The sequence below is a fragment of the Burkholderia cepacia genome (genome assembly GCF_029962485.1).
Taxonomy (GTDB): domain Bacteria; phylum Pseudomonadota; class Gammaproteobacteria; order Burkholderiales; family Burkholderiaceae; genus Burkholderia.
On sequence record NZ_CP073637.1, the window covers coordinates 1,023,466 to 1,933,275 of the forward strand.

Annotated in this window: 817 protein-coding genes, 19 tRNA genes, 1 other RNA gene, 12 pseudogenes and 5 riboswitches (2 of these 854 cut by a window edge); of the genes and pseudogenes, 514 read left to right on the forward strand and 335 right to left on the reverse strand. The window is 67.0% G+C overall.

What is annotated here, in order from left to right; genetic code table 11:
- The 3 genes in view from hemW to rph are tightly spaced (at most 34 nt apart) and all read right to left on the reverse strand, a layout consistent with a single transcriptional unit that may run on beyond the window.
- Window positions 1-520 carry the 5' portion of a radical SAM family heme chaperone HemW gene (gene hemW, locus KEC55_RS04740; protein WP_282506952.1) on the reverse strand. Its footprint begins 695 nt before the window's first position, so only the first 520 of its 1,215 coding nucleotides appear in the window; it begins with the start codon at window positions 518-520; the stop codon falls past the left edge of the window.
- A 34-nt stretch (window positions 521-554) separates the two neighbouring features.
- The gene (gene rdgB, locus KEC55_RS04745; protein ID WP_282506953.1) at window positions 555-1,181 is read right to left on the reverse strand and encodes an RdgB/HAM1 family non-canonical purine NTP pyrophosphatase; all 627 of its coding nucleotides are present in this window, start codon (window positions 1,179-1,181) and stop codon (window positions 555-557) included.
- Between the two features lies 1 nt (window position 1,182).
- Complete coding sequence (gene rph, locus KEC55_RS04750) at window positions 1,183-1,914, reverse strand: ribonuclease PH (RefSeq protein WP_122944747.1); 732 nt, start codon at window positions 1,912-1,914, stop codon at window positions 1,183-1,185.
- Window positions 1,915-2,086: 172 nt separating this feature from the next.
- Between rph and KEC55_RS04755 the strand changes: the two genes are divergently transcribed.
- From KEC55_RS04755 to KEC55_RS04770, 4 genes are all read left to right on the forward strand, one after another.
- On the forward strand, window positions 2,087-3,010 hold the full coding sequence (locus KEC55_RS04755) for a YicC/YloC family endoribonuclease (protein WP_282506954.1): 924 nt from the start codon (window positions 2,087-2,089) through the stop codon (window positions 3,008-3,010).
- A 6-nt stretch (window positions 3,011-3,016) separates the two neighbouring features.
- A complete protein-coding gene (gene gmk / locus KEC55_RS04760) occupies window positions 3,017-3,691 on the forward strand; it encodes a guanylate kinase (RefSeq protein ID WP_176049304.1) in 675 nt (224 codons plus the stop codon).
- Between the two features lie 58 nt (window positions 3,692-3,749).
- Window positions 3,750-3,953, forward strand: a complete 204-nt coding sequence (gene rpoZ / locus KEC55_RS04765; RefSeq protein ID WP_006025620.1) for a DNA-directed RNA polymerase subunit omega — start codon at window positions 3,750-3,752, stop codon at window positions 3,951-3,953.
- 63 nt (window positions 3,954-4,016) lie between these two features.
- Window positions 4,017-6,383 (forward strand): RelA/SpoT family protein, encoded by a 2,367-nt coding sequence (locus tag KEC55_RS04770; protein WP_282506955.1) that lies wholly within the window; start codon window positions 4,017-4,019, stop codon window positions 6,381-6,383.
- A 152-nt stretch (window positions 6,384-6,535) separates the two neighbouring features.
- Here KEC55_RS04770 and KEC55_RS04775 read toward each other — a convergent pair.
- The 3 genes from KEC55_RS04775 to KEC55_RS04785 form a co-directional block, all read right to left on the reverse strand.
- Window positions 6,536-6,612: transfer RNA gene (locus tag KEC55_RS04775), tRNA-Arg, on the reverse strand.
- Window positions 6,613-6,673: 61 nt separating this feature from the next.
- Window positions 6,674-6,750, reverse strand: a tRNA-Arg gene (locus KEC55_RS04780).
- A 66-nt stretch (window positions 6,751-6,816) separates the two neighbouring features.
- A tRNA-Arg gene (locus KEC55_RS04785) sits at window positions 6,817-6,893 on the reverse strand.
- A gap of 128 nt (window positions 6,894-7,021) precedes the next feature.
- Between KEC55_RS04785 and greB the strand changes: the two genes are divergently transcribed.
- Window positions 7,022-7,585 (forward strand): transcription elongation factor GreB, encoded by a 564-nt coding sequence (gene greB / locus KEC55_RS04790; protein WP_282506956.1) that lies wholly within the window; start codon window positions 7,022-7,024, stop codon window positions 7,583-7,585.
- 79 nt (window positions 7,586-7,664) lie between these two features.
- Here greB and KEC55_RS04795 read toward each other — a convergent pair whose 3' ends face one another.
- Together KEC55_RS04795 and KEC55_RS04800 are read right to left on the reverse strand one after the other, a co-directional pair.
- A complete protein-coding gene (locus KEC55_RS04795) occupies window positions 7,665-8,810 on the reverse strand; it encodes a porin (protein ID WP_282506957.1) in 1,146 nt (381 codons plus the stop codon).
- Between the two features lie 497 nt (window positions 8,811-9,307).
- Entirely contained in the window at window positions 9,308-9,574 is a 267-nt protein-coding gene (locus KEC55_RS04800; protein WP_282506958.1) for a hypothetical protein, read from the reverse strand.
- Window positions 9,575-9,967: 393 nt separating this feature from the next.
- Between KEC55_RS04800 and KEC55_RS04805 the strand changes: the two genes are divergently transcribed.
- Window positions 9,968-10,171 (forward strand): cold-shock protein, encoded by a 204-nt coding sequence (locus KEC55_RS04805; protein WP_014897770.1) that lies wholly within the window; start codon window positions 9,968-9,970, stop codon window positions 10,169-10,171.
- Between the two features lie 141 nt (window positions 10,172-10,312).
- Window positions 10,313-11,440, forward strand: a complete 1,128-nt coding sequence (locus KEC55_RS04810; RefSeq protein WP_282506959.1) for an exonuclease domain-containing protein — start codon at window positions 10,313-10,315, stop codon at window positions 11,438-11,440.
- A gap of 36 nt (window positions 11,441-11,476) precedes the next feature.
- Here the strand turns inward: KEC55_RS04810 and KEC55_RS04815 are convergent, their stop codons facing one another.
- Together KEC55_RS04815 and KEC55_RS04820 are read right to left on the reverse strand one after the other, a co-directional pair.
- Window positions 11,477-12,070 carry a chorismate mutase gene (locus KEC55_RS04815; protein WP_282506960.1) on the reverse strand — a complete coding sequence of 198 codons (594 nt, stop codon included), beginning with the start codon at window positions 12,068-12,070 and terminating at the stop codon, window positions 11,477-11,479.
- Between the two features lie 223 nt (window positions 12,071-12,293).
- Window positions 12,294-12,440 (reverse strand): hypothetical protein, encoded by a 147-nt coding sequence (locus KEC55_RS04820; protein WP_009690993.1) that lies wholly within the window; start codon window positions 12,438-12,440, stop codon window positions 12,294-12,296.
- Between the two features lie 198 nt (window positions 12,441-12,638).
- On the opposite strand from KEC55_RS04820, the gene KEC55_RS04825 reads away from it, so the two are divergent.
- The 4 genes from KEC55_RS04825 (at window position 12,639) to KEC55_RS04840 (ending at window position 17,254) form a co-directional block, all read left to right on the forward strand.
- Window positions 12,639-13,028, forward strand: a complete 390-nt coding sequence (locus KEC55_RS04825; protein WP_282506961.1) for a DUF2946 domain-containing protein — start codon at window positions 12,639-12,641, stop codon at window positions 13,026-13,028.
- A gap of 127 nt (window positions 13,029-13,155) precedes the next feature.
- Window positions 13,156-15,519: a TonB-dependent receptor gene (locus tag KEC55_RS04830; RefSeq protein WP_282506962.1), complete on the forward strand. Its 2,364-nt coding sequence runs from the start codon at window positions 13,156-13,158 to the stop codon at window positions 15,517-15,519.
- A complete protein-coding gene (locus KEC55_RS04835; protein ID WP_282506963.1) occupies window positions 15,507-16,775 on the forward strand; it encodes a sialidase family protein in 1,269 nt (422 codons plus the stop codon). Before KEC55_RS04830 ends, KEC55_RS04835 begins: the two co-directional genes overlap by 13 nt.
- Window positions 16,772-17,254 carry a TlpA family protein disulfide reductase gene (locus KEC55_RS04840; protein WP_282506964.1) on the forward strand — a complete coding sequence of 161 codons (483 nt, stop codon included), beginning with the start codon at window positions 16,772-16,774 and terminating at the stop codon, window positions 17,252-17,254. Before KEC55_RS04835 ends, KEC55_RS04840 begins: the two co-directional genes overlap by 4 nt.
- A gap of 79 nt (window positions 17,255-17,333) precedes the next feature.
- Here KEC55_RS04840 and KEC55_RS04845 read toward each other — a convergent pair whose 3' ends face one another.
- The 7 genes from KEC55_RS04845 to pepN all read right to left on the reverse strand — a co-directional run bounded on the left by KEC55_RS04845 (window position 17,334) and on the right by pepN (window position 25,214).
- Complete coding sequence (locus tag KEC55_RS04845; RefSeq protein WP_059235555.1) at window positions 17,334-17,588, reverse strand: GlsB/YeaQ/YmgE family stress response membrane protein; 255 nt, start codon at window positions 17,586-17,588, stop codon at window positions 17,334-17,336.
- Between the two features lie 255 nt (window positions 17,589-17,843).
- A complete protein-coding gene (locus KEC55_RS04850) occupies window positions 17,844-18,065 on the reverse strand; it encodes a hypothetical protein (protein ID WP_282506965.1) in 222 nt (73 codons plus the stop codon).
- Window positions 18,062-19,801, reverse strand: a complete 1,740-nt coding sequence (locus KEC55_RS04855) for an FAD-dependent oxidoreductase (protein WP_282506966.1) — start codon at window positions 19,799-19,801, stop codon at window positions 18,062-18,064. Before KEC55_RS04855 ends, KEC55_RS04850 begins: the two co-directional genes overlap by 4 nt.
- Before the next feature lie 166 nt (window positions 19,802-19,967).
- A complete protein-coding gene (locus KEC55_RS04860; RefSeq protein WP_282506967.1) occupies window positions 19,968-20,777 on the reverse strand; it encodes a helix-turn-helix transcriptional regulator in 810 nt (269 codons plus the stop codon).
- A gap of 169 nt (window positions 20,778-20,946) precedes the next feature.
- Window positions 20,947-21,022, reverse strand: a tRNA-Thr gene (locus KEC55_RS04865).
- 205 nt (window positions 21,023-21,227) lie between these two features.
- Window positions 21,228-22,241, reverse strand: coding sequence for a class 1 fructose-bisphosphatase (locus KEC55_RS04870; protein ID WP_050011574.1), 1,014 nt, complete (start codon window positions 22,239-22,241; stop codon window positions 21,228-21,230).
- A gap of 279 nt (window positions 22,242-22,520) precedes the next feature.
- Window positions 22,521-25,214 (reverse strand): aminopeptidase N, encoded by a 2,694-nt coding sequence (pepN, locus tag KEC55_RS04875; RefSeq protein WP_282506968.1) that lies wholly within the window; start codon window positions 25,212-25,214, stop codon window positions 22,521-22,523.
- Between the two features lie 187 nt (window positions 25,215-25,401).
- On the opposite strand from pepN, the gene KEC55_RS04880 reads away from it, so the two are divergent.
- Window positions 25,402-26,100: a DUF4136 domain-containing protein gene (locus tag KEC55_RS04880; protein ID WP_176049290.1), complete on the forward strand. Its 699-nt coding sequence runs from the start codon at window positions 25,402-25,404 to the stop codon at window positions 26,098-26,100.
- Window positions 26,101-26,152: 52 nt separating this feature from the next.
- On the opposite strand, the gene KEC55_RS04885 is transcribed toward KEC55_RS04880, so the two are convergent.
- The 8 genes from KEC55_RS04885 to KEC55_RS04920 all read right to left on the reverse strand — a co-directional run bounded on the left by KEC55_RS04885 (window position 26,153) and on the right by KEC55_RS04920 (window position 34,170).
- Window positions 26,153-26,725 carry a TMEM165/GDT1 family protein gene (locus KEC55_RS04885; RefSeq protein WP_047900090.1) on the reverse strand — a complete coding sequence of 191 codons (573 nt, stop codon included), beginning with the start codon at window positions 26,723-26,725 and terminating at the stop codon, window positions 26,153-26,155.
- 78 nt (window positions 26,726-26,803) lie between these two features.
- Window positions 26,804-26,941: riboswitch (yybP-ykoY riboswitch) on the reverse strand.
- Window positions 26,942-27,084: 143 nt separating this feature from the next.
- The gene (gene guaD / locus KEC55_RS04890; RefSeq protein WP_176049289.1) at window positions 27,085-28,404 is read right to left on the reverse strand and encodes a guanine deaminase; all 1,320 of its coding nucleotides are present in this window, start codon (window positions 28,402-28,404) and stop codon (window positions 27,085-27,087) included.
- Window positions 28,401-28,748: a hypothetical protein gene (locus KEC55_RS04895; RefSeq protein ID WP_282506969.1), complete on the reverse strand. Its 348-nt coding sequence runs from the start codon at window positions 28,746-28,748 to the stop codon at window positions 28,401-28,403. Before KEC55_RS04895 ends, guaD begins: the two co-directional genes overlap by 4 nt.
- Before the next feature lie 27 nt (window positions 28,749-28,775).
- The gene (locus tag KEC55_RS04900; protein WP_282506970.1) at window positions 28,776-29,801 is read right to left on the reverse strand and encodes an adenosine deaminase; all 1,026 of its coding nucleotides are present in this window, start codon (window positions 29,799-29,801) and stop codon (window positions 28,776-28,778) included.
- A gap of 18 nt (window positions 29,802-29,819) precedes the next feature.
- Complete coding sequence (gene xdhC, locus KEC55_RS04905; protein ID WP_174970242.1) at window positions 29,820-30,830, reverse strand: xanthine dehydrogenase accessory protein XdhC; 1,011 nt, start codon at window positions 30,828-30,830, stop codon at window positions 29,820-29,822.
- Between the two features lie 624 nt (window positions 30,831-31,454).
- Window positions 31,455-31,967 (reverse strand): disulfide bond formation protein B, encoded by a 513-nt coding sequence (locus KEC55_RS04910; protein WP_282506971.1) that lies wholly within the window; start codon window positions 31,965-31,967, stop codon window positions 31,455-31,457.
- A 138-nt stretch (window positions 31,968-32,105) separates the two neighbouring features.
- A complete protein-coding gene (locus tag KEC55_RS04915) occupies window positions 32,106-33,482 on the reverse strand; it encodes an amidase (RefSeq protein WP_282506972.1) in 1,377 nt (458 codons plus the stop codon).
- A gap of 7 nt (window positions 33,483-33,489) precedes the next feature.
- Window positions 33,490-34,170, reverse strand: coding sequence for a GntR family transcriptional regulator (locus KEC55_RS04920; RefSeq protein ID WP_282506973.1), 681 nt, complete (start codon window positions 34,168-34,170; stop codon window positions 33,490-33,492).
- A 279-nt stretch (window positions 34,171-34,449) separates the two neighbouring features.
- Here KEC55_RS04920 and KEC55_RS04925 point away from each other — a divergent pair, with 279 nt between their 5' ends.
- Together KEC55_RS04925 and KEC55_RS04930 are read left to right on the forward strand one after the other, a co-directional pair.
- Entirely contained in the window at window positions 34,450-35,634 is a 1,185-nt protein-coding gene (locus tag KEC55_RS04925; RefSeq protein ID WP_282506974.1) for a gamma-glutamyl-gamma-aminobutyrate hydrolase family protein, read from the forward strand.
- 115 nt (window positions 35,635-35,749) lie between these two features.
- Complete coding sequence (locus KEC55_RS04930) at window positions 35,750-36,439, forward strand: DUF2968 domain-containing protein (protein ID WP_282506975.1); 690 nt, start codon at window positions 35,750-35,752, stop codon at window positions 36,437-36,439.
- 90 nt (window positions 36,440-36,529) lie between these two features.
- Here KEC55_RS04930 and KEC55_RS04935 read toward each other — a convergent pair whose 3' ends face one another.
- Window positions 36,530-37,528, reverse strand: a complete 999-nt coding sequence (locus KEC55_RS04935) for a hypothetical protein (protein ID WP_282506976.1) — start codon at window positions 37,526-37,528, stop codon at window positions 36,530-36,532.
- A gap of 279 nt (window positions 37,529-37,807) precedes the next feature.
- Here KEC55_RS04935 and KEC55_RS04940 point away from each other — a divergent pair, with 279 nt between their 5' ends.
- Window positions 37,808-39,103, forward strand: a complete 1,296-nt coding sequence (locus KEC55_RS04940) for an MFS transporter (protein WP_176049279.1) — start codon at window positions 37,808-37,810, stop codon at window positions 39,101-39,103.
- 93 nt (window positions 39,104-39,196) lie between these two features.
- On the opposite strand, the gene KEC55_RS04945 is transcribed toward KEC55_RS04940, so the two are convergent.
- Window positions 39,197-41,035, reverse strand: coding sequence for a tetratricopeptide repeat protein (locus tag KEC55_RS04945; protein WP_432626198.1), 1,839 nt, complete (start codon window positions 41,033-41,035; stop codon window positions 39,197-39,199).
- A gap of 123 nt (window positions 41,036-41,158) precedes the next feature.
- On the opposite strand from KEC55_RS04945, the gene KEC55_RS04950 reads away from it, so the two are divergent.
- Window positions 41,159-42,805, forward strand: coding sequence for an FAD-dependent monooxygenase (locus KEC55_RS04950; RefSeq protein WP_282506979.1), 1,647 nt, complete (start codon window positions 41,159-41,161; stop codon window positions 42,803-42,805).
- 8 nt (window positions 42,806-42,813) lie between these two features.
- Here KEC55_RS04950 and KEC55_RS04955 read toward each other — a convergent pair whose 3' ends face one another.
- From KEC55_RS04955 to KEC55_RS04970, 4 genes are read right to left on the reverse strand one after another with little or no spacing between them, the layout of a single operon-like run.
- Window positions 42,814-43,065, reverse strand: coding sequence for a formate dehydrogenase subunit delta (locus KEC55_RS04955; protein ID WP_282506980.1), 252 nt, complete (start codon window positions 43,063-43,065; stop codon window positions 42,814-42,816).
- Between the two features lie 7 nt (window positions 43,066-43,072).
- On the reverse strand, window positions 43,073-46,024 hold the full coding sequence (gene fdhF, locus KEC55_RS04960) for a formate dehydrogenase subunit alpha (RefSeq protein ID WP_282506982.1): 2,952 nt from the start codon (window positions 46,022-46,024) through the stop codon (window positions 43,073-43,075).
- Between the two features lie 17 nt (window positions 46,025-46,041).
- A complete protein-coding gene (locus KEC55_RS04965; RefSeq protein WP_282506983.1) occupies window positions 46,042-47,619 on the reverse strand; it encodes a formate dehydrogenase beta subunit in 1,578 nt (525 codons plus the stop codon).
- The gene (locus KEC55_RS04970) at window positions 47,616-48,116 is read right to left on the reverse strand and encodes an NAD(P)H-dependent oxidoreductase subunit E (protein ID WP_282506984.1); all 501 of its coding nucleotides are present in this window, start codon (window positions 48,114-48,116) and stop codon (window positions 47,616-47,618) included. The genes KEC55_RS04965 and KEC55_RS04970 overlap by 4 nt, the downstream gene beginning before the upstream one ends.
- A gap of 131 nt (window positions 48,117-48,247) precedes the next feature.
- Between KEC55_RS04970 and KEC55_RS04975 the strand changes: the two genes are divergently transcribed.
- From KEC55_RS04975 to KEC55_RS04985, 3 genes are all read left to right on the forward strand, one after another.
- Window positions 48,248-49,354, forward strand: a complete 1,107-nt coding sequence (locus KEC55_RS04975) for a substrate-binding domain-containing protein (protein WP_282506986.1) — start codon at window positions 48,248-48,250, stop codon at window positions 49,352-49,354.
- A gap of 101 nt (window positions 49,355-49,455) precedes the next feature.
- Entirely contained in the window at window positions 49,456-49,725 is a 270-nt protein-coding gene (locus KEC55_RS04980) for a hypothetical protein (protein ID WP_282507484.1), read from the forward strand.
- Between the two features lie 363 nt (window positions 49,726-50,088).
- Window positions 50,089-50,439 (forward strand): DUF4148 domain-containing protein, encoded by a 351-nt coding sequence (locus KEC55_RS04985; RefSeq protein ID WP_059235505.1) that lies wholly within the window; start codon window positions 50,089-50,091, stop codon window positions 50,437-50,439.
- A 278-nt stretch (window positions 50,440-50,717) separates the two neighbouring features.
- On the opposite strand, the gene ssrA is transcribed toward KEC55_RS04985, so the two are convergent.
- From ssrA to ompA, 4 genes are all read right to left on the reverse strand, one after another.
- Window positions 50,718-51,087: a transfer-messenger RNA gene (gene ssrA / locus KEC55_RS04990) on the reverse strand.
- A gap of 17 nt (window positions 51,088-51,104) precedes the next feature.
- Window positions 51,105-51,818, reverse strand: coding sequence for a phosphoglycolate phosphatase (gene gph / locus KEC55_RS04995; protein WP_282506988.1), 714 nt, complete (start codon window positions 51,816-51,818; stop codon window positions 51,105-51,107).
- Between the two features lie 13 nt (window positions 51,819-51,831).
- A complete protein-coding gene (gene ubiG / locus KEC55_RS05000) occupies window positions 51,832-52,530 on the reverse strand; it encodes a bifunctional 2-polyprenyl-6-hydroxyphenol methylase/3-demethylubiquinol 3-O-methyltransferase UbiG (protein WP_176049269.1) in 699 nt (232 codons plus the stop codon).
- Between the two features lie 154 nt (window positions 52,531-52,684).
- A complete protein-coding gene (gene ompA, locus KEC55_RS05005; RefSeq protein WP_011351327.1) occupies window positions 52,685-53,353 on the reverse strand; it encodes an outer membrane protein OmpA in 669 nt (222 codons plus the stop codon).
- 534 nt (window positions 53,354-53,887) lie between these two features.
- Here ompA and gyrA point away from each other — a divergent pair.
- From gyrA to cysM, 16 genes are all read left to right on the forward strand, one after another.
- Window positions 53,888-56,491, forward strand: a complete 2,604-nt coding sequence (gene gyrA, locus KEC55_RS05010; RefSeq protein WP_282506991.1) for a DNA gyrase subunit A — start codon at window positions 53,888-53,890, stop codon at window positions 56,489-56,491.
- 83 nt (window positions 56,492-56,574) lie between these two features.
- Window positions 56,575-57,174, forward strand: a complete 600-nt coding sequence (locus KEC55_RS05015; RefSeq protein ID WP_021157463.1) for a DUF2059 domain-containing protein — start codon at window positions 56,575-56,577, stop codon at window positions 57,172-57,174.
- Window positions 57,175-57,329: 155 nt separating this feature from the next.
- On the forward strand, window positions 57,330-58,412 hold the full coding sequence (gene serC, locus KEC55_RS05020; protein WP_282506992.1) for a 3-phosphoserine/phosphohydroxythreonine transaminase: 1,083 nt from the start codon (window positions 57,330-57,332) through the stop codon (window positions 58,410-58,412).
- Between the two features lie 33 nt (window positions 58,413-58,445).
- Window positions 58,446-59,528: a prephenate dehydratase gene (gene pheA, locus KEC55_RS05025; RefSeq protein WP_282506994.1), complete on the forward strand. Its 1,083-nt coding sequence runs from the start codon at window positions 58,446-58,448 to the stop codon at window positions 59,526-59,528.
- Window positions 59,529-59,714: 186 nt separating this feature from the next.
- Complete coding sequence (locus KEC55_RS05030; protein ID WP_282506996.1) at window positions 59,715-60,641, forward strand: prephenate dehydrogenase; 927 nt, start codon at window positions 59,715-59,717, stop codon at window positions 60,639-60,641.
- A gap of 13 nt (window positions 60,642-60,654) precedes the next feature.
- Window positions 60,655-61,959 (forward strand): 3-phosphoshikimate 1-carboxyvinyltransferase, encoded by a 1,305-nt coding sequence (aroA, locus tag KEC55_RS05035; protein WP_176049263.1) that lies wholly within the window; start codon window positions 60,655-60,657, stop codon window positions 61,957-61,959.
- Window positions 61,960-61,972: 13 nt separating this feature from the next.
- Complete coding sequence (gene cmk / locus KEC55_RS05040) at window positions 61,973-62,659, forward strand: (d)CMP kinase (protein WP_176049262.1); 687 nt, start codon at window positions 61,973-61,975, stop codon at window positions 62,657-62,659.
- A 142-nt stretch (window positions 62,660-62,801) separates the two neighbouring features.
- Complete coding sequence (gene rpsA / locus KEC55_RS05045) at window positions 62,802-64,514, forward strand: 30S ribosomal protein S1 (protein WP_166957495.1); 1,713 nt, start codon at window positions 62,802-62,804, stop codon at window positions 64,512-64,514.
- A gap of 22 nt (window positions 64,515-64,536) precedes the next feature.
- On the forward strand, window positions 64,537-64,860 hold the full coding sequence (locus KEC55_RS05050) for an integration host factor subunit beta (protein WP_006486894.1): 324 nt from the start codon (window positions 64,537-64,539) through the stop codon (window positions 64,858-64,860).
- Window positions 64,861-65,068: 208 nt separating this feature from the next.
- On the forward strand, window positions 65,069-65,362 hold the full coding sequence (locus KEC55_RS05055; RefSeq protein WP_012328123.1) for a lipopolysaccharide assembly protein LapA domain-containing protein: 294 nt from the start codon (window positions 65,069-65,071) through the stop codon (window positions 65,360-65,362).
- Window positions 65,363-65,415: 53 nt separating this feature from the next.
- Window positions 65,416-66,588: a lipopolysaccharide assembly protein LapB gene (lapB, locus tag KEC55_RS05060; RefSeq protein WP_124448893.1), complete on the forward strand. Its 1,173-nt coding sequence runs from the start codon at window positions 65,416-65,418 to the stop codon at window positions 66,586-66,588.
- Window positions 66,589-66,678: 90 nt separating this feature from the next.
- Window positions 66,679-68,079, forward strand: a complete 1,401-nt coding sequence (locus tag KEC55_RS05065) for a UDP-glucose dehydrogenase family protein (protein WP_176049261.1) — start codon at window positions 66,679-66,681, stop codon at window positions 68,077-68,079.
- Between the two features lie 7 nt (window positions 68,080-68,086).
- Window positions 68,087-69,037 carry a D-glycero-beta-D-manno-heptose-7-phosphate kinase gene (rfaE1, locus tag KEC55_RS05070; RefSeq protein WP_282506998.1) on the forward strand — a complete coding sequence of 317 codons (951 nt, stop codon included), beginning with the start codon at window positions 68,087-68,089 and terminating at the stop codon, window positions 69,035-69,037.
- 63 nt (window positions 69,038-69,100) lie between these two features.
- On the forward strand, window positions 69,101-70,093 hold the full coding sequence (rfaD, locus tag KEC55_RS05075) for an ADP-glyceromanno-heptose 6-epimerase (protein ID WP_282506999.1): 993 nt from the start codon (window positions 69,101-69,103) through the stop codon (window positions 70,091-70,093).
- A 74-nt stretch (window positions 70,094-70,167) separates the two neighbouring features.
- Entirely contained in the window at window positions 70,168-70,521 is a 354-nt protein-coding gene (locus tag KEC55_RS05080; protein WP_282507000.1) for a ComEA family DNA-binding protein, read from the forward strand.
- Between the two features lie 223 nt (window positions 70,522-70,744).
- Window positions 70,745-71,647, forward strand: a complete 903-nt coding sequence (gene cysM / locus KEC55_RS05085) for a cysteine synthase CysM (RefSeq protein WP_124448883.1) — start codon at window positions 70,745-70,747, stop codon at window positions 71,645-71,647.
- 79 nt (window positions 71,648-71,726) lie between these two features.
- Here the strand turns inward: cysM and mltB are convergent, their stop codons facing one another.
- A complete protein-coding gene (mltB, locus tag KEC55_RS05090) occupies window positions 71,727-73,073 on the reverse strand; it encodes a lytic murein transglycosylase B (RefSeq protein ID WP_282507001.1) in 1,347 nt (448 codons plus the stop codon).
- A 43-nt stretch (window positions 73,074-73,116) separates the two neighbouring features.
- On the opposite strand from mltB, the gene KEC55_RS05095 reads away from it, so the two are divergent.
- A complete protein-coding gene (locus KEC55_RS05095) occupies window positions 73,117-74,040 on the forward strand; it encodes a histone deacetylase family protein (RefSeq protein WP_011351344.1) in 924 nt (307 codons plus the stop codon).
- 30 nt (window positions 74,041-74,070) lie between these two features.
- Here the strand turns inward: KEC55_RS05095 and KEC55_RS05100 are convergent, their stop codons facing one another.
- On the reverse strand, window positions 74,071-74,991 hold the full coding sequence (locus KEC55_RS05100) for an alpha/beta hydrolase (RefSeq protein WP_282507002.1): 921 nt from the start codon (window positions 74,989-74,991) through the stop codon (window positions 74,071-74,073).
- A 216-nt stretch (window positions 74,992-75,207) separates the two neighbouring features.
- On the opposite strand from KEC55_RS05100, the gene KEC55_RS05105 reads away from it, so the two are divergent.
- From KEC55_RS05105 to KEC55_RS05130, 6 genes are all read left to right on the forward strand, one after another.
- Window positions 75,208-76,242, forward strand: a complete 1,035-nt coding sequence (locus tag KEC55_RS05105) for a methionine ABC transporter ATP-binding protein (protein WP_282507003.1) — start codon at window positions 75,208-75,210, stop codon at window positions 76,240-76,242.
- Window positions 76,232-76,885 carry a methionine ABC transporter permease gene (locus KEC55_RS05110; protein WP_006486982.1) on the forward strand — a complete coding sequence of 218 codons (654 nt, stop codon included), beginning with the start codon at window positions 76,232-76,234 and terminating at the stop codon, window positions 76,883-76,885. Before KEC55_RS05105 ends, KEC55_RS05110 begins: the two co-directional genes overlap by 11 nt.
- Window positions 76,886-76,914: 29 nt before the next feature.
- Window positions 76,915-77,709 (forward strand): MetQ/NlpA family ABC transporter substrate-binding protein, encoded by a 795-nt coding sequence (locus KEC55_RS05115; RefSeq protein ID WP_282507004.1) that lies wholly within the window; start codon window positions 76,915-76,917, stop codon window positions 77,707-77,709.
- Between the two features lie 227 nt (window positions 77,710-77,936).
- Window positions 77,937-78,686 (forward strand): electron transfer flavoprotein subunit beta/FixA family protein, encoded by a 750-nt coding sequence (locus KEC55_RS05120; protein WP_047900131.1) that lies wholly within the window; start codon window positions 77,937-77,939, stop codon window positions 78,684-78,686.
- Between the two features lie 16 nt (window positions 78,687-78,702).
- Window positions 78,703-79,638, forward strand: coding sequence for an electron transfer flavoprotein subunit alpha/FixB family protein (locus KEC55_RS05125; RefSeq protein WP_282507005.1), 936 nt, complete (start codon window positions 78,703-78,705; stop codon window positions 79,636-79,638).
- 99 nt (window positions 79,639-79,737) lie between these two features.
- A complete protein-coding gene (locus KEC55_RS05130) occupies window positions 79,738-81,528 on the forward strand; it encodes an acyl-CoA dehydrogenase (protein ID WP_282507006.1) in 1,791 nt (596 codons plus the stop codon).
- A gap of 94 nt (window positions 81,529-81,622) precedes the next feature.
- Here the strand turns inward: KEC55_RS05130 and KEC55_RS05135 are convergent, their stop codons facing one another.
- Window positions 81,623-82,909: a D-amino acid dehydrogenase gene (locus KEC55_RS05135; RefSeq protein WP_175843141.1), complete on the reverse strand. Its 1,287-nt coding sequence runs from the start codon at window positions 82,907-82,909 to the stop codon at window positions 81,623-81,625.
- A 145-nt stretch (window positions 82,910-83,054) separates the two neighbouring features.
- Here KEC55_RS05135 and KEC55_RS05140 point away from each other — a divergent pair, with 145 nt between their 5' ends.
- Both KEC55_RS05140 and KEC55_RS05145 read left to right on the forward strand, forming a co-directional pair.
- Window positions 83,055-83,543 (forward strand): Lrp/AsnC ligand binding domain-containing protein, encoded by a 489-nt coding sequence (locus KEC55_RS05140; RefSeq protein WP_282507008.1) that lies wholly within the window; start codon window positions 83,055-83,057, stop codon window positions 83,541-83,543.
- A 90-nt stretch (window positions 83,544-83,633) separates the two neighbouring features.
- Window positions 83,634-84,812, forward strand: coding sequence for a PA0069 family radical SAM protein (locus tag KEC55_RS05145; protein ID WP_282507010.1), 1,179 nt, complete (start codon window positions 83,634-83,636; stop codon window positions 84,810-84,812).
- Between the two features lie 64 nt (window positions 84,813-84,876).
- Here KEC55_RS05145 and KEC55_RS05150 read toward each other — a convergent pair whose 3' ends face one another.
- Together KEC55_RS05150 and KEC55_RS05155 are read right to left on the reverse strand one after the other, a co-directional pair.
- Window positions 84,877-85,344, reverse strand: a complete 468-nt coding sequence (locus KEC55_RS05150) for a TM2 domain-containing protein (protein ID WP_282507012.1) — start codon at window positions 85,342-85,344, stop codon at window positions 84,877-84,879.
- Between the two features lie 109 nt (window positions 85,345-85,453).
- Entirely contained in the window at window positions 85,454-86,593 is a 1,140-nt protein-coding gene (locus tag KEC55_RS05155) for a PQQ-dependent sugar dehydrogenase (protein ID WP_282507014.1), read from the reverse strand.
- Window positions 86,594-86,745: 152 nt separating this feature from the next.
- Between KEC55_RS05155 and rpsP the strand changes: the two genes are divergently transcribed.
- The 6 genes from rpsP (at window position 86,746) to KEC55_RS05185 (ending at window position 90,875) form a co-directional block, all read left to right on the forward strand.
- Entirely contained in the window at window positions 86,746-87,000 is a 255-nt protein-coding gene (rpsP, locus tag KEC55_RS05160; RefSeq protein ID WP_006476550.1) for a 30S ribosomal protein S16, read from the forward strand.
- A 42-nt stretch (window positions 87,001-87,042) separates the two neighbouring features.
- The gene (gene rimM / locus KEC55_RS05165; protein ID WP_282507016.1) at window positions 87,043-87,720 is read left to right on the forward strand and encodes a ribosome maturation factor RimM; all 678 of its coding nucleotides are present in this window, start codon (window positions 87,043-87,045) and stop codon (window positions 87,718-87,720) included.
- A 1-nt stretch (window position 87,721) separates the two neighbouring features.
- Window positions 87,722-88,516 carry a tRNA (guanosine(37)-N1)-methyltransferase TrmD gene (trmD, locus tag KEC55_RS05170; RefSeq protein ID WP_043181891.1) on the forward strand — a complete coding sequence of 265 codons (795 nt, stop codon included), beginning with the start codon at window positions 87,722-87,724 and terminating at the stop codon, window positions 88,514-88,516.
- 133 nt (window positions 88,517-88,649) lie between these two features.
- A complete protein-coding gene (gene rplS, locus KEC55_RS05175; RefSeq protein WP_048249607.1) occupies window positions 88,650-89,042 on the forward strand; it encodes a 50S ribosomal protein L19 in 393 nt (130 codons plus the stop codon).
- 87 nt (window positions 89,043-89,129) lie between these two features.
- Window positions 89,130-89,816: a CoA pyrophosphatase gene (locus tag KEC55_RS05180; protein WP_282507019.1), complete on the forward strand. Its 687-nt coding sequence runs from the start codon at window positions 89,130-89,132 to the stop codon at window positions 89,814-89,816.
- 120 nt (window positions 89,817-89,936) lie between these two features.
- A complete protein-coding gene (locus KEC55_RS05185; protein ID WP_176046803.1) occupies window positions 89,937-90,875 on the forward strand; it encodes a CobD/CbiB family protein in 939 nt (312 codons plus the stop codon).
- Between the two features lie 69 nt (window positions 90,876-90,944).
- Here KEC55_RS05185 and KEC55_RS05190 read toward each other — a convergent pair whose 3' ends face one another.
- The 3 genes from KEC55_RS05190 to KEC55_RS05200 form a co-directional block, all read right to left on the reverse strand.
- Entirely contained in the window at window positions 90,945-91,262 is a 318-nt protein-coding gene (locus tag KEC55_RS05190; RefSeq protein ID WP_282507025.1) for a DUF2007 domain-containing protein, read from the reverse strand.
- Window positions 91,263-91,325: 63 nt separating this feature from the next.
- Window positions 91,326-92,267, reverse strand: coding sequence for a ribosome small subunit-dependent GTPase A (rsgA, locus tag KEC55_RS05195; protein ID WP_282507026.1), 942 nt, complete (start codon window positions 92,265-92,267; stop codon window positions 91,326-91,328).
- Entirely contained in the window at window positions 92,264-93,523 is a 1,260-nt protein-coding gene (locus KEC55_RS05200) for a M48 family metallopeptidase (protein WP_282507027.1), read from the reverse strand. Before KEC55_RS05200 ends, rsgA begins: the two co-directional genes overlap by 4 nt.
- Window positions 93,524-93,640: 117 nt before the next feature.
- Here KEC55_RS05200 and orn point away from each other — a divergent pair, with 117 nt between their 5' ends.
- Window positions 93,641-94,261 carry an oligoribonuclease gene (orn, locus tag KEC55_RS05205; protein ID WP_282507028.1) on the forward strand — a complete coding sequence of 207 codons (621 nt, stop codon included), beginning with the start codon at window positions 93,641-93,643 and terminating at the stop codon, window positions 94,259-94,261.
- Window positions 94,262-94,295: 34 nt separating this feature from the next.
- On the opposite strand, the gene mog is transcribed toward orn, so the two are convergent.
- Window positions 94,296-94,904 carry a molybdopterin adenylyltransferase gene (gene mog, locus KEC55_RS05210; protein WP_176046807.1) on the reverse strand — a complete coding sequence of 203 codons (609 nt, stop codon included), beginning with the start codon at window positions 94,902-94,904 and terminating at the stop codon, window positions 94,296-94,298.
- Window positions 94,888-95,490, reverse strand: coding sequence for a ribosome biogenesis factor YjgA (gene yjgA / locus KEC55_RS05215; RefSeq protein WP_282507030.1), 603 nt, complete (start codon window positions 95,488-95,490; stop codon window positions 94,888-94,890). Before yjgA ends, mog begins: the two co-directional genes overlap by 17 nt.
- Before the next feature lie 127 nt (window positions 95,491-95,617).
- Between yjgA and pmbA the strand changes: the two genes are divergently transcribed.
- Entirely contained in the window at window positions 95,618-96,988 is a 1,371-nt protein-coding gene (gene pmbA, locus KEC55_RS05220; RefSeq protein WP_282507032.1) for a metalloprotease PmbA, read from the forward strand.
- Between the two features lie 91 nt (window positions 96,989-97,079).
- Here the strand turns inward: pmbA and KEC55_RS05225 are convergent, their stop codons facing one another.
- Window positions 97,080-97,580, reverse strand: a complete 501-nt coding sequence (locus tag KEC55_RS05225; protein WP_282507033.1) for a dihydrofolate reductase — start codon at window positions 97,578-97,580, stop codon at window positions 97,080-97,082.
- Between KEC55_RS05225 and KEC55_RS05230 the strand changes: the two genes are divergently transcribed.
- Window positions 97,579-97,815, forward strand: coding sequence for a hypothetical protein (locus tag KEC55_RS05230; protein ID WP_282507034.1), 237 nt, complete (start codon window positions 97,579-97,581; stop codon window positions 97,813-97,815). The genes KEC55_RS05225 and KEC55_RS05230 overlap by 2 nt on opposite strands.
- Before the next feature lie 26 nt (window positions 97,816-97,841).
- Here the strand turns inward: KEC55_RS05230 and KEC55_RS05235 are convergent, their stop codons facing one another.
- Window positions 97,842-98,168 carry a hypothetical protein gene (locus tag KEC55_RS05235; RefSeq protein WP_282507035.1) on the reverse strand — a complete coding sequence of 109 codons (327 nt, stop codon included), beginning with the start codon at window positions 98,166-98,168 and terminating at the stop codon, window positions 97,842-97,844.
- Between the two features lie 504 nt (window positions 98,169-98,672).
- On the opposite strand from KEC55_RS05235, the gene KEC55_RS05240 reads away from it, so the two are divergent.
- Both KEC55_RS05240 and KEC55_RS05245 read left to right on the forward strand, forming a co-directional pair.
- Complete coding sequence (locus KEC55_RS05240; protein WP_176046812.1) at window positions 98,673-100,070, forward strand: sigma-54 dependent transcriptional regulator; 1,398 nt, start codon at window positions 98,673-98,675, stop codon at window positions 100,068-100,070.
- A 41-nt stretch (window positions 100,071-100,111) separates the two neighbouring features.
- The gene (locus KEC55_RS05245; RefSeq protein WP_282507036.1) at window positions 100,112-101,083 is read left to right on the forward strand and encodes a thymidylate synthase; all 972 of its coding nucleotides are present in this window, start codon (window positions 100,112-100,114) and stop codon (window positions 101,081-101,083) included.
- A gap of 100 nt (window positions 101,084-101,183) precedes the next feature.
- Here KEC55_RS05245 and KEC55_RS05250 read toward each other — a convergent pair whose 3' ends face one another.
- A complete protein-coding gene (locus KEC55_RS05250) occupies window positions 101,184-103,784 on the reverse strand; it encodes a DUF6600 domain-containing protein (RefSeq protein ID WP_282507037.1) in 2,601 nt (866 codons plus the stop codon).
- A gap of 150 nt (window positions 103,785-103,934) precedes the next feature.
- Window positions 103,935-104,642, reverse strand: coding sequence for an ArsR/SmtB family transcription factor (locus KEC55_RS05255; protein WP_176046814.1), 708 nt, complete (start codon window positions 104,640-104,642; stop codon window positions 103,935-103,937).
- 183 nt (window positions 104,643-104,825) lie between these two features.
- Between KEC55_RS05255 and KEC55_RS05260 the strand changes: the two genes are divergently transcribed.
- Window positions 104,826-104,969, forward strand: coding sequence for a hypothetical protein (locus KEC55_RS05260; RefSeq protein ID WP_282507543.1), 144 nt, complete (start codon window positions 104,826-104,828; stop codon window positions 104,967-104,969).
- A gap of 130 nt (window positions 104,970-105,099) precedes the next feature.
- Window positions 105,100-105,612, forward strand: coding sequence for an acyl-CoA thioesterase (locus KEC55_RS05265; protein WP_012328135.1), 513 nt, complete (start codon window positions 105,100-105,102; stop codon window positions 105,610-105,612).
- A gap of 46 nt (window positions 105,613-105,658) precedes the next feature.
- Here KEC55_RS05265 and fumC read toward each other — a convergent pair whose 3' ends face one another.
- From fumC to KEC55_RS05280, 3 genes are all read right to left on the reverse strand, one after another.
- Entirely contained in the window at window positions 105,659-107,053 is a 1,395-nt protein-coding gene (gene fumC / locus KEC55_RS05270) for a class II fumarate hydratase (protein WP_282507038.1), read from the reverse strand.
- A 155-nt stretch (window positions 107,054-107,208) separates the two neighbouring features.
- Window positions 107,209-108,597 (reverse strand): multidrug efflux MATE transporter NorM, encoded by a 1,389-nt coding sequence (gene norM, locus KEC55_RS05275; protein ID WP_282507039.1) that lies wholly within the window; start codon window positions 108,595-108,597, stop codon window positions 107,209-107,211.
- A 137-nt stretch (window positions 108,598-108,734) separates the two neighbouring features.
- Window positions 108,735-108,953, reverse strand: coding sequence for an RNA-binding S4 domain-containing protein (locus tag KEC55_RS05280; RefSeq protein WP_006486208.1), 219 nt, complete (start codon window positions 108,951-108,953; stop codon window positions 108,735-108,737).
- 270 nt (window positions 108,954-109,223) lie between these two features.
- Here KEC55_RS05280 and KEC55_RS05285 point away from each other — a divergent pair, with 270 nt between their 5' ends.
- Complete coding sequence (locus KEC55_RS05285; RefSeq protein WP_282507040.1) at window positions 109,224-109,625, forward strand: hypothetical protein; 402 nt, start codon at window positions 109,224-109,226, stop codon at window positions 109,623-109,625.
- A gap of 128 nt (window positions 109,626-109,753) precedes the next feature.
- Here KEC55_RS05285 and KEC55_RS05290 read toward each other — a convergent pair whose 3' ends face one another.
- The 8 genes from KEC55_RS05290 to fdxA form a co-directional block, all read right to left on the reverse strand.
- Complete coding sequence (locus tag KEC55_RS05290) at window positions 109,754-110,539, reverse strand: DUF4088 family protein (RefSeq protein WP_282507041.1); 786 nt, start codon at window positions 110,537-110,539, stop codon at window positions 109,754-109,756.
- A 162-nt stretch (window positions 110,540-110,701) separates the two neighbouring features.
- Window positions 110,702-111,040, reverse strand: a complete 339-nt coding sequence (locus tag KEC55_RS05295; protein ID WP_282507042.1) for an AzlD domain-containing protein — start codon at window positions 111,038-111,040, stop codon at window positions 110,702-110,704.
- Window positions 111,037-111,789: an AzlC family ABC transporter permease gene (locus KEC55_RS05300; protein WP_176046819.1), complete on the reverse strand. Its 753-nt coding sequence runs from the start codon at window positions 111,787-111,789 to the stop codon at window positions 111,037-111,039. The genes KEC55_RS05295 and KEC55_RS05300 overlap by 4 nt, the downstream gene beginning before the upstream one ends.
- Before the next feature lie 87 nt (window positions 111,790-111,876).
- Window positions 111,877-112,776 (reverse strand): AraC family transcriptional regulator, encoded by a 900-nt coding sequence (locus tag KEC55_RS05305; protein ID WP_282507043.1) that lies wholly within the window; start codon window positions 112,774-112,776, stop codon window positions 111,877-111,879.
- Window positions 112,777-112,838: 62 nt separating this feature from the next.
- Window positions 112,839-113,324: a CreA family protein gene (locus KEC55_RS05310; protein WP_175843089.1), complete on the reverse strand. Its 486-nt coding sequence runs from the start codon at window positions 113,322-113,324 to the stop codon at window positions 112,839-112,841.
- A gap of 127 nt (window positions 113,325-113,451) precedes the next feature.
- Window positions 113,452-113,527 (reverse strand) — tRNA-Asn (locus tag KEC55_RS05315).
- A gap of 71 nt (window positions 113,528-113,598) precedes the next feature.
- A tRNA-Asn gene (locus KEC55_RS05320) sits at window positions 113,599-113,674 on the reverse strand.
- Window positions 113,675-113,777: 103 nt separating this feature from the next.
- Entirely contained in the window at window positions 113,778-114,101 is a 324-nt protein-coding gene (fdxA, locus tag KEC55_RS05325) for a ferredoxin FdxA (protein ID WP_059235411.1), read from the reverse strand.
- Between the two features lie 289 nt (window positions 114,102-114,390).
- On the opposite strand from fdxA, the gene pncB reads away from it, so the two are divergent.
- The 5 genes from pncB to KEC55_RS05350 all read left to right on the forward strand — a co-directional run bounded on the left by pncB (window position 114,391) and on the right by KEC55_RS05350 (window position 120,361).
- Window positions 114,391-115,590, forward strand: coding sequence for a nicotinate phosphoribosyltransferase (gene pncB / locus KEC55_RS05330; RefSeq protein ID WP_282507044.1), 1,200 nt, complete (start codon window positions 114,391-114,393; stop codon window positions 115,588-115,590).
- Between the two features lie 88 nt (window positions 115,591-115,678).
- Window positions 115,679-116,341 (forward strand): LutC/YkgG family protein, encoded by a 663-nt coding sequence (locus KEC55_RS05335; protein WP_282507045.1) that lies wholly within the window; start codon window positions 115,679-115,681, stop codon window positions 116,339-116,341.
- 43 nt (window positions 116,342-116,384) lie between these two features.
- On the forward strand, window positions 116,385-117,815 hold the full coding sequence (locus KEC55_RS05340; RefSeq protein ID WP_282507046.1) for a sodium:proton antiporter: 1,431 nt from the start codon (window positions 116,385-116,387) through the stop codon (window positions 117,813-117,815).
- Window positions 117,816-117,896: 81 nt separating this feature from the next.
- Window positions 117,897-118,886 carry a 2-hydroxyacid dehydrogenase gene (locus tag KEC55_RS05345; protein WP_282507047.1) on the forward strand — a complete coding sequence of 330 codons (990 nt, stop codon included), beginning with the start codon at window positions 117,897-117,899 and terminating at the stop codon, window positions 118,884-118,886.
- On the forward strand, window positions 118,883-120,361 hold the full coding sequence (locus KEC55_RS05350; RefSeq protein WP_176046826.1) for a DNA recombination protein RmuC: 1,479 nt from the start codon (window positions 118,883-118,885) through the stop codon (window positions 120,359-120,361). The genes KEC55_RS05345 and KEC55_RS05350 overlap by 4 nt, the downstream gene beginning before the upstream one ends.
- Window positions 120,362-120,448: 87 nt before the next feature.
- Here the strand turns inward: KEC55_RS05350 and KEC55_RS05355 are convergent, their stop codons facing one another.
- The 6 genes from KEC55_RS05355 to KEC55_RS05380 form a co-directional block, all read right to left on the reverse strand.
- Window positions 120,449-120,934 carry a GNAT family N-acetyltransferase gene (locus KEC55_RS05355; protein ID WP_282507048.1) on the reverse strand — a complete coding sequence of 162 codons (486 nt, stop codon included), beginning with the start codon at window positions 120,932-120,934 and terminating at the stop codon, window positions 120,449-120,451.
- Window positions 120,931-121,206: a hypothetical protein gene (locus tag KEC55_RS05360; RefSeq protein WP_006476519.1), complete on the reverse strand. Its 276-nt coding sequence runs from the start codon at window positions 121,204-121,206 to the stop codon at window positions 120,931-120,933. The genes KEC55_RS05355 and KEC55_RS05360 overlap by 4 nt, the downstream gene beginning before the upstream one ends.
- Before the next feature lie 39 nt (window positions 121,207-121,245).
- Window positions 121,246-122,538, reverse strand: coding sequence for a molybdopterin molybdotransferase MoeA (gene moeA / locus KEC55_RS05365; RefSeq protein WP_282507049.1), 1,293 nt, complete (start codon window positions 122,536-122,538; stop codon window positions 121,246-121,248).
- 112 nt (window positions 122,539-122,650) lie between these two features.
- Window positions 122,651-123,268 (reverse strand): molybdenum cofactor guanylyltransferase MobA, encoded by a 618-nt coding sequence (gene mobA, locus KEC55_RS05370; RefSeq protein WP_282507050.1) that lies wholly within the window; start codon window positions 123,266-123,268, stop codon window positions 122,651-122,653.
- Between the two features lie 29 nt (window positions 123,269-123,297).
- Window positions 123,298-124,410 (reverse strand): GTP 3',8-cyclase MoaA, encoded by a 1,113-nt coding sequence (gene moaA, locus KEC55_RS05375; protein ID WP_282507051.1) that lies wholly within the window; start codon window positions 124,408-124,410, stop codon window positions 123,298-123,300.
- A gap of 132 nt (window positions 124,411-124,542) precedes the next feature.
- Entirely contained in the window at window positions 124,543-127,710 is a 3,168-nt protein-coding gene (locus tag KEC55_RS05380) for an Rne/Rng family ribonuclease (protein WP_282507052.1), read from the reverse strand.
- Between the two features lie 722 nt (window positions 127,711-128,432).
- On the opposite strand from KEC55_RS05380, the gene KEC55_RS05385 reads away from it, so the two are divergent.
- From KEC55_RS05385 to KEC55_RS05400, 4 genes are read left to right on the forward strand one after another with little or no spacing between them, the layout of a single operon-like run.
- Window positions 128,433-129,437, forward strand: a complete 1,005-nt coding sequence (locus KEC55_RS05385; protein ID WP_282507053.1) for an RluA family pseudouridine synthase — start codon at window positions 128,433-128,435, stop codon at window positions 129,435-129,437.
- Window positions 129,438-129,442: 5 nt separating this feature from the next.
- A complete protein-coding gene (locus KEC55_RS05390; protein WP_176046833.1) occupies window positions 129,443-130,102 on the forward strand; it encodes an HAD-IA family hydrolase in 660 nt (219 codons plus the stop codon).
- On the forward strand, window positions 130,099-130,500 hold the full coding sequence (locus KEC55_RS05395; RefSeq protein ID WP_282507054.1) for a Rieske (2Fe-2S) protein: 402 nt from the start codon (window positions 130,099-130,101) through the stop codon (window positions 130,498-130,500). Before KEC55_RS05390 ends, KEC55_RS05395 begins: the two co-directional genes overlap by 4 nt.
- A gap of 12 nt (window positions 130,501-130,512) precedes the next feature.
- A complete protein-coding gene (locus KEC55_RS05400) occupies window positions 130,513-131,505 on the forward strand; it encodes a S49 family peptidase (RefSeq protein WP_059235382.1) in 993 nt (330 codons plus the stop codon).
- 59 nt (window positions 131,506-131,564) lie between these two features.
- Here the strand turns inward: KEC55_RS05400 and KEC55_RS05405 are convergent, their stop codons facing one another.
- The gene (locus tag KEC55_RS05405) at window positions 131,565-132,287 is read right to left on the reverse strand and encodes an SAM-dependent methyltransferase (protein WP_043181959.1); all 723 of its coding nucleotides are present in this window, start codon (window positions 132,285-132,287) and stop codon (window positions 131,565-131,567) included.
- On the reverse strand, window positions 132,284-132,916 hold the full coding sequence (locus KEC55_RS05410; protein ID WP_282507055.1) for a Maf-like protein: 633 nt from the start codon (window positions 132,914-132,916) through the stop codon (window positions 132,284-132,286). Before KEC55_RS05410 ends, KEC55_RS05405 begins: the two co-directional genes overlap by 4 nt.
- Before the next feature lie 230 nt (window positions 132,917-133,146).
- On the opposite strand from KEC55_RS05410, the gene KEC55_RS05415 reads away from it, so the two are divergent.
- The 22 genes from KEC55_RS05415 to nagZ all read left to right on the forward strand — a co-directional run bounded on the left by KEC55_RS05415 (window position 133,147) and on the right by nagZ (window position 152,903).
- Window positions 133,147-133,782, forward strand: a complete 636-nt coding sequence (locus KEC55_RS05415; RefSeq protein ID WP_282507056.1) for a DUF177 domain-containing protein — start codon at window positions 133,147-133,149, stop codon at window positions 133,780-133,782.
- Window positions 133,783-133,880: 98 nt separating this feature from the next.
- Window positions 133,881-134,060: a 50S ribosomal protein L32 gene (gene rpmF, locus KEC55_RS05420; protein ID WP_006051932.1), complete on the forward strand. Its 180-nt coding sequence runs from the start codon at window positions 133,881-133,883 to the stop codon at window positions 134,058-134,060.
- Between the two features lie 128 nt (window positions 134,061-134,188).
- The gene (gene plsX / locus KEC55_RS05425) at window positions 134,189-135,295 is read left to right on the forward strand and encodes a phosphate acyltransferase PlsX (RefSeq protein WP_042975164.1); all 1,107 of its coding nucleotides are present in this window, start codon (window positions 134,189-134,191) and stop codon (window positions 135,293-135,295) included.
- Window positions 135,296-136,285, forward strand: a complete 990-nt coding sequence (locus KEC55_RS05430) for a beta-ketoacyl-ACP synthase III (RefSeq protein ID WP_175918899.1) — start codon at window positions 135,296-135,298, stop codon at window positions 136,283-136,285. It begins immediately after the preceding gene.
- Window positions 136,286-136,368: 83 nt separating this feature from the next.
- Window positions 136,369-137,301, forward strand: coding sequence for an ACP S-malonyltransferase (gene fabD, locus KEC55_RS05435; RefSeq protein WP_282507057.1), 933 nt, complete (start codon window positions 136,369-136,371; stop codon window positions 137,299-137,301).
- Between the two features lie 36 nt (window positions 137,302-137,337).
- The gene (gene fabG, locus KEC55_RS05440) at window positions 137,338-138,087 is read left to right on the forward strand and encodes a 3-oxoacyl-ACP reductase FabG (protein WP_282507058.1); all 750 of its coding nucleotides are present in this window, start codon (window positions 137,338-137,340) and stop codon (window positions 138,085-138,087) included.
- A gap of 144 nt (window positions 138,088-138,231) precedes the next feature.
- On the forward strand, window positions 138,232-138,471 hold the full coding sequence (gene acpP, locus KEC55_RS05445) for an acyl carrier protein (protein WP_004197638.1): 240 nt from the start codon (window positions 138,232-138,234) through the stop codon (window positions 138,469-138,471).
- A 164-nt stretch (window positions 138,472-138,635) separates the two neighbouring features.
- Complete coding sequence (fabF, locus tag KEC55_RS05450) at window positions 138,636-139,868, forward strand: beta-ketoacyl-ACP synthase II (protein ID WP_282507059.1); 1,233 nt, start codon at window positions 138,636-138,638, stop codon at window positions 139,866-139,868.
- An 11-nt stretch (window positions 139,869-139,879) separates the two neighbouring features.
- A complete protein-coding gene (locus tag KEC55_RS05455) occupies window positions 139,880-140,344 on the forward strand; it encodes a hypothetical protein (protein ID WP_282507060.1) in 465 nt (154 codons plus the stop codon).
- A 91-nt stretch (window positions 140,345-140,435) separates the two neighbouring features.
- Window positions 140,436-141,035, forward strand: coding sequence for an RNA polymerase sigma factor RpoE (gene rpoE, locus KEC55_RS05460; RefSeq protein ID WP_006490873.1), 600 nt, complete (start codon window positions 140,436-140,438; stop codon window positions 141,033-141,035).
- Window positions 141,036-141,121: 86 nt separating this feature from the next.
- Window positions 141,122-141,739, forward strand: coding sequence for a sigma-E factor negative regulatory protein (locus KEC55_RS05465; protein ID WP_282507061.1), 618 nt, complete (start codon window positions 141,122-141,124; stop codon window positions 141,737-141,739).
- Between the two features lie 5 nt (window positions 141,740-141,744).
- Entirely contained in the window at window positions 141,745-142,797 is a 1,053-nt protein-coding gene (locus KEC55_RS05470; protein ID WP_059527587.1) for a MucB/RseB C-terminal domain-containing protein, read from the forward strand.
- A gap of 16 nt (window positions 142,798-142,813) precedes the next feature.
- On the forward strand, window positions 142,814-144,319 hold the full coding sequence (locus KEC55_RS05475; RefSeq protein WP_282507062.1) for a DegQ family serine endoprotease: 1,506 nt from the start codon (window positions 142,814-142,816) through the stop codon (window positions 144,317-144,319).
- A 7-nt stretch (window positions 144,320-144,326) separates the two neighbouring features.
- Complete coding sequence (locus KEC55_RS05480) at window positions 144,327-144,563, forward strand: glutaredoxin family protein (RefSeq protein ID WP_282507063.1); 237 nt, start codon at window positions 144,327-144,329, stop codon at window positions 144,561-144,563.
- Between the two features lie 187 nt (window positions 144,564-144,750).
- Window positions 144,751-146,544: a translation elongation factor 4 gene (gene lepA / locus KEC55_RS05485; protein ID WP_282507064.1), complete on the forward strand. Its 1,794-nt coding sequence runs from the start codon at window positions 144,751-144,753 to the stop codon at window positions 146,542-146,544.
- A 16-nt stretch (window positions 146,545-146,560) separates the two neighbouring features.
- Complete coding sequence (gene lepB, locus KEC55_RS05490) at window positions 146,561-147,454, forward strand: signal peptidase I (protein ID WP_011544943.1); 894 nt, start codon at window positions 146,561-146,563, stop codon at window positions 147,452-147,454.
- A 153-nt stretch (window positions 147,455-147,607) separates the two neighbouring features.
- Window positions 147,608-148,828: a ribonuclease III gene (rnc, locus tag KEC55_RS05495; protein ID WP_282507065.1), complete on the forward strand. Its 1,221-nt coding sequence runs from the start codon at window positions 147,608-147,610 to the stop codon at window positions 148,826-148,828.
- Window positions 148,829-148,888: 60 nt separating this feature from the next.
- On the forward strand, window positions 148,889-149,788 hold the full coding sequence (gene era, locus KEC55_RS05500; protein ID WP_282507066.1) for a GTPase Era: 900 nt from the start codon (window positions 148,889-148,891) through the stop codon (window positions 149,786-149,788).
- Complete coding sequence (gene recO, locus KEC55_RS05505; protein ID WP_059574001.1) at window positions 149,775-150,611, forward strand: DNA repair protein RecO; 837 nt, start codon at window positions 149,775-149,777, stop codon at window positions 150,609-150,611. The genes era and recO overlap by 14 nt, the downstream gene beginning before the upstream one ends.
- Complete coding sequence (pdxJ, locus tag KEC55_RS05510; protein WP_031400031.1) at window positions 150,608-151,384, forward strand: pyridoxine 5'-phosphate synthase; 777 nt, start codon at window positions 150,608-150,610, stop codon at window positions 151,382-151,384. Before recO ends, pdxJ begins: the two co-directional genes overlap by 4 nt.
- Window positions 151,385-151,417: 33 nt before the next feature.
- Complete coding sequence (acpS, locus tag KEC55_RS05515; RefSeq protein WP_282507067.1) at window positions 151,418-151,858, forward strand: holo-ACP synthase; 441 nt, start codon at window positions 151,418-151,420, stop codon at window positions 151,856-151,858.
- A 16-nt stretch (window positions 151,859-151,874) separates the two neighbouring features.
- The gene (gene nagZ / locus KEC55_RS05520; protein ID WP_282507068.1) at window positions 151,875-152,903 is read left to right on the forward strand and encodes a beta-N-acetylhexosaminidase; all 1,029 of its coding nucleotides are present in this window, start codon (window positions 151,875-151,877) and stop codon (window positions 152,901-152,903) included.
- Window positions 152,904-153,094: 191 nt separating this feature from the next.
- On the opposite strand, the gene KEC55_RS05525 is transcribed toward nagZ, so the two are convergent.
- From KEC55_RS05525 to earP, 3 genes are all read right to left on the reverse strand, one after another.
- Window positions 153,095-154,480, reverse strand: coding sequence for a sigma-54-dependent transcriptional regulator (locus KEC55_RS05525; protein ID WP_282507069.1), 1,386 nt, complete (start codon window positions 154,478-154,480; stop codon window positions 153,095-153,097).
- A gap of 269 nt (window positions 154,481-154,749) precedes the next feature.
- On the reverse strand, window positions 154,750-155,307 hold the full coding sequence (gene efp / locus KEC55_RS05530) for an elongation factor P (RefSeq protein WP_047900193.1): 558 nt from the start codon (window positions 155,305-155,307) through the stop codon (window positions 154,750-154,752).
- 126 nt (window positions 155,308-155,433) lie between these two features.
- Window positions 155,434-156,627: an elongation factor P maturation arginine rhamnosyltransferase EarP gene (gene earP, locus KEC55_RS05535; RefSeq protein WP_282507070.1), complete on the reverse strand. Its 1,194-nt coding sequence runs from the start codon at window positions 156,625-156,627 to the stop codon at window positions 155,434-155,436.
- Window positions 156,628-156,703: 76 nt separating this feature from the next.
- On the opposite strand from earP, the gene uvrC reads away from it, so the two are divergent.
- From uvrC to KEC55_RS05565, 6 genes are all read left to right on the forward strand, one after another.
- Window positions 156,704-158,755, forward strand: coding sequence for an excinuclease ABC subunit UvrC (gene uvrC / locus KEC55_RS05540; protein WP_282507071.1), 2,052 nt, complete (start codon window positions 156,704-156,706; stop codon window positions 158,753-158,755).
- A gap of 98 nt (window positions 158,756-158,853) precedes the next feature.
- The gene (gene pgsA / locus KEC55_RS05545; protein WP_034186518.1) at window positions 158,854-159,441 is read left to right on the forward strand and encodes a CDP-diacylglycerol--glycerol-3-phosphate 3-phosphatidyltransferase; all 588 of its coding nucleotides are present in this window, start codon (window positions 158,854-158,856) and stop codon (window positions 159,439-159,441) included.
- Window positions 159,442-159,587: 146 nt separating this feature from the next.
- Window positions 159,588-159,663: transfer RNA gene (locus KEC55_RS05550), tRNA-Gly, on the forward strand.
- 53 nt (window positions 159,664-159,716) lie between these two features.
- A tRNA-Gly gene (locus tag KEC55_RS05555) sits at window positions 159,717-159,792 on the forward strand.
- Window positions 159,793-159,843: 51 nt separating this feature from the next.
- Window positions 159,844-159,919: transfer RNA gene (locus KEC55_RS05560), tRNA-Gly, on the forward strand.
- Window positions 159,920-160,019: 100 nt separating this feature from the next.
- Window positions 160,020-160,093 (forward strand) — tRNA-Cys (locus tag KEC55_RS05565).
- Between the two features lie 96 nt (window positions 160,094-160,189).
- Here the strand turns inward: KEC55_RS05565 and KEC55_RS05570 are convergent.
- Together KEC55_RS05570 and KEC55_RS05575 are read right to left on the reverse strand one after the other, a co-directional pair.
- Complete coding sequence (locus KEC55_RS05570) at window positions 160,190-160,738, reverse strand: GNAT family N-acetyltransferase (RefSeq protein WP_282507072.1); 549 nt, start codon at window positions 160,736-160,738, stop codon at window positions 160,190-160,192.
- 37 nt (window positions 160,739-160,775) lie between these two features.
- A complete protein-coding gene (locus tag KEC55_RS05575; RefSeq protein ID WP_282507073.1) occupies window positions 160,776-161,399 on the reverse strand; it encodes a helix-turn-helix domain-containing protein in 624 nt (207 codons plus the stop codon).
- A 148-nt stretch (window positions 161,400-161,547) separates the two neighbouring features.
- Between KEC55_RS05575 and KEC55_RS05580 the strand changes: the two genes are divergently transcribed.
- Both KEC55_RS05580 and map read left to right on the forward strand, forming a co-directional pair.
- Window positions 161,548-161,784, forward strand: a complete 237-nt coding sequence (locus tag KEC55_RS05580) for a ParD-like family protein (protein ID WP_282507485.1) — start codon at window positions 161,548-161,550, stop codon at window positions 161,782-161,784.
- A complete protein-coding gene (gene map / locus KEC55_RS05585; protein WP_124670453.1) occupies window positions 161,784-162,590 on the forward strand; it encodes a type I methionyl aminopeptidase in 807 nt (268 codons plus the stop codon). Before KEC55_RS05580 ends, map begins: the two co-directional genes overlap by 1 nt.
- Window positions 162,591-162,690: 100 nt before the next feature.
- On the opposite strand, the gene KEC55_RS05590 is transcribed toward map, so the two are convergent.
- Both KEC55_RS05590 and KEC55_RS05595 read right to left on the reverse strand, forming a co-directional pair.
- The gene (locus tag KEC55_RS05590; protein ID WP_282507074.1) at window positions 162,691-163,194 is read right to left on the reverse strand and encodes a GAF domain-containing protein; all 504 of its coding nucleotides are present in this window, start codon (window positions 163,192-163,194) and stop codon (window positions 162,691-162,693) included.
- 79 nt (window positions 163,195-163,273) lie between these two features.
- Window positions 163,274-164,191 carry a LysR family transcriptional regulator gene (locus KEC55_RS05595; protein ID WP_282507075.1) on the reverse strand — a complete coding sequence of 306 codons (918 nt, stop codon included), beginning with the start codon at window positions 164,189-164,191 and terminating at the stop codon, window positions 163,274-163,276.
- 110 nt (window positions 164,192-164,301) lie between these two features.
- Here KEC55_RS05595 and KEC55_RS05600 point away from each other — a divergent pair, with 110 nt between their 5' ends.
- Both KEC55_RS05600 and KEC55_RS05605 read left to right on the forward strand, forming a co-directional pair.
- On the forward strand, window positions 164,302-165,174 hold the full coding sequence (locus KEC55_RS05600; protein WP_282507076.1) for a pirin family protein: 873 nt from the start codon (window positions 164,302-164,304) through the stop codon (window positions 165,172-165,174).
- Window positions 165,175-165,327: 153 nt separating this feature from the next.
- The gene (locus tag KEC55_RS05605; protein ID WP_282507077.1) at window positions 165,328-165,813 is read left to right on the forward strand and encodes a GNAT family N-acetyltransferase; all 486 of its coding nucleotides are present in this window, start codon (window positions 165,328-165,330) and stop codon (window positions 165,811-165,813) included.
- Between the two features lie 22 nt (window positions 165,814-165,835).
- Here KEC55_RS05605 and KEC55_RS05610 read toward each other — a convergent pair whose 3' ends face one another.
- From KEC55_RS05610 to KEC55_RS05620, 3 genes are read right to left on the reverse strand one after another with little or no spacing between them, the layout of a single operon-like run.
- The gene (locus KEC55_RS05610; protein WP_282507078.1) at window positions 165,836-166,705 is read right to left on the reverse strand and encodes a cytochrome c oxidase assembly protein; all 870 of its coding nucleotides are present in this window, start codon (window positions 166,703-166,705) and stop codon (window positions 165,836-165,838) included.
- A 10-nt stretch (window positions 166,706-166,715) separates the two neighbouring features.
- Window positions 166,716-167,162, reverse strand: a complete 447-nt coding sequence (locus KEC55_RS05615) for a copper chaperone PCu(A)C (RefSeq protein ID WP_282507079.1) — start codon at window positions 167,160-167,162, stop codon at window positions 166,716-166,718.
- An 8-nt stretch (window positions 167,163-167,170) separates the two neighbouring features.
- Window positions 167,171-167,806, reverse strand: a complete 636-nt coding sequence (locus tag KEC55_RS05620) for an SCO family protein (RefSeq protein ID WP_282507080.1) — start codon at window positions 167,804-167,806, stop codon at window positions 167,171-167,173.
- Between the two features lie 281 nt (window positions 167,807-168,087).
- On the opposite strand from KEC55_RS05620, the gene otsB reads away from it, so the two are divergent.
- Window positions 168,088-168,840 carry a trehalose-phosphatase gene (gene otsB / locus KEC55_RS05625; RefSeq protein ID WP_176046862.1) on the forward strand — a complete coding sequence of 251 codons (753 nt, stop codon included), beginning with the start codon at window positions 168,088-168,090 and terminating at the stop codon, window positions 168,838-168,840.
- A complete protein-coding gene (gene otsA, locus KEC55_RS05630) occupies window positions 168,837-170,225 on the forward strand; it encodes an alpha,alpha-trehalose-phosphate synthase (UDP-forming) (RefSeq protein ID WP_282507081.1) in 1,389 nt (462 codons plus the stop codon). The genes otsB and otsA overlap by 4 nt, the downstream gene beginning before the upstream one ends.
- Window positions 170,226-170,302: 77 nt before the next feature.
- On the opposite strand, the pseudogene KEC55_RS05635 reads toward otsA, so the two are convergent.
- A pseudogene (locus KEC55_RS05635) lies at window positions 170,303-172,124 on the reverse strand (ABC transporter ATP-binding protein).
- Between the two features lie 562 nt (window positions 172,125-172,686).
- Between KEC55_RS05635 and KEC55_RS05640 the strand changes: the two are divergent.
- The 3 genes from KEC55_RS05640 (at window position 172,687) to KEC55_RS05650 (ending at window position 175,301) form a co-directional block, all read left to right on the forward strand.
- On the forward strand, window positions 172,687-173,751 hold the full coding sequence (locus tag KEC55_RS05640) for a glycosyltransferase family 4 protein (protein ID WP_027783961.1): 1,065 nt from the start codon (window positions 172,687-172,689) through the stop codon (window positions 173,749-173,751).
- Between the two features lie 237 nt (window positions 173,752-173,988).
- Complete coding sequence (locus KEC55_RS05645; RefSeq protein ID WP_282507082.1) at window positions 173,989-174,798, forward strand: hypothetical protein; 810 nt, start codon at window positions 173,989-173,991, stop codon at window positions 174,796-174,798.
- A 38-nt stretch (window positions 174,799-174,836) separates the two neighbouring features.
- Window positions 174,837-175,301 carry a DUF2214 family protein gene (locus tag KEC55_RS05650; RefSeq protein WP_282507083.1) on the forward strand — a complete coding sequence of 155 codons (465 nt, stop codon included), beginning with the start codon at window positions 174,837-174,839 and terminating at the stop codon, window positions 175,299-175,301.
- Window positions 175,302-175,519: 218 nt separating this feature from the next.
- On the opposite strand, the gene gudD is transcribed toward KEC55_RS05650, so the two are convergent.
- Window positions 175,520-176,872 (reverse strand): glucarate dehydratase, encoded by a 1,353-nt coding sequence (gene gudD / locus KEC55_RS05655; protein ID WP_282507084.1) that lies wholly within the window; start codon window positions 176,870-176,872, stop codon window positions 175,520-175,522.
- A gap of 359 nt (window positions 176,873-177,231) precedes the next feature.
- Here gudD and KEC55_RS05660 point away from each other — a divergent pair, with 359 nt between their 5' ends.
- Complete coding sequence (locus KEC55_RS05660) at window positions 177,232-177,981, forward strand: FadR/GntR family transcriptional regulator (protein ID WP_126360463.1); 750 nt, start codon at window positions 177,232-177,234, stop codon at window positions 177,979-177,981.
- Between the two features lie 112 nt (window positions 177,982-178,093).
- Here KEC55_RS05660 and KEC55_RS05665 read toward each other — a convergent pair whose 3' ends face one another.
- The 3 genes from KEC55_RS05665 to pdxY all read right to left on the reverse strand — a co-directional run bounded on the left by KEC55_RS05665 (window position 178,094) and on the right by pdxY (window position 182,894).
- Window positions 178,094-179,242: a branched-chain amino acid ABC transporter substrate-binding protein gene (locus tag KEC55_RS05665; RefSeq protein ID WP_176046867.1), complete on the reverse strand. Its 1,149-nt coding sequence runs from the start codon at window positions 179,240-179,242 to the stop codon at window positions 178,094-178,096.
- A gap of 373 nt (window positions 179,243-179,615) precedes the next feature.
- On the reverse strand, window positions 179,616-181,760 hold the full coding sequence (locus KEC55_RS05670; RefSeq protein WP_282507085.1) for a phosphocholine-specific phospholipase C: 2,145 nt from the start codon (window positions 181,758-181,760) through the stop codon (window positions 179,616-179,618).
- 273 nt (window positions 181,761-182,033) lie between these two features.
- A complete protein-coding gene (gene pdxY, locus KEC55_RS05675; protein WP_282507086.1) occupies window positions 182,034-182,894 on the reverse strand; it encodes a pyridoxal kinase PdxY in 861 nt (286 codons plus the stop codon).
- Window positions 182,895-183,068: 174 nt separating this feature from the next.
- On the opposite strand from pdxY, the pseudogene KEC55_RS05680 reads away from it, so the two are divergent.
- A pseudogene (locus tag KEC55_RS05680) lies at window positions 183,069-184,131 on the forward strand (alpha/beta fold hydrolase).
- Window positions 184,132-184,167: 36 nt separating this feature from the next.
- On the opposite strand, the gene KEC55_RS05685 reads toward KEC55_RS05680, so the two are convergent.
- On the reverse strand, window positions 184,168-185,166 hold the full coding sequence (locus tag KEC55_RS05685; protein ID WP_089425872.1) for an LLM class flavin-dependent oxidoreductase: 999 nt from the start codon (window positions 185,164-185,166) through the stop codon (window positions 184,168-184,170).
- A 639-nt stretch (window positions 185,167-185,805) separates the two neighbouring features.
- On the opposite strand from KEC55_RS05685, the gene hpnI reads away from it, so the two are divergent.
- The 17 genes from hpnI (at window position 185,806) to KEC55_RS05770 (ending at window position 205,414) form a co-directional block, all read left to right on the forward strand.
- Entirely contained in the window at window positions 185,806-186,981 is a 1,176-nt protein-coding gene (gene hpnI, locus KEC55_RS05690; RefSeq protein WP_282507087.1) for a bacteriohopanetetrol glucosamine biosynthesis glycosyltransferase HpnI, read from the forward strand.
- 134 nt (window positions 186,982-187,115) lie between these two features.
- Entirely contained in the window at window positions 187,116-188,558 is a 1,443-nt protein-coding gene (gene hpnJ / locus KEC55_RS05695; protein WP_348995344.1) for a hopanoid biosynthesis associated radical SAM protein HpnJ, read from the forward strand.
- A 3-nt stretch (window positions 188,559-188,561) separates the two neighbouring features.
- A complete protein-coding gene (gene hpnK, locus KEC55_RS05700; protein ID WP_282507089.1) occupies window positions 188,562-189,446 on the forward strand; it encodes a hopanoid biosynthesis-associated protein HpnK in 885 nt (294 codons plus the stop codon).
- Window positions 189,443-190,486 (forward strand): HpnL family protein, encoded by a 1,044-nt coding sequence (locus tag KEC55_RS05705; protein WP_282507090.1) that lies wholly within the window; start codon window positions 189,443-189,445, stop codon window positions 190,484-190,486. Before hpnK ends, KEC55_RS05705 begins: the two co-directional genes overlap by 4 nt.
- An 87-nt stretch (window positions 190,487-190,573) precedes the next feature.
- On the forward strand, window positions 190,574-191,131 hold the full coding sequence (locus tag KEC55_RS05710) for a lipoprotein (RefSeq protein ID WP_034186545.1): 558 nt from the start codon (window positions 190,574-190,576) through the stop codon (window positions 191,129-191,131).
- Between the two features lie 274 nt (window positions 191,132-191,405).
- On the forward strand, window positions 191,406-192,095 hold the full coding sequence (locus KEC55_RS05715; protein WP_282507091.1) for an ABC transporter permease: 690 nt from the start codon (window positions 191,406-191,408) through the stop codon (window positions 192,093-192,095).
- Complete coding sequence (locus KEC55_RS05720; protein ID WP_176046877.1) at window positions 192,092-192,805, forward strand: ABC transporter permease; 714 nt, start codon at window positions 192,092-192,094, stop codon at window positions 192,803-192,805. Before KEC55_RS05715 ends, KEC55_RS05720 begins: the two co-directional genes overlap by 4 nt.
- Before the next feature lie 20 nt (window positions 192,806-192,825).
- Window positions 192,826-193,620 carry an ABC transporter ATP-binding protein gene (locus KEC55_RS05725; RefSeq protein ID WP_176046878.1) on the forward strand — a complete coding sequence of 265 codons (795 nt, stop codon included), beginning with the start codon at window positions 192,826-192,828 and terminating at the stop codon, window positions 193,618-193,620.
- Between the two features lie 22 nt (window positions 193,621-193,642).
- Window positions 193,643-194,686: a GlxA family transcriptional regulator gene (locus KEC55_RS05730; protein WP_282507092.1), complete on the forward strand. Its 1,044-nt coding sequence runs from the start codon at window positions 193,643-193,645 to the stop codon at window positions 194,684-194,686.
- Window positions 194,687-194,870: 184 nt separating this feature from the next.
- Window positions 194,871-196,142: an IS256 family transposase gene (locus tag KEC55_RS05735; RefSeq protein ID WP_282507486.1), complete on the forward strand. Its 1,272-nt coding sequence runs from the start codon at window positions 194,871-194,873 to the stop codon at window positions 196,140-196,142.
- A 964-nt stretch (window positions 196,143-197,106) separates the two neighbouring features.
- Window positions 197,107-198,339, forward strand: coding sequence for an aspartate aminotransferase family protein (locus KEC55_RS05740; RefSeq protein WP_282507093.1), 1,233 nt, complete (start codon window positions 197,107-197,109; stop codon window positions 198,337-198,339).
- Window positions 198,340-198,369: 30 nt separating this feature from the next.
- Window positions 198,370-199,422, forward strand: a complete 1,053-nt coding sequence (aruF, locus tag KEC55_RS05745; RefSeq protein WP_282507094.1) for an arginine/ornithine succinyltransferase subunit alpha — start codon at window positions 198,370-198,372, stop codon at window positions 199,420-199,422.
- On the forward strand, window positions 199,419-200,465 hold the full coding sequence (gene astA, locus KEC55_RS05750) for an arginine N-succinyltransferase (protein WP_282507095.1): 1,047 nt from the start codon (window positions 199,419-199,421) through the stop codon (window positions 200,463-200,465). Before aruF ends, astA begins: the two co-directional genes overlap by 4 nt.
- 7 nt (window positions 200,466-200,472) lie before the next feature.
- Entirely contained in the window at window positions 200,473-201,936 is a 1,464-nt protein-coding gene (gene astD / locus KEC55_RS05755; RefSeq protein WP_282507096.1) for a succinylglutamate-semialdehyde dehydrogenase, read from the forward strand.
- A 14-nt stretch (window positions 201,937-201,950) separates the two neighbouring features.
- Complete coding sequence (astB, locus tag KEC55_RS05760; RefSeq protein ID WP_282507097.1) at window positions 201,951-203,291, forward strand: N-succinylarginine dihydrolase; 1,341 nt, start codon at window positions 201,951-201,953, stop codon at window positions 203,289-203,291.
- Window positions 203,292-203,298: 7 nt separating this feature from the next.
- Window positions 203,299-204,342: a succinylglutamate desuccinylase gene (astE, locus tag KEC55_RS05765; protein WP_282507487.1), complete on the forward strand. Its 1,044-nt coding sequence runs from the start codon at window positions 203,299-203,301 to the stop codon at window positions 204,340-204,342.
- A gap of 277 nt (window positions 204,343-204,619) precedes the next feature.
- Window positions 204,620-205,414: an ABC transporter substrate-binding protein gene (locus KEC55_RS05770; protein ID WP_111017476.1), complete on the forward strand. Its 795-nt coding sequence runs from the start codon at window positions 204,620-204,622 to the stop codon at window positions 205,412-205,414.
- A 92-nt stretch (window positions 205,415-205,506) separates the two neighbouring features.
- On the opposite strand, the gene KEC55_RS05775 is transcribed toward KEC55_RS05770, so the two are convergent.
- Window positions 205,507-206,997 (reverse strand): HDOD domain-containing protein, encoded by a 1,491-nt coding sequence (locus KEC55_RS05775; RefSeq protein ID WP_282507098.1) that lies wholly within the window; start codon window positions 206,995-206,997, stop codon window positions 205,507-205,509.
- Window positions 206,998-207,021: 24 nt separating this feature from the next.
- Window positions 207,022-208,764 carry a cyclic di-GMP phosphodiesterase CdpA gene (gene cdpA, locus KEC55_RS05780; protein ID WP_282507488.1) on the reverse strand — a complete coding sequence of 581 codons (1,743 nt, stop codon included), beginning with the start codon at window positions 208,762-208,764 and terminating at the stop codon, window positions 207,022-207,024.
- Window positions 208,765-209,042: 278 nt separating this feature from the next.
- Between cdpA and KEC55_RS05785 the strand changes: the two genes are divergently transcribed.
- On the forward strand, window positions 209,043-209,591 hold the full coding sequence (locus KEC55_RS05785; RefSeq protein ID WP_176046887.1) for a peroxiredoxin: 549 nt from the start codon (window positions 209,043-209,045) through the stop codon (window positions 209,589-209,591).
- Window positions 209,592-209,678: 87 nt separating this feature from the next.
- On the opposite strand, the gene KEC55_RS05790 is transcribed toward KEC55_RS05785, so the two are convergent.
- Window positions 209,679-210,308, reverse strand: a complete 630-nt coding sequence (locus KEC55_RS05790; protein ID WP_282507099.1) for an SDR family oxidoreductase — start codon at window positions 210,306-210,308, stop codon at window positions 209,679-209,681.
- A gap of 308 nt (window positions 210,309-210,616) precedes the next feature.
- Here KEC55_RS05790 and KEC55_RS05795 point away from each other — a divergent pair, with 308 nt between their 5' ends.
- Window positions 210,617-212,044: an NYN domain-containing protein gene (locus KEC55_RS05795; RefSeq protein WP_282507100.1), complete on the forward strand. Its 1,428-nt coding sequence runs from the start codon at window positions 210,617-210,619 to the stop codon at window positions 212,042-212,044.
- 73 nt (window positions 212,045-212,117) lie between these two features.
- Here the strand turns inward: KEC55_RS05795 and KEC55_RS05800 are convergent, their stop codons facing one another.
- The 8 genes from KEC55_RS05800 to KEC55_RS05835 form a co-directional block, all read right to left on the reverse strand.
- The gene (locus KEC55_RS05800; protein ID WP_282507101.1) at window positions 212,118-212,501 is read right to left on the reverse strand and encodes a VOC family protein; all 384 of its coding nucleotides are present in this window, start codon (window positions 212,499-212,501) and stop codon (window positions 212,118-212,120) included.
- Window positions 212,502-212,608: 107 nt separating this feature from the next.
- Entirely contained in the window at window positions 212,609-215,917 is a 3,309-nt protein-coding gene (locus KEC55_RS05805; protein ID WP_282507102.1) for an efflux RND transporter permease subunit, read from the reverse strand.
- Window positions 215,918-216,000: 83 nt separating this feature from the next.
- Window positions 216,001-219,114 (reverse strand): MdtB/MuxB family multidrug efflux RND transporter permease subunit, encoded by a 3,114-nt coding sequence (locus tag KEC55_RS05810; RefSeq protein WP_282507103.1) that lies wholly within the window; start codon window positions 219,112-219,114, stop codon window positions 216,001-216,003.
- A 15-nt stretch (window positions 219,115-219,129) separates the two neighbouring features.
- On the reverse strand, window positions 219,130-220,500 hold the full coding sequence (locus KEC55_RS05815) for an MdtA/MuxA family multidrug efflux RND transporter periplasmic adaptor subunit (RefSeq protein WP_282507104.1): 1,371 nt from the start codon (window positions 220,498-220,500) through the stop codon (window positions 219,130-219,132).
- Window positions 220,501-220,753: 253 nt separating this feature from the next.
- A complete protein-coding gene (locus KEC55_RS05820; RefSeq protein ID WP_282507105.1) occupies window positions 220,754-221,578 on the reverse strand; it encodes an IclR family transcriptional regulator in 825 nt (274 codons plus the stop codon).
- 601 nt (window positions 221,579-222,179) lie between these two features.
- Entirely contained in the window at window positions 222,180-224,144 is a 1,965-nt protein-coding gene (locus tag KEC55_RS05825) for a PhoX family protein (protein ID WP_282507106.1), read from the reverse strand.
- A 158-nt stretch (window positions 224,145-224,302) separates the two neighbouring features.
- Window positions 224,303-225,496, reverse strand: coding sequence for an ammonium transporter (locus KEC55_RS05830; protein WP_282507107.1), 1,194 nt, complete (start codon window positions 225,494-225,496; stop codon window positions 224,303-224,305).
- Window positions 225,497-225,760: 264 nt separating this feature from the next.
- Window positions 225,761-226,096, reverse strand: coding sequence for a hypothetical protein (locus KEC55_RS05835; RefSeq protein ID WP_282507108.1), 336 nt, complete (start codon window positions 226,094-226,096; stop codon window positions 225,761-225,763).
- A 193-nt stretch (window positions 226,097-226,289) separates the two neighbouring features.
- Here KEC55_RS05835 and KEC55_RS05840 point away from each other — a divergent pair, with 193 nt between their 5' ends.
- The 4 genes from KEC55_RS05840 to KEC55_RS05855 all read left to right on the forward strand — a co-directional run bounded on the left by KEC55_RS05840 (window position 226,290) and on the right by KEC55_RS05855 (window position 228,755).
- Window positions 226,290-226,718, forward strand: coding sequence for a hypothetical protein (locus KEC55_RS05840; RefSeq protein ID WP_282507109.1), 429 nt, complete (start codon window positions 226,290-226,292; stop codon window positions 226,716-226,718).
- Between the two features lie 90 nt (window positions 226,719-226,808).
- On the forward strand, window positions 226,809-227,264 hold the full coding sequence (locus KEC55_RS05845) for an Rrf2 family transcriptional regulator (RefSeq protein WP_282507110.1): 456 nt from the start codon (window positions 226,809-226,811) through the stop codon (window positions 227,262-227,264).
- A gap of 132 nt (window positions 227,265-227,396) precedes the next feature.
- Window positions 227,397-228,038, forward strand: a complete 642-nt coding sequence (locus KEC55_RS05850; protein WP_176046905.1) for an NAD(P)-dependent oxidoreductase — start codon at window positions 227,397-227,399, stop codon at window positions 228,036-228,038.
- 246 nt (window positions 228,039-228,284) lie between these two features.
- Window positions 228,285-228,755 (forward strand): Lrp/AsnC family transcriptional regulator, encoded by a 471-nt coding sequence (locus KEC55_RS05855; RefSeq protein ID WP_006484401.1) that lies wholly within the window; start codon window positions 228,285-228,287, stop codon window positions 228,753-228,755.
- A 59-nt stretch (window positions 228,756-228,814) separates the two neighbouring features.
- Here the strand turns inward: KEC55_RS05855 and KEC55_RS05860 are convergent, their stop codons facing one another.
- Genes KEC55_RS05860 through KEC55_RS05870 form a run of 3 tightly spaced genes read right to left on the reverse strand, consistent with a single transcriptional unit; the run spans window position 228,815 to window position 232,302 of the window.
- Entirely contained in the window at window positions 228,815-229,588 is a 774-nt protein-coding gene (locus KEC55_RS05860) for an ABC transporter ATP-binding protein (RefSeq protein WP_176046906.1), read from the reverse strand.
- A 4-nt stretch (window positions 229,589-229,592) separates the two neighbouring features.
- A complete protein-coding gene (locus KEC55_RS05865) occupies window positions 229,593-231,269 on the reverse strand; it encodes an ABC transporter permease (RefSeq protein WP_432626273.1) in 1,677 nt (558 codons plus the stop codon).
- On the reverse strand, window positions 231,259-232,302 hold the full coding sequence (locus tag KEC55_RS05870; protein ID WP_282507111.1) for a Fe(3+) ABC transporter substrate-binding protein: 1,044 nt from the start codon (window positions 232,300-232,302) through the stop codon (window positions 231,259-231,261). Before KEC55_RS05870 ends, KEC55_RS05865 begins: the two co-directional genes overlap by 11 nt.
- A 206-nt stretch (window positions 232,303-232,508) precedes the next feature.
- On the opposite strand from KEC55_RS05870, the gene KEC55_RS05875 reads away from it, so the two are divergent.
- Window positions 232,509-232,670, forward strand: a complete 162-nt coding sequence (locus KEC55_RS05875) for a hypothetical protein (protein WP_009688068.1) — start codon at window positions 232,509-232,511, stop codon at window positions 232,668-232,670.
- Window positions 232,671-232,816: 146 nt separating this feature from the next.
- Here KEC55_RS05875 and KEC55_RS05880 read toward each other — a convergent pair whose 3' ends face one another.
- A complete protein-coding gene (locus tag KEC55_RS05880) occupies window positions 232,817-234,184 on the reverse strand; it encodes an amino acid permease (protein WP_282507112.1) in 1,368 nt (455 codons plus the stop codon).
- 291 nt (window positions 234,185-234,475) lie between these two features.
- Window positions 234,476-236,767 (reverse strand): FUSC family protein, encoded by a 2,292-nt coding sequence (locus tag KEC55_RS05885; RefSeq protein ID WP_282507113.1) that lies wholly within the window; start codon window positions 236,765-236,767, stop codon window positions 234,476-234,478.
- Between the two features lie 181 nt (window positions 236,768-236,948).
- On the opposite strand from KEC55_RS05885, the pseudogene recC reads away from it, so the two are divergent.
- The 4 genes and pseudogenes from recC (at window position 236,949) to arfB (ending at window position 246,697) form a co-directional block, all read left to right on the forward strand.
- Window positions 236,949-240,289: pseudogene (recC, locus tag KEC55_RS05890) on the forward strand (exodeoxyribonuclease V subunit gamma).
- Window positions 240,286-243,990: an exodeoxyribonuclease V subunit beta gene (recB, locus tag KEC55_RS05895; RefSeq protein WP_282507114.1), complete on the forward strand. Its 3,705-nt coding sequence runs from the start codon at window positions 240,286-240,288 to the stop codon at window positions 243,988-243,990. The pseudogene recC and the gene recB overlap by 4 nt, the downstream one beginning before the upstream one ends.
- Window positions 243,987-246,296, forward strand: a complete 2,310-nt coding sequence (locus KEC55_RS05900; protein ID WP_282507115.1) for an AAA family ATPase — start codon at window positions 243,987-243,989, stop codon at window positions 246,294-246,296. The genes recB and KEC55_RS05900 overlap by 4 nt, the downstream gene beginning before the upstream one ends.
- A complete protein-coding gene (gene arfB, locus KEC55_RS05905; protein ID WP_282507116.1) occupies window positions 246,293-246,697 on the forward strand; it encodes an alternative ribosome rescue aminoacyl-tRNA hydrolase ArfB in 405 nt (134 codons plus the stop codon). Before KEC55_RS05900 ends, arfB begins: the two co-directional genes overlap by 4 nt.
- 50 nt (window positions 246,698-246,747) lie before the next feature.
- Here arfB and KEC55_RS05910 read toward each other — a convergent pair whose 3' ends face one another.
- The 5 genes from KEC55_RS05910 to thiC form a co-directional block, all read right to left on the reverse strand.
- Window positions 246,748-248,028 carry an EAL domain-containing protein gene (locus KEC55_RS05910; protein WP_282507117.1) on the reverse strand — a complete coding sequence of 427 codons (1,281 nt, stop codon included), beginning with the start codon at window positions 248,026-248,028 and terminating at the stop codon, window positions 246,748-246,750.
- Between the two features lie 478 nt (window positions 248,029-248,506).
- Window positions 248,507-249,433 carry a DMT family transporter gene (locus KEC55_RS05915; protein ID WP_282507118.1) on the reverse strand — a complete coding sequence of 309 codons (927 nt, stop codon included), beginning with the start codon at window positions 249,431-249,433 and terminating at the stop codon, window positions 248,507-248,509.
- Window positions 249,434-249,575: 142 nt separating this feature from the next.
- Window positions 249,576-249,824, reverse strand: coding sequence for a hypothetical protein (locus KEC55_RS05920; protein ID WP_034186583.1), 249 nt, complete (start codon window positions 249,822-249,824; stop codon window positions 249,576-249,578).
- A gap of 194 nt (window positions 249,825-250,018) precedes the next feature.
- The gene (locus tag KEC55_RS05925) at window positions 250,019-250,231 is read right to left on the reverse strand and encodes a glycine zipper 2TM domain-containing protein (RefSeq protein WP_176046917.1); all 213 of its coding nucleotides are present in this window, start codon (window positions 250,229-250,231) and stop codon (window positions 250,019-250,021) included.
- 233 nt (window positions 250,232-250,464) lie between these two features.
- Window positions 250,465-252,396, reverse strand: a complete 1,932-nt coding sequence (thiC, locus tag KEC55_RS05930) for a phosphomethylpyrimidine synthase ThiC (RefSeq protein WP_282507119.1) — start codon at window positions 252,394-252,396, stop codon at window positions 250,465-250,467.
- A gap of 124 nt (window positions 252,397-252,520) precedes the next feature.
- A riboswitch (TPP riboswitch) is annotated at window positions 252,521-252,637 on the reverse strand.
- Window positions 252,638-252,906: 269 nt separating this feature from the next.
- Here thiC and KEC55_RS05935 point away from each other — a divergent pair.
- From KEC55_RS05935 to KEC55_RS05945, 3 genes are all read left to right on the forward strand, one after another.
- Window positions 252,907-253,179: a pentapeptide MXKDX repeat protein gene (locus KEC55_RS05935; protein ID WP_176046919.1), complete on the forward strand. Its 273-nt coding sequence runs from the start codon at window positions 252,907-252,909 to the stop codon at window positions 253,177-253,179.
- Between the two features lie 74 nt (window positions 253,180-253,253).
- Complete coding sequence (locus KEC55_RS05940) at window positions 253,254-253,886, forward strand: cytochrome b/b6 domain-containing protein (RefSeq protein ID WP_282507120.1); 633 nt, start codon at window positions 253,254-253,256, stop codon at window positions 253,884-253,886.
- A 29-nt stretch (window positions 253,887-253,915) separates the two neighbouring features.
- Entirely contained in the window at window positions 253,916-254,704 is a 789-nt protein-coding gene (locus tag KEC55_RS05945; RefSeq protein ID WP_282507121.1) for a molybdopterin-dependent oxidoreductase, read from the forward strand.
- Window positions 254,705-254,729: 25 nt separating this feature from the next.
- Here the strand turns inward: KEC55_RS05945 and KEC55_RS05950 are convergent, their stop codons facing one another.
- Window positions 254,730-255,011, reverse strand: a complete 282-nt coding sequence (locus tag KEC55_RS05950) for a helix-turn-helix domain-containing protein (RefSeq protein WP_205781878.1) — start codon at window positions 255,009-255,011, stop codon at window positions 254,730-254,732.
- A complete protein-coding gene (locus tag KEC55_RS05955; protein WP_282507490.1) occupies window positions 255,008-255,364 on the reverse strand; it encodes a type II toxin-antitoxin system RelE/ParE family toxin in 357 nt (118 codons plus the stop codon). Before KEC55_RS05955 ends, KEC55_RS05950 begins: the two co-directional genes overlap by 4 nt.
- 505 nt (window positions 255,365-255,869) lie before the next feature.
- On the opposite strand from KEC55_RS05955, the gene KEC55_RS05960 reads away from it, so the two are divergent.
- Entirely contained in the window at window positions 255,870-257,033 is a 1,164-nt protein-coding gene (locus KEC55_RS05960) for an EamA family transporter (protein WP_282507122.1), read from the forward strand.
- 21 nt (window positions 257,034-257,054) lie between these two features.
- On the opposite strand, the gene KEC55_RS05965 is transcribed toward KEC55_RS05960, so the two are convergent.
- From KEC55_RS05965 to KEC55_RS05995, 7 genes are all read right to left on the reverse strand, one after another.
- Entirely contained in the window at window positions 257,055-258,254 is a 1,200-nt protein-coding gene (locus KEC55_RS05965) for an MFS transporter (RefSeq protein WP_282507123.1), read from the reverse strand.
- Between the two features lie 162 nt (window positions 258,255-258,416).
- Window positions 258,417-259,241 (reverse strand): phosphodiesterase, encoded by an 825-nt coding sequence (locus tag KEC55_RS05970; RefSeq protein ID WP_282507124.1) that lies wholly within the window; start codon window positions 259,239-259,241, stop codon window positions 258,417-258,419.
- Window positions 259,242-259,328: 87 nt separating this feature from the next.
- Window positions 259,329-260,360: an ABC transporter ATP-binding protein gene (locus KEC55_RS05975; protein WP_282507125.1), complete on the reverse strand. Its 1,032-nt coding sequence runs from the start codon at window positions 260,358-260,360 to the stop codon at window positions 259,329-259,331.
- A gap of 13 nt (window positions 260,361-260,373) precedes the next feature.
- Window positions 260,374-261,288: an ABC transporter permease gene (locus KEC55_RS05980; protein ID WP_282507126.1), complete on the reverse strand. Its 915-nt coding sequence runs from the start codon at window positions 261,286-261,288 to the stop codon at window positions 260,374-260,376.
- A gap of 10 nt (window positions 261,289-261,298) precedes the next feature.
- Window positions 261,299-262,123, reverse strand: coding sequence for an ABC transporter permease (locus KEC55_RS05985; protein WP_282507127.1), 825 nt, complete (start codon window positions 262,121-262,123; stop codon window positions 261,299-261,301).
- Between the two features lie 17 nt (window positions 262,124-262,140).
- Entirely contained in the window at window positions 262,141-263,169 is a 1,029-nt protein-coding gene (locus KEC55_RS05990; protein ID WP_282507128.1) for an ABC transporter substrate-binding protein, read from the reverse strand.
- A 74-nt stretch (window positions 263,170-263,243) separates the two neighbouring features.
- Window positions 263,244-264,269, reverse strand: a complete 1,026-nt coding sequence (locus KEC55_RS05995) for a LacI family DNA-binding transcriptional regulator (RefSeq protein WP_282507129.1) — start codon at window positions 264,267-264,269, stop codon at window positions 263,244-263,246.
- Window positions 264,270-265,214: 945 nt separating this feature from the next.
- Between KEC55_RS05995 and KEC55_RS06000 the strand changes: the two genes are divergently transcribed.
- From KEC55_RS06000 to lpdA (KEC55_RS06040), 9 genes are all read left to right on the forward strand, one after another.
- Entirely contained in the window at window positions 265,215-265,841 is a 627-nt protein-coding gene (locus KEC55_RS06000; RefSeq protein WP_282507491.1) for a flavin reductase family protein, read from the forward strand.
- Window positions 265,842-266,122: 281 nt separating this feature from the next.
- A complete protein-coding gene (locus tag KEC55_RS06005) occupies window positions 266,123-267,451 on the forward strand; it encodes an MFS transporter (protein WP_282507130.1) in 1,329 nt (442 codons plus the stop codon).
- 70 nt (window positions 267,452-267,521) lie between these two features.
- Window positions 267,522-268,670 (forward strand): glycerate kinase, encoded by a 1,149-nt coding sequence (locus KEC55_RS06010; RefSeq protein WP_282507131.1) that lies wholly within the window; start codon window positions 267,522-267,524, stop codon window positions 268,668-268,670.
- 2 nt (window positions 268,671-268,672) lie between these two features.
- Window positions 268,673-270,139, forward strand: a complete 1,467-nt coding sequence (gene pyk, locus KEC55_RS06015; protein WP_282507132.1) for a pyruvate kinase — start codon at window positions 268,673-268,675, stop codon at window positions 270,137-270,139.
- Window positions 270,140-270,197: 58 nt separating this feature from the next.
- A complete protein-coding gene (locus KEC55_RS06020) occupies window positions 270,198-271,352 on the forward strand; it encodes a sugar diacid recognition domain-containing protein (RefSeq protein WP_282507133.1) in 1,155 nt (384 codons plus the stop codon).
- 250 nt (window positions 271,353-271,602) lie between these two features.
- Window positions 271,603-272,835, forward strand: a complete 1,233-nt coding sequence (locus KEC55_RS06025) for a 3-methyl-2-oxobutanoate dehydrogenase (2-methylpropanoyl-transferring) subunit alpha (RefSeq protein ID WP_176046946.1) — start codon at window positions 271,603-271,605, stop codon at window positions 272,833-272,835.
- A 2-nt stretch (window positions 272,836-272,837) separates the two neighbouring features.
- Window positions 272,838-273,878, forward strand: a complete 1,041-nt coding sequence (locus KEC55_RS06030) for an alpha-ketoacid dehydrogenase subunit beta (protein WP_176046947.1) — start codon at window positions 272,838-272,840, stop codon at window positions 273,876-273,878.
- Between the two features lies 1 nt (window position 273,879).
- A complete protein-coding gene (locus KEC55_RS06035; protein WP_282507134.1) occupies window positions 273,880-275,190 on the forward strand; it encodes a dihydrolipoamide acetyltransferase family protein in 1,311 nt (436 codons plus the stop codon).
- Window positions 275,191-275,195: 5 nt separating this feature from the next.
- Window positions 275,196-276,587, forward strand: a complete 1,392-nt coding sequence (gene lpdA, locus KEC55_RS06040; protein WP_282507135.1) for a dihydrolipoyl dehydrogenase — start codon at window positions 275,196-275,198, stop codon at window positions 276,585-276,587.
- A 122-nt stretch (window positions 276,588-276,709) separates the two neighbouring features.
- Here lpdA (KEC55_RS06040) and KEC55_RS06045 read toward each other — a convergent pair whose 3' ends face one another.
- On the reverse strand, window positions 276,710-277,018 hold the full coding sequence (locus KEC55_RS06045; RefSeq protein ID WP_282507136.1) for a hypothetical protein: 309 nt from the start codon (window positions 277,016-277,018) through the stop codon (window positions 276,710-276,712).
- A gap of 99 nt (window positions 277,019-277,117) precedes the next feature.
- Window positions 277,118-277,630 carry a MarR family winged helix-turn-helix transcriptional regulator gene (locus tag KEC55_RS06050; protein ID WP_282507137.1) on the reverse strand — a complete coding sequence of 171 codons (513 nt, stop codon included), beginning with the start codon at window positions 277,628-277,630 and terminating at the stop codon, window positions 277,118-277,120.
- Between the two features lie 108 nt (window positions 277,631-277,738).
- On the opposite strand from KEC55_RS06050, the gene KEC55_RS06055 reads away from it, so the two are divergent.
- On the forward strand, window positions 277,739-278,602 hold the full coding sequence (locus KEC55_RS06055; RefSeq protein ID WP_282507138.1) for a haloalkane dehalogenase: 864 nt from the start codon (window positions 277,739-277,741) through the stop codon (window positions 278,600-278,602).
- A 150-nt stretch (window positions 278,603-278,752) separates the two neighbouring features.
- Here the strand turns inward: KEC55_RS06055 and KEC55_RS06060 are convergent, their stop codons facing one another.
- Entirely contained in the window at window positions 278,753-282,235 is a 3,483-nt protein-coding gene (locus tag KEC55_RS06060; RefSeq protein ID WP_282507139.1) for an ESPR-type extended signal peptide-containing protein, read from the reverse strand.
- A gap of 457 nt (window positions 282,236-282,692) precedes the next feature.
- Between KEC55_RS06060 and KEC55_RS06065 the strand changes: the two genes are divergently transcribed.
- Window positions 282,693-283,322 (forward strand): NAD(P)H-binding protein, encoded by a 630-nt coding sequence (locus KEC55_RS06065; protein WP_282507140.1) that lies wholly within the window; start codon window positions 282,693-282,695, stop codon window positions 283,320-283,322.
- Window positions 283,323-283,349: 27 nt separating this feature from the next.
- Here KEC55_RS06065 and KEC55_RS06070 read toward each other — a convergent pair whose 3' ends face one another.
- Complete coding sequence (locus KEC55_RS06070; RefSeq protein ID WP_282507141.1) at window positions 283,350-284,267, reverse strand: LysR family transcriptional regulator; 918 nt, start codon at window positions 284,265-284,267, stop codon at window positions 283,350-283,352.
- A 129-nt stretch (window positions 284,268-284,396) separates the two neighbouring features.
- Here KEC55_RS06070 and speB point away from each other — a divergent pair, with 129 nt between their 5' ends.
- From speB to KEC55_RS06095, 5 genes are all read left to right on the forward strand, one after another.
- Window positions 284,397-285,365 (forward strand): agmatinase, encoded by a 969-nt coding sequence (gene speB / locus KEC55_RS06075; RefSeq protein ID WP_282507142.1) that lies wholly within the window; start codon window positions 284,397-284,399, stop codon window positions 285,363-285,365.
- Window positions 285,358-285,822: a GNAT family N-acetyltransferase gene (locus tag KEC55_RS06080; RefSeq protein WP_282507143.1), complete on the forward strand. Its 465-nt coding sequence runs from the start codon at window positions 285,358-285,360 to the stop codon at window positions 285,820-285,822. The genes speB and KEC55_RS06080 overlap by 8 nt, the downstream gene beginning before the upstream one ends.
- 131 nt (window positions 285,823-285,953) lie before the next feature.
- Window positions 285,954-286,631, forward strand: coding sequence for an SOS response-associated peptidase family protein (locus KEC55_RS06085; RefSeq protein ID WP_282507144.1), 678 nt, complete (start codon window positions 285,954-285,956; stop codon window positions 286,629-286,631).
- 303 nt (window positions 286,632-286,934) lie between these two features.
- Window positions 286,935-288,365: a purine-cytosine permease family protein gene (locus tag KEC55_RS06090; RefSeq protein WP_282507145.1), complete on the forward strand. Its 1,431-nt coding sequence runs from the start codon at window positions 286,935-286,937 to the stop codon at window positions 288,363-288,365.
- 157 nt (window positions 288,366-288,522) lie between these two features.
- Window positions 288,523-289,593 (forward strand): porin, encoded by a 1,071-nt coding sequence (locus tag KEC55_RS06095; protein ID WP_282507146.1) that lies wholly within the window; start codon window positions 288,523-288,525, stop codon window positions 289,591-289,593.
- A gap of 58 nt (window positions 289,594-289,651) precedes the next feature.
- Here the strand turns inward: KEC55_RS06095 and KEC55_RS06100 are convergent, their stop codons facing one another.
- Entirely contained in the window at window positions 289,652-290,608 is a 957-nt protein-coding gene (locus tag KEC55_RS06100) for a LysR family transcriptional regulator (RefSeq protein ID WP_175842843.1), read from the reverse strand.
- Between the two features lie 190 nt (window positions 290,609-290,798).
- On the opposite strand from KEC55_RS06100, the gene KEC55_RS06105 reads away from it, so the two are divergent.
- The 4 genes from KEC55_RS06105 to KEC55_RS06120 all read left to right on the forward strand — a co-directional run bounded on the left by KEC55_RS06105 (window position 290,799) and on the right by KEC55_RS06120 (window position 294,852).
- The gene (locus KEC55_RS06105) at window positions 290,799-292,109 is read left to right on the forward strand and encodes an MFS transporter (RefSeq protein WP_176046958.1); all 1,311 of its coding nucleotides are present in this window, start codon (window positions 290,799-290,801) and stop codon (window positions 292,107-292,109) included.
- 31 nt (window positions 292,110-292,140) lie between these two features.
- Entirely contained in the window at window positions 292,141-293,412 is a 1,272-nt protein-coding gene (locus KEC55_RS06110) for a Zn-dependent hydrolase (protein WP_282507147.1), read from the forward strand.
- Between the two features lie 25 nt (window positions 293,413-293,437).
- Complete coding sequence (locus tag KEC55_RS06115; RefSeq protein ID WP_282507148.1) at window positions 293,438-294,460, forward strand: histone deacetylase family protein; 1,023 nt, start codon at window positions 293,438-293,440, stop codon at window positions 294,458-294,460.
- A gap of 104 nt (window positions 294,461-294,564) precedes the next feature.
- Complete coding sequence (locus tag KEC55_RS06120) at window positions 294,565-294,852, forward strand: hypothetical protein (RefSeq protein WP_282507149.1); 288 nt, start codon at window positions 294,565-294,567, stop codon at window positions 294,850-294,852.
- Between the two features lie 31 nt (window positions 294,853-294,883).
- On the opposite strand, the gene KEC55_RS06125 is transcribed toward KEC55_RS06120, so the two are convergent.
- The 6 genes from KEC55_RS06125 to KEC55_RS06150 all read right to left on the reverse strand — a co-directional run bounded on the left by KEC55_RS06125 (window position 294,884) and on the right by KEC55_RS06150 (window position 302,898).
- Window positions 294,884-295,846: a Csu type fimbrial protein gene (locus tag KEC55_RS06125; RefSeq protein WP_282507150.1), complete on the reverse strand. Its 963-nt coding sequence runs from the start codon at window positions 295,844-295,846 to the stop codon at window positions 294,884-294,886.
- A complete protein-coding gene (locus KEC55_RS06130; RefSeq protein WP_282507151.1) occupies window positions 295,843-298,227 on the reverse strand; it encodes a fimbria/pilus outer membrane usher protein in 2,385 nt (794 codons plus the stop codon). Before KEC55_RS06130 ends, KEC55_RS06125 begins: the two co-directional genes overlap by 4 nt.
- Window positions 298,228-298,234: 7 nt before the next feature.
- On the reverse strand, window positions 298,235-298,954 hold the full coding sequence (locus KEC55_RS06135) for a fimbrial biogenesis chaperone (RefSeq protein ID WP_282507152.1): 720 nt from the start codon (window positions 298,952-298,954) through the stop codon (window positions 298,235-298,237).
- 15 nt (window positions 298,955-298,969) lie between these two features.
- Window positions 298,970-299,455 carry a Csu type fimbrial protein gene (locus KEC55_RS06140; RefSeq protein WP_432626290.1) on the reverse strand — a complete coding sequence of 162 codons (486 nt, stop codon included), beginning with the start codon at window positions 299,453-299,455 and terminating at the stop codon, window positions 298,970-298,972.
- A 569-nt stretch (window positions 299,456-300,024) separates the two neighbouring features.
- Complete coding sequence (locus tag KEC55_RS06145) at window positions 300,025-301,230, reverse strand: MFS transporter (RefSeq protein ID WP_282507153.1); 1,206 nt, start codon at window positions 301,228-301,230, stop codon at window positions 300,025-300,027.
- A gap of 756 nt (window positions 301,231-301,986) precedes the next feature.
- Window positions 301,987-302,898: a LysR family transcriptional regulator gene (locus KEC55_RS06150; protein ID WP_282507154.1), complete on the reverse strand. Its 912-nt coding sequence runs from the start codon at window positions 302,896-302,898 to the stop codon at window positions 301,987-301,989.
- 161 nt (window positions 302,899-303,059) lie between these two features.
- Here KEC55_RS06150 and KEC55_RS06155 point away from each other — a divergent pair, with 161 nt between their 5' ends.
- Complete coding sequence (locus KEC55_RS06155; protein ID WP_282507155.1) at window positions 303,060-303,980, forward strand: pyridoxal-phosphate dependent enzyme; 921 nt, start codon at window positions 303,060-303,062, stop codon at window positions 303,978-303,980.
- Window positions 303,981-304,109: 129 nt separating this feature from the next.
- On the opposite strand, the gene KEC55_RS06160 is transcribed toward KEC55_RS06155, so the two are convergent.
- Entirely contained in the window at window positions 304,110-305,276 is a 1,167-nt protein-coding gene (locus KEC55_RS06160) for a DUF2242 domain-containing protein (RefSeq protein ID WP_282507156.1), read from the reverse strand.
- A 115-nt stretch (window positions 305,277-305,391) separates the two neighbouring features.
- A complete protein-coding gene (locus KEC55_RS06165) occupies window positions 305,392-306,285 on the reverse strand; it encodes a LysR family transcriptional regulator (RefSeq protein ID WP_282507157.1) in 894 nt (297 codons plus the stop codon).
- A 108-nt stretch (window positions 306,286-306,393) separates the two neighbouring features.
- Between KEC55_RS06165 and KEC55_RS06170 the strand changes: the two genes are divergently transcribed.
- Together KEC55_RS06170 and KEC55_RS06175 are read left to right on the forward strand one after the other, a co-directional pair.
- Window positions 306,394-307,149, forward strand: a complete 756-nt coding sequence (locus KEC55_RS06170) for a TerC family protein (protein WP_282507158.1) — start codon at window positions 306,394-306,396, stop codon at window positions 307,147-307,149.
- Between the two features lie 90 nt (window positions 307,150-307,239).
- Window positions 307,240-307,542, forward strand: a complete 303-nt coding sequence (locus KEC55_RS06175) for a zf-TFIIB domain-containing protein (RefSeq protein ID WP_282507159.1) — start codon at window positions 307,240-307,242, stop codon at window positions 307,540-307,542.
- 128 nt (window positions 307,543-307,670) lie between these two features.
- Here KEC55_RS06175 and KEC55_RS06180 read toward each other — a convergent pair whose 3' ends face one another.
- Together KEC55_RS06180 and KEC55_RS06185 are read right to left on the reverse strand one after the other, a co-directional pair.
- A complete protein-coding gene (locus KEC55_RS06180; protein WP_282507160.1) occupies window positions 307,671-308,081 on the reverse strand; it encodes an Hsp20/alpha crystallin family protein in 411 nt (136 codons plus the stop codon).
- A 16-nt stretch (window positions 308,082-308,097) separates the two neighbouring features.
- Window positions 308,098-308,556: an Hsp20/alpha crystallin family protein gene (locus tag KEC55_RS06185; RefSeq protein WP_282507161.1), complete on the reverse strand. Its 459-nt coding sequence runs from the start codon at window positions 308,554-308,556 to the stop codon at window positions 308,098-308,100.
- A 246-nt stretch (window positions 308,557-308,802) separates the two neighbouring features.
- On the opposite strand from KEC55_RS06185, the gene KEC55_RS06190 reads away from it, so the two are divergent.
- Window positions 308,803-309,720, forward strand: coding sequence for a 3-hydroxyacyl-CoA dehydrogenase NAD-binding domain-containing protein (locus KEC55_RS06190; RefSeq protein WP_282507162.1), 918 nt, complete (start codon window positions 308,803-308,805; stop codon window positions 309,718-309,720).
- Window positions 309,721-309,774: 54 nt separating this feature from the next.
- Here the strand turns inward: KEC55_RS06190 and KEC55_RS06195 are convergent, their stop codons facing one another.
- Together KEC55_RS06195 and KEC55_RS06200 are read right to left on the reverse strand one after the other, a co-directional pair.
- Window positions 309,775-310,053, reverse strand: coding sequence for a DUF4148 domain-containing protein (locus KEC55_RS06195; protein ID WP_282507163.1), 279 nt, complete (start codon window positions 310,051-310,053; stop codon window positions 309,775-309,777).
- A 167-nt stretch (window positions 310,054-310,220) separates the two neighbouring features.
- On the reverse strand, window positions 310,221-311,069 hold the full coding sequence (locus KEC55_RS06200) for a LysR substrate-binding domain-containing protein (RefSeq protein ID WP_282507164.1): 849 nt from the start codon (window positions 311,067-311,069) through the stop codon (window positions 310,221-310,223).
- 328 nt (window positions 311,070-311,397) lie between these two features.
- Between KEC55_RS06200 and madL the strand changes: the two genes are divergently transcribed.
- The 11 genes from madL to KEC55_RS06255 all read left to right on the forward strand — a co-directional run bounded on the left by madL (window position 311,398) and on the right by KEC55_RS06255 (window position 320,161).
- Entirely contained in the window at window positions 311,398-311,793 is a 396-nt protein-coding gene (madL, locus tag KEC55_RS06205; protein ID WP_059235074.1) for a malonate transporter subunit MadL, read from the forward strand.
- Window positions 311,794-311,804: 11 nt separating this feature from the next.
- Window positions 311,805-312,572, forward strand: coding sequence for a malonate transporter subunit MadM (gene madM, locus KEC55_RS06210; protein WP_176046978.1), 768 nt, complete (start codon window positions 311,805-311,807; stop codon window positions 312,570-312,572).
- Window positions 312,573-312,706: 134 nt separating this feature from the next.
- Entirely contained in the window at window positions 312,707-314,353 is a 1,647-nt protein-coding gene (mdcA, locus tag KEC55_RS06215) for a malonate decarboxylase subunit alpha (protein WP_282507165.1), read from the forward strand.
- A gap of 10 nt (window positions 314,354-314,363) precedes the next feature.
- Complete coding sequence (gene mdcC / locus KEC55_RS06220) at window positions 314,364-314,678, forward strand: malonate decarboxylase acyl carrier protein (protein ID WP_175856017.1); 315 nt, start codon at window positions 314,364-314,366, stop codon at window positions 314,676-314,678.
- Window positions 314,675-315,610: a biotin-independent malonate decarboxylase subunit beta gene (locus KEC55_RS06225; protein WP_282507166.1), complete on the forward strand. Its 936-nt coding sequence runs from the start codon at window positions 314,675-314,677 to the stop codon at window positions 315,608-315,610. The genes mdcC and KEC55_RS06225 overlap by 4 nt, the downstream gene beginning before the upstream one ends.
- On the forward strand, window positions 315,597-316,304 hold the full coding sequence (mdcE, locus tag KEC55_RS06230) for a biotin-independent malonate decarboxylase subunit gamma (protein ID WP_282507167.1): 708 nt from the start codon (window positions 315,597-315,599) through the stop codon (window positions 316,302-316,304). Before KEC55_RS06225 ends, mdcE begins: the two co-directional genes overlap by 14 nt.
- The gene (gene mdcG, locus KEC55_RS06235) at window positions 316,291-316,959 is read left to right on the forward strand and encodes a malonate decarboxylase holo-[acyl-carrier-protein] synthase (protein WP_282507168.1); all 669 of its coding nucleotides are present in this window, start codon (window positions 316,291-316,293) and stop codon (window positions 316,957-316,959) included. The genes mdcE and mdcG overlap by 14 nt, the downstream gene beginning before the upstream one ends.
- The gene (gene mdcB, locus KEC55_RS06240; protein WP_282507169.1) at window positions 316,956-317,822 is read left to right on the forward strand and encodes a triphosphoribosyl-dephospho-CoA synthase MdcB; all 867 of its coding nucleotides are present in this window, start codon (window positions 316,956-316,958) and stop codon (window positions 317,820-317,822) included. Before mdcG ends, mdcB begins: the two co-directional genes overlap by 4 nt.
- A complete protein-coding gene (mdcH, locus tag KEC55_RS06245) occupies window positions 317,819-318,751 on the forward strand; it encodes a malonate decarboxylase subunit epsilon (RefSeq protein WP_282507170.1) in 933 nt (310 codons plus the stop codon). Before mdcB ends, mdcH begins: the two co-directional genes overlap by 4 nt.
- A gap of 118 nt (window positions 318,752-318,869) precedes the next feature.
- The gene (locus KEC55_RS06250; RefSeq protein WP_176046985.1) at window positions 318,870-319,391 is read left to right on the forward strand and encodes a phospholipase D-like domain-containing protein; all 522 of its coding nucleotides are present in this window, start codon (window positions 318,870-318,872) and stop codon (window positions 319,389-319,391) included.
- A 125-nt stretch (window positions 319,392-319,516) separates the two neighbouring features.
- Complete coding sequence (locus tag KEC55_RS06255; RefSeq protein WP_282507171.1) at window positions 319,517-320,161, forward strand: phosphoribosyltransferase; 645 nt, start codon at window positions 319,517-319,519, stop codon at window positions 320,159-320,161.
- A 7-nt stretch (window positions 320,162-320,168) separates the two neighbouring features.
- On the opposite strand, the gene KEC55_RS06260 is transcribed toward KEC55_RS06255, so the two are convergent.
- Window positions 320,169-321,386: a polyhydroxyalkanoate depolymerase gene (locus KEC55_RS06260; protein WP_282507172.1), complete on the reverse strand. Its 1,218-nt coding sequence runs from the start codon at window positions 321,384-321,386 to the stop codon at window positions 320,169-320,171.
- Between the two features lie 173 nt (window positions 321,387-321,559).
- On the opposite strand from KEC55_RS06260, the gene KEC55_RS06265 reads away from it, so the two are divergent.
- Window positions 321,560-322,189, forward strand: a complete 630-nt coding sequence (locus KEC55_RS06265) for a glutathione S-transferase family protein (RefSeq protein WP_282507173.1) — start codon at window positions 321,560-321,562, stop codon at window positions 322,187-322,189.
- 172 nt (window positions 322,190-322,361) lie between these two features.
- Window positions 322,362-322,568 carry a hypothetical protein gene (locus KEC55_RS06270; protein ID WP_282507174.1) on the forward strand — a complete coding sequence of 69 codons (207 nt, stop codon included), beginning with the start codon at window positions 322,362-322,364 and terminating at the stop codon, window positions 322,566-322,568.
- 110 nt (window positions 322,569-322,678) lie between these two features.
- Here the strand turns inward: KEC55_RS06270 and proP are convergent, their stop codons facing one another.
- Window positions 322,679-324,169, reverse strand: coding sequence for a glycine betaine/L-proline transporter ProP (proP, locus tag KEC55_RS06275; RefSeq protein ID WP_282507175.1), 1,491 nt, complete (start codon window positions 324,167-324,169; stop codon window positions 322,679-322,681).
- Window positions 324,170-324,709: 540 nt separating this feature from the next.
- On the opposite strand from proP, the gene KEC55_RS06280 reads away from it, so the two are divergent.
- Window positions 324,710-325,042, forward strand: coding sequence for a YnfA family protein (locus KEC55_RS06280; RefSeq protein ID WP_282507176.1), 333 nt, complete (start codon window positions 324,710-324,712; stop codon window positions 325,040-325,042).
- A gap of 27 nt (window positions 325,043-325,069) precedes the next feature.
- Here the strand turns inward: KEC55_RS06280 and dnaQ are convergent, their stop codons facing one another.
- The 3 genes from dnaQ to KEC55_RS06295 are packed head-to-tail and all read right to left on the reverse strand — an operon-like array spanning window position 325,070 to window position 327,096.
- Entirely contained in the window at window positions 325,070-325,804 is a 735-nt protein-coding gene (gene dnaQ, locus KEC55_RS06285) for a DNA polymerase III subunit epsilon (RefSeq protein WP_282507177.1), read from the reverse strand.
- Between the two features lie 39 nt (window positions 325,805-325,843).
- Window positions 325,844-326,287, reverse strand: a complete 444-nt coding sequence (gene rnhA, locus KEC55_RS06290) for a ribonuclease HI (RefSeq protein ID WP_176046993.1) — start codon at window positions 326,285-326,287, stop codon at window positions 325,844-325,846.
- Complete coding sequence (locus KEC55_RS06295; protein ID WP_096472956.1) at window positions 326,284-327,096, reverse strand: class I SAM-dependent methyltransferase; 813 nt, start codon at window positions 327,094-327,096, stop codon at window positions 326,284-326,286. The genes rnhA and KEC55_RS06295 overlap by 4 nt, the downstream gene beginning before the upstream one ends.
- Window positions 327,097-327,114: 18 nt before the next feature.
- Here KEC55_RS06295 and gloB point away from each other — a divergent pair, with 18 nt between their 5' ends.
- The 8 genes and pseudogenes from gloB (at window position 327,115) to KEC55_RS06335 (ending at window position 337,578) form a co-directional block, all read left to right on the forward strand.
- Complete coding sequence (gene gloB / locus KEC55_RS06300; RefSeq protein ID WP_282507178.1) at window positions 327,115-327,921, forward strand: hydroxyacylglutathione hydrolase; 807 nt, start codon at window positions 327,115-327,117, stop codon at window positions 327,919-327,921.
- A gap of 151 nt (window positions 327,922-328,072) precedes the next feature.
- Complete coding sequence (locus KEC55_RS06305; RefSeq protein WP_282507179.1) at window positions 328,073-329,632, forward strand: transglycosylase SLT domain-containing protein; 1,560 nt, start codon at window positions 328,073-328,075, stop codon at window positions 329,630-329,632.
- Between the two features lie 157 nt (window positions 329,633-329,789).
- Window positions 329,790-331,007 carry an MFS transporter gene (locus KEC55_RS06310; RefSeq protein ID WP_282507180.1) on the forward strand — a complete coding sequence of 406 codons (1,218 nt, stop codon included), beginning with the start codon at window positions 329,790-329,792 and terminating at the stop codon, window positions 331,005-331,007.
- A 355-nt stretch (window positions 331,008-331,362) separates the two neighbouring features.
- Window positions 331,363-332,508 (forward strand): glutamine-hydrolyzing carbamoyl-phosphate synthase small subunit, encoded by a 1,146-nt coding sequence (carA, locus tag KEC55_RS06315; RefSeq protein WP_282507181.1) that lies wholly within the window; start codon window positions 331,363-331,365, stop codon window positions 332,506-332,508.
- A 36-nt stretch (window positions 332,509-332,544) separates the two neighbouring features.
- The gene (gene leuE, locus KEC55_RS06320) at window positions 332,545-333,204 is read left to right on the forward strand and encodes a leucine efflux protein LeuE (protein WP_282507182.1); all 660 of its coding nucleotides are present in this window, start codon (window positions 332,545-332,547) and stop codon (window positions 333,202-333,204) included.
- A gap of 49 nt (window positions 333,205-333,253) precedes the next feature.
- A pseudogene (gene carB / locus KEC55_RS06325) lies at window positions 333,254-336,510 on the forward strand (carbamoyl-phosphate synthase large subunit).
- A 118-nt stretch (window positions 336,511-336,628) separates the two neighbouring features.
- Window positions 336,629-337,105, forward strand: coding sequence for a transcription elongation factor GreA (greA, locus tag KEC55_RS06330; protein ID WP_059235025.1), 477 nt, complete (start codon window positions 336,629-336,631; stop codon window positions 337,103-337,105).
- 14 nt (window positions 337,106-337,119) lie between these two features.
- Window positions 337,120-337,578: a DUF4149 domain-containing protein gene (locus tag KEC55_RS06335; protein WP_021163361.1), complete on the forward strand. Its 459-nt coding sequence runs from the start codon at window positions 337,120-337,122 to the stop codon at window positions 337,576-337,578.
- A 79-nt stretch (window positions 337,579-337,657) separates the two neighbouring features.
- Here the strand turns inward: KEC55_RS06335 and KEC55_RS06340 are convergent, their stop codons facing one another.
- Window positions 337,658-338,185 carry a YhbY family RNA-binding protein gene (locus KEC55_RS06340; RefSeq protein WP_282507183.1) on the reverse strand — a complete coding sequence of 176 codons (528 nt, stop codon included), beginning with the start codon at window positions 338,183-338,185 and terminating at the stop codon, window positions 337,658-337,660.
- A gap of 193 nt (window positions 338,186-338,378) precedes the next feature.
- On the opposite strand from KEC55_RS06340, the gene KEC55_RS06345 reads away from it, so the two are divergent.
- The 11 genes from KEC55_RS06345 (at window position 338,379) to phoR (ending at window position 350,618) form a co-directional block, all read left to right on the forward strand.
- Window positions 338,379-339,041 (forward strand): RlmE family RNA methyltransferase, encoded by a 663-nt coding sequence (locus KEC55_RS06345; RefSeq protein WP_282507184.1) that lies wholly within the window; start codon window positions 338,379-338,381, stop codon window positions 339,039-339,041.
- Window positions 339,042-339,207: 166 nt separating this feature from the next.
- Window positions 339,208-341,106, forward strand: a complete 1,899-nt coding sequence (ftsH, locus tag KEC55_RS06350; protein WP_059235018.1) for an ATP-dependent zinc metalloprotease FtsH — start codon at window positions 339,208-339,210, stop codon at window positions 341,104-341,106.
- Window positions 341,107-341,136: 30 nt separating this feature from the next.
- Complete coding sequence (folP, locus tag KEC55_RS06355; RefSeq protein ID WP_282507185.1) at window positions 341,137-342,078, forward strand: dihydropteroate synthase; 942 nt, start codon at window positions 341,137-341,139, stop codon at window positions 342,076-342,078.
- A gap of 28 nt (window positions 342,079-342,106) precedes the next feature.
- Complete coding sequence (gene glmM / locus KEC55_RS06360) at window positions 342,107-343,462, forward strand: phosphoglucosamine mutase (protein WP_176047003.1); 1,356 nt, start codon at window positions 342,107-342,109, stop codon at window positions 343,460-343,462.
- A gap of 455 nt (window positions 343,463-343,917) precedes the next feature.
- The gene (gene pstS, locus KEC55_RS06365; RefSeq protein ID WP_282507186.1) at window positions 343,918-344,952 is read left to right on the forward strand and encodes a phosphate ABC transporter substrate-binding protein PstS; all 1,035 of its coding nucleotides are present in this window, start codon (window positions 343,918-343,920) and stop codon (window positions 344,950-344,952) included.
- Window positions 344,953-345,046: 94 nt separating this feature from the next.
- Window positions 345,047-346,030 (forward strand): phosphate ABC transporter permease PstC, encoded by a 984-nt coding sequence (gene pstC / locus KEC55_RS06370; RefSeq protein WP_176047005.1) that lies wholly within the window; start codon window positions 345,047-345,049, stop codon window positions 346,028-346,030.
- Window positions 346,027-346,920 carry a phosphate ABC transporter permease PstA gene (gene pstA / locus KEC55_RS06375; protein WP_282507187.1) on the forward strand — a complete coding sequence of 298 codons (894 nt, stop codon included), beginning with the start codon at window positions 346,027-346,029 and terminating at the stop codon, window positions 346,918-346,920. Before pstC ends, pstA begins: the two co-directional genes overlap by 4 nt.
- A 15-nt stretch (window positions 346,921-346,935) precedes the next feature.
- Window positions 346,936-347,784, forward strand: a complete 849-nt coding sequence (pstB, locus tag KEC55_RS06380) for a phosphate ABC transporter ATP-binding protein PstB (RefSeq protein WP_282507188.1) — start codon at window positions 346,936-346,938, stop codon at window positions 347,782-347,784.
- Window positions 347,785-347,802: 18 nt separating this feature from the next.
- Window positions 347,803-348,507, forward strand: coding sequence for a phosphate signaling complex protein PhoU (gene phoU / locus KEC55_RS06385; protein WP_085040505.1), 705 nt, complete (start codon window positions 347,803-347,805; stop codon window positions 348,505-348,507).
- A gap of 32 nt (window positions 348,508-348,539) precedes the next feature.
- Window positions 348,540-349,241 carry a phosphate regulon transcriptional regulator PhoB gene (phoB, locus tag KEC55_RS06390; RefSeq protein ID WP_006750313.1) on the forward strand — a complete coding sequence of 234 codons (702 nt, stop codon included), beginning with the start codon at window positions 348,540-348,542 and terminating at the stop codon, window positions 349,239-349,241.
- Between the two features lie 57 nt (window positions 349,242-349,298).
- The gene (gene phoR, locus KEC55_RS06395) at window positions 349,299-350,618 is read left to right on the forward strand and encodes a phosphate regulon sensor histidine kinase PhoR (RefSeq protein ID WP_282507189.1); all 1,320 of its coding nucleotides are present in this window, start codon (window positions 349,299-349,301) and stop codon (window positions 350,616-350,618) included.
- A gap of 96 nt (window positions 350,619-350,714) precedes the next feature.
- On the opposite strand, the gene ppk1 is transcribed toward phoR, so the two are convergent.
- A complete protein-coding gene (ppk1, locus tag KEC55_RS06400) occupies window positions 350,715-352,778 on the reverse strand; it encodes a polyphosphate kinase 1 (RefSeq protein ID WP_282507190.1) in 2,064 nt (687 codons plus the stop codon).
- 279 nt (window positions 352,779-353,057) lie between these two features.
- Between ppk1 and ppx the strand changes: the two genes are divergently transcribed.
- On the forward strand, window positions 353,058-354,572 hold the full coding sequence (gene ppx / locus KEC55_RS06405) for an exopolyphosphatase (protein ID WP_176047010.1): 1,515 nt from the start codon (window positions 353,058-353,060) through the stop codon (window positions 354,570-354,572).
- 87 nt (window positions 354,573-354,659) lie between these two features.
- Here the strand turns inward: ppx and KEC55_RS06410 are convergent, their stop codons facing one another.
- Both KEC55_RS06410 and KEC55_RS06415 read right to left on the reverse strand, forming a co-directional pair.
- Window positions 354,660-355,094, reverse strand: coding sequence for a hypothetical protein (locus KEC55_RS06410; RefSeq protein WP_282507191.1), 435 nt, complete (start codon window positions 355,092-355,094; stop codon window positions 354,660-354,662).
- 210 nt (window positions 355,095-355,304) lie between these two features.
- Window positions 355,305-355,381, reverse strand: a tRNA-Pro gene (locus KEC55_RS06415).
- A 161-nt stretch (window positions 355,382-355,542) separates the two neighbouring features.
- Here KEC55_RS06415 and sixA point away from each other — a divergent pair.
- Together sixA and KEC55_RS06425 are read left to right on the forward strand one after the other, a co-directional pair.
- Window positions 355,543-356,004 (forward strand): phosphohistidine phosphatase SixA, encoded by a 462-nt coding sequence (sixA, locus tag KEC55_RS06420; RefSeq protein ID WP_282507192.1) that lies wholly within the window; start codon window positions 355,543-355,545, stop codon window positions 356,002-356,004.
- Window positions 356,005-356,174: 170 nt separating this feature from the next.
- Window positions 356,175-356,981, forward strand: a complete 807-nt coding sequence (locus tag KEC55_RS06425) for a GNAT family N-acetyltransferase (protein WP_034206968.1) — start codon at window positions 356,175-356,177, stop codon at window positions 356,979-356,981.
- 190 nt (window positions 356,982-357,171) lie between these two features.
- On the opposite strand, the gene KEC55_RS06430 is transcribed toward KEC55_RS06425, so the two are convergent.
- Window positions 357,172-357,342, reverse strand: coding sequence for a hypothetical protein (locus KEC55_RS06430; RefSeq protein WP_174380017.1), 171 nt, complete (start codon window positions 357,340-357,342; stop codon window positions 357,172-357,174).
- A 136-nt stretch (window positions 357,343-357,478) separates the two neighbouring features.
- On the opposite strand from KEC55_RS06430, the gene KEC55_RS06435 reads away from it, so the two are divergent.
- Window positions 357,479-357,655, forward strand: coding sequence for a hypothetical protein (locus KEC55_RS06435; RefSeq protein ID WP_282507193.1), 177 nt, complete (start codon window positions 357,479-357,481; stop codon window positions 357,653-357,655).
- A 15-nt stretch (window positions 357,656-357,670) separates the two neighbouring features.
- Here the strand turns inward: KEC55_RS06435 and KEC55_RS06440 are convergent, their stop codons facing one another.
- The 5 genes from KEC55_RS06440 to KEC55_RS06460 form a co-directional block, all read right to left on the reverse strand.
- A complete protein-coding gene (locus KEC55_RS06440; protein ID WP_282507194.1) occupies window positions 357,671-359,050 on the reverse strand; it encodes an MATE family efflux transporter in 1,380 nt (459 codons plus the stop codon).
- Window positions 359,051-359,060: 10 nt separating this feature from the next.
- Entirely contained in the window at window positions 359,061-359,384 is a 324-nt protein-coding gene (locus KEC55_RS06445) for a DUF2288 domain-containing protein (RefSeq protein WP_282507195.1), read from the reverse strand.
- 73 nt (window positions 359,385-359,457) lie between these two features.
- On the reverse strand, window positions 359,458-361,077 hold the full coding sequence (locus tag KEC55_RS06450; protein WP_282507196.1) for an acyl-CoA synthetase: 1,620 nt from the start codon (window positions 361,075-361,077) through the stop codon (window positions 359,458-359,460).
- A gap of 369 nt (window positions 361,078-361,446) precedes the next feature.
- Entirely contained in the window at window positions 361,447-362,148 is a 702-nt protein-coding gene (locus tag KEC55_RS06455) for a peptidoglycan DD-metalloendopeptidase family protein (protein ID WP_282507197.1), read from the reverse strand.
- A gap of 132 nt (window positions 362,149-362,280) precedes the next feature.
- On the reverse strand, window positions 362,281-363,192 hold the full coding sequence (locus KEC55_RS06460; protein WP_282507198.1) for an aldose epimerase: 912 nt from the start codon (window positions 363,190-363,192) through the stop codon (window positions 362,281-362,283).
- Window positions 363,193-363,671: 479 nt separating this feature from the next.
- Here KEC55_RS06460 and KEC55_RS06465 point away from each other — a divergent pair, with 479 nt between their 5' ends.
- Window positions 363,672-364,502, forward strand: coding sequence for an undecaprenyl-diphosphate phosphatase (locus KEC55_RS06465; protein ID WP_059649338.1), 831 nt, complete (start codon window positions 363,672-363,674; stop codon window positions 364,500-364,502).
- Between the two features lie 173 nt (window positions 364,503-364,675).
- Window positions 364,676-364,752: transfer RNA gene (locus KEC55_RS06470), tRNA-Arg, on the forward strand.
- A gap of 50 nt (window positions 364,753-364,802) precedes the next feature.
- On the opposite strand, the gene glmS is transcribed toward KEC55_RS06470, so the two are convergent.
- From glmS to KEC55_RS06505, 7 genes are all read right to left on the reverse strand, one after another.
- Window positions 364,803-366,620: a glutamine--fructose-6-phosphate transaminase (isomerizing) gene (gene glmS, locus KEC55_RS06475; RefSeq protein ID WP_282507199.1), complete on the reverse strand. Its 1,818-nt coding sequence runs from the start codon at window positions 366,618-366,620 to the stop codon at window positions 364,803-364,805.
- A 48-nt stretch (window positions 366,621-366,668) separates the two neighbouring features.
- On the reverse strand, window positions 366,669-367,757 hold the full coding sequence (locus KEC55_RS06480; protein ID WP_282507200.1) for a hypothetical protein: 1,089 nt from the start codon (window positions 367,755-367,757) through the stop codon (window positions 366,669-366,671).
- Window positions 367,758-367,849: 92 nt separating this feature from the next.
- Complete coding sequence (locus KEC55_RS06485) at window positions 367,850-370,000, reverse strand: polysaccharide deacetylase family protein (RefSeq protein ID WP_282507201.1); 2,151 nt, start codon at window positions 369,998-370,000, stop codon at window positions 367,850-367,852.
- Window positions 370,001-370,335: 335 nt separating this feature from the next.
- Window positions 370,336-371,106 carry a hypothetical protein gene (locus KEC55_RS06490; protein WP_282507202.1) on the reverse strand — a complete coding sequence of 257 codons (771 nt, stop codon included), beginning with the start codon at window positions 371,104-371,106 and terminating at the stop codon, window positions 370,336-370,338.
- A 13-nt stretch (window positions 371,107-371,119) separates the two neighbouring features.
- A complete protein-coding gene (locus KEC55_RS06495) occupies window positions 371,120-372,130 on the reverse strand; it encodes a YaiO family outer membrane beta-barrel protein (protein WP_282507203.1) in 1,011 nt (336 codons plus the stop codon).
- Between the two features lie 11 nt (window positions 372,131-372,141).
- Window positions 372,142-373,137 carry a polymer-forming cytoskeletal protein gene (locus KEC55_RS06500; RefSeq protein WP_282507204.1) on the reverse strand — a complete coding sequence of 332 codons (996 nt, stop codon included), beginning with the start codon at window positions 373,135-373,137 and terminating at the stop codon, window positions 372,142-372,144.
- A gap of 3 nt (window positions 373,138-373,140) precedes the next feature.
- Window positions 373,141-374,685: a glycosyltransferase family 2 protein gene (locus KEC55_RS06505; protein WP_282507205.1), complete on the reverse strand. Its 1,545-nt coding sequence runs from the start codon at window positions 374,683-374,685 to the stop codon at window positions 373,141-373,143.
- 1,197 nt (window positions 374,686-375,882) lie between these two features.
- Here KEC55_RS06505 and wecB point away from each other — a divergent pair.
- The 7 genes from wecB (at window position 375,883) to KEC55_RS06540 (ending at window position 385,556) form a co-directional block, all read left to right on the forward strand.
- Window positions 375,883-377,100 carry a non-hydrolyzing UDP-N-acetylglucosamine 2-epimerase gene (gene wecB, locus KEC55_RS06510; RefSeq protein ID WP_176047031.1) on the forward strand — a complete coding sequence of 406 codons (1,218 nt, stop codon included), beginning with the start codon at window positions 375,883-375,885 and terminating at the stop codon, window positions 377,098-377,100.
- A 342-nt stretch (window positions 377,101-377,442) separates the two neighbouring features.
- Window positions 377,443-378,453, forward strand: coding sequence for a zinc-binding dehydrogenase (locus KEC55_RS06515; RefSeq protein WP_282507206.1), 1,011 nt, complete (start codon window positions 377,443-377,445; stop codon window positions 378,451-378,453).
- Window positions 378,454-378,865: 412 nt separating this feature from the next.
- Entirely contained in the window at window positions 378,866-379,327 is a 462-nt protein-coding gene (locus tag KEC55_RS06520; protein ID WP_282507207.1) for a (2Fe-2S)-binding protein, read from the forward strand.
- Window positions 379,324-381,648 (forward strand): xanthine dehydrogenase family protein molybdopterin-binding subunit, encoded by a 2,325-nt coding sequence (locus KEC55_RS06525; protein WP_282507208.1) that lies wholly within the window; start codon window positions 379,324-379,326, stop codon window positions 381,646-381,648. The genes KEC55_RS06520 and KEC55_RS06525 overlap by 4 nt, the downstream gene beginning before the upstream one ends.
- 72 nt (window positions 381,649-381,720) lie before the next feature.
- A complete protein-coding gene (locus KEC55_RS06530) occupies window positions 381,721-382,488 on the forward strand; it encodes a class II aldolase/adducin family protein (protein ID WP_282507209.1) in 768 nt (255 codons plus the stop codon).
- 109 nt (window positions 382,489-382,597) lie between these two features.
- Entirely contained in the window at window positions 382,598-384,427 is a 1,830-nt protein-coding gene (locus tag KEC55_RS06535; RefSeq protein WP_282507210.1) for an acyl-CoA dehydrogenase, read from the forward strand.
- Between the two features lie 148 nt (window positions 384,428-384,575).
- Entirely contained in the window at window positions 384,576-385,556 is a 981-nt protein-coding gene (locus KEC55_RS06540) for an NADPH:quinone oxidoreductase family protein (RefSeq protein WP_282507211.1), read from the forward strand.
- 76 nt (window positions 385,557-385,632) lie between these two features.
- On the opposite strand, the gene KEC55_RS06545 is transcribed toward KEC55_RS06540, so the two are convergent.
- On the reverse strand, window positions 385,633-386,550 hold the full coding sequence (locus KEC55_RS06545) for a LysR substrate-binding domain-containing protein (protein ID WP_282507212.1): 918 nt from the start codon (window positions 386,548-386,550) through the stop codon (window positions 385,633-385,635).
- Between the two features lie 179 nt (window positions 386,551-386,729).
- Here KEC55_RS06545 and KEC55_RS06550 point away from each other — a divergent pair, with 179 nt between their 5' ends.
- Together KEC55_RS06550 and KEC55_RS06555 are read left to right on the forward strand one after the other, a co-directional pair.
- A complete protein-coding gene (locus KEC55_RS06550) occupies window positions 386,730-387,428 on the forward strand; it encodes a pirin family protein (protein WP_282507213.1) in 699 nt (232 codons plus the stop codon).
- A 49-nt stretch (window positions 387,429-387,477) separates the two neighbouring features.
- Window positions 387,478-387,894, forward strand: a complete 417-nt coding sequence (locus tag KEC55_RS06555; RefSeq protein WP_282507214.1) for a DoxX family protein — start codon at window positions 387,478-387,480, stop codon at window positions 387,892-387,894.
- Window positions 387,895-387,999: 105 nt separating this feature from the next.
- Here KEC55_RS06555 and KEC55_RS06560 read toward each other — a convergent pair whose 3' ends face one another.
- Complete coding sequence (locus tag KEC55_RS06560) at window positions 388,000-388,536, reverse strand: PadR family transcriptional regulator (RefSeq protein WP_282507215.1); 537 nt, start codon at window positions 388,534-388,536, stop codon at window positions 388,000-388,002.
- A 151-nt stretch (window positions 388,537-388,687) separates the two neighbouring features.
- Between KEC55_RS06560 and KEC55_RS06565 the strand changes: the two genes are divergently transcribed.
- Both KEC55_RS06565 and KEC55_RS06570 read left to right on the forward strand, forming a co-directional pair.
- Window positions 388,688-390,712: an NADPH-dependent 2,4-dienoyl-CoA reductase gene (locus tag KEC55_RS06565; RefSeq protein ID WP_282507216.1), complete on the forward strand. Its 2,025-nt coding sequence runs from the start codon at window positions 388,688-388,690 to the stop codon at window positions 390,710-390,712.
- 43 nt (window positions 390,713-390,755) lie between these two features.
- Window positions 390,756-391,196 carry a nuclear transport factor 2 family protein gene (locus tag KEC55_RS06570; protein WP_282507217.1) on the forward strand — a complete coding sequence of 147 codons (441 nt, stop codon included), beginning with the start codon at window positions 390,756-390,758 and terminating at the stop codon, window positions 391,194-391,196.
- A 20-nt stretch (window positions 391,197-391,216) separates the two neighbouring features.
- Here the strand turns inward: KEC55_RS06570 and KEC55_RS06575 are convergent, their stop codons facing one another.
- Window positions 391,217-392,650: a PLP-dependent aminotransferase family protein gene (locus tag KEC55_RS06575; protein WP_282507218.1), complete on the reverse strand. Its 1,434-nt coding sequence runs from the start codon at window positions 392,648-392,650 to the stop codon at window positions 391,217-391,219.
- Window positions 392,651-392,802: 152 nt separating this feature from the next.
- Between KEC55_RS06575 and KEC55_RS06580 the strand changes: the two genes are divergently transcribed.
- Together KEC55_RS06580 and KEC55_RS06585 are read left to right on the forward strand one after the other, a co-directional pair.
- A complete protein-coding gene (locus tag KEC55_RS06580; protein WP_282507219.1) occupies window positions 392,803-393,978 on the forward strand; it encodes a pyridoxal phosphate-dependent aminotransferase in 1,176 nt (391 codons plus the stop codon).
- Between the two features lie 56 nt (window positions 393,979-394,034).
- Window positions 394,035-394,766, forward strand: a complete 732-nt coding sequence (locus tag KEC55_RS06585) for a transporter substrate-binding domain-containing protein (protein ID WP_282507220.1) — start codon at window positions 394,035-394,037, stop codon at window positions 394,764-394,766.
- 54 nt (window positions 394,767-394,820) lie between these two features.
- Here the strand turns inward: KEC55_RS06585 and KEC55_RS06590 are convergent, their stop codons facing one another.
- From KEC55_RS06590 to KEC55_RS06610, 5 genes are read right to left on the reverse strand one after another with little or no spacing between them, the layout of a single operon-like run.
- Window positions 394,821-395,903: an alpha/beta hydrolase family protein gene (locus KEC55_RS06590; RefSeq protein WP_282507221.1), complete on the reverse strand. Its 1,083-nt coding sequence runs from the start codon at window positions 395,901-395,903 to the stop codon at window positions 394,821-394,823.
- Between the two features lie 13 nt (window positions 395,904-395,916).
- Window positions 395,917-397,575 carry a bifunctional 3-(3-hydroxy-phenyl)propionate/3-hydroxycinnamic acid hydroxylase gene (locus KEC55_RS06595; RefSeq protein WP_282507222.1) on the reverse strand — a complete coding sequence of 553 codons (1,659 nt, stop codon included), beginning with the start codon at window positions 397,573-397,575 and terminating at the stop codon, window positions 395,917-395,919.
- Window positions 397,576-397,625: 50 nt separating this feature from the next.
- The gene (locus KEC55_RS06600; RefSeq protein ID WP_282507223.1) at window positions 397,626-398,693 is read right to left on the reverse strand and encodes a maleylacetate reductase; all 1,068 of its coding nucleotides are present in this window, start codon (window positions 398,691-398,693) and stop codon (window positions 397,626-397,628) included.
- Between the two features lie 7 nt (window positions 398,694-398,700).
- On the reverse strand, window positions 398,701-399,003 hold the full coding sequence (locus KEC55_RS06605; RefSeq protein WP_282507224.1) for a Dabb family protein: 303 nt from the start codon (window positions 399,001-399,003) through the stop codon (window positions 398,701-398,703).
- Window positions 399,000-399,881, reverse strand: a complete 882-nt coding sequence (locus tag KEC55_RS06610) for an intradiol ring-cleavage dioxygenase (protein WP_282507225.1) — start codon at window positions 399,879-399,881, stop codon at window positions 399,000-399,002. The genes KEC55_RS06605 and KEC55_RS06610 overlap by 4 nt, the downstream gene beginning before the upstream one ends.
- Window positions 399,882-399,999: 118 nt before the next feature.
- On the opposite strand from KEC55_RS06610, the gene KEC55_RS06615 reads away from it, so the two are divergent.
- Both KEC55_RS06615 and KEC55_RS06620 read left to right on the forward strand, forming a co-directional pair.
- The gene (locus tag KEC55_RS06615; RefSeq protein WP_282507226.1) at window positions 400,000-400,923 is read left to right on the forward strand and encodes a LysR family transcriptional regulator; all 924 of its coding nucleotides are present in this window, start codon (window positions 400,000-400,002) and stop codon (window positions 400,921-400,923) included.
- Window positions 400,924-401,085: 162 nt separating this feature from the next.
- Entirely contained in the window at window positions 401,086-401,994 is a 909-nt protein-coding gene (locus KEC55_RS06620) for a SphA family protein (RefSeq protein WP_282507227.1), read from the forward strand.
- 24 nt (window positions 401,995-402,018) lie between these two features.
- On the opposite strand, the gene KEC55_RS06625 is transcribed toward KEC55_RS06620, so the two are convergent.
- The 11 genes from KEC55_RS06625 to KEC55_RS06675 form a co-directional block, all read right to left on the reverse strand.
- Window positions 402,019-402,219, reverse strand: coding sequence for a hypothetical protein (locus KEC55_RS06625; RefSeq protein ID WP_282507228.1), 201 nt, complete (start codon window positions 402,217-402,219; stop codon window positions 402,019-402,021).
- A 328-nt stretch (window positions 402,220-402,547) separates the two neighbouring features.
- Entirely contained in the window at window positions 402,548-402,850 is a 303-nt protein-coding gene (locus KEC55_RS06630) for a DUF3331 domain-containing protein (RefSeq protein ID WP_282507229.1), read from the reverse strand.
- A 333-nt stretch (window positions 402,851-403,183) separates the two neighbouring features.
- Window positions 403,184-404,089: an efflux RND transporter periplasmic adaptor subunit gene (locus KEC55_RS06635; RefSeq protein WP_282507230.1), complete on the reverse strand. Its 906-nt coding sequence runs from the start codon at window positions 404,087-404,089 to the stop codon at window positions 403,184-403,186.
- 29 nt (window positions 404,090-404,118) lie between these two features.
- Window positions 404,119-404,319 carry a DUF1656 domain-containing protein gene (locus tag KEC55_RS06640; protein ID WP_282507231.1) on the reverse strand — a complete coding sequence of 67 codons (201 nt, stop codon included), beginning with the start codon at window positions 404,317-404,319 and terminating at the stop codon, window positions 404,119-404,121.
- On the reverse strand, window positions 404,309-405,820 hold the full coding sequence (locus KEC55_RS06645) for an efflux transporter outer membrane subunit (RefSeq protein ID WP_282507232.1): 1,512 nt from the start codon (window positions 405,818-405,820) through the stop codon (window positions 404,309-404,311). Before KEC55_RS06645 ends, KEC55_RS06640 begins: the two co-directional genes overlap by 11 nt.
- 4 nt (window positions 405,821-405,824) lie before the next feature.
- On the reverse strand, window positions 405,825-407,990 hold the full coding sequence (locus KEC55_RS06650) for an FUSC family protein (RefSeq protein WP_282507233.1): 2,166 nt from the start codon (window positions 407,988-407,990) through the stop codon (window positions 405,825-405,827).
- Window positions 407,991-408,038: 48 nt separating this feature from the next.
- Window positions 408,039-408,992, reverse strand: coding sequence for a LysR family transcriptional regulator (locus tag KEC55_RS06655; RefSeq protein ID WP_348995443.1), 954 nt, complete (start codon window positions 408,990-408,992; stop codon window positions 408,039-408,041).
- Between the two features lie 403 nt (window positions 408,993-409,395).
- Complete coding sequence (locus KEC55_RS06660; protein WP_282507235.1) at window positions 409,396-409,689, reverse strand: putative quinol monooxygenase; 294 nt, start codon at window positions 409,687-409,689, stop codon at window positions 409,396-409,398.
- 46 nt (window positions 409,690-409,735) lie between these two features.
- Window positions 409,736-410,122 carry a DoxX family protein gene (locus KEC55_RS06665; protein WP_282507236.1) on the reverse strand — a complete coding sequence of 129 codons (387 nt, stop codon included), beginning with the start codon at window positions 410,120-410,122 and terminating at the stop codon, window positions 409,736-409,738.
- Between the two features lie 131 nt (window positions 410,123-410,253).
- The gene (locus tag KEC55_RS06670) at window positions 410,254-410,892 is read right to left on the reverse strand and encodes a hydrolase (protein WP_282507237.1); all 639 of its coding nucleotides are present in this window, start codon (window positions 410,890-410,892) and stop codon (window positions 410,254-410,256) included.
- Window positions 410,893-411,335: 443 nt separating this feature from the next.
- Window positions 411,336-412,079, reverse strand: coding sequence for a GntR family transcriptional regulator (locus KEC55_RS06675; RefSeq protein ID WP_282507493.1), 744 nt, complete (start codon window positions 412,077-412,079; stop codon window positions 411,336-411,338).
- 160 nt (window positions 412,080-412,239) lie between these two features.
- Here KEC55_RS06675 and KEC55_RS06680 point away from each other — a divergent pair, with 160 nt between their 5' ends.
- The 9 genes and pseudogenes from KEC55_RS06680 to KEC55_RS06720 all read left to right on the forward strand — a co-directional run bounded on the left by KEC55_RS06680 (window position 412,240) and on the right by KEC55_RS06720 (window position 423,546).
- Complete coding sequence (locus KEC55_RS06680; RefSeq protein WP_282507238.1) at window positions 412,240-413,091, forward strand: fumarylacetoacetate hydrolase family protein; 852 nt, start codon at window positions 412,240-412,242, stop codon at window positions 413,089-413,091.
- Between the two features lie 42 nt (window positions 413,092-413,133).
- Complete coding sequence (locus KEC55_RS06685) at window positions 413,134-414,924, forward strand: FAD-dependent monooxygenase (RefSeq protein ID WP_282507239.1); 1,791 nt, start codon at window positions 413,134-413,136, stop codon at window positions 414,922-414,924.
- Between the two features lie 11 nt (window positions 414,925-414,935).
- Window positions 414,936-415,898 carry a VOC family protein gene (locus tag KEC55_RS06690; RefSeq protein ID WP_282507240.1) on the forward strand — a complete coding sequence of 321 codons (963 nt, stop codon included), beginning with the start codon at window positions 414,936-414,938 and terminating at the stop codon, window positions 415,896-415,898.
- A gap of 90 nt (window positions 415,899-415,988) precedes the next feature.
- A complete protein-coding gene (locus tag KEC55_RS06695) occupies window positions 415,989-417,086 on the forward strand; it encodes a porin (protein ID WP_282507241.1) in 1,098 nt (365 codons plus the stop codon).
- A gap of 33 nt (window positions 417,087-417,119) precedes the next feature.
- Entirely contained in the window at window positions 417,120-418,370 is a 1,251-nt protein-coding gene (locus KEC55_RS06700) for an MFS transporter (RefSeq protein WP_282507242.1), read from the forward strand.
- A gap of 260 nt (window positions 418,371-418,630) precedes the next feature.
- Window positions 418,631-420,726: pseudogene (locus tag KEC55_RS06705) on the forward strand (TonB-dependent receptor).
- 29 nt (window positions 420,727-420,755) lie between these two features.
- Window positions 420,756-421,523, forward strand: coding sequence for an ABC transporter ATP-binding protein (locus tag KEC55_RS06710; protein WP_282507243.1), 768 nt, complete (start codon window positions 420,756-420,758; stop codon window positions 421,521-421,523).
- Window positions 421,520-422,509: an ABC transporter substrate-binding protein gene (locus KEC55_RS06715; RefSeq protein WP_282507244.1), complete on the forward strand. Its 990-nt coding sequence runs from the start codon at window positions 421,520-421,522 to the stop codon at window positions 422,507-422,509. The genes KEC55_RS06710 and KEC55_RS06715 overlap by 4 nt, the downstream gene beginning before the upstream one ends.
- Window positions 422,510-422,538: 29 nt before the next feature.
- On the forward strand, window positions 422,539-423,546 hold the full coding sequence (locus KEC55_RS06720) for a FecCD family ABC transporter permease (protein WP_432626285.1): 1,008 nt from the start codon (window positions 422,539-422,541) through the stop codon (window positions 423,544-423,546).
- Window positions 423,547-423,605: 59 nt separating this feature from the next.
- Here KEC55_RS06720 and KEC55_RS06725 read toward each other — a convergent pair whose 3' ends face one another.
- Together KEC55_RS06725 and KEC55_RS06730 are read right to left on the reverse strand one after the other, a co-directional pair.
- The gene (locus tag KEC55_RS06725) at window positions 423,606-424,982 is read right to left on the reverse strand and encodes an ATP-binding protein (protein WP_282507246.1); all 1,377 of its coding nucleotides are present in this window, start codon (window positions 424,980-424,982) and stop codon (window positions 423,606-423,608) included.
- Window positions 424,983-425,708 carry a response regulator gene (locus tag KEC55_RS06730; RefSeq protein ID WP_282507247.1) on the reverse strand — a complete coding sequence of 242 codons (726 nt, stop codon included), beginning with the start codon at window positions 425,706-425,708 and terminating at the stop codon, window positions 424,983-424,985. It abuts the gene before it with no gap.
- 245 nt (window positions 425,709-425,953) lie between these two features.
- On the opposite strand from KEC55_RS06730, the gene KEC55_RS06735 reads away from it, so the two are divergent.
- Together KEC55_RS06735 and KEC55_RS06740 are read left to right on the forward strand one after the other, a co-directional pair.
- Window positions 425,954-426,700 (forward strand): MipA/OmpV family protein, encoded by a 747-nt coding sequence (locus tag KEC55_RS06735; protein WP_282507248.1) that lies wholly within the window; start codon window positions 425,954-425,956, stop codon window positions 426,698-426,700.
- 279 nt (window positions 426,701-426,979) lie between these two features.
- The gene (locus KEC55_RS06740; protein ID WP_282507249.1) at window positions 426,980-427,315 is read left to right on the forward strand and encodes a hypothetical protein; all 336 of its coding nucleotides are present in this window, start codon (window positions 426,980-426,982) and stop codon (window positions 427,313-427,315) included.
- A gap of 46 nt (window positions 427,316-427,361) precedes the next feature.
- Here the strand turns inward: KEC55_RS06740 and KEC55_RS06745 are convergent, their stop codons facing one another.
- Together KEC55_RS06745 and KEC55_RS06750 are read right to left on the reverse strand one after the other, a co-directional pair.
- Window positions 427,362-428,576: a transglycosylase SLT domain-containing protein gene (locus tag KEC55_RS06745; RefSeq protein ID WP_282507250.1), complete on the reverse strand. Its 1,215-nt coding sequence runs from the start codon at window positions 428,574-428,576 to the stop codon at window positions 427,362-427,364.
- A gap of 398 nt (window positions 428,577-428,974) precedes the next feature.
- Window positions 428,975-430,135, reverse strand: a complete 1,161-nt coding sequence (locus tag KEC55_RS06750; protein ID WP_282507251.1) for a porin — start codon at window positions 430,133-430,135, stop codon at window positions 428,975-428,977.
- Between the two features lie 495 nt (window positions 430,136-430,630).
- Between KEC55_RS06750 and KEC55_RS06755 the strand changes: the two genes are divergently transcribed.
- The 4 genes from KEC55_RS06755 to KEC55_RS06770 are packed head-to-tail and all read left to right on the forward strand — an operon-like array spanning window position 430,631 to window position 435,574.
- Window positions 430,631-431,140 (forward strand): sigma-70 family RNA polymerase sigma factor, encoded by a 510-nt coding sequence (locus KEC55_RS06755; protein WP_175844559.1) that lies wholly within the window; start codon window positions 430,631-430,633, stop codon window positions 431,138-431,140.
- Between the two features lie 3 nt (window positions 431,141-431,143).
- Window positions 431,144-432,130, forward strand: coding sequence for a FecR domain-containing protein (locus KEC55_RS06760; protein ID WP_282507252.1), 987 nt, complete (start codon window positions 431,144-431,146; stop codon window positions 432,128-432,130).
- 53 nt (window positions 432,131-432,183) lie between these two features.
- Window positions 432,184-434,745: a TonB-dependent siderophore receptor gene (locus KEC55_RS06765; RefSeq protein ID WP_282507253.1), complete on the forward strand. Its 2,562-nt coding sequence runs from the start codon at window positions 432,184-432,186 to the stop codon at window positions 434,743-434,745.
- Between the two features lie 55 nt (window positions 434,746-434,800).
- Window positions 434,801-435,574, forward strand: coding sequence for a hypothetical protein (locus KEC55_RS06770; RefSeq protein WP_282507254.1), 774 nt, complete (start codon window positions 434,801-434,803; stop codon window positions 435,572-435,574).
- 15 nt (window positions 435,575-435,589) lie between these two features.
- On the opposite strand, the gene KEC55_RS06775 is transcribed toward KEC55_RS06770, so the two are convergent.
- Window positions 435,590-436,462, reverse strand: coding sequence for a LysR family transcriptional regulator (locus tag KEC55_RS06775; RefSeq protein ID WP_282507255.1), 873 nt, complete (start codon window positions 436,460-436,462; stop codon window positions 435,590-435,592).
- 112 nt (window positions 436,463-436,574) lie between these two features.
- Here KEC55_RS06775 and KEC55_RS06780 point away from each other — a divergent pair, with 112 nt between their 5' ends.
- Both KEC55_RS06780 and KEC55_RS06785 read left to right on the forward strand, forming a co-directional pair.
- A complete protein-coding gene (locus KEC55_RS06780) occupies window positions 436,575-437,000 on the forward strand; it encodes a VOC family protein (protein ID WP_282507256.1) in 426 nt (141 codons plus the stop codon).
- Window positions 437,001-437,130: 130 nt separating this feature from the next.
- Entirely contained in the window at window positions 437,131-437,715 is a 585-nt protein-coding gene (locus KEC55_RS06785; RefSeq protein ID WP_282507257.1) for a flavin reductase family protein, read from the forward strand.
- A gap of 39 nt (window positions 437,716-437,754) precedes the next feature.
- Here the strand turns inward: KEC55_RS06785 and KEC55_RS06790 are convergent, their stop codons facing one another.
- Entirely contained in the window at window positions 437,755-438,651 is an 897-nt protein-coding gene (locus KEC55_RS06790) for a LysR family transcriptional regulator (protein ID WP_282507258.1), read from the reverse strand.
- A 97-nt stretch (window positions 438,652-438,748) separates the two neighbouring features.
- Between KEC55_RS06790 and KEC55_RS06795 the strand changes: the two genes are divergently transcribed.
- Genes KEC55_RS06795 through KEC55_RS06805 form a run of 3 tightly spaced genes read left to right on the forward strand, consistent with a single transcriptional unit; the run spans window position 438,749 to window position 441,757 of the window.
- The gene (locus KEC55_RS06795; protein ID WP_282507259.1) at window positions 438,749-440,047 is read left to right on the forward strand and encodes a CitMHS family transporter; all 1,299 of its coding nucleotides are present in this window, start codon (window positions 438,749-438,751) and stop codon (window positions 440,045-440,047) included.
- A gap of 40 nt (window positions 440,048-440,087) precedes the next feature.
- Window positions 440,088-441,446 (forward strand): acyclic terpene utilization AtuA family protein, encoded by a 1,359-nt coding sequence (locus KEC55_RS06800; RefSeq protein WP_282507260.1) that lies wholly within the window; start codon window positions 440,088-440,090, stop codon window positions 441,444-441,446.
- Entirely contained in the window at window positions 441,446-441,757 is a 312-nt protein-coding gene (locus KEC55_RS06805; RefSeq protein ID WP_282507261.1) for an AtuA-related protein, read from the forward strand. Before KEC55_RS06800 ends, KEC55_RS06805 begins: the two co-directional genes overlap by 1 nt.
- Window positions 441,758-441,992: 235 nt before the next feature.
- Here KEC55_RS06805 and KEC55_RS06810 read toward each other — a convergent pair.
- The 4 genes and pseudogenes from KEC55_RS06810 to KEC55_RS06825 form a co-directional block, all read right to left on the reverse strand.
- Window positions 441,993-442,706 (reverse strand): annotated as a pseudogene (locus KEC55_RS06810) (nitrilase-related carbon-nitrogen hydrolase); the annotation flags it as partial.
- 297 nt (window positions 442,707-443,003) lie between these two features.
- Window positions 443,004-443,192, reverse strand: a complete 189-nt coding sequence (locus KEC55_RS06815; protein WP_282507263.1) for a response regulator transcription factor — start codon at window positions 443,190-443,192, stop codon at window positions 443,004-443,006.
- A gap of 137 nt (window positions 443,193-443,329) precedes the next feature.
- Window positions 443,330-444,157 carry a helix-turn-helix transcriptional regulator gene (locus tag KEC55_RS06820; RefSeq protein WP_282507264.1) on the reverse strand — a complete coding sequence of 276 codons (828 nt, stop codon included), beginning with the start codon at window positions 444,155-444,157 and terminating at the stop codon, window positions 443,330-443,332.
- 112 nt (window positions 444,158-444,269) lie between these two features.
- Window positions 444,270-445,073 carry a helix-turn-helix transcriptional regulator gene (locus KEC55_RS06825; protein ID WP_282507265.1) on the reverse strand — a complete coding sequence of 268 codons (804 nt, stop codon included), beginning with the start codon at window positions 445,071-445,073 and terminating at the stop codon, window positions 444,270-444,272.
- Between the two features lie 106 nt (window positions 445,074-445,179).
- Between KEC55_RS06825 and KEC55_RS06830 the strand changes: the two genes are divergently transcribed.
- Window positions 445,180-446,013 (forward strand): topoisomerase IV, encoded by an 834-nt coding sequence (locus KEC55_RS06830; RefSeq protein ID WP_432626291.1) that lies wholly within the window; start codon window positions 445,180-445,182, stop codon window positions 446,011-446,013.
- Between the two features lie 40 nt (window positions 446,014-446,053).
- Here KEC55_RS06830 and KEC55_RS06835 read toward each other — a convergent pair whose 3' ends face one another.
- Entirely contained in the window at window positions 446,054-446,983 is a 930-nt protein-coding gene (locus tag KEC55_RS06835; protein WP_282507266.1) for a phosphatidate cytidylyltransferase, read from the reverse strand.
- A gap of 37 nt (window positions 446,984-447,020) precedes the next feature.
- The gene (locus KEC55_RS06840; RefSeq protein WP_282507267.1) at window positions 447,021-447,653 is read right to left on the reverse strand and encodes a lysophospholipid acyltransferase family protein; all 633 of its coding nucleotides are present in this window, start codon (window positions 447,651-447,653) and stop codon (window positions 447,021-447,023) included.
- Window positions 447,654-448,124: 471 nt separating this feature from the next.
- Between KEC55_RS06840 and KEC55_RS06845 the strand changes: the two genes are divergently transcribed.
- The 4 genes from KEC55_RS06845 (at window position 448,125) to KEC55_RS06860 (ending at window position 452,443) form a co-directional block, all read left to right on the forward strand.
- Window positions 448,125-448,727, forward strand: a complete 603-nt coding sequence (locus tag KEC55_RS06845; protein WP_282507268.1) for a CDP-alcohol phosphatidyltransferase family protein — start codon at window positions 448,125-448,127, stop codon at window positions 448,725-448,727.
- 91 nt (window positions 448,728-448,818) lie between these two features.
- Window positions 448,819-450,588, forward strand: a complete 1,770-nt coding sequence (locus tag KEC55_RS06850; RefSeq protein ID WP_282507269.1) for a bifunctional alpha/beta hydrolase/class I SAM-dependent methyltransferase — start codon at window positions 448,819-448,821, stop codon at window positions 450,586-450,588.
- Window positions 450,585-451,994 (forward strand): phosphatase PAP2/dual specificity phosphatase family protein, encoded by a 1,410-nt coding sequence (locus KEC55_RS06855; protein ID WP_282507270.1) that lies wholly within the window; start codon window positions 450,585-450,587, stop codon window positions 451,992-451,994. The genes KEC55_RS06850 and KEC55_RS06855 overlap by 4 nt, the downstream gene beginning before the upstream one ends.
- Window positions 451,994-452,443, forward strand: a complete 450-nt coding sequence (locus tag KEC55_RS06860; protein ID WP_282507271.1) for a hypothetical protein — start codon at window positions 451,994-451,996, stop codon at window positions 452,441-452,443. The genes KEC55_RS06855 and KEC55_RS06860 overlap by 1 nt, the downstream gene beginning before the upstream one ends.
- 68 nt (window positions 452,444-452,511) lie before the next feature.
- On the opposite strand, the gene KEC55_RS06865 is transcribed toward KEC55_RS06860, so the two are convergent.
- Window positions 452,512-453,429: a sensor domain-containing diguanylate cyclase gene (locus tag KEC55_RS06865; protein WP_282507272.1), complete on the reverse strand. Its 918-nt coding sequence runs from the start codon at window positions 453,427-453,429 to the stop codon at window positions 452,512-452,514.
- A 582-nt stretch (window positions 453,430-454,011) separates the two neighbouring features.
- On the opposite strand from KEC55_RS06865, the gene bcsB reads away from it, so the two are divergent.
- From bcsB to KEC55_RS06910, 9 genes are read left to right on the forward strand one after another with little or no spacing between them, the layout of a single operon-like run.
- On the forward strand, window positions 454,012-456,330 hold the full coding sequence (gene bcsB, locus KEC55_RS06870; RefSeq protein WP_282507273.1) for a cellulose biosynthesis cyclic di-GMP-binding regulatory protein BcsB: 2,319 nt from the start codon (window positions 454,012-454,014) through the stop codon (window positions 456,328-456,330).
- Window positions 456,331-456,333: 3 nt separating this feature from the next.
- Window positions 456,334-457,554 (forward strand): cellulose synthase complex periplasmic endoglucanase BcsZ, encoded by a 1,221-nt coding sequence (bcsZ, locus tag KEC55_RS06875; RefSeq protein ID WP_282507274.1) that lies wholly within the window; start codon window positions 456,334-456,336, stop codon window positions 457,552-457,554.
- A complete protein-coding gene (locus KEC55_RS06880) occupies window positions 457,539-461,447 on the forward strand; it encodes a cellulose synthase subunit BcsC-related outer membrane protein (protein ID WP_282507275.1) in 3,909 nt (1,302 codons plus the stop codon). The genes bcsZ and KEC55_RS06880 overlap by 16 nt, the downstream gene beginning before the upstream one ends.
- 8 nt (window positions 461,448-461,455) lie before the next feature.
- The gene (gene bcsE / locus KEC55_RS06885) at window positions 461,456-463,408 is read left to right on the forward strand and encodes a cellulose biosynthesis protein BcsE (RefSeq protein WP_282507276.1); all 1,953 of its coding nucleotides are present in this window, start codon (window positions 461,456-461,458) and stop codon (window positions 463,406-463,408) included.
- The gene (locus KEC55_RS06890; protein WP_282507277.1) at window positions 463,405-463,614 is read left to right on the forward strand and encodes a hypothetical protein; all 210 of its coding nucleotides are present in this window, start codon (window positions 463,405-463,407) and stop codon (window positions 463,612-463,614) included. Before bcsE ends, KEC55_RS06890 begins: the two co-directional genes overlap by 4 nt.
- A complete protein-coding gene (gene bcsQ / locus KEC55_RS06895; RefSeq protein ID WP_176047085.1) occupies window positions 463,611-464,390 on the forward strand; it encodes a cellulose biosynthesis protein BcsQ in 780 nt (259 codons plus the stop codon). The genes KEC55_RS06890 and bcsQ overlap by 4 nt, the downstream gene beginning before the upstream one ends.
- A complete protein-coding gene (gene bcsA / locus KEC55_RS06900; RefSeq protein WP_282507278.1) occupies window positions 464,387-466,924 on the forward strand; it encodes a UDP-forming cellulose synthase catalytic subunit in 2,538 nt (845 codons plus the stop codon). The genes bcsQ and bcsA overlap by 4 nt, the downstream gene beginning before the upstream one ends.
- 27 nt (window positions 466,925-466,951) lie before the next feature.
- Complete coding sequence (gene bcsG, locus KEC55_RS06905) at window positions 466,952-468,508, forward strand: cellulose biosynthesis protein BcsG (RefSeq protein ID WP_282507279.1); 1,557 nt, start codon at window positions 466,952-466,954, stop codon at window positions 468,506-468,508.
- The gene (locus KEC55_RS06910) at window positions 468,490-468,687 is read left to right on the forward strand and encodes a hypothetical protein (RefSeq protein WP_282507280.1); all 198 of its coding nucleotides are present in this window, start codon (window positions 468,490-468,492) and stop codon (window positions 468,685-468,687) included. Before bcsG ends, KEC55_RS06910 begins: the two co-directional genes overlap by 19 nt.
- A gap of 60 nt (window positions 468,688-468,747) precedes the next feature.
- Here the strand turns inward: KEC55_RS06910 and KEC55_RS06915 are convergent, their stop codons facing one another.
- The 4 genes from KEC55_RS06915 to KEC55_RS06930 are packed head-to-tail and all read right to left on the reverse strand — an operon-like array spanning window position 468,748 to window position 471,956.
- Entirely contained in the window at window positions 468,748-469,632 is an 885-nt protein-coding gene (locus KEC55_RS06915; protein ID WP_282507281.1) for a pirin family protein, read from the reverse strand.
- Between the two features lie 32 nt (window positions 469,633-469,664).
- The gene (locus tag KEC55_RS06920) at window positions 469,665-470,057 is read right to left on the reverse strand and encodes an OsmC family protein (RefSeq protein WP_282507282.1); all 393 of its coding nucleotides are present in this window, start codon (window positions 470,055-470,057) and stop codon (window positions 469,665-469,667) included.
- A 47-nt stretch (window positions 470,058-470,104) separates the two neighbouring features.
- Window positions 470,105-471,685: a cation:proton antiporter gene (locus KEC55_RS06925; RefSeq protein WP_282507283.1), complete on the reverse strand. Its 1,581-nt coding sequence runs from the start codon at window positions 471,683-471,685 to the stop codon at window positions 470,105-470,107.
- Between the two features lie 10 nt (window positions 471,686-471,695).
- Window positions 471,696-471,956: a XapX domain-containing protein gene (locus KEC55_RS06930; RefSeq protein WP_282507284.1), complete on the reverse strand. Its 261-nt coding sequence runs from the start codon at window positions 471,954-471,956 to the stop codon at window positions 471,696-471,698.
- On the opposite strand from KEC55_RS06930, the gene KEC55_RS06935 reads away from it, so the two are divergent.
- Both KEC55_RS06935 and KEC55_RS06940 read left to right on the forward strand, forming a co-directional pair.
- The gene (locus KEC55_RS06935; protein WP_282507285.1) at window positions 471,955-472,230 is read left to right on the forward strand and encodes a hypothetical protein; all 276 of its coding nucleotides are present in this window, start codon (window positions 471,955-471,957) and stop codon (window positions 472,228-472,230) included. The two genes, KEC55_RS06930 and KEC55_RS06935, sit on opposite strands and share 2 nt — an antisense overlap.
- An 8-nt stretch (window positions 472,231-472,238) precedes the next feature.
- Window positions 472,239-472,925, forward strand: coding sequence for a hydrolase (locus tag KEC55_RS06940; protein ID WP_282507286.1), 687 nt, complete (start codon window positions 472,239-472,241; stop codon window positions 472,923-472,925).
- 22 nt (window positions 472,926-472,947) lie between these two features.
- On the opposite strand, the gene KEC55_RS06945 is transcribed toward KEC55_RS06940, so the two are convergent.
- A complete protein-coding gene (locus tag KEC55_RS06945; protein ID WP_282507287.1) occupies window positions 472,948-473,871 on the reverse strand; it encodes a LysR family transcriptional regulator in 924 nt (307 codons plus the stop codon).
- A 115-nt stretch (window positions 473,872-473,986) separates the two neighbouring features.
- On the opposite strand from KEC55_RS06945, the gene KEC55_RS06950 reads away from it, so the two are divergent.
- The 6 genes from KEC55_RS06950 to KEC55_RS06975 all read left to right on the forward strand — a co-directional run bounded on the left by KEC55_RS06950 (window position 473,987) and on the right by KEC55_RS06975 (window position 479,703).
- Window positions 473,987-474,154 (forward strand): DUF1427 family protein, encoded by a 168-nt coding sequence (locus KEC55_RS06950; RefSeq protein ID WP_282507288.1) that lies wholly within the window; start codon window positions 473,987-473,989, stop codon window positions 474,152-474,154.
- Between the two features lie 19 nt (window positions 474,155-474,173).
- Window positions 474,174-476,063: an amidohydrolase gene (locus KEC55_RS06955; protein WP_282507289.1), complete on the forward strand. Its 1,890-nt coding sequence runs from the start codon at window positions 474,174-474,176 to the stop codon at window positions 476,061-476,063.
- A gap of 1 nt (window position 476,064) precedes the next feature.
- Window positions 476,065-476,526: a DoxX family protein gene (locus KEC55_RS06960; RefSeq protein WP_282507290.1), complete on the forward strand. Its 462-nt coding sequence runs from the start codon at window positions 476,065-476,067 to the stop codon at window positions 476,524-476,526.
- Window positions 476,527-476,552: 26 nt separating this feature from the next.
- The gene (locus tag KEC55_RS06965) at window positions 476,553-477,467 is read left to right on the forward strand and encodes a glyoxalase (protein WP_282507291.1); all 915 of its coding nucleotides are present in this window, start codon (window positions 476,553-476,555) and stop codon (window positions 477,465-477,467) included.
- Window positions 477,464-478,159 carry a YoaK family protein gene (locus KEC55_RS06970; protein ID WP_282507292.1) on the forward strand — a complete coding sequence of 232 codons (696 nt, stop codon included), beginning with the start codon at window positions 477,464-477,466 and terminating at the stop codon, window positions 478,157-478,159. Before KEC55_RS06965 ends, KEC55_RS06970 begins: the two co-directional genes overlap by 4 nt.
- A gap of 92 nt (window positions 478,160-478,251) precedes the next feature.
- Window positions 478,252-479,703: an alginate export family protein gene (locus KEC55_RS06975; RefSeq protein ID WP_282507495.1), complete on the forward strand. Its 1,452-nt coding sequence runs from the start codon at window positions 478,252-478,254 to the stop codon at window positions 479,701-479,703.
- A 93-nt stretch (window positions 479,704-479,796) separates the two neighbouring features.
- Here the strand turns inward: KEC55_RS06975 and KEC55_RS06980 are convergent, their stop codons facing one another.
- Window positions 479,797-481,383, reverse strand: a complete 1,587-nt coding sequence (locus KEC55_RS06980) for an acid phosphatase (RefSeq protein ID WP_282507293.1) — start codon at window positions 481,381-481,383, stop codon at window positions 479,797-479,799.
- Between the two features lie 224 nt (window positions 481,384-481,607).
- On the opposite strand from KEC55_RS06980, the gene KEC55_RS06985 reads away from it, so the two are divergent.
- The 3 genes from KEC55_RS06985 to KEC55_RS06995 all read left to right on the forward strand — a co-directional run bounded on the left by KEC55_RS06985 (window position 481,608) and on the right by KEC55_RS06995 (window position 483,986).
- Window positions 481,608-482,993, forward strand: a complete 1,386-nt coding sequence (locus tag KEC55_RS06985; RefSeq protein ID WP_282507294.1) for a cytochrome c peroxidase — start codon at window positions 481,608-481,610, stop codon at window positions 482,991-482,993.
- A gap of 124 nt (window positions 482,994-483,117) precedes the next feature.
- Window positions 483,118-483,504, forward strand: a complete 387-nt coding sequence (locus tag KEC55_RS06990; protein ID WP_282507295.1) for a hypothetical protein — start codon at window positions 483,118-483,120, stop codon at window positions 483,502-483,504.
- An 11-nt stretch (window positions 483,505-483,515) separates the two neighbouring features.
- A complete protein-coding gene (locus KEC55_RS06995) occupies window positions 483,516-483,986 on the forward strand; it encodes an NUDIX hydrolase (protein WP_282507496.1) in 471 nt (156 codons plus the stop codon).
- Window positions 483,987-484,117: 131 nt separating this feature from the next.
- On the opposite strand, the gene KEC55_RS07000 is transcribed toward KEC55_RS06995, so the two are convergent.
- Window positions 484,118-485,827 carry a glutamine--tRNA ligase/YqeY domain fusion protein gene (locus tag KEC55_RS07000; protein ID WP_176047102.1) on the reverse strand — a complete coding sequence of 570 codons (1,710 nt, stop codon included), beginning with the start codon at window positions 485,825-485,827 and terminating at the stop codon, window positions 484,118-484,120.
- A gap of 253 nt (window positions 485,828-486,080) precedes the next feature.
- Between KEC55_RS07000 and KEC55_RS07005 the strand changes: the two genes are divergently transcribed.
- Window positions 486,081-486,290, forward strand: coding sequence for an ornithine acetyltransferase (locus tag KEC55_RS07005; RefSeq protein ID WP_006497729.1), 210 nt, complete (start codon window positions 486,081-486,083; stop codon window positions 486,288-486,290).
- A gap of 190 nt (window positions 486,291-486,480) precedes the next feature.
- Window positions 486,481-487,029, forward strand: a complete 549-nt coding sequence (locus KEC55_RS07010) for an RBBP9/YdeN family alpha/beta hydrolase (RefSeq protein ID WP_282507296.1) — start codon at window positions 486,481-486,483, stop codon at window positions 487,027-487,029.
- Window positions 487,030-487,061: 32 nt separating this feature from the next.
- Here KEC55_RS07010 and KEC55_RS07015 read toward each other — a convergent pair whose 3' ends face one another.
- Complete coding sequence (locus KEC55_RS07015; RefSeq protein ID WP_176047104.1) at window positions 487,062-488,282, reverse strand: CaiB/BaiF CoA transferase family protein; 1,221 nt, start codon at window positions 488,280-488,282, stop codon at window positions 487,062-487,064.
- 253 nt (window positions 488,283-488,535) lie between these two features.
- On the opposite strand from KEC55_RS07015, the gene alaS reads away from it, so the two are divergent.
- A complete protein-coding gene (gene alaS, locus KEC55_RS07020; RefSeq protein WP_282507297.1) occupies window positions 488,536-491,160 on the forward strand; it encodes an alanine--tRNA ligase in 2,625 nt (874 codons plus the stop codon).
- Between the two features lie 131 nt (window positions 491,161-491,291).
- On the opposite strand, the gene KEC55_RS07025 is transcribed toward alaS, so the two are convergent.
- The gene (locus KEC55_RS07025; RefSeq protein WP_282507298.1) at window positions 491,292-492,206 is read right to left on the reverse strand and encodes a LysR family transcriptional regulator; all 915 of its coding nucleotides are present in this window, start codon (window positions 492,204-492,206) and stop codon (window positions 491,292-491,294) included.
- Window positions 492,207-492,329: 123 nt separating this feature from the next.
- Between KEC55_RS07025 and KEC55_RS07030 the strand changes: the two genes are divergently transcribed.
- The 10 genes from KEC55_RS07030 (at window position 492,330) to KEC55_RS07075 (ending at window position 501,573) form a co-directional block, all read left to right on the forward strand.
- Complete coding sequence (locus tag KEC55_RS07030; RefSeq protein WP_282507299.1) at window positions 492,330-493,592, forward strand: YbfB/YjiJ family MFS transporter; 1,263 nt, start codon at window positions 492,330-492,332, stop codon at window positions 493,590-493,592.
- A 297-nt stretch (window positions 493,593-493,889) separates the two neighbouring features.
- Entirely contained in the window at window positions 493,890-495,554 is a 1,665-nt protein-coding gene (locus tag KEC55_RS07035) for a ShlB/FhaC/HecB family hemolysin secretion/activation protein (protein ID WP_282507300.1), read from the forward strand.
- Between the two features lie 25 nt (window positions 495,555-495,579).
- Complete coding sequence (locus KEC55_RS07040; RefSeq protein ID WP_282507301.1) at window positions 495,580-495,855, forward strand: hypothetical protein; 276 nt, start codon at window positions 495,580-495,582, stop codon at window positions 495,853-495,855.
- A 72-nt stretch (window positions 495,856-495,927) separates the two neighbouring features.
- Entirely contained in the window at window positions 495,928-496,464 is a 537-nt protein-coding gene (locus KEC55_RS07045) for an NUDIX domain-containing protein (RefSeq protein ID WP_096470705.1), read from the forward strand.
- A gap of 139 nt (window positions 496,465-496,603) precedes the next feature.
- Window positions 496,604-497,041 carry an acyl-CoA thioesterase gene (locus KEC55_RS07050; RefSeq protein WP_282507302.1) on the forward strand — a complete coding sequence of 146 codons (438 nt, stop codon included), beginning with the start codon at window positions 496,604-496,606 and terminating at the stop codon, window positions 497,039-497,041.
- 9 nt (window positions 497,042-497,050) lie between these two features.
- Window positions 497,051-497,986, forward strand: a complete 936-nt coding sequence (locus KEC55_RS07055) for a branched-chain amino acid ABC transporter permease (protein ID WP_282507303.1) — start codon at window positions 497,051-497,053, stop codon at window positions 497,984-497,986.
- Window positions 497,979-499,208 (forward strand): branched-chain amino acid ABC transporter permease, encoded by a 1,230-nt coding sequence (locus KEC55_RS07060; RefSeq protein ID WP_282507304.1) that lies wholly within the window; start codon window positions 497,979-497,981, stop codon window positions 499,206-499,208. The genes KEC55_RS07055 and KEC55_RS07060 overlap by 8 nt, the downstream gene beginning before the upstream one ends.
- Complete coding sequence (locus KEC55_RS07065) at window positions 499,205-499,957, forward strand: ABC transporter ATP-binding protein (RefSeq protein ID WP_282507305.1); 753 nt, start codon at window positions 499,205-499,207, stop codon at window positions 499,955-499,957. The genes KEC55_RS07060 and KEC55_RS07065 overlap by 4 nt, the downstream gene beginning before the upstream one ends.
- Complete coding sequence (locus tag KEC55_RS07070; RefSeq protein ID WP_282507306.1) at window positions 499,954-500,658, forward strand: ABC transporter ATP-binding protein; 705 nt, start codon at window positions 499,954-499,956, stop codon at window positions 500,656-500,658. The genes KEC55_RS07065 and KEC55_RS07070 overlap by 4 nt, the downstream gene beginning before the upstream one ends.
- A 168-nt stretch (window positions 500,659-500,826) precedes the next feature.
- A complete protein-coding gene (locus KEC55_RS07075) occupies window positions 500,827-501,573 on the forward strand; it encodes an SDR family NAD(P)-dependent oxidoreductase (protein WP_176047115.1) in 747 nt (248 codons plus the stop codon).
- 44 nt (window positions 501,574-501,617) lie between these two features.
- Here the strand turns inward: KEC55_RS07075 and KEC55_RS07080 are convergent, their stop codons facing one another.
- The 5 genes from KEC55_RS07080 to KEC55_RS07100 form a co-directional block, all read right to left on the reverse strand.
- Complete coding sequence (locus KEC55_RS07080; protein WP_176047116.1) at window positions 501,618-502,112, reverse strand: heme-degrading domain-containing protein; 495 nt, start codon at window positions 502,110-502,112, stop codon at window positions 501,618-501,620.
- Window positions 502,113-502,212: 100 nt separating this feature from the next.
- The gene (gene iolB / locus KEC55_RS07085) at window positions 502,213-503,031 is read right to left on the reverse strand and encodes a 5-deoxy-glucuronate isomerase (RefSeq protein WP_282507307.1); all 819 of its coding nucleotides are present in this window, start codon (window positions 503,029-503,031) and stop codon (window positions 502,213-502,215) included.
- A 36-nt stretch (window positions 503,032-503,067) separates the two neighbouring features.
- Complete coding sequence (iolE, locus tag KEC55_RS07090) at window positions 503,068-503,997, reverse strand: myo-inosose-2 dehydratase (protein WP_282507308.1); 930 nt, start codon at window positions 503,995-503,997, stop codon at window positions 503,068-503,070.
- A 62-nt stretch (window positions 503,998-504,059) separates the two neighbouring features.
- Complete coding sequence (gene iolD, locus KEC55_RS07095) at window positions 504,060-505,943, reverse strand: 3D-(3,5/4)-trihydroxycyclohexane-1,2-dione acylhydrolase (decyclizing) (RefSeq protein WP_282507309.1); 1,884 nt, start codon at window positions 505,941-505,943, stop codon at window positions 504,060-504,062.
- A 46-nt stretch (window positions 505,944-505,989) separates the two neighbouring features.
- Window positions 505,990-507,948, reverse strand: coding sequence for a bifunctional 5-dehydro-2-deoxygluconokinase/5-dehydro-2-deoxyphosphogluconate aldolase (locus KEC55_RS07100; protein ID WP_282507310.1), 1,959 nt, complete (start codon window positions 507,946-507,948; stop codon window positions 505,990-505,992).
- A gap of 306 nt (window positions 507,949-508,254) precedes the next feature.
- On the opposite strand from KEC55_RS07100, the gene KEC55_RS07105 reads away from it, so the two are divergent.
- From KEC55_RS07105 to KEC55_RS07140, 8 genes are all read left to right on the forward strand, one after another.
- Window positions 508,255-509,181 carry a sugar ABC transporter substrate-binding protein gene (locus KEC55_RS07105; RefSeq protein WP_282507311.1) on the forward strand — a complete coding sequence of 309 codons (927 nt, stop codon included), beginning with the start codon at window positions 508,255-508,257 and terminating at the stop codon, window positions 509,179-509,181.
- 68 nt (window positions 509,182-509,249) lie between these two features.
- Entirely contained in the window at window positions 509,250-510,827 is a 1,578-nt protein-coding gene (locus KEC55_RS07110) for a sugar ABC transporter ATP-binding protein (protein WP_282507312.1), read from the forward strand.
- A 26-nt stretch (window positions 510,828-510,853) separates the two neighbouring features.
- A complete protein-coding gene (locus KEC55_RS07115) occupies window positions 510,854-511,879 on the forward strand; it encodes an ABC transporter permease (protein WP_059234792.1) in 1,026 nt (341 codons plus the stop codon).
- Between the two features lie 43 nt (window positions 511,880-511,922).
- Entirely contained in the window at window positions 511,923-512,834 is a 912-nt protein-coding gene (locus KEC55_RS07120) for a sugar phosphate isomerase/epimerase family protein (protein ID WP_282507313.1), read from the forward strand.
- Window positions 512,835-512,893: 59 nt separating this feature from the next.
- Window positions 512,894-513,907, forward strand: coding sequence for a Gfo/Idh/MocA family protein (locus tag KEC55_RS07125; protein ID WP_282507314.1), 1,014 nt, complete (start codon window positions 512,894-512,896; stop codon window positions 513,905-513,907).
- 35 nt (window positions 513,908-513,942) lie between these two features.
- A complete protein-coding gene (locus KEC55_RS07130; protein ID WP_282507315.1) occupies window positions 513,943-514,869 on the forward strand; it encodes a TIM barrel protein in 927 nt (308 codons plus the stop codon).
- A 31-nt stretch (window positions 514,870-514,900) separates the two neighbouring features.
- Window positions 514,901-516,073: a Gfo/Idh/MocA family protein gene (locus KEC55_RS07135; RefSeq protein ID WP_282507316.1), complete on the forward strand. Its 1,173-nt coding sequence runs from the start codon at window positions 514,901-514,903 to the stop codon at window positions 516,071-516,073.
- A 281-nt stretch (window positions 516,074-516,354) separates the two neighbouring features.
- On the forward strand, window positions 516,355-517,239 hold the full coding sequence (locus tag KEC55_RS07140; protein WP_282507317.1) for a MurR/RpiR family transcriptional regulator: 885 nt from the start codon (window positions 516,355-516,357) through the stop codon (window positions 517,237-517,239).
- A 57-nt stretch (window positions 517,240-517,296) separates the two neighbouring features.
- Here KEC55_RS07140 and KEC55_RS07145 read toward each other — a convergent pair whose 3' ends face one another.
- Window positions 517,297-518,817: a CoA-acylating methylmalonate-semialdehyde dehydrogenase gene (locus tag KEC55_RS07145; RefSeq protein WP_282507318.1), complete on the reverse strand. Its 1,521-nt coding sequence runs from the start codon at window positions 518,815-518,817 to the stop codon at window positions 517,297-517,299.
- A 113-nt stretch (window positions 518,818-518,930) separates the two neighbouring features.
- Here KEC55_RS07145 and KEC55_RS07150 point away from each other — a divergent pair, with 113 nt between their 5' ends.
- The 7 genes from KEC55_RS07150 (at window position 518,931) to KEC55_RS07180 (ending at window position 526,216) form a co-directional block, all read left to right on the forward strand.
- Window positions 518,931-519,866, forward strand: coding sequence for a LysR family transcriptional regulator (locus KEC55_RS07150; protein ID WP_282507319.1), 936 nt, complete (start codon window positions 518,931-518,933; stop codon window positions 519,864-519,866).
- Between the two features lie 117 nt (window positions 519,867-519,983).
- Window positions 519,984-520,211, forward strand: a complete 228-nt coding sequence (locus KEC55_RS07155) for a sulfurtransferase TusA family protein (protein WP_006402122.1) — start codon at window positions 519,984-519,986, stop codon at window positions 520,209-520,211.
- 190 nt (window positions 520,212-520,401) lie between these two features.
- Window positions 520,402-520,836 carry a peptidase gene (locus tag KEC55_RS07160; RefSeq protein ID WP_282507320.1) on the forward strand — a complete coding sequence of 145 codons (435 nt, stop codon included), beginning with the start codon at window positions 520,402-520,404 and terminating at the stop codon, window positions 520,834-520,836.
- 267 nt (window positions 520,837-521,103) lie between these two features.
- A complete protein-coding gene (locus KEC55_RS07165; protein WP_006490421.1) occupies window positions 521,104-521,808 on the forward strand; it encodes a response regulator transcription factor in 705 nt (234 codons plus the stop codon).
- Complete coding sequence (locus KEC55_RS07170) at window positions 521,805-523,166, forward strand: FecR family protein (protein ID WP_282507321.1); 1,362 nt, start codon at window positions 521,805-521,807, stop codon at window positions 523,164-523,166. The genes KEC55_RS07165 and KEC55_RS07170 overlap by 4 nt, the downstream gene beginning before the upstream one ends.
- Before the next feature lie 10 nt (window positions 523,167-523,176).
- The gene (locus KEC55_RS07175; RefSeq protein WP_282507322.1) at window positions 523,177-525,564 is read left to right on the forward strand and encodes a CHASE2 domain-containing protein; all 2,388 of its coding nucleotides are present in this window, start codon (window positions 523,177-523,179) and stop codon (window positions 525,562-525,564) included.
- Window positions 525,565-525,601: 37 nt separating this feature from the next.
- On the forward strand, window positions 525,602-526,216 hold the full coding sequence (locus tag KEC55_RS07180; RefSeq protein ID WP_282507323.1) for a DUF4136 domain-containing protein: 615 nt from the start codon (window positions 525,602-525,604) through the stop codon (window positions 526,214-526,216).
- 52 nt (window positions 526,217-526,268) lie between these two features.
- On the opposite strand, the gene galU is transcribed toward KEC55_RS07180, so the two are convergent.
- Both galU and KEC55_RS07190 read right to left on the reverse strand, forming a co-directional pair.
- Window positions 526,269-527,153, reverse strand: coding sequence for a UTP--glucose-1-phosphate uridylyltransferase GalU (gene galU / locus KEC55_RS07185; RefSeq protein WP_282507324.1), 885 nt, complete (start codon window positions 527,151-527,153; stop codon window positions 526,269-526,271).
- Window positions 527,154-527,240: 87 nt separating this feature from the next.
- The gene (locus tag KEC55_RS07190) at window positions 527,241-530,108 is read right to left on the reverse strand and encodes a valine--tRNA ligase (protein ID WP_282507325.1); all 2,868 of its coding nucleotides are present in this window, start codon (window positions 530,106-530,108) and stop codon (window positions 527,241-527,243) included.
- Between the two features lie 224 nt (window positions 530,109-530,332).
- On the opposite strand from KEC55_RS07190, the gene KEC55_RS07195 reads away from it, so the two are divergent.
- Entirely contained in the window at window positions 530,333-532,696 is a 2,364-nt protein-coding gene (locus KEC55_RS07195; RefSeq protein ID WP_176047137.1) for a UvrD-helicase domain-containing protein, read from the forward strand.
- The gene (locus tag KEC55_RS07200) at window positions 532,693-533,490 is read left to right on the forward strand and encodes a 5'-methylthioadenosine/adenosylhomocysteine nucleosidase (RefSeq protein WP_282507326.1); all 798 of its coding nucleotides are present in this window, start codon (window positions 532,693-532,695) and stop codon (window positions 533,488-533,490) included. Before KEC55_RS07195 ends, KEC55_RS07200 begins: the two co-directional genes overlap by 4 nt.
- 66 nt (window positions 533,491-533,556) lie before the next feature.
- Here the strand turns inward: KEC55_RS07200 and KEC55_RS07205 are convergent, their stop codons facing one another.
- Complete coding sequence (locus KEC55_RS07205) at window positions 533,557-534,792, reverse strand: MFS transporter (RefSeq protein ID WP_282507327.1); 1,236 nt, start codon at window positions 534,790-534,792, stop codon at window positions 533,557-533,559.
- Window positions 534,793-535,214: 422 nt separating this feature from the next.
- Between KEC55_RS07205 and KEC55_RS07210 the strand changes: the two genes are divergently transcribed.
- Window positions 535,215-536,888 (forward strand): methyl-accepting chemotaxis protein, encoded by a 1,674-nt coding sequence (locus KEC55_RS07210; RefSeq protein ID WP_282507328.1) that lies wholly within the window; start codon window positions 535,215-535,217, stop codon window positions 536,886-536,888.
- Between the two features lie 21 nt (window positions 536,889-536,909).
- Here KEC55_RS07210 and KEC55_RS07215 read toward each other — a convergent pair whose 3' ends face one another.
- Genes KEC55_RS07215 through KEC55_RS07230 form a run of 4 tightly spaced genes read right to left on the reverse strand, consistent with a single transcriptional unit; the run spans window position 536,910 to window position 541,813 of the window.
- Entirely contained in the window at window positions 536,910-537,785 is an 876-nt protein-coding gene (locus tag KEC55_RS07215) for an efflux RND transporter periplasmic adaptor subunit (protein WP_282507329.1), read from the reverse strand.
- A gap of 12 nt (window positions 537,786-537,797) precedes the next feature.
- Window positions 537,798-538,001 carry a DUF1656 domain-containing protein gene (locus KEC55_RS07220; RefSeq protein ID WP_011351756.1) on the reverse strand — a complete coding sequence of 68 codons (204 nt, stop codon included), beginning with the start codon at window positions 537,999-538,001 and terminating at the stop codon, window positions 537,798-537,800.
- Window positions 537,998-540,202, reverse strand: a complete 2,205-nt coding sequence (locus KEC55_RS07225) for an FUSC family protein (RefSeq protein ID WP_282507330.1) — start codon at window positions 540,200-540,202, stop codon at window positions 537,998-538,000. The genes KEC55_RS07220 and KEC55_RS07225 overlap by 4 nt, the downstream gene beginning before the upstream one ends.
- A gap of 15 nt (window positions 540,203-540,217) precedes the next feature.
- A complete protein-coding gene (locus KEC55_RS07230; RefSeq protein WP_282507331.1) occupies window positions 540,218-541,813 on the reverse strand; it encodes an efflux transporter outer membrane subunit in 1,596 nt (531 codons plus the stop codon).
- Between the two features lie 157 nt (window positions 541,814-541,970).
- On the opposite strand from KEC55_RS07230, the gene KEC55_RS07235 reads away from it, so the two are divergent.
- Window positions 541,971-542,912 (forward strand): LysR family transcriptional regulator, encoded by a 942-nt coding sequence (locus KEC55_RS07235; RefSeq protein ID WP_282507332.1) that lies wholly within the window; start codon window positions 541,971-541,973, stop codon window positions 542,910-542,912.
- A gap of 117 nt (window positions 542,913-543,029) precedes the next feature.
- Entirely contained in the window at window positions 543,030-543,182 is a 153-nt protein-coding gene (locus tag KEC55_RS07240; protein WP_006476208.1) for a hypothetical protein, read from the forward strand.
- 58 nt (window positions 543,183-543,240) lie between these two features.
- Here the strand turns inward: KEC55_RS07240 and KEC55_RS07245 are convergent, their stop codons facing one another.
- Genes KEC55_RS07245 through wrbA form a run of 4 tightly spaced genes read right to left on the reverse strand, consistent with a single transcriptional unit; the run spans window position 543,241 to window position 546,555 of the window.
- A complete protein-coding gene (locus tag KEC55_RS07245; RefSeq protein ID WP_282507333.1) occupies window positions 543,241-544,080 on the reverse strand; it encodes a metallophosphoesterase in 840 nt (279 codons plus the stop codon).
- A 25-nt stretch (window positions 544,081-544,105) separates the two neighbouring features.
- Window positions 544,106-545,527 (reverse strand): FAD-binding oxidoreductase, encoded by a 1,422-nt coding sequence (locus tag KEC55_RS07250; RefSeq protein ID WP_282507334.1) that lies wholly within the window; start codon window positions 545,525-545,527, stop codon window positions 544,106-544,108.
- 18 nt (window positions 545,528-545,545) lie between these two features.
- Entirely contained in the window at window positions 545,546-545,938 is a 393-nt protein-coding gene (locus tag KEC55_RS07255; RefSeq protein WP_282507335.1) for a DUF2069 domain-containing protein, read from the reverse strand.
- Window positions 545,935-546,555: an NAD(P)H:quinone oxidoreductase gene (gene wrbA / locus KEC55_RS07260; RefSeq protein ID WP_282507336.1), complete on the reverse strand. Its 621-nt coding sequence runs from the start codon at window positions 546,553-546,555 to the stop codon at window positions 545,935-545,937. The genes KEC55_RS07255 and wrbA overlap by 4 nt, the downstream gene beginning before the upstream one ends.
- Before the next feature lie 145 nt (window positions 546,556-546,700).
- On the opposite strand from wrbA, the gene KEC55_RS07265 reads away from it, so the two are divergent.
- A complete protein-coding gene (locus tag KEC55_RS07265; RefSeq protein WP_282507337.1) occupies window positions 546,701-548,032 on the forward strand; it encodes a YihY family inner membrane protein in 1,332 nt (443 codons plus the stop codon).
- Between the two features lie 16 nt (window positions 548,033-548,048).
- Here the strand turns inward: KEC55_RS07265 and KEC55_RS07270 are convergent, their stop codons facing one another.
- A complete protein-coding gene (locus tag KEC55_RS07270) occupies window positions 548,049-548,366 on the reverse strand; it encodes an Mpo1-like protein (RefSeq protein WP_011351766.1) in 318 nt (105 codons plus the stop codon).
- A gap of 157 nt (window positions 548,367-548,523) precedes the next feature.
- Between KEC55_RS07270 and KEC55_RS07275 the strand changes: the two genes are divergently transcribed.
- From KEC55_RS07275 to aroC, 3 genes are all read left to right on the forward strand, one after another.
- Window positions 548,524-548,979, forward strand: coding sequence for a CBS domain-containing protein (locus tag KEC55_RS07275; protein ID WP_006488504.1), 456 nt, complete (start codon window positions 548,524-548,526; stop codon window positions 548,977-548,979).
- Between the two features lie 139 nt (window positions 548,980-549,118).
- Window positions 549,119-551,053, forward strand: a complete 1,935-nt coding sequence (locus tag KEC55_RS07280) for an MFS transporter (RefSeq protein WP_282507338.1) — start codon at window positions 549,119-549,121, stop codon at window positions 551,051-551,053.
- A gap of 240 nt (window positions 551,054-551,293) precedes the next feature.
- The gene (gene aroC, locus KEC55_RS07285) at window positions 551,294-552,394 is read left to right on the forward strand and encodes a chorismate synthase (RefSeq protein ID WP_282507339.1); all 1,101 of its coding nucleotides are present in this window, start codon (window positions 551,294-551,296) and stop codon (window positions 552,392-552,394) included.
- 144 nt (window positions 552,395-552,538) lie between these two features.
- On the opposite strand, the gene KEC55_RS07290 is transcribed toward aroC, so the two are convergent.
- Complete coding sequence (locus KEC55_RS07290) at window positions 552,539-554,212, reverse strand: electron transfer flavoprotein-ubiquinone oxidoreductase (RefSeq protein WP_282507340.1); 1,674 nt, start codon at window positions 554,210-554,212, stop codon at window positions 552,539-552,541.
- 178 nt (window positions 554,213-554,390) lie between these two features.
- Here KEC55_RS07290 and KEC55_RS07295 point away from each other — a divergent pair, with 178 nt between their 5' ends.
- Together KEC55_RS07295 and KEC55_RS07300 are read left to right on the forward strand one after the other, a co-directional pair.
- Window positions 554,391-555,173, forward strand: coding sequence for an SDR family oxidoreductase (locus KEC55_RS07295; RefSeq protein WP_011351770.1), 783 nt, complete (start codon window positions 554,391-554,393; stop codon window positions 555,171-555,173).
- Between the two features lie 32 nt (window positions 555,174-555,205).
- Window positions 555,206-555,646, forward strand: coding sequence for an acyl-CoA thioesterase (locus KEC55_RS07300; RefSeq protein ID WP_124454777.1), 441 nt, complete (start codon window positions 555,206-555,208; stop codon window positions 555,644-555,646).
- A 116-nt stretch (window positions 555,647-555,762) separates the two neighbouring features.
- Here the strand turns inward: KEC55_RS07300 and KEC55_RS07305 are convergent, their stop codons facing one another.
- Entirely contained in the window at window positions 555,763-556,308 is a 546-nt protein-coding gene (locus KEC55_RS07305) for a PAS and helix-turn-helix domain-containing protein (protein ID WP_174991402.1), read from the reverse strand.
- A gap of 223 nt (window positions 556,309-556,531) precedes the next feature.
- Between KEC55_RS07305 and KEC55_RS07310 the strand changes: the two genes are divergently transcribed.
- The 14 genes from KEC55_RS07310 to KEC55_RS07375 all read left to right on the forward strand — a co-directional run bounded on the left by KEC55_RS07310 (window position 556,532) and on the right by KEC55_RS07375 (window position 570,005).
- Entirely contained in the window at window positions 556,532-557,236 is a 705-nt protein-coding gene (locus KEC55_RS07310) for a CoA transferase subunit A (RefSeq protein ID WP_011545238.1), read from the forward strand.
- 1 nt (window position 557,237) lies between these two features.
- Window positions 557,238-557,879 (forward strand): CoA transferase subunit B, encoded by a 642-nt coding sequence (locus tag KEC55_RS07315; protein ID WP_282507341.1) that lies wholly within the window; start codon window positions 557,238-557,240, stop codon window positions 557,877-557,879.
- A 198-nt stretch (window positions 557,880-558,077) separates the two neighbouring features.
- Window positions 558,078-558,974, forward strand: coding sequence for an alpha/beta fold hydrolase (locus tag KEC55_RS07320; protein ID WP_282507342.1), 897 nt, complete (start codon window positions 558,078-558,080; stop codon window positions 558,972-558,974).
- 80 nt (window positions 558,975-559,054) lie between these two features.
- The gene (locus tag KEC55_RS07325; RefSeq protein WP_021162422.1) at window positions 559,055-559,408 is read left to right on the forward strand and encodes a RidA family protein; all 354 of its coding nucleotides are present in this window, start codon (window positions 559,055-559,057) and stop codon (window positions 559,406-559,408) included.
- A gap of 44 nt (window positions 559,409-559,452) precedes the next feature.
- Window positions 559,453-561,687 (forward strand): RelA/SpoT family protein, encoded by a 2,235-nt coding sequence (locus KEC55_RS07330; RefSeq protein WP_282507343.1) that lies wholly within the window; start codon window positions 559,453-559,455, stop codon window positions 561,685-561,687.
- 87 nt (window positions 561,688-561,774) lie between these two features.
- A tRNA-Val gene (locus KEC55_RS07335) sits at window positions 561,775-561,851 on the forward strand.
- A 272-nt stretch (window positions 561,852-562,123) separates the two neighbouring features.
- Window positions 562,124-564,031 carry a threonine--tRNA ligase gene (thrS, locus tag KEC55_RS07340; RefSeq protein WP_282507344.1) on the forward strand — a complete coding sequence of 636 codons (1,908 nt, stop codon included), beginning with the start codon at window positions 562,124-562,126 and terminating at the stop codon, window positions 564,029-564,031.
- Window positions 564,032-564,080: 49 nt separating this feature from the next.
- Window positions 564,081-564,605 (forward strand): translation initiation factor IF-3, encoded by a 525-nt coding sequence (gene infC, locus KEC55_RS07345; protein WP_071734130.1) that lies wholly within the window; start codon window positions 564,081-564,083, stop codon window positions 564,603-564,605.
- 189 nt (window positions 564,606-564,794) lie between these two features.
- A complete protein-coding gene (gene rpmI, locus KEC55_RS07350) occupies window positions 564,795-564,992 on the forward strand; it encodes a 50S ribosomal protein L35 (RefSeq protein WP_004191477.1) in 198 nt (65 codons plus the stop codon).
- 30 nt (window positions 564,993-565,022) lie between these two features.
- The gene (gene rplT / locus KEC55_RS07355) at window positions 565,023-565,382 is read left to right on the forward strand and encodes a 50S ribosomal protein L20 (RefSeq protein ID WP_004192938.1); all 360 of its coding nucleotides are present in this window, start codon (window positions 565,023-565,025) and stop codon (window positions 565,380-565,382) included.
- Window positions 565,383-565,531: 149 nt separating this feature from the next.
- Window positions 565,532-566,545 carry a phenylalanine--tRNA ligase subunit alpha gene (pheS, locus tag KEC55_RS07360; RefSeq protein ID WP_059234715.1) on the forward strand — a complete coding sequence of 338 codons (1,014 nt, stop codon included), beginning with the start codon at window positions 565,532-565,534 and terminating at the stop codon, window positions 566,543-566,545.
- Window positions 566,546-566,641: 96 nt separating this feature from the next.
- Window positions 566,642-569,071 carry a phenylalanine--tRNA ligase subunit beta gene (gene pheT, locus KEC55_RS07365; protein ID WP_282507345.1) on the forward strand — a complete coding sequence of 810 codons (2,430 nt, stop codon included), beginning with the start codon at window positions 566,642-566,644 and terminating at the stop codon, window positions 569,069-569,071.
- Window positions 569,072-569,143: 72 nt separating this feature from the next.
- A complete protein-coding gene (locus KEC55_RS07370; protein WP_034190156.1) occupies window positions 569,144-569,530 on the forward strand; it encodes an integration host factor subunit alpha in 387 nt (128 codons plus the stop codon).
- A gap of 61 nt (window positions 569,531-569,591) precedes the next feature.
- Entirely contained in the window at window positions 569,592-570,005 is a 414-nt protein-coding gene (locus tag KEC55_RS07375; protein ID WP_282507346.1) for a MerR family transcriptional regulator, read from the forward strand.
- Between the two features lie 83 nt (window positions 570,006-570,088).
- Here KEC55_RS07375 and KEC55_RS07380 read toward each other — a convergent pair whose 3' ends face one another.
- Both KEC55_RS07380 and KEC55_RS07385 read right to left on the reverse strand, forming a co-directional pair.
- A complete protein-coding gene (locus KEC55_RS07380; protein WP_282507347.1) occupies window positions 570,089-572,299 on the reverse strand; it encodes a hypothetical protein in 2,211 nt (736 codons plus the stop codon).
- A gap of 294 nt (window positions 572,300-572,593) precedes the next feature.
- On the reverse strand, window positions 572,594-573,409 hold the full coding sequence (locus KEC55_RS07385; protein WP_282507348.1) for a tyrosine-protein phosphatase: 816 nt from the start codon (window positions 573,407-573,409) through the stop codon (window positions 572,594-572,596).
- A gap of 382 nt (window positions 573,410-573,791) precedes the next feature.
- Between KEC55_RS07385 and KEC55_RS07390 the strand changes: the two genes are divergently transcribed.
- The 4 genes from KEC55_RS07390 (at window position 573,792) to KEC55_RS07405 (ending at window position 576,920) form a co-directional block, all read left to right on the forward strand.
- On the forward strand, window positions 573,792-574,505 hold the full coding sequence (locus KEC55_RS07390) for a class I SAM-dependent methyltransferase (RefSeq protein WP_282507349.1): 714 nt from the start codon (window positions 573,792-573,794) through the stop codon (window positions 574,503-574,505).
- 160 nt (window positions 574,506-574,665) lie between these two features.
- Window positions 574,666-574,742 (forward strand) — tRNA-Pro (locus KEC55_RS07395).
- A gap of 141 nt (window positions 574,743-574,883) precedes the next feature.
- Window positions 574,884-576,092: an outer membrane protein assembly factor BamC gene (gene bamC, locus KEC55_RS07400; RefSeq protein WP_176051223.1), complete on the forward strand. Its 1,209-nt coding sequence runs from the start codon at window positions 574,884-574,886 to the stop codon at window positions 576,090-576,092.
- Window positions 576,093-576,629: 537 nt separating this feature from the next.
- Complete coding sequence (locus KEC55_RS07405) at window positions 576,630-576,920, forward strand: putative quinol monooxygenase (protein ID WP_282507350.1); 291 nt, start codon at window positions 576,630-576,632, stop codon at window positions 576,918-576,920.
- A 41-nt stretch (window positions 576,921-576,961) separates the two neighbouring features.
- On the opposite strand, the gene KEC55_RS07410 is transcribed toward KEC55_RS07405, so the two are convergent.
- The 3 genes from KEC55_RS07410 to KEC55_RS07420 form a co-directional block, all read right to left on the reverse strand.
- Window positions 576,962-577,219 carry a DNA-binding protein gene (locus tag KEC55_RS07410; RefSeq protein ID WP_282507351.1) on the reverse strand — a complete coding sequence of 86 codons (258 nt, stop codon included), beginning with the start codon at window positions 577,217-577,219 and terminating at the stop codon, window positions 576,962-576,964.
- A 136-nt stretch (window positions 577,220-577,355) separates the two neighbouring features.
- Window positions 577,356-577,634 carry a hypothetical protein gene (locus tag KEC55_RS07415; protein ID WP_175844316.1) on the reverse strand — a complete coding sequence of 93 codons (279 nt, stop codon included), beginning with the start codon at window positions 577,632-577,634 and terminating at the stop codon, window positions 577,356-577,358.
- 221 nt (window positions 577,635-577,855) lie between these two features.
- On the reverse strand, window positions 577,856-578,572 hold the full coding sequence (locus tag KEC55_RS07420) for a YdcF family protein (RefSeq protein ID WP_282507497.1): 717 nt from the start codon (window positions 578,570-578,572) through the stop codon (window positions 577,856-577,858).
- Between the two features lie 157 nt (window positions 578,573-578,729).
- Between KEC55_RS07420 and KEC55_RS07425 the strand changes: the two genes are divergently transcribed.
- Window positions 578,730-579,047 (forward strand): hypothetical protein, encoded by a 318-nt coding sequence (locus KEC55_RS07425; protein WP_176051226.1) that lies wholly within the window; start codon window positions 578,730-578,732, stop codon window positions 579,045-579,047.
- Window positions 579,048-579,242: 195 nt separating this feature from the next.
- Here KEC55_RS07425 and KEC55_RS07430 read toward each other — a convergent pair whose 3' ends face one another.
- Entirely contained in the window at window positions 579,243-579,494 is a 252-nt protein-coding gene (locus KEC55_RS07430) for a hypothetical protein (RefSeq protein WP_128842228.1), read from the reverse strand.
- Window positions 579,495-579,695: 201 nt separating this feature from the next.
- A pseudogene (locus tag KEC55_RS07435) lies at window positions 579,696-580,091 on the reverse strand (transposase); the annotation flags it as partial.
- Window positions 580,092-580,522: 431 nt separating this feature from the next.
- On the opposite strand from KEC55_RS07435, the gene KEC55_RS07440 reads away from it, so the two are divergent.
- The 9 genes from KEC55_RS07440 to truB all read left to right on the forward strand — a co-directional run bounded on the left by KEC55_RS07440 (window position 580,523) and on the right by truB (window position 592,683).
- On the forward strand, window positions 580,523-581,425 hold the full coding sequence (locus KEC55_RS07440; protein WP_124454817.1) for a LysR family transcriptional regulator: 903 nt from the start codon (window positions 580,523-580,525) through the stop codon (window positions 581,423-581,425).
- A gap of 75 nt (window positions 581,426-581,500) precedes the next feature.
- Entirely contained in the window at window positions 581,501-582,703 is a 1,203-nt protein-coding gene (locus KEC55_RS07445; RefSeq protein ID WP_282507352.1) for a pyridoxal phosphate-dependent aminotransferase, read from the forward strand.
- Window positions 582,704-582,975: 272 nt separating this feature from the next.
- The gene (scpB, locus tag KEC55_RS07450; protein ID WP_282507353.1) at window positions 582,976-584,013 is read left to right on the forward strand and encodes an SMC-Scp complex subunit ScpB; all 1,038 of its coding nucleotides are present in this window, start codon (window positions 582,976-582,978) and stop codon (window positions 584,011-584,013) included.
- A 60-nt stretch (window positions 584,014-584,073) separates the two neighbouring features.
- Window positions 584,074-585,825 (forward strand): 23S rRNA pseudouridine(2605) synthase RluB, encoded by a 1,752-nt coding sequence (gene rluB, locus KEC55_RS07455; protein ID WP_282507354.1) that lies wholly within the window; start codon window positions 584,074-584,076, stop codon window positions 585,823-585,825.
- A 458-nt stretch (window positions 585,826-586,283) separates the two neighbouring features.
- Window positions 586,284-586,742 (forward strand): ribosome maturation factor RimP, encoded by a 459-nt coding sequence (rimP, locus tag KEC55_RS07460; protein ID WP_011351796.1) that lies wholly within the window; start codon window positions 586,284-586,286, stop codon window positions 586,740-586,742.
- Window positions 586,742-588,217, forward strand: a complete 1,476-nt coding sequence (gene nusA, locus KEC55_RS07465) for a transcription termination factor NusA (RefSeq protein ID WP_282507355.1) — start codon at window positions 586,742-586,744, stop codon at window positions 588,215-588,217. The genes rimP and nusA overlap by 1 nt, the downstream gene beginning before the upstream one ends.
- Before the next feature lie 91 nt (window positions 588,218-588,308).
- Window positions 588,309-591,224 (forward strand): translation initiation factor IF-2, encoded by a 2,916-nt coding sequence (gene infB / locus KEC55_RS07470; RefSeq protein WP_282507356.1) that lies wholly within the window; start codon window positions 588,309-588,311, stop codon window positions 591,222-591,224.
- 114 nt (window positions 591,225-591,338) lie between these two features.
- On the forward strand, window positions 591,339-591,737 hold the full coding sequence (rbfA, locus tag KEC55_RS07475; RefSeq protein WP_282507357.1) for a 30S ribosome-binding factor RbfA: 399 nt from the start codon (window positions 591,339-591,341) through the stop codon (window positions 591,735-591,737).
- A gap of 13 nt (window positions 591,738-591,750) precedes the next feature.
- Entirely contained in the window at window positions 591,751-592,683 is a 933-nt protein-coding gene (gene truB / locus KEC55_RS07480; protein WP_282507358.1) for a tRNA pseudouridine(55) synthase TruB, read from the forward strand.
- 96 nt (window positions 592,684-592,779) lie between these two features.
- Here the strand turns inward: truB and KEC55_RS07485 are convergent, their stop codons facing one another.
- The 4 genes from KEC55_RS07485 to KEC55_RS07500 form a co-directional block, all read right to left on the reverse strand.
- On the reverse strand, window positions 592,780-594,339 hold the full coding sequence (locus KEC55_RS07485) for a DHA2 family efflux MFS transporter permease subunit (protein WP_282507359.1): 1,560 nt from the start codon (window positions 594,337-594,339) through the stop codon (window positions 592,780-592,782).
- Window positions 594,340-594,367: 28 nt separating this feature from the next.
- Complete coding sequence (locus tag KEC55_RS07490) at window positions 594,368-595,582, reverse strand: efflux RND transporter periplasmic adaptor subunit (RefSeq protein WP_282507360.1); 1,215 nt, start codon at window positions 595,580-595,582, stop codon at window positions 594,368-594,370.
- 52 nt (window positions 595,583-595,634) lie between these two features.
- A complete protein-coding gene (locus KEC55_RS07495; RefSeq protein WP_282507361.1) occupies window positions 595,635-597,131 on the reverse strand; it encodes an efflux transporter outer membrane subunit in 1,497 nt (498 codons plus the stop codon).
- Window positions 597,132-597,218: 87 nt separating this feature from the next.
- On the reverse strand, window positions 597,219-597,710 hold the full coding sequence (locus KEC55_RS07500; RefSeq protein WP_114176862.1) for a MarR family winged helix-turn-helix transcriptional regulator: 492 nt from the start codon (window positions 597,708-597,710) through the stop codon (window positions 597,219-597,221).
- 327 nt (window positions 597,711-598,037) lie between these two features.
- Here KEC55_RS07500 and typA point away from each other — a divergent pair, with 327 nt between their 5' ends.
- The 6 genes from typA (at window position 598,038) to KEC55_RS07530 (ending at window position 607,719) form a co-directional block, all read left to right on the forward strand.
- Window positions 598,038-599,864, forward strand: coding sequence for a translational GTPase TypA (typA, locus tag KEC55_RS07505; protein ID WP_176051239.1), 1,827 nt, complete (start codon window positions 598,038-598,040; stop codon window positions 599,862-599,864).
- Window positions 599,865-600,182: 318 nt separating this feature from the next.
- On the forward strand, window positions 600,183-603,047 hold the full coding sequence (locus KEC55_RS07510) for a 2-oxoglutarate dehydrogenase E1 component (RefSeq protein WP_282507362.1): 2,865 nt from the start codon (window positions 600,183-600,185) through the stop codon (window positions 603,045-603,047).
- A gap of 135 nt (window positions 603,048-603,182) precedes the next feature.
- Window positions 603,183-604,457: a 2-oxoglutarate dehydrogenase complex dihydrolipoyllysine-residue succinyltransferase gene (odhB, locus tag KEC55_RS07515; protein WP_282507363.1), complete on the forward strand. Its 1,275-nt coding sequence runs from the start codon at window positions 603,183-603,185 to the stop codon at window positions 604,455-604,457.
- An 81-nt stretch (window positions 604,458-604,538) separates the two neighbouring features.
- Window positions 604,539-605,969, forward strand: coding sequence for a dihydrolipoyl dehydrogenase (lpdA, locus tag KEC55_RS07520; RefSeq protein WP_176051242.1), 1,431 nt, complete (start codon window positions 604,539-604,541; stop codon window positions 605,967-605,969).
- 97 nt (window positions 605,970-606,066) lie between these two features.
- On the forward strand, window positions 606,067-607,164 hold the full coding sequence (gene zapE / locus KEC55_RS07525) for a cell division protein ZapE (RefSeq protein WP_176051243.1): 1,098 nt from the start codon (window positions 606,067-606,069) through the stop codon (window positions 607,162-607,164).
- 144 nt (window positions 607,165-607,308) lie between these two features.
- Window positions 607,309-607,719 (forward strand): transposase, encoded by a 411-nt coding sequence (locus KEC55_RS07530; protein WP_282507364.1) that lies wholly within the window; start codon window positions 607,309-607,311, stop codon window positions 607,717-607,719.
- Between the two features lie 102 nt (window positions 607,720-607,821).
- Here KEC55_RS07530 and KEC55_RS07535 read toward each other — a convergent pair whose 3' ends face one another.
- From KEC55_RS07535 to KEC55_RS07550, 4 genes are all read right to left on the reverse strand, one after another.
- Window positions 607,822-608,283 carry a DUF2147 domain-containing protein gene (locus KEC55_RS07535; RefSeq protein WP_176051245.1) on the reverse strand — a complete coding sequence of 154 codons (462 nt, stop codon included), beginning with the start codon at window positions 608,281-608,283 and terminating at the stop codon, window positions 607,822-607,824.
- 166 nt (window positions 608,284-608,449) lie between these two features.
- The gene (locus tag KEC55_RS07540) at window positions 608,450-610,135 is read right to left on the reverse strand and encodes a ShlB/FhaC/HecB family hemolysin secretion/activation protein (RefSeq protein ID WP_282507365.1); all 1,686 of its coding nucleotides are present in this window, start codon (window positions 610,133-610,135) and stop codon (window positions 608,450-608,452) included.
- 144 nt (window positions 610,136-610,279) lie between these two features.
- On the reverse strand, window positions 610,280-611,701 hold the full coding sequence (locus KEC55_RS07545) for a collagen-like triple helix repeat-containing protein (protein ID WP_282507366.1): 1,422 nt from the start codon (window positions 611,699-611,701) through the stop codon (window positions 610,280-610,282).
- Window positions 611,702-611,741: 40 nt separating this feature from the next.
- On the reverse strand, window positions 611,742-613,154 hold the full coding sequence (locus KEC55_RS07550) for a collagen-like triple helix repeat-containing protein (protein ID WP_432626292.1): 1,413 nt from the start codon (window positions 613,152-613,154) through the stop codon (window positions 611,742-611,744).
- A 106-nt stretch (window positions 613,155-613,260) separates the two neighbouring features.
- Here KEC55_RS07550 and KEC55_RS35100 point away from each other — a divergent pair, with 106 nt between their 5' ends.
- From KEC55_RS35100 to KEC55_RS07620, 15 genes are all read left to right on the forward strand, one after another.
- Window positions 613,261-613,464 carry a hypothetical protein gene (locus KEC55_RS35100; RefSeq protein ID WP_432626286.1) on the forward strand — a complete coding sequence of 68 codons (204 nt, stop codon included), beginning with the start codon at window positions 613,261-613,263 and terminating at the stop codon, window positions 613,462-613,464.
- A gap of 784 nt (window positions 613,465-614,248) precedes the next feature.
- Window positions 614,249-614,443, forward strand: a complete 195-nt coding sequence (locus KEC55_RS07555; protein WP_282507368.1) for a Flp family type IVb pilin — start codon at window positions 614,249-614,251, stop codon at window positions 614,441-614,443.
- 74 nt (window positions 614,444-614,517) lie between these two features.
- Window positions 614,518-615,015 (forward strand): A24 family peptidase, encoded by a 498-nt coding sequence (locus KEC55_RS07560; protein WP_282507369.1) that lies wholly within the window; start codon window positions 614,518-614,520, stop codon window positions 615,013-615,015.
- On the forward strand, window positions 615,015-615,521 hold the full coding sequence (locus KEC55_RS07565) for a TadE/TadG family type IV pilus assembly protein (protein WP_432626293.1): 507 nt from the start codon (window positions 615,015-615,017) through the stop codon (window positions 615,519-615,521). The genes KEC55_RS07560 and KEC55_RS07565 overlap by 1 nt, the downstream gene beginning before the upstream one ends.
- A 75-nt stretch (window positions 615,522-615,596) precedes the next feature.
- Entirely contained in the window at window positions 615,597-616,538 is a 942-nt protein-coding gene (cpaB, locus tag KEC55_RS07570) for a Flp pilus assembly protein CpaB (RefSeq protein WP_282507371.1), read from the forward strand.
- A 63-nt stretch (window positions 616,539-616,601) separates the two neighbouring features.
- On the forward strand, window positions 616,602-617,933 hold the full coding sequence (locus KEC55_RS07575) for a type II and III secretion system protein family protein (protein WP_282507372.1): 1,332 nt from the start codon (window positions 616,602-616,604) through the stop codon (window positions 617,931-617,933).
- A 60-nt stretch (window positions 617,934-617,993) separates the two neighbouring features.
- Complete coding sequence (locus KEC55_RS07580; RefSeq protein ID WP_282507373.1) at window positions 617,994-619,268, forward strand: fimbrial protein; 1,275 nt, start codon at window positions 617,994-617,996, stop codon at window positions 619,266-619,268.
- Between the two features lie 3 nt (window positions 619,269-619,271).
- Window positions 619,272-620,627: a CpaF family protein gene (locus KEC55_RS07585; protein WP_282507374.1), complete on the forward strand. Its 1,356-nt coding sequence runs from the start codon at window positions 619,272-619,274 to the stop codon at window positions 620,625-620,627.
- Complete coding sequence (locus KEC55_RS07590; protein ID WP_282507498.1) at window positions 620,620-621,612, forward strand: type II secretion system F family protein; 993 nt, start codon at window positions 620,620-620,622, stop codon at window positions 621,610-621,612. Before KEC55_RS07585 ends, KEC55_RS07590 begins: the two co-directional genes overlap by 8 nt.
- A gap of 4 nt (window positions 621,613-621,616) precedes the next feature.
- Window positions 621,617-622,609, forward strand: a complete 993-nt coding sequence (locus tag KEC55_RS07595; protein ID WP_282507499.1) for a type II secretion system F family protein — start codon at window positions 621,617-621,619, stop codon at window positions 622,607-622,609.
- An 18-nt stretch (window positions 622,610-622,627) separates the two neighbouring features.
- A complete protein-coding gene (locus KEC55_RS07600; RefSeq protein ID WP_282507375.1) occupies window positions 622,628-623,470 on the forward strand; it encodes a tetratricopeptide repeat protein in 843 nt (280 codons plus the stop codon).
- Between the two features lie 20 nt (window positions 623,471-623,490).
- Window positions 623,491-623,817, forward strand: a complete 327-nt coding sequence (locus KEC55_RS07605; protein WP_282507500.1) for a DUF3613 domain-containing protein — start codon at window positions 623,491-623,493, stop codon at window positions 623,815-623,817.
- 5 nt (window positions 623,818-623,822) lie between these two features.
- Complete coding sequence (locus KEC55_RS07610; protein ID WP_282507376.1) at window positions 623,823-625,745, forward strand: pilus assembly protein TadG-related protein; 1,923 nt, start codon at window positions 623,823-623,825, stop codon at window positions 625,743-625,745.
- A 13-nt stretch (window positions 625,746-625,758) separates the two neighbouring features.
- Complete coding sequence (locus KEC55_RS07615; RefSeq protein ID WP_282507377.1) at window positions 625,759-627,150, forward strand: sigma 54-interacting transcriptional regulator; 1,392 nt, start codon at window positions 625,759-625,761, stop codon at window positions 627,148-627,150.
- 54 nt (window positions 627,151-627,204) lie between these two features.
- Window positions 627,205-627,912 carry a DUF2968 domain-containing protein gene (locus KEC55_RS07620; RefSeq protein ID WP_282507378.1) on the forward strand — a complete coding sequence of 236 codons (708 nt, stop codon included), beginning with the start codon at window positions 627,205-627,207 and terminating at the stop codon, window positions 627,910-627,912.
- Window positions 627,913-627,989: 77 nt separating this feature from the next.
- On the opposite strand, the gene hfq is transcribed toward KEC55_RS07620, so the two are convergent.
- A complete protein-coding gene (gene hfq / locus KEC55_RS07625) occupies window positions 627,990-628,571 on the reverse strand; it encodes an RNA chaperone Hfq (RefSeq protein WP_282507501.1) in 582 nt (193 codons plus the stop codon).
- A gap of 295 nt (window positions 628,572-628,866) precedes the next feature.
- Between hfq and KEC55_RS07630 the strand changes: the two genes are divergently transcribed.
- On the forward strand, window positions 628,867-629,148 hold the full coding sequence (locus KEC55_RS07630; protein ID WP_124454877.1) for a PXPV repeat protein: 282 nt from the start codon (window positions 628,867-628,869) through the stop codon (window positions 629,146-629,148).
- Between the two features lie 27 nt (window positions 629,149-629,175).
- On the opposite strand, the gene KEC55_RS07635 is transcribed toward KEC55_RS07630, so the two are convergent.
- The 4 genes from KEC55_RS07635 to KEC55_RS07650 all read right to left on the reverse strand — a co-directional run bounded on the left by KEC55_RS07635 (window position 629,176) and on the right by KEC55_RS07650 (window position 634,292).
- The gene (locus tag KEC55_RS07635) at window positions 629,176-630,093 is read right to left on the reverse strand and encodes a DUF1571 domain-containing protein (protein WP_282507379.1); all 918 of its coding nucleotides are present in this window, start codon (window positions 630,091-630,093) and stop codon (window positions 629,176-629,178) included.
- 29 nt (window positions 630,094-630,122) lie between these two features.
- Window positions 630,123-631,877: an AMP-binding protein gene (locus tag KEC55_RS07640; protein ID WP_282507380.1), complete on the reverse strand. Its 1,755-nt coding sequence runs from the start codon at window positions 631,875-631,877 to the stop codon at window positions 630,123-630,125.
- A 157-nt stretch (window positions 631,878-632,034) separates the two neighbouring features.
- Window positions 632,035-632,856 (reverse strand): TetR/AcrR family transcriptional regulator, encoded by an 822-nt coding sequence (locus tag KEC55_RS07645; RefSeq protein WP_176051265.1) that lies wholly within the window; start codon window positions 632,854-632,856, stop codon window positions 632,035-632,037.
- A gap of 215 nt (window positions 632,857-633,071) precedes the next feature.
- Window positions 633,072-634,292, reverse strand: coding sequence for an MFS transporter (locus KEC55_RS07650; RefSeq protein WP_282507381.1), 1,221 nt, complete (start codon window positions 634,290-634,292; stop codon window positions 633,072-633,074).
- A 281-nt stretch (window positions 634,293-634,573) separates the two neighbouring features.
- Here KEC55_RS07650 and KEC55_RS07655 point away from each other — a divergent pair, with 281 nt between their 5' ends.
- The 3 genes from KEC55_RS07655 to KEC55_RS07665 all read left to right on the forward strand — a co-directional run bounded on the left by KEC55_RS07655 (window position 634,574) and on the right by KEC55_RS07665 (window position 637,628).
- Complete coding sequence (locus tag KEC55_RS07655; protein WP_282507382.1) at window positions 634,574-635,116, forward strand: GNAT family N-acetyltransferase; 543 nt, start codon at window positions 634,574-634,576, stop codon at window positions 635,114-635,116.
- A gap of 130 nt (window positions 635,117-635,246) precedes the next feature.
- Entirely contained in the window at window positions 635,247-635,873 is a 627-nt protein-coding gene (locus tag KEC55_RS07660; protein WP_282507383.1) for a ParB-like protein, read from the forward strand.
- Between the two features lie 24 nt (window positions 635,874-635,897).
- Window positions 635,898-637,628: a SulP family inorganic anion transporter gene (locus tag KEC55_RS07665; RefSeq protein ID WP_282507384.1), complete on the forward strand. Its 1,731-nt coding sequence runs from the start codon at window positions 635,898-635,900 to the stop codon at window positions 637,626-637,628.
- Window positions 637,629-637,650: 22 nt separating this feature from the next.
- On the opposite strand, the gene KEC55_RS07670 is transcribed toward KEC55_RS07665, so the two are convergent.
- The 5 genes from KEC55_RS07670 to KEC55_RS07690 all read right to left on the reverse strand — a co-directional run bounded on the left by KEC55_RS07670 (window position 637,651) and on the right by KEC55_RS07690 (window position 643,607).
- Complete coding sequence (locus KEC55_RS07670) at window positions 637,651-638,586, reverse strand: carbohydrate kinase family protein (protein ID WP_282507385.1); 936 nt, start codon at window positions 638,584-638,586, stop codon at window positions 637,651-637,653.
- Between the two features lie 127 nt (window positions 638,587-638,713).
- Window positions 638,714-639,658 carry an ABC transporter substrate-binding protein gene (locus KEC55_RS07675; protein ID WP_176051271.1) on the reverse strand — a complete coding sequence of 315 codons (945 nt, stop codon included), beginning with the start codon at window positions 639,656-639,658 and terminating at the stop codon, window positions 638,714-638,716.
- Window positions 639,659-639,741: 83 nt separating this feature from the next.
- Window positions 639,742-640,779 carry an ABC transporter permease subunit gene (locus KEC55_RS07680; RefSeq protein ID WP_282507386.1) on the reverse strand — a complete coding sequence of 346 codons (1,038 nt, stop codon included), beginning with the start codon at window positions 640,777-640,779 and terminating at the stop codon, window positions 639,742-639,744.
- A 40-nt stretch (window positions 640,780-640,819) separates the two neighbouring features.
- Window positions 640,820-642,373 carry a sugar ABC transporter ATP-binding protein gene (locus KEC55_RS07685; protein WP_282507387.1) on the reverse strand — a complete coding sequence of 518 codons (1,554 nt, stop codon included), beginning with the start codon at window positions 642,371-642,373 and terminating at the stop codon, window positions 640,820-640,822.
- Window positions 642,360-643,607 (reverse strand): ROK family protein, encoded by a 1,248-nt coding sequence (locus KEC55_RS07690; RefSeq protein WP_282507388.1) that lies wholly within the window; start codon window positions 643,605-643,607, stop codon window positions 642,360-642,362. The genes KEC55_RS07685 and KEC55_RS07690 overlap by 14 nt, the downstream gene beginning before the upstream one ends.
- 148 nt (window positions 643,608-643,755) lie before the next feature.
- Here KEC55_RS07690 and KEC55_RS07695 point away from each other — a divergent pair, with 148 nt between their 5' ends.
- Window positions 643,756-643,989: a hypothetical protein gene (locus KEC55_RS07695; protein ID WP_282507389.1), complete on the forward strand. Its 234-nt coding sequence runs from the start codon at window positions 643,756-643,758 to the stop codon at window positions 643,987-643,989.
- A gap of 181 nt (window positions 643,990-644,170) precedes the next feature.
- Here KEC55_RS07695 and KEC55_RS07700 read toward each other — a convergent pair.
- Window positions 644,171-644,257: transfer RNA gene (locus KEC55_RS07700), tRNA-Leu, on the reverse strand.
- A gap of 147 nt (window positions 644,258-644,404) precedes the next feature.
- Between KEC55_RS07700 and KEC55_RS07705 the strand changes: the two genes are divergently transcribed.
- Entirely contained in the window at window positions 644,405-644,629 is a 225-nt protein-coding gene (locus KEC55_RS07705; RefSeq protein ID WP_282507390.1) for a hypothetical protein, read from the forward strand.
- Between the two features lie 176 nt (window positions 644,630-644,805).
- On the opposite strand, the gene KEC55_RS07710 is transcribed toward KEC55_RS07705, so the two are convergent.
- The 3 genes from KEC55_RS07710 to KEC55_RS07720 form a co-directional block, all read right to left on the reverse strand.
- A tRNA-Leu gene (locus KEC55_RS07710) sits at window positions 644,806-644,892 on the reverse strand.
- A gap of 110 nt (window positions 644,893-645,002) precedes the next feature.
- Window positions 645,003-645,992, reverse strand: a complete 990-nt coding sequence (locus tag KEC55_RS07715; protein WP_282507391.1) for an aliphatic sulfonate ABC transporter substrate-binding protein — start codon at window positions 645,990-645,992, stop codon at window positions 645,003-645,005.
- 339 nt (window positions 645,993-646,331) lie between these two features.
- Window positions 646,332-646,418: transfer RNA gene (locus KEC55_RS07720), tRNA-Leu, on the reverse strand.
- 251 nt (window positions 646,419-646,669) lie between these two features.
- On the opposite strand from KEC55_RS07720, the gene rnr reads away from it, so the two are divergent.
- The 6 genes from rnr (at window position 646,670) to KEC55_RS07750 (ending at window position 653,884) form a co-directional block, all read left to right on the forward strand.
- On the forward strand, window positions 646,670-649,147 hold the full coding sequence (gene rnr, locus KEC55_RS07725; RefSeq protein WP_282507392.1) for a ribonuclease R: 2,478 nt from the start codon (window positions 646,670-646,672) through the stop codon (window positions 649,145-649,147).
- Between the two features lie 149 nt (window positions 649,148-649,296).
- Window positions 649,297-650,040 (forward strand): 23S rRNA (guanosine(2251)-2'-O)-methyltransferase RlmB, encoded by a 744-nt coding sequence (gene rlmB / locus KEC55_RS07730; RefSeq protein ID WP_176048207.1) that lies wholly within the window; start codon window positions 649,297-649,299, stop codon window positions 650,038-650,040.
- 99 nt (window positions 650,041-650,139) lie between these two features.
- A complete protein-coding gene (locus tag KEC55_RS07735; protein WP_282507393.1) occupies window positions 650,140-651,012 on the forward strand; it encodes an N-acetylmuramoyl-L-alanine amidase in 873 nt (290 codons plus the stop codon).
- A 92-nt stretch (window positions 651,013-651,104) separates the two neighbouring features.
- Window positions 651,105-651,800, forward strand: coding sequence for a ribose-5-phosphate isomerase RpiA (rpiA, locus tag KEC55_RS07740; RefSeq protein WP_282507394.1), 696 nt, complete (start codon window positions 651,105-651,107; stop codon window positions 651,798-651,800).
- Between the two features lie 279 nt (window positions 651,801-652,079).
- Window positions 652,080-652,796, forward strand: a complete 717-nt coding sequence (locus KEC55_RS07745) for a FadR/GntR family transcriptional regulator (protein ID WP_175961523.1) — start codon at window positions 652,080-652,082, stop codon at window positions 652,794-652,796.
- A gap of 101 nt (window positions 652,797-652,897) precedes the next feature.
- The gene (locus KEC55_RS07750) at window positions 652,898-653,884 is read left to right on the forward strand and encodes a Gfo/Idh/MocA family protein (RefSeq protein WP_282507395.1); all 987 of its coding nucleotides are present in this window, start codon (window positions 652,898-652,900) and stop codon (window positions 653,882-653,884) included.
- A 55-nt stretch (window positions 653,885-653,939) separates the two neighbouring features.
- Here KEC55_RS07750 and KEC55_RS07755 read toward each other — a convergent pair whose 3' ends face one another.
- The 7 genes from KEC55_RS07755 to KEC55_RS07785 form a co-directional block, all read right to left on the reverse strand.
- Complete coding sequence (locus KEC55_RS07755; RefSeq protein ID WP_176048203.1) at window positions 653,940-654,632, reverse strand: amino acid ABC transporter permease; 693 nt, start codon at window positions 654,630-654,632, stop codon at window positions 653,940-653,942.
- 122 nt (window positions 654,633-654,754) lie between these two features.
- Window positions 654,755-655,549 (reverse strand): cystine ABC transporter substrate-binding protein, encoded by a 795-nt coding sequence (locus KEC55_RS07760; RefSeq protein WP_282507396.1) that lies wholly within the window; start codon window positions 655,547-655,549, stop codon window positions 654,755-654,757.
- Between the two features lie 100 nt (window positions 655,550-655,649).
- Window positions 655,650-656,687, reverse strand: coding sequence for a quinone-dependent dihydroorotate dehydrogenase (locus KEC55_RS07765; protein ID WP_282507397.1), 1,038 nt, complete (start codon window positions 656,685-656,687; stop codon window positions 655,650-655,652).
- 99 nt (window positions 656,688-656,786) lie between these two features.
- Window positions 656,787-657,617, reverse strand: coding sequence for an arginyltransferase (locus KEC55_RS07770; protein ID WP_282507398.1), 831 nt, complete (start codon window positions 657,615-657,617; stop codon window positions 656,787-656,789).
- Window positions 657,618-657,650: 33 nt separating this feature from the next.
- Complete coding sequence (gene aat / locus KEC55_RS07775; protein ID WP_176048200.1) at window positions 657,651-658,415, reverse strand: leucyl/phenylalanyl-tRNA--protein transferase; 765 nt, start codon at window positions 658,413-658,415, stop codon at window positions 657,651-657,653.
- An 11-nt stretch (window positions 658,416-658,426) separates the two neighbouring features.
- Complete coding sequence (locus KEC55_RS07780) at window positions 658,427-658,972, reverse strand: NUDIX hydrolase (RefSeq protein WP_021161562.1); 546 nt, start codon at window positions 658,970-658,972, stop codon at window positions 658,427-658,429.
- Window positions 658,973-659,157: 185 nt separating this feature from the next.
- A tRNA-Met gene (locus KEC55_RS07785) sits at window positions 659,158-659,234 on the reverse strand.
- Between the two features lie 198 nt (window positions 659,235-659,432).
- On the opposite strand from KEC55_RS07785, the gene KEC55_RS07790 reads away from it, so the two are divergent.
- The 3 genes from KEC55_RS07790 to KEC55_RS07800 are packed head-to-tail and all read left to right on the forward strand — an operon-like array spanning window position 659,433 to window position 661,446.
- Complete coding sequence (locus KEC55_RS07790) at window positions 659,433-659,930, forward strand: heme-degrading domain-containing protein (protein WP_282507399.1); 498 nt, start codon at window positions 659,433-659,435, stop codon at window positions 659,928-659,930.
- Between the two features lie 9 nt (window positions 659,931-659,939).
- Window positions 659,940-660,272 (forward strand): DMT family transporter, encoded by a 333-nt coding sequence (locus KEC55_RS07795; protein ID WP_376698763.1) that lies wholly within the window; start codon window positions 659,940-659,942, stop codon window positions 660,270-660,272.
- Window positions 660,273-660,294: 22 nt separating this feature from the next.
- Entirely contained in the window at window positions 660,295-661,446 is a 1,152-nt protein-coding gene (locus KEC55_RS07800) for an enoyl-CoA hydratase/isomerase family protein (protein ID WP_432626287.1), read from the forward strand.
- Window positions 661,447-661,566: 120 nt separating this feature from the next.
- Here KEC55_RS07800 and KEC55_RS07805 read toward each other — a convergent pair whose 3' ends face one another.
- Complete coding sequence (locus KEC55_RS07805) at window positions 661,567-661,995, reverse strand: hypothetical protein (protein WP_043182670.1); 429 nt, start codon at window positions 661,993-661,995, stop codon at window positions 661,567-661,569.
- A 341-nt stretch (window positions 661,996-662,336) separates the two neighbouring features.
- Between KEC55_RS07805 and ssuD the strand changes: the two genes are divergently transcribed.
- The 9 genes from ssuD to KEC55_RS07850 all read left to right on the forward strand — a co-directional run bounded on the left by ssuD (window position 662,337) and on the right by KEC55_RS07850 (window position 668,255).
- Window positions 662,337-663,494, forward strand: coding sequence for an FMNH2-dependent alkanesulfonate monooxygenase (ssuD, locus tag KEC55_RS07810; RefSeq protein WP_059234577.1), 1,158 nt, complete (start codon window positions 662,337-662,339; stop codon window positions 663,492-663,494).
- Window positions 663,495-663,511: 17 nt separating this feature from the next.
- A complete protein-coding gene (gene ssuC, locus KEC55_RS07815) occupies window positions 663,512-664,324 on the forward strand; it encodes an aliphatic sulfonate ABC transporter permease SsuC (protein WP_282507401.1) in 813 nt (270 codons plus the stop codon).
- Complete coding sequence (locus KEC55_RS07820; RefSeq protein WP_282507402.1) at window positions 664,321-665,280, forward strand: ATP-binding cassette domain-containing protein; 960 nt, start codon at window positions 664,321-664,323, stop codon at window positions 665,278-665,280. The genes ssuC and KEC55_RS07820 overlap by 4 nt, the downstream gene beginning before the upstream one ends.
- Window positions 665,281-665,337: 57 nt before the next feature.
- Window positions 665,338-665,553: a TOBE domain-containing protein gene (locus KEC55_RS07825; protein WP_006476104.1), complete on the forward strand. Its 216-nt coding sequence runs from the start codon at window positions 665,338-665,340 to the stop codon at window positions 665,551-665,553.
- Between the two features lie 144 nt (window positions 665,554-665,697).
- A complete protein-coding gene (locus KEC55_RS07830; protein WP_059234572.1) occupies window positions 665,698-665,895 on the forward strand; it encodes a hypothetical protein in 198 nt (65 codons plus the stop codon).
- A gap of 55 nt (window positions 665,896-665,950) precedes the next feature.
- On the forward strand, window positions 665,951-666,199 hold the full coding sequence (locus KEC55_RS07835) for a hypothetical protein (protein WP_176048195.1): 249 nt from the start codon (window positions 665,951-665,953) through the stop codon (window positions 666,197-666,199).
- Window positions 666,200-666,328: 129 nt separating this feature from the next.
- Window positions 666,329-667,315, forward strand: a complete 987-nt coding sequence (gene dusA, locus KEC55_RS07840) for a tRNA dihydrouridine(20/20a) synthase DusA (protein ID WP_282507403.1) — start codon at window positions 666,329-666,331, stop codon at window positions 667,313-667,315.
- Between the two features lie 54 nt (window positions 667,316-667,369).
- Window positions 667,370-667,445: transfer RNA gene (locus KEC55_RS07845), tRNA-His, on the forward strand.
- A 141-nt stretch (window positions 667,446-667,586) separates the two neighbouring features.
- A complete protein-coding gene (locus KEC55_RS07850) occupies window positions 667,587-668,255 on the forward strand; it encodes a hypothetical protein (RefSeq protein ID WP_282507404.1) in 669 nt (222 codons plus the stop codon).
- Here the strand turns inward: KEC55_RS07850 and KEC55_RS07855 are convergent, their stop codons facing one another.
- Window positions 668,256-669,377, reverse strand: coding sequence for a hypothetical protein (locus KEC55_RS07855; protein WP_282507405.1), 1,122 nt, complete (start codon window positions 669,375-669,377; stop codon window positions 668,256-668,258).
- A complete protein-coding gene (locus KEC55_RS07860; protein WP_282507406.1) occupies window positions 669,374-669,532 on the reverse strand; it encodes a hypothetical protein in 159 nt (52 codons plus the stop codon). The genes KEC55_RS07855 and KEC55_RS07860 overlap by 4 nt, the downstream gene beginning before the upstream one ends.
- Before the next feature lie 157 nt (window positions 669,533-669,689).
- On the opposite strand from KEC55_RS07860, the gene KEC55_RS07865 reads away from it, so the two are divergent.
- Window positions 669,690-670,316, forward strand: a complete 627-nt coding sequence (locus KEC55_RS07865) for a hypothetical protein (RefSeq protein WP_282507407.1) — start codon at window positions 669,690-669,692, stop codon at window positions 670,314-670,316.
- Between the two features lie 126 nt (window positions 670,317-670,442).
- Here the strand turns inward: KEC55_RS07865 and KEC55_RS07870 are convergent, their stop codons facing one another.
- From KEC55_RS07870 to KEC55_RS07880, 3 genes and pseudogenes are all read right to left on the reverse strand, one after another.
- Window positions 670,443-670,844: a hypothetical protein gene (locus KEC55_RS07870; protein ID WP_282507408.1), complete on the reverse strand. Its 402-nt coding sequence runs from the start codon at window positions 670,842-670,844 to the stop codon at window positions 670,443-670,445.
- The gene (locus KEC55_RS07875; protein ID WP_282507409.1) at window positions 670,834-671,952 is read right to left on the reverse strand and encodes a hypothetical protein; all 1,119 of its coding nucleotides are present in this window, start codon (window positions 671,950-671,952) and stop codon (window positions 670,834-670,836) included. The genes KEC55_RS07870 and KEC55_RS07875 overlap by 11 nt, the downstream gene beginning before the upstream one ends.
- A gap of 171 nt (window positions 671,953-672,123) precedes the next feature.
- A pseudogene (locus KEC55_RS07880) lies at window positions 672,124-672,399 on the reverse strand (hypothetical protein); the annotation flags it as partial.
- An 88-nt stretch (window positions 672,400-672,487) separates the two neighbouring features.
- Here KEC55_RS07880 and KEC55_RS07885 point away from each other — a divergent pair.
- Window positions 672,488-672,739: a hypothetical protein gene (locus tag KEC55_RS07885; protein ID WP_282507411.1), complete on the forward strand. Its 252-nt coding sequence runs from the start codon at window positions 672,488-672,490 to the stop codon at window positions 672,737-672,739.
- Window positions 672,740-672,802: 63 nt separating this feature from the next.
- On the forward strand, window positions 672,803-673,783 hold the full coding sequence (locus KEC55_RS07890) for a phosphatase PAP2 family protein (protein WP_282507412.1): 981 nt from the start codon (window positions 672,803-672,805) through the stop codon (window positions 673,781-673,783).
- A 22-nt stretch (window positions 673,784-673,805) separates the two neighbouring features.
- Here the strand turns inward: KEC55_RS07890 and KEC55_RS07895 are convergent, their stop codons facing one another.
- A complete protein-coding gene (locus tag KEC55_RS07895) occupies window positions 673,806-674,252 on the reverse strand; it encodes a hypothetical protein (RefSeq protein ID WP_282507413.1) in 447 nt (148 codons plus the stop codon).
- Window positions 674,253-674,333: 81 nt separating this feature from the next.
- Between KEC55_RS07895 and KEC55_RS07900 the strand changes: the two are divergent.
- The 3 genes and pseudogenes from KEC55_RS07900 (at window position 674,334) to KEC55_RS07910 (ending at window position 676,776) form a co-directional block, all read left to right on the forward strand.
- Window positions 674,334-674,988, forward strand: a pseudogene (locus KEC55_RS07900) (SOS response-associated peptidase).
- A gap of 403 nt (window positions 674,989-675,391) precedes the next feature.
- Window positions 675,392-675,736: a DUF6566 family protein gene (locus KEC55_RS07905; RefSeq protein WP_282507414.1), complete on the forward strand. Its 345-nt coding sequence runs from the start codon at window positions 675,392-675,394 to the stop codon at window positions 675,734-675,736.
- A 524-nt stretch (window positions 675,737-676,260) separates the two neighbouring features.
- Entirely contained in the window at window positions 676,261-676,776 is a 516-nt protein-coding gene (locus tag KEC55_RS07910; RefSeq protein ID WP_282507415.1) for a GNAT family N-acetyltransferase, read from the forward strand.
- A gap of 42 nt (window positions 676,777-676,818) precedes the next feature.
- Here the strand turns inward: KEC55_RS07910 and KEC55_RS07915 are convergent, their stop codons facing one another.
- Window positions 676,819-677,283 (reverse strand): plasmid fertility inhibition factor family protein, encoded by a 465-nt coding sequence (locus KEC55_RS07915; protein ID WP_282507416.1) that lies wholly within the window; start codon window positions 677,281-677,283, stop codon window positions 676,819-676,821.
- Between the two features lie 313 nt (window positions 677,284-677,596).
- On the opposite strand from KEC55_RS07915, the gene KEC55_RS07920 reads away from it, so the two are divergent.
- On the forward strand, window positions 677,597-678,007 hold the full coding sequence (locus KEC55_RS07920; protein WP_282507417.1) for a hypothetical protein: 411 nt from the start codon (window positions 677,597-677,599) through the stop codon (window positions 678,005-678,007).
- A gap of 967 nt (window positions 678,008-678,974) precedes the next feature.
- On the opposite strand, the gene KEC55_RS07925 is transcribed toward KEC55_RS07920, so the two are convergent.
- A complete protein-coding gene (locus KEC55_RS07925) occupies window positions 678,975-679,718 on the reverse strand; it encodes a DUF695 domain-containing protein (protein ID WP_282507418.1) in 744 nt (247 codons plus the stop codon).
- Window positions 679,719-679,902: 184 nt separating this feature from the next.
- Here KEC55_RS07925 and KEC55_RS07930 point away from each other — a divergent pair, with 184 nt between their 5' ends.
- From KEC55_RS07930 to KEC55_RS07945, 4 genes are all read left to right on the forward strand, one after another.
- Window positions 679,903-680,211: a phosphatidylserine/phosphatidylglycerophosphate/cardiolipin synthase gene (locus tag KEC55_RS07930; RefSeq protein ID WP_282507419.1), complete on the forward strand. Its 309-nt coding sequence runs from the start codon at window positions 679,903-679,905 to the stop codon at window positions 680,209-680,211.
- A 205-nt stretch (window positions 680,212-680,416) separates the two neighbouring features.
- Window positions 680,417-680,656 (forward strand): hypothetical protein, encoded by a 240-nt coding sequence (locus KEC55_RS07935; protein WP_282507420.1) that lies wholly within the window; start codon window positions 680,417-680,419, stop codon window positions 680,654-680,656.
- Between the two features lie 107 nt (window positions 680,657-680,763).
- Window positions 680,764-681,303 carry an aspartyl-tRNA synthetase gene (locus KEC55_RS07940; RefSeq protein ID WP_282507421.1) on the forward strand — a complete coding sequence of 180 codons (540 nt, stop codon included), beginning with the start codon at window positions 680,764-680,766 and terminating at the stop codon, window positions 681,301-681,303.
- A 165-nt stretch (window positions 681,304-681,468) separates the two neighbouring features.
- On the forward strand, window positions 681,469-681,942 hold the full coding sequence (locus KEC55_RS07945; RefSeq protein WP_282507422.1) for a VOC family protein: 474 nt from the start codon (window positions 681,469-681,471) through the stop codon (window positions 681,940-681,942).
- Window positions 681,943-682,005: 63 nt separating this feature from the next.
- Here the strand turns inward: KEC55_RS07945 and KEC55_RS07950 are convergent, their stop codons facing one another.
- On the reverse strand, window positions 682,006-682,977 hold the full coding sequence (locus KEC55_RS07950; RefSeq protein WP_282507423.1) for a GGDEF domain-containing protein: 972 nt from the start codon (window positions 682,975-682,977) through the stop codon (window positions 682,006-682,008).
- 264 nt (window positions 682,978-683,241) lie between these two features.
- Between KEC55_RS07950 and KEC55_RS07955 the strand changes: the two genes are divergently transcribed.
- A complete protein-coding gene (locus tag KEC55_RS07955; protein WP_282507424.1) occupies window positions 683,242-683,457 on the forward strand; it encodes a hypothetical protein in 216 nt (71 codons plus the stop codon).
- 151 nt (window positions 683,458-683,608) lie between these two features.
- Here the strand turns inward: KEC55_RS07955 and KEC55_RS07960 are convergent, their stop codons facing one another.
- Together KEC55_RS07960 and KEC55_RS07965 are read right to left on the reverse strand one after the other, a co-directional pair.
- Window positions 683,609-684,232: a phospholipase D family protein gene (locus KEC55_RS07960; protein WP_174991448.1), complete on the reverse strand. Its 624-nt coding sequence runs from the start codon at window positions 684,230-684,232 to the stop codon at window positions 683,609-683,611.
- A 140-nt stretch (window positions 684,233-684,372) separates the two neighbouring features.
- Window positions 684,373-684,861, reverse strand: coding sequence for a winged helix-turn-helix transcriptional regulator (locus KEC55_RS07965; RefSeq protein ID WP_282507426.1), 489 nt, complete (start codon window positions 684,859-684,861; stop codon window positions 684,373-684,375).
- Window positions 684,862-685,037: 176 nt separating this feature from the next.
- Between KEC55_RS07965 and KEC55_RS07970 the strand changes: the two genes are divergently transcribed.
- Entirely contained in the window at window positions 685,038-685,475 is a 438-nt protein-coding gene (locus tag KEC55_RS07970; protein ID WP_021156998.1) for a PaaI family thioesterase, read from the forward strand.
- Window positions 685,476-685,621: 146 nt separating this feature from the next.
- The gene (locus KEC55_RS07975) at window positions 685,622-686,674 is read left to right on the forward strand and encodes an NADP(H)-dependent aldo-keto reductase (protein ID WP_282507427.1); all 1,053 of its coding nucleotides are present in this window, start codon (window positions 685,622-685,624) and stop codon (window positions 686,672-686,674) included.
- 78 nt (window positions 686,675-686,752) lie between these two features.
- On the opposite strand, the gene KEC55_RS07980 is transcribed toward KEC55_RS07975, so the two are convergent.
- Together KEC55_RS07980 and KEC55_RS07985 are read right to left on the reverse strand one after the other, a co-directional pair.
- Window positions 686,753-688,039 carry an MFS transporter gene (locus KEC55_RS07980; protein ID WP_282507428.1) on the reverse strand — a complete coding sequence of 429 codons (1,287 nt, stop codon included), beginning with the start codon at window positions 688,037-688,039 and terminating at the stop codon, window positions 686,753-686,755.
- Between the two features lie 35 nt (window positions 688,040-688,074).
- On the reverse strand, window positions 688,075-689,496 hold the full coding sequence (locus tag KEC55_RS07985; protein WP_282507429.1) for a M20 family metallopeptidase: 1,422 nt from the start codon (window positions 689,494-689,496) through the stop codon (window positions 688,075-688,077).
- A 165-nt stretch (window positions 689,497-689,661) separates the two neighbouring features.
- Here KEC55_RS07985 and KEC55_RS07990 point away from each other — a divergent pair, with 165 nt between their 5' ends.
- The 4 genes from KEC55_RS07990 to KEC55_RS08005 all read left to right on the forward strand — a co-directional run bounded on the left by KEC55_RS07990 (window position 689,662) and on the right by KEC55_RS08005 (window position 693,381).
- Entirely contained in the window at window positions 689,662-690,615 is a 954-nt protein-coding gene (locus KEC55_RS07990) for a LysR substrate-binding domain-containing protein (protein WP_282507430.1), read from the forward strand.
- Between the two features lie 64 nt (window positions 690,616-690,679).
- On the forward strand, window positions 690,680-691,807 hold the full coding sequence (gene mnmH, locus KEC55_RS07995) for a tRNA 2-selenouridine(34) synthase MnmH (RefSeq protein ID WP_282507431.1): 1,128 nt from the start codon (window positions 690,680-690,682) through the stop codon (window positions 691,805-691,807).
- Entirely contained in the window at window positions 691,804-692,862 is a 1,059-nt protein-coding gene (locus tag KEC55_RS08000) for a permease (protein WP_282507432.1), read from the forward strand. The genes mnmH and KEC55_RS08000 overlap by 4 nt, the downstream gene beginning before the upstream one ends.
- A gap of 96 nt (window positions 692,863-692,958) precedes the next feature.
- Window positions 692,959-693,381, forward strand: coding sequence for a hypothetical protein (locus tag KEC55_RS08005; protein ID WP_176048109.1), 423 nt, complete (start codon window positions 692,959-692,961; stop codon window positions 693,379-693,381).
- A 37-nt stretch (window positions 693,382-693,418) separates the two neighbouring features.
- Here KEC55_RS08005 and KEC55_RS08010 read toward each other — a convergent pair whose 3' ends face one another.
- Both KEC55_RS08010 and nodI read right to left on the reverse strand, forming a co-directional pair.
- On the reverse strand, window positions 693,419-694,252 hold the full coding sequence (locus tag KEC55_RS08010; protein WP_176048108.1) for an ABC transporter permease: 834 nt from the start codon (window positions 694,250-694,252) through the stop codon (window positions 693,419-693,421).
- 6 nt (window positions 694,253-694,258) lie between these two features.
- Complete coding sequence (nodI, locus tag KEC55_RS08015; RefSeq protein WP_282507433.1) at window positions 694,259-695,173, reverse strand: nodulation factor ABC transporter ATP-binding protein NodI; 915 nt, start codon at window positions 695,171-695,173, stop codon at window positions 694,259-694,261.
- Window positions 695,174-695,505: 332 nt separating this feature from the next.
- On the opposite strand from nodI, the gene KEC55_RS08020 reads away from it, so the two are divergent.
- Window positions 695,506-696,003: a universal stress protein gene (locus tag KEC55_RS08020; protein WP_166964207.1), complete on the forward strand. Its 498-nt coding sequence runs from the start codon at window positions 695,506-695,508 to the stop codon at window positions 696,001-696,003.
- A gap of 85 nt (window positions 696,004-696,088) precedes the next feature.
- Here KEC55_RS08020 and KEC55_RS08025 read toward each other — a convergent pair whose 3' ends face one another.
- From KEC55_RS08025 to lexA, 3 genes are read right to left on the reverse strand one after another with little or no spacing between them, the layout of a single operon-like run.
- The gene (locus tag KEC55_RS08025) at window positions 696,089-696,799 is read right to left on the reverse strand and encodes a DUF2939 domain-containing protein (protein ID WP_282507434.1); all 711 of its coding nucleotides are present in this window, start codon (window positions 696,797-696,799) and stop codon (window positions 696,089-696,091) included.
- A 29-nt stretch (window positions 696,800-696,828) separates the two neighbouring features.
- Window positions 696,829-697,164 (reverse strand): hypothetical protein, encoded by a 336-nt coding sequence (locus KEC55_RS08030; protein ID WP_006476078.1) that lies wholly within the window; start codon window positions 697,162-697,164, stop codon window positions 696,829-696,831.
- A gap of 26 nt (window positions 697,165-697,190) precedes the next feature.
- Window positions 697,191-697,838 (reverse strand): transcriptional repressor LexA, encoded by a 648-nt coding sequence (gene lexA, locus KEC55_RS08035; RefSeq protein WP_006754655.1) that lies wholly within the window; start codon window positions 697,836-697,838, stop codon window positions 697,191-697,193.
- Between the two features lie 264 nt (window positions 697,839-698,102).
- Here lexA and KEC55_RS08040 point away from each other — a divergent pair, with 264 nt between their 5' ends.
- The 16 genes from KEC55_RS08040 (at window position 698,103) to KEC55_RS08115 (ending at window position 719,046) form a co-directional block, all read left to right on the forward strand.
- Window positions 698,103-699,140, forward strand: a complete 1,038-nt coding sequence (locus tag KEC55_RS08040) for a sulfate ABC transporter substrate-binding protein (protein ID WP_059234392.1) — start codon at window positions 698,103-698,105, stop codon at window positions 699,138-699,140.
- A gap of 121 nt (window positions 699,141-699,261) precedes the next feature.
- Window positions 699,262-700,155 carry a sulfate ABC transporter permease subunit CysT gene (gene cysT / locus KEC55_RS08045; protein WP_176048105.1) on the forward strand — a complete coding sequence of 298 codons (894 nt, stop codon included), beginning with the start codon at window positions 699,262-699,264 and terminating at the stop codon, window positions 700,153-700,155.
- Entirely contained in the window at window positions 700,152-701,096 is a 945-nt protein-coding gene (gene cysW, locus KEC55_RS08050) for a sulfate ABC transporter permease subunit CysW (protein ID WP_282507435.1), read from the forward strand. Before cysT ends, cysW begins: the two co-directional genes overlap by 4 nt.
- A 13-nt stretch (window positions 701,097-701,109) precedes the next feature.
- On the forward strand, window positions 701,110-702,168 hold the full coding sequence (locus KEC55_RS08055; RefSeq protein ID WP_047900604.1) for a sulfate/molybdate ABC transporter ATP-binding protein: 1,059 nt from the start codon (window positions 701,110-701,112) through the stop codon (window positions 702,166-702,168).
- 75 nt (window positions 702,169-702,243) lie between these two features.
- The gene (locus tag KEC55_RS08060; protein ID WP_174969162.1) at window positions 702,244-703,170 is read left to right on the forward strand and encodes a CysB family HTH-type transcriptional regulator; all 927 of its coding nucleotides are present in this window, start codon (window positions 702,244-702,246) and stop codon (window positions 703,168-703,170) included.
- A gap of 324 nt (window positions 703,171-703,494) precedes the next feature.
- Window positions 703,495-703,881, forward strand: coding sequence for a DUF805 domain-containing protein (locus KEC55_RS08065; RefSeq protein ID WP_282507436.1), 387 nt, complete (start codon window positions 703,495-703,497; stop codon window positions 703,879-703,881).
- A gap of 314 nt (window positions 703,882-704,195) precedes the next feature.
- Complete coding sequence (locus KEC55_RS08070) at window positions 704,196-705,146, forward strand: sugar ABC transporter substrate-binding protein (protein ID WP_282507437.1); 951 nt, start codon at window positions 704,196-704,198, stop codon at window positions 705,144-705,146.
- Window positions 705,147-705,291: 145 nt separating this feature from the next.
- On the forward strand, window positions 705,292-706,902 hold the full coding sequence (locus tag KEC55_RS08075) for a sugar ABC transporter ATP-binding protein (RefSeq protein WP_282507438.1): 1,611 nt from the start codon (window positions 705,292-705,294) through the stop codon (window positions 706,900-706,902).
- Window positions 706,899-707,918 carry an ABC transporter permease gene (locus KEC55_RS08080; RefSeq protein ID WP_176048099.1) on the forward strand — a complete coding sequence of 340 codons (1,020 nt, stop codon included), beginning with the start codon at window positions 706,899-706,901 and terminating at the stop codon, window positions 707,916-707,918. The genes KEC55_RS08075 and KEC55_RS08080 overlap by 4 nt, the downstream gene beginning before the upstream one ends.
- A gap of 35 nt (window positions 707,919-707,953) precedes the next feature.
- Complete coding sequence (locus KEC55_RS08085; protein ID WP_176048098.1) at window positions 707,954-708,985, forward strand: LacI family DNA-binding transcriptional regulator; 1,032 nt, start codon at window positions 707,954-707,956, stop codon at window positions 708,983-708,985.
- Window positions 708,982-709,917, forward strand: coding sequence for a ribokinase (gene rbsK, locus KEC55_RS08090; RefSeq protein WP_282507439.1), 936 nt, complete (start codon window positions 708,982-708,984; stop codon window positions 709,915-709,917). Before KEC55_RS08085 ends, rbsK begins: the two co-directional genes overlap by 4 nt.
- 287 nt (window positions 709,918-710,204) lie before the next feature.
- Window positions 710,205-711,965 (forward strand): methyl-accepting chemotaxis protein, encoded by a 1,761-nt coding sequence (locus KEC55_RS08095; RefSeq protein ID WP_282507440.1) that lies wholly within the window; start codon window positions 710,205-710,207, stop codon window positions 711,963-711,965.
- 549 nt (window positions 711,966-712,514) lie between these two features.
- Complete coding sequence (locus tag KEC55_RS08100; RefSeq protein ID WP_011351905.1) at window positions 712,515-714,437, forward strand: PrkA family serine protein kinase; 1,923 nt, start codon at window positions 712,515-712,517, stop codon at window positions 714,435-714,437.
- Between the two features lie 125 nt (window positions 714,438-714,562).
- Window positions 714,563-715,831, forward strand: coding sequence for a YeaH/YhbH family protein (locus KEC55_RS08105; RefSeq protein ID WP_011351906.1), 1,269 nt, complete (start codon window positions 714,563-714,565; stop codon window positions 715,829-715,831).
- Window positions 715,828-717,507, forward strand: coding sequence for a SpoVR family protein (locus KEC55_RS08110; protein ID WP_282507441.1), 1,680 nt, complete (start codon window positions 715,828-715,830; stop codon window positions 717,505-717,507). The genes KEC55_RS08105 and KEC55_RS08110 overlap by 4 nt, the downstream gene beginning before the upstream one ends.
- Window positions 717,508-717,741: 234 nt before the next feature.
- Window positions 717,742-719,046: an MFS family transporter gene (locus KEC55_RS08115; RefSeq protein WP_282507442.1), complete on the forward strand. Its 1,305-nt coding sequence runs from the start codon at window positions 717,742-717,744 to the stop codon at window positions 719,044-719,046.
- 77 nt (window positions 719,047-719,123) lie between these two features.
- On the opposite strand, the gene KEC55_RS08120 is transcribed toward KEC55_RS08115, so the two are convergent.
- Window positions 719,124-720,053, reverse strand: coding sequence for a LysR family transcriptional regulator (locus KEC55_RS08120; RefSeq protein ID WP_282507443.1), 930 nt, complete (start codon window positions 720,051-720,053; stop codon window positions 719,124-719,126).
- 101 nt (window positions 720,054-720,154) lie between these two features.
- On the opposite strand from KEC55_RS08120, the gene KEC55_RS08125 reads away from it, so the two are divergent.
- The 15 genes from KEC55_RS08125 (at window position 720,155) to KEC55_RS08195 (ending at window position 740,079) form a co-directional block, all read left to right on the forward strand.
- Window positions 720,155-721,192 (forward strand): agmatine deiminase family protein, encoded by a 1,038-nt coding sequence (locus tag KEC55_RS08125; RefSeq protein ID WP_282507444.1) that lies wholly within the window; start codon window positions 720,155-720,157, stop codon window positions 721,190-721,192.
- A 45-nt stretch (window positions 721,193-721,237) separates the two neighbouring features.
- The gene (gene aguB, locus KEC55_RS08130; protein ID WP_282507445.1) at window positions 721,238-722,164 is read left to right on the forward strand and encodes an N-carbamoylputrescine amidase; all 927 of its coding nucleotides are present in this window, start codon (window positions 721,238-721,240) and stop codon (window positions 722,162-722,164) included.
- Between the two features lie 10 nt (window positions 722,165-722,174).
- Window positions 722,175-723,275: a polyamine ABC transporter substrate-binding protein gene (locus tag KEC55_RS08135; RefSeq protein WP_282507446.1), complete on the forward strand. Its 1,101-nt coding sequence runs from the start codon at window positions 722,175-722,177 to the stop codon at window positions 723,273-723,275.
- Window positions 723,276-723,325: 50 nt separating this feature from the next.
- Window positions 723,326-724,438, forward strand: a complete 1,113-nt coding sequence (locus KEC55_RS08140) for an agmatine deiminase family protein (protein WP_282507447.1) — start codon at window positions 723,326-723,328, stop codon at window positions 724,436-724,438.
- A 151-nt stretch (window positions 724,439-724,589) separates the two neighbouring features.
- The gene (locus KEC55_RS08145; protein ID WP_282507448.1) at window positions 724,590-726,101 is read left to right on the forward strand and encodes an agmatine deiminase family protein; all 1,512 of its coding nucleotides are present in this window, start codon (window positions 724,590-724,592) and stop codon (window positions 726,099-726,101) included.
- An 850-nt stretch (window positions 726,102-726,951) separates the two neighbouring features.
- Entirely contained in the window at window positions 726,952-727,536 is a 585-nt protein-coding gene (locus KEC55_RS08150) for a fimbrial protein (protein ID WP_432626294.1), read from the forward strand.
- Between the two features lie 3 nt (window positions 727,537-727,539).
- On the forward strand, window positions 727,540-728,319 hold the full coding sequence (locus KEC55_RS08155; RefSeq protein ID WP_282507450.1) for a fimbrial biogenesis chaperone: 780 nt from the start codon (window positions 727,540-727,542) through the stop codon (window positions 728,317-728,319).
- Between the two features lie 206 nt (window positions 728,320-728,525).
- Window positions 728,526-731,159: a fimbria/pilus outer membrane usher protein gene (locus KEC55_RS08160; RefSeq protein ID WP_282507451.1), complete on the forward strand. Its 2,634-nt coding sequence runs from the start codon at window positions 728,526-728,528 to the stop codon at window positions 731,157-731,159.
- A gap of 4 nt (window positions 731,160-731,163) precedes the next feature.
- Window positions 731,164-731,967, forward strand: coding sequence for a fimbrial biogenesis chaperone (locus KEC55_RS08165; RefSeq protein ID WP_282507452.1), 804 nt, complete (start codon window positions 731,164-731,166; stop codon window positions 731,965-731,967).
- An 84-nt stretch (window positions 731,968-732,051) separates the two neighbouring features.
- On the forward strand, window positions 732,052-735,069 hold the full coding sequence (locus KEC55_RS08170; RefSeq protein WP_282507453.1) for a filamentous hemagglutinin N-terminal domain-containing protein: 3,018 nt from the start codon (window positions 732,052-732,054) through the stop codon (window positions 735,067-735,069).
- Between the two features lie 53 nt (window positions 735,070-735,122).
- On the forward strand, window positions 735,123-736,298 hold the full coding sequence (locus tag KEC55_RS08175) for a fimbrial protein (RefSeq protein ID WP_282507454.1): 1,176 nt from the start codon (window positions 735,123-735,125) through the stop codon (window positions 736,296-736,298).
- Between the two features lie 503 nt (window positions 736,299-736,801).
- Window positions 736,802-737,494, forward strand: a complete 693-nt coding sequence (locus KEC55_RS08180; RefSeq protein WP_282507455.1) for an alpha/beta hydrolase — start codon at window positions 736,802-736,804, stop codon at window positions 737,492-737,494.
- Between the two features lie 224 nt (window positions 737,495-737,718).
- Window positions 737,719-738,534 (forward strand): ABC transporter substrate-binding protein, encoded by an 816-nt coding sequence (locus KEC55_RS08185; protein ID WP_282507456.1) that lies wholly within the window; start codon window positions 737,719-737,721, stop codon window positions 738,532-738,534.
- A 94-nt stretch (window positions 738,535-738,628) separates the two neighbouring features.
- A complete protein-coding gene (locus KEC55_RS08190) occupies window positions 738,629-739,351 on the forward strand; it encodes an amino acid ABC transporter permease (RefSeq protein ID WP_282507457.1) in 723 nt (240 codons plus the stop codon).
- A gap of 2 nt (window positions 739,352-739,353) precedes the next feature.
- Window positions 739,354-740,079, forward strand: coding sequence for an amino acid ABC transporter permease (locus tag KEC55_RS08195; RefSeq protein ID WP_282507458.1), 726 nt, complete (start codon window positions 739,354-739,356; stop codon window positions 740,077-740,079).
- 28 nt (window positions 740,080-740,107) lie between these two features.
- Here the strand turns inward: KEC55_RS08195 and KEC55_RS08200 are convergent, their stop codons facing one another.
- Both KEC55_RS08200 and KEC55_RS08205 read right to left on the reverse strand, forming a co-directional pair.
- Window positions 740,108-741,373, reverse strand: a complete 1,266-nt coding sequence (locus KEC55_RS08200; protein ID WP_282507459.1) for a M23 family metallopeptidase — start codon at window positions 741,371-741,373, stop codon at window positions 740,108-740,110.
- A gap of 323 nt (window positions 741,374-741,696) precedes the next feature.
- Window positions 741,697-742,359 carry a TetR family transcriptional regulator gene (locus tag KEC55_RS08205; RefSeq protein ID WP_282507460.1) on the reverse strand — a complete coding sequence of 221 codons (663 nt, stop codon included), beginning with the start codon at window positions 742,357-742,359 and terminating at the stop codon, window positions 741,697-741,699.
- Between the two features lie 150 nt (window positions 742,360-742,509).
- Between KEC55_RS08205 and KEC55_RS08210 the strand changes: the two genes are divergently transcribed.
- From KEC55_RS08210 to KEC55_RS08240, 7 genes are all read left to right on the forward strand, one after another.
- Entirely contained in the window at window positions 742,510-743,709 is a 1,200-nt protein-coding gene (locus KEC55_RS08210; RefSeq protein ID WP_282507461.1) for a MexX/AxyX family multidrug efflux RND transporter periplasmic adaptor subunit, read from the forward strand.
- A gap of 15 nt (window positions 743,710-743,724) precedes the next feature.
- Window positions 743,725-746,862, forward strand: a complete 3,138-nt coding sequence (locus KEC55_RS08215) for a multidrug efflux RND transporter permease subunit (RefSeq protein ID WP_282507462.1) — start codon at window positions 743,725-743,727, stop codon at window positions 746,860-746,862.
- Window positions 746,859-748,322, forward strand: coding sequence for an efflux transporter outer membrane subunit (locus KEC55_RS08220; RefSeq protein WP_282507463.1), 1,464 nt, complete (start codon window positions 746,859-746,861; stop codon window positions 748,320-748,322). The genes KEC55_RS08215 and KEC55_RS08220 overlap by 4 nt, the downstream gene beginning before the upstream one ends.
- Window positions 748,323-749,178: 856 nt before the next feature.
- A complete protein-coding gene (locus KEC55_RS08225) occupies window positions 749,179-749,691 on the forward strand; it encodes a fimbrial protein (protein ID WP_282504899.1) in 513 nt (170 codons plus the stop codon).
- Window positions 749,692-749,812: 121 nt separating this feature from the next.
- Window positions 749,813-752,266 (forward strand): fimbria/pilus outer membrane usher protein, encoded by a 2,454-nt coding sequence (locus KEC55_RS08230; RefSeq protein WP_282507502.1) that lies wholly within the window; start codon window positions 749,813-749,815, stop codon window positions 752,264-752,266.
- Window positions 752,267-752,282: 16 nt separating this feature from the next.
- Window positions 752,283-753,029 (forward strand): fimbrial biogenesis chaperone, encoded by a 747-nt coding sequence (locus KEC55_RS08235; protein WP_282504900.1) that lies wholly within the window; start codon window positions 752,283-752,285, stop codon window positions 753,027-753,029.
- The gene (locus KEC55_RS08240; protein WP_282504902.1) at window positions 753,026-754,051 is read left to right on the forward strand and encodes a fimbrial protein; all 1,026 of its coding nucleotides are present in this window, start codon (window positions 753,026-753,028) and stop codon (window positions 754,049-754,051) included. Before KEC55_RS08235 ends, KEC55_RS08240 begins: the two co-directional genes overlap by 4 nt.
- A gap of 101 nt (window positions 754,052-754,152) precedes the next feature.
- On the opposite strand, the gene KEC55_RS08245 is transcribed toward KEC55_RS08240, so the two are convergent.
- Window positions 754,153-754,782 carry a class I SAM-dependent methyltransferase gene (locus KEC55_RS08245; RefSeq protein WP_282504903.1) on the reverse strand — a complete coding sequence of 210 codons (630 nt, stop codon included), beginning with the start codon at window positions 754,780-754,782 and terminating at the stop codon, window positions 754,153-754,155.
- A 42-nt stretch (window positions 754,783-754,824) separates the two neighbouring features.
- The gene (locus KEC55_RS08250; protein WP_282504904.1) at window positions 754,825-755,352 is read right to left on the reverse strand and encodes a DedA family protein; all 528 of its coding nucleotides are present in this window, start codon (window positions 755,350-755,352) and stop codon (window positions 754,825-754,827) included.
- Between the two features lie 285 nt (window positions 755,353-755,637).
- On the opposite strand from KEC55_RS08250, the gene KEC55_RS08255 reads away from it, so the two are divergent.
- Both KEC55_RS08255 and KEC55_RS08260 read left to right on the forward strand, forming a co-directional pair.
- On the forward strand, window positions 755,638-756,303 hold the full coding sequence (locus KEC55_RS08255) for a response regulator transcription factor (protein WP_282504905.1): 666 nt from the start codon (window positions 755,638-755,640) through the stop codon (window positions 756,301-756,303).
- Window positions 756,300-757,685, forward strand: a complete 1,386-nt coding sequence (locus tag KEC55_RS08260) for an ATP-binding protein (RefSeq protein ID WP_282504906.1) — start codon at window positions 756,300-756,302, stop codon at window positions 757,683-757,685. The genes KEC55_RS08255 and KEC55_RS08260 overlap by 4 nt, the downstream gene beginning before the upstream one ends.
- An 82-nt stretch (window positions 757,686-757,767) precedes the next feature.
- Here KEC55_RS08260 and KEC55_RS08265 read toward each other — a convergent pair whose 3' ends face one another.
- Window positions 757,768-757,905 carry an HHHH-motif protein gene (locus KEC55_RS08265; protein ID WP_176048069.1) on the reverse strand — a complete coding sequence of 46 codons (138 nt, stop codon included), beginning with the start codon at window positions 757,903-757,905 and terminating at the stop codon, window positions 757,768-757,770.
- A gap of 48 nt (window positions 757,906-757,953) precedes the next feature.
- Entirely contained in the window at window positions 757,954-758,208 is a 255-nt protein-coding gene (locus KEC55_RS08270; protein WP_282504907.1) for a hypothetical protein, read from the reverse strand.
- Between the two features lie 325 nt (window positions 758,209-758,533).
- Between KEC55_RS08270 and KEC55_RS08275 the strand changes: the two genes are divergently transcribed.
- The 7 genes from KEC55_RS08275 to KEC55_RS08305 all read left to right on the forward strand — a co-directional run bounded on the left by KEC55_RS08275 (window position 758,534) and on the right by KEC55_RS08305 (window position 765,359).
- A complete protein-coding gene (locus tag KEC55_RS08275; RefSeq protein ID WP_282504908.1) occupies window positions 758,534-759,202 on the forward strand; it encodes an RNA polymerase factor sigma-70 in 669 nt (222 codons plus the stop codon).
- Between the two features lie 86 nt (window positions 759,203-759,288).
- A complete protein-coding gene (locus KEC55_RS08280) occupies window positions 759,289-759,531 on the forward strand; it encodes an MbtH family protein (protein ID WP_039358664.1) in 243 nt (80 codons plus the stop codon).
- A 45-nt stretch (window positions 759,532-759,576) separates the two neighbouring features.
- A complete protein-coding gene (locus tag KEC55_RS08285; protein WP_282504911.1) occupies window positions 759,577-760,584 on the forward strand; it encodes a TauD/TfdA family dioxygenase in 1,008 nt (335 codons plus the stop codon).
- On the forward strand, window positions 760,584-761,432 hold the full coding sequence (locus tag KEC55_RS08290) for an ABC transporter ATP-binding protein (protein ID WP_282504913.1): 849 nt from the start codon (window positions 760,584-760,586) through the stop codon (window positions 761,430-761,432). The genes KEC55_RS08285 and KEC55_RS08290 overlap by 1 nt, the downstream gene beginning before the upstream one ends.
- Complete coding sequence (gene fhuB / locus KEC55_RS08295) at window positions 761,429-763,519, forward strand: Fe(3+)-hydroxamate ABC transporter permease FhuB (RefSeq protein WP_282504914.1); 2,091 nt, start codon at window positions 761,429-761,431, stop codon at window positions 763,517-763,519. The genes KEC55_RS08290 and fhuB overlap by 4 nt, the downstream gene beginning before the upstream one ends.
- The gene (gene fhuF, locus KEC55_RS08300) at window positions 763,516-764,316 is read left to right on the forward strand and encodes a siderophore-iron reductase FhuF (RefSeq protein WP_282504915.1); all 801 of its coding nucleotides are present in this window, start codon (window positions 763,516-763,518) and stop codon (window positions 764,314-764,316) included. Before fhuB ends, fhuF begins: the two co-directional genes overlap by 4 nt.
- Window positions 764,313-765,359: an ABC transporter substrate-binding protein gene (locus KEC55_RS08305; protein ID WP_282504916.1), complete on the forward strand. Its 1,047-nt coding sequence runs from the start codon at window positions 764,313-764,315 to the stop codon at window positions 765,357-765,359. The genes fhuF and KEC55_RS08305 overlap by 4 nt, the downstream gene beginning before the upstream one ends.
- A 128-nt stretch (window positions 765,360-765,487) precedes the next feature.
- Here KEC55_RS08305 and KEC55_RS08310 read toward each other — a convergent pair whose 3' ends face one another.
- Window positions 765,488-767,233: a cyclic peptide export ABC transporter gene (locus KEC55_RS08310; protein ID WP_282504918.1), complete on the reverse strand. Its 1,746-nt coding sequence runs from the start codon at window positions 767,231-767,233 to the stop codon at window positions 765,488-765,490.
- Between the two features lie 274 nt (window positions 767,234-767,507).
- Between KEC55_RS08310 and KEC55_RS08315 the strand changes: the two genes are divergently transcribed.
- From KEC55_RS08315 to KEC55_RS08355, 9 genes and pseudogenes are all read left to right on the forward strand, one after another.
- Window positions 767,508-777,173: a non-ribosomal peptide synthetase gene (locus KEC55_RS08315; RefSeq protein WP_282504920.1), complete on the forward strand. Its 9,666-nt coding sequence runs from the start codon at window positions 767,508-767,510 to the stop codon at window positions 777,171-777,173.
- Between the two features lie 9 nt (window positions 777,174-777,182).
- Window positions 777,183-782,168, forward strand: coding sequence for a non-ribosomal peptide synthetase (locus KEC55_RS08320; protein WP_282504922.1), 4,986 nt, complete (start codon window positions 777,183-777,185; stop codon window positions 782,166-782,168).
- Window positions 782,158-783,201, forward strand: a complete 1,044-nt coding sequence (locus KEC55_RS08325; protein ID WP_282504923.1) for a GNAT family N-acetyltransferase — start codon at window positions 782,158-782,160, stop codon at window positions 783,199-783,201. Before KEC55_RS08320 ends, KEC55_RS08325 begins: the two co-directional genes overlap by 11 nt.
- A 32-nt stretch (window positions 783,202-783,233) precedes the next feature.
- Window positions 783,234-784,598: a lysine N(6)-hydroxylase/L-ornithine N(5)-oxygenase family protein gene (locus KEC55_RS08330; protein ID WP_282504925.1), complete on the forward strand. Its 1,365-nt coding sequence runs from the start codon at window positions 783,234-783,236 to the stop codon at window positions 784,596-784,598.
- Between the two features lie 22 nt (window positions 784,599-784,620).
- A pseudogene (locus tag KEC55_RS08335) lies at window positions 784,621-786,890 on the forward strand (TonB-dependent siderophore receptor).
- A gap of 86 nt (window positions 786,891-786,976) precedes the next feature.
- Window positions 786,977-787,816 (forward strand): formyltransferase family protein, encoded by an 840-nt coding sequence (locus KEC55_RS08340; protein ID WP_282504926.1) that lies wholly within the window; start codon window positions 786,977-786,979, stop codon window positions 787,814-787,816.
- Window positions 787,816-788,832, forward strand: a complete 1,017-nt coding sequence (locus tag KEC55_RS08345; protein ID WP_282504927.1) for a GNAT family N-acetyltransferase — start codon at window positions 787,816-787,818, stop codon at window positions 788,830-788,832. Before KEC55_RS08340 ends, KEC55_RS08345 begins: the two co-directional genes overlap by 1 nt.
- Window positions 788,833-789,082: 250 nt before the next feature.
- Window positions 789,083-789,346 carry a type II toxin-antitoxin system VapB family antitoxin gene (gene vapB / locus KEC55_RS08350; protein ID WP_282504928.1) on the forward strand — a complete coding sequence of 88 codons (264 nt, stop codon included), beginning with the start codon at window positions 789,083-789,085 and terminating at the stop codon, window positions 789,344-789,346.
- Entirely contained in the window at window positions 789,343-789,759 is a 417-nt protein-coding gene (locus tag KEC55_RS08355; RefSeq protein ID WP_282504929.1) for a PIN domain-containing protein, read from the forward strand. Before vapB ends, KEC55_RS08355 begins: the two co-directional genes overlap by 4 nt.
- A 48-nt stretch (window positions 789,760-789,807) precedes the next feature.
- Here the strand turns inward: KEC55_RS08355 and KEC55_RS08360 are convergent, their stop codons facing one another.
- Window positions 789,808-790,713 carry a nucleotidyl transferase AbiEii/AbiGii toxin family protein gene (locus KEC55_RS08360; RefSeq protein ID WP_282504930.1) on the reverse strand — a complete coding sequence of 302 codons (906 nt, stop codon included), beginning with the start codon at window positions 790,711-790,713 and terminating at the stop codon, window positions 789,808-789,810.
- Window positions 790,682-791,755, reverse strand: coding sequence for a type IV toxin-antitoxin system AbiEi family antitoxin (locus KEC55_RS08365; RefSeq protein WP_282507503.1), 1,074 nt, complete (start codon window positions 791,753-791,755; stop codon window positions 790,682-790,684). The genes KEC55_RS08360 and KEC55_RS08365 overlap by 32 nt, the downstream gene beginning before the upstream one ends.
- Before the next feature lie 338 nt (window positions 791,756-792,093).
- Between KEC55_RS08365 and KEC55_RS08370 the strand changes: the two genes are divergently transcribed.
- Window positions 792,094-793,257, forward strand: coding sequence for a M20 aminoacylase family protein (locus tag KEC55_RS08370; RefSeq protein WP_282504931.1), 1,164 nt, complete (start codon window positions 792,094-792,096; stop codon window positions 793,255-793,257).
- Between the two features lie 171 nt (window positions 793,258-793,428).
- Window positions 793,429-793,968, forward strand: a complete 540-nt coding sequence (gene bamE, locus KEC55_RS08375; protein ID WP_048244354.1) for an outer membrane protein assembly factor BamE domain-containing protein — start codon at window positions 793,429-793,431, stop codon at window positions 793,966-793,968.
- A 27-nt stretch (window positions 793,969-793,995) separates the two neighbouring features.
- On the opposite strand, the gene KEC55_RS08380 is transcribed toward bamE, so the two are convergent.
- From KEC55_RS08380 to cobA, 4 genes are read right to left on the reverse strand one after another with little or no spacing between them, the layout of a single operon-like run.
- Window positions 793,996-795,300 carry a cobyrinate a,c-diamide synthase gene (locus KEC55_RS08380; protein WP_282504932.1) on the reverse strand — a complete coding sequence of 435 codons (1,305 nt, stop codon included), beginning with the start codon at window positions 795,298-795,300 and terminating at the stop codon, window positions 793,996-793,998.
- Window positions 795,301-795,302: 2 nt separating this feature from the next.
- Entirely contained in the window at window positions 795,303-795,905 is a 603-nt protein-coding gene (gene cobO / locus KEC55_RS08385; RefSeq protein ID WP_282504933.1) for a cob(I)yrinic acid a,c-diamide adenosyltransferase, read from the reverse strand.
- Window positions 795,906-795,942: 37 nt separating this feature from the next.
- Window positions 795,943-796,320 (reverse strand): cobalamin biosynthesis protein, encoded by a 378-nt coding sequence (locus KEC55_RS08390; RefSeq protein ID WP_282504935.1) that lies wholly within the window; start codon window positions 796,318-796,320, stop codon window positions 795,943-795,945.
- Entirely contained in the window at window positions 796,317-797,126 is an 810-nt protein-coding gene (cobA, locus tag KEC55_RS08395) for a uroporphyrinogen-III C-methyltransferase (protein WP_282504936.1), read from the reverse strand. Before cobA ends, KEC55_RS08390 begins: the two co-directional genes overlap by 4 nt.
- Window positions 797,127-797,236: 110 nt before the next feature.
- A riboswitch (cobalamin riboswitch) is annotated at window positions 797,237-797,472 on the reverse strand.
- A 113-nt stretch (window positions 797,473-797,585) separates the two neighbouring features.
- A riboswitch (cobalamin riboswitch) is annotated at window positions 797,586-797,850 on the forward strand.
- 329 nt (window positions 797,851-798,179) lie between these two features.
- Here cobA and cobW point away from each other — a divergent pair.
- The 7 genes from cobW to KEC55_RS08430 all read left to right on the forward strand — a co-directional run bounded on the left by cobW (window position 798,180) and on the right by KEC55_RS08430 (window position 806,447).
- Window positions 798,180-799,268, forward strand: a complete 1,089-nt coding sequence (gene cobW / locus KEC55_RS08400; RefSeq protein WP_282504937.1) for a cobalamin biosynthesis protein CobW — start codon at window positions 798,180-798,182, stop codon at window positions 799,266-799,268.
- A 6-nt stretch (window positions 799,269-799,274) separates the two neighbouring features.
- Window positions 799,275-803,084, forward strand: a complete 3,810-nt coding sequence (cobN, locus tag KEC55_RS08405; RefSeq protein WP_282504939.1) for a cobaltochelatase subunit CobN — start codon at window positions 799,275-799,277, stop codon at window positions 803,082-803,084.
- Window positions 803,081-804,157: an ATP-binding protein gene (locus KEC55_RS08410; RefSeq protein WP_282504940.1), complete on the forward strand. Its 1,077-nt coding sequence runs from the start codon at window positions 803,081-803,083 to the stop codon at window positions 804,155-804,157. Before cobN ends, KEC55_RS08410 begins: the two co-directional genes overlap by 4 nt.
- 140 nt (window positions 804,158-804,297) lie before the next feature.
- On the forward strand, window positions 804,298-804,834 hold the full coding sequence (locus tag KEC55_RS08415) for a vWA domain-containing protein (RefSeq protein WP_282507504.1): 537 nt from the start codon (window positions 804,298-804,300) through the stop codon (window positions 804,832-804,834).
- A 61-nt stretch (window positions 804,835-804,895) separates the two neighbouring features.
- The gene (locus KEC55_RS08420) at window positions 804,896-805,348 is read left to right on the forward strand and encodes a YaiI/YqxD family protein (RefSeq protein ID WP_282504942.1); all 453 of its coding nucleotides are present in this window, start codon (window positions 804,896-804,898) and stop codon (window positions 805,346-805,348) included.
- A gap of 186 nt (window positions 805,349-805,534) precedes the next feature.
- Complete coding sequence (locus tag KEC55_RS08425) at window positions 805,535-806,107, forward strand: DUF1993 domain-containing protein (RefSeq protein WP_282504944.1); 573 nt, start codon at window positions 805,535-805,537, stop codon at window positions 806,105-806,107.
- A gap of 13 nt (window positions 806,108-806,120) precedes the next feature.
- Window positions 806,121-806,447 (forward strand): low molecular weight protein tyrosine phosphatase family protein, encoded by a 327-nt coding sequence (locus KEC55_RS08430; RefSeq protein WP_282504946.1) that lies wholly within the window; start codon window positions 806,121-806,123, stop codon window positions 806,445-806,447.
- 21 nt (window positions 806,448-806,468) lie between these two features.
- Here the strand turns inward: KEC55_RS08430 and KEC55_RS08435 are convergent, their stop codons facing one another.
- Window positions 806,469-806,891: an NUDIX hydrolase gene (locus KEC55_RS08435; protein ID WP_282504948.1), complete on the reverse strand. Its 423-nt coding sequence runs from the start codon at window positions 806,889-806,891 to the stop codon at window positions 806,469-806,471.
- A gap of 150 nt (window positions 806,892-807,041) precedes the next feature.
- Window positions 807,042-807,299: a hypothetical protein gene (locus tag KEC55_RS08440; protein WP_282504950.1), complete on the reverse strand. Its 258-nt coding sequence runs from the start codon at window positions 807,297-807,299 to the stop codon at window positions 807,042-807,044.
- 277 nt (window positions 807,300-807,576) lie between these two features.
- Between KEC55_RS08440 and KEC55_RS08445 the strand changes: the two genes are divergently transcribed.
- The 4 genes from KEC55_RS08445 to KEC55_RS08460 all read left to right on the forward strand — a co-directional run bounded on the left by KEC55_RS08445 (window position 807,577) and on the right by KEC55_RS08460 (window position 812,280).
- Complete coding sequence (locus KEC55_RS08445) at window positions 807,577-808,740, forward strand: CaiB/BaiF CoA transferase family protein (protein WP_282504952.1); 1,164 nt, start codon at window positions 807,577-807,579, stop codon at window positions 808,738-808,740.
- A gap of 125 nt (window positions 808,741-808,865) precedes the next feature.
- Window positions 808,866-810,167: a CitMHS family transporter gene (locus tag KEC55_RS08450; protein ID WP_282504954.1), complete on the forward strand. Its 1,302-nt coding sequence runs from the start codon at window positions 808,866-808,868 to the stop codon at window positions 810,165-810,167.
- 142 nt (window positions 810,168-810,309) lie between these two features.
- Window positions 810,310-811,476: an acyl-CoA dehydrogenase family protein gene (locus tag KEC55_RS08455; protein ID WP_282504955.1), complete on the forward strand. Its 1,167-nt coding sequence runs from the start codon at window positions 810,310-810,312 to the stop codon at window positions 811,474-811,476.
- Window positions 811,477-811,536: 60 nt separating this feature from the next.
- The gene (locus tag KEC55_RS08460) at window positions 811,537-812,280 is read left to right on the forward strand and encodes an IclR family transcriptional regulator (protein WP_282504956.1); all 744 of its coding nucleotides are present in this window, start codon (window positions 811,537-811,539) and stop codon (window positions 812,278-812,280) included.
- A 128-nt stretch (window positions 812,281-812,408) separates the two neighbouring features.
- Here KEC55_RS08460 and KEC55_RS08465 read toward each other — a convergent pair whose 3' ends face one another.
- Both KEC55_RS08465 and KEC55_RS08470 read right to left on the reverse strand, forming a co-directional pair.
- Window positions 812,409-813,764, reverse strand: coding sequence for a chitinase (locus KEC55_RS08465; protein ID WP_282504957.1), 1,356 nt, complete (start codon window positions 813,762-813,764; stop codon window positions 812,409-812,411).
- A gap of 239 nt (window positions 813,765-814,003) precedes the next feature.
- Entirely contained in the window at window positions 814,004-814,906 is a 903-nt protein-coding gene (locus KEC55_RS08470) for a LysR substrate-binding domain-containing protein (protein WP_282504959.1), read from the reverse strand.
- A 94-nt stretch (window positions 814,907-815,000) separates the two neighbouring features.
- On the opposite strand from KEC55_RS08470, the gene KEC55_RS08475 reads away from it, so the two are divergent.
- On the forward strand, window positions 815,001-816,206 hold the full coding sequence (locus KEC55_RS08475; protein WP_282504960.1) for an MFS transporter: 1,206 nt from the start codon (window positions 815,001-815,003) through the stop codon (window positions 816,204-816,206).
- Window positions 816,207-816,212: 6 nt separating this feature from the next.
- On the opposite strand, the gene cobJ is transcribed toward KEC55_RS08475, so the two are convergent.
- The 4 genes from cobJ to cobG are packed head-to-tail and all read right to left on the reverse strand — an operon-like array spanning window position 816,213 to window position 820,633.
- Entirely contained in the window at window positions 816,213-817,922 is a 1,710-nt protein-coding gene (gene cobJ / locus KEC55_RS08480; protein ID WP_282504961.1) for a precorrin-3B C(17)-methyltransferase, read from the reverse strand.
- Entirely contained in the window at window positions 817,919-818,653 is a 735-nt protein-coding gene (locus KEC55_RS08485) for a precorrin-2 C(20)-methyltransferase (RefSeq protein WP_282504962.1), read from the reverse strand. Before KEC55_RS08485 ends, cobJ begins: the two co-directional genes overlap by 4 nt.
- Window positions 818,650-819,276 carry a precorrin-8X methylmutase gene (locus KEC55_RS08490; protein ID WP_282504963.1) on the reverse strand — a complete coding sequence of 209 codons (627 nt, stop codon included), beginning with the start codon at window positions 819,274-819,276 and terminating at the stop codon, window positions 818,650-818,652. The genes KEC55_RS08485 and KEC55_RS08490 overlap by 4 nt, the downstream gene beginning before the upstream one ends.
- Window positions 819,269-820,633 (reverse strand): precorrin-3B synthase, encoded by a 1,365-nt coding sequence (gene cobG / locus KEC55_RS08495; RefSeq protein ID WP_282507505.1) that lies wholly within the window; start codon window positions 820,631-820,633, stop codon window positions 819,269-819,271. Before cobG ends, KEC55_RS08490 begins: the two co-directional genes overlap by 8 nt.
- A 107-nt stretch (window positions 820,634-820,740) precedes the next feature.
- Window positions 820,741-820,931: riboswitch (cobalamin riboswitch) on the reverse strand.
- A 147-nt stretch (window positions 820,932-821,078) separates the two neighbouring features.
- Between cobG and KEC55_RS08500 the strand changes: the two genes are divergently transcribed.
- The 5 genes from KEC55_RS08500 (at window position 821,079) to cobM (ending at window position 825,361) form a co-directional block, all read left to right on the forward strand.
- Window positions 821,079-821,375, forward strand: coding sequence for a hypothetical protein (locus tag KEC55_RS08500; protein WP_282504964.1), 297 nt, complete (start codon window positions 821,079-821,081; stop codon window positions 821,373-821,375).
- Window positions 821,376-821,498: 123 nt separating this feature from the next.
- A complete protein-coding gene (cbiE, locus tag KEC55_RS08505; RefSeq protein ID WP_282504965.1) occupies window positions 821,499-822,770 on the forward strand; it encodes a precorrin-6y C5,15-methyltransferase (decarboxylating) subunit CbiE in 1,272 nt (423 codons plus the stop codon).
- Window positions 822,770-823,858 carry a cobalt-precorrin-5B (C(1))-methyltransferase gene (locus KEC55_RS08510; protein WP_282504966.1) on the forward strand — a complete coding sequence of 363 codons (1,089 nt, stop codon included), beginning with the start codon at window positions 822,770-822,772 and terminating at the stop codon, window positions 823,856-823,858. The genes cbiE and KEC55_RS08510 overlap by 1 nt, the downstream gene beginning before the upstream one ends.
- Window positions 823,855-824,586, forward strand: a complete 732-nt coding sequence (locus tag KEC55_RS08515; RefSeq protein ID WP_282504968.1) for a cobalt-precorrin-6A reductase — start codon at window positions 823,855-823,857, stop codon at window positions 824,584-824,586. The genes KEC55_RS08510 and KEC55_RS08515 overlap by 4 nt, the downstream gene beginning before the upstream one ends.
- 43 nt (window positions 824,587-824,629) lie before the next feature.
- On the forward strand, window positions 824,630-825,361 hold the full coding sequence (gene cobM / locus KEC55_RS08520; protein WP_282504969.1) for a precorrin-4 C(11)-methyltransferase: 732 nt from the start codon (window positions 824,630-824,632) through the stop codon (window positions 825,359-825,361).
- Window positions 825,362-825,376: 15 nt separating this feature from the next.
- Here cobM and KEC55_RS08525 read toward each other — a convergent pair whose 3' ends face one another.
- Window positions 825,377-826,555: an MFS transporter gene (locus KEC55_RS08525; RefSeq protein WP_282504970.1), complete on the reverse strand. Its 1,179-nt coding sequence runs from the start codon at window positions 826,553-826,555 to the stop codon at window positions 825,377-825,379.
- Window positions 826,556-826,685: 130 nt separating this feature from the next.
- Here KEC55_RS08525 and KEC55_RS08530 point away from each other — a divergent pair, with 130 nt between their 5' ends.
- The gene (locus tag KEC55_RS08530; protein WP_282504971.1) at window positions 826,686-827,189 is read left to right on the forward strand and encodes a MarR family winged helix-turn-helix transcriptional regulator; all 504 of its coding nucleotides are present in this window, start codon (window positions 826,686-826,688) and stop codon (window positions 827,187-827,189) included.
- A gap of 104 nt (window positions 827,190-827,293) precedes the next feature.
- Here the strand turns inward: KEC55_RS08530 and KEC55_RS08535 are convergent, their stop codons facing one another.
- The 3 genes from KEC55_RS08535 to KEC55_RS08545 form a co-directional block, all read right to left on the reverse strand.
- A complete protein-coding gene (locus tag KEC55_RS08535; protein ID WP_282504972.1) occupies window positions 827,294-827,998 on the reverse strand; it encodes a glutathione S-transferase N-terminal domain-containing protein in 705 nt (234 codons plus the stop codon).
- A gap of 207 nt (window positions 827,999-828,205) precedes the next feature.
- On the reverse strand, window positions 828,206-829,330 hold the full coding sequence (locus KEC55_RS08540) for a porin (protein WP_282504973.1): 1,125 nt from the start codon (window positions 829,328-829,330) through the stop codon (window positions 828,206-828,208).
- 226 nt (window positions 829,331-829,556) lie between these two features.
- Window positions 829,557-832,250: a LuxR C-terminal-related transcriptional regulator gene (locus KEC55_RS08545; RefSeq protein ID WP_282504974.1), complete on the reverse strand. Its 2,694-nt coding sequence runs from the start codon at window positions 832,248-832,250 to the stop codon at window positions 829,557-829,559.
- 243 nt (window positions 832,251-832,493) lie between these two features.
- On the opposite strand from KEC55_RS08545, the gene KEC55_RS08550 reads away from it, so the two are divergent.
- The 13 genes from KEC55_RS08550 to KEC55_RS08610 all read left to right on the forward strand — a co-directional run bounded on the left by KEC55_RS08550 (window position 832,494) and on the right by KEC55_RS08610 (window position 844,215).
- On the forward strand, window positions 832,494-833,426 hold the full coding sequence (locus KEC55_RS08550) for a universal stress protein (RefSeq protein WP_282504975.1): 933 nt from the start codon (window positions 832,494-832,496) through the stop codon (window positions 833,424-833,426).
- A gap of 18 nt (window positions 833,427-833,444) precedes the next feature.
- The gene (locus tag KEC55_RS08555) at window positions 833,445-834,425 is read left to right on the forward strand and encodes a quinone oxidoreductase family protein (protein ID WP_021159633.1); all 981 of its coding nucleotides are present in this window, start codon (window positions 833,445-833,447) and stop codon (window positions 834,423-834,425) included.
- A gap of 10 nt (window positions 834,426-834,435) precedes the next feature.
- Complete coding sequence (locus KEC55_RS08560) at window positions 834,436-835,284, forward strand: TauD/TfdA dioxygenase family protein (RefSeq protein ID WP_282504976.1); 849 nt, start codon at window positions 834,436-834,438, stop codon at window positions 835,282-835,284.
- A 120-nt stretch (window positions 835,285-835,404) separates the two neighbouring features.
- Window positions 835,405-836,460 carry a 3-keto-5-aminohexanoate cleavage protein gene (locus KEC55_RS08565; protein ID WP_282504977.1) on the forward strand — a complete coding sequence of 352 codons (1,056 nt, stop codon included), beginning with the start codon at window positions 835,405-835,407 and terminating at the stop codon, window positions 836,458-836,460.
- Window positions 836,461-836,622: 162 nt separating this feature from the next.
- Entirely contained in the window at window positions 836,623-837,951 is a 1,329-nt protein-coding gene (locus KEC55_RS08570; protein WP_282504978.1) for an MFS transporter, read from the forward strand.
- 17 nt (window positions 837,952-837,968) lie between these two features.
- Window positions 837,969-838,562: an RBBP9/YdeN family alpha/beta hydrolase gene (locus tag KEC55_RS08575; protein ID WP_282504980.1), complete on the forward strand. Its 594-nt coding sequence runs from the start codon at window positions 837,969-837,971 to the stop codon at window positions 838,560-838,562.
- Between the two features lie 137 nt (window positions 838,563-838,699).
- On the forward strand, window positions 838,700-838,873 hold the full coding sequence (locus tag KEC55_RS08580) for a hypothetical protein (protein ID WP_282504981.1): 174 nt from the start codon (window positions 838,700-838,702) through the stop codon (window positions 838,871-838,873).
- Window positions 838,874-839,157: 284 nt separating this feature from the next.
- Window positions 839,158-840,324, forward strand: a complete 1,167-nt coding sequence (locus tag KEC55_RS08585) for an ABC transporter substrate-binding protein (protein WP_282504983.1) — start codon at window positions 839,158-839,160, stop codon at window positions 840,322-840,324.
- A 49-nt stretch (window positions 840,325-840,373) separates the two neighbouring features.
- A complete protein-coding gene (locus tag KEC55_RS08590; RefSeq protein WP_282504985.1) occupies window positions 840,374-841,453 on the forward strand; it encodes an ABC transporter ATP-binding protein in 1,080 nt (359 codons plus the stop codon).
- A complete protein-coding gene (locus KEC55_RS08595) occupies window positions 841,450-842,319 on the forward strand; it encodes an ABC transporter permease (RefSeq protein ID WP_282504987.1) in 870 nt (289 codons plus the stop codon). Before KEC55_RS08590 ends, KEC55_RS08595 begins: the two co-directional genes overlap by 4 nt.
- A complete protein-coding gene (locus KEC55_RS08600; RefSeq protein WP_282504989.1) occupies window positions 842,319-843,242 on the forward strand; it encodes an ABC transporter permease in 924 nt (307 codons plus the stop codon). The genes KEC55_RS08595 and KEC55_RS08600 overlap by 1 nt, the downstream gene beginning before the upstream one ends.
- A 114-nt stretch (window positions 843,243-843,356) precedes the next feature.
- The gene (locus KEC55_RS08605; RefSeq protein WP_282504990.1) at window positions 843,357-843,794 is read left to right on the forward strand and encodes a hypothetical protein; all 438 of its coding nucleotides are present in this window, start codon (window positions 843,357-843,359) and stop codon (window positions 843,792-843,794) included.
- A 208-nt stretch (window positions 843,795-844,002) separates the two neighbouring features.
- A complete protein-coding gene (locus KEC55_RS08610) occupies window positions 844,003-844,215 on the forward strand; it encodes a hypothetical protein (RefSeq protein WP_047900698.1) in 213 nt (70 codons plus the stop codon).
- 200 nt (window positions 844,216-844,415) lie between these two features.
- Here the strand turns inward: KEC55_RS08610 and KEC55_RS08615 are convergent, their stop codons facing one another.
- Window positions 844,416-845,381 (reverse strand): D-2-hydroxyacid dehydrogenase, encoded by a 966-nt coding sequence (locus KEC55_RS08615; RefSeq protein WP_282504993.1) that lies wholly within the window; start codon window positions 845,379-845,381, stop codon window positions 844,416-844,418.
- Window positions 845,371-845,643 (reverse strand): hypothetical protein, encoded by a 273-nt coding sequence (locus tag KEC55_RS08620; protein WP_282504994.1) that lies wholly within the window; start codon window positions 845,641-845,643, stop codon window positions 845,371-845,373. The genes KEC55_RS08615 and KEC55_RS08620 overlap by 11 nt, the downstream gene beginning before the upstream one ends.
- Here KEC55_RS08620 and KEC55_RS08625 point away from each other — a divergent pair.
- From KEC55_RS08625 to KEC55_RS08645, 5 genes are all read left to right on the forward strand, one after another.
- Window positions 845,642-846,832: a CaiB/BaiF CoA transferase family protein gene (locus tag KEC55_RS08625; RefSeq protein WP_282504995.1), complete on the forward strand. Its 1,191-nt coding sequence runs from the start codon at window positions 845,642-845,644 to the stop codon at window positions 846,830-846,832. The genes KEC55_RS08620 and KEC55_RS08625 overlap by 2 nt on opposite strands.
- A gap of 22 nt (window positions 846,833-846,854) precedes the next feature.
- Entirely contained in the window at window positions 846,855-847,817 is a 963-nt protein-coding gene (locus KEC55_RS08630) for a hydroxymethylglutaryl-CoA lyase (RefSeq protein WP_282504996.1), read from the forward strand.
- Between the two features lie 18 nt (window positions 847,818-847,835).
- Window positions 847,836-848,219 carry a VOC family protein gene (locus KEC55_RS08635; protein ID WP_282504997.1) on the forward strand — a complete coding sequence of 128 codons (384 nt, stop codon included), beginning with the start codon at window positions 847,836-847,838 and terminating at the stop codon, window positions 848,217-848,219.
- Window positions 848,220-848,432: 213 nt separating this feature from the next.
- The gene (locus KEC55_RS08640) at window positions 848,433-849,260 is read left to right on the forward strand and encodes an alpha/beta hydrolase (protein ID WP_282504998.1); all 828 of its coding nucleotides are present in this window, start codon (window positions 848,433-848,435) and stop codon (window positions 849,258-849,260) included.
- A gap of 96 nt (window positions 849,261-849,356) precedes the next feature.
- Window positions 849,357-850,250: a LysR family transcriptional regulator gene (locus KEC55_RS08645; RefSeq protein WP_282504999.1), complete on the forward strand. Its 894-nt coding sequence runs from the start codon at window positions 849,357-849,359 to the stop codon at window positions 850,248-850,250.
- A gap of 59 nt (window positions 850,251-850,309) precedes the next feature.
- On the opposite strand, the gene KEC55_RS08650 is transcribed toward KEC55_RS08645, so the two are convergent.
- The 3 genes from KEC55_RS08650 to KEC55_RS08660 all read right to left on the reverse strand — a co-directional run bounded on the left by KEC55_RS08650 (window position 850,310) and on the right by KEC55_RS08660 (window position 853,722).
- The gene (locus KEC55_RS08650; RefSeq protein WP_282505000.1) at window positions 850,310-851,773 is read right to left on the reverse strand and encodes an MFS transporter; all 1,464 of its coding nucleotides are present in this window, start codon (window positions 851,771-851,773) and stop codon (window positions 850,310-850,312) included.
- A gap of 612 nt (window positions 851,774-852,385) precedes the next feature.
- Window positions 852,386-853,069 carry a hypothetical protein gene (locus KEC55_RS08655; protein WP_282505001.1) on the reverse strand — a complete coding sequence of 228 codons (684 nt, stop codon included), beginning with the start codon at window positions 853,067-853,069 and terminating at the stop codon, window positions 852,386-852,388.
- Between the two features lie 14 nt (window positions 853,070-853,083).
- The gene (locus KEC55_RS08660; protein WP_282505002.1) at window positions 853,084-853,722 is read right to left on the reverse strand and encodes a 5-formyltetrahydrofolate cyclo-ligase; all 639 of its coding nucleotides are present in this window, start codon (window positions 853,720-853,722) and stop codon (window positions 853,084-853,086) included.
- Window positions 853,723-853,921: 199 nt separating this feature from the next.
- Here KEC55_RS08660 and KEC55_RS08665 point away from each other — a divergent pair, with 199 nt between their 5' ends.
- The 4 genes from KEC55_RS08665 (at window position 853,922) to KEC55_RS08680 (ending at window position 856,194) form a co-directional block, all read left to right on the forward strand.
- Complete coding sequence (locus tag KEC55_RS08665) at window positions 853,922-855,022, forward strand: NAD(P)H-dependent flavin oxidoreductase (protein ID WP_282505003.1); 1,101 nt, start codon at window positions 853,922-853,924, stop codon at window positions 855,020-855,022.
- Window positions 855,023-855,139: 117 nt separating this feature from the next.
- Window positions 855,140-855,511, forward strand: a complete 372-nt coding sequence (locus KEC55_RS08670) for a GFA family protein (protein ID WP_282505004.1) — start codon at window positions 855,140-855,142, stop codon at window positions 855,509-855,511.
- Window positions 855,508-855,636 (forward strand): hypothetical protein, encoded by a 129-nt coding sequence (locus tag KEC55_RS08675; RefSeq protein ID WP_282505006.1) that lies wholly within the window; start codon window positions 855,508-855,510, stop codon window positions 855,634-855,636. The genes KEC55_RS08670 and KEC55_RS08675 overlap by 4 nt, the downstream gene beginning before the upstream one ends.
- A gap of 102 nt (window positions 855,637-855,738) precedes the next feature.
- Complete coding sequence (locus KEC55_RS08680) at window positions 855,739-856,194, forward strand: MarR family winged helix-turn-helix transcriptional regulator (protein WP_282505007.1); 456 nt, start codon at window positions 855,739-855,741, stop codon at window positions 856,192-856,194.
- Between the two features lie 48 nt (window positions 856,195-856,242).
- Here KEC55_RS08680 and KEC55_RS08685 read toward each other — a convergent pair whose 3' ends face one another.
- From KEC55_RS08685 to KEC55_RS08705, 5 genes are all read right to left on the reverse strand, one after another.
- The gene (locus KEC55_RS08685) at window positions 856,243-856,959 is read right to left on the reverse strand and encodes a GNAT family N-acetyltransferase (RefSeq protein ID WP_282507506.1); all 717 of its coding nucleotides are present in this window, start codon (window positions 856,957-856,959) and stop codon (window positions 856,243-856,245) included.
- 168 nt (window positions 856,960-857,127) lie between these two features.
- Window positions 857,128-857,457, reverse strand: coding sequence for a DUF4148 domain-containing protein (locus KEC55_RS08690; RefSeq protein WP_282505008.1), 330 nt, complete (start codon window positions 857,455-857,457; stop codon window positions 857,128-857,130).
- 75 nt (window positions 857,458-857,532) lie between these two features.
- Window positions 857,533-857,862: a DUF4148 domain-containing protein gene (locus KEC55_RS08695; protein WP_282505009.1), complete on the reverse strand. Its 330-nt coding sequence runs from the start codon at window positions 857,860-857,862 to the stop codon at window positions 857,533-857,535.
- Window positions 857,863-857,928: 66 nt separating this feature from the next.
- Complete coding sequence (locus KEC55_RS08700) at window positions 857,929-858,348, reverse strand: organic hydroperoxide resistance protein (RefSeq protein WP_282505010.1); 420 nt, start codon at window positions 858,346-858,348, stop codon at window positions 857,929-857,931.
- A gap of 274 nt (window positions 858,349-858,622) precedes the next feature.
- A complete protein-coding gene (locus tag KEC55_RS08705) occupies window positions 858,623-859,087 on the reverse strand; it encodes a RidA family protein (RefSeq protein ID WP_282505011.1) in 465 nt (154 codons plus the stop codon).
- Window positions 859,088-859,301: 214 nt separating this feature from the next.
- Between KEC55_RS08705 and KEC55_RS08710 the strand changes: the two genes are divergently transcribed.
- On the forward strand, window positions 859,302-860,267 hold the full coding sequence (locus KEC55_RS08710; protein ID WP_282505012.1) for a LysR family transcriptional regulator: 966 nt from the start codon (window positions 859,302-859,304) through the stop codon (window positions 860,265-860,267).
- A 27-nt stretch (window positions 860,268-860,294) separates the two neighbouring features.
- Here KEC55_RS08710 and KEC55_RS08715 read toward each other — a convergent pair whose 3' ends face one another.
- Window positions 860,295-861,002, reverse strand: a complete 708-nt coding sequence (locus KEC55_RS08715) for an SDR family NAD(P)-dependent oxidoreductase (protein WP_282505013.1) — start codon at window positions 861,000-861,002, stop codon at window positions 860,295-860,297.
- Between the two features lie 390 nt (window positions 861,003-861,392).
- Entirely contained in the window at window positions 861,393-861,623 is a 231-nt protein-coding gene (locus tag KEC55_RS08720) for a hypothetical protein (RefSeq protein WP_282505015.1), read from the reverse strand.
- Window positions 861,624-861,891: 268 nt separating this feature from the next.
- Here KEC55_RS08720 and KEC55_RS08725 point away from each other — a divergent pair, with 268 nt between their 5' ends.
- The 5 genes from KEC55_RS08725 to KEC55_RS08745 all read left to right on the forward strand — a co-directional run bounded on the left by KEC55_RS08725 (window position 861,892) and on the right by KEC55_RS08745 (window position 867,811).
- Window positions 861,892-862,797, forward strand: coding sequence for a LysR family transcriptional regulator (locus KEC55_RS08725; protein WP_282507507.1), 906 nt, complete (start codon window positions 861,892-861,894; stop codon window positions 862,795-862,797).
- A gap of 94 nt (window positions 862,798-862,891) precedes the next feature.
- Window positions 862,892-863,326, forward strand: coding sequence for a MarR family winged helix-turn-helix transcriptional regulator (locus KEC55_RS08730; RefSeq protein WP_282505017.1), 435 nt, complete (start codon window positions 862,892-862,894; stop codon window positions 863,324-863,326).
- 119 nt (window positions 863,327-863,445) lie between these two features.
- The gene (locus KEC55_RS08735; protein ID WP_282505019.1) at window positions 863,446-864,969 is read left to right on the forward strand and encodes an efflux transporter outer membrane subunit; all 1,524 of its coding nucleotides are present in this window, start codon (window positions 863,446-863,448) and stop codon (window positions 864,967-864,969) included.
- Between the two features lie 70 nt (window positions 864,970-865,039).
- Window positions 865,040-866,200 carry an HlyD family efflux transporter periplasmic adaptor subunit gene (locus tag KEC55_RS08740; RefSeq protein ID WP_282505021.1) on the forward strand — a complete coding sequence of 387 codons (1,161 nt, stop codon included), beginning with the start codon at window positions 865,040-865,042 and terminating at the stop codon, window positions 866,198-866,200.
- Between the two features lie 54 nt (window positions 866,201-866,254).
- On the forward strand, window positions 866,255-867,811 hold the full coding sequence (locus KEC55_RS08745) for a DHA2 family efflux MFS transporter permease subunit (RefSeq protein WP_282505023.1): 1,557 nt from the start codon (window positions 866,255-866,257) through the stop codon (window positions 867,809-867,811).
- A gap of 96 nt (window positions 867,812-867,907) precedes the next feature.
- Here the strand turns inward: KEC55_RS08745 and KEC55_RS08750 are convergent, their stop codons facing one another.
- The gene (locus tag KEC55_RS08750) at window positions 867,908-868,540 is read right to left on the reverse strand and encodes a TetR/AcrR family transcriptional regulator (RefSeq protein WP_282505025.1); all 633 of its coding nucleotides are present in this window, start codon (window positions 868,538-868,540) and stop codon (window positions 867,908-867,910) included.
- 133 nt (window positions 868,541-868,673) lie between these two features.
- Between KEC55_RS08750 and KEC55_RS08755 the strand changes: the two genes are divergently transcribed.
- A complete protein-coding gene (locus tag KEC55_RS08755) occupies window positions 868,674-869,072 on the forward strand; it encodes a nuclear transport factor 2 family protein (protein ID WP_282505026.1) in 399 nt (132 codons plus the stop codon).
- A 60-nt stretch (window positions 869,073-869,132) separates the two neighbouring features.
- Here KEC55_RS08755 and KEC55_RS08760 read toward each other — a convergent pair whose 3' ends face one another.
- The 5 genes from KEC55_RS08760 to KEC55_RS08780 all read right to left on the reverse strand — a co-directional run bounded on the left by KEC55_RS08760 (window position 869,133) and on the right by KEC55_RS08780 (window position 873,205).
- A complete protein-coding gene (locus KEC55_RS08760; RefSeq protein WP_282505027.1) occupies window positions 869,133-869,885 on the reverse strand; it encodes a hypothetical protein in 753 nt (250 codons plus the stop codon).
- A 38-nt stretch (window positions 869,886-869,923) separates the two neighbouring features.
- The gene (locus KEC55_RS08765) at window positions 869,924-870,328 is read right to left on the reverse strand and encodes a nuclear transport factor 2 family protein (protein ID WP_282505028.1); all 405 of its coding nucleotides are present in this window, start codon (window positions 870,326-870,328) and stop codon (window positions 869,924-869,926) included.
- 120 nt (window positions 870,329-870,448) lie between these two features.
- Window positions 870,449-871,210: an SDR family oxidoreductase gene (locus KEC55_RS08770; RefSeq protein WP_282505030.1), complete on the reverse strand. Its 762-nt coding sequence runs from the start codon at window positions 871,208-871,210 to the stop codon at window positions 870,449-870,451.
- Between the two features lie 50 nt (window positions 871,211-871,260).
- A complete protein-coding gene (locus tag KEC55_RS08775; protein WP_282505031.1) occupies window positions 871,261-872,058 on the reverse strand; it encodes an alpha/beta hydrolase in 798 nt (265 codons plus the stop codon).
- A 142-nt stretch (window positions 872,059-872,200) separates the two neighbouring features.
- A complete protein-coding gene (locus KEC55_RS08780) occupies window positions 872,201-873,205 on the reverse strand; it encodes a LysR family transcriptional regulator (protein ID WP_282505032.1) in 1,005 nt (334 codons plus the stop codon).
- A 251-nt stretch (window positions 873,206-873,456) separates the two neighbouring features.
- Between KEC55_RS08780 and KEC55_RS08785 the strand changes: the two genes are divergently transcribed.
- Both KEC55_RS08785 and KEC55_RS08790 read left to right on the forward strand, forming a co-directional pair.
- Entirely contained in the window at window positions 873,457-874,113 is a 657-nt protein-coding gene (locus tag KEC55_RS08785) for a glutathione S-transferase family protein (protein ID WP_282505033.1), read from the forward strand.
- Window positions 874,114-874,288: 175 nt separating this feature from the next.
- Window positions 874,289-874,882, forward strand: a complete 594-nt coding sequence (locus KEC55_RS08790; protein WP_282505034.1) for a GNAT family N-acetyltransferase — start codon at window positions 874,289-874,291, stop codon at window positions 874,880-874,882.
- A 44-nt stretch (window positions 874,883-874,926) separates the two neighbouring features.
- Here KEC55_RS08790 and KEC55_RS08795 read toward each other — a convergent pair whose 3' ends face one another.
- Entirely contained in the window at window positions 874,927-875,745 is an 819-nt protein-coding gene (locus tag KEC55_RS08795; protein WP_282505036.1) for a response regulator transcription factor, read from the reverse strand.
- Window positions 875,746-875,923: 178 nt separating this feature from the next.
- Between KEC55_RS08795 and KEC55_RS08800 the strand changes: the two genes are divergently transcribed.
- The 3 genes from KEC55_RS08800 to KEC55_RS08810 all read left to right on the forward strand — a co-directional run bounded on the left by KEC55_RS08800 (window position 875,924) and on the right by KEC55_RS08810 (window position 879,348).
- Window positions 875,924-876,769, forward strand: a complete 846-nt coding sequence (locus tag KEC55_RS08800) for a carbon-nitrogen hydrolase family protein (protein WP_282505037.1) — start codon at window positions 875,924-875,926, stop codon at window positions 876,767-876,769.
- 124 nt (window positions 876,770-876,893) lie between these two features.
- Complete coding sequence (locus tag KEC55_RS08805; protein ID WP_282505038.1) at window positions 876,894-878,234, forward strand: APC family permease; 1,341 nt, start codon at window positions 876,894-876,896, stop codon at window positions 878,232-878,234.
- A 265-nt stretch (window positions 878,235-878,499) separates the two neighbouring features.
- A complete protein-coding gene (locus KEC55_RS08810; protein ID WP_318654661.1) occupies window positions 878,500-879,348 on the forward strand; it encodes a S66 peptidase family protein in 849 nt (282 codons plus the stop codon).
- Window positions 879,349-879,365: 17 nt separating this feature from the next.
- Here the strand turns inward: KEC55_RS08810 and KEC55_RS08815 are convergent.
- Window positions 879,366-879,619 (reverse strand): annotated as a pseudogene (locus tag KEC55_RS08815) (helix-turn-helix domain-containing protein); the annotation flags it as partial.
- A gap of 373 nt (window positions 879,620-879,992) precedes the next feature.
- Here KEC55_RS08815 and KEC55_RS35105 point away from each other — a divergent pair.
- A pseudogene (locus tag KEC55_RS35105) lies at window positions 879,993-880,133 on the forward strand (phage portal protein); the annotation flags it as partial.
- 18 nt (window positions 880,134-880,151) lie between these two features.
- Here KEC55_RS35105 and KEC55_RS08820 read toward each other — a convergent pair.
- From KEC55_RS08820 to KEC55_RS08860, 9 genes are all read right to left on the reverse strand, one after another.
- The gene (locus tag KEC55_RS08820; protein WP_282505040.1) at window positions 880,152-880,514 is read right to left on the reverse strand and encodes an addiction module antidote protein; all 363 of its coding nucleotides are present in this window, start codon (window positions 880,512-880,514) and stop codon (window positions 880,152-880,154) included.
- 2 nt (window positions 880,515-880,516) lie between these two features.
- On the reverse strand, window positions 880,517-880,813 hold the full coding sequence (locus KEC55_RS08825) for a type II toxin-antitoxin system RelE/ParE family toxin (protein WP_282505042.1): 297 nt from the start codon (window positions 880,811-880,813) through the stop codon (window positions 880,517-880,519).
- A gap of 488 nt (window positions 880,814-881,301) precedes the next feature.
- Window positions 881,302-884,475: a multidrug efflux RND transporter permease subunit gene (locus KEC55_RS08830; RefSeq protein ID WP_282507508.1), complete on the reverse strand. Its 3,174-nt coding sequence runs from the start codon at window positions 884,473-884,475 to the stop codon at window positions 881,302-881,304.
- 76 nt (window positions 884,476-884,551) lie between these two features.
- Window positions 884,552-886,186, reverse strand: coding sequence for an ABC transporter ATP-binding protein (locus KEC55_RS08835; protein WP_282507509.1), 1,635 nt, complete (start codon window positions 886,184-886,186; stop codon window positions 884,552-884,554).
- Window positions 886,186-887,289, reverse strand: a complete 1,104-nt coding sequence (locus KEC55_RS08840; RefSeq protein WP_282505044.1) for an ABC transporter permease — start codon at window positions 887,287-887,289, stop codon at window positions 886,186-886,188. Before KEC55_RS08840 ends, KEC55_RS08835 begins: the two co-directional genes overlap by 1 nt.
- The gene (locus KEC55_RS08845) at window positions 887,243-888,295 is read right to left on the reverse strand and encodes a microcin C ABC transporter permease YejB (RefSeq protein WP_282505046.1); all 1,053 of its coding nucleotides are present in this window, start codon (window positions 888,293-888,295) and stop codon (window positions 887,243-887,245) included. The genes KEC55_RS08840 and KEC55_RS08845 overlap by 47 nt, the downstream gene beginning before the upstream one ends.
- Before the next feature lie 12 nt (window positions 888,296-888,307).
- Window positions 888,308-890,239 (reverse strand): extracellular solute-binding protein, encoded by a 1,932-nt coding sequence (locus KEC55_RS08850; RefSeq protein WP_282505047.1) that lies wholly within the window; start codon window positions 890,237-890,239, stop codon window positions 888,308-888,310.
- Window positions 890,240-890,480: 241 nt separating this feature from the next.
- Complete coding sequence (locus KEC55_RS08855) at window positions 890,481-893,279, reverse strand: TonB-dependent receptor (RefSeq protein WP_282505049.1); 2,799 nt, start codon at window positions 893,277-893,279, stop codon at window positions 890,481-890,483.
- A gap of 318 nt (window positions 893,280-893,597) precedes the next feature.
- Window positions 893,598-894,173: a helix-turn-helix domain-containing protein gene (locus KEC55_RS08860; protein WP_282505051.1), complete on the reverse strand. Its 576-nt coding sequence runs from the start codon at window positions 894,171-894,173 to the stop codon at window positions 893,598-893,600.
- On the opposite strand from KEC55_RS08860, the gene KEC55_RS08865 reads away from it, so the two are divergent.
- Complete coding sequence (locus KEC55_RS08865) at window positions 894,172-894,393, forward strand: hypothetical protein (RefSeq protein ID WP_282505053.1); 222 nt, start codon at window positions 894,172-894,174, stop codon at window positions 894,391-894,393. The genes KEC55_RS08860 and KEC55_RS08865 overlap by 2 nt on opposite strands.
- An 81-nt stretch (window positions 894,394-894,474) precedes the next feature.
- Here KEC55_RS08865 and KEC55_RS08870 read toward each other — a convergent pair whose 3' ends face one another.
- From KEC55_RS08870 to KEC55_RS08890, 5 genes are all read right to left on the reverse strand, one after another.
- Window positions 894,475-895,665 carry a tetratricopeptide repeat protein gene (locus KEC55_RS08870; protein ID WP_282505054.1) on the reverse strand — a complete coding sequence of 397 codons (1,191 nt, stop codon included), beginning with the start codon at window positions 895,663-895,665 and terminating at the stop codon, window positions 894,475-894,477.
- A gap of 16 nt (window positions 895,666-895,681) precedes the next feature.
- Entirely contained in the window at window positions 895,682-896,113 is a 432-nt protein-coding gene (locus KEC55_RS08875) for an ExbD/TolR family protein (RefSeq protein ID WP_059663605.1), read from the reverse strand.
- A 323-nt stretch (window positions 896,114-896,436) separates the two neighbouring features.
- A complete protein-coding gene (locus tag KEC55_RS08880; RefSeq protein ID WP_048250972.1) occupies window positions 896,437-896,859 on the reverse strand; it encodes an ExbD/TolR family protein in 423 nt (140 codons plus the stop codon).
- Window positions 896,860-896,879: 20 nt separating this feature from the next.
- Complete coding sequence (locus KEC55_RS08885) at window positions 896,880-897,788, reverse strand: MotA/TolQ/ExbB proton channel family protein (protein WP_282505056.1); 909 nt, start codon at window positions 897,786-897,788, stop codon at window positions 896,880-896,882.
- 86 nt (window positions 897,789-897,874) lie between these two features.
- Window positions 897,875-898,573, reverse strand: coding sequence for an energy transducer TonB (locus KEC55_RS08890; protein WP_124451891.1), 699 nt, complete (start codon window positions 898,571-898,573; stop codon window positions 897,875-897,877).
- On the opposite strand from KEC55_RS08890, the gene KEC55_RS08895 reads away from it, so the two are divergent.
- Window positions 898,572-898,934, forward strand: coding sequence for a hypothetical protein (locus KEC55_RS08895; protein ID WP_282505058.1), 363 nt, complete (start codon window positions 898,572-898,574; stop codon window positions 898,932-898,934). The genes KEC55_RS08890 and KEC55_RS08895 overlap by 2 nt on opposite strands.
- Window positions 898,935-899,418: 484 nt before the next feature.
- Here KEC55_RS08895 and KEC55_RS08900 read toward each other — a convergent pair whose 3' ends face one another.
- Entirely contained in the window at window positions 899,419-899,907 is a 489-nt protein-coding gene (locus KEC55_RS08900; RefSeq protein ID WP_059234117.1) for an aminoacyl-tRNA deacylase, read from the reverse strand.
- Window positions 899,908-900,363: 456 nt separating this feature from the next.
- Here KEC55_RS08900 and KEC55_RS08905 point away from each other — a divergent pair, with 456 nt between their 5' ends.
- Complete coding sequence (locus KEC55_RS08905; protein ID WP_176047942.1) at window positions 900,364-900,651, forward strand: YciI-like protein; 288 nt, start codon at window positions 900,364-900,366, stop codon at window positions 900,649-900,651.
- A 13-nt stretch (window positions 900,652-900,664) separates the two neighbouring features.
- On the opposite strand, the gene corA is transcribed toward KEC55_RS08905, so the two are convergent.
- Window positions 900,665-901,642, reverse strand: coding sequence for a magnesium/cobalt transporter CorA (corA, locus tag KEC55_RS08910; protein WP_282505062.1), 978 nt, complete (start codon window positions 901,640-901,642; stop codon window positions 900,665-900,667).
- A 200-nt stretch (window positions 901,643-901,842) separates the two neighbouring features.
- Here corA and cydX point away from each other — a divergent pair, with 200 nt between their 5' ends.
- Window positions 901,843-901,989 (forward strand): cytochrome bd-I oxidase subunit CydX, encoded by a 147-nt coding sequence (cydX, locus tag KEC55_RS08915; protein ID WP_176047940.1) that lies wholly within the window; start codon window positions 901,843-901,845, stop codon window positions 901,987-901,989.
- Window positions 901,986-902,603, forward strand: a complete 618-nt coding sequence (locus KEC55_RS08920) for an AAA family ATPase (RefSeq protein ID WP_282505064.1) — start codon at window positions 901,986-901,988, stop codon at window positions 902,601-902,603. Before cydX ends, KEC55_RS08920 begins: the two co-directional genes overlap by 4 nt.
- A gap of 111 nt (window positions 902,604-902,714) precedes the next feature.
- Here the strand turns inward: KEC55_RS08920 and KEC55_RS08925 are convergent, their stop codons facing one another.
- On the reverse strand, window positions 902,715-903,815 hold the full coding sequence (locus tag KEC55_RS08925) for a saccharopine dehydrogenase family protein (RefSeq protein WP_043182990.1): 1,101 nt from the start codon (window positions 903,813-903,815) through the stop codon (window positions 902,715-902,717).
- A 248-nt stretch (window positions 903,816-904,063) separates the two neighbouring features.
- Between KEC55_RS08925 and KEC55_RS08930 the strand changes: the two genes are divergently transcribed.
- From KEC55_RS08930 to KEC55_RS08945, 4 genes are all read left to right on the forward strand, one after another.
- Window positions 904,064-904,846 (forward strand): COG4705 family protein, encoded by a 783-nt coding sequence (locus tag KEC55_RS08930; protein ID WP_282505066.1) that lies wholly within the window; start codon window positions 904,064-904,066, stop codon window positions 904,844-904,846.
- 38 nt (window positions 904,847-904,884) lie between these two features.
- Complete coding sequence (locus KEC55_RS08935) at window positions 904,885-905,325, forward strand: hypothetical protein (protein ID WP_282505068.1); 441 nt, start codon at window positions 904,885-904,887, stop codon at window positions 905,323-905,325.
- 92 nt (window positions 905,326-905,417) lie between these two features.
- Window positions 905,418-906,083: a response regulator transcription factor gene (locus tag KEC55_RS08940; RefSeq protein ID WP_282505070.1), complete on the forward strand. Its 666-nt coding sequence runs from the start codon at window positions 905,418-905,420 to the stop codon at window positions 906,081-906,083.
- Window positions 906,059-907,447: a sensor histidine kinase gene (locus tag KEC55_RS08945; protein WP_282505071.1), complete on the forward strand. Its 1,389-nt coding sequence runs from the start codon at window positions 906,059-906,061 to the stop codon at window positions 907,445-907,447. The genes KEC55_RS08940 and KEC55_RS08945 overlap by 25 nt, the downstream gene beginning before the upstream one ends.
- A 26-nt stretch (window positions 907,448-907,473) precedes the next feature.
- On the opposite strand, the gene KEC55_RS08950 is transcribed toward KEC55_RS08945, so the two are convergent.
- Window positions 907,474-907,938: an Lrp/AsnC family transcriptional regulator gene (locus KEC55_RS08950; protein ID WP_006481526.1), complete on the reverse strand. Its 465-nt coding sequence runs from the start codon at window positions 907,936-907,938 to the stop codon at window positions 907,474-907,476.
- 250 nt (window positions 907,939-908,188) lie between these two features.
- Between KEC55_RS08950 and KEC55_RS08955 the strand changes: the two genes are divergently transcribed.
- Window positions 908,189-908,740 (forward strand): Spy/CpxP family protein refolding chaperone, encoded by a 552-nt coding sequence (locus KEC55_RS08955; protein ID WP_176047934.1) that lies wholly within the window; start codon window positions 908,189-908,191, stop codon window positions 908,738-908,740.
- 136 nt (window positions 908,741-908,876) lie between these two features.
- Entirely contained in the window at window positions 908,877-909,308 is a 432-nt protein-coding gene (locus KEC55_RS08960) for a PGDYG domain-containing protein (protein ID WP_282505072.1), read from the forward strand.
- Between the two features lie 33 nt (window positions 909,309-909,341).
- Here the strand turns inward: KEC55_RS08960 and KEC55_RS08965 are convergent, their stop codons facing one another.
- Both KEC55_RS08965 and KEC55_RS08970 read right to left on the reverse strand, forming a co-directional pair.
- Window positions 909,342-909,704 (reverse strand): DUF3022 domain-containing protein, encoded by a 363-nt coding sequence (locus tag KEC55_RS08965; protein WP_282505073.1) that lies wholly within the window; start codon window positions 909,702-909,704, stop codon window positions 909,342-909,344.
- Between the two features lie 12 nt (window positions 909,705-909,716).
- Window positions 909,717-909,810, reverse strand: partial view of a YhfC family intramembrane metalloprotease gene (locus tag KEC55_RS08970; protein WP_282505074.1) — the 3' portion only. 695 nt of this gene lie beyond the right edge of the window; 94 of the gene's 789 nt are visible here — the last part of the coding sequence; the start codon falls outside the window, past its right edge; the stop codon is at window positions 909,717-909,719.

Genomic DNA, 909,810 nt, shown 5'->3' on the forward strand with positions numbered 1-909,810 from the left:
TCTCGACGGCCGCGCGTGCTTGCGCCGTGTCGTGAATCCGGCCGAGCGCCTTCAGGTGCGCTTCGTTGAAGCTCTGGATGCCGACCGACAGGCGGTTCACGCCGCTCGCACGGAACTGCGCGAACTTCGCGGCTTCGAACGTGCCCGGATTCGCCTCGAGCGTAATCTCGGCATCGGCGTCGAGCGGCAGCAGCGCGCGCACGTCGGAGAGCATCCGGTCGAGGCCGGCCGCCGACAGCAGGCTCGGCGTGCCGCCGCCGATGAACACGGTATGCACCTGCCGCCCCCAGACGAGCGGCAGCGCCTGCTCGAGGTCGGCGCGCAGCGCATCGAGGTACTCGGTTTCCGGAAACCGTTCGCCTTTCCATTCGTGCGAGTTGAAATCGCAGTACGGGCACTTGCGCACGCACCACGGGAAATGCACGTACAGCGCGAGCGGCGGCAGCGACGTGAGTCGCACCTGGCCGGGCGACGTGAAGGTCGCGACGACACGCGCGCCGGTTTCCGCGGCCTGACTCATGCAACCCCCTGCAGCGAACGGGTATCGGGCACGCTCATGCTTCCTCCGCGAGCCGCGCCAGCAGCGCCTTGAGCGCCAGCGCGCGATGGCTGTGCGTGTTCTTCACGGCCGGATCGAGTTCCGCGGCCGTCGCGCCGAGCGCCGGCAGGTAGAAATACGGGTCGTAGCCGAATCCATGCTTGCCGCGCGGCGTGTCGACGATTTCCCCGGTCCAGCGCCCTTCGGCGAACAGCGGTTCGGGATCGTCCACGTGGCGCACGAGCGCGAGCACGCAGCAATAGTATGCGCGCCGGTCGTCGACGCCGCGCAACTGCTCGACGAGATACGCGTTGTTCGCGGCGTCGCCCTTGTCGCGGCCCGCGCGCTGTGCATAACGCGCCGAGTAGACGCCCGGCGCGCCGCGCAGCACGCGCACGCACAGGCCCGAATCGTCGGCAATCGCCGGCAGTCCGGTGAGCCGCGACGCGTGGCGCGCCTTCGTCAGCGCGTTCTCGATGAACGTGCCGAACGGCTCTTCCGCTTCGGGCACCGCGAGCTCGCCCTGCGGGACGATCTCGATGCCGACCGTCGAGAACAGCGCGGTGAATTCGCGCAGCTTGCCGGCGTTGTTCGACGCGAGAACGATGCGCGACAGCGGCGCGATGGTGTGGTCGCCCGGCATGTCAGGCGCCCAGCACGTCTTTCTGAAGCTGCACGAGCTCGGCGATCCCGCCCTGCGCGAGGTCGAGCAGCGCGTTCATCTCGGCGCGCGAGAACGGCACGCCTTCGGCCGTGCCCTGGACTTCGACGAAACCGCCGGCACCCGTCATCACGACGTTCATGTCGGTATCGCACTGCGAATCTTCCGCGTAGTCGAGGTCGAGCACCGGCGCGCCTTCGTACACGCCGACCGAGATCGCGGCGACGTGGTCGGTGATCGGCGAGCGCGTGAGCTTGCCGGCCGCGATCAGCTTCGACACGGCGTCGTGCGCGGCGACGAAGGCGCCGGTGATGCTCGCGGTGCGCGTGCCGCCGTCGGCCTGGATCACGTCGCAGTCGATGTGGATCGTGCGCGGGCCGAGCGCCTCGAGATCGAACACCGCGCGCAGCGCGCGGCCGATCAGGCGCTGAATTTCCTGCGTGCGGCCCGTCTGCTTGCCGCGCGCGGCTTCACGGTCGCTGCGCGTGTGCGTCGCGCGCGGCAGCATCCCGTATTCGGCCGTCAGCCAGCCTTGCCCGCGGTCGCGCAGGAAGTCGGGCACGCGTTCGGAGACGCTCGCGGTGCAGAGCACCTTGGTGTCGCCGAATTCGACCAGCACCGAGCCTTCGGCGTGTTTCGTGTAGTGGCGCGTGAGGGCGACCTTGCGCAGTTCGTCGGCGCGGCGGCCGCTCGGGCGGGAAACGGAAGACGTCATGGGGAAATCGCGGAAGGAGAGGAAACCCCGATTTTAGCGCCGAACGGCGGGCTTGCCCGGCGGGGTGGTCCGCAAAATGGGATAATGCGCGCTTCCCGCCCCGCGCTTTACGATGCGCCGGGCGCCTCGACATATCCCCGCCCGCGAGGGCACCCAGACGGCGAGACGAACCATGATCTACAGCATGACGGGCTACGCGAGCGCGACGCGCGAACTCGCGACGGCCACCGGCAACGGCGGCACCAGCGTGTCGGTCGAACTGCGCACCGTGAACTCGCGCTTCCTCGACCTCAATTTCCGGATGCCGGACGACGTGCGCGCGTGCGAACCCGCGCTGCGCGAAATGCTGATGAACAAGCTGTCGCGCGGCAAGGTCGACATTCGCATCAACCTGCAGCGCGGCGAACAGAGCATCGGCGCGGGCGCGCTGAACCAGTCGGCGCTCGGCCAGCTCGCCGAGCTCGAGCGCTCGGTGCTCGATTCGTTCCCGGGCGTCGGCCGCCTGCGCGCGGGCGAGATCCTGCGCTGGCCCGGCGTGATCGCCGAGAGCGGCGTGTCGGCGGAAGCGATCCGCGACGCGGTGCTCGCGTGCGGCAAGGAAGCGATCGGCGAGCTCGTCGTCGTGCGTTCGCGCGAAGGCGCGCAGCTGGCGACGATGCTGCTGTCGAACGTCACCGAGATGGAAGCGATCGTCGCGCGCATCACGCCGCTCGTGCCCGAGCTGATCGCGAAGCATCAGCAGAAGATCGTCGAACGGCTGCAGGAAGCGCTCGGCATCGCGGCGCCCGAGGGCAGCGCGCCGATCGTCACGCGCGAGGAAGCCGCGGAACGCATTCGTCAGGAAGTGACGATGTACGGGATCCGGATCGACATCGCGGAAGAGCTGTCGCGTCTCACCGCGCACCTGAACGAAACGCGCCATGTCATCGAGAAGGGCGGCCGCGTCGGCAAGCGTCTCGACTTCATGATGCAGGAACTGAATCGAGAAGCAAACACGCTCGGCTCGAAGGCGGCGGCGAAGGAGCTGGCCGACGCATCGATGGCGCTCAAGCTGTTGATCGAGCAGATGCGCGAGCAAGTGCAAAACCTGGAGTAACGCAAGATGATCCACCCCACTCACGACGCGCATACGCTTCACGCGGGCGTCTATCCCGGCAACCTGTTCATGGTCATTGCGCCGTCGGGCGCCGGCAAGTCGACGCTCGTGAACGCGTTGCTGTCGAAGGACAGCGACATCTGCCTGTCGATCTCGTACACGACGCGCAAGCCGCGCCCGGGCGAACAGGACGGCCAGCACTATCACTTCACGACCGTCGAGGATTTCCGCACGCGTCATGCGGCGCACGAATTCCTCGAGAGCGCGGAAGTGCACGGCAACTACTACGGCACGTCGCGCGTCTGGATCGAAGAGCAGATGAAGAGCGGCCATGACGTGCTGCTCGAGATCGACTGGCAGGGCGCACTGCAGGTGAAGAAGCAGTTCCGCAATGCGGTCGGCATCTTCATCCTGCCGCCGTCGCTCGATGCGCTCGAGGAGCGTCTGAAGAAGCGCGGCCAGGACGAACCGAACGTGATCACGCGCCGCCTGCTGGCTGCCGGCAGCGAGATCGCGCACGCGTCGGAAGCGGAATACGTGGTGATCAACGAGAATTTCGAGCGTGCGCTCGCGGAGCTCGAATGCATCGTCGCCGCGACGCGCCTGCGCTTTGCTTCGCAGTACGCGCGACACACGGAGCTGTTCATCGAGCTCGGCATCCATCTGCCCCACGCGGAATGACGCGGGGGCCGAGGGACATAAGGTAGAATAAGGACTATATTCAGAAGGAATTACCACCATGGCTCGCATTACCGTCGAAGACTGCCTGAAGCAAATCCCGAACCGCTTCGAACTGGCGCTCGCCGCCACCTACCGCGCGCGGCAGCTCGCGCAAGGCCATACGCCGAAGATCGAAAGCCGCGACAAGCCGACCGTCGTCGCGCTGCGCGAAATCGCTGCCGGCCAGGTCGGCGTCGAGATGCTGAAGAAGGTGCCGGTGTAACGCGCATCCGGCCCGTTCCAGCCATGTAATCCACGCGCGCAACGACCCGACCTGGAGGCGAATATGAGCACCACCCCATCGTCCGCCTCCGCGGATTCGACCACCGAAGCCACGGCCCAGTCGCCTGCGCGCCAGTACATCGACGCGGTCCTCGAACAGTCCTTCCGGCATCTGTTCGGGCCGACCGCCACTCCGGAGCAGCCTCGCAAGCACGGCGTCGTTTCGATCGCGAAACTGACGACCGTGCTTGCCGAGTATCTTCCTCCGGAAGAAATCAAAGAGGTCAAGGCGGCGTTCCACTTCAGCGACGAAGCCCACCTCGGTCAATATCGCCAGAGCGGCGAACCCTACATCACCCATCCCGTCGCCGTCGCGGAAATCTGCGCCGGCTGGAAGCTCGACGCGCAGGCCGTCATGGCGGCGCTTCTGCACGACGTGATGGAAGACCAGGGCGTGACCAAGAGCGAGCTGGCCGAACGGTTCGGCCCGAAGGTCGCCGAGTTGGTCGACGGCCTGTCGAAGCTCGACAAGATGGAGTTCCGCAGCCGCGAGGAAGCGCAGGCGGAAAACTTCCGCAAGATGCTGCTCGCGATGGCGCGCGACGTGCGCGTCATTCTTGTCAAGCTTGCCGACCGCCTGCACAACATGCGCACGCTCGGCGCGGTGCCGATGGAAAAGCGTCGTCGCGTCGCGCGCGAAACGCTCGACATCTACGCGCCGATCGCGCACCGGCTCGGGTTGAACAACACGTATCGCGAGCTGCAGGACATGAGCTTCGCGAACTTCAACCCGCATCGCTACGCGACGCTCGAGAAGGCCGTGAGGGCCGCGCGCGGCAATCGCCGCGAAGTGATCAGCAAGATCCTCGAGGCGGCACAGCGCGCGATGACCGACGCGAAGATCGACGCCGAGATCACCGGCCGCGAGAAAACCATCTACAGCGTGTACCGCAAGATGCGCGACAAGCAGTTGTCGTTCTCGCAGGTGCTCGACGTGTACGGTTTCCGCGTCGTCGTTGATAGCCCGCTCGACTGCTACACGTGCATCGGCGCGCTGCACGCGCTGTACAAGCCCGTGCCCGGCAAGTTCAAGGACTACATCGCGATCCCGAAGATCAACGGCTATCAGTCGCTGCACACGACGCTCGTCGGCCCGTTCGGCGCGCCGATCGAGTTCCAGGTGCGCACGCGCAAGATGCACGAGATCGCCGAGGCAGGGGTCGCCGCACACTGGCTGTACAAGAACGGCAGCGCGGATCTCAGCGACGTGCAGAAGCGCGCGCACCAGTGGCTGAAGTCGCTGCTCGACATCCAGAGCGAAGCCGGCGATTCGAGCGAATTCCTCGAGCACGTGAAGATCGACCTGTTCCCCGACGCGGTCTACGTGTTCACGCCGAAGTCGAAGATCATGGCGCTGCCGCGCGGCGCGACGGCACTCGATTTCGCGTATTCGATCCACAGTGATCTCGGCAACCAGTGCGTGGCCGTGAAGATCAACAACGAATTGCTGCCGCTGCGCACCGAGCTGAAGAGCGGCGACATCGTCGAAGTGATCACCGCGCCGTATTCGAAGCCGAATCCCGCATGGCTCGGTTTCGTGCGTACCGGCAAGGCGCGTTCGGCGATCCGCCACTACCTGAAGACGATGCGCCTGAACGAGTCGGTGCAGCTGGGCGAGCGGCTCGTCGACCAGAGCCTGAAGGGCTACGGTCTCGCGCTGGCCGACGTCGAGCCGGAAGTGTGGGAGAAGCTCGTGCAGTGGACGGGCAACAAGAGTCGCCAGGAAATTTTCGCGGACATCGGCCTCGGCCGCCGCGTTGCCGCGGTGATGGCCAAGCGCATCGAGGTGCTGATGAGCGGCCGCGACGCGGACGACGACCTGCCGAAGTCCGAACGGCATCCCGCGCATCATGCGCCGCCGGTCGTGATTACCGGCACCGAAGGGATGTCCGTGCAGTTGTCGGCATGCTGCCGGCCGATTCCGGGCGATGCAATCATGGGTTACATCGGCATCGGCCTGGGGATGGCGATTCATACGACCGATTGCCGCGTCGCGCAGCGGATTCATCGCCGCGACCCGGGCCGCTGGATCGATGTCGAATGGGCGCCGCAGCCGGGCCGCCTGTTCGATGTCGCGGTGAAGGCGCTCGTGAAGAACACCAAGGGCATCTTCGCGCGTGTCGCGGCGGACATCACGTCGGCCGACGCGAACATCGTGCATATCGCGATGGACGAGGATCTGACGCACGAATCGACGGTGCTGCGCTTCGTGATCCAGGTCAGCGACCGCGTGCATCTCGCGAACGTGATGCGGCGCGTGCGAACCAACCCGGATGTGATGCGGATCATGCGCGAGCGCTCGACCGACGACGGTGCGCATGCGCGTCACGACGGCGGCATGCGTATCGAGCGCGAACGGCAGGATTACTGACGCGGCTCGGCGCGCGGGTGCTCGATCGACTGACGGCGGCCAATGGCCGCCGTTTTCACGAGTGCCGCGGCACGAACCCGCGATGGCGCGAGCGAGAGAAGAGGGGATGCGGAAAAGAAAAAGGGCTTTCCCGGAGGAAAGCCCTTTTAAGGTGGCGCGGCTGGCAGGATTCGAACCCACGACCCCTTGGTTCGTAGCCAAGTACTCTATCCAACTGAGCTACAGCCGCACGCAAAACGGTACTGCTTCAACTGTCGGAACCTTCTGCGATGGGAAGGCCCCCAAAAAAGTGGCGCGGCTGGCAGGATTCGAACCCACGACCCCTTGGTTCGTAGCCAAGTACTCTATCCAACTGAGCTACAGCCGCACGCAAAACAAAACTTCTACTGCTTTGAACTGAAAGGGCCTTCGGTTGGGAAGGCCCTCGAAAAAGTGGCGCGGCTGGCAGGATTCGAACCCACGACCCCTTGGTTCGTAGCCAAGTACTCTATCCAACTGAGCTACAGCCGCACGCAGAAGCGAAATTATAGCAGGGTTGTATAAAAAGGGAAGCCTTATTCGCGAATTAGGTTGCATGGCCCGGGCGGTGGCCCTTCGTGTACCCTTGGAGGATCAGTCATCCATGTTGAATCTGCATCATGAACAAGGCGTTTGTCAAAGAGTCGGACGGTGACGACGACGATCTCGACCAGGCTCAACCCGCGATCCCGGCGGGCGCGAAGAACTACATCACGCCGGCTGGCCACAAGCGGCTGAGAGACGAGCTGTTGAGCCTGATCGACGTCGAGCGCCCCGAGGTCGTGCGGCTCGTGTCGTGGGCCGCGTCGAACGGCGACCGGTCGGAGAACGGCGACTACATCTACGGCAAGCGGCGGCTGCGAGAGATCGACCGCCGTATCCGCTTCCTGACGAAGCGGCTCGATCTCGCCGAAGTCGTCGACGCGAGCCGGCAGGAGAACGTCGACCAGGTGTTCTTCGGCGCAACGGTCGATTACGAGACGCCGGACGGCGTGGATCACACGATCACGATCGTCGGGATCGACGAGGTCGATCTCGACCACGGCTGCGTCAGCTGGATTTCCCCGGTCGCGCGTGCGCTGATCAAGGCGAAGATCGGCGATACCGTCACGCTGATGACGCCGGCCGGCCCGCAGCCGATCGACATACTCGACGTCCGCTATCCGGCGCGGGGCACCGCCTGAGCATCGGCCCGCGCGCGGCGCGGCAATGAAAAAGCGCCCCGGCGGGGCGCTTCGTCATCCGGCTTGCGGCGCGTATCGCTCAGAAGCGATGGCGCATGCCGGCCGTGACCGCGATCTGCTTGTTGGTCGACGATGCGGCGCCGAGCCCGTTGATGTTGGCGCCGAGGTCGAGGCCGTCGTTGTTGACCTTCTGGAATTCACCCTGCAGATAGACGTCGGTGCGCTTCGACAGCGCATAGTCGGCCTGCAGGTTGAACTGGTGCCAGGTCGGCTTGTCGCCGGCCAGACGGCCCTGCGTGTACGTGTACGAGCCGGCGAGCGACAGCGCCGGCGTCAGCGCGTAGCGGCCGTTGACTTCATAGTTGCTGAAGCGCGCGGTTCCGCCAAGGCCCGTGATGCCGCCGGACACGCCGGACTGCCCCGCGCTGATCGCGCGGATGCCGGTCAGGCGCGTCTGCGTGAACACGAAGCCGACCGTGGCGGGGCCGAAGCCGTAATTCAGGCCCGCGCCCCAGGTGCGCTGCACGCGCGACGCGAAGGTCCAGTCGCCGGTCACCGCGCCCGGATCCGATGCGGCTTGTGCGAGCGCGTTCACGTCGCTGTTCAACTGCAAGTAGGCCGCGGCGAAGTTGAAGCCCAGGTAGCTGTACGACACGCCGCCGCTATACGCGCGGTTGTTCGCGAACGCCGTCGAGTTCGAGAACCCGTACAACGCGCCGAACTTGAGGCCGCCGTAGTTCGCGCTCTGATACTTGACCGAGTTGTTGATCCGGAACGAATTGTTCAGATTGTCGTTGTCGAACGGGTGGGCGAACTGCGTGCCGCCGTATTGCGTACCGGTCAGCGACAGCGGCCCGAGGTAGTCGACGACGCTGTCGTACTGCCGACCGAGTGTGAGCGAACCGTAGCTGTTGTGCGCGAGACCGACGAACGCTTGCCGGCCGAATTCGCGACCGTTCTGCTTCAGCGCGCCGTTATTGATGCCGAAACCATTTTCCAGCGTGAAGATCGCTTTCAGGCCGCCGCCGAGATCTTCGGTGCCGCGCAAGCCCCACCGGCTGCCGTTGACCGAACCGCTCGTTTCCTGCCAGGCGCTGTGACCGCCCTGATTGTTCGTATAGGTGATGCCTGCGTCGATCAGGCCGTATAGCGTCACGCTGCTTTGCGCGTGTGCGGCGGTAACGAATACACCCGACAACGCGGTGACGATCAGAGTTTTTTTCATGGATCTGTCTCCAAACAGGATGATGTCGATCGAACCTGCTGCCGGGCCGGGCTGTTTTGCTTGACGCCGTGACCGGCAGAGCGGCGGTACGCTTGTCAGAAAGCCATCTGCAGTGTACGGAGCGCAGGAAGTGGGGGAGCGGCGCGCTTTAAGCAATAATGTATTTTGAAATCCGCAAAGATCGGTCGACGCGCGCAAACGATTGTCCATCAAGGGTTTGCGGCAGTGCAGCGAAGGAAAATGGCGTTCAGGACTACGTATCGGGCGTTGCGCGATCGCGACAGGCAATCAGCAGCCGGCGGGGGAGCTCATAGCGCGATTATTGACACATCGGCAATAGAGGTTTGTGTGGAGCATGGCTAATGAAAGGTTGATCTCTCGTTATACTGCGATCTCTGCTTTCCGAAGCAGACTTTTTCGTTGACGGAAAAGATCTCCAAACCTTTGTCGGCGCGACTTCCCAGTCGCGCTTTTTTTTTGCCCCGCCGGTCCGTGCGCTACTGCGCGTACGAGCGCCGCTTGCGCTTGGCCGCAGGCGCGGCTTCCTCGGCATCGGTCGGCGGCGGCGTATAGGTCCAGTCTTCCATCACGTAGTGACGGGCATCCAGCGGCGATGCGAGCAGGTTCTGCCAGTGGTCGCCGTGCCAGGTCGTATCGAATTCGGTATCGCACGGCGCTTCGCGCGCGGACTCGGCCAAGGCGCGGGACTTGCGGCGTACGCGCCCGAGCCGGCTCGCGAAGCGCTTGATTCCGTCCAGCCACATGACCGTCTCCTTCCTTTCGGCGTTGCGTCAGCATCTCAATGTCCCCGGATTTCCGCAACCCGGAAAAAACCCGAGGAATTTACCGAACCGATTTGTCCCCGGTAGAAATTTCATTGCCGCGATTATCATCGATCGGATCCCGGTAATGTTGACAGGTTTTTGATGCGAATCAATTAATCAAAGGCGATGGTGTACCGATTCCATTGGCATTAGCGCTTTTTTGATAAAACAACTGTTAAAAATTTTCTTGACGCACCCGGATTGTCCAATTTATAAAGTCAGCACTCCGTCCTCGGGCGGCGTGCTGGTGCGGGTGCTGGCGCAATGTTTCGGGATTTCGGGAAACGGCTATAAAAATAGCTTTTTTGATCTAATCGAGTGGGGAACGAAGACATGGATACCGGTATCGTGAAATGGTTTAACGATGCTAAAGGTTTTGGCTTTATTACGTCGGACAATGGTGGTGAAGATTTGTTTGCGCACTTTTCCGAAATCCGGATGGACGGCTTCAAGACGCTGAAGGAAAACCAGCGTGTTTCGTTCGACGTCAAAGTCGGGCCGAAAGGCAAGCAGGCAGCGAATATCCAGGCGGCCTGACGCGCCACGCATTGCCGATCACGTCCGGCCCCCGCATTGCGGGGGCTTTTTGTTTTCCGGGGATGGAACACGGCGGTCCGCGCTGGCCGCGACCCTGCTTGCCGGTGCATACTCACGGAAGCATCGTTTTCCAGTCTTTTCATGTCCGATTCCCGTCCGTCCGATCCCGCCAGCGAACAACCGCTCGTCTTCGTCGATCTTGAAACCACCGGCGGCTCGCCCGCCGAGCACCGCATCACCGAAATCGGCGTGGTCGAGATCGGCCCACTCGGCGTGTCGACGTGGACGAGCCTCGTCAATCCGGGGCAGGCGATACCGCCGTTCATCCAGCAACTCACGGGCATTTCGGACGCGATGGTGCGCGACGCGCCGTCGTTCGCGTCGCTCGCGCCGGCGCTGTTCGAGCGGCTCGACGGCAAGCTGTTCGTCGCACACAACGCGAGCTTCGATCGTGGTTTCCTGCGTGCCGAATTCGAGCGCATCGGCCTGGCGTTCAATCCCGACGTGCTGTGTACGGTGCGGCTGTCGCGCGCGCTGTTCCCGCGCGAATCGCGGCACGGGCTCGATGCGCTGATCGAGCGGCACGGTCTCGTTCCGGCTGCGCGCCACCGCGCGCTGGCGGATGCCGACCTCCTGTGGCAGTTCTGGCGTCAGTTGCACGACATCGTGCCGCTCGAGCGGCTGTGCGACCAGATCGCGCGCACGACGCGCCACTTCCGTCTGGGCGGCGATCTGACCGAGGCGTGGCTCGACACCGCGCCTGCCGGGTGCGGTGCCTATGCGTTGTTCGGGGAGGGTGACGCGCCGCTGTATGTGGGCCGCAGCGTGAGGGTGCGGCAGCGGCTGCGCGCGCTGCTGACCGGCGAACGCCGTTCGTCGAAGGAAATGCGACTGGCGCAGCAGGTGCGGCGCGTCGAATGGCGCGAGAGCGGTAATGAACTGGGCGCGATGCTGGCGGAAGCGCAATGGATTGCCCAGCTGCGGCCGTCGTACAACCGGCGCCCGGCAGCCGATGGCGCCCGTGGCGGCAATGCGCCCTGGCCGTTCGACGGCGCCGTTGCGTTCGAGGCGAACGGCGAGCGCCGCCTGTTTCATGTGATCGACGGCTGGCGTTACCTTGGCGCGGCCGAGTCGCTCGACGCGGCCGCACGGCTCGTCGCCGAGGCGGCGGACGGCGCGTTCGAACCCTTCACCCATCGCCTGCTGCAGACGCATCTCGCACGCGGGCTGCAACTGATTCCGCTCGCCGCGCTCACGCCGGCAGGTTGAGGGCGGCCGCGCGTCACGCGCGCGGTGCCCGCTGCGTCAGCCGATCGCGCTTGCGCCGCCGCCCGAGCAGACGTGCGACAGCGCGGTGTCGAGTGCCTGCGTCTGCTTCGAGTCATAGCGCGTCAGCGTTTTCCAGTTTGCGATGCTGCGCGCGAGGCGTGCCTGGCAATCGGGCGCATTGCGCAGTGGTTCGACCTGCGCGAGGCCCGCGAGCATTTTCTGCGTCAGCCGGTCGAGCGCCGGGCGCGTGCTGGTCGCGAGGTCGGGGGGCGTGCCCTCGGGCGGACGCGTCGCACGCCAGGTCGCGAACAGTGCGTTCTGCACGTCCTTGCTCGCGGCGATCTGATCCTCAAAGAACGTCCGTGCGAATGCCGGATCGACACCGGCCTGTGCCGCGCGCTTTTCGACCGACGTGAGCAGGGCCGCTTCGCGCGGCTGGTCCTCGATTGCCTTGTGATTCGCCCATTTCCATCGCGCGACCGGTTCGGCGAGCGCGAGGCGTTGCGACGCGAGCGCGACGATGTTGGTGAGCGCGGTGTCGTCACCGTCGGCACGAGCGACGTGGGGCGACGCAAAGAGGGCGACGCCGAGCGCGGCGACAGCGACGCTGGCACGAATGGCTTGCTTCATCGGAATGATCGGGAGAGCCGGGCGGGCCGGACGTGGAAAACCAGAAGAATAGACGAAGACAGTCGCGCGGCGTAGCGTCGCGACAGGAGAATCAGCAGGCGAGCTGATCCGGCACCGTCAGGCTCTTGCGGCCCGGGTGCGAGGCGAATTGCGCGCGATGCGCAGTGATGAACCGCACGATAGCGATGATCGACACGTGGCGGTTACAGAACCGGACGGGCGTTCACTTCGGCGAGTACAGCTTGTGCTGCTCGTCGAAGAATGCCCGCACGTGCTCGGGCAATTCGGCGAGGAATTCCACGCCGACGGGTTCCGGATCCGGGCTCATCACTTGCTCGGGCGGTGGCATGCGAGTGGGTCTTTCATCCATGGTCATTTCTCCAGCAGGTTCAATGATTATCAACCTCGCGCTTGGATTTATGCCAGAGGCGAATCGTTAGATTTTGTCTCTGTTGTATTAACGGCACATGCGCTGCGACGCGAAGTGTGATGGCCGCTATTGCATCCAGCGCAATCGGCAACAATCGGGTCGCTTGTTATACTTGCGCGCACTTTTTCCTGGACCGCGATGAGACGAACGACGCGATGGATCGGCCTCGTATGGCTGGCGCTGGTACTGAACGTACTGTCGCCCGTCGTCGGCTACGCGCGTCTGGCGTCGAGCGGTTCAGGCGCGCTCACGCTCGAATTGTGCAGTGCAGCGGGCGCACGCCAGGTCGTGCTCGCCCAAGCGGGCGACCAGCGCGACACGTCGTCGTTCGATCATGCCGGCGTGCCGCACTGCGTGTACTGCCCGGGCTTTGCGGCGAACCTTGCGCTCGGCACGCGTCTGCCCGAGATGCCGGGCTTCGTGCGGACGTTCGCGTATCGCGTGGCCGCGCCGGCCGTTCCCGATTTTCCCCGCAAGGGCATCCGTCTCGCGCAGCCGCGCGCCCCGCCTGAAAACTTCCCGATCTGATTGATGTCGTTCGCGCGCCCCGGTGGCGCGCGTGCCGCCCGCGGCCCGATCCGCGTGCCGCGCCGTGCGTGCGCGGCGCGCGTGCTCGCGTCCGGCGGCGTCCGATCACGTTTTCAGGAATTCATTCATGTCGTCTCCCTACGTCGCGCGGCTGCCGCGCGGCCGGCTCGCGCTCGCATGCGCGGCCGCTTTCGCGTGGCCCGCTGCTCACGCCGCATCCGCGGGCGATGCGCGCGCCGATTCCGCCCTCGGTGGCGTCGAGCGCCCGGCCGGTGGCGCCGTGCCGGCTTCCGCGGTTGCCAGCGCGCCGCCGGCACCGGCCGGCGATACGCTGACCGCCGTCAGCGTGACCGCCCAGCGCCAACCGGTCGATCCGGATACGCCGGCCGTCGTGACGTCGATCACGCGCGAGCAGATCGAGTCGCACACCAACGTCACCACCGAGGACGCGCTGAAATACGCGCCGAACCTGATGGTCCGCAAGCGCTACATCGGCGACCGCAACAGCGTGTTCGCGGGCCGCGACTTCAACGAGCTGCAGAGTGCGCGCGGGCTCGTGTACGCGGACGGCGTGCTGCTGTCGAACCTGCTCGGGTCGAGCTATGCGTATCCGCCGCGCTGGTCGCTGATTCCGCCTGACGACATCGCGCGCGTCGACGTGCTCTATGGCCCCTTTTCCGCGCTGTATCCGGGCAACTCGATCGGCTCGACCGTGCTGCTCACGACGCGCCGCCCGGACAAGCTCGAGGCGTCGTTGTCGACGCAGTTCTTCACGCAGCGCTACCACGACGGCTACGGATTCGCGGACAGCTTCGGCGGCAATCACCAGACCGCGCGGATCGCCAACCGTGTCGGCCGGTTCTGGTTCGCGCTGTCGCTCGACCGGCTGGAGAACAACGGTCAGCCGATGCAGTATGCGAGCCCCAATTCGGCCTACAACCCGAAGCTGGGCGCTGTCGTGCCCGTGACGGGCGCCGCAGCCGACATCGGGCCCAACGGCAAGCCGCGGACGATCGTCGGCGCCCAGACGATCGAACGGACCGAGCAGCTCAACGAAACGGTCCGGATGGGGTACGCGTTCACCGACCACGTCGACGCGACGCTCACGCTCGGGCATTGGGAGAACCATTACCGGCAGCACGGCGAAACCTTCCTGCGCGACGCGGCCGGTAACCCGGTCTACGGCGGCAACGTATCGATCGGCGGCCAGAACATGACCGTTGCGCCGAACGCGTTCGCGCCGCAGCGCGGCGACCAGGAGAACTGGCTGTACGCGTTCGGCCTGAACGGCCGGCTCGATTCGGGCTGGCGGCTGTCGGGCGTCGTGTCCGCGTACGACGTGTCGCGCGACGTGCTGCGCGCGGCGTCGACCGTGCAGGGCGGTGCGGGCACGCTGTTCCAGGGCGACGGCACCGGCTGGCGCACGCTCGACCTGAAGGCCGAGGCACCGGAGGTGAAGGGCCACACGTTCACGTTCGGCTATCACTACGACAACTACTTCCTGCGCAACGTCACGTACAACACGGCCGACTGGCTGGCCGGGCCGACCACGTCGCTCGCGAGCGTCTATCGCGGCGACACGCGCACGCAGGCGCTGTTCGGGCAGGATGCGTGGCGCTTCGCGCCGGGCTGGCTCGCGACGCTCGGGTTGCGCTACGAGCGCTGGGACGCGTATGGCGGCGCGCTCGGCAATGCGAGCGGCACGCTCGGCTATGCGGACCGCGGCGCGAATGCGCTGTCGCCGAAGGTCGCGCTGCAATGGGACGCGACGGAGGTGTGGCGCTTCCGGCTGTCGTTCGCGACCGGCACGCGGTTCCCGACGGTCGGCGAACTGTTCCAGGGCACGATCTCGAACAATGCGATCGTCAACAACAACCCGAACCTGCGGCCGGAAAAGGCGATCGACTGGGACTTCACGGCCGAGCGCGACGTGGGTGTCGGCGTCGTGCGCGCGAGCGTGTTCCAGAGCGACCTGCGCGATTCGATCTACAGCCAGACGACCGTCTCGGGCGCGACGACCGTCACCAACATCTCGAACGTCGACCGCGTGCGCGTACGCGGCGTCGAACTCGCGTTCAGCGGCGAGAACGTCGGGCTGAAGGGGCTCGCGATCGACGCGAACGTGTCGGCAAGCAATGCGCAGATCCTCGCCGACGCCGCGAATCCGGCCTATGTCGGCGCGCGCTTCCCGCGCATTCCGCGCATGCGCGCGAACCTGCTCGCGTCGTACCGCTTCGACGAGCACTGGCTCGCGAGCGTCGGCGTGCGCTACTCGGGCCGGCAGTTCAACACGCTCGACAACAGCGACGTGAATCCGGACGTGTATGGCGGCACGAGCTCGTTTACGGTCGTCGACCTGAAGGCGCGCTATCGCCTCGATCGTCACTGGACCGCGTCGCTCGGCATCGACAACCTGACGGACCGCCGCTACTACGTGTTCCACCCGTATCCGGGGCGCACTTTCTATGGAGAACTGAAATGGTCGCTGTGAAGTCGTTCGCGGCGGGCTGCGCGCTGTGGCTCGTGGCGCTGTCGCCCGCCGGCGCGCATGACGCGAGCGACGCGTCGAAAGCCACCGATCCGCATGCCGCGCACATGAGCATGCAGGCCGCGCCCGCACAGCAGAAGCAGCCGCTCGCGACGGGCGCCGCGTTCGATGCGCGTCACCGGCTGTGGGTCGCGTGGGTCGAAGGCGCGCACGTCGTCGTCGCGCACTCCGACGATGCGGGCCGCACGCTGTCGGCACCCGTCACCGTCAACGCGATGCCGGAGCCGGTCTACACGAGCGCGGAGAATCGTCCGAAGCTCGCGACGAGCCCTGACGGGCGCGCGGTGTACGTGTCATGGTCGATGCCGCTCGATGCGCCGTACACGGGCATGGTGCGTTTCTCGCGCTCGCTCGACGGCGGCGCGACGTGGAGCGTGCCCGTCACCGTGCATCGGGACCGGCAGGCGATCACGCATCGCTTCGACATGATGGCCGTCGATCCGGCCGGCAACATCGCGATCGCGTGGATCGACAAGCGCGATCTCGTCGCGGCGAAAGCGGCGGGGCAGGCGTACGAAGGCGCGGCGGTCTACTACGCGGTGTCGCGCGACGGCGGCGCGTCGTTCGAGCCCGAGCGCAAGGTGACCGATCACACGTGCGAATGCTGCCGGATCGCGATGGCGATCGATCCGGCCGGACGCATCGAGGCCGCGTGGCGCAACGTGTTCCCGGGGCAGATCCGCGATCACGCGCTCGCGGTGCTGCCCGTCGCGGCGTCGGAGCCGGTCGCGCCGGTGCGGGCGACGTTCTCGAACTGGCACGTCGAGGCCTGTCCCGAGCACGGGCCCGCGCTCGCGATCACGCCGGACGGCACGCGTCACCTTGCATGGTTCGGCGTCGTCGACGGTCGGGCCGACGTGTTCTATTCGCGCATCGGCGCCGACGGCCAGCCGCGCGGCACGCCTTGGGCATTCGGCGCGAATCCGGCGGTACCGGGCGAGCAGGCGTCGCACGCGGCGCTCGTCGCGCGCGGCGACGCCGTGTGGCTCGCGTGGAAGGCGTTCGACGGCGACACGATGCAGATCAAGCTGCGCCGGTCGGACGATCGCGGCGAGCACTGGTCGGCGCCGCGCGTGATCGCGGCGACGTCGGGCGCAAGCGACAACCCGCAATTGCTCGACGATGCGGGCCGCGTCTATCTGTCGTGGCGCACGCGCAACGACGGTTATCGGCTGATCGCGGTGGAGGGGGCGCAATGAAGCGACTGATCGTGTTGCTCGGCGTTGTGCTTGCGAGCATGCCGGCGTGGGCCGGCGGTGAACCGCAGCCGCTGCGTGCGGCCGACGTCGCGCGGCTGGTTGCGACCGCAAATGGGCGACCGCTGGCAATCGAGATCTGGTCGCTCGATTGCGGATACTGTCGCGAGAACGCCGCGCATCTGGTTGCGTGGCAGCGCCGTCACCCCGACGTACAACTCGCGATGGTCGCGATGGATGCGTACGACGACAACGGTGCGGCGATCGCGCAGGCGCTCGCGCAGATGAACCTGCCGCCGCACGTTGCACAGTATGCGAACGCGGAACCGATGCCCGAGCGTTTGCGCGCGGCACTGGATGCGGGATGGAGAGGGGAAATGCCGCGCACCGTGTGGATCGGGCGCGATGGTGCACGCGAAGCGCGCAGCGGGGTGCTGACGACCGACGTGCTGGATGGCTGGTTGCAGCACGCGAAGCGTTGAACGAGCGGGTGGCGCGCGGCAAACGAGCCGCGCGCCGGCCTGATGCGAAAACGCGCCCGAAGGCGCGTGGAGAGTAGCGTCAGGCCGCTCGCTTGAATAGCCGGATCACGAACAGCAGGATCACCGCACCGACGACCGCGACGATCACCGAGCCGATGAAGCCGCTGCCGACACTGATGCCGAGTATCCCGGCGAGCCAGCCGCCGATCACCGCGCCGACGATCCCGACGATGATGTCGACGATCAGCCCGAAGCCGCCGCCTTTTACGAGCAGGCCGGCAAGCCAGCCGGCGATCGCGCCGATGATGAGCCACATAATCAAGCCATGAGTCATGGTGGTCCTCTCCTTGGGTTGAGTCGAAATGACCGGACGCCGGCTGTCGTGCGCCGCAAGCTGGGTGAAAGCGGCATGCGACCCGCCGCGCCGCCCACGCAATGTAACGCGATAGGCGGGTCAGGATCGTTAAGTAATGTTATGCACCCTCAAGCGGATTTTCCAGGGAATTCGTCTGCTTACGACACGGTTCGTGCGGCGACGATGCGTGACGAAATGATTCTGTAAGAAATAAATGAAGGTGAACCGGGCCGGTCAGTCGTCTCGCCGTCCGTGCGTCGCTGCCGGCACGTTTGTCTCGGGCAGTCCTACGCCTGCATCGGCGATCAGCCGGGCGACGGTCGCGGGTTCGCCGATCGTCTCGATCGCCAGGAGTGCGAAGCGGGCGAGAAAGAGCGATGCATTGGCTTCGCCGATCCGGGTCATCGTCCGGCAAAGGTCGGTATAGAGCATGTCGCGTTCGGTGTCCGTCATCATGCGGTCTCCTGAAGATCGGTTTCGGTGGACGTGCGTGGATGAAGCACGCGTTCGAGCGCGGCGGCGAGATCGTCGGCGTGCGCGTCGTGCCAGCGGCCGAGTACGTGCCCGTCCGGCCGTACCAGATAGACGGTGCCGTTGCGCGCGCCGTACAGGTCGAACAGCCGGCCGTCGTCGTCATGGCCGCCGCAGGCCGGGTGCCGCGGCGCCGCATGTCGCGCGAGCGTGATGAGCGCGAACGGCACGTGCGCGTCCTGCAGGCGTCGCTCGAGATCGTCGAGCGATGGATCGGGCACGCCATCGCTTGTGAAACAGAACGCGGTGAAGCATGGCGCGACGAGATCGGTCAGATGGCCGCGGCGTGTGTCGCTGCCGTGTGCCGCATACAGTGTCAGCGGACATTCGGCGAGTACCGTGCCGGGCGTCGGGCCGGCCACGAACGTGTCACGTTCGGCCGCGTTGAGCGGCGACGCCGCATAGGCAATGGCCGATGTCTGACGCGGGTTGATCAGCGAACGCAGCGCCGGATGCCGGACCGCGAGCGTCAGCACGGCCTTGCGCATCAGTTCGAATGCAAACGACGGCGGCGCCATGAACTCGGTGCTCTTCGTGCCATAGCGCAGGTTCTCGTGCGTTGCGAACACGCGCTCGTCCGAGTAGCTGTCGAGCAGTGCGTCCGACGCGATGCCGCGGATCACGTACGCGAGTTTCCATGCGATGTTGTCGGCATCGTCGATGCCCGAATTGGCGCCGCGCACGCCGAAGATCGGCACGAGGTGCGCGGCGTCGCCGCAGAACAGCACGCGGTCGTGCCGGTAGCGTTCGAGCGTCAGTGCGTTCGCCTTGTAGATCGTGATCCAGATCGGCGACCATGCGCCGCGCTCGCCCATCATGTCGAGCAGGTTCTGCACGCGCGGGATCACGTTGTCGGGCTTCACGGCAGCCTCGGCATCCTCGTCGTCGCGCAACTGGTAGTCGATCCGCCACACGTTGTCGGGCTGCTTGTGGACGAGCACCGTCGAGCCGGGATTCGACGACGGATCGAAGTACGCGAGCCGTTCGGTCGGCCGGTTGCTGTCGAGCGCGATGTCGACGATCACGTAGCGGCCCTCGTAGCTCGTGCCCCGGAGCGACAGGCCGAGCGCATCGCGCATCGTGCTGCGTCCGCCGTCGCATGCGACGACCCAGTCGGCATCGAGCGCGTAGCCGCCGAGCGGCGTGTCGACGTCAAGGCGCACGCCGTCCGGTTGCCGCGTCACGCCGGTGACCTTCGTCTGCCAGCGGATTTCGATGAGATCGGGGCGACGCCGCGCGGCGTCGAGCAGGAATTGCTCGATGTGATACTGCGCGAGGTTCACCATCGGCGGCAGTTTCTGGTTCTCGTCCTGCGGCATCGTGAAATGCAGCACTTCGTCGTGACGATAGAAACTGCGTCCGCCGGTCCACGGCAGCCCCGTGCGCAGGAAATCGTCGAGCGCGCCGAGCCGTTCGATGATTTCGAGGCTGCGGCGCGAGATGCAGATCGCGCGGCTGCCATGGCAGACCGAATCGTCGGCTTCGATCAGCACGCTGCGGATGCCGTGATTCGCGAGGCCGAGCGCGACGGCGAGGCCCACGGGGCCGCCGCCGACGATCGCGACGCGATGCCGGTGCGTATCGATGCCGTCGATGCGGTCCGGCAGATGCGCGGGGTAGCGTTCGGCGACGAACGGATAGGGTTTGAACGCGATGGTCATCGTTGGCTTCCACGGTGGTCTGGTTCGACGTGCGCGCATCGGCGATGCGATGGGTGCAACGGGTCGATGCAGTATGGAAGCCGGTGGTGCCGCCGTTGTCCCCATTTCGGGTACAGCGGGGCACGGCAGGCGCGGCGGCGCTACGTTCGGCGCGAACCGGGACGTATCAGGGCTGCATGCATAGCGCAAACAGCTCGCGCTGGCTCGAAATGCCGAGGCGCCGGTACGCGCGCTTCTGATAGGTGACGACGCTCGATGCCTTCACGCCGATCGTCTCGCCGATCTCGTGTGCGCTCTGGCCTTCGAGTACGCCGCGCAGCACGTCGAGTTCGCGCTTGGACAGTTCGGGGCATGCATGGCGTAACCGCGCGAGCATCCGTTGCGGGATGCCGATCTGCGTCGCGCCGGCGAGTGCGTAGTGATGTTTCGCGGCCTGCGCGATCAGCGGCGCGAGCGTTTCGATCGCCGCGATCTCGCGCGGCTGGAACGCGCCGCTGCGATGTGCGCGATACAGGTTGATCGACAGCCACGTCGCATCGTCGGGCTGCATCAACAGTGCCAGCCGGTCGGATACGTCGGGGCCGCGGTAGCATGCGGCGCGGTACGCTTCGTGATCGATCTCGTCGCCTGCCTGCTGATGCAGCAGCAGGTCGTGCCGGTGCGCGCCGCGATGGGCGGTCGATACGATCTGCTGGTTGCCGTCGAGTGCGTAGAAGTGTCGTGCGTAGGTGTCGGCGACGTCGCGCAGGTAGCGGCCGCCACGATGATCGGCAACCGACATCGTGCGCGGGCGATTACCGAACTCGTACGCGAAGATCGTGCACTGCGTGATCGACAGCGCATCGTCGAACAGCTTCAGGACTTCGGCCGCGAACGCGTTAGGCTCGTTGCCGCCGATCGCGGCGACGAGGCGCGTTGCGCGGGAGATATCCAGCTGCGCGTGGAGAGTCGGTCGCTCGAGACGCCAGGTACGCATGATGCGGGGAAGAAGGCGGAGTGGTCCGGCGATTGTAATCGGCGGCACGCGATGCGTGAGTCGGGGGATGCCCGCAAGCGGAGATGAGTCGGGGAGGGGCGTGCGCACGATTTCGGCGCCGGAAAAGAGAAAAGGTCTGACAAGCGATGCTTGTCAGACCTTTATGTCTTGGTGCCGGAGATAGGAGTCGAACCTACGACCTTCGCATTACGAATGCGCTGCTCTACCAACTGAGCTACACCGGCAGCAGAGAAATGAAATTATATGGTGAAATCCAAGATCTTGGCAATAGGTTTTGCGAACTTTTTTCAGCTTGCTGCTGCTGCTTCGCGAAACCCTCGATCCGGCGGACTTCCCGCTTTCACTTCACTGTGATGCGACCGGTCAGGGCCACATCAAGAGGCGCGATTGTACTTGCGCATCGCACCTCCGTCTAGTGCTGCAGTGCAATTATTTTGCTTCGTCGTGATAGCCGGTCACGCGCTCGACTTCGTTCTTCGAGCCAAGGAACACGGGCACGCGCTGGTGCAGGCCCGTCGGCTGCACTTCCATGATGCGCTGCGTGCCGGTCGTCGCGGCGCCGCCTGCCTGTTCGACGATGAACGACATCGGATTCGCTTCGTACATCAGGCGCAGCTTGCCCGGACGATCGGGCGTGCGCTTGTCGGCCGGGTACATGAAGATGCCGCCGCGGTTCAGGATCCGGTGCACGTCGGCGACCATCGATGCGATCCAGCGCATGTTGAAGTTGTCACCGCGCGGGCCGTCCTTGCCGGCGTTCAGTTCGTCGACGTAGCGCTTGACCGGGTCGTACCAGTGGCGCGCGTTCGATGCGTTGATCGCGTATTCGCGCGTATCGGCCGGGATCTGCATGTTGCTCTGCGTGAGCACCCACGAGCCGACTTCGCGGTCGAGCGTGAAGCAGTTCACGCCGTTGCCGGTCGTCAGCACGAACACCGTCTGCGGGCCGTACACGGCATAACCCGCGGCGACCTGTTCCGTGCCGGGCTGCAGGAACGATTCTTCGGTCGCCTGCTTGCCGTCCGGACAGCGCAGCACCGAGAAGATCGTGCCGATCGACACGTTCACGTCGATGTTTGACGAGCCGTCGAGCGGATCGAACACGAGCAGGTATTCGCCGCGCGGGTAGTTCGCCGGGATCGGGAAGAACGTTTCCATTTCTTCCGATGCCATCGCGGCGAGGTTGCCGCCCCATTCGTTCGCGTCGAGCAGGATCTCGTTCGACAGGATGTCGAGCTTCTTCTGCACTTCGCCCTGGACGTTCTCGCTGCCGGCGGTGCCGAGCGCTTCGCCGAGCGCGCCCTTCGACACGTTGTAGCTGATCGCCTTGCACGCGCGTGCGACGACTTCGATCAGCAGGCGCAGGTCGGCGGGGAGGTTGTTGGTCTCACGTTGCTGTTCGATCAGGAACTTCGACAGCGTGGTGCGGCGGGCAATGGACATGACAGACTCCGAAAGGCCAAAGAATCCTTGAATGGCCGCAATTTTACCTGTCGCGCCTCCCGCGCCGCCGGCTTTTTTCGTCCGGTTACATCGCCGGGCGGCCGGGCCGGCCCGGTTTCCGGCGGCGGAGGCGGGCGCGGCGCGTATCGCCACGGCGGCCAGCCTCGCGGTCAGACCCCGTGATTCCGCGCCGTTTCACCCACGCCCGCGCAATAAAAAAGCCGGCGCCGCATCGGGCGGCACCGGCTTCATCGCGCGAATGCGATGCGGGCGATGGCGTTACGCGAGCGCCTTCTCGACGATCTCGCGCACGTCGCGCGACTTCGCACCGGCCGCGACTTGCTCGAGCGCGCCGCGCATTCGGTCACGCAGCGCCGGCGTGAAGCGGCGCCAGAGTTCGAGCGCGCGCGCGAGGCGTGCGGCGACCTGCGGGTTGATCGCGTCGAGCGCGAGCACCTGTTCGGCCCAGAACGCGTAACCCGAACCGTCCGCCGCGTGGAATTGCGCGGGGTTGGCTGCACAGAAGCTGAAGATCAGCGAGCGTGCGCGGTTCGGGTTCTTCAGGTTGAACGCCGGATGCGCGAGCAGCTTGCGCACCTTCGCGAGCGTCGGTTGCGCGGCCGTGCCGCGTTGCGCCGCCTGCATCGCGAACCACTTGTCGATCACGAGCGCTTCCTTCTCGAAACGGCGGTAGAAGTCGGCGAGCGCCTGCTCGGCCGGCTCGTTCGCGCCCGCGGCGGCGGCGGACAGCAGCGCGCCGAGCGCGGCTGCGCGATCGGTCATGTTGTTCGCCGCGTCGTACTGCGCGGTCGCGAGGCGCACGGCATCGGCCGGATCCTCGAGTTCGGCGAGATACGCGAGCGCGAGGTTCTTCAGCGCGCGGCGGCCCGAGGCCTCCGGCGTCGGCTCGTAGGCGCCGGGCGTCTGGTGCTGTTCGTACGCGGCGAGCCATTCGGCGCGCAGCGCGGTCGCGAGCTGGCGGCGCACGAACAGGCGCGCACGATGCACGGCGGCCGGATCGGCCTCGGCCATCTGGTCGGCGAGATAGGTTTCCGACGGCAGCGTCAGCGCGAGTTCGCGGAACGCGGGCGACAGCGTCGCGTCGGTCAGCACGCGGCGGAACGCGGCGATGAAGTTCTCGCCGAGCGTGAGCGGTTCGTTTGCGGCGGCACGCGAGGCGAGCGTCAGCAGCGCGCGCGTGGCGAGGCGCTGACCGGCCTCCCAGCGGTTGAACGGATCGCTGTCGTGCGCAAGCAGGAACGCGAGATCGTCGTCGCTGTAGTCGTACTCGACGATCACCGGCGACGAGAAGTTGCGCAGCAGCGACGGCAGCGGCGCTTCCGGCACGTCGACGAACGTGAAGGTCTGCTCGGTGTCGGTGAAGTCGAGCACGCGCGTCGTGCCCGATGCGGCGGCTTCGCCGTCGAGACGCAGCGGCAGGTCGCGGCCGTCGCGGCCGATCAGGCCGATCGCGAACGGAATCAGCAGCGGCCCCTGCTGTGTTTCGCGCGCGGCCGGCGACGCGTCGCCGTAGCCCTGCGCGAGCGTGACCGTATAGCGGCGCGCGGCCGCGTCGTACGCGGTGCGCACCGACACGCGCGGCGTGCCGGCCTGGCTGTACCAGCGCTCGAACTGCGCGAGGTCGCGCCCGTTTGCGTCGGCCATCGCGTGACGGAAGTCGTCGCAGGTCACCGCATGGCCGTCGTGACGCTTGAAGTACAGGTCCATCCCCTTGCGGAAGCCGTCGCGGCCGAACAGCGTCTGGTACATCCGCACGACTTCCGAGCCTTTCTCGTAGACGGTCATTGTGTAGAAGTTGTTGATCTCGACGTAGCTCTCCGGGCGCACCGGGTGCGCCATCGGGCCCGCGTCCTCGGCGAACTGCAACTGGCGCAGCACGCGCACGTCCTCGATGCGCTTGACCGCGCGGGCCGCCGATTCGACATCGTCGCCCGCGGCCATGTCGGCCGAGAATTCCTGGTCGCGGAATACCGTCAGGCCTTCCTTCAGGCTCAGCTGGAACCAGTCGCGGCAGGTCACGCGGTTGCCGGTCCAGTTGTGGAAGTACTCGTGGCCGACCACCGATTCGATGTTCGCGAAGTCGGTATCGGTCGCGGTCTCGGGGTTCGCCAGCACGTACTTCGTGTTGAAGATGTTGAGCCCCTTGTTCTCCATCGCGCCCATGTTGAAGTCGCCCACCGCGACGATCATGAAGCGGTCGAGATCGAGCTCGAGGCCGAAGCGCTTTTCATCCCAGCGGATCGAGTGGATCAGCGAATCCATCGCGTGACGCGTCTTGTCGAGATCGGCCGGTTCGACCCACACCTGCAGCAGCTTTTCCTTGCCCGAGCCGCTCGTGATCTTCTCCTCGATCGCGACGAGCTTGCCGGCGACCAGTGCGAACAGGTAGCTCGGCTTGCGGAACGGGTCTTCCCACTTCGCGAAGTGGCGGCCGTCGGGCAGGTCGCCCGAATCGACGAGGTTGCCGTTCGTCAGCAACACCGGGTACGCGGCCTTGTCGGCGCGTAGCGTGACGATGTACGACGCCATCACGTCGGGGCGGTCGAGGAAGTAGGTGATGCGGCGAAAGCCTTCGGCTTCGCACTGCGTGAAGAAGTTGCCGCTCGACACGTAGAGGCCCGACAGCGTCGTATTCTGGTCGGGTGCGCATGCGCTTTCGAGCGTCAGCTCGAACGCATCGGGCACGTTCTCGACCGTCAGTCCGTGCTCGTGCGCGCGCACGGCGCCATGCGGCGCGCCGTCCAGCCATGCGCCGACGAATTCGAGCGCTTCGCCCATCAGCTCCAGATGCGGCGCGGGCGCGGCGTCCGGATTGCGGCGCACGCGCATCGTATTCCTGACGATCGTGCGGGCCGGCGCGAGATCGAATTCGAGCGCGACGGAATCGATGAGGAAGGCCGGCGGCGTGTAGTCGGCGCGGCGGATCACGGTGGAGGAGGCGTTGTCGGACATGGTCGTCGAGATCGGTGGAGTGGGGGACGGGCCCGTCACGCGGGCCAGGCGAACCGGGCCATTGTACAAAGGCTTGCGGCTGCGTGCCGGGCGAACTTTTTACCGCTTCCGGCAGTCCGCGTATTATCGGCATCCCGTTACGGTTCGCACGGTGCGACGAACGGGTGACGGATCGACGAGGATCAACATGAAACGCGATTGGATTTTTCGCGGTGCGGGCTGGGCGGCGGCGCTGTGCGTGGCGCTGCTGACGGGCTGCACCAGCTATGTGACGACCCAGGTCACGGCCTTCTCCGACTGGAGCGGCAGCGACGCGACACGCACCTATGCGTTCACGCGCACCGATGCGCAGAAGAACAGCATCGAGCAGTCGACCTACGAGCCGATCGTCGCGAACGAGCTGTCCGCGTATGCGTTCCGGCAGGTGCCGCCGGCGCAGGCGCGCTATCTCGTCGGGCTGACCTATGCGGTCGGCAGCGATCTCGTGACGGTGCCGCAGCCGGTCTATTACGATCCGTGGTTTGCGCCCGGGCCGTACTGGCGGCGCGGGCCGTGGGGCCCGTGGGGGCCCTGGGGGCCGATGCCGGCCGGCTATGTTGCGCAGACGTACCAGGTGTTCGACTACACGCTCGGCATCCGCATCACCGAGCGGGCGACGGGCAAGGAGGTGTACAACGTGTCCGCGCGTACGACCGGCGACAACGGCACGCTGCTGTACGCGATGCCGTTCCTCGCGCGTAGCGCGCTCGCCGATTTCCCGTTGTCGAACGGCGCGGTCCGCTCGGTCCGGCTGCCGGTCGACAAGCGCGGCGGGCCGGCGGCGCCGGCCGCCAACGAACGCGCGGTGCCGGTTGCACCGGCCTCGGGCGCGGCCGTCGCGAAGTAACGCGGTATCCGTTTCGGCGCGGCCGCCCGGCCGCGCCGGCCAACCCTTTCCGTCAGACCCCGATACCCAGCAGCGCCAGCGCACCGAGCACGACGAACAGCACGGCTGCGATCCCGTGCACGAGCTTGGTCGGCAGGCGGTGCGCGAAGCGGTCGCCGAGCAGGATCGCCGGCACGTTCGCGAGCATCATCCCGAACGTCGTGCCGGCCACCACGCCGATGTAGTCCTGGAAGCGCGCAGCCAGCGCGACGGTCGCGATCTGTGTCTTGTCGCCCATTTCCGCGAGGAAGAACGCGACGAGCGTCGCGCCGAACACGCCGAGCCGCGAACGGTTGGCGTTGGCTTCGTCGGCGTCGAGCTTGTCCGGCACGAGAATCCACAACCCCATCGCGATGAACGAGAACGCGAGCGCCCAGCGCATGATGGACGGCGTGACGAGCGCGCCGAGCCATTCGCCGAGTGCGCCGGCGAAACCGTGGTTCACGAGTGTCGCGACGAGCACACCGAGAATGATCGGCACCGGCTTGCGATAGCGCGCGGCCAGGACGAGGGAAAGCAATTGGGTCTTGTCGCCGATTTCAGCGAGGGCGACGGCTCCGGTGGAGATCAGGAAGGCTTGGGACACGGATGGGGTTCCACGGGCCGATGTTGTGCGTGCGAGCGACGATCCACGGCGCGCCGGGCCCTGATGCGGCGCACTGTGAACCATCGGTCTCGCCAGGCCTAGGTGGCTGCGCCCGCCATGGCCGTACGGCCAAGTCTGTTGACGGACGCCTCCGTCACGATGCGCGCCGGGGGCGCGGGACATCGAGCGGAGCGGCTACTCCCCAATCAGCGGCGGATTCTAGCACGGCGCATTGCGTGCTGGAAGGCGGTCGGGCAGGGTGTCGGGGCCCGATCCGCGTCCGGCCGCCCGGCAGGCGCGGCGGCGAATCTGCCACGCCTGCCGGGACAGCGCGTTCCGGCGGGCCGTTACCGTTACCGTTACGCGGCGGCCGGGCGGCGCGCGGCGCCGCGCTCGTGGACGAGCTCGCCGGCCGCGTAGGTGCGGTACACGGCGCGGTCGTCGCCGAGCAGTGCGAACGCGAACAGCAGTTCCTCGAGCGAATCCGCGCGCTTCGTGCGCCGCGCCAGCAGCGGCGTGGCCTGCGGGTCGAGCACGACGAAGTCGGCCTCGGTGCGCGGCTTGAGCGTGCCGACCGTGTCGGCGAGGTCGAGCGCCTGCGCGGCGCCGGCCGTCGCGAGCCAGAACATCCGCGTCGCGGTCAGGTGGTGGCCCGACAGCCGCGCGACCTTGTGTGCCTCGTTCATCGTCTGCAGCATCGAGAACGACGTGCCGCCGCCGACGTCGGTCGCGAGCGTGACGGGCACGTCGTGTTCGCCGGCCTTGTCGAAGTCGAACAGCCCGCTGCCGAGGAAGAAGTTGGACGTCGGGCAGTGCGCGACGACGGTGCGCGTCTCGGCCATCCGGCGGCGGTCCTCGTCGTCGAGGTGGATGCAGTGGCCGTACACCGCGCGCGGACGCAGTAGACCGTAGCGGTCATAGATGTCGAGATAGCTGCGATGGCCCGGGAACAACTCGGCCACCCATTTCACCTCGTCGACGTTTTCCGCGACGTGGCTCTGCACGAACACGTCCGGATGGCGGCGCGCGAGTTCGCCGCACGCTTCGAGCTGGGCCTCGGTCGACGTCGGTGCGAAGCGCGGCGTGAGCGCGTACATCTGGCGGCCCTTGCCGTGCCAGCGGTCGATCAGCTCGGCGCTGTCGTCATAACCCGATTGCGCGGTGTCGCGCAGGAACTCGGGGCAGTTGCGGTCCATCAGCACCTTGCCCGCGATCATCCGCAGGTCGCGCGCGTCGCTCGCCGCGAACAGGGCATCGGCCGACTGCTTGTGCACCGTGCAGTAGACGAGCGCGCTCGTCGTGCCGCACGCGAGCAGTTCGTCGACGAAGAAATCGGCGACTTCGCGTGCATGCTCGGGGTCGCCGAACTGGCGCTCGGTCGGGAACGTGTACTTGTCGAGCCACGGCAGCAGGCCCGGCGCCGGCGACGCGATCATGTCCGTCTGCGGATAGTGGATGTGCGTGTCGATGAAGCCGGGCACGATCAGCTTGTCGCTCAGGTCGTGGACGACGGCGTCGCGCGCGAGCGTCGCCGCGAGCTGTGCATACGGGCCGGCCGCGACGACCTTGCCGTCGGCGACGATCAGGAGGCCGTCGGTCTCGTAGTTCGCGGCCTGGCTCGACTGCGCCGGGTCGCCGTTGAAGGTCAGCAGCTGGGAACGGAAAGCGGTTTGCGTCATGACGAATGGTCCTGCATCAAGGTAAGGCGAACAGAAGAAAGCGATCGACGCCGCACGGGGGCGGGACGGTGCTTCGCGAGCGGTTGCGGCACGCTGCGTGCGGCGCGACCGAAGGCGATTGCGCGGGCGAACGTGGCGGCCGAAGCCGCCAGCCAGTGGTTGCCGGCTAACCTCGCAGCCGTTGCGCTCGCGACCGATGCGGCGGCGAACGGAACGGCACACCGCGACGGCAGGCACGAGCGGGCGACGACGAACCGTGCCGTCGCCACGCGCGCACGCCCGCGACCGGCCCGGCGCAGGGCCGAACCGGTGGTCGCGAAGCGGATGCCGTTGCCGTGTCTCATCTGTCTAGCGTTCCTCGATGCGGGCCGTCACGCGGCCTGCCAGTACGCGTCGAGGCGCGCGTACAGTGCGTCGCGCTGCGCCGGTTCGATGAACGACGCTTCGAAGCCGTTGCGGATCACCGCATGGACTTCGGCATCCGTGAGCTGCAGCCCTTCGGCCGTCGCGAAGTAGTTTTCATTGACGTAGCCGCCGAAATAGGCCGGATCGTCGGAGTTGATCGTCACCGCGACGCCGCGCTCGAGCAGCGCCTTCAACGTGTGCTTCGCCATGTCGTCGAACACGCACAGCTTCAGGTTCGACAGCGGGCAGACGGTCAGCGCGGTGCGCGTTTTGGCGAGGCGTTCGACGAGCGCCGCGTCTTCGATGCTGCGCACGCCGTGGTCGATCCGGTCGACCTTCAGGACATCGAGCGCTTCGTAGATATAGGCGGGCGGGCCTTCCTCGCCCGCGTGCGCGACGAGCTTCAGCCCGAGCGCGCGCGCCTTCTCGAACACGCGTGCGAACTTGACGGGCGGATGGCCGAGCTCGGACGAATCGAGGCCCACGCCGATCAGCCGGTGGCGATAGCGCTCGAACAGCGGCAATGCAGATTCGAACGTCGCGAGCGCGTCCTCTTCGGACAGGTGGCGCAGGAAGCACAGGATCAGTTTGCTCGACAGCCCGCGCTGTTCGGCATCGGCGAGTGCGCGCTCGATGCCCGCAACGACTGTCTCGATCGGCACGCCACGCTCGGTGTGCGTTTGCGGATCGAAGAACAGCTCGGTGTGGACGACGTTGTCGGCAAGCGCGCGTTCGCAATACGCGGCCGTCATGTCGTAGAAATCCTGCTCGGTCAGCAGCACGCTCGCGCCGGCGTAATAGATGTCGAGGAACGACTGCAGGTCGGTGAATGCGTACGCGGCGCGCAGCGCGTCGATCGAGTCGTACGCGAGCTTCACGCCGTTGCGCTGCGCGAGCGCAAAAATCAGTTCGGGCTCGAGCGAGCCTTCGATGTGGATGTGCAGCTCCGCTTTCGGCGCGCGGGCAATCTTGTCCTTGAATGTCGGGGTCATGGCGTCGTTCTTGGTCGGTCAGTAGGTAGGGGAAGCCTGTGCTGCCGCGTTCGCGTTCGCTTCGACGGCCTGCAGCAATTGCGCAGCCACCGAGATCGCGATCACTTCGGGCGCCTTGTCGATGATGCCTTCGACACCGATCGGGCAGCGCATCCGCGCGACCTGGGCCGGGTCGATGCCGATCGCCGCGAGGCGATGATCGAACTGCACGCGTTTGGCGTGCGAGCCGGTCATCCCGAAGTACGCATAGTCGCCGCGTCGCAGGATCCGCTCGGCCAGCACGAAATCGAGTGCGTGGTCGTGCGTCATCACGACGAAGTAGGACTGCGGCGGTGCTGCGTCGACCGCATCGGCCGGGGCAGCGGCCGCTTCGATCGCGAGGTTGCCGATGCCGGCGAGCGCGTCGGCCGGCGGGAACACCGCATCGGGCCCGTCGATCCAGCGCACGTGGCAAGGCAGCGTCGCCAGCACCTTCACGAGCGCGGTGCCGATGTGCCCGGCGCCGAACAGCACGACGGGGAACGCATACGGCGCGATCGTTTCGGTCATCAGCGACACGCCGCCGGTTTCCCACAGCAGGCAGTCGGCACGTGCGGCTTCCGATTCGGGCTCGCTCAACAGCGGCGCGCCCGGCGAGGGGCCGAATGATACGCTACGCACGGTCGCGGCGCCGGCCGCGACGCGCTTCGCGAGCGACATGATCCAGCCGAGATCGCCGACGTCGAGCCGCTCGAACGCGAGTACCACGGCGCCGCCGCAGCACTGGCCGAGACTCGGGCCGAGCGCGAGCCGTTCGAGCCGGCGCGCGTGCGGCACATGCGCGCCATCCTTCAGCAGATGCCGCGCGATCTCGATCGCCTTCCATTCCAGATGACCGCCGCCGATCGTATGGCGGGCCATGTCGCGCGTGACGAGCATCTTGGTGCCGGCTTCACGCGGCGCCGAGCCGTCGGTATGCGCGACCGTCACGAGCACGGCCGCTTCGCCGTGCGCAAGCAGTTGCTGCAGATCGCCGAGCCAGGCTTCCATCAGCACACCCCGTGCGTAACGACGCGGCACGACACGCGGCGCGGACTGGCGGGCGTGGCGATGACGCGGACGGACGGGAGCGGGGCAGGCCGGCCGCACGGCTGATGCAGTGCGACGGCAGCGCGCTGACGACGCGCGCGAACGGCGCCGTCGGACACGCGGACGCCATGAGGGTGACGGATGCGGATGGTTTGCGTTGTCATGATGAATCCAGTCGACATTGCGGATCGGGCGCGCGTTACGCAGGGGTGGTGAGACCGCCTGGCCTCGCGCACGTAGATCGCCATCCAGTCCCGAAGATAGCACCGCCATGCGGCACGAACATGGCCGGGCGGTGATCCGGGCTATCAGGAGGCGATCATGTCGATCATAGGCCCGCCGCGCGGGATCGGGGCGTCGATGCGTGCACATCGGGCTGAAACGCACGCGTGACGGGGCGTGGGCACGACGCGTCGCGCGACGCGCGTTTGCCCGTTGATCGGGGTTGCGGCGGAGTAGGTGTTTACACGCGGCCGGCCGGATGCGGCCGGCAAACGCGTGAATCTGAGCCGGGGGACCTGCCGGCGGCGTGCGGCCCGATCGGTCGGGCCGCACATGCCAGGGGCCGGCAAAGCGGCCGTCTGGTCAGCTGGCGAGCTTGCGGCGATGGCGCCAGAGGCTCGCGACGACGGCAACCAGGATCAGGGCGAAGCCGATCAGCGCCCAGCCGGGCAGCAGGATGCCGAAGATCGGCGGGTAGACGGTCTCGCACAGCCCGGCGACCTTGAACATGCCGGGGAACCACTGCGCGGGCGGCAGGCTGTCGACGATCGGCTGCAGCGTGTCGAAGCCGCAGCTGAAGCCCGGATTCATCTGGATCGACAGGTGTCGCGCGGCTGTGCCGACGCCGCCGGCCGCCGCGATCGCGATCAGCAGTTCGAGCACCCAGATGCCGCGCCAGTTGCGGATCCCGGCGGCCAGGAACGCGAAGATCCCGATCGCGGAGAAGAAGTAGCGCTGGATGATGCACAGCGGGCACGGATCTTCGTTCTTCACGTACTGCAGGTACAGCGCACCGGCCAGCAGGGCGATGCACACCCATCCGAGCAGCATCAGCAGGCGGCGTTCACGGCGTAGCGCAAGCGTGTAGTCGTTCATGTCAGCGGGGTTCCTCGTCGGTCGGTCCGGAAAACAATCGCGCGATTTTAGCGCGAACGGTCTGGCACGAAACTGACAGCGCGCGTGCGGCACCCTGCCGCACCGCGCGCGTTGCCCGCCGGCGACCGGCCGGTGCGGTCAGCGGATCGTGTTCAGCACGGCCTCGACCGCCTGGCCGATTGCGAGCAGTGCGTCGTCCCGATGCGGCGCCGCCGCGAGCATCAGGCCGACCGGCGCCGCGTCACGCGGGTGGCACGGCAGCGACAGGCCGCACGCGTCGAGGAAGTTGAACGCGCTCGGATTGCGCAGGATCAGCGCATTGGTGCGCGTGAACGCGTCGTCGTCCGTTTCGAGGTCGGCGATGCGCGGCGGCACGACCGGCACCGTCGGCGCGACGAGCGCATCGAAGCGTGCCCAGACCGTGTGCGCGGCTTCGTCGAGCATCGCGGCGCGCGCGGCGAGCAGGTCGAGATAGTCGGCCGCGCTCGCGGGTTCGCCCTTCAGGATCCGCGTCAGCACGCGCGGGTCGTACTGGTCGCGATGCTGCGCGAGCAGCGGACGATGCCAGGCGTACGCCTCGATCGGCGAGAAGCCGAAGCGGTTGATCTCCGGCAGCCGGTCGAGCGCAGGGAAGCGCACTTCGGTGACGATCGCGCCAGCGGCTTCGAGATGCTTGAGTGCGGTGTCGAGCGCGGCCGCGACGTCGGCATCGACACCGTCCGTCACGTAGTTCGTCAGCACGCCGAGCCGCACGCCTTCGAGCGGCCTGGCGGCCGGCACGTGCGGCTCGAGGCCCGCGAGCATCCGGTCGACGAGCGCGCAGCACGCGACCGTCTGGCCGATCGGGCCGAATGAGTCGAGCGTCGTCGACAGCGGCACGCCGCCTTGCGTCGGAATCCGGCTCGCGGTCGGCTTGAAGCCCGTCAGCCCGCACAGCGCGGCCGGAATGCGGATCGAGCCGCCCGTGTCGGTGCCGAGCGCGACGGCGGCCATTCCGTCGGCGACGGAGGCCGCCGCCCCCGACGAAGAGCCACCGGAAATCCGCGCATCGCCCGGTACGTCGCGGTGGTACGGCGAGCGCGGATTGCCGAAATGCGGATTCAGTCCGAGCCCCGAAAACGCGAACTCGCTCATGTTGGTGCGGCCAATCACCACCGCGCCCGCACGCTTGAGCCGCGCGACGGCGACCGCATCGGTGCGCGCGGCCGGCGCGCCGTCGAGCACGCGCGAACCCGCGCGCGTCACCTGGCCCGCGACGTCGAACAGGTCCTTCACCGACACCGGAATGCCCGCAAGCGGTGACAGTACGGTGCCTGCGGCGCGCAGCCGGTCGTGCGCGTCGGCGGCCGCGCGCGCGTTGTCGGCGTCGACTTCGGTGAAGACGGCCGCGCCCTGGCCCGACGGATCGGCGATCCGGTCGAGCGCGGTATCGACGAGCGCGCGGCTCGTGGTGCGGCCGGCCGCGAGGTCGGCGGCGAGCTGGGCGAGCGGGGGAAAGGGCGTGAAAGTGGTCATGGGCGGCTCAGGGGCGAAGATGTTGAAGAAGCGTGGAGCGGAACGAATCGATATGGCCTTCGACGGCCGCGCGCGCACCGGCGGCGTCGCGTGCGGACAGCCGTTCGAACAGCTCGCGATGCTCGTGCTGGACGTCGGCGAGGTGGTGCGGTTCGGACAGCGTGACGAACCAGAAGCGCAGCGAGCGCTCGTGCAGTGCGCGCAGGATTTCGGCGAGGACCGCATTGCGTGCGGCCACGGCGATCGCCTGATGAAATGCGCGGTCGAGTTCCATCATTCCCTCGACGTCGTGCGTGTCGACGCACGCCTGTCCTGCGTCGAGCAGCGCGGCCAGGCGCGCGAGATCGTCCGGCGTCGCGTGGCGCGCGGCGAGTTCGGCGCAGTGCGCTTCGTTGATGCGCCGCACGTCGATCACCGCGACGATGTCGTCGAGCGACAGCGGCTGCACCATCAGGCCCTTGCGCGGCATCACCGACAGCAGCCCTTCGAGCACGAGCCGATGCACGGCCTGATGCACCGGCGTGCGGCCGATCCCCGTGCGCGCGACGAGGTCGGCTTCGTTGAGGGCGGCGCCCGGCTTCAGGCGCATCGTGATGATGTCGCGCTGGATCAGCGCGTACGCACGGTCGGCGAGGCTGGCCGCCGGCGTGGCGGGACGGTCGCGGGTGACGTCGGTCAGGGTGCTCATGCGAGGTGCGGCGAGGCGGCTAGACGGGGCGCGATCATGGCGCGGGCGATCGGGAAGCGTGGACGATGTCTGGATATTATTGTGATATATCACTGATGTCCAGTGCGGGAGGCAAGACGCCGGTGGTGCCGGCGCACGAACGGGGGCGCGCTCCGGCATCGCCTGCATCCACTTGCAACAATGGCGACAGGATGTTGCAGGTTTGCCGCGCGATCGTGCACTGAAGCATAATGAATCCTCGTCTATCCATACGCGTGAGCGACGTACCAGACCATCGTCATGAGCGAACACACGCCTTCCCCGGCCGGTCTGCCCGGCACCTCTTCCGCTTCTTCCGATTCCCTCCGTCCCGATCCGGCGCAAACGCCCGATGCGCGGGCCGCGCAAGCCGCCGCACCGAACGTCCCAGCGGACGGCGTGTCGCCGGTCGCGGCCGCGTCCGAGCCCGGTGCGTCCGGTGCGGCTGCTGCCGCCGTCGATGGCGTTGCCGCGCCGCCGAAGCCGGGTGCGCCGCCGCCCGGCTTCGGCGCGCAGCCGGATTTCGAAACGGCGCGCCCGCCGCCCGCGAGCGCGCAGAATGCACCGCCGGCCTACCTGAAGCAGAGCGACACGCCATGGTCGGTGTTCGGCCGGATCATCGCGGCGCGGGCACGCCGGCTGTTCGACCGTGCCGGCCAGCGCATTACGCAACGCACGCTGCGCATCGGCGTGTCGGCGCGGATCTTCCATCCGGAACCGGGCGCGAAAGGGCTGCGCGGCAAGACGCTGCAGTATCTCGAGGAATCGATCGCCCACTGGGTGATGTCGCGCGACGTGCTCGTGTTCATGATTCCGACCGTCGGCCACCAGGGGATGATCCACCCGAGCAACATCCGCCTGCGCGACTATGCGAAGCATCTCGACGGCCTGCTGCTGCAAGGCGGCGCCGACGTGTCGCCGCAAACCTACGCGGCATCGGATGTGCGCCCCGAATGGCCGGGCGATCGCGTGCGCGACATGTACGAACTCGAGCTGCTGCATGAATTCGTCGAGTCCGGCAAACCCGTCCTCGGCGTGTGCCGCGGCTGCCAGCTGATCAACGTCGCGTTCGGCGGCTCGCTGTACCAGGACATCGCCACCGATGTGCCGACCGCGAATGCGCACGTGAGCGAGCACTACGACCAGCATCGTCACGCGATCCGTTTCCCGGATTCGTCGACGCTGGCGAGCATGTTCCCCGGGCGCAGCGAAGCGATCGTCAATTCGATCCATCACCAGGCGATCCGCGATCTCGGCCGCGACCTGAACATCGAGGCCGTGTCGGCTGGCGACGGGATCATCGAGGGCATTCGCCATCGCCGTTCGCCGTTCGTCGTCGGCGTGCAGTGGCACCCGGAGTTCCATCGCGCGGGCGGCTCGGAGCTGCTCGACTGCACGCCGCTGCTCGATGCGTTCCTGCGCGCGGCGCGCGAAACGCGCCTGTAGCAGCGTGCTTGCTTTGCGTCGCACGAAGGCCGGCCGCATCCCGATAAATTCGAGATGCGGCCGTTTCGTTTTGAACGATAATCGCGAGTTCCGATTCGTTCGCCGGAGTCTGACGTTGGCTTTCCGAAACTTTTCTCCTGCCCGATGCGCAACGTGGATCGCTGTGCTGGCGGCCTGCGCGCAAACGGGCGCGGCCTGGTCTGCCGACGCGACCGCCCCCGCCGCCGGTACGCGTCCGGCGGTGACGAGCCTGAGCGGCGGCGCGGCGCCGGCGGCCGCGTCTAATGACGCCGCCACGCAAGGCAACGTCGCCGAACTGACGCAGATGCTGCACGACGGACGGATCGTCGAGATGCGCACCACGTACAACGGCAGCTACGGCGCGAGCCTGCTGTTCGATCCGCGCGAGATGACGTACTACGTCGCGCTGTTCCAGGACAAGAATCTGTGGCGCGTGATCCGCTCGCAGGAGAAGAGCCGCGCGGAGATGGTGTACGCGAACTTCGTCCAGCAGACTGTGCAACTCGCCGATATCGAGATCCGCCGTACCGAGCTACAGGCGCAGAAGGCGTTTCTCGAACGCGTGATCGCGCTGCAGTCGAATCGTGCGCAGCAACTGCAGGCCGACCTGAGCGTCGCGCGCAGCCAGCAGGCCGAAGTCGCGCAGCGTCAGAAGTCGGCGCAGGAGCAGACGCAGGCGCTGCAGGTCGAGAAGCGTGCCGCGCAGTTGCAGTTGCGCGATCTGCAAGAGCAGGTGCGGCAACTCGAGAAGCAGACCGAGACGGGGCTGCCCGCGCACAAGTAACGAATCGTCAGATGGACGGCGGAGACGAGCGAAACCCGGCGAAGCGATCTTCGCCGGGTTTTTTATTGGGCGGGTGTTATCGGGAAATCGTCAGCGCCCGAATGTGTCGGGTGTGTCGGGTGTGTCGGTCAATCGGCGGTGGGACCGTTGCGACGTCCAGTCGAAACCGGTGGCGCTCGCGTGCGTCGTGTGGGCGGGTTCGGTGCCGCGCAGTGCGTTTGCCATTGCGATCAGCGTGAGCGGATCGTCGAGCGCGTCGGTCGCGAGCGGCGGCGGGGCGCGTCGCTCGCGCGCCGCGACGGTCGCCGTTGTGTGCTGGAGCGGTGAATGCGCGGTGCGCTGCTTGACGATCGGCGCTCGGGCGGGCGTCGTTGCCGATTGACGACCGCCTGCCCGAGACGGCGATGCCGCGGCAGTGCGTTGTGTGTCGGACGTTGTCTGCGGATGAGGCGGCGTCGGACGACGGACGACGCGGTGCGAGGCCGGCTGCGATTCGGCCAATTTCGTGTCGGGTGTCGCTACCGTGTGCGTCGGCGCGGCGTGCGTCGGCTGACCGGGCTGACCGGCGGCGACGTGCACGGTGCCGTTGAATGAGCGAGCGTGATCCGGCACGGTGCTCGCCGTATGAATCGCGTGCGTGGACCCGAAATCCATCGGCAGCTCGTGCACGGCGATCAGCCAGCCGATGATGCCGAGCGCGCCGATGCTCAAGCAGGTTGCGTACGTCGCGCGCCGGTCCCGACGGTTGCCGGCGGTACGGGGGAGGCGCCGGCCGGTGACGGCAGGCGCGACTGGCACGCCGGTCGACGCTGGCGCCGGTTGCCAGTGGCATGCGCGGTGCGGTCGGTCGACGTCGATGCAGGACGTCGTCAGCGTCGCAAGGCAGTTCCTGGTGGGCTGCGCACCGGGCGCACCGCGAAATTTCCATTCGCGGCCGAACGGCGGGACGTGGTCGAGCGGGGCGACGCGAGGGCGGGCGAGCGCGCCTTCGACGGGGACGAGGGGCGTTGGGATCATGAGGGCGGTGCGCCGTGCGACACAGGCAACCATGCCGGCGCGGCGCGGAAATGTCGTCGCAAATCGTGACATTGTGGTCAGCCATTGAGGGCCGGTCGATCAGATCAATCCGATTCTCGTGCCCGTTTCAGGGCGACTCGTACGAGTCGGATGCCGCGACGGCAACGACAGCGGCGCTACAAGGCAAATGTCGGCTTCGCGTGGCATCATTCGCGGACCATACCGGTGCACGCATCGTTGTGCGATGCGCCGCCGGAGGGCACCGATGCCCGTGCGCGCCGGCCAGGCGCGTCGCGCATCGCCGGGTCCATGCGGCGCGAATCCGCGCCATCCGAGCTGAGCGAGAAAAACATGTCCACAGCGTCACACGCCATCGCGCAGGAATCGAAAGTCCGCACCGTGTTCCGGGTCGTCAGCGGCAACTTCCTGGAAATGTACGACTTCATGGTCTACGGGTATTACGCGTCGGCCATCGCGAAAACCTACTTCCCGAGCGGCGACGCATTCGCGTCGCTGATGCTGTCGCTGTCGGTGTTCGGCGCGGGCTTCCTGATGCGGCCGGTCGGCGCAATCGTGCTCGGCGCGTACATCGACCATCACGGCCGCCGAAAGGGGCTGATCCTGACGCTCGGGCTGATGGCGATCGGCACGCTCGCGGTGGCCGCGATACCGGGCTACGCGACGATCGGCGTGCTCGCACCGGTGCTCGTGCTGCTCGGCCGGCTGCTGCAGGGCTTCTCGGCCGGCGTCGAACTCGGCGGCGTGTCGGTCTACCTGTCGGAGATCGCGACGAAGGGGCACAAGGGGTTCTATACGTCGTGGCAGTCGGGTAGCCAGCAGGTGGCCGTCGTGTTCGCCGCGCTCGTCGGCGTGCTGCTGAACCGCGCGCTGCCGGCCGAGGAGATGACGGCGTGGGGCTGGCGCATTCCGTTCCTGATCGGCTGCCTGATCGTGCCGTTCCTGTTCCTGATTCGCCGTTCGCTGAAGGAGACCGACGAATTCCTCGCGAAGCGTCATCGTCCGACGATGGGCGAGATCATGCGCTCGATGCTCGACAACTGGGGCGTCGTGGTTGCCGGCATGGGGATGGTGATCATGACGACCGTGTCGTTCTACATGATCACCGCCTATACGCCGACCTTCGGCAAGGAAGTGCTGCACCTGTCGTCGCTCGACGCGCTGGTCGTGACCGTCTGCGTCGGTATCTCGAACCTCGTGTGGCTGCCGCTGTCCGGTGCGCTGTCCGACCGCATCGGCCGCCGCCCGGTGCTGATCGCGTTCACCGTGCTGACGCTGTTGACGGCTTACCCGGCCGTGCTGTGGCTCGTCGGCGATCCGTCGTTCCTGCGGCTGCTCGCGGTCGAGCTGTGGTTGTCGTTCCTGTATGCGTCGTATAACGGCGCAATGGTCGTCGCACTGACCGAAGTGATGCCGGCCGACGTGCGCACGGCCGGCTTCTCGCTCGCGTATAGCCTTGCGACGACGATCGGCGGCTTCACGCCCGCGATCTCGACGCTGCTGATTCACCAGACGGGCAACAAGGCGGCGCCGGGGCTGTGGCTGAGCGTGGCGGCTATCTGCGGGCTGATCGCGACGCTCGTGCTGTATCGCACGACCGAGGCACGCAACCAGTACAAGGCGGCCTGACGGGCGCCGTTGCATCCCGCCAAAACGCGCGGCACGGGCCGCGCGGATCACATTGAAAAAGGGAGCGCTACGCGCTCCCTTTTTTGTCTGCGTTCAGGCTTCGCGCAGTTTGCCGGCGACCGTGGCCGCGACGTCGAGCCATTCGCCCGGCGCGGGCTGGCGGGCGATCCGGGCCTGCGGATACCACGGGCAGTCGTCGCCGGTGAACCAGCGCCAGTCGGGCGCGAACGGCAGCATGACCCACAGCGGTTTGCCGAGCGCGCCCGCGAGGTGCGCGACGGCCGTGTCGATCGTGACGACGCCGTCGAGCCGCTCGATCAGCGCGGCCGTATCGGCAAAGTCGTTCAGCCGGCCGTCGAGGCGATGCACGCGCGGATGCGCGTCGACGCGCATGCGTTCGTCGTCGTCGAGGGCCGGTTGCAGCACGATCCAGTCGATGTCCGGCAGCGCGAGCAGCGGTGCGAGCGCATCGAACGGCATCGAGCGGTTTTCCTGCGCCTGCCGGCGCCCCGACCAGGCGAGGCCGAACTTGCGCTTCGACTGCCCGCCGAGCGAGCCGCGAAAGCGCCGCCGGGCACCGTCGGGCGCGTCGAGGTAGCGCGAGCCGCCGACGATGTCGTCCGGTTGAAGCCCGAGCAGGAACGGCAGGCTCATCAGCGTGCAGGCGACATCCGCCGCAGGCGGCCTGGCAGCGCCCTGTGCGACGAGCGTCACGCGCCAGCGCGACGCGGCCGGCGCCAGCAGCGGCACGAGTTCCGGCTGGACTTCGAGCACGACGTGCGCGCAGCGCGCGCGGGCAAGCGGCACGAAGCGGACGAACTGCAGCGTGTCGCCGAACCCCTGTTCCGCGCGGATCAGCAGCGCGCGTGACGCAATCGGCTCGCCTTGCCAGCGCGGCAGCGTGCCGAGCGGTGTGGCGCCCGGCGTGTCGTGGCGCGCTTCGTATGCAGGCAGGCCGCGCGTGAAGTCGCCGAGCGTCAGCAGCGTGACCGCGCGGTGCAACCGCGCGAGCGTGAGATCGGGCGCGACGCGCAGCGCCTGGTCGAATGCGCGCAGCGCCATCTCGTGTGCGCAGAGCGCGTGATGCGCGTTGCCGAGATTCAGCCACGCGAGGCCGAACGACGGATCGAGACCGACGGCGCGCTCGTAGTAGGGCAGCGCGTCGCGGTGGCGCGCCTGCGCGCACAGGGCGTTCGCGAGCCCGAACAGCGCGAGCGGAAACGGCGGGTGCAGCGCGAGCGCGGCTTCGAACGCGGCTGCCGCGTCGGCATGCCGGCCGAGCGCATCAAATGTGTTGCCGAGATTGAAATGCGCGGCGACGAAACGCGGTTGCGCGGCGATCGCGGCCTGGAAGTGCGCGATCGCGTCGTCGGCGCGGCCGGTCGCGTTCAGCGCCATCGCGAGGTTGTTGTGCGCGCCCGCATGCCCGGGTCGCAGTTCGAGCACGCGACCGAACGCGGCGAGCGCGTCGTCGTGGCGGCCGAGCGCGTTCAGTGCGTTGCCGAGATTGTTGTGAATCGATGCGTCATCGGGTGTGAGCCGCAGCGCGCGGCCGAACGCATCGATCGCATCGTCGTGACGCTGCAGTGCCGCATACGCGTTGCCGAGGTTGTAGTGCGCGAGCGGAAATTCGGGCGCGAGCGTCAGCGCGTTGCGAAAGCGGTCGATCGCTTCGTCGAGTCGGCCGAGCGCCTTCAGCGCGTTGCCGAGATTGAGCTGCAGCGCGGCATCGTCCGGGCGCAGCGCGACCGCGCGGCCGACGAGATCGGCTGCTTCGGCATGCTGGCCCTGCTGGTGCCGCAGCACGCCGAACAGGTGCAGCGCGTCGGCGTCGGCGGGGTTGGAGGCGAGCGCGTTGCGATAGCCGTGCTCGGCCTCGGCGAGGCGGCCCGCGCGGTGTGCGGCATATGCCCGGTCGAATACGGAATCCATGACGCGAAAACTGACGGAAAGCCGGTATTTTCCCACACCGCGAGTCGCGGCCGCGCTTCGGCCGGTCGGCATATGGCCCCGTCACGCTGAGCGGCGTAGACTTGCAGGGTCGCGGAGGTTCTCATGGCTGACACACTGCCCGATATCCCGCCCGTGCTGATCGTCGGCGCGGGGCCGACCGGTCTTGCCGCGGCGATGAGCCTCGCGCGGGCCCGCGTGCCGGTGCGCATCATCGATCGCCTCGCAGCGCCCGCGCCGTACTCGCGCGCGATCGGCATCCAGGCGCGCACGCTCGAACTGCTGGAGCAGCATCGCACGGTCGAGCCGTTTCTCGCGCTCGGTCATCGCGCACATGCGGCCGCGCTGCACGCCGACGGCCGCGTGATCGCGCGGCTCGATTTCGATCCGCTGCAAACGCGCTATCCCTATTTGCTGTTTCTCGACCAGAGCATCACCGAGCGCCTGCTGGCCGAACACCTGGCGCGGCTGGGCGTGACGGTCGAGCGCGGTGCGACGCTGACCGCGTGCGACGCGGGCGGCACGTCGCTCGACGTGTCGATCCGCTGCGCGGACGGCCGCGACGAGTCGTTCGCGCCGTCGTACCTGATCGCGGCAGACGGCGCGCACAGCACGGTCAGGCATCTGCTCGGCCTGGGCTTTGCCGGGCAGGCATTCGAACAGACGTTCCTGCTCGCCGATTTCGCGGCGATACCCGACTGGCCGGACGAAGAGATCCACCTGTTCACGTCGCCCGAAGGCATGGCCGGCCTGTTTCCGATGGGCGACGGCCGTTACCGGCTCGTGGCCGACCGTCCGCCCGGCAGCGACGCGTCGTCAGATGCGCCGACGCCGACGCTCGCGGAGTGCGACGCGATCGTGCGTAAACGTGCGGGCGTATCGATCTCGCCGAGCGATCTCGCGTGGTCGTCCTATTTTCACCTGCATAGCCGGATGGTCGACCGGTTGCGTCACGGCCGCGTGTTCTTCGCGGGCGACGCGGCGCACGTCCACAGCCCGGCCGGCGCGCAGGGCATGAACACCGGCATCCAGGAAGCGTTCAATCTCGGCTGGAAGCTCGCGCGCGTGCTTGGCGCCGGCACGCCCGAGCGGCTGCTCGACACGTACCACGCGGAACGCCATCCGATCGAGCGCGACGTGTTGCGGCAGACCGGTTTCGTCACGCAGATGGTCGAAGCCGAGCGCGGCGCGATGAGGTTGCTGCGCGATCATGTCGTGCCGCTGCTGGCGTCGTTCGGGCCGATGCGCGACGCGGTGCGGCGCACGGTCAGCGAGCTTGGCGTGCAGTACCGGAAGAGTCCGCTCACGCTCGAACGCGTGCTCGACGGCGGGCCGCGCGCAGGCGAGCGGGCGCCCGATGCACTCGTGCATGTGCTCGACGGGCCGCTTGGCCGCGCACCGGGAACGGCGCGGCTATACGATCTTCACGATCCGGCGAGCTTCGCGCTGTTGCTCCTGGAAGAGCCGGTGAATGAAGATGCCGGCGGCGTACCGGCCATCGCGGCCGATGCTCAGGCGCTCGTGCAGGGGCTCGAGCGGATCATGCCGGATGCGGTGCGCGTGTGGCGCGTCACCGATACCGCAGGCGACGGGGCCGCCGGGCTGGCGCAGGAATACGGCCGCTCGCGGCCGTCGTTCTACCTGCTGCGGCCGGACGGTTATGTTGCCGCGCGCGGGCGCACGGCAACCGACGCGAACGCGCTGCTGCGCCACTGCGAAACCTGGTTCGCGGGCATGACGCGGTCCGCGTAACGGTGAGCTCAGGCGCTCGCGGCGGCGGGCACGAGCGATGCACGGTGCACGGCGATCGCGTCGCGCACGATCGGTGCGGCGCGTTGCGCGCCTGCGCTCGACGGATCGTCGAGCGCGGCGAGAAACGCGCGGCGCATCCGCGGTTCCCAGAAGCGTCGGATATGGTCGGCGATGCCGGCCAGCGCTTCGTCGCGATCGGGCATCGATTCGAAGAATGCGCCGATCTGGTTGGCCATGTCGATCAGGTGTTCGTGGTCCATCGCTGCCTCACTTGCCTGTCGTCACGGTGTCGGGCGTGGCCGCGCGGCGCTCGAGCAGGTCGATCTGCTCCGCGTTGAAGCGCGCGTACGCGCGCTGCCAGTCGGACGGTTGCGCAACCGGCAGCACCTGCACCGCCGTCACCTTGTATTCCGGGCAGTTCGTCGCCCAGTCGGAGCTGTCGGTCGTGATCACGTTCGCGCCCGATTCGGGAAAGTGGAACGTCGTGTACACGACGCCCGGCTGCATGCGCTCCGTCACGAGCGCGCGCAGCACCGTGTGCCCGGCGCGCGATTCGATGCCGACCCAGTCGTCGTTCCGGATCCCGCGATCCTGCGCGTCGTGCGGATGGATCTCGAGGCGATCCTCTTCGTGCCACCGGACATTTTCGGTCCGGCGCGTCTGCGCACCGACGTTGTATTGCGACAGGATGCGGCCCGTCGTCAGGATCAGCGGATAGCGCTGCGTGACCTTTTCCGGCGTCGGAATGAACTTGGTGATCACGAACCGGCCCTTGCCGCGCACGAACGCATCGATGTGCATGGTCGGCGTGCCTTCCGGCGCGTGTTCGTTGCACGGCCACTGGATGCTGCCGAGTGCGTCGAGTTTCTGGTACGACACGCCCGAGAAGGTCGGCGTGAGCCGCGCGATCTCGTCCATGATTTCCGACGGATGCGTGTAGTGCATGTCGTAGCCGAGTGCCTGCGACAGCAGCAGCGTCACTTCCCAGTCCGCATAGCCCGCGAGCGGCGGCATCACCTTGCGCACGCGCGAGATGCGGCGCTCTGCGTTCGTGAACGTACCGTCCTTCTCGAGGAACGTCGAGCCCGGCAGCAGCACGTGTGCGTATTTCGCGGTCTCATTCAGGAAGATGTCCTGCACGACGATGCATTCCATCGCCGACAGCGCGGCCGATACGTGCTGCGTGTTCGGGTCCGACTGGACGATGTCCTCGCCCTGGCAGTAGAGCCCCTTGAAGCTGCCGTCGAGCGCTGCATCGAACATGTTCGGGATGCGCAGCCCCGGTTCCGGTTGCAGCGTGGCCGACCACGCCTGCTCGAACTGCGTGCGCACGACCTCGTCGCTGATGTGCCGGTAGCCGGGCAGTTCGTGCGGGAACGAGCCCATGTCGCACGAGCCCTGCACGTTGTTCTGGCCGCGTAGCGGATTGACGCCGACGCCTTCGCGGCCAATGTTGCCGGTCGCCATCGCGAGGTTCGCGATGCCCATTACCGTCGTCGAGCCCTGCGCGTGTTCGGTGACGCCCAGCCCGTAATAGATCGCGGCATTGCCCCCCGTCGCATAGAGGCGCGCGGCCTCGCGCACGCGTTCGGCCGGCACGCCCGTCACGTCGGCGGTCGCCTCCGGTGAATTCTCCTCGCGCGACACGAATTCGCGCCATTGCTCGAATGCGCGCGTGTCGCAGCGCTCGGCGACGAATGCGTCGGCAACGAGCCCTTCGGTGACGATCACGTGCGCGAGCGCGTTGACGATCGCGACGTTGGTGCCGGGGCGCAGTTGCAGGTGATGCGTGGCCTTCACGTGCGGGCCGTCGACGACGTCGATGCGGCGCGGATCGATCACGATCAGCTTCGCGCCTTCGCGCACGCGGCGTTTCATCCGCGAGCCGAACACCGGATGGCCGTCGGTCGGATTCGCGCCCATCACGACGATCACGTCGGCCTGGCCGACCGATGCGAACGTCTGCGTGCCGGCCGATTCGCCGAGCGTCGTCTTCAGGCCATAGCCGGTCGGCGAATGGCACACACGTGCGCAGGTATCGACGTTGTTGTTACCGAACGCGGCGCGCACGAGCTTCTGCACGAGATAGGTTTCCTCGTTCGTGCAGCGCGACGACGTGATGCCGCCGATCGAATCGCGGCCGTACTTCTGCTGCAGCTTGCGGAATTGCGTCGCCGCGTAGGTGAGCGCTTCGTCCCAGCTCACTTCGCGCCACGGGTCGGTGATCTTCTCGCGGATCATCGGCTTCGTGATGCGGTCCTTGTGTGTCGCGTAGCCCCAGGCGAAGCGTCCCTTCACGCACGCGTGGCCTTCGTTCGCAAGGCCGTTCTTGTGCGGCGTCATGCGCACGACCTGCGTGCCCTTCATCTCGGCCTTGAACGAGCAGCCGACACCGCAGTACGCGCAGGTCGTGACCACGGAGTGTTCGGCCTGCCCGAGCTGCACGACGGATTTTTCCTGCAGCGTGGCCGTCGGACATGCGGCGACGCACGCGCCGCACGACACGCATTCCGACGCCATGAACGATTCGCTTTCGCCCGCGGCCACGCGCGATTCGAAGCCGCGTGCGGCGATCGTCAGCGCGAACGTGCCCTGCGTTTCCTCGCACGCGCGGACGCAGCGGTTGCAGACGATGCACTTCGACGGGTCGTACGTGAAGTACGGGTTCGATTCGTCCTTGCGGTCTTTCAGGTGATTCGCGCCGTCGAAGCCGTAGCGCACTTCACGCAGCCCGACGACGCCCGCCATGTCCTGCAGCTCGCAGTCGCCGTTGGCGGGGCAGGTGAGGCAGTCGAGCGGGTGGTCGGAGATGTACAGCTCCATCACGTTGCGGCGCAGCGACTGCAGCCGGTCAGACTGCGTGCGCACCTTCATGCCGGCTTCGGCAGGTGTCGTACACGACGCCGGATAACCGCGCCGGCCTTCGATCTCGACGAGGCACAGCCGGCACGAGCCGAACGGCTCGAGCGAATCGGTTGCGCAGAGTTTCGGGACGTTGACGCCGGCTTCGATCGCCGCGCGCATCACCGACGTGCCGGCCGGTACCGTCACCGGCTGGCCGTCGATTTCGAGCGTGACGTCGGTATCGGCATGGCGTTGCGGCGTGCCGTAATCGGTATCGTCGAACGGGTCGCGCTCGCGCGCCTGTGCGGCGCTCTTGCACGCGCATTGGCCCGAGCCGCAGCCGCCTTGGCGGACGTTGTTCGTGTCGAGGGACATGCAGGGCTCCTTCTGGGTCAGGCCGCAGCCTTGACCGGGCCCGACGCGGCATCCTTGCCGGCAGCGAGCCCGAAATCTTCGGGGAAATGGTCGAGTGCGGACAGCACCGGGTACGGCGTCATGCCGCCCATCGCGCACAGCGAGCCGGCCAGCATCGTGTCGCACAGGTCGCGCAGCAGCGTGACCTGACGCTCCGACGTGTCGCCGTCGCGGATGCGTGCGATCGTCTCGACGCCGCGCGTCGAGCCGATCCGGCACGGCGTGCACTTGCCGCACGATTCGATCGCGCAGAACTTCATCGCGTATTCGGCCAGCTCGGCGAGGTTCGACGTGTCGTCGTGCAGCACGATCCCGCCATGGCCGACGACCGCGCCGATCGCCGTATACGCCTCGTAGTCGAGCGGCACGTCCCACTGATGGTCGGGCAGGTAGGTGCCGAGCGGGCCGCCGACCTGCGCGGCGCGAGCGGGCCGGCCGCTGGCCGTGCCGCCGCCGAAGTCGAACAGCAGTTCGCGCAGCGTGACGCCAAACGCGAGTTCGACGAGGCCGCCTTGACGGATGTTGCCCGCGAGCTGGAACGGCAGCGTGCCGCGCGAGCGGCCCATCCCGTAGTCGCGATAGAACGCCGCGCCGCGCGCGAAGATCACGGGCGCCGTCGCGAGCGTGATCACGTTGTTGATGACGGTCGGCTGGCCGAACAGGCCGGCGAGCGCGGGTAGCGGCGGCTTCGCGCGCACGACGCCACGCTTGCCCTCGAGCGATTCGAGCAGCGCCGTTTCCTCGCCGCACACGTACGAGCCCGCGCCTTTCGCGACGTGCAGCTCGAACGCGTGCGCGGAGCCGAGTACGTGGTCGCCGAGCCAGCCGGCTTCGCGGGCGCGGACGATCGCGGCTTCAAGCGTGGCGATCGCGTGCGGATATTCGCTGCGCACGTAGATGTAGCCGATCGTCGCGCCTGTCGCGATGCCCGCGATGATCATCCCTTCGATCAGGCAGTACGGATCGCATTCCATGAGCAGGCGGTCGGAGAACGTGCCCGAGTCGCCTTCGTCCGCATTGCAGACGATGTACTTCTGCGCGGCGCGCGCGTTGCGCACGGTGCGCCACTTGATGCCGGCCGGGAACGCCGCGCCGCCGCGGCCGCGCAGCCCCGATTCGAGCAGCGTCTCGCATGCAGCATCGCCGTCGAGCGCGAGTGCGTTCTTCAGGCCCGCGAGGCCTTCGTGCTGCAGGTAGTCGTCGATCGACAGCGGATCGGTCAGGCCGATCCGCGCGAACGTGAGGCGTTGCTGGCGCGCAAGATAGGGCAGCGCATCGACGAGGCCGACGGCGCTCGGGTGTGTGCCGCCGTCGAGCCAGTTGGCGTCGAACAGGGAGGGCACGTCGGCGGCCGACAGGTTCGCGTAGCCGACGCGGCCCGCGGCCGTGCCAACCTCGACGAGCGGCTCGAGCCACAGCAGCCCGCGCGAGCCGTTGCGGACCAGTTCGATCGCGACGCCGCGCCGTTCGGCTTCAGCGACGATCGCGGCTGCGAGCGCGTCGGCGCCGAGCGCCAGCGCGGATGAGTCGCGCGGAACGTAGACGCGGGTCGTCATGCGGCCTCCGGCGTGCGGGCGACCGCGTCGGCGAGCAACGCGTCGAACTTCGCCGGCGTGACCTTCGCGTGCAGCACGCCGTTGACCGTCAGCGACGGCGACTGCGCACACAAGCCGAGGCAGTACACCGATTCGAGCGCGACGGCGTCCGGCGCGTGCGCAGCCGCGGCATCGCCGTGCGCTGCATCGAACCGGCAGCCCGTGCGCGCTTCCGCGTGTGCGGCCAGCGTTTCGCAGCCCATGCTGCGGCACGCTTCGGCGCGGCACATCTGGATCGTCACACGCGCGGGCGGCGCGGTGCGGAAGTGATGGTAATAGGTCAGTACGCCGTGCACTTCCGCGCGCGACAGGTTGAGTGCCTTGGCGAGCGGCGCGACGCAGCCCGGCGGCACGTAGCCGGCGTCGTCCTGGATCGCATGCAGGATCGCGACGAGCGACTGGCCGGCGCGCGCATGACGCTCGACCAGCGCGTCGGGCGCAGGGGAATTCGGGGACATCGGTTATGCTCCTCCAAAGTCTCATATGCGCTCGAAATTCATATAGTGCGCACCGTGACTTCGTTCTGATTGATTTTGACCAACGATAAGCGGAAGATTTCGCGGTCGCAATAGGAAATCGGAGTGCATAATTGATTCGAATCGAATGCGACGCGTATCTGACCGTACGCGACACGGAGGGCCGGTCGGCCAGCCTGTCGGACGTTGCGCCGTTACTGGAACTCGTGGCCGACACGGGCAGCATTGCGCAGGCGGCGCAAGCCAAAGGACTGTCGTACCGGCACGCTTGGGGCATGCTCCGCGCGCTGGAGGCATGCATCGGCGGTGAGCTGATCGAAACGGCACGCGGCAAGGGATCGACGTTGTCGGCGCTCGGGCAGGCGGTCGTCGATGCGCAGCGCCTCGCGCGCAGCCGGCTCGACGGGAATTTGCGCACGCTGGCGGCCGAAGTGGCGAGCGACCTGAACCGGCGGCTCGCGCAGCGCGACGGCGCCGTGCGCATCCACGCGTCGCACGGCTACGCGGTCGCGACGCTCGTCTCCGCGCTCGTCGATGTGCAGGCCGCCGTCGACATCAAGTATCGCGAGAGCGTCGAAGCCGTACAGGCACTCGCGCGCGGCGAATGCGACCTGGCCGGCTTTCACCTGCCGCGCGGAGCGTTTCGCGCGCAGTGCGCGCAGATCTACCGGCCGTGGCTCGACGACACGCGCCATGTGCTGATCCACCTGACGCGCCGCCAGCAGGGGCTGTTCGTGCCACGCGGCAACCCGAAGCAGGTCCGTGGGCTCGCGGATCTCGCGCGCAACGACATCCGCTTCGTCAACCGGCAGCCGGGGTCGGGCACGCGCATGCTGCTGGACCTCGCGCTGCGCGCGATCGGCATCGATCCGGAGCGCATCGACGGCTATGCATCGGCCGAGCTCACGCATTCGGCGATCGCGGCGTTCGTCGCGAGCGGGATGGCCGATCTCGGCTTCGGCGTCGAGCCGGCCGCCCATCATTTCGGGCTCGATTTCATCCCGGTCGTCGACGAGGACTATTACTTCGCATGTGAACGCGCGCGGCTCGACGCACGTCCGCTCGCCGGCGTGCTGGCGCTGCTGCGCGACGCACGTTTCGTCGAGCGCGTCGCGCATCTGGACGGCTACGATCCGGCCGCGTGCGGCACGCTGACGAGCGTTGCGAGCGGGCTGGCCGGCGGCGACGGCACGCACGCGCAGGACGGCAACTCCCGGTAACGGGGACGCGATCGAGCCGCGCTGCAGCAGCGGGGGATTTGCGCTACGCTTGCCGCTTGATCAACGTTCCAACAAGCACGCCGTTCAGGCGTCATTCCGCCATGAAATTTTCCGTTTCCCTCGCCGCGGCAGCGTTGACCGCGGGGCTGCTGGTCGTCGCTTCGCCGTTTGCGTTCGCGCAGAATTCCCCGGGTGTGCCGGGCGGCATCCTGAGTGAGCAGTTTCGTTTGAACGAACATCCGCAGATGCCTTTCGCGGCGTCGGCGCCGTCGCAGAAATACCAGGGCAGCAAGAAGTCGGCGTTGCGCCGCAAGGGCGACCTTGGCGATCCGAACGGCTGCAACCTGAAGTGCCCGATGGATACCCAGTAATGCGCTGACCGGCGCGTTTGCGCTCCGGGTGAGGCGCCGTGCTTTCGCGCAACGGCCAAGCCACCTGACCGACAGGCGTACGAGCGCCGTCCCCGGATCTGATCATGTTCGAGCCCCGCGAAGCGTTGCCGCTTCGCGGGGCTCGTGCTTTTCGGCGAGGCTGCATGCAATGGGTTGCCGGACGAAACCGCCGTTTGCACGCGTTGCCGTCATGGCAATCTATCTAGGGTTAACCCTAAATCCAGGAAGGATGTCTTCCAGAAACCTGCCTTATTCTTAAGCATCCGCCTACATAAACTTCGGTTTGTCAGCGATGAACAAGGTGTTCACCGCGAACACAGACAAATCTGGAGGTAGGTCATCATGAAGTCGCTCGTTCAAGCTGTTGTCGTTGCCGCCGCTCTCGTTGCCCCGGTCGTGTCGTTCGCCCAGTCGGGTTCGACGATCACCCGCGCGCAGGTCCGTGCCGAACTGGTCCAGCTCCAGCAGGCCGGTTACAACTCCGCCCGCGGCGAAGATCCGCACTATCCGGAAGCGATCCAGGCCGCCACGGCCCGTGTTGCAGAGCAGCAGCGTGCGCTGGCGCAAGCGCAAGGCGCCGACGCCAGCGGCTACGGTGCGCAGGCTCAGGGCGCCTCGGCGTCGGGTTCGCGCGCGATGGGCGTGCGTCCGGCCAGCGCTGAAGAAATGAAGTCGCTGTATCGCGGCAGCTAAGTCGCGCATCGCTCGGCGTGCGTGAGCGCCGGGTGCGACGACGCGTCGTGCCCGACATTGCGGTAGCCGGGCAGGTCGCAGTCAGGCGCGGCCAATCGCTGCGCGGGCGCGGCCGACCATCCGTCACCTCCTGCCGCCGGAGCACCGGCGGCATTCCGCCCGGCCGCCCGTCCGTGGCTGGGCGCTTTTTCGGCAGGAGAGGGATGCATGCGTTTCGCCGGCAACAAAAAACCCCGCAGACTTGCGTCATGCGGGGTTCGTGCGACGAGCGCGGAATTTGGTGGAGGCGGCGGGAATCGAACCCGCGTCCAGAAGCGCTCCACGACTAGTTCTACATGTTTAGTCCAGTCTTTTGATTTAACCGCAGCGACGCGGACGAACACGCTGCACTACGGCGATTCGCTAGATTTTCGACCCTGGCGTCGCGACGCCGACAGGGCTTAACTGACGTAAATGACCTCTGGCGGTATTGCTACCGGTCTTGCGACACTAGCCCGTCAGTGAACTAGGCAGAGGACGGCGGCCGTTAGGCTGCCAGTGCGAACGTATCGTCGTTTGCAGTTACGATTTTCCCATTGATTAACGAGGTGACGGGTCCTCGACATGCCCTAGCCGCTTCACAACCCCTGTCGAAACCAGGTCGCCCCCGCGGATAAGATCAAACATTATAGCCCAACATCGCGCAACAGTTCGCGCAGTTCCTGCGTCGTATCGACGAGATGCTGCGCTTGCCAGTCGGCCGGTGCGACGCCGTCGCCGCAATAGCCGTACGCGGCCGCGACTGTCGCCATGCCGGCAGCGCTGCCGGCCTGAATGTCGCGCAGGTCGTCGCCGACGTAGACGATGCGCGCGGGCGCGAGCGTCAACTGGTCGGCAGCGTGCAGCAGCGGGGCGGGGTGCGGCTTCGGGTGCGGCGTTGTGTCGCCCCCGACGACGCAGGCGGCGCGCGGTGCGAGGCCGAGCAGGTCGACGAGCGGCGCCGTGAGCCGCATCGCCTTGTTCGTGACGATGCCCCAGCGCACGCCGCGCGCATCGAGTTCGTCGAGTACGTCGCCGATGCCGGGGAACAGCGACGTATGCACGCAGAGATCCGTCGCGTAGTTGGTCAGAAACTCGTCGCGCATTGCTTCGTAGCCGGGCGTGTGCGGATCGATGCCGAACGCGCCGCCGAGCAGGCCGCGCGCGCCGGCCGAAGCCAGCGGCCGCAGCACGTCGAGCGACGTTTCGGGCAGGCCGCGCTCGCGCTGCATCTTGTTGACGGCCGCCGCGAGATCGGGCGCCGTATCGGCAAGCGTGCCGTCGAGGTCGAACAGCACGGCATCGCAGTGCAGCAGGCGCGGTTCGTCTGCAGCCCGCGCGGTCGAAAGGGGAGTCGTCATGCCGGTCGGAAGGTCACGCGGCGCGGCGGCACGCGATGAGGTAGTTGATGTCGGTGTCGTTCGACAGCGCGAAGCGCTTGCCGATCGGGTGGTACGTGATGCCCTTGATCTCCACGATGTGCAGATCCGTCGCGCGCACGAAGCCGGCCAGTTCCGACGGGCGGATGAAGCGCGCGTAGTCGTGCGTGCCCTTCGGCAGCATCTGCGCGATGTACTCCGCGCCGATCACCGCGAACAGGTAGGACTTCAGGTTGCGGTTCAGCGTCGAGAAGAACACCCAGCCGCCCGGTTTCACGAGCGTCGCGCATGCGGCGACGACATCACCGGGCGACGGCACGTGCTCGAGCATCTCCATGCACGTGACGACGTCATAGGTGCCCGGTTCGCGCGCGGCGATCGCTTCGGCGGCGATGGCCTCGTAGTCGACCGTGATGCCGCTTTCGAGGCTGTGCAGGTCGGCGACGCCAAGTGCTTCGGTCGACAGGTCGATGCCCTTCACGTGGGCGCCTAGCCCGGCCATCGATTCGGACAGGATGCCGCCGCCGCAACCGATGTCGAGTGCGCGCTTGCCGGCCAGGTGCGCGTGTGCATCGATCCAGCCGAGCCGGACCGGGTTCAGGTCGTGCAGCGGCTTGAATTCGGCATTCGGATCCCACCACAGGTGGGCGAGGTCGCTGAATTTCTGGAGTTCGTGCGGATCGGCGTTGGTCATGTCGGCAAACGGGCTACGGAAGGAGGGCGGTGCTGCGGTTCGTCAGACCCGAGTATATAAGAAGCGGACGAGCGGCGAAGCGGCGAGCGCCCGGACGGGCATCAAAGAAAAAGCCCCGCCGGAGCGGGGCTTTGAAGCAGTCGAAAACCGCGGCTTAGTTTGCCGGAACGGTCGTCTTCTGGACTTCTTGCGTACCAACCACTTCGACTTCCACGCGGCGGTCCGGTGCGAGGCAGGCGATGAGTTGCTTGCGGTTCTTCTGGTTGCAGCCAGTCGTAACCGGGTTGCGCTTGCCCTTGCCTTCCGTGTAGATCTTGTTGGCCGGCACACCCTTGCTGACCAGGTACGACTTCACGGCTTGCGCACGGCGCAGCGACAGACGGTCGTTGTACTTGTCCGAACCGATGCGGTCCGTGTAGCCCGTTGCAACGACGACTTCCGTGTTCATGCCTTCGATCTTCGAAGCCAGTTCGTCCAGCTTCTGCTTGCCCAGCGGCTTGAGCGTTGCCTTGTCGAAGTCGAACAGCGCGTCAGCTTGATACGTGATCTTCTGGCTCGTGATGGCCGGAGCGACCGGAGCGACCGGCGGCTGCGGTGCCTGGGCGACCAGTGCGCCATCGCACTTCGCGTTGGCGGTGGCCGGCGTCCAGAATGCATCGCGCCAGCAGAGCTCGTTCGTGCCGTTCATCCACACCCATTCGCCCGTGCCGTTCACCCAGTTGTCATTGACGGCTTGACGCGACGCCGGCACCGACTGTGCCGAAGCGGATGCAGCCATAACTGCGGTAGCTGCAATGAACGCGAGCTTTGAAAGTTTATTCATATTTCTCCTCTCGAAATTGAGATTACCGCAGGTTTACTGCGAGCCTGTTGACGGTGACAAGTCATACATTGCTCGAAGTATAACATTGGTGCGGTACAAAAAACGCGGCACCGCTCTGTGTAGACTTTAGACTTCGAGCAGCGTCTAACCCTCAGTGCGTTGGCATTTTGCCATATCGTTCCCTTCCTACGAAAAAAAATCCTCCCCACCCTAAGATCGCTTCAACTTTGTGGTGCATGCGCAACACCGGCCTGCCGCAACTTTTAGAGATTGTCAAGAGTGTGTCGGCGAAATTGCGCGAATGTGTGCAGTTTTTTACTCGTGCGCGTGAAACAGGCGTGACGGGATTGCCTGCGACGTCGAGTCGCGTGCGATTTCGGTCGAATCGCCGGCGCCGCGATTTTTGCTATTTATATATAGAGGGGGTGGCGAATTGGCGGCTGATGGGCGCATGTTAGAATCTCGCGTTGCGTTGCGCATGCAGCGCCCACGCGAAAGGCGTTCGCCGTCTTCGCTCCGAAACGATACGGATACATGGATCAATTCGCCAAAGAGACCCTGCCCACCTCCCTAGAGGAGGAAATGCGCCGTTCGTATCTCGATTACGCGATGAGCGTGATCGTCGGACGTGCCCTCCCGGATGTCCGCGATGGCCTGAAGCCCGTGCACCGGCGCGTGTTGTTCGCGATGCACGAACTGAACAACGACTGGAACCGTGCGTACAAGAAGTCGGCGCGTATCGTCGGCGACGTGATCGGTAAATACCACCCTCACGGCGATACCGCGGTCTACGACACGATCGTGCGGATGGCGCAGGACTTCTCGCTGCGCTACATGCTGATCGACGGGCAGGGCAACTTCGGCTCGATCGACGGCGACAACGCCGCGGCGATGCGTTACACCGAAATTCGCATGGCGAAGATCGGTCACGAATTGCTCGCCGACATCGACAAGGAAACGGTCGATTTCGAGCCGAACTACGACGGCAACGAAACGCAGCCGTCGGTCCTGCCGTCGCGCATCCCGAACCTGCTGATCAACGGCTCGTCGGGCATCGCGGTCGGCATGGCGACCAACATTCCGCCGCACAACCTGAACGAAGTCGTCGACGCGTGCCAGCACCTGCTGGGCAACCCGGAAGCGACGATCGACGAGCTGATCGAGATCATCCCGGCGCCGGACTTCCCGACGGCCGGCATCATCTACGGCGTCGCAGGCGTGCGCGACGGCTACCGCACCGGGCGCGGTCGCGTCGTGATGCGGGCGGCCACGCACTTCGAGGAGATCGATCGCGGCCAGCGGATGGCGATCATCGTCGACGAGCTGCCGTACCAGGTGAACAAACGCTCGCTGCTCGAGCGGATCGCCGAGCTCGTCAACGAGAAGAAGCTCGAAGGCATCTCCGACATCCGCGACGAGTCCGACAAGAGCGGCATGCGCGTCGTGATCGAGCTCAAGCGCGGCGAAGTGCCGGAAGTGGTGCTGAACAACCTGTACAAGGCGACGCAGCTTCAGGACACGTTCGGCATGAACATGGTCGCGCTCGTCGACGGCCAGCCGAAGCTGCTGAACCTGAAGGAAATCCTGCAGTGCTTCCTGTCGCACCGACGCGAAGTGCTGACGCGCCGCACGATCTACGAACTGCGCAAGGCCCGCGAACGCGGCCACGTGCTCGAAGGTCTCGCGGTCGCGCTCGCGAACATCGACGATTTCATCGCGATCATCAAGGCCGCGCCGACGCCGCCGATCGCGAAAGCGGAGCTGATGGCGAAGCCGTGGGATTCGTCGCTCGTGCGCGAGATGCTGACGCGTGCCGAAGCCGAGAACGCGGCGGCCGGCGGCCGCTCCGCGTACCGTCCGGAAGGCTTGAACCCGGCGTTCGGCATGCAGAGCGACGGGCTGTACCGTCTGTCCGACACGCAGGCCCAGGAAATCCTGCAGATGCGTCTGCAGCGCCTGACCGGCCTCGAGCAGGACAAGATCATCGGCGAGTACCGTGAAGTGATGGCGCAGATCGCCGACCTGCTGGACATCCTCGCGCGCCCCGAGCGGATCACGACGATGATCGGCGAGGAGCTGACCTCGGTGAAGGCCGAATTCGGCGACGCGCGCCGCTCGAAGATCGAGCTGAACGCGACCGAGCTGAACACCGAGGATCTGATCACGCCGCAGGACATGGTCGTCACGATGTCGCACGCGGGCTACGTGAAGTCGCAGCCGCTGTCCGAGTACCGCGCGCAGAAGCGTGGCGGCCGCGGCAAGCAGGCGACGCAGATGAAGGAAGACGACTGGATCGAGACGCTGTTCATCGCGAACACGCACGATTACATCCTGTGCTTCTCGAACCGCGGCCGCGTGTACTGGGTCAAGGTCTATGAAGTGCCGCAGGGTTCGCGCAACTCGCGCGGCCGGCCGATCGTCAACATGTTCCCGCTGCAGGAAGGCGAGAAGATCAACGTCGTGCTGCCGGTCAAGGAATTCTCGGCCGACAAGTTCATCTTCATGGCGACGTCGCTCGGCACCGTGAAGAAGACGCCGCTCGAGGCATTCAGCCGTCCGATGAAGAAGGGCATCATCGCGGTCGGCCTCGACGACGGCGATTTCCTGATCGGTGCGTCGATCACCGACGGCGCGCACGACGTGATGCTGTTCTCCGATTCCGGCAAGGCCGTGCGCTTCGACGAGAACGACGTGCGTCCGATGGGGCGCGAGGCGCGAGGCGTGCGCGGCATGCAGCTCGAGGACGGGCAGCAGGTCATCGCGCTGCTGGTTGCCGGCAGCGAGGAGCAGACCGTGCTCACCGCGACCGAGAACGGCTACGGCAAGCGCACGCCGATCACCGAATACACGCGTCACGGCCGCGGCACGAAGGGTATGATCGCGATCCAGACGTCCGAGCGTAACGGCAAGGTGGTGGCCGCGACGCTCGTCGACGCCGAGGATCAGATCATGCTGATCACGACGGCCGGCGTGTTGATTCGCACCCGTGTGTCCGAGATTCGCGAGATGGGGCGTGCTACGCAAGGTGTTACACTCATCAGTCTCGATGAGGGTACCAAGCTCTCCGGCCTGCAGCAGATCGCGGAGGCCGAGGAGGGCGATGGCGAGGCCGACGAGGCGTCGGACGGCGAAGCCTGAAGAACGGATGAGACTCTAGCCGCCGCGGGCGAAAAGCGCCGCGGCCGGCGAGCAACCATTCATATTTCCAAAAGGGAGTGATGATGCAAAAGCAATTCAAGCAACTGGTCCTGCTGGCTGCACTGGTGCCGACGTTCGCGATGGCGCAAGCGCTGTCGAATTCCGCACCGGCGCCTGCCGCGGCAGCTGCGCCGATCGACGCCGACAAGAAGGCGGCGATCAAGGATCTGCTCGACGCGATCGACGCGCCGAAGCTCGTGTCGGCAATCGGCAACAGCGCCGAAATGCAGGCCAAGCAACTCGTGCCGGCGATCCTGTCGGACGCGCTGTCGGAAAACAAGACGCTGAACGACAAGCAGAAGCAGGCTGCCGTTCCGACGCTGCAGAAGAACGCCGTGCCGAAGCTGGTTGACGGCGCAGGCAAGGTGTTCGGTACGCAACAGTTCCAGAACGACGCAATGTCGGCTCAGTACGACGCCTACGCGAAGTACTACAGCACGTCGGAGATCAAGGATCTGACGACGTTCTACAAGAGCCCGACGGGCCGCAAGTTCATCCAGGTTCAGGACCAGGTCGGTCGCGACGTGGTCAACGGCCTGATGCAGAAGTACATGCCGCAAGCGATCCAGGCAACGCGTACGCAGGCTGACAAGGAAGTCGCAGCAGTCAAGCCGGGCAAGTAAAGCCGTTCGGGCACGCCACCGGCCGTTCGGCCGGGTTTGGCGGGAGCCTGACGACAGTGCGATAATGGCCGTTTGCGCGCGAGCGCAAGCGGCCATTTCATTTCTGGCGCGTTCTGCCGGCGGCGAGCCGGTCGCGTCCCTCCGAGGTTTTCACGATGCGCGTCTTTAATTTCTCCGCCGGCCCTGCGGCGATGCCCGAGGAAGTGCTGCGGCAAGCCGCCGACGAAATGCTCGACTGGCACGGCAGCGGCATGAGCGTGATGGAGATGAGCCATCGCGGCAAGGAGTTCATGTCGATCCACGAGGCCGCGCTGACCGACCTGCGCGATCTGCTCGGTGTGCCGGCCAGCCACCGGATCCTGTTCCTGCAGGGCGGCGGCATCGCCGAAAACGCGATCGTGCCGATGAACCTGCTCGGCTCGCGCAAGACGGCCGACTTCGTCGTGACGGGCTCGTGGTCGCAGAAATCGTTCAGCGAAGCGAAGAAATACGGCACGCCGCATCTCGCCGCAACCGGCAAGACCGAAGACGGCTTCACGCGTGCGCCGGCCCGCGCCGAATGGCAGCTGTCGGACGATCCGGCCTACGTGCATCTGTGCACCAACGAGACGATCGACGGCGTCGAGACGTTCGAGATTCCGGATCTCGGCGACGTGCCGCTGGTCGCGGATGTCTCGTCGCACATCCTGTCGCGCCCGATGGACGTCGCGAAGTACGGCGTGCTGTTCGGCGGCGCGCAGAAGAACATCGGGATGGCCGGCGTGACGGTCGTGATCGTGCGCGAGGATCTGCTCGATCGCGCGCTGTCGATCTGCCCGTCCGCATTCGAATGGAAGACGATTGCCGCGAACAACTCGCTGTACAACACGCCGCCCACCTACGCGATCTACATCGCGGGCCTCGTGTTCCAGTGGCTGAAGCGGCAGGGTGGCCTCGAAGCGATCGAGGCCCGCAATACTGAAAAAGCGAAGCTGCTCTACGACACGATCGATGCGAGCAGCTTCTATCTGAACAAGGTCGAGCCTTCGGCGCGTTCACGGATGAACGTGCCGTTTTTCCTGGCCGATGAAACGCGCAATGAAGACTTCCTTGCCGGCGCAAAGGCGCGCGGGCTGCTGCAGCTGAAGGGCCACAAGTCCGTCGGCGGCATGCGGGCGTCGATCTACAACGCGGTGCCGCTCGAGGGCGTGAAAGCGCTCGTCGAGTACATGAAGGACTTCGAGCAGCGCGGCGCCTGACGGCGGCGCTGTTCAAACAGCACGGCAAAACGCATGGACGACGAACTGAATTCCCGCCTGAAACCGCTGCGCGATCGCATCGACGCGATCGACGCGCAGCTGATCGCACTCCTGAACCAGCGCGCCGCGGTGGCGCTGGAGGTGGGCGAGGTCAAGAAGCATTTCAACGCACCGGTGTTCCGGCCGGAGCGCGAGCTGCAGGTGATCGCGCGGCTGCAGGACATGAGTGCGGGGCCGCTCGCGAGCGAGCACATCAGCGCCATCTGGCGCGAGATCATGGCCGCGAGCCGCGCGCTCGAACAGACGATCCACGTCGCGTTCCTCGGGCCGGTCGGCACGTACAGCGAACAGGCGATGCTCGAGTATTTCGGCCAGTCGATCGAAGGGCTGCCGTGCCCGTCGATCGATGAGGTGTTCCGCTCGGTCGAGGCCGGTGCGTCCGCGTTCGGCATCGCACCGGTCGAGAATTCGACCGAAGGCGCCGTGTCGCGCACGCTCGACCTGCTGCTGCAGACGCAACTGCTGATCAGCGGCGAACTCGCGCTGCCGATTCACCACAACCTGCTGACGCAAAGCGGTACGCTCGACGGCGTGAAGCGCGTCTGCGCGCATGCGCAGGCGCTCGCGCAATGCCAGCAGTGGCTCGCGGCGAATGCGCCGCAGCTCGAGCGGCAAGCGGTGGCGAGCAACGCGGAGGCTGCGCGTCTCGCGGCGGCCGACCCGACCGTCGCGGCGATCGCGGGCGATCGCGCGGCCGCGCACTACGGTCTGCAGATCGCGTTCTCTCTGATCCAGGACGATCCGCACAACCGCACGCGCTTCGTGATCATCGGCAAGCAGCCGGCCGGGCAAAGCGGTCACGACCAGACGTCGCTGATCGTGTCGGTGAAGAACGAGCCGGGCGCCGTGTTCAAGCTGCTCGAGCCGCTCGCGCGGCACGGCGTGTCGATGACACGCTTCGAGTCGCGTCCGGCGCGCGTCGGCACGTGGGAGTACTACTTCTACATTGACATCGAGGGACATCGCGACGATGCGGCGGTGGCGGCCGCGCTCGCGGAGCTCGGCCAGAAGGCCGCGTTCCTGAAGATACTCGGTTCGTATCCGAGCGCACGCTGACGCGCGGCGGCGCGTCGCGTGCTCGTGCAGGCGCGGCGGCCAGGCGGGCAGGGCAGGCCGGTCGGCGCTGCCGAAGGCGGGTTCGGGCGGCATTCGGTGCAGGATGCGCCGGGTGCGGGCCCGTTGCCCGGAATCTGGAATTCCGCGTGCGGGGCAACGCTTCGCGCGCGTAACTTGGCTCTAGTCGTGTCAGGCTTTGCATTCAACAAACTGGTCATCTTCGGTGTCGGCCTGATCGGCGGATCGCTGGCCCGCGCGCTGCGCGAGCGTGCGCCGGGCGGTGCTGGCGAGATCGTCGGCGTGGGCCGTTCGCGTGCGTCGGTCGAGCGCGCGCTGTCGCTCGGCGTGATCGACCGCGCGGCGGCGCTCGACGACGACGCGCAATTGCGCGCCGCGCTTGCCGGCGCCGATCTCGTGTTGCTGGCCGCACCCGTCGCGCAGACGGGCCCGTTGCTCGCGCGCATCGCGCCGTGGCTCGACGATGCGACGATCGTCACCGATGCGGGCAGCACCAAGTCCGACGTCGTCGCGGCCGCGCGTGCAGCGCTCGGCCCGCGGATCGCGCAGTTCGTGCCGGGGCATCCGATCGCCGGGCGCGAGTCGAGTGGCGTCGAGGCCGCGTTGCCGGACCTGTACGTCGGGCGCAACGTCGTGCTGTGTCCGCTGCCGGAGAACGCGCCGGAATCCGTCGCGCGCATCGAAGCGATGTGGCGTGCAACCGGCGCCGACGTGCGCATGATGAGCACCGAGCAGCACGATCGCGTGTTTGCATCGATCAGTCATTTGCCGCACGTGCTGTCGTTCGCGCTCGTCGAGCAGATCCTCGGTGAGGCCGACGCGGAACTGAAATTCTCGTACGCGGCGGGCGGCTTCCGCGATTTCACGCGCATCGCCGCGTCGAGCCCGGAAATGTGGCGCGACGTGTGCGTCGCGAACCGCACGGCGCTGCTCGACGAACTCGACGGCTATACGCGCGTGCTCGAGCGGCTGCGTGAGGCGATCGACGCCGGCGACGGCGCGGCGCTCGAAGCCGTGTTCACGCGCTCGCGCGCCGCACGCAAGGCATGGCAGGAGCGCGGCGGCGCGCCCGTTGCCGAACCGGTCAAGAAATAACAGGACGATTCCCATGGACTATCTCGATCTCGGCCCGTACTCCAGCGCATCGGGCACCGTGCGCCTGCCCGGCTCGAAAAGCATTTCGAACCGCGTGCTGCTGCTTGCGGCGCTGGCCGAAGGCGAAACGACGATCACCAACCTGCTCGACTCCGACGACACGCGCGTGATGCTCGATGCACTCGGCAAGCTCGGCGTGAAGCTCGCACGTGACGGCGACACCTGTGTCGTCACGGGCACGCGCGGCGCGTTCACCGCGAAGACGGCCGACCTGTTCCTCGGCAACGCGGGCACGGCCGTGCGGCCGCTCACCGCCGCGCTCGCGGTGAACGGCGGCGACTATCGCGTGCACGGCGTGCCGCGCATGCACGAGCGGCCGATCGGCGATCTCGTCGACGGCCTGCGCCAGATCGGCGCGCAGATCGACTACGAGCTGAACGAAGGCTTTCCGCCGCTGCGGATCAAGCCCGCGGCGATTTCGGTCGATGCACCGATCCGCGTGCGCGGCGACGTGTCGAGCCAGTTCCTCACGGCGCTCCTGATGACGCTGCCGCTCGTGAAGGCGAAGGACGGCCGGACCGTCGTCGAAGTCGACGGCGAGTTGATCTCGAAACCATACATCGACATCACGATCCGGCTGATGGAGCGCTTCGGCGTGACCGTCGAGCGCGACGGCTGGCAGCGCTTCGTCGTGCCGGCCGGCGTCCGCTACCGCTCGCCGGGGCGGATCATGGTCGAGGGCGATGCGTCGTCCGCGTCGTACTTCCTCGCGGCCGGCGCGCTTGGCGGTGGCCCGCTGCGCGTCGAGGGCGTCGGGCGCGCGAGCATCCAGGGCGACGTCGGCTTCGCGAACGCGTTGATGCAAATGGGTGCGAACGTGACGATGGGCGACGACTGGATCGACGTGCGCGGCATCGGCCACGACCACGGCAAGCTCGAGCCGATCGACATGGACTTCAACCTGATCCCCGATGCGGCGATGACCATCGCGGTCGCGGCGCTGTTCGCGAACGGCACGAGTACGCTGCGCAACATCGCGAGCTGGCGCGTGAAGGAGACCGACCGCATCGCCGCGATGGCGACCGAGCTGCGCAAGGTCGGCGCGATCGTCGAGGAAGGCCCCGACTATCTCGTCGTCACGCCGCCGGAAAAGCTCACGCCGAATGCGGCGATCGACACGTACGACGATCACCGGATGGCGATGTGCTTCTCGCTCGTCAGCCTGGGCGGCGTGCCCGTGCGGATCAACGATCCGAAGTGCGTCGGCAAGACGTTCCCCGACTATTTCGACCGCTTCGCTGCGCTCGCCAAAGCATGACCCGACTGTTCCGATGAAATCGACCCGACCCTTTCACCCGACTCCCGTCATCACGATCGACGGCCCGACCGCTTCCGGCAAGGGCACCGTCGCCGCGCTCGTCGCCGCGAACCTTGGCTTCCACCTGCTCGACAGCGGCGCGCTGTACCGGCTTGCCGCGCTCGCGAGCGTGCGCTACGGCATCGCGGCGGAGGATATCGACGCGCTGGTGAAGCTGATCGACGATCTCCACATCACGTTTCGCGAAGGCTGTGCGCAGCTCGACGGCGTCGACGTGTCGAACGACATCCGCGCCGAAGCGGTTGGCAACCGCGCATCGGCCATCGCCGTGCACGGGCCCGTGCGCACCGCGCTCGTCGCGCGCCAGCGCGCGTTCCGCAAGACGCCGGGCCTCGTCGCGGACGGGCGCGACATGGGCACGGTGATCTTCCCGGATGCCGTGCTGAAGGTGTTCCTGACGGCCAGCGCCGAGGCTCGTGCGACCAGACGGCATAAGCAATTGATGCAAAAAGGTTTTTCTGCTAATATAGATGACTTGCTCCGGGATCTTCGTGAACGTGACGCGCGCGACAGCAATCGCGCGGCCGCGCCGCTGAAGCCTGCAGCAGATGCCAAGCTGCTCGATACGTCGGCGCTTTCGGTCGATGAAGCCGTCGATCAAGTGCTGCAGTGGTACCGGGCGCTCGGCCAGCCCGCCTGAGAAGGCGGGTCGCGGTAGGTGCTCCGCGCCGTAAGCGCGGAGCGTGTTTCGAACCCTTAACCCCGTGTGGTCATCGATCTGGCCCTTTCAGCCTGCCATTCCGGCCGGCGTGGCACAGCGACCCATGCACAATCAGATTTTTATGTCCGACCTGCAAACCTCTACCCCGAATACTGAATCTTTTGCGGCTCTGTTCGAAGAGTCGCTGACCCGCCAAGACATGCGCGCCGGCGAAGTGATTTCCGCCGAAGTCGTGCGCGTCGACCACAACTTCGTGGTCGTCAATGCAGGCCTGAAGTCCGAGGCTTACATTCCGATCGAGGAATTCCTGAACGATCAGGGCGAGGTTGAGGTGCAGTCGGGCGATTTCGTGTCCGTCGCGATCGACGCACTCGAAAACGGCTACGGCGACACGATCCTGTCGCGCGACAAGGCGAAGCGCCTTGCATCGTGGCTGTCGCTGGAAAAGGCTCTCGACAACAACGAACTCGTCACCGGCACGATCACCGGCAAGGTGAAGGGCGGCATGACCGTGATGGTCAACGGCATCCGCGCGTTCCTGCCGGGTTCGCTGGTCGACACGCGTCCGGTCAAGGACACGACCCCGTACGAAGGCAAGACGCTCGAGTTCCGCGTGATCAAGCTCGATCGCAAGCGTAACAACGTCGTGCTGTCGCGTCGTGCAGTGATCGAAGCGACCCAAGGCGAAGAGCGCGCGAAGCTGCTCGAGACGCTGAAGGAAGGCGCGATCGTCAACGGCGTGGTCAAGAACATCACCGACTACGGCGCGTTCGTCGACCTCGGCGGCATCGACGGCCTGCTGCACATCACCGACATCGCATGGCGTCGTGTGCGTCACCCGAGCGAAGTCCTGTCGGTTGGCCAGGAAGTCACCGCGAAGATCCTCAAGTTCGACCAAGAGAAGAACCGCGTCTCGCTGGGCATCAAGCAACTGGGCGACGATCCGTGGGAAGGCATCTCGCGCCGTTACCCGTCGGGCACGCGCCTGTTCGGCAAGGTCACGAACATCACCGACTACGGCGCATTCGTCGAAGTGGAATCGGGCATCGAAGGCCTCGTCCACGTGTCGGAAATGGACTGGACCAACAAGAACGTTGCACCGTCGAAGGTTGTCCAGCTGGGCGACGAAGTCGAAGTCATGGTCCTCGAGATCGACGAAGACCGTCGTCGTATCAGCCTCGGCATGAAGCAGTGCAAGCCGAATCCGTGGGATGACTTCAGCCGCAACTTCAAGAAGGGCGACAAGATCACGGGCGCAATCAAGTCGATCACCGACTTCGGCGTGTTCATCGGTCTGCCGGGCGGCATCGACGGCCTGGTCCACCTGTCGGACCTGTCGTGGAGCGAAACCGGCGAAGAAGCCGTTCGCAAGTACAAGAAGGGCGACGAAGTCGAAGCAATCGTGCTCGGTATCGACGTCGAGAAGGAGCGTATTTCGCTCGGCATCAAGCAGCTCGAAGGCGACCCGTTCAGCAACTACGTTGCAATGAACGACAAGGGCTCGATCGTCGACGGCGTCGTGAAGACGGTCGATGCGAAGGGTGCGGTCGTCACGCTGACGGGCGACATCGAAGGCTACCTGCGTGCGTCGGAAATCTCGCAGGATCGCGTCGAAGATGCACGCAACGTGCTGAAGGAAGGCGACAAGGTCAACGCGATGGTGATCAACATCGATCGCAAGTCGCGCGGCATCAACCTGTCGATCAAGGCGAAGGATTCGGCTGAACAACAGGAAGCGATCCGCGGCCTGCAGTCGGACACCAGCTCGGCTGCGACCGGTACGACCAACCTCGGCGCGCTGCTGAAGGCGAAGCTCGACGGCCAGAACCAGTAAGCCTCACGAGGTCTGCTGAAGTATGACCAAATCCGAGTTGGTCGCGCAGCTGGCATCGCGATTTCCGCAACTTGTCCTCAAGGATGCGGATTTCGCGGTGAAAACGATGCTCGATGCGATGTCTGACGCCCTGGCGAAAGGGCATCGCATCGAAATTCGGGGTTTCGGCAGCTTCGGCCTCAACCGTCGCCCGGCGCGCGTCGGACGCAACCCGAAGTCAGGGGAGAAAGTGCAGGTGCCCGAGAAGTTCGTGCCGCACTTCAAGCCTGGCAAGGAATTGCGTGAACGCGTCGACGGCCGCGCCGGTGAACCGCTGAAGGCTGACGATCCGGACGACGAGCGTTGAACGTCGTTCGGAGTGCCCGGAACCCGTCCGGCGAAGGCTGAAAAGAAAAGCGCCCCCTGGGGCGCTTTTTTCATTTCCGGCGGCAACGATGCAACGGCTGGCGCAGGATGTGCGCAGCCGCGGAAACGCTTCCTTTACAATACGGGTCGATTCGGTGCGACGAAGGGGAGTCGCGCGCCGCAGCAAACCTCAACAAAGAGAGGGCTTCATGAAGTTTATCGTCTGGCTGATCCGGGTATTGGTGTTCGTCCTGCTGCTGGTGCTCGCGCTGGCCAATACGCAAACCGCGACGCTGAATTTCGTTGCCGGCTACGCATGGCAAGCGCCGCTGATCCTGATCGGCCTGGCGTTCTTCGCCGTGGGGTTGCTGGCGGGCCTGCTGTCCGCGCTGCCTTCGATCTTCCGCCTGCGTCTCGAGAACGGGCGCCTGAAGCGCGATCTGCGTGCGGCGCGCGAAACGCCCGCCGTCATCGATCAGCCGCCGATGCCGCCCGTCATTTAACACGGACGCCGCGCGATCATCGCGCGGTTTTCGTCTCTGCTTCGATATTTCGCATGGATCTGGATTTCTGGTGGTTGCTCGCGATTCCGGTCGCGTTCGCGCTCGGTTGGGCGGCGTCACGCTATGACCTGAAGAATCTCCTGTCGGAGAGTGCCAACCTGCCGCGCTCGTATTTCCGCGGCCTGAATTTTCTGCTGAACGAACAACCCGACAAGGCGATCGACGCGTTCATCGAGGTCGCCAAGCTCGATCCCGAGACGGTCGAGCTGCACTTCGCGCTCGGCAACCTGTTCCGCCGCCGCGGCGAGACCGACCGCGCGATCCGCGTGCACCAGAACCTGCTGAGCCGCACGGACCTGCCGGTCAACGAACGTGACCACGCGCTTTACGAGCTCGGCCAGGATTTCCTGAAGGCCGGCCTGCTCGATCGCGCCGAGGAGGCGTTCCACAAGCTCGCCGACGGCGACTACGCGCTCGGTGCGCAACGGGCGCTGCTGACGATCTACGAGATCGAGAAGGACTGGAACAAGTCGATCGATACCGCGAAGCGCATCGAATCGATGAGCGACAAGCCGCTCGGCGTCGAGATTGCGCAGTTCCACTGCGAACTCGCGCAGGAAGCGCTGCAGCGCAAGAATGCGGCCGCGGCAGCCGAACAGTTGCGTCTGGCACTGACCGTGAACCCGCAGAACGTGCGTGCGACGGTGCTGTCCGGCGACGCAGCGGAGGCGGCGGGCGACCACGCGGCCGCGATCGAGCACTGGAAGCGCGTCGAAGCGCAGAACCCCGCGTATCTGCCGCTCGTCGCCGACAAGTTGATGAAGGCGTATGTCGCGCTCGGCAAGAACGCCGAAGGCGCCGAGCTGCTGATGGGGTATGTCGACCGCTATCCGTCGAACGATCTGCTCGACATCGCGTATCAGCACATCGCCGGGTTGCGCGGCCAGGAGGCGGCGCACACGCTCGCGCGCATGCAGATGGAGAAGTCGCCGAACCTGTCGGGGATGCTGCACCTGCTCGATGCGCAGATCGCGGCGGCCGACGAGCCGCGCCGTAAGGAACTTGAAATGATGCGTGCGCTGATCAAGCAGCGCACGAAAAATCTGCCACGGTATACGTGCCAGAATTGCGGTTTCCGGGCACGGCTCTTCTACTGGCAGTGCCCCGGATGCAGCGGCTGGGAAACCTATGCGCCGCGCCGCGTCGAACCTGCGATGCCGGGCTGATCCCGGCACGCGGAGCCAACGCGCTGCGGTTGCCGCCGGGCTCGTCCCGGCGGCCAAGTTAGTCAATTACCGGGAAGTACCGGAACATCTATGAAAATCACCATCATCGGCACCGGCTATGTCGGTCTCGTCACGGGCGCCTGCCTCGCGGAGATCGGTCACGACGTCTTCTGTCTCGACGTCGATCCGCGCAAGATCGACATCCTGAACAACGGCGGGATGCCGATTCACGAACCGGGGCTGCTGGACATCATCGCGCGCAACCGCGCGGCGGGGCGCCTGCGCTTCTCGACCGACATCGAGGCGAGCGTCGCGCACGGCGAGATCCAGTTCATTGCGGTCGGTACGCCGCCCGACGAGGACGGCTCGGCCGACCTGCAGTACGTGCTCGAGGCCGCACGCAACATCGGTCGCTACATGACGGGCTTCAAGGTGATTGTCGACAAGTCGACGGTGCCGGTCGGCACCGCGCAGCGCGTGCGCGGCGTGGTCGACGAGGCGCTGGCCGCACGCGGGCTCGCGGGCAGCGTCGCGCATCGCTTCTCGGTCGTGTCGAACCCGGAATTCCTGAAGGAAGGCGCGGCGGTCGAGGACTTCATGCGTCCGGACCGGATCATCATCGGCGTCGACGACGACGAGACGGGCACGATCGCGCGCGAGAAGATGAAGAAGCTCTACGCGCCGTTCAACCGCAACCATGAGCGCACGATCTACATGGACGTGCGCTCGGCCGAATTCGCGAAGTATGCGGCGAACGCGATGCTCGCGACGCGCATCTCGTTCATGAACGAGATGTCGAATCTCGCCGACAAGGTCGGCGCCGACATCGAGGCCGTGCGCCGCGGGATCGGCTCCGATCCGCGCATCGGCTATCACTTCCTGTACGCCGGCGTCGGCTACGGTGGCTCGTGCTTCCCGAAGGACGTCCAGGCATTGATTCGCACCGCCGGCGAGAACGGCCAGCCGCTGCGCATCCTGGAAGCCGTCGAGGCCGCGAACCATGCGCAGAAGGACGTGCTGATCGGCAAGATCGAGCAGCGCTTCGGCGCCGACCTCAAGGGCCGCGAGTTCGCGGTGTGGGGCCTCGCGTTCAAGCCGAATACCGACGACATGCGCGAGGCGCCGAGCCGACGCCTGATCGCCGCACTGCTCGAGCGCGGCGCGACCGTGCGCGCGTACGATCCGGTCGCGGTCGACGAAGCGCGGCGTGTGTTCGAGCTGGATTTCGGCAACGATGCCGACGCGCTGGCGCGGCTGCATCTCGTCGAGACGCAGGACGTCGCCGTGACGGGTGCGGACGCACTCGTGATCGTGACCGAGTGGAAGGAATTCCGGAGCCCCGATTTCACGCGCCTGAAGGCCGAACTGAAGGCGCCGGTGATCTTCGACGGGCGCAACCTGTACGAGCCGGACGCGATGGCCGAACTGGGCATCGACTACTACGCGATCGGCCGGCCGTATGTCGATCCCCAGTCGTCCTCCCGTGGCTGACCACACGATGAATACTCTTCGCGAAATCGTTCCGGTGCCGCGTGCGCAGCTCGCGCGCTCGCGCGTGCTTGTCGTCGGCGACGTGATGCTCGACCGTTACTGGTTCGGCAACGTCGATCGCATTTCGCCTGAGGCGCCGGTGCCGGTCGTGCACGTGCAGCGTCAGGAGGAGCGGCTCGGCGGCGCGGCCAACGTCGCGCGCAATGCCGTGACGCTCGGCGGCCAGGCCGGGTTGCTGTGCGTCGTCGGGTGCGACGAGCCCGGCGAGCGGATCGTCGAGCTGCTCGCCAGCAGCGGCGTGACGCCGCATCTCGAGCGCGACCCGGCACTGCCGACCACGATCAAGCTGCGCGTGCTCGCGCGCCAGCAGCAACTGCTGCGCGTCGACTTCGAGGCGATGCCGACGCACGAGGTGCTGCTCGCGGGGCTCGCGCGCTTCGACGCGCTGCTGCCCCAGCACGACGTCGTGCTGATGTCGGATTACGCGAAAGGCGGCCTGACGCACGTCACGACGATGATCGAGAAGGCGCGTGCGGCCGGCAAGTCGGTGCTCGTCGATCCGAAGGGCGACGACTGGGCGCGCTATCGCGGCGCGTCGCTGATCACGCCGAACCGCGCCGAGTTGCGCGAAGTGGTCGGCCAGTGGAAGTCGGAAGACGATCTGCGCGCACGCGTCGCGAACCTGCGTGCGGAACTCGGCATCGACGCGCTGCTGCTCACGCGCTCTGAAGAAGGGATGACGCTGTTTTCCGCCACCGGCGAACTGCACGCACCGGCGCTCGCGCGCGAGGTGTTCGACGTGTCGGGCGCGGGCGATACCGTGATCGCGACGGTCGCGACGATGCTCGGCGCCGGCGTGCCGCTGGTCGACGCGGTCGTGCTCGCGAATCGCGCGGCAGGCATCGTGGTCGGCAAGCTCGGCACGGCCACGGTGGACTACGACGAACTGTTTCACTGAGCGCATTCGGCGGCGCGACGAGCGCGTCGCACGAGTGGCTCGCACTTTTCAGGCAGGACGATCATGACCCTCATCGTCACCGGCGCAGCCGGTTTTATCGGCGCGAACATCGTCAAGGCGCTCAACGAGCGCGGCGAGTCGCGCATCATCGCGGTCGACAACCTGACGCGCGCGGACAAGTTCCGGAATCTCGTCGATTGCGAGATCGACGACTATCTCGACAAGACGGAATTCGTCGAACGCTTCGCGCGCGGCGATTTCGGCAAGGTGCGTGCGGTGTTCCACGAAGGCGCCTGTTCGGACACGATGGAAACCGACGGCCGCTACATGATGGACAACAACTTCCGCTACAGCCGCGCGGTGCTCGATACCTGCCTCGCGCAGGGCACGCAGTTCCTGTACGCGTCGTCGGCCGCGATCTACGGCGGCTCGACGCGCTTCGTCGAGGAGCGCGACGTCGAGGCGCCGCTGAACGTGTACGGCTATTCGAAGTTCCTGTTCGACCAGGTGATCCGTCGCGTGTTGCCGAGCGCGAAGAGCCAGATCGCGGGCTTCCGCTATTTCAATGTGTACGGCCCGCGCGAGACGCACAAGGGGCGCATGGCGTCGGTCGCGTTCCACAACTTCAACCAGTTCCGCGCGGAAGGCAAGGTGAAGCTGTTCGGCGAGTACAACGGCTATGCGCCGGGCGAGCAGACGCGTGACTTCGTGTCGGTCGAGGACGTGACGAAGGTGAACCTGTTCTTCTTCGATCATCCGGAGAAGTCGGGCATTTTCAACCTCGGCACGGGCCGGGCGCAGCCGTTCAACGATATCGCGTCGACGGTCGTGAACACGCTGCGCGCGCTCGACAACCAGCCGCCGCTGACGCTCGCGCAGCAGGTCGAGCAGGGACTGATCGAATACGTAGCGTTCCCCGATGCATTGCGCGGCAAGTACCAGTGCTTCACGCAGGCCGACCAGACGAAGCTGCGCGCAGCCGGCTACGACGCACCGTTCCTGACCGTGCAGGAAGGTGTCGACCGCTACGTCCGTTGGCTATCCGGCCAGGTTTAAACCGCGGCGTTGCCTCGCTAGACTGGGTCTCACGGTCGGCAGCCGCCGGCCGTTTTTCTTCGGAGATCCAGCACATGATCAGGAAATGGTTTGCCGCAGCGGTCATGCTCGGCGCAGTCGCGTCGGCCTGGGCGGCCGTCGACGTCAACACCGCGAGCGAGGATGCGCTCGTCGGCATCAAGGGCATCGGTCCGGCACGGGCGAAGGCGATCCTCGATGAACGCGGCACGCGCGGTCCGTTCAGGAATGCGGACGATCTCGCCGCGCGCGTGAAAGGCATGGGCGGGCATACCGTCGAGCGGCTTCAGCAGGAAGGGCTGACGATCGGCGCGGCAGGCGCAGCCGGCACGGCCGCGGCGCTGCCCGCCGCGGGCAAGCCGGCGGCAGCCAAGCCTGCTGCTGCACCGGCCCGCACCGCACAGAAGTAACGCGTCGCGCGCGACCGACAACGAGCTCCTTCAGTCGCCGTCGTCATGACGGCTTCCCGCGGCATGCCGCGGGTTTTTTGCGTGGGAGCGGCGTGCGCGATACCGGCCGTGATCACGTATCGCGCGGCATGCGTATTCCATCGTCGTAATGGGGTTGCCGGCGCGAGTGGCGGTGCTGGTTTACAATCGATCGATTGATCGGCCTCGTACTGACGGTATATCCATGGCTTACAAAACTATTGAAGACACGATCGGCAATACGCCGCTCGTGCAACTGGTCCGCTTGCCGGACGACGAGATTCGCGCGCGCAACAACGTGGTGCTCGCGAAGCTCGAAGGCAACAACCCGGCCGGTTCCGTGAAGGATCGTCCCGCGTTGTCGATGATCAGCAAGGCCGAGGCGCGCGGGCGCATCAAGCCGGGCGATACGCTGATCGAGGCGACGAGCGGCAACACCGGCATCGCACTCGCAATGGCCGCGGCGATCCGCGGCTACAAGATGGTGCTGATCATGCCGGAGGACCTGTCGGTCGAGCGCCGCCAGAGCATGGCCGCTTACGGCGCAGAAATCATCCTGACCCCGGTGAAGGGCGGGATGGAACTGGCGCGCGATCTCGCGGACGAGATGCAGCGCGAAGGCAAGGGCGTGATCCTCGACCAGTTCGCGAACCCCGACAATCCCGTTGCGCACTACGAAGCGACGGGGCCGGAGATCTGGCGCGATACCGAAGGGCGCATCACGCACTTCGTGTCGGCCATGGGCACGACGGGCACGATCATGGGCACGTCGCGCTATCTGAAGGAACAGAATCCGGCGATCGAGATCATCGGTGCGCAGCCCGAAGACGGTTCGCGCATTCCGGGCATCCGCAAGTGGCCCGAAGCGTACATGCCGACGATCTTCGATCGCAGCCGCGTCGACCGTGTCGAAAGCGTGAGCCAGGCTGCGTCGGAAACGATGACCCGCCGGCTGGCGGCAGTCGAAGGCATCTTCGCGGGCATTTCGTCGGGCGGCGCGTGCGAAGTCGCGATGCGCATCGCGCGTCAGGTCGAGAACGCGACGATCGTGTTCATCGTCTGCGATCGCGGCGACCGCTATCTGTCCACAGGCGTGTTCCCCGCCTGAACACGGGCTGGCGTGCGCAGCGCGCCGGCGATAAAAAAAGCGCCGCTTGTGCGGCGCTTTTTCTTTGGGCGGGCAGATCTTACTGCGACTGCGCGTCGTCGGTGGCGGCCGGCTTCAGCGCGCCGCTCGCTTCCATCTGCGCCTTCACGGCTTCGCCGAGCTGGTACACGGTGAGCGCGTAGAAGAAGCTGCGGTTGTAGCGCGTCAGCACATAGAAATTCTTGAGCCCGAGCATGTACTCGGTCGCGCGCCCCGGCGACGGCAGGTCGACCACGGTCACCGGCGTGCCGGCTTCGGTCGTGATGTTGACCGTCGGCTCGTTCAGCGTCATGCCCGCGCGCATCAGTTGCGACAGCGCCCAGTGCGGTTCCGGCTGGCCGTCGGCGGCGGCCTGCGCGATGCCGAGGCTGCCCGTATCGGGCGTGATCTGCCAGACCACCGGTCGGTCGGTTTCCCAGCCGTGCTGTTTCAGGTAGTTCGCGACGCTGCCGATCGCATCGACAGGACTGCTGCGCAGATCGACGTGGCCCGTGCCGTCGAAGTCGACCGCATATTCGCGGATGCTGCTCGGCAGGAACTGCGGAATCCCGATCGCGCCCGTGTAGGAGCCGAGTACGGTGGTCGGGTCGAGCTGGTTGTCGCGGGTCCAGACCAGGAAGTCCTCGAGGTTCTTGCGGAACGTGGCCTGGCGGCTGTCGCGATTCGGCGTGTCCGGGTAGTCGAAAGTGAGCGTCGTCAGCGCGTCGAGCACGCGGAAATTGCCCATGTAGCGGCCGTAGATCGTCTCGACGCCGATGATGCCGACAATCACCTCGGGCGGCACGCCGAACTGCTCGGACGCGCGCTGCAGTGTCGCCTGGTTCGCCTTCCAGAACTTCACGCCCGCGTTGATGCGGATCGGCTCGATGAAGCGCGAGCGATAGACGCGCCAGTTCTTGACCGTCGGCGACGCGGCGGGCCTCACGAGCTTGACGGCCGTCGCCGAGTAGCTGATGCGCGAGAACAGCGCATGCAGGCTTGTGGAGTCGAAGCCGTTGCGGCTCACCATCTCGTCGATGAAGGCGTCGACCTTCGCGTTGTTCGCGTAACGCTGCGGGACAATTTCCTCTTCGAAGGTCTGGCCTTGCGGCACCGGCTGCTGTGGCTGGGCCTGAGCGACGAGCTTGCCGGCGGGCTTCGCCGGCTGCGTCTGCGCGCCGGCAGGCGCAGTGCCGAGGGCCGCGACGACAGCGGCGGCGACGAGCGGCACGCGAACACGGAACAGCGCGGAGAGGGGGGCGGCAGGCTTGCTGGAATTCATGTCGAAGCGGGCGGACAGGGCGATTGTGTTCGGCGCAGTATACCCGACGGATCCCGCGCGCCGGGGCGTGGCAGGCCCCCGTTGTGGTAAGTTAGCGGCGAATTCGCGGCAGACGATGGACATCATTGATGGAGACCTGCGGCGCACCGCGCGCCGCCGATGACAGCTTATGGCAACCGCTTTCTATACGCACCCCGACTGCATGCTGCACGAGATGGGGGAATGGCATCCGGAATGCCCGGCCCGCCTGTCGGCGATCCAGGATCAACTGATTGCGAGCCGCATCGACGACCTGATCGTGCACGAAACCGCGCCGTTCGCGAGCGAGGTCGCGCTGGGCCGAGTGCATACGCAGGCGCACATCGACTACATCCGCAGCATGACGCCGGTCGACGGCTACGTCGAGATCGATCCCGATACGCTGATGAATCGCGACACGTGGCGCGCGGCGCTGCGCGCGGCCGGCGCCGCGATCGCGGCGACCGACGCGGTGATCGAAGGCCGCTATGCGAATGCGTTCTGCGGCGTGCGTCCGCCCGGTCACCATGCGGAGCCCGCGCGTGCGATGGGCTTCTGCTTCTTCAACAACGTCGCGATCGCCGCGCGGCATGCGCTCGACGTACACGGCTTGGAACGTGTCGCGATCATCGATTTCGACGTGCACCATGGCAACGGCACCGAGGCCGCGTTCGCGAACGACGAGCGTGTGCTGATGTGCAGCTTCTTCCAGCATCCGCTGTACCCGTTCTCCGGCGTCGATCACCAGGCGCCGAACATGGTCAACCTGCCGATGCCCGCACGCAGCAACGGGATGGCGATCCGCGAAGCCGTCGACATGTTCTGGCTGCCGCGCCTCGACGCATTCAAGCCGCAGATGCTGTTCGTGTCGGCCGGTTTCGATGCGCATCGCGAGGACGATATCGGCAACCTCGGGCTCGTCGAGGCCGACTTCGAATGGCTGACCGCGCAGATCGTCGATGTGGCGCGCCGGCACGCGCAGGGCCGCATCGTGAGCTGCCTCGAAGGCGGCTACAACCTGTCCGCGCTCGGGCGCAGCGTCGTCGCGCACCTGCGCGTGCTGGCCGGGATCTGACTCCCGGCTGGCAGGGCGCGCCGGGCGCGCTCAGCGTGCCGGCGCGCGCGTGTGAATCCACGCGATCAGCGCGTCGATCACGCGGTCGCGGTCGAGATCGTTCATCGTTTCGTGGAAACCGCCTTCGTAAAGCGTCAGCGTACGATCGGGCGAGCCGACGCGCGCGCCGAACGCGCGGCTGCCGTCAGGTTCGGTCAGCTTGTCTTCGGTGCCGTGATAGACGAGCACCGGCACCCGCAGCGCGCCGCGGCCGCTTTCGATACGCGCCATCGCGTCGAGAATCTCCGCGCCGGTGCGCGCGGGCACCGCGCCGTGGTGCACGAGCGGATCGGCGCGATTGGCTGCGACGATGGCCGGATCGCGCGACAGCAGTGCCGCATCGATCTTGATCGCGGGAAACGTCGGCCATACGCGGCTGATGATGCGGCTCACCGCGAGCATCCAGCGTGGCACGTCGCGCCCCGGTGCGAGCGCCGGGCTCGACAGCACGAGGCCCGTCAGCGCGTGGCCGCGGGCCGGCGCACGCTCGATCGCGTAGAGCGCCGCGACTGCGCCGCCCATGCTGTGCCCCATCAGGAACAGCGGCGAATTGCCGCGCGAGGCTTCGGCCACCAGTGCATCCGCATCGTTCAGGTATCCGTCGAAACGCTCGACCCACGCGCGCTTGCCGGGCGACTGGCCGTGCCCGCGCAGGTCGATCGCGAGCACGTCGATGCCGGCCGCGTTCAGCCGGCCGGCGAGTGCGGCATAGCGGCCCGCGTGTTCGGCGAGGCCGTGCACGAGCGCGATCGTCGCACGCGGCGGCGTCGTGTCGTTGAACGCGGGCCAGCGGTACGACGCCAGTTCGAGCCCGTCCGCGGTACGCAGCCGGCCCATTTTCGGTGCGGGCGCCGACGAAGGCGCGACGCCGGCGGTGGCGGGCGCGGCGGCCGGCGTGGTGGTGGCGGTCATCTGGCGTGTCCCCTGGTTATTGGTCGGTGTTCCGGATCATAGACGCGGCCTTTGCACGGCGGGCCAGCGGCGCCCCTCTAATTTCGTGTAGTTATGAAAAGATCGAAATCGATTATTAAGGGGAATGAGGGGTTTGCGGTAAAATCGACGGTTATTCCAGATGCATCGGCGGCCGACTGGCGGGCCAACTCGCCGGCCGGCCGCCGTTTTGTTTACATGATCGAATTACGCAATCTTTCGCAGCGTTTCCCCGGGCCGGGCGGCTGGGTCGAGGCGCTGCACAACGTCAACCTGACGATCCCGCAGGGCGAGGTGTTCGGCATCATCGGCCGAAGCGGCGCCGGCAAGAGCACGCTCGTGCGCACCATCAACCTGCTCACGCGGCCGACCGAAGGCAATGTCGTCGTCGGCGGGCGCGATCTCACGCTGCTGCCGGCTGGCGCGCTGCGCGAGGCGCGCCGCGAGATCGGCATGATCTTCCAGCACTTCAACCTGCTGTCGTCGCGCACGGTGTTCGACAACGTCGCGTTGCCGCTGGAGCTGGCCGGCGCAAGCCGTGCCGAGATCGAAGCTGCCGTGTTGCCGCTGCTCGACCTCGTCGGGCTGTCCGCACAGAAGGATCGCTACCCGTCGCAGATCAGCGGCGGGCAGAAGCAGCGCGTCGGCATTGCGCGCGCGCTCGCGAGCCAGCCGAAGGTGCTGCTGTCGGACGAAGCGACGTCCGCGCTCGATCCCGAAACCACGCGTTCGATCCTCGATCTGCTGAAGCGCATCAATCGCGAACTCGGCCTGACGATCGTGCTGATCACGCACCAGATGGAAGTGATCAAGCAGGTCTGCGATCGCGTCGCGGTGCTCGATGCCGGGCGCGTGGTCGAGGAAGGCCGCGTGATCGACGTGTTCCTGCAACCGCATCACGAAGTGACGCGCGCGCTGATCGGCGACGTGATCGCACAGGAGCTGCCGCCCGCGCTGAAGGCGCGCGTGGCCGAACGCCTGAAGACGGGCAGCGGGCATCTGCTGCGGCTCGCGTTCACGGGCTCGGGTGTCGACCAGCCGATCCTGTCGGAGACGATCCGCCGGTACGAACTCGATTTCAACATCCTGCACGGCCAGATCGACGAGATCCAGGGGCAGGCATTCGGTTCGCTCGCGGTGCTCGCGGGCGGCGAGCCGGGCAAGGTCGGGCAGGCGCTCGCGTTCCTGCGCGAGCAAGGTGTGGTGGTAGAGGAGCTTTCGTATGTTGAGTGAGATGTTCGATATGTTCGTGCAGTCGTTCTGGGAGACGCTGATCATGGTCGGCATCTCCGGAGCGGTCGGCGCGCTCGTCGGCCTGCCGCTCGGCGTGCTGCTCTACCTGACCGACCGTCAGGGCGTGCTGCAGAACCTCGCGGTGAATCGCGTGCTCGGCGGCATCGTGAACGCCGTCCGCTCGACGCCGTTCATCATCTTGCTGGTCGCGGTGATTCCGTTCACGCGTCTCGTCACGGGTTCGTCGATCGGCACGGCTGCGGCGGTCGTGCCGCTGACGCTCGCAGCCGCGCCGTTCATCGCGCGTCTCGTCGAGACGGCGCTGCGCGAAGTCGACCGTGGGCTGATCGAGGCTGCGCAATCGATGGGCGCGACCACGTCGCAGATCGTCTTCAAGGTGCTGCTGCCCGAATCGCTGCCGGGCGTCGTCGCGGGCCTGACGATCACGTTCGTGTCGCTGGTTGGTTATTCGGCGATGGCCGGTGCAATCGGCGGTGGCGGGCTCGGCGATCTCGGGATTCGCTACGGTTACCAGCGTTATCTGCCGGAAGTGATGTGGACGGTCGTCGCGATCCTGATCGTGTTCGTGCAGATCGTGCAGTCGTTCGGCGACTGGCTCGTGCGCCGGCTGAGCCACAAATAATACGAAACCGATCCGTTAGGGGAGACACGATGCAACGACGCTTCATGCTGAAGTTCGCGGCGGTACTGGGTGCGGCCGCGCTGTTCGCGGGCGCGCACGCGCAGGCCGAAACCATCAAGGTGGGCGTGACGGGCGGACCGCACGCGCAGATCATGGAAGCGGTGAAGAAGGTCGCGGCGAAGAGCGGCCTCGAGATCCGCATCGTCGAATTCTCCGATTACGTGCAGCCGAACGCGGCCCTCGCGTCGGGCGACCTCGACGCGAACAGCTACCAGCACGATCCTTATCTGCAGGCGCAGGTGAAGGATCGCGGCTACAAGCTGATCAAGGTCGCGGATACCGTGACGTTCCCGATGGGCATCTATTCGAAGCGCGTGAAGTCGCTGGCCGAACTGAAGCCGGGCGCGCGCGTCGCGGTGCCGAACGATCCGACCAACGGCGGCCGCGCGCTGCTGTTGCTGCAGAAGCAGGGCCTGCTGAAGCTGCGCGCGGATGCGGGGCTGAAGGCAACGCCGCTCGATATCGTCGACAATCCGCGCAAGCTGAAGATCGTCGAACTCGATGCGGCGCAGATTCCGCGCTCGCTCGGCGATGTCGATGCGGCCGCGATCAACACCAACTACGCGATGGAAGCGGGGTTGAAACCGAAACAGGACGCGATCGCGATCGAGGGTCCGAACGGTCCGTACGCGAACATCCTCGCGATTCGCGAGGCGGACCGCAACAAGCCCTGGGTCGCGAAGCTGATCGCGGCCTATCATTCGGCCGACGTGAAGCAGTTCATCGAAGGCAAGTTCGGCGGTGCGGTCATCGCCGCCTGGTAACGGGCGGAGGACGGGCGCCCGGCGGGATTAGAGTTGGTGATCGAAAACCCGGGCTTTGCGTCCGGGTTTTTTCTCTTTTAAAATAGAACGACCGTTCGCTATCATTGGCGCGTCGCCAAGAAGCGGTATCCTCGACAGCCACGATGGATGGGTCCGCTTGGCCGCGCAGTCATGAGGCCTCGCTATAGAATGGCCTCTGGTCGTATTCGTAACTTTGGAGCGTGTGCATGAAAATCCTGGTGCCAGTGAAAAGAGTGGTCGATTACAACGTGAAGGTCCGCGTGAAGTCGGACAACACGGGTGTCGACATCGCGAACGTGAAGATGTCGATGAACCCGTTCGACGAAATCGCCGTTGAAGAAGCCGTGCGCCTGAAGGAAGCGGGCGTCGCGACCGAAGTGATCGCCGTGTCGGTGGGCGTCACGCAGGCGCAGGAAACGCTGCGTACGGCGCTGGCGATCGGCGCGGATCGCGCGATCCTCGTCGAGTCGACTGACAGCGTCGAGCCGCTGGCCGTCGCGAAGATCCTGAAGGCGCTGGTCGACAAGGAACAGCCGCAACTGGTGATTCTCGGCAAGCAGGCGATCGACGACGATTCGAACCAGACGGGCCAGATGCTGGCCGCGCTGGCGGGTCTCCCGCAAGCGACGTTTGCGTCGAAGGTGACGGTGGCCGACGGCAAGGCGACGGTCGCACGTGAAGTCGACGGCGGCGCGGAAACGCTGTCGCTGACGCTGCCGGCGGTGATCACCACGGACCTGCGCCTGAACGAGCCGCGTTACGTGACGCTGCCGAACATCATGAAGGCGAAGAAGAAGCCGCTGGAAACCGTGAAGCCGGAAGACCTGGGCGTGGACGTCGCGCCGCGTCTGAAGACGCTGAAGGTTGTCGAGCCGCCGAAGCGTGCAGCCGGCGTGAAGGTGCCGGACGTGAAGACGCTGGTCGAGAAGCTGAAGACCGAAGCCAAGGTGCTGTAAGAGGGAGCGCAAAGAAATGACGATTCTGGTGATTGCAGAACACGACAACGCGTCGGTCAAGGCCGCGACGTTGAACACGGTGGCGGCGGCGGCGAAGATCGGTGGCGATATTCACGTGCTGGTCGCGGGCCACAACGCGCAAGCGGCTGCGGATGCGGCAGCGAAGATCGCAGGTGTATCGAAGGTGCTGCTGGCCGACGCGCCGCAGCTCGAAGCGGGCCTGGCGGAAAACGTCGAAGCGACCGCGCTGAACATCGCGAAGGACTATTCGCACATCCTCGCGCCGGCAACTGCGTATGGCAAGAACATCGCGCCGCGTATCGCCGCGAAGCTGGACGTCGCGCAGATCTCGGACATCACGGCGGTTGATTCGGCCGACACGTTCGAGCGCCCGATCTACGCCGGCAACGCGATCGCGACGGTGCAGTCGAGCGACCCGATCAAGGTCATCACGGTGCGTGCGACGGGTTTCGATCCGGTGGCGGCCGAAGGCGGCAGCGCATCGGTCGAGAAGATCGAAGCGGCGGCCGATGCAGGCAAGTCGCAGTTCGTGAGCCGTGAAGTGACGAAGCTGGACCGTCCGGAACTGACGAGCGCGAAGATCATCGTGTCGGGCGGCCGCGGCCTGGGCAGCGGCGAGAACTACACGAAGGTGCTGGAGCCGCTGGCGGACAAGCTGTCGGCCGCACTCGGCGCATCGCGCGCGGCAGTCGACGCCGGCTACGTGCCGAACGATTACCAGGTCGGCCAGACCGGCAAGATCGTCGCGCCGCAGCTGTACATCGCGGTGGGCATCTCGGGTGCGATCCAGCACTTGGCCGGCATGAAGGATTCGAAGGTGATCGTCGCGATCAACAAGGATCCGGAAGCGCCGATCTTCAGCGTGGCCGACTACGGCCTCGTCGGCGATCTGTTCGCGCTCGTGCCGGAGCTCGTGAGCGAGCTCGGCTGACGCGGCGTGACGCTTCAGCGTTAAGCACACGGGAAAAGGGGCGCGACGAGCGCCCCTTTTTTTACGCCATCGACAGACGACAGAAGAGGGAGACGCACCATGGGTTATATCGCACCGGTCAAGGACATGCTGTTCGTGCTGAAGGAACTCGCGGGCATCGACGCCGTCGCGCAGTTGCCGGGCTTCGAGGATGCCGGTTACGACACGGCGCAGGCCGTGCTCGACGAGTCCGCGAAGTTCTGTGGCGAGGTGCTGGCGCCGCTGAACGTCGAAGGCGACCGCAACCCGAGCAGCTGGAAGGACGGCGTCGTGACCGCGACGCCGGGCTTCGCGGAAGCGTTCCGCCAGTTCGTCGAAGGCGGCTGGCAGGGGCTGCAGCATCCGGCCGAATACGACGGCCAGGGGCTGCCGAAGCTGATCGCGACGCCGTGCATCGAGATGCTGAACGCATCGAACCTGTCGTTCGCGCTGTGTCCCTTGTTGACCGACGGCGCGATCGAGGCGCTGCTGACGGCCGGCACCGACGAGCAGAAGCAGCGCTACGTGCCGAAGCTGATCTCGGGCGAATGGACGGGCACGATGAACCTGACCGAGCCGCAGGCGGGCTCCGACCTCGCGCTGGTGCGCTCGCGCGCCGAGCCGCAGGGCGACGGCACGTACAAGGTGTTCGGCACGAAGATCTTCATCACGTGGGGCGAGCACGACATGGCGGACAACATCGTCCACCTGGTGCTGGCACGCACGCCGAACGCGCCGGAAGGCGTGAAGGGCATCTCGCTGTTCATCGTGCCGAAGTTCATGGTCAACGAAGACGGCTCGCTGGGCGAACGCAACGACGTGCACTGCGTGTCGATCGAGCACAAGCTCGGGATCAAGGCGAGCCCGACGGCGGTGCTGCAGTACGGCGACCACGGCGGCGCGATCGGTTACCTGATCGGCGAGGAGAACCGCGGCCTCGAATACATGTTCATCATGATGAACGCGGCGCGCTTCGGCGTCGGGATGCAGGGGATCGGCGTGGCCGACCGTGCATACCAGAAGGCGGCGGAATTCGCGAAGGAACGCGTGCAGAGCCGCCCGGTGGACGGGTCGGCGAAGCAGTCGGTGACGATCATCCATCACCCGGACGTGCGCCGGATGCTCGGCACGATGCGCGCGCTGACCGAAGGCGCGCGGGCGCTGGCATACGTGGCAGCGGCGCACAGCGACATTGCCCACCGCCATTCGGACGAGGCGACGCGCAGCCGTCATCAGGCAATCTACGAGTATCTGGTGCCGGTGGTGAAGGGCTGGAGCACGGAGATGGTGAACGATGTGGCGAGCCTGGGCGTGCAGGTGCACGGCGGGATGGGCTTCATCGAGGAGACGGGCGCGGCGCAGTATTACCGCGATGCGCGGATCCTGGCGATCTACGAAGGCACGACGGCGATCCAGGCGAACGACCTGGTGGGGCGCAAGACGATGCGCGACGGCGGCGCGGTGGCGAAGGCGCTGCTCGCGGAAGTCGGCGACACGGTGGCGGCGCTGGGCAAGCTGGACGGCGCGGCGGCCGCGTCGATGAAGGTGCAGCTGGAGAAGGGCGCGCAGGCGCTGTCGTCGGTGGTGGATTACGTGGTGGCGAACGTGAAGCGGGACCCGAACGCGGTGTTCGCGGGCAGCGTGCCGTACCTGAAGCTGGCGGGCGTGGTGCTGTGCGGTTGGCAGATGGCGCGCGCGCTGGTGGCGGCGCAGGCGAACCGCGCGAGCGACCCGGCGTTCTTCGATGCGAAGATCGCGATCGCGCAGTGCTATGCGGAGCACATTCTCGTGCAGGCCGGTGCGCTCGAAGCGTCGATCGTCGGCGCGAAGGGCAACGAGAGCGTGCTCGCGTTGACGGAAGACCAGTTCTGACCGCGCGCAACACTATCGCGCAATGAAAAAAAGGCGCCCCGAGGGGCGCCTTTCTCTTTACCACCGACCGGCCCGCGTTGCAGGCCGTCGCAGCTTACGCGTAGGCCGGGCGCGTCTGGCCGGCCACATCCTTCAGGTAGCGATGCACCGACAGGTCGTCGGCCTGGATCGCGGGCATCTTGCCCGAGATCAGGTCGGCGAGCAGTTGGCCCGAGCCGCACGACATCGTCCAGCCGAGCGTGCCGTGGCCGGTGTTCAGGAACAGGTTCGACACCGGCGTGCGGCCGACGATCGGCGTGCCGTCCGGCGTCATCGGGCGCAGGCCCGTCCAGAACGTGGCCTTCGACGTGTCGCCGCCGCCCGGGAACAGGTCGTTCACGCACATTTCGAGCGTTTCGCGGCGCGCGGCGCGCAGCTTCTTGTCGAAGCCGACGATTTCCGCCATGCCACCGACGCGGATGCGCTGGTCGAAACGCGTGATCGCGATCTTGTAGGTTTCGTCGAGCACGGTCGACACGGGCGCGGCCGCTTCGTTGACGATCGGCGCGGTGATCGAATAGCCCTTCAGCGGATAAACGGGGATCTTCATCAGGTTCGAGATGAAGTTCGTCGAATACGAGCCGAGCGCGACGACGTACGCGTCGGCACGCACCGTCTCGCTGCCGCACTGCACGCCGGCGATCTTGCCGCCCGCGATCGCGAGCGCGTCGATCGGCGTGTTGTAGCGGAACTTGACGCCGAGCGATTCGGCGAGTGCGGCAAGGCGCGTCGTGAACAGCTGGCAGTCGCCCGTTTCGTCGCCCGGCAGGCGCAGGCCGCCTGTCAGCTTGTGCGAGACGGCCGCGAGCGCCGGTTCGGCATGCTTCAGCTCGGCCGGCGACAGCAGTTCGAACGGCACGTTCGCTTCCTGCAGCACGGCGATGTCCTTCGCTGCGCCGTCGAGCTGCTGCTGCGTACGGAACAGTTGCAGCGTGCCACCCGTGCGGCCTTCGTATTCGATGCCGGTATCTGCGCGCAGCGCCTGCAGGCAGTCTCGGCTGTATTCGGCGAGGCGGACCATGCGGCCCTTGTTGACTGCATAGCGCTCGGCCGTGCAATTGCGCAGCATCTGGTACATCCACTGGAGCTGGAAGCGCGTGCCGTCGAGGCGGATCGCGAGCGGCGCATGCTTTTCGAACATCCACTTGACGGCCTTCAGCGGCACGCCGGGCGCGGCCCACGGTGCGGCATAGCCGGGCGAGATCTGGCCTGCGTTCGCGAAGCTCGTCTCGAGCGCCGGGCCGGCTTCCCGGTCGATCACGGTGACTTCATGGCCTGCGCGCGCGAGGTAATACGCGCTTGCCACGCCCACTACACCACTGCCCAGAATGACGACTCGCATAGCTGCTCCAGATGGAAGGGACCAGATCGAGGCCGGGCGCATGTGCGGCTCCGTGTAACCTCTAGCTGATCTAGTTTTTTGCGCTATGGTATTGTCGAATGTGCAGGTTTTGTTATCGTATTTTTCAGGTTTTCAGCATAAACAAATGAGAACGCAACGTCAGCCCGTACGCTCGCTCGACAAGCTCGACCGGCGCATCCTGAAACTGCTCCAGGACGACGGCCGGATGGCGATGAAGGACCTCGCGGAACAGGTCGGATTGACCGTCACGCCGTGCATCGAGCGTGTGCGGCGCATGGAGCGCGATGGCGTGATCACCGGCTATCACGCGCGCGTCGATCCCCACCAGCTGGGCGCCTCGCTGCTGGTGTTCGTCGAGATCACGCTCGGCCACAAGGGCGGCAACATGTTCGAGCAATTCCGCCGGGAAGTGATGAAGATCGACGAGGTGCTCGAATGCCATCTCGTGTCCGGTGATTTCGACTACCTGATCAAGGCGCGGATCGGCGAGATGGCCGACTACCGCAAGCTGCTCGGCGACATCCTGCTGCAGTTGCCGGGCGCCGTGCAGTCGAAGAGCTACGTCGTGATGGAAGAAATCAAGGAAACGCTGACGATCGCCGTCGGCGAGTGATGTGCCGGCGGCCCGTTGTCGGGCCTCTTATCCCGCCCTTGGCACGCTGCGCCCAATACTGTATAAATGTACAGTATTGGGCGCAGGCGAATGGGTGGGCATATGGACGATCGATCCGACAACGAATTTCCGGTAGCGCCGCCCGTGCCCCGCAAGGGGCGCGGGGCGGTCGACAATCTGCAGGGGCGGTATGAAATCGCGCAGCGCGAAGCGGTCGACGACGGCTGGACGCACGAGTCGGATGATGCCGACTTCCCCGCACCGCTGCGCACGCAGGTGTTCGAGGAGCGCGCGAAGAGCATCCTGACGCACAACCAGTCGCCCGATATCCCGTTCAGCGTATCGCTCAATCCGTATCGGGGCTGCGAGCACGGTTGCATCTACTGCTTCGCGCGGCCGACGCACAGCTATCTCGGCCTGTCGCCGGGGCTCGATTTCGAAAGCCGAATCTATGCGAAGGTCAACGCGGCCGAACTGCTCGAGCGCGAGATTTCGCGCAAGCGCTACGTGCCGGAGCCGATCGCGCTCGGCGTCAACACCGACGCGTACCAGCCGGTCGAGCGCGACCTGCGCATCACGCGCAGCGTGATCCAGGTGATGCACGATCGCGGGCTGCCGTTCGCGGCGATCACGAAGTCGTCGCTGATCGAGCGCGATCTCGACCTGCTCGCACCGATGGCCGAGCGCGGGCAGGTGATGGCGGCGGTCACGATCACGACACTCGATGCCGATCTCGCTCGCTCGCTCGAGCCGCGCGCGGCCACGCCGGCGCGGCGGCTGCGCACGATCCGCGCGCTGCGCGATGCAGGCGTGCCGGTCGGCGTGAGCATTGCGCCGGTGATTCCGTTCGTGACCGAGCCCGACATGGAGCGCGTGCTCGAGGCGTGCGTGGAAGCCGGTGCGACGCATGCGAGCTACATCATCCTGCGGCTGCCGTGGGAGGTCTCGCCGTTGTTCAAGAGCTGGCTCGCCGCGCATTTTCCCGATCGTGCGGAGCGCGTGATGAACCGCGTGCGCGACATGCGCGGCGGCAAGGACTACGACTCGGATTTCTCGAAACGGATGAAGGGCGAGGGGATCTGGGCCGACCTGTTGCGGCAGCGCTTTCGCCAGGCCGTCAAGCGGCTCGGGCTGAACGAGCGCACCAATGGCATTCTCGATCTGTCGCAGTTCAGCGGTGCGCCGGCCACGGTTGCGCCGGCGCCGCGCGTTGCCGTGCGTTCGGTCGGCGCGAAGCCGCGCGATGACATGCAGTTGAACCTGTTCTGACGCGCGAACGAGACTGTCGCGTGTCGGCACCGGGCGCAAGGCGCCGGTGCCGTGTTCGTTGCGCTTATTGCGAAATCTGCTTCGCGGCTTCGACCTGCGATTCGAAATACGTCTGGAACGACAGCGCGAGTGCGGTCATCAGCAGGAACGCGCCGATCAGCAGCGAGAAGATCACGACGAAGATCACGGTCCAGCCCGACTTGCTGTGCTTGCCGGTGTCCGCGTTGAATTGCGCATCCCATTTCTCGTCGGGGCGCAGCCCGTAGACGAGTGCGGCGAGGAATGCCGCCAGCAGCGAGATCGCGCCGGGTAGCGCGAGCCACCAGCCGAGGCCGGCACTGCGTTGGGTCGCCGCGAGCAGAAGGAAGCCCGGGATGCCGACGATCGTCGCAAGGAGGTGTGCCCAGCCGTACACGTCGCGAAAGCCATACAGATAGAAGCGGTGCACGCCGAGTGATCCGAACAGGAACGCGAGGGCGGCGGTGAGCGTCTTGGAACGAAAGCGGCGGGACGGTGCGGTGCTGCTGGACATGGATGGCGGCGTATTGTCGTTGGCATGGGCGGCCGGCGGGCCGGCGCGGGCGCGCGGCCCGGCACGCATTCTACGATGCCCGGTCAGGCCCGGTCACCCCTTGCCTGCGTCAAGGTGCCGCATAGGTCACGCGGTAGATGGCGCCGGCGTAATCGTCGCTGATGAGCAGCGAGCCGTCCGGTAGCGGCAATACGTCGGCCGGGCGGCCCCATACCGTGCCGTCGGGCCGCAGCCAGCCCGTGACGAATGGCGTCTGGCGCGCCTGGCTGCCGTCCGCCGACACGACCACGCGCATCACGCGGTAGCCGACTTTCGTGCTGCGGTTCCACGAGCCGTGTTCGGCAATAAACACGTTATTGCGATACGACGCAGGAAACATCGGCCCGGTATAGAAGCGCATGCCGAGCGCGGCAACGTGCGCGCCGAGCTTCAATACGGGCGGTACGTAGCGGCGGCACACGTCGGCGCTGCCGAATTCGGGGTCGGGCGTATCGCCGCCATGACAATAAGGAAAGCCGAAGTCGAGCCCGGCGCGCGGGGCGCGGTTCAACTTGTCGTCGGGCACGTCGTCGCCCATCATGTCGCGCCCGTTGTCGGTAAACCACAGCTCGCCCGAATCGGGGTGCCATGCGAAGCCGACCGTATTGCGCACGCCGCGTGCGACTACCTCGTTTCCGCTGCCGTCCGGCTTCATCCGCGCGATGATCGCGTAGCGGCTGCGATCGGCGAGACAGACGTTGCACGGCGCGCCGGTCGGCACGTACAGCTTGCCGTCGGGGCCGAACGCGATGAATTTCCAGCCGTGATGGTGTTCGGTCGGCAGCGCGTCGGTCACGACGACGGGGGCGGGCGGGTTGGCGAGCCGGTCGTCGACATGATCGACGCGCAGAATGCGCGATACGGCGGACATATAGAGGGCGCCATCGCGGTAGGCGACGCCGACGGGCATGTCGAGCCCGGACGCGATCACGTAGCGCGCGCCGATCCGGCCCTCGTGCATCACGAACGCATGCACGCGGCCTTCCCGAGTGCCGACATACAGGATGCCGCGCGGCGACCAGGCCATTTCACGCGCGGTCGGTACCGCGTCGCTCAGGATTTCCACGTGAAAACCGGGCGGGACGACGAGTTCGCTCACCGGCAGCGGCGCGGCAAACACCGGTGCGGACGCGAGGCAGGCAAGGCCGGCAAGCAGCGCCGTGAAACGGTGCTGCGCGCGGCGCGTCGAGGCGGCGCGAAGGGGCGGCATGACGGTGGGGAACGTCCTGGACACGACGATTGTATGCCCGCCCGACAGGCCGTCCGCGGATTTTTTGCGCGTAAGTGTTTGTTGTACCTCTGGTTTCCGGCTATAATCGCGTGTTTCAGTAGTTTCGAACCCGGTTTTCCGAAGGACATCATATGGTTATCATCCGTCTGGCTCGTGGCGGCTCGAAGAAGCGCCCGTTCTACAACATCGTCGCTACCGATTCGCGCAACCGTCGTGACGGCCGCTTCATCGAGCGCGTCGGCTTCTACAACCCGGTCGCCACGAAGGGCGAATCGCTGCGTATCGCTCAGGATCGCCTGACGTACTGGCAAGGCGTTGGCGCGCAACTGTCGCCGACCGTCCAGCGTCTCGTGAAGGAAGCGCAAAAGGCGCAACCGGCTGCCTAACATGGCACGGTGTGCCGGTCGTGCCGGCTGTGAGGTGCATTGATGGCGGGTCACGATTCCGGTAATGCAAGGCGCGGGCGTGCGTCGTTTGGCGCATTCGTCCGCAAGCCGGTCGAGCGCGACGCTGTCGCGAGCGCCGGTGAGGCTGCCGAGCAAGGTGGTCTCGAAGCGACGCAAGCCTGGCCCGACGATGCCGTCGAGGTCGGGGCGGTAGTCGACGCCTATGGCCTGAAGGGCTGGGTCAAGGTGGCGGCACACGCCGACGCCGGTCGCGGCGGCGATGCGCTGCTCAAGGCGCGGCGCTGGTGGCTGGAGCGCGGCGCGGAGCGGCTTTCCGTCCGCATCATGCAGTCGAAGACGCACAGCGACACCGTCGTTGCGCAACTCGAGGGCGTGAGCGACCGCGATGCCGCGCTGGCCATGCGCGGCTTTCGCGTGTTCGTGCGTCGGGAAGATTTCCCGGCATTGGCCGCGGACGAATTCTATTGGGTCGACCTGATCGGTCTCGACGTCGTCAACGAGCAATCGGTGGCGCTTGGGAAGGTGAGCGGGATGATCGACAATGGCGTGCATTCGATCATGCGTGTCGAGTATCCGGCGACCGGCAAAGACGGTCAGCCGACCACCGACGAGCGGTTGATTCCGTTCGTCGGCGTATACGTCAAAACGGTGGACCAGGCGGCGCGTCGCATCGTCGTCGACTGGGAAGCCGATTACTGAAATGAACCAGGTTACCGAGAGCGCGGTGCAGTTCGACGTCGTCACGCTCTTCCCCGAGATGTTCCGTGCACTGACCGACTGGGGGATCACCAGCCGGGCCGTCAAGCAAGGGCGCTTCGGGTTGCGCACCTGGAACCCGCGTGATTTCACGACGGACAACTACCGCACGGTCGACGATCGTCCGTACGGCGGCGGTCCGGGCATGGTGATGCTGGCCAGGCCGCTCGAAGCCGCGATCGATGCCGCGAAAGCGGCACAGGCGGAACAGGGCATCGCGAGCACGCGTGTCGTGATGATGTCGCCGCAAGGTGCACCGCTCACGCACGATCGCGCGGTGCGGATGGCGCAGGAACCCGGTGTCGTCGTGCTGTGTGGTCGCTATGAAGCGATCGACCAGCGCCTGCTCGATCGGTGCGTCGACGAGGAAATCAGCCTCGGCGATTTCGTCCTGTCCGGCGGAGAGTTGCCGGCGATGGCGATGATGGATGCCGTCGTGCGGTTGCTGCCCGGCGTGCTGAACGATTCGCTGTCGGCCGTGCAGGACAGTTTCGCCGACGGGCTGCTCGATTGTCCGCACTACACGCGCCCGGAGGAATACGACGGCGTGCGCGTGCCGGACGTGCTGCTCGGCGGGCATCATGCCGAGATCGAGCGGTGGCGGCGGCAGGAAGCATTGCGGAATACGTTGCGGAAGCGGCCGGACCTGATCGTCCGGGCGCGCCGCGAGAAGTTGTTGAGCCGTGCCGACGAGGCGTGGCTTGCGAACCTCGCACGCGAAGCGAAGAACGCCTCCTGAGGCGGCTGCGCGAGCGGGAATTGGCGGTGCCGTGCATGCGTGCGCGGCGCCTGATGTGAATCCATCCTCTATCGGGGCCAGGCCTGGAAGCAGGCGGGTGCCAACGCCGACACGATGGCATAAGGAGTCAGTAATGAATCTGATCGCAAAACTTGAGCAGGAAGAAATCGAGCGCGCGCTCGCCGGCAAGACGATCCCCGAATTCGCCCCGGGCGACACGGTGATCGTGAACGTGAACGTGGTTGAAGGTACCCGTAAGCGCGTTCAGGCTTACGAAGGCGTCGTGATCGCGATTCGCAGCCGTGGTCTGAACTCGAACTTCATCGTTCGCAAGATCTCGTCGGGCGAAGGCGTCGAGCGTACGTTCCAGACGTACTCGCCGCTGCTGGCAAGCATCGTCGTGAAGCGTCGCGGTGATGTGCGTCGTGCGAAGCTGTACTACCTGCGCGAGCGTTCGGGCAAGTCGGCTCGTATCAAGGAAAAGCTGGTGTCGAAGGATCGCGCCGCAGCAGCTTCCCAAGAGTAAGAGCTGTAAGGAAAAAGCACCCACCCGGGTGCTTTTTTCATTCTGGCGCGACAATATGCTCGATACGACACGAACCCGAGAGCCCCATTGAATCGCCGCCCTATCATCGATCCCGAAGTCCTGCCGGTCGAAGGCACCGGTGCCGGCCTGCCTGTCATCGATCCCCGGCTGATGACGCCCTCCGGCTTGCGCGAACGCTTCGCGCGCACGCTCGAATGGAGTGTCGAGCCCGGCGAGGCGAGGCTGCAGGAGGGCGTCGATCCGCGTAGCGCGGCCGTCCTCATGCCGCTCGTCGTCCGCGAGTCGGGCCTGACCGTGCTGCTGACCCAGCGTGCCGACCACCTGAACGATCATGCCGGGCAGATCAGCTTCCCCGGCGGCCGTCGCGAGCCGTTCGATCGCGATGCAACGGCCACCGCGTTGCGCGAGGCGAAGGAAGAGATCGGGCTGGCCGACGAACGTGTCGAGATTCTCGGTGCGCTGCCCGACTACCTGACCGGCACGGGCTTCTGCGTGACGCCGGTGGTCGGCCTCGTGCATCCGCCGTTCACCGTGCGGGCCGATACGTTCGAAGTCGCCGAGATTTTCGAAGTGCCGCTCGCGTTCCTGATGAATCCTGCGAACCACCAGGTCCGCGTGTTCCGTTGGGAAGGCGGCGAGCGTCGTTTTTTTGCGATGCCCTATCCGAATGGCGAACCAGGCGGGCATTACTTTATCTGGGGCGCAACTGCCGGCATGTTTCGCAATCTCTACCGCTTCTTGGCCGCCGGCTAGGCGCACGCACCGGCCGGCGCGCGCGGCCGGCCGCCGGGCGACCGCGCCGGCAGCCATGCGGAGCTTACGCTGTGCTATCGTTATGCGAAAAATGACATAACTCCGAAGACGGCGCCACGCATGACTTTCTTTTCGGTTCTCCTCGCACTCATCATCGAACAGGTCCGCGCGTTATCACCGAGCAATCCGGTGTTTGCGTTGTTCCAGTTTCATGCGGAAACCGTTGCGCATGGCCTCGACGCCGGCAAGCAGAAGCACGGCATCCTCGCATGGCTCGCGGTCGTGCTGCCGTGGGTGCTGATCGTCGCGCTGATCTATTTCCTGCTGTACAAGGTGAGCTTCGTGCTCGCGTTCCTGTGGAACGTCGTCGTCGTGTATTTCACGCTCGGCTTCCGCCAGTTCAGCCATTACTTCACCGATATCCACCTCGCGCTCAACAACGACGACGTGCCGCGTGCGCGCGAAATCCTCCATGAGTGGACGGGCATCGATACGGTCGACATGCCGGTCGGCGAAATCGTCCGCCATACGCTGATTCACGCGGTTGTCGCATCGCATCGCCATGTGTTCGGCGTGTTCTTCTGGTATGTGCTGCCGATCGGCCCGGCCGGCGCCGTGCTGTACCGGATTTCCGAATATCTCGCGCGCAGTTGGTCGACGCCGGGCGACGACCGTACGGCCGCGTTCTCGACGTTCGCGCAGCGCGCGTTCTTCGTGATCGACTGGATTCCCGCGCGACTGACCGCGCTCGGCTTCGCGATCGTCGGCAATTTCGAGGATGCGATCTACGCTTGGCGCAATCACACGCGCCAGTGGCCCGATCCTAACGACGGCGTGCTGCTGGCAGCCGGCAGCGGGGCGCTCGGCGCACGTCTCGCGGGGCCGCTCGCGGAACCGTCGAGCCTCGATGCACTGGCGGTCGGCGATAGCGGTCCGTTGACCGTCGGCGACGATTGCACGCCGCGTACGCTGCAATCGGCGGTCGGCCTCGTCTGGCGCGCGGTGATCCTGTGGATGATCCTGCTGCTGATGCTGACGCTTGCCGTCTGGGTGTCGTAACGAAGCAGTGCAGGATCAGGATTCGATGAAAGAAAAGGCCGGCTCGATGCCGGCCTTTTTGCTGTGGGGTCAATCGTCGCGCGGGTCGCGCACGGCACCGCACTGCCAGCACGCGGTGAATTGCGCTTCAAGCGCTTCGCCGCACTGCCGGCAACGCCATGGTGCGGCGCCGGCCGACGGCCCGTGCGATGCGGCATCGAGGAGCCGGCGCGCGAGTGCGTCGTCGCGTTCGTCGTCGAGCCACAGCTCGGGCGAGCACGCATCGGCCGGCAGGCCGCCGAGCGCGCCCGTCGCGTAGCAGTTGTGCAGCTCGCAACCGATGCCGGCCACCTGAAGCACGTTGGCCCAATGCTGCGCGGTCGCGAGATTGGGTGCCTTGAAGCGCATCGCGGCTCCTGTCGGTGAAGGCCGGCCCGCAGCGTGCCGGCCGGCGCCGCGCGCATGTCGCGCTTAGCGGACGATCTGGCTCGCCTCGTGCACGAGCTGCGCGTACAGCGCATGCCGCGTCGGCCCGATGCGGCCGTCGGCGACGGCTTCGAGTATCGCGCAGCCGGGCTCGTGCAGATGATGACAATTATAGAAACGGCAGTCCGCGAGCAGCGGCCGGAACTCCGGAAACGCACGCTCGAGGCGGCCTTCCGTCAGGTGGTAAAGGCCGAATTCCTGGAAGCCGGGCGAATCGATCAGTGCGCCGCCGCCTTCCAGTGGGTAGAGGCGCGTGAACGTCGTCGTGTGGCGGCCGCTGTTGAGCGCGGCCGAGATTTCGCGCGTCGCGGCTTCGGCATCGGGAACGAGCAGGTTCACGAGCGTCGACTTGCCCATCCCGGACTGGCCGAGCAGGATCGTCGAATGCCCGGCGAGGTGCGGCATCAGTTGCGCGCGCGCGTCGTCGGGGGAACCCTTCACCGACAGTTCCAGCACGTCGTAGCCGAGCGCGCGGTACGGCGCGAGACGTTCGCGCGCGACCGGCAGCGCGGCCTCGACGTCGATCTTGTTCAGCACGACCAGCGGCTTCAGTTCGTTCGCCTCGGCGGCGATCAGCGCGCGGCCGAGCAGGTCCTCGCTGAAATAGGGCTCGGTCGCGAGCACGATCAGCAACTGGTCGAGGTTGGCCGCGAACAGCTTCGACTTGAACTGGTCGGAGCGGTACAGCAGGTTGCGCCGTTCGCCGATCTCGACGATCACGCCCTGGTCGGCCGACGCGAGTTCGTACACGACGCGGTCGCCGACCGCGATGTCGCTCTTCTTGCCGCGCGGGAAGCACTGCAGCATCGGGCCGCCGTCGTCGGGCGCGACGATATAGTGGCGCCCGTGCGCCGCGATCACGCGGCCTTCGACCCGTTGCGCGCTCGACGCGCGCGGGGCCGGCTTGCGGGAAGTCGGGCGGCTCATGCGTGTTGCAGCAGGCGGTCGATCCGCTGCGATGCAGGCGGATGCGAGTAGTAGAAGGCCGTGTAGACGGGGTCGGGCGTCAGCGTCGACGCGTTGTCCTCGTAGAGTTTCACGAGCGCACTGACGAGATCCTGCGCGTCGGTCTGGCTGGCCGCGAATGCGTCGGCCTCGAATTCGTGCTTGCGCGACGTGAGGCTGCTGAACGGCGTCGCGAAGAACAGGAATACCGGAATCGCGAGGAAGAACAGCACGAGCGCGGCGCCGGCGTTGCTGGTGTCGAGCGACGGTATGACGCCGAGCCCGGTGTAGAACCACGTGCGTTGCGCGAGCCAGCCGAGCAGCGCGAGCAGCACGAGGCTCAGCACGAACGACACGAGCATCCGCTTCATCACGTGGCGGCGCTTGAAATGGCCGAGTTCGTGCGCGAGCACGGCCTCGATTTCCTGGCCGGACAGACGCGCGAGCAGCGTGTCGAAGAACACGATCCGCTTCGATGCACCGAAGCCCGTGAAATACGCGTTGCCGTGCGCGGAGCGGCGGCTGCCGTCCATCACGAACAGTCCCTTCGCCGCGAAGCCGCAGCGCTTCATCAGCGACTCGATGCGCGAGCGCAGCACGTCGTCCTTCAGCGGCTCGAATTTGTTGAAGATCGGTGCGATGAAGGTCGGATAGATCAGCAGCACGAGCATCTGGAACGCGACCCAGACGATCCAGGTCCACAGCCACCACAGGCTGCCGGCCTGGTTCATCAGCCACAGCACGACGAACAGCAGCGGCAGGCCGAGCGCGGCGCCGAGCAGCGAGTTTTTCAGCATGTCGGTGAAGAACAGCCGTTTCGTCATCCGGTTGAAGCCGAACCGCTGCTCGATCCCGAACTGGCGGTAGTACTCGAACGGGATGTCGATCACGCTCGTGATCACGAGTACCGCGGCGACGAGCGCGACCTGCTGCCCGTAGCCGCGGCCGAGCCAGCCGGTCAGCAGCGTGTCGAGCGCGCCGACGCCGCCGAGCAGCGTCAGGCCGACCAGCACGGCCGCACTGACGACGATCTCGAGCATCGTCAGCCGGGTGCGCTCGACCGTATAGTCGGCCGCACGCTGGTGGGCGGTCAGCGGGATGGTCGCGCTGAACTGCGCGGGGACGCCGTTGCGGTGCGCCGCGACGAAGCGGATCTGCCGCGACGCGAGCCACAGCTTGGTGATGACCATCGCGAGTACGGCGATCGCGAACAGCAGGGTGAACGAAAAGGGTGACATCGAAGGCGCCAAAGGGTTCTATGCGAGAATTATATGTTCTTGCGGACCGGCCCCGCTGATGCGATGCCGGCCGTCCGGGCGGCGCCGCGCGCCGTCCGCCATTTTCCAGGATGACTCATGACCGATACCGCCGCTTCCACCAGCCAGCCCGCGCTCGTGCGCAACGAGTTGAACCTCGTCTGGCTCGATATGGAGATGACGGGCCTCGACCCGGATAACGACCGCATCATCGAGATCGCGGTCGTCGTGACCAATTCCACGCTCGACATCGCGATCGAAGGCCCCGTGTTCGCGATTCACCAGAGCGACGAAACGCTTGCGAAGATGGACGACTGGAACAAGTCGACGCACGGCCGCTCGGGCCTGATCGACCGCGTGCGCGCATCGACCGTGACCGAGGCGGACGCCGCCGCGCAGTTGCAGGCGTTCCTCGCGCAGTACGTGTCGCCCGGCAAGTCGCCGATGTGCGGCAACTCGATCTGCCAGGACCGCCGCTTCATGGCGCGCTGGATGCCGGAATTCGAGAAATTCTTCCACTACCGCAATCTCGACGTCAGCACGCTGAAAGAGCTGTGCCGCCGCTGGCAGCCCGCGATTTACAAGGGTTTCCAGAAGCGCGCGATGCATACGGCGCTCGCGGACATCCACGAGTCGATCGACGAGCTGAAGTACTACCGCGAGCATTTCCTGATTCCGGCCGCGTCGGCGCCGGCAGGCGAGTCCGCGCCGGCCGCCTGAGCGGGCCGGCACGCGTTCGGTGCCCGGCAAACGCTCAGCGCCGCGCGCTTTTCGGCCGGAACGCCGCGACCACCGCGGCGTCGGTCTCGATGTACGGGCCGCCGATCAGGTCGATGCAGTAGGGCACCGCGGCGAAGATGCCGGGCACGGTCGACTTGCCGTCGGCATCGCGCAGCCCTTCGAGCGTTTCCCGGATCGACTTCGGCTGGCCGGGCAGGTTGATGATCAGCGCCGCATGGTCGGCCGTCTCGCGGATCACCGCGACCTGCCGCGACAGGATCGCGGTCGGCACGAAATTCAGGCTGATCTGCCGCATCTGCTCGCCGAATCCCGGCATTTCCTTCGTCGCCACGGCCAGCGTGGCTTCGGGCGTCACATCACGGCGCGCGGGGCCCGTGCCGCCGGTCGTCAGCACGAGGTCGCACCCCGCGACGTCGACGAGCTCGGCAAGCGTGGCGGAGATCGTGGGCGCATCGTCCTGGATCAGGCGCGTTTCGGCGCGCCACGGCGAGACCAGCGTACCGGCGAGCCATTCCTGCAGGGCCGGAATGCCCTTGTCTTCGTAGACACCCGTGCTCGCGCGGTCGCTGATCGACACGAGGCCGACGATCAGCTCGTCCGGGTGATTACGCTTCGTCGTCATGGTCGTCTTCGGCGTCGTCCGCCGCGTCGTCACCCGCATCGGGCGTGCCGCTCGAGGTCTTGATCCACTGGAACAACTCGCGGAAATAGCGCGGCGGCTTGCCTTGCTGCGCTTCCTTGCGGGCGTTGCGGATCAGCGTGCGGCCTTCCTGGATGTCTGCGTCCGGGTGCTGGCGCAGGAATTCGGTCAGCGCGTCGTCGTTGGCGAGCAACTGGTCGCGCGTGCGCTCGATCCAGTGCAGGCGGGCCGTCGCGGCCTTGTTCACGCCGCGTTGCGCGTCGAGCGCGGTGCGCAGCGCGGCCGTTTCGTCGTCGGTCAGCGAGCGCATCACGCGGCCGACGTACTGGAGCTGGCGGCGCTTGCCTTCGTGATCGGTGATCCGGCGTGCCTCACGGACGGCGTCCGAAAGGCTTTCGGGCATCGGCATGCGCTTGAGGGCGTCTTTCGGCAGATCGACGAGCGCCTGGCCGAGCACCTGCAACTCGTGCATCTCGCGCTTCAACTGGGATTTGCTGGGGCGATCGTAGCCGTTGTCGTCGTCTTCGACGGCATGCTCGATCGGCTGGATTCGGGTTTTGCGTGTCATGGGCGGCATTGTATCGCGGCGCGGACACCCCAAGCTTGTCTGTGTCCGGCCCCGGACCTTGCTATGATCGCGGGATACGCAACATTTTGACCATGCGGGCGCCCGCCCGCCACCGGATACCAAGACGATGGCAGCCAATCTCGACGTACAAGCGCGCTATTTCCCGCACACGCAGGACCAGCTCAAAGAAATCGCGTCGGACATCCTTCGCCATGCGAAGGCACTCGGCGCGTCGGACGCCGCGACCGAAATCTCCGAAGGCGACGGCCTGTCGGTGTCGGTGCGTCGCGGCGAAGTCGAAACGATCGAGCACAACCGCGACAAGATGGTCGGCGTGACCGTGTTCATCGGCAAGAAGCGCGGCAACGCGAGCACGTCCGATTTCTCGCCGGCCGCGATCAAGGATACCGTCGCCGCCGCGTACAACATCGCACGCTTCACGGCAGAGGATGAAGCAGCCGGCCTCGCCGAGGCCGAACTGCTCGAAACCGACCCGCGCGACCTCGATCTGTACCACCCGTGGGCGCTGACGGCCGACGAGGCCGTTGAACTGGCCCGCCGTTCGGAAGATGCCGCATTCGCGGTCAGCCCGCAGATCCGCAATTCGGAAGGCGCGAGCGTGTCGGCCCAGCATTCGCAGTTCGTGCTTGCGACGTCGCGCGGCTTCCTGTCCGGCTACCCGTACTCGCGCCACTACATCGCCTGCGCGCCGATCGCGGGCAGTGGCCGTCACATGCAGCGCGACGACTGGTATTCGTCGAAGCGCAGCGCGCTCGATCTCGCGGCACCCGAAGCGGTCGGCCGTTACGCGGCCGAGCGCGCACTCGCGCGGATGGGCGCACGCCGTCTCGACACCCGCAAGGTGCCCGTGCTGTTCGAGGCGCCGCTCGCGGCCGGCCTGCTCGGCGCATTCGTGCAGGCCGTGAGCGGCGGCGCGCTGTACCGCAAGACGTCGTTCCTCGTCGACAGCCTCGGCAAGCCGGTGTTCGCACCGCACATCCAGGTCGTCGAGGATCCGCACGTACCGCGCGCGATGGGCAGCGCACCGTTCGACGAGGAAGGCGTGCGTACGCGCGCGCGCAGCGTCGTGAAGGACGGTGTCGTCGAAGGCTACTTCCTGTCGACCTATTCGGCGCGCAAGCTCGGCACGCAGACCACCGGTAACGCGGGCGGTTCGCACAACCTCGCGCTGCGCAGCTCGAACACGCAGGCGGGAGACGACTTCGAAGCAATGCTGAAGAAGCTCGGCACGGGCCTGCTGCTGACCGAGCTGATGGGGCAGGGCGTGAACTACGTGACGGGCGACTATTCGCGCGGCGCGGCAGGTTTCTGGGTGGAGAACGGCGTGATCCAGTATCCGGTCGAGGAAATCACCGTCGCGAGCACGCTGCAGGAAATGTTCCGGCACATCGTCGCGATCGGTGCCGATTCGATCGTGCGCGGCACGAAGGAAACGGGCTCGGTGCTGATCGAGCAGATGACGATCGCAGGGCAGTAAGCGACGCGCGGCGCCAGCCGCCATCCAACGAAAAAGCCCGACCGGCGTAAGCCGGTCGGGCTTTTTTCATCGTGCGTGACTGCGAAACGCGTCAGCCGCGCTTGCGCGTGTAGACGACGAACGCATAGCCGAACGTGTTCGGCGCGGCAGCCTGGTGCGCATCGCGCGACACTTCCTGCCAGTGTGCGGCGTCGGGTGCGGGGAACGACGCATCGCCGTCGAAGTCGGCATCGATCTCGGTGACGACCAGCTTGTCGGCGAGCGTGAGGCCTTCCGCATAGAGTTGCGCGCCGCCGATCAGGAATGCCTCGGGCACGCCGTCGTGTGCGGCGAGCGTCAGTGCATCGGCCAGCGACGTGACCGTGTCGCAGCCGTCGAAGCGCCTCGCTGCGTCGCGCGTGACGACGATATTGCGGCGGCCGGGCAGCGGCCGGCCGATCGATTCGTGGGTCTTGCGACCCATCACGATCGGCGCGCCCATCGTCGTGCGCTTGAAGAACGCGAGATCCTCGGGAAGTTTCCAGGGCAACTGGTTGTCGCGGCCGATGATGCCGTTGCGGGCACGCGCGACGATCAGGGTCAACGTCGTCATGAAGGTCGGGGAAGAGGAAAACCGGAATGGCGCCGATTCTACCGGAACGGCGGCGCGCATCGGCTTTCGCGTGCTGCGCGCCGCGACGCTCGAGGCATTGCGTCGCGGCGACGAACCGAATAAAAAGAGTGCCCGCCGGGGGACGGAGCACAAAACCTTTTCGTGTTGCGGGAGCGGCGATGCCGGCACGGATCGGTGCCGGCCGGCCTGTTCGAATCGTCAAATCAATACGTAATCCTTATTGAATGGGCCGGCGCACGCTCACTGGCGCGTATTGCTCTGCGCGTTGCCTTCCATTGCGTGCTGCACGTCGCCGGGTTGCGGTATCGGAAGCGGCATCGGCAGTTGGGGTGGCGGCGGGATCTCGTCCCACAGCGTGACGGTTGACTTGCCGGTTGGCAGCGGTTGCGGTGCCGACACGGTCACGATGCCGAAACCGTTGCCGTGCTGCAGGCTCGGCGCATTTTCGGCCAGCAGTATCGCGCGATCCGGTTTTGCGATTTCATCCGCGCGGGCCGGTGCTGGCGGGCCCGCGGCCGAGAGCGCAAGCGCTATCGGCACGAAAGAAAGTAAAAGATGTTTGCGCATGGTCGCTGTCTCCGGTCGTTTACGTATTCAGCGAAATACATGCCACCGTGCCGGGACCGTTGTCGCGACAGCGATTCGCGCTCAAGCGTTGCGAATTGTGGCCGAAAAAGCCTGAAAATGTTTCAGGCCTGAAACGAGGGGGCTTGGGAATACTGCGGATTCAATCGATACGCTTCAAGGATGAAAATCGGCCCGTGTGTTGATGAACGAACACTTCGCTGCGCATGTGCTATGTGCAGATGATTGACTTGCATCGACCTCCTGAGCGATCGGGCCGCATCGCCGTCGGCGCTGAAACGGGTTTGTCGTATTCGGTGCCTATAACTAAGCTGTCTTGACCAAAATATAACTGGACGCAAGATAAGCGCCATCATGCGAGGCTTTGTCGTTGCCGAGCATCGGCATGGCGAATCGAGCCACCTCTGGCTGACCCGATTCGATCCTTTTCGCACGAGACCTGACGTGCGCGGCAATCGTTAGACGGTTGATGAACGGGGTGAGCATATGGGAGCCGATCAGCGGCACGTGATCTACTATTCGCGCGAACCGAACGACGCGTTGCGCGGCCATTTCGACGAATGCGGCTGGCGCGTCGATCTCGCGGAGACCGTACGTGATGTACGGCGCGTCGTGCAGCACGGTGTGGCAACCGCCGGCCTGCTCGATTTCTCGCCGGGCTTCAAGCCCTCGGACCTGCGCGAACTCGAATCCTGCCTGAGCATCCAGCACATCGGCTGGATCGCCGCGACGCGTCGCGGCCAGTTGCAGGACGCGACGTTGCGCCATCTCATTCGTGACTATTGCTTCGACTATGTGACGATGCCGTACGAGACGTCGCGGATCGTCGAGACCGTCGGTCATGCGCACGGCATGGTCGCGTTGACCGAACCCGTTGCGCCGCCCGTCGGCGCCGGGCGCAGCGAAGGCGAGATGGTCGGTACCTGCGATGCGATGCTCGGGCTCTTCAGGACGATCCGCCGCGTCGCGGCGACCGATGCACCGGTGTTCATCTCCGGCGAATCGGGTACCGGCAAGGAACTGACGGCGGTTGCGATTCACGAGCGTTCGTCGCGCACGCAGGCGCCGTTCATCGCGATCAATTGCGGGGCGATTCCGTCGACGCTGCTGCAGGCCGAACTGTTCGGCTATGAGCGTGGCGCGTTCACCGGTGCGAACCAGCGCAAGATCGGCCGCGTCGAGGCCGCCAACGGCGGCACGCTGTTTCTCGACGAGATCGGCGATCTGCCGCTGGAAAGCCAGGCAAGCCTGTTGCGCTTCCTGCAGGAAGGCAAGATCGAGCGGCTCGGCGCGCACGTGTCGGTGCCCGTCGATGTGCGCGTGATCTGCGCGACGCACGTCGACATGGAAGTCGCGTTGCGCGAAGGGCGGTTCCGCGAGGACCTGTTCCATCGCCTGTGCGTGCTGAAGATCGAGGAGCCGCCGCTGCGCGCGCGCGGCAAGGACATCGAGGTGCTCGCGCGCCACATGCTCGAGCGTTTCAAGGGCGATGCACATCGCCGCCTGCGCGGTTTTTCGCCTGACGCGGTCGCGTCGCTGTACGGCTATTCGTGGCCGGGCAACGTGCGCGAGCTGATCAATCGCGTGCGCCGCGCGATCGTGATGTCGGAGGGCCGGATGATCACCGCGGCCGATCTCGAGCTGAACGACTTCGCGACGCTTGCGCCCGTGTCGCTGCTGGAGGCGCGGGAAGCGGCCGAGCGGCAGGCGATCGAGCAGGCGCTGCTGCGCCACCGCGGCCGTTTCGCGGATGCCGCGCGTGAGCTCGGTGTGTCGCGTGTCACGCTCTACCGGCTGATGTGCGCACACGGGATGCGCGATCGCGGCGACACGCTGGCAGGGTTTTCGGCGCCGTTGCCGGAGCTTCCTCACCACGCTTGCTAAAATTGGCGGGTACGGCCGCCCTCGCGGCCGAAGGAACCCGCATGAAACAGTATCTCGATCTCGTTCGTACCATTCTCGATACCGGCGCCTGGCAGGAAAACCGCACGGGGATCCGCACCATCAGCATGCCGGGCGCGATGCTCCGCTTCGACCTGCAGCAAGGCTTTCCGGCCGTGACGACCAAGAAGCTCGCGTTCAAGTCGGCGATCGGCGAGCTGGTCGGCTTCCTGCGCGCGTCGCGCAGCGCGGCCGATTTCCGCGCGCTCGGTTGCAAGGTGTGGGACGCGAACGCGAACGAGAACGCGCAGTGGCTTGCGAACCCGTATCGCCAGGGCGTTGACGATCTCGGCGACGTGTACGGCGTGCAATGGCGCCAGTGGCCGGGCTACAAGGTGCTCGACGCGGGCGCCGACGCGCAGATCGCCGACGCGACGCGCCGCGGCTTCCGGATCGTCACGCGTTTCGACGAAGACGGCGCGCCGAAGGTGCTGCTGTACAAGGCGATCGACCAGCTGCGCCAGTGCCTGGACACGATCATGGAGAACCCGTCCGACCGCCGCATCCTGTTTCACGCGTGGAATCCGGCCGTGCTCGACCAGATCGCGCTGCCCGCGTGCCACCTGCTGTACCAGTTCCTGCCGAACGCGACCAAGCGCGAAATCTCGCTGTGCCTGTACATCCGCAGCAACGACGTCGGCCTCGGTACGCCGTTCAACCTGACGGAAGGGGCCGCGCTGCTGGCGCTCGTCGGCCGGCTGACGGGCTATACGCCGCGCTGGTTCACGTACTTCATCGGCGACGCGCATATCTACGAGAACCAGCTCGACATGCTGCAGCAGCAGCTCACGCGCGAGCCGTACGAAAGCCCGGGGCTCGAGATTGCCGAGCGCGTGCCTGAATACGCGAAGACGGGCGTTTATGCGCCCGAATGGCTGGAGCAGATCGAGCCGTCCGACTTCTCGCTGGTCGGTTATCGCCACCATGAGCCGCTGACTGCGCCGATGGCGGTCTGAGCGCGCGGTACGGGTCGCGCGGTTTCATCGATCCGCGCCCCGCGGAAAAAAGCCCGACCGGCTGAAACCGGTCGGGCTTTTTGTTTCACGTTTGCGGCACTTACTGGCGATGCCGCTCTTCGTGACCGCCTTGCGGCGGCGGGCTGCTCGGGCGCGGCGCCTCGACGCGCGGTGCCGGTTGCGGCCGCGGTTCCATGCGCGGAGCGGGCATCGACGGGCGCGGTTCCATGCGTGGCGCCGGCTGCGGACGCGGTTCCATGCGTGGCGCGGGTTGGGGCCGCGGCTCCATGCGCGGCGCCTGCGGCTGCGGGCGCGGCATGTCGTGCACGGCGGGCGCCGGCGGCCGGTACTCGTTCACGCGCGGCGGCGCGATGTCGCGGTGCGGCGCCGGTTGCGCGAATTCGGGGCGCGGTTGCGGCGTCGGGGCGGCCCGTTCCGGTTGCGGCTGCGCGTGCTGGGCCGGCGTCTGGAAATCGGGGCGCGGTCGCGGTTGCGCAATCTGCGCCGTGTTGTCGATCCTCGGTTGCGGCAGCGCACGCGGCACCTCGTTCCGGCCGCCGGGCTGCATGCCTTGCGGCGTCAGTACGCCTTCCGGATGCGGCACCGCCGCACTGCGCACGGGCGGCAGCGCATTCTGGCCCGCCGCGTGAAGGGCGGTCGGCGGGGCGGAGCGCTGGCGCTCCATCGGCGTGTGCGGCTGCATCCACGCGGGTGACGGCGTCTCGGCTGCGTGTGCGCTGCCGATGCCCAGCGGCGTGTTGCTTGCGACCGGCGGATGCGGGACACCGTTGCCGGGCCCGAAGGCCTGATGCGGCGTCGCGTTGCCGGGCGCCTGTGGCATGCCGCCATTGGCGAAATGCGGTGCATTGGGCGGTTCGCCATTCGTCGGCCGTCCGGCATTCGGCATGCCCGGCACCGGCGTACCCGGCGCACCCGTCCGTCCGGCCTGCACGGCGGGCGGCTGGCCTTCGTGCGGCGCGCGTGACGGCTGCACGACGGGGCCGTGCGGATTCACGAGCTGCACGTTGTGCATCGCCCACGCGCCGCCGTTCGGGTTACCCGGCACGCGGACCGGGCGGGCCCGGTAGTCGGCCGGCACGCTTGTTTTCACGACTGGCGCGCCGGCGCCCGGCACGCGCCCGCCTTGCTGGGCCAGGTGGGCGGCTGCCTGGTCGCGATAGGCGGCCGGCACCGCAGGGTTGCGCGTCGCGACGTACGGATGCTGCGCGACCACCGCGGGCGGACGGTAGCTGGCATTGCGCAGCCCGCCGGTAAAGCTCTGCCGCACCGGCGCGATGCCGGGCGTGCCCGGCGTGACGTGCGCATTGCGCCATTGCTGCGGATCGACGTGCTGCGAGAAGTGCGCGACCGGCTGGCCATGTACGAACGCGGAGGCCGGCACGGCCGTGATCGCGTGCGGCGCACGGAAGTTCACGTACGTCTTGTTGATGTTGGTGATATTGGTGATGTTCGTCACGTTCACGGTCTTGTTCACGTTCACGTTGACGTTGTTCACCACGACGTTGCGGTTCACGCGGTCGTAGTAGTGCGGGCTCCAGCCACCCCAGCCCGGGTGCCAGGGTTCGCCGGGGCCGAGCGCGAACCATGCGCAGCCGGCCGCGGCGACGCCGCCGACCGTGAGTGCGACGCTCCAGTCGGGACCGCCGCCCCCGCCGACGAACGCGACGAGTGCCGGCGCATAGACCGGCGGCTGGCTGACGACCATCGGGCCGGGCACCCATGCCCAGCTGTCGTCCACGTACGCCCAGCGGCCGTAGTGATACGGCGCGAAGCCCCACGGTGCATCGTCGACCCACGTCCAGCCCCACGGCGCCTGCCAGATCCAGTGGCCGTCGTGATACGGCGCCCAGTCGGCCGGCGTGTCGTTCGGTACCCAGACCGAGCCGTAATTCGGTGTTTCACGCCACGTACCGTTCGCGTCGAGATCCTGGTAGCCGGGAACATCGCGGGACACATAGCGGGCCGATACCGAGCGCTCCTCGGCCGCGTCGCGGCTGGCGGCCCATTGGTCGAGCGGGTCGGGGCCCGGCGCCGCCGATTGCTGCGCGACCTGCAGGTCGGTGCCCGTGAACACGACCTGCTGCCCGGGCGACAGCGGATACTGCCCGTTGCTGCCGTAGACGGTCGCGCTGCCGTTGCGCATCGTGACCGTCGTGCTCGCACCGTTCGGCGCGACGTCGACGCGATAGTCGCCGGGGCCGGTGATGCCGAGCGCGAGGTTCGGCGTGTCGATTTCGTACGATCCGCCATGCGGCAGATCGCGCACGTGCGTCGATACGGTGCCGAGACCGACCTTCAGCTGCGTCGTCGTGTCGTCGAGATTCAGCACCGACAGGCTCGTCGAATCGCCGAGCCGCACCGCGGTCGAGCCGATGTGCAGCTCCGAGCGTGCGCCGGCATCGTTCCAGAGCTGGTCGCCGGTCGTCAGCGGCCGGTTCACCGCCGCGTACGACCACGTATCGGTGCCGGCCGGTTCGGTCGTCACGGCGCCCGACAGGTAGTTGAGCCGCGCGACGCGGCCGGGCGGGTCGCCGCCCGGTTGCCGGGAGGCGGCCGCGTACGGCGGCGCATCGGCCGATTGCGCGAATGCGGGCGGCAGTGCCGCAAGCGCGGCGAACGCGAGCAACGTGTAGCGGGCGGTTCGCTTGAGCGTGAACAGGGTGGCCATGGTGAGCGTCATCGTCGTTATCGCGGCGCGTCGATTCGTGCCGATGAGTTCACAATATCCGCTTGGCCTGTTTCAATGCCCCATGTTTTGTAAGTCGGATGGCACGCGATGTAACAAAACCTGTCCATCGCGCGCCGTTGTCGTGCAGACGCAATCCAGGCGTCAAGCGGACGTAAGCCACCCGTCGAAAACCTGTTGGCCGGGCACGGTCACGCGCAGCACGCGCGGTCGCGCGGAACGTTCGATCCAGCCGTTCGCACAGAAGCTCTCGAGCAGCGCCGCGCCGAGCGCGCCACCGAGATGCGAGCGCCGCTCGCTCCAGTCGAGGCAGCCGCAGGCGAAGCGGCGCCGGCGCGTGCGTTGCTGCGCGACGTCGATGCCCCATTGCGCGAGCGCCTGCGTGCCGAGCTCGGTGGTCTCGATCGCATCGCCGTCCGCGAGCAGCCAGCCTCGCGCGGTGAGCCCGTCGAAAATGCGGACGGCAAGTTCGCCGGCCATGTGGTCGTAGCAGGTGCGCGCGTAGCGCAGTTCGGCCGGTACCGTGCGCGTCGGCGGCGGAACCGGGCGGTGCGGCGCGGCCGCGCGGGCGACGTTGGCGAGCGCTTCGAGCGACGCTGCGATGTCGGCCGACGCGATGCGGTAGTAGCGGTGCCGGCCGCGCACGTCGAGCGCGAGCAGGCCGCCTTCGGTCAGCCGCGCGAGGTGCGCGCTTGCCGCGGACGGCGACAGCCCCGCGATCATCGTCAGTTCGCCGGCCGGTCGTGCGCTGCCGTCCATCAGCACCCACAGCATCGCGGCACGCCCGGGGTCCGCGATCAGTGCGCCGATGCGGCTCAGGCCCGGAAAGTGGTGGTCGTCTTGATCGGTCATCGTCGTCTCTCGTCAGGCGGGATGAGTTGCAGTGTAGTGGGTGCGGGCATTCGATGTTTCGCATCCGGATGAAATGTCGGATGCGGCGGCGTCCCGGCGGCAGGCACGACTGCGGCCCGTTGCGGCGCACGCGTAGAATGGCCGGACGCGGCGGCAGCGGGCCGCCGCATGTGACTCGACGCAATGATGAAGACGATTTTCTGTATGTTGGCCGCCGCGCTCGTCTGCGCGGCCTGTGCGCAGGGTGGCGCGGGCGCCACCGGCGGGCAGGGCGGCAGTATCGAGATGTACGGGACGATCGACCAGGGCATCACGGTGCGCCGCTGACCGGCGCCGATCCGCGGCCTTGCCCGGTATAGCCGCCGCAGCCGCGTCATACCGGGCTTGCCGCGACGCGTTGCCGCAGCGCAACGTATAATGGCCCGATTACAGCGCCTCTGCCGCCTGGAGCCAAAAGATGTCCCAACCGTCCCCCGTGCCGGCCGCCCTCGACCGCACCGAAACCGTATTCCGCTTCCTCGCCGAGCCTTCGTCCGTGAACTTCGGCGGCAAGGTGCATGGCGGCGCGCTGATGAAGTGGATCGACGAGGTCGCGTATGCGTGCGCGGCTGTCTGGTCGAGCCGCTATTGCGTGACGGTCAGCGTCGGCAACATCCGTTTCCAGCGTCCGATCCTGGTCGGCAATCTGGTCGAGCTGAAAGCGCGCGTCGTGGCGACGGGCCGCACCAGCATGCACATCCATGTGTCCGTGCACGCAGGGGATCCGAAGGGCGGCGTGCTGCGCCAGACGACCGATTGCCTCGTCGTGTTCGTCGCGGTCGACGAGAACGGCAACCCGGTGCCGGTGCCGCCGTTCGTGCCCGAGACCGACGAGCAGAAGGTGCTCGCGAAATATGCGGCCGACGTGCGTGCCGCGCTCGACAAGATCGTCGAGATGAAACCGGAAGAAGTCGCGAAGGGCGCGGTCTGACCGCGACGGGCGCCGCGCTCGACGCACCGCGCCCGCCGTCCTGCCTTTACCGCGTCCCGATCATCTGCTCGGGGCGTACCCACGCATCGAATTCCGCCTCGGTCAGATAGCCGAGCGCGAGCGCGGCCGCCTTCAGCGTCGTGCCTTCCTTGTGCGCCTTCTTTGCAATCTGCGCGGACTTGTCGTAGCCGATGTGCGGATTGAGCGCCGTCACGAGCATCAGCGATTCGTTCAGCAACATGTCGATCCGTGAACGGTTCGGCTCGATGCCCACCGCGCAGTGATCGTTGAAGCTCTGCGCGCCGTCGGCGAGCAGCCGTACCGACTGCAGCACGTTGTGCGCGATCATCGGCCGGAACACGTTCAGCTCGAAATTGCCGCTCGCACCGCCGACGTTGACCGCGACGTCGTTGCCGAACACCTGGCAGCACAGCATCGTCACGGCTTCCGACTGCGTCGGATTCACCTTGCCCGGCATGATCGAGCTGCCCGGTTCGTTCTCCGGAATCGACAGTTCGCCGAGCCCGCAGCGCGGGCCGCTCGCGAGCCAGCGGACGTCGTTCGCGATCTTCATCAGGCCGGCCGCGACCGTCTTCAGCGCACCGTGCGCGAACACCAGCGCGTCGGCGGCCGCCATCACCTCGAACTTGCTCGGCGCCGTCACGAACGGCAGCTTCGCGAGCCGGCCGATTTCGTCGGCGACGCGCACCGCGAACTCAGGATGCGCATTCAGCCCGGTGCCGACCGCGGTGCCGCCGAGCGCGAGTTCGTACAGGTGCGGCAGCGCCGATTCGACGTGACGGATGCTTTGGTCGAGCTGCGCGACATAGCCGGAAAACTCCTGGCCGAGCGTGAGCGGGGTGGCGTCCTGCAGGTGCGTGCGGCCGATCTTCACGATGTCGGCGAACGCCTTCGACTTCGCGTCGAGCGTCGTGCGCAGCGTGCGCAACGCCGGCAGCAGGTGGTTGACGATCGCGTAGGCGGCCGCGACGTGCATCGCGGTCGGGAACACGTCGTTCGACGACTGGCCGCGGTTCACGTCGTCGTTCGGATGAACCTTGCGCGCTTCGCCGCGCTCGCCGCCCATCAGCTCGCTCGCGCGATTCGCGATCACCTCGTTGAGGTTCATGTTGGTCTGCGTGCCGGAGCCCGTCTGCCACACGGCGAGCGGGAATTCGCGCGGATGCTTGCCGGCGATGATCTCGTCGGCCGCGTCGATGATCGCGCGCGCCTTGTCGTCGGCGAGTACGCCGAGCGACTGGTTCACGGCCGCCGCCGCACGCTTGACGATCGCGAGCGCGTGGATCAGCTCGGGCGACTGCTTCTCGGTCGAGATCCGGAAATTCTGCAGCGAGCGCTCGGTCTGGGCGCCCCAGAGCCGATCGGCCGGTACGGCGATCTCGCCGAACGTATCGCGTTCCATCCGAACTGCTTCGTTCATGATGCACTCCTCCTGGAAAGGGGAAAGGCCGCGCGTCGTCGCGCGGCATCAGACGTAATCGGGCGTATCGTGAGGCAGTCGCGCCGCTCGCGCGGCGTCTCGAGGTGTTCAGCCGACAAGCATAGCGCCGGCCGGGATTTCGCGTCGTGTCGCGCTCAGCGCGGCGACGTCACGAGCGACGCGCTCTTCAGATGAAAGCGCCACGCCATCAGCATGGCCACGCTGGCAAGGCCGGCCGCGAGGCCCCACCAGAGGCCCCGGGCACCGAGGCCTACGTGGAACGCGAACCAGTAGCCGGTCGGAAAACCGATGCCCCAGTAGCCGAGGGTCGCCGCGAGCATCGGGATGCGCGTGTCCTTCAGGCCGCGCAACGCGCCCGACGCGACGGTCTGCGCGCCGTCGACGATCTGGAACACCGCGGCGATGCCGAGCAGCGACGCGGCAAGCGACACGGTGGCCGCGTTCGACGGATCGTCGAGGTTCAGGTACAGGCCGACGATCGCATGCGGCGCGACGATCAGCACGATGCCCGACAGCGTCATGAACGCGACACCGAGCCCGAGTGCGACGAAGCCCGCGTGCCGCGCGGCGACGGGCGCCCCTGCGCCGACCCAGTAGCCGACCCGCACGTTGGCGGCCTGGCCGATCGCGAGCGGCACCATGAACGCGACCGACGCGACGTTCAGCGCGATCTGGTGCGCGGCCAGCGACGTCGCACCGAGCACGCCGATGGTCAGGCCGGTTGCGAGGAACAGCGTCGACTCGACCCCGTACGTGATCGCCACTGGCCAGCCGATGCCGATCAGTTCGCCCATCATGGGCAGCTTCGGGCGCGCGGCGGTGACGAAATGACGGAAGCGTTGCCGGCCGTGCAGCAGCCAGATCAGTGCGAGCGCGGTAAGCCAGATCGTGATCGTCGTTGCGACCGCCGAACCGAGGAAGCCGAGGCGCGGCAGCCCGAACGCGCCGTGGATCAGCCCGTAGTTGAGCACGCCGTTGACGCCGACGCCGCCGATCGACACCCACAGCAGCCGCCGCGCCGCGCCGATCGCCGGCAGGAATGCACGCATCAACCCGACGCCGATCAGGCTGCCGAGCGCGGCGAAGCGCAGGATGCCCGTGTATTCGCCGACGTGATGCGCGAGCAATGGCGGCTCGTGGAACATCAGCAGGATCGGTTCGGACAGCGACAGCGCGATGATGGCCGGAATCGCGAGCAGCACGGACAGCGCGAAGCCGGTCCAGTAGATGTGCGGTACGCGCTCGTCGGCTTTGGCGCCGCGCGCGTGCGCGACGCTGACGCTCACCGACGACAGCACGCCTTGCAGCACGGTCACGATGACGAAGAAGAAGTTAGCGCCCAGTCCGCCCGCTGCGAGCGAATCGGGGCCGAGCGAACCGAGCAGCACCGTGTCGGTGACGCTCATCGCCATCTGCGAGAGTTGCGCGATCGCGAGCGGCGCGGCGAGGCGTGCGGTATCGGCGGCGTGACTGGATAGCGACGGCGGCGCGGCGACCGTCCGCGTAAGACCGGAATGCGACATGGAATGGGCGCTCGCGCGGGTGCGAGCCCGCGCTCTATGTATTTATTTTGAGAGACGCTCAGCTTACGGCTTTATTCAAACCGTGTCGAACGCGTGCACCGATGGCCATGTCGCAGGCAGGGGGAACGACGCGGGTGCTAGGCCTCGCGCACCGCAATGCGCGTGTCGCCGAGCAGCACGACCTGGCCCGCGCGGATCTTGCAGGTCTTGCGCAGCTCGACCGCGCCGTCGACTTTCACCGCGCCGGACGCGACGATCAGCTTCGCGGTGCCGCCGCTGTCCGCGAGGCCGGTGATCTTGAGAAGGTTGTGCAGCTCGACGTATTCGCCGGTCAGCGTGAAATCCAGGTTGGGCATGACGAAGAAGGTGCGCAAGGCGCGGGAGGAAACGCTCCGCATCATACGGCACCGCGGGCCGGCACGCGAGCGCGGGCCGCCGCGGCATGCAGTTGTTAAGGACTGTGAGCGATTCGTCAGCAAATGAAACGGTGGGTAACAGTCTGAGAGATTCGAGAACCGGCCGGGCGCGCCGCGGGTCTTTTGTCGTACCTGCTGCGTGTTGCGGCGGGTGGTGCCACGGGCCGCATCGCTGCGGTCCGGGCTCACAACTCATTGAGGAGAATTGCCATGTCCAAGATTCGTACGATGCTGATCGGTGCCGCGCTGACGGCGTTCGCCACTTCGGCCGCATTTGCCCAGACGGGCACGGCGGCGCAGGGTGCAGCCGGTGCCGCCGTGCAGGCGCAGACTCCGGCGGCAGGCGTCGGCGCAGGCGTGCAGGGCAGTGCCGGCGCGAACGCGTCGGGCAACGCGGTCGGCGGTGCGACCGATGCGGTCGGCGCGGCAGCCGACGGCGCGAAGGATTCGGCGACGTCGGCCGTCCATTCGGCCAAGAAGCACACGAAGCATGCCGCGAAGTCGGCCAAGGGCCATGTCGGCGCAGCCAAGGCGAAGGCCGGCGAAGCGACCGAAGGCGGCGCATCGGTCGGCGCGGAAGGCGGTGCATCGGCCCAGGGCGCCACGCAGTAAGCGGTGCCTGACGCCGTGTGACGCTCGCCCCCCGGGCGTTGCGCCGGCGGCAGTACGACGGCCCGGTCCGCTGCGTGCGAACCGGGCCGTTTTCATGGGTTCATGCTTTCAGCGGGATGGGCGCGCGGTCAGGGCCGGCGCGGTCCTTGCCCCTGTCCCGGTTGTCCCTGCGCCGGTCGCACGGCGGCCGGCGTGAACACGCTGCGCAGCCACGCGGCAAGCCGCGCGAAGACGTCGTACGGTTCCTCGACGAAGATCTCCGGCTTGAGCAGCCGCAGGTACTCCATGATCTGCTGCGCTTCCTGCTTCTGGAACGAGCCGTGCGCGAGCCCGAGCCGCAGCAGCCCGCGCAGTTCACCGAGCTTGTCGCGCGCGGTGCTGCCGACGCTCATCTCGCACGCGAGCTTGGCCTCGTAAATGCGCTGGCGCAACGATTCGGCGAGCCGCCACGCGGGCGTCTGCATCAGTTCCTCGAGCGTCTGGATGTCCTGCGCCGCGCCCTTGATCTGCGACGCGAGCGGGTCGATCAGCGACGGGTCGCCCTGCGCTTCGGCGACGATCGCCTTCGCCCAGTCGCGGCACGCTTTCGCGAGTTCGTCGGGGGTCCATTCGGAGCGCGATGCGAAGCCGAAGCCGAATTCGCCGGCCTGTCGCATCAGGATCGCGACGACGTCCGGAAATTCCTTGTCGAGCGTGCGCTTGGCCCACGCGTACTGGCCGCCCTGCAGCATCCGCTGCACCGCGTGTTCGGTCAGCGGCACCATGTTGTCGAGCAGCTTGGCGCGCAGGAAATCCTCGAACGACGGCGTCGCGAACTGCGGGTCGAGTTTCAGCGACACGCGCACGAACGCGTCGTAGTCCTTGCGCAGGGACTCGAGCGTGTCGTCCTTGAGGGAAAGGGTGATCTGGCCCATGAATCGTCTCGATGGCGGCCCGCGCAAGCCGACGGCCGGCACGGCGCACCGGAGCGGGCGCAGTGTCGACTGACCGGTGCGCGCAGAGGCCGGTGGCGGGTCTTCATTCCCTATATCGGCGCGCCGGGCGAAAACTTGAGCGCGCGCGGGTAGAGCGTCCGCTCAGGCGGGCAGCCAGTGCGGGATCACGACCCCTTGCCAGAAGAAGAACACCGCGAGGCCCGCGGCGATCGTCACGAGCGGGCGACGGGTTGCCGCCGACACGAGCACGGCGGCGAGCGCGCCGACGAGCTGCGGATTGCGCCAGGTCAGCTCGGCCGTGCCGCCGTGCGGGGAGACGGTCATCGGCACGATGATCGCCGTCAGCACGGTGACGGGCACGAAGCCGAGCGCGGTCCGCACGAGCGGCGGGAAGGTCAGCCGTTCGCCGAACAGGAACAGCGTCGAGCGGATCGCGTACGTGATGACGGCCATCCCGAGGATCAGGAGCGCGTAGTTCACGATGCGGCCTCCGTGCGCGAGCCGGCACGCGTGCGTTCGTGCAGCAGCGTGAGCGCGACGCCGATCGCGACGCCCGCGGCGACCGCGCCGAGCAGCCCGAGCTTGTACGGCCAGCCCTGCCAGAAGTACGCGAGCGTGCCGGCCGTCGCGGCCGCCGCGAAGTAGCGCAGCGTGCCGAGTTGCGGGACGACGATCGCGATGAAGGTGGCCGCCATCGCGAAATCGAGGCCGAGCGACTGCAGGCCCGGGAACGCGGCGCCGAAGCCGATGCCCGCGAGCGTCCAGACCTGCCAGTTCAGGTACATCGCGAGCCCGGAGCCGAAGAAGTAGTGGGGGCCGATCGTACCGGGCGCGAAGTGCCGGTAGTGCGCATAGGCGACCGCGAACACCTCGTCGGTCATCAGCGCGCCGAGCGTCGCGCGCCAGCGCAGCGGCAGGTGTGCGACATAGGGCGCGAGCGTCGCGCTGTACAGCAGGTGGCGCAGGTTCACGATCAGCGTGGTCGCGAGCACGACGACGAAGCTCGCGCTGCCCGCGATCAGGCCGAGCGCGATGAACTGAGCGGAGCCCGCGAACACGGCGAGCGACATCAGCGCGCCATGCCATGCGGCGAGCGGGCCGCCGCCGACGAGCGTGCCGAAAATCACGCCGAACGGCGCGGCGCCGATCATCATCGGAATCGTGTCGCGCGCGCCGTCGAGCCATTCGTTGAGCGGGCGGCGAGGGGGCGATGCGGGTGTCGGGTTCAAAGGGTTTCCTCCATGGATGGGAGGATAGCGGGCCGGTGGCGGGCCGGCTTGTATGTTCTTGCGCTCGCGCAATCGGAGGCGGCCGCGTCAGCTCGCCTGCCAGCGCCCGGGCGGCACGCCGAACATCCGTTTGAAATGGCGCGTGAAGTGGCTCTGGTCGACGAAGCCGCTGGCCGCCGCGACGTCGGCGACGGGCACGCCCGCGCGCAGCGGCGCCAGCGCGCGCTGCAGCCGCAACTGGTTGCGCCACGCATGCGGCGGCATGCCGGTCGTGCGCGTGAACAGGCGCGCCGCGTGAAACGGCGACAGGCCGGCCGCCTGCGCGATGTCGTCGAGCGTCACCGCGCACATGAGATCGGCCGCGAGCCGCTCGCGCATCGCATCGACGCGCGGTTCGTCCGCCGCGAGCAGCGCCGGTCGCGGCAGCGCGTCGGCATGGCGCACGATCAGCGTCGACAGCGCGTCGAGCATCGCCGTTTCGGCGGCGAGCGGATCGTAGATGCGCGTCGCGTCGATCACCATGTCGCTGGCCGGCTGCCCGTGCGCATTCGACGACAGGGCGCGCTCGCTGCCGGCTTCCATCATCCGGTGCGCGAGGGTGAGCCGGGCCGCGAGATCGGCGTCGCGAATCACGTCGGGGGCAAACCACGGCGCATCCTGCGGGCGGCCGGCGATCGCGCTCGTGAGTTCGCGGATGAATTCGACCGGCATGTAGCTGACGCGATAGCACCAGCCTTCGTCGGCCGCGCGCGAGCCCGTATGCACTTCACCGGGATTGATCACGGGCACGGTGCCCGTTTCGGCGACATAGCCGTTGCCGCGATAGGTGAAGCGTTCCGCGCCTTCGAGAATCACGGGGATCGTGTACGCGTCGTGCCAGTGCGGCGCGAACGTGTGGTCGCGATAGGTCGCCGTGACGAGATCAGCCTCCGGCAGCAGCGGCGTGCGCCAGTAGCGTGCGGCGTCGGGAAGGCGAGGGGCGGACATGATCGGGCGCGGGAGCGGTCGAACCGACAGTGTATCGCTCGCGCGCCCGGCCGGTGTGCGCGTTACTTGACCGGAATCGTCGTACCGGCGGGCATCGGTACCGCGGTGACCGCGTTCTTCGGGCTGCCGCTGACGATGCGGTCGCTGTAGGTCAGGTAGACGATCGTGTTGCGCTTCTTGTCGACCACGCGCACGACGTGCAGCGTCTTGAAGATGAACGACATGCGCTCGCTGAACACGTCGGTCTGCTGCTTGAGCGGTTCCTTGAAGCTGATCGGGCCGACCTGCCGGCAGGCGATCGACGCTTCGCTCGGATCCTCGGCGACGCCGAGCGTGCCCTTGATCCCGCCGGTGCGGGCGCGGGATACGTAGCAAGTCACGCCGTTCACGACCGGATCGTCATACGCTTCGACGACCACGCGATCGGAGCCCGTGACGCGGAAATGAGTGTTGACGCTGCCGACTTCCTCCGCGTGCGCGAGCGGTGCCGCGGCGAATGCGGAAAACAGAAGGGCGAACGGGGCGGAGCGGAGGAGGCGATGCTTCATCGACGGAACCGGAGGCGAATGCGGGACAGAGACTCTAGCATGCGCGTGAGCGGGCGACGAAAGACGGAAAAGCGAGAGGGCGGCCGGAAAAACAAAAGGCCCGTCGAATGACGGGCCTTTCGCTGTCTGGCTCCCCGACCTGGGCTCGAACCAGGGACCTACGGATTAACAGTCCGGCGCTCTACCGACTGAGCTATCGGGGAATAAATCGGTACGTCTGCGTGTGCTAGTTCCAACAAAAAACCCGTCCACTTTCAACGGGCTTTTGTGTTTTTGGCTCCCCGACCTGGGCTCGAACCAGGGACCTACGGATTAACAGTCCGGCGCTCTACCGACTGAGCTATCGGGGAACAAACAACAACAGCAGAGAAACGAGATTGTATGGAGTGGTCGCTAACCTGTCAATACTTTTGGGCCACGATCCACAAAAAAATTTCTGCGGCCGCCGCGCGATCAGCGCTCGAGCAGGTGCAGCTTCTCCTGCACGTCCTTCCACTCGTCCGCGTCGGCCGGTGCCGGCTTGGTCTTCGTGATCGACGGCCAGCCCTTTGCCAGCTCGGCATTCAGCTCGGTGAACTGCTGCTGGTCGCCCGGAACGTCTTCTTCGGCATAGATCGCATTGGTCGGGCACTCGGCGACGCACACGGCGCAGTCGATGCACTCGTCCGGATCGATGGCGAGAAAGTTGGGACCTTCACGGAAGCAATCCACCGGGCACACATCCACGCAGTCCGTGTATTTGCACTTGATGCAGCCTTCGGTCACAACGTGAGTCATTAAAACGCTCCTGCTTGGCGGTATATATGGGGTGGCGTTTGCGCCAAAAGCGGCATTGTAACTGAAGCGCAAAACCCGCATGGCGTGGTCGGCTATCCGGCTTATATCGTTTCGTGATTAGTTTATGGGGTGGGCAAGACAGGACCCTGCGCATGGCGCGCCGGCGCGCCGGGAGCAGGGCGACAGGCGGTTTCACGATGGTCGGGCCCGCATTCGGGTAACATGGCCGACAGACCGGGCGGCGCGCGGTGCGCCGAGGCCTTGTCACGATATTGGCGGTGCCGCAATCATGATCATCACTTCGCTGCTCGACACGGATCTCTACAAGTTCACGATGATGCAGGTCGTCCTGCATCACTTCCCCGCCGCAAGCGTCGAATACCGCTTCCGGTGCCGCACGCAAGGCGTCGATCTCGTGCCGTACATCGACGAGATCCGCGACGAGGTGCGCGGCCTGTGTTCGCTGCGTTTCTCCGACGTCGAACTCGACTACCTGCGGCGGATGCGCTTCATCAAGAGCGATTTCGTCGACTTCCTCGCGCTGTTCCACCTGAACGAGAAGTACATCTCGATCACGCCTTCGCCGAAGGGCGGCGGCGAGATCGACATCGTGATCGAGGGGCCGTGGCTGCACACGATCCTGTTCGAGATCCCGGTGCTCGCGATCGTCAATGAAGTCTATTTCCGCAACACGCAGCGCGAGCCTGACTATCGCGAGGGCCGCGAGCGGCTGCGCGAGAAGATCAAGCTGCTCGGCGCGAAGCCCGAGTTCGCCGACTGCAAGATCGCCGACTACGGTACGCGCCGGCGCTTCTCGAAGGTCTGGCACGAGGAAGTCGCGCTCACGCTGCGCGACGGGCTCGGCCCGCAGTTCGCGGGCACGAGCAACGTGCTGTACGCGATGAAGCACGACATCACGCCGCTTGGCACGATGGCGCACGAGTACCTGCAGGCTTGCCAGGCGCTCGGCCCGCGGCTGCGCGATTCGCAGATCTACGGGTTCGAGATGTGGGCGAAGGAATACCGCGGCGACCTCGGGATCGCGCTGTCGGACGTCTACGGGATGGATGCGTTCCTGAACGACTTCGACATGTACTTCTGCAAGCTGTTCGACGGCGCGCGCCACGATTCGGGCGATCCGTTCGAATGGGGCGAGCGGATGCTGCGCCACTACGAGGCGAACCGCTGCGACCCGCGCACCAAGGTGCTCGTGTTCTCGGACGCGCTCGACATCCCGAAGGTCATGCAGTTGTACGAACGGTTCCGCGGCCGCTGCAAGCTCGCGTTCGGCGTCGGCACGAACCTCACCAACGATCTCGGCTACGTGCCGCTGCAGATCGTGATCAAGATGGTCCGTTGCAACGGCCAGCCGGTCGCGAAGCTGTCGGATTCGCCGGGCAAGAGCATGTGCGACGACAAGGCGTATCTCGCGTACCTGCGCCAGGTGTTCGGCATCGCGCAGCCGGTCGAGGAAAGCGCGTCGAAGTGAGCACCGGCCGTTCGGCCGAAGGTGCGTGGCGGCAGGGGCGGCCGGTATAATCCGACGGTATTGCACGCCAACGTCACGAGGACCGTTCATGGACACTTCCGCTGCCCGTCGCCAGATCCTCGCGCGCATCCGCGCGGCGCAGGGGCGCCCGGCCGAACCCGATGCAGCGGAGCGCGACGGCGTCGCCGACTATCTCGCGCAGCATCCGCAGGGCCCGCGTCCGCCGGCGCCGGCCGACCTCGTCGCCGCGTTCGTCGACGAAGCCGCGCGCCTGTCGACCACGGTCGACGAAGTCGCGACGCTGGCCGACGCGCCCGCCGCCGCCGCCCGCTATCTTTCCGCTCACGGCCTGCCGACGCAGGCCGTCGCGTGGCGCACGCTGGCCGATCTCGACTGGGCCGGCGCCGGCCTGTCGGTCGAGTGCCGCAAGCCGCGCGACGGCGATCTCGTCGGCCTCACCGGCTGCTTTTGCGCGACCGCCGAAACGGGGTCGCTGGTGCTGCTGTCGGGCCCGGACACCTATGCTTCGGCAGGCCTGCTGCCGGAAACACATATTGCGATCGTACCGGCTTCGCGGATCGTCGCCGGGCATGAAGACGCGTTCGCGCTGATCCGTGCGGAGCGCGGCGAATTGCCGCGTGCGGTCAATTTCGTGTCGGGCCCGTCGCGCACGGGCGACATCGAGCAGACCATCGTCCTGGGCGCGCACGGCCCGTACCGCGTGCACGTGATCGTCGTACGGGGCGCATGACGCGCCCGCTGCATCCACTACCACTCAAACAAGGAAGTTCTGCATGAAACGACATGCCGCCTGGGCGGGCATGGCGTCGGGAATCGCGCTTGGCGCGACTCCCGCGCTCGCATCGGCCGCCACGCTCGACGGTGCCACGCTGTCCGCACTCTGGGGCATCCCGTTCGCCGGTATCCTGCTGTCGATCGCACTGTTCCCGCTCGTCGCGCCCGTGTTCTGGCATCACCACTTCGGCAAGATCGCGGCCGGCTGGGCGGTCATGTTCCTGATTCCGTTCGCGTTCGCGTTCGGTGCGGGCACCGCGTTCGGCACGCTCGTGCATGCGCTGCTCGAGGAATACATTCCGTTCATCGTGCTGCTCACCGCGCTCTATACGGTCGCGGGCGGCATCTGCGTGAACGGCAACCTGCACGGCTCGCCGAAGCTGAATACCGCGATCCTCGCGCTCGGCACGCTGCTCGCGAGCGTGATGGGCACGACGGGCGCCGCGATGCTGCTGATCCGGCCGCTCTTGCGCGCGAACGACAACCGCAAGCATGTCGTGCACGTCGTGATCTTCTTCATCTTCCTCGTCGCGAACGCGGGCGGCTCGCTGTCGCCGCTCGGTGATCCGCCGCTGTTCCTCGGCTTCCTGAACGGCGTGAGCTTCTTCTGGACCACCACCCATCTCGCGCTGCCGATGCTGTTCATCTGCGTCGTGCTGCTGGCGCTGTTCTTCGTGCTCGATACGTACTTCTACCGGAAGGGCGGCGAGGAGCGGCCGGCCGCGCTCGACCCGACACCCGACGGCGCGGCGCTGTCGATCGACGGCAAGATCAACTTCGTGCTGCTCGCGGCCGTGATCGCGCTCGTGCTGATGAGCGGCATCTGGAAGCCGGGCATCACGTTCGACGTGTGGGGCACGCACGTGGCGCTGCAGAATCTCGTGCGCGACGTCGCGCTCGCGGGCGTGACGCTCGCGTCGCTCGCGCTCACCCCCCGTTCCGCGCGTGAGGGCAATGCATTCAACTGGGCGCCGATCGAGGAAGTCGCGAAGCTGTTCGCGGGGATCTTCGTGACGATCGCGCCGGTGATCGTGATCCTGCGCGCGGGCGCGGACGGTGCGTTCGCTCAGATCGTCCATCTCGTCACGGGGCCGGACGGCAAGCCGATCGACGCGATGTACTTCTGGGCGACGGGCATCCTGTCGTCGTTCCTCGACAACGCGCCGACCTATCTGGTGTTCTTCAACCTCGCGGGCGGCGATGCGCAGGCGCTGATGACGACGGGTGCATCGACGCTCGCCGCGATTTCCGCGGGCGCGGTGTTCATGGGCGCGAACAGCTATATCGGCAACGCGCCGAACTTCATGGTGAAGGCGATCGCGGAGTCGCGCGGCGTGAAGATGCCGAGCTTCTTCGCGTACCTCGGTTGGGCACTCGTGATACTGGTCCCCGTGTTCCTGCTGACGTCGCTGATCTTCTTCCCGGCGTAACCTGACGACTTTCAACCCAGCGCGGGCGATCCCGGCGGCGCGGCGCGCACCGCGATCGGCTCGCGGCATACGGAGATGGCGATGCAGAAGATCCTGGTCGCGCGTCCGATCTTTCCGGACGTGATCGAACGGCTCGAGCAGTATTTCGAAGTCGACTGGAACAACGGCGACGCGCTCGCACCCGATGCGCTCGCCGCGCGTCTCGCCGACAAGGACGGCGCGCTGACGGCTGGCGACCCGGTCGGCGCGGCGGCGCTCGCGGCGGCCCCGCGCTTGCGCGTCGTGGCGAACATGGCGGTCGGCTACAACAACTTCGACATGGCCGCGTTCAATGCGGCGAACGTGCTCGGCACCAACACGCCCGACGTGCTGAACGAGTCGACCGCCGATTTCGGCTGGGCGCTGATGATGGCCGCCGCGCGCCGGATCGCCGAATCCGAGCACTGGCTGCGCGCCGGTCACTGGCAGAAGTGGGCGTACGACGGTTTCCTCGGCTCCGACATTTACGGCTCGACGCTGGGCGTCATCGGGATGGGTCGCATCGGCCAGGCGCTCGCGCGCCGCGCACGCGGCTTCGGGATGCAGGTGATCTATCACAACCGTTCGCGGGTCGCGCCCGAGATCGAGGCCGAGCTGAGTGCCGAGTACGTGTCGAAGGATGCGCTGCTCGCGCGTGCCGATCACGTCGTGCTCGTGCTGCCGTACACGAAGGAGAACCACCACACGATCGGTGCGGCCGAACTCGCGAAGATGAAACCCACCGCGACGCTCACCAACATCGCGCGCGGCGGGATCGTCGACGACGCGGCGCTGGCCGCCGCGCTGCGCGACGGGACGATCGCCGCGGCCGGCCTCGACGTGTACGAAGGCGAGCCGGCCGTGCATCCGGCGCTGCTCGAGGTGCCGAACGTCGTGCTGACGCCGCATATCGCGAGTGCGACCGAAAAGACGCGCCGCGCGATGGCGAACCTTGCCGCCGACAACCTGATCGCCGCACTGGGCGAGGGGCCGCGCGCCGGGCAGCCGGCGAATCCGATCAACCCTGACGTGATCGGGAAGCCGCGCGCATGACGATGACGTTGTTGCTTGCGGCGGTTGTCGTACTGGCCGTCGCGCTCGCGGTGGCGATCGTCGCGCTCGTGCGCGGCGGTGGCCGCCACGACGATGCGGCCGTACTCGGCGACCAGATCGAGGACGCCGCGCATGCGCAGGCGCGCGCGGTCGAGCGGCTCGAACGCGAATTGCGCGGCGAGATCGTCGAGAACGCGCGCGGCTCGCGCACCGAGTTGGCCGGCAGCTTCGCGCAGCTTCAGCAGACGCTCGCCGCACAGCTGACGAGCGTGGCGACCGTGCAGAACAGTCAGATCGAGGGCTTCGCGCAGCAGCTCGGCAAGCTCGTCGCCGGCAATGCGCAGCAGTTCGACGCGATGCGCGAGAGCGTACAGCGCCAGGCGCAGCAGGCGCGCGAAGAGCAGACCGGCGCGCTCCGGCTGTTCGGCGACACGTTGAACCGGCAGCTCACGCAACTGACCGAGTCGAACGACCGTCGGATCGGCGAGGTACGTGCGACGCTCGAACAGCGGCTGAAGGAAATCGAGACCAATAACGCGGCGAAGCTCGAGGAGATGCGCCGCACCGTCGACGAGAAACTGCACGCGACGCTCGAGCAGCGTCTCGGCGAATCGTTCAAGCTCGTGTCGGACCGGCTCGAGCAGGTCCATCGCGGGCTCGGCGAGATGCAGACGCTCGCGGCCGGCGTCGGCGATCTGAAGAAAGTGCTGACCAACGTGAAGACGCGCGGCACCTGGGGCGAAGTCCAGCTCGAGGCGCTGCTCGAACAGATGCTGACGCCCGAACAGTACGCGAAGAACGTCGCGACGGTGCCGAAGAGCACGGAGCGCGTCGAGTTCGCGATCCGGTTGCCGGGGCGCGATGCGGGCACGCGCGACGCGCCGCCGGTGTGGTTGCCGATCGACGCGAAATTTCCGCGCGAAGACTACGAGCGGCTGATCGATGCGCAGGAGCGCGCCGATGCGCCGGCGGTCGAGGAAGCGGCCCGCGCACTCGAAGCGCGCGTGCGGCTGGAGGCGCGCACGATTGCCGAGAAATACGTCGCGCCGCCGCACACGACCGATTTCGCGCTGCTGTTCCTGCCGACCGAGGGGCTCTATGCGGAGATCCTGCGCCGCCCGGGGCTGACCGACCTGCTGCAGCGCGACTATCGTGTGACGGTCGCGGGGCCGACGACGCTCACCGCGCTGCTGAACAGCCTGCAGATGGGGTTCCGCACGCTCGCGATCGAGCAGCGCTCGAGCGAGGTGTGGCAGGTGCTCGGCGCGGTAAAAACGGAATTCGGCAAGTTCGGCGACGTGCTCGCGCGCACGAAGGCGCAACTCGAAACGGTCACGCGCTCGATCGAGTCCGCCGAGCAGCGTACGCGCGTGATGAGCCGCAAGCTGAAGCAGGTCGAGGCGCTGCCGGGCGACGCGGCGGCCGGGCTGCTCGGCGCGGAGGGTAGCGACGGCGCCGATGCGGACGACGCGTGACGCGCGCGGCCGCACCGGCCGGAACGAAAACGGGCGCCGCGGCGCCCGTTTTTTCATGAAGCGATCGCCGATGCGGCCGCTGTGCGCTCAATGTCCGGCGAGCGTGTCCAGCGCGGCGCCCGTCACGCGGACGATGCGCCAGTCGGGCAGCACGGTGGCGCCCATCTTCTCGTAGAAATCGATCGCCGGCTGGTTCCAGTCGAGGACCGACCATTCGAAGCGCCCGCAGCGGCGCTCGACGGCCAGTGCCGCGAGGTGACGCAGCATCGCAGTGCCGAGGCCCGTGCCGCGCTGCGACGGTTGCACGTACAGATCCTCGAGATAGAGGCCGCGGCGGCCGAGAAACGTCGAATAGTTGTGGAAGAACAGCGCATACGCGACGATCGCGCCGTCATGCTCGGCCACCCGTGCTTCGGCGGCGGGGTGTGCGCCGAACAGCGCGTCGGCGAGATCGGCTTCAGTCGCGACGAACAGATCCGTGAGCTTCTCGAACTCGGCCAGCTCGCGCATCAGCGCGAGGATCGCACCGACGTCGCGTGTTTCGGCCGCGCGGATCAGCGGCGTGTCGCTCACGCTTCCTCCGGCGGATCGGACAGCACGATCTCGATGCCGCCAAAGCGCGACGCGACCCAGTTGTACGCGTGGCAGGCGATCCACAGCAGCACGAAACCGAGGATCGCGTTCAGCAGCAGCGCGCTCAGGATCGTGCTCAGTTCGACCATCCCGTAGCGGATGTAGGCGACGAGAATGCCGAGCAGCACGATCGGCACGCTGAACGTCAGGTAGACGAGGATCAGCGCCTTCGCGGTCTGTCCCGCGGCGATCGACGAGATTTGTTTCTTCATGTGCGGATTGCCCCCGTAGAGATATACCAATAGTGGAATTCAGATCAGGCCGTCGAGCGGCAGGATGTCGACCGGGGTGCCCGCGTCGACTGCCGCGGTATCGTGGCCCAGGACGATGAAACAGTTGGCGGCCGCGAGGCCGCTCAACGATGCGGAACTCTGCGAACCGGCCGGCGTGACGTGCCAGTGGCCGTCAGCGGCGCGAGTCGCGATGCCGCGCAGGTATTCGGTGCGGCCGGGGCGCTTCTTCAATGCCTGCGTGCTGAGCGCCGGGTACATCGCCGGCGGCGGCGTTTGCGCGCCGGCCAGCGTCAGCAGTGCCGGGCGCACGATCGCGTAGAACGTGACGGCCGACGCGACCGGATTGCCGGGCAGCCCGAAGAACAGCGCGTGACCGGCGCCGCCTGTCGCGCATGCGAGCGTGCCGCAGGCGAGCGGCCGGCCGGGCCGCAGCGCGAGGCTCGCGAACGTCACGTCGCCGAGTTTTGCCATCACGTCGCGCGTGAAGTCGGCTTCGCCGACCGAGACGCCGCCCGACGTGATCACCGCGTCGGCTTGCGCGGCGACGGCGTCGCGCAACGCGGCTTCGAGCGCGGCCGGGTCGTCGCGGACGATCCCGAGATCGATCGCGTCGACATTCAGTCTTTCCAGCATCGCGATCAGCATGCCGCGATTGCTGTCGTACAGCGCGCCGCGATCGAGCGGTTCGCCGGCCTCGCGCAGTTCGTCGCCGGTCGAGAACACGGCGACGCGCACGCGGCGGCGCACCGTGACGTCGGTGAGACCGAACGATGCGAGCAGGCCGAGATCGGAAGGGCGCAGGATGCGGCCCGCGGCGAGCGCGCAGGCGCCGCGCGCCAGATCCTCGCCGGCCTTGCGGCAGTTTGCACCGCGTGCGACGTCGTGCGCGGCGAAACGGATCGTGTCGCCGTCGACGCGCACGCGTTCCTGTGGAATCACCGTGTCGCATCCGGCCGGCATCGGCGCGCCCGTCATGATGCGCACGCATGAGCCGGCTGCCACGGCGCCGTCGAACGGGTGGCCCGCGAACGCGGTGCCGGCGACCGTCATCCCGATGTCACCCTGCGACGACGCGGGCGTGCCGGCGCTGCCGTCGAATGCATAGCCGTCCATCGCCGAGTTGTCATACGCGGGGATGTTGAACGGCGCGTTCACGTCGGCCGCGAGCACGCGGTCGAGCGCATCGCGCAGCGTCACCGTGTCGCACGCGTCGACCGGCGCCGCGAAACGGCACGCGAGTGCCTGTGCGTCGGCGAGCGACAGCGCGGCATCGGAATCGGTTCGGGAGGCGGACGAGGATTGCGTGATCATCAGTCGGACTGCGCCGCAAGGCGTATCGGGTTCGTGGCCGGTGGCGCGAGGAGGGTGCCTGGGCGCGGGTTTCGCGTGCGGCGGGCGCCGGGCGGGAACGACGCGTGTGCCGTCAGCGGCGGGCCAGCGCGGCGAGTTCCTGCCAGGAGTTGGCATTGTAAAACGCACGCTCGTCGCGAAACTCGACTTCGACCGTCTTGTGGCGTGCGTACCACGCACGCACCTTGCGGTCGCCGGCCGCGAGCCGGGCGGCCAGATCGTCGGCCAGCGACGTGCGCAGCAGCGCGAACGTCGGCTGCGGCGAGCGCACCTGCAGCGCATCGACGGTCACGGCCATCGCGATGTCGGCCTGTTGCGCGTCGAGGGCCGCGTGCAGCCGCGCGACGAGGTCGTCGGACAGGTAGGGCGTATCGCAGGGCGAGCACACGACGAGCGGTGCGCGCGCCGCCCGCATGCCGGCGAGCAGGCCCGCAAGCGGGCCGGGGAAGTCGGGTGTTTCGTCCGCGACGATGCGCGCGTCGAACGGCGCACCGAGCTCGGCATAGCGATCGGCGTGACGATTCGCGCTGATCAGCGTTTCGTCGACCTGCGGCGAAAGCCGGCGCAGCACATGCAGCGCGAGCGGCGTACCGTCGAGTAACTGCAGGCCCTTGTCGACGCCGTCCATGCGTGTGGCGCGCCCGCCTGCGAGCAGCAGGCCGGCGATCGAGGGGGAGGCGGAAACGGGCATCGTGCGAAAGCGGAATGAGCCGGCGTGCGTCAGCCGCCGATATACGACATTTCGACACGCTTGCCGGTGCCGTCGGGCATGGCTTCGGCCGACGCGCTGCCACGCAGCTGCGAATAGCGGTCGGTGCGGGCCTGCCAGATGCGGGCAATCGCGGTCGCGATCTCGGCGTCGGTCGCACCGCCGCGCACGAGCGCGCGCAGGTCGTGGCCCGTCGACGCGAACAGGCACAGGTACAGCTTGCCTTCGGTCGACAGCCGCGCGCGCGTACAGTCGCCGCAGAACGCCTGCGTGACGCTCGAGATCACACCGATCTCGCCGCTGCCGTCCGCATAGCCCCAGCGTTGCGCGGTCTCGGCCGCCGTGTGCGGCTCGAGCGGCACGAGCGGGAAATGTTCGGCGATCCGCGCGACGACGTCGGCAGACGGCAGCACCTCGGTCATGTTCCAGCCGTTCGACGTGCCGACGTCCATGTATTCGATGAAGCGCAGGACCACGCCGGTGCCGCGGAAACGCTCGGCCATCGGCAGGATCTCGCTGTCGTTGGTGCCGCGCTTCACGACCATGTTGACCTTGACCGGCGCGAGGCCCACGGCCTGCGCGGCGAAGATGCCGTCGAGCACGTCGGCGCTCGCGAACTCGGCATCGTTCATGCGCTTGAACAGTGCATCGTCGAGCGCATCGAGGCTGACCGTCACACGCGTGAGCCCGGCGTCCTTCAGCGCGCGCGCCTTGCGCGCAAGCAGCGAGCCGTTGGTCGTCAGCGTCAGGTCGAGCGGGCGGCCGGCGTGCGTCGTCAGGCGTGCGAGGCGCTCGATCAGGAATTCGAGATTCTTGCGCAGCAGTGGCTCGCCGCCGGTGATGCGGATCTTCTCGACGCCATGTGCGACAAAGAGTCGCGCCACGCGCTCGATTTCCTCGTGCGTGAGCAGCGCGCTGTGCGGCAGGAACGGGTAGTCCTTGTCGAAGACCGCGCGCGGCATGCAGTACACGCAACGGAAGTTGCAGCGATCCGTCACCGAAATGCGCAGGTCGCGTAGCGGCCTGGCGAACGTGTCGGCCAGCGTGCCGTCAGGGGCATGCGCGACGCCGGAGACGTCCGGCATCCCGCTGACGTCGGCGAGAGGAATGATGCGTGGGGACATGTTGAAAGAAGTGCGAACCAGATCTCTATTTTAGCCGCAAGCGGCCGACTGGTCCGGTGGGCGGAAACCCGCAGCGCGGACATGAAAAAGCCCGCCGGAGGCGGGCTTTTCCTGGTCAGGCGATGCGCCGTTTTAGTGGTGCGTCGTTTCGACCTGCTGCATCGGGGCCGTATCGGCCGGCGGCAGCGCCTTGCGTTCACGCGGCACGCGGGACGGACGCGGGAGTTGCGACGCGGCTTCCTGCGCAGCGGCGAACTTGTTGGCGTCCGTGTTCACCCAGACGAGGCCGGCTTGCTCCAGCACGACATCCAGGCTCGCCGAAGCGGGCGCGGCTGCCGGTTGCGCGGGAGCTGCTGCCGGCGCTGCTGCTGCCGGTGCCGGTGCTGCCGGTGCCGGTGCTGCGACGGCCTCGACCGGCGCAACTTCGACCGGTGCCGGCTCGACAGCCACCGGAGCGGCTTCGATCGCCACGGCCGGTGCGGCTTGCTCGACGGCCGCGGACTGCGGCGCCTCGACAACGGCCGGGGCCGCAGCCGGAACTGCCGGCACTTCGAACGCGTCGGTCGGCGAAACCTCGACCGGAGCCGGGCCGGCTTCGGTGACGACAGCCGGTGCAACCGGTGCCGGTTCCACTGCCTGGACGGCGACGGCCGGCTCGACCGGAGCAGCTTCGGCGGGTGCCGGTGCCGGCTGGGCTTCGACAGCGGCCGGTGCAGCATGCTGCTCGACGACTGCTTCCACGGCGACGGCGCTTGCCACGGCCGCGACGACTGCCGGTGCGGCCGTGTGGGCCGGTTCGACAGCAGCCGGTGCTTCCGGCGTCACGGCTTGCACGGCCGCTTCGCCATCCGCGCCTTGCTCGGCCTGGTCGATGATTGCGCCGTCTTCGTCACGCTCGCGACGACCGCCGCGGCGGCCGCGGCGGCGGCGGCGGCGCTCTTCACCGTCACGCGCGCCGGCTTCCGCATCGGCTGCCAGGTCGGCGCCGGGCAGGGCCTCTGCAACGGCCTTGTCGTCTTCCGATTCCGGATGGTTTTCACCGCGGTTGACGGTCTCGAGCGTGGCCGCATGCTGGGTCGGCTTGCGGCGCTCGCCGCGCTCGCGACGCTCGCCGCGTTCCTGGCGCTCGCCACGGCCGGTTGCCTCGACGGCTTCCGGCTGCTCGGCACGCTCGCGCGGTTCGCGGTTCTCGCGCGGTTCACGCGGTTCACGGCTTTCACGCGGTTCGCGCGGTTCGCGGCCTTCGCGCGGGCCACGGCCCTCGCGACCTTCGCGGCCCTCACGACCTTCGCGGTTTTCGCGACCTTCACGCGGCTCGCGACCCTCGCGCGGCTCACGGCCTTCACGCGGTTCGCGCACTTCCTTGCCTTCGCGTTCCTGGCGTTGCGGCTGGCCACGGCCTACTGCTGCCTGGTCGCGGCCGCCTTGCGCCTGCTGCGCGCCGCCACGACGGTTGCGATTGCGGTCGCCGCCGCGTTGCTCGCTCTTCTCGGTCCGCTCGCGGGCCGGACGGGCTGTCTGCTCCTTGGCCGGTGCCGGAGCAACCGGTGCGGGTGCCGGGGCCGGCGACACGCCGAACAGGCCTTTCAGCCAGCCGATGAAGCCGCCGCTTGCCGCGACGACAGGGGCGGGCGCGGCAACCGGTTCGACCGGACGCTGCGGTGCCGGGCTCGGGGCCGGACGCTCGGGCGTGATGCCCTTGACCGCGGCTTCCTGCTTCGGCTTCACCTCTGCTGCGCGCTTGCTGTAGCCGGTTTCCGACTCCAGTTCGCGGGCGGCTTCCTCGGCCATCTTCCACGACGCGCGCGGATCGTCGAGGCGCGCATCGTCGTGACGCAGGCGCTCGAGCTTGTAATGCGGCGTATCGAGGTGCTTGTTCGGGATCAGCACGATGCCGACCTTGAAGCGCGACTCGATCTTGTTGATTTCCTGACGCTTTTCGTTGAGCAGGAAGGCGGTCACCTCGACCGGCACCTGGCAGTGGATCGCCGCGGTGTTTTCCTTCATCGCTTCTTCCTGAATGATCCGCAGGACCTGCAGCGCGGACGATTCGGTATCGCGGATGTGGCCGGTGCCGTTACAACGCGGGCAGGTCACGTGGCTGCCTTCCGACAGGGCCGGACGCAGGCGCTGGCGCGACAGTTCCATCAGGCCGAAACGGGAGATCTTGCCCATCTGCACGCGCGCGCGGTCATGCTTGAGCGCGTCTTTCAGGCGCTGCTCGACTTCGCGCTGGCTCTTCGCCGATTCCATGTCGATGAAATCGATCACGATCAGGCCGCCGAGGTCGCGCAGGCGGAGCTGGCGGGCGACTTCGTCGGCTGCTTCGAGGTTCGTGCGGGTCGCCGTTTCCTCGATGTCCGCGCCCTTGGTCGCGCGCGCCGAGTTCACGTCGATCGCGACGAGCGCTTCGGTGTGGTCGATCACGATCGCGCCGCCCGACGGCAGCGGCACCGTGCGCGAGTACGCGGTCTCGATCTGGTGCTCGATCTGGAAGCGGGAGAACAGCGGCACGTCGTCGTGGTAGCGCTTCACCTTCGCGACGTTGTCCGGCATCACGATATCCATGAATGCGCGGGCCTGATCGTGAATTTCGTTCGTATCGATCAGGATTTCGCCGATATCGGGCTGGAAATAGTCCCGGATCGCGCGGATCACGAGGCTCGATTCCAGATAGATCAGCATCGGCTGGCCGGCGTTGCCGCTTTGCGATGCCGCTTCGATCGCGCGCCACAGTTGCAGCAGGTAGTTCAGGTCCCACTGCAGTTCTTCGGCGCTGCGGCCGATGCCCGCGGTACGGGCGATCATGCTCATGCCGTCCGGAATCTGCAGTTGCGCCATCGTTTCGCGCAGTTCCTGGCGCTCGTCGCCTTCGATCCGGCGCGACACGCCGCCGCCGCGCGGATTGTTCGGCATCAGCACGAGGTAACGGCCGGCGAGCGAGATGAAGGTGGTGAGGGCGGCGCCCTTGTTGCCACGCTCTTCCTTCTCGACCTGGACGATCAGCTCCTGGCCTTCGCGCAGGGCATCCTGAATGCGCGCGGAGCGCATGTCGATGCCTTCCTTGAAGTACTGGCGGGCGACTTCCTTGAACGGCAGGAAGCCGTGGCGGTCTTCGCCGTAGTTGACGAAGCACGCTTCGAGCGACGGCTCGATGCGGGTGATGACACCTTTGTAGATATTGCCTTTGCGCTGTTCGCGCCCGGCTGTCTCGATGTCGATGTCGATGAGCTTCTGCCCGTCAACGATGGCGACGCGCAGCTCCTCCTGCTGCGTCGCATTGAACAGCATGCGTTTCATGAACGACTCCAGGCGGCTCCGCTGCCGGCGCCTCGCGGTTGTCAGTCGCGAAGGCGGGAACGACGGCAGGCCGCACCTTGTTGTGTTGTCACAAGCACGCTGGAGCGGGAACGATGGCGGGGAGAATTGCCTGAAGAGGCGCTTGGGCCCGAAAGACGGGGCCGGCGGCCGTAGGGCACCTGCGAATACGGTTTCAAAGCACGGCGTTCACACACCGCACGCTGCAAAAGCGCGCTAAGCCTGAGTCCGGGCATTGCCACGGGCGCGCGCAATGCGTCGCGCGCGCCGACGGGCGGCAGATGCTGCGGCTTGGGCCGCAGCGGGGAGTATCGAATCCAGCCCGACTTTCCCGCTTGGGGTGTACTTCCCTGGTTTGACGTCGCCAAGTCCCGCACGCTTCGCGGGACCAAATCGGGCGCAACGCCGTAATTTTCGCAACCGGCAGCCTGCGGACGCACTTCGCGCCGTCGGGCTGCCGATCAAATTCTTTTCAACCAACTTTCCGTTACCGCGGCGCCTTGCCGACCGAATCCGCCTGTGGGCGCGATCCTTGCCGACGGGCAGCGCCGTGCGTGCAACTTGCTGCATCTCTTTGATTAGGGGCGAGCAGTAGACCCCCGGCGCAAGTAAAATAACGGTTTCCGCTTGCGCCTTGCCCGACTCGGTCGGGGCCGGCCGGTCAGGCCACCCTCAACGTCAGGCTGGGCAAAATTATATTCAGTATGAATGAGTTAGGCAAAATATCCCAGAATTCAGTCGCAAGCGGCCAGGTATCGATGATCGAGATCGACGAAAACTCGGCCGGTCAGCGGATCGACAACTTCCTGTTGCGCGTCTGTAAAGGCGTGCCGAAAAGCCATATTTACCGGATCCTCCGCAGCGGCGAAGTGCGTGTGAACAAGGGCCGGATCGATGCGCAGTACCGCCTGGCCCTGGGCGACGTTGTCCGCGTGCCGCCCGTGCGTGTGGCGGCGGCGGACCTCGCACGCGCCGACACGCCCATCGTGCCACCCGCGAATTTCAACGTGCTGTACGAGGACGACGCGATGCTCGTCATCGACAAGCCGGCCGGCGTTGCCGTGCACGGCGGCAGCGGCGTCGCGTTCGGCGTGATCGAGCAGATGCGCCAGGCGCGCCCGCGCGCGAAATTCCTCGAACTCGTGCACCGGCTCGACCGCGAGACGTCCGGGATCCTGATGCTCGCGAAGAAGCGCACGGCGCTGGTCGGCCTGCACGAACAGATCCGCGAGAACCGGATGGACAAGCGCTACTTCGCCTGTGCGCACGGCGAATGGCAGCCCGACTGGGGGCGCCGCCGCGCGGTGAAGGTGCCGCTGTTCAAGTATTCGACCCCGGAAGGGGAGCGCCGCGTGCGCGTGCAGGACGACGGGCAGCCGTCGCATACGGTGTTCAACCTCGTCGACAGCTGGTCCGACTACGTGCTCGTCGAAGCGGAACTCAAAACGGGTCGAACCCATCAGATCCGCGTGCACCTCGCGCATCTCGGCCTGCCGATCGCCGGCGACGCCAAGTATGGCGATTTCGCACTCAACAAGGCGCTGGCGCGCGCGAACGCGCAACCGTCGCTGAAGCGGATGTTCCTGCATGCGTACCGGCTGCGGCTTGCCCATCCGATCACCGGCGAGGCGCTGCAGTTCGACGCGCCGCTGCCGGATGACTGCCAGCGTTTCCTCGATCAACTCAGCGCATTGCGCGATACCGCCTGAACCGCATGGCTCGACAGCAATTTGACCTGATCGTCTTCGACTGGGACGGCACGCTGATGGATTCGACTGCGCACATCGCGCACAGCATCCAGGCCGCATGCCGCGATCTCGGCCTGCCCACGCCCTCCGACGAGGCGTCGCGCTACGTGATCGGCCTCGGCCTGCGCGATGCGCTGCAGATTACGGCTCCGACCCTCGATCCGTCCGAGTACTCGAGACTCGCCGAGCGCTACCGCTATCACTATCTGCTCGACGACCAGCGCATCGAGCTGTTCGCCGGCGTACGCGAACTGCTCGCTGAACTGCGCGACACGGGCTATCTGCTCGCGGTGGCGACCGGCAAGGGGCGGGTGGGGCTGAACCGCGTGCTCGACCAGTCGAAGCTGACGAGCGTGTTCGATGCGACGCGCTGCGCGGACGAGACGTTCTCGAAACCGCACCCGGCGATGCTGCACGAGTTGTCGCGGGAATTGGGGCAGGACTTGTCGCGCACCGTGATGATCGGCGACACGACGCACGACCTGCAGATGGCCGCGAGCGCCGGTGCGGCTGGCGTCGGGGTCGCGTATGGCGCGCACACGGCCGATGCGCTGGCGGCGCTCGCGCCGCGCTTCGTCGCGCCCGATGTCGGTGCGCTGGCCGAATGGCTGAGGGAGTACGCATGAGCACGGCGCCGGACGCCGTGCGCGTGTGCGCATCGGACGCGCTGACCGACGGCGGCGCCGGCGTGCGCGTCGACGCGACGCTGCGCGGTGAGCAGGCCGTCGTGTTCTTCGTGCGCTACGACGGCCGTGCCTACGGCTACCTGAATCGTTGTGCGCATGTGCCGATGGAGCTCGACTGGGCCGAAGGGCAGTTCTTCGAGTCGTCGGGCCTCTACCTGATGTGCGCGACACATGGCGCGATCTACGAGCCGAACACCGGCAAGTGCGTCGGCGGCCCGTGCCGCGGCGGCCGCCTGCGGCCGGTCGAGGTCGACGAACGCGACACGCCCGACGGCCGTGCGGTATTCTGGGTGCCGGATGCCGACCTGCATCCTGCCACTCCCGCCACGACCGACTGACGACACCACTGCATGGCCGACCAACCGAATTCCCCGGAATCCTCCTCCCGTCCCGACAGCCGTGAACCGAACTGGGAGCGCGCGGCGCTCGAACGGATCGCGCTCGCGGCCGTCAAGGAGCAGCGTGCGGCGCGGCGCTGGAAGATCTTCTTCCGCTTCGCGTTCCTCGGCGTGTTCGTGCTGTTCGCGTTCGCGCTGATCGATTTCTCGAGCGATTCGAAGTTTTCGTCGAGCGGGCGGCACACGGCGCTCGTGACGATCGACGGCGAGATCGCGGCCGGCGTCAATGCGAACGCCGACGACATCAATACGGCGCTCGACGCCGCATTCGACGACGACGGCACGGCCGGCGTCGTGCTGCGGATCAACAGCCCGGGCGGCAGCCCCGTGCAGGCCGGGATGGTCTACGACGAGATCCGGCGGCTGCGTGCGAAGCATCCGGACAAGCCGCTGTATGTCGTCGTGACCGACATGTGCGCATCGGGCGGCTATTACATCGCGGCCGCGGCCGACAAGATCTTCGTCGACAAGGCGAGCATCGTCGGGTCGATCGGCGTGCTGATGGACGGTTTCGGTTTCACGGGGCTGATGGGCAAGCTCGGCGTCGAACGCCGCCTGCATACGTCAGGTGAAAACAAGGGCTTCTACGATCCGTTCTCGCCGGAGACGCCGAAGATGGACGCGCACGCGCAGGCGCTGCTCGATCAGGTGCACGCGCAGTTCATCAAGGCCGTGAAGGATGGCCGCGGCAAGCGGCTGCACGAGACGCCCGACATGTTCTCGGGCCTGTTCTGGACGGGCGAGAAGAGCGTCGAGCTGGGGCTTGCCGACGGTTACGGCACGACCGACACGGTCGCGCGCGACGTGCTGAAGGCGCCGGATCTCGTCGATTACACGGTGAAGGAAAGCCTGACGAACCGTGTCGCGCGCAAGTTCGGCGCGGCCGTCGGCGGCGCCGCGATGAAGGCGCTGACGGCCGGCGGCGCGTCGGTCAGCCTGCGCTGACAGGCTGGCGGCGGGCCGCGATGGCCCGCCTGTCAGTTGGCTGATCGCCGAGCGTGGCGTCAGTTCGCGAGCAGCAGGAAGATCGCGGGTCGCTTGTGCAGGTTCGGCGCAGGCGCCTTTTTCCAGTCGGCCACGGTGCGGCTCGCGATCGTCTCGGTCGCGAGGGTCAGGTCGGCCGCGACGCAAATCTGCGTCGACGGCGCGCAGGTCGCGACCAGCGTGTCGAGCATCGCGTGATTCCGGTACGGCGTTTCGATGAAGATCTGCGTCTGGCGCGCCTTGCGTGACAGTTGCTCGAGTTCGCGCAAGCGCTTCGCGCGCGCGGCCGCATCGACCGGCAGGTAGCCGTTGAACGCGAAGCTCTGGCCGTTCAGGCCCGATGCCATCAGCGCGAGCAGGATCGAACTCGGCCCGACGAGCGGCACGACCTTCACGCCGCGCTCGTGCGCGCGGCGCACCAGCAGCGCGCCGGGATCGGCGACGGCCGGGCAGCCGGCCTCCGACACCAGGCCGGCGTCAGCGCCGGCCAGTATGGGCGCGAGCAGCCGGTCGATCGCGCCGGCCGGCGTATTGACGTTCAGTTCGCTGATCTCGATTTCCTGGATCGGGCGCGTCGTGCCGATCTTCTTCAGAAACGCGCGCGTCGTTTTCGCGTTCTCGCCGATGTAATAGCCGAGCGTGCCGGCGCGCGCCTGGACGGCCGCGGGCAGCACCGCGGCGAGCATCGATTCGTCGCCTTCGCCAAGCGTGTTCGGGACGAGGTAAAGCGTGCCGGCGGTCATGCGCGGTCTCCACGGGTGGTTGCAAACAGCGGGTATTCGGCGGCGCGCAGCATCCGCGTGAGCGCGATCAGCGGCAGGCCGACGAGCGCGGTCGGGTCGTTGGAATCGATCGCGTCGAGCAGCGCGATGCCGAGCCCTTCGGATTTCGCGCTGCCGGCGACGTCGTATGGCGTTTCCGCGCGCAGGTAGGCGTCGAGTTCGGCCTCGGGCAGCGAGCGGAAGCGCACGTGCGTGACGATGTCCTCGACCTGCGCTTCGCCCGTCCGGCTGTCGTACAGGCAAAGCGCGCTGTGGAATTCGACGGCGCGGCCCTGCATCAACACGAGCTGCGCGAGTGCGCGCTCGTGCGTGCCGGGCTTGCCGATCTGGTGGCCGTCGAAGGTCGCGACCTGGTCCGACCCGATCACGAGCACGCCGTCGGGCGCGTCGATCGTCGCGGCGACGGCGCGTGCTTTCGCATCGGCGAGGCGCAGCGCGGTCGCAGCCGGCGTTTCGCCGTCGAGCGGGGTTTCGTCGAGGTCGGGCGACACGACGTCGAACGGTACGCCGAGGCGCTCGAGGAGCGCGCGGCGGTAGCGGGAACTGGAGGCGAGAATCAGCCGCGGCGGGCGGCAAACGGTATCCGGCATGGTCGGTTGGATCGGTGAGTCGTCAGGTGTGGAGCGGCGTTGCGCGGACGCAAGCTTAAGTGATTGACCGCAAAAGGTAAAACAGGTATGCTTTCCCGCTTTTCGTCGGCAGGCTTCTGTTGTGGTGGCGCCTGCCGGGTCTTCGGAAGTAAAGTACGTCATCCGCGGATGAGCCGTACGCGAGCGGTGCCAAGCCGGATTCGCAAGTCAGCCTGTAGGCAGGAGCGCACATGAACACTTCTTCTGGCAAACCTGCGGCGGCGCTTGATCCGCATGCGGTCGACCTGTTCGAGTTCGCCCGCAGCGGCCGGCAGGCAGCAGGGGCGGTGCGCCTCTCGCAACTGCCGCGCATGTTAAACGAAGTGCCGGCGGACGCGCCAGATCGCGACACGGTTTTCACTTGGCAGGCGGAAGGGTTCACGCAGAAGGAATTGCAGGACGACGGCGCCGATGGGCAGCAGCCGTATCTGCGCCTCGCGGTGCATGGCCATGCGTGGCTCACGTGCCAGCGCTGCGTGACCCCGTACGACCAGACGTTCGACGTCGACATGACGTACCGGGTCGTCGCGACCGAAGAAGAAGCTGAAGAATTTCCGCTCGACGACGATGAAGCCGATGTGATCGTGGGCTCACGCCAGTTCGATCTCGTCGACTTGATCGAAGAGGAATTGCTGCTTTCGTTGCCGCTCGTGCCCAAGCACGAGGTTTGCCCGGCAGTCCACGAAAGCCTCGTGTCGGGTGCGAGCGGTCCCGCGGAAGAGACGGATGAAGAGTCCGAGGAAGCCGGGGACGAAGGCAAACGGCCGAATCCGTTCGCAGCGCTGGAAGCGTTGAAGAAGGGCGGTGACGGCACCAAGAAACACTAAGCAGTTGTGGCGCGGGAAGGCGTAAGGGCTTTGGGCCAGGGTAGTTAAGCGTCGGATCGGGCTGTGTTAGAATCCGGAAAATTATTTAGGAGTTAGTCATGGCAGTCCAGCAAAACAAGAAGTCGCCGTCGAAGCGCGGCATGCATCGTTCGCACGATTTCCTGACGGCAGCGCCGCTGGCAGTCGAGCCGAGCACGGGTGAAGTGCATCTGCGTCACCACGTCAGCCCGAACGGCTACTATCGCGGCAAGAAAGTCGTCAAGACGAAGAACGACTAAGCGTCAAGTCACGCGTTGCGCGCTACGCTCGTCGTTCGCGTGACAACTGGTCGCTTGACACTTTCCTGGCGCAACAAAAAGGCGGCATTCAACTGCCGCTTTTTTGTGCCTGAAATTCGTCGCATTCCATGACCGTAAAGCTCACTATCGATTGCATGGGAGGCGACCACGGCCCGTCCGTGACCGTTCCCGCAGCAGTCAAGTTCGTCCGCGCGCATCCCGATGCGCACCTGATGCTCGTCGGCATCGAAAGCGCAATCCGCGCTCAGCTGAAGAAGCTGAAAGCCCTCGACGATCCCGCGCTGACCATCGTTCCCGCCACCGAAGTCGTGGCGATGGACGACCCTGTCGAAGTGGCGCTGCGCAAGAAGAAGGATTCTTCGATGCGTGTCGCGCTCAACCACGTCAAGGAAGGCGCGGCGCAGGCCTGTATCTCCGCCGGCAATACCGGCGCGCTGATGGCCGTTTCCCGTTACGTACTCAAGACGCTGCCCGGCATCGAGCGGCCCGCGATCGCGTTCGCGCTGCCGAACCCGACCGGCTACACGATGATGCTGGACCTCGGCGCGAACGTCGACTGCGAACCGCAGCACCTGCTGCAGTTCGCGGAGATGGGGCACGCCCTCGTGGCCGCGCTCGAAGGCAAGGAGCGCCCGACGATCGGCCTGCTGAACATCGGCGAAGAGGTCATCAAGGGCAACGAGACGATCAAGCGCGCAGGTGAACTGCTGCGTGCCAGCACGCTCAATTTCCGCGGCAACGTGGAAGGCAACGACATCTACAAGGGCACCGTCGACGTGATCGTGTGCGACGGCTTCGTCGGCAACGTCGCGCTGAAGACGTCGGAAGGGCTCGCGCAGATGCTGTCCGACATCATCCGCGAGGAGTTCGGCCGTTCGCTGATGTCGAAGCTGATGGCGCTGCTCGCGCTGCCGGTGCTGATGCGTTTCAAGAAGCGCGTCGACCACCGCCAGTACAACGGCGCGGCGCTGCTGGGGCTGAAGAGCCTCGTGATCAAGAGCCATGGTTCGGCCGACGCCTACGCGTTTGAGTGGGCAATCAAACGCGGGTATGATGCCGTCAAAAACGGCGTGCTGGAGCGCCTCACGCGTGCGATGGCGGATAATTCGGTGTCGCTCGGCGATGGCGAACACAACGCGGGCGGCGCGGGCCATGCAAGCCCCGCCGCAGGCCATCACGCCGAACCTTCCGCTGCGCAATCCTCTAAAGCATAAATGGCCCAATCGACTCTCTATTCCCGCGTGCTCGGCACGGGCAGCTATCTGCCGCCTGACCGCGTCACGAACCAGCAGTTGACCGATCGCCTTGCGAAGGAAGGCATCGAGACGAGCGATGAGTGGATCGTTGCGCGCACGGGCATCCATGCGCGCCATTTCGCCGCACCGGACGTCACGACGAGCGATCTCGCGCTCGAGGCGTCGCGTCGCGCGATCGAAGCGGCCGGCATCGATCCGCAGTCGATCGACCTGATCATCGTCGCGACTTCGACCCCCGATTTCGTGTTCCCGAGCACCGCGTGCCTGCTGCAGAACAAGCTCGGCATCAAGAACGGCGGCGCGGCATTCGACGTGCAGGCCGTGTGTTCGGGCTTCGCGTACGCGATGGCGACGGCCGACAGCTTCATCCGCAGCGGCCAGCACCGTACGGCGCTCGTGGTCGGCGCGGAGACGTTCTCGCGCATTCTCGACTTCAAGGACCGCACGACCTGCGTGCTGTTCGGCGACGGCGCGGGCGCGGTGATCCTGTCCGCGTCGGAAGAGCCGGGCATCCTCGGCAGCGCGCTGCACGCGGACGGCAGCTATTCGCACATCCTCTGCACGCCGGGCAACGTCAATCGCGGCGTGATCGAGGGCAGCGCATTCCTGTACATGGACGGGCAGGCCGTGTTCAAGCTCGCCGTCAACGTGCTCGAAAAGGTCGCGATCGAGGCGCTCGCGAAGGCGAATCTCGCGCCCGAGCAGATCGACTGGCTGATTCCGCACCAGGCCAACATCCGCATCATGACCAGCACTTGCCGCAAGCTCGGCCTGCCGCAGGAGCGCATGGTCGTGACGGTCGACCAGCACGGCAACACGTCGGCTGCGTCGATCCCGCTGGCGCTCGACACCGCGGTGCGCGACGGTCGCATCCAGCGTGGCCAGCACGTGTTGATTGAAGGCGTCGGCGGCGGCTTCACCTGGGGCGCGTCGGTCTTCCGCTTCTGATCCGCGGCGCGCGATTGCTGCGCGCGGATCCCATCGGCGCGCCGTTCGTGCGCGCCGTCCGAATCGATTCAATTGGGGACGATATGAAATTTGCATTCGTTTTTCCGGGGCAGGGCTCGCAGGCGATCGGCATGCTCAACGCATTCGCCGATCTGGCCGTCGTGCGCGAGACGCTTCAGGAAGCGTCCGATGCACTCAATCAGGATCTCGGCAAGCTGATCGCCGAAGGCCCGGCCGAAGAGCTGAACCTGACCACCAATACGCAGCCCGTGATGCTGACGGCCGCCTACGCGTGCTACCGCGCGTGGCAGCAGGCAGGCGGCCCGGCACCGTCGATCGTCGCCGGCCACAGCCTCGGTGAATACACGGCACTCGTCGCCGCGGGTGCGCTCGCGTTCAAGGACGCGGTGCCGCTCGTGCGCTTCCGTGCGCAGGCGATGCAAACGGCCGTGCCGGTCGGCCAGGGCGGCATGGCCGCGATCCTGGGCCTCGACGACGACACGGTGCGCGCAGTGTGCGCCGAAGCCGCGGAAGCGGGCGTCGTCGAAGCGGTGAACTTCAATGCGCCCGCGCAGGTCGTGATCGCAGGCAGCAAGGCCGCGGTCGAGAAGGCGTGCGAGATCGCGAAGGCGAAGGGCGCGAAGCGCGCGCTGCCGCTGGCGGTGTCGGCGCCGTTCCATTCGTCGCTGCTCAAGCCGGCGTCGGACCAACTGCGCGACTACCTCGTGAACGTCGACGTGAAGGCGCCGCAGATTCCGGTCGTCAACAACATCGACGTGGCCGTGATCAGCGATCCGGCCGCGATCAAGGACGCGCTGGTGCGCCAGGCCGCGGGCCCGGTGCGCTGGGTCGAGTGCGTGCAGCACATTGCCGGCACCGGCGTCACGCACGTGATCGAATGTGGTCCGGGCAAGGTGCTCGCCGGCCTGACGAAGCGCATCGACGGCAACCTGACGGGTGCGTCGGTGTTCGATCCGGCGTCGCTCGACGAAGCCCTCAAGCTGGTGACCGCCTGACGCGGCGCCTTTTTTCAAGAAACGGATATTCGATTCATGGAAAAGACTCTGGATAAACAGGTTGCGATCGTGACCGGCGCGTCGCGCGGCATCGGCCGTTCGATCGCGCTCGAACTCGCGCGCCTGGGCGCGACGGTGATCGGCACGGCGACGAGCGAATCGGGCGCCGCCGCGATCACCGCGGCATTCGCGGACGCGGGCGTCACGGGCCGCGGCGCGGTGCTGAACGTCAACGACGCAGCCGCCGCCGAGGCGCTGATCGATGCGACCGTGAAGGAATTTGGCGCACTGAACGTGCTCGTCAACAACGCGGGCATCACGCAGGACCAGCTCGCGATGCGGATGAAGGACGAGGACTGGGACGCGGTGATCGACACCAACCTGAAGTCGGTGTTCCGCCTGTCGCGCGCGGTGCTGCGCCCGATGATGAAGGCGCGCGGCGGCCGTATCATCAACATCACGTCGGTGGTCGGTTCGGCCGGCAACCCGGGTCAGGTCAACTATGCGGCCGCGAAGGCCGGCGTGGCGGGCATGACGCGTGCGCTCGCGCGCGAGATCGGCAGCCGCGGCATCACCGTGAACTGCGTGGCGCCGGGCTTCATCGATACCGACATGACGAAGACGCTGCCGGAAGAACAGCAGGCCGCGCTCAAGACCCAGATTCCGCTCGGCCGCCTCGGCAGCCCGGAAGACATCGCCCATGCCGTCGCGTTCCTCGCATCGCCGCAGGCCGGTTACATCACCGGCACGACGCTGCACGTGAACGGCGGCATGTACATGTCGTAACGGTTTTCGTTTACCATCCGCGCCGTATCCCGATTTTCAGGCGGATCGGCGCTTGATCGACCATCAAGCCAACGCGCGTTTTGGCGTCAGCAAACCTGATAAAATGCGCGCACTTGTAAATCTGAACTTTCCCTCGGAGGGGTAATGGACAACATCGAACAACGTGTCAAGAAGATCGTCGCTGAACAACTGGGCGTCGCGGAAGCCGAGATCAAGAACGAAGCTTCGTTCGTGAACGACCTGGGCGCCGACTCGCTCGACACGGTCGAACTGGTGATGGCTCTGGAAGACGAGTTCGGCATGGAAATCCCGGACGAAGAAGCAGAGAAGATCACGACCGTTCAGCAAGCGATCGACTACGCTCGCGCAAACGTCAAGGCGTAAGCGCCTTTCGCGCTTGTCCGCCACGTCGCCGCGATCTTCGCGATTGACGCGCCATCCTGCCGGCTTCGCGCCGGACGGACTAACAGCCACAGGGCTCGCAGGGCTGGTTCCTGTGGCCACTGTGGCTTTTGTTTTTGTCATCCAATAATGGAAAAGAGGTTACCGTGAGCCGCCGTCGTGTTGTCGTTACAGGCCTGGGGCTGATTTCGCCTGTTGGCAATAGTGTTGCCGACGGCTGGGCCAATCTCGTCGCCGGCAAGTCCGGTATCGCCACCGTCACGAAGTTCGATGCGTCGAACCTCGCCTGCCATTTCGCGGGCGAAGTGAAGGGTTTCAGCGCCGAGGAGTACATCCCGGCGAAGGAAGCCCGGAACATGGATACGTTCATCCATTACGGCATCGCCGCCGGCGTCCAGGCCATCAAGGACAGCGGGCTGGAAGTGACCGAAGCCAACGCCGAACGCATCGGCGTGCTGGTCGGTTCCGGCATCGGCGGCCTGCCGATGATCGAAGATACGCACCAGACCTACGTCGATCGCGGCCCGCGCCGGATTTCGCCGTTCTTCGTGCCGGGTTCGATCATCAACATGATCTCGGGCCACCTGAGCATCATGTTCGGCCTGAAGGGCCCGAACCTCGCGGCCGTGACGGCCTGCACGACCGGCCTGCACAGCATTGGCCTCGCCGCGCGCCTGATCCAGGCCGGCGACGCCGACGTGATGGTCGCGGGCGGTGCCGAATCGACGGTGTCGCCGCTCGGTATCGGCGGGTTCGCGGCAGCGCGTGCGCTGTCGACCCGCAACGACGATCCGGCGAGCGCATCGCGTCCGTGGGACAAGGACCGCGACGGCTTCGTGCTGGGCGAGGGCGCCGGCGTGATGGTGCTCGAGGAGTACGAGGCGGCGAAGGCGCGCGGCGCGAAGATCTATGCGGAAGTCTCGGGCTTCGGCATGACGGGCGACGCGTACCACATGACCGCCCCGAACATGGACGGCCCGCGCCGCTGCATGGTCGCGGCACTGCGCGACGCCGGCGTGAACGCGGACGAGGTCCAGTACCTGAACGCGCACGGCACGTCGACGCCGTTGGGCGACAAGAACGAGTCCGACGCGGTGAAGGCGGCCTTCGGCGAGCATGCGTACAAGCTCGTCGTGAACTCGACGAAGTCGATGACGGGCCACCTGCTGGGCGGCGCGGGCGGCCTCGAATCGGTGTTCACGGTGCTGGCGCTGCACAACAACGTGTCGCCGCCGACCATCAACATCTTCAACCAGGACCCCGAGTGCGATCTCGATTACTGCGCGAACACCGCGCGTGACATGAAGATCGACGTTGCCGTGAAGAACAACTTCGGCTTCGGCGGGACCAACGGCACGCTGGTGTTCAAGCGCGTCTGACGCTGAATCGCTTGACGAGTCCATTCGATGCGCCGGCCGGGCGTCCGCAGCGCTTTGCGTTGCGGGCCTCGGCCGTGTCGTATGTCGTGCTGGCCGTGTTCGTCGCGGCGGCTGCCGCGTCGGCGTACCTGTTCTGGGCGCCGCGCGCGGGCGCTGCCGCCGGTGCATGCGTGTCGGCCGCGACGGCCGCCTTGCTGGCCGTGTGTGCCGCGCGGGCCTGCGCCCGCCGGTTGCCGGCCGAGCTGCGGATCGACGCATTCGGGGAAATTGCGGCGTTTGGTCGCACCGGGAGGCTGCTGGCCCGCGGCCGCGTGACGGGCCATGCGCACTGGAGCAGCCTGCTGCTGGTGCTGTCGGTCGGGCAGGGCGCCCGGCGGGCCCGGCCGCTGCTGATTCCGGCCGATGCGCTCGACGCGGCATCGTTCAGCGCGCTTTCCGTGCTGGCGAGCACGGCGGGTGCGGCGGGGCGGGCATGACGACGGCGCGGTTACGTACCGTAACCAGCGTCCGGCGCGGGAACGTTACAATGACGCTCCGCGTTGCATCCCTAGTTAATGGATTTGTCAGGTGAGTGAAAAAGAAATCGATCAGGCTCTGGTCGAACGCGTACAGAAGGGCGACAAGGCGGCGTTCGAACTCCTGGTCTCCAAATACCACCGCAAGATCATTCGGCTGATCTCGCGCCTCGTGCGGGATCCCGCCGAGGTCGAGGATGTGGCCCAGGACGCGTTCATCAAGGCGTATCGTGCGCTGCCGCAATTTCGCGGCGAATCGGCGTTCTATACGTGGTTGTACCGAATTGCCGTCAACACGGCGAAGAACTACCTTGCGACGCAAGGCCGCCGGGCGCCGACCTCGACCGAGGCCGATGCGGAAGAAGCGGAAACTTTCTCCGACGCAGACCAACTAAGGGATATCAACACGCCTGAGTCGATGTTGATGAGCAAGCAGATTGCCGAAACGGTCAACGCTGCAATGGCTCTGCTGCCCGAAGAACTGCGCCAGGCAATCACGCTGCGCGAGATCGAGGGCCTGAGCTACGAAGAGATCGCGGAAATGATGGGCTGTCCGATCGGGACGGTCCGGTCGCGGATCTTCCGTGCGCGCGAAGCAATCGCTGCCAAATTGCGTCCGCTGCTCGATACGCCCGAAGGCAAGCGCTGGTAAGCGCCAGGGGCGGAACGACGCGGGTCGGGGTCTAGTTACGGATAGAGTCGTGAAGTCACGACGGGGTGTGCAAGATGGGGAGCATCATGGGGTCGGTCAATACGCAATCGCAAGCGTGCTCGCGCGGCGAGCGCCTTTCCGCGCTGGTCGATGGCGAAATGTTCGATGGCCCGGACCACGGGCAGTTTCTGGGTGAGCTCGACCGCGCGGATCGCGCTGTGTGGGCCCAATACCACCTGATCGGCGATGCGCTGCGCTCGGACGAGCTCGCGCTGTCGCCCGCGCTGAGCGTTGCGTTCACCGCGCGCATGTCAGCTGCGCTCGAGAGCGAGCCGCACCTGCTCGCGCCGGCGGCCGCGCCGGTCGCGCGCAAGCTGCTGTCGCTGCGCCGGCGAGTCGTGCCCGCGTTCGCGGTTGCGGCCGCGGCGGCCACGCTGACGTGGATCGTCGTCCCGCAGATGCAGACGGCCGGTGCCCCGGGCGCCGTCCAGGTCGCGTCGGCCGGTGCGCAGCAAGGCGGTAATATGCAGCGCGTGACGGTTGCACAGGCATCGGCCCAGCCGGGCCTGCAGGACGTCAACATCATTCGCGACGCGAGCCTCGACCAATATCTTGAAGCGCACCAGCAATTCGCGCAGCAGCCCGTCGTCACGGGTTCGATGCCGCTGATTCGCGCAGCCGTGACCACCACGCCAGGCCAATAAACCCGATGCGGACATTGCAGTTGAATCACGCCATCTCCGGATGGAAGCGGCTGCCGGCTCTCCTGCTTTGCGCAGCCGCCCTGTTGTCCGTTCAATCCCTTCCTGCCAGCGCCCAGCAACCGGACGATCCCGTCGCGACCCGCAAGGGCGCCGCGGACTGGCTCGACCGCGTCCAGCAGGCGGCGCAGCAGCAGAGCTACGAAGGCACGTTCGTCTATCAGCGCGGCGGGTATGTCCAGTCGTCGCGCATTGCGCACGTCGCGTCCCGCGACGGCGAGTTCGAGCGGATCGAGACGCTCGACGGCAAGCCCCGCAAGCTGCTGCGACATAACGACGAGCTGTACACGTTCGTTCCCGAGCGCAAGCTGTGCGTGGTCGAGCGCCGTCAGACGCGCGACTCGTTCCCCGCGCTGCTCGGCGCGAGCGGCGAGCACGTGATGTCCGTCTACGACGCGAAGTCGCTCGGCAAGGACCGCGTGGCCGGGATCGACGCGCAGGTCGTCGAGCTCGTGCCGAAGGATGCATACCGCTTCACGTACAAGCTGTGGGCCGACGCGCGCACGGGGCTGCTGCTGCGTTCGCAGACGCTCGATGCGAACGATCACGTGCTCGAACAGATTGCGTTCTCCCAGTTGCAGACGGGCGGCGCGAGCGGCGACAAGGCCGCGATCGCGGCGGGCATGCGCAACCTGAGTGGCTGGACGGTCGTGCGCCCGCCGGTCGCGACGGTCGACATGGAAGCGCAGGGCTGGCAGCTCGCACCGAGCGTCGCCGGCTTCCAGAAGATTCGTGAAGTGCGCCGGCCGATGGCCGCGCGCGACGCGGGTGAGCCGCCGATTCCGGTCGATCAGGCCGTCTTCACCGACGGTCTCGCGACGATCTCGGTGTTCATCGAGCCGGCCGAGAAGAATACGCGCAAGGAAGGCGCGGGCAGCACCGGTGCAACGAACGTTCTCGTGAAGCGCCGCGGCGACTACTGGATCACCGTGCTCGGCGAAGTGCCGCCGGCTACGTTGCAGCAGTTCGCGTCTGCCATAGAATACAAGGCTTCCAAGTAACGCTACGGCTTCCGACATGATGAAACTCACGCTGCGCAAATGGCTCGCGGCGGCGGCGCTGTCTGCCTGCCTGCCGCTCGTGCCGCATACCGCGTTCGCGGTGACGGCTCCCGCGGCCAGCCTGCCCGACTTCGCCGATCTCGTCGAAAAGGTCGGGCCGGCCGTCGTGAACATCCGGACCACCGCCAACGTGCCGACGAACAGCGGCCCGCGCGGGATGCTCCCGCCGGGCTTCGACAACGGCGACATGTCGGAATTCTTCCGGCGCTTCTTCGGCATTCCACTGCCGCAGGCGCCCGGTAACGGTAACGGCGGCGGCAACGGCAGCAACCCGAAGAACGCGCCGGCGCCGGACAATCCGCCCGACACCGAGCAGAACCGTGGCGTGGGTTCGGGCTTCATCGTGTCGGCCGACGGTTACGTGATGACCAATGCGCACGTCGTCGACGATGCGGACACCATCTACGTGACGCTGACCGACAAGCGTGAATTCAAGGCGAAGCTGATTGGCGTCGACGATCGCACGGACGTCGCGGTCGTGAAGATCCAGGCGTCGAACCTGCCGGTCGTCGCGATCGGCGATTCGAACAAGGTGCGCGTCGGCGAGTGGGTCGTCGCGATCGGTTCGCCGTTCGGCCTCGACAACACGGTCACGGCCGGCATCGTCAGCTCGAAGAGCCGCAACACGGGCGACTACCTGCCGTTCATCCAGACCGACGTCGCCGTGAACCCCGGCAACTCGGGCGGCCCGCTGATCAACATGCAGGGCGAGGTGATCGGCATCAACTCGCAGATCTACAGCCGGACCGGCGGCTTCATGGGCATCTCGTTCGCGATTCCGATCGACGAGGCGATGCGCGTGGCCGACCAGCTGAAGGCGACCGGCAAGGTCACGCGTGGCCGGATCGCGGTCGCGATCGGCGAGGTGACGAAGGACGTGGCCGACTCGATCGGGCTGCCGAAGGCCGAAGGCGCGCTCGTCAGCAGCGTCGAGCCGGGTGGCCCGGCCGACAAGGCGGGCATCCAGCCGGGCGACATTATCCTGAAGTTCAACGGCCGTTCGGTCGATACGGCGTCGGATCTGCCGCGCATGGTCGGCGACACGAAGCCCGGCGCGAAGGCGACGGTCAGCGTGTGGCGCAAGGGTCAGGCACGCGATCTGCCGATCACGATCGCGGAGACGCCGGCCGAGTCGACGGCGAAGGCCGAGCAGCGCAAGAACGCGCCGCAGAAGCCGCGCCAGACCAATTCGCTCGGCCTGACGGTCAGCGACCTGACGGCCGACCAGATGAAGACGCTGAAGCTGAAGAACGGCGTGCAGATTGACGGCGTCGACGGTCCGGCCGCCCGTGCGGGCCTGCAGCGCGGCGACATCGTGCTGCGTGTCGGCGACACCGACATCACGAACGCGAAGCAGTTCGCCGACGTGACGGCGCAGCTCGATCCGCAGAAGGCGGTCGCGGTGCTCGTGCGGCGTGGCGACAACACGCAGTTCGTGCCCGTGCGGCCACGCCAGAAGTAACGCACCGATGTTCACGCTCTACGGCCGCGGCTGGTGTCACCTGTGCGACGACATGCGCGACGCACTGGCGCCGGTGGCGGCCGAATTCGGCGTCGCGGTCGATTACGTCGACATCGATACCGATGCGGCGCTGGTTGCCCGTTACGACGAGGACGTGCCCGTGCTGCTGCTGGACGGCGCGGAAGTGTGCCGCCACCGGTTCGACGACACGCGGGTGCGCGACGCGCTGGCGGCCCGGTGCTGAGCCCGGCCTGCAGCCGGCTGGCGTCGCTTCGTGCGGGGCTCGGCCCGGTGGGCGCCTCCGGCGGGCCGCCGTCCGAAATCCCGCCCGTCGTAAGCCTTTTCGGCTAAAATAGGCTGTTTTTTCACCGACTTACACAAGGCGTGCTCCGCAGTCGTCGAGCGCGCCTTTTTCGCTTGATCGGCACTGAATGGATCATATTCGCAATTTCTCGATCATCGCGCACATCGACCATGGCAAGTCGACGCTCGCGGATCGCATCATCCAGGTATGCGGCGGTCTCGCCGACCGTGAAATGGAAGCGCAGGTGCTCGACTCGATGGATATCGAGCGCGAGCGCGGCATCACGATCAAGGCGCAGACGGCGGCATTGTCTTATCGCGCGCGCGACGGCAAGGTCTACAACCTGAACCTGATCGACACGCCGGGGCACGTCGACTTCTCGTACGAGGTCAGCCGTTCGCTGTCTGCGTGCGAAGGCGCGCTGCTGGTCGTCGATGCCAGCCAGGGCGTCGAGGCGCAGACGGTCGCGAACTGCTACACGGCGATCGAGCTCGGCGTCGAAGTCGTGCCCGTGCTGAACAAGATCGACCTGCCGGCCGCGAACCCCGAGAACGCGATCGAGGAGATCGAGGACGTAATCGGCATCGACGCGACCGACGCGACGCGTTGTAGCGCGAAGACGGGGCTCGGCGTCGAAGACGTGCTCGAGTCGCTGATCGCGAAGGTGCCGCCGCCGAAGGGCGACCCCGACGCGCCGCTGCAGGCGCTCATCATTGATTCGTGGTTCGACAACTACGTCGGCGTCGTGATGCTGGTGCGCATCGTCAACGGCACGCTGCGTCCGAAGGACAAGATCAAGATGATGGCGACCGGCGCGCAGTATCCGGTCGAGCACGTCGGTGTGTTCACGCCGAAGTCGCGCAATCTCGATTCGCTGTCGGCGGGGCAGGTGGGCTTCATCATCGCCGGCATCAAGGAACTGACGGCCGCGAAGGTCGGCGATACCGTCACGCACGCGACCAAGGCCGCTGCTGAAGCGCTGCCGGGCTTCAAGGAAGTGAAGCCGCAGGTGTTCGCCGGGCTGTACCCGGTGGAAGCGAACCAGTACGACGCGCTGCGCGAGTCGCTCGAGAAGCTGAAGCTGAACGACGCGTCGCTGCAATACGAGCCGGAAGTGTCGCAGGCGCTCGGCTTCGGGTTCCGGTGCGGCTTCCTGGGTCTCCTGCATATGGAGATCGTGCAGGAGCGCCTCGAACGCGAATTCGACATGGACCTCATTACGACCGCACCGACGGTTGTCTACGAGGTCGTGATGAACGGTGGCTCGATCGTCAAGGTCGAGAATCCGGCGAAGATGCCAGAGCCGCCGAAGATCGAGGAGATCCGCGAGCCGATCGTCACGGTGAACCTGTACATGCCGCAGGACTACGTCGGCTCGGTGATCACGTTGTGCGAGCAGAAGCGCGGCTCGCAGATCAACATGCAGTATCACGGCCGCCAGGTGCAGCTGACCTACGAAATCCCGATGGCCGAGATCGTGCTCGATTTCTTCGATCGACTGAAGTCGGTGTCGCGCGGCTATGCGTCGATGGATTACGAGTTCAAGGAATACCGGTCGGCCGATGTTGTGAAGGTCGACATGCTGATCAACGGCGACAAGGTCGACGCGCTGTCGGTGATCGTCCACCGGTCGCAATCGCAGTATCGCGGCCGCGAAGTGGCGGCGAAGATGCGCGAAATCATTCCGCGCCAGATGTACGACGTGGCGATTCAGGCGACGATCGGTGCGCATATCATTGCCCGCGAGAACATCAAGGCGCTGCGCAAGAACGTGCTGGCGAAGTGTTATGGCGGCGACATCACGCGTAAGAAGAAGCTGCTCGAAAAGCAGAAGGCCGGCAAGAAACGCATGAAGCAGGTGGGTTCGGTCGAGATCCCGCAGGAAGCGTTCCTTGCGATCTTGCGCGTCGAAGACAAATAACAGGACTGTTCCTTTTATGAATTTTGCGCTGATTCTTTTTGTGCTCGTCGTCGTGACGGGCGTAGCGTGGGTGCTGGACAAGCTGGTGTTCCTGCCGCGGCGACGCAAAGCGGCCGACTCGGCGATCGAGGAGTTCGATCGCCAGCAGTCGCGTATCGACAAGCGTTTCGCGGACGAAAACGCTGTGCAGACGCGTTCGAAGCTGCGTGACGAGAAGCTGCGCCAGCCGTGGTGGCTCGAGTACACCGCAAGCTTCTTCCCGGTGATCCTGGCCGTGTTCGTCGTACGTTCGTTCGTCGTCGAGCCGTTCAAGATTCCGTCGGGCTCGATGGTGCCGACGCTGCTCGTCGGCGACTTCATCCTCGTCAACAAGTTCGAATACGGGCTGCGCCTGCCGGTCACGAACACGAAGATCACGCAGGGCAGCCCGCTGTCGCGCGGCGACGTCGTCGTGTTCCGTTATCCGAAGGACGAGTCGGTCGACTACATCAAGCGTGTGATCGGCCTGCCGGGCGATACGGTTGCGTATCAGGACAAGCAGCTCACGATCAACGGCCAGCCGGTGCCTGAAACGCCGCTGCCCGATTTCTTCGACGACGAGCGTCAGAACTACGCGAAGCAGTTCGAAGAAACGATCGGCAACAAGAAGAACGCGATCCTCAACAACCCGGCCGTGCCGCCGTTCGTGATGGGCGCTTACGACTATCCGTATCGCGACAACTGCACGTACAACAGCCGCGGTGTGATCTGCAAGGTGCCGCCCGGTCACTACTTCATGATGGGCGACAACCGCGACAACAGTGCGGACAGCCGCTACTGGGGTTTCGTGCCGGACCAGAACATCGTCGGCCGCGCGTTCTTCATCTGGATGAACTTCAGCGACCTGAAGCGCATCGGTTCCTTCAACTGATCGCAGTCGACTCGCACGCAATACGTGACGCACGGGCCGCGTCACGTATTGTCGAACTACTTTAAGAACCGGCGGTAACACCGCCTCGTCACGCCTTTTCGTGTCCGGCCGAGCCGTTTCGGCCCGACCGGCGCCCGCGTTATACTCCTGCACATGCCCCTATCCCAGTTGGAAAGCCGGCTGCGCTACGAATTTCGCAATGCGGAATTGTTGCGCCAGGCTTTGACCCATCGCAGTCACAGTGCCACGCACAACGAACGGCTCGAGTTTCTCGGCGACTCCGTTCTGAATTGCGCGGTGGCCGCCCTTTTGTTCCAGCGTTTCAGCAAGCTGGACGAAGGCGATCTGTCGCGCGTACGCGCCAACCTCGTCAAACAGCAGTCGCTGTACGAAATTGCTCAGGCCCTGAATATCTCGGACGGCTTGCGGCTGGGCGAGGGCGAGTTGCGCAGCGGCGGGTTCCGTCGCCCGTCGATCCTCGCGGACGCGTTCGAAGCCATCATCGGGGCCGTGTTCCTCGATGGCGGCTTCGAAGCCGCCCAAGGGGTCATCAAGCGCCTCTACATCCCGATTCTCGACCACATCGATCCGCGCACGCTCGGCAAGGACGCGAAGACGCTGCTGCAGGAATACCTGCAGGGGCACAAGATCGCGCTGCCGACCTACACGGTCGTCGCGACGCATGGTGCGGCGCACAATCAGCAGTTCGAGGTCGAATGCACGGTGCCGAAGCTTGACGTGAAGGTATCGGGCTCCGGCGCGAGCCGGCGCGCGGCCGAGCAGGCCGCCGCGAAGAAGGCGCTCGACGAAGTGATGGCGGCCGCGCCGATGCTGGCCACGAAGCCGAAGCGCTCGAAAAACGCGCGCGGGTCGAAGCATGTCGAACCCGAAATCGTGCCGGGCGTGAAGGGCGTGCAGGAAGCGCTCGACCTGCGCTCGCCGGAACGGAAGGAACGTGCGGCTGCACGCGAGGCGCGGGCGGCGGCCGCCGGCGCGGTGCCCGCGGCAACCGCCGCGGCCGGCGCCGAGCCGGCCGTCGCACCGATGGCCGCGATCCGCGCGGCGCATGTAGAGACGGCGGCCGACAAGGGCGAACGGGCGGCGAAGCCGGCGACCGACAAGGTGGCCGATAAACCCGCCGACCGGCCCGACAAGCCCGCGGACAAGCCCGCGGACGCCACGCCGCGCGCAGCCGATCCGGCTGCCTCGGCTGCTTCGGCCGCTTCGCCCGCCGACAAGCCGTCCACCGGATCCGACCCCGCGGCGCGCCCGGCCGCGCGCGCACGCGATGCCGCGGCACCGGATGCCGAGACGCCGCCGGGCGGCGCGAGCCTCGCTGCCGCGCAGGCGCGCGTGGCCGATGCCGACCACTGAATTGCCCATCGATCGCGCCGCGCGCCGCGCGGCCGTTTCCGAACCTGTCTCCCAAACGATATGAACACTCCCGCTCCTACCGGTTTCCGTTGCGGCATGATCGCGATCGTGGGCCGCCCGAACGTCGGCAAGTCGACGTTGATGAACGCACTCGTCGGCCAGAAGATCAGCATCACGTCGCGCAAGGCGCAGACGACCCGCCACCGCATCACCGGCATCAACACGTTCGACGACGCGCAATTCGTGTTCGTCGACACGCCGGGTTTCCAGACCCGTCACAGCACCGCGCTGAACCGCTCGCTGAACCGCGCGGTCACGTCGACGCTGACGTCGGTCGACGTGATCCTGTTCGTGATCGAGGCCGGCCGCTTCGGGCCCGACGACCAGAAGGTGCTCGATCTGATCCCGCCCGGCATGCCGACGCTGCTGATCACGAACAAGATCGACCGTGTGGCCGACAAGGCCACGCTGTATCCGTTCATGCAGAAAATGAACGCGCTGCGCGAGTTCGCCGAGCTCGTGCCGCTGTCGGCGCAGCAGCCGGAAGACATCAAGCGCCTGCTCGAGACGATCAAGCCGTACCTGCCGGAAGGCGCGCCGATCTACGGCGAGGACGAGCTGACCGACCGCAGCTCGCGCTTCCTCGCGGCTGAGATCCTGCGCGAGAAGGTGTTCCGCTGGACCGGCGACGAGCTGCCGTACACGAGCACCGTCGTGATCGACAAGTTCGAGGAAGAAGGGCGGCTGAAGCGCATCTTCGCGACGATCCTCGTCGAACGCGATTCGCACAAGGCGATGGTGATCGGCAAGAAGGGCGAGAAGCTCAAGCAGATCAGCACCGAGGCGCGGATGGACATGGAGAAGCTGTTCGACGGCCCCGTGTACCTCGAGACCTTCGTGAAGGTGAGGAGCGGCTGGGCCGACAACGAGGCCGGACTGCGCGCCTATGGGTACGAATGACGCGCTGACGTCGACTGAAGACGCGGTGACGGCCGGCGCGAACGACGCGCCGCTGCCGGCTCCGCCCGAACCGCCGCGCAAGGCGCGGCGCGCGACGTCTCGCACGTCCGATTTTCGCGTCGCCGAGCAGCCGGCGTTCGTTCTGCACAGCTATCCGTATCGCGAAACGAGCCTGATCGTCGACGTGCTGACGCGCGATCACGGCCGGCTCGCGCTCGTCGCGAAAGGCGCCAAGCGCCCGCACTCCGCGCTGCGCGGCGTGCTGCAGACCTTCCAGCCGCTGCTGCTGTCCTGGTCCGGAAAATCCGAAGTGCGCACGCTGACGGGTGCCGAGTGGGTCGGCGGCATGCTGCCGCTCGGCGGCGACGGGTTGTTGTGCGGTTTCTACGCGAACGAACTGCTCGTGAAATTCTGCGCGCGCGAGGATCCCCAGCCGCCGCTGTTCAATCATTATGTCCTGACGCTCACGCGCCTCGCGCACGGCGAACCCGCGGTGCAGGTGCTGCGCTCGTTCGAGCGCGTGCTGCTGCGCGAGACCGGCTATGCGATGGCGCTGAACCGCACGGTCGCGCGCCGCGCGGTCGAGCCCGATCGCCGCTACGTGTTCGATCCCGAGCGCGGCGTGCGCAATGCGGACGACGACGTGCCGTCGCACTGGCCGGTCATCACCGGACAGACGTTGCTCGACATGGAGCAGGACGATTACCATCGAGCCCAGACGGTTGCGCAAAGCAAGACGCTGATGCGCTTCCTGCTGAACACCTATCTCGGCGGTACGCCGCTTGCCACGCGTCAGATCCTGATCGACCTGCAAAACCTATGAGCTTCTTCCTGACAACGCCCACCGCCATCGACCTCGGCGTGAACATCGACCACGTCGCGACGCTGCGCAATGCGCGCGGCACGACCTATCCCGATCCGATCCGCGCGGCGCTCGCCGCCGAAGAGGCCGGTGCGGATGCGATCACGCTGCATCTGCGCGAGGATCGCCGCCACATCGTCGACGCCGACGTGCGCAAGCTGCGCCCGTTGCTGAAGACGCGCATGAACCTCGAATGCGCGGTGACGGCCGAGATGCTCGACATCGCGTGCGAAGTGCGTCCGCACGACGCGTGCCTCGTGCCCGAGAAGCGCGAAGAGCTGACGACCGAAGGCGGTCTCGATGTCGCCGGCCACTTCGAGGCCGTGCGCGCGGCGTGCAAGCAGCTGGCCGACGTCGGCGTGCGCGTGTCGCTGTTCATCGACCCTGACGAGACGCAGATCCGCGCCGCGCATGAAGCCGGTGCGCCGGTGATCGAACTGCACACGGGCCGCTACGCCGAAGCGCACGACGAAGCCGAACAGCAGCGCGAGTACGAGCGCATCGTCGCGGGCGTGCAGGCCGGTGCGCAGCTTGGCCTGAAGGTCAATGCGGGGCACGGGCTGCATTACACGAACGTGCAGCAGATCGCCGCGATCGACGGCATCGTCGAGCTGAACATCGGCCACGCGATCGTCGCGCACGCGATCTTCGCGGGCTGGGACAACGCGGTGCGCGAGATGAAGGCGATCATGGTCGCCGCCCGTGTCGCCGCGCTGCACGGCGGCGCGCGCTGAAGATGAAATTCCACCGCGTGCGCGCGTACTGACATGGCGATCTACGGCATCGGTACCGACATCGCCCAGGTGAGCCGCGTCGCGGCCGTGCTCGAACGCACGGGCGGCCGGTTTGCCGAGAAGGTGCTGGGTCCCGACGAACTGCGCGTGTTCCATGCGCGCCGCGCCCGCTCCGAGGCGCGCGGCATCGCGTTTCTCGCGACGCGCTTTTCCGCGAAGGAAGCGTTCTCGAAAGCGATCGGGCTCGGCATGCACTGGCCGATGACGTGGCGCGCGCTGCAGACGCTCAACCACCCGAGCGGCGAGCCATACGTGGTCGCGTCGGGCGAGCTGGCCGACTGGCTGGCCGCGCGCGGCATCACGGCGCGTGTGACGGTCAGCGACGAACGCGACTACGCGGTGTCGTTCGTGATCGCGGAGACGGACGCCGCGCCTGCACCTGCACCTGCACCTGTTTCCCGAACCTCCTCCTGACGGAATTTCCGATTCGATGAAAACGACTCCCGGCCCGGTCATGCTCGACATCGTCGGCACGGCCCTGTCGCGCGACGATGCGCGGCGCCTTGCGCATCCGAATACCGGCGGCGTGATCCTGTTCGCGCGGCATTTCCAGAATCGCGCGCAGCTGACCGCGCTGACCGACTCGATCCGCGCGGTGCGCGAAGACATCCTGATCGCCGTCGATCATGAAGGCGGGCGCGTGCAGCGGTTCCGCACCGACGGCTTCACGGTGTTGCCCGCGATGCGCCGCCTCGGCGAACTGTGGGATCGCGACGTGCTGCTCGCGGCGAAGGTCGCGACCGCCGTCGGCTACATCCTCGCCGCCGAGCTGCGCGCGTGCGGGATCGACATGAGCTTCACGCCGGTGCTCGACCTCGACTACGGGCACTCGAAGGTGATCGGCGATCGCGCGTTCCACCGCGACGCGCGTGTCGTCGCGCTGCTCGCGAAGAGCCTGAACCACGGGCTGTCGCTCGCCGGCATGGCGAACTGCGGCAAGCATTTCCCGGGGCATGGTTTCGCGGAAGCCGATTCGCACGTCGCATTGCCGACCGACGATCGCACGCTCGACGCGATCCTCAAGCAGGACGTCGCGCCGTATGACTGGCTCGGCCTGTCGCTGTCGGCCGTGATTCCCGCGCACGTGATCTATACGCAGGTCGACAAGCGGCCGGCCGGATTCTCGCGCGTGTGGCTGCAGGACATCCTGCGCGGAAAGCTCGGGTTCACGGGCGCGATCTTCAGCGACGACCTGTCGATGGAGGCCGCCCGCGAAGGCGGCACGCTTACGCAGGCGGCTGACGCCGCGATCGCCGCCGGTTGTGACATGGTGCTCGTCTGCAACCAGCCGGAGGCGGCCGAGGTCGTGCTGAACGGGTTGAAGGCGCAGGCGTCGGCCGAGTCGGTGCGGCGCATCAAGCGGATGCGCGCGCGCGGCAAGGCGCTCAAGTGGGACAAGCTGATTGCGCAGCCGGAGTATCTGCAGGCGCAGGCACTGCTGAAAAGCGCACTGGCGTAAGCGGGGGAGGGGACGACGCGGGTTCGCGTCCTTCCGGTCGCCCAAACAAAAAGCCGCGCAATTGCGCGGCTTTTTTCATGGACTGCATTCATGGGCTGTGTTGCGGCAGCGACGAAGCAGGTAATCGGGCGGCGGGCTTTAACGCAACTAACGGTCAAGCCCAGCCCGTGCCCGCATTCACGGGCGGCCGCTCAGTTCACCTTCATTCGCTGCAGCTTGTTGTACAGCGTCTTCGGGCTGATGCCGAGCAGCGTGGCCGCGCGATGACGCGTGCCGCCGACCGCGTCGAGCGTCGCGCGGATCAGCAGGTCCTCGACGTCGGACAGCGGCGTGCCGACCTTGATCTGCACGCTGCTGCCGTTCAGCGCGGCACCGGCGGAGAAGCTCGGCTCGCCCGCGCGCAACGTCTCGATGAAATCGCCCGAGGCGTCGTATGCGAAGCGCACGCGCTCCTGCAGTTCGCGCACGTTGCCGGGCCATTCGTAGGACAGGCATTCGCGCACGAAGCCCGGCGCCGCGCGCTTGTCGGTCGTGCTGCGGCCGGTGGCGCGTGCTTCGCGGTTCAGTTCGTCGATCTGCGCGTCCGCGATCGCGAGTGCGTCGCCGTCGCGCTCGCGCAGCGGCGGCATCGTGATCGACGCCGCATCGAGACGCAGCCACAGATCCTCGCGCAGCGTGCCGTTCGCCACCGCTTCGCGCGCCGGGCGGCGCGTGGTCGCGATCAACCGGAAATCGCTCGTGATCGAGCTCGTGCCGCCGATCCGCATGAAGTTCTGCGAATCGAGCGCGTGCAGCAGCGCTTCCTGCAGCACGAGCGGCAGCGCGGTGATCTCGTCGAGGAACAGCGTGCCGCCGCCGGCCTGTTCGAACAGGCCCGATTCGCGGCGCTCGGCACCGTCGAACGCGCCGCGCTCATGGCCGAACAGCACGCTGTCGAGCGATGCGCCGTGCCGGCCGGCCTGCGCGATCGTCCGGCAGTCGAACGACACGAACGGCCCCTTGCGGCGCCGGCTCAGGTCGTGCAGCGTGCGCGCGGCCAGCTTCTTGCCGGTACCGGCTTCGCCCGCGAACAGCACGGCCGTTTCGGTGCGCGCGTTGTGCTCGATCATGTCGTACACGTGCTGCATCGCGTCGCTGCGGCCGACCAGTGCGCCGAAGCGGCCGAGATGACGCAGCGACGCACGCAGCGACTGCACTTCGTCGATCAGTTCGTACGGGCGCGGGATCCGCGCGAGCAGGCTGCGCAGGCGCGGGATGTTGATCGGCTTCAGCAGGTAGTCCCAGATGCCGTGACGCAGGCCCTCGATTGCGCTCTCGACCGTAGCGTTGCCCGTCAGCACGATCACGGGCAGCGAGCCGTTCGGCTGTTGCTGCGGCAGGTGCTGGAGCAGGTCGAACCCGCTGCCGTCCGGCAGGTTCAGGTCGACGAGGACGACGTCGGGGATCGAGCGGCCGAGCGCCGTGCGCGCTTCGGCGAGCGATGTGGCCGTGTCGACCGAGAAGCCGTCTGCGGCGAGCAGCGCGGTGAGGCCGGAGAGACTGTTGGGATCGTCTTCGACAATCAGGGCGTGTGGCATGGTGGACGCGAGTCGAGTCAATAGAGGCGGGCTGTCGGCCATCGGGGGCCGCAGCCGCATGTCAGATTAAAAACTGATTTTATGCCCCACCGAACGCGTAACGCTCATTATTTCTCCCACGCTATAAAACAGTTACCGATGATACAAATTGAATATCTTTACCGGTGGATTTTGTGCTTCTTATACCCTTGGCGCATGCCCGCTGTTGGCGCCAGACAAACAAAAAGCGCCCCGAAGGGCGCTTTGTTCGATGCGGGTATCGCTGACGATTACGCGCGGCTGCGGTATTCGTTCGTACGCGTATCGATTTCGATCTTGTCGCCGGTGTTGCAGAACAGCGGCACTTGCAGTTCGAAGCCCGTTGCGAGCTTGGCGTTCTTCAGCACCTTGCCCGACGACGTATCGCCCTTGACAGCCGGTTCCGTGTAGGTGATCTCGCGAACGAGGACCGTCGGCAGGTCGACCGAGATCGCCTTCTCGTTGTAGAACACGACTTCGCACGCCATGCCGTCTTCGAGGTAGTTCAGCGCTTCGCCCATCATTTCGGCTTCGACTTCGTACTGGTTGTAGTCGGCGTCCATGAACACGTACATCGGGTCGGCGAAGTACGAATACGTCACTTCCTTGCGATCGAGCACGACGACGTCGAACTTGTCGTCCGCCTTGTAGACCGATTCCTGGCCTGCGTTGGTCAGCAGGTTCTTCATCTTCATCTTGACGACGGCGGAATTACGGCCCGACTTGTTGTATTCCGCCTTTGCGATGACCCAAGCATCGCTGCCGATCTGCACGACGTTGCCTACGCGGAGTTCCTGTGCGGTCTTCATAAAAACTGTCCTGATCAAATCAAATAAATAGGTGCCTGAGCGTTGCGCAACGGCTGACGGCGCAAGCGGCGCGTTCCGGTGGACGCCAAAAGCGAGCGCTTGCCTGGTCAGCCGTCGGATAACCGCTTATTTTAACTGAGATTTTGCGTATTCCGCCAGCTTTCCGGCGAGATCGCCGACGGCCGCAAGCGCGTCGGCCCAGCGGGCCGCGTTGGCGTCGAGTGCGGCGCGGTGCTGCCAGAAATCGGCCCAGTCAGGCGTGCCGACACCGTTCCATGCATGCCAGAACCGCTCGAGCACCGCGCGCGGCGCGTCGGCGAGGCCGGCCGACAGGTGCGCGAGCGCGGCGTCGAGCTTCGGCAGGTGCACGTCGTCGGCCTGCGGGTAGATGTGCCACACGAACGGCTTGCGCGCCCACTGCGCACGGACGAACGAATCCTCGCCGCGCACGAAATTGATGTCGGCCACCCACAGCAATGGATCGTAGTCGGCCTGAGGGACGAATGCGAGGCCATGTGCGACCAGATTGCCGCTGTGCGCATGCGCGCCCGCGCCGAACGACTCGACCCCGAAAAAGCGCGCGACAGCCGGCGACAGGCGACCGGCTGGCACGAGCGCGACGACCGGCGACGGGCCGTCGCGCCATTGGGCGAGCAGCGCGTCGACGGCCGGATTCTCGTACGCGAACAGGCTGACGACCGTCGTGCCGGCGGCCGGCGGCGCGCCGCCGGTCGAGCGCCGCCACCATGCGTCGCGTGCCGCCGCGTCGGCTTCGAAGGCCATGCGGCGCGAATCGAGGTCGTGCTCCTTCAGGACGCCGCCGGTGCCGGCCGACAGGCCAGGGAAGAAGAATGTCTTCAGCAGCGGGTAGCGCGGGTGCGGCGACGGCCGCAGATGGAAATCGGCGACCCAGTCCTCGGCGCTCAGGTATTCGAGGTTGATCCACACGGGGCGGCGCTCGCGGCGCGCCATCGCCGCGAGATATGCGCCGGGCAGCTCGCACGCGAATGCCTCGATCACGACATCGGCGATCTCCAGCGCGTCGCCGACTTCCGCGTGCCAGTGCTCGATCACGATCGTGTCGACCGTCTGCCGCCCGGCGTCGGGGTCGACCCCCGGCAGCAGGCGCGCGAACGTACGCAGGTCGTCGACGAACAGCCGAACCTGCCAGCCGTGCTCGTGCGCGAGCTGGCGCGCCACGCGCCAGCACACGCCGATGTCGCCGAAATTGTCGATGACGGTGCAGAAGAGGTCACAGGCGATCGGTTCGCCCGGCGCGAGCGGTACGGTGGGGAGTGGGGCAGCGGTGGTGCGTGGCATCGAAGCGGGCCGGTGAATGCTCTAAACTGGCGATTCTAATAGACCCGTTCCGCGTTACAAGGCGCCCGGATCACGCATGACAGCCCCAGAAGCCTCCGATACTCCGTTCGAACCGAAGAAGATCCTTGCGCAGTTGCCGCACATGCCCGGTGTCTATCGTTATTACGACACGGCGGGCGCCGTGCTTTACGTCGGCAAGGCGCGCGACCTGAAGAAGCGCGTATCGAGCTATTTCACGAAGACCCAGCTGTCGCCGCGCATCGCGATGATGGTCACGCGCATCGCGCGCATCGAGACGACCGTCACGCGCTCGGAAGCCGAGGCGCTGCTGCTCGAGAACAACCTGATCAAGGCGCTCGCGCCGCGCTACAACATCCTGTTTCGCGACGACAAGTCGTACCCGTACCTGAAGCTCACCGCGCACCGTTTTCCGCGGATGGCCTACTACCGCGGGTCGGTCGACAAGCAGAACCAGTATTTCGGGCCGTTCCCGAGCGCGTGGGCCGTGCGCGAGAGCATCCAGATCCTGCAGCGCGTGTTCCAGTTGCGGACCTGCGAGGATTCGGTTTTCAACAACCGCACGCGGCCGTGCCTGCTGCACCAGATCGGGCGCTGCACGGCGCCGTGCGTCGGCGCGATCTCCGGCGAGGATTACGCGGTCGACGTGTCGAACGCCGCGCGGTTCCTGCTCGGCCGGCAGTCCGAAGTGATGAAGGAGCTCGAGCAGAAGATGCACGCGTTCGCGGCCGAGCTGAAATTCGAGCAGGCGGCGGCCGTGCGCAACCAGATGAGTTCGCTCGCGACGGTGCTGCATCAGCAGGCGATCGAGGTCGGCAGCGACAGCGACGTCGACATCCTCGCCGTCGTCGCGCAGGGCGGGCGCGTGTGCGTGAACCTCGCGATGGTGCGCGGCGGCCGGCATCTCGGCGACAAGGCGTATTTCCCGACGCACGTCGAAAGCGCGCTGACGCTCGCCGAAGGCGGTCTCGGCGACGAGGCCGAATCGCTGGAAGCGGCAGAGGCAACCGGCGCAACTGGCGCGACCGCCGTCGCGGTGCCCGAACAGCCTGCGGAAGAAGCCGGCAGCGCGCGCGGCGGCGCGGCGGCGTCGGTCGAGGCCGAAGTGCTCGACGCGTTCATCGCGCAGCACTATCTCGGCAACCGCGTGCCGCCGGTGCTCGTCGTCAGCCATGCGCCGGCGAGCCGCGACCTGCTCGAGCTGCTGTCCGAACAGGCCGGCCACAAGGTGTCGCTCGTGCGGCAGCCGCAGGGGCAGCGGCGCGCGTGGCTGTCGATGGCCGAACAGAATGCGCAGATCGCGCTCATGCGGCTGCTGTCCGAACAGGGCTCGCAGCAGGCGCGCACGCGCTCGCTGGCCGACACGCTCAGCTACGATTGCGACGATCTCGCGACGCTGCGGATCGAGTGCTTCGACATCAGCCACACGATGGGCGAGGCCACGCAGGCGTCGTGCGTCGTGTACCACCATCACAAGATGCAGTCGGGCGAGTACCGCCGCTACAACATCACGGGCATCACGCCGGGCGACGATTACGCGGCGATGCGGCAGGTGCTCACGCGCCGCTACGAGAAGATGGTCGAGCAGGCCGCGCAGGCGGCCGCCGTCGACGAAGCGGCCGGCATCGACGGCGAGTCGACGCGCCAGGCCGAGGCGTCGAGCCTGCTGCCGAACATCGTGCTGATCGACGGCGGCAAGGGTCAGGTCGAAATCGCGCGCCAGGTGTTCACCGAGCTGGGGCTCGATACGTCGATGCTGGTGGGCGTCGCAAAAGGCGAGGGGCGCAAGGTCGGCCTCGAGACGCTCGTGTTCGCGGACGGCCGCACGCCGCTCGAACTCGGCAAGGAGAGTGCCGCGCTGATGCTCGTCGCACAGATCCGCGACGAGGCGCACCGCTTCGCGATCACCGGCATGCGGGCGAAGCGGGCGAAGGCGCGCCAGACGTCGCGGCTCGAGGAGCTCGAAGGCGTCGGCGCGAAGCGCCGGCAGCGGTTGCTCGCGCGATTCGGCGGATTGCGCGGCGTGGTGGCCGCGAGCGTCGAGGAACTCGCGAGCGTCGAGGGCATCTCGCACGCGCTCGCCGAACAGATCTACAAGCAGCTTCACTGACACGGCCGTGCGGCCGGCTGCCTCGTGCGCTTTTTCGCGTTCTTGTGGCAGGCCGGTCGACACGGCACAATTGCGAATCCTTTACTGTCCCGCATGCCATGCCGTTCAATTTCCCGATTTTCCTGACGTGGGTACGGATCGTGCTGATTCCGCTCGTTGTCGGCGTGTTCTATCTGCCGGACACGGTGATGGGCGGCGCGCACCGCAATCTCGCGGCGGCGGCGATCTTCATCCTCGCGGCGCTGACCGACTGGTTCGACGGCTATCTCGCACGCAAGTGGAACCAGACGTCGTCGTTCGGCGCGTTTCTCGATCCGGTGGCGGACAAACTGATGGTGACGGCCGCGCTGCTGATCCTCGTGCAGATTTCGCGGGTGGACGCGGCGATCGCGCTCGTGATCGTCGGCCGCGAGATCGCGATTTCGGCATTGCGCGAGTGGATGGCGCAGATCGGTGCGTCGAAGAGCGTCGCGGTGAACCAGCTCGGCAAGTTCAAGACCGCGTGCCAGATGGTCGCGATCCCGATGCTGCTGTTCTATGGGCCGCTGCCGCTCGGCGTCGTGACGATCGACACGCGCGTGTGGGGCGAGTGGCTGATGTATCTCGCGGCGGTGCTGACGATCTGGTCGATGCTGTACTACATGAAGCTCGCATGGCCGCAGATTCGCGAGCGCGGCGGTGCGTGAGACGCGCGTCTCGCGTTCGGTCGAGACGGTTTTTGGAAAAAGGGCTGGAAAAGCCCTTGACACACGAATGTGCCTTCGACATAATCTCGCTTCTCCGCTGCACGACGAAGTAAGTGTGTGACGGGGAAGCAGTAGCGTAGCAATACGCGGGAGTAGCTCAGTTGGTAGAGCGCAACCTTGCCAAGGTTGAGGTCGCGAGTTCGAGACTCGTCTCCCGCTCCAGATTTTATCTGGCAGCGTGTTGGTTGGCGAAGCGCTGCAGATGCAGGACACATGCGGGAGTAGCTCAGTTGGTAGAGCGCAACCTTGCCAAGGTTGAGGTCGCGAGTTCGAGACTCGTCTCCCGCTCCAGATTTTTCTGGCAGCGTGTTGGTCGGCAAAGCGCTGCAGGTGCAGGACAATGCGGGAGTAGCTCAGTTGGTAGAGCGCAACCTTGCCAAGGTTGAGGTCGCGAGTTCGAGACTCGTCTCCCGCTCCAAGTAATGGGGAAGCCAAGCTTCCCTTTTTATTTGATGGACTTCCGGTCCTCGAATAAAAAATCTGTCGTTTGCCTCACGGCATCCGGACAGTCCGCTTTTGGCGCGATAGCAAAGCGGTTATGCAGCGGCCTGCAAAGCCGTTTAGGCCGGTTCGACTCCGGCTCGCGCCTCCAGGTAGAACGAGAAAAAGCCCCGCTTCGGCGGGGCTTTTCTTTTTTCTGCCTCGCTTCGCGGCCGTCGAGCAGAGTGCTGCGACGGCCGTCGGGCAATCAGCCATCCACCGGCTGCGCGGGCGTCTCGAGCTTCAACTGATAGAACGCCGCGTCGAGCCAGCGGCCGAACTTGAATCCCGCCTCCGTGATCGTGCCCGAGTGCACGAATCCCAGTTTCGTATGCAGTGCGATGCTCCCGGCATTGGTCGCATCGATACAGCCGACCAGCACGTGCACCTGTGCGTCGCGCGCACGCCGGACGACTTCACGCAGCAGCAGTTCGCCGAGCCCGCGGCCGCGCTGGTCGCTGCGTACATAGACGCTATGTTCGACCGTGTACTTGTACGCGGGAAACGCACGGAACGTGCCCCAGCTCGCGAAGCCGAGCAGTGCGCCCGATTCGTCGACGGCGCCGACGACCGGAAAACCGCCCGCGCGCTTCGTCGCGAACCACGTGACCATTGCTTCCGGCGGGCGCGGCCGGTAGTCGTACAGTGCGGTCGAGTTCGCGATCGCGTCGTTCAGGATCTCGAGGATGGCCGCTGCGTGCTCGGCCTCGCTGCAATCGATCAGGCGCACGTCGTCGTGCTGTTTCGGGGAATTCATACGGGCTCCTGGTGGTGTTGAACGGGGCGTGCGTGCATTACGCGCTCCGCACGCCGGCAGCGGCGGACGCATCGCAGATCACGACGACATAGCGTGCGGGATGCGGTGACGGATTGCTGAAGATCAGCGGCTGGTCGAGCCGCATGGCCAGACAGTCGCCTTCGTGAAGTTCGTGGAGCGCATCGCCGAACGTGACGTCGACACGGCCGTTGATGACCCACACTTGCTGATGCAGCGCGCTTTCGCGCCCGCCGCTGTCGTACGCGACGCGCGCGCCGGGCGGGAAATCGACCTCGACGAGCTGGATCGGCGACGGCCAGCCGGCCGGGGACAGGTTGCGCCGCACATAACCGGACGCCGGATCGCGCCATTCGGCCTGCTGCGCACGTCGGGCCAGCGGCTGCGCGGGCGTGTCGTCCCGGTCGCCGCCGAACAGCCCGGCCAGCGACACGCCGAGGCCGGCCGCGAGCTTGTCGAGCACGACGGCTGTCGGGCTGGCCGATGCGCGTTCGATGAGCGAGATCATCGAACGGCTGACGCCGGAACGCGCGGCCAGCGCATCGAGCGTGTAGCCTCGAACGGTGCGCAGGTCGCGCACGCGCCGCGCGATGCGCTCGTTGATGCCGGTGTCGTCGGCCTGCGTGATCGTTGATTCTTTCATGATGGATTTATTTTCCAGCAAACTGGAATTCGATGTCAACGGCATCGGTTGTGGCGGGCCGATGGTTCGACGGATGCCGAGCAGCTTGCCCGGCCGTCGTGCGCAGCGTAATATACGAAACAGCTACGTTTCGTTTAATTGGGGATATATGGGCATCATCAAGATTTCCGAGCACATGCATGAACGGCTGCGCTCGACGAGCACGGCGCTGAGCCGTTCGATCAACGCGCAGGCCGAACACTGGCTGCGCGTCGGGATGCTGGCGGAACTCAACCCGGCGCTGTCCTACGGCGACATCTGCAAGATGTTGATCGAGGCCGAGACGCGGGGCGGCGACGTGGTGCCGGCGGAACCGGTCGCGTCGCACATCGAGCAGGTGGCGTAATGGCGAAGCGAGAAATTCCGATCCGCGGCGCCGCAGAGATCGCCAAGTCGCGCGAAGCCGCCAAGCTTGCGTCGCAGGTGCTGACGATGATCACCGAGCACGTGAAGCCGGGCGTGACCACCGACGAACTGGACGCGCGCTGCCGCGAATACATCGTCGACGAACTCGGCGCGATTCCCGCGAACATCGGCTACCACGGCTATCCGAAGACGCTGTGCACGTCGGTCAACCACGTGGTCTGTCACGGCATTCCGACGTCGCGGCCGATGCGCGACGGCGACATCGTGAACCTCGACATCGCGGTGATCAAGGATGGCTGGTTCGGCGATACGAGCCGCATGTATTTCGTCGGTGAGCCGAACGAACTCGCGCGGCGCCTCGTCGCGGCGACCTACGAGGCGATGCACGCGGGCATCCGCGCGGTGCGTCCGGGCGCGACGCTGGGCGACGTCGGCTATGCGATCCAGCAGGTCGCGCATCGCGAAGGGTTCAGCGTGGTGCGCGAGTATTGCGGGCATGGCATCGGCGATGTTTATCACGACGAGCCGCAGGTGCTGCACTACGGCCGCCCGGGTACCGGCGTGCCGCTGCGGCCGGGGATGATCTTCACGATCGAGCCGATGCTCAACGCGGGCAAGCGCGACACGCGCGTGCTGGCCGATGGCTGGACGGTCGTCACGAAGGACCATTCGCTGTCCGCGCAATGGGAGCACATGGTCGTGGTGACGGAAACGGGCTTCGAGGTGCTGACCGAGGACGCGAAGCCGCAGGCGTTCGCGGCGCTTTCCGGCACGCACGCGGCCTGACGGCAGAGGTGTGCCGCGCAGGGCGGCGCGGTGCTGCAATGAAACGGGCCCCTTCAAGTGAAGGGGCCCGTTTCGTTTGTGGTGACCGGTGCAGCGAGGCTTAGCCGCGCGCCTTCTGCCACGCGTGTTCGACGAACACGCGGCACAGCGCTTCCATGCCTTTGCGATCGTCATTGTCGAAGCGCGCGGCGACCGGGCTGTCGACGTCCCACACGCCGATCAGCGTGCCGTCGCCGGCCACCAGCGGCACGACGATTTCCGATTCCGAGGCCGCGTCGCACGCGATGTGGCCGGGGAATTCATGCACGTCGCGCACGACCTGCGTTTCGCGCGTCTGCGCGGCCGTGCCGCACACGCCCTTGCCGAGCGCGATGCGCACGCAGGCGGGCTTGCCCTGGAACGGCCCGACAACGAGTTCGGTGCCGTCGAAGAAGTAGAAGCCGGCCCAGTTGAGACGATCGAGCGAGTGATAGACGAGCGCGGAGAAATTCGCGGCGTTTGCCGTCAGGTCGCGTTCGGACTCGACGAGCGCGCGTGCCTGCTCGACGAGCGTCGCGTATTGATCGGCCTTGGAGGCGTTGGGGTCGTTGGACAGCGTGAACATGGCGGGAAAGCGATCAGGGTTGTGAAAATGCGCGTGGCGCGTACCGCAGTCTACGGTACGCGCGCGCGGTCTGCAGCGCTCAGTCGGGTTCGAGTTCGGCAAACCGCTCCGCCAGGAAGTCGAGCAGCGCGCGCACCGCGGGCAGCAGCCCCCGGCGCGACGCGAACACCGCGTGCACGATCTCGCGTCGTGGCGCCCAGTCCGGCAGCACCGTGGCCAGTTCGCCGCGCGCGACTTCGTCGCGCACCATCATCGTCGGCAACTGCACGACGCCGACACCCGCGACGGCCGCCGCGCGCAGCGCGAGCATGCCGCCCGTCACGAAGCGCGGCTGGTGATGGATCTCCGCGTGTGCGCCGTCGGGCCCGCGCAGCCGCCACACGTGCGTGGATTGCGGCACGCCGTGATCGAGGCTCGGCAGGCGCGCGAGATCGGCGGGAACGGCCGGCGCCCCGTGCTCGCGCAGCAGCGCGGGGCTCGCGACGAGGCACTGGCCGCGCTCGGCCAGCACGCGCAGCGCGAGATCGCTGTCTTCGAGCGGCGGCGGGCGCACGCGGATCGCGACGTCGATCCCTTCGCCGACGACGTCGACACGCCGGTTGGTCGCTTCCAGATGAATCTCGACACGCGGGCACGCGGCCATGAACGCGGCAATCATCGTACCGGCCAGTGAATCGAGCAGCACGATCGGGCAACTGACGCGCACGATGCCGCGCGGCTCCTCGTGCAGCAGCGCGATCGCCTCGTCGGCCGCATCGGCCTCGACGAGCATCGCACGGCAATGCGCGTAGTACGTCTGGCCGACGTCGGTGACCGTGAAACGGCGCGTCGAACGCTGGATCAGCCGCATGCCGAGCCGTGCCTCGAGCAGCGCGATGCGACGGCTCAGCTTCGATTTCGGCATGTCCAGCGCACGCCCGGCCGGCGCGAAGCCGCCGTGTTCGACGACCTGCGCGAAGTAGTAGAGATCGTTCAGATCCCGTGCTTTATCGTTCATGAAATAGAACGCTGAGTGCGATTTCGGCAGTCTACCGGATCGATCGTTCCACCACTATATTGCTACTCATGGATGCGAAACACGTGTTTCGCCGCAATTTGGAGAAGGCAATGAAGAAGATCCAGGGTGTGTACAGTGCGCCGCGCGGCCATTGGGTCGGTGACGGTTTCCCGGTGCGTTCGATGTTCAGCTACCAGTCTCACGGCACGCACCTGAGCCCGTTCCTGCTGCTCGACTACGCCGGTCCGACCTCGTTCGAGCCGGGCTCGGTCTCGGCGCCGCGCGGTGTCGGTCAGCATCCGCACCGCGGGTTCGAGACGGTGACAATCGTCTATGACGGCGAGGTCGCACATCGCGACTCGACCGGCGCGGGCGGCGTGATCGGCCCGGGTGACGTGCAGTGGATGACGGCCGCGAGCGGGATCCTGCATGAGGAATTCCACTCGGAAGGGTTCACGAAGCACGGCGGCCCGTTCGAAATGGTGCAGCTGTGGGTGAACCTGCCCGCCGCCGACAAGATGGGCGCGCCCGGCTACCAGACGCTGCTGAACGCGGACATTCCCGTGGTCGAGCTGCCGGACGGTGCAGGGCGTGCGCGGATCATCGCAGGTGAACTCGACGGGCACCGCGGCCCGGCCCGCACGCACACGCCGATTGACGTGTGGGACGTGCGGCTCGTGGCAGGCGGCCATGCGCGGTTCCCGGTTGCCGAAGGGCGCACGCTCGCGGTGGTGGTGCTGAGCGGTACCGTGCAGGTGAACGGCGAGACGGTCGCTCGCGAAGCGCAGTTCGTGCAACTCGGTCGTGACGGCAGCGACGTCGAGATCGAAGCGAACGGCGACGCGAAGCTGCTGATCCTGAGCGGCGAGCCGATCGACGAGCCGGTCGTCGGCTACGGTCCGTTCGTGATGAACTCGCAAGCGGAGATTCGTACCGCGATCGAGGACTTCAACGGCGGCCGCTTCGGCCAGATGCCGGCATGACGGTCATGGCAGTCATGACGGCATGACGAACAGGCCCCGCGCGATGCGGGGCCTTTTTTTCGTGCGCGAGCAGGCGGTCGCGCGCGGTGTGCGCTTCGAGGCATAATCGACGGTTGCCGCGCGCCGGCCGGCGCGCCCGAATCAGGACCGCACATGAACGCATCCGCCGCATCTCAGAGCGCCGCCGATCTCGACTGGCGCTGGAAATCCTTCGACGCGCTGACGGCGCGCGAAGTCTATTCGATCCTCGAGGCGCGCAGCGCCGTGTTCGTCGTTGAGCAGAACTGCGTGTATCGCGATATCGACGACGCGGACCAGACCGCGTGGCACCTGGCCGCGTTCGATCCGGCCGGCCGCCTGGCCGGCTATCTGCGTGTGTTGCTGCCCGATGCGCAGAACACCGACGTGCGGATCGGCCGCGTGCTGACGACCGCCGCGTTCCGTGGCGCGGGCCTCGGCAACGGGCTGCTGTCGCGCGCGCTCGAGCATATCCGCGCGCAGTGGCCGGATACGCCGGTGAGCCTGCATGCGCAGGCTCACTTGCAGCGTTTCTATGGCGCATTCGGCTTTACGCCGAGTTCGGACGTGCATGACGAGGACGGCATTCCGCACGTGTGGATGAGCAGCGCGCGCGCGTGATGCGCGCCGCGCTGCGCCGCGGTCAGTGCGCGGCGTGCGGCACCGGCGGCTTGTCCGTGTGCTGCACCGCGCGTTCGCCGATCAGGCGACCGCGCGCGGACAACCGCAGCCAGTGCCGCAGCGCGATCAGCGCGCCGATCACGCTCATCATCGAGCCCGGAATCCACAGCAGCAGCCCGCCGATCTGCTGATCGCGCAGCGGGCTCAGCCACGTGAATGCACGGCCGCAGATCGAGTAGATCGGATACAGCTCGTGCGGCGTGAAGAAGATCAGCGCGCCGAGCGCGATCTGCGGCGGGATCGCCGCGACGACGATCAGGATCCGGCGGCCCGGCGACAGCCGCGCAGGTGGCGCCGGCCGCGGATCGACGACGAGCCACCAGAACAGCAGCCCGTCGATCACCATGCTCCAGTTCATCACGCGATAGAGACGCCAGTCGAGCATCGCGATGAAGTGGATCGGCGACAGCAGCCAGAAATAGATCAGCCCGACGAACAGCACGACCGCGACGACCGGATGGAACACCACGTCGAGCGTCGCGCGCACGGGCGCCCACGCGAGCGCGGGGCGCACGAAGCGCTGCCGCCAGCTGAACGGGATGCCCGCGCGAATCGCCGCGCCCGGGTAGGACAGCGCGATGAAGAACGGCCCGAGGTGGTGCAGCACGAGGTGCTGCGCGCGGTGCATGAAGAACTCGTGCTCGAAGAAATAATCGAGCCGCGTATGCAGCGCGATATAGAGCGCCGTCAGCCCGAACCAGAACGAGAACTGCCGCAGCGGCGTCACCTTCGCCTTCTTCACGCCACGCGCGAACAGGATGGCAGCCGTCAGCACCGCGATGACGACCGTCGGCGACGGTTCCCACGGATCGAGCCAGTACAGGAGGTTCATCGCGCGCGGATCACTTCGTCTGGGCCGGCGACTTCACGGCAAACGGCGCATCGACCGTTTCGCCGTCGGAGAATTTCAGGCGCAGGTGCACGGTGTCGCCCGGCTTGATCGCGTGCTTCGGCTCCTCGAGCATGAAGTGATAGCCGCCTGGCGCGATGTCGACCTTGCCGCGTGCGGGGATCGTCAGCTTGTCGACCATTTCCATCTTCTGCGTCGAGCCGTTCGATACGGTCTGGTGCAGCATCGCCATCCCGTAGTCGGGGCTGTCGACGTCGACGAGATCGACCGGCTTGTCGCCGGTGTTCACGAGCGTCACGTAGCCGCCCGCGGGCAGCTTGTTCGGCAGCCAGCGCACCCACGCGCCCTGGGCGGTGATCGCGCCGGCGGCATACGCTTGGGCGCCGGCGCACAGCGTGGCGAGGAGGGCGAACGTCTTGAGGGTCGTCTTCGTGTTCATGTCGGAATTCAGGTCGTGGAGGCGGTGTCGATGATCCGGCGCACATCGGCGGCGATGGCGTCGGGCGAATCGCGATCGGTCGCGAGCAGGCGTGCGCGGCCGGTTGCGTCGAAGATGTAGACGGCCGAGCTGTGCGTGACTTCGTAGCCGCCGGACGGATCGCGTTTTTCCATCTGGTACGCGACGCGGTAGCGTTTCGCGAGCGATTCGATCTGGCCGTCGGTGCCGGTCAGGCCGCGCGCGTGCGCGGCGTCGAACGCGGCGACGTACGACTGCATCAACTGCGGCGTGTCGCGCGCGGGATCGACCGACACGAACAGGATGCGCACGTCATTGGCTTGCGGTCCGAGCTTGCCGAGCACTTCCATCAGCCGTGCCATTGTTTCGGGGCAGACATCGGGGCAGTGCGTATAGCCGAAGTAGACGAGCGCGATACGGCCGTGGAACGCATCGGCGTCAACGGGGCGGCCGTCGCCGCCCGTCAGCGTGAACGACAGGTCGGGCAGGTGGCCGGTAACGTTGGTCAGGTTCCAGCGCGGCTCGTCGTGCGTGCACGCGGTGAGCGCCACGGCGGCGGCGAGGGCCGCGGCCGTGCGGATGAAGCGGGAGATGCGCCGGTACGGCGCGGGACGGGCAAGCGACATCCTGGGGCTCGAACGGTCGGAAAAGTACCCGGCCGGCGCGATGCCATGCGTCGCGCGGCAGGCGGTTGCGACTGTAGCGCAATTCGCGCGCCCGCGTCCTTTCGAAACCCGTACGGGGCGGGCGAGCGGGGCAATATGTCGCAGTTGACGCAATCGGCGGCGCGAGGCTGGCGATGCACCGGTTTCGCCCATCTCGGTGCGCAGGCGCGGTAAGATGCGCACAATTCCATTCGCGCAGCGGCGGCCTGCGTTTGCCGGCCGCCCCTCAGACTATCGAATCGATGCAATCCGTTCCGGCTTCCCTGTCCCTGACCGATACCGCGTTCTTCTTCGACTTCGACGGCACGCTCGTCGAACTCGCGCCGACTCCCGACAGCATTCATGTTCCGCCGTCGCTGCTGACGCTGCTCGACGAGCTGCGCCGCCGCTCGCACGGTGCTGTCGCGATCGTGTCGGGGCGCGGTATCGACAATCTCGACACGTTCCTGAAGATGCCGGGCCTGCCGATCGCCGGCTTGCACGGTGCGGAGCGCCGCGATGCGAACGGCGACACGCAGCGCATCGGCTTCAACGACGAACGCCTGCTGCGCATCGAACGCGAGCTGGCGGGTGTCGTCGACCGTTATCCGGGCATGCTGCTCGAAATCAAGGGCGCGGCCGTCGCGCTGCACTTTCGCAATGCGCCCGAGCGCGAGGCGGTCGCGCGCGAAGCGGCCGAGCGTCTCGTGGCCGACTATGCCGACGCGTATGTGCTGCAGCCCGGCAAGATGGTGTTCGAGATCAAGCCGAAGGGCGTCGACAAGGGGCGCGCACTGGCCGCGTTCCTCGACGAACCGCCGTTCGCCGGCCGCGTGCCGCTGTTCGCGGGCGACGACCTGACCGACGAGAAGGGCTTTTCGGTGGTCAACGCGCGCGGCGGCCTGTCGATCAAGGTCGGCGCGGGCGAGACGTCGGCCCGCATGCGGCTCGATTCGGTCGACGCGCTGCATGAGCAGATCGCGTGCTGGCTTGGCGCGGGGCAGCCGCACGCATGAGCCGGCTCATCATCGTTTCAAACCGCGTCGCGCCGATTTCGGAAGGCGAACCGGCTGCGGGCGGCCTGGCGATCGGCGTCTACGACGCGCTGAAGGAGACGGGCGGCATGTGGTTCGGCTGGAGCGGCGAGGTCGTCGCGTCCGGCGCGCCGCAGCCGCAGATCCGCATCGAGGAGCGCGGGCCCGTGACGTTCGCGACCGTCGGGCTGTCGCGTCGCGATTACGACCAGTACTACCGTGGTTTCTCGAACGCGACGCTGTGGCCCGCGTTCCATTACCGCGCGGACCTGATCCAGTACGACCGCCACGAATTCGACGGTTACCGTCGCGTCAACGTGTGGCTCGCGCAGCAGCTCGTGCCGCTGCTGCAGGACGACGACGTGATCTGGGTGCACGACTATCACCTGATCCCGTTCGCGCGTGCGCTGCGTGATGCCGGCGTGAAGAACCGGATCGGCTTCTTCCTGCATATCCCGTTTCCGGCCGCGCAGGTGCTCGTCAACGTACCGCCGCACCGCGAGCTCGTCGAGTCGCTGTGCGCGTTCGATCTGCTCGGCTTCCAGACCGAATCCGACTTGCGCGCATTCTGCGACTACGTCGAGTTCGAGGCGGGCGGCGAAGTCGAGCGCAACGGGCACAACACGGTGCGCGTGCGCGCGTTCGGCCAGACGCTGCACGCAGCCGCCTATCCGATCGGCGTGTATCCGGACGAGATTGCGTCGCTCGCGCAGGCGGGCGAGCACGGCAAGGCCGTGCGCACGCTCGCGACGTCGCTGCGCGGGCGGCAGCTGATCATGAGCGTCGATCGGCTCGACTATTCGAAGGGGCTCGTCGAGCGCTTCCGTGCCTTCGAGAAGCTGCTCGAGCACCAGGCGTCGATCCGCAACCGCGTGTCGTTCCTGCAGATCGCACCGTCGACGCGCGCGGACCTGCGCGCGTACCAGGACATCCGGCTGCAGCTCGAAGCGGAGTCGGGGCGCATCAACGGGCGCTACGCGGAGCTCGACTGGGCGCCGATTCTCTACATTCACCGCCAGTACGATCGCCAGGTGCTGGCCGCGTTGTACCGGCTCGCGCGCGTGGGCTTCGTGACGCCGCTGCGCGACGGGATGAACCTCGTCGCGAAGGAGTATGTGTCCGCGCAGAATCCGGACGATCCGGGCGTGCTCGTGCTGTCGCGTTTCGCGGGCGCCGCGCGCGAGCTGACGGGCGCGCTGATCGTCAATCCGATCGACATCGACGGGATGGCCGATGCGCTGTCGCAGGCGCTGACGATGCCGCTCGCCGAGCGGCGCGCGCGCTACACGGACATGATCGCGCAGCTGCGCGAGAACAACGTGTCGGTATGGCGTGACAACTTCCTGCGCGATCTGCAGCACGCTTGACCGGCTGCTGCCGGTGCAATAAAAAAGCCGCGGTGCGTGATGCACCGCGGCTTTTTTGTCGGCTGCGCGCGGGCGCGTCAGGCCACGCGCTCGCCGGTCGGCGTGTTGCCGTCCGCATGATGGCGGCCGTGCTGTTTCGCGAGGAGATCGCGGTACAGGCCGGGGCGGTTGCGCAGCACCTCGGGCGGGCCGTCGTCGATCACCTTGCCGCTGCTCATCACGATGATCCGGTCGAAGTTGCGCAGCGTCGACAGGCGGTGAGCGATCGCGATCACCGTGCGGCCGACCATCAGGCGGTCGAGCGCGCTCTGGATCGCTTCCTCGGACGCGCTGTCGAGCGCCGACGTCGCTTCGTCGAGCAGCAGGATCGGCGCATCCTTCAGGATCGCGCGTGCAATCGCGATGCGCTGGCGCTGACCGCCCGACAGCTTGACGCCGCGATCGCCGACGATCGTGTCATAGCCTTCCGGCATCGCCTCGATGAACTCCGCGCAGCGCGCGTCGCGCGCGGCGGCGAGCACTTCGTCGCGGGTCGCTTCGGGGCGGCCGTACGCGATGTTGTCGTAGATCGTCCGGTGCAGCAGCGAGATGTCCTGCGGCACGAGCGCGATCGCATGGCGCAGGCTGTCCTGCGTGATCGTCTTCACGTCCTGGCCGTCGACCTTCACGACGCCGTCCTGCGTATCGTAGAAGCGCTGGAGCAGCGCTAGCACGGTCGACTTGCCGGCGCCCGACTTGCCGATCAGGCCGACGCGCTGGCCCGGTTCGATATGGAGGTCGAAGTGGTCGAGGATCGCGCGCGGATACGCGAACGTCACGCGCTCGAAGTCGACGCGGCCGCCCGTGGCCGACAGCGGCTGCGCGTCGGAGCGGTCCGGCATCCCGTGCGGCTCGAGCAGCGTCTTCACGGCTTCGGACAACCGTGCGACGTGCTGCGTGACGTCGACGAGCGCGACCGCGAGGTCGCGCGTGCCGTGCAGGATCGTGAAGCCCGAGCGAACTGACGAGCACGATGTCGCCCGACGTCGCGCGGCCCTGATCCCACAGCCACAGCGCCCAGCCGAGCAGGCCGGCTGACAGCATCGCGGTGATCACCGCGTGCAGCAGGCGCAGCTTTTCAAGATAGAGCAGGCTTTGCTGGCGCGCGTCCATCTCGGCCTTGACCGTCGCGCCGAAGCGCTTCTGTTCGCGCACCGTCATCCCGAACGCGCGCACGAGGCCCATGTTGCCGATCACGTCGACGAGCTCGCCGTCGACCGCCGCAGCCTTCGCCGCGAACGCATGATGACGGGCCGAGCCACGCCCGGCGAGCTTGAACAGGATGACGGACAGCACGGCCGAACAGCCGAGCAGGCCGGCGGCCATCAGCGGATTGACGACGATGATCATCAGGATCGCGCCCATCACCGCGATGCACGGCGGCAGCACGTTCCACGCCATCGTGTTCTCGGACGTGTAGACCGCGTTCGACGTGGCCGTGATGCGGCTCGCGAGCGTGCCCGGCTGCTTCTCCGAGTAATACGTCGGCGAATGGCCGATCAGGTACTGGAACAGGTCGCGCCGCAGGTCGCCGGTCACCGCGACGAACGTGTGCGCGGCGACCCAGCCGCCGACGCGCCACAGCAGGTTGTCGGCCGCGATCAGCCCGACGAGCAGCGCGAACGCGCTCCACAGCGGGCCCGGGTGATGGCGCCCGGTCGCGAGTACGTCGATCAGGTGCTTGATCGCATATTGCGAGCCGAGCGCGCAGCCGACGGCGGCCAGCACGCTGCAGAACACGATGAGGTGCGCGACGGGGTGGAGACGGATGTAGCGGAACAGGAACGCGATCGGCCGGTGCGCGTAGCTCGACAGCTCCGCGTTGTGGGCGTTGCGCTGGGCGGGGGTGAGAGATTCCAAAATATGCGTGCGGTGATTCGGTGATTGAGCGTTGCGGCTGGATCGCATGCCGGCGTTCGCCCGGACTGAATAATCCGGCATTGTAAACAAGGCCGTGCGTCGCGCTGCGCGAATCTTGCCTTGACCACGGCTCGCGATCGATTTTGAGATAAAATCCGGCATCCCGTCTGCCTCATGTGCCGGAATCACGCTGCCGGCAGCCACGGGTGACCAGGATCGCCAAAAGGGCCTTCCACTCTAGAACGGACACCCAAGTCCGCGGGTTGCAAAGTGTTGCGCCTTTGTAACAAAGTAAAGTGTTTGAAATGTTGTGCGCCGTATCGGGATTAACCCTAGATAATCGGCTCCGGGTTCGATTCCAGGTTTTTTACGAACCCCTGTCAACGGGTCTTCGTTTCAAACGTTCTATGCCTGTCGCGTCGCCGACGCTCCTTGAGCAGCGCGGGTTCGACGCCCCCGGCAGGCTGATTCGTCCGATCTTCGGACGAAATGCATCCAGCCCGGACCGCCGGCAGGTTGCCGACCCATACCTGGTTTTTAGCCGATTTTTTAGGAGTTACGCATGCGAATCGCCCAAATCGCTCCGTTGCACGAAGCGGTGCCCCCGAAACTGTACGGTGGTACCGAGCGAGTGGTGTCCTACCTCACCGAAGCACTTGTCGAGATGGGGCATGACGTCACGCTCTTCGCGAGCGGCGATTCGCAAACTTCCGCGAAGCTCGAAGCGTGCTGGCCGCAGGCGCTGCGCCTCGACCCGACGATCCGCGACGTGATGGCGCCGCACATGCTGCTCCTCGAGCAGGTGCGCCGCCGCGCGGAAGAGTTCGATGTCCTGCACTGCCACATCGACTACTACCCGTTCTCGCTGTTTTCGCGCCAGCCGGTCCCGCATCTGACGACGATGCACGGCCGTCTCGACCTGCCGGAACTGCAGCCGATCTTCAATGCATTCAGCGACGTGCCGGTCGTGTCGATCTCCGACAACCAGCGCATCCCGCTGCCGCAGGCGAACTGGCTGTCGACCGTGTACCACGGCCTGCCGGAAAACCTGCTGACGCCGATCCCGAACGTGAAGCCGAGCTACCTGGCGTTCCTCGGCCGCATCTCGCCGGAGAAGCGCGTCGATACGGCGATCCGCATCGCCGAACAGGCCGGCCTGCCGATCAAGATCGCCGCGAAGCTCGACAAGGCTGATCGCGCGTACTACGAAGAGAAGATCAAGCCGCTGTTCGCGCTGCCGCACGTCGAGTACATCGGCGAAATCAGCGAGTCGGAAAAGGCCGAATTCCTCGGCAACGCACATGCGCTGCTGTTCCCGATCGACTGGCCGGAGCCCTTCGGCCTGGTGATGATCGAGGCGATGGCATGCGGCACGCCGGTGATCGCGTTCAAGCGCGGCTCGGTGCCCGAAGTGATCGACAATGGCGTGTCGGGCTTCGTCGTCGAAGACGAACTGTCGGCCGTCGCGGCGCTCAAGCGCCTCGATACGCTGCCGCGCGAGAAGGTTCGCGCCGCGTTCGAAGCACGTTTCTCGTCGAAGGTGATGGCGCAGAACTACGTGAAGGGCTACGAGGAACTGCTGCGCCAGAAGCGCCGCACGGTGCTCCGCGAAGTCAACGCAAGCTGATCGCGGGCCGCTGCCGCGCTGCGGCGTGCGGCCTTCATCGACGCCCCGTCCGGGTTTTCCGGCGGGGCGTTGTCACATCCGCGGTGCGGATGTGTTGTATTCTCGCCGCGCCCGGCGCCGTGAACGGCCCCCGAAGCGGCCCGGCACGCCATCCGGCCGTCTGTCCAGACGGTAATGTCCCTATAATGGCCGTGCCGTGAAATCCGGCCCTGTACACATACCCAGAGGAGAGCAGTCTTGGCGAGAACGAAAACCACGCGCGCAGCGCCGGCCCCCGGCGCCGGTGTGATCTTCGCGTTGCGTGCGATCGGTCTCGTGCTGCTCGCGCGCTGGCTGTTCTCGATGTCCCAGATGGGCTATCGCTCGTCGCTGTCCGCGATGGTGTCGTCGCCGTGGGCGTTCGTCTACCTAGTGCTGATCTTCCTGCTGCTCGCGCTGCCGGGCGCCGTCGCGCGCGCCGAGCGGCCGTTCCATCCGCTGCCGCAGTGGCTGCGTCAGGCGCTGCGCGTCTTCGCGCTGATCGGTTTCCTGTTCGCGGTCTGGTCGATCGGCATGTACGCGTGGGTAGCCGGCTGGCGCCACGCGCTGCATGCGGTGACAGCGACCAACGGCTGGCTCGTCGCCGCGCCGGCGCTCTACGCGGCAATCGTCTGGATCTGCCGTCCGCGCCCGCTGTGGCGCACCAACGTGGCTGCCCGCCGCTTCGCGGTCGGCCGGTATGCGATTTCACTCGACGTGCTGACGCGCACCGCGATCGTCTGGATGGAAAGCCGCAAGGTCGGCCAGTACGACGCACGTGAGCTGTCGGTGCGCTGGCCGGGCCGCAAGGCTGCCGCGCCGAACGGGCAGGGCGCGGCGGACGCGCAGCCGGCCGTCGTACCGCCGCGTCGCGGCAGCCTGTTCAATCGGCCGAAGGTCGAACTGCTGTGGGATTCGCCGGCGGCTGTCGGCCATAACCGGCAGATCGTGATGCGTGCGCCGCTCGCGACCGAGGGCGACCGCGTCGCGGTGCTCGCGCTCGACGCGGCACTCAAGCAGATCGTCTGACAGGCCCGCGCACCGGGCGCGGGCGACAAGGAGGCACGATGATCGTCCGCTGGTTGCTGGCCGCCATTCACCTGAGTGCATTCGGCGTCGCGTTTGCCGCGATCGCGGGGCGTAACCGCGCATTGCGCCGGCTCATCGCGTCCGCGCAGGCGGCCGACCTGCCCGGCGTATTCAAGGCGGATGCCGCGTGGGGGCTATCGGCGCTCGTGCTGATCGTCACGGGCCTCACGCGCGCGTTCGGCGGTTTCGAGAAGGGCGGCGCGTACTACCTGCACGCGCCGCTCTTTCACCTGAAGATGACCGCGCTCGTGCTGATCCTGCTGCTCGAGGTCGTGCCGATGCTGGGGTTGATCCGCTGGCGTGCGGCCGCGCGGCGACAGCAGATGCCCGATCTCGGCCGGGCGCGCACTTATGTGCGGATCGGCCATTGGCAGGCCCTGCTGGTGATCGTCATCGTGTTCGCCGCGTCGGGGATGGCGCGGGGGATTGGGCTGGCCGGGTAGGTACTAGGTATGGCCGGGTAGGGGCGGCCAGCTAGGTATGGCAGGGCACGTGCGGCCGCGTAGATGCGGCCGGCCAGGCCCGCCATCACCACCCGGTCCGCATCCCGTTCGACCCGCGCAGCATCTTCCGCGAGATACCCGTAAGCCGGGTGCGGGCCGCGTCGCTTCCCCCGATTCCGGCTCGACCGGGCGACCCAGCCGCCCGGTTCATCCCTTGCTCAGCGCACGAGGCAGGGCCGTTTGTTGTTGAACGTCCACCCCGGAATCAGATACTGCATGGCCGCTGCATCGTCGCGGGCGCCAAGGCCGTGCTGCTTGTACAGCTCGTGCGCGACCGCGACGGCATCCATGTCGATGTCGACGCCGAGACCCGGCCGCTTCGGCACTTCCACCAGTCCGTTCTCGATCTTCAGCGGCTCGCGCGTCAGCCGTTCGCCGTCCTGCCAGATCCAGTGCGTGTCGATCGCCGTGACCTGACCGGGCGCGGCGGCCGCGACATGCGTGAACATCGCGAGCGACACGTCGAAGTGGTTGTTCGAATGCGAACCCCACGTCAGACCCCAGTCGCGGCACATCTGCGCGACGCGTACCGAGCCCTGCATGGTCCAGAAGTGCGGGTCGGCGAGCGGGATGTCGACGGCCTGCAGCTGCACCGCGTGGCCCATCTGCCGCCAGTCGGTCGCAATCATGTTGGTCGCCGTCGGCAGCCCCGTCGCACGGCGGAATTCGGCCATCACCTCGCGGCCCGAGTAACCGTTCTCCGCGCCGCACGGATCCTCCGCATACGCGAGCACGTGATGCTGATCGCGGCACAGCCGCACGGCTTCGTCGAGCGACCATGCGCCGTTCGGGTCGAGCGTCACGCGCGCGTCGGGGAAGCGTTCGGCGAGCGCCGTCACGGCCTCGATCTCGCGTGCGCCTTCGAACACGCCGCCCTTCAGCTTGAAGTCGTTGAAGCCGTAGCGTGCATGCGCGGCCTCGGCGAGCCGCACGACGGCCTCGGGCGTCAGTGCGGCTTCGTCGCGCACGCGCGTCCAGTCGTCGGTCGCGCCGCTGCCGTCGCGATAGGCGAGTGCGGTTTTCGTGCGGTCGCCGATATAGAACAGGTAGCCGAGCATTTCGACGCGCTCGCGCTGCTGGCCTTCGCCGAGCAGGGCGGCGACCGGCACGCCGAGATGCTGGCCGAGCAGGTCGAGCAGCGCGGCTTCGAGTGCGGTGACCGCATGGATCGTCGTGCGCAGGTCGAAGGTCTGCAGCCCGCGGCCGCTTGAATCGCGATCGGCGAAGGTGCGCCGCACGTCGTTGAGCACCGCGTGGTAATTGCCGACCGGCTGGCCGACGACGAGTGCGCGCGCATCGTCGAGCGTGCGGCGGATGCTTTCGCCGCCCGGCACTTCACCGACGCCGGTTCGGCCCGCGCTGTCCTTCAGGATCACGAGGTTGCGGGTGAAGAACGGACCGTGCGCGCCGCTCAGGTTGAGCAGCATGCTGTCGTGGCCGGCGACGGGAATCGCTTGCAGGTCGACGATGCGCGGCGTGTCGTGGGAAGGCGAGGCGGTGACGGCGTTCATGGGCGGCGATGGCAAAAGAGTGGGCAATGCCGTGCGGCAAAAGCTTTGCCGCGCGCGGCGGGAGGTGCGATCATTCGACAACCGACGTGCGCGGCGCGCAAGGCCCGCATGTCGACAGCAACCCGGAACAGGGCGGGAGCGACAACGAGACCGGCAGAGCGCAGAACGCGAACGCTGGCTGATCGTCAAGCATGGGACCAGGCGGCGCTGAAATGCCGATTTGAGTCAACAGGAGATCCGTGCACCGATCATCAGTCGTCGGATGACTTGTGACGCAGTATAATGAATCATCGGCTTTCGCTCAAACCCCGCGTAAACCCTCGGCTCACATTACGATCATTCAAAAAGGAACCGGCCTCATGTCCGTGCCTACGCTTCCCGCAGCGCCGCGCCGTCGCGCACGCAGCCTCGCACAAGATGTCGTCGACGCGCTGACCGCGCAGATCGAAAACGGCACGCTGCGTCCCGGCGACAAGCTGCCGACCGAAACCGAAGTCATGGCGGCGCAGGGCGTAAGCCGCACGGTCGTGCGCGAGGCGATCTCGCGGATGCAGGCGAGCGGCCTCGTCGAGACGCGCCACGGTATCGGCAGCTTCGTGCTGGAGCCGTCGCGCCGGCAGACGCTCGGCATCGATCCCGCGACGATCACGACGCTGCGCGACGTGCTCGCGGTGCTGGAGCTTCGCATCAGCCTCGAGAGCGAGTGCGCGAGCCTGGCCGCGCAGCGCGCCAACGATACCGACCTCGCCGCGCTGCGACGGGCGCTCGACGCGATCGCGACGGGGGCGGGCGGCGGGCGCGACACCGCGCAGCTCGACTTCCAGTTCCACCTGCAGATCGCACAATCGACCGGCAACCGCTATTTCGTCGACATCATGACGCAGCTCGGCACGTCGATCATCCCGCGCACGCGCGTGAATTCGGCACGCTTCGCCGGCGACGACCTCGAGCGCTACGTCGGCCGGCTGAACCACGAGCACGAGGATATCTACGAAGCGATCGCGCGCCACGACCCGGAAGCCGCGCGCGCCGCGATGCGCACGCACCTCACGAACAGCCGCGAGCGGCTGCGTCGCGCGCACGAAGCGGCCGAAGCCGAGGCCAGCTGACCGCGGGGGCGTGTCGAAACGCCCCAACATCAGTCGTCATACAAGATCGATGTGACTGCATCGATCTGCACGGCCGGGCGGCGCACCCGCCGCCGGCCGCCGAGCCAGCCGATCAGCCTCCCTTCGTCGTGATCGTCTTCCACGCGCCACTCTTCACCTGGTACAGCGTCGACATCCCGCTCTTCAGCGAACCGTCGTTTGCGAACGAGATGCGGCCGGTGACGCCTTCGAAGTCGATCTTCTTCAGCGCCGGGCGATAGACCTTCGGGTCGGTCGAGCCGGCCGCCTGCATCGCCTTGATCGCGGCCCACGCCGCGTCATAGCCGAACTGCGCATACGACAGCACGTCGACGCCGAAGCGCTTCTTGAAGCGCTGTTCGAAATCCTTCCCCTGCGGCAGCTCGTCGAGCGGCCGGCCGTACTCCCAGGCCATCGCGCCTTCGGCGGCCGGGCCCGCGATCTTGATGAACTCGTTGTCCTTCACCCCGCCGCCGCCGACGAACTGCGCGTTCAGCCCGAGCTGGCGCATCTGCTTGATGAAGTTCGCGGCGAGCGAGTCGAGCCCGCCGAAAAAGATCAGATCGGGATTCTTGCCCTTCAGGCTCGTGATTTGCGCGCGGAAGTCGACCGCCTGGTTGCTGGTGAACTCGCGGCCGATGATGTTCCCGCCGGCGGCCTTCACGGCCTTCTCGAACTCGTCGGCCTCGCCCTGGCCGAACGCGGTGCGGTCGTCGATGATCGCGATGCGCTTCGCCTTCGTCACGTCGACCGCGTACTTGCCCGCGTTGCCGGCGTTCTGGCCGTCGGTCGCGATCACCATGAACATGTTCGCGAGCCCGCGTGAGGTGAGCGTCGGGTTGGTCGCCGCCGGGTCGATCACCGGGATGCCGGACTTGTCGTAGACGACCGAAGCCGGAATCGTCGTCCCCGAGTTGAAGTGACCGACCACGACCGACACGTTCTGGTCGACCAGCGCCTGCGCGGCCTGCACGCCGATGCGAGGGTCGGCCTGGTCGTCCTGCACGACGAGATTGAAGTGCGCGGGCTTGCCGGCGATCTGCACCTTCTGCGCGGCCGCATCGTCGAGCGCGAGTTGCACGCCGTTCTGCAGATCCTTGCCGTATCCGGCGTTCACGCCCGTGAGCGGCGCGGCGAAGCCGACCTTCACATCGGTTGCGTCGGCAGCTTGAGCGGCCTGTTGCGAGAGGAGGGCAAGCGCGGATGCAATCGACACCGACAGCAGGGAATGACGGAATTTCATGTTGTTCCTCTTGTTCGACACCTGCGAGTGGGTACCGCGCGCGTCCGGGCGGGCCGGGCGCGTGCGACGGGCGGGCGGTTCGACCGCTTCTCGGAATCGGGCGGGGAGGTCGGCATCGTTATCCTCGGAACAATCTCCCGTCAGGCTCTTTGCGAAGAGCCCCGATCGCCTCGATATATAGGTCGCCGATATGCCCGGGTCTTGGCAATTTGCCGCGCATTCGGTGCGGATTTGCGCATAGCTTCCGCGCTGGCGCAGCTGGCCGGTATCAGGAGTTTCCCGTCGCTGACTGAACGGGCGAAGAGGAGGGAAGGCGGAGCGAGAAAAAAAGCGCGGCGCGGCCCGTCGGGCCCGCGCCGCGCAGGCGATACCGTCAGTCGGACAGCGCGTCCGATGCGGCTTCGGTGTCGTCGTGCGACGCGTGCGTGCGGATCAGCGGATCGCTGGTGCTCGGGCGGCCCGTTTCGACGTGGCCCGCGAAGCGGCGCAGGAACCCGAGCAGCCGGCCGTCGCTGACGGTCAGGTCGTACCAGCCGTGGCTGCCGCGCAGGTCCCAGTAGTCGTCGACGTGCGCGCCCGGCGCGAGATCGAACGTGCGCGAGCGGCCGTGGCCGTACGCGTTCGTGACCTTGAGCCGCACGGCCTTGTGGCCGCGGTTCATCAGGCGCAGCGTGATGTTGCCGTTCGCGACGTCATAGCCGTAGACCACCTCGGGGTTCACGTTCGCGCTGCCGATGCCGGTCGCGAACGGGCCGCGGAAATGGCAGTAGAAGCCGTTCGGGCCATACACGTCGAGGTCGTACAGGCCGAGCGATGCTGCCGCGCTCCACGTGTCGGCGATCCGCTTGCCGGCTTCGACCGTGTATGCCCACGGGCCGTCGAGGCGGTTGCGCGCCTGCACCTGGAACGCGGCGCCCGCGCGGCCCGTGTTCGCGAAGGTCAGCCGGAACAGGCCGTTGACCGATTCGACGCGGCCGTGCACGAACAGCTCGTACGGCAGCGCGCGCGCCGGACGCAGCCCGGCCTCCTGCTTCGGCAGCTTCTGCAGCGCCGGCGGCACCGGGATGTAGTCGGGGTGACGCAGGCGGTCGGGCGGCGCGTAGCTGCTCGTGTCGGGCAGCGTCGGCCAGGCGGCATCGGACGTCGCGAAGTCGAACGCGGCGGTCAGGTCGCCGCACACCGTCCGGCGCCACGGCGACACGTTGGCGGCCGTGACCGGGTATTGCGCGCCGAATCGTGCCTCGATGAATTGCAGCAGCGACGTGTGATCGAAGGTCTGCGAGCAGACCCAGCCGCCCTTGGTCCACGGCGACACGACGAGCATCGGCACGCGCGGCCCGAGCCCGTACGGGCCGGCCATGTGCGACGCGTCGCCGGCGAACACCTCGTTGGTCGTCGCGACCGTCGACAGCCCGTTGTCGCGCGACTGCGGCGCGAACGGCGGCTGCACGTGGTCGAAGAAGCCGTCGTTTTCGTCGTACGTGATGAACAGCGCGGTCTTGCTCCACACTTCCGGATTCGACACGAGCGCCTTCAGCACCTGCTCGATGTACCACGCGCCGTAGTTCGCGGGCCAGTTCGGGTGCTCGGAATACGCTTCCGGCGCGCAGATCCACGACACCTGCGGCAACGTGCCGTTCTTCACGTCCTGCTGCAGCACGTCGAACAGCGTGCCGCCGGCGCTGATGTTGGTGCCGGTGCGCGCCTTGTCGTACAGCGGCGTGCCGGGCAGCGCGGTGCGGTACTGGTTGAAGTAGAGCAGCGAGTTGTCGCCGTAGTTGCCGATGTACGGGTTCTGCGTCCAGCCCCACGAGCCGTTCGCGTCGAGCCCCGTGCCGACGTCCTGGTAGATCTTCCACGACACGCCGGCCTGTTCGAGCACTTCCGGATAGGTCGTCCAGCCGTAGCCCTTTTCCTCGTTGCCGAGCACCGGGCCGCCGCCGGTGCCGTCGTTGCCGACGTAGCCCGTCCACATGTAGTAGCGGTTCGGGTCGGTCGAGCTCGGGATCGCGCAGTGGTAGGCGTCGCAGATCGTGAACGCATCGGCGAGCTGGTAGTGAAACGGGATGTCGTCGCGTTTCAGGTACGCCATCGTCGTGGTGCCCTTGTTCGGCACCCACTGGTCGTAGCGGCCCTTGTTCCACGCAGCGTGCATGTCCTGCCAGCCGTGCGGCAGGTCCTGCAGGAACTGCAGGCCGAGCTTGTCGGCGCCAGGATGGAACGGCAGCAGTTCGGCCGGGCCGACCGGCTGGTGGAACACCGACTTGCCGTTCGCGAGGCGCAGCGGGCGCGGGTCACCAAAGCCGCGGACACCGCGCATCGTGCCGAAGTAGTGGTCGAACGAACGGTTCTCCTGCATCAGGATCACGATGTGTTCGATATCGCGGATGGTGCCGGTGCGGCGGTTCGCGGGAATCGCGAGCGCATCGCGGATCACGGGCGGAAACAGGTTCAGCGCGGCAGCGCCGGCAGTGCCGGCGGCGACGCGCAGGAAGTCACGACGGTTCGATCGGGTCATGGTCGTTATCGTGCGGTAAAGGGGGGAGCCGATTGGCGGGACCTACGGGAAGGGCGCGCTCCGGGCGCAGGATGCGGCTGCGCCGGTTCGTGCCGCCGCGAGCATAGCGAGGAATCGGTGTCATTCATGTGAAGTCCGGAAACGTTTGCATGTGCGGCGAAGCAGCAGCAAAGCAGCATCTGGGCGCAGGGCGGCTGCGGTCGTGGAGCAGCAGGGGAGGCGAGAAAGCGGCGCGTGCGGCACGCCGGTGAAGCGGACAGCGGTACCGGTGCGTCAGGCGTCGGTCACCCACGCGCCGAACCATTCGCTCGGGCGGGCGATCTCGTCCTGCGCGGCGACGAGTTCGAGTTCGTAGCGACGCGCATCGTAGGTGGCCTTCACGACCGCATGCACGGCCGCGAGCGTGTGCTCGAACGCGGCGCGCACGGAGTCGCCGCGCAGCCGGCAGGCGACGAAGATCGCACTGGTCAGGTCGCCGACGCCGACCGGATGGCGCGGAAATGCGTACAGCGGGCGCTGGCCGATCCACGCTTCGGTTTCGGTGACGGCGAGCATGTTGAAGCGGTCGGCCGGACTGTTGCGGTCGTGCAGGTGCTTGACGAGGATGATCTGCGGGCCGCGACGGATCAGCGCGCGGCACGCGTCGACGGCTTCGGCGACGGTCTCGATGCGCCGCCCGGCGAGCTTCTGCAGTTCGGTATGGTTTGGCGACATGCCGTCCGCGAGCGCCGGCATTTCCTGCACGATGAATTCCTCGACGCCGGGCTCGGGCCGGATGCCACCCGTCTGGCCCATCGCGGGATCGCAGAAGTACCATGCGTCGGGATTCATCGCCTTCACCGAGCGGACGATCTCGACGGCCGCGCGTGCCTGCGGCGGCGAACCGAGGAAGCCGGACAGCACGGCGTCGCAGCGCTTGAGTGCGCCGATCGCGGCGATCCCGTCGACGAGCTGTTCCATCTTCGCGGCATCGATCGCGCTGCCGGCCCAATGGCCGTACTGCATGTGATTCGACAGCTGGACGGTGTTGAGCGGCCAGACGTTGACGCCCAGGCGCTGCATCGGGAACACGGCCGCACTGTTGCCGGCATGGCCGTAGATGACGTGCGACTGAATGCTGAGGACGTTTTTCATGGGAATCGCCTGCACGCGTTTCAGGGTCACGTCACACGATACCCGAGTTCGTCGCACGCGCGGAAGTCGCGCCGCACCGGAGTGTTGCGCGCCGTCGTCAGCGCGACCGCGTAGAATCGCGGGGCGCGAGGCGGCCCGGCTTGCCCGCGTGCGTCTCCAATCACCGTGATCGCCATGCTTTCGATTTGCAAGATGTTGTTGTCCGTTGCGCGCGCTGCCGTGCTCGGTGCGGCCGCCGCCGTGTGCGCCATGCCTGCCGTGGCCGCCGTCGCCGCGATGCCCGCCGGCAACGACGGGCCCGTGTACGGCCCGCGCCTGGAAGGGTTCACCTATCCGGCGCCCGTGCACCTGTACACGTTCGTGTCGCAGCGCGAAACGCTCGAGATGGCGTTTCTCGACGTGCAGCCCGCGCATCCCAACGGCCGTACCGTCGTGCTGCTGCACGGGAAGAACTTCTGTGCGGCCACCTGGGAGGATACGATCGGCGTGCTGAGCCGCGCCGGCTACCGCGTGATCGCACCGGACCAGATCGGCTTCTGCAAATCGTCGAAGCCCGAGCGCTATATACACGTTCCAGCAACTCGCGCGCAACACCCACGCGCTGCTCGAATCGGTCGGCGTGAAGTCGGCGACGATCGTCGGCCATTCGACCGGCGGGATGCTCGCGATCCGCTATGCGCTGATGTATCCGAAGGCGACCGACCAGCTCGTGCTCGTGAACCCGATCGGCCTCGAGGACTGGAAGGCGCTCGGCGTGCCGCCGCTGTCGGTCGACTACTGGTATGCGCGCGAGCAGAAGACGACGGCCGACGGCATTCGCCGCTACGAGCAGGCGACGTATTACGCGGGCAAGTGGTTGCCGTCGTACGAGCGCTGGGTGCAGATGCTGGCCGGCATGTATCGCGGCGCCGGGCGTGATGCGGTCGCGTGGAACTCCGCACTGATCTACGACATGATCCTCACGCAGCCGGTGGTCTACGAACTCGGCGCGATCCGCGTGCCGACGCTGCTGATGATCGGCGACAAGGACACGACCGCGATCGGCAAGGACGTTGCGCCGCCCGACGTGCACGCGAAGCTCGGCCGCTATCCGGAACTCGCGAAGCGCACGCAGGCGGCGATCCCCGGCGCACAGCTCGTCGAATTTCCGGCGCTCGGGCACGCGCCGCAGATCCAGGATCCGGACGCGTTCCACAAGGCGCTGCTCGACGGGCTGGACGCCGTGCACCCGCAGTAACGCGAGGCACGCCGCCGACGGCGCGCGGCTGTGCCGTCAGCGCGCCTCGCTCGCGAGCTCGTCGCGAATCTGCGCGGTCAGTTCGAACGAGCGCAGCCGCGCGGCGTGATCGTAGATCTGCGCGGTGACGATCAACTCGTCGGCGCCGGTTTGCGCGATGCGGTCGCGCAGCTTGTCGCGCACCGTGTCGCGCGAGCCGACCGCCGCGAACGACAGCGAATGCGCGACGGTCGCGAGCTCGAGCTCGTTCGCCTCGAGCACGTCGACGGGCGGCGGCAGCTTGCCCGGCGTGCCGCGCCGCAGGTTGATGAACTGCTGCTGCAGCGACGTAAACAGGCGCCGTGCCTCGTCGTCGGTATCGGCGACGAACACGTTGACGCCGACCATCGCGTGCGGCTTCGGCCACGCAGCCGACGGCCGGTACTGTGCGCGATAGATCTCGAGCGCGCGCATCAGGTAGTCCGGCGCGAAGTGCGACGCGAAGGCGAACGGCAGCCCGAGCATCGCGGCGAGCTGGGCACTGAACAAACTCGAACCCAGCAGCCACACCGGCACGTCGAGCCCGGCGCCGGGCACCGCGCGTACGCGCTGGCCGGGCACCGGCTCCGCGAAGTAGCGCTGCAGCTCGGCGACGTCGTCCGGAAACGAGTCGGCGCTGCCGATCAGGTCGCGGCGCAGCGCGCGCGACGTGGTCTGGTCGGTGCCGGGCGCACGGCCGAGGCCAAGGTCGATGCGCCCCGGATACAGCGAGGCCAGCGTGCCGAATTGCTCGGCGATCACGAGCGGCGCGTGGTTCGGCAGCATGATGCCGCCCGAGCCCACGCGGATCGTCCGCGTCGCGCCCGCGACATGACCGATCACGACGGCGGTGGCCGCACTCGCGATACCCGGCATGTTGTGATGCTCGGCCAGCCAGTAGCGCTGGTAGCCCCAGCGTTCCGCGTGCTGCGCGAGATCGACGGTGTTACGGAACGCTTGCGAGGCGTCGGCGCCGGCCGGAATGGGGGCGAGATCGAGTACGGAAAACGGTGTCATCGGGTGGCCTTCGAATAGGGGAGCGCGGTGATGCGCTTACGCAACAAATGCCAAGGATTTTGCCAAAGGGTTCCGGAACGTGCTGGCGACGCCCCGATACCCATGCGCCTTACAGGGGTGCAGGGTCGAATACCTCGATTGTTGCAAAAATCAAACCAATCGCTGATTAATTACCAATCTTTACGGCGATTGGGCGTGAATCCGCATCGACATACAAATTTGCACGAAACGTTTGATTTTCAAGACTGCAATACGCCTGCAAAGTGCTTACGCTAATGTGAACGTGGCTGTGGCGATAAGGTTCGTCGACGACTCAGCTTTGCCGGAATTGCACCAGTCCGTTTCGCGTAGTGCCGAGCGCGGGGTGCCGCAGACTGATAAAATCCGGCGCCTGCCCATGTTGTGCCGATGGTAGCCATTCGAGTCTTCCCGCATCCCGTCCGGGCATTGCGCGGAGCGAAGCCACGCGAAGCCGGGCATGGCCGTACCCGAATAACGGGTCGTGCTTTCCCCCATTACAGACGCTGCTGGAACAAGGAGTCGGGTCGTGCCCGCGTTCGTCGTAGTCGGAATACCGCATCACGTTCAATCACGCTCAAGCGTTCTCCATGGCGTTCAGGTCGCCGGGAGGCGTTGCGCATGACGCCAACCGCAACGCTGCTCGACTGGCTCCTGATCGTGTTCACGCTGGCCGCGGCCGGCTATGCGCTCGTCGCCGCGTTCGCACCGCGGCCGCGTACGCCGCGCACTGCCGCGCGCGACGGTTTCGAGCCGGTCAGCGTGCTCAAGCCGCTGTGCGGCGCGGAGCCGCACCTGTACGAAAACCTCGCGACGTTCTGCGAGCAGCGCCATCCGCGCTACGAGGTGCTGTTCGGCGTCGCGTCGTCGGCCGATCCGGCGATCGCCGTCGTCGAGCGGCTGCGCGCCGACTATCCCGAGTGCGACATCACGCTGGTGATCGACGCGCGCGTGCACGGCAAGAACCTGAAGGTCAGCAACCTGATCAATCTCGCCGCGCGCGCGAAATACGGCCGCATCGTGATCGCGGACAGCGATATCGCGGTGCAGCCCGACTATCTGGAGCGCGTGACGGCGCCGCTCGCCGACGTGTCGGTCGGTGTCGTCACGTGCCTGTATCATGCGCGCAGCGTCGGCGGGTTCTGGACGCGGATCGGTGCGCAATTCGTCGACGCATGGTTCGCGCCGTCGGTGCGGATCACGCACCTCGGCCGCTCGAGCCGCTTCGGCTTCGGTGCGACGCTTGCGCTGACGCGTGACACGCTCGACCGGATCGGCGGCTTTTACGCACTGAAGGACGAGCTGGCCGACGATTTCTGGCTGGCCGAATTGCCGCGCCGCCTCGGGCGGCGCACCGTGCTGTCTGAGGTCGAGGTCGCGACCGACGTGATCGAGCCGTCGTTCGGGCCGCTGTGGCACCGCGAGACGCGCTGGCTGCGCACGATCCGTTCGCTGAATCCGGCCGGCTTCGCGTTTCTGTTCATTACGTTTACGGTGCCGTGGCTCGCGATCGGCGCGGCGCTCGCGCTGCGTCTCGACGGCACCTTCGCCGGCACGCTGGCGGGCGGGGCGGCCGTGGTCGGTGCATTCGGGCGGCTGGTGCTGCACGCGCGCGGCGAAGATGGCTGGCGCGCGTTCTGGCGCGACCTGCCGCTCGTCGCGGTGCGCGACACGCTGCTGGCGCTCGAGTGGCTCGCGGCAGCGTTCGGCACGCACGTCGTATGGCGCGGCGCAAGGATGACGGTCGTCGGCGGTGAACGCGCGACCGCCGCAGTGGAAGCAGTGGACGGCCGCTAGGGCCGTCGATCGAACCCGGCCCGAGGGCCGAGACGCGCTGCACGGCGAAGCCGCGCGGCGCGACATGACAGAGAGGCGGGCGCCGGCACGGCGGCCCGCGGTTTTTTGACTGAATCGTTGTAACGAATCGAACTATGCAGGCTACCGGAGCATTCATGAAAACGCTGTTCTTGCAGGCCCCTTCGTATGACGGCTTCGACGGCGGAGCCGGCTCGCGCTATCAGGCTAAGCGCGAAATCCGTTCCTTCTGGTATCCGACGTGGCTCGCGCAGCCGGCCGCGCTCGTGCCGGGCAGCCGCGTCCTCGATGCGCCGGCCGATGGCCTGTCGGTCGACGAAACGCTGAAGATCGCCAACGACTACGACCTCGTGATCATCCACACGAGCACGCCGTCGTTCCCGACCGACGCGATGTTCGCGCAGGATCTGAAGAAGATGAAGCCGTCGATGCTGGTCGGCATGGTGGGCGCGAAGGTGATGGTCGATCCGCACAACTCGCTCACGGCGAGTGAGGCAATCGACTTCGTGTGCCGCGAGGAATTCGACTACACCTGCAAGGAAATCGCCGAAGGCAAGCCGTTCCCCGAGATCAAGGGCTTGAGCTGGCGCGCGAAGGACGGCTCGATCGAGCACAACGAAGCGCGTCCGATCCTCGAGAACATGGACGAACTGCCGTTCGTCGCGCCCGTCTACAAGCGCGACCTGAAGATCGACAACTATTTCATCGGCTACCTGAACTACCCGTACGTGTCGATCTACACGGGCCGCGGCTGCAAGTCGCGCTGCACGTTCTGCCTGTGGCCGCAGACGGTCAGCGGCCATCGCTACCGCACGCGCTCGGTCGAGAACGTGCTCGCGGAAGCGAAGTGGATTCGCGACAACATGCCGGAAGTGAAGGAACTGATGTTCGACGACGACACCTTCACCGACGACCTGCCGCGCGCCGAAGCCATCGCCATCGGTCTGGGCAAGCTCGGCATCACGTGGTCGTGCAACGCGAAGGCCAACGTGCCGTACAAGTCGCTCAAGATCATGAAGGAAAACGGCCTGCGCCTGCTGCTGGTCGGCTTCGAATCCGGCGACGACCAGATCCTCGTGAACATCAAGAAGGGCGTGCGCACCGATTTCGCGCGCCGCTTCAGCGCGGACTGCAAGAAGCTCGGCATCAAGATCCACGGTACCTTCATTCTCGGCCTGCCGGGCGAGACGCAGGAGACCATCAAGAAGACGATCGAGTACGCGAAGGAAATCAATCCGCACACGATCCAGGTCTCGCTCGCCGCGCCGTATCCGGGCACGACGCTCTACAAGCAGGCCGTGGAAAACGGCTGGATGGAAGAGAACAAGACCATCAACCTGGTGAGCAAGGAAGGCGTGCAGCTCGCGGCGATCGGCTACGCGCACCTGTCGCGCGACGAGATCTATCACCACCTCGAGCAGTTCTATCGCCAGTTCTACTTCCGTCCGTCGAAGATCTGGGAAATCGTGCGCGAGATGCTGACGAGCTGGGACATGATGAAGCGCCGCCTGCGCGAAGGTGTCGAGTTCTTCCGCTTCCTGCGTGCACACGAGGCCTGATTCGTGGCGACGCAGCGGGCGGCGCGGGCGCTGATCTTCACCGCGGACGACTTCGGGCTGCACCCGCGCGTCAACGCGGCGGTCGAGCGCGCGCACCGCGACGGCGTGCTGAACGCCGCCAGCCTGATGGTCGGCGCGAGCGCCGCGCAAGATGCGATCGAACGCGCGCGGCGGTTGCCGTCGCTCGCGGTCGGTCTGCATCTGGTGCTCGCGGACGGGCCGGCCACGCTGCCCGCGCATGAGATTCCCGCGCTCGTCGGCCGCGACGGGCGGTTCGGCGATGCGATGGCGAAGGACGGCTGTCGCTTCTTCTTCCTGCCGCACGTTCGTGCGCAACTGCGCCGCGAGATCCGTGCGCAGTTCGACGCGTTCGCGGCGAGCGGCCTGCCGCTCGACCACGTGAACGCGCACAAGCATTTCCATCTGCATCCGACCGTGCTGTCGATGATCATCGAGATCGGCCGCGACTACGGGCTGCGCGCGGTGCGGCTGCCGTACGAGACGAGCGCGCCCGCGCTGCTCAAGCCGTGGATCGCGCTCGTGCGCGCGCGGCTCGACCGCGCGGGGCTCGCGCACAACGACTACGTGGTCGGGATCGAGCATACGGGAGCGATGGACGAGGCCGTGCTGCTCGATGCGCTGGCCAAGCTGCCGCCGGGTGTCGGCGAGATCTACTGCCATCCGGCCGAAGCCGGCGACGGCCCGATCACGCCGACGATGGCCGCGTACCGCCCGGTCGACGAACTCGATGCGCTGCTGTCGCCGCGCGTCGCGGCCGCGTTGAAGGCCGCGGGTGTCGCGACCGGCGGCTTTGCCGACGTGTTCGGCCAGCCTGCGGCGCGGCGGGGCGCTCGAGCACCGCGCGCACCGGGAGCGCAGCCGTCATGAGCAAGTGGGTCAAATGGCTTGGCTGGCCGATCGGCATCGGCATCCTGCTCGCGCTGGGTCTGCACGAAGGCGTCGGCGACGTGTCGCAGATGCTCGCGCGCGCCGGCTACGCGCTGCTGTGGCTCGTGCCGTTCCATGGGCTGCCGCTGCTGCTCGATGCGTATGCGTGGCACCTGCTGCTCGACAAGCGCTCGTCGCTGCCGTTCCTCTGGTGGATCGCGACCGTGCGCGAGGCCGTGAACCGGCTGCTGCCCGTGGTCGGGATCGGCGGTGAGATCGTCGGCATCCGGCTGGCGCGCTGGCAGGTGCCCGACGCGAGCCGCGTCACCGCGTCGGTGATCGTCGAGGTGCTCGTGACGATCGTCGTCCAGTATGCATTCGCGGCGCTCGGCCTCGTGCTGCTGCTCGCGACGACGGACAACATGGGCGGCGGTACGATCGGCCTCGCGCTGTTGCTGACGCTGCCGTTGCCGGTGCTCGGCGTCGTGCTGATGCGCCGCGGCGGCGTCTTCCATGCGATCGAGCGTTTCGCGGGCCGCCTGCTCGGCGATTCGCACCGGCTGTTGCAGGGCGTCGACGGCAAGCGGCTCGACGCCGACATCGACTCTTTGATGTCGCGCACGGGCCTGCTGTTCAGCGCATTCTTCTGGCAGCTGGCTGGTTACGTGCTGGGCGCGCTCGAGATCTACTGGGCGCTCGCGCTGCTCGGCCATCCGGTGTCGATCGGCGGCGCGATCGCGATCGAGGCGATGACGCAGGCCGTGCGGCATGCGGCGTTCATGGTGCCGGGCGGGCTCGGCGTGCAGGAGGCGACCGTCGTGCTGCTCGCGCAGATGTTCGGTGTCGACCGCGAGACGGCGCTGTCGCTCGCGGTGGTCAAGCGCGGCCGCGAGGTGCTGTTCGGCTGCCTGGCGCTCGGCTCGTGGCAGCTTGCCGAGCTCGTGCGGACGCGCCGCCGCATCGGCGTGCCGCCGACCGTGCCGCGCGCGCCGCAACCGGCGACCCGCGTGTCCGAGGCCGAAACCGAAACGACGCATTGAACACGAGACGGGCCGCGCGCCCGTCTCGCGCTTTTGGCGTCGCACGGGTATCCTTGCCGCGTGTTTTCTTCACGCGCATTTCTTCCGATGATTTTCCGATTCCGGCTGCTTCCCGTGACGATGCTGGCCGCCGCGCTGGCGCTGACCGGCTGCGACGACAAGCAAGGCGACCTCGACGTGCAACGTATCAGGGACTTCTTCAACGCGATCAAGCCCGCGCCGCTGCTGTTGAAGGGGCTGAAGGTCGGCGAATCGACCGAGGCCGACGTGCGCGGCACGATGGGCAAGCCCGAGATCGTGCGCGAGTTCACCGACGGCTCGAAGCGCTACGAATATCCGCGCGGCCCGATGGGCAACCAGACCTGGTTCGTCGATCTCGATGCGAACGGGCGCTACGCGGGCGCGACGCAGGTGCTGACCGCCGAGAATTTCGCGAAGGTGCGCCCGGGGATGAACGAGGACGAGGTGCGGCGCCTGCTCGGCAAGCCCGGCGACATCGCGCAGTATCCGCTGAAGCCCGAGACGGTCTGGAGTTGGCGCTGGCTCGAGGACGGCGTCAACACCGACGCGTTCTTCAACGTCCATTTCGGCCCGGACGGCCTTGTCTATACGACTTCGCGCTCCGACATCCTGAAGGGACGGTAGGCGCGGCCGACCGCCTTCGGCGCTATATCGAAAAAGCGACCGGAAAATTGCAAAAAGTCCGCTTCCCTGCGTGTCATCCGACTGTCAGGAAGCGGCTTTTTTCCTTTTGAAACAGCGGCGTAGGACCCGGTCGCAAATGGTGGGGCAGGTTGCTGCGATGCAGCAATCGTACGCAAGGTGATTTGAGGCAATCAATTTCGCTTGCGACTATCCGCGTCAGCCCGGCGCGGGACAGGCAGACGCGTCGGCATTCATTCCAACTCTGGAGACGCGCGTGTTCCTTTACGGCTTTGGTCCTGTCCTCTGGGCCGGCACCGTGCAGACCATCGAGCTGTCGGTGCTGTCGCTCGCCACTGCGGTGGCGCTGGGGCTGATCGGCGCGGTGGCGAAGCTGTCGCCCAACCGGGTATTGCGAGCGATCGCGACCGGTTATACGACGCTGATCCGCTCGGTGCCCGATCTTGTGCTGATGCTGCTGCTGTTCTACAGCATCCAGATCTGGCTGAACCAGTTCACCGACCTCGTCGGCTGGGACCAGATCGACATCGACCCGTTCGTGGCCGGCGTGTTGACGCTCGGCTTCATCTACGGCGCGTACTTCACCGAGACCTTCCGCGGCGCGTTCCTGTCGGTCCCGCGCGGCCAGCTCGAGGCCGGCGCGGCTTACGGGATGAGCGGTGCGCGGGTGTTCGTGCGGATCATGTTTCCTCAGATGATGCGCTTCGCGCTGCCGGGCATCGGCAACAACTGGCAGGTGCTCGTGAAGGCGACCGCGCTGGTGTCGATCATCGGCCTCGCGGACGTCGTGAAGGCCGCGCAGGACGCCGGCAAGAGCACGTTCAACATGTTCTTCTTCATCCTCGTCGCGGCGCTGATTTACCTCGCGATCACGACCATTTCCAACCTCGTGCTGATCCAGCTCGAGAAGCGTTATTCCACGGGCGTGCGGCACGCAGAACTATGATCGAGATCCTCCAGGAATTCGGCAAGGCGTTCCTTTTCTGGGACGGCCAGCGCATCTCCGGCCTCGCGGTGACGTTGTGGCTGCTCGTGGCGTCGATCTCGCTCGGCTTCGTGTGCGCGGTGCCGCTCGCGGTCGCACGCGTGTCGAAGAAGAAGTGGGTGTCGATGCCGGTACGCTTCTACACGTACGTGTTCCGCGGCACGCCGCTCTACGTGCAGTTGCTGCTGATGTACACGGGCATGTACAGCCTCGAATTCGTACGGTCGCACTCGTTGCTCGACGCGTTCTTCCGCAGCGGCTTCAACTGCGCGATTCTCGCGTTCGCGCTGAACACCTGCGCGTACACCACCGAGATCTTCGCCGGTGCGATCCGTGCGATTCCGCACGGCGAGGTCGAGGCGGCGCGCGCGTACGGGATGTCGCCGTTCACGATGTACCGCCGCGTGATCCTGCCGTCGGCGCTGCGCCGTGCGTTGCCGCTGTACAGCAACGAGGTGATCCTGATGCTGCACGCGACGACCGTGGCGTTCACGGCGACCGTGCCGGACATTCTCAAGGTTGCGCGTGACGCGAATTCCGCGACCTATATGGCGTTCCAGTCGTTCGGAATCGCCGCGCTGATCTATCTTGCGGTATCTTTCGCACTCGTCGCGGCGTTTCGCCGCGCGGAGCGCCACTGGCTCGCGTATCTCGCGGCCGCCCGTCATTGATTCACATCGAGGAGAGCCAGTTGGCCGAGATCACTCAAACGAACGGTGCCACCAAGCTTGCGGCGCTCGACATCCACAAGCGCTATGGCGACAACGAGGTGCTCAAGGGCGTGTCGCTGAACGCGAAGGCCGGTGACGTCATCAGCATCATCGGTGCGAGCGGCTCGGGCAAGAGCACGTTCCTGCGCTGCATCAATTTCCTCGAGCGGCCGAATGCGGGGCAGATCGTCGTCGACGGCGAGGCCGTGCGTACGAAGGCCGACCGTGCCGGCGCGCTCGAAGTCGCCGATCACAAGCAACTGCAGCGCATTCGCACCAAGCTCGCGATGGTGTTCCAGCACTTCAACCTCTGGGCGCACATGAACGTGCTCGAGAATGTGATGGAAGCCCCCGTGCATGTGCTTGGCATTTCGAAGAAGGAAGCCGAGGAGCGTGCGCGCGAGTACCTGGAGAAGGTCGGCCTGCCGCCGCGCGTCGAGAAGCAGTATCCGTCGCATCTGTCTGGCGGCCAGCAGCAGCGCGTGGCGATTGCGCGAGCGCTTGCGATGCATCCGGACGTGATGCTGTTCGACGAGCCGACGTCGGCGCTCGACCCCGAACTCGTCGGCGAAGTGCTGAAGGTGATGCAGAAGCTCGCCGAGGAAGGCCGCACGATGATCGTCGTGACGCACGAGATGGGTTTCGCGCGCAACGTGTCGAATCATGTGATGTTCCTGCATCAGGGGCGGACCGAGGAAGAGGGCGATCCGAAGGAGGTGCTGGTGCGCCCGCAGAGCGAGCGGCTCAAGCAGTTCCTGTCGGGCAGTCTCAAGTAACGCGACAGGGCAGGTTTCAAACGTGGTACCGGTGTCTCGTCCCGCAGGCGCCACCCGCACGACGCAGGTGGCGATCGTTGCATTGCCGCCCGTGTCGATGTCGGGTGTGGGTCCGATCGTCGATGCGTTGAACCTCGCGAACGAGATCGACGGGCGGCTGTTGTATCGCTGGCAGGTGTGTTCGTGGGACGGGCGGCCCGTGCCGCTTGCCGGCGGTGCGCAGTGGCATGCCGATGCGGCGTTCAACGATGCGATCGCGTGCGACTGGCTGATCGTCGTGACGGAGCGGTTCCAGCAGTTTGCCGATTACCGGCTGTTTCTCGCGAGTCTCGCGCGGGTCGGGCAGCGGACGCCGGTCGTGACCGGCATTCACCACGGCGTGTGGTGGCTCGCGATGGCCGGGCAGCTTTCCGGGTATCGCGTGAGCGTGAACTGGGAGACGTATCAGCAGTTCGCCGAGCAGTTCGAGCGGTCGATCGTCACGCAGCAGATCTTCGAGATCGATCGCGATCGGGCGACCTGTGCCGGTGGGCAGGCTACCGTGGATTTCATGCTGGCCATGATTGGCCGGGAGCACGGGGCGGACCTCTCGGAGCGGATTGCCGATGCACTCGGGGTCGGGACGTTGCGCAGCGGCGAAGAGCGGCAGCGGATTCCTTTCGTGACCGCGCCGGGCGAGCGGCATCCCCGGTTGAACGATGCGTTGCAGCTCATGGAAGCCAATATCGAGGATCCGTTGACGACGGATGAAATCGCCGAACTCGTTGGCGTTTCACGCCGGCAGCTCGAGCGGCTCTTTCGACAGTATCTCGGGGCGATGCCCTCCAAGTATTACCTCAATCTCCGATTGCTCAAGGCAAGGACGCAGTTGCAGCGGACCAGTAAGTCTGTCGTCCAGGTCAGCCTCGCCTGTGGGTTCTCTTCTGCTGCGCACTTTTCTAACGCGTACCGCGAAAGGTTTGGGGTCACGCCTCGGGAAGATCGGCGAGCGTGGCTCGAGAAGCAGACTGGTGGGGGTAGCGAGCCTCGCGGGGGCGCGTTGGTTGAGCGTGGGGGGAAGGATTGATTTTGTTTTTTGCGGTTCGCCTTTGTTTGGCGTGAAGTACCTGTGATCGTGTCGGTCTATTAGTGTCGCCCCTGCGCGGGGCGGCGGTTACTTTTCTTTGTCTTGCCAAAGAAAAGTAACCAAAAGAAGGACCTATCCGTCATTTTGTGGGCGGGGCATATCATGAGGTGTGGCAGCCATGGATATGCCGATGAAGAAGAGACAAACCGTAGCGCGTCAGGCAGCGGCCCGAGGGCCGCTGCCTGAACTGCCCAAGGAACTGCTGGACCAGTTGGTCAAGGGTCCAATGTCGCCAGCCGAGGTTCAGGACTTGATGCTGGCGTTCAACAAGGCGGTCATCGAACGAGCGATGGGCGCCGAGATGAATCTGCATCTGGGCTACCCACCTGGCCAGCCCAAGCCGGCCGGCCAAGCCAACGAGCGCAACGGCGCCAGCGGCAAGACAGTCATCACCGATCGCGGCCCGGTTCGGGTCGAAGTCCCCCGCGATCGCGACGGCAGTTTCGAGCCGATCCTGATTCCCAAGCACGAACGCCGCTTTACCGGTTTCGACGAACGCATTATCGCGATGTACGCACGTGGCATGAGTGTGCGCGAGATTCAGGCCTTTCTGGCCGAGAGCTACGGCACCGAGGTCTCGCCCGACTTCATCAGCTCAGTCACCGACGAGGTCATGGCCGACGCGTTGACCTGGCAGAGCCGCCCGCTTGAGGTGATGTACCCGGTGGTGTTCTTCGATGCACTACGGGTCAAGATCCGTGACGACGGCGTGGTCAGCAACAAGGCCGTGTATCTTGCCTTGGGCATTCAGGCCGATGGCCAGCGCGACGTGCTGGGCCTCTGGATCGAGCAGACCGAGGGCGCCAAGTTCTGGCTCAAGGTATTCAACGAGCTCAAGACTCGCGGCTGTCAGGATATCCTGATCGCCGTCGTCGATGGCCTAAAAGGGTTGGCCGAGGCCATCGGCACCGCCTATCCCCGGACCACCGTTCAGACTTGCATCGTGCATCTGATCCGCAACAGTCTCGAGTACGCCAGCTACAAGGACCGCAAGGCGCTCGCCGCAGCACTGCGTCCGATCTACGCAGCCGCCAGCGAAGAGGCGGCAAGGCAGGCGCTGCAAGACTTCGCCGACGGTCCCTGGGGTGCGAAGTACCCGACTGTCGTGCAATCGTGGCAACGCGCTTGGGAACACGTCATACCGTTCTATGTGTTCCCGCCGGAGATTCGACGGGTCGTGTACACCACGAACGCCATAGAAAGTTTGAACATGCAGTTGCGCAAGATCATCAAGACCCGCGGTCACTTCCCGAATGACGAGGCGGCCATCAAGCTGCTCTGGCTGGCGCTGCGCAATGTCCTGGCCAAGACCGTGCGGTCCGCCTTCGACTGGAAATCAGCGATGAACCAGTTTGCTATCCTGTTCGGCGAGCGGTTTATGCAGGCGCGCGGATAACCTGTTGTTCAACCGCCTCGCCCACGAAAATGCGGACAGGTTCCAAAAGAAAGGCGCTCGGAGAACGCATGACTTCCCGGTGCCGTAGTCGTCAGAGTGGTTCGCATCTAAGTGTCCGCGCCAGTCAGGAACACGGAGTGGTTCGAGCAATGGTTCTGACACCACTCCCTACCCAACAGAGCGGTATACCGCCCGCCAGCTCCATCCTCGCTTCGCTCGGCTGCAAGGTGCTTCACGTCGCGGTTCATGCGCTCGCGTGCTTCTGTCTGCATTGCATCAACTGCCTCGGCTTTCTCTTTACTCACATCATTCGCACCCATCGGACTGCTTGCCATCGACGGTGCTTGATAACGTCTTGCGCCGCATGATTTCGTGCGCGCGAACCTGCTTGCTGCGTCCCCTTTTCCTTGTGAATGAAGGCACGCCTTGATTTGCCGAATCCGGGGCTTGCCCGCGATTGCTGGAACTGATTGACCTCAAGCGTTACTGGAGGGGGAGTACCTGTCGGCCGAGCGAAGCGAGGGCGGAGCTGGCGGGCGGTATACCGCTCTGTTGTGTAGGGAGTGGTGTCAGAACCATTGCTCGAACCACTCCGTGTTCCTGACTGGCGCGGACACTTAGATGCGAACCACTCTGACGACCACGGCACCGGGAAGTCATGCGTTTCCCGGGCGCCTTTCTTTTGGTTACTTTTCTTTGGCAAGACAAAGAAAAGTAACCGCCGCCCCGCGCAGGGGCGACACTAATAGACCGACACGATCACAGGTGCTTCGCACCAAACAACGGCGAACCACCCAAAAAGCCTCAAAATACCGACACCCAACGAAGACCCCCCCAAACCCGCCCGCGAGGGCAAAAACCAAAACCTTCCGATAGAACCCGTCGCAAATCCGCAAGACGCTTGCGTCACCCTTACCTAAACTTGATCCTGTTGAACCCTCTTACGAAACCGAAAGGAACGACCATGACGACCTCGACCGTGAACCGCCAGACATTCGACGAAGTGATGGTGCCGGTATTTTCTCCCGCCCCGTTCGTGCCGGATCGCGCAGAGGGCTCCCGCGTGTGGGACACGGCCGGCCGCGAGTACATCGATTTCGCGTGCGGCATCGCAGTGACGTCCCTCGGCCACGGCCACCCGGAACTGCTGAAAGTCCTGGACGAACAAAGCCGCAAGCTCTGGCACATTGGCAACGGCTACACGAACGAGCCGGTGCTGCGCCTCGCAAAGCGCCTCGAATCGCTGACCTTCGCCGACCGCGCATTCTTCGCGAACTCGGGCGCGGAAGCGAACGAAGCCGCCCTGAAACTCGCACGCCGCGTTGCGTTCGACCGCCACGGCGCCGATAAAGTGGAAATCATCTCGTTCGTGCAGTCGTTCCACGGCCGCACGTTCTTCACGGTCAGCGTCGGCGGCCAACCGAAATACTCGGAAGGCTTCGGCCCCGTGCCGGGTGGCATCAAGCATCTGCCGTACAACGACATCGAAGCCGCGAAGGCCGCGATCGGCCCGCAAACGTGCGCCGTGATCGTCGAGCCCGTGCAAGGCGAAGGCGGCGTGATCCCGGCCGATCCGGCCTTCCTGAAAGCACTGCGCGAAGCCTGTGACGCGAACGACGCACTGCTGATTTTCGACGAAGTGCAAACGGGCGTCGGCCGCACGGGCCAGTTCTACGCTTACATGGATACCGGCGTCACGCCGGACATCCTGACGACCGCAAAGGCACTCGGCAACGGCTTCCCGATCGGCGCGATGCTGACGACGAACGAACTCGCCGCGCACTTCAAGGTCGGCGTGCACGGCACGACGTACGGCGGCAACCCGCTCGCATCGGCGATCGCCGACAAGGTCGTCGAACTGATCGGCGACCCGGCACTGCTCGAAGGCGTGCGCGAACGCAGCGTGCGCCTGAAGGGCGCGCTCGAGCGCATCAACGCGCGCTTCGGCATCTTCAAGGACGTGCGCGGCAAGGGCTTGCTGGTCGGCGCCGAACTCACCGCGGCATTCGACGGCCGCGCGAAGGACTTCGTCACGGCCGCTGCCGAGAACGGCCTGATCATGCTGATCGCCGGCCCGAACGTGCTGCGCTTCGTCCCGTCGCTGGTGATCCCGTTCGACCTGCTCGACGAAGGCATGAAGCGCTTCGAGAAGGCAGTCGAACAGGTGCTCGCCGCTCAGGAAGCCACCGCGCGCTGATCGGCGCCCCCATCGCAGACAGGAACGACGATGCTATTTGTTCGCCCCGGCAAACTCACGGATCTCGATGCGCTCGCGCACATGGCGCGCACCGCGCAGCCGGTCCTGCACTCGCTGCCGCACGACCGCGCGGCGCTCGAAGCGCGCGTGGCGCTCTCCGAGGATTCGTTTCGCGCGGACGTCGACTTCGCTGGCGAGGAGTTCTACCTCTTCGTGCTCGAGGATTCGTCGACGGGCAAGCTGCTCGGCACGGCGAGCATCGTGGCCGCGGCCGGCTACTCGGAACCGTTCTACGCGTTCCGCAACGACGCACTGATCCACGCGTCGCGCGAGTTGCACGTGAACCGCAAGATCCACGCGCTCACGATGTCGCACGAGCTGACCGGCAAGAGCCGGCTCGCGGGCTTCTACGTCGATCCGTCGCTGCGCGGTGACGCGGCCGCGCACCTGATCTCGCGCGCCCGGATGATGTACATCGCCGCGAACCGCCGCCGCTTCACGCCGGAAGTGTTCACGCTGCTGCTCGGCGTGAGTGACGGCAACGGCGCATCGCCGTTCTGGGAAGCGGTGGGGCGCAAGTTCTTCGGCCGCAACTTCACCGACGTCGACATCGCGTCGGGCGGCCGCAGCCGTACCTTCATCGCGGAAGTGATGCCGGCGTATCCGCTCTACGTGCCGCTGCTGCCGGAAGCCGCGCAGCGCGTGCTCGGCGAGCCGAACGAAACGGCCTTGCTCGCCTACGACATCCATCTCGAGGAAGGCTTCGAGCCCGACCGCTTCGTCGACATCTTCGACGCAGGCCCGGTGCTGACCGCGCAGGTCGACCGCACCGCGTGCGTGAAGCACGGCTCGGAGCGTGTCGTGCGCGAGGCCGCGCACCAGCAGGGCGACGTCGCATACATGGTGTCGACGGGCAGCGGCGAATCGTTCCGCTGCGTGCTGGCCGACCTGCCGGGCGATGCGGGCGATGCACCGCTCGCCGGCGACGTGCGCGCGGCGCTCGATGTGAAGGATGGCGATGTCGTGCGCTGCGTGCCGCTGCACCGCCGCGACGATGAAGATTTGAAGGGAGACGCAGCATGATCGTCGTTCGGGTCGTACAAACGGGCGACGTCGACGCGCTCGTGTCGCTCGCGAAGGAAACCGGGCCGGGCCTGACCACGTTCAAGCCCGACCGCGACGCGCTCGCCGCGCGCATCGAACGCACACGCCGCACGCTCGCGGGCGAGGCAGCGGCCGGCGAGGCCGGCTACTTCTTCGTAATGGAAGAATCGAAGACCGGCGACATCGCGGGCGTGTGCGGGATCGAAACGCAAGTCGGCCTCGAACAGCCGTTCTACAACTATCGCGTGAGCACGGTCGTGCACGCGAGCCAGGAACTCGGCCTGTGGACGCGGATGTCCGCGCTGAACATCTCGCACGACCTGACCGGCTATGCGGAAGTGTGCTCGCTGTTCCTGAGCCCGCGCTATCGCACGGGTGGTGTGGGCGGGCTGCTGTCGCGCTCGCGCTTCATGTTCATCGCGCAGTTTCGCGAGCGCTTTCCGGAACGCATCTGCGCGGAACTGCGCGGCCACTTCGACGAGGACGGCACGTCGCCGTTCTGGCGCGCAGTCGGTTCGCACTTCTACCAGATCGATTTCAATGCGGCCGACTATCTCAGTTCGCACGGCCGCAAGTCGTTCCTCGCGGAACTGATGCCGCGCTACCCGGTGTACGTCGATCTGCTGCCGCAGGATGCGCAGGACGCGGTCGGCCTCACGCACCGAGACACGCTGCCGGCCCGCAAGATGCTCGAGGCGGAAGGGCTGCGTTACCAGAATCACGTCGATATCTTCGACGCAGGCCCGGTGCTCGAATGCCACGTGAATGACCTGCGCACGGTACGCGAGAGCGTCGTCGTGCCGGTCGCGATCGGCGAGCCGGATGCGGGCGAAGGCGCGCGGGACGGCCATCCGCCGAAATCGCTCGTGTCGAACACGTCGCTCACCGATTTCCGCGTCGGCGTCGCGCCGGGCGTGGTCGCGAACGGCTCGTTCGTGCTGTCGGCCGACGATGCCGCCGCGCTCGACGTGAAGGCCGGCGATCCGGTTCGCGTGCTGCCGCTCAAAGTCAAACAGGGATAAACGAATCATGACGGAACTCTTCATCGACGGCGCCTGGGTCGCAGGCTCGGGCCCCGTGTTCGCTTCGCGCAACCCGGGCACCGACGAGATCGCGTGGCAGGGCGAAAGCGCATCGGCCGCCGACGTCGACCGTGCGGTCGCGAGCGCGCGCCGCGCGTTCGCCGGCTGGTCGGCGCTCGACTTCGAATCGCGCTGCGCGATCGTCAAGCGTTTCGCCGCGTTGCTCAACGAACGCAAGGAAGCGATCGCGACCGCGATCGGCCGCGAGACGGGCAAGCCGCTGTGGGAAGCCCGCACCGAAGTCGCATCGATGGCCGCGAAGGTCGGCATCTCGATCCAGGCCTACCAGGAACGCACCGGCGAGAAGCGCCAGGACATGGCCGACGGCGTCGCGGTCCTGCGCCACCGCCCGCACGGTGTCGTCGCGGTGTTCGGCCCGTACAACTTCCCCGGCCACTTGCCGAACGGCCATATCGTGCCCGCGCTGATCGCCGGCAATGCGGTGGTGTTCAAGCCGTCGGAACTCGCACCGGGCGTCGCGCGCGCGACGGTCGAAGTGTGGAAGGATGCGGGGCTGCCCGACGGCGTGCTGAACCTTGTGCAGGGCGAGAAGGACACCGGCATCGCGCTCGCGAACCATCGGCAGATCGACGGGTTGTTCTTCACGGGCAGCTCGGACACCGGAACGCTGCTGCACAAGCAGTTCGGCGGCCGTCCGGAAATCGTGCTCGCGCTCGAGATGGGCGGCAACAACCCGCTCGTGATCGGCGAAGTCGAAGATATCGACGCGGCCGTGCATCACACGATCCAGTCGGCGTTCCTGTCGGCCGGCCAGCGCTGCACGTGCGCGCGCCGCATCTTCGTGCCGCAGGGCGCGTTCGGCGACCGCTTCCTCGCACGCTTCGCCGACGTCACGTCGAAGATCACGGCCGACGTGTTCGATGCCGATCCGCAGCCGTTCATGGGCGCGGTGATCTCGGCCCGTGCGGCCGCGAAGCTGGTCGACGCGCAGTCGCGCCTGATCGAGCAGGGCGCGAAGCCGATCATCGCGATGACGCAGCGCGATCCGCGCCTCGGCTTCGTGAACGCCGCGATCGTCGATGTGACGAACGTCGCGAACCTGCCTGACGAAGAACATTTCGGCCCGCTCGCGCAGATCGTCCGCTACGCGACGTTCGACGACGCGATCGAGCGCGCGAACGACACGGCATTCGGCCTGTCCGCCGGCCTGCTGGCCGACGACGAGAAGGCATGGGAACACTTCCGCCGCACGATCCGCGCGGGGATCGTCAACTGGAACCGGCCGACCAACGGTGCATCGTCCGCCGCACCGTTCGGCGGCACCGGCCGCTCGGGCAACCATCGCCCGAGCGCGTACTACGCGGCCGACTATTGCGCGTATCCGATGGCGTCGGTGGAAAGCACGCAACTGACCTTGCCCGCGAGCCTGTCGCCGGGCCTGCATTTCTGATCGAGGGAACGACGATGAACGCAAAAGAAGCCAATTTCGACGGGCTCGTCGGCCCGACCCACAACTACGCCGGGCTGTCGTTCGGCAACGTGGCGTCGCTTAACAACGAAAAATCGGCCGCGAACCCGAAGGCCGCCGCGAAGCAGGGGCTGCGCAAGATGAAGCAGCTCGCGGATCTCGGTTTCGCCCAGGGCGTGCTGCCGCCGCAGGAGCGGCCGTCGCTGCGCCTGTTGCGCGAGCTCGGCTTCTCGGGCAAGGACGCTGACGTGATCGCGAAGGCCGCGAAGCAGGCGCCCGAGCTGCTCGCCGCGGCGAGCTCGGCGTCGGCGATGTGGACCGCGAACGCGGCCACCGTCAGCCCGTCGGCCGACACGAGCGACGGTCGCGTGCACTTCACGCCGGCGAACCTGTGCAGCAAGCTGCATCGCGCGATCGAGCACGACGCGACGCGCCGCACGCTGTCGACGCTGTTTGCCGATCCCGCGCACTTCGCGGTGCATGAAGCGCTGACGGGCACGCCGGCACTCGGCGACGAAGGCGCGGCGAACCACACGCGCTTTTGCGCCGAATACGGCAAGCCGGGTATCGAGTTCTTCGTGTACGGCCGCGCGGAATACCGCCGCGGGCCCGAGCCGAAGCGCTTCCCGGCGCGCCAGACGTTCGAGGCGAGCCGCGCGGTCGCGCATCGCCACGGTCTCGCCGAAGAGGCGACGGTCTACGCGCAGCAGGATCCGGACGTGATCGACGCGGGCGTGTTCCACAACGACGTGATCTCGGTCGGCAACCGCGACACGCTGTTCACGCACGAGCGCGCGTTCGTCAACAAGCAGGCGATCTACGACACGCTCACCGCCGCGCTCGACGCACGCGGCGCGCGCCTGAACGTGATCGAGGTGCCGGAAGCCGCCGTGAGCGTGAACGACGCGGTGACGTCGTATCTGTTCAACAGCCAGCTGCTGTCGCGCGCGGACGGTTCGCAGGTGCTCGTCGTGCCGCAAGAGTGCCGCGAGAACGCGAACGTCGCGGCTTATCTCGACGAACTCGCGGCCGGCAACGGACCGATTCACGACGTGCTCGTGTTCGACCTGCGCGAAAGCATGAAGAACGGCGGCGGCCCCGCGTGCCTGCGCCTGCGTGTCGTGCTGAACGAAGCGGAACGCGCGGCCGTCACGTCGAACGTGTGGATCAACGACACGCTGTTCGCGTCGCTCGACGCGTGGATCGACAAGCACTACCGCGATCGCCTTGCACCGGCGGACCTCGCCGATCCGGCGCTGCTCGACGAATCGCGCTCGGCGCTCGACGAGCTCACGCAGATCCTGCGCGTCGGTTCGCTGTATGACTTCCAGCGCTGAGGCACGGATGCCGGCCAACGCGCTGCTCGACGACTTCCTCGCGTTCACGCTGGCCGGTAGCGCGCCGTCCGCCACGGACGGCACCTGTGCAGCCGGCGCCGTGCGCTGGCAATGGCGCGGCGACGGGCTGCTCGCGCTCGAACCGGCCGAGGCCGCCGGCGCGGTGCGCCCGAGCGTGCTCGTGTCGGCTGGCGTGCATGGCGACGAGACGGCGCCGATCGAGCTGCTGTCGATGCTCGTGCGCGATCTCGCGTCGGGTGCGCTGCCGCTCGCGTGCCGGCTGCTCGTCGTGCTCGGCAACGTGCCGGCGATGCGCGCGGGCGAGCGCTATCTCGACGACGACCTGAACCGCCTGTTCAGCGGCCGTCACACGCAGGTGCCCGCGAGCCGCGAAGCGCCGCGCGCCGTGCAGCTCGAAGCGGCCGCCGCCGCGTTCTTCGCGGCCGCACCGGCGGGCAGCGCGCGCTGGCATATCGACATGCACACGGCGATTCGCGCGTCGGTGTTCGAGCAGTTCGCACTGCTGCCGCACACCGGCACGCCGCCCACGCGCACGATGTTCGAATGGCTCGGCGATGCGCGCATCGCGGCCGTGCTGCTGCATACCGCGAAGGGCAATACGTATTCGCACTTCACGGCCGAGCACTGCGGCGCGCTCGCGTGCACGCTGGAACTCGGCAAGGTGCGCCCGTTCGGCCAGAACGACCTGACGCGCTTCGCGCCGGCCGACCGCGCGGTGCGCAAGCTTGTGTCGGGGGCGTCGACCGATGTCGAGGCGCCAGGCGGCCATTCGCCGTTGCCGCGCGTGTTCACGGTGATCGACCAGATCACGAAGCGGAGCGACGCGCTCGAACTGTTCGTCGCGGCCGATGTCGCGAACTTCACCGCATTCGCACGTGGCACGGTGCTCGCGCAGGACGGCGACTACCGCTACACCGTGACGCACGACGAGGAACGGATCGTGTTCCCGAACCCGACCGTGAAGCCGGGCCTGCGCGCGGGCCTGCTCGTCGTCGACACGACGCGCGAGACGGTCGCGGCACTCGTCTGACCGATCGCACGGTCGCGCCGACGCACGGCCCGCCTTGCGTATTTGCGACATCGTCTTGCAAGTTCGATGGCCGGCCCGGCCGGTGTCGTATGCGCACCGCAGCATCGCGCACCGGCGGCCGCTTTGCCATATCGGGCCGCGCGGATTGGTACAATCGCGGCCTTGCGGCTGTTGCGTCGCATCACGGCGCGGCAGCCGCATTGTCGTGGTCATCCGACCCTGCAATGATGCATGCGCCCGTAGTTCCGGAACATTCGAGTATCGAGGAGAGCACCTGATGAAGTTGGATTGGCGTAAAGTGGCCGCGCACGCGGTGGTGGCGGCATCGGCCGTGGCGGCAGGCAGCGCGTTTGCCGCGGATCTGAAGGAGATCCGGTTCGGCGTCGAAGCCTCGTACGCACCGTTCGAATACAAGACGCCCGACGGCAAGCTGACCGGCTTCGACATCGACATCGGCAACGCGGTGTGCGCGAAGCTGAAGACGAAGTGCGTATGGGTCGAGAACGATTTCGACGGCCTGATCCCCGCGCTGCAGGCGCGCAAGTTCGACGCGATCAACTCGGACATGACGATCACGGACCAGCGCAAGCACGCGATCGCGTTCACCGACCCGATCTACACGATTCCGAACCAGCTGATCGCGAAGCAGGGCAGCGGTCTGCTGCCGACCCCGCAGTCGCTGAAGGGCAAGCGCGTCGGCGTGCTGCAAGGCACGATCCAGGAAGCCTACGCAAAGAAGAAGTGGGCGCCGGCCGGCGTTGAAGTCGTGCCGTACCAGACGCAGGATCTGGCGTATGCCGACCTGAAGTCGGGCCGTCTCGACGCGACGTTCCAGGATTCGGAAGCCGGCTCGAAGGGCTTCCTGACGAAGCCGCAAGGCCAGGGCTTCGCGTTCGCGGGCGGCACCGTCAGCGACACCGAAATCCTCGGCTCGGGCGTCGGCTTCGGCCTGCGCAAGAACGACGCGGCGCTGAAGACCGCGCTCGATCAGGCACTGAAGGATCTGAAGGCCGACGGCACGATCGACAACCTCGCGAAGAAGTACTTCAGCGTGCCCGTGACGCTCAAGTAAGCGTAGCGTTCGAACGCACGAAGCAAAAAAACCGGCCGCTGATGCGGCCGGTTTGCTTTTGCGGATCGGGAACGGCGCGGGCCGGCCGGCGGTCAGCCGTGCTGCGCGGGAAAGAACCGCCCCAGTTCGCGCGCAAGCTCGTTGAGTATGCTCATTTCCTGTTGCGAGATCTTGCGGGCCGGCTGCGCGCCGGCCCAGTCGCCGTACAGCAGCGCGACCGTCGTCGCATTGACGCGCACCGGCAGCAGCACGAACGCGCGCGTATCGTCGAACACGTCGAGATACCACGCGGGCAGGCGCTTGAGCATCTTCGGTTCCTGCGCCTGCTCGATGAAGATGCCGACCGAATTGGTGATCGCGAGATGGAACACGTCCGGCTCGAAGCGCTCGTCGAAGCGCAGCCGGTAGAGCGCCGCATCGACGCCGGGACCGAAGCCCAGGCGCGCGGCAAACGTGCCGTCGTCGTGCCGGACGAACGTGACGGTGCGCGTGAACGCGAGGCTCGCCAGCAGGCTTTCCGACGCCAGTGCGAGCACCGGCGTCAGCACGTGCTCGGACGGCAGCGCACGCAGGTCGGCGAGGCCGGCTTCGAGGCAGGCCTCGGGCTCGGCCTGCGCGCGCGCGATCGCATCGGCGTTCGCGCGCAGCTCGACGATCTCGCGCATCACGGTGTCGCTGGCTTCCTCGTGAGCGAGCCGGTCGGCGATCTCGACAAGCGCGTCGGGCTCCGTATCGAGCGCCAGCGCATAGTGCTGCGCGAGCGCCGTGATATGCGTATCGCGCTGCGGACCGTCGGGCATCGCGAGCGCACTCGCGACGTCGGTCGAGCAGCGGCTCACCGCGCGCAGCCAGTTCACGCGTTCGATCATGTCCTCGTCGGCGGCGAGTTCGCGGCCGAACGCGTCGGCGCGGTTCACGTGGTGGTGATCGTCGGCGATGCCGTCCCGGATCATGTCGGGCAGCCGCCAGCGCGTCGCTGCCTCGAACCCGATCTCGTCGAAGCCGACGCCGAGCACCTCGAAGCAGGCGCCCGATTCGTCGCCGTGCATCTCGGCCGCGCGGCGGCGGATCTTGTCCCATTCGCTGTCGAGATAGCAGACGACGAGCAGCTTGCCGACCTGGCGCATCAGCGTGCAGACGACGGCTTCCTCGCCCGCGCGCAGGTCGGCGCGCTCGGTGAGCTTGCGCGCGACGCAGCCGGACAGCAGCGCACGGTTCAATTCGAGTTTCGCGTCGATGCGCCGCGGCGTGCTGTGGTGGAAATGGTCGACGAGCTTCAGCCCGACGACCAGATGGCCGACGGCGTCCATGCCGAGCACCATCAGCGCGCGGGTCACGGTCGTGATGTTGCCGCCGAATGCCATGTACATCGCGGAGTTCGCGAGCCGCAGCACTTTCTGCGTGAGCGCGAAGTCCGACAGCACGACGCGCACGAGCGCGGTGAAATCGAGGTCGTCGTTCTTCATCGCTGCCATCGTCGCGCGCAGCGACTCCGACAGCAGCGGAAAGTCGCCCCGTTCGCTCATCCGGGCCCACAGCTTGTCCAGCAAGGCCGTGCGAGGCATGTGTTCGGTGATTGACATACGGTGTCCGGTTCGCCGCGCGCGTCAGGCGGCGGCGTGCAGGTGCAGCTGCTGCGCCTCGAAGCGCCGCGCGAGCTCCTCGGACGGCAGCGCCTGGCAGACGAGCCAGCCCTGGATGTGATTGCAGCCCATCTCCGTCAGCAGTTCGCGCTGCGCCTCGGTCTCGACGCCTTCGGCGACGAGTTCGAGATCGAGCGTCTGCGCGAGTCCGACCACCGCCGACACGATCGCGCGGTCGTTGCGCGACGTCAGCAGGTTCTCGACGAAGCTGCGGTCGATCTTCAGCTTCGCGAGCGGGAAGCGCTGCAGGTAGGCGAGGCTCGAATAGCCGGTGCCGAAGTCGTCGATCGCGAAGCGGATGCCGAGATCGGTCAGCTCCTCGAGCAGCACTTTCGCATGGGCGGGATCGTGCATCAGCAGGCTTTCGGTGATTTCGAGCACGATGCGGCGCGGGTCGATGCCCGTCAGCGCGATCGCCTCACGCACGCTCTGCGTGAAGCGCGGGTCGCGGAACTGCTGCGGCGACACGTTGACGGCCACGTACTGCAGCGCGAGCCCCTGGCGGTCCCACGCGACGAGCTGCATGCACGCGGCCTTGAGCACCCAGTTGCCGAGGTAGTTGATCAGGCCGATCGATTCGGCGAGCGGAATGAAGGTCGCCGGCGGCACGAGGCCGTGTACCGGATGGCGCCAGCGGATCAGCGCCTCGACGCCGACCACCGCGCCCGACTGGCTGCGCGTGATCGGCTGGAAATGGAGCGAGAACTCGCCGTTGCGCACGCCGTCGTACAGGTCGGCTTCGAGCTTCAGCCGTTCGGCGTCGGCCGGATCGTCGACCGGCGCATGGAACGCGAGCGCGTTGCCGCCCGATGCCTTCGCCTGCGCGAGCGCGTGGTCGGCGCGGCGCAGCAGCGGGCTGTGATGCTGCGCGCGATGCGGCGCGGCCCGTTCGTCCGGATACAGCGCGATGCCGATGCCCGCGGACAAGTGCACGGTCTGCCCCTGGTACGCGTAGGGCTCGCGCACCGCGGCCTGCAGCCGGCGCGCGAGCGCGTCGGCTGCATGGCTCGCCTGCGTGCGGTCGGATGCGCCGAGCACGACCGCGAACTTGTCGCTCGCGACGCGCGCGAGTCGCTCGTTCGGCGTGACGAGCGCCTTCAGCCGCTGCGCGGTCTCGCGCAGCAGCGTGTCGCCCGCGTCGTAGCCGAGCGCGCGGTTGATCCGCTGGTAGTCGTCGAGGTCGAGCAGCAGCAGCGCCGCGCAGGTGCCGTCCTCGTCGGCGGCCTGCTGCGCGCGCATCAGCGCCGGCACGAGCGCGGACAGGTTGTCGAGCCCCGTCATCGGGTCATGGTGCATTTCGTACGTCAGTTTCGCCTCGAGCGCGCGCCACGACGACACGTCGAATGCCGCGATCGCGAAACCGTCGACACCGTGGTGGCGGCTCTTGAACGCGCGGACCTCGACGTCCAGCGGATAGGTGAGCGACTTGACGATGCACATCGTCGCCTTCTCGACCTGGCCGGAGCGCGCCGCGCGCGCAAGCAGGCCTTCGAGCGCCGAGGTATCCTGTTCGGCGATCAGGTCGCGCAGCGTCAGCGTATGCAGGTAGTCGCGGTGGTAGCCGATGAAGCGCAGGCTCGCGTCCGACACGTACAGAAAGCGCAGCTCGCGGTCGACATGGGCGAGGAAGTCCACCGTGCCGACCGTCTGTTCCAGCCAGTTGCGCACGGAGTCGTCGCGGCGCGGCGCGCCGGCGCGCGCGGGCATCAGCGCGCCGCCCGACCAGGCGAAGCGGCGCAGCGTATGCAAGGCACTGCGCCAGGAGCCCTTGCGTGACGTCTGTTTCCTGTTGGCTTCCATGTTTCTCGCTGACGTGAAGGGCTGGAACCGGTTGTCCGCAAGGAATAACGGCAGATTGTGCGGAATCTTTAACGGGCCGGCCGCGGATGGCGCTGCCGCTGGTCCGGATTGCAAACCGGATGTTCGGCAGTCGAACGCCGGCGTGGCCTACATTGAGGCTGACTTTATAAGAAATGAGGACGCAGATGAAGCGAAAACTGTTGCTGGGCGCCGTGGCGGCGCTGGTGGCCGGCCATGCGCTGATGGCGCAGGCGGAACTGAAGCCGGGCGCCGCGGCGCCGGACTTCACGACGCAGGCGTCGCTGGGCGGCAAGACGTACACGTACTCGCTCGCCGATGCGCTGAAGCAGGGGCCGGTCGTGCTGTATTTCTACCCGGCCGCGTTCACGAAGGGCTGCACGATCGAGGCGCATGCGTTCGCGGATGCGGTCGACCGTTACAAGGCTTACGGCGCGACGGTGATCGGCGTATCGGCCGACAATATCGACACGCTGACGAAGTTCTCGGTGAGCGAGTGCCGGAGCAAGTTCCCGGTCGCGGCCGATCCGGACGCGAAGATCATCCGTGAATACGACGCGAAACTGCCGGCGCTCGACCGCGCGAATCGCGTGTCGTACGTGATCTCGCCGGAAGGGAAGATTCTGTACGAATACACGAGCCTGTCGCCCGACAAGCACGTCGAGAACACGCTCGCCGCCGTGAAGGCGTGGGCCGACGCGCATCCGAAGCAGTAAGCGCGCACCGGGGGCGACGACGCGGCCCGTCGTGCGGGCCGCGGGCATGGAAGCACGCGCCGCCGGGCGGCGGCGCGCGACCGGTGGCTACGCGCGCAATGCCTGCTCGATCGGCACGCTGCCGCCGACGAAGCCGACGATCTTGCGCGAGATGCCGAGCTTGATCGCCTCGATCGCGGCCCACGCGACGTCCTGGCGCGATACCGGCGGCGCAGGGTCGAGCCACGCGTCGGTCAGCGCGATCTTGCCGACGCCCGGATCGTCCGTCAGCGGGCCCGGGCGCAGGATCACGTAGTCGACACCCGACGCGGCCACGCCGTCGTCGCCTTCGCGCTTCATCTGCGAATAGTGGCGCAGCGCATCCGGCGCCTGTTCGGGCCGGTAGGCCGACAGAGAACTGATCACCACGAGCTTCTGCGCGTTGTAGGCCAGCGTGTATTCGGCGGCGCGGGCCACCGCATCGCGGTCGACCTGTTCCTCTTCGGCCGCGCCGTCCGATTCGGCCGAGCCGGCCGCATAGATCACGTGCGTGATGCCCTGGAATGCGTGCGAGAAATCGTTCGTCAGATCGGCCTCGACGACCCGTGCGCCCGCCAGCGCATAGCCGTGCCGGCGCACGAGCGCCGTGACCTCGAACTCCGGCTGCTTGAGCAGCAGATCCGCGCAGGCCTGGCCCGTTCGACCGGTCGCGCCAATCAGCAGTACCTTCGTCGTCATGAAACCGCTCCTTGCTCGATGCGTCATCCGTTCAGATAGGGACGGACGACCGATAACTCAAGTGTAATGTCGATTTGCCCCGCCGGCGGGTGCGTATTAAGGGGCGTACCGGCATCGGGCATACCCGCATCGGGCCTTCCCGCGCAGGCATCCCGGCGCGGGCATGCGATCTGCGGCGGCTCGACTGGCGTTCGTGCGTTCATTCATGTACACGAATGCGGGAATGACGCGCCGACCGGCTATCATGTGCGCGATGCTTTTTTCGCCGCACCGTCATACAACGCGTCGGCCCACCGGTTGGAGTACACATGGCATTACCCCTGGACAACGTCAGCATGGCCGTGTTCTGCGACTTCGAGAACGTCGCGCTCGGCGTGCGCGACGCGAAGTACGAGAAATTCGACATCAAGCCCGTGCTGGAGCGCCTGCTGCTGAAGGGCAGCATCGTCGTGAAGAAGGCCTATTGCGACTGGGATCGCTACAAGGGCTTCAAGGCGTCGATGCACGAGGCGAGCTTCGAATTGATCGAGATTCCGCACGTGCGCCAGTCGGGCAAGAATTCGGCCGACATCCGGCTCGTCGTCGACGCGCTCGACCTCTGCTACACGAAGTCGCACGTCGACACGTTCGTGATCATCAGCGGCGACTCGGATTTTTCGCCGCTCGTGTCGAAGCTGCGCGAGAACGCGAAGAAGGTGATCGGCGTCGGCGTGAAGAAATCGACGTCGGACCTGCTGGTCGCGAACTGCGACGAATTCATCTTCTACGACGACCTGGTGCGCGAGCAGCAGCGCACGCTCGCGAAGCGCGAACAGCAGCAGCGTGCGGGCAACGGCGGCGCGAAGCGGCCGGACGAGCCGTCGTCGCGCAAGCACGACCTGGACGCCCGCAAGGCCGAGGCGATCGCGCTGGCGGTCGAGACGTTCGATGCGCTCGCGTCGGAGCGCGACGACGTCGGCAAGATCTGGGCGTCGGTGCTCAAGAGCGCGATCAAGCGCCGCAAACCGGATTTCAACGAGTCGTATTACGGGTTCCGCGCGTTCGGCAACCTGCTCGACGAAGCGCAGGCGCGTGGCCTGCTCGAAGTGGGACGTGACGACAAGTCGGGCGCGTTCGTGTCGCGGGCCCGCCAGCCGGCGGCCGTCGAGCATGTCGCGCTGGCCGGTGACGGTGGCGCGCACCGCGGCACGCGGGCGGCGGAGCCGGCGCGGGCCGGGCGCCATGCGCAACGCCGCGGGCAGCGGGCGGAAGCGGTCGTGCACGAAAGCGTGCAGGTCGAGGCGGAAGCGGTCGAGACGGCCGAGTTTGCCGACGTCGTGCCGGTTGCGCCTGCTGAAACGATCGAAGCGGCCGAGGTGCACGGCGAAGCGCAGGATGGCCGCAAGCGTGCGCGCAAGAGCGCCGCGAAGAAGACCGGCGCGAAGAAGGGGGCCGCTGCGAAGAGCGCCGGCGCGGCGAAGCACGGCGGCGACAAGCACGCGCACGGCAAGCATGCCGACGACGCGCATCGCGACGCGGAGCAGGGCGACGCGCCGCACGTGGCCGTGACGCATGCCGGGACGGCGGCCGACGATCGCGGTGGCGAGATTGCTGTCGCGCAGCCGTCGCACGACACGGCGCCGGTCGAAGCGCATGCCGAAGCCGCTGCCGAAGCGCCGGTCGCTGCCAAGAAGAAGCCTGCCCGCAAGGCCGCACCGCGCGCGCGTCGTCCGCGCAAGACGGCGGCGGCCGAGTAACGGCAGCCGGCCGGATGCCGCCCGAAGCGCGGCATCCGCACCCTACAGGCCGGCGCGACGCCGGCCTGCCGCGCTAGCCGTTCAGCGCATACGGCTGCGTCATCACTTCGAGGAAGTGGCCGTCCGGATCGTCGAAGTACACGCCGCGCCCGCCGTTGTGGCGGTAGATGTCATCGGGCTGCCGCTTCGCCGGATCGGCCCAGTGCGCGAGCCCGTGCTCGCGGATGCGCGCCAGCACGCGATCGAAGCCGGCTTCGTCGAGCAGGAACGCGTAATGCTGCGACCTGATTTCCCCCGCCTGTTCGTAGAAATCGAGCGATACGCCGTTGTCGAGCGCGACGACCAGCATCGCGCCGAACGGCGTCGGCGGCGGCAATTCCAGGAGTTCAGTGAGGAAGCGGCTCGACGCGCGCTTGTCGCGGCACCAGACGATCGTGTGGTTCAGCTGGACGTTCATGGCGGATTCCCGGCGAAGGGCATCGCGGTGAGTATGGACTCACGATAGCCGATCGCCGCTGCGGTTCAAGCACGAAAAAACGGCCGCCCGAGGGCGGCCGTTTCCCGTTACTCGCCGGCGACGGCCGGCCCGCCGGTATTGCCGCGGCGGTTGCGACGCTTCTCTCCCCACACGCGGAACCGGTCCATGTACAGGTAGACGACCGGCGTCGTATAGAGCGTCAGCACCTGCGACACGATCAGGCCGCCGGCGATCGCGATCCCGAGCGGCGCGCGCAGCTCGGCACCGTCGCCGCTGCCGAATGCGAGCGGCAATGCGCCCAGGAGCGCCGCCATGGTCGTCATCATGATCGGACGGAAGCGCAGCAGGCATGCCTCGTGGATCGCGTCGAACGACGACTTTTGGTTGTTGCGCGTCTGGTCGATCGCGAAGTCGACCATCATGATCGCGTTCTTCTTCACGATACCGATCAGCAGGATCACGCCGATCAGCGCGATGATGCTGAACTCGGTCTTGAACAGCAGCAGCGCAAGCAGCGCGCCGACGCCGGCCGACGGCAGCGTCGACAGGATCGTGATCGGGTGGATGTAGCTCTCGTACAGGATCCCGAGCACGATATAGACGGCCAGCAGCGCGGCGAGGATCAGGATCGGCTGGTCGTTCATCGACTGCTGGAACGCCTGCGCGGTGCCCTGGAAGCTGCCGACGATCGTCGGCGGGACGCCGATCTGCGCCATCGTCTGGTAGATCACCTGCGTCGCCTGCGACAGCGATACGCCTGGCGGCAGGTTGAACGAGATCGTCGTCGCGACGAACAGCCCCTGGTGGTTGACCGACAGCGGCGTCGTGCTCGGCCCGAACGTCGCGATCGCCGACAGCGGGATCATCGTCGACTTCGACGTCGACACCGATGCACCCGACGACGCGCTCGACTTGCCGCTCGCCGCGATCGCGTTGAGCGCCTGGTTGCGCGCGGAATCGGACGCGATCGCCGCGGCGCTCTGCGTGCCCGTGCCGGCGCTCGATGTGCCGGCCGATGTCGCGACAAATGTGCCGGCGGCCGCGTTGGTGGTCTGCGAGCCGTTCGCGCTGCCGCCCGACGTGCTGATCCACACCTGGTTCAGCATCTCGGGGCTCTGCCAGTATTTCGGCGCGACTTCCATCACGACGTGGTACTGGTTCAGCGGGTTGTAGATCGTCGAGACCTGGCGCTGGCCGAACGCGTCGTACAGCGTGTTGTCGATCTGCGCGGGCTTGATGCCGAAGCGCGCGGCCGTCGCGCGATCGATCGTCACCATCGCCTCGAGGCCGCCTTGCTGCTGGTCGGAGTTCACGTCGGTCAGCTCCGGGCGCTTCTGCAGCGCCTCGGTCAGGATCGGCCCCCACTTGTACAGGTCGGCGCTCGAATCGCCGAGCAGCGTGAACTGGTACTGCGCGTTGCTCTGCCGGCCGCCGACGCGGATGTCCTGCGCGGCCTGCAGGAACGTGCGCGCACCCGCGACGTCCGCCAGCGGCGGGCGCAGCTGCTGGATCACCTGGTCGGCCGACAGCTTGCGTTCGGTGCGGTCCTTCAGCGTGACGAACATGAAGCCCGAGTTGGTCTGCGTGCCGCCCGTGAAGCCCGCGACGCTCTTCACGTTCGGGTTGCTCTGCACGATCCGCATCATCTCGGAGAATTTCAGCTTCATCGCCTGGAACGACGTCGACTGGTCGGCCTGAATGCCGCCGATCATCAGCCCGGTGTCCTGCTGCGGGAAGAAGCCCTTCGGCACGACGATGTACAGGTAGACGTTCAGCCCGATCGTTGCGAACAGGGTCAGCAGGATCAGCAGCGGCCGGCGCAGCGCCCACGACAGCGAGCGCTCGTAGCCGCGCTGCATGCGCGAGAAGCCGCGCTCGAGGAAGCGCCCGAAGCGGCCCTCGCTTCGCGGGTCGTGCGACTCGGGCAGCAGGCGCGCGCACATCATCGGCGTGACGGTGAGCGATACCGCGAGCGACACGGCGATCGCGAGCGACAGCGTCAGCGCGAACTCGCGGAACAGGCGCCCGACGATGCCGCCCATCAGCAGGATCGGCAGGAACACCGCGACGAGCGAAATGCTCATCGACAGCACCGTGAAGCCGACTTCGCGTGCGCCGTCGAACGCGGCCTGCATGCGCGACTTGCCGTTCTCGATGTGCCGCGAGATGTTCTCGAGCACGACGATCGCATCGTCGACGACGAAGCCGGTCGCGACGATCAGCGCCATCAGCGACAGGTTGTCGATCGAGAAGCCGAGCAGGTACATCGCGCCGAACGTGCCGATGATCGAGATCGGTACCGCGACGCTCGGGATCAGCGTCGCACGCCAGTTGCGCAGGAACAGGAACACGACCATCACGACGAGGCTCACCGCGATCAGCAGCGTGTGCTCGGTGTCCTTCAGCGATGCGCGGATGGTGGTCGAGCGGTCGAGCACCGGCGTGACCGTGATGTCGGCCGGCAGCGACGCGGTGAGCTGCGGAAGCGCCGCGCGCACGCGGTCGATCGTATCGATGATGTTCGCGCCGGGCGAGCGGTAGAGGATCACGAGCACCGCGCGCTTGCCGTTCGACAAACCGAGGTTGCGCAGGTCCTCGACCGAATCGACGACGTCGGACAGGTCGGACAGCCGTACGGCGGAGCCGTTGCGGTAGGCGACGACGAGGTCGCGGTATTGCGACGCCTGGGAGGCCTGGTCGTTCGTATAGAGCTGGTAGCGCTGCGGACCGAATTCGATCGCGCCCTTCGGCGCGTTGGCGTTCGCGGACGCCAGCGCCGCGCGCACGTCCTCGAGGCCGATCCCGTAGTGGAACAGCGCCTGCGGTTCGAGCTCGACGCGCACGGCCGGGTTCGCGGAACCGCTCACCGAGACCTGGCCGATCCCGTCGATCTGCGACAGCGACTGCTGCAGCACCGTCGACGCCGAGTCGTACAGCTTCGCGGCCGACGACGTTTCCGACGTCAGCGACACGATCATGATCGGCGAATCGGCCGGGTTGACCTTGCGGTAGGTCGGGTTGCTCTTCAGCGCGGCGGGCAGGTCGGCGCGCGCCGCGTTGATCGCGGCCTGCACGTCGCGCGCGGCGCCGTCGATGTCGCGGTTCAGGCCGAACTGCAGGATGATCCGCGCGTTGCCGACCGTGCTCGTCGACGTCATTTCGGACACGTCGGCGATCGAGCCGAGGTGCCGCTCCAGCGGGCTCGTCACGCTGGTCGCGACCGTTTCCGGGCTCGCGCCCGGCAGCGACGCCTGCACCGAGATCGTCGGGAAGTCGACCTGCGGCAGCGGTGATACCGGCAGCTTGATGAACGCGAACAGGCCCGCGAGCGCGACGCCGATCGCGAGCAGCGTCGTCGCGACGGGGCGGGTGATGAAGGGGCGCGACAGGTTCATGTCGGCACTCGCTGGGCCGCCCCAAGGGCGCCGACCGCCCCTTTGGGCGGCAGCGAACGAAGTGAGCGTGGGGGTCGTTTCATTTACGCATCCGTGCGCGTGCCGGCGTCAGGGCCGTGGCGTTCGAACCAGCCGCGCACGCGGCGCGCGAGCGAGTCGAAGCCGAGGTAGATCACGGGCGTCGTAAACAGCGTCAGCACCTGCGACACGATCAGGCCGCCGGCGATCGCGATCCCGAGCGGCTGGCGCAGCTCGGAACCCGCGCCGGAGCCGACGATCAGCGGCAGCGCGCCGAGCAGCGCGGCGAGCGTCGTCATCAGGATCGGCCGGAAGCGCAGCAGGCACGCCTGGTAGATCGCCTCGCGCGGCGGCTTGCCTTCGACGCGTTCGGCCTCGAGCGCGAAGTCGATCATCATGATCGCGTTCTTCTTCACGATACCGATCAGCAGCACGATGCCGATGATCCCGATGATGTCGAGATCGTGCCCGGTGATCATCAGCGCAAGCAGCGCGCCGACGCCGGCCGACGGCAGGGTCGACAGGATCGTGATCGGGTGGATGTAGCTCTCGTACAGCACGCCGAGCACGATGTACATCGTGATCACCGCCGCGAGGATCAGGAACAGCTGGTTCGACAGCGATGCCTGGAACGCGAGCGCCGCACCCTGGAAGCGCGTCTGGAACGACGCGGGCAGGTTGATGTCCTTCTCGGCGGCCTCGATCGCCTTGACGGCTTCGCCGAGCGACGCGCCCTGCGCGAGGTTGAACGAAATCGTCGTCGACGGGAACTGCGACAGGTGCGCGACCAGCAGCGGCGACGGCCGCTCGTGGAACGATGCGATCGACGACAGCGGCACCTGGCCGCCGCCCGCCGACGGCAGGTAGATGTCGTTCAGCGATTGCGCGTAGTGCTGCTCCTTCGGCTCCGACTCGAGAATCACGCGGTACTGGTTCGACTGCGTGAAGATCGTCGACACGATGCGCTGGCCGAACGCGTCGTACAGCGCGTTGTCGACGGTCGCCGGCGTGATGCCGAAGCGCGCGGCGCTCGCGCGGTCGATCTCGATGTACACCGACTGGCCGTTGCTCTGCAAGTCGGTCGCGACGTCGGCGAGCGACGGCTCCTGCTGCAGCCGCGCGACGAGCTTCGGTACCCAGGTCGCGAACTCGTCCGAGTTCGGGCTCGTCAGCATGAACTGGTACTGCGTCGGGCTGACGGTCGAATCGATCGTCAGATCCTGCACCGACTGCATGAACAGCGAGATGCCCGTGATGTTCGACACGCGGTGCTGCAGGTCCCGGATGATCTGCGCGGCCGTCTCGGAACGATCGTCGCGCGCCTTCAGGTTGATCAGCATGCGGCCGCTGTTCAGCGTGATGTTGCTGCCGTCGACGCCGATGAACGACGTGAGGCTGTCGACGTTCGGATCTTTGAGGATCTCGGCCGCGAGCGCCTGCTGCCGTTCGGCCATCGCGCCATACGAGATCGACTGCGGCGCCTGCGTGATCGCCTGGATCACGCCGGTGTCCTGCGCGGGGAAGAAGCCCTTCGGAACGTAGATATAGAGCAGGGCGGTCAGCCCGAGCGTCAGCAGCGCGACGACGAGCGTCGAGCGCTGGCGGTTCAGCACCCACTCGAGCGCGACCGCGTAGCGCGCGATCACCCAGTCGATCGCGCGGTGCACACGCGCCTCGAAGCGGTGGCTTTCCGGCGGCGGCGAATGGCGCAGCAGCTTCGCGCACATCATCGGCACGAGCGTGAGCGACACGATCGCCGAGATCACGATCGTCACGGCGAGCGTGATCGCGAATTCGTGGAACAGGCGCCCGACCACGTCGCCCATGAACAGCAACGGGATCAGCACCGCGATCAGCGACACCGTCAGCGAGATGATCGTGAAGCCGATCTGCTTCGAGCCCTTCAGCGCGGCCTCGAGCCCCGTTTCGCCTTCCTCGACGTAGCGTGCGATGTTCTCGATCATCACGATCGCATCGTCGACGACGAAGCCGGTCGCGATGGTGAGCGCCATCAGCGACAGGTTGTTCAGCGAGAAGCCGGCCATGTACATCACCGCGAGCGTGCCGATCAGCGACAGCGGCACTGACAGGCTCGGGATGATCGTCGCGTAGACGTTCGCGAGGAACAGGTACATCACGAGCACGACGAGCCCGACCGCGAGCAGCAGCTCGAACTGCACGTCGCGCACGGCCGCGCGGATCATCGTCGTGCGGTCGGTGACGATCTCGACGTCGAGCGCGGCCGGCAGCGTTTCCTGCAGCTTCGGCAACTGCGCCTTGATTGCGTCGACCGTCTGGATCACGTTCGCGCCGGGCTGTCGCTGCACGTTCAGGATGATCGCGGGATCGGCATTCACCCACGCACCGAGCTTGGTGTTCTCCGAGCCGGCGACGACCGTCGCGACGTCGGTCAGCATCACCGGGCGGCCGTTCTTGTATGCGACGACCGCGCTGTTGTACTGGTCGGCGCTCGTCAGCTGGTCGTTCGCGTTGATCGTGTACGCGCGCGTCGGGCCGTCGAAGTTGCCCTTCGGCGTATTCACGTTCAGGTTCGAGATCGTCGTGCGCAGGTCGTCGAGGTTCATCCCGTACTGCGCAAGCGCGGTCGGGTTCGCCTGGATCCGCACGGCCGGCCGGTTGCCGCCCGACAGGCTGACGAGACCGACGCCCGCGATCTGCGAGATCTTCATCGCGAGGCGCGTGTCGGCGAGGTCCTGCACTTGCGTGAGCGGCAGCGTCTTCGACTTGACGGCGAGCGTGATCACCGGCGCATCGGCCGGGTTGACCTTCGCGTAGATCGGCGGAGCGGGGAGGTCGGACGGCAGCAGGTTGCCGGCCGCGTTGATCGCGGCCTGCACTTCCTGTTCGGCGATGTCGAGCGGCAGGTCGAGCGAGAACTGCAGCGTGATTACCGACGCGCCGGCCGAGCTTTGCGACGACATCTGGTTCAGCGACGGCATCTGCCCGAATTGCCGCTCGAGCGGTGCGGTGACCGACGAGGTCATCACCTCCGGGCTCGCACCCGGGTAGAAGGTCTGGACCTGGATCGTCGGGTAGTCGACTTCGGGCAGCGCGGCGAGCGGCAGGAAGCGCAGCGCGACGAGACCGGCCAGCATGATCGCCGCCATCAGGAGGGCGGTGCCGACCGGCCGGAGAATGAAGAGGCGGGATGGATTCATCGAGCGGCCCGCGCGTTATTGGGCCGCTGCTTGCGACGCACCGTGCTTGTGTCCGCCGCGATGGCCGGCGGTGCCCGATGCAGCCGAGGCACCCGACGCCGCACCGGCGCCGCGCGCGCCCGACGCGCCTTTCGGCTTGTCGGCCGGGATCGAGATCTTCGCGCCTTCGCGCAGGCGGTCGGAGCCGTCGGTCACCACGCGCTCGCCGAGCGCGACGCCGCTGACGATGCTCGTGCGTTCGCCGTCGACCGGGCCGATCGTGACCTTGCGCACCGTCACCGTGTTGTCGGGTTTCACGACATAGACGAACTGGCCGATCGAGCCCGTCAGCACCGCGGAGGTCGGCACGATCGTCGCGTTGCGCAGCACGTCGACGAGCAGCCGCGTGTTCACGAACTGATTCGGGAACAGCATGCCTTCCTTGTTATCGAAGTTCGCGCGCAGCTTGACCGTGCCGGTGCTCGTGTCGATCTGGTTGTCGAGCGTCGCGAGCGAGCCCGTCTCGAGCGGTACCGTGTTGTTGCGGTTGTACGCGGTGACCGACAGCTTCTGGCCCGCGTTCACCTGCTTGAGGATCTGCGGCAGGTTGTCTTCCGACGTCGTGAAGATCACGCTCATCGGTTGCAGCTGCGTGATCACGACGAGGCCGTTGGTGTCGCCGGCCGTCACGTAGTTGCCCGGGTCGACCTGGCGCAGGCCGACGCGGCCCGACACCGGCGCCGTGATGCGCGCATAGGTGAGGTTCAGTTTCGCGGAATCGATCGCGGCCTGGTCGGTCTTCACCGCGCCTTCGTACTGCTTGACGAGCGACGCCTGCGTATCGACGGTTTGCGACGCGATCGAATCCTGCGACAGCAGCGTCTGGTAGCGCTTCAGGTCGAGGCGCGCCGTCGCGAGCAGTGCCGAGTCGCGTGCGTGCGTGCCTTCGGCGTTCTCGAGCGACACCTGGTACGGGCGCGGGTCGATCTGCGCGAGCACGTCGCCTTTCTTGACGATCTGCCCTTCCTGGAACGACACCGACTGCAGGTAGCCCGACAGTTGCGTCTTGACCGTCACGTTCGCGAGCGGCGTCACGGTGCCGAGTGCGGACAGCACGATCGGCATCTCGCCCTGCGTCGCGGTCGCGACCTGCACGGGCTGCGGAACGTTCGCCATGGCAGCCGGGCCGCCGCGGCCGCGATGGCCGCCTGCGCTGCTGCCGGCGGTTGCGCTCGCGCCGTTCGCCGTGCCGCCCGCGGCCGGCGTGCGGTTCCACGGGTGCCACCACAGCAGGCCGCCGATGGCGACGACCGCGACCGTGCCGATCATCAGCGTGCGGCGTGGACGCCGTGCGGCGGGCGACGCGGGGTCTTTCGAAGGGGGCGTGGGCTTTTGTTCGTTATCCATCGTGATCTGTCAGGAAGACGGCGCGGCGTGCCGGAAATCGGACTGCTGGGCTGCGCGTGGGCGAGCGGGTGACGGGAAGGGGGCCCGGCTCGGTCCGGGGCCCCGCCGACCCGCGCGGGAAAAGAGCGGTGCGCACCGCGAATGCGGCGCGACGATGGGCATGATCCTACGTCCCGTCCCCGTTACAGTCCAGTGGTCTATCTTTCAACGGGTTACGGTCGTTACAGAACGCGACAGGACGATGACGGAACGATTACACGCTGATGCGCCGGGCCGGTGCGCCGCCGATCTCGCGGGTGATTTTCGCGATGCATTCGTGCAGCGCGGGCACGACGTGTTCGTGCAGCCATTCGGGCGAGCACTGGTGCGCCGCGCCGCCGCAATTCACCGAGTAGCGCTGGCCCGACGGGCCGACGAAACCGGCTGCGACCGCATTCAGGCCCTCGCGCCATTCGCCGATCGCGATCGCGTGGCCGTCGCGCATGGCTTCGTCGAGCGCGGGGGTCAGGCGCGACGAGACGTGCGGCCAGTCGTCGCCCGCCGTGGTGCGCAGCGACTCGAGCAGCAGGCGCCGCTCGTCTTCCTCGAGAGCGGCGAGATACGCGCGGCCCACTGCCGTGCGTGCGATGTCCATTCGCGAGCCGATCTCGAGGCGCGTGACGAGCACCGCGGAGCGCGGGCGAATCACGTCGATCGCGACCATGTCGAGCCGGTCGCGCACCGCGAGGTGCACGGACAGCGACGTGCGTTCGGCCAACTCGATCATGAACGGCCGCGAGCGCGCGCGGATGTCGAAGTTGCGCAGGAAGCCGTGACTCAATTCGAGCACTGACGCGGTGAGTACGAAGCGCTCGCTGTCGGGCAACTGGAACAGGAAACCGGCGCTGACGAGCGTCGCGGTGATGCGCGAGACGGTCGGCTTCGGGATGCCGGTCAATTCGGTCAGTTCGCGGTTGCTGACGGGCGCGTCAGCAGCCGCGATGCGGCGCAGCACGGCGAGGCCGCGGGCGAGGGCGGTGATCTCGTCGGGCGAGGATTCACGGTCCCGCGGCGCGGGAGGGGTTACAGTTGTCGACACGAGGGATTCTCTCTAATTCCGAAACTCGATTTCAATTTTGTTGGTATTGTAGGACTATTGTCAAAAGATGCATGTTCTGCAGGCGAACCGGTCATTGGATGAGATTTTACGGGTTCACCCTTGGTTTATTAGGAAAACGCTCAAATGAGCGTTGCCAGAAAGTGCATGAACCGGTGCAAATACCGCTTGACTTGTCGGGCGGAAACGGAAAGAATGTCTCACGTTTTCGAAACATCGTTTCAAGAGTTTAACCGGCAACGATGTTTCGCGCAGTCTCTCAGGTTCTAGCACGGCCCTCGGAATGGCTAGAACTTTTTTAGCGCCACGGTCTCCGTGGCGCTTTTTTTTGCCCGTCATTTGACTGTCCGCCCGGACGCGTCAGGCCCGTATTATCCCCCGATCGCTGGAAACGCCCGGCCGAGCCCGCTCGGCGCGCGCTTGCGCACGCCATTCACGCGATTCGCGCGCGCAAAAAAAAGCGCGACGCCCGCACTGGGCATCGCGCACAAAACGGCGTGGAGCGCCGACGAATGAACGGTGATGAAGATGGGGCGCCCGGCCAGGAGCGCCTGGTCACGGGCATTGCCCTCGCGCGGCCCGGTCAGGCCTTCGCGAGCTTGATGCCGGTCTGCTCGGCCGTCAGGTAGCCGACGCTGGCGCCGAAGCGGTCCTTGAAGTTCGCACGCACGAGCGGATCGAGCGTCGGCTTGACCTTGTCGTGCAGCGGCGATTCCCAGTCGCCCGCGTGCTGGAAGTTGCTCATGATGTACGTCCAGCCATTGATCTCGTCCACCGCGTGCAGGCCCGTCGATTCCGCGCCGGCCGGGCACGACAGCACGCGCACCAGCGACTTCGTGTCGACGTTGTACGCCCACAGGAAGTTGTTCACGTGCATACCCGAGTCTTCGCCGATGAACAGCGTGCGCAGCTTTTCGGAGAACTTCAGGTTGTCCGGGTTGGCGATCTTGTCCGGGTTCGCGAGGTTGCCGAGGCCGTCGGCCGCGGCGAGATCCTCGCCGACGAGCGCGGCCGGCGCGCCCATGTCGACCGGCACCCATTCGCTGTCGATCGCGCCGCCGGTCGTGTCGCGCTGGCTGGCCTTCAGGTTCAGCGCGTAGACGGCGCCCGCGGCGATCTTCTTGTCGACCGCGACATCGCGCGACACGGCGTTGCCCTTGACCATCGACGTTTCGATCCGCGACATCGCCGTGTAGACGATCTTGTCCTTCGCGTTCACCGTCGTGCCTTCGAGCTTCGTGAAGCCCATGCTGCCGCCGAGCAGTGCCGCGTAGCGGTGTGTCTCGAGGAACGCGGCCGCCTTTTCCATTCCCGGCTTCACGCGCATCCAGTTGAACTTGCCGCCGAAGTGGATCTTCGCGTAGCTCGCATCGTTCGGGTCGGTGGTCACCAGGTCCATGATGTCCGACGCCTTCAGCGTGTTCGCGAGCGCTTCGATCTCGCTGCTCGTCGCGTGGCCAATCTTGATCCACGTGAGCGTCGCGGTGCCGGCGCCGGCCGACGACGTCTGCGTCCACTTCGCGACGTACAGCGTGCCGGCCGACAGGTCGGCCGCCTTGTCGGCGACGAACATGAACAGGCCGCCGTTGGTGGCGTCGTCACCCATCATCACGGTGCGCTGGTCCGGCATCACCTGGATCAGCTCGTGCGAGATGCGGCCGAGGCAATAGTGCTTCTTCACGGTGCCCGTGCCGTCCGGATTCACCGTGATCTCGGGCAGGTGGCCGTAATGGTAGGGGTTCGCCTTCGTCTCGTCGCCGAACGTGTTCTTGCTGAACGCCTTGAACTGCGCGTCGGTCGCAACCTTGGTCGCGTCCGGTTCGTATTCCTCGCTCGACAGGTGCGTGCCCCACGGCGACAGGCTCGCGCCGCAGGTGATCCACAGGCCGTGCGCCTTCGACGTGTCGACGTTGTGGTACTTCACGACCTTCAGCGCGCCGGTGGCCGGATCCTGGTCGAGCGAGAGCACCGCGATCGGCGACGGCAGCTGGCCGTACTGCGATGCGCTCGCCTGGTCGCGTGTCGTGTATTCGAACTGGACGACCGCGAACACCGTGTTGCCCTTCACGCCGGGCACGTTCGCGTTCTTCAGCGTCAGCAGCGAGCTGCCGTCCGGGCAGTCGGAATAGAACTGGCGCTCCTTGCCGGCGACCGAGCGATCGATGATCGGCTGGTTGTTGATGTCGTAGTAGCCGCCCGCGAGCGTCGTGCCGCCCTTGCCGTCCGGCACCATGTCGCCCGTCACGAAGAACGGCCGGTACGCGAGCTTGAAGTTGCGCGACGAGCCGTCCGAGAACGACACCGACAGCGTCGAGCCGACCGTCGTCGTGGCCATCGCGGCCGCGTTGTCGAGCGTGGGTGCAGCCATCGCCGAGAATGCCGCCGACGTATAGGCAGCGGTGACCGGGGCCGGCGTCGATGCGGGATTGTCGTCGCCGCCGCAACCCGTCAGCAGGGCCGGCAGCGCGAGACCGGAAAGGGGGAGCATCGGCGCGCCGGCAAGGATCTTCAGGGCCTGACGACGGGCAGCATTGGGCAACGCGGGCATGTGGAGTCCAGTTTCAGTTGTTGGAAGAATGGCCTTCGCGAAGCAGGCGATCGGCAAGCTCGGCGAAGGCTTATTGAAAACTGGACGGGAGTGTAAGGGTGCTAGATGAAAGTTTTTTGAATTGAAAACGTAATGATGCGTCGGTGTTCGTCAACGGATCAATCGCGCTCGGGCGTTGCCGAGATGCGATGGATCGACAGGTCGGCGCCGTCGAACTCGGCTTCGCGGTCGAGGCGCAGCCCGACGGTCGCCTTGAGCGCGCCGTAGACGAGCGTGCCGCCCGCGCTTGCGATCACGATGCCGCCGAGCGTGCCGACGAGCTGCGACATGAACGACACGCCGCCGAGACCGCCGAGCGCGGGCAGGCCGAACACGCCGGCCGCGAGGCCGCCGAGCGCACCGCACATGCCGTGCAGCGGCCACACGCCGAGCACGTCGTCGATGCGCCACTTGTTCTGCACGCAGGTGAACATCGCGACGAACAGTGCGCCGGCGGCCGCGCCCGTGACGAGTGCGCCGATCGGATGCATCACGTCGGAGCCCGCGCATACCGCGACGAGGCCGGCGAGCGGCCCGTTGTACGTGAAACCCGGGTCGTTGCGGCCGGCCATCCACGCGGCGAGCGTGCCGCCGACCATCGCCATCAGCGAGTTCACGGCGACGAGGCCGCTGATCTTGTCGAGCGTCTGCGCGCTCATCACGTTGAAGCCGAACCAGCCGACCGCGAGCACCCATGCACCGAGCGCGAGGAACGGGATGTTCGACGGCGGGTGGGCGGCGATGCGGCCGTCCTTCGCATAACGGCCGTGACGCGCGCCGAGCAGCAGCACGGCCGGCAGCGCGACCCAGCCGCCGAACGCATGCACGACGACCGAGCCGGCGAAATCGTGGAACGGCGCGCCGAACGCGTGCGTGAGCCAGGCCTGCACGCCGAAGCGCTCGTTCCACGCCATTCCTTCGAAGAACGGATAGATGAAACCGACGATGATCAGCGTCGCGACGAGCTGCGGGTTGAACTTCGCGCGCTCGGCGATGCCGCCGGACACGATCGCGGGAATCGCCGCCGCGAAGGTCAGCAGGAAGAGGAAGCGCACGAGCGCGTAGCCGCTGTGCTGCGACAGCGTGCCGATGTCGTCGAAGAACTCGACCCCGTACGCGATCGTGTAGCCGATGAAGAAATACGCGAGCGTCGACACCGAGAAGTCGACCAGGATCTTCACGAGCGCGTTGACCTGATTCTTCTTGCGGACCGTGCCGAGTTCGAGAAATGCGAAGCCCGCGTGCATCGCGAGCACCATGACGGCGCCGATCAACAGGAACAGTGTGTCGACGCCGGATTTCAGACCATCCATGCCGTGGCTTCCTTGCGCAAAAAACGGGCAAGGAATGCAAGTATCGAGCCAACTTGGTGAACGGACGCGTGGAGTTGGTGCTCCCGCACCGCGCGATGCGGCATTCCGGTGAATCGTGCACGGGATGAGGGCGCAGCCGATGGCGATCGACCACCGTACGGGGTGCACGCACGTGGTGCGGTGCGTGCTGAACTGGTGCGTGCTGCGAGTGGGGTGATGCGGCGTGGTGCGCGGTGGTGCGCCGCGACGCACCGATCTGGCGCGTCAGTGGCGGGCGAACAGCGCGGGTGGCCGGCGCAGCCGCAGCGCGCACGCCGACCAGTAGGCGGCGACGGTCGACAGCCCGAGCGCGGCGAACGCGAGCGCCGCGAAGCCCGTGAGCGACTGGCCGTCGCCATCGGGGCCGAGGATGCCTTCCACGACGATCAGCGCGGCCGTCCAGAAACCGATCACGGCCTGCGTGAGCAGGCGCGCGCAGGCGACGCGACGCGGGCGTCCGGATTCGGTCAGGGAGCGCGCCGACGGCGCGCGCAGGCACAGGAACAGGGTGGCGGCGAGCAGCGCGGCCAGGGCGATGAGCCAGTCGACAAGGAAAGCCATAAGAAAAAGGGGGCACGTACGAAACGGATTGAAGCGTGCCCACTTTAGTGATGTAGCGCCTGCGATTGAATCAGACGAATCCGAAATTGAAAGGCATTTTTAATGGCCGGTCGTTATTTGGCCTGTTCCACAGGCGGTATCATCGACACCGGTCCAACCCTAAGGCCGTGCGACGCGCGGCCGGAGATTGCTGATGAACATGAAGACATCGCGGGCGCGTCGCGTGCCCGGGTCCGTGCTGGCGGCGGTGGCCGCCGGTGCGCTGCTGTTGCTCGCGGGCTGCGAGAAGTCCGGTACGCCGGTCGCCCAACCCGATACGGCCGCGAGCGCGGCCGCCGATGCCGCGAACAATGCGGCCAAGGCGCTCGACCAGGTGGCGAGCACCGTCAACCAGCAGATCAACGCCGCGAAGGCCGGCATCGCGTCCGCGGCGTCGGCCGTGCCGCCGCTGTCCGCGAGCGGTCTCGCGTCGGCGGCGCAGGCGCAGATCGACGCGGCTGCTTCCGCGGTCGTCGCGCATGCGGCTTCCGAAGCGGGCGCGAAGATCGCGGAAGCCGGCAAGAAGCTCCAGCAGTGGAGCCAGCAGAACGCATCGGGCGCCAAGCCCGCGAGCGGTGAATGACGCGGGCTTGCATGATCCGCAAAATGTAATTATGATGGTTACACATGTCGCCGGTTGCGGGTCGGGCCGGCGTCGCCGAGTGAGTGAGGAATGAATACCAGCAGCCGGTTCGCGTTTGCCGTCCACGTGCTCGCCTTGCTGTCGATGCAGGAAGGCGTGCCGCTGTCGTCCGACATCATCGCGGGCAGCGTGAATACGAATCCGGCGCTGATACGCCGGTTGTTGTCGATGCTGGCAGCCGCGGGGCTGACCACGTCGCAGCTCGGTGCTGGCGGCGGCGCGCTGCTGGCGCGCGAACCCGGCGAGATCACGCTGCTCGACGTGTATCGCGCGGTCGACGATGCGCAACTGTTTGCGTTGCATCGCGAGGCACCGAATCCCGCGTGTCTCGTCGGGCGGCACATCCAGGGCGTGCTGACCGGCTATATCGGCGATGCGCAGCGCGCGATGGAAGCGTCGCTCGCCACGCGCACGCTCGTCGATGTGACGGCCGACATGCTGGATCTCGAGCGACGCACGCAACAGGCAGCACGCGCCGGCGGATAGCCGGCAGCAGGCAGGGCAGGAAGCCGGACGGCGCGCAGGCGCGGTGTCCGGTGCAACGGGGGCTTCGCCCCGTTTTTTTCGATCTTATGTGTAATTAACTGTGTTACATATTTTTCTTACTGGAGAATCGCCATGACGCAACGTTCCTTGAATATCGCGCTGTTCGGCGCCACCGGCATGATCGGTTCGCGCATTGCGGCGGAAGCCGTGCGACGCGGCCATCGCGTGACCGCGCTGTCGCGCCATCCGGGCGCATCGGGCGACGGCATCACCGCGCAAGCGGCCGACCTGTTCGACGCGGCCAGCATCGCTGCCGCGCTGCCGGGTCATGACGCGGTCGCGAGCGCGTACGGTCCGAAGCAGGACGATGCGGCGAAGGTCGTCGCGGCCGCGAAGGCGCTGGTCGCCGGCGCGCGTCAGGCGGGCCTGAAGCGTCTCGTGGTGGTGGGCGGCGCCGGTTCGCTCGAAATCGCGCCGGGCAAGCAGCTGGTCGACAGCGAAGGCTTTCCTGAAGCGTACAAGGGGCAGGCGCTCGCGCACCGCGATGCGCTCGGCTATCTGAAGACGGTCGCCGATCTCGACTGGACGTTCTTCGCGCCGGCCGCGATGATCGCACCGGGCGAGCGCACGGGCACATTCCGCACGGGCGTCGGCAAGCTGATCGTGGATGCGCAGGGCAACAGCAAGATCTCGGCGGAAGACTACGCAGTCGCGTTCGTCGACGCGCTCGAACAGGACAGCTTCGTGCACGAGATCGCGACGGTCGCGTATTGAGCGGCGCGATGGCCGGCGGCGTATGCGCGCCGGCCCGGACGCGGCCGTCACGCTGCGACGCGCAGCGACTTCAGGCGATTCCACCTTGACGGGCGGAGTCGCCTGTTTCGTTTGGCGACGCGGGATAGCCGGCGGAACTGTTCAGGATCGGTATTTATACCGGTCGACGCGGTGCAGCCGTTTTCATATTGTTCCCCGTTGTGCAGGATGAATAGAATAAATTTCTATCTACGAGGGACTGGAGAAATGGACGCCATCGATCGCAAGCTGCTGGAACTGCTGCAGGCGGATGCCACACTGCCGATCGCGGAGCTGGCGCAGCGCGTGAACCTGTCGCAGACGCCATGCTGGAAGCGCGTGCAGCGGCTCAAGGAAACCGGCGCGATTCGCGCACAGGTTGCGCTGTGCGATCCGCGCAAGCTTGGCGTCGGCACGACCGTGTTCGTCGCGATCCGCACGAACCAGCACACCGAGGAATGGGCGCAGCGTTTCACGCAGGCCGTGCGCGACATGCCGGAAGTGGTCGAGGTCTACCGGATGAGCGGCGAGACCGATTACCTGCTGCGCGTCGTGGTGGCCGGCATCGACGACTACGACCGTGTCTACAAGCAGCTGATTCGCACGGTGCCGCTGTTCGACGTCAGTTCGTCATTTGCGATGGAGCAGATCAAGTATTCGACCGCGCTGCCCGTACGCGATCTTGCGGAGCCGGCTTAGCGCGGCGATGAAGCCGCACGGATGCCGACGGCGCGGCGTGACGAGGCCGCGGCGCCGCTTCAACGGCCGCGCGCCAGTGCGCGCGCGCGTTCGTCGGCCAGCGCGTCGCGGCGCACGAAATCCGCGACGAATGCGCTTGCTGGATGATGGTGTAGCGCGTACGGCGTGTCCCATTGCGCGAGCTGGCCGTCCTTCATCACGCCGATCCGGTCGGCGATCGCGAACGCTTCGGCCTGGTTGTGCGTGACGAGGATGGCGGTGTGGCCCGTGCGTTTCAGGATGTCGCGCAACTCGAACGCGAGTCGCTCGCGCGTATCGACGTCGAGATTCGAGAACGGCTCGTCGAGCAGCAACAACTCCGGTGACGGCGCGAGCGCACGGGCGAGCGCGACGCGTTGCTGCTGGCCGCCCGACAACTCGTGCGGATAGGCGCCGCCGGAATCGGCGAGGCCGACGAGATCGAGCATTTCGGCAACACGCATGCGCCGTTCGGTCTTCGGCATGCGCCGCAAACCGAACGCGACGTTGTCGGCCGCGCTGAGGTGCGGGAACAGCGCGTAGTCCTGGAACATCATGCCGATGCGCCGCCGCTCCGGCGGCACGTCGAGCGATGGCGCCGCGACGGGCGCGCCGTCCAGCATGATGCGTCCCATGCGCACGGGTTCGAACCCGGCGATCGCACGCAGTACGGTCGTCTTGCCGCAGCCCGACGCGCCGAGCAGGCAGCCGATGTCACCGCGCGGCAGCGCGAGGCTCAGCCCGTCGACCACCGTGCGGCGGCCGTGCGGCGTGTCGTAGGCGACGCAGAGGTCATCGAGTTCGAGCAGGTTCACGGGTTCAGGCTCCAATCTTGTGGCGGGTGCGCGCGAGCAGGATCACGGGCACGAGCCCGGCCAGCACGATCGCGAGCGCGGCGACCGCGCCTTCTTCGTAGGTGCCGCGTGCGGCTTCCGCATACAGCCAGGTCGCAAGGGTGTCGAAATTCAATGGGCGCAGCAGCAGCGTGGCCGGCAATTCCTTCATCGCGTCGACGAACACCAGCAGCGCGCTTGTCGTGAGCGCGGGCCGCAGCAGCGGCAGGTGGACGCGGCGCAGCGTGCCGCCGGCTGTTTCGCCGAGCGAGCGCGCCGCGTGTTCGAGCGATGGCGGAATGCGCGCGAGGCCGGCCTCGATGCTGCCGGCCGGGATCGCGAGAAAGCGCACGGTGTACGCGATCACGAGCGCGGTGACCGAGCCCATCAGCAGCAGCCCGTCGCGTCCGAGCGCCGCGCCGAACAGCCGGTCGGCCGCCGCGAACGGGATCAGCAGGCCGATCGCGAGCACGGTGCCCGGCACCGCATAGCCGAGGCTCGCGATTCGCGCACACAGGCGGGCAGGGCCCGCGCGGGCGCTGTCGCGTTGCGCGCGCGCGGCCCACGCGACGACGAGCCCGCACGCGAGCGTCGCGGCGGTGGCGGCGGTGGCGATCGTCAGCGTGTTCGCGAGCCCCGTCATCAACTGGTCGGACACGCCGCCGACGAGATGCAGCCGCTTGCCGGTCTCGACCGCGAGGTACGCAGCGGGCGCGCCGAAACCGAGCAGCACGGGCAGCCAGCCGAACACGGCGGCGCCGAGCGCGGCCGCGCCGGTGAGACGACGCGGCGAGATCGGCCGCATGCGCCGGCCATGCGCGTAGCGCTGGCGGCGGCGCCCGTAGCGTTCGAGCACGATCATGCCGACGACGATCGCGAGCATCGCCAGCGCGATCTGCGCGGCGCCGGCGAGGTCGGAGCGCGTGATCCAGGTCGTATAGACGGAGACGGTCAGCGTTTGCACGCCGAGGAATTCCGACGCACCGATGTCGTTCAGCGTTTCGAGCAGCGCGAGGCTCACGCCGACCGCGATCGCCGGCCGTGCGAGCGGCACGACGACGCGCCAGAATGTCGCGATGCGTCCCGCGCCGAGCGTGCGCGCGGCTTCGAGCAGGCTCGCGGATTGCGTGACGAACATCGCGCGCGTGCTCAGGTACACGTACGGATACAGCACGAAGCCGAGCACGAAGATCGCACCGGGCAGCGAACGCAGGTCGGGCAGGCGGAACTGGCGCGGGCTGTCGAAGCCGAGCAGCCAGCGGATCGCGCCCTGGACGGGGCCGATCGGGTGCAGCAGGTCGAGATACGCGAACGCGACGATGTAGGTGGGCACCGCGAGCGGCAGCAGCAGTGCCCATGTGAGCACGCGGCGGCCGGGAAAATCGTAGGCCGTGACGAGCCACGCGCACCCGGTGCCGACGATCGACACGATCGCGCCGACGCCCGCGAGCAACAGCAGCGTATTGACGAGTGCCTGCGGCAGCACGAATTCGGCGAGATGCCGCCAGTGCGCGAGATCGGCGTCGAACGCGGCGGCGACGAGCACCGCGAGCGGTGCCGCGACCGCCGCGGCGATCGCCAGCGCCGCGAGCAGCCACAGGCTGCCCGCGCGCGGCCGGGATGGCCGGCGGTACGCGCCGGCCGACGAAGCGTCAGTTGTCAAAGCCGACCTTGTCGACGAGCTGGCTCGCCTGCTTGCGATGCTTCGCGATGTCGGTCAGCGGCAGCGGATCGACCTTCAGCGCACCGAAGCTCGCGATCACCGGATCGAGCTTCACGTTCGCGCGCACCGGGTATTCGTAGTTCGCCTGCGCATACAGCGCCTGCGCTTCCGGCGACACGAGGTATTCGAGCAGTTTCACCGCGTTGGCCTTGTGCGGCGCGTGCTTCGCGACCGTCGCGCCGCTGATGTTCACGTGCGTGCCGCCGCTCTTCGCGTTCGCGAACGTCGGCCGCACGACCTTGATGGCATCGCCCCACTTGCGCGCATCGCTGCCCGGTTCCGCATTCTTCATGTGGCCGACGTAGTACGCGTTCGCGAGGCCGACGTCGCAGATGCCGCCGAGGATGTCGCGTGCGACATCGCGATCGCCGCCCGTCGCCTTGCGCGCGAGGTTCGCCTTCACGCCGCGCAGCCACTTCTCGGTCGCGGCTTCGCCATCGTGCGCGATCATTGCCGCGACGAGCGCCGTGTTGTACGGATGCTGGCCCGAGCGGATGCAGACCTTGCCCTTCCATTTCGGATCGGCGAGATCCTCGTAGCGGAATGCGTCGACCTTCAGGTCCTTTTCGACGTACAACACGCGGTCGCGCAGCGACAGTGCATACCAGTCGCCGTTCGCGCCGCGCAGGTTCGCGGGAATCGCATCGTCGAGCGCCTTCGAGCGCACCGGCTGCGTGATGCCGCCGTCGACGAGATCGAGCAGGTTGCCGACGTCGACCGTCATCAGCACGTCTGCCGGCGACTGCGTGCCTTCCGCCTTCACGCGCTCGAGCAGTCCGTCCTTCACGAACACCGTATTGACCTTGACGCCGCTCTGCTTCGTGAAGGCGTCGATGAGCGGCTGGATCAGCTTGGGCTCGCGAGTGGTGTACAGGCTCACTTCCTCGGCCGCCTGGGCAAGCGGCGCGAAAGCGGCCGCAGCTACGGCGAGGGCGCCGGCGAGCGGCAGCAGGCGGGTGCGCGGATTCGACATGGAGACTCCGGTGGAACAGGTGGACGAAGGGAATATTACAAAATGAAAGACTCCGGATTCTAGATCGAAATGGGAACGATTACCAACTGAAAGCTTGCGGAAAGCGACGGGGACGGGCGGAACGGCGATCGGAAACCGGGCGTCGCAGCTCGGTCGCAAGCGCGTAGAATGCCCGCTTCGATGAATTTGACGGAGACGCACCGACCATGAACGATCAGCGCAAGAAGAACCCTGTCCGCAACGTGAGCATCCTGATCGTCGTGGCCGTGCTGCTCGTGATCGGGACGATCCTGTACAACGCGATTTCGCAGAAGCGTGCGTACGACGAGGCCCATCCGGCCGAGGCCGCGAGCGCGGCATCGCACTGACGTGCCGGTGCGCGGCCCGGCCGGGCCGCGTGCGCGGGGCATGCGAAGGGGGCAATCCGCGGCTTCCGGCGCGACTGGCGTCGCGCGGAGTCGGGGCAGCAGCGGGCGCCGAACGGGGCGCGCCGCGTATTCAGGTCAGCTGTGCGTCAACGTGACGCAGGGGCGAATTTCGGGCGGATCCGTGCGTAGAACACGACCGCGAGCAGCGCGAGCCACGCCGCGCCGACATACAGCGCGACGCGCGTATCCTCGAACCAGCCGAGCATCACGATCACGAAACCCATGAATGCGATCGTCAGCGCCGGTGCGACCGGCCACAGCGGCACCTTGAACTTCAGCGCGGCGACTTCGGCGCTCGACAGGCGGCGACGCATCGCGACCTGCGACAGCAGGATCATCAGCCAGACCCACACGGTCGCGAACGTCGCGATCGCGGCGACCATCAGGAACACGTCCTTCGGCATCAGGTAGTTCAGCACCACGCCGACGAGCAGCGCGCCGGCCATCACGAGCACCGTGACCCACGGCACGCCGTGCCGCGACGTCGTCATCAGCACGCGCGGCGCCTGGCCCTGTCGCGCCATCCCGAACATCATTCGGCCTGCGCCGAAGATATCGCTGTTGATCGCCGAGATCGCCGCGCTGATCACGACCAGGTTGAGGATCGTCGCAGCCGACTTCACGCCGAGCGCCGAGAAGATCTGCACGAACGGGCTGCCGTCGCCGCCGACGCCCGTCCACGGGCTGATCGACATCAGCACGACCATCGTCAGCACGTAGAACAGCAGGATGCGCGCGGGTACCGCGTTGATCGCACGCGGAATCACGCGTTCCGGGTCCTTCGCTTCGCCGGCGCTCATCCCGATCACCTCGATCCCGCCGTACGCGAAGATCACGACCGACAGCGACGCAATCAGCCCGCCCATGCCGTTCGGCAAGAAGCCGCCGTGGTTCCACAGGTTCGCGAACGTGGGCACGTCGGCCGAATGGCCGAAGTGCATGCCGGTCAGCAGGATCGCGACGCCGCCGCCGATCATCGCGACGATCGCGCCGACCTTGATGATCGACAGCCAGAATTCGAGCTCGCCGAACACCTTGACGTGGCACAGGTTCAGCCCGCAGATGATCGCGACGACGCCGAGCACCCAGATCCATTGCGGGACGTCCGGAAACCAGAAGCCCATGTAGATGCCGAACGCGGTGATGTCGGCGATCGCGACGATCACCATTTCGAGCGTGTAGGTCCAGCCGGTGACGAATCCCGCGAACGGGCCGAGGTTCTCCGTCGCGTAATGGCCGAACGAGCCGGCGACGGGTTCGCGCACGGCCATCTCGCCGAGCGCGCGCATCACCATGTAGACGGCCGCGCCGCCCAGGATGTACGCCAGGATCACGGCCGGGCCCGCGAGCTGGATCGCGGACGCCGAACCGTAGAACAGGCCGGTGCCGATCGCCGAGCCGAGCGCGAGAAAGCGGATGTGCCGCGCGCTCAGGTGGCGCTGCAAGTTTTTCATCGAGTCTCCGATATCGTTATGCGACGGACCGGGCGAGCGGGACCGGTCCGATTGGCTCAAGTTGTCTATACAACTTGAATGTGAGCGAATGATAACAAGCCGGGACGGGTGACCGGAATCGGGTATTCCCTGACTGGCGCGATGAGCGGAATCGGGTGTGGGGCGATCGCGCGGCGCGCGAGCGGGCCACGTGAGGCGGACGCGACATGCTTGGGGAGGTCGTTGAATCGGGGCGTGCCAGCGGCCGACCCGCGGTGTGCGCGGGCCGGCTAGCCGGCCGGTCATTCGGGGTCAGGCGGGCAGGCGGATCACGCTCGCATCCTTGCGGATCAGCAGCGACGACGCGAGCATCTGCTTGCACTGGTGCGCGAGCACTTTCAGGTCGTGCGTAAGCTCGGCGCCGACCGCATCGGATTTTTCCGCGGACACGACCATCGCGTCGAGATCGCGCGTGATCTGCTTCGATGCATCGATCTGGTCGGCAGGTGGCGGCTCGCCGGCTTCGGCCTTCTCGAGATTGTCGAGCACGGCGGCGAGGCCGCGCTGCAGCGCGTCATCGTGCAGGATGCCGCCGTCGGCCGCGCATGCGCTGCGGATCAGCGGCGCGGCGGCCGTTATCTGCGCGCCGAGCACGTGCGTTTGCACGAGCAGGTCGTTCAGCTCGGGTACGAAGCGCTGGTGCGCCTTCGGTTCGATCATCATGCGCTGGAACGCCTGCCCGAGGTTCGCGAATGCGATGTGCACGTCCTTGCGTGCAAGGCGGTAGCGATAGTCGTCGTCGAGGCTCGCGGTGGGCGACTCGACCACTGCCGCCACGCCCGGGACGACGGCCGCGCCGTCGGCGGCCGGGACCGGCGGCGGCGACATGCCGCGCCCGGCGCGCCACACGGCCTCGAAATACTTGCGGGTGGACGTCAGCATGTCGGTGACGAGCTTGCCCATCAGCCGGTATTCCCAGTACGGGAACAGCCGGCTCGCGGCGATCGCGATCATGCAGCCGACCACCGTGTCGATCGCACGTTCGCCGATGATCCGCATGCTGCCCGGCGCGAGCAGGTGGAACATCAGCAGCACATAGGACGACGTGAAGACGACGCTCGCCGCGTAGTTGAACAGCAGCAGGCTGTAGCTCATCACCATCGACCCGAACATGATCGCGATCAGCAGGTGCGGCTCCTTCACCGTGTAGATCAGCGCGATGCTCGCCGCGCAGCCGATCAGCGTGCCGATGATCCGTTGCGCGTTGCGCTGCTTGGTGAGCGAGTAGCCGGGCTTCAGGATGATGATGGTCGTCATCACGATCCAGTACGCGTTCGTGAGCGGCAGCAGCCGGCCGATCCAGAAGCCGACCGCCACCGCGATCGTCACGCGCAGCGCGTGGCGGAAGCTCGGCGAGCGCATGTTCAGGTTCGAGAAGATCAGGAGCGGCGACATCCGGCGACGCTGCAGGAAGCGCGTGAGCGCCTTGTCGATCTTCAGTTCGGTTTGCTGCGGATCGGCGTGGCCCGACAGGTTGCGGCGCATCCGGTCGATCAGGCGCGTCGCGCTCCAGATGCGCCGGAACGTCGCGAGCACGGCCGCATACGCTTCCGCGTTGGTGGCCGCGAAGTTCTTCTTGCGCATCAGCTCGATCTCGTACTCGATCGCGCGCAGCTCGGCTTTCACGCTGATCCGCGAATGCGGCGCGCGGTTCTCGAGCACCGCGAGGCCGATCTCCTCGAGATCGGCGGCCGCCTTGCGGATCAGGTCGCGGTAGAAAATGATCAGGTCCGAGCCGCCGAACGTATTGCGCACCAGCGGATAATCGGTGTGCGCGCCGACGAACAGCTCGTGCAGGTCGACGCTGTTGATGAACAGGTTGTACATCGTCGTGCGGCCGGGATCGAGCTTGCCGCGCCGCAGCTTCGGCAGGTTGCGCAGCACGATGTCGCGCGCGGTTTCCTGCGTTTCGACCGCGGTGATCTGCCGGGCGACCAGATTGCGGTAGCACTCGTCGAGATCGGCATCGAGATCGTAGAATTGCGCGCGGGCGAGCAGGTAGTCGGCGCAGGCGAACAGGCTTTCGGCCAGCGCCTGCTGCTCGATCCGGCGTGCCTGCCATTGCGACACGAGCGTGGCCCAGTACGTGTACCAGAGGCCGCCCGCGAGAATCCAGCCGGCGTTGATGAACGCCTGCAGCGGCGTGAACTTTTCCTCGAGCGTCATCACCATCATGAACAGCGTCGCGAAGCTGATCTGCGGCCAGCGGTTGCCGTAGACGACGATCAGCGACAGCACGAACGTGAGCGGTACGATCGTGAGCCACAGCGCGAAGATGTTCGGTGTCGCGAGGCCGGTGGCGAGCGCGGCCAGGAAGCCGATCACGCTGCACGCGAGCATTTCGTTGTGCTTGTACTTGAGCGGGCCCGGCATGTCGACGACGCAGGCGCCGAGCGCGCCCGTCGAGATCGTGAAGCCGAGTTCGCGGTTGTGGAACACGATCAGGCACAGCACGGCCGGCAGCGAGACGCCGACCGCGATCCGCAGGCCGCCGAAAAAGTACTGGCTGTAGAAAAACTTTCTGATTTCGACCGAATAGCGCATCGATGGGCTGAATGGCAGACGAAGACGCCCGGGGCGGCGTATTGACTGGCGACGAGTCTATCGTATTTCGCGGTCCGTAAAACCTGGCTTTCCGGCCGAGGTTCGCGGCGGCGGTCCATTTGCTATCCTTGGGGACCCTGTTCGCCCGGCTCGGCCGGTGCGAGGTTCCGACGCCCGCTTCATGCTCCATCTCTTCTATTCGAACCGTCACGAAACGCTGGCCGACGCACTGCTCGAGGATCTGGCCGCGTTCCCGTCCCGCAACGGCCCGTGGGCGCCGCAACAGGTCATCGTGCCGAGTGCGGCGCTGCGCCGTCGCCTCGAGCTCGACATCGCCGCGCGCAACGGCGTGTGCGCGAACGTCGAGTTCACGTATCTCGCGCAATGGCTGTGGGCGCAGATCGGCCGCGTGATGGACGTGCCCAAGCGTTCGCCGTTCGCGCCCGACCGCCTCGTGTGGCGCTGCTACCGGCTGTTCGCGCAGGCGGCCGGCGGCGCGCCGTGGCTCGCCTCGCCGCGGCTGGCCGCGTATCTGTCCGCATCCGACGATGCGATGCGCTACGAGCTCGCGCACCGCGTCGCGGCCGTGCTCGATCATTACCTGACCTATCGTCCCGAGTGGCTGGCCGCGTGGCAGGCGGGCGAATCCGTGCTCGCGGGCGACGGCGCGCCACGGGGGATCAGCGACGCCGCGCGTGACGACGAGCACTGGCAGGCCGCGCTGTGGCGCGCGCTGCTCGCCGAGCTGAGCGACAGCGGCACGCCGCCTGCGCACCGCTTCCTCGTCGAAGCGCGCCATCTCGATCCCGAAGCGGTCGCACGTGCCGACTGGCCGGAATCGGTCAGCGTGTTCGCGCTGCCGACGATGCCGCCGCTGCACGTCGCGCTGCTACGCGAGCTGTCGCGCTGGATCGATGTGCGCGTCTATGCGCTGAACCCGTGCCGCGAATTCTGGTTCGACATCGTCACGGCCGCGCATGCCGAGGCGCTTGACGCGGCCGGGCGGCTCGACTACCAGGAAGTCGGCCATCCGCTGCTCGCCGAGTGGGGCAGGCAGACGCAGGCGCAGTTGCACATGCTGCACGAACTGACCGAAAGCGCCGCGTCAGGCGATGCGTCGCGCTTCGTCGCGAATCCCGAATCCACGTGGCTCGCGCGCGTGCAGAACGCGATCCTCGAACTGCAGCCGGAGGCCGAAACCGGCGACACGCCGGCCGAGCGCGGCATCGAGGTGCACGTGTGCCACAGCCTCGCGCGCCAGCTCGAAGTGCTGCACGACCGCCTGCTCGCGTGGTTCGACGCCGACGCGAGCCTGCAGCCGTCCGACGTGCTGGTCGCGGTGGCCGACCTCGCGGCGGCCGGGCCGCTGATCGATGCCGTGTTCGGCACGGCCGGCGCCGGCGGCGCGCGCGTGCCGTACCGGATCACCGGCCTGCCGCCGTCGCAGGCGAACCCGGTCGCCCGCGTGCTGCTCGACTGGCTCGCATTGCCGGAACGGCAGGTCGGCGCGCCGGAGCTGGTCGAATGGCTGCGCGTCGATGCAGTGGCCGCGCGCTACGACATCGACGCGGCTGCGCTCGAGACGGTGCAGACCTGGCTCGCGGCCGCCGGCGCGCGGCGCGGGTTGTCGCCGCTCGCCAGCGATGACGCGGCCGTGCCCGCGCCGCGCCACACGTTCTCCGATGCGCTCGCGCGGCTCTTTCTCGGCTACGCGATGCCGGAGGGGGCTGCGCCGATCGGGGCGTGGCTGCCGATCGAGGCGGCCACGGGCAGCGAGGCCGAACTGCTCGGCCGGCTTGCGCGCTTCACCGACGATCTCGACGGCTTCGCGCGGCGCCTGGCTGAATCGCACACGCCGAGCGGCTGGAGCGAACTGTTCGCCGACACGCTCGCACGCTTCTTCGATTCGGGCGCCGCGTATGCGGACGCGCTGGCCGGCGTGCGCGATGCGCTCGACGCGATGCTGGCGGCGATGACGGAGGGCGCGCCCGACGAAGCATTGCCGGCTGCCGTCGTCCGCGCGGGGCTGGCCGCGGCGCTCGACGATCCGGCGCGCGGCGGGGTGCCGTGGGGCGGTGTCACGTTCTCGTCGCTGACGAGCCTGCGCGGGCTGCCGTATCGCGTCGTCTGCCTGCTCGGGATGGACGACGGCGTGCTGCCGAGCCTCGCACGCGCGGACGAATTCGACCTGATGGCCGTGTTGCCGAAGCTCGGCGACCGGCAGCGCCGCGACGACGAGCGCAACCTGTTTCTCGACCTGCTGCTCGCCGCCCGCGACCGGCTGCTGATTGCCTACACGGGCCGCAGCATTCGCGACAACGCACCGTTGCCGCCCGCGGCGCTCGTCGACGAGTTGCTCGATCATCTGGCGATCGTCACGGCCGGGCCCGACGCTGCACCGGATGAAGTCGATGCCGCGCGGCGCGCGTTCATCGTCGAGCATCCGCTGCAACCGTTCGCGGCCGCGTATTTCCAGCCCGGCAGCACGCTCGTGTCCTATGACGCCGAGCGTGCGACGCTCGCGTCGCTGCTCGCCGCGGAAGTGTCGCGCGACGGCCCGCGCGAGTTGCCGTTCTTCGCGCAGCCGCTGCCGGCCGAACCGGTCGAGCCCGTCGCGTTCAGCGAATTCGAACGCTTCTGGCGTCATCCGGCGCGTGCGTTGCTGCGCGGCCGGCTCGGCATCGTGCTTGCCGATGCGCAAGCCGAACTGCTCGATACCGAACCGTTCTCGCTCGACTTCGCCGGCAGCGATGCGCTCGCCGAGCGCGTGTTGCCGCTGTTGATCGAATCGGACGAGGGCGGCGTGCACGATCACGCGCTGCGCATTGCCGACGCGAGCCCCGAACTGCCGGGCGGTGCGACGGGCGCGGTGTGTGGCGCGACCAGGCGCTCGGCTCGATGACGCAACTGGCGTCGAGCGTGCGCCGAGCGCTGGCCGACGGCATCGAGCGGCGGCCGTTCTCGCTCACGGTCGTGCCGGCGTGGCCCGATACGGAGCAGGCGTTGTTCGGCACCGACGACGCGATGCTGTTGGCCGACGCGGTGAGCGCGCCGCTCGAACTGCACGGCACGCTGAACCGGTTGACGCCGGCCGGCCAGATCATCTACCGCTACGCACGGCCGAGTGCGCGCGACTATCTGTCCGCGTGGCTCGCGCATCTCGTCTACTGCGCGGTCGAGCCCGACGGCCCGCGCCGTACGCTGTGGTACGGCAGCGGCGGCGCGTTCGAGCTGACGCCCGTCGCGGCGCCGCTGGAGCGGCTCGCGCCGCTTGCCGCGCTGTTTCGCGCGGGGCGGCGCATGCCGCTGCGGTTCTTTCCGCGCAGCGCGTGGGCGAGGGTATCCGACGGCGAAGCCAAGGCCGCAAGCGTGTGGATCAACGAACGCGTCGTGAGCGAAGCCGACGATCCGGCCATCGCGATCGCGTGGCGCGGCGCGCACCCGTCGCTCGACGAGCCGTTCGGCACGCTCGCGAAGCTCGTGTTCGAGCCGCTCATCGAGCATCTGAAGGAGGTCGCATGAGCGCCGTGTCGCAGCCGCAGCAGGCGCTCGAATTCGACGTGTTCGCGTGCCCGCTCGACGGCGTCAACCAGATCGAGGCATCGGCCGGCACCGGCAAGACCTGGAACATCTGCGCGCTATATGTGCGCCTGTTGCTCGAGAAGGATCTTGGGGCGGACGAGATTCTCGTCGTGACCTTCACGAAGGCGGCGACGGCCGAACTGCACGAGCGGATTCGCAGCCGGCTCGCGCAGCTTGCGCATGCACTCGACACGGGTGACGACGGCGGCGATCCGTTCATCGCACGCCTGCTCGAGACCACGCTCGGCGAAGACGGCGCGCTCGATCCGGAGACGGCCGCGAAGCGGATCCGGCGCGCGCTGCGTGCGTTCGACCAGGCCGCGATCCACACGATCCACGCGTTCTGCCAGCGCGCACTGCAGGAAGCGCCGTTCGCGGCGGCGATGCCGTTCGCGTTCGACATGGAGGCCGACGACGCGTCGCTGCGCTTCGAACTCGCGGCGGATTTCTGGCGCACGCGCGTCGAACCCGCGGCCGCGCGCTGGCCGGGATTTGCGACCTGGCTCGTCGAATCGGGCGCCGGTCCGGCGGCGCTCGACGCGCAGCTCGCGCGCCGGCTGAAGAAGCCGCTCGCCGCGCTGCGCTGGGATGGCGTGACCGAACCGGACGAGTCGGCTGAAGCCGCCGCGGCCGAATGTTTCGCCGAGGCGTCGCGGATGTGGGCGGCCGAGCGCGATGCAATCGATGCGTTGCTGCGCACGGCGCAGCCGGTGCTCAATCAGCGCTCGCACAAGCCCGATGCGGTCGCCGATGCGCTGGCCGCATGGACTGCGCATTTCGCGCAGGGCGACGCGACGGCCGCGCTGCCGAAGGCCGCGTTGAAGCTCACGCATTCCGCACTGGTGAAGGCGACCAAAAAAGGCGGCGTGCCGCCCGAGCACGCGTTCTTCGATGTCGCCGATGCGCTCGAAGCCGCGGTAGCGGCCGCCGAGGCCGCACAGCGTGCGCGCTGGCTCGCGCTGATCGCCGACTGGCTCGACGTGGCGCCGGGTGCGCTGGCCGAGCGCAAACGCACGCGGCGCGTCGTGTCGTTCGACGATCTGCTGGCGAACCTGTACCACGCGCTGCATGCGCATCCGTGGCTCGCCGAGACGCTGCGCGCGCGCTATCCGGCCGCACTGATCGACGAGTTCCAGGACACCGATCCGCTGCAGTTCGCGATCTTCGACCGGATCTTCGCGCCCGGCGGCCCGCTGTTCCTCGTCGGCGATCCGAAGCAGGCGATCTACAGCTTCCGCGCGGCCGATCTGCATACCTATCTGGCGGCGCGCGCGCGGGCGAGCGCGTGCTACACGCTTGCGGTCAACCAGCGTTCGACGCCCGCGATCGTCGATGCGTGCAACCGCTTCTTCATGTCGAATCCGCGCGGCTTCGTGCTCGACGGGCTCGACTATTACGCGGTGCGCGCCGGCACGCGCGTGCGTGCGCCGTTCGTCGACGAAACCGATCCGGGCCCCGCCGGCGACTTCCGGGTCTGGGCGTTGCCGGGCGGCGAAGGCACGTTGCTCAAGCGCGATGCACAGGCACAGGCCGCGCAGGCGTGCGCGGCCGAGATCGCGCGGCTGATGCGTGGCGCGCGAGAAGGGCACGTGCGGCTCGGCGAATCGCCGCTGTCGCCGGGCGACATCGCGGTGCTCGTGCAGACGCACCGGCAGGGCAGTCTCGTGAAGCGCGTGCTCGCCACGTGGGGCATCGGCAGCGTCGAGCTGGCGCAGGCGTCGGTGTTCTCGACCGGCGACGCCGAGCAGCTCGAACGCGTGCTGGCGGCGATCGATGCGCCGGGCGACTTGCGGCGTCTGCGCGCGGCGCTCGCGTCCGACTGGTTCGGCCTCGATGCCGGTGCGCTGTGGCGGATGGAGCAAGGTGACGGCGATGCGCGAAGCGAAGCATCCGACAGCACCGACGCGATGAGCTGGGTCGAGCGCTTCTCGCGATATCGGCTGCTGTGGCGCGAACGCGGTTTCGCGGTGATGTGGCGCACGTTCACGCGTGAGCTGCGGATCGCCGAGCGGCTGATGGCCGGTGCAGACGGCGAGCGTCGCGTGACCGACATCAACCATCTGGCCGAACTGACGCAGGCGCGCGCATCCGCGCAGCCGGGCATCGCACCGACGCTGCGCTGGCTTGCCGCGCAACGGCTCGACGGCGGCGGCGAGGAAGCGCAATTGCGGCTCGAATCCGATCGCAACCTCGTGCAGATCGTGACCGTGCACAAGTCGAAGGGGCTGGAATACGCAATCGTGTTCTGTCCGTTCCTGAACGACGGCGGATTGCGCGAGCCGCCTTCGTCCGCGCTGCCCGATGCGCGCGAATATCACGACGAAGCGGGCGACGCCGTGCTGCATTACGGATGCGACGACGAAGCAGCTGCGCACGCGGCGCGGCAGGCGTTGCGCGAGCAGGCCGCGGAGCGCGCGCGGCTCGTCTACGTGGCGCTTACGCGCGCGGTCTATCGTTGTTATGTGGTTGCCGGGCCGTACCTGTCGTCGCGCTCGACGCGTGAAGCGCGGCGCAGCGTGCTCAACTGGCTCGTCGCCGGCGCCGGCCAGTCGTTCGATGCGTGGCTTGACGAACCGCCCGACGAAGCTGCGCTCGATACGGCGTGGCAGGCGCTCGCGGGTGGCCCCGTGAGCGTCGCGCCGCTGCCGGTGCCGGCGCGCCGCGAGCGTCTCGCGGCCGGGCACGACGCGTCGCAGACGCTCGCGGCGCGTCATGCGACGCGTGTGCTGCGCGACGCGTGGCGGATGGCGAGCTTCAGCTCGCTGACCGCGTCGATGGCGCGCGAGGAAGCGGGCGTCGCGGCCGTCCCCGACGAAGAGTTGCGGCCCGATCACGATGCGCTTGCCGAGGTGACGCCGGACGGCGAATGGATCTTCGACGAGCCGGTCGCAGCCGTTCCGCCGGACGACGACATCCTCGTGTTCCCGCGCGGAGCGGCAGCCGGCGAATGCCTGCACCGCCTGTTCGAACTCAGCCGCTTCACGGAGCGCGAGTCGTGGCACAAGGCCGCGCTCGGTGCGCTGCACGACCGGCCGGTCGAGGCGGAGCCCGGGCTCGCTACGCGGTTGCCGGCGATGATGGCGCAGCTGGTCGACGATGTCGTGCACACCGAGCTCGTGCCGGGCATGCGGCTCGCCGATCTCGATCCGGCGAAGCGGCTCGACGAAATGGGTTTCCTGTTCCCGGCGCCGTCGCTCGACCTGATGGCGTTGCGCCGTTTGCTGGTCGCGCACGGCTATCCGGACGTTGCACTGGAGGCGGGCATGCTCGCCGGTTTCATCAAGGGTTTCATCGACATGATCGTCGAACACGACGGCCGTTTCTGGATCGTCGACTGGAAGTCGAACCATCTCGGCACGACGCCGGATGCCTACGGCCCGCGCGCGCTCGACGTCGCGATGGCCGATCACGCATATCACCTGCAGGCGCTGCTCTACACGGTCGCGCTGCATCGCTACCTGCGCGGGCGGCTGCGCGACTACGACTACGACACGCACATCGCGGGCTACCTGTACCTGTTCGTGCGCGGTGTGCGGCCCGACTGGCGCAGCGGCGGCGAGCCGTCCGGCGTGCATGCGCGCCGGCCCGCGCGTGCGCTTGTCGATGCCCTCGACCGGATGATGGAAGGGGGCCGCGCATGAACGCGTCGGACGACACGCTCGAATTTACCGGCGGCCTCGTCGCGCGGCTGCCCGAGCCGGCCGATTTCGGCATCGCGCTCGCGGAAGGCTTCGCACGTCGGATCGGCGATCTCGCGCGGCGCGCCGGCGCGCCGTCCGCAGCAGCGCGCTGGGCGGCGCGCGCCGCGTTCGCGACGAGCCGTGCGACGGCCGGCGGTCACGTATGCGTCGCGCTCGGCGCGCTCGCGCAGCGCTACGAAGCACCGCTTGACGAGGTTCGCGCGGCGCTCGCCGCGAGCGGCGTGGTCGCGTTCGGCACGCTTGCGCGTGGCGACGAGCGGCCGCTGATCGTCGACCGGCACGACCACCTGTATCTGTCGCGCTATTTCGATTACGAACGGCGGCTTGCCGATGCGCTCGTCGCGCAGGCCGGTGCCGCAGCGCCGGACGAAGGGCTGTCGCCCGACCGGCTGCGCGACAACCTTGCGCGTTACTTTGGGCCGGCCACCGGCGAAGTCGACTGGCAGCGCGTGGCGGCGATCGTCGCGCTGACGGGCCGCGTGACGATCGTCAGCGGCGGCCCTGGCACGGGCAAGACGACGACTGTCGTCGGCGTGCTGGCTTGTCTGCTCGACGCGCACCCGGGGCTGCGCATCGCGCTGGCCGCACCGACCGGCAAGGCCGCACAGCGGATGCAGGAAGCGCTGCATGCACGGGCCGGCGACTTGCCGCCCGAGCTGGCGGCGCGTTTGCCCGATACGTCGTATACGCTGCATCGGCTGCTGGGCGGCGGCGGGGCGGCCGGCTTTCGCCATCATCGCGACAATCCGCTGCCGTACGACCTGATCGTCGTCGACGAAGCGTCGATGATCGACGTCGCGCTTGCCGCGCATCTGCTCGACGCGCTTGCGCCGGGCGCGCGGCTCGTGCTGCTCGGCGACAAGGATCAACTGGCCGCGGTCGAAGCCGGTGCCGTGTTCGCGGAGTTGAGTGCGCGGCCAGCCTTTACGGCTGCGGCGCGCACGCGCATCGCACAGGCGCTCGGCATCGACGAGGCGGCATTCGTCGCGGCATTGCCGGTGCCGGACGAAGCCGCAGCCGCAGGGGTTCCGGCCGCGAGTTCAGCTTCAGCTTCGGCGCAGGCCCCGGCGTCACCTTCGACATCGGCTTCCGTTTCACGCAAACCGGCGTCCCGGTCGAAGGCCGATCCGCGACAGGCATCGCTCTTCGGCGACGAACCGCAGGATGACGAAGTTTCGTCGGCCGGGATCGTGTCGCCATCGCCCGCCGTCCCGGCGCCGGCCGCTATCGGCGGCACCGCTACAGCGGGTGATACACCGGCATGGATCGAAGCCGACGAGCTTGCATGGCTCGATGCCGTCGAACTGCCGCCGTTCGACGCCGGCGACGTGGCGCTTGCATCGGTGACGGCGACCACATCGCCATCGACCGGCGAAGCCGCCGCAGCGTCCGCCATGCCCGGGCCGGCACCACTCGCGGACTGCGTTGTCTGGCTCGAACGCAATTACCGTTTCGGTCTCGATTCACCGATCGGGCGGCTGTCGCTCGCGATTCGCAGCGGCGACGTGCAGGCCGCGCTCGATGCGCTGCCCGCCGACGACGCGGCCGCCGCGTCGTTCCTCGACGATGCGGGCGATGCGCTCGCACCGTCGACGGTCGAGCGGCTCGCAAGGCGGTTCGGCGCGTACCTCGACGCGTTGCGCGACGCACTGACCGCGCCGGTGCCCGATCCGCTGCCGCTATTCGATGTGCTCAACCGGTTTCGGATCCTGTGCGCGACCCGCAACGGCTCGCGCGGGGCGGAGCACGTCAACGCGCTCGTGGCCGCGCATGTGCGGCACGCCGCTCGCGTGCCGCTTGCGGTCGGCGCGCACTGGTTCACGGGGCGGCCGATCATGGTGACGCGCAACGACTATGCGCTCGGGCTGTTCAACGGCGATATCGGCATCGCGTTGCCCGATGCGCACGGTGTGCTGCGCGTGTGGTTCAGGCGCGCGGACGGCACCGCGCGTGCGGTGTCGCCGGCTGCGCTGCCGCCGCACGAAACGGCGTTCGCGCTGACCGTCCACAAATCGCAGGGCTCGGAATTCGACGAAGCCGCGCTCGTGCTGCCGGCATCGTTCAGCCGGGTGCTCACGCGCGAGTTGATCTATACGGCCGTCACGCGTGCCCGCACGCGCGTCCAGGTGATCGGGCCGAGGCGCGTGCTGGCGCAGGCGGTCGCGACGCGCACGCAGCGCGATTCGGGGCTCGCGGCGCGCGTCGACGAAGCGCTTGCGCGGCGCCGCACGGAGGCTTCGCGATGATGATCCGCTATACGCTCGATCCGGCCGACGTGGAATGGACGGCCGTGCGCGCACAGGGCGCGGGCGGGCAAAACGTGAACAAGGTGTCGAGTGCGATTCACCTGCGCTTCGACATCCGCGCGTCGTCGCTGCCACCGGTCATCAAGGAGCGGCTCCTCGCACTGTCCGACCAGCGCATCACGCGTGACGGCATCGTCGTGATCAAGTCGCAGGAATACCGCACGCAGGAGAAGAATCGCGAGGCCGCGCTGGCGCGGCTCGATACGCTGATCGGCAGCGTCGCGTTCACGCCGCGCGCTCGCGTTGCGACGCGGCCGACGCGCGCGTCGAAGGAGCGGCGGCTCGAGCACAAGTCGCGCCGCAGCGTGGTGAAGTCCGGAAGAGGGAAGGTGACCGACTGACAAATGAATGGCCGGCGGCGCGCGCAGGCCAATGTCCGCTGCCCGCGCGGCTAACGCATCACCGTTCCCGCGCTGTCGAGCACGAAGTCGACGCAGAACACGACGAGGCGGCTCTGTGCCCGGATTGCGACGGCGGCCGTATAGCAGTCGCGACCTTCCGTCAGCGAGAAGTGCGGGCCCATCAGCGCGACGCGTCCCGGTGCGGCGATTGCACGCTGGAAATACGGGCGTCGCGACCAGTTGCTGTGGGTTTCCGGGAACAGTGGCGCGAGGCGCGTGGCGCCCGCCTGGCCGTCGTCGGCGCGGGCGCCGATCGACGGCAGGAACTGCTCGCCGATCTCGTCGGTGACGAACACGCGGCGCGCGGCCGGTACCGCAAACACGCGTTGCGCGGCGTCCTGCAGGTTGCCGCTCGCGGAAAACGCGGCCGCGCCGGTGAGCACGAGCCGCTCGATTGCATCGAAGCCCGGTTGCTCTGCGATGACCGGCGTGTGCCGGCCGGCGATGAAGCGTTGCCACGCGGCGTCGAGCATCGCGGGCGCGGCCGCGCTCGCGTGCGCGATCGAGGCGTCGGGCTGGCCGAACCGGAAACCCTGCACGAAATCGATATCGGCTTCCATCAGCGCCTGCAGCGCGTCGTCGCTTTCGACGCCTTCGGCCAGCACCATTGCGCCGGCCTGGTGCAGCATCGACACGAGGTGATGCATGATGCGTCGATCCTCGGCCGATCCGGTCGAGCGTTCGACGAGCGAGCGGTCGAGTTTGACGATGTCGGGCCGTGCGCGCCAAACGCGGTCGAAGTTCGAGAAGCCGGTGCCGAAATCGTCGATCGCGATCAGGAAATCGCGATGCTGGATCATGTCGATCGTGCGGGCGAGCGCGGCTTCGTCGCGCGCCGGTTGCTCGACGACTTCCAGCACGATGCGATTCGGCGGCAACGAGAAATGCCGGCACAGCGCCTCGACGAACTCGCGCTGCACGAGGCCCGTATCGAGCACGCGCGGCGTCACGTTCAGGAACAGCCAGCCGTCACCGATTCCTTGTGCGACAAAGTTGGCCGTGTGCAGGCAGCGCGCGAGCCGGTCGAGCAGCAGCGCGTCGGCGTCGCCGCGCGTCCGGTCGAACAACGCGGTGGGCGACACCAGCGCGCCGTTCGCGTCGACGACGCGCAGCAGCGCTTCGTAACCGACGACACGCTTGTGCGTGATCGACAGCACGGGCTGGAACACGCTGCGCAGCTTCGTGGTGCGATAAGTGGCGAGCCAGCCGCCGGGCGTCGGCGTGAGGCGTTCGAGCAGGGAGTCGAGCGATAGGTCGCGGGCGGGCTTCATGTCAACGGTGCCCGGGGGCGAGCGGTGGGGCGGGAGCGAGCCGCCACGCCAATGCAGTCGCACGCGCAGGCGGACGCGAAAGAACGTGGAGCATCGATGCCGCCTTCTGCGGGTAAGTGTTCCGAGTGTAACGGGATTGCAGCGGCGCGCGTATCAGGGTAACTCCAGACGCAAACGGTACACGGCTCGGCCGTGGCTGGCGCGCAGGGGTATCTGGCGCCGGTCGAGTGCGCGCCGCGCATGACTGTCACGCAGCGAAGCGCGCCGCCGCGGGACATGACAACCCGGCCGCATGGCGAATGGTGGGGAGTGGCGTACGGGAAATCCCGGCGGCCGACACGGGCGTAGCCGGGATTGGCCGTCAGAGGAATGCGGGCGTGCCGCGACACCGTTCGCGGCGCGTTGGCAGGCGGGCGTTGCGCGTCACCGGCGGTTGACGATGGCCGCGCGACGAACGACGGCGCCCGCGCCCGGCTCGTCAGGTCGCTTCGCCACCGCGCGGCCCGAAGCCGGGAATCCGCTTGATCACGCCGGTCGCGAGCGCGGTGCCGACGAGCACGATCGCGCAGCCTTCGATCATCACGGCCGACACGTGTTCGCCGAGGAACAGCGCCCCCCACAACAACCCGAACACGGGGATCACGAACGTGACGGTAATCGCGCGGGCGGGGCCGATATGTGCGATCAGGTAGAAGAAGATGAAGTACGCGACGCCCGTGCATGCGATGCCGAGGGCGAGCACCGAGCCCCACGCGTGTGCGCTGACCGGCGCGGCCGGCCACGTGGCGATCGCGAACGGCAGCAGCAGGATGGACGAGCCGATCATGCTGCCGGCTGCGTTGACGAGCGGGTCGACGCCGCTGAGCTTGCGCTTCGTGTAATTGGCCGCGATGCCGTAAAGCAGCGTCGCGCCGAGCGCCGCGGCGGCGGCGAGCGCGGTTGCGCTGGCGCCCGTGTCGCCGTGCGCGTTCGCGATCTGGTTCCACACGAGCGTGAGCACGCCGGCAAAGCCGATCACGAGGCCGAGCGCGCGCGGCAGCGACAGCTTGTCCTTCAGCCACAGGTACGCGACGAGCGCGCCCCACAGCGGCGTCGTTGCATTGATCACCGACGTCAGGCCGGCCGACAGCGTCAACTCGGCGAACGCGAACAGGCAGAACGGGATGCCCGAGTTCAGCGCGCCGACGACGAACAACGGCCACGCATGATCGCGCAGCCGCGCGCCGAGGTCGGCGGGTTTGAAGCGCGTCAGCGCGAAGCCCGTGAGAAACAGCGCGCCGATGCCCACGCGTAACGCCATCAGCGGCGCGACGCCGAGATCGACCACGCCGATCCGGATGAACAGGAACGACGCGCCCCACAGGGCAGCGAGCACGGTCAGCAGAAAAGCGTTCTTGGGCGACATCGATCGTGAGGGCGGGGACGGGATGCGATGAATCTTACACCGCGTTACCGTGCCGTCGTTTCACGATTGGATGAAACGACAAGAAACGGGAAGGTCGCCGGTTGCGGGGGACGGGCGGCCTTCCGTCGGCGGCCGTATCCGGTCAGTGATGGCGCCAGCCGCCGCGTCCGCCGAAGCCGAAATTGAGCGACAGCGCCGGTCCCCAATAGCCGCCCCATGCGGGTGCATAGGCGGGTGCCGGATAGTAGTAGGCGGGGCCGGGATCGACGTACACGGGCGCCGGCTGCACCGGCGCGGCCGTGTAATAGCCGCCAGGATAGTAGCCGTACGGGTAGTAGCAGCCGGCGAGCGTCGTGCAGGCGAGCGCCGCTGCGACGAGGGTCCTGTTCATGATGTCTCTCCGGCGGAGCCGGCAATCGGCAGATGCTTAAGCTTAGGCCGCGCGCCGATGACACGGTGTGCAAAACGGTAACCGATCATTTCCGGGCGGTTGACGCGCATATTGCGGCGCCGCATGCGAAAACGGCGCTTCCGCATCGCGGAAACGCCGTCTGGACGAATGTTGCGCCGGGTCCGGCCGGCTGCTTACTTGCCGACCTGGTTGCCGATGATGCCGCCGGCTGCCGCGCCGCCCAGCGTCGACAGTGCGCTGCCGCCGATCGCCGCGCCGGCGACGCCACCGACACCCGCGCCGATTGCCGTGTCGCGCTGCCGCCTCGTCATCGAATCGCAGGCCGACAGGCTGGTCACCGTTGCGACGAGGAGCGCGCATACCCCAATACGCCGAATCGAAATCATGATCGTTGTCCTTGTGGTAGTGAACGGAGGACGCGCGACCGGCTGGCGGCCACGCATGTCCCCAATCTACGCGCCGCTCCACGGGGCTGCTGTAAGGACTTGTTAAGGCTCGCGCGGTTTCGTAATCAATTGTGTCCCGCACGTCGGCAGGCACACGACATGCGCAAAAAAGCCCGCTCGAAAGCGGGCTTCGTGCATTGCGATGCGATTCCGGTGTGGATCGCCGCTTGCGTTTACTGACGGTGATAGATCTCGGCGCCGGTCTTGACGAATTCGACCGCCTTCACTTCCATCCCTTTCTTCAGCGCCTCGGTTTCCGATACGCCCTGCTGCGCCGCGAACTCGCGCACGTCCTGCGTGATCTTCATCGAGCAGAAGTGCGGGCCGCACATCGAGCAGAAGTGCGCGACCTTCGCCGAATCCTTCGGCAGCGTCTCGTCGTGGAATTCGCGCGCCTTGTCCGGATCGAGACCGATGTTGAACTGGTCTTCCCAGCGGAACTCGAAGCGTGCCTTCGACAGTGCGTTGTCGCGAACCTGCGCGCCGGGGTGGCCCTTGGCGAGATCGGCGGCGTGCGCGGCGAGCTTGTACGTGATGATGCCTTCCTTCACGTCGTCCTTGTTCGGCAGGCCAAGGTGTTCCTTCGGCGTCACGTAGCAGAGCATCGCGGTGCCGAACCAGCCGATCATCGCGGCGCCGATGCCCGACGTGATGTGGTCGTAGCCCGGCGCGATGTCGGTGGTGAGCGGCCCGAGCGTGTAGAACGGCGCTTCCTTGCACCAGTCGAGCTGGAGATCCATGTTCTCCTTGATCAACTGCATCGGCACGTGGCCGGGGCCTTCGATCATCACCTGCACGTCGTGCTTCCACGCGATCTGCGTGAGCTCGCCGAGCGTCTTCAGTTCGCCGAGCTGGGCTTCGTCGTTCGCGTCGTAGATCGAGCCGGGGCGCAGGCCGTCGCCGAGCGAGAAGCTTACGTCGTACGCCTTCATGATCTCGCAGATCTCTTCGAAGTGTTCGTACAGGAAGCTTTCCTTGTGGTGCGCGAGACACCACTTCGCCATGATCGAGCCGCCGCGCGACACGATGCCCGTCATCCGGTTCGCGGTGAGCGGCACATATTGCAGGCGCACGCCCGCGTGGATCGTGAAGTAGTCGACGCCTTGCTCGGCCTGCTCGATCAGCGTGTCGCGGAAGATTTCCCAGGTCAGGTCCTCGGCCTTGCCGTTGACCTTTTCGAGTGCCTGGTAGATCGGCACCGTGCCGATCGGCACCGGGCTGTTGCGGATGATCCACTCGCGCGTTTCATGGATGTGCTTGCCGGTCGACAGGTCCATCACCGTGTCGCCGCCCCAGCGGATCGCCCACGTCATCTTGTCGACTTCCTCGCCGATCGACGACGTGACGGCCGAGTTGCCGATGTTCGCGTTGATCTTCACGAGGAAGTTGCGGCCGATGATCATCGGCTCGGATTCCGGGTGGTTGATGTTCGCGGGGATGATCGCGCGGCCGCATGCCACTTCCGAGCGCACGAATTCCGGCGTGATCTCGGCCGGCGCGTTCGCGCCGAAGGCCGCGGCGCCGAACGCCTGGCCCGGGTGCTGGCGGCCCATCATCGCGGCGAGCTTCGCGCCGTTCGGGCCACTCGACTTCAGGCTCTCGAGGTACTCGGCGCGGCGCTGGTTCTCGCGGATCGCGATGTATTCCATTTCCGGCGTGATGATGCCCTGGCGCGCATAGTGCATCTGCGTGACGTTCTTGCCGGTCTGGGCACGGCGCGGGTTGCGGTGCAGGCCCGGGAACCGCAGGTCGGCGGTGGCCGGGTCGGCCGCGCGCTCGAGGCCGTACTGGCTCGACAGGCCGCCGAGCATTTCGGTGTCGCCGCGTGCTTCGATCCAGCCTTGACGCAGCGCGGCCAGGCCCGCGCGGATGTCGATCTTCGCTTCCGGATCGGTGTAGGGGCCCGACGTGTCGTACACGTAGATCGGCGGATTCTTTTCGCCGCCGAAGCCGGTCGGCGTGTCGGCCTGCGTGATTTCACGCATCGGCACGCGGATGTCGGGCTGAGAGCCGGTTACATAAACCTTGCGGGAATTCGGCAGCGGGGCGACGGCCGCGGCATCGACATGAGCGTCGGCGGACAGAAACTTCGGATTGGCGTTCATGCAATCTCCTGTGTGAGCGCCGGACAGGCGCTTCGGCGCTTGCCCGGAGCCCTTGACGTATGTGGGGCTCGAGCTAAGCAGGAGACGAGGCTTGGTGAGGCGGCGGATTTCGTCAGAAGGATGGCGGCGAAATCCGTACGCTTCCCTGCGCTGGCATTATCCAGATCAGGTTCAAAGGGTATTTCTCACCCGCAATGCCGGTTGTTTGACCGAACGCATTGCAGGACCCCCGCGTTAGCAGCGCACACGATACACCGGCTTGGCGGCGGTTTCAACCGGGAGCGGATCGGATGCCGCCTGGCGATCGCCGGATCGCCGCCGGCGAACCGGGCAGGGTGCAGTGCAGCAATCGCGGCTTCCTTGCGGCGTCCCGGCCAAGCCGGCACGCGTCGAGCGGTGCAGCATTCGCATCTTCAGTTCAGGCGTCTAAAATTTTTTTTGACATCGCTGTCATTTCCGGCGGTGTGCTCCGTCTATTCGGCTCCTAAACCCATGTAGTGGAGAGATGTCATGAAAAACGTATTCCTGGTTGCCTGTGTCGCCGCACTTGCCACGATCGCAACGGGCGCCTACGCGCAGAACGATGCGATGTCGAAGGACGGCATGTCGATGTCGAAGGACGCGATGGGTCACGACGCGATGGCGAAGGATGGCGCGATGAAGAAGGACGGCATGAAGAAGCACGCGATGAAGAAGGACGCCATGTCGAAGGACGCGATGGGCCATGACGCGATGTCCAAGGGCGACGCGATGAAGAAGGACACCATGAGCCCGTCGAACTGATCGACGTGCGCGGGGCGCGGCCGGCCGGCTGCGGACGCATCGCGTCCCGTCGCATCATTCCGGGAGTCTTCATCATGCAAACGGTTCCTGTCACGGATCGCGCGAGCCCGCCGCCGCCCGCGCCGACGATCCATCCGCCGTGGGTGCGCGTGAGCCACTGGCTCAATGCGCTCGCGGCGATCCTGATGGCGCTGTCCGGCTGGCGTATCTACGACGCGTCGCCGATCTATCCGTCGTTCACGTTCGCACACGGCATCACGCTCGGCGGCTGGCTCGGCGGCGCGCTGCAATGGCATTTCGCGGCGATGTGGCTGCTGGTCGGCAACGGGCTGTTCTATCTCGCGATGTCGATCGCGACGGGGCGCTTCGCGCGCAAGCTGTTGCCCGTCACGCCAGCGTCCATCTGGCGTGACGTCCGCGCCGCGCTCGGCGGGCGGCTGTCGCACAACGACCTGAGCGTCTACAACGCGGTGCAGCGAGCCGCGTACCTGACCGCGATCGTCGATCTCGTCGTGCTGGTGCTGTCGGGGCTCACGATCTGGAAATCCGTGCAGTTTCCGCTGCTGCGCGAACTGTTCGGCGGCTACGACAACGCGCGCGTCGTGCATTTCTGGGCGATGTCGCTGCTCGTCGCCTTCTTTGTCGTCCACGTCGCGATGGCGCTGCTGGTGCCACGCTCGTTGCTCGCGATGCTGCGCGGCCGCTGACCTGCTCATCGCGAGCGAAGGAATTCATCATGTCGGAATCCGAAAAAAACCGTGGCGCGCCGCGCTGGACACTCGACCGGAAGTCGCTCGAACTCGACGTCCGCCGCGAGCTCGAGATGCCGTCGCGGCGGCTCTTCAACCGACGCGTGCTGACGCTCGGCGGCCTCGCGATGCTGACCGGCTGCACGCTGCAGGACGACGCGTCGGTCAACACGTTTCTCGAGAAAGTGTCGCGCATGAACGATCGCGTGCAGGCGTGGCTGTTCAACCCCGACCGGCTCGCGCCGACCTACACCGAGGCCGACATCACGCGACCGTTCCCGTTCAACGCGTACTACGGGATCGACGAAGTGCGGCATGTGGATGAGTCGACGTACCGCCTCGTGCTGTCCGGCCGCGTGACGGGCAAGCGCGTGTGGACGCTCGACGAGCTTCGCGCGTTGCCGCACGCGGAACAGATCACGCGGCACATCTGCGTGGAAGGGTGGAGTGCGATCGGCCGCTGGGGCGGCACGCCGTTCGGCGCGTTCCTCGCGCGTGCCGGCGCCGACACGCGGGCGAAATACGTCGGCTTCAAGTGCGCGGACGATTACTACGAAAGCATCGACATGCCGACCGCGCTGCATCCGCAGACGCTGCTCGCGCTCGAGTACGACGGCCGCCAGTTGCCGCCGGAATACGGCTTCCCGATGAAGCTGCGGATGCCGACCAAGCTCGGCTACAAGAACCCGAAGCACATCATGGAAATCTTCGTGACCGATACGTTCCCGGGCGGCTACTGGGTCGATCAGGGGTACAACTGGTTCGGCGGATCGTGAGCGGCGCGCGAGGTGCGCGCATCCGTCATGCGGATTCGCGCACCTGGAGATCGACGCGCAGGCCGACTGCCGCGGCCATGTTCACGAGCGCGTCGAGCCCGAACAGGTTGATCTTGCCGCGCATCAGGTCGGACACGCGCGGCTGCGTGACGCCCAGCTGCTTGGCGGCCTGGGCCTGACTGAGTTCGAGCTGCGCGATGCGCTGCTTGAGCGCGATCATCAGTTCGGAGCGCAGCTTCATGTTCTCGGCTTCGGCCGGCTGGCCCTCGATTGCATCCCAGACGCTCGTGTAGCGTTCGTTGGTCATGGTTTCTTCAACTCCATCGGCAGGGCGCGATAGCGCCGGGCGGCCAGGTCGATATCGGCTTTGTTCGTGCGCGCCGATTGCTTCCGGAAGCAATGCAGCACGTAGATCGCTGCGGCGAACGTCGCGACATAGACGATCCGGAACGCGCCGCTCGCATCGCGCACGCGGATTTCCCGTACGCCGGCGCCGATCGTGCGCATCGGTTTCCAGTCGTCGGGCGCGAGGCCGCGCTGTACCTGGTCGATCTGGTGGCCGGCTTCGCGCCGGGCAGGCAGCGGAAAGCCGCGGAGATCGCCCAGTGCGCTGCCGACGAAAACGACGGGTTTCGGCGGAAGTACGGTTGAATTATACAAAATATTGTATGAGAAGGGCGGGTTTCGAAGAGAAGCGCTGGACGGCAAGGGAAGGGCGCGTCGTCCGTCACGATAGGCGTGACGGGGCGCCCCGGCGCGCGTGACAGGCCGTTCGGCCGACGCTGGATCCAACTGCCGCGGATGGCGATGGCATGCGCACGGAACCGGCGGTGGCAACGCGTGCGTCCTGCGCATCCGGCCCCGGATTTCACCGGCCCGCCGGCGGAAAAATGTCGCGCCGAAACGTCAGTCGTTATCCTTTCAGCCAGGTCTGGCGTTGCTTTCGAATCCTTGATGCCATAATGCGGAGCGTGTGCAGCCGAAGTGGCTGCGCACGTTTTTTTTGTCCCTCTGCCGCCGCTTGCCGGTTCTCTTTCGTCGCCGTTCGCACTGCCATGTCGTTCCGCACGTTCGCTCTGCCTTCCCGGTCCCGCCAGGACCGTTTGCCGGCATTGCCGGCGTCTTTCAGCGGAGCACGCGGCGTGACGTGCGGGCGGGCTGCACGATGACGCCGCTCGACCGCCTCCTCGATTTCTTCGCCCGCTTTTCGTTCCGGATCCGCCTGCCGCAAAGCCGCGGCGGCCGCGTCGCGCTGGCGCTCGTGTTCATCTATTTCGTCTGGGGTTCGACCTACAGCGGGCTGCATTTCGCGCTGCAGTCGTTCCCGCCGCTGCTGCTGTCGGGGCTGCGCAACCTGCTCGGCGGGATCGGGCTGTTCATCTTCGCGCTGCGGCGCAAGCCCGAATGGCCGACGCTGCTGGAGATCCGCAACGCGGGGATCGTCGGCACGATGCTCGTCGCGCTGTCGTCCGGCACGATCGCGCTCGGGATCAGCTCGGTCAGCAGCGGCTCGGCCGCGGTGATGGTGGCCACGGTGCCGCTGTTCGCGACCGTGATCGCGGCGGTGGCTGGCCGGCCGGTAACGAAGGGCGAGTGGGCGGCCGTCGGGCTCGGCATGGTCGGTATCGTCGTGCTGAATTCGGGCGGTGCGGCCGCCCAGAATTCGGCGCTCGGCACGATCTGCGTGCTGGCCGGCGCGCTGTTCTGGGCCGGCGGCGCGCATCTCGCGACGCGGCTCAAGCTGCCGTCCGACCTGTTCCTGTCGACGTCGCTGCAGATCGGCCTCGGCGGCCTGATCTCGACGCTCGTCGCCTGGCTGATCGGCGAACGCATCGAGCACGTGATGGTGGGGCCGGTGTTCGCGTTCCTGTACCTGATGGTGTTCTGCACGATGGCCGCGTACGTCGCGTACGGCTACCTGATCCGTCACACGAGCCCGATCATCGCGAGCAGCTGTATGTACGTGAATCCGATCGTCGCGGTCGCGCTTGGTGCGCTGCTGCTCGGCGAACCGGTGACGATGGCGACCGTGGTCGCGACCGTCGCGATCCTCGGCAGTGTCGGGCTGTCGTTCGTGTTCGATCCGGCCCGCCGGCCCGCGACGCGTGCGGCGGCCGTGGCGGCCGAGCAGGCGCCGATGGCGGACGCTGCGTCCTCCCCCGAGCAGATCGCGATTCCCGAAGCGGCGCCGATCCTCGCGCCTTCCGCTGTCCCGCTCGCGGTGCCGATGCCGGCGGCCGTGATGGATCCCGCCGCGGTGATCGACCCGGCACCGGCGTTCGCACCGCCGCCCGTCGACGAACCGGCCGCGCCGCGCGCAGACGCGTGACGCCGCCGTGGCCGGCCGCGCTCAGCCGTGCCGGCCGCCGCGATGGTGGGACCAGCCCGCGAGCGCGGCAAACAGCAGCCCTGTCGCGCACATGCCGGTCCAGCCGAATGCATGCCACGCGGCAACCCCGGCCGACGAGCCGAGCGCGCCGCCGATGAAGTAACACACCATGTACACCGTGTTCACACGGCTGCGCGCTTCGGGCTTCAGCGCGTAGATGCGCGACTGGTTCGAGATCTGCGCGGCCTGTACGCCGACATCCAGCACGATCACGCCGATCACGAGCCCGACGAGGCTCGAACCCGACAGCGCGAAGATCACGAACGACAGCGCGAGCAGCGCGATCGCGAGCGAGATGATCGCGCGCGGGCCGCGCTTGTCCGCGAAGCGGCCCGCGTACGGTGCGGCGAGCGCGCCCGCTGCGCCGACGATCCCGAACAGGCCGGCTGCCTGCGGGCCGAGATGGAACGGCGCGCCGGCGAGCAGCAGCGTCAGCACGGGCCAGAACGCGCTGAATGCCGCGAACAGCGCGGCGCCCGTCAGCGATGCCTCGCGCAGCCCGCGCAGTTCGACCGCCAGATGCCACATCGAGCCGAGCAGCTTGCCGTACGACAGCGTCGACGTTGGCGAACTGCGCGGCAGCCGCATCACGATGACGGCGGCGAGCGCGACGAGTGCCGCGACCGACGCGGCGAACACCGCGCGCCAGCCGAAATACTCGGCGACGAAACCGGCCGCTGTGCGCGCGAGCAGGATGCCGAGCAGCAGGCCGCTCATCACGGTGCCGACCGCATGCCCGCGTTCGGCGGGCGGCGCGATTTCGGCGGCGAACGGCACGGCCTGCTGCGCGATGGTCGCGAGAATGCCGATCGCGAGGCTCGCGACGGCGAGTACGGCCAGCGACGGTGCGGTGGCCGCCACGATCAGCGCGACGGACAGGCCGGCGATCTGCATCAGGATCAGCCCGCGGCGATCGAACCGGTCGCCGAGCGGTGCGAGCAGGAACATGCCGGCTGCATAGCCGAGCTGCGTCGCGGTCGGCACCGCGCCGATCCATGACGCGCCGTCGGGGAACGCCGAGCGGAAGCTGTCGAGCAGCGGCTGGTTGTAGTAGATGTTCGCGACCGATACGCCCGCGATCGTCGCGAGCAGCAACAGCAGGCTGCGTGAGTAGTGAGGCGAGGCGGCGTCGGTCGGACGGTCGGTGGAGGCGGTGGACATGGCTGCGCGGACGAAGTTGGACGGCGTGGCAAGCGGCGCACGCGTCGGGTGCGCAGGCGGGCCGGGCGCCGGTCGAGGCTGCCGATCATACCGGAGCGTCGTGAATCCTGCCGGGCGCACGGCGAACCGGCCGCCGCCCGTCGTCGCGCGTGCCGCAAGCCGTCAGTCGACCAGCTCGCCCGTCGGTTCGTAGAACGGATACGGGCCGGCGCCTTCGTCGACATACACGTGATGCGACGTCATCCCCGTATCGGGCGCATAACGATGGACCGCGAACGCCGGCGGTTCGAGCCGGAACGCGGACGGCGCATCGGTCCGCAGGTCGAACGCGACCTGGTGCGCGGGCGACGGCACCGCCGACGCGAGCGTGCCGCCGAAGCGCGTGAACATCGTGCGGTGCACGTGACCGCACAGCACGCGTTCGACGTTCGGATGACCGCGCAGCAACGCGTCGAGTTTCGCGGCAGCCGCAGGCGCGAGGCGCAGCTTGTCCATGTGGCCGATGCCTGCCACGAACGGCGGGTGATGCAGCGCGACGATCACCGGCCGGTCGCGGGCGGCGTCGAGCTGCGCGGCGAGCCACGCGAGCCGTGCGTCGCACAGGTCGCCGTGGCTCGCGCCGGGTACCTGCGAATCGAGCGCCAGCACGCGCACCGCGCCGACGTCGAGCGCGTATTGCACGAATTCGCCGTCCTGCAGCTCGGCGCGCTCCGCAAACGCGCGGCGCAGCCCGGCGCGGTCGTCGTGATTGCCGATCATCAGGTAGTACGGAATCTCGAGCGTCGCGAGCAGCTCGCGCAGGTTGCCGTACTCTTCATCGTGGCCGAAGTCGGTCAGGTCGCCGGTGACGAGCACGGCGTCGGGGCGCGGTTCGAGCGCGTTCAGCTTCGCAATGCAGCGCGCGAGCGCGGCAGCCGTGTCGACGCGCCGGTACGCGAGCTGGCCCGGACGCTTGATGTGGAGATCGCTGATTTGAGCAAGCAGCATCGTCGTTTCTCGGAATCGTCTGTTTGTTGTGGGGGCGGCGTCGTGCGCCGCGATGGGGTGCTGCATGAATGATGCCCGAACGACGGATTACGCGCCGAGCGCGATCAGGCCTTCCGGGGCGATCGTGAGGCCGACCGCCGTGCCGCGTGCGAGCGCGATGCGGCCCGGCACGTCGATCACGAGCGCATCGGGTGCCGCGTGCTCGATCGTGAGCCGCGTGCGTTCGCCGAGGAACGCACACGCGCCGACCGCGCCGCGCAGCGGCGCATGCGCGGGATCGGCGAGCTGCGCGTCTTCGGGGCGGAAGAACCATTCGTCGGCGGCGTGCGGCGTCGCGATCGCGCCGCCCGTCGTCACCAGCGCGCCATCGCGCCATTGCCCGGCAAGCCGGTTCAGCGTGCCGATGAACTGCGCGACCGTACGGTTCGCCGGATGGTAGTAAATCTCGCGCGGCGTGCCGATCTGCTCGATGCGGCCCGCGCCCATCACGACGATCCGGTCGCCGAGTTCCATCGCTTCCGCCTGGTCGTGCGTCACGTAGACGGTCGTCACGCCGAGCTCGCGCAGCAGCGCGTTCATCTCGCGGCGCAGCACGTCGCGCAGCTTCGCATCGAGCGCGGTCAGCGGTTCGTCGAGCAGCAGCACGCGCGGGCGCACCGCGAGCGCGCGCGCCAGCGCGACACGCTGGCGCTGGCCGCCCGACAGCTGATCGACCGGCTTGTCCGCATGTGCGTCGAGCCGCATCATCGCGAGCAGCTCGTCGACGCGTTCACGCAGCGCGCGCGGCTCGGTCTTGCGGATCTTCAGCCCGTAGCCGACGTTGCCGCGCACCGTCAGGTTCGGAAACAGCGCGTAGTTCTGGAACACCATGCCGACTTGCCGGCGCTCGATCGGCAGCGCGGTGACATCGTCGTTGCCGAATGCGATCGTGCCGCCGGCGTCCGGCGTGTCGAGCCCCGCGATCAGGCGCAGCGTCGTCGTCTTGCCGCAGCCCGACGGGCCGAGCAGCACGAGTGTTTCGCCCGCGCCGATCGACAGGTCGAGCGGTTCGAGTACGCGCGTGCCGCGGAACGTCTTCGCGCAGCCGGTCAGCGTGATGGGAGTGGAATCGAGTTTCATGTCTGCGAGAAATTCAGCGCGGGCGCTTCTTGAGCGCGCGCGTGCCGGACGGATCGACGCCGAGCCACTGCATCGCGATGAGCAGCGGCAGCGTCATCAGCAGGAACAGGATCGTGTACGCGCTGCCGACTTCAAGGCGCAGCGATGCGTAGGTATCGGCGAGTCCGACCGGCAGTGTCTTGGTGTCGGGCGTATGCAGCATCCACGTGAGGTTGAATTCGCCGATCGACAGCGTGAGTACCGCGAGCGCGCCCGCGACGATGCCGGGGCGCAGGTTCGGCAGCACGATCGTGACGAAGCGCGTGACGAACGACGCACCGAGGCTCGCCGCGCCTTCCTCGAGCGTGCGCAGGTCGGCGCCGGCCGCGACGGCGGCCACCGCACGGACCATGAACGGCAGCGTGAACACGACGTGGCCGACGACGATGAACCACAGGCTCATCCGGAACGAGGTGAAGCCGCCGTACACGATCAGCAGCGCGAGCGCCGACGCGAGGCCGGGCAGCGCGACCGGCAGGACGAGTGCCTCCTCGATCGCGCGTGCGACGCGGCTCTTGCTGCGCGCGAGTGCATAGCCGGCCGGCACGCCGGTGACGAGCACGATCGCGAGCGTCGCGAATGCCACATAGAGCGACAGCGCGACCGAGCCGTGATACTGCTGCCACACCTGTTCGAGCCAGCGCAGCGTGAGGCCGCTCGACAGGCCGCGGAAATAGTTGACGGTCACGCCCGCGAGCACGGACATCACGACGGGCACGATCAGGAACGCGCACAACAGCAGCGTGACGCCCCATTGCAGCGCGGCGATCGCGCGCGCGCCGGTGACGCGCGGCGCGCGGCGCGCGACACCGTTCGCCTGCGCGGGAGCGGGTGCCGGCGAAGGCGACGGCGATGGCGACGGCGCGGAAGAGCCGGAAAGCGATTGCATGCAGGAATCCTCAGGCCGCGGCGGCAGCAGTGTGGCCGGTGAAACGACGCGCGAGCGCGAGCACGGCCCAGGTGACGATACCGAGCACGATCGACAGGCCGGCCGCCGTCGCGATGTTCGCGTTCAGCGTGAACTCGGTATAGATCGTCATCGGCAGCACGTTCAGGTCGGTGGCGAGCGTGAACGCGGTGCCGAATGCGCCCATCGCGGTCGCGAAGCAGATCGCGCCGGCCGCGATCAGGCCCGGCGCGAGCGCGGGCAGCACTATGTCGACGAAGATGCGCCACGGCGACGCGCCGAGCGAACGGGCGGCTTCCTCGAGCGACGCGTCGAGCTTCGACGCGGCCGCGATCACGGTGACGATCACGCGCGGAATCGAGAAGTACAGGTAACCGATAAACAGGCCCGCAACCGAGTACGCGAATACCCACTTGTCGCCGGTGAGTTTCGCCGACAGCATTCCGATCAGCCCCTGACGGCCGGCGAGCATGATCACCATGAAGCCGACGACGACGCCCGGGAACGCGAGCGGAAACGTGAGCAGCGCGAGCAGCACGCGCTTGCCGGCGAAATCGCGGCGCGCGAGCAAGAGGCCCGAGATCGTCGACAGGGCGAGCGTCGCGAGCGTCACGCCCGCGGACAGCGCGATGGTCCCGCCGAGGCTCTTCATGTAGCGCGCGTTGCCGAGCAGCGCCGCATACTGCGAGAAGAACGCGCCGTCGGCGGACACCTGCACGAGCGCCGCCATCGGCAGCAGCCAGAACGCGGCGAACACCGCGAGCGCCGGCGCGACGAGCGCGACGCGCCAGCGCAGCGGGAAAGTCAGGTCGAGCATCGGTCGTATCCTGCCGCTTACTGCATCACCTGCAGGTACTGCTGGCCGAACGCCTGCTGGCCGGCCGCCATCTTGCCGAAGTCGACCGATTTCGCCCGTGCGTACTCGCTCGCCGGCAGGAACTTCGCGGCGATGTCGGCGCCGAGCGCCTGCGCGCGCACCGGGCGCAGGTAGGCGTTGGCCCACAGCTTCTGGCCTTCGTCCGACAGCACGAAGTCGAGCACCTTCTTGCCGTTCGCGTCGTGCGGCGCACCCTTGACGAGGCTCATCACGTACGGCACGGCGATCGTGCCTTCCTTCGGAATCACGAACTCGACGTTCGCGCTGTCCTTGTACTTCGCACGATACGCATCGAAGTCGTAGTCGAGCAGGATCGGAATCTCGCCGGACAGCACGCGTGCATAGGCGGTCTGCTTCGGCACGATCGGCGCGTTCGCCTTCAGCTTGCGGAACCAGTCGAGGGCCGGCTTGAAGTTGTCGAGGCTGCCGCCGAGCGCCTGGTTGACGGCGACCGCACCGGCGTAGCCGACGAATGCGCTCGACGGATCGAGATAACCGACCATGCCCTTGTATTCGGGCTTCAGCAGATCGGCCCATGAACGCGGCACCGGCTTGCCGTCAAGCGCGTCCTTGTTCACGAAGAAGCCGAGCGTGCCCGAGTGAATCGCGAACCAGTAGCCTTGCGGATCCTTCAGGTTCGCGGGAATGTCGTTCCAGTGCGCGGGCTTGTACGGCGCGATCACGCCCTTGTCCTTCGCCTGGAATGCCGACGACACGCCGAGGTAGACAACGTCGGCCACCGGGCTCTTTTGCTCGGCGATCAGCTGCGCGATCGACTGGCCCGAGTTCTTGTTGTCGAACGGTACGCGGATGCCCGTCTTCTGCTTGATCGCCGCGATCTGCGCGGCCCAGTCGGCCCATTCGGGTGGGCAGTTGTAGCAGATCGCCGTTTCGTCGGCGTGGGCGGCGGGCGCGCCGGCGATGAGTGCGGCGCAGGCTACGGGAGCTGCGAGCGCACGCAGCAGCGAGGTCAGGCGAAAGGACACGGTGGGTCTCCGGGCGAGTGGGTGCGGCGCTGGGGTGGTGTGGTTGTCGGTATGCGTAGCCGTGCGGCCTGCGTTCAGGCTTTGCGCAATTGCAGCTCGGCGGCCGGCGGCGCAACCGTCGCGCCGTCGCGCACCGTATGCGGCAGGATCATCGATGTGCGTTCGATCGCCGCACCGCCGATGCATTCGACGAGACGCTGCCACGCGTGGCGACCGATGTCGCGGTTCGGCGTCGCGACGCTCGCGAGCGGCGGTGCAAGCAGTTCACCGATCGCGATCCCGTCGAAGCCGAGCACCGACAGGTCGTCCGGGATCGAGAAGCCGGCGCGGCGCAGGCCGCGCATCACGACCATCGCGAGCAGGTCGTTGCTGCAGAAGAGGGCGGTCGGGCGCGTTGCGTGCGCGGTCAGGTGCGCGAGCACGGCATCGGGTAGCTCGGGTGCGTTGAAGTCGACTTCGACCGGCGGCAGCGTGGCGACGCCGCTTTCCTCGAGTGCCTGCGCATAACCAAGGTGGCGCTGACGCGCGCGATCCGACGCGGCGAGCGAGCCGGCCAGCATCAGCACGCGGCGGTGACCGCGCGCGGTCAGCATCCGCACGCCGTCATATGCGGCGCTGCGGTTGTCGACCGACACCGACGGGCGGCGCTGTGTGTCGTTGTGCATCAGCACGTAGTGCGGGCCGTCGCGGTCGAGCATGTCGAGCAGCGGGTGCGTGTCCGCATCGGCGACGGTGAGGATCAGCCCTTCGACGCGCTGCTCGCGCAGCGTCTCGATCGCGTGACGCTCGCGCGCCGCGTCGTACTCGGTCGTCATCAGGATCAGCTTGAAGCCGGCCGCGGTCGCGAGCTCGTCGATGCCTTGCAGGCAGTCGGCGAACACGGGGTTCGACAGTGTCGGCAGGACGACGCCGACGAGCCGCGTGCGCTCGCCGCGCAGTTGCCGGCCGAGCGGGCTCGGGCGGAACTGCAGCGTATCGATCGCTGTGCGGATCGTTTGCAGCGTGGCGGGGCTGACGGTATGCGGTGCATTGATCGCGCGCGAAACGGTGGCGATCGAGAAGCCCGCGAGGGCAGCGACATCCTTGATGGTCGAGGTCATGAAGTAGCGCGATGTAAACGTTTTCGGCGAGGAAATTATCGAAAACGTTTGTGACTTCGCGATGACGCAAGCGACGCTTGTTTCGCAAAAAGCACGATACAAACGTCAGACGGTTGGGGCCGTCGGACGACGCGGGCTCGATTGTATCGGGGATGTTGCGGCGCGGGAGGAAATGGGTGGATGTATCGTGTCGGTGGTGATGACACGCGCCGGACGCGTGGGGCGCGGCGGAATAAGGGAACGCATGCGCAAGCAATGGTAGAATCGCGTCCGCCCTCTTGCCGGGGTGATGAAATTGGTAAACATAGCGGACTTAAACGATTGAGTGCCCGGTCGGAAACGGTCGGTGCAGAACCCTTCAAATTCGGTGAAACCCCTGATGCGCGCATCGAGGCAACGCCGAGCCAAGCCTCGCGGTTTTCGCGAGGAAGGTGTAGAGACTAGACGGGGGGCGCCTAAGGCGCACGGGCAGCGGTTACGCCCGCGCGCGACGGTGAAGGCATAGTCCAGCGCACGAACGGCATCGCTTACGCGACGCCGGCTTTGAAAGAAGCAGTGTGACGAAAATCCGCCGCCTTAACTGGCTTGCCGGTTCAAGTCCGGTCCCCGGCACCACGATCGCCTTCATGGCGATGCGACGACGGTTCGAAAACCCGCGAGAAATAAAGCGCTCGCGGGTTTTTTGTTTGTACGGCGCCTGGATTCGCGCATGTGCAGAGCGTCGGGCCGTCGCCCCGTCATTCAACGCATGGTATCGGCGTGCTGGTCGCTCGACCTGCCCGAGGGCGCTTCGCGTTCATCGATATTCCCTTGCCACGTCGCTGCGACGAAATCAACGCCATGTGATACTGGCGCGCACGTCGTACCGGACGCCTCGCCGTGATCCGCACACGCGCTCTCGCCGATAGACTTCAACGCAATTTGCTTCTCGCCAGACTCACTGTCATGACCGACTCGACCTATCACTATTACGAACCGTCGCAAGGCCACGGCTTGCCGCACGATCCCTTGAATGCGATCGTCGGCCCGCGGCCGATCGGCTGGATCTCATCCCGCGGCAGCGACGGCACGGTCAACCTCGCGCCCTACAGCTTCTTCAACGCATTCAACTACCGGCCGCCGATCATCGGCTTTTCGAGCACCGCCGCCAAGGACAGCCTGCGCAACGTGCAGGAGACCGGCGAGTTCGTCTGGAACCTCGCGACGCGCGAACTTGCAGAGCGGATGAACCAGACGTGCGCCGCGGTGCCGTACGACGTGGACGAGTTCGAACTCGGCGGCCTGACCGCCGTGCCGTCGCGCCTGGTCGACGTGCCGCGCGTCGCGGAAAGCGGCGTCAACTTCGAATGCAAGGTGACCGACGTGATTCGCCTGCGCGATCACCATGGCGTGGAAACGCCGGCGTCGCTCGTACTGGGCGAGGTCGTCGCGATTCATATCCGGAAGGATCTGTTGAAGGACGGCATCTTCGACACGTTCGGTGCGGGCATCATTCTTCGCGCGGGCGGCCCGTCGGCCTATGTGCACGTCACACCCGACAGCCGTTTCGACCTCTTTCGCCCCGACGCATGATTCAACGTGCGCCGGGACAACCGGCTTGCGGGCGCTGACGCGCCCGATCGGACAGCAACAGGCCCCGCGGAAATCCGGGATTTCGCGGGGCCTGTTGTTTTCGTGGCGTTCGAGGGGATGCGTCGGCGGTCCACGGGGCACGGCGTCAGTCTGCCGCGTTTTGGATATTTGCCCATAAAACAGCCGCCGATCTCATGAAAAATCGTGCATCCTGACGATGAGTCGGCCCGCCGGACTGCGTACCATGCGCAGATCAAAATACCCAATATCCGGAGACAAGTATGGGCATCGCTCCCGCCACCGCGCCCCTCGCGACCGACGCATTGAGCAGCGGTTATCGGAAGGTCACGTCACGCGTGATTCCGCTGATCTTTATCTGTTATCTGTTCAATTACCTCGACCGGGTCAACGTCGGGTTCGCGAAGCTGCAAATGCTCAGCGATCTCAAGATGAGCGAGACCGTCTACGGACTGGGCGCGGGCGTTTTCTTCATCGGCTACGTGCTGGCCGGTGTACCGAGCAACCTGATGCTCAGGCGCGTCGGCGCGCGTATCTGGATCGCGATCATCATGTGCGTGTGGGGCGCGCTTTCCGCGTCGCTGCTGCTCGTGAGGACCCCCGAATCGTTCTACGCGCTGCGATTTCTGACGGGTATCGCCGAAGCCGGGTTCTTTCCCGGCATGGTGCTCTTTCTGACGCAGTGGTATCCGTCGGCGCGTCGCGGCCGTGCGATTGCGCTCTTCATGTCGGCGATTCCGGTTTCCGGCGTGCTCGGCGGCCCGCTGTCGGGCTGGATGCTGACGCATTTCGCGGCCGGGCAGAGCGGGCTCGCCGCCTGGCAATGGCTCTTTTTGCTGCAAGGCGCACCGACCGTACTACTCGGTGTCGCCGTGTTCTTTCTGCTGCAGGACCGGATCGCCGACGCCACGTGGTTGACCGAAGGCGAGAAAGCCGCGCTCGCACAGGCGCTGGCGGATGACGCCGCGGCGCACGGGTCTGCCGCCGGCAAGCCGCAAAGTGCCACGCCGGTGCGCGACATCGTGTGCAATGTCGCGGTCTGGAAGTTCGGTCTCGTGTACTTCAGCATTCAGATGGGCGTGTACGCGATCAACTTCTGGCTGCCGACCATCATCAAATCGCTCGGGATCGGCAACGACGGCATGGTCGGATGGCTGAGCGCGGTGCCGTACCTGTTCGCGGCGATCGCGATGATCGTTGTTGGACGATCGGCGGATGCGCGCCGGGAACGCCGCTGGCATCTGAGCGTGCCGATGGCAATCGGTGTCGCCGGCCTGCTGATCGCCGCCCGGTTCGACGACCAGATCGCTCCCGCGATGATCGGCCTGACGCTCGCGACCTCCGGCGCACTGACCGCGCTCGCGATGTTCTGGCCGCTGCCGACCGCGGTACTTGCCGGCACGGCCGCGGCGGGCGGCGTCGCACTCATCAATTCGCTCGGGCAGATCGCGGGTTTCGTGAGCCCCTACATCGTCGGCTGGATCAAGGACGCCACGCATCGCACCGATATCGCGCTCTATCTGCTGTCGAGCGCGATGGTGGTCGGCTTCGTGCTCGTCATGCGAACGCCGGCCCGTCAGGTCAACCGTTGACACAGGGCCAGGTCGCGCGCACGGCGCGCGACACTGCCCGACATGCCGGTAAATGCATGAGGACACCTAAATGAAAATCGTTATCGCACCCGATTCCTTCAAGGAAAGCCTGAGCGCCGTCGACGTTGCCCGGCAGATCGAGGCCGGCTTCCGCGAGATATTCGCCGACGCGTCGTATCTGTGCCTGCCGATCGCCGATGGCGGCGAGGGCACGGTGGACGCATTGATCGCCGCCGTCGGCGGGGAGCTGCGCAGCGCGATGGTCGAAGACCCGCTCGGCCGACCGGTCGCCGCCGCTTACGGCTTGCTGAGCGACGGCACGGCCGTCATCGAAATGGCGGCCGCGAGCGGCCTGCATCTCGTCGCGCCGACGGAGCGCAACCCGCTCGTCACGTCGAGCCGCGGTACCGGGGAACTGATTCGTGCGGCGCTCGACGACGGCGCGCGGCGATTCATCGTCGGCATTGGCGGGAGTGCGACCAACGACGGCGGCGCCGGCATGCTGCAGGCGCTCGGCGCGAAACTGACCGACGCCGACGGGCGGGAGGTCGGCCGCGGCGGCGGCGCACTGGCGGCGCTCGCGCACATCGACACAGCCACGCTCGATGCGCGGCTCGCATCATGCCGCTTCGAAATCGCGTGCGATGTGGACAACCCGCTCGTCGGCCCGAACGGTGCATCCGCGGTGTTTGGCCCGCAAAAGGGCGCGACGCCGGCGACGGTTGCATGTCTCGACGACAACCTGCGGCATTTCGCCGACGTGATCGCGCGCGATCTGAACCGTCAGGTCGCGGCGCTGCCGGGTGGCGGCGCCGCGGGCGGGATGGGGGCGGCGATGCTGGCCTGTCTGAACGCGACGCTGCGTCCCGGCGTGCAGATCGTGACGGAAGCCGTGGGCCTGCATGAAGCGATTCGCGACGCGCACCTCGTGGTGACGGGGGAGGGATGCCTCGACGGCCAGACCGTGCGCGGCAAGGCGCCGATCGGCGTCGCACGGATCGCGGCCGAGCATGGCGTGCCGGTCATCGCGATCGGCGGCGCCGTGTCGGGAACCGCGGGCGCGATCTACCAGCATGGCGTCGACGCGATGTTTGCGTCGGTCAGACGCGCGTGCTCGCTTGGCGAGGCATTCGAGGAGGCCGCATCCAACGTGCGCTTCGCCGCACGCAACATCGCCGCAGCCATTCGGCTCGGTCATCGCATTGCGCAACGGAGTTAATCATGTCCATCGAGAACAGGTCACACGGCGGCCAGCGCCGTTCGACGAAGATCATCGCAACGCTCGGGCCGTCGAGTTCGAGCGAAGCGGCCATCGAGGCGATGGCGCGAGCCGGCGCCGACGTGTTTCGCCTCAATTTCAGCCATGGCACGCACGACGACCATGCGGCGCGGCATACGGCAATCCGTACGGTGGAAGCTCGCCTGGGCCGGCCGATCGGCATTCTGATCGACCTCCAGGGGCCGAAGCTCAGGGTCGGCAAGTTCGCCCAGGGGCGCGAGCGCGTGGTCAAGGGGCAGACGTTCGTCTTCGACGCCGACGAAGCGCCGGGCGATGCGCACCGTGTGCACTTGCCGCATCCGGAGATTTTCGCGGCGGTACAGCCCGGCCATCAACTGCTCGTCGACGACGGCAAGCTCCGTTTCAAGGTGCGGAGTGCTGCTCCGGGACGCATCGAAACGGAAGCGCTCGTCGACGGTGCAATCTCCGATCGCAAGGGCGTGAGCGTGCCGGACGCGCCGCTCGCGATACGGGCCATGTCGCGCAAGGATCGCGACGATCTCGCGTTCGGGCTGTCGCTCGGCATCGATTGGGTCGCGCTCTCGTTCGTGCAGACCGAAGACGACGTGCGCGACGCGCGCAGCCTGATCGGCTCGCGGGCGAACATCGTCGCCAAGATCGAGAAACCGCAGGCCGTCGCGAACATCGCGGGCATCATCGACGCGGCCGATGCGTTGATGGTGGCGCGCGGGGATCTTGGCGTGGAAATGTCGATCGAGGATGTGCCGGGCGTACAGAAGCGGCTCGTGCGCCTCGCTCGCGCGGCCGGCAAGCCGGTCATCGTCGCCACGCAGATGCTCGAATCGATGACGTCGTCCCCGACGCCGACGCGCGCCGAGGCCTCCGACGTCGCCGCGGCCGTCTACGAAGGCGCCGACGCGGTGATGCTGTCGGCCGAATCGGCGTCGGGCGAGTACCCGATCGACGCGGTGACTTTCATGCGGAAGATCGTGTCGACCGTCGAAGCCGATCCGCTGCGGCGCGAGCTCATGAAGGCGAACGCGACCGCGCATGCGCCGAATGCGACCGACGCGATCGGCGCGGCGATCGAGGCGGTGTCGGACACGCTGACGCTGGACGCAGCGGTGACCTATACGACGTCGGGCGCCACGGCGCTCCGGCTGTCACGCCTCCGGCCGCGGGCCGCGATCCTGAGCCTGACGCCACACGTCGACGTCGCGCGACGGCTCACGCTGGCGTGGGGCGTGCATTCGCGCGTCGGCGCCGAGGCAGTTGGGATTGAAAACGTCGTCGAGATCGCCATCGCGGCGGCACGCGAGGAAGGATTGTCGACGGGTGAACGGCCCCTCGTCGTCGCGGCCGGCGTGCCGTTCGGCCATCCCGGCTCGACCAACCTGATGCGCATCGTCTGGCCGACGGAAATCGTTCAGGGCGGCTCGCCGGCCTGAGCGCGCCCGTGCGCCGGGCTGCCGCCGTGGCTGTCATTTCCTGATAGACTCGCCAGCCGTGATGATCGATTCCCGCCTCGCGACAGCGATCGTGGAACGCACGCTCGACGTGATTCCATTCGATGTCAATGTCATGGACGCGCACGGCTCGATCCTCGCGAGCAGCGACGCGAAGCGCGTCGGCGAATTGCACGCGGGGGCGCAGCTCGCGCTGGCCGGCGCGCGCACGGTCGAGATCGATGCGGACATGGCGCAACGCCTGCACGGCGTGCGGCCGGGCGTCAATCTGCCACTCAGCGTGCGTGGGCAGCTGTGCGGGGTGATCGGCGTAACCGGCGATCCGGCCGAGGTTCGCCGGTTCGGCGAGCTGCTGAGAATTACCGCGGAAATGCTCCTCGAACGCGAACAACTGACGCACGAGCTGCGCCAGAACGCGCGCCACCGCGAGGCGTTCGTGCTGCAGCTGATCGAACGCCGGGGCGCGGCCGCCGAACTGGATGCGTGGGCGCAGCGGCTCGGCATCGACTGCGGGCTCCCGCGGGTCGCGATCGTCTGCCGTCTCACTGATGTCGATGCGAATCCCGAGGCCGGGGTGGCGCAGATCGAGCGGATGCAGTCGCAGCTCGCCGACGAGCGACCACACCAGCTGACCGCAAAGACATCGTTCCGCGAACTCGTGATCTTCGATCCGATCGACGTGCGAGCGGTCGCACTCGACGCGGTGGCCGATGCCGCCCGCAAGGCGCTGGACGCGCTCGAGACAATCCTGGGCCAGAAGGCGACGCAGCCGTTCAAGCTGGCACTCGGCATCGCGATGGATGGCGTCGCCGGCTTCGAGCGTTCCTACCAGTGCGCGCTGACGACGCTGCGCGTCGGCGTCGAGCGCATGCCGCAGCGGACGACGTTCTCGTACTACGAATTCAGTCTGCCGGTCCTGCTGTCGGGCATGTCGCAGAGCTGGCAGGCGCAGCAATTGCAGTTGCCGCTCAAGCGGCTGCTTGCGTTGGGCCGGCGTTCGGGCCCGTTGCTCGATACCTTGCGGGCATGGTACGCATCGGACGGACATCTCGGGGCGACCGCCGCGCTGCTCGGCATCCACCGCAATACGCTCGACTATCGGCTGCAACAGGTTTGCGACGCGACCCGTCTCGACCTGTCGGTGATGGACGATCGACTCCTGCTGTATATCGCGCTGCAGATCAGCGAAAAGTGACCGCGGCCGCGCGCCGGCCCGGCGCGCGTGCCCGAACCGCGCTGCTCACGACCCTCTCTCCCGTCTCTCCTCGCCCGACATGGCAAATCTGCTCACCGCAATCGAGCGGCTTGGACATCGACGTCCGGCTCCGCAAGGCATAAATTTCCAAGGTTGACGTGCTTATCCGCACGTCAGCCCGCGCGCGTGCCGGCAACCGGCGGCGCGTTCCCAAACAGCGTGAGACACAATCGAGCGTGGAGACGACACGATGAGCCTGTCAGAGCCATTGCGTCTGCATGTGCCGGAGCCCACCGGGCGTCCGGGCTGCAAGACGGATTTTTCCTATCTGCATCTATCGCCGGCCGGCGCAGTCCGCCGCCCGCCGATCGACGTAGCCGCGGCGGACACCGCCGATCTCGCCCGCAGCCTCGTGCGCGTGCTCGACGACAGCGGCAAGGCCGTCGGCCCGTGGGCGCCGGATCTCGACGATGCGCACCTGATCGCCGGGCTGCGCGCGATGCTCAAGACCCGCATTTTCGACGCGCGCATGATGATCGCGCAGCGCCAGAAGAAAATCTCCTTCTACATGTTGAGCCTCGGCGAAGAGGCGATCGGCACCGCGCACGCGATGGCGCTGCGTGACGGCGACATGTGCTTCCCGACCTACCGCCAGCAGAGCATCCTGATCGCGCGCGACGTGTCGCTCGAGCGAATGATCTGCCAGCTGATGTCGAACGAAGGCGACCCGCTGAAGGGTCGCCAGCTTCCGGTGATGTATTCGGATCGCGAAGCCGGCTTCTTCTCCATTTCGGGCAACCTCGCGACGCAGTTCATCCAGGCGGTCGGCTGGGCGATGGCGTCGGCGATCAAGGGCGACACGAAGATCGCGTCTGCGTGGATCGGCGATGGCGCGACGGCCGAGGCCGACTTCCATACCGCGCTCACGTTCGCGCACGTATACCGTGCACCGGTCGTGCTGAACGTCGTCAACAACCAGTGGGCGATCTCGACGTTCCAGGCGATCGCGGGCGGCGAAGGCACGACCTTCGCCGGGCGCGGCGTCGGCTGCGGGATCGCGTCGCTGCGCGTCGACGGCAACGACTTCCTTGCGATCTACGCGGCGTCGAGCTGGGCGGCCGAACGCGCGCGCCGCAATCTCGGTCCGACGCTGATCGAGTGGGTGACCTACCGCGCGGGTGCACATTCGACGTCGGACGATCCGACCAAGTACCGGCCGAGCGACGACTGGTCCCATTTCCCGCTGGGCGACCCGATCGAGCGTTTCAAGCGTCACCTGATCGCGAAGGGCATCTGGTCCGATAGCGCGCATGACGCGCTGACGGCCGAACTCGAAGCCGAGGTGATCGCCGCGCAGAAGGAGGCGGAGAAATACGGGACGCTGGCCGACGACCGGATTCCGTCGCCGGCCTCGATGTTCGACGACGTGTACAAGGAGCTGCCTGCGCACCTGCGCCGTCAGCGCCAGGAACTGGGAGCATGATCATGGCGCAACAAGAGACAGGCACGGCTACGCAGCCGATGACGATGATCCAGGCGCTGCGCTCCGCGATGGACGTGATGCTCGGGCGCGACAGCGACGTGGTCGTGTTCGGGCAGGACGTCGGTTATTTCGGCGGCGTGTTCCGCTGTACCGAAGGACTGCAGAACAAATACGGCAAGTCGCGCGTGTTCGATGCACCGATCTCCGAAGGCGGGATCGTCGGCGCGGCGGTCGGAATGGGCGCGTACGGGCTGCGCCCCGTGTGCGAGATCCAGTTCGCCGACTATTTCTACCCGGCGTCCGACCAGATCGTGTCGGAAGGCGCGCGGCTGCGCTATCGCTCGGCCGGCCAGTTCATCGCGCCGATGACGATCCGGATGCCGTGCGGCGGCGGCATCTACGGCGGCCAGACGCACAGCCAGAGCCCGGAGGCGATGTTCACGCAGGTGTGCGGGTTGCGCACGGTGATGCCGTCGAATCCGTACGACGCGAAAGGGCTGCTGATCGCATCGATCGAGAACGACGACCCGGTGATCTTCCTCGAGCCGAAGCGGCTGTACAACGGGCCGTTCGACGGCCATCACGAACGGCCGGTTACGTCGTGGCTCAAGCATCCGGCGAGCGCGGTGCCCGAGGGGTATTACACGGTGCCGCTCGATACGGCCGCCATCGTGCGGCCCGGCAACGATGTGACGGTGCTGACGTACGGCACGACCGTGCACGTGTCGCTCGCCGCGGCCGAGGAGACGGGCATCGATGCGGAGGTGATCGACCTGCGCACGCTGTGGCCGCTCGATCTCGACACGATCGTCGCATCGGTCCGCAAGACCGGGCGCTGCGTCGTGGTGCACGAGGCGACGCGCACCTGCGGCTATGGCGCGGAACTCGTGTCGCTGGTTCAGGAACACTGCTTCTACCACCTCGAAGCGCCGGTCGAGCGCACGACGGGCTGGGACACGCCGTATCCGCATGCGCAGGAATGGGCGTACTTTCCGGGCCCGACCCGGGTTGGTGAAGCGTTGCGACGCGTGATGGAGGCCTGAGATGGGGATTCATGTCATCAAGATGCCGGATATCGGCGAAGGGATCGCCGAGGTCGAGCTGGTGGCCTGGCATGTGGAAGTCGGGCAGATGATCAAGGAAGACCAGCCGCTCGCCGACGTGATGACCGACAAGGCGGCGGTCGAGATTCCGTCGCCGGTGACGGGCAAGGTGATCGAGCTCGGCGGCCGGATCGGCGAGATGATGGCGGTAGGTAGCGAGCTGATCCGACTCGAAGTCGAAGGCAGCGGCAACCTGAAGGCCGGTGCACCGGTGCGGGAAACAAAGGTGGAAACCGCACCGGTCGCGTCGGCGCCGTCGAAGCCGGCGGCCGACCTGCCGGCCGAGCCGCCTGCACGGCCGGCGGCGAGTCACGCTCCGGCGAAGCCGCGTCGTGAGGAATCCGCGACCCAGCCGCGTGCGGCGCTTGCGCCGGGCGAACGGCCGCTCGCGTCGCCGGCCGTGCGTCAGCGCGCGTGGGACATGGGTATCGAGCTGCGCTATGTGCGCGGCACCGGTGAAGCGGGGCGGATCCTGCATGCGGACCTCGATGCGTATGCGGGCGCCGGTAGCGGTGCTGCGCGCCCGTCGCACGCGCACGGCTACGACGAACGCAACGACGAAACCGAAGTGCCGGTGATCGGCTTACGGCGTGCGATCGCGCGCAAGATGCAGGAAGCGAAGCGCCGCATTCCACACTTCAGCTACGTCGAGGAAATCGACGTCACTGAACTCGAATCGTTGCGCACGGAACTGAACCGCCGCTACGGCGACACGCGTGGAAAGCTCACGCCGCTGCCGCTGCTGATCCGCGCGATGGTGATCGCGCTGCGCGATTTCCCGCAGATCAACGCGCGTTTCGACGACGAAGCGGGCGTCGTCACGCGCTACGGCGCGGTGCACATGGGCGTCGCGACGCAGACGGACGGCGGCCTCACGGTGCCCGTGCTGCGTCACGCGGAAGCGAAGGACGTGTGGTCGATTTCCGCCGAGATCGCACGGCTCGCCGATGCGGTACGCGCGAACCGTGCACAGCGCGACGAGCTGAGCGGTTCGACGATCACGATCTCGAGCCTCGGCGCGCTCGGCGGCATCGTGTCGACACCGGTCATCAATCATCCGGAAGTCGGCATCGTCGGCGTGAACCGGATCGTCGAGCGGCCGATGATCCGCGACGGCGCGGTCGTCGCGCGCAAGATGATGAACCTGTCGTCGTCGTTCGACCATCGCGTCGTCGATGGCGCGGATGCTGCCGAATTCATCCAGGCCGTGCGCGCGGTGCTCGAACGCCCGGCCATGCTGTTCGTGGAGTGAGCACGATGAAGAACGAACACACCACACTGCTCGTCGTCGGCGGCGGCCCGGGCGGCTACGTCGCCGCGATTCGCGCCGGCCAGCTCGGCATCCCGACCGTGCTCGTCGAGCGCGACCGGCTCGGCGGCACCTGCCTGAATATCGGCTGTATTCCGTCGAAGGCGCTGATCCACGTGGCCGATGCGTTCGAACAGGCGTGCGGTCATGCGGGCGAAGGCGCGCTCGGGATCCGCGTGCGCACGCCCGAGATCGACATCGCGAAAAGCGTCGCATGGAAGGACGGCATCGTCGACCGGCTCACGCGCGGCGTCGGCGCGCTGCTCAAGAAGAACGGCGTACGCGTGCTGCATGGCGACGCACACGTGGTCGACGGCAAGACCGTCGATGTCGTCACCGGCGGCCACTCGGTGCGGATCAGTTGCGAACACCTGTTGCTCGCGACGGGCTCCGAGCCGGTCGAGCTGCCGACGATGCCGTTCGGCGGGCACGTCGTGTCGTCTACCGAAGCCCTGTCGCCCGCGACGTTGCCGAAGCGGCTGGTCGTCGTCGGCGCCGGGTATATCGGGCTCGAACTCGGGATCGTCTATCGCAAGCTCGGCGTCGACGTCAGCATCGTCGAAGCGGCCGAACGCGTGCTGCCTGCGTACGATGCCGAACTCTCGCGGCCGGTGGCCGATTCGCTCGCGCGGCTCGGTGTCCGGCTGTGGCTCGGCCACAAGGTGCTCGGGCTCGGGGAGAAAGGCGCGGTGCGCGTGCAGGCCGCCGACGGCGCCGAGCAGACGCTGCCGGCCGATCGCGTGCTGGTGGCCGTCGGCCGCCGGCCGCGGGTCGACGGATTCGGGCTGGAGACGCTGCAGCTCGATCGCAACGGCCGTGCGCTGCGGATCGACGACGAATGCCGGACGTCGATGCGCAACGTGTGGGCGATCGGCGACGTCGCCGGCGAGCCGATGCTCGCGCATCGCGCAATGGCGCAAGGCGAGATGGTCGCCGAGCTGATTGCCGGCCGGCGCCGCCAGTTCGTGCCGGCGTCGATTCCGGCCGTGTGCTTCACGGATCCCGAGATCGTGACGGCCGGCTGGTCGCCGGACGATGCGCATGCGGCCGGCGTCGATTGCCTGAGCGCATCGTTCCCGTTCGCGGCGAACGGGCGCGCGATGACGCTGCAGGCGACCGACGGGTTCGTGCGGGTCGTCGCGCGGCGCGACAACCACCTGATCGTCGGCTGGCAGGCCGTCGGGCGCGGGGTGTCGGAACTGGCTGCCGCGTTCTCGCAGTCGCTGGAGATGGGCGCGCGGCTGGAGGACATCGGCGGCACGATCCATGCGCACCCGACGCTCGGCGAGGCGCTGCAGGAAGCGGCGTTGCGTGCGCTCGGGCATGCGTTGCATGTCTGACGCATAGCCATCCTGAAACGGAAGCGCCGATGCGCAATGTGCGCATCGGCGTCCTTTCGTTTAGCGTACTTTCGGTCGAGCATCGGTCGGGCTGAAACGGCCACCCGCGTGTTCGCCGTTCGTCACGAAAGCGTACGCGGCGGGACACGTCGCGCCGTCACCTCACGATAGAACCCGTCGATCGTATCGACCATCTGCGACAGCCCCGGCTGTTCGAGCGGATAGTGGCCCGCATTCTCCAGCATCGCGATCCTGACCGGCACGTGACGAATCCGCGCGAGGAACGGCTCGCTCAGATGCAGCGGCGTCCGGCGGTCCGCGGCCGGTTGCGTGAGCAGGGAAGGGCATACGGCAAAATTCTCCGGCCGCCGAGGATCATCGACATCTGTCGGCACGTTGGTGCCCACGCCATTGAACAGGATCACGTTCACCCGCGCCTGCGGGTTGCACCGAGCGTGTCGCGACAGGCCATGACCGCATCGTAGCGCTGCCGTCCGCGCGGATCGCGCACGGACGGCCGGCGCACCTGCTCAGGTGTGGCGCGTACCTCGTTTGCCCGGTTTCGCGGCGGACGTCGCGGGGTCTGGCGCCTCGTTGCCGTCGGCGGTTTGCAACTGCTGTACCAACTTGAGGAGCGAGCGTTCCAGTGTGGCCATTTCCGCGTCGCCGATCAGGCTTGCCCAATGTCGTTCCACACGTTCGCCGGTGGCGACGGCAAGCGGCCGGATCATCCTGCCGCGCGCCGTCAGGTGCACCAGCCGGGCGCGACGATCGTCGGGGTCGGGGCGGCGCTCCACATAGCCGAGTTTTTCAAGTTCCTCGACGGCCTCGGTGATCGACTGCTTGCGGACATGGGCGAGCTTGGTGAGCTCACTTACACGAATACCCTGCTCGGGCGTGAACGCGAACACGCTTGAATGCAACGGGCGGATGTCGCCGAACCCGGCATCCGCGAGCGCGGTGTCGACGGTCTGGGTCCAGTGCTGATACGCCAGGCGTAGGAGGATGCCGAGGGAGGCGGGAGTCCGGGAAGATTGCGTCATGATGATATAGACAGGCTCCTGTCCAATTCCTATAATGGACAGGTTCCTGTCTAATTTTGGGTGGTCCGACAGGCACCTTATCATTCTTGTTCTGGAAAGGGCTCTCACATGGCAACGCTTTCGGTTCTGGGTTCGACGATGTTCTACGAGGAGCAGGGGGCCGGCCGGCCCATTGTGTTCCTGCACGGTAATCCGACGTCCTCGCATGTGTGGAGGAAGGTCATGGCGGAGATGCCCACTGCCGGGCGGCTGCTGGCCCCCGACCTGATCGGCATGGGGCAGTCGGGGAAACCGCCGATCCGATACGATTTCGACGATCACGTGCGCTATCTGGATGCCTGGTTTGACGAAGCGGGGCTGTCCGATGTGGTGCTGGTCGGACATGACTGGGGCGGATCGCTGGCGCTCGACTGGGCAGCCCGACACCCGGACCGGGTCGCCGGCGTCGCGCTCATGGAAACCGTGGTCCGGCCGATGACGTGGGCCGATTTCCCGGGGCCGGCCCGCGAGCGTTTCGAAGCGCTGAGAACATCGGGCACGGGCGAGGCGATCGTGCTCGGCAGCAACGACTTCCTGGAGAAGTCGCTTGCCGCGACCATCCTGCATCCCCTTGCGACCGAAGATCTTGAGGTCTATCGGGCTCCTTATCAAACCCGGGAGAGCCGGCTTCCGCTATTGCAGTGGCCGCGCGCGTTCCCGATCGACGGGCTGCCGAGGAACGTGACGGAAAGGGTCGATGCCTACGATGCATGGCTGGCCGCGAGCCACGATGTTCCGAAGCTCCTGCTGACGTTCGACGGGCCGCCCGGCACGCTGCTGATCGGGCCGGAGGCGATCGCGTGGTGCGAGGAACATGTCGTCGGACTGAGCGTGACGGGCTGCGGGCCGGCGCGTCACAACGCACCGGAAGACCGACCGGAAGCGATTGCCGCGGCGATCGTCGCATGGATGCGGCTGAACGATCTGTATTGAACCGGCCCGGGCGCCGCGCGCGTGAAGCGCGCGGAGGGCCGCGCGACACGCGTGCCGTCGGCGTCCTTCACTTCGATGCGCAAGGACTCGCGTGTGGTTCGCCGCTCGCGGGTTCCGGGTCTCGGGGCGGGTGAACCGCCTCGCGCGGCATCACCACGAATGCCCGATGCCGCCGTTGACCATCATGCGCGAGCCGTTCACCGTGCCGACACCGAGCTTGATCACGGTGTTCTGCGTGATCCGCGCGCTACCACCGACCGCGATTGCCGTATAGCCGCCGTAGTTGCCGAACCCGGCGCCGACCGAGACGACCTTGCCCGGATCGACCTGCGGCATCCCCGCGAGCGCGCCGGCGATCGCGATCCCCGAATAGGCGTTGCGTGCGAGATCGTTCACGCCTTGCTGAATCGCGCCGACGCGCTGGTCGGTGTAGCGGTTCGCCGATTCGGTCGCCATCGTCAGCTGATTCAGGTTGACCGCGTCGGTGCCCTGCGTGCCCGGTGCGACGTTGACGATCTGGCGCTGCTGCTCCGCGGTGCCGACCGAGACCACGTTCGAGCGGCCGCCGTCGTTCGAGTTCGCGCCGATCGCGACCGAGTTGGAGCCGGCCGTGACGGTCGGCGCATCGGTGCCCGAACCGTTCATGTCCGCGGTGATGCCCGTGTTGCGCGACGCCGACGTCGACAGGTTGTTGATCTGCGTGTTGATGTTCGTCACGCTGGTCGACAGCGACGATACGCGGTCGTTGGTCGTCGACAGGCCGGTGGACAGCGACGTCACGCTCGTCGACGTGGAGGTCGACAGCGAGCCCAGCGCTTCGTTGGTCGACGACAGGCCGGTCGACAGCGAACCGATGCTGGTCGACGTCGACGTGGACAGCGATGCGAGATTGCTGTTCGTCGAGCTCAACCCCGTCGACAGCGATGCGACGTTGAGGTTGGTCGCATGCAGCTGGCTGCCGTTGATCGCATCGGTGCTATCGGCACTGACGCGGCCCGCCGCGACGTTCTGGATCTGGCGTTCCTGGCCCGGTGAGCCGACGCTGAACACGCCGAACGGGTTCGCACCCGCATATCCGCCGAAATGCAGGCCGCCGATGCTCGACGACGACACGCCGACCGCGGCGCCGGTGACCGAACGGTTGCCGATCGCCACCGAGTTGTCGAGGTTCGCGACCGCGTTCGGGCCGATCGCGACGCTGTTCGCGCCGGTGGCCTGGCTGTCGGCCTCGGTCGAGTTCGCGTGGAAGTACTTCGCGCCCTTCGCGTTGAGGTTGTCGATCGCGTCGCCTACGTTGGCGTGAGTCGTCGTCGTGCCGTCGTTGTTGTATGTCACATACGACGGCGCGGTGATCTTCCCGGTTACCGGATCGTATGTGGCGCCGCCGCCGAGCGCGTCGGCCGTGCTGTTGCCGAGGTTCGTCGTGTTGACGGTGACCGAGCTGATGCTCGTCGACAGCGAGCCGAGGCCCGACGACGTCGACGTGGACAGCGACGTCATCGTGCTGTCGGTCGCGCTCAGGCTGGTCGACAGCGAATGGACGCCCGTCGAGGCGGACGTGGACAACGACGCAAGCGTGCTGTTGGTCGTCGACAGTCCGGTCGACGTGGAGGTCGACAACGACGTGACCGTGTCGTTGGTCGTGCTCAGGCCGGTCGACAGCGACACGAAACCGGTCGACGTCGAGGTCGACAACGAGACCAGATTGTCATTCGTTGTACTGATCGTGGTGGACAAGGAACCGACGGTCGTCGACGTGGCGGTCGACAGCGACGTCAGGTTTTTGCCGAGCGTATCGATGCCGGTCGATGTGGACGTGGACAGCGAAACCAGCGTGTTGTTGGTGGTCGACAGGCCGGTGGACGTGGCAGTCGACAGCGATGCGACGGTGTTGTCGGTCGTGCTCAGGCCGGTCGACAGCGAGGCCATGTTGCTGTCGACGATGCGCAGACTGTCGGCGGTCGACGTCGACAATGACGTGAGCGTGTCGTTCGTCGTGGAGAGGCCGATCGACGTCGACGTCGACAGGCTCGTGAGGTTGGAGCCCACCGTGCCGAGTTCGACGTTGGTCGCGTTCAGCTGCGAGCCGTTGACGGCGTCGGTGCTGTTCGCGTTGAGCTGACCGGCCGCGACGTTGGTGACCGTCCGTTCGCGATTCTGGTTGCCGACGCTGACCGTCCCGACAGGCGCGGTGCCTTTGAAGTCGTATGCGCGACCGTTGATCGTCGCGCCGCTCGTGCCGGTGGCGGCAGCGGTTACCGCACCGCCGCCGAGCGCGACCGAGTTTGCGTCGGCAGCCGTTGCGCTCGCACCGATCGCGACCGCGCCGGCACCCGACGCAACCGCACGCGGCCCGATCGCGCTCGCGGCCGGTGCGCTGGCGTTGGCCTGTGTGCCGATCGACACGCTGGTGGCGGCCGAACTCGTCGCGCGGTCGCCCAGCGCGATCGCGCTCGTTGCAGTAGCGGCGGCGGACGAGCCTGCGCCCAGCGCGCCGCGAGCGGTCGCTTCCGCCGCGCGGCCGAGCGCCGTGCCGGTGTGGCTCGACGTCGCGTTCGCGCCGATCGCCGTGCTGTTCTCCGTGGCCGAGCTGTTGTAGCCGATCGCGGCGGCACCCGTGTAGCCGCCCGTGCCGGCCTTCGCGCCCGCGCCGAGCGCGATCGCGCCGAAGCCGCCGCCGGTGGTGATCGCGCTGGCGTCCTGGCCGATCGCGACGTTGCCGGCGCCGGTCGAGCCGCTGCTGCTGGCCGCACCCGCACCGATCGCAACGTCGCCATGACCGGCTGCCGATGCGTTCACGCCGGCTGCCATCGCGTTGAAACCGGTGGCGCCGTCGTTGTTGTAGTTCGCGCCGGCCGTGCCGCCATCGTTGACGCTGTAGTAGCGCGTGGTGGCGGCATCGATCGCGGCCGACGTGGAGGTCGACAGCGACGCGAGGCCGTTCGATGCGGCGGTGTCGACGGCGGCCAGCTGCCGGACGTTCACGGCATCGGTGTCCTGCGTGCCGCCGGCGACGCGGGTGATCTGGCGTTCCGCGCCGGCGCTGCCGACGGACACGACGCCGTTCGATGCGACGGCTGCGTTGGAGAAGCGTTCCGTGCCCGAACCGGTGCGGTCGGCGACCGAACCCTGGCCGAGCGCGACTGCATTGGCGACGCTCGCGTTCGAGCGGTAGCCGACGGCCACGCCGCTTGCGCCGGATGCGACGGACTTGCCGCCCATCGCGAGCGAGCCTTCGCCGGTCGCGTTGGCTTCGGCTGCAAAGGCCGCCGCATAGGTGCCGCCCGTCGCCTTCGAGCGCGAGCCGACCGACGTCAGGAAGCTGGCCGTCGTCGCACCGGCGCGCTTGCCGGTTTGCGTCGCCGTGGCTTCGTCTCCGATCGCGACGGACCAGTAGTCGGCGCAGGCTGCCCACGTGCCGGAGCACTGGTAGCCGGTATCGCCGCCGACGGAAACGTAGGCGAAGCTGTCGAGGGGAATCAGGGCCGCGGCGGCGACGGAGAGGATGGCGGCAACGCGTGCGGAAGCGGAGACCGTGCTCGACGCTTTCTTGCCGTTGGCGCGGGTGGTTTCGGAGGTGGCGACCCAGGCGCCCAGTGCGTCGTTCCAGATCGTACGGAAAGTGCGGTTCATAGTCTGTCTCGGAAAAAAGAGGACGCCGCACCGCGATACGATGACTTGAGGAATTAAGGCAGCTGGATGGGCGTTCCCGGGTGAATTAAGAGATAACGAATGAGACGAATCTTACAGAATGAAATGTATTTGTAATGTAAAACAACGAAAAATGAATGCACTTTCTTGCACTATTTGACATTATTTGTCGTACAAACATCGAATTAATCGATGCTTTGAGATATGGGGTGCGATGAAAGTGCCAAAAATGCGTGAAAAGGTGCGACGAAATGCTGCATGTGTGCGTGTCCGGGCAGAAGCCGGTTTCTGCAAATTCGAGATTTGTAATGAGCGACGTCTGTAATTTTTCGAGATGCAGGAAGGTTGTCGGCGCGAGGTCGGCCGACGATCATGTCGATAGCCGGAAACCGGGCCGCATCGGGCCCGCCAACGCAGGCTTCACACGGAAGAACCGGACATGAAACTGCTGCTCGTCGGCGCGACGGGACTCGTCGGGCGCCACGTCCTCGAAGTCGCGCTCGCCGATTCGCGGGTCGATCAGGTGATCGTCCTCGCGCGCCGGCCGCTGTCGCCGCATCCGAAGATGCGCGCGCTGGAGGTCGATTTCGACCAACTGCCCGACGCGGCCGACTGGTGGCAGGCCGATGCGGTCATTTGCACACTCGGCACGACGATGCGGGCCGCCGGCTCGCAGGCGGCCTTCCGGCGCGTCGATCACGACTATCCGCTGGCGGTTGCGCGGCTCGCGCACCGGCACGGCACGCCGGCCTACGTGCTGAATTCCGCACTCGGCGCGGATGCCGCGTCGCGCATCTTCTACAACCGCGTGAAGGGCGAGGTCGAGCAGGCGCTCGCCGGCGTCGGGTTTATGTCGCTCACCTATGTGCGGCCGGGCCTGATCGGCGGCAGCCGTGACGAATTCAGGCTCGGCGAGCGGCTGTTCGTGTTCGCGTTGAACGCTGTCGGGCCGGTGCTGCCGGCGAAGTGGCGCGTGAATCCGGCATCGCGGATCGCGCGTGCGCTGGTCGATGCCGCGATCGACGCGCGGCCGGGCGTGCACGTCGTCGCATCGGACCGGCTCGTCTGACGCGCAGCGGGCTGCCCGCGTACCCGGTTATCCGCCCGACAATCCATCGAGCCCGCCGAACTGTTCGGCGAGCGCCGCGGTGAACGCATCCAGCGCTTCGCTGCTGTCGCAGTTCCTCGGCGTCGCGAGCTGGAATTCGACCGTATGGCTCAGCTTGCTCGCGAGCAGCCGGCGCATCTTTCCGGCGGCAACCCAGGGTGCCGCGACGTGGTCGGGCAGGAAGCCGACATGCGCGCCGGACAGGATGAAGATCACGTCGGCGTCGACGTTCTCGGAGAATGCGGTCGGCTGCGCATTGCGCAGCGCGGTGCCCGACGTATTCGTCTTGTAGAGCCGCGCGACGTTGCTCGTGCGCGCGATGTCGTTGACCGAGACGGTCTTCTTCGCAAACAGCGGATGGCGTGCGCCGCAATGCAGCGACTGGTGCTCGACGAACAGCGGCGCATAGTGCAGGCCGGCCTGGTGGCCGGAAAAATAGCCGATCGCGAGCTGCAGTTCGCCTTTCAGCAGCCTGCGCTCCAGTTCATCGGGCGGTATCGCGATCATCTCGATCAGCACGTCCGGCGCCTGTTCGCGAAAACGGCCGACGGCCGCCGCGATCGATTCGACGACGTCGGGTGCAAGCCGCTCGGACAACCCGATGCGCAACTCGCCGAGCAACGTGCCCGACACGTGCTGCGTGTCGCGCGTGAACACGTCCATCGCCTGCAGGAGCCGCCGCGTCGACTGCAGCACGCGCTCGCCCTTCGGCGTCAGCCGGAACCCCCTTTTGCCGCGATCGCACAGCCGGAACCCGAGCCGCGTTTCGAGCTTGGCCATTTGCGTGCTGATGGTGGACGGCGCCATCCCGAGCGTGCCTTGTGCGGCGCTGAAGCCGCCGCTTTCGACGATCGTCAGAAAGAGCCGCAGCAATTGCAAATCCATGTCTCGCAGTCGGGTCAGCATGGCGATACATCGCGTTTCGTGAAGTTGGCTTATGTTAGTTCATATTTTTCGTTGGATGCCGTGCCGGCAGAATCGGGTACGAGGTCGCCTCCCGCGCGGCCGTGTCCCCCTTCAGACAGGACTCCGACGATGAGCCAGAACGATTTCGCGTTCACGCGCGATAGCCTCTACGGCACGCAGGCCGAACCGACCTTCGCAGGCGCGACGAGCTTCATGCGACGGCGCTTCAGCCGTGATCTCGACGGTGTCGACCTCGCGATCACCGGCGTGCCGTTCGATTCCGCCGCATCGCACCGGCCCGGCACGCGTTTCGGCCCGCGCGGGTTGCGGATCGCGTCGACGGGCATCGCGTGGGCGCGCCCGTGGCCGTGGTCGTTCGATCCGTTCGACGTGCTGGCTGCCGTCGATTACGGAGATTGCGCGTTCGATCTCGGGCAGCCCGAATCGGTGCCGGGCGCGATCGAGCGGCATGCCGATGCGATCCTCGCGCGCGGCTGCGCGATGCTGACGCTCGGTGGCGATCACTTCATCACGTATCCGCTGCTGAAGGCGCATGCGAAGGTGCACGGGCCGCTGTCGCTCGTGCATTTCGATGCGCACACCGACACGTGGCCCGATCGCGACGTGAAGCGCATCGATCACGGGACGATGTTCTATCACGCGGCACGGGAAGGGTGGGTCGTGCCCGAACGGTCGGCGCAGATCGGCATCCGGACGACCAACGACGAGCCGATGGGATTCGACATCCAGGATGCGCGCCGCGTGCATGCATCGACGCCGGCCGCGGTTGCCGCACGGATTCGCGAGCGCGTCGGCGATCATCCGGTGTACCTCACGTTCGACATCGACTGTCTCGATCCGGCGTTTGCGCCGGGCACGGGTACACCGGTGTCGGGCGGACTGTCGAGCCACCAGGCGTTCGAGATCCTGCGTCACCTCGACGGCATCAACCTGGTCGGCATGGACGTGGTGGAGGTGTCGCCGCCGTATGATCATGCGGAAATCACGTCGCTGGCTGGCGCGACGATCGCGCTGGAACTGATCTGCCTGTATGCATCGCGCCGGCGGCAGGCAAGGGAAACATCGATCGATGGATGAACTCGACTGGCGCAAGGCCGTGCCCGGTGACGCGGCCGCATGCATCGCACTGCGCGGAAAGACCCGCGAGAACGCGTTCACCGAAGCGCAGTTGCGCGATCTCGGCATCACCGTCGGAAGCTGGGACGACGGGATCCGCGACGGCCTGTTCTCGGGCCATGTGTGCTGCGCGAACGGGCGGATGGTCGGCTACTGCTTCGGCGATACGGCTTCGGGCGAGATCGTCGTGCTCGCGATGCTGCCCGAGTACGAGGGCGCGGGGATCGGCAAGCGGCTGCTGCGGCGCGTAATCGACGATTTCGCGGCGAACGGTTTCACGTCGCTGTTTCTCGGCTGCTCGACCGATCCCGCATCGCGCTCGTATGGGTTCTACCGGCATCTCGGCTGGATACCGACCGGCAAGCTGGATGAAGCGGGCGACGAAATTCTCACGCTTCAGGTCGGGCAGCACGCCTGACCGCGTGCGTTGCCGCGGATCGCGGCGTTTCAGCGATCCGTAAAACTGTTTTGTCATACAAAACAACAACGCAATTGCGGCCCGCGCGCTGATCTACGATGGAAGCATTGCCTCCACCGTCGGCACGAACCGTGTGCACTCACTACCGCGCCCCTGGCGAAGACCCGGGCATCAGCGAACTGAAGATCGGCATCGGCGATCTGTATCGCCGCGACCCGTGGGCGCCCGACGTGTATCCCGACTACGCGGCGCCCGTCGCATGCGCTGACGGCGACGGCCTTGCGGTCGTGGCGGCCGTGTTCGGCTTCTGGCCGAAATTCATGCAGCCCGAGCGGCTCGACGAGCACGGCCGGAAAAAGAAGAAGCTCGATACGGTGAACGCGCGCACGGAAACGGTCGGCGCGTCGCGTCTCTACGCGAACGCGTGGCGCAACGGCCAGCGCTGCCTGATTCCGGTGCGCTGGATCTGCGAGCCGTGCTACGAGAGCGGGCGCAACGTATGGCACCGGATCGGCGTCGACGGCTGGCAGCCGTACTGCGTCGCGGGTATCTGGCGCCGCTACGAAGACAGCGAAGGACGCGTATGCATCGGCATGGCGATGCTCACGGTGAACGCCGACGATCATCCGCTGTTCGCACGGATGCATCGGCCGGGCGACGAAAAGCGCGGCGTCGTGATCTTGCGCCGCGACGATTACGACGAATGGCTGCATACGCGCGACATCGAGACCGCGCGACGCATGCTGAACCTGTTCCCCGCCGATGACATGACGGCCGAGCCCGACCAGGCATCGCCGGCCAGCACGTGACCTTTCATTTTTCCGACGCCTGACTTGCGGCGAAATTGCCCGGCCGTGCACCGATTATTCGGACGATTTCGAGAATCGATCGATACCGGGTAATCACCGATATCTCGCAAGTTGTATATACAAGATCATCCGCTGGCAATGTCGGCACACGTCGTGCCGCTTGCGCGCCAGCGTGCAGACCGTGCGTGCGTGGCGCATGCCGGCGATCCACGGCGCCCCGCACTCGCAGAGCCGAAAGGGCGGCTCGCTGCATCCTGTCCCGTTCAAACCATGTGTGGTCCTGAGTATTTTGGAGATTGACCCGTGTCAACGAATTCCAGTGGAAAAGCCGGCGGACTGATCGAGGTACGCTCGATCGACTTCATTCCCGACGCCGAGCGCCACGGCGGCCTGCTGAGCCAGTTCACGCTGTGGCTGTCGGCGAACATGCAGATCACGGCCATCGTCACGGGCGCGCTCGCGGTCGTGCTCGGCGGCGACGTGTTCTGGTCGCTGGTCGCGCTGTTGCTCGGCCAGTTCGTCGGCGGCGCCGTGATGGCGCTGCATGGCGCGCAGGGGCCGCAGCTCGGGCTGCCGCAGATGATCTCGAGCCGCGTGCAGTTCGGCGTGTACGGCGCGATGATTCCGATCGTGCTTGTGTGCCTGATGTATATCGGTTTTTCCGCAAGCGGCTCGGTGCTGGCCGGGCAGGCCGTCGCGCAGCTGCTGAACATCGATGACGCAGCCGGCATCCTGCTGTTCGCGGCCGTGATCGTCGTGCTGACCGTGTTCGGCTATCGCGCGATCCATGCCGTCGGCCGGATCGCGAGCGTGGTCGGCATCGCCGCGTTCGTCTACATGTTCACGCAGCTGTTCGCGAACCACGACGTCGGCGCGCTGCTCGCGAACAAGCATTTCTCGCTCGCGAGCTTCCTGCTGTCGATGTCGCTGTCCGCGTCGTGGCAGATCGCGTTCGGCCCGTACGTTGCCGACTATTCGCGCTACCTGCCGCGCTCGACGTCGTCGGTCGCGACGTTCCTCGCAGTCGGCCTCGGCTCGGTGATCGGCGCACAGGCGGCGATGGTGTTCGGCGTGTTCGCGGCCGCGCTGGCCGGCAGCCAGTTCGCGCACCATGAAGTGTCGTATATCGTCGGCCTCGGCTCGACGGGCGCCGTGGCTGCGCTGCTGTACTTCAGCATCGCGTTCGGCAAGGTGACGGTGACGGCGCTCAACGCGTACGGCAGCTTCATGTCGATGGCGACGATCGTCAGCGGCTTCCGCGGCAAGGGCGCCGTGTCGTCGAAGAGCCGCCTCGTGTACATCTTCGGGATGATCTGCGTGTCGACGTTGATCGCGCTCGCGGGCCGTCATTCGTTCCTGAAGGAATTCACCGCGTTCATCCTGTTCCTGCTCGCGTTCTTTACGCCGTGGAGCGCGATCAACCTGGTCGACTACTACTGCTTCACGCGCTCGCGCTACGACGTGCCGGCGCTGTCCGACCCGAATGGCCGCTACGGCCGCTGGAACGTGATGGCGATCACGATCTACGTGGTCGGTATCCTCGTGCAGTTGCCGTTCATGTCGACGCACATCTACACGGGGCCGCTGGTCGATGCGCTTGGCGGCACCGACATCTCGTGGATCCTCGGGCTGATCGTGCCGGCCGTGCTGTATTACATCGGCGCGCGCGTATCGCGTCGCAGTATCCCTGAACGCCTGATCCTGCCGATCGAGCGCGGCGAAGTTCACCACTGACGGTGCCTCTCGCGCATCGGGCCGGCTCGTTGCCGGCCTGAGCGCCGAGCCGGGCGCCGTCTGCGCCAGGCTGACCGAGCCGATTTCCATTCCCGCGATACCGGTACGGCGTGATTGCCGCGCCCGGTATCGTTTCGTTCCCTGCCTATTGAATAGTATGACTAAATATATGAAAGCGCGCGGCGATGATTGCCGCGCGCGGCCGGTGCACGCCGGTCTTCGCACGACGGTCGCGGTTGCGTGCCTCGCCGCATCGGGCACCGTGCTCGCTCAGGACGGCGTCACGTTGTACGGCGTGATCGACGAATTCGCTCAGTACGTGAATACGGGTAACGGCTATACGGCGGCGATCAACTCGGGCGGCCAGTGGGGCAGCCGGTTCGGCTTGAAGGGCGGCGAGGATATCGGCGGCGGGCAGAAGATCGAGTTCGCGCTGGAAAACGGCTTCAATCCGAACGACGGTTCGCTCGCGAGTTCGGGCAGCATGTTCAACCGGCAGGCGTGGGTCGGCATCGCAGGGCAGTGGGGCAAGGTGCGTGCAGGCCGCCAGAATTCGCCGCTGTTCAACGACCAGGGCGGGCAGGACGCGTTCGGCGGCGTCACGCAGGCGTCCGGCATGGACAACCTGACCGTGTTCGCGTTCCGCACGAGCAACACGCTGTCGTACCAGAGCCCGGAGATCGCGGGTTTCCAGGGCGGGCTGTACTTCGGGTTCGGCGATGCGGGTGGCGTGCGCTCGGCCGGTTCCAGCCAGCAGTTCGACCTGACCTACGAACATGGGCCGTTCGGCGCGTTCGTCGCGGGGCAGTGGCTGAAGAACGCGACGGCGACCACGACCGATCGCACGATCATGGCCGGCGCATCGTACGAGATCGGCAAGGCAACCGTGTACGGCGGCTTCTCCGCGGTGAAGTGGGCCGACTTCGGGATCGATTCGCGTGTGTACGGGCTGTCGGTGAAATACCAGTTCAATCCGGCGAATTACGTCGCGCTCGGCTACGCGTATCTGCACGACCAGTCGTCGCAGGGCAACAACGCGGACCAGCTCGGGCTGATGTACGAGTACGACCTGTCGAAGCGCACAAGCTTCTATGGCGCGCTGTCGTACCTGCGCAACCGCAACCAGGCCGGCTACACGCTCGCCGGTGCGGCGAACCCCGGCCTGCCGCTCGCGTATCCGGGCGCGAATGCGCGCGGCGTGCAGCTCGGCATCGTGCATCGCTTCTGACGAGCGCGACGCGCCGGGCCGTGTGTGCCCGGCGCCTTCCTCCGGTGCATGCGCGCCGTCACTTCCCCAACCGCTCCGCGAGCGAATAGCGCTGCATGCAGCGCTCCATCGCGTCGAGAAACGCATGCTCGGCCGCGTTCATCTTGCGGTCGCGATGCCACAGCAGGAACACGTCGACATCGACGAGCCCGTCGTCGGGCGGCAGCCGCCACAGCCGCTGCTGCGCGATGTCGTCGCGCACGATGTGCTCGGGCAGGCAGCCGATTCCGTAGCCCGCGAAGATCAGCCGCCGCACTTCCTCGAGGCTCGGCGACGACGCGACGATGCGGCCCGTGAAACCTTTCTGGTCGCGGAACACGGTGAGCGGCGACAGGCTGTCGCCGATCTGGTCGCTCGTGAACGAGACGAAATTCTCCGCGAGCAGATCGTCCATTCGCAGTTGCGTCTGCCCGAACAGCCGGTGGTGGCGGCCGCAGTAGATCGCATAACGTTGACGCAGGAAGCAGCGCATCTCTAGCTTGTCGTGCGGCGTGCGGCACAGGCCGAGCCCGGCCGTCGCCGTCTTCTGCAGCAGCGACGACAGGATGTCCGACGAGCGCATCACCTCGATCTGCAGGTCGATGCGCGGATACGCGCGATGGAATTCCGCGAGGAACTCGTCGTAGACGGGCGATTCGATGCGGCTCACCGTCAGCAGCCGGATCGAGCCGGTCAGGTCGGCCGTGCTGTCGTCGATTTCGGTTTCGAGGCGCGAGATGCCGCCGTAGATGTCGCTCGCGATCCGGTACACGGCTTCGCCGGCCGGCGTCGGCGCGAAGTGCGCGCCGCGCCGCTCGATCAGCCGGCGTTCGAGCGTCTCCTCGAGCCGACGCAGCGCCTGGCTCACGGCCGGCTGCGTCACGTGCAGGCGCGCGGCCGCACGGCTCACGCTGCGCTCCTGCATGATCACCAGGTAGGTGCGCAACAGGTTCCAGTCGAGGCGATCGTTCAGGAACGGGGCGAGGTCGGGGCGCATCGGGTCTCCGGGCGAGGCGTCAGGTAGTCATTAGCTGAATTTATACGGTGAATAATAACTTGAAATTTGACTAATGATTTGCGGTCGCCGATAAAGGAGGGGTGCCGCAGCGTGCGGCGCGAGGCCGCGACAGACGGCCGTCGTCACGATATTGCGCGTCGCTCCGCCGCGGCGCGCGTCAGGAGCCCGCATGACCCAGTCCCTTCCTTCCGCCCGCCAGCCGGGACGCGCCGCGACGGCCGCGTTCATCGGCACGATGATCGAGTGGTACGACTTCTACATCTACGCGACGGCCGCCGCGCTTGTGTTCGGCGAACTCTATTTCCCGTCGCATGACCGCTTCGTCAGCACGATGGCGTCGTTCGCGACGTTCGCGGTCGGCTTCTTCGCGCGGCCGCTCGGCGGCGTGATCTTCGGCCACCTCGGCGATCGCATCGGCCGCAAGAAGGCACTGATGACGACGCTGATGATGATGGGCGTCGCGACCGTGTGCGTCGGGCTGCTGCCCGATTATTCGAAGGTCGGCATGCTCGCGCCGGTGCTGCTCGTCGCGCTGCGCGTGGTGCAGGGCATCGCAGTTGGCGGCGAATGGGGCGGCGCGGTGCTGATGGCGGGCGAGCATGCGCCGCAGGGGCGTCGCACGTTCTTCGCGTCGTTCGCGCAGCTCGGCAGCCCGGCCGGGCTGATCCTGTCGCTGATCGCGTTTCGTGCGGTCACGTCGATGGACAAGGCCGACTTCCTCGCATGGGGCTGGCGCCTGCCGTTTCTCGCGAGTTCGGTGCTGCTCGTGGTCGGCATCCTGATCCGGCTCGGTGTGAACGAATCGCCGGAGTTCGCGCGGGTGAAGGAGACGAACCGCACGGTGAAGCTACCGGTCGCGGAAGTGTTCCGCTCCGCGTCGGGGCTCGTGGCGCTCTGCATCGGCGCGAACACGATCGGCATCGCGGGCGTCTATTTCACGAACACGTTCATGATCGCGTACACGACGCAGTACGTCGGCGTGTCGCGTTCGCTGATCCTCGACAGCCTGTTCGCGGTCGCGATCATCCAGTTCATCGCACAGCCGATCGCGGCCTGGACCGCCGAACGGATCGGCGGCGCGCGCTTCCTGAAGCTCGCGGCGCTGCTCGCGATGCTGTCGCCGTATCCGATGTTCATGCTCGTACAGGGCGGCACGTCCGCATCGCTGATTGCGGGCATTGCACTCGCGGTCGTCTGCATGGCCGGCTTCTATTCGGTGATCGCGGGCTTCGTCAGCGACGTGTTTCCCGCGCACGTGCGTTATTCGGCGATCTCGCTTGCGTATCAGATCTGCGGCGCGATCGCAGGTGGCCTGACGCCGCTCGTCGGTACGTGGCTCGCGCATCGCTTCGCCGGTCAGTGGTGGCCGCTCGCGGTGTTCTACACGTGTCTTGCCGGCATTTCGCTGCTCTGCATCGTCGCGCTCGACGCGCGCCGTGCGGCGCAACCGGCCGCCGCCGAAGCGCTCGGCTCGCACTGAACCTCAACGAACGAATTCATCCGGAGTGCACATGAAAGACCTGCTGGAAATCAACGGCGCCCGCTTGTGGCAGAGCCTGGCCGACATGGCGCGCGTCGGCGCGACGCCGCGCGGCGGCGTGCGGCGCCTCGCGCTCACCGATGACGACCGGCGCGGGCGCGACCTGTTCGCGCAGTGGTGCCGCGACGCGGGGATGACGGTAAGCGTCGATATGGCCGGCAACCTGTTCGCGCGGCGCGACGGCACCGATGCGCAGGCCGCGCCGGTGCTGATCGGCAGCCACCTCGACACGCAGCCGGAAGGCGGCCGCTTCGACGGCGTCTACGGCGTGCTCGCCGCGCTCGAACTCGTGCGCACGCTGAACGACGCCGGCATCGCGACCGGCAAGCCGCTCGAGATCGTGTCCTGGACCAACGAGGAAGGCGCGCGCTTCGCGCCGGCGATGCTCGGTTCGGCCGTGTTCACGGGCGCGTTGCCGCTCGACGATGCGCTCGCGAAGCAGGATGCCGACGGCGTAACGCTCGGCGCCGCACTCGACGCGTGCGGCTATCGCGGCACGCGTGCGACGGGCGGCACGGTCGACGCGTACTTCGAGGCGCATATCGAACAGGGGCCGGTACTCGAGGCGAACGGCACCACGATCGGCATCGTCACGGGCGGGCAGGCGATCCGCTGGCTCGACGTGACGGTGACGGGCGTGGCCGCGCATGCGGGGACGACGCCGATGCCGTATCGCAAGGATGCGTATTTCGCGAGCGCGCAGATCGCGCTCGAACTCGAACGGATCGTCGCCGGCTATGCGCCACGCGGGCTCGCGACGATCGGGCAGGTCGGGATCCGCAATGCGTCGCGCAACACCATTGCCGGCGATTTGACGTTCACGGTCGACCTGCGCCATCACGACGATGCCGAAGTCGATGCGATGGAGCGCGACCTGCGCGACGCGTGCGCACGCGTCGCCGCCGCGCGTGGCGTGCAGGTCGCGATCGAAACCTGCTGGCGCAGCCCGGCGACGCCGTTCGACCGCGACTGCGTCGAACTGGTCGCGCAGGCGGCAGCCGCGTTCGGCTACACGAACGAGCGGATCGTCAGCGGTGCCGGCCACGACGCGATCCTGCTCGCGCGCCGTTTCCCGACCGCGATGGTGTTCATCCCGTGCGTCGACGGACTGTCGCACAACGAGGCCGAGGACGCGCTGCCCGACGACGTGACGCATGGCACGAACGTGCTGCTTCATGCAGTGCTGGCGCGCGCCGGCATGGCGGCGCGCGTCGAAGCGGCGGCCGCCGCGCACGATGCGTGACGCAGTGAATCGACGAGGACGAACGATGAGAACCTATTTCCATCCCGAACAACTGCTGCACCATCCGCGCAGCTACCTGTCGCGCGGCCAGATGCGCGAACCGCAGGAAGTACCCGAACGCGCGGCGCGGCTCGTCGCGGCCGTGCGCGCGCTCGACTTCGACGTGCGCGAACCGGCCGACCGCGGCACCGCGCCGATCGCGGCCGTGCACGACATGAACTACCTGCGCTTTCTCGAGGACGCGCATCGCGACTGGAAGCAGATGCCCGACGACTGGGGCGACGAAGTGATGTCGAACGTGTTCGTGCGCGACCCGAACCCGTTGCGCGGCGTGCTCGCGAAAGCCGCACGCTACCTCGCCGACGGCAGTTGCCCGGTCGGCGCGAACACGTGGCGTGCAGCGTACTGGTCCGCGCAGGGCGCGCTCGCGGCCGCGGCCGACGTCAACGACGGCGCGCGCGAGGCCTACGCGCTGTGCCGGCCGCCCGGCCATCACGCGCGCCGCGATGCGGCTGGCGGCTTCTGCTACCTGAACAATGCGGCGATCGCCGCGCAAGCGCTGCTCGGCCGCCATCGCCGCGTCGCGATTCTCGACACCGACATGCATCACGGGCAGGGTGTGCAGGAGATCTTCTACGGCCGCGACGATGTGCTGTACGTATCGATCCACGGCGACCCGACCAACTTTTATCCGGTTGTCGCGGGCTTCGAGGAAGAGACGGGCGCGGGCGCCGGCGACGGCTTCAACCTCAACCTGCCGATGCCGCACGGTTCGCCGGAATCGGCATTCTTCGAGCGGCTCGACGACGCGTTGCGCGCCGTCGCGCGATTCCAGCCCGATGCGCTCGTGCTCGCACTCGGCTTCGACATCTACAAGGACGATCCGCAGTCGCAGGTTGCCGTCACGACCGACGGGTTCGGGCGGCTCGGCGGTGCGATCGGTGCGCTCGGGTTGCCGACGGTGATCGTGCAGGAGGGTGGCTATCACCTCGACAGTCTCGACGCGAACGCTCGTGCGTTCTTCGGCGGGTTTGCCGCCGCACGCTGACCGATTGGGCGGGGCCGGATCGCGCGTGCGCGGGTTCAAGTTTTCCGTGTGCATGCCGATAATTCGTGCATATGCTGGATGGATGCACGAAGGAGGGCCGCACGATGACAGCCGGCCAAATCAGACGCGGTGCGATCGCGCTCGCCATGCTGGGCGCAGGGTCGCTCGCGGGCGCAGCGGAACCCTCGATTCCGCTGCGCGTCAGTCTCACCATTCCGGAAACCTGCACGATCGGCACGGACGTTCGACAGGCTGCCGACGCCGATATCCCGAGCGTCAGCTGCATGCACGGCACACCGTTCGTGCTGAGCCACGCGCCGCTGCCCGATCTGCGGTCGGCGCCGCGCAGCGTCGGCGCAGGCGCGCCGCCGGCATGGACCGTCACGTTCTGAACGGCGGGCCCGCGCGCGCCTGCCATTTCCGCTAGAAACTGATCGTCGCGGTGATCGTGTCGCTGTAGTTGCCGGGCGCGGGTGTGGTCTGCGCCGGCACCGCGCCGTACACGGTCACGACCTGCGACGTACCCGTGCCGACGCCCGTGACGGTCGAACTGCCGCTCGTGCCGTCGCCCCACGCGATCGAGCGTGCGGCATCCGTATAAAGCCCGTAATTGATCGTGCCGCCACCGCCGCTGCGCTGCATCTGGCGCGCGGTCACGCTGCCGGTGCCGCCACCGTTCAGCGCGATTTTCCACGCGTCGCCGTTCGTGCACTGCGCGGTGATCGAGCCGGTTGCCGTGAGCGCGCCGGACAGCACGCTCGCGGTGCCGAAGCTGACATTGGTCGCGCTGATGTTGCAGTTGTTGACCACGTTCGCCGTTGCGCTGAACGGGAAGGTGCCGTTCGACGCCGTCAACGACGCGCAGGTCGGCGCACCGAGCAGGTAGAACCCCGCGTTGATCGATGTCGTGTTGCCACCGAACGTCTGCGAATAGGTCGTCGTGTTGTTGCCCGTCGTCGGCACGGTCGGCTGGTTCGACGTGATCTGTCCGTAGATCGTGACCGTCGCGCTTGCGCTGGTGCCGAGCGCGGGTTTGACGAGCGTGACGGACGCGGGCGTCGTGCCGGAATACACGGAGCCCCATGCGACCGAATGGGCGGCATCCAGGTACAGGTCGTACTGCATCGCGTTGGTGCCGTTGACGAGGCTGCGCGGGCTCGTGCCGCCGAGATTCAGGCAGACGAGCACGTTCGGCGTCAGCGTGATGGCCGACCACGTACACGTGATGCTGACGGTGCCGGTCGCGGCGACCGACGCGCGCGAGATCGGGCTGACCGAGCCGAAGCTCACCGTCGACGCGGTGGCCGTGCAGGTCTCAGCCTGCGCGTGACGCGGTACGCCGCACCACGCCGCGATCGCCAGGACGAGCAGCAGCACGACCCTCATGGCGCCGCCCGGCAGGTGAGCGGGCCGACGGTCGGCAGCGTGCCGTTGCCGGGTGCGGTGAACGTGAATTCCGCGGCGCAGCGTTGCGTGCCGTAGTCGATCACGAGATGGTTGTCGTCCTTCAGCCCGTCGATGAACGTGAGCCCGTCGTAGCCGACGATCGTGTCCGCGCCGCTTTCGGCGTGATGCACGCGCGCGCCGGCCGGCAGCGGATTCCCGGCAGCGTCACGCAGGATCACCGATGCCCCGCGATAGCGCGACACGCCGAAATGCGCGACGACGCCCGATTGCGCCTGCGGCACGATCGTCATCGACGTGCGGGCGATCCGCGCATCGGCCGGCAGCTTCATCGAATCGATCGCCACCTGGTTGTTCTGGTACGCATTCAGGTCGGGCACGAGCAGATGCCCCGCGCGATCGGTCGTGCCGATCACGCGGTTCTCGTGCAGCACCGGGATGCCCGCGACGCCGTCGGTCGACACCAGTGCGAAGCCGTCGTCGATGCGGCGCGACAACTGCAGGCTGCTGTCCATCAACACGAGTGCGCCGCTGACGTCGAGCGACGCGCCGGTCTGCCGGTCGATGTTCTGCGCGGCCGCGATGACCTCGCCCGCACGGCCGAGATAGCGCAACTGCGCCTGCCGGTAGGGCACCGCGCCCGTGCCGCCGGTCTGCACGCCCCAGCCCCAGCCGCCGTCGTAGTCGGGCGGACGACTCGCGTCGACGCTGTAGTTCGACTGGCCGCGCTGGCGGCCGACGGTCGCGTTGATCGATGTGTTGCGGCCGAGCCCGATGTTCAGCGACACGAAGGCGCCGCTCGCGCCCTGCTGCGCGAAATCGCGGTACGCGCTGACGCTGACCGATGCGAGATCGCCGAAGCTCAGCGTGTACGACACGGTGCCGATCCGCGCACTCGGGCCTTGCGGCAGCCGGTAGCCGATATAGCTGAGCGACAGGGTCTGACGGTGCATGAACGGCAGCGCGAGCGTCGCCTGGTCGGTCGCCGACGGCACCGGCGCGCCGTCGCGCGATGCCAGATCGCCGTAGCGGCCGAATGCGCGGATCGTCTGCGCGTTGATCGAGAAGCGCGGTTCGATCAGCTGGTAGCCGACGCTCACCTGCGTGCCCGGATAGCGGCCGACGCTGCCCGCGACCGCGCCGCTCACGACGCCCGCGTAGCCGAGCCGCATCAGCGCGCCGACGCCGGCATTGAGTACGCCGCCGGTCGCCTCCGCATGCCCCTCGACGGTCAGCGCGTCGCTGACGCCGCGCCGCATCGAGCCGCTGACGGCCGGCCGCGCGTCGTAGTCGAACGACTGCAGCGCATAGTTGCGGCGCAGGAAGCCGGCTTCGAACGAATAGCTCGACAGCCCGGCCGAGAGCATGCGCGTATCGACGTAGAGCGGCACCGACGTCGCGACCGTGCGCCCGAGCGCGTCGCGCGTGATGACGGTCGCCTGGCCGGCGCCGGTGATGCCCGGCACGTCGTGGATGATGAACGGGCCGCTCGGTACGTTGCCGGTGTACTGCCGCACGTTGTTGATGTACAGGTCGACCGCCGACGGCACCGCGGCGGAGCCTGCGAGCGACGGAATCGGGAACGTCACGAGGTCCGGCCGCAGCGCGAAATTGCTGCGCCACTGGAAGCCGCCGAAGCGCACCGAGCGCGTCCACGCGAGCGATCCCGAGATCGCGTCGCCGATCTGCGTCGTGCTCGGTCGTGCAGGGTCCGAGCGGCTCCACGACGTATCGAAGCGCGTGTAGCGCCGCTGGCCGTTGTAGAAATACGCGGTGCCGGTGGTGTTGAACACGCCGTTCGGATCGAAGTAGCGTACGTCGGTGTAGAGCGAGAACTGCCGGTCGCCGATCGTCTGCGCGTACGCCTCGTAGTTGATCGCGAGCCCGCGCGACGCGGTGGCCGCCTGCGTGGCCGGCAATGCGCGGCTGTCGACCGCGTACGGGCGGCGCAGCGTGTCGGTCATCTGCAGGTCGACGCTCTGGCGCGCGGCGTCGTAGCGATAGTGCAGGCCGGGAATCGTGTCGAGCTCGACCGTCGCCGCGTCGGCGATGCCGAGCCGGTCGGTCGCGAAGCCGATCGTGCGCAGGTCGGCGCCGGTCGCGGACAGGTGGCCGTCGCGTTCGCGGAAATGCGCGAGCAGCGCCGTATTTTCGCCGTTGACGCTGACTTCGAGGATCACGTCGTGCGTGCTGTCGGTCATCACGAGTGCCGCCGGTTCGTCCGCGCGAGCACCGCCGGGCACGAGCAGGCGGCCAGCCACGACGGCCGCGAGCACGATGCGCCGGGTGCGTCGCGACGTTCCGCGTCCGTTGGCCAGGAGCGCGCCGGCGCGTGGCGAAGGGGAAGAGGCCGGGCGGCGCACCGGCGGGCTAGCCCGGCGGCTCCACCGCGACGACCGCGCTGGCCGGCTGCGAATTGACGGCCGCTCGCACCGTGACCTTGCCGCCGAGCGTGACGCCGGCCGGCAGCGGCACGCTCCACTGGCCCGTGCGGCCGGCGAGCGCATAGCCGAGCAGCCCGTGCGTGAGCGGGTACGCATGGCCGTCGCCGGTCACGAGCTCGACCGACGCCAGCTGCGCGCGCCGCGCGCCGCCGTTGCGCACGCGCAGCACCCAGCCGCCGTTGCTGCGCGCGAGCGCCCAGTCGAGCTGCGGCGCGCCGTTGGTCGGCGGTTCGACGAATACCGGAATCGAATAGCGCAGCCGGATCGACACGCCGTTGGTCGGCGTCTCGCCGGGCTGCGGCAGTTCGTCGATCAGCAGCCGGTAGCTCTGCTCGATGCCGGACGGCGTGCGCGATGTGCGCACGACGCGGATCAGCTGTTCGGACTGCGTGCCGACCTCGATCAGCGGCGGGCTCGCGACGAGGTCCTGCGTGGGCGTCAGCGTGTCCTGGCCGTCGGCCTGGTCCCACCGGAACACGCGCACCTGTCCGTAGACGGGCCGCTCGCCCGGATTGCGCAGCGTGATGCCGGTCGCCGTGTCGTCGGTACCGAATTCGATCGTGACGGGGGAGATCTGCAGCGACGCGGCGTGCGCGGCGCCGGCCGCGCACAGCAGCGCGGCGAGCGTTCGACGTAATGCGGTCATGCGATGCGGCGCCGGTCAGAAGTAGACGGTTGCGGTGACGGTCGTCTGATAGGTGTCCGGCTTCGGCGTGGCTTGCGCGGGCACCTGGCCGTAGACGGTCAGCGCCTGCGCGGAGCCCGAGCCGGTGCCGGCCACGGTGTTCGTGCCTTGCGTGTTGCCCCAGATCGTCGTGCGCCCGGCGTCCTGGTACAGCTGGAAGCCGACGGTCGTCGTCGTGTTGCCGGTCGACGTGCCGGCCATCAGGCGGCTCGCGACGCTCGACCCCGTGACCGTACCGGCATCGAGGCCGACGTTGTACGGCGTCGTGTTGGTGCAGGTGACGCTGACGGTCGTCTGCTGGTTGATCGCGGTAGCCAGCACACCGTTGGTCCCGAAGGCCAGCGGGTTCGCGGCGATCGTGCAGTTCGGCTGCAGCGTCAGCGTGACGTTGAACGTGGCGGTCGCAGTGCCGTTCGAATAGGTAGCGGCGTCGGCGGCGGGCGTCGAAAGGCCGATTGACAGCGCGAGCGACAATGTCGTTGAAGCGATGGCGACTTTCACCCTGATCCCTCATCGGTCGGTTTTTCATTGGATTTATGCCGCGCTCCGCCTGCCGCAGCATGGTAAATGCTGATACGAATCGATGAGTCTTTCAATCTTAAAGTTTGGGCTGTTTCATCTTGTTACAGTTTGGCCGAATAATGATTGAATAAAGCCGGAAAACATTACGCTTTTCGATTTTGTCATGCACAAGCAGGGCGGAATATTTTCCTGCGGTGCGGAAATTGCTGCGCGGTTCGTGCCGGGTGCGACTCGATTTTTCCGATTGATGTAGTGAATTGGATCGACTGGTGCGAAATGAATAATTAATGCGTGTCGCGAAATGAAAATGATGAAAGGTGAATCAATTCGGAAGACTGAGTCGATCTCGGAAATGCGTTAAGAGATTCAATTCGAGCGTTGAAGGAGGGTAGCGATTGGCGGGATTTTTCCCGATTGAGGAATCGGCGAATCCGGATTGACGGCTGAAAAAGAAAACGGCCGCATTGCGCGGCCGTGGGAGTCGGTACGTCGTATTGCCTGGCTTGCGATTACGAATTCGCGGTGGCCGGTGCGCGGCGGCGTTGCACGATCTGCAGCATGACGAGCGCAAGTCCGGCAGCGGCGATCAGTCCGCCGACGAGCGGCACGGCCGTGTAGCCGAAGCCTGCCGAGATCGCTGCACCGCCGGCAGCCGCGCCCACCGCATTGCCGAGGTTGAACGCACCGATGTTGACGGCGGACGCGAGGCCCGGTGCTTCGTGGGCGGCGCGCATCACGCGCATCTGCAGCGGCGGCACGACCGCGAACGTGGCGACACCCCACACGAGCAGCGTGACGGCGGCGCCGGCGTGCGTGCTGGCGAGCAGCGGGAACGCAGCCATCGTCGCGATCAGCAGCAGCAGGAAGCCGATCAGCGTGCCGTCGAGCGAACGGTCGGCGAGGCGGCCGCCCGCGATGTTGCCGATCGAGAAGCCGACGCCGATCAGCACGAGCATCGCGGTCACGAAGCCGGGCGTCGCGCCGGTCAGGTGTTCGAGCGTCGGTGCGACATACGTGTAGAGCGTGAACATCGCGCCGGCGCCGAGCACCGTCGTCCCGAGCGCGCCGAGCACGACCGGGCGCGTCAGCACCGAGAGTTCGGCGCGCAGATTGGGCATCTTGCCGGGTTCGCCCTTCGGCAGCGCGGCGAACAGGCCGGCGATCGCGATCAGGCCGAGGCCCGCGGTTGCCGCGAACGACATGCGCCAGCCGATGATCTGGCCGAGCCAGGTCGCGGCCGGCACGCCGCCGACGTTCGCGATCGTGAGGCCCATGAACATCGTCGCGACCGCGCTCGCCTGCTTTTCGCGCGGCACGAGGCTGGCCGCGACCACCGAGCCGAGCCCGAAGAACGCGCCGTGGTTGAGGCTCGTCACGAGGCGGGCGAGCAGCAGTGTCGTGTAGTCCGGTGCGACGGCCGACAGCAGGTTGCCGATCGTGAAGATCGACATCAGCGCGATCAGCGCCGAGCGGCGCGACCAGCGCGCGAGCAGCAACGTCATCAGCGGCGCGCCGACCATCACGCCGATCGCATACGCGCTGATCAGCATGCCGGCTTGCGGAATCGACACGTGCACGCCGTCGGCGATCACGGGCAGCAGGCCCATCGGCGAGAACTCGGTCGTGCCGATGCCGAACGCACCGGCGGCGAGCGCCAGCAGCGGCAGCGCGGCGCTGCCGCCCGGGCGGGAAGGAGAAGAAGTCGTGTTGTTCACGCGATGGGCTCCTGTAATCGAGGGGCAACGGCACGGGACCGTTGAGGACAGGACGAAGTGTGCCTGCATTACTTTTGTGGAAAAAGCCGCATGCGGGCGAAATTATCTTGATTTCATGTCAACAATACGGAGCGCGGGCGGCATGCCTGCGGGGCCCGTGGGCGTTGCGCCGGCGGGGCGGGCGAACGACGGTGTCTTTTGTGAAAGGCATTGGTAAGACGGAAGCCGGATTCTCGGGCCGTGAGCCGCGAGTCGGCGGCGGTTTGCGGCGGCCGGGGGCGTCCGGTGCGGCACGCCGGACGTTGTCCGGCGGCGGCCACGCGGCGACATGCGGCCGGGCGATTCGGGCCCGTCGCCCGGGCGCCTTCCATCACATGAAACAGGTATCGCGCAACAGCCGGAAACCCTTTACCGGCAATGCACAAGCGCAAAAAAGCCCCGACCACAGGGGGACCGTGACCGGGGCGGAAACGCATCCTCTCTTTGGCACGAGGGTTGGATGCGGGCGCAGTATATTTCGGCCCGCGACAATTCGAATCGGCGTTAAACGGCCGTTTTTGGTGCCAATTTAAGAATTCCGATGCCGCGGCATGAGTCGTCGGGATTTTGAAAGATTTTTCGCCGGCACGGCAGCCTCGTTTAGCGCGCTGAAGCAGCCGAAACGACGCATCGGCAGAGCGTGGATTCAACGCATCGCCGGTGGTGCGGATTGCGCTGCCTGATCGGGTACCGGGCGCCCCGTCGCCCGGTACCCGATCAGCCCGCGTCGCCGGCCGCATCGCGCACGGCCGCGAGAAATCGCGCGACGATCGGCGACGGTGCCGCCGCCGCGCCGTCGAACACGAATTCGATGTCGAAGCGGCTCGCGAGCTCGTCGAGCGCGACGAGCCTGACCGTGTGCGGGCAGGTCGGCGACGCGCTTTCCGGCACGAACGCGCAGCCCATCCCGGCCGCGACGAGGCCGATCAGCGTCGGGATGTCGCTGCCGACCTGCGCGATGCGCGGCGTGAAGCCGGCCTGCTGGCACTGCGCCATCAGGAACCGGTGGTGCGCGGCCGAGCGCTGCGCGTCGAACCAGACGAACGGTTCGTCCGCGACGTCGGCCAACGTGCGCGGCACGTTGAAGCGGCCGCCCGGCGGCGCGGGCATTGCGAGCACGAAGCGGTCGCTCAACAGCCGCACGCCCGACAGGTGCGGCGCCTCGTCGCGACGCCACGCCATGATCCCGGCATCGAGCTGGCCGCGCATCAGCGCGCTCGCCTGTTCGGCCGACAGCATCGGCGCGATCGACAGCTTCACGTCCGGGCACGCGTCGCGAAACGCCTTGAGCACGTTCGCGACGATCGGCAGCGGCAGACAGTTCGGCAGCGCGCCGAGCCGCAGTTCGCCGAGCTGGCCGGCCGCGCTGCGCAACGCGCGTTCACGGCTGTCCTGCAGTGTCGCGAGCAGGCTGGTCGCATCCTTCAGGAAGCTCGCGCCGGCCGCCGTGAGCGAGACGCCCGTCGCGCGGCGGATCAGCAGCGGCGTGCCGATCGCGTCCTCGAGTTCGCGGATCTGCCGCGACAGCGCGGGCTGGACGATGCCGGCCGCACGGGCGCCGGCCATCACGCTGCCGGCTTGCGCGACGGCCACGAAGTAGCGCAGGTGACGCAGTTCGATCTGGCGCATACGGTGTTCGTCCGGGTTCGTTGATATACCTGCGAAGCATAGCAAACGCCATTCGATGGTATTGGAAAGCATGGCGGACCTGCCGTACGATGACCGTCATTACCGCATGCGCTTGCTCGCGAGTCGCGTGCGCTTCCTCCGTTTCCACTGCACCCCGTCCCATGCCGCTTCATATCCCGACCCCTTATCTCCGCTCGCAAATCGCGTCCCGCCGGCTCGGCAGGACCATCCGGCTGAAACTCGATGCGCTGCAGCCGTCGGGCTCGTTCAAGCTGCGCGGCATCGGCGCCGTCTGCGAAGCACGGCACGCGGCCGGCGCGCGGCGATTCGTGTCGTCGTCGGGCGGTAACGCGGGCATCGCGGTCGCGTATTGCGGCCGCGAACTCGGCGTGCCGGTGCTCGTCGTCGTGCCGGAAAGCGCGTCGGCCCGCGCGCGCGAGCTGATTCGTGTCGAAGGCGCCGAGGTGGTCGTGCACGGCGCGAGCTGGGCCGAGGCGAACGCGTTTGCGCAGTCGGCGCTCGGCGAGCACGACGCGTTCGTTCACCCGTTCGACGATCCCGGGCTGTGGCGTGGCCACGCGACGATGATCGACGAGATGGCCGCGGCCGGCCAGAAGCCCGGTGCGGTCGTGCTCGCGGTCGGCGGCGGCGGGCTGCTGTGCGGCGTGCTCGAAGGGCTGGCGCGCAACGGCTGGCACGACGTGCCGGTCGTCGCGGCCGAAACGGAAGGCGCCGACTGTTATGCGCGGTCGGTCGCGCAGGGGCGCCCCGTCGAACTGGCCGCGATCGCGAGCATCGCGACGTCGCTCGGCGCGAAGCGGCCGTGCGATGCGGCGGTCGAATGGGCGACGCGGCACGAGATCCATCCCGTCGTCGTGTCCGATGCGCAGGCAGTGGCGGCGTCACTACAGTTTGTCGACGAACACCGGATCGTCGTCGAACCCGCGTGCGGTGCGGCGCTGGCAGCGCTCGAGCGGCCCGTGCCGGTGCTCGAGGCGGCGTCGGACATCGCGGTGATCGTCTGCGGCGGCGTGACGGCGTCCGTCGAATATCTGCAGACGCTGCGCGCGACATTGCGGTAAGGCGGGGAGCCGGCGGGCAGGGCGGTCACGCCCTCGGATGGCGGAAGCTGCTGCGGTGAACGACGTGGAAGGTGTGCGTTTCGTCGCGCCGAGCCGTGTGCGGCCGGCCGCGACGATACTGGCGTTCGGTCAGTTCGCGGCCGGTGCGCTCGCGCCGGACGGCGCCGACGATGCGACAGGATTGGCGATGGCCGGCGCCGACGATGTGACAGGATTGGCGGTGGCTGGCGCGGGCGATGCGCTCGACGGTGCGGATGCCGATGCGGGTGCGGAGGTGGCGGATGCAGGCGCGGGCACGGCCGATGCCGGTTTGGCAGCGGCCGGAACCGAAACGGCGGGCGCCGATGCCGCGACGGCAGGCGTTGCAGCCGGGCTGGAAGCCGATGCGGGCGCGGAAACCGGCGCGGCAGTCGAAGCCGATGCAGGCGCGGAAACCGGCGCGACAGTCGAAGCCGGTGCGGGCACGGAACCGGAAGCCGCCGCCGCTGCAGCAGCCGACTGCGAACCAGACGCCGCTACCGGCGCGGCAGCTCGCATCGCAGCCGGTACGGCGACAGCCGACGCCGCGCCAGGCACGGCATTCGCACCCGACTCGGGCGCGATACCGGGCACTGACAGCGGTACGGGTGCCGCAGGCGGCGTCGGCACGACCGGCGTCGTCATCTTCATCGGTTCGCCTTGCGGCGTCGGCGCGGGTTCGGGCAGCGGCGTGACGGCTTCCTTCTCGGCGGCCTTCACGGTTGCGCGATCGCGGCGCGCCGGGTCGATCTTCAGGAAATGGTCGACGAGATTGAAGAAGCGTTCATAGAACACGCCGGCCGGAATGGTCTCGCTCGCGGTCTTGACGAGCGCATCGTCGCTCGATCCGATCGGCAGCGACAGCGAGCCGAACACACTCAAGCCGACGCTGGCCGACGTATTCGACTTCTTCAGCGTGTAGCGGTCCTGCACGGCGTTCACGTACGCGATGCTCGACGTGCCATCGGCATTCGCATCCGCGCACACGACGTGAAATTCGATCACGACGTGCATGTCGTTGTTCGGCTGGAAGTTCTTGCTGCCGTCGACCGCGTCATTACGCGATGACGACACCACATAACCCTGGCTCAGCAGCGCGCGCCGCGCGGCCTCGCAGGTCGCGTCGGATTTCGAGTGGAACGTATGCGCATACGGGCTGCTGGTCGCGTCGAACTGTTCCTGCTGGTAGATCGGCTTGGGCGGCGACGAGCACGCCGCCAGCACGGTCGCGGCCGCGAGCGCGCACGAAACGGAAAACAGGCGAAATCGGTTGTGCATGGCGTCTTTCAGAAGGCTTGGCGAGAGGCCGCGCAACGGCGGCGCCTGGATGAGGCGTGCGGCAATCTCGTAAGGCCGGGGCGTCATTATAGTTTCGTTTGATGTCGCGCTCGCTTCAGTCGGCCGGCGCAACGCGCGCCGCGGCCAGCAATTGCGACGCCAGCGGATGATGCTCGCCGCGCCGCGAGCGGATCGCGTGGATCTCTTCGGTCACGTCGCCCGCGCGCCCCAGCCGCCGCAGCCCGCGCAGCAGCGACGCATCGTTCGCGCCAAGTTCGCTCAGCGGAAACACACCGAGGCCGCGCGCCGCGAACACGGCCATCAGTGCGCTGTCCTCGAATTCGCCGGCCACGCGCGGCACGATCCGCTCGCCTTCCAGCCACAGGTCCAGGCGTGCGCGCAGCGCCGAGTGCGCGGTCGGCAGCAGCACGGGCAGGTCGGCCAGGCAATGCGGAAAGCGCTGCCGAGCGGCCGGCGTGACGAGCGCCGCGGGCCCGTACCAGTCGACCGGCGACGCGACGAGCCGCTCGCTCGTCACGCGCAGGTTCGACCCCGACGGCGCACCCTGGCCGGCCAGCACGAGATCGAGGTGATGCAGCGCGAGTTCCGCCAGCAGCGCATCGTGCTCGCCCTCGTGGCACAGCAGTCGCAGCGTGGGCGTGTCGAGCACGGGGGCAAGGATCGCGTGCGCGGCGAGCTTCGAAATGCCGTCGGCGAGCCCGACCGCGAGCCTCACGGTCGGCTGGCTGGCCGCCGCGCGCACTTCGTCGGGAATCAGCCGCCCCATCTCGAAGATGACCTCCGCACGCGCAAACGCGGCCTGGCCCGCGTCGGTCATCGTGACGCCGCGCCCCGCCGGGCGCAGTAATTGGTGCCCGAGCGACTTCTCGAGCTCGCGCACCTGCGCGCTGATCGTCTGCACGGCCATGTCGAGCCGCCCGGCCGCGCGCGCGAAGCCGCCTTCCTTCACGACGACCCAGAAGTAGTACAGATGTCGGAAATTGAGCATCGGATCAATATATCGTAAAAACCGAACCTAAAGTCAGATTCTCTCTGATTTTTCCGAAGTTCGGGGCGGCATATCATCTGGCTTTCCACTTTCGTATCGGCCCATTTCATGGACTACCTGCTGACGCTTGCCGCCGACCCCGCCGTCTGGGCCGCGCTCCTGACGCTCGTCGTGATGGAAGTCGTGCTCGGCATCGACAACCTGATCTTCATCTCGATCCTCAGCAACAAGCTGCCCGAAGCGCAGCGCGCCCGCACGCAGCGCCTCGGCATCGCGCTCGCGCTGGTGATGCGCCTGGCGCTGCTCGGCAGCGTCGCGTGGATCGCGAGCCTCACCGAACCCGTGTTCACGCTGTTCGACCATGCGTTCTCGTGGCGCGACATGATCCTGCTGTCCGGCGGCCTGTTCCTCGTGTGGAAGGCGACCACCGAGATCCATCACCACGTATCGCACGATGGCGACGGCGCGGGCGGGGCGGGCGGTGCGGCCGGCCTGACGGTGTGGGCCGCGATCGGCCAGATCGTGATGCTCGACATCGTGTTCTCGATCGACAGCATCGTGACCGCGATCGGCATGACCGAGCACATTCCGATCATGTTCGTCGCCGTGATCGTCGCCGTGGCCGTGATGCTGTTCGCGGCACAGCCGCTTGCACGCTTCATCGACCGCAACCCGACGATCGTGATGCTGGCGCTGTCGTTCCTGGTCGTGATCGGCATGACGCTGATCGCCGAAGGTTTCGGTTCGCACGTGCCGAAGGGTTACATCTACGCGGCAATGGCGTTCTCGGCATTCGTCGAGGGCATGAACATGCTGGCGCGGCGTGCGAAGGCGAAGCGCGCGGCACACGTGGAAGGCGACTGAGCCACCGCGCGTGACGCCGGCTGCCGCGGCGGCCGGCGCGCGCGCCTCATACGGAATCCAGACGAAATTCGCACGGAAAGGAGAAACGCGATGAAATGCCCTGTCTGCAAGACGCCCGACCTGCTGATGGCCGAGCGCCAGTCGATCGAGATCGACTACTGCCCGACGTGCCGCGGCGTGTGGCTCGATCGCGGTGAGCTCGACAAGCTGATCGCCCGCGAAACTGGCGATGCGCCGGCCCGCCGCGACGATGCGCCGGCTCAGCACAATACGCAGGCGCCGCGCGGTCGCGACGATGGCTGGGGGCGCGACGGCCGCTCGCACGACGATCGTTACCGGCACGACGGTCAGCGTCGCAAGAAGTCGGTGTTCGACCTGTTCGATTTCGATTGAATCCGGATGCGGCGTGCCTGTACGGGCGCCGGCCGATTCAGGAAAAAGCCCCGCCCGGCATCGCGCCGGGCGGGGCTTTTTCTTGCGCGTCGCCTCGCGTCATGTCGCGTTGCGACACGCGCCAACGCCTACGCGTTGCCGGCCGTGACGTCGATACGGCGCGGGCGTGTTTCTTCGCGGCGTGGAATCGTCAGCGTCAGCACGCCGTCGCGCAGGTTCGCGTCGATCCGCGACGTGTCGAGGTCGGGACTCAGCACGAATGTGCGTGCATAGCGTGTCGCGCGCACTTCGGCATGCCGCACGCGCAGGTCGGGCGGCGTGTCGACGTGTGTGTCGGCTTCGATCGTCAGCGTGTTGTCGTGCACCTTCACGTCGAGGTTCTCGCGCGGCACGCCGGGCAGGTCGGCCCGCAGCGTGACGCCGCGATTGTTCTCGACGATGTCGACGGTCGGCGTGATCGCGGGCCGGCGCGCGGCCTCGGCGGCGGCAGGGTGAACGGTATTCGTTTGGCGTTCGGCCAGGGTCGGATTCGTATTCATGTCGGTATCCTGAAGATTACTGAACGGTGATCGCACGCGGCTTCGAGGCTTCGCGCCGGCCGACGCGTATCAGCAGGCAGCCGTTTTCGTAGCGCGCGCTGACCTGGTCGGGATCCGCGTCGCGCGGCAGTTCGACGACGCGGCGGAATGCGCCGTGAAAGCGCTCCTGCGCGTAGGTGCGTACGTTTTCGTCTTCGTCTTCGTCTTCGCCTTCGGCACGCGGCGCCGGCTTGCGCTCGCCGCTGATCGTCAGCAAGTCCTTGTCGATCGACACGTCGAATTCGCCCGCGGCCATGCCGGGTGCGAACGCAACGATCTCGATGGCTTCGTCGGTGGCGCCGACGTTGAGTGCCGGGAACACGCCATGCCGCACCGCACGGATGCCGGTCGGGCGTTCGCCGAGCAGATTGGCCACTTGCCGCTGCACGCGGGCGAAATCGTCGAACAGGTCGTTGCCGAAATGGATACCGCTCATGTTGGTCCTCCTGAACAGGGAACGCGGGAGACGTGACGGCGCGACGCCTGCGGCGGGCGCGACGGGTGGCTCCACTGGATCGAAACGGGGGCAGTGCAACGGATGAAGCACGGCCCGACGACGAGTAATTAGTGGCCGTCATCACGCATTTCAAGAGGGAATCTGCAATCTGCGTCAACGCATGCGCACAGGATTCGATGCGACAATCGCCGCGAGATATCTGCAGACCAACCACACGGGACAACCATGGACATTCGACGTATCGCGATCGTCGGCGCCGGCGTGATCGGCGCAAGCTGGGCGGCTTTCTATCTGACGCAGGGTTTCGACGTCGTCGCGACCGATCCGGCGCCGCAAGCGGACGCGCGACTGCGCGACGCGCTGGCCGCGTTTCTCGGCGAGCGGGCCGCCGAACTGTCCGCGCGACTGTCGTTCGACGCCGATCTCGTGCGCGCGCTCGACGGCGTCGATTTCGTGCAGGAGAACGGCCCCGAACGACTGGACCTGAAGCGCGCGCTGTATTGCCAGATGGACGACGTGCTGCCGGCGCACGTTCCGATCGCATCGAGCTCGTCGGGCCTGAAGATGTCCGACATCCAGACCGCATGCGCGAAGCATCCGGAGCGCTGCCTGATCGCGCATCCGTTCAATCCGCCGCACCTGATTCCGCTCGTCGAGCTGGTCGGCGGCGACGCGACCGGCCAGGATGTGATCGCGCGCGTGAAGGCGTTCTACGATGCGCTCGGCAAGCAGACGATCGTCCTCAACAAGGAGATGACCGGGCACGTCGCGAACCGGCTCGCGGCCGCGCTGTTCCGCGAGGTGTATCACCTCGTCGGCGAAGGCGTCGTGAGTGTCGCCGACGCGGACAAGGCCGTCGCATGGGGGCCCGGCCTGCGCTGGGGGCTGATGGGGCAGTGCCTGACCTATCACCTCGGCGGTGGCGCGGGCGGGATCGAGCACTTCCTCGAACACCTGTCGGGGCCGATCACGAGCTGGTGGGACGACCTAGGCACGCCTTCGTTCGATCCGGACGTCGATCGCAAGCTGAACGACGAATTGCGCGCGATCCAGGGCGAGCGCTCGATGCAGGAGCTGGCGGCCGAGCGCGACCGTTTGCTCGTCGAGCTGATTGACGCGCGGCGGCGCAGCTTCCTGCCGTGAGCGCGCCGCGGCGGAGCGTTTCGGTCGGGCCGCGATCGGTCGGGCCGCGCTCGGCTACTGCTGCGCTGCCGTTTGCGGTACCTGCGGCGTCTGGGCAAGCCACGAGGGGCTCGCGGCCTGCACGAGCTCACGGTTGCGCGCACGCGTTGCGGCATTCGGCGGGTAGTTGCCGTCGTTCGTCGGCAGTTCGCCGTCGAGATAGGCCTGCTTGAGCTGGGCGATGACTTCCGCGCGCGTCAGGCCCTGTTCAGGCGCAGCGGTATCGGTCTGGGCAAAGGCGGGGGACAGCAGGGCGGCTGCAGCGGTCGCGACGACGAATCGCAAGACGTTCATGGCGTGCTCCGATCAAGGGGACGGGACACCGGATGCGCGCGGCGGCTGGCCGTGCGTTCCGATGGGTCCCATTGTCGCGAGCGGGTGCTGCGCGGACGATGACGCGTTCCGGGCAAAGCTGTCAGGTGCGGGCGCGGCCGTGCATGCATGCGGCGCGCCCGGTGCGGTTACAACTCGGCCGCCGCCGTGATCAGCGTTGCTTCGAGCGCGAGCGTCGAACGCGACGCGGCCGCCGGCCGGTCGATCACGTATTCGAGTTCGCCGAGTTCGGGCAGCCCCGCGTCGAGCCGCGCGAGCCCGGCCGGGATCACGTAGCCGGCGAACGCGCTGACGCCGAGCCCCGCGCTCGCGGCCGCACGCAACACCGCGACGCTGCTGCTGACCACCGCGATCCGGTATGGCCGCCCGACGGCCTCGAGCGATTCGAGCACGCGGCGGCGCGACACGCTCGGTTCCGGATGCATCGCGAGCGGCAGCACGGTTTCATGGCCGGTGATGCGCGATTCGGGGCCGGTGCACCAGTACAGCGGTTCGCTGCGGATCACGCGGCCGCGCCGGCTGCCCGCGATGCGCTTCGCGAACACGAGATCGTGCCGGCCTTCGTCGAGCGCGTCGAACAGGTCGCCCGACAGCCCGGTCGAGATCGCGAGCTCGACCTCCGGATTGCGCTGCACGAAGCTCGCGAGCGCGGCCGTCAGGTGCGCCGACGCGAAATCTTCCGACATCGCGAGCCGCACCTTGCCCGACAGCGGCGGCCCGCACACCGACGTGACGGCTTCGTCCATCAGTTCGAGGATGCGCACTGCGTAGCGGAACAGCGCGTCGCCGTGCTGCGACAGGTGCACGTTGCGCGTGTCGCGCTCGAACAGCGGCCGGTCGAGCAGCTCCTCAAGGCGGCGGATATGCTGGCTGACGGTCGACTGCGACAGGCTCACACGCTCGGACGCGGCGGTGAAGCTGCCGGACTGGGCGACGGCGACGAAGCTGCGCAGCAGCTCGGGCGGTAACGGACGCATTGCTAAATCCACTGAATCGGTTTCGACAACTTCATAAATGGCCGGATGGTGCGGCGCTAGTATCGGATCACGCGCCGGTGCGTGCCCGCAACGGGGCGCACCGGGCGCGTAGCCCGCGTCGTGCCGGCGGCTGCATCGTTCAGTCTACGGCATCCGGCGTCCGGCCCGAAACCGCATCATCCTATCGACCGCCCGAGAACAGGCCCGCCAGACGGGCCGCCGGGCCGCGGTGCACCGCCGCAGGAGACAAGTCCGCGCACGGGATCGGCGTGCGGGGCCGGTTCCTGCACGCGTCCGGCGCCCGTCACGAAGAGACTGGAGACGACTCATGATCATCTACGGAACAGCGCTGCTGGCGTTCTGCCACCTGGCCGGACTGTTTCTCGGCGACCTGCTGGGCAGCGCAATCGGCGTGAAGACCAACGTCGGCGGCGTCGGCATCGCGATGCTGCTGCTGATCTGCCTGCGCCTGTGGCTGCACCGGCGCGGCTGGATGCCGAAGGAAACCGAGGCCGGCGTCGGTTTCTGGGGCGCGATGTACATTCCCGTCGTCGTCGCGATGGCCGCGAACCAGAACGTCGTCGCCGCGCTGAAGGGCGGCCCCGTCGCGCTGCTCGCCGCCGTCGGCGCGGTTGCGATCTGCGCATGCTGCATCGCGGTACTCGTGCGCACCGGGCGCGACGACACGGCCTTCGCGGGCGTGCCGCAATTCGAAGAACAGTAACGGAGGCCGCCATGCTGCAGATGCTCGAAAAAACCGTCGCCCACAACGGGCTCGTCGCGTCGTTCGCGCTGGTCGGCCTGATCATGTGGCTGTCGTCGATCGCATCCCGCAAGCTCACGTTCGGCCGCGTGCACGGCTCCGCGATCGCGATCGTGATCGGCCTCGCGCTCGCGTACGTCGGCGGCGCGTTCACCGGCGGCGAGAAGGGGATCGCCGACGTCCCGCTGTTCGCGGGCGTCGGCCTGATGGGCGGCGCGATGCTGCGCGATTTCGCGATCGTCGCGACCGCGTTCGAAGTGCAGCCGACCGAGGCACGCAAGGCCGGGCTCGTCGGCGTCGTGTCGCTGCTGCTCGGCACCGTGCTGCCGTTCATCGTCGGCGCTTGCATCGCGCGGGCATTCGGCTACACCGACGCGGTCAGCATGACGACGATCGGCGCGGGCGCCGTCACCTACATCGTCGGGCCCGTCACCGGCGCGGCGATCGGCGCGAGTTCCGACGTGATCGCGCTGAGCATCGCGACCGGGCTCGTGAAGGCGATCATCGTGATGGTCGGTACGCCCGTCGCGGCGAACTTCATGGGCCTGAAGACGCCGCGTTCTGCGATGATCTTCGGCGGCCTTGCGGGCACCGTCAGCGGCGTGAGCGCGGGGCTCGCCGCGACCGACCGCCGGCTCGTCCCGTACGGCGCGCTGGTCGCGACCTTCCACACGGGCGTCGGCTGCCTGCTCGGGCCGTCGGTGCTGTACTTCGCGACGCGCGCGCTGGTCGGCGCGTAGCGCGCTGCGAGGCGGCCCGCGCGTGCGGGCCGCATCCATCGCGGCGTCCTCTGAGTCGCATTCGTCAACATCATCAATCGGCGGCGGCGCCAGGCTTAGAATGCCGCTGAACCATCGAAGCGGGAGAACTGTTCATGACGGGATGGAATCACGCGCGGCAGGCGCGCGATGCACGGCTCGCGGCCGGTGCGCGTTTCGCGCAAGGCAAGCGGGTCGATGCGCGCGACACCGTCGCGTTGCTCGAAGCGGTGCTGCGGCCCGGCGACCGCGTCTGCCTCGAAGGCGACAACCAGAAGCAGGCCGACCTGCTCGCGACGGCGCTCGCCGACGTCGACAGCGCGAAGATCCACGACCTGCACATGGTGCAGTCGGGCGTCGTGCTGCCCGAGCATCTCGACGTGTTCGAGCGCGGCATCGCGAAGCGTCTCGACTTTGCGTATTCGGGCCCGCAGTCGCAGCGCATCGCGAAGCTGCTGTTCGGCGGCAAGATCGCGCTCGGCGCGGTGCACACCTATCTCGAGCTGTTCGCGCGCTACTTCATCGACCTCACGCCTCAGGTCGCGCTGATCGCCGCGGTCAGCGCCGATCGCGACGGCAACCTGTACACGGGCCCGAACACCGAAGACACGCCGACCGTCGTCGAGGCGACCGCGTTCAAGGACGGCGTCGTGATCGCGCAGGTCGACCGCATCGTCGACAAGGTGCCGCGCGTCGACATTCCCGGCGATCGCGTGCATTTCGTCGTCGAGGCCGGCCGGCCGTTCTACGTCGAGCCGCTGTTCACGCGCGATCCGGCCGCGATCACCGAAACGCAGATCCTCACCGCGATGCTCGCGATCAAGGGCATCTACGAGCCGTACGGCATCAAGCGCCTGAATCACGGGATCGGCTTCAACACGGCCGCGATCGAGCTGCTGTTGCCGACCTACGGCGAGAAGCTCGGGCTGAAGGGCAAGGTCTGCTCGCACTGGGCGCTCAATCCGCACCCGACGCTGATTCCCGCGATCGAGTCGGGCTGGGTCGAGCAAATCCATTGCTTCGGCTCGGAAGTCGGGATGGACGACTACATCCGTGCGCGTTCCGACATATGGTTCACGGGCCCCGACGGGTCGCTGCGCTCGAATCGCGCGTTCTGCCAGACGGCCGGCCTCTATGCGTGCGACATGTTCATCGGCTCGACGCTGCAGATCGACCTGTCCGGCCATTCGTCGACGGTCACGGCCGAGCGGATCGCCGGCTTCGGCGGCGCACCGAACATGGGCAGCGACGCACGCGGCCGGCGGCATCCGAGCGAGCCGTGGCTGAAGGCCGGCGCGGAAGCCGACCCCGATACACCGGCGGCGCTCAGGCGCGGCCGCAAGCTCGTCGTGCAGATCGGCGAGACGTTCGGCGACAAGAACGTGCCGATGTTCGTCGAGAAGCTCGACGCGCTGAAGCTCGCCGACAAGCTGCAGCTCGACCTTGCGCCGATCATGGTCTATGGCGACGACGTCACGCACATCGTCACCGAGGAAGGCATCGCGAACCTGCTGATGTGCCGCGACAAGGACGAACGCGAGCATGCGATCCGCGGCGTCGCCGGCTATACGGAGATCGGCCGCGGCCGCGACCGGAAGATGGTCGAGCGGCTGCGCGAGCGTGGCGTGATCCGCCGCCCGGAGGATCTCGGCATCGATCCGCTCGACGCCGACCGCCGCTGGCTCGCCGCGCGTTCGATCAAGGATCTCGTGCACTGGTCGGGTGGCCTCTATGCGCCGCCGGCCCGGTTCCGCAACTGGTGAGGAAGAGGGCATGGAACAGTTGAACTATCGCTTCACCGCGCGCGAACGCGCGAAGGGCGAGCAGGCCGCGGCGCTCGTCGGCGTGGTCGCGTCCGGCAATCTGGAGGTGCTCGTCGAGCGCGTGCTGCCGGGCAACGAGTGCGAGATCGACATCCGCACCGCGGCGGTCGGTTTCGGTGCGGTATGGCAGGCCGTCGTCACGGATTTCGTCGAACGGCGCACGCCGGGCGGCCTGAAGCTGTCGATCAACGACGGCGGCGCACGGCCCGACATGGTGTCGTTGCGGCTTGCCCAGGCCGTGCGTGCGATCGAGGGGGGCGCATGATGAGCGACGTGATCCACGACGCACCGGCATTCGTCGCGAACGGCGCGAGCTGGTACGAAGCATCGGCGCGGCAGCGCATCGACGGGCTGCTCGACGCGGGCAGCTTTGGCGAATTCCTCGGGCCGGCCGACCGCGTGACGAGCCCGCACCTGCCGCTGTTCGACCTGCCGCAGCAGTTCGACGACGGGATGGTGGTCGGCCACGGCCGGCTCGACGGCCGGCCGGTGTTCGTCGCCGCGCAGGAGGGCCGCTTCATGGGCGGCGCGTTCGGCGAGGTGCACGGCGCGAAGCTCACCGGGCTGCTGCGCGCCGCGCGTGAAACCGGCAAGCCGGTGCTGATCCTGTTCGATACGGGCGGCGTGCGGCTGCAGGAAGCGAACGCGGGCGAACTCGCGATTGCCGAGATCATGCGTGCGCTGGTCGAAGCGCGCGCGGCCGGTGTGCCGGTGATCGGGCTGATCGGCGGGCGCGCGGGCTGCTATGGCGGCGGCGGGTTGCTCGCCGCGTGCTGTTCGGCGCTTGCCGGGTCGGAGCAGGGGCGTATCAGCGTGTCGGGCCCCGAAGTGATCGAGACCAATCGCGGCGTCGAGGAATTCGATTCGAAGGATCGCGCGCTGATCTGGCGCACGATGGGCGGCAAGCACCGGCGGCTGATCGGCGGCGCGGATCGTTATGTGGCCGATACGCCCGATGCATTCCGTGCGGCGGCGCTCGAGCTGATCGGCCGCGCGCCGGCGTTCGATGCGGCGATGCTGCGCGCGGAGCAGGCGCGCCTTGAAGCGCGTGTCGCACGATTCGGCGAATGCAAGGATGCGCGTGACGTGTGGCGCACGCTCGGGGCCGACCAGCCGGAAGCGGTTCCGGGCATGCCCGACGACGAATTCGCCAAGCTCGCCGACCAGTTACAGGAGCCGCAGCATGACGCTCGATGAAGTACTGAATTCGCTGTTTCCCACGGGCCATTCGATCGTGCGAAGTGGCGGGCTGCTGACGGGCCACGCGGAACTGGCCGGCACGCGTGTCGACGTGATCGGCGTCGCCGACCGCTTGCCGTTCGGCATCGACGAAGCGCTGACGCTTGCATCGCGCGTGCTCGACACGATCGCGCGCGGCGGCGACACGCCGATCGTCGTGCTCGTCGACAGCGACAGCCAGCGGATGAGCAAGCGCGACGAACTGCTCGGCCTGAACGAAGGGCTGTCGCATCTCGCGAAGTGCCTGATGCACGCGGATCTCGCCGGGCACCGGACGATCGGCGTGCTGTACGGCCACACGGCCGCCGGCGCGTTCATCGCGACCGCGCTCGCGACGCGCACGCTGCTTGCCGTGCCGGGCGCCGAGCCGGAGGTGATGGACCTGCCGTCGATGTCGCGCGTGACCAAGCTGCCGATCGACGTGTTGAAGGAGATGGCGCGTTCGACGCCGGTGTTCGCGCCGGGGCTCGACAATCTCGTGAAGATGGGCGCCGTCGACGCCGTGCTCGATCCGGCCCGCGCGCTCGACGCGCAGGTCGGCGAATGGCTCGGCAAGCCGGCCGACCGCATCGACCGGCGTGCGGCGCGCGGCCGGCCGGTTGCGACCGACGTCGCGCAGCGCGTCGAGGCACTCGCGCGTGCCGCACGCTGAGTTGCCGCTGCGCCGCCACACGCTCGTCACGCTGACGGCGGCCGGGTGGGGCGCGGCCTTCGCGCGCGACCCTGCGCTCGCGGGCGATCCGCTCGTGCGCGCATGGGCCGAACGCGGCTGGCCGCTGATCGTGCGCCGTGCGTCGCCCGATGAAGCCGACGCCGGTCGCGTGCCGCTCGGACTGCCGCTGCCGCCTTCCGTAGGCAAGCGGCGCATCGCGCTGAACGCAGCCGCAGATGCGCTCGAGACTGTCGGCCCGCTGCCGACGCTGGCCGACGTGCTCGCCGCCGCGCCCCAAGCATGGCACGCGCCGTTGCGCGAGCTCGACGCGCTCGGCGCGCGCTGCGGCGTGCAGGGCCGCGTGTTCGGCAGCCTCGCCTGGCAAGCGTTGACGGGCGAGCCGTACCTGGGCCCGTCGTCCGATCTCGACATCGTGTTTCCGTTGCCGGAGGCCGCGTCGCTCGCGCCGCTGCTCGACGGCCTGGCGGCAATCGACGCGCGTGCGCCGATGCGCATCGACGGCGAATTGCTGCGCGCCGACGGCGCGGGCGTCAACTGGCGCGAACTGCACGCGCGGTTGCCCGAAGTCGCGGTCAAGACCGCGATCGCCGTCGAATTGATGGCGGCCGACGCATTCACCGGAGGCGCGCAATGAGCGCATGGGCTGCCAGCCGCCTACCGGCACCGTCCGATGCCGAGCGCATCGCCGCGCTGGCCGAACGCTGCCTCGTGCTGGAGATCGAGACCTACCCGAAGCCGGGGCTCGTCAGTCACGTCGACACCGGCAGTCACACCGACATGGATGCGGCGACGTTCGCGCGCAGCGCCGCCGTGCTGCGGCCTTACTTCGCCGAGCTGGCCGACGCAGGCGTGCGCGATGCGGACATGACCGTGCTGCGCAAGATCGGCCTGCGTGCCGAACACGCGATGCTCGCCGCGACCGGCGGCGTCAATACGCACCGCGGCGCGATCTTCGGGCTCGGGCTGTTGTGCGCGGCCGCGGGCCGGCGCACGATGCCCGGCGCGGTGCCGGAGGGGACGACGCTCGGCGCGTTCGTCTCCGCCCGCTGGGGCGCCGATATCCTTGGCGGCCCGCGTTTGCCCGACAGCCACGGCGAGCGCGCGAGCCGCCGCTACGGCGTCGGCGGCGCGCGTCGCGAAGCGGCCGACGGCTTCGCGACCGTGTACGCGGTTGGCTTGCCTGCGCTGCGCAGCGCGCAGCGCGATCTGCCCGGCGATCCTGAAGCCGCGCGCGTCGAAGCGTGCTTTGCGCTGATCGCCGCGCTCGACGATACGAATCTGTTGTACCGGGGCGGGCAGGGCGGCCTCGATTTCGCGCGGGCGACCGCCCGTGCTTTCGTCGCACGCGGCGGCGTGCGGGCACGGGACTGGCGGCTGCGTGCGGCTGCCGCGCACCGTGCGTTCGTCGCGCGCCGGCTGAGCCCCGGTGGCGCGGCCGACCTGCTTGCGATGAGCGTATTCGTCGATGCGCTCGAAGCCGACGGGAACCCGCAATGACGCTGGCCATCCTCTGTTCGGGACAGGGCGCGCAGCGTGCCGACATGTTCGACCTGACGGGCACGGCGCCGCAGGCCGAGGCGTTGTTCGCGCACGCGGGCCGGCTGCTTGGCGACGATCCGCGCACCTGGGTCCGGCAGGCCGGACCGGACGCGCTGCGCGAGAACCGCGCCGCGCAGATCCTCTGTACGGTCCAGGCGCTCGCCGCCGCCGCGCTGCTCGACGCGGCGTGGCCGCGCCGGCGCTGTGTCGCCGGCTACAGCGTCGGCGAAGTCGGTTCGTGGAGTGTCGCGGGGATGATCGAGCCGCATGACGCGCTCGACCTGGCCGACGCACGCGCCCGCGCAATGGATGCGGCGAGCGGCGGCGACGAGCGGATGGTGTTCGTGCGCGGCCTGACGCGCGCGCAGCTTGCGCAGCTGTGCGACGGTCGCGATGCGGCCATCGCGATCGCGAATCCCGGCGACGCGTTCGTCGTCGCGGGGCGGCAGGCCGATGTCGATGCGGTGGCCGACGATGCGGCCCGAGCCGGTGCACTGCGCGTCGCGCCCGTATGCGTGCGGATCGCGTCGCATACGCGCCGGCTCGCGGCGGCCGTGCCGGTGTTTCGCACGGCGCTCGCCGCGACGCATGTGCGGCGGCCGCTGCCCGGCACGCGGCTGTTTTCGGGGATCGACGGCGCGTCGGTGCTCGACGTCGACGCCGGCCTCGACAAGTTCGCGCGGCAGATGGCGGAGCCGGTCGAGTGGGCGGCCTGTCTCGCTGCCTGCGTGGAGGCCGGTGCGACGGCGTTTCTCGAACTCGGCCCCGGGCGGGCGCTGGCGGAGATGGCCGGTGGCGCGTACCCGGCGTTGCCGGCGCGCAGCCTCGTGGATTTCCGTTCCGTCGACGGCGTGACGAACTGGCTCGCGCGCGTCGCGGCCGGCTGACCGACGGGCCGAAAAAACAGGCTGAAACACAGTCGTCAGGCCCTCGTTCCACACTGTGTGTTGCGCCGGCGCAGCAGCGTCGCAGCCGGTGCTTGCCACGCGAATTGGCATCGCTACAATGGCGCCCGCCATGAGACCAGCCGCCATCCTTCTCGCCGCGCTTTGCTGCGCGACGAGCGCCCACGCCAGCCAGATTCCGTCCGACGCCGCATCGGTCGGCACATACTTTTCGTATGACAATGCGGCGGCCGACGCGACCGTCGACCTGATCGAACAGGCACAGCGTCGCGTGCTGCTGGCCGGCTATACGCACGTGCCGCCGGCGGTCGCGAGCGCGTTGCGCGCGGCGCGCACACGCGGGGTCGAGGTCCGTGTCGTGCTCGTGCGCTCGCCGCGCGCGGGCCGGTACAGCGGCGCCGGCTATCTGAAATCCGCGGGCATCGACGTCGCCATCGATTCGCGGCATGGCGATCCGGCGCCGCGCTTCGTGATCGTCGACGACAGCGTCGCGCTGACGACGTTGTCCGACGGCGCGGCCGCGCATGCGGAAACGGTGAACGTGTTCCAGCGCGCGCCCGAGCTCGCGCAATCCTACGCGCAATCGTTCTGGCGGCTGTACCGGCAGGCCGGCGGCCTCTGACCCTTTCCTTTGGCGTCGCGTACGCCGGTGTGACCCTGCTTGCATCGGCGCGGCCGATGAACCATGCTCGTTGACAGGCGCCAGCGCGGGATTCGCGCATCCGGCGCAACGGCAGGGAGCCGATCTTGACCGAGTGTTTTGCCGATCGCGCCGATGCCGGCCGCCAGCTGGCCGACGCGTTGCGCGATTACGCGGGGCGCAGCGATGTCGTCGTGCTCGCACTTCCGCGCGGCGGCGTGCCCGTCGCGTATCCGGTCGCCTGCGCACTGCGCGCGCCGCTCGACGTGCTGGTCGTGCGCAAGCTCGGCGTGCCGTTCGATCCCGAACTCGCAATGGGTGCGATCGCCACCGGCGGCGCGATGCATCTGCAGCGTTCGGTGATCCGTTCGATGGGCGTGTCGGACGCGCAGCTTGCCGACGTGATCGTGCGCGAGACGGCCGAGCTGCATCGTCGCGAAGCGCTGTATCGCGGCGCCATGCCGCCGCTGCCGGTCGACGGTCGCACCGCGATCGTCGTCGACGACGGCGTCGCGACCGGCGCGTCGATGCGCGTCGCGCTGCAGGCGCTGCGCGAGCGCCGCCCCGCGCGCATCGTCGCGGCGGCGCCGGTCGCGCCGGCGAGCGCACGGCACGCGTTCGACGATCTGGCCGATGCATTCGTCACGGTGTCGCAGCCGCTGCGGTTCTTCGGGATCAGCCAGTTCTACGCGCGCTTCGAGCAGACGAGCGACGACGAGGTGCGTACCCTGCTCGAAGCCGCGCGGCCCTGACGCCGCCTCACGGCCGCCTGGTGCGGCGCGGGCGCGGGCGGGCCGCTTCCGCCAATGCGAACACGCGCTGCAGCGCCGGATGGACCTCGCCGCGCCAGCGTGGCCCTGTAAACAGCCCGTAGTGATCGCAATCGTCGATGTCGACGCGATGGCGCTCGCCGGCCGCGAGGCCGCGACAGAGGTCCAGCGCCGCATGCGTCTGGCCGGCGCCCGTGACCGCGTCGCATGCGCCTTCGACGGTCAGCAGCGCGACGCCGCGCAGCGTGGCCGGCTCGACGCGTGTGTCGCCAACGTTCCACGTGCCGGTCGCGAGGCTCATGCGCTGGAACACGATGTCGACCGTGTCGAGGAAATAATCGGCCGGCATGTCGAGCAGCGCCGTGTATTCGCGCAGCGCGCGGCGCGCGCCGGCGAGCCCGGCCATGTCGAAGCGCGACGCGGCGAGCGCGTAGGCCTCGATCAGCGTCAGGAAACGCTGCGGATACAGCATCGCGATTTCGCCCTGCTGCAGATAGGTCGGGAACACGTGGCGCCCGTGCCCCGCGAAGCCGGGCGGCACGATGTCGATCAGGTGGCGGCGGCACCAGTCGAGCGAATGGGCGGCGGCGGCCGTGCCGAGTGCGCTCGGGTTCAGGCGCGCGTCGAGCGGGCCGCCGATCAGCGTGACGCTCGCAGGCGGTGCAAGGCCGCGAGCGGCGCGCAGCGCAAGCGCGCCGAGCGCCGGTACGGTCGCCTGGCACACGGCGACGACGTGCAGCGGCCGGTCGTCGTGCGCGAGCCCGTCGACGAAGCCGTCGAGCATCGCGACGTACTCGTCGAGCCCGAAGCGTCCCGCTGCGAGCGGTACGTCGCGCGCATTGCACCAGTCGGTCACGCAGACGTCGCCGTCGGCGAGCAGCGTCTCGACGGTTTCCCGCATCATCACGGCCGCGTGCCCGGCGAGCGGCGCGCACAGCAGCACCGTGCGCCGCGCGTCGGCACGCGCGAAGCGCCGCAGGTTGCAGAACGGCGTGCCGGCGGCGACCCGCTCGTCGACGCCCGGCCGCCCGATGTCGAAGCACGGCGGTCCGGCCGACGGTCCGAGCAGCGGTTCGAACAGGTCGTCGTAGCACGACGACGCGGCGTGCGGCAGCGTGGCCGCGGGCCACGCATCGAACGCGTGCCGCGTCGCCGCGCGCCAGGCGCGCATCCATTCCCGCTGCTGCTCGACGAGGGCATACCACATGGCGAACCTTGGGGCGGAAGGGGCGTGAATCTGCATTATGGTCACTGTGGCCGCGCAGCGGGAGCAGGAATGCGCGACCGTCTGCTGCGCATCAACCCTGCGGGCACGCTAGCCGATGCCGCGCGACGCTGCTACAGTCGTCGGTCCCATTCCCCAGAAGCGGAGCGTTTGCGATGAAGCTGATCGGCATGCTGGATTCCCCGTTCGTCCGCCGCGTCGCCATTTCGGCGAAGCTGCTCGACCTGCCGTTCGAACACGAGTCGATCTCGGTTTTTCGTCATTTCGAGCAGTTCAGCACGTTCAACCCGGTCGTCAAGGCGCCGACGCTCGTGACCGACGACGGCTCGACGCTGATCGATTCGTCGCTGATCGTCGACTATCTCGATCATCGCGTTGCGCCCGAGCGCCGCCTGCTGCCCGACGCCGCCGATGCGCGGCTGCGCGTGCTCGTGCCGGTCGGGTTCGCGCTGGCGGCGGCCGAAAAGACCGTCCAGGTCGTCTACGAGCAGGCGCTGCGCCCGGCCGACAAGCAGCACGCACCGTGGATCGAACGCGTGCTGAGCCAGCTCGAAGGTGCGTACGGCGCGCTGGAGCCGCTCGTCGCCGCGGCAAATGGCTGGTTCGGCGGCGCGCGGCTGCTGCAGTCCGACGTGACGGTCGCGGTCGCGTGGCGGTTCACGCAATTCATGGCGGCCGATTACCCGGTGCTCGCGCGGATCGATCCGGCCCGTTATCCGGCGCTGGCCGCCCATTCGGCGCGGGCGGAAGCGCTGCCGGCATTCGTCGAAACGCCGCTCGCGTAGGCCGGGCGGCGGGGCGTCAGGCCGCCGCGAGTCGCTGTCGGCTGCTCGCCGGCCTTGTCCGGCAAGCGTTTGCCGATTGTTCTCGGCGGCTGACAAGTGACTTCGCATTCGCGCGGTTTATCCGGGAGGCGCCGATCCCTAGAATCCACTCCATCGAATCACGCATTGCCAGATGGAGCCGATGATGAAAGCCCTGATCGAATCGAGCCTGTATCACCCGTCCGTGCTGTTGCCGCTTGCCGCGCTGACGCAGTTGATGGTCGAGCGCGATTTCAATCTCGGCCAGGTCGGGCTGATCGTCGCAGCTCGCGGCGCGCAGGCTGCCGTGTCGCGCTCGCGTGCGCTGATCTTCTGCCGTCATTGCGAAGCGCGCGCGTGAAGGCGTCCGCATCGAAAGGATGAAAAAAAGCCCGGCCGGCGTGAGCCGGTCGGGCGGATCGGGTTCGATCGGGCCCCGGCTTCGGCCGGGGCTTTTTCATGGGGCGACGCTCACGCGCGTGCCGGCGTCGCGACGCCGTACATGTCCGGCGCATCGTCCTCTTCGCGCAGCTTGCGCGCGAGCTGGTGCGCCTCGCGGCGCGTCGCGACGGCCGGCGGCGAGCCCTTCAGCGGCTGGCGCGCGGTTTCGGCGAGTGCGATCACCGACACGATGCCGATCACGGCGGCGCCCATCATGTAGTACGCGGGCATCATCAGGTTGTGCGTCACGTCGACGAGCCACGCGGTCACCAGCGGCGTCGTGCCGCCGAACAGCGATACCGACACGTTGAAGCCGATCGCGAGCGCGCCGTAGCGGATCTCGGTCGGGAACAACGCCGGCAGCGCCGACGGCATCACGCCGGTGAAGCACGACAGCAGCACGCCGAGGATCAGCAGGCCGCCGAACACCGACGCCGTGGTGCCGGCGTGAATCAGCATCATCGACGGGATCGACAGCACCAGCAGGCCGACACAGCCGGCGAGCATCACGGGCTTGCGGCCGACCTTGTCCGACAGGCGGCCGGCGTACAGCGTCATCGGCATCATCAGCACCATCACGATCAGCACGAGCACGAGGCTGTGCGATTCGTCGAAGTGCAGCGTCGACGACATGAAGCTCGGCAGGTACGACAGCACCATGTAGTCGGTCACATTGAAGATCAGCACGAGGCCGACGCACAGCAGCAGCGCACGCCAGTTGCGCATCAGCGTTTCGCGGAAACGCGTCTTCGGCACGGCCTTGTCCTGCGCTTCGCGCTCTTCGGCCTGGCGCTTGAACGCGGGCGTTTCCTCGAGCTTCATCCGGATGTAGAGACCGATCAGGCCGAGCGGGCCGGCGATCAGGAACGGCACGCGCCAGCCCCACGACAGCAGCGCTTCCTGCGACAGCGACGCGGTGAGCAGCGCGACGACGCCGGCGCCCATCACATAACCGATCAGCGTGCCGAATTCGAGGAAGCTGCCCATGAAGCCGCGGCGCTTGTCGGTCGAGAATTCGGCGATGAAGGTGGCGGCGCCGCCGTATTCGCCGCCGGTAGAGAAGCCCTGCACGAGGCGGGTGACGAGCAGCAGCACGGGCGCCATGATGCCGATCGACGCGTAGCTGGGGATCAGGCCGATCGCGAAGGTGCCGACGGCCATCATGATCATCGTCGCGGCGAGCACGCGCTGGCGGCCGATGCGGTCGCCGAGCGGGCCGAACACCATGCCGCCGAGCGGGCGTACGAGGAACGCGGCAGCGAACGTGCCGAAGGTGGCGAGCAGTTGCGCGGACGGGCTGCTGGACGGGAAGAACACCTTGCCGAGCGTGACGGCGATGTAGCTGTAGACGCCGAAGTCGAACCATTCCATCGCATTGCCGATGGCCATCGCGCTGACGGCGCGCTTGAGCAGGCTCTGGTCGACGACGGTAATGTCGTCCGCAGCGAGCGGGGCCTCGCCGGACGGCGAAGCGGAGGAAGAAGCAGCGGTCGGGCTGACGTGTGTTGCGGTCAAGGTCATGCACTCCTTTGACTGCGCCGGAACGGGCGGGCCGTCCGACACGGTTTGCCGGCGAGCGCGGTGTCGGATGCGGCGCGTCGAGGCAAACCATTAAGCACTTACTGCACAAAAGGCGGTAAAAGGCCGTAAGGGGCTGCGTCGACGCGGGCCCGATGGGCCGTCGCGACAGTGCGCTCATGAAGAATGGGCCGCGTGATGCAGGCGGCAGATGCCGGTGCGGACGGTGTGTCCGGCGTTCCGGCAACGCCCCGGAGGGGCAACGAAACGAGAAAAGCGGGCCTGTCGGGCGGGCTTTCCTGTGGGTGTAATTTCGGTCGAAAGGCCGGCCCGCAACGCGTGGACAGACTTCCTTCGAAATTGAATAGACAGGGATTGAATGTCGAAACAGGCGACATGATAGCACGATGACGGATGATCGCGCAAATTGCCGGGAGAGGCCCGCCTGGTGGGGCGGTCGGCAAGGCCTGCTCGGGTATGATCGGCGGCGCGCGGCGGGGCCGTGCCGCGCCCGGCGACGGGGGCGAATTCACGAGGAACCGGATGACCGAACTGATCAGGATCGCGGCGTTGTTCGCCGCTACGGCGCTGGCCGAAATCGTCGGCTGCTACCTGCCGTGGCTCGTGCTGAAGGACGGGCGCCCGGCCTGGCTGCTGGTGCCGGCCGCGCTGTCGCTCGCGCTGTTCGCATGGCTGCTGACGCTGCACCCGAGCGCGGCCGGGCGGACGTATGCCGCGTACGGCGGCGTCTACATCGCAGTGGCGCTGGTCTGGTTGCGGGTGGTCGACGGCGTTGCGCTGACCCGCTGGGACGTGGCCGGCGCGGTGCTCGCGCTCGGCGGGATGGCCGTCATCGCGCTGCAGCCGCGCGTGTAGGCGCGGCCGCAGTGCGAGTCGTGGGCGTCAGTTCGTTTCGGCGGCGCCCGCGTCGGCCGACGTGCGCCACACGCAGGTGCCCTTGACCGACTTGTCGAGCTCGTCGAGCTGCGCCTGGTGCGCGGCGAGTTCGTCGTCGCTCGCGGCCACCACGGCCAGATCGAGCGCGGCGAGCGACACGCGCTGACCGTTCGCCGTGCCGCCGTCGGCACCGCCGTCGTCGAGCATGTCGATCACGAGGCTGTCCTGGCCGCGCGTCATCGCGAGATACACCTCGGCGAGCAGCTCCGAGTCGAGCAGCGCGCCGTGCAGCGTCCGGTGTGCGTTGCTGATGCCGAAGCGGTCGCACAGCGCGTCGAGCGAGTTGCGCTTGCCGGGGAACATCTGCTTGGCCTGCACGAGCGTGTCGATCACGCCGCCGCATTGTTCGGTGAACGGCGGCTGGTCGAGCCGCGCGAATTCGGCGTCGAGGAAGCCAAGGTCGAACGGTGCGTTATGGATGATCAGCTCCGCGTCCTTCACGAAGTCGCGGATCTGGTTGGCGACTTCCGCAAATTTCGGCTTGTCGCTGAGGAATTCGGTCGTGAGGCCGTGCACCGCCAGTGCGCCCGGGTCGCTGTCGCGCTCGGGGTTCACGTAGAAGTGCAGGTTGTTGCCGGTGAGCCGCCGGTTCAGCAGCTCGACGCAGCCGATTTCGATGAGGCGGTCGCCCGTGCGGGCGTTCAGGCCGGTGGTTTCGGTATCGAGAATGATCTGGCGCATGTCGGGGAAAACAAGGAAAACAGGGGGAGCGGCCGGTGTTCAGGCCGTGAGCGATTCGACGCCGCGATTCGCGAGCGCGTCCGCGCGCTCGTTTTCGGGATGGCCCGCGTGACCCTTGACCCAGCGCCACTCGACTTCATGCTGCGCGACGAGCGCGTCGAGCCGTTTCCACAGGTCGGCGTTCTTCACGGGCGTCTTCGCCGCGGTAATCCAGCCTTTCTTCTTCCAGCCGTGAATCCACTCGCTGATGCCTTTCTGCACGTATTGCGAGTCGGTATGCACGACCACCTGGCACGGCCGCTTCAGCGCTTCGAGCGCGGCGATCACGCCCATCAGCTCCATGCGGTTGTTGGTCGTGTTCGGCTCGCCGCCGAACAGCTCCTTCTCCTGGTCGCCGTAGCGCATCAGTGCGCCCCAGCCGCCGGGGCCGGGGTTGCCCTTGCAGGCGCCGTCGGTATAGATGTCGATGGTATCGGTAGTCATGAATGTTCTTGATGGGTGGTCGGGGAGGCCGCCGGCGTCAGGCCCGGTGCGAGCACGGGCTTCTTCATCTTGATCTGGCCGACGAGACGCATGCCGCGCACGCGCTTGACGGCCGTCACCATGTAGACGGCGCCGAAGATCGGCCACCAGCGGTCGCCGGCGGCCTCCATGAAGCCGTAGCGGGCCAGCCACTTGTCGGTGACGAGCGGCGGCCGGTAGCAGCCGAAGCGGCCGCGTTCGAGATCGAAGCCTAGCAGCTTGATCCAGTCCTTGAGCCGGATGAACGCGATCTGGTCGCGCGTGGCCGGCACGAAAGGGTGGTTGGCCATGCGCCCGAACGATTGCCGCATGCCCCACAGGCTGAGCGAATTGAAGCCGGTGATCACGAGCTGGCCTTCCGGCATCAGCACGCGCTCGGCCTCGCGCAGCAGGCGGTGCGGGTCGGACGTGAATTCGAGCGTGTGCGGCATCACGATCAGGTCGACGCTCTGCGACTCGAACGGCAGGTCGAGCAGGTCGCACCAGGTCGTGCTGCGATCGGCGGGCGCGTGCTCCGGCGTGTGCGCTTCGCGTGCCCACGGGTACTGGTACGGCGCGCTTGCGCCGCTCGCCGGGTCGAGCACGAGGCCGCGATACGGCATGCGGTTCTCGCGCAGCGCGTCGAGCTGCGGCAAGCCGAGCTGCAACGCGTGGAACCCGAAGACGTCGGACACGATCCGGTCGAGCTGCGCCTGCTCCCAGCCCAGCACGTAGCGGCCGGGAGGCGAGTCGGTCCAGGCGGGCCAGTCTATAATTTGACGGTCAGACATAACGATGATTGCGCGCCCATGAACGAGCTGGAATACGTGCCGGTTCCGGCATTCGAAGACAACTATATCTGGCTCGTCTCGGACGGCCGCGATGCAATCGCCGTCGATCCGGGTGAAGCCGCGCCCGTACGCCGGGTTCTTGCCGAACGAGGCTGGCGGTTGACCGCTATTTTACTCACGCACCACCACGCCGACCACGTCGGCGGTGTCGATGCGCTGCGCAATAGCCAACCGGCCGATGTGCCGCTCACCGTTTACGGCCCCGCGGCCGAGGCGATTGGCGTGGTCACGCGGCCGCTGACGGGCGGCGATCGCGTGACGCTCGACGCACCGGCCGTCGCATTCGACGTGCTCGACGTGCCCGGTCACACGCGCGGCCACATCGCCTATTTCCAGGCGGCCGGGCAGCGCAACGCGGCGCCGCATGTGTTCTGCGGCGACACGCTGTTCTCGTGCGGCTGCGGCCGCCTGTTCGAAGGCACGCCCGCGCAGATGCTCGCGTCGCTCGACGCGCTCGCGGCGCTGCCGGGCGACACGCGCGTGCATTGTGCACACGAATACACGCTGTCCAATATTCGCTTCGCGCTCGCATGCGAGCCCGGCAATGCGGCGCTCGCTGCGTGGCGCGACGAAGCACAGGCGCTGCGCGCGCGGGGCGTGCCGACGCTGCCCACTACGATTGCTCACGAGCGTGCCGTTAACCCGTTCATGCGGGCCGACAGCGCGGCGATTCATGCCACGCTCGAGGCCGAGCTGCACGAAACAGTGCCGGATCGTCTGGCGGCATTCACGCTGATGCGCGAGTGGAAAAACCGGTTCCGATGATGATTTCCGGAGGACTCCAAAGCTCAAGCGGTGTCTGTAAAAATTGCTCCAAATGTAGGATTTCGCTGAGTTTTCGGTGTTTTTATTGACGTGAAGCACGCACTTCCGTAGTATCGCCTGCAATTTCCAGCCGTCGGAAGCCGAGATTTTCATGCGACTTATATTGAGTGCGATGGTGGTCCTGCTACTCGCCGCTTGTGCGAGCCAGGCCCCTGTCGCCAACAACGCCGCCGATTCGCAGGCGACGTCCAACTACCTCCGTAAATCAGCCACCGCCAAAGAAACTGTCGATGTCGACAAGCAATCCGTCGGCGACCTGACCAGTGCCGACTCCGATCTGTGGGGGCGCATTCGCCGCGGCTTCCAGATGCCCGACCTGCAGAGCGACCTCGTCGACATGCAGACGACCTGGTACACGCAGCGTCCCGATTACGTGCAGCGCATGACCGAGCGCTCGCAGAAGTACCTGTATCACATCGTCGAGGAGCTCGAGGCGCGTCACATGCCGACCGAGCTCGCGCTGCTGCCGTTCATCGAGTCTGCGTACAACCCGCAGGCGCTGTCGGTCGCGAAGGCGGCCGGCATGTGGCAGTTCATGCCTGGCACCGGCCGCACGTACAACCTGAAGCGCAACATGTGGCAGGACGAGCGCCGCGACGTGCTCGCGTCGACGAGCGCCGCGCTCGACTACCTGTCGCGCCTGCATGACATGTTCGGTGACTGGTATCTGGCGCTGGCCGCGTACAACTGGGGCGAGGGCAACGTGCAGCGCGCGATCGCGCGCAACCAGGCGGCCGGTCTGCCGACCGACTACCAAAGCCTGCGGATGCCGAACGAGACGCGCAACTACGTGCCGAAGCTGCAGGCGGTGAAGAACATCATCGCGAGCCCGCAGCAGTATGGCCTGACGCTGCCGGAGATCCCGAACCACCCGTATTTCGTGACGGTCACGACGTCGCGCGACATCGACGTCGCGGTGGCGGCAAAGCTCGCGAACCTGCCGCTCGACGAATTCCGCTCGCTGAACCCGTCGTTCTCGAAGCCGGTGATCCTCGGCGCGACCGAGCCGCAGATCCTGCTGCCGTTCGACAACGCGTCGGCGTTCGAGAAGAACCTGAAGGCCTACAACGGCCAACTGTCGACGTGGACCACCTATACGGTGAGCGAGCGTGCGCGCCCGGCCGCGATCGCCGAGAAGATCGGCGTGGACGCCGATACGCTGATGTCGGTCAACAAGATTCCGGCCGGCATGCGCCTGAAGCCGGGCTCGACGATCGTCGTGCCGCGCGGCGATGACGACGACGAGGACATCAGCGCCGACGTCGCCGAAAACGGCGCGCTCGCGATGGAGCCCGATGTACCCGACACCCGCAAGATGCTGATCCGCGTGCGCCGCAAGCAGTCGATGGCGGCGATCGCCGGCCGCTACGGCGTGTCGGTCGGCCAGCTCAAGGCGTGGAACCGCACGCACCGCGATCTCGCGATGCCGGGTCAGGCGCTCGTGCTGCACGTGCCGGTCGGCCGTTCGGTGCCGGCGGAGCCCGGTCCGGAGCGGATCGCGACGTCGGCCGGCGGTGCGCACATCGAGCGCGCCAGCCTCGCGGTGGGCGGCAAGTCGCACGGCGCGAAGCGCGGTGCGGCGAAGCCGGCCGCCAAGTCGGCGAAGGCTGCTCCGGCCAAGGCCGCTGCGCACAAGGGCAAGAAGAAGTAACGCAGTCGCGAGCGCATCGCACGGCCGACCCGGTTCGTGCGATTGCGTTATCATCCGACGAAATGCGACGAAACGCCGTCACCGAGGTGACGGCGTTTTTGTTTGTGCGCGGCGCGGGGGCGCTGCCGTGACTGTCTTCATATAACCAGGGGAAGTGATGTCGTCGGTGCAGGTGAGGGTGCTCGCGCTGTTTTCGGTCGGGTATTTCGTGTCGTATGTGTTTCGCGGCGTCAATCTGGGCTTCGCGCCGTTCGTCACGCATGAGCTCGGGCTGTCGGCCGCCGATCTCGGCCTGCTGACCAGCCTCTATTTCCTCGGCTTCGCGGGCGCGCAGATCCCGGCCGGTGTGATGCTCGACCACTTCGGCCCGCGCCGCGTGACGGCCGGCATGCTGTTGTTCGCGGCGGCCGGAGCGGCCGTGTTCGGCGCCGCGCATAGCCTCGGCACGATGATGGCCGGCCGGCTGCTGATCGGTGTCGGCGTATCGGTGTGTCTCGGCGCGGCGTTCAAGGCGCTTGCGCAGCATTTCCCGGTCGGCCGGCTGCCGCTCGTCAACGGTCTCGTGATGGCCGTCGGCGGCCTCGGTGGCGTGATGGTCGGCTCGCCGCTGACCTGGCTGCTCGGCTGGACGAGCTGGCGCGCGATCTGTTTCGGCCTCGCGGTGCTGACGGTGGTCGTCGCGGCGTCGATCGGCTTCGGCGCGCCCGAAGCGACGCAGGCGCGCCACCAGGGCGGGCTCGTCAGCCAGTTCAAGGGCACCTGGCACATCCTGAGCAGTCGCGCGTTCTGGAAGATCTCGTCGTTTTCCGTCGTCACGCAGGGCGTGTTCTACGCGATGCAGTCGCTATGGGTCGGGCCGTACCTGCGCGATGTCGCGGGGTTCGATGCGCCGCATGCCGCGCGTCTCGTGTCGGTGCTCGGCTTCGCGATGATGGCCGGCTGCGTCGGCTTCGGCGCGGCGGCGCGCGTGCTCGAGCGGCGCGGCGTGTCGGTCTACGCGTTCTGCGGCGTCGGGATGGCGCTGTTCGTCGCGACGCAGGTCGCGATCGTCGCGGGCGTGCCGCTGCCGCCGGCTCTGTTGTGGGCGGCTTACGGGATATTCGGTGGCGTCGGCATCCTGACCTACGCGGTGATGGCCGGACACTTCCCCGCCCATCTGATCGGCCGCGCGAACACGACGCTCACGCTCGTGATCTTCCTGCTGATCTTCGCGTTCCAGATCGGCGTCGGCGCGGTGCTGTCGCACTGGCCGGCGGTCGACGGGCGTTATCCTGCCGCCGCGCACTTCACCGCATGGGGCGTGCTGCTCGCGCTGCAGCTCGCGAGCGCGGTCTGGTACGTGTGGCCCGCGCGCGGCGCTGGTCAAGCGCACTGATCCGGCGGTACGCTGACGGGTAGGGCGGCTGCGGAAACGGGGCCGCAGCACGTTGCGCCGTGCGTCGCGTGCACGATCGGACGGCCATATCGATTGAAGATAGGGCCATTTTCAGGCTATAATTTGAAAGTTTGTGCTGATCAACCTCGCACCCTAGCGCCTACCTCATTCATCCCGTTCATCCGCCGCACGCCGCCTGCCGGGCGATGCCGCGAAGCCTCGTGCGCCACGCGCCGGGTTCGCGACTCGACAACGCAGACCGCGTCCAGCAAGCGACCACGCGCGCCCACGCAGCGCGGCGCTCGCGCGGCAGGGTAAACAGGTCGGCAGCAGGGTGTTCCCCAAGGAGCCTCCCGTGTTGCCGTCTTTTACTCCCGCCTTGCTTGCACTCGCCGACGGCACGGTCTTTCGTGGTTATTCGATCGGGGCCGAAGGCCACACGATCGGCGAAGTCGTGTTCAATACCGCGATCACCGGCTATCAGGAAATCCTGACTGATCCGAGCTACTCGCGCCAGATCGTCACGCTCACCTATCCGCATATCGGCAACGTCGGCGTCAACGCCGAAGACGTCGAAGCCACGAAAGTCCATGCCGCCGGCCTGATCATCCGTGATCTGCCCACGCTCGCATCGAACTTCCGCATGGACCGCACGCTCGGCGACTACCTGCGCGACGAAGGCGTCGTCGCGATCGCCGGCATCGATACCCGCAAGCTGACCCGCATCCTGCGCGACAAGGGCGCGCAGAACGGCTGCATCCTGACGGGCTCGGACGACGAAGCGAAGGCGATCGAGCTCGCACGCTCGTTCCCGGGCCTCGCGGGCATGGATCTCGCGAAGGTCGTGTCGACCACGAAGCCGTTCGAATGGAAGCAGACCGAATGGCGCCTCGAAGGCGGCTACGGCATGCAGGAAGCGCCGAAGTACCGCGTCGTCGCCTACGATTTCGGCGTCAAGTACAACATCCTGCGCATGCTCGCGGAGCGTGGCTGCCACGTGACGGTGCTGCCGGCACAGGCGAGCGCGGAAGATGCGCTCGCGCTGAATCCGGACGGCATCTTCCTGTCGAACGGCCCCGGCGATCCGGAACCGTGCGACTACGCGATCGCGGCCACGAAGCAGTTCATCGAGCGTGGCGTGCCGACCTTCGGTATCTGCCTTGGCCACCAGATCATGGGCCTCGCGGTCGGCGCGAAGACGCTGAAGATGAAGACGGGCCACCACGGCGCGAACCATCCGGTGAAGGATCTGGGCGACGGTCGTGTCGTGATCACGTCGCAGAACCACGGCTTCGCGGTCGACGCCGATTCGCTGCCGGCCAACGCGCGCGTGACGCACGTGTCGCTGTTCGACGGCACGCTGCAGGGTTTCGAGCTGACCGACAAGCCGGCCTTCTGCTTCCAGGGTCACCCGGAAGCGTCGCCCGGCCCGCACGACATCGGCTACCTGTTCGACCGTTTCACCGCGCTGATGGACGCGGCGAAGCAGCGCAACGCTTAAGTCACTGACGCAACCGAAGGACGGGAGATTCACATCATGTTCGGCCACGCACTCGGCATCACGGATATCTGGACCTACGTGTTCGGCGTGATCTTCATCATCCTGCTGCCGGGGCCGAACTCGATGTACGTGCTGTCGCTCGCGGCGCAGCGCGGCGTGAAGGCCGGCTATCGCGCGGCCTGCGGCGTATTCGTCGGCGATACGGTGCTGATGGTGCTGTCCGCAGCGGGCGTTGCGTCGCTGCTGAAGGCGAACCCGCTGCTGTTCTCCGTCGTCAAGTACGGCGGCGCCGCGTACCTGCTCTACATCGGCACGGGCATGCTGCGCAGCGCGTGGCAGAAGCTGCGTGCGCCGGCGAATGCGCCGGCCGAGACAGCGCCCGCGGTGGACGGCGAGCGGCCGTTCCGCAAGGCGCTGATCGTGAGCCTGCTGAATCCGAAGGCGATCCTGTTCTTCATCTCGTTCTTCATCCAGTTCGTCGACCCGGCATTTCCGCATCCCGCGCTGTCGTTCGTCGTGCTCGGGGCGATCGCGCAATGCGCGAGCTTCCTGTACCTGAGCACGCTGATCTTCGCGGGCGCGCGGCTCGCCGAGCATTTCCGCCGCCGCCGCAAGCTTGCGGCCGGCGCGGCGAGCAGCGTGGGCGGCCTGTTCATCGGTTTCTCGGTGAAGCTTGCGCTCGCGACCATGAGCTGAGCGCTGCCGGCCGACCCACGACAACGATTACTTATTGAATTCACAAGCCATGCCAAAACGCACAGACATCAAGAGCATCCTCATCATCGGCGCCGGCCCGATCATCATCGGCCAGGCGTGCGAGTTCGACTATTCGGGCGCGCAGGCTTGCAAGGCGTTGCGTGAGGAGGGCTACAAGGTCGTTCTCGTCAACAGCAACCCGGCGACGATCATGACCGACCCGAACACGGCCGACGTGACCTACATCGAGCCGATCACGTGGGAAGTCGTCGCACGCATCATCGAGAAGGAGCGCCCGGACGCGATCCTGCCGACGATGGGCGGCCAGACCGCGCTGAACTGCGCGCTCGACCTGCACCACCACGGCGTGCTCGAAAAGTTCGGCGTCGAGCTGATCGGCGCATCGCCGGAAGCGATCGACAAGGCGGAAGACCGCCAGAAGTTCAAGGAAGCGATGACCAAGATCGGTCTCGGTTCCGCGAAGTCGGGCATCGCGCACTCGATGGAAGAGGCGACCAAGGTGCAATCCGAGATCATGGCTGAGACGGGCGGCAGCGGCTACCCGGTCGTGATCCGTCCGTCGTTCACGCTCGGCGGCTCGGGCGGCGGCATTGCATACAACCGCGAAGAGTTCGAGGAGATCTGCAAGCGCGGTCTGGATCTCTCGCCCACGCGCGAGCTGCTGATCGAAGAGTCGCTGCTCGGCTGGAAGGAATACGAGATGGAAGTCGTGCGCGACCGCGCCGACAACTGCATCATCGTCTGCTCGATCGAAAACCTCGACCCGATGGGCGTGCACACCGGCGACTCGATCACGGTCGCACCGGCGCAGACGCTCACCGACAAGGAATACCAGATCCTGCGTAACGCATCGCTCGCGGTGCTGCGCGAGATCGGCGTCGACACGGGCGGCTCGAACGTGCAGTTCTCGATCAACCCGAAGGACGGCCGCATGGTCGTCATCGAAATGAACCCGCGCGTGTCGCGTTCGTCGGCGCTCGCGTCGAAGGCGACGGGCTTCCCGATCGCGAAGGTTGCCGCGAAGCTGGCGGTCGGCTACACGCTCGACGAGCTGAAGAACGAAATCACCGGCGGCCAGACGCCGGCATCGTTCGAGCCGACGATCGACTACGTCGTCACGAAGATCCCGCGCTTCGCGTTCGAGAAATTCCGCGAAGCCGATTCGCGCTTGACGACGCAGATGAAGTCGGTCGGCGAAGTGATGGCGATCGGCCGCACGTTCCAGGAATCGTTCCAGAAGGCGCTGCGCGGCCTCGAAGTGGGCGTTGACGGTCTCGACGAGAAGTCGACCAACCGCGACGAAATCGCGATCGAGATCCACGAGCCGGGCCCGGACCGCATCTGGTATGTCGGCGATGCATTCCGCATCGGCATGACGGCCGCGGAAATCTTCGCGGAAACCGCGATCGACCCGTGGTTCCTCGAGCAGATCGAGCAGATCATCCTGAAGGAAAAGGCGCTGTCGGGCCGCACGCTCGCGTCGCTGTCGTTCGACGAGCTGCGCTACGTGAAGCAGAGCGGTTTCTCCGACCGCCGCCTCGCGAAGCTGCTCGGCGCGACGCCGGAAGACGTGCGCAAGCGTCGCGTCGAACTGAACGTGCGCCCGGTCTACAAGCGCGTCGACACCTGCGCGGCCGAGTTCGCGACGAAAACGGCGTACATGTACTCGACCTACGAGGAAGAGTGCGAGGCGCAGCCGACCACGAACAAGAAGATCATGGTGCTGGGCGGTGGCCCGAACCGGATCGGCCAGGGCATCGAGTTCGACTACTGCTGCGTGCACGCGGCGCTCGCGATGCGCGAGGACGGCTACGAAACGATCATGGTCAACTGCAACCCGGAAACGGTCTCGACCGACTATGACACGTCCGACCGCCTGTACTTCGAGCCGCTGACGCTCGAAGACGTGCTCGAAATCGTCGACAAGGAAAAGCCGGTCGGCGTGATCGTCCAGTACGGTGGCCAGACGCCGCTGAAGCTCGCGCTCGATCTCGAAGCGCACGGTGTGCCGATCGTCGGCACGTCGCCGGACATGATCGACGCGGCCGAAGACCGCGAACGGTTCCAGAAGCTGCTGCAGGACCTCGGCCTGCGCCAGCCGCCGAACCGCACCGCGCGCGCGGAAGACGAAGCGCTCAAGCTCGCCGAGGAAATCGGCTATCCGCTGGTCGTGCGTCCGTCGTACGTGCTGGGCGGCCGTGCGATGGAAATCGTCCACGAGCCGCGTGACCTCGAGCGCTACATGCGCGAGGCCGTGAAGGTGTCGAACGATTCGCCGGTGCTGCTCGACCGCTTCCTGAACGATGCGATCGAGTGCGACGTCGACTGCATCTGCGACGGCGAAGCCGTGTTCATCGGCGGCGTGATGGAGCACATCGAGCAGGCGGGCGTTCACTCGGGCGACTCGGCATGCTCGCTGCCGCCGTACTCGCTGTCGAAGGAAACCGTCGCCGAGCTGAAGCGCCAGACGGGCGCGATGGCGAAGGCGCTGAACGTGGTCGGCCTGATGAACGTGCAGTTCGCGATCCAGCAGGTGCCGCAGGCGGACGGTTCGAAGCAGGACATCATCTACGTGCTGGAAGTGAACCCGCGCGCGTCGCGCACGGTGCCGTACGTGTCGAAGGCGACCAGCCTGCCGCTCGCGAAGATCGCAGCGCGCGCGATGGTCGGCCAGAAGCTTGCGCAGCAGGGCGTGACGAAGGAAGTCGAGCCGCCGTACTTCAGCGTGAAGGAAGCCGTGTTCCCGTTCGTCAAGTTCCCGACCGTCGATCCGGTCCTCGGGCCTGAAATGCGTTCGACCGGCGAAGTGATGGGCGTCGGCCAGACGTTCGGCGAAGCGCTGTTCAAGTCGCAGCTCGCGGCCGGTTCGCGCCTGCCGGAGTCGGGCACGGTGCTGCTGACCGTGATGGGGATGCCGACAAGCCGAAGGCCGTCGAAGTCGCGCGCATGCTGCACGACCTCGGCTACCCGATCGTCGCGACGAAGGGCACGGCTGCCGCGATCGAAGCGGCCGGCGTGCCGGTGAAGGTCGTGAACAAGGTGAAGGATGGCCGTCCGCACATCGTCGACATGATCAAGAACGGCGAGATCGCCCTCGTGTTCACGACGGTCGACGAGACGCGCCAGGCGATCGCCGATTCGCGTTCGATCCGCATGAGCGCGCAGGCGCACAAGGTCACGTACTACACGACGATGTCGGGCGCGCGCGCGGCCGTCGAAGGCTTGCGCTACCTGAAGGATCTGGAAGTCTATGATTTACAAGGTCTTCACGCTCGCCTAAACTAAGCAGTCAGTTACCTGTCGAAGCAACACGTGCCGCGATTAGGCGGTGTTTCCAGTGCATCGGAAGCGCGCTTAATCGCGGTGATTTTTTTTAAAGCCGTTTTTAGCGATTGAGCCGTTTATGAGCACCATTCCGTTGACAAAGCGTGGCGCAGGGCAACTGCGCGATGAATTGCAGCGCCTCAAGTCCGTCGAGCGGCCGGCCGTGATCAACGCGATCGCGGAGGCCCGCGCACAGGGTGATCTGTCCGAAAACGCCGAATACGATGCCGCGAAGGAAAAGCAGGGCTTCATCGAGGGTCGCATCGCGGAACTCGAATCGAAGCTGTCCGCCGCGCAAGTCATCGATCCCACGGTGCTCGACGCCGATGGCCGCGTGGTGTTTGCCGCGACGGTCGAACTCGAGGATCTCGAATCGGGCGACACCGTCAAGTACCAGATCGTTGGCGACGACGAAGCCGATATCGATCACGGCCTGATCTCGGTCAGCTCGCCGATCGCGCGTGCACTGATCGGCAAGTCCGAAGGTGACGTCGCGGCCGTGCAGGCGCCGAGCGGCGTGCGCGAGTACGAAATCATCTCGGTCAGCTACGTCTGAAGCGGGGCGACGTGATGCCGCATCGCGTGTTCCGTCTGCTGTCGGCCGTGTGGGTCGGCAGCCTGCTGACGATCGGGTATGCGGTCGCGCCCGTATTGTTCAAGACGCTGGAGCGGATGACGGCCGGTTCGGTCGCCGCCCAGCTGTTCCGTATCGAGGCGATCCTCGGTGTCGTATGCGGCGTGCTGCTGCTCGCGCTGTCGAACCAGCAGGTTCGACGCGGCAGCAGCGAATATCGCCGCGTGCGCTGGGTCGTCGCCGCGATGGTCGTGTGCGTGCTGGTCGGGTATTTTGCGTTGCAGCCGTTCATGAACGCGCTGCGGGTGGCCGCGATGGATGCGGGCACCGATATCGCGAACTCGCCGTATGCAAGCCGCTTCGGGATGCTGCATGGCGTCTCGAGCGTGTTTTACCTCGTCGAGAGCGTGCTGGGGCTGATGCTGATCTGGCGTTTGCCGGCGCGCGACGCCTGACGCGCGTGCCGCGCAGGCCCGGTCGATGCCGGGCCCGCGGGCAGGGAAGCGGTACGGCGTAGCCGTGCCGCCCCGATGCTTACTTGTCCTGGAACGGACGCTTCGTGCTGGCCTGGCGCTTCTTGGCGCGCTTCACGTTGCCGCCCGCCGTCACGCGCTCGTTGCCGCGTACGACGACCTTCGTCGGCTTCGGGCGACGCACGGGGCTCGCGTTCGGCGACACCTTGACGACCTTGACGGTGCGCGGTGCACGGCCTTTCTTGTCGTCGACGGCTTCGGCCGCGCTCGGCAGCGTGCCGGCACGACGGCCGCGGGCCGGGGCCGCTGCGGCGGCTTCGGGCTTCCAGATCACCAGCAGCTTGCCGATGTGCTGGATCGGCGCCGCGCTCAGGCGGTCGCAGATCTCGTCGTAGATCGCGACACGCTCGTCGCGTTCGTCGCCGAACACGCGGATCTTGATCAACTGGTGCGCGTTGAGGTGCACCTTGATTTCTTTCAGCACGGCGTCGGTCAGCCCTTCGGCGCCGATCAGCACGACGGGCTTGAGCGCATGGGCCTGGGAGCGCAGCGCGGAGCGCTCGGCGGGAGAAAGCGAAAGGGCGGGCATGGAAATGTCGAAATCTAAATAAGGGCGCGCTGACTGAATAGCGATCGCGGGAAGTTACCGCGTCAGTCGTGCGCCGAAACCACGTAAAATCGCGGCTTGGGCCTCAAAAGGGGCCGCAGCCGCGCGAAGAAGACGCGTATTATCCGCTAAAAGCGCGGCTTCACGAAGCAAATGGCAGCAATCTCTCTCTCGAATGGCAAAAAACCGCTTCAACCAGCACTGGCTGCACGACCACATCAACGACCCGTACGTCAAAATGGCGCAGCGGGAGGGCTATCGCGCGCGTGCCGCGTACAAGCTGAAGGAAATCGACGAGCAGGACAAGCTGATCCGTCCGGGCCAGGTGATCGTCGATCTTGGCGCGACGCCGGGCAGCTGGAGCCAGTATGCCCGCAACAAGCTCGCGATGGGCAAGAAGCGTGACGCGGAGCGCGAAGGCGGCATCGACGGCACGATCGTGGCGCTCGACATCCTGCCGATGGAGCCGATCGCCGACGTCCACTTCCTTCAGGGCGACTTCCGCGAGGACGCCGTCCTTCACCAACTCGAAGAAGTGCTCGAAGGGCGCTCGGTGGACCTTGTTATTTCCGACATGGCCCCCAACCTCTCCGGCGTGGCCTCGGCGGACGCGGCGCGCATCGAGCATCTGTGCGATCTGGCGCTTGAATTCGCGCAGAATCATCTGAAGCCGGATGGTGCGCTGCTCGTGAAGTGCTTTCACGGCAGCGGCTACAGCCAGATCGTCGAGAAATTCAAGCAGCAGTTTAAGACTGTCGCGCCGCGCAAGCCGAAGGCGTCCCGCGACAAATCGTCCGAAACGTTCATTTTGGGTCGGCATCTGAAGCATCCGCGGTGACGCGGAGCGGGATACCGCAAACGGGCTCCGGCCCTTGCCAGACAAGCGAAGCGCTATCGCGGCGGTTGTCAATGCTTATGGCGAGGGTGGTCGGACTGGATTAGAATGACCGAGGGGCGCCGCAAGGAAAATGTAGGCGCTCGTCTACGAGTGAAGGAGTGGTGCTTTGAACAACAATATGTTTTCGAAGGCAGCGGTGTGGCTGGTGATCGCACTGGTGCTGTTTACGGTGTTCAAGCAGTTCGACAAGCCCCGCGTCCAGGAAGGCGTGTCCTATTCGCAGTTCATGGACGACGCCAAGAGCGGCAAGGTCAAGAACGTCATCGTTCAGGGGCGCAACCTCACCGTCACTCCGGCTGATGGCCAGAAATACCAGATCGTGTCGCCCGGCGACATCTGGATGGTCGGCGATCTGATGAAGTACGGCGTGCAAGTCAGCGGCAAGGCCGACGACGAGCCGAACGCGCTGATGTCCGCGCTGTACTACCTCGGGCCGACGATCCTGATCATCGTGTTCTGGTTCTACATGATGAGGCAGATGCAGGGGGGCGGCAAAGGCGGCGCATTCTCGTTCGGCAAATCGCGTGCGCGGCTGATCGACGAGAACAACAACGCGGTGAACTTCTCCGATGTCGCGGGCTGCGACGAAGCGAAGGAAGAAGTGTCCGAGCTCGTCGACTTCCTGCGTGATCCGCAGAAATTCCAGAAGCTGGGCGGTCGCATTCCGCGCGGCGTGCTGCTCGTCGGCCCGCCGGGTACCGGCAAGACGCTGCTGGCCCGCGCGATCGCGGGTGAAGCGAAGGTGCCGTTCTTCAGCATCTCGGGTTCGGACTTCGTCGAAATGTTCGTCGGCGTCGGCGCGGCCCGTGTGCGCGACATGTTCGAGCAGGCGAAGAAGCATGCACCGTGTATCGTGTTCATCGACGAAATCGACGCGGTCGGCCGTCATCGCGGCGCCGGCATGGGCGGCGGCAACGACGAGCGCGAACAGACGCTGAACCAGATGCTCGTCGAGATGGACGGCTTCGAGGCGAACTCGGGCGTGATCGTGATCGCCGCGACCAACCGTTCCGACGTGCTCGACAAGGCGCTGCTGCGTCCGGGCCGTTTCGACCGCCAGGTCTACGTCGGCCTGCCGGACATCCGCGGCCGCGAACAGATCATGCGCGTGCACCTGCGCAAGGTGCCGATCTCGAACGACGTCGATGCGGCAGTCATCGCGCGCGGCACGCCGGGCTTCTCGGGCGCCGATCTCGCGAACCTCGTGAACGAAGCTGCACTGTTCGCCGCACGTCGTGGCAAACGTATCGTCGAGATGCAGGATTTCGAGGATGCGAAGGACAAGATCTTCATGGGTCCGGAACGCAAGTCGGCCGTGATCCGCGAAGAGGCGAAGCGCGCAACCGCTTACCACGAGTCGGGCCATGCGGTGATCGCAAAGCTGCTGCCGAAGGCCGACCCGGTGCACAAGGTCACGATCATCCCGCGCGGCCGTGCGCTGGGTGTCACGTGGCAGCTGCCGGAGCATGACAACGAGACGTACTCGAAGGACTACCTGATGGACCGCCTCGCGATCCTGTTCGGTGGCCGGGTGGCGGAAGAGTTGTTCATGAACCTCGTCAGCACCGGCGCGTCGGACGACTTCAACAAGGCAACGCAGACGGCGCGTGCGATGGTCGCCCGTTTCGGCATGACCGACGCACTCGGACCGATGGTCTACGTCGACGACGAGAACGACGCATCGCCGTTTGGCCGTGGCTTCACGCGTACGATTTCGGAAGCGACGCAGCAGAAGGTCGACTCGGAAATCCGCCGCGTGCTCGACGAACAGTACAGCCTTGCGCGCCGCCTGCTCGACGAGAACCGCGACAAGGTCGAAGCGATGACGGCTGCACTGATGGAGTGGGAGACGATCGACGCCGATCAGATCAACGACATCATGGAAGGTCGTCCGCCGCGTTCGCCGAAGAGCTCGCCGGCTGTTGGCGGCGATTCGTCGGGCGGCGGCAGCAGCGCCGAGGTCAAGCCCGGCAACGCGCCGGCTCCGGCTTCGCCGGCGGCGTAATCTCTCTGCTTTAGCACCGTTCACGGGCTGGTGTGGCTTCACACCGGCCCGTTTTGCATTCATCCACGCCAGTCGCTCGTGTCCGATTCCGCAGTTTCCCCGTCCATTCCCGCGCCACTTCAGTGCGGCCGCTTCGAGCTGACGTTCGAACGCCCGCTCGTGATGGGCATCCTCAACGCCACGCCCGATTCGTTCTCCGATGGCGGCCGCTTCCTCGCGCGCGACGATGCACTGCGCCAGGCCGAGCGGATGATCGCCGAAGGCGCGGACCTCCTCGACATCGGCGGCGAATCGACGCGCCCCGGCGCGCCGCCCGTGCCGCTCGACGAGGAGCTCGCGCGCGTGATCCCGCTTGTCGAGGCGCTGCGGCCGCTGAACGTGCCGCTGTCGATCGACACCTACAAGCCGGCCGTGATGCGCGCGGCGCTGGCCGCCGGCGCGGATCTGATCAACGACATCTGGGGGTTCCGCCAGCCGGGCGCGATCGATGCGGTGCGCGAGGGCAACAGCGGGCTGTGCGCGATGCACATGCTCGGCGAGCCGCAGACGATGCAGGTTGGCGAGCCGGATTACGGCGACGTCGTGACCGACGTGCGCGACTTTCTCGCCGCGCGCGCGCAGGCGCTGCGCGACGCGGGCATTGCGCCGGAACGGATTTGCGTCGATCCCGGTTTCGGGTTCGGCAAGGCGGTTGTCGACGACAACTACGCGCTGCTGGCCGCGTTGCCGGACACGGCGCCTGCGCGGCCCGACGGGCGTGCGTATCCGATTCTCGCGGGCATGTCGCGCAAGTCGATGCTCGGTGCGGTGATCGGCGGCAAGCCGCCGATGGAGCGCGTCGCGGCGAGCGTGGCGGCCGCGTTGTGCGCGGTCGAGCGCGGTGCCGCGATCGTGCGCGTGCACGACGTCGCGGCGACGGTCGATGCGCTGAAAATATGGAATGCCGTGCGCGAAGCCGCACGGCAACGATAAGTCAGAAGACGAAGGAGGAAGATTCTCTATGGGACGTCGATATTTCGGCACGGATGGCATTCGCGGTACGGTGGGCGAGGCGCCCATCACACCGGATTTCGTATTGCGTCTCGGCTATGCGGCCGGCAAGGTGCTGGCAGGTTCGGCCGACGTCGCGGCGGGCTCGCGTCCGACCGTGCTGATCGGCAAGGACACGCGCGTGTCGGGCTACATGCTCGAAGCCGCGCTCGAGGCCGGCTTCTCGGCGGCGGGCGTCGACGTGATGCTGGCCGGCCCGATGCCCACGCCGGGCGTCGCGTACCTGACGCGCGCACTGCGCCTGTCGGCCGGCGTCGTGATCAGTGCGTCGCACAACCCGTATCACGACAACGGGATCAAGTTTTTCTCGGCAGACGGCAACAAGCTGCCGGACGACACCGAAGCCGCGATCGAAGCGTGGCTCGACAAGCCACTCGAATGCGCATCGTCCGACGGTCTCGGCAAGGCGCGCCGCCTCGACGACGCGGCAGGCCGCTACATCGAGTTCTGCAAGAGCACGTTCCCGGCCGCGTTCGACCTGCGCGGGCTGAAGCTCGTGATCGATTGCGCGCACGGTGCCGCGTACCAGATCGCGCCGCACGTATTCCACGAGCTCGGCGCGGACGTGATCCCGATCGGCGTCGCGCCGAACGGCTTCAACATCAACGACGGCGTCGGTGCGACCGCGCCGGACGCGCTGGTGCGCGCGGTGCGCGCCAACCACGCCGATCTCGGCATTGCGCTCGACGGCGACGCGGACCGCCTGCAGGTCGTCGATTCGACCGGGCGCCTGTACAACGGCGACGAACTCCTCTACGTGCTCGTGAAGGACCGGATCGCGACCGACGGCAAGGTCGACGGCGCGGTCGGCACGCTGATGACGAACCTCGCGGTCGAAGTCGCGTTGCAGCGCGAGGGCGTGAAGTTCGTCCGTGCGGCGGTCGGCGACCGCTACGTGCTCGAGCAGTTGCGTGAAAACGGCTGGCAGCTCGGCGCGGAAGGGTCGGGCCACATCCTGTCGCTCGACCGGCACTCGACCGGCGACGGCATCGTGTCGGCGCTGCTCGTGCTGGCCGCGCTGAAGCGCAGCGGCCGTACGCTCGCGCAGATGCTCGATGGCGTCACGCTGTTCCCGCAGAAGCTGATCAACGTGCGGATGAAGCCGGGCGCCGACTGGAAGGGAAGCGCATCGATTCGCGCGGCGATCGACGCGGCGGAAGCCGCGCTCGCCGGAAGCGGCCGCGTACTGATCCGCGCATCGGGCACAGAGCCCGTGCTGCGCGTGATGGTCGAGGCGCAGCAGGCAGCCGATGCGGTGCGCCATGCGGAGACGATCGCCGACGCGGTGCGCGCCGCGACAACCTGACGCAAGATGGCGGCGCGGGGCGGTCCTTCGCCCGCGCGCCGGCGTTCCGATGATTGGACAGGCGGCGCCTTCGGGGCGCCGTCATTTCGTCAGACGCAAAGGTTTGCGATATCGATGGAAGCGCGTTTTCGCACACGCATGCTTTCTACCCAATAAATCCTCCGACCCCGGATATCCGGCCCGCTGCCGACAGGGGCTTCACCTCCCGCCGGCGCTGCGCTACGATCCGCCGGCACACCCGAGAAACGGGTGTCCGCCACGTCCTTGCCAGGCAGGCAATTCTTGCCGCCATCGCCGTTCCGGTGCCGCCCGGGCGCCACTCGCGCCGCCCTCGCTATTCCCTTTCAACCAGTCATGTTACTGTCACGCCAGTTTCATCGATTGTCACATTACCGTCATGAGGAGCCCCTAACCTTCGCGGTGCCGTAGTCATCCGCTCACACACTGGAGGTCTCATGAAATTGATGCAAACCGCGATTGCCGGCCTGGCTGGCGCGCTTTTCGCCGTCGCCGCCCACGCTGCCGACATCACGGGCGCAGGCAGCACGTTCGCGATGCCGATCTATACGAAATGGGCTGCCGACTACCAGCAGTCCGGCGGTTCGAAGGTCAACTACCAAGGTATCGGCTCGTCGGGCGGCCTGAAGCAGATCGTCGCGAAGACGGTCGATTTTGCCGGTTCGGACGCTCCGCTGAAGGATGAAGAGCTCGCGAAGGAAGGCCTGTTCCAGTTCCCGACGGTGGTCGGCGGCGTGGTGCCGGTCGTCAACGTGCCGGGCGTGAAGGCCGGTGAACTGACGCTGTCGGGCCCGCTGCTCGGCGACATCTACCTCGGCAAGATCAAGAAGTGGAACGACCCGGCGATCGCCGCGCTGAACCCGAAGGTCAAGCTGCCGGATACGGACATCGCCGTGGTTCGCCGCGCTGACGGTTCGGGCACCAGCTTCATCTGGACGAACTACCTGTCGAAGGTCAACGACGAGTGGAAGTCGAAGATCGGCGAAGGCACGACGGTCAACTGGCCGACGGGCACGGGCGGCAAGGGCAACGACGGCGTCGCAGCCTTCGTGCAACGCCTGCCGGGCGCGATCGGCTACGTCGAATGGGCGTACGCGAAGAAGAACAACATGGTCTACACGGCCCTGAAGAACTCGACGGGCACCGTGGTCGAGCCGAAGACGGAAACGTTCAAGGCCGCTGCTGCCGGCGCGAACTGGTCGAAGTCGTTCTACCAGATCCTGACGAACCAGCCGGGCAAGGAAGCATGGCCGGTCGTCGGCGCGACGTTCGTGCTGCTGCACGCAAAGCAGGACAAGCCGGAGCAGGGCGCCGAAACGCTGAAGTTCTTCAGCTGGGCGTTCAAGAACGGCGAGAAGGCTGCTGACAGCCTCGACTACATCTCGCTGCCGCCGGCAGTCGAAGTGGAAATCCGCAAGCAGTGGAAGGCGAAGGTGACGGACGCTTCGGGCAAGGCAGTCGCCGCCGAGTAAGCAATGCAGCGGTTCGCTGCCCGGCCGCGCCGGTCGGGCAGTGTGTGCGGTAAAGCCGGGCGTTATGGCGCCCGGCAATCAAAAGCAGGCACCCATGTCTGATATTTCCTACACGTCCTCCCGATCGCCCGACGGTGCGCAGCACGCGCCGAGCCGGCTCGGGGATGTCCTGTTCGGCGGCCTCGCTCGGCTCGCCGCGATCGTGACCCTGCTGCTGCTGGGCGGGATCATCGTTTCCCTGATCATTGCGTCGATGCCGACCATCCAGAAGTTCGGCCTCGGCTTCCTGTTTCAATCCGAGTGGGATCCCAACTCGGACATCTACGGCGCACTCGTGCCGATCTACGGCACGATCGTGACGTCGATCATCGCGCTCGCCATCGCGGTGCCCGTCAGCTTCGGCATCGCACTGTTCCTCACTGAATTGTCGCCCGTCTGGCTGCGCCGCCCGCTCGGTATCGCGATCGAGCTGCTCGCCGCGATTCCGTCGATCGTGTACGGCATGTGGGGCCTGCTCGTGTTCGCGCCGATCTTCGCCGAATACTTCCAGAAGCCGATCGGCCGCCTGTTCAAGGACGTCTGGGTGCTCGGTCCGCTGACGGCGGGCCCGCCGATCGGTATCGGCATCCTCGCGGCCGGCGTGATCCTCGCGATCATGATCATCCCGTATATCGCATCGGTGATGCGCGACGTGTTCGAAGTCACGCCCGTGCTGCTGAAGGAATCGGCGTACGGGATCGGCTGCACGACCTGGGAAGTGATGTGGAAGGTCGTGCTGCCCTATACGAAGACCGGCGTGATCGGCGGCGTGATGCTCGGCCTCGGCCGCGCGCTCGGCGAGACGATGGCCGTGACCTTCGTGATCGGCAACACCAACCTGCTCGACAGCGTGTCGCTGTTCGCGCCGGGCAACAGCATCACGTCGGCGCTCGCGAACGAATTCGCCGAGGCGCAGCCGGGCCTGCATACGTCCGCGCTGATGGAACTGGGCCTGATCCTGTTCGTGATCACGTTCATCGTGCTGTCCATCTCCAAACTGCTGCTGCTTCGTCTCGAGAAGGGAGAGGGCAAGAAATGAGCGAGCCCATCATGAATTTCCCGGGGCCGAGCGGCGCCGCGCTCGAAGCGATGCGCAACCGCCTGCAGCGCAAACGCAAGGCCATCAACGCGATTGCGCTCGCCGCGGCGCTCGGTGCGATGGCATTCGGCCTGCTGTGGCTCGTGTGGATTCTCTACACGACGATTCACCTCGGTATCGGCGGCCTGTCGCTGCAACTGTTCACCGAATCGACGCCGGCACCGAACACGGAAGGCGGCGGTCTCGCGAACGCGATCGTCGGCAGCCTGCTGTTGTGCGGCTTCGGCACGCTGGTCGGTACGCCGATCGGCATTCTCGCGGGCGTCTATCTCGCCGAATACGGCCAGAAGAACCTGTTGGCGAGCACGATCCGCTTCATCAACGACATCCTGCTGTCGGCGCCGTCGATCGTCATCGGCCTGTTCGTGTACGCGATCGTCGTGGCGAAGTCGGGGCGCTTCTCGGGTTGGGCCGGCGTCATCGCGCTCGCCCTGCTGCAGATTCCGATCGTGATCCGCACGACCGAGAACATGCTGAAGCTCGTGCCGAACGCGCTGCGCGAAGCGGCCTTCGCGCTCGGTACGCCGAAGTGGCGCATGGTGCTGAAGATCACGCTGCGTGCGTCGGTCGGCGGGATCGTGACGGGCGTGCTGCTCGCGATTGCACGGATTGCCGGCGAAACGGCGCCGCTGCTGTTCACGGCACTGTCGAACCAGTTCTTCTCGTGGGACATGAGCCAGCCGATGGCGAACCTGCCCGTCACGATCTACAAGTTCGCGATGAGCCCGTTCGCGGAATGGCAGTCGCTCGCATGGGCGGGCGTATTCCTGATTACGCTCGGGGTGCTCGGACTCAACGTCCTGGCGCGCTCGATCTTCTCGAAAAAGTAACGGCGGAGCAATCCGATGAATATGGCAGAGAGCCACCTGAATCCTGTCGAGCGCACCGCTGCGCCCGCCGGCACGCATGACGCGGCAAACGATCGCCCGCTCGCGCCGCTGAACGCGAAGATCGAGGTCAACAACCTCAACTTCTTCTACAACAAGTTCCATGCGCTGAAGAACATCAACCTGCGCATTCCGGACGGCAAGGTGACCGCGTTCATCGGCCCGTCGGGTTGCGGCAAGTCGACGCTGCTGCGCACGTTCAACAAGATGTTCGCGCTCTATCCGGAGCAGCGCGCCGAAGGCGAAATCCTGATGGACGGCGAGAACCTGCTGACGACGAAGCGCGACATCTCGCTGCTGCGCGCGCGGATCGGCATGGTGTTCCAGAAGCCGACCCCGTTCCCGATGTCGATCTACGACAACATCGCGTTCGGCGTGAAGATGTTCGAAAAGCTCACGCGTTCGGAAATGGACGACCGCGTCGAGTGGGCGCTCACGAAGGCCGCGCTGTGGAACGAAGTGAAGGACAAGCTGGGCCAGAGCGGCTACGGCCTGTCGGGCGGCCAGCAGCAGCGTCTGTGCATCGCGCGCGGCATTGCAATCCGTCCGGAAGTGCTGCTGCTCGACGAGCCGTGCTCGGCGCTCGACCCGATCTCGACGGGCCGCATCGAAGAGTTGATCGCGGAGCTGAAGAGCGACTACACGGTCGTGATCGTCACGCACAACATGCAGCAGGCCGCACGCTGCTCGGATTTCACGGCCTACATGTACCTGGGCGAGCTGATCGAATTCGGCGAAACCGAAAAGATCTTCATCAAGCCGGTGCGCAAGGAAACGGAAGACTACATCACCGGCCGTTTCGGCTGATGACGGAGAACAACAGCCATGTCGGATAAACATCTGTCGAGCCAGTTCGACGCGGACCTGAATGCCGTGTCGTCGAAAGTGCTGGAAATGGGCGGGCTCGTCGAGTCGCAGATCGTCGGCGCGATGTACGCGCTGAACGAATTCGATCGCGATACGGCCGAGAAGGTGATCGCGGCCGAGGAAACGCTGAACGCGATGGAAGTCGACATCGACCAGGAGTGCGGCAACATCATCGCGCGGAGGCAGCCTGCCGCGCGTGACCTGCGTCTTTTGATGTCGATTTCGAAAACGATTACGAACCTCGAGCGCGCCGGCGACGAGGCCGAGAAGATCGCGAAGCGCGTGCGCCGCCTGGTCGACGAGCCGGCCGCGCGCACGGTCAATATCGCCGAGATCAAGGTGTCGGGCGAGATGGCCGTGACGATCCTGCGCCGCGCGCTCGACGCGTTTGCACGCCTCGACACGGTCGCGGCCGCGCAGATCGTCAAGGACGACAAGGAGATCGACCTGGAATTCCGTGCGTTCGTGCGCAAGCTCGTGTCGTACATGCAGGAAGATCCGCGCACGATCTCGGTCGGTCTCGAGTACCTGTTCATCGCGAAGGCAATCGAGCGGATCGGCGACCACGCGAAGAACATCGCCGAGTTCATCATCTACATCGTGAAGGGCACGGACGTGCGGCACCAGCCGCGCGACACGCTCGACCGTGAAGCCAACAGTTAACACGACCCAGCACAGGAAAAAAAGAGGTGCCGATGCCCAGCAACATTCTCGTCGTTGAAGATGAGCCCGCGATTTCCGAACTGATCTCGGTGAATCTCCAGCACGCCGGTCACTGCCCGATCCGTGCGTACAACGCCGAACAGGCGCAGAACCTGATCAGCGACGTGCTGCCCGATCTCGTGCTGCTCGACTGGATGCTGCCGGGCAAGTCCGGTATCGCGTTCGCGCGCGACCTGCGCAACAACGAACGGACCAAACACATCCCGATCATCATGCTGACTGCTCGCGGCGACGAGCAGGACAAGGTGCTCGGCCTCGAAATCGGCGCGGACGACTACGTGACGAAGCCGTTCTCGCCGAAGGAACTGATGGCGCGGATCAAGGCCGTGCTGCGCCGCCGTGCGCCGCAGTTGACCGAGGACGTCGTGTCGATCAACGGGCTGCGCCTCGACCCGGCCACGCATCGCGTCGCCGCGCACGGCGACGGCAGCGAGATCAAGCTCGATCTCGGCCCGACCGAGTTCCGCCTGCTGCATTTCTTCATGACGCATCCGGAACGCGTGCACAGCCGAACGCAACTGCTCGACCAGGTGTGGGGCGACCATGTGTTCGTCGAGGAGCGTACCGTCGACGTGCACATCAAACGATTGCGCGCGGCCTTGAAACCGGCCGGTTGCGATGCGATGATCGAGACCGTGCGCGGCAGCGGCTACCGGCTCGCCAAGCACGCGTAACGTATCCGGACATGCCGTGTGCCGCGGCATGCCGTTCATTCTTTCGGACGCTGAATCATGAACATCATCTGGGCGCGCTTTCTGGTGTCGCTCGTGCTGCTCGTGCTGATCGGCGTATTGGTCGGCGTCTTCGCCGGCCCGACCGCGGGCCTCGTGTTCGTGGTCGTGATGCTGGTCGCGCAGGGCTTTTTCAGCACCTTCCATACGCAGCGTCTGTGGCGCCTGCTCGACGCGCCGGTCTACGGCGAAGTGCCGAGCGCGCCGGGCATCTGGGGCGAGATCTACTATCGCCTGCACAAGCTCGCGAAGCAGTGGCATGCGCAGGTGCGGCAGGTCGAGCAACAGCATTCGCGCTTCATCCAGGCGATCCAGGCGTCGCCGAACGGCGTCGCGATGCTCGACGACCACGACCAGATCGAGTGGTGCAACGCGATCGCCGAGGTTCATTTCGGCCTCGATGCGAAGCGCGACCTGCGCCAGCACATCACGAACCTGGTGCGCCATCCCGACTTCGTCCGCTACCTGAATGCGCAGCACTACGACGAGACGCTCATGATGCGCGGCATGGGCGACTCGCGGCAGAACGTGCTGGCCGTGCAGGTGTTTCCGTACGGCGAGAACCGCAAGCTGCTGCTCACGCAGGACATCACCGAGCTCGAGCGCACCGACGCGATGCGGCGCGACTTCGTCGCGAACGTGTCGCACGAGCTGAAGACGCCGCTCACCGTGCTGTCGGGCTTCCTCGAGACGATGCGCGAACTGCCGCTGAACGAGGAAGACCGCGCGCGCTATCTCGAAATGATGGAGCAGCAGGCCTCGCGGATGCGGCATATCGTGACCGATCTGCTGGTGCTCGCGAAGCTGGAAGGCGAGAGCAAGCCGCCGCTCGATCGCGCGATCGACATGCGCGCGGTGTTCGATCATCTGAAGGAGGATGCACGGACGCTGTCGAACGGGCATCACGACATCGCGTTCACGATCGACGAGACGCTCGGCGTCACGGGTGCGCAGACGGAGCTGTTCAGCGCCTTTGCGAATCTCGTCACGAACGCGATCCGCTATACGCCGGAAGGCGGCAAGATCGTCGTCACGTGGCGGCGCGAGGGTGCGCAGGGCGTGTTTTCCGTCACGGACAGCGGCTTCGGCATTCCGGCCGCCGATCTGCCGCGGCTCACCGAGCGCTTCTATCGCGTCGACCGCAGTCGTTCGCGCGATACGGGGGGGACCGGGCTCGGGCTCGCGATCGTCAAGCACGTGCTGCAGCGGCACGACGCGCACCTGTACGTGCAGAGCGAGGAAGGGCGCGGCAGCACGTTTACCGCGCGGTTCCCGGGCTCGCGCATCATCGCGATCCGTCCGGCCGCGTACGAGGCGTGATCGCGTAGCGGCCTGTCCGGTCAATAAAAAAGCGCAGCCCGCGGGCTGCGCTTTTTTGTTGGCGGGGCGGCGCGCGACCGGCGCGCCGCGTCCGCTTTACGAGCAGAACTTCGCGAGCAGTCCGAGTTGCGCATTGCGGATCGTCTTGCCGGAGCGGCGGCGGCGGTAGTGGCCGTCGCTGTGCATGAGCCACGCCGACTGGTTGTCGCCGAGACATACCGATAGGCCCTCGGCGATCACGCGCCGCTTGAGCTTGCGCTCGCGGATCGGGAACGCGACTTCGACGCGGCGGAACAGGTTGCGGTCCATCCAGTCGGCGCTCGACAGATAGACGTCCTCTGCACCGCCCGCGTGGAAGTAGTAGATCCGGTGGTGCTCGAGGAAGCGGCCGACGATCGAGCGCACCGTGATGTTTTCCGACAGCCCCGGCACGCCGGGCTTCAGTGCGCAGACGCCGCGCACGATCAGGTCGACCTTGACGCCGGCCTGCGACGCTTCGTACAGCGCGGCGATCACGGACGGCTCCAGCAGCGCGTTCATCTTCGCGACGACGCGCGCACGCTTGCCGGCGCGCGCGTTGTCGATTTCCGCGCGGATCGCGTCGATGATGCGTGGATGCAGCGTGAACGGCGACTGCCACAGCTCGTGCAGCGAGAGTTCGCCGCCGATCCCCGTCAGTTGCTGGAACACGTGATGGACGTCCTCGCAGATCTTCTGGTCGGCCGTCATCAGCCCGAAGTCGGTGTAGAGGCGTGCCGTGCGCGGGTGGTAGTTGCCGGTGCCGAGGTGCACGTAGCGGCGCAGCGACGCCTTGCCGGCCCGCACGACACGCCGCACGATCAGCATCATCTTCGCGTGGCACTTGTGGCCGACCACGCCGTACACGACGTGCGCGCCGACGGCCTCGAGCTGCGACGCCCAGTTGATGTTGGTTTCCTCGTCGAAGCGCGCGAGCAGCTCGACGACGACGGTCACTTCCTTGCCGTTGCGCGCGGCTTCCATCAGTGCGTCCATCAGCGGCGAATCGGTGCCGGTGCGGTAGATCGTCTGCTTGATCGCGACGACGCTCGGGTCCTTCGCGGCCTGCTGCAGCAGTTCGAGCACGGGCTGGAAGCTCTCGTACGGGTGGTGCAGCAGGATGTCGCCGTTGTCGATCGCGTCGAACATCGTCGGCGCGTTCGTGACCGCGGCCGGAATCGACGCGGTGAACGGCGTGAACTTCAGGTCGGGGCGGTCGACGAGATCGGGAATCTGCATCAGGCGCACGAGGTTCACGGACCCGGTCACGCGATAGCAGTCCTTGTCGCCGAGCTCGCTTTCCTCGAGCAGGCGCCGCACGATGTGCAGCGGCGTGTCGGCCGACACTTCGAGACGCACCGCGTTGCCGAGGTGGCGCGCGGGCAGTTCGCCCTGCAGCGCAACGCGCAGGTTCGTGATTTCGTCTTCGTCGACGAACAGCTCGCTGTTGCGCGTGATGCGGAACTGGTTGCAGCTCTTCACGACGAGCTGCGGGAAAAGTTCGCCGACGAAGCGCTGCATGAACGAGCTCAGCAGCACGAAGCCGTGCTCGAAACCCGAGAGCGCATGCGGCATGCGCACGACGCGCGGCAGCGCGCGCGGCGCCTGCACGATACCCATCACGGCCTGGCGGCCGAACGCGTCGCGGCCTTCGAGCTCGACGACGAAGTTCAGGCTCTTGTTCAGCACGCGCGGGAACGGGTGCGCCGGATCGAGGCCGATCGGCGTCAGCACGGGCAGCAGCTCGTCGAGGAAGTAACGCCGCGCCCATTCGAGCTGCTCGTCGTTCCACGTGTCGCTCGCGTGGAAATAGATGCCTTCCTGTTCGAGCGCGGGCAGCACGGTTTCGTGCAGCATCGTGTACTGTCGATGGACGAGCCGCTGCGCGCGTTCGACGACGAGATCGTAAGCATGCTGTAACGACATGCCGTCGGGTGTCAGTGCGCCGGGGTTGTCGCGGATCTGTTCCTGAAGGCCGGCCATGCGGACTTCGAAGAATTCGTCGAGATTGCTGCTGGTGATGCAGATGAAACGGAGACGCTCGAGCAACGGGACTTGAGGGTCGGCCGCCTGGGCCAGCACGCGCTCGTTGAAACCGAGGATGCCGAGTTCACGATTGAGAAGCGGATAACGGACGGACATCGGCAGGGTAGGGGGTGATTCAGGCGATGATTCGAAAGGACGCTCGGAAACTCTCACGGTACGATGACGTGCTGATGACAATACTGTATTTATATCGGGAAATTCTACGCTGGAACCATTTCGTCTCATAAATGTTTTGGCGATATGGAATCGAGCAGTGTGCATGCCCGTGAAGCGTGGCAATGGCAAGCGTTCCACGCTTAAAATGTCGCCTTTGATTGATCGCCCTGGGTTGCCGGTCCGGCTGCCGCGGGCGAACGCGCACGGAGCCCCCTTCTGATGGTTACAACCCCCCACTTGCTGGCTGCCGTGGATCTCGGCTCGAACAGCTTCCGGCTGATCGTCGGTCGCGTCGAGGAAACGCCGGCGGGCAGCCAGATCTATCCCGTCGACGCGCTGCGCGAGCCCGTTCGGCTGGCCGCGGGCCTGTCGAGCGACAAGATGCTCGATCGTGCGTCGCAGGAGCGTGGCTGGGAGGCGCTCAAGCGGTTCGGCGAGCGTCTGCGCGATTTCCATCCCGATCATGTGCGGGCGGTGGCGACCAACACGCTGCGCGTCGCGAAGAACGCCGGCGAGTTTCTCGGCGAGGCTGAAGCAGCGCTCGGTTTTCCGATCGAAGTGATCGCGGGCCGCGAAGAAGCGCGGCTGATCTATGCGGGCGCCGCGCACTCGGTGCCGGCGAGCGCCGGCAAGCGGCTCGTCGTCGACATCGGCGGCGGCTCGACCGAATTCATCATCGGCTCGCACTACACGCCGATCGTGATGGAGAGTCTGTATATCGGCTGCGTGAGCCACAGCCGCACGTTCTTTCCGGCCGGCAACGTCGACGAATACACGATGCGGCAGGCCGAACTCGCGGCCAAGCGCGAGATCCAGATCATTTCGAGCGAGTACAAGAAGGCCGGCTGGGACCAGGCGATCGGTTCGTCCGGCACCGCGCGTGCGCTTGCGGAACTCGTCGAGGCGAACGGCTTCAACGATCCGGGCATCACGCACGGCATTTCACGCGGCGGACTCGAGCGCCTGAAGCGCGCGCTGATCAAGTCGGAGAACGTCAACCGACTGAAACTGGTCGCGCTGAAGCCCGATCGCGTGCCCGTGCTCGCGGGCGGCCTCGCGATCATGCTCGCGGTGTTCGAGGAGCTCGGCGTCGATTACGTCGATACGACCGACGGCGCGCTGCGTCTCGGCGTGCTGTACGACCTGCTCGGCCGGACGCAGCACGAGGACATGCGTGCGGTGACCGTCGAGGGCTTCACGCGTCGCTACGGCGTCGATCGCGCGCAGGCCGAGCGGATCGGTGCGCTCGCCGGGCGTTTCTACGACGAACTCGAGGAAGACGACGAAGAGGCGCGCGAGGAAGGACGGATGTTCCTCGGCTGGGCGGCTGCGTTGCATGAGATCGGCCTGTCGATCTCGCACAGCGCGTATCACAAGCATTCGGCCTATATCGCGAGCAACGCGGACATGCCGGGTTTTTCGCGCACCGACCAGGCGCGGCTCGCCGCGCTCGTGCTCGGTCATGCGGGCAAGCTCGGCAAGCTGTCGCAGGCGCGCGAGGTCGAGTGGCCGCTGCTGTTCTGTCTGCGACTCGCGGCGCTGCTGTGCCGGCGCCGGACCGATGCGGGGCTGCCCGACATTTCCGTTTCGCAGATGAAGAAGGGTGGGTATGAAGTGCGCTTGCCGAGCGCATGGGTCGAGCAGAACCCGTTGACCGACTACAGCCTCAGCCAGGAGGCTGCCGAGTGGGAGAAGGTCGGTATCCCGTATCGCGTGGTGTACACCGGCGCGTAACGGGCCGATAGCGCGGCCTGGAGGCGTTGGACGGGAGCGTGGTTGCGGCGCCCCCAGGCATGCCGCACGACCGTCCTGGCGGCTCGCTCAATCCGACGAGCAGACGATCGCGGTCAGGAACGGGAACGCCTGCTTGACGGTCGCGTCGCTGCCGGCCTTGCGCACGGCTTCCTCCACCGAACTCTTCGTGCCGCGTACCACGACGCCGTAGGCCCAGTCGCCGATCGGCGTACCGTCGCCCGGACGGAAGATCGGGTCGTTCGCCTGATAGCCCAGCACGACATAGACGCCGAAGCCGTATGCGGTCAGCGGGTGGCTCGTGCGGAACGCGTTGACCGAGTTCGATTCGACATGCATGGGCTCCGACTGGATGTCGCCGGCGGCGAGCAGCGGCGCGACGAACTTGTGGCCGGTCGAATGGCAGTCGAGCGCATTGTCGAGCGCCTTGGCCGAAGCGGTGCCGGCGCTCGCAAGTGCGAGCAGCGACGCGCAGAGAGTGGTCTTGAGAATGTTGTTTTTCATGCGCGGGTGCGGGTTGTTCACGCGCATTATCGCGTGTTCCCGGAAGTGCCGTGCGCGGGTTGCGGGTAGAGGCCTGAGCGTTGTCGCGTCGGTGCCCCAATGAATCCCTACAATGAATTAAAGGTGCGAGCCGGGTGACCGCACGTGCGATTCAGCGGCCCGGAAACGGAAAAGGGGCTACGGTGTTTAACCGTAACCCCTTGATTCCTTTGGTCGGAGCGATAGGATTCGAACCTACGACCCTCTGATCCCAAATCAGATGCGCTACCAGGCTGCGCTACGCTCCGACGAGCCAAAGATTATATCGGTACGTGCCAGATTAGGTCAATCGCAATATGCGGGTAAATGCCGCGGCGGTGAGCCGCCGCGATTCGCGACAATTTGCGCGGTAATCGGCCGTACCCGTGCGCATGTGTGCGCGGACGCTCGCCGAAGCAAGGAGAACATCATGATGAACCTGATCCTGTGGCGTCACGCCGAAGCCGAAGACTACGCGACGAGCGATCTCGCGCGCCAACTGACCGTTCGTGGCCGCAAGGACGCGCAGGCGATGGCCAAATGGCTGCGCAGCAGGCTCGAGACGAACAGCGTGATCCTCGCGAGCCCGGCGGCCCGTACCGTGCAGACGGTCGAGGCGCTGACCGATCAGTACCGGACCGTCGATGCGCTCGCACCGGGCGGCAGTGTCGACGACGTGCTGGAAGCGGCAGGCTGGCCGGAAGGCATCGCGCCGACGGTCGTGATCGTCGGACACCAGCCGACGCTCGGCAGCGTCGCCGCGCAATTGATCGCCGGCGGCGACGACAGCTGGAGCGTCAAGAAGGGGGGAATCGTGTGGTTGGCGAGCCGCACGCGTGACGGTAGCCGGCAGGCCGTATTGCGCGCGGTATTGACGCCGGAACTGGTGTGAAGCCCGGCTGAATGGGTTTGAAGGGATTCATCATACGGTTTCGCAAGCTTTCTGCTAAAGTCAATTCGGCGACACGTCATTGAAAGGACACGGTCGTGCCACATAACGGTCACGGCCGATTACTACATTGGCGGGCATGTCGCCTTATTCCTTACGACCAGGAAAGCCTAATGCGAGAACTGCCGACGCCTACGCTCCCTTTTGCCTCGCTGCCCCTCGACACGTCGCGGCGCCACCTGCCGCGTGCCAGTGAAACCGTCACATCGGAGTATCGCCTGCGCGCCGCATGGGCGCGCACGGAAGACGAATTGCGCGAAGCCCAGCGCCTGCGCTACAGCGTGTTCGCCGAAGAGATGGGCGCGCAGGTCAGCGGCCCGTCCGGTCTCGACGTCGATCCGTTCGACGCGTACTGCGACCACCTGCTGGTTCGCGATCTCGACACGTTGAAAGTTGTCGGTACGTACCGCGTGCTGCCGCCGCACCAGGCAGCGCGCGTCGGCCGCCTGTACGCCGAAGGCGAATTCGACCTGTCGCGCCTCACACACCTGCGCGGCAAGATGGTCGAGGTCGGTCGCTCGTGCGTGCACAGCGACTACCGCAGCGGCGCCGTCATCATGGCGCTGTGGGGCGGCCTCGGCGCGTACATGATGCAGAACGGCTACGAGACGATGCTCGGCTGCGCGAGCGTGTCGATGGCCGACGGCGGCCACTATGCGGCGAACCTGTACCAGTCGCTGTCGGCCGGTTCGCTGACGGCGCCCGAGTACCGCGCGTTCCCGCACACGGCACTGCCGGTCGACGAGCTGCAAACGGGCACCGTCGTCGCGCCGCCGCCGCTGATCAAGGGCTACCTGCGTCTCGGCGCGAAGATTTGCGGCGCACCGGCCTGGGATCCCGACTTCAACTGCGCGGATTTCCTGACGCTGTTCCGCCTGTCCGACATCAACGCGCGCTACGCCCGCCACTTCCTGGGCTGAGCCGTCTGAACCGCATCGCGCCCGTTGCGGGCGCGCGCAAGCGAACGCCGTCGTGCGGCCATGGCCATGCGACGGCGTTTTTACATTCGGCCCTGATAATTTCTGGAGTGTGCGGTTTCCGGCGTGCCGCGGGACGGCACGTTTCCGGGCGGCCCGGGTTCGATACGGGCCGGACTGCAGGACGGCTTGCTCAGTGCTTGCGCCGCCAGTCGAGCAGGTGATGTTCCGCCATCCAGTGGTGGATCATCCCTTCGCCGTCATGGCTACGCTTGTATTCGCGCGACTCGAAGTACGACAGCGCGACCAGCACCATCAGGCCAATGAACAGGCCGATCAGGCCCGCAATTTCTTCAGACGACATGGCAGCCTCCTTTCCACGGCACAGCGCCATGCGTACATAGTAGGACATGCGCGGCGCGACCCTGAAAGCGGATTTCCGCTAGACTCGGCGCGGTCCCGGCGCGCGATGGGCGCACCGTTTTCCGGAGCCATACCCGATGACCCGTTTCATGCTGGCCGTGCTGGCCGCGTCCTTCCTCGCCGGCTGCGGCAGCGACCCACATCAGGCTCGCCGCGGCCACCCGCCGGAAGATCCGGCCGACTATCACGGCGTGCCGACCGACATGACGCCGCCGTCGATGCTCGACGCGCCGCCGCCGAAACCGACGCAGTAACAGCCGGGCCCGCCGTCACGCGTGGGCGGTGGACGTCGCCTGCGCGTCGGCGCCGATGCGTCGCAGCAGCCCGGGCAGGTAGCGCGCAAGCGTCGCCCCGCGCGCGGCCATGAACAGCAGCAGCGCGAACCAGAGGCCGTGATTGCCGAACGTGCCGACGGCGGCGAGCGTGGCCGCGATGAAGATCGAGAACGACACGATCATCGCGCGCATCAGCGATTGCGTCTGCGTGGCGCCGATGAAGACGCCATCGAGCAGGAAGCCCCAGACCGACACGATCGGCGAGATCGCAGCCCACGGCAGGTAGCGCAGCGCGACGGCGCGGATCTCGGCCTGATCGGTCAGGCGCGCGACGATCCAGCCGCCCGCCGCCCAGTAGACGAGCGCGAACAGCAGCGCGCCGAGTGCCGACCAGAGCAGCGTGACGCGTACGGCCTGCCGGAATGCGCGGCGGTCGCGCGCGCCGGCCGCCGCGCCGACGAGCGCCTCGGCCGCATGCGCGAAGCCGTCGAGGCCATAGGCCATGAAGGTCTGGAAATTCAGCAGCAGTGCGTTTGCCGCAAGCGTCGCGTCGCCCTGTTTCGCACCGAGGTGCGCGAACCAGCCGAACGCACCGAGCAGGCACAGCGTGCGCAGGAAGATGTCGCGATTGAGCGCGATCAGCCGTTTGAGCGCGACGCGGTCGGCGAGCGCGCGTACCGCGATCGGCGCAAGGCCGCGCGGGCGCAGCCGCCACAGGATCCACGCGCCGAGCGCGAAACCGCAGGCATCCGCGGTGGCGGTTGCGGCGCCGATGCCGGCGATGCCCCAGCCGAAGCCGTACACATAGAGCAGGACGGCGCCGATGTTCACCGCGTTGATGAACACCTGCGCGACGAGCGCGAGCCGCACGCGCTGCACGCCGAGGAGGTAGCCGAGCACGACATAGTTCGCGAGCGCGAAAGGCGCGCTCCAGATCCGCGCATGGCTGTACGCGAGCGCCGTTGCGCGGACGGCATCGCTGCCGCCAAGCGCGGACAGCGCGAACGACAGCAGCGGCACCTGCAGCGCGAGCACGGCTGTGCCGAGCGCGAATGCGACGATCAGCGCGCGCAGCAGGTTCAGGCGAATCCCGGCGGTGTCGCCGGCGCCATGCGCCTGTGCGACGAGACCGGTCGTTCCCATCCGCAGGAAGCCGAAACCCCAGAACACGAAATTGAAGAACAGCCCGCCGAGCGCGACGCCGCCCAGATACTGCGCGCCGTCGAGGTGACCGGCGACGGCCGTGTCGACGGCGCCAAGGATCGGCTGGGTCAGGTTCGCAAGGACGATCGGGAAGGCGAGCGCGAGGACGCGCCGGTGCGTGACGGTGGCCGAGCCGGCGCCGGCGCCGTGCGGTAACGCGGATTCGGACATGGCGGACGCGTCAGGCGCGTTCCTGCACGCAGACCCACGGCGAGACGACGACCGCCCACAGCTCCGGGTTGCGCGCCGCGTAGTCGGCGGCCGTTTCGGCCGGCATGCGTGCGACGAGGCCGGCCGACAGCCAGCGCGTGACCTGCTCGGCATCGTCGCTGGCGACCGCTTCCGCGACGCTGACGAGATCGAGGTCGCGCGCGACGGACAGCAGCTTGCCCTGCGCGAAGAAGCGTTCGAGATCGCACCAGTCGATCTTGGCGGTCTCGCCGAGGAGCTTGGCGTAGAGCGGGCTGTGCGACGCGCCCGCGGCGGATTGGTGATCAGAGGACATCGGTTTCTTGGAAAAACTGCGTGGCGCCACTATAAACCATCCGGCCGCACGGGCCGAGCCGCCGGCGGGCGGTTCACGCGTCGCGCAGTGCGCGGCGCACGATCTTGCCGGTCGCGGTCATCGGCAGGCTGTCGACGAACGCGATCGCGCGCGGATACTCGTGTGCGGCGAGCCGCGTGCGCACGTGTGCCTGCAGCGCGAGCACGAGCGCGTCGTCGCCGATGTGGCCGGGATTCAGCACGACGAACGCCTTGACGATCTCGGTGCGCGTCGCGTCCGGCACGCCGACGACGGCCGCCATCCGCACCGCCGGATGCGTGAGCAGGCAGTCCTCGATCGGGCCCGGGCCGATCCGGTAGCCGGCGCTCGTGATCACGTCGTCGTCGCGGCCGACGAAGCGCACGAAGCCGTCGGCGTCGATCGTGCCTGTATCGCCGGTGAGCAGGTAGTCGCCCGCGAACTTGTCGCGCGTCGCATCCGCGTTGCGCCAGTATTCGATGAACATCACCGGGTCGGGACGGCGCACCGCGATGCGACCTTCGACGCCCGGCGGCAGCGGCGTGCCGTTCGCGTCGACGATCGCGACCGCATGACCGGGCACTGCCTTGCCGATCGCACCGGGCTGCGCGTCGAACAGCGCCGCGCACGATGACAGCACCATGTTGCACTCGGTTTGCCCGTAGAACTCGTTGATCGTCACGCCGAGCGCGTCGCGCCCCCAGGCCGTCAGTTCGGTGCCGAGCGACTCGCCGCCGCTCGCGACCGATTTCAGCGACAGCGCGTAGCGTTCGCGCGGCCGCTCCACGGCGCGCATCAGCTTCAACGCGGTGGGCGGCAGGAACGCATGCGTGACGCCGTGCCGGGCCATCAACGCGAACGCCGCGTCGCCGTCGAACTTCTCGAAGCGGCGCGCGAGCACCGGCACGCCGTGATGCCATGACGGCAGCAGCACGTCGAGCAGGCCGCCGATCCACGCCCAGTCGGCCGGCGTCCAGAACAGGCGCGCGTCGCGCGGGAAGCATTGCTGCGACATCTCGACGCCCGGCAGGTGGCCGAGCAGCACGCGATGGGCGTGCAGCGCGCCTTTCGGTTTGCCCGTCGTGCCGGACGTGTAGATGATCACCGCCGGATCGTCGGCGGCCGTGTCGGCCGCCACGAAATCCGGCGTTTCGGCGGCGAGCGCCGCGTCGTAACGCAGCACGCCCGGCGCGTCGGGGGCATCGTCGCCGACGCAGTAGACGGTATGCAGCGCCGGCAGCTGCGCGCGCAGCGGTGCGATTTTTGCGTAGCCGGCCGCGTCGGTGACGAGCGCGGCCGCCTCGCTGTTCGCGAGCCGGTATTCGAGCGCATCGACGCCGAACAGCGTGAAGAGCGGCACCGCGATTGCACCGAGCTTGTACGCGGCGAGGTGTGCAATGGCCGTTTCGGGCCCTTGTGCGAGAAAGATACCGATCCGGTCGCCGCGTCGCAGGCCGGCGCGCGTAAAGCTGTTCGCGAGCCGGTTAGAAGCATTCTTCAAGTCGTCGAACGTGAGGCGGAACACGTCGCCCTGCGCCGTTTCGTAGATCAACGCGAGGCGACCGCTGCCGTCGGCCCATTTGTCGCAGACGTCCACGCCGATGTTGTAGCGGGCCGGAATGTCCCACTGGAAGCGGGAGAGCAGTTCGTCGTAGCGGTTGGCGGCGGGCAGCATCGCAGTGTCTCCTGGGTGTCGATCGTGGCGTCGGGCGCACGGCTTACATCAGGTTTTCACGCAGACGAATCCACAATGGTGTCTGCTGGTAGGGAATGTTCGGACTCGTCCAATAGCCACGGCTCAGTGCACGATTCCACAATGACGCATAAGATCAAGTCAAAACAGTGATGTGACCATGGATTTGCTTCTGATAGCTGCGGGGTTCAGCCTGATCGGAATCGGTGTGCTGGTGGCGTTTGCTCGTCACGTCGATCCGCTGTCCGGCCGTTTCACCGGACGTCTGCGCAAGCGCTGACTCAATCATTTTCGTGTTTCGCCGCGACGGCACGCGATGCGTGCCGGCATCGCGTGTCGTCCGTCGTGCGCTCAGCGCGACGGCAGGTAGCGCGACGGGTCGATCGACCGGCCGCCGTAGCGCAGCTCGAAATGCAGCGCGACGCGATCGCTGTCGCTGTTGCCCATTTCCGCGATCGACTGCCCCTGTGTCACCGACTGGCCTTCCTTCACCAGTAGCGCGCGGTTATGCGCGTAGGCGGTCAGGTAGTCGGCGTTGTGCTTCAGGATGATCAGGTTGCCGTAGCCGCGCAGCCCGTTACCGGCATAGACCACGACACCCGGCGCGGCTGCGACCACCGGCGTGCCCGGCGAGTTCGCGATGTCGATCCCCTTCGATTTCGAGCCGTCGAACGTGCGGACCACATTGCCGGCCGCCGGCCAGATCAGCGAAATGCTCGTGGCCGGCTTGACGGCCGATTCAACCGGCGCGGATGGTGCGGGGCGCGCGCGGCCGGCGCTGCCGGTGCCGGTGGTCGACGGCGTCGATGCGGTCGTCGTGCCGGGCGGCGGCGCGACGCGCAGCACCTGGCCGACTTCGATCGCATCGGGGTTCGTCATCTGGTTCCAGCGCACGACGTTCTGCACTGACGTGCGGTTGTCACGCGCGATCTTGTAGAGCGTGTCGCCACGCTCGACGCGATAGAACCCGGGGCCGACGGGCGCGGAGCCGCACGCGACGAGCAGGGCGGCGCAGGCGGCTGCGAAGAGTCGCTTCGTTGTTGTTCCGAACATTGAACCTCGCAAAACCCTGCCGCGGGTGACGCGGCAGGCAACACAAAACGTCCGATTTTAACGGGTTCGACCCGCGCACCGCAGTTTGGGCCGTTGCCGGGGCCGTCGCGCGCCGGTTTGGCGCGCCGCGTATCAGCCGGCGAGCGGGCGCACGCGAATGCGCAGCGTGGCCGTTTCGGTCGCGCCCGGCGCGAGCATGCGCAGCCCGAGGCCGTTGTGGATCGCATCGGGCAGGCCGAGCCACGGCTCGACGCAGTAGAAGTCGGAATCCGGTTTTTCGGTCCAGGTCGTGACCGCGTACCACGGGATCGAGCCCGGCACGTCGAGCGCAATCTCGATCGTGCGGCGGCGGCCCGGCATCACGATGCGCACCGGCGCGGACGGTTCGCCGTCGAGGCAGTGGAAGCGGTCGACGATGTCCGGATCGTCGAGGCGGTACTGCGCTTCGCCGGGTTCGAGCGGGCTGATCGAGCCGTCCGGGCGCTGCTGGCAACTGCGGGTCGGCGGCAGTTCGAGCGTGGTTTCGGCGCGTTCGCCATGCGGCAGCGCGAAATAGAAGTGGTGGCCGGCGTAGTAGGGCAGCGGTGTGTCGCCGCGATTGGTCGTCGTCAGCGCGACGTCGAGCGTGTGCGCGTCGGCCAGCCGGTAGGTCGTCTCGAACCGGAAATCGAACGGGTAGCTCGCGCGCAGCGCGTCGTTCGCGTCTAGCGTCATCGACAGCGCGCACCCGTCGGCCGACGGACGCGCGTCGAACGGCAGATCGCGCGCGAAGCCGTGCATCGGCAGGTCGCGGACCACGCCGGCGGCATCGCGCCAGCGGCCGAGTTCTCCGTCGACACGGTGGCGGCCAAGGAACGGGAACAGCAGCGGATTGCCGCCGCGCACGCGGGCGAGGTTGCTCCAGTCGGCCGTTTCCGGCCAGAAGATGATCGGTTCGCCGTCGACGTGCCAGGACAGCAGGCGGCCGCCGAATTGCGGAGCGACCCGGACGAGCGACGGGCCGGCGTGAAGTTCGTGGATGTCGTGTTGCTGGAAGATCGGCATGGCGAATCGGATTGGGCGGGTGGACGGAGCAACGCGCGTTCCATTATCGGGCCGCGGCCGCTCGGGGAAAACCCTTCTCGGGAAATTGCGAGTTTTTAACATTCTCAACGGTCTGGATAATGCATCTAAACCGGTGATGTTGCCGGGTCATGACACTTCGAGGAGGGGGCCATGGATCTGGCAATGGCAATGGGTATCGCACTGTTCGGCATGTTCACCGGCAGCACGGTATTATTTTTCTATCAGCTCGGCCGCTGACGGCAATTCCTGCCGAAGTCGACAGGCCCGCCATGCAAATGGCGGGCTTTTTGCTTTCTGTGCGCTTACAAATTGCAAGCGTTTGTGTGCATTGCCGCAATAACCTGCCAAATGCCTTGGCGCAGTAATCCTGGCTCGGCATAATCGGGGCGCGTTTTTTCGGACGCGCATCGCGTCGTCCGTCTTTCTTCCCGCTTAATCTCGACTAAAAGGACCGACGCGTGAGTCTCTGGTTTCTGGTATTCCTGAGCGTCCTGCAGGGCGTCACCGAACTCTTCCCCGTCAGCAGCCTGGGCCATACGCTGCTCGTGCCGGCGCTGTTCGGCATGCATATCGACAAGCACGCGCCGCAACTGCTGCCGTTCCTCGTCGCGCTGCACCTCGGCACCGCGCTGGCGCTGCTGTGGTACTTCCGCGCGCGCTGGATCGCGCTGATCAGCGGTTTCTTCGCGCAGCTCGGCGGCCGCAAGAATGACGACGGCCACCTGATGTGGGCGCTCATCATCGGTACGATTCCGACCGGCATCGTCGGGCTGCTGCTCGAGAAGCGAATCGAACGTGTGTTCCACGATCTGCGGATCGTCGCGATCGCGCTGATCGTGAACGGCGTGCTGCTGTGGCTCGGCGATCGCATCCAGCGCAGCCGCGCGCACCAGGCGCCCGAGAAGATGACGTTCAAGCAGGCGTTCTTCGTGGGTCTCGCGCAGATCGGCGCACTGATTCCGGGTTTCTCGCGCAGCGGGCTGACGATGATCGCCGGCAATGCCGCAGGGCTCACGGCGGAGAAGGCGGCGGAGTTTTCGTTCCTGCTCGGCACGCCGATCATCTTCGCGGCGGGTGTGCTCGAACTGCCGAAGCTGTTCCATGCTCGCGACCAGCTCGCCGATGCACTGCTCGGTGGCGTGCTGACGGCGATTGCCGCGTACCTGAGCGTGCGGTTCCTGATGCGCTATTTCGAAGGGCGCGGCCGGCTCGCGTCGTTCGGCGTGTATTGCGTGATCGCCGGCGTGTTCTGTCTCGGCTGGTTCATGCTGCATCCGCAGCCGGTTTGAGGCTGTGACGGCCCGATTCGCGTGATGTAACGCGATGATCGGGTATAATTTCCGGCTCGGTTTCGTACCGGGCCCGTTTTGTTTCGGGGCTTTGGGTTTGGCGGTGCTGTCGCTGCTGCTCGAAAGCCCGGCACCGAATGCGGTCCGCGTCAGGCCGTGTCTTTTCTCCCCGACCGCCCTTAGCTCAGCTGGATAGAGCAACGGCCTTCTAAGCCGTAGGTCACACGTTCGAGTCGTGTAGGGCGGGCCAGCTTGATCAATTGATGACCGTCGCGAGCCCGCCCGGGTGACGCAAGCACATCACTCCACCGTCACCGATTTCGCCAGATTCCTCGGCTTGTCGATATCCGCACCGCGCAAGCACGCCGCGTGATACGCGAGCAATTGCAACGGCACGACGTGCAGGATCGGCGACAACAGCCCGTAGTAATCCGGCATCCGCAGCACGGACACGCCTTCGCCGTTGTCGATCCGCGTATCCGCATCGGCGAACACGTAAAGCTGCCCGCCACGCGCCCGCACTTCCTGCATGTTCGACTTGAGCTTTTCGAGCAACGCGTCGTTCGGCGCGATCGTCGCAACCGGCATCGTGTGCGTCACGAGTGCGAGCGGCCCGTGTTTCAGCTCACCCGCCGGATACGCTTCCGCGTGGATATACGAAATCTCCTTCAGCTTCAGCGCACCTTCGAGCGCGATCGGGTAGTGCAGCCCGCGCCCGAGAAACAGCGCGTTTTCGTGCTGCGAGAATTCCGCCGCCCAGCGCTCGATCTGCGGCTCCAGCCCGAGCACGTCTTCGAGCGCACCGGGCAGCCGCCGCAGCTGCGTCGTGTAGCGCGCGAGCTGCGCGTCGTCGACGTAGCCGCGCAGCCGTCCGAGCGTGACGGCAAGAATGAATAGCGCGACGAGCTGCGTCGTGAACGCCTTGGTCGACGCGACGCCGATTTCCGGGCCGGCCCGCGTCAGGAAGCGCAGGCCGGTCTGACGCATCATCGCGCTGGTCGGCACGTTGCAGATCGCCAGCGTGTCGATATGGCCGAGCGCCTGCGCGTACTTGAGCGCGGCGAGCGTGTCGGCGGTCTCGCCGGATTGCGACACGCTGACCACCAGCGTGTTCGGCATCGCGAGCGCATCGCTGTAACGGTACTCGCTCGCAATCTCGACCTGCGCGGGTATGCGCGCGATCGTTTCGAGCCAGCGGCGCGCGGTCAGACCGGAATAATGGCTCGTGCCGCACGCGAGAATCAGCACGTTGTCGATCTGCTCGAACGCGCGCGCGGCATCCGGGCCGAATACGGCCGGATCGAACAGCCCCGCGTCCGGGATGGTCGCGGCCACGGCCTGCGGTTGCTCGAAAATTTCCTTCTGCATGAAGTGCCGGTACGGCCCGAGTTCGACCACACCCTGTGCGGACGAAACGGTCTGTATCGCGCGCTCGATCGGCGCACCGGTGCGATCGAGCACCCGCACGCCACCCGGCGTCAACTCGACGATGTCGCCTTCCTCGAGAAAGATGAAGCGGTCGGTGATGCCGGCAAGCGCGAGCGCATCGGACGCGAGAAAGCATTCGCCATCCTTCACGCCGACGACGAGCGGCGAGCCGGCCCGCGCGCCGATCAGCCGCTGCGGCTCGTGTTTGCTGAACACCGCGATCGCGTAGGCGCCGTGAAGCTGCGACGTCGCATCGCGTACGGCGGTGAGCAGGTCGCCGCGATACTTGCTGTGGATCAGGTGGGCGACGACTTCGGTGTCGGTCTGGCCGTCGAATTCGTAGTGTTCGTCGGACAGTTGCTTGCGCAACGTTTCATGGTTTTCGATGATGCCGTTGTGCACGAGCGCGATCTCGTCGCGAGAGAAGATCGGGTGCGCGTTGCAGGTTGCGGGCGCGCCATGGGTCGCCCAGCGCGTGTGGGCGATGCCGGTGCTGCCGGTCAGGCCGGCGCTGCGCACGTGCGCATCGAGATCGGCGACGCGCGACATGCTGCGCTCCCGTCGCGCCTGGCCGTCGACGACGGTCGCCACGCCACATGAGTCGTAGCCGCGATACTCGAGGCGGCGCAGACCTTCAATCAGAATCGGGACGATGTCCCGTTGCGCGACCGCGCCGACGATGCCACACATGACACGTCTCCTTCCCTGTAAATTCTCCTGGGCCGCATGCACGCTGTGTCAGCGCGACGCAGTCTCCGTCGCCTCCGCCGTCGTGAAGCCGCACTGGGCGGGCGCGACGGGGTCGGCCATCCTGCTTTCGAATGCGAGATAAAGCGATTCCTCCAGTACGTTCCAGTGCGCGCCATGCCGGTACGGGCCCGAGCGCGCATGCCAGCAGGCGACCGTGCTCCAGTCGTTCATCTTGAATGCGACCAGCGCAATCAAGCCCCATGGATAATCGCTGCCGGCCAGTTGCAGCCAGGTCTTGCCGTATTTCTGCATCCATTGCGCGTAGATCGTCTCGTTCGACTGGTCGGGAACCTGAATCCCCGACAGGAGCGGGAAGATCTGTGCGACTTTCGCCGGATAGAAGCTCGTGTCGCTGATGCGCTGCGTGCTCGCGCGAAAGCCGGATTGCGTGCCGCGCCAGAACACCTTCAGGATCGCGGACGAGAGCCGGTCGGCGCGCTGGCTCCACGGGCCCGCGTGCGAGTAGTCGGCATGCCGGACGTAGTACGCGGCGAGCGCCTGGAACGCGCTGTGTACCTCGACGTTGTCCATCAGCAGCGCGACGTGCAGCGTCGACGAGATCTGATAGACGCCGGCGGGCTTGCTGAGCAGCGTGTCGAGATGCGCGCCCGCGCGGTTCAGGCTGAGTTCCCACGCGGCGGGCATCCCGTCGGGCGGCGCGAAGCGGGAGAGCAATTCGATCCACGTCGCCATCATCGAGTCGTCGGCGTCGGCCTCCGCGCATGTGCTGTACTGGCCGCTCTTCACGCAGTAGCGATCGAAGCCACCGTCGGGGCGCTGACGCGGCAGCAGCCACGCGATCCACGCGAGTGCGGCCTGATGGGCGTCAAGCCCGGCATCGGCGGCGGCGAGTAACGCCTTCGCCGCAAAATATGGATCGATACCGGCGCCATTCAGGCGCACGGTGATCGCGCCGTCGGGGCGCTGGTACAGTCCGTTGAGCTGGAGTTCGGCGGCGCTCGCGTGCAGCGCGAAGCCGGATGCCGAGACACAGCAGGCAACGCACCACAGGCGGCATAGCCGGGCGATGGCCGCCACGCGTGCGCGTGCGGCCGGGGAAAGCGCGGGCCGGTTCATGATCGGGGGCTCCTGCGCGGTGGTCCTGCGCAATGTCCGCCGGGCGCGGCGTTGGCCGCGTCGCGCGCCGGCGGGGGTGTCGACGGTTCGGCTCAGTTCACCTTGGCGCTGGAGAACTTGAAGCTGGTGCCGCTGTTCGCGGTGACGAGCCAGTACGTCGAATCGGTGATGACGACACTGCCGATACCCTGCGTGATCAACGGCAGCGCGAACGACTTCTTCGGCAGCAGCCAGGTCATGTTCGCGAGGCTGGTCGGGTGGCTGGCGGCGAATGCCCAGCCGCTGCCCGTGTCGGTAGCCGTCCACGTGACGTTCAGGCGTGCACGATCGAAGATCGTGATGTCACTCATCGTGTACCACTTGAACTGACCGAGCAGCTTCAGCGTATTCGCCTGCGAGAAGATCGCCGACAGTGTCGACGTATAGGACGACGCGCCAAGCGGGTGCGCATAGATCAGCCGGCTCGTGCGGTTCGCGACGACGAAGTTCATCAGGGCTGCGTACCAGTTGTTCACGTCGCTCGTCGGAACCGCATACTGCTGGAACTCCTCGAACGTCGCGTACTTGCCGAACGGCATCACCGGGTAAGCCCACAGGCCCGGGTTCAGCAGCGCGCCGTTGCGATATGCGCGGGTCGGCGCCGAGCCGGTGTGGCCGGTGAAGTAGTACCCGTTGAAGCCGTTGGCTTCGAGCCAGTTGACCGACCAGGTCGGCGTGTTGCCTTCCGGCGCCGCGTATTCGACGTCCGGCTGGCCCGTCGCAGCCTGGATGGCCTGATGGTTCATCACCAGGTACTGCGTGAACGTGCTCGCGTTCGTTTCGCTGGCATTTGCCCCCCAGTAGTCGTGAATCCAGCCGCCGTGGCTGCCGACGTGATGGCCCTTGCTCAGGAAATACTTCACGAGATTCAGCGCGGTGGGGTTGTTGGCGAGGTTCACACCGTCGCCGTCGCCGAAGGCCGCTTCGTCGGGGCCGGCCGTGATCACGAGCGAGAACGGTCCGTTGTTCCACACGCCGAGGTTCTTCAGCTGGAGCGCCGGCTGGATCTGGTCGCCCGCGCAGAAGTGCCAGTTGAACACCAGCCCGGCCATCGCCTTCGGCAGCGGCGACAGCGACGGCAGGTTCAGCATCTGCGTGCCGAAATAATGCAGGTAGCCGTGAATCAGCATGCCGTCGGTCTGGCCGTCGAGGTAGGCGAGCGGCAGGTTGACGAACAGTACGCCGCCGTTGCCGTACGTGTTGTAGCCGGACACCAGCCCGAACGTCGGCGAGGTCAGGATCGTCGTGCCGGTGTACGTCCCCTGCGTGACGAAGCTCGGATAGGTCAGGAAACCGTACACGTAGCCGGAGATGCCTTCGAGCGTGTCGGTGGTCGTCGCCATGGTCGACGCGAGCGTGGTGGCGGCCTTGCCGGTCGTCGTGCTGACGAGCGAGTTGGCGCTATACGTGCCGGACTTCACCTGCTTGCCGTTCGCAACGCCGGTCAGCTTCGGGGCCGTCTGGTTCAGCACGCCGCTGCCTGAAGGCGACGTGTCGTACTGGAACCATGCGCCATGGTTGTAGTTGGCGAGGCCGCCGGGGTTCGACGGGCTGCCGGACAGATAGAGCGCGGTGCCGGTCGTCTGCTTCGACGAATTGTTCGTCTTCGCGTTGCTGGTGGTCGCCGCGGCCATGACGCTGGCGGTCGTCGTGGTCGAAGCCGTCGTGGTCCACGTCATCGACTTGCCGGGAGGCACCTGGAGCGTGCGCAGCCAGCTGCTCATGCCGGTCACGTTGCCGAGACCGATCATGTTGCCGCCCAATTGGTCATACAGTACGTAGTCCACACCGACCATGTTGCTGAAACGAGATTTCGGGCTCACGTAGAAGCCGGCCGAATTCAGCACGCCGAAATCGTAGACGAGCATGACCTTGCCGCCGTTCAGCGCATAGTTCTGGATCGCCGTGACGAGCGTGTCGTCGGCCGTCGTATGCACCTGGTCGGGCAGGATCAGGCCGGGATACTGCGACAGCGACGCGCCGGCCGCCATGAACTGGCTGTCGGTCATCACCGTGATCTGCAGCCCTTCCTCCTGTGCGGTGTCGAGCCATGCGGACACGCGCGGATCGGGCAACGTCAGCGTATTCGGCACCAGCAGGATGAGCTGGTTGGTGGCTGCCTGAACGCCGCCCGGACTGAATGCGAACGCGAGCGCGAACAACGCGAACAGGATCCGCAAGAACTTGCCTGACTTTGCCAACATGGTGTACTCCTCGCTCAAGGAATGGGGGGCGCGCGGCGGTCGCGATACGCGAGCCGCCAGGTCGACCAATCCTGCCCCGTAGGTGTGTGCGGTTGTCCGGTGCGTCGGACATCGAGCGGCACCTGTCGACGACAGCCGGACCAACAAGACGCGTCGGTACGCCGCGCTGTCGTCGTCGACGAGAGGACTCGATGCGACGTATTGAGTGAAGCGAACAACGTGCCATTTGCCCAGGAGGCCCGGTCCTGCTGGCTTCATGTGACGCGAGTCGCGCGGCATGGCGGCAAACGCAATGGATTCGTTTCATCGCTGATACGGCGCGTTTGCGAGCGAAATCAGCAGACGGAATCGGAGCCGTTCGTCAGCGCACCGGGCCAGCTCGCGCAGTAGGTGTAGAGCGTGACCAGCAGGCCGATCAGCAGCGGTCCGCCGAGCAGGAAATAGCAGAACGGCAGAAACAGCAGCGAGCCGTGATGGATGATCACCGCGTGCAGCAGCATCACGAACGGCAGCGCGAAGACGAAGTAGCCGAGCACCAGCACCGATGCGAGGGCCTTCTGCAGCAGCGAGAAATCGAGCGGGTAGTACAACGCCGCCATCACCAGCGGGATCATCGCGATCGCCGCGCCGTGCAGCACGAACATGTCGCGCAGATGCAGCAGCGGGACATACGGGAACGTGCCGGGCGCGAGCCAGAAATAGACGCAAATCAGCAACTGGGTGAAGCTTGCAATTCGTAACAGATATGCAACAGGCAGCCAATTCCTGTGGCGCACAAAGGACGCGGCGAAGCCGATTGCGCAGAGCGCCGCGGTGGACGCCAGCAGCACGCCGCCGGGCATGCGCGCGGCGATGTCGATCGACAGCAGCGGCACGCGCGGCGCGTCGGGCGGATAGCCGATCACGATCACGTGGAGCGCCGGGTCGATCTGGTGCGCGCCCCAGGTCATCACCGCGCGCCAGTAGCGCCAGGCGATCGGCAGGTCGGCCCACAGCAACGCGTACAGCGCAGGCGTCAGCAGTGCGATCGACGACAGCCAGCGCTGCGGATAGGCATGAATCCGCAGCGAACGGTCGGCGGGAGGACGGACGGGGTGCGTCTGCATGGCGCCCGCCCGACTACCAGCGATAGAACACGCTCAGCTCGCCGCCGATCCGTGAGTAGTAAGGGTTGTGATAGTAGTCGAACTCGATCTGCGTTCCCCACTTGCGCGTGAACCAGTAGCGCCATTTCGCGTCGATCTCGTGGCTGCGGAAATCGGCGATCTGCGAGCCGGAGCCAGTGACCTGATAGGCCTCGCGGCCGAACCCGCCGCGCAGCACGATCACGCTCTTGCCGACTTCGCCGTAGGTGACGGCGCCGTAATAGGCCGGTGCCTTGACCGATCCGGGCGAATCGACCGTGTAGTTCGTGCCGGCCTCGAAGATCCATTTCGGCAGCGCGTACCAGATCAGGCCGGCGTGATAGAGCTGGTCTCGATGGCCGCTGCGGTTCCACGCGTAGCCGGCGCCCAGCGACACGACCAGCGAACGATTCGACAATAGCTTGCGATTGATCGACAGGTCGACGCGTGCGCTCGGCAGGATCGTCCCTGACGTGGTGCCGGCGAAGCCGATGCCGCCGAACCAGTCGGGGTTGAAGTCCTGCACGTAGGTCAGTGCGCCGAGCTGCGTGTTCTCGCCGAAGCGGTGCAGTTGCGCGAGCTCGCCGAGCACGGTACGCCCGCCGTCCTGATAGACCCCGCGCAGATGCACGCCGTACCAGTCGCCGTAGCCGTGCGTCAGGTGTGCGCTCGAATAGCCGAGCGACAGTTCGGTATGTTTTTCTTGCGGCGCCTGGACATGTGTGACGATTGCGTCGGGCAGCGGCGGCCGGTTCGTATCGTCAGGCGTGAACTCGGCGAGCGGCACGCCGTCCGGCAGGCCGTCGGCGCTGACGCGTACGAATGTGGATTCGTCGCGCGGCCGCGGCGTGATGACGGTGGGAACGTCGGGCGACTGCACGGGCGGCGCGGCGGCGTCGTCCGGCAGTGCCGCCAGTACCGGTGGCGTACCGAAGGCGACGCCGCACAGCACCGCGAGGGTGGCAACCGGCACGCGCGGGCCGCGATGGCAGGGGCGATCGGACATGAAGGCGCTCCTTAACGGGATGCGTGGAACCAGCCGCTGCGCCACGCGACGAGGTCGCCATGCACGCATGCGTGACCGACGACCGAGACATCGCGCGCGCACGCGCTGACAGGATGGCCGGCGACACCGATGCGCGCACCGGTCAGCCGCAGCAGGCCGCCGGCCGACACGACGCCGTCGATGCAGCTCGCGTTCGCGAGCAGCACGTCGTCGCGCGCGAACACGGCGCCGTGCAGCAACGCATGACGTTCGAGTTCGACGCGATGCGCCTTGACGCTGCCGCGCAGCACGCAGCCTTCGCCGAGCGTGAGCGTGCCGTCGACGATGAGGTTGCCTTGCACGACCGTGTGCGCGGGCAGGCGAACGTCGCAATGCACCAGGTAGCGGCCGTGCAGGAAGCGGTGCGGCAGCGACGCGAAGTGGCGGGTGAGCGAGATCGCGCGGCGCGGCGCCGCCGGCACGCTGGCGGGTCGCGCACTCGGCGCGGCACCGAAGACGATCGGTTCGCCGTACAGGGACGCGAAACCGCCGGCGCCGTGCAGGTGCACCGTGCCGCCGACCACGACGCCGCGCAGTACCGCACCGTCGACGTCGATCCGCGGTGCGTGCGCAAGCGCGCCGATCGTCGCGCCGGCGCGAATGTCGATGCGCTCGTCGGCGAACGCGTACGCCGCGCGGGCGCCGCCGTCGAGCGTGATCGTGCGATCGGCATGGAGCACGCCGTCGCGATGCTCGTCGTGCGCGACGTGGATCGTGTCGGCGTGCTGTACGGCCAGCCCGAGTGCTTGCCAGGGCGGTGCGGCGGACGGGTCGGCCGGCGGTTCGCCGGCCGCGTATGCCCGCAGTGCGTCGTGCCATCGCGTGGCGAGCAATGCCTGATCGACGAACGGACCGTCGCCGATCGGCAGGGCCGCGACGTCGCTGCGCCGGATCAGTTCATGCAGCATCGGCAGGAACGGCAGGCTGAGCACGCCGGCCACCGGCACCATCACATTGAAGGTCGTCATCGATCATCGCTCCGGTTTCAGTTGCCGGCGAAAACGCTCGGTCTTGTCCCATTTCAGTTCGCGGCGGAATGCGGCGTCGAGCGTGAGTCCCCATAGCGCGGAGACGACGGCCGCGATCGTCACGCAGAAGCCGACGACGTTGACCGGCACGAGCCGCAGCCGCGTCGCGCGGCCGTCGAGCCGGGCCGCGACGACGATCTCGAAGAACACGCCGAAGTTGCCGAAGGTGCTGAACGAGAACAGCGCGAACAGCGACACGATCAGGCCGAGCGCGGTCGAGTTGACGCCGTTGAACAGGTACAGCGCGAGCGCGGCGCCCCATGCGACTGCGAGGAGCGCGGGCATCACGAACACGCCGAGCAGCAGCGCGCCGTCCAGCCGGCAGCGCCGCGAGATCAGCGGATTGCGCAGTACCGGAACCAGATAGCGCAGCAGCGTCTGGTTGTGGCCTTTCGCCCAGCGCGTCAATTGACGCGCTCGCACGGCCCAGCGCTCGGGCACTTCCTCATAACATTCGGCGTGATTCAGGTAGACGGTGCGCCAGTCGCTCAGCAGCAGGCGATAGGTCATGTCGGTGTCCTCGGCGAGCGTGTCGTCGCGCCAGCCACCCACCGCGTCGAGCGCACCCTTGCGGATGCCGCCGACCGTGCCGCCGTACTGCGGTACCAGGTTGAGGTTGTTGCGGGCTTGCTGGTTGACCTGGTAGCCGCCCGCGCGCTCGAGGTCGAGCAGCCGCGCGAGCAGGTTGCTGTCGGCGTTCTGCGGTACGACGCGGCCCATCACCGCGCCGACTTCCGGATCGAAGAACGGTGCGACGAGTTCCTTCAGCAGCCCCGGACGCGGCAGGTAGTCGGCGTCGAACACCACCATGATGTCGCCGCGGATGAAGCGCAGCGCATCCTTCAGTGCGGCCGCCTTGCCCGGCTTGCCGTTCTCGCGGTGAAACGGCTGGATGAGGTCGGGCGCGAGCGCCTGGACCTCGTCGATCAGCGCGCGGGTGTTGTCGGTCGAGCGGTCGTTGACCGGAATGATCGTCAGCCTGTCGCGCGGGTAGGTCGTCGCCAGCAGCGCCATCAGGCAATCGACGACGACGGCTTCTTCGTTGTGGGCGGCGACGAACACCGTGAGCCGCGGCCATTCGCCGTGGGTAATCGTCCGGTAGGGCGCGTATTGCGGCTTGAACAGGCGGTCGAGGCTGAACACGTAATGCCGTCCGGCATAGATGCACGTCAACAGCGTGAACAGCCACAGGTACGCGACGCAGGGCATCAGCAGCAGGTCGGGGTCGAACGTGATGCCCGGCGCGCTGGCCGGCGGCGGTTCGAGCGACGCGTCCGCACCGGGCGAGGCCGGTGCGGCGAGCGCGAGCGGGGCGCCGACGAGGGCCGCGCGTTCGACCGCGACCGCAGCGTTTGCGGCGGGCATGGCGATTCGCGCCGGCTCGGCGATCGCCTGCGATGCGGTGTCGCGCACGGTCAGCGAGAAGGCAAGCACGATCAGCAGCAGGATGCCTTGCTCGCAGAGTGACGCCATCCGCGCTTTCTTCATGTCCTGGTCCCCGGTGTCCGCGACGATGACCGATGAGAGCTGAAGGCGCCCGTGGATCGCGCGGATGTCAATGGGACGCGGCCGCACGTTCGTCGCGCAGGGGCGGATGTCGTTCGCCCCGGCGGACGCGTCGCGTCGCCTCCCGGCTTCGTTGCTTTGGCGTCCCCGTCTGTCTGTTGCTGTCGTGCGAGTGCTTCGGGACGCACCTGTCTGACATTAAGCAAGGCGTGAGCCATGGGCCGAAATGCCCCGTGCAGCAAGGAGCCGGGCACGCGGTGCGCGCGTGGTCGGGGCCGCGGCGACGTGTTTTGATTCACTGACGAATCAGCGGATGCGCACGACATTCGACCCCGAGCAGTCCGCGACATATCTTGCGCACGTCACACGGCGGGCGGTTTGTCTAACGAGTCGCGGCCGCCTTGTCCGATGCGGCCTGGCGAGACGCGCCGTCGTGCGTCGTTCGCCTCGCGCGCGGTGCCCCGGAGGCCGAAACGGCGATCGCTGCGGTCCGCACCAAATGCACCGGACTCCGATGTATCCGAACGCGCCGGATCTGCGTTACACATTCGCAACATTTCCCGCGCATCGATTTGTGCGACGCAAGCGACGCCTCGTGTTGGGGAAACCGTGCGCACATGACCGTGGCCGGCCGCCATGTGCACGCCGCGCGCTGCACTGACAAAAGTGCCGAATCGAGATGACGCAAAGCGTTTCGAAAGATGCAGGCAGTTCGATGAGCCATCGGCGCACGGCATGCATTCGCGATTCATCGGACGACGTCGTCAGACGGATCGCTCGGTCGGCCGGCTGTTTATCGTTGTCGTGCCGATTCGTCGATGAGACGGCCCGTAGCAGTTGTGAAACATTCCGTAACCCGTCGTGCGTGTGCGGTGCGCGTCGCGCAGACCGGACCCGGCTGCAGTGCGGCTGGTTTGAATATTGCTGGTGTGGAAGCAACGTGACGAACCGACGTGACGCTCGACACAGCGAGGAACGACTCATGACGTGACTGATCAGTGCAACGGGACGCCGGTAGTACGACGATTCGCGTGGCCAGGACCGCGCGGACAGGACGGCGCGCTCGCCTCGCGACATCGCTACGTGCCGACCGCGTGCGAGTACGGGAAGCGCCGCCTGAATACATGCTTCGCGCCACGTGCAGGGTCATCCGCGCGAAGTGGCTAAACGAGGATAACGATGAAGAAGATCTTGCTTGTGTTCGGGACTCGGCCGGAGGCCATCAAGATGGCGCCGCTGGTTCGCGCGCTGAAGGCGCAGGCGGATGTCGACGCCCGGGTGTGCGTGACCGCGCAGCATCGGGAAATGCTCGACCAGGTGCTGACGCTGTTCGACATCAAGCCCGACTACGATCTCAACCTGATGCGGCAAAGCCAGACGCTGACCGATGTGACGACCGGCATTCTTCAGGCGATCGGCATGGTCTTCGACGATTTGCGTCCGGATGTCGTGCTGGTGCACGGCGATACGACCACCACGCTCGCGGTCAGCCTTGCTGCGTTCTACCGTTATCTGCCGGTCGGGCACGTGGAGGCCGGGTTGCGCAGCGGCGACATCTGGTCGCCGTGGCCGGAGGAGCTGAATCGCCGCGTGACCGATGCGGTGTCGTCGTGGCATTTCGCGCCGACGGGGCAGGCGCGCGACAACCTGCTCAGCGAGGGCGTGCCGGGGAGCGGCGTCTCGCTGACCGGCAATACCGTGATCGATGCGTTGCACGAGGTCAAGCGCATGCTGGACCGCACGTCCACGCTGTCGGACAAGGTCGCCGCGTATTTTCCGTTTCTCGAGCCGTCGCGGCGCGTCGTGCTGATCACGGGCCATCGCCGCGAGAGTTTCGGTGAGCCGTTCCAGCATTTCTGCGAGGCGCTCTGTACGCTCGCCGGCCGCTATCGCGACGCGCAGTTCGTCTATCCGCTGCACATGAATCCGAACGTGCGGGAGCCGGCGCGCGCGCGGCTCGGCGGTGTGCCAAACATCTACCTGATCGAACCGCAGGAATACCTGTCGTTCGTATTCCTGATGTCCCGCGCCCATTTCATCATCACCGACTCGGGCGGCATTCAGGAAGAGGGGCCGGCGCTCGGCAAGCCGGTGCTCGTCACGCGCGAGACGACCGAGCGGCCCGAGGCGATCCAGGCCGGCACCGCGCGGCTCGTCGGCACGGACCAGGAGCGGATCGTATGGGAGGCATCGCGCCTGTTCGACAGCGAGAGCGCCTACGAGGAAATGTCGCGCGCGAGCAATCCGTATGGCGACGGTCACGCGAGCGAGCGAATCGTTCACGCGCTGATGCGCACGCCGGGCGTGACGACGAAGACGACGAGCTTCTCGATGGGGGCCGCGGAGATGCCGTTCAACGCGCTCACGCTGGGGTTGCAGGCGTTGCGGTCGCCGTGAGCCGGGAGACGCGACAGCGTCTTCCGTATCGTTCGTTGCCGTCACGCAAGGATCCGGTTCGGCCGTCAGGCCGGCCGGATCCCTGCATTTGCGCGACCCGGAACGAATTTTCCCGCCGGGTTCAAAAGTGTTTTCGTCGAATCTCCCTTTCCCGGTACGGCGCCGGGCACGGATACTTCAGCGGATACCCGCCCCGCATCGGCCGACATTCACGTTGAAGTCCAGGCTGCCCCGATGCAGGGGATCCGATGCCTCCGGTCGTCGATCGTCCGTCGCGACGCATGCCGCACGGGTGCGGCGTCGCTGCCGCCGCCGATCGCGTCCCACACCATGCCGATTTCCATGACCCAATCCACTCATCAAGCATCGTTGCCGGCCCGCTATCACGCATGGACCTGGCAAGGCAGCGAGCATCCCGCGCAACTGCATCTCGAACAACGGCCGATGCCGACGCTGAAACCGGGCCAGGTGCTGGTGCGCAACCATGCGATCGGCCTCAATCCGGTTGACTGGAAAGTGCTCGGCGGCGCACTGGTGAGCTGGCGTCACGGGCACGTGCCCGGTGTCGACGGCGCGGGGACGGTGGTCGCGGTCGCGAGCGAGCCGATGCGTCACTTGCTCGGCCGCCGCGTGGCCTATCATCAGGCGCTCGGCGAACACGGCAGTTTCGCGGAATACACGCCGGTCGCCGCGTCCGTGCTGTTGACGGTGCCCGAGGCGCTCGATTTCGAGACGGCGGCGAGCGTTCCGTGCCCGGCGCTGACCGCGTGGCAGGCGCTCGAGAAAGTGCCGTGTCGCGTGTCGAGGGACATCCTCGTCAGCGGAGCCGGCGGCGCGGTCGGCAACTACCTGGTGCAGATCGCCGCCGATCGTGGCTTCGTGGTGTCGGTGTCGAGCCATGAGCGGCATTGGGAACGGCTGCGCGCGCGAGGTGCGAGTCGTTTCCTGCCGGGCTCGGCCGAGGGATCCGTCGACGCCGGGCACGAACCGGCACGACACTTCTACGCGGTGTTCGACAGCGTCGATGCGCAAAGCGCCGCCCGGTGGGCGCCCGCGGTTGCGGCCAACGGGCACATCGTCTGCATTCAGGGGCGCTTCGATGCGCCGCCGCTACCGCCGTTCACATCGAGCGTGTCGCTTCACGAGGTCGCATTGAATGCGTTGCACATGTACGGCGATGACGCCGCGTGGCTCGAAACGACAGCGGCGGGCAGCATGCTGCTGGCGAGCATCGCGAACGGCCGGATGCAACCCGAGGCACGCGTCACGGGCGATTTCGCCCAGCTGCCCGGGCAACTGGAAGGGCTCCGGCAGCGGCAGTTTTCCGGCAAGCCGGTGGTGCTCGTCGGGTAACGGAAGCGATCGGTGCATGTGAAGCGCCGCATCCGGCGCGCCGGCACAAAACCGCCGCGCATCGGTTAAAGTTGAAGCCCGGCTCAATCCCCATACGAATCCGCCTGCCGCGGGCGATGTCGCAGCCGTCCGGACGGGGCGTCGCGCACGGGCGACGATGTTCCGCGGTGCCGTTTCTGGCAGCACCGACAGGATCGCGTTGCCTGTGTGACGGTTTGCGTGGGGCAGAATCGGGACCCGCGGGCGCCCGCTTTCGACCGGCGTCGTGCGCCCGGCAGTCATCGGCACCGGTAACAGATCCACCGCCGTTCTTCCGGCGAAGCAGTCCACCAGGCGGTGCCGGGTCGGCACCGTTCGAATCCCCACACGGCACCCGTGGTGCGACGCGGGCGCCTCGACCAGGAGGTGAACGATGATCACGCTGACCGTCAACGGTAGCGAGCAGCACTTCGACGGCAATCCCGACATGCCGTTGCTCTGGTATCTGCGCGACGTCCTCGGCTATACCGGCACCAAGTTCGGCTGCGGGATGGCGCTGTGCGGCGCGTGTACCGTGCATCTCGACGGCGTCGCGATCCGGTCCTGCATCACGCCCGTTGCGGCGGCGACGGCCAAGCGCGTAACGACGATCGAGGGACTGTCGACGGACCTGACCCATCCGCTGCAGCAGGCGTGGCAGGAACTGAACGTCGCGCAATGCGGCTACTGCCAGTCCGGGCAGATCATGCAGGCCGCGTCGCTGCTGAAAACGAATCCCCATCCGAGCGACGCCGACATCGACGATGCGATGTCCGGCAACATCTGCCGCTGCGGCACCTACACGCGCATTCGCGCGGCGATCCGGCTGGCCGTGCGCCGCGGAGGTGCCGCATGAGTGCGCCCGAACTCTCCGTCCACAACGAAAGCCGTCGCGCGCTGCTGCTCGGCTTCGCGTCCGGCGGGCTGCTGCTCGCATTCGGCGTGCCGTCGCTCGTGCACGCGGCCGCGCCGGTGCAGCCGCCCGTCAGTGCGAATCCGCAATACGGCGGTGCCGGGATGCCGCACGGGTTGCGTGACGATCCGCACCTGTTCGTCGCGATCGCCCCGGACGGCACCGTTACGGTGACCTGCATCCGCTCGGAGATGGGGCAGGGCGTGCGCACGAGCGTCGCACTCGTGGTCGCCGACGAGCTGGGCGCCGACTGGGCGCGCGTGAAGGTCGCGCAGGCCGTCGGCGACGAGCCGCGCTACGGCAACCAGAACACCGACGGATCGCGCAGTTTGCGCCAGAGCTTCGCCGCGCTGCGCCGGGCCGGTGCGGCCGCGCGCACGATGCTCGAGCAGGCTGCCGCGACTGCGTGGGGCGTCGATGTGGGGCAGGTCAGGGCGACGGTGCACGAGGTCGTCGACACGAAGAGCGGGCGCACGCTCGGCTTCGGCGAGCTCGCGGCGAAAGCGGCCGCGTTGCCGGTACCCGATACGAAGACACTCGCGTTGAAGGCGCCGGCCGATTTCCGCTACATCGGCAAGGGCCGGACCGCGCTGATCGACGGGCGCGACATCGTCGGCGGCCGCGCGCACTACGGGATCGACACGCGGCTCGACGGGATGCTGTATGCGGTCGTTGCGCGACCGCCGGCCTACGGCGACACGGTCGCGTCGTTCGACGCAGCGGCGGCCGAGAAGCTGCCGGGCGTCGTCAAGGTCGTGCAGCTCGCGTCGGCGCCACTGCCGTCCGGCTTCCAGCCGCTCGGCGGCGTGGCCGTCGTCGCGCGCGACACGTGGACGGCCATCCAGGCGCGCGCGCAGTTGAAGATCGACTGGAAGCACGGCCCCAACGCGGGCTACGACTCGGCCGAATATCGCAAGACGCTCGAAGCGGCCGCCGCGCAGCCGGGCGACGTGATCCGCAACGACGGCGATGCGGCCGCGGCGCTTGCCGGCGCCGCGAAGCGCGTGCGCGCGACGTACTACATCCCGCATCTCGCACACGCGACGATGGAGCCGCCCGCGGCCGTCGCGCGCGTCGCCGACGGCCGCTGCGAAGTATGGACCTGTACGCAGGCGCCGCAGACCACGCGCGACGAGATCGCGAAGGCGCTCGCGTTGCCGGCCGAGCGCGTGACCGTCAACGTGACGCTGCTCGGCGGCGGGTTCGGCCGCAAGTCGAAACCCGATTACGTGGTGGAGGCCGCGCTGCTGTCGAAGGCGCTCGGCGCGCCCGTGAAGCTGACGTTCACGCGCGAGGACGACATCGCGCACGACTATTTCCACGCGGTGTCGCTCGAAGCGTTCGACGGCGGAATCGACGCGTCGGGGAAGGTGGTCGCGTGGCAGCATCGCACGGTCGCGCCGTCGATCCAGTCGACCTTCAAGCCGGGCGTCGTGCACGAGCAGCCGGGTGAGCTCGCACAAGGGATCGCGGATCTGCCGTTCGCGATTCCGAACGTGCGGATCGAAAATCCGGCGGCCGTTGGGCACACGCGGATCGGCTGGTTCCGTTCGGTCTACAACATCCCGCATGCGTTCGGCATCCAGAGCTTCGTGTCGGAGCTCGCGCATGCGGCCGGCCGCGATCCGAAGGATTTCCTGCTCGAGCTGATCGGGCCCGCGCGGCGTTTCGAACCGCACATCACGGTGAAGAACGTGAACTACGGCGAGGATCCCGCGCTGTATCCGGTCGATACGGGGCGGCTGCGGCGCGTGGTCGAGACGGTCGCGCGCGAAGCCGGCTGGGGGCGCAAGCTGCCGAAGGGGCACGGGCTCGGGATCGCCGCGCATCGCAGCTTCGTGTCGTATACGGCGGCCGTTTGCGAGGTGCAGGTCGGCGCGGACGGCAGGATCACGGTGCCGCGCGTCGACATTGCGATCGACTGCGGGCCGCAGGTCAATCCGGAGCGTGTGCGCTCGCAGCTCGAGGGCGCGGTGGTGATGGGGCTCGGCATCGCGCTGCATGGCGAGATCACGTTCAAGGACGGCCGCCCGGAGCAGAGCAACTTCAACGGCTTCCAGGTGCTGAGAATGAACGAGGCGCCGCGTGAAATCCGCGTGCATCTCGTCGCGCCGGACGACTTCACGGCGCCGCTCGGCGGCGTCGGCGAGCCGGGCCTGCCGCCCGTTGCGCCGGCGCTGACCAACGCGATCTTCGCGGCGACCGGCACGCGCATCCGCAGCCTGCCGGTTGCCGATCAGCTCGCGAAGCCGCAGGCGAGTTGACGCACAATACCCCCAACACCGGGCCGCATCATGCGGCCCGATTCGCACCAACCTGTCGACAAGGAGTGTGACGTGGCCTCATCCGATGTCAGTGTGAAGCAGGCGGTTTCTTCCGCCGAATGGGATGCGCGAGTCAACCTGGCGGCGGCCTATCGCCTGACCGCGCTGTTCGGCTGGGACGATCTCGTGTTCACTCATATTTCGGCGCGCGTGCCCGGCCCGGAACACCATTTCCTGATCAACCCGTACGGGATGATGTTCGACGAGATCACGGCGTCGTCGCTGGTCAAGATCGATCTCGACGGTCGCAAGGTGTCGGAATCGCCGTACGAGATCAACCCGGCCGGCTTCACGATTCACAGCGCGGTGCATGCGGCCCGCGATGACGCGCTGTGCGTGATGCATACGCATTCGATCAACGGCGTCGCCGTGTCGGCACAGGAAGCCGGCTTGTTGCCGCTGTCGCAGCAGTCGCTCGGCGTGCTGGCCTCGCTCGGGTATCACGATTACGAAGGCATCGCGCTCAACGAGGGCGAGAAGGCGCGCCTCGTGCGCGACCTCGGCGGCAACACGAACCTGATGCTGCGCAATCACGGGTTGTTGACGGTCGGCGCGACGCCGGCCGACGCGTTCGTCGCGATGTACTTCTTCGAGGCGGCCTGCATGATCCAGGTCCGCGCGCAGGCCGGCGGCTCGGCGCTGCTGCCGATCGCGCAACCCATTCTCGACGGCATCAGGCAGCAGATCGCCGCGGTCACGCGCGGAATGGGCGCCGGGGCGCTCGTCTGGCCCGGCCTGCTGCGCCGCCTCGATCGACGCAATCCCGGCTACGCGGACTAGTTCGCTCGTCGTTGTCGTTTTCGAACGACCGTGCTAAATTTGCCGCCAGCACTTGCGGTCATGAAACCCTTCATTCGGCTGACACAGCCGGCACCCCGGAGGCAGCACGATGAGCCTGTTGATGTCGCGACGCGATCTCGCGTTCCTGCTGTATGACTGGCTCGACGCCGAAGCGCTCGTCGCGCTGCCGCGCTTCGCGGAGCACAGTCGCGAGACTTTCGATGCGGTGCTCGACACCAGCGAGCGGATTGCCGAGGATCTGTTCGCGCCGCATGCGGCGCGCGGCGATCGCGAGGAGCCGCAGTTCGACGGCGAGCGCGTGACGCTGATCCCTGAAGTCGAACCGGCCGTGCGCGCGTTCGCGGACGCCGGGCTGATCGCCGCGGGCCATGACGAAGCGCTCGGCGGCATGCGCCTGCCGAAACTGGTCGAAGCCGCGTCGTTCCTGTTCTTTCAGGCCGCGAATATCGCAACGGCCGCCTATCCGTTCCTGACCGTCGCCAATGCGAACCTGCTCGTCGCGCACGGCAACCCCGCGCAGATCGACGCGTTCGCGCGCCCGGAACTGGAAGGGCGTTTTCTCGGCACGATGTGCCTGTCCGAGCCGCAAGCCGGCTCGTCGCTGTCCGACATCGCGACGCGCGCGGATTTCGAGGGCGATTCGCCGCTCGGCCCGCGCTACCGGCTGACTGGCAACAAGATGTGGATTTCCGGCGGCGAACACGAGCTGGCGGAGAACATCGTCCACCTCGTGCTCGCGAAGATTCCCGACGAACACGGCCGGCTGCAGCCCGGCACGCGCGGCATCTCGCTGTTCATCGTGCCCAAGTACCTGCTGGGCACCGACGGCCGCGCGCAGGGCGAACACAACGACGTCGTGCTCGCCGGGCTGAACCACAAGATGGGCTATCGCGGCACGACCAACTGCCTGCTGAACTTCGGCGAAGGCACGCGCTATCGCCCCGAAGGGCGGGCGGGCGCGATCGGTTATCTGGTCGGCCAGCCGAACCACGGCCTCGCGTACATGTTCCACATGATGAACGAGGCGCGCATCGGTGTCGGCGCGGGCGCGGTGGCGCTCGGCTATACCGGTTATCTGCACGCGCTCGACTATGCGCGCAACCGGCCGCAGGGGCGTCCGCTCGGGCCGGCGGGCAAGGATGCGGCCGCGCCGCAGGCGCCGATCGTCGAACATCCGGACGTGCGGCGCATGCTGCTCGCGCAGAAGGCCTATGTCGAAGGCGGTCTCGCGCTGATCCTGTACTGCGCGAAGCTGGTCGACGAAGCCCGCGCGCATGACGACGAGGCGGTGCGCGCGCAGGCCACGCGCCTGCTCGACATCCTCACGCCGATTGCGAAAAGCTGGCCGTCGCAGTGGTGTCTCGCCGCGAACGACCTCGCGATCCAGGTGCACGGCGGCTACGGCTACACGCGCGACTACGCGGTCGAGCGGCTCTACCGCGACAACCGGTTGAATCCGATTCACGAAGGCACGCACGGGATCCAGGCGCTCGACCTGCTGGGCCGCAAGGCCGTGCAGGACGACGGTGCGCTGCTGCGTGCGCTCGACGCACGGATCGACGCGACGGTCGAACGGGCGCGGGCGCTGGATGGCGGCACGCGCGAGCAGGCCGATGCGCTGGCACGGCGCTGGACACGACTGCGCGACGTCACGCAGCAATTGAGCGCGATCGGCGATCCGCAGACGCGGCTGGCGAACGCGAGCGTCTATCTCGAAGCGTTCGGCCATCTCGTCGTTGCATGGCTGTGGCTCGACGTGACGCTTGCGGCGTACGGGCACGGCGACGATTTCCACGACGGCAAACGTGCGGCGGCCCGGTATTTTTTCACTTGGGAGTTGCCGAAGGTGGATGCGCAGCTCGACCTGCTGTCGAGCGTCGACACGACGACGCTCGACATGCGCGACGCGTGGTTCTGAACGTTACGTCACCGACATCCCGGAATGCGGACGATATCGCGGGTGCCGGCTTTGCCGGCCATCGCGTGCGCGTCGCGAACCGGCCGGGCGGGGGCATCCCGCCGACCGTACCGATGCGCGGCCGCGCCGCGCAAGGAGAGAGAAGCGCATGAAAGCCCTGTTGTGTAACGCATTCGGCCCGATCGACAGTTTGCGTATCGACGACGTCGCGATTCCCGAACCGGCTGCCGGCCAGGTGCGGATCCAGGTGAAGGCGGCGTCGCTCAATTTCCCCGACGCGCTGATCGTCCAGGGGTTGTATCAGGTGAAGCCGGCGCTGCCATTCTCGCCGGGCGCCGAGTTCGCCGGCGTGATCGACGCGGTCGGCGAGGGCGTGACCGCGTGGCGGCCCGGCGACGCCGTGGTTGCGTTTACCGGGCACGGCGGGTTCGCGGAGCAGTGCGTGGCCGACGTGCACCAGATCGCCGCGCTGCCGCCCGGAATGTCGTTCGAGCAGGGCGCGTCGCTCGTGCTCGCTTACGGCACGTCGCTGCACGCGTTGCAGCAGCGCGCGCGGTTGCAGGCGGGCGAGACGCTGCTCGTGCTGGGTGCGGCGGGCGGGGTCGGTGTCGCCGCGATCGAGATCGCGAAGGCGCTCGGCGCGCGTGTGATCGCGGCGGCGTCGAGCGCGGACAAGCTCGCACTGTGCCGTGAGGCGGGCGCCGACGAGACGATCGACTATGCGACCGAAGACCTGCGCCGCCGCGTCGACGAACTGACCGGCGGGCGCGGTGCCGATGTCGTCTACGATCCGGTCGGCGGCGCGTACAGCGAACCGGCACTGCGCGCGACGGCGTGGCGCGGCCGGTTCCTCGTGGTCGGTTTCGCGGCCGGCGAGATTCCGAAGCTCGCGCTGAACCTCGCGCTGCTCAAGGAGCGCGACATTCTCGGCGTGTTCTGGGGCGACGCGGTGCGCCGCGACCCGGCGCAGCATGTCGCGAACATGCGGCTGCTCGCCGAATGGTTCGCGGCCGGCAAGGTGCGACCGGCGATCACCGAGCGCGTGCCGCTGGCCGGCGCGGCCGATGCGATCGCGCGGATGGCGAACCGGCAGGTAAAGGGCAAGGTCGTGATCCTGCCGGGCGCGTGATCGTGGCCCGGCGCACGGCGGCGCGAGGCGCGCCGCGTGCGCCGTTGCGACGCCGGTGTGGCCGTGCCGGCGGCCGCTATGCGACCCGGTTCAGCTCCTCGAAGCCCGCAACGAGCGCGTCGAGCAGATGGCGCACCGCGGGTACCATTCCGCGTCGCGTCGGGAAGATCGCGTGGACGAGCGCCGTCGGTGCCGACAGCGCGGGCAGCAGGTGGAGCAGCCGGCCGGCCTGAAGGTCGGCGCTGACCAGCTCTCGCGGCAATTCGGCCACGCCGATTCCGTCGAGCGCGGCAAGCCGCAGGCTTGCGAGATCGTCGGTCGCCAGTCGTGGCCGATGTGAGAACGAGAGGGGGCGCCCGTCGGCGTCCGTCAGGTTCCACACGAACCGGTCGCCGTTGCTGGCCGTCGACACTGTCGGCCAGTCCTTCAGGCTGTCGATCGACCCGGGCGCCGGAAAGCGCGAGGCCAGCGCCGGGCTCGCCACGAGAATCCGGTACGACAGCCCGAGCTGCCGAACCGCAAGATCGGTGTTCTCCAGCGGCGGCACTCGCACACGGATCGCGAAATCCAGCCCTTCCTCGACTACGTCGACCCGCCGGTTGGTCGCATCGAGTCGCACCTGCACCTGCGGATTGCGCTCGATATAGCGCGCGACGATCGCGGCAACACCCGAACTCAGCAAACCGACCGGGCAACTGATGCGCACGGTGCCCTGCGGCTGCGTGCGCGTGCGGTCCACGATGTCCTTCGCGGCTTGGGATTCGGCGACCAGCGCGACGCAATGCTGATGGAACTGCCGCCCGGTTTCCGTCAGCGACAGGCTGCGGCTCGTGCGATTGAGCAGCCGCACGCCGAGTTCCTCCTCGAGCGCGCGGATGCGCCGGCTGAGCTTCGACGTTTGCGCGCCGAGGCTGCGGGCGGCGGCCGTGAAGCTGCCGTGTTCAACCACTTCCGCGAACAGCCGGAGATCGTTCAGGTCGGCAATGGGGTTCATGGCGGCGGCTCCGTTCGGCCAGATCGTTCTATTGGGAGCAATGATACGTTGTCATTCAGGAGATATGCGATCGATCTTTGCGAAATTAGCATTCATCCCATGTTCGGTGCCGTGCAGAAACCGGCAAGGCACCGCCAGGCAACCGCCCGTCGTTCGGGCAGCAGGAAAAGGAGTCGGACATGTTGACGCATCGGCGTTGGGCATCGCTGGATACGGCGAATCACGGCTGGCTGCGCGCGAAGTACCACTTTGCGGTGACGGCCGACGGCACACCCGAGCATGCGCCGCTGGGACCGCTGATCGTGTGGAACGACGACGAGATCGCCGTCGGCAGCGGGTTCCCGATGCACGGGCACCGCGACGTGGAAATCATCACGTACGTGCGGCAGGGCGTGCTCGGTCATCGCGACACGCTCGGGTCGGAGGGCACGATCGACGCGGGCGACGTGCAGGTCATGAGCGCAGGCACGGGCATCCGGCATGCGGAGTTCAACCGGGGTGATACGCCGCTCAAGCTCTACCAGATCTGGCTGCTGCCCCGTGCAAACGGCGGCGTGCCCGGATGGGGCACGAAGCAGTTTCCGAGGGGCGAACGGTCCGGGCGTTTCGTCGTGCTGGCGAGCGGCTATGCCGGCGACGAAGGCGCGTTGCCGATCCGTGCCGATGCACGCGTGCTCGGCGCCACGTTGAAGGCGGGCGAGCAGGTCAGGCAGGCATTGGGTGCCACGCGCCGCGCCTATCTCGTCGCGGCTTCGGGGCGCATCGAAGTGAACGGAGAACGCGTGGGGCCGCTCGACGGCGTCGCGATCACGAACGAAGCCGCGCTCGACATCGTCGCGGTTGAAGATTCCGAGCTGGTGATGGTGGACGCCGGCTGAATGCCTTTATTTATCAGTCCACCGAATCATTTCATTTCAGGAGTACATCATGGATCGTTACAAGTATCTTCCGCTGCTCGGCCGCATTCTGATCGGCGCGCCGTTTCTGATGAGCGGCTTGAGCAAGCTGGCCGCACACGCGACCACTGTCGGTTACATCGCCTCCGTCGGCCTGCCGGCGCCATCGCTCGCCTTCTTGGTCGCGGTGCTCGTCGAGGCGGGCGGTGGGGTGCTGCTGATGTCGGGTTACCGGGCGCGCCCCGTGGCGCTGGCGATGGCGTTGTTCAGCCTCGTAACCGCCGTGTTCTTCCACCACAACTTTGCCGACCAGAACCAGATGATTCACTTCCTGAAGAACGTGATGATGGCCGGCGGACTGCTGCAGATCGCGTACTTCGGCGCGGGCGCGTTCAGCCTCGATGCGCGGAACGCACGCACCGCGCTGCGTATCGCCCCGGCGGCGTGAGCCGGAGCGGCCGGTGCGCGCCATCGACGCGCACCGATCGCGCGCAGCGCGAACACGCTGTCCGGTCGAACGCCGGCAGCTCCGCGCAGCAGGCACGAACCCGGTTCAATCCTTCGGCAGGCGCAGCGTGTCGAGCGCGTCCTGCGAAAACTCGACCCAGAACCGCTCGTTCGCGATACCGGCCTGCAGTACCAGATGCTGCAGGCGTTTCGCACGCGAGTCGGTGCCTTCAGGAAAATCGCGTGCCTCGATCTTCAGATAAAGGTCGAGCTTTTCCTGGTGAAGCGCAATGCGCCGCCGGATTTCGTCCTCGAGGCCGGACGGCCCGAGCACCGCTTCCGCGCGCAGGCGCACCATCAACGCTTCGCGCAGCGGCGTCGGATCTTCCTGTTCGGCGATCCAGCGGCGCAGCTCCTTCTTGCCGGCCGGCAGGATCCGGTACGCGCGCTTGCGGCCGCGCCCCGATTCGGCGGGCAGCGATTCGATCCAGCCGGCTTCCTCGATGCGCCCCAGCTCGCGATAGATCTGCTGATGCGTCGCCTGCCAGAAATAGCCGATCGAACGATCGAAGCGGTCGGCGAGCTCGGATCCCGAACCGGGACGTTCGGCAAGCGCGGTGAGGAGTGCGTGAGGCAGGGACATGTCGGATCGGAGGAGGCCGCGGAATGAATCGCATCTTGCCATATCGGGGCCACAGTACAAGCCAATGATCATGTTTATGCAACATGTTGCATAAAGCGGGGCGGTGGACTACTATCTGTGCAACTTGTTGCACAAAAATTGGAGACCCCCGATGACACCCCGTTACCCGCATTTGACGACCCCGCTCGAGCTCGGCTTCACGTCGCTCAGGAACCGCGTGTTGATGGGGTCGATGCATGTCGGCCTCGAGGAAGCGCCGAACGGCTTCGAGCGGATGGCGGCGTTCTATGCGGAGCGTGCGCGAGGCGAGGCCGGCCTGATCGTCACGGGCGGATTCGCGCCGAACGAACGCGGCCGTCCGGCGCCGGGCGGCGCGATGCTGACGACCGAGGCGGAAGCCGAACGCCATCGCGTCGTGACGCGTGCGGTGCATGCCGAGGGCGGCAAGATCGCGCTGCAGATCCTGCATTTCGGGCGCTACGCGTATCACCCGGCGCTGGCGGCGCCCAGCGCACTGAAGGCGCCGATCAACCCGTTCACGCCGCATGCGTTGAGCAGCGACGAAGTCGACGAGACGATCGCCGACTTCGTGCGTTGCGCGGCGCTCGCGCAGCATGCGGGCTACGACGGCGTCGAGATCATGGGGTCCGAAGGCTACCTGATCAACGAATTCATCGCCGCGCGCACCAATCATCGCGACGACGCGTGGGGCGGCGCGTACGAGAACCGCATCCGCTTCGCGGTCGAGATCGTACGGCGCGTGCGCGAGCGCGTCGGCTCGCACTTCATCGTCATCTACCGGCTGTCGATGCTCGATCTCGTCGAAGGCGGCTCGACGCTCGACGAGGTGATCCGTCTCGCGCAGGCGATCGAGGCGGCCGGCGCGACGATCCTCAATACCGGCATCGGCTGGCACGAGGCGCGCATTCCAACGATCGCGACCAAGGTGCCGCGCGCCGCGTATGCGTGGGTGACGCGGCAGCTGATGGGCAAGGTCGGCATCCCGCTCGTCGCGACCAACCGGATCAATACGCCGGAAGTGGCCGAGCAACTGCTCGCCGACGGCTATTGCGACATGGTGTCGATGGCGCGGCCGTTCCTCGCCGATGCCGAGTTCGTCCGCAAGGCGCGGGAAGGGCGCGCGGACGAAATCAACACGTGCATCGGCTGCAACCAGGCGTGCCTCGACCATACGTTCAGCGGCAGGATCACGTCCTGTCTCGTGAATCCGCGCGCCTGCCACGAAACCGAACTCGTGATCCGCCCTGCGCAGCAGCGCAAGCGGATTGCCGTGGTCGGCGCCGGGCCGGCGGGCCTCGGCTTCGCGGTCACGGCGGCCGAACGCGGTCACGCGGTGACGCTGTACGAAGCCGGTGCCGAGATCGGCGGCCAGTTCAATATCGCGAAGAAGGTACCCGGCAAGGAAGAGTTCAACGAAACGCTGCGCTATTTCCGCCGGCAGATCGAACTACGCGGCGTGACGCTGCACGTCAACACGCGTGCGACCGCCGAGATGCTGCTGCAGGGCGAATTCGACGAAGTGGTGATCGCAACGGGCATCGTGCCGCGCACGCCGCCGATCGACGGCGTCGGCCATCCGAAGGCGCTCGGCTATCTCGACGTGCTGCGCGACGACAAGGCCGTGGGCCGCAACGTGGCGATCGTCGGCGCCGGCGGCATCGGCTTCGACGTCGCGGAATATCTCGTGCATCGCGGCGACGGCGAGCGGGTCGACGCGGACCGGTTCTTCGCCGAGTGGGGCGTCGACCGGACGTATGCGAATGCCGGCGGTCTCGGTCACGCACGACCCGAACCGGCGGCGCGGCACGTGCATCTGCTGCAACGCAAGGCGTCGAAGGTCGGCGACGGGCTCGGCAAGACCACCGGCTGGATTCATCGCACCGGTCTGAAGGCGCGCGGCGTCGGGATGTCGTCGGCGGTCACGTACCGGCGCATCGACGACGAAGGATTGCACGTGACGATCGACGGCGTCGAACAGACACTGCCGGTGGACAACGTGATCATCTGCGCGGGGCAGGAGCCGTTGCGCGAGCTGGCCGTGCAACTTGAGGCGGCCGGATGCAAGGTTCACGTGATCGGCGGTGCGTACGAGGCCGCCGAGCTCGATGCGAAGCGTGCGATTCACCAGGGCACGACGCTGGCCGCGACGCTTTGAGGCCGATTCGTTTTCTTTTCGTTCGACGATTCAGGAGTCCACGATGATGAATGCACCGACGCATGTCCCTCCCGCTGTCGCGAAGTCGCTCGACGCGTGGCACGGGATGATCGAAAACAAGGACTTCGGCGAGCTGGAGTCGATCGTCCACCCCGATGCCGTGTTCCGTTCGCCGATGGCGTTCAAGCCGTATGGGCCCGCGCCTGCGCTGTTGCTGGCGTTGCGCACGGTGATCACGATCCTCCAGGATTTCACGTATCACCGCCAGTTCGTCACCGACGACGGCAAGAGCGTGGTGCTGGAATTCAGCGCGGCCGTCGACGACAAGGCACTGAAAGGAATCGACATGATTCGTTTCGACGACGACGGACGGATCGTCGAGTTCGAGGTCATGATCCGGCCGTTCAATGCGCTGCAGGCGCTCGGCGCGGAAATGGGCGCGCGGCTCGGGCAGCAGTTGCCGACGTTCAAGATCGGCGGCTGAGCGGGGCGGTGGCGGTGCGGTCAGCGCGCGAGTTGCGCGTGCGCGAGCTGGCCAAGGCGCCGGACGCCGTCCTCGATCCGTTCGTTCCACACGTGGCCCGCGCTCAGGCGCAGGCAATGCCGAAAGCGCCGTCCGGCGGAGAACACGTCGCCCGGCGCGAAGCAGATGCCGTGTTCGAGCGCGGCGTCGAACAGCGCGCGTGAATCGAAACGCTTCGGCAGTTCGAGCCAGAGCACGAAGCCGCCGGTCGGCCGGCTCACTTTCGTGCCGGACGGAAAGCTTGCCTCGATCGTGCGTGTCATCCGCGCGAGGTTGTCTTCGAACAGCCGGCGGATGCGGCGCAAATGCGCATCGTACGCGCCGCTCGCGAGGAAATCGGCCAGCGCGACCTGAAGCAGCACGGGGCCGCACAGGCTGAGCGCGAGCTTGCGCTCCATCACCTGCTGCGTGCGCGCTCCCGCGACGATCCAGCCGATCCGGTATCCCGGTGCGAGGCTCTTCGAGAACGAACTGCAGTAGATCGTATTGGCGCCACCGTCGAGTGCGATGAACGGCTTCGGCCGGTCGCGATCGAAGTGGATGTCGCCGTAGACATCGTCCTCGATCAGCTGCACGCGATGTTTCGCGAGCAATGCAAGGAGCGCACGTTTGTCGTTTTCGGTCATCGTCGAGCCGAGCGGATTGCCGAAGCTCGACGACAGCACGCAGGCCGCGACCGGCTCCGATTCGAGCCGTTGCGCAAGCAGGCCGACATCGACCCCGCGCAGCGGGTCGGTCGGCAACTCCAGCGCCTTCAGTCCCAATGCCTCCAGCGTATGAAGCAGGCCGAAGTAGGTCGGCGATTCCACCGCGATCGTGTCGCCGCGCGTCGCGACGGTGTTCAGCGCGAGCGTCAGCGCTTCGGTGCAGCCATTCGTGACGAGGATGTCGTCGGCGGACAGCGGATGCCCGAAGCGCATCGCCCGCCGCGCGATTTCGCGGCGCAGTGCCGGCTCGCCGTAAGGCGGGCAGTAGACGTTGTAGCGCGTGCCGTGCTGGCGTGCCGCACGGGCGAGGGCGAGGTCGAGCCGTTTCGACTGCAGCAGCGCCGGATCGGGTACCGCGCACCCGAGCGGCACGAGTGCCGAATTGGCCGCATGTTCGAGCAACGTGGCGACCGCGCCGCTGATCGACACCGTCGACGCTTTCGCGCGCGAGCGCGACGCTGTCGGCAACGCGAGCGTCCCGCCGCGTGCGGCCGCGACATAGAAGCCGGACTGCGGGCGCGATACGAGCACGCCGCGATCTTCGAGCAGACGGTATGCCTGCAACGCGGTCGAGACGCTGATGCGCTGCTGTTCGCTGACCGCGCGCACGGACGGCAGTCGCGTGCCGGGTGCGAGCGTACCGTTCTCGATCATGCCGACGATGAGATCGGCGAGTTGACTGTAGCGAAAGGACGGCTGCGTTTCCATGGAGCACGCGCGGTAGGGGAGTGCCCGATTATCGACCGTGCGTCCCGATCGCGCCAGTCCGAATTGTGTCGGTCCAATCGTCCAAAAATTGTGGCTGTTATGGTCTTTGCGCGAGCGCTACGATGGCGCTGTTCCAATCCGTCGATCGACCCATGCGAGGCACGCACATGCAGGCAGGACAGACGCAATCCGGCGAGTGGCGCGGACGATTTCCGTACAACGAAATCATCTCGCTGCTCGAAGTGAACCGTACCTTCAACCTGGCGGAGAGCACGTCACAAGATCTGACGGTCGGCGAACTGCTGGATCTGGCCGGCCTGGACACGGTTCGCGACCTGACGCTCGGCTACAGCCGGTCGGCCGGCGCGGCGGTGCTGCGCGACGCGATCGCCGATACCTGCAACGTGCCGGCCGCGCAGATCGTGACGACGCAAGGCACCGCGCTCGGGCTGTTTCTGCTGGCCTACGAAGTGTGTCGGCCGGGCGATGAAGCCGTGCTGGCGACCCCGTGTTTCCCGCCGAGCCGCGACTGCGTGGTCGGCGCTGGCGCGACCGTGCGGGAAGTACGGCTGTCGTTCGAGCACGGCTATCGGCTGGACCTCGCGCAATTCGATGCGAGCCTGTCGTCGAAGACGCGGCTGGTCAGCATCGCGTCCCCGCAGAATCCGGGCGGCGTGCAAGCCTCGCGCGCGGAGATCGATGCGTTGCTGGCGTTGATGGCGCAACGGTGCCCGGACGCGATACTGTTCATCGACGAGACCTACCGCGAGGCGACCTATGGCGATGCGGCCGTGGCGGCCAGTTTCGCGGCGGTCGATCCGCGCATCGTCACGGGTTCGTCGGTGTCGAAGGCGCTGGGTGCACCCGGTCTGCGGACCGGCTGGCTCACGGTACCCGATGCGGGGCTGCTGGCGCGCCTCGTCGTCGCGAAGCTGAACACGGTGATCTCGGGTTCGGTACTCGACGAGACGCTGGCCGCGACCGTGCTGCGCCACCGCGAGCACGTGCTCGCGCCCCGGCGCCGGCTGCTGGCTGGCGCGCTCGATATCGTGTCGGGCTGGTGCGAGCGTGAACGGGCGCGGGTCGAGTGGGTACGGCCCGATGCGGGCGCACTGTGCTGCGTGCGGTTGCGTCAGGATGCGTTCGACGAGCGGGCCGTGTCGCGTTTCTGGCAGCGCTTGCCGGATCACGACGTGCAACTCGCGGCGGGCACGTGGTTCGGAGAAAGCAGCCGCGTGTTCAGGCTCGGGTTCGGCTATCTTCCGCTGGAGCGCCTGCCGGTTGCATTGAAGGCACTGTCGCAGGCGATGGATGCAGCGGCCGCATGAACGGGGCGCCCGGCGCACGGGCGCGGCGAACATCATTGAACGTCAGGAGTGACACCATGAAAGTCAGGATTGCGTACCTCGAGGAACCGCCGTTCTACTGGACGGCTGATGACGGTGCCGTAACCGGTGCGGATATCGAGTTGGCCGAGGTGGTGCTGCGCGCGGCCGGTGTGACGCAGATCGAATATGTGCCGACGACGTTCGACGCGCTGCTGCCGGGCGTGCAGGCCGGGCGCTGGGACATGAACGTGCCGATCTTCGTGACGGCCGAACGTGCGCAACATGTGACGTTCAGCGTGCCGGTCTGGGCGATTGGCGACGGATTCGTTCTACAGGCCGGCAACCCGAAGCGGCTGGCGAGCTATGCGGATGTCGCGGCACGTGGCGATGCGCGGCTGGCATGCGTGACCGACCAGGTGCAGATCGATTCGGCCAGGGCGGCCGGTGTGAGCGACGGCCAGATCGTCATCTTCAAGGATCAGCCGGACGCAGTGGCTGCATTGCTGGCCGGGCAGGTCGACGCGTTTGCGAGTACAGCAATCGGGAGCCGTGCGCTCGCCGACACGGACGAGCGGCTGGAGGCCGTTTCGCACGCGCGTGGCGCGGGGGCGGCGGTGCCCGTTGGCGGCTTTTCGTTCAGCCAGACCAACGTTGCGCTCGTGCAGGCCGTGAACGCACAACTGCGCGCGTATCTCGGCTCGGCCGATCATCGCGAGCGGATGGCGAAGTACGGCTTCGCACGGACGGAAATCGACGGCGTCGTGGCGAACGGCGGCGCGACGTCGTAAGGCCTGATGCCGCACACGGTGTCGACCGCCAGCACGGCCGGCACCGTGCGCGGATCACCCGGCTGCCGCCCGCGCCAGCCGCTCGACGAACCAGTCGCACACGAACGCGGTGCGCTCGGACGCGTGGTTGTAGATCGTATGTTCGCCGTCGGGCCAGACCTTCAGCGTCGCATCATCGGACGTCGCCGCATCGAGAAACGGCTGCTGGTCGTCGAGCTGGATCAGCGGATCCTCGCCGCCGTGCAGCACCAGCAGCGGGCACGCGATGCGAGCGCGCCCGGACGAAAAGCTCATCCGCGCAAAGTTCGCCGCCACTGCATCGGGATCGTCGGTGCCGAGCATCGCCGCGGCCTGCTCGACGAACGTACGAAACGGCAGCAGCGTTGGCGCCGCGAGCGCGCCGTTCACGCAACAGGCCGCGATCCGTCGATCGCTCGCGGCGGTCGACGCGGCCCACAACCCGCCGATGCTGTTGCCCCAGATGCCGATCGGCCCGGGCACGCGATCGGCGACATGATCGACGAAGCGCCGGTACGCGGCGCTCATGTCGACGTCGACGAAGATCCGCTGTTCGAGCCGCGTCTCGCCCTGGCCGGGCCCTTCGGCGAGCAGCGTGGCGATGCCGCGAGCCGCGAGCGCGCGGGCGATCGGCCAGTACGCGAAGCCCCAGCCGCTCTGGCCGCCGAACACGATCACGGTGCCGCGCAGTTGCTCCACCGGCGGGCGGACCAGCCAGCCGATCAGGTGCGCATCGCCATCGCCGAACGGCGCCTCGACGCGCTCGATCCGCTTGTCGGACCAGCGCGCAAGGCCGTGCGACGCGTCGACGAGCCGCGCATAGAGCGCACGCTTGCGCGGCACGTCGTGATTGAACGCCATCTGCGCAAACAACAGATCGGCGATGGCCATTGCCTGCGCGTCGGCGGCCGTGACCAGGTGGCCGGCATCCGCCGCCTGCGCGGCGCGCGCGAGCTGCGCGTCCGCCAGCGCCTCGGCCGCGACATCCCACGGTTCGCCGGCCGACGTGCGGGCGTGCAGCGCGATCGCATCCGCGTAGTCCATCCCGCAGTCGAGCAGGCGCGTGACCGGCATCGCGCGCTGCAGCGACAGCGCGAACGGTGACAGTTCGGTCGTCATGTATCGGTCTCCTTCACGATGCGTGGGTGACGGCCGCCGAAGCCGCGGACGGCTCGCTCGACACGGCGGACCAGTGCAGTTTGCCGCGGAGTGCATCGACGAGCGCGCCGAGGTCGCGCAGGTCGGCCACCGAACCGAACACGATGAAATCGGGCCGCTTGATATACGCGGCAATCCCGTGCGCTTGCATGAACGCGTGCTGTTCGCCGTCGAGATCGACCACCGCATCCGGCGCGCACACGTCGTTAGCCAGCACGGCCACATGACAGCCGAGCTGAGCGAGGAACGCGCGCTGCGCATCGTCGAGATGGCGGGCAGGGTGCTCGCGCGTGACGAGCTGGAAGCCCTGGCCGACCACGTCGTCGAAGCGGCCTTCCGCCGCGCCGCGCCGTGCGCGGCCTTGCGGTGCCGGTGCACCGGTTGTCGGCAGCAGCGTGCCATCGGCTTCGGCGTGCACGATGCCGTGATCGAGTTTCGGGAACGGCGGCATCGGCGGCATGTTGCCGGAGCGGAATGCCGCGTCGCGCTCGGCGACCTTGCGCGGATCGTCCTCGTTGACGACCTGCCCGAGAAACAGCGACATCTGCGTGATTGCGCTCACGTGCGGGCGCCGCTCGGCTTCGTAGGTGTCGAGCAGGTCGGCGGACGCGCGCCCGGTCAGCACGAGATCGAGCTTCCACGCGAGGTTGATGCCGTCGCGCATGCCGGAGCAGGCGCCTTGCCCCATGTACGGCATCATCGTGTGCGCGGCGTCGCCCGCGAGCAGCACGCGGCCGGTGCGCCAGCGTTCGGCCATGCGCGTCTCGAACGTGTAGACGACATGACGCAGCAGCTTGAGGTCGTCCGGGCCGTAGCCGTAGTGATCCTCGAGCCACTTCCAGCCGGCGGCTTCGGTTTCCCATTCGGCCGTCGATTCGTTCGGCAGCACGCGCAACTCGAAACGCGTGCGCTTCGTGCCGATCGGCATGTGCATGTACGCACGCGCAGGATCGCAGTAGATCGTCGTGCGCGCGCAGCCTTCGCCGAGATCGCGCTTGTTCTCCGAATCGAGATTGAGCCAGCGTTCGTTGTAGCCGAAGTCGGACCGTTCGATGCCGAGCGTGCGGCGCACGAGGCTGTTCGCGCCGTCCGCGCCGATCACGTAGCGGGCGCGAATGACGCGCGGCTTGCCGGTCCATTGCGCGTCCTGGCCGCAGCGCGACGGATGCGCGGTCAGCGTCACGCCGTCGTCGTCCTGCTGCAGCGTGTCGACTTCCCAGCCGCGCAGGATCGTCACGTTCCTGAAGGTGCTGGCGCGCGCATCGATCGCATCCTCGATATCCGGCTGGTAGATCGAGATGTGCGCGGGATAGCCGCACGCGCGGCCGGTCCAGTTCAGTTCCAGCAGCAGGTCGCCGTTCGCGTCGCGGTAATGGTAGGTGTCGACGGCCTTTGCGTTGCGCAGCGCGTGATCGATGTCGGCGCTGGCCTGCACGATGCGCGCGGTTTCGCCGTCGATGTGCGTGAGGCGCGGCAGCCCGTAAGGCGTCGGCCAGCGTTCGAGGACGATTACGCGATGGCCGGCGCGGCCCAGCATCGATGCGGCGACGAGACCGGTCGGACCGTAGCCGACGATCGCGACGTCGCACGGTTCGACGGCATCGTGACCCTGTGCGCTCGGTTCGGTATTCATGTGGGGTGTCTCCATGACGGGTTCGTTTGTTGGTTTGTCGTGTGGTCGGCTCAGTGCGCGGTCGTGCCGGGCAGGTTGCCGTCGAAGGCATCCTGCAGCAGTGCGCGCAGGCCGTCGCGTTCGATCGGGCGCGGGTTCCAGTACGGGTTGGCGGCCGCGAGATCGGCCGCGCGATCGAGATCGGCCTCCTGCATGCCGATCGCCTTCAACGAGACCGGTGCGCCGTTGTCGAGCGCCAGTGCGTAGAGGCCGCGCGCGGCGTCGTTCGTCCCGATCGCGCGGGCGATCCGCTGCATCGCCTCGGGTGCATGCGCTGCGTTGTACGCGAGCGCGTGCGGCAGCACGACCGTGTGGGTCGGCGCGTGCGGCAGATTGAAGCTGCCGCCGAGCGTGTGACAGAGCTTGTGGTGCAGCGCCATGCCGACGTTGCCGAGGACCATCCCGCACAGCCACGCACCGTAGAGCGCGTCGCCGCGCGCAGCGAGATCGGCCGCGTTCCGGCGCACGCCGGGCAGGCCGCGCGCCAGCGCGCGGATGCCTTCCTCGGCGACGAGGCTCATGACCGGATTCGCATTGTTTGCGTACAGGCCTTCCGCTGCATGCGCAATCGCATTGAGGCCGCTCGTCACCGACAGCTCGACCGGCAGCGTCACGGTGAGCTCGGGATCGTAGATCACTGTTTTCGGCAACACGCGTGCATCGGAGCCCGTGCGCTTGAGGCCGCCTTCGGTCAGGCCGTAGATCGGGGTCATTTCGCTGCCGGCGTACGTCGTCGGGATGGCAAGGATCGGCAGGCTGCTTTCGAGCGCGATTGCCTTGCCGAGGCCGATCGTCGAGCCGCCGCCGATCGCGATCGCGCAATCGGCGTCGCATGACCGCGCAAACGCCTGCGCATCGCGGGCGATTTCGATCGGCACGTGCATCGTCGCGCGGTCGTACAGCCCGGCGGCACGTGCGCCGAGCCTGTCGACGATGCGTTGCGCGAGGCCGCGTTGCTCCGGCGTGCAGAGGACGATCGCGCGCTGCGCGCCGAGTTCCAGCACCTCGCGTTCGAGATGTTGCAGGCTGCCTGCGCCGAAGACGACGCGTGCCGGACGCGACTGATAGATGAAGTTCATGTCGTGGTCACTCCGTGGCGTAGTCGACCTGATGGCGTGCGATGCGCAGGCCCGTCAGTGCGTCGCGTACGCGTGCGTGTTCGGGATGCGTCGCGTAGCCGTCGAGCGCTTCGCGCGATTCGAATTCGGCGACGAGAATCAGGTCGCACGCGTAGTCGGCCGCGCTGAAATCCGCCCCGACCTCGAGGTGCGTCATGCCGGGAATCCGGCCGCGCAGGCTTTCGAAGGCCGTCTTGACGCTGGTGCGTGCTTTCGCGCGCTCGTGGTCGGTTGCGCCTGCAACGTTCCACATCACGACGTGCCGGATCATGCGGCACGCTCCGCGTGATTCAGCACGAAGTCGTAGTCGAGCGTGTAGAACGGCGTGTCCATTCGCGTTCCGTCGGGCGCGAGGCCCGGCGCATGCCGTACCCAGTCGGCGACGAGCGTCGAGCGCACGCCGAAGACGGCGTCGGAGTCGAGATAGCGGTCGCCGTCGCGGAACACGTGCGTGATCAGCGTTTCGTAGCCACGCGCATCGATCATGAAGTGCAGGTGCGCGGGGCGCCACGGATGGCGACCGAGCGCGTCGAGCATCGCGCCGACGGGGCCGTCGTGCGGAATCGGATACGGCTCGGCGAGGATCGAGCGGAATGCGTAACGGCCGTCGGCGCCGCTGCGCAGCCGCCCGCGCGCGCGATGCGTGACGGACCCGTCGTCGTCCGGCTGCTGCACGTCGTAGTGGCCGTCCTCGTCGGCCTGCCAGACTTCCAACGACGCGTTCGCGACGGGCGTGCCGTCGATGCCGCGCACATGGCCGGACACGAAGCAGGGCTCGCCGCACGCGCCGTTCGCGATGTCGTCGAACATCGCGAATTCGGGGCTGCCGTCGACATAGAACGGGCCGAATACGGTCGCCTCCGTGCAGCCGGCCGGTTTCGCGTGATTCTGCGCGGTGACGAGCGTCGACAGCCCGAGCACGTCGGACAGCAGGATGAACTCCTGGCGCTTGTCGTCGGTGATGTGGCCGACGGCCGTCAGGAAACCGATCGCGGCTTCCCATTCGGCCTCGGTGAGCTTCGTCTCGCGGGCGAACGAATGCAGATGCTGGACGAGGCTCGTCATCACCGTGCGCAGCCGCTCGTCGCGACAGCCGGAGAGCGACGCGATGACGGCCTGCGTGATGGTGTCTTCGTTGAGATTGCGCATAGGGGTTGTCTCCTGATGTCGTTCGATGGCGCGTTGACGTAACATTAATTCCTCCCAGAATCGTAAAAAAGATGGTTTGGAGGAGTTTTGTTCTCCGCCAGGTGGAAGAATCGAACGCATGGACAAGTGGACGCAGATCGAATTTTTCGTGCAGGTGGCCGAGCTGGGCAGCCTGTCGAAGGCCGCTGACCGGCTCGGCATGTCGAGCGCGGCGGCGAGCCGTTGCCTGAATGCGCTGGAGGAGCGGCTGGGCGCGCGGCTCGTCGAGCGCACCACGCGCCGCCTGTGGCTGACCGACGCGGGGCACGAGTACCACCGGCGTTGCGTCGCGATCCTGACGGAGCTGTCCGAGGCCGATGCCGCCGTCAACGAGGCGAGCGTCAATCCGGCCGGCACGCTGCGTGTGACCGCGTCGGTGTCGTTCGCATCGATCTATATCGCGCCCGCGCTGCCGGAGTTTCACCGGCGCTACCCGAACCTGAACGTGCAGATCATCGCGGCGAACCGCTACCCGGATTTCATCGAGGCCGGTATCGACGTGGCGATCCGCACGCGCGAGCACGAAGCCGATTCGGGCATCACCGTGCGCAAGCTCGCCGAGACGCGGCGCGTGCTGGCCGCGTCGCCCGGGTATCTGGCGAAGCATGGCGCACCGGCGACGCCCGATGCGCTGTGCGACCATCGGCTGCTGGTCTACAACCTCGCGAACGATCCGTACGTGCTGCATTTCCGCCATGGCGCGAAGACGCAGTCGGTCACGATCAAGAGCGTGCTCGATGCGAACGAAGGGCAGGTGATCCGTGCGGCGGCGCTCGCCGGGCTCGGCATCCTGATCCAGCCGCTTTACATCATCCATGACGATATCGTCGCGGGAAAGCTGGTGCCGGTGCTCACCGGCTGGCAACTGCCGGCGCTCACTGTCAACATCGCGTACCAGAGCCGCCGGCACCAGCCGGCTAAGATCCGCGTCTTCACCGAGTTCCTGATCGAGCGTTTCGAACGCCTCGGACTCGCGCGCAAATGGAAGGAAGTCGGCCGCTGATCGCGGGCCGGCGCGGCGCTGTCGCGCATTTCTCCGTGTGACGGAGAACTGTTCTCCCGATCGTCGTCTTTTTCGCCGCTGTCGTGCGTTTTACATTGCGTCTCCCCGGGCCGGCAGAGCCCGGCTCGCGATTACACGATAACAATCCGGTCTGGAGACGACATGAAACATGCATTGCGACGGGTGCCGTTGGCACTCCTGATCGCTGGAGCCATTCACGTTCCGGCGTCGGCCACGGAGAGCGGGCAGATCAGCTATCCGTTCGGCGTCAACACGGTGCTGAACGGGATGCTGCCGCCGCCCGGCAACACGCAGTACTTCAACTATTCGCTGTACTACTCGGCAAACCGCTTTGCCGGGCCGGACGGCGGCAACGCGGTGCCGGGGTTCCACCTGAGCGTCGTCGCGGAAACGCCGCGCGTCGTCCACACCTGGGGCGCGACGTTCGGGCCGTTCTCGCTGTCGAGCAGCGCGATCGTGCCGATCGTGCACCTGCATCTGTCGACGCCGGGCGGCACCGGCAACCGCACGTCGCTCGGCGACGTGATCCTCGAGCCGTTCATGGTCAACTACGCGAATGCGTCGAAGACCTTCTTCGCGTTCTTCTCACCGTCGTTCGCGGTGCCGAGCGGCGCATACTCGGTGAACCGGATCGCGAACACGGGGCTGAACACGTATGCGTTCCTGCCATATCTCAGTACGACGTGGTTTCCGGGCCGCGACTGGGAGATTTCGACGACCACGCTGCTGGAGCTGAACTCGCCGAACCACGCGACGCGCTACCACTCGGGCGCGGTCGCCGTGCTCGACTACCTGATCGGCTATTCGATCGACCGGCGCGTGCAGGTCGGCGTGCAGGGCACGTTCCTGAAGCAGTTCACCGACGATACGCAGGACGGCGTGAAGGTCGGCTCGGACGGCTTTCGCGGGCAAACGGTCGCGATCGGTCCGCAGTTGCGCTACATGTGGGGGCCGGCGTCGGGCGTGGTCGTGAAGTACCAGCACGAGTTCGCGGTGCGCAACCGGCCGCAGGGCGACAAGCTGTGGGTACAGTTCAGTTTTCCGCTGTAAGGGTGCCGGACCGGGCTTCGCGCGTCAGTGATCCTTGATCCTGACGCTGTAGCCGGCATCCTCGAACGCGACGACGAATTCCTCGGGGAACAGCCATGATTCGACCTTCACGTGCGACGTCGCGCGATCGATCTCGACCTTCGCGTCGGGGTCGACTCGCCAGATTTCATGTTCGACCGCGCGCGCGGTTTCGTCGTCGAGCGAGTGGTCCAGTACGAATTCCATGATCGGTTTCCTTTTGATGGCGGCCGCTTCCACATGAGCGTGTACGGCGCGGTTGGCGAACGAAGTCGATGACATCGCCGGCATCAGACAGCATGTGTCGACGATACGTGCAATCGTGTCAAACGATAAGCGGGCATCTGCGCGACGCACTGTCTCCTGGCGATCAACGAACCCGGTGAAATGTGTGCGAACGAGTCTCCGTCGTGCGCAAGACGTGTCGAAGCGGGTGCCGTCTGTTCCCCGGCAACGTACGGCTCGCGCAAACAGGTTTCGAAGAAGCACACCTCGTTCCGCGCGATCGACGCTGCATCACGCCGAACATCAAGCATCAAGCATCGAGCGACGCAACCGCGGCGGCTGCAATCATCGCGAGATGATTCGCGGGCCGCGGCCGACCGGTCGGACGAAACACGGCCTCGCCCTGCACGATCGCGCGGCCCGAATACGCGCACCGTCCGTCGCGTCGCGCGAGCGTGCGCCGCCACTTCTGTTCGCCGTAGTGCAGGCGGCCGCTTTCGACCCAGCGCACGAGGAGCGATTCGTGCGACCACTCGAGCAGCGTGACCTGAACCTGACTGCGACCGGGCGAAGACGCGCGCGGCGCGATGCCGACGGGAGTAACGGTCAACATGATTGATTGTCCTCGGTGCGACGGCCGCGAGACCGGCCCGCAACATGCGGTGACGAACGGGGGGGGCATCGGCTGACCGGCGCCACACGGGAGTTCATTCGGTACGCTGAATGCCATTGCCGGCCTCCTGTCGCCCTGTGAGATCGGCGCCCCTCGGGGTCGATCGGGACCGTGCGCGGTCGGTTCGGGATGCGTCGGCGCACTGTCCACATCGTCGACGAACCCCCAGTGTAAAAGCGCACGCAGCGCCATCGGAAGGCGTGCGACGAAGAACACGGTGTTGCTCGATATCGAACACCGGTGTGCCCGCGCGCATTCGGCCGCAATGCCGCGTCACTGGCGCGCCTCCGGCGCCGGGCTGCGCGCTGCCGCGTGCGGCGTCGGGCGCAGCGTGACCGTGCAGGTCGTCCCGGCCGCGAGGAACCCGTCGCGCGGCATGCCGTCCAGCCGGATCCGGACCGGTACGCGCTGCGCGAGCCGGACCCACGTGAAGATCGGATTGACGTCGGCGAGCAACGTCGAGCCGGCCGGGTTGTCGCGATCGCTGATGCCGCGCGCGACGCTTTCGACGTGGCCGGCCAACGACGGCCCGCCGGCGAGCAGCCGGATCTCGGCCGGATCGCCGACATGCACCTGGGGCAGCTTGGTTTCCTCGAAATAGCCGTAGACCCAGTATGAATGCGCGTCGATCAGCGCGAGGCGCGCGACGCCCGCGCTCGCATAGTCGCCCGGGTACAGGTTCAGGTTCGTGATGTAGCCGTCGACCGGCGCGCGAATCTCGCTACGCGCGAGATTCAGGCGCGCGACGTCGCGCGTCGCGAGCGCCGCCTGGTAACCGGCCCGTGCCTGCCGCGCGGCCGAGCCGGCGTCCTCGCGCACTTCCGCCGAGATCACTGCGCTGTCGAGCTGGGCACGACGCGACGCCTGCTGGCGGCGCATGTCGAGCTCGGCCTTGCGCAGGTCGACCTGCGCGTCGGCTTGCGCGAGCGCGTAGCGAAAGCGATCGGCGTCGATGCGAAACAGCACGTCGCCGCGGCGCACCGGCTGGTTATCGGCGACGAGCACGTCGGTCACGATGCCCGATACGTCGGGCGCGATATTGACGACCTTGGCACGCACGCGTCCGTCGCGCGTCCACGGCGCATACATGTAGCGGTTCCACAGCGCGTGGGCGAGCAGGATGGCGGCGGCGAACAGCAGCAGGGTGGCCGCCACGCGGAAACAGGTTTGGGCACGCATGTTGACTCGATACGAAGCAGGGTGATCCATCAGCCGGCCAGCAGCAGGCCGGCGCCGCAGAACAGGCACACGAACGCGGACACGCGGAACAGCGCCGGATGCCACACGTGCCGGTACAGCCCCGCGCGGGCGAGCACGCGGTCGACGATCCAGAAGGCGAGGCCGCAGCCGAGGAACGCAGGCAGCACGCCTGGCACGAGCAGCGACGCGAGCGGAAATTCAGCGAACATCGGGTACTCCTCGTGGTGGCCGGGCGGCGGCGTCGCCCGTCAGTTCGACGCCGCCGCCGAGCGCCGCCATCAGCTGCGCCCAGGTGTCGAGGCGTGCGGCGCGCACGCTGGCGAGCGCCTGCTGTGCCTGCAGAAGTTCGGTCTGGGTCGACAGCACGTTCAGGTAATCCGTGAGGCCCGCGCGATAGCCCTGCGTCGCATCGTCGAACGCGCGTTGCGCGGACCCGTTCGCCGCCTCGATGTCCACCTGCTGCTGCGCGAGCGACTGCAGCGACACGACCTGGTCAGCGACGTCGCGAAACGCCGCGAGCACGGCCTCGTTATACGTCTCGACCGCAAGGTCGTAGTCGGCGACCGCGACGCCGTAGTGGCCCTGACGCACGCCGCCGTCGAAGATCGGCAGCGAAATGGCCGCGCCGAACCCGTGCGTCATCGCATCGTTGTCGATGAACGTGAAGAAGCCGCCGAACGCCGCGGACGCGAGCCCGGCGCTCGCGATCAGGTCGATGTTCGGATAGAAGTCGGCGTGCGCGGCGTGAATCCCCTTGGCCATCGCCTCGACGCGCCAGCGTGCGGCGCGGATGTCCGGCCGGCGGCCGACGAGTTCGGCCGGCAGGTTCGCCGGCAGTGCGACCGGTACGTCGAGCCGCAGCGCGGGCCGCGCGAGCGCCGCGCCAGCGCCCGGCCCGCGGCCGGTGAGCACCGCCAGCGCGTTGCGCAGCACCGCGAGCTGCCGGTCGAGTTCCTCGATCTGCGCGCGGGTCGTCGCGACCGGCGTGCTGGCCTGCGTGACTTCGAAGCGGCTCGCGAGACCCGCCCGGTAGCGGCGCGCGATGATGTCGACGACGTCCTGCTGGCGCTTGCGGGTCGCCACGGCGACGTCGCGCTGGTCGAATGTCTTCGCGAACGTGACGTAGGTGCGCACGACCGCGGTTTCGAGCGTCAGGCGCGCGACGCGTGCGTCGGCCTCGGCCGCCAGCGTGCTGTCGAGCGCGCCGTCGCGTTCGGCGCGATGCTTGCCCCACAGGTCGAGCGGGTAGCCGAGGTTCGCGCCCACCGAGTTGTTCCAGACGGTGTTGCCGCCCGGTGGGCTCGGGCTCGCGAAGCGGGCGAAGCGCATGCGGCCGAAGTCGCCGCTCGCGGATACGATCGGGTAGCGCGACGCGCCGGCGACGCGTGCGAGTTCGGCATAGCGGTCGATGCGGGCCTGCGCGACGCGCAGCGCGGGGCTGCCGGCGATGGCATCGTCGACGAGCGCGTCGAGCTGCGGATCGTGCCACGCGCGCCACCAGTCGTCGCGCGGCCACGACGCCTCCGAGGCGGCTGCGGGCATGCCTTGCGCGAGCGTGTCGACATCGACGAGCGTCGCGCGCGGGGCGATGCCGCCGGTGTTCGCGCACGCACCGAGCCACAGCACGGCGAGCGCCGCGATCGCGTGCGTGGCGAGGAGACGGGGCGAGCGCGCCGCGCTGCGGCGCTCGGGATTACGCGCATGCGTCATCGGTCTAGGTGGGCAGGGTGGACGGGGGCTGCAGCGGGATGAGATTGCATTGCAGCGACACGAGGATGAAGTGGACGTAGTCGGCGACGCGCTGCGCCGTCCCGGTCGTGAGCAGCGGCGTGGCGTTCAGCGCGGCGAGCGCATCGGTGGCAGCGCGTTCGGCATCGCGCAGCGTCTCGGGCGACGGCTGCTCGAACAGGCGCGCAACCGCCGTACACAGCGCGCGTTCGTGCACACGCCACGCGCTGTCGGGCGGCTCGGCGGCGCCGGCCGTGCGCAGGTCGACGATGCTGCGACCGATCTCCAGCGACGCGAAACTCCAGGCGAACAGTTCCTGCTGACCGAGGTGGCCGGTTGCCGGTCGCGCGGCGATCTGCAGCATGAAATCGCGCACGCCCGCATCGAAGCGCGGCATCAGGCCGACGAGTTCGCCGAAGCACGCATCGACTGAAACCAGTCGCCGCAGCGCGTGGAGATAGCGTCCGGTCGCCCAGTCGCCTGCATACGGTGCGACGACGGAATAAGCGAGCGACGCGGCCACGATGCCAAGGATCGACGAGAAGCCGGCATCGAGCGTCGCGGTGGGCGCATAGACGCCGGGGTTGGTGATGTTGGTCAGGAAGCAGAAGTAGATGTTGAAGCCGAGGCCGAACGCGGCCGTCTTCGGAAACGAGTTCAGATACGCGCCGACCGCGACGAACAGCGCGACTGCCGCGGCGAGCGGCGCGAAGCCGTCCAGGCCGGGCAGCAGACCGAAATTGAACGCGAGACTGGCGAGCCAGGCGACCGCGCAGCCAAGCGCGACCTGGCGTGTCGCCGCGGCCGGCGCCGGCATGATCGAATACAGCGCGCTGGCGATCGTCGCGGAGACCACGGCACCGGCCGCGCCGGTCCAGCCCGACGCGATCCAGAACAGCGATACCGCCGACACCGCGACGATCGCGCGCAGTCCCGCCGCGGCGGACACCATGCGATTCGCGCTAGTGACGATCCGGGCCGGCGCCCGGGCCGTACCGGGTGCGATCGCGGCGGGCGCAGGCTGCAGACGAATCGCGACGAAGTCCGCCAGATATGCGCGCAGGCTGTCGAGCGCCTGTCGGAGCAGCGACAGGCCGGTCAGCGCATCGCGCGCGTCGGGCACGAGTGTCGGTGCGGGTTCGCGCGTACCGCTTTCCGGCAACCGCGCAACGACCTGGTCGAGTGCGTCGACGAGCTGCTCGACGACCCGCAGGTCGAACGTGCGCGCGGGATCGTCCGGCGGCAGCACGTGCGCGACGTCGTCGCAGGCGGCCGACAGCACGTCGGCCGCACGATGCTCGACAGCGAGGTCCAGGCGCGCGCGATACTGATGCAGCGCGTGGAAGCGCGCGCCGGCATCGAGGAATTGTCCGGCCATGCGCGTCATGATGTCGTTGCGCGCGCGCAGGTCGGGATCCTCGAACACCGCCGCGCTGCGCAGGTTCTCGAGTTGCGCGCGCGCGGCGACGAGCCGCATGTAGCGGCGGCTCTGTTCGTCGGTCGGCAGGGTCCGCGTGAGCGTGGCGCGCACGAAGCCGATGAAGTCCGCATAGTGGTCCTCGCCGGTCTTCATCAGCATTGCGCGAACATGGCGTGGCAGGATCAGCGCACTGACGACGCCGGCCGACAGGATGCCGATCGACACTTCTCCGAGCCCGGTGACGACATTGGCAATGATGTCGTAGGGACGTTCGATCGACGGAATCGCCGCGATGCACGTCGCATAACCGGCGAGCACGAAGCCGTACGACTGATAGTTGCGGAAGTACGCGGCGCCCCACGTACAGCAGCCGATCCACAGCACGAGTGCACCGAGGAACAGCACGCGCTCCTGCGGGAATGCACCGATCAGCACGATCGCGGCCAGGTTGCCGACCAGCATGCCGACGCCGCGATAGAAGCCGCGCGCCATCACCATCCCGCTGTGCTGATGCATCATCAGGATCACGACCGTCACCATCGCCGTGCGCGGGGCCGCCAGCTCCAGCCGCATCGACACGCTCAGCGCGAGCACGACGGCGACGGCCGTCTTCGCGACATGGATCAGGCGCGCGCCGTCGGTCCGGCCGTATTCGCGGCACATGCCAAGCAGCGTGCGTGCGAAGGTCGCTGCATCGAAGGGGCGCGTTATCGTGCGCTTGTCCGGTGGCATGGCGTGAGCGAAGGATGGATCAGGCTCGACAGGGTGGCGCGCATCTCTTCAGACGGAATCCGTCGACAGCGTTTCGTCGTGCAGCACCTTGTCCGTGCCGGCGGACCATGGCGAGTCGAGCAGCGCGATGCGCACGTGCTCGATGAACAGCTTCAGCTTGTTGCTTGCATACGGATTGCGCGGATAGACCGCGTAGATCACCTCGTCCTGAGGCGCTTCATCGGCGAGCACGCGTACCAGCCTGCCGTCGCGCAGATATTCGTCGGCGATGTAGCGCGGCAGCATCGCGATGCCGATGCCTTGCACCGCGGCATCGCACAGCGTCTCGCCGTTGTTCGACAGGAACACGCTGCCCGGGGTGATCGCGCGCGGCTTGCCGAGGCTGCCAGGTGTCGTGAACGTCCACGTGGCCGACGGCGCCGCGTGGCTGTAGTTCAGGCAGCGGTGCTCGAGCAGCGCGTCGATCGAGTCCGGTGCGCCGTGGGCCGCGAGATAGCCGGGGCTGCAAACGACGACACGCTCGCAGGTGGCGACGCGGCGCGCGATCAGCGCGCTGTCCGGCAGCCGCGCGGAGCGGATCGCGACGTCGAAGCGCTCGACTTCGAGGTTCACCGAGCGATCGTCGGTTTCGAGCGTGACGCGCAGCTGCGGATGCGCGGCGGCGAACTTCGCGACCGCCGGTCCGAGCCAGCGGCGGGTGAGGCTCACGGGCGACGTGATGCGCAGCTCGCCGCACAGGCCGTGCGCGCGTTCGGCGATTTCCTCGGCGACGTCGACGAGCCGGCGCATGGATTCCGACGCGGCGCGATAGAAGGTCAAACCGGCTTCCGTCGGCGTCACGTTGCGGGTCGAGCGCATCAGCAGCTGCACGCCGAGCGTGCGTTCGAGGTCGCTGATGCGTTTGCTGACGACGGACTTCGACAGGCCGAGCCGGCGCGCGGATTCGGTGATGCTCTGCCGCTCGACGGCGAACAGGAAGGCCTGGATATCGTCAATGTTCAGGGATTTCATGATGCAGTCCGAGGGGCGTCGGGCATGTGTCAGGGGCGGTCGTCTGTCGCGCTTGCCGCCGCGATCGACGGACGATACGGCGGCTTGCGGCGGCGCGAATGGTGCGACGAAAGCGCGATGCGCGGCGGCACGCGCTGCAATACGCGGAAACGCGACGCGTATCCGGCACGCCGAACGTAGCGCGAACGGGCGGTTCGCGGGCAGGGCGCTTCACGCGAGCCCGACGCTGTCGGTAGTCCGTATGGGTTCAAGCGTAGTGGAAGGTGTCGTCTGTCGATAGCCGGGCTGGATGGTCCTCAGTGTTCCGTGCATGGAACGATCGATCGCGCCACCGCCGGGGCGGCGCGATCGTCGAATCCGCGGCTTGCGCGCGTTGCCGGCCTGGCAGCGGCCGTCAGGCGAGCTGGTTGAGGCGATAGACCTCCACCTTGTCGACGGCGTCCCAGTCACGCGCCTGGAACGCGGCGATGTGCGGACTCTCGTTGTGATGGCTGGCGTGCGCCTGCGCGTCCTCCCACTGCTCGACGAACACGAAGCGACGCGGGTCGGCTTCGTCGATCAGCAGTTCGTAGCGCAGGTTGCCGCGTTCCTGCCGGGACGGTTCGACCAGTTCGGCGAGCCGGGTGCGCAGGCGTGCCTCGTGGCCGGCCTTTGCGTACAGCACTGCGACGATGTGCAGTTGTGTCATGTTCGTGCTCCGATCTCGTGCGCGTGCGGGGCGATGGACGGGCGGCTTACCCGTGGGTGACCAGGCGGCCGGGGCCGGCGGCGATCAGGATCATGAAGCCGCCGATGATGCTGATGTGTTCGAGGAAGCCGGTCAGCATCAGCGTGCGCTGGTTGCCTTGCTGGTTCCAGAAGTCGTAGAACACGATCGCGGTCGCGAGCGTGAAGGCCGCGAGCAGCACCGAGGCGAGCAGGGTCTGGAAGCCGACCATGATCGCGATGCCGCAGACGAGCTGGACGACGATCGTGCTGGCGAGCGCAAGGTGTGGAAGGGGCAGGTTCTTCGCGCGCACTTCCTCGAGGCCGTGCTGGAAGAACAGGAATTTGTTGAGGCCGCTCAGCACGAACATCAGCGCGATGAAAATGCGGCCCGCGAACAGGAGATAGTCGGCCATGGCGCGTTCGTATCCGGTATCGGTCGGAGGGGCGGTGTCGACGGCGGGCGTCGACGCGGTAGGTCGTTGCGGTTGCGCCCGGCGGTGTCCGGGCGGGCGCAACCGCGCGAAACGGCATGCGTCGTCGCGGCTCAGCTCTTGTCGTACGAGAACTGGATGCCGGCCGTGCCGCCGGTTTCAATGAACAGGTCGATGAATGCCGGCACGGTGGCGCTGCGCGCCCAGTCGCGCTGCAATTCGCAGAACAGCTGCGCGACGCTGATCATCTGGCCGCCGGCCTGCTCGATGCGGCGCAGCGCGGCTTCGTGCGCGGCGACCGACGTGCCGCCGACCGCGTCGACGACCACGTACACCTCGTAGCCGGCCTTCAGCGCGTCGAGCGCCGGGAAGGTCAGGCACGCTTCGGTCCACAGCGCGGTCATGATCAGTTTCTTGCGGCCGGTCGCCTCGACGGCCTTGCGGAATTCGACGTCTTCCCACGAGTTGATGCTCGTGCGGTCGTAAGTCGGATAGCCTTCGAGCGCCTTGCGCAGTTGCGGGATCGGCGGCTTGTTCAGGCCCGTCTTCACGTTCACGGTCGAGTGGACGATCGGCAGGCCGTACGCGACGGCCGCTTTCGACGCGCCGACGATGTTGTTGATCAGCAGTTGGCGATCCATCGACGCGATGGAGTTCACCTGGACCGGCTGGTAATCGATGACGATGAACGCCGCGTTCTGCGGGGTGAGCAGGTGGTCGTTCGCGGGGTCGCGAACCGGTTCGCTTGCCATGGTTCTCTCCAGATCAGGGTGGTGGGAGGCTGGGGATCACGATCGCGCCGTCCCGTCGTGCGGGCGCGATGCGATTCTGCTGCGGTGCGGTGCCACGACGATCGAAGCGCGACTGTGCGTGGCGACGTCGACGCGGCGCGCGTCCGGCGATTCGCCGGATTCGGGTGCCGGCGAGTGTGGTCAGCTTATGCGATTCGTGCTGCGGTGCGTAGCGCGCGCGGACAGAACATAGTGTTCTCGTTCATCGAACGGCAAACGCGCGCGAACGGGTGCAGCATGCCCCTACCATGACGGACATGGTCAGGATAACTGATGTGTATGAGCTTGACGGGCGAAACGGATGCGCCGATCGACCGGCCCACTCCGGCGGAGCGGATCATGGCGCGCGCGGCAGGTCGCGCGAAGCGGGGCGGCGCTCGCGGGTGACGAATGAAGCGCCCGGCCTAGCGCCGCGCGCGTGCCTTGCCGGCGGTGCGCGGGGAGGCAGCCGATGCCGCGCCGTCGGCGGGCGTCGTGTCTTCCAGCACGAGCTGCGCGGTGACCGCGAAATGCTGGCGCAGCAGCTCGCACGCTCGATCGGCGTCGCGCGCGATCACGGCCTTCACGATGTCCTCGTGCTCGCGACCGACATCGCGCTCGCCCGCATGCTGGCTGCGCAGCGACTGATGCCGGTAGCGCGCGGTCTGCGTGCGCAGCGTCGCCGCGAAATGCTTGAGCCATTTCGAACGGCAACCGGCCAGCAGCGTCGCGTGGAAGTGGTCGTGCGCGCGTTCCCAGTCGGGGTTCATCCGCGGCGGTTCGTCGATGACGGTCGGCAGGCTGTTCACCAGGTGGAACGCGGCGAGCACCGACGCTTCCCATTCGAGGTTGCCGCTTTCGATCGCGTCGCGCAGCGCTTCGGACTCGATGCACTGCCGCACCGACGTGATGTCCTCGAGATCCGCGCGGGACACCGGCGTCACGCGAAAGCCGCGCTGGTCCTCCGCGTCGACGAAGCCGCTCATCGCGAGCCGCGATACGGCCTCGCGCAGCGGGATCACGCCGGCCTGGTAGCGGTCGGCCAGCTCACGGATCTTCAGCTTGGAGCCGGGCGCGAGCGCACCCGACACGATGTCCCGAAGAATGGTGTCGGCCAGTACCGACGCCATGGTTCGCGAGCCGCCGGTCGCCGCGTCGTCAAACGTCATGTCCACGAATAGTTCCCTCCAGATGGCCAAATTATATGCAGAACCGGTAGACGTATGCGAAGCCTAGGGTAAACATGCAAAGACGAAAATATATATATTTTCTAAATTTGTATCTAAATCGCGGCCAGCCCGGCGGCGACCCCCTTGATCTGGAGATGTCATGCGTTACGTGAATTTTTCGGCCGATGGCCGCAAACGGATGCTCGGCGTGCAGCGCGACTCGACCATCGTGTCGCTCGGCGATGCGACGCTCGAACAGTTGCTCGCGAGCGGTATCGACCTGGCCGGCTTCGCCGACCGTCAGGCGTCGGCCGGCCCAACCTTCCACGTCGACGAAGTGACGTGGCTGCCGCCGCTCACGCGGCCCGGCAAGATCATCTGCGTCGGGTTGAACTACGCGGACCACACGAAGGAGAGCCCGTACGAGCAGCCGACCTATCCGACCCTGTTTCCGCGTTTCACGACGAGCCTGATCGGGCACGGCGCGGCGATGATCCGGCCGCGCGTGTCCGATTCGCTGGACTTCGAGGGCGAGCTGGCCGTGGTGCTGAAGAGCGGCGGACGTCACGTGCCGAAGGCGCGCGCGCTGGAGTGCGTGGCCGGCTACTCGGTGTTCAACGACGGCTCGGTGCGCGAGTACCAGTTCAAGGCGCCGCAATGGACGGTCGGCAAGAACTTCGACGGCACCGGCGCCTTCGGCCCCGCACTCGTGACGGCCGACGAGCTGCCGGCGGGCGGCGCCGGGCTGCGGCTGGAAACGCGGCTGAACGGCAAGGTCGTGCAGTCGGCCAACACGAGCGACATGCTGTTCGACGTCGCGACGTTGATCGCGATCGTCAGCGAGGCGATCACGCTGGAAGCGGGCGACGTGATCGTCAGCGGTACGCCGGCCGGCATCGGCTGGGCGCGCGACCCGAAGCTGATCATGCGCGACGGCGACGTGTGCGAGGTCGAGATCGAAGGGCTCGGCATCCTGCGCAATCCGGTGCGCGACGAAGACGCGGCGCAATGAACGCCGGCCGTTGAACGCATCCATCAAGAGACTGAGGCAGACATGAGACAGATTCGAGTTCCGGTGTTGGTGGTCGGCGCAGGGCCGGCCGGGCTGACGACCGCGGCGCTGCTTGCGAAGTACGGCGTCGACGTGCTGGCGATCACGCGCTATCCGGGCACCGCCCATTCGCCGCGCGCGCACATCACGAACCAGCGCACCGTCGAGGTGTTCCGCGATCTCGGCATCGAGGAGCGCGTGCGCGCGCTCGCGACGCCGAACGAGCTGATGACCAACAACGTGTGGGCGACCAGCTTCGCGGGCCGCGAGATCGCGCGGTTGCAGACCTGGGGCACCGGCACGCGGCGCAAGGCCGACTACGAGGCGGCCAGCCCGTCGCAGATGTGCAATGCGCCGCAGCACCTGCTCGAGCCGGTGATCCTCGGCGCGGCGCGCGAGTATGGGGCGCGCATCCTGTTCAACACCGAACTCGTGTCGATTCGCCAGACGGACGACGCGGTGATCGCGCAGCTCGTCGACGTCGTGACGCGCGAGGAGATCGAGGTGATCGCCGATTACGCGGTCGGCGCGGACGGCGCGCAAAGCACCGTGGTCAAGCAGCTCGGCTTCGAGCTCGACGGCGAAATGGGGCTCGGCTGCGCGGTGAACTGCTGGCTCGAGGTCGACCTCGAGAAATACACCGCGCATCGCCCGGGCGTGCTGTACTGGATGAGCCAGCCGGGCAGCGACTACTGGGTCGGCAGCGGTACGTACATTTGCGTGCGGCCCTGGAACGAATGGGTGCTGCTGTTCATGTACAACCCGAAGGAGGGCGAGCCTGACCTGAGCCACGACGCGGTGATCGCAAGGGCCCGCGCGACGATCGGCGATCCCGATATCCCGATCCGCGTGAAGGCCGTGTCGAAATGGACGATCAACCGGATGGTCGCGCGCACGATGGTGAAAGGCCGCGTCGCGATCGCCGGCGACGCCGCACACCGCCATCCGCCGGCGAACGGGCTTGGCTCGAACACGTCGGTGCAGGATGCGTTCAACCTCGCATGGAAGCTCGCGATGATCGTGAAGGGGCAGGCCTCGCCCGCGCTCCTTCGGACCTATTCGGACGAACGCCAGCCGGTGGCCGAGACGGTCGTGAATCGTGCGATCAAATCGGTCGGCGAGATGCTGCCGATCGCGCAGGCACTCGGCTTCTCGGAAGGGCAGACTGCGAAAGAAGGCTGGGCTGCGCTCGACGGGCTGTTCGCCGAGGACGACGCGGGCCGCAAGCGCCGCAAGACGCTTGCCGATGCGGTCGAGCTGCAGAACTACCAGTTCAACTGCCACGGCGTCGAGCTGGGCCAGCACTACACGTCATCCGCGATCGTGCGTGACGGCGCGACATTCCCGATTCCGTCGCGCGATCCGGAGCTTTACTATCATCCGACGACAACGCCGGGCGCATCCATTCCGCACGCGTGGATCCAGCACGGCGGCGAGCAGGTATCGACGCTCGATCTCGTCGGCCACGGCGCGTTCACGGTGCTCACGGGCGCCGGCGGGGACGCGTGGCTCGACGCGGCGAAGCAGGCCGGCGACGCGTTCGGGATAGAGATCCGCGCGGTGTCGATCGCACCCGGCACGCCGACGTTCGACGTGTACGGCGACTGGGCGCGGCAGCGCGAGATCGAGGATCACGGCTGCGTGCTGGTGCGGCCCGACCGCTTTGTCGCGTGGCGTTCGGAAGCGATGGCGGACGATCCGGCCGGTGCGCTGCGCCGCGTGATGGCGCGGATACTCGGCGACGCGGGGCGTGCACGTGCGCAGGCCGATGCGGCCGCGCTGGCCGAAGCGTAACGGAGGTCGGCATGACGACTGCGACGACGACTGCTGCAACCGGGCCAGGCAGGCGGGCCCCGTTCGGCATCCACAGCATCGACCATTTCGCGCTCGACGTGCCGGGCCTCGCGGAGGCCCGCCGGTTCGTGACGGCATTCGGCTTCGACGTCGAGGAAGCCGGGCACGAACTGCGGCTGCGCACGGAACCCGGCGGCCACGTGTGGGCGACGCTGCGCGACGGGCCGCGCAAGCGGCTCGCATATCTGTCGCTCAACTGCTTCGCCGACGATTTCGTGCCGCTGCGCGCGCAGATTCTCGGTGCGGGCGGTCGCGCGGCGGCGGCGCCGGAAGGGCAGGCGGCGGACGACGGCTTCTGGTTCGAGGATCCGGACGGCAACCTGCTGCAGCTGAAGACGGGCGCGAAGACGACACCCGGCTGCAAGCCGGCGCCGCCGCGCGCGACCGGCATCCGGCCGCAGCGCGGCGCGCTGTTTCGCGGCGATGCGCCGATCGTGCATCCGGCGCGGCTGTCGCACGTGCTGATGTTCACGCCCGACATCGGCCGGGCGATCGCGTTCTACGAGCAGGCGCTCGGCCTCGGCCTGTCGGACGGCGCCGCGGGCATCGTCGCGTTCCTGCACGCGCGCCATGGCAGCGACCATCACTTGATCGCGTTCGCGCAGGGCACCGCGAAGGGCTGGCATCACAGCGCATGGGACGTGCCGGCCGTCGACGACGTCGGGCTCGGCAAGATGCAGATGCAGCGGGCGGGATATGCGCAAGGCTGGGGTGTCGGGCGTCACGTGCTGGGCTCGAACTACTTCCAGTACGTGCGCGATCCGTGGGGCTCGTTCTGGGAGTATTCGGCCGACATCGACTATGTCGGTGCGGGCGTCGAGTGGCCGGTCGGCGACCACCCGCCGGAGGACTCGCTGTACCTCTGGGGCCCGGACGTCCCGGACTATTTCTTCGAGAACACCGAAGCTGCCTGATCGTCACCGCATGCGGCCGGCTCGCGCCGGCGCGCACGGCGCCTTTTTATTCATATCAATCAGTATAACGAATCATATTTGGAGATCAGGATGGTCGGCAAGAAGACCTGTGCAATCGGCGTGCTGGCGCTCGGGCATGCATGCGCGGCGTCCGCGCAGAGCAGCGTCACGCTGTTCGGCCTGCTCGATGCAGGCATCAGTTACGTGAGTAACGAAGGCGGTCACGGCGTCGCGAAGTTCGACGACGGCATTTTCACGCCGAGCCTCGTCGGGCTGCGCGGCAGCGAGGATCTCGGCGGCGGCACGCGCGCGATCTTCCAGCTCGTCAGTCAGATCGCGATCGGCTCGGGCGCGACGATCGGCGACGGGCTGTTTGCGCGCACCGCGTTCGTCGGCTTGCAGAACGACCGTTACGGCACGGTCACGCTCGGCAACCAGTACGAGTTCATGGCCGACACGCTGTTCTTCGGTGGCGTCGACGCGGCGCGCGACGTCGGCGGCCTGTACAACCTGCGCAACGGCCCGTTCCAGAAGCTCGCGTTGCCGGGCAATCCGACCGGCGCGTTCGACTGGGACCGGATGGCCGGCAGCCAGCGCGTCGCGAACGCGGTCAAGTACGTGAGCCCCGTGATCGGCGGGCTGAAGTTCGGCGCGCTGTACGGCTTCGGCGGCGTGCCGGGCAGCATTGGCGCGAACAATACCGTGAGCGTCGGCGCCGATTACTCGATCGGCACGTTCGGCGCCGCCGCCGCTTACACGAACGAAAAATACGGCGCGCAGGCTGGCTCGCCCGCGACCAGCGTGCGCAACTGGGGCGCTGGCCTGCGTTACGGGTTCGGCGCGGCCAACCTGAGCGCGCTGTTCACGACGGTCCGCAACGCGGCATCGGGTGGCGCCGCGTGGATGGGCGAGGTGGGCGGCACGTGGCAGCTGACCGGCGCAACGACGCTCGGCGCGGACTACATGTACATGAAGGGCAACGCGACGCTCGACGACAACCATGCGCACCAGCTGACGGCCACGATCCAGTATCACTTGTCGAAGCGGACGATGGTCTATGCGAGCGGCGCGTGGCAGCGCGCGAGCAGCGGCGCGCACGCGCAGATCAACGGCGTGCTCGATCCGGACGGTGCATCGTCCGGTGCGAACCAGGCGATCGCACGCATCGGCATGCACACCGTGTTCTGACCGCTCGGCCTCGCGCACCCTTGGAGAAACCAGATGAATCACGCACGCGTGTCCGGTCGGGACACCTCGTACGAATGGAAGATCGTCGCGCTGCTCGCGCTCGGATTCGGGCTCGTCGGCGTCGACCGCTTCATGATCATGCCGCTCTTTCCCGTGATGATGCGGGACCTGAAACTCGACTACCAGGATCTCGGCCACATCACGGCCGCACTGTCGGTCGCGTGGGGGGTGTCCGCGCTGCTGACCGGCAACCTGTCCGACCGCTTCGGACACCGCAAGGTCATCCTTCCGGCAATGCTCGCTTTTTCGCTCCTGGCCTGCGCGAGCGGACTCGCGTGGGGCGTCGGCAGCCTGATGGCGATCCGCGCGGTGATGGGCTTCGCGGAGGGCGCGTACACGCCGTCGAGCATCACTGCGACGCTCGATGCGTCGGACCCGGCGCGCCACGGCCGCAACGTCGGCATCCAGCAGGCGGCGCTGCCGCTCTTCGGGCTCGGCATCGCGCCGATCGTCGTCACGCAGCTGATGCGCGTCGTGCCGTGGCACTGGATCTTCGCGATGGTCGCGGTGCCGGGGCTCGTCGTGTGCGTGTTGACGTGGAAGGTGTTGCGCGACACCAGCGCCGAGCGCGCGGCCGCGCATACCGATACGGCTGATGCCGGCAGCCATCGCTGGCGCGACGTGCTGCGCTACCGCAACGTGCCGCTCTGCTTCGTCGGGATGTTGTGCTGGCTGACCTGCCTGATCGTGCTGAGCGCGCTGCTGCCGAACTACCTGACCGACTATCTGCACCTGAGCCTCCAGCAGATGGGCTTCGTGCTGTCCGCAACGGGCATCGGCGGTACGCTCGGCGGGATCGCGATGCCGGCGCTGTCCGACCGGATCGGCCGCCGGCCGGTGATGGTGCTGTCGGTACTCGGTGCGTTCGTGTCGCTGTGGTCGTTGTCTCGCACGGGGGCAGAGCCGGTCGCGCTGTTCGCGGGGCTCCTGGCCACGATCTTCTTCGTGTTCGCGATGATCACGCTGACCGTCGGGCCGATCAGCGCGGAAGCCGTGCCGGCGCAACTGATGACCACGGCGTCCGGGCTCGTGATCGGCGTCGGCGAAATCTTCGGCGGCGGCATCGCCCCGTCGGTCGCGGGCTACGTCGCAAAGCACTTCGGCATCCAGTACATCATGCAGCTCGGGATGGGGGCGCTGGTGCTCGGCCTGTTCGTCGTGCTGGCGCTGAAGGAAACTGCGCCGGCCCGGCTCGCGCGAACGACAACCCTCGCGCGGTCGTGACGGCGCGGCCGATCGCGCGATCAACCTGACAAAAAACTGACAATCAAAATGATATATTGTATCATCTGATGTTTTCGCCGCGGGCCGGCCCGGTTTGCCGGGCACGGCCGCACGCGACGAAGCCACACGACGATCGATACGAAGTGACGAAAACCAGGAACAGGACGGTGCGGCGCACGCGGCGCGATTTTGCCTCGGACCGCGACGGCGGGAGTTGGCGCGCACGCGCCGCGCGCAGCTGCACGCTGCTGGGCTGCGCGATGGCCACGTCCGGCGCGCTGGCCGCGGAAGCCGCCGCACCCGCGCCGGACGACCGGCACGCGCTGCCGGCGATCAACGTCAGCGCGCCATCCGCGCCCGTCGACCCGTTGACGCAGCCGCTCGCAACGGGTTCACGGCTGGGGCTCGCGAGCCTCGATACACCCGCGAGCGTCGAAACCGTCACGGCCGACGCGATCGAAGCACGCGGCGATCGCACGGTGCTCGACGCGGTCAGGTCACGCGCACCGCCGGCTTTTCGAGCGCGATGGCGCCCGGTACCGGCGGCACCGCATTGAGCGTGCGCGGCTTCAGCGGGCAGGAATCGGTGATGACGTTGCTCGACGGCGTGCGGCTGATGCCGGCGGCCGGCACGATCACGTTCCCGTTCGACACATGGTCGGTCGAGCGCATCGAGGTGCTGCGCGGCCCGGCATCGGTGCTGTATGGCGAAGGCGCGATCGGCGGCGTCGTCAACGTGGTGCCGAAGCGGCCGCAGCGCATGCGCGAGACGACGCTGCAGGTTGGTGTCGGCGCCGACGGCGCGAAGCGCTTTGCGTTCGATACGACGGGCGCGCTCGGCCCGCGGCTGTCTTACCGTTTCTATGCGAGCGATGCGCGTGCGAACGGCCTCGCCGAGCGGGCCGATACGCATACGACGGCCATCGGCGGCGCGCTGAAGTTCGACGTGAGCCCGCAGCTCACGCTGACGCTCGACTACGACTACGGCCGCCAGATGCCGGCGACCTACTACGGCGTGCCGGCGCCGAACGGCGTGCTCGATCCGTCGCTGCGCAAGCTCAACTACAACGTCGGCGACGCGACGATTTCCTACTACGACCAGTGGACGCGTCTGTCCGCCAGCTACCGGCCGACGGCCGGCGTGACGATCGACAACCAGCTCTACTACCTGACGTCGAACCGTCACTGGCGCAATGCCGAGGCATATGCGCTCGACCCGGCGACGGGGCAAGTCACGCGCAGCGATTATCTCGACATCGGCCACCACCAGCGGCAGATCGGCGACCGGCTGAGCGCGCGTTTCGACGGCACGTTGTTCGGCCGTGCGAACCGCTTCGTCGTCGGCACGGAATTCAGCCAGATCACGTTCAGCGGCACCAACAACTCGCCGTACGGCGGCGAATCGACGGTGCCCGCGCACGGCTTCGATCCCGGCGCATTCACGAGCCCTGATCCGACGGTGCCGCAATTCAGCACACGGGCGCGGCAGGCCGCGGTCTTCGCGGAAAACCGGCTCGAAGTGCTGCCGCGGCTCGCATGGGTGAGCGGCCTGCGCTACGACCACATTGCATTCAGCCGCGAGCAGGCGGCCACCGGCGCGGGCTTCGACAAGCGATTCGCGAACGTCGGCTGGCGTACCGGTTTCGTGTTCGAAGTTGCACCGACGCTCAGCGCGTATGCGCAATACACGACGGGCGCGGAAGGGCTCGGCTCGCTCGTGACGCTGTCCGCGTCGCAGGCGCACTACCGGCTCGCGACCGGTGAACAGTGGGAGGCCGGGCTCAAGCAGACGCTGCTCGACGGCCGCGCGTACTGGACCTTCGCGGTGTACGACATCACGAAGCGCAATCTGCTCAGTACCGATCCGTTCAATCCCGCGCTGCGCCAGCAGGTCGGCCGGCAATCGTCGCGCGGCGTCGAGTTGACGGGGGGCGTGCGGCTGCCGCACGGCTGGACGATCGACGCGAACGTTGCGCTGCTGCGCGCACGCTACGACGAATTCAACCAGACGGTCGGCGGCGCGACGGTGTCGCGGGCCGGTAACGTGCCGTCCAACGTGCCGCAGCAGACCGCGAACCTGTGGCTCGGCTGGGCGTTCGCCGAACGCTGGCAGGCGAACGCGGGCGTGCGCTACGTCGGCGCGACCTACGGCGACGATGCGAACCGCCTGCAGGTGCCGTCGTACACGGTGTTCGATGCGTCGCTGCGCTGGCAGCCGACGTCGCGCACCGAGCTCGCGCTGTATCTGCGCAATCTCGCGAACCGTACGTACGCGGTGACGACGTCGAATGGCGGCGAGCAATGGCTGCTCGGCCCGTCGCGCTCGGCGGAGCTCGTCGCGACGATGCGCTTCTAGTGCGGCGCGACGTGCATCCCGTCACCCACATGCTCGACATCGAACGCGTGAGCTGGTCTCCCGGCGGCGCGATCGACGTGCTCGATTCGGTGACGCTGACGGTCGCCGAAGGCGAGTTCGTCGGGCTGGTCGGCCCGAACGGCAGCGGCAAGACGAGCCTGCTGCGCTGCATATTCCGTTACGCGCGGCCCGACGCGGGCCGCGTCGCGCTCGATGCGCAGGACGTATGGCGCATGCGGCCGCGCGCGGTCGCGCAGCGCGTCGCGGTGCTGCAGCAGGAGACGCCGGACGATTTCGGGCTGACGGTCGACGAACTGGTCGGTATGGGGCGCACGCCGCACAAGCGGCCGTTCGATGCCGAGTCGGCCGACGATCGCCGCATCGTCGAATCCGCGCTGCACGACGTCGGCCTCGTCGAGCGCCGCGCGCAACGCTTCGCGTCGCTGTCGGGCGGCGAGAAGCAGCGCGCGCTGCTGGCCCGCGCGCTCGCGCAGCAGCCCGAACTGCTGCTGCTCGACGAACCGACCAACCATCTCGACCTGCGTCACCAGCTCGAACTGCTCGCACGCGTGCGTCGCCTCGGCATCGCGACGCTTGCGACGATTCACGACCTCAATCTTGCGGCCGCGTACTGCGACCGGCTCCACGTGCTCGCGCACGGCCGGGTCGTCGCGTCCGGCGCGCCGGGCGACGTGCTGACCGAAGCGCTGCTGCGCGACGTGTTCGGCGTCACCGTGCTCGTCGATCGGCATCCCGTCTCGGGCCGGCCGCGCATCACGCCGCTTCATCCGGAATGACCGCCATGCCGTTGCCTTTGTCCTCTGTCGTACGCCGGCTGGTTGCGGCCGCCGTGCTCGGCTGCGCCGCCGCTCAAGCCGGCGCTTATCCCGTCACCGTGCGCAGTTGCGAGCGCGACGTGACGTTCGAGCGTGCGCCGGCGCGCGCGGTGAGCAACGACGTGAACCTGACCGAGATGATGCTCGTGCTCGGCCTGAAGGACCGGCTCGTCGGCTATACGGGCATCGGTGGCTGGAAGACGGGCACCGCGCGCGTGCGCGACGCATTGCGTGGCGTGCCCGAACTGGCGAGCCAGTATCCGTCGCTCGAGGTGCTGGCCGCCGCACGCGCCGACTTTTATCTCGCGGGCTGGAACTACGGGATGCATGTCGGCGGCCCCGTGACGCCCGCGACGCTCGCGCCGTTCGGCATTCGTACCTATGAACTGACCGAATCGTGTTCGCACGTGATGAAGCAATCGGCCGCGTCGTTCGACGACGTGTTTCGCGACCTGAACAATCTCGGCCGGATCTTCGGCGTCGAGGCGCGCGCCGGGCAGGTCGTCGCCGCGATGCGCGCGCGCCTCGCGACGGTGTCGCGCGCGATCGGGCAGCCGACGCCGCTGCGCGTGTTCGTCTACGACAGCGGCACCGACAAGCCGATGACCGCGGGCGGGCTCGCGATGCCGACCGCGTTGCTGGCGGCGGCCGGTGCGCGCAACGTGATGGACGACCTGCCGCGCAGCTGGACGCAGGTGAGCTGGGAGAGCGTGGTCGCGCGCGATCCGCAGGTGATCGTGATCGTCGACTATTCGGCGGTGACGGCCGCGCAGAAGCAGCAGTTCCTGCTGAGCCAGCCGGCGCTCGCGCGCGTGGCCGCGATCCGCGACCGGCGCTTCGTCGTGATTCCGTACGATGCGGCGACACCGGGCCCCGAGAACGTCGCGGCCGTCGAGACGCTGGCGCGCGCGCTGTATCCGGCCGCGTTCGCCGGGCCGGCGCGATGAGCAGGTATATGCGTGCATCGCGGCCCCGCATGCGCGTCGTGCTGCCGGCGCTGGCCGTGCTGCTGATCGTGTCGATCGTCGTGTCGGCCGCGTTCGGTCCGGCGCCGATCGCGATGACGGCGGCGGTGCGGATCGTCGCCACGCACATCGCATCGGCGGTCGGCGGGGCCGGCGCGTTCGCGGCGGGCGCGGGCGACGACAGCATCGTGTGGCTTATCCGGATGCCGCGTGCGCTGCTGGCCGCGATCGTCGGCGCGACGCTGGCAGCGGTCGGCGTCGCGTTGCAGGCGGCCACCGCAAATCGCCTGGCCGATCCGCACCTGCTCGGCGTGAGTGCGGGCGCGATGCTCGGCGCCGTCGCGGTCACGGTGGTGGTCGGTGCGGCGTTCGGCCCGTTCACGCTGTCGGCCGCCGCGTTCGCGGGCGCGCTCGCGGCAACCGCCTGCGTCGTCGCGCTCGCTCACCGGGGCGGGCGGCTCGAATCGGACCGGCTGTTGCTCGCGGGCGTGTCGGTGTCGTTCATGATGGCCGCATTCGGCAACCTGTTGCTGTATCTCGGCGACCAGCGCGCCGCGTCGTCGGTGCTGTTCTGGATGCTCGGTGGCGTCGGGCTCGCGCGCTGGGATTTGCTGCCGGTTCCGGCCGTGTGCGCGGTGCTCGCCGGCAGTGCGCTGTACGCGCGACGGCGTGAACTGAATGCGTTGATGTCCGGCGATGTTGCCGCGGCGTCGCTCGGTGTGCCGAGCGCGCGGATGCGGCGCGAGGTGTTCGTCATCGCGTCGTTCGCGACGGGCGCGATGGTCGCGGTGAGCGGTGCGATCGGCTTTGTCGGGCTCGTGACGCCGCATCTGTGCCGGCGCGTCGTCGGCGCCGAGCACGGCCGGCTGTTGCCGGTCGCCGCGCTGACGGGCGCGATCCTGCTCGTGTGGGCCGATGTCGCGGCCCGCACGCTTGCTGCGCCGGAGGATTTGCCGATCGGTATCGTCACTGCGCTATTCGGCAGCCTGTTCTTCGTCGCGTTGCTGCGCCGCCGCTGAGCGGCGCAATCCGGTCGGATCCTGCCAGGCGAGGGCGGAGCGGCGGCCCGCCGTGCCTGTCATCGCGACGGCTTGGCCGTGCGCTTGCCGGCGCCGGGCATATCGGCGCGTGAATCGGTGCCGGGCACGTCGAAGAGGCTGTCCGGCATCGTCAGCGCGGGCAGCGTGATGACGAAGCGTGCGCCGCCGAGCGGCGAATCCAGGAGCCGCACGTCACCGCCGTGCACCTGCGCGACGCGCCGCACGATCGCGAGCCCGAGACCGAAACCGCCGGTCTGCCGGTCGCGGCTGGAGTCGAGCCGCTGGAACGGTTCGAACACGCGCGCGCGTTCGGCGGCCGGAATGCCGGGGCCGTCATCGTCGACGCTGAGCACGAGCGCGCCGGTCGCGTCGCTGGCAGCGGCCAGCAGGACCTTGTGCGACGCATAGCGTGCGCCGTTGCGGATCAGGTTCAGCAGCGCGCGGGCGACGAGCTTCGGATCGCACACGTGGGTCGCGGGCGCACCGAGCGCCGATACGTCAAGCGTGATTCCGCGATCGGCGACATCGTTCGCGACATTTCCGGCGACGCTGTCGATCAGCGCGTCGACGTCGATCTCCATCGGCGAAAGCTCGCTCGCACCCTGTTCCAGGCGGCCGATCGTCAGCAGCTCGGTAACGAGTTCGTCGAGTTCGCGCACGTCGCGCCGCAGTGCATCGCGGCGTTCGCGCATCCGTCCGGTTTCATCGGGCTCGGCAAGCAGCGCGAGCCCGAATTCGAGCCGGGCCAGCGGCGTTTTCAGCTCGTGCGAGATGCCGTGCATCATTTCGCGCTGCTGCTTGATCGACGCCTCGATGCGCGCGGCCATGTCGTTGAACTGCTGCGACAGATCGTAGATGTTCGACTTGCCCGACAGCTTCACGCGTGTCGACAGCGTGCCGGCGCCGAACGCGCGCGCCGCATCCTGCAGCCTGCGAATGTCGCGCCAGTGATAGTGAATCCAAAGCACGACCGCAAACAGCGTCGCGAGCGCGAGCAACAGGTACGCATAGATCCGGATGTCGAGGTCCGGCGGCTCGATCGGGCGCGCGTGCAGCACGGAGCCGTCCGCGAGCGGCATATAGTAATCCTTGCCGTTGTAGCTGATCGCGATCCTGCCGGCATCGAGATCGCGCAGCGGTGTACCGCTCAGTTGTGCGCGCGCGTCGGCCATCGACATGAAGCCGAACCCTTCGTTGCCGTGCAGTGCGAGCTCGCGCAGCGCAAGCTCGCGCTGCGTGCCCGGATGGCGCTCGAGGTAGTCGTTCAGCACGAACGAATAGGTCGTCAGCGAGTCGCGCTGCGCCTGTGCGACGCGGTCGTAGAAGATCCGGTCGAACGCCAGCTGGATGAACACGATCGAGGCGGCGACGCACACGATCACGATGAGGTACAGCCTGATCAACGGGCGCAGCATTTATTCGTCCCACGCGGAAGGGCTGAACAGATAGCCGCGACCCCAGATCGTCTTGATCTTGTGCGGTTCCGATGACGCATCTTCGAACCGGCGGCGCAGCTTCGAGATGCCCGAATCGACCGAGCGGTCGAGTCCGTCGAATTCGATCCCGCGCAACTGCTTCAGGATGTCGTCGCGGCTCAGTACGGTGCCGGCCGCGCGCGCGAGGATCAGCAGCAGGTTGAATTCGGCCGTCTTCAGGTCGACAGGATCACCGCGCCAGGTGACGGTGCGGTTCGGCGGCGAGATCGTCAGTTCGCCGAACACGAGGGCCTCCGGCGCGGCAACGGGCGCTTCGGCGGCGGCCGGCTGCGCGCGGCGCAACAGCGCACGGGCGCGCGCAACGAGCACGCGCGGCTCGAGCGGTTTCGTCACGTAGTCGTCGGCGCCGGTCTCGAGGCCGGCAACCTGGTCGTAGACGTCCGCGCGCGCGGTCAGGATCAGCACGGGGACGTTGGTGAACGCACGGATGCGCCGGCAGACTTCCATCCCGTCGAGGTTCGGCAGCATCAGGTCGAGGATCACGAGGGCCGGCTGGTGCTCGCGCACGGCCGCGACGGCGAGGTCGCCGCGTCGTACGACCGTCACCGCGAATTCGTAGCCGTCGAGGTATTCGCGGACAAGCTGCGCGAGACGGTCGTCGTCCTCGATCAGCAGCACACGGTATTTGAGCAGGTCTTCGTTCATGGTCTCCTCAGGATGCACGCGCCATCTCGCACCCGGCAGGCTGAGGGGCGGCGCGGCACGCGAATTCTATCCGGCGCACCGGAGGGCGGGGGACTCGGACGACAATCTCGAACAATCGAACACAATTGAGCACAGATTCTCCGCAGATTCAGGACAGTCTCGGCGCAGGGCGACACCTAGACTGCGGGCTCCGTCACTCTTATCTCAATATTGTGCGCCCACTCCTCCGCCGCTACCGCTATTGCATGCCGCTCGCCGGCCTGACCCTTGCCGCCGCCGCCCACGCGGAAAACCAGTATTCGCTGTCGCTCGGCGGCGGTGTCGCACCGCGCTACCCGGGCAGCAACCAGTATCGCGGGGTCGTCGCGCCGTCGTTCTCCGCGAAGTTCGGCAACGGCTTCTTCATCGACGGCACGCAGGGCGCCGGTTACCGGCTGGACCTGCCGCATGGCGTGTTCGTATCGGCGGCCGTGAGCTACGACGCCGGCCGCGCGGACGAGAACCGCTTCGACCTGCCGGGCTCCGACTACCTGAAGGGCATGGGCCGGATTCCGGGTTCGGTGCTGGTCGGCGTGCGCGCGGGCGTGACGCTTTTCAATGCGGCCGAACTGAGCGTCACGATCGATTCACCGGTGACGCACACGTCGCGCGGCGTGTCGGGGCACATGGATCTCGCGGTGCCGGTGTTCAAGACCGCGCAGCACGAGATCATCGTGACGGGCACCGTGCACGCGGGCTCGGGGCGCTATACGCAGACGTTCTACGGCGTGACCGATGCGCAGTCGATGACGAGCCGGTTCCGGCCGTATTCGACGAGCGGCGGGATCGACAGTGCGTCGATGGCGGTCGCGTGGAACTGGACGTTGTCGCAGCATTGGTCGGTGCTCGCGACCGGCGGCGTGACGCGATTGCTGGGTCGCTACGGCGACAGTCCGATCGTTCAGTCGCGCAGCAACTACTACGGGATTGCGGGCGTGACCTACAAGTTCTGAGCGGGGTGCCGGCGCGCGCATGCCGCACGGGATGCGTGGGCGCCGGCGTTGCAGCCGTCGCGGCGAATTGCGTGCGGTAACATGCAGGCGGATCCGGCGCGATACCGGACTTGCGACCCGGTTCGCCGACACGGCCGGGCCGGGTCGCGTCACCGCGACATTCGCTGGCCGGCTTTCGTCAGGAAACGGCCGGCGGCGCGCGGCACCGATCATTCATGCGATGCCCGGCCGTGCACGAAGGCCGCACACGGCACGCCGGGCCGAGACTGGGAGAAACCGATGAAGAACACGATCGCGATGCTCGTTGCACTCGTTGCGAGCGCAACCTTTGCAGGATGTGCGGACATGAACACGAAGCACCCCAACGCCACCGCCGGCGGCGCGGTGATGAACCCCGCGCCGTCGGGCGCCGTGAGCGCGTGCAAGGCGGACGCGGCGCCGGACGACGCGCTGGTCGGCAAATCCGAGGCCGACGCGGCCACGCTGCTCGACGGCTGCCTGTGGCGCGTGCTCGAGCGCGACGGAAAATCGCTGCCGGGCACGATGGACTACCGCGAGGAGCGCCGGAATCTCGGCATTCGCGACGGGAAGGTGATCTGGGTGCGGCGCGGGTGAGGCGACAGCACCGACGTGACGCGCTAGACGCGCGAGCGAAGGCGCGTCACTTCGAGATGTACCACAGCGCGTCCGTGCTGACGCGCGAAGGCTGGGCAGCCGCAGCCGGCGCTTGAGCCGGCGCGGGCGGCGGCGTGATCGACGTGACAGCCGTCGGCAGCGTGGCGGGAAGATTCGCCGTCGATGGCGAGGCCGCCGCCGATGTCGACGGCGTATTCAGATACCACAGCGCATCGGCCGACGCCGTGCGTTTTGACGCCGTACCGGCTGCCGCATTCGTCGTCGCGTTCGCCGCCGTACTGGCAGGCTTCTTCGACGCGGCGGCCGCTGCCGTGCCTGTCGTTCCGGCCTGCGCGGTCACGCCCGCGCCCCCGGCTGCGCCGCGCTGCGCGCGCGCCTCGAACGGCCCGAGCTGGAAGATTAACGTTTGCGCGGGACGTGTCAGGACGGCATACGGGAACTGCAGCTCCCACGACATCAGCACGCGCCCCGACGACGTTTCGGTGAAGATCGCCGGCAAGTGCTTCATGTCGCTGAACTGCACGTAGATTCGCGAACCGTCGTCGAACACCTGGGTCGGCTTCGCCTGATCGGCACCGGTGACCGTCCAGCCGAAGTTGTACGTGCCGGCCGGGCCCGCGGGCCCGCCCTGCGGCGGCGGCGGCGGCGGGGCCGACGAGATCGTGCGCGGACGCGTGACCGGCTGCGACGCGGACACGCTCAGGCTCGCGAACGGGTTGTACGCCTGTGCCTGTTGCGGCGGCGTAAATGAGGGGGGCAGGATAGGCATGGGAGTATCCGGCGAATCCGGCATGGTCCGGATTGCATCATAGACCTTGCGCGCATACGCGAGGCGCTTGTCTGGCGAGGCGGAGTTGTACGCGCCGATCGCGTTCCAGTTGGGGCCGAGCTGGCGGATGTTCTGCGACAGGATCCACGCACCGACATACGCGTTCGTGCATGCATCGAACAGGCTTTCCCGCGTGATGCCCTCGCGCGCGAGCGTCGGCAGCCACGTGCTGTTGATCTGCATCAGGCCGATGTCGACCGTGCCGTTCGTATTGGTGTTGACGGCGTTCGGATTCATCCCCGATTCGACCTGCGCGATGCCGCGCATCAGGCTGACGCTCACGTGCTGGAACGCGGCCGCGTCGTCGAGGCAATCGGCTCGCGCGACGCCGTGCAGCGCGCACGACATCGCAATCGTCGAGGCGATTGTCAGCGTTTCGCGGCTGATCGAACGGGTTGTATGACGCGGCATGGCAGGATGGGGCGGAATCCGGCCGCCCGGTGCAAGGAAATGACGAGAGACGCGAAGTGTGCCATAGCGGGCAGACAAATGGCTCGCGTCAAACTTTCCTTTGCATTTGTCCACGCGTTCGCCACGCATTTTTATCGCGTCGGATCACGCGGTGTGACGATGCCTGATCGGTAAAAATGGCCGGATTTTCGGTGAATGCCAGTGCGATGGCGGCGATCGAAACCTGACGCACGACGTCAGTCGTACCGTGAGCGCCGTACTGAATTGCGTGGAAAGGATTTCACCGGGCAATCCTTGTCCGGCTCGAATGAAAGCGGCAAAAAGCAACGGCGGCCGAAGCCGCCGTGTACGCCATGCGGATTCGACCGGCCGCGCCGCGCGCGACCGGTCGTTTTTCATCAGAAGCGGTGACGCAGGCCGAGGTTGACCATCGTCTGCGAGCTCGTGCCCGCGTAGCCATACGAACCGATCGACGCCTGCGCGGCCATCGACCCGCCGTTGCCGTCGCCGGTCTGTCCGCTCGCATGCTGGTACGCGGCGGTCAGGTAGACGTCGGTGCGCTTCGACAGGTTGTAGTCCGCGCCGGCCGATACCTGGTGATAGGTCGCCGACGTATCGCCGCCCGAGCGCGTATAGCTGTAGCCGAGGCCGACCAGCAGCGCATTCGTCGCCTGGTAATTCACGAAGCCTTGCCCGGTGTTGTAGTGCTCGTTCGAATTGAATGCCGAGCTCGCATCGCGGCGGTACTGCGCGTTGCTGTAGCCGAGGCCGAACGTGAACGGGCCGGCGACGTACTGGCCCGCGATGCGCGCGATGCCGATCGAGTGGGCGCTCGCATAGCCGTTGTTGATCGGGCCGTCGAACGTGCCGTCCGACGAACTGGTCCAGCCGTTGCGCAGGCCGTTCGACGCGGGGCTGTTGGTCGCGTGGAAATAGCCGCCCGCGACGCTGAACGGCCCGTTGTTGTACGACACGGCGGCCGAATACGATTGCGCGGCACCGGTGCTGCCGGCAATGCCGCCGAACGAGTACATCGTCGAGAACTGCAGGCCCGAATAGACGGCCGACGTGTACTTCACCGCGTTGTCGACGCGGAAGCTGTTGTCGTAGTTGTCGACGTCGCCCGGCGTCGCGAACACGCTGCCCAGATAGTTGTCGGCGGTGATGCCCTGCACGAGATCGACGAGCGGATCGTACTGGCGGCCGAATGTGAGCGTGCCGTAGCGGTCGCTCGTCAGGCCGACGAAGGCTTGACGGCCGAACATGCGGCCACCCTGGCCCTGTCGGCCGTTGCTCGGGTCGAAGCCGTTCTCGAGCTGGAACAGCGCCTTCAGCCCGCCGCCGAGATCCTCGGTGCCTTTCACGCCAAAGCGGCTGCCAGCCAGGTTGCCCGCGCTGCTGTTGCCGAGCATCCACGCGTTGTCCTTGCCCTGCGCATGGTTCACGTAGGTGATCGACGTGTCGATCACGCCGTACAGCGTGACGCTCGACTGCGCATGTGCGACCGGTATCGCGGCGAATGACGCGATCGAAATCAGCGAGAGGGTCGTGCGTTTCATCTCATCTCCTTGCGCATTGCGCTCGTGTTCGTGATCCGGAATGGCAGGAGACTACAGAGCCGTAATCAAACGGCAAAAATGAAATTCTCTTTTGTGGTCTGACGCAGACAGAGACGTCCTCCGATATACGCTATTGAGGGATTTGAATTATTGAGAATCGCGTATCAATTGGTTGTCATTTCGCGATTTCTCCATTGCGCCTTGCATATCCCGTGACAATTCCGTGCAATCGATCGGGGAATGGCGGTGATCCGGATATTGTTATTGATCCGTCAATTAATTATTGAATGAATTGAATTGGCCGGACTGTAATGGGTGTGTTAGGGACGTATCGCCCGCGCCCGGCGGAGACATCGCGGCTTCGCCCCCGGCGCGACCTGATCGTCGCCGCGCGCATCGGGGCGCATCGAAACCGAGGCCGCAAGCTTACTTTTGTATATAATAATCATTCTCATTTACAGAATCGTTGACGCCTGCGCACCCCGGAACCCGGCCATGTCCGCTGACAAGCTGTCCCTCCATCGAGAAATCGACGCCCTCTATGCCGGCCACCATGCGTGGCTGCGCGGCTGGCTGAGCCGGAAGCTCGGTTGCGCGCATCGCGCGGCCGATCTCGCGCACGATACGTTCATGCGCCTGCTCGCACGCGACGAGCCGATCGGTGCCGACGAGCCGCGCGCGTTCCTGACGACGGTTGCCCAGCGCGTGCTGAGCAATCACTGGCGGCGCGAGCAGATCGAGCGTGCGTATCTCGACGTGCTTGCGCAGCGCCCCGAAGCGTATGCGCCGTCGCCGGAAGAGCGGGCCGTCGTGCTCGAGACGCTGCTCGAAATCGACCAGTTGCTCGACGGCCTGCCGCTCGCGGCGAAGCGTGCGTTTCTGCTCGCGCAACTCGACGGGCTCACGCAGGCCGAGATCGCGCGCGAACTCGGCGTGTCGCTTGCGACGGTGAAGCGCTATCTCGTGAAGGCCGGCACGCAGTGCTTCTTCGCGATGGCGGCCTGACCGATGGCCGCCCCAGGCGCACCGGCGGTGCCGCCGCACGTCGCGCGTCGCGCCGTCGAATGGTGGGTCGACCGGCAGGCCGGCCGTACCGACGACGCGTTCGCCGCCGCGCTCGCGCGCTGGCGCGCCGAGGATCCGGCGCATGACGCGGCGTGGCGACATATTGAAACGATGCAGGGCCGCTTCGGCCGGCTCGCGGCCGGGCTCGATCCGCAGGCCGCGCATGCGGCGCTGCTGCCGCCGCGTGCGGGCCGCCGCCGCGCGGCCGTAAAGACGCTGGCCGTGCTGCTGTTCGCGGGCGGCGCGGCATGGATGGCAGAGCCCGCGCGGCGCGCGGCAATCTGGCCGGCCGATCTGCGCACGGCGGTCGGCGAGCGACGCACGGTGACGCTCGCGGATCGCACGACCGTCGTGCTCGATACCGACACCGCGCTCGACGTGCGTTTCGACGACGCGGCGCGCCACCTGCGGCTGCTGCGCGGCACGATCATGGTGACGAGCGGCCATGACGATCGCGTACCCGCGCGGCCGCTCGTCGTCGCGACCGCGCAAGGCGAGTTGCAGCCGCTCGGCACGCGCTTCGCGGTACGGCAGCGCGACGGCGCGACACGCGTCGAGGTGTTCGCCGGCGCGGTACGCGTACAGCCGGTCGAGGCGACGGCCGGCACGCGCGTGATCGCGGCGGGAGAGGGCGCGGATTTCACGCGCGATGCGATCGGCGCGCCGGCGCCGCTCGATCCGCATGCGTCCGCGTGGACGGGCGGCATGCTCGTCGCGTCGCGCATGCGGCTGGCCGACCTCGTCGCCGAGCTCGACCGGTATCGGCGCGGCAGCCTGCGCTGCGATGCGGCCGTGGCCGACCTGCGCGTGTCGGGCACCTATCCGCTCGACGATCCCGAGCGCGTGCTCGACACGCTGAAGGCGACGCTGCCGATCGACGTCCACTACCTGACGCGCTACTGGGCGACGGTCGTGCCGGCCCGTTCGTGAGTCCGTCGAAAAAATTTCCGCCGGCCTGAGCTGTTTTTCGATGTTCGCGTGACATGGGTAATGAAAGCAGCACTGGCCCATCGTCCACCGACTCTCCGATCATGGTTTCCATCCGTCTCACGTATCGGCGCCGTCCGGCGCCCGCCCGTCATCTGCCGCGCGCGGCCGCACCGGGCCGTCTTGCACGCCGGCTGGCCGGCGCGGTCCTGCTGTCGGCGCTGCTGCCGCTGCCCGCGCTGGCCGACACCGACACCGACGCGGCGCCCGCCGCACAGCGCGCGTCGCGTCGCGCGTTCGACATTCCGGCCGGCCCGCTCGAGGCCGCGCTGAACCGGTTCGGGCGCGACGCGGGCATCCTGCTCGCGTTTCCGGCCGAGATGACGGCCGGCCTGACGAGCGGCGGCGTGCAGGGCCGGTTCGACATCGATGGCGCGTTTGACCGCCTGCTGGCCGGCACGGGGCTCGTCGCGCTACGCCAGCCGGGCGGCGGTTACACGCTGATGCGCGCGGACGGGGCGGCGGCGCGGCCCGTGGCGGGCGGCGTCGCACCGGCCGCCGAGCTGCCGACGATCAACGTGCGTACCAGCGCACTGCGCGCCGAAAGCTATCGCGCGCCGAAAGAGGCCGGCGTGCTGCGCTCGGAGATTCCGCTGCTCGACACCGCGCAGGCCGTCAACATCGTGCCCGCGCAGGTGTTGCGCGACCAGCGTCCGCGCAATCTCGACGACGCGCTCGGCAATGTGAGCGGCATCACGCAGGGCAACACGCTCGCGGGTACGCAGGACACCATCATGAAGCGCGGCTTCGGCGGCAACCGCGACGGCTCGATCATGCAGAACGGCATGCCGCTCGTGCAGGGTCGTGCGTTCAACGCGGCGGTCGACAGCGTCGAGGTGCTGAAGGGGCCGACGTCGCTGCTGTACGGGCTGATGGATCCGGGCGGCATGATCAACGTCGTCACCAAGCAGCCGCAGCTCAAGCGTTACAACGCGATTTCGCTCGGCGCGTCGACGTTCGGGCACGGCAAGAACGGCGGCGGCGCGACGTTCGATTCGACGGGGCCGATCGGCGATTCGCGGCTCGCGTACCGGCTGATCGTCGACCAGTCGAACGAGCAGTACTGGCGCAATTTCGGCGAGAACCGGCAGACCTTCGTCGCACCGTCGCTCGCGTGGTACGGCCGCGATACGCAGGTCGCGGTGTCCTACCAGTACCGCAAGTTCCATTCGCCGTTCGATCGCGGCACCGCGCTCGATCCGCGCACCAATGCGCCGCTCGATATCCCCGCGCGGCGGCGGATCGACGAGCCGTTCAACAACATGGACGGCGAATCGCATCTCGCGCAACTGACCGTCGATCACCAGTTCAATGCGGACTGGAGCGCGCATTTCGGCTACAGCTACAACCGCGAGACGTACGACGCGAACCAGTTGCGCACGACCGGCGTCGATCCGGTGACGGGCACGATGACGCGCAGCAACGATGCGACGCACGGCTCGCTCAGCACCGACAGCTACGGGGTCGGCTACGTGAACGGCAAGCTGACGCTTGGCGGGATGCGTCACGACGTGCAGGTCGGTTTCGATACCGAATACCGCCGCATCTATCGCAAGGACATGCTGCGCCAGGCCGTGAAGACGCCGTTCAGCTACATCGATCCGGTGTACGGCCTGCTGCCGCCGTCGAGCACGGTGTCGGCGAGCGACAGCGACCAGACCGACACGCTGCACGATGCGTCCGCGTTCTTCCAGGACACCGTTCACCTGACCGACAAGTGGATCGTGTCGGGCGGCCTGCGCTACATCACCTACAACCAGGTCGCGGGGCGCGGCCGGCCGTTCAAGGCGAACACCGACCTGAGCGGCTCGAAGTGGCTGCCGCGCGCGGGTGTCGTCTACAAGTGGACCGATACGTTCTCGCTGTACGGTAGCTATTCGCAGTCGCTGAAGCCGTCGTCGTCGATCGCGCCGATGGCATCGGGCTACATGATCGACGGCTCGACGCCGCCCGAGGAGGCGACCGCGTGGGAAGTGGGCGGCAAGCTCGACCTGCCGGGCGGGATGACGGGCACGCTCGCGCTGTTCAACATCGACAAGAAGAACGTACTCGTATCGCAGTACAACGACGCGACGAAGCTGACCGACTGGCGCACATCGGGCAAGGCACGTTCGCGCGGGGTCGAACTCGACGTGTCGGGCAAGATCGGCGAGCGCGTGAACGTGATCGCGAGCTACGCGTATATCGACGCGAAGACCACCGAGGATCCGCTGTATGCGGGCAACCAGCTGTGGAACGTCGCGCGCCATACCGCGTCGCTCGCGGCCGTCTACGACTTCGGCACGGTGCTCGGCGGCGATGACCTGCGCGTCGGCGCGGCCGCGCGCTACGTCGGCGCACGGCCCGGCGATTCGGCGAACAGCTTCACGCTGCCGTCGTACGTGCTCGCCGACGCGTTCGCGACCTATGACACGCGGATCGGCAAGCAGAAGCTGTCGTTCCAGCTCAACGTGAAGAACCTGTTCAACCGCACGTACTACCCGTCGAGCGCGAACCGCTATTTCGTCGCGATCGGTGACGCGCGACAGGTGTCGCTGCTGACCACGCTGCAGTTCTGACCACGCAATCGCCGCGCGGCCGGTGCGCCGGCGCGCGACCCTGGAGAAGATCTCGATGAACCTGAAGATGAAGACCGGCGCCGTGCGCGCCGTTGCCGACGGCGCACGACGCCGCGTATTGCGCACGATCGCGGGCTCGGTGCTCGCGTTGGGCGCGGGCTTGGGTATCGGCGTATCGACGCCTGCATGGGCAGCCGATGCGCCGGCTGCCGTCACGCGCGTCGCGATGCTCGTGCAGTTGCGCGGCCCGAACCTGAAGGTCGACGAACGGATCAGCCAGCATCTCGGCGAACGCGGCTACGCGGTGCGCCTGATCGACGAGTCCTCGACGCCCGATGCGGCGCGCGACGCCGACCTCGTCGTGATCTCGTCGACGGTGTCGTCGAAGAACGTGCGGCCCGGCTGGCGCACGCTCGACAAGCCGCTCGTGACCTGGGAAAACGACCTGCTCGACGATCTCGCGATGACGGGCAAGCGGCACGACGTCGATTTCGGCGAAACGGGCAAGGAGCGCTATCTGTGGCTCGTCAACGCGCCGCATCCCATTGCGGCTGGCCTGCCGGCCGGCGCGACCAACGTGTACGGCAAGCAGGCGCCGATGAGCTGGGGCAAGCCGGGGCTCGGCGCGATCACGATCGCGACCGTGTACGGGCAACCCGACAAGGCGGCGATCTTCGCGTACGAGAAGGGCGCGACGATGGACTACGAAGCGCTCGCGCCGGCGCGTCGCGTGATGTTCTTCCTCGACAACGACACGTTCACGAACCTGTCGCCGGCCGGTGTCGCGCTGTTCGACGCGGCCGTCGACTGGGCAGCCGGGCGGCGTTGAGCCGCCACGCGCCGGTCAGGCAGGCCGCGACGCCGCTTCGATCAGTTGCGCCAGTTGCTGCGCCGGTTCCGACATCGTGCGCCGCGCGCGATGCACGAGCCCGATGTCGCGGTGGAACGTGTGATGCCCGAGGTCGATCGCGCGCACGCCGGCCGGCCAGCGGCGATACACGGCCGTCTGCGGCACGATCGCGACGCCGACGCCGTTCTCGACCAGCTTGACGATCGCATCGAGCTCGTCGAGTTCGCAGGTGTCGCGCACCGCGATGTGCATCTTTCTCAGGAAACGATCGACCTGGCGGCCGCCGAACGACGCACGGTCGTAGCGGACGAACGGTTCGCTCGCGAGCAGTTCGGCCCAGTCCTTGCCTTTCACGCCGCGCGGCACGATCAGCCGGAACGGCTCCTGCGCGAGCGTCGTCCAGTGCAGGTCGCTCTGCAGCGAAAACGGCGGACGGATGATCGCGGCCATGTCGATCTCGCCCGCATCGACCCGGTTGACCAGCTCGATTGAGAGCCCCGGGATCACGCGCGTGCGGCACGCGGGCTGCCGGCGATGGAAGTCGGCCAGCGCGGCCGGCAGCAACGCGCTCTGCACCGACGCGATCGCGCCGATCGTCACGCGCACGGCGGTCGGCGAGCCGGGCGCGGTCGAGCTCAGGTTCTCGTACAGGCCGATCAGCGCCTGTGCCTGGTCGAGCACGTGATGACCGCGCTCGTTGAGGCGGGCCGCGCGGCCTTGCCGGTCGAACAGCGCGAAGCCGAGTTCGGCTTCGAGACGCTGCATCTGCGCGCTGACAGCCGCCTGCGTCAGGCCGATACGGTTGCCCGCGGCGGCGAACGTGCCTTCCCGGGCGACGGCGATGAGGGTTTTCAGCTCGCGGATCATTGATCAATTCCGTTTGTGAATCACAAAACTATATATTGATTTAATTTTTGCCCGGCGTTGTCTACCATGATGCGATCCTCGCGCCACGCGAGCGTTCCTTCACGAGGCAACCATGAGTCTTTCCCCGTTTCACCTGGCGATTCCGGTCCACGACCTGCCTGCCGCGCGCGATTTCTATGGCCGCGTGTTCGGGCTGGAAGAGGGGCGTTCGAGCGCGCAATGGGTCGACTTCGACTTCTACGGGCACCAGCTCGTGATCCACGAGCATCCGAAGACCGCATCGCAGGAAGACGCGCACACGAATGCCGTCGACGGCCACGACGTGCCGGTACCGCATTTCGGGATCGTGCTCGACTGGGCGAGCTGGGAAGCGCTGGCCGAGCGGTTGAAATCGTTCGGCGTGACCTTCGCGATCGAACCGTATGTGCGGTTCAAGGGGCAGGTCGGCGAACAGGCGACGATGTTCCTGTTCGACCCGTGCGGCAATGCGCTCGAATTCAAGGCGTTCCGCGATATCGGCCAGCTGTTCGCGAAGTGATCGGCGGCGGCGTCAGCGCCGATTGAATTTGGGTGCGAGAATGCGGCCTGCCGCACGCGCGCGCAGGTGCGCCGGCCGGCGCCGCGCCGCACGGCATCCGTCCGTGCGCGCCGTTCTCCAAGGAACCCGTATGGACAGTCACATCGCTCCGGTGGAGCTGAAGAAAGCCTACCGTCTCCTCAACCACGGCCCGACCGTGCTCGTGTCGGCCCGCCACGACGGCGTCGACAACGTGATGGCCGCCGCGTGGGCGTGCGCGCTGGACTTCATGCCGCCGAAGCTGACGGTCGTGCTCGACAAGTCCGCGAAGACGCGCGAGCTCGTCGAGCGCAGCGGCACGTTCGTGATCCAGGTGCCGACGGCCGCGCAGATTCAGCTCACACACGCGGTCGGCAGCCACAGTCTTGCCGAGCGGCCGGACAAGCTGCGCGAAGCGGGTGTCACGCTGTTCGACGTCGAGGGCCACGACCTGCCGTTCGTCGCCGGTTGCTCGGGCTGGCTCGCGTGCAAGCTGATTCCCGAGCCGCACAACCAGCAGACCTACGACCTGTTCATCGGCGAAGTGGTCGGTGCGTGGTCCGACACGCGCGTGTTCCGTGACGGTCACTGGTATTTCGAATCGGCCGATCCGGCGCTGCGCAGCCTGCACTACATCGCGGGCGGCAATTTCTATGCGATCGGCGAATCGCTGCACGTCGATCCGGACGCGCAGTAGGCGTCTGGCCACTGACCATTCATTGTCAGGGCGCGCGGTTCACGCGCGCTTTTTCAATTCCGCCAGCATTGCTTCGGCGAACGCCTGCGCAACGCGCGGCAGCGTGCGCCCGCGTTTCGTGACGAGCGCGATCGGCCGCACGAACGCGGGATCGTCGATCGGCTTCGCGACTAGTTCGGGCTCGGCGCGCACCTCGCGCGCGGTTGCGGGCAGGATCGTCACGCCGAGGCCGCCGCGCACCATCGCGACGGCCGTCATCATGTAGGTCGGCTCGCATGCGATCTCGGGCGTGCAGCCGGCCGCTTCCAGCGCGGCATCGACGACGCTGCGCACGCTCGTACCTTGCGCGGTGAGCACGAGCGGCACGGCCGCGACGTCGGCCGTGCTCACGCGGCGCTTGCGCGCGAGCGGATGATCCTTCGGGCATACGGCGACGAGCCGGTCGGCGCCCGCATACAGCACTTCCAGCGATGCATCGAACGTGTCGCCGCCCGTCAATCCGAGATCGGCTTCCTCGTTGCGCACGAGCGCGGTGACGAGGCTCGCGACGCCGTCGCGGATTTCGAAACCCGCGCGCGGCACGTCGCGCCGGAACGACTGGATCAGCTCCGGCAGCACGCTGGATGCGAAGGTCGGCAGGCACGCGAGCCGCACCGTACCGCTCGCGCCTTCGCCGAGCGCGCGCGCATCGCGCAGCACGCGCTCCATGTCGTCGAGCGAGCGCTGCAGCAGCGGCAGCAGCTCGCGCCCGGTCTGCGTGAGCGCGACGCTGCGGCTGTTGCGGTCGAACAGCCGCGCGCCGACGATTTCCTCGAGCCGGCGGATCTGCACGGTCAACGCCGGCTGCGACAGGTGCAGCCGCGCGGCGGCGCGCGTGAAGTTGCCGGCGTGCGCGACGGTGACGAACGCGCGGATGTCGCGAAGATTCAGATCCATAACGATTCGTGATTGCTGCGATCAAATCATTTCAATTGTGCTATCGCTGCGCCGACCTTACGCTCGTCTCCAACAAAAGACAAGGTAGGAGACACGGATGCTGCCGTTACTCGGGCTTGGCACGATCGTCGTGCTGCTGGCCGCGATTCTGTCGAAGCGGATGTCGCCGCTCGTCGCGCTGATCATCGTGCCGATCGCGGCCTCGCTGATCGGCGGCTTCGGGCTGCATACCAGCAAGTTCGTCATCGACGGGCTGAAGGGCCTCGCGCCCGTGGTCGGAATGTTCGTATTCGCGATCCTGTATTTCGGCACGATCACCGATGCCGGCACGCTCGACCCGATCATCGACCGCATCCTGCGCGCGGTCGGCACGCGGCCGACGCGGATCGTGATGGGCACGACGCTGCTCGCGCTGCTGATCCACCTCGACGGCTCGGGCGCCGTCTGCTTTCTCGTGACGATTCCGGCCGTGCTGCCGCTGTACGATCGGCTGAAGATGGACCGGCGCGTGCTGGCCGCGGCCGTATCGATGGCCGCGGGCATCAACTTCCTGCCGTGGACGGGGCCGATGATCCGCGCGTCGGCGTCGCTGCACCTGCCGGTGTCGGCGCTGTTCAATCCGCTGATCCCGGTGCAGGCGATCGGGCTCGTGTTCGTGTTCGGCGTTGCATACTGGCTCGGGCGGCGCGAGGAGAAGCGGCTCGGCCTGTCGCGCGACGCTGCGTCCATCCCGCTGCCCAAGCGCGAGCTGACGCCCGACGAACAGGCGCTGCGCCGGCCGCACCTGTTCTGGTTCAACCTCGTGCTGACGCTCGTCGTGCTTGGCACGATGGTCGTGATGGGCGAGAAGATCCCGCCCGCGATCATGTTCATGGTCGGGCTGTGCATCGCGCTGATGGTGAATTACCCGGACGTCGACATGCAACGCAAGCGCATCGACGCGCATGCGCGTGCCGCGCTGATGATGGCCGGCATCCTGCTCGCGGCCGGCGTGTTCACGGGGATCATGCAGGGCAGCGGCATGCTGAAGGCGATGGCGCAGGCGGCGGTCGGCTTCGTGCCGCCGTCGATGGCCGGCCACATTCCGGTCGTGCTCGGGATTGCGTCGATGCCGCTCAGCATGCTGTTCGATCCCGATTCGTTCTACTTTGGCGTGCTGCCCGTGATCGCCGAAGTGGCCGGCCAGTTGGGTGTGCCGGCGGTACAGGTCGGGCAGGCCGCGCTGCTCGGCCAGATGACGACGGGGTTCCCGGTCAGCCCGCTGACACCCGCGACGTTCCTCGTCGTCGGCCTGTGCGGCATCGAGCTGGCCGAGCACCAGAAATTCACGTTCCCGCTGCTGTTCGGCGCCTCGATCGTGATGACGATCGCGTGCGTCGTGCTGGGCATCTTTTGATTTTTCCCGGCGGCGCAACCCGCCGGACGACGGTACGGACATGACAGCACAACAACCTGAACGGCGTGTGCGCATCGGCGCGGGCGCCGGCTACTCGGGCGACCGGATCGAGCCCGCGGTCGAACTGGCCGAACACGGGCAGCTCGACTATCTCGTCTTCGAATGCCTGGCCGAGCGCACGATCGCGATCGCGCAGCAGGCGCGCCGCAAGGACCCGGCGCTCGGCTACGATCCGCTGCTCGACGCACGGATGCATGCGGTGCTGCCGGTCGCCGTGCCGAACGGCGTGCGCATCGTATCGAACATGGGCGCGGCGAACCCGCGCGCAGCGGCAATGCGCACCGCGCAGATCGCGCAATCGCTCGGCATCGCGGGGCTGAAGGTCGCGGCGGTCGAGGGCGACGACGTGCTCGATGTCGTGTTGCGCGGCGCATTCCGTTTCGAGGAATCGGGTGACGAAGTCGCCGCGTATCGCGACCGCATCGTGTCCGCGAATGCGTACCTCGGCGCCGCGCCGATCGTCGACGCGCTCGCGGCCGGTGCGGACGTCGTGCTGACCGGGCGCGTCGCCGATCCGTCGCTGTTCGCCGCGCCGCTGATCCACGCTTTCGGCTGGCGGATGGACGACTGGGACACGCTTGGGGCCGCGACCGTTGTCGGCCATCTGCTCGAATGCGCGGGGCAGGTGACGGGCGGCTATTTCGCGGATCCCGGCTACAAGGACGTGCCGAACCTGGCGCGGCTCGGCTTCCCGATCGGCGAAGTCGCGGCCGATGGCTCGGTCGTGATCACGAAGGTGCCGCATGCGGGCGGCCGCGTGAGCGCGGCGACCTGCAAGGAGCAACTGCTCTACGAAATTCACGATCCGGCGCGGTATCTGCAGCCGGACGTCGTCGCGGATTTCACGCGCGTCGCGGTTGCCGAGGAGGCGACGGATCGCGTGCGCGTGACGGGCGGGCGCGGCACCACGCGGCCCGATACGCTGAAGGTGTCGGTGGCGTACGTCGACGGCTACATTGGCGAAGGCCAGATCTCGTACGGCGGCCCGGGTGCGCTCGCACGCGCGCGCCTTGCGCTCGACATCGTCCGCGAGCGGCTGGCGCTGACCGGCGTCGCGGCGACCGAGTGGCGCTTCGACCTGATCGGCGTCGATTCGCTGTATGGCGACGCAACGCCGCCCGTGCGCGGCGAGCCGGCCGAGGTGCGCGTGCGGGTGGCCGGCCGCGCGGCGAGCGCTGCCGAGGCCGCGCGGATCGGCAACGAAGTCGAGACGCTCTATACGAACGGGCCGGCCGGCGGCGGCGGCGCGTTCAAGTCGACGCGCGAGGTGATCGCCGTGCAGTCGGTGCTGCTGCCGCGTGCGGCCGTGACGCCGTCGTTTTCATTCGTGGAGGCATGATGCAACTGCGTGAACTCGCGCATGCGCGCACCGGTGACAAGGGCAATACGCTGAACGTGTCGGTCATCTGCCGCGATCCGCGTCATTACGACCATCTGCGCACGCATCTGGATGCGCAAGCGGTGAAGGCATGGCTCGCGGGCATCGTGCGTGGTGACGTCGTGCGTTACGAGCTACCGGCGCTCGCCGCGTTCAATTTCGTGCTGCGCGATGCGCTCGGCGGCGGCGTGACGCGTTCGCTCGCACTCGATGCGCACGGCAAGTCGGTCAGTTCGGCGTTGCTGGCGATCGAGGTGCCCGACCCGGCGTGATGCGTGGCGTCGCCGCCGCCGGGCGGGTCGATGCCCGTTACGGAATCAGCAGTTCGCGACGCCCGTCCGCATGCTCGATGCGCTCGCCGGCGATGTGCAGGCGCTGATCGTTGCGATAGTCGTAGACCGCGCGCGAAGCGGCGAGCTGGTCGAAATCGAATTCGACAGCATGACGCGATTCGGTGTTGCCGGCTTCGAAGATCAGGTTGCCGAACGGATCGGCCGCCAGGCTGCCGCCGGCGAACACGACGTCGTGCGCGCTGTCGCCGACGCGATTGGCGACCGCCGCGAACACCTGGTTCTCCATCGCGCGCGCCGACACCGACGTGCGGTGGACGTTGCGGTACGGCTCCATGTTGCCGTCGGTCACGAGGATCAGCTGCGCGCCGAGCGTCGCGAGCGCGCGGCCGGTTTCCGGAAATTCGCTGTCGTAGCAGATCAGCAGGCCGATCCGCACGCCGCGCCATTCGACGGTCGCGTAGCGGTCGCCGGGCAGCACGACGCCGTGCTCGCTCACCCACAGATGCGTCTTGCGATAGCGCAGCGCGATGCCGTCGGGCGTCACGAACGCGGTCGTGTTGTAGAAGCGGCCGCCATCGTTCTCGATCAACCCGACCACGACCGCGACGTCGCGTGCGCGCGCGGCGGCGATCACCGCGCCCATGCTCGGCCCGTCGAGCGGCTCGGCGACTGCCGCGAGATTCGACGGGTCGAGGAAGCCGGTGAGTTGCGCTTCGGGAAACATCACGATGTCGGTGCCGGGCGCGCAGGTTGCGATCGCCTCGAGCGTGCGCTGCAGGTTGTAGTGCGTGTCGCCGTCGCGACCGGCGAGCTGCACGATGTCGAGCTTCAGTTTCATGGGCGGTTTCGGGGGAAGAGGCCCGTCGCGGCAGGCGGCGGAGCGGTTGGAACGAGGTCCTAGTATGCGCCGAACCATTCGTTTGCCCATCCCGCCGACGCGTTAACCCGTCGGGGGTATTGATCTCGCGGGCGACGTGCCGGAAGCCATGGCGAAAAAAAACGCCGACCCTTCTGCAAGGGTCGGCGAACAGGTCCTGATTGACGAGGAGGTGCCATCAGAACCCAGGCCAGCGTAGGCCGCCCGTTTCGTCTCGCACGGGCAGGCGGATCGGATCACGCAAGGATAGGGGCGGGCGGTTCGTTTGCACAGAAGACGCAGCCGATAACGCGTATCGGCGGAACGGGAGGGGGAGCGAGAGCGGCACGTCACGCCGCCCGCCGGTCGTCACGTATCGGTCTGGGCTTTCAGGAACAGCGAAAACAGTTCCGACTGCGAATTGATCGCGAGCTTGGCGTAGATGTTGCGACGGTGCACCTTGACAGTTTCCGCCGAGATTTCCAGCTTGTTCGCGACTTCCTTGTTCGAGCGTCCGCTCAGGATCAGCCGGATCACGTCGAGCTCGCGCGCCGTCATCGTCCGTGCCGCCGCGACCGGCGCGTGTCGCACGCGGGCGCAGACGATCCAGTCCGGCGAGGATCGTGTCGGCTCCCCGTTTTGCGCGGCCCGCGCGGCCGATAGCGGGTCGCCGATAGCGGTGGTTCGCGCCGCCGCTAACCGTCGAGCAGCGCCCAGTCGAACAGTTCGCCGCGTGTGCGCAAGCCGAGCTTCGCGAACGCGCGCTTCACGTAGGTTTCGGCGGTGGAATGGCGGATGTCGAGCAGCGCGGCCGCTTCCGGTACCGAGCGGCCGCTCAGCAGCAGCTTGCAGATTTCCTGCTCGCGGCGCGACAGCCGCACATCCTGCCGCGCGACGCGCGTGTCGAAGCCGTGATGCGACGGTGCGTGACCGGCCGCCGGCGCGATGCGCCGCGCGGCGCACGAACGCGCATGCATGTCGAGCAGCGGGAACAGCAGGTCGGCCATCTGCCGCAGGTGAAACAGCTCGTCGCGACTGAACGCGGTGTGATCGGTCGAGCGCGTGATCGACAGCGCGTACTGCACGTTCGCGTTGCCGTGCACGAGCATGCATTCCTGGGTGACACGCTGTTCGTCGAAGAAGCGCCGACGAAAATCGCCGTCGGGGAGGCCGCCGACGTGCCGCTGCAACAGCAGCGTGCCGTTCGTGCCGCGCACCGGCGCGACGAGCGGATCGGTCTGCCAGAAATCGCGGTAGTACGCGTCCATCAGCACGCACAGCTCGTGATGGCGGTCGCCCCAGCTTCCGAACCATTCGATCAGGTAGCCGGACGCAACACCCGGATCGGGCCGCCAGCGTTCGAGGTGGATCGCGTCGATGACGATGCTCTCGTTGACGAAGCCGGCGACGGCGTCGGCGAACCCGGCGGTGCCGGCCGCCCGGATCGCGTTGCCGAGTGTTTGCGGCCGCACGCCGATGACGGGGCCGCCGTGGCAGGGCAGGGCGGATGGAGGGGTGAGCATGACGGGTGCCCGGGAGGATGAACGATACGCAGACCATACGCGAGCGCCATGCGGGCGTCAGCCGGGGATTGCCCGTGTCCTTGCCCGTACCGGCTCGCGGCGGCAGTCCGCGTTACGCGTCGGTCTGCGCCTTCAGGAACAGTGAAAACAGCTCCGATTGCGAGTTGATCGCGAGTTTCCCGTAGATGTTGCGGCGATGCACCTTGACAGTTTCGGCGGAAATCGCCAGCTTGTTCGCGACTTCCTTGTTCGAGCGGCCGCTCAGGATCAGCCGGATCACGTCGAGTTCGCGTGCGGTCAGCGGCGTGCCGAGCCGCGCCATCGCCTGCTCGAAGCCTTCGTGTGCGCCGGGCCGGCGCGGCGGCGCATGGTCCGCGGATGCAGGCTCGAACGCGAGCCGCTGCCGCATCAGCCCGGCCACCCACGGCCGGATCAGGTCGAGCAGCGCCACCTGCCCGGGGCTGAAGCGCCGCTTGTTGCCGAGCGACAGGCACAGCGTGCGCGCATCGTCGAGCACGACGTTGAACTGCACTTCGTCCTCAACGACGTTGTGCGTGAAATAGAGCGTGTAGTACTCGGTATCGCGGAAGCATTCGGGCGCGACGTCGGACAGCCGGAACAGGCCGCTCTTCGGCGCGTCGCGGTTCGCGATGTAGAACGGGTCGAGCTGGTACAGCCCCTGCACGTAGTCGCGGAACAGCGGATCGGGGCCATCGCCTTCATACGCGCATTCGGCGAATACCTGCGGGCGGCCGTCGTCGAACATCAACGCGACCCAGCTGTCGACCGCGACGTATTCCTCGATCAGCCGGACCAGCGACAGCCAGAAGCCCGGCTGGTCGAGCGACTCGATGAGCCGTCCGACCGAGCGGTGCCAGGCGACATCCTGCAACGTGAGGTTTATGTGTAGGTCCATGTCGGGCAGGTGCGATGCGCGCTTGCGGAGCCGCGCCGTGCGTGTACGCTACGGGCTCGCGGGCAGATTCCCGCGCACATCGAACGGAGCCTGGGTGAAGAACGAGATCGTAACGCCGGCCGGCGCGAATGGCGAGGCCGTATGCCGCCGGCGGTTGGCGGCTGCCGCCGCACTTGGCGCGCTCGCGGTACTCACGGCGCTCGCCGCGCTGTCGCCTGCTTATGCCGCCGAGCCGGTTCAGCTTGCCCCTCCGTTGAAAAACTTCGTCCACGACACTTACGGCAAGTGGCGGGCCGACCGCAAGGGCTGGCAGGCGGACGGGGACGACTTCATCTATGCGCCATGCGGCTCGCTGCGCGTCGCGACCGCGGATGGCCCGCGCACGCTGCTCGCGATGTGCGGCGAGACCGAGGCCGCGGTACAGAACGGGACGCCGGGCATGGATTCGGACGCGTCGACCGGCACGATCGACCTGTACGTGCTGAAGCCGACGGCCGACGGCAAGACGCTCGAGCCGATCGTGAAGAAAACGGAGATCGCGTCGGGCAAGCGCGGCGAGCCGGGCACGGTGCGCATCGAGCGCCTCGGGCCGCACCTGTTCGGGTTCGTCATCGGCGAAGGGGACATGCGGCAAGGCTATACGCAGGCCTTCCGCTCGATCTGGCTGCCGTACGGCAATGCGCTGGTGCTGGCGGCGGCGCGCATCGACGAGGCGCTCGACAATACGGAGTCGAGCGAATGTGCGAACGCGCGGGCAAGGTGCGAGGAACGGCGTTTCGAGGTTGCGCCGGACCTGACCGGCACCGGCGACGTCTATCCGCTGACGGTCACGGAAACGGGCACGCGCGGCGACAAGGCCATCCACGCGCGCCATACGGTGACGTTCGACGCGGCACGCGGCCGCTACGTCGTGCCGAAGGCATTGCGCGAAGGGTACTGATCCTTCGCGCAGGCAGGGGCGGCGTTGCGCCGCCCGCGCATCACACGTACAGGTAGCGTACGAGGTGGAAGAACACCGGCGCGGCGAAGCAGATCGAGTCGACGCGATCGAGCATTCCGCCGTGGCCGGCGATCATCGAGCCCCAGTCTTTCGTGCCAAGCGAGCGCTTGACGGCCGACAGCACGAGCCCGCCGACGAAGCCAGCGATCACGATCGCGAGCGAGATCCCGAATGCCGCGCCGAAGCTGAACGGCGTCACGCGATACAGCGATGCGCCGCACAGCGTGGCCAGCAAGCCGCCGCCGACGAAGCCTTCGATCGTCTTCGACGGCGACAGCTGAGGTGCGATCTTGCGCTTCCCGAACAGCTTGCCGACGACGTACTGCAGCACGTCGCTGATCTGCACGACGAACAGGAAGAAGAACAGCAGCAGCGCGTTCTGCCCCGCGTAGTGCGGGATGTCGAGGATCAGCACGGCCGGCGCATGGCTCAGCCCGTACACGCACACCATCAGCGCCCAGTTGATCTTCGCGTTGCGGCTCAGGAACTCGCGCGTGTCCTGCGTGAGCGCCGAGACGAGCGACATCGCGAAGAACAGGTGCACGGGCACGAAGATCGAATACATCCCGTACCAGTTGATTCCGAGCAGCAGGTACTGCACGGGGATCGCGACGAAGAACGCGATGAACAGCGTCGTATGGTCGCTCGCGGTGGTCGGCGTGAGCGTGATGAACTCGCGCAGCGTCAGGTACGACAGCAGCGCGAACACGAGATACGTGACGTTGTTGCCGAGGCCGATCGCGATGGCCATGATCGCGATCATCGCCCACCACGCGCGGATGCGCTGGTTCAGGTTGACGATGGTCGCGCTCTGGCCGCCGCTGCGCGCGCCGAGGATCGTGCCGATCACGGTCGCGACGACGAGCACGGCCGTGACGCCCGCGACCAGTTCCCAGAAGATTGTTCGCATTGTTGATATCCGGAAAAGGGAGAAGAGGGCGCCGCGTTCAGCCCGCGGGCCGCTGCGGCGGCGCGAGCGCGACTATGGCGTCGCGCATGCGGGCGAGGAACGTCGGCTTTTCTTCCTGGGCGCCGAGCGCGTCGTTCGCGCCGAAATGCACCTTGCAGATCAGCGGCACGGGCCAGATCGCGCCCTTCGGCATGATGCGCTGCAGGTTCTCGAGGTAGACGGGCGCGAGCGCGACGTCCGGGAACTCGGTCGCGAGATGAAACAGCCCGCTCTTGAACGGCTGCGGCAGGACGTCGGCGCCGCGCGTGCCTTCCGGGAAGATGATGATCGAGTGGCCCTGCCGCAGCGCGTCGCGCACGGGGTCGAGCGGGTCGCCGCCGGATTCGCGGTGGCGGTCGATCAGCACGACGTTCAGCAGCTTCTGCGCGATGTGCCGCTTCATGTCGCTGCTGTCCCAGTAGTCGCGCGCGGCGACCGGCCGAACGACCGCGCGCACGTCGCGCGGCAGCGCGGCGAGGATCGCGAGCGTATCGATGTGGCTCGTGTGGTTCGAGAAATAGATCTTCTGCGTCGGGGATGGCGGCGCCTGATGCCAGACCGGATACGCGCCGGCGACGAGCCGCACGATGGACAGCAGGAAATCGCGCTGCCAGACGTTGAGGATGTTCATCGGCGCGGTGCCTCCTGCCTGCCTGCATGGCCCGCTGCGCATGCGCGGCGGGCGGGACCCCGGAATGCCGGCGCGGCAGGATGCGCGCCGGACGGCCCTTGTTTAAATTTTTTCAAGTTCGTGGCTGCCTGTCGCAGGTCCGCGATAATCGGACGGTTCGCCGTCGTCACGCCACGTTGCGTAGCGGCGAATGCGCCGGTGGGCGGCGTGATGATCGGCTGTTGCACGAGCGCCCGTTCGCAGTTCGAAGGGGTCTTCGCTGCGATCGGGCCAGCGGATTATCGCGAGTTTCCGTCAAAAATGCCAGATTGCCGCCGCGCGGGCGCGCCATGCGCGTGCTTGACGCATCGGGGCGGCTCGGCGACGATGAGGGCCGTCCACTGAAGGCCGACGCAGGCCGTTTTGCCGCCCGGGGCATGGCGGCGGGAACCGTGTCGGACCGTGCCGCGCGAACAATACGAATACGAAACGATGAGCCTCTACGCACTCAAACCCAAATTCCAGAACCGTCTGCGCCCGTTCGCGAACTCGCTCGCCGAGCGCGGCGTCACGGCCAACCAGGTCACGCTGTTCGCGGCCGGCGGCTCGATCGTCGTCGGCGCACTCGCCGGGCTCGGCGTGTTTGCCCGCGCGCTGTTCCTGTTGATCCCGTTGTGGCTGTTCGTGCGGATGGCGCTCAATGCGATCGACGGAATGCTCGCGCGTGAGCACAACCAGAAGAGCACGCTCGGCGCATACCTGAACGAACTTGGCGACGTCGTGTCCGATGTCGCGCTCGTGCTGCCGTTTCTCGCGATTCCGGCGTTCGCTCCGGCGGACGTCTGGCTGTTCGCGCTGACGGCGGTGATCGTCGAATGCGCGGGGCTGATCGGCCCGCTGGTCGGTGTGAGCCGCCGCTACGACGGCCCGTTCGGCAAGAGCGACCGCGCGCTTGCGCTCGGCGCATTCGCGCTGTGGATCGGGCTCGGGTTTCCGGTCGGCGGTGTCGCCGCATGGCTGTGGCGCCTGCTGATCGTGCTGTCGATCGTGACCGTGGTGCGGCGCGTGCAGGCCGGCATCGCGGAAAAGGGTTGAAAGAGTAGTAACGGCAGTCAAAGGCAGTAGCGGTACCGGGCGTCGGAGGGCGGCGCACCAAGATACGAATAACGAAACGAGAGAAAAACACATGAGCGCACGCACGGCACGTGAGGCCGACTTCATCACGCACGACGGCGAAACGCTGTTCTATCGTCACTGGCCCGCGACGGGCCCGCATTGCCGCGGCGCCATCGTGCTGCTGCATCGCGGCCACGAACATTCGGCGCGTGTCGCGCACCTCGTCGACGAGCTCGACCTGCCCGATTTCGCATTCTTCGCCTGGGACGCGCGCGGCCACGGCCGTTCGCCGGGTGCGCGCGGCTACAGCCCGAGCGCGGCCGCATCGGTGCGCGACCTGCAGACCTTCGTCGAACATATTCGCGATACACATGGCATCGCGATCGAGGACATGGCCGTGGTCGGCCAGAGCGTCGGCGCGGTGCTCGCAGCGACCTGGGCGCACGACTATGCGCCGCCGATCCGCGCGCTCGTCGTCGCATCGCCGGCGTTCCACATCAAGCTCTACGTACCGTTCGCGCGGCCGGGCCTGCGGCTGATGCACAAGCTGCGCGGGCTGTTCTACGTGAACAGCTACGTAAAGCCGAAGTTCCTCACGCACGATCCGGAGCGGATCGCGAGCTACGCGTCCGATCCGCTGATCACGCGGCCGATCGCGGTCAACATGCTGCTCGACCTGCACGACACCGCGCAGCGGATCGTCGCCGATGCGGCCGCGATCACCGTGCCGACGCAACTGCTGATCTCGGGCGCCGACTGGGTCGTGCATCGCGGCCCGCAGGATCGCTTCTTCGAACGGCTCGGCTCGGCGCGCAAGGAGCGCATCGTGCTGCCGGGCTTCTATCACGACACGCTTGGCGAGCGCGACCGCGCACAGGCGCTCGCGCCGCTGCGCGCGTTCGTGCTGCGCGAGTTCGATGCGCCGAGCCCGCGCGTGTCGCTCGCCGACGCCGACCGGCGCGGCGCGTTCCACGACGAATACGCGGCGCTCGGCCGCCCGCCCGCGAACGCGTTCGCGCGTGCGTACTGGGCGCTCACGCGCGCCGGCTTGAAAGCGGGCGGCGCGCTGTCGGACGGCATCGCGCTCGGGCTGCGGCTCGGCTTCGATTCGGGCTCGACGCTCGACTACGTGTACCGCAACCGCGCGCAGGGGCGGCTCGGCGTCGGCGCGCTGATCGACCGCACGTATCTCGATTCGCCGGGCTGGATCGGCATCCGCCAGCGCAAGGTGCACCTGCAGGAGCTGATCGGCACGGCGATCGGCCGCCTGCGCGGCCATGGCACGCCGGTGCGGATCGTCGACATCGCGGCCGGCCACGGGCGCTACGTGCTGGATGCGATCGCGACGGCCGCCGAGCGCGACGGCGCGGCGCCCGACGACATCACGCTGCGCGACTACAGCCCGCCGAACGTGGAAGCCGGGCGTGTGCTGATCGCACAGCGCGGGCTCGAGCCGATCGCGCGCTTCGAGCGCGGCGACGCGTTCGACGAGACGTCGCTCGCGACGCTGGAGCCGCGTCCGACGCTTGCGATCGTGTCGGGGCTGTATGAACTGTTCGGCGAGAACGCGTTGATCGAACGCTCGCTGCGCGGGCTCGCGCAGGCCGTGCCGCCGGGCGGTTATCTCGTCTATACGGGGCAGCCGTGGCATCCGCAGCTCGAATTCATCGCGCGTGCGCTGAACAACCATCGCGGCGAGTCGACCTGGGTGATGCGGCGCCGTTCGCAGGCCGAGATGGACGAACTCGTCGCGCGAGCGGGCTTCCGCAAGCTCGATCAGCGGATCGACGAGATGGGCATTTTCACGGTCAGCCTCGCGCAGCGGATCGACGCGTCATGAGCGAATTCGGCGGCGGAGCGCGCGGCCTGGCGGCGCAGGCGTCGGCGGCCGGCGCACGCGACGCGTCGTTCGCGCTGCGCTTTGGCTGGCTCGTGGCGATGGGCGCCGTGTTCTTCTCCACGTACGGCTTCGCGAACTGGCTCGCGGCGCGCCGTGCGGCGGTGCCGACGTTCGCGTTCGGCTGGGAGCACGCGATCCCGTTCGTGCCGTGGACGATCGTGCCGTACTGGTCGATCGATCTTCTGTATGCGCTGTCGTTCTTCTTCTGGACGCGCCGCGACGATCTGCTCGATCACGTGAAGCGCCTGCTGACCGTGCAACTGGTGTCGGTCGCGTGCTTCATCGCGTGGCCGCTGCGCTTCGGATTCGAGCGGCCCGACGCGGGCGGCGTGGCCGGCGCGCTGTTCACGCTGCTGATGGGATTCGACAAGCCGTTCAACCAGGCGCCGTCGCTGCACATCGGCTTGCTCGTCGTGCTGTGGGCCGTCTATGCGAAGCATGTACGCGGCACGGTCGCGCGCATCGTGCTGCATCTGTGGTTCGCGGCGATCGGCGTGTCGGTGTTGACGACCTACCAGCATCACGCGATCGACGTGCCGACCGGCGCGGCCGTCGGCTGTCTCGCGCTGTTCCTGTTTCCGCTGCGCGATGTCGCGGGGCGGCTGCCGGGCGCGGATGGGGCGCCGGGTGCGGCCGGCCGTGCGCTCGCACGCCGTTATGCGTTCGGTGCGGCGCTGGTCGCGCTCGCGGCGCTGTGGTGCGTGCCGCGCGCACCGGGCTGGGCGCTGGCGGCCGGGTGGGTCGCGCTGGCGCTCGCGTGCGTTGCGTGGGCCTACCGGCGCGGCGCACCCGGCGCGTTCCAGAAGGATGCGCACGGGCGCTTCCCGGTATTCATCCGCTGGCTGCTCGCACCGACGATCGCCGGTGCATTCGTCAATTCGCGGCTGTGGACGTTCCGGCAGCCGGCCCCGGTGCGGATCGACGAACGCGTGTCGATCGGCCGCACGCCGACGACGCGTGAAATACGGCGCCACGGCTTCACGGCGCTGGTCGATCTGACCGCCGAGATGCCGCGCTGGACGGCGGCCGATGCGTCGCTTGCGTATGCGGCCGTGCCGCAGCTCGACCTCGTCGCACCGACCGCGGCGCAGCTCGCACAGGCTGTCGCAGCGCTCGAGCGCCTGCACGGGGAAGGGCGCGACGTGCTGGTTTGCTGCGCGCTCGGCTACGGGCGCAGCGTGTTGTGCGCGGCCGCGTGGCTCGCCGCGCGGCGCGGGTTCGGCGATGCGCGCGACGCGCTGGCCGCGGTGCGCGCGGTGCGGCCGCACGCGGTGTGGTCGGACGATGGCGTGGCCGTGCTGCAGCACTGGATCGATCGCCGTCGTGGCGCGGCAGGCAGCGTGTGATGCGCGATCCGTCCGCCCCGTTCCGGATTGCCGCCGCGCGCGGCGCGCTCGATGCAGGCGCGTGGGCGATCGCGGCCGCGCTGGCCGCGGCCGGCGCGGGCTGGTGGATTGCATCGGGCTGGGCGCCGGCGACGATCGCGCGCGTGCTGCTGGCGGTCGTCAGCACGGGCTCGGGGATCGCGGCGCTGTGGTACGCGGTGCGCATCGAGATCGACCGCCGGCTGTTCGCCGCGCTCGCGCGGGCGGCGGGCGACGGGGCGGTCGACGACGGGCTCGCGGCGCTCGACCGCGCGCTCGCCGATCTCGGCTGGATCGACGCGGCGAAGGCCGGGCGCTCGCTCGATGCGCGGGTGCGCGGCGCGGTCGGGCTGTGCCGGGCCGGCGTGCTGATCGCGATCGTGCAGTGGCTCGCGGTCGGGCTCGCGATTGCCGTTCCACAAATCGGCTAGCGCCACGACACGCCAATCATGGGCGGGCCTTTGTCCCACTTTCCAGGTGGACTTCCTCCGGGTGCGCGCTATGCGCACATCGCACGCTGCGATCGCGTCCGCTTGGCCTCGTACATCGCCTGATCGGCATGCTCGATCAGCGCGGTCATCTCGGTGCCGTCGTCGGGCATCATCGCGATCCCGACGCTGACGCCGAGCCGCAACGCGCGCCCCTCGAATTCGAACGGTTCGCCGACCTGTTGCGCGAGCCGCGTGCATTGCGCGTGCGCGTCGTCGCGGGTGCCGATGTTCGGCAGGATCACCGCGAATTCGTCGCCGCCGACACGTGCGACCGTATCCGAGCGCCGCACCGCGCCCTGCATGCGCGTGGCGATCTCGCGCAGCGCGGCGTCGCCCGCGCGGTGGCCGAACCCGTCGTTGATCGGCTTCAGCCCGTCCATGTCGATGTTGAGGATGCCGAGCCGGCCGTTCGCGCGCAGCGCCGTGTGCATCGACTGCCGCAGGCGGTCGTAGAACAGCGCGCGGTTCGGCAGGCCCGTGAGCGCGTCATGTGTTGCGCGCAGGTACAGCTCGTTCGCCTCGTTGCGCGCCGCGTGAAACATCGCGGCGGCGATCAGCTCGGCCGTCAGCCGCAGCGTGCCGGCGTCGGCGGGCGAGAAACCGTCGATGTCCGGCGACATCACCTTCAGCACGCCGACCGTCGTGTCGGCATGCGTGAGCGGCATCACGAGCATCGAGCGCAAGCCGACTCGGCGGCACGCATCGCGATCGACTCGCGGGTCGGTTTCCGAATCGACGCAGTGCAGCAATTCGCCTTGCTGCACGCACAGGCCCGACAGGCTGCCCGAGCGGCGCAGCCGCAGCCCGAGCATCCCCGCGGCGGTGCCCGACGCGGCGCGGTACACCATGTCGTCGCCTTCCGCGAACTCGACCGCGGCGGCGCTCGCACCGGTGAGCAGCGGCACCTGCTCGGCCACATAGGCCATCACACGCTGCCGAGGTCGAGGCCGAGCTTCGCGATCTCGGTCTGTACGGCGATGACGCGCAGCAGCGTGTCGGGGGACGGGGTGGCGGTGTCGACGATTTGATTCAAGTCAGTTTTCCGTGAAAGAAAGCGCATCCGGCGTCGCGGGATTGCGGTAGCATACGCGCCGCCTCGCGGCAGCGCGTCCCGGGCGGTCCGCAACGGATCGCCGCCAGCCAGCCGCACCGCGCCGGCAGTATGCCGTTCGGCCCGTCCGGCGACAACGGCGCAATTCTTACCATTCGTCCCTCTCGTGCAGTATTTCCGACGGGATTGAGGTTTTTTTCGCTTCACCGTCACGAATTCGCGTAAGTTTTGTCCTATTTTTGAGATAGTGTGACGAATGGATGCGCGCCTGTGCCAGGTGCGCGCAGCACGACGACGGCCATTAAAGAATTCGCCGCGTTGTTTCGATAAATGCATCAGGCCAGTTCGCCATATGAGGGGAAGCAGTGGGGATGTGCACTCACGGGCATAGCTGCTTAGCGCGCGTCGGTTCCGACGTGCTTGATGACCGGATCAACAAGACTAAACGGAGGGGCGCATGAAGCCGGCCGCGTCGCTGCTCGCCCTGTCGGCCGCCATGGTTGGCGCCTTGCACACGGCCGCGTTGTCGGCCGCGCCGATGCCGGCGGTGCCGGCCGCCGCGTCGGCTGCCGGGCTCGCTGAAGCGTCGGCACCGGCGCTCGCGGTTGCGCCGAGCGCGGCCAGCGCGTCGTCTGCCGGCCTGCCGGCGACGACCGTGCATCTGCCGTTTGCGTCGCTCGGCGCGTTCGATCCGCTGCGCCTGCGCGGCGCCGACGACGCGCGCACGATCAACGCAGGCGTGCGGCTCGACCGTGTGGTGACGGGCGCGCGGTTGCGCCTGACCTACGCGTATTCGCCGTCGCTGGTGTTCCCGATGTCGCACCTGAAGGTGTCAGTGAACGGCGAAGTGATCGCGACCGTCCCGTTCGACGCCGCGCGCGCGGGCCGCACGGTCACGCAGGACATCCCGATCGATCCGCGCTACTTCTCCGATTTCAACCAGATCGGCCTGCGCCTGATCGCGCACTACACGCTCGACCATTGCGAGGATCCGTCGAACTCCGCGCTGTGGGCCGACGTGAGCCCGACGAGCGAGCTGATCCTCGACGAATCGCCGGTCCGCCTGCCGAACGATCTCGCGCTGCTGCCCGCGCCGTTCTTCGACCGGCGCGACAACGGCCGCGTGCGGCTGCCGTTCGTGCTGCCGGCCACGCCCGATTCGGCGACGCTGCGCAGCGCGGGCGTGCTCGCGTCGTGGTTCGGCGCGCTGGCCGACTACCGGCATGCGCGCTTCCCGGTGTCGTCCGGGCTGCCCGCCGACGACCAGGCCGTGGTGGTCGGGACGGCCGCGACGCTGCCGGCCGGCCTCGCGCTGCCGTCGGTCAGCGGCCCGCTGCTCGCGGTTGCCGACAACCCGGCCGCGCCGGGACGCAAGCTGCTGGTCGTCACGGGCCGCACGGCGGCCGAGGTCGACGATGCGGTCGCGACGCTCGTACTGGGCCGCGCGGCGCTGTCGGGGCCGGCGGCCACGGTCGCGCACGTCGATCTCGGCGCGCCGCGCAAGCCGTACGACGCGCCGCGCTGGCTGCCGGTGAACCGGCCGATCACGTTCCGCGAGCTCGTCAACGATCCGCGCCAGCTGGAAGCGCGCGGCACGACGCCCGACGCGATCCGCCTGAACCTGCGCGTGCCGGCCGATCTCCATTCGTGGAACGGCGCGGGCGTGCCGATCACGCTGCGCTATCGCTATACGGCACCGACCGTGCAGGACAATTCGACGCTCGCCGTCGAGATCAACGACCAGCTCGTGAAGTCGTACCGGCTCGGGCCGGCCCACGCCGAGGACGCGCGCGGCCGCATGCAGCTGCCGCTGCTGTCGGTACCGGAAGGGCGCGTGACGAGCGATGTCGACATCCCGGCGTTCCGCGTCGGCAGCGGCAACCAGCTGCAGTTCCGCTTCACGCTCGATTCGCAGAAGACGGGGCTCTGTTCGAGCACGGCGTCCGAGCCGCAGCGCGCGGCGATCGATCCCGATTCGACGATCGACTTCTCGCACTTCGTCCACTACGCGCAATTGCCGAACCTCGCGTTCTTCGCGAACAGCGGCTTCCCGTTCACGCGCTTCGCCGATCTGTCGCAGACGGCCGTCGTGATGCCTGACCGGCCGTCGCCGCAGGAGCTCGAGGCTTACCTGACGATGCTTGGCCACATGGGCGAATGGACCGGCTTCCCGGCGCTGCGCGTGCAGGTCGCGCGACCGGGCGACGTGGCCGCGTTGGCGGGCAGCAAGGATCTGCTCGTGATCGACGGCTCGCCCGCGTCACCGCTGCTCGCGCGCTGGCGCTCGGCGCTGCCGCTCGCGTTCGGCGAGCAGGGCGGTGCGGGCGGCGACGGCGCCACGCGCGTCGCGTTCACGGTGAAGGAACGCTGGCGCAACGGCGTCGGTCTTGCCGACGGTGGCGCGCATATCGAACAGACGGGCCCGCTCGCGGCGCTCGCCGGGTTCGAACTGCCGGGCAGCCGCGGCCGCAGCGTCGTCGCGCTGACGGCGACCGATCAGCCGCGCCTCGGCGATCTGCTCAACGTGTTCGAGAACCCGGGCCTCGTGTCGCAACTGCAGGGCGACCTCGCGGTGGTGCGGCCGGGGCAGGTCGACAGCCTGCGTGTCGGCGAGCCCTACGTGGTCGGTTTCGTGCCGTGGTATGCACGCGTGTGGACGCATGCGGCACGGCATCCGGTCGCGCTCGGCGCGGTCGGCGTCGTCGCGGGGCTGCTGCTCGCGCTCGGCGTGTTCAGCGTGCTGCAGAGAATCGCCGCGCGTCGACGGGGGATGTGACGGATGGCGCGGGTTATGACGAAGCGACGGGCAGCGCGGCCGGCGCGGCGTGTCGGCGCGACACTCGCGCTGGCGCTTGCGGTGACGTGCGCGGCGGCCGGCCTGGCCACGCGCGCGCAGGCCGCGGGCGCCACCGCGCCCGATGCGGCATGCAGTGCGGCGTGGCCGCGCTGGGACGCGTTCAAGCGCGATTTCATCTCGGCCGACGGCCGCGTGGTCGACGTCGGCTCGGCCGATTCGCGCACGGTGTCGGAGGGGCAGGCGTATGGACTTTTCTTCGCGCTGGTCGCGAACGACCGGCGCATGTTCGACACGATCCTCGCATGGACCGAGAACAACCTCGCGCAGGGCGACCTGAGCGCGCACCTGCCGGCGTGGCTGTGGGGCCGGGCGCCCGACGGCGCGTGGCGCGTGCTCGACGCCAACGCGGCGTCGGACGCCGATCTGTGGATCGCGTATGCACTCGTCGAGGCCGGACGGCTGTGGCACGAGCGCAGCTATACGGCGCGCGGCGCGCTGCTCGCGAAGCGCGTGCTCGACGACGAGACGGCTACCGTGCCGGGCCTCGGCCTCACGCTGCTGCCGGGGCCGACCGGTTTCAAGCTCGCCAATGGCCAGTTCCGCGTGAATCCGAGCTATTCGCCGCCGCAGGTGATCCGCGCGCTCGGCGCGCGCCTGCCCGACGACCGGCGCTGGGCCGCGCTGGTCTCCAGCACCGGGCGCGTGCTGCTCGACACCGCACCGAAAGGCTTCTCGCCGGACTGGGCGCTGTATCGCGCAGGCACGGGCTTTGGCCCCGATCCGGAGACGCACGCGGAAAGCGCGTACAACGCGATCCGCGTGTATTTGTGGGCCGGCATGCTCGACCGTGCCGATCCGCTGGCCGCGCCGCTGCTCGCGCGCTTCGCGCCGTTCGCCGACTACATTGCCGCGCATGGCGCGCCACCGGAGAAGGTCGATACGACGACAGGTGTCGCGGGGCCGAACGACGGCAACGGCGGGTTTTCGGCGGCGGCTGTGCCGTTCCTCGACGCGCGCGGCCAGCGTGCGCTCGCGGATGCGCAGGCGGCCCGCGTCGATACGCTTGCGCGCCAGTCGCCGCCCGGCTATTACACGAGCGTGCTGACGCTGTTCGGCCTCGGCTGGCGCGACGGGCGCTACACGTTCGGCGCGGACGGCACGCTCGACACGCGCTGGGGAGGCCGCTCGTGCGCCGCCCGCTGAAACGCGCCGCGCCGCATGTCGCGGGCTTTGCGTGGCTCGCGTCGTCGGTATGTGCGGCCGCACCGGGCACCGCATCCGACACGGCGATGCCGAAGACTGCCGCGCGGGCAGCATCCGCTTCCGCCGATGCGCAGCGCCAGCTCGACACCGCGCGGATGTGGGGCGTCAAGCATCGCGACGACCTCGCGCGCGACGCGCTGCGCAAGGGGCTGCTGATCGCGCCGGGCGATCCCGAACTGCTGGCCGAACAGGTCCGCGTGCTGCTGCGGCTGGGCGATGCGAAGGGCGCACAGGCGTCGCTCGCGCGCCTGCAGGCGCAGTCGCCTAATGCGCCCGCCACACGGCGGGTGGCCGACGAATACCGAGTGGCGACCAGCGGGCGCGGCGAGATGGCGCAGATCCGCCTGCTCGCGCGCAGCGGCCGCTCCGACGAGGCGGCCCGGCGGATCGTCGCGCTGTTTCCGAACGGTGCGCCGTCGGGCGCGCTCGGCGCCGAGTATTACGAGATCCTCGCGAATGCGCCGGGCGGGCGCGAGTCGGCGATCGCCGCGCTGCGCCGCACGATCGCGGCCGATCCGCAGGACACCAGCTCGGCCATGGCGCTGGCGCGGCTGCTGAACCAGCATGCCGACACGCGTGCGGAAGCGAACCGGATCGCCTGGTCGCTCGCGAAGCGTGACGACGCCGACCATACGGAGGCGATGTCGCTGTGGCGGCGCGTGCTGCAATTGACCGGCAACGATCCCGCGTATCTCGATGCGCTGCAGGCGTATCTCGCGCTCGTGCCGGACGACACCGAATTCCGCGGCCGCGTGGCCGAACTGGACAGCCGTCGCGACGCGCAGCGCCGGCTCGAACGCAATCCCGACTACATCGCGCAGCAGCGCGGCCTGCAGGCGCTCGAGCGCGGCGATCTGGCGGCCGCCGATCCGTTGCTCGCCCGCGCCGCGCGTGCGCGGGCCGACGACGCCGACGCGGTCGGCGGGCTCGGCCTGTTGCGTCTGCGCGAAGGGCGGCACGACGAGGCGCGCGCGCTGTTCGCGCGGGCGGCAACGCTCGCGACCGACCAGCGCGGCAAGTGGCAAAGCCTGACGCGTACCGCGCAATTCTGGGGGCTGCTCGCGCAAGGGCGCGCGGCGGCTGCCGCGGGGCGGCCGCAGGATGCCGAGCGTGCGGCGCGTGCGGCGCTTGCCATGCAGCCGAACAGCCCGGACGCGAAGCTGCAGCTTGCCGATGCGCTGCTCGCGCAGCGCGACTGGGCGCGCGCGGAGCCGTTGCTGCACGAGTTGCTGGCCGCGCGTTCGCCGAGCCCGTCGGCCGTGCGTGGCGCGGCGACGCTGTATGAAAACACCGGCCGCGCGGACCGGATCGGTCCGCTGCTCGACGCGCTGCAAGGGCGCGTGACGGGCCGCGACGATCGCCGCGCGCTCGACAGCCTGCGCGCCGATCTGCTCGCGAGCCAGGCGCGCGCGCTTGCGGACAAGGGCGAACGCGGGCCCGCCGCGCAGCGCTACGAGGCGGCCGTGCGCGCGGCGCCCGACGTGCCGTGGACGCGCTTCGCGCTCGCGCGCCTCTATCGCGACATGGGGCTGCCGCAGCTCGGCCGCACGGTGATGGACGACGGGCTCGCGCAAAGCGATACGCCCGAGATGCGTTACGCGACTGCGCTGTACCGCAATTCGCTCGACGATATCGCGGGCGCGCAGGCCGCGCTGGCTCCCGTCGACGACGCGCACCGTTCCGACGGGATGCGCGCGCTCGCGCGCAAGCTCGACGCCGAAGGCATGCTGGCCGACGCGCGCGGCGCGCTCGGGCGCGGCGACCGCGCCGCGTTCGCGGCATCGCTCGCGCATGCACAGGCCAGCGCGCCGGACGATCCCGACATGCTCGCCGCGATCGGCGCGCAGTGGATCGACGCGGGCGAACCCGAGCGCGGCCTCGCGCCGCTGCACGACTGGATCGTCGCGCATCCGCGCGAAGCCGATGCGGACGTGCGGCTGCGCTATGGCGATCTGCTCGGCAGCGCGGGGCGCGACGATGCGCTCGCCGCGTGGCTCGACGCGCTGCGTCGCGAACCGTCGCTGACGCCCGCCCAGACCGCGCGGCTCGAGGACCAGTCGCTGCGGCTCGTGCTGCGGCAGACGGACGATGCGATCGCTCAGCAGGACTATGCACGGGCGCGCCAGCTGCTCGATCGCGCGAGCCCGGCCGGCCGCGCGGACAAGCGCTACGCGCTCGAACTGGCCGATCTCGAACGCGCGCAGGGCCATTACGGTGCGGCGCGCGACGCGCTCGCGCCGGTCGTCGCGCGCACGCCGGACGACGCCGATACGCAGCTCGCGCTCGCGCGGATCGACGAGGGCAGCGGCAACCGTGCGGCGGCGCTCGCACGTGTGCAGGCCGTGCTCGCACGCACGCCGGACGACGACGTCGACACGCAACTGTCGGCCGTGCGCCGCCTGAACGCGCTGCGCCGCTCCGACGAGGCCGCGCAGGTGACCGGACGGCTGCATGCCGCGTACCCGGAGCGCGCCGACGTGACGGTCGCGGCCGGGCGCGTGGCCGAGGCACAGGGCCGCTATGACGACGCGGCGTCGCTGTACCGGCTGTCGCGGTCGCAGGAGCGCACGGCGGGCGTGAGCCCGGGCCGCGACGGCCTGACGCCCGCGCAGGCCGCGTTCGCGGATCTCGAGCAGCGGCGGAACCCGGAGATCGAGACCGGCTGGATGCCCTCGTACAAGTCCGGCGACGAAGGCATTTCGTCGTATCGCGCGCAGCAGGTGCCGATCTACGTGCAGATGCCGATCCGCTACGACGGGCATGTGTTCGCCCAGATCGACACCGTCCATCTGGATCCGGGCACGCTCGACACGAGCGACCCGAACGCCTATTCGCTGCAGACGTTCGGGACCTACGCGGCGCTCAGGGCACAGAACGGGCTGCCGCCTCCGTTCCAGTTGAATCAGCCGGCCGCCGCGCTGATCGCGAATCCGCCGGGCTCGCTGCACCAGTCGATGACGGGCGTCGCGCTCGGCGCCGGCTATCGCACGGACGCATGGCGCTTCGATCTCGGCACGTCGCCGCTCGGCTTCCCCGTGCATTACCTGGTCGGCGGCGTACGCTACCGCTTCGACGCGGGCCCGGCGAGTTTCACCGTGAATGCGTCGCGGCGGCCGGAAACGAGCAGCGTGCTGTCGTACGCGGGGATGCGCGACCCGTGGACGGGCGCGGTCTGGGGTGGCGTGCGCCGCGACGGCGTGAACCTGCGCGCGTCGGTCGACGTCGGCCGCACCAACCTGTTCGCGGAACTCGGCGCGGGCGTGCTGTCCGGCCGCAATGTCGAACGCAACGCGGAAGTCACGCTGCGCACCGGCTTCACGGTGCCCGTGTACGAACGCGCGACGATGAAGGTCAACACCGGTCTCGTCGGCAGTGCGTGGCACTACGCGCAGAACCTGCGCTACTACACGTACGGGCAGGGCGGTTACTACAGCCCGCAGCGCTACCTGTCGCTCGGCGTGCCGATCGAATGGGCGGGGCGGCGCGACGCGCTGTCGTGGGACCTGACCTTCACGGGCGGGATCTCGAACAGCTACGAGAAGGATTCGCTGTACTACCCGACGTTCTCGGGCCAGCGGGCCGAGCAGGTCGCGGCCGGGTTCGTGTACGCGGGCAGCTCGACGCGCGGCGTGTCGTTCTCGTACGGCTTCAACGGCATCGTCGAGTACCGCGTGAATCCGCACCTGAGCGTCGGCGCGCAACTGCAGATCGACCGGTCGCACGACTATGCGCCGAGTTCGGCGCTTGTGTACCTGCGCTATGCGTTCGATGCACGCGCGCAGCGTAGCTGGCTCGTCACGCCGACGCCGGTACGGCTTTATTCGGATTACTAGGGGAACGCGTGAATACGGAATTCGATGCCACCCGTCCCGTGCTCGGCGCCGCCGGCTTGCCGGGCCGCCTGCGCGCGTTGCTGCGCATGGGGCCGGCCGGCGGCCGCGTCGGCCCGCTGAGCCGGCTCGCGATCGACGGCCTGCCCGACACATGGACGCAACTGGAGGCGGGCGGCCTGTACGCGATCTACGCGGCCGGCGGCACGCCGGCGTGCGACGCGCTCGTCTGGGAAAGCGCGCGACAGGCACGTACGCGCGACGTGACGGTCGTGCTCGCGCGCGATGCGGTACGCGTCGCCGGCCAGATGGAATCGCTCGGTTTCTCAGGCGGCGCGCAGCCGGCCGGCTGGCCGCGCAACCTGAACGTGCTGGCGATGCCGCCGGCGGCCGAGCCGGCCACGGGTGACGGTACGGGCGTAACCGCCGACGCACCGCGCCGCGCGGCGCCGGGCCCGTTCGCGCGGCTGACCGGCGGCCTGCGTGCGATGAAGCGCTACGGTTTCCGCGCGCGTTCGCTGTATTTCGTCGAAGGCGCGCAGCGCTGGTTCAGCTGGGACGACCCGGTCGCGCTCGCGGATGAAGCACACGCACTGGCCGACTGGTGCCGGACACGCCGGATCGCGCTCGTGCTGCTGCTCGATCCTGAGTCCGCGCGGGCGGGCGACGACGTGCGCACCGACGATGCGCCGTTCGTGCGCGATGCGGACCGCACGCCGCGCAGCGGCTTCCACGGTATCTGTTCGGGCGTCGCGCAGTTGCAGCGCACGCACGGCGAACTGCTGTGGGTCGTCGATTTCTGGCGGGCGGGCGACACGCTTGCGGCCGGGGAAGTGCGGCCGCTGCGCTTTGCGCCGGGCGGCCGGCTGTCCGCGAGCGTCGATGGCGGCGCGACCGAATCGGCGCACCGGATGAAGCTCGCGAGCGACGAGGATCGTGTCGTCGTCAGCCGTGCGGTGCTCGACGGCACGAATCGCGCGCCTGCCGACTGGGAAATCGTCGAAGACAACGCGGCCGTCGTCGCGGCGTGCGCGCATGCCCAGGCCGCGACCGCGGTGCTCGCGTTCCGTTCGCATGCGCAGCTCGAAGCGTTGTGCGCGGACGTGCATGCGTTGCGCCGGCAATGCGGCGGCGCGCTGAAGATCGCGGTCGTCGAACGCGGCGAGGTGCTGCGCCAGCAGTTCGAGATGCTCGTGCTGAGCGTCGGCGCGAACCGCGTCGTCGCGCGCGATTTGCCGGTCTCGCGGATGCAGGCGGCCGTGCATGCGCTGCGCGGCCAGCTCTACGCGCGGCCCGTCGCGCCCGACTATCGCGCGGCGCTCGCGGCCGCGCTCGGCGATTCGGTGCTCGGCTATCTGCCGGTAGGCGCGTTCTGCCTGCGTATTCGCGCGGTGCTCGATCGCGGCGCCGTGCTCGCGCTGCCGCACACGCTCGCGAAGATCACGCTGCTGCCTGGCGTGTCGCATGTCGACGCATTGCGGCAATGCCACCCGCGCCGCGCGGGCGACGTCGTGACGGCCGACCCCGGACATCTGTTCGTGTTCCTGTTCGCGTGCGAGCCGGTCGACGCCGACGATGCGCTCGCGCGGATCTTCGACGTTCCGGTCGACACGCTGTCCGATCGCGTCGTGTGCCTCGGGCAGGGCAGCATCGACACCGAGCTCGACGCGCTGAAGGCCGAGAACCGCCGCGCGCCGATCGCCGACTACAGTGACCTGTTCGCGGCGACGCGCCTGGCCGGCGGCGTGCGCACGCCGCCCGCGGGCGCCGAGCTCGGCGTGAGCCCGGCCGAAGCAAGCGAGGCGATCGCGGAAATCGATGCGATCGTCGCGCTCGAGGCGATCGGTGCGACGCCGGCGCCCGAAGCCGTCGACGCACCGGCGCCGCATCCCGTCATTCCCGCCGCGCGTGCGCGCGGCGCTACCCGCAGCGCGATGCCGCTGCGCAAGCAGGAGCGCGCATGATTGCCGCACTCGTCATCGGTTTCATTGGCGGCATCGTGATCGCGGTGCCGGTGTGGATCATCGCGCAGCACCTCGGCATCGGCCGCGGCTTCCATGCGCCGCGCGGGATCGACCGGCACGACGCGGTGCCGTGCGAACTCGTGCCGGTCGCGTTGCGTGGCCGGTTGCTGCCCGGCGCCGTTGGCGGCAACAAGGCGGCACGATGAAGACGATCGCCATTACGTCGACGACCGGCGGCGCGGGCCGCACGACGCTTGCCGCCGCGCTCGCGGTGCTGCTTGCGCGCCGCGGACGGCCGGTCGTCGCCGTCGAATTCGATGCGCAGAACCTGATGGGCGCGACGCTTGGCCTCGACACGCTGGCCGAACACGGTCTCGCGCAAAGCGTGCTCGGCGGCGCCGAGCCGTGGCATGCGCATACGTGGCGCAATGCCGACGGCGTGCTGTTCGTGCCGTACGGACAAGTCGATGCCGCCGATGCCGCCGCATGCGATGCGCGGCTCGTGGCCGATCCCGCATGGTTGTCGCGCGCGCTGGACGAGATTGCGCTGCCGGCCGAGGGCGTCGTGCTGGTCGACACCGCACGCTATCCGTCGCCGCAGGCCGAGCAGGCGATTCGCCGCGCGGACCTGACGCTCGTCGTCGTGCCGCCGGAGCCGACCGCCTGCGCGACGACGGCCGCGCGGCTCGGTGCGCTCCGGGCCGGCGCCGGTGAACTGCAGATCGTCGTGAACCGGCTGAATCCGGCACGCGACATGCAGCGCGACGCGCTCGCGATGCTGCGCGCGGTCGCGGGGCCGGCATCGATGCTCGAACAGCGGATCCACGTCGACGCGGCGGTGCCCGAAGCGCTCGCGCGCGGCAGCTGGATCTTCGACGACGCGCCGTATTCGCAGGTGTCGCACGACCTGAACGGCATCGCGAACTGGGTTCATGCGTGGCTGACGGCCGTCGCCGCGGGCCGCACCGGAGCGGCGCGATGAAGCCCGCGTTCGCGCCGCGGCTGCGCACGCTCGGCCGCCGTGTGGCCGACTGGTGCGCACGCGGCATCGGGCTGCCGGCCGAGCGCACACTGGTCGACTGGCTCGTGCGGCTGTTCTTCCACGCGCCGCGGCCCGGCCGGCCCGATCACGTGCGCCGTTGGGTGCGCGTCGCGTTCCTGCGGCTCGCGCACGACTGGGGCGTGCTGCAGCCACTCAGTCCGCGCGAATGGCTGTGGCGCGCGATCGTGCGCGCGCCGCGCGCAGCCGATGGCCGGCCCGCGCGCGATCCGCTTGCGTGGTTCGACAAGACCGTCGTGCCCGTCTACGTGGCCGGGCGCGCGGTCGGCCGGCGCATCGACGCGTTGCTCGAACGCCTGCCGTGGGTGCGCTGGGGCGGCTGGCTCGATGCACGCGCGAACGGCGTCGGCCGGCGCCGCTGGCTCGCACCGCTGCTGCTCGTGGCCGGCGCGCTGCTCTGGGCCGCGGCCGGGATGTCGCCGCTGATGCCCGGCGCGCAGTTCGCGTTCTTCGCGATCGTCGCGGTGCTGGCACTCGCGCTGCGCCGCCTGCCGGGCCATCTGCCGACGCTCGCGCTCGCGTCGCTGGCGCTGCTCGCGACGGTGCGCTACGTGTGGTGGCGCACGACGCAGACGCTCGATTTCCGCAGCCCGCTCGAGGCTATCGCCGGCTACCTGCTGTACGGCGCCGAAGCCTATACGTGGATGATCCTGCTGCTCGGCTTCGTGCAGACCGCATGGCCGCTCGACCGGCCGATCGTGCCGCTGCCCGACGATCCCGACACCTGGCCGACCGTCGACATCTACATCCCGACCTACAACGAGCCGCTGTCGGTCGTGAAGCCGACGGTATTCGCCGCGCAGAGCATCGACTGGCCGAGCGCGAAGCTGCGCGTGTACCTGCTCGACGACGGCAAGCGCCCCGAATTCGAGGCGTTCGCGCGCGAGGCCGGCATCGACTACGTGACGCGCGACGACAACCGCCACGCGAAGGCCGGCAACATCAACCGCGCGCTGCCGAAGACGCACGGCGAATACATCGCGATCTTCGACTGCGATCACGTGCCGACGCGCTCGTTCCTGCAGACGACGATGGGCGTGTTCCTGCGCGATCCGAAGTGCGCGCTCGTGCAGACCCCGCACCATTTCTTCTCGCCCGATCCGTTCGAGCGCAACCTCGGCACGTTCCGCGAGATCCCGAACGAGGGCAACCTGTTCTACGGGCTCGTGCAGTCGGGCAACGACCTGTGGAACGCGACGTTCTTCTGCGGCTCGTGCGCGGTGCTCAAGCGCAGCGCGCTGGAAGAGGTCGGCGGCGTCGCGGTGGAAACCGTGACCGAGGATGCGCACACGGCGCTCAAGCTGCACCGGCGCGGCTATACGTCGGCGTACCTGCCGACCGTGCAGGCGGCCGGCCTCGCGACCGAAAGCCTCGCCGGCCACGTGAAGCAGCGAACGCGCTGGGCGCGCGGGATGGCGCAGATCTTCCGCATCGACAATCCGTTCCTCGGGCGCGGGCTCGGCCTGATCCAGCGGATCTGCTACGGCAACGCGATGCTGCACTTCTTCTACGGGATTCCGCGGCTGGTGTTCCTGACGATCCCGCTCGCTTACCTGTTCTTCCACCTGTACTTCATCAACGCGTCGTCGCTCGCGCTCGCGAGCTACGTGATTCCGTACCTCGTGCTCGCGAACGTCGCGAACTCGCGGATGCAGGGGCGCTATCGTCATTCGTTCTGGGCCGAGGTCTACGAATCGGTGCTCGCGTGGTACATCGCACTGCCGACCACGGTCGCGTTCTTCAGCCCGAAGCATGGCAAGTTCAACGTGACCGACAAGGGCGGCAAGATCGACGAAGGCTACGTCGACTGGTCGACGTCGAAGCCGTATCTCGTGCTGTTCGGGGTGAACGTGCTCGCGATCGCCGCCGGCCTGTGGCGGCTGGTGGCCGATCAGGGCGACGAGGCGTCGACGATCCTGATCACGCTCGGCTGGACCGTGTACAACCTCGCGATGCTCGGCGCGGCGCTGGCCGTCGCGCGCGAGACCAAGCAGGTGCGCGTCACGCACCGGATCGCGATGCGCGTGCCGGCCATGCTGCTGCTGCCCGACGGGTCGACGGCCGCATGCTTCACGAGCGACTACTCGACCGGCGGTCTCGGCCTCGAAGCGGTGCCGGGCCTGCCGCTCGCCGTCGGCGACACGCTGACGGTGTGCGTGACGCGCGGCGATCGTGCGTTCCCGTTCCCGGTGCGCGTGACCCGCGTGACGCCGACGCATGTCGGCTTGAGCTTCGAGGAACTGACGCTCGAACAGGAGCGCCAGCTCGTGCAGTGCACGTTCGGCCGCGCGGATGCCTGGCTCGACTGGCACGAGGGCGAACGCCTCGACACGCCGCTCGGCGGGCTGAAGGAGGTGTTGCGTATCGGCCTGGACGGCAATGTGCGAATGTGGAAGGGCGCGGCGCGTGGCCTGCTGGCCATGCTGGCGCCGAAACTCGATCGGGCGCGCGACTGACGCGGCGCTCATCATGGAGTGGGTTAGATGACGTTCTGGAATCTGTATTTCATCCTGAAGTTCGCGCTGTTCGCGACCGGGCACCTGCAGCCGTTCTGGCTCGCGAACCTCGCGTTCGCGGTGGCGCTCGTCGCGAGCGCGCCGATCCGGCAGCGCGCGTGGCGCATCGTCCGGCAGGTCGTGGCGATCGCGATCGCGGTGCCGCTGCTCGCACGCGAGATGCATGCGCCGCCGCTCGCGCGTCTCGTCGACGCCGCGCGCGAAGTGAGCACGTTCCGCCTCGACTACTGGATGGAGCTGCTGCCGCGCCTGCTGCCGCCGTTGCTGGTATTGACGGTCGTCGGCGCGCTGATCGTCTATTTCATCGTCAACCGCTGGTTGCGCGTCGCGACGTTCGTGATGGCGGTGCTGATCGTGATGCCGGTGTGGCAGGCCGGCAGCGGGTTGATGGCGCGCGTCGTCGCGCCGGCCCAGCAGCAGGCGAACCTGACGGATGCCACGCGCGCCGACCAGCCCGAGGACCACAACGCGGCGCTCGCGACGTTCCGCGCCCAGGAGTCGCAGCGGCAGGTCGCGTTCGGCCATCTCGGCAACGATCCGGCCGCGCAGTTCGACGTGATCGTGCTGCACGTCTGCTCGCTGTCGTGGGACGACCTCGATGCGGCGAAGGTGCGCAACCATCCGATGCTGAACCACTTCGACTACCTGTTCACGAACTTCAGCACGGCCGCGAGCTACAGCGGCCCGGCGGCGATCCGCGTGCTGCGCGCGAGCTGCGGACAGGAGGCGCATGCCGACCTGTACAAGCCCGCGCAGCAGCAGTGCTACCTGTTCTCGCAACTGGCGCGCGCCGGCTACTCGGTGCAGTCGCTGCTGAACCACGACGGCCATTTCGACAACTTCCTGCAGGTGATCCACGACAACATCGGCGTGGCCGATGCGCCGATGATCTCGAATACGGCCGCGCCCGTCGCGATGCACGCGTTCGACGGCTCGGCGATCAAGGACGACTATTCGACGCTCGCGAACTGGTACGCGCAGCGCGCGTCGGTGCCGGGGCCGGTCGCGCTGTACTACAACACGATCAGCCTGCATGACGGCAACCGGGTCGTCGGTAGCTCGCTGACGAGCATCGACTCGTATCCGCAGCGCGCGACGAAGCTGATGAACGATTTCGACCGGCTCGCCGACCTGATCGCGCAGTCGGGCCGCCGCGCGGTGATCGTGTTCGTGCCCGAGCACGGCGCCGCGCTGCGCGGCGACAAGAACCAGGTTGCGGGCCTGCGCGAAATCCCGACGCCGCGCGTCGTGCACGGGCCGGTCGGTGTGCGGCTCGTCGGCTTCGCGGGCAACCACGGCGCGACGACCGTGATCGACCAGCCGGCCAGCTTCCTCGCGCTGTCGCAGTTGATGTCGAACCTGGTGTCGAACAGCCCGTTCAAGCCGGGCACGACGCTCGCGCAATACGCGGCGGACCTGCCGCGCACGCGCATGGTCGGCGAGAACGAAGGCACGGTGACGATGCAGACGGCCGCGGGCTACGCGGTGAAAACTCCGGACGGCGTATGGATCGACGAACAGTAATTCCCCCCGGCGATGGCGACGGCGATCGCCTGTCGCAGCCGAACGACGTGCGCGGTCTCGCGCGGCATCTGCCCGCGCTCGATCCCGAACGTTATGTCGACGAACAGGCGCGCCGCGCGTTTATCGAGTCGCTCGACCGCTGGCCGACGCTTGCGAAATTGATGGGATTGAAGCCGTAAACGCACGACGGCCGGCATGCATGCCGGCCGTCGCGTCGTTGCGGGCGATCTGCCTATTGCCTAGTGCGCCTTGCGTTCTGGCTGGCGCGTCCATTCGTTCTCTTCGCCCGGCACCTTGCCGAACGTCTGATCGGCCCACGCGGCACGCGCGGCGTCGATCTTCGCGCGCGTGCTCGACACGAAATTCCATTCGATGAACCGCTCGCCCGGCAGGTGTGCGCCGCCGAGCAGCATCACGCGCGCGCCGTTCGCGCTGGCGAGCGCCACGGTCGCGCCCGGTTCGAGCACGGCCATCGTCGCGGGAGCGAGCGGCGTGCCGTCGACGGTGAGATCGCCGTCGACGAGATACACGCCGCGCTCGTCGTGTTCTGCATCGAGCGCGAGTTGCCCGCCCGGCGTGAATTCCGCATACGCATAAAGAGTCGGCGAGAACACGGCGACCGGCGACGTGAGCCCGAACGCGGTGCCCGCGATCACGCGCACGTTCGCGCCGTCGCGCGTGAACGACGGCAGCGTGTCGGCCGCGTGGTGAACGAATGCGGGCGTGGTGTCTTCATGCTCGACCGGCAGCGCGACCCAGGTCTGGATCCCGTGGACCGGCTGATCGTGCGGGCGGTCTTCGTCGGGCGAGCGTTCCGAATGCACGATGCCGCGGCCGGCCGTCATCCAGTTCACGTCGCCCGGCACGATCTTCTGCCGGAAGCCGAGGCTGTCGTGATGCATCAGCGAGCCGTCGAACAGGTAGGTGACGGTCGCGAGCCCGATGTGCGGATGCGGCAGCACGTCGATGCCGCGGCCGGCCGGCAGCACGGCCGGGCCCATTTCGTCGAAGAAGATGAACGGGCCGACGAGGCGCGCGGCGCGCGCGGGGAGCACGCGGCGCACGACGAGGTTGCCGATGTCGCTTTCGCGCGGCGTGAGCAGGGTCTTGATCGATGCGGACATGGTGGGGATTCTCGTGGTCGATGCGGAAAGCGTCAGGCGATCGCCGTGTCGATCGTGATCGGATGCGTGAGGATCTTGTGAACCGGGCACGCGTTCGCGATCTGCAGCAGGCGCTCGCGCTGTTCGCCGGTCAGCTCGCCGTCGAGCGTGATGCGGCGCACGATCGTGCTGCCCGCGCTGCCCGATTCGTGCGCGAGCTTTACGTGCACTTCGGCGAGCGGCCAGCCCTTGCGTTGCGCGTACATCTTCAGCGTGATCGCGGTGCATGCGCCGAGGCTCGACAGCAGCAGCGCGACGGGCGTCGGTGCCGCATCGCCGCCGCCGAGCGACGCCGGTTCGTCGGCGCGCCACTGGTGCACGCCATCGCTGAAGTGGACGAGGAAATCGACCGAGCCGATGCTCGCTTCGACGGACAGTTCGCTCATTGCAGTTCCATAGGGTAAAGGGGGAGGGCCGGCGGCGGGGCCGGACGTTACGGTTCGAGCAGCCGCTGCAGCCGCAGTTCCTCGAAATCGAGCTCCGATTCGATCCGGTGCAGCACGGCATCGTCGACCTTGCCGTCGCGATGCAGGTCGAGCAAAGCCTGGCGCGACACGCCGACGAGTTCGAGTTCGACGCGCAGCATGCGCGCGCGCACGCCGGCCGGTGCGGCGCCTTGCCGATGCGCGCGTTCGTTGAACGTGACGCGGTTGCGGTATTCGGCGAGCAGGCGGTCGAGCGACTGGCGTTCGAGATCCGACCCGCGTTGCTCGCGCGCATCGAGTTCGGCGAGCGCCGCGCCGAACGTATGCGCGCGCACCGCGTGCTCGGACATCGTGTGACGTGCGGCAGGGCGCAGCTTCAGCACGCGGATCAGCGGCGCGAGCGTGCCGCCCTGCACGACGAGCGTCGCGATGATCAGCAGGAACGTGCTGAACAGGATCAGGTCGCGGCCGGGGAAGTTGCTCGGCAGCGCGATCGCGGCCGCGAGGCTCACGACGCCGCGCATGCCCGACCAGCCGAGCACGATGGCCTCGCGCCACGACCACGGTGCGTGGCCCGCGCGCGGCGCGCGCAGGCGGCCCGGCAGCCACATCGCGACGAACACCCACACGACGCGCGCGCCAATCGCGGCGGCCGTCGCGGGCAGCGCGACGCGCAGGCCGGCCATCAGCACCGCGCCTTCGTGGTTCACGCGCGCGAGGATCGCGTGCAGCGCGAGACCGATCAGGATGAACACAAGCGCGTCGAGCACGAACACGATCGCTTCCCACGTTGCCTTCGCCTTGATCCGCATGTCGGCGTCGAACACGCGATGCTGGCGCACGCCGAGCACCAGGCCGCAGGTGACGACCGACAACACGCCCGAGCCGTCGACGGCTTCAGCGATCCCGTAGCTGCCCCACGCCATCGCGAAGGTCACGACGATGCCGAGCATCGGATCGCGCAGGCGCGGCAGCACCCAGCACATCGCATGGCCGCAGGCGAGGCCGACCGCGATGCCGATCAACGTGAGCGAGAAGAACAGGCCGGTGGCGCTCGCGGTCGTGATCGACACGGCGAGCGCGGCCGACACGGCCATCTGGTACAGCAGCAGGCCCGATGCGTCGTTGACGAGGCTTTCGCCTTCGAGCACCGCGACGAGCCGCGCGGGCAGCGGATGGCGCTGCAGGATCGCCTTGGCGGCGACCGCGTCGGGCGGCGACACGATCGCGCCGAGCGTGAAGCACGCGGCCCACGGCAGCGACGGGTTGGCCGCATGCACGGCCACCGCGACCGCGACGGTCGTGAACGCCACCGCGCCGAGCGCGAGCGACGCGATCGATGCGAGCTCCTGCCGGAATTCCTTCCACGCGGTGTAGAACCCGCTCGACATCAGCAGCGGCGGCAGCACGGCCGCGAGCAGCAGTGCCGGGTCCATGTCGGGCACGCGCTTGCCGGCGATCGCGACCACGCAGCCGCCGAGCAGCAGCACGACGGCCGGTGGAATCGAGATGCGTTCGGCGAGCCACGTGAGCGCGCCTGCGCCGCAGATCAACAGCAGCAGGTAATGAAACAGTTCGACGTTGGTCATGAGCCTTGCATCACGACGGCTTGCGGTCGTTTGCGGCACCGCCCGGCAGCGTGCCGAACATGTGCTGGCTGCACTGCGCGTCGCGCCATGCGGTATTCAGCCGGTAGCCGGACAGCATCCGGCGCGCGAGCGGCAGGATCTGCTCGCCGGCCAGCATGCCGAGCAGGCCGACGAGCGCGATGATCGGCGGCGCTGGCGAATTCACGCCGAGTGCGCCATAGATGACGCCGGCGAGGATGCCGGCGAACAGCGACAGAAAATACGGTTTCATGATGAAAACCTCTCGTGGTAGGCTGATCGGGGCGAAGGGCGCGCCTTCAATGTGCTGGAAGCGTATCGGGTTTACGTGCGGAAAAAAAGGGCGGATAGCCCTTGAAGAGACCCCTCTTTCGGAATTCGATCCATTCCGTTTCTTGGATGTTCACTCCGCGACTTTTCCGATTAAATGGCTGCAACCGGAAGACGCAAATCCGGGGCAACGCACAGCCGGCTCCTCTGCCATCCCGGTCGAGGCAAGCCTTAAACGTTTCCTGTCCAAAGGATGATTCGCGCCATGAGCAACCCCAAGCTTGAAGTCCTCACTCCCCAGAACAGCCAGTTGATCTTCATCGACCAGCAGCCGCAGATGGCATTCGGTGTGCAGTCGATCGATCGCCAGACGTTGAAGAACAACGTCGTCGGGCTCGCCAAGGCCGCGAAGGCATTCAACATCCCGACCACGATCACGACGGTCGAAAGCGACAGCTTCTCGGGCTATACCTACCCCGAACTGCTCGACGTATTCCCGAACCAGAAGACGCTCGAACGTACGTCGATGAACTCGTGGGACGATCAGAAGGTGCGCGACGCACTGGCCGCGAACGGTCGCAAGAAGGTGATCGTGTCGGGCCTGTGGACCGAAGTCTGCAACACGACGTTCGCGCTCTGCGCGATGCTCGAAGGCGACTACGAGATCTACATGGTCGCCGATGCATCGGGCGGCACGTCGAAGGACGCGCACGACTTCGCGATGCAGCGGATGATCCAGGCCGGCGTCGTGCCGGTCACGTGGCAGCAGGTTGCGCTCGAGTGGCAGCGCGACTGGGCGCGCCGCGACACCTACAACGCCGTGATGGCGATCGCGAAGGAACACTCGGGCGCGTACGGGATGGGTGTCGACTACGCATACACGATGGTCCACAAGACCGCGCCGCGTACCGCGACGCCGCACGAGTCGCTCGCGGCGGTTCCGGCGAAGTAACGGGCCGCCTGCCGCCGCAGGGTCAAACGGGCGGCAGCGCCCACGGCGCGTGTGTCAGATGCTCGACGAGAAAGTCGAGCAAGGCCGTCACACGCGCCGCCCGCAGCATGCCGGGCGGCGTGACGAGGTTGACGTTGATATCCGGAATTTTCCAGTCATGCATCACTTCCTCGAGCGCGCCGCTTTGCAACTCATTCCACACCAGGAACGCCGGCTGCAACGCGAGACCGTGACCGGCGATCAGCGCGGGACACAGGACGTCGGCGTTGTTGGCGCGGATGCGCCCGCGCACCGGCACGCCGAATTCGTCGCCCGATGTTGTATGACGAAAGCGCCAGTACTCGGGTGTCGGGATGTTCGTGTAGGTCAGGCACACGTGCTGGTCGAGCTCGCTGGGATGGGTCGGCCGGCCGTGCCGGTCGAGATAGGCGGGCGATGCGACGAGCGGCCGGCGTACCGCGCACAGGCGGCGTGCTCGCAGCGACGAATCGTTCAGTTCGGCGATCCGGATCGCGATGTCGAAGCCGCCGGACACGATGTCGACGAAGTTGTCGGTCAGCACGAGGTCGACGTCGACGCGCGGATAACGCTCGAGAAACGCGGGCAACAACGGTGCGAGATTGCACAGGCCGTAGGACATCGGCGCGTTCACGCGCACCAGGCCGTGCGGTTCGAGCGCGTGCGCGGATGCCTCGCCTTCGATCAGCTCGGCGTCGGCGAGCAGCCGGATCGCACGATCGCGCAGCAGTTCGCCGGTCGGCGTGAGCGACAGCTTGCGCGACGTGCGGTACAGCAGCATCGAGCCCAGGCGTTTTTCGAGGCGCGCGATCGCTTTCGACACGGTCGGTTGCGTGATGCCGAGCAGGTCGGCGGCCTTGGCGAACGAACCGGTCTCCGCGACGCGCGCGAAGATGGCCCAGGCTTCGAGATCGGGAAGTTGTTGCATGGGTGGGAAGCGTGGCAGTGAAGCAAAGCGGAGTCGGCGGCGGATCGCGCGGCCGGTGCACGGCGCCCGGGTGAGCGGCAATGCGGGTCATTCTAATCGAGTCGGGAGGGAGCACATGGAATCGTATGTTGTTTCATTGGGCGCTGGCGCGTTGATCGGCGTCGTGTACAGCGTGATCAAGGTGCGCTCGCCCGCACCGCCGCTGATTGCGCTGGTCGGGCTGGCCGGCATGCTGATCGGCGTTGCGGCCGTCGCACCGGTCCGTCACTGGCTCGGCTTCTGATTGCATCGAGGACACATTGATGAGCGTTACCGACACTCAACCCGATCTCATCCTGCATAACGGGCGCATCACGACGCTCGATCGTGCGAACCCGGTCGCGACCGCCGTCGCGATCAAGGACGGCCGTTTCGTCGCGGTCGGCGGCAACGCGGACGTCATGCCGCTTGCCGGCCGTGCGACGAAGGTCGTCGACCTGGCCGGCCGCACCGTGCTGCCGGGTCTGATCGACAACCATACGCACGTGATTCGCGGTGGTTTGAACTACAACATGGAGCTGCGCTGGGATGGCGTGCCGTCGCTCGCGGTCGCGATGGAGATGCTCAAGCGGCAGGTCGCTGTTACACCCGCGCCGCAGTGGGTACGCGTGGTCGGCGGCTTCACCGAACACCAATTCGTCGAGAAACGTCTGCCGACGATCGAGGAACTCAACGCGGCCGCGCCCGATACGCCGGTGTTCATCCTGCACCTGTACGATCGTGCGCTGCTGAACGCGGCAGCGCTGCGCGTGGTCGGCTACACGAAAGACACGCCCGAGCCGCCGGGCGGTACGATCCTGCGCGACGCCGCGGGCAACCCGACCGGGCTCTTGCTCGCGAACCCGAATGCGACGATCCTGTACGCGACGCTCGCGAAGGGGCCGAAGCTGCCGTTCGAATACCAGTACAACTCGACACGCCACTTCATGCGCGAACTGAACCGTCTCGGCGTGACCGGCGTGATCGATGCGGGTGGCGGTTCGCAGAATTACCCCGACGATTACGAAGTGATCCGCAAGCTGCATGACGCGGGCGAGATGACGATCCGGATTGCTTACAACCTGTTCACGCAGAAGCCGAACGCGGAGAAGGAAGACTTCGTGAACTGGACCAAGAGCACGAAGTATCACGACGGCACCGACTATTTCCGCAACAACGGCGCGGGCGAGATGCTGGTGTTTTCGGCGGCCGACTTCGAGGACTTCCGTGTCGCGCGCCCGGACCTGCCGGCGCAGATGGAAGACGATCTCGAAGGTGTCGTGCGCGTGCTCGCGCAGAACCGCTGGCCGTGGCGCATGCATGCGACCTATGACGAAACGATCAGCCGCGCGCTCGACGTGTTCGAGAAGGTCAACAAGGATATCCCGCTCGAAGGCCTGAACTGGTTCTTCGATCACGCGGAAACCGTTTCCGAAAAGTCGATGGACCGGATTGCGGCGCTGGGCGGTGGCATCGCGGTGCAGCACCGGATGGCGTACCAGGGCGAATACTTCGTCGAGCGCTACGGCGCGCAGGCGGCCGAAGCGACGCCGCCTGTCGCAAAGATGCTCGACAGGGGGCTCAAGGTATCGGCCGGTACCGATGCGACACGCGTCGCGTCGTACAACCCGTGGGTGTCGCTCGCATGGCTCGTGACGGGCAAGACGGTCGGTGGCTTGCGCATGTATCCGCAACGCAATCTGCTCGATCGCGAGACCGCGCTGCGCATGTGGACCGAGTACGTGACGTGGTTCTCGAACGAGGAAGGCAAGAAAGGGCGTATCTCGGTCGGGCAGCTTGCCGACCTGGTGGTCCCGGATCGCGATTTCTTCGCGTGCGCTGAAGACGATATCGCCGACACGACCGCGCTGCTGACCGTGGTGGGCGGCAAGATCGTATGGGGCGCGGGCCCATTCGCATCGCACGATGCGCCGATTCCGCCCGCGATGCCGGACTGGTCGCCGGTGCGCGAGTTTGGCGGTTACGGCGGCTGGGGCGCGACGCAGCGCAGCGGCGCACCGCTGCAGCGTGCGGCCGCCGCCGCGATGTGCGGTTGCGCGAACGCGTGCAACGTGCACCAGCATGCGCACGCGGGCGCGTGGGGTAGCGCATTGCCGACGTCGGACGCGAAGGGCTTCTGGGGCGCGTTCGGCTGTTCGTGCTGGGCGGTCTGACATGGCCACCTCGACCAACCGCGGCGGCGTCGACAATCCGGCATGGGTCCATGCGCTGCTGGCGCAGCCCTGGGTCCTGCCGCTCGTGCGACTCGCGCTGGTGTCGGCCTATCTGATCGGCGGGGTCGCGAAGGCGCTGGATTTCGACGGCGCGGTTGCCGAGCAGGCGCACTTCGGCCTGCATCCGGCCGCGCTGTGGGCGGCGCTCGCGATCGCGGTCGAGATCGGCGGTTCTCTGTGCGTGGTGTTTCGCCGCTTCACGTGGCTCGGCGCCGGCGCCCTCGCCATGCTGACGTTCGTCGCGATGGTGGTGGCGAACGATTTCTGGAACCACACGGGCGCCGAACGCTTCATGACGCTCAACAGCTTTTTCGAGCATCTCGGGCTGATCGCCGCACTCGTGCTCGCGACGCTGCTCGCCGATGCGCAGCACACGGCCGAAGATGGTCGTACCACTCGATGACGATGAAACAACAAGGAAATCCAGTCATGAAAACGATTCGTTCCGCCTTGCTCGCGCTGACGATCGCCGCCGGCCTCGTCGCGGCGCCGGCGGCGTATGCGAAGCCGCCCGTGCCGCCGGCCGCTACGCCGACGCTGGCCGTCGGGCCGCAATACGACACGACGCACGTGTACGTGGCGCCCGAGGATTTCGATCGCTTCGCCGACAGCTTCGTCGCGACCTTCGGCGGCAGCAAGTCGAAGCAGGGCGTGTTCCAGGTCACGCCGACCCCGAGCCAGACGATGTCGCAACTCGTTTTCACGCCGTCCGGCACGATCTCCGTGTTCGGCTTCAAGACGCCCACGCCCTGGCCGTTCGGCGCGGAGCGCACGGGGTATCTCGTCACCGACATGGACGCGGCGATGAAGGTGGCGCGCGAGCACGGCGCGGAAGTGATCGTCGACACCTTCCCCGATCCGATCGGCCGCGACGCGGTGATCGCATGGACGGGCGGCGTGAAGATGCAGCTTTACTGGCACACGCAGGCACCGAAGTACGACGCGTTGCAGACGATCCCCGAGAATCGCGTGTATGTGTCGCCGCAGAGCGTGCGCAAGTTCGTCCATGATTTCGTCAAGTTCTCGAACGGCAAGGTGGTGTCCGACGATCTCAAGGCGCCCGGCATCGAGATCGGCCGGCCGAACGACACCTATCGCCGTATTCGCATCACGTCGGGCTTCGGCAAGATGACCGTGCTCGTGACGGATGGCCATCTGCCTTATCCGTACGGGCACGAGATGACCGGCTATGAAGTGCCGGATCTGGCCGCGACGCTGAAGAAGGCGCAGGCCGCGGGCGTGAACGTGCTCGTGCCGTCGTACACGGCGGACGGGCGTGACGCGGCGATGGTCCAGTTCCCGGGCGGCTACGTCGCCGAGATCCACGCGGGCGCGGCACGATGAAGCACGAAGACACGATCCTTGCCGCGGTGGCCGGCTTCGTCGACACGCTGAGTTTCGTCGCGCTGTTCGGCTTGTTCACCGCACACGTGACCGGCAACTTCGTGCTGATCGGCGCCGGCGCCGCGGGGTTCGGCCAGGGCATCCTGCTGAAGCTCAGCGTGTTTCCCGCGTTCGTGTGCGGCGTCGTCGCGAGCAGCCTGATCGCACGCGCGTATTCCGGGCGGCCTGCATGGCAGGGCGCGCGTGCGCTCCATGCGGTCCAGGGCGTGCTGCTGCTCGGGTTCTGTGCGGCCGGCGTGTGGGCGTCGCCCGTCACGCAATCCGACAGCCTGCCGGTGCTGCTGGCCGGCATCGTCGGCACGTTCGCGATGGGCATCCAGAACGCCCATCCGCGCGTGATCGCGCGGGCCGGCGTGCCGAACACGGTGATGACCGGCAATGTCACGCAGGCGATCCTCGACGTCGTCGATCTGCTGTCCGCCGGCACGTCCGACAGCGTGCGCAGCGCTGCACGCGCGCGCTTCGCGAAGATGTGGCCGGCGATCGTCGCGTTCGCGCTCGGCGCGTCGGCCGGTGCGCTGGGTTTTCGGCATATCGGGTTCTGGGCGCTGCTTGCACCGGCCGGTGCGCTCGCGGTGCTGGCGGCTTGCGCGGGGATGGCCGCCCGCAACACCGCGCAGGAGCACGCATGATCGCCCGGCGCGGATGGCTGCCGCATCACCGCGAAGGGCGAGCGGGTCGGACGGATGCACGCGGCCGGACGGGTGCGACCCGGCATCCGGCGATGCCACGGATGGGGCGCCTCGACCGGGTTGCCCGCGCGTCGGTCGTCGCGGGGCTGCTGCTCGCGGGCGCCGATGCGGCGTACGCGGAAACCGCGGCGCCACCGGCGGCGGCCGGCAGCACGCCCGCCGCGACCTGCACGGCCAAGCGGCCGACCGTGCTGTTCAACCGTTGGCAGGAAGACTGGTCGGTGCTCGCGAATCCATGCGTGCCGCGCGCGCCGCTCGACGGGTTGAAATACATCCCGCTCGGCAACGATCCGGCCTCCTATCTGTCGCTCGGCGTGAACCTGCGCGAGCGCCTCGAGACCAACGACGCGCCGCTGTTCGGCATCGGCTCCGCGCAATCGGATACCTACCTGATCCAGCGCGTCGAAGTGCATGCCGACGCGCATCTCGGCCAGCACTGGCAGTTCTTCGTGCAGTTGCAGGACGACCGCGCATTCGGCAAGAACACGATTACGCCCGTCGACAAGAACCCGCTCGATCTCGAACAGGCGTTCGCGACCTACACGGGGGCGCTCGGCGGCGGCACGTTCAAGTTCCGCGTCGGCCGGCAGGAGATGGCGTTCGACTTGCAGCGCTTCATCGCCGCGCGCGATGGCCCGAACGTGCGGCAGGCGTTCGATGCGGTGTGGGCCGACTACGAGTACCAGAAGTGGCGCTTCATCGGATACGCGACGCAGCCGGTGCAGAACCGCACCGTGTCCGCGTTCGACGACGTGTCGAACCGCGATCTCACGTTCAGCGGCGTGCGCTTCGAGCGGCAGTCGGTCGGGCCCGGCGACCTGTCGGGCTACTGGTCGCGCTACAACCGCAGCAATGCGCGCTTTCTCGATGCGAGCGGCGCCGAGCGGCGCGACGTATGGGACCTGCGTTATACCGGTACGCAGGGCCGCTTCGACTGGGACCTCGAAACGATGTTGCAGACGGGCACGGTCGGCAGCAGCTCGATCCGGGCATGGGCGGTGGGCTCGATCGCCGGCTACCGGCTCGACGCGCCGTGGTCGCCGCGCGTCGCGCTGCAGGTCGATGCGGCGTCGGGCGACCGGCATCCGCACGACGGCCGTGTCGGCACCTTCAATCCGCTGTTTCCGAACGGCTATTACTTCACGCTGGCCGGCTTCACGGGCTACTCGAACCTGATCCATGTGAAGCCGTCCGTGACGCTGAAGCCGTCGTCGAACCTGTCGCTGCTTGGCGCGCTCGGTTTCCAGTGGCGCGAGACGACCGGCGACGCGGTCTACCAGCAGGGCAACGCGGTCGTGCCGGGCACGGCAGGCAAGGGCGGGTTGTGGACGGGGATGTACGTGCAGCTGCGTGCGGACTGGACGATCGCCGCGAACCTGATCGGTGCGATCGAGGCCGTGCATTTCCAGGTCGGCGATGCGATCCGGCAGGCGGGCGGGCACAACGCCGATTACGCCGGCGTCGAGCTGAAGTACGGCTGGTAACGCACGCGCGTACCGATGAGAAAAGGGCGGCCAGGAGGCCGCCCTTTGTACGTTCGGGCCGGCGCTGACGCCGGCCCGTTCGTCGCGATGCCGTTACAGGTTCGGCGACAGCGCCAGTGCGTTGGTCAGGTCGCCCATCGGCTGGCCGCCGTTCGCCTTGAGCGCGTCGTCGCGCTGTTGCAGGCCCGCGAGGCGCGGCAGCGAGAAGCGGCGCGTGATGAAGCGCAGGATCGACGCGGTGTCGTACTGCGTGTGGTCGACGAAACCCTTCTTCGAGAACGGCGACACGATCAGTGCCGGAATACGCGTGCCCGGGCCCCAGCGGTCGCCCTTCGGCGGCGACACGTGATCCCAGAAGCCGCCGTTTTCGTCGTACGTGACGACCACGACCATGTTCTTCCACTGCGGGCTCGCCTGCAGGTGCGCGATCACGTTCGCGATGTGCTGGTCGCCGCTCGACACGTCCGTGTAGCCCGCGTGTTCGTTCAGGTTGCCCTGCGGCTTGTAGAACGCGACTTGCGGCAGCGTGCCCGCGTCGATTGCCTTGATGAACTCGCTGCCGTCGGTGCCGCCGTCCAGCAAGTGCTGTGCGCGGCTCGTGCTGCCCGGTGCCTGGTTCGCGTAGTAGTTGAACGGCTGGTGGTGCGGCTGGAAGTTCGGCGCCGTCATGTTCGGGCCGTAGATCACGTTCGCCGTGCCGCTCTGCGCGGCCTGCAGCGCCTGGTTCCACGCGCCGCCGTACCACGCCCACGACACGCCGGCGCTGGTCATCAGGTCGCCGATGTTCTGCTGCGACTGCGGCGGCATCGTCGACGCGGCCGACGGGTCGGCGAGGTTCGGATCGCCGCCCGACGCGGCCTTGTTGCCGCTCGGCTGATACGGCGGCTGCATCGTGTTGATCGCGTAGAAGTCCGGCGTCAGGTTGCCCGAGTTCACGAACTTCGGAATGCCGTCGAGCGCGGACGCCGGCGAGTTGGTCGCGAGTTGCAGCGACTTGCCGTCGGCGGCGACGGCCGAGATCGAGCCGGCGGCCGGGCTCTTGTCCGCGTTCGCGTAGAACGGCGCGCATGCGCAGATCAGATACTGGTGATTCAGGAACGAGCCGCCGAACGCGCCCATGAAGAAGTTGTCGGCCAGCGTGAACTGCTGCGCGATCTTCCACAGCGGCAGCTTCGTCGCGTCGGGCGTGTAATGGCCCATCACGAGGCCGCCCGAGTCGGCCCATGCGGCGAACATGTCGTTCTTGCCGCCGTTGATCTGCATCTGGTTCTCGTAGAAGCGGTGATACAGGTCGCGCGTCGTCACGCTCATCGGCGTGTTGAAACCGCTCGGGTCGTCGATCGCGAACGGCGCGTTCGGCAGGTTCGCCGTCATCGCTTCCGTCACGGCGGGCGTCACGCCCTTCGCGGTCAGGCCGCCCCAGACCTTCGGCAGCGTCGCGAGCGGCTGGCCGTTGCGGTCCTTCTGCTGTGCGCTGGCCGCGGTCACGTTCTGCAGGCCGTTCGCGCCCGGGAAGTTGCCGTACAGGTTGTCGAAGCTGCGGTTTTCCGCATAGATCACGACGACGTTCTTCACCGTCGACAGGCCTTGCTGCTGCACGTCGTCGCCGCCGCAGGCGGTGAGGGCGGCCGCCGCCGCAACGGCGATCGGTGTAAAGCGAATCCAGGCGTGGTTTTTCATCCGTTGTACTCTCTATCTCTCTCTTGTCGCGTGGGGAACCGGCGCATTCGTGTACCGCCGGTTCGCGAGGTGACCGTGGCATGTCCGGCTGCACGCATTTTGAGGGTGCGATTTGACAGGCGGGTGTAGGCGTCCTTTCGATTAGCTGTCGGCGAGTCGTCATGCAATGGTCATGCGGCTGACATAAACTCCGGCCGCTCCTGAACCTACTTTCCGACGAATCGATGAAGCCTCGCCAACCGACAGCCGGCGCGTTCGCGCGTTCGTGGCTGCATCTCACCGGCGCGTTTGCGCTGGCCGCCACGCTCGTCACCCTTGCCGGCTGTGACGGACAGCCCGGTGCCGGTACGCCGGCCACACCGGCCGCGAGCGCGGCGAGTGCGTCGGGCGCCGCGAATCTGGTTGCGTCCGCAACGGTTGCCGCGAACGGCGCCGTGGTCGCGACGAACCAGCCGCAGACGCGCGCGCAAGTTTACGAAGGCGTGCGCCGGATGACGGCGCTCGGCAAGCAACTTTTCTTCGACCCTACGCTGTCAGGTTCCGGCAAGCTCGCGTGCGCGTCGTGTCACAGCCCCGATCACGCGTTCGGCCCGCCCAATGCGCTGGCCGTGCAGTTGGGCGGCGATGACATGAAGCATCCCGGCTTTCGCGCGGTGCCGTCGCTGAAGTACCTGCAGGGCGTGCCGCAGTTCACCGAGCACTTCCACGATTCCGACGACGAAGGCGACGAGAGCGTCGATGCAGGCCCGACGGGCGGCCTCACGTGGGACGGCCGCGTCGATACGGGCGCCGAGCAGGCGCGCATTCCGCTGACTTCGCCGTTCGAGATGAACAGTTCGCCCGCGAAGGTCGCGCAGGCCGTGAAGGCCGCGCCGTATGCGGACGAGTTCCGCGCGGTGTTCGGCGTGAAGGTGCTCGACGACGATGCGGCCACGTTCAAGGCCGTGCTGCGCGCGCTTGAAACCTTCGAGCAGACGCCCGAACTGTTCTCGCCGTACACGAGCAAGTACGACGCGTATCTCGCAGGCCATGCACAGCTCACGCCGGCCGAACTGCGCGGGCTGCAATTGTTCAACGACGAGAAGAAGGGCAATTGCGCGAGCTGCCACATCAGCCAGCGTGCGCTCGACGGCACGCCGCCGCAGTTCAGCGATTTCGGGCTGATCGCGATCGCGGTGCCGCGCAACCGCGCGCTGCCCGTCAACCGCGACCCGCGCTTCCACGATCTCGGCGCGTGCGGCCCCGAGCGCACCGACCTGAAGGGCCGTGACGAATTCTGCGGGCTGTTCCGCACACCGTCGCTGCGCAATGTCGCGCTGCGCAAGACCTTCTTCCACAATGGCGTCTATCACACGCTCGAGGACGTGATGCGCTTCTACGTCGAGCGCGACATCCATCCGGAGAAGTTCTACCCGGTCGTGCACGGCAAGGTTCAGATTTACGACGACCTGCCGAAGCGCTACTGGCCGAACATCAACCGCGAAGCGCCGTTCGACCGCAAGCGTGGCGAGCAGCCGGCGCTGAACGCGGCCGAGATCAAGGACGTGATCGCATTCCTCGGCACGCTGACTGACGGATATCAGCAGACGGCCGCGCCGGCAGGGCACTAGAAGACGTTCGTTGCAGCACGCATGCTATCCTCGCTCGCTGACGGGCGCGGTGCGTGCCGGAGGGCCGGCCCCCGGTTCGCCGGCATGCACCGCGCCGTTCGATCGAACATCCAAGGAGAACAACATGTCGATGCGTGCATCCCTTTCCGTCGTCACGCGTGTGCTGGCCGGCGCCGCGTGCGCAGCCGCGATGCTGCCTGCCCACGCGCAGAACAACCTGAACTTCCTGAGCGACACGCCGCTCAGCTACTTCAGCAAGACCGACCGCGCGTCGCTCGCGAAGGCCGCCGAGCAGGTACGCGACGAAGGCAAGGACGGCGAGACCACGACGTGGCAGAGCAGCGGCCGCGGCACGCAGATCGATGCGAAGCTCACGCCGTCAACGTCCGAGAGCGACGGCAAGACCTGCCGCGAAATCGCCACCGACATCACCGCGAAGGGCCAGACGATGACGCTCAAGCCCGTCTACTGCAAGACGGCCGCGGGCAAGTGGCAGCTGCAGAAGCACTGAGCACGCGTGTGATGAGGCGGGGCGGCGCGCCGCGCACGGTGTCGTGCGGCGTCGTGATCCTCGATGCTGCCGGTCGCGTGTTCCTCGCGCATGCGACGGATACCTCGCACTGGGACATCCCGAAGGGGCAGGGCGAGCCTGGCGAGACGCCGGTCGACGCCGCGCTGCGCGAGCTGCTGGAGGAAACCGGCATCGAATTCGCGCCGGCCAGGCTGCTCGATCTCGGTCGCTTTGCGTACCGGCACGACAAGGACCTGCACCTGTTCGCGGTGCGGGTGGCCGACGGCGAGATCGATCCCGCGCACTGCACGTGCACGTCGCTGTTCCCGAGCCGTCGCGACGGCTCGATGATTCCCGAGATGGATGCGTACCGCTGGACCGTGCCGGGCGACCTCGACGCGTATGCGAGCCGCAGCCTTGCGCGGCTGTTTCGCACGAAGCTGTCGCTGGTGGAGCTGCATCGGCGATTGTCGGGCGGGTGAACAGGCGGGGCCGCGTTCGTGGCCGTGTTCCGCTTCGATGCACGCAATAAAAAAACCGGCCCTCGGGCCGGTTTTTTCATGGTCACGCGACGGTGGCTGTCGAAGCCGCCCGCCACGTGCGGAGCGGGCCGTCAGGCCGGCTTGCCCCAGCTGTCGCGCAGCCCGACGATCCGGTTGAACACCGGCTTGCCGGGCTTCGAATCGACACGGTCGGCAACAAAGTAGCCGTGGCGCTCGAACTGCAGGCGCGTTTCCGGTGCGATGTCGCCGTTACCCGGCTCCAGATAAGCCTGCACGATCTTCTTCGAATCGGGATTCAGCGCTTCGAGGAAGTTCGCGCCGCCGGCGTCCGGGTGCGGCTCCTTGAACAGGCGGTCGTAGATCCGCACTTCGGCCGGCTGCGCATGCTTCGCGCTGACCCAGTGGATGTTGCCCTTGACCTTGTACGTGTTCGCGCCTTCCGTGCCCGACTTGCTGTCCGGGAAGTAGTTGCAGTGCACGGCCGTCACGTTGCCGTCGGCGTCCTTGTCGAAGCCCGTGCATTCGATCACGTAGCCGTAGCGCAGGCGCACCTTGTTGCCCGGGAACAGGCGGAAATAGCCCTTCGGCGGGTTCTCGACGAAATCCTCGCGCTCGATCCACAGCTCGCGCGAGATCGGGAACGTGCGCACGCCGCGATCCGGGTGATGCGGATGCACGGGCGCCGTGCATGCTTCCTCGAGGTCTTCCGGATAGTTGTCGATCACGAGCTTCAGCGGATCGAGCACCGCGACCGTGCGCGCGGCCTTGTCGTCGAGGTCGTCGCGCAGCGCGCCTTCGAAGATGCTCATGTCGATCCACGAATCGATCTTGGTTACGCCGATCCGTTCGCAGAACAGGTGAATGCTCTCCGGCGTGAAGCCGCGACGGCGCACGCCGACGATCGTCGGCATCCGCGGGTCGTCCCAGCCGTCGACGTGACCTTCGGTGACGAGCTGCAGCAGCTTGCGCTTGCTGGTGATCGCGTACGTGAGGTTCAGGCGCGAGAATTCGATCTGTTGCGGCAGCGGGCGCGTGAACATGCCGGCTTCCGCGAGTTCGTTCAGCACCCAGTCGTACAGCGGCCGGTGATCTTCGAATTCGAGCGTGCACAGCGAATGCGTGATGCCTTCGAGCGCATCCGAGATGCAGTGCGTGTAGTCATACATCGGATACACGCACCACGCGTCGCCGGTGCGGTAGTGGTGCGCGTAGCGGATCCGGTAGATCACCGGGTCGCGCATGTTCATGTTCGGCGAAGCCATGTCGATCTTCGCGCGCAGCACGTGCTCGCCTTCCTTGAACTCGCCGGCCTTCATGCGGCGGAACAGGTCGAGGTTTTCTTCCGGCGTGCGCTCGCGGAACGGCGACGGCTTGCCGCCTTCCGTCAGCGAGCCGCGGTTCGCGCGCATTTCATCGGCGCTCTGGCTGTCGACATACGCCTTGCCGCGCTTGATCAGCAGCTCGGCGAACTCGTACAGCTTGTCGTAGTAGTCGCTCGCGAAATACTGATGATCGACCGCGTCCTTGCGCCAGTCGAAACCGAGCCAGCGCACCGCGTCGACGATCGAGTCGACGTACTCGACGCTTTCCTTTTCCGGGTTCGTGTCGTCGAAGCGCAGGTGGCACACGCCGCCGTAGTCGCGCGCGACGCTGAAGTTCAGGCAGATGCTCTTCGCATGGCCGATGTGCAGATAGCCGTTCGGCTCGGGCGGGAAGCGCGTCTCGACGCGTCCGCTCCATTTGCCGGTGCGGTTGTCGTCGTCGATGATGTTGCGGATGAAATTGGAAGCCGCGGGGGCGTCGTTGCGTTCGGTGCTCATGCGGTTGGCGTCAGGTTGTGTCGGCGCGTCGCGCCGGTTTAATCCTGTAATTCTACCTGACCGGGGTCCGTCCCGCGCGGCTTGCGGGTCCGGCACCGTGCGTTCGCGATGCGTACCGCAATATATCGAGTGTGTGTCGGCTGTAACACGACGTAAATCGGATTGCCCGCGCCGTTCGGGTTTTCCTATGATGGCTTTACCGATACAACGCCGCCATTCGTATTTTTTTCCGGGCGGAAGGAAGCCAATAACCATGATGAAGAAGACCACTTTTCTCGTTCGCACCGCGGTGATCGTCGCGGCCCTGTCGCAACTCGGCGCATGCGCGATGACGCATACGCAACGTAATGCCGGTATCGGTGCGGCCGCGGGCGGCGCGCTCGGCTACCTGATCACGGGCGGCCCGGTCGGCACCGTCGCCGGTGCGGCGGCAGGCGGCCTGGTCGGCGCCGGCGTCCGCTGATCGAAGCCGGCGGGCGCCCGCGACGCGGGTGCCGCTGAACGCCGGCCGGTCGTGACGCCGGTCCGAGCGCGTCACGACCCGCATGAATTTCACGCACATCCCCGGTTTTTGACAGGCAGCATCAGGGAGAGGAGGGTGTGCGACACTTCGTCGACGCCACATCACGATTCCAATCGTCGACGAATCCTCCATGAGCGACCCCTTCGTTTTCGTCCTGCCGGGCTACGGCAATTCCGGCCCGCTTCACTGGCAGAGCCGCTGGGAGCGTGCCGACGCGCGCTTTTCGCGAATCGCGATGCCCGACTGGGACCACGCGTTCCGCAACGGCTGGTGTCTCGCGCTCGACCGTGCGGTCGAAGCCGCGGGCGGCCCCGTACTGATTGCCGGCCACAGCCTCGGCACGCTGACCACCGCATGGTGGGCGACGCGCTATGCGCGCCCGGCTGCGCTCGCGAAAGTACGCGGTGCGCTGCTCGTCGCGTTGCCCGATCCCGCCGGGCCGGCGTTTCCGGCCGACGCGCACGGCTTCGGCCCGGTGCCGCACGAGCGGTTGCCATTTCCGACTTGCGTCGTCGCGAGCAGCGACGACCCGTACGGTTCGCTCGCATTCGCGCGCGGTTGCGCACACGCGTGGGGCAGTGAACTCCGCGAGATCGGCCCGCGCGGCCACATCAATGCGGACAGCGGGCTCGGCGACTGGCCGGCCGCCCGCGGCTGGCTCGACGCGCTCGCGCGGTAGGCGGGCGAGCGCCACCGCGCGAGCCTGACGCGTCAGATTGCCTGTTTCGCCTTCAGCGCGGCAATCCGCGCATCGTCGTAACCGAGCATGTCGCGCAGCACGTCGTCGGTCTGCGCGCCGAGCAGCGGCGGGGCCGTGCGCGCGTCGGGCGGCGTCGCGCTCATCCGGATCGGGTTGCGCACGAGCTTCACGTCCGCGCCGCACGGGTGCGGCAGCGACACCTGCATCCCGCGCGCGACCACCTGCTCGTTGTCGAACACTTCGTCGAGATCGTTGATCGGCCCGCACGGCACGCCGGCCGCTTCGAGCACGGCGATCCAGTCGGCCTTGCCGCGCGCCTTCACCATCTCCGCGAGGATCGGCACCAGCGTGTCGCGATGGCGCACGCGCGACGGATTCGTCGCGAAACGCTCGTCGTCGGCCAGCTCGGGCCGGCCGCCGGCCTCGACGAACTTGCGGAACTGCCCGTCGTTGCCGACCGCGACGATGATCCAGCCGTCGCTCGTCTGGAACGTCTGGTACGGCACGATGTTCGGATGCGCGTTGCCCCAGCGCACCGGCGGCTTGCCGCTCGCGAGGAAGTTGGTGTTCATGTTCGCGAGCAGCGCGACCTGCACGTCGAGCAGCGCCATGTCGATGTACTGGCCTTCGCCCGTCCGGTCGCGGTGCGCGAGCGCCGCAAGCACGGCGATCGTCGAATAGAGGCCCGTCGCGAGATCGGCGATCGCGACGCCGGCCTTCTGCGGGCCGCCGCCCGGCTCGCCGTCGCGCTCGCCGGTGATGCTCATGAAGCCGCCGATCCCCTGCACGATGAAGTCGTAGCCCGCACGGTGCGCGTACGGGCCCGTCTGGCCGAAGCCGGTGACCGAGCAATAGACGAGATCGGGCTTCACCGCGCGCAGCGAGTCGTAATCGAGCCCGTATTTCTTCAACTGGCCGACCTTGTAGTTCTCGAGCACGACGTCGCTTTGCGCGGCGAGTTCCCGCACGATCTGCTGGCCTTCGGGCGTCGCGATGTCGATTGTCACCGAGCGCTTGTTGCGGTTCGCCGCGAGGTAGTACGCGGCCTCGGCGGTATCCGCGCCGTCCGCGTCCTTCAGGTACGGCGGCCCCCAGTGACGCGTGTCGTCGCCGGCGCCGGGGCGCTCGACCTTGATCACGTCCGCGCCGAAATCGGCGAGCGTCTGCGCGCACCACGGGCCCGCGAGCACGCGGGTGAGGTCCAGCACGCGGATATGGCTCAGGGCACCCATCGTCGAATCGTCTCCTTTCATGGCTGGCCTGCCTTGTCAGGCAAGGCCGATTGGCATGCCGAGCATCTTAAGGCGAATCGGCCGTCCGGGTGGCCCACCCGGCCCGTCCGGAAGGCCGAGCCGCTTTGCCGGCGCTTTGCCCGGAAGCCGGCCCCGATCCCGTATAATCGATCGTTTCCGAATCCATGCCGTCGCGCGCCCGTCAAGGGCGCCGGCGTTTGAAGCCGTCTTTGCCAGACTGTCCCCGCACGCCATGAAAGCTGCCGAAATCCGCGAGAAATTCCTCAAATTCTTCGAATCGAAGGGCCACACGATCGTCCGGTCGTCGAGCCTCGTGCCCGGTAACGACCCCACGCTGATGTTCACGAACTCGGGCATGGTCCAGTTCAAGGACGTGTTCCTCGGCACGGATCCGCGCCCGTACTCGCGCGCCACGACGGCGCAGCGCAGCGTGCGCGCGGGCGGCAAGCACAACGACCTCGAGAACGTCGGCTACACGGCGCGCCACCACACGTTCTTCGAGATGCTCGGCAACTTCTCGTTCGGCGACTACTTCAAGCACGACGCGATCAAGTTCGCATGGGAGCTGCTGACCACGGTCTACCAGCTGCCGAAGGACAAGCTGTGGGTCACCGTCTACCAGGAAGACGACGAGGCGTACGACATCTGGGCGAAGGAAGTCGGCGTGCCGACCGAGCGCATTATCCGCATCGGCGACAACAAGGGCGCGCGCTACGCGTCGGACAACTTCTGGACGATGGGCGACACGGGCCCGTGCGGCCCGTGTACCGAAATCTTCTACGACCACGGCCCGGACGTGTGGGGCGGCCCGCCGGGATCGCCTGAAGAAGACGGCGACCGCTACATCGAGATCTGGAACCTCGTGTTCATGCAGTTCAACCGCGACGCGCAGGGCAACATGACGCGCCTGCCGAAGCAGTCGGTCGACACCGGCATGGGCCTCGAGCGTCTCGCCGCGGTGCTGCAGCACGTGCACAGCAACTACGAGATCGACCTGTTCCAGAACCTGATCAAGGCCGCCGCGCGCGTGACCGAGATCAGCGACCTCACGAACAACTCGCTGAAGGTGATCGCCGATCACATCCGCGCGTGCTCGTTCCTGATCGTCGACGGCGTGATTCCCGGCAACGAAGGCCGCGGCTACGTGCTGCGCCGGATCGTGCGCCGCGCGATCCGCCACGGCTACAAGCTCGGCCGCAAGGGTTCGTTCTTCCACAAGCTGGTGGCCGACCTCGTCGCCGAGATGGGCGTCGCGTATCCGGAGCTGAAGGAAGCCGAACAGCGCGTGACCGACGTGCTGCGCCAGGAAGAAGAGCGCTTCTTCGAGACGATCGAGCACGGCATGTCGATCCTCGAAGCCGCGCTGGCGGATGTCGAAGCGAAGGGCGGCAAGGTGCTCGACGGTGAGCTCGCGTTCAAGCTGCACGATACCTACGGCTTCCCGCTCGACCTCACGGCCGACGTGTGCCGCGAGCGCGGGATGACGGTCGACGAGCCGGCATTCGACGACGCGATGGCGCGCCAGCGCGAACAGGCGCGCGCGGCCGGCAAGTTCAAGGCCGCGCAGGGCCTCGAATACACGGGCGCGAAGACCACGTTCCACGGCTACGAGGAAATCGCGTTCGACGACGCGAAGATCGTTGCGCTGTACGTCGACGGCTCGTCGGTCAACGAAGTGAAGACCGGCCAGGATGCGGTCGTCGTGCTCGACCACACGCCGTTCTACGCGGAATCGGGCGGCCAGGTCGGCGACCAGGGCGTGCTCGCGAACGCCGCGACGCGCTTTGCGGTGGCCGACACGCTGAAGGTGCAGGCCGACGTGATCGGTCATCACGGCACGCTGGAGCAGGGCACGCTGAAGGTCGGCGACGTGTTGCGCGCGGAAATCGACGCGCATCGCCGCGCCCGCACGCAGCGCAACCACTCGGCCACCCATCTGATGCACAAGGCGCTGCGCGAAGTGCTCGGCGCGCACGTGCAGCAGAAGGGTTCGCTGGTCGACGCGGAAAAGACCCGTTTCGACTTCGCGCACAACGCGCCGATGACCGACGACGAAATCCGTCGTGTCGAGCAGATCGTCAACAACGAGATCCTGGCCAACGCGCCGGGCATCGTGCGCGTGATGCCGTACGACGAAGCGGTGAAGGGCGGCGCGATGGCGCTGTTCGGCGAGAAGTACGGCGACGAAGTGCGCGTGCTCGACCTCGGTTTCTCGCGTGAACTGTGCGGCGGCACGCACGTGAGCCGCAGCGGCGACATCGGCTTCTTCAAGATCGTCGTCGAAGGCGGCGTCGCGGCCGGCATCCGCCGTGTCGAGGCGATCACCGGCGACAACGCGGTGCGCTACGTGCAGGATCTCGACGCGCGCGTGAACGAAGCCGCGGCCGCGCTGAAGGCGCAGCCGTCGGAGCTCACGCAACGCATCGCGCAGGTGCAGGACCAGGTGAAGTCGCTCGAGAAGGAGCTGGGCGCGCTGAAGTCGAAGCTCGCGTCGAGCCAGGGCGACGAGCTCGCGCAGCAGGCCATCGAAATCGGCGGCGTGTACGTGCTGGCCGCGACGCTCGACGGCGCCGACGCGAAGACGCTGCGCGAAACGGTCGACAAGCTGAAGGACAAGCTGAAGAGCGCGGCGATCGTGCTGGCGGCCGTCGAAGGCGGCAAGGTCAGCCTGATCGCAGGCGTCACGCCGGACGCGAGCAAGAAGGTCAAGGCCGGCGAGCTCGTGAACTTCGTCGCGCAGCAGGTCGGCGGCAAGGGCGGCGGCCGGCCGGACATGGCGCAGGCAGGCGGCACCGAGCCGGCCAACCTGCCGGGCGCGCTGGCCGGCGTGAAGGGCTGGGTCGAAGAGCGGCTCTGATCGTCACGTCATCGATGCGACGCCGTTTCACTGACGGCATCGCATGAGTTAAAAGACGACCCGATCGGCGGATGCCGGTCGGGTCGTTTCGTTTGTGCGCGTCGATCGATGCGGCGGCGCGTGAACACGGGTCAGGCTGTCGCGGTCACCGGTGGCTTCGTCTCGTCGGCAGGCCGCTGCACGGCCTCCGTGAGCGCATCGCGCAGCGCGGCGAGGGCAGCCGACGCGTACCCCTGCCGCCACGCGAGCAGCGTGTCGATGCCCTCCAGTTCGGGGATGACGTGCGCGGCAATGTTGCCGGTCTCGGGCTGCAAGTCGAGCACCGAACGCGGCGCGACCGCAACGCCAGCGCCGGCCGCGACACACGCGACGATCGCGTGATACGAGCCGAGTTCGAGCACGCGCGCTGGCTTCACGCCATGCGCCGCATACCACCGCTCGACGTACTTGCGATACGTGCAGCCGCGCTCGAACGCGATCAGCGTCGGCAGGATCACGTCACGCGGCGTGCGTACCGGCGGATGGCCGCGCGGCGTCAGCAGCACGAGATTCTCGCGGAAGATCGGCACCGTCTCGAACGTGTCGGGCAGCGTGCCCGGCTCGGGCGGGCGCGCGAACAGCGCGGCATCGATCTCGAAGTCGCGCACCCGGTCGATCAGCCAGCCCGTCGTGCCCGTCTGCAGTTCGAGCGACACATCGGGCCATGCGTGGTGATAGTGCGCGAGTATGGTCGGCAGCCGGCTCGCGGCCGTGCTTTCCATCGTGCCGAGCCGCAGCCGGCCACGCGGCGTGTCCTCGCGCACGGCGTCGCGCGCCTCATCGGCGAGCGCGAGCAGGCGCTCCGCATACGGCAGCAGCGTGTGCCCGGCCGGCGTCAGGACCAGCCGACGGCCGTCGCGCACGAACAGCGCCGCGCCGAGTTCTTCCTCGAGCTGCTTGATACGCGTCGTGACGTTCGACTGCACGCGATTGAGCTTGGCCGCCGCACGCGTCACGCCGTTCTCGCGCACGACCGCCCGGAATATCGCCAGCGCGGCCAGATCCATGATTCTCTCCAAGGGATGAGTCGATTCTCAATTATTCATTTTTCGAGAACGTTTGGTCAAGCTACGATGGAAGCATTCCGATTCCCGATCCGGCCGGCGCGCTGAGTGCCGACCGCTGCCGCCATGTCCCGCTTCGATGCCCCGACCGCCGCTGCCGGCGCGCTTTCGTCAGATCAGGCCGACCGCCGTGCCCGCGCGGCCGCGCTGGCCTGCATGATCGGTCTCGCCGTCGTGCTCGGCGTCGGCCGCTTCGCGTTCACGCCGTTGTTGCCGCTGATGCTCGCCGACGGCTCGATCGGCCTGAAGGCGGGCGGCTGGCTCGCATCGGCGAACTACGCGGGTTACTTTGTCGGCGCGGTCAGTTGCGCGGCGCTGCGGGTCGCGCCTGCGCGGATGGTCCGCTTCGGGCTCGTGACCACCGTGCTGCTGACGGCCGCGATGGGCGTCGGCCACCTGCTGCCCGTGTGGCTCGCGGTGCGCTTCGTCGCGGGCGTCGTCAGCGCGTGGACGTTCGTGTTCGTGTCGCAATGGGGATTGCGGCGTCTGGTCGAGCTGCATGCGCCGGAGTGGAGCGGCGTGATCTACGCGGGGCCCGGTGTCGGCATCGTGCTGACGGGGCTGATCGGCAGCGCGCTGGCCGGTCAGCGTGCGGCGTCGGGCTGGCTGGGCTTCGCGGCGCTGTCGGCCGTGCTGTCGGTTGCGATCTGGCGCACGTTCGGCACGGCGCCGGCGCATGCGGCACCGCCATCCGTCGCCGCGCCGCATGCGGCCGCCGGCGCGACGGCAGCGTCGACGGCACCGGCTTCCGGCATGCGAAGCCGTCGCACGGACGCCGCGTGGCTCGTCGCGCTGTACGGGGCGCCGGGCTTCGGCTACATCATCACCGCGACGTTCCTGCCGGTGATCGCGCGCGCCGCGCTGCCGGCCGGTTCGCCGTGGCCCGACCTGTTCTGGCCGATGTTCGGCGTGGCGCTGATCGTCGGTGCGATTTCGGCCGCGCGGCTGCCCGGGCACTGGGACAACCGGTTGCTGCTGGCGGCCGGCTGCGCGACGCAGGCGCTCGGCATCGTGGCCGGGATCGTGTGGCCGAACGCGACCGGATTCTCGGTCGGCAGTGCGTTGCTCGGCCTGCCGTTCACCGCGATCACGCTGTTCGCGATGCGCGAGGCGCGACGCCTGCACGGCGAGCGCGCGGCCGGGCTGATGGGCTATGCGACCGCGTCGTACGGGATCGGGCAGATTCTGGGGCCGCTCGTCGCGGCGCCGCTGGTTGCGCGGTACGCATCGTTTACGCCGGTACTGTGGCTCGCAGCCGCGGTGCTGCTGGTTGGCGCGGGGGGCTTTGCGGTGAACGCCGGCGCAAGCCGGGGTCGAACAGGAAAGTGAATAGGACTGCGATGGTTCTATCTGAGCCAGCCGATACGCGTCTCAATTTGAACGAAAAAGGCTGCGCAGATTTCGTACTTGATCTAGATACACACAGACTATCCATCTGTAGCATGCCGCGGATCATTTGATTGCCGGAGCGTGTTCGGCATTTCGACTCGGGTAGTGTGACGCATGTGGGTAGATCTAGTTGGAATCGCGGTCCGTCGCCGGGGCGATATCGGCCGCTGTCGGGTTGCCGGCTCCCGCGCGGATGGCGGGTGTAGCGAGGGTATTGAGGTCCGCGGCATCCCGTGCATGGCCGTGGGCGTCGGCCGTGCGATGTGCATGTCGCTGTTGTGCGGAGCGGGCGCCGCGAGCCTGCCCGGGCATGCGTCTGCGCAGGCACCGAACGCCGGAGCCGCGATACGCGACGTCGAAACGTCACGGCCGAATCTGCCGCCGGAAGCCGCGCCCGATCTCGAGATCGTCCCGTCCGGCGCCGCCGCGCAGCCGCTACCCGAAACCGGGCCTCGCGTTCTGGTACGCACGTTCGAGATCGGCGGCAATACCGTGTTCGACAACGCAACGCTGCAGGCATGCGTTGCCGATCTGGCCGGCGAGACGCTGGGCTTCGCCGACCTGCAGCGTGCGGCAGAGCGGATCACCACCTACTATCGCGAGCGCGGCTACGTGCTCGCGCGTGCCTATCTTCCGAAGCAGGAGATCGATGGCGGCGTCGTGCGTATCGAAGTCGTCGAAGGGCGCTACGGCCGCATCGAGATCCAGAACCATTCCCGCGTATTCGACGCCGTGCTGCGTCAGCCGCTCGCCGCATTGCGTGCGGGCGATGTCGTGCACGGCTCCAGTCTGGAGCGCAGCCTGTTGCTGGTCGACGATCTGGCGGGTGTCGGCGCGCGCGGCACGCTGCGCCCCGGCGAGATGCCCGGCACGACCGATCTCGTCGTCGACACCGAGCGCGGGGCGCCTGCATCCGGATCGCTCGAATTCGACAACTTCGGCGACGTGGCGACGGGGCGTTACCGCCTCGGCGGCAGTGTCGACGTCAACGCGCCGTTGCGTCTCGGCGATCGTCTGAGCCTGCGCGGGGTCGTCAGCAACGAGCGGCAACGTTATTACCGCGCCGGCTATCAGGTGCCGGTCGGGCCGGCGTCGACGCGCGTCGGCGTCGCGTATTCGTCGCTGCATTACCGGCTTGCCGGCAGGTTTTCCGACCTCGAGGCGAGTGGGCGCGCGAGCGTGCAGACCGTCTACGTCGCGCAACCGATCGTGCGTGCGCGCAATCTCGGCCTGACCGCGCAGGTTCAGTACGAAAACAAGAACCTGCATGACGAATACCGCGTCTTTTCGCAGCGCAACGACAAGAACGTCGGCTTGTGGACATTCGGGCTCAGCGGGAACAGCCAGGATGGCTGGATGGGCGGCGGCCGCAACGGTTTCTCCGTGATGTTCGGCATCGGGCGCTTGCGCAGCAACGATGCGTTGAAAGCGAACGATCTGACGAAGGCGATCGGCAGCTTCACGAAGCTGAACCTGAACGTGCAGCGCATTCAGGCCGTGGGCGGCCGGTTCCAGGTGTATGCGCAGGCCAGTGCGCAGCTTGCGTCGCGCAATCTCGATTCATCGGAGAAATTCAGCCTCGGCGGCCCATACGGCGTGCGCGCCTACGCGCTCGGCGCCGGTAGCGGCGATCAGGGCTGGCAGGCCAGCGCGGAGTTGCGTTATCTCGCCGCGCCGGGATGGCAGGTCAGCACATTTGTCGACGCGGGTTACGTGCAGCTCAACCGGCGTCCGTGGACACATGAGCGCAACAAGCAACATTTGCAGTCGGCGGGATTGAGCGCGAACTGGTACGGCACGAATCGTCAGGTCACGCTGACGGCTGCATTGCCGCTCGGCGGGGGAGGCGATTCGCCGACCCGCGCGCCGGGTGTGTGGGTTCAGGCCGCTCGGTACTTCTGAGCGTGCTGATCGTCGCCCGTCTTGGATGGACGCGCACGCGCACAACGGCGGCCTGCTGAAGGCGGATGGCTGCGAGGTGCTGATGACGGTGCGGGCGGCGAACGGGTTGCTGAACGCGGTAGTGAACAACAGCGGGACGATCGAGGCGCACGGGCTGGATGCGCGAGACGGGAAGATCGTGCTGGACGGCGGTCGAGTGGCGGCGAGCGGTGCGAAGGCAGCGATGACGGTCAACGCGGCGGCCACGCGGGCGTCCGTTCGAACGGGCGGCGGCTGGCCGCCGGCAAACTCGCTAGAATGAAGCCTTTCCCGCGCCGAGCGGGTGCGCGGGCAGCCGGGAGGCGGCCGTCCGGCGCTCGCCAGATCCTCACCGATGACCACCGCCGACTACCGCTTTTGCCCGCGCTGCGCGAGCCCGCTGACCGAGCGCGCCGATCCCGACCATGAAGGCGGCCGCATTCGCCAGGCTTGCCCCGACGACACCTGCGGCTATGTGCACTGGAACAACCCGCTGCCCGTCGTCGCCGCGATCGTCGAACTCGACGGCAAGATCCTGCTCGCACGCAACGCGGCCTGGCCCGAGGGGATGTTCGCGCTGATCACCGGTTTCCTTGAAAACGGCGAAACGCCCGAGGACGGCATCGCGCGCGAGGTGTTCGAGGAAACGGCGCTGAAGGCCGAGCACGTGTCGCTCGTCGGCGTGTACGAATTCATCCGCAAGAACGAGCTGATCATCGCGTACCACGTGCGTGCGTCGGGCACGGTCGCGCTGTCGCCGGAACTGCTCGAATACCGGCTCGTCGATCCGCCGCTGCTGCGCCCATGGCGCGCCGGCACGGGCGTCGCGCTCGCCGACTGGATGCGTGCGCGCGGCCTCGATTTCGAGTTCGTCGACCGGCCGGGCCAGTGACGGGCCGGCCTGCCCGCAGGGTGTCGTCCGCCGCGCCGCGAGCGATCGCGCCGCGGCGTTCCGCTTTTCGCCGGCGTGCCGTGCCGCACGGCCGCCGCGCGTCGTCCTCGTCGTTCCCATCGTCCTGACCGCCATCGCCATGTCCGACAAGCCGCAGCCGCGTCCGCGCGACGCCTATCGCCACTTCCTGCCGATCACGACCCGCTGGATGGACAACGACGTCTACGGGCACGTGAACAACGTCGTCTACTACAGCTACTTCGACACCGTCGTGAACGAGTACCTGATCCGCGCGGGCGTGCTCGACGTCGAGCACGGGCAGACGATCGGGCTGGTCGTCGAGACGCAGTGCAACTACTTCGCGCCGCTCGTGTTCCCGCAGTCGGTCGATGCGGGGCTGCGTGTCGTGAAGCTCGGCACGTCGAGCGTGCGCTACGAGGTCGGCCTGTTCGCGCAGGGCCACGCATCGCCGGCCGCGCAGGGGCATTTCGTGCACGTGTACGTCGATCGCGGGACACGCCGCCCCGTGCCGCTGCCCGACACGCTGCGCGCCGCGCTCGAACCGCTCACGGCCTGACGGCTCGCGGTGCACGCGTTCGCGCTCCAGGTCTTCAACGGCCTCAGCTACGGCTTGCTGCTGTTCATGCTGTCGGCCGGCCTCACGCTCATCTTCAGCGTGCAGGGCGTGCTCAACTTCGCCCATGCGAGCTTCTACATGCTCGGCGCGTATGTCGGCTACAGCATCGCGGCCCAGGCGGGCTTCTGGCCGGCGCTCGTGCTCGCGCCGCTTGCGGTCGGGCTGCTCGGCGCCGGCTGCGAACGCACGCTGCTGCGCCGCGTGCAGGCGCACGGCCATACCAACGAACTGCTGCTGACCTTCGGTCTCGCGTACCTGATCGGCGAGGGCGCGAAACTCGTCTGGGGCCTCGCGCCATTGCCGGCGCCCGTGCCGCCGTTGTTCGACGGTGCGCCCGTGAGCGTCTTCGGCCTCGCGTTGCCGCGCTACCGGCTGTTCATGATGGCGATGTCCGCGACGATGCTGGTCACGCTCGGCGCGCTGCTGCGCGCGTCGCGCATCGGGCTCGTCGTACGTGCGGCGCTCACGCATCGTGCGGCCGTCGAGGCGCTCGGCTACGACGTGCCGCGCGTGATGACGGGCCTGTTCGGCGCCGGCACCGCGCTCGCGGCGCTCGCCGGCGTGATCGGCGCGCCGCTCGCGGTGATCGAACCCGCGCTGGCCGAGACCGTCGGGTCGGTCGTGTTCGCGGTCGTCGTGATCGGCGGGCTCGGCTCGCTCGGCGGCGCGTTCGTCGCATCGCTCGCGGTCGGTTTCGCGCAGACCTTCGCGGCCGCGAGCGACACGTCGCTGCGCGACCTCGCTTTATGGGCCGGTATCGCGTTGCCCGACAGCGTGGCTGCGGTGTCGATCGCGCAACTTGCGCCGCTGGTGCCGTACCTGCTGCTCGTCGCGGTGCTGGTCGCGCGGCCGCGCGGGTTGTTCGGAGAACGGGTCGATGCGTAGCCGCGTGCTCGCCGGATGCACGCGCTGGGCGCTGTTCGCCGCGTGCTTCGTGCTGCCCGCGTGGCTGTGGCCGCATGGCGCGGTGCTCGGCTATCTTGCGCAGACGGCTGCGCTCGTCGTGCTCGCGCTGTCGTACAACCTGCAGCTCGGCACGACCGGGCTGCTGTCGTTCGGGCATGCGGCGTTCGCGGGCCTCGGCGCGTTCGCGGCCGCGCACTGGTTCAACCACATGGGCGGCCCGCTGCCGTTGTTGCCGCTCGTCGGCGGCGTGGCCGGCGCGGGATTCGGATTCGCCGCCGGGTTGCTCGCGACACGCCGTTCCGGCACCGCGTTCGCGATGATCACGCTCGGGCTCGGCGAATGCGTCGCGGCCGCCGCGTGGAGCGTGCCGGCGTGGTTCGGCGGTCTCGGCGGCGTGCCGATCGACCGCGCGAGCGGCACGCCGTGGGGCAACTGGCATTTCGGTGCACCGGCACACGCGTACACGGTGATCGCCGCGTGGTGCGTCGTGTCGGCGTGGGCCATGCACGCGCTGACGCGCACGCCGCTCGCGCGGCTCGCGAACGCGGTGCGCGACAACCCGGCGCGCGTCGCCGCGCTCGGCACCGATCCGCGCCGCGTCCGGCTCGCGATGGTCACCTGTGCATCGTTCTTCGCGGGTATCGCGGGCACACTGACGTTGATCGACATCGAGATCGCGACGCCCGACAGCATGTCGATGGCGCGCTCGGCAACCGTGCTGATCGCCGCGGTGATCGGCGGCACCGGCGCGTTCTTCGGGCCGGCGGCCGGCGCCGCGGTGTTGACCGCGCTGAGCATCGGCGTCGCGGGCGTGTCGCGCGCGTGGGCGCTGTATCTCGGCGTGCTGTTCGTCGCGATCGTCGTGGTCGCGCCGGGCGGGATCGCGGGCATCGCGCAGGCACTCGCACACGCGATGCGACGCGATGCCCCGGCGGCCGAGCGGTGGCGGATGTTGTGCGCCATCGGCGCGTGCCTGTTCTGGGGCGTTGCGATCGTCTGCGCGGCCGAGCTCGGTTATGCATGGCGCTTCGCGCAGGACGACGGCACGGGCCTCGCATTCGGCGCGTGGGGCATTGATGCCGATACGCCGGTCGGCTGGGCCGTCGCGTGCTCGGCGGCCGGCATCGGCACGCTGCTTTGGGGCTGGCGCGCGCGGTTCGTGCACGGCAGCCAGGCCGGCAAGCGGGAGGACGCGCGATGAACGGCAACGCGATCGCGCTGCATGGCGTCGTGCAGCGTTTCGGTGCGCAGACCGTGCTCGACGGTGTCGAACTGAGTATCGCGGCCGGCGAGCGCCATGCGCTGATCGGGCCAAACGGCGCGGGCAAGTCGACGCTGTTCGGCGTGATTGCCGGTGCGACACGGCCGACGCGCGGGCGGGTCGTGCTGCACGGCGTCGACCTGCGCGGGCGCGGGCCCGTTGTCGCGAGCCGCCTCGGCATCGGCCGCAGTTTCCAGCAAACGAGTGCGTTCGCGCGGCTGACCGTATTCGACAACCTGCGCTGCGCGGCGCTGCATGCGCCGGCCGAACGGCGGCGCTGGTGGAACCGGCTGCGCGAATCGGCGTCGGTCGATCTCGCGGCCGAGCGTGTGCTGCACGACATCGGGCTCGATGCGCGGCGCGACACGTTGGCCGCCGAACTGAGCTATGCGGAACAGCGCGCGCTCGATCTCGGGATCGCGCTCGCGAGCGGCGCGCGCACGCTGCTGCTCGACGAGCCGACGGCCGGCATGAGCCGCGCGCAGGCGGCGCGGATGATCGCGCTGATCCGCGCGACGACGCAGGGTCGCACGGTGCTGATGATCGAGCACGACATGGACGCGGTGTTCGGTTTCGCCGAACGCATCACGGTGCTCGTACGCGGCACGGTGGTCGCGACCGGCGCGCCCGATGCAATCCGTGCCGATCCGCGCGTGCGCGCCGCGTATCTGGGCGAGGGGCGCGCATGAGCGCACTGCTCGACATTCGCGGCCTGCGCGCGTGGTACGGATTGCAGCCCGTGCTCGACGGCGTCGATCTCGCGCTTGCGCCGGGCGAGACGCTCGCGCTGCTTGGCCGCAACGGCTCGGGGCGCTCGACACTCGCGAAGGCCGTGATGGGGCTCGTGCGCACGACTGGCTCGGTGCGCATCGCCGGCACCGAATGCGTGGGCGCGCGGACGTTCGAGATTGCGCGGCACGGTGTCGCTTACGTTGCCGAAAGCCGCGACGTGTTCCCGCTGCTGACGGTACGCGACAACCTGCGGCTCGGGCTGCGCGGTGTCGGCGGTGCGGCCGAACGCGCGGCGCTCGACCGCCTGTTCGACCGTTTTCCGCTGCTGGCCGCGCGCGCGGACGTGAAAGCCGGGCGGTTGTCGGGCGGCGAGCAGCAGGTGCTCGCGCTGGTGCGCGCGCTGGCCGGCCGCCCGCGCGTGCTGATCGTCGACGAGCCGGCCGAAGGGCTCGCGCCGCTCGCGGTCGACGAAGTCGGCGCCTGCCTGGCCGCGCTGCAGGCCGATGGCGTCGCGATCCTGCTGATCGAGCAGCGGCTGCAGTTCGCGCCGCGGCTCGCACGGCGCGTCGCGGTGATGGGGCGCGGACGGATCGTCTACGACGGCGCGCTCGACGGCCTCGGCGGCGAGGTCGCCAATGTGTGGCTGAGCGCCGGCTGACGGCACGCGATCGATTGTTCGGCAAACTCCGCCAGTCAATTCGTTGCGAGCCGCTTTATCGCTGCCGCGCCGCACAGTAAATTTCCAGTCATGCCGGTTGCCGCAGCAACGCATCCACGCGGCAAACGGCGCCAACCATCGAACGTCTTCTGACTGAGGAATGAAATCATGAGCAAGCTGGCAGGCAAGGTCGCGATCGTCACGGGCGCCTCGAAGGGCATCGGCGCGGCCATCGCGAAGGCACTGGCCGTCGAAGGCGCGGCGGTCGTCGTCAACTACGCGAGCAGCAAGGCAGGCGCCGACGCGGTCGTGAGCGCGATCGTCGAAGCCGGCGGCCGTGCGGTCGCGGTCGGCGGCGACGTGTCGAAGGCAGCCGACGCGCAGCGCATCGTCGATACGGCGATCGACACGTACGGCCGTCTCGACGTGCTCGTCAACAATTCCGGCGTGTACGAATTCGGGGCGATCGAAGCGATCACCGAGGAGCACTATCGCCGGCAGTTCGACACGAACGTGTTCGGCGTGCTGCTGATGACGCAGGCAGCCGTCAAGCATCTCGGCGAAGGCGCGAGCATCGTCAACATCAGCTCGGTGGTGACCAGCATCACGCCGCCGGCCAGCGCCGTGTACAGCGGCACGAAGGGTGCGGTCGACGCGATCACCGGTGTGCTCGCGCTCGAACTCGGCCCGCGCAAGATCCGCGTGAACGCGATCAACCCCGGCATGATCGTGACCGAAGGCACGCACAGCGCGGGCATCATCGGTTCGGATCTCGACAAGCAAGTGCGCAGCGAGACGCCGCTCGGCCGCCTCGGCGAGCCGGACGACATCGCGTCGGTGGCCGTGTTCCTCGCGTCGGACGATGCCCGCTGGATGACCGGCGAGCACCTCGTCGTGAGCGGCGGGTTGAACTGATCCTGCGGGACTGAGCGATCGGCGCGCGTGCGCCGATCGCGTCGTTACGCGAGCATCGCCAGCGCGTTCGCGCCGACGTGCCATTGCAGGCACTCGACGACGAGCGCGTGATTGTCTTCGGAATCGAGCCCCGCGATCGTCATCGCGCCGACGATGCCGGCCCCGGCAATCCGCAACGGCACGCCGCCGCCGTCGAGCGCATAGTCGTCGGCGGACAATCCCTGCGACTGCAGCGACCAGCCGGCGCGGCGAAAGCGCGCGCCGACCGCGAGCGAACTCAGGCCGAAACGCAACACGGTGTTCTGCCGGCGGCGGATCGCGTCGCTGTCGTTTGCGCCGCTGCCGTCGAGCGCACAGTAGAACAACGGCGCTTGCTCGCCGACGATACTCACCGCGATCGGCAGCCCGCGCCGTGACGCGAGGTTGACCGCGATTTCCCCCATCCGCCGGGCGACGGCCGCATTGAAACGCGGCAGCGCCGGATTCGACGCGTCGTCGTCGAAGGCGTGGGGTTCGAGGCGAAAGTGGGTCGTCACCATGGCGGCTCCGTGGCGTCGCCGGCTCAGTGTGCGCGTGCCGGTCGTCGCGTCGTCACGGGCCGCGCGCGGGCCCGTCTTCCGTTCAATGCTTCAGCGTTCTTCAGCTTTTCGGCGCCGCATCGATCATCCACTCGTGCGCGGGATCGTTCTTGAACGCCCATGCGCGGCTCGGCCCGGCCATCACGTTCAGGTAGTACAGGTTGTAGCCGTGCGGTGCGACGACCGGGTGATAGCCGCGCGGCACCATTACGACGTCGTGGTTCTCGACCGCGCACGCTTCGTCGAGGCTGCGGTCGTCCGTGTACACGCGCTGGAATGCGAAGCCCTGCGGCGGATCGATCCGGTGATAGTAGGTTTCCTCGAGCGACGTCTCGTCGGGCGCCGCGTCGCGATCGTGCTTGTGTGGCGGATAGCTGCTCGAGTGGCTCGCCGGCGTGACGACTTCGACGACGAGGAGGCGCTCGGCCGCCGGGTTGTCGCCCATCAGGATGTCGCACACGTAGCGCGTGTTGGTGCCTTGCCCGCGCACCGAACGGCGCATCCGTTCGCCGTCGAGACGCCGCACGGGCTTGTCGCCGCTCGCGTACGGCGCGGTGCACAGTGCGATTTCCGCATCGCGCGTCGCGACCAGCGTGACGGTCTTGCCGCCCGGCACGTACAGCGCGTCCGGCGACATTTCCTCGAACACGCTGTCGCGCTTGCCGAGCGCGTCGTAGGTTTCGCCATCGACTTCGGCACGCACGGTGCCCGTCAGCACGACCACGCACAGCTCGCGCACGCCGGTGTCGAGCATTTCGGTATCGCCGGCCTTCAGGCGCAGCGCGCGAAAGCCGACATGCTTCCAGCCGGCCGATTCCGGCGTGACGTTGCAGATTTCGCGCTCAGGCGACGCTTTGACCAGCAGGGGAGAAATCGTCATGGGGTGGGGCTCCGCAATAGGGTAGGGCTCAAGCGCTCACGCACTCAACCGGTCGACGATCGCGCGCAGCGATTCGTAGCCCTTCTTCGCATAGGCATAGCTCGGCGCGACGGCCGGATCCTGCTCGGCCTCGACGACGAGCCAGCCTTCGTAGCCGGCGTCCTTCAGCGTGCGCAGCGTCGCGTCGTAATCGAGCGCGCCGTCGCCCGGCACCGTGAACGTGCCGTTGATCACGCCGTTCAGGAAGCTCCAGCCGCCGTTGCGCGCCTGTGTGACGACCTGCGGCCGCACGTCCTTGCAGTGCACGTGCGCGACGCGCGACACGTGCTTCTTCAGCAGCGTCACCGGATCGGCCGCGCCGCCGAAATACGCATGGCCCGTGTCGAACAGCAGGAACACCTTCGCCGGATCGGTCAGCGCCATCAGGCGGTCGACGTCGTCGGGCGACTCGACGTACGCGCCCATGTGGTGATGGTAGGCGAGCTTGATCCCGTAGGTCGCGAGCAGGTGCGCACCGAACGCGTCGAGGCGCGCCGCGTAGCGCTGCCAGGCGTTGTTGTCGACGAAGCGCGGCCGTTTCGCGACCGGTGTGTCGATGCTGCCCTGGATCGTGCCCGCGCATTCGCCGTAGACCACGACCTTCACGTCGTTGAACTGCAGCTTCGTCATGTGCGCGCGGCAGCGCTCGATTTCCGCGGCGACCGCATCGGCGTCGCTCATGCCGGGCGCGACTTCCGCGAGGAAGCCCGAATACCAGCCGGACACGCACACGAGACCGAATTCGGCGAGCTTCGCCTTCAACTCGGGGCCCGTCTTCGGAAACTTGTTGCCGAGCTCGAAGCCCGCGTAGCCGATTTCGGCGCCTTCCTTCAGTGCCGTTTCGAGCGGCGTCTCGCCGCCGAGCGACGGCAGGTCGTCGTTCATCCACGACAGGGGATTGATGCCGATGCGGACGTTCCAGCTCATGACGTGCTTCCTTGGTTCGGATGTGTTTTTGCGCGGGGCGGGTTCGTGGGCAGCGTGCGCCATCAGCGCCGCTGCCGGGTTTTCGCGTCGAGATACGCGCGGTGCGCGCCGTCGACGCCGGTGCGTTCGGATACCTGCGGCACCGCGACCTCCCACCACGCGCCGCCGTCGTCGGTCGTGCGCTGGTGCGTGGTGTCGATCACGAGCACCTGGCTCGTCTTCGCCGCACGGGCGCGCGTCATTTCGCGGCGCAGTTCGGCGATGTCGCGTACGTGCACGGCTTCGGCGCCCATCGCGCGCGCATGCATCGCGAAGTCGATCGTCGAGCGTTCCCCGCATTCGGGCACGCAATCGTCGAGCATGTTGTTGAAGCTTGCGCCGCCGCAGTTCAGCTGCAGCCGCTCGATGCAGCCGTAGCCGCGGTTGTCGAGGATCACGACGATGATCTTGCGGCCGAGCATCACGGAGGTGGCGAGCTCCGCGTTGAGCATCATGTACGAGCCGTCGCCGACGATCACGATCACTTCGCGTTCGGGGCGTGCGAGCTTCGCGCCGAGGCCGCCCGCCACTTCATAGCCCATGCACGAGTACGCATAGTCCATGTGATAGTTGCCCGGCACGCCGCTGCGCCACAGCTTGTGCAGTTCGGCCGGCAGCGTGCCGGCCGCGCAGACGACGAGGTCGTCGCGCGCGCTGTCGCGTCCCGCGTCGGCTGCGGAGTCGCGCACCGCGCCGATCACTTCCGCGTCGTACGGCAGCGTATCCTTCGGGATGCGCGTCGTCAGTTCGGTCACGCGTGCGTTCCACGCGGCGGCCTGGTCGCGGTTCGCTGCCGTCCAGGCGGGGTCGGCTTGCCAGCCGGCCAGTGCGGCCGACAACTGGCCGAGGCCGGTACGTGCGTCGGCGATCAATTGCCGCCCGCGTTTCTTGCCGGCGTCGAACGGCTGCACGTTCAGGCTCAACAGCGTCGCGTTGCCGAACAGCGCATGCGAGCCGGTCGTGAAATCCTGCAGCCGCGTGCCGACCGCGAATACGACATCGGCCTGCGCGGCCGCGCGGTTCGCGGCGGGCGAGCCCGTCACGCCGATCGATCCGAGGTTCAGCGGGTGATCCCACGCGAGGCTGCCCTTGCCGGCCTGCGATTCGGCGACCGGCACGCCATGCGCGTCGGCGAACGCGCGCAGCGCGTCCCACGCCTGGCTGTACAGCACGCCGCCGCCGGCGACGATCAGCGGCTTCTTCGCGGCCTTCAGCACGTCGAGTGCGTCGGCGAGTTCGAGCGCGTCGGCCGGCGGCCGGCGCATCCGGATCACCGGCGGCGCGAAGAAATCCTCGGGCCAGTCGTACGCGAAAGTCTGCACGTCCTGCGGTAGCGCGAGACACACGGGGCCGCACTGCGCGGGGTCGGTCATCACCTGGATCGCGCGCGGCAGTGCGACGAGCAGTTGCTCGGGCGACGTGATGCGGTCGAAGTAGCGCGTCACGGGGCGGAAGCAGTCGTTCGCGCTGACGTCGCCCTGTTCGAAATCCTCGACCTGCTGCAGCACGGGGTCGGGCAGCCGCGACACGAACACGTCGCCGGGCAGCAGCAGCAGCGGCAGCCGGCCGACGTGCGCAAGCGCGGCCGACGTCAGCATGTTGGTCGCGCCGGGGCCGATGCTCGACGTCGCGGCCATCATCCGCTGGCGGAAATTCGCTTTCGCGAACGCGACGGCCGCATTCGCCATCCCTTGCTCGTTGTGCGCGCGGAACGTCGGCAGCCGGTTCTTCTCGGCATGCAGCGCTTCGCCGAGCCCGGCCACGTTGCCGTGGCCGAAGATCGCGAACACGCCGCCGCAGTACGGCAGGATTTCGGTGCGGCCGTCGGGCTGGACGACTTCGGCGCGCAGGGCGGCCAGGTAGCGCACGAGTGCCTGGCTGACGGTCAGTCTCACGGTGGTGGTCATCGTCGGTCGATAGAGAGGAGTCGGGTGGTCGTCACGGGCACATGCATCAGGCTGCTGCGGCGGCGCGCGCGGCGGCACGGCGCCCGAGCCACGCGTCGACCAGTTGCGTGAAGTTGCCGGCGACTTCGTCGATCAGCGCCTGGTCGTCGATGCGGCCGGCGAACCAGTTCAGCGATGCATCGGCCCACAGCGTGCGCCCGACCATGAAGCCCTTGACGATCGGGTTGGTCGCCGAGCGGAAGCTGTCGACGAGGTATTGCAACGGCTGGTTCAGGCCGAGGATCACCGCTCCGCGGCAGTGCGGGTCGCGCTCGGCGATCAGCGCGGCGAGCCGCGTCCAGCCGTCCGCGCTCAGCGGCGTGAGCTTCCACCATTCGGGCTTCACGCCGAGGTTGTAGAAGCGCGCGACCGTGCGCAGCACCGCGTCGTCCTCGGTGCCGGCCGGCGTGACCGCGCGCGGCGGAATCATTTCGAGCAGCAGCTCGTTGCCGCTGGCCCGCGTGGCTTCCCACAGTTCCAGCACGCGCTGCTCCTGCTCGACGCGCAGGTCGACGTCGTCGTCGGGATGGTAGTGGACGAGGCATTTCACGACCTGTTCGGTCGGCCAGTGCGTGAGCGACGAGCCGACCGAGCGCGTCTCGTCGAAACGCAGCGGCCGCGAGCCCGGCAGCTCGACCGGGCGGCCGACCCACCAGCCGCGTCCAGTGGCCGACGCGAGTGCGTCGCTGCCGTAGGCGCCGCCGTCGATCAGCACGCCGACGTGGCCTTCGATATGACGATCGCGTTCGACCTGTTCGACCGCGCGCACGAGCAGGCGCTTCAGCGTCTTGATCCGCGCTTCGTCCGCGCCGGCCTGCACCGCGAGCTCGTAGAACTGGCTGCGGTGGTCGAACGCCATCACGCACAGGTCGTCCCAGTCGCGGCGCGGCACCGTCACGCGATGCAGGTGCGCGAGCGTGCGGTCGGCGTCGACCACCGGATTGCGGCTGCCGTCGAACCAGTGCGCGAGTTCGGCCGGCGTCGGCATCGCGGCCGAGCACGCGTGGCGCGACACGACGATCGCGCCGCACGCGTTCGCGATGCGCGTCGCTTCGGCCCAGTCGCTCCCGCGCAGTAGCTCCGACAGTAGGCCCGACAGGAATGCGTCGCCCGCGCCGAGCACGTTGAGCACCTCGACGCGTTCGCCGAGGAAGGTCGGCGCGGCATCGATGCTGGCCGGAATGTCGCCTTCGATCACGCAGCAGCCGAGCGCGCCGCGTTTGACGACCAGCGTTGCGTTCGTGATCTTGCGTACCGCCTGCAACGATCCGATCAGGTCGTGCGGCACGCCGCCCGCGATCAGGAATTCCTCTTCGGTGCCGACCAGCAGGTCGAATTCACCGAGCACCTGCTGCAGCTGCCGCGTTACCTGCGCGTCCGGCACGTAGCGGTTCTCGCCCGCGCCGCGCGCGGTCAGCCCCCACAGCACGGGCCGGTAGTCGATGTCGAGGATCCGCACGACGCCGTGGCGGCGCGCATAGCCGAGCGCGGTCAGCGACGCCTCGCGTGTGCCCGGTGTCGAAAGATGCGTGCCGGTGATCGCGAGCGCCCGGCAGCCGGCGATGAAGTCCTCGCGGATCTCGTCGGCGCGCACGGCCATGTCCGCGCAGTTCTCGCGCACGAACAGCAGCGGGAACGTGTCGCGATCCTTCAGCCCGAGCAGCACCAGCGCGGTGAGGCGCTCGCTGTCGGTCTGCAACTGGCTCGTGTCGCAGCCTTCGCGCTCGAGCGTCTCGCGCAGGAAGCGGCCCATCTGCTCGTCGCCGACGCGCGAAACCATCGCGGTCTTCAGCCCGAGCCGCGCGACGCCGAACGCGACGTTGCCCGACGAGCCGCCGAGATACATCTGGAAGCTGCGCGCATCTTCGAGGCGGCTGCCGTACTGCTGCGCATAGAGATCCACGGCCACGCGGCCGAGGCAGGCGAGATCGATGGGGCGGTCACTCGGAAAGTTCAGCTGGCTCATATCACGTGTCACGCTCGCGGCCGGCGGTCGGCGTTGCCGGCAGATTAGGGGACCGATCCTTTGGGCGCACGCCGTGACGTGCGCTGCACGACGCGAGACTGCCTGCCGCAGGGAATCGGGCTACGGACGCAGTCTAGACTTTTTGGAAATCCAGTTCCCTAGGTGAAATCACGTAGAAATAAATTTCCAAATCGTAGAGGAAGTGATCTACAGTTTCATCCGGATGCTTCAGTCCGTATCGGACTCGGCCCGGCGGCGCGCAACGCGCCGTCTTCCGCCCCCCGGAGATGAGGAGACAGATTGATCATGAAGACCAAGCTGATGGCCGTCGCGGCCGCCGCGATCCTGGCTGCGCCGCTCGCGCATGCCGAGAAGATCGGCGTGACGATGGCGTCGTTCGACGACACGTTCCTGACCATCCTGCGCAACAGCATCACCGACGCAGCGAAGAAGGACGGTGCGACGGTGCAGATCGAGGACGGCGGCAACGACGTCGGCAAGCAGTTGAGCCAGGTCCAGAACATGATCGCGCAGAAGGTCGACGCGATCATCGTGAACGCGGTCGATACCGACGCGACGCCGAAGATCACGAAGATGGTGACGGCCGCGAAGATCCCGCTCGTCTACGTGAACCGCAAGCCGGTCGATTTCGACAAGCTGCCGGCCGGCGTCGCGGTCGTCGCGTCCGACGAAAAGCAGTCGGGCACGCTGCAGGCGCGCCAGGTGTGCAAGCTGCTCGGCGGCAAGGGCGACCTCCTCGTGCTGATGGGCGAGCTGTCCAACGAATCGGCGCGCGCCCGCACCAAGGACATCGAGGACGTGATCGCGACGAAGGACTGCTCGGGCATGAAGATCGTCGACAAGCGCGAAGGCAAGTGGAGCCGCACGCAGGGCCAGGACATCACGATGAACTGGCTGAGCTCCGGGACGAAGTTCGACGCGATCATCTCCAACAACGACGAGATGGCGATCGGTGCGATCAACGCGCTGAAGGCCGCGCGCAAGTTGACGCCGAAAACCGTCGTCGCGGGTATCGATGCGACGCCGGACGGCCTCGCGTCGATGAAGGCCGGCGAGCTGAAGGTGTCGGTCTACCAGAACGCGGTCGGGCAGGGCGCGCAGTCGGTGGCCGCCGCGCTGAAGCTCGCGAAGAAGCAGCCGGTCGACCGCTACGTGAACGTGCCGTTCGAGCTCGTGACGCCCGAGAACATGAACCAGTACGCCAAGCACTGACCGGCGGTCCGTTGAACTGCGCGGGCCCGGCATTGCCGGGTTCGCGCGCGCTTTGTCGAGGAACGTCCATGTTTACAGCCAGGGTCGCGCGCCCGATGGCCGGCGGCGATGCACCGGCCGCTTCATCCGGCGGATCGTCGGCCGCGCCGGCTTCTCCCGCCGCCGACTGCGTGCTCGAGGTGCGCGGCGTCGGCAAGTCCTTTCCCGGCGTCGTCGCGCTCGACGGCGTGCAGTTCCGCGTGCGCCGCGGCACCGTTCATGCGCTGATGGGCGAGAACGGCGCCGGCAAGTCGACGCTGATGAAGATCATCGCGGGCGTCTACACGCCCGACCAGGGCGAAATCCTGATCAACGGCGAACCGGTCGTGCTGAACGGTCCGCTCGACGCGCTCGACCGCGGGATCGCGATGATCCACCAGGAACTCAACCTGATGCCGTACATGACGGTCGCGGAGAACATCTGGATCCGCCGCGAACCGAAGAACCGCTTCGGCCTGATCGATCACGCGGCGCTGCGCCGCCAGACGGCCGCGCTGTTCGAGCGGCTGTCGATCGACATCGATCCGGAAACCGACGTGCGCACGCTGACGGTCGCGAGCCGCCAGATGGTCGAGATCGCGAAGGCCGTGTCGTTCGACTCCGACGTGCTGATCATGGACGAGCCGACCTCCGCGCTGACCGACAAGGAAGTCACGCACCTGTTCCGGATCATTCGCCAGCTGCGCGAGCAGGGCAAGGGCATCGTCTACATCACGCACAAGATGAACGAGCTGTTCGAGATCGCCGATGAGTTCTCGGTGTTCCGCGACGGCAAGTACATCGGCACGCATGCATCGAGCGACGTCACGCGCGACGACATCATCCGCATGATGGTCGGGCGCGAGATCACGCAGATGTTTCCGAAGGAAGAAGTGCCGATCGGCGACGTCGTGCTGTCGGTGAAGGATCTCGGCGTCGACGGTGTGTTCCGCGACGTGAGCTTCGAGTTGCGCGCCGGAGAAATCCTCGGCGTCGCGGGCCTCGTCGGCTCGGGACGCTCGAACGTCGCGGAGGCGCTGTTCGGCGTCGTGCCGGCCACGTCGGGCGAGATCCGCATCGACGGCAAGCCGGTGCGGATCGCGACGCCGGCGCAGGCGATGAAGCACGGGATGGCCTTCCTCACCGAGGATCGCAAGGACACCGGCTGCTTCCTGAATCTCGACCTGCTCGCGAACATGGAAGCGGCGGTGCTCCGCAACCGCTACGTGAAGTTCAACTTCGTGCAGCAGGCGCAGCTGAAGCGCGACTGCGAGGAAATGAGCCGGACGCTGCGCGTGAAGTCGCCGGGGCTGCACGAGGAAATCCAGAACCTGTCGGGCGGCAACCAGCAGAAGGTGCTGATCGGCCGGTGGCTCCTCACGCAGCCGCGCATCCTGATCCTCGACGAACCGACGCGCGGCATCGACGTCGGCGCGAAGGCCGAGATTCACCGGCTCGTCAGCGCGCTGGCCGGCAAGGGCGTCGCGGTGCTGATGATCTCGTCGGAAATGCCGGAAGTGCTGGGGATGAGCGATCGCGTGATGGTGATGCACGAAGGGCGCATGACCGGCATCGTCGATCGCAAGGACGCCGACCAGGTCCGCATCATGGATCTCGCGTCGCGCTGAGCCGAATCAAGATTGGAGACAAAGAAATGGGCAACCTGAACCCGGTCGCGGATGCGCAGACCATGACACTCAAGTCGCGGCACACGAAGTGGCCGCCCGAGCTGAGCATCTTCCTCGTGCTGGTCGGCATCAGCCTGTTCTTCGAGATCGTCGGCTGGATCGTCGTCGGCCAGAGCTTCCTGTTCAATGCCGAGCGGCTCGAGATCATCGTGCTGCAGATGGCCGTGATCGGCATCATCGCGGTCGGCGTGAACCTCGTGATCATCACCAGCGGGATCGACCTGTCGTCGGGGTCGGTCGTCGCGGCCGCGGCCGTCGTATCGGCGAGTCTCGCGCAGGTGTCGGACTTCCCGCGCGCGGTGTTTCCGCACCTGACCGACCTGCCGATCATCTGGCCCGTGCTGGCCGGCGTGTGCGTCGGGCTGCTGGTCGGCCTGCTGAACGGCACGCTGATCGCGATGACGGGCATCCCGCCGTTCATCGCGACGCTCGGCACGATGGTCGCCGCGCGCGGCTTCGCGAAGTGGTTCACCAACGGGATGCCGGTGTCGATGCTGACCGACCCGTTCGCGGCCATCGGCGCGGGGGCGAATCCGGTGATCATCTTCCTCGTGATCGCCGCGATCTTCCACGTCGTGCTGCGCTACACCCGCTTCGGCAAGTACACCTATGCGATCGGTGCTAACCGCCACGCGGCTGTCGTGTCGGGCATCAACGTCACGCGCCACCTGATCTTCGTCTATGCGATCGCGGGGCTGCTGAGCGGGATTGCAGGCACCGTGACGGCCGCGCGTGCGATCTCCGGCCAGTCGGGCATGGGCGTGATGTACGAGCTCGATGCGATCGCGGCCGTCGTGATCGGCGGCACGTCGCTGTCGGGCGGCCTCGGCCGCGTGACGGGCACCGTGATCGGCGTGCTGATCCTCGGCGTGATGACGTCGGGCTTCACGTTCATCCGCATCGACGCGTATTACCAGGAGATGGTGAAGGGCGCGATCATCGTCGCGGCCGTGATCGCCGACCAGTACCGCAACAAGAAGACGCGTCGCTGAACGCCCGCGTCGTGCCGGTAACCGCATTCGCGAAGGAAGCCTGATGAAGATCGCGCTGGACCCTTACATGATTCGCCACCTGCCGCTGGACCGGTTGCCGCACGCGGTGGCTGAACTCGGTTACGACCAGATCGAGCTGTCGCCGCGCAGCGATTTTCTCGACTGGTGGGTGATGCCGCGCGCGACGCGCGAGCGCATGGCCGCGTTCCGGCAGGCGATGCGCGCGAGCGGCGTCGGTCTCGCGTCGCTGCAGCCGATGTATCGCTGGGCGAGCCCGTTCGAGGACGAGCGTCAATGGGCCGTGCGTTGCTGGAAGAAGGCGATCGAGGTGGCGGTCGAGATGGAGTGCGCGCTGATGGTGTCGGAGTTCGGGCGCGGCGCGTCGCCCGAGCGTTCGGTCGGCGAGCGGCCCGGCGCGAACCCGAAGGAGCTGTGCGAGGCTGCGTGGTTCCGGTCGATGGACGAGTTGCTGCCGATCCTCGAGCGCGAACGCATCGTGCTGTCGGTCGAGCCGCATCCGGAGGACTGGATCGAGCAGTTGCAACCGGCGATCGACATCGTCACGAATCTCGCTTCGCCGTCGCTGAAGCTGTCGTATATCGCGCCGCACACGTTCTACTACGGCGACGACATGGCCGCGATGATCGCGCAAGCCGCGCCGATCCTCGCGCACGTGCGCGTGGCCGACACCTTCGACCACCGCAAGAGCAGCCAGCTGCGCTACATCGTGAACCCGCCCGGCTCGACCCAGATCCGCGTGCACCAGCATCTCGACATCGGGCAGGGCGAGATCGACTGGGACATGTTTTTCCGTGCGCTCGGCGCGGCAGGCTTCGACGGCGTGATGTCGTCGTGCGTGTTCGCGTGGGAGGACCGCGCGGAAGCGTCGTCGCGCTACATGCGCGAGACGATCCAGCGCTACGTCGATCGTCATTTCGATCGCACCGCGCGCTGACCGATTGCTGACCGGCGCGGCACGGGCCGCGCCGTTGATGAACGACTGGAGACTCGTAGATGACCTTGCAAATCGGCGTGATCGGCTGCGGCGCGATCGGCCAGGACCATATCCGCAGACTGACCCGTACGCTGTCCGGCGCACGCGTCGTGGCCGTCAACGACATCGATCCGCAGCAGGCGCGCGACGCGGTGACGAAGTACGAACTCGATGCCGAGATCTACGCCGACGGCCACGAAGTGGTCGCGGCCGCCGACGTGCAGGCCGTGCTCGTCACGTCGTGGGGGCCGACGCACGAAGCGTTCGTGCTCGACGCGATCGCGCACGGCAAGCCCGTGTTCTGCGAGAAGCCGCTCGCGGTGACGGCCGACGGCTGCATGCGGATCGTCGAAGCGGAAGTCGCGCACGGCAAGCGGCTCGTGCAGGTCGGCTTCATGCGGCCGTACGACGAAGGCTATCGCGCGCTGAAGCGCGTGATCGACAGCGGCGAGATCGGCGCGCCGCTGATGCTGCATTGCGCGCACCGCAACCAGTCGGTCGGCGAGCGCTACACGACCGACATGGCGATCACCGATACGCTGATCCATGAACTCGACGTGCTGCGCTGGCTGCTCGGCGAGGACTACACGAGCACGCAGGTCGTCTATCCGAAGAAGACGCGCCATGCGTCCACGCATCTCGCCGATCCGCAGATCGTGCTGCTGGAAACCGCGAGCGGCGTGCGCATCGATGTCGAGATCTTCGTGAACTGCCAGTACGGCTATGACATCCAGTGCGAGGTCGTCGGCGAGCAGGGCATCGCGACGCTGCCCGATCCGCCGGCCGTCGGGCTCAAGCATGCGGCGCGACAGTCGGTCGAGATCATGACCGACTGGAAGGAGCGTTTCATCGCGTCGTACGACGTCGAGCTGCAGGCGTTCATCGACGGCGTGCGGCAGGGCGCGCTGACCGGGCCGTCCGCATGGGACGGCTACGCGGCGGCGGTCGCGGCCGACGCCTGCGTGAAGGCGCAGAAGAGCGGCGCGGTCGAGCCGATCGCGATGGCCGACCGTCCCGCGTTCTATCGCGGCTGATCCAAGGCCATGCGCCGCTTGCCGGATTGACCGACATGACGATGAAAATTGGTTGCGCCCCGTGCTGCTGGGGCGTCGACGACGTGAACAACCCGCACCTGCCGCCGTGGCGGCACGTGCTTGCCGAGGCCGCGCAGGCCGGCTACTCGGGCATCGAGCTCGGGCCGTACGGCTACATCCCGCTCGAACTCGACGTGGTGAGCGCGGAGCTCGAGCGGCAGCGCCTGAGCATCACCGCCGGCACGATCTTCGACAACCTCGTGTCGCCGGAGAACCTGCCGAACCTGCTGCGCCAGACGCGCGACATCTGCGCGCTGATCACACGGCTGCCGAAACTGCCGACGCAGGCCGGCCAGCGCTACGCGGCGCCGTACCTGGTCGTGATGGACTGGGGGCACGAGGAACGCGACTACGCGGCCGGCCATGCCGATCGCGCGCCGCGGCTGTCCGATGAAAGCTGGGCCCGGATGGTCGAGCACGTCCGGCAGATCGCGACGATCGCACGCGACGAATTCGGCGTGCGCGCGGTGATCCATCCGCATGCGGGCGGCTACGTCGAGTTCGCGGACGAGATCGACCGGATCGTTGCCGATATTCCGGCCGACACGGCCGGCCTCTGTCTCGACACCGGCCACCTGCATTACTCGGGCATGGACCCGGAAACCTGGCTGCGCCGCCATGCATCGCGTCTCGACTACGTGCACTTCAAGGATATCGACGCGGCCGTGTACGACGCGGTGATGGGCGAGCACATCGCGTTCTTCGCCGCCTGCGCGCGCGGCGTGATGTGCCCGATCGGCACCGGCGTGCTCGACTACCGGTCGATCCGCCGCGCGCTCGACGACATCGGCTACGCCGGGTACATCACGATCGAACAGGAGCGCGACCCGCGCAATGCCGGCACGAGCCTGCGCGACGTCGCAGCCAGCCGCGCGTTTCTCGCGTCGGCCGGCTTTGCATGACCTCTGAACCCGCACCAGGAACACCACCATCATGATTGACGGACAGATTCTGCTTGGACATTCAATTCGCTGGGGCATGGTCGGCGGCGGGCTCGGCAGCCAGATCGGCTACAGCCATCGGTCGGCCGCGATGCGCGACGGCAGCTTCCAGCTCGTCGCCGGCGCATTCGACATCGATCCCGAACGCGGCCGCCAGTTCGGCGTGAAGCTCGGCGTCGCGGCCGAGCGCTGCTATCCCGACTACGCGACGATGTTCGACGCCGAGGCGCGCCGCCCGGACGGGATCCGCGCGGTGTCGATCGCGACGCCGAACAACACGCACTTCGAGATCTGCCGCGCCGCGCTGAGCGCGGGGCTGCACGTGGTCTGCGAGAAGCCGCTGTGCTTCACGACCGAGGAGGCCGAGGCGCTGCAGCGCCTGTCGGTCGAGAAGAACCGGATCGTCGGCGTCGCGTATGGCTATTCCGGACACCAGATGATCGAGCAGGCGCGCGAGATGATCGCGCGCGGCGATCTCGGCGAGATCCGCATCGTGCAGATGCAGTTCGCGCACGGCTTCCACAGCGAGGGCGTCGAGGCCGCGAGCGCGGCCGCGCGCTGGCGCGTCGACCCGAAATTCGCGGGCCCGAGCTACGTGCTCGGCGACATCGGCACGCATCCGCTGTACATCTCCGAGGTGATGGTGCCGGAGCTGAAGATCAAGCGGCTGATGTGTTCGCGGCAGAGCTTCGTGAAGAGCCGCGCACCGCTCGAGGACAATGCGTTCACGATCATGGAATACGACACCGGTGCGGTCGGCTATGTGTGGTCGAGCGCGGTGAACGCCGGTTCGATGCACAGCCAGAAGGTGCGCGTGATCGGCTCGAAGGCGAGCATCGAATGGTGGGACGAGCATCCGAACCAGTTGCGCTACGAAGTGCAGGGGCAGCCCGCGCAGGTGCTCGATCGCGGGATGGGCTACCTGCATCCGCAGGCGCTGCGCGAGGACCGCATCGGCGCCGGTCATCCGGAAGGGTTGTTCGAGGCCTGGTCGAATCTCTATGCGCGCTTCGCGCTCGCGATGGATGCGGCCGATCGCGGCGATGCCGACGCGTTGAAGCAGATCCGTTATCCGGACGTTCACGCGGGCGTGGAGGGCGTGCGATGGGTGGAGAACTGCGTGCGCTCCGCCGACGCGGGCAGCGTCTGGGTCGACTATCGCTGAGCAGGGCAGGCCGGCTGCGCGGGGAACGTCATGTTGCGCACCGACAGTCGGCCTCGGTACACGCCCTAATCTTTACGACGCCGCGAGAGCGTTGGACAATCGCTTCCAGTCTTGCCGTGGAGCGAGTGCAAGTGATGATCGAGCGCGTGGGAGCGAGCGTGCGGCGCGAGCCGTGCCGCAAACGTGATTAAATTCGCCCTTCATGCATGTACCCAGGTGAGCTCCGGGCCGCGTCCGCCAGCATCGCGCGCGCGTCGGGGCCGTCAACTTCGCGCTATCCGATGAGTTCATCCGAGAAACCTCCCGCCACCGTCGAGCAGTTCCTGCAGAATCTGACGCAGGAATACGACGGCCTCAGCAATCGCCTGAAGGTGATTGCGCGCCACGTGGAAACGCATCGGGACCAGCTTGGCCTGGAAGGCATCCAGTCGCTCGCGGAGGCATGCGGCGTCCAGCCGTCGGCCGTCGTGCGCTTTGCGAAGCACTTCGGCTTCTCCGGTTTCTCCGAGATGCAGCGGCTGTTCCGCGAAGGGCTCGCGCAGCAGATCGCGCCGGGGCGTGCATACAATTTGCGGCTGCGCGACGTGATCGAAGCGGGTTCGTCGAGCCTGCAGCCCGAACAGATCGCCGACGAGTTCATCAAGGGCAGCATTGCCGGCATGCAGCAGCTGCGGCAGACGCTCGATTCGCAGGCGCTCGCGCAGGCCGTCGACCTGCTCGCCGACACGCAGGCGATCTGGATCGCCGGCTCGCGGCGCGCGTTTCCGATCGCCGTGTATCTCGACTATGCGCTGCAGCACACCGACAAGCGCATCGGGCTGTTCAGCGCGCTCGGCAGCATGCATCTCGGGCAGATCCGCTCGGTGCGCGAGGGCGACGTGATGATCGTGATCTCGTTCATGCCGTATGCGGAGGAAACCGTGCAGGTCGCGCAGCAGGCCGTGCAGCGCGGCGCGCGCGTGATCGCGATCACCGACAGCCGGATGAGCCCGCTCGCGCGGGAGGCCGAGGTGACGCTGATGGTGCAGGACAGCGAGACATTCGGCTTTCGCGCGCTGACGGCCACGATGGGCCTTGCGCAGAGCCTGTTCGTCGCGCTCGCGTACCGGCTCGAGCTGTCGTACCTGCCGACCGCCGACGGCGCGCACGGCTCGAAAGCCGGTTGACCTTGACTGCCGGCGAGCCGCCCGCGACCTCGATCGGCGGGCGGCACGCCGGCTGGCTTACTTCGCGGTCGGCATCGCGAATTCGGCACCCTTGCCGATGCTCGACGACCAGCGCTGCATCACCGACTTCTGGCGCGTGTAGAAGCGCACGCCTTCCTCGCCGTACGCGTGCATGTCGCCGAACAGGCTCTTCTTCCAGCCGCCGAAGCCGTGCCATGCCATCGGCACCGGGATCGGCACGTTGATGCCGACCATGCCGACCTGGATGCGCCGCGCGAATTCGCGCGCGATGCCGCCGTCGCTCGTGAAACACGACACGCCGTTGCCGAACTCGTGTGCGTTGATCAGGTCGACCGCTTCGCCGAAATCCTTCACGCGCACGCAGCCGAGCACGGGCCCGAAGATTTCTTCCTGGTAGATCCGCATGTCGGGCGTCACGTGATCGAACAGCGTGCCGCCGGTGAAGAAGCCTGCTTCGCGGCCCGGCACGCGCAGCCCGCGGCCGTCGACCACCAGTTTCGCGCCTTCGTTCACGCCTTGCTCGATGTAGCCTTCGATGCGCTTGAGCGCTTCGCCGGTGACGATCGGGCCCATCTCGACTTCCGGCGACATACCGTCGCCGATCACCAGCGTGCGTGCGCGCTCGGCCACCAGCGGCACGATCTGGTCCGCGACGTCGCCGACCAGCACCGCGACGCTGATCGCCATGCAGCGTTCGCCGGCCGAGCCGTACGCGGCGCCGATCAGCGCGTCGACGGCCTGCTCGATGTTCGCATCGGGCATCACGACCAGATGGTTCTTCGCGCCGCCGAGTGCCTGCACGCGCTTGCCGGACTGCACGGCGCGCTGCTGCACGTAGGCCGCGATCGGCGTCGAGCCGACGAAGCTGACGGCCTGCACGTCGGGGTGGTCGAGCAGCGCGTCGACCGCGCCCTTGTCGCCCTGCACGACGTTGAACACGCCGGCCGGCAGCCCGGCCTGCGTGAGCAGGTCGGCGATGAACAGCGCGGCCGACGGGTCGCGCTCGCTCGGCTTCAGCACGAACGTGTTGCCCGTCGCGATCGCGACCGGGAACATCCAGCACGGCACCATGCACGGGAAGTTGAACGGCGTGATGCCCACGACGACGCCGAGCGGCTGGCGCATCGTCCAGTTGTCGATGCCGGTGCTGACCTGGTCGGTGAAATCGCCCTTCAGGAGCTGCGGCACGCCGCATGCGAATTCGATGATGTCGATGCCGCGCGCGACTTCGCCCTGTGCGTCGGAGAACACCTTGCCGTGCTCGGCCGTGATGATCGCCGCGAGCGTGTCACGGTGTTCGTTCATCAACTGCAGGAAGCGGTGCAGCACGCGCGCGCGGCGGATCGGCGGCGTCGCGGCCCAGGCCGGGAGTGCGGCGTGGGCGGAGGCGACGGCCTGCTGCACTTCGCTGTCGTCGGCGAGTGCGACGCGGCGCACCGCGCGGCCGAGCGCCGGATTGAGGACGTCCTGGAAGCGGCCGCTGCGGCCGGCAACGGGCGCGCCGTCGACATAGTGGCCGACGTCGGCGTCGGACGTATAAGCGGGAACCGGATTCATCGTGTCTCCTGGGGATGAGGTGAGGGTGGACCGGGACTAGTCTATGCACACCGGCAAATCGCGAGAAGACCGCGAAACTTGATTCACTGTTCAGAATTCTGAATAATCAGCGGATGAATCAGCAAAATGTCCAGGCGCTCTGGCCGCATATCCATTCGCTGACGGTGCTGGCCGCGGCGGGCAGTTTCACGGCTGCCGCGCAGCGGCTCGGCATCAGCAAGGCCGCGATGAGCCAGCGCATCGCCGATCTCGAAAAGGCGGCCGGCGTGCCGCTCGTGCGCCGCACGACGCGCAGCGTGCGGCTCACCGATGCGGGCCAGACGCTCGTCGACAGCACGCGCGACGCGTTCGAGTCGATCGGGCAGCACTTCGCGCGCGTGAAGGATCTGGCCGGCGAGCCGCGCGGCCTGCTGCGCCTGACGGTGCCGGTCGCGCTCGGCCGCCAGCAGGTCGTGCCGCACCTGCCCGATTTCCTGCGGCAGCATCCGGGCGTGCAGATCGAGCTGGACCTGTCCGACCGGCTGCATTCGCTGACGCAGGAGGGGTTCGACCTCGCGATTCGTCATACGACCACCGCACCGCAGACCCACGTCGCATGGAAGCTGTGCGACACGCGCTCGCTGCTGGTCGCGAGCCGCGACTACCTCGATGCACGTGGCGCGCCGCGTCACCCGAACGAACTCGTCGATCACAGCTGCCTGTGCTACCTGCGCGACAACGAGCCGGCCGCCTGGAGCTTCGAGCCGCACGGCCGGCGGCGCGAGCGCGTGAGCGTGCCCGTGCGCGGGAGTTTCGCGGCGAACAACAGCGAGGCGATGCGCGAGGCCGCGCTCGGCGGGCTCGGCATCGCGCTGCTGCCGGATTTCAGCGCGCGGCGCGATCTCGACGCCGGCCGGCTCGTTGCGTTGCTCGACGGCTGGCGGCCGTCGGGCGCGTTCGGCGATCACATTTTCGCGATCCGCCCGTACAGCCCGGTCGTGCCGAGCGCGGTGCGCGCGCTCGTGCGGCACCTGCGCGAGCGGCTCGCGGGCGGCTTCTCCGGCGCGTGAGCCCGGCACCCGCGCACGCCGCGCCACGGGCTGCCCGGGCAGGCACGGCGGCGCTGCGGTAAAATCGCGGCTTCCTCCCGCGCCGCATGTGGCGCGTCATTCGAAGGTCGAAAGCCGATGCAGATTCACAAGGAAGTGGATGCGCGCGGGCTCAATTGCCCGTTGCCGATCCTGCGCGCCAAGAAAGCGCTCGCCGATATGGAAAGCGGGCAGATCCTCAAGGTGCTTGCGACCGACCCGGGCTCGCAGCGCGATTTCGCCGCGTTCGCGAAGCAGACGGGTAACGAGATCGTCGAATCGACGACGCAGGACAAGACCTTCGTGTTTCTGATGCGCCGCCGCTGACGGCCCGTATCGTCTGCCGCGCCGCGCGCCGGACGGGCCTCTCTGACAATTCTTAAACCTCACTGCGTGACGGGCTGCGTATACTGACCCGGCCGGTCGTCCGCTCCCAGCGGACGCGCCGGCCACGGTACGTCGCAAGGCGGGCACGGGGGCCATGCCTGACGCTACCGTCGTACAACGGGGAGAGGACATGTCCTTCAGACCAGGGACCCTTCGAAGTCCGTCCGGAGCGCAATGCATTGCGCCCGCGCGCGCGTCGGAATTGAGCCGGATCGAGCTCGATCCGCAACAGGATCGCCACGCGCGTGCCGCGCTGGAGGCCTACGCGGATTCGGCTGCGGCCGACATGCCGTGGCTGGCCGAGTGGCTTGACGAACGGCTACGCGAAGCCGCACAGGACGACGGCTCGGGCCCGACCTACTGCGGTGCGACGATCGAGCGCGTGTTCGATCTGGCGCAGGCGTGGGCGGCGGGCCAGCCCGACTACGCAGCGACTGCGTGGGAGCGCGTGCGTGGCCAGCTGCAGCGGATGCTGGTTCAACCGGCGCTGTCGGAGCTGCCGTCGCCACGTGTGCCGGCGGACGATTTTGCCGAGCCGGTGGCCGGCATCGCGGGCGCCGATTAGGCGTCAGAATGCGCGACAGGAAGGATTATTCGAAGAAAGGGCTGTAGTCCGCGCAATTTCTTGGCGAATTTCATACTACTATGATGAAATCGCCGGTTCGTCCGTACCCCGTTTTTGAGATATCTAACCGGGGTCGCCGGTTTGCGCAGGTGGCGCGAACGGCGAACGACGGCTCACCGGCCGATATCCGGACGCCGCGCACGTGCTGCGTGGCCGGGGTAGGCGCGGGAGTTGAATGGACGAATCGATTTCGATTTGCGGGGTGCTATGAGAATTGCTGTACTGGATGACGATCCGGCCCAGACGGATTTCGTCAGTCAAACGCTGACGGCCGTTGGCCATACGTGCTATGCGTTCAAGGAAGGCAAGGCCCTGAAGAAGCGCCTGCAGCGCGAGACATTCGATCTGCTGGTGCTCGACTGGAACGTGCCCGACATGTCGGGCGAGGAAGTGCTCAAGTGGGTGCGTGCGAACCAGACCGAGCACAGCCTGCCGATCATCTTCATGACGAGCCGCGACGACGAGGCGGGGATCACGCAGATCCTCAACGCCGGCGCCGACGACTACGTGGTCAAGCCCGTCTCGGGCCCGATCCTGCGCGCACGCATCGGTTCGCTGCTGCGCCGCGCGTATCCGGTCAACGCCGAGGCCACCGTCCGCGAGTTCGATCAGTTCCGTTTCGACGTGAACCTGAAGCAGGCCTACGTCGGCGACAAGGCCGTGAGCCTCACACAAAAGGAATTCGAGCTCGCGCTGCTGCTGTTCCAGCACCTCGACCGGCCGTTGTCGCGCGCGCACATTCTCGATCTCGTGTGGAAACAGGCGACCGACATCCCGTCGCGCACGATGGACACGCACATCTCGATGCTGCGCACCAAGCTCGGCCTGCGGCCCGAGAACGGCTATCGCCTCGCGCCGATCTACGGCTACGGCTACCGGCTCGAGCGGGTCGGCCAGGGGGAACCGGAGTGACCACGGGAATCACGCAGCGCACGGCGAACCTGCGCACGGCGGCGCTGCGCGCGGCCTGCGCGGTCGCGTTTGCGTTCGCCGCTCAGCACGCGGCGGCGCAACCGCCCGCTGCCGCGGGCAAGATGGTCGTGTACCGCACGCAGGCGGGCGACACGCTGTACGACGTCGCCGCGCGCTATCTGCAAGGCTCGGACGACTGGCAACTGCTCCAGCAGATCAATGGCGTGCCCGCGCCGAAGCACCTGCAGCCCGGCGTTGCGCTGAAGCTGCCGGTTGCGCGCCTGCGCAAGGAAAAGCTGACCGCGCGTGTCGTCGCGGTGCAGGGCACGGCTGAACGCGCGTCCGGCGACGCTTTCACTGCGCTTGCAAACGACGCGACGCTCACCGAAGGCGACCGCGTGCGCACGGGCCCGAACGGGTTCGTGACGATCGAGCTCGTCGACGGCACGCACATGAGCCTGCCGCCCGACAGCCAGCTCGACCTGAAGTCGCTGCGCCGCACCGTGCTGACCGGCACGCTCGATCGTGAGTTCGAACTCACGCGCGGCTCGGTCGACAGCGAAGTCACCCATCTGAAGAAACGCGACGACCGCTTCCAGATCCGCTCGCCGTCGGTCGTCGCCGGCGTGCGCGGCACGCGCTTTCGCGTGAACTACGACGCGGCCGGCAATGCGTCGACGCGCGTCGAAGTGCTCGACGGCACCGTCGGCGTCGCGGGCAACCGGCAGCCGGCCGATCCGACGCTCGTGCATGCGAACTTCGGCAGCGTCGCGACATCGTCCGGCGCAGTCGGCGCGCCCGTCGAACTGCTGCCGGCACCGGCGCTCGCGCATCCCGACAAGGTGCAGGACGAACCCGACGTCGCGTTCGACGTCGCGCCGCTCGCGCAGGCGCATGCGTACCACCTGCAGATCGCGCATGACGCGGGGATGCTCGACCCTTTCCGCGAAACGCGCACCGTTTCGTCTCGTGCGGTGTTCCGCGACGTGCCGAACGGCACGTATTTCGTGCGGGTGGCCGCGATCGACGCGAGCGGTCTCGAAGGTGTGCCGCGCATCTATGCGTTCGAGCGGCGCCTGATGGGGCTCGACGCGAGCGCGTCGCCCGGCGCGGACGGCTACGAGTTCCGCTGGTCGCCGAACGGTTCGGGCAAGGATGCACGCTACCGGTTCGTGCTGTCGCGTTCGAAAGACCTGAGCGTGCCGGTTGTCGACCAGGTCGGCCTGCAGGCGCGCAAGATCACGATCGCGCGCCTGCCGCCCGGCGACTACTACTGGGCCGTGACCGTCGAGGAATTCGAAGGCGGCAAGTTCTATCAGAAGACCAGCCCGGTCAGCGCGTTCACGTTGTCGCGTTGATCCGCGGCGCATGAAATCCGACTCCGTTTCCCCACGGCGGCACCTCGGCCGCCGCTTCCTCATCGAATGGATCGCGATCGGCTGCCTCGGGATCGCGGTGATCCTCGCGTGCGCGCTCGGCCGCCTGTCGTCGAGCGTCGACGGGCTGATCTACGACCGGCTGCTGATGCTGCGCAGCCTGCCGCTGTCTCCGGATGTGGTCGTCGTCGACATCGACAACCAGAGCGTGTCGGCGCTCGGCCGCTGGCCGTGGTCGCGCGACGTGCATGCGCGGTTGCTCGACACGCTGGCGCGCGCGCAGCCGGCCGCCGTCGTCTACGACGTGCTGTTCACCGAACCGTCGCCGGAGGATCGTGCGTTCGCGGACGCGATGAGCCACGTACCGACCTTCCTGCCCGTGCTGCTGAGCCCGGAGCAGGCGGACGGCACGCGCAGCGTCGACCCGCCGGTCGCCGCGCTCGCGGCGCGCGCGACGGGGCTCGGTCACATCAATCTCGAAGTCGATCGCGACGGCATCGTGCGCAGCGTCGCGCTGTTCGAAAGCGACGGCCGCGTGCGCTGGCCGCAATTGATGGTGCCCGTGTACCGCGCGATCCAGGCCGGCCGGCTGCATCCGGTCGGCGGCGCGCCGGGCGCGAACGCGCACGACCTGTCGCGCGATGCGGCCGGCGAGGGACGCTACCTGATCCCGTTCAGCCGCAATACGCCGGCCTATCCGACGCTGTCGTTCGACGACGTGCTCGAAGGGCGCGTGAAACCCGATGCGCTGCGCGGCAAGATCGTCGTCGTCGGCGTGACGGCGTCCGGGCTGTACGACCGCTTCGCGACGCCCGTGTCCGGCGAGTTCGGCCCGCTGGCCGGTGTGTATATCCATGCGAACGTGCTCGACATGCTGGCGACCGGCAGCGCGATCTCGCCCGCGTCGCGCCTGGGGCTGTTCGCCGCGTCGCTGCTGCCGCTCGCCGCGCTGCTCGGCGGTTTCATGATGCTGTCGCCGTGGCGTGCGCTGCTGCTGACGATGAGTCTCGCCGTGCTCGCCGTGCTCGCGAGCCTGGCGCTGCTGTTCGAGGCGCGCATCTGGCTGACGCCGGCGCCGGCGATCTTCGGGCTGATCGCCGTCTACCCGATCTGGAACTGGCGGCGCCTGGAAATGACGATGTCGTACCTGCGCCGCGAGCTGCAGCGGCTCGCCGACGAGCCGCACCTGCTGCCCGAGGCGCCACGCACGCGCAGCGTCGGCGGCGACGTGCTCGAGCGGCAGATGGCGCTGATGGCGCAAGCGGCACAGCGCGTGCAGGACATGAAGCGCTTCGTGTGGGACAGCCTCGACAGCATGCCCGAGCCGATCTTCGTGACCGACCTGGCCGGCACCGTGCTGATCGCGAACCATGCGGCGAAGCGCTACGGGTCGCGGCTCTCGTTGCCGCTGCCGGAAGGGCGGCCGCTGCGCAACGCGCTCGGCGAGCTGACCTTCATGAAGACCGTCGACGGCAATGCCGAACACGATGTGGCGATCCGCGAGCACTGGCCGGCCGTGCTCGACCCGACACTCGAGGCCGAACACGACGCGATGGCGCGCGGCATCGAGGTGCGCGATCGCGACGGGCTCGACCATCTGCTACGCTACGCGGCCTGTACGAACGCGCAGGGCCGCGTGACGGGCTGGATCGCCGGCCTCGTCGACGTGACCGAACTGCACGCGGCCGAGCGGCAGCGCGAGGAAGCGCTGCACCTGCTGTCGCACGACATGCGCTCGCCGCAGGCGTCGATCCTCGCGCTGGTCGAGATCGAGCGCGACCGCGTCGACACCGACGCGATGCGCGGGCTGCTCGCGCGGATCGAGCGCTATGCGCATCGCGCGCTGTCGCTGGCCGACGAGTTCGTGCAGTTGGCGCGCGCCGAGTCGCAGGTGTACCAACTCGAGGTCACGAGCCTCGTCGACGTGCTGATCGATGCGAGCGACGAGGTGTGGCCGCAGGCGCAGGCGAAACATATCCGCGTCGACACCGAAGCTGGCGCCGACATGTGCTGGGTGCGCGCGGACCGCTCGCTGATCACGCGCGCCTTCGTGAACCTGCTGAACAACGCGGTCAAATACAGTCCGTCCGACACCGTGATCACGTGTACGCTGACGGTCGAGCACGCATCGAAGCGGATGTTCTGTACGATTCGCGATCAGGGATACGGCATTGCGCCGGAAGATCAGCGGCATCTGTTCGAGCGTTTCAAGCGATTCCATGCCGGCGAGCGGCCCGAGATCTCGGGTTCCGGGCTCGGCATGGCGTTCGTGAAGACGGTCGTCACGCGCCATGGGGGCAGCGTGTCGGTCGATAGCGAAGTGGGTGTCGGCACCGCGGTGACGGTGTCGCTGCCCGCGATCGACGAGCCGTCCGCCTGACAGGGCCGGGCACGACGGCAGGTATCTGGGGAAAGCCATGAGAAAGGAATGGGCAGCGACCGCGCTGGCGGCGTTGCTGTTGACGGGTTGCGCCGGCGTGACGAGCGGCGTGAGTACGGTCGGGCAGCCGAATGCGTTTGCATCCGGCGCGCACGGCTACGATTTCGTGCGGACGGCCGCGCAGGCGGGCGATACCGAATACCGGCAGATCGAGACGCTCGTGCGCGACGAACTCGCACGCCGCGGTTTCGATGCGCAGCCGCTCAAGGACGCGCGCTACCGGCTGTCGATCGCGTACGCGACGCAGCCGGCGTCGGTCGCGGCGATCGCCGACCGGTGCGGCGCCGCGAGCAGCGCTTGCGTGACGGTCGACGGGCCGGCGCCATTCGCGCTGCCGTTCATGGGCACCGTGTATCGCCACGTGCTCACGCTGCGTTTCGTCGACGCGCAATCGGGTGCCGACGTCTACCGCGTATCGGCTGCGCTGCGCGATCGCGACCCCGGCACGCAGCTGGCCGCGCCGGCGCTCGTGAAGAGCGCACTGGCGAAGGTGCCGTTCGGCGACGGCAGCGGCTGGCTCGTCAAGACGAAAAAAGACGACGCGGGCGGGATGCCGGGCGTCGTCTCGGTGAAGCCGGCCGAAGCGCGCTGAGCGCCGGCCGGTGAGGTGAGGGCGGGCTCGCCGCGGCGAGCCCTTGCCGCGTTCAGGCGGCCGGATGCGTGCCGCCGCGCGTACGCAGGTACGCGTCGAAATCGGCGCTGACTTCCGGGTGGCGCAGCGCGAATTCCACCGTCGCCTTCAGGTAGCCGAGCTTGCTGCCGCAGTCGTAGCGCGTGCCCTGGTACTTGTAGGCCAGCACTTGTTCATCGGCGAGCAGCGCCTGGATCGCGTCGGTCAGCTGCAGTTCGCCGCCCGCGCCGGGCTTCAGCGCGCGCAGGTGTTCGAAGATCCGCGGCTTCAGGATGTAGCGGCCGACCACGCCGAGGTTCGACGGTGCGACTTCGGGCGCCGGCTTCTCGACGATCGCCGACATCTTGACGATCGATTCTTCCCATTCCTTGCCGTCGACGATGCCGTACGCCTTCGTTTCCGACGGCGGGATCTCTTCGACGCCGATCACCGAGCTGTGATAGTGGTCGAACACGTCGACCATCTGCTTCATCACGGGCGGATTGCCGTCGAGCAGGTCGTCGGCGAGGATCACGGCGAACGGGTTGTCCGCCACGAGCTTTTCCGCGCACAGCACCGCATGGCCTAGGCCGAGCGCTTCCGGCTGGCGCACGTAGAAGCAGTCGACATGGCTCGGCTTGATGCTGCGCACGAGCTCGAGCAGCTTTTCCTTGCCGCGCGCCTCGAGTTCGGCCTCGACCTCGTACGACTTGTCGAAATGATCCTCGATCGCGCGCTTGCTGCGCCCGGTGACGAAGATCATCTCGGTGATGCCCGCGGCGATCGCTTCCTCGACCGCATACTGGATCAGCGGCTTGTCGACGACCGGCAGCATTTCCTTCGGGCTCGCCTTCGTTGCCGGGAGGAACCGCGTGCCGAGACCGGCAACGGGGAACACGGCCTTGGAAACTTTCAGCATGATCGAACCTTTATTCCTGTAATCGACTTGTCAGACGGTTTATGTTCTCGTTCGCATTATAGTGAACGCAAACGGCCTTACCCTTTGTTACGCAGGCAACCGATCGAGCTGCGCGCGCAGTTTTTCGAGCGTGCTCTGGAATTCCGCGACGCGTTTCTGCTCCTGTTCGACCACGGCCGGCGGCGCCTTCGCGACGAATGCCTCGTTGCCGAGCTTCGCGTTGCACTTCACGATCTCGCCCGTCAGGCGCGCGATTTCCTTCGACAGGCGCTCGCGTTCGGCCGCGACGTCGATTTCAACTTTCAGCACCAGCTTGTTCGGGCCGACGATCGCGATCGGCGCGCCGTGCGCTTCCTTGTCGAGCGTCGCTTCGTTCGCGAGGATCTGCACTTCCGACAGGCGCGCGAGCGCCTGGACGTACGGCGCGAACGAGCGCAGGCGGTCGGCATCGCCGGCAGCCAGCAGCGGCACCTTGGTCGCCGGCGACAGGTTCATCTCGCCGCGCAGGTTGCGGCATGCGTCGACGATTGCCTTCAGGTCGGCTGCCCACTGCTCGGACGCCTCGTCGATCTTCTGCAGGTTCGCGAGCGGATACGCCTGCGTCATCAGCGACGCTTCGCCCTCGGCCTTGCCTTGCGGATAGCGGCCGGCGAGCGGCGCGACCTTCTGCCAGAGCGCTTCGGTGATGAACGGGATGACCGGGTGCGCGAGGCGCAGCACCGTTTCCAGCACGCGCAGCAGCGTACGGCGCGTCGCGCGCTGCTGTTCCGGCGTGCCGTTCTGGATCTGCACCTTCGCGAGCTCGAGATACCAGTCGCAGTACTCGTCCCACACGAACTTGTAGATGCTGCTCGCAACGTTGTCGAAGCGGTAATCGGCGAAGCCCTTCGCGATGTCGGCCTCGGTACGCTGCAACAGCGACACGATCCAGCGGTCGGCCGCCGAGAAGTCGAGGTAGCCGCCGGGGCCGCAATCGCCCGCGCCGCACACTTCCGGCTTGTCGCTGCCGCAGTCGTGGCCTTCGCAGTTCATCAGCACGAAGCGCGTCGCGTTCCACAGCTTGTTGCAGAAGTTGCGGTAGCCTTCGCAGCGCGCGAGGTCGAAGTTCACGTTGCGGCCGAGCGTCGCCATCGACGCCATCGTGAAGCGCAGCGCGTCGGTGCCGAACGCGGCGATGCCGTCCGGGAATTCCTTGCGCGTCTTCTTCTCGATCGTCGCGGCCTGTTTCGGGTTCATCAGGCCCGTCGTGCGTTTCGCGACCAGCGTCTCGAGGTCGATGCCGTCGACGATGTCGATCGGGTCGAGCGTGTTGCCCTTGCTCTTCGACATCTTCTGGCCTTCCGCGTCGCGCACGAGGCCGTGCACGTAGACGGTGTGGAACGGCACCTTGCCGGTGAAGTGCGTGGTCATCATCACCATCCGGGCGACCCAGAAGAAGATGATGTCGAAGCCCGTGACGAGCACCGATGACGGCAGGAAGTGCTGCAGTTCAGGCGTTTCGTTCGGCCAGCCGAGCGACGAGAACGGCACGAGCGCCGACGAGAACCACGTGTCGAGCACGTCCTCGTCGCGCTTCAGCGCGCCCGCGTAACCCTTGGCAGCGGCCTGCGCACGCGCTTCTTCCTCGTTGCGCGCGACGAACACCTCGCCGTTCTCGCCGTACCACGCGGGAATCTGGTGGCCCCACCACAGCTGGCGCGAGATGCACCAGTCCTGGATGTTCTCGAGCCACTGGTAGTAGGTGGTCGTCCAGTTTTCCGGCACGAACTTGATCTGGCCGTTGCGTACGACGTCGAGCGACGTTTCGGTGATCGACTTGCCCGGGGTGAACGTGCCTTCCGGCGCCGGCTTCGTCATCGCGACGAACCACTGGTCGGTCAGCATCGGCTCGATCACGACGCCCGTGCGGTCGCCGCGCGGCACCATCAGCTTGTGCGGCTTGACGGAGTCGAGGAAGCCCTCTGCATCGAGGTCGGCGACGATCGCCTTGCGCGCGTCGAAGCGGTCGAGGCCGCGATACTGCTCGGGGCCGTTGTCGTTGATCTTGGCGTCGAGCGTCAGGATCTCGATCGGCGCGAGGTTATGACGCAGGCCGACCTGATAGTCGTTGAAATCGTGCGCGGGCGTGACCTTCACGACGCCCGTGCCGAACTCGCGGTCGACGTAGTCGTCGGCGATCACCGGAATCTCGCGGCCCGTCAGCGGCAGCGTGACGAGCTTGCCGATCAGGTGCGCATAGCGCTCGTCTTCCGGGTGGACCATCAGTGCGACGTCGCCGAGCATCGTCTCCGGGCGCGTGGTGGCGACGGTCAGCGAGCCCGAGCCGTCGACGAGCGGGTAGCGGATGTGCCACAGGTGGCCGTTTTCCTCTTCGCTCGCGACTTCGAGATCCGACACCGCGGTGAGCAGCACCGGATCCCAGTTGACGAGGCGCTTGCCGCGGTAGATCAGGCCCTGTTCATGGAGCGTGACGAACACGTCGCGCACGGCGGCCGACATCTTGTCGTCCATCGTGAAGTATTCGCGCGACCAGTCGGGCGACGCGCCGAGGCGGCGCACCTGGCCGGTGATCGTCGAACCCGATTTTTCCTTCCATTCCCACACGCGCTCGACGAACTGCTCGCGGCCGAGGTCGTGGCGCGACACGCCCTGCGCGTCGAGCTGGCGCTCGACGACGATCTGGGTGGCGATCCCCGCGTGGTCGGTGCCCGGCACCCACAGCGTGTTCTCGCCGAGCATCCGGTGGTAGCGGGTGAGGCCGTCCATGATCGTCTGGTTGAACGCGTGGCCCATGTGCAGCGTGCCCGTGACGTTCGGCGGCGGCAACTGGATCGCGAAATCCGGGCGGGACGGATCGAATGCCGGGGCGGCATAACCGCGTTTTTCCCACTCCGGCCCCCATTGGGACTCGATGGTGTGGGGCTCGAAGCTCTTCGCAAGCGTGTTGTCGCTCATGTTGGAAATCTGCCGAAAAATGCGTGAATTGGATGCCGAATCTGACAATTATAAATGGATGCCCATCGGCCAGCCATCGCCTTGCCGCCACGGGCCTGTCGCGACGGGGCCGCAACGCGCCGGCAACGCGTCCGCAACGTGCGGCCAAACGGATCGGGAACGGCATCGCGCGGCCGACTTATAATGTCGGGTCCGCATTTTTCTCGCCCGTCCGCTGCCGCTCCATGCCCGATCTGCTCGCCAATCTGAACCCCGAACAACTCGCCGCCGTCACGTTGCCGAACGAACCGGCGCTGATCCTTGCAGGGGCGGGCAGCGGCAAGACCCGCGTGCTGATCACGCGCATCGCGTGGCTGATCCAGCAGGGCTACGCGTCTCCGCCCACCGTACTCGCCGTCACCTTCACGAACAAGGCCGCGCGCGAGATGATGGCGCGCCTGTCGGCGATGATGCCGATCGATACGCGCGGGATGTGGATCGGCACGTTCCACGGCCTGTGCAACCGGATGCTGCGCACGCACTGGCGCGACGCCGGCCTGCCGCAGACCTTCCAGATCCTCGACACGGCCGACCAGCTGTCCGCGATCAAGCGGCTGATGAAGGCCGCGAACGTCGACGATGAAAAGTACCCGCCGAAGAACGTGCAGTACTTCATCAACAACGCGAAGGAGCAGGGGCTGCGTCCCGACAAGGTCGACGCGACCGACAACTTCAATCGCAAGTTCGTCGAGCTGTACCAGGCATACGACCAGCAGTGCCAGCGCGAGGGCGTCGTCGATTTCCCGGAGCTGCTGCTGCGCTGCTACGAGCTGCTCGCGTACAACGCGCCGCTGCGCGCGCACTACCAGGCGCGCTTCCGGCACATCCTCGTCGACGAGTTCCAGGACACCAACAAGCTGCAGTACGCGTGGCTCAAGATGCTCGCGGGCGGCGAGAACGCGATCTTCGCGGTCGGCGACGACGACCAGTCGATCTATGCGTTCCGCGGCGCGAACGTCGGCAACATGCGCGACTTCGAAGACGAATTCCGCGTGCGCAACCTGATCAAGCTCGAGCAGAACTACCGGTCGCACGGCAACATCCTCGACGCGGCCAACCAGTTGATCTCGAACAACGCGCACCGCCTCGGCAAGAACCTGCGCACCGACGCCGGCCACGGCGAGCCCGTGCGCGTGTACGAGGCGAGCACCGATTCGCAGGAAGCCGGCTGGATCGTCGAGGAGATCCGTTCGCTGATCAACACCGGGATGGCGCGTAGCGAAGTGGCCGTCCTGTACCGCAGCAACGCGCAGTCGCGCTCGATCGAGCACACGCTGATGTCGTCGGGCATCCCGTACCGCGTGTATGGCGGCCTGCGCTTCTTCGAGCGGCAGGAAGTGAAGCACGCGCTCGCGTACCTGCGCCTGATCGACAACCCGAACGACGACACGGCGTTCGTACGCGTCGTGAACTTCCCGACCCGCGGGATCGGCGCGCGCTCGATCGAGCAGCTCGCCGACGCCGCGCGCCTGTACGGCTGCTCGATGGCCGCCGCGATTCCGTACGTGACGGGCAAGGCCGGCACGAGCCTCGGCGGGTTCGCGAACCTGGTCGCGAAGATGCGCGCCGATACGCAGCACATGAACCTGCCCGACACCGTCGAGCACATCGTGCGCGCCAGCGGTCTCTCCGATTTCTACCAGGGCGAGCGCGAAGGCCAGGACCGCCTCGAGAACTTGCAGGAACTCGTGAACGCGGCCACCGCGTTCATCGCCGAGGAAGGCTACGGGCTCGACACGCCGGCCCGCTCGATCCCGTTGCGCGCGGGCGCGATCGCGGCGCCCGAGCTCGGCACCGCGACCGACGATCCGGCGGTCGACGTGCTCGATCCGGCGTCGCCCGCCGATCCGGCACAGAACCCCGACACGATGACGCCGCTCGCCGGCTTCCTGTCGCATGCGTCGCTGGAGGCCGGCGATAACCAGGCGCAGGCCGGCCAGGACGCCGTGCAACTGATGACGGTGCACGCGGCGAAGGGGCTCGAATTCTCCGCCGTGTTCATCACGGGCCTCGAGGAGGGGCTGTTCCCGCACGAGAACAGCGTGCTCGAATCCGACGGCCTCGAGGAAGAGCGCCGGCTGATGTACGTCGCGATCACGCGCGCGAAGGAGCGGCTCTACCTGTCGTTCGCGCAGAGCCGGATGCTGCACGGCCAGACGCGCTACAACGTGCGCTCGCGCTTCTTCGACGAGCTGCCCGAGCACGTGCTGAAGTGGCTGACGCCGAAGGTCGAGGCCGGGTCGCGCTGGGGCGGGCGTTCGGACAATGCCGGGTACGGGCGCGACTGGTTCGCGCGGCCGGGCGGCGGCAGTCGCGAGCAGATCGTCGACGCGGCCGTGTCCGCGCCGCTGCCCGCGTTCGCGAACAAGCAGCGCGCCGCCGATACCGGGTTCCGGGTCGGCCAGCAGGTGTTCCATACCAAGTTCGGCGAAGGCACGGTCACCGCGCTCGAAGGCAACGGCACCGATGCGAAGGCGCAGGTGAAATTCAAGCGGCACGGCGAGAAGTGGCTCGCGCTCGCGGTCGCGAAACTGCAGGCGGTGGAATGATGGGCGTCGACAAGGTTGGGACGGCTTCGACCCGTCCGCTCGGCATTCTGGCCGCGCTGCCCGAGGAACTCGGCGACCTGATCGCCGCGATGCGCGCCGATGGCGCGATGAAGACGGTCACGCTCGGCCGCCGCGATTATCACGTCGGCACCGTGCACGGCGCGGCCTGCGTGGTCACACTCGCGCGGGTCGGCAAGGTCGCGGCCGCCGCGACGGTCAGCGCGCTGATCCACGTGTTCGGCGTGTCGGGCGTCGTGTTCACCGGTGTGGCTGGCGGCGTATCGCGCACGGTGCGGGTCGGTGACGTCGTCGTGGCCGATACGCTGCTGCAGCACGATCTCGACGCATCGCCACTCTTTCCGCGCTACGAAGTGCCGCTGCTCGGCATCACGCGCTTCGCGACCGACGCGGCGCTGACGGCGCGCCTGCGGACTGCCTGCACGCTGTTCGTCGCGGAAGAGGGGGCGCAGTTCGCCGAGCGCTTCGGGCTTGCCGGCGCGACGCTGCACGCGGGGCTCATCATCAGCGGCGACCGCTTCGTGTCGAGCGAGCGCGAGGTCGTCGCGCTGCGCGACGCGCTGCCGGACGCGCTCGCGGTCGAAATGGAAGGCGCCGCGATCGCGCAGGTGTGCGCGGAGCACGACGTGCCGTTCGCACTCGTGCGCACGATTTCCGATACGGCCGACGATCACGCGACGCAGTCGTTCTCGCACTTCCTGTCGGCGATCGCGAGCAGCTATTCGTCCGGCATCCTCAAGCGTTTCCTGACGCTGCATGCGACGACGGCGGCCTGAAGCCGCCGCCGTATTGTCCCTTCGATCCGATCGACCGGCCGCGGCGCACACACCGCGGCCGGCTCGTCACGCCTTCTTGCGCCGGCTGCTTTCGAGATTCGGCAGGAAGATCGTCAGCACGCCGATCAGCGGCAGGAACGAGCACACCTTGTAGACGAACGTGATGCTCGTCGCATCGGCGAGCTGGCCGAGCACGGCCGCGCCGACCCCGCCGAGCCCGAACGCGAAGCCGAAGAACAGGCCCGCGACCATCCCGACCTTGCCGGGCATCAGTTCCGTCGCATAGACGAGGATCGCGGCGAATGCCGACGCCAGCACGATGCCGATGATCACGGTCAGCACGCTCGTCCAGAACAGGTTCGCGTACGGCAGCAGCAGCGTGAACGGCGCGACGCCGAGGATCGATACCCAGATCACGTACTTGCGCCCGATCCGGTCGCCCACCGGCCCGCCGATCAGCGTGCCGGCCGCCACGGCCGCGAGGAACACGAACAGGTGGATCTGCGCGGCCTGCACCGACAGGTGGAACTTGTCGATCAGGTAGAACGTGAAATAGCTGTTGATGCTCGCGAGGTAGAAGTACTTCGAGAACACGAGCAGCACCAGCACGCCGATCGCGCTCATCACGCGGCCGCGCGACAGCGTCGGATGACCGGCCGACACGGCCTTCTTCTTCATCGACGGATGCTTCTTGTACCAGTGGCCGATCTGCGTGAGCACGATCATCGCGACGAGCGCGGCCGCCGAGAACCACGCGATGCTGTGCTGGCCGTGCGGAATGATCACGAGCGCGGCGAGCAGCGGCCCGAGCGCGGAGCCCGCGTTGCCGCCGACCTGGAACACCGATTGCGCGAGCCCGTGCTGGCCGCCCGACGCCATCCGCGCGACCCGCGACGACTCCGGATGGAACACCGACGAGCCGCAGCCGACGAGCGCCGCGGCCACCAGCAGCATCGGAAAACTCGACGCGACCGACATCAGCAGCAGCCCCGCGAGCGTGAAGCCCATGCCGACCGGCAGCGAATACGGCTTCGGACGCTTGTCGGTATAGAGGCCGACGAGCGGCTGCAGCAGCGACGCCGTGATCTGGTACGTGAGCGTGATCAGGCCGATCTGTGCGAACGACAGCGCGAACTGGCTCTTGAGCATCGGATAGATCGCGAGGATCAACGACTGGATCATGTCGTTGAGCATGTGCGAGAAGCTGATTGCGCCGAGCACCGGGTAGACGGTGCGGAGCGCGGGTGGCGCGGACGGCTGGGCGGCGGCTGCGCCGGCTCCGGAGTCGAGGCTGGTTTCCATGTGAGCTGAACGAGTTGAGGTGGCGGGCGCGCTCTGATGGGGATCGGCGCGTTGTTGATTCGTTGATGCGTCAAAGAAGTGTAATGTGGCGTATCAAGAATGTCAGGCCAAGTTTTATCGCAAATCGGACATTCATCGGACAGATCGGACGATGCGTATTTTTTTGGACGGGTATAACGCTGGCGGCGCGTCCGGCCTTCAGCGGCGGCCGCGCCGGGGGCCGGTGCGTGTTTTACCGGACTCAAGAAACGGCGGTGGCGGCCGTAGAACGACCCAATGACAACAGGCGCGCCGCGCCCGGCACCGGCTACCCGCCGGGCGGGCGAGGGACGCGCGGCATGGCCAGCCATCGCGGGAATGCCGGAGCGCCGGACCGCCGGGACCGACCTTTCCGGCAGCGTGATCCATACGGGGATAGTTCGATGAAAGCAGCATCTTTGCATCCACAGCCTGGTGCGGCGGCCGCCGCACCCGACGTTGCCGCGGCTCGCGCCGCACGGCGCACGCGCGCGACGCGCCGCGAGCGCCGGCCGTGGACCGTCAAGGCGACGTTGCGCGCCGCATTTGCGATCCTGCTGGCCGGCACGCTCGCGATCGGCGTGTTTTCGCTGTGGCAGATCAGCCGGCTGAACGCGTCGATCGCGTCGGTCTACGAGCAGGGCCACGTCGCGAGCCGTGCGGCGCAGGAGGTCCGGGCCGAGGTGCTGCGCGCGAGCCGCGCGCAGAAGATGCTGCTGACCGCGACCACCGCAAAGGAGCGCGACGAACTCGGCGCCGAGGTCGGCGCGGGGCTCGCGTCGATCGGCCAGGCGCTCGGCACGCTGCAGCGCTACGCGGATCCGGCCGATGCCGACGATTCGGCGCGGCTGCGCGCATTCTCGACGGCCGTCGGCACGTGGAGCGCGCATCTGCGCGATTTCGTCACGCTCGTGCGCGCGCAGCCGCTCGACCTGTCGCAGATGAACTGGCAGGTCGGCACGCAGGACGTGTCGCTGCTGGTCGAGACCGGCAAGCTCGAGAAACTCGTCGCCGAACTCGTGAAGACGCGCGGCGAAAAGTCGAAGGCGACGCTCGACGCGTCGGCCACCATCTTCTCGTCTTCGTTCGCGATGATCGCGGCGATGACGGCCGCGCTGATCGTGCTCGCAATCGTGATCGCCGAGCGGGTCGTGCGGCGTCTCGCGTCGCAACTCGGCGGCGAGCCTGCCCATGCGAAGGCGATCGCCGCGGACATCGCGCGCGGCGACTTGACGCGGCCGATCACGCTCGGCCGGCACGATCGCGACAGCATGGTGCGCGCACTGGCCGAGATGCAGACGGGGCTTGCGGCGACCGTCGGCGAAATCGCGGTCAGCGCCGAGGCCATCGCGGCCGCGTCCGGCGAGATTTCGACCGGCAACCTCGACCTGTCGCGGCGCACCGAGCAGCAGGCCGTCGCGCTCGAGCGCACCGCGGCGAGCATGGAGCAGCTCACGTCGACCGTGCGGCAAAACGCCGAGAATGCGCGGCAGGCGAGCGCGCTCGCGGCCAATGCGTCGGTGGTGGCGGAGACGGGCGGTGAAGTCGTCGGGCGCGTGGTCGCGACAATGAGCGAGATCGACGACAGCGCGAAGAACATTCGCGACATCATCGGCACGATCGAGGGTATCGCGTTCCAGACCAACATCCTGGCGTTGAACGCGGCGGTCGAGGCCGCGCGCGCCGGCGAACAAGGGCGCGGCTTCTCGGTGGTCGCGGGCGAGGTGCGCCTGCTTGCGCAGCGCGCGGCAACGGCGGCGAAGGAGATCCGCGCGCTGATCGGCGCGTCGGTCGAGCGCGTCGCGAACGGCGCGGCGCTCGCGCACGATGCCGGCCGCACGATGGGCGACGTCGTGCGCGCCGTCAAGCGCGTGACCGACATCATCGGCGAGATTTCGGCGGCGTCGGACGAGCAGAGCGCCGGGATCGACGAGATTGGCCGAGCGGTCACGCAGATGGACGCCGGCACGCAGCAGAACGCGGCGCTCGTCGAGCAGGCGGCCGCTGCCGCCAACGCGCTCGACGAGCAGGCTCAGGCGCTGAAGTCGCTGGTCGGGCGTTTCCGCATCGCGGCCTGAGCGTGCCGGGCAGTCCGGCCGTTACGACTTCTTCTGCTTGTCCGGATCGATGATGACCGTGCAGGTCGTGCCCGCCGACAGCACCACGTCGGCCGGCACTTCGTCGATCTTGATGCGCACCGGCACGCGCTGCGCGAGGCGCACCCAGTTGAACGTCGGGTTCACGTCCGCGACGAGGTCGCGGCTTTGCGGGTTGTCGCGATCGTAGATGCCGCGCGAGATGCTCTCGACGTGGCCCTTCATCACGCCGCCGCTCATCAGCCGCATCTCGGCCGGCGCGCCGACCTTCACGCGCGGCAGCTTGGTTTCCTCGAAGTAGCCGTATACCCAGAACGAGTGGCTGTCGACGATCGCGAGCTTCGCCTGGCCGGCCACCGCGTAGTTGCCCTTGAACGTCTGCAGGTTCGTGACGTAGCCGTCGACCGGCGCGACGACGCGCGTGCGCTCGAGGTTGAGCTTCGCGGCGTCGAGCGCGGCGATGGCCTGCTGGTACTGCGCGTCGGCGCTCGACGCGCTGTGCGCGGCGTTCTCGCGGTTTTCCTTCGACACGACGAGCGCATCGAGATCCGCGCGACGGGCCGCGTCGTCGCGGCGCATCTGCAGTTCCGCACGGCGGGCGGCGACGGCCGCCTGAGCCTGCTCGACGGCGATCTGGTAGTGCGACGGGTCGATCTGCATGATCAGGTCGCCTTTCTTCACGAGCTGGTTGTCATGCACGGGCAGCTCGACGATCGCGCCCGACACGTCCGGCGCGACGTTGACGATCTCGGCGCGTACGCGCCCGTCGCGCGTCCACGGGTCGTCCATGTAGTGCACCCACAGCGAGCGCCCGATCAGGATCGCGACGAGAAGGATGACGGCGGTCGCGACGAAGCCGAAGAGTTTTCTGAGAATCATGATGGTTCGGAATCAACGGTAAACGGCAAGACTCAGTCCGCCGCAAATGCAGACGAGAAGGCAGGCCCGGAACAGCGACGGGTGCCAGACGAGACGGTAGAGGCCCGTATAGGCGAGCAGGCGGTCGACGGCCCAGGTCGCGAGCGCGCCCAGGACGAACATCAGCACCACCGTCGGCATGTAGGCATCGAGAATGGCGATTTCACGCGGCATCATGACGAGGCTCCTGGTTGGGGACGCACGGGGCGGTTGCGGTTGAGCGGCTCGAGCGGCGATTCCGGATCGAGCAGCGCGGTACGCACGAAATGCAGGTGGCTCAGGATGCGCTGCAACCGGTGGCGCTCCTCGCGCGACGGCTCGAACGCGTCGAGCGTCTGCCGCGTCGCGTCGATCGCCGCATTGGTCGCGGCGAGCGTCGCGTCGAAACGCGCGGCGTTCGGCTTCGTGAACAGCGCGGCAAGCGCGGTGCGCATCGTCTCGATCGCGCGACGCCACGGCATCGCCGGCGCATAGCGCGGGTCGGGCGGCAGCGTCGCCAGTTCGTGGCGCAGGTCGATCGTCGCGTTGCCGGCTTCGAGCACCGCGAACATCCAGCGCAATGCGTCGCGCTGCACGTCGGGCTGGTCGGCCGACAGCGTGTGCGCTTGGTACATCAGGTCGCGCGCGCCGCTCTCGAAGCGCGTGCGCAAGCCGGCGAGCCTTGCATGGCCGGCCGCGACGGCCTGATGGCGGAGGTCGGCGAACAGCCGCTTCTTGAGCCACGGCGCGGTCGGCGGGAACAGCACCGCGAACGCGATCGCCGACACCAGCATCGACAGTACGAGTGCGAGCGCATCGTTCATGAAGCCGGTCGGGTCGTAGTGCGTGATGCTGTCCGGGCCCGCGAGGAAGCAGAAGAAGATCAGGTAGCCCATCCCGTAGCCGGCGAGCTTCGGTTTCAGCGTCATGTAGATGCCGATCGCGAGCAGCGGTGCGAGCGCGACGCACAGCAGCGGGAAGCCGTCGATGTGCGGATAGATGCCGAACGTCAGCAGGAAGCCCGTGCAGACGGCGAGCGCCGTGCCCATGCCCATCTGCGCGGACATCGCGGTCGGACGCGGCGTCGACGACGCGAGCGCGCAGGTGGCCGCTGCCGTCAGCGTGAGCGTCACGCCGCTCGGCCATGCGGTCTCGATCCAGAACCAGCCGAGCACGAGGATCACGGTCGCGGTGCGGATCGCCGCGATCACCATCGCGGTCATGTTGGTGCGCGGCTCGTAGCGTTCGATCCAGCGTTCGCGCTCGTGCGTCGCGGTCGACAGCGATGCGTAGGTCGCCGCGTACTCGTGCAGGTCGGTGATGAAACGGTACAGCAGCTCGGCGGCCGTATCGAAGTCGAGCAGCGGAAAGTCCGGCTGCGTTTCGAGCGCCGCGCGCGTCGCACGGATGCGGCGCGGCAGCGCGTCGCGCCACGCGAGCAGTTGCTCGGCCGCGTGGCCCGCGTCGGTCGACGTGCGCACGGGTTCGCCGGCGTGCGTCAGCAGCAGCGGCGCGATTTCGCGGAAGTACGGCTCGATCGCATCGATCGCGGCCTGCGCGCCGGCCGCATGCAGCCGGTTCATCAGCTGGTGCAGCGCATGGAAGCGGCTCGACGCGCTCATGAACTCGCTGTTCAGCCGCGCGAGGCGGCCGCTGCGCATCCGCGTGTCCGGATCCTCGAACACGGCCATGCTGCGCGCGGCTTCGAACCCGACCACATCGGCGACGAAGCGCGTATGGATGGTTTCGATATGCGCGCGGTCGAGCGTGCCCGACAGCGCCGACGCGACGTAGTCGACGAAGCTGCCGAAGCGCTTGCGCACCGTCGTGCGCATCTGCTCGCCGGTGGTCTGCGGAAACACGAGCGCGCTGACCACGCCGGCCGACACGATCCCGACCATGATTTCGGCCACGCGCGTCATCGCGCTCATGAACGCGCCGTCCGGGTGCTGCGAAGCGGGCAGCCCGATCAACGCGGTCGTGTAGCCGGCCAGCAGGAAGCCGTAGCTGCGGAAGTTGCGGTTGCGTGCGGCGCCGGCCGTGCACAGCGCGACCCACAGCGCGACGGCCAGCAGGAACAGCTGCGGCTGCTGCGGGAACAGCCCGACGAACGTGAGCGTCGCGATGAGCCCGAAGATCGTGCCGGCAACGCGGTAGAAGCTCTTTGCGAGCACCGCGCCGCTTTGCGGCTGCATCACGATGAACACCGTCGTCATCGCCGTTTTCGGCGCGGGCAGGTCGAGCCGCATCGACACGCCGGTCGCGATGAACGCGGCGAGCAGCGCCTTGAACAGGTAGAGCCACGCGGCGCCGTCGGTGCGGGCCCAGTCGCCGAATGCGGCGGTCCAGGCCGCGAACGGACCGCCGGCGGGTGTGGAAGCGGGGGAAGAGGCGGACATGGCAGGCGCTCCGCGTTACCGTGCGGCCGTCACGCCGGACGCGCCGGTGGTCGCGACCCGCGCGGGCCGGTCGGCTGCCGCCACGGGCTTGGTGCCCGACGCGGCGGCCGGCGCAGCGGCGCCGATCGCCGTCTCGTCCTTTGACGGATGGCCGCCCCGCACGTCCGTGCCCGTCTCGACACCACCGCCGAGCGCGGCCATCAGCTGCGCATGCACGGCGAGGCGTTCCGCATCGATGCGGGCGGCCGTCTCCTGCGCGCGCAGCAGCTGCTGTTGCGCGATCAGCACGTTCACGTAATCGGTCAGCCCGCGACGGAAGCCTTCGCGCGACAGCTGGTAGCTGCGGTCGTTGGCGGCCACCGAGCGCGCGGCGTCCTTCTTCTGCGTATCGAGCGAGCGGATCCGCACGACCTGGTCGGCGATGTCCTTGAGCGCGCCGACGATCGTCTGGTTGTAGTGCTCGACCGCCTGGTCGTAGCCCGCGTTCGCCGCGCCGAGCTGCGCACGCAGCCGGCCGCCTTCGAAGATCGGCAGCGACAGCGCGGGGCCGGCCGTCCAGCCGCCGTTCATCGCGCGCAGGAAGTCGGTGAACGGCGCGGTCACGCCGAAGCCGCCGACCGTCGCGAGCAGGTCGATGTTCGGGTAGAACGACGCCTTCGCGACGTCAATGCCGCGTGCCTGCGCGTCGACTGTCCAGCGCGCAGCAACGACGTCGGGGCGGCGGCCGAGCAGGTCGGCCGGCATCGCCGACGGCAACCCGGCCGGCGCGTCGAGCGACAGCTGCGGCCGCTTGATCGTGTCGCCGGCGCCCGGGCCCTTGCCGGCCAGTGCGGCGAGCTGGTGGCGCGCGAGCTGGATCGCTTCTTCGTAGCTGTCGATCTGGCGCTCGTAGTCGGGCAGCGTCGATTCCGCCTGGCTCACTTCGAGCTGCGTGCCGAGGCCGGCCTGCAGCCGCTTGCGCGCGAGATCGGCGAGCGAACGCTGGCGTTCGAACGTTTCATGCGCGAGGTCGAGCAGCGCGTAGTTCATCGACATGCCGATATAGGCGCGCACGACGTTGACTTCGAGTTCGAGCTTCGCCGCACGCGCGTCGGCGGCGGTCGCATGCGCGGTGTCGAGCGCGCGTTCGGTCGCGTTCTTGTCCTTGCCCCACAGGTCGAGGTGGTACGACAGGCCGAGCGTGCCGGTGTTGTTCCAGGTGTCGGTGTTCGCGAGCGGGCCGGGGCCGTAGTACACGTTGTCCGGCCAGTGCTGGCGCATCAGCGAGAGGTTGCCGTTGATCTGCGGCAATTCGGCCGAGCGGGCCACGCGCGCCATCGCCTGCGCTTCGCGCACGCGGGCCTCGGCGGCCGCGAGGGTCGGGTTGCCGGCCTGGGCGGCAGCGATCCACGTGTCGAGCTGCGGATCGCGATAGGCACGCCACCAGTCGGCCGCGGGCCAGCCCGCGTCACGGTCGGCCGCGCGGATCGCGGCGCCGGCATCGAGCGCGTTCGCCTCGATACGGGCCGATTGGGGCTTGTTGTTGTCGCCCATGCTCGCGCATCCGGCCATTATTAATGAGACTGCAAGAACCGCCAGTGCGAGCGTCCCTTTTGTCGCCGGAGACTGCACGATTTTCTCCCTTTCGGATATAGATGAGTCGGATGCGATTATATTTTTCAGTGATTCCTGAATAAATGGACAACGGTGCAAGTCATTTTTACGAATCCTGAGATAATATTTGTTGGCCCCTGTGCAACAATCCCTCCGGATTCACACGGGTAATGGGATGGATACGTTACAAAACATGCGGGTGTTCGTCCGCGTGGTCGACGCGGGAAGCTTTACCGCGGCCGCCCAGCAGATGAATTCGACCACCGCCTACGCGTCGCGCGCGGTCTCGGATCTCGAGGCGCACCTGCGCACGCGTCTCCTGAACCGCACGACGCGCCGGATCGCGCTGACCGAAGCCGGCGAGCGCTACCTGCAACGCTGCGAGCAGATCCTGGCGTACGTCGACCAGGCCGAAGCCGAGGCCGGCGACGCGCACGCGCGCCCGTCGGGCAAGCTGAAGGTCCATTGCTTCACGAGCCTCGGCCAGCACTACCTGGTGCCGGCGATCGCGCGCTACCGCGAGCGCTATCCGGACGTGCACGTCGAGCTGACGCTCGCGCAGCGGATGCCCGACCTGCTCGACGAGGGGTACGACGTCGCGATCGTCGTCGGCCGCGACCTGCCCGATTCGGGGCTCGTGTCGCAGCGGCTCGGCGAGAGCTACAGCGTCGTCTGTGCATCGCCCGGCTACGTCGAGGCGCATGGCGTGCCGCAGCGGCCGGCCGATCTCGCTCAGCATGTGTGCCTCGGGATGGTCGCGCCGGGTTTTCACTTCGATGAATGGGCGCTGGCGGGGCCGAACGGCGACGAGGTCGTCCCGATCACGGCGCCGCCGTTCCGCGTGAACGTCGCCGAGGCGCTCGCGGTGGCCGTGCGGGAAGGGATGGGGGTCGGCGGGTTGCCGCTCTATTCGGCGATCGGCTGGTTGCGTAGCGGACACATCGTGCGCGTGATGCCGGAGTACCGGTCGCACGTGATGAACATCTACGCACTGTATCCGTCGCGCCAGTACCTCGATGCGAAAATTCGCACCTGGGTCGATTTCCTGCGCGACGAACTGCCGGCCACGCTCCAGGCCGACGAAGCCGCGCTCGAGCGGTACACGCGTGCGACATGACAGCGCGGTTGTCCGCAATCTGACGAGATTTGTCCTTCACGCAACATTTTTTTACGAACGCGTGTCAGACAGTTTGATACTGTGGGAATTAACGAGATACGCAACCCCGGAGTAGCAATGGATACGCACCTGATGATCGGCCTTGGCGTCCTGCTGGGCGCGGCCGCTGCCGCCGCGGCGACGCGCGACCTGCTGCGCGCGATGAAGGCGAAGGCGCAGATGAAGCCGGTTCCGGTCCGCGTGCGCGAGCCGCGCCGCCCCGGCCGCTGATCCTGCCGACACGCGTGGAGGCGGGAAGGTCGCGCAATGCGGCCTGGCGGGCCGGTGTTCAGCCGAGCTCGACGACCTTGTCCCACGCGAATGCGGTGTTTTCCCGTTCGCCGGTACGCCGGTGGATGTAGCCGCGCGGGTTGCACACCACGCGCGTGCCGCCGTCCGCAACGTAGTCGAATGACGTATGGGTGTGGCCGTGGAGCCACAGATCCACGGGCGGCCGCACCAGTTCCGCCATGTCCGTCACGAACCCCGCCGAAGCGAGATCTTCCGCATAGCGTTCCGCCAGCGAGTGCCGGTGCGGCGCATGATGGGTGACGACGATCGTCTTGCCCGCGAACGGCGTCGCGAGTTGCGTTTCCAGCCACTTGCGGCTTTGCCGGTGCAGCGCGATCGCGTCGGCCGGCGAGAAATCCCGTTCGGCAGCGCCCGGCGTACCCGGCGCCGCATGCAGCGCCGCGTCGTGCGGCCAGGTCACCTGGATCAATCCCTTGAAATCGAGCATCACGCGCAGCGCGGCGTCGATCGCGCCGGCCATGCTGGCTTCGTCGTGGCCGAACAGCGAAAAATCGGCCCAGAGCGTCGTGCCGAGCACGCGGAAGCGCTGCTCGGGATCGATGTACACGCCGTTGTTCAGGTAATGCACGTTGTCGAGCGTGTGCGCCGCGTCGCGCATCGCCGTTTCCAGTGCGCCGAATTCCCCGTCGTAGTACTCGTGGTTGCCCGGCACGTAGACCACCGGTACGGCCGGGTCGAACGTTTCGGCGGCCCAGCGCAGGCCTTCCGCGTGATTGTGGATGTCGCCGGCCAGCACGACGAGATCCGCGTCGGCATGCGCGATCACGTCGGGCTGATTGCTTTCGAGGTGCAGGTCGGACAGGACGCGGATTTTCACGGGCGGGGCTCCGGAGTAGGCGGCTTCAGCGCAGGACCTTGCCGGGATTCATCAGGCCGCGCGGGTCGAGCGCGGACTTCAGCGTGCGCATCAGCGTCGTTTCGACCGGCGACTTGTAGCGCTGCGCGTCGTCGATTTTCAGCTGTCCGATCCCGTGCTCCGCGCTGATCGTGCCGTGGTGGCGGTGCACGTTGTCGTAGACGATCCGGTTGATCGGCGCCTGGAACGCCGCGAGGAACGCCTTCGCATCGCCGCCTTCGGGCATCTGCACGTTGTAGTGGAGGTTGCCGTCGCCGAGGTGGCCGAACGTGACCATCCGCGCGCCCGGCGCGGCCTGCTGGATCGCCGAGTCGGTCTCGTCGATGAAGCGCGCGACCGACGAGATCGGCACCGCGATGTCGTGCTTGATGTTGAGCCCCTCGTCGGCCTGCGCGAGCGGGATGTGCTCGCGCAGATCCCAGAATGCGCGCGACTGCGCGAGATTCTCCGCAACCACGGCGTCGACCACGAGCCCGGCCTCGAACGCTTCTTCCATCAGTTTCTCGAACAGCGCGCGCGCATGCGCTTCGCTTTCGTTGTCGGACAGTTCGAGCAGCACCGTCTGCGCATGCGTCTGCGCGAACGGGTAGCGCAGTTGCGGGTAGTGCTTGCCGACCAGCTGCATGCAGAAATCCGACATCAGCTCGAAGCCGGTCAGGAGCGGCCCGGCCGCGCGCTGCGCGAGCGCGAGGAAATCGAGCGCCGCGTGCGGCGATTCGAGTGCGGCGAGTGCCGTGACCTGCGCGGCCGGCAGCGGATGCAGCTTCATCACGGCCGCCGTGATGATCCCGAGCGTGCCTTCCGCGCCGATGAACAGGTCGCGCAGGTCGTAGCCCGTGTTGTCCTTGCGCAGTCCGCGCAGGCCGTCCCAGATTTCACCCTGCGGCGTCACGACCTCGAGCCCGAGGCACAGCTCGCGCGCGTTGCCGTAGCGCAGCACCGCGGTGCCGCCCGCATTGGTCGACAGGTTGCCGCCGATCGTGCAGCTGCCTTCCGCCGCGAGGCTCAGCGCGAACAGCCGGTCGCCTTCGCGGGCGCGCGCCTGCACGTCGGCGAGAATCACGCCGGCTTCGACGGTGATCGTGTTGTTGTGCGGATCGAGCGCACGCACGCGATTCAGGCGCGCGACGCTCAGCACGGCCTGGCTGCCGCTCGCGTCGGGCGTGGCGCCACCGGCGAGGCCCGTGTTGCCGCCTTGCGGCACGAGTGCGACGCCGTGCGTGTTGGCCAGCTTCACGAGCGCGGCGACTTCGGCCGTGTTCGCGGGCTTCAGCACCGCGCACGCGGTGCCCTTGTAGCGGCGGCGCCAGTCGGTCAGGAACGGTTCGGTATCGTGCGGATCGGTCAGCACGTAGTCGGCGCCGATCGCGTCGCGGCACGCGGAAACGAAAGCTTCGGAGGACATCATCACCTTGTCGCGTAAGGGTCAGGACGCGGCGCGTGACTTTTTCGCCGCGCGCTTGTACGGCGCGACGTACGCCAGCGCCGCCACGAAGAAGCCGACGGCAAGCGCGGTCTCGCACCAGCCGAGCGTCGCGGACAGCCCGCGATCGGACATGCCGCGCACGATGCCTTCGGCAAAATAGACGAGGATCAGCATGCTCGCCCACTGCATCGTATAGATGTTACGCCGCCAGACGCCGGGCAGCGCGAGCGCGAGCGGCACGGCCTTCAGCATCAGCGCCGAGCCGCCCGGGCGCAGCGGCGCGAGCCACAGCTCCCACGCGAGCGACAGCGCGATCAGCGCGACGAGGCACGCGGCGGCGGCCAGCGCATAACGCGGCCGGGCCGCGACGGCGGGGCGGGCGGGGGCGTTCATGCGGCCTCGGCGGCCTGGGCGGCCGACAGCGCCGCTGCCGCGCGCGCGAGCCGCACGCCGAGCGCGGCCGCGAGCGCCTTCTCGTCCGCGGACAGCCCGCCGGGCGCCGTGCGATCGTGCTGCGCGACGTGTGACGCGCCGTACGGCGTGCCGCCGGTGCGCGTCGTGCTGAGTGCCGATTCGGTGTACGGGATCCCGACGATCATCATCCCGTGATGGAGCAGCGGCAGCATCATCGACAGCAACGTCGATTCCTGGCCGCCGTGCAGGCTGCCGGTCGACGTGAACACGCTGGCCGGCTTGCCGGTCAGCGCGCCCGACAGCCATTGCGGCGTCGTGCCGTCGAGGAAATACTTGAGCGATGCGGCCATGTTGCCGAAGCGCGTCGGCGAGCCGAGCGCGAGGCCCGCGCATTCCTCGAGATCGCGCAGTTCCGCGTACGGCGGGCCGTCGGCGGGGATGTCGGGGGCAGTGGTTTCGCAGACGGTCGACACGGGCGGCACGGTGCGGATGCGCGCCTGCATGCCCGGCACGCTGTCGATGCCGTTCGCGATCGCGAGCGCGAGATCGCGCGTGGCGCCGTGACGGCTGTAATAGAGGACGAGAATGTCTTTCATGGGCTACGGAGCCGCGTGCGGCCGCGCGCGTGCCCGGTGCAGTCGGCCCCTGCTGGAATCGAGCGGCTATTATAGGGGCTGAAGCCGTCGCGCAGCGCGGCGGCGGCGCGCCGTGAGGCGCGCGGCATCAAGAAGGAGAAGTCGTTTGCCGAAGTTGAGCGTCGATCTCGACACCCTCAAGCGCCTCGCGCAGTTCGCGGCCCGGCGCAGCGCCGAGGATCGCATCCCGCAAGTGGCGGGCAGCCTGACCTTCACGACGATGCTGGCGCTCGTGCCGCTCGTGACGGTCGCGTTCGCGCTGTTCACCGCGTTCCCGATGTTCGCGTCGTTCCAGATCTCGCTGCAGGGGTTCCTCGCGGATCACCTGATGCCCGCGCAGTTCAACATCCAGATCTTCAAGTACCTGAACCAGTTTGCGTCGAAGGCGAAGGGGCTGACGACGGCAGGCCTGATCGTGCTGGTCGTCACGTCGGTGATGACGATGATGACGATCGAATCGGCGTTCAACCTGATCTGGCGCGTGCGCAAGCCGCGGCCGTTCGCGCAGCGCGTGCTCGCGTACTGGGCGTTGATCACGCTTGGGCCCTTGCTGTTCGGCGTGAGCCTGTCGATCTCGTCCTACCTGTTTACGCAGTCGCTTGCGTTCACCGGTGCCGGGCCGTCCACGTCGATCGTCGAGTGGCTGCTCGCGCTCGCGTCGCTGCCGCTGACGGTGCTGGCGTTCACGCTGATGTACGTGTACCTGCCGAACTGCGCGGTCGCGTGGCGCGACGCGGTGATCGGCGGGTTGTTCGCGGCCATCGCGTTCGAGCTCGCGAAGCGCGGCTTCGGCTACTACGTGCGGCGCATTCCGACCTATACGGCCGTTTATGGCGCGTTCGCGGCGCTGCCGGTGTTCCTGCTGTGGGTGTACCTGAGCTGGTTCATCGCGCTGCTCGGCGCGATGGTGGCCTCGGCGCTGCCCGCGATCCGTGTCGGCCAGTTCCACCGCATCCACTATCCGGGCAGCGACCTGCTCGACGCGCTCGAGCTGCTCGCGCGGCTGGCCGAAGCGCGCGCGGCCGGCAAGCGCGGCCATACGGCGATGCGGCTTGCGACCATGTTGCGCTGCGACATGGAAACCGCGCAGCGGTTGCTGACGACAATGGAGGAGCGGGAATGGATTGCGCGGCTCGACGGCGGCGGTGAAACCACGCCGCGCTACATCCTGCTCGCGAACCCGGAGCAGTTGACGCTCGCGCAACTGTTCGACGTGCTGGTGATCGACCGCACGGAGCTGACCTACCAGCTGCAGCGCCGCCGCAGCCACGTCGAAGGCGCGGCGCTGCTCGCGGTGCTGTCGAGCGACCGGTTCGACGTGACGCTCGCGTCGTTGATCGCCGCGCACCGGCTCGCAGGCGCACAGACGGCAGACATCCCCGGGCAGGCGCCCGACGGCGTGCCCGACCCGCACGCGCGGCCGCCGCGGCCTGCGTGAAGGCGGAGCCCGGCGGTTACAGCGGAATCTTGCCGGTGCAGATGTCCTTGAACATCACCCAGTCGCCCATCAGGCTGTAGATCGGGTGCCGGAACGTGGCCGGGCGGTTCTTCTCGAAGAAGAAGTGTCCGACCCACGCGAACCCGTAGCCGCAGACGATCGCCGCCGGCAGCCACAGCCAGTTGCCGGTCGCGATCGCCATCGCGACGCAGCCGATCACGCCGAGCGAGCCGATGAAGTGCAGCCGCCGCGACGTCAGGTTCTGGTGTTCGTTCAGGTAATACGGGTAGAAATCCGCGAAGCTCGCGAATTGCTCCGAATGCGTATGCGCCATGGCCGTCTCCTCGGGCCGCTGTCGATGGGGCCATTGTGCGGCGGCTGGTCCGTGTCCGCAAGCGGGGGCGGGCCGCCGCGCCGGGCCGCGCTTTCCTTTTGACAGGCTTTCCGATAGGATCGAAAGAGATTTTGCATTCAAGCATGAGGGGACTACGATGCGCGTCAGCGATATTCTGAAAGTGAAGGGCAACACGCTGTTTACGGTGACGCCCGATAAACCGCTGCGCGAAGCGGTCGACACGATGGCCGAACACGATATCGGTTCGCTCGTCGTGATGGAGTACGGCGATCTGGTGGGGATGCTGACGTTCCGCGAGATCATCCTGCGCCTGCACGTGAACGGCGGTGCGATCGGCGACGTCCAGGTGCGCAAGGTGATGGACGAGCCGCTCACGTGTACGCCGGAAACCGACGTCAACGAAGTGCGCCGGATGATGCTCGAGCGTCACGCGCGCTACATGCCGGTGCTCGACAAGAAGGTGCTGATGGGTGTCATTTCGTTCTACGACGTCGCGAAGACGGTCGTCGAGGCGCAGAGCTTCGAGAACCGGATGTTGAAGGCGTACATCCGCGACTGGCCGGAATCGGAAGCCGAAGCGCACAAGCCGTGAACCGCGCCGCGCCCGGCACCTTGATGCATGGGCGCCGCCATCCGGCATGCGGCGGCGCAGGCTTGTCCTGCGCCGCCGTTTTTTCAACGACAACACGAGGCCCGCGCAGCTTCGCCGAGACGACGCGCGCGTATTCCGCATGAGCGATCACACGCAAGCCACTTCGGAGCGGCGCGACGAGCGGCGCGCCCACGCATCGCAGTTCGACCTGCTGCGCGAGCGCCGCTTCGCCCCGTTCTTCACGACCCAGTTCCTCGGTGCGCTGAACGACAACGTCTTCAAGATCGGCTTCACGTCGCTCGTCACCTATCACACCGCGCGGTTCTCCGGCGTCGACGCCAAGACGGCCGCGTTCCTGATTTCCGCGATCTTCATTCTGCCGTTCGTGCTGTTTTCGGCGACGTCCGGCCAGATCGCCGACAAATACGACAAGGCGACTCTCACGCGCTTCGTGAAGACCTTCGAGATCGCGCTGATGCTCGTCGGCGCGGCCGGCTTCGTCACGCATAGCGCGACGCTGCTGTATCTGTGCACGTTCATGATGGGGATGCACTCGACGCTGTTCGGGCCCGTCAAGTATTCGTACTTGCCGCAGCATCTGGGCGAGCACGAGCTGGTCGGCGGCAATGGCCTCGTCGAAATGGGCACGTTCATCGCGATCCTGATCGGCACGATCATCGGCGGCGCGGCTGCGGGCATCGAAGGCGCCGGCGAGCGCGTGCTCGCGGTGAGCGTCGTCGTGATCGCGCTCGCGGGGCGGCTCGTCGCGCAGCGCGTGCCGTCGACGCCGGCGCCGCAGCCCGATCTCGTGATCAACTGGAACCCGTTCAGCGAAACGTGGCGCAATCTCGGGCTCGCGCGCCAGAACCGCACCGTGTTTCTGAGCCTGCTCGGCATCTCGTGGCTGTGGTTCGTCGGCGCGACGTTCCTCACGTCGTTCTTCAATTTCGCGAAAGACGTGCTGTCCGCGAGCCCCGACGTCGTCACGATCCTGCTCGCGACGTTCTCGGTCGGCATCGGCCTCGGCTCGCTGCTGTGTGAGCGGCTGTCGCAGCGGCGCGTCGAGATCGGCCTCGTGCCGCTCGGCTCGATCGGCATCAGCGTGTTCGCGATCGAGCTGTATTTCGCGAGCCACGCGCTGCCGTCGCCCGGCCATCTGCTGTCGGTCGGCGAATTCCTGGCCGGCGCGCGCCACTGGCGCATCCTGGTCGACCTGTTCCTGCTCGCGATGTTCGGCGGCTTCTACAGCGTGCCGCTGTATGCGCTGATCCAGAGCCGCAGCGCGCCGACGCACCGCGCGCGGATCATCGCCGCGAACAACATCCTGAACGCGCTGTTCATGATCCTGTCGGCCGTGATGGCGATGGGGCTGACCAAGGCCGGCGTCGACATCCCGGGGCTGTTCCTCGTCACCGCGCTCTTGAACGTGATCGTCGCGACGTATATCTACCTGCTCGTGCCCGAGTTCCTGCTGCGCTTCGTTGCGTGGGTGCTCGTGCATACCTTCTACCGGATCCGCCTCGTGCATGCGGAGCGGATCCCGGCGGAAGGGGCGGCCGTGCTCGTGTGCAACCATGTCAGCTACGTCGATGCGCTCGTGCTGGCCGCCGCGAGCCCGCGCCCGATCCGTTTCGTGATGGATCACCGGATCTTCAAGACGCGCTTCGCGAGCTGGGTGTTCCGGCATGCGAAGGCGATCCCGATCGCGCCGCGTCACGAGGATCCCGCGATGCTCGCGCGGGCGTACGACCTGTGCGAGGCCGCGCTGAAGGACGGCGAACTCGTGTGCATCTTCCCCGAGGGCAAGCTGACGAAGACGGGCGACATCAACACGTTCCACCACGGCATCACCGAGATCCTGGGTCGCACGCCAGCGCCGGTGATCCCGATGGCGCTGCGCGGGCTGTGGGGCAGCTATTTCTCGCGGCATTCCGATGCGCGGATGCCGCGTCCCATCAAGCGCGGCATGATGAGCCGGCTGACGCTGGCCGTCGGCGAGCCGATCCCGGCGTCGGTCGCGACGCCCGAGTCGCTGCAGGCGGCGGTGACCGAACTGCGCGGCGCGCGGAAGTAGGCGGGTGCCGGCGCACCGCGCCGGCATTCGGCTGCTGCCGGGCCGGAACGGGCATTCGGCTGCGACAATCGGGCCGCACCGGCATGTGCCGTGCGGCCGGCCGGCGTTTCATGCGGCCCGCGGGCCCGGGACGGCTGGCATAATAGCGGTTTACCTCTTTTTCTCGACCGGCAAACGATCGATCTGCCCGCGGCACGGGCAGCGCATCGGTTTGCCCATTTCTCTTTGGGCGGTTCCATCATGTCCGGCAATACCCTCGGCACGCTTTTCACTGTCACGACCTTCGGCGAATCGCACGGTCCCGCGATCGGTTGCGTGATCGACGGCTGCCCGCCGGGGATGGGGCTGACCGAAGCCGACATCCAGGTCGAGCTCGATCGCCGCAAGCCCGGCACGTCGCGGCACGTGACGCAACGACAGGAGGCTGACGAGGTCGAGATCCTGTCGGGCGTGTTCGAAGGCGTGACGACCGGCACGCCGATCGCGCTGCTGATCCGCAACACCGACCAGCGCAGCAAGGACTACGGCAACATCGTCGAGACGTTCCGTCCCGGCCATGCCGATTACACGTACTGGCAGAAATACGGCATCCGCGACTACCGTGGCGGCGGTCGCTCGTCCGCGCGCCTGACCGCGCCGATCGTCGGCGCAGGTGCGGTTGCGAAGAAGTGGCTGCGCGAGCGCTTCGGCGTCGAGGTGCGCGGCTACATGAGCGGCCTCGGCGAGATCGACGTGCCGTTCGTCGATTGGTCGCACGTGCACGAGAACCCGTTCTTCTCGCCGAATGCGGCGGTCGTGCCGGAGCTCGAGGCGTACATGGATGCGCTGCGCAAGGATGGCGATTCGATCGGTGCGCGCATCGACGTCGTCGCCTCGGGTGTGCCGGTCGGCTGGGGCGAACCCGTGTTCGACCGTCTCGATGCCGATATCGCGAAGGCGATGATGAGTATCAACGCGGTGAAGGGCGTCGAGATCGGCGCGGGCTTCGATAGCGTCGCCCAGCGCGGCTCGGTGCACGGCGACGAGTTGACGCCGAGCGGTTTCGTCGGCAACCATGCGGGCGGCGTGCTTGGCGGGATTTCGACGGGGCAGGACATCGCCGTGTCGATCGCGATCAAGCCGACGTCGAGTATCCGCACGCCGCGCCGTTCGATCACGAAGGCAGGCGACGAAGCGACGGTCGAGACGTTCGGCCGCCACGATCCGTGCGTCGGCATTCGTGCGACGCCGATTGCAGAGTCGATGCTCGCACTGGTGCTGATCGACCATGCGCTGCGCCATCGCGCACAGTGCGGCGACGTCGAGACATCGACGCCGAAGATTGCCGGTAGCGCGACCTGACGCAAGCGGGCGGGGGGCTTCGAGCCTCGCCTCGTCTGACAGACGTGCCGGGAATGCAAAACGGGGCGCTGCTTCAAGCAGCGCCCCGTTTCGTTTGTGGCGGCCCACAAAAACGCGCCGCTCGTGGCGGCGCGCTGTGGCGGATTACATGTTCGGGTAATTCGGCCCGCCGCCGCCTTCCGGCGTGACCCACACGATGTTCTGCGTCGGGTCCTTGATGTCGCAGGTCTTGCAGTGCACGCAGTTCTGCGCGTTGATCACCAGCCGGTCGCTGCCGTCGTCGTTCTTCACGAACTCGTACACGGCCGCCGGGCAGAAGCGCCCCTCCGGCCCCGCATACGTACGCAGGTTCACGTTCACCGGCACGTTCGAATCCTTCAGCGTCAGGTGCGCCGGCTGGTTCTCCTCGTGGTTCGTGTTCGAGATGAACACCGACGACAGCCGGTCGAACGTCAGCTTGCCGTCCGGCTTCGGATACTCGATCGGCTGGCATTGCGACGCCGGCTTCAGCATCTCGTGGTCCGCGTGCTTGTGATGCAGCGTCCACGGCACGTTGCCGCCCATCACCTTCTGCTCGAGCCCGACCATCAGCGTACCCAGGTACAGGCCCTTCGCCATCCACTGCTTGAAGTTGCGCGCGCGGTACAGCTCCGTGTACAGCCACGACTGCTTGAAGGCATCCGGATACGCGTTGAGCTCGTCCGACTGACGGCCGGCCTGCACCGCGTCGAATGCCGCGTCGGCCGCCAGCATGCCGGTCTTGATCGCCGCGTGGCTGCCCTTGATTCGCGACGCGTTCAGGAAGCCCGCGTCGTCGCCGATCAGCGCGCCGCCCGGGAACACCGTCTTCGGCAGCGACAGCAGCCCGCCCGCCGTGATCGCACGCGCGCCGTACGACACGCGCTTGCCGCCTTCGAGGAACGCGCGGATCGACGGGTGCGTCTTGTAGCGCTGGAATTCCTCGAACGGCGACAGGTATGGGTTCGTGTAGCCGAGGCCGACCACGAAGCCGACCACGACCTGGTTGTTGTCCATGTGATACAGGAACGAGCCGCCGTAGGTATCCGACTTCAGCGGCCAGCCGGCCGTGTGGATCACGAGGCCCGGCTTGTGCTTCGCGGGATCGATTTCCCACAGTTCCTTGATGCCGATCCCGTACGCCTGCGGCTCGGCGTTCGCGTCCAGCTTGAACTTCGAGATCAGCTGGCGGCCGAGGTGGCCGCGGCAGCCTTCGGCGAACAGCGTGTACTTCGCGTGCAGCTCCATGCCGAGCTGGAAGTTCTCGGTCGGCTCGCCGTCCTTGCCCACGCCCATGTTGCCGGTCGCGACGCCTTTGACTGAGCCGTCGTCGTTATAGAGGATCTCGGCGGCCGGGAAGCCGGGGAAGATCTCGACACCGAGCGCTTCGGCCTGCTGGCCCAGCCAGCGCGTGACGTTGCCCAGCGAAATGACGTAGTTGCCGTGGTTCTGGAAGTTGGCGGGCAGCGCCCAGTTGGGCGTGGTGACCGCGCTCTTCTCGGACAGGAACAGGAAGCGGTCTTCCGTCACCTCGACGTCGAGCGGAGCGCCGCGTTCCTTCCAGTCGGGGAACAGTTCGTTGATCGCACGCGGATCCATCACCGCGCCCGACAGGATGTGCGCGCCGATCTCGGAACCCTTCTCGAGCACGCACACGCCGATCTCGGTGCCTTTCTCGGCGGCCAGCTGCTTGAGCCGGATCGCCGCCGACAGCCCGGCGGGGCCGCCGCCGACGATCACGACGTCGTATTCCATCGATTCGCGCGGGCCGTATTGCTCGATGAGGCTTGCGGGGGTCATTGGCGTTCCTCTAACCGTTAGAATGCTTTTATTCGGGAGCGTATTGTCTGCGAAACGAAACGCTTGCCGCAACAACATGCGGCTAGATTAGCACGATCGTTCTATTTTCGTGCTAGGGTAATGCTGCCCGGGCTGTGCCGCCCGGGCTGGCGAAACGACATCGAAAGGGGATGTGCAAATGGGTCGATCGATCAATCTGGAAGGCAAGGTTGCGCTGGTCACGGGCGCGTCGAGCGGCCTCGGGCAGCGCTTTGCGCAGGTGCTGTCGCAGGCCGGCGCGAAGGTCGTGCTTGCGAGCCGCCGTGTCGAGCGCCTGAAGGAGCTGCGCGCGGAGATCGAGGCGGCGGGCGGCGCCGCGCACGTCGTGTCGCTCGACGTCACCGACGTCCAGAGCATCAAGGCGGCGGTCGCGCATGCGGAAACGGAAGCCGGTACGATCGACATCCTCGTGAACAATTCGGGTGTCTCGACGATGCAGAAGCTTGTCGACGTCACGCCGGCCGATTTCGAGTTCGTGTTCGACACCAACACGCGTGGCGCGTTTTTCGTCGCCCAGGAAGTCGCGAAGCGGATGATCATGCGCGCGAACGGCAGCGGCAACGGCAAGCCGCCGTGCCGGATCATCAACATCGCGTCGGTGGCCGGGCTGCGCGTGTTCCCGCAGATCGGCCTGTACGCGATGAGCAAGGCCGCGGTCGTGCAGATGACGCGCGCGATGGCGCTCGAGTGGGGGCGCCACGGGATCAACGTCAACGCGATCTGTCCGGGCTATATCGATACCGAAATCAATCATTACCTGTGGGAAACCGAGCAGGGCCAGAAGCTGCAGTCGATGCTTCCGCGCCGGCGCGTCGGCAAGCCGCAGGATCTCGACGGGCTGTTGTTGCTGCTCGCGGCCGACGAGTCGCAGTTCATCAATGGCTCGATTATCTCCGCCGACGATGGCTTCGGCCTCGCCTGAGCGGACGACACTCAGCAACAAAGAAGACTGCAATGAGCGCAACAAGCGATTACTCCCCCGTATTTGAGATGTCGATGCCGATCCGCTGGGGCGACATGGACGCATTCGGCCATGTGAACAACACGGTCTATTTCCGCTACATGGAGCAGGCGCGGATCTCGTGGTTCGAGGAACTCGGCATTGCCGGCGGCAATGGCGAAGGGCAGGGGCCCGTCATCGTCACGGCGTCGATGGAATTCCTCAAGCAGCTGCATTATCCGGGCGACGTGATCGCGAAGATGTCGGCCGCGAAGCCCGGCCGGAGCAGCTTCGACACCGGTTTCGAGCTCACGCGCGCGGACGATCCGCAGCACGTCTATGCGCGCGGCAAGGCGCGCTGCGTGTGGGTCGACTACGCGCTGGGCAAGTCGGTGGAGCTGCCGCAATTGCTGCGCGACACGATCGAGCGCGCACTCGCGACGAAAATCGACTGAGCGCCGGGTCGGCGAGGCCGGCGCCGGCGCGCCGGTGATTTGCCGTGCCTGTCGTTACCCGAATCGGCCGCCTTGCGCGGCCGATCGTCATTCGGGCGCCGCCACGCGTCCGGCGTTCACTGTCCGAGCAGACGTTGCAGCAGCTCTGGCGTGTTGCTCGTGCCGTATTTGCGCATCAACCGTGCGCGGTAGATGTCGACCGTGCGCGAACTGATGTCGAGCACGCGTCCGATCTGCTTGCTGGTCTTGCCGGTCGCGAGCTGCGCGGCGATCTCGCGCTCGCGCGGGGTCAGCTCGACGGCGACCCGGCGTGTCGCACTCAGATCCTCGAAGGTCCACACGCCGGCCGCGAGCGGCGCGGTGCGGTCGAGCGCGCGGCCCGTCACGTGGCACCAGAACAACTCGCCATCCGCGCGCTTCATGATTCTGTCATCCGAGTAGATGCCGTTCGCGGCCATCACGCGCGCGATACGCTCGCCGATGCGCTGAAATTCGTCCGTCGACGGGTAGAGCACCTCGTAAGACTTTCCGATCAGGTCGGCCCGCGCGCAGCGGAAGATCGACGCGAGCGCGTCGTTGCAATCCTCGATCACGCGGTCGCGAGACAGCACGAGGCCGAGCGGCGCGAGGTGGAAGGCAGTCTGGTAATCGAGAGCAGGCATGGCGCAGGCAAGCGGAGGCAAACGCTTATGTATTTTTGCGTATTGTGCCGCATCCGCGCCGCATCGTACCCTTTCAGGCATCTCGCGGCGGTTTGCCGCGACATAAAAACAGCGCGCTTCGACGCAGGCATCGCCGCGCATGCATAGAATGATGCGGCGGGCTTGCGGCCCAGCTGGGCGCGTGAACCGGTTTTGCTGGTTTCCATAGAGGAAGGGACAACTGATGAACAAAGTCTATCCAAGCGCGGCTGCCGCGCTGGAAGGGATCGTCCGCGACGGACAGACCTTCGCGGTGGGCGGCTTCGGCCTGTGCGGGATTCCGGAGGCGCTGATCGCGGCGTTGCGCGACTCGGCCGTCAAGGGCATCACCTGCATCAGCAACAACGCGGGCGTCGACGGCTTCGGCCTCGGTCTGCTGCTGGAAACGCGCCAGATCAAGAAGATGATCTCGTCGTACGTCGGCGAGAACAAGGAGTTCGAGCGCCAGTACCTGGCCGGCGAACTCGAGCTCGAATTCACGCCGCAAGGCACGCTCGCCGAGAAGCTGCGCGCGGGCGGCGCAGGCATCCCCGCCTTCTTCACGAATACCGGCTACGGCACCGTCATCGCGGAAGGCAAGGAAACGCGTCAATTCGGCGACCGCCACTACGTGCTCGAGCCGTCGCTGACAGCCGACGTCGCGCTCGTGAAGGCGTGGAAGGCCGACAAGTCCGGCAACCTGATCTATCGCCGCACGGCGCGCAACTTCAACCCGATGTGCGCGATGGCCGGCAAGATCACCGTGGTGGAGGTCGAGGAGATCGTCGAGAACGGCACGCTCGATCCGGACCAGGTCCACACGCCGGGGATTTTCGTGCAGCGCATCGTGCTGAACGCGACGCCTGAAAAACGCATCGAACAACGCGTCGTACGCGCGAAAGGAGACTGACATGGCCTGGAATCGTGACCAGATGGCCGCGCGCGCGGCGAAGGAACTGCAGGACGGCTTCTACGTGAACCTCGGTATCGGCCTGCCGACGCTCGTTGCCAACCACGTGCCGGAAGGCGTCGAGGTGTGGCTGCAGTCGGAAAACGGCCTGCTCGGTATCGGCCCGTCGCCGACCGAAGACGAAGTCGACGCCGATCTCATCAACGCCGGCAAGCAGACCGTCACGACGCTGCCGGGCTCGTCGATCTTCTCGTCGGCCGACTCGTTCGCGATGATTCGCGGCGGCCACATCAACCTCGCGATCCTCGGCGCGATGCAGGTCAGCAAGCAGGGCGATCTCGCGAACTGGATGATCCCCGGCAAGATGATCAAGGGGATGGGCGGCGCGATGGACCTCGTCGCGGGTGTGGGGCGTGTCGTCGTGCTGATGGAGCATGTCGCGAAGGGCGACCAGCACAAGATCCTCGACGCGTGCAACCTGCCGCTGACGGGTGTCGGCGTGGTCGACCTGATCATCACCGATCTCGGCGTGATCGAAGTGACGCCGGCCGGCCTGAAGGTCCTCGAGCTCGCCGACGGCGTGAGCGCCGACGAGATCCAGGCGAAGACGGGCGCGCCGCTCGACTTCAACGCCGTCGCGTAAGTCCGCCGCACACCCGCGCGGTCTCGACGCCCCGCATGCCGGACGACGGCATGCGGGGCGTTTGTCATGGCGCATTGGCGGGCCGCCTATTCGGTGCCCGATGAGCCGACCCGCGCGCCGGAAGCGGTTTACAATCGTTTGCATCGGGCGCCGCAAGCGTTGCCCCGCGCGTCGCCCCCGTTCGACAGGATGCCAACGATGCCAACGACCCCAGCGAATCCCCAGGTTCCTCGCCAGCGGCGCGTGCAGTGTGCGAGCGCTGCAGGCCTGCATCACATCGCCTATACCGAGTGGGGCGATCCCGCCAACCCGCGCGTGCTCGTCTGCGTGCACGGCCTGACGCGTTCCGGGCGCGATTTCGACCGGCTCGCCGCCGCGCTGTCCGATACGTATCGCGTCGTCTGCCCCGACATCGTCGGGCGCGGCCGGTCGGACCGGCTGGCCGACCCGCGGCTCTATGCGATTCCGCAGTACGTGGCCGACATGGTGACGCTGATCGCGCGGCTCGACGTCGAATCGGTCGACTGGTTCGGTACGTCGATGGGTGGCCTGATCGGCATGGCGCTCGCGGGGCTGCCCGGTTCGCCGCTGCGCCGGATGATCATCAACGACGTCGGTCCGCGCATCGAGCCCGATTCGCTGACACGCATCGGCGAATACCTCGGCGTGCAGCCGCGCTTCGACACCGAGCAGGAGGCCATCGACTACCTGACGTCGCTGTCGCTGCCGTTCGGCGCGCTGACTGCCGACGAATGGCGCGAGATCAACGGACCGCTACTGCACGAGCTGCCCGAGGGCGGCTGGACGATGCGCTACGATCCGCGCATCGCCGAGCCGTTCAAGGCAACGACGCCCGAACTGGCCGCGCTCGGAGAAGCTGCGCTGTGGCGCGCGATCGAGACGACGGATGCGGCGTTGCTCGTCGTGCGTGGCGAGACGTCCGACCTGCTGTCGCGCGAGACGGTGGCCGACATGGTGCGTCGCGGCCGGCATGTGACACACGCCGAAATTCCGGGTGCGGGCCACGCGCCGGCGTTCATCAGCGCCGACCAGATTGCGCTCGCGCGGCGGTTTTTCGTCGAAGGCGACGCATAAACGCGTCATAATATGCGGTTCGGCGGCACGCGGGCCGTGTCGCCGCCCGATTCTCTACCCACTCACGACCGGAACATTCCATGGCAGTCATTCGTCACCACGTCGGGGCCCGTCTCTCCGAAACCGCGATCCACAACGGTACCGTGTATCTGGCCGGCCAGATCGCCGAAGACACCACGCAGGACATCAAGGGCCAGACGCGCGAAGTGCTTGGCCATATCGACCGCCTGCTCGCCGAAGCGAACAGCGACAAGGCGCATCTGCTGTCGGTGCAGATCTACATCTCGGATCTGGCGAACTTCGACGGCATGAATGCCGAGTGGGATGCATGGGTCGCGCAGGGCAACACGCCACCGCGCGCCACCGTCGAGGCGAAGCTCGCGGATCCCGCGCTGCTCGTCGAGATCGTGGTTGTCGCCGCGCAGCGGAGCTGATCCGGGCGTTATCCGACGATGACCGCATTCCGCCAGGCCGTGCAATGACCGAGTCCGTTCCCGCTTCTCCCGTCGCGGCACCGTCGTTCGACGACGTGCTGGCGTTCGTGCGCGAACGGGCCGGCGACGCACGCCTGTCTTCGGGCGAACTGCTTGCCGATCACTCGGCCGGCACGGCGGCGATCATGCGCACGCTGAACGTCGACCCGTCCGCGATGCAGGCCGCTGCGTTGTTCGTGCTGACGCCGCATCTGAGCGACCCCGAGCGCGAGCTGACCGAGCGTTTCGGCGAAGAGGTGGCGCGGCTCGTGTCCGACGTGCGCAAGCTGTTGCGGCTCGGCACCGTCAGCCTGCGCGCCGCGCAGAACGCGATGCCAGACACGGGGCGCGACGCGGCGGAAGAGCGGCGCACGCAGATCGAGGCGCTGCGCAAGATGTTGCTCGCGTTCGCGCAGGATATTCGCGTCGTGCTGATCCGGCTCGCGTCGCGGTTGCAGTCGCTGCGCTATTACGCGGCCGCGAAGATCGAGCCGCCGCCCGACGTCGCGCGCGAGACGCTCGAGATCTATGCGCCGCTCGCGAACCGTCTCGGTATCTGGCAACTGAAGTGGGAGCTCGAGGATCTCGCGTTCCGCTTCGAGGATCCCGTCACCTACAAGCGGATCGCCAAGCTGCTCGACGAGAAGCGCATCGAGCGTGAGGCGTACGTCACGCAGGCGATCGAGCGGCTGCAGCACGAGCTCGCCGAAGCGGGCATCCAGGCCGACGTGAGCGGCCGGCCGAAACATATCTACAGCATCTGGCGCAAGATGCGCGGCAAGGAGCTCGATTTCTCCGAGCTGTACGACGTGCGCGCGTTTCGCGTGATCGTGCCGGACATCAAGGATTGCTACGCGGTGCTCGGCATCGTGCATCACCTGTGGCAGCCGGTGCCGAAGGAATTCGACGACTACATCTCGCGGCCGAAGCCGAACGGCTACAAGTCGCTGCATACGGTCGTGATCGGCGACGACGGCCGCGCGTTCGAGGTGCAGATCCGCACGCAGGAGATGCACCGTTTCGCCGAGTACGGCGTGGCCGCGCACTGGCGCTACAAGGAGGCCGGCACGCGCGGTTATGGCGGCCAGTTCTCGGCGAGCGACAAGTACGACGAGAAGATCGCGTGGCTGCGCCAGTTGCTGGCGTGGAAGGACGACGTCGAGGACGGCACCGAGGTGTCGGGCGATCAGGCGTGGGCGCAATTGCGCGAGACGTCGCTCGATGACGACCACATCTACGTGCTGACGCCGCAGGCGCGCGTCATCGCGTTGCCGCAGGGCGCGACGCCGGTCGATTTCGCATACCACCTGCACAGCGAGCTCGGCCATCGCTGCCGTGGCGCGCGCGTCGACGGCGTGATGGTGCCGCTGAACACGTCGCTCGCGAACGGCCAGACGGTCGAGATCGTCGCAGTGAAGGAGGGCGGCCCGTCGCGCGACTGGCTGAACCTGCAGCTCGGCTACCTGAAGAGCCCGCGTGCGCGCCAGAAGGTGCGTGCGTGGTTCAACTCGATCGAACAGGAAGAAAACGTCGCGCATGGCCGTGCGCTCGTCGAAAAGACGCTGCAGCGCGAAGGCAAGACGTCGGTCAACCTGGACAACCTCGCCGCGAAGCTCGGCTTCAAGTCGCCCGAGGAGCTGTTCTCGGTCGTCGGCAAGGAAGAGTTCAGCCTGCGCAATGTCGAGCACGCGCTGTCCGACGCGCCGCCGCCGGAGCCGGCGCCCGAGGCGCCGGCCGATTTCGAGAAGCGCAGCAGCGGCGCGAGCGTCGCGCACGGTGCGTCGACCGGCGTGCTGGTGGTGGGCGTCGATGCGTTGCTGACCCAGCTGGCGCGCTGCTGCCGTCCGGCGCCGCCCGATCCGATCAGCGGGTTCGTCACGCGCGGCAAGGGCATGTCGATCCACCGTACCGACTGCCCGACGTTCCGCCGGATGGTCGAGCGCGCGCCGGAGCGCGTGCTGCAGACGACCTGGTCGGCCGACGTGCTGGGCGGTCGCGGCGCGTCCGTCTATCCGGTCGACCTGATGATCGAGGCGAGCGACCGGCAAGGGCTGCTGCGTGACATCTCCGAAGTATTCGCGCGCGAGAAGATCAACGTGGTGGGCGTGAAGACGCAGAGTCGCCGCAATGCGGCATTCATGCAGTTCACGGTCGAGGTGTCGAATTCGGCGCAGGTGCAGCGCGCATGCACGCTGCTCGGCGAGGTGCAAGGCGTCGTGCGGGCAGGACGGAAGGCGTGATGTAGGGTTGGAGCACTGTTATTTTGCTGCGACCGCATAAAAATACTTGCCAAGCGGGTAACGGCTCCATATAATCTTAGCTTCACTAGGCTCGTAGCTCAGCTGGTTAGAGCACCACCTTGACATGGTGGGGGTCGTTGGTTCGAGTCCAATCGAGCCTACCAACGAATTGAGAATGCCCGGCCTCCGGGTGTTCGATGCAGTAAAGAACTCAACGCGAACAAGGCGAATACGGTTATGACACCGCGAACGTTGACCGAAACTACTTCGGAGCGACGCTAGTCGAGGAACGTTTTCGCCCTTTCAGTTTGAGTGAAGTATCGAATGCGGCCCCTCGAAAGCGGGGCCGCATTTTTTTTGTCGCGAAAATTTCGTGCGTGATTTTTAATCGCGCGTACCTGGTCTGCCGCCCACTGTCGGCATCACGGAGATTGCTATGGTTTCGATACGCTTGCCTGACGGCTCAGTTCGACAATACGAGCATCCGGTGACAGTTGCCGAGGTTGCAGCCTCGATCGGTCCCGGCCTTGCGAAGGCTGCGCTTGGTGGCAAGCTCGATGGCGAGCTCGTTGATACGTCCACGGTGATCGACCGCGACGCTTCGCTCGCGATCGTCACGGACAAGGATGCCGACGGTCTCGACATCATTCGTCACTCGACCGCGCACTTGCTCGCGTATGCGGTGAAGGATCTGTATCCGGATGCGCAGGTGACGATCGGTCCGGTGATCGACAACGGCTTCTATTACGACTTCTCGTACAACCGTCCGTTTACGCCGGAAGATCTGGAAAAGATCGAAAAGCGCATGCAGGAGCTCGCGAAGAAGGACGAGCCCGTGACGCGCCGCGTCGTGTCGCGTGACGAGGCGGCTGGTTACTTCCGCAGCATCGGCGAGAAGTACAAGGCCGAGATCATCGACTCGATCCCGCAAAGCGACGAAATCAAGCTGTACTCGCACGGCGGCTTCACCGATCTGTGCCGCGGCCCGCACGTGCCGTCCACCGGCAAGATGAAGGTCTTCAAGCTGATGAAGGTCGCGGGCGCATACTGGCGCGGCGATTCGAAGAACGAGCAGCTGCAGCGCATCTACGGTACGGCCTGGACCAAAAAGGAAGATCAGGACCAGTACCTGCACATGCTCGAGGAAGCGGAAAAGCGCGACCACCGCAAGCTCGGCAAGCAGCTCGACCTGTTCCACATGCAGGAAGAGTCGCCGGGCATGGTGTTCTGGCATCCGAAGGGCTGGGCGCTGTGGCAGCAGGTCGAGCAGTACATGCGCCGCCGCGTGAACGACGCTGGGTACCTCGAGATCAAGACGCCGATGATCATGGACCGCTCGCTGTGGGAAGCGTCGGGCCACTGGCAGAACTACCGCGAGAACATGTTCACGACGGAGTCGGAGAAGCGCGACTACGCGATCAAGCCGATGAACTGCCCGGGCCACGTCCAGGTGTTCAAGCACGGCCTGCGCTCGTACCGCGATCTGCCGTTGCGTTACGCGGAATTCGGTTCGTGCCACCGCAACGAGGCGTCGGGCGCGCTGCACGGCCTGATGCGCGTGCGCGGCTTCGTGCAGGACGATGCGCACATCTTCTGTACGGAAGACCAGTTCATTTCGGAATCGATCGCGTTCAACACGCTGGCCATGAGCGTGTACAAGGACTTCGGCTTCGATCACATCGACATCAAGCTGTCGCTGCGCCCCGAGCAGCGCGCGGGCACGGACGAGACCTGGGATCGCGCCGAGCAGGGCCTGCGCGACGCGCTGACGGCCTGCGGCCTCACGTGGGAAGAGTTGCCGGGTGAAGGCGCGTTCTACGGCCCGAAGATCGAGTACCACATCAAGGATGCGCTCGGCCGTTCGTGGCAGTGCGGCACGCTGCAGCTCGACATGGTGCTGCCGGAGCGCCTCGGCGCCGAGTACGTGGCGGAAGACAACAGCCGCCGCCGGCCGGTCATGCTGCACCGCGCGATCGTCGGTTCGATGGAGCGTTTCCTCGGCATTTTGATCGAGCACCATGCTGGTGCAATGCCTGTCTGGCTCGCGCCGTTCCAGGCAATTGTGCTCAATATCGCCGAAAGTCAGGCCGAATATGCGCAGTCTCTGACCCAAACGTTGCAAAAACAAGGGGTTAGAGTGGCGGCCGATTTGCGCAACGAGAAGATTAGCTATAAAATACGCGAGCACACGCTGGAAAAGGTGCCTTATCTCCTCGTCGTGGGTGATAAGGAGCGTGATGCGCAAACGGTAGCCGTGCGTGCCCGTGGCGGCGTCGATCTTGGCGTAATGCCGATCGAAGCCTTCGTTGAGCGTCTGCAGGAAGACCTGCGCTCGTTCAAGTAACCGCCCTGGCAGCGCGGCTCGTTTTTTTAATTTTTAGAGGAAACGTAACATCGCTACTGATAAGTCGTCGCACCGCATCAACGGTGAAATCACTGCGCCGGAAGTGCGTCTGGTCGGGATCGAGAACGAACCGCTCGGTATCGTAAAACTCGCTGATGCTTTCCGTAAATCGGAAGAACTGGATGTTGACCTGGTGGAAATCGCGCCGCAAGCGGTTCCCCCGGTTTGCCGTCTGATGGATTACGGCAAGTTCAAGTACCAGGAATCGAAGAAGCAGCACGAAGCGAAGCTGAAGCAGAAGGTCATCCAGGTCAAGGAAGTCAAGTTCCGCCCGGGTACCGATGACGGTGACTACAACGTCAAGCTCCGCAATCTCGTGCGCTTCCTCGAAGAGGGCGACAAGACGAAGATCACGTTGCGTTTCCGCGGCCGTGAAATGGCTCACCAGGAAATCGGTATGCGGATGCTTGAGCGTCTGCGCACGGATCTCGAGGAAGTCGGCCAGGTCGAGCAGATGCCGAAGATGGAAGGGCGCCAGATGATCATGGTGCTCTCGCCGAAGAAAAAGAAGTAACGGGCCCGCGCGCTTCGCGCGCTGGTTCGACAGTGGTTCGGCGCGTTGCCCGGTCAGGGCGGCGTGCCAACAATGACGGCGGCTGCGCAAGCGGTCCGCCGTACACAAGTGGACTGGGTTTCGAAGGGCGGGTCAAGGGCGCAAGCCAACCGCACACCCATCGCCATCTAATAAACTGGAGTTGTCGTCATGCCGAAGATGAAGACCAAGAAGAGTGCTGCAAAGCGCTTCGTGGTGCGTCCGGGCGGTACCGTCAAGCGCGGTCAGGCCTTCAAGCGCCACATCCTGACCAAGAAAACCACGAAGAACAAGCGTCACCTGCGCGGCGCAACGGCAGTTCATGATTCCGATCTGAACTCCGTCCGCGCAATGCTGCCGTTCGCGTAACCCCTCAACAGATACTCACAGGAGAGAAACATGCCTCGAGTCAAACGTGGGGTAACCGCACGGGCCCGCCACAAGAAGATCATCAACCTGGCCAAGGGTTATCGCGGCCGCCGCAATAACGTCTACCGCATCGCCAAGCAGGCGGTGATGCGCGCTGGTCAGTACGCGTACCGCGACCGTCGCAACAAGAAGCGTGTGTTCCGCGCACTGTGGATCACGCGTATCAACGCGGCAGTTCGCCAGCACGACATGACCTACAGCGTGTTCATCAACGGCCTGAAGAAGGCGTCGATCGAACTCGACCGTAAGGTCCTGGCCGACATGGCGGTGTTCGACAAGGCTGCTTTTGCTGCGATCGTCAAGCAGGTGAAAGCCGCCGTTGCAGCCTAATTGCCAAATTAGCACTGCGTGGTTAGTTGCAGCGATGTTCCGGTAGTTTCGGCCGCTGCAGCGAAAACGGGGCTCTTCCGAGCCCCTTTTTTGTTTGGTGGAGCAGTTTCGCTCGCCAAGACCGAATGACGTTGGAAATGATGGGATCTATGGATCTGGACCAGATTGTCGCCGACGCGCAGCAGTCCTTCGAACAGGCTGCCGACATCACCACGCTCGAAAACGAGAAAGCACGATTTCTCGGCAAGTCGGGTGCGCTGACCGAGTTGCTCAAGGGCCTCGGCAAGCTCGATCCCGAAACACGCAAGACCGAAGGCGCACGCATCAACGTCGTGAAGCAGCAGGTTGAAGCCGCGCTGACCGCCCGTCGCCAGGCACTGGCCGACGCGCTGCTGAATCAGCGCCTCACCGCCGAAGCGATCGACGTGACGCTGCCGGGCCGTGGCGCCGGCGCAGGCAGCCTGCACCCCGTGATGCGCACGTGGGAGCGGGTCGAACAGATTTTCGGCTCGATCGGTTTCGATGTGGCCGACGGCCCCGAAATCGAGACCGACTGGTACAACTTCACCTCGCTGAACAGCCCGGAGAACCATCCGGCGCGTTCGATGCAGGACACCTTCTACGTCGAAGGCAAGGATGCCGACGGCCGCCAGCTGCTGCTGCGTACGCACACGAGCCCGATGCAGGTGCGTTATGCGCGCATGAACCGTCCGCCGATCAAGGTGATCGCGCCGGGCCGCACGTATCGCGTCGACAGCGATGCGACCCACTCGCCGATGTTCAATCAGGTTGAGGGGCTGTGGATCGACGAGAACATCAGCTTCGCCGACCTCAAGGGCGTCTACACCGACTTCCTGAAAAAATTCTTCGAGCGCGACGACATCCTCGTGCGCTTCCGTCCGTCGTATTTCCCGTTCACGGAACCGTCGGCCGAGATCGACATGATGTTCGAGCAAGGCAAGAACGCCGGCAAGTGGCTCGAGATTTCCGGCTCGGGGCAGGTGCATCCGACCGTGATTCGCAACATGGGCCTCGATCCCGAGCGCTACATCGGCTTCGCGTTCGGCAGCGGCCTCGAGCGCCTGACGATGCTGCGCTACGGCGTCCAGGATCTCCGGCTGTTCTTCGAGAACGACCTGCGTTTCCTGCGCCAGTTCGCATAACGCCGCTCGCCGCGCCGACCTGTGCCCGCGCATGCCCCGACGGACGATCCGATGGGGCCCGGGCGTCGATCTAACCTGTTTCGAACGTAGACATCCATGCAATTCCCTGAATCCTGGTTGAGAACCTTTGTCGACCCGCAGCTGACGACCGACGAACTGTCGCACGCGCTGACGATGGCGGGGCTCGAAGTCGAATCGCTGAGCAAGGCTGCGCCGCCGACGTCGAAGATCGTCGTCGGCCGCGTGCTCGAAGTCGTCAAGCATCCGGATGCGGACAAGCTCAATGTCTGCCAGGTCGACGCCGGCACCGGCGCGACGCTGAACATCGTCTGCGGCGCGCCGAACGTCGCGCCCGGCATCAAGGTGCCGGTTGCATTGGTCGGCGCGGAACTGCCGCCGTCGGAAGAGGGCGGCAAGCCGTTCGCGATCAAGCTGTCGAAGCTGCGCGGCGTGGAGAGCCAGGGGATGCTGTGCTCGGCACGCGAACTCAAGCTGTCCGAGGACCACAGCGGCCTGCTGATCCTGCCGGAAGATACACCGGTCGGCCAGGACATCCGCGAGACGCTCAATCTTGACGACACGATCTTCGAAATCAAGCTGACGCCGAACAAGGCCGACTGCCTGTCCGTGTTCGGTATCGCGCGCGAGACGGCCGCGATCACCGGCGCGCCGCTGACGCCGGTCGACATCCGCCCGGTGCGCGTCGAGCTCGACGAAACGCTGCCGGTGCGTATCGCCGCGCCCGATCTGTGCGGCCGTTTCTCGGGTCGCGTGATCCGTGGCGTGAATGCGCACGCGAAGACGCCGCAGTGGATGGTCGAGCGCCTCGAGCGTTCGGGCCAGCGCAGCGTGTCCGCGCTCGTCGACATCTCGAACTACGTGATGTTCGAGCTCGGCCGCCCGTCGCACGTGTTCGATCTCGACAAGATCCATGGCGGTATCGAGGTGCGCTGGGGCAAGCGCGGCGAATCGCTGAAGCTGCTCAACGGCAACACCGTCGAACTCGACGAAACGGTCGGCGTGATTTCGGATGCCGCCCAAGTCGAGAGCCTGGCCGGCATCATGGGCGGCGACAGCACGGCCGTCACGCTCGATACGACCAACATCTATCTCGAAGCCGCGTTCTGGTGGCCGGACAGCATCCGCGGCCGCGCGCGCAAGTACAACTTCTCGACCGATGCGGCGCATCGCTTCGAGCGCGGTGTCGACTACGCGACGACCGTCGAGCACGTCGAGCGCATCACGCAACTGATTCTCGAGATCTGCGGCGGCAAGGCCGGCCCGGTCGACGATCAGTCGGTGAGCCTGCCGCAGCGCGCGCCGGTGAAGATGCGCGTGTCGCGCGCGAACCGCATCATCGGTGTGAAGATCAGCGCCGACGAGATCGCCAGCATCTTCACGCGCCTCGCGTTGCCGTTCGAGCGTGAAGACGACGCATTCCTCGTCACGCCGCCGTCGCACCGCTTCGACATCGAGATCGAGGAAGACCTGATCGAGGAAGTGGCGCGCATCTACGGTTTCGAAAAGATTCCGGCGCGTCCGCCGGTCGCGACGAGCGAAATGCGCGCGACCAACGAGACGCGGCGCTCGATCCACGACATCCGTCACGCGCTCGCCGCGCGCGACTACGCGGAAACCGTCAACTTCAGCTTCGTCGATGCGGAGTGGGAGCACGATTTCGCCGGCAACGACAACCCGATCCGGTTGCTGAACCCGATCGCGAGCCAGCTTTCGGTGATGCGCACGACGCTGTTCGGCAGCCTGATCGCCGTGCTGCGCCACAACCTGAACCGCCGTGCCGATCGCGTGCGCGTGTTCGAGTCGGGCCGCGTGTTCCTCGCCGATTCGTCGGTGAAGGCCGGCGAGCTGGCGGTCGAAGGTCATGCGCAACCGAAGCGTGTCGGCGCGCTGGCGTACGGTCCGGCAGTTGACGAGCAGTGGGGCGTCGCTACCCGCGCGGTCGATTTCTTCGACGTGAAGGGCGATCTCGAGGCGCTGCTGGCGCCGGCCGCCGCACGCTTCGTGAAGGCAGAGCATCCGGCCCTCCATCCGGGCCGCAGCGCACGCATCGAGGTCGATGGCCGTGCGGTCGGCTGGATCGGCGAGCTGCACCCGCGCCTGATGCAGAAGTACGAGCTGCCGCACGCGCCGGTGATGTTCGAGATCGATGCGGACGCGCTGATTGCACGTGCGCTGCCGGCCCCGACCGACGTGTCGAAATTCCCGCCGGTCCGTCGCGATATCGCCGTTGTCGTCGATCAGGCGGTCGAGGTTCAGGCACTTTTCGACGAAATGAAGAAGGCGCTTGCCGAAGAGGCCTGCCGATTCGTTCAGAAGGTTGTACTCTTCGACGAATTTCGTGCAAAATCAAATACTTCCGGTGGTCTTGCCGCACACGAGAAGAGCCTTGCCTTCCGCGTGACGCTGCAGGACGCGGCTGGCACGCTACAGGACGAGGTCGTCGATCAGGCGATCCAGACGCTGGTCGAGCGGATGGCTCGTACCGGCGCCCGCCTGCGCGGCTAAGGAGAGGGCCCGCCCGTTCGCGGGCGGCTTTTTCCCATCGTAAGTTTTGATTTAACGCGCTGTATGGCAGATATGAACGACATGACCTCGAGTGAATTCGAAGCCCTCCTGACGGCGCAACGCAGCGCCATGAACCGCGACGCTTCGGCGCCGGCGTCCCCCGAGACGCCCACGCTGACGAAGGCGGAGCTGGCGGAGCTGCTGTTCGACAGCGTCGGGCTGAACAAGCGTGAAGCGAAGGACATGGTCGAGGCGTTTTTCGAGGTGATCCGCGACGCGCTCGAAAACGGCGAGAGCGTCAAGCTGTCGGGATTCGGTAATTTCCAGTTGCGCGACAAGCCGCAGCGTCCGGGCCGCAATCCGAAGACGGGCGAGGCGATTCCGATCGCGGCGCGCCGGGTGGTAACCTTCCACGCGAGCCAGAAGCTGAAGGCGCTGGTCGAAAACGGCGCGGAATAAGCGCCGCACGCAGCAGTCTCCGCGCGGCCGCCGCGCACCCTTTACCGACGGTTAACCGACGATGACCACTACGGTTGAGAAAGTCGTCTTGCCTCCGATTCCCGCGAAGCGCTACTTCACGATCGGTGAAGTCAGCGAACTGTGCGGGGTCAAGCCGCATGTGCTGCGTTATTGGGAACAGGAATTCACTCAGCTGCGGCCGGTGAAACGGCGCGGCAATCGTCGGTATTACCAGCATCACGAAGTGCTGCTGATCCGGCGGATTCGCGAGTTGCTCTACGAGCAGGGATTCACGATCAACGGTGCACGCAACCGGCTCGATTCGCCGGGTAGCGAGCGGGGCGCGGCGGAACCGGTCGAACCCGAGTTGCAGGCCGCCGACGTGCGTGTATCGGGCAAGCCGGGTGGAACCGTCGACGTCATCGCATTGCGGCAGGCGCTGCTCGACGTGATCGACGGACTGAAGCACGACTGAGCGCGCAGCGCGAACGAGATCAAAGGGAAAGCCCGGTTGGCGATGCGCCACTGGGCTTTTTTCATGGGCACCGCACGTACGCATCAGCGCGACGCGAGCGGATCCTTCTGGCCCATGTCGACGACCAGCGTACCGTCCGGCAGCATCCGCACCGAGCCCTGCGCGACCTGGCTGCGGTAGCCGTACAGGTCGAAACGCATCGGGCCGGCCTCGGCCGAATTGCGGATCAGCGCGCGCACGTTCAGCTCGAGCACGTTGAACATCTTCATGTCGCCGCCTTCCATCCACATGTAGCTCGGCGCGTCGATCTGCGGCCGCTTCGGCGCGGGTGCGCCGGCCGCGCGCCGGAACGTGAGGCGCAGTCCGTCGCGCTCGACCGTGGCCTGCCCGAGCTTGCCGTTCAGCATCGGCGGCGGGAACACGGTGTATTGGTCGAGCACGAGCGTGTCGCCGCGCAGCTCCGCACCGCGCCGCTGCAGCGGCGTCAGCGACGCGAGCTCGATGCCGAGCGAGCGCAGGAGCTGCGCCTGCGGAATGCCGAGCACCGACACCTGTGCAGGTTTGAACGCGAGGTGCCGGTCGTCGAGTACCGTCAGCGAGCCCTTCATGTCGGTCGGCAGCCAGACGCCCGGCACGTGATTCCACAGCTTGATGCCGCCGTGGACGCGCAGGTTCTGGCCGTCCGCGCTCAGTTGCAGGTCGTTCAGCGAACGCGGCGAGTAGTCGAGCAGGTAGTTGTTGAACAGCGCGGACATCGCCTTCCACGACTCGACGACCGTGCCGCCGAGAATGCGGATGTCGTACTGGTTCGGATCGTCGAGATCGACGGGCTCACCGGGCCGCTTCGACACGAGCTCGACGTCGAGATCCTCGACATGGAAGCCGATATCGCCGGACAGGTTGAAGTCGACGTTGCGCAGATGGATCGTCGGGTTGCGGTTCGACACGTGCCGTTCGTTGAACGGCGTGGTCGAAGTGCGCCGCATCGCGACCTTTTGCATGCCGGGATGCAGGGTGTCCGCCGCGAGCGCATAGGCTTCCCAGTGCTGGCGCACGTCGCGCAGCGCGGACTGCTGCGTGGCGAGGAAGCTGTCGTTCAGGCGCGCGGTCGCGTTGCCGAGCAGCGCGCCGCTGGCCGGGCCCGTGTACGAGGGCATCCGGATCGCCATTGCACCGCTCTCATCGAAATTGAAGTAGCCGGCCGACACCTGGTCGCGATAGTGATACAGGTCGAACACGAACGTCTGGTCGCGCTTCGACGGATCGACAGGACCGATCAGGATGTCCGCGTTCATCGGCATCGAGCGCATGAACTTCACGTCGCCGCCGCGGATATACATCGCCTGCTGCGGTGCGCTCGCGGGCATCGCGAAGCCGGCATGCGTGCCGTCGTCGAGCTTCAGGTCGAGGCCGGCCGGCGTCACGCGCAGCGCGGTGATCGTGAGCTTCAGGCGCGGCGGCGGCATCAGCTTGTCGACCGCCATCACGAGATCGTCGCCGGCGAGCTGCGCGATCGGCGTCTGGACTTTCAGCAGATCGGCCATCTTCACGTTGGCCGCGCGCATCACCGGTTGCGCGTTGATGCCCGACACGCGTACGCCGGTCGGGTGGAACACGAGCTGGCTACCGTCGCGTATCGCAAGCGTGCCCGTCAGCGAGAACGGGACCCAACTGTCGCGCTGCATCTCGCCTTGAAGATGGATCACGCCGTCGCCGGCCGATACGGCCAGCTTGCGCAGCGGCGCGTTGCGGTAGCCGAAGATGTAGGTGTTGAAGAGGGCGGTCAGCTTCGCGTTGTCGAGCGTGACCGTGCCTTCGTGCACGTCGATCTGGAAGCTCGTCGGATCGTCGAACACGATCGGCGCGCCGGCCTGCGTCGGCACGAGCGTGGCCGACAACTGATGAATGAAGAAACCGAGGTTGTTGACGATGCGGAAATCGACGTCGCGCAGGAACGTCATCGCGCCGTTCTGGCCCGAGTCACGCAGCGTGAACGGGCGCGGTTGCGTGAGGCTGAGCGACGCGACCGACGGTACGGTGCGTGCGATCTGCTGCTCGCGTGCGAGGCGCTCGGCTTTGGTGCGTTCGATCTTCGTCGACGCGACCGAAGGGCTGCCGTCGCGCTGCGCGGCCGATTCCGCGCAGCCGGCGCAGAGCAGCGCGAGCGCAAGTGCGCCGCAGCCGAATACGCGGGACGCGGTGTGCGACGCCGGGGCGGCCGTGCGTCGCAGGCCGGACATCCAGTCGAAAATTGCCAAAGGCGAGCGATGGCCGCGCCGGACCGCATTCCGCATCGTCTGTCTCCATGTCTTGTCGTGATCGACGGCGGCGCGTGCCACTGCACGGCGCGAGCGTCGATGCCGTGCAGTGTGTCATAGCGTGCTAGAGCGGCGTTACCAAACAACGGGCGCCCGGGCGTGGTGCGCCGGCGGGCGGCGGGACAATGGATTCGCGGTGGTCGGGCGGCCGGATCAAACGGTCGTTTGGTTTTTGCCGGGCGTCGGCCGGGGCTTTTTGCGGCGACCGGGCAAATCCGTCGCGAGCCTTGGCTGGCGCAGGTTTGCCCGGATGGGCGATACGGTGGCCGGTCAGACCAGCAGGCGCTGCCGGATCGCGTTCTGCGTGGCCTGGTCGAGTTGCAGGCCGTTCTCGATATACGACGCCATCGAGCCGTACGAAGTCGTGACCTGATCGAATGCCGCTTGCAGATAGTCGGCGTGTGCGCCTTGCAATGCGGTCATCATGTCCGCTGCATTCTGCCCACCGGCTTTTTGGGCCTGGGCGACGGAGGCGGCGATTTCGGCCGCGCTGTACGTGTTGGTGAGCAGGTAGTCGTCGACGATCGTTTGCTGCGGGACGCCGACGATCGTGTGCAGGATGGCGGTTGCCCAGCCGGTGCGATCCTTGCCGGCCGTGCAATGGAACACCAGGTTTTCACCCGTGCCGGCGAAGCCGGTGAACAGCGCGTGATAGCTCGCATGCGCCGTGTCCGACGTCACGAACGCGCGGTACATGCTCAGCATGAAAGCGGTCGCGGTTGCGCCGCTGGTCGGGAGCGGATCGATGCTGGCGGCGCCGAGCACGTTGAGGTTTTGCCAGACGGCACCGGCGAGCGTCACATCCGGTTGCGTCTTGATTTCGGCGGGCGTGCGCAGGTCGCAGATCTGCTTGATGCCGAGCGTGCCGACGGTCGCGACGTCGGCGCTGGACAGCGCGAGCGCAGACGAGCGGTAGATCACGCCTTTCTTCATCTTTGCGCCGCCGGTCGTTGCATAGCCGGTGCCGTCCGGCCCGGCCGTGTCGCGAAAGTTCGATACCGAAGCCAGCCGCGGTGTCGTGACCGGTGCGACCGAGATCGAGTCGCCGCCGCATGCCGATAGCAGCGACGCGCTCCCCAGCGCCACGCCTATCGTGCCGGCGCTCAGCCGGAGAAATTGTCGACGGGAGATTTCGTTTTTCTGATGCATTCAATGCCCTTTGTCGAAGACGGTTACAAGACGTCGCGACCGCGGGGTGACCGAAGCCGCCGCCTGTCTCGCGCAACGCGGCAAAGCCGGGCGGGCCGGATCGATCGGCATGCAGTCGGACGGTTCGCCGGGCGCGTCGATCTCGCGCCGGCTAACCGCACGGTAGCGATTTACGGCGAATCGGCCATCGTCCTTTTTGATGAGAAACGTGGCTGACGCGGGCCGTGCATCACCGAATACGATCGGTGTTGACGGCGAGGTAAGATCGACATCAGTGGCTGGTTCGATCACAACACGGTAGCCATCACGGGGAAGCGCCATGGACCTGAAGGAAGTCGACGTTTTGGGTGCGGGGGTAGGCGATCACTGGTACTACGCGTCGAAGGCGAGCGCGATCCGACGGTTTCTGGGCGGGGCGGGCGCGAACCGGATCCTCGACGTTGGAGCGGGCTCCGGCTTTTTCTCGAAGCACCTGCTGGAGCGCACGCAGGCATCGGAAGCGTGGTGTGTCGATACAAGCTACGCCGACGATACCGACGAGGAGACGGCCGGCAAGCCCATTCACTTTCGGCGATCCGTCGAACGCTTCGATGCCGATCTCGTGTTGCTGATGGATGTGCTCGAGCATGTCGACGACGACGTCGGTCTGCTGACGCAGTACGTGAGGGGCGCGCCTTCGGGCAGCCGGTTCCTGATCACGGTGCCGGCGTTCCAGTTTCTCTGGAGCGGCCATGATGATTTTCTCGAGCACAAGCGCCGCTATACGTTAGGCAGTCTCGAGGAGGTGGTGCGTCGCGCGGGGCTCGACGTCGAGCACGGCGCTTATTATTTCGGTCTCACGTTTCCGCTGGCGGCCGCGTTGCGGCTCGGCGAGCGTGCGCGTCGGCAGCCGCGCGAGCCGGCATCGCAACTGCGCCTTCACCATCCGCTCGTCAACGGCCTGCTCAAGGCGATCTGTCGCATCGAGTTGCCGATGTTCCGCTTCAATCGCGTCGCCGGATTGACGGTCATCTGTGTGGCGCGCAAGCGGTGAATGCGATGCAAGGGCCGTGAGGTCGGTGCGCAAGGCGTGCCGCCATGCGCACGGGCACGGGCAGCCGTGCCGTCAGGCCAAAAAATTTCACAAGAACATTCACAAAATGCATGCGACCCGATTCTAAATCGGAACAGTGTCTGTTATACTTTTCTTCTTTCGGGGCGTAGCGCAGCCTGGTAGCGTACCTGCATGGGGTGCAGGTGGTCGGAGGTTCAAATCCTCTCGCCCCGACCAGACAAAGAACCCGCGTCAGCACAGGCTGGCGCGGGTTTTTTCTTGCCCGTCGCTTTTTTGCACATCGCGGCGCGGCCCCGGTAAAATGCAAGGTTGATCCACGGAAAGCGCCGTGATTTAGCGGAAGAGGATTCCCCGAACATGACTGATCTTCGTCTTACCATGCGGTTCGCTGCAGTGCTCGCCACCGGCGCGCTCGTCGCCGGTTGCGGTACGTCGTCGCCCACGAAAGTGGACTACAAGAGCGATTCGAAATCGAAGGAAGCGTCGCTCGCAGTGCCGCCCAACATGCTCGACGAGACGGCCGATCAGCGTTCGCTGCCGCCCCAGGGCGGCGCGACTTCCCTGTCTGCGCTTCAGCAGGTCCAGCAGGCAGCGCCTGCGCTCGACACCGTCGCGCCGACCGTGACCGGCATGCATATCCAGCGCGATGGCACCGAGAGCTGGCTCGTGATCGACGCCAAGCAGCCGGCCGACATCTGGCCGCAGGTCCGCCGGTTCTGGCAGGAGCAGGGCTTCCTGCTCGTGGTCGACCAGCGCGACAAGGGCGTGATGGAAACCGACTGGAACGAAACCCACCCGCAGATCAACGACGGCCTGATCCGCAGCGTGATCTCGAAGGCGATGGGCAACTCGTACGTGACGGCCGAACGCAACAAGTACCGCACGCGCCTCGATTCGGCGCCGAACGGCGGCACCTACGTGTTCATCAGCCAGAAGGGCATGCGCGAGGCGATCACGGGTGCGAACAACGATTCGAGCAAGTGGGAGCCGAAGCCGAACGATCCGGCGCTCGAGACTGAATACCTGAAGCGGTTGATGGCCGTGCTCGCGCAGAATGCACAGCGCGCGAAGAACGGCGAACCGCCGATCGCGAACATCAAGGACAACACGGTACCGGCGGAGAAGAAGGCCGACGCCGACGCATCGTCGAAGGCTGCCGCGGCGGTCGCCGCGCAGAACGTCACGCGCACGTCGGCACAAGGCAACGACGCGGCCGACGCGGCTGTGCCGTCCGAAGTCACGCTCGGCGAGCCGTACGATCGGTCGTGGCTGCACGTCGGCCTCGCGCTCGATCGCGCGAACTTCACGGTCGACGATCGCGATCGCACGAAGGGTCTGTATTTCGTGCGCTACGTCGATCCGAAGGATCTGACCTCGGCCGAGCAGGGCTTCTGGAGCCAGCTGTTCCACGGCAAGAAGGAAAAGCAGGCGAAGCAGTACCGCGTCAACGTGAAGGCGGTCACGGCCGACCAGACGCGCGTTGCGATCGTCGACGATGCGGGGGCGATCGACACGACGTCGGCGGCACGCCAGATCATGGGGCTGCTCGTGAATCAGCTGCGCTGATCGCGGTACCTCCCTGCATCACCAAAAAGCCCGCCATTCGGCGGGCTTTTTTCATGGCTGCTTGCTCCGGTGTGAGCATGTGCGAGCGGGTCGGTCCCTCCTGGTGACGTTACGTAACATCCGCGCGTTACGGCGGCAGAACACGTGTCACATTGTCTCGGACATCGAAAAATATCCTTTTAAATCAACGAAATGATCGGCGTGCGAGGGCTGGCATGCAACCTGCTTTATATGTTGGAATTGTTGAAACAGGGAGGATGACGTCAGATGCCGGGCGGGCGCCGCGAGCGCCGGATCATCGGTATCGGCGTCTTCGAATGCCGGCGCGACATGCGCCGGTGCAACCGATGACGATCCGCGCCAGCGTGCGGATCTCGATGGCCCCGTCGCCTATCCTCGTAGGGCGACGGTTTCGCCCGCGCTTCTCTGAAGCGCGGGCTATTTTTTTGGGGCCGTCGGTTCGTGTCGCATCGGCGTGGCCGATGCGCGATGTGTGATTCGCGTATTCTCGGACTTTTATCGATGAAGGAGTCGGGAATGGCGGCAATTGCAGTCGTGGCGCTGATCGTGGCGAAGCCGGGTACCGAGGAAAATCTGCGCACCGCGCTCGAAGGGATCGTCGGGCCGACCCGCAACGAAGCCGGCGCATTGCAGTACGACCTGCACCGGGATCTGAAGGAGCCTGCGCGATTCGTATTCGTCGAGCGTTGGGAGAGCGAGGAGGCATTGGCTGCCCATGCGCGTTCCGCGCACATTCTCGCTTATCGGGAAGCGGCCGCGGACTGGATCGAAAGTTCCGAAATCCGCGTGCTGTCGAAGCTCGTCTGAGCCGGGTAGGGCGACCGGACGCATCCGGTCGCAGCGGTGCGTCAGTGCGACGTGCCGGGGACGTCGAGGATCAGGATGATCGTCCAGTCGGCGTCGCCGTCATGGTGATACTGGCGCTCGGCCACGATGAACGGCGCCTGCTTGCCTTGCGGGCCGAGAAACAGCACGTCGCCCTCCATCGGCAGGCATTCGATCGGCGGCAGCGCGAGGAATGCGTCGGCTGAGCCGCGGGGCATCAGTTGCTTGATCTGGCGAGTGGCGGCTTCGGTCCACTCGATGTCGAGTTGAATGTTGCTCATGCTGTCCTCCGCACCGGGGTGCGCACGGGTGGAAAATTTCGGTGCGCGACTTTAGCACAGCGCGCAGGCGCCGCAACCAAAAAAGCCGAACCCGGTTGCCCGGATTCGGCTTTTCGCTTGTGCGGTGCCGCCGAACTTACTGGCTGGCAGCGTCTGCAGCCTTGGCTGCCTTCTTGCCGGCCTTCTTCGCTGCTGCCTTGTGATGAGCAGCCTTCTTGCCGTGGTGATGCTCTTCCTGCATCGCCGGCTGAGCGGCTTCAGCCGCTTGCTGCTGCTGCAGCGCTTGTGCGCGCTGCTCGATCTCGGCGATCTTGGCCGGATCGGTGATGGTCTGGATCTGCGTGCTCTCTTGCGCATACGCTGCGCCAGTCAGCGCCGACATCGCTACCAGGATAGCCAGGGACGTCTTCTTCATTGCTTTACCTCCGCTAAGTGGTGATGAACCCGAGTGTTGCCGTTTTGTCTGGCGACTGCAATCGAGTGCGTGTCGAGTGTAACAAAAGTGACGGATCAATGTGCATCGGATCGCGGCGCTACGCAAGGCCCCGTTGAAGTCGCGCAACACTTCGCATACTTCGTCATGCGCATGCCATCCTGGGCGGAATCGCCATTTCCGCGCCCGTTTTCCCGCAATTTTCAAAACCAGCCGAGCCACCGGTACACGTGGAATTGCGCGATGCCGACCAGTTCGTGCAGCGCCTGCTCGGCATTGGCCACATTGCGCCAGCGCGGCAGCCAGCCTGTTTGGGCAAGCCGGCGATTCGCATAAACGGGCTGCGGGTCGATGCCGAAACGGCGGAAATCGAGCAGCGCGCGGCGCATCTGGTAAGACGAGGTGACGAGAATGCGCGCGTCGTCATACTGTGAGCGTAGTATAGACGCAGTGAATTTCGCGTTTTCGTAGGTCGTGCGGCTGTCCGGTTCGAGAATGAGGTCGGCAGGAGCAACGCCTTCCGCGACGAGTTGGCGCCCGTATACGGCTGCTTCGGTTTCGCCGTGATGCTGCGGGTCGCCGCCCGACATCACGACGGTGCAGCGTTCGGCCTGCTGCCGGCATGTGCGATAGAGCGCCGCAATCGTGTGGATGCGCGCGGCGCCGTCGGGTGGCGGGCGCAGCCCGTTGTCGGTGCGGTGCGTGCCGGCGCCGATGAGAATCAGCGTGGTCCGCCCGTGCATGTCCGGGTGCTCGACCGGCGTGACGCCAGCCTCGGTCCAGGCGATCAGCGGCGCGGCGAGCCAGCCCGTCGCGAGCAGCCAGAACAGCGCAACGGCGGCGATCGAGATGATTCTCCGCCATTTGCGGCAGAGCATGAAACAGATGAAGAGAAGTACAAATGAATCGAACAGAATCAATTTGATTGGGGTATGGTGTCTTTTTATGGACGGCTGACGATCCGGCCCTGACGCGACGCCGAACGTCGGCCTCCAGAATCGGTGGCGGTATCGGCGGGCGGAGACCTCGCCCGGCGCGCCGCTTCGCATTGTCGCTGCACTTTAAGAAAGAATCGAGATGGCCACGTATTCCAACGAAGCGGTGCTCGACGCATTGAGACGAGTGCAGTACCGCCAGGTACCGTGGGCACGCCGCCCGGGCGTGTTCGAGTATCTCCGTTCGCTCGGGCTGATGGACACGGTCAGGCAGAAGACCGTTGCCCCCGCACCGGGCTTCCACGCCCCGGTCGACATCGCCGTGCTGACCGACAGCGGTCGAGCCGAATTCTCGCGCCTCGAGCATGACGAGAAATTACTTTCCTGGACCGATCGCCGCATGGACGACTACGCGTTAAGCGAAGCGAGTGCCGTGGCGATTCTCGAAAGCCGCCTGTAGCGGCGGATCATTCCGGCTCGTGCGTCGCCGCGCGGGCTGGTCATGCCAAAAAAAAGCCCGTATCACGAGGATACGGGCGTACCGGATACTTTTGCTGTTGCCACGCTGTGCTCATGGCAACGATGTGACTCGTCGCTTGCGGCGCAGTTCCCGAAAGCGGTCATTTTCTTTGGCGAATTCCTGAAATCGGCAGGACTACGGATGACGCGGCACGTCGGTCGGCTGCGAGCCGATGCGCGCCCGCGCGTTGCTGGCAATGTCGCCGCGCAGGTCGCCGCGCGGTACGGTCTGCCGGCCGGACGCGTTGGCGGACGGCGGCTGGCGGAGGGTATTCCGGTGATCCTGCTGGCGATGAGGCGGCTTCGTGCGATCGTCGGCATGGGCTGGAGCGGTCAGTGCCAGGGAAATGACAATGCCGCATGCAACGAGCAGTGACATTGGTTTCATGGCGGGGCTCCCTTCAAGCCGTCGACGCGGCCTGTTGATATGTCGCTAAGGTAAGCGCGGGAGTGCAGGCTTGCTGTAAATATTGGTAAATAGATGTATCTCGGCACGACAACGGTAATCGACGGCAATACAGGCGCCGCGAAAAGGTCGCGTCGCAGAAAGAAACCGGGCGGCCGAAGCCGCCCGATCGAGCATGCGTTACGCCATCTTGACGGGCGCGCGCCAGGATTCCGGGTTGGTCCAGAAGGCGCCGCGCAGCCGGTCGCGGCTCGGCGGTGCGGGCGGCTTCGCGGCGCTTGCGCCGATGCGCCCGCGCAGCGAGATCTGCCGGCCGCTCGTGCCGAGTCGCTTCACGATTTCGGCGAGCGTGCCGTCCGCCTGCCATTCGTCGAAGCGACGGCGGCAGGTCGGCGGCGACGGGTAGCGGCCCGGCAGCTTCGACCAGCCTTCACCCGTCGACAGCACCCACAGCACGGCGTTGACCACCGAGCGGGCTTCCACGCGGGGACGGCCGCGCCGTTCACTCCGTGCGGGTTCCGAGCAAAACAGACCCTCGACCAGCGCCCACTCGTTATCTCTCAAATCGTCGAACAGCATCATGTCCTCACCTCAGCGAAGCTAACTCCGGTGCGCTGCCCTGCGCCGCGCACTCTTCAAGCACTCGATCGTCGAGTGCCGGGTGGGGGCGTCCGGTTGGCCGGCAGCGGCGTTTCTGCTCTTCCGTCCGACGAAACCTGCGCCCTGTGCGCCAGGTAATGCACGAAGCGTGCCATGTCGGAGGTGAATCCCTCGAGAGCCGCTTGGCAGCGAGCTAACGGCTAAGTCAGCTAGGGGCGTATAAGACGCCAAAATAACCCGCCAGCAAATCGGGACAATCACCAATCTTGTGCAGTTCGCCCGCACCACGTGCGTTTGGCGATGTATTGCACCGCAGCGAAACATTCGCGGCAGGTGCCGGATTCGCACATCGAGGCCGGATTCGCGCATTAAAATCGCGCATCGATATCGACGATTGATGAGGTCAGGAGATGAACGTCACGCTGCGCCAGCTTCGCGTATTCATCGAGGTCGCGCGGCTCAGGAGCTTCAGTCGCGCGGGCGACGAGATCGGGCTCACGCAGTCCGCGGTCAGCCGCTGCGTGCGCGAACTCGAGGCAGAGCTCGGGCTGAAGCTGATCGACCGCACGACGCGCGACGTGCAACTGACCGACGTTGGCGCGAACCTGATCGCGAGCGTGTCGCGCCTGATCGACGACCTCGACGACACGCTGCGCGAGATTCGCGAGATTGGCGAGCAGCGCCGCGGGCGCGTGATCGTCGCGGCGAGCCCGACGATCGCCTGCCGGCTGATGCCGCGTGTGGTCGCGTCGTGCGAGCGCCAGTTCCCGTTCGTGACGCTGGGTCTGCGCGACGACGTGCAGAGTGACGTCTTGCGCAAGGTGAAGTCGAGCGAAGTCGACTTTGGTGTCGTGATCGGGCCGCTGACGGTCGCCGATCTCGTGTGCGAGCCGTTGATGACCGATTCGTTCTGTCTCGTCGCACGTGCCGACCATCCGCTCGCGGCGCGGGCCGAGGTGCCGTGGACGGCGCTGGACGGTGAGCGCCTCGTGTTGCTCGATCATGCGTCGGGCAGCCGGCCGCTGATCGATGCCGCGCTGGCCGCCCATCACGTCAATGCGACGGTCATGCAGGAGCTCGGGCATTCGGCGACGGTGTTCGGGCTGGTCGAGGCGGGCGTTGGCGTGAGCGTGCAGCCGTGGCTGTCGCTGCCGCTCCCGGCCGGATCGACGCTGGTCGCGCGGCCGCTCACGCCGCGCACCGAGCGGACGGTCGAGCTGGTGCGCCGCCGCGACCGGTCGTTGTCGCCCGCGGCGCAGGCGATCTGGGAACTCGTGCGGCAAATGCCGGCGCGGGCGGAGGACCTCGACTGACGTGCGCCGACTTGCGCCGGCCGGGCTTGCGGGCCGGTACACTACGCGGATCGTGTTCCTTGGCGGTGGTTCTCGATGGTGCATTCCGATGATTTCCTTCCGGTGACCGGCGGGCCGGCGGCGCGCGCCGCGGTGCATGCGTTGCGTCCGTCGCTGATCCGGGAAGTGGCGAACGCCGGCTTCGGCGTGCCCGACGTGCTCCCGTTCTGGTTCGGCGAATCCGATCGCGTCACGCCGGATTTCATCCGCGACGCCGCGGTAGCGTCGCTGCGCGACGGCGCGACCTTCTACACGCACAACCTCGGCACCGCGCCGCTGCGCGCGGCGATCGCGGCCTACGTCAGCGCGCGCCATGGCGCGACGGCGGCCGACACGGTAGCCGTCACGAGTTCCGGTGTGAGCGCGCTGATGCTGGCCGCGCAGATGCTTGTCGGTCCGGGGGATCGCGTCGTCGCGGTCACGCCGCTGTGGCCGAATCTCGTCGAAATTCCCAAGATCCTCGGCGCGCACGTCGAATGCGTGCCGCTCGGCTATGGCGACGCGGGCTGGCGGCTCGATGTCGGGCGACTGCTCGCTGCGCTGACGCCTGACACGCGGATGCTCCTGATCAATTCGCCGAACAACCCGACCGGCTGGACGATGTCGCGCGACGACCAGCAGGCCGTGCTTGCCCATTGCCGCCGCCACGGCATCTGGCTGGTTGCCGATGAAGTGTACGAACGGCTCGCGTTCGATGCGGGCGGCGCGTCGTCGTTTCTCGATATCGCCACGCGCGACGAGCGGGTCGTCGTCGTGAATTCGTTCTCGAAGGCGTGGGCGATGACGGGCTGGCGGCTCGGATGGCTCGTCGCACCGGCATCGGTGACGGATGACCTGTCGAAGCTCGTCGAATACAACACGTCGTGCGCGCCAGGCTTCGTGCAGGCCGCGGGCGAGGTCGCGCTGCGCGACGGCGAGCCGTTCGTGCGGTCGTTCGTCGCGTCGCTGCGCAACGCGCGCGATCACCTGGTCGCCGCGCTGCGGACGTTGCCGGATGTCGAGGTGCAGCCTCCACCGGGTGCGATGTACCTGTTCCTGCGTCTGCCCGGCGCGGCCGACAGTCTGGCGTTCTGCAAGATGCTGGTGCGCGAGGCGGGCATCGGCCTGGCGCCGGGACGTGCGTTCGGCCCGGAGGGCGAGGGATTCGTACGGTGGTGCTACGCGTGCGATCCGGCCCGACTCGATGCGGGCGTCGAGCGGCTGCGCCGGTTCCTTGCGCTCGGGTCGGCCGCCCGCTGAAGCGGGGCCGGAGCGCGCGGGCCGCACTGGCGGCGACCCGCTCGGCTCATCTTTACGCACTGGGCAATTTTGCGTAATATGGCGCTCAGTCACGCGGTTCCGTCGTTGAGCCGTGCTGTTCCGTCCGGTTTGGGCCTGGCCTGAAGTTGGTTCGCCGCCCCCGGTTCGTGCTCCCATCAATATGACCGATCAGAATCGGGCGAGCGCGTCTTCCGTTCCTTTCGTCTGTTTGTTGATCCGGTTCGTTTGACCACAGGGTCTGGCCTAGCTGCATGAATACCCAAGAGGCGAAGATCGTCCTCGAGACTGCTTTGATCTGCGCGCAGGAACCGCTGAAGCTCGGCGATTTGCGCAAGCTCTTTGCCGACGGCGTGTCGGCTGACACGGTCCGCACGTTGCTCGAAGATCTGAAACAGGATTGGTCCGGCCGCGGCGTCGAACTGGTGGCGCTGGCGACCGGATGGCGCTTTCAGAGCAAGCCGGCGATGCGTCATTATCTGGATCGCCTGCATCCCGAGAAGCCGCCGAAGTATTCGCGTGCGGTGCTCGAAACGCTCGCGATCATCGCGTACCGGCAACCCGTCACGCGCGGCGACATCGAAGAGATTCGCGGCGTCACGGTCAATACGCAGGTGGTCAAGCAACTCGAGGATCGCGGCTGGATCGAGGTCATCGGCCATCGTGACGTGCCGGGCCGCCCGGCGCTGTATGCGACGACCAAGCAGTTCCTCGATGACCTCGGCCTGAAGGCGCTCGACGACCTGCCTGCGCTCGAAGAGCCGGCCGCGAACATCGAGGCCGCGCTGCTTGCGCAGCAGGCGATGGATTTCGAAGACGGTGTGCCGGTTGCCGATGACGCAGCGGGCGATCTGCCGCAGGCGCTGGCGGATGAGGCGTCGGTCGGCCAGTCGGTCGAATTGCCGGGTGATCCTGTGGCCGACGTCGCGTCGACGCAGGAAATTCCGGGTCGCGATACGCTCGAGGCTGATCGCGGGCACGCGGAACAAATGGAACAGGTTGGCGCCGAAGCAGTGCCGACCGGTGTGCAGCCCGAGCCGCTGCGCGCGGATTGGAGCGAGGAAGATCGCAAGCCGGCCGCCGAAGCGGCTGCCGGAGACGGAGCGGAAGCGGCGGGCGTCATGCCCGGCGAGGCTGAGCAGGCCAACGCGTCCCGTTCCCGTCCCGCGGACGACGAGATGCTGGACGACACGTCCGACAGTCTCGCGGATGCCGTACGAAGCGCCAGCGCGCCCATCGGCGCCGACGCGTTGTCGGACGACGAAGCAGAACCTGAACAGCGTCGCGCCTGATCGCGGCCAACATCTTGCCGCGCCCGCGCCGGGCGCGAGACCTGACATTTTGAGGTTGTTTTGACAGATATCCACGATATTGAATCGTCCGCGCCTGCCGTGCAGGCAGCGCGCGCCGACGATGCGCCGGAGCAGGACGCTTCGGCCGGTGGCGACGAGCGTCCCCGCCGCGGTTTGCGGCGCGGCCCGCGCAGCCTGATCGCGCGGCGTCGCGCGGCAGCCAAGTCGAAGGGCGCCGAAGGCGAGCAGCCGGGCGGCGAAGGCGCGGATGCGCCGCCGGCCGAGGCTGCCGAGGCGCAGCCGGCACGTGCGCCGCGCAACAAGGAAGGTGCGGCCAAGGGTGGCCGCAAGCCGGCCCCCAAGCGCGAAGGTGCGGCCAAGGCTGGCCAGGGCGGTCAGGGCCGACGCGGTGCGCCGAAGGCTGAGGGCGGCCCGGTGAAGGCGGAAAGCGATGCGTCCCAGGACGAGCTGTTCGAGTACGTGACGTCCCCTGCATTCGACGCGGACAACTCCGCGGGCGGCAGTGGCGTGCGTGCGCCGATGCTGCGTCGCGGCCGCAGCCAGCCGGCGAACAAGCGCGTGCTGTCGCCCGACGACGACGCGCCGAAGCTTCACAAGGTGCTGGCGGAGGCGGGCATGGGCTCGCGCCGCGAAATGGAAGAATTGATCGTTGCCGGCCGCGTGTCGGTGAACGGCGAGCCGGCGCACATCGGCCAGCGCATCATGCCGACCGACCAGGTGCGGATCAACGGCAAGCCGGTCAAGCGCAAGCTGCCGAACAAGCCGCCGCGCGTGCTGCTGTACCACAAGCCGACGGGCGAGATCGTCAGCCACGCGGATCCGGAAGGCCGTCCGTCGGTGTTCGATCGCCTGCCGCCGATGAAGACGGCGAAATGGCTTGCGGTCGGCCGCCTCGACTTCAATACCGAAGGTCTGCTGATGCTGACGACTTCGGGTGACCTCGCGAACCGCTTCATGCACCCGCGCTACAGCGTCGAGCGTGAGTATGCGGTGCGCGTCGTCGGCGAGCTGCCCGAAGGGATGCGGCAGAAGCTGCTGCACGGCGTCGAGCTCGATGACGGCCCGGCGAATTTCCTGCGTATCCGCGATGGCGGCGGCGAAGGGACGAACCACTGGTATCACGTCGCGCTGGCCGAAGGCCGCAACCGCGAAGTGCGCCGGATGTTCGAGGCGGTCGGCCTGATGGTGAGCCGCCTGATCCGTACGCGTCACGGCCCGATCCCGCTGCCGCGCGGCCTGAAGCGCGGTCGCTGGGAAGAGCTCGACGACGCGCAAGTGCGCAAGTTGATGGCGACCGTCGGCCTGAAGGCGCCGACCGAGGAGAAGGGCAAGCGCGGCGGTGCGGGTCCGGTCGAGCGCCGCCAACCCGATCCGATGGAGACGTCGATGGGTTTCATCAGCCGTGAGCCGGTGCTGACGACGCACGGGCAGCTCGACCAGCCGCGTCGCGGCGGCGGCCGGCGCGGCGCGCCGGGCCTGCCGGGCCTGAGCGGCTACGGCAGCCTGCCGGTTTCGCCGTCGGGCTACGGTAACCGGACCGGCGGTGGTCGTGATGGCAACCGGGGTACGGGCGGCCGCGACGGCAACCGCGCAGGCGGCGGCCGTGATGTCGACGGCAATCGCGCATCGTACGGCGCAGGCCCGAAGCGCGAAGGCGCGGGCGGCAAGCGCGGTGGCAGCAAGGGTGGCGGCAATCGCAACCCGAACGGCAATCGGGCTGAAGGCGCCGGCAACGGCGGCGGTCCGCGCGGCGGCCAGCGTCCGCAGCGTAGCCGTACGCGCAGCCGCTAAAAGCGTATCGGCGCACGGCGGCGCAAAGCCGCCGGCGTGCCGGCCCGATCGGCATCCCGCCGATCTTGCCGGCACGGCCTATTGCGCTGATCGCTTTCGACTATATATATGTCGCGTGCCACTGCGTCGCAGCCGGCATGACCGATCTCCGGCCTGGCAGGATCGTGCCGGCTGATCGGATAACCCGATTTCGCATTTTTGGGTCGGTAAAGGCGGGCGATGCGCTGCTTTTACCGGCTGGCTTGGCGTTTGCGCCAAAAATCGCTATAATCGCGAAGTCGCTGGGCGTACGGATTCAATGTGCGGCTCAGGTGCGACCACCAGTAAGAAGATGGGCGTTCCGCCCATTTTTTTTTGCTGAAACGGTTAGGCATCTCGGGTAGCGCTTCCTGCGCCGGCTAAGGCGCGCGCCCGCGGGTGAATCGCGAGCGGCGGGCGCGAACACCTGAGAGGACACAGTGCAACTGACGGAACTGATAGAAACCACGGTCACCGGGCTCGGCTACGAGCTGGTGGATCTCGAGCGCACCGGGCGCGGCATGCTTTGCATCTATATCGATCAGCCTGCCGGCATCTCGCTCGAAGATTGCGAAAAGGTCACGCGTCAGCTCCAGCACGTCTTGACGGTCGAAAACATCGATTACGAACGGCTCGAAGTCTCGTCCCCGGGGCTCGACCGCCCGTTGAAGAAGCTGGCCGACTTCGAGCGCTTCGCTGGCAGCGAAGTCTCCGTGACCTTGAAAAAGCCGCTGGACGGGCGCAAGACGTACCGGGGCATTCTGCACGCGCCGAATGGCGAAACGATCGGTTTGGAATTTGAGGGGAAGAAGGGCGAGGCAGCCATGCTGGATTTCACGCTGGCCGATATCGACAAAGCCCGCCTGATTCCGCAAGTTGACTTTAGGAGCCGCAAATAATGAGTCGCGAAGTGTTGATGCTGGTGGATGCGCTGGCGCGCGAGAAAAACGTCGACAAGGATGTGGTGCTGGGCGCCCTCGAGGCTGCGCTCGCGTCCGCTTCCAAGAAGCTGTTCGACGAAGGCGCCGAAATCCGCGTCCATATCGATCGCGAAAGCGGCGAGCACGAAACCTTCCGTCGCTGGCTCGTCGTGCCCGACGAGGCAGGCTTGCAGGAGCCGGATCGCGAGATCCTGCTGTTCGAAGCACGTGAACAGAAGTCCGACGTCGAAGTCGGCGAATATGTCGAGGAACCCGTTCCGTCGATCGAGTTCGGTCGCATCGGCGCGCAGGCTGCGAAGCAGGTGATCCTGCAGAAGGTGCGCGACGCGGAGCGCGAGCAGATCCTGAACGACTACCTCGAGCGTGGCGAAAAGATCATGACCGGTACGGTGAAGCGCCTCGACAAAGGCAATTTCATCGTCGAATCGGGCCGTGTCGAAGCGCTGCTGCGCCGCGATCAGCTGATCCCGAAGGAAAACCTGCGCGTGGGCGACCGCGTGCGCGCGTACATCGCGAAGGTCGACCGCACCGCGCGCGGCCCGCAGATCGAGCTGTCGCGTACGGCGCCCGAATTCCTGATGAAGCTGTTCGAGATGGAAGTGCCGGAAATCGAACAGGGCCTGCTCGAGATCAAGGCGGCTGCCCGTGATCCGGGCGTGCGCGCGAAGATCGGCGTCATCGCCTACGACAAGCGGATCGATCCGATCGGCACCTGCGTCGGCATCCGCGGTTCGCGCGTGCAGGCTGTGCGCAACGAGCTCGGTGGCGAAAACATCGACATCGTGCTATGGTCGGAGGATCCCGCCCAGTTCGTGATCGGCGCGCTCGCGCCGGCAGCTGTCCAGTCGATCGTCGTCGATGAAGAAAAGCATTCGATGGACGTCGTCGTCGACGAGAACGAACTGGCTGTCGCGATCGGCCGTAGCGGTCAGAACGTTCGCCTTGCCGGTGAGCTGACCGGCTGGCAGATCAACATCATGACGCCGGACGAATCCGCCCTGAAGCAGGGTGAAGAGCGCGACCGGCTGCGTGCACTGTTCATGGCGCGTCTCGACGTCGACGAAGAAGTTGCCGACATCCTGATCGACGAAGGCTTCACGAGCCTCGAAGAGATCGCCTACGTGCCGCTCAACGAAATGCTCGAAATCGAAGCGTTCGACGAGGACACCGTGCATGAACTGCGCAACCGCGCACGCGACGCGCTGTTGACGATGGCCATCGCGAACGAAGAAAAGGTCGAGAACGCAGCGCTGGATCTCAAGAGCCTCGACGGCATCACGCCGGAGCTGCTCGCGAAGCTGGCCGAACACGGTGTGCAGACGCGGGACGAACTCGCCGAGCTGGCTGTGGATGAACTGGTCGACATGACCGGGATGGAAGAGGATGCCGCTAAGGCGTTGATCATGAAAGCACGTGAACACTGGTTCCAGTGAGAAATGACCATGGCGCACTGATTTGATGGCGGCCGTATGGCCTGACCCGATGCTAACCGCAAGGAATCGGTCCTTGCACTAAGAGGAATGAATGGCGAGTAACAACGTAGCCCAATTTGCCGCGGAACTGAAAATGCCTGCTGGTGTGCTGCTCGAACAGCTGCAGGCAGCGGGCGTCCAGAAAGCGAGCGAAGACGATGCGCTGTCCGAAACGGACAAGGCGCGTCTGCTCGATCATTTGCGCAAGTCGCACGGCGCAACCGACGGCGACAAGCGCAAGATCACGCTGACCCGCAAGCATACGTCGGAGATCAAGCAATCTGACGCGACGGGCAAGGCTCGCACCATTCAGGTCGAGGTCCGCAAGAAGCGCACGTTCGTCAAGCGCGACGACGTGAGCGAGGGTGCGGAACAGGGTCAGGCGCAGGTCGCCGAAGCGGACGACGATGCGGAACTGAAGCGTCGCGAGGAAGAAGCGCGCCGCGAGGCCGAGCTGCTCGAGAAGCAGGCGCAGGAACTGCGCGAGCGCCAGGAACGCCTGGAGCGCGACGAAGCCGAACGCCGCGCCCGCGAGGAAGCGGCTGAAGCCGAGCGCCGTCGTGCCGAGGAAGAAGCGGCGAAGCGTGCCGCGGCCGAAGCCGCTGTGGCACAGCAGCAGGCGGCAGCGCAGCAGGCTGCTGCGGCCGAGCAGGAAACGGCAAGCGCACAGTCCGCGCAGGACGAAGCACGTGCGGCCGCCGAACGTGCGGCCCAGCGCGAAGCAGCGAAGAAGGCCGAGGACGCAGCCCGCGAGGCGGCGGACAAGGCACGCGCCGAGCAGGAAGAGATCAGCAAGCGTCGCGCGGCGGCAGAAGCCGAAGCACGCGCGATCCGCGAAATGATGAACACGCCGCGCAAGGCCGTGGTCAAGGCAGTCGAGCCGCCGAAGCCGGTCGAGCCGCCGAAGCCGGCCGAAGCGAAGGGTACGCTGCACAAGCCGGCGAAGCCGGAAGGCGCGCAGGCGCGTCCGGCCGTGAAGAAGCCGGCCGGTGCTGCCACCCCGGCAACGACGCAGGCGCCGGCAGGCGCGGGCGACCGCAACAAGAAGCCGGGCGCAGGCAAGGGCGGCTGGCAGGACGACGCATCGAAGCGCCGCGGCATCAAGACGCGCGGCGATTCGAGCGGCGGCGTCGACCGCGGCTGGCGCGGCGGCCCGAAGGGTCGCGGCCGTCACCAGGACAGCTCGACGTTCCAGGCGCCGACCGAACCGATCGTCCGTGAAGTGCACGTGCCGGAAACCGTGTCGGTTGCCGATCTCGCGCACAAGATGTCGATCAAGGCCTCCGAAGTCATCAAGGTGATGATGAAGATGGGCCAGATGGTCACGATCAACCAGGTGCTGGACCAGGAAACGGCGATGATCATCGTCGAGGAACTGGGCCACCGCGCGGTTGCCGCGAAGCTGGACGATCCGGAAGCGCTGCTCGTCGAAGGCGAAACGGGTACCGATGCGGAGCAACTGCCGCGTCCGCCGGTCGTCACGGTCATGGGTCACGTCGACCACGGCAAGACCTCGCTGCTGGACCACATCCGCCGCGCGAAGGTTGCCGCTGGCGAAGCGGGCGGCATTACGCAGCACATCGGCGCTTATCACGTCGACACGCCGCGTGGCGTCATCACGTTCCTCGATACGCCGGGTCACGAAGCGTTCACGGCAATGCGTGCACGCGGCGCGAAGGCGACCGACATCGTGGTGCTGGTGGTGGCAGCCGACGACGGCGTGATGCCGCAGACGAAGGAAGCCATCGCCCACGCGAAGGCGGGCGGTGTGCCGATCGTCGTGGCGATCAACAAGATCGACAAGCCGGACGCAAACCTCGATCGCGTCAAGCAGGAGCTGGTCGCGGAAGGCGTCGTGCCGGAAGAGTACGGTGGCGATTCGCCGTTCGTGCCGGTGTCGGCCAAGACGGGCGCGGGTATCGACGATCTGCTCGAGAACGTGCTGCTGCAAGCCGAAGTGCTGGAGTTGAAGGCACCGGTCGAAGCACCGGCCAAGGGCATCGTGATCGAAGCGAAGCTCGACAAGGGCAAAGGCCCGGTCGCGACGATCCTCGTGCAGTCCGGTACGCTGAACCGTGGCGACATTGTGCTGGCGGGTACGGCCTACGGCCGCGTGCGTGCGATGCTCGACGAGAACGGCAAGCCGGCGAAGGAAGCCGGCCCGTCGATCCCGGTCGAAATCCAGGGTCTGTCGGAAGTGCCGGGCGCGGGCGAAGAAGTGATCGTGCTGCCGGACGAGCGCAAGGCGCGTGAAATCGCGCTGTTCCGTCAGGGCAAGTTCCGCGACGTGAAGCTGGCGAAGCAGCAGGCCGCGAAGCTGGAAAGCATGCTCGAACAGATGGGCGAAGGCGAAGTGCAGAACCTGCCGCTCATCATCAAGGCAGACGTGCAGGGTTCGCAGGAAGCACTCGTGCAGTCGCTGCTCAAGCTGTCGACCGACGAAGTGCGCGTGCAGATCGTGCACAGCGCGGTGGGTGGCATCAGCGAAAACGACGTCAACCTCGCAACGGCATCGAAGGCGGTCATCATCGGCTTCAACACGCGTGCGGATGCACAGGCACGCAAGCTGGCCGAGTCGAACGGCATCGACATCCGTTACTACAACATCATCTATGACGCAGTGGATGAGGTGAAGGCGGCGATGTCGGGCATGCTGGCGCCGGAGAAGCGCGAAGTCATCACCGGCATGGTCGAGGTGCGCCAGGTCTTCAAGGTGCCGAAGATCGGTGCGGTCGCCGGCTGTATGGTGACGGACGGTATCGTCAAGCGCTCGTCGTCGGTGCGCGTGCTGCGCAACAACGTCGTGATCTTCACGGGCGAACTCGAATCGCTGAAGCGTTTCAAGGACGACGTGAAGGAAGTGAAGCAAGGCTTCGAGTGCGGTATGTCGGTGAAGAACTTCAACGACATCGTCGAAGGCGACCAGTTCGAAGTCTTCGAAGTGACCGAAGTCGCGCGTACGCTGTAATCGTCGCGCATCGGCTCATGGGCGGGGCAGGCTTGGGCCTGTCCCGCCCATTTTCATGGTGGCGTGCCGACAATGGCCGCCGCTTTATCCTGATAAACGGATCACGGATCGATCATGTCCAGGAAGCGTACTTCCCCCAATCGCAACGTTCAGATCGCCGACCAGATTCAGCGCGATCTGTCCGAACTCATCATGCGCGAGGTCAAAGACCCGCGTATCGGCATCGTGACCATCCAGAGCGTGGAGCTCACGCCGGACTATGCGCACGCGAAGGTCTACTTCACTGCGCTCACCGGCGATCCGGAAAAGACGCAGGAGGCGCTGAACCACGCGTCGGGTCACCTGCACAACCTGCTGTTCAAGCGCCTGCACATTCATACGGTGCCGACGCTGCATTTCCATTACGACCAGACGATCGAGAAGGCCGTCGAAATGTCGCGCCTGATCAAGGAAGCGAACTCGACGCGCGCGAAGGACGACGACGAGGCCGACGCGCCCTCCAAGGACGACTGAGCTCGACCGGCCTATGACGACTGCAGCACCCCAACGTCCGCGTGTGCCCCGGCGCGTGCTGGACGGTGTCCTCCTGCTCGACAAGCCGGTCGGCCTGTCGAGCAACGATGCGCTGATTCGCGCGAAGCGCCTGCTCCTCGCGAAGAAAGCCGGTCACACCGGTACGCTCGATCCGCTGGCTTCGGGCCTGCTGCCGCTGTGTTTCGGCGAGGCGACCAAGTTTTCTCAGGATTTGCTCGAGGCCGACAAGACCTACGAAGCGACGATGCGCCTTGGCCAGCGCACGGCCACCGGCGATGCGGAAGGCGACGTGATCGACACGCGGCCCGTCGAATGCGACCGGGCCGCGGTAGACGCCGCGCTCGTGCGCTTCACCGGCGAGATCGTGCAGGTGCCCCCGATGTATTCGGCGCTCAAGCGTGATGGCAAGCCGCTGTACGAATACGCGCGTGCGGGCCAGACTGTCGAGCGGGAAGGTCGTAACGTGACGATTCATGTGCTCGAGCTGCTCGCTTGCGAGTTGCCCGACGTGACGTTTCGCGTGACCTGCAGCAAGGGCACGTACGTGCGTACGCTCGCGGAAGACATCGGCGAGGTGCTCGGTTGCGGCGCGCATCTGACGATGCTGCGTCGCACGGGCGTCGGTGCGCTGACGCTCGAACATGCGGTGACGCTCGATGCGTTGTCGGATGCAGCCGAATCGGCGCGCGATGCGTGGCTCCAGCCGGTCGATGCGTTGTTGTCGACGTTTCCGCTCGTTCGTCTCGACGACGCGTCCGCGAAGCGGTTCCTGCACGGCCAGCGCCTGCCGCTGTCGGAGCTCGGGCCGGTCGATGCGGCCGACGGCGAGCGTGTGCGCGTCTATGACGCCACGCGGCTGCTCGGCGTGGCGCGCAAGGCAAATGGCGTACTTGCACCGGAACGGCTCGTTGTGACGGCGGCCTGACGCAGCGGCGCGAGTACGCCACAGTCGGCACAAGAAAAAGCCCGGTCGGATCGACCGGGCTTTTTAGTTTGATGCGTCAGCGTTGCGGCATCGCGCTCAGTGCGCCGCCGATGCGGCCGCCCCGGCATCGCCGCCGCCCGAGCGCTCGGGCTTGGTGATCCAGATCAGTGCGATCAGTAACACGAAGATCACCGCGGAGATGTAGAACAGATCGTTGACACCGAGCTGTGCGGCCTGTTGGGTAGCCAGATTGTTGATCAGTCCGTGTGCCTGGTCCTGCGTCAGCCCGAGGTTGCCCATCTGCGTGACGGCCTGGTTGAACGTCGGGTTGTACACGTTCGTCTGTTCGACCAATTGCGCGTGATGGAAGTTGTTGCGGTGATCCCACGCAGTCTGGAAGATCGACGTGCCGATGCCGCCGCACATGATCCGCACGAAGTTCGACAGGCCGGACGCCGCGGGAATGCGGTGGCCGGGCAGGCCGGACAACGTGATCGACACGAGCGGGATGAAGAAGCCGGCCATCGCGATGCCCTGTACGAGCGTCGGCAGCGTCAGCGACCATTCGTCGACACCGGTCGTGTAGCGTGAGCGCATCCAGAAGCACAGTGCGAACGTCAGGAATGCGGCGGTCGCGATGTAGCGCGGATCGGTGCGCGGCAGGAACTTGCCGGTCAACGGCGACAGCAGGATCGCGAACAGCCCGACCGGTGCCATCACGAGGCCGGCGTCGGTCGCCGTGTAGCCGATCTGGGTCTGCAACCACAGCGGCAGCAGCACGAGATTGCCGAAGTAGAGCCCGTAACCGACCGCCAGTGCGACCGTACCACCCGTGAAGTTGCGCCGGCGGAACAGCGACAGGTCGACGACGGGGTGCTCGGCGGTCAGTTCCCAGATCACGAAGAACGCGAACGAGATGATCGCGATCAGCGCAAGCGCGATGATCGTCGTCGACGAGAACCAGTCCAGATCCTTGCCCTTGTCGAGCATGATCTGCAGCGAGCCGACCCACAGCACGAGCAGTGCCAGGCCGACACCGTCGATCGGCGCGCGGCGCACCGTCGATTCACGCGTGCGATAGATTGACCACGTGGCAAGCGCGGCGGCGATGCCGACCGGAATGTTTACGTAGAAGATCCACGGCCACGAGTAGTTATCCGAAATCCAGCCGCCGAGAATCGGGCCCGCGACCGGCGCGATCAGCGTCGTCATCGACCACAGCGCAAGCGCCATCGGCGCCTTCGCACGTGGATAGCTCGACAGCAGCAGCGATTGCGACAGCGGAATCATCGGGCCGGCGACCGCGCCCTGCAGCACGCGCGACGCGAGCAGGAACGGCAGGCTCGGCGCGAGGCCGCACATCCACGACGAAATGACGAACAGGATGATCGACGCGAGGAACAGGCGGACCTGCCCGAAGCGATCGGTCAGCCAGCCCGTCAGCGGCACCGAGATCGCGTTCGCGACCGCGAACGACGTGATGACCCACGTGCCCTGGTCGGACGACACGCCGAGATCGCCCGAGATGGTCGGGATCGCGACGTTCGCGATGGACGTGTCGAGCACGTTCATGAACACCGCGAGCGATACCGCGATCGTCCCGAGCAAAAGTTTCCCGCCCTGCAAGGGCGGGTACGAGACAGGAGCCTGTGCCATGTCGGTTGTCTTTCCGGTGTCGGAACGATTACATCATTTTCGCGGCGCTGTTCGGCTTCGCCGCGACGGGTGCCGACGCGTTGCCGCCTGCGTTCTCGGCGATGACGCGCGCGATCTCGGCATCGGCTTCGTCGCCGTACTTCGCGAACACATTGGTCTCGTAGACGGTGTTCGGCGCGTTGACGAGCTGGTCGCCGCGTTCGTCCTTGATGTCCACGTCGACCTGCATCGACAGGCCGATGCGCAGCGGATGCTTGTCGAGATCCTTCGGGTCGAGCTCGATCCGCACCGGCAGGCGCTGCACGACCTTGATCCAGTTGCCGGTCGCATTCTGCGCCGGCAGCAGCGAGAACGCCGAGCCCGTACCGGCCGAGAAGCCGATGACCTTGCCGTGGTAGGTGACCGACGAGCCGTAGATGTCGGCCGTCATCTCGACCGGCTGGCCGATGCGCATGTGCTTCAGCTGGACTTCCTTGAAGTTCGCGTCGACCCACACGGCATTCAGCGGCACCACCGACATCAGCGGCGTGCCCGGCGACACGCGCTGGCCGACCTGCACCGAGCGCTTCGCGACGTAGCCGGTGACCGGCGCTGGCAGCACGTTACGTGCATTCGCGAGGTAGGCGTCGCGAACCTTCGCGGCGGCGGCCATCACGTTCGGGTGCGATGCGATCGTCGTGTTCGCGGTCAGCGCGCGATTCGACGCGAGCTGCTGCTGCGCTGCGTCGACCGATGCCTGCGCGGCCTTCACGGCGTCGCGTGCGTGCGAGATTTCTTCCTGCGACACGGCGCCCGTCTGCGCGACGGCCATGCGACGACGCAGGTCGTCCTGGGCCTTCGACAGGTCGGACTGGCGCAGCGCGACCTGCGCGCGGTACTGGTCGTCGTTGACGAACAGGCCGCGCACCTGGCGCACCGTCTGCGCGAGATTCGCTTCCGCCTGCTGCAGCGCGACCTGCGAATCGGCCGGGTCGAGCACGACCAGCGGGTCGCCGGACTTGACCGTCTGCGTATCGTCCGCCTTCACGGCAATCACGGTGCCGGTGACCTGCGGCGTGATCTGCACGACGTTGCCGTTCACGTAAGCATCGTCGGTGCCTTCATGGAAGCGGGCGACGAGGAAGTAATACAGGCCGTACGCGATGGCCGCGATCACGATGACCGCGACGAGCAGCGTCATCATTCGCTTGCGCTTGCCGTTGTTCTGCGGCTGCGCGCTGGCGGCGTTTTGTTGGTCGCTCATGGCGATTTTCTCCGTCCGTTATTTCGAGTGTCTGCGTATGGGTGGCGCCGGATCAGTTGGCGGCCTGTTTTGTCGGCTTGGCTGCGTCGGGCGCGGCGAGCGGCGTACCGGTCGCATCGAACCCGCCGCCCAGCGCCTTGATCAGCGCGAGCTGCATGTCGCGACGGCGCATCTTCAGGTTGGTCACCGTCTGTTCGGATGCGAGACGGTTGCTGTCCGCGGTCAGCACCTGCAGTTGCGGCGACAGTCCGGCCTTGTAACGGATTACCGCGAGATCGTAGGCGCGCGTCGACGCGTCGAGTGCGTTTTGCGCGTCGCCCATCTGGCGGTCGACCGCGCGGATCGACGCGACCTGCGTCGCGACGTCGTTCAGCGCGCTGATCAGCGTCTGGTTGTAGTTCGCCACCGACAGGTCGAAGTCCGCATAGCGGCCCTTGAGCTGGGCGCGCAGCGCGCCGGCATCGAAGATCGGCAGGTGGATCGCCGGGCCGAACTGCGCCTGGCGGCTCGCGAAGTTCAGGAATTTGCCCCAGCCGAACGCATCGAAACCGAAGCCGGCCGCGAGGTTCACGTCGGGGTAGAACTCGGCCTTCGCTTCCTTGACGTCGTGCATCGCGGCCTCGACCTGCCAGCGCGCGGCGACGATGTCGGGGCGGCGCGACACGAGATCGGCCGGCAGGTTGCCGGGCAGCACGACTTCAGCGGTCGGGTTCATCACGGGCGCCGCGATCTGCAGCCCGCGATCCGGACCCTTGCCGAGCAGCGCGGCGAGCTGGTAGCGCACCGTCGTGATCTGGCCGTCGAGGTCCGACAGCGAAGCCTGCGTCGTCGCGATGTTGCCGCGGGCCGTCTGGCGCTCGACGTTGGTATCGAGGCCGGCCGACACGCGGCCGTCGGTGATCTTGCCGACCGTTTCGCGATTGGAGATCTCGCGTTTCGCGATGTCGCGCAGCGCATAGAGCTGCGCGAGCGAGTTGTAGGTGCGCGCGACCGACGACGCGAGCGTGATGCGCGCCTGCTGCATGTCGGCTTCGGCGGACTTCTCCTGCGACACGGCGGTGTGCAGGCGTTCGCGGTTCTTGCCCCACAGGTCGAGTTCCCACGACGCGCTCGCGAGCGCGTTGTTCTCGCTGTACCACTGGCCGCCGTACGGGGGCGGGAACAGCGCGTTCGACGAGTACAGCTCGCGCGTCCATGAGTAGCTGGCTTCGGCCTTCGGCATCAGGTTCGAACGCGACGATTCGATGTACGACGATGCCTTCGCGATGCGTGCCTGCGCCTGCGCGATCGACGGATTGCCCTGCAGCGCTTCGTCGATCAGCTTCGGCAGTTGCGGATCACCGAACTGGTTGGCCCAGTCGAGCGCCGGCCACTGGCCGCCCTGGGCCGGGAGGCTCTGGGCGGATTCGAATTGCGATGCCGGGGCGATCTGCTTGTCGCTTTTGATGCCGATGTAGTTTGCGCAGCCTACCAGTGCGAATGCGGCGACCGCGGCGGCAACGGCAGCGCGGCACGACCCGGCGCGCACGGACAACGGGGAGGATTTCATCGCGCTGACCCCTGACTCGGAATGAATGATGGACACTGCAAGGATTTCCTTACATTAATCTGTCAAAAGTAATTGTTATGGCAACTATTACGCGATGCTACCGCCGGCCGTCTCGCAATAGTTGCTGAGAATGCGGCGCAGCATGCTCTTCAGGAACCCGACTTCTTCCGGCGTAAACCCGTCCAGCACCTGGTCGAGCACGCTGCGGAAAATGGGCGGCAGCCGTTCGGCAAGCGCGCGGCCTTCGTCGGTCAGTTCGAGGCGGACGACGCGACGATCCTCGATGCTGCGCACGCGGGACAGCAGGCCGCGTTTCTCGACCCGGTCGAGCAGGCGCGTGACCGCGCTCGCGTCGATCCCGTATTCGCGCGCGAGCTCGGCGGCCGTCGAGCACTTGCCGACCGCGATCATGAACAGCATGCTTGCCTGCGTGCCCGTGATGCCGAGTTCTTCCTGCGTGCGTTGCGTGACGAGGTTGGTCATCACCGACTTCACGCGCGACATCAGATAGCCGACGCTGTCGTTCATCTGATACGAAGACAGCGGCGAAACGGGCGGTTGGGTAGAAGAATCCGACATAAAACCCTGAAGCTGCAATAGTTGACTAGGCAGCAGTATAGGTACAATTGCTTGCCGCGGCAAATGTTAATCGAACGGCAAAGGGCGCGCTTCGCGGTGCGAAAATCCCTTATCTTGGTAAGGTTTTTCGGCGCGCCGGGCGGCGGTGCATTGGATCGCTTCGCCGGTTCGAGGGGAGGGGGCGGCCCCGGTTTTGTTGCGTCGTGACGTGTCCGTCAGCTCTCGACATTCTCACGTGCTATAATTTGTGGCTTTCCAAGCTGCAACAGCGCGCGCCCGTGAAAACGAGCGGGCGCGTTTGCGCGTTCAAACGATTTCCAGGTTTCTATGACCCGCGCCCTTCGCAATATCGCCATCATCGCTCACGTCGACCACGGCAAGACGACGCTCGTCGACCAACTGCTTCGCCAGTCCGGCACCTTCCGCGACAACCAGCAAGTCGTCGAGCGTGTGATGGACTCGAACGACATCGAAAAGGAACGCGGGATCACGATTCTCGCGAAGAACTGCGCGGTCGAATACGAAGGCACGCACGTCAACATCGTCGACACCCCGGGGCACGCAGACTTCGGTGGTGAAGTCGAGCGCGTGCTGTCGATGGTCGACTCGGTGCTGCTGCTGGTCGACGCGGTCGAGGGCCCGATGCCGCAGACGCGCTTCGTCACGAAGAAGGCGCTGGCGCTCGGCCTGAAGCCGATCGTCGTCGTCAACAAGATCGACCGCCCGGGCGCACGGATCGACTGGGTGATCAATCAGACCTTCGACCTGTTCGACAAGCTCGGTGCAACCGAAGAGCAGCTCGACTTCCCGATCGTCTACGCGTCGGGCCTGAACGGCTACGCGTCGCTCGACCCGGCTGCGCGCGAAGGCGACATGCGCCCGCTGTTCGAGGCGATCCTCGAGCACGTGCCGGTTCGCCCGGCCGATCCGGAAGCGCCGCTGCAGCTCCAGATCACGTCGCTCGACTATTCGACGTACGTCGGCCGGATCGGCGTCGGCCGTATCACGCGCGGTCGCATCAAGCCGGGTCAGCCGGTCGTGATGCGTTTCGGCCCGGAAGGCGACGTGCTGAACCGCAAGATCAACCAGGTGCTGTCGTTCAAGGGCCTCGAGCGCGTGCAGGTCGAGTCGGCCGAAGCGGGCGACATCGTGCTGATCAACGGTATTGAAGACGTCGGCATCGGCGCGACGATCTGCGCGGTCGATACGCCGGAAGCGCTGCCGATGATTACCGTCGACGAACCGACGCTGACGATGAACTTCCTCGTCAACTCGTCGCCGCTCGCGGGCCGCGAAGGCAAGTTCGTGACGAGCCGCCAGATCCGCGACCGCCTGATGAAGGAACTGAACCACAACGTCGCCCTGCGCGTGAAGGACACGGGCGACGAAACGGTGTTCGAAGTGTCGGGCCGTGGCGAACTGCACCTGACGATTCTCGTCGAGAACATGCGCCGCGAAGGCTACGAGTTGGCCGTGTCGCGTCCGCGCGTCGTGATGCAGGAAATCGACGGCGTGCGTCACGAGCCGTTCGAGCTGCTGACCGTCGACGTCGAAGACGAACACCAGGGCGGCGTGATGGAAGAGCTCGGTCGCCGCAAGGGCGAAATGCTCGACATGGCGTCGGATGGCCGCGGCCGCACGCGTCTGGAATACAAGATCTCGGCACGTGGCCTGATCGGCTTCCAGAGCGAATTCCTGACGCTCACGCGCGGCACGGGTCTGATGAGCCACATCTTCGATTCGTACGCACCGGTCAAGGACGGTTCGGTCTTCGAGCGCCGCAACGGCGTGCTGATCTCGCAGGACGACGGCGCGGCCGTGGCCTACGCACTCTGGAAGCTGCAGGATCGCGGCCGCATGTTCGTGAAGCCGGGCGACGCGCTGTATGAGGGCATGATCATCGGCATCCACAGCCGCGACAACGACCTCGTCGTGAACCCGATCAAGGGCAAGCAGCTGACCAACGTGCGTGCGTCGGGTACCGACGAAGCCGTGCGTCTCGTGCCGCCGGTCCAGATGTCGCTGGAATACGCGGTCGAATTCATCGACGACGATGAACTCGTCGAAGTGACGCCGCAGTCGATTCGCTTGCGCAAGCGCTTCCTGAAGGAGCACGAGCGTCGCCGCGCGAGCCGCGAAGGCGCGGTCGACTAAGCGTTTCGACTGTTCGCTGCATGACGGAAAAGGCTGCCTTCGGGCAGCCTTTTTTGCATCTGCGCGATGCGCAACCGGATTGCCTGCAAAACACTGTTCCCGCGGGTCGTGGCAATCCGGCGAAACCCCGTCGCGCGGTGCTTTCAGGCACATTTCACCGTGAACTCCGGTATCGGTTCTGTGATATGCTGCGCGCACGCAAGTTTTAGGTCCTTCCAAGCAAGACTTGATTCGCAATCCGCTAAACGGTCAGGCCGTGTCGCGGAAGGTTGAGTAACCCGCTATTTCTCGAGAAGCTCGAAGAAAGGTGAGCGTAAAATGTCAGATGTAATGAAGCAGTTTCAGCTGAACTCCTATCTGTTCGGCGGCAATGCTTCGTACGTTGAAGAACTGTACGATGCATACCTCAACAATCCGGCGTCGGTGCCGGAGAACTGGCGAGAGTATTTCGACGCGCTGCAGAACGTTCCTGCAACGGACGGCTCGAGTGCCAATGACGTCGCTCATTTCCCGATCGTCGAATCGTTCGCCGAGCGTGCGAAGGCCAATGCCTTCATCCCGCGCGAAAGCAGCACCAACCTTGCTGCAGCGCGCAAGCAAGTTCATGTGCAGTCCCTCATCAGCGCTTATCGCTTCCTTGGCTCGCAATGGGCCAATCTCGATCCGCTGAAGCGTCGCGAACGTCCCGCCATTCCCGAACTCGAACCCGCGTTCTACGACTTCTCCGAAGGCGACCTCGACCAGACGTACAGCGCCAGCAACCTGTATTTCGGTTTCGACCAGGCTTCGCTGCGCGACATCGTCAAGGGCCTGCGTGACACGTACTGCGGCACGATCGGCGCCGAGTACATGTACATCAGCGACCCGGAGCAGAAGCGCTGGTGGCAGGAGCGCCTGGAATCGACCCGCGCGACGCCGAACTTCTCGGCAGACGAGAAGAAGCACATCCTGAATCGCCTGACGGCCGCTGAAGGCCTCGAGCGCTACCTGCACACCAAGTACGTCGGCCAGAAGCGCTTCTCGCTCGAAGGCGGCGAAAGCTTCATCGCGGCGATGGACGAAGTCGTCCAGCACGCAGGCAAGAGCGGCGTGCAGGAAATCATCATCGGCATGGCCCACCGCGGTCGTCTGAACGTGCTGGTCAACACGCTGGGCAAGATGCCGGCCGACCTGTTCGCCGAATTCGAAGGCAAGCACGTCGACGACCTGCCGGCAGGCGACGTGAAGTACCACAAGGGCTTCTCGTCGGACGTGTCGACGCAAGGCGGCCCGGTCCACCTGTCGCTCGCGTTCAACCCGTCGCACCTCGAAATCGTGAACCCGGTGGTCGAAGGTTCCGCGAAGGCACGGATGGACCGTCGCGGCGACGAAGACGGCCTGCAAGTGCTGCCGGTGCAGATCCACGGCGACGCGGCCTTCGCTGGCCAGGGCGTCGTGATGGAAACGCTGAACCTCGCGCAGACGCGCGGTTACGGCACGCACGGCACGCTGCACATCGTCATCAACAACCAGATCGGCTTCACGACGTCCGACCCGCGCGACGCGCGCTCGACGCTGTACTGTACCGACGTGGTCAAGATGATCGAGGCGCCGGTGCTGCACGTGAACGGCGACGATCCGGAAGCCGTGATCCTCGCGACGCAGATCGCGATCGATTACCGGATGCAGTTCCACAAGGATGTCGTGATCGACATCGTCTGCTTCCGCAAGCTGGGTCACAACGAGCAGGACACGCCGGCCGTCACGCAGCCGCTGATGTACAAGAAGATCGCGCAGCACCCGGGCACCCGTGCGCTGTACGCCGAGAAGCTCGTGCAGCAGGGCGTGATCACGGCGGAAGACGCCGACGGCTACGTGAAGGCGTACCGCAAGGCGATGGACGACGGTCACCACACGGTCGACCCGGTCCTGTCGAACTACAAGAGCAAGTACGCGGTCGACTGGGTTCCGTTCCTGAACCGCAAGTGGACGGATGCGGCCGACACAGCCGTGCCGCTCGCCGAACTGAAGCGTCTCGGCGAACGCATCACGACGGTCCCGGAAAACTTCAAGGTCCACCCGCTCGTCGAGCGCGTGATCAACGACCGCCGCAACATGGCGCGTGGCGACCAGCCGCTCGACTGGGGCATGGGCGAACACCTGGCATTCGCGTCGCTCGTCGCATCGGGCTACTCGGTGCGCCTGACGGGCCAGGACTCGGGCCGCGGCACGTTCACGCACCGCCACGCGGTGCTGCACGACCAGAACCGCGAGCGCTGGAACGACGGTACGTACGTGCCGCTGCAGAACATCGCCGAAGGCCAGGCGAAGTTCACGGTGATCGACTCGGTGCTGTCGGAAGAAGCGGTGCTGGGCTTCGAATACGGTTACTCGACCGCCGAGCCGAACACGCTCGTGCTGTGGGAAGCGCAGTTCGGCGACTTCGTCAACGGCGCACAGGTCGTGATCGACCAGTTCATCTCGTCGGGCGAAGTGAAGTGGGGCCGCGTGTCGGGTCTCACGATGCTGCTGCCGCACGGCTACGAAGGGCAAGGTCCGGAACACTCGTCGACGCGTATCGAGCGTTTCCTGCAGCTGTGTGCAGATCACAACATGCAGGTCGTTCAGCCGACGACGCCGGCGCAGATTTTCCACCTGCTGCGCCGCCAGATGATCCGCCTGTTCCGCAAGCCGCTGATCATCGCAACGCCGAAGTCGCTGCTGCGTCACAAGGAAGCGGTGTCGGACCTGTCGGAACTGGCGAAGGGTTCGTTCCAGCCGGTGCTGGGCGAGACCGACGGCGGCATCGACGCGAAGAAGGTCAAGCGCGTGCTGGCCTGCTCGGGCCGCGTGTATTACGACCTCGTTGCGCATCGCCGCGAAGCGAAGGCGAACGACGTCGCGATCATCCGTATCGAGCAGCTGTATCCGTTCGCGCACAAGCAGTTCGAAGCCGAAATGAAGAAGTACGAGAACGCGACTGAAGTGGTCTGGGTGCAGGACGAGCCGCAGAACCAGGGCCCCTGGTTCTACGTCGAGCACCACCTGAAGGAAGGCATGAAGGAAGGGCAGAAGCTGGCATACAGCGGCCGTCCGGCTTCGGCCTCGCCGGCGGTTGGCTACTACGCGAAGCACTACGAGCAGCAGAAGGCCCTGATCGAAGGTGCTTTCGGCCGCCTGAAGAGCGGATCGATCGCGAAATAACCGACGGAAGCGAAACGGGAAGGCGCGCGGCGCTTTCCCGTCTCTTTTGGCCTGCCGGGCGCGTGGCGCGCCGTACCGGCCAAAGGAATCGCACGAACCTCGTCATTACCCAGATTAAGCATCCAGGAAAATCACATGGCTATCGTAGAAGTCAAAGTCCCCCAGCTTTCGGAGTCGGTTTCGGAAGCGACCATGCTGCAGTGGAAGAAGAAGCCGGGCGAAGCAGTCGCGCAGGACGAAATCCTGATCGAACTCGAGACCGACAAGGTCGTGCTCGAAGTGCCGGCACCGGCAGCGGGCGTGCTCGCGCAAGTGCTGCAGAACGACGGTGATACGGTCGTTGCCGACCAGCTGATCGCGACGATCGACACCGAAGCGAAGGCAGGTGCCGCCGAAGCAGCGGCGGGCGCCGCTGAAGTCAAGCCGGCAGCAGCGCCTGCTGCAGCCGCGCCGGTTGCACAGCCGGCCGCCGCAACGGCATCGAGCTCGGCTACGGCATCGCCGGCCGCATCGAAGCTGCTGGCCGAGAAGGGCCTGTCGGCAGGCGACGTCGCAGGTTCGGGCCGCGACGGCCGCGTCACGAAGGGCGACGCGCTGGCCGCTGGCAGCGCACCGAAGGCTGCTCCGGCTGCCGCACCGGCAAAGGCCGCGGCGAAGCCGTCGCTGCCGGAAGTGAAGGTGCCGGCGTCGGCGACGACCTGGCTGAACGATCGTCCGGAACAGCGTGTGCCGATGTCGCGCCTGCGTGCGCGTATCGCCGAGCGTCTGCTCGAATCGCAGCAGACCAACGCGATCCTGACGACGTTCAACGAAGTCAACATGGCTCCGGTCATGGAACTGCGCAACAAGTACAAGGACAAGTTCGAGAAGGAACATGGCGTGAAGCTCGGCTTCATGTCGTTCTTCGTGAAGGCGGCAGTGCACGCGCTGAAGAAGTTCCCGCTCGTGAACGCGTCGATCGACGGTAACGACATCGTCTACCACGGCTACTTCGACATCGGTATCGCTGTCGGCTCGCCGCGTGGCCTCGTCGTGCCGATCCTGCGCAACGCGGATCAACTGAGCCTCGCCGAGATCGAAAAGAAGATTGCCGAATTCGGCCAGAAGGCGAAGGACGGCAAGCTGTCGATCGAGGAAATGACGGGCGGTACGTTCTCGATCTCGAACGGCGGCGTGTTCGGCTCGATGCTGTCGACCCCGATCATCAACCCGCCGCAGTCGGCCATCCTCGGCGTGCACGCGACGAAGGAGCGCCCGGTTGTCGAAAACGGCCAGATCGTGATCCGTCCGATCAACTATCTCGCGCTGTCGTACGACCACCGCATCATCGACGGCCGCGAAGCCGTGCTGTCGCTCGTCGCGATGAAGGATGCGCTGGAAGATCCGGCCCGCCTGCTGCTCGACCTGTAAGCCGAGTCTCACTGCATTGACCCGCTCCGCGGGTTCGCGCCCACGCGCGAACCTGCGGGCGTACAAGTAGAAAGGATTGTCATGTCCAAGGAATTTGACGTCGTCGTGATCGGCGCCGGCCCCGGCGGCTACATCGCCGCGATTCGCGCCGCGCAGCTCGGCAAGACCGTTGCCTGTATCGAGAAGTGGAAGAACCCGGCCGGCGCGCTGAAGCTCGGCGGCACGTGCCTGAACGTCGGCTGCATCCCGTCGAAGGCGCTGCTCGCGTCGTCGGAAGAATTCGAGAACACGTCGCATCACCTGGCCGACCACGGCATCACGGTCGACGGCGTGAAGATCGACGTCGCGAAGATGCTCGGTCGCAAGGACGCGATCGTCGAGAAGATGACGAGCGGGATCGAGTTCCTGTTCAAGAAGAACAAGATCACCTGGCTGAAGGGCCATGGCAAGTTCACCGGCAAGACCGACGCCGGCGTGCAGATCGAAGTGAGCGGCGAGGGTGAAACCGAAGTCGTCACCGCGAAGAACGTGATCATCGCGACGGGCTCGAAGGCGCGTCACCTGCCGGGCATCCCGGTCGACAACAAGATCGTGTCGGACAACGAAGGTGCGCTGACGTTCGACGCGGTGCCGAAGAAGCTCGCCGTGATCGGCGCAGGCGTGATCGGCCTCGAGCTCGGCTCGGTGTGGCGCCGCCTGGGTGCCGAAGTGACGGTGCTCGAAGCGCTGCCGGCATTCCTCGGCGCAGCCGACGAAGCGCTCGCCAAGGAAGCGGCCAAGCTGTTCAAGAAGCAGGGCCTCGACATCAATCTCGGCGTGAAGATCGGTGAAGTGAAGGCGACCGCCGACGGTGTGTCGATCGCCTACACGGACAAGGACGGCAACGCGCAGACGCTCGACGCCGACCGCCTGATTGTGTCGGTCGGCCGCGTGCCGAACACCGACAACCTCGGCCTCGAGGCAATCGGCCTGAAGGCGAACGAGCGCGGCTTCATCGACGTCGACGATCATTGCCGTACGGCGGTGCCGAACGTGTACGCGATCGGCGACGTGGTGCGTGGCCCGATGCTCGCGCACAAGGCGGAAGACGAAGGCGTGCTGGTCGCGGAAGTGATCGACGGCCAGAAGCCGCACATCGACTACAACTGCATTCCGTGGGTGATCTACACGTACCCGGAAATCGCATGGGTCGGCAAGACGGAGCAGCAGCTGAAGGCGGAAGGCCGCGAGATCAAGTCGGGCAAGTTCCCGTTCTCGATCAACGGCCGCGCGCTCGGCATGAACGCGCCGGACGGCTTCGTGAAGATGATCGCGGATGCGAAGACCGACGAACTGCTCGGCGTGCACGTGATCGCCGCGAACGCGTCGGACCTGATCGCGGAAGCCGTGGTGGCGATGGAATTCAAGGCGGCGTCGGAAGACATCGCCCGCATCTGCCATCCGCACCCGTCGATGTCGGAAGTGATGCGCGAAGCGGCGCTCGCCGTCGACAAGCGCTCGCTGAACAGCTGAGCACGGTAAGCGCCTGCCGGCCGCCGGCCGGCGCAACCGTCTCATGACGAGGGCGGGCGGGGTTTCCCGTCCGCCTTCGTTTTTTCCGGTTTGCCCGATGAACGTCACCGAATACTACACGCGCGAACTGACCACGCGCGGCTATCAGTCCGATCCCGCGCAGCGCGCGGCCGTCGATCGCCTGCAGCAATGTTTCGACGAGTGGGTCGAGTACAAGGCGCGCCGCTCGAACGCATTCAAGAAGCTCATCAATCATCCCGACCTCCCGCGCGGCGTCTACATGTGGGGCGGCGTCGGTCGCGGCAAGAGCTTCCTGATGGACAGCTTCTATGCGGTCGTACCCGTGCAGCGCAAGACGCGCCTGCATTTCCACGAGTTCATGCGCGAAGTACATCGCGAACTCGAGGAACTGAAAGGGCAGGCCGATCCGCTCGACGAACTCGCGCGGCGCATTGCGAAGCGCTACCGGCTGATCTGCTTCGACGAATTCCACGTGTCGGACATTGCGGACGCGATGATCCTGTACCGTCTGCTCGACCGCCTGTTCAACAACGGCGTGCAGTTCGTGATGACGTCCAACTACGATCCCGACGATCTGTATCCCGATGGCCTGCATCGCGACCGCATGCTGCCGGCGATCGCGCTGATCAAGGACAGGCTCGACGTGCTGAACGTCGACGCGGGCGTCGATTATCGCCAGCGCACGCTCGCGCAGGTGAAGATGTATCACACGCCGCTCGGCGCGGACGCCGATCGCGAACTGCGCCATGCGTTCGGCAAGCTCGCGGCGGTACCCGACGAAAGCCCGATCCTGCATATCGAGAAGCGCGAGTTGAAGGCGCTGCGCAAGGCGGACGGTGTCGTCTGGTTCGACTTCGCGACGCTGTGCGGCGGTCCGCGTTCGCAGAACGACTACCTCGAACTGGCGAGCCGCTTCCATGCGATCGTGCTGTCCGAGGTGCCGCAGATGTCGCCACGGATGGCTTCCGAGGCGCGCCGCTTCACGTGGCTCATCGACGTGCTGTACGACCACAAGGTCAAGCTGCTGATGTCGGCAGCAGTGCCGGCGGAGCAGTTGTACGTCGAAGGCCCGATGGCCAACGAATTCGCGCGCACGGTGTCACGAATCGTCGAGATGCAGTCGAAGGAGTATCTCGAAACGCCGCGTCGCATCGTCGATACGTCGCTGACCTGATTGCGTTGTCCGGTAATTGGCGGGATTCAAACGTCAATTCCGGTCAAATTCACGCAATCTCGGGGTATTTTCGGATTTGTCTTATATGCATCGTTGAGGTGAGCCGATATCGTTGTGTCATGGTTACCAAGGCTGGAGATGTCCATGACACCGTATCGCGATCTGACCGACCAGGAGTGGCGCTGCGTTGCGCCGCTTCTGCCCGAAATGCAGCCGCGCACCGAGTTGCGCGGCCGGCCGTTGGCCAATACGCGGGCCGTCCTGAACGGCGTGCTGTGGGTGATTTACAGCGGCGCAACGTGGTCCGCGATACCGCGCCGTTACCCGTCGTATCAGACGTGCCATCGCCGCTTCAAGGTCTGGCATGAGACGGGCACGCTGTTGAGTGTGATGCGCGAACTCTATGGCGACCCGGGCGTGAATCTGTGCAATGAATTGTCCGCACGGATGCGCAAGCACACGCAATCGAAGGCGGCGGAGGCACGTAGCAACGCGGTACCCGCGTATCGCACGCAGGGCGGTTATGCCCCTGATTCGCTGAAGCATGCGGCGTGATACCGATCAATTTCTGTTGCGCCCGCACCCAAATAAAATCGGCCTGACGACTTAGTCGCAGGCCGATTTTTCATTGCGCCGCGCGTCTGCGCGCGTGCTGCGTTACTGCTGGCGAACCCAGGTCTGCGACCGGCCGAGCAGCGATACGCCGATGTAACCGCGCACCACGAGTTTCTGGCCGCCGTCTTCAAGCGTCATCTTGCACTTGTAGACCTTGCCGTTCTCCGGGTCGAGAATGTTGCCGCCGTCCCAGTGGTCGCCTTCCTTCTTCATTGCCTTGATGATCGTCATGCCCTTGATGAGCTGATCCTTGCGCTCGTCCGTGCAGGCGGAGCAGCGGCGGTCGGGCGTATCGTTCGCGCCGAGGCCCTTGACGACCTTGCCCGTCAGCGCACCGTCGCCGTCCTCGGCGATCTGCACGAGTGCCTTCGGCTGATGGGTGTTGTCGTCGATCGTCTGCCACATGCCGACGGGATTGTCGGCTTGTGCGAACGTGGGGGCTGCGCAGGCGAGCAGTGCGCCGGCAACGGCGATTGCACGCAACGGGCGGGTCAGTTGAATCATTGTCGTCCTCCTTGTTTTGCATGTCGTGTTCGATTCGCCCGCACGACCGTCTGCATGGGGCGGGCATGTTGCGAGCTTCGCCAGAATACGTGAAACCGCGCGGCAAGTTTGATAGAGGGGACTCTAATCGAAACAGCCCGCGTGACGCGGGCTGTTTGGTGTCCGATCAGTTGAGCTGATACGAGAAGGCGGCGTTGATGCGTGGGCTGCGCGATGCGCTTTCGACGGGCGCGTCGCCGATCGGCTTCGCAACATTCAGGTCGAGACTGTAGAAACGGCTGTCGGTAAATCGCACACCGATGCCGACCGACGACATGCGGTTGGGTGACGGTGTGCCCGAGTGCAGGTAGACGCGTGCCATGTCGTACGCGACGTACGGCGTGATCGATTTCAGATACGTCCAGCCCGGTGTGAAGCCGCGATTGACCTCCAGCGACATCCCCCAGCCCGAGTCGCCCGACGCTTCGCCAGGCTGATAGCCGAGCGCGTAGCGGGTGGAGCCGAACGAGATCTGTTCGGACGTCGGCAGCGAGTCGGGGCTGTATTGGCCGGTCAGCGAAACCGACGTGCCGATCCGGAACGGCCATTCGTTGGTTTGCGTGACAGTCGCGCCGGTACGGACGAAGGTGAGTGAAATCGGATCTGCATATGTGACCCCCACGCCGTTAACCAGGCCGGTCTGTGATTTCGATGCGCCGAGGATGTCGAACGCCTTGGCCACGTTGACGCTCAGTTTTCGCACCTGTTTCGGTTCGACACTGGTGTAGTCGAGTTGCAGTTGCAGCACGCGAACTTGAGACCGGTTGTCGAGCGTATTGCCGTTGAGCTGGCTTTGATAGCGGTCTTCGTTATGCGCTGCGTAGCCCGATACCGTGCCGAGCAAGCTGCGCTGGTTGTTCAGCAGGATTGGGTAGGATGCCGAAAGACCGAGCTTCTCGTTCTTCACAGTGCGCTGAACGGTTGACGGCAGCCCCGGGTTGTCGGTCGGCTTGCCGCGATACGTACTTGCGTCGAGGCGCGTGATCAGGCCGCTGCTGCCGACGGGTACCGCGCCGCTGAACGCGAAGTAGGTCTGCTTGTCACGTCCCGGCGGCGCGAGCGCCGAGATGCTCAGTTGCTCGCCGAATCGCGTAAGACCGTTTTCAGTCGCGGTGATGAGGCCCTGGACGCCCGGGTGGTTGAAGTCGATGCCGGTGCTGACGTTGAACGCCTTGCGGTCGACCGCGAGTTCGAGCGTCGTGGCGCCGTCGGTGGTTTGCGGCGGCGGGACATTCGCCTTCACCGTGAGGCCGGGCAGCAGGCCGAACGTGTTCACGTAGCGTTCGAACGTCGCGCGACGCAGCGGGCGATCGGCCGTGATGTGCGCAGCGATCGCGCGGATCTTCGGTTCCATCGCACCGGGCTTGCCGGTGACCTTGACGTCCGACACATAGCCTTCGACAACCGTGATGCGCACGACGCCGTTCTCGAACGTCTGCGCGGGAACGAACGCGAACGACAGCGCGTAGCCGCGCTCCTGGTACAGCTTCGTCACGCCGTTGGCGGTTTCGATCAGGTCGCCGATCGTGATGTCCTTGCCGACGAGGGGGGTGAAGCGACGCGAGATTTCCTCGAACGGCACCGACTTCACGCCTTCGACCTGAAACGTCGACGGTGTCAGGTGGCGCGACAGCAGCTCCTGTAACTGCGGCGCTTGCGGCGCGACCTGCACGGTCACGTTCGGGCCGGATTTCGGTGCGTTGATCTGGGGAAGGGAGTCGAGCGGGTTACCGCCGACGCGCGATTGTGCATGTGCCGTGCCTGCTGCCGCGATCGCGAGCAGCACCATCCATCTGTCGAGTCTGGATTTCATTGTTCTTCCTCGTAGGCCTTGCTTTTCGTCTTCTTTGTAATGCCGACGCGCGACACCAGGGTGTCGCGCGTCGCGTGCCGCCATGCCGGTTGTGTTTGTACGGCCGCGCCATTCGCTCCGGCTGCGATGGTGCGACCGTCCTCCTTACTTGCCAACGCTACCCAGCGTGCCCAGCAACCCCGTTACCGGTGCCAGCAGGCCCGACGAGCCGCTACCCGAGGAGGCCGTACCCGTGACACTGCCGACCAGCGAGGTGACCGGCGCGAGCGGGCTCGCGCCCCCCGATCCCGCTGCACCGCCCACTGCTCCGGTGACAGTATTCAGCAAACCGGTGACGGGCGCGAGAGGGTTTGCACTGCCTGCGCCGCCCGTTGCGCCACCGAGCGTGCCCGTCACCGTCGACACGAGATTCGTGACGGGGGCGAGCGGGCCGCCGCTGCCGCCTGCCGCGCCGCTCAGTGCGCCGGTGACCGTCGACACGAGGCCGGTGACCGGTGCGAGCGGGCCGCTGCCCGAGCCGCCCGTTGCGCCGCCGAGTGCACCCGTGAGCGAGCCGAGCGGCGTCGACCCGAGACCGGACAGCAGGCCGCCGAGCGGGTTCGTCGAGCCGGAACCCGACGACGTGCCGTTCTGGACGGTCGCCGTCGAGCCGCCGACGAGGCTCGTGATCAGGCCGGGGATCGGTGCTGCGCCGTTCGGGCCGTTCGGGTTGACGAGGCCGCCCGCGTTGGTCACGGTGTTGCCGACCGCGGTCACGAGCTGACCGACGTCGCCGACGAGCGGCTGGCTCGACGTGCCGCCGACCTGCTTGCCCGCCGAGCTGATTGCGCCGCCGACCTGGCCGAGCAGGCCGGAGACGGGCTGGCCGAGACCGGTCGTCGTACCGACCTGTTGCGTGACCTGGCCAGCCGTGATCACGAGCGGCGTGATCGCCGAGCTGATCGGTTGCGTGACCTGCTGGACGGCACCCGACGACAGCGTCGAGCCGATCGTCGTGCCGGCGGCCGTCAGGCCGTTGGCGACCGTATCGAGCACGGTGCCGACCGGCGTCGTGACCGGAGCGAGCGGCGCGAGCGGGCCCGTACCGAGCGCCTTCACCGTCGAGCTCAGGCCGGACACCGTGTTGCTCGTCGCACCGACGACATTGCCGAGACCGGCAACCGTCGTGCCGACCGGATCCTTCGTCGAGCCGATCTGTCCCAGCCCGTTGCTCACGGCATCGGCAGCTGCGCCGACGATCGTGCCGGTGCTGGAGAGCGTGCTGCCGACGCCCTTCGTCACGCCGTCGCCGAGGCCCGGCAGGCTGATGTTGCCGACCGTGCTGCCGAGGTCGGTGGCCGTCTGGCCGACCGTGCTGACGACACCCTTGGTGCCGGTCGGCGAGCCGCTGGTGCCGCTCGTACTGGGCGTACCGCTCGTGCTCGGGTTGTTGTTATTGCTGCTGGTCGGCGGCGAGCTGACGCCGCCGCCGCCGCAGGCGGCCAGCAGGCAGGCGGCGGCGAAGGCGGTGAGGGGGGCGCGCCACTGGCGCAGGGCGACGGTCGTGATGGAACGTTGCTGGGACATGATGGACTCCTCGCTGTCTTTTCGATGAATGGATGTCGGATTACTTGCCGTGCGTGCCGCCAAGCAGGCCGCCGATCAGCGACGTGACGGGTGCGAGCGGGTTCGACGACGAGCCCGAGTTCGTGACGGCACCCGTGCCGCCGCTCAGTGCCGGTGCGCCGACCGTGCTGGTGACCGTGGAGACGACGTTCGTCACAGGAGCGAGCGGGCTGCTGCCGCCTGCGCCGCCCGTCACGCCGCCGAGGGCACCCGTGACCGCGCCGAGGAGACCCGTGACCGGTGCGAGCGGGCCGCCGCTCGTTCCGCCCGTTGCGCCGCCGAGCGCGCCGGTGACCGTTGAGACGAGGCCGGTGACCGGTGCGAGCGGGCCGCCGCTCGTTCCGCCCGTTGCGCCGCCGAGCGCGCCGGTGACCGTTGAGACGAGGCCGGTGACCGGTGCGAGCGGGCCGCCGCTGCCGCCTGCTGCGCCGCCGAGCGCGCCCGTGACCGTCGAGACGAGGCCGGTGACCGGCGCGAGCGGGCCGCCGCTGCCGCCCGCTGCGCCACCGAGTGCGCCGGTGACCGTCGAGACGAGGCCGGTGACCGGTGCGAGCGGGCCGCTGCCGCCGCCCGCCGCGCCACCGAGTGCACCGGTGACCGTCGAGACGAGGCCGGTGACCGGTGCGAGCGGGCCGCTGCCGCCGCCTGCTACGCCACCGAGTGCGCCGGTGACCGTCGAGACGAGGCCGGTGACCGGTGCGAGCGGGCCGCTGCCGCCACCCGTTGCGCCGCCGAGTGTGCCGGTGAGCGTCGAGACGAGGCCCGTGAGCGGGGCGAGCGGGTTGGTCACGCCGCCGGTGCCGCCCGTGAGCAGGCCGCCGACGGCCTTCACGGTATTGCCCGTCGCCGAGACGGTGTTGCCGAGGCCCGTCGTGACAGGGTTGCCGCCGGTCGATGCGAGCAGTGCGCCGGCCTGGTTCAGCCCGTTGCCGACCGTGCCGAGCAGCGTGTTGACGGGGGCGCCGAGGCCGGTCGCCGTACCGATCGTCTGGGTCGTCTGGCCGACCATCGTCGTGATCGGCGTGATGGCCGAGCTGACCGTCTGCGTGACCTGCTGGATCGGGCCGGTCGACAGTGCATTGGTGAGCGTCGTGCCGCCGTTCGATACGGCGCCGCCGAGCGTCGACACAAGGCCGCCGACGGCACCCGTGACCGGTGCGAGCGGCGACAGCGGGCCGCTGCCGAGGCTCGTGACCAGCTTGCCCGTGTCCGTGACTGCGCCGCCGAGCTGGTTGACCACGCCACCCGTGCTGGCGAGCGTGGTGCCGAGCGGATCCTTCGTTGCGCCGAGCTGGCCGAGACCGTTGCCGAGGCCGTTGCCGAGCGCGGTCACCGCGCCGCCGACGCTTTGCACGATGCCGCCTGCGGCTTGCGTGGTGGCCGGGTTGACGCCCGGCAGCGACTGGCTGCCGATGACGGAGCCGAGGCCCGATACGGTGCCGCCGGCACTCGTGATGATATTGCTGCTCTGTGCGAGGACCTGTCCCACCGGGTTCGCCGACACACCCGACGTACCGCTCGTGCCCGAGGAGGTTCCGCTGGTACCGGAGGTGCCGCTCGTGCCCGAGGTTCCGCTGGTACCGGACGTACCGCTCGTGCCCGAGGTGCCGCTGGTGCCGGACGAACCGCTGGTACCCGAGGTGCCGCTCGTGCCGGAGGTGCCGCCACCCGACGTCGAGATCGAATCACCGCCGCCCGAGCTCGAGCCGCCGCCGAGCCCCTGACTGATCGAACCGGAACCGCCGCACGCGGAGAGGGAAAGCATGGCTGCAACGGTGGCCGCGATCAGAGTCGTCCGGAGCACGCCATGAGGGATAACCTTGATGTCCATTTCTTCCTCGCATTAAAGATGTGTTGTGAACTGCGTTGTGTTGGGTGGTGCGAGGACTACTCTGCAACTGTCGTGCCATTTCGATGCCCGACGGTTCGACAACTGGTTTTAAACGAGGCAATTCCTTGTCGGGAAAGGAAGTTATGGAAATTGAAAGATTGTTGAATCTGTTTAAGTGCAGACGAATGAGAACGGTTTCGGCCGTTTCGTAACGTAACGTCACAACATTGGCGTTACGCGTGCGGCGTAACGTGGGAGGCGAGCAGGCTTGGTGGACGAGGCAATTGTTTTACTGGTGGATTAGGCGTGCACATCTAACCTATCGTAAATCCTATGTGTAAGTCGTACCGAAACGCCGTACAAATACGTTGTGCTCCTGAAGACTTTTTTCCGGCAGAGTCGTTAAAAGAGGTTGGAACTTAAATAGGATCGGATATAGAATCCGGAGCAGATGTAAGGAAATGTACGGTTCGGTACACAACGTTCGAGGAGGATCACTATCGCGAATGTTAACTTCCATCAAATTGTGAGCAATGCCCTTTGGGGCGACCTATAAAGAAAGCGCACCTGGTTGTCGTTACAGCAGATGTGGCGAACAGCGGGGCAAGGGCCAGATATGCGGGGATGTATACGTATAAAAGGCCAAAGAACGTAAATACAGGCACGAGGAATAAAAAATGAAAGCACTCATCAAGCGCTTCTTCAAGGAAGACGCCGGGGTTACCGCGATCGAGTATGGGCTGATTGCGGGTCTGATTGCGGTGGCAATCATCGCAAGCGTTTCGACGATCGGTTCGAATCTCGGAACCATGTTCTCGACTATCTCCAGCTGCGTGGCCACGCCTGCTACCTGTAACAAGCCGGCCGCCTGATCTCTGCGTTCCGCTGGGGCTGCGAGCGAGCGCACCATGGCTCGCTCGTCCTCCTGTAGCGGTCGGTTGTCGTCATGGCGCATCTTTTGTTCGCCGGGATTTTCCTGGCTTGGGCTATGTTCGTCGGAAACGCTGATATTCGGTGTCGGCGTATCCCGAATGCACTCGTTATTGCGGGTTTGGCGGGCGCATTGGTTGGCACGGCCATCAGTGGAAATCCGTTCGGGGTTACCGTGATTCAGTCACTGATCGGTGCGTCCGTGGGCCTTGTCTGCTTTTTCCCCTTCTTCGCATTGCGTGTAATGGGCGCGGCAGACGTCAAGGTATTCGCCGTGCTCGGTGCGTGGTGCGGCGCGCAAGCGTTGCCGTGGTTCTGGATTATTGCGAGCATCGCCGCGGGTCTCCATGCGCTCTGGTTAATGGTGCTGTCACGGACTTCAATTGCTGCGCTCTACAAACGTGGTAGGCCCGCGATGGCGCTCGGTGACCGTCGAGCGACGCCTTATGCAGCGTTTCTCGTGATGCCCGCTGGTGCTTGGCTTCTGCATCTTTTGCATGTGAGGGGAGTGTGATGGTTCGGTGGACGCAAGCACGCCAGTCACACGCGTGGCGGCAACAACGGGGATTGGCGGCGATCGAGTTCGCGTTCGTATTTCCTTTCTTCTTCCTGATTTTTTACGCGATCGTCACGTTCGGGATGGTTTTCATCATCCAGCAAAGCCTGACATTCGCTGCATCCGAAGGCGCGCGCGCCGCGTTGAATTATGCGTCGGCGCCGTGCGACCGGCTGCAGGTCAATGCACGGAATGCCGTGACGCAAGCGCTGGCCGGCGCGCCGTGGTCGCAGAACGTCAATTTCACCGCACAGGTTTCCACGTCGGCACCTGCGCCCACCGCGACGCCCGGCGTGACCTGCAGCGCGACATCATTCGTATCGACGTCTGCCTCCCCGTTCAACGTGATGGTCACGATGACCTATTCATACGCGGCGAATCCGCTGATTCCGTGGATATTCATATTCAATGCACCGCAGTTGCAGAGCAGTGCGACCGTGCAGGTTCAACCCAGCATGCTTTGAATCGCATACCTATTGAATCGAGTCACCAGACCTTTGACGCGCTCCAGAACCTGATTCCGGCATTCCCATACCAACATGGCCAACAATCTGACAAAAATCATCGCGGGGATGTTGATCGCGATCGCTGTTCTGCTCGGAATCTACGCATGGATGCTTGGGCGCAGTACGTCGCGTCCCGTCCCCGTACAACAGGCTGTCGCTGCGAGCCCGGTGCCGGTGGTCGTCGCGACGCGCACGCTGCCGGCCGGTCAGCCGATTCCCGTCGATGCATTGAAGGTTCAACCGACTGCTCCTGCGCCGGCAGGTGCGTTTGCCGATCCGGCCACCCTGGTTGGTCGCGTTCCTGCGAGGGACATCCCGGCGTCGGCTCCGATCGTGTCGGACGCACTGGTGTCCGGGCTCGCCGAGGATGTTCAGCCGGGCGAACGCGCGATTTCGGTTCGAGTCGATGAGACCAATGCGGTCGGTAACCGCCTGCGGCCCGGCAACTTCGTCGACGTATTCGTGAACCTGAAGCGTGAAACGAGCGGTGCGATGCTCGACGGCGAAGTTTCGCAGACGCAAGCGCGGCTCCTGATGTCGAAGGTGCGCGTGCTTTCGTTCGGCGACGCGACGCCGGAGCGTGACAGCGGCAGCAACACAAACGGCAATAACGGTCAGCCGAGCAACACGCGCATCGCGGTACTCGCGGTACCGACCGCGCAGGTCGATGCACTGACACTCGGCGAGTCGAGCGGCCGGCTGACGCTCGCGCTGCGCAATCCGCGCGACGACGAACTCGCGACGCAGACGGTGGCGGTACGCACGGACAACAAGCTGTCGCCGTCGGCGCTTGCCGCGGTCGGCGTATCGCTGCAACAGCTGTCCGGCACGACGAGGACCGCGGTGGCCAACGTGAATGTGCCGCCGCTGCCGTCGCGCCAGCCGCCGGCGGTGCGGTCAGGAGGCAGCGGCAGCGGCGGCGGGGGTGGCATCGAGGTAATCCGAGGCGGCCGCTCGGAAACAGTTTCGTATTGAACAACATCGATGGCCATCGATATCAGTGACGACAGTAAAGGCCGTGCGACGGTCCAACAAACAATGAAAAACACACTGACTGCATTCGTGATTGCTCTCTGGACCCTGACATTCGCCTCCATTGCAAGCGCGAGCGGCACGATCGAGCTCGCAGTCGGCGCGCAGCGGCAGATTTCCGCCGGCCGCGCGCTGCAGCGCGTCGCCGTTGGCGATCCGGCGATCGCCGATGTGCTGATCATGAAGGGCAGTCATTCCGGTTCCGTGCTGCTGACCGCGAAAGCGCCGGGTGCGACGAACGTGATGTTGTGGGAGCGCGGGCACGACGAGCCGGCGGTCTGGAGCGTCGAAGTCGTCGACGCGGCGGCGCATGCGGTCCTCGACGGTTCGACGCCACAGGTGAAGGCATACGGCGGGACGTCGGTGCTGCAGGGAGCGTCGACATCGCTCGATGCTCACGAACGGGCCGTCGCGGTCGCCAAGAACATGAGTCCGAAAGGCACGGTGATCGATCGCTCGACGCTGGCCGGCAAGAACGTCGTGCAGGTCGATGTGCGGGTGGTCGAATTCAGCCGCTCGGTGCTCAAGCAAGTCGGCTTCAATTTCTTCAAGCAGAGCAACGGCTTTTCGTTCGGCTCGTTCTCGCCGGGCGGCGTGCAGTCGTATAACGGCGGATCGGGCCCGGGGACGGGGGGATACATTCCGACGCTGGGCACGCCGGTTGCGTCTGCATTCAATCTGGTTGTAAATGCAGCGGGACGTGGCATCTTTGCCGACCTGTCGCTGCTCGAAGCGAACAACATGGCGCGCGTGCTAGCGGAGCCGACGCTCGTCGCACTGTCCGGCCAGAGCGCCAGCTTCCTCGCTGGCGGCGAGATCCCGGTGCCGTCGCCGCAAGGGCTCGGCTCGACCGCGATCCAGTGGAAGCAATACGGCGTCGGGCTGTCGCTGACACCGACAGTGCTGGGCCCGAACCGGATCGCGCTGAAGGTTGCGCCGGAATCGAGCCAGCTCGACTTCGTAAACAGCGTGACGATCAGCGGTGTGGCCGTGCCGGGCATCACGACGCGTCGTGCCGATACGACGGTCGAACTCGGTGATGGCGAGAGCTTCGTGATCGGCGGCCTGATTGACCGCCAGACGATGTCGAACGTGAACAAGGTGCCGCTGCTCGGTGACCTGCCGATCATCGGCACGTTCTTCAAGAACCTGAACTACCAGCAAAACGACAAGGAACTGCTGATCATCGTGACACCGCGTCTCGTCGCACCGATCGCGAAGGGGGCGGTACTGCCGGCGACGCCCGGCGAGTTGTCCGAGCAGCGTGACGGGCCGGTCTGGCGATCCTACCTGGGCGGCGCGGCGTCGCCGGATGCAGCACCGGGGTTTTCGAAATGAATGTGAAGCATTGCGCGTTGCGGTATATCGCTACGCCTTGCGTAATCGGGGGTGTTCGACATGAACGCACGAATCCAATCATCGTGTGAACCCGCCGTGACCGACTACTTCGTCTGTGCGTCGACAAAGGAAGCACATGTGCGCTGGCTGGCCGATACACTGGTATCGGCCGGGGCGGTCGAGGCCGCATCGCTGGAACCGAGTATGCTTGCGCAGCGCATCACGGGGCTCAATCCAGCTCTCGTGTTTATCGATTTCTCGGAACGCAGCGATGCGGCGAGTGTCGCTGCCGCCATGGTGCGCGCAGCACATCCGGGGTTGCCGATCGTTGCGCTCGGCTCGCTCGCCCAGCCGGAGAGCACGCTCGCCGCACTGCGGGCGGGCGTGCGCGATTTCATCGACGTGTCGGCATCGGCCGAGGATGCCCTGAGGACAACCCGTGGATTGCTGTCCCACGTCAGCGAGCCGACGAGCCGCCACGGCAAGGTCGTCGCGTTGCTCGGAGCGCGTGCCGGCATGGGCGTCAGCACGCTTGCCGCGAATCTCGCGGTCTGGCTGCAGAAGCGGGCGCTTGGCCCGGGAGCGACGGCCGGCCCGGACGGTGGCGCGCCGGCTGGTCGCCAAACCGCGCTGGTCGATCTGGGCCTGCCGGCCGGTGACGGCGCGCTGTTCCTGAACACGCGCTGCGAATTCCATTTCATCGACGCCGTGCAGAATCTGCGTCGCATCGACCGCACGTTCGTGAACACGGCGCTCACGCGGCACCAGAGCGGCGTCGCACTGACGACGTTGCCGCCCGACCTCGGCGCGCTGCGCGACGTGTCGTATGCGTCCTGCATCGGTTTGCTGAACCGATTTCGCGCGTTTTTCGACCAGCAAATCGTGGATCTCGGCGGATTCTCGAATCGCGAGTTCGTCACGCAGATCGCTGCAGCGGCTGACGAGGCGTGGCTCGTATGCGATCAGGGTGTCGCATCGATCGTGTCGGCGGCAGACCTGCTCACCGGGCTGCGCGATGCGGGCGTCGATACCGATCGCGTCAAGCTCGTGGTCAACCAGTACGATCCCGCGCTGGACCTGATGCCCGGGCAGATCGCCGAGCGTCTTGGCTTGGCGCTGGTCGGCACGTTGCCGGCGCGTCGCGTCGCAATCGGCCATGCTGCGAACCAGGGGCGGCTCATCGTCGATGCGGCGGAGCGCGATCCGTATGTTCGCGCACTCGAATCCCTCGCCGTGCGACTGCCCGGCGTATCGGGCATGGCAGGTGCGTCGCGCGCCACGCCGGGCCTGTCCGCACTCAAACGTTTCATTCAACCCTTGTCCAAGCGGTCGTAACCGATGGCACATGACATTCAATTCGCCGACGGCGGAGCGCCGTTCTCCCAGACGCAGCAATTCCACGACATCAAGAATGCCGCGCACGAGCACTTGCTGACGCGCATCGAAGAACTGGGCGCCGAGTTCGGCCGATGGTCCCGCCAGGCGATCAACCAGTTTGTCGATCTCGAGATCGATAGCTTCGTGCGCCTGCGCCGCATTCCGCTCAACGAGAACGAGGTGCGTGCGATCGCCGAGGCATTGACGAAGGAACTCGCGGGCTTCGGGCCGATCGAGGACCTGCTCGCGGACCCAGCGGTCGAAGACATACTGATCAACGGCTACAACGACGTATACGTGTCGCGCCACGGAATCCTCGCGAGGATCCCGGTACGCTTCACCGACAACGCACACCTGCTGCGGATCGTGCGGCGGATTCTCGCGCCGATCGGTCGCCGTCTCGACGAGTCGAACCCGATGGTCGATGCGCGGCTGCCCGATGGCGGTCGCGTGAACGTTGTGATCGAGCCGCTGTCGATCGACGGCCCGGTCGTATCGATCCGGAAATTTCGCAAGGATCCGCTGAAGCCGTCCGATCTGCTCGGCAACGGGACGTTCAACGAGGAGATCAATACGCTGCTCCAGGCGGCGGTCGAGGCACGTTGCAACATTCTCGTGTCAGGCGGTACGAGTTCCGGCAAGACCTCGCTGCTCAACGCGCTCGCGTTCCACATTCCGGAGGTCGAGCGTGTCGTAACGATCGAGGATACGGCGGAACTGTCGTTGAACCACCCGCACGTCGTGCGGCTCGAGAGTCGGCCGGGCGGGTTCGACGGCACGGGCGTCGTGTCGATTCGCGACCTGCTGCGCAATACGCTGCGGATGCGCCCGGACCGGATCATCGTCGGCGAAGTGCGCGGTGGCGAAGTGCTGGAGATGCTGCAGGCGATGAACACAGGTCACGACGGCTCGATGGGCACCGTGCACGCGAGTTCGCCCCGCGAGTGCCTGTACCGTCTCGAGATGCTTGCCGGCTTCGCGGGCTTCCAGGGCACCGAGTCGAGCCTGCGTCGCCAGATCGCGAACGCGATCGACTTCATCGTGCAGATCGGACGACTGTCGAATGGACGCCGCCGAATTCTGTCGATCACTGAAGTGACCGGGCTGTCCGACAACATCATCGCGACGCAGGAGTTGTATCGTTACGAAGCGCGCGTGACGCCAGAAGGCGAGGAGCTCGATCACTGGGAATCGCTGGGCATCCATCCGCATTCGCCGAAGCTCGCGCGTTTCCGCCAGACGTTGATGAACAGCGGAATGAACGGCGGCGGCTTTGGCGGCGGCGGTTTCGGTCGCGGCGGGGGCTTCAATGTATAGCGCGATGATCTGGGTGCTCGCGGTCGCGATGCTGTGCGTTGCATCGGCACTGATGCTGTGGCGGCAGGCGGAAACCCGGCGCGTGCGCACCGATGCGAAGCGCTTCATCGACAGTCGGCTTGAACCTGGGGCACGTGCGGTCGCACCGGCCGTAAGACCGGCGGCATCCGCTGCGCCGCGGACCGTGTCGCCATCCGGTGGTGTGCGCAATGCGGTGTCCAGTGCTTTCTGGATGCACTGGTATGCGGTCGCGACGGAGTATCTGACCAACCTCGGAAGCCGTGCCGGGATCGAAGGCGCACGCGGCAAGGCGATCGTCGCACTGGCGCTTCTCGTCGTGATTTCAACGATCGCGGGTAGCCGCGGTGGCGCGCTCGCGTGTTTCGCTGCGCTTGTCTGCGGGAGCGCGATTTTTGGCATCTGGCTCACCTCGCGAATCCAGCGTCGGCGACTGAAAATCGTGCGGCAGATCCCGTCGTTTCTCGACGGGATCGTCCGACTGGTGACGCTTGGCAACAGCGTGCCGGCCGCATTTCAGGCGGCACTTCTGACGACGGAGGAGCCGCTGCGCGGGTGTCTCGATCACGTGTCCCGGATGTTGCGTACGGGTGTCGAGATCGATCGCGCGATGCTCCATATCGCGAAGATCTACCGGACGCAAGAATTCGAACTTCTCGGATCAGTGCTGCGTTTGTCGGTCAAGTATGGCGGTCGTGCGGACGTAATGCTCGATCGCATGGCGGTGTTCATGCGTGACCTCGAGCAGGCGGAGCGCGAACTGACGGCGATGTCGGCGGAGACGCGGCTGTCGGCGTTCGTGCTCGTGATGCTGCCGATCGCGATCGGCAGTTTTGTCGTGATGACGAATCCGAAGTATCTGGAAGGAATGTGGATTGATCCGGGCGGACGAATGCTCCTCATCTTCGCGTTCCTGATGCAGGTTGCGGGTAGCGTGTGGTTGTATCGAATGGCTCGACTCAGGTGATGCGATGACGGCAACTCAGATCGGATCGGTTGCTCTGGCGCTCGGTGCGCTAGGCGTGCTGTTGTTAGGAATGGTCGCGCTGCTGCGTGCGAGCGCGGCGTCGCGTGCCGAACGTGCGCTGGCCGAAGCGCTCGACCAGCGCGTGGCAGCACTCGAAGCGGCCAAGATGCGGACCACGGCGGATGATGGTGCCGGGGCGAAACCGGAGGTGCGCGGCCGCCAGCGCGTCGAGCGCATGCTTGCGCGATTGTCGACGGCGGGGATGCGCTGGCTCGATACCGGGTTCGGCAAGCACATTGTCGCGGAAGAGGATCGCCGTCTTCTCGAGCAATGCGGCTACATCGACACGCGCACGCGCGGACTGTTCCTGAGCGCGCGGATTGCTTGCGGGATCGGATTACCGCTTCTGTTCGCGATATTCGCCAGCGGACACATGAAGGGCGGACACTGGATGATCGGGATGTCCGCGGCAATCGGGTTCGGCTTCATGCTGCCGAAGCTTTACGTGCGGCGCCGTGCCGCCGCCCGTCGCCAAAGCGTCGTCGATGAACTGCCGCTGTTCGTCGACATGCTGCGCCTGTTGCAGGGCGTCGGGCTGTCGCTGGATCAAAGCCTGCAGGTCGTGACGAACGATTTCCACGGGATGATGCCGGTGCTGTCGTCCGAGGTCGGAATCGCACAACGTCAGTTTGCAGCGGGCCGCACGCGCGATCAGTCGATGCAGAGGTTGTCTGGTGGGTTCGACAACGAGGACTTGCGCGCGATTGCCCGGTTGATGGTGCAGGTCGACAAGCACGGCGGCGCGGTACAAGAGCCGCTCAAGCAGTTCGGCGACAGGCTGCGCGAGACGCGCCGCTCGATGCTCCGCGAGCGGATCGGTCGACTGACAGTGAAGATGACGGGTGTCATGATCCTGACACTGTTGCCCGCGCTGCTGATCGTGACAGCGGGACCCGGGTTTCTGGCAGTGATGCATGCGCTGTCGGCGCATCATTGATGGGTGGAAGGAAAGACGATGAAGCGGATCAGCAGGATGGCGAGGCATGCAAGTATGGCGACGGCGGTGCTGCTGCTTGGCGCTTGCGCGACCAAGGAAAGCGGGTACGGCGTCGGTGCACAGGCCGAGCGCGCGGCGCTGATTCAGGCGGCCGACCAGAAACAGGCGGTGCCGGATACGCCCGCGATGTATCTCGGTTTGATCCAGCGGATGCAGGCACAGGGTCTCTATTACGCGTCGCTTGCGCACATTGATGCGTACGACAAGGCGTACGGCGTGTCGCCGGATACGATCTTGCTGCGCGCGGACGCTTTGCGCATGACCGACCAGCCGGCTGCCAGCGCGGCCGCCTATGCGCAGTTGCTGAAGACGCCGCTCGCCGCGCGCGGTTACCGAGGTCTTGGGTTGATCGCCGGTGCGGCCGGCGATTTCGGTCAGGCGGTACAGGCACTGACGCAGGCGTCCGAACTCGCGCCGACGGACGCGTCGCTGCTGTCCGATCTCGCTTATGCGAAATTGCGTAACGGCGACGTGGTTGGCGCGCGGGTGCCGCTGATGAAGGCGGCGGAACTGGATCAACGCAATCCGAAGATCGTCAGCAACCTCACGCTGTATCTGCTCGCAGCCGGGCGCACTCAGGACGCGCAGCGCCTGATGAACCAGCAGCATCTGCCGGCGGATATCCGCAAGGACATCCTTGGCGATGCGGCAAAAATTGCAGCCGCGACACGTGCGCAGCAGCATGCGGTTGCGATGCCGCCGGTAGTGTCGCGGCACACCCCGAACGCACCAATCACACCGATGGCAAACAATTTCGGCTATGACCAGACTGTGCCGCTGCTGCAACGGTTTTCACAATGAACAGACAGGCGGGGAACGACATGAACAATAAACATTATCGCAACGCGCTTGCGGGTCGCATCGTGGTGTTGATCGCGATCATGGGCATGACGATGGGTGCTGTAGCCGCACAGGCGCAACAGGGAGCTGCACCGGCTGCATCCGACGTCGATCGTTCGACGAAGGAGTGGCTTTCGATGCAGCGAGACAACCGCGCGGCGGCACCGACGCAGCCGATGCTCGGTGACGTTGCGTCACTGGTCTACCAGCGCTATCTCGATTCGTTCAAGAACAAGATTCCTGATTCGATGAGTAAGCAGCTCGGCTCGTCGGCTGGCACGTCGGGCAGTGGGCAGGGTGCGCAGTAAGCAAGATGTCAATGCGCGCAAATCAATTACAAACGAGTCGGCGCCAGCGTGGCGCCATTGCGGTTACCGCGGCGATTTTGGTAACGGTTGCAATTATCGTTCTGGGAGCGCTCGACGTCGGAAACTTGTATTTCCAGCGGCGTGATTTGCAAAGGATCGCGGATATGGCTGCGTTAGCGGCCGCACAGTCGGTCGATCCAGTTGACATCAAGTGCGCCGGCGCGAATCAGGCGGCACAGAATAATGCTAACCAGAACGATTCCTATCCGGTTGGCACCAGTGCCCCGGTCGTCGGGACGGACCAGATCGTAACGAGTTGCGGACGCTGGGATCCGCCGACGGGAAGCAATGTCGCTTATCAAGCGGCGGCCGTGGGTCTGACACAATTCAATGCCGCTCGGGTCACGATAAATCGTCAGGTAAACTACTCGTTTATTGGATTGTTCTCTGGGGCAGGCCGCGGATCGTCGACCGTATCTGCAAGTTCTACTGCGCGGGCAACTGCAATCGATTCGTTCTCCGTCAGCGCGACGATCGCGAGCGTGAATCCAGTCTGGCTAAACGCTATTCTGACTCCATTACTCGGGACGAGCATCAACCTGCAGGTCGGCGATTATCAGGCGATCGCGAATGCAAACATCCGGCTGATCGATATCGCGACTGCTGTTGGCGCCGGCACTGTGACCGGGCTTACCACGACGTCCATCGGCACCTCATCCCTGCTGGGTAAACTGGTCAATCTTGACCTTAGTACATTGCAGGCTGGGCAGAACAACAATCCCGGATATGTCGCGCAGTTGCAGGCAGGGCTCGCTGCCCTGAACAAAATTCAGATAGCCAAGATCTCAAACACAACGATCAATTTGGCGAATCAGACAAATGCTCTTCTACAGGTAGGGCTCGGTAATCCCGATTCTGCAGCTGATGCGACCGTCAATTTGCTTGATCTATTGACAACGACGGCACAGATAGCGAACGCCGGGAAGGCGGTCTCCTTGAGCGCAACGTTGCCGCTCGGCGCGAATACTGCTACGAACGTGCAGTTGCAGATTCTGAGCCCACCGTCGTTGGCCATCGGCGAAGCCGGTCAGTCGAACGGTGTGTGGCGTACGCAGGCGTCGTCCGCCCAAATCGGGTTGTTCCTGAATGTGCAAACCCCACCGCTGGATGTTTCGATTCCAGGTCTTCCGGCGCTGCTTAGTGCACAGTTGAGCGGTCTCAACCTGCCTCTCTATCTGGTCGTGGGGGGACCTGCAACGGCATGGCTGGCGGCCACAAAATGCGGGCCGACTGTTGACACGTCCTCGATTACGATCGGCGCGAAGCCCGGCATCGCTCGTCTATGTGTAAGTGCGCCACCGGGAGGAACGCTCAACTTGAGCAATTCTGGTAGTTGCCCCGCTGCAACCGGGACACTGCAAATTGTGAACCTGAACGTCATTCTCGCGGGCCTCACGGTGCTGTCACTACCCGTAACGGCGAATGTCGGCAATCCGGTGCTTCAAGTGGCGGGTGGCGAATCCTATAGTGCGCCGTATGGCAGCAACGCCGGCAGTACGCCGCCGCAGTTCTGCGCCGACACAGCGAACTATTCGTCGTCGTCGCCGACATGTTCGAACGGCTGGTCGAGGAATCCGAACTGGACCACCTATTCGAATCAACTAGGGTCGCAATTGGCGATGGCGCTTGCGAATCTGAATCTGCAGTCGCTGAACATTGCTTTGACGCTACCCCTTATTGGAACGATTAATGTCCCGGTGCCAGTCAGTACGCTATCTTCTCTGCTCAGCAGTCTCCTTGGCCCGGTATTGACATCGCTCGACGTGCTGATCGTGCCGTTGCTCAATTTGCTTGGTGTTCAGGTCGGCCAAGCGAACGTCCATCAGATTTCGCTGACATGTAATGCCGCACAACTTGTCGGTCAGTAACAGGTTTTTTATGATGAGAACCACGCCCGCAATCGAAGAGCTCGACCTGTACGTCTGGGAAGGCAAGGCGGACATCGTCGACCGCGTCGCCCGGTGCATGGCGAGCTTCGACGTCGAAGTGATCCGCGCCGACAACGCGGAGATCTCGCCCGAGCGCGCCGCATTGCGGCCGTCGCTCGCGATCATCAGCGTGACGATGATCGAAGGCGGCGCCGCGTTCCTGCGCGACTGGCAGGCCAACATCGGCATGCCGGTGGTCTGGGTCGGCGCGGCGCGCGACCACGACGCGTCGCAGTATCCGCCCGATTATTCGCACATCCTGCCGCTCGACTTCACGTGCGCCGAGCTGCGCGGCATGATCGGCAAGCTCGTCACGCAACTGCGTGCGCACTCGGCCGAAACGTTGCAGCCGTCCGAACTCGTCGCGCACTCCGAATCGATGCAGGCGCTGCTGCACGAAGTCGATACGTTCGCCGACTGCGACACCAACGTGCTGCTGCACGGCGAAACCGGCGTCGGCAAGGAGCGCATCGCGCAACTGCTGCACGCAAAGCATTCGCGCTACCGGCACGGCGAATTCGTGCCGGTGAACTGCGGCGCAATCCCCGACGGCCTGTTCGAATCGCTGTTCTTCGGTCATGCGAAAGGATCGTTCACGGGCGCGGTTGTTGCGCATAAAGGCTATTTCGAGCAGGCGGGCGGCGGCACGCTATTCCTCGACGAAGTCGGCGATCTGCCGCTGTATCAGCAGGTCAAGCTGCTGCGCGTGCTCGAGGACGGCGCGGTGCTGCGCGTCGGCGCGACGGCGCCGGTCAAGGTCGATTTCCGGCTGGTCGCGGCGAGCAACAAGAAGCTGCCGCAGCTCGTGAAGGAGGGGCTGTTCCGTGCCGATCTCTACTACCGGCTCGCGGTGATCGAGCTGAGCATTCCGTCGCTGGAAGAGCGCGGCGCAGTCGACAAGATCGCGCTGTTCAAGTCGTTCGTTGCCCAGGTCGTCGGCGAGGAGCGGCTCGCGGAGTTGTCCGATCTGCCGTACTGGCTGACGGATTCGGTCGCGGACAGCTATTTCCCCGGCAACGTGCGCGAATTGCGCAACCTCGCCGAGCGTGTCGGCGTGACGGTGCGGCAGACGGGCGGGTGGGATGCCGCGCGGCTGCAGCGGCTGATCGCGCACGCGCGCAATTCGGCCCAACCGGTGCCGGTGGAGAGCGCGGCGGAGGTGTTCGTCGATCGCAGCAAGTGGGACATGAACGAGCGCAGCCGCGTCATTGCGGCGCTCGACGCAAACGGTTGGCGTCGTCAGGATACGGCGCAGCAGCTCGGCATCAGCCGCAAGGTACTGTGGGAAAAAATGCGCAAATATCAGATCTTTGACGAAGAGCCCGAGACACGCGAAAGCGAGTAATTAATGAGATAAAATCGCGCTGAATTACAACGACTCGGGCGGGAATAAAACTTCATGAGCCATATGACGGGGTTGGGGCGGGTGAGCGTGTTGCTCGCCCTGGTGGGAGGCATGCAGGGCGCGTTTGCGCAGGGGCTGGCCGGCAGCGATTCGCCGGCGGTGCAGCAGGCGTCGGCGCCGGTGGCGGCGATTCCGGTGATCGATCAGCAGGGCCAGATGTCGGTGCAGCCGCAGGCGGGCGAGTCGACGGGGCCGAGCACGGTCGACGATCTGCAGCGCCAGATTCAGGCGCACTCGCTGACGGAAATGCGCACGAGCTACAACGGCAGCTACGGTGCGAGCCTGCTGTTCAATGTGAAGGACGGTGCGTACTTCGTCGCGCTGTTCCAGCAGAAGGCGTTCTGGCGCGTGATCAAGACGTACGACGAAACGCGCGCGGAGGCGATCTATCGCGATTTCTCGCGTCAGGCAGAGCGGCTGGCCATCAACGAACTGCGGGCGGCGAAGCTGGAATCGCAGAAGGCGCAAATGGACAAGCAGATCGAGGTCACGCAGGATCGCGCACGGCGCCTGCAGGCTGATATCTCGATCGCACGCCAGCAGCAGGCGGCGGTCGCGGATCGCCAGAAGAGTGTGCGCAGCGAGACGGTGGCATTGCAGGCGCAACAGGCCGAACTTCAGTCGCAACTGCGCGCGTTGCAGCAGCAGGTGCGTTCGTTGCAGCGTGAGGCCGATGCGGGCCTGCCGACGACGGCACGCTGAACCCGGCAGCGGTGCGGCGACATGCCGCGCCGGCTGCACAAGTAAAAAGGGCAAGCCGGTTGGCTTGCCCTTTTGTTTTACTGGCCGTCCGGCACGATTCGCCGGCGGCGTGTGACGATCACCGGACCGTTGCCGCCGCGTGTATCCGACGACGACGCGTTGCCGGAAGCATCGCCGCTGTCGCGCGGCGCGCCATAGCTTTCGCGCGGTTCACGGGGTTCGCGCGGGGCGCCGTAGCCTTCACGCGGCTCACGCGAGCCGTAACCTTCGCGCGGTTCGCGCGAGCCATAGCCTTCACGCGGTTCGCGGGAACCGTAGCCGCCGCCGTCGCCGCGCGATTCACGCGGGCCGCCGTGCGAGCCGTACGGGCTGTGACCGCCGCCTTCACGGCCGCCGGGGCGACCGCCGGTGCGCGGCCCGCGGGGACCGCCGCCGCCCGGGCGCGAGCCGCCGGTGTCGAGCTGGATGGTGGAAATCGCGCGCTTGTAGATGCCTTGCAGACCCACGGGGGTGCGCAGCATCACCAGGTACTGGTCGAACGACTCGATGCACCCCGTCAGACGAATGCCGTTGACGAGATAGATTTCAACGCGCTTACGTTCCTTGCGCGCCGAATTGATGAAGTCGTTTTGCGGATGGGATTCTGCGGGATTGGCCATTGAGGTGCGGCAGGAGCCTGCGTCAGAGAATATGTTGTGCGTGTGTGTGGCGTGTTCGTCCACAAGGTGTTTGGCGGGATTCTACCCTGTTCAATAGGGAAGCGCGCAGTCGTCATTGTGTCGAACCGTAACCCACTATAGACGTTCCAGCGCATTTTCGCGATTCGGCCAAATAGCTAAAGCTGTTTCGTTACGTCGCGTTACGACTCTCGCAGCGCCGTATCACCTCGCCGCGTGCGGTGCGCTTACATTCGTCGCGTGAGCCGGGCGGGCCGGCGTATCAGGGATGCAGAACATGAACATGAGGCAATGGGCAGGGTGGGTCGGCGGCGTGGCGTTGCTGGCTTCCGGCAGTGCAATGGCGCACGTCGACCTGTCGGTCGGCATCGGCGTACCGGTCGCGCCGGTCTATGTCGAGCCGGCACCGGTCTATGTGGCGCCGCAGCCGGCCGTCGTCGCCTATCCGGGCTACGGATACGGCTACTACGGCGATGACGACGACGATCGCTACCGGAAGTGGCGCAAGCACTATTACAAGCATTGGCGCAAGCACCACGGCGACGACGATGACGATTGATCCCGGCGCCAACCGCGCCGGTACGAATCAGAACGCGTAGTCCGGGTTTTTCGGGTCGAATGCGGTGTCGTCGAGCGTAGCCGGCGCGATTTTCTCGATGACGATCCGCTCGAAGATCTTGCCGTCGTTGTCATAGGACTCGACGGTCCGGAAATAGGGCGCGTGCAGGTCGAGCCCAAGGACTTCCTTCTTCGCGTAGAACTGCGGCCGGCCGGTCGGCGTCTCGTAGGTGAGCGCGACGACGCGTACGCCGCCGATCGATTTTGCTTCGACCTGGGTCGGCCGTTGCACACCGGCTTCCAGGTACTTCTTCCCTTCGGTCAGGTACAGGTTCGTGATGAACTCGGTGCCGAGATCCTTCACCTGATGATTCGACTGGGCACGCGCCAGCGCGCCGTCGAGCGCCGTCCACAGCGGAATCTTGCCGAGCAGGCCGCCGAGATGGCCGTACATCTCGTCCTTGCGCTGCGTCGTGTCGTAGATGGTTTCCTGTCCCGCATGCGCGCCGCCCGGCAGCCACTTTGCATATACGCGCAGCGGTTCACGGGTGGTCTTCACCAGCATGCGGTCGGGCGTGTCGGACCATTTCCCGCTGATGCGCTCCTGGCGCACCATCGTGAACTGGTACGCCGGATAACCGTTAGGACCATTTCGGATATAGAGCGGCACGGCGAGCGGGTCGAGCGCCTTGAAGAGCGCGGTGAGCGTCGCGTCGTCGAGCTGCGCGAGCGTGCCGCGCTGCGCGGCCGCGCGCAGCCAGCGTGCCTGTTGCGCGATCGGCTCGCGCGTGACTTTCGCCAGGTCCGCCGGCAGCGCGACCTCCGGTGCCGCACTCGCGGCATCGGCCGTTTCCTGCGCATGCAGGCCCGCGTGCGCGAGCGACAGCACGCAAGCGACTGCCGCGGCGGCCGCATGCCGCGTACGGCGCTTCATTCCTTCGTTCATCGACAGCGTCTCCCGGAGCGATGGATCGTTCAGCCTTGCTTCGCGGCCTTGATTTTGGCGAGTTCCTCGTCGCGCAGCGCGCGGCGCAGGATCTTGCCGACGTTCGTCTGCGGCAGTGCGTCGCGGAACTCGACGAATTTCGGCATCTTGTAGCCGGTCAGGTTCTTGCGGCAGTGCGCGAGCACGTCCTCGACCGTCAGCGACGGGTCGCGGCGCACGACGAACACCTTGATCCGTTCGCCCTGTACCTCGTCAGGAATGCCGATCGCCGCGGCCTCGCTGATGCCCGGATGCATCACCAGCACTTCCTCGATCTCGTTCGGATACACGTTGAAGCCCGACACGAGGATCATGTCCTTCTTGCGGTCGATCAGGCGGATGAAACCGCGCTCGTCCATCACGCCGATGTCGCCGGTGCCGAGCCAGCCTTCGGCGTCGATCACCTTCGCCGTCTCGTCCGGGCGCTGCCAATAGCCGCGCATCACCTGCGGGCCGTGCACGCACAGCTCGCCGGGCTCGCCGACGGGCGCCCAGGTGCCGTCCTCGCGGCGAAAGCGCACGACGGTCGACGGCGCGGGCAGGCCGATCGAGCCGCTGAACGCGGCCATGTCGTTCAGGTCCACGGGGTTCATCGTGACGATCGGCGAGCATTCGGTGAGGCCGTAGCCTTCGACGACCGGCCGCCCCGTCACCTGCTGGAAGCGCTCCGCGACCGCGCGCTGCATCGCCATCCCGCCGGCCATCGCGAGCTTGAGCTTCGAGAAGTCGCGCTTGCGGAATTCCTCGTTGTCGAGGAACGCGTTGTACAGCGTGTTGATGCCGGTGATCCCCGTGAACGTTTCGTTGCGGATGATCTTCATCACCATCTTCATGTCGCGCGGGTTCGCGATCAGGATGTTGCGCCCGCCGAGTCCCATGAAGATGAACGCGTTCACCGTCAGCGAATAGATGTGATACAGCGGCAGCGGCGTGAGCACGGTTTCGACGTCGCCCGACACTTGATCGGCGATCCACGCCTTCGCTTGCAACAGGTTCGCGATCAGGTTGCCGTGCGTGAGCATCGCGCCTTTCGCGACACCGGTCGTGCCGCCCGTGTATTGCAGGAACGCGAGGTCGTCGCGCGTCGTCTGCACCGGCTGCGGCTTGCCGCGCGCGCCGAGCGCGAGGGCGGAGCGCAGCCGGATGGCCTGCGGCAGGTGGTAGGCCGGCACGAGCTTCTTCACGTGCTTCAGCACGAAATTGATCAGGCGTCCTTTCGCATTGAAACCGTCGGCGAGCAGATCGCCGAGCGCGGTGACGACAATGTTCTTCACCTGCGTTTCCGGCAGCGCGTCCTGCAGCGTGCGCGCGAAGTTCTCGAACACGACGATCGTCTGCGCGCCGCTGTCCTTCAGCTGGTGTGCGAGTTCGCGCACGGTGTAGAGCGGATTGACGTTGACGACGATCGCACCGGCCTTCAGCGTGCCGAACAGCGCGACCGGGTACTGGAACGTGTTGGGCAGCATGATCGCGACGCGATCGCCCGGCTTCACGCCGAGGCTTTGCAGGTACGACGCGAATGCGTCGACTTTCCGCGCGAGCGTGCGATAGGTCATCGACGCGCCGGCGCTCACGTACGCGACGCGATCGGCGAAGCGGGTCGTGCATTCGTCGAAGAACTGCACGAGCGACGCGTATTGCGCGACGTCGATTTCGTGCGGGACGCCGGGCGGATATGACGCGTACCAGATGCCGTCGGTGTTCGGCGGGATCTGGGCCGCTGTGGTTGCTGCGGAAGATGACATGACGTGTCTCCGGTCTTTGCTCTCGGCGAGGGCGGGCGTTTCGACGCCTGCCCATGCCCCGTGCTTCGCGGTCGATCGGCGCGGGCGCCTCGACGCCCCGCATGACCGCGCGTATCAATCAAATCGTGAACAGGAAGCCGCGCGTGGCCCCGCGCGCTCAGTTCGTGGAATGCAGTGTCGCCGTATCGGCAGCGGCCGCACTCGACGACGGCAGTCCGAACACTTCGCTGGCGCCCGCGTCGTCAAGCACTGCCGCGAAGATCGACAGCTGCGCGCTGTCGGGCATCGGCGCCTTCAGCGCGGCGACGATCAGCGACGACAGCCGGGCGATCATCTGCACGTCGTTCATCGTGCGGCCCTGCGAGAACTCGTCGATCAGGCTTTCCGTCTCGGCGCCCGCGAGTGCGCCGGACAGCGCGCCGATCGCGAAGTGCAGCCGCCAGCCGAGCTCGGTGCGCGGCAGATGCGGCAACGCGCGCTGGAATGCGTCGAAGAAGCGGCCCGCGACGCTCGCGTAGTGCGCGGTCAGGAAGTTGCGCACGAACGGCGACGGATCGGTGTACGCGCGGCCGATCAGCCGCAGGAACCCGGGCCCGCCGCGTTCGGGATTGCGCGACGCCTTCAGCGCGGGAATGAACATCGCGCCGAGCACGTGCTCGCAGGTGATGTGCGTGCCGAGCTGCGCGTCGAAGCGGTCGAGGATGCCGAGACGCTCCTGGTTGAGCTGGTCGAGCCGACGCGACAGCATCGCATGGATCAGCGCTTCCTTGCTGCCGAAGTGGTAGTTGACCGCCGCGAGGTTGACCGCCGCGCGCGATGTGATCTGCCGCATCGACATCGCTTCGAAGCCATGCTCGATGAACAGGTCTTCGGCTGCATCGAGGATGCGCGCCTTCGTCCCGCCGGTCTGCCGAGTGCCGGATGACCGCGCGCCGGACGGCCGTCCCGCGGATGGCCGCCCCTCCTGACTTACTGCCATGTTCCGCCTCCCATGCCGGTTTCCCGGCCGCGAACAGGTGATTTGATTATCTGATTCAAACAGTCGTTTTTATTAAGATAAAAAAACGCGGGCATGGCGGGCAAGCAGGGAATCTGGACAAATTCCTCTAGTTCGATGTGCGAATGCGGAAAGTATGACGCGCGGCCCCGGCCAGGCGGGGCACGCGCGATGGTGCGGTGCGACAATGCGTGGAGTCAGCCGACGCTGCTACGCGTATTGACCGATTGCGTCATGTCGATGCCGCGCCGTTCGCGGCTGAACAGGATCAGCACGGCGATCGCGACGGCGACGGTGCCGGCGACGAGCGCAAGCGCGAGGCCGTAGTTGTTGCCGTGCGAAACGGCGAGCGACGCCTGCATCGTCGCGTTGCCTGACGCGAGCAGGTTGCCGAGCTGATAGACGACACCGGGGAAGGTCGCGCGAATTTCGTCGGGCGAGATCTCGTTCAGGTGGACCGGGATCACGCCCCACGCGCCCTGGACCGAGATCTGCATCAGGAACGCGCCGGCGGCGAGGGCGACCGGGCCGCTCGAAAACGCCCACAGCGGCAGCACGGGCAGCGCGATCAGCGCGGCGATGAAGATCGCGCGGCGCCGGCCGATCCGCTCCGAGATCGAGCCGAACGACAGGCCGCCGACGATCGCGCCGATATTCAGCACGATCGTGATCCACGACACGGTATGCGGATCGAAGTGATGCTGTTCGCGCAGGAAGGTCGGATAGAGATCCTGCGTGCCGTGCGAGAAGAAGTTGAACGCGGTCATCAGCACGATCGCGTAGATCGTGAGCTTCCAGTTCTGCTTCATCGTGGCGCCGAGGCTCGGGCGCGGGCGCTTCTCCATCTGTTTCCACGCGGGCGATTCGGGCACGTGCGCCCGGACATACAGCACGAGCAGCGCGGGCAGCACACCGACCATGAACATTCCGCGCCAGCCGATGTACTGGTAGAACAGCCCGAACACGACGGACGCGAGCAGGTAGCCGCTCGGATAGCCGGCCTGAAGCAGCCCCGACACGAAGCCGCGCGCATGGGTCGGCACGGTCTCCATCGTCAGCGCGGAGCCGACGCCCCATTCGCCGCCCATCGCGACGCCGAACAGTGCGCGCAGCACGAGCAGCGCGGTGAGGCTCGGCGCAAAACCCGACGCGAGCTCGAGCAGCGAATAGCATGCGATGTTGACCATCAGCGTCGGGCGTCGGCCGAAGCGATCGGCGAGCCGGCCGAAGATCAGCGCGCCGAGCGGGCGCATCGCAAGCGTCAGCGTGAGCGCGAACGCGACGGCGGGGATCGTCGACGCGAATTCCGCGGCGATGTCCTTCAGCACGAAGACCATCAGGAAAAAATCGAACGCATCGAGCGTCCAGCCCAGATAGGCGGCGATCGTGACGTTGCGTTGTTCGCGGGTCCAGCTCATGTCCGAAGTCTCCACGTTGGCTTGCGCGCTCACGATGTGCATGCGGATGCCGGTCCGGCCTGCGCGCGGTGCGGGGGCATGGATCGAGTGTAGGCCGCGGCGCCGCGCGATGTGGGGCGCGATAACGCCGAATCGGGAATAATCCCTACGAAATGAACTGTTTCGGAAACGGAAACGGCGCCGCGCGAGCCAGGCGACAGGCATCTGTATCATTCCGGAAGGCTGTTTGTATTTGTTCTGTAATGCGCTCGATGCGCATCGTCACCGAATCAGGAGTCCCGATGACCGAACGTTCCATCGACGCGCTGCCCGTGCTCGAAACGGCGAGGTTGCGGCTGCGTCCGCGCGTGCTGGCCGATCTCGATGCGTGCCTCGCGATGGATCGCGATCCCGAGGTCACGCGGCACATCGCAGGCCCGTGGCACGACCCTGACGAGCATCGCCGCTTCGTCACGCACCGGATCACGCGCGACTATCCGCCGGGCCTCGGTTACTGGTCGATCTTCGAGAAGGCCGCGCCTGACGCGTTCATCGGCTGGATCCTGCTGATTCCCGACTATGCGGATGGCGCGCGCGACGTCGAGATCGGCTGGCGGCTCGTGCGTGCGACCTGGGGGCGTGGCATCGCGAGCGAGGCCGCGCAAGCCGTCGTGCGTCACGCGTTCGACACCGTGCGCCTGCCGCGCGTGATCGCCGATATCGCGGAAGCCAACAGCGGCTCGTTGAACGTCGCGCGCAAGCTCGGGATGCATCGCGTGAGTGTCGTGGTCGACGGTATTCCTTACATTCGTCATCGACTCGAACGCAACGATCTGCGCGCGTAGCGCAGCGTCGTGCGCAGGCACGGACGGTTGTCAGAAATCGTCAATCGAATGCGTATCGAGGTCATGACGTATTAACGGTTCGCGCGATCAGGAGTATCGTTGCCGGAATTTCGCAACATGGGGTACGACCATGGCACTCGGCAACGATGTTCACCTGATTCCCGTCAAGCTGGAAGAACTGCGTCCCACGCAGATGACGGTCGGCTATCGCGAAGTCAAGGCGAAGCGCAAGCACTGGAAGGCGCTCAGCAAGCGCGCGCGCAAGGCAGCGATCGAATCGCACTGGTTCCCGGCCGTGCTCGGCCCGGACGGCCTGCACTACATCACGGATCATCACCATCTCGGCCTCGCGCTGATCGAGGAAGGCGAGGCGCGCGTGAACGCGATGCTGCTGAAGGATCTGTCCTGGCTCGACGACACGATCTTCTGGCGGATGATGGAACACAACCAGTGGGTGCATCCGTTCGGCGCGGACGGCACGCGCCGCGACTATGAGCATTTGCCGAAGGCGCTGACGGGGCTCGTGGACGATCCGTACCGCAGCCTCGCCGGCGAGCTGCGCACCGCGGGCGGCTATGCGAAGGACGCGACGCCGTTCAGCGAATTCCTGTGGGCCGACTACCTGCGCCAGCACATCTCGCTCGACCAGATTCGCAAGAATTTCGCGAAGTCGCTCGACGTCGCGCTGCACCGCGCACACGAGCAGGATGCGCGTTATCTGCCCGGCTGGTCGGGCGTCATCGCCGTCAAACCCTGACCGGCGCACGGCGCCGACCGCCTCATGACGACCGCCCCGATCCGCCCCGACGCCGGCCCGCAGCATGCCGATCATTTCGCGCCGCTCGATGCAGCTTCGCCGCCGCCCAGGCGACGCATAGGCCTCGATGCGCTGGCCGGCCTGTCGATTGCCGGGCTGCTGATTCCTGAAGCGGTCGCGTATGCGGGGCTCGCCAACTTGCCGCCGCAAGCCGGCCTGATCGCGCTGTTGTCGGGGCTCGTCGTCTACGCGCTCACGGGCAGCAGCCGCTTCGCGATCGTGTCGTCGACGTCGTCGTCGGCCGCGGTGCTCGCGGCAACCGTGCTCGCCGAATCGGGGATGGCGCTGGCCGCGCAGCTCGCGCTCGCGGCCGCGCTCGTCGCGATGACGGGCGTGTTGTTCATCCTCGCGGGCGCCGCGCGGCTCGGCGGCATGTCGGATTTCGTCGCGCGGCCCGTGCTGCGCGGCTTCACGTTCGGCCTTGCGCTGACGATCGTCATCAAGCAGTTGCCGAAGATTCTCGCGATCTCCGTGCAGCACAGCGATGCGCCGCATGTCGCGCTCGACCTGATTACCGGCGCGCCGCATGCGAACCTCGCGAGTGTCGTGCTCGGCGCGACCGCACTGGCGTTGCTGTTCGCGCTCGGGCGGAGCTCGCGCGTGCCCGCGACGCTTGTCGTGATCGTGCTGTCGATCGCGGCCGGCTATGCGATCGACTGGCAGCGATACGGGATCGCGATCGTTGGCCATATCGACTTCCGGCACCTCGAATTCGGCCTGCCGACGCTCGATCGCAATGCGTGGATGCAGACCATCGAGCTTGCGTTCGCGTTGATGCTGATCCTGTACGCGGAATCGTACGGATCGATCCGCAACTTCGCGCTCAAGCACGGCGACAGCGTGTCGCCGAACCGCGATCTCGTCGCGCTAGGCTGCGCGAATCTCGTGTCGGGCCTGTTGCACGGGATGCCTGTCGGCGCCGGCTATTCGGCGACGTCGGCGAACGAGGCGGCCGGCGCGCAGTCTCGTTTTGCCGGCCTGTGGGCGGCCGGCGTGGTTGCACTGATCGTCTGGCTGCTGCTGCCGCAGCTCGCGCGCACGCCGGAGCCCGTGCTCGCGGCGATCGTGATTTTCGCGGTCAGCCACTCGCTGCATCCGTCCGTGTTCCGGCCGTACTGGGCGTGGCATCGCGACCGGCTCGTCGTGATCGCGGCGCTGCTCGCGGTGCTCGTGCTCGGTGTGCTGCACGGGCTGCTCGCGGCCATCGGCGTGAGCCTGCTGCTGACTTTGCGCAAGCTGTCCGAACCGAACGTGAGCGTGCTCGGCCGGCTGCGCGACAGCCACGATTTCGTCGACGTCGCGAGCCATGCCGATGCGAAACCGGTACCGGGCGTGCTGATCGTGCGGCCCGAGGCGCAGCTGTTCTTCGCGAACGCGGACCGGATGCTCAATCGCGTGCGTGCGCTGATGAAGGCCGCGCCCGATACGCATACCGTGATGCTGAGCCTCGAGGAAACGCCGGATGTCGACGGCACGACGATCGAATCGTTGCGCACCTTCGCGGCTGAATGCGCGGCGCGCGGGTTGCGGCTCGCGCTGGTACGGCTGAAGGTGCATGCACTGCATGCATTGCGCCGCGCGGCGGACGATACGCTTCACGACGATGCGATGTCGGAGCTGAGCGTCGACGAAAGCCTGCAACTGCTGAAGGCGGGCATGCCGCCGGACGGCAGCGACGGCACGACCGCCGCGTGACACGGCGGCGCGACGGCGCCGTCTAGAGCGAAAGCGCGGCGCCGGCCGTGCGATCGATCATGTCGGTCACTTCCTCTGCAGTCGGCGCATAGGCGCCTGCGTGCGCACAGGCGACCGCCGCGCACGCGGCCGCGTAGCGCAGATGTTCAACGGCCGTTGCATCGGGGCGTGCAAGCTGGCTCGCGAGCCAGCCGCCGATGCTCGCATCGCCACAACCGACGGTGTCGGCGACTTCGGTCGGGAACGCGGGCTGGAACAGCTCGGTGTCGCGATGCAGGAGCTGCATGCCCGCTGCGCCGCGCGTGACGAGCAGCGTCGCGTCGGGTGCCCATTCGCGCAGTTGCGCGAGCGCGGCTGCCTCGTCGAGTTCGGGAAACAGCCCGCGCAGATCCTCGTCGGATACCTTGATCCAGTCCGCGAGCGCGGACAGCCGGCGCAGCGTGTCGCGATACGACGGCGCGGCCATCGGCGCACGGAAGTTCGGGTCGAACGAAATCCGCTTGCCGGCCGCATGCGCGGCCTGTGCGACATCGATCAGGCGCGACGCGAGCGGTTCGCGCACGACACCGAGCGAGCCGACGTGCACGATTTCGGCCGCATCGAAGGCGCCGGCGGGCAGGTCTGCCGGATCGAAGGCGAGATCGGCGCTGTTTTCACCGATAAAGAAATAGTGGGGCGGTTGCTTCGACACGACCATCGCGAGCAGCGGCGCGCGGTCGACCTGCCGGATGAAGCGCATGTCGAGCCCTGCGTCGGCGCTCTCGCGCATCAGCTCGTCGCCGAAGGTGTCGCGGCTGACCGTGCCGGCGAAGGCCGTCGGCACGCCGAGCCGCGCGCCGACGCGCGCGACGTTCCAGCATGAGCCGCCGGCGACGCTGTGCCAGTGCTGCGCGTCGTCGCGGATGAAGTCGGTCAGCGCTTCGCCGAATACGATCAGGCGGGGGAACGTCGTCGTCATGTCGAAACCTTGTGCCGTGGCGTGGCGCACGGCCGTACAGCGGTTGATCCGAAAAGGCGGGCAGTGCGGGGCCGCCGCGCATGGCGACACGGCCCAGCACGCCCGGTTGCACGGACGGGTGGCGCGATCAGCGCGGCGTGCTCCAGCCCTTGTAGGTCTTCACGTTGTCGCGCGTGATGAGCGTCGGCTCGATCAGGATCATCGGATTGGCCGGCTTCTGGCCGTTCATGATCCCGTAGCCGACGTTGACCGCCTGCTGCGCCATCGCCCACGGATCCTGGCTCGACGACGCCTGCACGAGCGTGTTGGACTTGAGCGCGACTTCGATGTCGGGTGCGCCGTCGACCGACGTGATCACGATACCCGGACGGTTCAACTGCTTCGCGGCGAGGTCGCTGCCGATCGCCTGCGGGTCGTTGATCGTGAACACCGCATCGAGCTTCGGAAAGCGCGTCAGGTAGCCCTGCATCGCGTTCATCCCGCCTTCGCGCGAGCCCTTGCCGTCCTGGTCGCTCGACAGCAGCTTGATGCCGGCGTTTTTCGCGAGCACGGTCTTGCAGCCGTTGACGCGATCGATCACGGCCGATACCTGCGGGCCGTTCTCGATGATCACGTTGCCCTTGCCGTTGAGTTTCTTCGCGATGTAGTCGCACGCGAGTTCGCCGGCCTTCACGTTGTTGGTCTGCACGGTCGCGTTTGCGCCGGCCGCGGCGACGTCGACCGCGACGACCGTGATGCCGGCCGCCTGCGCCTTCTTCACCGCCGGCTCGATCGCCTTCGGATCGGTCGCGTTGAGCAGGATCATGTCGACGTGCGCGGAGATGAAGTTGTCGATCTGCGTGAACTGCTTGTTCAGGTCGTAGTCGGCCGAGACGGCCGTGACCTTCGCGTTCGGGTTGAGCTGCTTCGCGCGTGCTTCGGCACCCTTGACGATCGTGACGAAGTACGGATTGCCGAGCGACCCGACCGTGACGCCGATCGATTTGAGCGGCTTGTCGGCCGCGTGTGCGGCGGAAGCGCCGAAGGCGAGTGCGCAGGCGACGGCGGTCAGGGCGGCGGTGTGCTTGAACATGTCGTTGTGTCTCCGTGAGGTCTGTTGGCGAACGGGCGCAGGCGAACCGGCCTGCGCCGCAAGGTTGAATCGACGGGAAAGGCTCAGGTGCGCGCCGAGTCGCGCTGGCGATAGCGATCGAGCGCGACGGCGCCGATGATCACGAGCCCCTTGATGATGTACTGCCAGATGTCGGATACGCCGAGCAGCACGAGGCCGTTCGTCAGGACCGCGATGATCAGCGCACCGATCAGCGTGCCGACGATCGAGCCGACGCCGCCGACGAAGCTCGTGCCGCCGAGGATCACCGCGGCGATCGCATCGAGTTCGTAGGACTGTCCGAGCTGCAGGCCGTTGGCCGCATAGAGCCGCGCGGCCGACATCACCGCGCCGAGGCCCGCGAGCAGCCCGGATGCGGCATAGACGAACATCTGGATCGCCCGCACGTTGATGCCCGACAGGCGCGCGGCTTCCGGATTGCCGCCGACCGAGTAGATCCGCATCCCGAGCACCGTGCGGCGCAGGATGAACCACGAGATCGCGATCACCGCGCATGCGATCACGACGAGCCACGGCACGCCGAGGATCGTGCCGTTGCCGATGAACGCGAACGGCAGTTGCGGATTGAACACGGTCGTGTCGTTGCCGATCAGGCGCGCGACGCCGCGCACGGCTGTCATCGCGCCGAGCGTGACGATGAACGGCGGCAGGCGCAGGAACGAGATCAGCCCGCCGTTGATCGCGCCGAACGCGAGGCCGACGACGAGTGCGAACGGCACGCCGAGCCAGCCCCAACCGGGGATCGTCGACGCGAGCAGCGCGGCGACGGCCGCGGCCGCGAGCACCGAGCCGACCGACAGGTCGATGCCGCCCGTCAGGATCACGAAGGTCATGCCGGCCGCGAGCACGATGTTGATCGACGCCTGTTGCGTGACGATCGACAGGTTCTGCAGCGTGAAGAAGCCGTCGGTCAGGACGCCGAAGCCGATGCACAGAACCAGCAGCACCGGCAGCATGCCGGCCGTGCGGATCAGCGATTGCATGCGGGCGCGTTGATCGGCGCCGCGCAACAGCGGTGTACGGTTGGCCGCCGGATGGGCCGTCGCGGAAGCGAGGTTCCGCTGCTTGGTCGGGTTGATCATTTCGGTAACCTGAATGTAAGAATGAAATGAAAGGGCGGGCTCAGTACGTGGCGGCGAGTTCGGCCTGCGAGCCGGTGGCGAGCGCGATGATCGCTTCCTGCGTGATCGGCGTGGGCGTGTGGCCGCCGAGTTCGCCCGCGATCTCGCCTTCGCGCATCACGAGCACGCGATCCGCGACGCCGATGATTTCCGGCAGCTCGCTCGAGATCACGATCACACCCACGCCGGCGCGCGCGAGTTCGTTGATGATCCGGTAGATCTCGGATTTCGCGCCGATGTCGACGCCGCGCGTCGGTTCGTCGAGGATCAGCACGCGCGGCTTCGTCTCGAGCAGCCGCGACAGCAGCACTTTCTGCTGGTTGCCGCCCGATAGCGCGCCGACGTTGACGTTCGCGTGAGGGACGCGGATCGACAACGACGCGATCGCGTCGCGCGCGCGCTCGGCGCCGCGTGCGAGGTCGAGCGCGCCGAGCCGTGCGTCGCGGTTGCACACCGAGATGTTGATGTTGTCGCGCACGCTCATGTCGAGGAACAGGCCCTGGCGTTTGCGGTCTTCGGTCAGGTAAACGAGGCCCGCGTCGATCGCGTCGCGCGGCGAGTGTGCGCCGAACGTGCGGTCGCCCAGCTTCACGTCGCCGCGCACGCGCGGCTCCGCGCCGAAGATCAGCCGCGCGAGTTCGGTGCGGCCCGCGCCGACGAGGCCGGCGATGCCGAGCACTTCGCCGGCATGCAGGTCGAGGCTGCAGCCGCGCACGCGGGTGCCGTCGGCAATGTCGCGGACCGACAGCAGCAGGTGGCCAGGGTCGTACTGCGCGTGTTCCTTCTTGTAGAAGCCGGAGATGTCGCGGCCGACCATCATCGCGACGAGCCGCTCGGCCGATAGCGATGCGCGTTCGAGCGTGCCGACGTATGCGCCGTCGCGCAGCACCGACACGCGATCGGACAGTTCGTAGATCTCCGCCATCCGGTGGCTGATGTAGATGATCGCGAGGCCTTCCTCGCGCAACTGGCGGATCAGGCTGAACAGGTGTTCCGTTTCGCGCGACGACAGCGGCGTCGTCGGCTCGTCCATCACGAGGATGCGGGCACGCGTATGCACGGCGCGCGCGATTTCGACGAGCTGCTGTTCGGCGATCGACAGCGTGTCGACCAGCGTGTCGGGTCCGAACGGTGCGCCCAGGCGCGCGAGCACGTCCTGGCAGCCGCGCGCCATGGCCGCGCGGTCGATCGTGCCCCAGCGCCGATTGCCGCGCCGCAGTTCGCGGCCGATGTAGATGTTCTCGGCGACGGTCAGGTTCGGCGACAGGCACAGCTCCTGGTAGATCACCGCGACACCCGCATCGCGCGCGGCAAGCGGGCCGTCGATTTCGATGCGTTCGCCGTCGATCAGGATCTCGCCGCCGGCGTCGGCGCGGTACGCGCCCGACAGGATCTTCATCAGCGTCGATTTGCCCGCGCCGTTCTCGCCCATCAGCGAGTGGATCTCGCCGGGATAGACGGTCAAGCTGACTTTGTCGAGCGCGCGTACGGCCGGGAACGTCTTGCTGATCCCGCGCATCTCGAGCAAAGGACGGGGCGACTCAGATCGCGACATGGTTGACCTCCTGCGAGTCGGTGCGGGCGCCCTTGAGGATGCCGGCCCGCGGGGAGAAGTTGAAGAACATCGGTAGCGTCGCCGCGCCGATTGCGCCGGCGTCGGCGCCGAACGTGCCGCGCACGAGCGTCGGCGTGCCACGCGCTTCGGGCGCGGTGGCCACCAGCGCCGAGCGCAGGCGCGTCGTGACCGCGTCGAGCAGGCCCGCGTCGGTATCGGCATCGAGCACGACCACCGGCGCATCGACCACGCACAGCACCGAGCGCAACGCCGGGGCAAGCGCGTCGACACAGTCGTCGATCCACTCATCCACTGCTGGCAGGCCGCGGGCGATGCACGCTTCGAGATCGGCGCGGTTGTCGACCGTCTCGCCGTGATGGCGCAGATGGCGCACGAGCGCATGCAGCGACGCGCGCGCGAGCAAGATGTCCCACGGGCCGCGCGGCGGCGGTGCGGAAGTGAGCCGGCTCGGCGGCACCGGAATCACGGCGATGTCGCCTGCATTGCCGGTCACGCCGCGCAGGCAGTCGCCGTCGATCGCGATGCCGCCGCCGATCGCCGGCCCGATGAACAGGTAGACGAAGTCGTCGCACTGCCGGCCGTATCCGTAGAACAGTTCCGCGATCGCGGCTGCGTTGCCGTCGTTTTCGCCGAAGACGGGCAGCGACAGCGTGCGGCCGAGGTCGGCCGCGAAATCGACGTCTTCCCACGCGCGGAATGTGTCGGGCGCAAGGCCGAGCTCGCGCATCCACGCGCCGAGGTTGTACGGCTGCGCGACGCCGATGCCGCTCAGGCGTGCGCGTTCGTGGTCGGGGAGCAGGGCCTGCATTGCGTCGATGTCGTGACGCACGATCTCGAGCACGTCGGCAGGAGGCGGCAGCAACGTGTCGTGCGAGCGGCGGCCGAGCACGTCGCCTGCGAAGTTGACGAGTGCGGTCTCGATGCGCATCCGGTCGAGATGGACGCCGATGCCGAACGCGCCGCGCGGGTCGAGACGGATCAGCGAGGCCGGCTGGCCGCGCTGGCCTTCGGTGCGGCCCGCGAATTCGATCAGCTTCGCGTCGGCGAGCGAGTCGATGATGCTGCCGACCGCCGTGCCCGTCATGTTCGCGAGACGGGCGAGGTCGGCCTTCGACGCGCTGCCCACGCGGCGCAGCGTCTTCAGCAGCAGGCGCTCGTTGTAACGGCGCACGTTGGCCGAATTGCTTCCCTGGCCGATGTGCGGGCTTCTCATGGCGTCTCCTTCCATGTCGCACCGCTCGGCGGCGCATTAAATAAATCACGTTGATTTATTTAACCGCGTGAGCGCCGGCATGTCAGCCTAGGGAAATCCCGGTTTGGTGGGGGGCAGGAAGGGCTTCTGCCGGCAAGGGGAATCGGGGATGGATCGCGAATGCCCGGACATCGGGAATTCGTCGGATGGCGTGTTTGCGCTCGAGCTGGATGTCGAGGTCCGCATGCCGAGTGTCGATCTTGATGGCGCGGGTGCGTTGGCGGCGGAAACGGAAGCGATATGTCCGTACGCCAAGATGGAGAGAGATGGCAACCGGTGGTGCGCGCGATCAGAGCGAGGCAAGTCGCGATTCCGGCACCGGAAATACAAAAAGGCCGGCTAAAAGCCGGCCTTTTTGTATCAATCGAGTGGTGCCCGGGAGAGGACTCGGTCACACATGCGCGACCCCGGCTGCGCTTGCAAGCGCAGCTTTTCGAGTCCTCACGCAAAGCGCGCAGGCGCTTTGCTTCCTGGGCTTGAAATGAAAAAAGGCCGGCTAGAAGCCGACCTTTTTATAAAACAGATGGTGCCCAGGAGAGGACTCGAACCTCCACGATGTTGCCACCGCTAGGACCTGAACCTAGTGCGTCTACCAATTCCGCCACCTGGGCACGTTTTGCAGTGAGCTGCTTGCTGCAAAGAAGCGAAATTATAGCGCGTCTCGCGGAGCTGTCAACACTATTTGAGGTCGCGAACGAAAATATTTGATCGGACGTGTTCGGGTGGGGCGGGTAGCGCGCTAACCCGTTGCGACGAACGTGAGCACCGATATCGGCGTGCGTGCTCGGGCATCGATTCCGGCGCTGGAAATGAAAAAAGGCCGGCTAGAAGCTGACCTTTTTAGAAAGCAGACGGTGCCCAGGAGAGGACTCGGTCACGCATGCGCGACCCCGGTTGCGCTTGCAAGCGCAGCTCTTCGAGTCCTCACGCAAAGCGCGCAGGCGCTTTGCTTCCTGGGCTTGAAAAAGAAAAAGGCCGGCTAAAAGCCGACCTTTTTAAATAAGTGGTGCCCAGGAGAGGACTCGGTCACACATGCGCGACCCCGGCTGCGCTTGCAAGCTCAGCCTTTCGAGCCCTCGCGCAAAGCGCGCAGGCGCTTTGCTTCCTGGGCTTGAAATGAAAAAAGGCCGGCTAGAAGCCGACCTTTTTAGAAAACAGATGGTGCCCAGGAGAGGACTCGAACCTCCACGATGTTGCCACCGCTAGGACCTGAACCTAGTGCGTCTACCAATTCCGCCACCTGGGCACGTTTCGCTTGCTGCAGTGCGAAGACCGCTATTCTAGCGTGTCGGCAGAGTCTGTCAACACAATTTCATCCGAAGTGATAAAAATATTCGCCCCTTGTGTGGCAGGTCCTCACGCGCTGACCGGCTCCGCACGCTTTGCCGTGAAATTCCAGCGCTGCGCCTGTCCCGTATCGACGCGAGCCGGTAGCAGTCCGGCCGCGAGGAAGGTGTCGGCGATCCTCTGTTGTTCACCGAAGTTTTGCGCGACCACGGCACGGACGAGATAGCTGCGTCGCGCATTCGCACGCGCGATCGTTGCCGCGTCGAGCCCCCAGATTGGCGCGAGCGTACTCGCGGCTTCCTGCGGGTGGTCACGCAGCCACGTGCCGGCTTGCGACAACTGGTCAAACAGGATCTGGACGACATCGGGTCGCCCGGCGGCGAAACTGCTCGATGCGAGGTAGTAGCGCTGGTATGACGCGAGCCCGTCGCCGTCGGCCAGAATCCGCACGTCGGGATTCCGGTCGACCGACGCGACATAGGGATCCCACGTGACCCATGCGTCCACGCTGCCGCGCTCGAACGCTGCGCGGCCATCCGCGGGCGTCAGGTAGTGGATCGCCGCGTCTGCGGGCGCGAGCTTCGCACGTGCGAGCGCGGCAAGCAGCAGGTAATGGCTGCCGGCCGCCTTCGTGACCGCGATGCGTTTGCCTTTGAGGTCGGTGAGCGTGCGCAGCGCGCTGTCCTGCTTCACGACGATCGCCTGCGCTTTCGGTGAAGGCGCTTCCTGCGCGACGTACACGAAACGCGCATGCGCGGCTTGTGCGAAGACCGGAACCGTGTCGGCCACGTCGGCGCTGAAATCGACGGCGCCCACGTTGAGTGCTTCGGTCAGCGGCAATCCGCTTGCGAATTCATGCCACGACACACGCAGGCCGAGCGGTGTCAGCACCTGCTCGAGCGTGCTGCGCGTCTTCAGCAGTGTGATGAGCGTCGACGACTTCTGGTAACCGATGCGTAGCGTGGCAGGCGTGTTTTCGGCGCGCGCCCGGATGCCTGCGACAGTGAGGCCCGCGGCCAGCATCGCGCGCGCGAATGCGCGGCGGTTCATCGACGTCATGAAGCGTGCTCCTCGTTGGATGCGTTGAAAGCAAGGCGGCTAACGTAACAACGGGGAGGGCGATTGATAACCGATTAATTCTGCTATCGATCGGAACGGCGGACATAAGGCTGATGGCAGCGCGCATCGCGATACGGGCGCTGAATGAAAAAAAGGCCGGCAAAAGCCGGCCTTTCTTATCAATCGAGTGGTGCCCAGGAGAGGGCTCGGTCACACATGCGCGACCCCGTACTTGCAAGCGCAGCCTTTCGAGTCCTCACGCAAAGCGCGCAGGCGCTTTGCTTCCTGGGCTTGAAATGAAAAAAGGCCGGCTAGAAGCCGACCTTTTTATAAAACAGATGGTGCCCAGGAGAGGACTCGAACCTCCACGATGTTGCCACCGCTAGGACCTGAACCTAGTGCGTCTACCAATTCCGCCACCTGGGCACGTTTTGCAGTGAGCTGCTTGCTGCAAAGAAGCGAAATTATAGCGCCCCAATTATTCGTGTCAACACTTTTTTGCGATGCATCGCAAACCGGCCGCCGTCGCGCCTGCTCGCGGCATTCCCCGTCATTTGGCGACACAGGCGGGTGATAGAATGACCCGCCGCCGTCAATATAGAACTGTCTGACGGACACCTCTATGTTGATGCCGTGCACCATCAGTCAACGCAACGAGAACAATCATCGACAAACCCTTGAGCAAATATCCGTACCCCATTCCGAGCCGTGAAGAAATTCTCGGCGTGCTGCGTACGAGCGACGCGTCGCTGGCTGCCAACGACATCGCCGAAGCCCTGTCGATCAAGCGTCAGGAGCGCGAGGGGTTCTTCCGGCGTGTCGCCGCGATGGAGCGCGACGGCCAGATCCGCCTCGACAAGCGCGGCCATTATCAGTTGACCCATCCGTCGAACTTCGTCGCCGGGCGCGTGCAGGGGCATCGCGACGGCTACGGGTTCGTGATCCGCGACGACGGCCAGGACGACCTGTTCCTGCCGAACGGCGAAATGCAAAAGGTGATGCACAACGATCGCGTGCTCGCGCGAATCGTCGGCTACGATCGCCGCGGCCGCCCCGAAGGGCATGTGGTCGAAGTCACCGAACGCGCGAACAAGCGCGTGATCGGCCGCCTGCTCAACGAGAACGGTGCGCTGATCGTCGCGCCGGAAGACAAGCGCATCGGCCACGACATCCTGATCACGCAGAACGTGAAGAAGGCGAAGGTCGGGCAGGTCGTCGTCGTCGAGCTGACCGATTTCCCGAGCCGTCATTCGCAGCCGCTCGGCCGTGTCGTCGAAGTGCTCGGCGACATCGACGATCCAGGCATGGAAATCGAAATCGCGGTGCGCAAGTACGGCGTGCCGCACGAATTCAGCCAGCCGGCGCTCGACGAAGCCGCCGCGCTGCCCGACAAGGTGCGGCCGACCGATCTGCGCTTCCGCGTCGACCTGCGCGACGTGCCGCTCGTGACGATCGACGGCGAGGACGCCCGCGACTTCGACGACGCCGTCTACTGCGAGCCGGTCAAGGTCGGGCGTGGCGACGGCTATCGGCTGATCGTCGCGATCGCGGACGTGTCGCACTACGTACAGCCGGGCACGGGCCTCGATGCCGACGCGCTCGAACGCAGCACGTCGGTGTATTTCCCGCGCCGCGTGATCCCGATGCTGCCGGAGAAGCTGTCGAACGGCCTGTGCTCGCTGAATCCGCACGTCGACCGCTGCGTGCTCGCGTGCGACATGGTGATCACCGCGCGCGGCGAGATCAAGGCGTACCAGTTCTACCCGGCCGTGATCCATTCGGCTGCACGTCTCACGTACACCGAAGTCGCGGCCGTGCTGTCGAACACGAAGGGCCCGGAGGCCGCGCGCCGCGCGGACCTGCTGCCGCATCTGCAGGATCTGTACGGCGTCTACAAGTCGCTGTTCGCCGCCCGTCAGAAGCGCGGTGCGATCGACTTCGACACGACCGAGACCTACATCGTCTGCAACTCGCAGGGCAAGATCGAGCAGATCGTGCCGCGTCAGCGCAACGACGCGCACAAGCTGATCGAGGAATGCATGCTGGCCGCGAACGTCTGCGCGGCCGATTTCCTGAAGCGCAACAAGCATCCGGGCCTGTACCGCGTGCACGCGGGGCCGACGCCGGAGAAGCTCGAGAACCTGCGTGCCTTCCTGCGCGGCATGGGCCTGTCGCTCGGTGGCGGCGACAAGCCGCATGCGAGCGACTACGCGGCGCTGATGGCGCAGATCCGCGACCGGCCCGATGCACAGATGCTGCAGCCGATGCTGCTGCGCTCGATGCAGCAGGCCGTCTACAGCCCGGACAACATCGGCCACTTCGGTCTCGCCTACGAGGCGTACGCGCACTTCACGAGCCCGATCCGCCGTTATCCCGACCTGCTCACGCACCGTGCGATCTACGCGATCCTGTCCGGCAAGAAGTACACGCCGAAGGCGCCGGACGGCTTCGAGCTGAACACTGCGCTGTCGCCGCGTGCGCGCGCCATGCAGCAGGCCGACGACGAATCGCGCGGCCGCTCGCGCTCGAACACGGCGATCTGGGAAGAACTCGGCCTGCACTGCTCGGCGAACGAGCGTCGTGCGGACGAAGCGTCGCGCGACGTCGAGGCATGGCTCAAGTGCTACTTCATGCGTGACAAGCTCGGCGAGGAGTACGGCGGGATGGTGAACGGCGTCACGTCGTTCGGCATCTTCGTGCAGCTCGACACGCTGTTCATCGAAGGGCTCGTGCACGTCACGGAACTCGGCTCGGACTACTTCCAGTACGACGAGATCAAGAACGAGCTGCGCGGTGAACGGACAGGCATTCGCTATCGTCTGTCGGATCGCGTGCGCGTCCAGGTGAGCCGCGTCGATCTCGACGCGCGAAAGATCGACTTCCGCCTCGTGCGCGATACGCCGGTGAAGGCGCCGCGTCCGTCGCCCGCGCCGGCTGCCGGCGGTGCCGATCGCAACGGCAACGGCCCGCGCGTGCGCGCGCTGCCGCCGTCGTCGTCGGAAGAGTCGGCGCCGCGTCGCAAGAAAGCGGCGAGCGCGCCGAGCGTCGCGGTGCAGGAAGCGCGCGCCGCGCGTGGTGCCGCGAAGAAGAAGGCCGGGGGCGGTGCGCCCGCGAAGCCGACCGCGAAGAAGACTCGCGCCCGCAAGAAGTATTGAGCGTTCGGGGCGGCGCACGCGCATGCCCTGCAGTATCGAGAGACGCCGCGTCACCGGTCATCGGCCGGCAGCGCGGCGCTTTCCTTTTTCCATGGATCGTGGTTGCGCGCGTTGCGCGACCGCACGTTTGATCGAAGGTTGTTCCAGTCATGTCACGTCTGAAGGTTCTTTACGGTTTTCATGCGGTGACCGCACGTTTGCGGCACGATGCATCGACGGTTGCGGAGGTGCTGTACGACCAGACGCGCCGCGACCGCCGCATGCAGGACTTCCTGCACACCGCGAAGGAAGCGGGCGTGCGGTTGATTGCAGCCGACGAAACGCGCCTGTGGGGCCTTGCTCACACCGAGCGCCACCAGGGCGTCGTCGCGCGTGTCGAGGACATGCCGCTCGCGCAGAACCTGTCGGAGCTGCTCGACGGCATCCACGGCCCGGCGCTGCTGCTCGTACTCGACGGCGTCACCGATCCGCACAACCTCGGCGCATGCCTGCGTGTCGCCGATTCGGCCGGCGCGCATGCGGTGATCGCCCCGCGCGACCGTGCAGTCGGCCTGAACGCGACGGCAGCCAAAGTGGCAAGCGGCGCCGCCGACACGGTGCCGTACATCACGGTGACGAACCTCGCCCGTGCGCTGCGCGAGCTGAAGGAAGCCGGCGTGTGGATCATCGGCACGTCGGACGAGGCGTCGGCGACGCTCTATGAAACCAAGCTCGACGGCCCCGTTGCGCTCGTGATGGGCGCCGAAGGCGAAGGCATGCGCCGGCTCACGCGCGATACCTGCGACGAAGTGATGAGCATCCCGATGGCCGGCAGCGTGGAAAGCCTGAACGTGTCGGTCGCCAGCGGCGTGTGCCTGTACGAGGCCGTGCGCCAGCGGCGCGTGAAGGGCTGACGCCAGCTCGGTCCCGCGCGATCCGCGCGGGCCTCGAATGACCCGAACGACGCGTGCCGTGATGCGGTGTGGCACGCGCCTCTGCGGAACCCGTGACCGATGCACCTGTTTCGTGTTGGCGCCTCTTGCGCCGGGTTGTGCCTGCTGGCGGCCTGCACGTCGCCGTCGCTCGTCGAACGCGGCACGTACTACGCCGACACGAGCCTGCATGCGCGCGGTGCCGATTCGCGGGTTCGCTTTCTTGTGATGCATTACACCGAAAGCGACGAGGCGAAGTCGTTGCGCACGCTGACGGGCGATTCGGTCAGCGTGCATTACGTCATCCCGCCGCAGCCGCGCACCGAACACGGGATGCCCGTGGTCTACCAGCTTGTTCCTGAAGCGCAACGCGCGTGGCATTCAGGCGTGAGCGAGTGGCAGGGCACGACGGAGCTGAACGCGGTGTCGATCGGCATCGAGAACGTGAACCGCGGCCCGCTCGATTCGCAGAATCGTACCTGGCAGCCGTATCCGCCCGAACAGGTCCACGCATTGATCAACCTGTCGAAGGACATCGTCGCGCGCTACGGCATCCCGCCGACGCGCGTGGTCGGGCACAGCGACATCGCACCGCAACGCAAGATCGATCCGGGGCCGTTATTTCCATGGCGTGCGCTCGCGCAGGCCGGCGTCGGCGCGTGGCCGGACGAGGCGACCGTGGCCGCGCGGCTTGGCGGCCGCGATCCGCGTACGCCCGTCGATGTGCGCGAACTGCAGCTCAGGCTCGCGCGCTACGGCTACGACGTGCCGACCGACGGCGTGCTCGACGCACGCACGCGGCGCGTGTTCGCGGCATTCCAGATGCATTTCCGGCCGTCGGACTATGCGGGCAATCCGGACGCCGAAACCGATGCAATTGCGCAGGCGTTGCTCGACAAATACTTTCCCGGCGCGCAACCGTCGGACAACGCGCCCGCGGCAGGCGCACCCTGAATACGCGGGCGCGTCACGCGCCGAAAAACCCGGGCCGTCATCCGAGTCCGGTAAACTGGCGGTTTTCCGTAATCCCGCAGCACGACCACTCCATGACTCAAGACGAACTCAAACGCCTCGTCGGCCAGGCCGCCGCCGACTACGTGATCCAGAACGTGCCGGAAGGCGCCGTGATCGGCGTCGGCACCGGCTCGACCGCCAACTGTTTCATCGACGCGCTCGCCGTCGTCAAGTCGCGCTATCGCGGCGCCGTGTCGAGTTCCGTTGCCACGACCGAGCGCCTGAAATCGCACGGCATCAAGGTATTCGACCTGAACGAGGTCGACTCGCTGCAGGTGTACGTCGACGGCGCCGACGAGATCGACGCGAGCGGCGCGATGATCAAGGGCGGCGGCGGTGCGCTGACGCGCGAGAAGATCGTCGCGTCGGTGGCCGACACGTTCGTCTGCATCGCGGACGGCAGCAAGCGCGTGCCGGTGCTCGGCGCGTTCCCGCTGCCGATCGAGGTCGTGCCGATGGCGCGTACGGCGATCGGCCGGCGCGTGACCGCGCTCGGCGGCGTGCCCGTGCTGCGCGTGACGAAAGACGGCGCACCGTACATCACCGACAACGGCAACGAGATCATCGACGTGAAGGGGCTGCAGATCGCCGATCCGCGCGGCTTCGAAGCGCAGGTGAATGCATGGCCGGGCGTCGTGACGGTCGGCCTGTTCGCCCAGCGCGGCGCGAATCTGTGCTTGCTCGGCACGGAAAACGGCGTTGAAACGATCGTTTATTCGGCTAATTGAAAGAAATGGCAAGCAGTCCGTAGCGGCACGTTATCGACCGTAATGGACTGAATGTTTAAATCTTGTGGAAATCGGGACCCGGCAGGCGCGGCGCGCTTTCCGGGTCTTTTTTTTAGACGTATAAATCACCCCGTCAAAAAGAGGGATAACCCTGTCAGGTGTTTACCAGATAGCGAAATATCCTCGAACTCATCAACTTATAGATCATAAGAACAGTAGTAACCAGGGCCGGCGGAACTGCGGAGCAGGTGTTCGCAAATCGACGCACGGGGAGGTGTCATGGAGCAGGGCAAAGACCGGTCACTGGTCGCCAAAGTGATGGATGGGCTTGTCTCGGGTATCGTCGAAGACAAGTACGGCGGCATCTTGCCGCCACAGGACGTGCTGTCGAAAGAGTTCGATGTGAGCCGCACTGTGATGCGGGAAGCGTTGTCGATGTTGCTTGCGCGCGACATGCTGGACGTGCGGCCGAAAGTCGGCACGCGCGTGCGGCCAATGCGCGACTGGCGCATGATCGACGAAGACGTCGTGAGCTGGCGGTTTCGGGCAAAACCCGATCCGCAGTTCATGCGCGACGTCATCGAATTCCGGATGCTGATCGAACCACGTGCGACCGCGCAGGCGGCGGTGCGTGCGACGGCAGCCGACATCGCGGGCATTCGCGAAGCGTTCGATGCGTTCAAGGTGCTGCAGCCGGGAGACCCCGGCTACGACACGGCGGACGAGTTGCTGCACACGCGGATCGTGCAGGCAAGCGGCAACCAGTTCTTCCAGCAGATGGCGGCGATCGTGCGCGGTGCAGTGCGCCTCGTGAATCCGCGCGTGGTGCAGAAGGAAGGGGCGCACGAGATCGCGGTGAAGGCGCATGCGCGCGTCGTCGATGCGATCGAGCGGCGCGATCCGCGCGAAGCCGAAGCGGCGTCGCTCGCGCTGATCGATTTCAGCGCCGACGAAATCTCGCGCGATTTCTCCGTCGACGTGCCGGTGCGTGCCTGACGTTGTTCGTGTCGCTCTTCCGAGTGCTGGCGAGCCGTTTATCATGACGGCCGACCGGCAGCGTGCCGGTCACCGTCATACGACCGACACGGAAGATCAGGATGAACGACAACGACCAACGCCCGGTGCGCTTCGGCATCGTCGGCGCGGGCAGCATTGCGCGCCGCTTCGCGCAAAGCCTCCCGCACGTGCCCGGTGCCACGCTCGCCGGTGCCTGGGCCCGCCGCGCCGACGCTGCGGCAGCCTTTTGCGGCACTTGCGGCGGCACGCCAGCCGCGAGCCTCGAAGCGCTCCTCGCGAGCGATATCGACGCGGTTTATATCGCGACACTCCATGACAGTCACGCGCAGTACACGCTGGCCGCACTGGCCGCCGGCAAGGCCGTGCTGTGCGAAAAGCCCGCGACGCTGAATGGGGCGCAACTCGACACCGTGCTGCAGGCGGCACGCGACGCCGGATTGCTGTTCATGGAAGCGATGAAGCCGCCGTTCTTTCCGCTGTACCGTCAATTGCGGGCGCATCTCCATAACGATCCGATCGGCGAGATCCGGCTCGTCCGTGCGGGATGCGCATCGTCGTCGGTGCCCGGCGACCATTCCGTCTATCGCCTCGACCGCGCGGGCGGCGCGCTGCTCGATATCGGGATCTACGAGGCGTTTCTCGCGGTCGACTGGCTTGGCGCGGCGCTCGACGTGCAGACGCTCGGCCGCGTCGGCGCGACGGGCGTCGACGTGTTCGCGAGCCTGAACAGCGTGCATGCGAACGGCGGGATCGCCCAGCTTTTTTGCGGGCTCGATGTGATGGGGCGCGGCGACGCGCTGATCGCCGCGGCCGGCGGCCATGTGACGATCCACGAGAAGTGGTGGAACCCCGCACGCGCGACGATCCGCTATGCGGACGGGCGTACCGTCGAACTCGATGCACCGGTCGACGGCGGCGGGTTGAACTACGAGACCGCGCATTTCTGCGACCTGCTGCGCGCGGGCAAGACGGAAAGCCCGATCATGACGCACGACCATTCGCGGCAGATGATCGCGATGACCGATGCGGCGCGCGCCGCGCTCGGCGTGCGTTATTCGGGCGAGTAGGCGGGAAAAATGGGGCGCCGGGCGCGCGTGCGCGGCCCGGCGGAATCGCGTGCGCTCAGTGCCGCGACGGCAGCGACAGGCGTTTTTCGTACCAGCGCTGCACCCATTCGAGGATCTGGCACAGGATCCAGTACACGGCCGCGGCGGCGAGATAGAGCGGCAGCGGCTGATAGGTCGCCGCGATGACTTCCTGGGCGCTGCGCAGCAGTTCGGTGACGGTGATCACGGAGACGAGCGACGTGTCCTTGATCAGGCTGATCAGGCTGTTCGACAGGCTCGGCACCGCGATGCGCAGCGCCTGCGGGCCGATCACGTAGCGTAGCGTCTGCCCCCACGACAGCCCGAGGCTGTACGCGGCGAGCCATTGGCCGCGCGCGATTCCGTTGATGGCGCCGCGCATGCTTTCGGACATGTAAGCCGCGACGTTCGCGGACAGCGCGATGACGCCGGCCGGCGTCGGGTCGAGCGAGATGCCGAGGCTCGGCAGCCCGTAGTAGATGACGAAGATCTGCACGAGCAGCGGCGTGCCGCGCATCAGGCTCACGTACGCGCGTGCGAGCCACGCGAGCGCGTTGACCCAGACGCGTTCGAAGCCGTCGAGTGCTTCGCTTTGCCGGATGCCCATCATCGCGAGCACGACGGCGCCAAAGAGGCCGAACACCATCGACAGCACGGCGAACTTGACGGTCAGTACGGCGCCCTGGGCGAGCACCGGCAGCGATTGGACGAGCAGGGACGTTGTCGACATGGAATGCGAATCGAATGCGTGCGCGAAAGCGCAATCATAAACCGGACGAATAAAACAAAGGGCGGCATCGTAACGGATGCCGCCCTTTCCGCCCCGCCGTCAGGCGGGCAATGCAGGCGTACTTACTTGATCGGTTTGGTCACGTCGATGCCGAACCACTTGTCCGAGATCTTCGTGAACGTGCCGTCGGCCTGGAGTTGCGCCATCGCGTCGTCGATCGCCTTCTGGAACTTCGGGTTGCCCTTCTTGAACGGGATGCCCGACGGGTTCGCCGAGCCGACGTTCGCACCCGGGCGCAGCGGCAGCTGCGAGTTCTTCGTCAGGTACGCGAGCATCAGGCGGTCGTTGAGCGCTGCGTCGAGGCGGCCGGCCGCGAGATCGCGCAGGTACTCGGGCGCGCCCGGGTACGTCTTCACGTCGATGCCGGGCACCGACTTCGCCATGTCCATGTAGTTCGTGCCGAGCGCGACGCCGAGCTTCTTGCCCTTCAGGTCATCCAGCGACTTGAATTCGCGCGTGTCGTCCTTGCGCTGGATCAGCTGCGCGGACGAGAACGTGTACGCCGGCGAGAAGTCGAGCGTTTCCTTGCGCTTGTCGGTGATGCCGACCTGGTTGGCGATCACGTCGAACTTGCCGGCTTGCAGGCCGGCGATGATGCCGCTCCATTCGGTCGTCACGAATTCTGCCTTCACGCCGAGCTTCGCGGCCACGGCTTTCGCGATGTCGACGTCGAAGCCGACGAGTTCGCCTTGCGGGTTCTTCGAGTTGAACGGCGGGAACGTGCCTTCGAGGCCGACGCGCAGCGTGCCGCGCTGTTTGACCTGATCGAGGAGGTCGGCCGCATGCGCGGTCGCGGCGGCGAACGACGTGCCGATCAGGCCGGCAACCAGCAGCTTCTTCAGCAGCGAAAATTTCATCGTGTGTGTCCTTGCCCTGTCCGGGTCAATGATTCTGATAGTGCGGCTGATGATAGCAAAAACGCTATCGATCATTAAATACAGTTTGTTTATGTCTATATTACGCGGTGCGTTCGCGGGCGATCGCCTTCACGCACTCCGACACGAGCGCCGGGCCGCGGTAAATGAAGCCGGTGTAAAGCTGGACGAGCGCCGCGCCGGCCGCGAGCTTCGCGCGGGCGTCCTCGCCCGAGAAAATGCCGCCGACGCCGATGATCGGCACGTCGTTGCCGACTTCGGCGTGCAGCTTGCGGATCACTTCGTTCGACGCGTCGAACACCGGGCGACCCGACAGGCCGCCGGCTTCGTCCGCATGCGGCAGGCCCTGGACGGCCGCGCGCGACAGCGTCGTGTTGGTGGCGATGACCGCTTCGATCTTGTGGCGCAGCAGCGTGTCGCCGATTTCCTTGACCTGTTCGTCGTCGAGATCGGGCGCGATCTTCAGCGCGAGCGGCACGAGCTTGCCGTGCATGTCGGCGAGGCGTTGCTGCTTGTCCTTCAGCGCGGCGAGCAGGGCGTCGAGTTCGCCGGCGCCTTGCAGCTGGCGCAGGTTCTTCGTGTTCGGCGACGAGATGTTGATCGTCACGTAGCTCGCGAACGGGTACACGCGCTCGAGACAGTACAGGTAGTCCTCGGCGGCGCGCTCGATCGGCGTGTCGGCGTTCTTGCCGATGTTCAGGCCCAGGATGCCGCGATAACGGGCGGCCTGAACGTTCTTCACGAACTGGTCGACGCCGTGATTGTTGAAGCCCATCCGGTTGATCAGCGCCTCGGCCTGCGGCAGGCGGAACATCCGCGGGCGCGGGTTGCCGGGCTGGGCGCGCGGCGTGACCGTGCCGACCTCGATGAAGCCGAAGCCGAGCGCCGCGAGGCCGTCGATGGCTGCGCCGTCCTTGTCGAGGCCGGCCGCGAGGCCGACCGGATTGCGGAACGTGAGCCCCATCACGGTGCGCGGCGCGTCGGGCACGCGGGCCGACAGCGCGCAGGCGAGGCCCGTGCGGCCGGCCGCGCCGAGCGCGCGCAGCGTGAGGTGGTGAGCATCTTCCGCATCCATTTTGAACAGGGATGCGCGGGCCAGCGGATAGAGGGAACTGAACACGGGAATTGGGCGGACAGCCGGAATGAATGACAACCCGCTATTTTACCGGGAGTTGCGCGGCAGGGGCGTGCTTCGCTTCGTAGCCCCCTGCGGCGCGCATCAATTCGAGCCGGAATGCCCGCCCGGCAACGGCGCGCGGGCCAGCGCCGCGTCGACCGGCGGCAGGTCGATCCGTTCCGGGTCGAGCGTCTTCCAGCGGCCGTCGATCAGCCCCTCGAGCGGGTGGAAGTTCGCCTTGTACGCCATCTTCGGGCTCTCGCGGATCCAGTAGCCGAGGTACACGTACGGCAGGCCGAGGCTCTTTGCCTGCTCGATCTGCCACAGGATGTTGTAGGTGCCGTAGCTCGTGTGGTGGTCGTCGGGCTCGAAGAACGTGTAGACCGACGACAGCCCGTCGCCGAGGATGTCGATCATGCTGACCATGCGCAGCTTGCCGGGCTCGCCGCCCGGTGCGTCGAGGTCGCGGAATTCGACGAGGCGCGAGTTGATCCGGCTCTGCAGCAGGAACTGCTCGTACTGGTCGCGGCTGTCGCGATCCATGCCGCCGCCCGCGTGGCGCGCGGACTGGTAGCGCATGTAGAGCGCGTAGTGCTCTTCGTCGTAGTGCAACGGCGAAACCGTTGCGATCAGCGCGCGGTGCCGTTTCCACATCCTGCGCTGCGTGCGCGACGGCACGAACTCGCCCACGGGTACGCGCACCGGCACGCATGCGCGACAGCCGTCGCAGTACGGGCGGTACGTGAACACGCCCGAGCGACGGAAGCCGGCCTTGACGAGCTCGGTGTAGATGTCGGAGTTGATCAGATGGCTCGGCGTCGCGACTTGCGAGCGTGCGATGCGGCCGTCCAGATAGCTGCACGGATAGGGCGCCGTTGCATAGAATTGCAGCGCCGAAAGCGGTGAAAGCGGCAGCTCAGTCGGGTGAGTCATGGGCAGCTCTCGATGCAGGGAAGGAGTGCCGCGCTAGCGCTCGATCCCGGAGGGCGCCGCCGTTTCGGCGGGGCCCGTCAGCGCGGCGAGCACGCGCTTGTCGAACTGCCACGGAATCGGCGGTTCGGCTACCGCGCTGCGCACGTGAGCGACAAACGCCTTGCGTGCGATCTCGCGGCCGCCGAGCGACGCTAGATGCGACGTATTCTGCTGGCAGTCTATCATCTCCAGCCCCTGCCCGCGAAGGTGCGCGATGAGCGTGGCCAGCGCGATCTTCGACGCGTCGGTCACGTCCGCATACATCGATTCGCCGAAAAACATCCGCCCGAACGACACGCCGTACAGGCCGCCAACACGGCGCCCGTCGTGCCACGTCTCGATGCTGTGCGCATTGCCGGAACGGTAGAGCGACGTATAGGCGTCGATGATTTCGGCCGTGATCCACGTGCCGCGCTGCCCTCGGCGCGGCGCCTGTGCGCACGCGCGCATCACGCCCGGAAAGTCATGGTCGACGCGCACTTCCCATTCGGGCTCGCGCAGTACGCGCTTCAGCGTCTTGCGCAGCGAGGGCGACACCTTGAATTCGGCCGGCACGAGGATCATGCGCGGGTCGGGGCTCCACCACAGCACGGGCTGGCCATCCGAGTACCACGGGAAAATGCCGCGCAGGTACGCGTCGATGAGGCGCGACGGCAGCAGGTCGGCGCTCGCGGCGAGCAGCCCGGGCGCGCCGGTCGCGGGACCGAGCGCGCGCTCGATGGGCGGAAACGGATCGTCCGGGCCGAGCCAGGGGACCATGGGTCGCGGGCTCAGCCGTTGCGCAGCGAGCGGAAGATATCGCCGGTGTGCACGCCGTAGTCGCCGGCGGCGCGATCGGCGAAGAAGAATCGCAGGGTCTGGCTGACGGTCGGGAACGCGATCTCGTCCCACGGAATGTCGGCTTCGTCGAACAGCTTCACTTCGAGGCTTTCCTCGCCGGCTTCGAAACCCGGATCGGTGAGTCGCGCGAGATAGAACAGGTGGACCTGGTGCACGTGCGGCACATTGAGCAGCGTGAACAGGTTCTGCACCTCGACGCGCGCGCCGGCTTCCTCGAGCGTTTCGCGCGCGGCGGCTTCCGCCGTCGTCTCGCCCATTTCCATGAAGCCTGCCGGCAGCGTCCAGAACCCGTAGCGCGGTTCGATCGCGCGGCGGCACAGCAGGATCTGATCGCCCCAGACCGGGACCGTGCCGACGACGTTGCGCGGATTCTGGTAGTGGATCGTGCCGCAGTGATCGCAGACGAAGCGCTCGCGGTTGTCGCCCGGAGGAATGCGCGCGATGACTTCGTGACCGCAGACGGAGCAGAATTTCATGTCGAGTGGAAGGGACGAGGTGATGCGAGTGTATCACCGGGGCGCGGCATTCTTGAACGCCTGCGCATGCAGGCGGCATGTCGTGCAAGGCGGAGGCGCGCATGGGCGAAGAGGGCGCGGCGCACGGGCGCGGAAAAACAAAAAGCCCGGCGCAGGGCCGGGCTTTTTGCGTAATGCTGGACGGTTGGTTGCGGGGGTAGGATTTGAACCTACGACCTTCGGGTTATGAGCCCGACGAGCTGCCAGACTGCTCCACCCCGCGTCCGTCGAAGAAATGAATTATATGGACTCTTCGAAATGCATGCAAGCGTTTTTTGACAATCGCGTTGCAAGCGCTTGTGGGGCCGGTACGTGGGGCGCGTGCGCTAGAATCGAGCGGTTTGTGTCGTCATCCCGGCAGCGGGGCCGTGCGCGATCGCATCGGCGCCGTTGCGACTCTCATTACTGCAACGACGGATTCATGGACATCGCTCACGATCTGCAATCGATCGGCGCGCAGGAACAGGCGCTCGTGTTTCCCCAATTCGACCCGGCCCGCGCGTGGGCGCTCGGCAACCGGATGCATGCGCTCGCGACGTCGCGCGGCCATGCGGTCGCGCTCGACATCGTCACGTTCGGCCAGCCGCTGTTTTATGCGGCGCTCGCCGGCGCGACGCCCGACAATGCCGACTGGGTGCGCCGCAAGCGCAACGTCGTCGCGCATTTTCGCCGCAGCTCGTACGCGATCGGCCTGCGCATGCAGCAGGCCGGCGCCACGCTCGCGGACAAGCACGGGCTGCCGATCGCCGAATATTCGCCGAATGGCGGCTCGTTCCCGCTGACCGTCGCCGGTGCCGGCGTGATCGGCTCGATCACCGCGTCGGGGCTGCCGCAGCGCGCGGACCACGAGTTCGTCGTCGAGGCGCTGTGCGCGGAACTCGGCCACGATTACGCCGTGCTGGCCCTCGCAAGGAGCTGAGCGATGCAACTGCCCGGTTACGCATGGCTCGCGATCGCGATCGTCGCGGAAGTTGTCGGCACGTCCGCGCTGCGCGCGGCGGACGGCTTCACGCGCTTCTGGCCGTCGGCGCTCGTCGTCGCCGGTTACGGCATCGCGTTCTACTGCCTGTCGCTCACGTTGCGCACGATGCCCGTCGGCATCATCTACGCAGTCTGGTCGGGCGCCGGCATCGTGCTGATCACGCTCGTCGCGATGCTGCTTTATCGTCAGGTGCCGGACCTGCCGGCGGTGATCGGCCTCGGGCTGATCATCTCGGGCGTTGTGGTGCTGAACCTGTTCTCGAAGATGCAGGCGCACTGACCGTGCGACTGTCGTTTGCCGGATGACTTTCATGACCGATTCCATTTCCGCTGAATCCGCCCAGCCCGATGTCCGCGCGTATGTCGCGAACCGCATCGGCTTTCTCGAATTGAACCGGCCGAAGGCGCTGAATGCGCTGTCGGTCGGCATGATCCGGCTGATGCAGCAGGCGCTCGACGCATGGCGCAACGATCCCGATGTCGTCGCTGTCGTCGTGCACAGCCCGCACCCGCGCGCGTTCTGCGCGGGGGGCGACGTGCGATTCTTCCACGACGCGTGGCAGCGCGGCGACCGCGATGCGGTCGATACGTTCTTCATCGAGGAATACACGCTGAACCATGCGATCTTCACGTATCCGAAGCCGTACATCGCGCTGATGCATGGCGTCGTGATGGGCGGCGGCATGGGGATTTCACAGGCAGCGCGGCATACGGGCGGCCTGCGGGTCGTGACCGACTCGACGAAGATGGCGATGCCCGAAACGCGCATCGGCCTGTTCCCGGACGTCGGGATGAGCTGGTTTCTCGCACGCACGCCTGGCGCGATCGGCCGCTATCTCGCCGTGACCGGTGCGCCGCTCGGTGCAGCCGATGCGCTGTACGCGCAGCTCGCCGATGTCTATCTGCCCGATGCCGCGCTGCCGGCGCTGCTCGATACGCTGCGCAGCGCGCCGATCGACAACGGCGCGCAGGCGGTGGCATGCGTCGCCGAGGCGGCCGCCGCGCACAAGGTCGTGCCGACGCCCGACACGTCGGCGCTGGCCGATGCGCGCGCCGGGATCGACCGGCATTTCGCGCAGCCCGACATCAACGCGATCCTCGCGTCGCTCGACGCCGAGCAGGATTGCGCGGCCGTCGATGGATGGGTCGAGAAGGCGACCCACGCGATGCGCGAACAGCTGTCGCCGTTGTCGATGGCCGTATCGCTCGAAGTCGTTGAGCGCGCGCGCGGCGCGACGATGGCCGATTGCCTGCGACGCGATCTCGATCTCACGCGCTCGACGTTCGCCCACGGTGACGTGATCGAAGGCGTGCGCGCGTTGATCGTCGACAAGGATCACCAGCCGGACTGGCGCTTCAAGTCGGCCGCCGATGTCGATCGCGCCGACGTGCTCACGATGTTCGACAGCCCGTGGACGCCCGACACGCATCCGCTGCGCAATCTGAAGGACTGAAGTCGGTCGGGCAGACCCGCACGCGAGACAGAAACGAAAAGGCCGCCTGCATTTGCAGGCGGCCTTTTTTTGCGGATGCCGACCGGCCAGCGGTCGAAGGGCGTAGCGCCCGCGCGAGCGTTATTCGTCGCCCGCGTCGTCCGACATGAACGCGCGCATGAACACGAGCGCGCCGAAGCCCCATACCGCGTTCGCCGCGAAGCCGGCCGCGAGCACCGGCATCATGTTGCCCGACGGCCAGATGCCGCGCAGCGGGTCGATCGCGAACACGCGGGCGGCCGTCAGCACGATGCCGCCGAACACGAGCGCACCGATCCACGATGCCTCGCGTTCCGGCGATACGCGCAGCAGCCACGCCATCGGAACGGCGCAGCATGCGCTGATCAGCGCATTCGCGACAAATTCAGGAATGCCGAGCGGCGCGAACGGCTGGGTCGAGAAGCCGGTTGCGGCGATCAGGTCAGCCGTGTGAAGGAGGGCGAGCGTCGCCTCGCGGAAGAACAGGGCGGCCAGGAAGCCGGACAGGAATGGCAGGATGACTTTCTGCATCGATGAGTGCACCGCAGGCGCGCACGGCCGGGGCGGTACGCGCGGAGTTATTGGGATAGGTGCGCCATTATAGGGCCCGCCCGCGGCGATATTCGCTCCAGCGTCGTGCTAATCACGAAAGCGGAAAACCTAAGCTCAAAAAAATTGTTCCAAAGCCCTGCACCGATCCCTAGACTGATTTCCCAGAAACAGCCGTGCAATCGCGTCCTCGCCCGCTGCACGGACTGACCGGCGAGCCATCCCGAATCGAACGCACACCATGCATGCGTCGCGCATCCGCGACGCGAGCAGGGCGATGTTTTTTCCAAATTTCGGCAGTGACAGTCAAGCAGGAGCAGCAGATGAATGTGTTCTGGTTTATCCCCACGCATGGCGACAGCCGCTATCTCGGCACGGCCGAAGGTGCGCGCGCCGCGGATTACGATTACTTCAAGCAGGTCGCCGTCGCGGCCGACACGCTCGGCTACGACGGCGTGCTGCTGCCGACCGGCCGCTCCTGCGAGGATGCGTGGGTCGTCGCGTCGAGCCTCATCCCTGCGACGCAGCGCCTGAAATTCCTGGTCGCCGTGCGCCCCGGCATCGCTTCGCCGGGCCTCGCGGCACGGATGGCCGCGACGTTCGATCGCCTGTCGGGCGGCCGCCTGCTGATCAACGTCGTGACGGGTGGCGATGCGGCCGAACTCGAAGGCGACGGCCTGTTCGCCGATCACGACACGCGCTACGAGATCACCGACGATTTCCTGAACATCTGGCGCGGGCTGCTGGCCGCGTCGCACGACAACGGCGGCTTCGACTACATCGGTAAGCACCTTCAGTCGAAAGGCGGCAAGGCGCTTTATCCGCCCGTGCAGCGTCCGCATCCGCCGCTGTGGTTCGGCGGTTCGTCGCCGGCCGCCCACGCGATTGCCGCCGATCACATCGACACCTACCTGACCTGGGGCGAGCCGCCCGAGGCCGTTGCCAAGAAGATCGCCGACATCCGCGCCCGCGCCGAAGCACGTGGCCGCAAGATCAAGTTCGGCATTCGCCTGCACGTGATCGTGCGCGAGACCGAGGACGAAGCATGGCGCGACGCCGAGCGCCTGATCAGCCGTCTCGACGACGACACGATCGCGCGTGCCCAGCAGGCGTTCGCGAACATGGATTCCGAAGGCCAGCGCCGGATGGCCGCGCTGCACGGCGGCAAGCGCGGTGGCCGCGACGCGCTCGAGGTGTATCCGAACCTGTGGGCCGGCGTCGGCCTCGTGCGTGGCGGCGCGGGCACGGCGCTCGTCGGCAATCCCGAGCAGGTCGCGGAACGCATGCGCGAATACGCGGATCTCGGCATCGAGACGTTCATCCTGTCCGGCTATCCGCACCTCGAGGAGTCGTATCGCTTTGCCGAACTCGTGTTCCCGCTGATCAAGGGCAAGGGCGCGGAGAAGGCGACCGGCCCGCTGTCGGGGCCGTTCGGCGAGATCGTCGGCAACAGCTATCTGCCGAAGGCGAGCCAGAGCTGAGCGAGAGGAGGCTTGCAATGACAACGAAAACGTCGACGACGGGCGCCGTCGTGGCTGCTCGCGCGTGGCGCAGCATCGCGCCGTGGCTCGTGCCGCTCGCGCTGCTGGCGGCCTGGGAGGTCGGGGCGCGCACCGGCTGGCTGTCGACCCGCGTGCTGCCCGAGCCGGTTGCAGTCGTGCGCGCGGCCTGGTCGCTCGTGACGTCGGGTGAAATGTGGGCGAACGTGAAAGTCAGCACGTGGCGCGCGCTGTTCGGCTTTGCGATCGGTGGCGGTGTCGGCCTTGCGCTCGGGCTCGCGACCGGCCTGTCGAAGGCGGCCGAAGTGGCGCTCGATTCGACGATCCAGATGATCCGCAACATCCCGGCGCTCGCGATGATTCCGCTCGTGATCCTGTGGTTCGGCATCGACGAGAAGGCGAAGCTGTTCCTCGTCGCGCTCGGCGTGTTCTTTCCGGTCTACATCAACACGTATCACGGGATCCGCTCGGTCGACGCGAACCTGATCGAGATGGCGAAGAGCTACGGCGTGCGCGGTTTTGCACTGTACCGCGACGTGATCCTGCCCGGTGCGCTGCCGTCGATCCTCGTCGGCGTGCGTTTCGCGCTTGGGCTGATGTGGGTGATGCTGATCGTCGCGGAAACGATCTCCGCGCAGTCGGGCATCGGCTACATGACGATGAACGCACGTGAATTCCTGCAAACCGACGTGGTGGTGGTCGGCATCCTGCTGTACGCGGTGCTCGGCAAGCTGGCCGACGTGCTGGCGAAATGGCTCGAGCGCGTGACGCTGCGCTGGCACCCCGCTTATCAATCAGGAGCAAAGGCATGAATGCGACGACTTCGGCGGCCGCCTACGGCCCGCTCGCCGGCGCAGACCTCGAGGTCGAACTGGCGCAGGCACGCGTCGCGGACGGTGACGCGCGCGACGCGGCGATTCTCGATCGTGACGGCGGCGCATCGGTCGTGCCGCTCGCGCGGCGGCGCGCGGGCAGCCCGGCACCCGACGACGCAGTGACGCTGTCGGGCGTCAGCAAGCGCTTCGGCGCACGTACCGTGCTCGACAACGTCGAGCTCGGCATCGCACGCGGCAGCTTCGTCGCGATCGTCGGCCGCAGCGGCTGCGGGAAATCGACGCTGCTGCGTCTCGTCGCGGGACTCGAGCATCCGAGCAGCGGCGTGCTCGTGACGCGCGGCGAGGGCGGTGGCGTGCTCGATACGCGGATCATGTACCAGGATGCGCGCCTGTTGCCGTGGAAGACCGTGCTGCAGAACGTGATGCTGGGCCTCGGGCGCGGCGCGCGCGATCAGGCACGTGCGGTGCTCGATGAAGTCGGCCTGCTGGAACGCGCCAACGACTGGCCCGCGCAACTGTCGGGCGGCCAGCGGCAGCGCGTTGCACTGGCCCGCGCGCTCGTGCACCGGCCGCAACTGCTGTTGCTCGACGAGCCGCTCGGCGCGCTCGACGCGCTCACCCGCATCGAGATGCATGCGCTGATCGAGCGGCTGTGGCGCGAGCATCGATTCACCGCGCTGCTCGTCACGCACGATGTGCAGGAGGCCGTCGCGCTCGGCGACCGCATCCTGCTGATCGAGCAGGGGCGTGTGGCGCTCGATCAGCCCGTGCCGCTCGACCGGCCTCGTGCCCGCGCATCGGCGGCGTTTGCCGCGCTCGAGGATCGCGTGCTGAAGCGCGTGCTCGCCGGCGGGCCTGGCGCGGCCGATCAGGACACGGAGCATTGGGCAGACAACGTTCGACCGGTCGGGCAGATCCGCTGGGCCGTTTAATTCCGGGCGGTTCCGGCCGCCCGTTCTGAGACTTTTTTCTTCGGAGCGATCATCCCGATGAGCATCACTGCAATCAACGTACGTAACCAGTTCAAGGGCAAGGTGAAGGAGATCATTCGCGGGTCCGTGGTCTCCGAGGTCGACGTGGAGACGCCGTTCGGCATCGTCACGTCGGTCATCACGACCCGCTCGGTCGACGAACTCGAACTGAAGGTCGGCGCGGAAGTCGTCGCGCTCGTGAAGTCCACTGAAGTGTCGATCGCGCGCCTCTGAGCGCGCGTGTCCTGCACCGGTGCGGCGCCGGCGGCCAGTGTGCCCGTCGGCGCCGCATTTGCATTTGCGCAGCGCGTTCGCCTCGGTATTCGACGTCCGGATGAAGTGCTAGGATGGAACGAAACCGACGGCGGAGGCCAACGCATGACCCCCATCCTTTCCCCTGAAGCCATCGAGGCGCTGAAATGGATCGACCAGTTCGGCGAAAGCCGGCCGGTTCCCGCCGCGTTCGACGACGTCGTCTATGCGTTGCTGAACGAGGGGCTGATCTATCAGGCGACGGCCGACCGGGTCGACCTGACGGCCGATGGCAAATCCTTTTTGTCCAACGAATACGATTGAGCGTCCGGCGCCGGTTGCACGAGCGGCCTGGCGTCGCGTCGCCACGGAGCGTGCGATGGAACCGAGAGGCAGCGACCTCGGCGATTTCAGCGAGCCGTACCGCGGCTTCGAGATCGAGGTGAAGACCGAGCAGGTCTGGGACGGCGAGCATGCGCACTACCGTGTGCTGCAAGGCGATGCCGTGCGGATCGACTGGCGGCTCGTCAAGGTCGACGGGTTGCTGCTGACCGAGCGTCGCGTGATCGAGCGCGTGTTCGACGAGGCGCGCCGGGCCGTCGATGCGGAGCTGGGCGAGGGCGGCTAGCGGGGCGCCGGGCAGGAGCGGCCCGTGTTGCGGTAAAATACCCGGTTGTTTCCGTGCCGCCTGGCCTGTTGCCCGAATTCCATGTCCGTTCCGTCCTCGCTTCCTCCCCGCCGCGTCTCCGTCGCGCCCATGCTCGACTGGACCGACCGTCATTGCCGGTCGTTCCACCGTACGCTGACGCGCAACACGTGGCTGTATACGGAGATGATCACGACGGGCGCGCTGCTGTTCGGCGATGCCCAGCGGCATCTCGCGTTCACGCCGAGCGAATCGCCGATCGCGCTGCAACTGGGCGGCAGCGAGCGTGACGATCTCGCGCGCGCCGCGAAGCTCGGCGAACAGTGGGGCTACGACGAAATCAACCTGAATTGTGGATGCCCATCCGAGCGCGTGCAGCGCGGTGCGTTCGGCGCGTGCCTGATGAACGAGCCGCAGCTCGTCGCCGACGGCGTGAAGGCGATGCGCGATGCGGTGTCGGTGCCGGTCACGGTCAAGCACCGAATCGGCGTCGACGCGGTCGAGGACTACGCGTTCGTGCGAGACTTCGTCGGCACGGTGGCCGAGGCCGGTTGCGAAACGTTCGTCGTGCATGCGCGCAACGCGATCCTGAAGGGGTTGTCGCCGAAGGAGAATCGCGAGATCCCGCCGCTCAAGTACGACTATGCGTATCAGTTGAAGCGCGATTTTCCGTCGCTGGAGATCGTCATCAACGGCGGCATCACGACGCTCGATGAAGTCGCGCAGCATCTGGAACACGTCGACGGCGTGATGCTGGGGCGCGAGGCATATCACAACCCGTTTGTGCTGGCCGAAGTCGATACGCGCTTCTACGGATCGACCGCCGCGGTGCCGACGCGCGAAGAAGCCGAAGCGCAGCTGATCGAATATTGCGCGGCCGAACTGAAGCGCGGAACCTATCTCGGCGCGATCGTGCGGCATGCGCTCGGGCTGTATCGCGGCATGCCGGGCGCGCGTGGCTGGCGTCGCGTGCTGTCCGATAACAAGAAGCTCGCGCGGGCCGATCTGGCCGTGTTCGACGAGGCGCGCGCGCACCTGAACGAAGCCGAAGAAATTTTTGAAAAAAAGGCTTTGCAAGATTCAAAAGACTTCGTATAATCTTGTTCTTCGCTGCTGAAACAAAACAGCGAAGCGAAGTAAGCAGTATCAGTGGTGGCTGTAGCTCAGTTGGTAGAGTCCAGGATTGTGATTCCTGTCGTCGTGGGTTCGAGTCCCATCAGCCACCCCAAAAATTCAAGCACTTTCAGCAAAAATGCGCTGACGTGTTACAAGTTTTGGAAGATGAGATTCCAAAACTTGGAAGATAAAGCAACGAAAGCCCGCCGATGAGCGGGCTTTTTTGCGTTCGGCTTTTGTCTGGGGGGGATTGATGGCTGTCAATTTCAGAGGCAAGACCAATAAGCGATTGGCGATGCAGCAGGCTGCGGATCGTGCCAATAGGCGCTCAGGACAGGGTTTTCAGCGAAGCGGCGAATCGAATGGAATCGAGGCCGCGCCGATTGATTCGACTTTGATCGGTGGGATCTGTTTCGATGGCGGTGGCATACCTGGGGTCACGGCTATAGGAATCGATGGTCAAGTCTCGGGCCAAGTTGACGTCAGCGACGTAACCATCGTAGGGGTTCATACAGGCATTGCAGTTGACGATCGAAGTGACGACTTTCGCGGCGAGGAGAAAGAGGCGATGAAGATCAATGTGAGTGGCGGAAGCAATATTACCGGCGACCATGCTGGGATTTCGGTGCCGCAGGGCTCGACGGCAGAAATTGACGTGAAAGAAAATTCGGCTATTGCTGGAGGCACCTACGGTATTGAAGAGCGTGACGCGGTCGTCGCTGCTCTTCGAGATGTGTTGCCCCAGGACACGCCGACGGATGTGATTCAAGATGCAATCGATGCAGTTCGGGCCGCAAAAGACGGAACGGACGATGAAAGGAAATCTGCGGTTCAAAGCAGCCGGCTGATGGAATGGATCAAAGATAACGGTCCCGACCTGGTCGGAGTGGTGATAAGAGCTATTGCCGCTGCGTCCAGCTGATCATCGCGTCGCTCGAACCTTTCTCTGGCGGCGGCGATCGTAGGTTTTTCGAACCATGCGTTCATCGGCATGGCCAGTCGCATCGATGAGCCGTTCGTCGCCTTCTTCCCGCCGGTCCGTAACCGCAGCCGGCCTCATGTCGCGCAAGGCGAAGCGCTCGAACTCCACACCGCGGGCCTTCGCTTCCTTTTCGCAGTATCCCATCAGGCGCGACCAGTTCGTGTTCCATCCACTGCGGGTGTACACCTGGCCGGCCGTATTGCCGAAAATGTGAACACCTGGAGTTCGCTGTAGCGCGAGCGCCTCGTCGATGACCGCCTTCAACTCGGGCGACCACGGCACGAGTTTCACGCGCTGCTGTTCGCCAGCCTTGCGTTTCCCGATCGGCACCTCGACACCCTCGGGTTTCACGCTCTGTCGATGCAGTTCGCGCATTTCGGTCGGCCGACTGACCGTCAAATAGGCAGCCAGCACACAGAGCGCAAGAATCAGGTACGTTGAGCTCGAATGCTTATCGCCAACGCTGCGCCGCGATCGCGTGACCTCGACCGCGAGCTCAATCTCGTCCTGACGGACATACCGCTGGCGCGGACGCGTCGGGTTGTACTCGATGCCGCGGCACGGATTCGTTTCGAGCTCGCCGCGGCGCCGGCCGTATTCGAGGACCGCGGAGAGAAGATCGATTTCCTTGTTCGCCTTCGCTGGCGCGCCGAGCTGTGCGCGCTTGTCGAGGTAGCCGTATACGTGCTTCGGCTTGATGGCCGCCGGCGACATCTTCCCGAAGACCTTGATCAGCCGCTTCGATTCGACGCGGTTCTCGTCGAGCGTGGACTGTGCCTTGCGCCGCTCGTCGGTGTGCGGCATGCCGTCCTGCCATTCGAAGTACCGCGCGACGAGCGCCTCGACCGTGCCGGGCTCGATCGCGTTCCCGTTGAGCGCCTCCGCGCGTTCGATCGCCTGCTTCCGGATCTCGGCCAGCGCTTCTTTGTTGTGCGCGGGCGCCGACAGGCGAAACGCCCAGCGGCCGTTCGGCAGCTTGTAGCCGAAGCTGACCTTGTGCTTCCCGTAGTTGGCGTATAGCCGGAACGGCAATCCGTCCGGCCGTTTGCGTCGTCCGATCATGCTGCGAGCGCCGCGAAATTCGGTTCGTCGTCGGACTCAGCGCGGTGCGCGCGCGCACCGTTCATGCGGGCATCGAAATACTCGCGCGTCACGAGCGGCACGCCGGCGATGTTGACGGCATACGGCCAGCGATTCCGCTCGAGCCAACGCTTCATGCAGGCAAAGCTGCGCGGTTTGCATCCGATCAGTACCGCAAGTTCGTCGACGGTCAGGTAACTACTCATATCACCCCCCAATTTCTTCGCGTCACTTCCAATATCCGTTGTGCTGTTTGGGTCATGCTAGGATTCCGCAGGCCGATACGAGGCTGAAATGATGCGAGACAAACGTAAGAAATCTCGACCGGAAGTGCCGCAACCTGAGATCGTCGAAACACCTAAACAGGCAAAGAGGTGGCAGGTGTACGTCTTGGTCATCGGGGGCGTTGTCGCGTTGTTTGGCAATGTTGCCTCGTCCTATTTGAATCGGCTTATTGAGCCGAAACCAGTGATTCCGCAAGCGCGTGTGGGTCCGAATATTTCGATAGAGGGCAGCAAGTTTTCGAACTCTGGTGTCGGAATAAGCTTGCCTGCCGATAGCACCGCGCATCTCAATCTGAAGAACGTTCAAATGGATCACAGTGGGCGCGATATAGAACAACGTGAGGCGCCAGCGCAAGCCGCGAAGCCGTTGGGCGATTCGAATAACCAATCCGGCAACAACCCTCGGGTCGGCGTCAAGATTCGAGGTGGCTCCGGGAACAAATTTTCATATGTCGACGTCAAGGGGGCCCAGGCGTTCGACATGGAGGACACCTCCAACAATGAAGTCGGCCGCCTAGTCAACGACCAGTCGGCGGCAGATGGTCACGTCTCTGTCCGTCAGTCGGCGGTGTTAAATCCCACCGAATCAGAACCCCAGCAATCGAGTAAAAAAAGAATTGGATTCTCAAGCCGGTGACATGGTTGATTGGTTTGCTGACCACGCTGCTTGCCTGGTATCTGGCGCATCGCTTTGGTTGGAACCAGTAGCGACCCGTGCGCTCAAGGCGGTATCTGTAGCCGCAGCAGCGGCTTATGATCGCGCTCATCGGCCCTCTCCTGCGCTAGCGGCGTCGATGGCAGCGTCTAGGCGTTCGTCGCTTGGACAGTCTGTACCGAGCCGGACAAGGGAGTGATGGCCGGCCACCACGAACAGCGTCGATTCGTTCCAGTGCTGCTGCCGCAGCCACCGATACCGCTCGGCGTCTCGCTTGTCGTCGTCCGTCACCTTGGCGCGCGGCTCCGGTTGGCCCGGATGGGTGAGCAGCGCGGTCAGGCGCTCGAGCAGGTTCAGCTCGGCGTCGTAGAACGCCTTGTCCTCGGCATCCGGCCATTCATCGCCGATTGCGCAACCGGCCTTCAGCCCGTCAGCACTGCGCGAAATGCTCTGGCAGGCGTCCATGATCGTGGCACGCGCTTCGGCGGTCAGCACGTTGTCATTCGGCATGATTGGCTCCTTGGAGAAGGGCGCGCAGCGCGTTGCGGTATTCGATGCGTGGCGTCGTTCTGGCGGCCCATTCGATTGCCTTCCGCTGCTCGTCCGTCAGCCCCTCCCGAGCGTCTGCCCGCGCGGGCTGCGGGGCAGCCTCAAGTGCCGCTTTCGCATCTCGCAGCGCGTCACGAACTTCTGCACCTTGCGTCCATTTCGGCCGCCGGCCGCCCGTCATCTGCTGATCGCAATAGAACAGCTCGACATACAGCCGGCGGGTGAGCTCGCGCCAGTCCACCGCTTCCACTGGTTGAGCGGGAGAGGCACCTAGAAAGCCAAGCGGAAACCAAACTCCAGAGTCCTTGCGGCATTGCTCGATGGCGTCATTCCAAAGCCAATCGCCCGATAGTTCTCCGGTGTCCGGATGCTTGCGAACCCACGCCACCGCTTCCGCTGCCATAGCGGGCGAGCGGGCGAGGGCGATTCGCCAAACGTCGATTCCGCCGATCTCGAACGTGACGTTCCAGTGGTCGCCGTCCCAGTCGTCGAGCATCGACGCATATTCGACACGCATCGCATCATCGGTGCACGGGCCGTCGTACATCATGCCGAGAACCGCATCTAGCACGTCCGCGCGACGCGCGACGATCTTCGCCGTGGGAGTGTCGGACTCACCGTGACCGATCACGATGAAGCACTCGGCCGCCCCTTCCGCCCCCGTCTCGTTGGCAGATGCGGCGCGGGCCAGCCATTCGCGCGCGTATTTCGGGAAGACGTAGAGGCATTCCCTGTCGCCGCGGATCGCTTCGAGGCGGTCGAGCAGCACGGCGAGCGGCGGCGTGATTTCGATCTGCTCGATGACCTCGCCGTGCTTCTTGCCGCGCTGCTTCGCGCGCTTCACGCGGATGTGGCCGGCCTTGCGGTCGACCTGCGGCCACGACAAGTCGAGGAATTCGATCTTGCGGTTGCCGGCGAGCGCGGCATACTCGGCCGGGTCAGCCGTTTCTGTGCGCGGCTGCTCCTCGTTGCGCCGAACCTTGCGGCACGGGTTCATCTTCGCTTGCCCGAACTCGATCGCGAGCCCGATGAGGTTCGAGAGAAGGGCGATCTCGTGGTTCGCGCGCACCGGCGCATCCTTCCGTTCCTTTCGCAGGTAGCGCGCGATGTCGGGCGCTTCGATGGCCGTCGGCCTTCAGCGGCGCGTCGATACCGAGTGCCTTCATGATCCAGCGCTTCTGGGCCGCGCCTTGTTTCAGGCCACCGGTCAGCTCGACGAGCTGGTCGTTCGTAACGATGCTCATCCTTCGATCCTCCTGAATTCGACGAGCCACAGCCACGGGTTCGCGTCCCAGCCATGGCCGGCCGCGGCGTTCAATCCATCTCACAACTCGCGGAACGCGCGGACGCTCGGCGGCAGGTGTTCGCCGGCGTAGTACCCGACCGTGTGTCGGTCGTCGATCGTGATGCCTTCCGCGCGCGCATCCGCCTCGCTGATGTCCTTCAGCCGCTCGACGCGCACGCCAGTCACTTCGAGCAGCGTGCGCGCGGCGGTGCGCGGCATGAAGATCGACGGGCGGCGCCACCACGCCGGCGTCGCGCCGCCGCACGCCGCGTTCGGCAGATCGCCGCCGAACCGGTATTCGCGGCCGGTATCGAGCGTCATGTCGACGAAGTGCCACTCGTCGCGCTCCTTCTTCGGGCTCCCGACGCTGGCGCCGCGCATCATAGACCTGATGCTGGCGGCGTGCGAGGCCACGCACGTCGCGCTCGACAGCCTGAACGGGGCGACGATCGTGCGCGTACCGAGCGGTTACGCCAGTTCGTTCGACCGCCACATGGCTGTCGCGACCCGGCAACGTCTCTACCATGACGGATACAACGTTACGCGCGAGGCTCTTCCGGCCGATCGCTGAACGCCGCGGCGCCTCTGATTGCTGCTAGACTGTCCCGGCAAAAGAAGAATGAAGGCCGGGGCCATGAAAAATAGAAATGCCGTCATTTATGCCGCAGGGTGGGGCGCCACCATCGTCCTCACCATAGTTGATTTGCTGTGGGCACGCCGGGCCGGCATTGGAATCGGCCAAGGATGGCCGAAGTCAGCGATTACTGAAATCAGCATAGCCTTTGTTGCCTCGGCCATCCTATATTGGCTCGCCTCACTCGATCGATATCGGTGGCTGACCCAGGCATTTCGATGCAAGGAAGTCGCTGCTGCGATCGTATACTTGATCACGATCGCAGTATGGGGTCAGGCCGTTTCGATTGCGTCATATCTCGGCACGAGCCTCGACATCCCGACGATCGCGAGTATCCTCGATCGCTTCGACACGGCGATTGGCTTCCACTGGCTGGATGCGTACCGCTGGGTCGCCGCGCACCACAGTCTCCGCATCGTTCTCGCATACGCCTACTTGAGTGCGTTCGCGCAATTCTTCCTCATTGGCGCCTTACTAGCGATTGCTCGACGTCCAAACGACATCGCAGAATTCGCTGTCGTCATTTTCGTGTCATCGATCCTGCTGTTGCTCGTATCGATTCCATTTCCGGCCGAAAGCGCATTCGTTTACTACGGGATTACAGATCCGGGGACCTCCTCAACCGTGAGCGATTTCGCGCTCCTTAGAAATGGCACCATGCACGTCATTAATCCGTATGCGGTCCAGGGACTCGTGTCGATGCCGTCGTTTCACACCATGCTGGCGATTTTCTTCGCGTACAGCGTGCGGCATGTCCGGTTCGTGTTTCCGGTCGCTATCATCCTGAACGGTGTCATGATCGCGTCGACGATCACGGTCGGCGGCCACTACCTCGTTGACGTGTTCGCGGGCGTTGTGTGCGGCGTTGCGGTGATATTGGCCGTCCGACTGGGGCTTCGCCGCCGATCCTCGGAGCGCGGCGCTGTGGGTTGGCCTTCGCCTGCGTCCGACACTGACGGATCATCGGCAGCGGCTCGATAACGCTCGGCGCTCTCAGGTCATATCATCCCTGCGCGCCGCATCTCTTCCCGCAGCAGGTGGTGAGCCGCAGGAAGTGGCCGGTTGGGCCACCGAGAACGCCTCGATCATTTCCGGCAGCGTCCGCAGTTTTCCACCAGTCCATGATCTTCTGGAGCGACTTCCGGAGCGTCACCACGTCGAGAATCAGGCGCCGGACCTCTGGGTCTCGGTTTGTGCGCCAAAGCTCGCGTAACTCGCTTTCCGATGGCGACACGAACTTCGGCATCTTCGGCGCGTGCCGCAGCTCGATCGTCGGACGCACCACGTTTCGGTCGACTTTCGTCTCCTCGAGCGCCTGTATCGCGGACTCGTCGGAGAATTGACCGGTCAGCGTCTGGAACTCGCCGACCGTTACGGGGACGCAGATGTGCCGGCGTTCACCCGTTTCGAGGTCCGTGTACTCCCAGATGTAGGCCCAACGCGGTTTCATGATGCGATATATTGCTGTATGGGTATACAGTGTATCGCGGGGTAAGATGGGGCCGTCAAGAACGAAAATAGCGGACGGCCGATGTGCACGAATTACCGCGCGCCGCATGAGGACTACGAGTTGCGCGAGCTGAAGATCCAGCCATTCAGTGACTTGTACCAGCGCTTTCCGTGGAAGCCCGAGATTTTTCCCGACTACTTCGCGCCGATCGTGCGCGCAGCCGGCGACGGTGCCGAACCGGTGATCGCGCTTCGGGGTGATGCCGAAGGCGTTCCAGCTGGCGGGGAAGCATTTCATGACCGTCAACGCCAGGTCCGAGACCGTTGCCGAGAAGCCGGCGTATCGGACGGCATGGCGAGCAGGGCAGCGCCGCCTGATCCCTGCGGCGTGGATCTACGAACCGAACTGGGAGACCGGTAAGCACGTGCGGTACTGGATCGGCGTCGGCGATTGGGAGCCTTACTGCGTCGCTGGAATCTGGCGCGCATGGCGCGGGCCTGACGGCTCCGAAACGCTCGCCATGGCGATGCTGACCGTCAACGCCGACGCGCACCCCGTGATGAAGCACATGCACAAGCCCGGCGACGAGAAACGGTCGGTCGTGATTCTGCGGCCGGCCGATTACGACGAGTGGCTGCACACAACGAACGTCGACGCGGCGCGCGCAATGCTGCAGCTCTACCCGGCCGACGAGATGGTCGCCGAGCCGATGCCGGCGCAGCCGAAGACGGCTTAATTCTCATTCGGTGCGACGTCAGGCCGATCGGTTGATCCATGACCTGCTTGCATGTCTCGCGGTAGATGGCTTGATCGTCCGCAGTGCGCTATGATCGTCATGACGGGTGAGCGTGACGTGGCACGTCGCGAGGTCCGGGGAGGCGGGAATTTTGTGGAATGAGGTCTGAAAATTGACGAGTAATCAATGGTCGCTTCGACTCATGAATTCCACGCGATCGGCTCAAACCCTTATCTGACAAGGGTTGACCACTAAGATTGTGATTCCTGTCGTCGTGGGTTCGAGTCCCATCAGCCACCCCAAAAATTCAAGCAAAAAGCCCGGTTCAATGAGCCGGGCTTTTTGCTTTTCGGCGCAGCCACAGCGCGGTGGTTTCTCGTCAGGGTGTCTTTGACGAAGTGGTATGCCCGCATTCAACTCATCGAGCACGGCGAGTTTCGGTGTTGATCTTCAAAAGAGCGGCTTCGTAAAGCCGATTGCCCGACAGCAGTATCGGTCGAATGTGCGGGGACACCCTATGCACAAAAGAATCGAATGCCATATCGACGCATTCGACGGTTACGAAATCATCGTCGAGTCTGTACAGCCGGCACCCGGCAGCGCATGGATGGCGAACGTTCGGGTTCGCAAAGACGGAGTCGAATCGCCCAGGCGATATGACTTCGATACCGAGTATGAGACCTCGGATGAGGCGAAGCAGGCAGGTGTCGAAATTGGGCGCGACATCGTGCGCGACATCAATCGATAGTGCGACTTCATTGACCTCTGCAACGTGGATGGCGCGGAGGCGAAAGAAGGCCCGAGTCCGAACCCCGCCGTGTTTCCCGGTCGTTGCGCCGACAACGTTCACCCCCGTTCGCCTACGACGTTACCTCTCCCGCTAAGGTTCGCGCGTTCCGTGCCGTTATCTTTCCTGGACAGCCCTCGTGCCTCGAATGCTGATCCGTTTTCTTGCCTGCTCGCGTCATGCGTGAGCAGGCTTTTTTCGTTTACGGCGCTGCATCGAGGACTGATTGGCGGAATGGAACAGGGACTTGGCGCGAGCCGACAAAGCGCGACAGTCTTACGTTGGTGTAATGTATCGTCTTCCTCGTGCCCTCATGCTTTGCAGGGCCGTTCGATCCCGACGACCCATGAAGGCGCCGGGATTTTTTTTGCGTACGCGCTGATGGCGCCGCGCCGTGCCACCGAGCATTGCATTCCGCAAAGCGCGGTATATTTTGCGACGAGACATACCGTTCGAGAGAACACGCTACGAGGAGTCGCCGACCCATGCCGGACATCCGGACCACGCTGCGCGCCGCGACGACGCACGACGCGTCCCTCATCGCCCGCCTGCATACGCTGAGCTGGCAGACCGCATACAGCCATATCCTTCCGGCCGCCTATCTGTCCGATGAGGTACCGGCCGAGCACGCGATCCGGTGGCGCAAGTATCTCGATCGCAACGAGGACGAGTGGGGCCTGGTGCTGATCGCCGAATGGGACGGCGAGCCCGTCGGCTTCGTCAGTGCGGAACGCCCCGTCGATCCGGCGCTCGGTGTGCTGCTCGATTGCCTGCATGTCCATCCTTCGCATCACGGCAGCGGGACGGGCAAGCGCATGATCGAAGCCGTACGCGCGTGGGCGCGGTCGATCGGCGCAGGCAAGGTCCACCTGCAGGTGCTGGACGGCAACGTGCGTGCGATCGGCTTCTACGAGCACAACGGCTGGCAATTGGCCGGTATTGAAACAAGCCGCATTGGCTCGACGGAAGTCACCGATCGGATTTACGCGATACAGGCTTGAAGCCTTGCCGGCATCGGGGCGAAAGCCGGGCGCACTTCGCCGTTACTCGCCGCAATATCGAATCAGCAAATCAGCTTCTGTCTCGTGGATCTCGACGGGCAGGGTGGTTGCGCCTGCGTAGGCAAGATAGCGCGCACGATGCTGGCCGTTGCGAAACGACGCGACGCCGATTTTCGACAGGCCGGGAATGCCGAACAGCGTTCGCGTTCTGGTCTCGCGAAACGTAATGAACGGCATGTCGGGAATCCTGTCCTGATCCGGATCGAGGAATTCGCGAATACCCGCGGCTTTTCCAGGAGCCCAGTACTGAACTGACGGCAGCACATAGTCCGTGGTGTCGCGGTCGGCGCAGGCCAGCAATTTCTTCAGGTCGATCGTCACGACCCGATGTCGCGAGTCGTCGGACGAGAACACCCGCTTGAGGTGCGTATAGGCATACGGGGCATGCCCGGGGAGCTGGATAATCCAGACATCTACGCCGCTCTGTTGTGCGTGGGCGAGTGTCATTATTTCCTCTTCTGGCGCAATCGGTCTCTTTGGTTTGAGTTTAGCAGCGCGATCGCGGCCGCGGAGCAGATCGATACCCGGAATAGAAAAATGGAGCGAGTCGCCGCGTAGCAGGAGGTGCAGAGAAAACAGGCGGCAAAGTAGAGGCAGTCATGCTTCGGCGGTCGATATCGACAGATTGCGAGAATATCGCGATACTGCCAGCCGAAATGACGCGCTGTGCAATAGTCATGCAAGATTCACGCAGTGGCGCGAAACGCGGCACGCGCAGGTCATCATAAGAACGGAGAGGGCGGAGTGACGGGAGCAAACCATGTCGTCGCAACTTGAGATCGAGTATCTCGATTTCCGTTTCACCGCGACGCTCGAAATCAGGGCGTCCGGCCGGACAGCCGTGGTCGACTGGCAACTCGAATCCGACGCGCGAAGCAAGACGCTCGCGTGGATCGTGTTCGATCGCTTTCTCGCGCGGAACGACTTCGCCGATGAAGAGGATGCGCGTGCCAATATCGTCGACTGGCTGGAGCGGCTTGCTGACCCGCGGTCCGGCGCATCTGCCGAGATCGCGAAGGCTGGTGCGGTGGCTTCCGGAGCGGCGGCTGCCGGGGGCGTGTCGACAGACGCATCGGCTACCGAAATCGTCGGCGAAACCGTCATTGAAATCGTCAGCGATCTGGACTGGATCGACATGGTTGTCGACTGGTTTTCCAGCGGTTCGCCTTGATGGCGAAACCGGATTGTCGCGATTCTGGTGTGATTCCGGTTATTACGCTCGTGAAATGAGGTTTTCCAAAAAATCAGGCGCAAGAAAATGCAGCCGAAATCTCGGCGCTTGAAAAAATAGAATAACGCTGCTTTGACAATATGCGTGACTTCCCGGAAACTGCCCAGATTCCGAGGACGTCCGCTTGTACTAAATAAAAAAGTAGAACGCCAGACATGAAAAGAAGAACACCACTGACGGCTGGCAGCGACCAATATCCCTGCCGACATGGCAGGCCGCACCGCCGTGCCGTTCAATGACGGCAGAAATATTCCTGCATCTTCGACACGTTCGAGTATCGCGGCGCCGTATTGGCGTCGTCTTGCCGGCAATCGATCGAGGTATCGCGATGCGGACTCGTCGCGCGGGGTGGAAGGATTGCGGGCAGATTCCATTTCGCACTTCACCGCACCGTTATGACCGACTGCCGACCGTGCGATGGCGATCGGGGTGATTGCGCCAACACCCATCCTCGTCGGAGTGCTCGCGTCGACCGCGGCTCTCGCGCCCGGCCAGTGAGGCTGTTGGCCGTCGCCGCATTGTCACCGAAGGGTGAGTTGCCGCACAGACCATCGCGTCACCCTCGATCACAATTTGGCCGGTTGACCGTTCTTCCCCGGCCCGGTCAACCATTTCCCCGCTCGCTCGCGCAGGAGCGGGGGCTTTTTGCCCGTCCGACGCCGGGAGGTTGCGTCGGCGGAACCGGACAGGCGTTCGGCAGGCTGCGCGACGGCACCCACTGCGCGCCCTGGCAACCGTTCGCCTGATCCGCACGAATCACTTTCCTCGTGCCTGAGCGAACCCTCAGGCCCATCGCCGGTTTCGGCCGGCGATGCCTTGATCCCGGCGGCGCGTCACAACGCTGCCGGGATGTTTTTTGCGCCAGACGCATTGCGTCACGACGTGCGCAGCAGTCACGCCGATCTATTTAGCCAGCCTGTTCGACGCTGGTTTCCCATCCGTCGTATTCCCCGCCGAGCGAACGCACTTCGCGATTGATCGCGATCGTGTGGCGTGTGATGTCGGCCAGCGCCATCGTGCCTTCGTGCGAAAACCGTACGGCCGACTTGCCGTCTTCGGTCGGCGCGACCGATTCGACCGGATAGCCTTTCGCTTCGGCCCAGTCCGCGAACTGGTGCGCGTCGCTCGGGTCCGGGAAGTACGCCCAGTGCATCACGCGCCGGCTCACGTCGCTGGCGTCGCCTTTCTCCCGCAACGCGTCCAGCACGCGCATGTCGCGCATCATCTGCCAGTCGTCGTCGGTCGGGTAAAGGGTCTGCCAGTACGCTTCCTTGTCCTGATCGTCCTGATGCGCGTACTGAAGCGCGTAGGCCGTTTGTTCGGCCAGCGCGTCGACGATCTCGGCCGCGGCCGTTTCGTCGAACGGCACGTAGAACAGGAAATCCCGGTTGCCGTCCACGGTGATACGGCCGACCTGCACGCCGCCTTTCGCGGTGATCGTCGCATCCAGCAGATCCTCGATCTTCGCGAGATCGGCGAATTCGTCGCCGGCCGGCAGGCCGTCGGGCGTCGGATGCGCGAACGGCACGCGCACGGTGAGCAGCGACGTACGCGGATCGCCTTCGGCGATTTCCGCGAAGCTGTGGTTGAAGCTGATGAAAGCCTGATGGTCGCCCATTCTGGCAGGGAAGGTTCCCCAGGCGTCGGTCATGTGTTTCTCCCGTACACGATTGTCTGTTGACGGTTGTAAAGCGTCCCAATGTATCATCGAAAATCGCGATGGCAGGGCAAGCGCGCATCATTGCGGCCGCGCCGGAAACGCAGGCGAGATCCGCGGCCGCCCGTGACTCGCCGCAGGTGTGCGACGGGCCGCAAGAAATTCGAAGGAGATTCCGATGTCGATGTTTGCGGTGAATGGTGTTCGAATCGATCTGCTCACCGCGCGCGTGACGCACGTGCGCTGGGCGGCCGTGAATCCGGCCGACCGTTCGTGGGCGGCGACGCCGAGCGAGGCGCCGGTGGCCGACGTGGCGCGCGCGCTTGCGTCCGGCAGCGATGTCCGCGCGATCTTCTCGGCATCGGACGACACCGCGATCGGGCCCAGGCTGAAACGCGTGCGGTATCGCGATGCGTCGGAAGGCATCGAACTCGACATCGATGCAACGAGCGAGTCGCGCACGTTGCACGATCTTCCGCAAATCTGACCGGAACGGTCTGCGTCGGCATTCGCGTGCGCTTCTGAATCGACTGCGGTGCCCGGCTGGACGGCCGTTCGCACAACGCCGATCGCGAGGCGTAGTATCGGGTCATCACCATACTGCATGCCGGTTGCGCCAGAACGGTCTGGAGGGGCATGCGATGTGCGGCGAGCCGGTATCCGAATCGAATCGCGCAAACGCGTACGAGATCATGTCCAGGCCTGTCATCGCTCCGTTGGCATTCGCACTTTGTCTGGCGCTCGCTGCCTGCCAGACCGCGCCCGAGACGCCGCTTCCGCAGCCGTCGCCCGAGACCGCATCGGCAGCCGTGTCGGCATCGTCGCCGGCCGAGCCGATTCGCGGCATGGGCATGGCGCCGCATCTGGCAGGGCAAAGTCACTGGGCCGTCGGTCAGTGCACGACCAACGGCACCGTCAAGGTGTGCAATTAATTGACTGGATCCGACGGCGCGGCACTTGTTCCGCGTGAACGAGATCGGAACCTTGACCGGGCACCCGCGCCGATGGGCCGGTTGCCGTCGACGCGAGCAAGCGAGCAATGAACGAGGAACCCGCAACAAACGATTCCGGCTTGCCTGTCGATCCCGCCGAGGGAACCGTCATCGGCCAGTTGCCGATGACGCTGGCGGTCGACGGCCGGAGCCTGAAAAGAAGGGCGCTGGTGTGTGCGGTGCTTGCCGTGGCGAGCCTGTGCGGTTATGCGGCCGATCCGACGCTCTGGCCCGTGGCGGCGCTGGCCGCGACGCTGGTGCTGGCCAGCGCGGCCTTCTTCATCTCGTCGCGGCGCAAGATGGCGCTGCATATCGACGAAACGGGCTTCAGGCTGATCGGGGCCGCACGTGAAAAGCCCGTCACGCCATGGCGCGACGTTACCGAATTCAGGATCATCAGCGTGGCCGGGAATCGTTACATCGGCTACCAGTTCTCGCCGCATTCGTCGCGGACCAAGGTGCCGGGTGGCGTGATGCTGCCGATCGCCCGATTTGTCGAGCTTCCGCTCGACGCGGTGGCCGGGTTGCTGGAGGCATGCCGCCGTCAGTTCGGCACGTCGGTCGATCGGGCCGACCGAATGGAGTGACGCCGCCCGATTCGGGCGCCCGCGCGATTCGCGACTCAAGAAAACAAAAAAATGTGTGCCGTCGTGTCGAATTCCGTTGAGGTCGTCCGTCGTAGCATCGGAGGCGTGCGCATTGCGCGTCCGTCCCGATTTTCGATACGACAACCGACTGAAGGAGCGACCCCCATGTCTACATCCGTCAAACCGATCCCGGAAGGGATGCGCACGCTGACGCCGCACCTGATCTGCGCCGGCGCGACAGCCGCCATCGACTTCTACAAGCGCGCATTCAATGCAATCGAACAGTTTCGCCTGGCGATGCCTGACGGCCGGCTCGCGCACGCGTGCCTCATGATTGGCGATTCGACGCTGATGCTGGTGGATGAAATGCCCGAACACGGCGCACTCGGGCCGAAGGCGCTGAAAGGCACGTCGGTCTGCCTGCACCTGTATGTACCCGATACCGATGCCGCGATCGCGAAGGCCGTCGCGGCCGGCGCGACGGTCACGATGCCGGCTGCCGACATGTTCTGGGGCGATCGCTATGGCCAGGTCGAGGATCCGTTCGGCCATCGCTGGTCGCTCGCGACGCATCAACGCGACCTGACGCCCGAGCAGATCGCGGAGGCCATGGCCAGCGCGCCGCCGTGCGGGAGCTGATGCAACCGCGCAACCGCGGCTGAAAGGGGCGGCGGCAAGCGCTCGCCCCCGGTTTGCCCGCGCTTACGCGCCAGTCGTCTTGCCGCGCTGCTTGTCCTCGTACATCAGGTGATCGGCCGAGGCGAGCAGGTCGGCCACGGCCGGATGGCGCGCGGGATCGTACGCGACGTGCCCGACGCTGAACCGGATGGCGTAGCCGCGCGCGTCGGCCGCGTTGCGCAACGCGAGCGCCTGCGTCACGCGTTCGACCGGCTCGACGACGTCGGCCGGATCGGTGGCGCTCAGCAGCACGACGAATTCATCGCCGCCGAGCCGGGCGATCACGTCGCTGTCGCGCAGTGCGCCGGTCAGCGTCTCGGCGAATGTCTTGAGCGCACGATCGCCTTCGGCATGACCGAAGCGGTCGTTGACCGCCTTGAAATCGTTCAGGTCGAAGAACAGCAGCACCGCGTGACGGCCGAGGCGATCGCACAGACTCAGCACGTGGCGGGCGAGGATCTCGAAGCCGCGCCGGTTCGTCAGTTGCGTGAGCTCATCGGTGGTCGCGAAATGCAGTGCGGCGATCTCGCGTTCGGTCATGTGGGCGAGATCGCCGAGCAGTGCGAGTTCTTCGGGTTCGAGCGAACGCGGCCGCGTGTCGATCAGGCACAGCGTGCCGATGGGTGCACCGTTCGGTGCCGCGAGCGGCCGGCCGGCGTAGAAGCGAATGCCTGGTGTGCCGGTCACGAGCGGGTTGTCGTGGAAGCGGTTGTCGTTCAGCGCGTCCTGGATGACCATCGTATTGCCCGCGAGCAGCGCGTGCGCGCAGAACGATACGTCGCGCGACGTCTGCGTGGCGTCGAGGCCCGCATGGCTCTTGAACCACTGGCGATGCTCGTCGACGAGGCTGACGAGCGCGATCGGTACGTCGAACAGCCGGCGCGCGAGACGCGTCAGGCGGTCGAATCGCTCTTCGGGCGGCGTGTCGAGGATCGAGAGCGAATGAAGCGTGTCGAGTCGGGCTGCCTCGTCGGCCGGTTTCGGTGCGATTTGCATGGGCCTGGTCTCTTGTCCCGGCTGCAACGCCGGTCACGGGATCGTATGCAGGACAGTATCGCGCATTCTTCGGCGCATCGCCAACTTGCCAGTCCGGCGGCGGGCATTTCTGGCGTCGTCCCGATCGATGCAGATGCGGTGAGAAGCAGGTGTCATGAGTCTGCATTGCATCACGATGCAGAATCGTCTGCGCGACGTCTCAAGGTGCTCGGCACAATGCCGTAAATAGGGCGAGTCCAATCGTTCATCGCATCCCACCGCACCATGGTTCGAATTCTGTACGCGGGCTATCTCGCGTTTGCGCTGTATCTGCTTTACCCGATGGTTGAGAACACACTGGCGTTCAGCACGGATTGCGTGCGCAATGCGCTGCCTGGTTTGTCGACGTCTTCGGCAAGCAGCGTGGACGGGCGCGCGAACCGCTGTGCGCCGACCGCGCAGGCCGGTGCCGCCACCGGGAGGATGCCCGAAATCCATTGAGTACGGCAGCCGTCGCGCATGTCGTGCGATGCGTGACGCGGCGTACTGGCCATTCGGCCGAATTGAACATCGCACCATGCTCGCCGATCATCTGCATCACGACGGTTCGAACGCGAGGTGTCGAGAAACGGCGCCAGGCGCGCGGCGTGCGTCAGTAGCTGGAGCGGTACGGCGTGCCCTGATCGAAGCGGCTTTGCCAGTGCGTGAGATAGCGTGACGCGAGTTGCGGATTGTTCCAGACCACGACGACGTTTTCCGAGTTGCGGCTGGCCGCCGACGCGCTGTAGTTGAACGAACCCGTTTCGACGTGCTCGGCGTCGATCACGAGGTACTTGTCGTGATGGATCGCATAGGCGTCGATCGTGCGTGTCGGGATGCCGGCATTGACGAGCAGGTTCAGCGCCTGCTTGCTGCTCTTGGCACGGTTGCCCTTGTCGTCGACGACCACCGCGACATTGACGCCGCGTCGCTTCGCATCGAGTAGTGCGCGCGTGACGGGCGGCGATGTGAACGAATACGCGGCAACCCGGATCGAGCTGCGGGCGGCGCCGATCGCTTTCAGCACGAGTGCCTCGGCGCCGCCGTCGGGCGAGAATGCCGATTCGACGACTTGTGTCGCGGGTGCTTCGTGAGTGGGCGCAGGCAGCCATCGTGACACGAGGTCGATCGCCTGCTGGAGCAGCGATTCACTTTGTGTCTTGCCGAAGGCGGCGAATGGGGTGGCGAGCAGGGAAGCGGCGAGACAGGCAGCGGCGAGGCGATTGCGCGACAACATCGTGGACAGCGAAAAATTTCGAGACAGCGGGCCGTGAGTGTAACGCAGACGTAGCGGCGCGGTCACGCGAGTATCGCGACGCGATTGCCCGCGCGATGTTCACTCGTGGCAGAGGCGATGACGCAACGTTGCATCGAGCGTCAATCCTTGACCGTCGGCGCGCCGGTTTCGCCGGATGCGATCCATCCCGGTCCCGGCTCGGGCTGCACGTCGCGCGCATCGAGCGGTTCGCCGCAGGCCGAGCATACGGTGAGCGCATGCATCAGCTGGCCGCAGGTACGGTGGCGCAATTGCACCGGCGGCCCCTGGCCGTCGTCCTTCCAGCGGTCGCCCCATGCCATCAGCGCAAGCAGGGCCGGGTAGAGGTCGAGGCCCTTGTCCGTCAACCGGTATTCGAAGCGCGGTGGACGCTCCTGATACGCACGCTTGACCAGCACGCCTTCGTCGACGAGCCGCGCGAGCCGCTCGGCCAGCACGTGGCGCGTGAGGCCAAGCTGGGTCTGGAACGCATCGAAGCGGCGGCAACCAAGGAATGCGTTGCGCAGGATCAGCATGGTCCAGCGGTCGCCGAGCACGGCGAGCGTGCGCGCGACCGAACAGTTCAGCGTGCCGATGTCATCCCATTTCATCGTCGAGTCTCTTGCCTCTTGCGGCGGTTCAGCGAAAAAGCGGGTTCTATTATAGAACCCGTCTTCGGTCGTCATGGGCGCGGCTGCGTTGACAACGGCCGGCATCGTTGCCGATAATGAGTTCCAATTTGGAACTTACTCGCGCGGCGACGCGCTTTCAACCCGGAGACAACCCGATGAATCCGCTTTCCCTGTCAGGTCTCGATCTGCTGCGCGCAGCTGTGTCGGGCGATGCGCCGCTCGCATCGATTTCCGAGACGATTCCGATGCGTCCGCTCGACGTCGAGCTCGGTTACGTGAAGTTTTCGGCGCGGGCGGACGGCCGGCACCTGAATCCGCTGGGCGGCGTGCATGGCGGGTTCGCCGCCACGGTGCTCGATTCGGTCACGGGGTGCGCGGTGCATTCGATGCTCGACGCGGGCGTCGGCTACGGTACGGTCGATCTGCACGTGAAGATGCTGCGGCCGGTGCCGCGCGACGTCGAGCTGGTCGCGGAAGGGCGCGTGATTCACCTGTCGCGTTCGCTGGGCGTCGCGGAGGGCACGCTGAAGACGCCGGACGACAAGATCGTCGCGCATGCGTCGGCGACTTGCTTCATTCAGCGGCCGCAGTAACGGCGGGCGGCAGCGCCGTTGTCCGGGCCGCGCGTGAACCTCCGGAGCGGCGTCGAAGGCCGTCTGTAAGTGTGGGCGGCGCGAGTCTGAAGCGGTCGCTTCAATGTGATAGCGTTTCTGATTTCCACCGACGCGACAGGAACAGCATGGAATACCGCACACTCGGCGATTCGGGCATCGAGGTCAGCCTGGTCGGGCTCGGCACGATGACGTGGGGCGAACAGAATTCGGAACGCGACGCGCACGAGCAGATCGACTACGCGATCGCCCAGGGCGTGACGCTGATCGATGCCGCGGAGATGTATCCGGTGCCGCCGAAGCCCGACACGCAGGGCCGCACCGAGCAGTACATCGGCACCTGGCTCGCGCAGCATCGCGCGCAGCGCGAGCGCATCGTGCTCGCGACGAAGATCGCAGGTCCCGCACGGCAGCCGCACAACCCGCGCCATATCCGCGGCGAGGGCAACCAGTTCGACCGCAAGAACCTGACCGAGGCGCTCGACGGCAGTCTCAAGCGCCTGCAGACCGACTATGTCGATCTTTATCAACTGCACTGGCCCGATCGCAGCACGACGACGTTCGGCCGCCCCGCGTATCCGTGGGTCGACGACGCGTACACGGTGCCGATCGAGGAAACGCTCGGCGTGCTCGCGGAATTCGTGAAGGCAGGCAAGGTGCGGGCGATCGGCGTGTCGAACGAAACGCCGTGGGGCGTCGCGCAGTTCCTGCGTGCGGCCGAGAAGCTCGGGCTGCCGCGCATCGCGAGCATCCAGAATCCGTACAGCCTGCTGAACCGTACGTTCGAGAACGGGCTGTCGGAGTTCACGCATCGCGACGGCGTTGGCCTGCTCGCGTATTCGCCGCTCGCGTTCGGCTGGCTGTCCGGCAAGTACGAGAACGGCGCGCGTCCGGCTGGTGCACGCATCACGCTGTTCGAGCGCTTTCAGCGCTACAGCAAGCCGCAGGCCGTCGAGGCGACGTCGCGTTACGTCGCGCTCGCGCAGCGTCACGGGCTGTCGCCCGCGCAACTGGCGCTTGCGTTCGTCAACAGCAGGCCGTTCGTGCGCAGCAACCTGGTGGGCGCAACGTCGATCGAGCAGTTGAAGGAGAACATCGGCAGCATCGACGTGAAGCTGTCCGACGAGATCCTCGCCGAGATCGACGCGCTGCACGAACTGCAGCCGAACCCGGCGCCGTAAACGGCGCGCGGCCCGTCGCGGCATTGCTCCGGGACGGGCCGCACCGGCGGCGCATCGCTGCGCCGTCGCTTCCCAGGGTTATCGCATCTTGAGCCGCGTGCGCGCGACGAACAGCGCGGCGAGGCTCAGCACCGCACAGCCCATCAGATAGAGCGCCGGCGACAGCCGGTTACCTGTCGTGCTGATCAGCCAGGTGATCACGAACGGCGCAAAGCCGCCGAACAGCGTGACGCCCGTGTTGTAGCTGACCGCGAGTCCCGTCGCGCGCGTCTGCGACGGGAACAGTTCGGCCATCAGCGCCGGCAGCGCGCCGCAGTACATCGCCTTCAGCATACCGATCCAGACCAGCGCGGCGAGCATCGTCGCGAACGACGCGTGACGCGTCAGCCACGCGAACGTCGGCCACACGGTGACGAGCATCAGCAGTGCCGCGACCGCCATCATGCGGATCCGCCCGGTACTATCGGACAGATGGCCGACGATCGGCGTGACGAGCGTCAGCACGAAGCCGGTCGCAAGCGTCGCGGCGAAGCCCGTCGACGCAGGCAGCCCGAGCTGCTTGATCGCGTAGGTCGGCATGTACAGGATCATGTAGTTGATCGCGGTCGAGATCACGAGCGCGCCGATCGACAGCAGGACCCGCAGCTTTTGTTCCGCGAACAGCTCGCGCACGGGCGCCTCCGAGCGTGCCTGCGTCTTGAACTCGACGCCTTCGTCGACGTAACGGCGGATGTACAGCCCGACCGGGCCGATCGCAAGCCCGAACAGGAACGGCACGCGCCAGCCCCAGCTTTCGAGTTGCGCGGTTGTCAGCGTGGCCGTCAGCAGCGCGCCGAAGCCCGATGCGAGCAGCGTCGCGAGGCCCTGGCTCGCGAACTGCCAGCTCGACATGAAGCCGCGCCGCTGCGGTGCGTGTTCGACGAGGAACGCAGTCGAGCTCGCGAATTCGCCGCCGGCGGAGAAGCCCTGCATCAGCCGCGACAGCATGATCCCGAGTGGCGCGAGAATGCCGATCGATGCGTAGGTCGGCATCAGCGCGATCAGCAGCGTGCCGGCCATCATCATCGCGATCGACAGCAGCAGCGACGCCTTGCGGCCCGCGCGGTCCGCGTACGCGCCGAGCACGAAGCCGCCGATCGGCCGGATCAGGTAGGACAACCCGAAGGTGCCGAGCGTCAGCATCAGCGACGTCGCTTCGCTCGTCGCGGGGAAGAACAGCTTGGCGATCGTCACCGCGAAGAAGCCGTAGACGATCAGGTCGAACCATTCGAGCGCGTTGCCGATCGACGCCGCGAAGATGAGGCGCCGGATCTTCGCGGCGCTGGGGCGCGCGGCGTCCTGCGAGGTCAGGGTGGTCGTGTTCATCGTATGTGCAGGTCCCGTGAAAGGGGCGAAGCGCGTTACAGGGCGGCGCCGGCCGCGGCGGGTGCCGCGCGGCGAACGGGAGGCGCGTCGTCGCCGAGATCCCAGAAGAGGCCGGCCATCATCTGCAGCCCCTCGCTGACGACGCTCGCGAGCAGGTGCTCGTCGGGCGCGTGCTGCGAGCATGCCGGGTACGAGTGCGGCACCCACAGCGTCGGCAGCCCGAGCGTGTCGGCGAACACTTCGTTCGGCAGCGTGCCGCCGAGATTCGGCAGGATCGCGGGCTTCTTGCCGGTGGTGCGCGCCAGCGATGCGACGGCCCAGCGGACCCACGGATCGTCCGGCGGCACGCGCGTTGCCGGGGCGCCGCGTTCGACGTCGATCTCGATGTCGGCGAAGCCGTGCGCATCGAGGTGCGCGCGCAGGTGCGCATGCAGCGCTTCCCAGTCGGTGCCGACGACGAAGCGCAACTGGCAGTGCGCGTACGCGACGGGCGGGATCGCATTGACGGGATGCTCGGGATTGCCGGCCTTGAACGCGAGGATCTCGAACGTGTTCCAGCCGAACACGCGCTCGGCCGCGGAGAGGCCGGGCTCGCCCCAGTCGGCGTCGAGAGCCGGGTCGCCGGGGCCGCCGCCGACGGACAGATCGGCGAGCGCGTCGCGCACGGTGGCCGGGATCGGCGGCGGGCGCAGCCCTTCGACGCAAATTGCGCCGCGCGCGTCGACGAGGCTCGCGAGCGCATGCGCGAGCACGATCGCCGGGTTGCGCAGCAGCCCGCCCCAGTTGCCGGAGTGATGCGCGCCGTCGCGGGCGCGCAGGCTCAGCTTGAAGTTGACCGAGCCGCGCGAGCCGAGGAACACGGTCGGGCGTGCGGCGGCGATGCGCGGGCCGTCGGACGCGATCAGCACGTCGGCCGCGAGCGCGTCGCGTTCCTGGCGGCATAGCGCGTCGAGGCCCGGCGATCCGGTTTCCTCACCCATCTCGATCAGCAGCTTCGCGTTGAAGCCGAGCCGGCCGCCGCGTGCGTCGAGCACGCTGGCGAGCGCGGCCAGGTTGATCGTGTGCTGGCCCTTGTTGTCGGCGCTGCCGCGGCCGTACCAGCGGTCGCCGTCGGCCGTCAGCGTCCACGGCGACAGCGGCGCGCGCCACTGCGCGTCGTAGCCGCGCACGACGTCGCCATGGCCGTAGATCAGCACGGTCGGCAGCGCGTCGTCTTCATGACGCGATGCGAGCAGGAACGGGCCGCCGTCGTCGACGGGGTTGTCGACGATCCGCGACGTGAAGCCGAGGCGGGCAGCCTCGGGCGCGATTTCGTCGGTCAGGTACGCGCGCAGCGCGGCTTCGTTGCCGCTGTCCTGGCTTTCGGTGCGCAGGCCGACGCGGCGGCTCAGGGTCGTGAAGAACGCACCGGATTCGAACTGGTTCAGCGCGTGCTGGAGGGCGGCGGTACGGCTCAAGTCGTGTCTCCTCTGACGGGGTCGCCACGCGCGCGGACCGCGCATGCAACGTGAAGTGCGATCGATTCTAGAAAGCCGTTTTTTTTGTCACAATGATCGAATTTCGAACCTTTCTTTGCCGAAAAGGCAAAGCAGCGTGGCCGGATGCGGCGCGGAGACAGAACGATGGCGGCTTTCCTGCATGGCCTGGCGTTGCGGTATTTCGTCGAGGTGGCGCGCACCGGCTCGATCAGCGACGCGTCCGCGCGGCTGCACGTGGCCGTGTCGGCGATCAGTCGCCAGATCGCGAAGCTCGAGAGCGGGCTCGGCGCACCGTTGTTCGAGCGCCGGCCGCGCGGGATGGCGCTGTCGGAGGCCGGCGAGCGGCTGCTGGCGTTCGCGCAGCGCAGCCTGCTGGAAGCCGAGCACGTGATGAAGGACATCGGCGGGCTCGACGCGCTGCACGGCAGCCTGCTGAAACTCGCGTGCTCGGAAGGGTTCGCGATCGATTTCCTGCCCGGCGCGCTTGCGAGCTTCAAGGCGCGCCACCCAGGCGTCGATTTCACCGTGTGGGTCGTGTCGCCGGCGGAAGCGACGCGGCGGGTGCGTGACGGCGACGCGGACATCGCGTTGACCTTCAGTCTCGCGCCGGAGAAGGGCGTGCGCGTCGAGCACACCGAGCGCGCGCCGGTCTTCGCGCTGGTGCGGCACGACCATCCGCTCGCGACGCGCGACGCGGTGTCGCTCGCCGATGTCGCGCGGCACGCGCATGTGCTGCCCGAGGCCGGCACGACGGTGCGCCAGCTGATCGACATTGCGTGTGCGCTCGACGGGCTGCTGCTCGAGCCCGAACTGACGAGCAACAACACCGCGGCGATGTACGGCTACGCGCGGCGCACGGGCGCGGTGATGTTCACGGGGCTGCTGTCGGTGCGCGACCGTTTCGATGCGGACGGCTTCGTCGTCGTGCCCGTGACGAACCCGCAACTGCGCGAGCGCAGCATCCAGGTGCAGACGATGGCGGGGCGCGATCTGCCCGCGTCGGTACGGGCGTTCCGCGATCACCTGATCGACGCGATGCAGGTCGCATCGGCGCCGCCGACTGCCGTGCGCGGCCCGAGACGCCGGCCCGTGAGATAATCGTCAATCCGCCTTCCGTGTTCATGCGGCTCATCGAGCCGCATCGCCCCTGTTCGACGCCAAATTGAAGAACCTGATTGTCACCCTCGATCGCGCCGGCGAGTTCGACGAGATCATCGACGTGCGCACGCCGCTCGAGTTCGCCGAGGACCATATTCCCGGCGCGCTGAACGCGCCCGTGCTCAGTAACGAAGAACGCGTGCTCGTCGGCACGATGTACCGCCAGGTGTCGCCGTACGAGGCGACGCGCGTCGGCGCGGCGATCGTCGCGCGCAACATCGCGCGCCATCTCGACACGACGTTCGCCGACCGGCCGCGCAACTGGCGGCCGCTGATCTACTGCTGGCGCGGCGGCAAGCGCTCGGGCTCGATGACGACCTGGTTCAACCTGATCGGCTGGAAGGCGCGCCAGCTCGACGGCGGCTACAAGGCGTACCGCCAGTCGGTGTGCGCGACGCTCGATTCGCTGCCGACGCGCTTTCGTTACATCGCGCTCGTCGGCCATACGGGCTGCGGCAAGACGCGCCTGCTGAACGCGCTGCACGACGTGGGCGCGCAGACGCTCGATCTCGAGGCGCTCGCGTGCCATCGCGGTTCGCTGCTCGGCGCGCTGCCGGGCAAGCCGCAGCCGACGCAGAAGGGATTCGATTCGGGGCTCGTCGAAACGCTTGGACGTTTCGACCCCGAATGGCCGGTGTTCGTCGAATCGGAAAGCCGCAGGATCGGGCTCGTTCAGTTGCCGATCGCGCTGATCGAAGCGTTTCACGCAGGGCCGTGGGTGCATGTCGACGCGGCGCACGACGAGCGGATCGCGTTCCTTCTCGACGATTACGCGCACCTGTTCAACGAACCGGACGCGTTCAAGGCGCAGCTTCATCGGCTGATCGGCCTGCATAGCCGTGAACAGGTGACGCACTGGAATGCGCTGATCGACGCGAACGCGCGCGCCGACCTGTTCACCGAGCTGATCGACAAGCATTACGATCCCGCCTACGCACGGACCTACCGCGCGGCGTACAACAAGCCGAACCGGGCGTTGACGTTCACGTTCCGGCCCAACGCGGCCGACGTGCGCGACCAGGCGCGCACGCTGCTGGCCGAACTCGCGCAAACCGGGTTGCCCGCATCGGCCGCGCTTGCCGCAGGCGCGAAATCCGAAACCGACCAAGACCAATCGACGACCACACGATGACGACCACACGCGCCCAACCCAGTCCGGCCCTCGGCTGGATGACCTTCCTGCTGATCGCGGTCGCGGGACTGTTCTATGTGAAATGGTTTCCGTACTACAACAAGGCGTTCGTTGCCGCCGAGCACCATTCGATCGGCCAGTCGATCCTGATGGGCACGTCGGCGACCGCCCCCGAGCCGTCGCTGAAGGCCGCGCTCGACTACGCATGGGCGTACGGCAAGGCGATCTGGCAGGCGATGGTGCTCGGCCTGCTGCTCGGCTCGGCCGTGCAGGCGCTGCTGCCCGCACACTGGGTCGCGCGCGTGCTCGGCCGTACCGGGTTCGGCAGTGTGGCCGCGGGCGGCCTGCTGTCGCTGCCCGGAATGATGTGCACGTGCTGCGCGGCGCCGGTCGTCGCGGGCCTGCGTGCGCGCCATGCGTCGCCGGGCGGCGCGGTCGCGTTCTGGCTCGGCAACACGGTGCTGAATCCGGCCGCGCTGGTGTTCATGGGCTTCGTGCTCGGCTGGCACTGGAGCGCGCTGCGCCTCGTGCTGGGCATCGCGATGGTGTTCGGGATCGGCTATCTGCTGAACCGCATTGCGCGACCTGAAGACCGCAGCATCGACGATGCGCAGCTCGCCGCGCTGGCGGCCGAGCAGGCCGCGGCCGGCAATCCCTTCGTCCGCTGGATGAAGCTGCTCGCGCGCATGGCCGTGCGGCTCGTGCCCGAATACATCGTGCTCGTGCTGCTGCTCGGCGCCGCGCGCGCATGGCTGTTCCCGCATATCGGCCCGGACATTGGCAATCATCTGGGCTGGATCGTCGCATTCGCGGTCGCGGGCATGCTGTTCGTGATCCCGACTGCCGGCGAGGTGCCGATCATCCAGGCGATGCTGTCGCTCGGCATGGGCGTCGGTCCGGCCGCCGCGCTGCTGATGACGCTGCCGCCGATCAGCGTGCCGTCGCTCGCGATGCTCGCGCGTTCGTTCAAGCCGTACATGCTGGCGATCGTCGCGACGCTCGTCGTCGTGTTCGGGATCGTGAGCGGCTTGCTCGCGATCGCGTTCGGGTTCTGACGCGCGCCGGCCCGGTGCCATAGCCGTGTTCATATTCATCCGGCGCTGCCGCTTCACGCGTGCGGCGCCCTTTACAAGAAGCAAACAGGAAAACGCATGACCCAACCGAAGATCCATCCTCGACTCGAAAAGGCGCTGACGCGCGGCGATCTCGCGATCCGCCAGGCCAATTCCGCGCGGGCAACTGCCGTGCTGAACGCGCTCGGCACGATGATCATCGAAGCCTCTTCAACGATCGGCGTCGAAGCCAGCATCGACATTCCGCAGGGCGACCGCATTTACGATCCCGTCAACGGACTGTGGCCGCAGAAGATGCTGGTATCGTTCGACGGCCCGGTGGACGAAGCCGATGCGGACGAACTGCGTTCGGTCTATCTGGTGGCCGACGATCCGGGTACGCAGTTCCGCGTCGAATGGCATCGCGCGGACGGCAAGCTTGGTCGCCAGGAAGGCGGCCCGCTCGCGACCGTCGCGTTCCTGACCGACGTCGAGATCCCGTGGAGCGACGACGACGAGTAACGTCGTCGCATGAAGCCGGTGCCCGGTGCGCCGGCTGTCAGCGCATCATCCGCCGCCGGAACAGCCACGCGGACAGCAGGAATCCGCCGACCGCGTAGCCCGCGAGCACCGCGACGTGCAACGCGATGTCGGTGGCCGGCCGTCCGAGCATCGCGGGCCGGATCAGCTCGACCGCGTTCGCGAGCGGCAGCGCCTGCGCCGCGTGCTGCGCGACGGGCGGCAACTGCGTGATCGGGAAGAACACGCCCGACAGCAGCAGCATCGGCGTCAGCACGAGCGTCTGATAAAACATGAAGAAATCGTAGGACGGCGCAAGTGCCGTGACGATCATCGCGATGCTGGCAAACGCGAGGCCCGCGAGCGCGATCACGGGCAGCGCCGCGAGCATCGACGGAAACTGCGCATAGCCGAGCGCACTCGCGACCAGCATGATCGCGACCCCCGACAGCATCGCCTTGCTGGCGCCCCAGACGATTTCGCCGAGCACGATGTCGCCGAGCGCGAGCGGCGTATGCATGATCGCTTCCCACGTGCGCTGCACGTGCATCCGCGAGAAGCCCGAATACATCGACTCGAAGCTCGCGGACATCATCACGCTCGACCCGACCGTGCCGGCCGCCAGGAACGCGATATACGACACGCCGTCGACATGGCCGAGCATCAGGCCGAGCCCGAAACCCAGCCCGAACAGATAGATCATCGGATCGGCAAGATTGCCGAACATCGACGCGAGCGCGAGCTTGCGCCAGACGAGATAGTTGCGCCGCCAGACGGCAATCCAGTTCGTTGCGTTCGCGGGCATCGCGATCGCGAAGCGTGACTCGCGCGGCGGCGCGGACGGTGTGGCGGCGGAATAGTTGCGCACGTCCATGATCGATCAGTCCTGCATTTCGCGGCCCGTAAGCCGCAGGAACACATCCTCCAGATTGGCCGGGCGATGCAGATAGCGCAACCCCGTGCGACCCTTGAGTCGCGCGCTGAGCGGCTCCGCATCGCTGACGTAGCAGAACAGCGTCTCGCCGCTGATCTCGGTGTGCTTCGCAAATGCCGACAACTCGTCGCGCAGCGCGGCCGGATCCGGCCCGTAGATCTCGATCACGTCGCAGCCGATCTCCGATTCGATCAGTGCGTGCGGCGCGCCTTCGGCGATCTTGCGGCCTTCCTCGATCACGCACAGCCGATCGCACAGGCGTTCGGCTTCTTCCATGAAATGCGTGGTGATCAGGATCGTCTTGCCGCGTGCGAGCAGCGAGCGCAACCGCTCCCACATCAGGTGCCGCGCCTGCGGATCGAGGCCCGTCGTCGGCTCGTCGAGCACCAGCACGTCGGGATCGTTGACGAGCGCGCGGGCGAGCGTGAGGCGCCGCCGCATGCCGCCCGACAGTTCGCCGACCTTCGCATCGGCCTTGCTCTCGAGCTTCGCGAATTCGAGCAGCGGCTGCACGAGTGCGCGTGCGGCCTGCGCCGACATCCCGAAATAGCGGCTGAACACGAGCAGGTTCTCGCGGACAGTGAAGTCGGGGTCGAGATTGTCGAATTGCGGGACGACGCCGACGCGCTGGCGTGCATGCCGTGCACGCGATGGAACCGGTTCGCCACACAGGGAAATGGTGCCGGCATCGGGATGCGCGAGACCGAGCAGCATTTTCAGCGTGGTGGTCTTGCCGGCGCCGTTCGGCCCGAGCAGGCCGTAGCATTCGCCGGCCTGCACGTTGAAGGACAGGTCGTTGACGACGAGCTTGTCGCCATAGCGCTTTTCGACGTTGCGGAAATCGATCGGTGCGACGGACATGGGCATGTTGTCGTTGTAAGCGGGCGCGCCTGGCGGCCCGATGCGTGGCCGGTTGGCGAACGGATCGCGCGATTGCTTGTCACATGGGCATGACCGAAGCGCGCGACGCCGGCGTGTTGATGGCCCGCTGGAGTACGAACGGGCCATTCTAGTGCATCGGCTGCGTCTCTTCAGGGCATGCCTGCACGGTGCGATGCATGCGCGCACCGATCGTGCACTGCATCATCGCGCACGCGCCGAGCGGGGCGAATCAGCGTTTTCCATCCCTTGCGTCCTGAATTGCGGCGCACCATGATGAATGCGTAGGCTCGTTGTCGCGATAGGGAGGTTTCATGGCTAGCTACAACAAGATTTTGCTGTGTTACGACGGCACGCTCGAAGGGCGCAAGGCACTGCGCTGCGGTGCCAATCTCGCAATGGACCTGAAGGCCGAAACGCACTTGCTGTCGGTCGTCGACATGCGTTCGAGCATTGCGCAAAGCGCGGGTCTGCTGACCGATGTCGCGTGCGGACGGTTCGAGGAAACCGCGCGTGAAATCCTGCAGGAAGGCGTGAACTGGCTGCGTGAGCGCGGTGTACAGGCCGAGGGCCATTTCGCATTTGGCTATCCGATCGACGAAATCGCGAATCTCGCGACGGAACTGAAGGTTGACCTCGTCGTCGTCGGCCACCGCTGCCGCAGCGGGCTGTCGAGATGGTGGATGGGGTCGGGCAATACGCAACTGCTCGATCGCGTGAACTGCAGCATCCTGGTGGCGTGTTCGTCGGCACAGGAGCAGAAAGAAGAAATCGCCCGCGAGCGGGAAGCCGCCACGGCGAACGGCAAATGATCGAATGATTCGATGACGGCCTGACCGGCGATGCGCGCCGGTCAGGCGCCGTGCCGCATCAGTGGCACGGGTACCGCGCGGCCTGCTACGCGTGCAGGTCGATCGCGGACAATTTCCACGAGAATAGCCCGAAGCGGTGGAATACCGCCGCGTAGCGCGTGCCGTCGGCACTGCGCTGGTACGTCACGACGAATTCGTCGATATTCCGGTAGCCCGCGCTGGTTTGCTGCTGATGCGGCGCATGCGTTGCATCGTTCGCATTGGCCGGCGCGGCAGAGGCCGGAGCCGGTGATGACGCAGCCGCCGCGTCGTTGCCCGGAGCGACGGCGCTTGCCGGCGCCGGATTGGCCTGCGGTGTGGCCGGCGTATCCGTCGGTGCATTGCCTTGCGGCTGATTCGACCAGTCGGGCGGGCGCTCGCCCGGATTGCCGCGTGGCGGCAATCCACTCATCAGCGCGGCCACACCCTCCGGTGTTGCGTACGCATCGACCAGCGTGCCGACCAATGCGGACCCGATCAGCGCGCCGATGACTGCGAACGGATTGTTCTTCTTCACCGCGTCGATCCGGCGCATCAACTCTTCCGTGACCTGCTGCTTCAGGCTGATGCGCAGCGACGGGAAATCGACATATTCGCTGATGGCCTGCGCGTCGCGCGCGTCGATCGCCGATTTCAGGCGACCGAGCGCGACATACGGTGACGCGTACGCATAGCCGATCGCCGCCACGACGGCGATGGCCAGCACGACGATCAGCAGGGGCTTGAGCCGCCATGCGCGGCTCGAAGATCCAGTCACGTTGCCTCCGGTGCGGGGATGTTCCGCAATCAGAGACCGCCAGGCGTAGCCGATCGTTCCTCTGCGATGCAGCGGTCGATCATCCGGCATACAGCATCGATCGTACCGACCATGATCAGGCGCGAACGGCCGTGATAGACGCGCACCGGCGCGCGGCGCGCGGGTTCCGCGTGATTCAGGCCGGCGTTCAGCGATACCCGCGCGAACGCGGGGAGCGCCGACGGCAGCAGGGAGGCCTGCCGTTCGACTGCGACTTCTTCTTGCACGGGCGCGGCCGCGGAGAGCGGTGCGCAGGGCGTCCGGCCGCGCAGATGACGCAGGCGACCGAATTGACGGAAAGGCAGCAGGCGGGCAAGGCGTTCCATGATGTTCTCCTCAGCGAGACGGAATGTCAGAGTTCGCCCGAGCGGATCAGCCCGACGGCGATGCCTTCCAGCGCGAATTCCGCGCTGCCGGCCTTGACGAAGATGTTTTCGTAATCCGGGTTCTCCGCGATCAGCTCGAGACCGCCCGGCCGGCGCATCAGGCGCTTGACCGTGACGTCGTCGCCGAGACGCGCGACGATGATCTGGCCGTCCTTCGCTTCCGTGCGCTTCTGCACGGCGAGGAGGTCGCCGTCGAGAATGCCGGCGTCGCGCATCGACAGGCCGCGCACCTTCAACAGGTAGTCGGGCTTGCTCGTGAACAGCGCGGGATCGCATGCGTAGTGCTGCGAGATGTGCTCCTGCGCAAGGATCGGGCTACCGGCTGCGACGCGGCCGACGAGCGGCAGCGACAACTGCATCAGGCCGGCGTGCGGCAGCGTGAACTGGTGCGGGGCATCGTCGATGCCGAGCAGGCGGATGCCGCGCGACGCGCCGGCAGCCAGCTCGATCACGCCCTTGCGTGCCAGCGCACGCAGGTGCTCCTCGGCCGCATTCGGCGAGCTGAAGCCCAGTTCGGCCGCGATCTCGGCGCGGGTGGGCGGGAATCCGGAGCGCTCGATCGCGCGACGGATCAAGTCGAACACTTGCTGCTGACGGGCGGTGAGTTTGGTCATGGCTCAACTGTATGGATAGACAGTGAGCTGTATTTTTATACAGTACTTCGGGAATTTCAAGTGTTACTTGAGGTTCGACGCGATCACGCCGGTTCCGGCGTGATTTCGCGACGTCCGGACGGCGGTTTATCTGCCGCAACCGTCCATCCCGTCTGCGTTAGCACTTTTGAGTATTAAAAAATGAAGAACGATTATTTTTAATCATGTAACCCGTTCGTTAGACTGGCCCGACATCGCAATACCGACAACACTGGAGAACCAAGGATGGCGAAGCGCAATACGGGGCTGGTGGGCGGAGTGGGCCGCCTGATCGCAACACTCGCGCTGGGCGCGGCGGCGGCGCTGGGCGTCGCGACGCATGCCCAGGCCGATACGACGTTCCTGAACGTGTCGTACGACCCGACGCGCGAGCTGTATCAGGACTTCAACCAGGCGTTCGGCAAGGAGTGGAAGGCGAAGACGGGCGAGACCGTCAACTTCAAGCAGTCGCACGGCGGGTCCGGCGCGCAGGCGCGCTCGGTGCTCGACGGCCTGCAGGCCGACGTCGTCACGCTGGCGCTCGCGTACGACATCGACGCGCTCGCGAACAAGGGGCTTGTGAACAAGGACTGGCAGAAGCGCCTGCCCGACAACGCATCGCCGTACACGTCGACGATCGTGTTCCTGGTGCGCAAGGGCAATCCGAAGGGAATCAAGGACTGGGACGACCTGACCAAGCCGGGCATCTCGATCGTCACGCCGAATCCGAAGACCTCGGGCGGCGCACGCTGGAACTACCTGGCCGCATGGGCGTACGCCGTGCACAAGCCGGGCGGCAACGAGCAGACGGCCAAGGAATTCGTCACGAAGCTCTACAAGAACGCAGGCGTGCTGGATTCGGGCGCGCGAGGCGCGACGACGAGCTTCGTGCAGCGCGGGATCGGCGACGTGCTGATCGCATGGGAAAACGAGGCATTCCTGTCGGTGAAGGAATTCGGCACCGACAAGTTCGAGATCGTCGTGCCGTCCGTGAGCATCCTGGCCGAGCCGCCCGTCGCGGTCGTCGACAAGGTGGTCGACAAGAAGGGCACGCGCAAGCTGGCCGACGCGTACCTGAATTTCCTGTACAGCCCGCAGGGCCAGGAGATCGCGGCGCGCAACTACTACCGGCCGCGTTCGAAGAACGTGCCGGCGGAACTGACGAAGCAGTTCCCGAAGCTGAAGCTGTACACGGTCGACGACACGTTCGGCGGCTGGACGAATGCGCAGAAGACGCATTTCGCGGACGGCGGCGTGTTCGACTCGATCTACAAGCCGCAGTAACGCCATAACGACAGCGGCGCGCCACGCAGCGCGCCGCATCCCCGACGGCCTGCCGGCGCGATTCACTGCGCCGGCGTTTGCGTCGGACCCATGAGCAGCATCGACCCAGCAAGAGCATCCGATGACGACGTACACCTTTCGCAAGCCGAGCGCGCTGCCCGGTTTCGGCGTGACACTCGGCATCACGGTGGCCTATTTGAGCCTCGTGGTGCTGATCCCGCTCGCCGCCACGTTCCTGAAGACCGCGACGCTGTCGTGGGACCAGTTCGTCACCGCCGTCACGTCGCCGCGCGTGCTCGCGTCGTACCGGCTGACGTTCACGTCCGCACTTGGCGGCGCGCTGATCAACGCCGTGTTCGGCTTCCTCGTCGCGTGGGTGCTCGTGCGCTACACGTTCCCGTTCAAGCGCCTCGTCGATGCGATCGTCGACCTGCCGTTCGCGCTGCCGACGTCGGTCGCCGGCATCTCGCTCGCGGCCGTCTACGCGACCAACGGCTGGGTCGGCCAGTATCTCGCGCCGCTCGGCATCAAGATCGCGTTCACGCCGGCCGGTGTGCTGGTCGCGCTGACCTTCATCGGGCTGCCGTTCGTCGTGCGCACCGTGCAGCCGGTGCTCGAGGATTTCGAGCGCGAGCAGGAAGAAGCGGCAGCATGCCTCGGCGCATCGCGCTGGCTGACGTTCCGCCGCGTCGTGCTGCCGGCCGTGCTGCCGGCGCTCCTCACCGGTTTCGCGCTCGCGTTCGCGCGTGCGCTCGGCGAATACGGGTCGGTGATCTTCATCGCCGGCAACGTGCCGATGAAATCCGAGATCACGTCGCTGCTGATCATCACGAAGCTCGAGCAGTACGACTACGCGGGCGCGACCGCGCTGGCGGTCGTGATGCTGGTCGTGTCGTTCCTGATGCTGCTGCTGATCAACACGCTGCAATGGTATTTGCAGCGCCGCACGAGCAAGGGCGCCAGCGGCCCCGCGCCCGCCGCCGTCACCGCCGTCGCAGCAGGAGGCCAGCAATGAGCCAGGAGGCCACCGTCGTGCTGAAAACCCCGTCGCCGGCCGTGCGCGCCACGAAACGGCTCGACCCCGTCAGCGAGTCGCGCGTCGTGCGCTGGCTGCTCACGGGCATCGCGCTGGCGTTCCTCGCGTTCTTCCTCGTCGTGCCGCTCGCCGCGGTGTTCGTCGAGGCGCTGCGCAAGGGCGTCGGCTTCTATCTCGAATCGCTGGCCGATCCCGATGCGTGGTCGGCGATCAAGCTGACGCTGACCGTCGCGGTGATCGCCGTGCCGCTGAACCTCGTGTTCGGCGTGTGCGCGTCGTGGGCGATCGCGAAGTTCGAATTCCGCGGCAAGGCGCTGCTGACGACGCTGATCGACCTGCCGTTCTCGGTGTCGCCCGTGATCTCGGGCCTCGTGTACGTGCTGCTGTTCGGCGCGCAGGGCTGGCTCGGGCCGTGGCTGCAGGACCACGACGTGCAGATCATCTTCGCGGTGCCGGGCATCGTGCTCGCGACCATCTTCGTCACGTTCCCGTTCGTCGCGCGCGAGCTGATCCCGCTGATGCAGGCGCAAGGCACCGACGAGGAGGAAGCCGCGCGTGTGCTCGGCGCGTCGGGCTGGCAGATCTTCCGGCGCGTGACGCTGCCGAACGTGAGGTGGGGCCTGCTGTACGGCGTGATCCTGTGCAACGCGCGCGCGATGGGCGAGTTCGGCGCAGTGTCGGTCGTGTCGGGCCACATCCGCGGCGTGACCGACACGATGCCGCTGCACGTCGAGATCCTGTACAACGAATACAACTTCGCGGCGGCGTTCGCGGTGGCGTCGGTGCTGGCGCTGCTCGCGCTCGTGACGCTCGCGCTGAAGCTGATCGCCGAGCGTCATCTCGCCGCCGAACTGGCCGGCGCGAGCGACACCGTTCCCGCACATGCCGGCCCCGTCGCCGCCGTTTCGTCGAAATCGTAAAGAGGCAACCAGAATGGGTATCACCGTCCGTAACCTTCAGAAGCGCTTCGGCGATTTCACCGCGCTCGACAACGTATCGCTCGACTTTCCGCCGGGCGAACTGGTTGCACTGCTCGGGCCGTCCGGCTGCGGCAAGACCACGCTGCTGCGCGTGATCGCGGGCCTCGAGCACGCGGACGCCGGCCAGGTCGTGCTGCAGGGGCTCGATGTCGCGTCGGTCGGCGCGCGCGATCGCCAGGTCGGCTTCGTGTTCCAGCACTACGCGCTGTTCCGCCACATGACGGTATTCGAGAACGTCGCATTCGGGCTGCGCGTGAAGCCGCGCCGCGAGCGGCCGTCGGAGGCGGCGATTCGCGACAAGGTGCATGAATTGCTGAAGCTCGTGCAGCTCGACTGGCTCGCGCAGCGCTATCCGTCCGAGCTGTCGGGCGGCCAGCGCCAGCGCATCGCGCTGGCCCGCGCGCTCGCGGTCGAGCCGAAGGTGCTGCTGCTCGACGAGCCGTTCGGCGCGCTCGACGCGAAGGTCCGCAAGGAGTTGCGCGGCTGGCTGCGCCGGCTGCACGACGACCTGCACATCTCGACGATCTTCGTCACGCACGACCAGGAGGAGGCGCTGGAAGTCGCGGACCGCATCGTCGTGCTGAATCGCGGCCACGTCGAGCAGGTCGGCAGCCCGCAGGACGTCTACGATCATCCGCAAAGCGCGTTCGTGTACGAGTTTCTCGGCGCGGCGAACCGGCTGCCGGGCACAGTGGCCGGGCGCGGCTTCGTCGCCGAGGGCGCGGCTGCGCCGATCGAGGTCGACGCCGATTTCGCGGGCCCCGCGAACGCCTACGTGCGACCGCACGACCTGCAGCTGTGGCCGGCGGGCGAAGGGCACCGCGACGGCATCGCGGTGGACGTGCGCCGCGTGATTCCGCTCGGCGGGTCGGTGCGTGTGGAGCTCGAGGCACGCGCGGGCGGTGCGCTCGAGGCCGAACTCGATCGCGATGCATGGCGGGCGCTGTCGTTGCAGGTCGGCGACGGTGCGACGGCCGTGCCGCGCGCGGTGCGTGTGTTTCCCGCGCGTTGACGAGAAAATGCAGGGCAGGGGGCGGAATACGCTCCGAATCGACAATCAAACAACGACAGCCTAAGAGGCATACCCATGAATTTTCAGCAATTGCGGTTCGTGCGCGAAGCGGTGCGCCAGAACATGAACCTGACGGAAGTCGCGAACGTGCTGTACACGTCGCAGTCGGGCGTGTCGAAGCAGATCAAGGATCTCGAGGATGAACTGGGCGTCGACATCTTCATCCGGCGCGGCAAGCGGTTGACGGGCCTGACGGAGCCCGGCAAGGCCGTGCACCAGCTGATCGAGCGGATGCTGCTCGATGCCGAGAACCTGCGCCGTGTCGCGCGCCAGTTCGCCGACCAGGACAGCGGCCACCTCGTCGTCGCGACGACGCACACGCAGGCGCGCTACGCGCTGCCGAAGGTGATCCGGCAGTTCACCGACGTGTTCCCGAAGGTGCATCTGGCGCTGCGCCAGGGCAGCCCGCAGCAGATCGCGCAGATGATCCTGAACGGCGAAGCCGATCTCGGCATCTCGACCGAGGCGCTCGACCGCTACCCGGACATCGTCACGTTCCCGTGCTATTCGTGGCACCACACGGTCGTCGTGCCGAAGGGGCACCCGCTCGTCGGCCGCGAGAACCTGACGCTCGAGGAAATCTCCGAGTACCCGATCATCACGTACGACCAGGACTTCACGGGCCGCTCGCACATCGACCAGGCGTTCACGCAGGCGGGCGCGGTGCCGGACGTCGTGCTGACCGCAATCGATGCGGACGTGATCAAGACCTACGTCGAGCTCGGGATGGGGATCGGCGTGGTCGCCGCGATGGCCTACGATCCGCAGCGCGACACGGGGCTCGTCGCGCTCGATACGCAGCACCTGTTCGAGGCGAGCACGACGCGCGTCGGTCTGCGCAAGGGCGCGTTCCTGCGCGCGTATGCGTACCGGCTGATCGAGATGTTCGCGCCGCACCTGAACGAAGCGGAAATCGCGGGGCTGTTGCGCGAAGCCGTTTGACGGTTGCGCGCCGTCCGGGCAGTCGCCCCGGATGGCGCGACGTGCGCGCATCGCGTCGTACACCGGGCGGCAGCAGCGGAACGGCTGCCGTCACGGTTGCATGATTCATCGGACCATCGGTTGCGGATGCTGCTCCCGCCCGGTTCTTCGCCATGAGCGGCGATCGACACGCGTTCTCGTGCCAACAGAACAACAAGACGGCACAGGTGAACGCTTCGATCCGGTGCCGGCCATCCAGGCCGGGCCATGTTTCGGAAGATATGATTCAATGCGCGTGCATTGTCTGATGGCGGGTGTTCACGCCGCACGACGAAGAGGCGAACAATGAATCTGAAGTGGTTTCTCTTTTCCTTCAAAGGCCGGACCGAGCGCCTGCCGTGGTGGATCTACACGCTGGTTTCCGGGTTGATCGGCGTGTTCTTCGACGCGGGTTCGCGCGGTTCGTCGAACGACGATCTGCCGCTGGTGGTGGTGCTTGTCGCGGTCGCGATCGCCGTCGTCGCGACGTGGTCGTGGCTGGCGGTCACCGTGAAGCGGCTACACGACATCGACAAGTCGGGGTGGTGGATGCTGCTGCTGTTCGTGCCGATCGTCGGTGCGATCGCGTTGTTCGTGATGAACGGTTTCATCGCCGGTACGCCGCATGCGAACCGCTTCGGCGAGCCGCCGGCGATCGACGAAGACGAACCCGCGTCGCAGGATCCGGCGTGATGTGTGGCGTCGTCGCGACTGTCGCATTTGCGCGTCGCGCGGCACGATCTGGCACTCCGAATAAACCCTTAAATATTGATCAGACAGGTTGCGCGTCGAAGCGAATCGGTACAGCATTGCTTTCACTCCGCCGGCGTCCCGCCGGCGGCGGCGCGTCTACGACAGCACGCGCCAGGCAGTCGGCCGTCTGCCTCGCTTCCATTCCGTGGTACCGACAGCAGCATCGATGGCCATTGCCCGGGTAGTGTGGCGCAAACGTTTGCTCACATTAAAACAACAGTCCGGCCCTACGGGCCAGTCGCCAGGAGATGTGTATGAATGTCCGCTTTCGCCGTCGCTTCCTGACCGCCGCGCTCGCCGCCGTCGCGGTTGCTGCCGCACCGGCCGTCCACGCGCAAGCCGCGGCCAAACCGAAGGTCGCGCTCGTGATGAAGTCACTCGCCAACGAGTTCTTCCTGACCATGGAAACCGGCGCGAAGGAATACCAGAAGCACAACGCGAATCAGTTCGACCTGATCACCAACGGCATCAAGGACGAGACCGACACCGCGAACCAGATCCGCATCGTCGAGCAGATGATCGTGTCGAAGGTCGATGCGATCGTGCTCGCGCCGGCCGATTCGAAGGCGCTCGTGCCGGTCGTGAAGAAGGCGGTCGACGCGGGCATCATCGTCGTGAACATCGACAACCGGCTCGATCCCGACGTGCTGAAGTCGAAGAACCTGAACGTGCCGTTCGTCGGCCCGGACAACCGCAAGGGGGCGCGCAAGATCGGCGATTACCTCGCGAAGCGGCTGAAGGCGGGCGACCAGGTCGGCATCGTCGAAGGCGTGTCGACGACGACCAATGCGCAGCAGCGCACGGCCGGCTTCCAGGACGCGATGAAGGCGGGCGGGATGAAGGTCGTGTCGGTGCAGTCGGGCGAATGGGAAATCGACAAGGGCAATGCGGTGGCTGCCGCGATGCTCAACGAATACCCGAACCTGAAGGCGCTGCTGTGCGGCAACGACAACATGGCGATCGGCGCGGTGTCGGCCGTGCGCGCGGCCGGCAAGCAGGGCAAGGTGCTCGTGGTCGGCTACGACAACATCAACGCGATCAAGCCGATGCTGAAGGACGGCCGCGTGCTCGCGACTGCCGACCAGTACGCGGCGAAGCAGGCCGTATTCGGCATCGACACCGCGCTCAAGGCGATCTCCGAGCACCGCAAGCAGGCCGACATGTCCGGCGTGGTCGAGACGCCGGTGGATCTCGTGACGAAGTGACGCGGCTCCGGGCCGGCCGCCGCCCTCAAGAATCCGGCGTGGCGGCCGTTATCCGGAGTGAGCGCGATCACGGCCACTGCATGCACATGCACTTGTGAGCGTCACACCCGCGCGCCGCGTGCGCGCGGCCGCAACCAGGATCGCGATGGAACCGACCTTCCAACCCTCCCGTTCAGCCCCTCCCGTGCTGTCCGTATCCGGCATCGGCAAGACCTATGCCGAACCCGTGCTCGCCGACGTCACGCTGACGCTCGAAGCGGGCCAGGCGCTCGCGCTGACGGGCGAGAACGGCGCCGGCAAGAGCACGCTGTCGAAGATCATCGGCGGGCTCGTCGACCCGACCACCGGCACGATGCAGCTCGGCGGCCACGCGTATGCGCCGGCCAGCCGCACGCAGGCCGAGGCGCTCGGCGTGCGCATGGTGATGCAGGAGCTGAACCTGCTGCCGACGCTGACGATCGCCGAAAACCTGTTCCTGAACCGCCTGCCGCGCCGCTTCGGGATCATCGATCGTGCGCGGCTGCGCGAGGACGCGCGTGCCGCGATGGCGCAGGTCGGGCTCGACGCGGTCGATCCCGATACGCCAGTCGGTGCACTCGGCATCGGCCATCAGCAGATGGTCGAGATCGCGCGCAACCTGATCGGCGACTGCCGCGTGCTGATTCTCGACGAGCCGACCGCGATGCTGACCGCGCGCGAAGTCGAGCTGCTGTTCGAGCAGATCGACCGGCTGAAGGCGCGCGGCGTCGCGATCGTCTACATTTCGCACCGGCTCGAGGAACTCGCGCGTGTTGCCGAGCGCGTCGCGGTGTTGCGCGACGGCCGGCTCGTGCATGCGGGCGATATGGCAGCGACGACGTCCGACGGGCTCGTCACGCTGATGGTCGGGCGCGAGATCGGCGAGCAGATCGATCTCGGCGAGCGCCATATCGGCGCGCCGCGGCTCGTCGTGTCGGGGCTCACGCGCGGGACGGCCGTGCGCGACGTGTCGCTCGAGGTGCGCGCGGGCGAAATCTTCGGCATCTCGGGGCTGATCGGCGCGGGGCGCACCGAGCTGCTGCGGCTGATTTACGGCGCCGATACGCCGGATGCGGGGATGATCGCGGTCGGCCAGCCGCTGAAGCCGGCGAAGATCGATTCTCCCGTCGATGCGGTGAAGCTGGGTATCGCGCTGATTACCGAGGATCGCAAGGGCGAAGGGCTGCTGCTGTCGCAGTCGATCACCGCGAACGTGTCGCTCGGTCAGCTCGACCGGCTCGCGCGCGGCGGCATCGTCGACTCCGCGCGTGAAACGGCGCTCGCCGAGCAGCAGATCGACGCGCTGCGGATCCGCACGCACGGTGCGGCGCAGGCGGTCGGCGAGCTGTCGGGCGGCAACCAGCAGAAGGTCGTGATCGGCCGCTGGCTCGCGCGCGACATGGGCGTGCTGCTGTTCGACGAGCCGACGCGCGGGATCGATGTCGGCGCGAAGTTCGAGATCTACACTTTGATGGGCGCGCTCGCGCGTGAAGGTCGCGCGCTCGTCGTCGTGTCGAGCGACCTGCGCGAGCTGATGCTGATCTGCGACCGGATCGGCGTGATGTCGGCCGGCCGCATGACCGCCGTGTTCGAGCGCGGCAACTGGACCCAGGATGGGCTGCTGGCCGCGGCGTTCGCCGGCTTCGGCCGCGAGACGCCGCAGGGCGCGCAGCATCCGGACGCGGGGCAGGCGCCAGGCGCCGCTCCGGGCAATTCGACGACAGGACGACAGCAATGACCCAGCCTCCCGTTTCCCCGACCGACGCAGGCGCCCAGCAGGACGTGACGGGGCGCCGCGCGCGCATGCTGTCCGGCACGCGCCTCGGCCTGTCGAACTATCTCGGGCTCGCCGGCGCGCTCGCCGCGATGATCGCGCTGTTTTCGGTGCTGAGCTCGCATTTCCTGACCTACGACACGTTCAGCACGATCGCGAACCAGATTCCCGATCTCGTCGTGATGTCGGTCGGGATGACCTTCGTGCTGATCATCGCCGGGATCGACCTGTCGGTCGGCTCGGTGCTCGCGCTCGCCGCGTCGATGGTCAGCGTCGCCGCGCTGAAATGGCAGTGGGGGCCGCTGCCGGCCGCGCTGATCGGGATCGCGGTCGCGACCGTCACGGGTGCGCTGACCGGCGCGGTGACGGTCGGCTGGCGGATCCCGTCGTTCATCGTGTCGCTCGGCGTGCTGGAGGCCGCGCGCGGCCTCGCGTACCAGCTGACGAATTCACGTACGGCGTATATCGGCGACGCGTTCGATTTCCTGTCGAACCCGATCGCGCTCGGCATCTCGCCGGCGTTCCTGATTGCGGTCGCGGTGATGATCGCGGCCCAGTTCGTGCTTTCGCGTACGGTGTTCGGGCGCTATCTCGTCGGGATCGGCACGAACGAAGAAGCGGTCAGACTTGCGGGGGTTAACCCGCGTCCGTATAAAATTCTCGTATTCGCGTTGATGGGCGCGCTCGCGGGGCTTGCGTCGCTGTTCCAGATTTCGCGGCTCGAGGCGGCCGACCCGAATGCGGGCGTGGGCCTCGAACTGCAGGTCATCGCGGCCGTCGTGATCGGCGGCACGAGCCTGATGGGCGGGCGCGGCTCGGTGATCAGCACGTTTTTCGGCGTGTTGATCATCTCCGTGCTGGCCGCGGGGCTGGCGCAGATCGGCGCGAACGAGCCGACGAAACGGATCATCACCGGCGCGGTGATCGTGGTGGCCGTCGTGCTCGATACGTATCGCAGCCGGCGCTCGCGCGTGCGGTAGAAAGACAGACAGAACAGACCAGAGAGAAACGGGAAATGGCGACGATCAAGGATGTGGCAGCCATGGCGGGCGTGTCGTTTACGACCGTCTCGCACGTGGTGAACAATTCGCGGCCGGTGTCCGCGGACGTGCGTGCGAAGGTCGAAGGTGCGATCCGCGAGCTGAATTACGTGCCGTCGGCCGTGGCACGCTCGCTGAAGGCGCGTGCGACGGCGACCATCGGCCTCGTCGTGCCGAACAGCACGAATCCGTATTTTGCCGAGCTCGCGCGCGGCATCGAGGATCAGTGCGCGGCCAACGGCTATTGCGTGTTCTTCTGCAACTCGGACGACGATCCGGTGAAGCAGCGCAACTATCTGCGCGTGCTGCAGGAAAAGCGCATCGACGGGCTGATCGTCGCATCGGCCGGCGAGGACGCGGTGCTCGCACAGACGCTCGCGGATATCCATGCGCCGCTCGTCGTGGTCGACCGCAACATCGAAGGGCTCGCGGCCGATCTCGTGCAGATCGACCACGAGCGCGGCGCGTATCTGGCGACGCGCCATCTGCTCGAACTCGGGCACGCGAAGATCGGCTGCATCACGGGGCCGACCGACACGGCCGTCAGCGCGATGCGCGTGCACGGCTTCATCCGCGCGATGGCCGAGCGCGGCGTCGATATCGTGCCGGGCGCGATCGCGGAAAGCGATTTCTCGTGCCTTGGCGGCTATCACGCGGCGTCGCGGCTGTTCGAATCGGTGCGGCCGAGCGCGATCTTCGCGGGCAACGACCTGATGGGCGTCGGCGCGCTGCGCGCGGCGGCCGAGCGCGGGCTGCGCGTGCCGGACGACTGCTCGATCATCGGTTTCGACGACATCGAATTTTCCCGCTACACGTATCCGGCGCTGTCGACGGTCGGCCAGTCGGTGCGCGCGCTCGGCGAAATGGCTGCGCAGACGTTGATCGAGCGGATCGGCGGCGGCTCGACGGCCGTGCCGAGCCGTCGCCGCGTGGTGTCGCCGCGCCTCGTGCTGCGCGAATCGACGGCCGTCTACCGCGAGCCGCCCGTGTCGGGCGGTCGCGCATGACGGCGCACGCAACGAACACCGGCCGCGTGACGGTGGTCGGCAGCCTCAACATGGATCTCGTCGTGCGAGCGCCCCGGCTGCCGCTGCCGGGCGAAACGCTTGCCGGCCATGCGTTTGCACAGGCGGCGGGCGGCAAGGGCGGCAATCAGGCCGTCGCCGCCGCACGGCTCGGCGCGCAGGTCGCGATGATCGGCTGCGTCGGCGCGGATGCGCACGGCGCGGCACTGCGCGCGGGCCTGGAAGCCGAGGGAGTCGACTGCGCGGGGCTCGCGACGAGCGCGTCGGCGTCGACCGGCGTCGCGCTGATCGTCGTCGACGATGCGAGCCAGAACGCGATCGTGATCGTCGCGGGTGGCAACGGCGAGGTCACGACCGAGACGGTTGCGCGGCACGAGGCCGCACTGGCGTCGGCCGACGTGCTGATCTGCCAGCTCGAGACGCCGCCGGACGCCGTTTTCGCGGCGCTGTCGGCCGGGCGGCGGCTCGGCCGCACGGTGGTGCTCAATCCGGCGCCGGCCGTCGCGCCGCTGCCGGATGGCTGGCTGCCGCTCGTCGATTACCTGATCCCGAACGAGGTCGAGGCGGCCGCGCTGACCGCGCTGCCCGTGCGCGACCCGGCCGAGGCGGAAACCGCCGCACGGGCGCTGCAGGCCGGCGGCGCCCGCAACGTGCTGGTCACGCTCGGCGCGCGCGGCGTGCTCGCGCTGACGGCCGACGGCACCGCGCGGCACTATCCGGCGCCGGTCGTGCAGGCCGTCGACACGACGGCCGCCGGCGATACCTTCATCGGCGGTTTTTCCGCCCGGCTCGCGGCCGGCGCGGATGTCGACACGGCCATCCGCTTCGCGCAACGCGCGGCGGCACTGTCGGTCACGCGCGCGGGCGCGCAACCGTCGATTCCGACCCGCGCCGAACTGGCCGATCAGGGCTAATCCTCCGGCTCACGATTCCGTATCGCGGCCGGCCGTCTCCCGGGACGGCCGGCCGCGCCGACTGCAACACGCTGAAACCTGGGCGTGCCGCGGTTCCGTCATGTTTTCCGCGTCCGTCGGGTGCCGGGATAATTATTCAGCCATCTGTAATAAACAGACGAATAATTCGAAAAAATCCATATAAAACCATCAAGTTGTGCACTGCACGGTCGTAAATGCACCGAGTGAAGCAATGCTTCCACGCAACGGGCCGAGCCCGTTCATGACGACGCAACACAGGATGGATGATGGTGTTCAGGAACCTGACGATTCGTGCGCGCATCGGTTTGACGATGGCGTTTCTGGCGGTGCTGCTGGGCGTGACCGGCGTGCTCGGGCTGTACGGGATGACGCGTTCGAACGATTCGACGCGCGATATTTTCACGAACCAGATGCCGAGCGCGGTCGACGTGGCCGTCGCGGAAATGTTCGCCGCGCGCGAACGCCTCGCACTCGACCGCGCGGCGCTGCTGGCCGGCACGCCCGACTCGGCGGCGGCCGTCGAGCGCAGCCACGGGATGCGCACGCAGTCCGACGCATGGTGGCAGAAGTACCTCGCGCTGCCGCGCGGCCCGGAAGAAGACCGGCTCGCGCAGGACGTCGCCGCGAAGCGGCTGGCGCTGCAGCGCGCCTGTGACGCGTTCGCGAGCCTCCTCGGGGCCGACCAGCGCGATCGCATCGGCGACGGCGCCAAGCAGCTCCAGGCGCTCTACAACGACCTCGCGGTGTCCAGCGAAGCGTTGCGCAATTTCCAGTTCACCGATGCGCAGGCGAGCTTCAACCAGGCTGAATCCGTGTTCGACACGTTGCGCGTACTGTCGATCGTCGCGCTGCTGGCCGGCGTTGGCGCCGCGCTGCTGTCGTGGCTGACGCTGAGCCGCGCGATCGGCCGCCCGATCGCCGACGTGCTGTCGCATTTCGACGCAATCGCCGCCGGCGACCTGCGCCGTCCGATCGTCGTGGACCGGCGCGACGAGATGGGTCAGTTGCTCGAAGGCCTCGCGAAGATGCAGCGCGGGCTGGTCGGCACGGTGCGCACCGTGCGCGGCGGCAGCGAGTCGATCGCGACCGCGGCGCGCCAGATCGCGGCCGGCAACATCGATCTGTCGTCGCGCACCGAGGAGCAGGCCGCCGCACTGCAGGAAACCGCGTCGAGCATGGAGCAATTGACCGGCACCGTGAAACAGAACGCGGACAATGCGCGCCAGGCCAGTTCGCTGGCCGCGAATGCGTCGGAGATTGCAAACAAGGGCAATACGGTGGTCGGCCAGGTGGTCGGCACGATGGGCGAGATCAACGACAGCTCGGCGAAGATCGCGGACATCATTGCGATCATCGAGGGAATCGCGTTCCAGACCAACATTCTTGCGCTGAATGCGGCCGTCGAAGCCGCGCGTGCGGGCGAGGAGGGCCGCGGCTTCGCGGTCGTCGCGGGCGAGGTGCGCAGCCTCGCGCAGCGTTCGTCGAGCGCGGCGAAGGAAATCAAGGCGCTGATCGACGCGTCGGTGGAGCGTATCCGGACGGGTTCGACGCTGGTCGACGAAGCGGGACGCACGATGAGCGACGTGATCGGCGCGGTGCAGCGCGTGACCGACATCATGGGCGAGATCGCGGCGGCGTCGGAGGAGCAGAGCGGCGGGATCGACCAGGTCGCGCGTGCCGTCGCGCAGATGGACGAAGTCACGCAGCAGAATGCGGCGCTCGTCGAGGAAGCCGCGGCCGCCGCGCAGTCGCTCGACGAGCAGGCCGGGCGCCTGCGTGAAACGGCAGCGGTATTCCAGCTCGATGACGAAGCAGCGCGCGCTGTCGCGCCGGTTGCGGCGCGTCACGTGTCGCGCGCGCCTTCCGCTGCGGTTGCCACGCCCGTGCAGGTCGCTGCGCGCGACGATCGCGATGCACCGCCGAAGCGCACGGCCGCGACGATGCCGGCACGCAAGCCCGCCGTGGCCGCTGCGGTGCCGGCACCGGCTGCCGCTATCGCTGGCGGTGACGACTGGGAGACCTTCTGATTCGCGCGTGCCGCGCATCTATCCCCATTTGGTGATGAACGACGCCCGCGACATGCGGGCGTTGTCGTTTCTGCGGCAGACGAATTGTGACAGCGCGAATGATCGATCGTGCATCGTCGCGAGCGTCGCGCGTCCCGCAGCGATGGATACGTGTACGCGTGCAGCATCAATCATGTGACCGCATCCGTCGTACGGGTATCTCCGTAAGGGCGCTGCGAAAAAAATTTGTAACGGCGCGCGCAACGTGTCATCGCATGCGGCTGCTCGAACGTCTAGGGATGAAGGGGGAAGTGACGACGTCGGATGTGTCCAACGCACAAGACGTTCCGTCGTTCGACGAGACGTGACGGATGCAGTTTCTGCGGCTCGGGACGACAATTGTAAAACGACGAAATGCGTTGTCCAAGCGGTGTTGTCGAGAATGACGAACTTCATACGAAGAGTTCGTGAAAAAAAATAAGAAAGGGTTTAGGATGAATTCGAACGCGCTTGCTTCTGCGCAGTCGTACGAAGGCAGGCACGTCTTCAGACTCAGGCGAGGGAGGTAGCATGGATATTTACAGCAGCTTCGCGAACCGCTTCGAAAAAACGCGAGAGGAAGAGCTCTCGCTGGAGGAGTATCTCGCGCTCTGCAAGAACGATCCATCCGCGTACGCGACGGCTGGTGAACGCATGCTGGAAGCAATCGGGGAACCTGAACACATCGATACCCGCAACGATCCGCGCCTGTCGCGCATCTTTGCGAACAAGGTCATCAAGGTCTATCCGGCATTCCGTGAGTTCTACGGAATGGAGGAAGTGATCGAGCAGGTGGTCGCGTACTTCCGCCACGCTGCGCAAGGGCTCGAAGAGAAGAAGCAGATCCTCTATCTGCTGGGCCCGGTGGGCGGCGGCAAGTCGTCGATCGCCGAGCGTCTGAAGCAACTGATGGAACGCGTGCCGTTCTATTCGCTGAAGGGCTCGCCCGTCAACGAATCGCCGCTCGGGCTGTTCGACTACGACGAAGACGGCCCGATCCTGGAGGAACAGTACGGCATTCCACGCCGCTACCTGAAAAACATCCTGAGTCCGTGGGCCGTCAAGCGCCTGCACGAATACAACGGCGATATCCGCCAGTTCCGCGTGGTGCGTCGCTATCCGTCGATCTTGCGGCAGGTCGGCATCGCGAAGACGGAGCCGGGTGACGAGAACAACCAGGACATCTCGTCGCTGGTCGGCAAGGTCGATATCCGCAAGCTCGAACAGTACGCGCAGGACGACGCCGATGCGTACAGCTACTCGGGTGGCCTGTGCCTCGCGAACCAGGGCCTGCTCGAGTTCGTCGAAATGTTCAAGGCGCCGATCAAGGTGTTGCACCCGCTGCTCACCGCCACACAGGAAGGCAACTTCAAGGGCACCGAGGGTTTCGGCGCGATTCCGTTCGACGGGATCATCCTCGCGCACTCGAACGAGTCGGAGTGGAAGGCGTTCCGCAACAACCGCAACAACGAGGCACTGCTCGACCGGATTTTCGTCGTGAAGGTGCCGTACTGCCTGCGCGTATCGGAAGAGACCAAGATCTACGAGAAGCTGATCCGCAACTCGTCGCTGGCCGAGGCCGTGTGCGCACCGGGCACGCTGAAGATGATGTCGCAGTTCTCGGTGCTGTCGCGCCTGCACGAGCCGGAGAATTCGAGCCTGTTCTCGAAGATGCAGGTGTATGACGGCGAAAATCTCAAGGATACCGATCCGAAGGCGAAGTCGTACCAGGAATATCGCGACTACGCGGGCGTGGACGAAGGGATGACGGGCGTGTCGACACGCTTCGCGTTCAAGATCCTGTCGCGCGTGTTCAACTTCGATTCGAGCGAGGTCGCGGCCAACCCCGTGCACCTGATGTACGTGCTCGAGCAGCAGATCGAACGCGAGCAGTTCCCGCCGGAAACCGAGCAGAAGTACCTGTCCTTCGTGAAGGACGTGCTCGCGTCGCGCTACGCGGAGTTCATCGGCAAGGAGATCCAGACGGCCTACCTCGAGTCGTATTCGGAGTATGGCCAGAACATCTTCGACCGCTACGTCACGTATGCGGACTTCTGGATCCAGGACCAGGAATTCCGCGATCACGACACGGGCGAGAGCTTCGACCGCGCCGCGCTGAACGCGGAGCTGGAGAAGATCGAGAAGCCGGCAGGCATCAGTAATCCGAAGGATTACCGCAACGAGATCGTGAACTTCGTGTTGCGCGCACGGGCGGCGAACGCCGGCAAGAACCCCGTGTGGACGAGCTACGAGAAGTTGCGCGTCGTGATCGAGAAGAAGATGTTCTCGAATACCGAGGAACTGTTGCCGGTGATTTCGTTCAACGCAAAGGGTTCGGCGGAGGAACAGCGCAAGCATGAGGACTTTGTGAACCGGATGGTCGCGAAGGGCTATACGCCGAAGCAGGTGAGGCTGCTTTGCGACTGGTACCTGCGCGTGCGCAAGTCATCATGACGCGCGCGGTACCGCGCCCGTACGGCCTCGCCGTGCGGGCGCTTTCAGAGGCGCCGCCCGCATGACGGGAGACGGCATGTGCGGCGAGCGTCCCGGCAGATCGACTTTCGAGCGGGAGACCGGCAGTGCTTCATCAAATCATCGACCGCAGGCTGGCCGGCAAGAACAAGAGTATCGCCAACCGCGAACGCTTTCTGCGTCGCGTCAAGAACTACATTCGTCGTGCCGTGTCCGATGCGGTGCGCGACCGTAGCATCAAGGATATCCAGAGCACGCAGAGCATCACGATCCCGCGCAAGGACATCGCGGAGCCGAATTTCCGGCACGGGCCGGGCGGGCGTCGCGAATACGTGCACCCCGGCAACGAAGACTACGTGCGCGGCGACAAGATCCCGCGTCCGCAGGGCGGCTCGGGCGGCGGAGGCAGTCAGGCGAGCAACGAGGGCGAAGGGCAGGACGACTTCGTGTTCGAGTTGTCGCGCGACGAGTTCATGCAGTACTTCTTCGACGATCTCGAACTGCCGCGCCTCGTGAAGACGCACCTGCTGACGGTGCCGAGCTGGAAGAACGTGCGCGCGGGCTGGTCGGCGGAAGGCACGCCGAACAACATCGATGTCGTGCGTTCGCTGCGCAGCGCACTCGGGCGTCGCATCGCGCTCGGCTCGCCGCTCGTCAACGAGCTGCGCGAGCTCGAGGCGCAGCTCGAGGCGATGAAGAGCGATCCGGAGGACCGGCGCGCGGAGATCGCGGTGCTCGAGGCCGAGATCCATCACCTGAAGGGGCGCATCTGGCGGATTCCGTTCATCGATCCGTTCGACCTGCGCTACATCAACCGCGTGAAGCAGCCGCAACCGTCGAGCCAGGCCGTGATGTTCTGCCTGATGGACGTGTCGGGCTCGATGGACGAGCAGCGCAAGGATCTGTCGAAGCGCTTCTTCATCCTGCTGTACCTGTTCCTCAAGCGCAACTACGAGCGCATCGAGGTGGTGTTCATCCGTCACCACACGCGTGCCGAGGAAGTCGACGAGGACACCTTCTTCCATTCGACCGAGAGCGGCGGCACGGTGGTGTCGAGTGCGCTCGAGCTGATGCGCAAGGTGATGAACGAGCGCTACTCGCCGACCGAGTGGAACATCTACGGCGCGCAGGCGTCCGACGGCGACAACTGGACCGACGATTCGCCCAAGTGTCGCAAAATCCTGGAAGAGGATATCCTCACGAAGACGCGTTACTTCGCGTATATCCAGGTCGCGCCGGAAGAGCAGAACCTGTGGCTGGAGTACGCGCAACTGGCCTTGTCGCAGCCGCATCTCGCGATGAAAAAAGTGGAATCGGCTGCCGACATTTACCCGGTGTTTCGCGAATTGTTCGAAAAGCAGGTGGAAATGTCATGACGACCCGCCATCTGCACAACGAGTCGCGCGGCTACGCGCCGCGCCCCTCCGGCGACGACACGGCCGGCTCTGCCGCATCGCAGCAACGCGGGCAGGCCGAACCGCCGCCGCCGGCCGCCGACTTGCCCGGCTCAGGGCAAAAGGAAGCGCGTATGAACGTTGCCGAACGCAAGCCGCTGCCGTGCCCGTCCGACTGGACGTTCGAACTGCTCGAGGAATACGACACGCACATCTCGCAGGTCGCCGAACAATACGAGCTCGATATCTACCCGATCCAGCTCGAACTGATCAGCGCCGAGCAGATGATGGACGCGTATGCGTCGGTCGGGATGCCCGTCAACTACCGTCACTGGTCGTTCGGCAAGCACTTCCTGTCGACCGAGAAGAGCTACCGTCGCGGCCAGATGGGGCTCGCGTACGAAATCGTCATTAATTCGAACCCGTGCATCGCGTATCTGATGGAAGAGAACACGATGACGATGCAGGCGCTCGTCATCGCGCACGCGGCGTACGGGCACAACTCGTTCTTCAAGGGAAATTACCTGTTCCGGCTGTGGACCGACGCGCACGCGATCATCGACTATCTCGTGTACGCGAAGAACTACGTGGCGGAATGCGAGGAGCGCTACGGCCTCGATCGCGTCGAGGAACTGCTCGATTCGTGCCATGCGCTGATGAACTATGGCGTCGACCGCTACAAGCGGCCGCAGAAGCCTTCGCTGTCGAAGGAGGCCGCGCTGCGGCGCGAACGCGAGGCGTACCTGCAGTCGCAGGTGAACGAACTGTGGCGCACGCTGCCGGGCAAGAAGCCCGAGCTGATGGAAGAGCAGGAAGGCCGTTATCCGCCCGAGCCACAGGAAAACCTGCTGTATTTCGCGGAAAAGAATGCGCCGCTGCTCGAGCCGTGGGAGCGGGAAGTGATCCGCATCGTGCGCAAGATCGGCCAGTATTTCTACCCGCAGCGGCAGACGCAGGTGATGAACGAAGGCTGGGCGACGTTCTGGCATTACACGCTGCTCAATACGCTGTACAACCAGGGGAAGCTGGAAGACAGCTTCATGATGGAGTTCCTGCATTCGCACAGCAATGTGGTCTACCAGCCGCCTGTCACGAAGCCGTACTACAGCGGGATCAATCCGTATGCGCTCGGCTTCTCGATGATGAGCGACATCCGGCGGATCTGCGAAGCGCCGACGGAAGAAGACTACAAGTGGTTTCCGGAGATCGCGGGCACCCCGTGGCTGCCGGCGATGCATTACGCGATGCGTAACTTCAAGGACGAGAGCTTCATCGCGCAGTACCTGTCGCCGAGCCTGATCCGCGACATGCGGCTCTTCTCGGTGCTCGACGACGACATGCGCGATTCGCTCGAGGTCTCGGCGATCCACGACGATTCCGGCTACCAGTACGTGCGGCAGGCATTGTCGCGGCAGTACGACATCCATCACCGCGAGCCGAATATCCAGGTGTGGGCCGTCAACACGCGCGGCGACCGCAGCCTCACGCTGCGCCACTTCATGACCGACAACCGTCACCTGTCGAACGACAGCGACGAAGTGCTCAAGCACATGGCGCGGCTCTGGCAGTTCGACGTGTACCTCGAAAGCGTCGACGAAGCCGGTACCGTGCGCAAGCGCTACGAGTGCCGCTACGTGCCGCCGGAGATCCGCGTTTGATCGGTGCCTTCGAAAATGTTTGCATCGGACGCCAGCCTGACGGCTGGCGTTTTCATATGACGAACACCTGGCGGGAGAAAATTTTTCTACATCCGGACGAACCCGGAGCGCTTGTTACTTTACATTTCGCTAAAATCCCGTAGCGCCGTGCGCCGGAACCGGTGCCACGTGCGACCGCACGCGGCGGCCCCCAGCCGTCTCGCCCAGAAAGCACTAAAAGGAACAGACCAACCCATGGACGTCCAGACCGACCAAGCTGCGCTGTCCGCGCATGACACCCGGCGGCGCGTGTTCGCCATCGTCGGCGCCTCATCGGGCAACCTCGTCGAGTGGTTCGACTTCTACATCTACTCGTTCTGCGCGCTGTACTTCGCGCCGGCGTTCTTCCCGAGCGGCAACACGACGACGCAGCTGCTGAACACGGCCGGCGTGTTCGCGGCCGGCTTCCTGATGCGTCCGATCGGCGGCTGGCTGTTCGGCCGCATCGCCGACCGTCACGGTCGCCGCGCGGCGATGATGATCTCGGTGCTGATGATGTGCGGCGGGTCGCTCGTGATCGCGGTGCTGCCGACCTACGCACAGATCGGCGCACTCGCGCCGGCGCTGCTGCTGGTCGCGCGCCTGTTCCAGGGCCTGTCGGTGGGCGGCGAGTACGGCACCAGCGCGACCTACATGAGTGAAGTCGCGCTGAAGGGGCGCCGCGGCTTCTTCGCGTCGTTCCAGTACGTGACGCTGATCGGCGGCCAGCTGTGCGCGCTGCTGGTGCTCGTGGTCCTGCAACAGACGCTGTCGACCGACGAGCTGAAGGCATGGGGCTGGCGCATTCCGTTCGTGGTCGGCGCGGCGGCCGCGCTGATCTCGCTGTACCTGCGGAAATCGCTCGACGAGACGTCGACCAGCGAATCGCGCGACAAGAAGAACGCCGGCACGATCCGCGGCGTGTGGGAGCACAAGGGCGCGTTCTTCACGGTGGTCGGTTTCACGGCCGGCGGCTCGCTGATCTTCTACACGTTCACGACGTACATGCAGAAGTACCTCGTGAACACGGCCGGCATGCACGCGAAGACGGCCAGCAACGTGATGACCGTCGCGCTGCTCGTCTACATGCTGATGCAGCCGGTGTTCGGCGCGCTGTCCGACCGGATCGGCCGCCGTACGTCGATGATCCTGTTCGGCTCGTTCGCGGTGATCGGCACCGTGCCGCTGATGCATGCGCTGAAGGACGTGACGAGCCCCGTGGCCGCGTTCGTGCTGATCACGGTTGCGCTGGCGATCGTCAGCTTCTACACGTCGATCAGCGGCCTCATCAAGGCCGAGATGTTCCCGCCGGAAGTGCGTGCGATGGGCGTCGGCCTGTCGTATGCGGTTGCGAACGCAATCTTCGGCGGTTCGGCCGAGTACGTCGCGCTGTGGTTCAAGTCGATCGGCAGCGAGGAAACCTTCTACTGGTACGTGACCGTGCTGTGCGCGATCTCGCTGATCGTGTCGTGGCGGATGCGCGATCCGAGCAAGGAAGGCTATCTGCGTCACGAGCCGTGATCGGCTGCGCGTTGCGCGCATGTGCGTCATGACGAACGTCCCGCCAACCGGCGGGACGTTTTTTTTGCGGCGCGCGATTACGCGGACGGCGGCTTCGCGCGGTCGTGCGCCGGGTCGGCCACGCTCGACAGGATGCCTTGCTCGACCAGCCAGTCGAACATCTGCTCGACGATCGGCGAGCGCGACGGGCCTTCCATCCGCGACAGCCACCAGGTGGTGCCGGGCAGGCGCGGGTAGTCGACGAGCACGGTCAGCGCGTGCTGGTCGAGGCCCGCCTGGGCGACGAGGCGCGGCAGGCACGCGATGCCGCGGCCGCGCTGCACGGCGTCCAGTACCAGCCGCTGATCGTCATAGATCGCTTGCATCCGGAAATCCGACAGTTGCTCGCGAAAGACGGTTGCCATGCGCTCGTCGGTCAGGCTCGCTTCGAGGCAGACGAGCCCCGCGTGCCGCGCGTGTTCGGCGCGCGGCACACGGGCGAGCGTCTCGGCCAGCGGCGTCGCGCATACCGTCACCCACTCGTCACGCATGAACGGGATATCGACCAGGCCGGGCTGCAGCATCGGCCGCGTGCCGATCGTCATGTCGACGTCGATCTCGTCGACGTAGCGCGCCGTTTCGTCGGTCGACAGCAGCGGGCACAGGTCCGGCAGCACCTGCTGCAACTGCTCGAGGCGCGGCTGCAGCCAGCCGTGCAGCAACGGTGCCGGACACACGAGCACGACGAGCCCCGGGTTCAGGTAGGTCGCGATGCGGTCGAGCCCGCCGCGCAACGTGTCCATCGCACGCTGCACGCTGCGCTGCAGGACCTCGCCGGCGATGGTCAGCTCGACGCCTCGGCCGCGCCGGCGGAACAGCGGCTGCCCGAGTTGCGCTTCGAGCTGCTGGATCTGATGGCTGATCGCCGATTGCGACAGGTGAAGCTCGTCGGCCGCACGCGAGAAGTTGCCCAGCCGGGCTGCGGCTTCGAAGCCGCTCAGCAGTTTCAGGGACGGAACGCGTTGCATGAAGGTATGAGGTGAATTGATTAATTCGGCCAAGAAATATCAATATTCATCAAGTTTAACCTGACGGACAATCGCTCATCAATCACAACGGAGTCGGATCGATGGGTCGCTTTGATGCTCGCCAGCGCGGTTACCGGATGCCCGCCGAATGGGAATCCATGCACGCCACGTGGCTCGGATGGCCGGTTCTCGAAGACCGCGAGGACTTGTGGGGGACGCATTACGCGCAGGTTTGCCGCGAATTCGCGCTGGTTGCGCGGACGATCGCGCGCTACCAGCGCTGCGTGGTCGCGGTGCACCACAGCCAGGCCGACGCCGCGCGAGAGCTGGTGGGCCCGAGTGTCGACGTGCTGCCCGTCGCGGCCGAGGACAACTGGCTGCGCGACTGCGGACCGATTTTCCTCGTGAGCGAACAGCACGGGCTCGGCGCGGCCGTGTTCCGCTTCAACTGCTGGGGCGAGAAGTATCAGCCGTACGACGGCTGCCAGCAGGCCGGGCAGGACATCGCGCGCGCAGCCGGTGCCGAGATCTTCAACTCTCACATGGTGCTGGAAGGCGGCTCGTTCTACGTCGATGGGCAGGGCACGCTGGTCACGACCGAAAGCTGCCTGCTGCATCCCAACCGCAATCCGCACCTGAGCCGCACGGAGATCGAGGCGGAACTGCGCCGGATGCTGGGCGTCGAGAAGATCGTGTGGCTGCCGGGTAACCCCGACGAAGTGGAAACGAACGGGCACGTCGACGGCATCGCGTCGTTCATCGCGCCCGGCCGGATGCTGTGCCAGACCGCCGTACCCGAGCAGGGCGACTATTTCCGCGTGATGCGGGAAAACCGCCGTGCGCTGGAACTTGCGACCGATGCGGCGGGGCGCCGTTTCGAACTGCTCGACCTGCCGTCGCCGATCGTCAGCGAACGCTTCGGCTCCGAGCGCTACTGCGATTGCTATGCGAACTACATCCTGGTGAACGGCGCGGTGATCGTGACCGCGTTCGGTGTCGAGCAGGACGAGGCCGCACGCGACGCTTTCAGCCTGGCATTCCCGGGGCGTAAGGTGGAGATGCTGCCGATTCCGACGCTGTCGATCGGCGGCGGCAGCATCCACTGTTCGACGCAGCAGCAGCCTTCCGTCGCGCGCTGAGCGACGTTCCATCAGCGGTTTCTGGTCCTACCGAGGAGCAACGCAATGCCGTCCAAACACATTACCGTCGCCGCCGTGCAGATGGCGTCGGGCAGCTGGAATCTCGAAGACAACATGGCCACCGCGGAGCGCCTGATCCGCGTGGCCGCCGCACAGGGCGCGAATCTCGTGCTGTGCCCGGAGCTGTTCGCGATGCCGTACTTCTGTCTCGACCAGAACGTGCGCCATCTCGAACTCGCGCAGCCGTTCGAAGGCAATGCGCAGATCGCCCGGTTCGCGGCGCTGGCCGGCGAGCTCGGCATCGTGCTGCCGATCGGCTTCTTCGAGCGTTCGGGCAACGCCGCGTACAACTCGATCGCCGTGGCGGATGCGGACGGACGCGTACTCGGCGTCTATCGCAAGACGCATATCCCGGACGGGCCCGGCTATACGGAGAAGTTCTATTTCACGCCGGGCGACACCGGCTTCAAGGTGTGGGACACGCGTTTCGGGCGGATCGGCATCGGCATCTGCTGGGATCAGTGGTATCCGGAGACGGCGCGCAGTCTCGCGCTGATGGGTGCCGAGATCCTGTGCTTTCCGACCATCATCGGTTCGGAGCCGTTCAGCAGCGAATTCGATTCGGCCGGCCACTGGCAGCGCACGATGCAGGGCCACGCGGCGGCCAACATGGTGCCGGTCGTCGCGGCCAACCGGATCGGCCGCGAAACGGGCTTCGGCAACGGCAATCCGCAGCAGCAGGGGCTGACCGGCGTGTTCTACGGGTCGAGCTTCATCGCGGATCACACCGGCGAGAAACGAGCCGAGGCGAACCGCACCGACGAAGCCGTGCTGGTGCAGACGTTCGATCTCGACGCGATCCGCGCCGACCGCCAATCGTGGGGCTTTTTCCGCGATCGCCGCCCGGAGATGTATCGCACGTTGCTGACCAGCGACGGTGTCGTCCTGTTATCGATAAGGGATTCGCCATGAAACGGAAAGGATGGCTGTGCGTCGCGGCGCGCCGGGCCTCGCGTTGTGCCTGCTGGCCGGTGCGGCTCGCGCCGACGAAGAGAAGGTGTTGAACCTGTACAACTGGAGCAACTACTTCGCGCCGGATACGATTGCCGCGTTCGAGAAGGAAACCGGCATCAAGGTGCGCTACGACGCGTACGACAGCGACGAGACGCTGCAGTCGAAGCTGTTGACCGGCAACAGCGGCTACGACCTCGTGTGGCCGACCAACGACTTCATGGCCAAGCAGATCCAGGCCGGCGTGTATCGGAAGCTCGACAAGGGCCGGCTGCCGAACCTGAAGTATCTCGACCCGTCGCTGCTGAAGCAGATGGCGCAGTCCGATCCCGGCAACCAGTACGGCGTGCCGTACATGTGGGGCACCGTGGGCGTCGGCTACGACCGCGCGAAGGTGAGCGCGATCCTCGGCAAGGACATGCCGGCCGACAGTCTCGACCTGCTGTTCAACCCGGCGATCGCGGCGCGCGTCGCCGCGAAATGCGGGCTGGGCCTGCAGGACTCCGCGAGCACGGTGCTGCCGCTGGCGCTGCGCTACATCGGCCGCGATCCGATGCGTCCGTCCGCGCAGGATTACGCGGCCGCGCAGGCGATGCTGATGAAGGTCCGGCCGTTCATCCGCCAGTTCGTCGGGTCGTCCGACGCCAACGAGCTGATCGAAGGCGAGCTGTGCGTGACGGTCGGCTTCTCCGGCGCGATCAACCTGGCCGCGCAGAAGGCGAAGGCGCGCGATCCGAAGCGCGACGTCGTGTACGACATCCCGCGCATCGGCAGCCTGATGTGGTTCGACGCGATGGTGATCCCGGCGTCGGCGAAGCATCCGGACAACGCGCACGCGTTCATCAACTACATCCTGCGCCCGGACGTGATCGCGAAGATCTCGAACTCGACGCGCTACGCGAACGCGAACCAGGGCGCGCTGAAGCTGATGGACCCGGCGCTGGTTCGCGATCCGGGCATCTATCCGGACGACGCGACCCGGCGCACACTGTTCACGCCGATCGCCGAGTCGCCGGCCGCGATGCGTCTGGAAGGACGGACCTGGCTCGGCTTCAAGACCGCGCGGCCGTGACGGCGCACCACGAAATCATTGAAGCAACCGGCAAGCGAGAGAGGAATGCCATGACAACACGACGTCAACTGTTGAAACGCGGCCTGTCCGTATCGGGCGCGGCGCTGGCCGCCGGTACGCTGGGCGGATTGTTCGGCCGCGCCGCGCACGCGCAGCAGGGCGCCACCTGGCACATGCCGGACGAAGGCGCGCCGCACACGGCGACCTGGATGGCGTTCGGCCCGAGCGAGGACATCTGGGGCGCGCGGCTGCTGCCGGTGGTGCGCGAGAACCTCGCGGCCGTCGCGAAGGCAATCGCGGCGCACGAGCCGTTGAAGATGCTGGTGCGGGAGCAGGACTATGCGATCGCATCGCGGCTGTGCGGCTCGTCGGTCGAGCTCGTTCAGCATCCGGTCGACGATCTGTGGATGCGCGATACCGGGCCCGTGTTCGTGAAGAACGCGTCGGGCCAGCTCGGCGGCGTGAGCTTCAATTTCAACGGCTGGGGCAACAAGCAGGAGCACGACCAGGATGCGGAAGTCGCACCGTTCGTGACCGAGCGCGCCGGCGCGCGGCTGATCGACACGAAGCTCGTGCTGGAAGGCGGCGGCATCGAGGTGGACGGCGAGGGCACGGCGATCATCACGCGCAGTTGCGTGCTGAATGCGAACCGCAACCCGGGCGTCAGTCAGGCCCAGTGCGAGGCCGAGCTGAGCCGCCTGCTCGGGCTGAAGAAGATCATCTGGCTGCCCGGCATCGCAGGCAAGGACATCACCGACGGGCATACCGATTTCTACGCGCGTTTCACGAGCCCGGGCGTCGTGGTGGCCGGGCTCGACACCGATCCGTCGTCGTACGATCACGCGGTGACGCGGCAGCATCTGGAGATCCTGCGGAAATCCACCGATGCGAAGGGGCGCCCGTTGAAGGTCGTCGTGCTGCCGGGGCCGAAGACCGTCCGGCACGCCTACGAGAACGCGGAGTTCGCGGCCGGCTACATCAACTTCTACGTGTGCAACCGCGCGGTGATCGCGCCGCAATTCGGCGACAGTCGCGCCGACCGCAATACGCGCGACACGCTCGTCGACCTGTTCCCCGGCCGCGAGGTCATCCAGCTGAACATCGACGGCATCGCCGCGGGTGGTGGCGGCATCCACTGCACCACGCAACAGCAGCCGGCCTGAGCACGGCGACGGGCCGGTCCGCGTGACCGGTCCGCAGGCTGCTTCAATTTTCCAGTCTTTCCGGACTACTGAAAACAAGGCGGAATCCGTCCCGCGGGACGGAAGCCGGCGCGCACGCCTGCGCGCCGTCCGCGCAATGGAGTTGAAATACATGACGAAGAAAGGCAACAACGCGAGCACGAACCCGCACGCGCCGCCCATGCCGGATGCCGGCCGACGCGGTTTCATCCGCTGTTCGGCCGCGTGGCTCGGCATGCCGCTGCTGGGCAGCCTGGCCGCGTGCGGTGGCGGCGACGGCGGCGGCGCGTCTGACTCAGCCGCCGCGTCGCGCCCGACGCCGTCGGCACGGCAGGCCGGGTACCGGATGCCGGCCGAGGATACGCCGCACACATTGACCTACATGACCTTCGCGTCCGCCGTGGACGGCATCTGGGCGCCCGTCACGTCACAGAGTACGGATGCCGGCATCGACCGCGTGCGGGCCGACCTGATGGACGTCGCGAAGGCGATCGGCGCAACCGAACCGGTCAACATGCTGGTGCTGCCGGTCGATCTGGACGCGGCGCGCGCGCTGCTCGCGACCGCGAGCGTCGCGAATCCGGACCTGCATGCGCGCTATGCGACGCGCGCCGCGGGTACGGGCGGGATCACCCTCGTGCCGCTCGCCGACGGCTTCAACGATTTCTGGGTGCGCGACACGGGTTGCGTGTTCGTCCGGGACACGGCGAACGGCAATGCGCTGAACGCGATCGGCTTCAATTTCAACGGCTGGGGCAACGCGAACACCGACGGCGCCGGCCAAGGTGCGGGGACGATTCCGCCGGCGATCCTGGCCGCGAGCAACCGGTCGAAAGCGGGCAAGTTCTTCCAGTCGTTCAGCCAGGACAGCAGGGTGGCGGGCTGGATGGCGCAGACCAGAGGCGCGAACCTGATCCGCAGCACGTTGACGCTCGAAGGCGGCGCGATCGAATTCGACGGCGACGCGACGGCGATCCTCACCGAGTCGGCCGTGCTGCACGTGAACCGCAATCCGCAGCTATTCGACATCCCGAATGGCGCGATTGCCAACGCGACGCTGTTGCCGACGGCCCGCGATACCGTGCTCGCCGAACTGAGGCGCACGCTCGGCGTGCAGAAGATCATTTGGCTGCCGGGCACGGCGACCTACCCGCGCGGCAGCGGTGTGGGTGGTGCCGGCGGCGCGGCGGCGCCGGCTGACGAGACCGACATCACGAACGGTCACGTCGATTTCTACGCGCGCTTTCTCGCGCCCGGCGTGGTCGCATGCTGTTACGACGCGTCGAATTCGACCGGCGAGCGCGCATTGACGGATGCGAACCGGAAACGCCTGGCCGGCCAGACCGATGCGAACGGCCGGCCGCTGCAGATCGTCGAGCTCGTGCCGCCGGTCAACTACGGCACGTCGGCCGGTACGACGCTGAGCGCGCGGCAGATGTCGCATTTCGCGGCCGGCTACATCAATTTCTACACGTGCAACGGCGCGATCGTGATGCCGAAGTTCAACGACGCGGCGGCCGACGCGGCCGCGGTTGCTGCGATCCGGCCGTATGCGGCGAACCGCGCGATCGTGCAGGTCGACATCCTCGGCATTGCGTCGGGCGGTGGCGGCATCCACTGTGCGACCCGGGAAGTACCGGCATGAGCGTATCCCGTCATATCGATATGGAAATCGATTCGTTGTCCGTTGCACGCGATTTCCTTAATCTGGGCCTGTAGTTCGTGTGACACCTCCTTGACTGGGATTCGCGCCCGCTGCGTGCAGCGGGCGTCTTTTTTTCGCGTGCCGCCGGCCACGGCGCCACGATCGGTCCCTTCACGTCTGCCGAAACGCGCAGACTTCGTGCGCGGTCGCCCGACCGACGCATGCAGGCACCGGCCTGCATCACGATTTTTCCCTGCCTTCCGGTCCAGGCCGTTCGGATTTGCGGTAATGGACGCCGCGCGTTCTCCCGACGTGCCGCAGTAGTAAAAAACGAAAACATCGGACAATGGCGCATTGCTTTTTCCCGCTGGCATGGCCGCTTTTCATTTCAATCATGAATTCTAGTAAATGGATTTTGTTTTATACCAACTTCATTTGTTGAATTAGGACTTTTCTGTTGACCAGAAAATATATGTCATTGGGCGTATTGACTCGATTTTTTATCCATGCCTGAGCCATTCGTTGAATGGCCTGCCGGGATGGCGGTACAGGCGTGCCGGATGGCCTCGTTTGCTGGAAAGCCGTTTCCATGGCGGATGCGCAAATAAATTGCGCGAATCCAGTTCTTCGCGAATGCTTTCGGTTCCGTCAATTTCATACTTGTACGATATCAATTTCAGGCTCGGATAAATAGAATTGCGTGGTCGTCAATATTCGAAGGAAAGCGGAGCATTCCGTTTATCCGGGAATGACGGCGCGGCCGCCATTTCGCGTCATGTCGTTGAAGCAATCGGCATTGCGCATGTCGGCCGGTATGCAACAAGCCAATCAATCTCATAGGAAAGTGGAAATGAAGATGAAACTTCTTCGGTGCTGGATTGCGACCGGTATCGCAAGCGCAGTCCTGGCTCCGACGGTTGCCCATGCATACGACGGGACGATCAAGTTCGAGGGAAGCATCTCGGACGTGACGTGCAACATCAACGGTCAGGCGCCTGGCGTAGACAATATCCGCGAAGTGTCGCTGGGCGACCATATCAGCCCCAGCACGTTCGCCACGGCCGGCTCGACGTCCACACCCGTGCCGTTTGCGCTGAATCTCGGCGGCAACGCGGGTTGTACCGACGATACCAAGGTCGTGATCGATTTCGACCCGGCATCGGTCAACGTCAATCCGGCCACCGGCAACCTGAAGCTCGTCGGGACGAAGCCGGCCGAAGGCGTGGAGATTCAGGTCAGCGACGCCGGCAACGGCAAGGCCGGGAAGATCTGGCTCGGCAAGCCGCAAAACCTGGCGGATGCGCAGGTCGCAACCGTGAAGGACAATACAGCGACGCTGACCTATTCGGCCGTCTACGTGTCGACGGTCGATCAGGCCGCTATCAAGACCGGCTCGGGCAATTCGTTCATCCGCTACACGCTCGCTTACTACTGATCGTTGCTGTCCAGGTTCCATGCCATGATCTTGTCATTTCGGACTATTAATTATGTAGTGACGTGTTGCGTCATGGCATGGGCTGCCTGCGCCGTGCCGGCGCAGGCGGCGCTTGTATTGAACGGCACGCGTGTGGTTTTCCCGGAACGCGAGCGCGACGTGACGGTACGCGTCGAAAACACGTCGGAGCAACCGGTGCTTGCGCAAAGTTGGGTCGACGATGGCCGTGTCGACGTGCCGCCCGAACAATTGCAGGTGCCGTTCATCGTCGCTCCGTCCCTGAAGCGCGTCGAGCCCGGCCGCAGTGCCGTGCTGCGCATCACGCACACGCCGGCATCGCTGCCCGGCGACCGCGAATCGATCTACTGGCTGAACGTACTCGAGGTGCCGGCCGGCCCGAAGGATGCCGGTAACCAGTTGCGCTTCGGATTCCGGACGCGCATCAAACTCTTCTTTCGACCGACGGCGATCGCCGACGGCGTGGATGCCGCACCCGATCAACTGGTCTGGAAAACGGCTGCGGCAGCGCCTGGCGCGGGCGGCCGCGGGGTCGTGCTCGAGGTTGCCAACCCCACGCCGTATTACGTTTCGTTCGGCAAGGTGGAGAGCGATGCGGGTGGCACGTTCGTATCGGCAGGCGGCGGAATGGTCGCACCGTTCGACCGCGCACAGTTTGCATTGCTGGGTGTTGCGGCATCGACGCGCAAGCCGGCAACCGTGCGGTACATGGTCATCGACGACTACGGCGGCCGCACCACGATAACGAAAAAACTGGCGGACTGAGCAGGGCGTCCGGCCACACCGTGTCGAGGCACGATTCAACACGCCGTTTCACGGGTCGATACGACGACCAGTTGATTCGGAATGCGAAAAAAACGAAATTTCTCATGCAGAGCTTTTCGGTTATTCCTACCTTGCACGCTCAGGTACCAGCGTCTCGCCGCCGATCGCGATCGCGTCGGCGGGCGATCGCATCGGCACTGACGCCGGTGGCGGTCGCCGTCGCGAGCGCGGGCTTGCTCATGGAGCGCGCGGCCGCGGCAACCGCAACGCTGGCGCACGACGACACAGGCCACGACACGCCGGTTGCGGCGGAGCCGGCATCGCAGGCTGGCGACACGGTCCGCTTCGACGAATCGATGCTGATGCACGGGGCCGGGGCGACACCGATCGACACGACGCCCTACGAGCGTCCGAACGTGCTGACGGAAGGGCAGCGTCGCGTGGATTTCGTCGTCAACGGGCAATGGCGCGGTGTGGAAGAGATCTCGTTCCGGCGCGCCGGCGACGGCCGCGTTCGGCCGTGCTACGACCGTGCGATGCTGCAGCGCGCGGGCGTCGATCTGGCGCGCAGCGAGCGCGGCCAGGATCGCGATGCGCCGCCCGAACCGATGCCCGACGGGCTGCTTTGCGAGCCGATCTCCCGCCATGTTCCCGGCGCCGAGCTGTCGTTCGATCAGGACGAACAGAAGCTATATCTGGTCGTCCCTCAGTTCTACATGCGGCTCGCGAACCGGAGCACTTACGTCGACCCGTCGACCTGGACGAACGGCGTGCCGGCCGCACTCGTGAACTACAACGCGATGGCGTTTACGACGCGCGCTGGCGGCTACGAGTTCGCGCAGCTCTATACGGGGCTGACGATGGGGGCGAACGCCGGGCCGTTCCGGATTCGCCATACGGGCAATTTCACCTGGTCGCAGCGCGGTGTCGTGCGCTACCAGCGCGGCAACGTCTACGCACAGACGGATCTGCCTGCATGGCGCGCCCAGTTGCTCGTCGGGGAAAGCTCGACGAGCGGCGATCTGTTCGACGCCGTATCGTTTCGCGGCGTCCAGATCTCGAGTGACGACCGGATGCTGCCCGATACGCTGCGCTACTACGCGCCCGTCGTGCGAGGCGTTGCACAGTCCAACGCGCGCGTGACGATCCGCCAGCGCGGCTATCTCGTGCATGAAACGACGGTTGCACCGGGCCCGTTCGAGATCGACGACCTGCAGGCGATGAGTTACGGCGGCGACCTGAACGTGACGGTGACCGAAGCGAACGGCGATGCGCACAGCTTCATCGTGCCGTTCGCGACGACGGTTCAGCTTTTGCGGCCGGGGAGCACGCGATTCAGCGCGATGGCGGGCCGCGCGATCGATTTCGGTTCAGGTACCGGCGGCGGTGCGCAGTATGTCGGCCAGTTCACCGTGCAGCGGGGGATCAACAACCTGGTGACGGCATACGGCGGCGGCGCGTTCGCCGGGCGCTACCAGTCGGCGCTGATGGGCATCGCGTTCAATACGCCGATCGGCGGCATCGCGGCCGACGTCACGGTCGCGCGCACGCAGCCGGCCGGCGCCGAGCGGATGAACGGGTCCAGTATCCGCGTGTCGTACAGCAAGAATTTGCCGAACAGCGGCACGAACTTCTCGCTGCTCGCGTATCGCTATTCGACGAAAGGCTATCTCGGCCTGAGCGATGCGCTGCAACTGGCCGGCAGGGCCGCCCAAGGGCTGTCGGCCGACGCGTTTCCCCGGTTGCGCAATCGCGTCGATCTCAACATCAGCCAGCAGATCGGGCAGGCGGGCAACGTCTATCTGAACGGCTCGTCGCTCAGTTATTGGGCGGGACGCGGCCAGACGCTCAGCTTTACGCTCGGCTACAGCAAGCAGTGGCGCGACGTGACGCTGAGCGCGTCGGTCCAGCGGGTGCGCAACATGTCGGCCGGCATGTCGTCGTTCGGGCGCCCGGCAGGCAACACGCTCGCGAATGTAAGCGTGTCGATTCCGCTCGGCCGGAATGCGCGTCGCGCACCGACGTTCAACACGCTCGTCACGCACGACAGCAGCGCGGGCACGAGCGCAATGGCAGGCGTGTCCGGGCGCTTCGGCGAACAGGGCGACGGCTCGTACTCGCTGTCGGCGACCTACGACGGCAGCAACCGCGCGTCGTCGGGCAGTGTCGGTGTCGGCTACCGGATGCCGACGGCGTCGCTCGCGGGCAACTTCGGGATGGGCAGCGGCTACCAGCAGGCGTCGCTCAGTGCGTCGGGCGGGCTGGTGGTGCACCCGGGCGGCGTGACGCCCGGGCCGACGCTGGGCGAGACGATCGGTGTCGTGCGCGCGCCGGACGCGCAAGGCGCGTCGGTCGGCAACTCGGATGCCAGGGTCAACCGGTCCGGCTACGCGATCATCCCGAGCCTCGTCCCTTATCAGCTCAACCGGATCGACATCGATCCGAAGGACGTGGCGGACGACGTCGAGATGACGACGGTCTCACGCAGCGTCGCGCCCCGCGCGGGCGCGGTCGTGATGCTTTCATACGATACGGTGAAGGCGCGCGCGCTGCTGATCGACGCGACAACCGAGGACGGCCGCCCGTTGCCGTTCGCCGCGCGCGCGCTCGATGCACGGACGGGCGCACCGCTCGGGGCAGTCGGTCAGGGCAGTCGCCTGTTCGTGCGCAGCGGCGAGCATGACGGCCGAATCCGGGTCGAGTGGGGGCAGCGACAGGATCAGCAGTGCGCGATCGACTATTCGGTGCCGGCGGAGCAACGCGCGGGCACGGGCTATGTGACGCTCACTCGCGTGTGCCGTTCGCCCGCGTCGCTGCCGCCGCGGGCCGGGAGGCCGTAGTTCGATGCGCTTCGTTTTCCCCCGTTTCGTGTCGCTCGCGACCCGGCTGCCGTTCATGTCGTGCAACGCGCACATTCTGCTCGGCGTGGTCCGGGCGGCGTTGCTCGCGGCCGCCGCGTCCGCGCCGGCCATTGTTTCCCTCCCCGCGTCGGCAGCGCTGTCGGTCGTCGGCACGCGCTTCATTTATTCCGGCGGTGCGCGTGCGCAGACGATCGCCGCCCGCAATCTCGGCAGCACGCCGATCCTCGTTCAGATCTGGCTCGACGACGGCAACGCGAACGCCGATCCGGGCGGCCTTCGTGTGCCCTTCGTCGTCGCGCCGCCGCTTGCGCGGCTCGACCCGCAGCAGGCGCTGGCGGTACAGGTGCGCGCGATGGGCGACGAACTGGCAACGGATCGGGAATCCCGCTTCTGGATCAACCTGCTCGAAGTTCCGCCTGCCGGGCAGGCCGACAACATGCTGCGCATCGCGTACCGGTTGCGCATGAAGCTGCTGTACCGGCCGCGCGGCATCGACGGCGATCCGCGCGACGCACCGGATCGCCTGAGGTGGACGGTGTCGGACGCGGCGGCGCATCCCGTCCTCGTGTCGGTCAACCCGACGCCGTACTACGTGACGCTGACGCGGGTCGTCGTGCAAGGGCGGCCCATCGTGCTGGCCGGCGGCGCGGTCGACGTCGAGCCGTTCGGCCGCACCGAGATTCCGCTCGATGCGCCGTCCGGCCCACCGGCGAACGAAATCCTCTTTGACGCGGTCGACGACGACGGCCGGTCGCGCAAGCACCGGGGGCGGCTCGACGCGCATTGATCGCCGACACCGCGGCAAACCGTGCAATACCCGTCCTGCCGGGGATATCGGCAGGGATTCAACTATTAACGAGGCAAATCGACAATGAACAAAACCTACGCTCTGGTGTGGAACAGCGGGCAGGGGGTGTGGCAGGTTGCGGGTGAACGCGCGCGTCGCCGAGGCAAGGCATCGACGCGCACCAGGAGGATGCTGGCCGTCGCATGCGTCGCCGGCGGTGCGATGAGCGCCGCACATGCGTTGCCGGTCGGCGAGAACATCGTGTCCGGGAGTGCCGACATCCAGCGTTACGACAACGGCCGGCAGATGTCGATCAACCAGCACAGCGACAAGCTGCTGACCGAATGGTCGTCGTTCAACGTCGATGCGGGGCAGCGCGTCAAGTTCAACCAGCCGTCCGCGTCGTCGATCGCGCTGAACCGGGTCATGGGGCAGCAAGGCAGTACGATTCACGGCAGCATCGACGCGAACGGCCGCGTGTTTCTCGTCAACCCGAACGGGATCCTGTTCGGCGGCGGTTCGCAGGTCAACGTCGGCGGCCTCGTAGCCTCGACGCTCGACATCAAGAACGCCGATTTCGCCGCCGGGCACTACCGGTTTTCCGGCACGTCGATCGGCAACATACAGAACAGCGGCAACCTCGTCGCGGCCGAAGGCGGCGCCATTGCGTTGCTCGGCGCGCAGGTCGCGAACCGTGGCGTCGTCGAGGCCCAGATGGGCACCGTGGCGCTCGCCGCGGGCGACGCCGTCACGCTGAACTTCGACGGCAGCAAGCTGCTCAACCTGCAGGTCGACGAGCGTGCGGTCGACGCGCTGGTCAGCAACGAACGACTGCTCAAGGCCGATGGCGGACAGGTGCTGATGAGCGCGCGCACCGCCAATGCGCTGTTGCAGACGGTGGTGAACAACCAGGGCGCCATCGAGGCGCGCACGCTCAGGAACTCCGCCGGGCGGATTTCGCTGGACGGTCATGACGCAGGGACGGTCAACGTCGCCGGCACGCTTAACGCCAGCGCGACGACCCCCGGAAACGGCGGCACGATCGACACGCGCGGTGCGGACGTGAAGGTTGCGCTCGGCACGACGGTCGACACCCGTGCCACCAACGGACGCAACGGCGTGTGGCGAATCGCGTCGTCCGACCTGTCGGTCACGCCGGGTGCAAGCCGGCACAGCACGATCGTCGCCGATACGCTGTCACGCAATCTGGAGATGACGGATATCGAGCTCGTCGCCGAGCAGGGCAAGCTGTCGGTCGACGGCCCGGTTAACTGGGCAACCGGCAATCAGCTGACGCTGAAGAGCCGGCAGGGTGATGTAGCCGTGAACGGCGCGTTGCGCGCAACGGGTGCGAACGCCGGCGTGGCCATCGACGCGGCACAAGGCACGCAGATAACCGCGCCGGTCTCGCTGACCGGCGCGAACGCCCGTTTCAAGCTCGATTACGGCGGCACGTATGCACTCGGCAACGGCGCATCCGTCACGCTGTCCGGTGCGGGCGCAGGATTCGAGTCGAACGGTTTTCTCCATACCGTGATCCAGAACCTCGCGCAGTTGCAGGCGATCAACGCGAACCTGGGCGGCCTGTTCGTACTCGGCAACGACATCGTCAGCCGTTCCAACACCGCGTTCCAGACGATCGGCGCCGACACGCCGTTCTCGGGTGTGTTCGACGGCCTCGGTCATTCGGTCAGCCGGCTGTCGATTACGAGCGGCAGTCCCTACGCGGGTCTGTTCGGCCTCAATACGGGCCGCATCGCGAACCTCGTGCTGAAATCGTCGAGTGTCGGTGCGGCCGCGGGCCCGGGACCGGTCGCGATCGGTGCGGTGGCAGGCGAGAATCGCGGCGAGATCGCGAACGTCGTCGTGTCGGACAACACGCGGGTGCGGGCCGGGGCGCGCCGCAGCAACGTGCTCGGCGGCCTCGTTGGCATCAACCGCGGCAGCGTGGCGCAATCATCGTTTACCGGCAAGGTGGAAGGCAACGGCATGACTGACGCCGCCGGCGGTCTCGTCGGCGAGCAGGCGTCGTTTGCCGGACATGCGGTGGCAACGATATCCGACGGCACGGCGAACGCCACCGTGTCGGGTGGCGCATCGAACATCGCATCGCTGGGCGGCCTCGTCGGCCTGAATCGTGGCGGCGTGATTCGCAACGGCACGAGCCTCGGCTCGACATCCGCCCATGGCTTGTCGGGCGTCAACGTCGGCGGCCTGGTCGGCGCGAACCTGGCCGAGGGGGTCGTGCAGGGCAGCGCCTCCGGACGCACGACGGGCGGCACGGCTGGTACGGCGGGCGGTTTTGTCGGCTACAACACCGGCACGATCTCCGATTCGACTGCAAGCGGCGTGGTCGACGGCAGGTCCGCGCAAGCCATCGGCGGGTTCGTCGGGCTGAACCAGAACTCCGTGGTCAAGAGCAAGGCGCTGGGCGCTGTCACCAGCGCGTCGTCCGGCGCAACGGGCGGTTTTGTCGGCATCAACCAGGGCCGCGATGCGCTGATTGACGACGCACAGGCACACGGCACGGTATCGGGCGGGCAGGGCACCGTCGGCGGCTTCGTCGGCAGCCACATCGACGGGACGATCGCGCATTCGGTCGCGCGTGGCAAGACGACCGGCGGCAGCCACAGCAAGACGGGCGGCTTCGCCGGCTACAACGAGAGCGTACTGGCCGACAACGATGCGAGCGGCGACGTATCTGCCGGCATGTATGCGTCGGTGGGCGGCTTTGCAGGTACCAACGCAACGTCGGGCACGCTCGCGGTCGCATCGGCGACGGGCAACGTTCAGGGCAGCACGTCGAGCGTCGCCGGCGGGCTCGTCGGCGACAACCTCGGCGAGATATTCGGCTCGTCGGCGTCGGGCACGGTCAGCGGCGGCCGCCAGGCAACGCTCGGTGGCCTGGTCGGGCTGAACGCGGGGCTGGTCGAGAGCTCGGCGGCAAGCGGTCGCGTCAACAACAGCGCCTATTCGTCGTGGCGGCAGGTTTACGGCGGCCTCGTCGGCGTCAATCGCGGCACGTTCCGGTTGAGCCATGCGGTCGGTGCCACCGCCCAGCACAAGATCGCGGGCGTCAACCTCGGTGTGATCGAGCAGTAAGGCATTCGGCGACGGGCGATGCGACGCCCGTCGCCGCTTCAACGGGAGACAGCATGACAACGATACTGCGGCGCGTATGTCGATGGGGGCGCCCGCCCGCGCGCTGGTTCAGGGCAGCTGTGTGCGCGGCGTGCGCATGCTATGTCAATGCGGCAACGGCGGGGACGCCGGCCGTCGATTGCACGTTCAGCAATGTCCGGGCGACGAGCTGGCGGCAGGTCACGCGCCTGACGAACAGCACACCGGTCGGCGCCGTGCTCTATCAGCGCATGGTGTCGCTCATCGTGACGTACAGGTACGGGCCTCCGGGGCCCAGCGCGTACGAGCTGGTGAGCGCCGGGCACTGGGAGGTGGGGACGGTCGTTACCGACGGCCTCGCGCGCACGAACGTGGACGGCATCGCGTTGCGCTGGTCGGGTGTCGACAGCGACGGCGAATCGCGCAAGCTGGTGCAGAGCGTCTACCCGACCGCGGTTGCGAAGTGGGCAATCAATCGCGTGGAGGGGGGCGGGACGTCCGTCGGCGACAATATCATGGTCTATTTCGAGCAGCACCTCGTGCTGACCAAGGCGGCGACCTCGTTGCCGGAAAGCGAGATCGTCGTGAACGATCTGCTCGGGACGCCGCGGATCAGGTTGTACGCGTATACGTTGCCGGAAAACGCCGCTTCGCTCGGCAGCGAAGTGATCTTAACCCCACCGCTTTCACCGAAACTGTGCAGGCAGTCGATCACCTATACCGGCGTCGGCAATCTGACGATCGGCGGCGGTGGGGGTATTCCAGTGCCGAAGCAATGCGAAGTCGAGTCGAACATGATCGTTCCGGTCAATCTCGGCAGAGCGTCGCTCGGCCAGTTCCCGAGCCTGAACGCAACGTCGCAGCCGGTCGACTTCAACATCACGCTCAGCCGGTGCGCGGCGGCGGCGAAACCGACGATCAGCTTCCGCGACAAGGCCGTCCAGCCGAATGCCGACAAGACGCTGCTGCAACTCAGCGCGCCCGAAGGGCAGGCGCCCGCCCGCGGCTTCAACATCGTGATGACGAACGGCATGACTGGCGAGCGGATCAGCTACGATGAACCGGACAGCGCGAAACAGTATCCGATGAGGCGCGTCGGCGACACCGCCGTGATGCCGTTGAGCGCGCAGTACATCCGGACCGGCACCGACAGCGAACTCAGGGCCGGTTACGCGGGCGGCGCCGCGGAGTTTACGTTCACGTTTCCGTAACGGCCCCGTCACTGCGCGCATGCGGAGAAGATGCGCGCAGTGGCTTTCATCGCACCAAGTGTGGAGCAAAGCACTTTTTGCCGGTGCGGATTCGCCACGCGCGCCGATGCACTGGCGGTTTCGCGACCTGCACGCTTCGCGATGTTCGTCGAGCCGGGCCGCCGCATTCCCCGGCCTCGCGTCGGGCTGCGGGATCCACGGCTCGACGCGGGAAGAACCCGCGTACGCGTGTCTCGGCATATCGATATCGAAATCGATTCGTTGTCCATCACGCGAGATTTCCGCACGCTAAAGGCGTAGTTCGTGCAACACCTCCTTGACTGGGATTCGCGCCCGCTGCGTGCAGCGGGCGACTTTTTTTGTGCGCTGCACCGCATGCTGGCACCGGCGGGGTTGGTGGCGTGCGTCCACTCGCCTATGCTGGTTGCTGCGTGTCCGCGCGTCGGTCCGGATCGGCCGGGCCGGTGACGGTTCGATGACATGCCACGTCAAGGAGAAACACGATGAGCAAACCCGCGATCGTGCTCGTGCACGGCTTTTGGGGCGGCGCCGCGCACTGGGCAAAAGTGATCGTCGAACTCGCGCGCAAAGGCCATACAGCGCTGCATGCGGTCGAAGTACCGCTGACGTCGCTCGCCGACGATGCCGAACGCACGCGCAAGATGGTTGCGCAACTGGCCGGCCCCGTGCTGCTGGTCGGCCATTCGTACGGCGGCGCCGTGATCAGCGAGGCTGGCAACCTGCCGAATGTCGCGGGCCTCGTGTTCATCGCCGCGTTCGCGCCGGATGCCGGTGAAAGCCCCGGCGGGATCACGCAGGAACACCTGCCGGAGGCCGCGCCGAATCTCGCGCCCGACAGCGACGGCTATCTGTGGATCAAGCCGGACAAATTCCACGAGAGCTTCTGCCAGGATCTTTCGTCTGACGAAGCACTGGTGATGGCCGTCACGCAGAAGGCGCCGGTGGCGAGCACGTTCGCGGACACCGTCAGCACGCCCGCATGGCGCTCGAAACCGTCGTGGTACCAGATCTCGAGCGAGGACCGGATGATCGCGCCGGAAAATCAGCAACGGATGTCGGCGCGCATGGACGCGCGCAAGGTCATCACGCTCGATGCGAGCCATGCGTCGCTTGCGTCGAAACCGGTGGCCGTTGCCGCGTTGATCGACGAGGCCGCGACGGCGCTCGCCGGGTAACGCACGGGAAGCGGGGATGGCGGGAAGGGCACGGCGCGATACCGCGCCCGTGCCGCGCGTGGCTCATCACGAAACCCGCAGAGCAAAGCACCATTTGTTGGTTCGGATTCGCCGCACGCACTGATACGTTAGCGGCTTCGCGACGACACACTCTGTCGCGATGTTCTTCGAACCGGGCCGCCGCGCGATCCGCGGCGGCCTTCATAACAAATCAGGTCGTGCTCATGAAATTCCACACTCTCGCTACGTGGCTCGTCGGGGCCGCGCTTATTACCGCAGGCACCGTCGCGCATGCGGACCGACTCGACGATATCAAGAAGGCCGGTGTGCTGCGCGTCGCGACGTTCGACAGCAACCCGCCGTTCGGCTATGTCGATGCGAAGAACAACCACATCGTCGGCCTCGACGTCGACTACGCGAAGGCGCTCGCCGACAAGCTCGGCGTGAAGCTGCAACTCCAGCCGACCAACCCCGCGAACCGCATTCCGTTCCTGACCTCCGGCAAGGTCGATCTCGTGCTCGCGAACTTCACGATCACCGACGAGCGTGCGAAGCAGGTCGACTTCAGCATTCCGTATTTCTCGTCGGGCCAGCAGTTTCTCTCGAAGAAGGGCGTGCTGAAATCGGCCGACCAGTTGAACGGCCTGCGCGTCGGCGCGGACAAGGGCACGACCAACGAGATCACGCTGCGCGAGAAATTCCCGAAGGCCACGATCGTCGCGTACGACGACACGCCGTTCGCGTTCGCCGCGCTGCGCGCCGGCAACGTGCAGGCGATCACGCAGGACGGCCCGAAGCTGATCGGCCTGCTCGCCAACGTGCCGGACAAGCAGAACTACGAGATCCCGGCGTTCACGATCTCGAACGACTACATGGGCGTCGGCGTGCCGAAGGGCGAGACGCGCCTGCTCGGCTTCGTCAACGACACGCTGAAGGGCCTCGAGGCGAACGGCCGCGCGACGCAGATCTACGATGCTTGGTTCGGGCCGACGACGAAGACGCCGCTCACGCGTATCTTCCGGATCGGCGACAAGACCTGATCCACCTCGCATGTGCGCCGCGATCGGCCGGATCATCGGCTGCGCGGCGCTTTTCGTTTTCTTCCGATCGCGCGCTTCGCGCCCGCAACACAGCATGCTCGGGTTGGCTCCCAAATATCTGTCCTGGCTCTGGCAGGGCTTCCTGCTGACGCTCGGTCTCGCGGCCGCGTCGGCCGTCGCCGCGACCGCCGGCGGGCTGCTGCTCGCGGTCATGCGTCACGCACGCGGCGCCGCGCCGCGCGCGGCCGCCGCCGCGTACGTCGTCACGTTCCGCAACACGCCGCTGCTCGTGCAGCTGCTGTTCTGGTATTTCGGTGTCGCGTCGTTGCTGCCCGACACGTGGATCGCATGGCTGAACGCGCGTCATGCGTTGAGCATGGGCCCGGTCACGCTCGCGTGGCCGTCGTTCGAATTCGTCGCGGGCTGGGTCGGGTTGAGCGCGTATACGGCCGCGTTCGTCGCCGAGGAATGCGAAGCTGGCCTGCGCGGCGTGCGTCGGGCGCAGCATGACGCGGCGGCGGCGCTTGGTCTCACGCCGATGCAGTCGTTGCGTTACGTGGTGCTGCCGCAGGCCGTGCGCATCGCGCTGCCGCCGCTGTTCGGCCAATACATGAATCTCGTGAAGAACTCGTCGCTCGCGATGGCGATCGGCGTGGCCGAACTGTCGTATGCATCGCGGCAGGTCGAGACAGAAACGTTCAAGACCTTCGCCGCGTTCGGCGTGGCGACCGTGCTGTACGTCGTGGCGGTGGCCGCGATCGAGGCCGGTGCGTACGCGGCCACGCAATGGCGCGACCGGCTCGGAGCAGGGCGCTGACGATGGATCTTTCGCTGCTTCTCTCCAACCTCCCGTACCTGCTCGTTGGCGCGTTTCCGGAAGGCCCGCTCGGCGGCGCCGCGCTGTCGCTGCTGCTCGCGATCGCGTCGGCTGTCGCGTCGGCCGTGCTCGGCGTGGCGCTCGGAGTCGCGATGGCGCTCGCACGCGGGCCCGCGCGCGTGCTGCTGCTCGCGTTCATCGGCTTCTTCCGCGCGATTCCGGTGCTGATGCTGATTTTCTGGACGTATTTCCTGATGCCCGTGCTGTTGCACATGGACGTGCCGGGGCTCGCGACGGTCGTGTGCGCGCTCGCGCTGATCGGCGGTGCGTATCTCGCGCATGCGGTGCATGCGGGCATCGTCGCGGCCGGCGACGGGCAATGGCAGGCCGGGCTGTCGCTCGGGCTCACGCGCTGGCAGACGGTGCGTTACGTGCTGCTGCCACAGGCGATCCGGATCATGACGCCGTCGTTCGTCAACCAGTGGGTTGCGCTGGTGAAGGACACGTCGCTCGCGTATATCGTCGGCGTGCCGGAGTTGTCGTTCGTCGCGACGCAGGTGAACAACCGGTTGATGGTGTATCCGGCGCCGATCTTCCTGTTCGTCGCGCTGATCTACCTTGCGCTGTGCACGTCGCTCGACGGCGCGGCACGCTGGCTGCTGTCGCGCCGCCCGCGCGCGGAGCGCGCCGCGCAGGCGACGGCGGAGTACACGGAACCCGCGCGGTAACGGTGTGCCGCACCCTGCGGCACGTGCATCACGACGCCGAGTAGTGCGTGTTGAAGACCGCGCGCAGCGTCGATGTGTCCGTGGCGAAATCACCCCACAGCGGCCCGTCGTTCTGCGCGAACGCGAACGGCGTCGTATTGATCGACGCGAGGCGGAAGCGCCATTGCGCGGCTTCCTGGCGGAACGCGGTGAGCTGCATGTCGGACAGCGCCGTCTGCGCATTGGCGAGCGTGACGAGCGGGTCGACCGGATCGTTCGCGACACGCACCTCGAAATGCAGGTGCGGGCCCGTCGCGGCGCCCGTCATCCCGACCGAGCCGATGCGCTGGCCCTGCTTCACGGTTTCGCCGACCTTGAGCCCGTGTGCGAACGCGGACAGGTGCGCGTAGTAGGTCGAGTAGCCATCCGCATGATCGACGATCACGTAGCGGCCATAGCCACCCGGATCGAACCCGGCGAACGACACGACGCCGTCGGCCGCCGCGTCGACAGGCGTGCCGCTCGGCGCGGCGAGATCGACGCCCGTATGGAACGCCATCGCCTGCGACAGCGGATGGATGCGCTCGCCGAAGAACGAGCTGATGCGCGTCCACTTGACCGGCATCGTGAAGGCAGCGGCTTCGAGCGGCGAGCCGTCGAGCGCGTAGTACGCGCCGTGGTCGGCGCCCGGCGCGCGGAACCAGATCGCGCCGAAGGTGCGGCCGGCGACGCGCAGTTCGAGCGCGGTGAGGCGCGGCGTGCCGTCGTTCGTGTCGAACGCGACGCGGTAGTAGTCGCCGCGCTGCGCACTCGCGCGCATCGCGACCTTGCCGGTGACGAGATCGCCGAGCTGGATGCGTACTTCGGGCGGAACGTCGAGGCGGTTCAGCGTATCGGACAGCGTGAGCTCGATGTCGCCCGCGCGCATCCCGTGCTGGTTCTCGGGCTGCGCGAACTGGAACAGGCTCGCATAGCCGAGCATGTCGTTGCGGTGCGCGCTGAGCGGCGCGAACAGGCCGGGCTGCGGGCTGCGGTCGTTGCGATCGGCGTGTTCGTTGCGCTCGCCGATCGTGCGCGCGAGTTCGCTCGTCACGAAATGCTGCGCGGTGGGAAACGGCGTGTCCGATAGCACGCGCTGCGGCAGCGCGGCCGTGCCGGAATCGACGGCGCCGGGCAGTTGCGATACGGCCGGCAGCGCGGCGGCGAGACCGAATGCGGCGAGGGCGCCAAGCACGGCGGCCGGTACGAGCGCGCGCGCGACGCGCTGCGCGCGACCGGGCGCGACAGCATCAGGGGTAGCGGCAGACTTGACCAAGGTGTCCACATCCAGGAAAGCGGTTCAAAGGGGTGTGGGCAGGGGCCGCCGGCGGCTCATCCGTCGAACGGCGACGGGGCGGGTGGCGGGCGTGCAACAAAACAGGCCCCGCCAGGGGCCTGTGTCGTTTCCGTTCGACCCAACACACGGGGCGAGCCCGCTTCGAACGGCGGCGTGCATACCGGGTCGAACCCGGTTATCACGAAGACGCTAAAGAAAGATGACAGCGTCAGTCTACCGATGTTCCGCGAAACGTTAAAAATTTTAAAAGGGGTCAGCTCATTCGTTTCGCAGTGCGGTAAATCGGGTTAAATCAGCATTTATTACGATAAATTCCATCGGTCCGGCAATTTTTGCGCGCGGCCGCGCAACGCGGCGGACATGCGAACGGTGTCGAAACCGGCGTCTAGCATTGCTTCGGCGTCGTTCCACAGGTTGCCGCGCAGCCGGTTGGTCCAGATCATCGACGCAAACACGCCTTCGAGCAGCGACACGAGATAGACGGCGGCCAGGTGCACGTCGAGATCGGCGGCGAGCTCGCCTGCGCCAATCGCGCGGCGCAGCAGCGCCTTCGTGATCCGCAGCATCTGCAGTTCGAGCAGCATCCGGCGGCGTTGCAGCGCGCCGTTTTCCTCGCTTTGCTCGCATTTCGTATAGAGGATCACGAGCACGCGCTGCATCGGGCCCGGCTCGCCGCATTCCTGCAGGTAGTGCGACGCGGCGCGCCGCAGCGTGGCGAGCGGCGGCAGGCCGTCGCCCGCGTCGAAGCCTTCCGACGTGCGCGCGAACGCGCGGTCGCACATCGCGAGACACACCTCCATCTTGTTGCGGTAGTGGCCGTAGACGGCGCCACGCGACATCCCGGCCGCCTCGGCGAGGTCCGCCATCGCGGTTTGCGCGACGCCTTTCTCGAGCAGCACCAGTTCGGCGGCGTCGAGGATCCGGTGCTTGATGGCGAGCGATTCTTCCCGGGTCTTGCGGGCCATGTCGTTAAATTCCTTACAATTCGCTGTCGTTTTATTGAGACAGAGTGTCGGTCAGATTGAAACCGCATGTATTTAATCAGTCGTGACTGATTATAATCGGCCACCCTGAGCCGCCGCATTGTATCGGCGGCGAACGATCCGAGGTCACATATGAATAACAATCGCTCCCTGTTGCGCCACGGGCTGGCGCCGTTCGCGCTGGCGGCCGTATTGGCCGTGGCCGGATGTGGAAAGGGCGACAAGGACGCCGCGCCGGAGACCGCGAAGCAGGCCACCGTCGTGACGGTGCATCCGACGGCCGTCCCGATGACCGTCGAGCTGCCGGGCCGGCTCGACGCCTATCGGCAGGCGGAAGTGCGTGCGCGGGTCGCGGGCATCGTCACCGCGCGCACCTACGAGGAAGGCCAGGAGGTGAAGCAGGGCGCGGTGCTGTTCCGCATCGATCCCGCGCCGCTGAAGGCCGCACGCGATGCCGCGCAGGGCGCGCTCGCGAAGGCGCAGGCCGCCGTGCTTGCGGCGAGCGACAAGCGTCGCCGTTACGACGATCTCGTGCGCGACCGTGCAGTGAGCGAGCGCGACCATACCGAAGCCGTTGCGGCCGATACACAGGCGAAGGCCGAGGTCGCATCGGCGAAGGCCGAGCTCGCGCGTGCGCAACTGCAACTCGACTATGCAACCGTCACCGCGCCGATCGCGGGCCGTGCGCGACGCGCGCTCGTGACCGAAGGCGCGCTCGTCGGGCAGGACCAGGCGACGCCGCTCACGACCGTCGAGCAGCTCGATCCGATCTACGTGAACTTCTCGCAACCGGCCGCCGACGTCGACGCATTGCGCCGCGCGGTGAAGAGCGGGCGCGCGACGGGCATCGCGCAGCACGACGTCGCGGTGACGCTGGTGCGTGCCGACGGCACCGCGTATCCGTTGAAGGGCAAGCTGCTGTTCAGCGATCTCGCGGTCGATCCGACCACCGACACCGTTGCGATGCGCGCGCTGTTCCCGAACCCCGAACGCGAACTGTTGCCGGGCGCGTACGTGCGGATCGCGCTCGACACGGCGGTCGACCAGCGCGCGATCCTCGTGCCGCGCGACGCGCTGCTGCGCACGGCCGACCGCACGTCGGTGCGCGTGGTCGGCACGAACGGCAAGGTCAAGGACGTCGAGGTCACGGCCGACCAGATGAGCGGCCATGACTGGCGCATCACGCACGGCCTCGCGGGCGGCGAGCGCGTGATCGTCGACGACGCATCGCAGTTCGCGCCCGATACGGCCGTCAAGCCCGTCGAGAAGTCGCCGCCGTCGAAGGCGGCGCCGGCAGCGGCCGCTTCGCAGGCGGCCGCCCGTCAAACCTGACCGGTTCAAACCAACATGGCACGTTTCTTCATCGATCGCCCCGTCTTTGCGTGGGTGATCGCCATCTTCATCATGCTGGGCGGCATGTTCGCGATCCGCGCGCTGCCCGTTGCGCAATACCCGGACATCGCACCGCCCGTCGTCAGCATCTATGCGACGTATCCGGGCGCATCCGCGCAGGTCGTCGAGGAGTCGGTGACCGCGCTGATCGAGCGCGAAATGAACGGCGCACCGGGCCTGATGTATACGTCCGCGACAAGCAGTGCAGGTATGGCATCGCTGTACCTGACGTTCAAGCAGGGCGTGAACGCCGATCTCGCGGCCGTCGAAGTGCAGAACCGGCTGAAGACGGTCGACGCGCGCCTGCCCGAGCCCGTGCGCCGCGACGGCATCCAGGTCGAGAAGGCCGCCGACAACATCCAGCTCGTCGTGTCGCTGACGTCCGACGACGGCCGGATGACCGACGTGCAGCTCGGCGAGTATGCGTCGGCGAACGTCGTGCAGGCGCTGCGCCGCGTCGAGGGCGTCGGCAAGGTGCAGTTCTGGGGCGCCGAATATGCGATGCGGATCTGGCCCGACCCGGTGAAGATGGCCGGGCACGGCCTCACCGCGTCGGACATCGCGTCGGCCGTGCGTGCGCACAACGCGCGCGTGACGATCGGCGACATCGGCCGCAGCGCGGTGCCGGACAGCGCGCCGATCGCGGCGACCGTATTCGCCGACGCGCCGCTGAAGACGCCGGCCGATTTCGGCGCGATCGCACTGCGTGCACAGGCCGACGGGTCTGCGCTGTTCCTGCGCGACGTCGCACGCATCGAATTCGGCGGCAACGACTACAACTATCCGTCGTACGTGAACGGCAAGGTCGCGACCGGCATGGGCATCAAGCTCGCGCCGGGCTCGAACGCGGTGTCCACCGAGAAGCGCGTGCGCGCGACGATGGACGAGCTGTCCGCGTACTTCCCGCCGGGCGTGAAGTACCAGATCCCGTACGAGACCTCGTCGTTCGTGCGCGTATCGATGAACAAGGTCGTCACGACGCTGATCGAGGCCGGCGTGCTCGTGTTCCTCGTGATGTTCCTGTTCATGCAGAACCTGCGCGCGACGCTGATCCCGACGCTCGTCGTGCCGGTCGCGCTCGCGGGCACGTTCGGCGTGATGTATGCGGCCGGATTCTCGATCAACGTGCTGACGATGTTCGGGATGGTGCTCGCGATCGGCATCCTCGTCGACGATGCGATCGTCGTCGTCGAGAACGTCGAGCGGCTGATGGTCGAGGAAGGGCTCGGGCCTTACGACGCGACCGTCAAGGCGATGAAGCAGATCAGCGGCGCGATCATCGGGATCACGGTCGTGCTGACATCGGTGTTCGTGCCGATGGCGTTCTTCGGCGGCGCGGTGGGCAACATCTACCGGCAGTTCGCGCTGTCGCTCGCGGTGTCGATCGGTTTCTCGGCGTTCCTCGCGCTGTCGCTGACCCCCGCGCTGTGCGCGACGCTGCTCAAGCCCGTGTCAGGCGACCATCACGAGAAGCGCGGCTTCTTCGGCTGGTTCAACCGCTTCGTCGCACGTGCGACGCAGCGTTATGCGACACGCGTCGGCGCGATGCTGAAGAAGCCGGTGCGCTGGCTCGTCGTATACGGTGCGCTGACCGCGGCCGCGGCGCTGATGCTCACGCAACTGCCGACCGCGTTCCTGCCGGACGAGGACCAGGGCAACTTCATGGTGATGGTGATCCGCCCGCAAGGCACGCCGCTCGCGGAAACGATGCAGAGCGTGCGCGAGGTCGAGTCGTATATCCGCAAGGACGAACCGGCTGCGTACACGTTCGCGCTCGGCGGCTTCAACCTGTACGGCGAAGGGCCGAACGGCGGGATGATCTTCGTCACGCTGAAGAACTGGAAGGACCGCAAGGCCGAGCGCGATCACGTGCAGTCGATCGTCGCGCGCATCAACGAGCGCTTCACGGGCACGCCGAATACGACGGTGTTCGCGATGAACTCGCCGGCGCTGCCCGATCTCGGTTCGTCGAGCGGTTTCGACTTCCGGCTGCAGAACCGCGGCGGGCTCGACTACGCGACGTTCAGCGCCGCGCGCGAACAACTGCTCGCAGCGGGCGGCAAGGACCGTGCGCTCACCGACCTGATGTTCGCGGGCACGCAGGACGCGCCGCAACTGAAGCTCGACATCGATCGTGCGAAGGCGTCCGCGCTCGGCGTGTCGATGGACGAGATCAATACGACGCTCGCGGTGATGTTCGGCTCCGACTATATCGGCGACTTCATGCACGGCACGCAGGTGCGGCGCGTGATGGTGCAGGCCGACGGGCTGCACCGGCTCGATCCGGACGACGTGAAGAAGCTGCGCGTGCGCAACGCGCGCGGCGAGATGGTGCCGCTCGCGGCGTTCACGACACTGCACTGGACGCTCGGGCCGCCGCAGCTCACGCGCTACAACGGCTATCCGTCGTTCACGATCAACGGCTCGGCCGCGGCAGGCCACAGCAGCGGTGAGGCGATGACCGCGATCGAGCGGATCGCCGCGAAGCTGCCGGCCGGCATCGGCTATTCGTGGTCGGGGCAATCGTTCGAGGAGCGGCTGTCGGGCGCGCAGGCGCCGATGCTGTTCGCCCTGTCGGTGCTCGTCGTGTTCCTTGCGCTCGCGGCGCTTTACGAGAGCTGGTCGATCCCGTTCGCGGTGATGCTGGTCGTCCCGCTCGGCGTGATCGGCGCAGTGCTCGGCGTCACGCTGCGGATGATGCCGAACGACATCTATTTCAAGGTGGGGCTGATCGCGACGATCGGGCTGTCCGCGAAGAACGCGATCCTGATCGTCGAAGTCGCGAAGGATCTCGTGGCGCAGCGCATGTCGCTCGTCGACGCCGCGCTCGAGGCCGCCCGGCTGCGGCTGCGGCCGATCGTGATGACGTCGCTCGCGTTAGGCGTCGGGGTGCTGCCGCTCGCGTTCGCGTCGGGCGCCGCATCCGGCGCGCAGATGGCGATCGGCACCGGCGTGCTCGGCGGCGTGATCACGGCGACCGTGCTCGCGGTGTTTCTCGTCCCGCTGTTTTTCGTGATCGTCGGCCGCTTGTTCGACGTCGGCCCGCGCCGGCGCGGTGCGGCGCAGCCGGCGACGATGGAGGGTTCGCAATGAAGTTTGCGCTGAATGCACGCGCCGCGCTGCGGGTTCAGCTCGCGCTGGCCGCCGCGCTCGCGCTCGCCGGGTGTTCGCTCGCGCCGCGCTATGAGCGGCCGGCGGCGCCGGTGCCGGCGACTTATGCGCCGGTCGACGGCAGCGCGGCGTCGGCTGCCGAACCGGCCGCGGCGCAGGACGCCGCGCTGCTCGACGACTGGCACGCGTATTTCACCGATCCGGCGTTGCAGGCGTGGATCGACGCCGCGCTCGCGAACAACCGCGATCTGCGGATCGCGGCCGGCCGGCTCGACGAAGCGCGCGCGCTGTACGGCGTGCAGCGCGCGGAGCTGATGCCGTCGGTCGACGCGAATCTCGGCTATGAGCGCGCACGGCAGTACGACCCGGTCGTACGCGAAAGCGCGATCAGCGGGCTGTACCGCGCGGGCGTCGGCGTCAGTGCGTACGAGCTCGACCTGTTCGGCCGCGTGCGCAACCTGTCCGATGCAGCGCTCGCCGAGTATTTCGCGACGGCCGATGCACAGCGCACGGTTCGCATCGGCGTGATTGCCGAAGTGGCGGGCGCGTACGTGTCGGAACGCTCGCTGCACGAACAGCTTGCGCTCGCGCAGCGCACGCTCGATGCGCGCGAACGCATGGCCGCGCTCACGCAGCGCCGCTATGCGGCCGGCACGAGCGACGCGATCGAGCTGCGCTCGGCCGAAATGCTGGTGGCATCGGCGCGTGCGTCGCAGGCCGCACTGCAGCGCGAGCATGCGCAGGCCGTGCGGGCGCTGCAGCTGCTGGCGGGCGATTTCGCGCGTAACGCGCCTGGCGATGCGAGCGCGCTCGATACGCTGTCGATCGCACCGGTGGCGCCGGGCGCGCCGAGCGCGCTGCTCGAACGGCGGCCGGACATCCGGCAGGCCGAGGCGCGGCTCAAGGCCGCCAATGCGCAGATCGGCGCCGCACGCGCGGCGTTCTTTCCGCGCATTGCGCTGACGACCGACTACGGCTCGGTCAGCGACGCGTTTTCGAGCCTGTTCTCCGCCGGCACGAGCGTGTGGACGTTTGCGCCGCGCATCACGCTGCCGATCTTCGCGGGCGGCCGCAACCGCGCGAACCTCGACGTTGCGAATGCGCGAAAGCACATTGCGGTCGCCGAATACGAGAAGACGGTGCAGACCGCGTTCCGCGAAGTGGCCGACGCGTTCGCCGCACGCGACTGGATCGATCGCCAGCTTGCCGCGCAGCAGGACGTGTATTCGGCCGACGGCGCGCGGCTGAAGCTCGCGGAACGCCGTTATGCGGGTGGCGTCTCGACGTATCTCGAACTGATCGACGCGCAGCGCAGCACGTACGAGTCGGGGCAGGAGCTGATCAGGCTCAAGCAGCTCAGGCTCGCGAATGCGATCGCGCTGTACCGTGCGCTCGGCGGCGGCTGGACGCCGGCATCGGCGGAGGCCGCGGCTTCCGCTTGAGGCGTGTGCCATCGCCCGACGCCGCTGCGTGTCGGGCGACCTGATGGCGGCCGTACGATCCGGCGTGCGGCCGCCGCTTCGATTGTCGTGCTGCCCGCCGTATCGCCGATCACGGTCGGTACTTCCTTTCGCTGTCCGGCGAACCATCCCGACCTTCTTCATCTCGCGGCAGGGCGGTGGCACACCTTCCGCGGAACCTGCATCCAGCGACCGATCGTACCGCTCATCAGCGCAAACGGTTGCGCTGCACCCTCGTCATTTCATCTCGTCGATCCAGGCCGGAAAATCGAATTCCGATGACCGCGCATGCGTGCGATTTCCGATCTGGAATTGACGGATGGATTAATCAATGAATTGGAATTAATGAGGGCGGCAAAGTGTCGCAGTAAAACGTTTGTATTTATTCGCAATCGTTTGCGCGACAAATCCGTATTGATGAAATGCCTCGGTTAATTTCCTGTCAGTTGAAAATGATTTGATATGGGCGTTGCCGTCGGGCAACGATGGCGGCATTGGACAATATTTTGTCTTTGGGGCGATGGGTATCGTCGAGGTCAATGCTGACAAGGCAGTACGGGGTGCAGGCGGTTATCGGAAAGAATTTCCCTTAATCTTCAATCGGTTCCGTGAAATAAAAAAGGACTGCGGATAAAAAATACGGGATTGAAAATTGAGTGGAAAGAATGGGGTTTTAGAGGGGAAAATCGGACATTGTCAGATGCATTTGACAATGATTTACAGAAATCTTTCATGATTATCTCGATAATGCCGCCTCGTGTCGGACGGAAGCCACCATGCGCTGCCGTTTGTGTCCGCCACGTCGTCCAATCCATTTGCACTCCTTACGGGAAACGTCATGAAAAAATCCATCCTGACCGCTGTCGCTCTCGCGGCCCTGTCCACCTCGGCCTTCGCAGCGGGCACCGGCACGATCAACTTCACGGGCGAGATCGTCGCGGGCGCATGCGGTATCGATTCGCATTCGGAAAACCAGACCGTGCATCTCGGCAAGGTACCGACTCACAAGTTCAAGCAAGTCGGCGACAAGTCGGATGCGGTCAGTTTCGATATCAACCTGACCGACTGCGACACCAGCATCTCGAAGACCGCGCTCTTCACCTTCACGGGCACGTCCAGCGCGGGCCAGCCGAAGCTGATCGCGACGGTCGGTTCGGCAACCAACGTTGGCATCCGCCTGCAGGCCCCGTCGGGCGAATACCTCGACAACGGCGTCGAGCAAAAGGCGCCGACCGTTCTGTCGAACGGCACGAACGTCGTGCGCTTCGCGGCGATGTACGAGTCGACGGCTGCCGACGTGACGCCGGGTACCGCCGACGCCGTCGCGAACTTCACGGTCCGCTACCAGTAAGCATCCGTACCGGAGGAGGGGTGCGTGCATCCCTTCCTCCTTCTGCTTTCCTCCCCGTTTTTTCATCTCGGACTTCCGGTAGCGCCGCGTGCGAATCAGACATTCCTTCCTTTGCGTCTCCGTGCTGGTCGTCGGCAGCCAGAGCCATGCGACGGAATTCAATTCGTCGTTCCTCGACATCGACGGAACGAGCAATGTCGACCTGTCGCAGTTCTCGCAGGCCGACTTCACGCTGCCGGGCGAGTACATGCTCGACGTGCAGGTCAACGACCTGTTCTACGGGCTACAGGCGATCGAATTCATCGCCGTCGACACGTCCGGTGCGGGCAAGCCCTGCCTGCCGCCGGAGCTCGTCGCGCAGTTCGGGCTGAAACCGTCGCTTGCGAAGGACCTGCCGCGCTTCCAGGGCGGACGTTGCGTCGACCTCGGCGCGATCGAGGGCGCGACCGTGCGTTACCTGAAGAGCGACGGACGGCTCAAGATCACGATTCCGCAGGCCGCGCTCGAATTCAGCGACTCGACCTATCTGCCGCCGGAGCGCTGGTCGGAAGGGATTCCCGGCGCGATGCTCGACTATCGCGTGATCGCGAACACGAACCGCAACTTCGGCGCGGGCGGCGGGCAGACGAATTCGATCCAGGCCTACGGGACGGTTGGTGCGAACTGGGATGCATGGCGCTTTCGCGGCGACTACCAGGCGCAATCGAACGTGGGCAACACGGCATACGCGGACCGCACGTTCCGCTTCAGCCGGCTGTATGCATTTCGCGCACTGCCGTCGATCCAGTCGACGGTGACGTTCGGCGACGACTACCTGACCTCTGACATCTTCGACACGTTCGCCTTGACGGGCGCGTCGATCCGCAGCGACGACCGCATGCTGCCGCCTTCGCTGCGCGGCTATGCGCCGCTGATCTCGGGCGTGGCACGCACCAACGCGACGGTGACCGTGTCGCAGGCGGGCCGCGTGCTGTACGTGACGCGCGTGTCGCCGGGCGCATTCGCGCTGCAGAACATCAACACGAGCGTACAGGGCACGCTCGACGTCGCGGTCGCGGAAGAGGACGGCAGCGTGCAGCGCTTCCAGGTGACGACGGCCGCCGTCCCGTTCCTCGCGCGCACCGGGCAGCTGCGCTACAAGGCCGCGGTCGGCAAGCCACGCCTGTTCGGCGGCGCCGGCATCACGCCTTTCTTCGGCTTCGGTGAAATCGCGTACGGCCTGCCGTTCGACATCACCGCATACGGCGGTTTCATCGCGGCGTCGGGCTATACGTCGGTCGCGCTCGGCGTCGGCCGCGATTTCGGGACGTTCGGCGCGGTATCGGCCGACGTCACGCATGCGCGGGCGCGTCTGTGGTGGAATGGCGCGACGCGCAACGGCAACTCGTATCGCATCAATTATTCGAAGCACTTCGATGCGCTCGACGCCGACGTGCGCTTCTTCGGCTATCGCTTCTCCGAGCGCGACTACACGAACTTCGCGCAATTCTCGGGCGACCCGACCGCGTACGGCCTCGCCAACAGCAAGCAGCGCTACTCGGCGACGATGTCGAAGCGCTTCGGCGACACGTCGACCTATTTCTCGTACGACCAGACCACCTACTGGGCGCGTTCGTCCGAGCAGCGTGTCGGCCTCACGCTGACGCGCGCGTTCTCGATCGGCACGCTGCGTAACGTGAACGTCAGCGTGTCGGCATTCCGCACACAGAGCGCGGGCGCGAGCGGCAACCAGTTCTCGGTCACCGCGACGCTGCCGATCGGCGGCCGCCACACCGTCACGTCGAACCTGACGACCGGCAGCGGCAGCACGAGCGTGAACGCCGGCTATATCTACGACGATCCGGACGGCCGTACCTATCAGGTCAATGCGGGCGCGACCGACGGCCGCGCGTCGGCGAACGCGAGCTTCCGCCAGCGCACGTCGGCGTACCAGCTCACCGCGCAGGCGTCGTCGGTGGCCAATTCCTACGCGGCTGCGTCGCTGGAAGTCGACGGTTCGTTCGTCGCGACGCAGTACGGCGTGTCCGCGCATGCGAACGGCAATGCAGGCGACACGCGGCTGCTGGTGTCGACCGACGGCGTACCAGACGTGCCGCTGTCCGGCACGCTCTCGCACACCGATTCGCGCGGCTATGCGGTGCTCGACGGCATCTCGCCGTACAACGTGTACGACGCGACCGTCAACGTCGAGAAGCTGCCGCTCGAAGTGCAGGTGTCGAACCCGATCCAGCGCATGGTGCTGACCGACGGCGCGATCGGCTTCGTGAAGTTTTCCGCCGCGCGCGGCAGCAACCTGTACCTGACGCTGACCGACCCGGCCGGCAAGCCGCTGCCGTTCGGCGCATCGGTGCAGGACGCGGCGAACGGCAAGGAGCTCGGCATCGTCGGCGAGGCCGGCGCGGCGTTCCTGACCCAGGTTCAGCCGAAGTCCACGCTGGCGGTGCGCGCGGGCGAGCGCACGCTCTGCACGGTCGATGCACTGCCGAACCAGCTCCAACTCGAAGGCACGCCAATCCCGGTGACGTGCCAGACGCCCGGCGAGTCGCATGCAGCGACCGCGCGGCTCGAACGATGATTTCATGGATCCAGCGATGAAGAACGCTTTCTCCCTTTCCTTTTCGCGGCGCGCGTGGTGCGCGCTCGCGACCGCCGGCGCGCTGCTCGCGGGCGCCGCACAGGCGGCGATCGTCCCCGATCGCACGCGCGTGATCTTCAACGAAGGCGAGCAGGCCGCGATCGTGACGATCACGAACAAGAGCACGACGTATCCGTATCTCGTTCAGTCGTGGCTCGAGGACGCGAAAGGCAACAAGATCACGACGCCGCTGATGGTCGTGCCGCCGCTGCAGCGCATTGAGGCGAACGAGCGCAACGTGCTGCGCATCGCGAGGCTGCCGGGCACCGAACTGCCGGCCGATCGCGAATCGGTGTTCTACCTGAACATCCGCGAAGTGCCGCCGAAGACCGACACGCCGAACTCGCTGCAGATCGCACTGCATACGCAGATGAAGCTGTTCTACCGGCCGAAGGCCGTGCAGCCCGCGCGCGACGCGGACTGGACGCTGCCGATGACGCTGCGCGTCGACGCTGCCGTGCACAAGCTGGTGTTCGACAATCCGACGCCGTATCACGTGACGGTGGTCGACGTGACATCGGGCGCGCAGAAGACGCCGGTGCCGATCGACCCGGTAATGGTGAGCCCGATGAGCACGGCCGACGTGCCGTTCAAGGCCGCGACGCCTTCCACGTTGTTCGTCACGCATATCGACGATTACGGCGGCCAGGTGGCGGTCGAGTATGCGTGTGAGGGCGGTGCTTGCAAGAGTGTGAAGAAATGAGCGGCGTGCAACGAAACGGCATTGCGTCGCGAATGCCGGCCTGGCTCAGGTGGTGTGCGCTCGCGCTGTTCGTCGTGTTCGCGCAGCCGGCGTGGGCACTGAAATGTATTGCGGACAACGGCGGCCTGTCGCAGATCGAGGCGATCGGCAATGTCGCGTCGTATCCGACCGATGCGCCGGATGGTTACGTGATCTGGGTGTCGCCGCCGCGCACGACAACGGGCTATTGCTACAAGGATATCGGCGGACTGCAGAATTTCCCCGAACAGATCTACTTCTACGCGAACCCGGAGAAACAGAATCCGGCCGCGTGGGGGCTCGAAGTCGGCATTCGCTTCGAGGGCACCGATTATTACGGACGCAGCAGCCAGCCGGGGAACGGCATTGACTCGCACCGCTCCGTGAAAATCTGTGAGCTGAACGACCGGCAGGTCGATGCCGGGATGTGTCCGAAATGGCCCATCAGCATTACGTATCAGGTGGTCATTCGCAAGCGGGGGGCGTGGACGAGGCCACCCTCGGATATCTACGCGGTGTTTCAGTTCGACGGCGAGCGCGGACTGAACAGCAAGGGAAGCTTTCGCTACAAGCTGAGCGGTCTGCAGAATCTCAAGCCGACACCTTGCATGGTCGACGTGAAGGTCACGCCGGAGCCCGGTATCGTGAAGTTCGGCCAGGTTCAGGCGACGCGCAACGGTTTCTCGCCCGCGGTGCCGCGCCAGTCTTTCAGTCTCGCGCTGACCAAGCAATGCAACGTGCCGGTGCGCGTGGACGGCTACTTCGAGACTTCGCAGACGGTGCAGAACGGGCTGCTCGTGCCGGATCCGAAGAGTAATTTCGGCATCGGCATCGAGGACCGAAACGGCAAGGCGATTGCGTTCAACGAACAATTCGTGCTCGCGCAGATGCCGGGAAGCGTGAACTACCAGAGCGTGACGCTCGATGCCGTGCTGAAGGCGTTCGGGCCGCCGAAGATCGGTCCGTTCAACGGTACGGCGACGATTCGATTGTTCATCTACTGACGACGGCAGGCCCGCCCCGGGCGAAGACGATGGGCGACGTTCGCTTCCGGTGATGACTTACGGCAAGGTCGGGCCGTGCCGAGGTCGCGCAATGTCGTTGCTTAAGCAACCACATCCGACAACGACCGCGTGTCCGTCCTCCGGCGATCGACCACCTCGCTGCGCCGTTCGAACCGATACACGACGGCGGGCGGAAAATTCATCCACGCGATTCCTACCCGCACGGCGCGAATGCGCATGGCTTCCAGATAGCGTGCCGGGATCGGGCAGCGCGGCACATACGTGAACTGATAGAACGCGCCACCGGCAGCCAGATGGCGCGCGAATGCACAGTGCACGATCGCGACGGCCTGTTCGACCGGCATCGCGACGAGCGGCAATCCGCTCACAATCGCATTGGCCCGTTCCCCGCCGAAGAAGTCGCCCGTCATCCCGAGCTGGACCGCATCCATCTGCATGATCCGCAACGTGGGGAACTGATGCCGCAGCGCGTTGGCGAAAACGGGATCGGCTTCCACCAGTACCAGCCTGTTGCTCGCGACGCCGCGCGCGAGCAGGGCACGTGTGAACACGCCGGTGCCCGCACCGAGTTCGATTACCGCTGCGCCGTCGAGCGGGACATGTGCCGTAATCAGTGCGGCGAGCGCCGGCCCGGACGGCGCGAGCGCGCCGACCCGGCGCGGATTGCGCAACCAGGTGCGCAGGAACAGCATCCAGTCAGGGATTCGCATCGACAAGCTCCCGGGAAATCGATCGGTCAATGACAGGCGCGGCTAGCCGGCCGCTTGCGCGGCGAGATAGCCGGCCGTGATGAACAGCGTGTTCCAGAGCGCGATGCCGGCCGCGGCACCGGACGCGAAGCGCGCGAAACTCGTTTCCAGCAAGCCGGCGAGCGCCGGCGCGACGAGCCGGAGGAACGGCACCATTTGCGACCACAGCGCGAGCCGCGTGGGCCGTGCGCGGATGCCTTCGATCAGCGCGTCCATTCTGTCGGGCTGCAGCCGGCCCAGCGGCGCGACGCGGCGCAGCAGTGCAAGCACGCTGTCTTGCGGCCACAGATTGCCGAGCGCGTAATGAATGACGCAGCCCGCGAAGCTGCCGAGCACCGTGACGACGATCGCCTCCGGCAGCGTCCATGCGCCTTGCGCGCCCGCGACGCCGATCATCGCGAGCAGCACGTGGGACGGCAGGACGGGAATCAGCCGTTCGATCAGCGACAGACCGGCGAGACAGGCAATGCTGTTGGCGCCGGCCAGGCTGAGCGCGAGGCCGAACGGCACGAGCGTGGCGAGCTGGTTCATCGCGCGGCTCCCGCGCGGGATGCGCACAACGCACGCAATCCGCGCGGCCTTTCATGCCAGAATGCCTCGCACCGGGACGGCGCGAAGCGCGCGCGTTGTGTCGTCTTGCATCGCAGCAACGGAATCGAAGAAACGAATACGGTCATGACGGGCCTCTCGGGAAAGCGCCAGCTGCATTGCACCCGGCAATGCGGCGAACGACACGCATCGTGACCTCTCGGATTTAAGAAGTTTTTAATCGCGGTCCGTCAGGCTGGCGACCTCGCCATTCGAGGAGCGAAACCGATGCATATCCTGCTGGTGGAAGACGATGTGATGCTGGCCGACGCCGTGCGCGCCGGCCTGGCGCAAAACGGCTGGCGCGCGGACTGGTCGGCCGATGTGCCGGCCGCACGGCTCGCGCTCGTCGGTCACGACTACGACGCGGTGCTGCTCGACCTGCAGTTGCCGGGCGCGTCCGGCTTCACGCTGCTCGCCGCGATGCGTGCGAACTACGACGCGACCCCGGTGTTGATCGTGACGGCGCGCGATCAGTTGAGCGACCGTATCCGCGGCCTCGATGCAGGCGCCGACGACTATCTCGTGAAGCCGTTCCAGCTCGACGAACTCTATGCGCGGTTGCGCGCGCTGACGCGCCGCAGCCAGGGCCGCGTGTCGGAGCGGCTCGTCTACCGCGACATCCACGTCGATCCGTCGCGCAAGGAAGTCACGCGCGCCGGCGAGCCCGTTGCGCTCAGCATTCACGAGTACCGGACGCTGGTCGCGCTGATGGAGCGGCAGGGGCGCATCGTCACGCGAACGCAGCTTGAAGCGCGCGTGTACGGCAATGACGGCGCGATCGAAAGCAACACGATCGCGGTGTACATCCATCAGCTCCGGCGCAAGCTCGGCGACGAACTGATCGTGACGGTGCACGGCTTCGGCTATCGCGTCGGGGAGGGCACGGCATGAGGTCGCTGCGTGTGCGCCTGCTCGCCACCGTGATGGCGACGGTCGTCGTGTTCTGGGCCGGCTGGGGCGCGTTTCTCGGTATCGGCTTGTGGCGCGAACAGCGCGGCTGGCGCGACGGCATGCTCGAGGGCGCGGCGCAACTGCTGCTGCTGTCGTTGCCCGATGCGATCGATCGCCTGCCCGAGGCGCGTGCCCAGGCGGTGCTGCCGAAAGCCGCGTACGGCAAATACGACGTCGCGTTCCAGATCTGGGTCGATGGCCGCAACGTCATGCACAGCGCGGATGCGCCGGGGCCGGCGCTCAAGGCCGACATGCAGGACGGATACGGAGTGAGCGCCGGGCGCGGCGTCGCGCACGACGAGACCTGGCGCGTCTATTCGCTCGCGGATCCGGCCGGCCGGATTCACGTGCAAACAGGCGGGCCGGCGACGACCTGGCAGGAGAAGGCGAACAATGCGCTGCAACTGGGCCTGTTCAATACGGCGGTGATGCTCGCGATGCTGGGCGTGGCGATCTGGTGGGCGATCCGCTGGTCGTTCGGGCCGGTGCGCGACGTTCAGCGGGCGATCCAGCACAAAGCCGCATTCGATTTCTCGCCGTTGCCGCTGATGACGCTGCCGCGCGAACTCCGGCCGCTCGTCGAGTCGTTCAATCGCCTGCTCGCGCGGCTGAGTCAAGCCGTCGATACCGAACGCCGTTTCATCGGCGATGCGGCGCACGAACTGCGCATTCCGCTGGCGGCGTTGTCGGCGCAGGCGGAAGTGGCGCTGCGGGCGGACAGTCCGGCGGACAAGGATGCCGCACTGCGCCGGCTGGCCACGGGGGTCGAGCGCAGCGCGCGACTGTCCGAGCAATTGCTCGAACTGGCGCGGCTCGATGCAGGGGCGCGCGCCGAGCAGCATGGGCCGGTCGACCTCGCGCGGCTCGTGACGCTGATCGCGAGCGACTTCGACGCGGCCGCCCGCGCGCGCCGGCAGACGATGCGGGTGGCGGTCGAGCCGGTGAGCGTGTGGGGCGATCTGGACGAAATCGCGATTGCGGTGCGCAACCTGATCGACAACGCGCTGCGTTATGGCCATGAGGGCGGCCGGGTCGAGATCACGTGCGACGGTGCGGCCGATGCGGACGGCGGACGCGTCAGGTTGCATATCGCGGACGACGGACCGGGCGTGCCGCTCGACGAACGCGCACGGATCTTCGAGCGCTTCTACCGGGTGCCCGGTACGGCGCAGCCGGGAAGCGGCATCGGCCTGTCGCTGGTCGCGCGCATCGCCGAATCTCACGGCGGGGCGGTCGAGGTAGCGGCCGGTATCGACGGGGCCGGGCTCGCGGTGATCCTCTCGTTCCCGGTCTGGCTGGCGCCGGAGCGCTGGCAGCGCTAGCGCGGGCGCCTGCGCCGTTCCAGCCGCCAAAACGAAAAAAGCGCCGGCTTGCCGGCGCTTTCCCGTATCCGCGGTGCGGCGCTCAACGCACCCAGCGGCACATCTTGTGATGGTGATGGTCGAAGTGACACACGCGGTGCGGATGCGCCTCGGCGATGGCCGGCACGAGCACGGCGGCGGCAACGGCCGCGACGGCGAGCGATTTCAGTAGCGTTTTCATGTTGAAGTCCTGGTCGTTGAAAAGTGAATCACGGGAAGGGGGCGGGTCTTACCACTGCGGCCGCTGATCGTCGCGCCGGTCGTCCCGATGGTCGTCGCGGCGATCGTCGCGACGGTCGTCATATCCGCGCTGATGCTGCGCTTCCCAGTCGCGGCGCTCCCAGTAGCGATTCCCGTCCCAGTAACGATCGCCATGCCAGCCGATCGTGACTTGAGCCGGGCCGGCTGGATAGGCAACGCACCCGGTCAGCATCACGCTCGACAGCGCGCCAACCATGACGGCGGACAACACGATGGATTTCATGGTTTTCTCCCTTGGAAACGGCACCCCGATCGTACGAGCCCCCAAAATTTCACGTGGTAAGAAGTTGCTACCGCACATGACAGGCGCAGGCGCTTCGTCAGGCGAGTGAAAGATCGTGCCGACGTGTCGCAAGCCGGTCACGCCATTCGGATTGGCCGACGACCGCGTACCAGGCCCACCGACGCGCGTCCCATCCGCCCGGGCAACGATTTCGGCAATTGTTCAGACAAATCCTGACAACTGAAAGGGTCATCTGGTAATGTGATTGAGAATGATTTGCGTTTACGTTAAATTGCGCTATCTCGGAATTTGACGGAGCAGATCGATGGCCATGGCGGAAGTGCTCGACCGACCGGCGGCAGCAGCGGCGAACCCGTTCCTCGGCAGTTATCCGGACCTGCCGCCGCGCGCCGCGCCACGGGCGCACCGTGCCGCGGAGCCCCGCGCGCAGGGTGCGCTGCTCGACGTGCTGATCTCGCATCGTTCGATGCTCGTCAATGTCGCGCGCGGCTTCGTCGGCTGCGCGAGCCGCGCCGAGGACGTCGTGCACGACGTCTTCGTGAAGCTCGTCGAATTCCCGAACCAGGACGCGGTGCGCCAGCCGGTCGCGTACGTGACGCGGATGGTGCGCAATGCGTCGATCGACGCATGCCGCCGGCAAAGCCTCGAGAACGTCTATCACACGGAAGAGGACGACGGCTTCGACGTGCCGTCGCCCGAGCCGACACCGGAAGCCGCGCTGATGACGCGCGATACGCTGCGGCGCGTGTGGGCCGCGCTCGAGGATCTGCCGGCGCGCAGCCGCGAGGCCTTCGAGATGGTGCGGCTGCGCGAGGAAACGCTGCAGACCGCGGCGCGCGCGCTGAACGTGTCGCAGACGCTCGTGCATTTCATGGTGCGCGACGCGGAGCGTCACTGCGCGGAATGCCTCGACGCGTGCCAGCGTGGCGTCGCGTGCCCGGTGTTCCTGGGCGGCCGCGCGCGGCGGCGGTAAAAAAACGCGCCGGCCAATCGTCTATCAGACAGGAGCGGCCGAAACCGCCGCTTCGCCTCCTTCAACCGTCTCAGCGATTTCCGATCATGACGCAAGCCCCGACGCCTTCCGCCGACACCGACGATCTCGTCTACACGGTCGTCATCAACGACGAAGAACAGTACTCGATCTGGCCGACGTTCCGGCCCGTGCCGGCCGGCTGGCGCGAGGTCGGCGTGAGCGGCCCGAAGGCGGACTGTCTCGCGCACATCGAGACAGTCTGGACCGACATGCGCCCCGCGAGCCTGCGCCGCGCCATGGACGGCGAGCGCGCGTCGCGCGCATCGTGACCTGCTGCGCCGCGTGTGCGGCGCGCCACCTGAAGAGGACGTTGCATGACCCTGCTTTCGTTGCCGACGCTCGACGACCTGCGTATCGAGCCGGGGCTGCCCACCGTCGTGTCGCCGCGCGGCAGCGACAGCCTGTCGATCGATGACATCGTGCCGCTGGCGCGCGAGATCGCGGCCGACACGCTCGAACGCGCGGGCGGCGTACTGTTCACGGGCTTTCACGTGCCGTCGATCGATGCGTTCCAGCAGTTCGCGGCATCGTTCGGCGATCCGCTGATCGGCTATGAATACGCGTCGACGCCGCGCAGCCAGGTCGAGGGCGCCGTCTACACGTCGACCGAATATCCGCCGCACCGCGGGATTCCGCTGCACAACGAGCAGTCGTACACGCGCGAATGGCCGCTGCGGATCTGGTTCCACTGCGCGCTCGCCGCGCCGAAGGGCGGGGCGACGCCGATCGCGGACAGCCGCGCCGTGTATCGAGCGCTCGATCCGGCGCTCGTCGCGCGTTTCGAGAAACGCGAGCTGCTGTACGTGCGCAATTTCGGGCAGGGGCTCGACCTGCCGTGGCAGCAGTCGTTCGGCACCGCCGAACCGGCCGAGGTCGAACGGATGTGCGCGGCGCGCGGCATCGAATGCGCATGGCGCACCGACGATGACGGCGAGCTGCTGCTGCGCACGCGCGAACGCTGCCAGGCCGTCGCACGCCATCCGCGCACCGGCGACCGCGTGTGGTTCAACCAGGCGAACCTGTTTCACCTGTCGGCGCTCGACGACGACATGCAGGAAGCGCTCGTCGACGCGGTCGGGCTCGAGAACGTGCCGCGCAACGTGTACTACGGCGACGGCGAACCGCTCGAGGCCGACGCGCTCGCGGAGATCCGCGGTGTGCTCGACCTGCAGCGCATCGTGTTTCCGTGGCGCACGGGCGACGTGCTGATGCTCGACAACATGCTGACCGCGCATGCGCGCGACCCGTTCGAAGGGGCGCGCAAGGTCGTCGTCGCGATGGCGCAGAGTTATACGGTCCCGCGCGACCGAACGGAGGATTGATGACGCGTAGTACCGCCGCGCTTGCCGCGCGCGGGCTGTCGGTAGGATATCGCGACCATGTCGTGATCGACGGGCTGGACCTGTCGATCGCGGCCGGCCGCGTAACCGCGCTGTGCGGACCGAACGGCTGCGGCAAGAGCACGCTGCTGCGCACGCTTGCGGGCCTGCAGCCCGCGCGTGCCGGCCATGTCGAAGTGAACGGGCAGCCGCTCGCGGCGTTTCGCCGTCGCGCGCTCGCGCGCGAGCTGACGATGCTCGCGCAGTTCAACCAGATTCCATCGGGCCTGACGGTGCGCGAACTCGTCGCCTACGGGCGCTATGCGTACGGCGGCTTCCTGCGCGGCCTGTCGCGGGTCGACCATGCGGCGATCGACGAGGCGCTCGGCACGAGCGGCCTCGCCGACGATGCGGAGCGCGACGTCGGCGCGCTGTCGGGTGGCGAGCGCCAGCGCGCGTGGATCGCGATGGCGCTCGCGCAGCAGGCGCCGATCGTGTTGCTCGACGAACCGACGACCTATCTCGACATTCATCACCAGCTCGACATCCTCGACGCACTGCGCACGCTGAACCGCACGCGCGGGCTGACGATCGTGTGGGTGCTGCACGACCTGAACCAGGCGGCTGCATACAGCGACGAAATCGTGCTGATGCGCGCGGGCCGTCTCGTCGCGCAGGGCACGCCCGACGCGATGCTCGATCCGGCGCGGCTGCGCGCGGCGTTCGGCGTCGAGATGCTGAAGCTGGCGCATCCGCAGACGGGCGCGCCGATGTGCGTGCCGGCCTACGGCCCGACAACCGACGGCGCGCCGCAGACGGCCGGCGTCTTCGACCGGGATCTCGCCGTATGACCACGTTCGCGATGCGCAAGCGCCTCGCGGCGACGGGGAAGGGTGCGGCCACGGGGCGGGCCGGCACGATCGCGTTTGGCCTCGTCGCGCTGATCGCGATACTCGCGGCGCTGCGCGTCGCGCCCGACCTGCGCGTGTGGTGGAGCGCGGTGCCCGGCAGCGATGCCGCGGCGCTTGCGCACGTGTTCCTGTTCGACCTCAACCTGCCGCGCGTCGCGGCCGCGCTCGTCGCAGGCGGTTGCCTCGGCATCGCGGGCGCGCTGTTCCAGTCGCTCACGCGCAATCCGCTCGCGTCGCCCGACTTGCTCGGCGTGACGGGTGGCGCCCAGCTCGGCCTTCTCGCGGCGATGCTCGTGCCGGCGCTGGCCGGCGTCGCGACGGTGCCGCTGCTGTTCGTGTGCGGGCTGGCCGCCGCCGCGTGCGCGATCGTCGCGGCCGGCGGCTGGCGTGCGACGCCGCTGCGGCTCGTGCTCGCGGGCAGCGTGTGCATGCTGCTGTTCGCCGCGCTGTCGACGCTCGTGCTCGCGTTCTTCGAACAGAACATCGCGGGCGCCGCGCTGTGGACCAACGGCAGCCTGTACCAGCCTGGCGCAACGGGCCTCGCGCTCGCCGCGCGTTGGCTCGTCGTGCCGCTCATCGCGCTGCCGTTCGTGATCCGGCCGCTGAATCCGCTCACGCTCGGCGACGACGCAGCGGCCGCGGCCGGCGTGCGCGTCGACGCGACGCGGCTCGCCGCGACGATCGTCGCGGTTGCGTTCACCAGTGTGGCCGTCAGCATCGCGGGCCCGCTGTCGTATGTCGGCCTCGTCGCGCCGAACCTGCTGCGCCAGGTACGCGGGGCGCGTGCGGCACGGCTCGGCGTGCTGGTGCCGTTGTCGGCGCTCACCGGTGGCGCGCTCGTGCTCGTCACCGACAGCGCGGTGCTCGCGTCGGGCCTCGACGCGACGCTGTCGACGGGCGTCGCGATCGCGCTGGTCGGCACACCGCTGATGCTCGCGATGATCCGGCGCGGCGCCGCATGGTCGGGCGTGCTGCATGCGGATGCAGAACGCGCGGCGGGTGGCGGTTCGACGCGGCTCGTCGGCTGGCTCGAACGGCTCGGCTGGCCGCTACGCACGGCGCTGTTCGTCGTGGTCGGCGCACTCGTGGTGTGGGTCGGCGTGTCGACCGGCCCCGACTGGTTGTCGCCCGCGCGCTGGTCGGCCGCGTTGTCGGGCCAGGACGCGCTCGCGCGGATGCTGATCGACCTGCGCATGCCGCGCCTGCTGTGCGCGCTGCTCGCGGGTGCGCTGCTCGCCGTCAGCGGCGTCGCGATGCAAAGCGTCGTGCGCAATCCGCTCGCGGGCCCCGAAGTGCTCGGCGTCACGCAGGGCGCGGGGCTCGTCACGCTGTTCGCGTTGTCGACGTGGCCGCTGATGGGCCATGTGACGCTTGCGGCGGCCGCGTTGATCGGGGGCGGCCTGTCGCTCGCGATCACGCTCGCGCTGAATCACCGGCATCGCTATGCACCGCTCGCGGTCGCGCTGACGGGCATCGTGATCGGCGCGCTGTGGACCACGCTCGCGCAGTGGCTGATCACGCAGGAAAGCGTGCAGCCCGCGCGCTTCGTCGTGTGGCTCGTCGGCGGTACCTATGGTCGTAGCTGGGGCGAGGTGTCGATGCTGCTGCCGTGGTGCGTGCTCGCGGTGCCCGTGTTCGCATGGCTCGCGAAGCCGCTCGACATGCTCGCGCTCGGCGACGACCAGGCGGCCGCGCTCGGCCTGCCGGTGGCTGCGCTGCGGCCGCTCGCACTGACGATCGCGACGCTCGCCGCCTGTGCCGCCGTCGCGGCAGTCGGGCCGGTCGGCTTTATCGGACTGATGGCGCCGCACGTCGCGACGATGCTCGGCGCGCGCCGGCATCGCACGCGGCTGTGGCTCGCGGCTGCGTGCGGCGCGCTGATCCTTGGTATCGCGGATCTCGCGGCGCGCACGGTCGTTGCGCCGCGCGAAGTGCCGGCGGGCGTGCTGACCGCGCTGATCGGCGCGCCGTATCTGCTCGGCCTTCTGATTCTCGAGGGGCGCCGCGCGCGGCGCGCAGGGCGATGACCCCGGCGCTCGACGGCGCGCGCGCCACGCGCTTTGCGGCGTTCGCGCCGGAACCGTTCGTCGACCATCTCGACGTCGTCTGGCTCGGCATGCCCGACGATGCGCACGCGCCGGGCCGTATCGTCGTACCCGTCAGCGCATTGCCCGCGCATCGCGACGCGGTGCTCGGCGCGATGGTCGACCACTACGGCGGCGATCCCGCGCAGCATGCGCGCGCGCTGATGTCGCAATGGAGCAAATACTATTTCGGCCGAGCGGCGCCGGCGGGTGTCGTTGCCGCGCTGACGCTCGGCCGGCCGCTCGACATGAACCCGGAGCGTACGTTCGTCGCGCTCGACGACGGCATGCCTGCTGCGCTGTATTTCGCGCCGGACGCGCTCGGCGCGCCGTGCGACGATCCGGCGCCGCGCTATGCACCGCTCATCGCGCATCTCGGCGCGGTGATCGACCTGCTCGCGGCGATGGGCCGCGTCACGCCGCGCGTGCTGTGGAGCAACGCAGGCAATCTGCTCGACTATCTGCTCGACACGTATCGTTCGGTGCCGTGCGCGGCCGATCCCGTCCGCGACGCGGACTGGCTGTTCGGTTCGGCCTGCGTACGCGGCGAACCGAATCCGCTGCGGATGCCCGTGCGCGACGCCGTGCCGCGCTCGGCGCTGCTGCCGACGCCGTTTCGCGCGCGTCGCGTGTGCTGCCTGCGCTATGAAATTCCTGGAGAAACGCAACTGTGTGGAAGCTGCCCCCTGCTACTGACGATGGACGACGCGGCGCTGGCCGAGCAGGACGCGATCCGGTGATGCACGCCGGCCGCCGGCATGCGCTCGGCGCACTTGCGGCGGCACTCGGCGCCGCGTGCTGCGGTGCGCTCGGCGCATCGTCCGGCGCGGTTGCCGCGACCCTCGATGCACATCGTGCGCAGGGCGTGCGTGCACCGGGCGCCGTGTCGCTGACCGGCAATCCCGTCGTGTCGCAGGCAAGCGCGACGATGCCCGTGCGGCCGCAGCGCGTGGTCGCGCTCGACTTCATGTTCGCGGAGAGCGTGATCGCGCTCGACATCGTGCCGGTCGGGATGGCCGATACGGCGTTCTATCCGGGCTGGCTCGGCTACCAGAGCGAGCGGCTCGCGCACGTGACCGACATCGGCTCGCGACAGGAGCCGGGGCTCGAGGCGATCGCGGCGGTCAAGCCCGATCTCATCATCGGCGTCGGCTTCCGCCATGCGCCGATCTTCGAGGCGCTCGACCGGATCGCGCCGACGATCCTGTTCCAGTTCAGCCCGAACGTGTCCGACGGCGGTATCCCCGTCACGCAGCTCGACTGGATGCGGCAGATTTTCCGGACGATCGGTGCGGTCACGGGGCGCGATGCGCGTGCGCAGGCGGTCGATGCACAACTCGATGCGGGCATCGCGCGCAATGCGGCGCGGCTCGCGGCTGCGGGCAGAAAAGGCGAGCGCGTCGCGCTGCTGCAGGATCTCGGCTTGCCCGATCGTTACTGGGCCTATACCGGCAACAGCACGTCGGCGGGCCTCGCACGTGCGCTCGGGCTCGATCCGTGGCCGCAGAAGCCGACGCGGGAAGGCACGCTGTACGTGACGTCGGCCGATCTGCTCCGGCAGCGCGACCTGGCCGTGATGTTCGTGACCGCATCGGGGCTGGACGTGCCGCTGTCCGCGAAACTCGATTCGCCGGTGTGGCGTTTCGTCCCCGCGATGAAGGAACACCGGATCGCGCTGATCGAACGCAATATCTGGGGGTTCGGTGGCCCGATGTCGGCGCTGAAGCTGGCCGACGTGATGACCGACACGATGCTGAAGCTGCCGGCCGTGAGCAAGACGTGACGGGCAGGGTGTCGCAATCGGCGTGATCGGCGTGATCGGAGCGCCACGCATCGGCAATATTCCCTTCCGAAATGCAAATCGCCGACGCACTGCCATTGCAGCGCGTCGGCGATTTTTTCGACTGCTTCTTAAGCGCTCAGCGCATCGACGCCATCCTGCGCACGCAGGCGTGCAGGCATCGTGTCGCTGACGATGCGCCCGTTGTCGAGCTTCAGCAGCCGGTCGGCGAGATCGAAGTAGCGGTCGTCGTGCGTGATCACGATCACGGCCTTGCCGCGCGCGCGCAGCTCGGGCAGCAGCTGCTCGTAGAACACGGCCTTGAACGACGGGTCCTGGTCGGCCGCCCATTCGTCGAACAGGTAGAACGGCCGGTCTTCCAGATAGGCGACGACGAGCGCGAGCCGCTTGCGCTGCCCGGTCGACAGCGCGCGCGTCGAGAACGCGCCGTCGACCACTTTCACCTTGTGGTCGAGCGCGAGCTTCGCGACGAGCGCATTCGCGCGGGCATCGGCCTGTGCGCGGGACGGAGCGTCGGGGTCGACGATGCCGAGCAGCGCATCGAACAGGTGGAAATCGTTGAATACCGCGCTGAAGCGCTGCCGGTACGCGGCACGTTCGCGCCAGCCGATCATGCGGCCGTCAACCTCGATCGTGCCTTCCTCCGGCTCGTAGAGCCCCGTCAGCACCTTCGCGAGCGTCGTCTTGCCGCTGCCGTTGCCGCCGACGATGAACACGAGCTCGCCCGGCTTGATCGTCAGGTCGATCGGCCCGATGCTGAACATCCGCTCGTCGCGTTCGTGGAAGTACGCGTGCGTGACGCCGCGCAGCGTGACGGCGCCGGCCGGCGGCACGTCGGGCGCATCGGCCGCGGGCGGCACCGTGCGCAGCGCGCCGAATTCGGCCATCACGCCTTCGATCCGCTTGAGCGACACGCGTGCGGCATTGACGGTCGGCAGGTTGTTCAACAGGCCGTCGAGCGGCACGAGCATGAACAGGAACACGACGACATAGCCGGCGGCCGCGGCCGGGTCGGCATGCACGCCGAGCTGCGGCCAGAACGACGCGACGCCGAGGAACACGTAGAACAGGAAGATGATCCAGCCGACCCCGACCGCATACGCGCTGAACGCGCGGCGGCGGTGGTCGCGCACTTCGCCGATCGCGGCGCCCAGCTGGCCGTCGACGAACTGGCGGGCGCGCGCATCGTGCAGCTTCAGCTCCTTCGCGCCGGAGAACAGCGAGCCGAGATAGCCGAACAGGCGGTCCTGCGCCTGGCCGGCCGCCTCGAGCGACGCGATCGCGCGGCGGTCGCCGGTGTGGTAGCCGAGCGAGCCGGCGATGATCGCGGCCAGCGCCAGCAGGCACACGGGCCACGACAGCCACGCGAGATAGCCGAGGCAGCCGAACACGATCGAGCCGTGCATGACCAGGTTCGGCAGCGCAAAGAACAGCATCGACACGTTGGTCGCGTCGTCGGTCAGCACCGACTGAACGGGCGCCGCGCCGATCCGTTCGATGTCGCGCAGCTCGGCTGCGCCGACGCGCCGCGCCAGATGCACGCGCAACCGCGCCATCGTGTCCTGCGACAGGCGGGCGAACAGCGTACCCGACACGATCCGCGTGACGAGCGCGATTACCGCGCACAGTGCAAAGCGCCACGCGAGCGACGCATCGGCCGCGCCCGGCTGCGACAGCGCGCGGTTCAGCGTCGCGACGAGCAGCACGCTCGCGACCCCGTTCAGTACGCATGCAGTGAGCGCAAGCGTGAGCGACACGCGGCTTTCGCGCAGCAGTGCAAGGATCAGGCGCGCGGCGGGGCGGCCGGGGGAGGCGTCGAGGGACGGCGGGGAAGAAGGCTCGTGGGCGGCTGTCATCGGCAACGTCGGTAAAGGGAAGGCAGGCAAAAAACGCGGAAACGGCAAATCTGACGCGAAAGCAGCGGGCGAGGCGGGGCCCCGTTGCGGCTTTCCTCCCTGATAGACGAACGGGCCGCGCAAATATTTAGCAGCACCGTCAAAAAAATGCGGCCGCACGCACTTTGCGCACAAAACGGTAAAAAATCGGCCGCGTCGTTCGTCACACCAGTGAAGCCGCCCCAAGCGGCCCCGAGACTTGGCCGAAGCGGCCGGACCGAAGGACTTCACGCACATGACGAGTTTCCCGACTGCGCTGCATCACCGAATCCGCGAACTGGCGCGCATCGCGCCCGACGCACCCGCCATCGCGGTCCCTTTCCAGCATGACCTGCGCCTGTCGCGTGGCGCACTCGACGCGCGAGCGTCGCACCTGGCCCGGCGGCTGCGCGCAGCCGGCGTCGGCGCGGAAGTGCGGGTCGGCGTGTGTGTCGAGCGTTCGTGCGAACTGTTCGTCGCGCTGCTGGCCGTATTGAAAGCGGGCGGCGTGTTCGTGCCGCTCGATCCGCGCCATCCGGCCGCGCGCCTCGACTGGATCGTCCAGGATGCGCAACTGCGCCACGGCATCGTCGATGCCGCCGGCCGTGCAGCGCTCGGCACGCCGTTCGAACACGCGTTTGACCCCGCAACCGAAGCCGTGGACGGGCCGGCTCCCGGCGCCGACGACGAAGCGGTGCCGGTCCATCCGCGTTCGGCCGCTTACATGATCTATACGTCGGGCTCGACCGGCACGCCGAAGGCGGTGGTCGTCGAGCACGGGCCGCTTGCGGCACATTGCGCCGCGCTCGCGGCCGCGCTGCCGATCGAGGCCGGCGACCGTCTGCTGCATTTCGCGTCGGTCAATTTCGATGCCGCGCACGAATGCTGGCTCGCGCCGCTCGCCGTCGGCGCCAGCATCGTCGTGGCGCCGCCGCAACCGTTCGCGCCGGACGCCGCGCATGCGCTGCTCGTGCGCGAGTCGGTCAACGTCGCCGCGTTCCCGCCTGCCTACCTGCGCGAATTCGCGGCCGTCGCCGCGCGCGACGGCGTGCCGCCAGCGCTGCGCGTGCTCGCATTCGGCGGTGAGGCACTGCCCCAACAGGCATTCGAATTCGTGCGCGGCACGTTTCCGTTGGTACGACTGATCAACGGCTACGGGCCGACCGAGGCCGTGATCTCGCCGATGCTGTGGCCGGTCGAACCGGGCGAGACGCCCGTGCTGGCCGCGGACGACGCGTATGCATCGTTGCCGATCGGCCGCGTGATCGGCCCGCGCGTCGCGCGTGTCGACGGCGCCGAGGCCGATGGCGTAGGTGAGTTGCTGCTCGGCGGCGACTGCGTCGCGCGCGGTTATCACGGCCGCCCGGCCTTGACGGCCGAACGTTTCACTCCCGATGCGGATGGCGAACCCGGCGCGCGCGTCTATCACACTGGCGACCTTGCACGGCTGCGCGACGATGGTGCATTCGACTACCTCGGCCGCCTCGACGATCAGGTTCAGGTGCGCGGCGTGCGCGTGGAGCCCGCGGAAATCGCCGCATGCCTGCGTTCGCATCCGGCCGTGGCCGACGCGGCCGTGGTTGCCGAAACCGGCAACGGGCCGACGCGGCTGATCGCATGCGTCGCACTGCGCGCGGCGGCCGACGATGCGGCGCTGAAGGCGCACGTGGCGGCGCAATTGCCGGCTGCGTGGCAACCGCACCGGTTCGTACGCTGCGATGCGTTGCCGTATACGTTGAACGGCAAGATCGACCGTGCCGCGCTGCGCGAACGGATTGCCGCTGCCCGCGACACGACGCAAGGTACCGGCGATGCGCCGCGTACGCCGACCGAACAGCAGATCGCCGGTCTCTGGCAAACGCTGCTGGGCCTCGACGTCGTCCCGTCGCGAGACGACCGGTTCTTCGCGCTGGGGGCTGATTCGCTCGCGGTCATGCAGCTGCAGGCCGCGATCCGGGCGACCGTGCGCGTGAACCTGCGGCTCGACACGTTGTTCGCCGATCCGGCGCTGGCCGAACTGGCCGAGCAGGTCGATGGTGCGGAACGCGAGACCGGCGAGCCGCTGGCCACGATTTCCGCACGCCGCGCACCGGCCGATGCGGCTGTATCGGCCGCACCGCATGTCGACCGTGCGGCCTCGCTTGCGCAGCAACGCTTCTGGGTGCTCGCGCAAACGCGTGACGCGAGCGCCGCGTATCACATCGCCGCGCAGTGGACGATCGACGGCGCACTCGACCGCGACGCACTGCAGCGCGCGCTCGATCACGTGATCGGGCGTCACGAAGCGTGGCGCACGACGCTCGTCGACAACGACGACGGCGTCGTGATGCAGCGGATTCATGCGCATCTGCCGGTGTCGATCGCCGATATCGACCTGCGAGACCAGCCGCCCGCTGCCCGCGACGCGCAAGCCACGCGCCTCGCCGAGCGCGACGCGGCCGAACCGTTCGACCTGGTGCGCGGCCCGCTGCTGCGCGCAACGCTCGTCGCGCTCGCCGACGACCGTCATCGCCTGCTGCTGACCGCGCATCACGCCATCACCGACGGCTGGAGCTCGCGCTGCGCGTTCGACGAACTGTCGGCCGCGTACCGCGCGTATGCCGAGGGCCGCGAACCGTCACTGCCCGATCTGCCGATCCAGTACGCCGACTACGCCGACTGGCAGCGCGACATGCTGGCCGGCGGCGAGGGCGCACGCCAGCTCGACTACTGGCGCGGCGCATTGCGCGACGTGCCGGGCCCGCTCGCGCTGCCGGTCGATCGCCAGCCGGGCGCCGTGCGCACGCTGCAGGGCGCACGCGTGTCGATGCGTCTGCCCGACGCGGTGGCGGCCGATGTGCGGCAACTCGCACGCGATGCACAGGCCACCGTCTTCACGGTGCTGCTGGCCGCGCTCGACGCGTGGCTGTCGCGCCTGACCGGCGCAACGGATGTCGTCGTCGCGGTTCCGGTCGCGCATCGTCAGCATCCCGAAACGCGTGCGCTGCTGGGTCTGTTCCTGAATACGGTCGCGCTGCGCGTGCAAGTGGCGCCCACGTTGCCGTTCCGCGCGCTCGTCGACGCGTCGCGTACGGCGGCGCTCGACGCGGTCGCACACCAGGACGTGCCGTTCGAGCGCGTCGTCGATGCGGTGAAGCCGCCGGTCAAGCGCGGCGACGAATGGCTGCGCGTGAAGTTCGCGCAGCAGTTCGACGCGCGGCACGACAGCGTGCTGCCGGGTGCAACGGCCGTTGCAACGCCGGGCCCCGATCTCGCCGCGCGCTTCGACTTCGCACTGGATTTCACCGACGATGCGAACGGCATCGAACTGGTCGCGGCATATGCAACCGACTGCATCGACGCCGACACCGCACGTGCATGGCTCGACAGCTATGCGGCGCTCGTCGGCGCAGCCGCGCACGATCCGCAACACACGACGGCCACGCTGCCGTGCGACGCATCGGCCGCATCGCGCCAGCCGCGCGACGGACGCGCGCTGCGCATCGAGCATGCCGACATCGTCGCCGCGTTCGCGCGGCAGGCGGCTTCCTACCCGCATCGCGTCGCGCTTTCCGACGCATCGACGTCGCTGACGTTCGCCGAACTCGACGACGCGACGAACCGCGTCGCACGCGCACTGACGCAGCGCGGCGTGGCGGCCGAAGCGGCCGTGATCGTCTGCATCGAACGGTCGGCGCGTTTCGTCGTCGGCCTGCTTGGGGCGCTGAAGGCCGGCGCGCTCGCCGTGCTGCTCGATCCCGCGCAGCCGGCCGCACGTCTCGGTGCCGCGGCGGCCGACTGCGGCGCACGCTGGGCGCTCGTCGCGGACACGGCCGCGTGGCCGGCCGGTATCGACACGCAGCCGCTCGACGTCGACACGCTCGCGCAAGATGCGACGCTCGCCCATGCGGCCGGCGTGCGTGTCGCGCCGCACCCGGAACAGGGCGCGTACCTGATCTATACGTCGGGCTCGACCGGCACGCCGAAGGGCGTCGTCGTATCGCACGGCGCACTGGCCGACTACGTTCAGGGGATGCTCGACGAACTCGCGTTCGCACCCGACGCATCGTTCGCGATGGTCTCGACCGTCGCGGCCGACCTCGGCCACACGACGCTGTTCGGCGCGCTGTGCGCGGGCCGCACGCTGCACTTGCTGCCGGCCGCCTGCGCGTTCGATCCGGACCTGTTCGCCGACGAAATGCGCCGCCGGGAAGTCGGCGTGCTGAAGATCGTGCCGAGTCATTTGCAGGCGCTGCTCGACGCGCGCGTGCCGGCCGACGTGCTGCCGCGCCATGCGCTCGTGACGGGCGGCGAAACGCTCACGTGGGCACTCGTCGCGCGCCTGGCCGCGCTCGCACCGGCCTGCCGCGTGATCAACCATTACGGGCCGACCGAAGCGACGGTCGGTGCGATCGCCTGCGACACGGCGTCGATTGCCGCCGATGCACGCGATCCCGCGAGCGGCGTGCCGCTCGGCCAGCCGCTGCCGAATGCGCGCGCGCTGGTGCTCGACGCGTTCGGCGCGTGCGTGCCAGCCGGGTCGACGGGCGAGCTGTATCTGGGCGGGCCGGGCGTCGCGCGCGGCTATCTCGGCCGCCCGGCGCAAACCGCCGAGCGCTTCGTCCCCGATCCGTTCGCGCGCGGTGCGCGGCTGTATCGCACGGGCGACCGCGTGCGGTTGCGCGCGGACGGCCGTCTCGCCTTCCTCGGCCGCATCGACGACCAGGTGAAGATCCGCGGCTACCGCGTCGAACCGGGTGAGGTGAGTGCGGCGGTGCGCGCAGCCGGCCCGATCGCGCAGGCCGAAACGCTTGCCATCGAACACGACGGCCGCCTGCGGCTCGCGACGTTCGTCGTGATGCGCGACGGCGCAAACTTCGACGAGGCCGCCGTGCGGGCGGCGCTTGCCGAGAAGCTCCCCGACTACATGGTGCCTGCGCAGTTCGTCGCGCTGGCTCGCTTGCCGGTGACGGCGAACGGCAAGATCGATCGCGCGGCATTGCGCGAACTGGCTGCCGCGCCGGTTGCGGTCGCGTCCGGCGACGCACCGCAGGGCGCGGTCGAAACCGTGCTTGCCGAAGTCTGGCAGGCCGTGCTGAAGGCGCCGCACGTCGGCCGTGACGACAACTTCTTCGAACTCGGCGGCGATTCGATCCTCGTGCTGCAGGTGATCGCCCGCGCGCGCAAGCGTGGCGTGCGCTTCACGCCGAAGCAGTTGTTCGACGGCCCGACAGTCGCCGAACTCGCGCGCATCGCGAAGACGGATGACACGGCCACCGCCGTGCCGCCTGCGAGCGTGGCCGCAACGGCAGCCGCGACGCCGGCTGCCGCGCCGATCCTGACGCCCGCACAGCAACGCTTCTTCGCGCTCGATATCCCGCATCGGGGTCACTGGAACCAGTCGGTTGCATTCGACGCGCGCGGTTCGTTCGATGCCGATGCATTCGCGCACGCCTTCGACGCACTGCTGACGCATCACGACGCATTCCGCCAGCGCTTCGCGCGCGGCGCGGACGGCACGTGGCACGCGAGCGATGCCGCGAAGCCGTACGATGCGCTGCCGTTCGTCGAAGTCGCTGCCCACGACGAAGCCGACGCACTCGCACGCTTCGACGCGCTGCAGCGCCGTCTCGACCTCGGCCGCGGGCCGCTTGCCTGCGCGTGTGCGGCACGGCTGCCGGACGGCTCGACGCAGCTTTATCTCGCGATCCACCACGCGGTCGTCGACGGCGTGTCGTGGCGCATCCTGCTCGACGACCTCGACACGGCCTACCGCGCCGCTTGCGACCGTTCGCCGATCCGCTTGTCGCAGCCGGGCCTGCGTGCCGACGCATGGGCCGCACGGCTCGCGCGTGCCGCGACGGAACCGGGATCGCCGTTCGCAACCGAAGCCGCGTACTGGGCCGGCATGGCGCAGGGCGACGACGTCGTACCTGATCATCCCGGCGCAGCGGCGACGAACGCCGATGCGTCCGTCGTCGTGCAGACGATCGACGCGGCATTGACCCGCGCGGCGCTGACCGATGCGCATGCCGCCTACCGCACGCAGACGATCGAACTGCTGGGCGCGGCGCTCGCGCTGGCACTGGCCGGCGCTCGCAACGCCGCATCGTGCCGCGTCGAGCTGGAAGGGCATGGCCGCGAAGCGCTGTTCAACGACGCGGACGCGAGCCGTACGATCGGCTGGTTGACGAGCCATTACCCGGTGACGCTGCCGGTCGCGGCGACAGCGCGCGATACGTTGTGCGCCGTCAAGGACACGCTGCGCGCGGTGCCGCACAAGGGGCTCGGCTTCGGCGTGCTCGCACACTACGGCGATGCGGCGACCCGCGCGGCGCTGGCCGCCGTGCCGCGCCCGCACGTCACGTTCAACTATCTCGGCCAGTTCGACGCGCCGCGCGACGCCACGCTCGTGCCGCGCTTCGGCGGCACCGGCGTCGAACGCGATCCGCAAGGCCCGCTCGGCAATACGCTCGCGATCCACGCGTACCTCGATACGGACCGCGACGGCGCGCGCACGCTGAAGGTGCACTGGGTCTACGGCGCGCCGCAATTCGAGCGCGCGACGATCGACGCGTTCGCCGAACGCTTCGCGTCGGCGCTGCGCGAACTCGTTGAAGCGTGCGCGTCGCGCATTGCACACCGCGGCGCCGGTGCGACGCCGGGCGATTTCCCGCTGGCACAGGCCGCCGGTCTCACGCAGGCCGCGATCGAGCGCACGCCGCTCGACTGGCGCGCGATCGACGACGTGTATCCGCTGTCGCCGATGCAGCAGGGCATCCTGTTCCATGCGCTGTTCGCGCCGGGCCACGCGAGCTACGTGAACCAGCTCGTCGCAACCGCGACCGCGCTTGACGCCGGCCGGCTCGCGGCCGCGTTCGACGCGTCCGTTGCACGTCACGACATCCTGCGCACGAGCGTGATGCCGGACGAAGCAGCGCCGCTGCAGTGCGTGCACCGTCACGCGCGGATGCCGGTCGAGCAGCTCGACTGGCGCGAGCGCGGCGACACGCTCGACGCCGATTTCGACGCCTGGCTCGCCGCCGACCGCGCGCGCGGCTTCGACTGGCGCGAGCCGCCGCTGATGCGGCTCACGTTGATCCGCGTGTCGGCCGACGCATGGCGCGTCGTGTGGACGCGTCATCACGTCCTGCTTGACGGCTGGAGCACCGCACGCCTGCTCGCCGACGTGCTGCGCGACTATCGCGCCCCGGACGCCGTGTCGCCGTTCGCGAGCCGTCCGGCGTTGCGCTACCGCGACTTCATCGCATGGCTCGGCACGCGCGACCGCGACGCCGACGAACGTTTCTGGATCGAGCGTCTTGCCCGCCTGGATGCACCGACGCTGATCGCGGAACGAACGGCCGATCGGGCGGATGCCGAGATGGTCACGTGGCGCGCGACGTTCGATGCGGACACGATGACGCGTGTCGCGCAGACGGCTCGTACGCTGAAGCTGACCGTCAACACGCTGGTGCAGGGCGCATGGGCGCTCGCGCTGCAGCGGATGACGCACCAGCCGGCCGTCGCGTTCGGCGCGACCGTCGCGGGCCGTCCCGACGCACTCGCGGACGTCGACTCGGTGCTCGGCCTGTTCATCAACACGCTGCCGGTCATCACCGCACCGGCGCCGCAGCAACGCGCGGCCGACTGGCTGCAGACGCTGCAGCGCGAGAACGCGGCCGCCGCCGAGCATGCCCACACGCCGCTTGCCGACATCCAGCGCTGGGCGCGCGGTGCGGGCGGCGCACTATTCGATACGCTGGTCGTGTTCGAGAACTACCCGGTCGACGACACGGCGCGCGACGCCGATCCGCGTGCGCTGGCATTGAGCGGCGTACGCAGCATCGAGTCGACCGATTTCGCGCTGACGCTCGTGATCGAGAGCGGTGCGGAACTGACGATCGACTACGGTTACGACACCGCACGCGTCGATGCGCGGCAGGTCGAGACCTGGCACCGTGCATTTGCCTGTGCGCTCGATGCACTGGCCCGTACGCCGGACGCGTTGCTCGGTACGCTGTCGATTGCCGACGACGTAACCCGCGACGCGCTTGCGCTCGCCCAGGATACGGCGCACGCATGGCCGGCGTCGCAACGTCAGCCGCTGCACCTGCAATTCGCCGACGCGGCACGGGAGACGCCCGACGCGATCGCACTCGAATACGCGGACGTACACGGCGGCGTGCATCGCGCGACCTATCGCGAACTCGATGCAGCGACGACGCGCATCGCGGCCGCGCTGCGCCGGCGTGGCGTGCAGCCCGACACGCCTGTCGCGCTGTGCGTCGAGCGTTCGTTCGACATGGTGATGGCGCTCGTCGGAGTGCTGAAGGCCGGCGCCGCGTACCTGCCGGTAGATCCCGACTATCCGGCCGAGCGCATCGCCTACCTGCTGCGCGACGCGCGGCCGGCCGTCGCGATCACGCAGGCCCATCTGCGCGAGCAGGTCGAGGCCGCGCTGGGCGAGGGCGCCGACACGCAGTTGCTGACGGTGGCGGACCTGCTCGCGGATGAAGTCAACGATCTGCCCGCAGGCGAAGCCGTGACGATCGACGACGCACGGCTCGCCTACCTGATCTATACGTCCGGCTCGACCGGCAAGCCGAAGGGCGCCGGCAACACGCACGGCGCACTGGCGAACCGGATCGCGTGGATGCAGCACGCATACCGGCTGACGCGCGACGACGTCGTGCTGCACAAGACGCCGTTCGGCTTCGACGTGTCGGTCTGGGAATTCGTGTGGCCGCTGGCGATCGGCGCGAAGCTCGCGATCGCCGCGCCCGGCGACCATCGCGACCCGGCGCGTCTCGCGGCCGCGATCCACGCGCACGGCGTGACGGTGCTGCATTTCGTGCCGTCGATGCTGGCCGCGTTCGCCGCGCATCTCGACGACTTCTCGGCCGCCGCGCAATGCGACACCGTGCGCCTGATCGTCGCGAGCGGCGAGGCGCTCGCACCCGAACTCGTCGCGAAGATGGCGCGGCTGCTGCCGAATGCAACGCTCGTGAACCTGTACGGGCCGACCGAAGCCGCGATCGACGTGTCGCACTGGACCTGCGGCCCTGACGACGCGCACGCGGTCGCGGTGCCGATCGGTCATCCGATCGCGAACCTGCAACTGCACGTGCTCGATGCGGCCTGGCAGCCGGTGCCGGCCGGCGCGACCGGCGAACTGTATCTCGCGGGCGCGGGCCTGGCGCGCGGCTATCTCGGCCGTCCGGCGCTGACCGCCGATCGTTTCGTGCCCGATCCGTTCGTGCCGGGCGCGCGCATGTACCGCACCGGCGACCTCGCGCGCCGGCGCGCCGACGGCGCGCTCGACTACCTCGGCCGCGTCGACACGCAGGTGAAGCTGCGCGGCCAGCGGATCGAGCCGGGTGAAATCGAAGCACTGCTGCGCGCGGCGCCTGGCGTGAACGATGCGGTCGTGATCGTGCGCGACGAGCAACTGATCGGCTACGTCGCCCGTGGCGACGCCGGCCCGCTCGATCGCGCGGCGCTGCTCGATGCACTGCGCGCGCAACTGCCGGCGTACATGGTGCCGTCGCAACTGATCGAGCTCGACGCGTTGCCCGTCACGCCGAACGGCAAGTGCGACCGTCATGCGCTGCCGGCGCCGGTGCGCGCAACGGCCGAAGCCGTCGAACTCGCGACCGATACCGAGCGCGCGCTTGCGGAGATCTGGCAGCGCGTGCTGCACGTGGACGCGATCTGCCGCGACGGCGATTTCTTCCTGCTCGGCGGTCACTCGCTGCTCGCGACGCAGGCCCATGCGCAAGCCAACCTGCATTGGGGGCTCGCGCTGCCGCTGCGCACGCTGTTCGACACGCGCACGCTGGCGCGCTGCGCGGAAGCGATCGACGCGGCCTGCGCGGCACGCGGCGAGACCGATGCAGCTAGCGCGATCGATGCGCTGCTCGGCGAACTGGAAACCCAATAAGGACGACGGATGACGAAGGTTCAACCCGACTGGCTCGCGCTCGCGACGCGTTTCGCGCAACTGCCCGACGCGCAGCGTGCGGTCTTCATCGACAAGCTCGGCGCGGCCGGCATCGACTTCCGCGTGCTGCCGATCCCGCCGCGCACGCCGCGCAGCGAACGCGTGCCGGCGTCGTTCGCGCAGACGCGGCTATGGCTGCACGCGCGGCTGATCGATGCGCCCGACGCGTATCACATCACCGAACGCCTGGCGCTGACGGGCCCGCTCGACGCGCACGCGCTGCGGCTCGCATGCGATGCGCTGATCGCCCGTCATGAAGCCCTGCGCACGACCTTCGACGAAGCGCAGGACGGTGTCGCGCAAACGATCCACGCACCGCTGCGCTGCCCGTGGCGCGAAACCGATCTCGAAGCGCTGTCGGACGCACAGCGCGTGGCGCGCGCGGAAGCCGTCGCGACGGCCGACGAAGCCGAGCCGTTCGATCTCGGCGCGGCGCCGCTCGTGCGTGCGCACCTGGTGCGCTTCGACGCGACGCATCACTGGCTCGCGTTGACCGTGCATCACATCGTGTCGGATGGCTGGTCGTCGGGCGTGATGCTGGAAGAGCTCGCGGCGTTCTATCGTGCGTATGCGTCCGACCGGCCGGTGCCGCTCGCGCCGCTGCCGATCCAGTACGCCGACTACGCACTGTGGCAGCGCCGCTGGCTCGATGCCGGCGAGCGCGATCGCCAGCTCGCGTTCTGGCGCGAACGGCTCGATCCACAGCGCGGCGTGCTGACGCTGCCGGGCGCGACCGCAAGGCCGGCGCGCCGCAGCGCGCGCGGTGCGCGTCATGTGTTTTCGTTCGACGCGCGCGTCGGCGCGCAACTGCGTGCCTTTGCCGCTGCATCCGGCGCGACGCCGTTCGCCGTGCTGCTCGCCGCGCTCGATGCGCTGCTGGCACGCGCGACCGGCGACGCACGGATCTGCGTCGGCGTGCCGGCCGCAAATCGCGAGCGCGCGGAAGTTGCCGGCCTGATCGGCTTCTTCGTCAATACGCTGGCGATCGACGTCGACGTGCCCGCGCACGGCGATTTCTCGTCGCTGGTCGCGCGCACGCAGCGCGCACTCGTCGACGCGCAGATGCATCAGGATGTGCCGTTCGAACAGGTGGTCGATGCGCTCGGCGTGCCGCGCAGCGCGAGCCACCATCCGCTGTTCCAGGTGATGGCCGCGTATGGCGAACGCCGTGCGCTGCCGGCGCTCGGCGCGGCGGCGGCGGCGTTGCTGCCGTCCGGCACGCCGTCCGCGAAATTCGATTTGACGCTGTCCGTCGAGGCGACGCCCGACGGCACGTTCGATGCGGCATTCATCTATGCGCTCGATTTGTTCGATGCCGACGCAATCACGCGTCTGGCCGCGCGCTTCGTCACGCTGCTCGGCGATGCGCTTGCACGCCCCGACATGCCGGTCGGCGATCTCGACTGGCTGCCGGCCGACGAACGCGCGCAGCTCTTTGCGTGGAACGCACCGGCAGGGGCGGCCGACGCCGAACCCTTCGTCCCCGTGCATGCACGCATCGCTTCGCATGCGCAGGCGCGGCCCGACGCACGCGGCGTCGCCGATATCGACCGCGCGCTGACGCGCGGTGAGGTCGACGCGCGTGCGGCGCGCCTGGCGCGCCATCTGGTCGCGGCCGGCGTACGGCCCGAGATGCGCGTTGGCGTCGCACTTCGACGCTCGGTCGACCTGCTCGTTGCGCTGATCGCGGTGCTGAAGTCGGGCGCCGCGTTCGTGCCGCTCGATCCCGCGCATCCGCGCGAACGGCTCGCGCAGATCGTCGGCGACGCGAACATCGCGCACGTGCTGACCGACGGCAAGAGTGCCGCGTCGCTGCCCGAGCTGCCGGCGCTGCGCGTGTGGCGTGCCGATGAAGTCGATGCACTCGACGAAGCCGCGCACGTCGCGCTGCCGGACGTGCTGCCGGGCCACGCGGCCTACGCGATCTACACATCGGGCTCGACCGGCAAGCCGAAGGGCGTGATCGTCGACCATGCGTCGTTCGCGCTGCATTGCGCGGCGATCGCCGAACGCTACGGCGCGGGCGAGGACGACGTGTTCCTGCTGTTCCAGTCGGTCAACTTCGACGGTGCGCACGAAGGCTGGTTTTCGCAGTACATGTCGGGCGCCGCCGTGTCGGTGACGGCCGACGTGCTGTGGCCGCCCGCGCAGACCTGCGCGATGATGGTCCGCGACGGCGTGACGATGACCTACGTGCCGCCCGGATGCGCCGCACAACTCGCCGAATGGGCGCTCGCGCACGGCGCACCGCCGACGCTGCGTTCGCTGACCGTCGGCGGCGAGGCGACGTCGCGCGAAGCGTTCGCGATGCTGCGCCGCGCGCTGCCGAACGTGCGCGTGGTCAACGGCTACGGCCCGACCGAGACGGTCATCACGCCGACGCTGTGGATGTTCCGGCCCGGCGACGATCTCGCGACCCTCGGCGACGCCGCGTATCTGCCGATCGGTACGCTGGTCGGCGCGCGCACCGCGCACGTACTCGACGAGCGGCTGCATCCGCTGCCGGTCGGCGTGATCGGCGAACTGTATCTGGGCGGCGAGGGCGTCGGCGTCGCGCGCGGCTATCTCGACCGTCCGGCGCTGACGGCCGAGCGCTTCGTGCCCGACCCGTACGGTGCGCCGGGCGCGCGGCTGTACCGCACCGGCGACCTTGTGCGCCGTCGCGCGGACGGCGTATTCGATTTCATCGGCCGCGTCGATCACCAGGTGAAGCTGCGCGGGCTGCGCATCGAGCTTGGCGAGATCGAAGCGCAGCTGGCCGCGCACGACGCCGTGCGCGAAGCGTGCGCGGTCGTGCACGGGCAGGGTGCGCTCGCGCAGCTCGTCGCGTATGTCGAGCTGACCGCCGATGCACAGGCCGCCGCGCAGCCGGTCGAAGCCGCGACGCTCGACGCGCACCTGCGCCGCACGCTGCCCGATTACATGGTGCCGGCACAACTGATCGTGCTCGACGCGCTGCCGCGCAACGCGAACAGCAAGGTCGACCGCGCGCGGCTGCCTGCGCCGGTGCGCGTCGAACGCGCGTACGAGGCGCCGCGCGACGGCGACGAAGCCGCGCTCGCGGCGATCTGGTGCGACGTGCTGAACCTCGAGCGCGTCGGCCGCGGCGATCACTTCTTCGATCTCGGCGGACATTCGCTTGCCGCCGTACGCGTCGCGACGCGCGTGGCCGAACGACTCGGCCGCGACGTGCCGGTGCGCGCGCTGTTCGAGGCACCCGTGCTGGCACAGTACGCGCTGCAGGTGGCCGATGCGCCGCGCGCGGTGCATGCCGGCGCCGCGGCGCCGGGCGTCGCGGTGGCCAGGCCCGACGCACATGGCGTGTGGCCGCTGTCGCCCGCGCAGCTCGGGCAGTGGTTCCTGTGGCGCGCGCAGCCGGACAGCGCCGCGTACAACATTCCGGTCGCGCTGCGCGTGCGCGGCCCGCTCGACGTCGATGCACTGCGCGCGGCGTTCTCGGATGTCGCGGCCGTGCATCCGGCGCTGCGCGCGCGACTCGTTGCACGCGACGGCGCGCTGCCGGGACAGCGGATCGATGCGGACGTTTCTGTCGAACTGCCGGTGCTCGACCTGTCGGCTCAAGCCGATGCGCTTGCCCGAGCCGCCGCGCTGACCGACGAGGACGCACTGACGTCGTTCGACCTCGCGGCCGACACGCCGCTGTGGCGCGCCCGCGTGCTGCGGCTCGCGGCGGACGACCACGTGCTGTCGGTGACGATCCATCACATCGTGTCGGATGGCGAATCGATCGATCTGTGGTTCGACGCGGTGCGCGCACGCTACGTCGCCCGCGTGCAAGGCGACGCAATGCCGGCGCTGGAAACCATCCAACCGGCCCTGCCGCTGGTGCTGCCGGCGTCGGGCCATCCTGCCCGCGTCGCGTATTGGCAAGATGCGCTGGCCGACCTGCCGTCGCGCGTACTGCCGCAGCGTGCGGGCGCGCCGGCTAACCCGCAATGGCGAGCCGCCCGCATCGCGTTCGAATTCGACACGCACCTGATCCGCGCCGCACGCGACGCCGCATCGGCTGCGCACGCCACGTTGCCGATGCTGCTGCACGCGGCGCTCAATACCGCGCTGTTCCGCGCGACGGGCGCGGCCGACCAGCCGGTCGGCGTGCTTGCGTCGACGCGTGAGCTTGCCGGCGACGCGGCCCGCGAAGCGCTCGGTCTCTTCATCAACTCGGTCGTCGTGCGCACGCGGATCGACCCGGCCGACCGCCGCTCGGACGTGCTCGCGCAGGTGCGCGACACGGCGCTCGCCGCGTATGCGCATGCGGACGTGCCGTTCGCCGACGTCGTCGCCGCGCTGCGCGCACCGCGTGCCGCACAGGCCAATCCGCTGTTCCAGGTGATGTTCAACTACCTGCGTCCGACCGGTGCGGCCGCGCGCGACTGGGCCGGCCTGTCGCTTGCCGAATTCGACGACGTGCGCCATCGCGTGGTGTTCACGCTCGAGCTGGACGTCGTCGAGCACCCGGACGGCCGCGTGAGCGCTGCGTTTTCGTATGCCGACGAACTGCTCGATCGCGGTTTCGTCGATGCGCTCGTCGATGTCTATCACGATGAAGTTGCCCGCTTCGCCGGCGCGTCGGAAGCGGCGCTCGGCGTGCCGGACGCACGTGCCGCCGCGCACGCCGCGTCCAGCGCACATGCAAGCACGGAACCACGGGGCCACGCACCGTCGTCGCATGCGGCGGTCGCGCTCGCGGGCTTGTGGTCCGACACGTTCGCGACGGCCGCGCCCGAGCCCGATGCGGACCTGTTCGAAGCCGGCGCGACGTCGTTCGACGTCGTGCGCTTCGTCGACGCAGCCGGTCGTGCCGGTCACGCGCTGACGGTCGCCGACGTATTCGCGTCGCCGACGCTCGCGGCGCTCGGCGCACGACTCGATGCACGAGCGGAAACAGGACAGGAGGCGCGCCATGCTGGCTGAAGTGCGTCCGGACGGATTCACGATGCTCGATACCTACCGCCTCGCGTTCGCGGACGGTCTGTTCGCGGTGCGCGACGGCACGGAGATCCGTGTCGCGCAGGGCGACGGCATCGGCGCGCAATTGCTGCGCGCGCAACTCGGCGACGACGGCGCACTGCGCCTCGTCGCTTACAACCATCGCGCGGCGCCGGCCGACCAGCGCCGTGCGCTGCTGGCTGCGCTGGCCGCGGCGTTTTCGGACAGCGCACGCCACGCGGCGATCCGGCTCGATCCGGCCGCGTGGCCGGCGGTCGCGCTCGATGCGCTGCGCGCGAGCGGCGTGCTCGCCGACGGCGGCCGCTGCATGCGCGACGGCTGGGCGCAACAGGCCGACCTGTGGCTTGTCGGCGCACATCTGCCGTGCGCGACGCTGCCGATGCTCACCGACGGCCGGCGTCACCCGCGCCGGCCGCCCGCACCGCGCGGCGAGGTCTACGCACGCGATCTGCCGGCGCTAGGCGTGCGCTTCACGTTGCGCGGATGGCAGCCGGCGGAGGACACCGAACGGCTCGCGCGCTGGTTCGACGAACCGCGCGTGCACGAAGGCTGGCCGGGCGCGCAGCCTGCGCAACGCGGCACGGAAGGCGCGCCGGGTGCAGCCCCCGACGCCGATCCGCACGTGACGCCGCTCGTCGGCTGCTTCGACGGCGAACCGTTCGCGTACTTCGAGGCGGTGTGGCTGAAGGAAGACGCGCTCGCGCCGCACGTCGCGGCGCGCGACTACGACCGCGGGCTGCGGATGCTGGTCGGCGAGTCGCGCTGGCGCGGCTCGCATCGCGTGGCCGGATGGTTGCCGTCCGTCGTGCATTACCTGTTTCTCGACGACCCGCGTACCGAAGCGGTCGGCTGTGCCGTTCCGGCCGGCCACGCGCGGGTTGCCGACCATCTCGCGCGGCATGGCTTCGCGCGGCAGCGCCGTCTGGCGCTGGCCGACGCGCAGCCGCTGTGGATGCGCACGCTGCGCGAGACGTTCTTCTCCGGCCGTCACGTCTGACGGGCCGGATTCACCGACAAGGGAGCTGAGACATGCAGAGAGAAACCGTATTCGACCTGATCGGCGTCGGCTTCGGGCCGTCGAATCTGGCGCTGGCCGTGCGCCTCGCGGAGCGCAGCGGCGCGCGCACGTTCGCCCATTGCTTCGTCGAACGCCAGCCGGAATTCGGCTGGCATCGCGGGATGCTGCTCGACGACTGCCGGATGCAGATCTCGTTTCTGAAGGATCTCGTCACGATGCGCGATCCGAAAAGCCGCTACACGTTCATCAACTACCTGTTCGAACGTGGCCGCCTGAACGAATTCGTCAACCTGAAGAATTTCTATCCGACCCGCGTCGAGTTCCATGACTACCTGAGCTGGGTCGCCGACGCGTTCGACGACCGCGTTCACTACAGCGAGACCGTGCTGGCGATCGAGCCGGTACGCGGCGACGGCGCGAAGATCGACGCGCTGCGCGTGCTGTCGCGCGACGCGGCTGGCCACGAGCGCCAGCGCGTCACGCGCGCACTGTCGGTCGGCGTCGGCGGCACGCCTGCGATTCCGGACGCGTTCGCCGCGCTCGGCCGCGACCGCGTGATCCATTCGTCGTCGTACCTGACCGATATCGACCGGCTCGTCGCTTCGCCCGACGGCGAGCGCCGCCGCGTTGCGGTGATCGGCGCGGGGCAGAGCGCGGCCGAGGTGTTCATCGACCTCGCGCGCCGCTTCCCGCACGTCGACGCGAGCCTCGTGATGCGTGCCGGCGCGCTGAAGCCGGCCGACGACAGCCCGTTCGTCAACGAGATCTTCAGCCCCGAGTTCACCGACGTCGTCTATGCCCAGCCGCACGACGCGCGCCGCGCGCTGCTCGACCGCTATCGCGACACGAACTATGCGGTGGTCGACCGGCCGCTGATCGAGCAGATCTACGAAATGCTGTACCTGCAGCGCATCGACGGCACGCCGCGCCACGCACTGCTCGCGAACAGCGCGATCGAGGCCGCGGTGCGTACCGCCGACGGCCGCATCGAGCTGACGCTGCGAGACCGGATGAGCGGCGCCACGCGCGTCGAGCGCTTCGATGCGCTCGTGCTCGCGACGGGCTACCGCCGCGACACGCATTCGGCCTTGCTCGAAGGGATCGCGCCGCACCTGGGCGATGCGCTCACGCGCGGCGACGTCACGCGCGACTACCTGCTCGCGACGCCCGAAACCTTCGCGCCGCGCATCTACCTGCAAGGCTGCTGCGAAGACAGCCACGGATTGTCCGACACGTTGTTGTCGGTACTGGCGCGCCGCGCGGACGAGATCTGCGCGTCGCTCGAAGACGGGATCGCGCCCGCCCATGACGAAGGCGCGGCCAAGGCAAGACAAGAAAACGGGGTGAGCGCGGGCCGGATGGCTTTCGCTCTTTGACAAAGGCGCGGTCGGAGACCGCATGAAAAAAGTGGAGCAGAGAAAGATGGAGTGGGCAACAGGCACGCGTTTGCGTGCGATCGCAGCCGCGGCAAGCGTGGCGTTCGGTACGGCGGCGGCAGGGCACGCATTCGCCCAGACGGCGCCGGCCGTGAACGCAGGCGCCGCGGCGTCGGCCAGCAGTGCACCGAACGGCGCGGCGGCCAGTACGTCGACCGGCGCGCAGAACGGCACGCTGCCGGCGATCACCGTCAACGCGGCCTCGGCCGGCGACGGCACGGTCGGGCTTGTCGCGAAGCGCAGCAGGAGCGGCACCAAGACCGACACGCCGCTCAACGAGATCCCGCAGACGATCAACGTCGTCACCGCGCAGCAGATCGAGATGACCGGCGCCACCGACGTAAACGCGGCGCTGCGCTACGTGCCGGGCTTCTCGTCGTACGGTTCGGACAACCGCTCGGACTGGTACGCGGCGTTGCGCGGCTTCACGCCGACCGCCTACGTGAACGGGCTGCAGGTGCCGAACACGATCAACCTCGCGAGCTGGCGCGTCGATCCGTACATGATCGACAGCATCAGCGTGCTGCGCGGGCCGACCTCGGTGCTGTACGGCGCGGGCGACCCGGGCGCGATCATCGACGTGCAGACCAAGCTCGCCGACGGCGAGCGCGTGCGCGAAGCCGGAGTGCAGATCGGCAACTACGCGCGCAAGCAGTTCATGATCGACGTGGGCGACAAGCTCGACCCGGATGGCAAGTACGCGTACCGGTTCGTGGGTGTCGCACGCGACGGCAACGCGCTGACGGGCCCGAACAACGACCAGCGCGTCGCGCTCGCGCCGTCGTTCCGCTGGCGCCCGGACGCGGATACGTCGCTGACGCTGTCCGCGACGTACCTGCAGGACTGGGGCGACATCTCGTCGAACTTCCTGCCGGCGGTAGGCACCGTGCTGCCGAACCCGAACGGGCAGATCAACAAGGACGTCTACGAAGGCGACGGAAGCTTCAACTACTACCGCAAGAAGCAGTGGTCGGTCGGCTACCAGTTCGAGCGGAACCTGACGCCGGCATGGACGTTCCGCCAGAACACCCGCCTGATGCATCTGTCGCTCGACAACGGCTCGGTGTTCGGCAACGGCTTCGTCGATGGCAGCACGACCGACGTGTCGCGCTGGGCTGGCGTGTTCCAGATGAACTACAGCCGCTTCGACATCGACAACAACCTGGAAGGCCGTTTTGCAACGGGCCCGCTCCAGCACACGCTGCTGCTCGGCTTCCAGTACAACCGCCAGACCGCGACCGACAGCGAATGGCTCGCCGCCGCGCCGCCGCTGAACATCTACAACCCGGTCTATGCGCCGGTCACGCTGTCGGTGTTCTCGAATCCGGACACCACAATCCGGACGAACACCTACACGACGATGAACACGTTCGGCCTGTACGCGCAGGACCAGATCAAGTGGAACCGCTGGACGCTGACGCTCGGCGGTCGCGAGGACTGGGTCAACATGCGGATGGACGATCGCGCGGCCGGCACGTCGACGAAGGCGGACGTCACGGCGTTCACCGGCCGCGTCGGCCTCACGTACCAGGGCGATTACGGGCTGTCGCCGTACATCAGCTACGCGACGTCGTTCAACCCGCTGATCGGCGTGAACCTGCTCGGCGGCGGGCTGCCGCAGCCGACGCGCGGCAAGCAGATCGAGGCCGGCCTGCGCTGGCAGCCACCCGGCAAGAACCTGATGCTGAATGCGGCGATCTACCAGATCAACCAGACCAACGTGCTCACGTCGGCGCTGCCGAGCCAGGACGATACCGGCACGAAGTCGGTCCAGACCGGCGAAGTGCGTTCGCGCGGGATCGAGCTGAGCGCGACCGGCAAGGTCACGTCGAATCTGTCGGTGATCGCGTCTTATGTCTACCAGGACGTGAAGAACGTGCAGGCCAACGACGCATCGCTGAACAACTGGCCGGTCGACATTCCGCGTCCGCGCCAGATGGCGTCGCTGTGGACCGACTGGACGTGGCATACGGGGCCGCTCGCGGGCTTCGGCCTCGGCGGCGGCATTCGCTACCAGAGCGCGTCGGCCGGGGCGGCCGACAACTCGCTGACGGTCTCGAGCGTCACGCTGTTCGACGCGGGCCTGCATTACGACACGCGTAACTGGCGCTTCGCCGTGAACGGGACGAACCTGTTCAACCGCCACTACATCAGCGGTTGCCAGTCGTACAACGTCTGCGTGTTCGGTACCGACCGCACCGTGATCGCGACCGCGAAAAATACAACTGGTGACGTCGCACGCCGCGGCCTGCCGGCCGGCCTTCGTGGCCGGTGCGGGCCGGCCGCAGCGCCTTCGTCCTTTATTCCACGACGCATCCATGCCGAAGAAAAATCTCGTCTACATCCAGTCGCTGCGCAACGGCGCGGCCGATCGCGCCGGCCAGCCGGTTGCTTACCAGGGTGGCACGCGCTACATGAAGGCGCCGCTCGAATTCCTCGTCGAGCGCCTGAACGACTCGCCGCTCGGCGAGCGCTACACGCTGCAGGGCGTGATCGTCGACGACGACGACGGTTCGCCGGCCGACCGCGCGAAGGTCGCCGACTACGGCTTCGCACGCACGCCGGGCCGGCCGTGGATCCTGCCGGAAGGCCTGACGGTGCAGGGCCGGCCGGTCGACGAACTGTTCTGCTCGATTCCGTCGACGTACCGGCGGCTGCCGCGCGACGCGCGCGAGCGCGCTGCGGCCAAGCAGGCGTTCGAGCGTCGTTTGCTCGAGCGCCTGCTCGAACTCGACGCGGACATCGTCGTGCTCGACGGGCTGCTCGTGATCCTCGATGAGCTCGTGCGGCCCGGCGCGCGCTTTCACCGGCGCATCGCGAACATCCACCCGGGCATCACGGCCGACGGTTCGCCTTACCAGCGGCGCGGCGCGTGGGCGACGCTCGACGCGCTGCACGGCGCACGCGGCGAACGGGTCGACTGGGCGAGCGGCACGACGTCGTCCGTCGCGCCCGTGACGATGACGGGCGCATCGTTTCACTACGTCGACAACGGCATCGATTCCGGCGAGGTGATCAGCGACGTGCTCGACACGCCGATCGCGCCGGACGACACGATTCTCGAACTGCGCTGGAACAACTTCCAGCGCAGCCTGTTTCCGGCGCTCGAGCAGGGGCTGCATGTCCTCGCCGACCGCCACGACGCGGGAGCACTGTGATGGAAGACACGCTGACGAAACCGGCCGGCGCCGCCGACGCCGTCGAAGGTGAGGTGGCTGCGGCGCTCGACGGCGCCGCGCAGGGGCAGGCCGTGGCGGTCGTCGAGCACACGCTCGACGCATGGCGGCACGACGATGCGCCGGACGCGCTGCTCGCGGCGTTCGTCGCGTTGTTCAACACCGACACGCGGTATGACTTCGCGACGATCTCGGTGCCGCTCGCCGGCGCGGACGCGGCAGCCGTCGAGTCGTACGTCGCGCGCGCGGTGCGCGAGGGCGTGATCGACGGCGCGCAGGTCGCGGGCGACACGCTGCGGCTCACCGTGTCGCGCACCACCTTCTGGCAGAACCCGCGACCCTGGCTGAAGGCGCCTGCGTCGGGCGGGATGCCGCTGCGCTACGCGATCACGAACGGCCACCGGCATCCGGTGCGGCCGCCGTCGCCGGCCGGCGAGATCTATGCGCGCTACATGCCGCAGGTGGGGATGACGTTCAGCCTGCGCACCGTCGACCTCGACGCGCACGCGGACCTGTTCAGCGGCTGGATGAACCTCGATCGCGTCGCGCACTTCTGGGACCAGCGCGGCACGCGCGACGAGCATGCGGCGTACCTTGCCGAGCGGCTCGCCGATCCGCACATGCACCCGATGATCGGTTATTTCGACGACACGCCGTTCGGCTATTTCGAGTTCTACTGGGCGAAGGAGGACCGCCTCGCGCCGTTCTATGACGCGCACGACTACGATCGCGGGCTGCACCTGCTGATCGGCGACTCGCGCTTCCAGAGCGCCGGCAAGCTGCATGCGTGGTGGAGCGGGGTGCTGCACTACATGTTCGTCGACGAACCGCGCACGCAGCGGCTCGTCGGCGAGCCGCGCGTCGATCACGTGCGGCACATCGCGTACATGCACCGGCTCGGGTTCTACACGCTGAAGGAGTTCGATTTCCCGCACAAGCGCGCGGCGCTCACCGTGATCGAGCGCGATACGTTCTTTGACACTTTCCGGTTGCCGTGACGAGGCGGGGGCGCAGCGTCGGTGCGACGTTGCGCGCGGTCCGGTGCAGTATCGGCATCGGCCGTTCGGGATATGGACCGCGCGGCCTGCGTCGTGAAGAATGGATCGCTCTCTTCATCGACGACAGGCTGGCAACATGACAAAAACACCCTTGGCAGCGTGGGGCGCGACGTCCGATTTGCGCCCCTTCAAATTGACATATGCCAGCATATGTCTAGAATGGGCGCATCGTACTCCCATGGGGTGGCTCATGCGCACTGTTTCCATTTTCAAGAATGCCCGTAACCAGGCAATCCGCATCCCGAAGGACATGGAGTTCGAGGGAGTGACGGAACTGGAGATCCGCCGCGAGGGCGACACGCTGCTGCTACGGCCGGTGCGGCCCACGTGGATCTCGTTCGCGAGCGAACCGCTGGCCGACGCCGACTTCCTCGCCGAACGCCCGGCCGTGATCGAGTCCGGCCGTTTCGACCTTTCCGGTGAGGATGCCGCGCCGACGGGGTCCAGCCAGTGACCACGCTCTACATGCTCGATACGAACATCTGTTCGTTCATCATGCGCGAGCGGCCGCCGGTGGTGCTGTCGCGGCTGCAGTCGTGCGTCAATGCACAGCACCGGATCGTCGTGTCGGCCATCACCTATGCGGAAATGCGATTCGGCGCAGTCGGCAGGAAGGCGTCGCCGAAGCATGCGGAACTCGTGATGGCTTTCGTTTCGCGGCTCGATGGCGTGCTGTCGTGGGACACGGCGGCCGTCGACGCCACGGCCGCGATTCGTGCCGATCTCGCCGCGCGCGGCACGCCGATCGGCGCGAACGATGCGTCGATCGCCGGGCATGCGATCGCGGCCGGTGCGGTGCTCGTCACGAACAACGGCCGGGAGTTCGGCCGGGTGGCCGGGTTGTCGCTCGAAGACTGGGCGGCCTGAGCGCGGCAGTGCGAAAGCGGGATGATGCTGCGGCTCCACCGCGTCGCGTCATGCGTGGGGCGCGGGCGGATCGACGAGAAAGACGTCACGAAATGCGTCGAGATACCGGTTGGCGTCATCGCTGAATTCACCCGGCAACAGCGCGAACGCGCGTGCCATCAGATCCTGGCCGAGCGCAGCATAGGTCGCTGCGTCGGACAACAGCACGCGGATGGCGTCGCGCGTTTGCGCCGAAGCGATCCGTTTCGCGTCTCGCGCGAGCAGCGCGGCGGCGGCAAGGCCGGGCTGGAACGCGTGCAGTTCGAGCAGGTCGGGGGCAGCATCCCAGATGCGTTCGCGATTGCCTGCATCGTGAAAATTTCGCAGCAGGAACAGCAGGTCGTACGCGTCGCTGTTCTGGCGTGCGCGCCGGTCCTTCCAGGCGAGCAGCTTCAGTAGCACGAGCGCCGGCAGGCTGGCCACCGGCACGACGGTGCGCGCGTCGATCGACACCGGCTGTGCGGTGTCCACCGCTTCCTGGAAGCCGAGCACGTTCAGCACGAATTCGCCGCCTGGCGGCCACGCGATCTCGCCCGGCGGCGTTTCGAGCGGCCCGAACGGCACGAGATCGAGCTCGGTGCGAAAACCGTGTGTGCCGCTGTCGAACAGCAGTGTCTGCTGCTGTTTCGACGCGCGCGTGAATTGCCCGGTCGCGACGAGTGCATCGACGAGCTGCGCGTGAAACGGCCAGCTCACCACGCACACCGCAACGTCGACGTCCCGGGTCGCGCGCACCGGCCGGATGCCGTGGACGTGCCACATCAGGATGTCGCGTGCGGTTGCGCCGGCGACGACGAAGGCCGTGTTGACCCGCGCACAGGCACGGCTGACCGCTTGCAGCAGCGCGACCGCCGCCGGGTCGAGCGGCCGGCGCGCGTCGACTTCAAGCGGGCGGGTGGGCGAGGTATCGGTCATGGATCCGTTCGGCGGCGGCAAGGTTGCGGCTGTCCCCGGACGCGACGAGATCCGCATAGATCAGGAGCGGCGGTACGAGCGGCACGCGCTGCTCGTGCCAATCGAGCGCGGGCGAGTGCGGCCAGAATGCTTCGACGATTTCGACGTCGCCGTGGTCGTCCGGGCGCAGGCGAGCCTGGAGCAGCAGGCGGTTCGATACCGCGCCGTGCGTATAGACGGTGATCGCGGCCGGTTTCAGATCGTGCGTCAGCAGGTCGGCTGCCGGTTCGCCGCCGAGTCGCGCATCGAACGACGCGAAATCGAAATCGCGCCACCAGTCGGGTGCGAGGCTGGCATACCGACGGCGCGGCAGTTTCGCACGCAGGCGGCTCGGGTACAGCGCAACCCATTCCTGCACGAAGCGCGGCCAGTCGGGTATCAGGCGCTCGCCATTGCGGCGCTGCGCGACGAGGCCGCGCGCGATCAGGTCGTCCATCGCGAGGTTGACCGTGCCGAGCGCGACGCCCGACGCGGCCGCAATCGCCCGATACGGCTGCGCGACGAGTCCCGGCTGTGTCGCGACCGCGAACATCACGGCCAGCCCCTTTGGCGTCGTCGCGCGCGATGCCAGCCGGCGTGGTACGCGGGCGGGTTTCGGCCGGCCGGCAATCATCACGGTCGCCTCCGGCTGAATCAGGCACGCGTTGCCCGCGGTGTCGAGAAACGGGATGCCCTGATCGATCAGTCCGGCGGCCAGTTCGGCCGAAAGATAGGGCGCGATCAGCATCAGCGGCCGCTCGCCGTGCATCGCGGTCACGACGCCGCGGCGGTGCAGCGTCGCGAGTGCGCCCGGCAGCGATTCGACGCGCAGGCTCACGGCGGCCGGCATCTCGAATACGTGCCCTGCAACATCGAAGCGGATCATCGCGTCGGCTTGCCCGGTGTACGCGGCCGGCACGCGCACGGGCCGCGCTCTGAAGCGCCGGGTCGCGCGTTCGAACGCGGCGCAGGCCTCGTCGAGCACGTGCTGTTCCGACATGGGAAGGGGGGCATGCTTGGGCATTGGAGGTGACTGTATGTTCACTTCCTCATTAGCGTACACAATAAATGTACAAGCGTCAAAAAGTGAACAAGAACCCGCAACACGTTGATGTATTGGCATTATTCCGGATGCTTGAACGGTCATCGTCGAATCCCGGTGATCAAGTCGATGTGGAGCCCACAGTTTCACGGGCCCGGGCCGCGTGCGGCAGTCATCCGGATGGCCGGTTTGCTCATATCGTACGCGGCGCCAGATGTGGCAACCGTCAGTTGCTACCGTGACGACTTTCCGTCTGCCCGGTTGCCGGTGAACCGACTATCCTTGCCTGCACATTCCCCGCAGAAACAGGAGACGACACCGTGACGCACAGCGTGATTCCCGCAGGCCTCGCCGACGAAATGATCGAGATCCGGCACCGCATCCATGCCCATCCCGAACTCGGCTTCGAGGAATTCGCGACGAGCGACCTCGTCGCAGAGCAACTGCAGTCGTGGGGCTACACGGTGCATCGCGGGCTCGGTGGCACGGGCGTCGTCGCGCAATTGAAAGTCGGCACCGGCACGCAGCGCCTCGGCCTGCGCGCCGACATGGACGCGCTGCCGATCCACGAGGCCACGGGCCTGCCGTACGAAAGCAAGATCGCCGGCAAGATGCACGCGTGCGGTCACGACGGCCACACGGCGATGCTGCTCGCGGCCGCGAAGCATCTTGCACGCGAGCGACGCTTCTCGGGCACGCTCAACCTGATTTTCCAGCCGGCGGAAGAGGGGCTCGGCGGCGCGAAGAAGATGCTCGACGAAGGGCTGTTCGAGCTGTTCCCGTGCGATGCGATTTTCGCGATGCACAACATGCCGGGTTTCCCGACCGGCAAATTCGGCTTCCTGCCGGGGTCGTTCATGGCGTCGTCCGATACCGTCGTCATCGACGTGCAGGGCCGCGGCGGTCACGGCGCGGTGCCGCACAAGGCGATCGATCCGGTCGTCGTGTGCGCGCAGATCGTGCTGGCGCTGCAGACGATCGTGTCGCGTAACGTGTCGCCGCTCGACATGGCGATCGTCACGGTCGGCGCGATCCATGCGGGCGAGGCGCCGAACGTGATTCCCGATCGCGCGCAGATGCGCCTGTCGGTGCGCGCGCTGAAACCCGACGTGCGCGACCTGCTGGAGACGCGCATCAAGGAAGTCGTGCATGCGCAGGCTGCCGTGTACGGCGCGACCGCGACGATCGACTACCAGCGCCGCTACCCGGTGCTCGTCAACGACGCGGAAATGACCGAGTTTGCGCGCGGCATCGCACGTGAGTGGGTGGGCGAAGCGAACCTGATCGACGGGATGGTGCCGCTCACCGGCAGCGAGGATTTCGCGTTCCTGCTCGAGAAGCGGCCGGGCTGCTACCTGATCATCGGCAACGGCGACGGGGAGGGCGGCTGCATGGTGCACAACCCCGGCTACGACTTCAACGATGCAGCGCTGCCCACCGGCGCGTCGTACTGGGTCAAGCTGACCGAGGCGTTCCTGGTCTGAAGCGAAGTCGCGGCGGCGTGGCCGCCGCCGTTCGACATCCGCGTGTGCGTCCGCGATACCGGACGCGACAGCACGCGCGTGAATTTGACGCTCCTTGACATCGGCGCAACAGGTCGCGTGCTACGCTGCGCGCGACGCCGGATCGGCTCGATGAATACAGGTGTGGATGAAATGCGAAAACAGCTTTTGACCGTGCTGACGGCTTGTGCGGTCGGCGTTCTGGCGGCTGGGTGCGACGACCAGAAGGTGGCCGACGCAGTGAATGCGATCAAGCCCGATCCGATGGCGTTCGGCAATCTGCAGCCGGGCGTCTCGACGACCGAGGACGTGCTCCGCCAGGCAGGCAAGCCCGAGATGGTCAGGCAGGGCGACGACGGCTCGCAGCGGTTCGAATATCCGCGCGGCCCGTACGGCACGAGCACCTACATGCTCGATTTCGGGCCCGACGGCCGGCTCGTGTCGATCACGCAGGCGCTGACGGCGGCGAACATCGCGAAGGTCGTGCCCGGGATGTCGAAGGACGACGTGCGGCAACTGCTCGGCAAGCCGACCGAGATCGCGCAATACGCGCTGAGCCACGAAGAGGTGTGGAGCTGGCACTGGGCCGAGGGCGGCGTCTCGGGCGACGCGATGTTCAACGCGCATTTCTCGCCCGACGGCACCGTGATCCGCACTTCGCGCTCGGAAGCGCCGGGCCGCGAAAAGCCCTGACATCGCGGCGCCTCGCCGGTGTTCCGGTCAGAACGCCGTGCCGCCGAACAGCGCCACGACCACCTCCGGATTCGACGGCCAGTACATGTGCATGTACGTCGCGACGATTGCGCCGTGGCGATAGACGGCTTCGCCGCTGCCCGGCGTGCCGTCGGGGCGCACCGCGTTCGCGACCGGTTCCAGCGGCGTCGCGAGCGTCGAATAATGAAACGTATGACCGCGCATCGGCCCGGTGTGCGTATCGAACTGCTGCATGCCGAGCGCCGCGAACCGGCGCTGCATCGTCGCATGACCCGGCAGCAGGCCGAGCATCGGCGTGGTCGCGCCATCCACGTCGGTCAGCGATTCACCGAGATACACCATCCCCCCGCATTCCGCGACGATCGGCCGGCCGGCCGCCGCGTGCGCGTGAATCGTCCTTGCGGTCGCGGCATTTGCCGCGAGCGTCGCCGCATGCAGTTCGGGATAGCCGCCCGGCAAAAATAGCGCGTCGCAATCGTCCGGCACGGGGTCGTCGGCGAGCGGCGAGAAGAACCGCAACTGCGCACCGAGCGCGTCGAGCAGCGCCAGATTCGCCGGATAGATGAATGAGAACGCCGCATCGCGCGCGATCGCGATCCGCTTGCCGGCGAGCGCACGCGGCAACGGCACCGCGGCGTCCGGTTCCGCGAACACGACGGCCGGCGGCAATTCGGCGAGCGCCGTCTGCGCGAGCACGTCGGCCGCGCGATCGAGGCGTGCGTCGAGATCGTCGATGTCGGCCGGCTGGTGCAGGCCGAGGTGCCGCTCCGGCAGCGCGATGCCCGCGTCGGCCGGCACGTGTCCGAGCCAGCGGAGGTCGCCGGGCAGCGCCTGTTGCAATAATTCCGCATGCCGCGCCGAGCCGACGCGATTCGCCAGCACGCCGAGAAACGGCAACCCCGGCCGGAATCGCGCGAGGCCGAACGCGATCGCCGCGAACGTCTGCGCCATCGCCTTCGCGGAAATCACCGCGACGACCGGCACGCCGAACGCAGCCGCGAGGTCGGCACTGCTCGGCGTGCCGTCGAACAGCCCCATCACGCCTTCGATCAGGATCAGGTCGGCATCGCGCGCGGCATCGGCGAGCAACGCGCGGCAGCCGGCTTCGCCGACCATCCCGAGGTCGAGCGCATGCACGGGCGCGCCGCTCGCGCGTTCGAGCAGCATCGGATCGAGAAAATCGGGCCCGGTCTTGAACACCCGCACACGGCGGCCGAGCCGGCGGTGCAGCCGCGCGAGGCCGGCCGTCACCGACGTCTTGCCCTGGCCCGACGCGGGCGCGCTGACGAACAGCGCGGGGCAGGCCGGCACGCTCAGAACTCCACGCCGCGTTGCGCCTTCACGCCTTGCTCCTTGTACGGATGCTTGACGAGTCGCATTTCGGTGACGAGGTCGGCCGCATCGATCAGTGCATCGGGCGCGTGCCGCCCGGTCACGACGACATGCACCGAATCGGGGCGCGCGTCGAGCGTCGCGAGCACTTCGTCGAGCGGCAGGTATTCGTACTTCAGCACCGTGTTCAGCTCGTCGAGGATCACCATCCGGTAGTCGCCGCTTTCGATCATCCGGCGCGCCTCGTCCCAGCCCTTGCGCGCGGTCGCGATGTCAGCGTCGCGGTTCTGCGTGTTCCACGTATAGCCGTCGCCCATCGTCACGAAATCGCATTCCGCAACGGCGCCGAGGAAGTCGCGCTCGGACGTGTGCAGCGCGCCCTTGATGAACTGCACGACGCCAAGCCGCATGCCGTGGCCGAGCACGCGCACGGCCATGCCGAACGCAGCCGTGCTCTTGCCCTTGCCGTTGCCGGTATTGACGATCAGCAGGCCTTTTTCATGAGTGGCCGCAGCCTGTTTCTTCTCGTGGCCGGCGCGGCGGCGTTCGGTCATCCGCTGATGGGATTCGGCATCGGTTTTCATCGGATTCGTCCTGTCGAAAGAAAGCGAAACAAAGGGTTCAGAGCGGGCCGGCGAACGCGACCGTCACGCCGTCCCGGATGGATTTGGGGCCCAGCAACCGGCCGTTCGGCGCCGCGAGTTGCGCGCACGGTTCGGCCACACCGGCCACACCGAAGCGTGCAAGCGCGGCGTCCGACGGACCGCTCGCGGCCAGTTCGGGACGGCTCGCCAGGTGCGCCGCGTCGAACGCGACGAGCGGCCAGCCGCGTCGCGCGCACAGCGTGCGTAGCGCACGGGCACGCGCCTTCTCGGCGAGCGTCGCGACGAGCGCCGGTTCGATGGCCGGATAACACGCCAGCGCCGCGCGGATCGCGGCATCGAGTTGCGCGGCCGTAACGTCCGCGCGAAAGCCGATGCCGAGCGCGACGCGCATCATGCGCGGCCACCGAGCGCTGCGCGCACCGCCGGATCGTCGGCGAGCGCCGCGACGCGGCCGATCACGACGATCGCCGGCGAACCGAGCCCGGTCGCGCCGATGCGTTCGACGAGGCTGTCGAGCGTCGCGAGTACGTGCCGCTGTTGCGGGCGGGTCGCATTCTCGATCGCCGCGCATGGCGTATCGCCCGGCAGGCCACCGTCGCGCAGCGCTGCGGTAATCGCGTCGAGCCGGCGAATGCCCATATAGATCACGATCGTCATGCGCGTGGCCGCGAGCGCGCGCCAGTCGGGCTCGTCAGCGCCTGCGCCGTGGCCGGTGACGAAGATCACGCCTTGCGCGTCACCGCGCTGTGTGACGGGAATGCCGAGCGCGGCCGGCGCGGCGATACCCGCGGTGATGCCGTTCACGACCTCGACCGGAAAGCCGGCCGCGCCGAGCGCGGCCAGCTCCTCGCCGCCGCGGCCGAACACGAACGGATCGCCGCCCTTGAGCCGCGCGACGCTCCGGCCCGCGCGCAGGTGCGCGAGCATCGCGGCGACGATCGCTTCTTGCGGCGTCGATGCATGGCCGCCGCGCTTGCCGACGTGCTCGATTTGCGCGTCGGCGCGCGCATGGCGCAGCACGTCGGGGTTCACGAGATCGTCGACGAGCAGCACGTCGGCCATGCCGATCGCGCGCACGGCCCTGAGCGTCAGCAGGTCGGCGTCACCGGGGCCGGCGCCGATGAGCCAGGCGCGGCTCATCGCACGCGGCACGGCACGCACCGTGTCGAAACAGTGGAAAGGAAAAGGCGGGCGGCACATCGGCGGCCGGCGGACAGGCAATGCATGACGGATCGGGCGAAGCCCGCGCGAACGCGGGCGGAATGCGCACCCCATCCGTCCCCCGCGGATCGGGCGTTCGGCGAGCATCGGGCTCGCCCCTTGCGTCGGCCGGTATCCGGGCTGGCCGCTTGCCAGGCCGCAGCCTTCCCGCCCCGGTGAAGGGCAGTGGCATCGCGGGCGGCCTGGGCGCGTGCGCGGGGAGCGCGTCGCGCGGGCGGCGTACCGTTGCGGGGACAGCACAGGCCGGGCGGATGTCCGCCTCCTGTTTCCCGTTTAACTGCATGCGCGGAATGCGCATGCGAGCACCGAACGCGGCGCTACGATAGCACACGGTTCGCCCGCGCGAACCGGCCACCGACGGCCTCCGGCGCGGCGCACGGGCGGTGCGCAACGCAGTCCGGCCGCCCATGGCGCCTTGACGCTCCCCGCACCGCCGCCTACACTCGCACGCGTTTTGGTGCTCGCGCGTGCCGCTCCGGTGCGCGCAGTTAAACGGGAAACAGGGAGCCTGCCTGCATCGCAGTCGAGCCAACCTGTGCTGCCCCCGCAACGGTAAGCGAACGTGTCGCGCGCAACGCGATGCAGCGCCGCTTCGCCGCCTGTCTCGTGCAGGCGGACGACCGCCACTGGATGCCGCGTGCATCCGGGAAGGCGAAGCGGCGTGTTCGCCAGCCCGGATACCGGCCTAAACATTGGGGTTCAGCGCCGCGGGGAGGCGGCGCATCGTCCACGGCCGCAGCAGGCCCGACGCCCGGTGTTTCCCGCTGTCTGCGCCGATCGGCCCCCGCGCGAATGCGCCCGGGCCGGCGCGGCGAACGGCAGGCGGCGCGGGCAGGGCCGGCGGCAGCCGTGTTGGCATTCACGATGTCGACCGTTCGCAAGGAAGCACCATGTCCGATTCGTTGTTCCGCCCGTCGTGCGGCTGTCCGCGCGGATCACGCGGCGATCTTCCTGCGCTTCGCCCGCTGAATTGCCTCGCCGCCACCGACGCGACGATCCCGTCCTGATTCCCTCTTCGACACCGGACCTACCATGACCCTACGCAAGCTTCCCGTCACGATCGTCACGGGCTTTCTCGGCAGCGGCAAGACGACGCTGATGCGCCACATCCTGCAGCACGCCGAAGGCCGCCGCATCGCGGTGATCGTCAACGAATTCGGCGAACTCGGCATCGACGGCGAGATCCTCAAGGGCTGCGGCATCGGCTGTGAGGATGCCGAGGGCGCGCAGGGCGAAGCGTCGGGCCAGCTCTACGAACTCGCGAACGGCTGCCTGTGCTGCACCGTGCAGGAAGAGTTCTATCCGGTGATGGAAGCGCTCGTCGAGCGCCGTGCGGACATCGACCACGTGCTGATCGAGACGTCGGGCCTCGCGCTGCCGAAGCCGCTCGTGCAGGCGTTCAACTGGCCGACGATCCGCAACAGCTTCACGGTCGACGCGGTCGTGACCGTCGTCGACGGCCCGGCCGCCGCGAGCGGCCAGTTCGCGGAAAACCCGCAGGCCGTCGACGCACAGCGCCGCGCCGATCCGAACCTCGACCACGAATCGCCGCTGCACGAACTGTTCGCCGATCAGCTGTCGTCCGCCGATCTCGTGATCGTCAACAAGGCCGATCTCGTCGGCGATGCGGAATTCGCGCAGATCGAAACCGCGATCCGCGACGAGATCCCGCCGCAGGTGAAGATCGTGCGCGCGACGCGCGGCGAGCTCGACCTCGCGATGCTGCTCGGTCTCGAATCGGCATCTGAAGAAACGATCCACCTGCGTCACGATCATCACGGCTCGGCCGACGACGGCGATCACGATCACCATCACGACGAATTCGACTCGGTGGTCGTGTCGGGCGACGCCGGGACGCGTGAGGCGACGATCGCCGCGCTGCAGCGGGTCGTCGAAGCGCACACGATCTACCGCGCGAAGGGTTTCGCCGCGCTGCCCGGCGCGCCGATGCGGCTCGTGATCCAGGGTGTCGGCCGCCGCTTCGACAGCTATTTCGACCGTCGCTGGCAGGACGGCGAAACGCGCGCGAGCCGCTTCGTGCTGATTGGCGAGGATCTCGACGCGGCCGCGCTGCAACGCGCGTTCGACGCTGCGTGCGCGGCAGAGCCGCAACAGGCGTAACACACGATGCATCTGTTGCGCACCACGCCGGGCGGCTTCGTCGACGATACGCAGGGTGTCGTCCGGATCGACCAGCAGCCGGCCGACATCGTGATCCTGAGTTCGGCCGACACGACGCTGTCGCTGCTCGCGAGCGTCGTGCCGCAGTTGCCGGCCGGGTTCCCGAGCGTGCGGCTCGCGAACGTCACGTTCCTGCGCCAGCCGGCGTCGGTCGATTTCTACGTCGACGACGTGCTGCGCCACGCGAAAACGGTCGTGATCGATCATCTCGGCGGCGAAGCGTACTGGCCGTACGGGATCGAGCAGGCCGTGTCGCTCGCGTCGAAGCGCGGGCAGCAGCTCGCGATGTTCTCTGGCGACCTGCAGGAAGATCCGAACCTCGTCGCGAAGAGCACCGTCACGCCGGATCTGTGCCGGCTGTGGTGGCGCTACCTGCGTGAAGGCGGCGTGCACAACGCCGACGCGCTGCTGCGCAGCATCGCCTTCCATACGCTCGGGTTCGGCGACGAACCCGAGTTGCCGCGCCCGCTGCCGGCCGCCGCGCTGTATCACCCGGCGCGCGACCGCGCGAGCGTCGACGACTGGCGGCCGCGCTGGACGCCCGGTGCACCCGTCGTCGCGATCCTGTTCTATCGCGCGCACTGGCAGGCCGCGAACACGGCCGTGTTCGACGCGCTGGCCGATGCGCTCGTCGACGAAGGGCTGAATCCGCTGCCGATTGCGGTGACGTCGCTGAAGGATGCGGTGAGCCGCGAGGTCATCACGCAGCTCTGCGACACGCACGACGTCGCGCTCGTACTGAACACGACCGCGTTCGCGGCCGGCGCGATCGACAGCCCCGAACACGACGTGCTCGCCGGCGACGCGCCGGTATTGCAGGTGATCCTGTCCGGCGGCAATCGCGACGCGTGGGTGGCCGACAACCAGGGCCTGCATGCGCGCGACATCGCGATGCACATCGCGTTGCCCGAGGTCGACGGCCGGATCGTCACGCGCGCAGTGAGCTTCAAGGGGCTCGCGTATCGCTGCCCGCACACCGAAGTCGATGTCGTGCGCTACCAGCCCGACGCCGAGCGGATCGCGTTCGTCGCTGCGCTTGCGCGCGGCTGGTGCCGGCTGCGCACGCTCGACAATGCCGACAAGCGCGTCGCGCTGATTCTCGCGAACTACCCGCAAAGCGAAGGGCGGATCGGCAACGGCGTCGGGCTCGACACGCCTGCGTCCGCGCTGCGCGTGCTCGCGGCGCTGCGCGACGCGGGCTACGCGCTGGCCGACCTGCCGCCCGACGGCGACGCGCTGATCGCCCGGCTCACCGAAGGCGTGACCAACGACGCGGCCGTGCATGCGTTGCGGCCCGCGTTCCAGAGCTTTCCGCTGGCCGACTACGTTGCGCGTTTCGCGCGGCTGCCGGCGTCCGTGCGCGACGCGCTGAACGAACGCTGGGGGCCGCCCGAAGCCGACCCGACATTGCGGCAAGGGCGCTTCACGATCGCCGGCTGGCGCGCGGGCAACGTGTTCGTCGGCATCCAGCCGTCGCGCTCGCGCGGCGAGAACGATTACGCGAGCTACCACGACGCGGATCTCGTGCCGCCGCACGCGTATCTCGCGTTCTATTTCTGGCTGCGCGATGCGTATCGCATCGACGCCGTCATCCATCTCGGCAAGCACGGCAATCTCGAATGGCTGCCGGGCAAGAGCGTCGCGCTGTCCGACGCGTGCTGGCCCGACCTGACGCTCGGGCCGCTGCCGCACCTGTATCCGTTCATCGTCAACGATCCGGGCGAGGGCAGCCAGGCGAAGCGCCGCGCGCAGGCCGTGATCATCGATCACCTGATGCCGCCGCTCACGCGCGCAGAAAACTACGGCCCGCTGCAGGATCTCGAGCGGCAGGTCGACGAATACTACGAAGCGCTGATGGTCGATGCACGGCGCGCGAAGCTGCTGCGCAAGACGATCCTTGCGACGATCGCCGAACATCGTCTGCATGACGAACTGAGCGTGTCGCCGCCGCGCGATGCGGGCGACGAGGATGCGCTCCTGACGCGCGTCGACGCATGGCTGTGCGAACTGAAGGAAGCGCAGATTCGCGACGGGCTGCACGTATTCGGCATGTCGCCGGCCGATCGCCAGCGTCGCGACACGCTGCTCGCGCTCGCGCGCTTTCCGGTTGGCGACGGCAAGGGCGCTCGCGCGGGGTTGATCGGCGCGCTGGCGCGCGATCTCGCGCTTGGCGACGACTTCGATCCGCTCGCGGCCGACTGGGCCGCGCCGTGGGCCGGCCCGCGCCCGGCGGTCCTGCAGGCGCTCGACGCATCGCCGTGGCGCCATGCGGGCGATACGCGCGAGCGGCTCGAACGGCTTGCTCAGCAATGGCTGGACGGGCTGTGTACGGCCGATGGCGGCAACCCTGACGCCGACGCGATAGCGTCCGGCGAATGGCCGCACACGCTCGCGGTGATCGAGCGCGTCCGCGCGACGCTGCTGCCCGCGCTCGACGCGTGCGGCGGCGAGGAAATGCGCCAGCTTTTGCGCGGGCTCGACGGCCGCTTCGTGCCGCCGGGGCCGAGCGGCTCGCCGTCGCGCGGCCGCCCCGACGTGCTGCCGACCGGCCGCAATTTCTACTCGGTCGACACGCGTGCGGTGCCGACGCAGGCCGCCTGGTCGCTCGGCCTGAAATCCGCGCAGCAGCTGATCGAGCGGCATCTGCAGGATCACGGCGACTATCCCCGCGCGATCGGCCTGTCCGTCTGGGGCACGGCGACGATGCGCACGGGCGGCGACGACATCGCGCAGGCATTCGCGCTGCTCGGCGTGCGACCGAAATGGGCGCACGGCAGTCATCGTGTGACCGACTTCGAGATCCTGCCGATCGAGATCTTCGACCGGCCGCGCATCGACGTGACGCTGCGTGTGTCGGGCTTCTTCCGCGATGCGTTCCCGAACCTGATGCATCTGTTCGACGCGGCCGTGCAGGCGGTGGCCGCGCTCGACGAGCCCGAGGAACTGAACCCGATCCGCGCGCGCATCGAGCGCGAACGCGGGAAATGGATCGCGCAGGGCGTGGCACCGGACGAAGCGCGGCGCCGTGCCGGCTGGCGCGTGTTCGGCGCGCGGCCGGGCAGCTACGGCGCGGGGCTGCAGGACCTGATCGACCAGCGCCGCTGGCAGACCGACGCCGATCTTGCCGATGCGTACCGCCAGTGGGGCGGCCATGCGTATGCGCAGAACAGCGCGGGCGACGCCGCGGCCGACGTGTTCGGCGAGCGGCTCGCGACGATCGACGTCGTCGTGCAGAACCAGGACAGCCGCGAGCACGACATCCTCGATTCGAACGACTACTACCAGTTCCAGGGCGGGATGACGGCGGCCGTCCGGCACCTGTCCGGGCAGCAGCCGAGCATCTACCACGGCGACCATGCGAACCCGGTCGCGCCGAAGATGCGCACGCTGCGTGAGGAAATCGCGCGCGTGATCCGCTCGCGTGTCGTCAACCCCAAATGGCTCGACGGCGTGAAGCGTCACGGTTACAAGGGCGCGGCCGAGATGGCCGCGACCGTCGACTACCTGTACGGCTACGACGCGACCGCACGCGTGCTGTCCGATCACCAGTACGCGCTCGTCGCCGACGCGTACCTGTTCGACGACGCCACCCGTGCATTCCTCGAACGGCACAACCCGAAAGCGCTGCACGGCATCTGCGAACGCTTCGTCGAGGCGATGCAGCGCGGCCTGTGGCAGCAGCCGGGCGACTATCGCGAGCGGATCGAAGCGGTCTGGCTCGCGAGCGAACAATTCCAGGAAGGGGGACGGCGATGACCGATCCGACGACGCACCGCACCCGCGCGGTCTTTCCGTTTGCGGCGCTGGTCGCGCAGGATGCATTGCAGCAGGCGCTGCTGCTCGCCGCGATCGACCCGTCGCTCGGCGGCGTGCTCGTGAGCGGCCCGCGCGGCACCGCGAAATCGACCGCGGCGCGTGGCCTCGCGGAGCTGTTGCCCGAGGGGCAATTCGTGACGCTGCCGCTGTCGGCGAGCGACGAACAGGTGACGGGCACGCTCGATCTCGCGCATGCACTGGCAGAAAACGGCGTGCGCTTCCGGCCGGGCCTGCTCGCGCGTGCGCACCTCGGCGTGTTGTACGTCGACGAAGTGAACCTGCTCGCCGACGGGCTCGTCGATACGCTGCTGGACGTCGCCGCGAGCGGCGTGAATATCGTCGAGCGCGATGGCGTGTCGCACGCGCACGACGCGCGCTTCGTGCTGGTCGGTACGATGAATCCCGAGGAGGGCGAGCTGCGCCCGCAACTGCTCGATCGCTTCGGGTTGATGGTCGAACTGGAGAACTGCTTCGACGCCGCGCAGCGCGAGCGGATCGTGAAGGCGCGGCTGGCATTCGATCTCGATCCGGATGCATTTCGCGCGCGTCATGCGCCCGCCCAGCGTGAACTCGGTGACCGGATTCATGCAGCGCGCGCACGGCTGGCGACGCTCGATTTCGACGATGCGGTCCATGCGCGCGTCAGCGCGCTGTGCATCGATGCGGCCGTCGACGGGCTGCGTGCCGATCTCGTGATGCTGCGCGCCGCGCGCGCGCTGGCGGCGCTGGAACAGGCCGACGCGGTGACGGTGTCGCATGTGGAGCGCGTGGCGCAGGCCGTGCTGCGGCACCGGCGCCATGCGGGTACGCCGCCGTCGCACGGATCGCCGCAACCAAACCGTGAACGCGACGATGGTTCGCCGCCGGATGCGCGCCAGCGGCCCGACAACCGACAGGACGAGACACAAGGCGATGCATCGGCGTCCCAGGGCGACTGGGGCTACTTGCCGCCCGAGCCGGCTGGCCTGCGCGAAGTCAAAGGCGTCGTGCCGCTGCCGCTAAAAAAACGCTGAGCCATCGAGCCGGCGCCGCCGCGAACGCCGTTCGCGGTCCTCGATGGCAGTCAGGCGCAACCGCGCGCTTACCGGGCACGGCACGCGCGGGCAAGGCCGTTGCGTGGCCGGCGACGCTCGTCGCGAAGCGCGGTGGACCGCTGTGTCATGAGCATGTGCGCTTCCGGAAACGCGCGGGCACGCCGCAGGCGCTGCATTGCTTCGTGCTCGACTGTTCGGCGTCGATGCTGTCGCACGACCGGCTCGCGCTCGCAAAGGGGCTGATCGTCGCGTATTTCGATCAGGCTGCACGCGAGCGTGTCGAAACCGCGCTGATCTGCTTCGGCGGTCAAGGCGCCGCACGGCGGTTCGGCCCGGCCGTGCCGCGCTGGTGGAATGCGCGCTGGCTCGAACCGGTCGACGGCGGCGGCGGCACGCCGCTCGCGGACGGCATCGCGGCCGCCACGCAGTTGCTCGCGCGCGATGCGCGGCGCGAGCCCGGCAAGCAGCGCTGGCTGTGGGTGCTGTCCGACGGGCGCACGCGCGAGACGGCGGCAAAACCCGCGGCGGCCGATCACGTCGTGTTCGTCGACTTCGACGATGCGGCCGTGCGGATCGGGCAGGGCGCGCGGCTTGCCGCCGCATGGGGCGCGCAATGGATGACGGCGGACGCGCTTCGCACGGATCTCGCGGGCTGATGGCCGGCCGGCGGTGCGATATGATCGCCGCTTCTGCTTCTGCCCACTGGAAAAACCCGCCATGCAAGTACTGGTCGATGCCGACGCGTGTCCCGCCGTCATCAAGGACATGCTGTTTCGCGCCGCGCGTCGTGCCGAAATCTGCGTGACGCTGGTCGCGAACCAGTTCCTGCGCACGCCGCCGTCGCCGTTCATCAAGGCCGTGCAGGTGCCGGCCGGCTTCGACGTGGCTGATGCGCGCATCGTCGAACTGGTCGAGGCTGGCGATCTCGTGATCACGGCCGACATCCCGCTGGCTGCCGCCGTCCTCGACAAGGGCGCGCATGCGCTCGACCCGCGCGGCAACTGGTTCAGCCGCGAGAACATCGAGGAACGCCTGTCGACGCGCGCGATGATGGATCAGTTGCGCAGCGCGGGCATCGACACCGGCGGCCCGGCGCCGTTCAGCGCGCGTGACGGCAAGGCGTTTGCCTCGCAGCTCGACCGGTTTCTGGCGCGGCACGGCAAGTCTTGAGGTCGGGGCGCGACGGCCGCGTGTCGTGACGCGTCCAGCGTGGGGGGAGCCCCGCACGCGCTACAACGCCGGATCGCCGGACCGCCGGATCCACATCGAATCGCGCACGTCGCCCGGGCCGGGGTGCGTGATTGCGTCGACGCTGCTATCGTGGCGCAAACGACAATCCAACCCAGGAGTGCACGCGTGACACCGACTCAACTTCTCATCCCGACCTTCACCCACATGCTGAGCGCACAGACCGCGTGGCTCGACAAGGCTGTCGCGCACCGGCAGGCCGCGGGCGACGCGCCCGACGCGGCGATGACGTTGAGGCTGGCGCCCGACATGTATCCGCTCGCGGCACAGGTGCGCTTCTCATGCTTCCAGGCGATGGAGCCCGTCCACCGGCTGCGTGGCGAGCCGTTGCCGGCTGCGCTGCTGGCCTTGCGCGAAGCGGGATGGAATGCGGATGCGCAGCCCGGCACGCTCGCCGACGCGCAGGCGATCATCGCGGGCACGCTGGCCTTTCTCGGCGAACTCGCGCCGGATGCGCTGGATGGCGGCACGGCGCTGCCGATCGCGCTCGAGCTGCCGAACGGGATCGCGTTCGACATGACGGGCGAACAATATGCGCGCGACTGGGCGCTGCCGCAGTTCAATTTCCACGCGATCGCCGCTTACGCGATCCTGCGCCACCATGGTGTCGAACTCGGCAAGGCCGACTACGTGCCGCACATGCTCGCATACGTACGACCCGGCACGATTCCGCAAGGGTGAACATCGAAGCGACATGACACGGGCACTGTTCATCTGCAGCCGCAACCGGCTGCGCAGCCCGACGGCCGAAGCGGTATTTGCCGCGTGGCCCGGCATCGAGACCGACTCCGCGGGCCTCGCGCCCGATGCGGACGCGCGGCTATCCGCCGAGCAGCTCGACTGGGCCGATATCGTGTTCGTGATGGAGCGCGCGCACAAGGCAAGGCTGTCGACGCGCTTCGGACCGCATCTGACGGGCAAGAAGATCGTCTGCCTCGACATTCCCGACCGCTACGCGTTCATGCAGCCGGAACTCGTCGCGCTGCTCGAGCGCAAGGCCGGCCCGTTCCTGCGCGCGTGATCGGCGCGGGCAGCGCCGCCGTCAACGAAGCGGGCCGTTGACGATCGCCGAAAAACAGTCGAGACGCAGCATCTCGATGATCTTGCGCGTCGGCACGCTCGCATGGAGCGTGTCGAGCCGGTCGACGGTGAACCACTTGCAGCGGGCGATCTCGTTGCTCGCGCGCGGCGTCAGGTGTGCCGGCACCTCGACCACGAACACGTGATGGAGCTTCGACAGCCCGCCGAACTGCACCGCATAGTCGAGCGCGAGCCCCTCCAGCCGCGTTTCCTCGGCCAGTTCCCGCTGCGCGGCTTCGAGCGGCGTCTCGCCGCGCCGGATCGTGCCGCCCGGCAGCGACCAGCGCGACGCCGTGCGGGCGACGAGCAGCACGCTGCTGCGCTGGCGGCACACGATCGTGGCGCGTTCCTTGGTGACGGCGAGGGTATCCGGCCCGGTGCTCATGTTCGGCAAAACAGGTGCTGAATCGTGGAGAAAGTGCGCGTCGGCGGCGAGTTGTCCGGCAGCGGGCCGCGACGGCGTGCAGGCAGCCGCACCGATCTTACCGGCCGTTCGTGACAGTTCCGTGCACGGCGCAGCGCGCCGGACACGGCGTCATGCGTGCGTATAGATCCCGCTGCGCACCGGCTTCGCACGGCGCGAACGGCGCTTGTGAACGGCGCGCCGATGATGCGGCGATGGCGCCGTCGCGTGCCGGCGCGCAGGCGCGGGCCGGGCAGCGGGCGCACCGGCCCGCGGTGCAGCGGCGGGCATTTGCGTCTGTCCTTCGCCGAAATGGAAAGTCTGGGTTTGCGCGTGTGCGACGCCCAGCGTCGACGCCAGTACGAAGGCCGCCAGCCACAACCGTTTCATGAATATTCCGCCTTGCTTTTGTCAGGATGAAGGGAGTCCGCCAGCTTAGCGAAGGGCGGGGCGCCACCGCAACCCGCCCGCGTTCGGTGTCGTCCCCACTTGCGCTCGGCGACGTTATCCGCGCGGCAGGCGGGTGCATCCGGGCTTGACAACATAATTCCCGAGTGTGAATATAAATTCACACACAAGAATTATTCGTCGAATCCGGAGAGGCGTGGCGCAGGCGCCAGGCCACCGGAGCCGGCAGTCCGATCAACCGGAATCAGGAGCGGGACGCATGGCGGAACACGAGCAGCAGGGCGCGCTGGCGGGATTGCGCATCATCGATCTGTCGCGGGTGCTGGGCGGCCCGTACGCGACGCAGATCCTCGCCGACCACGGCGCGGAGGTGATCAAGGTCGAACCGCCGTCCGGTGACGAAACGCGTACCTGGGGGCCGCCGTTCGACGGCGACACCGCGTCGTATTTCCTCGGTGTGAACCGCAACAAGCTCGGCGTCGCGCTCGACCTGACGCAACCGGCCGACCGCGAGCGGCTGCTCAGCCTGCTCGAGCACGCGGACGCCGTCGTCGAAAACTTCAAGATCGGCACGATGGAGCGCTGGGGGCTCGGCTTCGACGCGCTGCACGCGCGGTTTCCGCGCCTCGTCTATTGCCGCGTGTCGGGTTTCGGCGCGGATGGCCCGCTCGGCGGGCTGCCCGGCTACGACGCGGCCGTGCAGGCGCTCGCGGGGCTGATGAGCGTCAACGGCGAAGCGGGCGGCGCACCGCTGCGCGTCGGCGTGCCGATCGTCGATCTCGTCACCGGGCTGAACGCGGCGCTCGGCGTACTGATGGCGCTGCGCGAGCGCGATGCGAGCGGCCTCGGCCAGTTCGTCGAGTCGACGCTGTTCGACTGCGCGCTGTCGATCCTGCATCCGCATACGCCGAACTACTTCCATTCGGGCAACGCGCCCGTGCGCACCGGCAACGCGCATCCGAACATCACGCCGTACGACAGCTTTCCGACGGCAGGCGTCGACATCTTCCTGGCGGTCGGCAACAACGGGCAGTTCGCGGCGCTGTGCGACGTGCTCGGCACGCGCGGCTGGCTCGACGATCCGCGTTTCGCCGACAACCGTGCACGCAGCGCGCACCGTGCCGCACTGCGTGCGCTGCTCGAAACCGCACTGGCCGCGCATGACGGTGCGGCGCTCGCCGAGCAGCTGATGCGCCGCGGCGTGCCGTGCGCGCCGGTGCTCGGGCTCGATGCGGCGCTCGATCATCCGCACGTTGCGCATCGGGAGATGAAGGTCGAGCTGGGCCGGCATCGCGGCATCGCGTCGCCGATCAAGCTCGGCCGCACGCCGGCGACGTACCGTCGGCCGCCGCCGGCACTGAACGAACACGTGGCGCAGGTGTTTGCGCACGACGACCACGACGACGACGATCGCCGGGACTGACCGGCATCGCGGCCGCCGGCCGCGCCGCGCTGCGGCGCAGGGCCGCGCGGTCCGGCACATCATCATTCGGACATCACGCCGGCTTGCGCACGGAAGACGCATGCCGGCTGAAGAGGAGACGCATCATGCTCGCATGGATCGGCGCGATCGCCATCGTCGCGCTGTTCGGCCTGATCATCACGAAACGGCTGTCGCCGCTCGTCGCGCTGATCGTCGTGCCGGTGGCCGCGTCGCTCGCGGCGGGCTTCGGGCTGCAGACCGGCAAGTTCATCGTGCACGGCGTGCAGAACATCGGCCCGATCGCCGGCATGTTTGTTTTTGCGATTCTATTTTTCGGAATCCTCACTGATTCGGGGATGCTCGACCCGATCATCGCGGGCGTATTGCGCGTAATCGGCTGCCATCCGCCGCGCATCGTGATGGGCTCGGCACTGCTCGCGCTGCTGATTCACCTCGACGGCTCGGGCGCGGTCACGTTTCTCGTCACGTTGCCGGCGATGATGCCGCTCTACACGCGGCTCGGGATGGACCGGCGGATTCTCGCGTGCGTCGCGTCGATGGCGGCCGGCGTCAACTTCCTGCCGTGGGTCGGGCCGATGCTGCGCGCATCGGCGGCGCTGCACATTCCCGGCTCGGTGATCTTCACGCCAATGATTCCGGTACAGATCGTCGGGCTCGTGTTCGTGTTCGGCACGGCGTACGTGCTCGGCGTGCGCGAGGCGAAGCGGCTCGGGCTCGACCGTGCCGGCGCGGCGTCGCTGGCGATCGCACCACGCGAGCTGACCGACGCCGAACGCGCGTTGCGCCGGCCGGGCCGCTTCGGGATCAACGTCGCGCTGACCCTCGTCGTGCTCGTGACTCTGGTGTCGGGCATCGTCGACCCGATGGTGATGTTCATGCTCGGCACGGTCGCCGCGCTCGTGATCAACTACCCGGATGTGCAGGCGCAGCGCGAGCGGATCGACGCGCATGCGAAGGCCGCGCTGATGATGGCGAGCGTGCTGCTCGCGGCCGGCGCGTTCACCGGCATCATGTCCGGCACCGGGATGCTGAAGGCGATGGCGGAAGTCGTCGTCGCGCACGTGCCGGTCGAGCATGCGCGCCACATGCCGTTCGTGCTCGGGCTGCTGTCGATGCCGCTCAGCTTGCTGTTCGATCCCGATTCGTTCTACTTCGGCGTGCTGCCGGTGCTCGCGGAGAGCGGCAAGCTGCTTGGCGTGCCGCCGATCCAGATGGCGCAGGCCGCGCTGCTCGGCCAGATGACGACGGGCTTTCCGGTGAGCCCGCTGACGCCCGCGACGTTCCTGATCGTCGGCCTGACCGGCGTCGAGCTCGCCGAGCACCAGAAATTCACGATTCCGTTCCTGTTCGCCGCCACCGTGCTGATGGTGTTCGCCGCGGTGATCGTTGGCGTGTTTCCGTTGTGAGCGCGCCAGACGTGCCGCTTCGTGGCCGTGCCCCGAGGGGCCAATCCTGCGAGGGGACGTTCCGCGGCGCGGCAACCCTGGCGCCGCCTGGCGCTTTTTTGAGAGCGGCGCGGCCGCTCGGCTTTTTCCGGGAGTGCAATCCATGCAGTTCGACCTGACCGACGACCAGCGCGCGATCGAAAGCGCGATCGAGAAAATCTGCGAGCGCTTCGGCGACGACTACTGGCTCGAACGCGATCGCGCGGGCGGCTTTCCGGCCGACTTCCACGCGGCGCTCGCCGAAGCCGGCTGGCTCGGCATCGCGATGGATCCGGCCCATGGCGGCGCCGGTCTCGGGATGACCGAGGCCGCGCTGATGATGCGCACGATCAGCGCATCGGGCGCCGGCCTGTCCGGCGCGTCGGCCGTGCACATGAACATCTTCGGGCTGAATCCCGTGCAGGTGTTCGGCAACGAAGCGCAAAAGGCGCGCTTTCTGCCGCCGCTGATCGCCGGGCACGACAAGGCGTGCTTCGCGGTGACGGAACCCGACGCGGGCCTCGACACCACGCACCTGACCACGCAGGCGCGTCGCGACGGCGATCACTATGTGCTGAGCGGGCGCAAGATCTGGATCTCGACCGCGCAGGTCGCGAACAAGATGCTGATCATCGCGCGCACGACGCCGCTCGACCAGGTCGCGAAGCCGACCGACGGCCTGAGCCTGTTCTACACCGACCTCGACCGCTCGCACGTCGAGGTGCGCGAAATCGAGAAGATGGGCCGCAAGGCCGTCGATTCGAACATGCTGTTCATCGACAACCTGCGCGTGTCGCGCGATGACCTGATCGGCAACGAAGGCGACGGCTTCCGCTATCTGCTGCATGGCCTGAACCCCGAGCGGATCCTGATCGCGGCGGAGGCGATCGGGCTCGGGCAGGCCGCGCTGCGCCGCGCGACGCAGTATGCGTGCGAGCGCGTCGTGTTCGGCCGGCCGATCGGGCAGAACCAGTCGATCCAGCATCCGCTCGCCCAGGTGTGGATGCAACTCGAGGCTGCGTGGCTGATGGTGATGAAGGCCGCGACGCGCTACGACGCTGGGCAGTCGTGCGGCGCGGAGGCGAACGCGGCCAAATACCTCGGCGCCGAAGCCGCGTTCCAGGCGTGCCAGACGGCCGTCGCGACGCTCGGCGGGATGGGTTACGCGAAGGAATACCATGTCGAGCGCTACCTGCGCGAGTGTATGATTCCGAGGCTCGCGCCCGTGAGTCCGCAACTGATCCTGTGCTACATCGCGGAGAAGGTGCTCGGGCTGCCGAAGTCGTACTGACCGTAGCGACCCGGCGGCCGGCGCCGCGCGCGGTTTCCCGTTTCGATTCAAGCGCTCGTCATGGACGTCAAACTCGTTGCCCGCACGCTCGACCTGTTCGAGCTGTTCGCCGCCGAACGGCGGCCGCTGCCACTCACCGAACTCGCGCGCCTGCTCGATGTGCCGCCGTCGAGCTGCCTCGCCATGGCGCGCACGCTCGTGAGCCGCGGCTATCTGTACGAAGTGCGCAAACGTGGCGGCTACTACCCGACGCGGCGCCTGCAGACGATCGCCGCCGCGATCGACGCGACCGATCCCGTCGTCGATATCGTGCATCCGCACCTCGTCGCGCTGCGCGACGCGAGCCGCGAGACGGCCGTGCTCGGCAAGATCCAGGGTGTGTCGGTCACGTACCTCGACGTCGTCGAGTCGGAGCAGGCGATCCGCTATACGCGCCAGCCCGGCGAGCTGCGTCCGCTGCATGCGAACTCGATCGGCAAGGCGATCTTCGCGGAACTCGCCGGCGATGCGCAGCAAACGCTCGGCGCACAGCTGGCGTTCGAACGCTTTACCGAGGCGACGGTGGCCGACCTGCCGGCGCTCGTCGCGCAAACCGCACGGTTTCGTGATCTAGGCTGGGCCGAGAACTTCGGCGAGAGCGCGCCCGAGCTGTCGGCGATCGCGGTCGCGCTGACGCTCGACGGCGACTGGTACGGGCTGTCGGTCGTCGGGCCGACCGAGCGGATCCGCCAGCATCGCGACACGCATGCGGCGCTGCTCGTCGACGCGAAGGCCAAGCTGCTGGCCGAGCACGCGCGCGGTTGACGGCGGGCAGGGCACGCCTGCAGCGGCCCTGCAAACGCGCCAGCCAGCAGGCCGTCCGCCGCCGATCGGGCAGCGATCGCCGCGAACGGCCCCGGATCCGCGAGCCTAACGACGGCCGATACGCGGCATCACGACTTCACCCACACACCGCCCGCACTCGGGTTGTCGCCTTGCGTCCACCATTTCGCGCAATACTTCGCGCCCTGGTACATCACGCAGGTGCCGCCTGAATACGCGGTCGTCGCCGACCACGTGGCCGTGCCGCCGCCGACCGGCTTCCATACGGCCGCCTGGCCGGGCACGTCGCCCTGCGTCCACCATTGCGCCTGGTACGTCGTCCCCTGGTAGGTGACCGTCGCGCCGGCCGTGTAGACCTGGCCGGCAGCCCACGGTGCGCCCGGCTGCGGCGTGCCGCCGTCCGAGCCGCCGCCGTAGTTCGGATCCTGCGTCACGCCCGCGCCCCATTTGCCGTCGAGCTGCTTGAAGATCGTCGCGAACGCGTATGGCTGCTGCGCGACGCCCGAGCAGGTCGGCGACGCATATGTGCCGCCGGACGGGCACGCCTGATCGCGGCCGACCGACCAGTTGCCGAAGAAACCGTAGCCGTTGGCGATCGCCGCATTCAGCACGCTTTGCGCATTCGCGAGCGTGAAGGTTTCGCCCTGCACGTCGTTCACGCCGATCATCGGCGTAACACCGACCATCTGCCAGAGCTGCGCATTGGTCTTCGGCTGGCCGGCCGACTTGAACGCCGTGTCGAGTTGTGAGTACAGCGCCTGCGCGGCGCTGATCGCGGCGGCGCCCATGTCGATGTTCGCGGGGCCGTAATCCATCGCCATCACGTTCACCGCATCGAACGCGGCCTGGTTCGCGATTGCCGCGTTGACCACGTTCAGGCCGTCCTGCGTGAGCCCGGTCGGCATCGTCGGCAGCGTCAGCGTGACGTGCAGCGGCTTGCCCTTCGCCGCATAGTCGGACTGCAGTTGCGCGACGGCCTGGAAGTTGCGCGCGACCGCGGCCGTGTCCTGTTGAGATGCGCCTTCGATGTCGAAATCGATGTGCGTGAGGCCGTACGTGTCGATCACGGTCTGGTACGCGCTCTTCAACGCAGGGACCGTCGAGCACGCCTGCATCAGCGGCGTACCGTTCGCCCCGCCGAACGACACCGCGACTTCGCCGCCTTTCGCGCGGTAGCTCGCGATCGACGTCGACAGCGCGGTCAGGAGGCCGCCGCTCGCGCCGTTGCCGATCGGCTGCACGCCGCCCCACGACGGCACGCAGCCGTTGCCCGCGACCACGAACGCGAGCGTGAATTGCTGGATACCTTGCCGGACGCCGATCTGGTCGACGAGCGGCGTCGGATAGAGCGTCACGTCGACGAAGGGCGCATAGACGCCGGCGCCCTGGGACACACTCGCCACTGCAAGCAGACAACCCGCGGCAACTGCACGCGGGATGAAACGCGGCAACACATTGTTGTTCATTGTGTTCTCCAAGTGGAAGAGGGATACGTTGGCCTGCGTATCGCCGCCGGTCGTGCGACCGGGCATGCCCGGCCGGCGGCGTGCCCATCTTGGAGGATTCGCGCTGAATAGTGAATGGTTAGGTGTTCTTTTTGTTATTTGATTCCCGATACGTAACGATCTTGCCGATTCGACACCGTTGCGCAACGCATCGGGCGGGTGATTTTCCCGATCGGCGCCCGCCCCGCGAGACGTGCCGCTTACGTCGATGCAGGCTGCGCGAGCGAGCGCGCCAGCGCAACGAAACGCTCGACGCATGCCGACGAAAACGGCTCGTTCCACGACACGATCTGCTCGACTGCGCGCGTGCCGGCGAGCGGCACGTAGACGACGCCCGGACGCTGCAGCGTCGCCGTGAAGCCCGGCACGATCGCGATGCCGCGTTCGGCGGCCACCAGCGACACGAGCGTTGTGATCTGTGCGGCGGTTGCCCCGATCCGCGGTGCGAATCCGGCCTGCGCGCACAGGTCGTCCAGCGCGGCGGTCAACGCCGAACCGTAACCGGGCGGAAAGGTGACGAAGGTTTCGCTGGCCAGTTCGGCGACGTCGAGGCTCGCACGGTTCGCGAGCGGATTACCGGCCGGCACGGCCGCGACGAGCGGTTCGCGCGACACGACGAGCGACGCGACCGGTACGCCGGGCGCGCCGTCCCACGCCCAGCCGAAGCCGACGTCCATCGCGCCGTCGGCGATCTGCTGGCGCTGGCTGGCGGTCGCCGCTTCGCGAAACGCGAGTTCGACGTCGGGCATCGTGCGGCTCGCGGCGCGGATCACGTCGGGGAACGTGTCGGACATCGGAATCGAGCTCGCATAGCCGATCACGAGGCGCCCGGCGATGCCTTGCGCGATCTTGCGCGCGCTCGCCTCGGCTTCGGCGGCCGCGCTGACGACGTGGCGCGCATGTTCAAGGAACAACTCGCCTTCCGGCGTGAGCCGCACCGCGCGCGTCGAGCGCTCGAACAGGCGCACGCCGAGATCGCTTTCCAGCGCGGCGATATGGCGTGTCAGCGGCGGCTGCGCGACGCGCAGGCGCAATGCCGCGCGGCCGAAGTGCAGTTCGTCGGCGACGACCACGAAATAACGGAGGCGGCGCAGGTCGAGCATTGTTGTCGTTCCGGTATCAATTGCGCTGAAAACGGTATTGGCGTGCACGCGGCGCGCTCGTCAGACTGTCGGCATCGACGACCAGGCATTTCCGATGAACGACAGGACCACGCGCATCGCGTTCTTTCTCTGCGGCTTCGCCGCGTTTCTCAATCTCTATTCGACGCAGGGCATCCTGCACGAACTCGCCGAGGCCTTCGGCGTCAGCGCGGAGCGCGCAGGGCAGGGCGTAAGCGCGACCACGATGGCTGTCGCCATTATCGCGCCGTTCGTCGGCGTGCTGGCCGCGCGCATCGAACGGCGCGTCGCGATCTCGCTGGCGGCGATGGCCGTCGCGTTGCCGGTCGTCTGGTCCGCGCACGCGGCGGGCTTTGCGTCGTTCCTCGGCGCGCGCTTCGCGGCCGGGCTGGTCATGCCGTTCATCTTTGCGCTGTCGATCGCCTATATCGGCGAACGCTTCGATCACGGCACGTCGGCCGAGATCAGCGCGCTGTTCGTCGCCGGCACGACGCTCGGCGGTTTCGCCGGCCGCTTCGTGACGAACCTGCTGACGTCGATGTGGGGCTGGCGGCATGCGCTCGATGTCGTCGCGGCGCTGTGTCTCGTCACGGGCGTCGCGATATACGCGAGCCTGCCGGCGTCCGGTGCGGTCGCGCGGCGGGTGTCGGGCCGCGATACGGATGCGGGGCCGTCGTGGCGCATCGTCACGCGCGGCCCGCTGCTCGCGTCGTTCGCGATCGGCGCATGCGTGCTCGCGTCGCAGGTGGCGACGTTCACGTTCGTCGGCCTGCGGCTCGCGCGGGCACCGTTCGGCTTCGGCACGGTCGAGATCGGCGCAATCTATGCGGTGTTCCTCGTTGCGGTGATCGTGACGCCGCTGGCCGGGCGCCTCGCGCGGCATCGCGGCCCGCGCGCGCCGGGGCTCGCGGCAGCCGCGCTCGCGATCGGCGGGGCGTTGCTGACGTTGTCGGACAGCGTGCCGGTGATCCTGGCCGGCCTCGCGCTCAGCTCGACCGCCGTGTTCGTCGAACAGGCGTCGGCCAACACGTTTATCTCGCAGGCGGCGTCGAGTGCGCGCTCGACGGCGATCGGTATCTACCTGTCCTGCTATTACTTCGGCGGCAGCCTCGGCTCGATCCTGCCGGTACCCGGCTGGCACCGGTGGGGATGGGCCGGCTGCGTCGCCTTCGTGGTCGTCGCGCAGGCCATCGTCGGCGTGCTCGTGTATCGGTTCTGGCGCACCGGCGGCACGGCCGGCATCGCGCATGCCGGCGCGCGCGACGGTACGCTCACGCGCTAGCCGAAATCAGCGATACCAGCGCGGCGTATAGACCCATTCGCGCGCATTGCCGATCGCGAAGCGCCGCGTCGTCGACGAGCCAACGATCACCATCGTACGCATGTCGACCTGATCGCCGCGCAGTGCGCCGAGCGTCGTCGTCGCAAGCGTCGCGCCCGGCCGGCCGATGTCGCGGCCGAGCACGACCACCGTGTCGGCCGCACGGTGCGCGCGCACGATGTCGAGCGCACGGTCGAGCTGCCACGGCCGCGCACGCGAGATCGGGTTGTAGAACGCCATCACCAGATCGGCCTGCGCCGCATGCCTCAGGCGCGTCTCGATCACGTCCCACGGCTTCAGGTTGTCCGACAGAGAAATCGCGCAGAAGTCGTGGCCGAGCGGCGCGCCTGCCTGCGCGGCCGTCGCGAGCGACGCCGAGATGCCGGGTTCGACGCGCAGGTCGACCGCGGCCCACTGCGGGTTGCGTGCTTCGTCGAGCGCCTCGAGCACGGCCGCGGCCATCGCGAACACGCCGGGGTCGCCGGATGACACGACCGCGACGCGCCGGCCTTCGGCCGCCAGTTCGAACGCATGGCGTGCGCGCTGCATTTCCTCGCGATTGTCGGTGCCGTGCACGCGCTGGTCGCCGCGGAAGGGGCCGGCCATGTTCACGTAGGTCGTGTAGCCGAGAATGTCGGTCGCTTCCGCGAGCGCGGCACGTGCGGCCGGCGTGAGCCACGCGGCGGCGCCCGGGCCGAGACCGAGCACGGTCAGGCGGCCGCGCGCACGGCCGAGCGTGGCGGGATCGACCGGATACGACGCCACCGCGCATGCGAGGCCGTTCGATGCCGGGCGCAGCGTGTGTGCGACACGCAACGTGCGGCCAAGCAGCGTGCCTGAATCGGCTTGCGCGTCGCTGTCGGTGTCGACGAAACGCAGCGGCACGCCGAGCGCTTGCGCGGCTTCCTCCAGCGTGGAGTTGCCGATCGCCGATGCCGGCGCGACGATGGCGGCGAGTGCCAGCCGCGCGAGACCTTGTGCGTCGAGCATGGCTTCGATGCGCGCGACAAGTGCGTCTTCCGCGTGTACTGCATCCTCGGCAACACCGACCACCACGCTGCGTGGATGGATCACGAGTTCATCGCGTGTGCCGCGCCATGCATCGGGCGTCACGCGGATCGCATGCGCTGCCGCATCGTCGCGCGGCAGCGCGACATCGTCGAGCCACGCCGCCGCGCCGTCGACGCGCGTCGAGGCACCCGCGAGCAGGTCGGACACGAAGCGCTTGCCCTGTGCGAGATCGGCCAGCGCATAGCCTTCGGGCGGATTGAGCACGCATGCGCCGAAGCGCAATTCGCCACTCGTCGTGATCGCGGGCGCGACGCCGATGCATTCGGCGATTTCGCGCGCGATCACGTTGACGCCCGTCAGCCCGCCGAGCAGCGGCACGACGGCCGAGCCGTCTTCCGCGACCGCGAGCACCGGCGGCTCGACGCCCTTGTCGGCAAGCGCGGGCGCGAGGCAGCGGATCACGATGCCGGCCGCGCACAGTGCGACGATCGGCAGGCCGCGCGCATAGAGTTCGCGCAGGTGTGCGCCGAGGTCGTCGAACGGCACGTCGGCATCGATGCGCGATGCGAGGCCATGCACGAGGGCGCCCGGGTAGCGCGCCTGGATGCGTCGCGCGGTGTCGAGCGCGCCCGCACCGAGAACCACGATCGCGGGCGGGGTCGTCATCCTTGCCATTTTTCCCCCGGCACGACGAGCAGCGAGAAATACGGCGACGCCATCGGGTCGACCGCGTCGAGCGGCACGATGCGCTGGTTCGCCATCGTCGCGCGCTCGACGTACAGCGCGCGTTTCGCGAGCCCGAGTTCGTCGAGCACGCGCCGCACCTTGTCGAAATTGCGGCCGAGTTTCATCACGACGGCCGCGTCGGCCCGCGCGAGCCGCTCGCGCAGCTCGTGCTCGGGCAGCACGCCGGACAGCACCGACAGGCTCTGGTTGCGATAGACGAGCGGCTGGCCGAGCACGGCCGTGCCGCCGAGCATCGCGCATACGCCCGGGATCACCTCGGTGTCGTAGCGCGGCGCGAGGCGGTCGTGCAGGTACATGTACGAGCCGTAGAAGAACGGGTCGCCTTCGCAGATCACCGCGACGTCGCGTCCCGCGTCGAGGTGTGCGGCGACGATCTCGGCTGCGGTGTCGTAGAAGTCGGCGATCACCGTCTCGTAGCAGAGCGGCGGCGGCAGTGCTTCGGTCGTCACCGGATAGACGAGCGGCAGTTGCGTCTGCCCGTCGAGCAGGTGCGCTTCGACGATGCCGTACGCATTGCCTTTCTTGCCCTTCGCGACGAAATAGGCGACCACGGGCGCCGCCTGCAGCACGCGCAGCGCCTTGATCGTCATCAGTTCAGGATCGCCGGGGCCGACGCCGACTCCGAACAGGCGTCCGCGCGCGGTCGTCATTCGACCTCCGTCGCGAGCGCGTTGACCGCGGCGGCAGCCATCGCGCTGCCGCCGCGCCGGCCGAGCAGCGCGACGTACGGCACGCCGCGGCTGTCGGCATCGAGCATCGCCTTCGATTCGGCCGCGCCGATGAAGCCGACCGGAAAACCGAGGATCAGCGCGGGGCGCGGCGCGCCGGCGTCGAGCATGTCGAGCAGGTGGAACAGCGCGGTCGGCGCATTGCCGATCACGACGACGCTGCCCGCGAGATGCGGGCGCCACAATTCGAGTGCGGCGGCCGAGCGTGTGTTGCCGAGATGGCGCGCGAGATCGGGCACTTCCGGCTCGCCGAGCGTGCAGATCACGCGGTTGTCGGCCGGCAGCCGCGCGCGCGTGATGCCTTCGGCGACCATCCTCGCGTCGCACAGGATCGGCGCGCCGGCCGCGAGCGCCGTGCGGCCCGCCGAGCCGGCGCCGGCCGAGAAGCGCAGGTCGTAGACGACGTCGACCATCCCGCACGCATGGATCACGCGCACCGCGAGTTTCTCGAGGTCGGGCGGAACCTGCGACAGGTCGGCCTCGGCGCGGATCGTCGCGAACGACTGGCGGTATATTTCCTGCCCGTCGCGAATGTAGTCAAGCATCGGTGGTGTCCTGGCTGTGCCGCGCGCCCGTCAAACGGGCCGCGGCCTGGTCAATCGTCAGATGGCGCGCGAGCGGGGCGCCGAGGCCCTCGGCCGCGTCGCGCCGGTAAAGGTCGTAATGCGCGGGCGCCACCGCGACGAGCGTATGCGTCGCGGGATGCGGCAGTGCGCAATGGCGTTCACAACCGGTCAGGTGCACGTCGACCGGATGGCCGATGCGCGCGGCGAGTGCGAGTGCGTCGTGTTTCGTGTCGGCGCGTGCTTTCGCACAGCCTGCGCTGCCGGTGCAGGCGACGAGCGTGGCAAGCGGGTCCGATGGCCGGCACACGAGGCCAAGCGACGCGAGTGCGTCGAGCGTGGCCGGTGCGCGTTCGTTCGGCACGCCGTGCAGAAACACGCCTTGCCACGGTGTCATCGACAGCGTGCCGTCGCCATCGGCTTCGGCCAGCGCGGCGAGCCGTTCCAGCTGCGTCGCGTCGAGCCGCCCGAGCACGCATTGCGCGCCGACGCTGCCGCGCGCCGTATCGAGCGACGGGCGCATGCCGAAACGCAGTGCCCAATCGGTGCTCGTGCGCCGCCAGCTGGCGAGCGCGGGATCGGCCGTGAGCGGGAAAGTCAGGTAGTGCTGCGCGCGTTCGAGTAACGCGCGTTCGCCGTACGTTGCCAGCAACGCGCGCATCCGCGTGACATCGGCTGGCGCGAGATCGAGGAACGCGAGCAGCAGTGCGCGGACCAGCGCGACCGCCTGATCGGGCGACACATCGACCGACGCAGGCCGGTCGCCATCCGCGACCGGCGGGCAGCCGGCCAGCCCGGCCGCGATGCGTACCGCGCCGTCGGCACGGCGCCACGCGGCCAGCCAGATGTCGTGCGGATGATCGAGCGCCGCCACCGATTCGCCGCCGTCGAGCTGGATCGAGAATTTGGGCGACAGCTCGCCGCGGCGCGGCTCGCTGGCCAGCATGTCGAGCAGCGGAATGGCGATTGCGTGGCTGTCGATGAGCGCGGCGGGATCGTGCCCGGCGAGCGGGCTGAGCATGATGTTGCGGACGTCGTCGCTCGCGGCGAGCGCGGCCGTATCGTTGGCCGAACCTGCCGCTGCCTCGGCCCGCGGGCCGAGCCCCGCATCGAGCAACGCGCGCGTCAGCGCGTCGGCGGCACCGTCGCGAATGCCGCGCAGCTGGAGATTCGCGCGATTGGTCGCGTCGATCGCGCCGGAGCCGTACGCACGTGCGGCGGCGGCAATCGCGCGCGCCTGGCGCGCATCGAGCCGGCCGCCCGGCAGCTTGATCCGGCACAGCCCGCCGTCGGCGGCCGCGACCACGCGCACGAGCCCCGGGCAAGCCGACGGGCGCACGACGGGCGACGCAGGAATCGAATCGGGGGCGGAACTCAACGGGATACCGGGACAGTGTCGCGCCGCGGCCAACGCATCGGTACACCCCGCCCGACGCCGACTGGCACGCACGCACTTTCTGGCCGGCAGGTCTCCTGGCTGACAGGTCGGCGCCGGCTCCCGGCCTTCCCGGTGAAACCAGTGGCATGAAGGGGAGATCGGCTCGCTGTCTACAGTTGCGGGGGCAGCCACAGCGGCGCGTGGCGCGCCCTGTGTTCCCTCTTCGGCCCCGAAGGGCACCGGCGAACGAACGGCCGTAGGATACCCGATTTTCACGACGCTCCGGCATCGGCGGGTTTGCCCTGCAGCCGCGTCGCAGCACGGCTGTGGCGGATTGCGCGAGCGCGCGCGGATGGTACGATTGGCGGCTCGACATCCGACCGGCGATCCGCCGGGATCCGCAATGATGAAACTCGGCAGGACGGAGCTGTTCGGCATGGGGATTGCGCTGGCCTTGCTGGGCATCCCCGCATGGATGCTGCTCGCATTCACGCTGATTCCGTTTGCGCCGTCCGCGCAGTGGCCGAAGAATGTCGGGCTCGCCGGCCTCGTCGTGCCGATCGTGGCCGGCGGAACCTGGCTGTTCAGGCGAGGCGGTGTGCGGCCACTCGTGTGGCTGCTGCTCGGCTGGCTGCTGGTCGCATCGATCGCCGGCATGTATCTGACCTTGCTGAACTACCTCGGCGGCGCGCCGCACGGCTGACATCGCGGCCGCATCGCGCGTCCGGGCAGGCGGTGGCGACGGGCGTCAACGAGTCAACGCGCGGCAGCACGACGGCCGCGCATCGCAACAAATTGCAGGGAATCGAACGATGGGGAAGGGTGCATGACGGCGTGGCTGACGGTAGTGGGCATCGGCGACGACGGTTACGCGGGGCTTGGGCGCAGCGCACGACGCGCGCTGCTCGACGCGACGCTCGTCGTCGGTGCGAAACGGCATCTCGACATGCTGCCCGCACGGCTGCGTGCCGAACGCGAAGCGTGGCCGTCGCCGTTCGATCTCGCGAGCGTGCTCGCGCGGCGCGGCTCGCCCGTTTGCGTGCTCGCGAGCGGCGACCCGATGCTGTTCGGCGTCGGCGCGACGCTCGCGCGCCAACTTTCCTCCGATGACTGGCGTGTGCTGCCCGCACCGTCGTCGCTGTCGCTCGCGGCTGCGCGCCTCGGCTGGGCATTGCAGGACGTCGGCGCGGTCTCGCTCGTCGGCCGTCCGCTCGCGACGCTTGCGCGGCATCTGCTGCCGGGCCGGCGCCTGTTCGTGCTGAGCGCCGACGGCCGCACGCCGGCCGCCGTCGCGGCCGAACTTGCCGCGCGCGGCTTCGGGCCGACGCGCATCAGCGTGTTCGAACATCTGGGCGGTCCGCTCGAGCGGCGTCTCGACGGCCTCGCGCAGGACTGGGCCGTTGCGGAAACGGCCGCGCTCAATCTCGTCGCGCTCGACTGCCAGGCCGGCCCCGACGCGCCACGTCGCGCGCTCACGCCCGGCCTGCCCGACGATGCCTACCGCCACGACGGCCAGCTCACCAAGCGCGACCTGCGCGCGATGACGCTCGGGCGCCTCGCGCCCGCACCCGGCGAACTGCTATGGGACGTCGGCGCGGGCAGCGGTTCGATCGGCATCGAATGGATGCGTGCGCATCCGTCCTGCCAGGCGATCGCGATCGAAGCGCATGCGGAACGGCAGCGCTTCATCGAACACAACCGCGACGCGCTCGGCGTCCCGGGCCTGCAGCTCGTCGCGGGCCGCGCGCCCGACGCGCTTGCAGGGCTCGCGACGCCCGACGCGATCTTCATCGGCGGCGGTGCGACGGCGCCCGGCGTGCTCGACGCGTGCTGGGCATCGCTGAAACCCGGCGGCCGGCTGGTCGCGAACGCGGTCACGCTGCAAGGCGAGATGGCGCTCGCCGCGTGGCGCGACGCGCACGGCGGCACGCTCACGCGCGTGTCGCTCGCGCATGCGGAACCGCTCGGCCGCTTCGACACGTGGCGCCAACCGCTGCCGGTCACGCTGTATGACGTGCGCAAGCCCGACACGGCCGAGGTGGCCGATGCGATCGACCCGGCCGGTGCGTCGAACCCGCCGAACGCAGTGGACGCGTGATGCGCGACGAAACCCCCGAACAACCCGCGCCGCTGCGTTTCGGCTATACGACCGGCAGCTGCGCGACCGCGACGTCGCTCGCGGCCGCGCGGCTGCTGCTCGCGGGCGAGGCGCACGATGCGGTCGAGATCGTGCTGCCGAAAGGGCAGCGCGTGATGATGCGGCTCGCGTTCTGCCGGGTCACGGCCGACGGCGCCGAAGCCGGCACGATCAAGGATGCCGGCGACGATCCGGACGTCACGCACGGTGCGCTGATCTTCGCGCGCGTCGCGCTCGCGGCGGCGCCCGGCGTGCGTTTTCACGCGGGGCCCGGCGTCGGCACGGTCACGCGCGCGGGGCTGACGCTGCCGGTCGGCGAACCGGCGATCAATCCGGTGCCGCGCCAGATGATGACGACCCACCTCGAAGCACTCGCAGCCGAGCAGGGCTATGCGGGCGGCTTCGACGTGACGATCGGCGTCGAAGGCGGCGAGGCGCTCGCGCTGAAGACGATGAACCCGCGCCTGGGCATCGTCGGTGGGCTGTCGATCCTCGGCACGACCGGCATCGTGCGGCCGTTCTCGTGTTCGGCCTATATCGCGTCGATCCACCAGGGGATCGATGTCGCACGCGCGAACGGCATCGCGCATATCGCCGCGTGCACGGGCAACGCGAGCGAGGACGCGATGCGCGCGCATTACCACCTGCCCGACATGGCGCTGATCGAGATGGGCGATTTCGCGGGCGCGGTGCTCAAGCACCTGCGGCGCGCCCCGGTCGCGCGCCTGTCGATGTGCGGCGGGTTCGGCAAGCTCAGCAAGCTCGCGGCCGGTCACCTCGACCTGCACAGTCGTCATTCGAGCATCGACCTGCCGCTGCTCGCGCAATGGGCGGCCGAAGCCGGCGCGAGCGATGCGCTGCAGGCCGCGATGCGCGCCGCGAACACGAGCCAGGAAGCGTTGAAGCTTGCGCAGGCCGACGGCGTGCCGCTCGGCGATCTCGTCTGCGCGCATGCGCTGCGCGTCGCACGCGATATCGTGCCGCCGTCGGTCGACGTCGAGATGTTCGCGATCGACCGCCAGGGCCGCTTCGTCGGGCAAGCGCGATGAGCGTACGCATCCTGCTGCTCGGCGGCACCGGCGACGCGCTGAAGATCGCACGCGCGCTCGGCCCGCATCACGTCTATAGCCTGGCCGGCCTCGGCAAGGTGCCCGACGACCTGCGCTGCGACGTGCGCGTCGGCGGCTTCGGCGGGGCCGCCGGGCTGGCCGCGTATCTGCGCGACGCAGGCATCGGCCTCGTGATCGACGCAACGCATCCGTATGCCGCACAAATCAGCGCGAACGCCGCTGTCGCGACGCGCGACACGGGTGTGCCGCTGTGGGCGCTGCGCCGCGCGCCCTGGACGCCGCAACCGGGCGACGACTGGCGAATGGTCGACGACTGGGCCGGCATCGAGGCCGCGCTCGCCCCGTTCAGGCGGCCGCTGTTCACGCTCGGCCGCGAACCGCTCGCGCACCTCGACACGATCCCGCCACACCAGTTCTGGCTCGTGCGCTGTCTCGACGCGCATCCCGGCAACGCGCATGCGCAGATCGTCGCCACGCGCGGGCCGTTCACGCTCGACGGCGAACGTGCGCTGTTCGCGCTGACGGGCATCGACGTCGTCGTCAGCAAGAACAGCGGCGGTGCGGCCACCGAGGCCAAGCTCGATGTCGCGCGCGAGCGCAGGCTGCCGGTCGTGATGCTGCGCCGGCCGCCGCTGCCCGATGCCGATCGCGCGTTCGACTCGGTCGCGGCACTGCTGGACGCACTCGATCCGGCCGCGCGCGCATGACGCGGCACGGCGGATCATCCAACGAATTGACGGAGAATTTTCGATGACGGTGTATTTCATCGGCGCGGGTCCCGGCGACCCGGAGCTGATCACGGTGAAGGGCCAGCGCCTCGTGCGCACCTGCCCGGTGATCCTGTATGCGGGCTCGCTCGTGCCGGCGGCCGTGCTCGACGGTCATCGCGCGGAGCAAGTCGTCAATACGGCCGAACTCGACCTCGACGCGATCGTCGCGCTGCTCGCGGCCGCGCATGCGAAAGGGCAGGACGTCGCACGCGTGCATTCGGGCGACCCGTCGCTGTACGGTGCGATCGGCGAGCAGATCCGCCGGCTGAAGGCGCTCGGGATTCCGTACGAAATCGTGCCGGGCGTGACGGCCACGGCCGCTTGCGCGGCGACGCTCGGCGTCGAGCTGACGCTGCCCGGTGTCGCGCAGACGGTGATCCTCACGCGCTTCGCGGGCAAGACGACGATGCCGGAAGGCGAAGCGCTCGGCGCGCTCGCCGCGCACCGCGCGACGCTCGCGATCCATCTCGGCGTGCGCCATCTCGCGCGTATCGTCGACGAAGTGCTGCCGCATTACGGCGCCGCTTGCCCGGTCGCGGTGATCTATCGCGCGAGCTGGCCCGACGAGGAACGCGTGACCGGCACGCTGGCGGACATCGTCTCCAAAGTGCAGGGTACGCAGATCGAGCGCACCGCGCTGATCCTGATCGGGCGCGTGCTCGACGCCGAAGGGTTCGCGGATTCGACGCTGTACGCGAGCGCGGGCAGCTGACGCGAGGCCGATTGCCTAGGCGCGTGCGACCTGCCGCGCCAGCCGCGGTGCAAACCCGGCCGCCAGCGCGAACAACACGACACACAGGCACGCCATCGCGATCCACGCGGGCGTCAAATCCGCGAGATGCTGGCGCACGAGGCCGGCCGCGAACGGAAACAACCCGGCGATCAAATAACCGACACCCTGCACGAACCCCGTCAGCGACGCGGCATCGGCCGGCGTCGCCGCATGGTCGACCGTGACGATCAGCGACAGCGGAAACAGCGCGCCGATCCCCGCGCCCATCAGCAGCGCGGCCGGCAGCGCAAGCGGTTCGGGTGCGGCCAGCATCACCAGCAAGCCGACGAACAACGACGCGATCGCCGCATGCAGCGCGGGCCGGCGATCGGGCAGGCGGTCGATTGCCGCCGAGATCGTCAGCCCCGCGACGACTTCCGCGAGCGTCACGCCGCCGAGCAGGCTGCCGGCTGCCGTCGGCGACCAGCCGAGCCGCATGTAGTACGGCGGCAGCCACGCGAGCACGAGCGTGTACGCGCCGGTCGCCACTCCGAAGAACAGCGCGAGCCGCCACGCGCGCGGCGAGCGCGACGGCTGCGCATGCGTTGCCGACGCCGGCCCGGCGGCGAGCGCATTGCCGCCGCGGCTCGCCAGCGGCCAGGCCAGTGCGGCGAGCGCCGCCGGCAACGCCCAGCCCGCGAGTGCGGCAAGCCAGCCCCAGCGCGCTGCCGCTAACGGCGCGACGACACTCGCCAGCACCGCGCCGCCCATGATCGACGTCGAATAGACGCCCATCGCGCCGCCGATGCGTGTCGCGAAATGCGCCTTCACGAAACCGGGCAGCAGCGCCTGCACCATCGCGATCCCGATGCCCGCACAGCAGGCGCTCGCGAGCAGCAGCCACGCGTGCTGCGCGCCGATGCGCGACACGCAGGCCAGCCCGATCAGCGCGACGCCGAGCCACACGCCGCCCGCGATGCCGGTCACACGCTGCAGGCGCCGCGCGCTCAGTGCGCCGAGCCCCATCAGCAGGATCGGGATCGTCGTCAGCAGGCTGGCCGCGCTGTCGCCGAGGCCGGTCGCGCGCTGGATCATGTCGAGCAGCGGGCCGACCGCGGCCAGCGCCGGCCGCAGGTTCAGCCCGACGAGCACGATGGCGGCAAGCCGCCATCCGGGGGAAGTAAAGCGATTCATCGCAAGGCCCTCGATATCGGTGCGCGGCTGCCCGCGAGGCGCCGCGCGTTTTTCAGGTAAAGTATCTCGACATCAAGATAAATGCTGATTTATCTCGACGTCAAGATAACTGGTGAGCCGAGGAGGGTTAATGGATCGAGCCGCGCATGCGCTCGCACAATGGCGCGCCGAGCGTCCGGATCTGGACGCGTCGTCGATGGTCGTGATGGGGCGGCTGCAGGAAGCCGCGCTCGTGATCGCGCGAGACCGCCTCAATCCGCTGTTTGCGCGCTACGGGATGCAGCCGGGCGAATTCGACGTGCTCGCGACGCTACGGCGCGGCGGGGCGCCGTTCGCGCTGACGCCGACCGCGCTGTACGACGCGTTGATGATGTCGTCGGGCGGAATGACCGCGCGTATCGACCGGCTGCAGAAAGCTGGCTGGGTCGAGCGCCGGCCGAACCCGGCCGACGGGCGCGGCACGCTCGTTGCGCTGACGGACACCGGTCGCGCGCTGATCGATGATGCGGTCGTCGCGCACATCGACAACCAGCGCGCGCTACTGGCCGCGCTGTCGGAGGCGGAACAGGCGCAGTTGTCGCAATTGCTGGGCAAGCTGCTGGCCGGGCTGGAAGGCGAGGCGCAGGACGCATGAGGCGTGCGCCCCGCGCGGGCAAAAAAAATGCCCGCCGCGCAATGCGGCGGGCGTGAGCAGACACGCGTGCCGCACCGCGCGAGCACGCGCTGCGGCGTGGCCGCTCAGCCGCGTGCCGGGATGTTGAGCCCGCGTGCGACGGCCGGACGTGCGACGAACGCGTCGAGCGCGCGCTTGACGTTCCGGAATTCGCTGAAACCGACCAGATCGCCCGCTTCGTAGAATCCGACGAGGTTGCGCACCCACGGGAAGATCGCGATGTCGGCGATCGTATAGGTATCGCCCATCACCCACTGGCGGTTAGCGAGATGGGTGTCGAGCACGGCGAGCAGGCGCTTGGACTCGTCGACGTAGCGGTCGCGCGGGCGCTTGTCCTCGTAGTCGCGACCGGCGAACTTGTGGAAGAACCCGACCTGGCCGAACATCGGCCCGATGCCGCCCATCTGGAACATCACCCACTGGATCGTCTCGTAGCGGCCGGCGAGATCCTTCGGGATCAGCTGGCCGGTCTTGTCCGCGAGATAGAGCAGGATCGCGCCCGATTCGAACAGCGGCAGCGGCTTGCCGTCGGGGCCGTTCGGATCGATGATCGCCGGGATCTTGTTGTTCGGGTTCAGCGACAGGAATTCGGGCGACAACTGGTCGTTCGTGTCGAAGCGCACGAGATGCGGCTCGTACGGCAGGCCGGTTTCCTCGAGCATGATCGACACCTTGACGCCGTTCGGCGTCGGCAGCGAGTAGAGCTGGAGACGGTCGGGATGCTGGGCCGGCCACTTGTGCGTGATCGGGAAGGCGGACAGGTCGGGCATGAAGGTTCGCTCGTCGAAGTGAAGGATCCGCGCTCCGCCGCGCTGCCACACGGATGGACCGCGGCGCGGCGGCGGGCCGGAGCGCGCCGAAAACGCCCACTGTAGCCGATCCCCGGAATCGATGCAGGCGTCGGCCCGCTCGTGCCGCGCCATCCCGCCTGAAGCCGCCCGAAGCCGCCCGAAGCCGCCCGAAGCCGCCCGAAGCCGTCAGAAGTTGTGCCGCAGCCCGATCATCGCGGCCGTCGTGCCGACGCCGGGCGCGACCGGCTGCCCGTACACGAGCATCTGGTCCATCGTGCCGCGGTTGTTCACGCGGCCGACCTGCGCATAGACCATCGTCCGCTTCGACAGGCTGTAGTCGGCTGCAAGCACGACCGCCGTCGAGCGGTTTTCCGAGCGGTTGCGGTCCTTCAGGTAGTACACGGCGGACGTGACCTGCAACGCGGGCGTGAAGCGATAGCCGACGCCGGCCGACAGCATGTCGAGGTTCACCTTGTCCGCGTGCGACGGATTCCTGCCGTTGCCGTACGACGCCGACACCGAAAAGTCGTGGATCGTGTACTTCGCGCCGACGTAAAAGAAGCGGTTGTTGTCGACGCCGGTCGGCGCGACGCCCGGCGCCGGATTCGTGTCGTGCCCGTTGTAGTAGACGGCCGACGCGTTCAACCCGTAGTTCGCATACCTGAGCACGACGGATTCGCGCGTGCCGCCCTGGAACTGCCCGGCGACGCCGCCCGGCGCGTATTCGAGCGCGATCGACGCGCCCGCGAACGTCGGCGACTGGTAGACGAGCGCGTTGCTGTCGTACAGCGCGCCGATCGCGCCGTTGGTGCTCGTGCCCGGCCAGCCGGCTGCGGTGTTCAGGCCGAGCCAGGCGGTCAGCACGCTGCCGAAGAACTGCGCGTTGCGCACGTCGGTGTCGGCCATCGCGTAGATCATCGGCACGATCTGGCGGCCGGCCGTGAACGAACCGAACGGGCCCGACACGCCAAGCGACGCGACCTGGTTGAAGATCGCGACGGCGCCCGGCGTGTCGCTCAGTTGCAATTTGCCGGTGCCGCTGTCGAACGAACCCTGCAGCTTGAAATTGACCTTGTAGCCGCCGCCGATGTCCTCGCTGCCGCGAATGCCCCAGAAGCTCGAATAGATGCCGCCGTCCTTCATGCGGAACACCTTGCCGGTATTCGGCGCGCTCGGGCTGAACGACGCGGCCGACGTGCTCTGGTACAGCAGGCCCGAGTCGATCACGCCGTAGAGCGTGACGGAGGATTGCGCGTGCGCGAGGGCCGAACAGCCGGCAAGCGCCGCGAGCGCGGCCAGTTTCGTCTTCATGGAGTCTCCGGGGTTGTCGTGGCCGGAACGGGTTCGAGCCCGTCCCGGTAAAGCGGGGAAACATCAAGGCAGGCGGGCAGGCGCGACATGGGGCGCCGGTGCGAGCCGTGCGGAAAGACTACGCAACGGCGCGTGGCCGCTCCCCCCCATGCGCGGGGGGCAGGGTTGCGGAGAATCGAAGGGGGAGGGCAGCTACGCTGCCGCGGGAGGCCGGCTCAAACGCGCGTCAAGGCGCGCTTTCGAGCAGCCCGAGCACCAGCGCACGGCGCACCGCATGCTTGCGCGAGCTGGCGTCGAGCTTGCCGAACAGGTTCTTCAGGTGCCATTTCACGGTTTCCTCGCCAACAGCGAGCGCGACCGCGATCTCCTTGTTCGAGAGGTTGCGCGCGAGCAGCTCGAGGATCGCGCGCTCCTTCGGCGTCAGCACGACGCTCGGCACCGCGCGCGGGCTCGCCACGCCGCGCGGCGCGGGCGGCACGATGCGCGGCTGCGGCAGCGCGTGCCGCGCGGGGCCGTCGCCGGCGGCCGCCTCGTCGCCGACGCGACGCGCCCAGTCGGCGACGGCCGGATGCGCGTCGGCGAGCGTGCGCGTGAGCCCGAACATGTCGGCGAGATTCATCGCCTCGTCGAGGAGCGCGCGGCCGCCGCGCCCCGACTGTTCGAGCGCGAACGCGCTGAGCGCCATGATCTCGATGCGCTCGCGCCCCATGCTCATTTCACGCGCCAGCACGGCCGCTTCGTCGAGCGCCGCGCTCGCATCGTCCCAACGGCGCGCGGCGAGCGCCGCGCCCGCGTGCGCGGTCGCCTGCAGCAGCACGACGGGGCGACGCCACAGCGGCCCGTGCGACGGAAACTCGGCCGCGGCGATCGCGTCGATCCGCTCGACGAGCGCATGGCAGGTCGCCTCGCGATAGCGCGCCGCGTGGATGCGCACCTGTTCGGCGAGGCTCGCGACCGACAGGCGCGGGAGCCGGCGCGCGACACCCATCGCATCGAGCGCTTCGAGCAGGTCGATCGCGCGGTGTTCGACACCGCGCAGCAACGCGATGCGCGCGGCTGTGCGATAGCCGAGCAGCACGGTGTCGGGCGTGCCGGCGTGTTCGAGCACGTCGAGCCGGTTCGCGAGCAACGCGGCGGCCTGGTCGACGCGGTCGGCCTCGTACGCGATCGCCGCGCACATCGCCGCGAGCATGCAGGTCAGCGGATGGCGACGCCCGAGATCAGCTTCCGCGCGCGCCAGCGCCGGCGCCAGCACGTCGTCCGCGAGCCGGATCTGGCCTTCGCGCAAGTAGCTCAGGCCCGTGATCAGCTCGCCCCAGCGCGCGACGTAGCCGAACCCGGCCGCCGTTTCACCGCGCGGCGCGGCCTGCTGGAACCGGCGTGCCTGCGCCGGTTCGCCGACGATGATCGCGCGCGCCGACAGCCGGTTCGCGTGCATCTGCGCGAGCCACGTCGCCGGCGGCGGCGTGAAGTCGGCCCACGGTTCGAACAGCTCGACGAAGCGGTCGATTTCGTCGGCGTAATACGCGGCCGCGCTCAGGATCAGCGCGCATTCGTAGCGCATCGCGGCCGGTGTGCCGTTATCCGCGAGGATGCCCGCGATCTGGCGCCGCGCTTCGACATGACGCTCGCCGAGCGCCAACGCCCACGCAACCGCAATCCGCAGCGTCGGGCGCTTGTCGAGCTCCGCGTCGGGCAGCAGGGCCAGCCAGTCGAGCACGTCGTTGATGCGGCCCTGCTTGATCGCATCCTCGAGGCAGCGCTGCGCGAGCGCGTATGCGGTCTCGAACTGGCCGGCCGCGTACGCGTGGCGCGCGGCTTCCTCGGTCATCCCGTGTGCGTCGAGCCATGTCGCAGCGCGTGCATGCAGCGTGCTGCGCTCGGCGTCGGCGCGGGTGGCCAGGCGGTCGCGCAGCGTGTCGCGCACGAGCGGATGCAGCCGGCACCAGTCCGAATCGTCCGAGGCAATGAACAGCGGCGTATCGCGTGCGAGCCGCGCGAGCCGGTCGGGCGCGTGCGCATCGTCGAGCAGCGCCGCGCACAGCGACGGATGCAGGCGATCGGCGACGCTCGTGCGCGTCAGGAACGCGGTGTCTTCCGCCGACTGGTTCGCGAGCAGCAGCTCGACGAGCCGGTCGCGCGTGCCGTCCATGCGTGCGGCGAGCGCATCGACCGCCTGGCGCGGATCGGCCGAGCGCGCCATCGCGGCCATCGCGAGCTGCAGCCCGAGCGGCCAGCCGTCGACGCGCTCGAACAGCCGCGCGCACGCGTCGGCGTCCACCCGTTGCGCAAAACGCGCGCCGACCAGCGCGATCGTCTCGTCGAGCGTGAAGCGCAGCCAGTCGGGGCCCGCGAGCGTGCATTGCCCGCCGGCGAGCAGGTCGCCGGCCGCGTGATCGAGCCCGCGCCGCGCCGCGACGACGACATGCAGGTTCTGCGGCGCGTTGTGCAGCACGTAGGTCAGCGCTTCGAGGCCGGCGGCCGGCAGCCGCTCGGCGTCGTCGACGATCAGCAGCGCGTCGATCGACAGTTGGGCGACTTCGGCGAGCCACGCGGTCAGGCCGTCCAGCGCGCGCGCCGCACCGCCCGGGACCAGTCGCCCGAAGCCCGGTCGCGCGCAACCGGTGCGCACCGCCTGGACGAGCCCCTGCAGCAGCCGCGGTGCGTCGTCGCGCTCGTCGGCCGACAGCCACACGACCGCGCGGCCGAGCGCGAGGGCCTCGCGGCGCCACTGCGCGAGCAGCGACGTCTTGCCGTACCCGGCCGGCGCCTGCACGAGCGTGACCGGCCGGCCGTCGAATGCTGGCGCGGCGAGGCTCAGCCGCGCGCGGGCGAGCAACTGCGCCGGCACACGCGGCGCGGTCGTCTTCAGGACCAGTTCGGTGGGGGGCGCGTCGGCGCGATCGGGTGGGTGGGCCATCGGGCTGCTGTCGGAGTCCGGCGCCGGCCGTGCAGGCCGGCGTCCGGGGTGGGCGTGGGGGGAAGGATCGGTCGAACCGCGCTCGCCCGTCAATCCCCCCCGAGACGAGTGGGGCCGCCCCCGCGCCGCGTCGATAGCATGGGTTCCGATGCATGACGAACACCACGAGGAGCCCACCCATGAAGATCGTATCGACCGGCACGCGGCGCAACGCGCCGACCGCCGGATAAGCGGAGCGGCACGATGTACCGCCATCTGCTCGTGATGGTCGACGGCGTGCCCGGCGGCATCGACGCGATCGGCCATGCGCTCGAACTGGCGCGCGCGGTCGGCGCACGCGTCACGTTCGTGCTGCCCGGCACCGCGCCGGACTCGCGTTTATCCGGAGCGCGGCTGCCGGAACACGGTGCGAAAGTGGAAGCCGCCGCCCGGGCGCAGGGCCTGTCCCATGCGATCGCGGGGGCCGGCCATCCGGGGGCCGGCCACCCGGCAAGCGGCGACGCATCGCCCGGCGCGCTTGCCGGCACGCTCGGCTGCGACCTGATCGGCGTCGCGGCGCTGCCGCCCGATGCCGATGCGGTGGCCTGCGCGCAGCGGCAGCAGTTGCTCGCGACGAGCGGCGTGCCGGTGCTCGTCTGCACGTCGCACCGGACGCCCGCCGAGGCGCGCGTGATGGCGCGTTGCCTCGACGCGCATCGCATGGTCGGCGTGCTGCTGCAGGCGCTGATGGCGTCCGGCGCAGCCACGAGCGGGCCGCAGCGGCAAGCAGTCGACGCGCAGCGTGCGCTGGCCTCGCTCGCCGCGCTGCAGAACGCGCGTTTCGGAACGGACGCCGAAGCGCGGCTCTTCGCGGTATTACGTGTCCGCGCGGAGTGCGTCGCGGCCGAACTGGACGAACTCGACCGCCAGCGGCAACGTGATGCGCAGGCGCTCGACGCGCTCGGCCGGATCGCCGCGGACGGGCTGCCGTCGGCCGCATTCGATGCGGCGCTCGCGCGCTATGCGCACGGCGCGTTCGAGCAGATGGGGCGGATGGAAGGCGTGATTTTTCCCGCCGCGCGGCGCTACCTGGGCGACGCCGACTGGAGCGAACTGGACGAACCGCCGGTGGACCGCGCAACCGCGACGCCGCCCGGCATGAATGAACCCGACGATGCGCGACGCGCATCGGACTGACAACATACGGAGAACACGATGGCACATGCAGTGCGATTCCACGAAACCGGCGGCCCCGACGTGCTGCGCTGGGAAGCAGTCGACGTCGGCGATCCGGGCGCCGGCCAGGTGCGCCTGCGGCACGAGGCCGTCGGACTGAATTTCGCCGACACGTATTTCCGCAGCGGCCTGTATCCGGTGCCGCTGCCGGCCGGCATCGGCGTCGAGGCGGCCGGCGTGGTCGACGCAGTCGGCCCCGGCGTGACGAACGTCGCCGTCGGCGATCGCGTGACCTACACGGGCTTCCTGAACACGCTCGGCGCGTACAGCACCGAGCGGCTGATCCCGGCCGCGCCGCTCGTCCGGCTGCCGGCCGGCATCTCGTGCGAAACGGCCGCCGCGATGACGATGCGCGGACTCACGTCGGCCTACCTGCTGCGCCGCATCCACGCGTTCGCGCCGGGCGACACGATCCTGCTGCATGCGGCCGCCGGCGGCGTCGGGCTGATCGTGTCGCAATGGGCGAAGCTGCTCGGGCTCACGGTGATCGGCACCGTGTCGAGCGAGCACAAGGCCGCGATCGCCCGTGCCCACGGCTGCGACCATACGATCGACTACAGCCGCGAGGACGTCGCGAAGCGCGTGCGCGAACTGACGGACGGCGCGGGCGTCGACGTCGTGTTCGACAGCGTCGGCAAGGACACGTTCGAAGGCTCGCTCGATTCGCTGAAGCGGCGCGGGCTGATGGTGTGCGTCGGCACCGCGTCGGGCCCGATCCCGCCGTTCGATCCGCAGCGCCTCGCGATGAAGGGCTCGCTGTACCTGACGCGCCCGGCGCTGGCCGACTACATCGCCGATCCGGCCGAAAAGAACGACCTGGCCGGCGAACTGTTCGCGCACGTCGCGGCCGGCCGCATCAGGATCGAGATCAACCAGCGCTATGCGCTGCAGGATGCCGCGCAGGCTCACCGCGATCTTGAATCGCGCAAGACGACCGGTTCGTCGGTGTTCATCGTCTGAGGAGACGCGCATGCGAGTCGAACCCCTGACCTGCGCGATCGGCGCGGAACTGCTGGATGTGAGCCTCGCCGACGCCGTGCACGACGACGGCCTGTTCGCCGAGATCCGCGCGCAGTTGCTGCGGCATCGCGTGCTGTTCCTGCGTGACCAGGACTTCACGCGCGCCGAGCACGTTGCGTTCGCGCGGCGCTTCGGCGAGCTCGAGGATCATCCGGTCGCCGGCAGCGATCCCGAGCACCCGGGGCTCGTGCGGATCTACAAGTCGCCCGACCAGCCGAACGACCGCTACGAGAATGCGTGGCACAGCGATGCGAGCTGGCGCGTGGCGCCGCCGTTCGGCTGCGTGCTGCGCTGCATCGAGGGTCCGCCGGTTGGCGGCGACACGATGTGGGCGAACATGGTGCTCGCATACGAGAACCTGCCTGACCACGTGAAGCAGCAGATCGCCGACTTGCGCGCGCGCCACAGCATCGAGGCGAGCTTCGGCGCGGCGATGCCGATCGACCGCCGCCTCGCGTTGAGGGCGCAGTACCCGGACGCCGAGCATCCGGTCGTGCGCACGCATCCGGAAACCGGCGAGAAGGTGCTGTACGTGAACGCGTTCGCGACGCATTTCACGAACTTCCACACGCCCGGCCGCGTGCGCTTCGGCCAGGATGCGAACCCCGGCGCCGGCCAGTTGCTGCAGTACCTGATCAGCCAGGCCTATATCCCCGAATACCAGGTGCGCTGGCGCTGGAAGAAGAACAGCGTCGCGATCTGGGACAACCGCAGCACGCAGCATTACGCGGTGATGGACTACCCGCCGTGCGTGCGCAGGATGGAGCGCGCGGGCATCGTCGGCGACGTGCCGTTCTGAGCGCGCCCGCACCTTAACCGACTCGCAACCCTACACACGACGCGCCGGGCTCGCCGCCTGGCACGGCGGGATACGCACGCCCGTACGCCTGCACTAAAACGATTTCCACTGGAGGACGACATGCAATTTCTCGACGATTCGCTGCACCCGGAAAACCAGGACAAGGTGGTCATCACGGTCGCGCCGTATGGCCCGGAATGGATGCCCGCCGATTTTCCGGAGGACATTCCGGTGACGATGGACGAGCACGTGCAGAAGGCCGTCGACTGCTACAACGCAGGCGCGACGGTGCTGCACCTGCATGTGCGCGAACTCGACGGCAAGGGCAGCAAGCGGCTGTCCAAATTCAACGAGCTGCTCGGCCGGCTGCGCGAAGCGGTGCCCGACATGATCCTGCAGGTTGGCGGGTCGATCTCGTTCGCGCCGGAAGGGGACGGCGCGGAAGCGAAATGGCTGTCCGACGACACGCGCCACATGCTCGCCGAGCTGACGCCGAAGCCCGACCAGGTGACGGTCGCGATCAACACCGTGCAGATGAACATCACCGAGCTGATGAACCGCAAGGACATCGCCGGCACGTCGCTGAACGAAGCCGCGCTGTGGGACGCGTACCGCGAGATGACGGTGCCGGCCGGCCCCGGCTGGGTCGACGAACACCTGCGTCGGCTGCAGGCGGCCGGCATCCAGCCGCATTTCCAGCTGACCGGCATGCATGCGCTCGAAACGCTCGAGCGGATCATCCGGCGCGGCGTCTATCGCGGCCCGCTGAACGTCACGTGGGTCGGCATCGGCGGCGGGTTCGACGGTCCCAATCCGTACAACTTCATGGAATTCGTGCGGCGCTGTCCGGACGGTGCGTGCATCACGCTCGAATCGCTGATGAAGAACGTGCTGCCAATCAACACGGTCGCGATGGCGCTGGGCCTGCATCCGCGCTGCGGGATCGAGGACACGATCATCGACCAGAAGGGCAACCGGATGACGTCGGTGCAGCAGGTCGAGCAGTGCGCGCGGATCGCACGCGAACTCGGCCGCGACATCGCGACCGGCAAGGAAGCCAAGGCGATCTACCGGATCGGCGTGCAGTACGACGGCATCGACGAGACGCTCGCGCAGCTCGGGATGGCGCCGAACCGCCGGCCGGGCCAGGTGAGCGTGCCGCTGCGCGCGGCCTGACGCGCTGCGCATCCGGGCGGCCCGCCAGCGCGGCAGCCGCCTGCCGATCGTTGTGGCGCGGCACCCACCCCTGCGCATGATGCAGGGCGGACTCCGGTCGACGGAGCGGGGCCGCGCAAGCCGCGCCGGCGCATTGCCGCCCCGGTGCCGGAGGAGACACGCATGTTGATTCATCATGTCGAGCCGTCGCTGCAGGACCTGACGGCCACCGAGCGGCGCGCGCCTGCGTATGCGTGGCTCGTGTTCGGACTGACCGTCGGGCTGCTGCTGTCGGACTACATGTCGAGGCAGGTGCTCAACGCGGTGTTTCCGCTGCTCAAGCACGCGTGGGCGCTGTCGGACACGCAGCTCGGTTCGCTCTCCGGCGTCGTCGCGCTGCTGGTCGGATTGCTGACGTTTCCGCTGTCGGTCCTCGCCGACCGCTTCGGGCGCGTGCGCAGCATCGTACTGATGGCCGCGTTGTGGAGCGTCGCGACACTCGGTTGCGCGCTGTCGACCAACTACGCGGAAATGCTGGTCGCGCGCGGCCTCGTCGGGCTCGGTGAAGCCGCGTACGGCAGCGTCGGCGTCGCGCTGATCCTCAGCATCTTTCCGGCCCGGCTGCGCGCGACGCTGACCGGCGCATTCATGGCAGGCGGCGCGTTCGGCTCGGTGTTCGGGATGGCGCTCGGCGGGCTCGTCGGTGCACATCTCGGCTGGCGCTGGTCGTTCGGCGTGATGGCCGCGCTCGGCATCGTGCTGCTCGTCGCGTATCGCAGCGTGGTGACCGAGCGGCGGCTCGCCGCGTGCCGCATCGAACCGTGCCGGCGCGACGCCGACGCGCCGCGCGACCTGCGCGGCAGCGTGCGTGCGCTGATGTCGGGGCTGTTCGCATCGCGCTCGGTGATCTGCGCGTATCTCGGCAGCGGCCTGCACCTGTTCGTGCCGGGCGCGCTGTTCGCGTGGCTGCCGAGCTACCTGAACCGCTACTACGCGATGGCGCCCGACCGCGCGGCCGTGCTCGCGGCCGGCTTCGTGCTGATCGCGGGTGTCGGGATGGTCGGCTGCGGGATCGTCACCGACCGCGTCGGGCGCGCCGACGGCTCGCGCAAATGGCTGACCGCGATCGCCTATTGCGTATTGACGGGCATCTGCCTCGCGATCGCGTTCCGGCTGCCGCCGGGGCCGCTGCAGCTCGCGCTGATTTGCGCGGGCATGCTGGTCGGCGCGGGCGCGTCCGGCGCATCGGGTGCGATGGTCGCGAACCTGACGCCGGCCGCGATCCACGCGTCGGCCTTCGCGACACTCACGCTCGCGAACAACCTGCTCGGCATGGCGCCGGGCCCGCTGCTGACGGGGTGGGTCGCCGATCGCGCCGGTCTCGTCGGCGCACTTCAATGGATTGCCGTCGTGCCGCTCGCGGCCGCCGTGCTGTTCGCAATCGGACGCGCAAGTTACGCGGCCGATCTCACGCGCGTCGAACGTGAACGGCGCGCGTCTCAACTTTCCTGAACCACCCCGGAGGCAGCATGACCCTGGCGACCGCGCCCACCATCCTGATCGTGCCCGGCTTGCGCGATCACGTCGAAGACCACTGGCAGACGCATCTTGAACGGCGCTTGCCGAACGCGCGCTCCGTCGCGCCGCTCGAAGCCGACAAGCTGAGCCGCGCCGCACGCGTCGCGGCACTCGATGCGGCGCTCGCCGAGATCGACGGCCCGGTGATCCTGGTCGCGCACAGCGCGGGCGTGATGATTACCGTGCACTGGGCGCGTCAGGCCACGCGCGCGATTCACGGCGCGCTGCTCGCGGCGCCGGCCGATCTCGATAGCCCGATGCCCGCCGGCTATCCGTCGCCCGACGCGATCGACGCACATGGCTGGACGCCCGTGCCGATGCAGCGGCTGCCGTTCCCGAGCATCGTCGCCGCGAGCCGGAACGATCCGCTCGCGCGCTTCGAGCGCGCCGAGGCGTTCGCGGCCGGGTGGGGCAGCCAGCTTGTCGATCTCGGCGAAGTGGGGCACTTGAACCCGGCGTCCGGCTACGGCGAGTGGCGTGATGCGGAACGGTTGATCGAAGAGGTGAGGACGCTGGGTGAAGACGACTCACGCGTGAGGAACTGATACTCGGGCATCGTTTGCCGTCCTCCGGCCGTTTTCGTCCATTCATCGGACGCCATGAATGACAGCGACGCGACCGCTACATCCGATTGACGAATATTCAGTCGATCGCTGTCGTTTTTTTGGGGCGGAATGCTGTCATGGATACCAAACGAAAGGTGCTGTACGGCGTTGAGTTGAAACCCCGCACGATCGTCCGTCCCACCAACAAGGTCAAGGCTTCGTCCGAAGCCGAGAAGAGCGACGTGCTACGCGCGGCGCGAAAAGTCATTTCCGAACACCGCGATGTGTCGATCGCTCTAAAGGGCCGCTGATTGAGCGGACCGGCCCAACGCTGACGGCACCGAGCCAGTCGGAGGCCCGTTGAATCCACTTCGCCAGGATTGACCCAATGGAGATATGACGTCGCAAGACGACAGCGTGCCCAGCCGCGATCCCCGGCCTATCTTGCCCGGTAACCAAATTATCATCCACCGGAAGGTGTTTGTCAGGGAAAGTCCCGCCCCGGGCTGCTCGGGTTTTTGTTGACCGACATCGTATAACGCCGTCATGATTTCCTGAAAAGAAAGGTCCCATCCACCGACCGAAGTGAGGAGACATGAACACCACCACGATCGCTCGCCGTGTCCGCCGGATCGCACTCGCACTGGGTTTCACGCTGTCTGCCGCGGCGGCCGTCGCGGCTCCCGTGTCGCTGAATATCGTCGATGTGGCGGGCAACCTGCAGCTCACGCAGAAGGCCATCGAGGCGTTCCGGGACAAGAACCCGACCCTCGTGTCGAATGTCACGTTCACGAATGCGCCGGCGCCGCAGCTGCCGGGCAAGATCAAGGCGATGCAGGCGGCGGGGCGCTCCGACATCGACCTCGTGCTGACGGGCACCGACGCACTCGCCGCCGGCATCGAACAGAACCTGTGGCTCAAGCTCCTGCCCGACGACGCGGCCGCGTTCCCCGGCGTGCTCGACAGATACGCGCCCGGCCCGCGCAAGATGCAGGACCTCGCGCAGGGCTTCGGCCTCGAAGTCACCTACATGCCGGCCGGCCCGCTGCTCGAATACAACCCGGCGAAGGTCAGCGACCCGCCGAAGACGCCCGATCAACTGCTCGCCTGGTGCAAGGCGCACCCGAACAAGCTGATCTACGCGCGCCCGGCGAACTCGGGCCCCGGCCGCACGTTCCTGATGGGGCTGCCGTACGTGCTCGGCGACAAGAATCCGCAGGATCCGATCAACGGCTGGGACAAGACCTGGGCGTTCCTGAAGGCATTGAACGACTGCGTGCCGTACTACCCGGGCGGCACGTCGGCGGTGATGAAGGAGCTCGGCGAAGGTACGCGCGACATGACCGTGACCGTCACGGGCTGGGACCTCAACCCGCGCGCGCTCGGCATCGTGCCGGCCGAGTTCAGGATCCAGGCGTTCGACAACATGACGTGGGTCAACGACGCGCACTACATGGTGATCCCGAAGGGTGTGCCGAAGGAAAAGCTCGACGTGCTGTTCAAGCTGATGAACTTCCTGCTCGAACCGGCGCAGCAGGCCATGACGTACGACGACGGCTACTTCTATCCGGGCCCGGCGGTCAAGGGCGTGACGCTCGAGATGGCCCCCGCGCACAGCCAGGAAGTCGTGCGCAAGTTCGGCCGCCCCGAGTACGCGAAGCTGCTCGCCGAGCGCCCGCACGTGCAGCCGCTCAGTGCGCAGGCGATGGTTGCCGCGTTCCAGAAATGGGATCGCGAGATCGGTTCGCAGAAGTCGAAGTGACGCCTGAACCGGCGGGCGCCACGGCGCCCGCGTCGATGGAGTTCGCGCAATGAAGCACAGTTTCGAACGGTTGCGGCTCGACGGCGTGTGTCGCAGTTTCACCAATGCGCAAGGCGCGCAGGTCGCCGCGCTGAACGGGCTCGATCTCGAGATCCGGCGCGGCGAATTCATCGCGCTGCTCGGCCCGTCGGGCTGTGGCAAGTCCACCGCGCTGAACTGCATCGCGGGGCTCCAGCCGCTGACGAGCGGTGGCATCTGGCTCGACGACACGCGCATCGACGTGCTGCCACCCGAGCGGCGTGGCTTCGGGATGGTGTTCCAGAACTACGCGCTGTTTCCGCACATGTCGGTGCTCGACAACGTCGGCTTCGGCCTCAAGATGCGCGGCATGCCTAAGCAGGAAGCGCGGCGGCGCGCGCACCAGGCGCTCGAACTCGTGCAGCTCGTCGGCCACGAGGGCAAGCTGCCGGGGCAACTGTCGGGCGGGCAGCAGCAGCGCGTCGCGATTGCGCGCGCGATCGTGATCGAGCCGCCGCTCGTGCTGATGGACGAACCGCTGTCGAACCTCGACACGAAGCTGCGCATCGAGATGCGCGCCGAGATCCGCCGCATCCACACGCAGCTCGAACGCGCGACGATCTACGTGACGCACGACCAGGACGAAGCGTTGTCGATGGCCGACCGCATCGTCGTGATGAAGGAGGGCGTCGTGCAGCAGGTCGCGTCGCCGAAAGACGTCTATACGCGCCCGCACAACCTGCACGTCGCGCGCTTCATGGGCTACCGCAACGTGCTGCCGTTCGCGCTCGAAGGAATGGCCGGCGATCACGTCCGGGTCGCCGCCGGCGGCGTAGAGCTCACGGGCGTACCGATGGCCGGCTTCGACGCGAAGGATGTCGTGGTCGCGCTGCGCCCCGACGACATCGAGCGCGCGGACGAAAGCGGCGACAACGCGTTCGACGCGACCGTCGAAACGGTCGAATACGGCGGCCGCGACTCGCTGATCCGTGCGGTCACGCCGTTCGGCGCGATCTGGGCGCGCGTCGCCGGCGAATTCGCGGAAGGCGAGCGGTTGCGGCTGCGCATCGCGCCTGCGCGTACGCTCGTCTACGCAGCGGAGCCGACATGAGCACGCTCGCGTCCGGCACGCCGCGCGACGCGAAGGCCTGGCTCGTCACGCCCGCGCTCGCGTTCATCGCCGCGCTGTTCATCTATCCGTTCGCGTACGGCCTCGTGCTGTCGTTCCAGCCGGTGAACGGCGGCGGCGCGCTCGCGAACTACGTGCAGTTCTTCACCGATACCGCGATGTGGCCGACCGTGCTCGTCACGCTGAAGCTCGCGGTACCTGCCACGCTGCTCAACGTCGGCATCGCGGTGCCCGTCGCGTTTGCACTGCGCCGCCATTCGCCGTACCAGAAGTTCGTCACGACGCTGCTCGTGATTCCCGTCACGCTCGGCACGGTGCTCGTCGCCGACGGGATGCTCACGTATTTCGGGCCGAACGGCTGGTTCCCGCAGGCGCTGCAGGGGCTGCACCTGTACACCGACGAAGTGCGCCTCACGCACAACTACTGGGGCGTGCTGCTGTCGCTGATCGTGTCGGGCTTTCCGTTCGCGTTTCTGCTGATGCTGTCGTACATCAGCGGCATCGACCCGACGCTCGCGCGCGCAGCGGCCACGCTCGGCGCGAACCCGTGGCAGCAGTTCCGGCAGATCTACCTGCCGCTGCTCGTGCCGGGGCTGACGATGGCTGCGTGCCTGTCGTTCGTGCAGGCTTTCTCGGTGTTCCCGTCGGCCGTGCTGCTCGGCGCGCCGGCCGGGCCGACGCGCGTGATCTCGATCGCGGCGGCCGAAGCCGCGTTCGAGAGCTACGACTATTCGCTCGCGTCGGCGATCGCGATCGTGATGGGCTTCGTCCAGCTGCTGGTGGTCGCGTCGATGCTCGGCGCGCGCCGCTTCTTCTATACGGGCGCGGTGACGGGAGGCAAGGGCTGATGGCGACCGACAACCATGCCGCTCGCGCGTGGCCGCCGAAACCCGACGCGCCCGACGCACGGCCCGTCGACGCAGGGAAACCGCACCGGATGAAAAGCAACCTCGCCGGTCGTGCGTGGAAGGCGCTCGTCTGGGGGCTGATGGCGTTCTTCCTGCTGAACGTGCTGCTGCTGATCGCGACCGTCGCGGTGAACTCGGTCGCGACGCGCTGGTTCGGCACGCCGCTGCCGCAGGGCTTCACGCTGCACTGGTACGCGAAGGCGTGGGAGGACTTCCAGCTCGCGAGCGTGCTGTGGGTGACCGTCGAGGTCGTCGGCGCGGTCGTGCTGCTGTCGATCGCGCTCGGCGTGCCGGCCGCGTATGCGCTCGCGCGCGTGCAGTTCCGCGGCAAGCGCTTCGCGCTGCTGGTGTTCCTGCTGCCGCTGATGGTGCCGCCCGTCACGTACGGGATTCCGATGGCGACCGTGATGTACAAGGTCGGGCTCGCCGGCACGCTGCCCGGCGTGATCCTCGCGAACCTCGTGCCGGCGCTGCCGTTCGTGATCCTCGTGATGACGCCGTTCATCGAGCAGATCGACCCGAACCTCGAAGCCGCCGCGCGCATCTTCGGCGCGAACACGTGGCGCTATTTCCGCTACGTGCTGCTGCCGCTGCTGGTGCCCGGCATGCTCGCGGCCGGGTTGCTCGTGCTGGTGCGCACGATCGGGATGTTCGAGCTGACGTTCTTCACCGCGGGGCCGAGCACGCAGACGCTCGTCGTCGCGCTGTATTACGCGGTGTTCTCGACCGGCGTGCGCGCGCCGCAGTCGATCGACGCGATGGCGATGATCTACATGGCCATCACGCTCGTATGGGTCGTGATCGCGCTGCAGTTCGTGAGCCCGACGCAGCTGGTCAGCCGCGTGAAGCAGGAGCGCCAGTAGGCGAGGGCGTCGCACGGTCGTGCCGGGCATCCGTGCAATTGGTTACAAATGGATACCGCGCCCGGCGCGCGGACGTTGCAGACTACGCGGCGTTCCCCCGATCGACGGATATCCATGAAGTTTCACACGCTGCTGACACTCGCCGGCGCATCGACGCTGCTGGCTGCCTGCAACCTGCTCCACGACGGCCCCGGATCGGGCGACGTCGACGCGGCCGTGCGCCACGCGCTCGAGGCGGAAAACCACGGCGGCCTGAACGCGCTGTTCGGCCAGCCGCTGCCGGTCTCGGCCGATGTCGTGTCGGCCAAGCCCGACGGCGACTGCAAGAAGCTCGGCGATCGCACGTACTCGTGCGATGTCGTCGTCACATGGCGCAATGCCGATTACTCGCCGTCGCGCGCGAACCTGACCTTCGTGAAGGCCGCCGACGGCTCGTGGCAGACGTCGGGCGTCGATGCGGCGCTCGTGACGGGCACCGCGAAATCGCTGATCGACCACATCGGCAAGGCGTGGCCGGGCAATGCGGCAAGCGGCGCGTCGGCGCCGCAGTGACGCACTGACGCGCCGGCGGCCAGTCTTCTTTCCCTTCTCCCGGTACGCGGCCTCGTCCTGGCGGGCCGCACCGTCTCGCGATTCGCGCTAAAAAAGGGCGCGAGCATCTGGCCCGATCTCGATTGAATGCATTCTCGGTATGCGGGCTGGCTTATAGGGAAAACCCTTATTTCGAGATATAATCACGGCCTAAGAGAAAGGTCGAACCATGCCTGAACGTTTCCAAACCCTTGAAAAATTTGTGTTTTCCCTCGTCGTGATGTCCGCCGTGATGTGCTCGGCATTCCTCGCGTACGAGCGTCACCCCGAGATCAAGATCGCGCTGCACGAAGGCGAAGCGCTGATGCGCGAGAGCGCCAAGTACTCGGTCATCTGCTCGCCGTCCAAGGTCGATCCTTGCGTCGAGATGTCCGCATACTGAGTGTCGTTTCGGCGTTGCCCCACGTCATCGTCGGTCTGAATTCCCTGAAGTAGCGCTCATCAGGTATTCGGAAACCGGTCGCGAGACAGGGCCGATGCACGAACCCGTTACGTGCCGAGTCGCTGGCGTAAGCAGCGCCCGAATTCAGCCGGCCCCGCTTCGAGCAATCGAGCGGGGCCGTTCTGTTTTTGCGTGCGGCGCTACACGACATGCCGCGGCTCGCCGCCGACGAACGCGGTAACGTTGTCGACGAGTTGATCGGCGAGCGCCTGCATCGCCTCGTCGCTCGCCCACGCGACATGCGGTGTCAGGATGAACGCCGGATGCGACAGGATCGCGTGGAACGGATGCGTGGCCGGCAGCGGCTCTTGCGTGACCACGTCGAACCCCGCGCCCGCGATCTGCCCCGACTGCACTGCGTCGACGAGCGCGCTTTCGTCCACGAGCCCGCCGCGCGCGGTATTGATCAGCAGCGGCCGGCGCGCCATGCGCGCGAACGCGTCCGCATCGATCAGGTGCCGCGTCGCGGGCGTGAGCGGACAGTGCAGCGTGATCACGTCGCTGTCGCGCAGCAGCGTGTCGAGCGGCACATGGTCGCCGCCCGAGGTCTCGCCGTGCGCCGCGAACAGGACGCGCATGTCGAGCGCACGGGCGATGCCGGCCACCGCGCGGCCGAGCACGCCGTCGCCGACGATCCCGAGCGTCGAGCCGGCCAGGTCGCGGATCGGGTGATCGAAGAAGCAGAACTGTCCGCTGTCGAGCCAGCGTCCCGCGCGCACCGCGTCGCGATAGGCAACGAGACTGCGGCGCAGCGCGAAGATCAGCGCGAACGTGTGCTCCGGCACCGTGCGGACCGCATAGCCGCGAATATTGCTCACGACGATGGCGCGCGCCGCACACGCATCGAGATCGACGATGTCCGTGCCGGTCGCGGCGATCGCGATCATCCGCAGTTGCCTGGCATCGGCCAGCGCCGCCGCGTCGAGCCGCACCTTGTTGGTCACGACGATGTCCGCGTCGCCGATGCGCGCGGCGATCTCGTGCGCGGCCGTCCGGTCGAACGTCTGCATCACGTGCGGAAACGGGAACGGCTTCAGCACGGTCTGCGGCGACAGCGTCGCACGGTCGAGAAACACGATCTTCGCGGGAGAGGAATCAGAAAACATGGCGGGTCTCGCTGACAGGCGCCCGGTGGCGCGAAACGGCTTCGATTCTGCCGGCGGCGCGCGCATCGTCGTTTGACCGTTGCGCGAGCGCGCTTTCCCGAATGGAAAGGCTGGCTCCCCGCACGACCGCCGTCGCGACGCACGTGCCGCCGCGCGCCTTTCCGTTTCGGAAAGGCTGGTTGAGCATCGATCGATTTTCGCGGCGCGCGAACGCCGTCATGATCGCCGTCATCGATCCCACGATTTCATCGGAGACAGCCATGACACGACCTCTCGACGGCATTCGCGTGCTGGAACTCGGCCAACTGATCGCCGGGCCGTTCGCGGGCCGGATGCTCGCCGAATTCGGCGCGGACGTGATCAAGGTCGAGCCGCCCGGCGTCGGCGATCCGCTGCGCAAATGGCGGCTGCTGCACGACGGCACGTCGGTCTGGTGGGCCGCGCAGTCGCGCAACAAGTCCTCGCTCACGCTCGACCTGCGCACGCCCGAAGGGCAGGACGTCGTGCGCCGCCTCGTCGCGGAGACCGACGTGCTGATCGAGAATTTCCGGCCCGGCACACTCGAAGGCTGGGGGCTCGGCTGGGACGCGCTGTCCGCGATCAACCCGGGGCTCGTGATGCTTCGTGTGTCGGGCTTCGGGCAGACGGGCCCGTATCGCGACCGCCCCGGCTTCGGCGTGATCGCCGAGGCGATGGGCGGCCTGCGGCACCTGACCGGCGAGCCCGGCCGCACGCCGGTGCGCGTCGGCATCTCGCTCGGCGATTCGTTGTCGGCGCTGCACGGCGTGATCGGCGTGCTGCTCGCGCTGCGGCATCGCGAACAGCAGGGCGGCAAGGGGCAGGTCGTCGACGTCGCGCTGTACGAATCGGTATTCAACCTGATGGAAAGCCTGTTGCCCGAATACGCGGCGTTCGGCGCGGTGCGCGAGCCGGCCGGCAGCAGCCTGCCCGGCATCGCGCCGACCAACGCGTACCGCTGCCGCGACGGCAAGTACGCGCTGATCGCCGGCAACGGCGACAGTATCTTCCGGCGCCTGATGGAGCTGATCGGCCGGCCCGATCTCGGCAACGATCCCGCGCTCGCGCGCAACGACGGGCGCGTCGCGCAGGTCGAGCGGATCGACGCGGCGATCGGCGCGTGGAGCGCGCGCCACGATCTCGACGCCGTGCTCACTGCGCTGAACGAAGCGCGCATTCCGTCCGGGCGTATCTACGACGTGGCCGACATCGCGGCCGACCCGCATTACCGCGCACGCGACATGATCGTCGACGCGGCGCTGCCCGACGGCACGCCCGTGCTCGTGCCGGGCATCGTGCCGAAACTCGACGCCACACCCGGGCGCATCGACCGCCCGGCGCCCGCGCTCGGCGCGGATACCGACGCGGTGCTCGCGTCGCTCGGCATCGATGCCGCGACGCGCGGCGACTGGCGCACGCGCGGCGTGATCTGAACCGGACCCAGGAGACGACGACATGAACGGGCAACGCAAACGGCTCTATATCCACGAAGTCGCGACGCGCGACGGTTTCCAGAACGAAGCGGCCTTCGTCGACACCGACGACAAGATCGCGCTCGTCGACGCGCTGAGCGCGTGCGGCTACGCGAAGATCGAGGTCACGTCGTTCACGTCGCCGAAGGCGATCCCGGCGTTGCGCGACGCGGAGGCCGTGATGCACGGCATCGTGCGCGCACCGGGCGTCGTCTATACGGTGCTCGTGCCGAACGTGCGCGGCGCCGAGCGCGCGCTGTCGTGCGGCGTCGACGAAGTGAATCTCGTGATGTCGATGAGCGAAAGCCACAACCGCGCGAACCTGCGGATGACGCGCGAGCAGTCGTTCTCGCAGTTGCGCGACGTGATCGACGCCGTGCGAGGCTCGCAGGTCGCGATCAACGTATCGCTGTCGACCGCGATGGGGTGCCCGATGGAAGGCGACGTGCCGGCCGAAACGGTGCTCGCCTGGATGCAGCGCTTCGCCGATCTCGGCGTGCACGGCTTCACGCTGTGCGACACGACGGGCATGGCCTTTCCGACGCAGGTGCGCGATGTGGCCGAACGCGCGCGCGAGCGCTTCCGCGCGCTGCAGCTCACGCTGCATTTCCACAACACGCGCGGGATGGCGCTGGCCAACACGCTTGCCGCGCTCGACGCCGGCATCGACCGCTTCGACGCATCGCTCGGCGGGCTCGGCGGCTGCCCGTATGCGCCGGGTGCGACCGGCAACGCGTGCACCGAGGAACTCGTGCACATGCTCGAACTCGACGGCTACGATACGGGCATCGACCTCGCGGCCGTGCTCGCGGCGTCGGCACGGCTGCCCGCGCTGATCGGGCACGATGTGCCGAGCCAGATCCTGAAGGCCGGGCGCCGCTCGGACCTGCATCCCGCACCGCACGCCGACGCCGGCGACATGCCCGCGCAACGCGCGTTTTCATGAACAACAGGAGCGACATCCATGGCGTTGATTGACCACCTCGACCATCTCGTACTGACCTGCGTCGATCCGGACAAGACGAAGCATTTCTACACCGAGGTGCTGCAGATGCAGCTCGAAACGTTCGGCGCCGGCCGGCTCGCGTTCCGCTTCGGCAACCAGAAGATCAACCTGCACGTGCGCGGCGCCGAGTTCGAACCGAAAGCGCATGTGCCGGTGCCCGGCGCGCTCGACCTGTGCTTCATCGCATCGGTGCCGCTCGACGACGTGATTGCGCACCTGCAGCGCGTGGAATGGCCGATCGTCGAAGGGCCCGTCGAACGCACGGGCGCGACGCAGAAGATCCGCTCGGTCTACGTGCGCGATCCCGACCTGAACCTGATCGAGATCTCCGAGCTGATCTGACTCGGGCGACAACAGGCGGCGCGTCCATCAGTACACGGCGTTCGCAGTCCTTCGCCGAAAGCGGACAGGCGGACGCCGCGCCCGCCGATTCCGGATAGCAGGCCGCGGTCACGCTGCGGATAATGGTGCAACGGCGTCGGCCCGGCCGACGCCTTGGCAACGCGCACGGCGAAGCTGTCCCGCGCATCCGCAACCCGACCCAGGCGCTCCCGAATGACGATCCTCTATCGCGGCATGGACCGCGCGGCGCTCGACGCCGCCTACCTGAACACGAAGGCTGTTGCCGATTTCCCGGCGCTGCTCGCGTCGTGCCAGGCCCGTAGCGTCGCGCTGTACGACGCGACGCCCGGCCGCCGCAACCTGCGTTACGGCGCGCAACCCGCGCAACGCTTCGACTGGCTGTCGTGCGGGCAGCCCGGTGCGCCGCTGTTCGTGTTCATCCACGGCGGCTACTGGCAGCACTGCACGAAAGAGGACTTCGCGTATGCGGCGAGCGGGCCGCTCGCGCGCGGCTTCGACGTCATCCTGGCCGAATACACGCTCGCGCCGATCGCGACGATGACCGAGATCGTCGCCGAGATCGGCACGCTGCTCGATCATCTCGCCCGCGACCCCGACGGCCTCGGCACCGTGCAGCGGCCGATCCACCTGAGCGGCCACTCGGCGGGCGGCCACCTGACGGCCATGCATCGCGCGCATCCTGCCGTCGTGTCGGCGCTCGCGATCAGCCCGCTCGTCGATCTCGAACCGATCTCGCTGTGCTGCCTGAACGACAAGCTGCAGCTCACCGCGCGCGAGATCGACGCATGCAGCCCGTTGCGTCATGTCGGGCCCGGTGTGCCGACCGTCGTGGCGGTCGGCGACGCCGAACTGTCCGAACTCATCCGGCAGGCAGACGAATACGCGACGGCGTGCGACGCGGCCGGCGAACGGATTGCACGTACGTGGCTGCCCGGCATGAAGCACTTCGCGGTGCTCGACGATCTCGCGCGGCCCGACGGGGCGATGCTCGCCGCGTTGCAGGCCATCGCCCCGCGCTAGCCGCACGCCGTATCGCACGAGTCCGGCCGCGCGTATGATCGGCGTCAGGCCGGTGCAATATGGCGTGCGCCGCACGGCCTTCCCAGGACCCACGACATGGTGAACCCGCTTCATTTCGATCTGCAGTCGCTGCGCGTGTTCGCGCTCGTCGCCGAGCACGGCAGCCTGACGAAGGCGGCCGAACACGGCCAGCTCACGCTTTCCGCGGTCAGCAAGCGGATTGCCGAACTCGAAAGCGTGACCGGCAGCGCGCTGTTCGTCCGGCATGCGCGCGGCGTCGAGCTCACGCCCGCCGGCCGTGCGCTGCTCGATCACGCGACGAAAGTGATCGAGCAGGTCAACCGGATGGCGCACGAGATGAGCGACTACGTCGCCGGCGTGCGCGGCCACATCCACGTGTGGACCAACACGTCCGCGATCGTCCAGTTCCTGCCCGCCGATCTCGCCGCATTCCTCACCGACAACCCGGGCATCAAGGTGAGTCTGGAGGAGCGGCTGAGTCACGAGATCGTCGACGCGCTCGCGTCGGGCAAGGCCGATCTCGGCGTATTCGCCGACAACGTGCCGGCCCCCGGCATCGAGCGGCGGCTGTACCGGCGCGACGAACTCGTGCTGCTCGTACCGCGCACGCACAGGTTCGCCTCGCACGACAGCATCCGCTTCGCGGATACGCTCGACGAGGACTACGTCGGCCTGAGCGACGGCAGTTCGCTGCTCGCGCGCATGACCGACGCCGCGTTCGCGGCCGAGCGCTCGCTGAAGCTGCGGATTCAGGTATCGAATTTCGACGGCGTGAGCCGGATGATCGAAGCGGGGCTCGGCATCGGCGTGCTGCCGCGCGATGCGGTGACGGGCGAGCGCGCGGCACGGCTCGGTATCGTGAAGCTCGACGATGCGTGGGCGACACGCTCGCTGTGGGTCGGCGTGAAGGCGGGTGGCGTGCTGACCACCGATATCGCGAAGCTGTTCGATTTCATGTCGGCACGCTGAATGCGATGAAACGGCGATGCACGGGCACGCTTGCGCGCCACCCCGTGCTGATCGCCGCATTACACCGGATTGATCTCATCCTGGCTGCGCCGCGTGGTCAGCGGCCCGAGCACGCGCAGCGTCACCGCGACGATGCCGAGTGCGACCGAGATCGCGCCGAACATCGCGCCCGCGCCGTAGCTGGCGAGCACCGGCAGCAGCACGAACGGCAGTGCGCCGCTGACGATCCGCGACAGCGCATAGGTACTGCCGATCGCCGTCGAGCGCACGCGTGCCGGGAAGATCTCGGCCTGGTATACGTGATACGCATTACTGAACACGTTCGACGCGCAGGTCGTCAGGAACCCGAAGCCGACGATCAGCACGGTATTGCCCGAATACGCGAAGCACAGCCCGAATACGGCGATCGACAGGATCGACACGATCACGAGCGTGCGGCGTTCGATCCAGTTGAGTAGCGGAATCGACAGCAGCGACCCGATTGGATAACCGATGAACGACAGCGCGATGAACAGCGTGCTGTCCGTCACGTCGAAGCCGCGGCTCTTCACGACCGTGCCGGCCAGCGTGCCGAACCCGTAGTAGCCGAAGCCCTGGAACAGGTGAAAGATCGCGAGCATCACGTAGCGTGCGCCGTACGGTTCACGACGCAGCAGCGCGATGCGCTCGCCGAGACCGAGCGGCCGCTGCGGCTCGACCGGCTCCGCGAACTGCTCGGGCACACGCACGCCGGCGCTTTCCGCGAAACGCCGCAGCGCCGCGTGCGCGTCGGCCGTGCGGCCCTGCGCGAGCAGCCAGCGCGGGCTCTCCGGCAGCCGGTGCTGGACGAGCAGCACGTACACGGCGCCGAGGCTGCCGATCGCGAGAATGATGCGCCAGCCGGCCACGCCGGCCACATTCAGCGGGTTCAGCCACAGCGCGAGAAAACCGACGAGCGGCACCGCGACATACGAAGTCGTATAGGCCCATGCGGCAAGCCGCCCGCGCTTGTCCTTCGGCAGGATTTCGGACAGGAAACTGTCGGCGACGGGATAGATCGCGCCGACGCCGATGCCCGTCAGGAAGCGGCAGGCAACGAGCATGTCGGCGTTCACCGAAAACGCGCCCACCAGCGAGAACGCGCTGTACCACACGAGCGTCAGCAAGAACGCCTTGCGCCGGCCGATGCGGTCGGCGAGGCTGCCGAGGCACATCGCGCCGACGAACATGCCGATGAACGCGGACGCCAGCAGCAGCTTGAAATCGGCGCTTTGCCGGCTCAGCCCGTATTCGTTCTGCAACGCGGAGCCGATCGTGCTGACGAGGAAGATCTCGTACATGTCGAAGAACAGCCCGATGCCGATCACCCAGACGACGAACCGGTGCAATGCACCGACCGGCAGGTCGTCCATGAAATCGCCGAGCGTGATGCGACGGACGGGGAGGGCCGCCGCGTCGGCGCCGACGCCGGAAGAAGCGGCCGGCAGTCGGGCGGACGCAGGTCCACCCGCGTTGCCGCCGAGATCGAGGGATTGGCTGTTCATCGTGTCTCCTGATTTTCGATATGCCGTGGCGCGCGGCCCGGCCGTTTTCGGCCGGCGTGACGCGTCCGGCCACACGACACGGCGGCAGCCATTGCAGGGTCCGGGAGAGGGCCAGATGTGCACGCTGCGCCGATCGTCCGACACATGGTGGGCAAATCGGCTGCGCGTGATAATTGCGGATGTTTCAAGCGTCCTTTCCCGGGCAGAAAGGGTAGGAACGCGCGGCGGCCCGGATTCGCGCGGCAGGCCGTTGCAGCCTGCGTCGCACGCGGTGGTGTACCGAAAGCGGTGCGTCACCCCGCAACCTGACGGACCGGGAAAACCATGAGACCCGTCGCGTGGCCGCCGGTGCAACAGCCGTCGGCAGCGACACGGTCATGCTCGATCGGCCGGCACGAACGCCGGCCCGTGAAACACGCGCAGGGGGGGCCCGTGCGCCAGCGCAAAGTGCTGCATCCGTCGCTGACGAATCGCGCTCTCGAGGCGATGCTGCTGCGCCTGGATCTGCCGCCGCCGACAGAAACACACGCTGTACGGTACGAAGTCCGGGGCGGCGATGTCGTTGTGCGCGCCGGTACGCCGCGTGTCACCGCGGCGTACCGGCGACACGCATCATTTCAGCTCCGGATTCTGCTGCGTCGCGCACGCGCGCAGCGCGGTGACGAGGTCGTTTTTGCCGAGCTTCTCGAACAGATCGGCCATCTCCATCTGCGCGACGGGATCGCCTTCACGCGCCGCACGCCAGCGCAACGACGCGATCATCCCGCTCATGCGCTCGCCGGGCGTTTCGCCGTCGTAGCCCGACATCGCCTGCAGCACGTCCGCGAGCTTGTTGTAGCCGGCCGGCACGTGATGCACGAGCAGCCACGCGATCGCCGGCTGCGCACCTTCCCAATCCTCGTCTTCGAGCGAACTGTTGACCAGGCGCGCGGCCGCGCGCCACGAGCCGAGCGACGCAGCCCTTGCATAGGCCTTGTCGGCTTCTCGGCCACGTGACGACGGCGCCGCGTCGAACGCAGCCTGCGCAGCGGCCGACGGCGGCGGCAGCGCGAGCTTCGTGCATTGGAACGCGCCCGCATCGGGTGCGTTGCCGGGCAGGTCGGCCCAGTGCACCTGGTCCTTCAGTGTGCGATCAAGCGTCGGCCGCACGTCGCTTTCCTTCATCGACGCGAATACCCAGTCGGTACGCACCTGGCGCGCGGCGTCCCAGTCGCTTTCGGCCGAGGCATGTTGCGCGAACGCGAGGCAGGTAGCTACGCAGCCGATCCGGAACAGCTTTCGGGCAGGGGATTTCATCGTGGACTCCGGTCTCAATGCGCGACGATGATGAATGCCGTGAGCGCGATCGGGAGCAGCGCCAGGCCAAGCAGGCCCACAGCGCCATCGGCCGCTATCGTGAGCGGCGACAGCGCGAGCTTCGCGCCCTGGCCGAGCAGCGACGGCCGCTCGATGACCTGGACGTCGTACTCGTGATTGAATGCCTGCGGGAACGACGACGGCGTGACGTCGTTCGGCTGGTAACGCTTGCCGCTGATCGTGCCGCGCTCCGTCAGCTGGTCGCGCTTGTCCTTGAAACCATCGGCGAGCGCACGCTCGCGAAGCTCGGAGCCAGGGGGCGCATCCTTGCGCGAAAGCTGCAACGTGTAACGCCCGGAGATCTTGTCGCCGTGCGTCTCGAAATCGTCGAAATCCGTATACAGCTTGGGACGATAGGGTGCCGTGAGGTTGACGGCGAGGGCCGGCGGCACATCGAAGATGTAGTGGTACTGCTTGCCGATCACGACCAGTTTCTTCCCGTCCGAACTGATCAGGAACGCCGACAGCGTTTCCCGGTATTCCGGGTCCTTCATCATGCGATTGGTGATCGGGCCGATATTGACGTTGTTGCAGCCGGCAAGCATGCCGGCCGCCGCCACAGCGGGCAGCGCGAGGAATGTTCTTCTTTTCATGAATGCTGTGATGGTGTTGTTGGATTTGACAGCGGAGCCGCATGAATGTCGGGCGCAGCGTTCAGTGAACGCTGCGCGCTGACGGCCTTGGATGCGGTTTCTCCGTCCGCTATTCTAGGGGTGAAACCGGAAACCCGATACATGCGGCCAATGCGACGCGCCAAGCTCGCGCGTCGGCCGTCAACAGGAGACAAGCAACATGAATCAACCGACCCATAACCGGACACTGTTGCGCACCCTCGGTATCCGCGCACCGATCGTCCAGGCGCCGATGGCCGGCGTCAGCACGCCGGCGCTGGCCGCCGCCGTGTCGAACGCGGGCGGGCTCGGCTCGCTCGGCGTCGGCGCGACGAACGCCGACGGCGCGCGCAAGATGATCCGCGACACGCGCGCGCTCACCGACCGGCCGTTCAACATCAACGTGTTCTGCCACAGTCCGGCCCACGCCGATGCGGCCGTCGAACGCGCGTGGCTCGACTGGCTCGCGCCGGTGTTCCGCGAATACGGCGCGACGCCGCCCGCGTCGCTGTCGGAGATCTATACGAGCTTTATCGCGGACGACGCGATGCAGGCGATGCTCATCGAGGAAAAGCCGGCTGTCGTCAGCTTCCATTTCGGGCTGCCTGACGCTGAGGTAATCGCCGTGCTGAAGCGCGCGGGCGTCACGCTGTTCGCGGCCGCGACGAATCTCGACGAGGCACGGCAGATTGCCGCCGCCGGCATCGACGCGATCGTCGCGCAGGGCATCGAAGCCGGCGGGCATCGCGGCCTGTTCGATTCGACCGCGCACGACGATCGGCTCGGCACGTTCGCGCTGACGCGCCTGATCGTGCGCGAATGCCCGCTGCCCGTGATCGCCGCCGGCGGCATCATGGACGGCGAGGGCATTGCCGCCGCACTCGCGCTCGGCGCGCAGGCCGCGCAGCTCGGCACGGCGTTCGTCGCGTGCCCGGAGACGTCGATCGACGACGGCTATCGCCGCGCGATTCTTGGCGACGCCGCTCGACGGACGACGTTTACATCAGCGATCTCGGGCCGGATCGCGCGCGGCATCGCGAACCGGCTGACCGCGCTCGGCGACACCCCGGACGCGCCGGCCACGCCCACGTATCCGATCGCCTACGATGCAGGCAAGGCGCTGCACGCGGCCGCGAAAGCGAAGGGCGAATTCGGCTACGGCGCGCAGTGGGCCGGACAGGCGGCGCCGCTGGCACGCGCGCTTCCTGCCGCCGAGCTGTTCGCCACGCTCGAACGCGAAACGCGCGCGGCGATCGAGCGGCTGCAGCACGCACTCGACTGATCGCGCGAGCCGCAGATTTGCAACGTTCTGTATCTGACAGAAACGCGGATACAGCGCGATACAAGCGCCGCGCGCGGGTTCGCTATAAAGCAGGCATGACCTCTTCCGGAGTCCATCATGTCTGCAACGTGGTTCAAGGGATCCTGCCATTGCGGGGCCGTCAAGTTCGAAGTCCGGGCGGCCATTACGCCGGCCGTTCGCTGCAACTGCAGCCTGTGCCGCCGCCGCGGCGCGCTGATGAGCCCGATGTTCGCGGCCGCCAACCTGAACATCATCGAAGGCGAGGGCGCGCTCACGTGCTACCGCTTCAACACGCGCACGGCCCGTCACTATTTCTGCAGCCGGTGCGGCGTCTATCCGTTCCATCAGACGCGGAAAGACCCGGCATGCTGGCGCGTCAATCTCGGCTGCCTCGACGGCATCGATCCGTATGCGCTCGACGCGACGATCGCCGACGGCGCGAGCCTGTCGGTCGTGGAGGACGCATGAAACGCTGGCTGATGATCCTGCTGTTTGCCGCAGGCGGGCTCGCGACCGAAATCGCGCATCCGGTGCAATGCTCGCTGCTGTCGGTCAGCCGTCAGCCAACCGGCAAGCGCCGCCGGCAGGGCTGAGGTCACATCGGTTCATCGAGAACGATTATCATGCTTCCGATAAGATCGTATGCGATATATAATGCGATCGTCTGCGACCGTTCACGTCGCTGGAGGAAGCCCATGAAACCGACCGAAGCCCCATCGCCTGCCGCGCCGAAGCTGTCCGAATTCCTGTGTTTTGCGATCTACTCGGCGAACCTCGCTTTCGGCAAGGCGTACAAGCCGATCCTCGACGAGCTCGGCCTGACGTACACGCAGTACATCACGATCATCGCGCTGTGGGAGCAGGACAACCAGACCGTCGGCCAGCTCGGCGAGAAGCTGTTCCTTGAATCCAATACGCTGACGCCGATCCTGAAGAAGCTCGAAGCGATGGGCTACCTGGAGCGGCACCGCGATCCGTCCGACGAACGCCAGGTGCTCGTCAGCCTGACGAAGAGCGGCCGCCGCGTGCGCGAGAAGGGGCTCGACATGAATCTGGTCGAAGCCACCGGGTTGAAGCCGGACGAATTCGCGAAGGTGCAGAAGGCGATCGTCACGCTGCGCGGCAACCTGATCCGTTCGACCGAAGCGTAATCAGATGAACCATCGGCGGCCGGCGCGTGCCACGCGTCGGCCGCATCGTCATGCGTGCGCGTCGCCCAGCACCAGCAGGCGCATCTCGCGACGCACGACGAAACCGAGCGAGACGTAGCGCTCGATCGCCACCTGGTTCGTCGTGAGGACGTGCAGGAAAGGCGTTTCCGAGCGTGCGCCGATCGACGCAATCAACGACCGGATCAGGCGCGCCGCGAGACCTTGCCGCCGGAATGCGGCCTCCACGCACACGGCGCTGATCTCCGTATACCCGTCGAGCTGCATCCGCTCGCCGGCCATCGCGGCCAGCCGGCCTTCGCTGCGTACGCCGATGTAGCGGCCGAGCTCGAACGTGCGCGCGCCGAACGGGCCCGGCTGCGCCGAGGTGGTCAACGCGAGCATGTCGGGCACATCAGCTTCGCCGAGCGTGACATGCGCCGACTCATACGCCGGATCAGGCGTTCCTTGCCAGACCATTTGCAGCAATGTCGCGCGCCGGATGACCGGCAATCCCGCAGGCGGCTCGATCTCGTTCGGCGTGACGAGGGCCGTTGGCCCGTGCGCGGCGACCAGTTCGCGCAGCGCGTCGAACGAAGCCGCGCTCGTGTCGGCGATCGCGGCGAATGGCGCAATGGCCGCCGGAAACCGCCACGCGCGGTCATTGCCGATTGCAAAGCGGCGCTGCTTGCCCGTGAGGGCGTTCCAGACAACCCGGTCGAGCACGTGCGTATCGCCTGTCGTGGTACCGGTCGTAGCATCCCGCATCGGGTGCTCCTCGATTGATGGTGGGGTGCCGCACAGCATAGACCGGTTCGGTCGCGCAGGTCGCACTGTCGATCCGGATTCCGTTACCCTCAATAACAAAAGCGCATGCGATTACATCGCATGCGCTTTTTGCGACTGAGATTGGCGACTGTTTTCGTCGCGCGACGCTCAATGGCCGAAATAAATCGAGCGCTCGGCCGTGCGAACCACGTTGCGGCTGCCGGATTGCGTCGCGCTGCCGGCGTCGCTGCCGTAGCCGGCTGCCTGCGTGTCGGCCGCGACGGCGCCGCTGTCGTGAATCCGGCTCAGCGCCGCCTGGATATTGTCCGGATAGTTCGGATCGTTGGGGCGGTTCGGCAGGTAGCCGGCCTGCTGCAACGCGGCCAGTTCCGCCCGCACCTGCGCGCGCGTGACGGTGCTTTCGCCGGCGAACACCGGGGTGGCGACGGAAGCCGACACGGCAACGAGGAGGGCTGCAATCAGTTGGGTCTTCATCATTTACCTCGACAGGGGAAACAGGGTTTCAGAAGTTGCGCACCGCACGCCGGCCATCGGCGCCGCTCGCGGTTTCATTCAATGGCCGAAGTAGATCGAGCGCTCGGCGATGCGCGTCGCAGGCCGGTTGCCTGACTGCGTCGTGGCCTCGGTGTCGCGGCCATAACCGGACGATGCGGACGAATCGGCCGCCACCGCATCGTTCGCGTGAATGCGCGTCAATGCGGCCTGCAGGTCGTCCGGGTAATGCGGGTCGTTTGCACGGCCCGGGCGATAGCCGGCTTGTTCGAGCTGGACGAGTTCGGCACGCACCTGCGCGCGGGACACGACGGCCTGGTCGGCGAATGCCGGTGCAGCAGCGGAAGCGGAAACAGCGACGAGCAGGGCAGCGATCAATTGGGTTTTCATCATTCACCTCGATAAAAAAGGAACCGGGAATTCGGACGGGCGGCGTTCGGCCGCCCGATACAACGTTCAGTTGATACGGATATCGACGTCGATGTTGCCGCGCGTCGCTTTCGAGTACGGGCAGGTCTGGTGCGCGGCATCGACGATCTGTTGCGCGACGTCGCGATCGAGCCCCGGCACGCTCACGTTCAGCCGGGCCTGCAGGAAGTACGCGTTGCCGCCGGTGCCGAGATCCACTTCGGCGTCGACCGCGAGATCGGCCGGCAGCGTGACCTTCGCGGCACGCGCCGCAAGCTGCATCGCACCGATGAAGCAGGCCGACCAGCCGGCTGCGAACAGCTGTTCCGGGTTGGTGCCGGTGCCGGCGCTGCCCGGCGACGACAGCTGGATGTCGAGGCGGCCGTCGGAACTGCGCGCCGCGCCGTCGCGGCCGCCGGAAGTCGTATGCGTCTTGCCCGTGTACAGCACTTTTTCGATCTTGCTCATCATTTACTCCGTCAGTTGAGGTTTGTTTCAGATGCGATTCGATCGCATGCGATGCAGTTTGGTCGCGGCGACCGCTTACATCAAGCGCATTCGATTAAATCGCATGCGATATTTTGTATTTCAATGTATCTGGAACGTGTCGAGCCTTTCTGGATAAGGATTTCGAGTGATCGCCCCCTGATATCGAACGGATCGATGAACGTGCCGGATTCAGGGCAGGGCACACGAAAACGCCCGCGAGACGGGATGACCGACCCGCAGGGCGGCCGCTCCATCATGCTGCGTCGATCTCGGCGATCACGACGAGGATCACGGCCGCATCGGCCGGCAACTGGCGCTGGGAGAACGCCGAACGCGCATGTCCGGCCTTCTCGCCGAGCACGGCGGCGAACAGGTCGGATGCACCGTCGACCACGGCCGGCTGCCCGAAAAAGCCGTCGGCCGAGCTGACGTGTCCCTCGACGCGGACGATCTTGCGCAACCGGTCAAACCCGCCCAGATGTTTGCGAATCTGCGCAAGCACATTCAGCGCCGCCAGCCGCGCCGCGAGCTTGCCTTCGTCGACATTCAACTGCTCGCCGACGCGGCCGGTGTAGGCGACCTTGCCGTCGACGAGCGGCAGTTGGCCCGACACGAACAGCAGGTTGCCGGCTTCGCTGACGGCCGTATAGCTGCCGAGCGGAGTCGGCGGTTCGGGTAACGCGAGGCCGAGTTCGGCCAGTTTCTGTTCGATGGTCATGTCATGCTCCTGGTGGAAAGTGGTCCGGGTGATCGGTGTTGCCTGTCAGTCACTGTAGTTAGGCGACCGAAGCCGGTAAATGTCAGCGGCGCAATTGATTCGGGACGCCATGTAACGAATCACGCGCGCGGTGTTGGCTGGTTTCCCGCGCAATATTCATGCACACTCGTCGCTCCATCGCGCGCCATACGCCGAAGACGGCAGGAACCGCCCCATGCAACGTAAATTCGACGACCTGCTGCTGGGCAGCATCGAGCTGTTCTGCCTCGCAGCCGAACTCGGCAGCTTCACGCTGGCGGCCACCGCGGCGAGCGTCACGCCGGCCGCAGTCAGCCGGTCGGTCGCGCGGCTCGAAGAGCGTCTCGGCGTGCGGCTGTTCGTACGCACGACGCGGCAGATTCGCTTGACCGACTCCGGCCGGCGCTATTTCGAGCAATGCCGCGATGCGCTGTCGCAACTCGTCGACGCGGAACGCGAAGCGACCGGCCAGCAGGCGACGCCCGCCGGCGTGCTGCGAATCAGCATGCCGACGCCGTACGGGCACTATCGCGTGCTGCCGCTGTTGCCCGCGTTCCGCGAGCAGTATCCGGACGTGCGCGTCGAAACCCACCTGAGCAACCGCAACATCGACTTCGCGGAGGAAGGCTTCGATCTCGCGATCCGCGGCCGCGCGCCGGCCGATTCGAACCTGGTCGCGCGCAAGCTGGAAGATGCCGAACTCGTGATCGTCGCGACACCCGGCTACCTGAAGCGGGCGGGCACGCCGACCGCGATCGACGATCTGCATGCGCACGAATGCATCCAGTTCGAACTGCCGAGCAGCGGGCGGCCGATTCCATGGCTGTTCGACGACGGATCGGACGAACTCGACGTCGCGACCACCGGCAGCTACGGCACATCGGGCGACGTTCTGGCCGGCGTGACGCTCGCACGCAGCGGTGCGGGGCTGTTCCAGACCTACCGTTTCATCGTCGAACAGGACCTGAGCGCCGGCACGCTGGTGGAAGTGCTGCCCGGTCTCGGCGGCCGGTCGCGGCCGTTCATGCTGCTGTACCCGCATGCGCGCCATCTGTCGTCGCGCGTGCGTGTGTTCGTCGACTTTCTCGTCGAGCAACTGGCGCGTGCGCCCGCCAGGCAGGCGGGCAAACCACGCGCCAGGCGAGCTGCCGTACCGCGCTAGGCCGGCTCGGCGCCCCCGTGCCGAGGCTCAATGCCCGGCGCTCTGGCCGCCGTCGACGTGCAGGATCTCGCCCGTCACGAACGGCGCCGAATCCAGATAGAGGATCGCGTCGACGATGTCGCTCATCTCGCCCATGCGGCCAACCGGGTGCAGCGACGCGAGCGTCGCATGCGTATCGGGCGCATGCATCGGCGACTTGATGACGCCGGGCGACACAGCGTTCACGCGGATCCCGGCCTTCGCATACTCGATCGCGAGCGACTTCGTCGCCGCGTTCAACCCGCCCTTCGTCAGCGACGCGAGCACCGACGGCACGTTGCTGTTCGCGTGATCGACGAGGCTCGTCGTGATGCTGACCACATGCCCGCCGCCATGCTTCTGCATCGCTTCGATCGCGCGCTGCGTGACGTGAAAGAAACCGTTCAGGTTGACGTGCGTGATCTGCGCGTAGTCGTCCGCAGTGTATTGCGTGAACGGCTTCGCGATGAACACGCCCGCGTTGTTGACGAGCGTGTCGACGCGGCCGAAACGTTCGATTGCTGCGTCGACGACGCGGCGTGCGACTGCCGGATCGCCGATATCGCCCGCGACGGTGACGAGATCGGGGGCGCTCGACGGGCCGATCGAACGGGACGTCGCGACGACGCGATGGCCGCGTGCACGGAATGCGTTGACCGTCTCCGCACCGATGCCTTGCGACGCGCCGGTGACGATGATGACTCTGGATGTGCTCATGATGTACCTCGACAGGTGAATGGTGTTCGGCTTCAGTGCCGACCGGATCGATGAATCCGATGGGCAAACTGTAGGCGTGCCGGTCACGATTTCGAACACCCACCGTGGTGCAACAGTCTTGCGTCACAGGAACAAATGTGGGGGAGGCCGGTTGCCGCGCCGGCATCGGTGCTGCCGCCACGGCGCCTGCGGCGCGGCAAATCGGCATGGGCCCTCGACGCCGCGCTCAAGCGCCCCGATGCGATGCGGGAGAACGTCGAAACGTGGCGCGACCGCGGCGAAGGGGCCGGTTTTCCGATGGCTAGGCGCTCCGGTTTGTCTGCCACGAAACGCGTAGTTGGATAAAACGATGCGCCTATCCGGATAACTTTTCTTATCACAACAGTGCGATTAAAAATCCAAACCCGTCGTTTCAAAAACGCGCCTGACATCGAACATGTGGTCGACTCGAAGGGCAGGGAAGCAAACGCATGCCGTCAATCCGGCGAATCCTTCGAGCGTCGAGAAAAAATGCCACCAGCCGTGACCGTCACCGCCATACGTCTCCGGCACGATCATGTCCCACGGTCCTTCGTGCCCGAGCCGCGTCGCGTCCTGTTCCTGCGCCCAGTCAAAGGGCATCTGTCATGTCTCCGGTCGAAGCGGCGCGGCCTGCGACGGCGCGCCAGCGATACCGACAAGGTCACGGGGGCACGGACAGCGCAGATACTGGCAGTCGTGGTAGTTGCCGCGCAGCGTTCGCGGGCAGGCAGCGCAGCGCGCATGCACCGGTGCGGCCAGCCGGTTTTGCTATATTGCTGCGAACAAGCCGCCTGGTTGTTTCGGCACGCAGCAACACCGTCATGCCTCGGTGTTGCGTCTGACTGCTACCCGTTCCCGAGATGTGGCCATGGATTACATCGAAAGCATGCGGATTTTCCGGACGGTGGTCGAACTGAAGAGTTTCGCCCGCGCGGCCGATCATCACGGCATGGCCCCGCCGGCGGTCTCGCGAACGATCGCGGCGCTCGAACAGCGGATGGGTTGCCGGTTGCTGAACCGGACGACCCGCCGGATCTCGCTCACGGAGGCGGCGGAGCGGTTCTACGAAAGCTGCGTGCGCATTCTCGAAGAGGTCGATACCGTCGAGGCGGAGGTCGGGAACCAGTCGCGCGAGGCACAGGGCGTGTTGCGCCTCGTCGCGCACGCGACCGCGACGATCCAGCGGCTCGTCCCGCTGATTGCCGGCTTCAAGCGCGCCCATCCGAAGGTCACGCTCGACGTCACGCTGACGGAGCGGCCGGTCGACCTGGTCGGGGAAGGGTACGACCTGGGCATCGTCGTTCCCTTCATGCTGATGAGCGAGACGACCGTCGTGCGCGTGCTCGACCGGATTCCGGTGGTCCTCGTGGCGACGCCCGACTACCTGAAGGCCGCATCGACACCCACGCATCCGTCAGAGCTGGCCGCGCATCACTTCGTCCCGTTGTCGCCGTCGATCCGCCGTCCCGATCTCCGTTTCCGCGTCGACGGGCAGGAACTCGCGATCGCGCTGAGCTTCGGCGTGTCGTCCAACAGTCCCGCGTTCAACCGCGAGCTGGTGCTGCAAGGGCTCGGCATCGGCATCACGCCGCGGGCGCTGGTCGAAAAAGACCTCGCTTCCGGAACGCTGCTGCGGCTGCTCGCCGATTTCCCGCTGGTCGACGAGAGCATCGAGCTGCAACTCGCTTACAGCAACCGGACGCTGCTGCCCGCCAAGGTGCGCGCCTTCATCGACTACGCGGTCGATTTCTTCGAGGCATCGAGAACCCGCTAAGCCGCGATCCGCGCGCCATTCCTGCACGCAGCGACAACAATCTGATAACTCGCGCGCCATCGTTCTCCGGCAGGCCGGCCACTAAGCTGTGCGCATGCACTCGATCGACCTCCTTGACGACGACTGTTTCGCGCTCCGCCAGGCTTCGCGGCATATCTCGAAGCTCTACGAGCACCATCTGTCCGCCGTCGGCATCACGCCCACGCAGTTCAGCATCCTGGGCATGCTCGCCGTCAGCGCGGGCCTGACCATGGTCGAACTCGCAAAAGCGATGGTGATGGACCGAACGACGCTGGTCCGCGCACTGAAGCCGTTGCTGCGACGCGGCCTGGTGGCGGCGCCCGCGCAAGGGCAACGCCGTCGCCGGCTCCAGGTCGTATTGACCGCGCAGGGCACGAAGAAGCTCGATGAAGCGACCGTCCACTGGGCAGCCGCACAGGCCAGCTTCGAACGCGATTTCGGTGCGCAACAGGCCGCTCACCTGCGCCGCGAACTGTTTCGCATGACGCTCGACACGTCCGACAGTTAGCAACCCCGGTAACTCATTCATGCCATTCCGGACATTGATGCGCGACACCTGGCTGGCTAACGTGTGCATATGCACTAATTAATCGTTCGACGACTGGATGACTCAAGGGAACCATGGAAATGAACACGACGACTTCTCACTCGCCCTCCCGGCCGCAGTCGGGCATTCGTAAGGGATGGATCACCGCCGCGGCGCTGCTCGCGTTCAGCCTGGCCGGCTGCGTGAACTTTGCCGGCATCCACAGCGACAAGCAGATGGCGGCCCCGACGAAGTTCGAATCGCAACAGAGCCTGCCGGCCGAAGGCGGCAAGTGGCCCGCGATGAGCTGGGCCGACCAGTTCGGCGATCCGCAGCTGCCGGCGCTGATCGACGAAGCGTTGCGCGGCAACCCGACGATCGACCAGGCGCGCGCGCGGATCGAGAAGGCGTCGGCCTACATCGGCACGGCCAGGTCCGCGCTTTATCCGAATGCCAACGGCAGCTATACGTGGACCCGCCAGCGCTACACCGCGAACGGCATCGTGCCGCCGCCGTACGGCGGCTCGTGGCAGAGCGAGAACAGCCTGCTGGCCAGCGTGTCGTGGGATCTCGACCTGTGGGGCAAGAACCGCGAGCGGCTGCGCCAGGCCGTTTCGTCGGAGAAGGTGGCGGACGCCGAAGCCGAGGAGGTGCGCATCACGCTCGCCGCGTCGGTCGCGAGCACCTACAACCAGCTCGCGCTGCTTTATGCACTGCGCGACATCCAGGTTCGCGAAGTCGCCAACCGCGAGACGATCGCGCACCTCACGGAAGGGCGCGTCAATGCCGGACTCGACAGCAACGTCGAGCGGCAGACCGCCTACGGCGAAACCGCGACGAGCCGCTCCAGCGTCAGCGATCTCGACGGCCAGATCAAGACCGTGCGTTACCAGCTGGGCGCGCTGCTCGGCGCCGGCCCCGATCGCGGCCTCGCGATCGCCGAGCCGTCGCTGCACGGCGGCGACGTCGTCGCGCTGCCCGACAACCTGCCGGCCGACCTGCTGTCGCGCCGGCCCGACATCGTCGCGGCTTACTGGAAGGTCGATGCGGCCGTTCACGACGTGAAGGAAGCGAAGGCCGAGTTCTATCCCGACGTCAACCTGTCGCTGGCGGCCGGGCTCGACGCGTTCGGCTGGGGACGCTTCCTGACGGCCGGCAGCCGGCAGCTCCAGGCCGCGCCGGCGATTCACCTGCCGATCTTCGACGCCGGTGCATTGCGTTCGCAATTGAAGGATCGCTATGCGGACTTCGACTACGACGTCGCGACCTACAACCAGACGCTGATCGGCGCGCTGTCCGACGTCGCCACGCAAGTCACGCAGATCCGCTCGACCGATCTTCAACTGGTCGATGCGCGCAAGGCGCTGGAGGCGCAAACCACTGCCTATCAGCTGGCCGTCGTCCGCTACCGCTCGGGGCTCAACCCGCAACTGCAGGTGCTCAACGCGGACGACAACCGGCTCGCGGCCGAGACGGCCGTCGTCAATCTCGAGATGGGCCGCCGCAGCCAGCAGATCGCACTGATCAAGGCGCTCGGCGGCGGTTTCGATGCGTCGCAGGCCGGCCTCGCCGCGACCGCCGACACGCCGATTCCCGCGCCGTCCCGGCCGGCCGCGACGAACTGATCGATTGCCTGCGCACAGGTAGCGCGTACCGAACGAACACCCCCGATTTCACCTTTGACTGGAGCCACTCATGAACACCCCCGATTCTCAGCCGACCGACGAGACACCGAAGACCCCGGGCAAGCGCAAGGCGCTGCTCGCGCTGGTCGCCGCATCCCTCGGCATTGCCGGCGTCGCGTACGGTGCGTACTACTTCCTCGAAGCGCGCTATCACGTCGAAACCGATGACGCGTACGTCAACGGCAACGTCGTGCAGATCACGCCGCAGGTGTCGGGCACGGTCATCGCGGTGAACGCGGACAACACGCAGATCGTGAAGGCCGGCGAGCCGCTCGTGCAGATCGATCCCGCGGACGCGAAGATCGCGCTGCAGCAGGCCGAAGCCGATCTCGGCCAGACCGTGCGCAGGGTGCACGGGCTCTATGTCGACGACGACAAGTACCGCGCGACCATCGCGGAGCGGCAGTCCGATCTCGCGAAAGCGCAGGACGACCTGCGGCGGCGCCAGTCGACCGGCATGACGGGCGCCGTGTCGGAGGAGGACATCTCGCATGCGAAGGACGCGGTCCGGTCGGCGCAGGCCGCGCTCGATGCCGCGAAGCAGCAGCTCGGCTCGAATCGCGCACTGACGGCGAACACGACCGTCGACCAGCATCCGGACGTGATGGTGAGCGCCGCGCACGTGCGCGACGCGTATCTGGCGTATTCGCGAACGACGCTGCCGGCGCCCGTGACCGGCTACATCGCGCAGCGCTCGGTGCAGGTCGGCCAGCGCGTGTCGCCAGGGGCCGCACTGATGTCGGTCGTGCCGCTGAACCAGGTGTGGGTCGATGCGAACTTCAAGGAATGGCAGCTGCGTCACATCCGCATCGGCCAGCCGGTCGAGCTGACGGCCGACGTCTACGGGTCGGCGGCCGTCTACCACGGCAAGGTGGCCGGATTCACGCCGGGTACCGGATCGGCGCTCTCGCTGCTGCCGGCGCAAAACGCGACGGGCAACTGGATCAAGGTCGTGCAGCGGCTGCCGGTGCGGATCGAGATTCCGCCCGAGGAACTGGAAAGGCATCCGTTGCGCGTGGGGCTGTCGATGACGGTCGACGTGAACGTGAAGGATCACGGCAGCGCCGGCCCGCAAGCCGATCCGCCATCGACCTACAAGACCGACGTGTTCGCGAAATACGGCGACAAGGCCGATGCCGCGATCGCCGACATCATCGCCGCCAACAAGTGATTTCCCGTCACCCGGCGCACACGTCGCCGGGCCGCGCCTAACCGGATGATCAACATGACCGCCAACCAATCGAATCCTCCTCCGCTGACGGGGCTGACACTCGCACTGGGCTCGCTGAGCGTGGGCCTCGCGGGTTTCATGACCGTTCTCGATTCCTCGATCGCGAACGTCGCGATCCCCACCATCTCGGGCAACCTCGGCGTATCGGTCGACGAGGGCACCTGGGTCATCACCGTGTTTGCCGCGGCGAATTCCGTCGCGATCCCGCTGACCGGCTGGCTGACGCAGCGGCTCGGGCAGGTCCGGCTGTTCGTCGGCTCGATCCTGCTGTTCGTGCTCGCGTCGTGGCTGTGCGGCGTCGCGCCGTCGCTGCCGTTCCTGCTGGGCGCGCGCGTGCTGCAGGGCCTCGTGGCCGGGCCGCTGATCCCGATGTCGCAGGCGCTCCTGCTCAGTTCGTGGCCGAAGGCGAAATCGTCGCTCGCGCTATCGTTGTTCTCGATGATCGTCGTGACGGGGCCGATCGTCGGGCCGTCGCTCGGCGGCTGGGTCACCGATAGCTACGCGTGGTCGTGGATCTTCTACATCAACATCCCGGTCGGACTGTTCGCCGCCACGATGGTCTGGTTCCTGTACCGCAAACGCGATACGCCCACGCGGAAACTGCCGATCGATTTCGTCGGCCTGACATTGCTGATCGTCTGGGTCGCGTCGCTCCAGATCATGCTCGACAAGGGCAAGGATCTCGACTGGTTCTCGTCGAACACGATCGTCATCCTGACCATCGTCGCCGTCGTGGGCCTCGTGTTGTTCGTCATCTGGGAGCTGACCGACAAGAATCCGGTGGTCGACCTGACGCTGTTCAAGCAGCGCAACTTCCTCGGCGGCACGATCTCGATCGCGATTGCGTACGGGATCTTCTTCGGGACGCTCGTGCTGCTGCCGCAATGGATGCAGGAGTATCTCGGCTACCGGGCCGTCGACTCGGGGCTCGCGACGGCGCCGCTCGGCATCTTCGCGGTGATCGGCGCGCCGATCATGGGCAAGATCCTGCCGCGCTCGGATGCGCGCATCATCGGCACGCTTGCGTTCGTCGGCTTCGCGCTCGTCTACTACATGCGCACGTTCTTCTTCACCGACATCAGCGAGGGCTACATCATCCTGCCGACGCTGCTGCAGGGCATCCCGATGGCGCTGTTCTTCGCGCCGCTGACCGTGATCATCCTGTCGGGCCAGCCGCCCGAGAAAGTACCGGCCGCGGCAGGCCTGTCGACCTTCGCACGGATGTTCTTCGGCGGCATCGGCACGTCGCTCGCGGGCGTCGTGTGGAACAACCGGACGATCATGCACCACGAGATCCTGACGCAGCAGGCAAGCCCGACCAACCCGCTCTTCAATGCGCAGATGGACAGCTACCATTCGCTGCTCGGCCTCGGCCAGGGCTCGTCGTATGCGTTGTTCGATCGCGTCGTGCAGTCGCAATCGGCGATGCTCGGGTTGAACGACGTGTTCTACGGCGCGGCGATCGTGATGATCATCATCATTCCGCTTATCTGGATCACCAAGCCGGGCAAGGCAGGGGGCGCGAGCGACGCGGCCGCCGCCGCGCATTGATCGAACACCGGAACGCAGGGAAGGCCGCGCCCGTATCGGGGCGCGGCCTTTTTTTCGTCCGACCTCATCGGAGGCGGTATCGCATGCGGCGCCGGTTCAGCGGATGACCGGCGGTCGCTCGACCTCGCTGTCGATCAATCGTCGTGCCGCATCGACCAGTTCGGCCTTCAGGCCGGCGACGCCGAAGGTCAGCGCCGACGCATACGCCCCCTCCATCAGCAGCGACAGCTGGTTGCCCAGCCGAACCGGGTCGTCGACCGCCAGCGCGCGGCACAGGGTGTGCAGGCGCGCGCGGACCTCCGCCTTGTTGGCGCACGCGATGACCGTGCCGGGATGGTCGCGATCGGGGAACTCCGTCGCGAGATTGACGAACGGACAGCCGCGAAACCGGGGCGTCGAGAGCAGGTCCGCGATGCCGTCGAACAATGCGTCGAGCTGCCTGCGCGGCGCACCGGCATGCGCGTCAACGATCGCGTCCCACCACGCCCAGAAGCGGCGGTTCTGCTCGTCCGCGAAGGCCGCGATCAGTTCGTCCTTCGACGCGAACGTCCGGTAGAGCGACGACTTCGATACGCCAGAGCGTTCGAGCACGGCATCGATGCCGATCGCGCGGATGCCATGTTGATAGAACAGCTCGATCGCGGTCTCGACCAGTCGTTCACGCGCGGAAGGCTCGCCGCGCTTCGGCGCGCCCCGTTTGGTGGTCGTGGTCGTTGTCGTCTTGCTCACCGGTGCCTCCGCGCAATCGTGATTGACAAAAGTACACCAAGCGCCCATTCTTCGTAAAGGTACAGATCGGTACCTTTATAGGTCGACGCATGTCGCGTGCCCGGCCTCGGCCGTCACTCACAGGAGCAGTGCAATGACGACATCAGGGAAAACGGCAGCAAACAAGGCGCTGGTTCTCGAGGCGATCACGGGCGTTTTCATCCACCGCGATCCCGCGGTGTTGGATCGGCTGTTCAGCGACGATTACCGGCAGCACAATCCGCAGATTCCGAACGGCACGGCGGCGATCAAGGCGCTGCTGGGCAACCTGCCGGCCGATTTCAGGTACGAGCCGGGGCTCGTCGTGGCGGAGGGCGACTATGTCAGCATCCACGGCCGCTACTTCGGCTGGGGTCCGGAACCGATGGTCGCCGTCGACATCTTTCGCGTGGAGAACGGCAAGGTCGCCGAACACTGGGACGTCATGCAGCAGGAAGTGCCCGCGGCGCAAAGCGCGAACGGCAACAGCATGCTCACGTCGGCGCAGGAGTAGAGGCCGGCATTGCGACGTGCCCGACGCGCGATCATGCAATCGCGTCGGGCGCGTGGAACGTCAGGGAAGAGCAGGGCGGTCGCCCGGCGCCGGTTCGGCGTGGAAATCGATGCTGCGGATGTCGATGGAAACCAGGAGCGGCTCGTCGATCTTCTGCGTCGCATCGTCGTACGCAAAGACGCGGCGCGACATCGGCACCATCACGCCGTGCACGTTGCGGTAGTCCGATGCATAGTTCGCGCCGCGTGCGCCGCCCATCACATCGACCGTGTAATCGTGGCGGCGCAGCAGCCCGTCTTCGCCGAAGTAGGACACCTGCTCGCGACTGTGGCTGGCAATCGTATCCGGGAACGTGACTTTCAGGCGCCGCCAGGTTTCGCCGTTCTCGTGCCAGTCGGACAGTTCTTCCGTCCGAAAACCCGGACGGGCGTAGAGAAACGGAATGGTCAGATAGGTCCAGAGCGCGTAACCGGTGAAGTACAGCGCATGCAGGCGATCCCAGCGGGTCTGCTGCGTATGGCCTTGGTAGGCGCTGCGCGGCGTGCGCCTTTCTTCGGGTGCCGCGCCGTTCGCGGCGTCGATCGCGACGACGTCCGGCTCGAACGTGCCGCGCCAGCCGCCGGCCCGCGACGCGATCTCGACCCGTTGGCGCCGCAGGTCGGCGGCCAGCTCGATCCCGTGGAACAGTCCCGGCTGGTCCTTCAGGTGCCAGACGGCGCCCCCGATATCGAGCGCCGCCGTCACCGTGCGGAACCTGTTCCAGTTGTCGATCCCGCCGTGGGCGTCGATTGCCTGTTCGAGCAACGTACTCATTGCATCCTCCGTGTGTCGGGCGGCCTGACGCGCGCGAATCAGCGCTCGTCGCCGAAGCGGTCGCCGAACATCGGATGGCCGCCGGCGGATTCGCTGCGTGCCGCCTCGTTCTGCAGCACGTCCCAGTGTTCGACCAGTTTCCCGTTCTCGATGCGCAGGATATCCAGCGCGATCAGCGCGACCGGCGACGCCGAATGGCTGTAGCGGCTGTGGATCCAGACGAAGTCGCCGTTGGCCGCGACCATGTCGTACTCGAAACGCAGGTCGGGCATCGAATCGACGAGGCCGAACAGGCCGTCGCGGCCGGCCGGTACGTGCTGGCTGTGCTGGACATACGAATCGGACCAGAACTGCGCGGCCTTCTCGTAATCCTTCCGGTTGAACAACGTGTCGAGCGCGTCGAGCACGAGCGCGACGTTCTTTTCTTCAAGTTCCTTCGACATGATTCGGACTCCGATGAGTTAAGGTGTCGTTTCGTTCGATCCGGTACGACACAACAGGGTGAATGGACAATCGTTCTCAGTGCATCTGCTTGCGCCGCGACTGCATGGCGCGGTCTGTCGTCATGCGACGGGAATCGGGTTATCGGCGATGAACTGGTTGAACTGCTCGACGAACGCGTGTTCGTTTGGCCCCGCGTTGTCGCGCAACGGCTTGCCGGCCTCGACCACCACTTCGGTCGTCGCGGTTTCAAGCAGTGTCAGCGTCTCGGCGATGAACGCGTCGACCGGCATCGCGCGCGGGTCGCCGCTCTTGTGCACGAGATCGGTGTCGACCCACGGCGGCGCGATCTCGAGCACACGCACGCTGGTGTTGCGCAGCGCGAAACGCTGCGACAGCGTGTACGAGTGGATCGCAGCCTTCGTCGCCGAGTAGAGCGCCGTCGCGGCGAGCGGCACGTACGCGAGCACCGAGCTGTTGTTGATGATCGTTGCGTCGGGCTGCCGCTTCAGGTGCTCGACGAACGCCGCGCTCACGCGCACCGGGCCGAGCAGGTTCGTGGTGACGAGCTGGACGGCCTGTTCGTCGTTGAGCGGCCCGGCCGCGTCGTCGAACGGCATGATGCCCGCATTGTTGATCACGACGTTCAGCGCCGGATAGCGTTCGATCAGTTGCGCGGCAACGGCGCGGATCTGCGCGGCGTCGCCGATATCGAGCTCGACCGTGTCGATGCCGGGGTTCTGCTTCGCGATTTCATCGAGCAGCGCCTTGCGGCGGCCGGCGACGATCACCTGGTTGCCGCGCCGGTGCAAGGCTTCCGCCAGCGTACGGCCGATACCCGACGTGCCGCCGGTGATGAAGATGGTGTTTCCGCTGAGTTTCATGATGCATGCTCCTGGGTGAGTGAAATGTGTCGACAAGACATTCGCGGCCGTCAACTGCCCGCGAGGTGGCGCTGGAGAAAACCGCTAACCGCGCGCAGCGTCGGCGCATGCGTCGCGATGCCGGCGCGCGTCGTACCGGCATAACGCGCGCATTCGGTCGGGACGCCCGCGGCAATCAGCGACGCGGCGTAATGTTCGGCTTCGAGATGCAACGGGTCGTGCTCGACCGTGGCGATGAACGTGGCCGGCAGACGGGCGAGGCGGCACGATTCGAGCGGCGCGGCATACGGATGCACGCGCTGCGACAGCGACGGCAGATACGCGCGATAGCTAGCCGCCAGCGTGTCGATGGCCGGCACTACGTCGGTCGTGTAGCGGCCGACACGCGTCATGCTCGGATCGAGCAGCGGCGCGATCAGCACCTGCGCACGGATACCGGTGTCGCCGCGGTCGCGCGCAATCGCGGCAACGCCTGCGGCGATATTCCCGCCGGCGTCGTGGCCGGCCACGGCCATTTGCCGCTTGTCCGCACGCATCGCACGGGCTTCCGCTTGCGCCCACCGCAGTGCCCGGTGCGCGTCTTCCACCGCGCTCGGGAACGGCAAGGCCGGCGCGAGCGAGTAGCCGACGGACAGCACCCATGCGCGCACCTGCAACGCGAGCGCTTCGCAGACGGCGTCGGTGTCGTCGAGCGAGCCGCCGGTGAACAGGCCACCATGGAAATAGAGGACGATCGACAGCGGGTGTTTTTGCGTCGGCGGCCGGAAGCTGCGCACGTCGATCGGCTGGCGATGGCCGTCGATACGGGCGTCTTCGACCTGCAAACCGGAAAGGGAAACGGTAGACATACCAGTCAACGCGGCTGCGTTCTCGTTTGCTTGAACAATGAACGCATTCTGGTTGTTACCGCGAAGCTGATAAATCTCGCGCTTGCCGCAACAGTGTTCTCTTCCTGAGAACAATGTGGCGGCCGTTGCCGGCGGGGCCGGCCTACGCTAGCGGCACGTCCTCGTCGCCGTCCGCGTCGATCTCGTCACCGTCCGGCGCATCGATGCTGGTTGGGCCGCAGCGGGCATCCGTTTCCGGCGTGCTGGACAGCCGCGGATCGTGGCGGAACAGCTCGGCGATCCAGTCGACGAACGCGCGCACGGTGGCGGACAGGTGGCGATTGTGCGGATAGACCGCCGAGATGGGCAGCGGCGGCGGCTTCCATTGCGACAGGATCTCGACCAGCGCCCCCGCTTCGAGGTGCGGCAGCGCGAGGAAGCGCGCGCCCTGGACGATGCCGAGCCCCTTCAGCGCGCCGCTCAGATAAGCCTCCGCATCGTTCACGGCGATCGAGCCGCGCATCTTCACTTCGACCGCGCGGCCGTCGACGTCGAACGTGAGCGGCATGATCCGCCCCGTGCGCCCCCAGTAGTAATTCACGGTCCGGTGATCGGCGAGTTCCTCGAGCGTGCGCGGCGTGCCGAACTGCTCGAGATAACCGGGGCTCGCGACCGTCACGCCCTGGTAGATGCCGACGCGTCGCGCCACGAGCGACGAATCCTGCAACGTGCCGATGCGCACCACGCAGTCGATGCCTTCCTGAACGAGGTCGAGCGGCTTGTCGCCGAGGCCGAGCATCAGGTCGATATCGGGGTAGCGTGCATGAAAGTCGTTCAGCGCGGGCATCACGATCACGCGCCCGAGCGCGCCGGGCATGTCCACGCGCAACCGTCCGCGCGGCGATCGGTCTTTGCCGAGGAACGAGTTTTCGATGTCGTCGAGATCCGCGAGCACGCGCACGCATCGCTCGTAATAGGCGGCGCCGTCCGCGGTCAGGTTCAGGCTGCGCGTGGTGCGCTGCAGCAGCCGCGCTTTCAGGTGGGCTTCGAGGCCCTGGACGATCACGGTCACGCGCCCGCGAGTCAGGTCCATCGTATCGGCTGCACGCGTAAAGCTTTTCGTTTCCACGACGCGCGCGAACACGCGCATGGCCAGCACGATATCCATTGTCCGGACCTTTCAGTACGACGCGTTGAACCGCTTGAAACCCGGAAGCGCCCGATACCCGCAGGCGGACGCACCCCGGGCCCTCAAGCCCAGCGCGCAGTCTAAACCGCGACGCGGCAGGCCGCCACACACGGTGGCCGCTTCGCAGCCGGCCCGATTCCGCGGTCGGCGCGCACCGGTCCGGTCGAGCGCGGACGAATGCCCTAAACTGGCTGCTCATCGCGTTGAAACACTGCCCGGGGAGCGTTCCGATGAAACTGGTAGGCCCGTGGTTGTCGGGGTACACGCGCCGCGTCGGCGTGACGTTGAATCTCCTGAACATTCCGTTCGAGCATCTGCCTTTTCACGCCTACCGCGAGCCGGAGCGCGTCGCGGCATTCAGCCCGATGAAGCGGGTGCCGGCGCTGCAACTGGACGACGGGCAGGTCCTGATCGACAGCGGCGCGATCGTCGACTACCTGGACAGCCTCGTCCCGGTCGAGCAGCGCCTGATGCCTGCCGGCGGCCCCGAGCGCGTGCGTGCGATGCAGCTCACGAGCTATGCCTCCGCGTGCTACGACAAGCTGGCACGTTATTGCGACGAACTGATGCTGCGCCCCGAGTCCCATCGACTGCCGCATCTGCAGGCCGGCTATGTGGCGCAGATGCAGGCCGGATTCGGCATGCTGAACGAGGCTTGCGGCGAACCGTGGATGCTCGGGGAGCGTATTTCGCAAGCCGACGTCATGTCCGTCATCGCGTTTCAGAGTGCAGCGACGGTCGTGCCGCAGGCGGTCAACGGCGACGCATTCCCGCAACTGGCGCGCGTCGCGCAGCATGCGATGCAGTCGGCGGCGTTCGCCTCGACGGTGCCCGACCCCGGCGATCTGCAGGCGTCGGGGTTGTCCGGTGCGAACAGCGGGGCATAGCGGCCACTTCCGCGTTGCCGCGCCATTGTTTCCGCGCGGCCAACTGTGAAGTCGTCCGCCATGTATTTATCGGGCAGGCGACCGTTCCGATAATCGAAGCCATACGGTCAGGTCAGGGCAGGGCGCGCGGCGATCCGGTCGCGACACGCCGGGCTCGCGGTTCACGGCGGAGGCGATGATGGAAACGATGGCGCTCGAACAGGCTGTGCACGGCAGCACCGAACCGGACGAACCGGCGCTCGGCATCCGGCGCATCTGGGCCGCGAAGGACGGCACGCCGATCCTCCTGCGTGCGATCGAGCACGGCGATCTCGACATCGAACGCGAGCTGGTCGAGCGGCTGTCGAGCCACAGCCGCTACATGCGGCTGATGTCGGCACGCAAGCCGACCGAAGACGAGATGATCCGATGGACCCGCATCGACCGCCGGCGGGAAGGCGCGGTGATCGCGACGATCTGGGCCGGCGGCCGCGAGCGGCTGATCGGCGTTGCGCGCTATGCGATGGACGAAGGCGAAACCGATGTCGTCGAGTGCGCGATCGTGATCGACGACGTGTGGCAGCAGCAAGGGCTCGGCCGTGTGCTGTTGTCGCGCCTGATCGAACTGGCGCGACGCTCGGGCATGCGGCAGATGGTCGGCACGATGTTGACCGAAAACGATGCGATGAAGGGCCTCGCGCGTTCCATCGGGTTCACGCTATCCCACCAGCCGGGGAGCGCATTCGTGACGGATCTGCGGCTCGACCTGGCTACCCGTCGGGGCGCTTGAAGGAGGGCGCTTGCGGGCATCCGGCCGCCGCCACACGCGGCGAATTACGCGGATTCCCCCGCTCTCGCCGGATCGTAGAACAACGCGAAGAGTTCGGACTGCGACCCGACACCGAGCTTTGCGTAGATATGTTTTTTATGCGCACGCACGGTCTCGAACGAGATCGACAGCTTCTCGCCGATCGCGCGCGTCGAGAACCCGCTCAACGACAGCATCGCCACTTCGATTTCGCGCGTCGTCAACGCGCCGCGTCCGTTCTTGCCGGTCAGCATGCCGAAACGCGCGTGCGGATCGGGGGCGTCGCTCTCCGTTGCGCGCGGCGCCTCCTTCACGGCGAACGTCTCGAAGCGCAGGCGCTGCTGCATCAACGACAGCACCCACGGCGTGTACAGCGTGAGCAAGGCCATCTCGCGGTCGTCGTACTTGCTCGTCTTGCCGAGTGAAAAACCCAGCGTGTGATCGCGATCGATCACGACGTTGAAATGCACTTCGTCGCCGACGATGTTCTTCTTGAAGTAGCGCTGGTAGTACTCGGTCATCCGGAAGTTGTCCGGCGCGACGTCGGCGAGCGTGTAGAAGCCCGACGCCTGCGTTTCGAACGCGGCGAGATAGAACGGATCGAGCTGGTAGAGCGCGGCCAGATAGTCCTGGAACATCAGGTCGACCTTGCCGTCCGGCATCGCCTGTTCGGCGAGCACGAGCGGCGCGGCATCGCGTGCGAAACGCAGCGCGACCCAGTTGTCGAAATCGAGGTGCCGTTCGAGCACGCGCGTGAGGCGCGCCCAGAAATGCGGGCCATCGAGGGCGTCGATGGCCGAACCGATCTCCCGATGAAAAGCGAGATCTCGCCATTCGAGGTCCATCGTGTCCTCCGGTGAGGGTAACCCTGGCGGGGAATTTCAGGTCAAAAATAATAACCCGATAATCGGCCTCACTTCGAAAGGCAGTGGCAGACGCTGCCGTTTCGCTCGACGAAGCGTCGTAGGCGCAATGCAATGGCTACGACACGCAGATGAAAGGTTACTGGAAGGAGCAGGTTTCATGCAGGTAGAACTCGCGCAACTCGCGCTGGTCGACGGCGACGTCGCCCACAACACGCGCAAGGCGCTCGACACGATCGGCCGCGTCGATACGGCAGGCGGCACGAAGCTGGTCGTGTTCCCCGAAACGACGCTGTCGGGCTTCCCGACGCGGGACAACGTCGCCGACGTCGCGCAGACGCTCGACGGTCCCGCGTTGTCCGCGGTACGCGACGCCGCGCGCCAAAAAGGCGTCGCGGTCGCCGTCGGCCTCGCGGAGCGCGACGGCGGACAGTTCTATAACACCACGGTGCTCGTCGACGAGCAGGGCGACATCGTGCTGCGCTATCGCAAGACCCATCTGTGGGCGTCGGATGTCGGCGTATTCACGCCGGGCGACCGTTTCGCGACCTGCACGTGGAACGGCCTGACGGTGGGCCTGCTGATCTGCTACGACATCGAATTCCCTGAGACGGCGCGCGCGGTCGGTGCGCTCGACGCCGATCTGCTGATCGTCACCAACGGCAACATGGACCCGTTCGGCCCCGTGCATCGCCGCGCGATCGCGGCGCGTGCGATGGAGAACCAGATGTTCGCGCTGATGGTGAACCGGTGCGGCTCCGGCGACGACGACCTGACGTTCGCCGGCCAGTCCGCGCTGGTCGATCCGTTCGGCGAGAGCATGCTCGAACTCGGCCGGGACGAGGCAGTCGTGCAGGCGAGCCTCGACCTGACGCGTCTCGAAGCGAGCCGCGAACACTACAGCTATCTGCACGACGCACGCGTGACGCTCGGTCTCGCGCCCGTCGAACAGCCGAACGGACGTCGCGCGCTGATGATCGACGCGCGACGTCACCGCGCCGGGTAATCCGGCTTCACCCGCTTGTCCCTCTGCGGCATCGCGCGGGCGTCACGCCCGGCGCGTGCCTGCCCATTCCATTGAAATGCCGGTTACAGGCATGCGTATCGGCCCCAAGGGCCCAGGAGATAACATGCAAGCATCGTCCTCCCACGAACCCGCGCGCCTGAAGCGCACGCTCGGCCTGCCGTCCGTGCTGCTGTTCGGCCTCGCCTATATGGCGCCGCTGATCGTCTACGGTACCTACGGCGTGCTCGCCAAGGCGAGCGACGACACGGCCGCGCTCGCGTACCTGCTCGCGCTGGTCGCCATTGCGTTCACCGCGCTCAGCTACGGCAAGCTCGCGCGGCTCTATCCCGCCGCAGGTTCTGCTTATACGTACACGCGCAAGACGTTCAACCCGCACCTGGGCTTCATGATCGGCTGGGCGACGCTGCTCGATTATTTTTTCCTGCCGATGGTGATCTGGCTGATCGGCGCGGCCTATCTGAACGCGGCATTTCCGCATGTGCCGACGTGGATCTGGATCGTCGCGTTCATCGTGCTGACGAGCGGCCTGAACATCTTCGGCATCGAACTGGCCGCGCGCTTCAACATCGTGCTGATGATCGTGCAACTGGCGATCGTCGGGATGTTCGTCGTGCTGTGCTGGCACTACGCATCGGCGGCGGCGGGCGCGGGCGGTATCGCGATGGCTGAGCCGTTCTTCAAGCCGCACGTGCCGTTCGGCGCGACGATGGCCGGTGCCGCGATCGCCGCGTACTCCTACCTCGGCTTCGACGCGGTATCGACGCTCACCGAGGAAACGATCGATCCGAAAAAGAACATGCCGCGCGCGATCCTGCTGATTGCGCTGATCGGTGGCGCGATTTTCGTGATCGCCGCGTACACGATGCAGCTCGCGCACCCGGGCGTCGAGTTCAAGGACACGGATTCGGCCGCATTCGAAGTCGCGAAGATGATCGGCGGCGACCTGTTCGTGACGGTGTTCCTTGCCGGTTTGATCCTTGCGCAGTTCGCGTCGGGCATCTCCGCGCAGGCGAGCGTCGGCCGGCTGCTGTATGCGATGGGCCGCGATGAAATCCTGCCGAAGCGCATCTTCGGTTTCATTCACCCGCGCTTCAAGACGCCCGCGATCAATATCGCACTGGCCGGCATCGTCGGACTGATCGCATTGAAGCTGGATGTCGCCACGTCGACGTCGTTCATCAACTTCGGGGCGTTCCTGGCCTTTACGGCCGTCAATCTGTGCGTGATTCGCCTGTACCTGTCGGGCAATCACGGCGAACGCAGGATCGGCGTGTTCGGCGGCATCGTCTTTCCGGTGATCGGCGCGGTGGCCGATATCTGGTTGCTCGTCAGCCTCGAGAAGACCGCGCTCGTGCTCGGCGTCGTGTGGTTCGCGCTCGGGCTCGTGTATCTGTGCTGGATTACTCGGCTGTTTCGGCAGGCGCCGCCGGAAGTGGCGATCTGAGCAGGGCGAGGAGGGGGCCGACGCGGTAGTTTCCACCGGCCGTCGTCGGTCGAATGGGATCCGCATCGATCGGTCGGCGATTTTGCCGCGACGGTGATTCTCAAGCGGCGCCGGCAACTCAGCGGTTTCGAGGACGCCGGCGATCGTCATCCCCGCGCGCACGACGCTGCGTTACAAGGGCGAACCGTTAGCAAGCGGTGTCGGGTATATTCAGCAAGTGCTCCATCATCAAGGTAGCCATTCAATGGAATCACGACGCAAGGCAGTGGGCGTGGTCGCGCCTGCGGGTGTGCCCGATCCGGAAGGCATCGCGCGTGGCATTGCGCTCGTTGAAAGTTGGGGCTTCGAGGTCAGGGCGGGCGCGCATCTCGGCAGCCGGTACCGCTATTTCGCCGGTACCGCCGAGGAGCGCGCGGACGACCTGCGGCGCACCCTGATGGATCCGTCGATCGAGATCGTGTGGCTCGCGCGGGGGGGATTCGGTTGCGCGCATTTGCTTGAGCACTTGCCCGACGAGATCGCAACGCCAAAGACGATCATCGGCTTTTCCGACGCAACGTCACTGTTCTGCGCACTCGCGGATCGGCCCGGCGTGCGTTTGCTGCATGGCCCGACATTTCACAGTCTGGCGACCAAGGTCGACGACGCGACGCGCGCCGACATTCGCGCTGTGCTGACCGGCGACGAACGCGCCGCGCTGAGTCTGCGGCATTTATCCGGCGCCCCCGGTGCAGTGCGGGGACGTCTGTGCGGCGGCAACGTGACGGTACTCGCGAGCGTCGCGGGTACGCGCTGGTCGCTTCGCTCACGCGACGCGATCGTACTGCTGGAGGACGTGACGGAGTTCGGCTACCGGCTCGACCGCAGCCTGACGCAACTGCGTCTGAGCGGCGCGTTCGACGGGGCCCGTGCGTTCGTGCTCGGGCAATTCACGCGCTGCCCGATCCCGGACGGCGCGGATTTCACGCTCGAGCAGATGCTTGTCGACGTGCTGGGCGGCTTCGGCCTGCCGATCTACTCGGGTCTGCCGATCGGACATGAACACCGCAACATCACTTGGCAATACGGCAACCAGGCTGCCATCGAGAACAGCGCGATCCGGTTCGTCGCGTAGCGTCGAGTCTAGAAGGTGATCGACAGCACCCGGTCAGCCGTCATGCTGTCCAATCGATTGTTGCTGGGCTTCGCGCGCCGTTGTGACACGAGACCTTGCGGCCCGTGCTCACGCAATCGGCCGACCAGTCGCCGGATCTGCCGTGTCGTCAGTCGAGTCGCTCGGCCGCGCGCCACGGCTGAAGCTTGCCGTCCGCGACGTCCTGAATGACCTTGAATCGATCCAGTTCGCGCATCGTCATCGTGATCGTGATCCGTTCCGTCGCAGCCATCGCAGCCTCCGACGCTGGATTGCCAGCGGTCGGTCAGCTTACGATGGGTCGAAAAGCGGACATTTGAACTTAGCTACTACAATCTGTTTGGGTGATAATTATGATTATGTCAAATACAAGAGCTAGCAATTCCGATGTCTTCTCACGGCACGCTGCAGGAGCTTCTCGACCTCATCGACGGCCTGTCCGTCAGCGATATCGCGTGAAAGTTGCGCTGCTGCATTCGCACTGTCCGCAACTACATCGCCGGCCGTTCACCGATACCGTGGCACCGCATTGAATTGCTTCGCCTGCTCGCGTGCGAAGCGCTCGGCGGACCTAGCGTTAGCGGCGCAGCCGAGAGCGTCGAAGCCCCTGTGTCGCCAACATCGAACCCGATACCGCTGCGCGCGTGTTCGGGCGAAATGAAATTGTGCCGTTGCAGTCGCGGTGCCTGGAATTGAACGACTGGCTCGGCGAGGAAGTCGTGAGCTTCGATCCGTACGCCATTCCGCCGGCGCCGCCGGCAGCATAAACGCCGACCCTGGCGACGTTACGTGTGCGCCGCAGCGCGGGCACGCGGGCGCGAGCGTGTCGGTGCCGGCACCGGTGCCGCTTCTGCCGCCTGCACGGTCGGTGCAACGGTCAGGTGCAATCCCAACGCACCGACGACCTTCATGATCGTTGCAAACTCCGCATTCCCACCTTCCGACAGCGCACGGTAAAGCGCTTCGCGCTTTACGCCGGACTCGCGCGCCAGCGCGGTCATGCCGCGCGCTTTCGCGACATTCCCGAGCGCGGCCTGGATCAGCCGCGGATCGCCATCTTCGAAGGCTTGCGCCAGGTAGTGACGAATCGCCTCTTCGTCCTTCAGGTACTTCGAGCCGTCGAATTCCGCCAGTTCGCTGATTTTCATACTCAATCCTCCAGTTCGCCGGCGATTTGCTTCGCCGCCTTGATGTCCTTCTTCTGCGTCGACTTGTCCCCGCCGCACAACACCACGACGATGATTTTTCCGCGCCGCACGAAGTAGGCACGGTATCCCGGCCCTACGTCGATCTTCATTTCGTTAACGCCGTCACCGACTGCGCGCCACTGGCCGAGGTTGCCGAGCTTCGCCCGCTCGATGCGCAGGCTGATTGCCGCGCTGCCAACCGGGTCGCGAAGCCCATCGAGCCAGTTATCAAATTGAGGGGTCGTCAGGACTTTGAACATGAGGCAATTGTAACCCATAGGGGACACTATAGCTACTGCTTTGTGCGGCTCGCCGGATCGGCGCGCGCCGTTGCTGGACGCGGCGAGGGGCGGCCGAACCCGCGGCCGTTTGCGCATCTTTTCCGCACGGTTTTTCTCGTTACTCGTCGGAGCCGTATGGAGGACCTCCACCGGCGTGCCTATCGACCGTCCTGCGACGGGTCCGACGCCGTCAGCGAGGCCTCTGTAGGGCCGGACAGCGTGCGGGATGGGCATGCCCGGGGACGGCAGGGGGTATCGGCACGCCGGCAGCGCCGGCGCCACCGCGCAGCCCCCTCCCCGCCTGCCCGCTCCATTTGTGGCACTTTCTATGCACCTGGCCGGCGGCCCGCCATCGCCTACTGGCGCGGGCAGCCGGCGGTTTCACATTGCCGGATATCTGTGCGTTTTTCAGTCGGAAATGACATCCGCCAACCCCTGATCCAACCGAAAAACAACCCGCTCCCACCTCAATCCACCTCCAGATCCCCGACCGTTTCCGCTCGCCGCGCGTCCCGCCGCATTCCCGCAGCCTGCCGGCCACGCCGGCCGGCGGACACCACCAAACGAAACGCCACCGGCGCAAAAACCAGCCCGAACATCGTCGCCGCCAGCACGCCTCCAAACGCACCCGTTCCGATCGACCGCCGGCTTTCCGCGCCCGCGCCCGTCGCCAGCACGAGCGGCACGACGCCGAGCAGAAACGCCATCGACGTCATCACGATCGGCCTGAATCGCGCGGCGGCCGCGTCGATCACCGCCTGCCGCAGCGGCACGCCACGCGCGGCCAGGTCCCGTGCGTACTGCACGATCAAAATCGCGTTCTTCGCCGCCAGCCCGACCACGGTGATCATCCCGACCTTGAAGTACACATCGTTCGGCATGCCGCGCGCGAGCGCTGCCGCAATCGCGCCGATCATGCCGAGCGGCACGATCGTCAGCACGGACAGCGGAATCGTCCAGCTTTCGTACAGCGCGGCGAGCGCCATGAAGACCGCGAGCACCGACAGCCCGACGAGCAGCGGCGTCTGCCGCGCGGCGACCTGCTCCTCGCGCGCCGCATCCACCCAGTCAAAGCCGATTCCGGCCGGCAGCCCGCCGGCGAGCCGCTCCATCTCCGCCATCGCCGCGCCCGAACTCGTGCCGGTCGCCGCCCGGCCGCTGATGTCGAGCGACGGATAGCCGTTGTAACGATTCAGCATCACCGGACCGATCGTCCAGTGCGGCGCGGCGATCGCCGATAGCGGCACCATGTCGCCGGTGCGGTTCGGCACGGTCAGCGCCATCAACTGCGTGTCGGTCGTGCGGGCGACCGGCTCGGCCTCGATGATCACGCGCCGCATCCGGCCCGACGCCGGAAAATCGTTGATGTAATTCGAACCGAACGTGCCGCCCAGGAGCCCCGCGATCCGCTCGAACGGTACACCAAGCGCATACGCCTTCGCGCGATCGACATCGAGCTCGATACGCGGCGCGTCAGGCAGGTCTTCGAAATGCACGGCGGCCAGCAGCGGATCCGCCTTCGCGCGTTCGGACAGTTGCTCGCGAGCCGCCTTCAACGTGTCGAGCCCGACCCCGCCGCGATCCTCGAGCCGGAACGTGAAACCGTCGGAATGCCCGATGCCGCGCACCGAGGGCGGCAGCGACGCCTCGACGTCGCCGTCGAGGATCTCGCCGAAACGGCGGTTGAGCCGGTCGCGCAGCGTCATCGCGTCGACATCGCGCTGCGCCCAGTCCTTCAGCTCGACGAACGCCATCCCGACGTTCTGCCCGCTGCCCGCGAAACTCCAGCCGATCACGCTCGTCACGTTCGCGATCGCCGGCTCCGCGCGCAGGATCGTCTCGACACGCTCGACGGTCACGAGTGTGCGCGCCTGCGTCGCGCCGGCCGGCAACTGGATCATCACCTGCAGCTGCCCCTGGTCCTCGGTCGGCAGGAAGCCGCCCGGCATCATCCAGTACAGCAGCCCACAGGCGATCACGAGCGCCGCGTAGACCGCGACGACGATACCGGTGCGCCGCACCGCGAACACGGCAACGCGGCGATAACCGGCCTCGACACGCGTAAAGCCCGCACCGAACCGGTCGGCCAGCCGCGCGCCGATGCCGCGGCGCCGCGCACGGGCGGCCCTGCCGTCGTGCCGCGCGACCGGCTTCAGCAGGTTCGCGCACAGCGCGGGCGTGAGCGACAGCGCCATGAACGACGACACCAGCATCGATGCGATCATCGCCACCGCGAACTGCCGGTAAATACCGCCGACAGTACCGGGGAAAAACGCCATCGGCACGAATACGGCGGTCAGCACCGCGGTCACGCCGACGATCGCCCCGCCGATCCGCTTCATGGCCCGGCGCGTGGCGTCGCGCGGCGACACGCCCTCCTCCATCACGCGGTGCACGCTCTCGACGACGACGATCGCATCGTCGACGAGGATGCCGATCGCCAGCACGAGACCGAACATCGTGAACACGTTGATCGACAGCCCGAACGCCCACATCGCGACGAACGCGCCCATCAGCGTGACCGGAATCACGACCGTCGGCACCAGCGTGTAGCGCAGGTCGCGCAGGAACAGCCACATCACGCAGAACACCAGCACGACCGCCTCGATCAGCGTCAGCACGACCTCGCGGATCGCGATCGTCACGAAATGCGCGCCGTCGAACGGAATCTCGATCGCCACGCCCGGCGGCAACGTCCGCGACAGCTCGGCGAGCCGCGCACGGATCGCGTTCGACGTTTCGAGCGCGTTGCCGCGCGGGCCGAGCTGGATGCCGACCGTCGCGGCCGGGCGGCCGTTCAGCCTTGAATAGAACGAGTAGTCGTCGCGACCGATCTCGACGCGCGCGACGTCGGCGACGCGCACCGCCGAGCCGTCCGTCTTCGACTTCAGCACGATCCGGCCGAACTCGTCCGGCGACGCGAGCTGCCCCTTGACGACGATCTGCGCGGTCAGCTGCTGGCCGCCCGGAAACGGCGCGTCGCCGATCGCACCGGCCGTCACCGTCGCATTCTGCGTGCCGATCGCCGCGATCACGTCGTCGGCGCCGAGGCCGTATTCGCGCAGCTTGTGCGGATCGAGCCAGACCCGCAGCGCCTCGTCGGCGTCCCACAGTTCGGCCGCGCCGACGCCCGGCGCGCGCTTCAGCTCGCGCAGCACGTAGCGGTTCAGGTAATCGCCGAGCTGCGCGGAATCGCGCTGGCCGTCGGTCGACGTCAGCGTGACGAGCATCAGGAACGTGTTCGCCGCCTTGAACACGCCGATCCCCTGCTGGACGACCTGTTGCGGCAACCGCGACTCGACCTGCTTCAGCCGGTTGTTCACGTCGACGAGCGCGATGTCGGGATCGGTGCCCGGCGAAAACGTCACGTCGATCTCGAGGTTGCCGTGACCGTCGCTGCTCGTCTCGTAGTACAGGAGCCCGTCGGCGCCGTCCAGGCTTTCCTCGATGATGCTGCCGACGTCGCCGTCGACCGTCTCGGTCGACGCGCCCGGGTACGCGGCGGTGATCACGACGCGCGGCGGCGCCAGGCGCGGATACTGGGCGATCGGAAGCTGTGGAATCGCGAGTACGCCCGCGACGACGATCGCAAGCGCGACGATCCACGCAAAGACGGGACGATCGATGAAGAACGACGGCATCGACATGCGTCAGCGCACCGCCGGCGTTTCGCCGCACGGCACGCGCGCGGCGTGGGCGCGCTGCGCCCGGTACACGTCAATCATCGGTTCTCTCTCGGGAACCGCGCACCGGCGCCAGCATCGACGACGCAAGCAGTGCACGCGTATACGGATGGGATGGCGCATGCAGCACGTCGAGCGTATCGCCCTCCTCGACCACGCGCCCCGCCTTCATCACGACGACCCGGTGAGCCATCGCACGCATGACCGCGAGATCGTGGGTAATGAACAGGTAGCTCAGTTTGTACTTCTTTTGCAGATTCGTCAGCAGATTCAGCACCTGTTTCTGGATCGACACGTCGAGCGCGCTCGTCGGCTCGTCCAGCACCAGCAGTTCCGGCTCGACCGCCAACGCACGCGCGATCGCGATCCGCTGCCGCTGGCCGCCGGAGAATTCGTGCGGATAACGCAGCATCGACTCGGCCGGCAGGCCAACCTCCTGCAGCAGCGCGGCGATTCGCGCACGCCGCGCGTCGCCGGCCACCTGCGGCCGGTGCACGGCGAGCCCTTCGCCGACGATCTGCTCGACCGTCATTCGCGGCGACAGCGAGCCGAACGGGTCCTGGAACACGACCTGCATCCTGCCGTACAGCGTGCGCCGGCCGCCCGTCGTCCGCAGTGTGTCGAGCGGCATGCCATCGATCTCGATCGCACCGGCAGCCGGCCGCTGCAGGCCGAGCACCGTCGCCGCCAGCGTCGATTTCCCCGAGCCCGACTCGCCGACGATCCCGAGCGTTTCGCCGCGCTTGAGCGACAGCTTGACGTCGTGCACGGCGCGGAACGTCGTCTTGCCGAGCACCGCGCGCCAGCCTTTCGACGCGATGCGGTAATCGACCGCGAGATCGCGCACGTCGAGGATCGTCTGCGCGCCGGCCGCGACGGGCTCGACGGCCCGCTGCGGCGCACTGTCGAGCAGCCGGCGCGTGTACGCATGCTGCGGCGCGGCGAACAGCGCATCGGTCGTATTCGTCTCCACCAGCACGCCCTGCTCCATCACGGCCACGCGCTGCGCGAAGCGCCGCACCAGGTTCAGGTCGTGCGTGATCAGCAGCACGGCCATGCCGCGCGCGGCCGCTTCCTGCTCCTGCAGCTCGATCAGCAGATCGACGATCTGCTGGCGCACCGTCACGTCGAGCGCCGTCGTCGGTTCGTCCGCCAGCAACAGCCGCGGCCGGCACGCGAGCGCCATCGCGATCATCGCGCGCTGGCGCTGCCCGCCCGAGAGCTGATGCGGAAAACTGTCGATCCGCCGCTCCGGCTCCGGAATCCCGGTGCGCCGCAGCAGTGCGATCCCGCGTTCGCGCGCGTCGCCCGGCCGCAGCCCCTCGTGCAACCGCAGGCTCTCCGCGATCTGCTTGCCGATCGTATACAGCGGATTCAGCGCGGTCATCGGCTCCTGGAACACCATCGCGATGTCGGCGCCGCGAATCCCGCGCATCTGCTGTTCGGTTTTCGCGAGCAGATCCTCGCCGTCGAACAGCATCCGCCCCGACAGCGTCGCCTGCTGCGCGAGCCGCAGGATCGACAGCGCCGTCACGCTCTTGCCCGAGCCCGATTCGCCGACGAGCGCAACCCGCTCGCCGCGGCCGATCGACAGGCTCAGGTCCTGCACGGCGGGCTTCGCGCCGAAGCGCGCCGAAAACCCGTCGATCTGCAGCAACGCGTTCGCCATCATCGCCCCCCGCCGAACGCCGAGCCGCGCGAACGCGTGTCGAGCGCGTTGCGCAACGCGTCGCCCATGAACGTGAGCAGCAGCAGCGTCACCACCAGCGCCGCGAAGGCGGAGATCGAGATCCACCATGCATCGAGGTTGTTCTTGCCCTCCTGAAGCAGCTCGCCGAGGCTCGGCGTCGGCGGCTGCACGCCGAGGCCGAGGAAATCGAGGCTCGTCAGCGACAGGATCGCGGCGCTCATCCGGAACGGCAAGAACGTGATCACCGGCGTGAGGCTGTTCGGCAGCACATGGCGCCACATGATCTGCGCATTCGTCAGCCCCATCGTGCGCGCGGCTTTCACGTAATCGAGCATGCGATTGCGCAGGAATTCGGCGCGCACGTAATCGGACAGCACGAGCCAGCCGAACATCGACAGCAGGATGAACAGCAGCCACAGCGACGGCGTGAAGATCGACGCGAAGATGATCAGCAGGTACAGGTCCGGCAGCGCGCTCCAGATCTCGATCAGGCGCTGGCCGATCAGGTCGGTACGCCCGCCGTAGAAGCCCTGCAGCGCGCCCGTCAGCACGCCGACCAGCACGCCCGACACGGTCAGCGCGAACGCCATCAGCACCGACAGCCGGAACCCGTACAGCAGTCGCGCGAGCACGTCGCGCCCGAACTGGTCGGTGCCGAGCCAGTTGCTCGACGACGGCGGCGCCGGATACGGCCGCGACGCAAAGTAGTCGATCGTGTCGTAGCGGTACCGGTTCGGCGGATAGACCGCGAAATTGCCGTGCGACTCGAGCTTCGCGCGAATGTACGGGTCGAGGTAGTTCGTCTTCGCGGGAAAGTCGCCGCCGAACTCGGTCTCCGGATAGTCCTTCACGATCGGAAAGTAATAGTGCCCTTCGTAGCGCACGAGCAGCGGCCGGTCGTTCGACAGGCCATCGGCGCACAGACTGAGCGCGAACAGCACGACGAAGATCACGAGGCTCGCATAGCCGAGCGGCTGCGCGCGAAAGCGCTGCCACGTGCGCCGCCACGGTGAAGGCGACGGCGCGCACGCGCGCTCAGTGGTCCAGGCGGCTGAACTGGATACGGGGGTCGACGAGGACATAGCAGATATCCGCGATGAGCTTGGTCAGCAGACCGATCAGGGTGAACAGGAACAGCGAGCCGAGCACGACCGGATAGTCGCGACGGATCACCGCGTCGTACGACAGTTGCCCCATCCCGTCGAGCGAGAACAGCGTCTCGATCAGCAGGTTGCCGTTCAGGAACGCGCCGACGAATGCCGCCGGCAGCCCGGTGAGCAGCGGGATCGCCGCATTGCGCAGCACGTGCTTCCACAGCACGTCGCGCTCCGGCGCCCCCTTCGCCCGCGCGGTCAGCACGTACTGCCGGCCGATTTCCTCGAGGAACGTGTTCTTCGTCAGGATCGTGACGATCGCGAAGTTGCCGATCACAGCCGCCGTGACGGGCATCACGATGTGCCACAGATAGTCGAGTGTCTTGCCGACCATCGTCAGGTCGTCGAAGTTGTCCGACGTGAGCCCGCGCATCGGGAACACCTGCCAGAACGTGCCGCCGCCGAACAGCATCAGCAGCAGCACGCCGAGCACGAAGCCCGGCACCGCGTAGCCGGTCAGCACCAGCACGCTCGTCACGGTGTCGAACCGCGAGCCGTTGCGCACCGCCTTCGCGATGCCGAGCGGCACCGACACGAGATACGTGAGGATCACCGTCCATAACCCGAGCGTGATCGAGACCGGCAGCTTCGAACGGATCACCGCCCATACGCTGCGATGCGCGAAGTAGGACTGGCCGAGGTCGAACGTCGCATAGCTTTTCAGCATCAGCAGGTAGCGCTCGAGCGGCGGCTTGTCGAAGCCGAACTGCTTGCGGATCTGCGCGATCTGCTGCGGATCGACGCCCTGGCTGCCGTGATAGCCGCCCCCGCCTCCGCCCGCGTCGCCCCCGCGTGCGCTGCCGTGCCGCAACTGCGCGAGGACCTGCTCGACCGGGCCGCCCGGCACGAACTGCGTGACCGCGAACGTGATCGTCACGACCCCGACCAGCGTCGGAATCATCAGCAACAGCCGCCTCAATATGTATGCCAGCATCGTTGTTCCTCGTCAGGCCGCCGGTGCAGGCTGTGCGGCCGGCTTCTTCACGTACCAGTAGTCGATGATCCAGTCCTCATATTGATAGGAGTCCGGCACGATTGCCGGATGACCGAGCGTCGCCTTGTACCCGATCCGCGCATTCGGCAGGTAGTACTGCGGAATCAGCACGTACAGGTTGATCAGCACGCGGTCGAGCGCGTGCGTGGCCGTCTCGAGATCGTCGAGCGTGTCGGCCGCGAGCGCCGCGCGGATCAGTGCATCGACGGCCTTCGACTTCACGCCCGGATAGTTCTCGGAGCCCGGCTGCGACGCTGCCGCGCTGCCGAAGCGGCGCGTCAGCTCCGCGCCGGGGATCGTCACGGGCAGGTAGATGTAGGTCGTCATGTCGTACTCGAAATTGTCGAGCCGCTTCAGGTAGACGGCGCTGTCGATCTCGTGCAGGTACGCGTGGATGCCGAGCGTCGCGAGCGCCTGCGTGTACGGCAGGATCAGGCGGTCCATGCCGGGCTGGTCGTCGATGATCTCGATCGTCATCGGCGTGCCGTTCGCATCGCGCAGCGCGCCGTCCCGGTAGTGCCAGCCGGCCTGCTCGAGCAGGTCGCGCGCTTCCTTCAGATTCGCGCGCAGCGAGCCGGGCGGCAGCGTCGACGGCTGGCCGATCATCGGGCCGAACACGGTCGGCGGCAAGATCGACCGGTACGGTTCGAGCAGCGCGAGCTCCTTCGCGCTCGGCACGCCGGACGCCGCGAACGGGCTCGCCTCCCAGAAGCTGCTGGTGCGGCGGTACTGCCCGTAGAACATCATCCGGCTCATCCAGTCGAAGTCGAACGCCAGCGCGAGCGCATGCCGCACGCGCGCGTCCTGGAACATCGGCTTGCGCAGGTTCATCAGGAAGCCCTGCATCTGCGCGGGTCCGTCCGGGAATTCGCCCTTCTTCAGCATGCCGTTGCGGAAATTCTTGCCGACGTACTTGCGCGCCCATTGCGTCGAGCTGTATTCCATCCGCGCGTCGACGTCGCCGGCCTTGAACGCTTCGAGCGACGTGTACTGGTCCAGGTACAGCTTGAACGACACGTGGGCGAAGCGGAACATGCCACGCCGCGACGGCAGGTTCGCGGCCCAGTAGTGCGGGTTGCGCACGTAGCGGATCTGCTTGTCGTTCCTGCGCTGCTCGATCAGGTACGCACCGCTCGCGATCGGCGGCACGGTCGCGATCTGGTCGAACGGCGGCCGTGTGCCGTCCGCGCGTTGCCCCCATTTCGGCGAGAACACCGGCAAGTCGCCCGCGATCAGCGCCGCGTCGCGCTCCGCGTGCTTGAACTCGAAGCGGATCGTGTGGCCGTCGACCACCACCGCGCGCTTGATGATCGAGAACTGCGCGTTGTAGAGCGGCGACGCCTGCGGGCTCGTCAGCGTGTCGAACGAATACTTGACGTCTGCCGCGGTGATCGTGTCGCCGTTCGAGAAGCGCGCGGCCGGGTTGAGGTGGAACGTTGCGGACAGCCGGTCCGGCGCGACCTCGACGTCGTCGGCGATCAGCGCGTATTCGGACGCGAGTTCGTCCCAGCTGCGCTGCATCAGCGTGTCGAACATCAGGTTCTTGATGTCGGGCGCGGGCGAGCCGCGCACGAGGAACGGATTCAGCGAATCGTAGCTTTGCGCTTCGTCGTAGTTCTCGAAATCGAGCGTGCCGGTGTCGGGCGCGTTCACGTCCGCGTAGTCGAAATGCGTGAAGTCCGGCGGATACTTCGGCTGGTCGTATTGCGAGATCGCCGGCACCGCGAGCGCGGCCCGCGGCATCGCACCGCCCGACGCGAGCAGCACCACGCAGGCGAACAGCGCGACCCGTACGCCGTCGCGCAGTCGCGCGTGCGCGCGCATCGGGCGCGTGTGGCGCGTGTGGTGCGACACGCGTGCCCATCGCCATTTCAACAATGTCATGGTCAGTCTGTCCGGAAGCGTGCGAGCGCGAAGCCTGCGCGCGGTCGATGCCTGTGCCGGACGCCGCGTGCTGGCCGCGTCCCGCCGGTAGTTCATGGTGCAAACGATCGAAACACTGCGCCGTCGCGCGCCCCGGTTGCGGGCTCGCGTGGCGCCAGGCGAAAAAGGGCCGCTCCAATTAAAGGGGGGGGTGTGGACGTGGAGCGGCCCGTCCAAGCCTGTCAATCCATCGCGGCCTCCGTCAGAACTTGTACGTTGCGCCGACCTGCGCGAACCGGCCGATGTACGAATACACCGACGTGTCGTACCCGCTCTGGTCCAGCGTGCCGTTCGCGAAGATCGGATCGTACGGCGGCGTGCGGTTGAAGATGTTGTTGATGCCGCCGTAGATCGTCCAGTTCTTGAAGCCCGTGTACGTCATCATCAGGTTGAACTGGCTGTACGAACCGACCTTCGACGGCGCGGGCGCCGGCAGCAGGTTCTGCGCATACGGGCCCGTGAACTCCCACGTCAGCGCCGCATCGAACTTCCGGTAGTTCCAGTCCAGCGTCGTGTTGCCGCGCCAGCGCGGGAAGCTGCCGCCGAACGGCTGAGTGATCGTGAAGTTGTTGCCCGCGCCGTTGACCGGCGTACCGCCCGGGAAGCCGATCTTGTAGCTGTTGATGTACGCCCAGTCGCCCGACAGCGTGATCGTGCCCCAGCCCTTGAGCGGCAGGCCCTGGCGGAACGTGCCCTCGAAGCCGTTCGTGTCGAGGTAGCCGAGGTTCTGGTACGGGATCACCTTGTACAGCAGCTGGCCCGTCGTCGGATCGGTCACGACCTGCGACGGCGTGCCCTGGCCGATCACGTTGTCGATGCGGATCTTGTACCAGTCGAAGCCGAGATCCGTGTAGCGGCTCGGCGACACCTGGAAGCCGATGTTGAAGTTGCGCGTGCGTTCCGGCGCCAGGTTCGGGTTGCCGACGGTGATCGACGTGTAGTTCTGGCCCGTGGCCGGATCGACCTGGATGCCGAGCGTCTGCGACTTGCTGTCCTCGACGAAGGTCGGCGCGCGGAAGCCGCGGTTGTACGACGTATACAGCGTGAGCGCCTTGATCGGCTGGTAGCGCAACGCGAAGCGCGGCGAGAAGGCGCCGCCCACGTCCGTGTAGTGGTCGTAGCGACCGGCCTGGCTGAACGTCAGGTTCTCGAGGATCGGCACGTTGATCTGGTAATAGACGGCCGCGACGTTGCGCTGGCCGTTCACCGTCTCGAGGTCCGGCGTGATGACCGCCCCGCTCAGGTATTCGGAGCCCGGCGTCAGCACTTCGCTCTGGTGCGTGAACTGCGCGCCGAAGCCGATACCGACGTCGCCGGCCGGCAGATGGAACAGGTTCGGCGTCGACAGCGTCGCGTCGATCGTGTCGAGCTTCGAGATGCCGAGGTTGTTCGCTTCCTGGTACAGCCCGTTGAACGCGTTCGGCGTGGCCGCCGGGTTCGCGAAATTCAGCGTGCCGTTCTGGTAGATGTTGTTCAGCGCATTGACGTTCAGCTGGTTCGTGAACACGTTCGACACCGTGCTCTGCGAATGACTGACCGACGTCGCCCAGTCCCAGTCGCCGTACGGCAGCGTGAACGACCCCTTGATGCCGGCGGCCGCGCGCCAGTAGTTGGCCCAGGTCTTTTGCGCGACCGTGTTCGGAAACGCGTAGGTGAGCGGCGTGGCCGCGCCCGTCGTGTTGTACGGGTTGCTGACCGGCACCGTGTAGTTGAACGGCGACAGCAGCTTCGTCTGCGGATTCCAGACGAGCGCCGGGTTCTGCGAGTTGCCGATCACGTTGTTCCACAGGCCGTCGTTGGTCGTGGTCGTGTTGTAGCTCTCGAGGAAATCCGCGAACGCGGTCGTCTTGTCGTCGATCTTGAAGTCCGCATGGAGCTTCGCGTTCAGGCGCTCGGTCATCGGCAGGATCGACGTGCTTTCGGCGGTGTTGTACGCGCAGACCGTGCCCGGCGAGCCGGCCGACAGCGAATTCGACGCGGCCGGATGGACCGAGCCGCCGAACGGGCAGCCCCCGCTCAGCGCCTGTGCGACGCCGCCGGGCATGTTCCAGTACGACGGCGCGAGCAGCGAGAAGCCGCCCGGCTTGCCGGTGAAGTCCTGGTTGCGCGTCGAATCGCGGTCGGCCAGCGTGAAGCCGTTCGACTTGTAGTAGCTGAGCGCGGCCGTCACGTTGAAGCGGTCGGCGTCCAGGTCGCCGAAGCCGCCGAGCACGCCGAACTTCATCGTGCCGTCGCCGTTACCGGCGTTGATCGCGCTGCCGAGGCTGCCGTCGAGCTGCAGGCCGCGGAAATTGTGTTTCGTGATGATGTTGACCACACCGCCGATCGCGTCCGAACCGTACTGCGACACGGCGCCCGTCTTCACGATTTCGATCCGCTCGATATCGTTGAGCGGGATCGTGTTGAGGTCGAAGAACGAATCGACGCTATTCGAAAAGAACGCGTACGGCGCGACGCGCTGGCCGTCGACCATCACGAGCGTGTACTTCTCGGAGAGGCCGCGCAGCGCGATGCCGGCTGCGCCGGCCGCAAAGTTGCCCGATTGCCCTTCGCCCCAGCTGTTCGCCGAGTTGGCCGCCGCGTCGCGCAGGAAGTCGGTGACGGTCACCGCGCCGCTGGCCTGGATTTCCTTCGGCGTGATCGTCTGCACCTGCTGGAAACCCGTCTTGTCGGCCTGCCGGATCAGCGAACCCGTCACTTCGAAGCGCTTGATCTGCGCGACCTTGCCCTGCCCGTTCGAACCGGGTGCGGCGGGCGTTGCTTCGGCCGCTGCACCGGATGCCGCATCGGGCGCCGCAGCCCCCGTTGCAGCGGCGGCGCCGGCCGTCCCGCCCGCCTGTGCGACGGTCACGGGCGCGCCGTTCGCGACCGCATCCGCGACCGCGACGGCGCCCGGCGCCGGCTGGCTCTGGGCGAACGCCGGCGGCGCCAGTGCGGCCGTCAACGCGAGTTCCGCCCAGACTATCCTCTTGATGGCCAACGCCAACACTCTCTGCTTCATCTTGTTCCCTCTCGCTCGTAGTAAGACCCCACCTGCTGTGCGCCGGAACCTTGTGAATTCCTTGCGCGTCCTGGGTGCCCGTGTACCGGAACCCGCGATTGCCACTCATTCGACCGCCATGACGCGAACGGATCGGCCTCGGGGCACCAGTGCCATTCAGCACGACCGGTTTTTCTGATTTTGATTCGCCATACTAATTACCTACAATGAGCGCATTGCCTGCTTCTTCCCGACCCGACGGACGGCGCGTCCTGCTGCACGCCCCTCCTTCGATCGGATACTTCTCCTTCGTCGCGGCCCGACGTGCGGCCGCCGCCGCTAGAACAGCCTCGGCGTGCCGACCCAGACGATCACCGCTTCTTCGTCGGCCGTGTTGTGCCACGCATGCGGCATCGTCGACTCGTAATGCGCGGTGTCGCCCTCGTTCAGCGTGAACGTGCAGTCCTCGAGTGTCAGCGCGACCTGCCCGCGCATCACGTAGACGAACTCCTCGCCCGCATGCGTGGTCATCTCGGACGGCGACTGCCCTGCCGGCATCCTGACGAGGATCGCGTCGAGCTTGCGGCCATCGACCAGGTTCGTCAGCCGGGCGAACAGGCTCGTCGAGTTCGCGAACTGGAAATACTGCAGCGCATTGCCGCGACATACCGAACGCGCTTCCGTCGGCGTGTCGATGAAGTACTGCATCGTCACGCCCAGCGCCTTCGCGATCCGGACCAGCGACGTGATCGACGGCGTTGCCCGCCCGCGTTCGACCTGCGACAGGAACGGCTTCGAAATGCCGGCGATGCCGGCGGTTTCGTCGAGCGTAAGTTTCAGGCGCTGGCGCAGCGCCCGGATCTTGTTGCCTAGCGACACGGCGACGAGCACCGACTCATCAGGGGGCACAACCATGGATGAACTGAGCCTCGCAGTCGAAATCGGTTTGATGTCGGCGATCCTTGACCGATGCGACGATGCGCACCGCCCGGCGCGATACGCGCCCGCGCACGGCAGCCGCGTGCGGACGGTGCGCGGCGCAGCACGGCACCGTCTCGGCCGGTCCTCGCTCGTCTCGCATATTTCATTCGGTTTACTAACTAACAAGATTGCCCCTTTTCCCTGTCTGACCTGACCGTCATGCACCGAAACGCTCGCGGCAGCACACCGCTTGCCGACCCGCGCCCGCAGCGTGCGCCGGCGCCCTGTCGTTGCGTTACCGGGATGCCACTGCCGTCCACAGCCTGGCCAGGTCACCGGAACCGTCGGTCCCCTTGACCGTGCGCAGCACCTGGACCGCGTGCGCCTTCTGGCCGGCCACGTAGTACGCCTCGCCGAGCCGCAGTCGCGCCGCGTCGGGATGTTCGAGGCCACCCTTCGCGATTGCCTGCTCCATCATCGGCAGCCCCTGCTGCGCCTGGCCCGCAAAGACGAGGTTCATGCCCGTGTCGAGCGGCGTTGCCGGCGTCGCGGCGTCTCCGCCCGCTTGCGCGCGCTTCGCGGCAAGCGCCTGCAGCCGTTTCTCGCGGTCCGCCTGCGCGTCCTTGCCGAGTACGCCCGACGCGAACCCCTGGTCGATCACCTGCTTGCCTTCCGCCGGCGATCCCGCAACCAGCGCGAGCTGCGTCATCTCCATGTACGCGTCGGCCGTCGCGAGCGATCCCGTCGCGCGCCGCAACCGGTAGATATCGAGGTCGAGCGACGACAGATACCCGGGCGTGCCGCGAATGGCCGTGATCATTTCGTCCCAGTACGCGGGGCTCGGATGATAGGCCACCAGCAGCCCGAGCGCACCGCGATACGCATTGCCGTCCTTCACTTTCTGCGCGCACGTCGCGAGCATCTGCAACTGCCCCTCGTCCGGTGCGTGCCCGCCGCTCGCCTGCGCATCGGTGCTCGCCTTCAACTGGCTCACGACCGGCGCGCAATCGTTCGACAGGTAATACGACTGCGTGAGCAGCGTGCGCATTTCGGGATCCGTGCCGCCTGCCTTCAGGTAACGCTGGGCGATCCGGATCGCCAGCGGGTAATTCTTCTGCTGGAAGTAGATGCCGGCCAGCGCGGCCGTCGTCCGCTGCTCGTCCTCGCCCGACAGCCGCCCCGAGCTCAGTACCGTCTCGTAGGCCTGCGCGGCCGTGCCCGTCTCGCCGGCCGCCATGGCTGCAGCGCCGCGCATCTCTTCCACCATGTACGTTTCGTACGGTGTCCGGTTTGGCACGGCAGCCGCCTGGGCGATCTTGCCGAGCGCGTCGCGATACTTGTGCGCGCGGTACAGCTCCTGCGCCGCCGCGAGCGGTTTCGCCACATCCGGCCGCAGCGCGTCCGCCGGCAATGCCGGCCGGCCGAGCGTGCAGGCCGCGCCGAGCGCCGTCACCGCCATGATCCGTTTCCATCGTCGCTGGTTCATCGGCTCGTCCGTTTCGTCATTGCATGAACTGTTCGTTACCGATCAGGCCGATCTTGGTCGCGCCCACGCGTTGCGCCGACGCCAGCACGGCCGCCACGTCCTTGTACGGCACCAGCTTGTTCGGTCGCAAGTGGATCTCCGCCTGCACGGGTTCCGCCGCGACCTGGGTCAGTTTCGCCTCGAGCGCCGAACGGTCCGGCACCGGTGCGCCGTTCCATGTCGTCGTGCCGTCGAAGTCGATGTCGATCTGCACGACTTCCGGCGGCGTGGCCGGCGGCGGCGGGTTGCCGACCGGCAGGTCCATCTTCACCGAATGCATCTGGATCGGAATCGTGATGATCAGCATGATCAGCAGCACCAGCATCACGTCGATCAGCGGCGTGGTGTTGATGTCGACCATCACTTCCGGTTCCGCATTGCTCCCGCCCGAAGGCACGTTCATCCCCATCGTCGACTCCTGTCGACCCACGTTAGCGCTTTAGCGCTTACGTGGGTCCCATGCTTTGCGGTCGACCCACGTTGGCGCTTTAGCGCTTACGTGGGTCCCATGCTTTGCGGTCGACCCACGTTAGCGCTTTAGCACTTACGTGGGTCCCATGCTTTGCGGTCGACCCACGTTAGCGCTTTAGCGCTTACGCGGGTCCCATGCCTTGCGGTCGACCCACGTTAGCGCTTTAGCACTTACGCGGGCCCCATGCCTTGCAGCCGACCCACATTAGCGCTTTAGCACTTACGCGGGCCCCATGCCTTGCAGCCGATCCGCGTCGCCACCTAACCGCCGCGTGCCGGCGGCTCCGTAATGAATGACAGCTTCGCGATTCCCGCGCGCTCGCACATCGTGACCACCCGGCCGATGAACTCGTAGCGCGTGTTCTGGTCGCCCCGCACGTGCACGCTCGGCTGGGGCTGCTGCTGCGACACGCCCTTCAGCTTCGCGAGCAGCGTCGGCGCGTCCACCAGCTGCTCGCCCCAGAAGAAATCGCCGTCGCGATTCACCGCGATCTCGATACTTTTCGGCGTCGTCTGCAGCGGCTGCACCGTCTCCTTCGGCAGCTGAAGCTGGATCGTGTGCGTCACGACCGGAATCGTGATCAGGAAGATGATCAGCAACACCAGCATCACGTCGACGAGCGGCGTCGTGTTGATGTTGGCGATCACCTCGTCGCTATCGTCCTGCCCGACGTTCATGGCCATCGCGCGTCTCCGTCAGCCGGTCAGTTCGCGAGCGAAGCCGCCGGCGACGCCGCGCGCACCGGGCGCCGGTTGCCGGCCAGCAGCACGGTGTGCAGCTGTGCGCCGAAGTTGCGAACCCGCTCCATCACCGACTTGTTGCGCCGGACCAGGAAGTTGTAGCCGAGCACCGCCGGCACCGCGACGGCAAGGCCGATCGCGGTCATGATGAGCGCCTCGCCCACCGGGCCCGCGACCTTGTCGATCGACGCCTGGCCCGCGATGCCGATCGCGGTCAGCGCGTGATAGATCCCCCAGACCGTGCCGAACAGCCCGACGAACGGGGCGGTCGACCCCACCGTGGCCAGGAACGCAAGCCCGTCCTGCATCCGGTTCGACACGTTCGTGATCGAGCGCTCGACCGACACGTCGATCCACGTGTTGCGGTCCACCGCTTCGAGCAGCGCGTCTTCGTGATGCTCGCCGGCTTCGATCGCGGTTTCGGCGATAAAGCGGAACGGCGACGCCTCGTCGAGCAGCCTGGCGCCCTCGGCCAGGGACGGTGCGGTCCAGAGCTGCGCGTCGGCCAGTTTCGCGCGCCGGTTCGCACGCAACTGCTCCAGGAACTTCGTGATCATGATGTACCAGCTTCCCATCGACATGATCACCAGCAGGATCAGCACGAAACGTGCGACGAAGTCGCCGTTCTTCCATAGCGCGCCGAGCCCGTACGGATTCTCGACCGCTTCCGTCGTGGCCGGCGCGGGCGGCGGCGCAGGCTCGGCGGCGGCCGGCACCGGAGCCGGCGCGGCCGACGGCGCCGCGGCCTGCGCCGATGTATTGGCCGCCCCGCTGGCTTGCGCATGGGCGAGCTGCGGCGCAACGAACCCGTCGACCACGGCGACGGACATCAACATGCTTGCCGCCAGCGCGGCCAGTGAACGCTTCGTCATACCCCACTCCAGTTCTTTCGTTGAACTTAATACCTAAGTTCGAGACGGTTTTCCCCGACCCGGCTCGCGCCGGGTCGCCCACTGCATCAATTCAGATTGAACGAGAACGGCACCTGGACCCGCACCGACTGGCCCTGTGCGACGCATTTGAACCGTTTCACGGTGTTGAACGCGGCGCGATCGAGGATCGGATCCGCGGACTGCGCGACGCGCTCGTTCGTGATGTTCCCTTCCGCATCCACGACAAACTCGATCGTCACGTCACCCGTGATGTTGTTTTCCTGTGCTTCCTTCGGATACTGGATCGACGCGCGCAGCGTGTCCGAATTCGGGCAGACGACCCCGACGTCATGGCTAACCGGCTTGGCCGGCGCCGGAGGCGCCACCACCGGCGCCTGCACGGCCGGCGCGGACGGCACCGGGGCCGACTGGTGCGTGATCGTCGCCTGGGGCGGCGCCTGCACCTGCACTTCCGGCGGCGGCACGAACGGCGGCGGCGGCGGCGCGAATTTCGGCGGCGGGAGTTTGACCACGGGCATCGGCGGTGGCGGCGGCGGCTTGACCGGCTCGATGATGCGGGTTTCGATCGGATGCTGGATCACCTGCACGACTTTCGTCGCGAGGCCGTTGAGCAGCGCGTAGATCAGCACTGCATGCAGCACCAGGACGATCCCGATGCCGCCGAACCGGCGCACCGGGTTCTGCTGCTTCTTGCCGAACTCTCTCGGACGCCCCAGCGTGGCCAGTCCGCTGTTCGATGTAGCCAGATGTTCTTCGACTTTCATGCCCACCATCCATCCCCCAAGCGATTCGCCCAGTTTCGGGTTGCGGCCGGCAGCGCAGCCAGGTCGGCAGCGCCACCGCATCACCCCGAAAATTTCATTTCAAATTCAATTAGCAATCCGAATTGAAAGAATTACATTCGAATTTCAATTAATTCTTTTCAAGGAATCGTTCCGGCCGGCGCGGCCCGGCTTTACGCCGGAAAACCACGCGCCTGCACGGTCAGGCAATTGTCAGCTGAGCTGGCGCCACCTCGTATTTCGTATGACGATTCGCCGTTCGTTACGCGGTGATGTCAATGGCGCCGTTCACTTGGGTGCAGAAGATAGCAAGGAAAAAATTTTGTCGTCAAACTTTATTTGATGCCCAAATACAAAGTTTGGAGGGTTTATTCAAATAATATTCCGGTAAGCACAAATCAAGTTTTTATTATTCAAATGGTAATTGATTTGTATGGGTATATTCGAAACCGGATATTAAACCCTTCCGACATAGATAAACGCATATTTCCCGCGTCGCAGCAAAAGTGACCGGCATTGGAGGCAACGAACCGAACGCATTCCGTCACCTCGCCAATGCCGGCAGCGGTCGTTCGACGCCCTCGTCACCGGTGTGGAGTCGCGCCAACATCGCATGCAGCGACACGTCGATGGCGTGACGCATCACTCGAAATATAAATAGGAATCCGACATAACACAGGCAATATGAAGATCGATCAAATCATCACAATACCACTTCGCATATCAAATTAACTGGTTTGAACAACACGCCTTTGACAGGCACACGCCCCTTCATCGGCGCGCACGCATGCGCGCCGCCTTCGCACGTCACCGCATTCGCCGTCCCGTCAGGACAGCATCATCCCCTGCATCTTGTGCGAAAAATGCGCGCGCTCGGCCGTCTCCATCAGCATCAGGAATTCGTCCTGCATCATGTGGATCAAGGCTTCGTGGTCGCCGGCCTCGAAATAGACTTCCGGCTGCTGCGCGAGACGTTCCTCGAGGAACGTCTTCATCCCGTACGCCATGCAGACCGGCGGCAACGCGCCCATGTCGCAATCCTTGAACAGCTCGCGCAATTCGACCTCCCGGGCGAGCACGAGATGGCGTCCCGTCTTCACCCAGAGATCCGACAGGCGCACCGCGTGCGTCGTCGGCAATACGGCGGCGACGTAGCCCTCGTCGTCCTCGAGGAGCACGGTTTTCGCGAGGCGATCGCCGGGGATATGCGCGGCGGCGGCCGTCTCCATGCTCGTATGGCTATAGGGGTGGTACACGACTTCGTACCGGGATGACTTCTGGCGCAGGCAATCCTGCAGGGTGGCTGATACAGGCATGGCACACCTCGTCTGGGCGAATCGGGCGAACGGAGTTCGCTCCGGATTTGTTCAGCATAGGTCGCATTCCGGCCAATGGAAACGCCGTCGCGCAGCACCGGCCCGGGTAGCCCGACACGCGGTTCCGCTCCCTGTTCGCGCGGCCCGCGCGCCGTCGCCGGCATGTGAAATCCGTGCCCGGAATATGCCTGGCAGGCCCTCTTTTCCTGCAGACGAATTCGGCTAGCAAGTGTGGCGGCGCGAATGCACCCATCAATGTGCGGGCGCCGCAAAACCGGACCGTTAGTTGCGTTTATGCGGAAACGCAAACCGATAACGCGCACATGTCGTCACGCCGTCCGACACGCGAAAGCCCGCCGCAGTGCCGGGCAAACCGCGCCGCCCAAGGCCGCACGGTGCCCTATACTGAGCCGGCCGCCTGCGATCCGGCGGCACCCACCCACTCCGGGAGCGATCATGCATTACCAGTTGATCTACGAACTCGTCGACGATTACCTGTCGCGGCGCGAACCGTTCCGTGCGCAGCATCTCGCGCTCGCGCAGGCCGCGACCGAGCGCGGCGAACTCGTGCTCGCCGGCGCGCTGGCGGAACCGGCCGACCAGGCCGTGCTCGTATTTGAAGGCGATTCGCCGGAGGCGGCCGAATCGTTCGCGCGCGCCGATCCGTACGTACAGAACGGGCTCGTGAAATCGTGGCGCGTGCGGCCGTGGCGCGTCGTGATCGGCAAGCACGCGCCGCGCTAGGTGCGCGGCGCGCCTACAGCCAACCTGCCCGCTTGAAACGCCACCACAGCGCGAAGTCGGCGACGACCATCACCGCGATGCAGCCGTAGAAGCCGTATTTCAGGTGCAGCTCGGGCATGTTCGCGAAGTTCATCCCGTAGATGCCGGCGATCATCGTCGGTATCGCGAACAGCGCGGCGAACGAGCCGAGCCGCTTCGTCACTTCGCTCTCGGCGAGCGAAATCATCCCGAGGTTGACCTGGATCGCCGTGACGACCATCTCGCGGCGTCCTTCGATCGTCTTCACGATCCGCTGCAGATGGTCGTACACGTCGCGAAAATACGCGGCCATCCCGCTGCACACTTGCGGAACGCGCCCGCCGGTCAGCTTCGCGAGCGGCTCCATCAGCGGCGCCGTGTGCTGGTACAGCAACACGAGCCGGCGTTTCAGCGAATAGAGATCCTCGATGATCGCGCGCGACGACGCCGGTGTCGCCTTCGCGAAGATGCGGTCCTCGAGTTCCTCGAGTTCGGCGCCAAGCGTTTCGAGGATCGGGAAATAGCGGTCGACGACCTGGTCCATCAGCGCATAGAACACGAATGCCGACCCCTCCTGCAGCAGATGCGGCTCGCGCTCGCAGCGCTTGCGCACTTCGCGGAAATCCTGCTCGCTATGGTTGCGGATCGACAGCACGTAGTTCGGGCCGACGAATACATTCAGTTCGCCGACCTTGAATTCGCCATCCTCGTCGAGCTCGACCGTATGCAGCACGGCGAACAACGAATCGCCATACTCCTCGATCTTCGGCCGCTGATGCCCTTTTCGGGCATCCTCGAGTGCGAGCTCGTGCAGTCCGAACTCCTCGCCCATCAGGTCGATTTCCTCGGGCGTCGGATCCTTCAGCGCGACCCACACGAAGCACTCGGGCTTCGACACGTAGTCGCTGATGGCGTCGATATCGATGTCGGCCAGCTTGCGGCCATCCTGGTATGCAGCGCAGTTGATCAGCATGTTGTCCGTGATGTTGCGATTTGCGCATCAGTTTACCGGTTTGCTGCGCGGGCGGCCCGGCTTGCACGGCACGCCGATATTGGTCATGATCGGGCTGCGTGCGCTGCAGCACGCACACCGGGGTACTTCGACAGGCCCGCGGCACCTGCGTTGCGCGACGCACAACGCCCGCGCGGCCCGACCGTCAAGGAGGCAGACCTATGTGGTATTTCTCGTGGATACTCGGCATCGGCGTGGCGCTCGGCTTCGGCATCATCAACGCGATGTGGCTGGAAGCGGAAGTGTTCTCGCGCGGCGACAAGCCCAACGACGCGTCGAGCCCGCGGCCGGGAGGCAAGGCTTCGTGACGCATCTGGTGTTCTTCTGCGGTCATGCCGGCACCGGCAAGACCACGCTCGCGAAGCGGCTCATCGGGCCGCTGATGCGCGCGACCGGCGAAGCATTCTGCCTGCTCGACAAGGACACGCTGTACGGCCGCTACAGTTCGGCCGCGATGGGCGCGCTCACGGAAGATCCGAACGATCGCGACAGCCCGCTCTACCTGAAGCACCTGCGCGATCCCGAGTACCATGGCCTGCTCGACACGGCTCGTGAAAATCTCGCGCTCGGCATCGGCGCGATCGTCGTCGGCCCGCTGTCGCGCGAAGTACGCGACCGGCGCATCCTCGACCGCGCGTGGCTCGGCATCGCGCCCGACATCGCGCTGACGGTCGTCTGGGTCCACACGTCGGAAGACGTCGCACACGCGCGAATCGTCGCGCGCGGCAACCCGAACGATGCGTACAAGCTCACTCACTGGGACGAATACCGGCAGCGCCGCTTCGTGCCGACCGGCCACGAATGCGACGGCATCGTGATGTTCGACAACACCGCGCCGTCCGACGCGGACGTCGACGCACTGCTGTACCGCATCGTGCCGCCCCCGCAACCCTCGACGATCGTCCCGCCGCTACCGGCCTGAGCGCGCCGCCCGGCCCGCTTCCCGCTTTCTGCTCTTCCCCAAAAAACAACGCCGGAAGCGCTGCTGCGCTCCCGGCGTCGTACGGCCCTCGTGCCAGAGGCTGGCGGTCGGTCAGGCAACCGCGTGCGCGCGCTCCATCGTGCCGCCTTCGTACAGCTTGCCGAAGCGGTTCGACAGGAACGCCTTCAGCGACACCTTTTCCTGCGGGATGAAACCGCTCTGCGGCAGCTTCTTCTCGCGGAACAGATCCAGCACCGCGCACATCGCGCCGGCCGTCGTGATCTGGATCGCGCTCATGTGCATCCCGCACACGTCCTTCGCGAAGATCTTGCGCGTGAACACGTCCTGCACGAGCTGGCCGTCCTTCACGCCCGTCACCGTGATGAACACGAGCACGACGTCCTGCTTCGTCGACGGCACCGCACGGCGCATGATCGACTTCAGCGTGTCGCGGTCGGTCGACAGGCGCAGGTCTTCGAGCAGGAACTGCACGAGATCGCGGTGGCCCGGGTAGCGCACCGACTTGTAGTCGAGCGTCTCGACCTTGCCCGACAGCGTCTCGCACAGCGTGCCGAGGCCGCCCGACGTGTTGAACGCTTCGTATTCGGTACCGTCGAGCGAGAAGTGCTCGAGGCCTTCGAGCGGCTGCACCCACTGCTTGCGGCCGTCGCGGATCGCTTCGCACGGCTGGCAGTATTCGTTGATCAGGCCGTCGACGCTCCACGTCAGGTTGTACTTCAACGCGTTGGTCGGATACTCGGGCAACGCGCCGACGCGCATCTTCACGTCGCGCACTTCGCTGAAGCCGTTCACCAGCTCATGCGCGGCGAGACCGATGAAGCCCGGTGCGAGGCCGCACTGCGGCATGAACGCACGGTCGGAGCCTTCGGCCAGTTCGCGGATCGCGTGGGTCGCGCGCACGTCTTCGGTCAGGTCGAAGTAATGGACGCCGGCAGCCTTCGCGGCAGCGGCGACGTTGACCGCGAGGTAGTACGGCAGCGCGTTGACGAGCGCATCGAAGCCCTTCACTGCTTCACGAATCGCGTTCGCGTCGGCCGAATCGACCCGTTGCGTCGCGATGCCTTCGCGCGACAGCTTCGCGAGCGCATCCGCATCGCGGTCGAACGCGACGACTTCGTAGTCGCCCGTTTCACGCAGCATGTGAGCAATGGTGTGGCCGATCAGACCTGCGCCGACGATGGCGATTTTCATGCGCTTATCTCCTGATGATGGGTTGGTGTTGTGAACGGCGTTGAGCCATGAACACAGTTTAGGGACGCGCAAAATCAGTTCCAAGACGAAGAATGATGCGAAACGACTGATAATTTCGACGTTGTGACGACACTTTTCGTCGAAACGTCGAAACGGGGGTTTTTCACCCGCTGTCGGCCCGCTATGGCTGGCCTAAGTCTCGCGATTCAGACTGCATGCCGATCACCCGATTTCCAAGGAGGCATCGCATGCAATCCCTGCCCGTCAACCGCACGTCGCACTGGCTGAACAAGGTGCCCGACGTTGCGCTGTCGTTCTGGATCATCAAGATCATGTCGACCACGGTCGGCGAAACCGGCGCCGACTTTCTCGCGGTCAACGCGGGCCTCGGCCAGAACGTCACGCGCATCGCGATGGCGTCGCTGCTCGCGATCGCGCTGTGGCTGCAGTTGCGCACACGCCGCTACGTGCCGTGGATCTACTGGCTCACGGTGGTGCTCGTCAGCATCGTCGGCACGCAGATCACCGACCTGCTCACCGACGGCCTGAACGTCAGCCTCTATGCGAGCACCGCCGCGTTTGCCGTCGCGCTCGCCGCGATCTTCTTCGTCTGGCATCGCGTCGAAGGCACGCTGTCGATCGAAACGATTGTCACGCCGCGGCGCGAGTTGTTCTACTGGGCCGCGATCCTCTGCACGTTCGCGCTCGGCACCGCCGCCGGCGATCTCGCGACCGAGGCGCTCGGGCTCGGCTTCACGCTCGGCGCGCTGTGCTTCGGTGCATTGATCGCGGCCGTGTTCGCGATGTGGCGGCTCGGCGCGAACGCGGTGCTGGCGTTCTGGATCGCCTACATCCTGACGCGCCCGTTTGGCGCGTCGCTCGGCGATCTGCTCACGCAGGCCCGCACGTATGGCGGGCTCGGTTTCGGCGCCGCGTGGACGAGCCTGCTGTTCCTGACCGTGATCGTGCTGCTCGTCGCCGTCGCGCAATTCGGCAGCGGCGCGCACACGCGTGCCGGCGCCGCCGAATGACACCCTTTTCCTTCCGTTCATTGCATCGAGGACACCCCATGCCCATCCCGAATTCCGTTTCCCGTCTCGTCACGGCCGCAGCCGCGATTGCCCTGCTCGGCGCCGCCGCCGGCTGCTCGAAGCAGCAGGATGCGAACGCATCGACTCCGGTTCCCGCCACGGCCGCCGCTTCGTCCGCCGCGCCCCGCGCGTCGAAGCTCGGCGATCTGTCGCAGTTCCGCACGATCGCCGCCGACGTGAACACGCTGGTCGGCAAGGGCGACCTGTCCGGCGCTAAAACACGCATCAAGGATCTGGAGATCGCGTGGGATTCGGCCGAGGCCGGCCTCAAGCCACGTGCGGCCGCCGATTGGCACATGGTCGACCAGGAAATCGACCGTGCGCTCGCCGCGCTGCGCGCCGACCATCCGACCCAGGCCGATTCGGCCGCCGCGATGAAGAACCTGCTCGCCGCCTTCGACCGGTTCGGCAGCCATTAAGCGCAGATCGGCGATGGGCCGGGCGCGCCGCACGTGACGCGCGCGCGGGAATCGCATACGCTGGCGGCGATCGCGCGGCACGGAGAACACGCATGCGAATACTGCTCGTCGAAGACGACCCGATGATCGGCGAGGCCGTCCATGCCGCGCTGAAGGACGCGTCGTACGCCACCGACTGGGTCACCGACGGCGGGCACGCGCTGACCGCGTTCGCCGCGCAGCCCTACGACCTGGTCCTGCTCGACCTCGGCCTGCCCGGCCGCGACGGGCTCGACGTGCTGGCCGGTATCCGCGCGAAGGACACCGGCACGCCGCTGCTGATCGTCACCGCGCGCGACGGGCTCGACGATCGACTGCGCGGCCTCGACGGCGGTGCCGACGACTACATCGTGAAACCGTTCGACATGGCCGAGCTGCTCGCACGGATTCGCGTCGCGATCCGGCGCCGGGCCGGTTCGGCCGCGCCGCTGCTGGGCAACGGGATCGTGTCGCTCGACCCGGCGACGCGCGAGGCAACCGTCGACGGACAAGCGCCGGTCGCGCTGTCGAACCGCGAATTCTCGCTGCTGCGAGCGCTGCTGGTGCGCCCCGGCGCGATCCTGTCGCGGCGTGAGCTCGAGGATCGCCTGTACGGCTGGGGAGAAGAAGTCGAAAGCAACGCGGTCGAATTCCTGATCCATTCGCTGCGCCGCAAGCTCGGCAGTACCGTGATCAAGAACGTCAGGGGGGCGGGATGGATGGTTTCAAGAAACGCCTGAACGAGTCGATCGGGTTCCGCCTGTCGGTCGCGCTGTCGGCCGCGATCCTCGTCGTCGCGACAGTTGCGGCCGCGTTCGCGTTTTCATCGGCATTCGACGAAGCGCACGAGTTGCAGGACGATGTGCTGCGCGAGGTCGCGACGCTGCTCGATCGCCAGCGCGCGCCTGCGGCGCATGCAGCGGGCACCGGGCCCGCACGCGAAAGCGACGAACTGTCGCGCGTGATCGTGCAGCCGCTCGGCGGCGATCCGCAACCACACGCCGACGGCTCGCCCCGGCTCGCGCTGCCGCCAACGCTCGCCGACGGGCTGCATACGGTCGATGCGGGCGGCAATGCCTATCGCGTGATGGTCCGTACGTTCGAGAACGGCGAGCGCATCGCGGTCGCGCAGGAGGCCGGCATGCGTGACGACGTCGCGCGCGAGAGTGCGTGGCGCACCGCGCTGCCGCTGCTGATCCTCGTGCCGATCCTGCTGCTGCTCGTTGCCGATCTCGTGCGCAAGCTGTTCCGCCCGGTCGCCGCGCTGTCCGCCGGGATCGACGCACGCGACGAACACGACCTGCGCCCGGTATCGGCCGAGCACGTGCCGGTCGAGGTGCGGCCATTCGTCGTCGCGATCAACCGGATGCTCGCGCGCGTCGCGCAATCGGTCGATACGCAGCGCCGCTTCGTCGCCGATGCGGCCCACGAGCTGCGCTCGCCGCTCACCGCGATGTCGCTGCAGGCCGAGCGCCTGGCCGACACCGACCTGCCGGACGATGCGCGCGCGCGGCTCGCCGCGCTGCGCAGCGGGCTCGACCGCAGCCGCCACCTGATCGGGCAGCTCCTCGCGCTCGCCCGTGCGCAAAGCGCGCCGGCCGCCCCGCCCGGCGCTGTCTCCGTGCATGCGATCTATCGCCGCGTGCTCGAAGACCTGATGCCGCTCGCCGATGCGAAGACGCTCGACATCGGCATCGACGACGGTCCGGACGCCCGCGTGCCCGTCGACGAACTCGAACTCGTGTCGCTGGTCATGAACCTGGTCGACAACGCGATCCGCTACACGCCGGCCGGCGGTCGCGTGGACCTGTCGACGTCATGCACGGACACGCACGCGTGCGTGACGATCGTCGACAGCGGGCCGGGCATCGCGCCGCAGGAACGCGAGCGCGTGTTCGATCCGTTCTACCGCGTGCCCGGCAACGCGCAAATCGGTTCGGGGCTCGGCCTGTCGATCGTGAAGATCCTCGCGGACCGGATGGGTGCCGACATCACGCTCGCATTTGCGGACGAACCGGCTTCGCGCGGGTTGCGCGTGTCGGTGCGGATTCCGCTCGCGCGGCCGTCAGGCGCGGCGCAGCCCCGCGACCGGACCGACGGCTGATTGGTCCGCTACGCGCGACCGGAACGTCAGCCGCCGATCGTCCCGCGATCGATCTTGCGCGACAGGATGATCGACGTCGTCGTGCGCTCGACGCCTTCGAGCGTGCCGATCTGGTCGAGCAGGTCGTTGAGCCGTTCGGGCGAATCGGCACGCAGCCACGCGACGTAGTCGTACTCGCCGCTCACCGCGCACAGCAACTGCACTTCGGGCATCCGGTCGAGCTTGCGCAATACGTCCTTGCCGAACTTCGGCGTGAGGATGATGCCGACATACGCGTAAATGCTCGCGTCGAGCACGTCCTGCCCGAGCCGGACGCTGTACCCGGCGATCACGTTGGTGCGTTCGAGCCGCGCGATGCGTGCGACGACCGTCGTGCGCGCAACGTCGAGCTGGCGCGCGAGATCCGCGACACTGGCGCGCGCGTCGGCTTGCAGCAGCGCGACGAGTTGCCGGTCGAGATCGTCGAGTTGGTCGAGGCGGGGTGGACGCATGAGGCTGGGCCGGTGCGCGACGCGCCGGCTGAGTGGAAGGTGACGCGATGATAGCGCCGAACGCCGGTGCGCCCAACCGGCATCGCCCGGGTTCGAACCTTTCAATTTCGATTCGTATCGGATGTAAGCAAGTGTCGCATTCACCGCTGCGCTGCACGCAACGTGCTACTAATAGCATGCGACGCGAGATGCGCGCTTGCGGCAGTTGCCGCCGCGCCCGCTCGCACGACACCACCCCGGAGAGCCAACCATGAAGAAAATCTCGCTCACCCTCGCTACGCTCGTCGTTGCAGCCAGCGCGTTTGCGCAAACCCCGGCCCAGCCGCAAGCGCCCGCCCAGGCCGCGGCCACGACGGCTGCTGCGTCGGCCCCGAGCGCCGAGCAGCGCGCGGCACACCACGAAGCGCGCATCGAGCAGCGCATCAAGTACCTGCACGACCAGCTGAAGATCACGTCGGCGCAGGAACCGCAATGGAAGACGTTCGCCGATACGATGCGCGACAACGGCGCGACGATGGGCCGCCTCTACAGCGAACGGATGGCCAAGCACGACGTCTCCGCGATCGACGACATGAAGCAGTACGCGGAACTGTCGCAGGCGAACGCCGACGGCGCGAAGAAGCTCGCCGACGCCTTCGCGCCGCTCTACGAGAGCTTCCCGGCCGAGCAGAAGGCGCTGGCCGACACGACGTTCCGCAGCTGGCTGCACCACGGCGGCGAGCACCGCGGCAAGGGCAAGGCGAAGGGCAAGGAAGGCAAGGCGGCAGCCGCGCCGGCCGCCAGCGCACCCGCGCAGCCCTGACGCCCGCCCCGCCGGCGCCGTACCTGCCCGCCCGGGCCGGACGGCGCCGCGCCTCTGCCGGCGATCGGCGCGCCACACGGCGCGCCGAATTCGGGATAAGCTCCCGGCTTTTCCAGCTTTCCCGCACCTCCCCGCCATGCTCGAACTCAAGCACCTCGACCTGCGTACCGATCCGCAGGCCCGTCGCGTCGTCAAGGACGAAACCGTCGCCGTGGCTTTCGCGGATGCCGACGGCGAACTGATGAGCCTCGAAGGCCCGAACCGCTATGTGGCGGGCGACGCGCTGATCACCGGCTCGACCGGCGATCGCTGGGTCGTGTCGCGCGCACGCTTCGACGCCAAATACCTGCCCGCCGATCCGGCGCTCGCGCACGGCGCGCCGGGCGCCTACCGGAACCGGCCGGCCGTCGTGCTCGCCCGCCGGATGGACGAGCCGTTTGCGATCGCCCGCTCGGAAAACGGCGACACGCTGCGCGGCGTCGCCGGCGACTGGGTCATGCAATACGCGCCCGGCGACTATGGCGTCGTCCAGGCGCAGCGCTTCGCGCAGGTCTACCGCGACGCATGATCCGCCGCGCCGGCACGAGTCCGGCGCCGTCGCTCACGCAAAGTCTTCGTCGAGTTCGAGTTCCGCGTCGCGCTCGACGGCCTCACCGGCCGCGTGCCGCTCCTCGAGCGACCCGAGCATCGCTTCCGTATACGCATGCAGCACCGCGTGGCTGCGCGCACGCTGCATCGGCTTGAGCGCCAGGTAGCGCGCCAGCGCCGCCGGCACGATGCGGATCGCGAGCGTCATCCGCTTCGGCGTCGCGCCGAAACGCATCGCGAGCCAGTGCACGAACAGGAAACGCCCGCGTGCATCGCTGCTTTCGGCAAAGCGCGTCTGCTCCGGGAAGAGATCGCAGATCACGCGTGCGAGCGCGTCGAATTCCGCGCTCTGGCATTCGATCAGATAGTCGTCCATTGCGCTCTCCCGTCAGGCCGCCGCACGCGACGGCCGGCACGTCTTCACCAGCACGACAACCAGCACCGCGGCCATCACGAAATACACGGCCTCGACCCACGCGGCC

Excerpts from the sequence above, each read along its gene's own strand:
- hpnJ (WP_348995344.1), top strand. The coding sequence starts at position 187,116 with ATGCAGGCTACCGGAGCATTCATGAAAACGCTGTTCTTGCAGGCCCCT.
- KEC55_RS05970 (WP_282507124.1), bottom strand. The coding sequence starts at position 259,241 with ATGCTGCTTGCTCAAATCAGCGATCTCCACATCAAGCGTCCGGGCCAG.
- KEC55_RS07205 (WP_282507327.1), bottom strand. The coding sequence starts at position 534,792 with ATGGAAACCAGCCTCGACTCCGGAGCCGGCGCAGCCGCCGCCCAGCCG.
- KEC55_RS06710 (WP_282507243.1), top strand. The coding sequence starts at position 420,756 with ATGCTCGACATCGAACGCGTGAGCTGGTCTCCCGGCGGCGCGATCGAC.
- KEC55_RS06955 (WP_282507289.1), top strand. The coding sequence starts at position 474,174 with ATGAGCGTTACCGACACTCAACCCGATCTCATCCTGCATAACGGGCGC.
- KEC55_RS08880 (WP_048250972.1), bottom strand. The coding sequence starts at position 896,859 with ATGGCCATGAACGTCGGGCAGGACGATAGCGACGAGGTGATCGCCAAC.
- KEC55_RS06735 (WP_282507248.1), top strand. The coding sequence starts at position 425,954 with ATGCCGCTCGCCGGCCTGACCCTTGCCGCCGCCGCCCACGCGGAAAAC.
- KEC55_RS07755 (WP_176048203.1), bottom strand. The coding sequence starts at position 654,632 with ATGTCGACAACGTCCCTGCTCGTCCAATCGCTGCCGGTGCTCGCCCAG.
- vapB (WP_282504928.1), top strand. The coding sequence starts at position 789,083 with ATGCGCACTGTTTCCATTTTCAAGAATGCCCGTAACCAGGCAATCCGC.
- KEC55_RS07910 (WP_282507415.1), top strand. The coding sequence starts at position 676,261 with ATGCCGGACATCCGGACCACGCTGCGCGCCGCGACGACGCACGACGCG.
- KEC55_RS04895 (WP_282506969.1), bottom strand. The coding sequence starts at position 28,748 with ATGAGACACGGCAACGGCATCCGCTTCGCGACCACCGGTTCGGCCCTG.
- KEC55_RS08315 (WP_282504920.1), top strand. The coding sequence starts at position 767,508 with ATGACGAGTTTCCCGACTGCGCTGCATCACCGAATCCGCGAACTGGCG.
- KEC55_RS06715 (WP_282507244.1), top strand. The coding sequence starts at position 421,520 with ATGACCGCCATGCCGTTGCCTTTGTCCTCTGTCGTACGCCGGCTGGTT.
- glmM (WP_176047003.1), top strand. The coding sequence starts at position 342,107 with ATGGGACGTCGATATTTCGGCACGGATGGCATTCGCGGTACGGTGGGC.
- pepN (WP_282506968.1), bottom strand. The coding sequence starts at position 25,214 with ATGTCCGACAACGCCTCCTCCACCGTGATCCGCCGCGCCGACTACACG.
- KEC55_RS07045 (WP_096470705.1), top strand. The coding sequence starts at position 495,928 with ATGACCACCGCCGACTACCGCTTTTGCCCGCGCTGCGCGAGCCCGCTG.
- KEC55_RS08205 (WP_282507460.1), bottom strand. The coding sequence starts at position 742,359 with ATGGCCCGCAAGACCCGGGAAGAATCGCTCGCCATCAAGCACCGGATC.
- KEC55_RS07405 (WP_282507350.1), top strand. The coding sequence starts at position 576,630 with ATGGCGGCAATTGCAGTCGTGGCGCTGATCGTGGCGAAGCCGGGTACC.
- rlmB (WP_176048207.1), top strand. The coding sequence starts at position 649,297 with ATGTCACGTCTGAAGGTTCTTTACGGTTTTCATGCGGTGACCGCACGT.
- KEC55_RS05915 (WP_282507118.1), bottom strand. The coding sequence starts at position 249,433 with ATGTCGCCCAAGAACGCTTTTCTGCTGACCGTGCTCGCTGCCCTGTGG.
- nagZ (WP_282507068.1), top strand. The coding sequence starts at position 151,875 with ATGAAAACGACTCCCGGCCCGGTCATGCTCGACATCGTCGGCACGGCC.
- KEC55_RS05665 (WP_176046867.1), bottom strand. The coding sequence starts at position 179,242 with ATGAAATTCCGTCATTCCCTGCTGTCGGTGTCGATTGCATCCGCGCTT.
- KEC55_RS05385 (WP_282507053.1), top strand. The coding sequence starts at position 128,433 with ATGAATGAGTTAGGCAAAATATCCCAGAATTCAGTCGCAAGCGGCCAG.
- KEC55_RS05980 (WP_282507126.1), bottom strand. The coding sequence starts at position 261,288 with ATGCAATCGCTTTCCGGCTCTTCCGCGCCGTCGCCATCGCCGTCGCCT.
- KEC55_RS07210 (WP_282507328.1), top strand. The coding sequence starts at position 535,215 with ATGAAAGCAGCATCTTTGCATCCACAGCCTGGTGCGGCGGCCGCCGCA.
- KEC55_RS06295 (WP_096472956.1), bottom strand. The coding sequence starts at position 327,096 with ATGTCTGACCGTCAAATTATAGACTGGCCCGCCTGGACCGACTCGCCT.
- KEC55_RS07760 (WP_282507396.1), bottom strand. The coding sequence starts at position 655,549 with ATGAAATTTTCGCTGCTGAAGAAGCTGCTGGTTGCCGGCCTGATCGGC.
- KEC55_RS08585 (WP_282504983.1), top strand. The coding sequence starts at position 839,158 with ATGAACACCACCACGATCGCTCGCCGTGTCCGCCGGATCGCACTCGCA.
- KEC55_RS07025 (WP_282507298.1), bottom strand. The coding sequence starts at position 492,206 with ATGGATCTGGCCGCGCTGGCGATATTCCGGGCGGTCGTGCGCGAGAAC.
- KEC55_RS04770 (WP_282506955.1), top strand. The coding sequence starts at position 4,017 with ATGAGCACCACCCCATCGTCCGCCTCCGCGGATTCGACCACCGAAGCC.
- KEC55_RS08490 (WP_282504963.1), bottom strand. The coding sequence starts at position 819,276 with ATGCTTGACTACATTCGCGACGGGCAGGAAATATACCGCCAGTCGTTC.
- KEC55_RS06310 (WP_282507180.1), top strand. The coding sequence starts at position 329,790 with ATGTCGTCGGTGCAGGTGAGGGTGCTCGCGCTGTTTTCGGTCGGGTAT.
- KEC55_RS06795 (WP_282507259.1), top strand. The coding sequence starts at position 438,749 with ATGCTGCCGTTACTCGGGCTTGGCACGATCGTCGTGCTGCTGGCCGCG.
- bamC (WP_176051223.1), top strand. The coding sequence starts at position 574,884 with ATGACTGATCTTCGTCTTACCATGCGGTTCGCTGCAGTGCTCGCCACC.
- KEC55_RS06035 (WP_282507134.1), top strand. The coding sequence starts at position 273,880 with ATGGGGATTCATGTCATCAAGATGCCGGATATCGGCGAAGGGATCGCC.
- KEC55_RS07180 (WP_282507323.1), top strand. The coding sequence starts at position 525,602 with ATGAGAAAGGAATGGGCAGCGACCGCGCTGGCGGCGTTGCTGTTGACG.
- KEC55_RS05640 (WP_027783961.1), top strand. The coding sequence starts at position 172,687 with ATGCGAATCGCCCAAATCGCTCCGTTGCACGAAGCGGTGCCCCCGAAA.
- KEC55_RS08120 (WP_282507443.1), bottom strand. The coding sequence starts at position 720,053 with ATGCAACGCGTTCCGTCCCTGAAACTGCTGAGCGGCTTCGAAGCCGCA.
- KEC55_RS04795 (WP_282506957.1), bottom strand. The coding sequence starts at position 8,810 with ATGAAAAAAACTCTGATCGTCACCGCGTTGTCGGGTGTATTCGTTACC.
- aroC (WP_282507339.1), top strand. The coding sequence starts at position 551,294 with ATGTCCGGCAATACCCTCGGCACGCTTTTCACTGTCACGACCTTCGGC.
- KEC55_RS08365 (WP_282507503.1), bottom strand. The coding sequence starts at position 791,755 with ATGCCCAAGCATGCCCCCCTTCCCATGTCGGAACAGCACGTGCTCGAC.
- hpnI (WP_282507087.1), top strand. The coding sequence starts at position 185,806 with ATGACGCCAACCGCAACGCTGCTCGACTGGCTCCTGATCGTGTTCACG.
- KEC55_RS06010 (WP_282507131.1), top strand. The coding sequence starts at position 267,522 with ATGAAAATCGTTATCGCACCCGATTCCTTCAAGGAAAGCCTGAGCGCC.
- KEC55_RS08635 (WP_282504997.1), top strand. The coding sequence starts at position 847,836 with ATGGCGTTGATTGACCACCTCGACCATCTCGTACTGACCTGCGTCGAT.
- KEC55_RS05620 (WP_282507080.1), bottom strand. The coding sequence starts at position 167,806 with ATGTCGCTTGCCCGTCCCGCGCCGTACCGGCGCATCTCCCGCTTCATC.
- KEC55_RS08255 (WP_282504905.1), top strand. The coding sequence starts at position 755,638 with ATGCATATCCTGCTGGTGGAAGACGATGTGATGCTGGCCGACGCCGTG.
- KEC55_RS06250 (WP_176046985.1), top strand. The coding sequence starts at position 318,870 with ATGGCGCCCGCCATGAGACCAGCCGCCATCCTTCTCGCCGCGCTTTGC.
- rfaE1 (WP_282506998.1), top strand. The coding sequence starts at position 68,087 with ATGAATACTCTTCGCGAAATCGTTCCGGTGCCGCGTGCGCAGCTCGCG.
- KEC55_RS08700 (WP_282505010.1), bottom strand. The coding sequence starts at position 858,348 with ATGAGCAAGATCGAAAAAGTGCTGTACACGGGCAAGACGCATACGACT.
- KEC55_RS07915 (WP_282507416.1), bottom strand. The coding sequence starts at position 677,283 with ATGACACTCGCCCACGCACAACAGAGCGGCGTAGATGTCTGGATTATC.
- KEC55_RS07715 (WP_282507391.1), bottom strand. The coding sequence starts at position 645,992 with ATGACGTCGATGAACCGCCGCGCATTCGCGCGCGCGATGCTGGCCGCG.
- KEC55_RS08710 (WP_282505012.1), top strand. The coding sequence starts at position 859,302 with ATGCAACGTAAATTCGACGACCTGCTGCTGGGCAGCATCGAGCTGTTC.
- KEC55_RS06835 (WP_282507266.1), bottom strand. The coding sequence starts at position 446,983 with ATGCGAACAATCTTCTGGGAACTGGTCGCGGGCGTCACGGCCGTGCTC.
- KEC55_RS07110 (WP_282507312.1), top strand. The coding sequence starts at position 509,250 with ATGTTTACAGCCAGGGTCGCGCGCCCGATGGCCGGCGGCGATGCACCG.
- cpaB (WP_282507371.1), top strand. The coding sequence starts at position 615,597 with ATGGCCAACAATCTGACAAAAATCATCGCGGGGATGTTGATCGCGATC.
- KEC55_RS05810 (WP_282507103.1), bottom strand. The coding sequence starts at position 219,114 with ATGAATCCATCCCGCCTCTTCATTCTCCGGCCGGTCGGCACCGCCCTC.
- KEC55_RS08235 (WP_282504900.1), top strand. The coding sequence starts at position 752,283 with ATGAAGAACGCTTTCTCCCTTTCCTTTTCGCGGCGCGCGTGGTGCGCG.
- astD (WP_282507096.1), top strand. The coding sequence starts at position 200,473 with ATGACGGAACTCTTCATCGACGGCGCCTGGGTCGCAGGCTCGGGCCCC.
- KEC55_RS07660 (WP_282507383.1), top strand. The coding sequence starts at position 635,247 with ATGGCACTCGGCAACGATGTTCACCTGATTCCCGTCAAGCTGGAAGAA.
- ompA (WP_011351327.1), bottom strand. The coding sequence starts at position 53,353 with ATGAATAAACTTTCAAAGCTCGCGTTCATTGCAGCTACCGCAGTTATG.
- KEC55_RS07695 (WP_282507389.1), top strand. The coding sequence starts at position 643,756 with ATGGATCGCGAATGCCCGGACATCGGGAATTCGTCGGATGGCGTGTTT.
- KEC55_RS05150 (WP_282507012.1), bottom strand. The coding sequence starts at position 85,344 with ATGTCCAGCAGCACCGCACCGTCCCGCCGCTTTCGTTCCAAGACGCTC.
- KEC55_RS07895 (WP_282507413.1), bottom strand. The coding sequence starts at position 674,252 with ATGAAACCGCGTTGGGCCTACATCTGGGAGTACACGGACCTCGAAACG.
- KEC55_RS08340 (WP_282504926.1), top strand. The coding sequence starts at position 786,977 with ATGCCGAAGAAAAATCTCGTCTACATCCAGTCGCTGCGCAACGGCGCG.
- KEC55_RS06685 (WP_282507239.1), top strand. The coding sequence starts at position 413,134 with ATGAGACAGATTCGAGTTCCGGTGTTGGTGGTCGGCGCAGGGCCGGCC.
- KEC55_RS07800 (WP_432626287.1), top strand. The coding sequence starts at position 660,295 with ATGACTTTCATGACCGATTCCATTTCCGCTGAATCCGCCCAGCCCGAT.
- KEC55_RS07490 (WP_282507360.1), bottom strand. The coding sequence starts at position 595,582 with ATGAGCGACCAACAAAACGCCGCCAGCGCGCAGCCGCAGAACAACGGC.
- KEC55_RS06270 (WP_282507174.1), top strand. The coding sequence starts at position 322,362 with ATGGAGCCGATGATGAAAGCCCTGATCGAATCGAGCCTGTATCACCCG.
- pstS (WP_282507186.1), top strand. The coding sequence starts at position 343,918 with ATGAAATTGATGCAAACCGCGATTGCCGGCCTGGCTGGCGCGCTTTTC.
- KEC55_RS08665 (WP_282505003.1), top strand. The coding sequence starts at position 853,922 with ATGAATCAACCGACCCATAACCGGACACTGTTGCGCACCCTCGGTATC.
- KEC55_RS08360 (WP_282504930.1), bottom strand. The coding sequence starts at position 790,713 with ATGACCGATACCTCGCCCACCCGCCCGCTTGAAGTCGACGCGCGCCGG.
- KEC55_RS05650 (WP_282507083.1), top strand. The coding sequence starts at position 174,837 with ATGATCGTCCGCTGGTTGCTGGCCGCCATTCACCTGAGTGCATTCGGC.
- KEC55_RS07150 (WP_282507319.1), top strand. The coding sequence starts at position 518,931 with ATGAATCAGCAAAATGTCCAGGCGCTCTGGCCGCATATCCATTCGCTG.
- KEC55_RS08725 (WP_282507507.1), top strand. The coding sequence starts at position 861,892 with ATGGATTACATCGAAAGCATGCGGATTTTCCGGACGGTGGTCGAACTG.
- KEC55_RS06125 (WP_282507150.1), bottom strand. The coding sequence starts at position 295,846 with ATGAGGGTCGTGCTGCTGCTCGTCCTGGCGATCGCGGCGTGGTGCGGC.
- KEC55_RS06560 (WP_282507215.1), bottom strand. The coding sequence starts at position 388,536 with ATGTCCCTGCCTCACGCACTCCTCACCGCGCTTGCCGAACGTCCCGGT.
- KEC55_RS07965 (WP_282507426.1), bottom strand. The coding sequence starts at position 684,861 with ATGAAATGGGATGACATCGGCACGCTGAACTGTTCGGTCGCGCGCACG.
- KEC55_RS05835 (WP_282507108.1), bottom strand. The coding sequence starts at position 226,096 with ATGGCTTTCCTTGTCGACTGGCTCATCGCCCTGGCCGCGCTGCTCGCC.
- KEC55_RS05975 (WP_282507125.1), bottom strand. The coding sequence starts at position 260,360 with ATGAAACTCGATTCCACTCCCATCACGCTGACCGGCTGCGCGAAGACG.
- hfq (WP_282507501.1), bottom strand. The coding sequence starts at position 628,571 with ATGGCCAATCCCGCAGAATCCCATCCGCAAAACGACTTCATCAATTCG.
- KEC55_RS04980 (WP_282507484.1), top strand. The coding sequence starts at position 49,456 with ATGAAATTTTCCGTTTCCCTCGCCGCGGCAGCGTTGACCGCGGGGCTG.
- KEC55_RS07640 (WP_282507380.1), bottom strand. The coding sequence starts at position 631,877 with ATGTCATCTTCCGCAGCAACCACAGCGGCCCAGATCCCGCCGAACACC.
- greB (WP_282506956.1), top strand. The coding sequence starts at position 7,022 with ATGAACAAGGCGTTTGTCAAAGAGTCGGACGGTGACGACGACGATCTC.
- KEC55_RS06170 (WP_282507158.1), top strand. The coding sequence starts at position 306,394 with ATGGACTACCTGCTGACGCTTGCCGCCGACCCCGCCGTCTGGGCCGCG.
- cobM (WP_282504969.1), top strand. The coding sequence starts at position 824,630 with ATGACGGTGTATTTCATCGGCGCGGGTCCCGGCGACCCGGAGCTGATC.
- ssuD (WP_059234577.1), top strand. The coding sequence starts at position 662,337 with ATGAATGTGTTCTGGTTTATCCCCACGCATGGCGACAGCCGCTATCTC.
- KEC55_RS05100 (WP_282507002.1), bottom strand. The coding sequence starts at position 74,991 with ATGACCGCCACCACCACGCCGGCCGCCGCGCCCGCCACCGCCGGCGTC.
- KEC55_RS08410 (WP_282504940.1), top strand. The coding sequence starts at position 803,081 with ATGACCGATCCGACGACGCACCGCACCCGCGCGGTCTTTCCGTTTGCG.
- KEC55_RS07015 (WP_176047104.1), bottom strand. The coding sequence starts at position 488,282 with ATGGGTGCCCTGAGCCATATCCGCGTGCTGGACCTCACCCGCGTGCTC.
- KEC55_RS08865 (WP_282505053.1), top strand. The coding sequence starts at position 894,172 with ATGGATGAACTGAGCCTCGCAGTCGAAATCGGTTTGATGTCGGCGATC.
- KEC55_RS05685 (WP_089425872.1), bottom strand. The coding sequence starts at position 185,166 with ATGACACCGTTTTCCGTACTCGATCTCGCCCCCATTCCGGCCGGCGCC.
- rimM (WP_282507016.1), top strand. The coding sequence starts at position 87,043 with ATGGCGGGTCACGATTCCGGTAATGCAAGGCGCGGGCGTGCGTCGTTT.
- acpS (WP_282507067.1), top strand. The coding sequence starts at position 151,418 with ATGGCGATCTACGGCATCGGTACCGACATCGCCCAGGTGAGCCGCGTC.
- KEC55_RS08080 (WP_176048099.1), top strand. The coding sequence starts at position 706,899 with ATGACCCAGCCTCCCGTTTCCCCGACCGACGCAGGCGCCCAGCAGGAC.
- KEC55_RS07590 (WP_282507498.1), top strand. The coding sequence starts at position 620,620 with ATGTATAGCGCGATGATCTGGGTGCTCGCGGTCGCGATGCTGTGCGTT.
- KEC55_RS08640 (WP_282504998.1), top strand. The coding sequence starts at position 848,433 with ATGACGATCCTCTATCGCGGCATGGACCGCGCGGCGCTCGACGCCGCC.
- KEC55_RS07835 (WP_176048195.1), top strand. The coding sequence starts at position 665,951 with ATGGAACCGAGAGGCAGCGACCTCGGCGATTTCAGCGAGCCGTACCGC.
- rpsP (WP_006476550.1), top strand. The coding sequence starts at position 86,746 with ATGGTTATCATCCGTCTGGCTCGTGGCGGCTCGAAGAAGCGCCCGTTC.
- KEC55_RS06280 (WP_282507176.1), top strand. The coding sequence starts at position 324,710 with ATGACCGAACTGATCAGGATCGCGGCGTTGTTCGCCGCTACGGCGCTG.
- KEC55_RS07825 (WP_006476104.1), top strand. The coding sequence starts at position 665,338 with ATGAGCATCACTGCAATCAACGTACGTAACCAGTTCAAGGGCAAGGTG.
- KEC55_RS06305 (WP_282507179.1), top strand. The coding sequence starts at position 328,073 with ATGCGACTTATATTGAGTGCGATGGTGGTCCTGCTACTCGCCGCTTGT.
- KEC55_RS04945 (WP_432626198.1), bottom strand. The coding sequence starts at position 41,035 with ATGGATTCCGTATTCGACCGGGCATATGCCGCACACCGCGCGGGCCGC.
- KEC55_RS07940 (WP_282507421.1), top strand. The coding sequence starts at position 680,764 with ATGAACGAGGAACCCGCAACAAACGATTCCGGCTTGCCTGTCGATCCC.
- KEC55_RS06525 (WP_282507208.1), top strand. The coding sequence starts at position 379,324 with ATGAGTGCGCCCGAACTCTCCGTCCACAACGAAAGCCGTCGCGCGCTG.
- cdpA (WP_282507488.1), bottom strand. The coding sequence starts at position 208,764 with ATGCCCGCGCGCGCCGGCGCGCCGCGCCGCGACGACTCCGTGCGCAAC.
- KEC55_RS08890 (WP_124451891.1), bottom strand. The coding sequence starts at position 898,573 with ATGAAAGTCGAAGAACATCTGGCTACATCGAACAGCGGACTGGCCACG.
- lapB (WP_124448893.1), top strand. The coding sequence starts at position 65,416 with ATGGATCTGGATTTCTGGTGGTTGCTCGCGATTCCGGTCGCGTTCGCG.
- KEC55_RS06110 (WP_282507147.1), top strand. The coding sequence starts at position 292,141 with ATGAAAGACCTGCTGGAAATCAACGGCGCCCGCTTGTGGCAGAGCCTG.
- KEC55_RS08925 (WP_043182990.1), bottom strand. The coding sequence starts at position 903,815 with ATGAAAATCGCCATCGTCGGCGCAGGTCTGATCGGCCACACCATTGCT.
- KEC55_RS05415 (WP_282507056.1), top strand. The coding sequence starts at position 133,147 with ATGAACACTTCTTCTGGCAAACCTGCGGCGGCGCTTGATCCGCATGCG.
- KEC55_RS05795 (WP_282507100.1), top strand. The coding sequence starts at position 210,617 with ATGGCATTACCCCTGGACAACGTCAGCATGGCCGTGTTCTGCGACTTC.
- lpdA (WP_176051242.1), top strand. The coding sequence starts at position 604,539 with ATGTCCAAGGAATTTGACGTCGTCGTGATCGGCGCCGGCCCCGGCGGC.
- KEC55_RS05065 (WP_176049261.1), top strand. The coding sequence starts at position 66,679 with ATGAAAATCACCATCATCGGCACCGGCTATGTCGGTCTCGTCACGGGC.
- KEC55_RS07580 (WP_282507373.1), top strand. The coding sequence starts at position 617,994 with ATGAACGCACGAATCCAATCATCGTGTGAACCCGCCGTGACCGACTAC.
- KEC55_RS04935 (WP_282506976.1), bottom strand. The coding sequence starts at position 37,528 with ATGTCACGATTTGCGACGACATTTCCGCGCCGCGCCGGCATGGTTGCC.
- KEC55_RS08280 (WP_039358664.1), top strand. The coding sequence starts at position 759,289 with ATGACGCAAGCCCCGACGCCTTCCGCCGACACCGACGATCTCGTCTAC.
- bcsZ (WP_282507274.1), top strand. The coding sequence starts at position 456,334 with ATGGCGCGGGTTATGACGAAGCGACGGGCAGCGCGGCCGGCGCGGCGT.
- KEC55_RS05580 (WP_282507485.1), top strand. The coding sequence starts at position 161,548 with ATGGGCATCATCAAGATTTCCGAGCACATGCATGAACGGCTGCGCTCG.
- KEC55_RS05790 (WP_282507099.1), bottom strand. The coding sequence starts at position 210,308 with ATGACGACGAAGGTACTGCTGATTGGCGCGACCGGTCGAACGGGCCAG.
- KEC55_RS05190 (WP_282507025.1), bottom strand. The coding sequence starts at position 91,262 with ATGCGCTTCAAGGCACCCAATCTCGCGACCGCGCAGCATTGGGCCAAC.
- KEC55_RS05120 (WP_047900131.1), top strand. The coding sequence starts at position 77,937 with ATGAAAATCCTGGTGCCAGTGAAAAGAGTGGTCGATTACAACGTGAAG.
- KEC55_RS07595 (WP_282507499.1), top strand. The coding sequence starts at position 621,617 with ATGACGGCAACTCAGATCGGATCGGTTGCTCTGGCGCTCGGTGCGCTA.
- ppx (WP_176047010.1), top strand. The coding sequence starts at position 353,058 with ATGGTTACAACCCCCCACTTGCTGGCTGCCGTGGATCTCGGCTCGAAC.
- era (WP_282507066.1), top strand. The coding sequence starts at position 148,889 with ATGAACACTCCCGCTCCTACCGGTTTCCGTTGCGGCATGATCGCGATC.
- KEC55_RS08655 (WP_282505001.1), bottom strand. The coding sequence starts at position 853,069 with ATGAAATCCCCTGCCCGAAAGCTGTTCCGGATCGGCTGCGTAGCTACC.
- cysT (WP_176048105.1), top strand. The coding sequence starts at position 699,262 with ATGACGACGTACACCTTTCGCAAGCCGAGCGCGCTGCCCGGTTTCGGC.
- KEC55_RS08060 (WP_174969162.1), top strand. The coding sequence starts at position 702,244 with ATGAATTTTCAGCAATTGCGGTTCGTGCGCGAAGCGGTGCGCCAGAAC.
- KEC55_RS08680 (WP_282505007.1), top strand. The coding sequence starts at position 855,739 with ATGAAACCGACCGAAGCCCCATCGCCTGCCGCGCCGAAGCTGTCCGAA.
- pdxJ (WP_031400031.1), top strand. The coding sequence starts at position 150,608 with ATGAGCTTCTTCCTGACAACGCCCACCGCCATCGACCTCGGCGTGAAC.
- KEC55_RS05935 (WP_176046919.1), top strand. The coding sequence starts at position 252,907 with ATGAAAAACGTATTCCTGGTTGCCTGTGTCGCCGCACTTGCCACGATC.
- KEC55_RS05570 (WP_282507072.1), bottom strand. The coding sequence starts at position 160,738 with ATGAATTCCCCGAAACAGCACGACGACGTGCGCCTGATCGATTGCAGC.
- bcsG (WP_282507279.1), top strand. The coding sequence starts at position 466,952 with ATGACGTTCTGGAATCTGTATTTCATCCTGAAGTTCGCGCTGTTCGCG.
- cobW (WP_282504937.1), top strand. The coding sequence starts at position 798,180 with ATGACCCTACGCAAGCTTCCCGTCACGATCGTCACGGGCTTTCTCGGC.
- bcsQ (WP_176047085.1), top strand. The coding sequence starts at position 463,611 with ATGAAGACGATCGCCATTACGTCGACGACCGGCGGCGCGGGCCGCACG.
- KEC55_RS07425 (WP_176051226.1), top strand. The coding sequence starts at position 578,730 with ATGGCCACGTATTCCAACGAAGCGGTGCTCGACGCATTGAGACGAGTG.
- KEC55_RS05870 (WP_282507111.1), bottom strand. The coding sequence starts at position 232,302 with ATGTCGAATCCGCGCACCCGCCTGCTGCCGCTCGCCGGCGCCCTCGCC.
- KEC55_RS07645 (WP_176051265.1), bottom strand. The coding sequence starts at position 632,856 with ATGGCAGTAAGTCAGGAGGGGCGGCCATCCGCGGGACGGCCGTCCGGC.
- KEC55_RS08840 (WP_282505044.1), bottom strand. The coding sequence starts at position 887,289 with ATGTCCTCGTCGACCCCCGTATCCAGTTCAGCCGCCTGGACCACTGAG.
- KEC55_RS08210 (WP_282507461.1), top strand. The coding sequence starts at position 742,510 with ATGAATAACAATCGCTCCCTGTTGCGCCACGGGCTGGCGCCGTTCGCG.
- KEC55_RS08180 (WP_282507455.1), top strand. The coding sequence starts at position 736,802 with ATGAGCAAACCCGCGATCGTGCTCGTGCACGGCTTTTGGGGCGGCGCC.
- KEC55_RS06975 (WP_282507495.1), top strand. The coding sequence starts at position 478,252 with ATGCCACGGATGGGGCGCCTCGACCGGGTTGCCCGCGCGTCGGTCGTC.
- rnhA (WP_176046993.1), bottom strand. The coding sequence starts at position 326,287 with ATGACTACCGATACCATCGACATCTATACCGACGGCGCCTGCAAGGGC.
- KEC55_RS06190 (WP_282507162.1), top strand. The coding sequence starts at position 308,803 with ATGGACATTCGACGTATCGCGATCGTCGGCGCCGGCGTGATCGGCGCA.
- KEC55_RS07445 (WP_282507352.1), top strand. The coding sequence starts at position 581,501 with ATGGTGCATTCCGATGATTTCCTTCCGGTGACCGGCGGGCCGGCGGCG.
- KEC55_RS08195 (WP_282507458.1), top strand. The coding sequence starts at position 739,354 with ATGGATCTTTCGCTGCTTCTCTCCAACCTCCCGTACCTGCTCGTTGGC.
- recO (WP_059574001.1), top strand. The coding sequence starts at position 149,775 with ATGGGTACGAATGACGCGCTGACGTCGACTGAAGACGCGGTGACGGCC.
- KEC55_RS05480 (WP_282507063.1), top strand. The coding sequence starts at position 144,327 with ATGTTCACGCTCTACGGCCGCGGCTGGTGTCACCTGTGCGACGACATG.
- KEC55_RS04925 (WP_282506974.1), top strand. The coding sequence starts at position 34,450 with ATGAGCGAACACACGCCTTCCCCGGCCGGTCTGCCCGGCACCTCTTCC.
- KEC55_RS08550 (WP_282504975.1), top strand. The coding sequence starts at position 832,494 with ATGTACCGCCATCTGCTCGTGATGGTCGACGGCGTGCCCGGCGGCATC.
- KEC55_RS06845 (WP_282507268.1), top strand. The coding sequence starts at position 448,125 with ATGAGCCTCTACGCACTCAAACCCAAATTCCAGAACCGTCTGCGCCCG.
- KEC55_RS07805 (WP_043182670.1), bottom strand. The coding sequence starts at position 661,995 with ATGCAGAAAGTCATCCTGCCATTCCTGTCCGGCTTCCTGGCCGCCCTG.
- KEC55_RS05600 (WP_282507076.1), top strand. The coding sequence starts at position 164,302 with ATGAAGAAGATCCAGGGTGTGTACAGTGCGCCGCGCGGCCATTGGGTC.
- KEC55_RS08785 (WP_282505033.1), top strand. The coding sequence starts at position 873,457 with ATGAAACTGGTAGGCCCGTGGTTGTCGGGGTACACGCGCCGCGTCGGC.
- KEC55_RS08245 (WP_282504903.1), bottom strand. The coding sequence starts at position 754,782 with ATGCGAATCCCTGACTGGATGCTGTTCCTGCGCACCTGGTTGCGCAAT.
- KEC55_RS06585 (WP_282507220.1), top strand. The coding sequence starts at position 394,035 with ATGAAAGTCAGGATTGCGTACCTCGAGGAACCGCCGTTCTACTGGACG.
- pmbA (WP_282507032.1), top strand. The coding sequence starts at position 95,618 with ATGGCAGCCAATCTCGACGTACAAGCGCGCTATTTCCCGCACACGCAG.
- KEC55_RS06815 (WP_282507263.1), bottom strand. The coding sequence starts at position 443,192 with ATGACGGCGCGCGAGCTCGACGTGATCCGGCTGATCCTGAGCGGACGC.
- KEC55_RS07820 (WP_282507402.1), top strand. The coding sequence starts at position 664,321 with ATGAATGCGACGACTTCGGCGGCCGCCTACGGCCCGCTCGCCGGCGCA.
- KEC55_RS06515 (WP_282507206.1), top strand. The coding sequence starts at position 377,443 with ATGACCCAATCCACTCATCAAGCATCGTTGCCGGCCCGCTATCACGCA.
- KEC55_RS08020 (WP_166964207.1), top strand. The coding sequence starts at position 695,506 with ATGGCTAGCTACAACAAGATTTTGCTGTGTTACGACGGCACGCTCGAA.
- cysW (WP_282507435.1), top strand. The coding sequence starts at position 700,152 with ATGAGCCAGGAGGCCACCGTCGTGCTGAAAACCCCGTCGCCGGCCGTG.
- KEC55_RS07885 (WP_282507411.1), top strand. The coding sequence starts at position 672,488 with ATGTCGACGAAGTGCCACTCGTCGCGCTCCTTCTTCGGGCTCCCGACG.
- KEC55_RS06550 (WP_282507213.1), top strand. The coding sequence starts at position 386,730 with ATGTTGACGCATCGGCGTTGGGCATCGCTGGATACGGCGAATCACGGC.
- KEC55_RS06635 (WP_282507230.1), bottom strand. The coding sequence starts at position 404,089 with ATGCGTGCCCAAACCTGTTTCCGCGTGGCGGCCACCCTGCTGCTGTTC.
- KEC55_RS08310 (WP_282504918.1), bottom strand. The coding sequence starts at position 767,233 with ATGACAGCCGCCCACGAGCCTTCTTCCCCGCCGTCCCTCGACGCCTCC.
- galU (WP_282507324.1), bottom strand. The coding sequence starts at position 527,153 with ATGCTGAAAGTTTCCAAGGCCGTGTTCCCCGTTGCCGGTCTCGGCACG.
- KEC55_RS06175 (WP_282507159.1), top strand. The coding sequence starts at position 307,240 with ATGAAATGCCCTGTCTGCAAGACGCCCGACCTGCTGATGGCCGAGCGC.
- KEC55_RS06725 (WP_282507246.1), bottom strand. The coding sequence starts at position 424,982 with ATGCTGCGCCCGTTGATCAGGCTGTACCTCATCGTGATCGTGTGCGTC.
- KEC55_RS06080 (WP_282507143.1), top strand. The coding sequence starts at position 285,358 with ATGGATGAACTCGACTGGCGCAAGGCCGTGCCCGGTGACGCGGCCGCA.
- KEC55_RS08285 (WP_282504911.1), top strand. The coding sequence starts at position 759,577 with ATGACCCTGCTTTCGTTGCCGACGCTCGACGACCTGCGTATCGAGCCG.
- KEC55_RS08190 (WP_282507457.1), top strand. The coding sequence starts at position 738,629 with ATGCTCGGGTTGGCTCCCAAATATCTGTCCTGGCTCTGGCAGGGCTTC.
- KEC55_RS05290 (WP_282507041.1), bottom strand. The coding sequence starts at position 110,539 with ATGGGCCAGATCACCCTTTCCCTCAAGGACGACACGCTCGAGTCCCTG.
- odhB (WP_282507363.1), top strand. The coding sequence starts at position 603,183 with ATGGCTATCGTAGAAGTCAAAGTCCCCCAGCTTTCGGAGTCGGTTTCG.
- KEC55_RS06065 (WP_282507140.1), top strand. The coding sequence starts at position 282,693 with ATGAAACTGCTGCTCGTCGGCGCGACGGGACTCGTCGGGCGCCACGTC.
- fabG (WP_282507058.1), top strand. The coding sequence starts at position 137,338 with ATGGAAAAGACTCTGGATAAACAGGTTGCGATCGTGACCGGCGCGTCG.
- KEC55_RS08275 (WP_282504908.1), top strand. The coding sequence starts at position 758,534 with ATGGCCATGGCGGAAGTGCTCGACCGACCGGCGGCAGCAGCGGCGAAC.
- KEC55_RS05145 (WP_282507010.1), top strand. The coding sequence starts at position 83,634 with ATGGGTGGGCATATGGACGATCGATCCGACAACGAATTTCCGGTAGCG.
- rph (WP_122944747.1), bottom strand. The coding sequence starts at position 1,914 with ATGACGTCTTCCGTTTCCCGCCCGAGCGGCCGCCGCGCCGACGAACTG.
- KEC55_RS06690 (WP_282507240.1), top strand. The coding sequence starts at position 414,936 with ATGACGACTGCGACGACGACTGCTGCAACCGGGCCAGGCAGGCGGGCC.
- KEC55_RS06445 (WP_282507195.1), bottom strand. The coding sequence starts at position 359,384 with ATGTCCTCTGATCACCAATCCGCCGCGGGCGCGTCGCACAGCCCGCTC.
- KEC55_RS07050 (WP_282507302.1), top strand. The coding sequence starts at position 496,604 with ATGTCCGACAAGCCGCAGCCGCGTCCGCGCGACGCCTATCGCCACTTC.
- KEC55_RS07235 (WP_282507332.1), top strand. The coding sequence starts at position 541,971 with ATGGATACGTTACAAAACATGCGGGTGTTCGTCCGCGTGGTCGACGCG.
- KEC55_RS06945 (WP_282507287.1), bottom strand. The coding sequence starts at position 473,871 with ATGCAACAACTTCCCGATCTCGAAGCCTGGGCCATCTTCGCGCGCGTC.
- KEC55_RS06545 (WP_282507212.1), bottom strand. The coding sequence starts at position 386,550 with ATGAACCCCATTGCCGACCTGAACGATCTCCGGCTGTTCGCGGAAGTG.
- KEC55_RS05395 (WP_282507054.1), top strand. The coding sequence starts at position 130,099 with ATGAGCACGGCGCCGGACGCCGTGCGCGTGTGCGCATCGGACGCGCTG.
- KEC55_RS08745 (WP_282505023.1), top strand. The coding sequence starts at position 866,255 with ATGACCGCCAACCAATCGAATCCTCCTCCGCTGACGGGGCTGACACTC.
- KEC55_RS08460 (WP_282504956.1), top strand. The coding sequence starts at position 811,537 with ATGGACGTCAAACTCGTTGCCCGCACGCTCGACCTGTTCGAGCTGTTC.
- norM (WP_282507039.1), bottom strand. The coding sequence starts at position 108,597 with ATGTCGCATTCCGGTCTTACGCGGACGGTCGCCGCGCCGCCGTCGCTA.
- KEC55_RS05470 (WP_059527587.1), top strand. The coding sequence starts at position 141,745 with ATGCGGACATTGCAGTTGAATCACGCCATCTCCGGATGGAAGCGGCTG.
- iolE (WP_282507308.1), bottom strand. The coding sequence starts at position 503,997 with ATGAGCTGGAACGTCCGCATCGGCATCAATCCCCTGTCGTGGATGAAC.
- KEC55_RS07955 (WP_282507424.1), top strand. The coding sequence starts at position 683,242 with ATGGTTCGAATTCTGTACGCGGGCTATCTCGCGTTTGCGCTGTATCTG.
- KEC55_RS08875 (WP_059663605.1), bottom strand. The coding sequence starts at position 896,113 with ATGGGGATGAACGTGCCTTCGGGCGGGAGCAATGCGGAACCGGAAGTG.
- KEC55_RS06025 (WP_176046946.1), top strand. The coding sequence starts at position 271,603 with ATGAGCCTGTCAGAGCCATTGCGTCTGCATGTGCCGGAGCCCACCGGG.
- KEC55_RS08715 (WP_282505013.1), bottom strand. The coding sequence starts at position 861,002 with ATGAGCACATCCAGAGTCATCATCGTCACCGGCGCGTCGCAAGGCATC.
- KEC55_RS08610 (WP_047900698.1), top strand. The coding sequence starts at position 844,003 with ATGCCTGAACGTTTCCAAACCCTTGAAAAATTTGTGTTTTCCCTCGTC.
- madM (WP_176046978.1), top strand. The coding sequence starts at position 311,805 with ATGCTGCAGATGCTCGAAAAAACCGTCGCCCACAACGGGCTCGTCGCG.
- KEC55_RS07555 (WP_282507368.1), top strand. The coding sequence starts at position 614,249 with ATGAAAGCACTCATCAAGCGCTTCTTCAAGGAAGACGCCGGGGTTACC.
- KEC55_RS07970 (WP_021156998.1), top strand. The coding sequence starts at position 685,038 with ATGAATCCGCTTTCCCTGTCAGGTCTCGATCTGCTGCGCGCAGCTGTG.
- KEC55_RS07870 (WP_282507408.1), bottom strand. The coding sequence starts at position 670,844 with ATGCCGAATGACAACGTGCTGACCGCCGAAGCGCGTGCCACGATCATG.
- KEC55_RS07960 (WP_174991448.1), bottom strand. The coding sequence starts at position 684,232 with ATGTTGTCGCGCAATCGCCTCGCCGCTGCCTGTCTCGCCGCTTCCCTG.
- KEC55_RS07685 (WP_282507387.1), bottom strand. The coding sequence starts at position 642,373 with ATGTCGCGATCTGAGTCGCCCCGTCCTTTGCTCGAGATGCGCGGGATC.
- uvrC (WP_282507071.1), top strand. The coding sequence starts at position 156,704 with ATGACAGCCCCAGAAGCCTCCGATACTCCGTTCGAACCGAAGAAGATC.
- KEC55_RS08760 (WP_282505027.1), bottom strand. The coding sequence starts at position 869,885 with ATGAGTACGTTGCTCGAACAGGCAATCGACGCCCACGGCGGGATCGAC.
- KEC55_RS08135 (WP_282507446.1), top strand. The coding sequence starts at position 722,175 with ATGGCTGTGCGTCGCGGCGCGCCGGGCCTCGCGTTGTGCCTGCTGGCC.
- KEC55_RS08420 (WP_282504942.1), top strand. The coding sequence starts at position 804,896 with ATGCAAGTACTGGTCGATGCCGACGCGTGTCCCGCCGTCATCAAGGAC.
- KEC55_RS08215 (WP_282507462.1), top strand. The coding sequence starts at position 743,725 with ATGGCACGTTTCTTCATCGATCGCCCCGTCTTTGCGTGGGTGATCGCC.
- KEC55_RS08030 (WP_006476078.1), bottom strand. The coding sequence starts at position 697,164 with ATGGAACGCCTTGCCCGCCTGCTGCCTTTCCGTCAATTCGGTCGCCTG.
- KEC55_RS06720 (WP_432626285.1), top strand. The coding sequence starts at position 422,539 with ATGCGCGTCGTGCTGCCGGCGCTGGCCGTGCTGCTGATCGTGTCGATC.
- KEC55_RS04855 (WP_282506966.1), bottom strand. The coding sequence starts at position 19,801 with ATGACCATCGCGTTCAAACCCTATCCGTTCGTCGCCGAACGCTACCCC.
- KEC55_RS07780 (WP_021161562.1), bottom strand. The coding sequence starts at position 658,972 with ATGAAATTCTGCTCCGTCTGCGGTCACGAAGTCATCGCGCGCATTCCT.
- KEC55_RS06985 (WP_282507294.1), top strand. The coding sequence starts at position 481,608 with ATGAAGCCTCGCCAACCGACAGCCGGCGCGTTCGCGCGTTCGTGGCTG.
- KEC55_RS06930 (WP_282507284.1), bottom strand. The coding sequence starts at position 471,956 with ATGAAACCGTATTTTCTGTCGCTGTTCGCCGGCATCCTCGCCGGCGTC.
- KEC55_RS07290 (WP_282507340.1), bottom strand. The coding sequence starts at position 554,212 with ATGACCCCCGCAAGCCTCATCGAGCAATACGGCCCGCGCGAATCGATG.
- KEC55_RS08900 (WP_059234117.1), bottom strand. The coding sequence starts at position 899,907 with ATGCCTGTATCAGCCACCCTGCAGGATTGCCTGCGCCAGAAGTCATCC.
- KEC55_RS06485 (WP_282507201.1), bottom strand. The coding sequence starts at position 370,000 with ATGTTGGCAAAGTCAGGCAAGTTCTTGCGGATCCTGTTCGCGTTGTTC.
- KEC55_RS06780 (WP_282507256.1), top strand. The coding sequence starts at position 436,575 with ATGAGTCTTTCCCCGTTTCACCTGGCGATTCCGGTCCACGACCTGCCT.
- KEC55_RS06150 (WP_282507154.1), bottom strand. The coding sequence starts at position 302,898 with ATGCGCCAGATCGAACTGCGTCACCTGCGCTACTTCGTGGCCGTCGCG.
- infB (WP_282507356.1), top strand. The coding sequence starts at position 588,309 with ATGGCGAGTAACAACGTAGCCCAATTTGCCGCGGAACTGAAAATGCCT.
- KEC55_RS07865 (WP_282507407.1), top strand. The coding sequence starts at position 669,690 with ATGATGCGAGACAAACGTAAGAAATCTCGACCGGAAGTGCCGCAACCT.
- thiC (WP_282507119.1), bottom strand. The coding sequence starts at position 252,396 with ATGAACGCCAATCCGAAGTTTCTGTCCGCCGACGCTCATGTCGATGCC.
- KEC55_RS07370 (WP_034190156.1), top strand. The coding sequence starts at position 569,144 with ATGAACGACATGACCTCGAGTGAATTCGAAGCCCTCCTGACGGCGCAA.
- KEC55_RS04825 (WP_282506961.1), top strand. The coding sequence starts at position 12,639 with ATGAGACGAACGACGCGATGGATCGGCCTCGTATGGCTGGCGCTGGTA.
- corA (WP_282505062.1), bottom strand. The coding sequence starts at position 901,642 with ATGCTGATCAACTGCGCTGCATACCAGGATGGCCGCAAGCTGGCCGAC.
- KEC55_RS06580 (WP_282507219.1), top strand. The coding sequence starts at position 392,803 with ATGCGAGGCACGCACATGCAGGCAGGACAGACGCAATCCGGCGAGTGG.
- KEC55_RS06745 (WP_282507250.1), bottom strand. The coding sequence starts at position 428,576 with ATGCCGCGTCATACAACCCGTTCGATCAGCCGCGAAACGCTGACAATC.
- KEC55_RS06180 (WP_282507160.1), bottom strand. The coding sequence starts at position 308,081 with ATGAATACGAATCCGACCCTGGCCGAACGCCAAACGAATACCGTTCAC.
- KEC55_RS07125 (WP_282507314.1), top strand. The coding sequence starts at position 512,894 with ATGACCTTGCAAATCGGCGTGATCGGCTGCGGCGCGATCGGCCAGGAC.
- KEC55_RS08835 (WP_282507509.1), bottom strand. The coding sequence starts at position 886,186 with ATGGCGAACGCGTTGCTGCAGATCGACGGGTTTTCGGCGCGCTTCGGC.
- KEC55_RS06650 (WP_282507233.1), bottom strand. The coding sequence starts at position 407,990 with ATGCCACCGGACAAGCGCACGATAACGCGCCCCTTCGATGCAGCGACC.
- KEC55_RS08535 (WP_282504972.1), bottom strand. The coding sequence starts at position 827,998 with ATGCCCGACCTGTCCGCCTTCCCGATCACGCACAAGTGGCCGGCCCAG.
- KEC55_RS06000 (WP_282507491.1), top strand. The coding sequence starts at position 265,215 with ATGACCGACTCGACCTATCACTATTACGAACCGTCGCAAGGCCACGGC.
- KEC55_RS05940 (WP_282507120.1), top strand. The coding sequence starts at position 253,254 with ATGCAAACGGTTCCTGTCACGGATCGCGCGAGCCCGCCGCCGCCCGCG.
- KEC55_RS05590 (WP_282507074.1), bottom strand. The coding sequence starts at position 163,194 with ATGTTCACGCTGTCCAACGACCCCAACGCCTCCAAGGCCGATCAATAC.
- KEC55_RS06925 (WP_282507283.1), bottom strand. The coding sequence starts at position 471,685 with ATGACCAACGTCGAACTGTTTCATTACCTGCTGCTGTTGATCTGCGGC.
- KEC55_RS08325 (WP_282504923.1), top strand. The coding sequence starts at position 782,158 with ATGCTGGCTGAAGTGCGTCCGGACGGATTCACGATGCTCGATACCTAC.
- KEC55_RS07390 (WP_282507349.1), top strand. The coding sequence starts at position 573,792 with ATGGACCTGAAGGAAGTCGACGTTTTGGGTGCGGGGGTAGGCGATCAC.
- KEC55_RS05805 (WP_282507102.1), bottom strand. The coding sequence starts at position 215,917 with ATGAACCTGTCGCGCCCCTTCATCACCCGCCCCGTCGCGACGACGCTG.
- dusA (WP_282507403.1), top strand. The coding sequence starts at position 666,329 with ATGCTCGACTGGACCGACCGTCATTGCCGGTCGTTCCACCGTACGCTG.
- KEC55_RS06860 (WP_282507271.1), top strand. The coding sequence starts at position 451,994 with ATGCGCGATCCGTCCGCCCCGTTCCGGATTGCCGCCGCGCGCGGCGCG.
- KEC55_RS05920 (WP_034186583.1), bottom strand. The coding sequence starts at position 249,824 with ATGAACAGGACCCTCGTCGCAGCGGCGCTCGCCTGCACGACGCTCGCC.
- KEC55_RS05785 (WP_176046887.1), top strand. The coding sequence starts at position 209,043 with ATGAAGCGAAAACTGTTGCTGGGCGCCGTGGCGGCGCTGGTGGCCGGC.
- KEC55_RS07770 (WP_282507398.1), bottom strand. The coding sequence starts at position 657,617 with ATGACTCACCCGACTGAGCTGCCGCTTTCACCGCTTTCGGCGCTGCAA.
- KEC55_RS06825 (WP_282507265.1), bottom strand. The coding sequence starts at position 445,073 with ATGGACCTACACATAAACCTCACGTTGCAGGATGTCGCCTGGCACCGC.
- KEC55_RS05660 (WP_126360463.1), top strand. The coding sequence starts at position 177,232 with ATGTCCGTGCCTACGCTTCCCGCAGCGCCGCGCCGTCGCGCACGCAGC.
- KEC55_RS07850 (WP_282507404.1), top strand. The coding sequence starts at position 667,587 with ATGGCTGTCAATTTCAGAGGCAAGACCAATAAGCGATTGGCGATGCAG.
- phoU (WP_085040505.1), top strand. The coding sequence starts at position 347,803 with ATGTCGGATAAACATCTGTCGAGCCAGTTCGACGCGGACCTGAATGCC.
- fhuF (WP_282504915.1), top strand. The coding sequence starts at position 763,516 with ATGACCCCGGCGCTCGACGGCGCGCGCGCCACGCGCTTTGCGGCGTTC.
- lepA (WP_282507064.1), top strand. The coding sequence starts at position 144,751 with ATGGATCATATTCGCAATTTCTCGATCATCGCGCACATCGACCATGGC.
- aruF (WP_282507094.1), top strand. The coding sequence starts at position 198,370 with ATGCTATTTGTTCGCCCCGGCAAACTCACGGATCTCGATGCGCTCGCG.
- KEC55_RS07075 (WP_176047115.1), top strand. The coding sequence starts at position 500,827 with ATGAGCAAGCTGGCAGGCAAGGTCGCGATCGTCACGGGCGCCTCGAAG.
- KEC55_RS06840 (WP_282507267.1), bottom strand. The coding sequence starts at position 447,653 with ATGAACATCCTCAACGTCTGGCAGCGCGATTTCCTGCTGTCCATCGTG.
- thrS (WP_282507344.1), top strand. The coding sequence starts at position 562,124 with ATGGTTTCGATACGCTTGCCTGACGGCTCAGTTCGACAATACGAGCAT.
- KEC55_RS08290 (WP_282504913.1), top strand. The coding sequence starts at position 760,584 with ATGACGCGTAGTACCGCCGCGCTTGCCGCGCGCGGGCTGTCGGTAGGA.
- KEC55_RS05985 (WP_282507127.1), bottom strand. The coding sequence starts at position 262,123 with ATGCTCGACCTGACTTTCCCGCTGCGCTGGCGCGTCGCGCTCGTCGCG.
- KEC55_RS05925 (WP_176046917.1), bottom strand. The coding sequence starts at position 250,231 with ATGATTTCGATTCGGCGTATTGGGGTATGCGCGCTCCTCGTCGCAACG.
- KEC55_RS08870 (WP_282505054.1), bottom strand. The coding sequence starts at position 895,665 with ATGAACCAGCGACGATGGAAACGGATCATGGCGGTGACGGCGCTCGGC.
- plsX (WP_042975164.1), top strand. The coding sequence starts at position 134,189 with ATGACCGTAAAGCTCACTATCGATTGCATGGGAGGCGACCACGGCCCG.
- KEC55_RS06450 (WP_282507196.1), bottom strand. The coding sequence starts at position 361,077 with ATGCTGCCCGCCGCCAACCGCTACGACGAACTGCTCTCCCGCTTCCAG.
- KEC55_RS07430 (WP_128842228.1), bottom strand. The coding sequence starts at position 579,494 with ATGAAACCAATGTCACTGCTCGTTGCATGCGGCATTGTCATTTCCCTG.
- KEC55_RS07600 (WP_282507375.1), top strand. The coding sequence starts at position 622,628 with ATGAAGCGGATCAGCAGGATGGCGAGGCATGCAAGTATGGCGACGGCG.
- KEC55_RS08110 (WP_282507441.1), top strand. The coding sequence starts at position 715,828 with ATGACGACCCGCCATCTGCACAACGAGTCGCGCGGCTACGCGCCGCGC.
- KEC55_RS04910 (WP_282506971.1), bottom strand. The coding sequence starts at position 31,967 with ATGAACGACTACACGCTTGCGCTACGCCGTGAACGCCGCCTGCTGATG.
- KEC55_RS04985 (WP_059235505.1), top strand. The coding sequence starts at position 50,089 with ATGAAGTCGCTCGTTCAAGCTGTTGTCGTTGCCGCCGCTCTCGTTGCC.
- KEC55_RS07790 (WP_282507399.1), top strand. The coding sequence starts at position 659,433 with ATGGACATCGCTCACGATCTGCAATCGATCGGCGCGCAGGAACAGGCG.
- bcsA (WP_282507278.1), top strand. The coding sequence starts at position 464,387 with ATGAAGCCCGCGTTCGCGCCGCGGCTGCGCACGCTCGGCCGCCGTGTG.
- KEC55_RS08945 (WP_282505071.1), top strand. The coding sequence starts at position 906,059 with ATGGATGGTTTCAAGAAACGCCTGAACGAGTCGATCGGGTTCCGCCTG.
- KEC55_RS07925 (WP_282507418.1), bottom strand. The coding sequence starts at position 679,718 with ATGACCGACGCCTGGGGAACCTTCCCTGCCAGAATGGGCGACCATCAG.
- KEC55_RS07165 (WP_006490421.1), top strand. The coding sequence starts at position 521,104 with ATGAGAATTGCTGTACTGGATGACGATCCGGCCCAGACGGATTTCGTC.
- gph (WP_282506988.1), bottom strand. The coding sequence starts at position 51,818 with ATGACGACTCCCCTTTCGACCGCGCGGGCTGCAGACGAACCGCGCCTG.
- recB (WP_282507114.1), top strand. The coding sequence starts at position 240,286 with ATGAGCGCCGTGTCGCAGCCGCAGCAGGCGCTCGAATTCGACGTGTTC.
- KEC55_RS07220 (WP_011351756.1), bottom strand. The coding sequence starts at position 538,001 with ATGATGCCGCGTGAAATCGCCATTCTCGATGCCTACATGCCGACGGTG.
- KEC55_RS05350 (WP_176046826.1), top strand. The coding sequence starts at position 118,883 with ATGACGATGACGTTGTTGCTTGCGGCGGTTGTCGTACTGGCCGTCGCG.
- KEC55_RS08265 (WP_176048069.1), bottom strand. The coding sequence starts at position 757,905 with ATGAAAACGCTACTGAAATCGCTCGCCGTCGCGGCCGTTGCCGCCGCC.
- KEC55_RS07080 (WP_176047116.1), bottom strand. The coding sequence starts at position 502,112 with ATGGTGACGACCCACTTTCGCCTCGAACCCCACGCCTTCGACGACGAC.
- KEC55_RS08465 (WP_282504957.1), bottom strand. The coding sequence starts at position 813,764 with ATGAACAACAATGTGTTGCCGCGTTTCATCCCGCGTGCAGTTGCCGCG.
- KEC55_RS05775 (WP_282507098.1), bottom strand. The coding sequence starts at position 206,997 with ATGTCAATCACCGAACACATGCCTCGCACGGCCTTGCTGGACAAGCTG.
- KEC55_RS06155 (WP_282507155.1), top strand. The coding sequence starts at position 303,060 with ATGCCGCTTCATATCCCGACCCCTTATCTCCGCTCGCAAATCGCGTCC.
- KEC55_RS05815 (WP_282507104.1), bottom strand. The coding sequence starts at position 220,500 with ATGGATAACGAACAAAAGCCCACGCCCCCTTCGAAAGACCCCGCGTCG.
- mltB (WP_282507001.1), bottom strand. The coding sequence starts at position 73,073 with ATGATGTCCATCGTCTGCCGCGAATTCGCCGCTAACTTACCACAACGG.
- KEC55_RS08470 (WP_282504959.1), bottom strand. The coding sequence starts at position 814,906 with ATGCTCGACCTGCGCCGCCTCCGTTATTTCGTGGTCGTCGCCGACGAA.
- KEC55_RS08175 (WP_282507454.1), top strand. The coding sequence starts at position 735,123 with ATGACAACGATACTGCGGCGCGTATGTCGATGGGGGCGCCCGCCCGCG.
- rpmI (WP_004191477.1), top strand. The coding sequence starts at position 564,795 with ATGCCGAAGATGAAGACCAAGAAGAGTGCTGCAAAGCGCTTCGTGGTG.
- madL (WP_059235074.1), top strand. The coding sequence starts at position 311,398 with ATGATCATCTACGGAACAGCGCTGCTGGCGTTCTGCCACCTGGCCGGA.
- KEC55_RS07215 (WP_282507329.1), bottom strand. The coding sequence starts at position 537,785 with ATGATTCTCAGAAAACTCTTCGGCTTCGTCGCGACCGCCGTCATCCTT.
- KEC55_RS08225 (WP_282504899.1), top strand. The coding sequence starts at position 749,179 with ATGAAAAAATCCATCCTGACCGCTGTCGCTCTCGCGGCCCTGTCCACC.
- KEC55_RS07560 (WP_282507369.1), top strand. The coding sequence starts at position 614,518 with ATGGCGCATCTTTTGTTCGCCGGGATTTTCCTGGCTTGGGCTATGTTC.
- KEC55_RS06590 (WP_282507221.1), bottom strand. The coding sequence starts at position 395,903 with ATGACGACCGAACTGTCACCGTTCGCGCTGTCGCTGCAGCGCGCGATG.
- KEC55_RS06600 (WP_282507223.1), bottom strand. The coding sequence starts at position 398,693 with ATGAACTTCATCTATCAGTCGCGTCCGGCACGCGTCGTCTTCGGCGCA.
- KEC55_RS06160 (WP_282507156.1), bottom strand. The coding sequence starts at position 305,276 with ATGCACAACCGATTTCGCCTGTTTTCCGTTTCGTGCGCGCTCGCGGCC.
- KEC55_RS06165 (WP_282507157.1), bottom strand. The coding sequence starts at position 306,285 with ATGCTCAATTTCCGACATCTGTACTACTTCTGGGTCGTCGTGAAGGAA.
- KEC55_RS06425 (WP_034206968.1), top strand. The coding sequence starts at position 356,175 with ATGCGAGAACTGCCGACGCCTACGCTCCCTTTTGCCTCGCTGCCCCTC.
- KEC55_RS05240 (WP_176046812.1), top strand. The coding sequence starts at position 98,673 with ATGGGAGCCGATCAGCGGCACGTGATCTACTATTCGCGCGAACCGAAC.
- KEC55_RS05200 (WP_282507027.1), bottom strand. The coding sequence starts at position 93,523 with ATGTCACCCTTTTCGTTCACCCTGCTGTTCGCGATCGCCGTACTCGCG.
- KEC55_RS06185 (WP_282507161.1), bottom strand. The coding sequence starts at position 308,556 with ATGAGCGGTATCCATTTCGGCAACGACCTGTTCGACGATTTCGCCCGC.
- rpoZ (WP_006025620.1), top strand. The coding sequence starts at position 3,750 with ATGGCTCGCATTACCGTCGAAGACTGCCTGAAGCAAATCCCGAACCGC.
- KEC55_RS05340 (WP_282507046.1), top strand. The coding sequence starts at position 116,385 with ATGAAACGACATGCCGCCTGGGCGGGCATGGCGTCGGGAATCGCGCTT.
- KEC55_RS07130 (WP_282507315.1), top strand. The coding sequence starts at position 513,943 with ATGACGATGAAAATTGGTTGCGCCCCGTGCTGCTGGGGCGTCGACGAC.
- KEC55_RS05465 (WP_282507061.1), top strand. The coding sequence starts at position 141,122 with ATGGGGTCGGTCAATACGCAATCGCAAGCGTGCTCGCGCGGCGAGCGC.
- KEC55_RS06005 (WP_282507130.1), top strand. The coding sequence starts at position 266,123 with ATGGGCATCGCTCCCGCCACCGCGCCCCTCGCGACCGACGCATTGAGC.
- KEC55_RS07745 (WP_175961523.1), top strand. The coding sequence starts at position 652,080 with ATGGAGCAGGGCAAAGACCGGTCACTGGTCGCCAAAGTGATGGATGGG.
- KEC55_RS05105 (WP_282507003.1), top strand. The coding sequence starts at position 75,208 with ATGATCGAATTACGCAATCTTTCGCAGCGTTTCCCCGGGCCGGGCGGC.
- KEC55_RS05255 (WP_176046814.1), bottom strand. The coding sequence starts at position 104,642 with ATGACCGATCAAGACGACCACCACTTTCCGGGCCTGAGCCGCATCGGC.
- KEC55_RS05310 (WP_175843089.1), bottom strand. The coding sequence starts at position 113,324 with ATGAAGCATCGCCTCCTCCGCTCCGCCCCGTTCGCCCTTCTGTTTTCC.
- KEC55_RS04835 (WP_282506963.1), top strand. The coding sequence starts at position 15,507 with ATGGTCGCTGTGAAGTCGTTCGCGGCGGGCTGCGCGCTGTGGCTCGTG.
- KEC55_RS08960 (WP_282505072.1), top strand. The coding sequence starts at position 908,877 with ATGCTCGAACTCAAGCACCTCGACCTGCGTACCGATCCGCAGGCCCGT.
- KEC55_RS08085 (WP_176048098.1), top strand. The coding sequence starts at position 707,954 with ATGGCGACGATCAAGGATGTGGCAGCCATGGCGGGCGTGTCGTTTACG.
- KEC55_RS07495 (WP_282507361.1), bottom strand. The coding sequence starts at position 597,131 with ATGAAATCCTCCCCGTTGTCCGTGCGCGCCGGGTCGTGCCGCGCTGCC.
- KEC55_RS08625 (WP_282504995.1), top strand. The coding sequence starts at position 845,642 with ATGACACGACCTCTCGACGGCATTCGCGTGCTGGAACTCGGCCAACTG.
- KEC55_RS06990 (WP_282507295.1), top strand. The coding sequence starts at position 483,118 with ATGTCGATGCGTGCATCCCTTTCCGTCGTCACGCGTGTGCTGGCCGGC.
- proP (WP_282507175.1), bottom strand. The coding sequence starts at position 324,169 with ATGACCTTGACCGCAACACACGTCAGCCCGACCGCTGCTTCTTCCTCC.
- KEC55_RS08525 (WP_282504970.1), bottom strand. The coding sequence starts at position 826,555 with ATGAATCGCTTTACTTCCCCCGGATGGCGGCTTGCCGCCATCGTGCTC.
- rbsK (WP_282507439.1), top strand. The coding sequence starts at position 708,982 with ATGACGGCGCACGCAACGAACACCGGCCGCGTGACGGTGGTCGGCAGC.
- lexA (WP_006754655.1), bottom strand. The coding sequence starts at position 697,838 with ATGACCAAACTCACCGCCCGTCAGCAGCAAGTGTTCGACTTGATCCGT.
- KEC55_RS08445 (WP_282504952.1), top strand. The coding sequence starts at position 807,577 with ATGGCGGAACACGAGCAGCAGGGCGCGCTGGCGGGATTGCGCATCATC.
- pncB (WP_282507044.1), top strand. The coding sequence starts at position 114,391 with ATGATCATCACTTCGCTGCTCGACACGGATCTCTACAAGTTCACGATG.
- map (WP_124670453.1), top strand. The coding sequence starts at position 161,784 with ATGGCGAAGCGAGAAATTCCGATCCGCGGCGCCGCAGAGATCGCCAAG.
- KEC55_RS04950 (WP_282506979.1), top strand. The coding sequence starts at position 41,159 with ATGGCTGACACACTGCCCGATATCCCGCCCGTGCTGATCGTCGGCGCG.
- KEC55_RS04955 (WP_282506980.1), bottom strand. The coding sequence starts at position 43,065 with ATGGACCACGAACACCTGATCGACATGGCCAACCAGATCGGCGCATTC.
- KEC55_RS07750 (WP_282507395.1), top strand. The coding sequence starts at position 652,898 with ATGAACGACAACGACCAACGCCCGGTGCGCTTCGGCATCGTCGGCGCG.
- KEC55_RS05245 (WP_282507036.1), top strand. The coding sequence starts at position 100,112 with ATGAAACAGTATCTCGATCTCGTTCGTACCATTCTCGATACCGGCGCC.
- KEC55_RS04845 (WP_059235555.1), bottom strand. The coding sequence starts at position 17,588 with ATGACTCATGGCTTGATTATGTGGCTCATCATCGGCGCGATCGCCGGC.
- KEC55_RS08515 (WP_282504968.1), top strand. The coding sequence starts at position 823,855 with ATGAGCGTACGCATCCTGCTGCTCGGCGGCACCGGCGACGCGCTGAAG.
- KEC55_RS07225 (WP_282507330.1), bottom strand. The coding sequence starts at position 540,202 with ATGTCCGCCTCTTCCCCCGCTTCCACACCCGCCGGCGGTCCGTTCGCG.
- KEC55_RS08575 (WP_282504980.1), top strand. The coding sequence starts at position 837,969 with ATGACCCTGGCGACCGCGCCCACCATCCTGATCGTGCCCGGCTTGCGC.
- astE (WP_282507487.1), top strand. The coding sequence starts at position 203,299 with ATGCCGGCCAACGCGCTGCTCGACGACTTCCTCGCGTTCACGCTGGCC.
- KEC55_RS04900 (WP_282506970.1), bottom strand. The coding sequence starts at position 29,801 with ATGACCCCGACATTCAAGGACAAGATTGCCCGCGCGCCGAAAGCGGAG.
- KEC55_RS06430 (WP_174380017.1), bottom strand. The coding sequence starts at position 357,342 with ATGTCGTCTGAAGAAATTGCGGGCCTGATCGGCCTGTTCATTGGCCTG.
- KEC55_RS05400 (WP_059235382.1), top strand. The coding sequence starts at position 130,513 with ATGGCCGACCAACCGAATTCCCCGGAATCCTCCTCCCGTCCCGACAGC.
- KEC55_RS06480 (WP_282507200.1), bottom strand. The coding sequence starts at position 367,757 with ATGAACCGGCCCGCGCTTTCCCCGGCCGCACGCGCACGCGTGGCGGCC.
- KEC55_RS07650 (WP_282507381.1), bottom strand. The coding sequence starts at position 634,292 with ATGAGCTGGACCCGCGAACAACGCAACGTCACGATCGCCGCCTATCTG.
- KEC55_RS05335 (WP_282507045.1), top strand. The coding sequence starts at position 115,679 with ATGGACACTTCCGCTGCCCGTCGCCAGATCCTCGCGCGCATCCGCGCG.
- KEC55_RS08475 (WP_282504960.1), top strand. The coding sequence starts at position 815,001 with ATGAACGACAGGACCACGCGCATCGCGTTCTTTCTCTGCGGCTTCGCC.
- KEC55_RS06790 (WP_282507258.1), bottom strand. The coding sequence starts at position 438,651 with ATGGATCTGAATCTTCGCGACATCCGCGCGTTCGTCACCGTCGCGCAC.
- serC (WP_282506992.1), top strand. The coding sequence starts at position 57,330 with ATGCGCGTCTTTAATTTCTCCGCCGGCCCTGCGGCGATGCCCGAGGAA.
- KEC55_RS05185 (WP_176046803.1), top strand. The coding sequence starts at position 89,937 with ATGACTTTCTTTTCGGTTCTCCTCGCACTCATCATCGAACAGGTCCGC.
- KEC55_RS07005 (WP_006497729.1), top strand. The coding sequence starts at position 486,081 with ATGATGAAGAAGACCACTTTTCTCGTTCGCACCGCGGTGATCGTCGCG.
- KEC55_RS06855 (WP_282507270.1), top strand. The coding sequence starts at position 450,585 with ATGAGCGAATTCGGCGGCGGAGCGCGCGGCCTGGCGGCGCAGGCGTCG.
- KEC55_RS07975 (WP_282507427.1), top strand. The coding sequence starts at position 685,622 with ATGGAATACCGCACACTCGGCGATTCGGGCATCGAGGTCAGCCTGGTC.
- KEC55_RS07250 (WP_282507334.1), bottom strand. The coding sequence starts at position 545,527 with ATGATGTCCTCCGAAGCTTTCGTTTCCGCGTGCCGCGACGCGATCGGC.
- KEC55_RS04915 (WP_282506972.1), bottom strand. The coding sequence starts at position 33,482 with ATGACCACTTTCACGCCCTTTCCCCCGCTCGCCCAGCTCGCCGCCGAC.
- iolD (WP_282507309.1), bottom strand. The coding sequence starts at position 505,943 with ATGACCACCACCGTGAGACTGACCGTCAGCCAGGCACTCGTGCGCTAC.
- KEC55_RS05960 (WP_282507122.1), top strand. The coding sequence starts at position 255,870 with ATGACGCCGCTCGACCGCCTCCTCGATTTCTTCGCCCGCTTTTCGTTC.
- KEC55_RS07155 (WP_006402122.1), top strand. The coding sequence starts at position 519,984 with ATGCAGATTCACAAGGAAGTGGATGCGCGCGGGCTCAATTGCCCGTTG.
- KEC55_RS08940 (WP_282505070.1), top strand. The coding sequence starts at position 905,418 with ATGCGAATACTGCTCGTCGAAGACGACCCGATGATCGGCGAGGCCGTC.
- mobA (WP_282507050.1), bottom strand. The coding sequence starts at position 123,268 with ATGCCCGTTTCCGCCTCCCCCTCGATCGCCGGCCTGCTGCTCGCAGGC.
- otsB (WP_176046862.1), top strand. The coding sequence starts at position 168,088 with ATGCAATCCGTTCCGGCTTCCCTGTCCCTGACCGATACCGCGTTCTTC.
- KEC55_RS06595 (WP_282507222.1), bottom strand. The coding sequence starts at position 397,575 with ATGAATACCGAACCGAGCGCACAGGGTCACGATGCCGTCGAACCGTGC.
- KEC55_RS07115 (WP_059234792.1), top strand. The coding sequence starts at position 510,854 with ATGGGCAACCTGAACCCGGTCGCGGATGCGCAGACCATGACACTCAAG.
- KEC55_RS08590 (WP_282504985.1), top strand. The coding sequence starts at position 840,374 with ATGAAGCACAGTTTCGAACGGTTGCGGCTCGACGGCGTGTGTCGCAGT.
- KEC55_RS08790 (WP_282505034.1), top strand. The coding sequence starts at position 874,289 with ATGATGGAAACGATGGCGCTCGAACAGGCTGTGCACGGCAGCACCGAA.
- KEC55_RS06410 (WP_282507191.1), bottom strand. The coding sequence starts at position 355,094 with ATGAAAAACAACATTCTCAAGACCACTCTCTGCGCGTCGCTGCTCGCA.
- aguB (WP_282507445.1), top strand. The coding sequence starts at position 721,238 with ATGCCGTCCAAACACATTACCGTCGCCGCCGTGCAGATGGCGTCGGGC.
- KEC55_RS07990 (WP_282507430.1), top strand. The coding sequence starts at position 689,662 with ATGGCGGCTTTCCTGCATGGCCTGGCGTTGCGGTATTTCGTCGAGGTG.
- KEC55_RS07300 (WP_124454777.1), top strand. The coding sequence starts at position 555,206 with ATGAGCGCAACAAGCGATTACTCCCCCGTATTTGAGATGTCGATGCCG.
- KEC55_RS05250 (WP_282507037.1), bottom strand. The coding sequence starts at position 103,784 with ATGACGCTCACCATGGCCACCCTGTTCACGCTCAAGCGAACCGCCCGC.
- lepB (WP_011544943.1), top strand. The coding sequence starts at position 146,561 with ATGAATTTTGCGCTGATTCTTTTTGTGCTCGTCGTCGTGACGGGCGTA.
- KEC55_RS04820 (WP_009690993.1), bottom strand. The coding sequence starts at position 12,440 with ATGGATGAAAGACCCACTCGCATGCCACCGCCCGAGCAAGTGATGAGC.
- KEC55_RS07035 (WP_282507300.1), top strand. The coding sequence starts at position 493,890 with ATGGCCGTGGGCGTCGGCCGTGCGATGTGCATGTCGCTGTTGTGCGGA.
- KEC55_RS07330 (WP_282507343.1), top strand. The coding sequence starts at position 559,453 with ATGACCGAGTCCGTTCCCGCTTCTCCCGTCGCGGCACCGTCGTTCGAC.
- KEC55_RS08825 (WP_282505042.1), bottom strand. The coding sequence starts at position 880,813 with ATGTTCAAAGTCCTGACGACCCCTCAATTTGATAACTGGCTCGATGGG.
- rpmF (WP_006051932.1), top strand. The coding sequence starts at position 133,881 with ATGGCAGTCCAGCAAAACAAGAAGTCGCCGTCGAAGCGCGGCATGCAT.
- KEC55_RS06775 (WP_282507255.1), bottom strand. The coding sequence starts at position 436,462 with ATGATCCGCGAGCTGAAAACCCTCATCGCCGTCGCCCGGGAAGGCACG.
- KEC55_RS06850 (WP_282507269.1), top strand. The coding sequence starts at position 448,819 with ATGAGCGCACGCACGGCACGTGAGGCCGACTTCATCACGCACGACGGC.
- otsA (WP_282507081.1), top strand. The coding sequence starts at position 168,837 with ATGAGCCGGCTCATCATCGTTTCAAACCGCGTCGCGCCGATTTCGGAA.
- KEC55_RS05595 (WP_282507075.1), bottom strand. The coding sequence starts at position 164,191 with ATGAACGATAAAGCACGGGATCTGAACGATCTCTACTACTTCGCGCAG.
- KEC55_RS05390 (WP_176046833.1), top strand. The coding sequence starts at position 129,443 with ATGGCTCGACAGCAATTTGACCTGATCGTCTTCGACTGGGACGGCACG.
- KEC55_RS06500 (WP_282507204.1), bottom strand. The coding sequence starts at position 373,137 with ATGACGACCTTCAATGTGATGGTGCCGGTGGCCGGCGTGCTCAGCCTG.
- truB (WP_282507358.1), top strand. The coding sequence starts at position 591,751 with ATGACGACTGCAGCACCCCAACGTCCGCGTGTGCCCCGGCGCGTGCTG.
- KEC55_RS08095 (WP_282507440.1), top strand. The coding sequence starts at position 710,205 with ATGGTGTTCAGGAACCTGACGATTCGTGCGCGCATCGGTTTGACGATG.
- guaD (WP_176049289.1), bottom strand. The coding sequence starts at position 28,404 with ATGACGCAAACCGCTTTCCGTTCCCAGCTGCTGACCTTCAACGGCGAC.
- KEC55_RS07485 (WP_282507359.1), bottom strand. The coding sequence starts at position 594,339 with ATGGCACAGGCTCCTGTCTCGTACCCGCCCTTGCAGGGCGGGAAACTT.
- KEC55_RS06115 (WP_282507148.1), top strand. The coding sequence starts at position 293,438 with ATGAGAACCTATTTCCATCCCGAACAACTGCTGCACCATCCGCGCAGC.
- KEC55_RS08605 (WP_282504990.1), top strand. The coding sequence starts at position 843,357 with ATGAAGTTTCACACGCTGCTGACACTCGCCGGCGCATCGACGCTGCTG.
- KEC55_RS06960 (WP_282507290.1), top strand. The coding sequence starts at position 476,065 with ATGGCCACCTCGACCAACCGCGGCGGCGTCGACAATCCGGCATGGGTC.
- phoR (WP_282507189.1), top strand. The coding sequence starts at position 349,299 with ATGAACATCATCTGGGCGCGCTTTCTGGTGTCGCTCGTGCTGCTCGTG.
- KEC55_RS08065 (WP_282507436.1), top strand. The coding sequence starts at position 703,495 with ATGAATCTGAAGTGGTTTCTCTTTTCCTTCAAAGGCCGGACCGAGCGC.
- pgsA (WP_034186518.1), top strand. The coding sequence starts at position 158,854 with ATGCCGTTCAATTTCCCGATTTTCCTGACGTGGGTACGGATCGTGCTG.
- KEC55_RS08330 (WP_282504925.1), top strand. The coding sequence starts at position 783,234 with ATGCAGAGAGAAACCGTATTCGACCTGATCGGCGTCGGCTTCGGGCCG.
- mog (WP_176046807.1), bottom strand. The coding sequence starts at position 94,904 with ATGACGACGAAGCGTAATCACCCGGACGAGCTGATCGTCGGCCTCGTG.
- nusA (WP_282507355.1), top strand. The coding sequence starts at position 586,742 with ATGAGTCGCGAAGTGTTGATGCTGGTGGATGCGCTGGCGCGCGAGAAA.
- KEC55_RS08800 (WP_282505037.1), top strand. The coding sequence starts at position 875,924 with ATGCAGGTAGAACTCGCGCAACTCGCGCTGGTCGACGGCGACGTCGCC.
- KEC55_RS05800 (WP_282507101.1), bottom strand. The coding sequence starts at position 212,501 with ATGAACGTCCAGCTGAACCACACGATCGTCTGGTGCCGCGACAAGCGC.
- KEC55_RS05380 (WP_282507052.1), bottom strand. The coding sequence starts at position 127,710 with ATGAAACGCATGCTGTTCAATGCGACGCAGCAGGAGGAGCTGCGCGTC.
- KEC55_RS07380 (WP_282507347.1), bottom strand. The coding sequence starts at position 572,299 with ATGCGGAATGCGGTCCGGCGCGGCCATCGCTCGCCTTTGGCAATTTTC.
- KEC55_RS06755 (WP_175844559.1), top strand. The coding sequence starts at position 430,631 with ATGTCCGCTGACAAGCTGTCCCTCCATCGAGAAATCGACGCCCTCTAT.
- KEC55_RS06645 (WP_282507232.1), bottom strand. The coding sequence starts at position 405,820 with ATGACGCATGCGCGTAATCCCGAGCGCCGCAGCGCGGCGCGCTCGCCC.
- KEC55_RS05670 (WP_282507085.1), bottom strand. The coding sequence starts at position 181,760 with ATGACCCGATCGAACCGTCGTGACTTCCTGCGCGTCGCCGCCGGCACT.
- KEC55_RS04800 (WP_282506958.1), bottom strand. The coding sequence starts at position 9,574 with ATGTGGCTGGACGGAATCAAGCGCTTCGCGAGCCGGCTCGGGCGCGTA.
- ssuC (WP_282507401.1), top strand. The coding sequence starts at position 663,512 with ATGACAACGAAAACGTCGACGACGGGCGCCGTCGTGGCTGCTCGCGCG.
- KEC55_RS05115 (WP_282507004.1), top strand. The coding sequence starts at position 76,915 with ATGCAACGACGCTTCATGCTGAAGTTCGCGGCGGTACTGGGTGCGGCC.
- KEC55_RS08620 (WP_282504994.1), bottom strand. The coding sequence starts at position 845,643 with ATGGCTGTCTCCGATGAAATCGTGGGATCGATGACGGCGATCATGACG.
- KEC55_RS06770 (WP_282507254.1), top strand. The coding sequence starts at position 434,801 with ATGAACCTGAAGATGAAGACCGGCGCCGTGCGCGCCGTTGCCGACGGC.
- KEC55_RS07100 (WP_282507310.1), bottom strand. The coding sequence starts at position 507,948 with ATGAGCCAGCTGAACTTTCCGAGTGACCGCCCCATCGATCTCGCCTGC.
- KEC55_RS06120 (WP_282507149.1), top strand. The coding sequence starts at position 294,565 with ATGACAGCCGGCCAAATCAGACGCGGTGCGATCGCGCTCGCCATGCTG.
- KEC55_RS08955 (WP_176047934.1), top strand. The coding sequence starts at position 908,189 with ATGAAGAAAATCTCGCTCACCCTCGCTACGCTCGTCGTTGCAGCCAGC.
- KEC55_RS05575 (WP_282507073.1), bottom strand. The coding sequence starts at position 161,399 with ATGAAAGAATCAACGATCACGCAGGCCGACGACACCGGCATCAACGAG.
- KEC55_RS08270 (WP_282504907.1), bottom strand. The coding sequence starts at position 758,208 with ATGAAATCCATCGTGTTGTCCGCCGTCATGGTTGGCGCGCTGTCGAGC.
- rnc (WP_282507065.1), top strand. The coding sequence starts at position 147,608 with ATGCCCCTATCCCAGTTGGAAAGCCGGCTGCGCTACGAATTTCGCAAT.
- cobA (WP_282504936.1), bottom strand. The coding sequence starts at position 797,126 with ATGTGCCGCCCGCCTTTTCCTTTCCACTGTTTCGACACGGTGCGTGCC.
- typA (WP_176051239.1), top strand. The coding sequence starts at position 598,038 with ATGACCCGCGCCCTTCGCAATATCGCCATCATCGCTCACGTCGACCAC.
- xdhC (WP_174970242.1), bottom strand. The coding sequence starts at position 30,830 with ATGGAAGCCTGGCTCGGCGATCTGCAGCAACTGCTTGCGCACGGCGAA.
- KEC55_RS05910 (WP_282507117.1), bottom strand. The coding sequence starts at position 248,028 with ATGAAGCCCGCCCGCGACCTATCGCTCGACTCCCTGCTCGAACGCCTC.
- cbiE (WP_282504965.1), top strand. The coding sequence starts at position 821,499 with ATGACGGCGTGGCTGACGGTAGTGGGCATCGGCGACGACGGTTACGCG.
- KEC55_RS06630 (WP_282507229.1), bottom strand. The coding sequence starts at position 402,850 with ATGTTGACCGTTACTCCCGTCGGCATCGCGCCGCGCGCGTCTTCGCCC.
- KEC55_RS05130 (WP_282507006.1), top strand. The coding sequence starts at position 79,738 with ATGGGTTATATCGCACCGGTCAAGGACATGCTGTTCGTGCTGAAGGAA.
- KEC55_RS08055 (WP_047900604.1), top strand. The coding sequence starts at position 701,110 with ATGGGTATCACCGTCCGTAACCTTCAGAAGCGCTTCGGCGATTTCACC.
- KEC55_RS06680 (WP_282507238.1), top strand. The coding sequence starts at position 412,240 with ATGCGTTACGTGAATTTTTCGGCCGATGGCCGCAAACGGATGCTCGGC.
- KEC55_RS07040 (WP_282507301.1), top strand. The coding sequence starts at position 495,580 with ATGGACGCGCACGCGCACAACGGCGGCCTGCTGAAGGCGGATGGCTGC.
- fdhF (WP_282506982.1), bottom strand. The coding sequence starts at position 46,024 with ATGTCCCTCGACACGAACAACGTCCGCCAAGGCGGCTGCGGCTCGGGC.
- KEC55_RS06435 (WP_282507193.1), top strand. The coding sequence starts at position 357,479 with ATGACCCGTTTCATGCTGGCCGTGCTGGCCGCGTCCTTCCTCGCCGGC.
- KEC55_RS05230 (WP_282507034.1), top strand. The coding sequence starts at position 97,579 with ATGAAGGTCGGGGAAGAGGAAAACCGGAATGGCGCCGATTCTACCGGA.
- cobN (WP_282504939.1), top strand. The coding sequence starts at position 799,275 with ATGCATCTGTTGCGCACCACGCCGGGCGGCTTCGTCGACGATACGCAG.
- KEC55_RS07325 (WP_021162422.1), top strand. The coding sequence starts at position 559,055 with ATGGCAGTCATTCGTCACCACGTCGGGGCCCGTCTCTCCGAAACCGCG.
- KEC55_RS06920 (WP_282507282.1), bottom strand. The coding sequence starts at position 470,057 with ATGAGCGAACTGTCCGTCGAAGCGAGCATCGGCTCGGTCGATTTCCTC.
- KEC55_RS05610 (WP_282507078.1), bottom strand. The coding sequence starts at position 166,705 with ATGAACCTCCTGTACTGGCTCGATCCGTGGGAACCGTCGCCGACGGTC.
- KEC55_RS07240 (WP_006476208.1), top strand. The coding sequence starts at position 543,030 with ATGGATACGCACCTGATGATCGGCCTTGGCGTCCTGCTGGGCGCGGCC.
- KEC55_RS08905 (WP_176047942.1), top strand. The coding sequence starts at position 900,364 with ATGCATTACCAGTTGATCTACGAACTCGTCGACGATTACCTGTCGCGG.
- KEC55_RS05710 (WP_034186545.1), top strand. The coding sequence starts at position 190,574 with ATGATTTTCCGATTCCGGCTGCTTCCCGTGACGATGCTGGCCGCCGCG.
- astA (WP_282507095.1), top strand. The coding sequence starts at position 199,419 with ATGATCGTCGTTCGGGTCGTACAAACGGGCGACGTCGACGCGCTCGTG.
- KEC55_RS04970 (WP_282506984.1), bottom strand. The coding sequence starts at position 48,116 with ATGTCCCCGAATTCCCCTGCGCCCGACGCGCTGGTCGAGCGTCATGCG.
- KEC55_RS07190 (WP_282507325.1), bottom strand. The coding sequence starts at position 530,108 with ATGAGCGACAACACGCTTGCGAAGAGCTTCGAGCCCCACACCATCGAG.
- KEC55_RS08510 (WP_282504966.1), top strand. The coding sequence starts at position 822,770 with ATGCGCGACGAAACCCCCGAACAACCCGCGCCGCTGCGTTTCGGCTAT.
- KEC55_RS05260 (WP_282507543.1), top strand. The coding sequence starts at position 104,826 with ATGATGAAGACGATTTTCTGTATGTTGGCCGCCGCGCTCGTCTGCGCG.
- KEC55_RS08545 (WP_282504974.1), bottom strand. The coding sequence starts at position 832,250 with ATGGCCCACCCACCCGATCGCGCCGACGCGCCCCCCACCGAACTGGTC.
- yjgA (WP_282507030.1), bottom strand. The coding sequence starts at position 95,490 with ATGACACGCAAAACCCGAATCCAGCCGATCGAGCATGCCGTCGAAGAC.
- KEC55_RS08450 (WP_282504954.1), top strand. The coding sequence starts at position 808,866 with ATGCTCGCATGGATCGGCGCGATCGCCATCGTCGCGCTGTTCGGCCTG.
- efp (WP_047900193.1), bottom strand. The coding sequence starts at position 155,307 with ATGAAGACCGCACAGGAACTCCGCGTAGGCAACGTCGTGCAGATCGGC.
- KEC55_RS08555 (WP_021159633.1), top strand. The coding sequence starts at position 833,445 with ATGGCACATGCAGTGCGATTCCACGAAACCGGCGGCCCCGACGTGCTG.
- moaA (WP_282507051.1), bottom strand. The coding sequence starts at position 124,410 with ATGTCCCCACGCATCATTCCTCTCGCCGACGTCAGCGGGATGCCGGAC.
- KEC55_RS08740 (WP_282505021.1), top strand. The coding sequence starts at position 865,040 with ATGAACACCCCCGATTCTCAGCCGACCGACGAGACACCGAAGACCCCG.
- KEC55_RS08820 (WP_282505040.1), bottom strand. The coding sequence starts at position 880,514 with ATGAAAATCAGCGAACTGGCGGAATTCGACGGCTCGAAGTACCTGAAG.
- KEC55_RS06195 (WP_282507163.1), bottom strand. The coding sequence starts at position 310,053 with ATGAACGTCTTGCGATTCGTCGTCGCGACCGCTGCAGCCGCCCTGCTG.
- KEC55_RS06100 (WP_175842843.1), bottom strand. The coding sequence starts at position 290,608 with ATGCGCCCCGACCTCGCCCCGTTCCTGAACGATCGCCTCGACTGGAAC.
- KEC55_RS07175 (WP_282507322.1), top strand. The coding sequence starts at position 523,177 with ATGAAATCCGACTCCGTTTCCCCACGGCGGCACCTCGGCCGCCGCTTC.
- KEC55_RS08860 (WP_282505051.1), bottom strand. The coding sequence starts at position 894,173 with ATGGTTGTGCCCCCTGATGAGTCGGTGCTCGTCGCCGTGTCGCTAGGC.
- wecB (WP_176047031.1), top strand. The coding sequence starts at position 375,883 with ATGAAGAAGATCTTGCTTGTGTTCGGGACTCGGCCGGAGGCCATCAAG.
- KEC55_RS05885 (WP_282507113.1), bottom strand. The coding sequence starts at position 236,767 with ATGCGCTATTCGGTCGAAATCAGAAAGTTTTTCTACAGCCAGTACTTT.
- KEC55_RS05015 (WP_021157463.1), top strand. The coding sequence starts at position 56,575 with ATGCAAAAGCAATTCAAGCAACTGGTCCTGCTGGCTGCACTGGTGCCG.
- KEC55_RS07665 (WP_282507384.1), top strand. The coding sequence starts at position 635,898 with ATGACGACCGCCCCGATCCGCCCCGACGCCGGCCCGCAGCATGCCGAT.
- KEC55_RS07105 (WP_282507311.1), top strand. The coding sequence starts at position 508,255 with ATGAAGACCAAGCTGATGGCCGTCGCGGCCGCCGCGATCCTGGCTGCG.
- KEC55_RS06760 (WP_282507252.1), top strand. The coding sequence starts at position 431,144 with ATGGCCGCCCCAGGCGCACCGGCGGTGCCGCCGCACGTCGCGCGTCGC.
- gmk (WP_176049304.1), top strand. The coding sequence starts at position 3,017 with ATGATCCACCCCACTCACGACGCGCATACGCTTCACGCGGGCGTCTAT.
- KEC55_RS07615 (WP_282507377.1), top strand. The coding sequence starts at position 625,759 with ATGAGAACCACGCCCGCAATCGAAGAGCTCGACCTGTACGTCTGGGAA.
- KEC55_RS04940 (WP_176049279.1), top strand. The coding sequence starts at position 37,808 with ATGTCCACAGCGTCACACGCCATCGCGCAGGAATCGAAAGTCCGCACC.
- KEC55_RS05125 (WP_282507005.1), top strand. The coding sequence starts at position 78,703 with ATGACGATTCTGGTGATTGCAGAACACGACAACGCGTCGGTCAAGGCC.
- KEC55_RS06890 (WP_282507277.1), top strand. The coding sequence starts at position 463,405 with ATGATTGCCGCACTCGTCATCGGTTTCATTGGCGGCATCGTGATCGCG.
- speB (WP_282507142.1), top strand. The coding sequence starts at position 284,397 with ATGAGCCAGAACGATTTCGCGTTCACGCGCGATAGCCTCTACGGCACG.
- KEC55_RS05965 (WP_282507123.1), bottom strand. The coding sequence starts at position 258,254 with ATGTCCACCGCCTCCACCGACCGTCCGACCGACGCCGCCTCGCCTCAC.
- KEC55_RS06620 (WP_282507227.1), top strand. The coding sequence starts at position 401,086 with ATGAAACATGCATTGCGACGGGTGCCGTTGGCACTCCTGATCGCTGGA.
- KEC55_RS08780 (WP_282505032.1), bottom strand. The coding sequence starts at position 873,205 with ATGGATATCGTGCTGGCCATGCGCGTGTTCGCGCGCGTCGTGGAAACG.
- KEC55_RS06740 (WP_282507249.1), top strand. The coding sequence starts at position 426,980 with ATGAAGAACACGATCGCGATGCTCGTTGCACTCGTTGCGAGCGCAACC.
- astB (WP_282507097.1), top strand. The coding sequence starts at position 201,951 with ATGAACGCAAAAGAAGCCAATTTCGACGGGCTCGTCGGCCCGACCCAC.
- KEC55_RS06660 (WP_282507235.1), bottom strand. The coding sequence starts at position 409,689 with ATGACACAACTGCACATCGTCGCAGTGCTGTACGCAAAGGCCGGCCAC.
- KEC55_RS07945 (WP_282507422.1), top strand. The coding sequence starts at position 681,469 with ATGTCTACATCCGTCAAACCGATCCCGGAAGGGATGCGCACGCTGACG.
- aat (WP_176048200.1), bottom strand. The coding sequence starts at position 658,415 with ATGGTCCCCTGGCTCGGCCCGGACGATCCGTTTCCGCCCATCGAGCGC.
- KEC55_RS04880 (WP_176049290.1), top strand. The coding sequence starts at position 25,402 with ATGAAACGCGATTGGATTTTTCGCGGTGCGGGCTGGGCGGCGGCGCTG.
- KEC55_RS08660 (WP_282505002.1), bottom strand. The coding sequence starts at position 853,722 with ATGAAAAGAAGAACATTCCTCGCGCTGCCCGCTGTGGCGGCGGCCGGC.
- KEC55_RS06460 (WP_282507198.1), bottom strand. The coding sequence starts at position 363,192 with ATGCCGATCTTCCAGCAACACGACATCCACGAACTTCACGCCGGCCCG.
- KEC55_RS06980 (WP_282507293.1), bottom strand. The coding sequence starts at position 481,383 with ATGAAAAACCACGCCTGGATTCGCTTTACACCGATCGCCGTTGCGGCG.
- cobO (WP_282504933.1), bottom strand. The coding sequence starts at position 795,905 with ATGAAAACCGATGCCGAATCCCATCAGCGGATGACCGAACGCCGCCGC.
- KEC55_RS08240 (WP_282504902.1), top strand. The coding sequence starts at position 753,026 with ATGAGCGGCGTGCAACGAAACGGCATTGCGTCGCGAATGCCGGCCTGG.
- KEC55_RS08730 (WP_282505017.1), top strand. The coding sequence starts at position 862,892 with ATGCACTCGATCGACCTCCTTGACGACGACTGTTTCGCGCTCCGCCAG.
- rplT (WP_004192938.1), top strand. The coding sequence starts at position 565,023 with ATGCCTCGAGTCAAACGTGGGGTAACCGCACGGGCCCGCCACAAGAAG.
- earP (WP_282507070.1), bottom strand. The coding sequence starts at position 156,627 with ATGCCACGCACCACCGCTGCCCCACTCCCCACCGTACCGCTCGCGCCG.
- KEC55_RS05475 (WP_282507062.1), top strand. The coding sequence starts at position 142,814 with ATGATGAAACTCACGCTGCGCAAATGGCTCGCGGCGGCGGCGCTGTCT.
- KEC55_RS04755 (WP_282506954.1), top strand. The coding sequence starts at position 2,087 with ATGATCTACAGCATGACGGGCTACGCGAGCGCGACGCGCGAACTCGCG.
- KEC55_RS07135 (WP_282507316.1), top strand. The coding sequence starts at position 514,901 with ATGATTGACGGACAGATTCTGCTTGGACATTCAATTCGCTGGGGCATG.
- fabD (WP_282507057.1), top strand. The coding sequence starts at position 136,369 with ATGAAATTTGCATTCGTTTTTCCGGGGCAGGGCTCGCAGGCGATCGGC.
- KEC55_RS08455 (WP_282504955.1), top strand. The coding sequence starts at position 810,310 with ATGCAGTTCGACCTGACCGACGACCAGCGCGCGATCGAAAGCGCGATC.
- gloB (WP_282507178.1), top strand. The coding sequence starts at position 327,115 with ATGAACGAGCTGGAATACGTGCCGGTTCCGGCATTCGAAGACAACTAT.
- KEC55_RS08005 (WP_176048109.1), top strand. The coding sequence starts at position 692,959 with ATGACCCAACCGAAGATCCATCCTCGACTCGAAAAGGCGCTGACGCGC.
- KEC55_RS05770 (WP_111017476.1), top strand. The coding sequence starts at position 204,620 with ATGAAGTTGGATTGGCGTAAAGTGGCCGCGCACGCGGTGGTGGCGGCA.
- KEC55_RS07160 (WP_282507320.1), top strand. The coding sequence starts at position 520,402 with ATGTCCTTCAGACCAGGGACCCTTCGAAGTCCGTCCGGAGCGCAATGC.
- pyk (WP_282507132.1), top strand. The coding sequence starts at position 268,673 with ATGTCCATCGAGAACAGGTCACACGGCGGCCAGCGCCGTTCGACGAAG.
- KEC55_RS07295 (WP_011351770.1), top strand. The coding sequence starts at position 554,391 with ATGGGTCGATCGATCAATCTGGAAGGCAAGGTTGCGCTGGTCACGGGC.
- KEC55_RS08115 (WP_282507442.1), top strand. The coding sequence starts at position 717,742 with ATGGACGTCCAGACCGACCAAGCTGCGCTGTCCGCGCATGACACCCGG.
- KEC55_RS08560 (WP_282504976.1), top strand. The coding sequence starts at position 834,436 with ATGCGAGTCGAACCCCTGACCTGCGCGATCGGCGCGGAACTGCTGGAT.
- KEC55_RS05740 (WP_282507093.1), top strand. The coding sequence starts at position 197,107 with ATGACGACCTCGACCGTGAACCGCCAGACATTCGACGAAGTGATGGTG.
- KEC55_RS08145 (WP_282507448.1), top strand. The coding sequence starts at position 724,590 with ATGACGAAGAAAGGCAACAACGCGAGCACGAACCCGCACGCGCCGCCC.
- dnaQ (WP_282507177.1), bottom strand. The coding sequence starts at position 325,804 with ATGCGCCAGATCATTCTCGATACCGAAACCACCGGCCTGAACGCCCGC.
- KEC55_RS07980 (WP_282507428.1), bottom strand. The coding sequence starts at position 688,039 with ATGAACACGACCACCCTGACCTCGCAGGACGCCGCGCGCCCCAGCGCC.
- KEC55_RS07280 (WP_282507338.1), top strand. The coding sequence starts at position 549,119 with ATGAGCGATCACACGCAAGCCACTTCGGAGCGGCGCGACGAGCGGCGC.
- rplS (WP_048249607.1), top strand. The coding sequence starts at position 88,650 with ATGAATCTGATCGCAAAACTTGAGCAGGAAGAAATCGAGCGCGCGCTC.
- KEC55_RS08140 (WP_282507447.1), top strand. The coding sequence starts at position 723,326 with ATGACAACACGACGTCAACTGTTGAAACGCGGCCTGTCCGTATCGGGC.
- KEC55_RS04870 (WP_050011574.1), bottom strand. The coding sequence starts at position 22,241 with ATGTCCATTGCCCGCCGCACCACGCTGTCGAAGTTCCTGATCGAACAG.
- gyrA (WP_282506991.1), top strand. The coding sequence starts at position 53,888 with ATGGATCAATTCGCCAAAGAGACCCTGCCCACCTCCCTAGAGGAGGAA.
- KEC55_RS07200 (WP_282507326.1), top strand. The coding sequence starts at position 532,693 with ATGATGGGCGTCGACAAGGTTGGGACGGCTTCGACCCGTCCGCTCGGC.
- KEC55_RS06605 (WP_282507224.1), bottom strand. The coding sequence starts at position 399,003 with ATGATCCGGCACGTCGTGATGTGGAACGTTGCAGGCGCAACCGACCAC.
- KEC55_RS08570 (WP_282504978.1), top strand. The coding sequence starts at position 836,623 with ATGTTGATTCATCATGTCGAGCCGTCGCTGCAGGACCTGACGGCCACC.
- KEC55_RS06105 (WP_176046958.1), top strand. The coding sequence starts at position 290,799 with ATGACCCAGTCCCTTCCTTCCGCCCGCCAGCCGGGACGCGCCGCGACG.
- rpiA (WP_282507394.1), top strand. The coding sequence starts at position 651,105 with ATGACTCAAGACGAACTCAAACGCCTCGTCGGCCAGGCCGCCGCCGAC.
- KEC55_RS05405 (WP_043181959.1), bottom strand. The coding sequence starts at position 132,287 with ATGACCGCCGGCACGCTTTACCTCGTCCCGAACACGCTTGGCGAAGGC.
- gudD (WP_282507084.1), bottom strand. The coding sequence starts at position 176,872 with ATGAACGCCGTCACCGCCTCGCCTTCCCACGACACGCCGCGCATCGTC.
- KEC55_RS08795 (WP_282505036.1), bottom strand. The coding sequence starts at position 875,745 with ATGGACCTCGAATGGCGAGATCTCGCTTTTCATCGGGAGATCGGTTCG.
- KEC55_RS07000 (WP_176047102.1), bottom strand. The coding sequence starts at position 485,827 with ATGAGCACCGAACGCAACGACGCCCCCGCGGCTTCCAATTTCATCCGC.
- KEC55_RS06335 (WP_021163361.1), top strand. The coding sequence starts at position 337,120 with ATGCCGCATCGCGTGTTCCGTCTGCTGTCGGCCGTGTGGGTCGGCAGC.
- cmk (WP_176049262.1), top strand. The coding sequence starts at position 61,973 with ATGAAATCGACCCGACCCTTTCACCCGACTCCCGTCATCACGATCGAC.
- KEC55_RS05305 (WP_282507043.1), bottom strand. The coding sequence starts at position 112,776 with ATGTCCGCCCCTCGCCTTCCCGACGCCGCACGCTACTGGCGCACGCCG.
- KEC55_RS08600 (WP_282504989.1), top strand. The coding sequence starts at position 842,319 with ATGGCGACCGACAACCATGCCGCTCGCGCGTGGCCGCCGAAACCCGAC.
- pdxY (WP_282507086.1), bottom strand. The coding sequence starts at position 182,894 with ATGAAAAACGTCCTCAGCATTCAGTCGCACGTCATCTACGGCCATGCC.
- scpB (WP_282507353.1), top strand. The coding sequence starts at position 582,976 with ATGAATACCCAAGAGGCGAAGATCGTCCTCGAGACTGCTTTGATCTGC.
- KEC55_RS08755 (WP_282505026.1), top strand. The coding sequence starts at position 868,674 with ATGACGACATCAGGGAAAACGGCAGCAAACAAGGCGCTGGTTCTCGAG.
- pheS (WP_059234715.1), top strand. The coding sequence starts at position 565,532 with ATGGATCTGGACCAGATTGTCGCCGACGCGCAGCAGTCCTTCGAACAG.
- cobJ (WP_282504961.1), bottom strand. The coding sequence starts at position 817,922 with ATGACGACCCCGCCCGCGATCGTGGTTCTCGGTGCGGGCGCGCTCGAC.
- KEC55_RS06225 (WP_282507166.1), top strand. The coding sequence starts at position 314,675 with ATGATGAGCGACGTGATCCACGACGCACCGGCATTCGTCGCGAACGGC.
- KEC55_RS05880 (WP_282507112.1), bottom strand. The coding sequence starts at position 234,184 with ATGAAAAACTTGCAGCGCCACCTGAGCGCGCGGCACATCCGCTTTCTC.
- cysM (WP_124448883.1), top strand. The coding sequence starts at position 70,745 with ATGGCTTACAAAACTATTGAAGACACGATCGGCAATACGCCGCTCGTG.
- KEC55_RS06910 (WP_282507280.1), top strand. The coding sequence starts at position 468,490 with ATGGATCGACGAACAGTAATTCCCCCCGGCGATGGCGACGGCGATCGC.
- KEC55_RS08805 (WP_282505038.1), top strand. The coding sequence starts at position 876,894 with ATGCAAGCATCGTCCTCCCACGAACCCGCGCGCCTGAAGCGCACGCTC.
- KEC55_RS06805 (WP_282507261.1), top strand. The coding sequence starts at position 441,446 with ATGCAACTGCGTGAACTCGCGCATGCGCGCACCGGTGACAAGGGCAAT.
- KEC55_RS06260 (WP_282507172.1), bottom strand. The coding sequence starts at position 321,386 with ATGTGGTATGCCCTCGTCGAGCAGCAGCGGGAATGGATGCGCGCCTGG.
- bcsB (WP_282507273.1), top strand. The coding sequence starts at position 454,012 with ATGAAGCCGGCCGCGTCGCTGCTCGCCCTGTCGGCCGCCATGGTTGGC.
- KEC55_RS04805 (WP_014897770.1), top strand. The coding sequence starts at position 9,968 with ATGGATACCGGTATCGTGAAATGGTTTAACGATGCTAAAGGTTTTGGC.
- KEC55_RS06095 (WP_282507146.1), top strand. The coding sequence starts at position 288,523 with ATGACTAAATATATGAAAGCGCGCGGCGATGATTGCCGCGCGCGGCCG.
- mdcA (WP_282507165.1), top strand. The coding sequence starts at position 312,707 with ATGACGGGATGGAATCACGCGCGGCAGGCGCGCGATGCACGGCTCGCG.
- KEC55_RS07310 (WP_011545238.1), top strand. The coding sequence starts at position 556,532 with ATGAACAAAGTCTATCCAAGCGCGGCTGCCGCGCTGGAAGGGATCGTC.
- KEC55_RS05095 (WP_011351344.1), top strand. The coding sequence starts at position 73,117 with ATGGCAACCGCTTTCTATACGCACCCCGACTGCATGCTGCACGAGATG.
- KEC55_RS05605 (WP_282507077.1), top strand. The coding sequence starts at position 165,328 with ATGAACGCATCCGCCGCATCTCAGAGCGCCGCCGATCTCGACTGGCGC.
- KEC55_RS06050 (WP_282507137.1), bottom strand. The coding sequence starts at position 277,630 with ATGACGCAATCTTCCCGGACTCCCGCCTCCCTCGGCATCCTCCTACGC.
- KEC55_RS07545 (WP_282507366.1), bottom strand. The coding sequence starts at position 611,701 with ATGTCCCAGCAACGTTCCATCACGACCGTCGCCCTGCGCCAGTGGCGC.
- KEC55_RS08580 (WP_282504981.1), top strand. The coding sequence starts at position 838,700 with ATGGATACCAAACGAAAGGTGCTGTACGGCGTTGAGTTGAAACCCCGC.
- KEC55_RS06940 (WP_282507286.1), top strand. The coding sequence starts at position 472,239 with ATGAGCAACCCCAAGCTTGAAGTCCTCACTCCCCAGAACAGCCAGTTG.
- KEC55_RS08770 (WP_282505030.1), bottom strand. The coding sequence starts at position 871,210 with ATGAAACTCAGCGGAAACACCATCTTCATCACCGGCGGCACGTCGGGT.
- KEC55_RS05135 (WP_175843141.1), bottom strand. The coding sequence starts at position 82,909 with ATGCGAGTCGTCATTCTGGGCAGTGGTGTAGTGGGCGTGGCAAGCGCG.
- pstB (WP_282507188.1), top strand. The coding sequence starts at position 346,936 with ATGAATATGGCAGAGAGCCACCTGAATCCTGTCGAGCGCACCGCTGCG.
- KEC55_RS08720 (WP_282505015.1), bottom strand. The coding sequence starts at position 861,623 with ATGCCCTTTGACTGGGCGCAGGAACAGGACGCGACGCGGCTCGGGCAC.
- KEC55_RS08485 (WP_282504962.1), bottom strand. The coding sequence starts at position 818,653 with ATGACGACCGCGCGCGGACGCCTGTTCGGAGTCGGCGTCGGCCCCGGC.
- KEC55_RS05525 (WP_282507069.1), bottom strand. The coding sequence starts at position 154,480 with ATGCCACACGCCCTGATTGTCGAAGACGATCCCAACAGTCTCTCCGGC.
- KEC55_RS04965 (WP_282506983.1), bottom strand. The coding sequence starts at position 47,619 with ATGACGACCCGCGTCTACGTTCCGCGCGACTCATCCGCGCTGGCGCTC.
- KEC55_RS06915 (WP_282507281.1), bottom strand. The coding sequence starts at position 469,632 with ATGTCCGCATCGATCAAGACCCTGCTCACGCCGCGCGAAAGCGACATC.
- KEC55_RS07855 (WP_282507405.1), bottom strand. The coding sequence starts at position 669,377 with ATGATCGGACGACGCAAACGGCCGGACGGATTGCCGTTCCGGCTATAC.
- KEC55_RS04840 (WP_282506964.1), top strand. The coding sequence starts at position 16,772 with ATGAAGCGACTGATCGTGTTGCTCGGCGTTGTGCTTGCGAGCATGCCG.
- KEC55_RS07120 (WP_282507313.1), top strand. The coding sequence starts at position 511,923 with ATGAAGATCGCGCTGGACCCTTACATGATTCGCCACCTGCCGCTGGAC.
- KEC55_RS08390 (WP_282504935.1), bottom strand. The coding sequence starts at position 796,320 with ATGATGCGCGTCGCGCTCGGCATCGGCTTTCGCGCGGACGTTACGGCC.
- KEC55_RS08430 (WP_282504946.1), top strand. The coding sequence starts at position 806,121 with ATGACACGGGCACTGTTCATCTGCAGCCGCAACCGGCTGCGCAGCCCG.
- rfaD (WP_282506999.1), top strand. The coding sequence starts at position 69,101 with ATGACCCTCATCGTCACCGGCGCAGCCGGTTTTATCGGCGCGAACATC.
- pstC (WP_176047005.1), top strand. The coding sequence starts at position 345,047 with ATGTCTGATATTTCCTACACGTCCTCCCGATCGCCCGACGGTGCGCAG.
- KEC55_RS07270 (WP_011351766.1), bottom strand. The coding sequence starts at position 548,366 with ATGGCGCATACGCATTCGGAGCAATTCGCGAGCTTCGCGGATTTCTAC.
- KEC55_RS08615 (WP_282504993.1), bottom strand. The coding sequence starts at position 845,381 with ATGTTTTCTGATTCCTCTCCCGCGAAGATCGTGTTTCTCGACCGTGCG.
- wrbA (WP_282507336.1), bottom strand. The coding sequence starts at position 546,555 with ATGAAAGACATTCTCGTCCTCTATTACAGCCGTCACGGCGCCACGCGC.
- KEC55_RS07670 (WP_282507385.1), bottom strand. The coding sequence starts at position 638,586 with ATGACGACGACGTTCCCCCGCCTGATCGTATTCGGCGAAGCGCTGACC.
- pheA (WP_282506994.1), top strand. The coding sequence starts at position 58,446 with ATGGACGACGAACTGAATTCCCGCCTGAAACCGCTGCGCGATCGCATC.
- KEC55_RS08675 (WP_282505006.1), top strand. The coding sequence starts at position 855,508 with ATGAAACGCTGGCTGATGATCCTGCTGTTTGCCGCAGGCGGGCTCGCG.
- KEC55_RS05345 (WP_282507047.1), top strand. The coding sequence starts at position 117,897 with ATGCAGAAGATCCTGGTCGCGCGTCCGATCTTTCCGGACGTGATCGAA.
- KEC55_RS04830 (WP_282506962.1), top strand. The coding sequence starts at position 13,156 with ATGTCGTCTCCCTACGTCGCGCGGCTGCCGCGCGGCCGGCTCGCGCTC.
- KEC55_RS07030 (WP_282507299.1), top strand. The coding sequence starts at position 492,330 with ATGTCCCGCTTCGATGCCCCGACCGCCGCTGCCGGCGCGCTTTCGTCA.
- KEC55_RS06950 (WP_282507288.1), top strand. The coding sequence starts at position 473,987 with ATGGAATCGTATGTTGTTTCATTGGGCGCTGGCGCGTTGATCGGCGTC.
- KEC55_RS07565 (WP_432626293.1), top strand. The coding sequence starts at position 615,015 with ATGGTTCGGTGGACGCAAGCACGCCAGTCACACGCGTGGCGGCAACAA.
- cydX (WP_176047940.1), top strand. The coding sequence starts at position 901,843 with ATGTGGTATTTCTCGTGGATACTCGGCATCGGCGTGGCGCTCGGCTTC.
- KEC55_RS05875 (WP_009688068.1), top strand. The coding sequence starts at position 232,509 with ATGAACGATCAGCGCAAGAAGAACCCTGTCCGCAACGTGAGCATCCTG.
- KEC55_RS08000 (WP_282507432.1), top strand. The coding sequence starts at position 691,804 with ATGACGACCACACGCGCCCAACCCAGTCCGGCCCTCGGCTGGATGACC.
- KEC55_RS07675 (WP_176051271.1), bottom strand. The coding sequence starts at position 639,658 with ATGTTCAAGCACACCGCCGCCCTGACCGCCGTCGCCTGCGCACTCGCC.
- KEC55_RS06520 (WP_282507207.1), top strand. The coding sequence starts at position 378,866 with ATGATCACGCTGACCGTCAACGGTAGCGAGCAGCACTTCGACGGCAAT.
- KEC55_RS06750 (WP_282507251.1), bottom strand. The coding sequence starts at position 430,135 with ATGAAACGCACGACCCTCTCGCTGATTTCGATCGCGTCATTCGCCGCG.
- KEC55_RS07890 (WP_282507412.1), top strand. The coding sequence starts at position 672,803 with ATGAAAAATAGAAATGCCGTCATTTATGCCGCAGGGTGGGGCGCCACC.
- KEC55_RS06345 (WP_282507184.1), top strand. The coding sequence starts at position 338,379 with ATGGCAAAAAACCGCTTCAACCAGCACTGGCTGCACGACCACATCAAC.
- KEC55_RS04920 (WP_282506973.1), bottom strand. The coding sequence starts at position 34,170 with ATGAGCACCCTGACCGACGTCACCCGCGACCGTCCCGCCACGCCGGCG.
- KEC55_RS07935 (WP_282507420.1), top strand. The coding sequence starts at position 680,417 with ATGTCCAGGCCTGTCATCGCTCCGTTGGCATTCGCACTTTGTCTGGCG.
- KEC55_RS05140 (WP_282507008.1), top strand. The coding sequence starts at position 83,055 with ATGAGAACGCAACGTCAGCCCGTACGCTCGCTCGACAAGCTCGACCGG.
- KEC55_RS08125 (WP_282507444.1), top strand. The coding sequence starts at position 720,155 with ATGGGTCGCTTTGATGCTCGCCAGCGCGGTTACCGGATGCCCGCCGAA.
- rsgA (WP_282507026.1), bottom strand. The coding sequence starts at position 92,267 with ATGAGCCGCCCGACTTCCCGCAAGCCGGCCCCGCGCGCGTCGAGCGCG.
- KEC55_RS05410 (WP_282507055.1), bottom strand. The coding sequence starts at position 132,916 with ATGCCGGATACCGTTTGCCGCCCGCCGCGGCTGATTCTCGCCTCCAGT.
- KEC55_RS08040 (WP_059234392.1), top strand. The coding sequence starts at position 698,103 with ATGGCGAAGCGCAATACGGGGCTGGTGGGCGGAGTGGGCCGCCTGATC.
- KEC55_RS07655 (WP_282507382.1), top strand. The coding sequence starts at position 634,574 with ATGACCGAACGTTCCATCGACGCGCTGCCCGTGCTCGAAACGGCGAGG.
- KEC55_RS08150 (WP_432626294.1), top strand. The coding sequence starts at position 726,952 with ATGAAGATGAAACTTCTTCGGTGCTGGATTGCGACCGGTATCGCAAGC.
- KEC55_RS06440 (WP_282507194.1), bottom strand. The coding sequence starts at position 359,050 with ATGTCCGAATCCGCGTTACCGCACGGCGCCGGCGCCGGCTCGGCCACC.
- arfB (WP_282507116.1), top strand. The coding sequence starts at position 246,293 with ATGATGATCCGCTATACGCTCGATCCGGCCGACGTGGAATGGACGGCC.
- rpsA (WP_166957495.1), top strand. The coding sequence starts at position 62,802 with ATGTCCGACCTGCAAACCTCTACCCCGAATACTGAATCTTTTGCGGCT.
- KEC55_RS06665 (WP_282507236.1), bottom strand. The coding sequence starts at position 410,122 with ATGGCCGACTATCTCCTGTTCGCGGGCCGCATTTTCATCGCGCTGATG.
- KEC55_RS07140 (WP_282507317.1), top strand. The coding sequence starts at position 516,355 with ATGAGTTCATCCGAGAAACCTCCCGCCACCGTCGAGCAGTTCCTGCAG.
- KEC55_RS07630 (WP_124454877.1), top strand. The coding sequence starts at position 628,867 with ATGAACATGAGGCAATGGGCAGGGTGGGTCGGCGGCGTGGCGTTGCTG.
- mdcC (WP_175856017.1), top strand. The coding sequence starts at position 314,364 with ATGGAACAGTTGAACTATCGCTTCACCGCGCGCGAACGCGCGAAGGGC.
- KEC55_RS06865 (WP_282507272.1), bottom strand. The coding sequence starts at position 453,429 with ATGGCCTATGTGGCCGAGCAGGTGCCGCTGCTCACCGGTGCGAGCGCC.
- KEC55_RS04850 (WP_282506965.1), bottom strand. The coding sequence starts at position 18,065 with ATGATGACGGACACCGAACGCGACATGCTCTATACCGACCTTTGCCGG.
- KEC55_RS08935 (WP_282505068.1), top strand. The coding sequence starts at position 904,885 with ATGCCCATCCCGAATTCCGTTTCCCGTCTCGTCACGGCCGCAGCCGCG.
- KEC55_RS06540 (WP_282507211.1), top strand. The coding sequence starts at position 384,576 with ATGAAAGCCCTGTTGTGTAACGCATTCGGCCCGATCGACAGTTTGCGT.
- KEC55_RS08930 (WP_282505066.1), top strand. The coding sequence starts at position 904,064 with ATGCAATCCCTGCCCGTCAACCGCACGTCGCACTGGCTGAACAAGGTG.
- KEC55_RS07680 (WP_282507386.1), bottom strand. The coding sequence starts at position 640,779 with ATGATCAACCCGACCAAGCAGCGGAACCTCGCTTCCGCGACGGCCCAT.
- KEC55_RS08830 (WP_282507508.1), bottom strand. The coding sequence starts at position 884,475 with ATGCCGTCGTTCTTCATCGATCGTCCCGTCTTTGCGTGGATCGTCGCG.
- trmD (WP_043181891.1), top strand. The coding sequence starts at position 87,722 with ATGAACCAGGTTACCGAGAGCGCGGTGCAGTTCGACGTCGTCACGCTC.
- KEC55_RS07255 (WP_282507335.1), bottom strand. The coding sequence starts at position 545,938 with ATGAACGCCCCCGCCCGCCCCGCCGTCGCGGCCCGGCCGCGTTATGCG.
- KEC55_RS06935 (WP_282507285.1), top strand. The coding sequence starts at position 471,955 with ATGATGAAAACCTCTCGTGGTAGGCTGATCGGGGCGAAGGGCGCGCCT.
- KEC55_RS05430 (WP_175918899.1), top strand. The coding sequence starts at position 135,296 with ATGGCCCAATCGACTCTCTATTCCCGCGTGCTCGGCACGGGCAGCTAT.
- KEC55_RS07690 (WP_282507388.1), bottom strand. The coding sequence starts at position 643,607 with ATGAGAAGCCCGCACATCGGCCAGGGAAGCAATTCGGCCAACGTGCGC.
- KEC55_RS04815 (WP_282506960.1), bottom strand. The coding sequence starts at position 12,070 with ATGAAGCAAGCCATTCGTGCCAGCGTCGCTGTCGCCGCGCTCGGCGTC.
- KEC55_RS08735 (WP_282505019.1), top strand. The coding sequence starts at position 863,446 with ATGAACACGACGACTTCTCACTCGCCCTCCCGGCCGCAGTCGGGCATT.
- KEC55_RS08895 (WP_282505058.1), top strand. The coding sequence starts at position 898,572 with ATGCCCACCATCCATCCCCCAAGCGATTCGCCCAGTTTCGGGTTGCGG.
- KEC55_RS06640 (WP_282507231.1), bottom strand. The coding sequence starts at position 404,319 with ATGTTCGCTGAATTTCCGCTCGCGTCGCTGCTCGTGCCAGGCGTGCTG.
- nodI (WP_282507433.1), bottom strand. The coding sequence starts at position 695,173 with ATGTCCGTCGCACCGATCGATTTCCGCAACGTCGAAAAGCGCTATGGC.
- KEC55_RS06030 (WP_176046947.1), top strand. The coding sequence starts at position 272,838 with ATGGCGCAACAAGAGACAGGCACGGCTACGCAGCCGATGACGATGATC.
- KEC55_RS08440 (WP_282504950.1), bottom strand. The coding sequence starts at position 807,299 with ATGAAACGGTTGTGGCTGGCGGCCTTCGTACTGGCGTCGACGCTGGGC.
- KEC55_RS08565 (WP_282504977.1), top strand. The coding sequence starts at position 835,405 with ATGCAATTTCTCGACGATTCGCTGCACCCGGAAAACCAGGACAAGGTG.
- KEC55_RS08705 (WP_282505011.1), bottom strand. The coding sequence starts at position 859,087 with ATGACCATCGAACAGAAACTGGCCGAACTCGGCCTCGCGTTACCCGAA.
- KEC55_RS05225 (WP_282507033.1), bottom strand. The coding sequence starts at position 97,580 with ATGACGACGTTGACCCTGATCGTCGCGCGTGCCCGCAACGGCATCATC.
- ubiG (WP_176049269.1), bottom strand. The coding sequence starts at position 52,530 with ATGACCAACGCCGATCCGCACGAACTCCAGAAATTCAGCGACCTCGCC.
- KEC55_RS08630 (WP_282504996.1), top strand. The coding sequence starts at position 846,855 with ATGAACGGGCAACGCAAACGGCTCTATATCCACGAAGTCGCGACGCGC.
- KEC55_RS06625 (WP_282507228.1), bottom strand. The coding sequence starts at position 402,219 with ATGGAATTCGTACTGGACCACTCGCTCGACGACGAAACCGCGCGCGCG.
- glmS (WP_282507199.1), bottom strand. The coding sequence starts at position 366,620 with ATGTGTGGCATCGTCGGCGCGGTCGCGCAACGGGACATCGTCCCGATT.
- lpdA (WP_282507135.1), top strand. The coding sequence starts at position 275,196 with ATGAAGAACGAACACACCACACTGCTCGTCGTCGGCGGCGGCCCGGGC.
- KEC55_RS06785 (WP_282507257.1), top strand. The coding sequence starts at position 437,131 with ATGGACAGTCACATCGCTCCGGTGGAGCTGAAGAAAGCCTACCGTCTC.
- KEC55_RS06995 (WP_282507496.1), top strand. The coding sequence starts at position 483,516 with ATGAGGCGGGGCGGCGCGCCGCGCACGGTGTCGTGCGGCGTCGTGATC.
- KEC55_RS07145 (WP_282507318.1), bottom strand. The coding sequence starts at position 518,817 with ATGAATCCGGTTCCCGCTTATACGTCCGACGCCGACGTCGGCCACTAT.
- KEC55_RS06695 (WP_282507241.1), top strand. The coding sequence starts at position 415,989 with ATGGTCGGCAAGAAGACCTGTGCAATCGGCGTGCTGGCGCTCGGGCAT.
- KEC55_RS08165 (WP_282507452.1), top strand. The coding sequence starts at position 731,164 with ATGCGCTTCGTTTTCCCCCGTTTCGTGTCGCTCGCGACCCGGCTGCCG.
- KEC55_RS07530 (WP_282507364.1), top strand. The coding sequence starts at position 607,309 with ATGACACCGTATCGCGATCTGACCGACCAGGAGTGGCGCTGCGTTGCG.
- KEC55_RS08500 (WP_282504964.1), top strand. The coding sequence starts at position 821,079 with ATGAAACTCGGCAGGACGGAGCTGTTCGGCATGGGGATTGCGCTGGCC.
- KEC55_RS07275 (WP_006488504.1), top strand. The coding sequence starts at position 548,524 with ATGCGCGTCAGCGATATTCTGAAAGTGAAGGGCAACACGCTGTTTACG.
- bamE (WP_048244354.1), top strand. The coding sequence starts at position 793,429 with ATGCGAAAACAGCTTTTGACCGTGCTGACGGCTTGTGCGGTCGGCGTT.
- KEC55_RS05840 (WP_282507109.1), top strand. The coding sequence starts at position 226,290 with ATGAACATGAAGACATCGCGGGCGCGTCGCGTGCCCGGGTCCGTGCTG.
- KEC55_RS06490 (WP_282507202.1), bottom strand. The coding sequence starts at position 371,106 with ATGCAGACGCACCCCGTCCGTCCTCCCGCCGACCGTTCGCTGCGGATT.
- KEC55_RS05720 (WP_176046877.1), top strand. The coding sequence starts at position 192,092 with ATGATCGAGATCCTCCAGGAATTCGGCAAGGCGTTCCTTTTCTGGGAC.
- KEC55_RS05280 (WP_006486208.1), bottom strand. The coding sequence starts at position 108,953 with ATGCCCAACCTGGATTTCACGCTGACCGGCGAATACGTCGAGCTGCAC.
- KEC55_RS06535 (WP_282507210.1), top strand. The coding sequence starts at position 382,598 with ATGAGCCTGTTGATGTCGCGACGCGATCTCGCGTTCCTGCTGTATGAC.
- KEC55_RS06700 (WP_282507242.1), top strand. The coding sequence starts at position 417,120 with ATGAATCACGCACGCGTGTCCGGTCGGGACACCTCGTACGAATGGAAG.
- KEC55_RS06555 (WP_282507214.1), top strand. The coding sequence starts at position 387,478 with ATGGATCGTTACAAGTATCTTCCGCTGCTCGGCCGCATTCTGATCGGC.
- KEC55_RS07415 (WP_175844316.1), bottom strand. The coding sequence starts at position 577,634 with ATGAAGAAGACGTCCCTGGCTATCCTGGTAGCGATGTCGGCGCTGACT.
- KEC55_RS07860 (WP_282507406.1), bottom strand. The coding sequence starts at position 669,532 with ATGAAGCGTTGGCTCGAGCGGAATCGCTGGCCGTATGCCGTCAACATC.
- ppk1 (WP_282507190.1), bottom strand. The coding sequence starts at position 352,778 with ATGTCCGTCCGTTATCCGCTTCTCAATCGTGAACTCGGCATCCTCGGT.
- KEC55_RS07605 (WP_282507500.1), top strand. The coding sequence starts at position 623,491 with ATGAACAATAAACATTATCGCAACGCGCTTGCGGGTCGCATCGTGGTG.
- KEC55_RS08185 (WP_282507456.1), top strand. The coding sequence starts at position 737,719 with ATGAAATTCCACACTCTCGCTACGTGGCTCGTCGGGGCCGCGCTTATT.
- mdcE (WP_282507167.1), top strand. The coding sequence starts at position 315,597 with ATGACGCTCGATGAAGTACTGAATTCGCTGTTTCCCACGGGCCATTCG.
- KEC55_RS08170 (WP_282507453.1), top strand. The coding sequence starts at position 732,052 with ATGAACAAAACCTACGCTCTGGTGTGGAACAGCGGGCAGGGGGTGTGG.
- KEC55_RS08775 (WP_282505031.1), bottom strand. The coding sequence starts at position 872,058 with ATGTCTACCGTTTCCCTTTCCGGTTTGCAGGTCGAAGACGCCCGTATC.
- KEC55_RS05995 (WP_282507129.1), bottom strand. The coding sequence starts at position 264,269 with ATGACCTCGACCATCAAGGATGTCGCTGCCCTCGCGGGCTTCTCGATC.
- KEC55_RS06070 (WP_282507141.1), bottom strand. The coding sequence starts at position 284,267 with ATGCTGACCCGACTGCGAGACATGGATTTGCAATTGCTGCGGCTCTTT.
- KEC55_RS05360 (WP_006476519.1), bottom strand. The coding sequence starts at position 121,206 with ATGAAGAAACAAATCTCGTCGATCGCCGCGGGACAGACCGCGAAGGCG.
- KEC55_RS05110 (WP_006486982.1), top strand. The coding sequence starts at position 76,232 with ATGTTGAGTGAGATGTTCGATATGTTCGTGCAGTCGTTCTGGGAGACG.
- KEC55_RS05830 (WP_282507107.1), bottom strand. The coding sequence starts at position 225,496 with ATGGATGGTCTGAAATCCGGCGTCGACACACTGTTCCTGTTGATCGGC.
- KEC55_RS07440 (WP_124454817.1), top strand. The coding sequence starts at position 580,523 with ATGAACGTCACGCTGCGCCAGCTTCGCGTATTCATCGAGGTCGCGCGG.
- fhuB (WP_282504914.1), top strand. The coding sequence starts at position 761,429 with ATGACCACGTTCGCGATGCGCAAGCGCCTCGCGGCGACGGGGAAGGGT.
- KEC55_RS08075 (WP_282507438.1), top strand. The coding sequence starts at position 705,292 with ATGGAACCGACCTTCCAACCCTCCCGTTCAGCCCCTCCCGTGCTGTCC.
- KEC55_RS08765 (WP_282505028.1), bottom strand. The coding sequence starts at position 870,328 with ATGTCGAAGGAACTTGAAGAAAAGAACGTCGCGCTCGTGCTCGACGCG.
- KEC55_RS05855 (WP_006484401.1), top strand. The coding sequence starts at position 228,285 with ATGGACGCCATCGATCGCAAGCTGCTGGAACTGCTGCAGGCGGATGCC.
- KEC55_RS05850 (WP_176046905.1), top strand. The coding sequence starts at position 227,397 with ATGACGCAACGTTCCTTGAATATCGCGCTGTTCGGCGCCACCGGCATG.
- KEC55_RS07305 (WP_174991402.1), bottom strand. The coding sequence starts at position 556,308 with ATGCCTGCTCTCGATTACCAGACTGCCTTCCACCTCGCGCCGCTCGGC.
- KEC55_RS08685 (WP_282507506.1), bottom strand. The coding sequence starts at position 856,959 with ATGCGGGATGCTACGACCGGTACCACGACAGGCGATACGCACGTGCTC.
- KEC55_RS08345 (WP_282504927.1), top strand. The coding sequence starts at position 787,816 with ATGGAAGACACGCTGACGAAACCGGCCGGCGCCGCCGACGCCGTCGAA.
- KEC55_RS08695 (WP_282505009.1), bottom strand. The coding sequence starts at position 857,862 with ATGAAAACCCAATTGATCGCTGCCCTGCTCGTCGCTGTTTCCGCTTCC.
- KEC55_RS07010 (WP_282507296.1), top strand. The coding sequence starts at position 486,481 with ATGAGCGACCCCTTCGTTTTCGTCCTGCCGGGCTACGGCAATTCCGGC.
- KEC55_RS05845 (WP_282507110.1), top strand. The coding sequence starts at position 226,809 with ATGAATACCAGCAGCCGGTTCGCGTTTGCCGTCCACGTGCTCGCCTTG.
- KEC55_RS06200 (WP_282507164.1), bottom strand. The coding sequence starts at position 311,069 with ATGCGTCCGTTACCGCCCGAGCTGCTGCGCAGCTTCGTCGCCGTCGCC.
- KEC55_RS05055 (WP_012328123.1), top strand. The coding sequence starts at position 65,069 with ATGAAGTTTATCGTCTGGCTGATCCGGGTATTGGTGTTCGTCCTGCTG.
- rbfA (WP_282507357.1), top strand. The coding sequence starts at position 591,339 with ATGTCCAGGAAGCGTACTTCCCCCAATCGCAACGTTCAGATCGCCGAC.
- KEC55_RS07830 (WP_059234572.1), top strand. The coding sequence starts at position 665,698 with ATGACCCCCATCCTTTCCCCTGAAGCCATCGAGGCGCTGAAATGGATC.
- KEC55_RS08965 (WP_282505073.1), bottom strand. The coding sequence starts at position 909,704 with ATGGACGACTATCTGATCGAATGCCAGAGCGCGGAATTCGACGCGCTC.
- pstA (WP_282507187.1), top strand. The coding sequence starts at position 346,027 with ATGAGCGAGCCCATCATGAATTTCCCGGGGCCGAGCGGCGCCGCGCTC.
- fumC (WP_282507038.1), bottom strand. The coding sequence starts at position 107,053 with ATGAACGAAGCAGTTCGGATGGAACGCGATACGTTCGGCGAGATCGCC.
- KEC55_RS07575 (WP_282507372.1), top strand. The coding sequence starts at position 616,602 with ATGAAAAACACACTGACTGCATTCGTGATTGCTCTCTGGACCCTGACA.
- KEC55_RS05285 (WP_282507040.1), top strand. The coding sequence starts at position 109,224 with ATGTCCAAGATTCGTACGATGCTGATCGGTGCCGCGCTGACGGCGTTC.
- KEC55_RS06820 (WP_282507264.1), bottom strand. The coding sequence starts at position 444,157 with ATGCTCACCCCTCCATCCGCCCTGCCCTGCCACGGCGGCCCCGTCATC.
- KEC55_RS07060 (WP_282507304.1), top strand. The coding sequence starts at position 497,979 with ATGCGTAGCCGCGTGCTCGCCGGATGCACGCGCTGGGCGCTGTTCGCC.
- KEC55_RS05825 (WP_282507106.1), bottom strand. The coding sequence starts at position 224,144 with ATGCCCGCGTTGCCCAATGCTGCCCGTCGTCAGGCCCTGAAGATCCTT.
- KEC55_RS08220 (WP_282507463.1), top strand. The coding sequence starts at position 746,859 with ATGAAGTTTGCGCTGAATGCACGCGCCGCGCTGCGGGTTCAGCTCGCG.
- KEC55_RS08885 (WP_282505056.1), bottom strand. The coding sequence starts at position 897,788 with ATGACGAAGCGTTCACTGGCCGCGCTGGCGGCAAGCATGTTGATGTCC.
- KEC55_RS05615 (WP_282507079.1), bottom strand. The coding sequence starts at position 167,162 with ATGAACACGAAGACGACCCTCAAGACGTTCGCCCTCCTCGCCACGCTG.
- aroA (WP_176049263.1), top strand. The coding sequence starts at position 60,655 with ATGGACTATCTCGATCTCGGCCCGTACTCCAGCGCATCGGGCACCGTG.
- KEC55_RS08950 (WP_006481526.1), bottom strand. The coding sequence starts at position 907,938 with ATGCGTCCACCCCGCCTCGACCAACTCGACGATCTCGACCGGCAACTC.
- KEC55_RS08855 (WP_282505049.1), bottom strand. The coding sequence starts at position 893,279 with ATGAAGCAGAGAGTGTTGGCGTTGGCCATCAAGAGGATAGTCTGGGCG.
- KEC55_RS04810 (WP_282506959.1), top strand. The coding sequence starts at position 10,313 with ATGTCCGATTCCCGTCCGTCCGATCCCGCCAGCGAACAACCGCTCGTC.
- KEC55_RS08435 (WP_282504948.1), bottom strand. The coding sequence starts at position 806,891 with ATGAGCACCGGGCCGGATACCCTCGCCGTCACCAAGGAACGCGCCACG.
- KEC55_RS05705 (WP_282507090.1), top strand. The coding sequence starts at position 189,443 with ATGAGCAAGTGGGTCAAATGGCTTGGCTGGCCGATCGGCATCGGCATC.
- KEC55_RS07510 (WP_282507362.1), top strand. The coding sequence starts at position 600,183 with ATGTCAGATGTAATGAAGCAGTTTCAGCTGAACTCCTATCTGTTCGGC.
- KEC55_RS06505 (WP_282507205.1), bottom strand. The coding sequence starts at position 374,685 with ATGAAGAAAGCGCGGATGGCGTCACTCTGCGAGCAAGGCATCCTGCTG.
- KEC55_RS06495 (WP_282507203.1), bottom strand. The coding sequence starts at position 372,130 with ATGTCCGATCGCCCCTGCCATCGCGGCCCGCGCGTGCCGGTTGCCACC.
- KEC55_RS06055 (WP_282507138.1), top strand. The coding sequence starts at position 277,739 with ATGGCAACGCTTTCGGTTCTGGGTTCGACGATGTTCTACGAGGAGCAG.
- KEC55_RS06575 (WP_282507218.1), bottom strand. The coding sequence starts at position 392,650 with ATGGAAACGCAGCCGTCCTTTCGCTACAGTCAACTCGCCGATCTCATC.
- mdcB (WP_282507169.1), top strand. The coding sequence starts at position 316,956 with ATGAGCGCATGGGCTGCCAGCCGCCTACCGGCACCGTCCGATGCCGAG.
- KEC55_RS07540 (WP_282507365.1), bottom strand. The coding sequence starts at position 610,135 with ATGAAATCCAGACTCGACAGATGGATGGTGCTGCTCGCGATCGCGGCA.
- KEC55_RS06565 (WP_282507216.1), top strand. The coding sequence starts at position 388,688 with ATGACACCCCGTTACCCGCATTTGACGACCCCGCTCGAGCTCGGCTTC.
- KEC55_RS07410 (WP_282507351.1), bottom strand. The coding sequence starts at position 577,219 with ATGAGCAACATTCAACTCGACATCGAGTGGACCGAAGCCGCCACTCGC.
- KEC55_RS07315 (WP_282507341.1), top strand. The coding sequence starts at position 557,238 with ATGGCCTGGAATCGTGACCAGATGGCCGCGCGCGCGGCGAAGGAACTG.
- KEC55_RS07735 (WP_282507393.1), top strand. The coding sequence starts at position 650,140 with ATGCACCTGTTTCGTGTTGGCGCCTCTTGCGCCGGGTTGTGCCTGCTG.
- sixA (WP_282507192.1), top strand. The coding sequence starts at position 355,543 with ATGATGAACCTGATCCTGTGGCGTCACGCCGAAGCCGAAGACTACGCG.
- KEC55_RS05735 (WP_282507486.1), top strand. The coding sequence starts at position 194,871 with ATGCCGATGAAGAAGAGACAAACCGTAGCGCGTCAGGCAGCGGCCCGA.
- KEC55_RS06265 (WP_282507173.1), top strand. The coding sequence starts at position 321,560 with ATGAAGCTGATCGGCATGCTGGATTCCCCGTTCGTCCGCCGCGTCGCC.
- KEC55_RS08100 (WP_011351905.1), top strand. The coding sequence starts at position 712,515 with ATGGATATTTACAGCAGCTTCGCGAACCGCTTCGAAAAAACGCGAGAG.
- KEC55_RS08320 (WP_282504922.1), top strand. The coding sequence starts at position 777,183 with ATGACGAAGGTTCAACCCGACTGGCTCGCGCTCGCGACGCGTTTCGCG.
- KEC55_RS07950 (WP_282507423.1), bottom strand. The coding sequence starts at position 682,977 with ATGCAAATCGCACCGAAACCGGCCGACGAGGCAGCCCGACTCGACACG.
- KEC55_RS06730 (WP_282507247.1), bottom strand. The coding sequence starts at position 425,708 with ATGAACGAAGACCTGCTCAAATACCGTGTGCTGCTGATCGAGGACGAC.
- KEC55_RS07070 (WP_282507306.1), top strand. The coding sequence starts at position 499,954 with ATGAGCGCACTGCTCGACATTCGCGGCCTGCGCGCGTGGTACGGATTG.
- KEC55_RS07500 (WP_114176862.1), bottom strand. The coding sequence starts at position 597,710 with ATGTCGGATTCTTCTACCCAACCGCCCGTTTCGCCGCTGTCTTCGTAT.
- KEC55_RS05050 (WP_006486894.1), top strand. The coding sequence starts at position 64,537 with ATGACCAAATCCGAGTTGGTCGCGCAGCTGGCATCGCGATTTCCGCAA.
- KEC55_RS06570 (WP_282507217.1), top strand. The coding sequence starts at position 390,756 with ATGATGAATGCACCGACGCATGTCCCTCCCGCTGTCGCGAAGTCGCTC.
- KEC55_RS07065 (WP_282507305.1), top strand. The coding sequence starts at position 499,205 with ATGAACGGCAACGCGATCGCGCTGCATGGCGTCGTGCAGCGTTTCGGT.
- KEC55_RS07620 (WP_282507378.1), top strand. The coding sequence starts at position 627,205 with ATGAGCCATATGACGGGGTTGGGGCGGGTGAGCGTGTTGCTCGCCCTG.
- KEC55_RS08540 (WP_282504973.1), bottom strand. The coding sequence starts at position 829,330 with ATGAAGACGAAACTGGCCGCGCTCGCGGCGCTTGCCGGCTGTTCGGCC.
- KEC55_RS06615 (WP_282507226.1), top strand. The coding sequence starts at position 400,000 with ATGGACAAGTGGACGCAGATCGAATTTTTCGTGCAGGTGGCCGAGCTG.
- KEC55_RS06670 (WP_282507237.1), bottom strand. The coding sequence starts at position 410,892 with ATGGCAAGCGAACCGGTTCGCGACCCCGCGAACGACCACCTGCTCACC.
- KEC55_RS08845 (WP_282505046.1), bottom strand. The coding sequence starts at position 888,295 with ATGCTGGCATACATATTGAGGCGGCTGTTGCTGATGATTCCGACGCTG.
- KEC55_RS05950 (WP_205781878.1), bottom strand. The coding sequence starts at position 255,011 with ATGACCAACGAACGCTACACGAGCGTCTGGGATGCAATCGAGGGCCAG.
- rdgB (WP_282506953.1), bottom strand. The coding sequence starts at position 1,181 with ATGCCGGGCGACCACACCATCGCGCCGCTGTCGCGCATCGTTCTCGCG.
- KEC55_RS07905 (WP_282507414.1), top strand. The coding sequence starts at position 675,392 with ATGCCCGCATTCAACTCATCGAGCACGGCGAGTTTCGGTGTTGATCTT.
- KEC55_RS06455 (WP_282507197.1), bottom strand. The coding sequence starts at position 362,148 with ATGTTCGGAACAACAACGAAGCGACTCTTCGCAGCCGCCTGCGCCGCC.
- KEC55_RS08260 (WP_282504906.1), top strand. The coding sequence starts at position 756,300 with ATGAGGTCGCTGCGTGTGCGCCTGCTCGCCACCGTGATGGCGACGGTC.
- KEC55_RS07585 (WP_282507374.1), top strand. The coding sequence starts at position 619,272 with ATGGCACATGACATTCAATTCGCCGACGGCGGAGCGCCGTTCTCCCAG.
- KEC55_RS06970 (WP_282507292.1), top strand. The coding sequence starts at position 477,464 with ATGAAGCACGAAGACACGATCCTTGCCGCGGTGGCCGGCTTCGTCGAC.
- KEC55_RS06765 (WP_282507253.1), top strand. The coding sequence starts at position 432,184 with ATGGGTAATGAAAGCAGCACTGGCCCATCGTCCACCGACTCTCCGATC.
- KEC55_RS06340 (WP_282507183.1), bottom strand. The coding sequence starts at position 338,185 with ATGCCCGCCCTTTCGCTTTCTCCCGCCGAGCGCTCCGCGCTGCGCTCC.
- KEC55_RS06610 (WP_282507225.1), bottom strand. The coding sequence starts at position 399,881 with ATGCGCAATCTCAACGAAGACACCATCACGCAGGCCGTCATCGCGTCG.
- acpP (WP_004197638.1), top strand. The coding sequence starts at position 138,232 with ATGGACAACATCGAACAACGTGTCAAGAAGATCGTCGCTGAACAACTG.
- KEC55_RS08850 (WP_282505047.1), bottom strand. The coding sequence starts at position 890,239 with ATGACATTGTTGAAATGGCGATGGGCACGCGTGTCGCACCACACGCGC.
- KEC55_RS07610 (WP_282507376.1), top strand. The coding sequence starts at position 623,823 with ATGTCAATGCGCGCAAATCAATTACAAACGAGTCGGCGCCAGCGTGGC.
- zapE (WP_176051243.1), top strand. The coding sequence starts at position 606,067 with ATGAACGTCACCGAATACTACACGCGCGAACTGACCACGCGCGGCTAT.
- KEC55_RS05235 (WP_282507035.1), bottom strand. The coding sequence starts at position 98,168 with ATGCGCAAACATCTTTTACTTTCTTTCGTGCCGATAGCGCTTGCGCTC.
- KEC55_RS07920 (WP_282507417.1), top strand. The coding sequence starts at position 677,597 with ATGTCGTCGCAACTTGAGATCGAGTATCTCGATTTCCGTTTCACCGCG.
- greA (WP_059235025.1), top strand. The coding sequence starts at position 336,629 with ATGAGCACCATTCCGTTGACAAAGCGTGGCGCAGGGCAACTGCGCGAT.
- KEC55_RS06135 (WP_282507152.1), bottom strand. The coding sequence starts at position 298,954 with ATGACCGCATTACGTCGAACGCTCGCCGCGCTGCTGTGCGCGGCCGGC.
- KEC55_RS07375 (WP_282507346.1), top strand. The coding sequence starts at position 569,592 with ATGACCACTACGGTTGAGAAAGTCGTCTTGCCTCCGATTCCCGCGAAG.
- KEC55_RS08670 (WP_282505004.1), top strand. The coding sequence starts at position 855,140 with ATGTCTGCAACGTGGTTCAAGGGATCCTGCCATTGCGGGGCCGTCAAG.
- KEC55_RS08645 (WP_282504999.1), top strand. The coding sequence starts at position 849,357 with ATGGTGAACCCGCTTCATTTCGATCTGCAGTCGCTGCGCGTGTTCGCG.
- alaS (WP_282507297.1), top strand. The coding sequence starts at position 488,536 with ATGAAAGCTGCCGAAATCCGCGAGAAATTCCTCAAATTCTTCGAATCG.
- KEC55_RS05080 (WP_282507000.1), top strand. The coding sequence starts at position 70,168 with ATGATCAGGAAATGGTTTGCCGCAGCGGTCATGCTCGGCGCAGTCGCG.
- moeA (WP_282507049.1), bottom strand. The coding sequence starts at position 122,538 with ATGATCACGCAATCCTCGTCCGCCTCCCGAACCGATTCCGATGCCGCG.
- KEC55_RS08595 (WP_282504987.1), top strand. The coding sequence starts at position 841,450 with ATGAGCACGCTCGCGTCCGGCACGCCGCGCGACGCGAAGGCCTGGCTC.
- KEC55_RS07635 (WP_282507379.1), bottom strand. The coding sequence starts at position 630,093 with ATGAACGAAGGAATGAAGCGCCGTACGCGGCATGCGGCCGCCGCGGCA.
- KEC55_RS07320 (WP_282507342.1), top strand. The coding sequence starts at position 558,078 with ATGCCAACGACCCCAGCGAATCCCCAGGTTCCTCGCCAGCGGCGCGTG.
- KEC55_RS07930 (WP_282507419.1), top strand. The coding sequence starts at position 679,903 with ATGTCGATGTTTGCGGTGAATGGTGTTCGAATCGATCTGCTCACCGCG.
- KEC55_RS05900 (WP_282507115.1), top strand. The coding sequence starts at position 243,987 with ATGAACGCGTCGGACGACACGCTCGAATTTACCGGCGGCCTCGTCGCG.
- phoB (WP_006750313.1), top strand. The coding sequence starts at position 348,540 with ATGCCCAGCAACATTCTCGTCGTTGAAGATGAGCCCGCGATTTCCGAA.
- leuE (WP_282507182.1), top strand. The coding sequence starts at position 332,545 with ATGTTCGGCCACGCACTCGGCATCACGGATATCTGGACCTACGTGTTC.
- iolB (WP_282507307.1), bottom strand. The coding sequence starts at position 503,031 with ATGACGATTTCTCCCCTGCTGGTCAAAGCGTCGCCTGAGCGCGAAATC.
- KEC55_RS04860 (WP_282506967.1), bottom strand. The coding sequence starts at position 20,777 with ATGCGTACCTGGCGTCTCGAGCGACCGACTCTCCACGCGCAGCTGGAT.
- mdcH (WP_282507170.1), top strand. The coding sequence starts at position 317,819 with ATGACGCTGGCCATCCTCTGTTCGGGACAGGGCGCGCAGCGTGCCGAC.
- KEC55_RS08530 (WP_282504971.1), top strand. The coding sequence starts at position 826,686 with ATGGATCGAGCCGCGCATGCGCTCGCACAATGGCGCGCCGAGCGTCCG.
- KEC55_RS08250 (WP_282504904.1), bottom strand. The coding sequence starts at position 755,352 with ATGAACCAGCTCGCCACGCTCGTGCCGTTCGGCCTCGCGCTCAGCCTG.
- KEC55_RS08010 (WP_176048108.1), bottom strand. The coding sequence starts at position 694,252 with ATGGACGTGCGCAACTATTCCGCCGCCACACCGTCCGCGCCGCCGCGC.
- KEC55_RS05155 (WP_282507014.1), bottom strand. The coding sequence starts at position 86,593 with ATGCCGCCCCTTCGCGCCGCCTCGACGCGCCGCGCGCAGCACCGTTTC.
- KEC55_RS08690 (WP_282505008.1), bottom strand. The coding sequence starts at position 857,457 with ATGATGAAGACCCAACTGATTGCAGCCCTCCTCGTTGCCGTGTCGGCT.
- KEC55_RS05265 (WP_012328135.1), top strand. The coding sequence starts at position 105,100 with ATGTCCCAACCGTCCCCCGTGCCGGCCGCCCTCGACCGCACCGAAACC.
- KEC55_RS08070 (WP_282507437.1), top strand. The coding sequence starts at position 704,196 with ATGAATGTCCGCTTTCGCCGTCGCTTCCTGACCGCCGCGCTCGCCGCC.
- KEC55_RS07535 (WP_176051245.1), bottom strand. The coding sequence starts at position 608,283 with ATGATTCAACTGACCCGCCCGTTGCGTGCAATCGCCGTTGCCGGCGCA.
- KEC55_RS05945 (WP_282507121.1), top strand. The coding sequence starts at position 253,916 with ATGTCGGAATCCGAAAAAAACCGTGGCGCGCCGCGCTGGACACTCGAC.
- KEC55_RS06800 (WP_282507260.1), top strand. The coding sequence starts at position 440,088 with ATGACAGCACAACAACCTGAACGGCGTGTGCGCATCGGCGCGGGCGCC.
- KEC55_RS08650 (WP_282505000.1), bottom strand. The coding sequence starts at position 851,773 with ATGAACAGCCAATCCCTCGATCTCGGCGGCAACGCGGGTGGACCTGCG.
- pheT (WP_282507345.1), top strand. The coding sequence starts at position 566,642 with ATGCAATTCCCTGAATCCTGGTTGAGAACCTTTGTCGACCCGCAGCTG.
- fdxA (WP_059235411.1), bottom strand. The coding sequence starts at position 114,101 with ATGACTCACGTTGTGACCGAAGGCTGCATCAAGTGCAAATACACGGAC.
- KEC55_RS07195 (WP_176047137.1), top strand. The coding sequence starts at position 530,333 with ATGCCCGATCTGCTCGCCAATCTGAACCCCGAACAACTCGCCGCCGTC.
- orn (WP_282507028.1), top strand. The coding sequence starts at position 93,641 with ATGACCGATACCGCCGCTTCCACCAGCCAGCCCGCGCTCGTGCGCAAC.
- KEC55_RS06965 (WP_282507291.1), top strand. The coding sequence starts at position 476,553 with ATGAAAACGATTCGTTCCGCCTTGCTCGCGCTGACGATCGCCGCCGGC.
- KEC55_RS06060 (WP_282507139.1), bottom strand. The coding sequence starts at position 282,235 with ATGAACCGCACTTTCCGTACGATCTGGAACGACGCACTGGGCGCCTGG.
- KEC55_RS06675 (WP_282507493.1), bottom strand. The coding sequence starts at position 412,079 with ATGACGTTTGACGACGCGGCGACCGGCGGCTCGCGAACCATGGCGTCG.